We start from the raw sequence: 922,746 nt of genomic DNA, 5'->3' as shown, positions 1-922,746 counted from the left end.
CGCGGCGACCGCGGGCAATATGGTACAGGCTTGGGCTTGACGATTGTGAAAGCGATTGTGGGTGCGCATATGGGGAAAATCATGGCATCATCAGGCAAGAACAATCAAGGAACATGTATCCGCATACAGCTTCCTATTCAGCAAATTACTTAAAGCATCTAGCAGCTTTTAGGTGGGAAAATGCCAGAACAGAATGAATCAGCCAGCTCCATGACCAATGTCTTGATTATTGATGACGAAAATCAGATTCGAAAATTCTTGGATATAGCACTCAGAGCGCAAGGCTATAAAACGCTTTTGGCTGAAAATGGCCAAAAGGGTTTGGAACTCCTAGCTTTGCAAGGCGCGGATTTAGTGATCCTCGATTTGGGTTTGCCAGATTTGGATGGTTATGAGGTTTTGTCTGAGCTTCGCACATGGTCGCACGTTCCAGTGATAGTGCTGTCTGTGCGGGCAAATGAAGAAGAAAAAGTGAAGCTTCTGGATGCTGGCGCAAATGATTATGTCACCAAGCCGTTTAGTGTTCAGGAGCTGGTGGCGCGCATTCGTGTACTGCTTAGGCAGCACCAGCATAGTACTGTTGATACTGTAATTTTTGATGATGGCGTATTAAAAATCGATTTTTCCAAACGGCAGGTTTTTTTAAATCAACAATTGCTCTCCTTAACACGCAAAGAATATCAGCTGCTGAATTTATTGGCGAAAAATAAAGGCCAATTGATTACTCAGCCGCAAATATTGAAAGAGCTGTGGGGGCCAACGCACCAAGAAGATACGCATTATTTACGGATTCTGGTGGCTAAATTAAGAGTGAAGTTAAATGATAATGCTGTGCAGCCTAAATATATTATTACTGAACCGGGAGTGGGTTTGCGATTTTTGAAGATTTATTAATATTAAATATGCCATTTATTTTACATGAGTAATTAGACCTCTTTCATAAATCATTTTTTGCTCAGTTCCAAGTTGTAGATTCCAGCGATTAAATTGAATCTCAAACTAAGCCTTTTACATCTATTTCGATAACGCTCAGCAAGGATTTTGAAGGTTTTCAGGTTGCCAAATACATGCTCAATTCCGATTCATCTTTTATTGATTTCTTGATTATAGATTTTCAATTCAGGATCCAATTTACAGTGTCTTTTGGCTTTTAATGGCAACAGGCTATTCGGATACAACACATAAATCCGCTGATAGCCTTTATCTGCCAGGATAAAAGCCCCAAAAGGAATCTGGTTTAAATTGCGTTTGAACAACTCGAAATCATGCACTGCCCCGCGACTGGCACATAAACTCAGAATTTGCTGAGTTTTGTAGTGAATCATGGCTTGTACTTTAAAGGTATGGGTCTTTTTTTTGCCGCTATAGCTTTTCTTCTGTTTTTTTAGGCCTTTGGATTGGAATTTCCGTGGCATCCACGATCACAACATTCCAGTCGATGCCTTCGCCCTCGGGTAAATCTTTGGGTAAATTAAACAGATTGGACCGAAGCAGGCAGTCTTCAACATGACGGACAATTCTTGAGGCTGTGGGCTCTGAAACCCCGTAACTCGTCGCAACGTGAAATAAGGTTCGGTATTCCCGCCAATAGCTCAGACAGAGCAGAACCTGATCCTCTAGGCTTAACTTGGGCGGTCTGTCTTTGGCAGAGACATGCTTCTGCAATTGCTCAACCATCAAATAGAAAGTTGACCATGAGATGCCTGTGTATCGCTTGAACTGAGGATCAGAAAGCTTGTTTGAATCGATGTATTTCATCCGCAGATTATGCACGAATGCTAAGAAATCCGGAGTGCAAATATTAACCAAAAAGAAGATCGTTTTTTGATTTATGAAAGAGATCTATTGTTATTTTTATGTTTTAACTTATTTTAAATTAGCTTTTTCGTGGTTTTAATAGTTTAAAAAATAATCATATTAGTTGGGTGCTTTTTTACGGTTTATTTACGTTACATTCGGTAGAACTTGTTTTATTTTGATCATTGTTAATATTTAACAGGACAAAATAATGAGTAATTTACTCATGGCTAGACATAATATAGCTGACGAAGAAGCGGTCCCTGAATCCATGCCATCTGCGCGTCAATGCTGCGATATTGAAGATATTCTATTTTCAGAAGAAATCGAAAACTATCTGCAGCGCTATCCCAATACCCGTCATGTTGAGATTTGCCTGCACGATCTGAATGGTCATGTCCGCGGCAAGCGCATAGATATTGTCGGTCTAAAAAATATTGCACAAGGCTGTTATTTCCCAATGTCTATTTATGCCATGAGTCTTGATGGAGAAGTGATTGAAGAATCGGGTTTAGGAAAATCGATCGGTGAGCCGGATTATTTATGTAAACCTATATTGGGAAGCCTGCAGCCCTGCGCTTTAAATCCAGAGTCCAATGCACAGTTATTCCTAACCATGAAAGATGACAATCATCAAGATTGCGAAGTTGAACCGCGCAATATTTTAAAAAAAAGTTTAAGAGCGCTGCATGATCAAAACTTTTATCCTTGCATGGCCGCAGAATTGGAGTTTTATTTATTTGACAGCAATGAAAAATCTGGCTCCAATCAGATTTATTTAAATCAATGTTTTGATGTGAATGCGCAAGATAAATATCAAGACGTTCTGGATGAAATTGAACGGATTGCCCTTTTGCAGGGGATTCAGATTACAGGCTTAGTCTCGGAATCATCTTCCGGACAATACGAAATTAATATTCAGCATAGCGGTGATATTTTGAAGCTATGCGATCAGATCATGATGCTAAAGCGCACCATTAAGCAAGTCGCTGTAGAACATGGGTTACATGCAAGCTTTTTGGCTAAGCCTGATCTGAATAAAGCGGGCAGCGGCATGCACTTTCACATGAGTTTGTTAAATCAAGACCAGCAGAATATTTTCAGCATGAAGCAGAATCCTTTACCGTCACGGCAATTATTAAAGGCGATCAGCGGGCTGATAGTCTTGCTGCCGCCGTCCATGGCCGTGCTTGCCCCGAATGTAAACTCATTCCGCCGGTTTAAAGCTGGAAACCATGTGCCCTTAGAAGCTAATTGGGGCGTGAATAACCGCAATGTGGCCATTCGCATACCACGTTCGGACAATGAAAATCAACGCTTGGAATATCGTGTTGCAGGTGCGGATTGCAATCCTTATTTAACTGCAGCCCTGATTTTGATCGGCACACTGCATGGGTTGACACAGAATCTGGAAATTCCACAGCAAGCCACTCACATAAAAAATAAAGATCAGCTGCTCTTTTTAAGTACAAATCAGCCGGATGCTTTAGCGCTTTTTCACAGTAATTCGGTTTTGCAAAAACATCTCGGCAAAAGATTTATGGAATTATGGTGTGCTGTTAAATGTGCGGAGTATCAGCATATGTATAGCCAAATCACTTTAATGGAACAGCATTGGGATATTTAGCTACATAAAAATGTATAACACGATAAATAATGAAGATGATGCTAAAAATCAGAAGCTCAATGAAGAATTATATTTGAAGTATAGTTTACAGGAAATTGATTCTGAAATTTTAGTAAAGAAATACCAGCATGCGTCAAAAAATATGAAAAAAATAATTCATGCTATTTTAAAAGAAAGAGGTTTTAATCGAAGTGAGGTAGAGTATTTATTGAATTCAATCAAGTAAAATGATTATGCCAATAGTATTATTGATACTATTGGCATTAGACTTTTAAAAAGATTTAGTCAGGGTAAATACGGCTTCAGTTTTTACCCCTTTTTTATTTTGATTTGTAAAGTCTTTGGTTTTTAAATTACTACCAACTGCTGCTAATTCTACATTTATTCCCATTGGGTTATAGCGGTAAGTTGCACCAATTTTCCAATCAAAAAAATGGTCTTCTGCTTCAGAACCATAAATGTCCTGATTTGCTTTAGAATAGCCTAAGCTAACATTTGTGCCAAAATTAGTTTGGGCAATCGGTGTAGTATATAAGACATTAAAATACCAATTTGAGATATCTTTACCTGTACTGTCACTTGCAGCTTTGCCGCCATAGTTATCGGTATAGCTTATGCTTGGTGTGAAGCTATCGTTCTGATGCAGCAACGCATTAAAGATCATTTTGAAATAATATTCATTATAATTTAAATCGCTGTTATCGATGTAATTGTAGCGCAGGATGCCAAGATCGACTGCAGGATGGATTGAACCTAGCGCGATTGGCGCTGTATAGCCCATCTGGGGATCCAGTTCTAAATGCGCTTCGTCATCAAAATCAACATTCGATGCAAATGCAGCAAGATAAAAGCCAGAAGCGTGGCTTAAAACAAAGTTTGCCTGTAAGGCTGGGTCATTCTGGGTTTGCGTTTGGCCGCGCCATCGGTACTCGCTGGCTAATGATACATTACCTGAAAAGCTTAATGCGGGAGAGCTTTCATCTCCAGTAGCAAAAGCATAACTTGAATAGAGCGGTATAAGGCTAAAAAGTAGATGGTATAATTTTTTCATAACATTTTAAATTAGTAGTCAGTGAAGTAATGTATGTTATGGATTAATTTATTGATTTATAATAAAAATATCGTAAATTTTGCGTAAAATAAGTATAAAATTTAAGATGAATATTTTTTAAAGTCGCAGATTCAAATCCCAAGTGCAACACATTTGTAGTTAGTTGAAAAAGTTAGGTGTATTCATAGAATCATTAGACTTTACCGCAAGGAAGGGTTTTGCCAATGCACGGTTTGAAACGGATATAGAGGAAGGGTTAGAGGTGCTGGAGGAATACTACCCTGAACAAGAACAAAACCGTACGGTGGAGCAACAAGCTTCGCCTGAAGGGTTTGTGCAGGGTATTCAGCAGGGGTTGCAGCGATCAGTCAGACCCGTCAATTAATCGATTGGTTGGAAAAGAGCAACTTTCTAGGTTGCTCTTTTTTTTTACGACATTATAAGACGTAGCAGTTGTTAAAGGACTATTTTAGCTAAAGTTATCCCGTTAAAATGACAGGACTTTATTAATCTCTATTTTTTTTGTTAAGTGCATGACTTTTAATAGGTCATTGATATGCTAACTTAGCAACATTGTTTAACATTAAGTATAAAACCAAAGCGGTTGATCTTGGATTGAGGAAATAAAATGCATTCATTGGAACAAAAGTTTCTAAATGACTTAGATGACAAGCTTTGGAAAGCCGCCGATAAATTACGCAGCAGTCTGGATGCCGCTAACTACAAGCATATTGTTTTAGGACTGATTTTCTTAAAGTACGTATCAGATGCTTTTGATGAACGGCAATCTGAACTCAAAGAATTGTTTGCACAAAAAGACGATCACAACATCTATTACATGCCGCGTGATCAGTACGACAGCGAAGAAGAATACCAACAGTCTATTGCTGATGAACTAGAAATACTGGATTACTACCAAGAAAAAAACGTATTTTGGGTGCCAAAAGCAGGCCGCTGGTCAAATATCCGTGATGCAGCCGCTTTACCAATTGGCTCAACCATTTGGCAGGATGAACAAGGTACAGATGTCAAACTGCGTTCTGTATCCTGGCTGATTGACAATGCCTTTGATGCAATTGAAAAAGCCAATCCAAAGCTTAAGGGTATTCTTAATCGTATTGGACAGTATCAGCTGGACAATGACAAGTTACTTGATCTGATCAATACTTTTTCTGACACCAGTTTTACTAATCCAGAATATAACGGTGAGCAACTCAGTCTGCACAGTAAAGATATTCTTGGGCACGTCTACGAATACTTTTTAGGACAGTTTGCTTTGGCTGAAGGCAAGCAAGGTGGGCAGTACTACACGCCTAAAAGCATCGTAACCTTAATCGTTGAAATGTTGCAGCCTTATAAAGGTCGTGTGTATGACCCTGCAATGGGTTCAGGTGGATTCTTTGTATCCAGTGAAAAGTTCATTGAACAACATGCACAGGAAAAGCGTTACAAAGCGTCTGAACAGAAAAAGCATATTTCCATCTATGGTCAGGAGAGCAACCCGACCACATGGAAACTGGCAGCCATGAACATGGCGATTCGCGGGATTGATTTTAATTTCGGTAAAAAGAATGCAGACAGCTTTTTAGAGGATCAGCATCCAGACTTGCGTGCCGATTTTGTCATGGCTAACCCACCTTTTAACATCAAGGATTGGTGGCATGCTTCTTTAGAAAATGATGTGCGTTGGAAATACGGCACGCCACCGCAAGGTAATGCCAACTTTGCTTGGATGCAGCACATGCTGCACCATCTATCACCTACGGGCAGTATGGCATTGTTACTTGCCAATGGTTCGATGAGTTCCAATACCAACAATGAAGGTGAGATCCGTAAAAACTTGATCGAAGCCGATCTGGTGGAATGTATTGTCGCATTACCAGGACAACTGTTCACCAACACGCAAATTCCAGCCTGTATCTGGTTTCTAACCAAGGACAAAAAGAATGGCTTGTCTTTAGATAAAAAGAAAGCCAATCGTGAAGGCAAGACTCTGTTCATCGATGCCCGTAATTTGGGCTATATGAAAGATCGCGTACTGCGTGACTTTACCGATGCAGATATTGCTAAAATCACCAATGCTTTACATGCTTGGCAACAAGGCGAAAATTTTGAAGGCGAAGCGTATCAAGATGAGAAAGGTTTTTGCTTCTCTGCTGAGTTAAAAGATATACAAAAGCACGACTATGTATTGACTCCAGGACGTTATGTGGGTGCAGTCGAGCAGGAAGATGATGGCGAGCCATTCGCTGAGAAAATGCTGCGTTTGACTGCTCAGCTCAAAGAACAATTTGCTGAAAGTGCTGTCTTGGAAAGTGAGATTAAAAAGAATCTAAAAGGCTTGGGTTATGAGTTCTGATCATCCTTTATTGCAAGAAATTCAGAAGGGTGAAAGTCAAACCCTTGAATTTAAAGAGCAGTTACCGAAAGGGCAACAGGTCGCAAAGACCCTGATTGCTTTTGCCAATACCAGTGGTGGTAAATTGGTAGTGGGTGTAAGTGATGATCGCCAACTCGTAGGTATTCAAGATGATATTTTTGAGTTGCAAGATCAGATCACTTCGATGATTAATGAACTGTGTATGCCAAACATTCTGCCGTATATCTATATCGAGAATATCCAAGGCATAGAGTTGCTGGTGATTGAAGTGAGCCGTGGTTCGTTATTGCCTTATTATCTCAAGCCGCAAGGTAAGGCACAGGGAACCTATATCCGTTTGGGTGCAAGTAATCGTGTGGCATCGCCTGAGTATATTCAGCAACTCGAATTGCAGCGTCTGAACCAGACTTTTGATGAGCAGCCGAATCCGCAATACAGTTTAGATGATATTGATTTACAGCCGTTGCAGAAAGCCTTTGCTGAGGTGGGTAAAGAGCTGTCTTTGCAGAAAATGCGGAATCTCAAATTGATCATTCAGCAGAATGGACAGGATTATCCTAGTCATGGGTTACTCATTTTGTTGGGGCTTTATGAGCAGGTTGAGATCAAATGTAGCCGCTTTAAAGGCACGACCATGACGGTGTTTTTGGACAAAAAAGAATATCGTGGAGACCTATTTAGCCAGTTGAAGCAAACCGAGCAATTCATTAAAAACCATTTGCATCTACGGGCGGAGATTTTAGGGTTACAACGTACAGAAAGTTATGAAATCCCCATTCCTGCAATTCGTGAAGCCTTGGTGAATGCAGTGTTGCATCGTGACTATAGCAATGCAGGGCGTGATATCAAGGTTGGCATTTATGATGACATCCTGAATATTGTATCCCCGGGTGGCTTGCCCAATGGTCTGACTGAAGAAGATTTGGCTCAAGGTCGTTCTGAGATCCGTAACCGTGTTTTGGCGCGTGTGTTTAAAGAGCTGGGTTATATCGAGCAGTGGGGCAGTGGTATTGCGCGGATCAAAGATCTTTGTTTGAAGGCAGGCAATGTCGAACCTCAACTGAAAGCCCAAGGAGATTTTGTCGATTGGGAGTTTTACCGTCCTTCGACTGAGCAAGCAGGTGGCTCAATCGGTGGCTCAATTGGTGGCTCAATCCAAGAAGATATGTTGACAGATCGGCACAAAGAGATTTTAGTTTTAATTCAACAGAACCCAAAAGTTTCCTATCGTTCTATGGCAGAGCAGCTTGGTATTAATGATTCAGCAGTGAAAAAGCATCTGAATCATTTAAAAGATGCAGGCTGGCTTGAACGTGTTGGTGGAACTCGTGGCTGTTGGGTGATTAAGAAAGAATTTGGGGGTGGAATGTGAATAATGAGAAAATCACTTTGGCAGATGCATTAGAATTTGTTGTAGATAATAGGGGTAAAACTGTACCTACAACAGAAAAAGGATTTCCATTAATCGCTACTAACTGTATCAGTAATGATAATCTCTATCCAAGCTTTTTAAATGTTAGATATGTATCAACTGATACTTATAATAACTGGTTTAGATCGCATCCATTACCTGACGATATTATTATCACAAATAAAGGTAGTCAAAATGGTGCTGTATGTTTTGTTCCAAATCCAGTAACTTTTTGCATTGCACAAGATATGGTTGCGCTAAGAGCAAAAAGAGATTTAATTTATCCTAAATTTCTTTTCGCGGCTTTACGCTCGCAAGAGGTTCAAAACCAAATTAAAAATTTAAATGTAGATGGTGTTATTCCTCACTTTAAAAAGGCTGATTTTAATAAACTAAAATTACCTAATCCTTGCTATAAAAATCAAAAAATTATTGGTGATTTTTACTTTAATTTCTGTGAAAAAATTAATCTAAATAACCAAATTAACCAAACTTTGGAATCTATTGCCCAAGCCCTATTTAAAAGCTGGTTTATCGACTTTGACCCTGTCCGTGCCAAAATTGCAGCTAAGCAGGAAGGCAAAGATCCTGAACTTACTGCTATGTGTGCCATTAGCGGTAAAAGTGAAGTGGAACTTCAGCAAATGACTGAAGATGATTTGGCTGAATTGCGAGCAACTGCTTCGCTATTTCCTGATGAGTTGATGGAAAGTGAGTTAGGGGAAGTGCCGAAGGGGTGGTTTAAAACAGATTTAAGTATTCTTGCTGATTTGAATGTTCAATCTTGGACTAAGAAAAATTGCCCTGAAAAAGTAACTTATGTAGATTTATCAAATACAAAATGGGGGACTATTCAGCAAACGGAAGAATTTATTTTTGAAAAAGCACCGAGTCGAGCAAGACGTGTATTGAAAATAGGGGATACAATTTTTGGTACAGTTCGACCTGCAAATGGTTCTTATGCTTTTATTCAACGAGAAAATTTAACAGGTAGTACAGGTTTTGCTGTTCTTTCGCCTAAGCATAAAAATTATGCTGAATTTATTTATATTGTGGCAACTGATAAAGAAAATATTAAGCGTTTAGCTCATTTGGCTGATGGTGGGGCTTATCCTGCCGTGAGTTATGATACTGTTTTAAATACACCTTGTATTTTACCTATCGAAAATAAAGATGGAATTTTGAATTTATTCCATAAAAATGTAAAAGAGTTTTACCTTCTTTCGGCGAGTAAGTTTGAAGAAAATAATATTCTAGCAAGTATAAGAGATACGTTATTACCTAAATTATTGTCGGGTGAAATTGATGTGTCTTTATTAAATAGAGCGCAGGTTTAATTTATGACTCAATATGAACAACATGATTGGGACCGAATTCCTGTATGGAATAAAGAAAGCTTAAAAGACAGTTTCATTTTAATGAATGACCAAATTAATGGTCGCATTCCTGTTACAAAGTTAGAGCACTGGAATCAATTTACTTCATTTTTAGATACTGACTTTTGTAATCGTAAAACAGTTGAGCTAGTTTTCCGTGGGCATAGACGTTATGACTGGGGGCTAACACCAACTTTAGCTCGGTTTAATGAACAAAATACAATTGATAAAAAGTTGGCTGAGGCGCAGTTGAAACTTTTTCGTAAAGCTATACGTGGCAGAATTTCTGATCACTCTTTGTTTAATAGTGGTGATAAGCGAGAGGATGATGAGTTGTGGGCAATTGGTCAACATTATGGATTAAAAACGCCATTGTTAGATTGGACATATTCACCTTACGTCGCTTTATTTTTTGCTTTTGCTAAGGCAGATGAAGCTGAGGAAACAGATAATCCCTATAGAGCCATTTATATTCTAAACAAAACGGCTATCTCAGATGATGAGTACTTTAATGATATTCGAGTGCTAGAACCTCGAAAAGATGATCATGGACGTTTGGTCAATCAAGCGGGACTTTTTATTTTTTCACCCAATGATCTCACGATTGAAAATAAATTGATCGAAGTTCTTGGAAGCGAAGAGTATCCAGATGCAGAACTAAGGAATGCTTCACAAGATGAGGGGGAAGAGCCTGCTATTTTAGCTAAGTATATTTGTAAAGTCTTTATCAAGAATGTTCAGCAAAAAGAATGCTTAAAGTTTTTGAGACGTATGAATGTTCATCATGCAAGTTTGTTTCCTGATCTTATTGGTGCTGCAGATTATTCAAATATTCTAATTGAAGAGTGGGAGCAAAATAGAAAGGATAAAGAAGCTATTATCTTACAACCTGAACCAATAATTATTGCCCCACCAAGTATCGATACTGAGATTGTTGTACCTAAGCCAAGTCTTGAGTCACAGGATGTGGCACCGATCCTTGAATTATTGATTAATTCTTTACAGCAAGAAGAAACTTTAGAAAAGGATTTAATAAATAGGATTGCTTCCGAGATAGTAAAAATCATTACAGAGTATAAAGAAGTTGATTTTGAAGAAAGAGATGATCTTGCCTTAGAGTTGCAAGCAAAGCTCCGTTTAGTTTTGAGGAGGTTGAACTATCCTGAAACTCATAGGGAAGTAGTTATTGATAATATTTTTGATTTTGTGATACAGGGGGAATCTTAACCATGAATGAAACACAACTAGAAAATTTATGTTTAGATTGGTTTTCTGAAAATGGTTGGGAAGTCGTTCATGGTATTGATATTGCGCCCGACAGCAGTAATCCCCTACGCAAAGACTATAAACAAGTCTTAATTGAATCAGACTTACATGCTGCATTTGAACGATTAAATCCGCATCTTCCCATAAATTGTTTTGAACAAGTCTTACAAAAGCTGAATCAACCTGAAAGTTTAGATATTGTCACCAATAATCGCGCTTTCCATCGTATGTTGTTGGAAGGTGTACCTGTCACGTATAAGAAGCAAGATGATTGGGTACATGACCATGCCTTCTTAGTGGACTTTAATCATGTGCATCAAAACCGTTTTGTTGCGGTCAATCAATTTACGATTCTAGGCACCAAACAACCTAGACGCCCTGACATCATCTGTTTTATCAATGGTATTCCGTTTGCCGTGTTGGAGCTAAAAAGCCCAACCGATGAAAATGCAGATATCTGGGATGCCTTTAACCAGTTGCAAACTTACAAAGAAGAAATCTCGGATCTGTTTGTATTTAATGAAGCTTTGGTAGTCAGTGATGGTGTAACAGCACGTGTCGGTTCACTGACGGCGAATCAGGAACGCTTTTTACCGTGGCGTACGATCAAGAATGAAGATGATAAACCCGTTTTAGAATGGGAGTTAGAGACAGTTATTCGAGGCTTCTTTGATCGAGAATTGTTCCTAGATTACATTCGATTCTTTGTGTTGTTTGAAACAGATGGCGAAAAGACCATTAAGAAAATTGCAGGCTATCATCAATTCCATGCGGTTCGGGAAGCGGTACATGCGACCATTGCAGCAGCCAATCCAAGTGGTGATAAGAAAGCAGGCGTTGTATGGCATACCCAAGGCTCGGGTAAAAGTATCTCCATGTGTTGCTATGCAGGTAAACTTTTACAGCAGCCCGCTATGCACAACCCAACCTTGTTAATCGTGACTGACCGTAATGACTTGGATGGACAGCTCTTTGAAACCTTTAGCAATGCTCAAGAATTATTAAAGCAAACCCCAGTACAAGCCAATAACCGTGATGAGCTAAGACAGCTTTTGGCTGAGCGTGAGTCTGGTGGAATCATTTTTACTACAGTACAAAAGTTTGCATTATTAGATGGTGAGAGTGAGCATCCATTATTGAATGGACGCCATAATATTGTTGTGATGTCAGATGAAGCACATCGTAGCCAATATGGTTTGAAAGCAAAACTAAACAATGATGGCACATACAAGTTCGGCTATGCCAAGCACATGCGTGATGCTTTAAAGAATGCTGCTTTTATTGGCTTTACTGGAACTCCAATCTCAAGTGAAGATAAAGACACCCGAGCCGTCTTTGGCGACTATGTCTCCATCTATGATATTCAGGATGCCGTCGATGATGGTGCAACAGTCCCAATCTACTACGAATCACGCTTGGCAAAGTTAGATATTAATCAGGCTGAAATCGAAGAGCTATCTGATCAAGTTGATGAGGTTGTAGAAGATGAAGAATATGTTGGTAACCGAGAAAAGACTAAAAGTGAGTGGAGCCGACTAGAAAAGCTGCTGGGTGCCACACCACGGCTGAAACAGATTGCTGCGGATTTAGTCGCACACTTTGAAGCTCGTACTGAAGCGACGGCGGGTAAAGGTATGATTGTGACCATGAGCCGAGAGATCTGTGTCCACCTTTACAATGAGATTATTGCCTTACGTCCAGATTGGCATGACCCTGATCCTGAAAAAGGCAAAATCAAAATTGTGATGACGGGTTCAGCTTCAGATAAACCATTATTACAGCCGCATATCTACAATAAGCAAACTAAAAAACGTCTTGAGAAACGCTTTAAGGATGTAAACGATCCTTTGCAGTTAGTGATCGTGCGCGATATGTGGCTTACAGGTTTTGATGCGCCTTGTACGCACACCATGTATATCGATAAGCCAATGAAAGGCCATAACCTCATGCAGGCAATTGCACGCGTGAACCGGGTATTTAAAGATAAGCAGGGTGGTCTTGTTGTCGATTATATCGGCATTGCCAATGAATTGAAGCAGGCTTTAAAAACTTATACTGATGCCAAAGGGAAGGGTGAGCCGACTTTACGTGCAGAAGAAGCCTATGCGGTTCTTGCTGAAAAGATGGATGCGATACGGGGAATGTTTGCTAAAACCAATGAACAGGTAGGCATGGATTTAAGTGCTTACGAAACTCAGGCACACCGACTGATTATCCCCGCAGCTAACTATGTGCTGAGCTTGAAGGATGGTAAAAAGCGTTTTCTTGATTTAGTTCTGGCAATCAATAAAGCCTTCTCTTTATGCAGCACCTTGGATGAAGCGAAGAACCTGCACAAAGAAATTGCCTTTTACTCAGCCATTAAAGCGGTCATTAGCAAGCATACCTCTGTAGATCGTAAACTGTCGCAAGCTGAAAAGGACAGTACGCTAAAACAGATTCTGGATAATGCTGTCATTGCTGATGGCGTAACAGATGTCTTTGCAATGTGTGGTTTGGATAAACCGAACATTGGTCTGCTATCAGATGAGTTCTTAGAAGATGTAAGGCAGATGCCATACCGTAATTTGGCAGTTGAACTGTTGGAAAAGTTACTCAATGATGGCATCAAAGCAAAGACGCGAAACAATGTGGTACAGGAAAAACGCTTCTCTGACCGTTTGCAGGAAACCTTGAGGAAATACAATAACCGAGCTATTGAAACCTCTCAGGTCATTGAAGAACTCATTCAAATGGCAAAAGAGTTTCAGGCCGAAATGCAGCGTGAAGCTGCACTTGGTTTGAATCCTGATGAAATCGCTTTCTACGATGCCTTGGCGAATAATGAAAGTGCGGTCAGAGAGCTTGGAGACGATACGCTGAAACAGATCGCACGAGAGATTACAGAGAAGCTACGGAAATCAACGACTGTCGATTGGCAGGTTCGGGATAGTGTGCGTGCTCAGCTGAAAATATTAGTACGTCGTACTTTGCAGCGTTGGAAGTATCCACCTGATAAAGCAGCTGAAGCGATTGAGTTGGTGATGAAGCAGGCTGAGCAGTTGTCGAATGCTTGGACCAATACATAGTTTCATTTTAATCCACAGGTTTACTTCTTTTTTTATAAGATGTTTTTGTCTTGATTTTTGATGAACTTTTTTTTCAATTGTTTATACATTCTTAATAAATCTATTTTTTGGAAAATTATATTATGGCATTTAAAAAACCGATTTTAAAAACAGCTGTACCAGAGAGTCCAGATAGACTTTTCATTGACTTACCTCGTAGGAAACATGCAAGCTTATTTGATCACCAAGGTCAAATTTTAAGAAGTTATGTCGAACAAGCATTAAATGAGAAAGACGTTGCTATTCAACTGCCTACAGGTAGTGGTAAAACTTTAGTTGGCCTGCTATTAGCGGAGTGGAGGAGAAGAAAATTTAACGAACGAGTAGTATTCTTATGTCCTACCCGACAACTAGTAAATCAAGTCGTGGAAGAGGCGAATAATAAATATGGTCTACAAGTTGAAGGTTTCGTTGGTTCAGCTAAACATTATTCGCCTGATGCAAAGTCGGCGTATTTAGATGGTAATAGAGTTGCTGTAACTACTTATAATAGTTTATTCAATACTAGACCTTTCTTTAATAATGCTGATGTCATTATTATTGATGATGCTCATGCTGCAGAAAACTATTTACAATCTCTTTGGACTTTCAGTGTTAGTCGTACTGAGGAAAGTGATCAGATCTTGTATAAGGCGATATCGGGAGTTTTAAAGTCCGTTTTACCCGAACAAAATTTTGCAAGATTATCAGGAGCATGGTCTGGTATAGAAGATGCAACATGGGTTGATAAAATACCTACAAAAAAATTATTAACTATTGCTCAAGATTTAAGAGCAGCAATTAATGCTAATTTATCAAATGAAAATGATCAAAAATATGCATGGAGTATGTTGCAAGATCATCTAAATGCATGCCAACTTTATGTATCATCTAACGAAATTCTTATTAAACCTTTAATTCCACCAACATGGGTACATAGCCCATTTGCAAATGCGAAGCAAAGAATATATATGTCTGCCACTTTAGGTTTAGGGGGAGACTTAGAGAGATTAACTGGTAGACCTAATATTAAGAGGTTACCTATTCCTGCTGGTTGGGATACTCAGGGTATTGGGCGTAGATTTTTTATTTTTCCTGAAAAATCATTAGATAGTGAACAAATAGTTCAATTGAGAAGAACGTTAATGACCAAAGCTGGTCGTAGCATAGTCTTAACATCTAATAATGAATCTGCTAAAGAAATTTCAAATGATATCGATGTACATTTAGGTTTCCCTGTTTTTACCGCAAGCGAGTTGGAAAATAGTAAGTTAGATTTTATTAAAGAGAATCAAGCAGTAGCAGTAATTGCAAATAGGTATGATGGTATAGATTTTCCTGAAGATGATTGCAGATTATTATTCGTTGATGGACTTTCTCAATCTACCAATCTACAAGAGCGTTTTTTCATAAATAAAATGGGAGCTAGCTTACTATTTAATGACCGGATTCAGACGAGGGCTCTACAAGCTATTGGGCGTTGTACTCGTGGACTCAATGATTATTCTGCAGTAATAATCACGGGAGATGAATTAAGCTGTTATTTAACAGATTCAAAAAAACGAAAATATTTTCATCCCGAACTCCAAGCAGAACTTGAATTTGGTATTTACCAATCTACTGAAGCAGATATACAAGATTTAATTGAAAATTTTGAAATTTTCTTTGAACATGAAACTGATTGGGAGGATGCAAATCAATCGATTTTGGAAAGTAGAGCCATTGCTGTGCAAGAGCAATTTCCAGCCATGGAAGAATTATCTAATGCTGTTAAATACGAAATTAAGTGGCAAAAAGCTTTATGGAGTGGTGATGCTATAGAAGCACGAGAAGCAGCACGAGAGGTTCTAAGTTTCTTAAAGCATCCTGATTTGAAGGGCTATAGAGCACTATGGCAGTATTATGCTGGTTCAGCTGCAGATCAGGCATATTTAGAAGGACATACCGGTTTTGATGCGGTTGCTCGTGAACATTATTTACAAGCAAAAAAAATAGCTATTGCAATACCTTGGCTTACTTCTCTTTCAAGAGAAATGAAGCTTGTATCTGATGAAGAAAAAGAAGATCAAAAAAATCTATTGGTAATGCAACAAATTGAGCAAATTGAAAGTAATTTGATGAATTTAGGATTGATTTCAAATACCAATTTTGTAGTCAATGAGGCAAAAATTAGAAAAGGACTCAGTAACCCAGAATCATTTGAAATGGCACAAGTTCAACTTGGTAAATATCTCGGTTTTAATGCTGATAAAGTTGAATCTGAAGCTTCACCTGATCCTTGGTGGTTTAAAGGTGACTTCGTAATAATTTTTGAAGATCATGTTGATGCAGAAAATACTTCCTCTTTAAGCGCAAGTAAAGCAAGGCAAGCAGCATCTCATCCAAAATGGCTGCATGAGCATGACCAATCATATAGAAATTGTAAAATTTTACCGGTCATATTAACACCTGTGAAGAACGCAAGAGATGGAGCACTTCCACATCTTGAAGGAGTAAGCTATTGGGGAGCTTCTGAGTTTATTGAATGGTCAGAGAAAGCGCTAAATGTCATTAGAGAATTAAGAAAAACATTTGATGGTCCTGGAAACTTAGCATGGAGAGCTACAGCTGCTGAAGAGTTATCTAAAATTAATGCTGATGTTTTAGGACTATATGAGTGGCTGTCTAATAGGCCTGCTCAAAAATATTTAAATCGTATTCCTGATTAAGTCAATTAAACCTTTAAACTTGCTTTAAATTAATTTAAGGCAAGTTTACACCAAATTTACGCCATTAAAAATTAAAATTATTATAATTAATTGTTTTTAAATAATAATGTTTATTAGTTTGTCCAATCCATCATCGGTGCAACACTGATTCGTGGAGATTGAGGGGTTTCAATGGTTTTGTCAGTATTCATTAAAAAATCAGGCTCTTGATCAGTGTTTATCAGCTTTTGTCTGCAAAGACATGGTGAACAACCTATGTCTTAGAGCGGAAGCGGTGCAAAGAAATATGTGGGAAATTACATGAAAATCAGATGTCGCAAAGCCAAAGCGTCAATCCATTTATTGAGCAAGATACAGCACAATGTAATGAGCTGAAATGCATTCATTACCGATAGGAGGATCTTTGGGAGTGGACGAAAAATGAAACTCGATGCTTCATTTTATTCAGGTATTTCCGATAGCACGTAATACTATCACAAAAATGGAATACATTCATTGAGAGGTATTATCTGCTTTTATCAAGCTTAGAATTTATAATTAATGGTAAGAGGAGCAGCCAATATTCATTAGATACATTGAAATATAGAAAACAGAATGTTTTTTTTCGATAGAACATTCACACTGAACTTGTGGGATTTATCAATCACTATGGTCCTAGCAGGATTGAATTGAATTTAGCTTAATCATTCAGTATGTTGAATACATAGAAGAATAAAGTATAGGAAAAGCCGATGTTGCTTTTAGAAGAAATTTTTAAAACTAAAAAAGTACAACAGAGTGATGAGTTTAATCTGAGAATACATCGTGGGCTGAGTTGGTTAAAGCAAGCATTCCTGCTCGATCATGATCCCGATTTGCAATTTATCAGCCTCTGGATTTCTTTCAATGCGATATATGCACAAGACTTGGGTCAAAGTCAGGACAAACAGAGTTTACGTCAGTTCTTACATTTAATTTGCCAGCATGATGCCGATCATAGAATTTATAGCATTTTATGGGACAAGTTTAGTCAACCCATTCGTATGCTCTTAGACAATCAATACACCTATCAAGGCTATTGGGACTATCAAAATAAGAAAATTGGTTTAGAGGTTTGTAAGGCTCAGCTTGAACAAGAAAAGAAGAAAGTGGCGAAAGCGTTACAGCAGAAGCATTCGGTTGATGTTTTACTGATAGTGTTTAACCGTTTATATACCTTGAGAAATCAACTGATGCATGGTGGTTCAACCTATAAGAGTTCATTGAACCGCAAGCAGCTACAAGATGGCTGTCAAATTTTATCGGCTTTGCTGCCCGCATTTCTGTACATTGCTTTGGAGAATGCCGATAGTCTCGACTTGGGTAAACCTTTTTACCCCGTAGCTCAGGTCAGTTAGCGCTCAAAATGAAGTGCCCAAACAAAAAGACAGTTTACTGAGTAAACTGTCTTTTTTGAGGGTTAAGCAATACCCTGTTTTTTGCTATACAGGGTATCCAGCAGAGCAAAGACACCCGCCATCATCACCAGTGTAATACCGACCAAACATGTACTAGTCCAGCCGCCGTGATGCCATGCATAGACACCCAGTGCTGAGCCACACGCACCACCAATAAAATATAAGGTCATATAGATGGAGTTCACCCGCGACTTCGCATCGGGGCGTAAACGGAAAATCACGTTTTGGTTACAACTATGTGTAGTTGCAAGTCCTAAGTTAATCAGTGCATAACCGATGATGTAGCTGATGAGTGAACTCCCGCCTAAATATAGGAACACCCAACTGAGGGCTAAAGTCCCACAGCCGACCCACGTCAAAAGCAAGGTATAACCGCGATCAGCCCATTTACCAATCCACTGGGTGGAGAGTGCGCCAAATACGCCGACCAAAGTCACTACGCCGACTAAAATATCCGAAAGTTGAAATGGCTCAGCGGTTAAAAGTAGAGCTATGGTGGAAAAGAGCATGCTCATGGCAGCAAAAGCAAATCCACCCGTGATTGAGCGAAACACCAAACGAGGCTCTTGTTGCAGCAGACTCCCCATGGACTTAAAAATGTCGAAATAGGTGATTTTGAGTTTTGGTAGTTGCGGCAGTTTTCCTTTCATCAGAAGAGCCAAAGCAAACATGGCGATGCCACTCAGCACATAAATCATTTTCCAGTGCCATAAGTCTGAGAGTAATCCAGCCACACTGGTCGACAGTAAAATCCCGACCAATAAGCCACTCATAAGGAAACCGACCACTTCTCCCGTTTTTTCAGGTTTGACTGCCATCGTAGCCAGAGGAATCAGCACTTGTGCTGCAACTGAAAAGAGTCCTGTAATAATGGTGCCTAACCAGAGCATCGATAAGTTTGTGGATGTCGCACAGATAAACAGCCCAGCAGATGCGCCAAACATCAGGAATGGAATCAGTTTGGCTTTGTTCAGCATGTCGCCTAAGGGCACAATGAACAGTAAACCCAAAGCATAGGAAACTTGCGCAAAGGTCACGGTCAAAGCCACTTGTTCTTCTGGTGCTTGAAAGCTTTGCTGAATAGAGGAAATCAAAGGCTGGCAATAATAGTTTGCCCCTGCACATAAGCCGCAGACAATTGCCATCAGCCAGAGCAGAGATTTGTCTCGACTGATGTCGAAAGAAGTATTCATAATGAGCCTTTGATGAGGGAGTATTTTTTAGAATGACGTTTACATCGTGCTTGAGTTAAATAGATGCATCGTTTCAGAAATTGTATACGAAGCTGGGACAAAAGCCTAAAACAGGTGAGAAATGACCGCATCAAAAATGAGTCGAAGATCAAGACACAGAAAATAGCATGACCTGTTCTCAGGCCGACGTTTTCATCTAATACAATCAAAAAATGATGATATTTAGAATTTCCTGTCAAAAAATAATAAAAATCTTTAAAAAATTCTGAACGCACCCGTCTATTTTGTATGAAATTGTTGCATTCGATCATTTTTACTCATCTTGCACATCAAAGATTTGGGACAAATTACTGAAATATTCATCTATTTAAGGTGGTTTTGCTCAATTATGGTGCATTTTTGCTTAAGGCTAGTGCGTCAATGCACGCCATTATCATCCCATAAAATATGAAAAAAACATTTTTGTTGGTCGTTCCGCGTTTTAGATCTATTTAAACGTGATTAATCCTTCCTCGTATTTTTATATGATCCACTTCAAATACACGTTTCAGTTGGACTAAATTTTGAGCATTGGCATTTTTGATCGATGAAACATAGGAACAGGCCAATTCTAAGCTTTTGCAAATGGGGCAAAACTGTCATTCAAGTCAATGCCTGCAAAGTTTGCGCGACGGCAGATGGTAAAGCTCGATGAATGACAGGTTCGGGTTAATGTGAACGTGGTGGTTCATATTCTTGGATTGGTCAAAAAGATCAATACTGCGGAATTAAAGGACTTGGTTTTGTGCAAAAAAAGTGCAGATTTTAGTGTAAAAAGATCTGTAGCTCAGAATTTGAATAGAAATAAATCAATTTTTAAGCGGATTCAAAGTAAATAAACGAGATATCACCCAATATTTTTTATGAATCACCAGTTCAGTATATGGGTATTTATTAAATAAATAGTGGGTGGTATTTTAAAAAAGTTTCATTAGAATCCAAAAATTCATAAGAACATCCTGTGAGAAAACATTGCCTAATCGGTGATGTTTACTTTAAGAAAAACTAGCTTGAGGGACGCTCATGCAGATCGGAATTCCAGCCGAAACTGTCGTCGGTGAAAATCGTGTAGCCGCAACGCCAGAAACGGTAAAAAAGTTGATCAGTGCTGGTCATAGTGTAGTAATTGAACGTAGAGCGGGTGTGAAAGCTGCTTATATCGACAGTGCCTATGAGCAAGTCGGTGCTACGCTGACAGATGATGCCTATACCGGTAGCCAAATGATTTTGAAAGTACGTGCCCCTCAGGGTGCTGAAATTCAAAAGCTTGCGCCAAATACATCGGTTATTGCCATGTTTGACCCGTACCGTAATACGGAGCTTGATCAATTTGCATCACAACAAGTGTCTGCATTTGCTTTGGAGCTACTGCCACGAACTTTATCTCGTGCGCAGAACATGGACGTATTATCTTCACAAGCTAACTTGTCGGGTTACAAGTCAGTGCTTCTTGCTGCGGCAGAGTACCAGCGCATGTTCCCAATGTTGATGACGGCTGCGGGTACTGTAAAACCTGCACGTGTCGTGATCATGGGGGTCGGTGTTGCTGGTCTACAAGCGATTGCGACAGCAAAACGTTTGGGTGCTGTGGTTGAAGCAACGGATTTACGTCCGACTGCGAAAGATCAAGTGGAATCTTTGGGTGGCAAATGGCTAGACGTACCTATGTCAGCGGAAGAACAGCAAAAAGCAGCCGATGCTGCGAAAAACGGTTATGGTTGGATGCCAGGTGAAGACTATATCCGCGATCAAGCTATTATTGTGGACAAAGCTGTATCGAATGCTGACATCGTGATTACCACTGCACTTTTACCAGGTCGTAATGCACCACGTCTGATTAAGGCGGAAACAGTTGCCAAAATGAAACCAGGTTCAATCATCCTCGATATGGCGGTTGAAACAGGCGGTAACGTTGAAGGTTCTAAGAATGGTGAAAATGTTGTGACTGACAACGGCGTAACCATTTTAGGTATTCCAAACATTCCTTCTACAGTTTCAACTGAAGCTTCTGCTTTGTATGCACGAAATGTCTTGAACTTCTTAGATACTTTATTTGATGCAGAGAAAAACTTTGCTATCAATCCTGAAGAAGAAATTCAAAAAGCCCTTCTAGTAACTCATGGCGGTCAAGTACTGCTGAAGCGTGGTTAAGGAGATAGATCATGGTTGAAACAATTACAATTTTCGTCCTTGCCATCTTTGTAGGCTACTATGTCGTGTGGGGCGTTACGCCAGCACTACATACACCGCTTATGGCAGTAACCAATGCGTTGTCATCGATCATCGTGGTGGGTGCAATGATTCAAACGGTGGGGATTCCTGCAATTGGTGTTGATGCGAATGTTGCATTCCAAAGTGTGAATGTCGTGAGCATCTTAGGTGCGATTGCGGTGTTCTTAGCAAGTATCAATATTTTTGGTGGCTTCGCAGTAACTGCGCGCATGCTTGAAATGTTCAAGCCAAAGCAAAAGAAAAAAGAGGGCTAATATATGGAATTCATTCGAGACTATGCGGATTGGTTCTACCTGATTGGTGCTGTCCTCTTTATCTTAACTTTACGTGGTTTGTCTGGCCCGAAGACGGCGATTCAAGGTAACCGTTACGGCATGATCGCAATGGCGATTGCTGTAGTGACCACCTTCTTTGTGGCAGATCATCCTGTGATTTGGATGATTGGCGGTGCGATGGTGCTGGGTGCGATAGTGGGTATTGCCCGTGCGCGTACTGTACCTATGACGCAGATGCCTGAAACGGTCGCATTGATGCACTCTTTGGTGGGCTTGGCTGCGGTATTGATTGCGATTGCTGCAATTCTACATAACAACCAACTGACTGCGTTATTTGCACAAAATGAAGCTGCATTAACTGCTGCGGGTGTGCAACATGCACACATGAGCAAGGTTCATTTATTTGAATTGTTCGTGGGCTGTTTCGTCGGTGCGATTACCTTTACAGCGTCTGTATTTGCTTATGGTAAATTGGCTGCAAAAAAATGGGCGAAAACCATTTCTGGTGCATGGGTTAAACCTGTACAAGCACTGATTTTCCTTGCAATGTTGGCGTGTGGTGTGTATTTCTTCACAACAGGCAACATGAATGCATTTTGGGCTATGACTGCACTTGCTCTTGCATTCGGTTGGGTGTGGATTGCACCAGTCGGTGGTGGTGATATGCCGGTGGTGGTATCGCTATTGAACTCCTTCTCTGGCTGGGCAGCAGCAGGTATTGGTTTCACACTTGAAAACAATATGTTGATCGTTGCGGGTTCACTGGTGGGTTCTTCAGGTGCGATTCTGTCTTACATCATGTGTAAAGCCATGAACCGTTCAATCATCAACGTTTTGTTTGGTGGTGCAATGGGCGGTACAGCGGTAGCTTCTGCGGACAAAGGCGAACAAGCACAGCGTAACCATCGTTCTGGTTCAGCAGATGACGCTGGCTTCTTGATGTCAAATGCAGACAGCGTTGTGATCGTACCAGGTTATGGTATGGCGCAAGGTCGTGCACAAAATGCGGTGAAAGAACTGTGTGAAATCTTGAAAGAACAAGGTGTAAAAGTTCGCTTCGCCATTCACCCAGTGGCTGGTCGTATGCCGGGTCACATGAACGTACTTTTGGCTGAAGCAGACGTGGCGTATGAAGACATCTTAGAGATGGATGAGATTAACTCTGACTTCCCTGCAACAGATGTGGTGCTTGTGATTGGTGCGAACGACGTGGTGAACCCTGCGGCGAAAGACGACCCAACATCTCCAATTTATGGCATGCCAATTCTTGAAGCACATAAAGCACGTACCATTATGGTCATCAAACGTTCTATGGCGACAGGTTATGCAGGTCTAGACAACGATTTGTTCTATAACGAAAAAACCATGATGATCTTCGGTGATGCGAAAAAAGTGGTTGAAGATATGACCAAAGCAATCAATGGTGGTGGACACTAATCCTCCTCCTAGAGTGTATAAAGACCACCTTCGGGTGGTTTTTTTATGTTTGCAGCTTTTGCTAAGATGATGTGTATCTTTTCAATAAGAAAACAATATGAACATAAATCAGATCAGGTTTCAGGTACTGCTGATATTTGGTGTGTGCGTTTTGAGTCAAGCTACTCAGGCTCAGGTCTTCGAAATAAAAAATGCATCGAAACGCTATGATGTAAAAATGACGACGAACTGTATGGACAATAGCTGTGATGGACAAGCCAATATTGATCTTTACCTAAAAGGGATAACACAGCACTTTCAGTATTTTTCCTCGGCTGAATTGACGATGGATTTGGACGAAACTTACAAACCGTCTGTCAATGTGGTGCAGCTTTATGGTGAGCAAAGCGCATTAATTTTTGCTGACTTTAACTTTGATGGGAGTGAGGATGTCGCCATCCGTAATGGTAACTATGGTGCCTATGGTGGACCAACCTACGATGTTTATGTCTTTCATCGAACCAAGAATGAATTTTTTCTGAGTGAGGAGTTGTCGGCCTTAACCCATGAAAATCTGGGCATGTTTGAGGTCGATCCAAAACAGAAAAGAATATTAACCTTCAATAAAAGTGGGTGTTGTTATCACATCCGTTCGGAATATATCGTGATTCCTAAACACGGCTTGAGTCTAGTTAAAGAATTTATTGAAGATGCAACAGTTCAAGAGGGAAAGGTTAAAGTGACGGAGCGAATGCTGAATCGTGGTCGTTGGATAGAGAAGGTCCACTATTATGCTGTGGATGAGTACTATAAAAACTAAAAGCCATATTTTAGCAATTAGCTTATAAATTCATTTTGACTTCTTGTATGGTGTATCATTTTTTCACCTTGTTTGAATTGTCCATTTATATTGGTGGGCATGGATCATGATTAAATATCTGTAAGGTGTTGGAACACTGGCATTGATTTTGCAGTTGAGATGAATAATCTTTGGGGGATTATTCATGAAAAAAATAAAATACTTACTCTTCTTTGTGTGCTGTATTACTTTACCCAGTTTTGCTGCAGAGCCCCTGCCCGCACAGGCTCAAAATATTCAAGAAATTCGTCTCTCGCTTGACAGTGTATGGGTGGTGCTCGGTGGCATTTTGGTGTTTTTCATGCAAGCAGGTTTTGCCCTGATTGAAAGTGGTTCGGTGCGCTCTAAAAACACCATTAATGTACTCATGAAAAATTATATGGATGCGTGTTTAGGGGGCTTGGTCTTTTGGTTGGTTGGCTTTGGTTTGATGTTTGGTGTCAATTCGAGTGGCTGGATAGGAACCTCACATTTTGCCCCCAATGCCATGGATGACTGGCACTGGAACCTCTTGTTCTTTCAAATGATGTTTGCTGCCACAGCCACGACGATTGCCAGTGGGGCGATGGCTGAGCGGATTCACTTTGTGGCGTATATCGTGAGTGCTGCGGTGGTCAGTGGTTTGATCTACCCGATTTTTGGTGCATGGGCTTGGGGGAGCTTATTTGATGGTGAAGGTTGGCTAAAAGCCATGGGCTTCATCGACTTTGCTGGTTCAACAGTGGTGCATTCGATTGGTGGATGGGTGGCCTTAGCTGGAATTATCGTGCTGGGACCCCGTTTAGGGCGGTTTGGGCGCAATGGACAGGTCCATTATTTGGCAGGGCATAATTTACCGTTGGTGGCGCTAGGCGGTTTTGTTCTATGGTTGGCATGGTTTGGTTTTAATGCGGCCTCTACTGTGAAGGCGGATGTGAGTATTGGGCGGATTGCCTTGAATACGCATTTGGCGGCGTGTGCTTCGGCAGTTGCCTATATGGTTTATACCCTAATACGTGGTAAAGCAATTTTAATGCGCGGCACCATTAATGCCTCTTTGGGTGGACTGGTTGCAATTACGGCGGGCTGTGCAACCATGAGTCCAGTGTATGCCATCATCAGTGGTGCGGTTGCAGGTGTGCTGGTCAGTATTTTACCAGTGGTGATGGAAAAACTTCGCTTGGATGATGTAGTTGATGCGGTGACTGTACATGGTTTTTGTGGGGCGTGGGGTACATTGGCTGCGGGGCTATTTTTTGAAAACAATATGTTTAATGCGGGGATCATTGCGGTACAAGGCTTGGGGATTTTGACAGCCTTTGCGTGGGGTTTTGGTGTGGCATTGATCGTCTTTAAAGTCTTGGACCTCGTTCTTGGTGGTTTGCGGGTGAGTAAACAACATGAACAACGTGGCTTGGACTATACCGAACATGCAGAACTGTCTTATCCCGAGTTTCAGCGTGATGTGACGTTTGAAACTGATGATATGACCAAACGTCATTAATGAAAGAGGATAGCTCATGTCGACTGAAACATTAACTATTTTACAAAAACGCCAAGCGATCGAGCGTGGACTGAGTCGGTACTTACAAGGAACACTTTTAGAGCAAGTATTGAATCACTGGGAAGCGAAATATGGTGATCAACCCTCCTTTGTCCTGAATCGTTTTTTGAGTGAAATTTGCACCACAGAGGAATTGCGTTACTTTCGAAAGGACATGCTCAAAAATGTCTTGGCCGAGATGGCCCAAGTTGAAAAACAGGTTTTGTTGAATCCCTCTGCAAAAGCATCGAAAAGCGAACAAGGGGGAGCAGTGTTACTCGATGCATTGACGTTTTTTATGCAAAATATCTGTCAAGCAGTCAAAGCCGTTGATGTGCAGGAGTTTGAGCGTGAAGTGAAAATGCAGCTAGAGGCTTTATCCATTGTGATTGATAGGTATCAGGCCTTGAATGATCGAGCGGTGCTCGAAGCTTTGCCCATGACTCAATATGCGCAGATCTTGACAGTCTGTTATGAAAATTATTGTGAGTTTTATGGTCCTGCAAAAGCAGATCAACTCTATGCCCACGTGAAGCGCCAAGTGAAAGAGCGTTACCCAATGGTCGATATGCATCGCTTAATTTAAATAAAATTAGACATAAAAAAAGCGACCTTCAGGTCGCTCTTTTCATATTAGGCTACAGTTTCTTCTGGGGCTGCACGCCAAAGGCTTTCTAGGTCGTAGAAACGACGTGCTGTTGGCAACATCACGTGCACAACAACAAAGCCAAGATCAATCAAGATCCATTCTGCATCACGTTCGCCTTCGACACCGAGAGGGCGAAAACCTGCTTTACGTGCTTCTTCAGCAACGTTATCAGCAAGTGCTTTGATGTGACGCGTTGATGTACCGCTTGCAATCACAATTGCATCAGCGACGTTGCTGATTAGGCTGACATCAATCGCTAAAATATCTTTTGCTTTTACATCTTCAAGGGCTTCATGTACAACTTTTAAGCAAGCTTGTACGTCGGCAGCTTGGGTATTCATTGCGAAATCGTGAGAATTAGAAGCGCTGGGCGATGGTTCTAAATTCATAAAGGGAATTTTTCCGGACAATAACTCATCTTATAATATAGCGTTTTTAGGCGAAAATTTCAAATCCGCAATGGTTCAACTTTGAGGATGTGCAGCAAAGTATTTTGCCTTCCATGCAAAGGACTGAGTTGAAACAGTTTTTGGTCGATATTCAGCCGCAATAAAACCGTCATAACTGCTGTGTTGTAGCCATTCAAAAATATTTGCATACATAATTTGTGCAGTATCTGGCTCATGCCGCCCCGGACAGTCTGCAAATTGGATGTGACCAATAGCTTGAATATTTTCTTGTAGTCCTTGCAACACATCTTCACCCATCATGGCCATGTGATAGCAGTCGTATTGCATTTTAAGTGCAGGGTGTTGTACTGCTTCTAGCATTTCCTGTGCTTGGGCAATATTTTGCACTAAGAAGCGCGGCATATCGGTGCCGTTGATCATTTCAAATACAGGCTGAATGTCATGTTCACTGAACATATGGCAGGCCAGTTTCAGGTTCTTGGATAAGGTATTTAAACAGGGCAGTAGGTCGGCATCTAGGGGTTGTTTGCCAGCAAGGATATTCACACTTGGCACTTTGAGTGCGCTGGCATATTGCACTGCTAACTGAAGAGCGTGATGAAACTCTAGCTCTTTGCCTGGGACTCCTGCGAGTCCATTGCCACCGGTCATTAAGTCGCCCGCAGGAACGTTAATGAGGCAGAGGCTTAAGTTATGAAGCGTAAGCTGAGTTTGAATTTGTTCAATGCTGAGTTCATAGGGAAATTGGATTTCCACATGTTTAAAGCCTGCGGTTTGAGCCAAAGCAAAACGCTCAAGCAGCGGTACTTCGGTAAAAATCATGGATAAATTTACAGCAAGTTTGGTCATGATTTTCTCCTAATTTTATTTGGCTTGTTGTTCTACTTGTAATATGACTGAGGCAAGATCAGCTTCAGCATAGCCTTGTTGTTGGTGTGCTTGCAATTGCTGAAGTGCTCGCGCTGCAACAGGAATGTCGAGTTGGTGCTGCGCAGCAAGCTGCACAGCATTGTTCAAGTCTTTGGACAGGGTTTGAACTTTCCACTGTACGGGCTCAAACAGGTGAGTCGCCATACGTGGACTTAAAATTTGAAAGGGTTTCGAATCGGCAAAACCGCCTGCAAGCGCAGGTGCAAGTAAGCGAGTGTCCACGCCAGCTTTGGCTGCTAAAGCAACTGCTTCTGCAATCAGCGTGCTATTGGCTGCCACAATCAGTTGATTACAAATTTTGGTGGCTTGTCCTGTTCCAGTATTGCCCATACAGGTGACACGTTGTGACAAGATATTATAAATCAAAGACAAGTCTTGAATCGTCTGTGCATCGCCTCCTGCAAAGATCACCAGTGTGCCTTGCTCTGCTCCGACAATCCCCCCTGAAACAGGCGAGTCGATCCATTGCACCTGTTTTTGTTCGGCACGTGCTGCAAGGCTCAGGGTTTGCTCCACCGAAAGACTGGAAAAGTCGATAATCACTTGCTTCGCCGTCAAAAACGGTTCGATTTGTTCATAAACGCTGAGTGCGGCTTTGTCGTCGGCTAAACAGGTCAGAACTACAGGGTAGTCGGCAATGTTTTGTAGCGCTAAGTCTGTCGCCCCCAAATCAATGAGTGCATCGCAGGCACTGCGGGTACGGTTCCATACAGCGACTTCGAAACCCGCTTGAAGTAAGCGGGTGGCCATACGGCTGCCCATGAGTCCCATGCCGAGAAATGCAATTTTAGTGTGTCGATCGAAACTCATGGGACCCTCTTTGATTGTCAGTGCTTAAATACTGTTATTTGTATTGGCGTGGTAGATACTGCACGTCGGGTTGTTTATCTTTTTTACGTGCGATTTGGCTATTTTTACCTAACAGTAATTTGAGCTGCCAAATTTTTTCCAAACGTAAGGATTTTTTAGGCTCATGCTGCATGGCATCTAGCACATATTTTGAGGCCATGAGCGCATCTGGTGAGCGTTGTAACATTTCTTCTGCAATGGCTTGAGCTTTAGCAAGCGGTGATTCATCAAGATGTGTGACTAAGCCAATTTCTTTGGCATAAGTTGCATCGAAAATACGCGCCGTAAGCGTTAATTCTTTGGCAAGATCTAGTCCGATTAGACCTTTCAAAGAGCGCGTCAGTCCCATATCCGGGACCAGTCCCCAACGGCTTTCCATAATCGACATTTGGGTTGCAGGGTGTGCGACACGAATATCCGCCGCTAAAGCCAGTTGCATACCAGCGCCAAAGCAAAATCCTTCAATCGCGGCAATCACAGGAACAGGCAGTTCTTGCCAAATCAGGAAGGCTTTTTGAAAGAGGCTTTGTCCCGGTTTGATCAGTTCCCACGCGGCATAGGCGCGATTCTTCGGATTGTTCAAATCGGCAAGATCAATGCCTGCACTAAAGACTTGCGCTTCACCAGTAAGGATGACACAGCGAATGCTACGGTCTTTTTTAATTTTTTCAGCAGTTTTAACCAATTCGCGCAACAGGTCGAAACTCATCGCATTGCGTTTGTCTGGACGGTTAAGTGAAACAGTGGCAATGCCGTTTTTGTTTTCAATGCGAAGTAAAGCCATGATGAGAACTCTTATTTTTTGCTCGCACGGAGCATAGCATAGCTCCCCTGCGGATAAATGACACCAAGAGTCACGTCGAAACTTACCTTTGGTGTCATGCTCTTTTGAATGTTTTATGGACTATGTTTGATTAGAATTTGCTGTGCCGCATGTTGTACTTGTTCAATCACAACTTTGAGTTCATTGAAGCGCTTTATGGTTTCTTGAACAAATTGTTTATCTGCTTTACGACGTTCTTTACGTAAGGTTGAAACAAACTGTTCAAATGTTCCTGTTGCTTCTTGTAAGTTGGGTACACCGACATAGCGTGTTGCACCATACAGACGGTGTAGCACATGTTCTAATTGTGGGAAATCTTCCATTTCAATCAACTGCTTCATTTCATGTAGCTCAGTATCAAAACTATCCATTAACATACGCAGTAAGTCGACTGCTAAGTCTTCTTTATTGGCGGCTAACTGTAAGCTTTGCTGCCAGTCGAGTACCTTCGGATCGAGTGCTTCAATCACGATGGCTTTTTCAACAGGTGAGCCTTTGTTGAAACGGTCAGTGGTCCAATGGGTCAGGATTTGAATGAGCTGATCAATTTGAATCGGTTTGGTGACATAGTCATCCATGCCGACTTGCAGTAGTTTTTGTTTTTCGTCCGCCAATGCATGTGCGGTGAGGGCAATAATGGGCAAACGCTTATGATTTTCAATGGTTGACTCTAGCGCCCGAATGGCACGTGTGGTGTCGACACCCGACATGACAGGCATTTGAATATCCATAAATATCAAATCAAAAGCTTTGCTGTCGTGTTCAGCGCGCTCTTGTAAAATCTCTAAGGCTTGTTGACCGCTTAAAGCTTTTGTTGTCGTGACATTCAACTCGCCTAGCAGGGCTTCAAGGACAATCAGGTTAGGGAGATGGTCATCTACCGCTAAAATATGTAAGCCTTGACCATTGAATGACTCCATTTCGTCTTCTTCAAATAGCGGTTGATTGCTGAGTAATTGAATCAAAGCACTCCGACTGAGCGGTTGGTATAATGGTCGTGCGCGATACTCATTCAGCGTAGTCAAATCGAGTGACATCTGGTAACCATAAACCGCAAGGTTACCGCTATAACGTTGACGAATTTCTTTTAATAAAGCTTCGGTATCCCCACTATGGTCAACAATCAACCATGTGTTTTCCACATCTTGAGGCAGTCTGTTGAGGTGACTGAACAAGTCTAAAATTGAACTCGATTCGATGTGCTCCACAGCATAGTCTTCAAGATAATGACGCAGAATATTGGCCGTTGCAGGATGTGCCAAATACGAAACCACTTGCATGTCGCTAAACTGAGGATGCTCAACGTACTCATCTTCTTCATTAACCATAAACATGGCCGTAAACCAGAAGGTGGAACCTTTTTCGGTTGGCGCGCGTTCTTGGTTGTCCTCAAATCCAATTTGCCCCTGCATCAAATGCACCAGCTGTTTGGAAATCGCTAAGCCCAGACCTGTACCGCCAAATTGACGCGTGACCGAAGCATCGCCTTGCGAGAAAGACTCAAACAGTTTTTTACGGTCGGTTCCACTGAGTCCGATACCGCTGTCTTGTACACTAAAGTGCAATAGGCACTGTCCAATATCATCTTGTTCCATTCTTGCGCGGACGATGATCTCACCATCAGGAGTAAACTTAATGGCATTGGAAATCAGGTTGGTTAAAATTTGTTTGAAGCGTAGGGCATCTCCAACCACATGCTTTGGCACATTGTCGGCATAGTAAAAGGCCATATCGATATGCTTTTGTGCAGCAAGAGGAGACAGCATATCCATAACATCAAAAATTGCTTCTTCTAAATCAAAAGTTGCAGTATCGAGTTCTAGTTTACCTGCATCAATTTTTGAAAAATCTAAAACATCATTAATCAGTGCCAGTAAGTGTGCAGATGATTTTCGGATGGTTTGTAAATACAGGTTTTGATCATTGTTGAGGTTGTCTTGACGCAGTAACAGGTGAATAAAACCATCAATACTGTTCAGTGGCGTGCGCAGTTCATGGCTGATATTGGCCAAGAATACAGACTTGGACTGACTTGCTGAAATGGCTTGGTCACGCGCTTGACGATAGGTAATGTTTTGCACTTCTAAAGTGTCAAGGGTTCGACGTAAATCGTCTTCCGTTTGCTCAGTGTGTTCTTTCAATTCTAAAAAACTAAAATGCAGGCGTTTCACCACATTGGCAATATCGCGCTGTAGTAAGCGTAATTCACCGGTGCTGTTAATCAGCATGTGTTGATCGAGGGTGTCGGCATTTAAACGTTGCAGCTGCATGCGAATTTCATACATCGGCGCAATCCAGCGACGCGAGTAGAAATTTAAACAGAGTAAAAGTAGTAATAGTGTCAACAGACCTGTCGCAATCAACACAATCAACACGCGATAACGGGCAATTTGTAAGGGCTGGTTATCTAACTCAACCACCAACTGCGCAGGCGTGCCTGTAAATTGGTTGATGGGCAAACCATATACTGTATTACCTTTAAAATTCATTGGGCCAAAAAAATCAGTATTTTTTTTCAGCGCAGGCCACGGCGCTTGGTCTTGGTAGCCAATGCTGAGTTTGTTATTGCCTTTGTCATCAATAATTGCGGCACGAATCAGATGTTTTTCATCTAACATTTTTTGCATCAAATAACGTGCATTTTCATACTGCCAAGGGGAGGCATTCACCAAATTGATTGCTGCTTCTGCATCCAGTTGGTAGCGCGTTAAAATCGCTATCGCCATTTGTCGCTGCTGGGCTTTGGCGGCATTTGAAGTTTCGGTAATGACCAGTAATGCACCTACACAGGCCAAAATCATAATCGGCACAAAAATAAGTGCAATGAGCTGTCCATAAGCATGGTTTAAGTGCAGACGATTAAATAACTTTTTATTGATATTTGACATGGTGCAAGTGATTTATTCCCTATGCTTTGAAGTGTAGCACGCTTTATAAAAAATCGATGGTGCTTTAGTCACTTTCACGAAAAAGCACGCTAAATGGGTGCAGGGACTGGCATTTTTCCATACAATAGGCGCACCTCGATCAAGGTAAAAAGAATGAGTACTACATCCACTGATTTTAAAGCAGACGAATTTTTGTTAGATCACTATGTGGGAAAAACTCCACTGGTGCGTTTACAGCGTCTGGCAAGTCACACTCAAGCAACAGTATTGGCAAAGTTAGAAGGCAACAACCCCGCAGGTTCTGTCAAGGACCGTCCCGCGTATAACATGATTATGCAAGCGGAAAAGCGAGGGCAAATCCAGCCGGGCGATACCTTGATTGAAGCGACCAGTGGAAATACTGGCATTGCATTGGCGATGGTTGCTGCGATGCGTGGCTATCAGATGAAACTGATTATGCCCAACAACATGAGCCAAGAGCGTAAAGATGCCATGCGTGCTTATGGCGCGGAACTGATTGAAGTGACCAAAGAACAGGGCATGGAAGGTGCACGTGATTTGGCTTTGCAAATGCAAGAAGAAGGCAAAGGGTACGTACTCAATCAGTTTGGTAATCCTGATAATGTTGAAGCACACTATTTAACGACTGGGCCTGAACTTTGGCAGCAAACAGGTGGCAAAATCACTCACTTTGTGAGTTCAATGGGTACTACAGGTACCATTATGGGGGTCTCTAAATATCTCAAAGAGATGAACCCCAACATTCAAATTATTGGCCTACAGCCATCGGATGGTTCAAGTATCGCTGGGATTCGCCGTTGGCCGGAAGAATATTTACCAACGATTTTTGACCGCAGTCGAATTGATCAGATTATTGATATTCCGCAAATTGAAGCGGAAAAAACTATGCGTAAATTGGCGCAAAAAGAAGGGATTAGCGCAGGAACTTCTTCAGGTGGTGCGGTGTGGGCATCAATTAAAATTGCTGAAGAAAACCCTGGTGCCATCATTGCGTGCATTATTTGTGACCGTGGTGACCGTTATTTATCGACGGGTCTTTTCTCTGTGGTTGATCCTGAATAAAACAATAAAAGAGAGTCCTGCTATGCGTTTACCTGTTCTCACCTTTGATATTGAAACAATGACTGATTTGAGATCGGGGGCGCATTTATATGGTTTAGATTTGCCTGAGGCTGATTTGGAGGCGGCACTGACCAAATTGCGTCGCCAAGAATCAGGTATGGATTTTCAGCGTTTGGCTTTGCATGAAATTGTGTGTATTTCAGGCTTGTGGTTGGATGACCAAGGCCAGATGAAACTTTTTTCTTTTAGCCGTGAGCAATATTCGGAAGCAGAAATCCTCAGTAAGTTTTTATCAATATTTAATAAGCGCTTACCAACTTTAGTGAGCTGGAATGGTGCTCAGTTTGACTTACCTGTAATTATGCTTCGCGCCATGTATCATGGTTTAACTGCACCTGCTTTGTTCGATCAGGGCGAAATTGACACACAAAAGCGCTATAATAACTATCAGAACCGTTATCATCAGCGACACATCGACCTGATGGATGTGATGGCAATGTTTAATGGGCGTCATTTCCAAAAGCTAGATGATGTTGCCCATTTATTGGGGTATCCCGGTAAACGAGGCGATGGGGCTTATCATGTACCTGAATATGTTCAGGCGCAGGAATGGCTCAAACTCACCAGTTATTGTGAAGGTGATGTGCTAAATACATGGTTGGTGTATTTGCGGTGGCTCTTGCTCAAAGGGCAATTGCTCGCTCAAGACCACCGTCACTTTATCGATCAAACCATCCAGTTTTTACAGGCTCAACCGCAGCATCAAGACTTTTTGTCGGTGTGGCGCGAGACCTCACAGCAGACGGCTTTTACCGCTGCCGATTTTTCTCCTTCCCATCTTTAGGTACACATGAAACATAGAGCCAAACCTCGTCCAACTCAACAGCCCAGTTATATTTTTCAGGTTGAGTCACTTTCGCATGAAGGACGCGGCATAGCGCACTATGGTTCGCATCCAGACCACCCCGCAGACAAGCAGGGGAAAAAAGTCTTTATTAGCTATGCGTTGCCGGGTGAAACGGTCAAAGCGCAGATTACCCATGCGGTAAAGCGCTTAGAGGAAGCAGATGCTATTCAACTCCTTAGTGAAGCCTCTACTTTTCGTGTTGAGCCGAAGTGCGCGCATTTTAAAAGCTGTGGTGGCTGTAATATGCAGCACATTCATCCCGATGAACAAATTCGTTTAAAGCAAGAAGTGCTTAAATCGCATTTGCAGCATTTTGCGGGGATTCAACCTGAAGAATGGTTGCCACCTTTGCGCTCTTTACGTGAAGACTACCGCCGTAAAGCGCGCATTGGGGTGCGTTATTTGCCGCACAAAGATCAATTGGTCGTGGGTTTTCGAGAGCGTCAAACCAATAAACTGACTTCAATTGATCGCTGTTTGGTATTAGATCAAGAGTTTGGTTCAATCACACGCTTGAAGCAGTTACTCCAAAGTCTAACAGCCAAAGCAGTCATTGGTCATATAGAATTGGCCATGGGGGATTGTGACATCGCCCTCACGGTGCGACATACTGAAAAATTAAACACAGAGGATGTCAACCGATTAAAACAATTTACGTTAGACAGAGGGTGGCAATTGTATTTACAAGCTGCAGGCCCAGACAGTCTAAAGCGTATGGATGATGAACATGCAGAGATGCGTTTACATTATCGTTTAAATGATTTTGATGTGGAATTTGGATTTAACCCACATGACTTTACTCAAGTAAACTCAACCATTAACCCGCAAATGGTGAAATTGGCATGTGACTTGCTAGATTTAAAACAAGGAGAACGTGTTCTCGATTTGTTCTGTGGTCTAGGAAATTTCTCTTTGCCTTTGGCTCGATGCGTGGGAGCAACAGGACAAGTGGTTGGTGTTGAAGGCAGTGAAGAAATGGTTCAACGTGGTGCAGAAAATGCGGAACGTAATGCGCTTCGCCAGTTGAAGTTCTTTTCACAAGATTTAACAAAAGATTTCTCGCATCATTCTTGGGCAAATCAAGGATTTGATGCATTATTGATAGATCCTCCACGTGCAGGCGCAGAGGAAATAATGCATTATATGCCTAACTTTGGTGCAAAAAGAATCGTTTACGTGTCGTGTAATCCAGCGACACTCGCAAGGGATGCGGGGCTGTTGGTACAACAGGGTTATCGATTAGTCAAAGCCGGTGTGATGGACATGTTTACCCACACAGGTCACGTTGAGTCGATAGCATTGTTTGAAAAAGATAATGAGATAAACGATTAAAGAATATGAAGCGTAAAAGTGTAGGAGAAGGGTATGGTCACAGTACGTGAGCAACTACCTGGGCGACTCAATGAGTTGTCTCAGGAGGCGACTGTAGAGCATGCCGAACAAGCTCAACATGATTTGGCTGAATGGTTAGATCGTGTTCGAAGCATATTAGATGATGCGAAGCTTGAGCAACTCGAAGAAGTTGCCAATTTGACTTTACAAAAAGAGTTAGAAACCACGGTTAATCATCGTTCCAATACCTTTTATACCGGTATTGAAATGGCGGATATTCTGGCCCATCTACATGTCGATGAAGACACCTTGGCTGCTGCGATGCTCTATCGTGGTGTACGCGAAGGCGTGATTCCATTGGCGGAAGTGCAAGAGCATTTTGGCGAACAAGTGCATGCACTGGTCAAAGGCACTTTGGCCATGGGTAAGTTGTCCGACCTCATTGAGCAGAATAAACGCCTCGAAGATCACTTTAATAACAATCAGCGCGAGCACTTAAACGGCATTTATAAAATGTTGATTTCAGTGACGGAAGACGTGCGCGTTGTACTGATCAAATTGGCTGAGCGAACTTATGCACTGCGTGAATTGGCGACTTCATCTAAAGAACGTCAAGAGCGTGTAGCACGAGAAATCTTAACCATTTACTCACCTCTGGCACACCGTTTAGGGATTGCGCAGTTAAAGTGGGAACTGGAAGATTTAGCCTTTCGCTATTTAGCACCCGATCGCTATAAAGAAATTGCGACGCTGCTGAATGAAAAGCGACTGGAGCGTGAGCAATATATTCAGTTTGTGATTGATACATTGCGTGCATCTTTGAATGAGCATGGCATTGAAGCTGAAATTAGCGGCAGGGTAAAACACATTTATTCGATTTATCGAAAAATGAAAAGTAAGAACCTGAGCTTCGATCAGCTCTATGACATTCGTGCCGTTCGGGTCTTGGTTAAAACGGTTCCTGAGTGCTATCACTCGTTGGGGATCGTGCACCAAATTTGGCGGCATATACCGCATCAGTTTGATGACTATATTACCAATCCGAAAGCCAATGGTTACCGCTCACTGCATACGGCTGTGATTGCGGAAAATAAGTCACTGGAAGTTCAGATTCGTACCAAGAGCATGCATGAAGAAGCAGAGCTTGGGGTGTGTTCGCACTTTAACTATAAAGAGGGCGGTAAGAATACCGATCGCTCTTTTAACCATCGTTTACATTCATTGCGTGCAGTACTTGAACACTATCAAGAGCGCAATGATGCGAATGTACATAAGTCGGATGAAGATTCTGAAAATTTTGAGCAAATTCAAGATTTTGAAGACTTTGAAAAGATTTATGTCTTTAGCCGTGATGGCGATATTAAAGAGCTCCCACGTGGTTCGACCGTACTCGACTTTGCTTATCATGTGCATACTCAAGTCGGTAATAAGTGTTATGCCGCGCGAGTGAATCAGCGTTATGTTCCGCTGACTTATACCTTGAAAACGGGTGAGCAAGTTGAGATTTTAACCAAGAAAGACCGTGAGCCAAACCGTGATTGGTTGGTGAACTCTTTAGGTTATATCAAGACAGCACGTGCGCGTGACAAGCTGCGTCATTGGTTTAGACAACAAGACCGCAGCAAAAACTTGGAAGTGGGTCGTGACCTGCTCAACAAAGAACTTTCACGTTTAGCAATTCACCCAAAAAGTATTGATTTGAATGATTACTGCAATCATTTCAATGTTAAAGCGGGTGAAGACATTCTGATTGCACTGGTCAATGGTGACATTAGTCTGCATGCCTTGATCAATCAGGTGAACCGTCATATGCATTTGGATCAGGACGAACCTGAACTGGTGCTGAAGCCAACTTTGAATCCACGTGCTAGTCATACCTTGTCAGCGCATGGCATTCTGATTGATGGTTTAGATAACGTTGAGCTGCATGTGGCGCAGTGTTGTCAGCCTGTGCATGGTGAGTCAATTGCGGGTTATATCACCTTGAACCGTGGGGTGAGCATCCATAAAGTGGCATGTCCTGACTACTTACGCATGATTCAAAATGAACCTGAACGTGCAGTAGAAGCCGATTGGGAAATGCAGCCAACGCGTGGTCAGAGTGTACAGATTGTGGTGGAAGCTTATGATCGCCGTGGTTTGCTCAAAGATTTGACTCAAGTGATTTTCTCCGATCAAATCAATATTCGTCAGGTCAATACCATCTCTGAAGCAGACGGTATTGCCAATATGAAATTGTTGATTGAAGTTAAAGGTTTATCACAATTATCAAAACTGTTGGCACGATTGGAGCAACAACCGGGCATCATTAGTGCGCGTCGTTTAGTGCAAGGTAACTAAACAAACTGAAATAGAAAGAGCCTGCAATTGCAGGCTTTTTTTATTTAGAAAGGTACAAATTAGTCAGGCGGTTGAGAAATTGGGGGCTGATTTTACTCAGTTGAAATAAAAGCTTGGCTTTGGCGCCCACGGCTTGATGCGTTGCAGTGAGTGCCGTATCTTTTGCAACAGCACGTTGAAAAACGTGGTGCGCTACATCTTCTGCAGTTAAGTGTACCCCCATGTTTTGAATACTCTTCGCTTGCATATCCTGCACCATGGCAGTTTGTACAAATAGCGGCATGACATCTAATACGCGAATGCCATATTTTTGCCATTCGGTATCTAAGCCTTCGGTGATGCCGCGTACTGCAAACTTACTGGCAGAGTACGAGACCAAATCAGCTTGACCATAGATGGCTGAAGCTGAAGAGAGGTTGATGATGCGGGCAAAATTCGCTTGTTTGAGGTAGGGCAATGCAGCGTGGCAACCATTCAGTACACCATTGACATTGATCGACATGGTTTTGTGATGTGCGCTGATCTCTGTTTGTTCAAAAGGTCCAGAGAATAGGATGCCTGCATTATTGACCAAGATATTGAGCTCGCCCGCCCATGCGACAAACTCCGCTAAAGCTGTTTGCCATTCTTGATAGCTGGAAACATCGAGCTGTCCTGCTTTGGCATTTGGGCCGAGGCTGGCAGCCAGCTGTTGGGCTTGAGCGCTATTGATGTCATAAATCCCGACTTTATAGTGATGTGCATAAAATAAGCGGGCGATGGCTGCACCAATACCTTGGGCCGCACCGCTAATCAAAATACTGCGCATTGAAACTGCTCCTTGTTGCTCTTTTTCTTGATGTTATTGTTGTGATTGGATTTAGCATAACAAATGAATGCCGTCATAATGTCATTTTTATCAATATGATTTTTGAAGAGAGATAAACATGGAACAATTGCTGAACGTGATACGTGAATTACGTGAAAAATGTCCATGGGATCAACAACAAACCCCAGAAAGTTTAACCCGCTATGCCATTGAAGAGGCTTATGAAGTTGAAGCTGCTGTGCGTTCAGGTAACGCTGATGAGGTGCGTGATGAGTTGGGTGATTTACTGCTACAGGTGGTTTTCCAGTCACAGATGTATGCCGAGCAAGGGGCTTTTAATTTTCAAGATGTGGTTCATGCCATCACAGAAAAACTGATCCGTCGTCATCCCCATGTCTTTCAAGCACAGCAGTTTTTAGCTTTGTCTGCCGAAGATGTGGGCGAGCTTTGGAAGCAAATTAAACAGCAGGAAAAACAAGGTAAGGTACAGTCACGATTAGACAGCATCAAACATGGTCCAGCCTTACAACAAGCGGAACAGATTCAAAAAAATGCAGCACAAATCGGTTTTGACTTTCCTGATGTAGCAGGCGCTTATACCAAGCTTGAAGAAGAATTAGCTGAATTGAAACATGCGGTTCAACAGCAAAATTCCGATGAAATAGCAGATGAATTTGGCGATTGTTTATTTTCAATGATCAATGTTGGGCGTAAACTGGGCGTCTCAAGCGAAATGTCGCTTTTGAGTACGATTCATAAATTTCGTACTCGTTTTGCTTTCATTGAAGATCAGGCTTTGCAACAACAAAAAAAGATTGAGCAGATGTCTTTAGAAGAAATGGATCAACTGTGGGAGCAAGCCAAATTACAACTGAAATAATAAAAATGGTGGCTTGACTTGATAAAAATAAAAGTAAGTTTGTTGATCATCGCGTTGCTATTACTGAGTTTATTGGCTTGGGTGCCGACCAGTTATGCACAGTCTTTTGATCAGAACTACCAGAACTGGAAAGCAGAGCAGCAGGCGTGGGATGATCGTATTCAAGCCCCCAAGAGCGTGAAACGTGCTGTGTCTCCTGTTCAGGCCCAACCTGTGTCGAGCGCAAATAAAATTAGTTTAAATCAAGCCAGTGTCGATCAGTTACAGCAGCTTCAGGGTGTGGGTCTAAAAAAGGCACAGGCAATCGTGGCCTATCGCCAGAAACAAGGGGCATTTAAATCTATTGATGAGCTACAACAGGTGCGCGGGATTGGACCGGCAATTTTTGCAAAAAATAAAACCCGTTTGGGCTTGTGAAAAAAGCGGTGTCATTTATTCGTGAATTGATCAGAATCCTGCTTTGCTTTCGATAATCAAATTGCCCTTTGATTGTGTTAGATATATGATTAGCGTCATCTTAGAATTTTACGTTTAGGCGTAGGAGACAGCGGCTTTTGCAAACTTTGCGCGCGTCAAAATGTGGTTTATCAACCGCTCAATTACCTTCTTACATTTTAGATGTGATCGATGCATTAACTAAGGCAGGCTATGAAGCGTATATCGTCGGTGGCGGTGTTCGCGACATGATGCTTGGCCTAAATCCCAAAGATTTTGATGCAGTGACCAATGCAACACCGTCACAGGTAAAAGAAGTTTTCGGACGACGTTGCCGTATTATCGGGCGCCGTTTTGAGCTGGCTCATGTCTATTCAGGTCGTGAGTTGGTTGAAGTGGCAACTTTCCGTGCACCGCCGAAGAAAGAAGTCACCTCTGCGCAAGGCATGATTTTGCGTGATAACAATTGGGGTACGATAGAGCAAGACTTTGCTCGCCGTGATTTTTCAATTAATGCAATGTACTATCAGCCACGTAAGGGCGTTGTCTTAGATTTCTGTCATGCTGTGGATGACATTAAAAATAAAACCTTACGTCTACTGGGCGATGCACAAACACGTTTTGAAGAAGATCCTGTGCGAATGCTGCGGACTTTACGTTTTGCTGCAAAATTAGGTTTCTCAATTGATCAGCAAATTCTTGACGTTTTTACCTTGGAAATGACGCAGTTACTGCGTGATGTTTCGCCGCACCGTTTATATGATGAATCTCAGAAGTTGTTCACGATGGGACATTTAAATCGTGTGTTGCCAATGTTGATCGATTTCGGCATTTGGAAGCAGTTATTTGCAGATATCCAACCGAATATCACCCCATTTATTGAACGTGCCGCTAAAAATACCGATCAGCGCATTCAAGTGGGCAAAACCATCAACCCTGCATTTTTCTATGCGGTGTTGTTATGGCAGCCGTTCTTAGAGCGTTGTGAGTTTTATAGCAGTAAAGGTATGGTTGCGGCTGAAGCTCGTGCACAAGCGGGACTTGATGTATTAAAACGCCAAGCCACGCGGACTATTATTCCGCGCTTTGCCGAAACCTTCATTCGTGAAGTGTGGGAAATGCAAACGCGTTTACTCAATCCGAAAGCACAGCAAATTCAAGCCTTATCTAGCCATGCACGTTTCCGTGCAGGCTTTGACTTCTTGTTGCTTCGTGAAAAATCCGGTGATGAGGGTACGCTCGGCATGGGACAGTGGTGGGATGCCTATCAGTTGATGAGCACCGATGAAAAAGAACGTGCCATTAGTCAATATAATCGCCAACGTGCAAAATCACGTCGCAGTGGTAAAGCAAGTGCTGAAGAAGCGGCGATTGCCAAAACGGTAAGTCATGAAATTGAGCCTTTGGTGCAAGAGCAAGAATCGCGTAGTCGTCGTGCACGTAAACCGAAGCAACACGCTGAAGCTCGTACCCAGACTGGTAAGGGAACAGGTCACAGCTCAACCGAGATTAGTGCAGATCATCCAATTTTAAAACGTAAACGTGTTCAGCGTGATTTAAGCAGCGTGATTTTTGGACCGACACAATGAGCATCGTCACGTACATTGGTCTAGGTAGTAACTTAGGCGATTCTAAAGTGATTTTGACTGAAGCGGTGCACAAGTTGGCCAGTCTAGGAGATGTAAAAACCTCCAAGCTGTATCAAAGCCCACCGATGGGACCACAAGACCAGCCTAATTATTTAAATGCCGTGGTGCAACTCAGCACAAACTTGGCGCCGTTGGCTTTGCTGGATGAGCTGCAACGTTTTGAGCAAGAATCGGGACGTGTACGTTTACGCCGTTGGGGTGAGCGCAGTTTAGATTTAGATTTACTGATCTACGCACAAGAAAAAATTCAGCATGAACGTTTAGTTGTGCCTCATGTTGGTGTAATGGAACGTGATTTTGTGTTGATTCCATTGCTGGATTTAGACCCAGATTTACACATTGATGGTATTGCGTTGAAACAGTTGCCTGCTGTACAACAACCTACGTTGAGCGTGCTGGATGCAGGCAATTGGGCAGAGATTTAATTTAGCCGAGCTAAAGATGTTGAAAGGAATGGTTTGATGATTAGTTTAAATGACTTAAGAAAATTTAAAGCAGAAGGTCGCAAATTTTCCTGCCTGACTTGCTATGATGCGAGCATGGCAAAGGCAATGGAACTTGCTGAAATTGATACGATTTTAATTGGTGATTCACTAGGTATGGCGATTCAAGGTCGTGACTCCACTTTGCCTGTTACGGTTGAAGATATGGCTTACCATACCGCAGCTGTACGCCGTGGTAACCAGCATGCCTTGATCATGACCGATTTACCGTTTATGAGCTATGCCACCTTAAATGATGCTTTGCAAAGCTCAAAAGTGGTGATGCAAGCGGGCGCACAAATGGTCAAAGTTGAAGGTGGTGCGTGGCTGGCTGAAACGGTTCAGGTTTTGACACGCAATGGTATTCCTGTATGTGTACACTTAGGTTTAACTCCACAGTCTGTACATGTGTTTGGTGGCTATAAATTACAAGCACGTACACGTGAAGCGGCAGACCAACTGATTGCGGACTGCCAAGCGGTGGTTGATGCGGGCGCTGCGGTGTTGTTATTAGAGTGTGTGCCTGCGCAGCTCGGTAAAGAAATTAGTGAGTTGTTCCCACATGTACCTGTCATTGGCATTGGCGCAGGTGTGGATACCGATGGTCAAGTCTTGGTAGTACAAGACATGCTTGGACTGACTTTTGGTCGTGTTGCAAAATTTGTGCGTAACTTTATGAAAGAACAAGCAGGGGAAACGGCGATTTTGGATGCGTTCAAGGCATACCATGCAGCGGTGCTTGATAGCTCATTCCCTGCAAAAGAACAAACATTCCAAGTCGAGCTGTAAAACATGAAAACTGAAACCACGATCCAAGGCCTATCAGCATCATTGAACCCTGCGCGAACGGCTCGAAAAAGTATTGGTTTCGTCCCGACCATGGGGAACTTGCATCAGGGACATTTGAACCTTGTGCGCGAAGCGAAAAAACTCTGTGATGTGGTTGTAGTTAGCATTTTTGTGAATCCGATTCAATTTGGACCCAATGAAGATTTTGACAGTTACCCACGCACCTTGGAGCAAGATCAGCGCTTGTTGGCCGAGGTTGGTTGTGACATCGTGTTTGCACCATCGGTTGAGCAAATGTATGGCAACAGTCCACGTTTGACCAATATTACTGTTTCAGATATCACCAATGATTTGTGTGGTCTACAACGCCCAGGTCATTTTGATGGTGTCGCCGTTGTGGTGACGAAACTGTTCAATATTGTGCAACCTAATTTTGCTTTCTTTGGTGAAAAAGACTATCAACAGTTGGCTGTGATTCGTCAGTTTGTTCGTGATTTGAATATGCCGCTTGAAGTGATGGGTGTGGCAATTGCACGTGCAGAAGATGGTTTGGCTTTAAGTTCCCGTAATGGTTATTTAAGCGAAGAAAACCGTCAAAAAGCACCGATCATTTATCAAAGTTTAAAAGCGGCAGAACAGTCGCTACAAACTGGTACCGCTTTAGTTGATGTGTTAGCAAATATAAAGGCGACATTGACACAGGCTGGTTTTGTTGTGGATTATGTGGAAGCACGCACACCTGCATTGCAGAAATTGGATGCGTTTGACCAAGATGTGGTGCTTTTTGTTGCGGCAAAACTCGGGGCAACTCGTTTAATTGATAACTTGAAAGTGAAACATATTTAGGCAAGCTCACCTCTCAAAGGATTAAGATGAAGCGCATTTTAATTGTTACAGGACAGTCTGGTTCAGGTAAATCCTCTGCATTACAAGTATTGGAAGATCTTGGTTATTACTGTATTGATAATTTGCCTTTGGCCTTACTCCCAGAGATTGTGGCTAAGCTGGATCGGGAAAACAACCTTGAGCAGTTGGCGCTTGGTGTGGATGTACGCAGTACACGTGCAGATTTGCAAGAGTTCGACTTGGTGTTTGAACAATTGCAAAGGCATGGTACGGTCGATATTATTTATTTGACCACACGTGATCAAGAGCTGATTGCGCGCTTTAGTGCTTCACGTCGTCCGCATCCGCTGGCGACACGCTTTCAAAGTTTGAACCAGTGTATTCAAGAAGAAAAAACCCTTTTATTGCCGATTAATTTGCGCTCAACTGTGCATATTGATACCACCGATAAAAGTGTGCACGATTTAAAGCATACCTTGCTGTCAAAGTTGGGGCAGTCGGATAACCTGATTTTGATTTTGCAGTCTTTCGGCTTTAAACATGGCATTCCGTTAGATGCTGACTATGTGTTTGATGTTCGACATTTACCCAATCCCCATTGGGATTTAGAACTGCGGAAGTATTCAGGACTGGATGCCCCTGTGCAAAAATTTTTGGAACAAAGTGAGCAAACGCACGAAATGTTCCAAGATATTTATAAGTTTTTAGATAAATGGTTACCAGCTTTTGCTGAAGGGCATCGTCACTATATGACCGTGTCAATTGGTTGTACGGGTGGGCAGCATCGCTCTGTATATATTGTGGATAGACTAAAAAAAGCCCTTGAGGCAAAATGGTCTATTCAGGTCCTCCACCGAGAAATGAAGCACTGGGCATGATTGATACAACTGTTGACGTAATTAATAAACTAGGGTTACATGCGCGTGCATCTGGCAAGTTCATTGAAGTGACCACCAAATTCCGTTCTTCAATCCAAATTGGAAAAGGAGACAAATTGGTGGATGCCAAAAATATTATGTCCCTCCTGATGCTAGGCGCAGGAAAGGGCACCACTTTACGCTTGGTGCTTGAAGGCGCAGATGAAGAACAAGCTTTATCTGAGATTCAGGCACTATTTGCAGCAAAATTTTACGAGGCAGATTAATCGTGGCACGTCGACCGCATAGTTTTACTGAAGAAGACTTTGAATCTTTAGAAGGACGTGCAAGTAAAACTGAACAGAAAAAAGCCGTACAACGTATGGCATCTTTGGGTTCTCAACTTGCAGAGTTGAACACTAAACAAATTCAAAACTTACCTGTTGAAGAGCGTTTGATTGAAGCTCTTTTGGATGTGAAACTGATTACATCAAATGAAGCTCGTCGTCGCCAATTTTTACGCATTGGTAAGTTGTTGCGTAATGAAGATGAAACGGTGATTTTGTCTTATTTGACACCGCAACAAGGCGCGAAAAAAACCGCTCAATTGCAGCGTTGGGTTGATCGTATGATCAAAGATGGTGATGTGGTCATTAATGAGTTTTCCAAAACTTATAATGCCGCGGAACGTCATACCATTCGTCAGCATGTATTGCGTATTCACCGTGATATGAAACAACAGACGGATGAAGAACAACTTAAAGCTTCGCGTTTGAAGTTGTTTAACTACATTCAGCAAGTGGCTTTAATTTCAGATAATTAAGTCATTTAGACATAAAAAAGCGACCTTCAAGGTCGCTTTTTTATTTGAGAATATTTGCTTGTATAGACTGCTGAATGTTTAGCTAAACTCGCCCGTTGCACGCTCTTTGGCCCAATCGCGTAGAACAAATTTTTGTAACTTGCCTGTCGACGTTTTTGGAATTTCTGTAATCACTACATCTTTCGGTACTTTAAAACGTGCCAGATGTTGCTTACAGAATTCAATGATTTCCTCAGGTGTGGTTTCTTTCCCTGCTTTGAGTTCAATAAATGCGCATGGCACTTCTTGCCAGCGAGGATCGGGTTTCGCGACCACCGCAGCCGTTAAAATAGCAGGATGTTGATAGAGAATTTCTTCAACTTCTAGTGATGAAATATTCTCACCTCCAGAAATAATGACATCTTTAGAGCGGTCAGTAATTTTGGCATAGCCATCAGGTTGGCAAACGGCAAGATCGCCTGTATGGAACCAACCACCAGCAAAGGCTTCTGCCGTGGCTTCAGGGTTTTTGAGATAACCTTTCATCACAATGTTACCTCGGAACATAATTTCACCCATAGTTTGACCGTCATGCGGTACAGGTTGCATCGTGTCTGGATCCAGCACTTTCATATTATCTTGCAGTGGGTAAGGTACACCTTGGCGTGAGTGCAACTGCGCTTGTTCCTGAATAGATAAGTCAGACCAACCCGCTTGAGAGGCACAAAGCGCAGAAGGTCCATAGGTTTCAGTCAGTCCATAAACATGGGTGACATTTATACCAATATGGCGCATGCCTTCAATGATTGCAGCAGGAGGTGCAGCACCTGCCACCATCACTTCAACGCGATGCTCAAAGTGGATCCGTTGCTCTTCAGGGGTGTTGATCAGCATGGATAGCACAATTGGCGCACCACAGAAATAATCGACTTTATGCTCAGCGATGACTTTGAAAATGAGTTCAGGGTCAATTTTACGTAAACAGATATTGGTGCCCCCATTGGCTGCCATGGTCCATGCAAAGCACCAGCCGTTACAGTGGAATAAAGGTAAGGTCCACAAGTAGGTCGCACGTGGTGTCATGCCGCAAGCAATGATGTTACTGGCTGCATTGATATAAGCGCCACGGTGGTGATAAACCACGCCTTTTGGGTTGCCTGTGGTGCCAGAGGTGTAGTTAAGGCTAATGGCATCCCATTCATCTTGAGGTAAATGCCATTCAAAGTTGTCATCGCCTTCGGTTAACCAGTCTTCATACTCGATTTGCCCAATCGGGGCTGCAAAACAGTTTTCGTACTCAGCATCATCTACATCAATCACGAAAATATCGCGTCCGACCAAAGCCAAGGCTTCTTGTGCAACCGATGCAAACTCTGGATCCACCAATAAGACTTTGGTTTCTGCATGATCAAGCATAAATGCGATGGTTTTGGCATCTAAGCGCGTGTTCAATGTGTTGAGGACAGCACCTGCCATTGGGACTGCAAAATGTGCTTCGATCATTGCAGGGACATTGGGCAGCAAAACAGAGACAGTATCGTTTTTTGTGATTCCCAGTTTTTGTAATTGTGAGGCAAATTGGCAGCAGCGAAGGTAAGTTTCACGCCATGAAATATGGCGGTGCCCATGAATGATGGCATCTTGATGAGGGTAAATATAAGCAGCTCGTTCTAAATAACGCAGCGGTGACAAAGCCACAAAGTTTGCGGGGGTTCTTGGTAACTCATCATAAGCACTCACCATGTTGATCACTCCAAATTCAGTATTATTTTTCCATTGATTAAAAGATATGCATTTTTCAGCCATCTTGCATTTATGCTTTAGTCGAGTTGCTCTTTTTAGATGAATTTATTGAATTTTTTTTGTTTAGTTTATCTAAACTGAATCTATGGATTCTGTGCGATATAAACCCTTTTAGTTAGATTTTAGCCTGCTTTTTAAGCAAAATGTGTATGCTTGTGTTGCTGTATTGTTCAATAAAAAGTGACCGATAGAGTCATTATAAAATGTAGCGATAAGGATTGCGGCACATCAATTCCCTCATTTTAGTGATGCTGTGGGACTGGCAAATAAATTCAAAATGCGCTGAAACGTGAATTTTATAGGGGAAAAGGTTTAATCCTGTGGATAACACGTGTAAAATTCGACTGATTTTATTTATCCACCGTTTTTATCTTTTGAGGTTTTACCTCGATCATAATCTCGCGGTGATATGCTCCATGGTACGGGGCATCACTCCTTAAGGATTTTTTATGCCAATTATCACTTTGCCAAATGGCGATCAAAAACAATTTGATCAAGCTGTATCTGTGATGGACGTTGCACTGAGCATCGGTCCGGGTCTTGCGAAAAATACAGTTGCAGGAAAAGTCGATGGTCGTTTAGTCGATGCATCTGACTTGATTACCACGGATGCCAGCCTTCAAATTATTACGCCTAAAGACGAAGAAGGTGTCGAAATCATTCGTCACTCTTGCGCTCACTTGGTGGGACATGCGGTTAAGCAATTGTTCCCTGAAGCGAAAATGGTGATTGGTCCTGTCATTGAAGATGGCTTCTATTACGATATTTTTAGCGCAAAGCCATTTACGCCAGAAGACATGGTAGCCATTGAAGAGCGCATGAAAAAGCTCATCGATCAAGACTATGATGTCATCAAAAAAATGACACCACGTGATGAGGTGATTGCAGAATTCACAGCGCGTGGTGAAGATTATAAATTACGCTTGATTGCAGACATGCCTGAAGAAACAGAAATGGGCTTGTACTACCATCAAGATTATTTGGATATGTGCCGTGGTCCACACGTGCCAAATACTAAATTTTTAAAAGCATTCAAGTTGACTAAAATGTCAGGCGCTTACTGGCGTGGCGATGCGAAGAATGAACAGTTACAACGTATTTATGGTACAGCGTGGGCAGACAAAAAACAGCTTGCAGCGTATATCAAACGTATTGAAGAAGCTGAAAAGCGTGACCACCGTAAAATTGGTAAAGCTTTAGACCTGTTCCATATGCAAGAAGAAGCACCAGGTATGGTGTTCTGGCATCCAAACGGTTGGACCATTTATCAAGTACTTGAACAATACATGCGCAAAGTACAACAAGACAATGGCTACCTCGAAATTCGTACCCCACAAGTGGTTGATTTCACGCTTTGGGAAAAATCAGGCCATGCTGCAAACTATGCAGATGGCATGTTCACGACGCATTCAGAAAGCCGTAACTATGCAATTAAGCCGATGAACTGTCCTTGTCACGTACAAGTGTTCAACCAAGGTTTAAAATCATACCGCGATTTGCCAATTCGTTTGGCTGAGTTTGGCTCATGTCACCGTAACGAACCATCGGGTTCATTGCACGGCATTATGCGTGTTCGTGGCTTTACTCAAGATGATGCACACATTTTCTGTACCAAAGAGCAAATTGGTCAAGAAGTGGCTGACTTCATTCAACTGACTTTAGATGTGTATAAAGACTTCGGTTTCGAAGACGTGCAAATGAAGTTGTCTACACGTCCAGAGAAACGTGTGGGTGATGATGCACTTTGGGATATGGCTGAAAAATCTTTAGCAGATGCTTTAGATGCTGCTGGTTTGGAGTGGGAACTTCAACCGGGTGAAGGCGCATTTTATGGTCCGAAAATTGAATTCTCACTGAAAGACTGCTTAGGCCGTGTATGGCAATGTGGTACAATCCAATGTGACTTCAATTTGCCAGAACGTTTAGATGCGTCATATGTCACTGAAGACAATGATCGTGATCAACCGGTAATGTTGCACCGTGCAATACTTGGCAGTTTTGAACGTTTTATTGGTATACTAATCGAACACTATGCGGGCTTTATGCCACCTTGGTTAACACCAATCCAAGCATGTGTGATGAACATTACCGATTCACAAGCGGAAGCATGTGAGTCAGTCGTCGCTAAACTTAAAGAAAACGGTCTCCGTGCGATTTCAGACTTGAGAAATGAGAAAATCGGCTTTAAGATTCGTGAACGTACATTAGAGCGTATTCCTTACTTACTGGTACTTGGGGACCGTGAGGTAGAGGAAGGTACAGTGAACGTGCGTACCCGCTCAGGAACAAATTTGGGTACTATGTCAATCGACGCTTTCGTTGACCTAGTAAAAGCAGCCGTTGCCGAACGCGGCCGGTACATTGTGGAGTAACAGCGATTAAACAGCCTGACCGTAATCAACAGGGCGGTAACAAATCAAACCGTCCTGCTTTGAATGATGAAATTCGTGCGAAAGAAGTCCGTCTTGTAGACGAAAATGGTGAGCAAAAAGGTATTGTTAGCTTGGCAGAAGCATTACGCGCTGCTGAAAGTGTTGAGCTTGATCTTGTTGAGATCGTAGCAAACGCTGAACCGCCTGTTTGTAAAATCATGGACTTCAACAAGCATTTGTTTGATCTAAAGCAAAAGCAGAAAGAAGCGAAGAAAAAACAGCATCAAGTACAGGTGAAAGAAATCAAACTCCGCCCGGGTACTGATGTTGGTGATTACAACGTAAAACTACGTGCAATTACTAAGTTCCTTGAAGAAGGCAACAAAGTAAAAATTACTCTTCGTTTCCGTGGTCGTGAAATGGCGCACCAACAGCTTGGTTTGGCTCAACTTCAAAAAGTTGAAGCAGATGTGGCTGACTTGGGCGTAGTTGAACAAGCACCGAAAATGGAAGGTCGTCAAATGGGTATGTTGCTTGGTCCTAAAAAGAAAAAGTAATGATCCATTGATCTTAAAAAAAAGCACTGCCTATGCAGTGCTTTTTTTATTTTGTTGATTGACTATGCCGAAGTGTTTTCAGTTGTTAATTTCTTTTGTCCGATTGGAATTCGGCATGGCGCTTTTTCTTCTGGAACAATCCGTCGTAGCTGGATGGTGAGTAAACCATTTTCATAATTGGCCTCTTGTACTTCAATGTGTTCATCTAAACGTAAGGATAATTTAAATGAACGCTGTGTGATACCTTTATGCAAGAACTCAGCATGATTGTCTTTGGTCTGATCAGCATGTTGACCTGAAATATTAAGTACCTGATTCTCTAAGTCAATCGCGAGCTCATCTTGGTTAAAACCAGTCGCAGCTACGACAATGCGGTAGTGATCATCACCGACTTTTTCAATATTGTACGCAGGATAATGTGGTGCTTCACTGAGCATTGCATGATCAAACAAATCGTTTAAACGGTCAAAACCGATACTACGACGGAATAATGGCATTAAGCTTAAATTACTCATTGATAAAACCTCCATCATTAGGAAAAGTGATATAAATAAGCAACCTATGCGACTCAATTAGCATGGTTGTCACAGCAATAATCGGTGTGGATGTTTGCTGTACTTTTAATATTTGGATGCTCTGTGAAATTTCAAGATTAAAAAATAAGATTTTTTTAAAAATTCTCTTTGGTTGATAATTATTCTATTTATATGAAGCTAGTCATGCATATTTTAAGATTTCAATTTCAGTTTAACCTAATGTTTCTAGGCTGGAATCATGTTATAAACAGTATCAAACCTCGACAATATGAACTAAAACGAGAAAAGTAACAGGATAACCACATGATCGATTTGTACTATTGGGGAACACCCAACGGACATAAAATTAGCATCGCATTAGAAGAGATGGGTTTGGAGTATCAAGTCTTTCCCATCAATATTTTAGAAAATGATCAGTTTCAACCCGACTTTCTACGCATTTCACCCAACAATAAAATCCCTGCGATTGTGGATCAAGATGGTCCTAAAGGTGAAGCCATTTCTGTGTTTGAGTCAGGGGCGATTTTGCAGTATTTAGGGCGTAAAACAGGACAGTTTTACCCAAGCGATGAACAGTCTCGTGTTGAAGTTGAGCAGTGGTTGATGTGGCAAATGGGTGGTTTTGGTCCAATGCTTGGACAGAACCATCACTTCAGTAAATTTGCTCCCGAACGTATTGCATATGCAACTGAACGCTATGTCAATGAAACCAAGCGCTTGTATGCTGTACTAGACAAGCAGCTTTTTGGTCAAAACTATGTGGCTGGCGAGTACTCGATAGCGGATATGGCAATTTTTCCATGGATTTTGCGTTATGAGTGGCAGCAAATTGATATAAATGACTATCCAAATGTGAAGGCTTATATGGAGCGTATTCAAGCGCGTCCTGCAGTTCAGCGTGCGTTGGCGCTTCAAGTTAATTAGTTACAGAAGCGGTGACTTGAACTGTGTTAAGCTTAGTGCCTTCAAGGTATAAGCCATTCTTTAAAGCCACCGATGGGTGGCTTTTTTGTTGAAAGGTTGTTTGGACATCAGCGTAATGAAAAAAGAGTTTTTCCTCAATTTAACCCGTATTATTGAAGCGAATCCTAAAATCTATCTCAGTATTATTGTGGGGATTGCAGGATGTTTGGTGCTATTTGTAGCTGAAGCGGTACACATCCAAAAAATCATTGAACTGCTGAATACCAAAGATCAGGTGGTACTGCGTGCTGCAATTGAACCGATTGCCGATAAATATTCATGGTCACGTTGGTCTTTGTTGATTTTGGCACTGATCTGGTCAAGTTTTGCTTATAGCTCAACCAAGAAAAAGCTGGGTTTAAAATCATAAAATGATGTGGGCCTTAGGACTACTTTTCCTTTCTGCTTTTGGGGCAGCGACACTGCTGCCGTTACAGTCAGAAGCAGTCTTGGTGGGATTGTTGGCTCAGACGCAGTATCCAGTGTGGTTGTTGGTAGCAGTTGCAAGCCTAGGTAATATTTTAGGTAGCTGTGTGAATTGGTGGCTCGGCTTGAAAGTTGAGCAATACAAAAATAAAAAATGGTTTCCCGTCTCAGAGCAAAAGATGTTGCAGGCGCAGGGCATTTATCAAAAATATGGTTTTTGGTCTTTATTGCTCAGTTGGGTGCCCGTTATTGGTGATCCGATTACCCTCATTGCAGGATTACTCAAAGAAAACTTTGTTCGTTTTGTCGTGATGGTGAGTATTGCGAAAATAGGGCGTTATCTTTTTGTGTATTGGATGTTTAGTCAGTTCTAATTATTTTCAGAGACCAACTGGCCACATGCTTATATGTGCTGAATGGGTTCAAAGTTTATATAGAGAGATGACACGAGTGAGTGAGAACTCGTGTCATGCTAAATTTTTAACGACAAGCATTTAGATCGAATTCAATCGCATCTTTAAATTTAGACTTTTTATAGAGCCACAGTGTACTTGCTGTGCGTTTAACACTGACTTTGCTATTTGAAACGGCTTGTAAAACTTGTTGATCAAGCGCGTAAATACCTGAACCCTTTGTAATTTTTGGCTTCTTAATGTTGCCGTGTTTATCGGCTTTAAAGCTAAATTTAATTTGACGGTCATGACTATTCAACTGCGTTGAATCTAGAGCAAGCTTAGGTTGAGCCTGATATTGAAAAGGCACTTTTTGCTGCTGCTGTTGTGCACGCCAGTTTTTCGAGTCAAAGCTATAGTTGCATGCTTCGGCATCATCTGGGGTTAAGTTTAAATTAAAAACTTGATAACCAATGATAGCTAAAGCGGTGTCGTCCTCTATAAACGGTTTTACTTTGGCTTGAAGCACGGCATTTACCAGCTTTTCATCTAAAGCTTTGAGTCCAGTCGTTTCTTGGACTGTCGCTTTGGTTACATCACCTGTTTCATCTGCATACACACGAATAATTGCTGCACGGTTTTGTTGATTTAAATCACTATTTTTATATTGGGGTTTGGGAAAATCTACCCATTGAATACGCGTGGTCAAATGCGCCGATTGAGCTGAACTTTTTTGAATGGTGAGTTCTAATGGTGGCTGAGCTGCATGACTGAGATGAAGGGGCAGTGTAGATAATGCGAGCAAGAAGAGTGGTTTCATATGGTCGATTTCTTTTATAACGCATCCAGTGCGCATGACTTAAATAATTGTTGCGAGTATTTCCTGAATTAGAAAGACTCGCAAGTTATATTGTTAAATTAAAACTATTTTTGCTCAGCTTGGGTGATGTCTACACCAAATAAGTCTTTGGTTTTAGCCCAACTGAGTGCGACCACCAAGAGCGTCATGCTGCCGCCAAAAACCGTTGCAATCACAGGCCTAAATATTTTGCTGCAAGACCTGACTCAAATGCCCCCAGTTCATTGCTACTCGACACAAACATGCCATTTACCGCTGCAACACGGCCTCGCATATTCTCAGGAGGGTAAATTTGTAAAATGGTCTGACGAATTACCACTGAAATACTGTCACATGAACCCGTCATCGCAAGAGCAAATAAAGACAGCCAGAGGTAATTTGAGCAAGCGAACAATAAGGTGAATAGGCCAAAACCTGCAACAGCAAGCAGCATATTGCGCCATGCATGTCGGGTGGGCGGAAAACGCGTCAGCGCAATCATGGTGATGAGTGCACCAATCGATGGCGCTGCCCGTAAATAGCCCAAGCCTTCAGGCCCAATTTTCAAAATATCTTCAGCAAAGATCGGGAGTAAAGCGATCACACCGCCGAACAGCACCGAGACTAAGTCGAGTGAGATAGCCCAGGGGACGATTTTAGTTTTAGCAATAAAGCGAAAGCCTTCACCTAAACTTTGTAGTACACGTTCCGTTTCAATTTTAGGAAAAGTGCGTTTGCTTAAAAGATTGACGAGTAAGAAACATAGGCTGAGCAGTACCGCCACACTGATGAAACTGGTTTCACGGCCTAAAAAGGCTAACATCAACCCACCCAGTATTGGCCCAATAATCACCCCGCTTTGCCAACCAATGGTGGTCCTTGTAGCACCATTGGCATAAATTTCCCGAGGAATTAAAAAGGGTTTGAGAGATGTTGCGGATGGATTATAGAAACCTCGAATTGTTCCTAGGCCAAAGATCACGGCATAGACACCCCATGACAGGGTGGAGAGTTCAATTTGCTTTAAGCCATAAGCATGAAATACCCCCCATAAAACCAAGGGTAGAGGAATGGCAAAGAATAAGCAGATTTTCATGATGGTTTGCTTATTAAAGCGATCGGCAAAATAGCCGCCCCATAAGGAGAGCGCAATAAAGGGGATTGCTTCTGCCAGACCAATCAAACCTAGAGTGAGAGGATCTTTGGTAATTTTATACAAAGAATACGCCACAATAATTTCCTGAATCAAAATGGCAAGCGTCAGACAAAATTGATTGAGTGTAACAAGAGAGAAGTCTCGGTATCGGAGTGCGGCAAAAGCATCCTGTGTAGCGTTCATAAGGGTACAGTATGGAATGGATGAGGCATTATACGACTTGGACTAAACCTCGGTTATAAATTCATCGCTTAAAGCTTATCGGGAAATAAACTAAGCTTGCTTTTATTGTTGATTATTTGCTTTTGTTTTAGACAAAGTTCGATTAGAATATTCGCTCCCTTACCTGCAGGTCGTTTTGCAATGGTGCAAACGTTCCGAACAGGTGTTCAAAAGAGGTTGTTATGCCTAAGATGAAAACTCGCCGTGGTGCAGCTAAGCGTTTTAAAGCTACTGCTAACGGTTTCAAGCGTAAACAAGCGTTCAAACGCCACATTTTGACCAAAAAATCTGCTAAGCGTATTCGTCAATTACGCGGCTGTGTAATGGTTCACGTGAGTGACGTTGCTTCAGTTCGTCGTATGTGCCCATACATCTAAGGAGATTATAAATGGCTCGTGTAAAACGTGGTGTACAGGCTCATCGCCGTCATAAAAAAATTCTTGCTCGTGCTAAAGGTTACTACGGCGCTCGTTCACGCGTATATCGCGTAGCGTTCCAAGCAGTAATCAAAGCGGGTCAATACGCTTACCGTGACCGTCGTCAGAAAAAACGTCAATTCCGTGCTCTATGGATTGCGCGTATTAATGCTGGTGCTCGTCTAAATGGTTTATCGTACAGCCGTATGATCGCTGGCTTGAAAAAAGCTCAAGTGATTATCGACCGTCGCGTACTTGCTGACATCGCTATGCATGACGCAGTTGCATTTGCTGCTTTAGCTTCTAAAGCTAAAGATGCATTAGCTGCATAAGTCTTTAAGACTTAAAGAAAGACCGCTTTTTAGCGGTCTTTTTTATTGTTTGAATGAATGATGCTTTTATAAAGTGCATATAAAAATGCAATCGTTAGTATAAAAGTATTTCCCCATGATACGGAATAGAAAGCCAAAGTCCACAATGCACAGTAACACCAAATGATGTGCCATAAAAATTTCATGATTTTGAATAAATTAAAAGAGCTTACAGCTACGCACTTTGTTTCTACTTGATGTTCTATGTCTTTTAGGTGTGCGGTGTTTTCTACTACATCGTTAGATGTCCGAATTTGAACGGTATTTTTTTCAATAGAAAAAGAAGAATTTTTTGTTGTTTCTGGAATATTGGACAAGTAATTACAATTTTTAATGTCTGAAAACTGATATTGATTTGCACAGTGTTTAAAGATTAGTGGGCGGAGTAGGGTCAGTTGATTATAGGCTGCTGAAAAAGTATCCCTTTCGTTATTATTCATTTGAATATAATCGGAATATTCATTTTTTGAATGTGATGCAGCGGAATATTGCTGTTCTAATAAAGCTGTATTTTCTATCAAATTCGAAGCGTAATTTTTTCGGATAGTGAATGGAAATATCGGATACTGCTCTTTTATAGAATCATTGAATAAATCGCCGACATAGCAATTATTGATATCTAATGGAATTGGATAACTGCCATATTGTTTTGCCATATCATTAAAATAAAGACGTGCTTCTGTGTCTTTAAAAAAAGTATCCCAATTGATTGGCTTTAAGTCTTGTTCTATAGTAGAAATTGCTTGAGGGGATGGGTGGTGTAACGTGTATGCCTCTACATTTTGGTAATAATTGGAATAATTATAAAAATCTTTGTTTCCATGTTCATCAAAACTTTGCCATGTTGGTGTTTCATCGCTATGGATTAAAACTTTATATTCATTATGAGGATAATGCACAACAATACAGAAACTTTCTTCATCGGTTGAAAAATAAAAAATCGAAGAGTCATTGAGTTCCATATGCAAGTCTTGAGCAACATGTAAACTCAGTTTTATGGCTCCGGATTCTTGTAACCTACTTAAGAGATGTGAAGCAGAACCGCATAAAAGCGTACCGTATTTAGTATCACGTAATATTGGAAAATGGTTGAATAATAATGGATGCCTATCTAGGATCTCTGTATCAACCGCACCATTTAAATATTCATTTCCATAACTCACAAATGCAATTTGGCGATAAGCTCTATTTAGGTACACTTTTTAATTCCGATAACTATATTTTACTAATTGAATAAATACTAAAAATTATTGTTTTGTCGGTGCAGAGAATATCGGTGTTTACGTTTTTAGGCTATTACTTTAATTGTAATTTTATTGCTAATAATGTTTTAAGTATTGAAACTTCTAGATATAGTTTTTTTAACTCTTTTCGAGTCTTGGTAGATGGTTATGAAAAGAATCAATGTTGTAGGAACTTCTGCTACAGGCAAATCTACATTTTCCAGAGCTTTGGCCGAAAAGTTAGATTTGCATTATATCGAGTTGGATAATCTATTTTGGCTTGATGACTGGCAAGAATGTCCCGATGAGGTGTTCTTTGCCAAGATTGAGGCAGAAGTACAGAAGGCGACACAGGGCTATGTGATCGATGGTAACTATACCCGCGCCATTCCTGTGAAATGGGCGGAAATTGATACTGTCATTTGGTTGGACTTACCTTTTCCAGTCAACCTTTACCGTTCTGTGAAGCGTGCGGTTCAGCGGGCATGGGCACAACAGGATTTATGGGAAAACTCGAATAATCGGGAAAGTTTGCTGCGGATGTTTGGTCGGGACTCGATTATTTGGTGGATGATTAAAACACATGCTAAAAACCGACAGAAATACCTAAAAATGATGCAGATGCCTGAATATCAACATATACAGTGGATTCATTTAAAGACACCGAAGCAGGTGAGTCATTTTTTAGATCAGTTGGCTGTTGAAAAGCTTAGCGTTTAAATCAGAGAATAGCAGTGCATACTCAGCGATTAAGATGAACCTCTAAGCTTTAGTTACATAAATCTGCTTTAATCTCAAAGGTGGTCGATGCCTAATAAATAAAAAGATTAAAAAGAAAAGGAGCGGGATATGCTTGCAGAAATTACTGGAATGGGACAGGGAAGTATCACGGTGGAATTACAAATGATTCCCAGAAAAGGTGAGTCAGTCAAAATTATGTATGGACCTGATGCGGAGCTAGAGGGGGAGGTTGTTTCGGTTAATCATTATATTAATCAACATGCCAATCAGCATAAGGTACAAATCAAGATTCGGCCCTTCAATCTTCTAATTACTGCCTAAAGAAATTGAATCCATAAAAAAGCGCTCATTGAGAGGAGCGCTTAGATATCTCGGTAATAACTTATAAGCCAAAATAATAGCCAACTAGGCAGATCAAAATCGTAATCACGATTAAAGCAAACACCCCAGTTTTCCCCGATTTATGGTGTATTTCATGAGGCCTGCTCTCTATCGCACTTAATTTAGGTGTTGGATGATTACGTGCATCCAGTGGTGTAGTTGTGTCTTTGGGTGTGAGCTGCGCGGTTTGATAGTGATTGGCCACTTTTACGATAAACTTGGTACTTAAATCATCAATCTTTTGCTCAAAATGACGTAAGTTCAATTGCTCATCTGGCGTGAGTACTTGGCCTTCTGCATTATAAGGATGTTGAATCTTAGTCTGGATCAATGCTGATAGTGTATCTAAACGATACAGCGTTTGGTGTGCATAATCAGCAGCGTAATCTGTTGGTAAAAGAGCGAGACGGTGGACTGCATCTGTGGCATCTTGTTGCCCATAGTAAGGTAAGTTTGCCGTCTCTGGCTCTACTAAATCTTGTGCAAATGGCGCACTAAATAGTTCTTGTTCGGTAAAGTTCTCGATTTCATCCCATTTCGGCGTTTGTAAATCCGCTTCAATGCGTTTGCTGAGTTTGTGATTCAGTTCAAAACGCCATAAATTTTCGCTACGGATTGAGCTTTGTTGTGCCTTTGGAACTATAAAATCATGTTCAGCGCTGTACCACTCAGCCAGTTCTTTACCAAAAATCCAAGCAGTTTTTTGCTGTGCTTGATGGCTCACAATAATATGTGGTGTAGCGAGGAGTTCAATATTTGAGTTGGGGTTCTTTTCATCTGCTAGCAATGTTGAGCTATGCAGACTGAGCTGTTTGACCCCTTGTTTTTTTAAGGCTTCAAGCCATACCTGAAAATGCTGAGCCAGTAAATGTTGGCTATTTAGGTCACGGAACTGAAAGCAATGTCGGTCAAAAATGGCATGTTCTAACCAACGTTGGAAACTTAGGTTGTGGCGTAAATATTCATTGCCATAAGTCACTAAAGTAAGTTGTTGTTGCCAAATAGGATCAAGCGACATCGTTTGTTGTTCTCTTCTGTGATGGCCCTATCTTAACCTGATTATAAAACCATGTACTAAACAAATTTTCCTGATCGTAGAGCTTCATCAACGTGCTTAAAAACTGATAGAATATGGGGTTTTATTAATTTTATAAATTGTTGCTTTGAGAGTTACTATGTCACTGGAAGCCCTGACCACTGAAGCGCTTGCTGCGATTGCAGCAGCAGAGGACCTTGCTACACTCGATCAAGTACGAGTGCAGTTTACGGGTAAGAAAAGCCAGCTCGCTGAGCAATCAAAAGCTTTAGGTAAAATGGACCCTGAAGAGCGTAAAAATTTTGGTGCGCAAATTCATGCAGTCCGCGAAGCGATTACCGGTGCTTTAACTGAACGCCAAACACAATTACAACAAGCGGCGTTGGCGCAAAAACTTGCAAGTGAAACGGTGGATATTACTTTACCGGGTCGTGGTCAAACGATTGGTAGTATTCACCCCGTTACTCAAGTACAAGAGCGTATTTGTCAGTTCTTTACCAAAGCGGGCTTTGTGATTGAAACTGGGCCAGAAGTTGAAGATGACTACCACAATTTTGAAGCTTTAAATATTCCAGGGCATCACCCTGCGCGTGCAATGCACGATACATTCTATTTCGATGCGACACATTTGTTACGTACCCATACTTCTGGTGTGCAGATTCGTACCATGGAAACCCAGCAACCCCCGATTCGTATTGTATGTCCAGGTCGTGTATACCGCTGTGACTCTGACCAAACGCATTCGCCAATGTTTCATCAAATTGAAGGTCTGTATGTCGCTGAAAATACCAGCTTTGCAGAACTGAAAGGTTTGTTGGTTAATCTATTAAACGAATTCTTTGAAAAAGACTTAAAAGTGCGTTTCCGTCCATCTTATTTCCCATTCACAGAGCCAAGTGCTGAGGTGGATATTATGGATGAGCGTGGTAAATGGTTAGAAGTGCTTGGTTGTGGCATGGTACATCCAAATGTCTTGCAGGCAGCAGGGATTGATCCTGAAAAATACAAAGGCTTTGCTTTCGGTCTAGGTGTGGAACGTTTTGCGATGCTTCGTTATGGCATCAATGACTTACGTATGTTCTACCAAAACGATGTGCGTTTCTTACGCCAATTTGCTTAAACAGATTTATACCTCTCCCAGCCTCTCCTTGAAGGAGAGGAGTTATTTGTGATGACTCGGGGTTCTCCTTCTTTTCCAAAAGAGGGAGTTAGAGGGGGATTCAAAAATTTAGATTTATAGGTTTTTAACAAAATGAAAATTAGCGAAAATTGGTTGCGTACATGGGTTAATCCAGCCGTTGATAGCAATACTTTATCTGATCAACTGACCATGTTGGGTTTAGAGGTCGATGATTTATCGCCTGCGGCAAAACCGTTCACTGGCGTGGTTGTTGGTGAAGTGTTGACGGTAGAGCAACATCCTGATGCAGACCGTTTACGTGTGACCACAGTGAATATTGGTTCAGGGGAACCTTTACAAATTGTTTGTGGTGCACCAAACGTACGGGTTGGTATGAAAGTCCCAGTGGCAACCATTGGTGCTGTGCTTCCAGGCGATTTCAAAATCAAGAAAGGCAAACTTCGTGGCATTGAATCACAAGGGATGTTGTGTGGTGCATCTGAAATTGATCTAGAAGACAAAATTGATGGCCTTTTAGAGCTGCCCGTTGATGCACCTGTCGGTGTGGATATTCGTGAATATTTAAATTTAGATGATCATGTCATTGATATCAGCATCACGCCAAACCGTGGTGACTGTTTCAGTATTCGTGGTATTGCCCGTGAAATTGGGGTAATTAACCAACTGACTGTGACTACACCTGAAATTAATGCCGTTGCTGCGACCATTGCCGATGAGAAAAAAGTGGTGGTGAGCACTGAAGGCTGCCCGCGCTATTTGGGTCGTGTGATTAAAAACGTGAATACCAAAGCCGCAACCCCAGAATGGATGGAACGTGCTTTGGTTCGCTCAGGGATTCGTCAGCATAGTATTTTGGTTGATATTACCAACTATGTACTGATGGAGTTGGGTCAACCGCTCCATGCTTTTGATGCAGCAAAAATTCAAGGTTCAGTCCAAGTTCGTCAAGCGAATACGGCGGAGAAATTGGTTCTACTGAATGAACAAGAAGTTGAGCTCAATGAAAAAGTCATGGTGATTGCGGATGATGAAAAAGCATTAGCGATTGCAGGCATCATGGGTGGCTTGTCTTCATCTGTTACCGATGAAACCCAAGACATTTTCTTAGAGTCTGCATTCTTTGCCCCATTAGCAATTGCAGGTCGTGCCCGTAGCTTTGGCTTACATACCGATGCATCACAGCGTTATGAGCGTGGCGTGGATTTTGAACTACCAATGCTGGCAATGCATCGTGCATCACAATTGATTGCTGATTTGGCGGGTGGTGAATTTGGTCCGATTACTGTTGCTGAACAAGCTGAAGTTTTGCCTAGGCGCGAAGCGATTGAGCTAGAACAAACACAAGTCGATCAACTGTTGGGTTATCGCGTAGATGCTGCATTTATTGCGGATGCATTAACCCGTTTAGGTTGTGCTGTGACGGTTAAAGCAGAAGGCCAGTGGTCTGTAGTGCCGCCTTCACACCGTTATGATATGGCGATCTACCAAGACCTGATTGAAGAAGTTGCGCGTATTCATGGTTATGACAATATTCAAATCAGTTTGCCAAAAATTGAAGCGAAATTGGCTCAATATCAAGACCAATTTGAAATAGCTCAGCTTCGTCAAACCCTCGTGACTTTGGGTTATCAAGAAGCGATTAGCTTTAGCTTTGCAGACTTAAAGCTTGAGAAGCAACTCAATGCGGCTGTGAATCCTTTGGCTTTGGCTAACCCAATTTCAAGCGATTTAGCGGTGATGCGTTCAACACTGCTCTCTAGTTTGATTCCTTGTGTGCAATACAACGTAAACCGCCAACAAAGTCGTGTACGTTTCTTTGAACTAGGCTTACGCTTTGACTATCAAGACGCTGAATCTATTCATGATTTGAAACAAATTCCTACCCTTGCAGTGATTGCAACAGGTGCAAAAACTTCAGAAACTTGGCATGCTAAACCTCAAGCTATGGATTTCTTTGATTTCAAAGGTGAAATTGAAGAAGTATTGGCAGCAGGTCGTGTGCAAGTAGACTATGTTCGTTCTGAGCGTAGCTGGTTGCATCCAGGACAGTCTGCTGAGGTTTTAGTCGATGGTCAATCTATTGGTTACTTTGGTCGATTACATCCATCTTTAGAAGATGCATTGGATTTGAGCACAACTTGGGTGGCTGAACTTGATCAATCGGCTGTTTTGCAAACTTATGTATCTAATTTTACAGAATTATCACGTTTTCCGTCGGTTAGACGTGATATTGCGCTTTTAATTAGTGATAAGATAAATGTAAGTGAAATTCAGCAACTTATCGAAAAAACAGGTGGTGAGCTTTTAGACTCGACTTGGTTATTCGATGTGTACACTGGGCAAGGTGTTGAAGACGGTAAGCGCTCATTGGCATTTGCACTTCTTTGGCAACACCCATCACGTACGCTTGAAGATGCTGAAATTAAATCCGGTATGGATCATATTTTACAAGTGTTGGAAAACACTTATCAGGCGACATTGAGGGCTTCATGACAGCATTAACAAAAGCGGAAATGGCTGACCATCTAAGTGAGCTCACGAGTTTAAACCGTCGTGAAGCTAAGCAAATGGTCGAGTTGTTCTTTGACGAGATTAGCCAAGCGCTAATCTCTGGTGAGCAAGTTAAACTTTCTGGTTTCGGTAACTTCGAGTTGCGTGATAAACGTCAACGTCCAGGTCGTAACCCGAAAACGGGTGAAGAAATTCCGATTTCTGCACGCCGTGTAGTAACCTTCCGCGCAGGGCAGAAATTCCGCCAGCGTGTGGGAAATGAGCAGATCGATTGATCTGCTTTTTTTTGCTTAGAATTTTTGGTGATTGTTTGGCTGATTCAATTCTTGCCAGATAATGGAATGTCGTTTTTTGATAAATTTTGAGCGTAAAAAAAGAGAGCCAAGGGCTCTCTTTTTTACTGACTAATCTAAAGGATTAGTGAGCAGCTTCAGAAGCGGCAGCTTCAACAGCTTCAACAGCTTCAGATGCAGCAACAGTAGCTTCAGAAGCAGCAGCAGCAGCGTCTACAGCAACTTCAGATGCAGCTTCAACAGCTTCAGATGCAGCAGCAACTTCAGATGCAGCTTCAGCAGCAGGAGCTTCTTCTTTCTTAGCACAGCCAACGAAAGCTAAAGTAGTAGCAACTGCAGCAGCAATAGCAATTTTTTTGAATAACATGGCATCACTCTCTAAAATATGAGATTAAAAAAAACCGACGTTAGTCTGTTGTGTGCTTTTATTGTTCCTAATTTTGCTAGGGACTAACAATGCAGGAGCAGCCTAACTGGTCTGCAAATATGCTATCACTGCGCATTTTGAATTGCTACTAGCTGGGATGAAAAAAGTGATAAAAAAGGTCTAAAAACAGGGCTTTTTTAACAGAAAATAACAATCAATGATGAGGTTTGTATTGGAGAAGTACTGAATAAACATTTAAAAAGATGAAGATTTTTTATTTCAAATTTTTGTTTATCAAAAACTTGCAAATAAGTTTACAGAGAATCGGATGAAATGTTGCTTTGTGTAAGCTAAGTCAACCAAATAAAAAGGCTGTCGTTAAGACAGCCTTTTTAGGTGAAGCAGGTCGGATTAGCTGGTCGCTTTACGCTTCATTTGATCAAAGAAATCATCGTTGGTTTTAGTTTCTTTCATGCGATCAAGTAGGAACTCCATTGCTGCAAGTTCATCTTGGGTATGAAGTAACTTACGTAAAATCCAAACTTTACGTAGATTGTCTTCAGACATTAAGCGCTCTTCGCGACGGGTGCCCGACTTTTTGATATTCATCGCAGGGAAGACACGTTTTTCCGCAATACGGCGATCCAGTGTAATTTCTTGGTTACCTGTACCCTTAAACTCTTCGTAGATCACTTCATCCATTTTACTGCCTGTTTCAATCAGAGCTGTAGAAATGATGGTTAGTGAGCCACCTTCTTCAATATTACGTGCTGCACCGAAGAAACGCTTAGGGCGTTCCAGCGCATGTGCATCCACACCACCAGTTAAAACCTTACCAGATGAAGGAACAACGGTGTTGTAAGCACGTGCTAAACGGGTAATTGAGTCGAGAAGGATGACAACATCTTTCTTGTGTTCAACCAAGCGCTTAGCTTTTTCAATTACCATTTCAGCTACTTGCACGTGACGAGCTGGAGATTCATCAAACGTTGATGCAATAACTTCACCACGAACAGTACGTTCCATTTCTGTCACTTCTTCAGGACGTTCATCAATCAGAAGAACGATGAGGAAGCATTCAGGGTTGTTACGCACGATCGACTGAGCGATATTTTGTAACAACATGGTTTTACCCGCTTTTGGCGGTGCTACGATAATTGAACGTTGGCCTTTACCGATAGGTGCAACCAAGTCAACCACACGTGCGGTTAAATCTTCTGTCGTCCCATTACCAAGTTCCATCACCAATTGCTCGGTTGGGAAAAGTGGTGTTAGGTTTTCAAACAAGATTTTATTGCGTGAGTTTTCAGGAGTGTCGTAGTTAATTTGGTTCACTTTTAACAGTGCAAAATAACGTTCGCCTTCTTTCGGTGGACGAATGGTTCCTGTAATGGTGTCGCCAGTCCGTAGATTGAAACGACGAATTTGCGATGGACTAACATAAATGTCGTCTGGACCTGCAAGGTAAGAACCCGCTGCAGTGCGTAAGAAGCCGAAGCCATCTGACAGAATTTCCAAAACGCCATCACCAAAGATCTCTTCGCCATTCATCGCATGGCGCTTTAAGATGGCAAAAATAATGTCTTGCTTACGATTACGGGCCATTCCTTCCAGGCCCATAAATTCGGCAATTTTGATGAGTTCGCCAATCGGTTTTTTCTTGAGTTCGGTTAAATTCATAGGAGGTCAGATAAGAATCAAAAATTCTAAAATACAGGATGAAAAGGAAGCAACATTTAGCCGCAGACATGCAATGAAGTAACGCAATTGTATTTGCACAATAACAATTCAGAGGACTGATTCATTGTTTAAAGAAAAATGTGTCAAAACAATTTGTATTGCCGAGCGGCGATCTTATGTGTTGTGTCTTTTAAGAAAATGGCAGGATTGAATAATCCTTTATCTCTTGATCATGCAATATAAGAGAGAAAGTTAGACTTGTCAATTTATAGCCGAAAAAAATACGCTGTTGTTTAAACAGCGTATTTCATTTTTTGATCTAAACAGATGCTTAAATGTTTTCTTCAATGAAAGCCGTTAGTTTCGATTTTGGTGCAGCGCCCACTTGTTGAGCGACAACTTCTCCATTTTTGAACATCAGTAATGCAGGAATGTTACGGATGTTATAGTTCACAGCCGTTGCTTCACAAGCAGTGACGTCAACTTTAACAATTTTCACTTTACCTTCGTATTCGTTCGCCAATACTTCTAATACAGGTGCAATGGCTTTACACGGTGCACACCAACCTGCCCAGAAGTCAACGAGCACAGGAACGTCTGATTGCAGTACATCAGCGTCGAAGTTTGTATCAGTTGTATTTACGATATTGCCAGACATGGATAACTCCAGTTTCAATTTTTGGATAGTTTTATGGCTAATAGTATGTCATAGCCTGCTATCACTGAGTAGATGGATTCCTAAATTTTCAACCTTTAGTTTGAGTTTGTCTAATTGATGCTCACGATGTTACTGATCGTGTAACACAATTGTCATATATGCTGAAATTTTAAAAGCTCGTCAATTTCTGACCATAAATGGCTTTTAAATTGCATGGAGGTGAATTAATCTAAGCACAATTCTGTATAGGTTTATATTAAATCATGTCTGATTTTTTAATTGATGAAGAGTTACTTGCTGCCATCGATATGGGGTCGAACAGCTTCCACTTAGCGATTGCACGAGTGGACCATGGCGAAGTGAAAAAAGTTGCGTCAATGTCAGAAAAAGTACAGTTAGCAGCGGGTTTAGATGAAAACAAAAACTTAACAGAAGCCGCACAGCAGCGTGGTTTGGCCTGTTTATCTCGCTTTGTCGGACGTTTAGGTTCGGTTCAGCCGAATCGTTTAAGAATTGTGGCGACCAATGCGCTACGCCAAGCCAAAAATGGACATGAATTTATTCAAAAAGCGGCAGAAATTTTGCCGAAGCACATCGAAATTATTGCAGGTCGTGAAGAGGCTCGTCTGATTTATTTAGGTGTATCTCATACCATGGTAAACAGTGGACGCCGTCTTGTGATTGATATTGGTGGGGGGTCGACAGAGCTGATTATTGGTGAAGAATTTGAGCCCATTCATACCGAATCTTTACAAATGGGCTGTGTAGCATTTACAAAAGCCTTCTTTGTCGACGGTGAAATTAACCAAAAAAGTTTTGATAAAGCTGTGGTAGCAGCGCGTAAGGAGCTGTCTGGTATTGCCAATACCTATAAAGAAGCGGGTTGGGATACGGTGGTCGGTTCGAGTGGAACCATTAAAGCGTGTCGTCAAATTACCGTGAATATGGGTTGGAGTAATGAAAAAGAAGAACTCACCCGTGACGGTTTAGATAAGCTCAAAGAAAAATTGCTCAAATATAAACATGTCGCTGAGATGGAATTTGATGGCCTAAAAGAAGACCGTCGAGCAGTTTTGCCAGCCGGAATCGCTATACTTTATGCCATTTTCGATGTACTTGAACTGGATAAACTGGTGTATTCAGATGGTGCCCTGCGTGAAGGGGTGATGTACGACTTGCTGGGACGTTTTCAACATGAAGATATTCGAGATCGTTCTGTACAAGCGTTAATGGGACGCTATAACGCTGATCCAAAACAAGCTGAACGGGTCGTGAATATGGCTCAGCATTTGTTTGATGGTGTGGCGGATTTACTGAAATTAACCACAGAAGACAGTGATTTACTGCGTCGTGCAGCTTATCTGCACGAAATTGGTTTAGCGATTAGTCATGCGGGCTACCATCGTCATGGCGCATATTTATTGCAACATTCTGACATTGCGGGCTTCTCACAAATTGATCAAAACCATCTGTCGCATTTGGTGGCCCATCACCGTCGTAAGCTGCGCAGTGACGCGCGTGTCGATGTGATGAAGGTTGGCGGCAACAAATTAGTCTATCTGTGTTTGTTACTTCGCCTCGCTGTTTTACTGAATCATAGTCGTAGCGATCAGATGCTTCCTGCCATTGAATTAACAGTAGGCAATGCGCAACAATGGCAACTGAGTGTTTCTGGTAATGCCGCGCAATGGCCTTTGCTGGTTGCAGACTTGCATGATGAGCAAGCGCAATTTAAGCATTGGGATGTTGAGCTGGATATCCAATCAGAACAATTTGTCGATGAATAAATTGGTCAATTAGGGATTTATGGTTGAGCTATGAAGAATAAAGCTGCGCAATCCAAAGCATGGACGACGGTTCAAATTGCACGTCATCCTGAGCGTCCGCAATTTTTAGATTATGTGAGTGAAATTTTTACCGAATTTGATGCTTTGCATGGTGATCGCTTATTTGGTGATGATGGTGCAATGATCGGTGGATTAGCTCGCTTTGATGGTCAGCCAGTCATGATTGTGGGTCAACACCGTGGTCGCAGTACGCGTGAAAAGTTACAACATAACTTTGGTATGAGTAACCCAGAAGGTTACCGTAAATCACAACGTTTACTCGATATGGCTGAACGTTTTAATCTACCCGTCTTTACCTTTATTGACACCATGGGTGCATATCCAGGTGTGGGTGCAGAAGAACGCGGTCAGGCTGAAGCAATTGCAACCTCTTTGGCACAACTTTCAAGCTTGAAAGTGCCTGTAATTGCAACTGTACTCGGTGAAGGCGGTTCAGGTGGCGCACTGGGCATTGGTGTGGCTGACCGTGTGGTGATGTTATCCCATAGTATTTATTCAGTCATTTCACCTGAAGGCTGTGCATCTATTTTATGGAAAACAGCTGAAAAAGCAGAACAAGCCAGCGAAGCTTTGGCCTTGACTGCGGAAAAACTACAGAAAATTGGTATTGTTGAATATGTGGTCGATGAAGGTGAGGGCGCTCATCTCAACCCAGAACAAGTCATGCATGCTTTAAAAACCGTTTTAAAAGATGCATTGGCTGAGTTGCAACCAATGGATGCGAATGAACGATGCGAAGCACGTTACCAACGTTTAATGAAGTTTGGCAGCGACAATTTAGGGCTAGTGTCTTAACTGAGTTTCAGGATACACCTGAACAGCCTCATTTTTTAATCGGATGTAGTGGTGGCATGGATTCCATGCTGCTGCTACATTTGATGTCTCATTTATTTCCCAAGCGCATTCGCGCCATCTATATTGATCATCAATTGCAGGATGTCAGCCCGCAGTGGGGTAGCTTTGTTCAAGAACAATGCTATGTCTTGGATGTCCCATGTGTGATTCAAGCGGTGGATGTTGATCTAGGCAATGTAGAAAGCCAAGCGCGTAGTGCACGTTATGCGGCCTTTCAGAAGCATCTTCTTACCAATGAAATTTTAGTTCTCGCCCATCATCAACAAGATCAAGCCGAAACCGTTTTACTCCGTTTACTCTCTGGTGCGGGAATTCATGGACTTGCCGCCATGCAGAGCATCGATATACGAGAACAATTTACAATTTGGCGTCCTCTATTGGCTTTGTCCAGACAGCAAATTGAGCTGTGGGCTGCTGAGATGCAGCTGAGAAATATTCAAGACCAAACCAACTTTGATACCAGTTATGATCGGGCATGGTGCCGAGCTGAATTGTGGCCAATTTTAGAACAACGCTTTCCGAAAATGCAGCAAGCTTTGGCACGCACCAGTTATTTGATGCAAGATGCCGAAACGATTTTGGCCGATGTGTTGGCGCAAGATTGGGCCAGTTGCGGGAATGCTGCGGTTTTAAATTTAACCCCATTTCGTCAGTTATCTGCACCGAGACAGCGACAGTTACTGTCCGCTTGGATGAAAGGTGAGGATTTGTATCGTCCAGCTTTTGATATGGTGCAACGCTTGTTTGATGAAGTGATTGAATCCAAAGTGGATGCCCAAGCCGCATTGCATTGGAACCAATATTATTATGTGCGTTATCAACAGCAACTCTTTCGTGTCAGTAAAGCAGAGTATTTGGCGGAAGAATGTCAGATTATTGAGTCAATTGAGCAGCGTTTTAGTTTAGATCAAGCTTATGCATTGGCTTCAGGGCAATATCGGATTGAAACACAAAAATATGGACTGTCTTCTGCACTATTGGAGCAGCCTTTACAGATAAAACCGCGCTTAGGTGGGGAAAAATTGCATTTGTATGGGCGTGTTGGGGCTTGGCCGTTGAAAAAAGCCATTCAGAGCGCACAAATTTTTCCGTGGCAACGTCATACAATACAAATATTAAGCATAGATAATGTTATGCTTGGTGTTTTTACGCCTAAAGGATTTTGGTTGGTCGAGTCGGCTTATTGTGAAGCGGGTGGATGGCAACCAAATTTAATCGCTTAGTTAAAAAATTCAGGATAGAGAAATAATCATGAGCGCAGTGTTGAATCGTAATATTTGTTTTATCGGCGGTGGTAACATGGCTCAAGCCCTCATTGGTGGCTTGATTTCACGTGGTTTACCTTCAACTCGCATTACGGTTTCTGATCCTGTTGAACAAGTTCGTCATTTATTGGCTGAAAAAGACTTGGTGGTGACTGAGGACAATGCATCTGCGATTCGTGAAGCCGATGTCGTGGTCTTAGCGGTTAAACCTCAAGTTTTAGCCGATGTTTTAAAACCATTAAACGGTTTATTTGACGGTAAGTTGATTATTTCGATTGTTGCGGGTGCTGAAATTGCAACGATTGCTGCATTAGCTGGCACTAATCGTATTGTTCGTGTGATGCCAAATACGCCTGCTTTAGTACAAACAGGTGCGCATGGTTTATATGCCACTGAGGCTGTAGATAAAGAAGACCGTGATTTGGCGAGCCAAGTACTTGCTGCGACAGGTTTGACTTTATGGGTAGGCGATGAAGCGCAAATTGATGCTGTGACTGCGGTGTCTGGTTCAGGTCCTGCGTATTTTTTCTATATGATGGAAAGCATGATCCGTGCAGGTAAAAACCTCGGTCTAGATGAAAAAGTAGCAACGGCGTTGACGTTGCAAACTGCATTGGGTGCGGCACAAATGGCAATCACGAGCTCAAATACACCAGCTGAATTGCGTAAAAATGTCACTTCACCGAATGGTACAACCCAAGCGGCACTTGAAGTGTTTGATCGTGCACAAATTTCACAAAATATCCAAGCTGCATTGGCTGCTGCTCAAAAGCGAAGTCAGGAACTTGCTCAAGAGCTGAGTGAAAGTAGCAAATAATCGTTTTATTTAGGAAAGTTCAAGTATGGGTGCAAACTCTGCGCTAATTTTTGGCATCATTATTAACGTTGCAATTTTACTGGTGTTCTTCCGCTTTCTCATGCAGTTGGCAGCGGTTAACTTTTATAACCCAGTGGTGATGTCGACCGTAAAAGCCACAAAAATTGTGGATATGTTTGGTCGTATTTTTCCAAATGTAGCGAAAGGCCGTGTTAACTTAGCGGCTTTAGTACTTTTGGTTTTATTGTACTTACTGAAAATTTTTGGCGTCATGTATCTCTCTGGAGCGATGCCGAATAGTCCTGTGCATTTGGTTATTTTAACTTTTGTGACCATGATTCAGGACTTGATTCGTTTCTGTCGTTACCTGATTTTTGCAACAATTATATTAAGTTGGGTGGTGATGTTTACGCAGTCACGTTCGCCTTATATCGAAGTAATTCAGGAGCTTGCTGAACCATTATTGGCACCGTTTCGCCGTTTGTTGCCCAATATGGGCATGATAGATCTTTCTCCAATCGTGGCGTTCTTAGCGCTGTATATTGCTGAAATGATTATGAATGAAGTGGCGATTGTTCTGCTCACTGGTTTATAAGATTGTAGCGAATAAAAAAAGGACTCGATTGCGAGTCCTTTTTTTGTGGTTGAAATTTTTAGGTGAAGACGTTGATATTTCTTCTAGGAGGTAAATGAGCTTCATACCAGCCTTCCTCCTAAGAGGAGAAAGGCGCAAATGTTTTAGTGGGCTTCATCCCAGTTTCGACCTTTGCCGACTTCAACCAACAATGGCACAGAAATTTGCAAAACAGATTGCATGACGTCTGCTAGTTTCGAAGCCAGTTCATCCGCAATACTTTCATCGACTTCAAAAACCAATTCATCGTGTACTTGAAGTAGCATTTTGGCTTGATTTTTAGGCAGCATTTGATCAACTGCAATCATCGCCATTTTAATAATGTCCGCAGCAGAACCTTGCAGCGGTGCATTAATTGCGGCACGTTCAGCCGCTTGTTTGATTATTTTATTGCTTGCCATAATATCGGGCGTATACAAGCGACGGCCTAAAATGGTTTCGACAAAACCTTGTTCACGTGCAATTTGACGGGTACGTTCCATATAGTCGAGCACGCCCGGATAACGTTGGAAGTATTTCGCAATATAGCCACGCGATTCTTCGCGGCTAAAACCGAGTTGACGGGTTAAGCCAAACTCAGACATGCCGTAGAGTAGACCGAAGTTGACGGCTTTGGCCTGACGACGTTGGTCTGACGTGACATCTTCAAGTGCAACACCTAAGACTTCAGCCGCTGTACGACGGTGTACATCTTGTCCATGATTAAAGGCATCGACCAAGGCTTCATCTTGTGAGAAATGCGCCATTAAACGCAGTTCAATTTGTGAATAATCGGCTGCCAATAATACGCGACCTTGTGGTGTAATAAAGGCTTTACGAATTTGACGCCCAATTTCCTCACGCACAGGAATGTTCTGTAAGTTGGGGTCGGTCGAAGACAGACGACCAGTTGCGGTCAGTGCTTGGTGGTAACTGGTATGCACACGATGGGTATCACTGTTGGCTTGTTTTAATAAGCCATCGGTATAGGTGCTTTTTAGTTTGGATAAACCGCGATAGTCCAAAATTAGCTCGGTAATTGGGTGGTCAATCTTTTCTAAAACACTTTCAGAGGTACTGTACTGACCTGTTGCGGTTTTTTTGCCGCCCTTGAGTCCGAGTTTATCAAACAGAATTTCACCGACTTGCTTCGGCGAGCTGACATTGAAACTTTGTCCTGCCAGTTCGGTAATTTGGCTTTCAAGGTTGGCCATGGTATTGGCAAACTCAACACCAAGTTGGTCAAGGAAGCCTAGATCCAATTCAATGCCATTTTCTTCCATGATGGTCAGGACACGGGCAACTGGCATTTCGACATTGTGCAAGATATTGACCAGTTCGGGATGCTTTTGTAGTTTGGCATCGAGCACTTCAAACAGTCGATAGGTCACATGGGCATCTTCAGCTGCATAGTGCGCGGCGGTTTCGATCTCAATTTGGTTAAAGGTTTTTTGTTTTGCGCCTTTACCTGCCACCTGTTCAAAGGTCGTGGTTAAGTGGCTGAGGTAGAGACGCGAAACGTCGTCCATCCCGTGACGAGTCGCCACAGCATTGAGTACATAAGATGCCAACATGGTATCGAAATACCAGCCTTTTAGTTCAATGCCATGATTTTCTAAGACATGCGCATCATATTTCAAATGATGACCGATTTTCTGAACCGATTCATCTTCTAAAATAGGTTTAATTTGCGCCAAGATCTGTTCACGATCTAGCTGCGCAGGTGCATTTTCATAATCATGCGCAAGTGGAACGTAATACGCATCTTGCGCATCGAACGCGACCGAGAAACCAACAATTTGTGCTACGCGATAGTCTAAACTGGTGGTTTCGGTATCAAAGGCAAAACGTTTTTCTGTACTTAAACGTTTGAATAATTGAGTCCACTGTTCTGCACTGAGCACAGTATGGTAATTCGCTTGCCCCAGTTGGTCATCGACGCTGCTTTGAACGGCCTGATCTTCTGTATTGATGACGGTTTCAGATTGTGCTGATTTGGCAATGTGTTGCGTCGCTTGTTTGTAGGTTGCACTATTGGGATTGTTTGGATGATCGAGCGATTGTAACTGCTGGCGGAATTCCAGTTCGGTATACAGTGAACGTAAGGCTTCAGTATTTGGATCTTGGAGTTTAAGATCGTCAAAGGTCAGTCCTGTCTCTAAGTCACAGACAATACTTGCCAGTTGATGATCAAGCGCAATGCCATCAGCATGTTCTTTGATGTTTTGACCGACTTTGCCTTTAATTTTATCGACATTTTCTAAGATGCCACCAATCGAGCCATATTCTGTTAACAGTTTTGCTGCGGTTTTAGCCCCGACACCCGGAACGCCCATAATGCCGTCAGAGGCATCGCCCATTAAGGTCAGATAATCAATAATTTGGTTTGGCCACACCCCAAACTTTTCAAACACGCCATTCACATCCATCGGCTTGTCTTTAAAGCTGTCTTCTAAGGTGACTTTATCGGTCACCAACTGTGCCATGTCTTTATCGCCTGTGGAAATCAGCACTTGCTGTCCCGCGGCTTCCGCACGTTTGGCTAAAGTCCCGATGATGTCATCTGCTTCTGCACCTGGGAGCATGTATAAGGGGATACCCAAAGCACGAATTAAGGCATGCAAGTATGGAATTTGTTCTGATAATTCCTCAGGCATACTTGGGCGGTCACCTTTATAAATTGGCGATAGCACATGACGAAAAGTTGGTTCTGGCGTATCAAAAATGACTGCCATATGTGTTGGCTGGGTACGACGCATCAGTTTTTGGATGGCAGAAATTGCCCCACGAATTGCATTGGTATGTAAGCCAGTTGACGTGGTGAGCGGTGGCAAAGCATGAAAAGCACGAAATAAAAAGTATGAGCCATCGACCAAGACAAATGGTGGCATTGCAAGATTCCTTATCCAAATAACCCGTTTATTGTACGTGATTTTGACGCAGAACAAAGTGTATTGATGTACCGATTGGCATAGATGGTTACGGTTATGCGCTTAAAGATGCACTACAAGCTGATGTATTATTTGAAGATGAGAAAAAGAGATTGAGAACGGATGCAAACTGGACAGCGTGAAATTCGCATGATGTGGTTGATGGGGCTCACGATTGTTGCTATTGCAGCATGGTTTCTGGCTGTACCGCTGTTGAGTGCATTGTGTGGAATTGCTTTGATCATGAGTGTTATGCACTATGTCGATAGCATTGAAAACCCCAGTGCGAGGTTGGCGGAACAACGGGGCATTGCTTTTCAGCCAACGTCAAAAGTGCCGCTTTACCTTGCTGCTTTCGTCATTTTGATCGGTATGGTGGGACAATGGGGCGGACTCATTGGATTGGGGATCAGTGGCTGGTTGTTCTTTTTCTTTCGATGGTTGCGTCATCTAGAATATCTATTGTTATCCGTGCAAGCACAGCCATATCAGGTGATATCTGACCGATTCACAGAATCTGAAAATTCTCCCTCTTTACCCACTACTCTAAACAACACAGATGATTTAAGTCTCAGTGAGCAAGTGAAACGCTGGCTTTGGCAGGGCAATCCTGTCTTAAAAGTTGCGATTGTGATACTGCTGATTGGGCTTATTTTATTATTACGCTTTGCCACCGAACATTGGCAGTTGAGTCTTGCTGTTAAACTGAGTCTCGTTGCTGCGGTAAGTCTGGGCGTTGTGGTCTTTGGTTATGCGCTCCTACAAAAGAACCGTAGTTTTGCTTTGGCTTTGGAAGCACTTGGACTGTCAGGTTTATTTTTGACTTTATTTTTTGCTTACTACAACGGTGTGATTGCAAGTTTAGTGATTGCAAGCCTGTGCTTTGTGGTGGTGATGGCGCTTACACTTTGGCTCAGTTTAAAACAGCAGTCGATTGAGCTGGCGTTGATGGCACTGATCATTGCTTATTTGGCACCTTTTACTTTGCCTATACGGAATGCCACTGCGATAGAACTGGTGGCCTACTATTTGGTCATCAATATTGCGGTTGCTGTTTTAAGCACGTTCAGGCCGTGGAAAGTCCTTAACCAAATTGCTTTTTTAATGACGGTGGTCGTAGGCGGAGCTTATGCCTTTTATCAGGGTAAAGCGTCTGAGCGAGACATGCTGGCCGTGTTGGTTTTGGCACATAGTGCGGTCTTTATTTGGTTGAGTTTTCGTTATAGCCAACTGTTGGCACGCGAGGATTTAACTCAGTTTAAGTTGAAACCGATCTTGGATGTGGCTTTGATTTTTGCTGCACCCATTATTGCTTTTGCTTTTTTGTATGTGATGTATTTTGAGGAAACGACTTGGCAGGCAGGCTTTAGTCTCGGCTTTGCAGCGCTCTATGCCATGCTTTATCAGCTGCTAAAAAGAGCCCATAGCGTTGAGCTGATTGCGCAAAGTTATCTCAGTTTGACTTTGGTCTTCTTGGCGCTGATTCCCCCTATTTTACTGCCTGATCAATGGGGTGTGGTGGGGTGGAGTGTTGAGGGTGCACTGATCTTTATGTATGCCTTATATCGAAATTCCGCCTTGAATCGTTATTTGGCGATGGGTTTATTGGCCGTGGCTGGGCTCTCAAGTCTGTACTATGTGGTGGAGCTCAATCGTTTTCCAACGGAAGTCTATTGGGCGCTATGTCTGAGTTATTTTGCTGTGGTTGCCGTTGCCAACAGTGTAGAGCGCTTTAGACAACAGTTGTCTTTTGCCACCATTGCCTTTTTTTGCTTACAACTGCTTTCAGCAACCAGCATGTTGTTTATTTTACTTTTGGATGAAATCCACAGTAAAAGTCAGGTGACGATGGCGCTGCTGATCATCGTACTTTTATATACAGTGCTGAATGAATGGTTGCTCTACCGTAAAGCCAGTTGGTCATGGCTATTACCCAAATGGATTGGCCTGATTCCGTTGTATGCAGTTGCCTTTATTTTCTTGGTGGGCTTGAGCCATGATGGCATCATTATGTGGTCGACTGGTTTAGACCGGCTATTGTTTGCTTTAACGAGTGGATTACTCACGTTGCTGTGGCTCCGCCCGTTACAGGGCGTAGAGGATGAGCAGGAGTGGGTGAGTTTGGGTGCTTTACTGAGTTTAGCGCTGACCAGCTTAACCCTCATTCCAAGTATGCCGTATTTAAGCATGGTCATTTTGCCGCTGGCCTTTGCTGCATGGTGCTACACACAATCGACTCAAACGCGATGGAGACAGTTTTGGCAAGCACGCAATACCTTAGTGCTCATGTTGTTTTGGATCGTGTGTTCTCAGATCTTTAGCCAACAAGCTTTTGCAGGGTACTGGCTACCCATTTTCAACCCATTTGACTTGGTTAGTATTGCAATGCTGATTGGTTTCATTTGGATGCTGAATTTGCAAATGAAAGAGGGCTTGGAGAAAAGTCTGGGTGCCATTTTGATGATGTCGAGCCTACTTTGGCTCAGTAGTTATGTGGTGCTACGTGCGCTGCATGTCTATTTCCTAACACCCTATAATGACTGGAAAATGTGGGAAAATGCTTTGGTGCAACTCAGCTTTACTTTGCTTTGGGTTAGTTTGGCTTTCATTTGCATGCTGACGGCAACCAAACGCAACCTGCGTTCATTGTGGATTTTTGGCGGCTGTATTTTAGTTCTGGTGACGCTGAAATTGGTATTGTTTGACTTATCTCACATTGGGACACTCACCCGCGTGATTTCATTTTTAGGTGCAGGTTTGGTGATGTTGGTGATTGCGTATATTGCACCGATGCCTGAACTTGAGGAAAAGACCAATTAAACAAATTCAGCTCCTTATGTCTGCAGGGATCATAAGGAGCTGAGGCTATTTATTTGATATTCGGTTCTCGTTTCAAGGCTTGCGCATTGGCATATTGATCAATTTCTTCATTGGATAATGGACGCGAAAGCGGATGATCGACAAAACCCATTTTCGGCACAGGAATTTCGATTTGGTTATCTAAGAAACCATTACGAATACGTTCCTGCATTTCATCACGCACTTGCAAAAAGTGTTCTTGCTGACACCACACGGCAAACAGTAACTCAATCGAAGACTCACGAAAGGCGGTGACGGTGACGGCAGGTTTAGGGTCTGCAAGCACCAAAGGATATTTATTAGCCACATCAATCAGCACTTCACGTACTTTAATGATGTTCTCATGAAAGTTAATCGCTAGGGTGATGGGAATACGCCGTATTGGAAACTTAGAGAGGTTGTGAACAGGCGCTCGAATCAGTTGTTCATTCGGCAGTCGTACATAAATGTTGTCCTGAGTGAGTAGCTTAACCGAGAGGAGGTCAATTGAAATGACTTCACCTTCAATGGTATTGCCACGAATAAGGGTGATTGAAATGGTGTCGCCAATTTCAAAAGAACCTTCACCAATTAGGAACAATCCACTGATTAAGTTGGATGCAGAGGTTTGTGAGGCAAAACCCAAAGCAACCGTCAAAATACCTGCTGCGCCTAAAAACACACTCAGTTTAAAACCAGCCTCTTTGAGGCTGGCCATCACAAAAATTAGGAAAATAAAGTAAAAAATACCGCGTCGCCAGACCAGCCGTTGGTGGGCGTTAAACTTGGTGCCAATGGTTCGGATAAAGGTATTTGAAACCAGACGTGCCAAGAGAAAACCAACAAAACACAGCACTAAGGCAATTAAGATTTCCGTTAATCGTTCTGTATTGATGTTGGTAAAAATGCCTTTTAGGCTACTGGTAATTTCTTGGGGAATATTTGAGTTTGGCATCTGTCCCCCTTAGAAGAATGAATCAAACATATTAAATAATGCGCTCGCCGAAGAGCGAGGTGGATGTACATAAATCACTTTGCCTGCATGCGGAGGCGTACGGTTCTCGATACGGATTCGCGGTGGCCGATCGGCGCCTTCATGTAAGACTTTAATTTGCGATGTCCAAAGTCGATCCGTACTTTCACTATAAAATAAAGGCAGGGCTGAAACAGGTACGTTCATGCGGTCAAAACGCAGTTGTAAATGGCTGGTGTTGTGGAACTCAATGGGCGTCACTGCACGAAATGCACGTGGTTTGAGTTGATGCAATTCAGTTCGACCATCGACAGCCGTAGCGTAGGCAATTTCACCTGTACGGTGGTTTGGCCCAAACCAAGTTTCTTTGGGTAAAATCACAGGAATATCAAATAGGGGATCGCGCTGACCTTGAATAAAACCCGAAATCCATAATGGAGTGCTGATATACAGCGTCCCGCGCTGACCCGCTGGAATATAAATCGGATCGACAGGTTTAATCACCACTGAACGATCGGCCAAACGTGGCATCAGCTGAATCGTATGATGGGTGTTTTTAAACATGTAACGTTTAATTTCAACGGGTTGTGGAAAGGCGAAATGTGGGTCCTCTATCGCATGCCATTTTTGCTCATAGTCATATTGAACTTGAGGACGATGAAACTCTAAACGCCATTCTTGTAGACCGCGGGTGAGGCGAAAAAGTAATGAGCCGAACTGCCACGCACGAGCTTGATTCAACTCAAAGTTGTATTCCCCCCACCATTTTAAATTGGGGCTATCCGATTCAAACAGTTCATTCATATTAGGCAACAGCACATTTCCTTATATTGCAAATCAGTGAAAAACAGACTTCACGCTGTCATATGCTTAGAGTACACTCAAAATAATATTTTTCATCATTATTATAATTTTAAGATGCAAGTGCTTAAACAATTACAAATTCCCTATAGTTTTGCGAAGCGTCATGGCGTGCTGTTGCGTTACGAAGGCGATCAAGCCTTTATTGTGCGCCGTGAAAGTACGCCGTTGTTGGCTTTGCAAGAGGCACGTCGTTTTTTAGGTGTGGCAGCACAACATCAACTGTGTAGTGATGAAGAATTTCACCAGCTTTTAAGCAGTAGCTATGCAGGGGACAGTGGTGAATCACAACAAGTGGCCGCAGGTTTAGAAGATCATCCCGATTTACTTAGTTTAGCCGACCAAGTGCCTGAAGCTGAAGATCTGATGGATCAAGAAGATGATGCTCCAATTGTTCGTTTGATTAATGCGTTATTGTCTGAAGCCATTCGTGTTGGCGCATCTGATATTCATATTGAAGCCTTTGAAAAGAAACTATCGGTGCGTTTACGTGTCGATGGGCAATTACGTGAAATTGTGCAACCACGCCGTGAACTAGCACCGCTGTTGGTGTCTCGTATTAAAGTCATGGCAAAACTGGATATTGCGGAAAAACGGATTCCGCAAGATGGGCGTATTTCACTGCGTTTAGCTGGGCGTGAAGTCGATGTGCGTGTTTCGACTTTACCCTCATCACATGGCGAACGTGTGGTGATGCGTTTATTAGATAAACAAGCCGGTCGTTTGAACATGACTCATTTGGGCTTATTGAAACCTGACTATGAACGCTTGACTCAATTGGTGCATCGTCCACACGGGATTATTTTGGTCACAGGGCCGACAGGTTCGGGTAAAACTACAACGCTTTATGCGGCACTTTCGGACCTCAATGATGGTTCGAAAAATATTTTGACCGCAGAAGACCCGATTGAATATCAATTGGAAGGGATTGGACAGACGCAAGTCAACACCAAAGTCGATATGACTTTTGCGAGAGCCTTAAAAGCCATGCTGCGTCAAGACCCAGATGTAGTCATGGTGGGTGAAATCCGTGACTTGGAAACGGCTGAAATTGCGGTACAAGCATCGCTCACAGGGCATTTGGTTTTATCTACACTGCATACCAATACGGCCATTGGTGCGGTGACCCGCTTAAAAGATATGGGCATTGAGCCATTTTTGCTGTCGAGTTCTTTGATTGGTGTCATTGCACAGCGTTTAGTGCGAACCTTATGTAGTCACTGTGTGACATGGCATGAAGCCGATACTTTTGAAACACAACTGTTTCAGCATTTGAATCCAAAAGCAGAACTTCAGTTACCTCAACCGAATGGCTGTGAACGTTGTTCACATACGGGTTTTATGGGGCGGACGGCGATTTATGAAATTGTCGCTGTGGACGATCAGATGCGCCGTTTAGTTCATGGCAATGCCGCTGAATATGACTTAGAAAGTTATGCACGACAAAACTCTGGCTCTATTCGTGATGATGGTTTACGTAAAGTGTTGGCAGGGAAAACCACACTGGAAGAAGTATTGCGTGTGACCAATGAAGCGGCAGAGTAATGAATATCGACTAGTAGATACGGGTTATGCGTGTAGTTGTATTATCCTGAAATTACCTGATGTGTTTGTATGGCAGCGTCCGTTTTACTTTTAGAATGAAAATAAAGAACTTTATAATGATGAATAAATCCTTAGCCTTGTTTGGTGTGTTGAGTGGTATGGTATTTTTTACTCCTCTCAGTTTTGCAAAAGATAAAACTTTTAATGTTTATAAAAAATGCCATGATGAAATGGAGTGGTCATGTGATGTCATTAGAAATACCAATGGCAAGAAGGAAAAAGTTTATGGCGGTATGAAATCACCAAACATTGAGCGTTTAAATCAAAGTTATTATCATGTTCAAATGTCATGTGGTAGCCCATGTCAGGCTCATAGTTTTCTATCGAGAAATAAACAAGAAGATGATGCGACTCAAGAATTTATCGCTATTGATACGAAGAGTAATTGTTTAATTGAAACTGATTCTAAACACAATAAAATCACAGCTCGCCAATTAAATTCGAAAAAAAGACATACTTTGATCAGTACTCAGCACCCTATTTTTCAAAATGTCCCTATTTTTGATATTGCCCAATACACTGTGTTCCAAGGCACTTCTTATTTTGATCAAAAAGGAAATTTGATTTTGCTGGCAGATGAAATCGATGATCAAAAGAAATTTAAAAAGATATTTCCAAATCCTTGTAAGTTATGAAATCTCTATCCCAAAGCTATGACTTTAGGATAGAAGAGATGACTTAAACAATTACATTCAACGTCACATCAATATTGCCACGCGTTGCATTTGAATAAGGGCAAACAATATGTGCTGCATCCACTAATTTTTGCGCTTCTGCTTGCTCTAAACCTTCTAAATGAATGTTCAAGGTGACTTGAATACCAAAACCTGTTGGAATAGGGCCAATACCTACATCACCTTCGATATAAACATCCGGTGTAATTTTTAATTGGTCACGGTTAGCAACAAACTTCATTGCACCTAGAAAACATGCAGAATAACCTGCGGCAAAAAGCTGTTCAGGGTTCGTTCCACCACCTGCGCCGCCCATTTCTTTAGGAACAGTGAGTTTTACATCTAAAATTCCATCAGAAGAGGTTGCGCGACCATCACGGCCACCTGTCGCTTTAGCATGTGCTGTATAAACTACTTTTTCTAAAGACATTGTGATTCCCTGAATATTGTATTTGAGTTCTTATCCTGTCCTAAATTGCAGAAAGAATAAGCAGTGTTTTTGTAAATTTATACAGAGTATGCTTGCGTTTAAATTGAGGGTTTAGTTAATTAAAAATCAATGGTATAGAATCCTATTATTGTTTTTTAACATTCGCAATCGGGGCTTATCGATGTGAATGAAAACAGAGAGTGATTCGAGCTACTATTAATTTTAAAGATAAATAGAGTCATGTATTTTATGAGAGCTAGAGCTACTCCATGAAAGAGCAGTAGTGAATCAATATGAAGTTTTTGTGCGAAGAATAACCTTGTCTTAAACGATCGCAGCGTGATTAAAATTGCACTAATTTTCGGTGTTGCATTAACGGCATGCTTTCACGGATTTGAGCTTGTTCTGCCAAGTCAAAAGGTACAGTAATCAACTGTGCACCCGGGTTAAGAATTAAATCCAAAACTTGACCACGGCTATTGGTTGCTGCTGCATGTCCCCAAGTTTGTCTCTTTTCACCATGCCAACCTTGTTGCGCTGCGCCTAACACGATGCTTTGGCTATCCATCGCACGGGCTTGTAATAATAACTGCCAGTGCATTTGCCCCGTAGTGTAGGTAAATGCAGCAGGAGCAGTCAAAATATTTGCACCACGCGCGCGTAAAGTTAAAGCCAGTTCAGGAAAGCGTAAGTCATAGCAAACCATCAAGCCAATATTACCAAAAGGCGTTTTTGCCACAACGACATCTGTACCAGGTTCAAAAAACTTCGATTCTTGGTAGCCACCCACAGCATCGCCAACTTGTACGTCAAACAAATGAATTTTGTCATAACGTGCTTCAGTACGTTCAGGGCTAATGCAAAGACTGACTGTACGAACACGACCATCCTCAATAACAGAACCATCTGGACGGAACGGGCATGGGAGAGTACCCGCGACGATCCAGATCTGATATTGATGAGCAAGATTTTCTAAACGCTTTTGAATGTCTTCAAACTGTGCTGCGATCTCACGTTGTTTGCCTGCGGCAAAACAAACGAAGTTTTCGGGGAACACAATAAGTTCAGCACCATTTGCTTTACTTTGTTGAATGAGAGACTCAATGACAAGGAAGTTTGCTTGGATGTCATTTTGAGAGTTCATCTGTACAACAGAAAGTAAAGTCATAAATGGGCCTACAAAATTTGTTGTTATGCGTTTTGTTGCTGTGACACTTGATCGAGGTTGTCTTGTTCTTTTTGCAACTGTTTGACCAAAGGTTCAAACATATTTTGATTATTTTGATTCAGTTCCATCAAAGTTTTATGTGCATCTAGTACGGTGTTTAGCATATTACGATGTGTAATGTGCTCTTCCATCAGTTCGAGGGTACAAACATTTGGATCGCCACAGTAGTTTAAAATCACAAAAACCTGCCCTAGCCCCATACTGTTGGCTAAGGTAGTGATATCAGAGTTGGTGGACAACATGACAGCTTGGATATTATGGATCTGTTTAAGCTTTAAGCCTAACTTTGCCAAAATGCCTAACACAGTGCTGTCGATGAATGTAGTTTGGGTTAAATCTACGATTGCACCAACAACATTTGACTGTTGTTCAATACGGTTTAAAAGTTTGTCTAGACTGATACAAGATTGGGCACGCACTTCGCCAATAAGCTTAAAAATATGCGTTCCATTCAAGCTTGCATATTCAACATGACCTGTTGACATATAAATGCCATTTGCAGAGAAGGATAGGAAATTATCCCATAGGGCAAATACTTACTCAAGTATCTAACAGTCTTAGAAGATAGGATATTGTAATAAGTTATTGATAATTTGATTAATTCATTCGACGTAAACTTAATATAGCAATATCGTCTGCAACATGTTCTGGTGCTTCAAAGGATTGATTTTGCAAATGATACATCAATTGTGTGAACTGATCATTCAGTCCCCCATTGAAGGGTTCGAGTGCACCATCTGAACAAATAATGAAGCGGGCATGACGGTTGAGTACACATTCATGCTCTTCAACTTCCAGCTCTTCAGTAAGGCCTAAAGGAAAACTACTGGTATGTAATATTTTAGGAGCTTGATTTGGCTCAAAGATAATTGCGGGGGGGTAATGTCCTGCACTCGACCAGCGAAGTTGATGGGTTTCGAGGTTTAAAATCCCTGCAATCATGGTGATGTGCTTTTCAATATTCTCTTGAACCAACATGCCATTGAGTTTCTTAATTAACCCACGCGGAGTTTTGGCACGACCATGAAAAGCCGCCATCCAAGAGGTTAATAAGCTACTGGTGACCCCATGACCAGATACATCAGCCAAATAGAACATCACTTCTTTATCGCTAATTTTCCAATAATCAAACCAGTCCCCAGACAAATAAGCAGAAGGCTGAAAAAACGTTTCGACGGTGTAGTTTTGGAGTTCTATCGGGTTTGGTAAAAGTCGCTTTTGTAACTCTGCTGCGGAAGGCAGATCGCGACTGTCTTGATTACGCTTATATTGCGCATCAATTTTGAGTAAGGATTGCTGTGGGTTACTGGGCAGCTTATTCCACATCCAACCTGCTAAAGCACCGAGTTCCCAAGCTTGGGCTAAAGCACTACCTTCATTTTCAAAGGCAAGAACAATGGTAGGCAGTGTCCATTTATAATCTAAATAATCTTGGATATCGGCAATAGCAATAATAGTCGGGTCATAAAGATCAATGTCTTCTATGCGAATCATTTGCACACTTGGTAGTGTGTCTAGCACCTGTTCTAAATATGGAATATGGCGAGAAGGTTGAATGAAATACATAAAAAAAATGGCTTATCCTTAGCATTAAGCTATTGCTTTACTATAACAAGCAAATTACAGCTAGAGAAAAAAAATTCAACTCTAGCTGCAATACATTGTTATTCCGTATCTAACATTTGATGCGATTCATTGGTTGATGGAGAGCTAGAAGAATCATCATCACCGACATCATCAATAAACATCCCTTCCGCTTCTTGGCCTTTTTTCTCAGCAATAATGAAGTTTTTACGTTGTAAATAAATATCACGAATTGAGGAATATTTGTCGCCTTGAATCGCACCCTCAATATCAATCAGTTGCGATCGCACATCAATACCACGTAGAGTCTGTTCAGCCCAATATAGGCCTTCTTCATCTTCTAGAATGTATCTTTGTGGGCGTGCATAGCCATCGACCACTAAGCCAAAACCATCACGGAAAGTACTGGGTCCAAAAATAGGAAGCACGAGATATGGGCCAGATGGAACACCCCAATAGCCGAGAGTCGTACCAAAGTTTTCATCTTCAGTTTCTAAACCCAAGCGCGAAGCAGGATCTGCAAAACCTAAAGTAGTTACCGTATTAATGGTAAATCGACCTAAAGTTTTTGCGGCACGGCCGGGACGACCTTGTATAAGTTGGTTCACCGCATTCCAAGGTTCACCGAGGTTTTTACGGAAGCCACTATAAGAGTCACGAATCGGAGACGGGATCTTTTCTTTATATTCCACCGCAATTGGGCGAACGATCGCACGGTCTAAAGCATCATTGACGGCAAAAATTTGTCTATTTAAAGGCTGAAGTGGATCTTTTACATTATCAGGTTGTGCTGCATTGGCATCTACTTTTAAATCTTTTGCTTTAATATTCTTTAATTCTTTAAGCGAAGAAGATTGAGCTGTTTGCGGATCAGCACTGGTATCTATTTCGCTGGCAGCCGCAGGCGCTACATCTTCAGCAAATGCAAATGTTGTAAAGCCTACAAAGAGTAGACCAGCACATAAGTGGCGAATGTGTTGCATATAAAAGAGTTCCGGAACTTTATAATCAGCAGGTGAATTAAAAAAATAATGTTTTAACTATCTTAACAGCTCTTTATTGCTCATTGTTAAATCAAATTTTAAGAAATGTTAGTAAAAAAACGCCATTTTGCTGAATAAATAAACAAGTGGAAGTTTTTTTATAAAAAATTGAATAAAGGGGGTTGTGTTGGTTTGGAAATACTGTAGAATGCACATCCATCGGCGGTGATGTTGATTAAAACTTGTTGAGAAACAAGGATTTAGCCCAAGCGGTAGAATCTGGAAGTCTTGAATAGGTTTAAAAATAATTAACAAAACCAGTTGACTTTCTCTTGAAAGAGAGTAGTATAGCCGACCTAGCTTGCTGGTGACGAATCAGCAAGAAGATCATTAAGAGATTATGAAGAACAACTTGTGTGGATTTTTACTGATTGATCGATCGAAAATATTTCATTGATTGAAGGTAAAAATTACTCGAAGTTTATTTGAGAAATATTTGTCAGAAAATTGATGAGCCAAGATTTGTAGCCATAAGCTACTAATGATTTTTAACTGAAGAGTTTGATCATGGCTCAGATTGAACGCTGGCGGCAGGCTTAACACATGCAAGTCGAGCGGGGTGATGTAGCTTGCTACATTACCTAGCGGCGGACGGGTGAGTAATGCTTAGGAATCTGCCTATTAGTGGGGGACAACATTCCGAAAGGAATGCTAATACCGCATACGCCCTACGGGGGAAAGCAGGGGATCTTCGGACCTTGCGCTAATAGATGAGCCTAAGTCAGATTAGCTAGTTGGTGGGGTAAAGGCCTACCAAGGCGACGATCTGTAGCGGGTCTGAGAGGATGATCCGCCACACTGGGACTGAGACACGGCCCAGACTCCTACGGGAGGCAGCAGTGGGGAATATTGGACAATGGGCGAAAGCCTGATCCAGCCATGCCGCGTGTGTGAAGAAGGCCTTTTGGTTGTAAAGCACTTTAAGCGAGGAGGAGGCTACTTGGATTAATACTCTAGGATAGTGGACGTTACTCGCAGAATAAGCACCGGCTAACTCTGTGCCAGCAGCCGCGGTAATACAGAGGGTGCGAGCGTTAATCGGATTTACTGGGCGTAAAGCGTGCGTAGGCGGCTTTTTAAGTCGGATGTGAAATCCCTGAGCTTAACTTAGGAATTGCATTCGATACTGGGAAGCTAGAGTATGGGAGAGGATGGTAGAATTCCAGGTGTAGCGGTGAAATGCGTAGAGATCTGGAGGAATACCGATGGCGAAGGCAGCCATCTGGCCTAATACTGACGCTGAGGTACGAAAGCATGGGGAGCAAACAGGATTAGATACCCTGGTAGTCCATGCCGTAAACGATGTCTACTAGCCGTTGGGGCCTTTGAGGCTTTAGTGGCGCAGCTAACGCGATAAGTAGACCGCCTGGGGAGTACGGTCGCAAGACTAAAACTCAAATGAATTGACGGGGGCCCGCACAAGCGGTGGAGCATGTGGTTTAATTCGATGCAACGCGAAGAACCTTACCTGGTCTTGACATAGTAAGAACTTTCCAGAGATGGATTGGTGCCTTCGGGAACTTACATACAGGTGCTGCATGGCTGTCGTCAGCTCGTGTCGTGAGATGTTGGGTTAAGTCCCGCAACGAGCGCAACCCTTTTCCTTATTTGCCAGCGGGTTAAGCCGGGAACTTTAAGGATACTGCCAGTGACAAACTGGAGGAAGGCGGGGACGACGTCAAGTCATCATGGCCCTTACGACCAGGGCTACACACGTGCTACAATGGTCGGTACAAAGGGTTGCTACCTAGCGATAGGATGCTAATCTCAAAAAGCCGATCGTAGTCCGGATTGGAGTCTGCAACTCGACTCCATGAAGTCGGAATCGCTAGTAATCGCGGATCAGAATGCCGCGGTGAATACGTTCCCGGGCCTTGTACACACCGCCCGTCACACCATGGGAATTTGTTGCACCAGAAGTAGGTAGTCTAACCGCAAGGAGGACGCTTACCACGGTGTGGCCGATGACTGGGGTGAAGTCGTAACAAGGTAGCCGTAGGGGAACCTGCGGCTGGATCACCTCCTTAACGAAAGATTGACGATTGGTAAGAATCCACAACAAGTTGTTCTTCATGACGATGTATCTGAGGGTCTGTAGCTCAGTTGGTTAGAGCACACGCTTGATAAGCGTGGGGTCACAAGTTCAAGTCTTGTCAGACCCACCAAATCTGACTAACAAGCATTGTTAAATGCTGAATACAGAAAACAGAAACATTGACTTATTGATAAGCTGGGGACTTAGCTTAGTTGGTAGAGCGCCTGCTTTGCACGCAGGAGGTCAGGAGTTCGACTCTCCTAGTCTCCACCAAATTTCAAGACAAGAAAAGCATGCTTTTCCTTGAAATTTAAGCAAGAAGCTATGCTTCGCGCAGATAGGTTGGATTATAGAATTTAGTAAGTTGAAGCTTATTAACTTCTGTGATTTATCACAGTTTCCTGACCTGACGAAGGCTGGAAAAATCATTAACAGAATATATTTGAGTTGAAATAATTTGTTCATACTCGTTTTTAAGATCGACATTAACAGTGATTTATTACTGATTGATGAAGATTGAAGAAATGAGTTACTAGCGAAATTAACTGAATCAAGCGTTTTGGTATGTGAATTGAATTGAAGCTGTACAGTGTTTAAGTACACAGAACAACAAACTGTAAGGAAGTGATGAGAAATCATCATAGACTGTCTTAATCCTACTTGTAGGGATTAACGACTGTTTGGGGTTGTATAGTCAAGTAATTAAGTGCATGTGGTGGATGCCTTGGCAGTCAGAGGCGATGAAAGACGTAATAGCCTGCGATAAGCTCCGGGGAGGCGGCAAATATCCTGTGATCCGGAGATTTCTGAATGGGGAAACCCACCTGTCATAAGGCAGGTATCGTATGATGAATACATAGTCATACGAGGCGAACGAGGGGAAGTGAAACATCTCAGTACCCTTAGGAAAAGAAATCAATTGAGATTCCCTCAGTAGCGGCGAGCGAACGGGGAAAAGCCCATTAAGTCATATAAGTTCTAGTGGAATGCTCTGGGAAGTGCAACCATAGTGGGTGATAGTCCTGTACACGAAAGGGCTTATATGATGATGTCGAGTAGGGCGGGGCACGTGAAACCTTGTCTGAATATGGGGGGACCATCCTCCAAGGCTAAATACTCCTGACTGACCGATAGTGAACCAGTACCGTGAGGGAAAGGCGAAAAGAACCCCTGTGAGGGGAGTGAAATAGATCCTGAAACCGCATGCATACAAGCAGTGGGAGCCGACTTGTTCGGTGACTGCGTACCTTTTGTATAATGGGTCAGCGACTTACATTCAGTAGCAAGGTTAACCGCATAGGGGAGCCGTAGAGAAATCGAGTCTTAATAGGGCGTTTAGTTGCTGGGTGTAGACCCGAAACCGGGTGATCTATCCATGAGCAGGTTGAAGGTTGGGTAACACTAACTGGAGGACCGAACCCACTGTCGTTGAAAAGCCAGGGGATGACTTGTGGATAGGGGTGAAAGGCTAATCAAACTCGGTGATAGCTGGTTCTCCCCGAAAGCTATTTAGGTAGCGCCTCGGACGAATACCATTGGGGGTAGAGCACTGTTTCGGCTAGGGGGTCATCCCGACTTACCAAACCGATGCAAACTCCGAATACCAATGAGTACTATCCGGGAGACAGACTGCGGGTGCTAACGTCCGTAGTCAAGAGGAAAACAATCCAGACCGCCAGCTAAGGCCCCAAAATTATAGTTAAGTGGGAAACGATGTGGGAAGGCATAGACAGCTAGGAGGTTGGCTTAGAAGCAGCCACCCTTTAAAGAAAGCGTAATAGCTCACTAGTCGAGTCGGCCTGCGCGGAAGATGTAACGGGGCTAAAACTATATGCCGAAGCTGCGGATTTGCAATTTATTGCAAGTGGTAGGGGAGCGTTCTGTAAGCCGATGAAGGTGTATTGAGAAGTATGCTGGAGGTATCAGAAGTGCGAATGCTGACGTGAGTAACGACAATGCGAGTGAAAAACTCGCACGCTGAAAGACCAAGGGTTCCAGTCCAACGTTAATCGGGGCTGGGTGAGTCGACCCCTAAGGCGAGGCCGAGAGGCGTAGTCGATGGGAAATTGGTTAATATTCCAATACTTCTATGTAATGCGATGAGAGGACGGAGAAGGTTAAGTCAGCCTGGCGTTGGTTGTCCAGGTGGAAGGTTGTAGGCATGTATCTTAGGCAAATCCGGGGTACTGTATGCTGAGAACTGATAGCAAGCTGTACTTGTACAGTGAAGTGGCTGATACCATGCTTCCAGGAAAAGTCTCTAAGCTTCAGTTACATAGGAATCGTACCCGAAACCGACACAGGTGGTCAGGTCGAGTAGACCAAAGCGCTTGAGAGAACTCTGCTGAAGGAACTAGGCAAAATGGTACCGTAACTTCGGGAGAAGGTACGCTGCCGACGGTGATAGGATTTACTCCTTGAGCTATTGGCAGCCACAGAAACCAGGCCCCTGCAACTGTTTATTAAAAACATAGCACTCTGCAAACACGAAAGTGGACGTATAGGGTGTGATGCCTGCCCGGTGCTGGAAGGTTAATTGATGGGGTTAGCGTAAGCGAAGCTCTTGATCGAAGCCCCAGTAAACGGCGGCCGTAACTATAACGGTCCTAAGGTAGCGAAATTCCTTGTCGGGTAAGTTCCGACCTGCACGAATGGCATAATGATGGGGGCGCTGTCTCCAGCAGAGACTCAGTGAAATCGAATTCGCCGTGAAGATGCGGTGTACCCGCGGCTAGACGGAAAGACCCCGTGAACCTTTACTGCAGCTTGACATTGAACTTTGATCTTACTTGTGTAGGATAGGTGGGAGGCTTTGAAACCGAGACGCTAGTTTCGGTGGAGCCAATCTTGAAATACCACCCTGGTAATATTGAGGTTCTAACTCTGTCCCGTTATCCGGGACGAGGACCATGTCTGGTGGGTAGTTTGACTGGGGCGGTCTCCTCCTAAAGAGTAACGGAGGAGTACGAAGGTGCGCTCAGCGTGGTCGGAAATCACGCGTAGAGTATAAAGGCAAAAGCGCGCTTAACTGCGAGACCCACAAGTCGAGCAGGTACGAAAGTAGGTCTTAGTGATCCGGTGGTTCTGTATGGAAGGGCCATCGCTCAACGGATAAAAGGTACTCTGGGGATAACAGGCTGATACCGCCCAAGAGTTCATATCGACGGCGGTGTTTGGCACCTCGATGTCGGCTCATCTCATCCTGGGGCTGAAGCAGGTCCCAAGGGTATGGCTGTTCGCCATTTAAAGAGGTACGCGAGCTGGGTTTAGAACGTCGTGAGACAGTTCGGTCCCTATCTACCGTGGGCGTTGGAAATTTGAGAGGATCTGCTCCTAGTACGAGAGGACCAGAGTGGACGAACCTCTGGTGTACCGGTTGTGACGCCAGTCGCATCGCCGGGTAGCTATGTTCGGAAGGGATAACCGCTGAAAGCATCTAAGCGGGAAGCCTACCTCAAGATAAGATTTCCCTAGGACTTTATGTCCTCTAAAGAGCCGTTGAAGACTACGACGTTGATAGGTTGGATGTGGAAGCATAGTGATATGTGAAGCTGACCAATACTAATTGCTCGTGAGGCTTGACTATACAACACCCAAACAGTTGGTGTTGTGGTTCAAATCACTGCAAACAACTTGATTTAGTTATAAAGCTAGATAAAATATCCAACTCAAATATACCTGTTAATAACTCATTTGATGAAAGTTAGGCACGAAGAGCACTGCTCTGAGGTTAGACCCAACGAATAGTCATAAACAGTTGTGCTGGCGACAATAGCAAGAGTGAACCACCTGATCCCTTCCCGAACTCAGAAGTGAAACCTCTTAGCGCTGATGGTAGTGTGGAGTTATCCATGTGAGAGTAAGTCATCGCCAGCTCATTAATTCTAAATCCCCCTAACTCAAATGAGATAGGGGGATTTTTTTATGCGGAAAATATTAAATAATAAATGAATCAATCGTCTAATTGAGATTTATCGTAATTAAATAAAACATCCTAAATAGTCATAATTATTATTTAAATGAACCTTTCTATACTTATTTTTCTTTTTTACTATCAGTTAATTTTTACTATCAACTAAATACTATATTTTTATCTAATTTAAATTAGGCCTTTATTGGTAATTATTATTTTATTTCATATCAGAAAGACAAGTGTTAATGGTTGGTTTTATTTATTTTTAATGCGAATTAAATCATTTATTTAGACTAATGTTGAATTTTTATATCACTATAAATTGTGTGAATATAACACCAAATTACTTTGGTGAATGACTTCTGTTTGGGCTGGATTAGCACATTATAAAAACTGAAGGGCGCTAGTTAAAGTGCAATGCAACAATAGCTCATAGGGGCTTTGTTGCACAAAGATTTGAAATGCAAAGCGCCCCTAATTGAGCTAAATTTAAGGCGTAACTTGGGTAAGTGGTCGACCTAATTCCGTAAATCTGTTAAGGACTGCTACACGTGCATGGATTTCATTCACTTGGCTATCAAAACTCCTTGCGCTGAGTTTATCTCCTAATAATTTGATGCAATGCATCTTAGTTTCAACCAAACTTCGCCGATGATAGCCTGACCATTTTTTCCATAGTGTCCTGCCTAAACGTTTAATTGTTCGAAGTAATTCATTTCGCTCTAGCGAGCTACTCTTTGTATCTTTCCATGGTTTCGCATTTTTTCTAGGTGGAATCACCGCATGCCCTTGCCGATCTGCAATGACCTGACGGCATTGCTTGGTGTCATAAGCTCCATCGGTATAAACAGAGTCAATCCGCTCATCTTGTGGAATCTGATTAAGTAAATCACCAAGCACCTGTGAATCACTGACATTATTGGTTGTAAGCTGAACTGCTCGTATTTGTAGGGTTTTAGCATCTATACCAATATGAAGTTTACGCCATTGGCGACGATATTCAGGTCCATGTTTCTTGCGTTTCCATTCGCCCTCACCTAGAAACTTCATGCCTGTAGAGTCCATGAGTAGATGCAGCCCATCGCTACTTTTTTGGTAGCTGATTACAATATCAATATGCTTTTGTCTTCTACAAAGCGTGGTGTAATCTGGAGCTATCCAATTTAATCCGCAAAGTTTAATCAGACTTTGCACAAAGCCAGTGACCATACGTAAAGACAGACGGAATAAGGATTTAATCATTAAGCAGCATTGGATGGCTGCGTCGGAGTAGGTTTGATTTCGCCCTTGTTTGCCTTTTGATGGCGCATACCATTGCGTAGCAGGATCAAACCAAATGGCAATATTTCCGCGACTCATGAGTGCTCGGTTATATGCGGGCCAATTGGTTGTGCGGTAGATTTTGTGTGTAGGCTTCTTCATTTGAAAATTATATCGCTGAAAAACCCTTTACAGATAGGTTTGTGCAACAAAGCTCGGCAGAGTAAAACTTGAAGTGCGACATAAACCACCTAATTAATTTAAAGAGTTTATGGAGTATATAAAATTGTCATACCATCATCTTAACTTTGAAGATCGTACTGCATTAATGCTTGAGTCAAGAAAAGAAGGCTTTTCAGCCAGAAAATTTGCTGAACTCATTAAAAGACATCCTAGTACGATCTATCGTGAGCTTAAAAGAAATAGCATCAATGACGTTTATCAAGCTCAATATGCTTCTGATAACACCTTCGCTAGACGTAGACGTGGTCACATAAAACTCAAAATCGATTCAATCCTCTGGAAATTTATTGTTGAAGCGATCCGTTGTTTATGGTCTCCTCAGCAAATAGCAAAGCGTTTAAAGAGATTTCCTGATTTGGATCAAACAATGAATGTAAGCCATACAACGATTTATTCAACGATACGAGCATTACCAAAGGGTGAGCTGAAAAAAGACTTACTATCCTGTCTGCGACATGAAAATAAAAAGCGAAAAGCTAACGGTGAACCTAAAAAAGATTCTATATTACAGGATATTAAAACTATTCATGAGCGCCCAACCGAAGTTCAAGAAAGAAAAATACCGGGTCATTGGGAAGCCGATTTAATTAAAGGTAAAGACAATAAAAGTTCGATAGCAACACTTATTGAACGAAAAACACGGCTCTGTATCTTGGCAACATTACCTGATGCAAAGGCAGAATCAGTGCGCAAGGCTTTAACTGAAGCTCTGAAATATTTACCCGCAGAACTGCGTAAAACATTGACCTATGACCGTGGACGTGAGATGTCAGAACATAAAATCCTCGAAGAAGATTTAGGCATAGATGTATATTTCTGTGACCCACATTCGCCATGGCAGAAAGGCACATGCGAAAATATGAATGGTTTAATTAGGCAATATTTACCTAAAGGGATTGATTTAAACCAGGCAGATCAGCATTATTTAAATCAAGTTGCCATGTCACTGAATACTCGCCCTAGAAAAGCGTTAGATTGGCTTACACCATTAGAGAAATTTGCTCAGCTTGTTGATTATCATAAGGCTTTTGAAACTGTCGCACCTCATGTTTGAATTCGCCCTCTTTCATATATGAGATCAGTCTTAAAAAATCAAAAACTGGAAATGATGATTTCCCAAAATTAGTTGAAAATGGTAAAGAGAAAAAATATTTAATGTCCATTCAATTAGAACTTTATTTGAAAATTTTTTAATTATTTTAGAAAATAACCGTGATTCTATATATAGTAGAACAGGATGTAAATGGTTTGACATTCCTGAAGAAATACCTATATTAATTAACCCGAATCCTGTTTAAGCTAATGATTCCATAATTTGAATTTTTGGCTTATTTCGTTGGGTTAATTGATATGCGCATAACGATGCGTAAATCCCACTTAGAAATCCATGAATACTCCGTGCTTTACTCGTCACTAAATTGTATTGACCTTTCAATAAGCTGAATAACGTTTCTATTTTATTGCGCTGTTTTAAGTGATATTCATCTGATGTACAGAGTTGAACAGACTGCATATTCTTTCGATGATAGGTAATCAAATCAATACCTTGACTTTTTAATCTGCTTTTTAACTCTTGGCTGATATAGCCACGATCCGCATAAAGCCTTGCTTCTAAACCATCAACATCAACTAAATGCTAAACCATTTTTATGTCAGACACATGTCCATTAGATAAAGCAGAACAAGTGATTTCCCCCAATTGATTCATCGCGATATGTAATTTACAGCCATAAAACCAGCCCATCGAGCTTTTACCACGTGATGCAATTTTGGCTAATGATTTATGGCGTTGAATCCGTTGATTTTTACAGACAGGTAAAGTAGTTGAATCAATCCATAAATATTAGCTGTGTTGGCCTTTCATTAAGGCGGCATGTAAAGCATGTAGTGCCAATTGATGCATATTGATGAGATGAATCATCCGTTGGTAGCAGGGTAAATTTTTAAATAAATTAGGACTTACGCACTATTATTTATAGATTCTCTGTGGTAGCAGATGATTTTTATCGAGAATAAAGTCATCAATGAAGTTTTTGATCATTGGTCTAAATAATTTCTTCTGCCAACGATATACATTTTCAAAGATCCGCTCAAACTGGTTCTTTTGTATCTCGACGTAGGCCATCAAGGCTGAAAAAATATGATTCAAAATCAGTTTAGATCGTCTTACTTGAAACTTTTCAATATGACAAACCTGTTTAATCACCCGGTGATATTGCTCTATTTTCCAATGACTTGAATGTAATTCATGAAAACCCTCAAAGGACAATAAATCATCTTCATCTTGATGCACAATATAAAACCTCTGCTGTTCTTTTAACTGAGTCTTAAATAATTGTACAAAGCCAAAATCTTTGAGCCAGACCACTTGACCCTGATGGAAATTTGGCAATAAACGCAGTTGAAACCATTGTCCTTTTTCAGGGGAAACCTTACGGTTACAGTCGATACCAAACATAAATCGAATACCATGTTTTCTTATGGTTTTTAGATTTCCAGTCGATGAATACCAACTATCACCTGTAATAAATTGAATCTTTGCACCCCAACTAAGTACTTCACTTAACATATCCATAAAGTAATCATTCTTGGTTTTACCTTCAGATTTGTCATAAATTCGGAAATGAATTGGAATATTTTGACCATTTTGATCTGTCGCATACAAGGTAATGAGATTAATACCCTTGACGGATCGGTGGTGTTTGCCTGACCAAAAATAGCTAACCAAGTCCATATGCTGACTATACGGTTTATCTAAAACAGTATCATCAATACTGACTATAAGTTTATTATTATCAATATGTTGAATTGCTTCTTGATATAGGTCGTGAGGTGTGTAGTCTTCACGCTCTAGAAAGCGATTTACACTATCATGCGAGATGTTATAAGTCTCGGCAAGTTGTGTGCAGCTAATAGAGTTCGGTTCTGTCATGAGAAAGCCCATATAAATGGGTAGTGTACAAGTTGCTGTAGAAGCATTTTTAATTCGTCTGATCACAGATACTTTATAAAGTATTTTAATACTTTTTTGAATCCGTCAATGCGTAAGTCCTATAAATGATTTTTATCCTGTTTCAACCATGAAAAGAATGCTTTGAAATTGTTGATATGAGAACACTTATACCAAATGGCGATAAAATTGATTTCTGAGATACTCAATTGGGCTGGTCGAATTTTTACAGAATGACGACATTGTTTGAGAAATTTCCAATAAGTTGCTTCAAATTTAAGAAAGAAATCATCGATTACGCAGAATAATTCGGTACTATTGAACATCAGGACTAGAGCTTTAAGTTTAGTGTGGTAACTCAACTGATGGCTCTAGTTCCTTTATTTTTCAAGTCAATTTCTTATCCGCGATTCGGGTTAATTAGGGTGTGTTGACACTTTTAGCTTAAAAAATAGCGAAGTAGTAAAATCAAATCGCCAAACCCAATTTTACTATTCGCTATGCCTCGTACCATGCTGACAGATCAACACTGGCAAAAGTTGAAAGTTATTCTGCGTAATTTATCCATTCACCACAACTCAAATTTACGCAATTTTATTGAAGCTATTCTCTATAGAATTAGAACAGGCTGTCCGTGGCGAGATATTCCTTCTTGTTTTGGTCATTCAAACTCTATTTTCAAACGTTTTAATCGTTGGTCAAGCAGCGGTAAGTTACTTAGATTATTCAAATTACTAGCCTCATGCCCCGATATGGAGTGGATTTTTATTGATGGCTCTCATGTACGTGCTCATCAACATTCTGCCGGCATAGCGAATCAATCTATTTCTAAAAGTGTAGGAGGAAACTCCTCAAAAATACATTTGATTGTTGATGCACATGGCAATCCTATTGATTTCATGATTACCGATGGAACCACACATGATGTTAAAGTTGCACCTGATTTAATATCAACATTAGATTTAAAAGAGACAAAAGTGGTATGTGCAGATAAAGGCTATGATTCAGAACCACTGCGTGAACAGATCAGGAAAACAGGGACTAAAGCGAATATACCAAAGAAAACAAATAGCCAATCAACAATGACCATATGGACTGGTATTTATATAAAATCAGGCATTTAGTTGAAAATATGTTTTGTAGATTAAAGCAATTTAGAGAAATAGCTACTCGATATGACAAGCTCAAAAGAAATTATCAAAGTTCTGTTGCTTTAGCCTGTATATTTTTATGGCTACCTTTATAGGGTTAATTATGAACAGTAAATGTCAACAGACCCTAATAAACTAGAAGAATATGATAGTAATTCAACTATGTTTAGATATCCTATTAGTATGGATAAAAATTTAGATTATCAAAAATCTACTTTTAAAAAATGTAATCTTGTTAAAGGAAAAACTCCAAAAGAGTTGAAAAGTGAATCAAAATCTAAGATTTTCTTACTTGTTCATAATGGGAACGATGAAATCATCGAATCATACGTAAGCGATAATGAAGTGTTAAGTGAGATTCATGAAGTTCTAAAAGAGTTATCTGAACAGTTATCAGGATTACACTTTGGTCTGAAATTCGATTTAATTAGGTAACTTATTATGAAACTCAACTCATTCTCCCCAATTCCTGAAAACGATGATGAACTGCATTTACCTGAACTGGTGTATTGGGCATCTTTAGGTGAACTCGCTGAAGTAGAAAAAAGTCTCGCCAATGGTGTAGATGTGAACTCGACAGATGATGAAGGCTATAGCGCACTTCAAGCGGCGACTGAAAATGGCTATCTAGATGTAGTGAAACTACTGGTTGAAAAAGGTGCGAATGTCGACTACAAAGGTGAATACACAGCGCTTCAACTGGCTGAAATGGCAGAACAAGTAGAAATTATTGAATATTTAAAAAGTCTGTAACTTTTAAAAATGAATAAAAGAGCCTGCTCAATATCAGGCTCTTTTTGTTTTATGGAGTCTTAAACGGACGAATTGGATTCAAGTTCTTTCAATATTGCTTTATTAAAAGCGGGAAGGTCTTCTGGATTGCGTGAACTGATGAGTGTCCAGCCACTTGCATAACATGTGTGAACGGCCTCATCGACCCACATAGCACCTGCATTTTCCAGATCGAGTCTTATATTCTTATGCGAAGTCAGATGCTTAGTTTTAATCTGTTCAGCTTTAATCAAAACTAAAGGTGCATGACAAATCACAGCTATCGGTTTGGCTTGGTTGCTAAAACTTTGGATAATTTCGAGCGCTTTGGGATGTTGGCGTAATAAATCAGTATTAACTGTACCGCCGGGGATAATCAGCAAGTCGTAGTCGTCATAATGAACATGATCCAAATCGACGTCTGGAGGATAGCTTGCTGCCGATTCTGAGTCCATTTTAACAGTTCGAACTTCGCTAGCTTCAATCGCGGCATGAATGCATTCTATGCCTTTGGACTGTAGAAAATGGAGAGGCTGAATTAGCTCATCATGTTCTACGCCTACATTTGAGGTTATGAACAATACTTTTTGAGTCATATAAACCCCCTAAAAAATGTCTATGCTTTAGCCTAACAAAGCAGAATGATTCAGATGTTTTGATTTAACGGACTCTTGTAAGTAAGTGAAAGCAGCCGATGTAGTGTTTCGTGTAACTTTAGTCTGTGTGAAGGTATTAATGATCCTTTTCAATAATTGATATGCACTAAGAACATCCATAAAGTCTAAAACTATGTAGGAAATGAAAAAACAATCTGCTCAAAAAATGTAGGTTTTTTGAATTTTCTATGCTATAAAAAATAAACGGCACAAAAATTGCTTATAAAGCGTGCTTTAAAAATAGTTGTATTGACGAGTAGGGTTTTATGAAGTTATCGGTTGGATTGAAAGTTTCGAACTCTTTGTCGCTAACCCCCCAATTACAACAAGCTATTCGATTGCTTCAATTATCGAGCCTTGAACTTGAACAGGAAATTCAGATTCAACTCGACAGCAACCCGCTCTTAGAAAAAGTAGAAGAACAGTCATCTATCGAAAGCTTATCCAGTGTGCAAGAACAAGAACAGGATAAGAAAGATTTGACCAACGAACTCAACGCCGACCATTTACCCGATGATTTACCAGTCGATACCGACTGGGATGATGTCTATACGCATCAACCGACCAGTTTGGGCGCAGCAGAATTTGAAGAACGAGAAGATAATCGCCAAGGTCATTTGGGCTTAAAAGAGCATATGTTGGAGCAAATTAATCTGTTGCATTTTTCGCAAGTAGATATGTTGATTGCTTATTGCATTATTGACTCTTTGGACGATAAAGGTTTTTTAGACAGTGATATTTCAGAAATAACGACTTCAGTTCAACATCTTTTAACAAGCATGGACTATGACGACGAAGTCGAAGATGACGAAGTGGTTGTGGTGCTCAAGCATATTCAGCGTTTAGACCCACTTGGCGTTGGGGCGCGGAATCTTGCAGAGTGCTTAATGGTACAGTTGGAAGCCTTGCCGATGCAGACCGCGTGTCGAAATGATGCTATGAATCTGCTGAAAAACTATGAACTATTGATCAGCAATGAACTAGCGAAACTGATTAAACAAACGGGTTTAAATCAAGAGCAGCTCAAGTGCGCGGTTGATTTATTGAAAACGCTAAAAGCGCATCCAGGGCTTGAGTTTGAAGATAAAGACTCAGATTATCAAATTCCTGATGTCGTAGTAATGAAGAAAAACGAACAATGGCAAGTGGCTTTAAATCCTGATGTGATGCCAAAACTTCGTGTGAACTCGTTTTATGCCAATATGATTAAGCGTGCTGATCAAAGTGAAGATAATCAGTACTTACGTAATCAAATGTTGGATGCGAAGAACTTTATTAAAAGTGTCGATGAACGCCATAAAACTTTACTGAAAGTGGCGACGTGTATCATTGAACATCAGCGTGCATTTTTAGAAATTGGTGCTGAAGGGATGAAGCCTTTGGTACTTCGGGATATTGCAGAAGAAGTTGAATTGCATGAGTCGACCGTTTCTCGGGTGACCACCAACAAATATATGCTGACGCCACGCGGCTTGTTCGAGTTGAAATATTTCTTTTCAAGCCATGTGGGGACTACGTCAGGCGGTGAAGCATCTTCAACTGCAATTCGCGCCAAGATTAAAAAATTGATTGCTGAAGAGAATGCACGTAAGCCTTTGTCTGATAACGCAATTGCCAATCTGTTAAAGGACGATGGAATTGATGTAGCGCGTCGGACAGTGGCAAAGTATCGTGAATCGTTACATATTCCGTCATCTTCTGAACGAAAAGTCTTGATCTAAAATTTAAAATCTGACTATTCTAGAGGTTCATTATGACAACATAATGAACCTCTTTTTTCTTTAAGGAATAGCGAAAATGATTTGATGTTTCTATGCGCGCTGGTTATTTTGCAGTCATTAAATCGTCTTAGCTTTTCCTCATTAATCCTAATGAAGGTGAGGGATAGATATATGCAAATAACAATTCGTGGACATCATTTGAGCATTACCCCAGCTATTGAAGATACCATTCGCTGCAAATTTGCAGAAATGACCAAGCATATTGATCAGGTGAACAGTATGCAGGTGAAATTAACCAAGGATCATCAGGTCGATAAACATACTAAAAAAGGCAGTAGCAATCATATTGCAGAAGCAATTATCCGTTTGCCGGGCATTGAATTTTTTGCTCAGGCTTCAGCAGATGATATGTATACGTCGATTAAAAAATTATCAGAAAAACTAAAAAGACAGCTCGATAAGCACCGTAAAATGCAGCAAGTTTACCAACCGATCGCCATTTAGTTTGATTTTTATGCAAAAAGAGGTTTTTTAAAACCTCTTTTTTTATATATAAAGTGTGCGGGTTTATGATTTATTTTTCAGATTTATAGTAAAATGGCAGGTTTTTACACCGTTGGTCCTATAAGAGGTCTTTGTGATGAATAGTGAACAGCTCACTGAAATTTTAAAAGCTGCTTTTCCTGAAGCTGAAGTTGCAGTTAGTGGGCAAGGCGGAAAGTTTGACTTACGTATTGTCGACGACCAATTCGAAGGCAAACGTCCTGTTGCACGTCAGCAAGCTGTTTATGCACCATTAAATTCTTATATCGCAAGTGGCGAAGTGCATGCGGTGACTATTCGTGCAATGACTAAAGAAGAATGGCGTAAAGCAAGCTTATTCGGAGCTTAAAATTAGATGGATAAATTTTTAATTCAAGGTGGCACTAAGCTCGAAGGCGAAGTTCGTATTTCGGGTGCTAAAAATGCTGCCTTGCCGTTGCTTGCAGCAATGATTTTGCCTGAAACCCCAACCAAGCTCACCAACGTGCCGCATTTAAAAGATGTAAATACCTTGGTGCAGTTGATTGGTGGTCTAGGCATTACCATGACCTACGAAGGCGACACGGTTACTGCGGATACTTCAACACTAGATAATCAGTTTGCACCGTATGAGCTGGTGAAAACCATGCGTGCATCTATTTTAGTGCTGGGTCCATTGGTGGCGCGCTATGGTAGTGCAAAAGTATCTTTGCCGGGTGGATGTGCGATTGGCTCGCGCCCAGTCGATCAACATTTAAAAGCTTTAGAAGCTTTAGGTGCAGAGATTGAAGTTGAAGCGGGTTATGTACACGCTAAAGTTGATGGCCGTCTGAAAGGTGGCGAAGTTATTTTTGATATGGTGACCGTGGGTGGCACCGAAAATATCTTAATGGCTGCGGCATTGGCCGAAGGCGTGACTACGATTCGTAATGCGGCACGTGAACCTGAAATTACGGACCTTGCGAAAATGTTGATCGCGATGGGTGCAAAAATTGAAGGATTAGACACAGATACCTTAGTGGTAACAGGTGTTGAAAAACTACATGGCTGTGAATACGCTGTGGTTGCTGACCGTATTGAAACAGGTTCGTATTTGGCTGCTGCGGCCATTACTGGTGGTCGTGTAAAAACCACACATACTGATCCAACTTTGATGGAATCGGTCTTAGAAAAGTTTGAAGAAATGGGCGCGGAAGTGACCCGTGGTGATGATTGGATTGAACTGGATATGATGGGTAAACGCCCGAAAGCAGTGAGTTTCCAAACGCTTCCACATCCTGATTTCCCAACTGATATGCAAGCACAGATTATGGCGGTCAATGCCATTGGTCGTGGTTTTGCCACCATTTCTGAAACGATTTTTGAAAATCGTTTTATGCATGTACCTGAATTGTCACGTATGGGTGCCAATATTCAGGTCGAAGGTAATGATGCTGTCGTGACGGGTGTAGAGAAACTTTCTGCAGCACCTGTGATGGCAACAGATTTACGTGCTTCTTTCTCTCTAGTGTTAGCTGCACTTGCTGCTGATGGTGAGACGCTGATTGATCGTATCTATCATATTGACCGCGGTTATGAAGATGTCGAAGCGAAATTACAAGGTATAGGCGCCCAAATTAAGCGAGTAAGTTCATGAGCGATATGAGAAACGATGATCCAAATTTTGATGTAATGGGCAATTTTGATCATGGTTTAACATTGGCATTGAGTAAAGGTCGTATTTTAAAAGAAACCCTGCCTTTACTTGAAACGGCTGGAATTAACTTACTGGAAGATCCTGATAAGTCACGTAAGTTAATTTTCCCAACCACCCATAAACAAGTCCGTATTTTAATTTTACGTGCTTCTGACGTACCCACCTATGTGGAAAATGGTGCGGCTGATATTGGTGTTGCGGGCAAAGACGTGCTTATGGAACATGGAGCACAAAACGTTTATGAACCACTCGATCTAAAAATCGCAGTATGTAAACTGATGACTGCAGGCAAAGTTGGCATGGAGCGTCCCAAAGGGCGTTTAAAAATTGCCACTAAATACGTAAACTTAACCCGTCAGTACTATGCAAGCTTAGGTGAGCAAGTCGATGTAATTAAGTTGTACGGTTCAATGGAACTTGCACCGTTGGTGGGTTTGGGCGATTACATTGTTGACGTGGTCGATACTGGGAATACTTTACGTGCCAATGGTTTAGAACCTTTGGAAGAAATTTGTAAAGTGTCTTCACGTCTGATCGTGAACAAGGCAAGTTTCAAACGTAAGCAAGCATTGTTAAACCCAATTCTTGCACAGTTAGAAACAGCAGTCGCTGAACGTGAAGCGTTAAAAAACAAATAAGTTGATCTTTTTTGTTTAAAGAAACCGCTATCGATGATGGCGGTTTTTTTGTACCTGCTCATTTTTTAATATTTTTATTGGATTGAAATACAATAGGATTGAATTTGGGCCAGTTGATTCAAATTGTTAAAATTATAGACATCACAAGCAGAAATTCGGGATGTCTGCTGGGTGTCATGAAATTGCGCTTCACCTTGAACAATCACATGATGACCCGTTTCATGAATTGCTTGAATATGGAACTCATGTGCGACGGTCGAAAAATAATGTTCGATAGACTGGCAATGCTTGAGCACTTGATCAAAACCTGACAGCTGTTGTTCACCTACAATTTCCCATGTAATGGTTTGTGAAAAATGCTGTTGGATTCGGCTAAATTGCCCCGTTGAAAAGTAGGTGGCTATGTCCGTGAGGGGCATCTCGTTTTGCCTGTTTTTTAGTCATGTTTAATAATTCTAGTTTAAAAATCATAGTCACATTCATTTCCCGATGAAGTTAAAAGTAATTTTTCATTACACTCCGTGTTTAGCTGGAGGATTGTTGCCCACAAAATACAGGAAACAAGGTAAACTAAAGCTTCCCTTTATTTTCATTGTGGATAAATTGATGCGACGTTTATCGACTCAAGATCAGAACTTTAAACAAGTCTTTGCTGATTTGTTGGCTTTTGAAACCGTGAGTGACCCAGAACTTTTAAAAACCGTAGATCAAATCATCGCTGATGTTCGTCAGCATGGTAATGCTCATGTTCTTAAACTCACTCAACAGTTCGATCGACATCCCGCGCATCAATTCTCAGATTTAGAACTGACCCAAGAACAATTAAAAACCGCTTTTGATGGTTTGAGTACCGAAGTCCGCGAGGCGTTAGAGCTCGCTGCAAACCGTATTCGTGAGTTTCACCAAGCGCAAAAACAAGAAGGCTGGACCTATGTGGATGCCTTGGGGAACACACTTGGGCAAAAAGTAACGCCTTTAGATCGCGTTGGTATTTATGTGCCGGGTGGTTTGGCATCTTATCCGTCGTCTGTACTGATGAATGCTGTGCCTGCGCATGTGGCGGGTGTGCCTGAAATTATTATGGTGGTGCCTGCACCAAATGGTGAGTTGAATCCATTGGTATTAGCATCCGCTTATTTGGCTGGTGTCAGCCGTGTCTTTACCATTGGTGGGGCACAAGCGGTTGCGGCTTTAGCCTATGGTACAGAAACGATTCCAGCGGTGGATAAGATTACGGGGCCGGGCAACCGTTTTGTCGCGGCTGCGAAACGTGCAGTATTCGGACAAGTCGGTATCGACATGATTGCAGGGCCATCTGAAATTTTAGTTTATGCTGAAGGCGTGAATAACGCACAGTGGTTGGCAATGGATTTATTGTCCCAAGCTGAACACGATACTGTGGCGCAAGCAGTGTTTATCACATCGGATGAACAGCTGTTAAATGAAGTAGAACTGGCTATTGAAGCGCATTTGCAAGCGTTACCTAAAGCGGAGATTGCGCGTACTTCAATTGCCAATCGTGGCGCATTAGTGCTTGTGAAAGACCGCGCTGAAGCAGTTGAGCTGATTAATCAAGTGGCGCCTGAGCATTTAGAGCTTTGCCTAGACGAAGCGCAGGAAATGGCTGAACATATTCGCCATGCCGGTGCGATTTTTATGGGGAGATATACCCCTGAAGCGATTGGTGATTATTGTGCAGGCCCGAACCACGTGTTACCTACCTCGGGTACGGCACGCTTTTCTTCGCCGCTGGGTGTATACGATTTCCAAAAGCGTTCAAGTTTGATTATGTGCTCTGAGCAAGGTGTGAAAACTTTGGCGAAAACCGCAGATATATTAGCGCAACAAGAAAACTTAGATGCGCATGCGCGTTCGGCACGTTATCGTTATCAATAATATAAATTTAGATCCCTCATTTGTTCAGTAATGAATGTTCCTCTCCCTATGGGAGAGGTTAGGAGAGGGGAAAATATTTAATTCAGTTTGGGACATCATAAACCTCTCCCAAACCCTCTCCTAGAAGGAGAGGGCTTATATAAAAGTAAGTTGAGTGCATAAATGAGATAGACAATGTTTAACATTACTACAGAACAAATGCGTTTTTGGAGTCCTGAAGTACGTGCATTAGAACCGTATGTGCCAGGCGAACAACCGAAAATTCAAAATTTATTGAAGCTCAATACCAACGAAAACCCATATCCACCCTCACCAAAAGTGGTGGAAGCTGTTCAAGCAGTCTTGGCAAACTCAGCAGATGTACTGCGTTTATATCCAGATCCAGATGCTTCTGCGTTAAAGCAGGCGATTGCGAAACAACAAAATGTTGCTGTTGAAAATGTCTTTGTTGGCAATGGTTCAGATGAGGTCTTAGCGCATATTTTTAAAGCTTTTTTTGTGCAAAAGCTGCCTTTACTTTACCCTGATATTACCTATAGCTTCTATCCTGTTTATAGCCAATTCTTTGGGGTCAAAACCAAAATTTTACCACTCAATGATGACTTTGAAATTGTGGTGGATGACTATAAACAAGCCAATGGCGGCATTATTATCACCAATCCAAATGCACCAACCAGTATTGATATTGGTTTAGCTGCAATAGAAGCAGTGCTTCAGGCCAATCCAAATTCAGTGGTGGTGATTGATGAAGCTTATGTCGACTTTGGTGCTGAATCGGCAGTCAGTTTGGTGGAAAAATATGAGAACTTGGTGGTGTGCCAAACCACGTCTAAGTCTCGCTCACTGGCGGGTTTACGTGTTGGTTTTGCGATTGCTCAACCGCATTTGATTGCGGCACTTGAAGCGGTGAAGAATAGTTTTAACTCTTATCCAATGGACCGTTTTGCGATAGCTGCTGCGGTCGCTTCATTTGAAGATCAAGCTTATTTCGAAGCACAAAATCAAAAAGTAATTCAAAGCCGTGAACATTTGGTTGAACAATTGACCGCACTGGGCTTTAACGTTTTGCCATCAAGTGCCAACTTTATCTTTGCATCATTCCCTAGCAAAGATGCAGGTGAATTAGCGGCTGAATTACGTGAACAAGGCATTATTGTGCGTTATTTCAATAAACCGCGTATTAACCAGTTTTTACGTATCACGGTTGGAACTGATGAACAAAATCAACGCTTAGTCGATACATTGAAAAATGATATTTTAAAATAAACTTTCAACAGTTGTGATCTTTGAAAAGTGAACCTTCACTGATGTGAAGGTTCACTTTTTTATTTTGGTGGTTATTCAGCGTCCGTTTGCACAAAAGTATTGAGTAAATTAAGCAGTGCTGAGACCTTGTCAAAGCACTCTTGGTATTCAGCTTCACACTCTGATGCAATGGTAATTCCACCGCCAGCCCAAAGTGAAACCTCATCTTGGAATTTTTGAATGGAACGAATCAGAATGTTCCAAGAACCAGTACCATCGAAATTAAAATAACCCATTGAGCCACAGTACGCTCCACGTGGTGCACCTTCGAGTTCTTCAATAATCTGCATTGCTCGAATTTTAGGTGCACCTGTAATAGACCCGCCAGGTAGAGCAGAGAGCAGCACATGAAAGGGATGAACTTCTGCTTTAAGTGTTGCTTCGACTTCGCTGACCATATGATGGACTTGCTTAAAGCTTTCAATATTAAACAGTTTAGGTGTTTTGACTGAGCCCGTTTCTGCGTAAACGCTCAAGTCATTACGCAGTAGATCGACAATCATCACATTTTCAGCTTGGTCTTTTTCCGAAGCCATTAAGCGTTGTTTAGATTGTTCATCTAAGACTGGATCTGCAAAGCGCGGCATGGTGCCTTTAATCGGCTTGGTAATGATTTTTCGATGAGCTTGAAAATCAATAAACAACTCGGGTGAACAACTTAAGAGTTCAAAATCATCGATACGGAGATACCCCGAGTAAGGTGCATCGGTCAATTGCCAAAATGCTTCGACTGCACTTAGGAGTCGACCATGTGCCTTGGCTGTGAACTCTTGTGTCAGATTGATTTGATAGCAATCCCCAGCTTTGATGTATTCCTGTACTTGCTGAAAGGCTTGTTTGTATTCGGTTTTAGTCCAGCGTGCTTGGCAGATCGATGCGAGTTGGAGTGGATGGCTTAAGGCCGATGGCTGGAATAAATACGATTCAATTTTGCGATAAATGTGTTCAGCTTGTGAATCACTACTGCAAAATAGCCAGCCTGCATCAGTCCATTGTAGATAACTGCTGTATAAACCTAAAAATAGGCTTGGCTGTGGCTTAATTTGAACAGGAACGTGTTGCTGGGCGGCATAATCATAACTGACGAATCCAATGAGTCCGCCACTAAAAGATGCTTCTTTTTGTTCTGAGTTTGGCTGAATATTACTGGAAATGTCTATTTCTTTGTCATCGTGGATGTAACAAAAATCCTGAGTGCGTTGAAAGAAAAAGTGCTGGTTTTTTTGAAAAACTTGATAACGCTCGGGTAAAAAAGCAATGACAGGTGCATCGACATTTTGTAAATAGACTAACTGTGTGAGCTCATTCAATGCCTGTAGTATATGAGATACAGAGAGGCTTGAATCACAAATTATCTTTTTAAATGATTGGCTTAGAGTCATGCTAACGCAAATAGGATTAAAAAATTCAGGCTATTTTACCTCATTGTACGTGTACGCATAGAGGAAATACCGTTTATCGGTAAGCTATGGATTGCGACCAACAGCAGTTGATCAAAAAATCACTCGCATATAACTTAGTTCAGGCAATGAAGTCACTCAAGGATAGATCTTAATACTAATGTGGTTCCGTTAATTAGACCACTCAATTCAGTTTTATAAGTGATAAATCCGCTCTAAATATTTAAATTATGCTGCCATTACTTTTAGTAAATGTTGATCATAAAATTCATTTGGTGTTGCCTTATTCAAACTTGAATGAGGACGTATCATGTTATAAAAATCCAAATATTCAGCAATTGATAGTTTCGCTTGTTTAACCGTATCGTAAGCCTTCAAATAGACTTCCTCATGCTTCACGCTGCGCCATAAACGCTCGATCATTACATTATCCATCCATCGTCCTTTCCCATCCATACTGATACGGATATTTCGCAATTTTAACTCATTCAAAAATGCCTCGCTTGTGAATTGACTGCCTTGGTCTGTATTAAACACCTCTGGACAACCATATTTCACAATTGCTTCTTGCAACGCATCTATGCAAAAGTCTGTTTCCATACTGATCGATACTCGATGAGTCAGTACTTTACGACTATGCCAATCTATAATTGCACACAGATAGACAAAGCCTTTAGCCATAGGAATGTACGTGATATCTGTACACCAGACTTGATTAGAGTGATCGATGACCATGTTTTTCAACAGATATGGGAAAATACGGTGTGCAAGATTAGGCTTACTGGTATTGGGTTTTGGATACAAGGCATGTATTCCCATCAAGCGCATTAAACGTCGGACTTTACGCCGACCTATTTGATGTCCTTGACGCTGTAGCATATCTCGTATCATTCGACTGCCCATAAATGGGTAGTCGAGATGAATTTCATCGATTAGACGCATCAAACTCAAATCAGTTGATGAAATCTCTTTGGGCTTGTAATACAACGTACTGCGATTGATTTGAATCAATTGCGATTGTTGTCGTACCGAAAGTTGATGGGTCTTATCGATCATTTTTTGCCGCTCAGCTGCCCTATTTTTCTGAGCGCACCTTCTAAAAAATCAATTTGCAATGCCTGATGTCCTATCTTGGCATGTAGAGCTTTGAGGTCAATCTCTGGTTCTTGTTGTGCTGTTGGTCGTGAAAAAATATTGACTGATTGCTCAAGCAGTTGATTTTTCCAATCGATGATTTGGTTTTGATGTAAGTCGAATTGAGTAGAAAGTTCAGCGAGTGTGTGGTCGCCTTTAATTGCTGCGAGAGCAACTTTAACTTTAGGTGGTGTATCAAAAAGTATGCTAAAAAAAAGCAGGTTGAATTTTGATAAAATAGAGAAATGCAAATAACTCTAGAAATCAAATGTCCAACCTGCCTCAGTGACAGTATAAAGAAAAATGGTATCAAAGTAGATGGGAAACAAAACTACCAATGCAAAGACTGCAAACGTCAGTTTATTGGTGACCATGCTCTGAGCTATCTAGGATGTAATTCTGGCATTACTCGTAAAATATTACAGTTAATGGTCAGAGGCAGCGGTATACGAGATATCGCTGAAGTTGAGCGCATTAGTATCGGTAAAGTCTTACGGACTTTAACTGAATCGGCCTATCAAATTCAGCCTAAACAAAGTCATTATGAATCTCTCGAAGTAGATGAATTCTGGACTTTTGTTGGAAATAAAAATAATAAACAATGGCTTATTTACGCCTACCATCGAAAAACAGGTGAGATTGTTGCTTATGTTTGGGGTAAGAGAGATTTAGCTACAGTCCAAAGGTTGAAGACAAAGCTTAAACAATTAGGTATTCACTACACCCGAATTGCAAGTGATCATTGGGACAGTTTCATCACTGCTTTTAAAAACTGCAAGCAAAGTATTGGTAAGTTTTTTACTGTAGGAATTGAAGGTAATAATTGCAAAATAAGGCATCGAATAAGGCGTGGTTTTAGAAGAAGTTGCAATTTCTCCAAAAAGCTTGAAAACCATTTTAAAGCCTTCGACTTAACCTTCTTTTACATCAATAATGGCTTCATTTAATGTCAGCATACTTTTTAAAACACCACCTAACTTTAAACTCTGCTGAATGATTACGACGTTTTCTTCGTGTCATGGTTGACTCCAAAAACAAGCATTTCCCATGCTTATTGGGGAGTAGATTATCACTTATAGGCGTGGTCTAAAATCCTATACCCACATCATGCAATTGATGAATCGGGTGATATTCGTACTGATATACAGTCCGCTAGTAATAAAACGACGGCGTGTACACCACTACTAACAACGGGTGCAACCTTAACGACAGATAACAATCAAGTACAGTACCGAATTGGAACATTGGGTGCGACAGATACTTCAAATAAAGCTGTAACCTTCCGTATCCTCTTGGCAAATCCTATCTTTGATAAAATTGATGGCGCAGTTATTGGTGCAAATACCAATATTGTGAGTGATGTGAATAGTGAAGGAAAACAGACCTCTACAGTGATTGGTGGGGCACGCGTTAATCTCGGTAATTTATTGTCTGCCAATGTTAATGAAAGTGCTTATATTTCCCTCAGTGATTTTTCTGGTGCAGGGGTAAAGTGGAGCAATATCTATAAAGCGTATTTGAATAACTATTATGAAAAAAATAGCATCGCCAATCGAGCGGCTGCGGACTTCCGTGAGGGTGAGGTTTCAATTGAAATTGCTGAATGCTATAAGGTGTTAGCAAAATAATATTGTTGTAAACACAAAAAAAGCCCATCATCGATGGGCTTTTTTTGATATTAGGCAACATTAACCTGTATGGTCTAAGCGTGTACCTAGGGTTTCGAGATGAAGATTAAATTGATTACTTTTACGGTCGGCAAAATAGTGACGTAAGGTATGTTCGACACTAGGGAAAGCCAGTTCTGACCAAGGAATTTCATCTTCTTCAAATAAACGACATTCAATGCTTTCTTCGCCAGCACCGAATTTTCCATCTACTAAGTTCGCTTTAAAGAGCACATAAATTTGACCAATACGCGGAATATTGTACATGCAATATAGCTGTTCAATTTCAACTTCCGCTTCAGCTTCTTCACGGGTTTCTCGTGCAGCACCTTGTTCCATGGTTTCAAACAACTCCATGTAACCTGCTGGTAAGGTCCATAGCCCATAACGTGGTTCAATGGCACGGCGGCATAACAATACTTTATTTTCCCAAAGTGCGAGTGCACCACAAATTACTTTAGGGTTCACATAATGAATAGAACTACAAGAGGTGCAAACACGACGCAATTGATGGTCGCCAAGAGGGATTTGTTCTGTTGTTTTTTGTCCGCAATTGCTGCAAAAGTCCATATTCATCATCAATGATAAAGTTCAGACTCAGCATAACTTAAAAATTAAATTTTGGCATCATTTCTCTTTTTTCAGTATCAAATTCAGCTATGATGAAAAAAAGAATGATGGGGACGACGTTCAATGGATGAACATTCATTAACACGCATACTGCAGCAACAGTTACGGTTTTCAAACAAAATTAAATCGGCAGATGCAGCTGTGTTAATCGCGATCACCAATGAAGACAATCCCAAAGTTTTACTGACCCGCCGCTCTGTTTACCTATCTAATCATGCTGGTGAAGTGTCTTTTCCTGGCGGAAAAAGAGATCCGCAAGATACCAGTAATATTGTGGTTGCCTTACGTGAAGCCTATGAAGAAACCGCATTGAATCCTTTTGATGTACAGCTGCTCGGTGATTTGCCGATGCAAAAGGCCCGCAATGGTATGCTGGTCAAACCTGTGGTCGGGCTGATTCCGCCTGAAGTTGAACTGGTTGCCCAGCCGACAGAAATTGATCGTATTTTCTTTGCGTCACTTAAACAGCTGATGGAAGTACCTGCGGTGCCTTATGAAGTTCGTTTTGCCCATCAATCTCTCTATTTTCCCAGTATGCGGGTGGAAAATGAAATTGTTTGGGGGCTGACAGCACGGATGTTGGTTGCATTATTTCAATATGGTTTAGGCTACCATAAAGAGTGGCCATTTTTAGTCAATTCACCGACTTTTCGGTTCCCAAAGTAAGTTGAGTATTTTAAGGAAAAAATATGTTGTACAAATTTAAAGGTCATTCCCCACAAGCAATGCATCAACCATGGAATGGTTGGATTGCGGAAAATGCCACAGTGATCGGTCAAGTCGAATTGGGGCAACAGGTTAGTATTTGGTTTGGGGTGGTCGTACGTGCAGACAATTGCAAAATTCGTTTAGGTGACTTTACCAATATTCAGGAAAATGCGGTTTTACATACAGATGCTGGGATTGAAATGAATATTGGCAATTATGTCACGATTGGGCATCAAGCCATGTTGCATGGTTGCACTGTGGGAGATAATAGTCTGATTGGGATTAATGCCGTAGTTTTAAACAATGCCGTGATTGGTAAAAATTGTATTATTGGCGCGAATGCGCTGATTCCTGAAGGGAAAGTCATTCCAGATAATTCTCTAGTTATGGGCTCACCGGGTAAAGTGGTCAAAACTTTGGATGAAACGGCTGAGGCTCGTTTGAAAATGAGTGCACTGCATTATGCAGAACACTTTAAACAATTTATCGATTTAGAGCCGGCACAGTTATAAGCTTATTTTTCCCATTCAGCCTAGATTTCTCTAGGCTTTTTTAGTTCTGTTCTGAGAACATCTCGCCTAGTGCTTTTGAGTGGAGTATCATAGCCACGTTTTTATAGATTAAATCATTAAGGTTGTGCATGAAAGTGCTGGCATTGGAATCTGCAAATGAGCAGTGTTCCGTCTCTATTGTAGATGAAAATAAAGAACTTTTTTTCCAATTGGATACGCGCGCAAAAGCACAAACGCAAACGATTCTCCCAATGATTGAACAAGGGTTTTTACAGTTGGATATAAAGACAGAAGATTTGTCTTGTATCGCTTTTAGTCGTGGTCCTGGTTCTTTTAGCGGCGTTCGTATTAATGCTGCCGTGGCTCAAGCTTTGGCATGGTCGCATGATTTGCCTGTGGTTCCTGTCTCAACCTTACAAGCGCTCGCACAAGCCGCATATCGCGTGCATGGTCTAACCACAGTCACCGCAGTTTTAGATGCTCGTATGAGTGAAGTCTATATTGCGAGTTTTCAATTAGATACGGACGGCATCATGCAAGCCGTCGATGAAGAACAGCTTTTAAGCTATGCAGCAGCTACTGAATGTGCACCGTTTACTTTAGTTGGTTCAGGTGCAACCTTAATTGATCCATCACAAATACAATACAAAGATTTAAGTGCAACTGCGCAAGATATTGCCACAATTGCGCGCAAGAATGCACAGCAACAACACTGGGTGAGTGCTGAACTTGCACTTCCAGTCTATTTACGTGATAACGCTTGGAAAAAAATCCCGGAACAGGGCAAAGCATAATTAGGGTTTTTTATGGATCTTTTACTGCTGCTCAAAGCGGCAATTATGGGTATTGTTGAAGGTATTACTGAATTCTTACCCATTTCGAGTACTGGACATTTAATTTTAGCTTCAGAACTCATGAATTTCTGGACCAAAGAAAAAAGTGATGTCTTTGTGATCGCCATTCAAATGGGGGCAATTGCAGCCGTCATTTATGAATATTGGGCACGTTTGTGGGGAGCAGCAACGGGGATTTTTAGTGGTGAACCCCAAGGTCGGCGTCTTGGGATTGGGCTAATTTTAGCGTCGATTCCTATTGTGCTGATTGGTCTGACATTTGGTCAAACGGTGAAAGAGCTTTTATTTAATGATATTGCCATTGCCATTGGTTTGATTGTAGGTGGCTTGATTATTATTTGGATTGAAAAGCATCCACCACAAGAGCGCGTCCATGAAGTTGAAGACCTGAGTATCAAAGATGCGATTTGGATTGGTCTGATTCAAGTACTGTCTTTAATTCCAGGGACATCACGTTCAGGGGCAACCATTATTGGTGCGATGTTTTTAGGTGTATCGCGCAAAGCAGCCACTGAGTTTTCATTCTTCTTGGGTATTCCAGTAATTATTGGTGCGGGTCTTTTAGATTTATACCAAAGCGCACATGTGTTTGACGGACAACAAGATTGGATCGTATTGGCAACAGGCATTATTGTTTCTTTTATCTCGGCTTTACTGTTGATTCGTGCTTTAGTCGCTTATGTGGCGAAGCGTGATTTCATGATTTTTGCATGGTATCGCATCGCTTCAGGCTTAGTGATTCTACTGTTTGCCTTTACGGGTTGGAAGTTATGGTAGGCCCAATGCGCTTATATGTGGAACAAGAGCATTTAGAAAAAGCACAGCACTATGTTGCTGTGCTTTTTTCTCGCGGTGTCGAGGTCAGCATCGAAGTCGCCGAAAAGTTAAATGCACGTTTCTTCCGTTTTCATCCTGAACTGGGTCTGTGTGCCGATGCCGATGGGCTTTGGCTTTGTGCCAATGGCATGAAAATGCAGCCGGATTGGAAAGCTGAAGTTCCACGTTTAAAGCGTGCGTCGTTAAAGTCTGAAATGATTGCTCGTGCTTGCTACTTGACTGAAAAACCTAAGCTCATTGATGCAACGGCAGGGCTTGGGCATGATTCACTGCTCATGGCATATTTGGGCGCCAATGTCACTTTGGTAGAACGCCATCCCATTTTATTCACCTTGTTAGAGTCAAGTAAGGAACAGGCTTTGCAGGATGCATTTTTAAACCCTGTGGTGACTCGAATTCACTTGGTTTTTTCAGATTCCGCACAGTATCTGCAGCAACAAGCAGAGCAGGGCAATACGGTCGATGTGGTTTATCTAGATCCGATGTTTCCGCAACGGGATCAAAATCAGCAAGCGGTGAAAAAACAGGCACAAGTGAAAAAGCAAATGCAACTTTTACATATGTTATTGCCTGAAGATGGTGAGATGGATTTGGGCGATAATCTGCTTGGCTTAGCGCAAAAAGTGGCAAAACGGGTGGTGGTCAAACGTCCTCGCTTGGCCGTATTTTTGGCAAATCAAGAAACTACTCATCAGTGGCTGGGGGATGCATGCCGTTTTGATGCCTATTTTCAGCATGAACGCTTAGACTGAAGTGGAAGACTGCTTCAAAAGTATGCAAAGATTTGTTATATAGTTAAAAACATCATTGATAAAATGCTGATCAAGCATAAACTTAGTGTGTCCCTACGCAAGTCACAATTTAATTAGAATCTTATGATCGACTTCAAACCCTCCATCAACTTTTGGCATGATTTTAAAAGCAACCAAACTGCGGGGATGTGGTTGTTTCTAGGTTCACGACGCTCTTTGCAAATTGTCCATCCTTCGATTATGCAGCTCATTTTTTGGGGGATTTTAGGTGGCTCAGCCAATACTTTATTTAGCTGGTTGAGCGCAGGAGAGATCGGTGACTTTAACCCACAAGGTTTGGTTAGTTACGCACTTTGGCCTTTCATTGCCCTGATTGTCGGGATTTTTCTGTCTCAACGGGTGAATAATCCGCGTTTGATGTTGGTACCAGCACTGCTCTGGTTGGTGTTGGATACGCATATCGCGTTATTACAAAGTTTTATCCAATATTTAGGCATGGTTGATGTCCTGCCGTATTTCTTCTACGACTACCTGCCGAATGTATTCATGGTATTGTTTGTCTGGCAGAGTTTGGCTGTGGTGTGGGTGTTTTCGCGTGAGCTGAAATGGCCTTGGTGGGAGCGTGCCCTGATTGTCTTGGCCACGCTGTTTACCCTTGTGGTTTGGCAAATGTCAGTGACCAGTCAGCCGATTTGGAAAGTAGAAGAAACGCCACCAACCTTTGCAGAAGATGCCTTCTATGCACAAAGTCGCTTACTCAATAAAGCACTAGAGTCCGTGCAATATGGCGAATTTGCCCAGTCACATTGGTATTTCCTTGGGGTGGCGGGAGCGAGTTATCAAGATGTATTCCGTTCGGAAGTCGAGCGAATAAAAGAACAGTTCGATACGCGTTTTGGTACGTTGGGCCGTTCGATGATGTTGGTGAATAACCCTGCTACACGAACAGAAATTCCGATTGCCTCTAAACACAGTATTGAAATGGCGCTGCGTCGTATGGGACAGCAGATGAACCGTGAAAGCGATGTGTTATTTTTATATATGACTTCGCATGGTTTACCGAACCAATTCGAAATGGAAAATGCACCTTTAGACTTAACTCAGGTCGACCCGAAATGGTTACGCGAAACCTTAGATGCATCGGGTATTCGCTGGCGTGTGATTGTTATTTCATCGTGCTTCTCTGGAAGCTTTGTACCAGCACTGCAAAATGACAATACTTTGATCATTACCGCTTCGGCAGCAGACCGTCAGTCTTTTGGTTGTACCAATGAAGCAGATTATACTTATTTTGGTCGGGCGTTTTTTGATCAAGCAATGCGTGAACAAAACAGTATAGAAACGGCGTTTAGCCAAGCACAAAAGACTGTGAGCCAATGGGAAACAGCACAAGGTTTTGAACCGTCTGAACCACAGTGGTCGATGGGTAAAAATATGGAGCTGATGCTTCCTCAACTTGAACAGCGCTTGTTTCCACCTAAAGCTGTTGCAAACCCTTAATTTGGATCTAAAAAGGAACCCTGATGGAATTAGTACAATCTAACCGTAGTTTTGATGGTGAACAGCGTATTTACCGATTTAATTCCATCAGCCTTCAAGGCGAGAGTAAGTTCGGCATTTATTTGCCGGCTCAAGCGCTAGCAGGGCAAGCGTGCCCAACATTATTTTATTTGGCAGGTTTAACCTGTACCGAAGAAACCTTTGCTATTAAAGCGCATGCGCAGCGTTTAGCAGCACAGCTAGGTCTGATTTTGGTAACGCCTGATACTTCTCCTCGTGGTGAACAGGTTGCGCAAGGTGATCATTGGGATATTGGGCAAGGGGCAGGTTTTTATATTAATGCCACCCAAGCGCCGTGGGCTGAGCATTTCCAGATGGAAAGCTATGTTGTTGAAGAGTTGTATGATTTAGTGATTCAGCAATTTGCTGTACAAGCAGAGCGTATTGGTATTTTCGGGCACAGCATGGGCGGTCATGGCGCTTTAACCTTGGCCTTGAAATATCCTGAGAAGTTTAAGTCGGTGTCTGCATTTGCTCCGATTTGCGCACCCAGCCAATGTCCTTGGGGCGAAAAAGCGTTTTCAAACTATTTAGGTTCAGATCAAGCTGAGTGGCTGAAACATGATGCAACCGCTTTGGTCCAAACAAAAACAGCTCATTTTGCCGATATTTTAATTGATCAGGGTTTGAGTGATCAGTTTTATAGCCAGCTCAGTCCTGCATTATTTCAGCAAGCCTGTCAGGCTGCGGGCCAGCCACTGACGCTTCGCGAACATGCAGGCTATGACCATGGTTATTATTTTATTCAAAGTTTTATTGATGATCACCTGCAGTTTCATGCCGTACAGCTCGAAGCTTAAATCTTGATTTGTCGTATTTATTCTTAATTTTTGACTAGAAATCATCCAGCACTGGCATTAACATGGTTGGGTGATTGATTTTTTGTTCTTGAAAAATAAAACAGTAAAATAATAGATAGGGTATACATGCAAAATTCAGAGGCATCTTTGCCACCTGTAGAGGCTTCTTTTGAAGCAAGCTGGCCACCTCCACCAGCCGTTCCCACGGATGAGCCAAACGCCTATTTGGGACAGACCTTTCGTTTCCAATTCCGTGGTAATGCCCGTGAGTACTTTGGCATTTGGATTGTGAATATCTTATTGACCATTGTTACCTTCAGTTTATATGCGCCTTGGGCGAAGGTTAGACGCTTACGCTATTTTTATGGCAACACGGTGTTTTATCGCCGCAAGTTTGATTTTACGGGTGTACCTACACGTATCCTGATTGGTCGAATTATTGCTTTGGGCGTGTACTTTGGCGCTTCAGCTTTGGCTCAGGTATCTTGGCAAGCTTCTTTAATTGGTTTCCTCATCATCTTTTTATTGGTTCCGTGGTTGGTGCGTTCAACCATTCGTTTCCGAGCGCGGAACAGTAAATTTGGCAATAGCCGCTTTTATTTTACAGGCACAACCAAAGAAGCCTATATCTTGGCGCTGAAAGGCATTTTGATTTACATCTTTACCCTCGGGATCTTTTTCCCAGTGCTGTTTTGGTATTTTAAAAAATACACGCTGGATAATTTACAACTCGGGCAATTACGTTTTGAGTTACATGCCGATTGGCCTGACTATATGCGTGCTATGTACGTCCCTGTGTTTTTGTTTATTGGAATTGTCTTTGTTTTAGGATTATTCGTTGCCTTCACTCTTCAAGTTGGGAGCAGTTCTCCAACCCAGTTTGGGATCATCGTGGCGGTGATTTATATGATTGCTGCTTTTATGATTTGGCCGTTGATGATGGCGCGTATTTTTATTACCACATGGAATAAAGCCACGCTGGGGCGTAGTCCTTTCCAAACGGACTGCGGTCAGATGCATTATGCATGGATCGTGATGACCAACTGGATTTTAAAAATCCTCTCGCTCGGTTTGTTATCTGCATGGGCTGCGGTGCGTTTGTATCAGTATCAAATTGAGTCATTAACTTTAACCCTAAAAAATGATCCAGATCGTATGTACAATTTGGCTCAAGATGACCCGAATGCTATTGCTGAAGAGCTGAGTGATATTTTTGACATCGATATTTCGCTGTAACGAGGCTTAAATGCAGGAACAAAACATCACCTTTTACGATGGGCAGATTTCTAAGCCTTATCCAGCCACGATTGCACCGATAGACCGAGAAACGGTGTTGATCTGTTATAACCAGCAGCAGCGTCGTTATTACTATGCCGATATGCAGTTGATTGGGGCATTGGGGCAGATTCAACCTGTGATTGAGTTGAAAGATGATGCACGGATTGAATTTCCACAAGCATTGCCTGACTGGTTTGAGCTGAACAAAAAGCATGTACAGCATTCGATTTGGAAATTAGAACGCTCACCAAGTCTCATCTTATTTAGTGTGGTGTTTGTTGCCGCTTTTATCTTTGCCATTTTAAGATGGGGTATTCCAAGCGCAGCACATTATGTCGCGATGCAACTACCTGCCGATACCATCTATAAACTCGGCGATGAAGCGCAAGAACAAGTGTTTAAGCTGACGGGACCTTCGACTGTCCCTCTTGCACGTCAAAAACAAATCATGCAAAGCTATCAAGACCTTGTTGCCAATGGGCAACCTGCCAAAGTATTGTTTCGTGCAGGTGGACAAATTGGAACGAATGCTTTAGCGCTGCCAAACAACACCATTATTCTGACCGATGAACTGGTTAATTTAGCTAAAGATGATCATGAAATTATTGGGGTTTTAGCACATGAGCAAGGGCACTTGGTCGAGCGACATAGCTTACAGCAAGCCTTATCCAGTTTAGGTTTTAGTGTGCTATTGATTGCGGTGACGGGGGACAGTTCGGCCTTATTTACAACTTTGCCCGTGGCTTTGGTTGGTGCCAGTTATTCACGCAATTTTGAAAGTGATGCGGACTTGTATGCCATGCAAGTGCTGGATAAAAACCATATCTCCAGCTTACATTTGGCAAACTTTTTAGCACGTATGGAAGATGATGCACGTGCCGAAGAGGAAGAAAAGCAGCCGCAAGGGAAGTCCGAAGAAGAGGAGGACGGTGGCATTGGTTCATTTTTCCAAAGTCACCCTGCGACCCAAGAGCGTATTGCAGCTATTCGCCAATTTAACCAACAGCAACGGTTATCAAACTAATTCATTCAGCCGTTGACTTAAACTTGTGTCCATGTTGCTGTGAGTGGCGTTTGTCCCATACGGATCAGGTGGTCTAAGACCACGTGTTCTAAGTGACTCAATTTTTCTTCACTCGCCTCAATGCTGACATGTAAATGTTCGGCTTGAGGGCTTAACAGTACCCGTGCTTCAGGCATGATAATGGTAAAACTACTGGGTTCTTGTTCGATTTCAAACTTATGTTTCCAGTGATTCACCAGTCGTTTTGCAATTCGAGCCGCATCTGTCGTGACAATATCCGCAGTACTTTTCATATTTACCTCGTCGATTGATCATTTACCATAGCAGTTTCAAGCCAAATGAAAAGTTGAATGTTGCAACGCTACGTTGCAAATTTAGAAAGCTTAGCGCTTTCTTTTTTCACAAGTCCCAGTTCAAAAGCTGAATTTGCTATAATGCGTTCATTCCCTTTTGTATAAGCCAGGTACACGCATGTCCAAGCCTTATTTAATTGCACCATCTATTCTCTCTGCTGACTTTGCTCGTTTAGGTGAAGACGTTGAACATGTACTTGCAGCAGGTGCAGACGTGGTTCACTTTGATGTGATGGATAACCACTATGTGCCAAATCTGACTTTTGGTGCGGGTATTTGTAAGGCTCTCAAGAACTATGGCATCAAAGCCCCAATTGATGTGCATTTGATGGTCAAGCCTGTCGATCGCATGATTGGTGACTTCTTAGAAGCAGGCGCGGACATTATTACCTTTCATCCAGAAGCCTCTGACCATATTGACCGTTCTTTACAGTTGATTAAATCAGGCGGTGCAAAAGCGGGTTTGGTCTTTAACCCAGCAACGCCGTTATATTATTTAGATTATGTGCTCGATAAAGTCGATCAAATTTTGTTGATGAGTGTGAACCCTGGTTTCGGCGGTCAAAAGTTTATTCCGATGACTTTAGACAAACTACGTGAAGCACGCAAAATTATTGATGCTTCAGGGCGTGATATTCGTTTAGAAGTGGATGGTGGTGTGTCACCTGCAAATATTCGCGAGATTGCAGAAGCGGGTGCAGATATGTTTGTTGCTGGTTCAGCTATTTTTGGAAAACCAGATTATAAAGCTGTGATTGATGATATGCGTGCAGAGCTTGCAAAAGTCGGTGCGGTAAAGGTTTAAGCTCATAGGTATAAATACTATGCGTTCTGTGGATAACTTTATGGATAAACTGGTGGATATCTATGTTGATAACGATATGGATAACTTGATTAATATTCAAACGTTTACACAGCAATGGTTTAGTATTTAGACGTTAAATGTATAAAAAGGACTCATTTGAGTCCTTTTTTATGGTGTGAAAGCCTGATTCTTACTGATGCTTTATTCATCTTTACTTAAAAATAGCACTGTTTAAAAAATAACTTTATTGTTTAAGTGTGCGTAGTGGCTAAACCGTCGCAGTAATTGAATTTAAATTTATAAACTTGTGTATAAACTATTCTTTGCTTATCCTGTAGATTGGGATCAGCAACAAAAGCTTAGGCATTTACATGCACAGAACGTTTTGTTGCGTTGAAATATCATTCTTCACTGACTAAATAGGATTGATTGTGCGTTCACTGCTCAAGACACATTCTTGGTTTGTCTTACTCATTACCTTGGTAATGGGGTGGAGTGGTATTGCCCAAGCTTCGGCAGCGCCGATGCATCAAATGATGCAGCTGAGTATGCAGGCTGCAACCAGTGAGCAAAGTTCTGCGCATGCAACAGGTATGCAAAGCATGCCCGACTGTCATCAAACGAAATCATCGAGTCCAGTCTCTGGACATCAAATGCATATGGCTCAGACCGACATAACAGCGAAGAGCAATTGTCATGCCTCGGATATGCTGCAAAATAAGCAAGTTCAGTGTCAGGAGTGTGCACAGTATCACTGCCAAACGACGCTGACGCTTTTAGACGTTGAACCGCTTGCAGTGGTTCAGCTTGAAGCCGCTTTAGTACAATCATCCCCCCATTTTCGTTATCAAGCTCAACATTTAGTGGGCTATTGGCAAGAAATTCTACGTCCTCCTAAAGCCTAATCCTGATTTTTAAAACTTTATTTTTAAAATTATTAGGATTTAGTCATGTCTATTCAATTTAAATAAAGCCTCATCCTTGGGGCGTGTCTGATGTCATCTTCTTGGAGCTTTGGCGCAGTCAAAGAATACCAATTAGTCATTGATGAAAGTCCCGTCAATTTAACGGGAAAGTCGTTAAAACGCATTAGCGTTAATGGGCAGTTTCCTGCACCTCTGCTTGAATTTGAGGAGGGCGATGATGCGGTCATTCGGGTTAAAAACAACTTAAAAAAACAGGATTCATCGATCCACTGGCATGGTTTGCTTTTGCCCGGGCTAATGGATGGTGTGCCAGGTTTTAACGGGTTTAATGGTATTCAGCCGAAGAGCGAATTTGTCTATAAGTTCAAAGTGCGCCAAAGTGGAACCTATTGGTATCACGCACACTCGAAAGGACAAGAGCAAGATGGGCTGTATGGCGCATTGGTCATTTATCCCAAAGACAAAAAGCCTTTAGCTCAGCATGAAAAAACTGAGCGTGACTATGTGGTGATGCTGTCGGACTTCCATGAGCAGAGTAGTGAACAAATTCAGAAGAATCTGAAAATTTCTGCCGAATATTATCAAAATCAGCGTGAAACCGTTGCTGATGTGTGGAAACAAGTACAGCGCGAGGGCTTAAAAGCCGCGTGGCAAGACCGTTCCATCTGGAACCAAATGCGCATGCTAAAAACGGATCTGTCCGATGTCACGGGTTATACCTTCCTGATCAATGGTAAAACGCCTGAGCAGAACTGGACAGGTATGTTTAAGCCGAATGAGAAGGTTCGGTTGCGTTTTATCAATGCTTCAGCCATGTCATTTTTTGATATCCGTATTCCTCACTTAAAAATGACCGTGGTCAGTGCAGATGGTCAACCCGTCAAACCCGTTCCTGTGGATGAGTTTCGGATTGGAACTGCTGAAACTTATGATGTGATTGTGGAACCGAAAGCAGGGCATTATCAAATTGAAGCAGAGTCGATTGACCGTTCAGGCTACGCCATTGGAACTTTACACAATGAGTTGACTCCAATGGCACAGAGCATACATATGCCTGCGCCACGTCCACGCTCATTGTTGACCATGGAAGATATGGGGCACGGCTCAGAACATTCAGGTATGGATCATTCACAGATAAACCATGAAACAATGCCTGAAATGGATCACTCCAAAATGAACCCTGAAGCGATGGCTGGTATGGATCATTCAAAGATGAATCATAAGACCATATCTGAGATGGATCATACACAGATGGGTCATGCGCAACAGAATACGACAGCAAGTTCGGTACAGGAAGCTGTTACACCAGTGTATGGGTGGGCGAATGCCTCTACGCCTAAAGGTGATAAGGCATTGCAATATAGCGATCTGAAATCCTTAGAGCCTCAAAAAGATACCCGTGAGGCGACGAGCGAGTTAGTGATTCGTTTGGGTGGAACTATGGAACGCTATTTGTGGACCATCAACGGGAAAAAATTTAGCGACGCTGAACCGTTGAAAGTGAAGTATGGCGAGCGTATTCGGATCAAATTTATCAATGACAGCATGATGGCGCATCCGATGCATTTGCACGGTATGTTTATGCAACTGGAAAATGGACAAGCCGCCGTTGATATGCCGAATAAGCACACTTTGATTGTACCACCGGGCAAAACAGTGACTGCTTTACTGACCGCAGATGAGTTAGGCGAATGGGCGATTCACTGTCATCTGCTGTATCACATGAGCTCAGGCATGATGAATAAACTGATTGTGGCCAATGTGAGTGATAGTCAAGTGTCCACCACCCCAATTCAAGAGCAAAAAACAGCAGCTCAAGCTGAACCAAAAGGAGATGAACATGCGCATCACTAATCTTTTTTCAGGTTTTGCCCTAGCTGTTAGTGTCTTATTGAGTTCGTTTGCTATGGCTGCCGAATCTCATGCACATCATGAAAAACAAAAAGCCAAATCTACAAGCCAAGATCAGTCCAAAGAAATGGCACATGAGCATCATCAGCATAGTGCCGATGAGCATACTCAGATGCTGAAACAGAAAAATGCGGTTGGTCTGCCTTCATCGGAGAAGCAAGCTCAGACTCAACCAAGCAAACAGTCGAAGGCTCAGAAAGGAGATCATCATGTACACCATTAATCTTTTTTCTAAAAGCATAGTGAGCAGTTCTTTCGTGTTGATGAGTGCTGCGGCTATGGCGCATGAAGGGCATCATATGCCTGCTGAAGCAAATGCAAATATGTCCATGACAACTGAGTCCGTGATGTCACAACATGCACAGCATCAGGCGATGACCACTCCAACTCAAGCTGTTCCACAGACTAGCGCACAACATGTACAGCAGATGAATCATGATTCAACAGCACATACGCATGATCACCGCAAAGAGCACGGCGCGCAAATTTATGCGGTCACCACCGTCGATAACAAGTGGTTGCTGAATGAAGATGGCGATGGTGGTTTAAAGTCTGAGTTTGAAACCCGTATCGGGACAGATGAAAATAAGCTGTTTATCAAGGTACATGCGGATAAGCAGGAAGCGCATAAGGCTGAATATGATGCCAAAGTGCTGTATAGCCGTATGATTTCAGACTTTTGGGATATACAGGCAGGTGCACGATACCGAGCTGAAAAAGTAGAGTATGAACAGCAGGGATGGGATACGGAAGAAAAAGTGGATGGGGTGCTTGGCTTACATGGTTTAGCGCCGTATTTCTTTGAAACTGATGCTTACGTATATGCTGGTGCAGACAACTATGCTGCGTTTAGTTTAGAAACCGAGCGGGACTTGTTACTGACCCAAAAGCTGATTTTTAAACCTTATTTAGATATGAATATTATTTTCAGTGATGACTCTAAATATGCCAAAAAATCGGGTCTCAGTAGTGCAGCCGTTGGTCTTGAGACACGTTATGAGATCAGCAAAAAAGTCATGCCTTATGTGGACATTGCCTATGAATATAGCAAAGGCAATGAAGCGACGGCTTGGCAGGCTGAAAGTGACGAAGAGAAAGGTTGGCAGTATGGAATGGGTATTCGCTTTAAGTTTTAAGTCGGACGTTTAGGTTTAAAGTAAATATTTGAGATTGCACCAATGTTGTGCTGAAAGAGTGATCTGCTGGTTCGGATCACTCTTTTTTGCGCTTTAATGATTTCTAAGTATGAAAATAATTCATTTTGGTGCGCTCTTTGCTATAATTTGAGGCATATTTAGGATGAACGACCTCCCTCATATTGAGAAAATTCGTCAGGACGGCCTGACTCTAGTGAAGAGGAGTCAGTAGCATGGCTTGGGTTTTTCTTATCTTTGCGGGTCTGTTTGAAATCGTTTGGGCATATTCAATGAAACTGTCCGAAGGGTTTAGCAAACTCACACCCAGCATCATTACCATTGTGTTCATGATTTTAAGTTTTGGTTTACTGGCCTATGCAATGCGAACATTGCCGCTAGGAACCGCGTATACCATTTGGACTGGGATTGGTGCGATTGGATCTTTCTTGGTGGGGATTTTTATTTTAGGTGAGCCAGCAACTGCTATGCGGATGTTTGCTGCGGTGCTGATTGTATCGGGCCTGATTTTGATGAAACTCTCATCCAGCTAAATTCATTTAAATATGTAGAGCTTCAAGCGATCCTTCGTTTGAAGCTTTGTTGTTTCTGCTCGGAATAAAAGGTGTTTTGCGTATGGCGTGGGTGATTTTAATTGTTGCAGGTTTGCTCGAAGTGGTTTGGGCCTATGCAATGAAAGTATCGGATGGTTTTACTAAACTGACACCGAGTATTTTAACCCTCGTATTTATGGTGGCCAGTTTTGCGTTGCTGTCTTATGCCATGAAGACCTTACCTTTGGGCACTGCCTATACGGTTTGGACAGGGATTGGCGCGATTGGTTCATTTTTGGTGGGTATCTTGATTTTAGGTGAACCTGCCAATGCCATGCGGATGCTCGCAGCGGTTTTAATTATTTCTGGGCTTGTACTGATGAAACTTTCATCGTCATAATGTTACATACATAGACAATTTTTGTGGTGAACCATGCGCTTATTTTTTAAATATATGCCATCTCCTGTCGGGGTACTGAGACTGGTGGCACATGATCAAGCCTTGGTTGCCGTATTGTGGGAAAATGAAAATCCCAAACGGGTACGTTTAGCTGAACTGGTCGAACACAATCAGCATCCGATTTTGCTGGAAACAGAGAAACAGTTGAGCGAATATTTTGCGACAAAACGTCAAAGTTTTGATTTGCCTTTGGATTTTTGGGGGACAGATTTCCAGAAGCAAGTTTGGCAGGCTTTATTGCAAATTCCTTTTGGTGAAACCCGAAGCTATAAAGATATTGCGCTACAGATTGGTAATGTCAAAGCCGTTCGTGCAGTGGGTGCGGCTAATGGCAAAAATCCAATTTCAATCATTGCGCCGTGTCATCGGGTTGTGGGGGCGAATGGAAAATTGGTCGGCTTTGCAGGCGGTCTGGACAATAAAGATATTTTATTGACGCTTGAGAAAATTGCGAATTAAGCGTGTGTTTCGGAGTTTTTACGTTCGTATTTTAGTTTAATAATTTAAAAGTAAGTACTTTGTTTTTTAATCTGTATTCTTTTGAAGAATCGTGTCTCTAACTCAAATAACGATGAATAATATGATGAGTCAAATTGTGGGGAATGTGTTTTCAGAGCTGTGGTGGATGCTACTGATCTTGTTCGGGATCGGCCTTTTAAAAGCGTTTAAGCCCTATCTGAAAGGGAGGTTTGGCGAGTTCGCAGTTCAAGCGCATGTGAAATTGTATTTGGATGAGCGTTATACTCTAATTAACGATGTGACTTTGCCTGATGAGCAGGGCGGAACGACTCAAATTGACCATATTGTATTGAGCCCCTTTGGTGTTTTTGTGATTGAAACCAAAAACTATAAGGGCTGGATTTTTGGTGGTGAGCGTCAAAAGATGTGGACGCAGAAAATTTATAAAAAGAGCTTTAAATTTCAAAATCCGCTGCATCAAAATTATAAACACGTCAAAGTGCTGCAAAGTGTGTTGCAAGATATTGTTGATGTAGATTATATCCATTCTGCTGTGGTGTTTATGCCTGAATGTGAGTTTAAAACTGCAATGCCCAGTACAGTATTTAAAGGTAAAACATGGGTCGATTATATTAAGACCTTTAACACAGAAGTGATTCCAGCGATGAAACTGAAACGGATTCAGCTTCGGATTGAAAAAGAAGTGTTAGAAAAGTCATGGAAAACCAACCGTGAGCATGTCGCACATTTAAAACAACGCCATCAAGACCGTTAAACAAAACCCTGCATACGCAGGGTTTTCTACTTAAAAACGCTTGGGAATTTTTTGACCGCCTTCAACAGGTGTTTCTGCCTGTTTTAATACACCAAAGAGCCATGTTTCGGCATGATGTACTGCGACTTTAACACTGTCACCTTGCGCCAAACGACCCGCAATAAAACTTGCCAGCGAACAACCTGAACCGTGATATTCACCAGCTAAACGCGGGCAGCGAGTTTCAGAAATGAGCTCGCCATTCACAAACAGGGCATTACGAATATAGTCCGGTGTGTCTTCATGACCACCTTTGACCAGTACCGCTTTGGCACCCATTTCAAATAGTTTTTGCGTTGCGGTAGCTAAGTCATCGAGACCTGTTAACGCTCGTAGTTCAACTGTATTTGGGGTAATAATGTCCGCCAATGGGATCAGCTCAACAAAAGCTTTGACTAAGGTTGCTTGATCACCCAGTGAACCGCCACTGTTCGCCACTAAAACAGGGTCGAGTACATATTTGTACTCAGGATGTTCACGTAGAAACTCAGCCAGTGCTGCAATATTATCAGTGGTGCCTAACATGCCAGATTTGACGGCTTTAATCGGTAAATCACCGACAACAGCGTTCGCCTGAGCTAACAGCAATTCTTTTGACGTCGCTTCAAAGCCAAACACTTGTTGCGAGTTTTGAACAGTGAGTGCTGTACACGCAATGGCTGCATGCGCACCACTTTGACCAATCGCTTCGATATCGGCCTGTAAACCAGCACCACCTGAAGGGTCTAAACCAGAAAAGCACAGTACGGTTGCGCGCACAGAAATATCCTTGTTGCGAAAATTTGCGATAGTATAGGCAACTTTGGCAGAACTCTCGATAGTATTTTATTTAAAGCCCAAGAAGGATCAGCTGTGATTAAACATATTTTGCTAGATTTAGATGGAACATTAACAGATCCGAAAGTTGGCATTACCACAAGTGCGCGTTATGGCTTAAACAAAGTCGGACACCCCATTGCTGAAGATCTAAACATTGACTGGATTATTGGGCCACCCCTAAAAGCGTCTTTGGCAAAACTCTTAAATGTTGCAGTGGACGATGTTTTGGCAGAGCAAGCTTTATTGGGCTATCGTGAGCGCTTTGCGGTGAAAGGTTTATATGAAAACCATTTATTTGCCGATGTTGAACCGACCTTAAAAAAACTGACCGAGCAGGGCTATCACTTGTATTTGGCGACAGCAAAACCTGAAATTTATGCACGTCAAATCTTAGAGCATTTCAATTTACTGCAATACTTTATCCATCCCTATGGCAGTGAACTGAACGGTGAGCGCACCAATAAGGGAGAGTTGATTGCTTATATTTTAGAAAAAGAGCAGTTAAAAGCGGAAGAGTGTCTGATGGTTGGTGATCGTGAGCATGACATTTTGGGTGCACGTCGTAACGGCATTGAAACCATTGCGGTGGAATACGGTTATGGTTCTGATCAAGAGTTGACGGAAGCCGCACCTAAAGCACGAATTAAAACCTTTGCCGATGTCTTGGACTTGATTTAACGCAGATAGGATTTAATTCGGACAGGATTTAAAGAACGTCTTTTTCGACTGCGCACGACTTTTCTATATTGAAACAGTCGTGCGCAGGGATTAAAAATTAAATGCCTAACATACGTCTAATTTCATTTGCTAACAGTGCAGGATTGGCCTGTTGATGCGGAATGCTAAGGCTGTTGAAGCTATCACCACGAAATTTACGATCCACTTCCAAAAGTACATGGGTTTGATGTTGCTCTGCCACAAAGGACACTTCAACTTCATTGATGCTGTTGAACAATTGCGTAGGTTTAAATTCAAGTTCTTGATAACAACCAATGCTCGAGTGGAAGCCGTTGCCACATAGTTGACCTTTTTCAACATCGACGGTCATTAACTGAAAACCGCATTGCTGCATGGCTTGAATAAACGCCTGCATAGCCGGTGTCGGGAAAATCTGTAAATAGTCTTTGTCAGTGGCATCGAGTCCCCAGCCCACATCTAAATGCGTATGTAACCACACTCGGGTTTTATTGATGCGGCAAGGCACATCTGTAACTGGCGTTTCAAAGGGCAGTTGAATCGAAAAAGGAAATGCATGTGACTGATGGGCTTGTAACTCAAAAGTCCCGCTAATGTGCCATTCGGCAATACTTAACGCACTATTGTACTCAGCATCATCCGATTCAACCTCGGCTGTGGTCATGAGCTTTAAATAAATACCGTTGATAATTTTATTAGACGCGGCACCTTTAAAAATAACCTCACCTTGAATGGCTTGACCCGCTTGTGGTGCGGTGGTGTGTAGACGAGTATCGACTTGAATGCCTTGTAAGCCAAGACTAGACATAAGTTTGTTAAACAAGGTGCAGAACTTCCAATAGGGAATCGATAGATTTTAAACATTTAAAGTGAATGCATTTTTAAAATGCATATTTTTAATAAGCTGTTAGCGAATATCCAAATAAAAACTTTCTTTGACTTCTTCCATCACAATATAACTGTGCGATGACGCTGAAGAGGGCAGTTTTTTTAGTAAATCACCCAATAGGCGTCGGTAGGCACTCATTTCTTTTAAACGGGCTTTGACCAAATAATCGAATTCACCTGAAATCAGATGGCATTCTAAAACTTCAGGGATTTCGACCAAGTCACGTGCCACTTGATCAAACACATCGCCAGACTTGGCCGATAGCTTAATTTCTAAAAATACCAATAAGTTTCGATCGACCAGTTGTGGATTGAGGCGTGCGTAGTAACCCATGATAATACCATCGCGCTCTAAGCGTTTGACACGTTCTGAACAGGGTGTGGTTGAGAGGTTGACGCGAGAGGCCAATTCACTAATCGCAATTCGTCCATCACGCTGTAAAATGTCTAAAATCTGCTGATCAATCCGATCTAATTTACGCATTATAAATTTCCTATGTTTAGAATTTTAGCGCGACAAAAATGGCGATTTACCTAGATTATAATATTAAAAACAGTGAAAAAAACTATTAACCTAAAAATATACTAGTGAAATAAACTAGTGTGTGTAAGGGATCAGTCATGCGTGTAATTGTCTTAGGTAGTGGTGTCATCGGTGTTGCAAGTGCATATTACCTTGCACAACAAGGCGCAAGCGTTACGGTTTTAGACCGTCAAGCTGGTCCTGCTGAAGAAACTAGCTTTGGTAACGCAGGGCAAATCTCTCCAGGTTATTCTACACCGTGGGCTGCACCCGGTATTCCGTTTAAAGCCGTAAAGTGGATGTTCCAACACCATGCACCTTTAGCGATTAACATCGATGGTAGCATGTGGCAGTTGAACTGGATGGCGCAAATGTTGAAAAACTGCAATCCACAAAGCTATGCTATTAACAAAGAACGTATGACGCGTGTTGCTGAATACAGCCGTGACTGCTTACGTGAACTGCGTAAAGAAACAGGCATTCACTATGAAAACCGCGCGAAAGGAACTTTGCAGGTTTTCCGTAATGAAGCACAACTAGATGCAGTACAACGTGACATCCAAGTATTAAAAGAATGTGGCGTCGACTACGAATTATTATTAAAAGATGACTTAGCCAAAGTCGAGCCAGCTTTAGCCTATGCCAAAGACAAACTGGTTGGTGGTTTACATCTACCGAATGATGAAACAGGTGACTGTTACCTATTTACCAATGCTTTGGCAAATCTTGCGAAAGACATGGGCGTAGAATTTAAATTTAACCAAAATGTTGAAAAATTAGTGGTTGAAGGGGATGAAATCAAAGGCGTGGTGGTTGATGGTCAAGTGCTTACAGCAGACCGTTATGTGCTTGCTTTTGGTAGTTATTCACGTGATTTCTTAAAACCATTGAATTTGAATTTGCCTGTGTACCCTGTCAAAGGCTACTCATTGACCATTCCAATTATAGATCCTGCATTTGCACCGCAGTCTACGGTTCTTGATGAAACTTATAAAATTGCCATTACGCGTTTTGACCAACGTATCCGTGTGGGTGGTATGGCTGAACTGAGTGGTTTCAACCACGGTTTAAACCAAGACCGCCGTGCGACCTTGGAAATGGTGACTCAAGACTTATTCCCAGGTGGAAATTTAGCTGAAGCAAGTTTCTGGACGGGTTTACGTCCAATGACACCAGACTCTACGCCGATTATTGGTGCGACTCGTTTTAAAAACTTATTCTTGAATACAGGACATGGCACCTTGGGTTGGACCATGGCATGTGGTTCAGGCAAGCTTATTAGTGACTTGGTGATGAACCATCAACCAGACATCAGTACTGAAGGCCTATCGATTCAACGTTATCCTTCAGCAGCCTAATTCGTTTTAGGTCATATTGATTCAAGGAAGAAGAAAATGCCACGTCCAATTACTGCAGTGATTCATAGTCAATCACTGCAGCATAATTTAAATGTTGCTCGCACGAAAATGCCGAATAGCCAAGTCTATGCGGTGGTCAAAGCCAATGCCTATGGTCATGGGATTGAACGCGTCTATCAAGCGTTCAAATCTGCCGATGGTTTTGCGCTGCTCGATTTGGCAGAGGCGAAACGCATCCGCGCTTTAGGCTGGATAGGTCCGGTTCTGTTACTCGAAGGTATTTTTTCAGAGCAAGACCTATTTGACTGCCATGAGCTGGGCCTAAGTTTCAGTATTCATAGTGAATATCAACTCGAATGGTTAGCGCGTTTTCCTTTAGAGGCGCAGTTCGATGTTTATTTAAAAATGAACAGCGGCATGAATCGTTTAGGTTTCCGTCCTGAACAATACCGTCAAGTGTGGCAGCAGCTTTCCAGTTTGCCTCAAGTTCAACGCTTGACCCATATGATGCATTTTTCGGATGCCGATGGTGAGCGTTTCGGACGTGAAGGCATTGCGCATCAATGCCAGTTATTTGATGCCATTACCCATGATCTGCCGGGTGCACGTTCTGTTAGCAACAGTGCAGCCATCTTACGCCATGAACAGTTGCAGTCGGATGTGATCCGTAGCGGCATCATGCTCTATGGCAGTTCTCCAGATTATCCAAGCCATTCGATTCAGGACTGGGACTTGCAACCTGCCATGAGTTTGCGCAGCGAGTTGATTGCCATTCAGCAATTAAAAGCAGGCGATAGCGTCGGTTATGGCTCAAAGTTCATTGCTGAAAGCGACATGCGTGTGGGTATTGTGGCTTGTGGTTATGCCGATGGTTATCAACGGATTACCGCAACAGGTACGCCTATTTTAGTTGATGGACAACGCAGCAGCTTGGTCGGGCGTGTCAGCATGGACATGTTGGCGGTCGATTTATCTCACCTTCCAAATGCCCAAGTCGGCAGTGAAGTGGTGCTGTGGGGTACATCGAAACAGGGTGCTGTACTCAGCATTGATGAAGTCGCAGCAGGTTCAGGCACGATTGGCTATGAGCTGATGTGTGCTGTCACTGCACGTGTCAATTTTATCCAAGATTAAATTTTATTTTTATACAGTTTCATACAAGGAAAGACCTATGTCACATTCAGACATTCAAAAATTCAACACCAACGAAGTCATGAGTGCAGTCACTGTGTTTAATCAAGTGGTGTATTTGTCAGGGCAAGTGCCAAAAAATACCGACAATGATGTCGCAGGTCAGACCCGTGAAATTTTAGCAACAATTGATGAGCTTTTAGCTTTGGCAAATACAGATAAATCACGTTTGTTATCTGCTCAGCTTTACATCAAAAATCTCTCTGATTTTTCTACAGTCAATGCGATTTGGATTGACTGGATGAATGGTTGTGTAGCACCTTCACGTGCCACGATTCAGGCTGATTTGGTTAATCCAAACTGGTTGATCGAAATTGCAGTGACGGCTGCACAAAACTAATTTTTAAACTCTCCCCGTGTATATCAGCGCTTGGGTTTCAACCGAAGTGCTGATGAGCGTATAAATGCCGCCCGTTAGGATAACGAGCACTGTATGAACATGGTTTATACGCAAAAAAGGACTTTAACAGGATGTTAAATTATGACGACTACCCCACAAGCTGACGGTGCAAATGCATCATCGCATGAATTACAACGGAAATTATCCAACCGCCACCTGCAATTGATTGCCATTGGTGGCGCGATTGGTACGGGCCTGTTCATGGGTTCGGGCAAAACCATCTCTCTTGCTGGTCCTTCTATCTTAATCATTTATATGATTATCGGGACCATGTTCTTCTTCCTGATGCGTGCATTGGGCGAAATTTTATTGTCAAATTTGCACTATAAGTCGTTTATCGATATGGCTCATGATCTGATTGGGCCAGGTGCGGGTTACTATATCGGTTGGTCCTATTGGCTCGGTTGGGTCTTGGTCGGTATTGCGGACTTGGCAGCCATTATTAACTATCTTGGCTTTTGGCTCCCACCAGACATGGCCTTTACTCCTATGGGACAGGCTTTAATCAGTGTCGGCTGTGTGCTGTTTGTCCTTGGGTTAAATTTGCTGACCGTGAAACTCTTTGGTGAAATTGAATTTTGGTTTGCTTTAATCAAAATTTTAGCCATTTTAGGGCTGATCGTGATTGGTGGCTTTATGGTGTTTAGCCATTTCCAAGCACCGGGCGGTTCAGTTGCAAGCTTTAGTCATGTTTGGTCGCATGGCGGGATGTTCCCTCAAGGTGGCAGTGGCTTTTTAGCAGGCTTCCAAATTGCACTCTTTGCCTTTGTCGGTGTAGAGCTGATTGGAACCATGGCTGCTGAAACCAAAGACCCTGAAAAGAACTTACCGAAAGCAGTGAATGCGATTCCAACCCGTATCATTTTGTTCTATGTCTTGTCGCTATTTGTGGTGATGTCGGTGACGCCGTGGAATCAAATTCCTGCGGATCAAAGCCCGTTCGTTTCACTATTTTTACATGCAGGTATCCCAACTTCAGCCATCATTATGAACTTGGTGGTACTGTCTTCAGTGATGTCTTCAATGAATAGTGGTGTGTTCTCTACATCACGTATGCTGTTTGGTTTGGCAAGAGAAGGGCAAGCACCACAGAGCCTAGCGCGTCTGTCAAAACGTGCGGTGCCAGCAAAAGGCTTATTCTTCTCATGTGCTTTTATCATGGCAGGTGCTGCGCTGCAGTACTTTGTACCAAACACGGTTGAAGCCTTTACATTAGCCAGCTCATTGTGTGTGATTCTGTTCATCAGTATCTGGAGCATTATTATGGTGTGCTATATCCGCTACCGTAAATTGCGTCCTGAGCTACATGCAAAATCGACTTTTAAAATGCCGGGCGGTGTTTGGATGTCTTATGTGGTCTTAATCTTCTTGTTCTTTACGTTGATTATTTTGAGTTTAGAGGCGGATACTCTTCGTGCACTCATGATCAGTCCACTATGGGTGATTGTTCTAGCCGTGACGTATCAACTGCTGTACAAGCCTCGTATGAAAAAACGTCTGTTAGGGCAGCAACTGGATAACTAAAATTCATTCTGTACTCGTGATGTTTGAAAGAAAGCCCTGCATAAGTAGGGCTTTCTTTTTGCTTGAGCTGAATTAATCGGTTCTAATTCAGTGTTAGATAATTGTATGATTTTATATATAAAAGCTGTCTAAATCAGGTGATTTCACTTTTAATGAGGCACTTTAAAATTTTAATAATGATTTATGCGTAATTATAAAATAGACATCCTGCGTGGCGTGTCCATCCTGTTGGTGCTGATTCACCATTTCAATATTCCTTATAAATTACACGATACCTTTCTCGGCATCTCAATTGGGGGCGAGAGCTTAAGTACTTTGATTGCAAGAAATGGCAACTATGGTGTGACCATGTTTTTTGTCATTTCAGGTTTTTTGATTACTCAGCATACCTTGCAGCGCAGTGGATCTTTGGCGCAGATTAAGCTGAAAGATTTTTATATCCGTCGTCTTGCTCGAATCATGCCGTGTCTGGTGTTATTGGTCACGATGGTCAGTGTGCTCGGAAGCTTAGGATTACAACCCTTTATCAATCAGTCGCCCAATGGCGTAGAAGTGTCCTATGCTGTCACCGTCCTTTCAGCTTTGAGCTTCTGGATGAATCTACTGATTATTGAATACGGCTGGGTGAACTATGCTTTGGGCGTATTGTGGTCTTTATCGGTTGAAGAAGTCTTCTATTTAGCGTTTCCTGTCCTGTGTTTAGCACTGGGTCGGGGCAAAGGCTTTATTATTTTTCTGCTCGTTGTCATTGCGTATGCACCGTATTTTCGTGCCCTCCATTTTGGCGAGGGAAGCGGCGCTTATCTGTATCATTATTTTTCTAGTTTCGATGGAATTGCCATTGGCTGCCTCACCGCAATATATGCGCAACATATTAAAGGTGTAATTTACAATCAAAAAATGATTGTTGCAGTAACAGCGTTTCTAATGACCGCTTTATATTTTTATGCACCCATCAAAGAGGTGAGTAGTTGGGGCATCAGCGTATTTGCTTTACTTACAGCGTTACTCATATTGTGTTTTACCCAAGACCTGAAAGTTAAACCTATCTCATACACGGCACGGAGTTTGGTCTGGATTGGACAGCGTAGCTATGAAATGTATCTGTTTCATTTGATTGTTCTCGGCTTAATGAAAGTGGTGTATTTCCCAAAAGAAACTTTAGCGGCTGAAAAGTTGATGTTGTTGCCTGTTTATTTTATCGCAGTGTTTATTTTGAGTTGGGTGATTGAGAAATATTATTCAACCCCGCTCAATTTAAAAATTCGTCAATCTTGGATACGCTCGTAATACTGATCTTGAACTGTGCTGTTGATTTTGTACAGACATTAAAAAGCCCCGAATCAATCGGGGCTTTTTAAGTGTGGGATTTTAAAATGTCGGTTTAACCACGACTAAAATCACCACAGCAAATAAAATGAGGGTCGGCATTTCATTAAAGAAGCGCCAGAACTTGTGTGACTTGTAATGCGCATGACCAATCAATTTCTTACGGTAATAACCGCAAACAAAGTGATAAATCACCAATAGTCCAACCAAACCGACTTTGAGGTAGAACCAAAGGGCTTCATGGTAGTGGCGCGTTGCATCACCCCAATCGACCAAGAAATGTGCCGTGATCAGTGTTGCAATCATCGACGGCCACATAATACCACGGTACAACTTACGCTCCATGACCTCAAAACGTTGATGACTGACGGCATCATCACTCATGGCATGGTAAACATAGAGCCGTGGTAAGTAGAACAATGCAGCGAACCAACACACCACGGCAATAATATGTAATGCTTTTACCCACAAGAAAGCATCAGAAGGAGCATCCATCAAGTCACCCTAAAATGAGCGGCTTAGCCTTCCCACTTTTTGAAAATGAGACATGCATTTACGCCGCCAAAACCGAAACTGTTACTCATCACAGTATTCAATTTTGCGTCACGTTTTTCAAGCACGATATCAAATGGTTTTGCGCCTTCATCCAGTTCAGTCACGTTGATGTTGGGTGCAATAAAATCATTTTGCATCATTAGGACAGAGTAGATTGCTTCTTGTACGCCCGCTGCACCTAAGCTATGACCTGTCATTGACTTGGTTGAGCTGAGTGGAGGAACTTGACCTTCGCCAAATGCACGTTCCATTGCTTTTAATTCAGTGATGTCACCGGCAGGCGTCGACGTACCATGCGTATTCACATAGTCAATTTTGTCTACGCCGTGTTGTTTTGCTTCTTCAAGTGCCATCAGTACACAACGTGTCGCACCTTCACCCGATGGCGCAACCATGTCTGCACCATCACTGTTTGCCGCATAGCCCACAACTTCAGCCAAAATGTTGGCACCACGTGCTTGCGCATGTTCTAAAGACTCAAGCACTACAAAACCGCCACCGCCAGCAATCACGAAACCGTCACGGTCAGCAGAGTAAGGACGAGACGCTGTTTCTGGTGTGTCATTGTATTTTGAGCACAGTGCACCCATCGCATCAAATAACAAGCTTTGAGACCAGTGATCTTCTTCACCGCCACCTGCAAGCATGAGGTCTTGCTTGCCCAATTGAATCAGGTTATAAGCATAACCAATTGCATCAGCAGACGTTGCGCATGCGCTGGTAATGGTGTGTGCAACACCTTGCATTTTAAAAGCAACGCCAACGTTTGCCGTAATTGTGTTCGACATATTACGAGGTACGAAGAACGGACCAACTTTACGTGCGCCTTTGGTGTCTAACAATTCTTTCATTTCAACTACAGATGCAGTTGAACCACCACCTGAACCACCCGCGATACCATAGCGTGGATTGCCACCAATTTGCTCTGCTGTTAAGCCTGCATTTTCAACCGCAGCAACCGCAGCATTGTATGCATACATGGCACAAACACCCATAAAGCGTTTTAGCTTACGGTCGATGCCATCAAAGTCTTGTTCAGCAGCAGCGCTGATATGGCTTTTAAAATTGAGTTCAGCATAGGTTGGGTTAAAACGTGTCCCAGAAATCCCGTTTTGTAATGCATGAGTAACTTCTTCCAAAGTATTACCGATACATGAGTTGATACCCATGCCAGTGATTACTACACGTTTCATTTAAAGATCCCTTATATGGTGGTTTTGCAGAGTTGCGCTTAAAGATGAATCAACAATTTATTTCTAAGCCAATTGCAACTCTTATGTTTTCAATGCAGATCATAATAGCAGAAAGAATTTTTAATTCTTATGGCAAATCCTATGCCAATTTGACTTGTCTTAAAATCAGGAGCAGGGCATTTCAACTTTACTAAAAGACACATATTCTTATTGAGATAAATGCGTACTACACCTAGTATTTAGCTAGAAATGAAAGATTATAAAGTACGGGGTACGGAATGGCGGATTCAAACAATAAACAGCGCAGTGGTTTCTTTTCAAATGCCTTCGGAGTGGCTAAAAAGCTCAGTCATACAGGTTTAAACATATTAAACCAAGTGAGCCCAGATACGGCCTCAGCACTGACCAATACTACAACTGGTGATAGTGCGAGTACAAAAACAAAATCGAAAAATAAGCGTTATGAACACCCGCAGCAAGTCTTAAGAGACCATCTGCCGACAGTATCGCGTCATTTATTGGGACGTCATTATGTCAACGCAAATCGAGTGGCACATTTTGTGTCGCCACAACTTTCCGATAAAGCCGCAGATTATTTTTTTAGCCAGCTCAATCAATTTAGCTCAAGTATGAGCTCGGTCGATGCCGTTTTAGATGAAGCAGGCGTGCGTGATTTAGAAATGCTGACCCAAGATGTCGACCGTTCAAAACGGATTAGTCAGGCATTGTCCGAACAAAATAAAATTATTGCTATCTTGCAAGGCGCACTGACTGGAGCAACGGGCTTTGTGGGCTCAACCGTAGATGTCCCTGCTTCCTTGGTGATGTCGTTACGTATGATCTACCAAGTGGGACGTTCTTATGGTTTTGACTTAACTAAAGAGTCCGATCAAGACATCGTCCAGTTTATTTTTAAACAGATTGATCTTGGGCTGATTGCGGAAAAACAAACTTTGTTGATGGCGATAAAAGCCATTTCAAATACCTTGCAAACCCATGATGTCTCTCAGTTACAACAGCTTTTAGGTTCAAGCAATGATATTGAAGCCTTAAAGAAATGGTTGACCAATGCCGATGGTCAGCTGAAATGGGGGCAGTCGATTGCTAACCTATCGCTACTGAATAAGTTAGCAAAACTCACACCAATTGCCAGTGCAGGGGTGAGTGCAGCTTATAGTTGGCGCCTTGTTGATGATGTACACCAAAAAGCACAACTGGTTTTTTCAGAAGCCCGTCAATATATCATCCAACAAAAAGATACCAGCCTTAGTGCTTTAACAGCATATGAACGCTCACTTGAGCTTTTGGTGAAAGCCTCACCAAGACTATTGTCACAGCGCAGTACATCAGAGACCGATGGTTCAGATTTGAAACTTGGGGCTGAAGTGGAGTTAAATGGTCATCAAAGCATTACCAAGGTTAAAATCCAGAAAAAGTCTGACAAAGTTACAGAGCCTGTCGCAACCGAAGAACGTGTTCAACAAGGGCTGGAACAACTCGCAGATCAAATGATTGAACCCCATGATGCTGTTGCACCGCAGCAACCAGCCCTACAAATGGAAGAGGATCTTGCAGATTTATATCCAGTGGATGAGGTTGAGGAGACCACACAGAACAATAATGAGTCTTTTACGGAAAATGAACCCAATATGGCTTCAAAAGTCACAGCAAAACCCGCTGTAGAGCCGACTGAAAAAAAGGTTACAAAAAGACGAAATGCGCCAAGTAAAAAATAAACCCTTTAAAATAGATAGAAATTTGTAAAAGCCCTGATTTGGTCAACATTACATGTAGTTTGAAATGTTGACCATTTTTACGTCTTAGCTTACAATTGCATGCCCTCAAAAAGTCGTCTTTTTTTGGGTTTTTTATTAACGGGAGAATTGCCAAATGGCAACAACAAATCAGTTGATCCGTAAGGGTCGTACGACTTTAGTTGAAAAATCTAAAGTTCCTGCGTTGAAGGCTTGTCCACAACGTCGTGGTGTTTGTACACGTGTTTACACAACTACACCTAAAAAACCTAACTCAGCAATGCGTAAAGTTTGCCGTGTGCGTTTAACTTCTGGCTTTGAAGTTTCTAGCTACATCGGTGGTGAAGGCCACAACCTACAAGAGCACAGTGTTGTTCTTATCCGTGGTGGTCGTGTTAAAGACTTACCAGGTGTACGTTACCATACCGTTCGTGGTTCTTTAGACTGTGCTGGTGTGAAAGATCGTAACCAGTCTCGTTCTAAATACGGTACTAAACGTCCTAAGAAATAATCTTTCGAGATTAACCTCTTAGTTCGCTAGAACTGCAATCCTTTATCGTCTCGCTTGTCTGATTTCTGCATTAATTTTGTGAAATTCAAGCGACGTGTAGTAAGGCCAGCGAAAGCACATGACACTTTGTGCTACGGCTGGATTAACCTGAAGTGTCATATATATAGGTAGTTTAAAATGCCAAGACGTCGCGTAGTTGCTGCTCGTGAAATCCTTCCGGATCCTAAGTTCAGCAGCCAAACAATCGCTAAATTCATGAACCACGTAATGCAAGATGGTAAAAAATCTATTGCTGAAAGTATCGTTTACGGTGCTTTAGACCGCGTTCAAGAAAAAAACAAAGTAGACCCAGTTGAATTTTTCGAGACTACTCTTGAAAAAGTTCGTCCTATGGTTGAAGTAAAAGCACGCCGTGTTGGTGGTGCTACTTATCAAGTACCTATGGAAGTACGCCCATCCCGTCGTACTGCTCTAGCTATGCGTTGGTTAGTAGATGCTGCTGCTAAGCGTTCTGAAAAAACTATGGCTTTACGTCTTGCTGGTGAGTTGCTTGATGCAGCTGAAGGTAAAGGCGCAGCGGTTAAAAAACGTGATGACGTGCATCGTATGGCTGAAGCCAACAAAGCATTCTCTCACTACCGCTTCTAAGCGACTAAAACAGCCCCTATTCAGGAGGGTGACAGCTTGGCTTACGCCAAACTGTCATCGAATCGCTTTAAGCTGTTCGTCAGCTTAAAGCGCCTGTTTTAAACAACAAAATTTAGGAATGCAAGAAATCATGGCTCGTCAAACCCCAATTTCTCGTTATCGTAACATTGGTATTTCTGCGCACATTGATGCGGGTAAAACCACAACTACAGAACGTATTTTGTTCTACACAGGTGTATCTCACAAAATTGGTGAAGTACACGATGGTGCAGCAACAATGGACTGGATGGAGCAAGAGCAAGAACGTGGTATTACCATTACTTCTGCTGCTACGACTACATTCTGGTCAGGTATGTCTAAACAGTTCCCTGAACACCGTATCAACGTAATTGATACACCGGGACACGTTGACTTCACAATTGAAGTTGAACGTTCTATGCGTGTTCTTGATGGTGCGTGTATGGTTTACTGTGCTGTAGGTGGTGTACAACCTCAGTCTGAAACTGTATGGCGTCAAGCGAACAAATACCAAGTGCCTCGTTTAGCATTCGTGAACAAGATGGACCGTACAGGTGCAAACTTCTTCCGTGTTGTTGAACAAATGAAGACACGTTTAGGTGCAGCTCCTGTACCTGTAGTAATCCCTGTTGGCGCTGAAGAAAACTTCCAAGGCGTAATCGACTTGATCGAAATGAAAGCGATCATTTGGGATGAAGCTTCACAAGGTATGCAGTTCGAATACGGTGAAATCCCGGCTGAACTTCAAGCTACTGCTGAAGAATGGCGTGTAAACATGGTTGAAGCTGCTGCTGAAGCTTCTGAAGAGCTAATGGACAAATACCTAGAAGAAGGCGAACTATCTAAAGAAGATATCGTTGCTGGTCTACGTGTTCAAACTTTGGCTTGTCAAATTCAACCAATGCTTTGTGGTACAGCGTTCAAAAACAAAGGTGTTCAACGTATGTTGGACGCAGTAATTGAATTCTTACCGTCGCCTACAGAAGTTAAAGCGATTGAAGGTGTTCTTGACGATAAGGCTGAAACTAAAGCGATTCGTGAAGCATCTGACGAAGCTCCGTTCTCTGCGCTTGCGTTCAAAATCATGAACGACAAATTCGTAGGTAACTTAACTTTCGTACGTGTTTACTCTGGTGTTCTTAAACAAGGTGATTCTGTTTATAACCCAGTTAAATCTAAACGTGAACGTATCGGCCGTATCGTGCAAATGCACGCGAACGATCGTCAAGACGTTGAAGAAATTCGTGCGGGTGATATCGCTGCGTGTGTAGGTCTTAAAGACGTAACTACGGGTGATACACTTTGTGATGAGAAAAATGTCATCACACTTGAGCGTATGGAATTCCCAGAGCCAGTAATTGCATTGGCTGTTGAACCAAAAACTAAAGCTGACCAAGAAAAAATGTCAATTGCTTTAGGTCGTTTGGCTAAGGAAGATCCATCATTCCGCGTTCGTACTGACGAAGAGTCAGGTCAAACAATTATTGCTGGTATGGGTGAACTTCACCTTGACATCATTGTTGATCGTATGAAGCGTGAATTCGGTGTTGAAGCAAACATTGGTAAACCAATGGTTTCTTACCGTGAAACGATCAAGAAAACAGTTGAACAAGAAGGTAAATTCGTACGTCAAACTGGTGGTAAAGGTAAATTTGGTCACGTATACGTACGTTTAGAGCCAATGGATCCTGAATCAGAAAAAGATTACGAATTCGTTGAAGAAGTTGTTGGTGGTGTAGTTCCTAAAGAATTCTTCGGTGCTGTGGATAAAGGTATCCAAGAGCGTATGAAGAATGGTGTCCTTGCTGGTTACCCAGTTGTTGGCATCAAAGCTACATTGTTTGACGGTTCTTACCACGATGTCGATTCGGACGAATTATCGTTCAAAATGGCAGGTTCTTACGCATTCCGTGACGGTTTCATGAAAGCAGATCCTATCTTGCTTGAACCGATCATGAAAGTTGAAGTAGAAACTCCAGAAGACTACATGGGCGATATCATGGGTGACTTAAACCGTCGTCGTGGTATGGTTCAAGGTATGGACGACTTGCCTGGCGGTACTAAAGCAATTAAAGCTGAAGTTCCACTTGCAGAGATGTTTGGTTACGCGACTCAAATGCGTTCTATGTCTCAAGGCCGTGCAACATACTCTATGGAATTTGCTAAATATGCTGAAACTCCACGTAACGTGGCTGAAGGCATCATTTCTAAATTCCAGTCTGGCGGTAAAAAAGGTGACGACGAGTAATCTTTCGATTACTATAAGCCCAAACTAATTCATAGTTAAAAACCAAGTGCTCATGCAGTGATCCTGCATGAGTAGTTTAAAAAGGAAGATCTCATGGCTAAGGCTAAGTTTGAACGTAATAAGCCACACGTTAACGTGGGCACAATCGGTCACGTTGACCATGGTAAAACAACTTTAACAGCTGCAATTGCAACTGTATGTGCGAAGAAATTCGGTGGCGAAGCGAAAGACTACGCTGCAATTGACTCTGCACCAGAAGAAAAAGCACGTGGTATTACAATTAATACTTCACACGTAGAATACGATTCTCCAACTCGTCACTACGCACACGTAGACTGCCCGGGCCACGCCGATTATGTTAAAAACATGATTACTGGTGCTGCTCAGATGGACGGCGCGATCCTTGTATGTGCTGCGACTGATGGTCCAATGCCACAGACTCGTGAACACATCCTTCTTTCTCGTCAGGTTGGTGTACCTTACATTCTTGTATTCCTTAACAAGTGTGACCTTGTTGATGATGAAGAACTTCTTGAATTAGTAGAAATGGAAGTTCGTGAACTTCTTTCTACTTATGACTTCCCAGGTGATGACACTCCAGTTATCCGTGGTTCAGCTCTTCTTGCACTTAACGGTGACGCTGGTCAGTATGGCGAAGAAGCAGTTGTTGCGCTTGTTGACGCACTTGACACTTACATTCCAGAGCCAGTACGTGCAATCGACCAAGCATTCTTAATGCCAATCGAAGACGTATTCTCTATTTCTGGTCGTGGTACAGTAGTAACTGGCCGTGTAGAAACTGGTATTGTGAAAGTAGGCGAATCAGTTGAAATCGTTGGTATCCGTGATACTCAAGTAACTACAGTTACTGGCGTAGAAATGTTCCGTAAATTGCTTGACGAAGGTCGTGCGGGCGAGAACTGTGGTGTTCTTCTACGTGGTACTAAGCGTGAAGACGTACAACGTGGTCAAGTACTTGCTAAACCAGGTGCAATCAAGCCGCACACTAAATTCGATGCAGAAGTATACGTGCTTTCTAAAGAAGAAGGTGGTCGTCACACTCCATTCCTTAACGGTTACCGTCCACAGTTCTACTTCCGTACAACTGACGTAACTGGCGCGATCAAATTACAAGATGGCGTTGAAATGGTTATGCCTGGTGACAACGTAGAAATGTCAGTAGAATTAATCCACCCAATCGCAATGGACCCAGGTCTACGTTTTGCGATCCGTGAAGGTGGCCGTACAGTTGGTGCTGGTGTAGTTGCTAAAGTAACTGCATAATCATCTGATTGTGTAAAAAAAGCGCTCCTTCGGGGCGCTTTTTTTATTTATTCATTTTTACTGCGAAAGTGATTATTTTAGGCAAGATACGGCATGCTTTAGTGTTCATCCTAAAAATAGCGTAGAACTTTACGCACACTAAATTGTCTAACAATCCACCCTGAAAACTGTCCTAAACTGATATTTTGCTGACCCTAACTGCACTTATGGGCGGAGCCTAATCACGTAAGATAAAAAGACGAAAACAACTATAAGCAGTGGATGTCTTCAGGATATTCATAGGAGCAAAAATATGAATGCGAAGGTAAAAATCACAAACCGTGCGGGCGCGAGTTTCCCTGTACGTCGGATGAACTTTGAGTTTGAAAGCGTACCTGAATATTGGATGAATGGTTCAGCTGGACTGACCCATTTTATGACCGCACTGTCAGCACTCTTTCCAGCAGGTGAAATGTTTTTTATCGACAGTGTTCGTGCCGTTAGACAGCATCCCTCAATCAAAGATAATGCCGAATTACAAAAAGAAATTTCAGCCTTTATTGGTCAAGAAGCGATGCATACGCAAGAACATGAAGGTTTTAATGCGTCTGCGCAAAAGTATGGGCACGATGTTGCAACACTTGACCGCTATACCGACCGTGCAATTCAAACCACACGTAAAGTGTTTGCTTTTCTAGGCAAGCCTGTGGGTATTACACAAGAGATGGTGGATTTAACAGCAACCACCGCGCTGGAACATTTTACTGCAACTATTGCCTCTCAGTTGTTGGTCAATAACCACATTCAAGAGCTGATGAGCGATGAAACCATGAAAACCATGTGGTTATGGCATGCTATTGAAGAAAATGAGCACAAAGCTGTGGCTTATGATGTATTTGAAGGAGTTTTTGGAAAGGGAATCAAATCCTATCTACTACGAACGGGATCACTGGTTGCAGCCATGGCCATTTTATTCTGCGTGCAGTCGTATTTTGTGTTTCGGTTATTAAAGCAAGATAAACAATTGAACAGGGCTGCGCTGAAAGATATTTATACCTATGCATATAGTCCATCGAAAGGAATTATTACAGGGATGGCACGTGAAATGATCATGTACTTTAAACCAGGTTTTCATCCTAATCATCACGACACCGACGCTTTACTTGAGAAGTGGAAGCTAAAATTAGGTTTTTAAGCAGTTTTGGCTCTTTGAGCGATGTAAATCACTCTTTTTTTTGTTCGGTTTTTAGCACAAATTTTTTATACTGTGACCTCCACATTTTAGAAAGATAAACGAAGATGATTCGTTTAATGCAAGCTGCGGACTTAAGCCAAGTTGCGCAGATTGAAAATTTAGTTCAAACCCATCCTTGGAGCCTAAAACAGTTCCAAGAGTCCATGCAGTCTTATCACAGTACCGTGATTGAACAGGCAGGGCAGGTCGTAGGCTTTTGTATCCTCCAACCCGTTCTTGATGAGGCCAATTTATTGTTGATGGCCATTCATCCAAGCCAGCAAGGCAAAGGGTTGGGTTACCAGCTATTAGATGCATCACTGGCACAACTCAAAAACAACCCAATACAAGTGTTCTTAGAAGTCCGTGAGAGCAATCAGGCGGCCATTGCCTTGTATGAAAAGTCCGGTTTTCATCAAATTGATTTGCGTAAAAACTATTATCCTAAACCAGATGGTGGTCGTGAGCATGCCATTATTATGGTGAAATCATGTAGTGATGACTTTTCCGAGTTGTTTAAATGAGAGAACAGTTAAGCTTCTGTATAACGCCATTATTTAATAATGGCGTTATTCCACCCCGAAGGTAGGGTGGTCATTAAGGAGTTTCCCAGTTGCTGCACTTCCTCGCTGCTCAGGCTGTGATTGAGTCTGCGCCACTGACCATCAATCAGTAACTCTAGCGGTAAATACTGCGATTTGTAGTTCATTTTTTCTGAGTGTGGTACCCAATAGCCCAAATACACAAACTGCAAAGCGCGTGCTTTTGCTAGCTCGATTTGTTTTAAAATGGCGAAAGTGCCGAGTGAGCGTTTGTTTTCATCGGGATCAAAAAAAGTATAAACCGCAGATAAGCCATCATCTAAAGGGTCGCAGGTCGAAACACAGATGAGTTGGTCTTCTTTCCACAGCTCTAAGAAAAAGCTCTCGGTACAGCTATGCACGAGGAATTTATCAAATTGATCGCGGCTAGGTGGGAACATGTCTCCATCGGCATGGCGTTTAAAGATATAACGCTCATATAAGTCATAATGTTTTTTGGTGGCATCCGCAGTGCGGGTAATTTTTAAAGTCAGATCTTGATTGCGTTTCCATGCTTTTTTTTGACTGCTGTTCATCTTAAATTCGCGTACAGGTACGCGGCTCGACAAGCACTGTCGACACAGATGACACTCTGGGCGGTAGACAAAATCACCACTCCGGCGAAAACCCACCCGAGAAAGTTCGGACAGCGTGACGACATCAATACGATGTGCTGGATCGAGAAATACCATCCGGGCTGACTTTTTTTCTAGATAGCTGCAGTCATGCGGTGGCGTGATGTAATACTGTAAATCATTCAGTAGGGACTTCGGGTGATACGAATTCATGATAAATCCCTCTATTATTCTTTATTCGGTCAGTCGCGCATTTTGCGCTATTGTTTTACTTGAAAATACACCCTCCTGATACATTTTCCAATCGATAGCGGGTTGATTTACAACATCTTGTAACGATTTTAAATAGGTTTGCCGAGAAAGTGTACAAGCACCGAGGCTTAACAGATGATCATTGACCAATTGGCAGTCGATCCAAGGCAGCTTATTTTCACGTCCAATCAACATCAGCGTATAAAAGGCCATTTTTGAGACATCCGTTTCGGTACTGAACATGGACTCCCCAAAACAGCCGTGTCCAATGCTGATGCCATATAGTCCACCAACCAAGCGTGTTTGATCCCATACTTCAACACTATAGCCATAACCTGCATCAAACATTGCGCAGTAGCCATCTATAATGTCTTCACTGATCCACGTGTCATCAGCGTAGCTGCGTGGTAGTGAGCAGGCACGGATCACCCGTTCAAAAGCTTGATTGATGGTGATGCGATAATCTTGCTTTTTCATGCTCCGAAGGAGAGTTTTACTGGGCTGATAATCCTGCGGACGGATGATGCAACGTGGCTCGGGGCACCACCAGCAAATGGGCTCACCTGTAGAGAACCATGGAAATAAACCATGGGTATAGGCTTCAAACAGGGTAGAAGGGGAGAGGTCTGCACCGATACAAATTAAGCCTTCACCCTCGGGGTCAACTTCAAGCGGATCGGGAAAGATATACTCAGAAGGCGGTAACTGCTGCATAGTGATGTGTATACATGATAAAAAATGACTTTAAGATCATACATAAAAAAACCGCCTATGGAAGGCGATCTTTTTCAAGGCTTAGATTATTCGCCTAAAGCATCCAAATACTTTTCCGCATCTAGCGCAGCCATACAGCCAGACCCCGCTGAAGTGATCGCTTGACGATAAACGCTATCAGCAATGTCGCCTGCTGCGAATACACCAGCGACGGAAGCAGCTGTGGCATTACCAGATGTACCGCTTTGAACTTGGATATAGCCATCACGTAAGTTCAATTGACCATCAAACATTGCGCTGTTTGGTTTGTGGCCAATTGCAACAAACAAACCTTGGACATCAATATCTTGTGTAGATTCGTCTTGAGTTGATTTTAAGCGAACTGCGGTTACACCCGTGTTGTCACCTAAAACTTCATCCACTTGGTGATTCCAAATGATGCTGATTTTGCCTTCTTTTTCTTTCTCAAATAAATGATCTTGAAGAATTTTTTCAGAACGTAATGAGTCACGACGGTGAACCAAAGTCACATGCGATGCAATGTTAGACAAATATAGTGCTTCTTCAACGGCAGTATTACCGCCACCGACAACCATGACTTTTTGGTTTTTATAGAAGAAACCATCACAGGTTGCACATGCGCTCACGCCTTGGCCCATAAAAGCAGCTTCAGACTCAAGACCTAAGTACTGAGCGGTCGCACCTGTGGCAATAATCAGTGCATCACAAGTGAACTCATCCATGTCACCTTTGAGTACAAATGGACGTACAGAAAGATCGACTTCATTGATATGATCGTAGATGATTTCAGTACCAAAGCGTTCAGCATGCGCTTGCATACGTTCCATCAGTGCAGGACCTGTTAAGCCTTCAGGGTCACCCGGCCAGTTATCAACTTCAGTCGTTGTCGTTAGCTGACCACCGAGTTGGATACCCGCAATCAATGTCGGCTTTAAGTTAGCACGCGCGGCATATACCGCAGCGCTGTAACCCGCAGGGCCTGAACCGAGAATAATCAAACGTGAGTGACGAGCGTTCATACGTAGAATCCTTTTTTTATTTAGAAATTTGTGGAATTATACGTGAAACTCTATAACAGTTGTGTGAGTTCAATGTCGATATTATTGATCAATCAAATCGATTTGAGCTATATAGAAGAAATATACGGTGTAGAGCGGGAAAAAGTGGAAAAATCATCTGCTCGCTATACATAAAGCATTTAAGAATAGTGCATCTTTTTATAAAGAAGAGGTGCATAATATGACGTTTATTGTGAAACTTTTGCTTTAGGTTTCGAACAAAAACATTAATGAAGAATTTGTTACAGGACAGTATATGACTGAGGTGTCGGGTGCTTATGCACAGCGCTTATTAATGACATTATTTTTAGTCTCGTTTGGCATTTATTTGTTCCTTGCTACCGTGACCTATACCCCATTTGATCCGGGCTGGATGCATATATCAAGTGATACCTTGCAAGTCTCGAATGCCAGTGGCGTTGCTGGGGCGTGGATTGCTGACTTACTGTTCGGTTTTTTAGGCTGGGCAAGTCTACTTATTCCTGTGTTTTTGTTCATTGAAGCCATTCAAGTCTGGTGGCCGCATAGTTTTTTAAACCGCCCATTTCGTTATGCTGCACAATTCTTTATTTTGCTTGCAACCGCCAGCTTACTGTTCTTGTTTTGGAAAGTTCCAGCGGACACTTTAGACAATGCCTCTGGCGGCATTATTGGTTATGAACTGGGACAAAGTTTGTCGCAGATTTTAACCATTTACGGTGCAACCTTATTTTTGGTCGTGTTTACCGTGGTCTTATTGACCTTGGCTTTCGGTATCAAATGGAACCGTACTTTCGCGACCCTCAAAGCAACTCCTGCATATTTACAAGATTTATTTTACCGCAACGTACCTGAAAGCGAGTCTGCCTTTGATCGTACGACGCCAAGCGTCAAAAAAGAAGTGATTGCAACGGCACCGAAAAAGGGTATTGAAGCAACGGAATTGGTCGAGGCGCCAGTAGCCGTGCAAGAGGCATCAGTTAAAGCACCTCAGCGCGACTATTCAGCAGAGCATTTGTTTAATGACATGGTGGCCAAAGAGCAACGTGTTCAAGAACAACAGGTGGATGTGGATGATGAGGTAGAGCTTGAGCGGACTATAGAAAAAGCGCACCAATTAGAACAAGACAGTCAGCGCGTGGTAGCGACAGGGGAAGTGTGGCGTGCATTAAACTCAGGTGAAGATCAACGTCATAAAAATGATATTGATGCTTTACTTCGTGCTGCCGAAGAAGATCGCCCATTTAGCCCAGAACAACATTTTCAAGCAGGGGTTCAAGATCATACAACCCCAATTGCTGATCCTCATTATTTCCAAGACGATGCCCCTGCACAGAAGAAAAATGTCGATTGGGATGATGATGAAATCTTTGACGAGCTGCTTGCTGCCGTACCCAATGGCAAAACAGCAACGGATGTTCACAGCCCCTTCAATACGCCTGAACTGGTATCTCATTTACATGTGGTTGAAGATCCAATTGCGGTGGCTGAGGTTGCAACCTTAAGTGCTGCGGCAAGTCCCGTTGCGTTACAAGCAGCGCCGAGTGGAATTGCAAAAGCACAGCTTGATGAGTTGGATGATTTAGACGAATTCCTTGCTGAGGATTGGTCGGAGCAGAAAGTTGCTGCTTCAGATGTACGCACCAGCAGTAGTTATGCGCAGTCATCTGCTTTTGTACAAGCACCTATTCAGCATCATAATACCGTAAGCACAAGTACTACAGCGGCTGTAGCCAAAGAAGTTTTGTCCAAAGAAGCGTTTATTGAAGCATGGCAGGACACTGCTGGAAAACCGCAAGAAGAAGACGACTTCGATTTTGATGCGCCATTGACGGATGCATCAGGCCGTCCAATGTCTTTGTCCATGCAAGTAGCAGAGCATCGTCGTGATTTATCACCGCTGCCAGGACTGGATTTACTGGATGAAGTTGACCTCAATAAAAAAGTCAATTTCACTGCTGAACAGTTGGCGCGTTTATCTGAATTGCTTGAAATTAAACTACAAGAGTTCAATGTCAAAGCCAAAGTGGTCGAAGCGCAGCCAGGGCCTGTAGTGACTCGTTTTGAGTTGGATTTAGCACCAGGCGTTAAAGCCTCTAAAGTGACCAATATCTCACGAGATCTGGCACGTTCAATGTCCATGGCATCTGTACGTGTGGTTGAAGTTATTCCGGGTAAACCGTATATCGGGATTGAAGTGCCGAATAGCACACGTGAAATGGTACGTTTAATCGAGTTGTTGACCATTCCTGCTTTTACTGATCCGAATAGCATTCTTTCGATGGCAATGGGCAAAGATATTTCAGGTAATCCTGTCATTGCTGACTTAGGTAAAGCGCCGCATATGCTGGTTGCAGGCACCACAGGTTCAGGTAAATCGGTGGCAGTGAACTCGATGATTTTGTCGATGTTGTTGAAATATACGCCGAATGAGTTGCGTTTAATTTTGATTGACCCGAAACAGTTAGAACTTGCTAACTATAACGATATTCCACATTTGCTTACCCCAGTGGTCACGGACATGAAAGATGCAGTCAGTGCTTTGAACTGGTGTGTGAATGAAATGGAACGTCGCTATAAGCTGATGTCTTTCCTAAAAATTCGTAAGCTTGCGGACTATAACCGTAAAGTGGAAGAAGCGATTGCCAATGGCGAAGAGCTGATTGATCCGACTTGGAAAGCCAGTGATTCGGTTGCTGGTGAGCGCGCACCACGTTTGACCCCATTACCATCGATTGTGATTGTGGCGGATGAGTTTGCCGATATGATTATGCAGGTCGGTAAGAAAGCTGAAGAAATGATTACGCGTTTGGCACAAAAGTCACGTGCCGCAGGCATTCACTTGCTACTTGCAACGCAGCGTCCTTCGGTCGATGTAATTACTGGTCTGATTAAAGCCAATATTCCAACACGTGTGGCTTTACGCGTGAACTCAAAAATTGACTCACGCACGATTTTGGATGCTGGTGGGGCGGAAGACTTACTGGGTCATGGTGATATGTTGTTCTTAGGGCCGGGTAAAATTGAACCTGAACGTGTACATGGTGCCTTTATTGCCGATGATGAAGTGAACCGTATCTGCGATGCGTGGCGTGAACGAGGCTCACCAAATTATGTCGATGAAATCTTAACGCCATTTGATGAAGAGCCAAGCTCTCGTGGCTTTGAAGATGGCGATGGCGATCCAAACCGTGATGCACTTTATGACCAGTGCGTATCCTTTGTATTGGAAACACGCAAGGTTTCGGTGTCCTCGCTACAACGTAAGTTTAGTTTAGGCTATAACCGTGCCGCGCGGATTGTCGACCAAATGGAAGAAAACGGGATCGTGAGTGCGCAAGGTGCGAACGGTAAGCGAGAAATTTTAGTTTAAAAAGAAAGCCTGCGGATTGCAGGCTTTTTCTTAATCATTCAGTTTAGGCATCCAGTCATGCAAATTATTGATGCATTAATTCCATTGGTGGTACTCATTGCCATGGGGTATGTATTAAAGCGGTATCGCTTTTTAACGGTAGAATTTTGGCAAGGTGCTGAAAGACTGAATTATTGGATTTTGTTTCCTGTTTTGCTGTTCAGTAGTCTAGCCACCGTTCATTTTAATGTCGGGCAAGTCCTGCCAGCCCTTGCTGTGGTCTTTACTGTGACCTTGCTGATGAGTGTGGTGCTATGGGTATTAAAAGCGGTGTATGGTACGCCTGTGTCGCAATTTGGCGTTTATTTACAGAGTCATATTCGCTTTAATACTTATATTGGTTTGACCAGTATGGCTTTGATTTTTGGCGCTGCAGGGATGCAAGTCTTTGCCATGATTATTGCCTTTGTTATTCCATTGGTGAATGTACTTTCCGTACTTGGTTTTTCTCAAGGGCAGGGACTGTCTTATAAAAATATTGCGTGGTCGGTTGCGAAAAATCCGCTGATTCTGGCTTGTCTGGTCGGGATTATTTTTAATTTTTCAGGTATGCATTTGCTCGAGAGCATGAGCCAATCTTTAAAGCTAGTAGCAGGGATGAGCCTTCCGCTTGGGCTCTTGTGTGTGGGCGCAGCACTCCAGTTTAATGCGTTAAAATATGCTGGCCGAGCGCTAATTCTAAATACCTTTGGGCGTTTAATCTTCGTGCCTATTTTAGCCTATGTAGGCTGTCTTTTATTTGGTTTAGCAACATTTGAAACCATGATTGTGGTGGTATTCTTCTCGCTCCCAACAGCCTCAGCAGCCTATGTCCTAACCAAATATTTTCAAGGGGATAGTCAACTCATGGCGGCAATCATTAGTTTGCAAACTTTGTGTTTCGGTTTGACTTTTCCACTTTGGATGTGGTTTTTACAGACATAAAAAATGCCAGTTCTACCGTACTGAGCTGGCATTTTAAAATTGCTGTTTTTGAAGAGTTAGGCAAATTTAGCCAAGACTTCTAAAAACGGTGCTGCTTGACGTGGATAAGCGGCAATTACGTCATGGATACGTTGACCTTCTGGATTGGTGGCATTAATGTCGCGACCATCCGTTTTAAATTGGGTGAGCAGACGCTCATAATCACTTGGGCGCATGTGTTTAAAGGCATGGTACAACACATGAAAGTCGCCATTCACACCTTCAGGAGGAAGCTGAGTTAAGTAGGCAAATACACGCTCATCTGACCATTCTTCATTGAACGTTGCTGGCTGAGATAATGCCATAGCAATCTCCTTGCTGGTTTAATCATTAAAAAAGGCAAAATATGGGAGACAAAGAAAATACTTTCTTGTGTCTGCGCATATTCTGCCTTGATTCAATTTACTTGACTAATCAAAAATCAGATTAACGTTCTTCAGGCAAATTGATATTCATTTCAAGCATTTCAATATTCGCTTCAGAACGGACAGCCATTTGAATGTGCTGTTCATCTACACCGCGAACATAGCGATTCACCACTTGCATGATTTCTTTCTTCATTTGGTCGATTTTGTCTTGGCTAAGACGTTTACCTAAACCGCTTTCAGACGCTACGATGACTTTCAAACGATCTTTTGCGGTTTGAGCACTAGACGGTTTTTCATCATTACTAAAAAGCTTACTCCAAAATCCTGCCATGTCTACGCTCCAAATAGTCGTGCTAACCAGCCTTTAGGCTTCACCGTAATATGACGGTAAGGACGTTCTTCACCTAAGAAACGTGCCACAAGGTCATCATAGGCTTGGCCTGCTGCTTCTTCAGTAAAGAGAATCACTGGTTTACCTTCGTTAGATGCTTGTAAAACACTCTTACACTCAGGAATCACTCCCAAAGTTGGCACACGTAAAATATCTTTAGAAATGTCGTCAATGGTTAACATTTCTTGTTTATCCGCACGTTCAGGGTTGAAGCGTGTGATACACAAGTGTTTACGAATACGACCTTCATTCATTTCAACTTTTTTGGTTTTGCTGTCGAGCATACCAATAATACGGTCAGAGTCACGTACAGATGAAATTTCAGGGTTGGTCACAATAATCGCTTCATCGGCATGGTACATTGCTAAAATTGCACCGCGTTCGATACCTGCAGGTGAGTCACAAATAATGTAGTCAAACTCTTGTGACAACTCATCCATGACACGTGCTACGCCTTCATCAGTTAAGGCATCTTTATCACGGGTTTGCGACGCAGGTAAAATATATAAATTCTCGATATCTTTATCGCGGATAAGCGCTTGTTGTAATCGAGCTTCGTTATTTAATACATTGACAAAATCATACACAACGCGGCGTTCACAACCCATGATCAAATCAAGGTTACGTAAACCTACGTCAAAATCGATCACAACAGTTTTGTGACCACGTAGGGCTAAACCTGTTGCAAAAGATGCGCTTGTCGTAGTTTTGCCTACGCCACCTTTGCCTGATGTTACGACAACAATTTTCGCCACCGAATCCACTCCTGTTATGGTTTAAATCCCCTTATTTATCATTTGGGGCTTTTGGTGTTTATTTATACATTAAAATTCAAGCGCTTCAAATACAAGCTCTTGTTGATCATTTAAGTAAATATGTGTTGGGCGTTTTAAATGCTGCGCTGGAATATCATCTGCAACACAATAGGTCCCTGCAATTGAAACCAATTCGGCTTCTAAAGCATGACAGAAGATGCGTGCAGCGCTGTTTCCGCCCGCGCCGGCAATGACTCTACCACGAGCACTACCATAAATATGTATATTTCCTGAAGCAATCACTTCCGAGCCACTGTTAATCCCTGCGGTAATAATGATATCGCCTTGATTTTGCACCAAGCACTGACCCGTACGTAAAATTTCGTCATGGTATGAAGTCGCATGGCGAATAACAGGTGCTACCGCAACTGGCGTATTGGTAGAAGCTGTCGCAGCAGGAGCAGGGGCTTCAACCACTTGCTCTTTGGTTGCTTTGACTTCTTGAAGTTGCGAGCTAATACCATGACCTTGCGCGGGAATCACAGGGAACTGAATGGCACGGGCTTGTTCAGCCAAAATTCCTTCTTGTACTGCCATTGGCTGTACATCCAGATCCAGTAATAATTGAATCAAGGAAATTAACTCTTGCTCAACGCTACTTTCCAGAACAACTAATGCTCCAGCAGTCGATGCATTTTGTAATGTTTTACTTAATTGCTGTCGGATTGCATCATGATCATTGGTGTCAAGGGTAATGCGAATCGCATTGACCATTCTGCCAGTTATCCGGATATCAGCCATAATTTTTCCTTAAGACTTCTCAGATTTATTTTTTACTAAAGAAGTGATGTTGTAAATAGAGCAAATCCTAGAACAAAATGAAGGATTGCACTAGCTGCGTTTGTAATATTTTTACCTTAATGCTTATTCTTTGGCTTGATCATCTTTTTCAAGCTCTTCTAACCACTGTTTCACCTTAACTTGCTTGCGAATGGCATCCAAACTTTCATAGACCACAGACTCAACCAACTGTTCCAAAGACTGATTATCGATTTTTAAATCACTGACTTTTTCAGCTATCAAGCGATAGGTGGCATTGGGCTGTGCAGGATTTCCCACCACCATTGGTTCCAGTAAACCTTGTGTGATGTTTTCACCGAGTCGTTGTCCGATACTTTGAATTTGTTGCTCAATTCTTCCACCCACAATTGGGATTAAACGCAGTAATTGGGTGAGTTCAGGGGTATCTTCAATCGCACGATTCACAATCAGGCCGACATTTTGAGCAATAAAATATTGACGTTGTTTCAGTTCAGTGGCGAGAGATTCTTGTAAAATTTCAGCCAATGCTTGTGCAAATAAAGTCCGATGATGATCGACCAGGTCATGGATAATTTTTTTATGGGTCGAACTGGTATTTAATTCGTGCTTCACCCCATCCAATACAGTAATCACGACGCGGTCAGAGAGCTCTTCCATCACCACGCGGTAGTAAAATTTGGCCTTGGCTTGTACCGACTCAGGAATCACGTTATAGCCCAACTCATGCAGGCGAAAAGCAATCACCCCCGCACGAAATAATCTTAAAAAACGTAAATGAGGAATAATGGCTAAAATTTCGTACCAATGAATGAAGGGAAAGAAAAACCAGCGACGATGGTGTCGATACACGATGGCAATGCCCCAACGCACCAATAATTCAGTAATCAAGAACAGAATAAACCAAGCTTCTGTGGTGATGACCCACGGATGCAAATGCTCACGATAGAAGCTTAAGACACTTTCTAGGTGAATGGCATGGAAAAACCATCCACCGATATTGCTCATGATAAAAAAATTAGCACACAAACAAAACAAGTTAAAAATGATGAGAAACACCATAAAAATGTCATAGATCAAAAACAGTTTGAAATACAAACTTTGTGGATCAACCTGATGATATTTAGACTTTTTGACTTGGTTATTCTGCATCATGCATAGACCCTTACTGGGTTAAATTGGACGTTGAGTATTTGGCTTTCATTTTTTCAATCAATTGGTCTTTTTCAGTCCAAAGTTGATCGACCCACTGTTGGAATTGTTCACGAAAGTCTGCATCGTCTTCATAGTTTCCAGCGAGTACCCATGCAGGAATATCAAGCTTACGCAAATTAACCGCAATCCGTGGGACTTCTCCGAGCCAAAATTCGCTATAGCCAGGTGCGCCGTCGGGATAGACAATGGTCATATCTACCAAGGCATCAATGTTATTACCTAAAATACTTAAGGCCAAGGCTAAGCCACCCGCTTTCGGTTTAAGTAAATTTTGATAAGGCGATTGCTGCTGTGCATGTTTTTCTGGAGTAAAACGCGTGCCTTCCAAATAGTTTAACAGGGTGAATGGTTGGCTAAGCAGTTGTTCACAAGACTTGCGTGCCTCTTCCATATCGCGTGTTTTCAACGCAGGATTTTTTGCAATTTGTTCTTTACTATGCCTCTTCATCATCGGGAAGCCTAGAATTTTAAAAGCTTGGCCGACAAATGGAATAAAAATAAGTTCCCACTTGGTAAAAAAGCGGGTGAGGGGCATACGGGTTAAACCAAAATATTGGTTAACCGTGGTGTCGACCCAACTTTGATGGTTGCAAGTCATCAGGTAACGACCCTGCATACTTAGCTCAAGATCATCATCGACAGAAATGTCCCATTTCGTGTTGGGTAGGACATGATCGATTAAATAATTGTTCACAGCCAACCAGCTGTTGGTGATTTGAATATTGGTCTCATCCACTTTTTTTGATTTTTTAAACAGTTTGGTCAGGCCGAGTGCCAGCACTGGCGGACCATGAAAAAAAGTACTGCCTGTAATGACTGAACCAACAGTTAAACCACGTGTGATTTTTTTTAATAAAGGTTGTTTTTGGTTTGGTGATGACATAAAAATAAACCCTAAAATATAATGCGTTTCGCAACTCGTTCTATTTTCTAAAGGTCAATATAGTACGGGATGATCAAATAGAAAAGCACCAAACATTAACTGTGTAGAAATTGTGACGAAGAAAGCCTTGAAAAGGAAATTTTTTATTACATATTGTAAATAAAAGCTTTATTATTAACAAAAAATCAATGGTCTAGATCATCGTTTTACGACAATATTCGTTCTATAAACAAAACACACAAAGAAGGAGGCATGCGATGCGTGCACTAGCAATTTCCGCAGTCGTTGGGGCAATGGTTCTTACAGGTTGTCAAAGCACTGGTAATAACATTGGTGGTGTAGAATACGATAAAGCTGCTTTAGGAACCTTAATTGGTGCTGCTGCGGGTTATGGTATTTCTAAAGGGAACGCAAATACTAGCCGTCAAAACAACCGTGCTGCAGCGATTGGCGCAGTTGTCGGTGGTGCAACTGGTGTTTACCTTGACAACAAAGAGAAGAAACTTCGTCAACAAATGGCGGGTACTGGTGTAGAAGTTAACCGTAATCCAGATGGTTCTGTAGGCTTAATCATGCCGGGCAACATTACTTTTGATACCAACAAATCAAACATCAAGCCGAACTTCTATTCAACTTTAAACAAAGTTGCGCAAACCTTAACTGAAGATAACAAGAGCGGTATTCTTGTAACAGGTTATACAGACAGTACAGGTAATGATTCAATCAACATTCCTCTGTCTCAAGCGCGTGCGCAATCTGTAGCAAGCTACTTGGCATCTCAAGGTGTTTCTACAACACGTATTAATGCACAAGGTCAAGGTTCAGCAAACCCAATCGCGTCTAACGCGACTGCTGAAGGCCGTGAGCAAAACCGTCGTGTAGAAATCAGCATCTACGCAATTCAATAATTTTTATTGAAGACTGAAAAACCACCTTCGGGTGGTTTTTTTATGACTGTTAAAATATGAATTTGCATTATGCATCTGTAGCGGAGATGACTATAATCGAGCTCGGAATGAAATAGAGGAAAGACTATGTCACTGGCAAGTCAATTAAACGACAAGCAACTTGAAGCCATGAAATACACTCAAGGACCCTTGTTAGTACTTGCAGGGGCTGGTTCAGGTAAAACTTCGGTGATTACCCGTAAGATTGCCTACTTGGTGAAACACTGCGGCATTCCTGCTTATCGTATTACCGCGATGACGTTTACCAACAAAGCAGCACGTGAAATGAAAGAACGTGTCACCAAGCTGCTGTCACGTGAAGAGGCAAAAGGGCTTTCAGTCTCGACCTTCCACACCTTTGGCCTAAACATGTTGCGTTTAGAGCTGAAACACACGCCATTAAAAAATAATTTTTCTATTTTAGATGCAGACGACTGTAAGCGTATTTTGATGGACTTGATGCACCGTGACAATTTATCGGGTGCGGAAAGTAAAGAACTGATTGCCAAAGCCATGAAGATGATTTCAGATTGGAAAAACGATCTGATTCCACCTGAGCAAGCACACACCACCTGTGAAACCGCAGAAGATGTTCAGTTTGCGCACTTGTATCAACTGTATGAGCGTAATTTACGTGCCTATAATGCGGTCGATTTTGATGATCTGATTGTGATGCCGACGCGTCTTTTACAAGAAAATGCTGAAGTACGTGAGCGCTGGCAAAACCGTATTCGCTATTTATTGGTCGATGAGTATCAAGACACCAACACCGCACAGTATATTTTAGTGAAATTGCTGGTTGGGGTGATGGGACAGTTCACTGCGGTGGGGGATGATGACCAATCGATCTACGCATGGCGTGGTGCCAAGCCTGAAAACATGGCTTTGCTCAATGAAGATTTTCACAATTTAAAAGTAATTAAGCTCGAACAGAACTATCGTTCGACCAGTCGTATTTTAAAAGCGGCCAATACTGTGATTGGTAACAACCCGCATATTTTTGATAAAAAACTGTGGTCAGATAAAGGTCATGGTGAAGTAATTCGAGTGATTACGTGTCGCAATGATGACGATGAGTCAGAGCGCGTAGTGAAAGATTTAATTACGCATAAACTGATGAATGGTAAAAATTGGAAAGATTACGCCATTTTGTATCGAGGTAATTTCCAAGCACGTGCACTGGAAACACAACTGCGTCAAATGCAGATTCCGTATAAATTATCGGGTGGTCAGTCGTTCTTCGGACGGGCTGAAATCAAAGATGTGATGAGCTATTTGCGCGTCATTATTAACCCTGAAGATGACAGTGCATTTTTACGGATCATCAATACACCTAAACGTGCTATTGGGCCTGTGACTTTAGAAAAGCTGGGGCTGTTTGCACAAGAAAATCATTTGTCTTTGCTTTCAGCAGCGGGTGATCAGCGTCTCACTATGGTAATTCCTAAAAAAGCCACCACGCAGTTGGCGGAGTTTGCAGACTTCATTACCACCTTTACCCGTGAGTTGCTTGAGGATGATGAACCTGTACCGATTATTCGCAAGATGATGGTTGAAGCGGGTTATATCGACTATGTCAAAGAGTCTGCGGCGACGCCTGCGCAAGAAAAAACCAAGCTAGATAATATTGAAGTGCTGTATAGCAGTATTCAAAGTTTGATTAACCGTGCTGAAGATGTTGATGAGAAAAACATTGAAAGTGTAATTCGTAAAATGGTGTTGCTAGATATGTTAGAGCAGCAGCAAGAAGAAGAAGACACTGACAAAGTAAACTTGTTGACGCTGCATGCATCTAAAGGTCTAGAGTTTCCATATGTCTATCTGATTGGTCTTGAGGAAGAGTTACTGCCGCACAAAAACTCGATTGCTGCAGATACGGTTGAGGAAGAGCGTCGCCTGATGTACGTGGGCATCACCCGTGCGCGTCAGGGTTTAACCATCACGCTTGCAGAACAACGTAAGGCGGGCGGTCAAATGAAGCAAATGACACCAAGTCGCTTCTTGGATGAGTTGCCGCAAGATGAGTTGGAATGGTTGGGGCGTAAAAAGAAACTGGCGGGCAATGTCGATCCGAAATTACAAGCGCAACACTATTTGGACAATTTACGTGCGTTGATTAAGCGCTAAATATTTTTTTGTTTTAGAAATTTATTGTACTAGGAAAAAGAGAATGAAAGTTCAGGTTAAAGTGTTGGATTCACGTTTAGGCAATGAATGGCCAATGCCAACCTATGCGACAACGGGTTCAGCAGGCTTAGACCTTCGTGCATGTGTTGATGCTGCGACCGTCATTGAACCGGGACAAACTGTTTTGGTCAAAACGGGTTTATCTATTTATATTGAAGATCCACACTTTGCAGGTTTAATTTTACCGCGTTCAGGCCTAGGTCATAAGCACGGCATTGTTTTAGGTAACTTGGTGGGATTAATTGATTCGGACTATCAAGGTGAATTGATGGTGTCAGTTTGGAACCGTAGCCAAACAGCTTTCAGTTTAGAACCGGGTGAACGTCTTGCACAGTATGTACTTGTACCTGTGATTCAAGCCCAGTTCGATATTGTGAATGAATTTGAAGCAACAGAACGTGGTGCAGGTGGTTTCGGACATACTGGTCAAAACTAATCTCTCAGTGATAAAGTAAAACAACAAAGCCTCTCCATAAAAGAGGCTTTGTTGTTTTAATGCTGAATGATCATTTTTAGTTCATAAAAAGTTACAACTCTTTTTTGAATCCTTAGTAAAATTAAACCCAGCGTTAAGCATAACAACAAGGACAGCTGAAAGAGCTGTTGATCTGAATAAATTAGAAGTTAGACCTATGGATTTTCAGCCAAAATTTCCTGCACATATATTTCGTGCCTATGACATCCGTGGCAAATTGGATGTTATGAGTGCTGAGCTGATTCGTGCCATTGCACAAGCGCTCGCAACTCAATATTTAAAGACTGGGCAGACACGTTTAGCCATTGGTTATGATGCTAGACAAAGCAGTCCTGCTTTTGCAGAAATTATTTACAAAGAATGTCTTAAACAGGGCTTAGATGCGCAAATCATCGGATGTTGTGCTAGTCCTGTGTTGTATTACACGGCACGTCAGTTTGATGGCAACGGCATTATGGTGACAGCCAGCCACAATCCGAAGTCGGATAATGGGATCAAATGGATTATGCAGGGTGAGCCTCCTTTACCTGAGGCAATCCAGCAGGTGGCACGCGATGCAAATGAATATTTTGACAGCCATGCAGAGATGAACTGGCAAACGTTGCCACATCAGATCGTGCCTGAATATTGTCTGGCTTATCAGGCGGCATTGCTCAATGATATACAGCTCATGCCTCAACCGCGACCCTATAAAGTTGTGGTGGATGGTTTATACGGTTCGGCGGGACGCTGCGCCGTCTTGGTCTTAAAGGAACTCGGCTGTGAGGTACATGCTTTACGCTGTGAGGCCAATGGTGAATTTCCTGAACATGCCCCCGATCCCTCTCAAGCCAAACATCTATATCTGCTACGAAACGCCGTGCAACAGCAGCATGCTGATATCGGTATTGCCTTTGATGGTGATGGTGATCGTGTTGTATTGATTGATGAAATGGGCGTAATCATTTCAGCAGACCGTTTATTGTCCTTGTTTGCGCACATGTGTTTGGCCGATCATCCAGAACATGAAGTGGTTTTTGATGTGAAATGTTCCACCATGGTTCGAAATACAGTACTGGCCCATCAGGGTATTCCAAAAATGATTCGTACAGGCAGTTCTTTTTTGCGGAAATATTTGGCGCAATCTAAAGGACATGCGGTTTTTGGCGGTGAATATGCAGGGCATTATGTGTTTAATGATGGTCGTGGTTTTGGTTATGACGATGGTTTATATGCCGCACTACGTGTGTTGGAATACTTAAGCTTGAAGCAATGCACTTTGTCGGAAGCACTGGCAGACTACCCAGAGCGTGCCAGTACAGAAGATATTTATATCAGCACCCATCAGATTTCACCCGCGCTGGTTTTAGCGAATGTGGAAAAACAAAGTCAGCACTTTCAAGCGGAAATGAGTAAAATTGATGGCGTAAGACTTGATTTTGAGGATGGATTTGGCATTATTCGAGCATCGAATACGGGCGAGTATTTTACTGTGCGTTTCGACGCGGACAGTGATCAGCGGCTCCATCAAATTCGCCATAACTTTGTGCACATGCTGACGGCAGATTATCCGCAGATTGCACAAGACCTATTAGACGCCCATTAAGGAGAGGCACATGCCACATCAACATACTGGCCTCGACAAAGCACAAGTCCTGACTGAAGCTTTGCCGTACATTCAACGTTTTGCTGGAAAAACGCTAGTAGTGAAATATGGTGGCAATGCAATGACCGATCCTGAGCTTGAGAGCTCGTTTGCACGTGACATCGTTTTGTTAAAAACCGTCGGTTTAAACCCAATCGTGGTGCATGGTGGCGGTCCACAAGTGGACTCGTTTTTAAAGCAGTTGGGGCGTGAGTCTGACCGTATTGATGGCATGCGAGTGACCGATCCAGCGACCATGGAAGTGGTTGAAATGGTGTTGGGCGGTAGTGTGAATAAATCTATCGTGAACTTGATTAATCAACATGGTGGTCGTGCCATTGGTTTAACGGGTAAAGATGGTAATTTACTGCGTGCACAAAAGTTACTGATGGAAAAAACTGCGGAAGATGGCACGGTACAAAAAATTGATCTAGGCCTAGTGGGCGAAGTGACCAGTGTTAAAACTGATGTATTGGAAATGTTTACCAGTGGTGATTTTATTCCTGTGATTGCACCTTTAGGTGTGGATGAAGAGGGCAATACCTACAACATCAACGCGGATTTGGTGGCTGGAAAAGTGGCTGAAGCCTTAGGTGCTGAAAAGCTGATTTTGTTGACCAATATTTCAGGTGTTTTAGATGAAAATAAAAACCTGCTCACTGGTCTAACCACTCAAGAAGTTGACCGTCTCATTGAAACGGGTGTGATTTACGGCGGTATGATTCCGAAAGTGGGTTGTGCTCTAGATGCGGTGAAAGGTGGTGTGGTGAGTGCACATATTGTGGATGGCCGTGTGCCACATGCAACGCTGTTGGAGATTTTCACCGATCATGGTGTCGGTACACTAATTACCAATCGCAGTAATAAACACTAAATATTTTGAAAAGCCTCCTCGGAGGCTTTTTTTAGGCCTATACGTTTTATAAAAATGGTTTTATGCGTGAATGTGGTCGGGTTATCAAGCATTGTGAATTGCAAGCCAGTCAGGACTCATGCACAATAAAACCATCATAAATAAATATGTTTAAATAAGATCAAGATTATGTGCCAACTGCTCGGAATGAACTGTGCAACACCGACTGATATTACCTTTTCATTTCGAGGCTTTTCACAGCGCGCGGGGATTACTTCAGACCATTGTGACGGTTTCGGGATTGCTTTTTTTGAGGATAAAGCCTGCCGTTTATTCGTTGACAATCAATCTGCAGTTGAATCGCCGATTGCTGAATTAATTCGTAATTATCCAATCAAATCACGCAATGTGATTGCACATATCCGCAAAGCGACGCAGGGAAAAATTAACTTAGAAAACTCACACCCATTTAGCCGTGAGTTATGGGGACGACAGTGGATTTTTGCCCATAATGGCGATTTGCATGACTTTGATCCTGTACTTTCAGGACGCTTTACCCCAGTGGGTAATACCGACAGCGAACGTGCATTTTGCTATTTACTGGACCAACTGGTGAATAAATTTGGCTATACCGAGCCAAGTCTAGATCAAGTTTTTGATTTATTAACGGATATTTCTCCACGGATTGCGGAGCATGGCACGTTCAATTTCTGTTTATCAAATGGGCAGGCCCTGTTTAGTTATGCCATTACCAAACTGCATTGGTTGGTGCGTGAGTACCCATTTAAACCTGCGCAGCTGATCGATATTGATGTTGAAGTCGATTTTAGCCAAGTCACTACTGTAGACGATCGCGTGGCCGTGATTACTACCGAACCGTTGACTCAAAATGAAGCGTGGACAGCCTTTGCACCAGGGGAAATGATTTTATTTCAATATGGCAAAGCGATCCGTCACCAAATGACCCATGTGGAACGTTTAGTCCGAGAAGCCAAAGATCCGTCTTTAAAACGCGTTACTAAAGCAGATCAATATTAATTTATTTTAAAATGATTAGAATATAAAAGCATGTTGATAATAAAATAAAACATGCTTTTATTTTGATGCATACTTATAAAATAATAAAATCGATTAAATAATAACTGATTCTTTTGGTCGGTTTTAAATTTATTTACCTATTTAAAATAAATACTTAAGTTTAATTTTGTGAAAATAGTATAAAACCAACCAATTTGATTCACTTTTATTTTTAATTATAGTCGATATGATTAATTCATGTAATTAATCTATTAATTTTTATTGGGTGGTCGGAGTGATAATGAAGTGGGTTCCAGAATATAATACTGGTATCGATGTGATTGACGATCAACACCGTCGTATTCTCGATTATATCAATGAAATTGATGCGATTGATGTCAATACTGACCGTGAACGCGTGAAACAGATTTTAGAAAATATTATTGATTACACACAGTCTCACTTCACTTTTGAAGAGTCTCTCCAAGAAGAGGCGGGTTATAAATATCGTGTACCCCACAAACGTGTACATGATTTATTTATTAAAAAAATTGAATCTTATCGGGACCGTTTTGAGCTGGGTCATTCAATCGAAGCTGAGCTGCATGAAGTATTGTCGAAATGGCTGATTAACCATATCCAGCATGATGATGCAGATTATGTTGGTGCCGTAAAAGAAAATATGATGGGCATTATCAAAGAAAAAGAAAAGAAAAAAGGGAAAAACTGGTTTGCTCGGTTCTTTTCATAAGTGAGCTAAACGAGGGATAAAAACAATAAATTTTAATTATATTTAGCGCAGCAAATCATCAGTTTTGATGGTTTGCTTTTTGTTTTTGATTTTCATAAGAGAGCAAGGCAAAATAGCGCAAGACTTATTGAAGGAACGCATCATGCAAGACAATGCTCTGTCACGATGGTTATCGCCGCTGATGGCATTTTGTTTATCATTTATTATCATTGCCACACTTGCACCCTTGGTGGGAATTCAGGTTGAACGTCAGCTCGACTTTTGGTTACTTTGGTTAGTGACCATGGTGATCTTGGCTTTACCTGTGTGTTACTTAGAAATTGCCTTAGCCAAGCGTTCAAAAACCACGGCATTGAATGCTTTGTCGAGTTTGACGCGTGATGCCGATGCTTCACAGACGTGGCGTCTTGTGGGATGGCTTGCTGTCGTCTTTATTCCTTTTTTAGCGGGTGGCATGTTGTCTAATGCTGCGCAACTATTAAATCAATATGCACTGGCCGATATGACATCGTCTGTGATCTTTATTGCTTTGGCTGTGGTTGCCATTGCGTTGTCTTTTGCACCACGTCTATTGACCTTAGCGTTAACGGCGATCGGTGTGCTGATTTCCTTAGTGCTTGCAAACATCTCTGGTACAGGAACCGCTGAGTGGCAAGTAACGCCTGTTGAATTTTCAGAATGGGGCAGTGCAACAGTATTGGCTCTGGTGGCAAGTGGTTTAGGACTCGGCCTGTACTGGCAGAACAGTTTGGCACAAGTTCAGCAGCAAGATGCTGCAAGCAAGACTGTTTTACCGATTTGGATTGCACAAATTTTGGCGGTGGTTGCTTTTGCATTTTTTGCAGTCCAAGCGGCATTGCCTGCATATGCAATTGCCTTGACTGCGGTTGCTGCAGCGGCCGTATTGTTACAGATGGCACGTGAGCAGTTGGCACAGCGCCAGTTAAATATTGTGATTCAGTGGCTCGTATTGCTAGCTGCAACGTTGGTGTGGTTGATTCCAGCCACTGGCCCGATTTTTAACATCTTACTGATGCTGTGGGGCTTAGTAATTTGTTTGATTTATGCCATTTTTGCTGGTTGGATTATGAAAATTAGCCATTTACGTAAGTCGATGAACTTTAGTAATGAAGCTTTTTATAATATTTGGCGCATCGCCGTGCGTGTAGTATTACCTGTTTCTATCGTATTGGCAATTGTAGCCGTGCTTGGAAAACTGATTTAATGCGCATGCTTCAACAAGTCTGGGTTGCCTATGCAACAGCAGACCAGCAGTTCCATATCAGTGTGCCGTTTTCTGAGGGAATGACGGCACAGGATGCAATTCAACTGAGTGGTATAGGCTCGCAGGTTGAATTGTCTGAACCTTTGCAATTGGGCATCTTTGGTGTCCGCTTGAAAGACCTTCAACAGGTTTTGCAGGCAGGGGATCGTGTTGAAATTTACCGACCTTTGAGCATTAATCCTAAAGATATTAGAAGGATACGTGCACAAAATAATCCTGTGGGTCGCTTTGCAAAAGGCAATCGCTTAAAACAATCGAAATGATATGAAAAACCCCTCAGTTGAGGGGTTTCTTTTTTAGAATAAGGCTTTATAGTGGGGGCGCGTTTAGAATCGCTTCTTTCGATGCTGGTAAGCCCGGCTGAGATGCAGGAATGGTTTCTAAGCCTTCAATTTTTTGCACAATACCGTTTGGGTCGAAATAGACTTTCAGATGTTGACCTTGTGCAGCAGGAATCTTGGCTTTTTTAGCATACGTTCCTGGGGTATAATTGTAGATATAGTCCCAACGTAGCGGATTCATTGGATCTGAAACTGTCGGGCTGCCAAGCAAAAAGCGAACTTGTTGATGGCTCATGCCAACTTGTATTTTTGACGCTTGTGCTTGAGTTAATGGCGTACCTTGAGGAATATCAACTTTATAAACGCCCAAGGTCGAACAGCCTGCGAGCAGTGAAGTGACGAATAACGCCAACATGATTTTTTGCATTTTGCTACACTATCCCAAATTAATTATGATGCAATTGAGCCACGGATAGATCATACTGCATCTACACTTTGTTGCATATTCTAACTTTAAATTTGTTGAGAGACCTTTTTACATGCCAATTTCAAATCAAGATCTACGCAAAGCTGGACTTAAAGTTACACTTCCACGAATTAAAATATTAGAACTACTAGAAAATTCAAAGCAACACCATTTAAGTGCGGAAGATATTTATAAGACTTTACTTGAACAAGGTGAAGATGTCGGTTTAGCAACTGTTTACCGCGTGTTAACGCAGTTTGAAGCAGCGGGCATTATTCAGCGCCATCACTTTGAAAATAACCATTCTGTTTTCGAAATCATGCAAGACGATCATCATGATCATATCGTTTGTCAAAACTGCAACAAAGTGGTTGAGTTTAGCAACGAAGTGATTGAGCATGAGCAGCACGAAGTTGCTGAAAAGCATGGCTTTACTTTAACAGGTCACTCCCTAAACCTATACGGTTACTGTGATGCTGCAGAGTGCCAAGAAGCACTTCGTAAAAAGTAATCACTTAGATCTAAAAAAAGGGCTTCATGAGAAGCCCTTTTTTATTGTTTAAAGGAATACTTAAGCTTGTCCATCAAACGTGATGTTTGCACTGGCATGCAATAGACGATCACCGCCTTCTTCGGACAACTTGATTTGTAAACGTAAGTCGTTTGGAGAGTCGGCGTGTTTCAGCGCATCTTTATAGGTAATCTGCTTGGCTTTGTACAAATCGAATAAGGCTTGGTCAAAGGTTTGCATACCGAGTTCACGAGAACGTTTCATCAGGTCTTTAATTTCGTGGATTTCACCTTTACGGATCAAATCGGAAATTAACGGTGAGTTAATCAAAATCTCAATCGCAGCGCGACGTGAATTACCGTCAGGTGTTGGAATCAACTGCTGTGCAACCATCGCTTTAAGGTTTAAAGACAAGTCCATAAACAATTGGCTATGACGGTCTGCTTCAAAGAAGTGAATAATACGGTCGATGGCTTGGTTGGCATTGTTGGCATGCAGCGTTGCAAATACCAAGTGACCTGTTTCAGCAAAGGCAATCGCATAATCCATGGTTTCACGGGAACGAATCTCACCAATCAGAATTACATCGGGTGCCTGACGTAAGGTGTTTTTCAGTGCGATTTCAAAAGAGTCCGTATCAATGCCCACTTCACGCTGGGTAATGATACAGCCTGCATGCTCATGAATAAATTCAATTGGGTCTTCAATGATAATGATATGACCTTTTGAGTTTTGGTTACGGTAACCAATGATCGAAGCTAAAGAGGTCGATTTACCCGTACCTGTTGCACCCACAAAGATGATGATGCCACGTTTGGTCATGGCCAACTCTTTGAGTACAGGCGGGAGTTTTAACTCATCCATGGTTGGAATTTGCGTCTCAATTCGACGCAAAACCATACCTGGCATATCACGCTGTTGAAAGGCACTGACACGAAAACGTGCAGTTTTATCCCGATTCATAATCGCGAAGTTGCACTCACGTGTGTCTGCAAATTCTTTACGCTGCTTGTCACTCATAATCGAGTTGAGCAGTTGCCCCGCGACATCACCCGTCAGCTTACCCTTAGCCACAGGCACAATTTGACCATTAATTTTCATGGAGGGCTCAACATCAGCGGTGATAAATAAATCCGACGCTTTTTGTTGAATCATATAATTGAGTAAGTCGTTAAAATCCATATCTATACCCCAAATCCATTGTTTTCTTATAAGAAGGTTTCAGGTTGCTTGGCAGCTGTACGCGCAGTCTGTGGACTGATCACCCCTTTGGTGACCAAGTTTTTCAGACTTTGATCCAGTGTGGTCATACCGTAGTTTGCACCAGTCTGAATAGCAGAATACATCTGTGCCACTTTGTTTTCACGAATTAAGTTACGAATGGCAGGAATACCAATCATGATTTCATGCGCGGCAACACGGCCACCGCCATTTTTCTTGAGTAAGGTTTGAGAAATCACGGCTTGTAGCGATTCAGATAACATGGCACGAACCATGTCTTTTTCTTCAGCAGGGAATACGTCAATCACACGGTCAATGGTTTTTGCCGCAGAGGTGGTATGTAGTGTACCGAAGACCAAGTGACCCGTTTCAGCGGCAGTGAGCGCCAAACGAATGGTTTCAAGGTCACGCATCTCACCCACGAGGATAATATCGGGGTCTTCACGTAGTGCAGAACGCAGCGCTTCGTTAAAACCATGTGTATCACGGTGCACTTCACGTTGGTTGATCAAGCATTTTTTTGACTGGTGTACAAATTCGATTGGGTCTTCAACCGTTAAGATATGGTCATAGCGGTTATCGTTAATATAATCGATCATTGCCGCCAAGGTGGTAGATTTACCAGAACCAGTAGGCCCCGTCACTAAAACTAAACCACGTGGCAATTCACATAACTCTTTAAAGGTTTGTCCTAAACCTAAGTCTTCCATGGTCAGGACTTTGGATGGAATGGTACGGAATACTGCACCTGCACCACGGTTTTGGTTGAATGCGTTCACACGAAAGCGAGCAATGCTTGGCACTTCAAAGGAAAAGTCCGTTTCTAATTTTTCTTCGAAATCACGACGTTGTTTGTCATTCATGATGTCATAGACCAGTTTATGCACTTCTTTGTGTTCTAAAGCTGGTAAATTGATACGACGAACTTCACCATCGACACGAATCATCGGTGGCATACCTGCAGATAAGTGTAAATCTGATGCCCCGTTCTTAGCCGAAAAGGCTAGTAATTCTGTGATATCCATTATTTCCCCGAGTTCATTTAAATGCTAATTATTTTGATAGAATAATAAGGCTTTCAATCAACTTAACCAACAGTTTGTTGAAAGGCAAAGCAAAAAAGATGACCGAAATGAGACCCTTGTCAATGAATATCTTGCAAAATTCACGTCAACACGTGTTATCCCAAATTCAACAGGCCTGCGAAATTTCAGGGCGTGACGTGGAGTCTGTAGAACTTTTGGCGGTTTCTAAAACACATCCGAGTGAAGTGTTACGAGACATGTATGCTTGTGGTCAACGCGCCTTTGGTGAGAACTACTTACAAGAGGCTTTGCAGAAGATAGAGGCGCTACAGGATTTAGAGATTGAATGGCATTTTATTGGGCATGTACAACGCAATAAAACCAAACATTTGGCTGAAAAGTTTGCATGGGTGCATGGGGTTGATCGTTTAATTATTGCAGAGCGTTTATCGGCGCAGCGTCTGATAACACAACCACCATTAAATCTTTGTCTACAGGTCAATATCGATGCTCAAGACAGCAAAGATGGCTGCCAACCTGATGAGGTTGCTGAGTTGGTAAAAAGTATCAGTCAGTTGCCTCACTTCAAGCTGCGTGGTTTGATGGTGATTCCTGCACCGAACAATACTCAAGCCTTTAAGGCCGCGAAAGTGTTATTTGACCAAGTGAAAGAGCTGCATGTACATCCTGAAGACTGGGATACCTTAAGCATGGGCATGTCAGGCGATATGGTCGATGCGATTGCAGCTGGGTCGACTATGGTTCGTGTTGGAACCGCCTTGTTCGGAGCGAGAGATTATTCGCAGCATTAAGTCTAAATAGGGCTTCTTGAGCTTAAAGGCTGTGAGAAGCGCTTAACTTACAATTATATAAAACTAATGGGCTGCTGAAAAAATAGGCTTAATTTAAACTCATGGATTGAATCGTCTACAAATTGGACTGATTGACCATGAAAAATGATTGCCTGACAACGATAAAAATTGCATTTAGGATGAAGCCAAAATGAAAAAACTCTATTTATTTATCTCCCTGCTTCTGAGCTTATTTGTAGCAGCTTGTAGCAGTACAAATACTAAAATGAGTGAGATGAGTGCGGAATCTACGGTTCAGAATGCTCAGGTCGCTAAAAGTGAAAAATTAGGCACCAATTGGGGCGATGAGATTAGTTCAAACGTCATGGAAGTCAATTTAAAACGTTTATCCAGTAGTCCAATTGCTGAATCACAAGTTCGCTATGCCAGCAAAAAATACGTGGGGAAAGCCGTGAACAGTCTGTCATTGGCCGCTGGAAAAATCAGTTTTTCGATTGTAGATGATGCTCAGCGTCCACTGCCTTTATTTCGAGATGGTCAGCAGTATTATTTATCTGGCAAAGATGGACAAAGTTATCAACTCAAATACCAGAACCATAGCAATAGCACGTTTGAAGTGGTTGCCAGTGTGGATGGTTTAGATGTTATTGATGGACGTGCAGCATCACGTACTAATTCAGGTTATGTGCTTCGTCCACAGGGGGAGTTGATTATTGAAGGCTTCCGTAAGAGTGACTCTGCGGTGGCATCTTTTACCTTTAGTCGACCTGAAGATGCCTATGCTGCAAACTCAGATCATGGTTCCATCCAAAATACAGGTGTGATAGGTACCGTGATCTACCCGCTACAGTCTGTGGCGACTACAGACAAAGCCGCAGATGCATCTAAATATGCACCTCCACCAAAAGCATTCCCAGCGGATTAAAGCATTCGTTTGGATCTCACAGGGAGCATTTACATCAAGTAGGATGCTCCCTTTATTTCTAACCGAGAGGTGGTGTCTTAAAACAAATCAAACTTTGACTTTCAAAAATCTGAAATTATCCCACCACCTCAATGGTACTGGCACCTGCGCCCAAAGCTTTGACTTGGATTTGCACAGGAATACGCTCATGCATTTCTTGGATGTGTGAAATCAGCACCACCTTACGTCCTTGATTTTGCAGTTGATCGAGAGCATTCATGACCATGTGCAGGGACGATGCATCCAAAGTCCCAAAGCCTTCATCAATAAATAGAGATTCGATTTTCATTGAGCCTGAGGCCATATTGGCAATGGCAAGAGATAGGGCAAGGGCAGTCAGGAAAGACTCGCCCCCAGAAAGTGATGCAACGGAGCGGATCTCTCCATCCATATCATGATCAATAATAGCCAGACTCAGCGAATGCTCTAAACGCTTTAAGGTATAACGCTGTGAGAGTTGGTTGAGCTGTTGGTTGGCATGCTCCAGTAAAATATCGAGATTATATTGCTGCGCATAATCACGGAATTTTTTGCCAGTGGCATCTCCCATCAGACCTGAAATTTTCCCCCAACGGTGTTCTTCCTGTTGTATGGCTTGAATCTGATCTGAAAATTGCTTTTGTTTCGCGATATTTTGCTGATGCAACTCAAGTTTGAGTTTGAGCTGATCGCGTATTTCAAGTTGTGTTTGCATTGCCGCTTGATGCTCCTGCATTTGCTGTTGTAACTGTGCTGGGTCAATCTCAGGTTGATGGCCCAGATGTTCACTCAACTGCTCTTGCATAGTTTTCAATGCAGCATGTGCTTCATTTACTAGGCGTTCTGCATGCTGTAATTTCTGACGGATGTGTTGTTCCTGAGCCAAGTTAATTTGAGCCAGCGCATCTAAATCAGGCTTATGGAAATCAGGATGCGCATTGAGCCAGTGTTGAAGGGTATTTTCTACTTGGCTGGCACTGGTCTGATTCTGCTGTAACTGGGCTTTGAGCTGTTCTAGCTGATTTTTTTCTTGTTCGAATTGATGGCGCAATTGATCAAAATGCTGTTTCAGCTGTTGATAATGGCTTTGCGTCTGCTGACGATATTGATCGTGCTGGATGAGCCACTCATTGGCTTTAATGTCCGTTAAGCCTGTCATTTGTTGGATTAATTGATTGGCTATTTCTGTATTTTGCTGTCCTCTTTGTTTGATCTCACTGAGCTGCTTGTTGGTTTCAGTGATGTGTCTACTGGTATTTTCGATATTCAGTTGATTGGTCTTGAACTGTTGCGTGGTTTGTTCGCATTGCTGACGCCATTGTTCCAACTGTTCCAGTTGTTGTGAACGGGTATTTAGACGTATCAAGATTTGCTGAGCGGTTTGGGTGGTCTGCTGTTGCCAAGTCGTTTTCTCAGCCTCAGATAAGCACTGCACGATATGCTGAACATGGTTGTGCAAACCGTTCGCTGTTTGTAATAAATATTCAATCTGTTGAATGTTTTGGATGCATTGTTGCTGGATTTTAATATTGTGTTGCAACAACTCAGACTGTTGTTTGAGTTGTTGCAAATCCAACTGATATTGCTGAGCCATTTGCATGAACTGAGTCTTCAATTCTGATGCTGTTAGGGTGAAGTCGAGCGTCATATTTGTCGTTTGACTGTGCTCGATTAACACGTGTTGCAAAGTACTAATTTTTTCAGAAAGTTGCTGAATTAAAGTTTGGCGTTGTTCTATTTCAGTATTCAGTTTAGTCAGCTGCTGCTGCGCTTGTTGCCAGCCATCAAAGCAATTTTGTTCTTTCAGTGTTGCCTGTTGTTCCTGCTGTTGTTGAAGCTCAAAGAGGGCCTTGGAGAGCGCAGTATCTTCCCCTTTATAAGGATGTGAGGTACTGCCACAGACTAAACAGGGTTCGCCGTCTTGGAGTGCCGAGCGTAAATCTTCGATATTTTCAGCATGCAAAAGTCGTTGTTGTTGCAAAACCTGTTGCAGTTGGATGCGTTCACTTTTGGCAGATTGAAAGGCATGTTCTGCTTGTTGGCTATTGTGTTGCACGGCTTGAAGCTGTGTTTTGGCATTGTCGAGTTGTACTTGCTGTTCTGTAGACTCAGCCTGTAAGTCAAAAAACTGCTGAATTTTTTGCTGAATCAGCTCGAATTGACTGAGCTTATTAATTTTCAACTCACGTTGCTGCTGTGTTTGCACAACTTTGATTTCAAGTTGTTCGATCGTCCCGAACTGTTGAATCGACTGCTGCAATTGTTCTTTTTCTGATGCTAGCCGATGTTCTGCCTGAGCACGAGGCCCGAGTTGATGTTCAATTTTTTGATATTGATGAATGAACTGTTCTAGCTGTTGAGTATGGGCGCTGAGACCTTTGTCTAAGTTTACAAACTGTTGTGAGCTTTCCAGTTGCTGCTTACACTCAGTTTGTTGTCGATCAATATGTTGAATCTGCTGTTCAAGCTTTTGTTGTTGCAGGGTTAGGGGGAGCTTAGACTGCTCTAAAGCCTGCAATTTTTCCTGAACTTTCTTAAACTCAGCCCCAATAAAATCACGTTCTTGAATACATTTACGCACCTCATTCAATGCAGCATGATGGGTACTTTCAAACTGTTGTAGTTCATTCACTGTCGTTTCAGCTTGCGTAAATTGGGTTTTTTCACTTTCAAATTTAAGCTGTAAATGATTGAACAGTTGTTGCTGTTGTTGAATACGGGGCGTCAGTTGCTGCACCGTTTGCTGTAACTGTTGTTGCTGGAAGACCACAGCACGAATTTCTGAAAAGATTTCCAAACGAGCCAAGTGTTCGCGCTCAGGAGCTAAATCTTGTTGTAACTTGCATTGCGTATTGAATAGTTGTTGTTTATTGATGATTTCACTGTCGAGTTTGGATTTGCGTTCAAACCATTGTTGTTGTTTTTCCAGTTGCGACTTTTGAGCTTCAAGCTGTTTATAATCCCTATCGCACTGCTGAAATTGTGTCGATAACGCTGTGACTTGTTCATCGGTTAACAGTTCAATATGACCCAGTACATTTTCCAGTTCTTTGCGCTGCGTGGCGACGGATTTGGTTTTTTCATAAGCCAGTTGACCAATTTTCCCAAAAATAGCGGAATTGGTTAGATATTCCAACAATTCGCCGCGTTCATTGTCCCGTGCTTTTAAAAAAACGGTGACCTCAGATTGAGCCAATAAAACGGCACGAGTAAATTGTTCAAAACTGAGTTGAGTGATGCGTTTAATATTTTCATCGACGGCTTTGGCTTTATCCGCAACCACAACACCATCGGTGACACATTTTAAAGAGCGCTGCACACTTTGCAGTTTTCCGTCTGCTTTTTCCCGTGAACGTTTTAATTCCCAACGCGCGATATAGCGCTTTTGGTCTTGTGCAATAAAGCATAGCTCGGCATAGCCATGTGCAGTGCCACGACGCAGTACGGTCAAGGGGGAGTTGGTAAGTAGCTCTGAGCCATCGACATCTTGAAGTTTGCCATCACTGTCTTTTAGCCGTGGAATACGGTTAAACAATGCCAAGCACATGGCATCTAAAATGGTGGATTTACCTGCACCTGTTTTCCCTACAATGGCAATCAGACCTGCACTGGCTAAGGGATCACTTTCAAAATCAATCAAATGTTCGCCAGAAAGTGAAGCAAGGTTCTTAATTCGAATCGATAAAATATTCATACTAAACCTTTAAGCCTCGTGTTCATCTGCAAGGAATTGTTCTGCTTCACGCATTAAGCTCATAAAGTCGTTCAACACTTCTGCATCATTGTGATAACCCTGTTTTTCCCAAATTTGCTGAAACAGTTTTTCTGGTGTTGGTGGTTCTAAACTTACTTTAGCGGGTGCATTGGGGTCTTGCTCGGTCGCTAAATATTGACGTGAAATACGGACTAAACGATAACGGTCTTTGGGTAATGCCTCTTCGAATTGTTGTCTTAAATTGGGCTGCGGTGGAACAGCAGTATGGTATTCAATATCGACATATTCACGTTGATCAATCTCTGGGATGGCACCTTGAGGCAGTGCTTGCAGCTTTTCCAGTACTTCATTGAGTTCACCGCGTATTTTATGCAGTTGAATACTTCGTGGTATTGCTAAAACATTCAATTGAAAACGGGATGAATCGTTTTGTGTGGGATCAAGTGTCACTTCAACAATTTGATGTTTATAGTTAATTTCACTAAAAGATAGTGGAATCGGGGAGCCACTATAGCGGATATGCTCTTCACCGACTTTTTGAGGTTTATGCAAATGCCCGAGTGCCACATAGTCAATGATTTCATCAAATAATGTCGTGGAGAGTGCTTCTTCATTCCCAATCACAATAGGACGCTCAGAGTCAGAGGTTTCGCCGCCTTGCATATGTGCATGAGACATTAAAATCAGGGCTTGATCCGTTGTTTTTCGAGCTTTAGCCTCGGCGATCAATTGTTGATGCAAATAGGCAATCGCGTTTTGGCTATTGGTGGTGTGTTCATTAAAGCCTGTAATTTCAGCAGGACGTAAAAAGGGCAGGCTCAGACACCATGCCACAGTATTTTGTTGCTCATCTAAAATTGGCACCAATAAGTGCTCAAGATCGATCTGCTGTTGACTATTTTTATGAATCACTCCCACCGCTTTGGCATTGTATTTGGCCAATAATGGTTCAACTTGTTCAATGCGGTAGCCTGAGTCATGGTTGCCTGCAATCATCAGGGTTTGCATATGCGGTGCACGTGCATGCGCATCTGCTAAGAACTGATAGAGTTGCTTTTGTGCGGACGATGCAGGGTTGATGACATCGAAAATGTCTCCTGCAATCAAAAGCGCATTTGGCTGTCTTGCACTGATTTGTTCCAGTAACCATGCTAAAAACTGTTCATGTTCATACTGACGGGAATGGTTATAAAAAAACTGTCCCAAATGCCAATCAGATGTATGAAAAAAACGAACAGCCATAGATACCCCAAGCTCAAAGCGCAATAGAGCTATAAGCTAACATAAATCAAAATTATTCGATGGATAATTGTCGCTACGACGACAATCTTTGACCTGATAGTTGAGTGCCTATTTTTAAGTTGAATTGCACAGAAAAACTATTGAGCGATTAGGTGAAAAAGAATGTGATGGGTTTATATGATTAACACTATAGTAAATAGATAAATTATGATTAAAAAATGTTCTTTTAATGGGGTATTATGTAATTCTGTGAAATTGTATATCGTGTCGAAGTCATAAATGAAATGTGAACATCGATCACGGATTCAATTTTGAGACTTTATAAGAATGATTTATGCAGAATGTCTAAAAAATAAGTCATGCCTTGAATAGGACAAGGTATAAGGAGAACATAACTATGTCTGATTCTATTTTCAGTTCGCCCCGTATTGTCAATGATCTGGTATATAAGACGCTGATTGAATCAACACTTGCTATTCCTTGGAGTATTGATTGGGGTACCAAAAAGTTTAGTTATATTGGCCCACAAATTGAAAAAGTGCTGGGTTGGAAGCAAGACTCGTGGAGAACAGTCGAAGATTGGGCGATGCGAATGCATGAAAAAGATCGTGCATGGGTGGTTGATTTTTGTGTGGCGCAGTCGATTTCTGGGGTTGATCATGAGGCGGATTATCGCGCACTGACCATAAATGGAGAATATATTTGGATTCGCGATGTGGTGCATGTAGTGCGCAAACCCAATGGGGAAGTCGATAGTTTGGTTGGATTTATGTTCGATATTTCGGAGCGTAAAAAACAGGAACAAGAGTTAGAAATACTGAAAAAACAACTGGAAGAATATTCGTATCAAGACGGTCTGACGGAGATTGCCAACCGTCGCTTCTTTGAAGATAGCTACCAACGTGAGTGGCTCAATGCCCAGCGTGAACAGCAACCTTTGACCCTCATCTTATTGGATATCGATTATTTTAAACAATACAATGATCATAATGGTCATCTTCTCGGTGATGCTTGTCTGAAACAAATTGCACAAATACTGAAAAAAAGTGTCTCACGACCACGTGATTTGGTCGCACGTTTTGGCGGGGAAGAGTTTATTTTGATATTGCCTGATACAACACAAGCGTCTGCAATTGAAGTGGTGGAGCGTATTTTACAGAGTATCCGTACCGCTGATATTTGCCATAGTACATCACCATTGGATCAGCGTTTATCGGTCAGTTTAGGGGCGAAGACCATTATCCCAACGCAAAAAAATGACAAAATGGCCTTTTTAAAAGAGGTCGATCAGAATCTGTATTTGGCCAAAGAGCGGGGACGTAATGGTTATGTCATTCAGGATGCAGAAGACGTCCAGCACTTAAACTCATATTAACTTTTAAGGGCTTCTTCATCTATTGAGGTGGGGGAGCACTGAAAAATCAGTCCTCAAAAAAATAAAGACCGACGATTCGAGTGATGATGAAATCGTCGGTCAAAGAAAACTGCTTCACGCTTAAATGTCGGCTGCTGACAACATTTAAATTTGGAGCCAATCTTATTGCTCTAGGAAAGGTCACCGTACGTATTGTGGATGCCGGTACAATGTTGACGGTTGCTGCGACCTTGTATCCTATTTAACGCACATCAACTTCGATTGGTTGACATGAAAATGAAAAAAAACTGAATTTTTTTTATAATGATTTTTTGGTTGGGTTTAAAGTAGCGCTATGATTTCGCTAACACGATATTTTCTCTGGTTTTTTTTCATATGTTTTGTCTTTAGTTGTGTCTGTGGTGTACTCGCTGCTCTACTTCCGACAGGGATGGGAGCAGTATTAACGGCTGTACCTTATTTGGTGGCCATGATTTGGGTTTTACTTAAATTTATTAAGCAGCAGCGCCGTGCGCCAACCCAAGCAGAGCGGAAGAAATTCACTTTAGGTTTTAGTCTGATTTTTTGGAGCTATAACTTTGCCTTTCTCATGTTAGGTTTATTTATCTTTGCGCAGGGAGATGCTGAAGTTTGGCAAAACTTTATGCTCTACGTCCAACAACCGCAATTTATCAGTATGGTGGTGATTCTGATTTTATTGATCGCGATTCCGCTGTATGTGCTGACCTATTGGTTCTATGGTAAACAAGCGGAGCGTATGGCGGCAAAAATGATCGATCAATCGTAAAGCTTTCCTCTAAATGCTATAGTTTGAGCAAAAGCATCATTTGAGATCACGCTATGCAAAAAGAACGTGTATTGGTTACAGGAGCAAGTGGTTTTATTGGTTCAAACTTGCTCGATTATTTATTAGAAAAAGATTATGAAGTGATCGGCTTAAGTCGACAGAAAAATTTGCCTAAAATTCACCCACATTTGACTTGGATTCGAGCTTTAGAAGAACTCAAGCATGATCGCATTGATTATGTGGTGAATTTGGCTGGGGAAAGTATTGCTCAGGGGCGTTGGACAGATGCCCGCAAACAAAAGCTGATCGCCAGTCGCGTTGAAAAGACGACGATGCTCTATCAATATCTCGCTAAAAGAAAGATTAAACCGAAATGTATTATTTCAGGTTCAGCGGTGGGCTATTATGGTATCGATCCGACTGAACAATGGACAGAGTGTTGTAATGAGCAGTCAGCGCCGCAGTCTATTTTTATGTCAGAGTTGTGTCAAAAATGGGAACAATCTGCACGGCAAGACACATCGCAAAATACCAAAATTATTCGTTTAGGTGTGGTCTTTGGACGTGGGGCTGGCATTTTGCCGCAAATGTTGTTTCCGATCAAAATGAACTTATGTGGACGTATTGGTTCGGGGCGGCAACCTGTGGTCTGGGTGCATATTCAAGATGTGCTGCGAGCGATTGAGTTTTTAATGTTGCATGAAACGACTGAGCAAGTTTTTAATGTCGTCAGTCCAGAAAAAGTCATCCAGTCAGCATTTGCACAAACCGCAGCGAAAATTCTGAAACGTAGACCTGTACTTTCTTTACCTGCTTTTGTGCTGAAGTTACTTTTAGGCGAGCAGTCTCAACTGGTGCTGAATGGTCAATTTGTTCGCCCCGAAGCATTGAAAGCGCAGGGGTTTGAGTTTAAATATCCCACTTTAAAAGAAGCATTGCTTCATCTCATTCAGCCCAAAGCCTGATTGTGGCGAAGCATCATCACGCAAAATGTGCTAAACGTTCTGGAGTATAGGCAGTCGCATCAACCGTTAAGTTTTGGTCTAACATCAATTCTCGTAGCAGTCGTGCAGATGCAGGCCCCATACATAGACCATTTCTATAGTGACCGAAGTTTGCCCAGAGATTGGCTATTTCAGGAAATGCTCCGATATAAGGGACGCCCGTTGGCGAACTTGGGCGTAGACCCGCCCAATGCTTCACAATGGGAAAATCGGCCAGCTCAGGCACCATGTCCAAACAGGCTTTATAAATATTTTGCTGGGTCTGTAGAGAAGGACGTTGGTCAAAACCGACATCCGCCATGCTTGAACCACAAACGATATGACCGTCTAAACGTGGAATCAGATACATGACTTGATTCATACACATGGTTGGTAGCCAGTTTTCCGGGGTTTTAAACAGTAACATTTGCCCTTGTACGGGGTTCACTGGAATGCTGCACTGGAGTTGTTCGGACCAATGCTGTGACCATGCGCCTGTTGCAATCACTACATGATCTGCATGGTAGCTTTGTCCATCGGCAGTTTTTATCCCTTGAACTTTCTGATTGAACATGTCAAAGGTATGTACCCACGCTTGCTCATGAAAGGTGACTTGTGGCTGCCGTTTGAGGTATTCCACAATCGACTTGAGCAGTCGAGGATTACGGACATTGGCTAACTGTGGAAAATGGATAGCTTGTTGAAAGCGTGAAGAAATGCGCGGATTGACCTGTTCCAGTTGTTCGCGTTGCAAAAGTTCACAATGCTGCATCGGTTCTTGATGTTGGTCTTTATAATTTAGGCCAATGTCAAAATCAGTTTCATCAAAAATCAGCATGCCTGTTTCATGGATTTCAAAATCTATCCCCGAAACCGGACTAATTTTTTCATTCCATGCTTGATATATGCTTTTGCCATATTTGGCGAGGTCATTGACACTTTGTGGATAGCGCCATGGGTACATCGGGGAGAGAATCCCTCCACCTGCCCATGAAGCCGCTTGTCCCGCTTGCTGTTGGTCAAAAATATCAACCGAACAACCGTGTTCAATCAGCTCAAGCGCTGTCAGTAAACCACTGATTCCTGCGCCAATGATGGCAATATGCATTGAAATTCAATCCTTTTAAACGTGCTGTTATTTCATGTCTTTTAGTTTCAGTGCAGCTTCTTCTGCAAAATAGGTCCAGATACCATCTGCACCCGCGCGGCGGCAGCTCATCAGTGATTCAATAATCACGTTGTCCGATAACCAGCCGTTTTGGATGGCCGCTGCGAGCATGGCATATTCGCCACTGACTTGGTAAACGAAAGTCGGCACACCGAAGTTGTCTTTGACTTCACGGACAATGTCCAAATACGGCATACCCGGTTTCACAATCACCATGTCAGCCCCTTCTTGAATATCAAGGGCAATTTCATGTAATGCTTCTGCGCGGTTGCCGACATCCATTTGATAGTTGTATTTGTTGCCACCTTTAAGGTTGCTGGATGAACCGACCGCATCACGGAAAGGGCCATAGAAGCTCGACGCGTATTTTGCTGAATAGGCCATGATTGAGGTGTAGATATGACCATTGGCTTCAAAGGCTTGACGAATCGCCCCGATACGACCATCCATCATGTCACTTGGTGCAAAGACATCTGCTCCAGCTTCAGCGTGGCTTAACCCTTGTTTGATCAGTGCTTCAACGGTTTCGTCATTGAGTACATAACCCGTGTCATCAATGATGCCGTCTTGACCGTGCGTGGTATACGGGTCAAGTGCGCCATCGGTAATCAGCACCATTTCAGGTAATTCTTTTTTCAGCAGACGTAGCGTGTTTTGAACCACACCATCTTCACGCCATGCTGCTTCGGCACTTAAGCTTTTATCTTCTTGGGGAGTAACTGGAAATAGCGCCAGTTTCGATACGCCAAGTTCAAGTAAACGTTCTGCTTTTTTTAAGAGTAAGTCCGCAGATAGACGCTGTACCTTCGGCATACTGGGAATGTCTTGCGTTTGGTTTTGTCCCGGTAGGACAAATACTGGATAGATAAGATGATCTGTCGTTAAATGGGTCTCGCGAACCATAGAGCGCAGATGTTCATTTTTACGAATACGGCGCATGCGAGTAGCGGGGAAGGCGGGACGATTGAACGTATAGGTCATACAAATCTCGATAATCGGTATTAAACTAGGTCAGTATTGTAGACCTATCTTATGGCTTTGGGCACATATTGACGGGTTTTTATTGTTTTGAGAGTGAAGCAGAGTGTTATGAGTAGTGGTGAAAGAAGCTGGACGGGCAGCATACACTTAGGAGCAAAAGTGGATATTGATGTGGTTTTTGAGCAGTTGGTTAAGGCTTTTAATGCGTCGCCATTTTTTAAGCACAACACCATGACTATGCGAGTCGTTGACGGGCAAATTGAAGCCTATATCGATATGCAAGATTACTTAATTGGCAATGTTGCGTTCCAAATTTTACATGGTGGCGTGGCTGCAACGGTTTTGGACAGTATTGGTGGCATTGTAGCGATGGGGGAACTGTATAAAAAAGCGGAACCTGACACGATTGCGGACACCATTAAAAAAGTATCCCGTTTAGCTACAGTGGATATGCGGGTCGATTATCTCGCGCCGGGACGGGGAAAGTACTTTATTGCCCGTGCTGAAACCCTAAGATTAGGGCGTAAAGGCTGTACCATGCGCATGACCATGGTCAATGATGAAGGCAAATCGATTGCCACAGCTATTGCTTCTTATGCTTATTAGTTTTAAATTAATTAAGTATTTAATATTCAAGTGAAATTTATAGCATCTAATAGGAAGTTGGATGCTAAAAACTAAAATAGACTGAGCAGTTACAATTTATTTTCTCAAAATGTGATTATTTGCTCTTAGAATGCATCAAATTTTATTGTGACTTTCTCATCGACACCAATGCAGACAATACTTGTCTGATGTCCCTTTCGCAGGGATGATGCCGGCTGACCAAGTCTGTTAGATTTAGGAAAAATCAATGACAGATGCCTCAAATACACTGCCAGATACTGATCCAGCCGATCAAATCAATGATCAAGCACTGAAAGCCAAACGTAAGAAAAGCTTAGGTTTCGTGGCTATGATCCTGATCATTGCTGCCATTTTATTCTTGATTTGGAAACTGTTCTTTAACCATTCGGTTTCAACTGATAATGCTTATGTGGGCGCAGAAACGGCCTCGATTACCTCTATGGTGACAGGCCAAGTTGAAAAAGTGTTGGTCAGTGACACGCAAACTGTAAAGCAAGGCGATGTGTTGGTTTTGGTCGATCATCGTGATGCTGAAATTGCTGTAGCCCAAGCTCAGGCCGAATTACTTAAAGCGCAGCGCCAGTATAAACAAAGTGCGGCCAACAGTAGCTCTCTAAACTCGCAAGTCTTTGTAAGTGATGACGCCATTCATAGTGCTGAAGCACAAGTGGCTAAAGCCAAAGCGGAGTTGGATAAAGCGCAAGATGATTTGAACCGTCGTCAGCAGTTGAGTGCGACAGGCGCGATTTCTAAAGAAGAATTAAGCACGGCACAAGCTGCTTTAAATAATGCGCAAGCAGGCTATAACTTGGCGCAAGCGGGTTTGGCGCAGGCTAAATCCAGTCAGAAAGCTGCACAAAGCAATTTGGCTGCAAATGAAGCCTTAATTAAAGGCAGCAATGAAAATTCGACCCCCGATGTTTTGGTTGCTCAAGCAAAACTAAAACAAGCTTTACTTGATTTAGAGCGTACTGAAATTAAAGCACCATTTGATGGGGTGGTGACGAGCCGAAAAATTCAAGTTGGACAGCGTGTCGCACCGGGTTCGGTGCTCATGGTGGTGGTGCCAATTTCACAGTTATATGTCGACGCGAACTTTAAAGAAAGCCAGCTTGAAAATGTACGCCCCGGTCAAAAGGCCGTTTTAACCTCAGACCTCTATGGCGACTCAGTTGAGTTCCATGGCATGGTCTTGGGCTTTTCCGGTGGAACAGGTTCTGCCTTCGCGCTGATTCCTGCACAAAATGCCACCGGTAACTGGATTAAAGTGGTACAGCGTTTGCCTGTACGTATTCAACTTGACCCGAAAGAGTTGGCTGAACATCCTTTACGTGTTGGCTTGTCGATGGAAGCTCTAATCGATTTGAAATCGAAGTAGTTGCGCATGAATAGCTACGTTCCCTATGGTGACTTAAAGGGTGGTCGCCTGATGCTGGCGGCTTTCGTCCTTGCTTTGGCCAACTTTATGGTCGTGCTGGACATGACCATTGCCAATGTTTCTGTGCCTCATATTACGGGAAGCCTTGCAGTATCGAGTTCGCAAGGGACATGGGTGATTACCTCTTATGCTGTGGCTGAAGCGATTTGTGTCCCTTTAACAGGCTGGCTCGCAGGTCGTTTTGGTGGCGTGAGGGTTTTTACCTTAAGTCTGATTGGCTTCACCATATTTTCGGTACTGTGTGGTTTATCGACAAGTTTAGAAATGTTGGTTTTCTGCCGAATTGGTCAAGGTTTATTTGGTGGCCCGATCATGCCGCTCAGTCAGATGTTACTGATGCGGATTTTCCCTCCAGAAAAGCAATCCCAAGCGATGGGCATGTGGGCAATGACGACAGTGGTTGGCCCGATTCTTGGTCCAATTTTAGGCGGAACCATCAGTGACAACATGTCTTGGCATTGGATTTTCTTTATTAATATTCCTGTTGGGATCGCATGTGCTTTTGCAGCGATGCGTCTGCTTAAACCTGCGGAAACCGCAACGGCCAAACTCAAAATTGATCGCGGTGGATTGATCCTCCTGATTTTATGGATTGGGGCATTACAGCTCATGCTCGATCTGGGGCATGAACGCGACTGGTTTAATAGCCCTGCGATCGTGATACTGGCTTTAACGGCTGTGATTGGCTTGGTGATTTTTACCATTTGGGAGCTGACCGAACGGCATCCAGTGGTGAATATTCAAATCTTTAGATACCGTAGCTTCACGATTTCTGTCTTGGCACTGGCCTTTGGCTTTGGCGCATTTTTTGGCAGTATTGTACTGATTCCGCAGTGGTTACAGATCAATTTGGGCTATACCGCAACTTGGGCCGGTTATTTAACCGCAACCATGGGTTTTGGTAGTTTAGCTATGTCACCTATTGTGGCGAAATTAGCAACCAAATATGACCAACGTGCCCTGGCCAGTTTTGGCTTGAGTATCTTGGGCGGGGTAACCTTGATGCGCTCGTTCTGGACTACCGATGCAGACTTTTTTGCATTGGCATTACCGCAAATCTTGCAGGGCTTTGCTGTGCCATTTTTCTTTATCCCATTATCAAACATGGCGCTGTCATCGGTATTGCCGCATGAAATGGCATCTGCCGCAGGTTTAATGAACTTCTTAAGAACTATGGCAGGGGCGATAGGCGCCTCTATTGCTGTCACTATTTGGGACGACCATACCAAAGTTGCACGTAGCGAAATGGTCGGCAGTTTGCATACAGATCAAACCCAGTCGGTGTTGATGCAGCAGGGAATGAGCGCGGAAGGTGCATTAGGCTATATTTCTAGTTTAGTGGATAAAGAAGCATTGACCTTGTCGGCAAACTATATTTTCCTGATCTTGGCCTTGGTGTTTCTATTTGCAGCATCCATTATTTGGCTCTGTCCTAAACCTAAAATAGGGGCAGGCGGTGGCGGACATGCGCATTAGGGTAATAAAAAACCGCTTTTAGAAGCGGTTTTTTATTCTGCATGTTATGCAGTTTTATGATGTTTTGAATATTTCAAAACAATAGAATTAAATAATCAAAGTTCTGACTTTGCGCGTCTTAAAGCGGATTGCCATTGTTGTAAGTGAAATTCACGTTGATCTGTGTTCATTTTGGGTTCAAAAGCACGTTCAAGCTGCCAAGACTGTGCAATTTCATCCAAACTTGAAAATACGCCACACCTTAAGCCTGCCATGGCCGCCGCACCCCATGCAGTCGACTCCTGCATCTTAGGGCGTAGTACAGGCACATTCAAAATATCGGCTTGAAACTGCATCAGCATATCATTTTGACTGGCGCCACCATCGACGCGGAGCTCTTTCAGCGGCTGCTGAATATCGGCTTGCATGGCGGTCAGTACATCAGAGACTTGAAAGGCAATGGATTCTAAGGCTGCACGAGCAATATGGGCTTTGTTGGTTCCACGTGACATTCCACATAAGAGGGCACGCGCTTCACTGTCCCAATGTGGTGCACCGAGTCCAGTAAATGCCGGAACCAGCATGACGCCATCGGTATCTTGAACTGTACAAGCTAATTTTTCAACATCGCTACTTTTTTGAATAATGCCTAAATTATCCCGTAACCACTGAACAATCGCACCTGCCATAAATACACTGCCTTCTAGGGCATAAGTGGTTTGATGTTGCGTTTTCCAACCCAGTGTCGAAAGCAGTTTGTTTTTACTGTATTGAACGGTCTCGCCTGTATTGAACAGCATAAAACAACCTGTGCCATAGGTGTTTTTTGCAGTCCCAATGTCAAAACAGGACTGTCCAAATAGTGCAGACTGCTGGTCGCCTAATATGCCTGTGATCGGAATATTGGCACCGAGCAAGCCTGCCGCGGTATCTGCGACGTAGGTATCTGAGTTGATGATTTTCGGCAGTAATGCAGACGGAATATTAAATAAATCTAATAGCTCTTCATCCCACTGCTGGGTACTTAAGTTCATGAGCATGGTGCGAGAAGCATTGCTGACTTCGATGACATGTTGAGCACCTTGGGTAAGATTCCAAATCAGCCAACTATCAATCGTGCCAAAGGCCACATGCCCCTGTTCAGCCAATCTGCGTAGACCATTGACATGCTCAAGTAACCAGACCAGTTTTCCTGCACTAAAGTAAGGGTCAATTCGGAGTCCAGTTTTGGATTGAATCTTATCTTTTAAGTTTTGCTGTAGGAGCTGATTACACCATTCAAATGCGCGACGGTCTTGCCAGATAATGGCTGGTGCAAGCGGCTGTCCTGTACGTTTATCCCATACGACAGTCGTTTCTCTTTGGTTAGTAAGACCAATTGCTTTGATGTCTTTGGCTAAAATACGAGCAGAAGCCAGAGCCTGCTGTACAACAGCAATTTGTGAGCTCCAAATCTCTTGGGCATCTTGTTCTACCCAGCCTGATTGGGGGGTATGTATACGTGTTTCGCGTTGCGCCGTTGCCTGAACTTGACCTTGTTCATTGAAAATAATGGCACGACTCGAAGTGGTTCCTTGGTCGAGTGCAAGTAAGTAGCTCATAAATTATTTTATTGTTGGACTTGAAAAGCAAAATATTAGCGCAATTATGTAATTAAGCGCATCAATATGTGTGTTTGTTTAGAAAATAGATCGTATTTTCTAGCAACTATGCTATGATTGCCGCTACTTTGGGGGTGTTTCTGGCTTCGACGCTGGTGATGAAACTCATAGATGCATGTCGAGAGCGCATTTTCTCTCGTAAATCAAATTTGCATTTTTTAGTCGCAAACGACGAATCATACGCTCTAGCTGCCTAAGGGCAGCTTGTCCGCCTCTCCGAATACTTGTGGTTAGAGAGTCCGACTGAAGCGCACGCACACAAGTCCGTATAAAACCAAGCCTCGGGGTTTTGTACTAAATTAAGAGGATCGCGATTTGTACCCTGTTCGTCGGGTCACAAAGAGTTAAAACAATAGACGATATCTAAGCATGTAGTATTCTCGAGCGTAGTGCTGGCGGACGCGGGTTCAACTCCCGCCACCTCCACCAAAATTCTTTCCGAAGTAGTCCATCGGAATATAAAAAAGCCTTTAAACTCAATGTTTAAGGGCTTTTTTATTGGCTGTATTGTCCGATACTGTCCTAAGCGATTTGACCCTATTTTTGCTTTGTGTGGGTAAAAATTGGCAAAATTTACCCAGAAATTAACACAACAAATTCTGGTTAAAGATATGTCACTCACAGATGCAGAATGTAGAAAAGCTCAACCGAAAGACAAGCAATATCGTCTATCAGATTCACATGGTTTATCGCTGATTATTACGACTAAAGGTCAGAAGTATTGGAATGTCCGCTATACTGTTCATGGGCAGCGTCAATCTGAGTCACTAGGACCATACCCAGAACTTAGTTTGAAAAAAGCTAGAGAAATGGCTTATGAACTTAAGTATAAACATTCAAAATCAGTACTTCATGAGGACATAAAGCCTTTCTTTAAAGAAGTAGCTGAAGATTGGTTTGAGAATCAGAAAGAAACGTGGTCCCCGAAGCACATTAGCAATGTCAGAGCATCTCTAGATGAATTGTATCTTTCATTAGAAAATAAGCGTATTAATCAGATTCAAGCTCCTGAAATTTTACAGATCATAAAAAAGATTGAGGCAAGAGGCTCACTTGAAGTAGCCAAACGTACCTTATCTCGCTGTGGCATGGTCATGAAGTACGCTATTGCACACGGCTATCGCTACGATAATCCTGCAGGTGATTTGGTCTATGCACTAAAAAATAAGCGTGTGAAAAATTTAGCATCATTACCTGCTTCAGATATGCCTGAATTTCTAAGAAAAGTTAGAGCTTATCCAAGTGATGCTCAGACACATCATGCCATCATTTTAATTATGCTGACTGGTGTTCGAGTCAGTGAGTTACTACAAGCACATTGGGATGAATTTGATTTGGAAGGGCGTAAGTGGGATATTCCTGAAGACCGCATGAAGAACCGATTGCCACATCGTGTGCCATTGACGGACATGATGATTGAGGAACTGAAAGCTTTAAGACTTTCTCATAATCAGGAACTGCTATTTCCACATCGTTTAAATAATAAAGAGCCTATGCGTAGTGAATCGATCTTAGCTGTGATTAAGCGTTCAGGTTATGTAGGACGAATGACTACACATGGGTTCAGATCATTATTTAGTACTGTCGTGAATGAGTCCAATTTATTTAACCCAGATGCCATTGAACGCCAGCTTGCCCACGTGCCACAGAACAGAATCCGCTCAGCCTATAACCGTGCGCAATATTGGGATGAGCGGGTAAGGTTGATGGAATGGTACGGGGAGCAAGTAAAAAATTGGATGAGTATTGCTAAATAGCTCAAAGTTCAGTTTGTATGTTGATAAATGAACATTACTAATATAGAGCCTGTAAATAAATTTCAGTAGTTTTATCATTTATTAGGGATGATGGAATTCAATTTTATTTTTTGTCAGGCTTCTTTAGCGAATTCATTTAAAGGCTATTTATTCACTTTTTATAGTAAAAGTGCTCAGATAGATATCCTATCGTTCGTATTGTGAAGAAATTATCTTATAAGATTTGACTTCAAAAATTACATATCGCGCTCTAAAGTCAAGTCTTTAAAATGAGCACTGTGCAATATAAAAATCATTCAAATGCACTAAAAAACAGTTTGTGAGAGAGGAATAGTAGATGAATACACGATCTACCATTATGGATACCAATAGCTTCCGTGCCGAGCATGCGAGTGCACTAGATTCTGAAACCCGAAAACTGACCGATCGACGTAGTCAAAATTTAGGCGAATCTTACCGCCTGTTTTATCGAAACCCTGTGCATCTCGTAAAAGGTCAAGGGCAGTATCTTTGGGATGCCGCAGGCAATCAATATTTGGATGCTTATAACAATGTTGCCAGTATTGGGCATTGTCATCCTGCGGTCATCAATGCTGTCAATGAACAAATGCAGATGTTAAATACACATACTCGTTATTTACATGAGCGCATTTTAGATTATACCGACGAGCTTTTAGCGACCACACCGACTGAAATTAACAAAGCCATGTATATGTGTACGGGTTCTGAGGCGAATGATTTGGCTATTCGTATTGCCCGTGAATACAGTGGTGGTACGGGCATTATTGTGTCTCAAGAAGCCTATCATGGTACTAGTGATCTTACTTCGGGCTGTTCGCCTGCGCTTGGTAAAGGACAGACCTTAGCTGCTACAACTCGTTTGGTGTCAGCACCTGATCAATATCGTTTTGAGGGCGAAGATTTAGGTGACTGGTTCGCCGCGCAAATTCAAGCACAAATTGATGATATGAATGCCAATGGCATTAAGTTTGCGGGCTTCTTAGCCGATTCCATTTTTTCATCAGATGGGGTAATGCCAAATCCTATTGGTTTTCTGAAAAAAGCAGTGGATGTAGTGCATGCCAATGGTGGTATTTTCATTGCTGATGAAGTACAGCCTGGTTTTGCTCGTACAGGCGATTCTTTTTGGGGTTTTGGGCGTCATGGTGTGGTGCCCGACATCATTACCACAGGCAAGCCTATGGGCAATGGTATTCCAGTATCAGGTTTACTCGCGAAAGATCATGTGTTGTCTGCCTTTAGTCAAAAAATCCCTTATTTCAATACCTTTGGGGGGAATCCTGTGGCAATGGCAGCGGCGCAGGCCGTGCTGAAAACTATTCAAGAAGAAGAGTTACAAGCCCATAGTCAGCGCCTTGGTGGTCTACTTTTGACAGAATTGCGTAAGCTGATGGAAAAGTATGACTGTGTTGGTGATGTGCGTGGTGCTGGTTTATTTATTGGTTTCGAATTGGTACAAGATCGTTTCACCAAAATGCCTGATAAAGCTCTGGCACTGGATTTGATTGAAGAATTGCGTAATACGCATCGTGTGCTGACCTCTGTTGCGGGACCATATGGCAATGTCTTGAAGTTACGTCCACCATTGGTGTTCCAAGAAAAGGATATTGATTGGTTGGTTGGAGCGTTGGATCAAGCCTTAAGTAAACTGCAAAAATAAACTTAAATGTCATACATATTTAACCCCGCTCATTGAGCGGGGTTTCTTTTTTATTGATGTCTTACCGCTTAATGTCGTAATTGGCGCGGCGTACAGCCAAACCAACGCTTGAATGCACGGGAAAAGGCACTGACTTCGGAATAGCCTAATAAAAATGCTACTTCAGAAATCGGTAAATTCTTCTGTTGAATATAGTGTTTGGCCAGTTCATAACGAACTTGATCAATTAGTTGAGTAAAGGTGATGTCGTGTGATTTTAAGCGCCGTGATAAGGTACATGGACTCATATGTAAATCTAGTGCAACTTTTTCCAAATTAGGTTCACCATGAATCAAATCTTGCTGAATGTGCGCACGGACTTGATTGGTTAAACTTTGTGACTGCGATTGCGTATTCAGAATTTTTAAAGTGTCGAGCATCATGGTGAGCAGCAACGGGTCTGACTGTGGCATTGCGGTTTTAAGGTCTGATTTGGCAATCAAAATTGAATTGAATGGCTGATCAAAAAACACTGATGCATTAAACAGTTTACTGTGTTCTTGCCAAAACTCGGGACGTGGGTGTTCAAAATGAATTTCGCGTGGTGAATAGTGTGTGCCCAAGACTTCACGAATTACATTCATAAACATGCCCACTGTGAGTTCGGCATCTTGTCGTCGCGATAAAATTGCACCATGCTGGACTTGGTAGTCGAAACGGTAGGCATCATTGACTTCAACCATACGGCATAAAGTATCTTTTTGATGCAGATTAAAATGCGAGGTCATGTTCTTTAATGCATCTTCCAGCGATGCTGAACATAAACCAATATAGCCAATCAGTCCTAAGGCTTTGGGATGAAATTGCTGCCCATAATGCAGTCCGAAATTATCGCAATGTGATAGTTTTGCGGATTGTTCCAAGACTTCGCAATAATTGGTGAGTTGCAAACTGAGGGTCGGGCTGAGCAATAATTCAGGATTAATACCACTGATCCCAAAAATGCGATCGACATCGGCACCTTTATGCAGAATAAAGTCACTCAGGCCTGTCGCGGCAGCTGATAAAATGCCTTGATTGCTGATGTCTTGAGCGTTGATGGATAGAGGATTAAATTGAATCATGCATAGCCTCTTTTAATACAGAACCGATATTGTTCTAAATTAAGCAAGAGCTATGCCATTCAATGTTTTTACGGTTTGATACTGCCTACAGGTATTTTTTTATATACCTGCTGGAATCTGGTTGTTAAGATATTTTTTGCAAAGTCGCACAGTTTCATCCGACCATTGCGCTCCCAAACTTTTGGCCATGTCGGTATAGGCATGTGAACCGAACCAAGCCATCAATTGGATTCTACGTTGCATAATAAAGGTGGGAATCAACGCATACTCTTCTCCACTCACATGCCCAATTTTTTCATAACCATTCAACCATTGTTCGACCCACTTGGGTGCAGCAGTATAGTGTTCATTAAAACTAATTGCTGCCGCTAAGTCATGCATAAACCAGCCCATGCCGCAGTCGTCAAAGTCAATCACACCAACCTTTTTTTCATTCAACAACAGATTGGTCAGTCTGAGATCAGCATGGATCAGCCCATAGCGATCTTTGGACTTCCCAAATTGATTTAGCTCGGTGGCAACACGGCAAATTGCCTCATCAATCACGGCATGATCTACCGATTTTAACTGTGGGGCATGACGCCAGTCACCCCAATGTCCATCGGCAAAAACCATACTTTCATGATCCCAAACAATACGTTGGAAGTCGGCGGGCATCTCCCATGTTTTACTGTGCAGGTGCAGTTGTGCTGTGATTTCACCCAACTGCTTAAAATCACATGGATCGACATTATCTGCTGTAGGCATCACACCTTTTACCCAATGAAACAGCACTGCATGCCTTGAAATATCTGGGCTGAGTGCCAATGTTTGGACTTTATCTCCATGACAGTCGGCAATGGCAATCGGCACCGCGATGCCATGCGCATTTAACGCATCTAACCATGCTAGTTCACTTTCGATTTGTTGTTTGGAATGATAATTGGGACGATGAATGCGTAGTGCATATTGTTGTTGAGCGGTTTTCACAACAAAGGTGGCATTTTCAGATTGGCAGAGTAATTTGATCTCGCCTTGATAGCATGCTGGATAGGTTTGCATGGCTTTTTTTGCCAATTCGTAGAGTTGTTGAATGCTTAAATATTCATTTTGTTGGACGCTCATGTTGTACTCCTTTTCATGCTGATCTTGGGTGCGGAGTCCCAGACTTTGAGCTGATCTTATAAAAGAAAAAAAAGAGCAACTTGACTTCAAGCGACTATGCTCATGATTTATTGTCAAGTTTAAAGCCGATATTTCACCGATATTAAAGTGGTCGAATTTGGTGAAAAGGTGATCGAGCATCATGAAAAATGAAATGATAATGACGGAGAGTGTCGCAGATAACACCGAATATTTTGCCCAACGCCAACTGAAAAAGGGTGCCGTCGGTTGGTTACTGTTGGTGGGGTTAGGGGTGTCTTATGTGATTTCGGGTGACTTCGCAGGTTGGAATTTTGGTATTGCGCAAGGTGGTTGGGGCGGATTATTTGTTGCTACGATTGTAGTGGCATTTATGTATCTATGCATGAGCTTGTCGATGTCAGAAATGTCGACCATGCTGCCAACAGCAGGCGGGGGCTATAGTTTTGCGAGAGTGGCGTTTGGGCAATTTGGTGGTTATCTTACAGGGACTGCAATTCTGATTGAATATGCAGTCGCACCTGCCGCAATTGCTGTTTTTATTGGCAATTATTGTGAAGCTTTATTTGGCATAGGTGGCTGGCCGATTTATCTGTTTTGCTATGTGTTTTTCATGGCAATTCATTTAAAAGGTGCAGGTGAGGCTCTGAAAATAATGTTTGGCATTACCGCAATTGCTTGTGTGGCGCTGTTGGTGTTTATAGTGGCAATGGTTCCACACTTTAATGCTGCCAATTTATTTAATATTGCAGTAATGCCAAATACTGCGGGGGCGAGTTCATTTTTGCCTCTCGGTTACATGGGCATTTGGGCTGCTGTCCCGTTTGCAATCTGGTTTTTCCTTGCAGTTGAGGGCGTGCCTTTGGCTGCTGAAGAAGCCAAAGATCCAGTCAAATCTTTACCACGTGGTTTAATTGGTTCAATGTTGATTCTGGCTGCATTTGCCCTGCTGATTTTGTTTTTAAGTGCTGGTGCGATGGGTGCAGAGCAAGTGAAAAACTCAGGAGCACCATTGGTTGATGCATTAATTGCAGTCTATGGACAGCATTCATGGATTGCCAGTTTTGTGAATTTTGTGGGATTAGCAGGTTTAGTAGCAAGCTTCTTCTCGATTATTTATGCTTATTCGCGTCAAGTGTTTGCCCTATCGCGTGCGGGTTATTTACCGAAAATATTATCGCTCACCAATAATAAACATGCGCCGAAATGGGCGATTGTGATTCCTGGGGTAATTGGCTTTGTATTGTCATTAACGGGTGAAGGAGATTTGCTGATTTTGATTGCGGTGTTTGGTGCCACCATTTCTTATGTGTTGATGATGATGTCGCATATTAAATTACGTTTTTCCCGTCCAGATTTAGCACGACCATATAAAACACCCGGCGGCATCGTCACTTCAAGTATTGCATTGGTTTTGGCCTGTGCTGCAGTGGTGGCTGGTTTAATGGTTAATCCAAAAGTATGGTGTTTGGCAGCGCTAATTTATGGTTTATTCATTCTGTATTATCTGCTGTATAGCAGACATCATCTGGTGGAAGGCACGCCTGAACAAGAGTTTGCATCTATTGAAATCAGAGATGAATAGTTGAGTGAAATTTACCTAATTTTTAAGAATATCAATCCCATTTTTAATGGGCTTGATATTCTTAAATGCTCATTAAATTATTTATGGATTGATTCAACGACATTAGCTGTCAGGTATAAATAATCATCTTCGGCATTGTATATCGTTGACGAGCATGATGATTGAAGAACTGTAGCCTTTAAGGCTTACTAATGTACTCGCTCAGCCTAAACCGTGCACAGTACAGGGATGAGCGTGTAAAAACCATGGAGTAGTATGGTGAGCAAGTGGAATTCTGCTTAAGAGGCTGAAACTATGACATGTTATCTATAACCCGAATCATGGATAAGAAATTGACTTGAAAAATAAAGGAACTAGAGCCATTAGTTGAGTTACCACACCGAACTTAAAGCTCTAGTCCTGATGTTCAATAGTACCGAATTATTCTGTGTAATCGATGATTTCTTTCTTAAATTTGAAGCAACTTATTGGAAATTTCTCAAACAAAGTCGTCAATCTATAAGAATTCGACCAGCCAAATTAAGTCTCTCAGAAATCAATTTTAGTGCCATTTGGTATAAGTGTTCTCATATCAACAATTTCAAAGCATTCTTTTTAAAAATTTACCCTGCTACCAATGGATGATTCACCTCATCAATATGCATCAATATGCATCAATTGGCACTACATGCTTTATATGTCGCCTTAATGAAAGGCCAACGCAGCAAATATTTATGGATTGATACAACCACTTTACCTGTCTGTAAAAAACAAAGGATTCAACGCCATAAATCATTAGCCAAAATTGCATCACGTGGTAAAAGTTCGATGGGCTGGTTTTATTGCTGCAAATTACATATCGTGATGAATCAATTAGGGGAAATAGTATGTTCTGCTTTATCTAATGGACATGTGGCGGACATAAAAATGGTTGAGCATTTAGTTGAAGGCTTAGAAGCAAGGCTTTATGTGGATCGTGGCTATATCAGCCAAGAATTAAAAAGCAGATTAAAAATTCAAGGTATTGATTTGATTACCTATCATCAAAAGACTATGCAGTTTTTTCAACTCTGTGCATCAGATGAATATCACTTAAAACAGCGTAATAAAATAGAAACGTTATTCAGCTTATTGAAAGGTCAATACAATTTAGTGACGAGTAAAGCACGTAGTATTCATGGATTTCTAAGTGGGATTTACGCATCATTATGTGCATATCAATTAACCCAACGAAATAAGCCAAAAATTCAGATTATGGAACCCTTGGCTTAAACAAGATTTAGGTCATCTATAAAAATAGACTTTAATATTAATTTAATAAGTATGGGATTTAGATATTCACCCTCAAGTTTTAATAGAATTTTTTAATTATTGCTCAAATACCTGGTTTTTCTTATTTAGTGTGGAGTTTTTATGAGAGAGCTAGATGTTTTGTATATATGATAGTTACCTTGTTGAGATATAAATATAATTAAATTGTCACTGTGGTAGTGTAAGAGGTAAGGGGGGCGAATTCAAACATGAGGTGCGACAGTTTCAAAAGCCTTATGATAATCAACAAGCTGAGCAAATTTCTCTAATGGTGTAAGCCAATCTAACGCTTTTCTAGGGCGAGTATTCAGTGACATGGCAACTTGATTTAAATAATGCTGATCTGCCTGGTTTAAATCAATCCCTTTAGGTAAATATTGCCTAATTAAACCATTCATATTTTCGCATGTGCCTTTCTGCCATGGCGAATGTGGGTCACAGAAATATACATCTATGCCTAAATCTTCTTCGAGGATTTTATGTTCTGACATCTCACGTCCACGGTCATAGGTCAATGTTTTACGCAGTTCTGCGGGTAAATATTTCAGAGCTTCAGTTAAAGCCTTGCGCACTGATTCTGCCTTTGCATCAGGTAATGTTGCCAAGATACAGAGCCGTGTTTTTCGTTCAATAAGTGTTGCTATCGAACTTTTATTGTCTTTACCTTTAATTAAATCGGCTTCCCAATGACCCGGTATTTTTCTTTCTTGAACTTCGGTTGGGCGCTCATGAATAGTTTTAATATCCTGTAATATAGAATCTTTTTTAGGTTCACCGTTAGCTTTTCGCTTTTTATTTTCATGTCGCAGACAGGATAGTAAGTCTTTTTTCAGCTCACCCTTTGGTAATGCTCGTATCGTTGAATAAATCGTTGTATGGCTTACATTCATTGTTTGATCCAAATCAGGAAATCTCTTTAAACGCTTTGCTATTTGCTGAGGAGACCATAAACAACGGATCGCTTCAACAATAAATTTCCAGAGGATTGAATCGATTTTGAGTTTTATGTGACCACGTCTACGTCTAGCGAAGGTGTTATCAGAAGCATATTGAGCTTGATAAACGTCATTGATGCTATTTCTTTTAAGCTCACGATAGATCGTACTAGGATGTCTTTTAATGAGTTCAGCAAATTTTCTGGCTGAAAAGCCTTCTTTTCTTGACTCAAGCATTAATGCAGTACGATCTTCAAAGTTAAGATGATGGTATGACAATTTTATATACTCCATAAACTCTTTAAATTAATTAGGTGGTTTATGTCGCACTTCAAGTTTTACTCTGCCGGGTGAATAATATTAAATTCTGATCCAGTTAAATATTAAACTAATTGTTTGTTAAAAACTTATGTGTCCTTTTTATATTTATGCATAGTATTGGGATTAGGGTTCAATACTATGGGGCGTAATTATTGGATTTTATAGTAAACAAGATTTTCTGTTAATAAAGTCCTAGGAGTTTTTAAAATCAATTTAATACATGAAATTTGAATTAAATTCTTATGATTAATTGAGGGGTAATAAATCTTTGCATCAGTTTGACTTGTATAGGTGTTGGTACATTTAACATGAATGTATAAGATCAAATTAGCTTGCACAATTGTGATTAATATTATTTAAAAATGTATTTTTTGGGACTGTAAGTTGTGATTAATAGGTTTTTTTTCTTATTGTTGTTGACTTTTAATTAGTTATATTCAATTATTTAAGTTGGTTTTAGTGTGATTTGTACTGTGTATGAATAAAATAGATCTGTTTAAGCTGCTTAGATTGAGAACTTATCATTCATATGCAGAATTATCACAAGAAGAACGAGATAGAATGACCTTTTTTAAAGAGTCAGTTGATGCCTTGGAGTATTACTCTAAATTTGTTGATGATGTAATAGGTGATAAAAATTCAATATTGAAAGCATTCGAAATAAATTATAAAAATGGGATTGATGATTTTGGGGAAGATGTTCGTTATTATTTTAATAAGCTCAATAAGTTATCTAATTTTATTCCAAACATAGATTGTAAATTTGGACAGGATGTTATTCCTTACGGATTATTTGAATTTTTATCTCAAATAAAAAGTAATGAAATACCATATTTTTGTGATAAGACACCTAGTCAAAATTTTTCAGCTAGATACATGGTGGAGTTAATTAATTGGATTAGGGGAAATAAAGGAAGTATCGATTGGAATAGGAGTAGTGATGATAAGTTATTCTGGAGTGAGTTCTGTAATTTATGTACAGAGTTTGATGCAATCATAACAAATCATCTAGACATAAAAATCTTATGTCTAGATATTAATCTAAAGAATAATTATAAGGATAATTGCGAAAATTTTAGACGTATTAATTGGGGTTATGTTAGTAAGATTCACAATTATTTAAATGATTTTCCTGACTTTATTCATGGCTTTTTTAAGTATGAAAACGACCATCAGTTTGGTTTGAATTTGCAGTGTATCTTATTTTTTGAGGGGAAAGGAAAGCTCAATACAAAAGCTAAAATAGAGAAGTTGAAAGAAAAAATCATACGAGATAAGTTTGAATCAGGTATACAAATCAGTGATTGGTTAGTGCAATTGAAGAAAGTCACTCAGCAAGATTTTTCAAAGATTTCATACTTTCAGCAAGAACGTATTCAAAATTTTAAGTATTGGGTTTTGGGCTATTACACTTATATAGATAGAATTATAAAATTAGAGTGTAAAGATAGCCAGAATGATTTTTTGCCAATTAATAATGTTTTTTTGAAGCAAGATCGGTCTGTGTCTATTGATTCTCAGGAAGCTTATCGTAAGCATATTAAATTTTGGCAAAATCTAATCGAAGGTAAGAATCCTCAAAAAATCTGGCAGTGCCAAAATCTCAATAGGAATGCAATTGAGCGAATAGCAGTCACCGAACTTGTTTATAAAGAATACGCAAAGTCAGATACAAGATTTGCAGATTTAGCTGACGTTGGAGTACGTCTAGAGATTTTTATTGAAAACTTATTAGCTTCTAACGGAGGTCTTTTTGATTTTCCACGTCATTATACTGATTTTAACTCACTAACCACCGATGAACTAACGTATTCAATCACTAGAGCTTGCCAACAATATTTTAGTCTACTTGATGAGCAAGATAAAATTCAGAGATTATTAAAATACTCATCTGACGAAATGACGAGCTTCCTTCTTAAAAGTATTACGGTACAGCTCAGTGTATTTTTTTCTAGGTGTGTGGTTGATGATAAATTTAATTTAGGTTTTCAAAAAATCAATGAGTTAAATGTGAATAGTTTAAGGTTGAAAAAAAGGTATCAACTTCAGACTTATCAGGATGGAAGTCTTAAGATCAGAACCAATCAAGTTTCTCAAAATTTCAATAAATCTGAGGCAAATATAATCCAACACAAAATTTGTGCGAGACGATATGCAACAGCAATTGATTATCTAGATCAGATGTTTACCCAAGATTTAGTAGTATATAGAATAGGACTTACGCATTGACGGATTCAAAAAAGTATTAAAATACTTTATAAAGTATCTGTGATCAGACGAATTAAACATGCTTCTACAGCAACTTGTACATTACCCATTTATATGGGCTTTCTCATGACAGAACCGAACTCTATTAGCTGCACACAACTTGCCGAGACTTATAACATCTCGCATGATAGTGTAAATCGCTTTCTAGAACGTGAAGACTACACACCTCACGACCTATATCAAGAAGCAATTCAACATATTGATAATAATAAACTTATAGTCAGTATTGATGATACTGTTTTAGATAAACCCTATAGTCAACATATGGACTTGGTTAGCTATTTTTGGTCAGGCAAACACCACCGATCCGTCAAGGGTATTAATCTCATTACCTTGTATGCGACAGATCAGAATGGTCAAAATATTCCAATTAATTTCCGAATTTATGACAAATCTGAAAGTAAAACCAAGAATGATTACTTTATGGATATGTTAAGTGAAGTACTCAGTTGGGGTGCAAAGATTCAATTTATTACAGGTGATAGTTGGTATTCATCGACTGGAAATCTAAAAACCATAAGAAAATATGGTATTCGATTTATGTTTGGTATCGACTGTAACCGTAAGGTTTCCCCAGAAAAAGGACAATGGTTTCAACTGCGTTTATTGCCAAATTTCCATCAGGGTCAAGTGGTCTGGCTCAAAGATTTTGGCTTTGTACAATTATTTAAGACTCAGTTAAAAGAACAGCAGAGGTTTTATATTGTGCATCAAGATGAAGATGATTTATTGTCCTTTGAGGGTTTTCATGAATTACATTCAAGTCATTGGAAAATAGAGCAATATCACCGGGTGATTAAACAGGTTTGTCATATTGAAAAGTTTCAAGTAAGACGATCTAAACTGATTTTGAATCATATTTTTTCAGCCTTGATGGCCTACGTCGAGATACAAAAGAACCAGTTTGAGCGGATCTTTGAAAATGTATATCGTTGGCAGAAGAAATTATTTAGACCAGTTATCAAAAACTTCATTGATGACTTTATTCTCGATAAAAATCATCTGCTACCACAGAGAATCTATAAATAATAGTGCGTAAGTCCTATAGAATTCAATTTAGAGTAGAAAGAAATTGGGGGGCCTTGTCTCAGGAAGAGTTTTCCACGCTTTTTACCAGCTTTATACGGTTTTCGAAAAGATCTAAACCACTTTCGATGAGTACAGGATATTTAGGAAGTTGGAATGTTGGTTATGAAAGTAAAACATCAGCGGATGTTTTATTTTTCTTTCCACGAACGAAGCTTGAGCAACTCGATGAAGTAGGAGTATCCATAATAAAATATTGGGATAGATTTCTTAACAATCATATACAAGCTAAAATTAATCGAGAACCGCTAGATATTATCAATCCAACTGAATGTATTGAAATATTTTTGTCCCAACCAGAATTTAGTTCAAAATACGTTGTGTTTGCTGCTAATGATAAAAAGAAACAGAGATTGTTCAAAAATACAATCGTCAAATACCTGTGTTATAAAGAGATTTTCCAACCAAAACCAGCAGCTCCGATCAGAAAGGTATTAATAAAGGGTTCAACTGCTAAAATGATAAAAGTGAATAATTAAAAAATTAACTTTAGCTTCTCTTTGCTCGGTTAATTCATGTGTTCTATGCTCAGTCGGTCTAACCAATTTGTTGTTAAGCCGTAGATTGGCCTTAGTAGGTTATTAAAGTTATTAAATATATTATTAATTATATATTTATCAATATCTTGCTTAATTGTTGAATGATTCTTTACTCATATATATGGTTAAACAATTAAAAGATTACAGACATGGCTGTGATATGAATCCTAACATGATGAGTATCACGACATGAATTTGACTACAGTGATCTGGAATGAATCTAATCTTTGCACTGCAATTGAAGATTTTGTTTATGATGTCTGTTTCGAACAGGTGGGTGAACAACAATTCAAACAGTCACTCAGTACATTATATGAAGCCTTTCAACACTTCTATTCAGCACAGCTTCACTACGCTGAATCCATTCAATATTTTATTCAGTGTAAGTATTGGATTGATCATTTTCTAAATGGTCAATCAGCATCATACATCTTAAATTTTAATACTCAGCAAGTTCAAACCCTATGCTGTGTACTCTATCAATATCGAAATGATTATTGGAATGAGTTGAATTGTTTCATTCAGCAAGAACAGCAGAATCGAAATTCACTGTATCAGTATCTGACTAAACTCATTACCCACTATTCTGAGCTGTTATTTGTGCGTGTCGATTTGGGTTATCTCGAAGAACAACAGGTCTATATAGGTATTCAAGATGTTCAACAGCATATGAATATTTTAAGAAATCGCATAGCTAATCAAGATGGATGTTTCATGGGGTTACAGGGCTATGCATGGGCATTAGAGCAGGGTGCAAAAAAAGGCTATCATTGCCATTTATTGCTAATTTATGATCCATCTAAACGTCTGAGTGACTGGTATCTCGCTGATCAGGTTGGGAAATTATGGCAAAGTATTACAGGTAATCTGGGATGGTACTTTAATTGTAATACGACTGAACATAAGCAGAAGTTTATGCGGAATAATCGATTAGGGGTAGGAAATATCCAGTGTAATGTTCAATTGGAAGTAAGCAATGCTTTTAATACAGGAATGTATCTGGTCAATCCTGAAAAGTATGCACAGCATTTACGCGCAAAGATACCGTATATGCGCAGCTTTGGTACGGGCCAGTTTGAAGTGCATTGGCGTAGAGGTGTAGCCCAAACCTTGCAGCAATGTGGATTCTAGATTAGATCACCATTAAAAAGTTACGGCACTCCTAAGTCTATGAAATAAATAACTTAGGATGTGTTTTATCATGACGACTTACAATGAATCTCAAACATTTTGTGAAATTGAAATCTTTATTCAAGCAATCTTAACCAATCAAATCAGTGTTGAGCAATTCAAACAGCAGATCATTCCATTGATTAAGAAATCCAGACGATTCTTTGTAGATGGGAATAATTATATTGCTGCCATTATTGTGTTTAAGCATCTTGAGCAGATCATCTTTAAAGCCAATGCGTTTAAGTTCTACGATTCTATTCAAGACTTGCCTGATCATGTGGTGGAAGGTTTTATAAAATATGTACAAGATCAAGCTGGGTTGATTGAAGCGGATTATCAATCCGATCAGAACGAGTATAAGAAACAGGTGAAAAAGGCTGAACGCTTCTTATCAGAATGTATACAGCAACAAGATCAATTAACCATCTTTCCAATTTGTTTAGGGGTTCAACCTGAAGCGCTATCAGTGATTCGCTTATATGATCTTGATCTTTACCTCAGTGCTTTTCTAAAGTTAATTCGATCCAGAGATACTGAGCTGTTTCGTTCAATTCATTCGGTGCTGTGGCAGATTAAACATGATCCAGAGCAGGGCTACTATGTTCAGTTATTCTGTATCTATGCTGGACAAGCACAAGCTGTCACTCTAACGGATCATGCACGTAGAATCGGTGAGCAATGGTTGGAGGTCACCAATGGTTATGGTGCCGTTTCATTCGAAGAGCATGATTTAAAAGGTATCTCAGTGAATTGTTTGGATGACAAGCAGATTCAACGCGCTTTGCAAGCGGTAAAAAACCGTTTAAACAGCCATGCCAATAATCATTACTTAAGAGTGACAAGGCATCGTAGAAAAACCTTTGATTGTCAGCGGATAGTTCTAAGTCTGGTTTAAATGGTTGCTTTCTGTTTTGAGCGACTGTTTGATCATTATTTATCTTTTATGATTTCGTCACCAATCCAGTTTAAAAAGTGGTTCACTTTGAGAATGTTCTCATGGGTACGTGGATAAACTAAGTGGTGTGCAGAGATGGGTACGGATAAGTCATCAGCAAAGACTTTCACAAGTTTTCCTGAATCTAGATAATTTTGGGTAAGTAAATTGCTTTCTAGGACAAATCCAAGCCCATGAGTTGCAGCTTCAAGTGACATATATGAGCGATCAAAACTAAAAGTATAAGGAAATTCAGGAATGCTTAACCCTTGATGTGCAAACCATTGGGGCCATGTCACGAGTGTGGACTTTGATAAAATTAATTCTTTTTTTAGTAAATCTTTAGGCTTAGAAACAGGACTGCGCTCAAGTAATTTGGGGGAGGCAAGAACTTCTAATTTTTCACTTCGAACCGTTCTAATTTCGACGCCTGTCCAATTCGGAATACCATGACGAATATCAATATCAATTTTATCTCGTGTGAAATGAAGGTTTTCATAAGAGCAAGATAAATTCACCTGAATGAGAGGATATTGTTCTTTAAATGATTCCAATCTTGGCAATAACCACAGAAGTCCAAAGCTAGGTGAAGAATGGATATATAAACTATCTTTTGGGCTTTTATCTGATGCTTGTTCAGTCGCTAACATCAAATTATGCAAGATAGTCGTTACATCTTGATAATAACGTTCACCAGAAGGTGTTAAGGTCACTCCGCGTGCGCCCCTTATAAATAAGCTTTGACCAATCATTTCTTCTAGTTTTGCTATTTGATGACTGACAGCAGATGGTGTGAGGCTCAAAACCTCTGCCGCTTTTGCCACATTTCCTAACCGAGCAGTTTGTTCAAACGCTTGTAAGGTTTTTATTGCAGGCACTTGATTGTAATTTTTTTCACTATTGTTCATTTAAAATTCCATTTTTCTTTCGAATATCAACTAAAAATATCATAGGCATGAATATTATTCATGCCTAGTTGAGTTTAACCTTATTGCTGCTCACTGTGAAAAAAGAGAATCTAACGATGAATAAATATGTTGAAGAAAAGAGGAATAGACATGTTACTACAAGGAAAAGTAGCGTTAATCACAGGTGCAGCATCTGAACGTGGTATTGGTCGTGCAACAGCAGAAATCTTTGCACAGCAAGGCGCCAAAGTCATTATTGTTGATCTAGATCTTGCGCAAAGCCAGCATGCGGCTAAAGCATTGGGCGAAGGTCATTTAGGTCTAGCAGCAAATGTTGCTAATGAAGAACAAGCACACGCTGCTGTGGAACAAGCCCTTCAACACTACGGTAAAATTGATATTTTGGTCAATAACGCAGGAATTACCCAACCTGTAAAAACATTAGATATCAAGCGTAATGATTATGACCGTATTTTGGATGTCAGTCTGCGTGGAACACTCATTATGTCTCAGGCTGTAATTCCCTCAATGAAAGAAAATGGTGGAGGAAGTATTGTGTGCTTATCATCCGTTTCGGCACAACGAGGTGGTGGTATTTTTGGTGGTCCACACTACAGCGCTGCCAAAGCTGGGGTTTTAGGATTAGGTAAAGCGATGGCACGTGAATTTGGTGCAGATAATATTCGTGTGAATTCACTTACACCAGGTCTGATTCAAACAGATATTACTGGTGGTCTAATGCAGGATGATCGTCGTCATGACATTCTTGCAGGTATTCCACTTGGTCGCTTAGGTAAAGCTCAAGATGTTGCAAATGCAGCATTATTCTTAGCCAGTGATCTATCAGACTATTTAACAGGTGTAACTTTAGATGTAAATGGCGGAATGCTGATTCACTAAAACTCAGTATTAGTATTAGAAAATTTAAAATAGAGACATGGCCATGAGAGGATATTGTGGCCAAATGTAAAGGGACTCGCATGATGGATACCGTATTTTCATCTGATACAGATGCTATTCGTAAATCTGCATATCGAAAAATTGCATTTCGGCTGATGCCATTTTTAATGCTTTGTTATTTTTGTGCTTACCTAGACCGTGTAAATGTTGGTTTTGCCAAACTTCAAATGATGAGTGATTTACAGTTCAGTGAAGCTGTTTATGGACTCGGCGCAGGTATTTTCTTTATAGGATATTTCTTATGTGAAGTACCTAGCAATATTGTGCTTCACAAAGTTGGTGCTCGACGTTGGATTGCTCGAATCATGATTACATGGGGTATTTTGTCAGGCTGTTTTGCATTTGTTGAAACAGAGTGGCAATTCTATACCTTACGCTTCTTACTCGGTGTTGCTGAAGCTGGATTAGCGCCAGGTTTATTACTTTATCTTACATATTGGTTCCCATCTTATCGTCGGGCCCGTATGACTGTGCTGTGGTTTATTGCGATCCCAATTTCAGGAATGATTGGTGGACCTCTGTCTGGCTTAATCATGGATCAAATGAACAATGTGCAAGGATGGCATGGTTGGCAATGGATGTTTGTGCTTGAAGCTATACCTACTGTGGTTGTTGGTTTATTAGTCCTCGCAGTTCTAAAAGATTCTGTTCAAGATGCACATTGGTTAACAAGTGCTGAAAAGAATTTAGTTCAGCAAGAAATCGCACAAGATAATCAGCAGAAAGAAGGGCATAGCAGTATTAAAGACTTCATTAGTGATAAACGCTTGTGGTTACTTGCTGGAATCTACTTTTGTGTCGTAATGGGACAATATGCAATTACTTTCTGGTTGCCGACATTAATTCGTAACTCGGGCATTAGCGACAACTGGCATATTGGCTTGTTGACCAGCCTACCTTATATGTGTGCCATAGTTGTAATGCTATTAGCAGGCCGTAGCGGAGATCACTTTAGAGAGCGTCGCTGGCATTTAATTATTCCTATGTGTGCTGGTGCAATTGCACTGACCTTCGCAACATTGTTTGCCTCGAATCTAACCCTATCGCTGATTTGTTTATGTATTGCGGCATCAGGTGTACTCACCGCATCTTCTTTGTTTTGGATGTTGCCAACCAACTTTTTAGGTGGTGTTTCAGCTGCCGCAGGTATTGCTGGAATCAATAGTTTTGCCAATCTCGCTGGATTTTGTTCTCCGTTTCTCATCGGCTGGATTACCACTAATACAGGTTCGAATGCCATAGGTATGTTCTTAATCACAGCAGTCTTAGTTGTTGGCGCAAGCCTAGTACTACGCGTTCCAGCAAAACTGGTTAATCGTTAATAAGAGAAGCTAATCATGTCAAATATTAATAAAGAAGCTCGTATTGCTGAACTCCAGCAACGTGCATATAACATTCGTCAACATGCGTTACGTATGGGACAAGTACAGGGCCAAGGTTATGTTGGACAGGCCTTAGGTGCAGCTGATCTACTTGCAGTTTCTTATTTTCATGCAATGAAATATCAGCCTGACAATCCTGAGTGGGAAGGAAGAGATCGCTTTTATCTTTCAATAGGTCATTATGCAATTGCTTTATATGCTGCTTTGATCGAAGCAAAAGTTATTCCAATTGAAGAACTAGAAACGTATGGTTCTGATGACAGTCGTTTACCTATGTCAGGCATGGCAACTTATACCCCTGGTATGGAAATCACTGGTGGTTCATTGGGTCACGGTTTAGGCATTGCGGTAGGTGCTTGCCTCGGATTAAAGCAAAAGAAATCAGAGTCTTTTGTTTATAACTTCCTATCAGATGGTGAGCTCAATGAGGGCTCGACATGGGAAGCAGTCATGTCGGCTTCACATTGGAAGTTAGATAATCTCATTGCAATTATTGATGTGAATAATCAGCAAGCCGATGGGCATTCAAGTGAAATTCTAGCTTTTGAACCAATTGTAGATCGTTGGCAGTCTTTTGGTTGGTACACCCAACGCGTAGATGGCAACAATATGGAAGCTTTACTTGACGCTTTCGATCAAGCGAAATGCCACGAAGGAACATGCCCAAGAGTCATTATTTGCGATACCAAAATGGGTAAAGGTGTTTCATTTTTAGAAAGCCGTGAAAAAACACATTTTATTCGCGTGGATGAACGCGAATGGGATGAAGCTTTAAACATATTAACCCATTACGGCAAATAAGGAGTCTAGATCCATGAGCCAATTAGCGAACTCTCCTAAGAAAAAATTAAAAACGTCTGCCATGATTGCTTCGATTGCTGCAGAAGGGCAACCAACCAAGTCTGCACCATTTGGGCATGCTTTAAATGCGCTAGCGAAAGAGCGTGATGATATTGTTGGATTATCAGCAGATCTATCCAAATATACAGATCTACATATTTTCGCGAATCAAAATCCAGATAAGTTCTTTCAAATGGGAATGGCAGAACAACTCCTAATGAGTGCTGCTGCTGGATTAGCTCGAGAAGGCTTCGTTCCTTTTGCCACGACTTATGCTGTCTTTGCTTCACGCCGAGCTTACGATTTTATCTGTATGGCGATTGCCGAAGATAATCTAAATGTGAAAATTGTAGCAGCCCTTCCTGGTTTAACTACAGGATATGGACCAAGTCACCAAGCAACAGAAGATATTGCCATTTTCCGTGGAATGCCAAACCTAATGATCATTGATCCATGTGATGCATTGGAAATTGAACAGGCTATTCCACAGGTTGCTGCTCATCAAGGTCCTGTTTATATGCGCTTGTTGCGTGGTCAAGTTCCATTGGTACTGGATAAATATAACTACCAATTTAAATTAGGTAAGGCCCAAGTCATTAAGCCAGGTAAAGATCTCTTGATTATCTCTACTGGATTACTGACCATGCGTGCGCTTGAGGCCGCTGAAGAACTTGAAAAAGAGGGAATTGAGGTTTCAGTTTTACATGTCCCAACCATTAAGCCTCTTGATGAAGAAACGATTTTAGCTGAAGTTGCAAAAGGAGGTCGACCTGTACTTACTGCTGAAAATCATTCTGTGGTTGGGGGCTTAGGTGAAGCAGTTGGAACCTTGTTATTAAGAAATGGGCAACATCCACGTTTTGACATGATTGGGTTACCCGATGCATTTTTAGATGCAGGTGCACTGCCAACACTACATGATCGTTATGGTATTTCTACAGAAGCCGTTAAAGAGAAAATTAAAAATCATTTAACCTAAGAGAATCCAATTCTGTTAGTGAATTGAGCATGGTATGTGACAGGAGTCCCGCCATGCTGCAATTTTATCACACCACTTTTACTCCATTTAATCATTCAAAATAGCTCATTCAATTAGCTGTTTAGGGAAACTTATATTCAAAATTTGCAGGGATTGTGCAATGAAAAAAAGTAATTTTTTATGTCTTATTGGTGTACTTATTGGAACAAATACAGTTTGTTTTGCTGAGAGCTTATTTGATGTGAATCGGACAAATTTAACAGGGGACTGGGGTGGTGAACGAACAGCTCTAGCAGATAAAGGAATCAAATTTGATGGTAGTTCCAATCTCGATATTGCTTATTTAGCAGATGGTGGATATGCCCCACGACAAGACCCAACATATGTTAGCCAGTTTTCACTGGGTACAATCTTAGATTTAGAAAAGTTGTTAAATGTAGACGGGGTGAGTGTTCGAGCATTAATTATGGCAAGACAAGGACAGAGTGTATCAGTAGAACAGATTTCCGATCCGCAAGCACCACAATTGGCCAATGTACAGGCAAACTATGGTCGAGGTAATTCGGGTACAAGGCTTGCAGAATTGTCGATCGAGAAGAATTTTAGGAACGCAGCTACCAGAATTCGAGTTGGGCGTTTTGCCATGGGAACCTATTTCAATGTGATGTCTTGTGACTTTCAAAATAATTCATTTTGCGGTGCACAAATGGGGAAATGGCAAGGCAGTAAATGGATTAATGCACCTGTAAGCCAATGGGCTCTAATGTCTAAATATAGTTTTAACCCTGAGGCCTTTATACAATTTGGTGTATTCGAATATAACCCAAAAAACTTGGAAGAAAGTGAAGGTTGGAATTTTAGTACGAATGATGCAGATGGCGTGAATATTCCGGTTGAATTTGTATGGCAGCCTAAAAAAGGAATAAATGAATTACCAGGGATATATCGTCTTGGTGGATTTTACAATACAGCTCATGATGTTAAAAATCAGAAGGATATTGTTACTGGAGAGCCGCAAGATCATACATATGGTATGTGGGGAGTTGCGGAACAACAATTAACCCAAAAAGACTCAACTCATCAGGGATTGTATGCCTTTATGAACTTCAGCTTTCATGATCAAACCACTAACAAAGTTGAAAATATGCAACAAATGGGTTTGAAATATGTTGGACTTTTAAATCATCATCCTAATGATATTGTTGGTTTTGCTATGAATAGAGTTGATGTTAGTGATCGTTACAGTCAAATACACCAAGTCATTAACGAGGAGGCTGAATATAACATTGAGTTGAACTATTCATATTTCCCAATGAAATGGTTGATGCTTAGACCTAATATTCAATATGTAATCAATCCTGGAGCAACGAATAATGTTGATAATGCTTTAGTGCTGGGCTTAAGCTCGAAAATTATTTTTTAAAAATATGTCTACTGAAATTTGGGTTGTGTTTTAAATTATTGATATTAAAATAAATAATATTGTTGTGGTTAAAAGAAGGGAATATTTTTATTCCCTTAATTAATGGAAAATCTTCGTTATCAATAGCTAAAAATTATAGGTATAGGTCAATCCGCTGTTGGTGGTGATGGTCACCTCACGCACATTTTCAGCAGCGCAACCGAGATAGACTTGGGCCACTGAGCCATAGCGCATATTCTGATAATCATAAAAACCTTTGGTTCTACAATTGCCACGATTGATTGATACGTTGGTCAGAGAGGTGGGATCATTATTCAGTGACATGATATTGAGCTTATCCACATAGCCTGTCATGGAGTATTGTGATTCATCACGGCGAACACGGACTTCGAACTCTTCCTGTAAGGGCGGTTCCTGTGATAATTCTGTCATTTGCTCAGCATCAGCGCCATTTTCTAAAAATGATTTATCAACGACAAAATCATCCTCGGATTGATTGCTCGTCTCAGACTGATCAGAAGTGCTATTCGCGGTAGAGACCGTATTTTGATCTGCTGTTGCTTTGGGTTCTACTACGGCTTGAGATTCTTTGGATGGGCTACATGCGGTTAAGCCCAGTATTAATACACTGGATAAAAGAATCGGGTGGATCAGTTTCATGGCTGACTTCCTAAAAAATTGCTTATTTCATCTATGAATAAAGTCGTTGTTTGTTCTGTGTGGTTATTTGCATTTGCCTTTATGAACTGATTGCACCAAACGCGGTTCTGTTTTATCTGCATCTAAACGTAGGCAAATGGCTTTCTTAGTTTTGATGGAATTAGAAACCAGCTCTTCACCCTGAATCGGATTGCTACCACCTGCGTTATAAACTTGATAGCGTTTGCCTGTGGTGGTTTTAAAACTAAAGGCGTCGCCTGATTCACTAAAGCCTTCGATATTTTTAACAATCACAGTTGCTGAATTAGATTGTGCAAACAGCGAGGTGCAGATCAGACTAAGGCCACAGGCCAAGATGAGTTTTTTCATTTTGTTATTCCTCTGGCTTAGTTCTTAAAAATGGTCACAGGCCAAACCACGGCTTTACCGAGATTGTAGGCATAGCTGTAATGTGCGGTACTGCTGAAATTCTTGAAATACACTGAGCAAATCAGTGCGATCAGCACGTAGCCGATAATTAAATAGTTTTTCATGTGGTTCCCCAGATGCTTGAATTTATGACTGACATTGCTGAACAGCATTTGCCATCACCACGTTAAAATCTTCAGGTGGGTGCATTGTTTCTCGAACCGTGACATCCGCCATTTTTTCCATAAATTCAGGCGAGTAATGTGCTTCGACTTTGTCGTAAATACAGCCACAGGTAGAGCGGTCTAAACCACCCGCCTGATAACCTGCTTTAAAGTCACGTTTGACTTTGCTGTCACAGGCAGTGAGCAGGGTGCTACTGAAGGCAATGGTGATTACCCCAAACCAAGTTTGATATTTCATTTCTGTTCCAAGTCATTGTTATCTATTGTTCTTAAGTCATACGAATGGGTTTATTTATGCCAGCCTGCCAGATAAATCAGCAGCCATAGTCCGCCAAGCACAAAAACAAAGGGGCCTAGCATCGCCACCACGACGACAATTAAAATGAGCTGTACGATCAATTTCATAATGTTGTTCCAGCACAAAGCAGCCCCTGAATTAAAAAACTCAGTGGTTGATCAGTGCGGTGAAATGAATCAGTGCACAGGGCAAGACAATAAAGTTGGAATCGGAATGCAATACCGAAGTCGGCAAATAGGTATAAATGGAGCGAGTGCAGGGGAAGAAAGCACAGTAAATTGAATCATGATTGATGACTCCTTGGAATTATAAGAAGTTCTACCGAATCACTGTCAATTGATTATGGTGGCAGAACGAGAAGGGGTTGACAGACTGGGATCCAAGGAACCAGCACGCACAAGGCGTCCCCCTCCCGTCCTACCGCAACAACAGGGGGACACGAGGGTTCCACGACATACAAAATTACTTTCATATACCGTGCTGGATCTGCGGTCTGTCAAAACCGACTGGCAATGTAGGCCAGCTCTTGCATCATAATCGCTGATAAAAATCAGGTCAATTGATCCCTGTATCAAGTCATTAAAATTGATTTAAAAAGCGTCGATTAAAATCACATTCTAAAAAAATACAGATACATATCATCTAAATGAGAAGCATGTGGCTCCTTCAAAACAGCCCTATGCAATAACCCGATTCACGTTTTGCCTGCTTTCCCCCAAAGCAGGCTTTTTTTATTTCACTCATTTTTATTACAGGAATTATTCAGATGAGTTTGCCATGTCCTTATTGTCAGTCCCGAGACACAGTACTGTTGGAATCCCCACAACATTTCGTCATCAACAGCAATTCACCTTCAGCGCAAAACAATGTGATGTCACCTATAGCATTAGCGACCTTGGGTATCAGTGTTTCTAAGAGCTTGAACATTCCCCCGATTGCAGGCGCCCTAGTCGGGGTGCTGATCGGTGGCATTTGGATGCTGATGACCGAGGATGAAGTCCAAAGTAGCTCACATCCTGTTTATAGCCGACATTATTACTGCAATGACTGTGACCGCGATTTTAGTCCAAGCATCCGTAACTAATTTTTAAATGAATTTATCCAATGACCTTTTACAGCAATTCAAATTTTTATAGGAATTAAAATCATGGCACATCAACTTGAACAAATGGCCTATGTCGGTGAAACCCCTTGGCATGGCTTAGGCAACCAACTGACTCACAATCAACCGATTGAAGTCTGGGCACAACAAGCAGGTATGGACTGGCGCATTGAATCTTCAGATGTCAGCTATATGGCTAAAAATGATCGAGGACAAAGCATCATTATGCCTTATGAAGAACAACGCGTTTTATACCGTTCTGATACCCATGCACCGCTGTCTGTGGTCAGTCAGCGTTATCAGGAAGTGCAACCCAAACAAATTTTAGAGTTTTATCGTGATCTCACTGAGCAATCGGGCTTTGAACTGGAAACTGCGGGTGTACTCAAAGGTGGTAAGAAGTTCTGGGCATTGGCACGTACAGGACAAAGCTCAGCTTTAAAAGGTAAGGATGTCAGTAATGGCTACATTCTTTTGGCTACAGCTTGTGACGGGACACTCGCCACTACAGCACAATTCACCAGTATTCGTGTCGTGTGTAATAACACCTTAGCCATTGCCTTAAAGGGACAAAACTCAAGTGCAGGTGTAGTCAAAGTACCGCACAGCACTAAGTTCGATGCAGAGAAGATTAAACAGCAATTGGGGATTTCAGTCCGTGCATGGGATGAGCACATATATGAAATGAAACAACTCAGTCAGCGTAAAGTGACGCAGTTTGAGGCAGCGGCTTATTTTGATGCCGTGTTTAACAATACCAGTCTCAGCCCAATGGAACAGGATGAAGGCATTATTCAGTTCTACCGTAATGTTGCCACACAAGCCAATTCAGCTACCAAAGCTGAAAACAAGATGGAACCGAATGGCCGTGCCATGTCGAAAGTCATGACTATGTTTAACGGGCAGGGTCGTGGGGCAGAACTCAGCTCAGCCAAAGACAGCGCTTATGGCTTGTTATGCTCAATTACTGAATTTGCCGATCACGAACGTCGTGCTATGAGTCAAGATCATCGTCTGGATTCTGCATGGTTTGGTGCTGGAGCGGGTCTCAAGCAACGTGGACTGGAACAAGCTTTACGCATGTTGGCTTAATTCCAAAGCATCTATTGATTAGCCTAAGCTGACTCATCGCCTAACTGAAAAGCTCAACCTTACAAATAACTTAACTCATTCATTCAAAAGCTGTGTCTTCGGACACGGCTTTTTTTATGCCCAAAATTCAACAATGACAGGAAATTACTATGAACTCAGCCGTAATTCAACCAAACAACGCAACACTGAGTATCTACTCCAATCGCCCAAAACTGTTTACAGCAAAACGTTTCGTAGAGACTAAAAATATGACGCAAGCCGAATGGCTGGAAGTCAGACGCAAGGGCATTGGCAGCAGTGACTGTGCGGCAGCCTGTGGTCTCAATCCGTATATGTCGATGCTAGAACTATGGATGATCAAAACAGGACGCATTCAACAAAACATCGAAGATCAAAGCGAAGGCCATGCACCCTTGTACTGGGGCAAACGACTTGAACCCTTAGTTGCTGAATACTACAGCATGCATACCAACTACAAAGTGCGTAGAGTCAATGCCGTATTACAACACCCTGATCCAGACAAACATTTTATGTTAGCTAATCTGGATTACTCAGTTGTTGGAGATTCCGATGTACAAATACTGGAGTGTAAAACCGCAGGGGAGTATGGTGCCAAGCTATGGCGAGACGGTGTGCCTTTATACGTGCTCTGCCAAGTGCAACATCAATTGGCGGTGACAGGCAAGCAAGCAGCGCATATTTGTGTCTTACTCTGCGGACATGAAACCCGAATCTTTAAAGTGACACGTTCAGAATCCGTGATTCAGCACATCATCAATGCGGAGCGTTACTTCTGGGAATGTGTGGAAAAGGATACCCCACCTGAAGCCGATGCCAGCGAATCGGCAGCCAAAGCTTTACAACTGCTTTATCCAGAACATGTACCGCTTTCAACGACAGACTTATCTGAGGATGAGCAAGCCAATCAACAGTTTGAACAACTAATCCGAGTACGCAACCAAGTTGAAAAGCACCAAGAGCAATTTGACTTACTTAAACATCAGCTTCAGGCCAAGATGCAAGAGGCTGAACGCGCCACCTTTAAAACAGGTTCAGTGACGTGGAAGAAATCTAAAGACTCGATTACTTTGGATACCAAGGCTTTACTTAAATCACACCCTGAGTATCTCGATCAGTTTCCACAAGCCAAGCAAGGGACACGGCGTTTTCAGATTTATGCCAATGGTGCATAAGTCCATTTTTATCCATAAAAGCATCAAGTGAAATACCAACAAGCAAGCTCATATCAGCCCATGCCCACAGCATGGGCTTTTTTATGTCTAATTTATTTTACTCAAAAGAGGAAATCAACATGATCAAAGGTTTAGCCATTACACCGCCAATACTCGGGCGAATTAGTATCGGCAAGATGGTGGAAAAGAATGGTAAACGCATCCCTGAAAAGGATGACCAATTTACCATTACCTCTCAAATCCAAAATAAAGAGGGCTGGGTGAAACATCCCTTAGATGAACAACTCCGAGCCAAAGCACCCAATCAAAAACTGCGAAGTATCCCAGTCCGTATGATCTTCAATGATCCTGAACTGAATCTTCGAGCAGAGTACAGCTTATTTGACCGTCAAACAGGCCGTCCTGTTTGTGTAGGCAATGGTGAAACTTGTCGGCGACTGACCAATCAAGGGGTAGAACATCATCCTTGCCCATCTCCAGATTTATGCCCATTAGCACAAGGTGGACTCTGTAAACCTTATGGGCGTTTGTATGTGAATTTGGATGAGTCAGATGAACTCGGTACTTTCATCTTTAGAACCACAGGCTTTAATAGTATCCGGACTTTGGCAGCAAGACTGAGTTATTACCATGCAGCATCCAATGGCTTACTGTCATGTTTACCTTTACAACTCACTCTAAGAGGCAAGAGCACTACGCAAAGCTATCGAACGCCTGTGTATTACGTGGATTTAACTTTACGGGAGGGTGTTCATTTACAAGAAGCGATTCAAACCGCTAAGGAGATTGACCAGAAAAGTAAATTGTGTGGTTTTAATCAAGTGGCTTTAGATCAGATGGCTCGCTATGGTTTTAGCAATGCACAGTTTGAGGTGAATGCAGAGGAGGATGAGGAAATTGTTGGGGAGTTTTACGCGGAAGAATCTTCTCAAGCAGAACAACAGCCTGTTGATTCGAAAGCCAAGACTAAATCTAAGCTCAATCAAGATGATGGATTTGTACAGGATATGCAGAAAGGGTTGCACGGGAGTGTGAGGGCGGTGAATTAGTTAATTTTTACAGACCTCCTGATTATTTGAGCAGTAACGCTCGCATTATTGATTTGGAGTAAATTTCATGAATGCGTTTGTTGGACAAACTTTTCAAATGAATCAACTGATTAGTATTAAAGAAGTTATTAAATTTGTTGGTGTAGGTAGATCAACAATCTATGAAATGATGGATGAATACTCACCTTACTATGATCCGACTTTTCCCAAAAAAGTAAAAATTACACAGAATCGTATTGGTTGGTCTGCTTATGAAATTCATCAGTGGATTGAAAATAAGTTGGCGAGCCGTGAATAGAAAGGGAGTTTTTGCTCCCTTATTTTTTGTTTTTTAGTAGACTAATTGTGATTTTTAGCCTAAGTATTCGTAATTAAAACAATAGACTACTACAATAAGCATGCAGAAGAATTTACAGCTTCAACGTTTGAAGTTGATATGGAAAGTTTATATCAGCCTTTCTTAGCTGAGTTGTCTGAAGGTACTCGGATTCTTGACGTTGGTTGTGGCTCGGGACGAGATACGCAGGCTTTTAAAAATAAAGGCTATGAAGTTGATGCAATGGATTACTCAGAAGAGCTTGTAAAAAGAGCAATCCAGCTTACAGACGGTCAAGTAAAGCTGATGAGCATGAGGCTTATAATGGGGTCTGGGCATGTGCCTCTTTATTGCATTGTGAGCGTGAATGCTTAGCTGAAGTCATAGGAAAGTTGATAATTGCCTTGAAACCAAATGGTGTGCTTTATATGTCATTTAACTATGGCGACAGTGATCGAGAAAAGAACGGTCGTCAATTTACTGATTTAAATGATGCTCAAGCGGAGGTTCTATTTAGGCAGGAATTGTATTCATAACATAAAACCATGCTGTGCTGTTTTAGTTTAAAAGCAAGAAATTATCTAATACATATGTATTTATCTAACTTTGTTGAGATGCTATAAATGTTAATTAATTCAATGTTTATTTTATAAAGAAAAAATGAGTCAAGATACGAAGTACCAAGTATTTATTAGTTCAACATATACAGATTTAATAGAAGCGCGAAGTGCCGCAATCAATACTGTTTTAGAATCTTATAACTTTCCAGTAGGTATGGAATTATTTGGTGCTGATAATGATGAGCAATGGACAATTATTAAAGATTTAATTGATTCAAGTGATTTTTATATTTTAATATTGGGTCATCGATACGGTTCGATCTCGAAACAAGATGGGATTAGCTTTACAGAAAAAGAGTTCGATTACGCTATCAGTAAAGGGTTAAAGATACTTTGTTTTGTTCGTAATGATAATGTTCCTACACGCCCGCATGAACGAGATGCTAACAATGAAAATATTGATAAACTACAGCGTTTTCGAGAAAAGGTTCTGACTGATCGTTTGTGCGAATTTTGGGATACGGTAGATGATTTAAAACATAAGATTTCAAATTCACTTTATAAAAACATGAGAAAGCATAGGGGGGGCGGTTGGATCAGAGGAAACCAAATTTCAGGTCAACTTGCTGAAGAACTAGCTAAGCTCAGTGAGGAAAATAGAAAACTCCGCGAAGAAAATGAACGTATTAAAGAGTCGATTAAAGTAAAACAACCTTTACTTAAAGTAAGCATTAATGACATAGCGAATACCTCAATAGAAGAGTTTGATCAAATAGAGCTATTTTGGTTCAAATTAAGGGAGGATGACTACTATGAAAAACCTGAAAGAATTTCCACTCGCATGGAAATGCGACGTGCAGGAGATTTATTGACAACTCATTCAATTTTGGGAATGCATGATATAAAAAAATATATTCAAGAATATAATGATGAAGTTGATGCTATTTCAGAAGTAGATATAAATAATCATAATCACGCTTTAAGAGCACTTCATCAGTTAGAAGTAAGATCAAGTCAGTTAAATATTGCTGTTGAAAATATTGGTAGTAATTTGGCTAACATGATTAGTGTAGAAATCGAATTTCCAAATTTTATTACAATTATTGATGATAAATCTGATGAAGATATTAAATGGTATCAAAAGAACATACAGAAAAGTTTGATTCCAAATATTAAGTCACCCGAGGCAAGACAGCAGGAATATATGTCAGGAGTGTTAAAAAACTTAGCGACTATAGATTACGGAAGTTTAATGCCAAAAGTAAATATGGGCTTAAGTGATAGCTACTCCGATAAAAATACTATTTACATTATAACTAATTCACTTTTACATACAAGAAAAATAAAATTTGATAATTATTATCTAGTTCCTAACGCTATTGATGAAGGTGTAATAAAAATAAATATTATGTGTGCGGAATATACAGATCATATTTCTTTTGAAATACCAGTAGTTGTTACTGCTTAGAGGGGCTAATGGAAATTACTCATATCGTTGGACTGCTTGGTGCCTTAGTTGGAATTATTGGTATATTTTTTAAACGACAAGAAATCACAGCTTTGGCGCATAAAGACTATACGGCTAAACTTGATTCGACAAATAGATTTTTCGAAAACTTTTTTGAGAAAGATGGAGTTAGGAGATTAGTTCTTGATAGGGCAGCACAAGAACTAGCTAGGTTGGATTATGTTGACTATGATTTTATTTGTTATCTAGTAAAGTTACATGAGGCTCGGTTAATTAATTTAGATCAAATTATTAGACTATATAAATCTGGACGTAAATTTATAGAATATACTCCCCAGCAAAATGTAAGTGCTAGTAATTTTACATTAAAAATAAAAGATGGTCGTTCTGTCAAAAAACAAGTTATTATTTTTGGAGCTCAATATTTCTTTTTTGCACTACTGTTAGTATTGCCTTTTCTATTGGCAAGTATTCTAAGTAATTGGTTACCTACGCAGGTATCCTTGTTTGTTTATTTTTTTGGTGGTGCATATCTTTTTGGATGGGCAGAGTAAAACTTGAAGTGCGACATAAACCACCTAATTAATTTAAAGAGTTTATGGAGTATATAAAATTGTCATACCATCATCTTAACTTTGAAGATCGTACTGCATTAATGCTTGAGTCAAGAAAAGAAGGCTTTTCAGCCAGAAAATTTGCTGAACTCATTAAAAGACATCCTAGTACGATCTATCGTGAGCTTAAAAGAAATAGCATCAATGACGTTTATCAAGCTCAATATGCTTCTGATAACACCTTCGCTAGACGTAGACGTGGTCACATAAAACTCAAAATCGATTCAATCCTCTGGAAATTTATTGTTGAAGCGATCCGTTGTTTATGGTCTCCTCAGCAAATAGCAAAGCGTTTAAAGAGATTTCCTGATTTGGATCAAACAATGAATGTAAGCCATACAACGATTTATTCAACGATACGAGCATTACCAAAGGGTGAGCTGAAAAAAGACTTACTATCCTGTCTGCGACATGAAAATAAAAAGCGAAAAGCTAACGGTGAACCTAAAAAAGATTCTATATTACAGGATATTAAAACTATTCATGAGCGCCCAACCGAAGTTCAAGAAAGAAAAATACCGGGTCATTGGGAAGCCGATTTAATTAAAGGTAAAGACAATAAAAGTTCGATAGCAACACTTATTGAACGAAAAACACGGCTCTGTATCTTGGCAACATTACCTGATGCAAAGGCAGAATCAGTGCGCAAGGCTTTAACTGAAGCTCTGAAATATTTACCCGCAGAACTGCGTAAAACATTGACCTATGACCGTGGACGTGAGATGTCAGAACATAAAATCCTCGAAGAAGATTTAGGCATAGATGTATATTTCTGTGACCCACATTCGCCATGGCAGAAAGGCACATGCGAAAATATGAATGGTTTAATTAGGCAATATTTACCTAAAGGGATTGATTTAAACCAGGCAGATCAGCATTATTTAAATCAAGTTGCCATGTCACTGAATACTCGCCCTAGAAAAGCGTTAGATTGGCTTACACCATTAGAGAAATTTGCTCAGCTTGTTGATTATCATAAGGCTTTTGAAACTGTCGCACCTCATGTTTGAATTCGCCATGTTTCTTATTAGCATTGATGGGGTTGTTAGATTCAGAAAATATTAAGGATGCAGAAAATTTTCTAAATAAAATAAATGAAGACGATGCACCTTATCTCGAAATTACTAAGCAGAAAATGATGGAAGAGTCTAAAAATAAGAGAATAATTACATTAATTAATGAGTAAAATGAACTAAAGTCAGCCCTCCTAAGAGGGCTTTTTTATTATTCCTTATTTATAGCTTTTTGAATCTGCCTGACCTGTTCCTAAATAAAAAATAAAGTCGCAGTGATCCTAGACTGGGTAGTTGCTTTATATCAAGATTTTTTAAATTTTAGTGGGAATTTAGATGATTTGAGATAATATTTCATTTTATTTTAGATATAAAAAAAGAAAAGTCCTCAATTTACATCAGAGGACTTTTTTAATTTTATAAATATAATAAAAAAAGAGCTTAATTCCTTCTTTTCTTTAACTCTTTGAAGTAATCTTCCAGTTCTATTAAATCACTTTCTAACTCATCAATATCTGGAAAAACACCAGACATCGCTTCAGCCATATCATGTCCATTCATATAGGTACTACACTTACTCATAGCGGCATAAATTTTTTGGACATCTTGTTCCGTGATATCTGTTAGATATCTTGTATTTTGAGTTTTAATCTCACGGCTAAAACGTTCAACAACACTTTTAATTAACCATTCTTCAACAAGTCTTTCCCATGTTTCTCTCTTTTTTCCATAAATTATACATGCATGATGTTGATATTCTTCTATTGAGTTTTTTGCTGCTTTTCTGGCCTCTACTACTTTTACTTTAAGTTGCCCAATTCTATCGACAGTTTTTAAAGCATCCCATGGCGGACTATCAAGTGGTATTCCTGTTATTTTATTATGTCGAGTAATAGCTTTGATTTTTATATTTGTTGCCTCTTCTTGAAGCATTTTCAGAAAAGGTAAATCATGTGTTAAAACAATAACCTGGCGCTTGTTTGCCTCCTCTGCAATTCTTTTAGAGAATTTTAGCCTCCATATATGATCGAGAGAGTTTACTGGATCATCAAAAATAATCGCAGAATTTCGATTATCAGCAGTTAATTCAGCAAAAAATCCTGCTAAAGAAATGCATTTCTGTTCACCCTCGCTGGCAATATCAAGAATATTCACATTTTTTCCTGAGATTTCAAGACTAAATTTTTGATTACCTTTTGTCCCTTTTGTAAGTGTATTAACGTTGAAATGATTAAAACCTAGTTTTTTTAATTCAATGTTAAAGAATTCTTGTAATTTACCAATAGAGCCAGAACTAGTTATTTCATTATTCAATAAAGTAATAGGGGTAGTAGAAGTTGATCGTTTAATTTTACTAAATAATTCATTTTTTATCGCTTTTTTTATCTCTTCTTTTATTTGATCCTTCACCGATATTATTTTTTCTCTATCTTCAATTTCCAAGATTCTTTGTTTTTTTAATAAAATGGATTTTATTTTAATATCATCATTTAATACTGTTTTTTCAAGCTCTTCTAATTTTAAAATGTGAGTATTAAGCCTTGTTAATGATTCTAAATTTATATCATCAAAATCAAAGGAGGGTATATCTTTTAATATACTTTTTGCCCGTTCATTTAATTGGTCAATTAAATTATATAAAAGGAGACTAAACGCTTCATCTTTGCTTTTAATATCATTGAGTATGGCCTCGTAGGGAGTTTTAGAGAAATTTAATTTCTTAATTTTTTTTAGTACAGCATTCCAATTATCTAATGCAATTGCAGCTTCTTTTTGTAATTCATTCTGCAGATATTCATCAAATGTTAAAAGTCTTGCAGCTGTTGCATGATCCACTACTTGTAAGCAAGTCGGACAATGATCCCCTTCTAAAAGTGGAAAATTGTTATTTAAACATTCTATAAAATTTTTAACGGATTTCCACATTGTCATCCATTCTTCAGATCCGATTTCAGATATGGGTAATTCAGAAAAAGTTGATTTACTTAACAAGTCTGCTGCATTTTTTGTCTGAACTTTTTTTTCATGTAATTCTTTAATTTGTTGAAATTTTTCAGATCCTAATTCATTTATAAGTGATGTCAGGAATACTTGAAGTGGGACAAGTCTTAATCTTCTATTTTTATATTTTTCTCGAAGTTTTTCAGGTGTATTGTTTTCTAATTCCAATACTTCAACCCGTAGGTCAGATAGTTCTTTTAACTCTTCCTGCGTTGCACACAGCAGATCTACTTGATTTGGATCTAAAGATGCGCTTATAACTAATTTGCTAGGTGTTGTATTTGAATTCATCTTTGGCAGAACAGTGGCCGCAGCATAAAAAGTTTCTTCTGTTTTTGCTTTATTCATTATGAATTCACTTGTTTTTAGTAATTCATCCAATAATTTTAAAGCAGTAGGTTTGAAATCTAAGGGACCAGTCTTAGATAAATAGTGAATTGATGAGCTTGTATCAAAGACTCTAATTGATTTTAGGCGAGGATGTGGTTCTAGCTTATTGTTCCATTCTATTATTTCAGAAATACCATTTGATTCTATATGAAACTCAGCAGTTGGTATCCCAGCATTTTCTTGAAAGATATTACTTCTTAGTTCTGGTGGCTCACCTCTGGTTAGACATGCATTCTTAAGTATTTTTGCATAACTTGATTTTCCAGCCCCATTATGCCCATAAATAACTGTTAATCCAGTAGTTGAAAATTCAATTTTTTTTTGTGATACAAGATTTGAGATATTAGTTGTATTTCCAATAGAAACTAATCTTGTCTCTTCTACTTCTTCATGATAACCCGTAAGTTCTACTGGCTTAATTAATGAAGTGTAGTCTGCACACTTTTCTTCTAGTCCAAATTCCATTTTAGCAATTAAATATGCTTCCTCAAGTTCTACAGATGATAACTCACCACATTCAATGGCTCGATTTATGGTGAATCGCCACCAGTTTGGTTTACTTTTATTATTTACAAGCTCACATATTTTAGATGCTACAGGCATTATTTTCCCCTGAATTTATTATACGGAATTAGTGATTTTTATAATATATCAGTAACAATGAATAATTTATGTCATCATAACTTTAGTCTAGGTTAAGTGTATATAGTAAAGACCTTATTTTAAAGATGTCCCAAATTCGAGCTGTGTAGCTAAACCACTTATAGAGTAATTATGCGTAGCTTTTTCAACGATCCACTTCAGCTAGTCTACCTCAGCTTTAAAGCCCTGAAGCTTAATGGGGGACCCTGTACTGATTTGTGGTACACCATACGCTAAATTGATGCTGAATTTCGCCATTTGGCGCTTAATCTCAGCCATCTTCGCAGCACTCACACGTTCAGCTTCGGCTTTGTTGGTAAATGTCCCTTTTAAGTGTTTCACCTTGCCTTTCTCACCAGTGATAACCTTTTCACGTTTGGCTTTACCAGTGACATGGTAGCTTGTAGATACACCCGTATAGTCTGAGTCACGGTCTTGCTTTGAATAACGGAATTGGTCGCCATTTTTACGGGTAATGGTGATTAATGGTAAATCTTTACCAGAAGCAGTTTTTGCGGTACCAGCTTTAAAAATTAGTAAACGATCTTTTTAATCACCATTTCAGCGTCATTTTGCTTTGAGATCCGAACAAGTAGATTGAGATCTGATTCATTAGTCTGGTCGATATGCTGAAGGTCGATCTTCTTTAGATCATCGGCCATGACTAAAGTTAAGTATTGACGTTTCTTGCGTCCTGTGGCCATAGTATTGTTTGCGAATTGCCTTGGTTATTAAAAGTTTATAAAGGAAGGGTAAAATTGGGTATAAATCCAGATTGAATTTTAAGCTAATGCTAAGTTTTTAATGGATATTTATTCCGAGTTAAACTGACACCATCTCAGAAGAGAGGCGGCATAAATATTATTACTAGAAAATCCAAATCTGATGCCGCCATAGATATTTATAATTTTAAATGTTCTAAGGTTGAAATAAAGTCCGTAAATTTCTCACCTTGAATCACCACATGCGCTTTCAGCAAAGCCTCAGCTTCTTGTTCATCCCCTGCAAAAATGGCCTCTAAAATTGCGCTATGTTCTGAAAATGAATGATTCATTCGATGGTTAACGCGGAGTTGTAGGCGACGGTACGGGTGCAAACGTTTGTGTAAAGTACAGGCTTGTTCAATTAAAAAGGCATTATGACTGGCTTGATAAATGGCAAAGTGAAATAAACGGTTGGCCTCATAATAATTTTCTGAATCGTTCTGATTTAAATAGTCCTGACATAACTGATGTAAGCGCTGTAATTCTTGCTTTTCTTCAGGTTGAATGCGCCGTGCTGCTAAACGTCCACACATGGCTTCTAATTCAGCCATCACCTCGAACATTTCACAAAGGGTAAGTGAATTAATGGCTGGAATAATTGCACCACGACGTGGGCGAATTTCAACCAAACCTTCAGCGGCCAATAGCTTTAATGCCTCACGAATCGGGGTGCGTGAAGCACCATAGCGTTCGCAAAGCTCTTGTTCATCTAGCTTAGTCCCAGGTAGAAAAAAGCCATAAATAATATCATCCTCTAACTTTTTACTAATTTGAATAGAAAGAGGAAGTTCCGCAATTGAAGTCATACATCACCAAAAATTGTATACAATTTATGTTTATTTGAGTACAAAGCATTGTACGCTGGATACAGATAAGCTATAACTATAGCAAATTATAAGTCAGATTATTAGAAGCGCTGCATGATCCAGGGAGGATTCAGCAATGATTATTTACGGAACAGCCATATTGGCAGTCTGCCATTTACTTGGTGTTTATCTAGGCAATGCCCTCGGGATTGCTCTTGGTGTGCAAGCCAATGTAGGTGGTGTGGCCATCGCCATGATTTTATTAATTCTATCGAAGGAACTGTTAGCGAAACGTGGGCACTTACCGCAAGTGACTCAATTTGGTGTGTTGTACTGGTCAGGTATGTATATCCCGATTGTGGTTGCCATGTCGGCAGGCCAAAACGTAGTTGCTGCTATGTCGGGCGGGATGTTGGGGCTTGTTGTTTCGGTTGCCTCGCTTATCGGTACGGTATTGGTGATTCGTTGGTTGAATAAATCCAGTGGTGACTACGAAAGCTACGAATGGGCTGTAGAGCCGACTGAAAAAACCGCTTAAGGACAAGGGTGTTGTCTTAACACGAAATAACAATCAGTTATACGGTTACAAGGAAGAAACGCAATGGAAGAAATAATTACGGTTTTTACCAAAAATGCCCTCGTCGCGGCGCTCGCAGTGACTGGTTTGATGATGTATGTGTCGCATCTTTTGTCGAAATACCTCACCAAAGGGAAGTTACAAAGCTCAGCCATCGCCATCACTATGGGGCTAGTCTTGGCATATTTTGCAGGGATTTATACTCAAGGTGAAAAGGGCATTTCAGATATCGCCATTTTTTCAGGTTTTGCTTTACTCGGTGGCGCCATGATTCGTGACTTGGCCATTGCATCAACAGCGTTTGAAGTTGACGTCAAAGAAGTGAAAAAAGCAGGAAAGGTGGGTTTGATCGCACTTGCACTTGGCTGCGTGATTCCGTTTGTGATTGGTGCAATGGTGGCGTGGTTGATGGGCTATAAAGACCCCGTTTCGATGACCACGATTGGCGCAGGTGCGATGACTTATATCGTTGGACCAGTAACGGGTTCTGCCATTGGTGCAAGCTCAGAAGTGATTGCATTATCGATTGCAATTGGCTTAATTAAGTCAGTGTTCTTTATGGTGGGTACACCAATCTTTGCAAAATTTATGTATCTCAAAAGTCCACGTTCTGCCATGGTTTTTGGTGGAATGGCGGGAACGACCAGTGGTACAGCAGCAGGTTTGGCAGGAACTGATGTGCGTTTAGTACCCTATGGCGCATTGGTCGCAACCTTTTATACAGGTCTTGGTTGCTTACTTGGACCCTCTGTATTTTTTCTCACAATTAATGCCATCTTCGGCTAAGCACAGCATAAAGGTGACCCCATGAACCAAATGGTTAAGACGCGCTTATGGGATAAGCAGCGCACCCGTAGACAAGAAAAGTTGAATCTAGCCAAAGAAAAAGGCTTTGCAAAACAAGTTGAGCATGCTCGGGTGATTGAACTTTTGGAAACGGTAATTTCCAGTGGTGATCGCGTTTGTTTAGAAGGTAATAACCAAAAGCAGGCCGACTTTTTGTCAAAGAGTTTAAGTCAGTGTAATCCAGAGGTGGTTCATGACTTACATATCGTGCAGTCGGTATTGGCTTTACCCAGTCATATTGATGTCTTTGAAAAAGGCATTGCTTCTAAGGTCGATTTTTCCTTTGCAGGCCCACAAAGTTTACGTCTAGCACAATTGGTTCAGCAGCAAAAAATTAGTATTGGTTCGATCCATACTTACCTCGAGCTGTATGGGCGTTACTTTATCGATTTGACGCCAAATGTCTGCCTGATTACGGCACATGCGGCTGACCGTGAGGGCAACCTTTATACAGGTGCGAATACCGAAGATACGCCCGCGATTATTGAAGCCACTGCATTTAAAAGCGGCATTGTGATTGTGCAGGTCAATGAAATTGTCGATAAGTTACCGCGTGTCGATGTACCCGCGGATTGGGTCGATTTTTATATCGAAAGTCCCAAGCACAACTATATAGAACCGTTGTTTACCCGTGATCCTGCACAAATTACCGAAGTGCAAATTTTAATGGCGATGATGGTCATTAAAGGCATCTATGCGCCTTACCAAATTCAACGTTTAAATCATGGTATTGGTTTTGATACTGCGGCGATTGAATTGTTACTGCCTACGTATGGGGCATCCTTAGGACTAAAGGGACAGATTTGTACCAATTGGGCTTTGAATCCGCACCCAACTTTAATTCCAGCGATTGAAAGTGGATTTGTCGAATCGATCCATAGCTTTGGTTCTGAAGTGGGGATGGAAGATTATATTAAAGAACGTCCAGATGTGTTCTTTACGGGTAGTGACGGTAGCATGCGTTCCAATCGTGCTTTTAGTCAAACTGCGGGTTTATACGCTTGTGATCTGTTCATTGGTTCGACTTTACAGATTGATTTACAAGGCAACAGTTCTACGGCAACTGTAGACCGTATTTCTGGTTTTGGTGGTGCACCAAATATGGGTTCTGATCCGCATGGACGCCGTCATGCCAGTTATGCCTATACCAAAGCAGGTCGTGAAGCAGTCGATGGCAAACTGATTAAAGGTCGCAAACTGGTAGTGCAACTGGTCGAAACGTACCGTGAACATATGCATCCTGTTTTTGTTGAAGAGTTAGATGCGTGGCAGTTGCAGGACAAAATGGAGAGTGAACTCCCGCCCATCATGATTTATGGCGAAGACGTCACACACATTGTGACGGAAGAAGGTATTGCTAACTTGCTGTTATGTCGTACTCCAGAAGAACGAGAACAAGCCATCCGTGGTGTGGCTGGTTATACCCCAGTGGGGATGCAGCGTGATGAGGCCAAAGTGGAAGAGTTACGCCAGCGAGGCATTATTCAACGTCCAGAAGATTTGGGTATCGATCCAACACAGGTCAGTCGTGATTTGTTGGCGGCAAAATCGGTGAAAGATTTAGTTAAATGGTCGGGTGGTTTATATAGTCCCCCAAGTCGCTTTAGAAATTGGTGATCGACATGGAAAAGTTAAAATTTGAATTACAATCAGCACCGCTGAGCGCTGAACAAGCGGCTGTTATTTGTGGTGTCGTTGGTTCTGGAAATTTAGAAGTTCTGGTTTCACAGCATGATCAAGCGGATATTTGTCAGATTGAAGTCACGACATCAGCCGTCGGTTTTCAACATGTTTGGCAGTCTGTGCTGAATGAGTTTGCACAACGTCATGCAGTAGCAGGGCTTAAATTTCAGTTAAATGATATGGGCGCGACCCCAGCGGTGGTGAATCTACGCTTAAGCCAAGCAATATCTATGTTTAAGGGAGTATAGAACATGGATCAAGTGATGCTCAAAAACAGTTTTTATGAAAAAACCGCACGTGCGCGTATTCAAGCAGTTGTGGATGCTCAGAGTTTTAAAGAAATCTTAAAGCCAACGGAGGTGGAGGTTAGCCCGCACCTGTCTGCTTTGGATATTCCAGGTAGTTTTGATGATGGCGTGATTATTGGTACAGCGCGTGTAAACGGAACACCAGTACATATTATGGCGCAAGAAGGTCAGTTTATGGGCGGGTCTGTGGGTGAAATCCACGGGGCGAAAATTGTCGGTCTCTTACATAAAGCCATTCAAGATCAAGCGCAAGCAGTACTGTTTTTTGTCGACTCAGGCGGCGTGCGTCTGCATGAAGCCAATGCCGGTCTCATCGCCATTTCCGAAATTATGCGCGCCATGTTGCAGGTAAGAAATGCGGGGATTCCGATTATTACGGTGATTGGCGGCACCTGTGGCGCCTTTGGTGGTATGGGTATCAGCGCATGTTTGAGTAGTGCCATCATCATGACGGAAGAAGGGCGTTTGGCACTGTCTGGGCCAGAAGTGATTGAAACAGTGAAAGGCGTCGAAGAGTTTGACTCGAAAGATCGTGCTTTGGTTTGGCGTGTCACAGGCGGGAAACATCGTTATTTACTCAATCATGTACAGGCTTTGGTTGAGGATGATATTGCCGATATTCGTGATGCGATTTTAACGCAGCTAGATGCTAAGGCAGCTCCTTTAGACTTAGAACAATTATTGCAACAGCAGCAACAGCTTGAGCAGCAGTACCAACGCTGGTTTGGTAAAAATGATGGTTTACAGATTTGGCATGACATGGGAATTTTACAGCCAGAAAAAATTCCGATGCTGTCTGCCCATGAAGTTGTGTTGTTAAAGCAAGGATGAGCTCATGAATACAGAATTACTTTTACAACAGTTGTTTCCGCGTCAACTGGATTATCAGATCGAAGGTTATGTGATTAAGGGCAATGCGCAGACAGACGCAGGTCCAGTACGGATTTTGGGTACAGTTAATGCAGCACCCATCAATCAAGACATTGCCATTCAATTATCCTCAGAAATTTTGAAATTGGTACAACAAGGCAATAAAACTCCCGTGGTCTTTATTGTGGATACGCAAGGCCAAGATCTTTCCCGTGCCGATGAGTTACTGTGCTTAAACCGTACCTTCGCGCATTTGGCGTCTTGTGTAGATCTATTACGCCGTAGTGGACATGCCAACCTTGCGATTATTTTCGGTCAAGCGGTTAGTGGCGGCTTTCTCTCTTATGGACTCATGGCAAACGAAGTTTATGCACTCAGTGATTCGCAAGTGAAAGTCATGGACTTAAACGCGATGGCACGGGTCACTAAAATTCCAGTCGAAAAGTTAAAAGAGTTGTCGCAAAGCTCAGCCATCTTTGCCCCAGGGGCAGAAAACTTTTACAAAATGGGCGCAATCAATGCCATTTGGCCAGATTTGGAGACAGACTGGGTCAGCCAAGCACTGTTAAATCAACAACAACATCTTGAAGCTTATCGGACAGATCAACGCCGTGTGGTGGGGCAGCAACGTCAAGGGCGTGTGCTGTGTAATACTATTATTGAGAAAGTTGTCCACAGTTAAGGAAGCAGATATGGATCGTCATGACTTAGCTTATCTTCGTGATTCAGCAACCTTACATTTTTTAGATGTTTCTTTACCAGAAACAGTGAAACACAAGGTGTATCAGCTGCTGAGCCAATATATTCCAATGACCGTTTGTCGGCAGGACGATATGGATGTGGGACAAGTGAAGCTGGCGATCAACTGCTTGGTTGAGGGCTATAAATATCGTGTGGCGTGCTTAGTAGAGAAACACGAGATCAAGCAGATTACTCGACCGCTTTCTCTACAGGCTTTGTTAGAAACTGACTCGCAGATCTTACAAGCTAAAGTGCTGAGTGATTTTGCAGATAACTTAGAACAATTGGGCTGCAAAGTATATGTTTATGGTTCCTATGCCTATCAGTCTCTTACGCAGGAGGCTTATGTCAGGCCGACTTCAGACTTAGATCTGTTGTTGTATCCACAGCATCAACATGATGTACCAGAAATTTTACAGTTCATTCAACAAGTCCAAACCCAGAGTTCTATGCGCTTGGATGGCGAGATTCAAATACATCCAGACTGGCATGTGTCATTTAATGAATTAATTGCTGTTTTTCCTGAAATGAACCAGCAAGTGATCGTCAAAGGAATTCAGCGTGTCGAGATGCTGAGATTAGAACAATTATTCGAAGGGAAGCTTGAATATGCAAATGCTACAACCACATGAAGTTTTATGTCCAAGCATTATCGCTACTGCTGAAACATTAGACCGTTTGGCATGTATGGCGTTATTAGATGAAGCCAGTTTAGAGCATAAGCCTGGTTTGGTTTGTCCAAGTTCGCAGGGCAGTCATCGTGACATGGACTTTAGCTTGTTCAAATGTAGTGTGGATGCTTTACAGGGCTATTTTCAGGCGCAATGTTTAAATGGGTATCGCGATGCCGATTTTGAAGAGATTCGACAATGTGGCATTTTAGCTGAACAAAAAATGATGGCTGCAACTCAGCAGATTAATACCCATAAAGGGGCAGTTTTTAATTTGGGTTTTGCCAGTGCAGCAGTCGGGCAATGTCTAGCAACTGATAGTTCGTTGAATGCAGGCTCAATCAGTCAAAAAATTCAAAGCACTTGGCAGGATGAGCTGTTACATCATTTAGAGCGAAATCCCAACAGTCATGGGCAACGTATGCGGAGTCAATATGGCATCACTGGGGCGATTGAAGAAGTGGCTTCAGGTTTTAAAACGGTGATGGATGTTGCCTTGCCAACGTATATCGACATTTACACCAAAACGGCCAATGCACAGCAGGCTGCAATTCAGACTTTATTTAGTTTGATGGCCTATGTACAAGATACCAATATTGTTTGGCGCGGTGGTTTATCTGCCTTATATATTGTGCAGGATCTAGCCAAGCAGTTTTTGGCTCGTGGCGGTGTGTTACAACACAATTGGATGCAAGATGTGGCTAAAGTGGAAGATTATTTCGTTCAGCATCGCTTAAGTCCGGGAGGCAGTGCCGATTTATTGGGGGTGACTTTATTCATGCTGAAGGTGGAACATGAATTTTGCAATCATATTTAGTGGGCAAGGACTCCAAAGCTTAGCGCATGTGCAAGAGCTGCTGACTCTGGCTGGTGAGCTTCATGTATCAGATATTTTAAAGCAGCATTTGCCGAAGCTATTTTGTTCCGATTTAACCGAAGCGGATCTGTATCAGAATGAGTTCGCGCAGCCTTTTATTTTTGCTTTGCAATGGTGTCGTTGGCAAAAGTTAAAACCTGAGATTGAAGACCTTATGAGCTTCTCAGGTTATTCACTCGGAGAGTTAAGTGCACTCATTTGTGCAACACAAACTGGTTTGGAGCAAGGCCTGCATTTAGCCCAGCAGCGTGCCTCGTTGATGTCTTCAGCCACTCAGCACGCAAGTGGCTTAATGGCTATTCAGGGTATCAATCTCAATACGCTTGAACCGTTGTTGACGGAAACGGCAACCGCACTTTCCATCAAACTGAGTGATAGTAGTTTTGTTGTGGGTGGGGCTAATGCAAATTTACAGCAGCTGGCTCAGCAACTTGAATTGCGAGGAACACGTTTTGTTAAACGCTTGAATGTCACCATTGCATCGCATACCGTATGTATGAATGCAGCGGTTCAGCCCTATCAGCAGGTTTTACAGCAGCAAGACTTTGTTGGTTTATGCACGGCCATGATTAGTGGTTCAGGTGGGCATAAGTTTTTTAAGACTACAGATGCAGTGAATGCATTGATTCACCAAATGAATCATGCGATTGATTGGGATGCTTGTTTAAGTGCAATACAAGAAAATCAGCCTGATGTTGTCTTAGAAATTGGGCCGGGCAGCGCCTTAAGTAAAATGCTCTTGGAACGTAGTCCAAATTGTATTGTACGTGCGGTGGATGATTTTAAAAGTTGGTCTGGGTTCCAGGCATGGTTAGACAAACAGTCTAGGATGTAATTTAGAAAATGTGAAGATTAATTATGGATAGGTCTTTGTCTTGCAAATATATTTGAAATATTTATTTGGCCAAATCCTTAATTTAAATTCAAAATTACTTGATAGGGTTTAAATCCTTCGATTACTGCATCCGAAACCAATTGAATAAAAGCTTCGGTCTTCCCATATGCCATCCACTGATCCAAAGCCTCATAGTAAGCCAAGCGATTTTCAACAGTGATAACACAAGGCGGATAGCCAGCTTTTAATAATTCAAGATTCATCAATAGACGTGATGTACGCCCATTGCCATCAATGAATGGATGAATGCCAACAAAATCAGCATGTACTTTGGCTGCACGTTCAATTGGATGTAGTTTATGTGCTTCACTATTATACCAGTCTACGAATTGAGCCATCTTGTCATTTAATAACGTGTAATCAGGCGGGGTAGACGTAGCACCTGATATCAGGACATTTTGCTGACGATAACGTCCAGCATTATCATCATCAATATTCTTTAAGATAAGCTGATGGATATTACGAATTTGCCATTCAGAAAAAGACTCCTCTTTCCGAATAATATCTTCAACATAGTAAATCGCATTTCTATGATTGATCGCTTCGAAGTGTTCTCTTAATGCCTTTCCACCAACAGTAATACCTTCGAGTACTACTTTTGTTTCTAGCAGGGTGAGTGTATTACCTTCAATTGCATTGGAATGATAGGTCCAGCGGACAATAAGATCTTCTTGTAAATTTTTGACAATTGACGGAGAGAGAGGGCGATGTTGATCTAATTTTTTCTTTAAATCATCAATAGTTTCAAACATAACCTTATCCCTGAATTTGTCTTAGTCGATCATACATGAAAAAAGAAAGATCAGAAATGTAGTGATATATCATTACATTTTGTATGGGTTTTAAAAGTGGTAAGTGAACTGCTCCAAGTATTCTAGACACGAGACAGCTTCATTTTGGAAACACATTATTGTTCATTTCACCCACACATCTATGGCATGTTGTAGATGACCAGTTTTGACATAAAGCGTTGCGCCTGATGGACCTGCCTGAAATTTAGCAGCACTATTGAGGGGAAGACGGACCCACGAACCTGCTGGATATATTTCAGTGCCGCAAAATAATTGACCTTTAATAATGAACAATTCAATCCCTTGTTCTGATTTCTCTACGAAAATTTGATCAGGTTTTAGCTTTTCTAAATAGGTCTGCTCATGTTTCGATTGAAATAATGGGCATATTATCCGATGTTCGGTAAGCTTCCAATTCGCTGGATCATTGGTATTAATCCGGGTGGGTTCTCTCTCATGTTCAGTCATTTGCATCAGTTTCACAAAGATTAAACAACCTGCTTTACTGGAAACCCGATGAGTTGAATGATGGGGGTTACGTAAATACCAGCCTGCCGGATAATCATCTTCAGCATTCTCGGTAAAAATGCCTGACAATATGAGGACTTCTTCACCCAAAGGATGTTGATGTTCAGGAAAGGCAGATTCTGGTGCGTATTTCACAAGACTAGTTGCACGTGCTTTCTCATCGCCAATACGATCAAGCATCATTCTATCGACTTCACCTCCTGGAGATTTTACCCAATGGTAATCCTCTGGCTTGATGATGACGAGTTGTGAGAAGTCGGCATAAATAAACATAATGTTGTCCTGTAATGAAGAAACCTACGTATTTTAACGAGAATGCACAGGTTTATTTTAAAAGAAATAGCGATTAGTGAGCTCACTGTTTCAGAAAAGATAAGCATGTTAATAGCAGATATTACTCACTAAGCTATGAAATATTAATATTTTAGAGTTTAATCAACTGTGCTTTGTTTTTACATCAATGAGGAATGGCATGAAATATCAACCGCCTTATACGATCACCTCTAAAATTATTCACTTGATTGCACAAATTAGTGAATCAATAGGGCGTTTGACTGCATTAACTCAAATCCAAGATAGCCTTAAATTGCGAAAAGCCAATCGTATTCGAACGATTCAAGGGTCTTTAGCGATAGAAGGAAATACCTTGAGTACAGAGCAAATCACAGCGATTCTGAATGGCAAGACCATTATCGCTCCACCTAAAGAAGTTCAAGAGGTACGTAATGCCCTAAAGGCATATGAAGAAATTCAAGATTGGAATCCTGATCAAGAATCGCATTTGCTGAAAGCACATCAAATATTGATGACAGGACTGATTGATGAAATTGGACAGTATCGTCATGGCGGTGTTGGTGTGATGTCAGGGGATCGAGTCGTGCATATGGCTCCGCCTGCAAATCAAGTCCAGCGTTTAATGAGAGAGTTATTACAGTGGTTGGCTGAAGGTAATGAGCATCCATTAATTCAGAGTTCAGTATTTCATTATGAATTTGAGTTTATACATCCATTTGCTGATGGCAATGGGCGGATGGGGCGTTTATGGCAAACTTTAATCTTAAGCCAGTGGAATCCTATTTTTCTCAACATCCCTGTAGAAAGCTTGATTTATCAAAACCAAAAAGCTTATTACGATGCATTGCAAGCGAGCACAGATCGTTCAGATTCTGCACCTTTTATTGAGTTTATTTTGCAGATGATTCTAGATGCAATACTTAGTTCTGATGCCAGCGATCAAGATACCGCTCAAGCTAGCGTACAAGTTAGCGATCAAGTTAAACGTCTCATCCAGAATATGGAGCAGAAAGAATATAGCTTAACTGAGCTTATGGCTCTATTGGACTTGTCCCATCGAGCCACATTCCAAAAAAATTATTTAACTCCAGCATTAGAAGCAGGTGTGATTGAACGTACCCTTCCTGATAAGCCTAAGAGTCCTAAGCAAAAGTACAAATTAAAAAATTGAACTATACTGAGTTTGATGTGATTATTAATATCATAATGAGTTAATTGTAATGTTATAACATTGCATTTATTTTTAGGTGTAATTTTCTGCTATAATGCCGTACGTCACTTCAAATCCTGAATTCGGATTTGAACAAGATTTTAAAGTGATTCAATGCACTAAATCTAATCTGGGTCAAAATTGGGTCAATGAATTTTTTTATTCAATAAAATATATTTAGAATGAATGGGTTAGGATTTGAGCTCGATTGACGCCACCTCCACCAATTTTATAAATTCACATGACGTTAAATAACGACTTATGAATTGGAAAGCCCTGAATCTTAACGGATTCAGGGCTTTTTTATGTGTATTTATAAAGAATCATCAATAACTATAGTATTGCTTGCTGTGTATCACACCTTGTATCATTCGATAATTATTGAAACCACAGTGATACAAGAATGAAAAGGTCAGATATAAAAAAAAGACCACTTTCAGATACCGTTCTGGAAAACCTAGAATCAGAAGATAAAGATTATCGCGAGCTTGATGGCAATGGGCTTTATTTCTTTGTCAAAGCGAATGGTACTAAATCATGGCAATTGAGATTTAAAAAGCTAGATGGGAAATGGTCATGGTTAGGTATTGGCGGATATCCCTCAATCAAGGGAAAGCTAGCACGTAAGAAAGCACAGGAATTGCTAAATGACATCGGCAACGGTTTAAATCCAATTATCACAAAACAAGACCGTAAAGCGAAAGAACTTGAAGATAACACGGCGACATTTGAAGCTTTGGCCCGTGAGTGGTTAGACACTAAGCTCAATAAGTGGGTCGCGGATACGATGACTCGAAACAAAGGGGCATTAGAGAAGCATATTTTTCCCACATTCGGGAAGAAGTTATTTGCCTCCATTAGACCGATCGAATGGATGAATCACTTACAGGGAATACAGCAAAAGTTCAAAATTTACGAGCAAGTGAACCGCATTGCCGCGATGTGTAGAGATATTTACGACTATGCAAAAGTTACTGGGCGGATAGACTATAACCCCCTTGAAGGTATAGGTAAGTTTTTAGAGAAAGGCAAAAAAGAAAATATGGCTCATGTAAGTGAGAGGGAGTTGCCTGCCTTACTGCGGGCTATTAATGGCTACCCGACCTTAGACAGTCGAATAGGGTTACAGCTTTTAGCTATGTTGTTTTGTCGTCCTAGTGAGTTAAGAGAAGCGAAGTGGTATGAATTTGATTTAGAGCAGGGCCTTTGGAATATCCCCGCGGACCGTATGAAAAAACGCCGCGAGCATATTGTCCCATTACCGACTCAAGCGGTGCAATTACTTCGTAGCTTAAAGTTATTAAATGGTCAGTCTGATTACTTATTTCCAAGTAGAACAAATAATCATGCGCCCAAATCAGACACGGTATTCATTATGGCTTTGCGCCGCATGGGCTATCAAGGCAGGCAGACACCACATGGCTTTAGACATATTGCGAGTACATTGCTAAATAATCGTGGTTTTGATGAACGTCATATTGAGGCGGCTTTAGCCCATGTTAAAGACGGTGTAGCAGGGGTGTATAACAAGGCTCATTACTTGCCAGACCGTAAAAATATTATGCAGTGGTATGCAGATCATTTAGAGCAACTAGCAGATGACAGCGTGATTCAATTCAAGAAGACAGGGACTAATTTTCATGATTAATTATGCAGAGGCAATTGCCGAACTTCAAAAGCTAACAAAGCAAAAGTGTAATGAGTTCACTTTAATGCACTATGTCTCTAATGGTTATTTAGACATTTATATTAGGGGAAAATATGACATTTGCGAAGTGTTTGCACAGGGGTTCAAAGTAGATGGCGATTATCTTGCCAGAAAGATAGAAACTGAGTACAAGGGCTATCTCAAGGTAGGTATTGAGCCAACTAACACTCGTGAATTATGCAACGCATTGGTGGACGAGAGCATACCAATAGAGATTGTTTTAGTTATGAAGTGCGGTAAGGTCGGCGAGTATGTGCTACTTAAAAGTAAAATTAACGAAAATACGCACACAGTCGTTAAAAAGTTCCATGAAATAAAGGATCACGAATCAATTGAGTTAGCTTTGGTAGTTGCTGAACTTGGAGTAGGTAAAAAATTTACAAGGGGAGATTTTCTCTTTGACGAAGATCAAATTAAGTCAATTCCATCATTCCATCAGGCGCAAAATAAGGAAAATAAATTCTATGCACCCGAATTAGGGCTTGCTATAGAGTTGTGGGAAAAAATGTATCTTATTGAAAAAGGCGAACTACCAAGTGGAAAAACTAGGTCAACTTACATAGATTGGCAATTAGATAAACAGGAAATCGAAGCTAGCGGCTTAAAGAGGTTAAAAGAGCGAATGAGAGCAATTTTGAATCCGAACCCAAAAGCAAAAATAAAAACATCATGATTGATTAAAAAAACAACATTTGGTACTTACTGCCACTTTTATGGCAGTAAGTATTCTCCTGTATAAATATTCATGAAAACAGATAAACATGGATATTTCAAAATGCACCATATTACCCCGATCAGAATCCCCAAAAAAGAGGCTGCGAAGGCTCTTGGCTTGAGCGTTGACGGCTTAAATAAATTAATGCAAAAAGACCCTTCCTTTCCGAAGTTTTGCAAGATGGGCACATCAAAACAGGCGCATGTATATTTTGATTATGCAGAGCTTGTTCAGTGGCATAAGCAAACCATGTGTCTGGCTGTATAGGGAGAAGAAAAATGGAACATCTAACACAGCAAGCGGCTGAGTCACTTAAACTTTTAAGCCAAGAAGACATTAGCGAAATTGTGCTAAACATCATTGAGGAAAATGACGGAGTTTTTGCCCTTAACACAGAGGCGGGGATCAATAAAGCATGTCAGTACGCGGTTGACTTTTATGCAGCAGCAGGACACGAACTCAAACACGATGAAATTAAAATCGAGTTGGTTAAACAGATGAATACGTCAAAATAATTGGCGTAATCACGAGTTAAAAACAAACGCCGCTGCGGGTACGAATCACAGCGGCGTTAATCATTACGTTATGACGAGCTTAACATGAACGCAATTTACACCGCTGATTATATGGCTTCACTCACTTACGTCAATTCTAATTATGAAAGCGACGCTGAAACCCTCAACAAACTAAACAGCTTATATTGTGGTCGAGATGAATTGGCGAGCAAAGTGTTATCACTTGGTGGCAATGCCGCTGAGTTGTTAACGGCAAGACTAGACGCCGAGCTTGACCAATTACTATTAGAATCTTCAGCAGATGAAAGCAAAGTAATCACCGTACCGCCCACAGTATCGAATGAAGACCTAGAACAAATATTACAAGTTATGCATCAGCGTTATGCTGATAATGCAAAGTTAGCCCAGGCCTGGGAAGCGGAAATTTACAGCAACATACACAGCTATGATTTTGAGGCAATGGGCATCGAAATTAAACCTGTAATCGATTTTATTGTTTTGCAGTTTGAGGCGAATAAACCCACCACATACCAACAGATTAAAAAGCACTTAACCGAAAAGACAGGCGTCGGCTACTACGTTGAACCCGATCACAATGGATTAGAGCAGCAGTCAAACACATTTACTATTCGAGTGCATAACGTGAAGTCCAAGAAAGGATTAAATGCAGTTATCAAGCCCTTGGAGCATTACGGCGTAAAGCAAACGGACATTAAAGTAGCCCGCATAGAAGCCTCACTCGACTTCTATAACGCTAAAAGCAAAGGCTTGCTTACGGCGCTCTACAAATCATTGGCATACGTTAAAGACTCGACCAATCAGCGCGTATATAAAAAACAAGGCGAATTCCAAACGATCCCAACATCCCCTATTCACCTTTTAGAAAAACTAGAAGATGGTTATTGTATCGGCGTAAATCCTAAAGACTCACCCGTCTATTATCGATCATATTACAAGACGACAGACCGCCGTCTAAACCTCAATAAGAGTGAGTATAGGGTAAGAACAGAGGTCAATTGCGCTGTGTCGGAGCTTGGAGTTGATAATGGCCTAGGCAACTTGCCTGAGATAATTCAATGTGCCTTTAATCATTTGAAGTTCACTAAGCAAAGTAACAAAGCAACCGAGCAAGACAAGAAGCTCTATATGGAGTCCGTGGGCACGTTTGGAAAGCGGAATGATGCACACTACAGTAACAGCCGCCATAAACGCACCCTTGATGAATTACTGATCAAACATGCTGAGTTAAACAGCTTGCTGAGTAAGTGTGTGAGTAACTTAAAGCGCAACTTCAAGTAGAGTAACTTCGCCATAATAACTCAATTTTATGGTAGACAGACTTCGCAATAATTACTCACTTTTTAGATTGAGCATTTTTCGCAATAATTACTCACTTTTTTTTAAAGCTCGAACGTCTGAATCCCACACCGCAGTAAGTCTACAAGGTGATTTTGCGGTGTTTGTCTGCCTATTAACTTATAGGGCATATACACCACTTAATATTTAAACAAGAATTTACCCAACAAGCGGGAATAATATTTAACAGTGAGAGGAAGTTCGCGAAGCGAACTGACGAACCAATAAAAAGGAATGGAGTATTAAAAAAATAGCGAAATTTATTTAACTCAAATCTATCCTTATTTTTATCGAGAAAAACAATCAAAATTATAAATAAATTGGTTAAAAAATCATCATGTTAAGTTACCGCTTATCTCGGTTTTTCCAATAACATCGGTTTAGAACAATTTATAACCACCCATAATAAACCGAGGAAAAAATCATGAAAGTAGAAACCCTAACGGAAGAACAATTTCTAAACCTTGCTGACTCAGCAACACAAGAAACTTTCACAAACTTAACATCGATGGCCGTTCTAAAAAATAGAAAACGGAATGATCATACAAAATGTAAGCGGTGAGTATTTGCTCATCAGTGAGTAAGGCGCAATCATAAAAAAGTACAATGAGCGAAGTCTTAGAGAATTAGCTCATTGTGCTGTGTATAGCGTGTGTCGTGCGCGGAGTATTTTTCGCCAATCCTTGTCTCAAGCCTTTATGCCCCTATTTTCCCTGTATTTGATTTTTTAGTGGTTAGCTGTAGGGTTTATTGTTCTTTTAAATTTAAACTCAATATAGAGCAAACCATGATCAAATAGAGCATATATGCGGTCATATTTAAGGCATTATTTTTAAAACAACAAACAAAGGCACTAAAAACATGAAAAAACTATCCCTTATCAGCTTCGTTACAATTGCAATGCTTAGCGGGTGCGCAACAACCCCAACGGCTTCAAGTAACGCTAAAGAAGTAAGCCCCGATAGAATGTATATAAAAGAAGAAAACCGCGTGAAGACAAGTGAACGCAACGCAAGCCTAACAATCATTAGAGATGGCGGGGCTTGGGGTGCAGCGTGTAATCATCGGGTATATGTGGATGGCAAAAAAGCATTTACCTTGAAGCCCAGTGAACATGCAACGGTTTATTTAAAGCCTCAAGAGTACGATGTGAAAGTTGATTTAGCCGCATCATCACTTTGCCCATACGCTCAAGTTGATGAAGTAATCAATTTAGAACCAAACCAACAGCGGACATTTCGAATTTCGTCTGTAATGTCGCTGAATTCGGCGCTAAAACTGACTGAGGTAAAATGACCCATTTGCAACTCAATAAAGGGTATCTTGTATCACTATGTGTATCACTGAGTAATTTAATTTTTCAAAACTTGTAAATAACAATGCCTTATTTATTGAGTTCAATTGTCGCCACCCCTAAGGCTTTGTTGCACAAACCTATCTGTAAAGGGTTTTTCAGCGATATAATTTTCAAATGAAGAAGCCTACACACAAAATCTACCGCACAACCAATTGGCCCGCATATAACCGAGCACTCATGAGTCGCGGAAATATTGCCATTTGGTTTGATCCTGCTACGCAATGGTATGCGCCATCAAAAGGCAAACAAGGGCGAAATCAAACCTACTCCGACGCAGCCATCCAATGCTGCTTAATGATTAAATCCTTATTCCGTCTGTCTTTACGTATGGTCACTGGCTTTGTGCAAAGTCTGATTAAACTTTGCGGATTAAATTGGATAGCTCCAGATTACACCACGCTTTGTAGAAGACAAAAGCATATTGATATTGTAATCAGCTACCAAAAAGTAGCGATGGACTGCATCTACTCATGGACTCTACAGGCATGAAGTTTCTAGGTGAGGGCGAATGGAAACGAAAGAAACATGGACCTGAATATCGTCGCCAATGGCGTAAACTACATATTGGTATAGATGCTAAAACCCTACAAATACGAGCAGTTTAGCTTACAACCAATAATGTCAGTGATTCACAGGTGCTTGGTGATTTACTTAATCAGATTCCACAAGATGAGCGGATTGACTCTGTTTATACCGATGGAGCTTATGACACCAAGCAATGCCGTCAGGTCATTGCAGATCGGCAAGGGCATGCGGTGATTCCACCTAGAAAAAATGCGAAACCATGGAAAGATACAAAGAGTAGCTCGCTAGAGCGAAATGAATTACTTCGAACAATTAAACGTTTAGGCAGGACACTATGGAAAAAATGGTCAGGCTATCATCGGCGAAGTTTGGTTGAAACTAAGATGCATTGCATCAAATTATTAGGAGATAAACTCAGTGCAAGGAGTTTTGATAGCCAAGTGAATGAGATCCATGCACGTGTAGCAGTCCTTAACAGATTTACGGAATTAGGTCGACCACTTACCCAAGTTACGCCTTAAATTTGGCTCAATTAGGGGTGCTTTGCATTTCAAATCTTTGTGCAACAAAGCCCTGAAAATGAAAAAAACCAGAAAAAATAGGAGCTTAGAGCTCCTATTTTTATGTTGGCTTTCTAAGTCTCTATGTTAATTTGAAGAATGCTTCATCATAATGTCCGAATACAGCTATATTTTTTTGATTTCTACAATATCACTTGATTCAATTAGCGATTGGATATTACCAAATAAACTTTGAATATAATCAGAGGCTATATGGATATCTAAATCCTCCCTGCTACGCCATTCTTCTAAGAAGAAATATCTACTCGAGTCATTTTCACTAATATAAAGCTCATATTTCAAGCATCCTTCTTCTTGAAGCGTAGGCTCTATTACACTTTTTAAAAGCGCTTCTAACGTCTCTTTTTGATCTGACTTTGCCTTAAAGTTTGCAATTACTGAAATAGTCATTATTTCACCTTTAATTTGTTTTAGAAGTTTTCTAGTACAATTTTGCCTTTTGATTTGCCTGATTCAAGCAACTTATGCGCCTTCTCCAAGTTTGCAGCGTTAATTTTTCCTAGATTTTGGTTGAGGGTACTTCTAATTTTTTGCTGGTCAACTAATTGGGCAACCTGTTGCAATAGATTACCTTGCTTTTCAATATCATCGGTTTCATACATTGAACGGGTGAACATCAACTCCCAATGGATAGAAATAGATTTAGTCTTAAACGGCATAATATCAAAGGTTTGTGGATCATCGATCAATCCAAGCTTGCCTTGTGGAGCAATCAGAGAAACTATTTGCTTGATATAGGTTTCTGTATGATTGGTAGAGAATACGTATTTTGGTATTTTCAATACCTAGTGTCTCGATTTGTGCATTTAAATCTTTGCTATGATCAATGACATGGTCGGCACCCAATGATTTCACCCAAGATTTGGTTTCTTCACGTGAAGCTGTTGCTATAACGGTCAGATTTGTTTTTGCTTTTAGGAGTTGGATAGCAATTGATCCTACACCGCCTGCACCACCAATAATTAAAATACTGCCAACTTCTGTTTCTGAAATTTGAAACCGATCAAACAGCATTTCCCATGCCGTTATTGCAGTTAATGGCAATGCTGCTGCTTCTGCATTAGATACTGTAATGGGTTTAAGACTGATAATTCGTTCATCGACTGCTTGAAACTCAGCATTACTACCATCTCGGGTTAAATCGCCAGCATACCAAACAGAATCTCCTACTTTAAACGAGGTAACTTTTGAGCCAACTTCAATAATTTCCCCAACGGCATCCCAACCTAAAATACGATTATTTGCTTCAGACGAATTTTTTCTCACTTTGGTATCAACTGGATTCACAGAGATTGCCTGAACTTTTACCAGTACATCACGCTCCTTAAGCGTAGGCTTCGCTTTTTCAATATCTACCAATGAATTTTTAAAATCATCATGGTTATTTATAACATACGATACGGCTTTCATAGATTTGTCCTCAACTTTAAAAAATATAGTAAAAATGGGAGCGAAGTGCTCCCATTTTATGTTATTTAATAATTAAAACTCTTGGCTCGTTGGGCGCAAAACAATTTCATTAATATCTACATCCGCAGGCTGTTCAATTGCATAAGCAATTGCTCGAGCGACTGAGTCAGCTGGTATGGCTTGTTTGTAGAAATCAGTAACAAACTCTGAACTTTCTTTATGAGAAGAACCAAATTTTAGTTCTGACTCAATTGCACCAGGCTCAATAGTAGTCGTTCTAATTGTTCCCCCAACTTCATGACGAAGTCCTTCAGAGATGGCTCTTACAGCAAACTTAGTACCGCTATAAACAGTACCTCCTGGACTAAATACTTTTATCCCTGCAACAGATGCGAGATTAATAAAGTGTCCAAAGTTTTGTTTTTGGAAAACAGGTAGGGTAGCTGCTATACCATAAAGAACACCTTTAATATTAATGTCGATCATACGATCCCATTCATCAACTTTTAGCTCACTTAATGGTGCAATAGACATTAATCCAGCATTGTTTACCAATACATCGATTTGACCAAATGCGCTTAATGCCTTTTCAATAAGTGCTTGTACTTCATGTGGTTTGGTTATATCCATACCAATAAATTCAGCTTGACCACCTTCAGCACGAATGTCGTGAACAATAGCCTCTAATTTTTCAGTACGTCTAGCACCAAGTACAACCTTTGCACCTTTTTTAGCAAGTAAGCGAGCAGTAGCTTCACCTAAACCACTACTTGCACCTGTGATAACAATAACTTTATTTTCTATATTATTCATACAAGTAACCTTCAACCTATCTGTCAATCATATTTGATGGATTAAGTATTACAGCCTTGTTAGGTATAATAAATGAATAATATTATCTTTCAGAATTCCTATTTACGGAATAATTACCATAACACAGGATTGGACATGCAGAACAAATTGGAAATGATACGTATCTTTTGTGTCGCAGCAGAGTGTCGAAATTTTAAAGAGGCAGCAACTCAGCTCGGTATTTCCCCGCAGGTAGTGACACGGGCAATAAAGGAGCTAGAAGAGCAGCGCGGAGAAATTCTGTTCTACAGGAGTACTCGACAAATTAAAATTACTGCTGATGGTGAGCGTTTGGCAAAGCAAGCACGTTTTGCGGTGGGATCGATCGATGCTTTGCTTGTAAAAGACACCAAGGAAAAACGAGATGAAATGCGTGGGACTGTCCGTCTTACTGTGTCGTCTGTGTTAGGGCGTAAATTGGTAGTACCTGCACTAGCAGAATTTGCAACACGTTATCCAGATATTGTCGTGGATTGTGTGCTAACAGATTCACACTCGGATGTGATCGATGAGCGGATAGATATCGGGATCAGATTTGGATTTTTGCCGGACAATCGATATGTGGCAAGGGAATTGGCTAAAGTGAACTTTTATTCTGTGGGTACGCCAGAGTTAATTGATAAGGTTGGAATGCCCAAAAAAATTATTGACCTAGATAAATACCCTCTAACAGCACTAGTCGATCATAAAACAGGGCGTTACTGGCCATGGACATTCACTGAAAGTCGAAGCTTTACGCCATCAAAGCCCCGTTTTATTACAGATGATCTAGAAGCTGAATTTCAAGCTATTCTCGCTGGAGTTGGATTCGGACACATGCCTGGATTTCTAGTTTTGCCGTGGCTTAGGAGTGGTAAGCTCATTCAGATACTTCATGAGGAAACCTCTCCTGTTTGGCGCCTGTATTTATATCGTCCACAGCGGGGCCCGACACCTTTGCGAATCCGAGCATTGTTTGATTACTTAGTGGAAGTGCTGGGCTATATAGAAACCTGAATCAGATAAGACCATCATGTATCTAGAGTAACTACAATTTTTCCTATTTGCTGATTTGATTCAAGATAGCGCTGAGCATCATGCATGTCCTCAAAGTTAAAGCAACAGTCGATCACTGGACGAAGATATCCTGCACCTATACTGCTAAGAATAAATCGTCTGGCTTGCTCCCTTAGAACAGGGTCATGGAGAACCTCAAGGAACAAAAAACCTCGCATGGTTAAGCTCTTGCGTAACGCAACTTTAAGGGGAAATGGTGTGATCTCAGGGCTAAGTGCACCATGCATAACCATCGTTCCTCCTACAGACATCGCTTTTGCAATCTGTTCAATATGAGGTCCTCCTACAGCATCGAAGGCGACATCAAGATGTTCTCCACCTAAACGTAAAACAAGCGCCTCATACAAATCTGGTTCATCTTCAGTGGCTATAACATTTTTAACACCGAGATCCAGTAAACGTTGCTTTTTCTCTATCGTCTGTGTACTTGCAATGACCTTAGCACCCGCTGCTTCAGCTATCTGTATCGCAGCTAGTCCTACGCTACTTGAAGCTGCTGTGATCAAGATCGTTTTTCCTTTCGAAACTCCACCAGCATGGATTACACCACCCCAAGCCGTCAAATACTGCATCCAGATTGAAGAAGCTTCTTCCCAACTTAAACTATCAGGTTTGTGAACTAAAAAAGTTTCTGGAATCAGAAGCTTGTCCGCATATGTCCCATATTTGGCTAGATTGTCAGTCGGAAGAATCGATACTGCATCTCCTGGAGAAAATTGGCGTACACCTTCACCTATAGCCAGAACTATGCCTGCTCCCTCATATCCCAGACGAGAAGGGAATACTGCCTTTTGAATATAAGTACCACGCCGAAACATTACATCAGCCCGGTTGAGTCCGATCGTTTTCATCTGTATTAGAACTTCTCCTGCGGCTGGTAAAGCAACAGGAAGTGTTTCTAATGTCAGAACATCTGTATCTCCAATACAATTGAAGCGCCAAGTCTTGGCCTGAAGTGCGTTAAATGACATCGATAACTACCTTAATATTGGCAGAGCGATTTTGAACAGCATCATGAGCCTCAATCGCTTGGTCTAGAGTAAAATGACGAGGATCAACAATAGCACGCAGTTTACCTTCCTCAACGAGACGAGTTGCGGTCTTAAGGACATCACCATGATGAGAACGGCGATTGCCTGTTAACGTCGGCATTAGGACGAATACGCCAGACACTGTGGCACACCGTAGAGATGAATTCGCTAAATTATGATTGCAAATGCAGCACAGCTGGTGATGTGGCCATAGTGAGTCGTCATGGAAAGTGAAGCTTCGAGTACTGGACCACCCACAGTGTCGTAAACAATGTTAAAACCTTGACCCTCAGGGCTTGCAGCAATAATGTCATCGGAAGATGCTGATGTGTAATCGAGAGGTGTTGCACCGAGTTCTGAAATCAGTGATTGATCAGCTGTACGACCAGTCGCCCAAACATTTGCATCAAGTGCTTTTGCAAGCTGAACCACCATATAACCAACGCCACCAGCACCACCTTGAACCAGTACAGTTTGCCCTGGTTGGACCTTAGCATTATCCACTAAACCTTCCCAAGCGGTGAGGAACGTCAATGGTAGTACTGCTGCCTCGCGCATAGAGATATTCCGTGGCTTTAATGCGATCAGATCAGCATCTGCTACAACATATTCTGCTAAAGATCCTTGAAGATTACGAACGCCACCAATCAGACCGTAAACTTCATCTCCGACGTTGAAGTGAGTGACACCTTCACCAATAGCAGTTACAACCCCAGCCATATCTGTTCCCAACACGGCAGGAAGCTCTGGCATAGCATATGGTGCTTCACCAAGACGAATTTTATAATCAATAGGGTTTACACCACTAGCATGAATACGTACTAGAACTTGCCCAGCCTCTGGTTGAGGTATAGGGAGTTCTACACGTGTAAATTCATGATCACCAAAATTTTCTAGGATAAGAGCATTCATCATCTTATTCATAGTTGTTCCTTATTCTTAACTGGGGGATGATATGCACAGTACCAAAGTAAATTAATCCAATAAATGATATTTATAGGATTTAATAATTCCTAAATAATGAATAATAGATATCATCCGCTCACTAAAGATATGCTTTGTTGCACAAAACTATTTCTAAGGCTTATTCCGCAATATAATTTTCAAATGAATAATCCTGCACCTAAAATTTATTAACCGAGCTTTCATTAATCGGGGAGAATATTGCCGGTGGAGTAGTCAATGTTGAGTGCCATCTTCATTCAGAATTTGCCCTGTGTGCTTTGGTGTAATTAAAGGTGCAGTCGGACGCGGTCCTGTATATTGCAAGCCGATACCAGCATAGACATCATCTGCTGCAATTTCAGTTTCAAAACGTTCTTTGTCTCGTTCTCGGATTTCTTGGCTAATTTCTTCAACATCACCCTGGTCAACACCCAGTTCTTCTAAAATTGCACCGCCAAATAGCATTGCCGACTCGAAGGTTTCGCGTATCATGTAATCCACATTTTGTTTTGCTAAATGCAGCGCATGTTCACGGTCATAAGAGCGAACCAGTAACTTGGCCATAGGAAATTCATGTTGCACCAACTCTACAATCTTATTCGTCGTTTCTTTGTGGTCTACGCAAACAACAATTGCTTCAGCCGTATCTGCTCCTGAGGCATGTAAAATATCTAAACGGGAACCATCGCCATAATAAATTTTAAATCCAAATCTTTCAGCGTTTTGAATCATGTCGATATCATTATCAATGATAGTCACGTCAATACCTCGAGCAAGCAATAATTGACTTGAGACTTGTCCAAAACGACCGAAACCAATCATCAGGACTTTTCCAGAAAGTCCTTCGGCAATACGGATATTTTCCAAAGAAGTTTGTTCTGTAGTTTGGGTAAAACGTTTAAACAGAATGCCTATGATGGGGGTCAAAATCATCGACAAGACCACAATCGCAGTCAGGTTTGAGCGTTCAACTGCACTAATAACTTGAGCACTCATGGCGGCAGTAAAGAGTACAAAAGCAAACTCACCCCCTTGAGCCATTAGTAATGCACGATCCAGTGCTTCGGAGTGTGGACTTTTGGTCAGGCGTGCAATCAGATAAATCATGGATGCTTTGACAAACATCAGCAGAAGTACAGCACTTAAGATTAACGCCCAGTTATTTTTCACGACATTAAGGTCTAATGACATGCCTACGCCCAGAAAAAACAACCCGAGCAATATGCCACGAAACGGTTCAATATCCGCTTCAATCTGATGGCGAAAAGTGGATTCGGAGAGTAATACCCCTGCAAGGAATGCCCCCATTGCCATTGATAAGCCACTGACTTGCATCAGTAATGCTGCGCCGAGCACCACCAAGAGTGCTGCTGCAGTCATGACTTCACGGGCTTTGGCTGCGGCTAATAAGCGAAATAAAGGGTTAAGCAACCAATAGCCAGCAGCGATTAAACCTGCAATTGAGATTAAACCAACCCCAATGCTCTGCAAACGCGTAGAAGTACTTTCAACAACATGATTCGGTGCGATAAAAGCGACAATTGCCAATAAAGGTACAATCAATAAGTCTTCAAAAAGCAGGATCGAGACAATTTTTTGTCCTCGTGGTTGAGCAATGTCTCCACGATCTCCCAAAAGTTGCATCACAATTGCAGTCGAGGTGAGTACAAAGCCCGCAGCACACACAAAACTCACTTGCCAAGAATAGCCATAGACCAAGCCTACAGCCGTTAGCCCCAATGAACCGGCACTAATCTGTAATGCGCCTAATCCAAAAATTTCTTTTCTTAAACTCCATAAATACGATGGACGCATTTCTAGTCCAATCACAAACAGATACATCACAATACCAAGCTCAGCAATATGCAGAATAGACGCAGAATCGTAGAAAAACGCTAGTCCAAATGGACCAATAATTAATCCTGCAATTAAATATCCCAATACCGAGCTTAATCCTAGGCGCTTGATTAAGGGGACTGAAATCACTGCCGCTGTGAGCAGTATGACAGGGGATAGAAGGCTGATAGATGTGGCTTCTGCACTCATATATTTCTCAGATTTTGTATAGAGTCTGTTGACACTTCAAGTATAAAAAGTAGATTCAAAACACAAGTGCAACACCTTTGTTTAAGTATTCACTATACCCGAATTTCAAGTAATCAATGGGATAGTTTTATCACTGCATTTAAAGACTGGCAGCAAAGTATTGGTAAGCTTTTCACTATAGGTATTGAGGGAAATAATTGTAAAATAAGGCATCGGATTAGATGTGTTAGTTCAGTATTGAGTGTGGCTTTAGCAAGAATACGGATATTAATGCTTCTCGCAATATTCTAGCGGTAGGACATACCACTTTGTCTGTGGAGGAAAGATGCAGTAAAGGTCGCTCTGTGAAGCAGAAAGCATGCCTAAATCCGTGAGGTTTTGCTTTTAAAATCCCTGAGAAACATGTTTCGTAAAGAGTTAGTCGAAAGTGGGGGGGAGTATGTCAGAAGTTTAATTTTATAAGTTATTGTAAAGATTCGGAAAGTTAATTATGGCATCCAGTTGCAGAGCCAATAGTGACTTCATTTAATCTCAGCATACTTTTTGAAACACTACCTAAATTTTTAAGGTTTATAAAAAATATTGCTTTTTTTATACTATGGGGTACTATAGTATAAAAGCTAGCAAATAAGGAGGTCTGATGCCTAATCAGGTTGAAGACAAAAAAAAGATTCTTCTACGCGTCAGAAGGATCAAAGGTCAGACGCAAGCGATTGAAAAAGCGTTAGAAGACAATGTGGAATGTGGTGCAATTCTGCAACAAATATGCTCTGTGCGTGGTGCTATTAATGGTTTAATGAATGAAATGCTGGAGGTTCATTTAAAGGACACTTTAGTATCAGGTGAAACCACAGAACAACAACGAAAAGAAGAATTGGCTGAAATCGCCAAGATTCTAAAATCATATTTAAAATAGATCTGTATAAGGAATTATTCCATGAAGTCACGTGCTGCTGTTGCGTTTGGTCCTGGTCAACCTCTTCAAATTGTTGAAGTTGATGTTGCGCCACCGAAGAAAGGTGAAGTATTAATCAAGATCTCCCATACTGGTGTGTGTCATACAGACGCATTTACTTTATCTGGCGATGATCCTGAAGGTGTTTTTCCTGCTATTCTCGGGCATGAAGGTGCTGGCGTTGTAGTTGAGGTTGGTGAAGGCGTGACTAGCGTCAAACCAGGTGATCATGTTATTCCACTTTACACTGCTGAATGTGGCGAGTGCGTATTCTGTAAATCTGGAAAATCGAACTTGTGTATTTCCGTTCGCGAAACTCAAGGTAGAGGTGTAATGCCAGATGGCACAACTCGTTTTTCCTACAATGGTCAACCGATTTACCACTATATGGGCTGCTCAACGTTCAGTGAATATACGGTAGTGGCAGAAGTATCATTGGCTAAAATCAATCCTGAAGCCAATCACGAACATGTCTGCTTACTGGGTTGTGGTGTCACAACGGGTATCGGTGCAGTACACAACACGGCTAAAGTACAAGAAGGTGATAGTGTTGCGGTCTTTGGTTTAGGTGGTATTGGTCTGGCAGTCGTACAAGCCGCACGTCAAGCTAAAGCAGGGCGTATTATTGTGGTTGACATGAATCCAGATAAATTTGCGCTGGCAAAAGAGTTTGGTGCAACGGACTTCTTGAACCCTAAAGACTACGACAAACCAATCCAGCAAGTCATTGTCGAAATGACTGGCTGGGGTGTAGATCATTCATTTGAATGTATTGGTAACGTGAATGTAATGCGTGCAGCCCTTGAAAGTGCACACCGTGGCTGGGGACAATCCGTAATTATTGGTGTAGCTGGCGCAGGTCAGGAAATCTCTACCCGTCCATTCCAGCTTGTTACTGGTCGTAAATGGCTAGGTTCTGCCTTTGGTGGCGTAAAAGGTCGTACGCAACTTCCAGGAATGGTTGAAGATGCCATGAACGGTAAAATTCAATTAGAACCATTTGTGACACATACGATGGGCTTGGATCAGATCAATGAAGCCTTTGATCTAATGCATGAAGGTAAGTCAATTCGTACTGTAATTCATTACGAATAATTCTGTCAGACCTTATAGTTTTCCATGCATGTGCATCATGAATGACATGCATGGAATCCTCTAAAACGGCACATTATCTGTAAAACTGATCTATCTGTGTAGGCATCGTGTATAGGTTCAACATACCTGCCTACATTTTAAATCTTTATCACTATTCTCTGTGGAGAATGTCGGACTCTTTGTTTACTCGATTTCTCATGAAGTCTTGCTCAGCATAGGTAATTGATTATGGAAATAATTGAGAAACATGCTTCTTTTGGTGGATCGCAAGAAGTGTATCGCCATCAGTCAATAGCATTAAACTGTTCAATGAAATTCTCAATATATCTGCCACCTCATGATAAAGATGAGCGGTTGCCAGTTTTATATTGGTTATCAGGACTGACTTGCAACGAACAGAACTTTATTACTAAAGCCGGAGCACAAAAGTATGCGGCTGAACATAAAGTCATTATTGTTGCACCAGATACCAGCCCACGTGGAGAGGATGTACCAGATCATGCAGATTATGATTTAGGCCAAGGCGCAGGATTCTATGTGAATGCAACACAGGCACCCTGGTCACAGCATTTCAAAATGTATGATTATATTGTGGAAGAGCTTAGAAATCTGATTGACCTGAATTTTCCGACCAATCAAGTCCAAAGCATTATGGGTCATAGCATGGGTGGTCATGGTGCATTAGTAATTGGGTTAAAAAATCCTGAGCTGTATAAAAGTATTTCTGCTTTTGCACCAATTGTTGCACCTAGCCAAGTACCTTGGGGGAAAAAGGCTTTTACACACTACTTAGGTGAAACCGAAACTTTATGGAAAAGCTATGATGCGATTGAATTAATCAAAAACGCTGAAGTTCATTTACCTATTTTAGTCGATCAGGGAACAGCTGATGATTTTCTTGAAGATCAGTTAAGGCCTAAGCTTCTTAGTAATATTTGTTTGGAACATGAATATCCTCTTACACTTAACCTAAGAGAAGGGTATGACCATAGCTATTACTTCATTGCGAGCTTTATAGAGAAACATATAGAGTTTCACAGCAAATTCCTAGCTAAATAACTTTCATAGATATGAGGATGTACAATATTGTTCTTGAATGCTTCTTGAGCAATATAATTTCCAGATGAAGAGGTCAGCTTATAAATCTAAGGACGAATCAATTGATCCTTATATAACTAAGATTGAATTTAATCATCTCATATCTTGATTTTTTGATTCAAATGTTAATGATCTTAACTTGAATAAATTCATAGCATTATGCCGAAATAAACATCCAAATTTTGGCTCTGCTATGGAAAATTGTTTTTAACCTTTGTACAACAAAACTTTCTGACATACATAAATTATCAGGTGGTGTTTCAAAAAGTATGCTGGCGTTAAACAAATCCGTTATTAAGGTAAAAGAAAGTCAAATCAAAGGCTTTAAAATGATTTTCGAGCTTTTTAGAAAAGTTGCAACTTCTCCTAAATCCACGCCTGATTCGATGACGAATTCTACAATTGTTACCTTCAATACCGACGGTAAAAAACTTACCGATCACTTGCTTGCAACATTGAAATGCTGCAATAAAACTATCCCAATGATCACTCGCAATTCGAGCATATTGAACCCCAAGCTTTTTAAGTCTAGCTTTAAGACGTTGAACCGTTGCTAAATCCCGCTTACCCCAAACATAAGCAACAATTTCTCCAGATTCTCGATGGTAGGCATAAATAAGCCATTGTTTATTTTTCTTATTCCCTACAAAAGTCCAAAGTTCATCGACTTCAAGACATTCGTAGTGGCTTTGTTTAGGCTGAATCTGATAGATCGATTCACTTAAGGTTCGTAATACCTTGCCAATGCTGATACGCTCGACTTCAGCAATATCTCTTACACCGCTTCCTCTGATCATTAAATGTAATATCTTGCCGGTAATACCTGAGTTACACCCTTGATAGCTTAATGCATGAGCACCAATAAACTGACGTTTGCAATCTTTGCATTGATGGTTTTGTTTCCCATCTACTTTGATGCCATTTCTCTTTATATTGTTACTTAGACAGGTAGGACATTTGATTTGTAGCGTTATTTTCATACCTCTATTTTATCAAAAGCCATATTGTTTTTTTCAGCATACTTTTTGAAACACCACCAATTATCAATGTCAGTATGAGTTTTAATTTTAATCAATTGTGGAGTTTTAGTCATGCTTAAAACAGCTTTATATGTCCGTCTTGAAGCTAAACCGGGTAAAGAAGACGAAGTGGAAGCTTTCCTTAAAGGCGGTTTACCAATTGTAATGGAAGAACCTGCGACAGTTGCGTGGTTTGGCCTACGTCTTGGACCTACAACATTTGGTATTTTCGATGCATTTCCTGATGAGGCGGGTCGCCAAGCACATTTATCTGGCAAGGTTGCAGCTGCTTTGATGGCTCAGGCCGATGAGCTATTTTCAGAGCCACCGTCTATTGAAAAAGTAGATGTTTTGGCGAGTAAACTACCAGCTCATACTGACGCTTAAATGTATGAGGGTGCTGCCTGAAATTTTGAATGAAAGGCAGCACTTTAACCCTGTGAGGTTTGTCAGAGGCTTTTTATTCAAGTTGGGCTACTTTATTTAATGGCTTAATCTCATCATTTACATGGGTCAATATCAAAACAGGGTAAATAAACGAATGCACCTATGTACATGCTTTATGTTGAACCAATCTATCTAATTTAGTGTCGCATTTGTACATCTGCTAAACCGTGCCAATCTGCTTTTAAAATATTTAATCATTGCTATTTTGTATGAGCCATTCACTGTTTTAGCCAATGCGTTCACGACCATGTCAGTAGTCATACGTGATGATACCTTCCATCCAACTATCGCTCGTGAAAATACATCAATAATAAAAGCGGTATAGAACAAGCCTGAATGTGTTTAACCATCACTCAAGTCTCCAAGCTGAAATAATTTTTATAAAAATAGACGACTGGTCTATTTTTATGTATAGTCACCACATGGTGTAGTCAAAAGCCGCAGTGTTGTCCAATTTTTTTTAAGTTTATTTGATGAATAACGGTGGCTTTTCAAATCAATTAGCTGATCATCCTAGGATAAAAATATGCTGAATTTTAACTTTTATAATCCGACCCGCATTATTTTTGGTGGCGATACAATAGTTAAAATCAATGACTATGTGCCTACAGAAGCAAAAGTATTAATGTTGTTTGGTGGTGAAAGTGCACGTAAGAATGGTACTTTAGCTGAAGTGCGTGAAGCATTAGGTGCAAGAGAAATTCATGAATTTGGCGGAATTGAGCCGAATCCGAGTTATGAAACCCTCATGAAAGCTGTAGAGCTGATTCGAGAACAAAAGATAGATTTCTTGATGGCTGTCGGTGGTGGATCGGTAATTGACGGTACTAAATTTATTGCAGCAGCAGTCAATTATACAGGGGATACATGGGAGATTTTAGAAACCCATGGTACTAAAATTACTCAAGCTTTGCCTTTTGCGAGTGTACTCACCCTTCCGGCAACTGGTTCAGAAATGAATAGCGGTGGGGTAGTCACCAGAAAATCGACCCAAGCCAAATTGTCATTTAGCAGTCCCTATGTTTTTCCGCAATTTTCCGTACTCGATCCGAATAAAACTTTTAGCTTGCCGACGCGCCAATTAGCAAATGGCGTAGTCGATGCATTTGTTCATGTCATGGAACAGTACTTAACTTACCCTGTCAATGCACAAGTACAAGATCGTTTTGCCGAAGGTCTATTGCAAACTCTGATTGAGATTGGACCGAAAATCTTGGACGATTCAGCAGATTATGACACGCGTGCGAATTTGATGTGGGCTGCTAGCATGGCACTGAATGGGCTAATTGGAGCTGGTGTACCACAAGATTGGTCAACCCATTTAATTGGGCATGAGCTCACGGCTTTACATGGTATTGATCATGCTCGTACCTTGGCCATTGTGTTGCCGGCCAATCTACAAGTGCGTCGTCAAGAGAAGCGAGAAAAATTACTACAGTATGCAGCTCAAGTCTGGCAGATTGTCGAAGGTGATGAAGAACAACGTATTGATACTGCTATTGCTCGTACTCGAGCCTTCTTTGAGCAACTTGGATTGCCGACTCGTCTTAGTGATTATGGACTGGGGGAGACAGATATTGAGATCATCATTACGCAACTTAAATCACACAATCTTACACAGCTAGGCGAACATAAAACTGTTTCATTAGAGATCAGTCGCCAAATTCTCGAGATGAGCATCTAAGCTAAATGCGCGTATCTGGCATGCTCTGACCCTGTAACAATGCTCCTCAATCATGAAAATTATCGGAGAAATAACATGAAAATTTTAATCGTTTTAACCTCACATAATCAACTTGGCAATACTGGTAAGAAAACAGGTTTCTGGCTAGAAGAACTTGCTGCACCCTATTACACCTTTATTGACTCTGGTGCTGAAGTTACGCTGGCGTCGCCTCAAGGTGGGCAGCCACCACTAGATCCGAAAAGTAATTTAGCCGATGCTCAAACTGAAACCACTCATCGTTTTGAAGCAGATCCAACTGCAATGCAAGCATTAACACAGACGCATAAACTTAGCGAAATTTCTGTAGCTGATTATGATGCAGTGTTTTATCCAGGCGGGCATGGCCCATTGTGGGATTTAGCAGAAGATCCGATTTCAATTTCTCTGATTGAACAGGCGATTCAGTCTGGCAAACCTGTTGCAGCAGTGTGTCATGCCCCGGGTGTTCTTCGTCATGTGAAAACGAGTAATGGAGCGCCTTTAGTTAGCGGTAAATTAGTGACTGGTTTCACCAATACTGAGGAGGCCGCTGTAGGTTTGACTGAAATTGTACCATTTTTAGTCGAAGACATGCTTAAACAAAACGGTGGTCATTATTCTAAAGTGGATGATTGGCAAGTATATGTTCAAGTAGATGGCTTGCTGGTTACTGGACAAAATCCAGCCTCTTCTGCTGCAACCGCTACAGCATTACTTCAATTGTTGAAATAAAGAGTAGCGAGTGCCTGTTGTGGTGCTTAGCAGTGAATAAAACTTCTGACTCTGAGCAACTGGCGCAATAAGCAAAATAACCCTCATTTAATGGTGAAGGGCCTGAGTGAATAGCTTTACTTCCTTTATTTTTCTATATACAGGAAGGAAGGGTATTTTTTTAATTTAGATCAATTTAGTCATGATGACTTGGATACAATGAAATGAAAGCCAGCAAATTTTTTCAAAACCTGAGCTTAGGCCCGTATGTTTTGCAAAACCGTATTGTATTGCCACCATTAACGCGGTCGCGCAGTACTCAGCCAGGGAATATTCCAAATGAACTGATGGCAACCTATTATCAACAGCGTACCGGGGCAGGATTTATGGTCACCGAAGGTACGCAAATCGAGCCACGTGGTCAAGGCTATGCTTGGACTCCCGGTATTTACAGCCCTGAACAGATTACTGGATGGCGTAAAGTGACGGAAGCAGTGCATGCTAAAGAAGGCATTATTTTTGCACAACTTTGGCATGTTGGGCGTGTTTCACATACATCTTTGCAACCCGATCATGCATCACCGGTCGCGCCCTCGGCTATTAGGGCTGATAGTAATGTTAAAGTCTTTATTGAAACCGGGCCCAATGCAGGGGCCTTGGCTGATCCTTCAATGCCACGTGCTTTAAGCAATGCAGAAGTTAAAGAATTAGTGCAACTCTATGCTCAAGCAGCGCGTAATGCATTGGCTGCTGGTTTTGATGGGGTTGAAATTCATTGTGCAAATGGTTATTTGGTAAATCAATTTATCTCTGCACATAGTAACCACCGTGAAGATGAATATGGTGGATCACTAAACAATCGTTTGCGTTTTTTACGTGAAGTAGTAGAGGCAGTTGCTGAGGTGGTTGGTGCAGATCGTTTAGGAGTGCGTTTTGCCCCGCTATTTGAAAGTACAGAGGAAGATCGTGTTTACATGGGGTTAGTTGAAGATGATCCACATGTGACTTATATTGAGGCTATAAAGATACTTGAAGAAGTGGGGATTGCCTATTTATCGATTGCAGAAGCTGATTGGGATAATGCACCAGAACTTCCTCATGATTTTCGTAAAGATGTCAGAGACACTTTCAGTGGTCGGATTATTTATGCAGGTCGATATACGGCAGAAAGAGGGACTCGAATTTTAGAGGCAGGGCTGGCCGATTTAATTGCATTTGGACGCCCATTTATTGCGAATCCAGATTTACCCGATCGCATCGCCAATGGTTGGCCATTGAATGCAGTAGATGCAAGTACTATGTATGGTGGGACGGAAAAAGGCTATATTGATTATCCAGCTTACGCAGATTAATCTCGACTAAGTGAGTTATTTTGCCAACCTTTGTGGTTGGCAAAATAAGGACTTAGGATTGCTGTTGCCAGCACAATTTCTTCTTAAAACAAATTCTTAAAATTTTTTAGCTGTGTAATGAGCCAACCTGCCAGTGGGAAAGAAATCAGTTGCGTTACTGGCACTAATACTATGACTTCAATCAACACCATCATCGGGAAACTTTGATGCTGTGTAATTGGCTTTAATAAAGTGAGAACCAGTAATAGTGTGGGATATAAGCCTAAATAACCAACTAAAATACGAGTCATGAGGGCTTTAGAAGGAGAATTCATTGTGCGCTATACTCATGGATTGTAAATTGATCTAATAGCAACACATTAATAAGTAATCATTGGGCTGCTATCATTAATTATGTAATTGATATTTAATTTAATTTTTATGAATCTTCACTTTTTAATAGAAATTTAGTTGCTCTCAGAGCTTGATGTAATGGTGTTTTATCTTTTTGCAACTTACTCAGTAATGCTGCACCTAACCACATTTGGTAAAGTACTTGTGCCAACGTCGAGGCCTCAGTATCTGCTTGGATAGACTGATCCTGTTTACCCAAATCAATTAAACCAGCAATACGTTCGATTACATCATCGACGCCAGCGGACATAATGGAGCGCATATCTTCAGATAGATCGGCAACTTCTGCGGCAAGTTTCACAATTAAACAGCTATCCGCCCAACCACACTGTGTTTCAGGATCTTCTATCCATAAATTAAAATACTCAATCAGCTTTTGATAAGGGGATTTATCGCTACGCCATACATCATTTAAACGGACTTGATAATTATCTACATAATGCTGTACCAATTCACATCCGAAAGCTTCCTTGGATTGGAAATAATGATAAAACGAGCCTTTGGGGATCTCACAGCTCTGTAAAATTTCCTGTAATCCTACACCGGTAAAACCTTTATGCAAAATCAGGTCTGAACTGGTGTTAAGAATGTGTAAGCGCTTCGCTTCAGACTTTTTAATAGGAGTAGGCTTCATATTAATTATTTACTCTATTGTAAAAAAATAGACCAGTCGTATTGTTTTTTATTATAACTCATCTACAATGGATGTAAAGAAATTTTAATCATAATTTTTGATTGTGAAGAGAAATACTTTTAAATAAAACATGGAGTTATATGTGTGAGAACAGTTATTAATCAACGCATCGTTTTAGCTAAACGGCCAGTGGGTGAGCCAAAACACAGCGATTTTCGTATTGAGCAAGTTGAGCTCAATGAACTTAAACAAGGCGAGATATTGTTAAAAACCATTTACTTGTCACTCGATCCTTATATGCGTGGTCGCATGAGCGATGCTCCTTCATATGCAGCACCGGTTGAAATTGGCGAAGTGATGGTCGGTGGAACAGTCAGTCAAGTAGTGGCCTCTAAAAACCCAAAATTCAAAGAAGGCGAGTGGGTTCTTTCAGGAAATGGCTGGCAGGGCTACGCAATTTCTAATGGGACTGCATGTCAAAGCTTAGGTATGCAACCTGAACATCCATCTTGGGCATTGGGTATTTTGGGAATGCCAGGATTTACTGCTTATATGGGGTTGTTGGACATTGGTCAGCCTAAAGCCGGTGAAACTTTAGTCGTTGCAGCTGCAACGGGACCTGTTGGTGCTACGGTTGGACAGATTGGCAAACTTAAAGGTTGTCGCGTGGTTGGCGTCGCAGGTGGGCCTGAAAAATGTCGTTATGCAGTAGAAGAACTCGGCTTCGACGCTTGTATCAATCATCATGATAAAAATTTTGCAGAACAATTACAACAAGCAGTTCCGAACGGTATTGATATTTATTATGAGAATGTAGGGGGTAAAGTGTTTGATGCGGTATGGCCATTGCTTAACTCTGCGGCACGTGTACCGGTGTGTGGTGTGGTTTCCCAGTATAACGCTACCGAGCAAGCACAAGGGCTAGACCGTTTACCAGGCTTTATTTCCACCCTTTTAAAAAAGCGTATTCGCATGCAAGGCTTTATTATTTTTGATGATTATGGCAGTCAGTATCCGGAATTCTATCAGCAAATGTCTGAATGGTTGAAAGACGGAAAAATCAAATATAAAGAGCATATGGTGCAAGGTTTAGATAACACGATCAATGCTTTCAATGGTATGTTGAAAGGCGAAAACTTTGGCAAAGTGGTTGTAAAAATTTAAAAAAATAGGAATTATCATGATTAAACTACATCATTTAGATCAATCACGTTCTTTTCGCATTTTGTGGTTACTTGAAGAAATCAAGCAGCCCTATGAGCTGAAACGCTATTATCGTGACTCAAGCACGCATTTGGCCCCTGAATCTTTAAAAACCATCCATCCTTTAGGGAAATCTCCAGTATTGGAATGGGATGGCAAAGTTATTGCAGAGTCAGGCGCAATCGTTGAGTTATTAATTCAGAAACTTGCGCCGCATTTAGCACCAGATATGGATGAATCTACTTATGTCGATTATCTACAGTGGATTCATTTCTCAGAAAGCTCTGCCATGCTGCCATTTTTGTTAAAAACGTTTAATACGATAGAAACCAAGCAGGGCACGAAGTTGGTATTTCTAGAAAATTATACTCAAGTTGAGTTCGATAAAGTATTTGGCCATTTAAATGAATATTTAAAAGATAAAGAATTTCTAGTGGCAGACCGTTTAACCGGTGCTGACTTTATGATGGGCTTTGGACTACATGCTTTAGTTTATCATATGGGACAAGGTGAAAATTATCCGCATATCCAACGTTATGTAGCAGGTTTAAGCCAACTACCTAGCTGGCAAGCCGCAGTACAAATTGAACAAAATGGTGTGAAAGGACAAAAATAGCAAGATTGATTTTTTAAAGGCAATTTAGAAAAAGAATCGTGATTGTCAAGTACATCTAGTTATAAAATAAGCTGACACTTATTTAAATTAAACGCCTAATGAATTTCATCGGGCGTTCTCTATTTTAAAGATAAGGAATTACCATTATTTAAGGGCTCTGTTGCACAAACCTATCTCTAAAGGCTTATTCCACAATATAATTCTCAAATGAATAAGCCCACACCTAAAATCTATCGTACAACCAATTGGTCTTCTTATAACAGTGCATTAATAAATCGAGGAAATCTCTCAATTTGGTTTGATCCCAAGACGCAATGGTACGCTCAACCCAAAGGTAAACATGGTCGAAATCAAACTTATTCAGATACAGCCATCCAATGCTGTTTAATGATCAAATCCTTATTTCGTCTTTCTTTACGCATGGTCACTGGCTTTGTGCAAAGTCTCATTCATCTTTGTAGATTAGATTGGACAGCACCAGACTATTCCACCATCTGCAGAAGACAAAAGCATATTGATATTGCAATTAACTATCAAAAAAGCAGTAATGGTCTCCAGCTACTCGTCGATTCTACTGGCTTAAAGTTTCTAGGCGAAGGTGAATGGAAGCGTAAGAAACACCAACCTGAATATCGTCGCCAATGGCGTAAACTTCATATTGGTATAGATGCTGAAACCCTTCAAATACGCGCTATTCAACTCACTACAAATAATGTGAGTGATTCACAAGTGCTTGGTGATTTACTCGATCAGATTCCACAAGATGAGCAGATTGACTCTGTCTATACTGATGGGGCTTATGACACCAAGCAATGCCGTCAAGTAATTGCAGACCGACAAGCACATGCGGTGATTCCGCCAAGAAAAAATGCGAAACCTTGGAAAGATACAAAGACCAGCTCGCTAGAGCGAAATGAATTACTTCGAACAGTTAAACGTTTAGGAAGAACAATATGGAAAAATTGGTCAGGCTATCATCGCAGAAGTCTGATAGAAACCAAGATGCATTGCATCAAATTATTAGGCGATAAACTCCGTGCGAGAAACTTTCAAAGCCAAGTCAATGAGATTCATGCACGTGTGGCCGTATTAAATAAATTTACAGATTTAGGTCGACCTCACACCCAAGTTGCCACTTAAATTTAGATAACTTGGAAGAAGTTTAGCTTTTGAATGTTTGTGCAACAAAGCCGTTTGAATGAGAAAATTTCTCGCAGGAAGCTGCTCATGCAATTGGATAAATTTGATTTCGCTTTATTGGAGCATCTGCAAAAAGATTGCTTAACGCCACTCCGAGAGTTGGCCGATTTAGTGCATTTATCAACTGCCTCGGTACAACGTCGCATCCAAAAATTAAGAGACAGTGGCTATATTATTGGCAATACCGCGGTGCTTGATCCCGACAAATTGGGACAAGTGATTACAATTTTTGTCGAGGTTCGCGTCAATCAAACCCACGTGACTGACCTTGACGAGTTGAAAGCAAGTTTTTCAATTCCAGAAGTACAGCAGTGCTATTACGTAACAGGCGAGGCGGATTTTATGTTGGTACTCTTGGTGCCAAGTATGAGTCGATTTCAAGCCTTATGTGATCAGCTTTTTCATCATAATGTGAATGTGCAATGGTTTAAAACTACCGTTGTATTAGAGCGTATCAAAACAACTTTAGAGGTGTCTTGTCAGCCATAACTTTTATTCTCTTTTCTATATTCCACCTTATATTCAATGGCTAAAGGGGCTGCTTGAAATAGGAAAAGAGAAAAGTCGTTTCTGAATTTTTAGGCACTCAAAATAACGCCATGATGGAATTGGGCTCCTATTTATATAACGAATTTATTTTTCTAATTTTGATGGTTTTGCACCTATAAAACTTGAGAAGGAGGCACGCTGTTATAGTTTTTTCAAGCCTTACTGTAGCTACTCATTCACACCAAAATAGCTGAAAATTTGACTCAAGAAGGGATCACAATCTTGATGGTGGCGTAATGTTTATAACACAGCAACTGAATACAATTTCTGAATTGGTTGAGGGGCAGGGTCTTTCAGATCAACTGCAACATCTACTTGCGCAGCAGTATTTAAACTTAGAAGCAACTTTGCTGCGTGCTAAAGTCTTACGTGATTTTTCAAGCGCTAAAGTTCAGTATATTGTGCAATCTGCCATTCAAGCAGAACATGCCGAGGTCGCATTTTTATTTGCGCCTTTTATCTTGGCAAATTTAAACCATCCTGTGATTTATAGCAGTCCCGCAACGCCGACCGTACTCAATATCCTCAATCGTTACTATCAAGCAGAGCAAAAACAAAACCTAAAAATAGATGATGTGCTTGAGGCTCTCAATGTTTATTTAGATTTGAGTGATAGCGTATTGAATGATGTCGATTTTTTCTATTTTTCATTGATCAAAGCACTATGTCGAACCGATGTCTCTCAGATTTTTTTGGTGACATCATTAGTGCTCAATACACAAAAACTTGCAGAGCTGGAACAGTTTTTTAAAGTCAAAATTAACTATATTTCTACCCATGCGCATGATGCCATCATCGACAGTAGTGAATGGAATATGCGGAAATTGTTCTTTAAAAACAAAGATCAGCAATATATCGATTTATGTGAAAAATTCGCCACATTGAATGCGCAGTTATTGTTGAGTTATGGCAGTTATAACCAGCAGCAAGCGATCCAGCTGGTTGAAGATATGTTCTATGCGGAGCATATTTATGAAAAGTTATCGGTCTATGCCGAGTATATGCAGACCTGTTTACAACATGGTGTGTCCCGAAAGCAGGCGACTTTTTTCGCCTAATTTGCATTTTTGATGCGCTATTCAAAACAGCTTTTCTTTCATATTGATGCATATACCTAGGTCATCCCCATGTTTTTATATACAGACTTTGATCAAAATTTATTAAATGAACGTGTCGCACAGTTTCGCGACCAAACCCAGCGTTATTTAGAGGGAAAACTGACTGAAGAAGAATATCGTCCCTTACGCTTACAAAATGGTTTATATGTTCAACGCTATGCTCCCATGCTACGTTTGGCAGTGCCTTATGGCTTAATGAACTCTGAGCAATTGCGCAAGGTGGCTGAGGTTGCGCAGAAGTATGACCGTGGTTATGCGCATATTTCAACACGTCAAAATATTCAATTGAATTGGCCGCAGCTAGAAGATGTCCCTGATATTTTGCAGGAACTCGCTACGGTACACATGCATTCTATTCAGACCAGTGGCAACTGTATTCGAAACACCACGACAGACCAGTATGCAGGTGTCGTTGAAGAGGAGCTCACAGACCCGCGTCCCACCTGTGAACTGATTCGCCAGTGGAGTACCTTCCATCCTGAGTTTTCATTCCTTCCACGTAAATTTAAAATTGCGGTTTGTGCACACCCAGAACAAGATCGTGCTGCCAAGACTTTTCATGATGTTGGGGTCTATTTGGTAGAAAATGAAGCAGGAGAATTGGGCTATCAAATTAAAGTCGGCGGCGGTCTTGGACGCACCCCTTTAGCGGGACATGTCATTAAGCCATTTTTAGCCCGTGAAGATTTAATTGCCTATTTAGATGCCATCATGCGCGTATATAACTTGCATGGTCGCCGTGATAATAAATACAAAGCGCGTATTAAAATTTTAGTGAAAGCCCTCACTCCAGCGGGCTTTGCGGAAAAAGTTGAAGCTGAGTTTGCACATACTCAAACACTGCTCAAAGTTCAGCCTAGTGTTTTAGCGCAAATGGATGCAGTATTTCGACCGTTTGCCTATGAACCTTTAGATGCAGAAAATTTTGAGGCGTTGTTCCAACAGTATCCGAAGTTTAAACACTGGTTCAATATCAATACCCATGCACATAAAGTCGCGGGCTACCGCATAGTCACAATCAGCTTAAAACGGGCGGGTGTGGCTCCGGGGGATATGACTTCCGATGAAATGCGTTTAATTGCAGATTTGGCTGACCAATATACCTTTGGTGAGCTGCGAACCACGCATGAGCAAAATATTGCCTTAACCGATGTACGCCAAAAGGATCTGTTTGAACTGTGGCAAGTCTTGGATCGTGGCAATTTGGCCCGTGCGCATATTGGCTTTCTGACCGATATGATTTGCTGTCCGGGAGGTGACTTTTGTTCATTGGCAAATGCCAAATCTATTCCGGTGTATGAGGCGATTGCTCGCCGTTTTGATGATTTGGATGCTTTATATCATTTAGGCAAGGTCGATCTGAACATTTCAGGCTGTATGAATGCGTGTGGACACCACCATGTCGGCAATATTGGCATTCTAGGTGTCGATAAAAAAGGCGCTGAATATTACCAAATTAGTTTAGGCGGTAACTCAGATCATGATGCATCCATCGGTGATATTTTAGGACCATCATTTCCTGCAGAAGATATTCCCGATGTGCTCGAAGAAATTTTAAATACTTATCTGGATCTACGTTTAGCACATGAATCTTTTTTAGAAACCTACAAACGTGTCTCGATCCAGCCGTTTAAAGAGCGGGCTTATGCGGACATAAATTGAGATGTTGCATGACCGAACTCGGCTGAAGAAGTTAAACACTGCGAGCTACCAAATCATCATTATTTTGGCCGTTTGGAGCTGTGCTGATGTCTTACAAAAGTTGCTGAATTTGCCTGTGGCATCAGGGGTACTTGGGTTTTTTCTGCTGTTGTTTTTACTTGAAATGAAATGGTTGAAATTAGCCCACGTTGAACGCGGTGCCGATCTGTTACTGGCTGAACTGCTGCTGTTTTTCATTCCGCCAGTGGTTGGCGTGATTCAATATCAGGATTTATTGATTGCCAGTGGTTGGAAAATTTTGCTGGTGATTTTAATCAGCACCGCTTTGGTGATGATGGTTTCTGTATATAGCGTGCGGTTGTTGTTAAAGCAGCCAGTGCTAAATCAAGAATCAAAACTGGAAGATTAGTATGACTGAATTCTGGGGAATTTTTTACTTGGTTTGGACCGTGCTGTGCTATTTCATGGCAAAGCAGCTTTTTGTTCGAACACAAAAAATCTATTTATCCCCCATTATTGTTGTTCCTAGCGTGAGCATCGTACTGATCTTTCTTTTACAGCATCAGTTCCAAGACTATTACTTTTATACCCAATATTTGGTGGCCATGCTCGGCCCAATCACGGTGGCTTTTGCTATTCCTGTTTTTCGTTATCGCCGCATGATTCAGCAACATTTTAAAGTGTTGCTCTTCAGTTCTAGCCTCGCCATGTTGGTGGGTATTTTCAGCAGTTGGTTTTTGGCGAGCCTATTGGATTTTGATGACATCGTTAAAAATAGCCTGTTGGCGCGTTCCATTTCGATTCCTTTCGCTTTGGTGCTTACCGAAAAAGTGGGGGCTCTATCAGCCTGATTCCGCTATTTACTGTGATTACAGGTTTGGTCGGTATGTTGTTGGGAGATCTCCTTTTGCTTTGGATGAAATATAAAAATCATCTTGCTTCGGGCGCAGCACTAGGTAATGCCGCACATGCTATGGGCATAGCTCGGGCAAGACAGCGGCATGAATTGGAAGGCGTCATTGCCAGTCTCTCGATGATTATTTCAGGAATCATTATGGTGCTATTTGCGCCATCGCTGATTGCAGTGACGAAGTATTTACTTGGCTTTATATCGTTTTAAATCAATAAGGAATCGAATATGAATCCTATGTCACATGCAAAGACAATCTTAAGCCCCAAAAGCTATCTCGCGGCCTTTGTCTTTATAGTACTCATGGTGGCGGCTGCCTATGGACTGAATGATCGTGAAATTATTCTGCCTGAAATGGCGGCGATGGCCGTTGGGCTATGGGTCTATCGAGATAAACAGTGGCTGAATCAGCCAGATAAAATTTTTATTTTACCCAGTTTGACCGCTGTAATCGGGTTCTGTATTAATTTGATGCCGATTTCATATTTGTTCAAACTGGTTTTGGTTCTCTGTGCTATGTTGCTCGTGATGCGGATGTTTAACTATATATTACCGCCCGCACTGGCCACAGGTTTCTTGCCGATTGTGACCCAAGCCTATGAAATATCGTTTTTGATTTCGATTTTTGCCACCAGTTTTATCCTGATGTTGAGTGTTGTGCTCTTTAAACTGAACCAAGGCGTGGAGAAGAAAGGCAATTTTGATCGACGAAAAATAGGTGTATATGCCAGTATTACCTTAATCGGTTTTGCACTCGCCGCTATTTTCAAGGTTGAAGCGATGGCGCTGATTCCACCGATTACAGTGGTGGTGTACGAATCATTAAATATGATGATGTATTCGTTGAAAATGTGCCTTAAGCAGATTGCTGCGTTGACACTGTCGATTTCAATGGCCGTGCTTATGCAGTTGTGGATTCAAGATTGGATCTTGCTCACCCTCATATATATGCCCTTGATGTTTCTTTTGCTCAAGCTCTTTGATATGCGCATTCCTGCGGTATATGCCTTTCCATTTTTGGTTTTTGTCTTTCCACAAGACAGTGTGATGCATTTACCTGTTGCATCCGGCCTGATGGCTGGCTTTTCACTTGGCTGTGTCTATATCTATCGCACCTATTTTCAGAATATGAGTGCTGAGAAATCCTATACCTAGCTTGAGAGAAATGACATGATCTGATCATGTCATTTTATCTCTGGGATGGTGATATTTGCAGTATGGGCAGTGAGTCTCTTCAAATAAAAAGATGGTTTAAATCAGTCTGGATTTAAACCATTCAACTTTTATTCAAATGCTTCTGGATAAATACATTGGATCAAGGCATCTAAGGCATTTTGAATACGTTCATTGATTTCAAATGAACAATTGATCCGAATATGATGTGGAATATTATCCGTTTGATAAAATAATGAGCCGGGCGCAATGCTGATATTTTTCTCTAAGAGCTGCTCATAAATTAAATTGCCATTGATCTGCTCAGGCAAGGTAATCCATAAAAAATAGCCCGATGGATAATAATGAATTTGATAATCTTCAGACAAATGTTCAGATAAATAAGTGTAATACTGATTTTTGAGACGTTTTAAGGTGTTACGCAAAGTTTTTAAGTGCTTTTCATAGTGTCGATGCGATAAATAATCGACCAAGGCATTTTGAATAAATGAGTTGACGGAAAGCGTGCTCATCAGCTGTAGATGCTGAATATGCTCCGAAAATTTACCCGCATAGACCCAACCAATCCGAAAACCCGCACCTAAAGTTTTTGAAAAAGAAGAGCAGTGTAAAACCAAATTTTTCTGATCAAAGTATTTCATCGACAGCGGTTTTTTATGATCAAAATAAAGTTCTTCATAAACATCGTCTTCAATTAAATAAATATCGCGCTCGTGCAGTAGCTTTGCCAGTTGGTATTTGATGTCGTCACTGACCGTAAAACCAATTGGGTTGTGACTGTTGAGCATCAGCAGACAGACTTTAATTGGATAACGTTCAATTGCATCTTTAAAAGCTTCAAGGTCAATACCGTGTTCTTCATGTTCAGGAATACTAATGACTTTCAGGCCCAAATGTTCAGCCGCTTGCCATGCGCCATAAAATATTGTTTTTTGAAGTAAAATGTAGTCACCCGGTTGGGTCATAGCTTGTAAGGAGAGGTTTAAAGCATCTAATCCGCCCGAGGTAATTACGATATCGGACGGGTCTGTTGGAATCCCTTGCATACAGTAGCGCTGCGCAATCAGTTTTCGTAGCTCAAAGTTTCCGGGAGGTAAACTTGGCATCTGTTCATAACTAAGACGGTGTTTGGCACGTTGTCCCAACGTTTGCATCAGCTTGGCAGAGTAGAGCAGTTGGCTGTTGGGAAAGGCAATGCCAAAGGGAACCATTTGTTCAGATTGGATCGATTTTAAGTATCTGAAAATTTTAGAGTTGATTTCAATTTTTTCGTTGAGGATGACACTATTGGAGTTGCTGTCTGAGCGTCCATCGCCTGTCACAAAGTAACCGAGTTTTTCTTGTGAATAAATCAGCCCTTGCGCTTCGAGTTCTTGATAGGCATTCATCACCGTCATCAGGCTAAAACCCGATGTTTCAGCTTGTTGACGTAGTGAAGGCAGTTTATCGTTGGCTTTCCAAAAACCACTTTCAATCAAATGTTTCAGGCTGAGCGCAAGTTTTTCTGATTTATACATATGGGTTCGCTGCAATTAAAAGGCACAGGACATGTATTGAAAGTCCCGTGCCTAATTCATAAAAAATGCTTGGCTGGCTTTAGTAAGCAAAACTCAGCAACAGCTTAAAGAAACCCGCAATCAGTGCGAGAGAAATAAAGCCAAAGCACCACAATAAAATAAACCATAATCGTGGGCTGAGTCGATCAACAAATTTTTTCATGTCTATCTCCTCAATTAATGATAACCCTGATCCCCTATACGTACTTTGTCACGGAACACCCAATAGGACAAGAAGGTATAGGCAATGATGATCGGAATGAGAATTGAAGCCCCCACCAAGGTGAACTTTAAACTTGACTCAGGTGCAGCGGCCTGCCAAATAGTGACCGATGGCGGAATAATATTGGGCCATAAGCTGATGACGAAGCCAGTAAAAGCCAAAAAGACTAAAGCCAAAGTATAGATAAACGGTTTTAGTTCATGCTGCTTTTTGCACGCCGATAGAATCAAGCCAACAAACAGTAAGACTAAAATTGGCACTGGGCTAAAATAGTATAGATTCGGTAGAGAGAACCAACGCTGTGCAATTTCAGGATGGGTCAGCGGCGTATATAAACTCACGGCACCGAAGATAATGAGTAAAGCAATAATCAGCCGAGGCATGAGATGAAACATCCGTTGCTGTATCTCTTTTTCGGTTTTCCAAATGAGCCAGCCACAGCCTAAAGTGGCATACATCACCACGACACCTAGACCGGTAAAACATGTAAATGGCGTGAACCAGTCCCATCCACCACCGCTGTAAATACCATTGGTGGTCTGAATACCTTGGATATAAGCCCCTAAAATCACGCCTTGGAAAAAGCTCGATAAGATAGAGCCCCAGATAAACGCGAGATCCCAGAGGTATTTGGTGCGCGTGGCTTTGAAGCGAAACTCGAACGCTACGCCGCGGAAAATCAAGGCAACCACCATAAAGATAATGGGTAAATACAGTGCCGATAAAACGGTTGAATAGACCAAAGGAAATGCAGCGAATAAGCCAGCACCACCCAGGACCATCCATGTTTCATTACCGTCCCAAACGGGCGCGACGGTATTCATCATCACATCACGTTCTTGCGTTCCGTTCATAAAGGGAAACAGAATGCCAATGCCTAAGTCGAAACCATCCATAACCACATAGATGAGTACCCCGAGCCCGATGATACCGACCCAAACCAAAGCGAGATCAATCATGTGGTTTCTCCTTACTATTTTGAGCAGAAGGATCAGTGGTATCGATAGATTCTTCAACAGCACTGAGTGGACGTAAAGGGGTTTTAAAATGCCCCGGACCAGTATCTTGCACGGCATCTAAAGGCGTAGAAAAAGCAGGGCCTAATTTGATCAAGCGCAGCATGTAGTAAATTCCCGCGCCAAAGACGACGGTATAGACCAGAACAAAAATAATCAGGCTCAAGCCGACTTGATCTGCGGTGACTGTATGCGATAAACCGTCTTTAGTCCGAATGACGCCATACACGACCCAAGGCTGACGGCCAACTTCTGTAGTGACCCAACCTGCTAGGAGCGCGATATAACCTGTAGGTCCCATAATGATGGCAAATTTATGAAACCAACTGCTTTCGTATAGAGAGCCTTTTTTACGTAGCCACAGTGCTGTTAATGAGAGTAAAACCATTAACATGCCCAAGCCGACCATGACTCGGAAACTCCAAAACACAATCAGTGCATTCGGACGGTCTTCAGCTGCGAAGTCTTTTAAACCAGTGACCTGACCCTCTAGGGAATGCGTCAGAATCAAACTGCCCAGATTGGGAATACCAATCTCAAAATCATTCGACTCTGTTTCCATATTCGGTAAAGCGAACAGTAATAAAGGCATGCCATGATCACGATTGGTTTCCCAATGACCCTCAATGGCTGCCAATTTTGCAGGTTGATGTTTTAAGGTATTTAAACCGTGGTTGTCCCCAATCACAACTTGTAGGCAAGACGTGACCAGTACCATCCATAAACCCATAGAAAAAGACTTTTTCACCAACTCATCACGACGACCTTTCAGTAAATGCCATGCGGCGGTGCCAACCACCAAAAGTGATGAGACGAGGAAGGCCGCTGCTGCCATATGGGCAAATCGGTAGGGGAAGGATGGGTTAAACACAATTGCCCACCAATCTGTGGGGACAATAATGCCATTTTCGATGGGCTTTGTTGCACAAAGATTTGAAATGCAAAGCGCCCCTAATTGAGCCAAATTTAAGGCGTAACTTGGGTAAGTGGTCGACCTAATTCCGTAAATCTGTTAAGGACTGCTACACGTGCATGGATCTCATTCACTTGGCTATCAAAACTCCTTGCACTGAGTTTATCTCCTAATAATTTGATGCAATGCATCTTAGTTTCAACCAAACTTCGCCGATGATAGCCTGACCATTTTTTCCATAGTGTCCTGCCTAAACGTTTAATTGTTCGAAGTAATTCATTTCGCTCTAGCGAGCTACTCTTTGTATCTTTCCATGGTTTCGCATTTTTTCTAGGTGGAATCACCGCATGCCCTTGCCGATCTGCAATGACCTGACGGCATTGCTTGGTGTCATAAGCTCCATCGGTATAAACAGAGTCAATCCGCTCATCTTGTGGAATCTGATTAAGTAAATCACCAAGCACCTGTGAATCACTGACATTATTGGTTGTAAGCTAAACTGCTCGTATTTGTAGGGTTTTATCATCTATACCAATATGTAATTTACGCTATTGGCGACGATATTCAAGTCCATGTTTCTTGCGTTTCCATTCGCCCTCACCTAGAAACTTCATGCCTGTAGAGTCCATGAGTAGATGCAGTCCATCGCTACTTTTTGGTAGCTGATTACAATATCAATATGCTTTTGTCTTCTACAAAGCGTGGTGTAATCTGGAGCTATCCAATTTAATCCGCAAAGTTTAATCAGACTTTGCACAAAGCCAGTGACCATACGTAAAGACAGACGGAATAAGGATTTAATCATTAAGCAGCATTGGATGGCTGCGTCGGAGTAGGTTTGATTTCGCCCTTGTTTGCCTTTTGATGGCGCATACCATTGCGTAGCAGGATCAAACCAAATGGCAATATTTCCGCGACTCATGAGTGCTCGGTTATATGCGGGCCAATTGGTTGTGCGGTAGATTTTGTGTGTAGGCTTCTTCATTTGAAAATTATATCGCTGAAAAACCCTTTACAGATAGGTTTGTGCAACAAAGCCGGTGAAATCTATAAACGTAGCTCGGCAAACTCTTGGGCTGCAATGTCCTACGACCTGCAAATGAACACGGTGTTTTTACCGATGGGAAGTTCGTCAGTCGATGTTTGGGGCGGAAACCGTCAACCTGTAGATCATAAGTACAATTCTTCTGTTTTGGCTTTGGATGCAACCACAGGTAAAGAAAAGTGGGTTTATCAAACTGTTCACAATGACCTTTGGGACTTTGATTTACCCATGCAGCCAAGCTTGGTCGACTTTCCAATGCAAAATGGGCAAACCAAAGCTGCTGTTGTCATTGGCACCAAGTCTGGTCAGTTCTTTGTACTTGACCGTGTGACAGGCAAGCCTTTAACCAAAGTGGTTGAGCAACCTGTAAAAGCTGCAGATATCCCTGATGAGCAATACAGTGCAACTCAGCCACGTTCAGTTGAAATGCCACAGATTGGCAATCAAACTTTGACTGAATCGGACATGTGGGGCGCAACGCCATTTGACCAGTTGATGTGTCGCATTAACTTTAAGTCTATGCGTTATGACGGTCTCTTTACAGCACCGGGTTCTGATATATCTTTAAGTTTTCCGGGATCACTGGGTGGGATGAACTGGGGCAGTATTGCATTTGACCCAACGCATCGTTATATGTTTGTCAACGACATGCGCCTAGGTCTGTGGATTCAGCTGATTAAACAAACGCCTGAAGACTTAAAACTTGAAGCCAGTGGCGGAGAGAAGGTCAACACTGGTATGGGCGCAGTGCCAATGAAAGGTACACCGTATAAAGTGAATAAAAACCGCTTTATGTCGGTATTGGGCATTCCATGCCAAAAACCACCTTTCGGAACCATGACGGCGATTGATATGAAAACCCGTCAAGTGGCCTGGCAGGTGCCTTTAGGTACGGTTGAAGATACTGGTCCAATGGGCATCAAAATGGGCTTAAAAGCGCCGATTGGTATGCCAACTATTGGTGGTCCAATGGCGACGCAAGGTGGTTTAGTGTTCTTTGCTGCAACACAAGACTTCTACTTGCGCGCCTTCAATTCATCTAATGGTGAAGAGTTATGGAAAGCGCGTTTACCCGTAGGTAGCCAAGGTACACCAATGAGCTATATTTCTCCAAAAACAGGCAAGCAATATGTGGTCATTTCCGCAGGTGGGGCACGTCAGTCGCCTGATCATGGTGATTATGTGGTTGCGTATAGCTTAGCCGATTAAAACGTTTTATTGTATGGGAAGCCTGCCGAGATGATAGGCTTCCCATTTTTATGGTAATAACAAGCAAGGAAATATTGTGCGATTAACTTATTTGATGCCTGCGCCTTTTAAACAAGCCTTATTGACAGCGGTTATTTTACAATCTATGCATGCTTATGCAGAAGCGACAGAATATCAACTTCCTGTCATCACCGTCCAAGCGGTACATACCGATAGCGAGTTGTTATCGACTTCTGCATCCATTCAAAAAGTCCAAGCGGCTACAGTACAAAACAATGCCAATGTGAACCTATCCGAAGTATTACAAGGGGTTGCAGGCTTACAAATTAATAACCGCGAAAACTATGCGCAAGACTTACAGATTTCGATGCGTGGCTTTGGCGCTCGTTCAACTTTCGGCGTACGTGGCATTCGGATGTATGTCGATGGTATTCCTGCGACCATGCCTGATGGTCAAGGGCAAAGTTCCAATATTGACCTCAATAGTTTAGATCACATCGAAGTACTGACAGGGCCATTTTCATCTTTATATGGTAACTCATCAGGTGGAACCATTTTAGCTGAGAGCAAAGAAGGACAAGGGAAAGACTCAATTCAAGTGGGACTCAATGCAGGCAGCCATCATAAGCAACAAGCCAATATCCAATTACAAGGGGGTTCCGAACAGGCCAATCAACCTGCTTATGTGATTAGTTCTTCTTATTTTGATACCGAAGGTTTTCGAGACCATAGTGTTGCACAAAAAGTATTAAATAATGCCAAACTAACATGGAACTTAGACGATGGCAGTAAAATCAACTGGGTGATGAACCGTGTCGATATTGATGCTGACGACCCGCAAGGTCTCAGTCGTGAGCAGTGGAAAGCTAATCCGAAACAAGTGAATGACCGTACCAATACTTATAATGTGCGTAAAGAAATTGAACAAACCCAAACAGGACTGACGTGGACTAAACCGCTGAATGACCAGCAAGAGTTGTATAGCATGTTCTATTTGGGAAACCGACAAGTCGTACAATATCAGTCGATTCCTGAGTGTGCAATAAATGAAAATACAGGCAAATGTATACCGAATTCTTCACAACTCAATCCTCGCCATGCAGGTGGAGTAATTGATTTTGACCGAGATTACTATGGCGCAGATTTTCGCTGGACAGGAAAAGCACTTTTGCCGAATACAACTTTGGTTGCAGGACTGGCTTTAGACCGGATGGTCGAGGACCGTAAAGGTTATAACAATTATAATCATGCGGGTACATTTGGCGTGAAAGGTGATTTACGCCGAAATGAAAATAATACCCTGTGGAATTTAGATCCGTATGTACAAGCCTCATGGCAATTCTTACCCACATGGCATCTTGATACAGGCTTACGCTATAGCAATGTACATTATGAGTCAGATGATCATTACATCCTTGATAAAAATGGTGATGACAGTGGTTCAACGGATTATCAAAAATTATTGCCTTCTGTAGCTTTAGGCTGGGAAATTTTACCTGAAATTTATGCCTATGCCAGTTATGGCAAAGGCTTTGAAACGCCAACCTTTACCGAAATGGCTTATAACACTGATCCTTCGAAATCGGGTATGAATTTTGCGTTAAAAGCAGCAAGTAGTGATAACTATGAGCTGGGTCTAAAGTCGCAGAATCCATTCGGGCTCTTCACTTTAGCTGTTTTCCAGACAGATACAGAAAACGATATAGTGACAGCGGGAACACGTGATGGTCGTGCGACTTTTCGTAATGCAGATCAAACCACACGACAAGGTTTAGAGCTTTCATGGCAACAAACGATTTGGAAAGAACTCAACATACAATCGAGCTTTAGTTATATTGATGCTGAATTTGATAGTTATACAGCAGAAATAGCGAATCCAAAGGATTCAACGAAACCTTATGCGAAAGCCATTAATAAAGGAAATAAGATTCCCGGAATTGCCAAAAACCAAGTGTTTACCCGTATTGCATGGCAACCTGAACAGGGCTTTCAAGCTGGCTTAGAAGCACGCTATATGGATAAAATTTATGTCGATGATATCAATTCGGATACTGCGCCAAGTTATACCGTTGTAGCTGCAAATGTCGGCTACTTATGGGTAAACCGTGACTGGAAAGTAAACAGCTATGCCCGAGTCGATAACTTGTTTGACCGTAACTATGTTGGCTCAGTGATTGTGAATGACAGCAATAGTCGCTTCTTTGAACCTGCCGATGGTCGAAACTTTAGCGTTGGCATGAGTGTAACCAAAGCCTTTTAATGGAAATGGTTTGGCTAGGGAAAAATGCTGCATAGCCAAACCAGATGAATCGCGCCATGCGACTGCAAAAAACGCTTTTGTATGGCGCATAATCTATTTATGAATGGCTTTGATATTCCTGAATCACTTCCAGCGCAGCGCGGAACGCCTCTTGAGTCGCAGGTGCGCCGCAATAAGGCAAACTGTGTAAAAGGACTTCTTGAATTTCTTCAACCGTTGCACCGTTATTCAACGCACCACGAACGTGACCTTTCAGCTCAGTTGGACTTTTTTGTGCCGTCAAAAATGCAATGGTAATTAACGAGCGATATTTACGTGGTAAGACACCTTCACGTTGCCATGTTGAGCCCCAAGCATGTTCATTAATCCAGTCCTGCATCACATCAATGTAAATGCTAAATACCTTTTAATTATCAATATATTATGTATTTTATTATAAATTACAGCACTTTAATTTAATAAGTCACTAGTCGATTAATAACGATTAATACAGATTAACGAGTATTAAAGCATATCGAATTACGCCATAATTTACGCCATCTGAGAAAAACATTAAATGGCGTAAAAATGGGAACAATCACACAGCGCAAAAGCGTTAGTGGTGTCATTCGTTATCGTGCTGAAATACGCATTAGACGTACTGGTCTGCCAGAATACAAGGAAAGCAAAACCTTTGGCACCATGCGCACTGCATCAAACTGGCTCAACAAGCGTGAGCAAGAAATAATAGACAATCCTGATATTTTGCTCGGTATCAATAATAAGTCAATGACGATTGCTGCTGCTATTGCGAAATATAAAGAAGAAGTCGGTGATGAATTTGGTCGCACTAAAAACAGGTCGCTTGATTTAATTGCGAAGCTGCCTATTGCTAGAGTGCATTTAGAGCAAATTAATGCTACCCATGTTTCTGAACATGTAGCTCTACGAAAGAAAGGTTATAGCAAATTAGGTCTTGATCCAGTCTTGCCATCAACGATCTTGAATGAGCTTCAAAATATTAAATCCATCTTGACCCACGCTTCTGTGATGTGGCGTATCAATGTCAATTTGAATGAATTTAACAATGCCTGCCTGCAACTCAGAAAGACTCGTCAGATCAAGAAGTCAGACAAGCGAGATCGACTACTATCTAATGCTGAATTGAAAAACCTATTGCTGCATTATCTTGATAAATGGAATCGCGGGCGAACTGCATACCCGATGCACCTGATAGTCCTATTCGCTATTTTTTCATGCAGGCGACAAGCAGAGATAACTAGGATTCGATTAAGCGATTACGATAAAGATCATCAATCGTGGATGGTTCGAGATTTAAAAAACCCTAACGGCTCAAAAGGGAATCACAAGCATTTTAATGTGCTTTCAGACTGCCAAAAAATCATTGAGCTTTTAATGCAGGATGACACAAGAGCGAGAATGCTGAAGATGGCTGGTGATAGTGATTTACTTGTACCACTGTCTGCCGTTGCCATAGCGTCCGAGTTTAACCAGTCCTGCCATATTCTAGGCATGAGCGACTTTAGGTTTCATGATTTAAGGCATGAGGGAGCAACACGACTTGCCGAAAGTGGCTTGACTATTCCACAAATACAGCAAGTCACATTGCACGACACATGGAGCAGCCTTGAGCGATATGTGTCGGTGAAGAAAAGGGCAAACATTTTGCAATTGAATGACCTGCTACAGATCATTGGTGAAATGTAGCAAAGTCTTTTGATGCGCTTTGATGCTCTTTGTCTAGCGCATCTGCCAAATCCCGCAAGTTTACGAAATATGGCGCTGTACGGCTTTTCTGATCCAGTTTGAACACTGGGAATGGAAACTTGTTTTCAGTCGCCATTTGATGCACTGTTGCTTTTTTTAGGGATGGGTAGTATTCATCCGCAATATCAAGCAACTTCACCACAACAGAGCGATGCTTTAAAAACAAGTAGTCATAAGTTGAAAACTGCAATGCTCCCATCATTTCACCTCCAATCTTTTACCCGCTTTGATTTCTTCATCACTATTCAAAATAGGAAACCATGTAGCCTTTAAGTTTTTTGACTTTTGAATTAAGTATTCTTGGACTCGAGGCTCATCTTCTTTAGTCACATTAATATGCATAGTCACATGGAAGCCTTTGCGCTGCCTAAAAAAGTACAGCTTGAGATGTTCGGGTATTGATTCATATCCGCTATCTTCATCAATCCATTCAGACTCCCAATCCCATCTGAATAAATAATTCCAATCATCATCCCAATCCTTTGCTTCCTTATGGAAATCTTCCCAGCAATCAAATCTAAAATAAGTTTCAGTAGGTGAATCCATTCGCTGAAAATAATTTTGAGATTCGCAGTAGTAGGGGTGTTTTGCCTCATAAAGTTTCACGACACCTCTCCTAAACTCTCCACCACACCAAACTTGTCATACTTCGCGATATAGCTACTCAGCACGTGATAATACAAATCGGCATTGCAATTAATCTCAAGAATCACACCAGTACTATTGTTCACGCGATGTCTTAAAGTTGCTTCTAGCTTACGAACAAAGCCGCTGTGCAAGTGATGTGACTCGCTCGTTATGTTGTATAAAGCGCTTGTCTGACCTGCATCTAACACCAAATTGAAAGGCTTATCCTTGTGCAACTCACCAATGATGAAATTAGCTACAGCAATGTTTGTTTGTTGAATTTCAGTCATAAACACCCCGCCATGCGCCACTTATCTACGTAGTAAAAAGCCACCACTGCAATAGCTAGAAAAACAACCAATGTGATAACACCAACAACCGCGACTGCTTCAATTTGCGTTCTCTTGAGCTTTAATTCATTGTCAGTCATTGGCTGGCTCTTGTGCTTCAATCAAGAACAAAGATAGAATTTCAGTGCCTACTTCATAAGAGTAATCACCTTTATCTATGTCGGCTTGGGTAACAACATGATCAATTGAATATCCAGACTTGGCGAGAACAACTCCATATCCAACATCTTGAAAATTACCATCAGATCGTGGATCACTTAATTGATCTGCAAGACGCTCTCGATAGTGCTCGATTGCACATTCCGCTTCGTACTTTGCTTCCACCAAAGTGTCGTGAACTTCGTAGTTATCACCATCATGACTAAAAAATTTAGCATCTTTAATTGGTAGCAAAACAAACCCTTCAGGCACCGCTTGGGCTTTGGCTGCTTGCTCGAATCCATAAAACGCGCCATTTACCCATGCCGCCAATCCAACAGGCATACCGTTACTCTTCTCAACATAACAATCTAAGTGCTCGTCAAAGTTAAGATACTCAAGCTTCTCCTCAACATATTTAAGTTTCTCAAATTCAGCTTTTAATTTTTTAATATCCATCACACTCTCCTGAGCAAATATCTGCGCAAAATCCTGATTTATGGTTGAAATTGCGCAAATAATTGCTCGAAATATTTATTAAGCTATTTCTTCAATAGCGTTTTTTAATTGCTGTTTTTGCACTGGAAGCAAGGTTATTTGACCTTGAGTTAAATCTTCCACAAGCTTTGTGAAGTAGCCTATTGCATTACCTAATGTTGTTTCATCAGCTTGAGCAGGGCGCTTTATCAAAATATCAATCGCTTCTAAAAGTTTTCGCTTTTCATGCACTTCCATCACGCAACCTCGCATTCACGTTTATTTCGAGCGAAAATAGCATAGGCATCATCTTCACTAAAATCGATATCAATTAAGAAAAAGCCGTTTGGTGCAATCGGGTCCCACTTGGTGATATCACAATCATCCATCATGATTTCCCAATCATCATAATTAACAAGGCTCTCCATCCAGAACATCACAGTGTCTACACCAAAGTGGCTTTTAAATTTTTCCCACTCTCCACGACTTGCGTATTCTTCGTTTTCTAGATGCTCATTCATGTATTTTAAATAAACCGGATGTGTCCAAGTCCCCATTTCACTGCGCACAATTTCAGCTGGCTCTAGTTTGTTATCTTCCATCACGCCACCTCAATCTTTGCTAAGAAGCTATCAACCGTTTCATTCTCAAAAGATATAAAGCTATCTTCCAGAGTTGTTCCAAAAAACACATTCACGCCTTTTGAGACACTCACATAATCATCAAAAGGCTGATCGTCACCTTGAGCTAGGATTCGCTCCCTTACAAAACGCTCAGTCACAGCGCAAATCAAATCAACATTCACTACTGTGTTTTCAACTTTTATAAATCTTGCCATCACGCCACCTTCTTATATTTTCTATAATATTTTGCAAAACACCATGCGAACCGCTTTCTACCAAACCCTAACATCTGCTCACCATTCTGAATTTTGATGTGTCGAATCTGGTGTGTTGTGCCTTCATCAATATTTACTGCAAGTTGACCAACCCTAAACATCACGCCACCTCATTAAACGGGTCATGTTTCTTAAATTCTTCATACAAGCGCACGGCAATCTTATTTAGCTTCCTGTTCGCCATAATGACCACACCGCGAGGAAAGTTCTTATTCACCACCTCACAATAAAAATGCGTGTCACCTGAGCTGTGACGCACACCACGGTAGCCGATGCGGACAAGCCAGATAATGAAGGCTTCGCTCATAAGGGGGGTGGACGCGAGTTAATTTTTTCATGCTGCCACCTCATACCCTACGTTCAGCTCAGCCATTGCCTTATCAACAGCTATATTGAAATTAATTACAGACTGCTCAACACCTGCAATATCCAAGTCTTTTGCAGACGCTCGGATAATCACAATTTGCAAATGCTCTGGCAGGCGCGGGTCATAACTTACAAAGTCGCACCATTCACGACGCGTACAAGCCAACTGCCAAGTTATCTGAGGGATATGCTCCACAGGGATTTCTTTGGTTAGCAGTGTATTTAAATGAGTGGCAATAGAGGGACACTTAACCTCAATCTGACCATCTAAGTTGACCAATCCGTCTGGAGAGGCACCACTTAGCTTGATAACTGGATGATCAATTAAACCCGTACCTTTAACAAAATTACCTGTCTCGTTTTCATAGGCTGCAATTGCATTTTCTTCTTGATCAATACCCCATTGCATTACCTTTGAGGTTGGAGTTTCCTCCTGAACGCCAGTAATGCGCTCAGAAAGAATTGTTAATGTTAGGGCGTTGTATTTCTTACCCTTAACAGGTTTTGCACCAATGTCTTTAATGCGGCTTGCAGTCACTTTGCCACAGCGATCTGCAAACCAACCTTCACTACGCTGGAGAATGGTCATAGGTTTCTCCTTGGCGTAAAAGCGCTTGATCTGCAAGCTCTGCGATTTGTTTAAGACCTGCTGAGTGGGTAGTCCAGAAGTGATTCTTACAACCGCCCTTTGGTAATGCCACATAAGCTAACTGCAATCGATCTGAGCCAAACTGTGCTTCATTTTTAAGATTAACTAAATGTTCGTTTTCAAAGTCTTGATAACCTTCAGGCAAAACCAAATCATCACTACCTTGAACAGTTTTTACCGACCCACTTTCATTGATTCGCTCAGCTTCATCCTGGTCATAAATACCAACAAAACCGAAAGCCAAGCGTGCGCACTGGATCAAAGCCTTGTGACGTAAAAAGCGTTTTGGGTGTGACTGCCAAGGGCCAGCAAAGCTATTTTGCCCCATAGGCTCGCGGTACACTTCGTCCAGATATTCACGAACAACGGTAGGGCGGTCTCTATCCTTGCGGTAAATCAAACAATCCACCCACTCAGGACAATCAACCTTTGCTTTATTCATGCGAACCATGTTGTCTGAAAATACAAACTCAATACCGTTCAGGTTTGGATTGCTATTAATGATGCGAGACCAACCATCCACCCCAACCACTGGGATAATGCCTTTGCTTTTATCTGGGAAGGCATAAATTTCCTTAGTCCAAGGGTTGAGTTTGTATTGGCTTGCAACAATCAGCAGTGCGCCCATTTGCTCGCGAGTAATTTGCGTTGTGGATTTAAAAGCAGTCTGAATCAAAGTCTGCTCAAGCTCAGCTGGGTCAACATTATGCAGACCAAGCACAGCAGAAAGTTGACTGATCTGCGCTGTGATTAAATTTGCTTGTACTGGTGCATTCATATTCTTATTCCTTAAAATTTGATCGAAACGTGAGGCACTAAGCCTTTATTGATTGCATTTAGAACAGCTTTACCCTGATCAACGGTTAAACCAAGATCAGTCAGACCTTTAAGCGCCTCACTACAGATTTGCTTTTTGTGAGCCACATCAGCTTCACGCGCTTCAGCTGCTTTACGCTCAGCTTCAGCCTTGGCTTGAGCCTCTTGCTCAATACGTTTACGCTCAGCCTCAATCGCATTTTGACGGTCAATTTCAGCTTGTTTTTCACGCTCAATGGCTTGCTGTTTTAATTGCTCTTCACGTAAAAGAGCTGCTTCTTTTTCAGCTTTCAATCGAGCTTCGCGCTGTTCTGCTTCAAGCTTTTCACGCTGCACACGTTCAGCTTCAAAACGTGCTTTTTCTTCTGCTTCACGAGTAGCTTTTTCAGCAGCTTCACGAGCAATTTGTGCTTCACGTTCTTGCTGAATGCGTTGCTGTTCTGCGATGCGAAGACGTTCCAATTCTGCTTGTTCGGATTCAAATTTTTCACGCACACCTAAAGCCTTGCGCAACACTTCCAATGTTTCAAATTTGGCAAGCTTGGCTTGTTCTTCGTATTCCTCGAATGAAGAGTCAATTACACGGTTTTCAAGCGTTTCAATAGCTTCTTTAATTGTTGATGCAGTCCATTCGCTATCAGCCGCGGTTGCTAAGGTAGAGACCATGCGGATAGTTGCAATGTGATGCTCATGCTTCGCCACACGATCCTTTTCAGCCTGTTCCCAAGCATCACGAGGTGCCAAAATTTCATTGCGTAGCTCATCAAACTTCTTAACAGTTGCAATTCGGTCATCATCAATAAGCTTGATTTGGGCCTTTTGCTCAGCAACCAATTCCTTGCCACACTTCTCAATAAAGGTTTTAGATTTGCTTACCTTCATTGCCAGTGAACCAATCTGGTCGCGGCCTTTTTTAGTGGTCACATCAGGCACATGTGAACGCGCTTCTTGAGCAATGCGCTCGAATAATTCAGTGGTGCCGCCTGGTGTGCGAAATGCAGATACAACAATGTTTTGATCCGCGATTTCTAATTCAAATTTTGCATTCATATTCTTATCCTTGTGCCATTTCAAATTTTTCAACCGCATCTGCTTCAAGCCATTCATTCAACTCATAGACCTGAGATTCAGTTAGAATGAACTGAACACCCATTTTTGTTTCTTCAAAGTCAGAGCGAGTGACCAAAGCTAAAGTTTTGTTATCCACTTCAAGCTTGGTGTAATCCACATCACGTCCAAATTCAGGGTGAAATTGCTGTTCCACATAAATTGAATCCGTCAATTCAACCGCTTTGATTTCACAGTCAATGGACTCATTACCAACCACAAAAGAGAACTGCACATTGTCCGCATCAACTTCAATGCCTGACTTTTTGATTGAAAGCATCGGAAAGCAAGGCGCGAACAACTCAGGTTTGGTTTGGGTGTTCATACTTCTACCTCCCGAACTTCCAGTCGATACGTCTTACCCTTAAACTCAAACTGTAAACACACTTCCTCTTTTAAGAGGTGTTGAGCCACAGCACTGACAGCGGTATCAGTTACATCGTCTTTTTCACCAATAAACATTTGGTTTTTTGGATTAACACGGCCAGCATAAATTCGACCAGTCAGCATTGACGACATGACCTTGATAGGGTATTTACTCACTTCACACCCCCAGCAATCGCAGCGTTAATTTTTTGGATTTCGTACTGGTCGATATACGCATTCACAGTTTTATCGGAATGCACCACGTTCAGGATTTCAGTACGATCTACTGAAGCATCATCCATTTGATAGCGAACATAAATGCTGTATTCATCAGCTTTGACAGTAGCGATGCACACCTGATTGCAATTCACGCTTTGAACTTCGTATTGCTGTGCAGCGATGTTGACTTGAGGTTCTTCCAGCTCGATAGAAGTCTTAGCAGGCTGGAAAGCGTAAGCTACTGCTATCCCTGCGCTAATTGATGCTGCAATGAATACAGACTTGAGAATATTGAATTTAGTTGTCATAATGACCTCGTTGTGTTGAAGCCCAGTTCCCGTCTAAAGTTGCTGGGCTTTTTTGTGTTTACGAGGTTCATAGTAAACATGATGTGTACTGTAGTCAACACTTATAATAAACAAACGTGTATTTATTTTATAAACAACTGTTTTATATAGACATAAAAAAAGACCGCATAAGCAGTCTTAAAATTTCACTTTGTTTACTTATCTATGGTAGCGAATTTTGCACGTTAAATGCGTAAGCAATAACTTCAAACTCCTGGTCGATAATTTCTTGCTGCGTCAAAACTTCTTCTTTGTATTCATCACTATTAGCACTAACAATCCTTATGCCGCCCATTGGCATTCTGTATAGGTACTTAAACTTAAAAAGACCACCGTGGCATATTGCATAAATCTTGCCATCAATAACATTTTTTCTGCCTATATCAACGTAAACCGTTGCGCCATCATTTATGACTGGAGTCATTGAATTGCCAAACGCTGTTAATGCAAGCGCATTTGCTGGATCAACACCATAACGCCTTAATGTTGAGGCGCTTAGTCTCAATTTTCTTGTTTCTGTATTTATGATTTCGCCAAGCGATCCTGAGCCACAAGACACCAAAACATCTTTATAAAACGGCACTTCAACCTCATCGCTATCTAGTGGAGTGGAGCTATCCCACCCTGCAACACGAGAAACATCACTACTAGAGCTATCGCCCACACCACTTAAAATCCAGTTTGCAGAACAGCCAAACTCAGCGGCCGCTTTTAAAGCCCCAGCTTTTGATACACCGCGCTTCTTCCAATTGGTCAGCGTTTGCGGTGACTCATCAATACGCCTTGCTATTTCTTCCTGACTCAACCCATTGCTTACTTCAAGCAGTCTTTTAAATGATTCGTGCATAACAAACCCCCTTTTATTCTTGGTTTTATTATCCCAGCAGTAAACAAATTGTGTTAAACAAATGATTTGACATCAGTAAACACAGCGTTTACCATCTAATACACAAATGTTTAGTGGAGAGTGAAATGTCTATCAATACTGATAAAGACATCATTGTTGCTCTTGGTGGGTCAACAAAAGTTGCTGAGATGCTCGGCCTAAAGAGCAAACAGCGAGTCCAAAACTGGATGACAAGAGGGATACCTGCGGAAGTAAAACTCCAGTATCCGCACATCTTCTTAAATCCGCATATTTCAGGCGTGGTTCGCAACAAGGATGTTGCGTGATGGGAGTAGATGAAATGCAAGAAGCATTGGATTTAGGTTTTCTCGATGTGCATGGGAAAAAGACTGACTCAACATCAGTCCGCATGACACATGAGGCATTGCAGGCGATTGATGCGCTGGCAGCAATGGACGACATAAAACGCTCGGAGTGGATTCGGGATGCAGCCATAGAAAAACTCGTGAAGTTCAAGAAACAACATGAGTATCTCAGCAGGGCATTTGGTAATACCACAAATACGATGAATACATCGACCACAAATAAAGAAAGCCCATCTGCGCGAACAGATGAGCTTGATGTTCAATAAGGAGTCTAACCAATATGAACATGCCAATTTTAACACAGTTCGGAAATTCTGAGCAATCAATGGACACTCTGGATATTTCTGAGCTTGTTCAATCTCGCCACGACAAAGTTAAGCAGTCAGTTGAAAGACTGGCTGAGCGCGGAGTTATTACTTTACCCCCAATGGGGGAAAAGGCCACAGCAGGCCGACCAACAACTTTTTATGTTTTTTCTGGTGAGCAAGGAAAATTAGACTCAATTACTGTGGTTGCTCAGCTTTGTCCTGAATTTACAGCCGCGATTGTTAAGCGATGGTATGAGCTAGAAGGCAAAAACCGCGAACTATCCAAAATGGAAATCCTGCAAATGGCTCTCGAGTCTGAGCAGCAGAAATTGGTTCTTCAGCAGCAATTAGAAATCCAAGCTCCAAAAGTCGCATTCGTGGACAAATACGTTGCAGGCAATGGCAATAAAACATTCCGTCAGGTTGCAAAGCTATTGCAGATCAAGGAATACAAGTTCCGTGAATTCTTAGAGTCAAACCGAATTATGTACAAGCTCAATGGCGAGTGGACTGCATACCAAAACCATGTAGATGCAAAGCGATTCCATGTCAAAACAGGTGTAAGTGATTCAGGTCACGCATTTAATCACGCCTTGTTTACACCAAAAGGTATTGAGTGGATTGCTGGGGAGTTGGCTAAGTTTAATTTAAGAGGTGTGGCGTAATGGCTAGAGCAAGAAACATCAAACCTCAGTTTTTCACAAATGATGAGCTTTCAGAATTGCCACCACTGGCGCGTTTGTTGTTTATCGGCTTGTGGACCATTGCGGATTTTAAAGGTTGTTTTGAATACAAACCGAAGCGTCTAAAAGTTCAACTTTTGCCTTATGACGATTGTGATATAGAACAACTCGTGAGTGCTCTAGAGAAATCGCGATTTATCTCGATCTATTCGGTACAAGGTCAAACATTTGGGAAAGTGCTTAATTTTAACAAGCACCAAAACCCACACAAGAATGAAAAAGAGAAAGGATCAGACATTCCTGACATTTACCAAAATGATGCAGAAAATGTAATGTTTTCAGACAACTTAGAAGATATCGAGATTAATCACGATCAAAACGGAAGCGATCCTGCTGATTCCCTTAACCTGATTCCTGATTCCTGTTCCCCTATTACTGATACCCCAGTTTCGGTTTCACCGAAATTTGTATTCAAAAGTGAACTTAAAAAATTAGGTGTATCTGAAGAACAAGCATCTGAGTTCATGCAAGTACGAAAAGCCAAGAAGGCGGTAAATACCAAAAACGCTTTCGAGATGCTTATTGCTGAATCTCAAAAAGCAAACCTAAGTTTGGATCAGGCGATTGATTACTGTTTGAAACGTCAAAACCCATGGGGTGCATTTAAAGCCGCTTGGTATGTGAACGAGCAAATAGAAAATCAAAACCCTAATCAACACACCTTCCAAACAGCAGCCCAAAAAACCGCATCTGAACACAATCGCTGGAGACAAGCTGAACAACAAGCATTTGGTGAGCGGGATGTCACACCAAAAAAGTCGTTACTGATTGAAGAGGTGGGTCATGCGTGAGTTCACCAAAGAAGACGCTCAACGTCTGATTAATAAAATGCGCATTAACTACGGCAAGAAGTTTATCGACCAATGGGCAGGTGTCCATGAAGACGAACTCAAGCAAGCCATGGTTGAAGCCTATCAAGGATTGAGCATGGAGGATTTTGCCCGTGGTTATGCTCGTATGCTGCAAGAACAGTGGCCACCGACAATTCCTGAATTCCGTTCATGGTGCGAACCAAAGACCGACGACTGGTTAGGTTCACATGAAGCATGGGCGATTGCTGAAAAGTCTATTGGCTTTGATGGTCAAGAATTAACAGTGATCTGGACTGAGCAAATGGCCCAAGCATTCAGCCGTTGTGAAGAATTAATCAAGACTGGCGACAAGTATCAGCGTGCTGAAGCCAAGAAAATATTTTGTGATGCTTATGACCGACTTGTAACTCAAGCCAAAGACCAAGGATTGAAGCCGATTTATGTCACTTCACTTGGAACTGATAAGGACCAAGCGATTGCAGCGATCAAGCAAGCAGAAGTTGATGGGTTTTTAAAAGCACCTGAAGCAGCACTTCAACTTGAACACAAACAAACTAGCGCTGAAATCCAAAGCGATTCTTTGAAATACAAGACTATTGCTCAAGAAGCACTTGCGAAGCTTGCACCACACATCAAGCGCAATGTGAACAAGATGACCGAGGAAGTGAAAGAAACGCAGCCTTGGGAATCTATGGAAATGCAGCACATTGACCCGTTTGATGATTTTGAGGAGTACAAGGCTGTTTTACAGGCTGAACAGAAGAAATTGCCGCAAGCAGTTCGTTTTTTGGATGAAAAAGTAGGGGGTGGGGTGTGAAGAATAAACATGACAGCCTTGCGATTGATTGGCTTAAGCAAAACAAAAATAGAGGTGGTTTAAATGAGTTGGCTCTTTTCAAGGAGATTAATGGATGAATACTTGCCCGATTTGCAACCAAGAATTCAAACCGAAGCGGAAAGAGCAAGTCTTTTGCTCAGTAATATGTCGTCAAAAGAACAATGCAAAGGGACGTGCTGGTCAGAAAACTGGCTTGCAGTCCAAACAATACAAGCAGCGGCTCACGAAAGACGGTTACTTAAAGATGTATGCAGCCAAGCACCCATACGCCAATGGGCGAAAAGAAATGATGGTGCATGTGATGGTGATGGAATGCCACCTAAAACGACCTTTATCTGCAGGGGAATGTGTTCACCATGTGAATGGGAACAAACAAGACAACAGGTTGGAGAATCTTCAATTGATGAGTCATGCGGATCATTCTCGTCATCACAACAAGCAATTAACACAGACCAGAGAAAGGGATGTAGGGGGGCGTTATGCGTGAACTTGCATTATTTGCAGGCGCTGGTGGTGGAATACTCGGATCGCATCTCATGGGGTGGAATACAGTCTGCGCAGTTGAGCGTGATGCCTACGCAGCACAAGTTTTGGCGCAACGACAAAACGATGGAATTCTCCCGCCTTTCCCAATTTGGTCTGACGTGTGCAGTTTTGACGGAAGGCCTTGGCGAGGAATTGTTGACGTTATATCTGGCGGATTTCCATGCCAAGACATCAGCTCTGCAGGTAAAGGCGCAGGCATTAATGGGGAGCGCTCCGGCCTTTGGTCAGAAATGGCACGAATTATTGGTGAAGTACGACCTCTATACGTGTTCGTGGAAAACTCACCAATGCTTGTTTCCAGAGGACTTGCCCGAGTCATTAGTGACCTTGCCAAAATGGGGTATGACACTCAATGGGCGCGTTTTTCAGCATCCAATTTTGGAGCGCCCCATCAGCGTGATCGAATCTGGATTGTTGCCCACACCAAGAGCATCAGACTCAACACGAAAGGATTGCCCTTCGGAGAGAAGGCGAAAAAGCCCCAGCCTGGTGTCGATAGTAAAAACATGGCCCACACCTCAGGCATCGGATTGTCGAGATCGAGGCAATCTTGGTTCTCCTGTGATCCAGCGGAGGATCGCGAAGGGCAAGCAGATCGGGCTTTCTATGAGCGGGTCGGACACATCTGGGGCATTGAATCCAGATTGGGTCGAGTGGCTAATGGGGTGGCCAATCGGGTGGACAGGCTTAAAGCCATTGGAAATGGACAGGTTCCAGTCGTGGCGAAAGGCGCATTTGAATACTTAGGTGGTGCGGCATGAACGAAATCCTTCAACAAAGAATCGAGTCGGTACGAGTTGAAGAGTTAGGGGGTGGGGTGTGAATCAAGCATTTTCAAAGCTCAATAGCGCCGCCGTGCTAGAGCGTGGAATCGATGTTCTTTTAGTTGTTAAAAACACATCAGTAGCAACAGCATCAGAAATACAGCTACAGGTAATGCCGCAGGTGACGAAACGTGCTGTACAGCGCTATTTAAAAAATTTGGTTCAGATGGGGCTTCTGTATGCAAAACACAGTGAAGGCCTAGAAAATCGATATTACCTGAGTGGTAAAGCTAAACAGTTATTTGAGGTGAAGGGATGAATAAAGGCGATCGCGTAAAAGTAGATTTCGTAAGTGAATCAGCAACAATTTATTCAGGCAAACGCTTCACTGGGTACGGTGTATTGGATCGTGTTGAAGATGGTCGGGTATTTGGGCGCTTAGATGATGGAACGCCTTTCAAGTGTTTGTGTGCTGATGTTGAGGTGATTGGGATGAATGATTTTATTACCGATGTTGAGCAACAGTACGAGATGTACTGCAAAATCGCAGAAGAACACGGGTTTATTGATCTTAATGCCAAGAAAAACGGCTTTCGGTGCACAACCAAATCAAATGAATTTAATGCTGGATGGATTGCGTTTGTCGGTGCTGTCGCTGCGGTGCGTGATGAACAACAAGCCAAGATTGAGAAACTAGAAAATGAATTAAGCACCACAAAACAGGTTCTCGGCAATGTTATTGATATGGAAGTGGCTAAGGTTGACAACCTAAAAACCCAGCTCAACAACATGGAGGCTTGTTATATCGAGAAGAAGAAGCAGGTTGAGGGCCAGCAAAAGCGAATTGATGAATACAAGAAACTTACCACCAGTATAAGAAATGAATTTGAGTTGTGGTCTGATGATAGTGAGTTTGCGGATGTTATCGAGGCTCAAATTGAGAATTTAGAAGCCCTGCGAGGTGCCAATGACTAATCTCCGTATCACCGCAGCACAGGCACGAAAAGCCGGTATTGGCCCTCGATTTGGCGTAACAGCCAAGTCGGGGAAAAAGAAATCCAATCCAGATCTTATGCCAAAGGTTCCGGCCCATCTGGTCGAAGGGAAAGGATTTGGTGTGATGAATGATGAGTTGCTCTGGTGTGAAGTTTTAATCACACCTCCTTCGGTGAATCACTACTGGATACGTGGGGCGAACAAGACCAATCGATTAAGTAAGCGTGCAATCCACTTTATTGACGTTATGAAGCGTTTTATAGAGCCAGCGGGGTATCAGGGCAGAGTTCGAGTAAAGATCGAATACGCGCCACCTGATGCGAAAATACGCGACATCGACAACATCGTAAAACCATGCTTTGACGCTTTGTCGAAAGGTGGGCTGATTCTGGATGATTCTCAGGTGGATGAATTGCTTGTGAAGCGGTTGCCATCAGAAAAAGGCGGGAAGTTGATTATTCAAGTTGAAAAGTTAAAGGTTTAAGGGGATAGGGATGAGTGCAGTAACGGAAAAAATGACAAATTTGGAGTGGCTTACTCAGATCGGCCTTAAAGCGATTGAATACACCGAGGATCCGAAAGGCACTGGTGAGAAAGGTCCATCATGGGAAGACCGTTGCGGTGCCATTGCTTCAATTGAATGTCCAGCATGCAAAGCATACTGTGAATTGTTGGTTTGGGGTGATTATCGGGATAATACGCAGGCATTTGCTGAGGTCTGCAAGTACATTGCAAAAATCCTTTATTCCACAGCGGAAGAAAAGATGAATCGTCAGAAGTTCGACTTGCAATTATTTTGCTTCAAGATTGCAAGAATGGGTGTGTTTTATAATTTGCGACCAAAGTTAAAGGAAGAAAGAACACTGCAAGGGCAGTTAAACTTTTTCGGTATTACGGAAGTGAACGCTGATGGGTTTGCAAAACGACATAAGTATTTATCGTATATGGTTGAAAATATCCTTGATGGATTTCACGAGGAGATTGATTTCTATGTTGATGAATACCGAAAGAAATTAAGAGGTTGACACCTAAACGTCGCTAAGATATAGTTTCTGTACAGTGGTCGAACTGCATTCGTAAAAGACCATGCAAAAATAAGCTCATCGAAAGGTGGGCTTTTTGCGTTATGGCGGTTTCATTAATTTCTAGTGGTTTTTAAATTAATGCCGCCACCTAGATTACTGACAAAATTACTGACATTATTTCAGCATATTTTAGTCAAAAAATAAAACAAGTAATTGATTTTAAAAAATAAGATATTGACATTATTGCGGACAGATTTAGTTATTTTTAGCTATTTCGGTTTGCGATGAAATAAGGAGATCCACATGCTCCAATTCTTATTATGTTTATTCAGCCTACACGGTGCGACTGAGATCGACTACACGGTTGATGATGAAGAAATCAAAGTGTGTCGGGATTGTTTGAAAGAAGTTTAAGACCCTCGCCACTTCGGTGGCATTTGCCGAACGTATTACGGCAATCAAAGCCCCGCTGAGATAACAAACTTGGCGGGGTTTTTCTTTTCTTATTTGAACTATCCGGAAATACCGGAAGGTTGGGATTTATGGCAGACAAAGTACAAGCTAAAAAGGACTTAGAGTTTTGCAGTGCTGAGCTGTCTAAGTATCAGAATCTCAGTAGATCAGGATTAACACTGAATGAGATGCGCACCATTGACGGCATTATGATTAAGCTAAAAGAGCGTATTAATAATTTACGCACAGCTCTTTATGCGTAGTCCTAAGCGACTGGCTGAGATTCGTAAGCTTCCGTGTGTACGGTGTGGCAATCCAAACTCACAAGCGGCACATTCAAATAGCGCCAAGCATGGTAAGGGCAGATCGATTAAAAGTTCTGACCAGTTCACTGTTTCCCTTTGTTTTAAATGCCATGCTGCATTCGATCGTTTTGAATTGGGTAATCGAGCCGAGAGTGAAGCAATGTTTGATCAGTGGCTGGTGAGGGTTGAGCGGATGTTGAGTATGGAAGATAGAGAGGTGTTTTGATGAAGCAAGCTACGTTTTCACCGGTATTTGCATCAATGTATTGCGGCCTATGTGACATTGCCAGAAATAACGGCTATGCACTAACAGTCCACGGCACCATGAATCTTGATTTTGATTTAGTTGCCATACCTTGGACAGATCAGGCAATTGAGCCGGAAGATTTAATCGAGTTAATAGCTGATCGCTGTAATTTGCTAACCGATCAAGAGTTCGGCACAGGGATTTATCAGAAGGCTCCAGAAATTAAGCCGCATGGTCGATTGGCTTGGTTAATTATAATTGGTAGTGGTGCTGCTTTGGATATTAGTGTGATGCCTAAGCTAAGTAATTGAAAATATTATCGTACGAAGTTTTAGGGGTAGGAAATGCAAAAAGCCGTGTTTCCTATCCAGAGTCATGCAGACATCACCAAAGCCATTAACTACATGCATACCAATTACACTCAGGCGATTAATGAGGGTAAGCCATTGGTGGTGCGGATAGATCAGAAACAGGAAACGTTATCTAGCGCACAAAGAAGATTGTATTGGCTCTGGATGACTGAGTATGGAAAGCAGCGCGGTTTGGATAAAGAGGAATCGGCAGCATTCTTTAAATACAAATATCTGTCGATCATTTTTAATCGTGACAATGTTGGCGAATATCCAGAGACATTCAGGGTCATGCGTGATTTGAAAAATTCAGGAAGTTCAGGCTATGAACCACTGAGACAGTTCGTTTCCAATCGAATGAGTATCACAGAAGCCACAACAAAGCAGATGGCTGAGTTCTTAAATGATATTGAAATGTGGTGCTTGAAGGATGGTGTGAAGCTAACTTGTCCAGATGATCTTAAATATGTGGTGGAGATGAATCAATGAGTAATGAAGAATTATTAGAGCAACTTGAATCAGTTGCAAATTTTATGCGCGGCATGCAGTTCGATCCACGCATTCCTGCTGACACAAAAGAAGCATTGCTTGAACGTGCTCAAGAGATTGATGAGTTGGTCGATCAACATCTTGAGGAATAGCTCATGACATGCCAAGGCTGTGAAGCAAGACGCAAATGGATGAAAGAAGAATATGAGCGATCAAAAGAACGAATGCGGTTGTGTATCGAACGACTTACTTTTAAAGCTACTCGAACAGAACAGTCAGTTAATAAACCAAGTGGCCCAAGTCATCCAGATCAACAATGAACAGAATGCTCAGATCAATGAACTATTGATTCAGTTGGAAGGTGGTGAGGATGAGCAACCTAAGTCACAGTATTTGGATGGGTGATATGACATCAATCATAAGTAGAGCTGAGGCTGATAAGCGTCAGACGGAGTTAAAAGATATGGTCAATAAAGATGAAATACTAAAGGTGGTTGCCATCGAAGTTCCAAAAGGTGGTAAATGCCTAGGTACTAAGGTCAAGTTAAGTAATGGTCAATACCTTACTGGTATTCAGTCTATCTCCCTTCATGGTGATACTGAGTCGCAGCTGTGGTCACTAAGTCTTGATATGATTCCTGATTTTATGGATCAGCAAACACTTGAGGCTGTATTGGCTAATGTTGAGATGGTACAACGCCAAAGCAATTCATGCCTGATACACAACATCGAGAATCAAATCACTGATCTTCAGAACAAACTAGAATGGCTGAAGGGATTGGATAATGAAACTACCCAGACTGCAAAGCAAACTACAAGCGATGACACCGAAGGCACCGAGACCAATCAAGCAGGTCAGTGATTCATGGCGTGATAGCAAGTCGTCCACCCAACGCGGTTATGGTTATAAGTGGCAAAAAGCAAGAGAGCGCTTCTTGTCATTAAATCCACTATGTGTTTACTGCGAGAGAAACAATCGTGTGACTGTGGCAACAGTAGTCGATCATATCATCCCACATAAGGGTGATCAGGCACTTTTCTGGGATGAAAGTAAGTGGCAATCACTATGCGCTTCATGTCACTCATCTGTAAAACAACGTGAAGAAAAACAGATATTTAAATGATTTTTTGGTATAATTATTAGACAAAACAAAGCCCTAAAAGACGGCAATCTTAAAGGGCTTCTGATCACATTTATCTTGCTGGAGATAAACATGACCGCTGATAATTCTGCACACTTTAATGTATGTAGTAAACCATTAATCGCATGCGTGGTATGCAATAACTCATTTACCCCGAAGCGCAAAACATCTACCTGTTGTTCACAGCAATGTAGAGACAAGAATAAGTACCAAGCCAAGAAGACAGTTAACATCAAGCAATGCATCAGTTGTGATAAAGACTTTACAACCAAGCAAGGCCAGTCAAAGTATTGCTCATCAATCTGTAGAGTTAAACACATAGCGGATAAATCCAAAGAGCAGCGAAGGTTATTCACAGTGATAGCTGAAGCTCACATTCGGGTTTCATTTTGCGTGGTATGCAATGCACTCTGTGAGGCTCCATATCAAGGCAAGCTTAAGAGATATTGTTCACCTAACTGCGAGAACAAGAACGAAAGAACAACACCAAGATATAGGGCGAAGCGAGCGAGGCGAGATGCTTTAAAAAGGAGGGCTGCGGTTGTGGATTCTATTGATCCTATTCGCATTCTTACTAGAGATAATTGGACATGCTATTTGTGTGGCATTGATACACCATCAAAGCTGCGTGGTACTTATGAAGCCAATGCACCAGAGGTTGATCATGTTGTCCCCTTGAGCAAAGGTGGTATGCATGTTGAATCAAATCTGAGATGTGCTTGTAGAAGATGCAATAGTGAGAAAGGTGACAAGGTTCTCGCTTGAGGTGTGGGGGGGGTTAATTGTTTGGAGTCGTTAGATATTCTAGACCACGCCCACTCTCACTTATAAAAAAATTTCCCATTTCACAAATATGTTAAAGGAGGGCACATGGCTTTAACAGCAAAAAAGAAGGCATTTGCCCAATCTAAACATGATGGTGCAGATAACAAGCAAGCCGCTATTTTCGCGGGGTACAGTCCTGAATCAGCATCTCAAGCTGGTTCAAGATTAGCTAAAGATCCTGATGTCATTGCGCACATTGAAAGGCTCAAGATTAACACCGAAGTTAAAGCTGATTCCAAACCAGAACCACGACCAACCGTCACAAAAAAAGACATTGAAACTGCTGGCAGTCGTGCTGACCCGCTCAAATTTTTAGAAGAGATTTGGACCGATCCGGTTGAAGACATGAAAATGCGAATGGATGCAGCAAAAGCAGCACTTCCATATTTTCACGGCAAGGTTGCCGAAAAAGGCAAAAAAGAAACCAAAGAAGATGCAGCTAAGGCTGCAACAAAATCAGGCAAGTTTGGCACTTTGAATAACCAATTGCCGAGTTAGGAGGATTTATGTTTTTTAAACAAGAAAAGAAAGAAGAAACAGTATCCAAGGGAAACTATGTTGTGATTCTCCATAATTGGTTTGTTGAAACCCAAGGTTTTAAGCAATTCGAGTTTTCAGGCTTAACAAGATCAGAAGTTGAGAAAGAGGCTAAAGCCTTAAGGTGTGACCATGACTCAACTTTTAGTCATTGTGCATACCACATTATAAAAGTTGAATAATCCATGACAGCAACGCTCCCAGAATGGACAACATCCTGCCCAGACTGGGAGGAACTTATTGTCGCTAAAAAATCCATGATGCCTTGTGAACCACTTTTTCCAGAAGTGGCTGATGTAGCAGAGCGGATTTTTAAAGAATTAATCTTGGTCGATGTGATGGGTAGTCCAAAGATGGGCGAGGTCACACTTGATTGGGTGATTGAATTTGTCCGGGCAATCTTTGGCGCTTACGATCCAGAACAGAAGAAGCGCTTAATTCGTGAATTCTTCCTGCTGATTTCCAAGAAAAACACCAAGTCAACGATTGCAGCTGGAATCATGATGGTGGCTCTGATCTTAAATGATCGTATGTCGGCTGAGCTTATTCTGTTGGCGCCCACAAAAGAGGTCGCGGACAATAGTTTTAATCCAATTCGAGACTTCATTCGAGCTGATCCTGAGCTTCAGGAAATGTTCAATGTGTCTGAGCACACTAAAACAGTCACCCATTTGGGTACGAATGCGACCTTAAAAGTGATTGCTGCGGAAAGTAACGCTGCTGCGGGTAAAAAGGCTTCAATCATTCTAATTGACGAAGTTTGGTTGTTTGGGAAGCGATCAAACGCTGAATCGATGTTTCGTGAGGCAAAAGGTGGTTTGGCATCACGGCCCGAAGGTTGTGTGATTTATCTATCTACTATGTCAGATGAAACGCCATGCGGTGTGTTCAAGCAATTGCTAGATTATGCGCGTGATATTCGGGATGGGGTAAAGGTCAACCCTCAGTTCTTGCCGCTGATTTACGAGTTTCCTGAGTGGATGCTTGAAGCGGGTGAACACTTAAAACCTGAGAATTTCTATGTCACCAATCCAAACTTGGGTGCATCGGTTGATCTTGATTATCTGATTAACGAGTTTGAGAAGGTAAAAGAGGCAGACGAGGCATCGCTTCGTGACTTTCTTGCTAAACATTTAAACGTACCAATTGGCCTGAATCTTCGAGCTAACCGTTGGGTTGGTGCTGAATATTGGCTACAACAAGCCAGAGATACAATCACACTTGATCGACTAATTGAGAAATCAGAATTAATTACACTTGGTTTGGATGGTGGGGGGCTTGATGATCTTTTGGGGTTTAGTGCTCTTGGCAGGCTGAAGGGAAATTCTCGGATTTGGTGGCTATGGAACCATGCTTGGTGTAATAAAACCGCAGTCGAAAGACGCAAAGAGAACGCGCCAAAGTATGCTGATTATGAAAAAGAAGGCAGCTTAACCATTGTTGAGCGTGTTGGTGATGACATTGACCAACTAGCAGCTATTGCTAAGAAATGCTTTGACTCGGGCAAGCTCGACAAGATTGGTCTTGATCCATTGGGTTTAGGTGGCCTACTGGATGGCTTACTCGATGCTGGCATCCCTGAAGATAAGCTCATTGCGGTAGCTCAGGGTTTTAAATTGATGGGTTATATCCTCACGACTGAGCGCAAATTAGCTGAAGGCAATCTTTACCATGCAGGCCAAGGTTTAATGACTTGGTGTGTCGGCAATGCACGTGCAGTCATCAAGGGTAATGGAATGATGATCAGCAAACAAGAATCGGGTGTCGGGAAGATCGACCCATTAATTGCTACGTTTAATGCCGTTGCACTTATGAGTCTGGCACCGGAAGTTAATAACTATGACATTGACGGATATTTAGAGGACATCGTGATAGCATGAGCGACTTACAAGACACGGGATTCTGGTCTCGCTTCTGGTCACGATTGACTGGAAAAACTCAATTAAAGAAAGGGGATACTTCCTATCCAGTAGATAGCTATATGTCTTCTGGTGGTGCGGTGGTTAACCCTGAAACGTCCCTGAAGCTATCAGCTGTTTGGGCATGCGTAAAACTACGTGCTGAAACCATTTCAACCTTGCCACTTCACCTGTACGACACTGAAAAAAAGATTGCCAAGGACCACGAATTATATCGAATTCTGCATGATTCACCCAACGCAGACATGTGTGCGAGTGAGTTTTGGCAGATTCAGTCAGCGTGCTTGGATTTATGGGGTAATGCGTACAGCTATATTTCTCGCCGCAATAATCGCAGTGTTATCTCTTTAGAGCCATTATTTCCCAGCGAAATGGTTAAAAAGCGCCTGAAAGACGGAAGCTTTGAATACCACTACACTGAAAACGGTAAAGTTAAAATCTATACCGATGATGAAATTCTACATTTTAAGGGCTTTACCTTGGATGGATATGTGGGGTTATCGGCAATTCAATTCTTTGCTCAGACGATTGGCATGCAGTTTGATGCCAACAATCAAGCACAGGACTGGTTCAAAAATGGCTTAAAGGTTGGTGGTTTTCTTGAGACTGGTGAAAAAACATTGACTGATGAGCAGCGTGCAAAAATGCGCAAAGGTTTGTCTAGTTTTAGTCTTCCTGAGAATGCTGGGAAATACATGATTCTTGAGGCGGGTATGAAAGTAGCCAGCGCTTCAAATATTCGTATTAATCCGGTTGATGCTCAACTTCTTGAAAGTCGTTATTTTGGTATTGAGGAAATCTGCCGGGCTTTTGGCGTACCGCCGCAATTGATTGGCCATACCAACAAAGCAAGTTCATGGGCATCAAGCCTTGAACAAACCAATCAGGGCTTTCTTACTTATTCACTGAATCCGCAACTGGTTCGCTATGAGCAGACAATCGCTCGGAAGTTGTTATTACCGCAAGACAAATACAAATATCGACCTAAATTCTCGGTTGATGGGTTACTACGTGCAAACAACACAGCAAGAGCTGACTTCTACGTGAAAATGACTCAGAACGGTCTATATACCCGCAATGAAGTGCGAGAGCTTGAGGATATGCCAAAAGCAGATGACCCAACCGCAGATAAATTAATGGTTCAGATGCAAATGGTTCCGCTGGGCACCGAAAAAGGTGAAACAAATGAATAGAAAAAGTTTTAATTTAGAAATTAAGGCCGTCCAAGAGGACGGTTTTTTTTCGGGCTACGGTGCGGTTTTTGGGAATCTGGATTGGTACAACGACATTATTTTGCCGGGTGCCTTTAAAAATACACTGGCCAAATGGACTGAAAAAGGGAAATTCCCACCAGTTCTCTGGAACCACAGCTCCAATGAGCCAATTGGGGTCTATACCAAGCTGGTAGAGGATGAAAAAGGCTTGTATGTCGAAGGCAAACTATTGGTCGATGACGTCCCAAAAGCCAAATCAACACACGCTCTTTTAAAGGCTGGTGCAATCGATGGTCTAAGCATTGGTTATCGCACAGTCAAATCCAGCTACAACGAAAACACAGATATCCGTGAACTGATTGAACTGGATCTGGGTGAAATCTCCATTGTCACCACACCGGCCAATGAAAAAAGCACAGTGATTTCTGTGAAATCCAAATTAGAAGAAGGCGAACTGCCGACTTTACCAGAATTCGAAAAGTTCCTGAGAGAGTCAGGCTTTTCAAAATCGCAAGCCACTGCAATCGCTGGCAAGGGTTTGCGCCATCTTTTGAGCGAGTCTGAAGATAAAAAATTACAAGCGAAATCTATTTCCACTGCATTAAGTATTTTAAAAGGAAGTCAAAATGACTGATCAAATCGAAGTGCTCGCTCAAGAGTTCAAAAAACAAGTAGATCATGTGAAAGGCATTGCTGAAGAGTTTAAAGGCAAGGCAGAGCACAATGATAAAATCTCTGAAACCGCAAAACAAACTGCTGATGAAGCAATTACAAAGCTGAATGAAGCTAAAGCTCGACTTGATGAACTTGAGCAAAAAATGGCGCGTCGTCCACAGGATGGCAACGAAGAAGTTAAATCTCTAGGCCGTCAGTTTGTAGAATCTGACCAATTCAAATCATTGGTTGGTTCAGCTGGACAGCGCGGTAAAGCAAACCTTGAAATTAAAGCTACCATTACTTCAGCAACCACGGATGCTGCGGGTTCGGCTGGTGATCTGGTTCAAACCACACGCATTCCAGGCATTATTGCTCCACAGGATCGTAAGCTTACAATCCGTGACCTGTTGATGCAGGGTCGCATGGATGGTAATGCGCTTGAATACGTTCAAGAAACTGGCTTTGTGAATGCTGCTGATATGGTGGCTGAAGGTGCTAAAAAACCTCAATCAGATATCAAATTCGATCTTAAATCGACTACTGCAAAAGTTATTGCTCATTACATGAAAGCATCACGCCAAATCTTGGATGATGCATCGCAATTGCAGTCTTATATCGATGGTCGTTTGCGCTATGGTCTTGCTTTCAAAGAAGAGCAGCAAATCCTGAACGGTGACGGCACTGGTCAAAACTTGCTTGGTATTATTCCACAAGCCACTGGATACGCTCGCCCCGCAGGTGTGTCTACTACCGCAGAAAGTAAAATTGATACCCTGCGTTTTGCAATGCTTCAAGCAATTCTTGCTGAATATCCTGCAAGCGGACATGTGCTAAACCCAATTGACTGGGCTGCGATTGAAACACTGAAAGATACCTCTGGTCAGTACATTATCGGCAATCCGCAAGGCAATCTAAACCCAACTTTATGGGGCCTTCCAGTAGCCGAAACCCAAGCAATTGCTGCGGGTAAATTCCTGACTGGCGCCTTCTCAATGGGTGCTCAAATCTTCGACCGCTGGGCTTCACGTGTTGAAGTGGCAACCGAGAACGAAGACGACTTTGTTAAAAACTTAGTGACCATTCTTGCGGAAGAGCGTCTGGCATTGGCGGTATATCGCCCAGAAGCGTTTATCTATGGTGATATTACCCCAGCAGTTGCCGGCGGTTAATCCAAAATCCAATAAGGGCCAAATTGCTGGCCCTTATTTATTGGGAGATAGTCATGACTGAATATGATGTTAAGCGTGAACACTATGGCGACAAATATTACGCGACAGGTGATAAGCGCACAGCCAATCCAGCGGATGTGAAACACTTAGTTGATAAGGGTGTTTTAGTTGAACCTGCGGAAGAACCAAAACCAAAAACCACTAAAACCACAGCAAAACAGGCCAAACCAGAATGATCGATCTCGCAAAAGCCAAGTTGCATTGTCGTGTGGACCATGATGATGAAGATACTTTGATACAGGCATATATCGATGCTGCCAATGAGCAAATCCAAGCACATTTAGACCGCAAAGTTATCGCAACCGAGGCTGAGCGAGTAAATGAAAATGATCTGGTTGATAACAAGGCCTTAGATGCTGCACAGCTTCTCTTTGTTGCGCACCTTTATGCCAATCGGGAAGCCACCACTCAGGCAACGATTGAATTGCCTTTAGGATACTGGTCCTTAATCCAGCCTTTTCGTGATATGGGGGTGTGATATGGCCCAACGTGCCGGCGAACTATGCCACCGTGTAACGATTCAGCATAAAACCACGACCTATGATGAATACAACTATGAAACCGAAGCTTGGACTGAATATAAGAAACTCTGGTCGAAATTAGAATTCCTTTCAGTAAAAGATTCGATAAACGCCAAAGCCGCAGGATCAGAAACCACCGCTCGATTAAAACTACGCAAACGTGACGATATTGACTCAAGCATGCGCGTTTTGTTTGATGGTCAGACTTTCCAGATCGTGTCGCCACCTAAACCAGACAATGAAAATGGTCGGATTTATATGACGCTGGAGTTGTCATTAGTGGAGTAGGCCATGTCAGTAGAATTTAATATTGAAGGCTTGGATGAAGTTCAGGAGAAACTTAAAAGACTGGCGAATCCACGCTTGATGAAGAATGCTGCAAGGCGCTCTATGCGCAAAGCCATGGCGATTGTGCGAGATAGTGCTCGCAATGCAGCAAAAGGGATTGATGACCCGCAAACAAGCGAAAAGATTTGGAAAAATATTGCAATTGCCGCAGGGAAAACACGAAACCAGAATGAAGTGGTGATGCGTGTCGGTGTGCGCGGTGGTGCTTCATTTTCCAATCCAAATCCACCCAATACAAGCGGTGGTGATACGCGTCACTGGCGTTGGTTAGAATTTGGCTCTGTGCACAATCCACCAACTCCATTTTTACGCCCAGCACTGCAAAACAACATCCAAGCCGTAACCAATAGCTTTGCTGAAAATTTCAATAAAGAAATTGACAAGGAACTCGCAAAATTATGAACATTTTACCTGTAGTTCCGACACTGAAAGCCAGTCCTGAAGTCACAGCATTGCTCGGCACCAATCCTTTAAGAGTATTTGAAGACATTGCACCACACAAAACGCCACATCCCTATGCAGTCTGGTCGGTAGTCACAGCAAATCCTGAAAACCACTTGGATTGCCCAGCCAATATCGATCATGTGTCATTTCAGATTGTGGTTTACGACACCCAGCAGAAAAGAGCGTCAGATATTCGAGCAGCAATACGAAAGGCTTTAGAGCCACATTGCTATGTCACCAATATTCACCCGAACCATTTTGAGCGTATTGCCGATACCAATATCTTCGGTCGTGGCTTTGATGCGAATTGGTTTTTAGACAGATAACTTCACCACTTAATCAAACCGTCCTTATTGGGCGGTTTTTTTATGCCTGTTTTCAGGCAAACCACTGGCTAGAGCGACGGTTCGAAAAGCGCGTTTCCATGTTCAACGTGCCTGCCAGTTTCTTTTTTTGAGCATGATCAGGAGAATGCTATGAAGATGGTAGCGCAACCACAGACTGTATTTTTTCACAATACTCAATTATCAATTGTTGAATACAACAACCAGCCTTACGTGCCAATGAAATTGGTTGTCGAAGGTATGGGCTTGGATTGGAAGAGCCAGCACAGAAAGCTTGCTTCAAATCCGAGATGGGGTATGGTCAAAATGACCATCCCTTCAAGTGGTGGTATTCAGGAGATGCTTTGTATTCCACTGCGAAAACTATTTGGATGGTTTAATTCAATCAGTGCAAACAAAGTAAAGCCTGAATGCAAAGAGGCTGTCATCAAATACCAAGAAGAATGTGATGACGTGCTTTGGAATCACTGGACAGGCAAATTAAATGCTAGACACAAGGCTTTTGATGAGCTGAATGCAATTGATATGGATGACAAGATATCAAAAGCAAAAGGAACTCTTTTTAGTCTTGGTATGCACCAGCGTAAACGCGAAAAGAAAATCAACAAGCAGAAGCGTCAAGACTGGATTAATAAAAATACCCTATTGCTTAATTTTGGTGCTGACCTATGAGTGATGATTTAGATGAATACATCGAAATGCGCCAAGAGCTTGAGGCAATGACGCATGCAGAACTTGTTGAAGAAGTCATCAATCGAATGAAATTCCAGCAGCAAATTGTTATTGATAACTGGAATGAAAATAAAGAGCTTCGGAAAGAAGTTCAGGATAGTCGCAGATTTCTTGAATCCACTTCTGAAAATTTCAAAAAATGGAATGAAGACCTAGATGAGATTGTGGCAAAAGGGCTGTACTGGAAAAGATCCTTTTATGTCCTTTTGGTGCTCATGATCATTGTTCTTATTCATTCATTTATACAGACATAAACCCCGCCAAGTGCGGGGTTAATTATTTCCAAACCAATGCCACCACTCGGTGGCTTTTTTTATGCCTAAAATTGAGGAGTAGCTACTCATGGCGAAGAAAGGTGTTTTATCTCAGGGTACGCATGTATGGATTTTACATGGCGATACTCCAACACTCACAAAGATGGACTGCGTTAAAGCCTTTGTAATGGGCGATGACAGCACCACCGAAATCAGTACAACCTGTCTGGAAGAGCCAAAAACAGCAACATCAGACTGGGGCTTAACAACTCCAGGTGAAGGTTCGATTCAAATCGACACCGATCCTAAAAACCTTTCACACATGAAATTACTTGAGCTTGCAGCAGATCGCGCTGAAGTTGGTGTGTATGTTGGCTGGTCAGATGGCGAAGGCGTTCCAACTGTTGCTGCTGAAGATGAAGTGCTAATGCCAGCAACTCGGACATGGTCATATTTCCGCGCAATCCTGCGTAAAGGCTCTCCTGTGTTTGATGCCGACTCTCTAGTAAACCATACGGTGCCGATGAAGCGCCAGACTGAAGCACTTGATGTATTTAAGGTGGCTACACCATGAAAAAATTAAATACATCTGCACTTCTTGCGCTCTCGAGCACAGCCTTATCCGACCTATCTCCAAAGTCCCCAAAATTCATTATTAATGATGAGGAGTTTGAGGCGGATGTTTTGATTAAGTCGCTAAGCTATGATGAAGTATCAAATATGTTCAAGGGTGAAGATCCTGAAAAAATCACAGTTGCTGACGTGGTTAAGCGTCGGGTTTTGCTTACTGTCTTTAATGCGGATACGAAGAAGCCATTGTGTTCTACTATTGAAGAAGTTGGAAATCTTCACCCAGCCATCATTGGGGCGATTCATGATGCTTCGAATGAAGTGAATGATTTTTTGGGAAAGAACAAGTTAAAGTTGAAGAGCACGAACTCTGGTGTGAACTCGTCCTCAACGGAATCGGTGGAAGAACCATCGAGCAAGCCAAAAAGAAAATCACTCCAAAAGAACTAAGGGTTTGGCAGGCATATCGCAATAAATACGGCTCATTTAATATGGGCCGACGTATAGAGCAGGGCGTGGGCAATCTATACGCGCTTTATTTCAATGGCAAGGTTGAAGAAGACAAGCGTGTTGATGCTCGTATCTTTATGCCGCATGAAACAATTCCAGAGCTGACTTTTGAAGAGCAGCGCATGCAAGCCATTAAGAAGAAATCAGGTTAGCTTGGTTTCTTTGTTTTTAATTCCTTTAGCTCTTGATAAAGGGATTCATTCTTTTCCATAAGTCTAGCTTGGAGGAGGCGGCTTTGTTCAAGAGATTCGCGCATTTGCTTAATACTCTCTTCAAGAAGTCTTTGGCTTTCAATAAGTTGTGCCTGAGATATCATGGTTTTCTGATAAACATCAAAGGTTTTCTCATAAACATCAAAGCTCTCTTCAAGTCGAGCAACCACCTCCGAATTAATGGAGCGACCATGGTCGGTGGCAGATTGAGTAATTTTTTCTTTTAATTCTAAAGGCAAACGGATCTTTAGCTGCGGGTCTTCTCTGCTCATAAACATACACCAAGAAAAAAATATAGTTTATACCACCGTGGGGCATTGACAATAGAACCACCGTGGTTTAAATTTAATTAAATAGACCACGGTGGTTTATTTAAGGGAGGTTTAAAGATGAAAGAGCAAAAAAATCAACAGTACAAAATGCGGTTTTTAGATGATAAAGATCATCAAAGACTAAAAGAGCTTGCAAAGAAAGATCACTTGCCAATGAATTGGCTGATTAATCAAGCGATTAAAAAGTTTTTAAAAGAAGAGAGTGTGAAAGCATGAAATCAACAGACAACAAAAAAGCCCCTGAATCTTGGCGGAGTCGGAGCTTTAGTGTGGTCACAATAGGAAATGTAACTATGTCAAATATAACCCATATCACTGAAGCGAATCAAGTTCAGATCAGTGAACACCAATTAGAGCGCTTTGTTGATTTTATTAACAATGCAGAAGAAGGCTTTAGCGCACTAGAAACCTTAGTTCGCTTGATTATGGAAAAGTCTGAGAAGCACACCACTGCTTACACACTGGCAGCCATCACTTGGGATAAGTTGGATGACTGGGTAGGCGCATGTCATGAAGAAATCAGATACTTCAAACAGCACTCACCAAAAGCGGCGAACTTGGTTTTAAAGGAGTGTGCAGCATGAATGCAAAACTAAATAATACGGTAATGGTTGCTGATAAAGCTTTATCTATTGTTGAGTATCAAGGTCAGCGTGTTGTAACTTTTGCGATGATTGATGAAGTTCATGGGCGACCAGAGGGGACGGCTCGCAAGCGTTTTAACGACAATAAAGACCGCCTAGTCAACAATGAAGACTTCTATCTTGTTGATTCATCTCAAAAGTCCGAATTTCGGACATTTGGGATTGAGGTTCCAAACAGGGGTTTAACCTTGATAACCGAATCAGGCTACTTAATGTTAGTGAAATCATTCACTGATGACTTAGCTTGGAAAGTTCAAAAGCAATTAGTGAAAGGGTATTTCAAAGCTAAAGAATTGGTTGAAAACTTCGACCCAATGAAAGCACTCTCCGATCCTAACGCTTTGCGAGGCTTATTGCTTGGTTATTCTGAAAAAGTAATTGAGCTAGAGCATAAGGTTGAAGAAATGGCTCAAGATGTAAATGCTTATGAGCGAATTGCAAAAGCTGACGGTAGTTTCTGCTTGACCGATGCAGCTAAAGCATTGCAAATGCGACCTAAAGACCTTATTTCTCACCTATCCAGTGAGAAGATGAAATGGATATATAAACGCGCGGGCAACTCTCATTGGTTGGGTTATTCGGACAAAGTGCAGGCAGGCTGTCTTGAACACAAGGTTACAGAAGTAACGCGCGGAGATGGTACAACAAAAATCACCGAGCAAGTCCGCATTACTCCGAAAGGATTGGCGAAGTTGGCTAAGGATCAGGGTGGTCAAAGTGAAGCTTGATCGACTGGATGAGCATACTTTAAAAATGAGCAAGGAAGAGCTTCTGATTGAGCTTAACGATCAGATTGAGCTTACGTCTGAGATAATGCGCCTTGACCGTGAAGAAATTCAAGAGTGGAGATTGGAGTGTGATAAATATCAACAAAGCGCCTTCAGGTGGAGGTGGAGTTTTTATTTTCTATTCTTGATTCTGGTAATTATTGCATTCGCTCTCAACTAAACACAGACCCACTTCGGTGGGTTTCTTTTTATACAATAAATTAGTATCTTGTATTACTTATAAGAGGGTTTTTACATGAAGAAATTATTGATTGCGGCGTTTGTATGTTTAGGATTGACTGGATGTGTTAGTCCATCAGGTGACATGTTAAATAACAATTTCACGACTATTTTGCCTAACGATAAAACACTAAATGGATATTGGTCTGGAAACAATGGGCCTTATTTAGTTACCTTTAAGTTTAATGGAGATGGCACGGGATTAATGTGCTCTAGTTACAATGATAAAAACACATTAGAAAAACTTAAAATTAACAATGGTGTTATATATATGCAGAACGGACTAAAGCAAACAATTCTAAAAAGCACTGAAACAGATTTGGTTTTAAGGGTTAATTATCTTGGTTCAGCCACTTTTAATTATGCGCCAGATACAAATTTAACTAACGCTTCGCCCTACTGTGAGAAAAGCTTATAGTAGATACAAAGTATTTATAGACCTCGCGAAAGCGGGGTTTTTTATTGACCAGAGGTTTATATGAGCACCAAACTTGGAACCCTTACCTTAGATTTAATTGCCAAGATTGGTGGCTTTACTGGGCCAATCAGAGATGCTGAAAGACAAACACAATCCAGTTTTGACAAAATGCGAAAGCATGTTAATTCCTATGGAGCTATGGCAATTGCAGGTGCTGCTGCTGTTGGTGCCGGTGTATTTGCAATGGCAAAGGAATATGCCAATGCTGCGCGTGAAATTCAAACCTTTGCCTCAATTTCAAATGCCAATACGCAAGAATTTCAAAAGATGGCAGCTGGTGCGGAAACTGTTGGTATTCCGATGGATAAGCTGTCCGATCAACTTAAAGATTTTAATGAAAAATTAGGTGAGTTCATCACTATTGGTTCTGGTGGGGCTGTAGATTTTTTTGAGCAGATTGCAGTCAAGACAGAGGGTTCTGCAGAGGGCGCGAGAAAATTAGCACTTGAAATGCAAAACCTTTCAGGCCCGAAAGCGCTCCAGCTCTATGTAGATAAATTAGAAGAGGCAGGCGTTACACAACAACAAATGTCTTTCTATCTGGAAAGCATGGCATCTGATACAACCAATCTTATTCCGCTTTTAAAAGATGGTGGCAAGGGTTTTGGGTTTTGGGCGGATGCCGCAGAACGTGCCGGGCTAATGAGTGAGGAAACAATAGCTAAGGCTGGTGAGTTAACAGTTCAAATGAAGCTATTGGATTTGCAAGTTAAGGGCGCAAAAAATCAATTCATTCAAGGCTTAATGCCTGCACTTGTTTCTGTTGGTGATGCGATGTCTGGCGCAACAGTGGAAACAAACTTAATGTCTGAGGCAGGTGAAACACTTGGTGATGTATTTAAAGGTGTTGCCGTATTCGCTATTGGTGTGCATGCCACCGTAAAAATGCTATCAAATGCAATAGCGGGCTTGGCTGTAGAAACGGTAAAAGCAAAAAATATAATTGATTTATCCGCAGATGGTGGTACTTGGGCTGATAATTTACCCGGTATCAAACTGGCAAAAAACGCAGTTCTTACTGCTATTAATATGCGTGCACCAGACAGCGCAACGAATATGGCTCTACAAGATAATAGGGATATTGCAGATGACTCACTAGCTGTAATTAAGAGAATGTACAGTGGGGCAACTGAAGCTGCAACAAAAGCTGCGGCTGAACTTATAAAAAATCAACAAGGTGTTACGTCTGGTTCTGATGAATGGATTAAAAAACAAAACCAAGCTGCTAATGCAACAAATGCCGCAACTGATGCCCTGAAAAAACAGCAGGAGCAGGCGCGTGCTTCAATTTCGTATGATTATCTAGATGATTTTGCCAAGTTTGCTGAAGATCATAAGCGCCAAATGGCTGAAATTCAAAAAGCTAATTTCGGCCCACAGGAATCTGAATATTTAACCAAGGCTAAAGCGCGATATGAATTTGAAGAGGAGATGTATCTTCGTCAAATCACCGAGGAAATCAATGATTTCAAATGGTCTGAAGAGCAGAAGCTTAATTACTTCTATGAAACTCAGCGAATTATTGTAAATGAGTCGGGGAAATACAATGACGAAATCAAGGAATTAAAACTCAAGGCCTTAGATGAGCAGTACGCGCTTGAACTTCAAAAAGCTAGATTTCATGCTCAAAATGTGCAGCAAGCTATGCGGGACAGTATCAAGGGTCTCTCGTATGGGGTTGATGAAATCTTTGCTCAAGCAACCATGTCACCGCAAGATTATGCAAAATGGTCTTTGGAGAATGACCGATCTAATGCTCAGGCTAACCTTAAAAATCAGCGTGTGAGTGTTGAGCAGGACATCATGACCAGCGACGCCTATTCAACTGATGACGAGCGATACGAAGCATTACTGGAAGCGCATCAAGAATACCGCGACGCGATGGCTGCGATTGATGTTGATTACAATACTCAGGCGAAAGAACTGGCTCAGATCCAATACGAAGATCAGTTGCATTTATATAGTTCGCTTCTTTCTCAGTCATCTCAGGTATGGGGCACAATGACTGAAATGGTCAAGGACTCTAAAGGCGAGCAATCCAAAACATACAAAGCCATGTTCCTAGCTCAACAAGCTATTGCGATCGGACAAGCAATTATCAGTACTGAACTTGCTGCTATGCAACCACTTGCCCAGATGGGTGTTTTTGGTATTCCTGCTTCACTTCTAATTAGAGGTATGGGTTATGCATCAGTTGGCATTATCGCAGCTCAGACAGTTGCTGGTATGGCCCACGACGGTATCGATAACATCCCGAAAGAAGGCACTTGGCTTTTGGATAAAGGTGAACGTGTTGTTGATAGCCGTACCAATAGTGACTTGAAGAATTATCTTTCTGCTTCTAAGTCTGGTTCAGGTGTCAATGTAAATATCAATATTCCACCTGGCTATACAGCAAAACAAAGCCGTACTGAAAATGGAATCACTGTTGATATTGTTGAACAGATTGTTGATCAAAAACTTAACAATGTAAGACGGCCAAATAGTGCTGAATCATCAATCTTTCAAGAAGCCTTTGGCTTAGCGCCAGTCCGTTAAGGGGAAAATATGAACACATTTATGCTTTGCCCTTTGCAAGAAGGGTACAGCTTCACTGTGGGTAATAATCTGAGAGAGCAACAACTCGAAGGTGGAATGCCACGTCAAGTGGTGAAATTTATCGGAGCTGTACATACAGTCAATGCCAGTATTCTTTTAAAAGATCGTCGTGCGCGTCAGTATTTTTGGGCGTTTTGGCGCACCAATCAAACCCAAATGTGGCGGTGGCGGCTTTCACTGGATAATGGCGCTCTTGAGGATTGTTTGTGCCAGTTTTCTGCTGAAAATGCGCCACAGGAAAACTTCATTGATGGCCCAATCCGTAAAGTCGGCATTAATATTTATGTGGTGCCCATTAAGCGTGACTCTGCATTTGATCAATCTATTGTTGAGCTGTGGCAATCGGGTTTAATCAATAATTTAAGTGATCTTGAAAAAATTCCGAATGTTTGGCTGCCTGATGCCTTGGGGGTATAAGTGGAAATCACCAATGATATGTTAGCCGTGCTCGACCAATCAGCAGGACCAGCAGGCTTAATTGAATGTATTGAGATTTCACATTCTAAATGGCCTTGGGTTTTACGTTATGTCATCAATTCAAATGAAGCAATGACATTAACACATGAGGATGGACAAGCATTTGAGTACATCTATGCACCCGTGACGATTTCAAGATCTTCTGATCAGGATACTTTAGAGCAGGAATTAAGTTTTACTCTAGGCGATGTCGGTGAGGCTGTACCTGCACTGATTGATTTGTTTATTCATGATGAAGTAATCGAACTCCCCATAGTGTCTTATCGTGCTTATTTAATGGGGCATTACGATGCCCCTATATTTGTGGCACGTGATCTTGAACTCGAAAGTGTGATGAGAGACTGGAAAGGCACACGTGGAGATTCAAGAGCGCCGGGTCTTAATGACAATGGTAATGGTGATGTGTATTCGCCCAGTACTGACCCAAGCTTGGGAGGTTTTTACTAATGATCAATGCGCTATTTCATTGTGAATATAATCCACAGAAATTTCATTGCGTTCATTTCGTCATCCAAGCCGCGCAATTAATTTACGGCCTAGATTATTCAAAATGTTTTGTTGGTTTGACTGGATCACTGGATGAAGCAATTAAAACATCACGAACTACAGTGCATCAGAATAGGCTTATAAAGCGGCCTATTGAGGGCTGTATTGTCCTCATGACTTATCAAGACGGAAGCTCACATGTTGGGCTTTTTTATCGCCACCGCATTTTTCATTTAACCGAAAAAGGGGTGTCTAGACCCACATTAAATGAAATAAAACCATTGTTTAAAAGGATGCGTTTTTATGAGCCAAATTTGCATCATTCAGAATGGACTGGATCAGAGTGAACAAGAAGTACTACAGTCTGAAAATGTACTCAAGGCATTTTTAGAGGTAAAAGCAGAACACCCAAAAGCCCGTATTTATTTGGGTAATCCATGTCTTGAAAATGACATTACGCCCACTTCTCAAGATAAGGCCAGTATTGCCCAACTCTTAGAGTTAGATCAGGATTGCACGATTGTGTGCCATTCAGGTGATGTGATTTCTGCGGTCACGACTGCATTTGTTAAGCTTTTTGGAGCTGCTGTTCAGGCTTTTGTCAAAACACCCACCACTCAGTTTGACAGAGGCACGTCCACAGGTTCAAGCAACAATAATTTATCCAATCCTGAAAATAAGCAGCGTATCAAAGAGCGCCTTCCATATATTTTAGGTGCGCCCAAAGCGATTCCTGACTTATATGCACCGGCACTTCGATACTTTAAAGAAGGGGTTGAAGTAGAAGAGTTACTTTTATGCTTATGTGAAAATCCTGTGCAAGTCTCCAACTTCAAAGAGGGTGATACACCGGTTGCAGAAATACCAGGGAAGTCGGTCACTGCCTATGGTTTGAATCAATCGATTATTGGCACTGAAAATATTTATAAAATTGGTGATACCTTTACTGAAGCGCCTGTGATTGCGAAACAAAATAGCTCTGTGAATGGTCAAACTTTATTAGCACCGAATGGCACACGTGTTGAACGTAATGATATTTATTTTGTCTACCCCAACCAGATTAAAACCTTAAATGAAACAGGGAATTTTGAAAGCTTTTTAGTCAATGAATCAGTAATTATTGAGGGAGCAAATTATGGAATTGCCGATCTAGCCATTACTGGGCCCGTTGATATTGATTATGTGGCAGGTTCGATTTCAATCAGTTCAACACAAACAGCGGTTAATTTTCAGGACTTTCGCAAAATTAATATCACTGCGATGCTGATCACCGATCCAGTGAATGGCCAACTCGATTTAGCAGGTTTATATGATGTTGAAACAATTTCATATAGTTCTGGGGTCTACACGATTAAGCTGTTAAACCCAACCAATACCAATGCTAATTTTTCAAATTTAACGGCAGATGCGACGACCAATATAAGTGCCAATCTCACTGCCAATACAGCCAATATCTTCTTGGATGGCACATATACAGTGACGGGAATTGATCGAGCCAATAAGCTGATGACATTGGCCACACCCAGTACCACCAATCCAGATTGGAATAAGTTGGCCAATCTAACAGGACAGCAAACCCCAGTCGGAAATATCAAACTTCGCGGGAGTCAGGAAAATTATATTGGTTGGTTTACGATTGATTCACAGCAAGCCAAAGGTCTGCTTCTAAATTTTCGCGCAGGAAATGGTATTTATCGAGGCTCAAATGCTTTAACTGTAAACATAGTGGTCGAGTATCAACAAGTCATTCATGGTGTGCCAACTGGTGCGATATTAAGTGAATCAGTCAGCCTAACAGGTAAAGCCAACAATCGGGATGCAGTCGGTGCATCTATGTGGATTGATCTACCATTTTCAGGTGCTGTACGTTTTCGTGCACGTCGAACCAATGACAATGGTGACGATGCAGATATGATGGATGAAACCAAGTTTTACCAGGCATATGCCTATCATCATTTAGAAAAATTGGTTTATTCAAATCGTATTTTGATTCGTGCCAGAACCGTGGCCACTGCTAATGCAACCAGTCAAGATTCACGGCAATTAAATTGTATAGCTGAAAGTTTGGTCTATAGCTATCGAGGCGGGGTGAGGTCGACAGAGCGTATTGCATCACGCAATATTGCTGATCTAACCATTGATTTAGCCTTGCACCCAAAAATTGGTAGACGCAATGAATCAGAAATTGATTTTGATCGTATTTATCAAGTGGTGGATGATATTGAAGCCTATTTTGGCTCTACACGTATGGCTGAGTTTAATTACACGCTAGACAATAGCAATATGTCATTTGAAGAAATGACGCGCTTAATTGCAGCTGCTACCTGCACACATGATCGTCGTGTCAATCGCAAGATTTATTACGAGCTAGAAAGCCTTGAAAATGAGCCTTTGATCTTATTTAATCATCGCAATAAGAAGGCTAAAACTGAATCACGTACTTTTAATTTTCGAGTTGAGAACAACCATGATGGCATTGAATTAAGCTATGTCGATTCAGATGGCGGGTGGATTGAAAAAACACTCAAAATCCCAGATGAAAACATTAAGAATGCCAAAAAAATTGAAGGCAAAGGCATTGTGTACAAAGAGCAGGCGCATATTGTCGCTTGGCGTGAATGGAACAAGATGTTGTTTACTCGAGTGACCGCACGTTTTACCGCATATGGTGAAAGTGATTGGGCATTTCGTGGCGACTGTATTTTGAATACGGATGATACACGGCTTGGAAATTGCACCAGTGGTGAAATTCTGAATTGGAATAATCTCTCAATTGAGGTTTCACAGCCATTTCAATTATTGGTAGATCAGCAATACATCATTCACTTACAGTTGAAAAGCGGTGCAATTGATGTGATGAAAATTGCGCAAGGCGAAGATGAATATCACTTTGTGCTAGAACGTCCACCGATTGAATCGCTTGTCACCACGGGACAGGTCAAAACCGTATATTCAGTCACGACAGACGATAGACAGAATGAACAAAAGTTTCTTGTATCAAGCAAGAAACCCATTGATGTGTTTGAGAATGAAGTAAGCGCGATCAATTTTGATGAGCGTTATTACCGAAATGATCAAGACATTATAAACAATTTGATTTAAATGAATTTCAACTTATGCCCGCTTAATTGCGGGCTTTTTTATGGAATATAGATATGGCTGAGATGTTGAGTAAGTCAGACTTCGATGCAATTAAACGTGATATTGAAGATGCAGGAAAGACTGTAAATACAGATGCGGTTATTGATCCGCGATACGGCGATCAGTACAAATCTTTTCCGATGCTTTCACGTCTTTTTGAGGCAATGTTGGATCAGGGTCTTTTAGACTTAGATGAGCTTAATCAGGTAATTCAGATTGCTGCGGCGGCTGGAGCTGGCGCAAATGGGTGGACCGCATCGCTTGTTATCGATGGGGATAAAACACAGAAGCAGATTAATGATAATTTGCTTGGCGACAACGGTTCTAAGTTCGTTAATCTAACTCTTTCAAATGTAGCAAATGCAGTTAAAAAAAGCTTATATGAAACAGTGATTGACCAAGTTATCAATGTGAAATGGTTTGGAGCAAAAGGGGATTGGAATACCACCACACAAACTGGCACAGATGATACAGTCGCAATTCAAAATGCTATTAACTATTACGCCACGTTAGGTAGTCGACGTGTTGGTGGTACAGGAGCAATTAAGCTCCCTGCTGGAAACTACCGATACAGCTCACTAACAATTCCTGACAATATTGGCTTTAACTTGTCGTTCATAGGGGATGGTAAGCAAACAACTCATTTATGGGCAGATCACAATGATCCAAATCCTGCATTCGATAGTAAAATTGAATTTGTACAGTTTATTGATTTAACAATATTTGGTGCGTTATCTGACAATATTGGATATACAAATGCTAAGACAGTTGGCTTTAAAGGGCAACTAACAAACAATTACGCAGATATTGATGTTGAATTCAAGAACTGCGGAATTTTTTGCTGGAATGAATTTGCAAACATTTATGGGCGTGGCTTTATTGCTGATGGCTGTACGATTGGTCTTGTACAAACATTATTAAATGTAGTTTGTAGTGAGGATACTGCGTTTATTGCAGGGCGCGCGTCTAATGCTATCAAGACGGGAATGCGCCACTATACCTTTCGTAATAATCGATTTGATGGTGTTGGTTGCCTTATGAAGGTTACGGGAACAGGTGCACAGAAAGATCATATTAATGACGTAATTATGATGGGTAATGATGCATTGTATGTGGATAGACTCATTCAAGCAGATGACGCGACCGTAAAAAGAGCATTAATTTTAGGTAATAATGCATTAATGTCATTTGCAGGTGGGGTAATCCAAGGTAAATCATTTAAAGGGGTTTCAGTTGCACACAACAACTTTGCAAAAGATTATGATGATACGGTTATTCCCTCATCTGCATCACAAGCTATCGATCTAATCCTATTGTCAACAGGCGCATCGGAAGGTGTAAATGTTTCTCACAATAATGTTAAGTGTTTAAAAAGTACGCCTGTAAATGTAGGTGCTGGATCTAAAAATATTAAAGTTGTTCATAACCAATTCGATTCAGCTTGGGAGCCAAACTTTGGGACATCATCTGGCACTAAGTATATTGTATATAGTGCAGGAGATATTGATGGTCTTAATATTGAGGAAAATCAATTCACAAGCATTGGGGCTACAGGCACATTTAAGGTATTTAATGATGCTGTTCAAACCTCAAAAAATACTCGGGTTCGAAGCAATCTAGCACCATTTAAATGGAATGATGTTCGATTATCGTTTATTCCAAAGTTACTTGTTAATGGCACAGCATCAGCTACAGCCTCTACCGCCTCACATGGGCGCTACTATTTAGATGATGCATATGTTTATGTTGAAGTGATGCTCTCTATTAATCCTGTAGAGTCTTCTGGTGAGCTAGCAATATCATTGCCTTCCGTTGCAGCTGTAGCAGAAAATTCTGCTATATCCACAGGGTATGCTGGTAACGGTGTTATTGCACGCTATGTTGGCTTTACGGCAGCGGCTGGAACGGCAATGTCACCAGTACTTGTAAATCCATCCAATCAGCAAGCAGAGCTGTGGAAAATATCAAATATGACGCAAGCGCGTCTAACTGCTGCCGATAGATCTGGCACTATAACTCTGTATGCAACTTTTAAATATCGTTACTAAGGTTTTTATTAACCAGTTTGGCTGTTAAAATGCCAAAAAAAGTAAACGAGTAACTTAATGGAATTTAGAAAGGATATTAATGGGTTGAGAGCAATAGCAGTAATTGTTGTTGTTCTCTTTCATTTTAATGTTGTTGGATTTTCTGGGGGGTTTATTGGAGTTGATATTTTCTTTGTAATATCAGGCTTCTTGATGACAAAAATCATTAATTCTAGAATCCAAGAAAATAATTTTAGTATTATAAATTTCTATTTGGCTAGGGGGAGACGAATTATACCGCCACTGGCAATTTTAAGCATACTTGTTATGGTTTTTGGGTGGTTTACTCTCGCACCCATTGAATATAAAACTCTTTCTAAGCATGTTGTGAGCAGTATTACTTTTCTGTCTAACTTTATTTATCAGAAAGAAGCAGGATATTTTGATTTAGACTCATCTTACAAACTACTACTACACACATGGTCTCTATCGGCTGAATGGCAATTTTATCTAATTTACCCTTTGGTATTTATTCTCTTTAAAAGGCACATCTTTAAGGCGATTTTGTGCTTAACGGCATTTAGTTTTGCTCTTTCAATTTATTACTCTTATAACAATCCTTCGATTTCTTATTTTCTTGTACATTGCAGAGCATGGGAGATGCTTGCTGGCGCAATAGTTTATTTTTTAAAGGAAAAACAGAGCGAACAAATAAAGTCTTACTTCTGGTTAGGGTTAGCATTAATTACTTTAGGGTTAATATTTGTAGATAAAAGCACTGCATGGCCTGGTGTTTTGGCATTGCTACCTGTTGTTGGTACAGCATTGATAATTTATAGCAATGTTCAGGATAGCCCTTTATTTAATAACAAGCCAACCATGTACATAGGTAGGTCTTCTTACTCAATTTATCTATGGCACTGGCCTGTATTTGCTTTCATGAATATTTACGGGGTTAGCTGGAATTTTGCTGCAATAACATTCGGCATTGGATTGTCATTATTGTTAGGCTTTTTAAGCTATGAACTTGTAGAGAAAAAAATTGATATTCGTCATAAGAAATACAAGGGAGTAGCTGTTTTTGCAGTAATAACAATGCTTGTGAGTACTCCTGCGCTTGCAGTATATTTTAAAAGTGGTATTCAACAGCGAGTATCGAATGAAGTAGTAAAGGCTGAAGTATTCACAAAACTTCGGAATGAATACAATCAAAAATGTCTACTTAAATCTGGCTTAGAAATAGCAAATTGCTATATAGGTAGAAAAAATCAGCACGAAGATCCATCTGTTATTATCATTGGAGATAGTCATTCAGATGCGAGTCTTACAGCAGTGATATCTTCATTGCCTAAAGAAAATAATGGGGTCTTATTTTTAGGCTATCAAAACTGTTTGCCGATTCAAGATGTGAAAGTGCATAGTGAAACTGAAGGTTTCGCATGTGGCGAATATAATAAAAAAGTATTTGAGTTTTTGAAGAACAACCACACAAAAAGTACAGTTTTAATTATTAATAGGACATCAGCTTATATTTATGGAACTAAAGAAGGAGATCCTGATATTAATTCCAAGCCATTAGCATGGTTTAACGAAAGACCATCCTATGTGAGCAATCAGTATTTGACCGAATTTGGAAATAAATATCGAAAGACACTTTGTTCATTTAACAATGGTGAGCGTCAAGTCTACACAACTTATCCAATGCATGGATTCTCATATGATGTGCCTAAGAAAATCTCCAGAGATCTAATGCAGAACAAGCAAATTAAAAAGCTTTCTATTGATCGATCAGCTTATGAAAAGCGTAATCAGTTTGTAAAATCACAGATTGATAAAGCATCTTTAGATTGCGGAGTTAAGGTACTCGACATAGCCAAGGTGTTCTGTGACAAAGATAAGTGCTATGGGAATGATGGAATTAATTCATATTATTACGATGGTACTCATTTGAATGAGTATGGGAACAAGAAATTGATTCCTTTATTTAGAGAGATGTTTTCTTAACACCCAACAAACCACCACCAACCCTGCCTTTTAATTAAGTCGGGGTTTTTTATTACCAAAATTTAGGGGGCGCAATGCCAAATGACTACTCATCTGATCCACCAGTAGCAACAGCAGGGCAGCTTCTTGCCATCTCAGACAAGATTAATGACATATCCAAAAACATGGATAAGTTAGCTGAAATGCCTCAAAAGCTCGACCGTATGAATATGCAGTTGGAGCAATTAAATAAAGAGCATCAACAGACACGAAATGACTTAACTCAAACTCGTGACAATCTGCAAGAAGATTTAGACCGAGCAAAGTCAAACTTTAAAAGTGAGATTAAGCAACTCAGGAATGAAGTTGAGCCAAGATTTAAGGATGTGGACTCACAAATCAGGGTGCTGCACGAAAGTAAAACCAAGATCGACAGTATTACCAATCTTGTACGCTTTGGCGGCATTTTCTTAGCAGGCCTATTCGTCGTTGCTTGGAATACTCAGACGAGCAAAACAGACACAGTAAATACTCAAGCCACGACCAACGCCCAGAGCATTCAGGTTCTTGAAAAACAATCTGATCAGCTTTTAAGAACGGTTGAGGAAATCCGAAACAAACTTTATGAACGAAATATGAGAGAGGAAAAATGAAAGTCATTCCTGAAAACGCGCTGAAATATACCAGCGTCAAATGGCCCCTAATTGGGGCTTTTTTATTGGGTGTAATTCCTGTTTTATTGCAGGAGGGTATTAACACACAGCTTATCCCGACCGAATACCATTCACTGATTTTAACTATTGTTTTGCCTGCGCTGGCGTATTTCGGTAAAAAGAAATATCAACCTGAATTACATCCCGAGCCAACACTTTTAGGCTTTGCAAAACTTCCAGTCGATTCAATCACTTTTGATGAAGCATTCCGAAGGTTAATTGGTCATGAAGGCGGTTACAGTACAGATCGGCGCGATCCGGGTAACTGGACTGGTGGCAAGGTTGGAGTAGGCGTATTAAAAGGCACTAAATACGGCATTGCTGCAAACACCTACCCCAATTTGGACATTAAAAATCTTACGATTGCTCAGGCTAAGGAAATCTACAAAAAAGACTGGTGGGATAAATTGGGCGGCAATGGTCTGCATTCGGCTATCACGTTTCAGCTGTGGGATTTCGCAATTAATGCAGGAAAGAAGCGGGCAGTAATGGAGTTGCAGCAAGCAGTAGGTGTAACTGCGGATGGGGTTATTGGTCCCAAAACCATGGAAGCTGTGAATGCTCAAGACCTAAATGACGTGATTCTAACTTTGACCGCTGAGCGATTAAGGTTTTATACATCACTCTCAACATGGTCCACATACGGCAAAGGTTGGACGAATCGTGTAGCGGATAACTTAAAATATGCTGCTCAAGATAATTAGCTTAATGCTGTGCCTCCTCTTATCAGGCTGCACAGCTCATTCAATTACGACGAATGTGAATGTGGGGATTTGTGTGAAGGCTCTATAAGGGCCTTTATTTACACCAAATTTACGCCTTAAAATCGCTATACGGTTTTATAGTGTTGATTTTAAATTGTTTTTAAAATTAATTAATCCAGTCCTGCAAAGGTTGGGTGAAAGGTACAGTATTGTCCTGAGCACGTTTAACAAAAGATTCGCCCATGACTTCTGTGCGAACTTTTAAACCATTTTCATAATCTTGTTGTGACATGGAAACCTCTGAATGTGGAGTGCAAATATAGTAGCCGAGCGGTTTGGTTTTTCATCAGGTATTTGGGTTGAAAAGATGTGCGCGGGAGTCATCATTCGCTAAATTCGGGAGTATAAAGATACTCTTAATCAAGCTGATGATGGTTTTTATGCTTGATTCAAAGGCTATAAAGAAGTCTCTTTCTAACTGAAAATCTTTTTGATTGAGCCCAATAAGAAAGCAGCCGAAGCTGCTTTGAATGATGTCGTTTTGTACTAAGCGGCTTTAAAGTCATTGATGATGAGTTCTAATCCAGTCATTTTTTGGATTTGTTCTAGGTTCACATCGCGTGCCAGTTCAACCAGTTTTATACCTTCAGCAGTGATATCCATCACGCCTAAGTCAGTAATGATACGGCTGACAACAGCTTTACCCGTGAGTGGTAGGGTACATTGGGGCACGATTTTTGGCGTGCCATCTTTGGCGCAGTGTTCCATCAGAACCACAACTTTTTGTACACCAGAGACCAAGTCCATTGCACCGCCCATGCCTTTGACTTTTTTACCCGGAATCATCCAGTTTGCCAAGTCGCCTGTTTCAGAGACTTCCATTGCGCCTAAAATAGCAATATTGACATGACCACCCCGAATCATGGCAAAAGATTCTGAGCTTGAGAAAAATGCAGCACCTTTACGTGCGGTGACGGTTTGTTTTCCTGCATTAATCAAGTCTGCATCGACTGCATCATGGGTTGGAAACTCATCAATACCGAGCAAGCCATTTTCTGACTGTAACCAAACATTGATCCCTTCTGGCAGATAATTGGCCACTAAAGTCGGCAAGCCAATACCTAAGTTGACATAAAAACCATCTTCGAGTTCAAGGGCAGCACGCTGCGCCATTTCATTACGTGTCCAAGCCATGATTAAGCTTCCTCTGCTTTAATGGTCAGTTGTTCGATCTGCTTTTTGGGAGTGGCGTTCAGTACCACACGGTTGATGTAGATACCTGGTAAATGGATGTCATCTGGATCGATTTCACCAATTTCAACCACCTGTTCAACTTCGGCAATCGTGAATTTGCCTGCCATGGCACAGTCAGGGTTAAAGTTACGGGCTGTTTTACGGAATACCAAGTTACCGGCTTTATCGGCTTTGTAGGCTTTCACTAAAGCAACGTCCGCAGTGAGAGACATTTCTAAAATATGCGGACGACCATCAAAGTCGCGGACTTCTTTACCTTCGGCAATGAGGGTGCCTACACCTGTTTGGGTGAAAAATGCAGGAATACCTGCGCCTCCTGAACGTAGTTTCTCCGCGAGTGTACCTTGTGGAGTGAGCTCAACTTCAAGTTCACCATTGAGATACTGACGCTCAAACTCTTTATTTTCACCGACATAAGAGGCAATCATTTTTTTAATTTGTTTGGTTTCTAATAATTTACCCAAACCAAAGCCATCCACACCCGCATTATTCGAAATACAGGTTAAACCTGTGACACCTGTATCTTTTAAGGCATCAATTAATGCTTCTGGAATACCACAGAGGCCAAAACCACCCACGGCAACCGTTTGATTATTGGCAACCACATCAGCCAATGCTTCGGCTGCATTTGCGAAGACTTTATTCATCTTTTATTTCCTGATCTTCCTTGCTTGTTATTTTTTTAGCATTGCGCTGCACTTTTTAGAAATTGAATCTTTCTAACGTATAATAAGAAAAACTCATTAATGCAGAATATTTACAAAGAAAAATAGATAAAAGAAGAGTCAAAGCATGTACGAAAGCTATGCAAATAATCATACGGCTTATTCTGAACTATAAAGGTTTAGCCTCAGTTTCGCTTAGTCAAGGAGGGAGAACTTAGCTTAGAAATGATGCCAAAGTGTGGTTTCAATAAATTGGGACGACATGTTAGACAGTTCATAATCTTTTTTATAAATAATGCCCACCGCGAGCTGCGCTTGATTGTCCTCAATTTCAACCAACACATTTTTTTCAAGGTCGATGAATTTTTGGAAGTGTCGTGGAATAGCACTGACGCCCATGCCGTAGGCGACAAAGTGTGAAAGCGAACTGATCTGGTGGCATTCGACTTTTAGATCCAAAACTACTTGAAGCGCAGCACAATGTTCCTCAATCACATGCCGAATAATCGAGGGGTTTTGTAAGGTCACAAAAGGATAAGAGCAGAGTTCAAGCCATGTCACGCTTTTTTGTTTGGCTAAGACGTGGTGTTTGGGCAGCAGAGCCAAAAAGTCTTCATTGAATAAGGGCTGAAAAATCAGTTGATCATTCGGTTTAGGTTCAAAACAAATGCCAATCTCAAAGATGCCTTCTTGAACTTTTTCAATGATTTTTTCATTGGTGATGTCATGGATTGAAAAACTGATGTTGGGGTGCTGCTGTGCAAAATCATGCATCACTTCGGGGAGTACCGCATGAGTGGCAAAGGGCATTGAGGCAATATTTAAAGTACCACGGTTGAGTTTAAAGCGCTGTTTTACATCTTTTTCCATATCCTCCCAGTTGGCCAAGAGCTTTTTGGCATAGGGAATGAGGGACTGACCTTCAAGGGTGATTTCTACCCGACGTGTGTTGCGTTTAAACAGTTTTCCACCGAGTTCTTCTTCTAATGTTTTAATGCTTAAGCTGAGAGCGGATTGGCTCAGACACAGTTCATTGGCTGCATTGGCATAATTAAGCGTACGTGCAAGGACCAAAAAGGCTTTTAATTGTTTGAGTGTCATGAGCTTCCCTGAGCAATGATGCAACACGATGTTGAATGAAAATGAACGTGTTGTTCTCAAATGGTTTACATGAAAAATACAACAGACGGTCAAAACAGATCAAGTGATGGAAGTGGGTGCATTTTTATCAAGTCGTCAAAGCAGTATAAATCGAACAACGTGATAGTCTGTAAAAATATGTTTTAACTGAATGAAAAATATAAAAAATAGTCATTTCGTGCGATTGTGAAATTTTACCTTTAACTTGATGCAATTAGTTTTATCAGTCTTGCTAGGGCTTGGATATTAATCAATTTTTCTTCTTACTCAATGATTATTTTCAAACAATGTGTGGGTTTATATGCATTATAGTCTGACCCAATAAGCTGAAATATTAATGCTCTGATGGATAAATATAGTACATAGATCAGAGTGCAAATAGACATCTCGTCATGAGGGAAATAGACGGTCTATGAATGCGTATTTGGTTTTTCCGCACAGGCTGATTGCACTGTGATTCAACTAGATTTGACATCATTCGCCATTAATATCACAGCACATCAAGACATATTTTCTTTAAGGATGGAGTAAAAAATATGTGGGATTTGGGTGTAATTTTATTGTCTCTTGGGCTACTGATGTATACAGCCTACAGAGGTTTTTCTGTCATTCTTATGGCACCGATTTGTGCCCTGTTGGCGGTTTTACTGATTAACCCTGCTAACGTTTTGCCTTTTTAATCAGGCGTATTTATGTCCAAAATGGTTGGGTTTATTAAAGATTATTTCTTGGTGTTTTTACTCGGTGCCATCTTCGGTAAAGTGGTTGAAATGTCAGGGATTGCCGAATCTATTGCCAAAACTATTGTGAACCTGATTGGCTCTAAAAATGCGATGCTAACTGTTGTACTTTTAGGGGCGATTTTAACCTATAGCGGCGTCAGTCTCTTTGTGGTGGTCTTTGCTGTTTATCCATTTGCGAATCAACTCTTTAGACAAGCCAACATTCCAAAGCGTTTGATTCCGGGAACCATTGCCCTTGGTGCATTTACGTTTACCATGGATGCATTGCCGGGAACCCCGCAAATTCAAAACGTTATTCCGACGACCTTTTTTGGTACAGACATTTATGCAGCGCCTTTTCTTGGTTTGATTGGTGCGGTATTTGTTCTAGCAACGGGTCTGAGCTATTTGGAATGGCGTCGCCGTGTAGCCGCTCGAAATGGCGATGGTTATGCCACAGGTATTGAGCTGACAGAAGCCGAGCAACAACAACTGAAACAAAACTTAGATATAACATCAAATGGTTCTACCGCGCGTCAATGGTTGGCTTTTGTACCTCTTATTTTAGTTGCTATGACCAATAAGTATTTATCCACTGCGATTAAAGAATGGTATCCAAACGGTTTCGACTTTAATGCCATTGGACTTGCAGCTTACACCGTCGATGTTGCCAAAACCTCTGCCATTTGGGCCGTGGGTTTAGCCTTAATTGTGGGCATTATCGCGGCAATTTCATTTGACTTCCGTCGTGTCTATACGGGCTCCAAAGATGGCGTCAATGCCAGTATTGGCGGGTCTTTACTTGCCGTGATGAATACCGCATCTGAATATGGTTTTGGTGCGATCATTGCGGCCTTACCGGGCTTTGCAATCATTAGTCATGCATTGGGTAATACTTTTACCAATCCGTTGGTCAATGGTGCAGTCACTACGACAGTTTTAGCGGGTGTGACAGGTTCAGCCTCTGGCGGGATGAGTATCGCTTTAAGTGCGATGGCGGATCAGTACAATGCTGCGATTCTAGCCATGGGAATTCCACCTGAAGTCATGCACCGTATTGTTGCGATGGCATCTGGCGGTATGGATACCTTACCGCATAATGGTGCCGTGATTACCTTGCTTGCTGTGACAGGTTTAACCCATAAACAATCGTATAAAGACATTTTTGCCATCACGATTATTAAAACCATCGCGGTATTTGTTGCTATTGCTGCCTTTACTTGGTTTGGTATTGTTTAAGACTTTGGAATGAAAAAAGAAGACAACGGAGTACATCATGAGTCAACTGTTAAAAGATAAAGTTGCATTTATTACCGGTTCAGCGAGTGGTATTGGACACGAAATTGCAAAGAAATTTGCTAGTGAAGGTGCAAAAGTTGTCATTTCTGATATGAATGTCCAGAAGTGTGCTGAAACGGTGGCGGCACTTCAAAAGCAAGGCTTTGATGCATTGTCTGCGCCTTGTGATGTGACCGATGAAGAAGCATATAAAACAGCGATTGAACTGACTCAAAAAACCTATGGTCGGTTGGACATCCTCATCAATAATGCGGGTTTTCAGCATGTTGCAGTGATTGAAGACTTCCCAACAGCAGTCTATCAAAAGTTGATTAATGTCATGTTGGTGGGGTCGTTCATTGGCATTAAGTACGCATTTCCAATCATGAAAGCGCAGCAGTTTGGTCGCGTGATTAATATGGCTTCGATTAACGGATTAATTGGATTTGCTGGCAAGGCCGGCTACAACAGTGCTAAGCATGGTGTGATTGGTTTGACCAAAGTGGCGGCTTTAGAGTGCGCGCGTGATGGTATTACGGTGAATGCTCTGTGTCCGGGCTATGTCGACACGCCGTTGGTACGTGGTCAAATTCATGATTTGGCTAAAACCCGAAATGTCAGTGAACAAAGTGCATTAGAAGATGTGATTTTGGCGATGGTGCCGCAAAAACGCTTATTGAGTGTAGAAGAAATTGCGGATTATGCGATCTTTCTTGCCAGTGATAAGGCGGGTGGTGTAACGGGTCAAGCCGTGGTGATGGATGGTGGTTATACCGCGCAATAACTTAGCTCAGCACCCGTTTAAAAATTGAAAGCCTCGGATGTTCGCATCTGAGGCTTTTTTATAGCGAGAAGTTTTGCAGAAAGACCTAGGTTTAAATAAGTGGTGAGCTTGGTGAATGACTCGGTAAATATAGAGTTATAGACTGAAGATTTTCAAATCCTTTCTCTTTTTCTGATTTATAGTTCAAAGTTTTACTTAACAAGGATGAAGGATTTAATGTAGATCAATTAAATCAAGAGATTAAGGATAAAATGGATGCATAACGACGATACAAATGAGCCCCAGAAATCACAAAATCAATAGGTACAGAGAACTCTCAGCACGGTATTCATTTGCTGATTGGGTATAAAAAACTAAATTTTAATAAAAATAACCAGTTTTAAATTAATAAAAAAAGATGGATTTTTATTTTTATCTTATTGAATGGATTATTCTTTTATTAAAGAGCATTGCAAATTACAGCTTCTGCCACACTTGATTTTCATCATCAAAAGACACCGTAAAATTAAAACGAGAATCTGCCGTTACCAAGTAACCAGTAGGTGTTTTCATGAGAACTTTGAGCACAGTGCCTTCTTCAAAGTTAATGGGTGGAAAGTCTTCTTTTGTCAGTGTGAGTGGTTTGATCAGTTCAAGTACTAGGGTTTCCATGTCATAGATCCAATAGTTTTTAATGAAAAGATAGTAGCATGAAGTCATTTTAAAATGTGCAAACTTCATTCTTTTATACATAAAATCAACAAGTAATCGTATGGTTGTCAGAGAAATACCATCATTGCACTCGCTTTAAATCCTAAGCAATTTTTCAGTTTGAAACCCAAAAGTTATAAGCAATAAAATATTATTTTAAATCTGGGGTAAAGCCCGTTCGTATTTTCATAAGTTATTGAAATAATTTATTTTGATTGTGATGTGACTGATCAAGTCGGAAAATAATGTCCTGAGCTCTTGTGAAGGGGCATACAAATCAAATAACGTATAACCCAATAAGGATAAGTAAAGTGTACAAACTTGCTGTAATGCGATTGTACTAAATTAAGAAATAAGGATTAGTATGCACGGATTGCATACCTGAAACATAAAAGGGATATATATCGTTCATGTTTAAGTCATTTTTCCCAAACCCTAGATGGTTCTTCATTTCAGTATTACTTTGGTCGGTGATCAATGTCGTACTGTGGTACACAGGGGGAAATACATGGGGAAGCGCCATAGGTTGGCCGCAAGGATATGCAACGGCTGAACTGCCTATAGGAGTGAGCCGTTTTTGGTCTCCAGCTTTTTTGTGGTTCTATCTCTGGTTTTTTATAGCGACAACACTCTTTGCCTTATTTTGGCGTTTTGTTTCAGACAATAAATGGCAAAGATGGTCGATTTGGGGCTCCGCATTTATTCTGTTTAACATCTGGTTTGGTGTACAGGTCAGTGTTGCCATCAACGCATGGTATGGACCATTTTGGGATCTCATTCAAAGCATGCTTGGTAAAGGTGGTAACATTAAAGACCTATATATGGGTACTTTAACCTTCTTGTATATTGCGATGGTTGCGGTCACTTTTGCAGTGATCAATGCCTTTTTCACCAGCCACTATGTATTTCGGTGGCGTACAGCGATGAATGAATACTACACCCAACACTGGGAAAAATTACGTCATATAGAAGGGGCATCACAACGTGTGCAAGAAGACACTATGCGCTTTGCTACTATTTTAGAAGATTTGGGCGTTGAGTTGATCAAGGCTGTGATGGTGTTGGTGGCTTTCTTACCAATTCTATTTGAGCTTTCAAAGCATGTTCCTGAATTGCCTATTGTGGGTGAAGTAAAGCATTCCCTAGTTTGGGCTTCTATTATTTGGGCTATTTTTGGTACGGTCTTGTTAATGGTAGTAGGAAGTAAACTACCAGGTTTAGAGTTTAATAATCAGAAGGTTGAAGCGGCTTACCGTAAAGAGTTGGTGTATGGGGAAGACCATGCAGACCGTGCCCAACCTGCAACATTGGTCGAACTGTTTAGCAGAGTAAGAAAGAATTATTTTAGACTTTATTTTCACTATGCTTATTTTAACTTAGTCGCGACATGGTATCGACAACTGGATATTTTATACAGTTTGGTGGTGTTATTTCCCGCAATTGCAGCAGGGAAAATGACTCTAGGTTTAATCAACCAAATTGGTAATGTGTTTGATAAAGTACGAGAGTCATTTCAATATCTAATTTTGTCATGGAAAACCATTATTGAACTGCTCTCGATTTATAAGCGTCTAAAAGCTTTTGAATCGACTTTGGATGACTAAATATTTTTGATGTATCTCACCTGCCTTTCACGGCAGGTTTTTTATGTGCTCAAGCATCATTTTGTCTGTAACTTTTGTTGTATGGTTCAAACTAAATTTATGAAATGTTGTTGAGGTTATCATAAAACAAAGCAGAATGATGTGTGCGTCAAGCTAAAATAAATAATAAAAACAGTTGTTTAAGTTTGTTATTTTATGTGCTTTCCGCTAATGTTTTTATGCGGGTGTTTAAGAGTAAAGTCGTAGTGAATTATAAAATTTTATGTGTATTTGGGGTTTTGGGGAGTGTGTTGCAGGGCTGTACCAGTCTGGGAAATATAGCACAAGCACCTTTTACAAATATTGCATCACCACAAGAACTAATCGTAGAACGAAAAATTAATGATACCGATAAAAACAGCAAAGAATACGTCTATCACACGGTAGGCGTAAAAAATGAAAAAGATATCGAGGCGCTATATCCGCGCAGCATGTTTAGTCAGTATTGCCAAGCACATGGTGGGCGCTTTAATCAGACACAAAAAAGTAGTTTCAGCTTAGTGAAAGATCCGTGGGCGAAAAAATTACTTCGTACCTATAACAGTTTAAAACAGGGCACGGGTACTTTTCGTTGCCAGCTCAATAATGGCGAACAGTGGCTGGTGAGTATTGAGGCATTGTCTGAACGCAAACTGCCTAACTCAAATGATACTCGTGTGGTGAATCTACAAAGCAAAGTACTGACTGAGTCAGCACCACGAAGTATGACCCCTATTACGCCAAGCAAAAAAACGGTGACGAAGGCACCTGCCACCAAGGCAGAAGTGAAGAAAGAGGAAGAAAGCAAAAAAGAAGTTGAGCCTAAAAAAGAAAGCAAAGTTGAAGTACCACCTAAAGTCGTCAAAGCTGTAGAAACACCACAGCAGCAACAGGCCAAACTGTATGTGGCTGCACGCCGTGATATTAACAGTGGACGCAACCAAGTCGCTGCTTGTAACAGTGCACAACGCGCATATAACTATGGTCGTTTGCCAGGGTCGGATGCCTCAAATGTCTATACCGAATCGGGCATATTAGTTGCACGCTGTTTAACGGGTATTCCAAGTTATAGCAGTCGTTTTTCCAACCCTAAAGGGCAAGCAAAATATGTTTTGCAGAACTTAGCCAAAAACCATAACCACACAGGTGCTAAAAATATGCTCAAGCAAATGAAGTAAGATTTTCGGCTGTTTGCGACCGAACTTCATGTGAGCACCTCAACCAAAGGAAGAACATCATGAGTAATGTCCAAACACCAGCCACCTATTTTACTGCGCCTTTGCTGGATCAGACCGTGCAAGAAATAGACGTTGATATTTCAGCTCAGCCTTATTTTTACAAAAATGACGGAACGCCTGAGTATTTAGCTGATCTATAAGATGCTATTGAACTTATTTCTGCATCATCGACCAATGCCCGTATGAGTATGGGACATGTTTATGATGTACCCAAAGAAATAGCAACGATCCAAGCCCATTGGGGAGAGCAGACTCAGTTAGCATTCGGGGGAAACTCTTTTGAGTTTATGCCACTCAAAGCCACGCCAGAAACTGCTGCCGCATTTGGTATGACTTTGCTGAAAGCTAGACAGGCGATAGAGGTACAGGCTACGCAGAAAAAGTTGTCTCAAATTAAATATCAATATGGCATGTTGGCGGGTCATTTTTTCCCTTATGACCCAACTCAAATCAATCTAGCCGCGAAAACATTATATCCTTTTGTCGTCACAGACTTAGAGCATCACGACTTTCCGCATGTTTTTGCTTCGACCGATCCAAATCAATTGCCGTTGGTGATCTCAGCAGGACGATATTTTCCAAAAGACCGAAAAATTTATTTGGCTGACTTGTGGGTAGAACATGGTGACGCACTTTATATTCCTGAAATGCCGAAGCAAGTTGCTCCTGAATTTATCGATTTACACAATAACCGTAATGCTGCTTTAGCGTGTTGGAAGGGCGAAAGTGATCAATCTACGATTCATATGCATACTTTGCTTGATCCCAAAGGTTATTTTTATTGGTTTTGGAATGCATGCCCGACTATACACCCACAGCTCACTGCATTTGAAACTGCTGAGTTGGATAGGGAAATCGCTTGAATTGAGCGATTTAATTTTCTCCAACTACACGGTAATTTTACAGTTCCATAACAGGCTGATCGACGGGCTTTGTGATACAAAGAATGCAATTGTTGATTGGAGTTGAGTTTATGTCACAGCCTGTTTTAAGCGTTTTACGAGGTCGGTCTTCTGTTCTTTTTCGTCATGCTTTTTTGGCCGCAGCATTGTGTGGTTCAGTCCAAGTTGCAACGGCCAGTACTACAGTCGACCAACTGAGTAATTGTTTGGTGAAGTCAACGACAGCAACAGATAAAACCACTGTGTTGCAGTGGACGTTTGCGGCACTGGCTGCACATCCAGATCTGAAAGTGTATAGCAATGTCACCGATGCACAGCGTACACAGCTAGATAAAAACCTCGCACAGGTTTTACAACGCATTTTGGTGGAGCAATGTTCAGCACAGACCAAAGCAGTGATTCAAGCTGAAGGCTTACAAGCGGTTGGAGACAGTTTTCAGGAACTTGGACAGATTACGGGTGAGGAAATTTTAAAGAACCCTGAAGTGAAAGGGCAGTTGCAAGGTGTCTTGCGCTATGTGGATTTAAATAAATTGGTCACGACTTTTTTAACCCCAGAAATTTGGAATAAGTTGGGTGTGACGAGATAGTTCGGTCTTTGAAAATTATGAATAGTGAGAGCGATTTATAAACTGAATCGAAAGCATTAATGTTATAAAAAAGCTCCTTGAGTCGCAGGAGCTTTTTTATTTTTGAATCTAAAAAGATGATAAACCATGCCATAAAAAATTCAGTTGAGGAACAACACAATTAAATCGTCACAGTCGCTCCTAAAGCTTGAATAAACTGTGCCATCCAAGCAGGGTGTGCAGGCCAAGCCGGCGCTGTGATCAAGTGTCCATCGGTTACAGCTTCTGTCACTTCAATGTCCGCATAAGTCCCACCTGCTAGTTTCACCTCGGCTGCGCACGCAGGGTAAGCGGAACAAGTACGGCCTTTGAGTACATCGGCTGCTGCAAGAATTTGAGCACCATGACAAACTGCTGCAATTGGCTTTTTCGCAGCATCAAACTCACGCACAATCTCAAGAATACGTTCATTCATGCGTAAATATTCGGGCGCACGTCCACCGGGAATGACTAAACCGGCATAGTCCGCAGTGTATACCGCTTCAAAGTTGTAGTTGATAGCAAAGTTATGACCGCGTTTTTCACTATAGGTCTGCTCACCTTCAAAGTCATGAATGGCTGTGGCGATGCTTTCACCTTCATTTTTATCGGGACAGACTGCGTGAACGGTATAACCGAGACCCGTTAAGAACTGAAAAGGCACCATAGTTTCATAGTCCTCGGCATAGTCACCGACGAGCATTAAAATTTGTTTTGACATTTTTAAACCCTCTTTATTGTTTGTGCATATTTATGTTTAATTTTGATCTAAATTAGCACAGTTCAGATGTCATTTTTAAGTCATTCAGTGCTCTTTAGTCGTATAGCTGACGTTATTTTTTATAAAAAAGCCCCAATCAATTGAGGCGTTTTAACTGTATAGAAAAGTATGTTAAATCAATCAGTTTATAGATTCATTGATATGAAATTAACTACGCTGACATGTTAATAGTCTAATGTGCAGGCTTTGCCGTTATATTCATAACGGTTGACATCATATTTTTGACCATTCCAGCGGTAGACAGCAAAACAAAATCCAGGGCCGCCATTTTCAATATCTGGCCAGCCGTCTTTTCCTTTGGTTTTTAGAAAAGTAGGGATGCCCATGTTTTCAAAAATGAGTTTCCATGTTCCATTTTTTGCTGAGCAACGATATGGTAGCCGACACCTGTGTTGCCATAGCACATGGTGCCGTAGTCTGAAATGACTGCGTCTTTTAGGCCGTCACCATTGAGGTCTTTGTATGTGGTGATTTCACCTGTGTCGCAGCTACCTTCCCAGCCATGTTTTGTTTTTGAAAAGCCAGCTGCTTTAAAAATTTGGCTGGCTTCTTTGGGTGGAACATTGAGTTTACTTTCTGCAAAGGCGGTGGTGTTAAGGAAAGCAAGGGTAGAAAGTGTGAGGATGGCAGTTTTCATTTTTGTCCTTTGATTTTTTGAAAGTGGTTAATTTTTAAAAATAGAATGTGTTTAGTGTAGTGGATTTTGGATAATTATATAGGTGGTTTGAGTTCACCTGAAAAAGAGGAGACTGTACTTATTAATTAAATAAAAGGTTTAATTTTTAAAGGTGGAAAACGAACGTTCACAAAGAGATGGTTTAGAAACCATATATATGAAAAATAGATATGTGGATGTATATAAAATATTTAATTAAATATTATTTATTGATTTGTAATAATTATTTTTAAGATAAGTTTTATTAATAATTTTAATAGGAAAAGTGATGGCGCGGAAACTTTTAATTTTTGGTAATGGCTTAGGGATGGCAGTCGATGCAAATCATTACTCTTTAACAAATGCATTAAATACCGTTTGGAGTAATGATGCATTATGGAATGACACAGTACATCGTGATCTCATCCAAAATTGTATTCCTTCAGGACAGTGTCCAGTCTCAGAAGAAGAATTAGACAAGTTGTATTTGGTTTCGACTTCTTGTGATTATCTTAATGATTTTCCTAATACAGCTAATGGAGAACATTGGTTATCTGATTATGGTCAAGAGTTCACGGATGCAACACAAGAATATATCCATACCGTTGCATCACATTTATTTAATTCAACTAATGTTTTACCTACTGTATTTAAAGCCGCTTTGATTAATTTTGTTAGTAGTACTAAGTCACATGTTGCAACACTCAATTATGACAAGCTACTTTATGAAGAGTTTATTAATGCAGGTATCTGTAGTGGATTTTCAGGACAATTAGTTGATGGATTTACAAGTAGTGGATTTGATAGCTCTAATCTAGTTCGACTTTATGGTCGAAATTTTGGATATTACATGCATTTACATGGATCACCATTATTTAAAGATATAGGTGGACTAACTTACAAATTATCGACATCTCAAGTTTCAGTTGGGAATATTTTCGGTAGTAAGCATATTGTTTTAACACATATTCCACATAAGCCAAGTGTAATCACAGCCTCAGAAGTACTATCAACCTATTGGAACTATTTAATTTTATCTTTAAGCGAAGTAAATGAAATAATTTTATTTGGGTATTCAGGGTGTGATACGCATTTAAATCAACTTTTAAAAGTACATGCAAATAGTAAATCCAAAAAAATTGTTGAGTGGGATGGTGATGGTCAAACAAATCCGCAACGTCAACAGTTTTGGGATGGCGAGTTAGGGGCTAATGTAAGCTTGCAAAGAATGGCCGATATTACCCAATTTACATCATGGTAAAAGAAAACCCGCTTTAGAGCGGGTTTTCTTTTAAAATTAGATTGTATTAACCAATCAATTTCTTCATCAATTCATTTACTTGTGCAGGGTTAGCTTTACCCTTAGATGCTTTCATTACTTGACCAACAAGACCATTGAAAGCTTTCTCTTTACCAGATTTAAACTCTTCAACCATCTTCTCATTGGCAGCAAGAACGTCTTTAATAATCGCTTCAATCGCACCTGTATCAGTTTCCTGCTTCAAGCCTTTTTCCGCAATAATTTCGTCCGCAGTTTTGCCTTCATCCCACATAAAGCCGAATACTTGCTTCGCAATCTTGCCGCTAATGGTGTTATCCACGATACGTGCAACCATGCCGCCCAGTTTTTCAGCCGAAACAGGAGAGTCTGCGAGCTCTAATCCTGCTTTGTTTAAAGCACCAGAGAATTCGCCCATCACCCAGTTTGCAGACACTTTACCTTGTGCAGTGCCGCCAGCAGCAGCCACAACCACTTCATAAAAGTCTGACATTTCGCGGGTCAGCGTCAACACATGCGCATCGTACTCAGTGACACCAAAGTCCGCTACGAAACGCTCACGACGCGCCGCAGGAAGTTCAGGTAATGCAGCACGAGCAGTTTCAATTTGCGCATCTGAAATAATCACAGGCAACAAGTCAGGATCTGGGAAGTAGCGATAGTCGTTCGCTTCTTCTTTCGAGCGCATCGAACGTGTTTCCATCTTCACAGGGTCGAATAGACGCGTTTCTTGGTCAATCGTGCCATCCCATTCCAAAATTTCCATTTGGCGTTCAATTTCAACATTGATCGCTTGTTCAATGAAACGGAATGAGTTGAGGTTTTTCAACTCGCAACGTGTACCGAACGGTTGACCCGGACGGCGCAACGACACGTTACAGTCGGCACGGAATGAACCTTCCGCCATGTTACCGTCAGAAATACCCAACCAACGCACTAAAGTGTGAATCGACTTGATATAAGCCACCGCTTCTTCAACCGAACGCATATCGGGTTCAGACACGATTTCAAGTAAAGGTGTACCTGCACGGTTTAAGTCGATGCCTGACATGCCTTCAAACTGGTCATGGATCGATTTACCTGCATCTTCTTCAAGGTGAGCACGCGTTACGCCAATGCGCTTTACCGTACCATCTTCAAGTTGAATATCGATATGACCCAAGCCCACAATCGGGTTATCCATCTGGCTAATTTGGTAGCCTTTCGGAGAGTCAGGGTAGAAGTAATTTTTACGTGCAAACACAGACGCTTGGTCGATGTAAGCATCAATACCCAAACCAAAGCGAATGGCTAAATCGACCACTTCTTTGTTCAATACAGGTAGTACACCTGGCATTGCCAAGTCAACTAGGCTAGCTTGGGTGTTTGGGTCTTGACCAAATTCAGTCGAAGAACCTGAGAAGATTTTAGATTGGGTCGCCAACTGAGTGTGAATTTCAATCCCAATAACGACTTCCCAGCCATCAATTAATAACGACTTGGGTTTCTTTTGAGCTTGAGCCATTATGCATTCTCCTCAGCAATTGCCGCACGTTTCGTATGCCAATCCGTCGCTTGTTGGTACTGATGTACCACAGACAACAGTTGCGATTCTGACCAATAGTTACCAATCAGCTGTAAGCCCACAGGTAAGTCGATAGGATCACAAGAACCAGATGTTCCATGACCTAAATCATTTGGATCACGAGGTTCGTCAGGATAATAATCTGATTGACGCGTTGCAAAACCACATGGGAAGGCAATAGCAGGTAATCCGGCTAAATTGACTGCAATAGTATAAATATCTTCAGCATAGGTGATTTCAGGTGCTAATTTTGCACCTAAGCGATATGCTGTTGAAGTTGTAACTGGAGCCGCGATTACATCAATATTTTCAAATGCTTTTAAGAAATCTTGTTGGATTAAACGACGTACTTTTTGTGCTTTCACATAGTACGCATCGTAGTAACCCGCAGACAACGCATATGTACCAATCAAGATACGACGTTGCACTTCTGCACCAAAACCTTCAGAACGTGAACGTTTGTATAAGTCCATCAGGTCAACTGGGTTCTCAGCACGGTAGCCATAACGTACGCCATCGTAACGAGACAAGTTTGATGACGCTTCAGCAGGCGCAATCAAGTAATAGGTCGGCACGTAGCTTTCAGTCATGTTGAGGTCGATCTCAACTAATTCTGCTCCCATACTCTCAAGTTGTCTTAATGCGCTGAAAATACGATCACGAACATCAACATCTAGTGGACGATCGTAGAAGTATTGTTTTGGAACACCAATACGTAAACCTTTTACAGGCATGCCATTCAAGTTCGTTACGTAGTCATCAACTTCTTTGTTGACAGATGTTGAGTCTTTCGCATCATGACCTGCCATCACGTTCATCAGGTACGCACAGTCTTCAGCCGAGCGAGCCATTGGACCGCCTTGGTCTAAAGACGATGCATAAGCGATCATACCAAAGCGAGAAACACGACCGTAAGTTGGTTTAAGCCCTGTTAAACCGCAGAGTGCAGCAGGTTGGCGGATTGAACCGCCTGTATCTGTGCCTGTTGCAAATGGAGCTAGGTCGGCAGCCACAGCAGCAGCAGAGCCACCTGAAGAACCACCTGGAATACGGTCAAGTGCCCAAGGGTTTGCTGTTATTTTGGCATAAGAGTTTTCAGAGGTCGAACCCATTGCGAATTCATCCATGTTCACTTTACCTAAAGTGACAAGGCCCGCAGCTTTACCTTTCGCTACAACGGTGGCGTCGTAAGGAGAGATAAAATTGTCCAGCATTTTAGAGCCCGCAGTGGTTTTAATGCCTTGGGTACAGAAAATGTCTTTGTGTGCAATCGGCACACCTGTCAATGCGGTTGCTGTTCCTGCTTTAATTGCAGCATCGGCAGCATCGGCTTGTGCAAGCGCTTGTTCTGCAGTCACGGTTACATAAGATTTAACTTGTGTATCCAGTTTTGCAATGCGCTTTAAATAATGTTCAGTCAGTTCGCGAGATGAAAATTTAGCCCCAGCTAAACCCTCAGAGAGTTCACGAATCGATAAGCGATGTAAATCTGTCATGAGAAATGTCTTTACGTTAATTTTTACAAAATAATGGTTTAACTGAATAGAAATTATTCAATCACGCGAGGAACTAGGTACAAACCGTCTTGCACTTGCGGTGCAATGGCTTGATATTCATCACGATGATTGGTTTCTGAAACCACATCTTCACGTAAGGGTTGTGGGTGATCAAATGGGCTTTTAAGCGGCTCAACACCATCGGTGTCGATGCCTTTTAAGGTTTCCATCATGCCTAAAATTTTATTTAGACTTTGAGCATATTCAGCAGATTGCGTATCATCTAGCGACAATCGAGCAAGATTGGCGATTGCTGAAACTGTTTGTGCATTTAAATCTGCAGAATGCTGTGCATCCGATGTAGACATAACATCACCTGAGTCAGTATTAAAAAATTTCAAAATATCGTGCGTTATAATAAGCGATTGACTTGTTCAAATCATCACATTTAGTTAAAGTTGCCACCTTGCGTCCACATAAAGTTTAATCGAGAACGTCTCCGTGATTCTAAAAAGACTAATTGGCTTGTTTTCGCCCGATCTAGCCATTGATTTAGGTACAGCAAATACACTTATTTATGCACCAGGACGAGGCATTATATTAAATGAACCGACAGTTGTGGCAATTCGTCACAGTGGTTCACAAAAAATCGTTGCCGCGGTAGGTCTTGATGCAAAGCAAATGCTGGGCCGTACACCTGCAAATATCTCTGCCATTCGTCCAATGAAGGATGGTGTGATTGCCGATTTTGAAGTGACCGAAACCATGCTGAACCAATTTATTGGTAAAGTACATGAAAAACGTCTGTTCCCACCAGCACCTCGTGTTGTGGTGTGTGTGCCTTGCAAATCAACTTTGGTTGAACGTCGTGCTATTCGTGAAGCTGTATTTAATGCAGGCGCGCGTGATGTTCGTTTGATTGAAGAACCAATGGCTGCTGCAATTGGTGCGGGTATGCCAGTTGAACAAGCATGCGGTTCAATGGTGGTCGATGTTGGTGGTGGTACAACTGAAATTGCGATTATTTCACTGCAAGGTTGTGTCTATGCTGACTCACTACGTATTGGTGGTGATGTATTTGATGAACAAATTATTAACTACGTACGTAAAGCACATGGTTGCGTGATTGGTGAAACCACCGCTGAAATTATCAAGAAAGAAGTGGGTATGGCTTTACCAGAAGCCGATGCCAAAGCACTTGAAATTGAAGTTCGCGGCCGTAACCTTGCTGAAGGTGTGCCACGTGCGATCACTGTGACTTCGGACGAAATTACGCAAGCGATTTCTGATCCATTACAAAGTATTGTTTCAGCTGTGAAATCTGCACTTGAGCAAACGCCTCCTGAGCTGTCTTCAGACATCGCTGAGCGCGGTATAGTGTTGACAGGTGGTGGTGCATTACTGCGTAACCTCGATAAACTTCTTGCACAAGAAACAGGCTTACCTGTGGTGGTTGCAGAAGATCCTCTAACGTGCGTCACTCGTGGTGGTGGTAAAGTTTTAGAATTCTTCGATAATCCAAATCACGACATGTTATTTGTAGGCTAATAAAGGAATCGGCGGGTGCAAACAAATCTGTTTTCCAGACAACCGCCATCTTTTCGCTCATTTATCATTGCAGTGATCACATGTTTGGTCGTGCTGTTTTTTAACTGGCGCATGCCACATGTGATTCAACCTGCAAGAGATGTCTTGTACGCCGCTTATAATCCAATTTATGCCGTAGCAAGTTATCCCGTGTTATCGCGAGAGTGGCTGAATCAACAAACCAAGTCTGAAGCTCAATTGCGCCGTGAAAATACCGCGATGCAAGCCGAGTTATTGCAGGCGCAGGTGCGTTTACAAAAATTATCTGAATTATCTGCGGAAAATACGCGTTTACGCGGTCTGTTAGATACCCCGTTGATCATTGATGGTCGTATGGAAATTGCAGAAGTCATTGGGACAGATGCCGATCCATTGCGCCATATTATTGTGGTAAACCGTGGTGCCAACAGTCAGTTAAAAGTCGGGCAAACCGTGCTCGATGACAAAGGTATTATGGGACAGATTATTAATGTCTATCCGCATAGTAGTCGCGTCATGTTGCTTTCAGATAAAGAACATTCTCTTTCGGTTCGCTTAGAGCGATCTGGAATGCGTGCCATTGTTTCAGGGACTGGAGATTTGGGGCATTTGAAAATGGAATACGTGCCGACCAGTGCCGAAATCAAAGTGGGTGAAAAAGTGTATAGCTCTGGTTTAGGTGAGCATTTTCCAGCAGGTTATCTGGTGGGCACCATTTCAAAAATCAGTCGTCATAATTCAGGTGAGTTTGCTCAAATTGATGTTGTTCCTGCTGCACAGTTAGCGGGTGGGCATCATGTCGTTGTGTTATTTTCCGATTCTTTAGCGATGGAGCAACCGCATGCCGATCGCTAAACTTCGTGCTGCCAAACAGCGTGACCCGTTATTTCCGATCATTTTTTCGGTGATCATTGCTTCAGTGTTAATGGTTTATCCTTTGTCTTATGCGCTCTCTGGCTGGCGTCCATTGTTTATGATGATGGTGATGCTGTTTTGGGTGCTGTGCCAGCCGACATGGAGCGGGATTTGGTTTGCCTTTGCAGTTGGGATTTTCACCGATTTACTACTTGATGCACCTTTGGGTTTAAATGCGCTTAGTTTTGTTCTGATTACTTTTGTGTCCCGTTTTTTAACGCGTGAACGTCGGATTATGACCTTTGCCAATATTTGGGTCATCACCACCTTGGCTGTGGTCGCGCATTTGTTTATTACCTGGATCGCACAAATTATGATTGGGGCACAGTTTTCCCTTGCACGTCATTGGCAACCGCTGTTGAGTAGTGTGCTTACTTTCCCCATTGTCTACTTCATCTTGAAGAAATGGCGCGTTTAATTTTAGCGTCCAGTTCGCCCCGTCGCCGCGAGCTGCTTGAACAGCTCGGTCTAGTCTTTGATATCTATAGTCCAGATATTGATGAATCTGTACAAGCAGGCGAGTCGGTAGCCGATTATGTAGAGCGACTGGCATGTGCCAAAGCTGAGGCAGTACAGCTTCAATATCCTGATGCAATTGTGATTGCTGCCGATACTAGTTTAGGGGTCGATCAAGAGATATTAGGCAAACCAGAATCTAAGCAGCATGCATTTGAAATGTGGGAAAAAATTTCTGGGCGTAAGCATGATGTATATACTGCAGTTTGTGTCCGTACAAATACGCAAATTTCAAGTATAGTAGTTCGTACTGAAGTCGAATTTCAGCATTTAAGCCTGAATGATATGGAAGCATATTGGGCTACATCTGAACCTCTTGGCAAGGCGGGAGCCTATGCCATACAAGGCATTGCAGCACGTTATATTCCACGTATAGAGGGAAGCTATAGCAATGTCGTGGGGCTACCGTTGCATGAAACGGTACAGTTATTACAGGCAGTTAAGGCACTAAATTAACTGTCTCAAAAGATTTTTTATAATGTTTTGAGTTTGTTATGTCTGACGAGTTATTAATTAACGTCACGCCTATGGAATGTCGCGTCGCGTTAATTGAAAACGGCACGGTCAATGAATTATTTATTGAGCGTACGGTGAAACGTGGTTTAGTGGGCAATATTTATAAAGGTAAAGTGGTGCGTGTTCTTCCGGGAATGCAGGCTGCTTTTGTCGATATTGGACTGTCACGAACTGCTTTTTTACATATTAATGATATGGTTTGGTCACGTAATCAACCCACACCCAATGTTTTTGAGCTCTTACAGCCGGGACAAATTCTTACCGTTCAAGTCATGAAAGATATGCTGGGAACCAAAGGGGCTCGGCTTTCAACCGACCTTTCCATTCCTTCGCGCTATTTAGTGATGATGCCTTATGGCAATCATACGGGTGTGTCTCAACGTATTGAGTCTGAAGCTGAGCGTGATCGTTTACGTTCGATGATTGAGCGTATTCAAGCGGAACATAAACTTCCGGGTTCAGTGATTGTTCGTACAGCTGCTGATGGGATTGCGGAAGCTGCTATTGCACAAGATATGGCTTATTTGGCAAAACTTTGGGAATTTATTCAGCGCAAGCAAATCAGTATTGCGGTGCCATCGTTAATTTTTGAAGAACTGCCGTTACCCCAACGCATTATTCGCGATCTTGCGAGTGAAAAGACCGCTAAAATTTCAGTCGACTCGCGTGAAATACATGGCAAGCTCCAAGAGTTTGTAGAAGAATTTGTCCCGAATATCAAAGAACGTCTCATTCACTATCCGGGTGAGCGCCCAATTTTTGACTTGTATAATGTCGAAGAAGACATTCAAAGAGCACTGCAGACGCGTGTTGCGTTGAAGTCTGGTGGTTATTTGATGATTGACCAGACTGAAGCTATGACCACCATTGATGTCAATACAGGATCATATGTGGGTGGCCGCTCTTTAGAAGACACTGTGTTTAAAACCAATATGGAAGCGACACAGGTCATTGCACGTCAGCTGAGACTACGCAATTTAGGCGGTATTATTATTATCGACTTTATTGACATGCAAGAGCAGGAGCATCGAACTGAGGTCATGACTCAGTTTGAACGGATGCTTGAGCAAGACCATGCAAAAACCAAAATTACACAGGTTTCTGAGTTAGGTTTAGTCGAAATGACACGTAAACGTACGCGTGAATCATTAGAGCACTTATTATGTGAATCTTGCCCGACCTGTCAGGGACGGGGTTATGTGAAAACAGCTGAGTCTGTATGTTACGAAATCTTTCGAGAAATCATGAGATATACACGTGCGTATCAATCTCAGACTGGCTTTACTGTCGTTGCGCATCCATCAGTGATTGACCGCTTGTTAACCGCAGAAGCGCCAGCAGTCGCGGATTTAGAGCATTTCATTGGTCGGGTGATTAAATTTCAGGTGGAAAATTTATATACGCAAGAGCAATACGATATCATTCTGAGCTGAAATTGTAACAATATATGGTTAAATAGTTGTTACAACTGAAATTTTACTTTCGATCTTAGATTTTTAATACTAGAAACACGGAAATAGCCAAAGCTTATTCTCCCAAATAGGTTTAGCAAATGAGGTGTGATATGGGTGTTAGAGAAGCAATTATTCAACCTGGTTTGAAACATTTATTAGATACGAAAGTAACGCATAATGCGTATATTGTGGATGATCAGGGTAAAGAAGTACAAATTACAACTGCCATGATTCGTAGTGCGTGTCATCAATTATTAAAACAATGTCGTAGCATTAAAAACTAAGGGGCTTATCGAAGCCCCTTAGTTTTATTAATTATTCTTGTATTTCTGATTCGTTTTGCGGCATCAACTGACCGCTTGCAACTTTGGGCCTTCGACCCCCACAATCGCTTCAAAGCGTTGAATCTCTTCCTCTAAGTGTGTGAGTAGATTCTGCATCTTCGGCAGTGCATTTCGACAAGCTGTCAAACCAACTTCAAGTTTATCTAAATAACTGGTCATGGTGATGTTGAGTGCCTGACCATCCAAAATGATGGAGGCAGGGTATAGTGCATCGAGTCGTGCCCCATTCCAATACAACGGTTCACGTGGGCCAGGGACATTTGAAATCACCAGATTAAACGCTTGGCGCTTAGGCATTAAGCCTGAGGCAATGTTGAGTCCTGCCGCACTATAAACAAACGCACTATAGTTTAGAATTTGGTTTGAGTTCATGCGTTTGAACTTTTCTTTGGCATTTTGCACACTGCGACGAACAATTGCGAGGCGCTCTAGTGGATCTTCTTTATGCGTGCCTAAATTTGCCAAAATCATGGTGATACGATTCGACATAGACGAATCATCATCGCGAACAGAGGCAGGTACCATGGCAATTAAAGGCTTTTTAGGAAGTGCATCTTGGGACAATAAATATTCACGCAAGGCACCTGAACAAATCGCCAGTACGATGTCATTAATCGTGACATCCAAACTTTTAGAAATATGACGTAAACGGTCAAACTCAAAAGACTGTGCTGCAAAACGGCGGGAGGAGCTAACCCGCTGGTTAAGAATAGAGCTGGGTGCTTGGAAGCTTGAAACATAATCTGGATTACGTCCCATATCTTTCATGACGGTTTGTGACAACTCATACATGACACGTGGTGTTGACTCAAGCTGGCCCATTACGCCATTCATTATTTTCTTAAAGCGACTAACATTCGGTTCTTTTAAACGCTTCGCACGAGGGCCTTCAACACACCATGGTGGCACAATACTCTTTGCGTTTGGATCTTGTGATAATGATTTTTCCACCAAACGCATACCCGCGATACCATCCACCATCGCATGGTGAATTTTGAAGTACATCGCAAAACGATTCCCTTCAATCCCTTCAATAATATGACACGTCCATAACGGTTTAGCGCGGTCAATTAAACTACTGTGTTCTTGTGAAATGTAGGTGAGTAGTTCAAGAATACGCCCTGGTTGTGGGAGTGCGATATGACGAAAATGGTGATCAAGATCAAACTCTTCATCCTCATCCCAAAACAAACCATTGAGTTTGTTGTTAAATGGAGGAATAGGAATAGATTTGGAGTTACGAATATCTGCAACTAAATTTTGAATGAAGCTAGCAGGTGCATTTTCAGGGATTTGGAATAAGAATAATCCACCCACATGCATGGGTTGTTGGCGTTTTTCAAGCGATAAAAAAATAAAGTCAATCGGATGTAATGGACGCATAGTCTGGATTGCCTCACTGCAATATCTGACCGCTCCTATATGAGCAATCTTGTTAGAATTATAGAACTAAACCTAGTATATCGACTTTTTTTAACAATGGGAGCGCTTTGTGTGTATCCATTGGTTGCGAAAAACCACTGCTTTGCAGTGGTTTTAGTCTTTACTTTTTTAAATTACCTGCATGCAGGCCACATTCTTTATGTGTCGCTTCCTCCCACCACCAACGTCCTTCACGTTCATGTTGGTTTGGTAACACTGGACGCGTACATGGTTCACAGCCGATAGAGATAAAACCGCGCTCATGCAATGGATTATAAGGTACCTCCATCATGCGGATGTAACTCCAAATGTCGGCACTTGACCAGTTGGCAAGAGGATTGTATTTAATCAATTGTTTGCCTTCGCCTGAAAAGCCTGCATCTGCTTGAATAACTGGAATCTCAGTTCGTGTGCCTGGGCTTTGGTCTTTACGTTGACCCGTAATCCAACCATCTAAAGTCGCTAATTTTTTACGTAAAGGCTGAACTTTACGGATACCACAACACTCTTTATGATCATCTTGATAAAAGCTGAATAAACCTTTTTCATTGATCAGTTGTTGAACGGCATCTGCTTCTGGGAAGCAAATTTCGATATTAATGTTGTAGTGTTTACGCACAGTTTCGATAAATTGATAGGTTTCTGCATGTAAACGTCCTGTGTCTAAGCTAAAGACACGAAAAGGTTTACCTAAGTTAGCAGCCATATCAATAAGTACGACATCTTCTGCACCTGAAAACGAGATGGCAATTTCACCCGTTTGATTCAGTGCAAGTGCTAAAATTTCACTTGGTGATTTGTCTGCATATTCAGCTGCGAGAGCATCAACAAGATCAATAGTTGGAATGGTTGTCATGAGTATCCTGGCAATAGGCTTGGAATCTAACAAGACCTATATTACGTTATTTGCTGTGCATTTTAATAGAGTTGAAATAAACCACTTATCACTAAAAAATAAATGCTTATGAAAAAAATAGATTTAAAAAACAGCAATGCATTAGACAAATATTAAGCTATGATAGTTCAAAATTTTTCCACGTAAATAAAAGGGAGTATTCATGGAAGTTGTTTGCCTTGATCTAGAAGGGGTGTTAGTTCCAGAGATTTGGATTAACTTTGCTAAAAAAACAGGCATTAAAGCGCTTGAAGCAACCACACGTGATATTCCTGATTATGATGTGCTCATGACGCAGCGTTTGAATATATTAAAAGAACATGGTTTAGGCTTAAATGATATTCAAGAAGTCATTGCTGAGATGGGCCCATTTCCAGGCGCAAAAGAATTTGTTGAATGGTTACGTACACATTTTCAGCTGATTATTTTGTCAGACACTTTCTATGAGTTTGCGCACCCATTAATGAAACAGCTGGGCTGGCCAACGATTTTTTGTCATAAGTTAGAGACTGATGAAAAGGGTATGATTACAACCTATAAGCTGCGCCAACCTGACCAAAAACGTGAAGCAGTTAAAGGATTGCATGGACTAAATTACCGTGTGATTGCCGCAGGTGATTCTTATAATGACACCACTATGCTGGGTGAAGCGGATAAAGGTTTTTTGTTTGATGCACCAGAAAACGTGATTAAAGAGTTCCCACAATTCCCTGCAATTCATGGTTATGCAGCTTTAAAAGAGGCAATTCGTAATGCTTCAGTTCGTGATATTCCTGCTTAATATATTGATTTTAAAATAATAAAAAATGGCGCAATTAGCGCCATTTTTCATTGAATTCAATGTTAGTTAACATAGATTAATTAAAAGCGATAGCCAATTTTCATACCATATGCAAGGGCGCTGTTATCTTCAAAGCTACCAACAACATTCCCACCTGTTTGTGCATCTGCATCACCTAACCATAGGTAACGTACGCCAGCAGCAATGAAATAGCTTTGTGCAGGGCTATATTGAGCGCCTAATCCAATACTCCAGTTTCCTTCTACAGGGCCAAGTGTCGTAACAGGGTTACCTGCTCCAGAGTCATAACCAACAGAAGCTGAACCAGCCCATTTATCATTAAACTTATGAGAAAGACCTGTTGTAATAGACCACTGATCATCTGAATAGTCGATTAGATTTTGTGCTTTACCTCTTGCAGCTTGTGTTGCAGCAGCTAAATATGTTGGCTTAACTGCAAATTGATCCCAATGTACCCAGCGAATATTTGCAAAAGCTAAGGTATCTTTAGCGACACCTGATTGCAAATCAATGTTTACAGACTGAGGTGTAACAACTTCTGTGTTTGAGTTGGGACGAACAACAGCACCTAGGGCAAATGTTTCTGAAGTATCAAGTTCATGTTTAATTTCAGAGCGATAAGTGATAGCAGCTCTAAGTGCAATTTCAGGAATAGAGTATGCGGCACCTGCAATCCAACCGAAAGCATCATCTTCTTTGAGATCTATGTCGTAGCCACCTAATAGACGAGTACCACCGTATGCGGCGCCACGTAATGAAACTTTTCCTTCAACTGTTTGATATACGGGGCCTGCATAAAAATTCCAGTTTTGGTTGGGTTGGTAACCAATCAGCGCAGTTAGATTATGAGTATCAACTTCAACAGAAGTTCCTTCCGTACCATTACCAAATGTACCTGCTGTTGATGAGTAGGTTGCATCAGCACCGAAAGGCTGATCATATAATAATCCTAGTGAAATATTATCGGTTGGCTGTATTTTAATCGCTGCAGAAGGGAAGTAGTAATCACCTCCCATATCACTGATTTTTTCATCTTTAACAACTGTAGAGGTACCTTCTACAGTTGGATCAATTACTGTAAAACCAGCTTCAGCATAGTTGCCCGATTGAAAAAAAGCAGACATTGATTGCCCAGATCGATCTAGACCGCCAGCTATGACAGAAGTTGTTGGGATTAAGCTGAGCAAAATAGCCGAGCGAAGAGCTGTAAGCTTCATAGGGAACATTCCTTGTTGTAGCTTTATGTAAGTGATTGGCACGAAAAGTAACATAAATACAAAAAGAGTAAATGCTCAACTACGGTTGTAAAATGAACTGAAAAGTTAAAAAATATACTTGTGTAGAGTAAAAACACTAAAAAAAAATATTAATTTTATGATTTATATGGATTTATTTTTAAATGCTGAGTGGCTGATTGAATATTATGCAAAATGTTTAAGTGTTTATTTGTTGCTCAAATGAATCACAAGTGTATAAAAAAGAGCGTAGGTGTCATTGTTGAAAATGAAAAAACCATCTTTGCAGATGGTTTTTTCAGTATTAGTAATTAGAACTTGTAACCGATTTTTAAGCCATAAGCTAAAGCATCATTGTCATTAAATTCTGCAACATAAGTATCTGATCCAAAGTTAGATGCGACTTGCGCTTTTGCATCGCCTAACCAGAAGTATTTAACACCACCAGCGATAAAGGTTGCAGGTGTTGGACTATATTGAAGTCCTAAGCCAACATTCCAGTAACCTTCAGTTGGGCCAAGAGTTGATATAGGATTACCTGCACCAGAATCCCAACCTACTGAGACATTACCTGCCCATAGATCATTAAATTTACGGCCTACACCTACGTTTGCTGACCATTGGTCATCAGTATAACCAACAATATCAAAGCCATTTGGGTTGTCTGGAGTCTGGCCTAGCGCACCTAGAGTATCTGCAACAGTTCCGAATTGTTTTAGGTCAATAGAAAAGTCTTTCCAATTCACCCAACGTACATTTGCAAAGGCAACTGTATTTGCCATGATCCCTGTTTGGAAATCAAGGTTAACAGATTGGGGAGTTGTAATATTTGCATCTGTTGCTACATCGTAAACAGGGCTACTGCCAACAAATGCTAATACGTTACTTTGACCATATTCGCGAGCAGATGCTTTGTGGTCAATTTCAGAGCGATAAGTGATAGATGTTTTTAAAGCAATTTCAGGAATTTGATAAGCAAAGCCAGCTAACCAGCCAACTGCACCATCTTCATCTAAATCAGCATTATATAAGCCAAGGCCGTTAGCTGAACCATATGCCGCACCACGTAATTGAACATTACCTTTAATTGTTTGATAAACAGGACCAGCATAAATGTTGAAATTTTCATTTGGCTGGAAACCAAAAATCATAGACAAACTTTGAGTGTCAACTTCTACTTCAGTTGCTTCACCGTTTAAGTGTAACAAACCTGTATTGAGACCAACAAGTGGGTCACTTGTTGAGTATGCAGCATCAGCACCAAATGGTTGGTCATAGATCAAACCAAATGAGAAGTGGTCTGTTACTTGTAATTTAAGAGCAGCTGAGGGGAAGTAGTAATCATCTCCCATGTCAGAAAGATTGCCGCCACCAGCAGTTGAAATAGCCTTCCCAGATACATCTGGATCTAATACAGAAATACCTGCTTCAAAGTAATTACCAGGTTGCAAGAATGCAGAGATTGACTGACCTGAACGATCTAGAGCAGCGGCAAATGCCCCCGTCATTGGTACAGTTGCTAAAATCATTGCTGTCGTTAATGTCTTTAATTTCATTCTACGTCTTTCCTTGAGGTGCAAATGCAAATGTTTGTTGCTCATTTTGTGTTTATGTTTTTTGGCTTTTGGAGAAGTCGGTTAACCGAAATCATTTGTTACTCCGTGTCACAAAAATAGCACAATTAAAATAAGAGTAAATGCTCTAGACATAACTAATCAGTTCAAAAAGTGATCGCAATAGAGTTTTTACACTAAAAAAACACTTTTTTTCAACTTAAGTTAATGAAAAATATAAATATATAATTTGAAATATAAAATTTATTTTTTGGTTAAAATTTACTCAATTAAGCGTAAAAATAAATCCTTTTTGTGATTCGTATCACTTTTTTCTTTACTGTATTTATAATACAAAATTATATTTCGTAGATCATTTATCGATTATTTTTATTTAGAAGATCAAGTTATTGTTTTTTACATGATTAATATTGTCTACAGCGACAATGATAATTGTTGCGGTTATATTGCGTTGTGTTATAAAAAATATATAAAAGCTGAAACAAATGTTAAGAACAAAAATCTTTAGTTTTAAATATAGATGAATGAATACAGGTGGTTATTAAGCGGTGTAATCAGCACTCAATCTTGACTTAAATTAAGCTGTAGTTTTGTTATACCGTTAAAAGCATAATTTATTAAAAAATTTAGAGTTTTAGTTCGCTATCGCTCTACTGTGAACCATAAATGATTAGAAGGATGGGCTTTGTTGTACAAACCTATTCTTAAAGCCATCTTTAGCAATATAATTTCCGAATGAAGAAGCCAGCACCTAAAATTGACCGTACAAGCAATTGCTCCTCATATAACCGAGTTCTCATTAATCGTGGAAATATTGCCATTTGGTTTGATCTTGAAACTCAGAGGTATGCTCATTATTGAACAAAGTAGCAAAACCAGAAGTCATACAATATGGCTTCGACTTTTGTCTCTTAACTCGGTTGGAGGAACGCCAAACCAACTTTTAAAGTTGCGACTAAAAATAGATAACTCTGCATAGCCCAACTGTAGAGCAATATCCGTCAAATTCACATTGCCTGCATCAAGCATACGCAGTGCTTCTTTTTTTCGGACATTTTCGAGTATATCTCGATAGCTTGTTCCTTGCATTTTTAAAGCGCGCTGAAGCTTTTTCGGATGCATGCCCATACAGAGTGCGATATTTTCAATGCTGCAGTCTCCTGTCGCCATCAGCATGCGGACTGAACTCTCTATCAGTGCGGTATTGTCTTCAGTTTTGGTGCTGCTTTGTGTTTCAAGCTGCTGTACGATCAGCTGATTGATGGCATCTTCATTAAAATTATAGGGTTTATAGCTTAAAAAGCTTGCAGGAAAATAAAGTGCATCTTCATCGGTTTCAAACTCTACCTGACATGAAAAATGTGCTTGGAAAGTTTGAGCACCTTTTTGTGGTGCTTTTTGCTTGAAGCAAATTTTTTCTGCATGCCACTGCGGGCCAATCAAATCTTTTAAAATATTCGCGACAAGGCAAATGGCCAGTTGTGATTTTTGTGGTACATCGGTGTTGTATTCACTTAAACGCACAAAGTTCAGCTTACAGAGCAGAGCATTATGTTGCGAGACGTGGAAGACAATGCCTTCAGCATGTAAATAGACATATTTTTGCGCCACGCTTAAGGCTTCAAGTATGGTCATTTGTCGGGACATATAGACGCCAATCAAACCGATTGTGCTAATATTTTGGAGTGCACCGAGTTTTAAACCGAAGCAATCATCCTGACAAGCTAAGGCCGCTTTTTCCAATAAATTTAAATAATGATCATAATGAATAAATGAATCTGGATCACGGAGTAAAGCAGGTAAAATCCCGATCTCTTTCAAGATTTCTATAGGGTTTACGCCATAACTACGGACTAAGTCTTCAAAACCGCCGAGGCTGGCTGCACGAATATAACTTCCCATTACAACATTCCGTGTTGTCCTAAAAGATCAATTTAGTGTCCTAAAAAGTCAAGCATAATTCAAGTCATTTGTTAAAGTAGGATAAGAGATTGTCTCAATCAACATAGAAAAGAAGTATTGAATCACCATTTTTAGCCGTGAAAGGAAAAGCATATGCAACTTACGGTTCAGCCTCATATCGAGCAAACAGTGATAGAACAGACATTACACGATTGTTTTCAATTGCAGCGCAAAAGCTTTCATCAACAAGGCATTGAAACGATTGCGCAACGTAAGCAACATTTACTGAATTTAAAAGCACTGATTAACGATCACCGTGAAGCAATTATTGAAGCCCTGAATCGAGATTATGGCAATCGTTCACGTCATGAAACCTTACTGGCAGAAATTATTACGGTCACAGATGATATTAACGGCAGCATCAAACACTTGAAACAGTGGACTAAAGTACAAAAAAGACATGTCGATCATAGCTTGTATTTTGGTGCGAAGAACCGCGTAATTCCTCAGCCACTGGGGGTGATTGGAATTATTGTGCCGTGGAATTTTCCCATCAATTTGATGTTTTCACAGTTGTCGGCCGTGTTTGCTGCGGGAAATACGGCTATGGTTAAAATGTCTGAAAATTCAAGACATTTGGCTGAATTGCTGATTGAGTTAAGCCCCAAATATTTTAAAGCGGAAAAATTACAGATTTTCGATGAGACTGGTGAAGTGGGTATCGCATTTTCAAAATTGCCGTTTGACCACCTGATGTTTACTGGTTCTGGTGCGACAGGGCGTAAAGTCATGGCTGCTGCAGCACAAAACTTAACCCCTGTGACTCTGGAACTGGGTGGTAAATCTCCTGCGGTGATTGACCCTGAATACCCTATTGAGAAAGCTGTAGAACGCATTATGTTTGTGAAACAGTTTAATGCGGGACAAATTTGTACCAATGTCGATTATTTATTTGTACATGAGTCGAGGTTACAAGCGTTTATTCAAGCGGCATCAGTTTGGGTGCAGGAACATGTGCCTGATATTCATAGCAAAGATTATACTTCTGTGATTGATGAGCGTGCATTTCAGCGCTTAGTACATAGCTTGGCAGATGCTGAAGCCAAAGGGGCTAGTTTAATTAATTTAAATCAGCAAGAGCCTGATGCTGCGACACGAAAATTTCCACTGACTTTGGTGTTGAACAGTAATGATGAGATGGAAATTGATACGCGTGAAACCTTTGGCCCGATCTTGATGGTCAAAACCTACCAAAAGCCTGAAGATGTTGTTGACTATATTGTTCAGCGTGATCGTCCATTGGCCTTTTATCCATTTAGCAATAACAAAAGCTTAGTCGAATTTTATATCAGCAGAGTTATGTCGGGCGGGGTTTCGGTCAATGATGCCTTATTTCATGTCGGGCAGCATGACTTACCATTTGGTGGAGTCGGTGCCAGCGGGATGGGGCACTATCATGGCTATGAAGGCTTTTTGACTTTTTCCAAAATGCGTCCTGTGTTTTATCAGGCGGGTTTTTCAAGCTTGAAGTTTCTCGCGCCGCCTTACGGAAAATTTGCCAATTGGCTGTTGAATTTATTGATTCGGATGAAGTCATAAGCGCTTAAATTTAAAAACAGAAAAATAAAACTATTAAAGGAGTTAATAGGATGAATAAAATAGATTTTGATTATGATCAAATTGTGATTGGCTCAGGCTTTGGTGGATCGGTCAGTGCTTTACGCCTTAGTGAAAAAGGCTATAAAGTCCTGATTTTGGAGAAAGGCTTACGCCGTGAAGATAAGGATTTTCCAACCACCAATTTAGACACCAAAAACTATTTGTGGCGTCCTGAACTGGGATTCAGAGGTACGATGCAATTTACTTTCACCAGTAAAACCACCATTTTGCACGGGGTAGGCGTTGGTGGGGGCTCACAAATTTATGCCAATGTACATTTAATTCCACCTGATGCTGTTTTTGAGTCCGAGGCGTGGACCAAGATTCGTAAAGACTGGAAAGAAACCTTAAAGCCGTTTTATGGTCTCGCTCAACGTATGTTGGGTACAGCGAATAATACTTATACCAATATTGCAGATGACACGTTAAAAGAAGTTGCGAGTGAAATTGGATATGCAGACTCTTTTAAAACGGTCAACACAGGGGTATTCTTTTCGCAAGCAGCTGGTCAGGAAGGTCAATTAGCGAAAGACCCGTATTTTAATGGAGATGGGCCAGATCGTAACTCCTGTATTTATTGTGGTGCTTGTATGTTGGGGTGTCGCAACAATGCAAAAAATACCCTCATGAAAAATTACCTGTATTTTGCTGAGCGTAATGGCGTTGAAATTCGTCCAAGTTCAGAAGTGGTGAAAATTAAACCACTGAATGAAGATGGTAGCGCAGGTTACGAAGTAATAGTCAAAGAAACCCTTGGGAAACAAGTTCGTCAGTATAGTTTGCGCAGTCATGGGGTGGTGTTATCTGCGGGTGTAATGGGCACTGTACCGATGTTGTTAAAAATGCGTGATCAGCATAAAACTTTACCCAATATTTCTTCATTGCTGGGACAGGAAGTTCGGACGAACTCGGAAACCCTGACCACAGTGAACAATACTGGTAAAAAACTGGATGATGGTGTGGCAATCAGCTCCTTTATTTCAGTCGATGCAGATACCAATATCGAGGTCACACGTTTCCCTGAAGGTGCGGATGCTTCATGGATTTATATTCCATACGTGCCGATGGTGACCGGTCAGGGCTTTATGCGCTTTATGAAGTTTGTGTTCAACACTTTAATACATCCCTTAAAAACCTTTAAAGTACTGCGTTATAAGGGTAAAGCCAAAGACTCTATTATTTTATTGGTAATGCAAAAGTCTGAAGCGTTTATTCATTTTGAATGGCGTAGAAAGTGGTATCGACTGTTCAAAAATAGTATCACTGCCGTGCAAAAAGAAGGGGACACGCCACTCACCGTTTCATTCCCAGCGGCTGAAGAAGCCACTAAAATGATTGCACAAAAGTTGGGTGGAGAGCCAGGTTCTGCACTTACTGAAATTCTACTGGGAACGCCAACGACAGCACATATTATGAGTGGTGTCGCGATGGGCAATGACAAGTCGAATGGTGTTGTGGACTTCACTGGTCAAGTCTTTGGTTATCAAAATTTACGCGTATTAGATGGTTCGATTGTACCTGGAAATTTAGGTGTGAATCCCTCACTGACCATTACCGCACTGTCTGAATTTGCGATGAGTCAAATCCCAGTGTTCTCCGCAGAGCGGGCAGCAAAGATTCAGCGTATTGAATTTAGTCAGCCTTTGGAGGGACAGGTGTCTGACTTGAAGGGTACTGGTGATTTAGCCAGTGCATTAAGCAATGCTTAAAAAAAGTGGATATGGTTTGGGCTGGTGATGGTGCCTAATACGGCAAATTAGACAGCCCAAGCAATACAATCTTGAGATCATTATCCCTCTAACGCTTTATGACAGCGTTAGAGGGCGTTGCTGATTTTATGGGCTATAATTCAGAAATTCCTAAGCTAAGAAGAGAGCGAAAAGCTGTCTTACTTTTTTACCGATTAATTGGGGGGCATTACTGAGTCTATTCATAGACCCAAAAGCCATAGTTTATTTTTACTTGTTATAAAATATGACTAGGGTGTGTTGACACTTTTAGCTTAAAAAAATAGCGAAGTAGTAAAATCAAATCGCCGAACCCAATTTTACTATTCGCTATGCCTCGTACCATGCTGACAGATCAACACTGGCAAAAGTTGAAAGTTATTCTGCGTAATTTATCCATTCACCACAACTCAAATTTACGCAATTTTATTGAAGCTATTCTCTATAGAATTAGAACAGGCTGTCCGTGGCGAGATATTCCTTCTTGTTTTGGTCATTCCAACTCTATTTTCAAACGTTTTAATCGTTGGTCAAGCAGCGGTAAGTTACTTAGATTATTCAAATTACTAGCCTCATGCCCCGATATGGAGTGGATTTTTATTGATGGCTCTCATGTACGTGCTCATCAACATTCTGCCGGCATAGCGAATCAATCTATTTCTAAAAGTGTAGGAGGAAACTCCTCAAAAATACATTTGATTGTTGATGCACATGGCAATCCTATTGATTTCATGATTACCGATGGAACCACACATGATGTTAAAGTTGCACCTGATTTAATATCAACATTAGATTTAAAAGAGACAAAAGTGGTATGTGCAGATAAAGGCTATGATTCAGAACCACTGCGTGAACAGATCAGGAAAACAGGGACTAAAGCGAATATACCAAAGAAAACAAATAGCCAATCGAACAATGACCATATGGACTGGTATTTATATAAAATCAGGCATTTAGTTGAAAATATGTTTTGTAGATTAAAGCAATTTAGAGGAATAGCTACTCGATATGACAAGCTCAAAAGAAATTATCAAAGTTCTGTTGCTTTAGCCTGTATATTTTTATGGCTACCTTTATAGGGTTAATTATGAACAGTAAATGTCAACAGACCCTAGTAAAATCAAAATAATAACTAAGATCAAAGTAATCATGACTGTTTCCATAGTTTGACCTCTAAATCTTATATTTTATCTAATTTTAACATGCTCATTCGATCACTATATATTCAATATAGATCATTTTTCATTCTTTAAATATGGAGTTGCATATATATGATTATTCATATATAAATATATGTAAAGATTCCATTGAGTTTGAGTAAATGACTGCTACTCCAAAAGTGAAGATCTATCACAATCCTGAATGTGGTACATCACGTAATACATTGGCGTTAATCCGTAATGCCAATATTGAACCTGAAGTGATTGAGTACCTTGTAACACCTCCATCTAAAAATGAACTGATTCAAATGATCGCGGATGCAGGTTTAACGGTGAGAGAAGCGATTCGTAAGAATGTTGATGCTTATCATGATCTAGAGCTAGAACGTGATGATTGGATGGATGAACAGCTTTTAGATTTTATGCTTCAGCATCCAATTTTGATTAACCGTCCATTCGTGGTGACTGAATTAGGAACTCGTTTAAGTCGTCCGTCAGAACTAGTTTTAGAAATTTTACCACTCCCACAAAAGGGTGCTTTCACTAAAGAAGACGGTGAACAAGTACTTGATGCAAATGGGCAGCGATTGAAATAAAAATTTCATGGATATATGTGAATATTGATATATCCATATGTCAGAGTGAGTGAAAGTATGGATCAAATCAATTTCTTTAAATGTTTGGCTGATGAAACGCGATTCAACATCGTCATGTTGGTTCTTGGAAATAATGAACAGTGTGTTTGTGATTTGACTGAAAAACTACAACTCAGCCAACCCAAGATTTCACGGCATTTAGCCTTATTACGCTCTTCTGGTCTTTTACAAGATCGACGTCAAGGACAATGGGTCTATTACAGTCTCAATCCCAATTTACCTACTTGGTGTATAGACGTACTTAATACCCTTAAAAATGCTGATTTACAGCCAAAAGTTGCTCCATCATTTCAACAAATCAATAGTTATTGCGAGTAGAACAATATGAAATTCCTTTTTTTGTGTACTGGAAATAGTTGCCGTAGCATCCTGTCAGAAGTGCTGTTTAATAGTCGTGCCCCAGAGGGTTGGAAAGCATACAGTGCGGGTAGTCAGCCATCAGGGCAAGTACATCCACTGACCATAGAAACTTTAGAAAATCTAGGTCTTTCAACAGATGGTTTGTGGAGTAAAACCATTGATGACTGTGAACAATATCAACCTGACGTAGTGATTACGGTTTGTGATTCAGCAGCGCAAGAAGCGTGTCCGCTTTATTTGGGTGGAGCGATCAAGGCACATTGGGGTTTAGCTGATCCTTCGCATTTAGACTTGCCGAAAGAAGAGAAGCTCAAAGCTTTCCAAGTGACTGTAGACCATATTAATCGTCGTTTAGATGCATTGTTGGCACTCGATACAGCGCACATGTCTCGTCCTGAATTGATTGCTGCAATCAATCACATCTCAGATATTGAATGAGAACATCATGGCTCAACAAAGACTGTCATTTTTAGATCGTAACCTCACGCTATGGATTTTCATTGCGATGGGGTTGGGAATTGCGATCGGTGTGTTCTTTCCACAAGCCTCAGTGGCATTGGATAAAATGAGTGTGGATTCCGTCAATATTCCAATTGCGATAGGTTTGATTTTGATGATGTATCCACCTTTGGCAAAAGTGGATTATGCCGCGCTACCACAAGTGTTTAAAGACAAAAAAACCTTAACTTTGTCTTTGGTACAGAACTGGGTGATAGCACCAGTACTAATGTTTACATTAGCCATTATTTTTCTACATAGCTATCCAGAGTATATGACAGGCTTAATCCTGATAGGACTGGCTCGTTGTATTGCGATGGTCTTGGTGTGGAACGGTTTGGCCTGTGGGGATAACCAATATGTTGCTGCATTGGTGGCCTTTAACAGTATCTTCCAAATTTTATTTTTCAGTACCTATGCTTGGTTGTTCTTGACCTTCTTACCACCTTATTTTGGTGTTGCAGGGCAAGTGATCAATGTCGATTTCTGGACGATTACCCATGCGGTACTGGTGTATTTGGGAATTCCATTTTTCCTTGGCTTTATGACGCGATTCACTCTAGTGAAAGCTAAAGGTTTGGATTGGTATCAACATGTCTTTTTACCGAAGATCGGTCCGCTGAGTCTGTTGGCTTTATTATTCACGATTGTGGCGATGTTTAGCCTGAAAGGAAACGATGTGGTGAGCTTGCCACTCGATGTCTTGCGTATTGCCATTCCATTGACCATTTACTTTATCGTGATGTTCTTCATCAGCTTCTTCATGAGCAAATGGATGGGGAACGATTATCCTAAAACCACAGCCATTTCTTTTACTGCTGCGGGAAATAATTTTGAATTGGCGCTGGCTGTAGCCATTGCAACTTTTGGTTTAGCTTCACCTGTGGCGTTTACTACTGTAATTGGTCCACTGGTTGAAGTACCAGTGTTGATTGCTTTAGTCAGTGTGTCTTTGTGGCTTAGAAAAAAGTTTTTTAAAGCAGAGGTGTAATTTCTATGACTCTCCAAAATGTAGATATGAATCTTCTCGATCAGCCGACTTTAGAAAAAGTACAGGCCAAAGCGCTAGATCATCCACCCCGTATTTTGCTGCTGTATGGTTCAAACCGTGAGCGTTCATACAGCCGTTTGGCTGTAATGGAAGCAGGACGTATCTTGGAGCAGTTTGGTGCCGAAGTAAAAATCTTTCATCCTAAAGGGCTGCCTTTACCTGAAGATGCGGACACTGAGCATCCCAAAGTTAAAGAGTTGCATGATCTACTCGCATGGGCAGAAGGGATGGTATGGTGTTCGCCGGAACGTCATGGCTCCATGAGTTCAATTTTTAAATCACAAATTGATTGGATTCCACTGGCAGGTGGTGCGATTCGTGCAACCCAAGGCAAGACTTTGGCGCTCATGCAAGTCAGTGGTGGTTCGCAGTCTTTTAATAGCTTAAACCAGATGCGTATTTTAGGCCGCTGGATGCGCATGATCACCATTCCAAATCAATCGTCTATTCCCAAAGCTTTTTTAGAGTTTGAAGAAGATGGACGAATGAAACCTTCAGCCTTTTATGATCGAATTGTCGATGTTATGGAGGAGCTGTATAAATTCACGCTACTGACGCGTGGGCAAAGTCAGTACCTTACAGACCGCTATTCAGAGCGAAAAGAGTCGGCAGAAGAATTATCTAAGCGTGTCAATCAACGGAGTTTATAAACTCTAGATGATCAAAGATGTTGAAAAGTAGCTTGTGTAATTGAAAAGTCCAATTACAGATTTGATCAGTTTTTAAAAGTCACTTAGTTTGTTGAATAGACTGGGCTTTTTTAATTATGAATATGGCTTCACTATAATCAAGAGGAGAGATGCTTTGGCACAACTACAAGCACAAGTCGATGTGGTTATTATTGGTGGTGGTCAGTCGGCACTTGCTACAGCTTATTTTCTCAAACGTAAAAAAGTTCCATTTGTGATTTTAGATGATCAATCGCAGGCGGGCGGTGCATGGCTGCATGCTTGGCAGTCGCTACATCTTTTTTCACCGCATACATGGAGTTCGTTGTCGGGTTGGATGATGCCAACGACTGAACACACCTACCCAACGCGAAATGAAGTGATCGAGTATTTGTTGGCATACGAGCAACGCTATCAATTTCCGACCATTCGGCCAGTCCATGTCGATCATATTGAACAAAAAGATGACTATTTAGATGTGTATGCTGGCGAACAATATTGGCGAGCTAAAGCGGTGGTCAGTGCTACAGGAACATGGAGTCAACCTTATATTCCACATTATGAAGGACATGAGCGATTTGAAGGGATACAAATACATTCAGCTCATTACGTAAATCCAGAGCCTTTCATCAATAAAAAAGTGATCGTGGTTGGAGGTGGCAACTCTGGTGCACAAATTCTTGCTGAAGTCTCAAAAGTTGCAGATACCACTTGGGTCACAGTAACACCACCTCAATTTTTATCGGATGATGTTGATGGGCGGGTCTTGTTTCTTCGGGCAACGGAGCGTTTAAAAGCCCAACAGGAAGGTAAAGTGATCAATCAGCCTGTTGGTGGTCTGGGTGATATTGTCATGATAGACACTGTCAAAGAGGCCCGTGAACGTGGCGTATTACATAGCCGAGAACCGTTTAATGCATTTGAAGAACATTCAGTTGTTTGGGCGGATGGTACAACACAAGCCGTAGATGCTGTGATTTGGTGTACAGGGTTCAAAGCTTCACTGAATCATTTAAGAAGTCTTGATGTGGTAGAACCTGATCAAACGGTTGCTGTCCATAATGGGCGTTCAATGAAAGTAAATAATTTATGGTTGGTTGGCTATGGTGAGTGGACAGGCATGGCATCGGCGACTTTAATTGGAGTGTCCAGAACAGCAAGAGCTGCGGCTGATGAAATTGCTGCCTACTTGACTAGCTAAAACGTATAAGTTTAAAGGGATGCATAGACAGGTTTCATGCATGAACAATTCGATTTGATTCGATACGGAGGAGGACGGAAATAGAATTCGCCGTGAAGCAAATGGAAAGCAATTATTGATGATTGATAGGAGATTCAAGCTACTCTAAGTAGCTAATTAAAATAAGAAAACCTATCTATTGAAATCAGAAAAGCAGCCGAAGCTGCTTTGTGTTTTTTTATCATCGTTGAACTTGCCTCTAAGGCATTCACCATCAGCACAACTTCCGCCAGACTTAGGCGTCTACTTTGGCGGTACGAGAGTTATGGCTTAATTCATCTGCATGTAGGAAATGCGTATGCTGCGGTGCGCGTTTGGTTTTGCTCCATTCTTCCAGCATGTCATATTTCATTTGTTCAGTAATCATGGCAATTTTTTGTGGTGCTTTTTCATCGTCATAGGCCAGTTCCAAACGATGGCCATTTGGATCAAAGAAATAAATTGAGTGGAAAATACCATGATTGGTAATGCCCAAGACCTCTATGCCATTGGCTTCTAGGTGTTCTTTAGCATCAATCAGTGCCTGACGGTCTTTGACTTTGAGTGCAATGTGCTGCACCCATTTTGGGGTGTTTTCATCACGACCCATTTCAGGCTGGGTTGGTAGTTCAAAGAAAGCCAGCACATTACCGTTTCCTGCGTCTAGGAATAGGTGCATATAGGGATCAAAGGCTTTGGTTGAGGGGACATGGTCTTCAGCAAAGGCGAGAATGAAATCCATATTTAGATTTTTTTTGTACCATTCCACCGTTTCTTTGGCATCTTTACAACGGTAGGCCACATGGTGGATTTTTTCAATTTGAATGGTCATTTTTATATCCTTATAAAAAACTTAAGCAGCTTCAGGCTGCATTTCAGGTGCAGCGTGTTGAAAGGCCTCTAAACTGTTGCAATGGGTATAGATCGAACAAATTTTTGGATAATCGGATAAATCAAGATTAAAACGTAGAGCGTTATAGACTTGTGGAATCAGGCAGCAATCCGCTAGGGTCGGCTGATTGCCAAAACAGAATTTGTCATTTGACTGTTCCAGTTGTGCTTCAAGGGCTTTAAAGCCCGTTAAAATCCAGTGTTTATACCAAGCCTTCTTCTGCTCATCACTTATTTCCAATGTACTCGTCAGGTACTGAAGTACCCGTAGGTTGTTGAGTGGATGGATATCGCAGGCAATACTTAAACTAAATGCACGGATCAAAGCACGCTGCTGCAAGTCTTGAGGGAGCAGGGCTGTGTCTGGGAATTTTTCTTCTAAATATTCAAGAATGCCTAGCGATTGGGTCAAGACAAAATCTTGCTCTGCCCATGTGGGCACCAGCTCACTCGCATTGATCTGACGGTAGCTTTCACTATGTTGTTCACCACCATTATTGACTAAGTGCACAGGGACATGTTCAGCAGTCAGACCTTTTAAATTCAGGCCAATACGAACTCGGTAAGCCGCAGAACTACGAAAATAGGTATACAGTTTCATCGGCAACATCCTAGTCTGCAATTATTGGGTAAAACCAAAATCTACTGCTGGTAGAATTTTGCCGCTGACTTCACCAAAGCCAATACGCAAATCATCTTTTTCGCAATAGCCTTTCATAATGACGGTATCGCCGTCTTGAATGAAGTTACGCTGTTCGCCATTTGATAGCGTTAAAGGTTTGGTGGCATTCCAAGTGATTTCGAGTAATGAACCATAAGAATCTGGGGTTGGTCCTGAAATGGTCCCTGAACCCATCAAATCACCGACCTGTAAGTTACAGCCCGCAATCGTATGATGTGTGAGCTGCTGAGCCATGGACCAGTACATATATTTAAAGTTGGTTGTGCAGATCACATCACTTTTGTCGTCATTCTCAGGCTGAATTTCAACCGACAGATGAATGTCATAGCTGTTGCTGCTGTTGTCTTCACGCAGATAAGCCAAAGGTTTCGGCTCTTGTTCAGGTGAACTGGTTTTAAATGGCTCAAGTGCTTCCAGCGTCACAATCCAAGGTGAAATAGACGACGCAAAAGTTTTGGCATTAAACGGGCCAAGTGGCACATATTCCCATTGTTGCAAGTCACGTGCAGACCAGTCATTAAACAGCACCATACCAAAAATATGATCCCAAGCATTTTCAATTGGAACAGGTTGGCCCAGTTGACTTGACTTGCCTACGATAAAACCAGTTTCCAGTTCAAAGTCGAGTTTACGACAAGCAGAAAATACAGGGCGTTCAGAATCTGGCAGCTTGATTTGTCCTGATGGACGGACAATGTCAGTGCCGCTCACAATAACTGAGCTGGCACGACCGTTATAACCAACAGGGAGTTCTGACCAGTTGGGCAGCAGCGCATTTTTCGGGTCACGGAACATGCAACCGACATTGGTGGCATGTTCTTTAGATGAATAGAAATCGGTATAGCCTGAAATGTGTACAGGCATATGCATTTTGACGTCTGATTGTTTGAAGAAAACTTGATCACGCAGGGCCTGATTGTCACGAAGTTCAGGATTATCTGCGGACAACAAAGCTTGTAATTCTGCGCGGACCTTAGACCAATTGGCTTGACCTGATTCAATAAACATATTCAGTGTCGGTTGATTAAAGACCAGTTTGCCATCTGTTAGTTTGCAATAACCATGCGCTTCCAGTACCGCCAGATCAATCACCCATTCTCCCAGTGCTACGCCAGCACGAGGCAGGAAATTTTGTTTTTCACTAAAAATGCCATAAGGCAGGTTTTCTAGCGGGAAATCTGAATGTGCAGCGATTTCAACAAATGACTTCAAGCGTTTGCTCATGGATATTGATCCTTTCCGTGGAAAATTTAAGTTCTAGATAGAATCATACTTATATTTTAAAATTACGCAATAAATAATTTATTTATGAATAGTGTAAATTGTTGAGCTATACTACTCTGAATGAGAGAGTCAGGTTTAGATGGCTCACATTTTTGATTTAAGTAGTACAATTCACCAATGGAGTTATGACAACTAATGCAGCTATGCAGGGTAAAGCGATGAGTGTTGAGGAAGAAAAAATACAGGGAGGGGTTCAGTCTCTGGAAGTTGGATTAACCGTATTGGATGCATTGACCGCACATAATGCACCGATGATGTTAAAAGAGCTGTCCGAAGTTTTATCCATGCATCCGGCCAAAGTACACCGTTATGTGGTGAGCTTGATTCGTAAAGGCTATGCTCAGCAATTAACTGATGGGCGTTATAGCTTAGGTGAGCGTGCACATGCTTTTGGGGTGAATGCACTCAAGCGAACAGATATGTTGGAATTAAGCCAGCGTTATATTCAGGACATTCAGCAACATCTGAATTGCAGTATTCATGTGAGTAAATGGTTTGCTGATGGAGCGGTCGTGGTTCAGTCTCTAGAATCTAACCATGTCTTTAATATTATTACTCGAGTCGGTTCACGCATGCCTCTGCTGAAATCTGCGACAGGGCGCTTGCATGCCTGCTATCAATCTGAGCACATCATCAAGCCATTATTGGAAAAAGAATGGGAAAGTAGCGCTAAACCAGAGCAGTATCCTGCAAATTGGGAAGATTTTTTAGAACTGAAAGCGAAAATTCTGAGTCAAGGTTATGCTTCAGTCGCAGGAGATATGATGGCTGGGATCAATGCGATTAGTATTCCAGTCTTTAATTTCACGCAGCAACTGGATCATGTCATTACTTGTATTGGCACAGAAGATCAGTTACCCGAAGGACAAATGCGGCAGGCAATTGATTATGTTCTTGGCGTACAGCGACAGATCGATGCTTTATTTCATCCAGCTGCTGCCATATAAAAGCATCGCTTACATTGAAAAGATGAATTAAGTTTTAAATCCACCCTCTGGTGGATTTTTTTATGGGATGCGGTCGTGCTAGACAGTATCAATATTTCATCTTCTGACACCTTGTCTAAAGGAGAAGGGAAAATTAGGAACTAGATAGTGACGCTGAAACCCGTAGACTTAGGTTGCCTTGATTCAAATTCTGAAAAATAACGATAAAAAAGGCTTCTAACCCTAGAGTGAGAAGCCTAAGTGAACATGATCTATTTTAAGCAAGCACAGGCTCAGCGGAGCTTGCCGCTTTAAGCACAGTCGCCATCGACTCAGCCACATAATCAATATTGTTTAAATTCAGGCCAGCAGTACACATACGACCGCTGCGGACTAAATAAATACCATAATCGTGTTTCAGCAAATCGACCTGTTCTGCACTTAAGCCCGTATAACTAAACATGCCTTGTTGCTGGGTCAGATAGCTAAAGTCCATATCTGGTAGCGCTTGACTGAGTTTGTCTTCAAGTAAGCGACGCATCAGTAAAATGCGCTGACGCATTTCTTCTAATTCAGACTGCCATAGCTGAGACAACGCTGTGTCATTTAATACCTGACTCACCAATAGTGCACCGTTAGCTGCTGGGCTAGAATAAATGCGGCGGACTGTCGCTTTAAGTTGACCCAATACATTTTGGGCAATGTTTGCGTCATCACAGACAAAGCTTAAGCTACCAACGCGCTCGCCATACAAGGAAAAGATCTTGGAAAAAGAATGGCTGACAATAAAGTTCATACCAGACCGATCTAGCGCATGTATCGCATAAGCATCTTGCTCCAAGCCTTGACCAAAACCTTGATAGGCCATGTCCAAGAAAGGAATCAAGTCATTTGCTTTTAGAACCTCAATCACTTGATCCCATTCATGTGGTTCTAAATCTGCACCTGTCGGGTTATGACAGCAAGGATGTAGTAGTACGATACTTTGAGCAGGTAGCTGTTTTAAGGTATCTAGCATCGCATTTAGATTCACGGCATGGGTGTCCGCATCGTAATACGGATAGAAATGGGTTTGAACACCCGTGCCATTAAAGATCGCAATATGGTTTTCCCACGTCGGCTGACTGACCCAGATCTCGGACTGTGGAAAATATTTGTTTAAAAAGTCTGCACCTACTTTGAGTGCACCAGAACCACCCAACGTCTGAATGGTGACGACACGTCCTTGCTGACGAGCAGGGCTAGCCTGACCGAAAATGAGTTCTTGTGCAGCCTGATTAAAGCTCTTGAGCCCATCCATCGGCAAATACACTCGGACTTTGTCATAGTCAGGAATTAAATGAGTATAGGCTTTTTGAACCGACTGTAGCTGCGGCACGATATTATCTTCATTATAATAAAGTCCGATACTGAGATTGACCTTATTCTGGCGCGTATCTTTGCTGAATTCCTCCATCAGAGAAAGAATCGGGTCACCTGCATAGGCATCAATATGTTGAAACATGAATACATCCTAATATGATAAATACGATATTACGCTTCTGGTAAGGAAGTGATTTTACTTTTTTCAAGCAACGCAACATGATCTTCTTGCTTTCGTTTAAAGAGATAAGCCGTCAGTAAAATCGCAATCCAGACTGGAATCATGAGAACTGCAATTTGCATATCTGGGCTACGACTCATAATGAGCAGAATACTCGCCATGAAGGCAATACATAAATAATTGGTAAATGGATAGGCCACACTTGGGAAGTGAGTTTTTACCTGCATGCGATTCATGGCTTTTTTAAACTTTAAATGTGTATAAGAAATCACGACCCAGTTAATCACAATAGCCGCTACGACTAGCATCATGAGTAAGTTAAATGCTTTTTCAGGAAATAAATAGTTAATCAGAACACATATTAAAGTAAAGAAAGCTGAAACCATAATGGCATTTACAGGAATACCACGCGGATTAATTTTGCTTAAAAATTTTGGGGCATTGCCCTGTTGTGCTAGGCCAAGCAGCATTCGGCTGGTACAGTAATTGGTACTGTTATAGACAGAAACAGCCGCAGTCAAAACCACAAAATTAAAAACAGCGGCTACGGTTTGGCTGCCCAACGAGTCGAAAATTAATACAAAAGGACTACCACCTTCAGCCATCATATTCCATGGATAAAGTGACAAAATTACGACTAGGCTTAAGATATAAAACAATAAGACGCGGTAAACAATTTGGTTGACGGCTTTTGGGAGAGTTTTCTGAGGATTATCTGTTTCTGCTGCTGCAATACCTACCAGCTCAATTCCACCGAAAGCAAACATAATCATGGCCATAGCCATCACTAAGCCTGTAATACCATTTGGGAAGAAGCCACCGAGCTGCCACAAATTTTGTAAGCTAGACTGGCTATGACCACTACCGCTAGCCAGCAAGTAACTACCAAAAGCAATCATGGCAATAATTGCCACGACCTTAATAATGGCTAACCAGAATTCCATTTCACCAAATAATTTCACGTGCAGTAAATTAATGACATTAATGAAAATAAAGAAACCCAAAGCAGAAACCCACGTTGGAATATCAGGCCACCAGTAATGGATATAGAGGCCGACAGCACTGAGTTCAGCCATACACACTAAAATATTCAGTACCCAATAATTCCAGCCAGACATAAATCCCGCAAATTTGCCCCAGTATTTATAAGCAAAATGACTAAAAGAACCACTCACGGGTTCATGCACAATCATTTCACCGAGCTGGCGCATCATGAGAAAGGCAATAAGACCTGCGATGGCATAGCCTAAAATAACAGAAGGTCCTGCGAGTTTGATGGTTTGTGAAATACCGAGGAAGAGCCCTGTGCCGATAGAACCACCGAGGGCGATGAGCTGAATATGACGATTACTTAAACCTTTTTTCAGGTTTCCTTGTTCAATGTGCTGCATTTTTATTCTTCATCCATGTGAGATAAAGCCCTGAACCATGATGATGTGTGTACTTATTTTTATATTGTCATCGGAGCGGACTTTAATTTTACGAGTATAATTTTTGCGCAAAAGTTAAATTTCCCTGTACATAAAACTATATGTACAGGGAAATTCTAGAAATCGTTTAAGCTTTAGATACATCTAAAACGCCACGTTTAATTTGATCACGTTCAATCGACTCAAATAGCGCTTTAAAGTTGCCTTCACCAAAACCGTCGTCATCTTTACGTTGAATAAATTCAAAGAAGACTGGGCCTAGCATATTTTGAGAGAAAATTTGCAAGAGGAGGCGTTTATTACCATCTTTAGTATTGCCATCCAGCAAAATGCCACGTTTTTGTAGCTCATCAGCAGGTTCGCCGTGGTTAGGCAAACGTTCATCTAGCATTTCATAATAGGTATTGGGTGGAGGTGTCATGAACTTGGCACCTAAAGCTTTGAGTTTGTCCCAAGTGCTAATCAGGTCATCACAAATGAAGGCAATATGCTGAATGCCTTCACCGTTAAATTCATTGAGAAATTCGGCAATCTGACCATTTCCTTTATCCGAATCTTCATTGAGCGGAATACGGATTTTGCCATCTGGCGCCGTGAGTGCCTTGGATGTCAGGCCAGTATATTCACCTTTAATATCGAAGTAGCGAATTTCTTGGAAGTTAAAAATCTTTTCATAGAAATCAGACCAATACTGCATACGGCCTTTATACACATTATGGGTCAAATGGTCGATTTCATATAAACCTGTGCCGACAGGATGGGATGGTACATCATCAAAGAAGATGAAGTCATTTTGGTAAATGTCACAATCGACGAGGAAAATAGGAGAGCCACCAATCCCTTTAATCGCTGGGATATTTAGCTCCATCGGACCAACTTGGTTGTAAATTGGTTCAGCACCAATTTCTATCGCCTTTTTAAATGCCTTTGCCGCATTCTTGGTTCGGAAACCCATTGCACAGGCAGAAGGGCCATGTTCTTTATAGAAATAAGCTGCATACGATTCAGGCTGATAATTTAGAATGATATTAATTTTGCCCTGACGCCATAAATACGCATTTTTAGACTTATGCTTTGCCACTTTGCTGAATCCAATGGTTTCAAACACCGCATCTAGCTGACCATCTTCAGAAACAAATTCTATAAATTCGAATCCACATAGTTCTAATGGGTTGGCTAATTCATTCATACAACGTCCTCATTTCTTTTTTAAGCAATCCTATTGCTTATCTTTTTAACGATTCCTTTCAGAGCCAACGGGCTGGTCGCTACAATTCCAGAGCGAGAGAGACAAATCCGTTTGTCTGAAATGGGCCACCTGTTCAGCAACATTCTTAATGTTGAGTGAACAAGTGTAGAAATTTTAATTCATCATACTTGATCTAAATTATTATTCAATACGTAATTTAATTACGCAATAAATAAAATTGATAAATGATTGACCTATAAATTAAATTAATATTATTCATAAAAATATTTTTTAAAATAGGAGCGCTTTGTTATACCAAGATTTCAGGATGAAATCTGTGCTATAGGACTAAAATGGAAGGGAAAAATTGGGTATGGAATTTGGCTCATTTAGTGCATCTGTTGAGAACAGCTATTTGAAAATGAAACAGCCAAGCAATTGATTTGAGCACGAAAAATTAATTGTAAAAGATCAAGAACAGTTTGACTTACTAAAACCTGATTTGAAAACCCAGATGTAGGTGTCGCCGCGAGCAAGTTTGATCACGCTGAATTTTTTGCATTAACTTGAGCGGCTGTTGAATCAGCGCCCAAGATTGAAGGAGATTATTAGTATCTGGGCGCGATGAATTGAATTTTTAGTGTTTATGATTAGGCTTAGAGAGATTGAAAACAAATATAAAATGGTGCGCTCTGCGGGACTCGAACCCACGTCGGTCGCTTAGGAGGCAACTGCTCTATCCAGTTAAGCTAAGAGCGCAAAAGTGCGGTTAATGTAGCTGATTTTACTCAAAAAAAATAGTTATTGCCGAAACAATAACTATTTAAAAATGAATATTTTATGCTTTTCTATACAGAATTTTGTATAGAACGAACATTAATATGATCCAGATTGGAATCATGATCACAGCGCCGCTTAAACCTTGAGTCCACATGATGTAAAGCACTACAGCAATAAATCCAAGCACAAGGTAGTTACTGAAAGGCGACCAAAGTGCAGGAAATAATGGTTTTTTCGCTTCGCTTTTCATGGCCTTCATAAATTGAAGATGAGTTAAGCTGATCATGGCCCAGTTCAATACCAAAGCACCAACAACAATGTAAATTAAGTTGCTGAGAGCATCTTCTGGCGCAAAATAATTTAACAATACGCAACCGAAAATGAGCAATGCAGAGAACAAGACTGCTGGAATTGGCACACCTTGCTTATTGGTTTTACTGAATATTTTAGGTGCATTACCTTGCTGTGCTAAACCAAACAGCATGCGGCTGTTAGCATACATACCGCTGTTATATACAGAAAGTGCTGCAGTCAAGATAATAAAGTTCAGTAAATGCGCAGCCCAACCGATACCTAATTGACTGAAGATCATTACAAATGGGCTCTTATCTAAGCCACCAAGTTGCAATTCATTCCAAGGTACAAGCGATAACAAAATGGTCAATGAACCCACATAGAAAATGAGGATACGGAATACCACTTGGTTGATTGCTTTAGGAATTGATTTTTGTGGATTATCAGCTTCTGCTGCAGCCATACCAATCAATTCAATACCGCCAAAGGCAAACATGAGGAAGGCAAGCATATAGAAGAGACCTTCAACGCCATGTGGGAAGAAACCGCCATGTGACCAAAGGTTGCTGAATGAAGCCGTGGAATCTGCGCCTGCCGTAGCCAAAAGATAAAGACCAAATACAATCATGGCGACGACAGCCGTGACTTTGATAATAGCTAGCCAGAACTCTGATTCACCATAAAATTTCACATTACCTAAATTGACTAAGGTAATGATCACAAAGAAGGTGAGAACAGATGCCCATGCAGGAATATGGGGCCACCAGTAGTTGATATACTTCGCAACAGCGGTAAGCTCGGTCATGGCCACCAGAACATATAGAATCCAGTAGTTCCAACCAGCTAAAAAGCCTGCAAATTTGCCCCAGTATTTGTTTGCAAAATGACTAAAAGAACCAGCTACAGGTTCCTCAACGATCATTTCCCCGAGTTGACGCATGATTAGAAATGCAATTAAACCGCCAATTGCATAGCCCAAAATAATGGATGGGCCAGCAGATTCAATCACATGTGCGGAACCTAAAAATAAGCCAGTACCAATTGCGCCGCCCATGGCAATCAATTGAATATGACGGTTCTTTAAGCCACGCTGAAGTTGAGACGACTCTTTATTCAAGTTATTTCAGCCCGACAATGGATAAGTGTTTCCGATTGTAATAGATCGTGAAGAAATCGCATAGTAGCTCAAAATTCATGAAAAAAAGTTATTATTCATATGAAAAATAATGTGTAATGAATTGTAAATAAAAAACATACGAATCAATATATTAATTTTATTTAAATTATCAAATCAGGAATTTTATTTGGAAACCGGACGTTCACAAATGATGTTTTTTTAGACTTAAGTCTGTATTTTACGTAGGCATAGGGAAAAAAGGTATGATGAGCCTAAGTTAAATCAGATCTTTTGACTTAACACAATGATAAATATGAAGGATTCAATAAAAATGAGTTTTGCACCGCAAATCAAAATTCCAGCAACGTATATGCGTGGAGGGACCAGTAAGGGCGTATTCTTTAAATTAGATGATCTCCCAGAAGCTGCGCAACAGGCTGGACGCGTTCGAGATCAGTTATTGCTCCGTGTAATTGGTAGCCCCGATCCTTATGCAAAGCAGATTGATGGTATGGGTGGTGCAACATCGAGTACCAGTAAAACGGTGATTTTAGCGAAGAGCCAACAGCCCGAACATGATGTCGACTATTTATTTGGGCAAGTGTCGATTGATCAGCCGTTTGTCGACTGGAGCGGAAACTGTGGCAACTTAACGGCTGCTGTAGGCTCATTTGCGATTTCAAATGGTTTGGTCGATGCTGCACGTATTCCAGAAAATGGCATCTGCACAGTCCGCATTTGGCAGGTGAATATTCAAAAAACCATTATTGCACACGTACCTATTACGCAGGGGCAAGTTCAAGAAACAGGTGATTTTGAACTTGATGGCGTGACGTTCCCAGCTGCAGAAGTGCAAATTGAATTTTTAGATCCAGCCGATGATGGTGAAGATGGTGGTGCCATGTTCCCAACAGGGAATTTGGTTGACACTTTAGAGGTTCCAGAGATTGGCCGCTTCCAAGCAACGTTTATCAATGCAGGTATTCCGACCATTTTCTTAAATGCGGAAGACATTGGCTACACGGGGAGTGAATTACAAGACGCAATTAATGGCGATGCCAAGGCTTTAGCGCGTTTTGAAACCATTCGTGCCTATGGTGCAAAACAGATGGGGCTGATTCAAGACATTTCTGAAGCTGCCAGTCGTCAACACACGCCTAAAATTGCTTTTGTTTCTAAGCCAAAACAATATGTCTCGTCGAGTGGTAAAACCATTACAGAGCAAGACACCGATTTATTGGTTCGTGCACTTTCTATGGGTCAATTACACCATGCGATGATGGGGACAGCAGCTGTTGCCATTGGTACCGCAGCAGCGATACCAGGAACCTTGGTCAATTTGGCCGCGGGTGGTGGAGCACGTGAAGTCGTTCGTTTTGGTCATCCTTCAGGGACCTTACGTGTGGGAGCGCAAGCGATACAAGAAAAGGGTCAGTGGGTAGTAAAAAAAGCTGTCATGAGCCGTAGTGCACGCGTGTTGATGGAAGGTTGGGTGCGTATTCCAGCGGAAAGCTTGGATTAACGCTATGTAAAAAGCCTCTCTGTGTAGAGGCTTTTTTATGTCAACTCTAGGTCTGTGATAAGAAGGCTAAAAATAACCAAGAGCATGAGCAGTGAATTTTAGAGCCTGATTGCTTGTGTAATGGTTGCTTGAAATAGTAGAAAAGTCATTCTTATCACCTCGTCTGCAAAAATTAATAGAATACTGTGCCTTGTTTGTGATTTCGGCATAGAGAAAGCGGGCAGAAAGCAGTATCATGCCAACAGATCACTTCAAATGATCGGCTCAGGCAAACTGAGTACCAGATTAATTTATCCTATTGTTATTCGAGGCGAATGTGTCAGCACTAACCGACGTATCAGCAAATGCACTCCAACAGGCTCAACAACGTATTCACGATGATTTATTGACGGCACTTGATGCTTTTTCAATTCCGGAACCGTTAAAGAGTGCCGTGCATCATGCGGTCATGTTAGGTGGCAAACGTGTGCGTCCTGCGCTGTGCTATGCCACGGCACATTTAAATCCAAACAATAATGCAGCAGCCGTGCGCCGCGCCGCTGTGGCTGTGGAACTGATTCATTGTTATTCCTTGGCACATGATGATTTGCCGTGTATGGACAATGATCTTTTGCGTCGTGGTCAGCCGACCTGTCATGTGGCTTATGGTGAAGATACGGCTTTGCTTGCGGGCGATATCTTGCAGTCCATGGCGTTTGAAATTTTAGGTAGCCGACTGTTTGATGCAGGCCCTATCGTTGATCAGGGCATTGTACTGAAGCAGATGCAAATTTTAGCGACAGCGAGTTCTAAAATGGTGTGTGGACAAGTCCTCGACCTACAAGCCGAAGGTAAACGCGTCGATCAGGCTGCACTTGAAAATATCCACCGAAATAAAACGGGTGCATTAATCTCTGCTGCGGTGATGATGGCCGCGGTGACTGTATTTGACGGTTGCGATCAAGCGATTCCTAAGTTACGCGAATATGCGCAGGCAATTGGTTTGGCTTTTCAGGTGCAAGACGATATTTTAGATATCATTTCAAATACAGATGTGCTGGGTAAAACCGCAGGGAAGGATGAGCAAGTCGAAAAATCGACTTATCCAGCCTTGATGGGACTTGAGGCTGCACAAGACTATGCCAAGACTTTGCATAATCAAGCCTTTGCTGCTTTGGCTTATTTCCCAACTGATGCGGCAGCAGAACTTAATCAGATTTCACAGTTTTTATTGGCTCGCCAAAGCTAAGTTTCAGTGTTTAGATTAAAAAAAGAGGACATAGCGTGTCCTCTTTTTTAATGCTTGTTCCTTAGAGGCTTGAGTTTTTTCACAACCCCAATAAAAAAGACAGCTCGAAAGCTGTCCTCATTTAATCAAACCAAGCATCAGTTAGATGTCTTTACGTCCCATAACACCGCGGATGGTACTTAAAATATCGGCTGGTAACACCACTGTTTTAGCGTTGTTCGATTTAGACATATCTTGCATCGCTTTGACATATTGTTCACCCAACAAGTAAGCCACAGGAATTTCCTTATCGCCCACAGCAGAAGTGACCATTTCAATAGCACGCTGAGAAGACTCTGCTAAGACGACTTGCGCTTCTGCGTCACGGCGAGACGCTTCTAAACGGCCATCTGCCTCTAAAATCGCGGCTTGTTTTTCACCATCGGCTTTGGTCACGGTCGCACGACGTTGACGCTCAGCTGCCGCTTGCGCTTCCATTGCTGCTTGCATGGTTGAAGAGGGTTGAATATCCTGAATTTCAACGGTTTTTAGGGTAATCCCCCAGTCTGAAATATCATCCGAAATGGCTGCTTTAAGTTTGGCTTTAATGTGATCACGAGATGATAGTGCATCATCAAGATCCATTTCACCGACGATTGAACGCAGTGAGGTTTGCACTAGGTTTTGAATGGCCCATGTATAGTTTTCAATCCCATAGACAGCATTTACAGGCGTGGTGATGTTGATGTAAGCCACTGCATTCATGAGCAAAACGGCGTTATCGCGGGTAATCACTTCTTGAGAGGGAATGTCTAATACAATGTCTTTGGTCGTCACTTTATAAGCCACTTCATCGACATAAGGAATCACAAAGTTGAGACCCGGACTCAACGTGGTATGGTATTTACCTAGACGTTGTACGATCCATTTATAACCTTGTGGAACAATACGGACACCTTTAAAAATGGTGACAGCGGCAAAAGCCAAAATTGCTAAAACGACAATAAATCCACCAGACATATGCTTAACTCACTTTTATCTATTTTCGTTGGTTGAGAGATGTGCTTTGACCATTAAATCATTGCCCAGTATTTCAACGACACGCACTCGGTCGCCGACGTGGACTTTATCTAAAGTACGACAGTTCCATTCATCTGAACCGAGTACTGGAATGGGGAAACGAACGCGAATGTGTTCACTTTCAGGACTCGCTTGAATCACCATGCCAATTTGACCGATGGTTGCTTCGCGAGACAGTCCTGCTTTGGTTTTGTCAGTCGAAAGCGGTTTAATAAATTTAAACCAAAGTAAAGTGCATAAAATCGACAAAATAATCCACGTCACAAACTGCGTGGTAACACCCATCATGGGGAACATCCAGTACAAAATACCGACCATAATGGCCGCAATACCGAACCACAATGCGGCAAAAGCAGGCAGAATCAGCTCTGATAACATTAACAGAACGCCCAATACAAACCAGTGCCAAGGTTCAAAAGCAAATTCCATACATCTACTCATATATTCGTTATAGGGATATAGATGCAGAAGCATCTATATCAATTTAGCAGATGAATAAGTCTTTGAATATTAAAAATCAAATTTTTTAGAATTTGGCTTTGGGCGCAGGTTTAAAAGCAGCTGGGGTCTTTTTAAAATCGACAATGGCTTTTTCAATCGATTTAATTTTGAGCTGCGCGGCTTTTTCACCTTCTAAAATAGATTGATTGCTGGCTTTTAAGTCCAAAGTGCCTAAGTGTCCGACTTTGGGTTGAATCACCACAGTCGCTTGGCTCAATTCTTCATTGATGCTTTGCTGCCCCATAATATTAATGGTCTGGTCGAGCAAGCCCCACATATTGAGGGGCTTGTTGCCGGCAGGACGCGCTGAAATATCAATCGCAATCACAATATCCGCACCCATGTCCTTGGCTGTTTTCACTGGAATTGGGCTAACAAGGCCACCATCGACATATTTGGTTCCACCAATCACCGCAGGGACAAAAACGTTCGGAATACTACAGGATGCTCGAACAGCTTGACCCGCATTGCCTTTAATAAAGTCGGCTTTTCGTCCTGTATCCAGACGGGTAGCGACTGCAGCGAAGCGGATAGGGAACTGTTGAATCGGTTTGTTGCCGACGTGTTTATTGACATAGTCTTGCAGCTTTTGACCTTGAACAAACCCTTGGGAGTTGAGGGTTAAGTCTCGAATGTCCGATTCTTTTAAGGTCAAGGCAATTTGCTGAAGCTGGAAAGGCGTTTTACCACTGGCATAGATACTGCCCACAAAACTTCCCGCACTGGTTCCCGTAACAATTTTAGGTTTAATACCATGTGACTCTAAAACTTTAAGCACCCCAATATGTGCAAAACCTTTGGCACCGCCACCGCCGAGTGCAATCGCAATCACAGGTTCACGAGCTTGAATGGGAGTAGTTGTTGGTGTTTTCTTTGATGCAAGATCACATCCTGCCATAGTCAGTGTGAGTGCACCAATCAGAGATAAACGAGCAAAATTCATGGTCAACAGTACTAAAATGCAAAACAAATAATGGTGCACATCTCAGCAGATTCGACCTTGATTTACTAGCTATTTTTTAAGCGTTTTTGTAAAGGCTTGGCCAACCATTTTGGGTTCTTGGCTGAAAATTTGCCGATATACAGATCTAAAATATGCTCTAGGTCTTGCTCAAAATATCCAGTAGGATGAAACACGCCCAAGCAGTGAATAGTTTTTTGCGCATAGTCAAAGGAAAACATCACAATTGGAATCTGTGCACCATACGCAATGCGATAAAAGCCACTACGGATGGCTTCGGCTTGCTTACGTGTGCCTTCAGGCGCCATACCGACCCAAATTTTTTCTTTTCTGTGAATAATATCGATAATATTTTGGGTTAACCCTTGAGCATGGGTACGATTGACTGGAATGACGCCAACCCACTCAAGTAACGGTTTCAGTGGGGTATGAAACAAACTGTTCTTGCCAAAAATGGTGATTTGCAGGCCTAAGCCCAATAGAGCCGTAAAGCCATGCCATGCATCGATATTGGAGGTATGCGGTGAAATAATTGCTACCGCTTTAGGCAAGTTCGGAAATTCGCCAACAAAGCGCCAACCTTGCGCCAAATAAAGCTGCTTAAAAATAGCGCGAGTGAATGCAGATGAGTTACGACTTGGAACTTGATCTGGTAGCTCTGGAAAATATTGGTTCATTGTTATTATACTCAATCGACCAAGATGTATATCCTCTCATCATAAGCAGTGATCGGCTTGAATTCATTGGCAAAAAAAGTGAAGGGATAGCGATCTCAGATGAACATTTTGACCAATCCATGTATATAGGAACAGCATGCCACAGATTCGCAATGTATATATTTTGCTGTTTTCATTGTATTGGGCGCAGGGCTTACCCGTCGGGTTTATGACTCATGCCTTGCCTGTCATTTTAAGAGCACAGGGTGTTTCATTGGCACAGATTGGAGGCTTCGGACTGCTGATGTTGCCGTGGTCGATCAAAGTGTTTTGGGCGCCAGTGTTAGATCGTTTTGGGATCACTCGTTTCGGCCACTATCGGAGTTGGATTATTCCATTGCAGTTTCTTACGGTGCTGGTACTGATCGGACTATCTTTCCTCCCGATTGATGGATTAAATCAACCTATTTATTTATGGGCTTTCTTTGTGGGCCTCCTGAGTATGAATTTGCTCGGGGCAACGCAAGATATTGCAACCGATGGATTGGCAGTCAATATTTTAAAAGGGGAGCAACAGCACTGGGGCAATACCTTTCAGGTGATTGGATCGCGTATGGGTTTTATAGTCGGTGGTGGTGCAATCTTGTGGGCATTAGATTGGCTGAGCTGGCAGAGCACTTTTTTGATGCTGGCGGCAATCGTCTTTATAAACATGCTGCCGATTTTAATTTATCCAGAGCCAAAGCATCGAGAGGTATCAGCAGCTCAGACCACACCTTTTAATCTCCAGCAGATCAAAAACTATTTGGCTTATTTTGTCCAGAGTCCTTTGCTTGCAGCATGGTTAGCAGTGCTATTGAGCTTTAAAATAGCGGATGGTTTAGCAGGGCCACTTTTGAAACCTTTAATGGTCGATTTGGGGCTGAGTTTTTCTCAGTTAGGGCTTTATGTCACCATGTTAGGTGCATGTGCCGCCTTAATCGGTGCAGGACTTGCGGGCTATAGTTTGAAGTTGATTCGCCGTGACACGGCTTTAGTACTGTATTCGGTGCTAAAAATATTCAGTCTGGCGGCTTATACATGGTTAGCCTTTCAATATGAAAACCAGCACAGTATTCAGCCGTGGATGATTTATCTGATCAATGCCTTTGAAGATATGACTTCATCGATGCTGTTGGTGGTCATGCTCACCCTAGTGATGCAGTACAGTCGTAAACATCTGGCAGGCACGGACTTTACTTTTCAAGTGGCGCTGATGGCCACTGTCAGTGGTGGTTTGTATAGTGTGAGCGGTCTACTGGGAGATTGGCTCGGCTATTTTAATTATCTGTGTATGATTGTAGTCATTGCGATGTTGAGCCTGTGGTTTATCTTTAAATGGCGTGGTATTGCGATGCATTCAGACCTTTCATAATTCATTCATAAATAAATCATAAAAAGTGCTAAATAGTGACGTAAACAATTAAAAAATATAACTAAATAATTTTTTAATTGTTCTGTCATATATGTCTGAACGGTAATATTTGTAACAAATTTACCGTAGGATATTTTGATAATGAAAACACAAATTGCAGCCGCAATCGCTTTAAGTTTAGTGGCAGGGGTAACATTCGCAGCACCTACTTTTTATGGTGAAATTGATGTCACGGCCGATTATTTACCTGAAGACAATGCCTCGCCAAATAAAGACCGCGATGTGGTCGAGTTGAACTCTAACAGTTCGTTTTTGGGGTTAAAAGGTGAAGAGAAGCTGACAGATCGCTTAAATGCACTATACCAAGCTGAATTTACCTTCTATGTGGACAATGGCGGTAGCACGGATACTTTCGTTCCACGTAATTTACTCGTCGGCTTACAAGACCAGAAATTGGGAACATTGAAAGTCGGTAAAATTGATACCCCCGTTAAACAATTGTCTTCAGTGGTAGATACCTTTAATAACTATAGTCAAACTACTTTATTATTCATACAAGATTCGAAAAAAACTCGAAATAACTCATCGACTGAGTCGATCAACCATTCTTTACGCTTACGTTTAACCCATGCCCACATGTGTTCTATAGGATTTAAATCAGGGCTGTATGCAGGAAGCCAAAGAATTTTATGCCCTTGTTGTTCCAATAACTCCTGAATATCTGCTCTTTTATGAAATGCTGCATTATCCATAACCACTACACTATTTTCTGGTAATGCTGGTATGAGGAATTGCTCAATCCAAAAATGAAAAACATCTGAATTGATTTTGCAGTCAAATAAACCGACTGAAAATAACTTACCCTCATGGATTGCTCCAATGGCATTGGTCTGATTCTTTAATTGCCAATTATATTGCCATAAACAGGGTACTCCTTTTCGTGAGTAGCCATGAGGTCTATAATCATGTGACTTAAAACCACTTTCATCCAGATAAATAATCGGATGGTTTTTTTCTAATTCATTCACTTGCAGAATAAATTTATCCCTAAGCTTTGTATCTGCTTTAGGATGGCTTAACGTCTTTTTTTAACTGTAATATTTAAGCGCTTTAATGCAGCACCAATAGATGAAACACCACAATTAAAACGTGCAGCACGTTCATATTGATAAGCATCAGGATACTTTTCAACATCTTCACGTAAAGCATCATCGTTAATTTTAGAAGGTTTACGTACACGAGTTTTTTTAATCTCTATACGTTTCTTCCATTCAACAATGGTATTTTTATTAATTTCAAATTGTGCAGCTACCGCTCGAATAGAATAACCTTCCTCAAGCTTAGCTAAAATTTTACGTCTAAAATGTTCTGAATAACTCATTGCACCATTGTATTGGTTTTATAATGATTTGACTATATGTGGCCAACAAAGCCGATGTGGCGGGGATTTTCACGGGTGAAAACCGAGTCGATAACGTGCTGGTCTATGAAACACCTGCTTGGGGAGTGGGCGCGGGTAAACTGAAAGCTGCGGCACTGTTAGCAACAGGTGAAGCTGGTGGTATTGAAAAATCTAAAGGCGGGGCAAAAGTTGCAGGGCGTGGTCTGGGCGATGCTTGGTCAGCATCAGTGGTCTATGACAGTAAAAAGTTTGTTGCAGGTATTGGTTATGATAAGGCCATTCCGTCAACCTTTGCAGGCCGTGTCACTTTGAATGCGTCAGCGCCTGAGGTGACTGGCGGGGTGGCAGGTAGTGCCTTTGCAGCAGCAGATACCTTACGTGCCATTGGTCGAGTAAATCTGAATAATGGTTTAGCGCTGAAAGCCTTATATCAAACTTCTGAAGTGGCGGATGTACAAGGCAATGATGCTGCCGCGGCTGCCATAGACGACGCACAAGGCTGGTTGGTTGGTGCTGAATATAACTTACCGACTGCCAAAGCTTGGACTGTGAAAGCGCAATACAGTCAAAACTCAACCAGCTTTAAAACATCTAAAGAAGACTTTGATGCGCAGCAGTTTATTGCAGGTGCTGACTATGCCTTTACCAAGCAAGTCAAAGCTTATGGTTACGCAGGGATTTTGACGCTTGAACAAGCATCATTTGAAACCAAACAACCTGTAGTAGGTACGGGGATCGAGTACAAATTTTAATGTTTAAGTGATAGAAAGGGCAAAGTCTCTAAAGATTAATGCGAATGAGTTAAGGAGTTTTATAGAAACTCCTTAACTTTTTGTCGTTCATGATGGAATCTTCGTATTTTAAAATTCAATATTTGGAGCTCGTCCGTTCTTTTGCGTAGCCAAAAGAACCAAAAACATTTGTCATCCGCAAAACCTTTTGCTTTTCTGCATTTAAATGATCATTTTGCCAAAACATTCCTTTTAAATGGAGATGCAGGTTGCGGATGACGTTTCCGAGTATCAAATAATATTGGGCGGCTCAAAAAGGGCGTCTGATTGCTTAACTGATCGGTATGACTTTATATATTCGGCCACAGCGCCTTTTTTATTTAAGCGAGTTTTAAGTTTAGAAAACTACATTGGGGCATCCGCTCAGCAAGACATGATTTAAAATGTTCAATTTGCAGTCTATTTTTAAAGAAGTTTCACTTTCGCGCTTTAACGTATATTTGGCGCTGTGGTTAGCCGTGGTTTTAAATGTGATGTTCTATAAGCAAGTTCAGTTGCTTACGCCCTATCACGGTTTCAAAGCGTATGCTTTTATCGGTGCTACCGTTTTGGTGGTGTTGGCTTTTTATCATTTGGTTTTTCAGCTGCTACAGTGGCGGCCGATGGCTAAAGGGTTGGCTGCGTTATTGATCATCATTGGTGGAATGAGTGCCTATTTTGTCAACAGTTTAGGCGTTTCGATCACACCAGATCAGATCCAAAACATGATGCAAACCGATGGCAATGAAGTGCGCGACTTGTTGTCATGGCGTCTTGTGCTGTGGATTGGGGCGATGGTGGTACTACCTTTAGTGGTTTTATTTAAGGTCAAAATCCGCCGTGATCCTTTCAAAACCGTGTTATTGCACAAGCTGTTCGGTAGTGCAGTTTCTATTTTGCTGATTGCAGGCATGTTGTTTATTTTCTTTGTTGATTACGCCGCGATTTTCCGTGAGCATCGTGATCTCAAAGGGATGATTTCACCGCAAAATGTGATTAGCTCAACCCTGTCGTATTATAAAAAAAATCGACCACAGCAGCATTTACCGTTGGTGACTTATGGTGAAGATGCCCATTTGGTGAAGCAAGTCGGACAGCAAAACTTGCCGAAATTGATGGTTTTGGTGGTCGGTGAAACGGCACGTGCAGAAAGTTTTTCTTTAAATGGCTATGCGAAGAAGACCAATCCTGAGCTGGAAAAACTCAATGTCATCAACTTTAATCAAGTCAGTTCTTGTGGGACAGCCACTGCGGTTTCTGTGCCTTGTATGTTTTCAGGCATGCCACGTGAAAACTACGATGCACAGTTAGCGCACCACCGGGAAGGTTTATTAGACCTTGCACAGCGTGCTGGTTACAAAGTGACATGGATTGACAATAACTCTGGCTGTAAAGGTGTTTGTGATCGGGTTGAGCAGTATAAAATTCCTGAACCGATACAGAAAAAATGGTGTTCAGCAGATGGTGAATGTACCGATGAAATTTTGGTGGATAGCTTAAAAGCCTATATGACTGGTATTGCGGCTGATGATAAAACGCCACGTTTAGTTGTGTTACACCAAATGGGCAGTCATGGACCAGCTTACTATAAGCGTTCAACGCCTAAGTTTCAGCCTTTCCAACCGATGTGCGAAACCAATGCCATTCAAGCCTGCACACATGAACAGCTGAAAAATAGTTATGACAACTCCATTGTTTATACCGACCATGTGTTGAGTCAACTGATTGGTGTATTGAAGCAAAACTCAAACTTTGAAACCGGTTTTTGGTATTTATCTGACCATGGTGAGTCGACTGGTGAGCACGGTCTGTATTTACATGGTTCACCTTATGCTATTGCACCGAGTCAACAGACCCACGTGCCGATGCTGATATGGTTTTCAGAAACATGGCAAAAGCAGAATCCGCAACAAATCACTTGCTTAGGGCAACAAAAAAGCCAAGAATTAAGCCAAGATCATTTGTTCCCAAGCTTACTGAGTTTACTTGGGGTAAAAAGTACGGTGATTGTTTCAAAAAATAATATGTTAGAACACTGTACTGCGACCAAAGCGAGCGCTTAGACCATGTCAAAAATATTGATTATTGAAGATGATTTTATGATTGCTGAGTCCACACAAACGTTGTTGCGTTATCAGCAGTTTGATGTGGTGTGGGTTAACAATGGTTTTGATGGTTTAAAGCAATTACAACAATATCCATTTGATGTGGTGTTGTTGGATTTGGGTCTACCGATGATGGATGGGATGCAGGTCCTAAAAAATATTCGCTCGCTTTATCCGACTTTGCCAGTGCTGATTATTTCGGCACGAGATCAATTACAAAACAGAGTCGATGGTTTAAACCATGGTGCGGATGATTACTTAATTAAGCCTTATGAGTTTGATGAGTTGCTGGCACGTATTCATGCGTTATTACGTCGTAGTGGCGCGTTAAAACAGCAAAAGCAAAGCCAGACTTTGAGTTATGCAGGTCTAGAGTTAGATGAAGATTTGCACTTAGCCAAGTACAAAGGGCAGACCATTGATTTGTCGAACCGTGAATGGGCTATTTTAATTCCTCTGGTCAGTCATCCCAATAAAATTTTTTCCAAAACCAATTTGGAAGAAAAGCTCTATGACCTTGACTCGGAAATTAACAGCAATACCATTGAAGTTTATATTCACCATTTGCGTGCCAAACTTGGCAAAGACTTTATCCGTACCATTCGAGGTTTAGGCTATCGTTTGGGGCAGGTTGAAGCATAACGATGGCGAAGTCGACTCCTGTTTCCTTAAAGCGTCAACTGATTACCTATACCTCTTTATTTAGTATTGTGATGGGCTGTTTGTTGGTGATTGCAGCATATCGCATTGCACTTGAAGAGACCAATGAGATACTCGATGCACAAATGCGTAATTTGGCAGAGCGTGTTGCAGCGCATGATCCCGCTCCAATTAAGAGTGAATTTGAGGCGGACAGACACTATCACGAAGAAGATTTATTTGTAGATGTCTGGTCGTATGGACTGCCTGAACAACGGCAACATGAGTTTGATTTATTAATACAACCCGTTAAAAAAGCTGGATTTTATACCCATCACACGGCACAGGGGCTATGGAATACCTATGTGCTGCCAACAGAAAAGTATCAAATTCAAGTCAGCCAGCAGCGTAGTGTAAGACAAAAGCTGGCTTTAGAGCTGGCGGCCAATATGTTGATTCCGTATTTACTGTTTATGCCTTTGGCTTTATGGGGACTGAGTTGGATTATTGGGCGTAGTCTAAAGCCCTTAGATGAGTTTAAAGCGGAACTTGCACAGCGTGAACCATATGAACTGAGTGAGATTCGTCCAGACGGTTATCCACTGGAAATTCTTCCGACCATTAATGAAATGAATCGTTTATTTGAACGAATTTCGCTGTCGCAACAAGAACAAAAGCAATTTATTGCCGACGCAGCGCATGAGCTCAGAACCCCCATTACAGCACTGAATTTGCAAATGAAAATTTTGCTACATGAATTTCCAGAACACCAAGCATTAAAAAACCTAAGTTTAGGCTTAATTCGGACTCAACATTTGGTGTCACAACTGCTCAATTTGGCAAAACAGGATGCTTCTGTACCAAGTTTAGAACCGACACAAAGACTAGGATTAAGTGATGTGGCAGTTGAATGTATGGAGCAACTGATGGAGCTGGCGCTAGCGAAAAACATCGATTTGGGCTTAGAACAGCATGAAGCACTTTGGCTAGAAACTCAAAGTTCAGCCTTACATTCTATTGTCTATAATCTCTTGGATAATGCGATTAAATATACGCCTGAACAGGGCGTGATTAATGTCTCTATTTATCAGCAAGATCAGCAAGCCATTGTTCAAATTGAAGACAGTGGGCCGGGCATTGCGCCAGAACTTTATGATCATATTTTAAAGCGCTTCTATCGTGTACATCATCATCTGGAAGTCGGCAGTGGACTGGGCTTATCCATTGTCGATAAAGCCGCAGAAAAAATTGGCGCCAAACTGCACTTTGGACAAAGTACAGGATTGGGCGGCTTACAAGTTCAAGTGATCTTTAAGCTGTAGTTTGGGTTTGATTTGGGCTGGACGGTGTAAACTGTTTATAACACAGCGCATATGCCAGTACATTGACCAGCCAAATCACCCATGCCGTCCATAAATTGTGACTAAGGAAATGCGCTCCCCGCATCATTTGCGCCCAACCCATGACAAAGCCTAGAATTAGGGCAGCAAGCAAATAAAACCACGCGCGTTTGGGTTCATTTAGACGGTATACGAAATATCCCACAAAGAGCGCAAAACCTGTTGCGGCATGTCCTCCAGGGAAGCAATGCCCTGCGCTGGCGGATAAGTCCCAAAAGAAATCATGTGCCGTGGCCAGAGTCATATCCCATGGGCAGGCATGTGCGGATTGTGATTTTAAAATCCCAATGAGGCTGGTACTGATGAGGACTAAGCCAATGAAATAGCCATTTTGCCAACGCTGGGGCTTGAACGTAGCCCTTTTATATGAAGCGAGCCATTTCAGCAAATAAATCACATACACCGCGATGATGATGTCTTTGACATAACGGTGATTCAGTTCTGCTAAGGCCCAGTCGCGCTTTAGTGGAAAATGACCAGTTTGATCCATAAAGGGGTGAATTAGTTGTAAGTCGATGGTGCCTGCCACAGGGAAGAGCAGCCACAATATGGCAAAACCCAGCGTCAAAATAAAAAACTGAAGGATGAAAAAACGTTGCTGATCCGACACAAGTGAGGCCATGTTCTAAAAATAAGCGCTATTCCAACAGTGTCAGCTTAAACGAGGCTTAACATAAACGCTGTTTCATCTGCTTTAGCATGATCTGTACTTTGGTTATCGCTTTAAGGCGAATACAAAGTGTCGGTTCAGTGTTACATTTGCTCTCAAACACATGAGGTTTAAACATGTCGATACGTGCTGTTCTATTTGATTTGGATAATACCTTGACGCATCGTGGGCGAAGTGTTGCGACCTTTAGTCAAGATCTTGCCGATACTTATCAAAGCCAACTTAACTGCGTTGATGTGGAGCAGATTGAGTCGATTGTGAATCGGATCGACAATGGTGGCTATCCCTTAAAAGAGTATTTAACCCATCCCAGTATCGGTGCTTCAGTGGCTTATGCGTTGCTACAGGAGTTAAACTGGCAGGTGGCTCCGCATTTAGAAGCGTTAAGCAATTTTTGGTTTGCACAGTTTGGTTGCAGTGCTGTGGCAATGCCTGAGGCTGAGCAAACACTGACCCGTCTAAAGCAAGCAGGATATAAACTAGCCATTATTTCAAATGGCGGTCATGCCACACGGCTGTCTATATTAAGTGGCTTGGGCTTTCAGCATTATTTTGATGTGATCAATAGCTCTGGACTGTTTGGCCAAGCCAAACCCCAAGCTGATATTTTTATTGACACCGCACAGCAATTGGCTGTCGAGGTGGAGCAATGCTTATTTATCGGTGATCATCCTATTAATGATATACAAGGTGCGCAGCAGGCAGGAATGCAAGCCCTGTGGCTATCAGGCTTTCATGTTCCTTCAGTACAGATGACTGCACCGAGTATCACGACATTGTCCGAGATTTTTGATTATTTAGAACGCTAACAGCCTGTTATAATGTTCAATACGAATAAAAAAAAGCGGCCCATGTGAGCCGCATTAAAATGGAAATGCTTTAGAACATACTGTCATCTGAGTTGGCAGAGATTTTATGAATGGATAAATCGGCACCGCGGAATTCATCTTCTTGGCTTAAACGGATGCCCATCGTGGCTTTTAAAGCGCCATAGACCACCAATCCGCCAACGACAGCTATACCAATAGCCAATAGCGTACCAATCAGCTGTGACATCATCGCAACACCGCCCAAACCACCAAGCCATTTTTGACCAAAGATCCCGACTGCAAGCCCCCCAAAGGCACCACAGACGCCGTGCAAAGGCCATACACCGAGTACATCATCGACTTTTAGCTTGTTTTGAGTGTAGGTGAAAAGTTTGACAAAAATCAGTCCAGCAATAGCACCAATCACCAATGCCCCAATCGGATGTACGACATCTGAACCTGCGCAAATTGCCACAAGACCCGCTAAAGGGCCATTGTGTAAGAAGCCAGGGTCATTTTTTCCTGCGAAGTTGGCTGCCAAAGTACCGCCAACCATGGCCATAAGTGAGTTAATCGCCACCAGTCCTGAAATTGCATCTAAACGCTGCGCACTCATCACATTAAAGCCGAACCAACCCACGATCAAAATCCATGAACCTAAAGCCAAGAACGGAATAGACGAAGGAGGATGCGCACTGACACGGCCATCTTTTTTGTAGCGACCATCACGTGCACCGAGTAGAACCACCGCAGCCAGAGCGATCCATCCTCCCATAGCATGTACCACCACTGAACCTGCGAAGTCATGGAAACTTGCACCGAAAGTGTCTTGTAGCCACTGTTGTAAACCAAAGTTGCCATTCCATGCGATTCCTTCAAAGAAAGGATAAACCAAGGCCACCAATAACACGGTTGCAATTGCTTGTGAGCGCATTTTGGCACGCTCGGCAATACCGCCTGAAATAATGGCTGGAATTGCGGCCGCAAAAGTGAGCAGGAAAAAACAGCGCATCAGGTTATAGCCATGATCCGCCGCTAAGGTATCTCCGATATGGAAAAAATGATGCCCATAGGAAATGTAGTAACCTACAAAGAAGTAGGCGATTGCGGAAAGTGAAAAGTCCGTTAAAATTTTGCTTAAAGCGTTGACTTGATTTTTATGACGAACTGTCCCTAGTTCTAAAAAAGCAAAGCCCGCATGCATGGCAAGGACTAAAACCGCACCAAGAAGAAGAAAAAGTAAGTCAATATTTTGCATGTTTAGGTTCCATTTGAGTGCAAAATTTTGCAAAAAGAAACTCAGTATACTGATGCCTGTAATTTCGTGAAGATCTCAGCAAAAAGGAAATATTGATTAAGTTTTGCTTAAAAATAACAAGACTCGATATAAAGCAAAAGTATGCACCATGATGGTGTTTGTGCATTGCAGTGGTGCATGGGTTAAAATATAAATTAATATTAAGTTTATGAATATATTATGGTTATCTAAGTTTTTACATTTTAAATATACAGGTGTATATTTTATCTCTTGAGCTAAGCCAAAAAAGCAGTAACTCAAAAAATGATAAAAAAATTCGGTCAGCAACTATTTTTATTTGAGTCTTCGTTGCTTTGTTCTCTTTTGGAACGCTCATGCCATGAAATGTGCGTGCTGATTGTGCATCAGTGAAAGTTTTTAAACATGATTGTATTTTCTCATTCTTATTTTAATTTATCACAGATAAAAGATGAATGATCACATAACTACATGTAATTAATTGTAATTATTGTCATATATGATCAGTCCTATTTGATCGTTTTACATCTACAACGAGAAAAAATAGTCGGGCAATATTGGCTTTTTGCTGAAAAGTGATGATTACAGAGTTTGCACAAAAAACAAAGACAAGCAGCAGAATTGGCATTTTAGGTTTTGCTGCTTGAGCGTGATTTCTTAGAGGATATTGGGGCGTTTTAAACTGATATTTTTTGATGGATTATGATGAAGAAAAAACTAATAGCAACATTGTTTGGTCTCCCATGTGTGATGGCTTGGGCCAGTAGTGAAGTAACTTCGGATTGGAGTTATCAAGCACAAACAGCACCGCAGTATTGGAGCCAGCTCAATAGCAAATACCAAACTTGTGCGGGGCATAATCAATCGCCCATTAATATCGAGCATGTGATTTCAGCAGACCTTGCACCACTTGATTTTGATTATAAAACGGCTGCAACGAGTATCGTGAAGCTTCCTCATACTTTACAAGCCAATTTTCAGCAAGGCAGTTATTTAAGTTTAGAGGGAGAACGATTTCAATTATTACAAATGCATTTACATAGCCCTTCTGAAAATACGATCCACGGCAAAAGTTTTCCGATGGAATTACATTTAGTTCATGCTTCTGAAAAAGGCGAGCTGGCTGTGGTTGCGGTGATGTATGAACAAGGGAAAAAGAATCAAGCACTTGATGGACTATGGCAGCAATATAGGCAACCCCAAAAAGCACTCAATTTAAACGCAGATCAATTTCTGCCGACACATCGCGAGTACTACCGCTTTAATGGTTCGCTCACGACACCGCCGTGTACTGAAGGTGTACGTTGGGTGGTCTTAAAAGATATTCAGCAGGCATCAGCACAGCAAATCACAAACTTCGCTGCACTGATGGGGTATCCGAATAATCGTCCTGTTCAAGCCACCAATGCGCGCTTGGTTTTAGACTAGAGCGTGAATTAAAAAAGCAGATCGTATGATCTGCTTTTTTTAAGGTGGGATAAGACGTCTGTACTAGTGCAAGATCTTGTCTAAGAACTGTTGAGCACGATCACCACGTTTGGTGTTAAAGAAATCATCTTTGCTACAGTCTTCAACAATTTTACCTTGATCCATAAATAACACACGGTTGGCGACTTGGCGGGCAAAGCCCATTTCATGGGTGACACACATCATGGTCATGCCTTCATGTGCCAACTCGACCATCACATCAAGAACTTCATTAATCATTTCAGGGTCAAGCGCCGATGTAGGCTCATCAAACAACATGGCAATCGGATCCATGCTTAATGCACGGGCAATTGCGACACGTTGTTGTTGTCCACCTGAAAGTTGTGCTGGAAATTTATGTGCATGTGCACTCAGCCCAACCCGTTCTAAATAGCCTAAGCCTTTCTTTTTCGCTTCAGCTTCAGAGCGTCCCAATACTTTAATTTGGGCAATGGTTAAATTTTCAGTAATGCTGAGATGCGGAAACAACTCGAAGTGCTGAAACACCATGCCCACGCGACTACGTAATTTGGTCAAATCTGTTTTAGGGTCTTTGATGGGAATTCCATCGACGGTGATTTGACCTTGTTGGAAAGCTTCCAGTCCATTCACTGTTTTAATCAGGGTCGATTTGCCTGAGCCGGATGGACCACAGACCACCACCACTTCACCTTGGCAAATTTGTGTGGTGCAATCGGTTAATACTTGAAAATCGCCATACCATTTACTGACATTTTGGAGGTCAATCATTACTTTTTGGTCGCTCATACGCTTAACCTCCTTTGTAATCGTTTTACGGCATATGTGGCTAGCATACTGATGCTGAAATACACCAAGCCTGCAAATAAAATATATTGCGTTAATAGAGACATCAAATCGCCCCGCACGTAGTTGGTGCGGAAGAAGTCGAGTAGGCCAATGGCGTATACCATGGTCGAGTCTTGGAACAAAATGATGGTTTGTTGTAACAGCAGTGGTGTCATTTTACGAAAGGCTTGCGGCAAAATGATTAAACGCATGGACTGACCATAGGTCATGCCTAGTGCATAAGCCGCGGCAGACTGTCCTTTAGGAATCGATTGAATCCCTGCACGTACAATTTCCGAGAAATAAGCCGCTTCAAACAACATGAACGCCACAATACTTGAGACCAAAGCGGTATCAATGGTCAGGTAATTTCCCGTGACTGTGGTGTAGATGAACGGTACAGCAAAGTAGAACCACATCAATACCAACAGTAGAGGAATCGAGCGGAATAAATTGACATAGCCTTGGGCAATTAAATTCAAGATGCGAATTGAAGACAAACGCATCAGTGCCAACAGCGTGCCAATGAAAATACCGCCAATGGTGGCGATGATGACCACTTTTAAAGTGATGCTTAAACCATGCCATAGGGCAGGTGCAGATAACTGCAAATCATGGATAAATGCGGTGAGCCATTCCATTATTTAGCTCCTGCAATTAAACCTGGGACACGTAAACGTTTTTCAAGCAGCGTCATTAAGGTAATTAGGCACACGTTGATAACGATGAAAATAATCGTGACATAGGTATAGATTTCGATGGTGTTCTGTGTATATTCGCTGATGGTTTTCATCTGAGAAATAATCTCGGAGACCCCAACTAAAGAGGCTACAGAAGTATTTTTGACGCAGTTGGTCAGCTCGGAGCTCAGAGGCGGCAAAATCGTACGGAAGGACTGCGGTAAAATGACATAGCGGTATAGTTGTGCGGTACTAAACCCCATGGCATAACCTGCATTGACCTGTCCTGTAGGTAAGGCTTCAATGCCTGTACGGACTTGTTCGCAGACACGTGCTGCGGTAAACAGTCCAAGACCGATACTGGCTGAAATCAGCGCTGTTGTTCCTGCACTTAAATCGTTAATCCACCATGACTTAATCGGGCCAGGTAAGAAATTCGGCACAACATAAAACCAAATAAATAATTGGATCAGTAGCGGTACATTACGAAAAATGGTGACGTAGCCAGTGCCGATAGCACGTGCGGTTTTATTGGGAAGCGTGCGCATAATGCCGAGAATACTTCCGAGCACCATTGCAATGCTCCAAGCCACAATGGCAATAACAACCAGCCAGCCTAAACCAATTAAAATCCAACTGAGATAGGTGCTATCTCCGACGCCTGTGGATTGCCAAAGGACGCCCCAGTTCCAGGTATAATTCATGACAATCCCCTAAAATAGGTCAGGCAAAGAAACTTTGCCTGAGTGAACATTAATCTTTCCCTTATCGTTTACTGATCACGGTCATGTGGGTTTGCAATTAAGGCTTTAAGTTGGTCTGACATAGCAAAGTTCAGGTTAATGTTTTTCGGTGGAATTGGTTGTTCAAACCATTTGTTGTACATCTTGTTAATTTCACCTGAGCTATAAGTAGCTTTAATTGCATCATCAACCACTTGCTTAAAGCCAGTATCGCCTTTACGCAACATGCAGCCATAAACTTCTTGAATTGGTGCTGTACCAACAATGTGCCACTTGTTTGGATCTTTGGCTTTCGATTTTTCTCCAGCAAGTAAAATGTCATCCATCATAAACGCAGCAGCACGACCACTTTGCAGCATTAAGAATGATTCAGCATGGTCTTTGGCAGAAATCACTTCACCAATACCGAGTTCTTTTTCATGCTGACGGATATAGCGTTCAGAGGTTGTTCCTGCTGTCGTTACTAATTTTTTGCCTTTTAAGTCATCAAAGTCCTTCACACCTGAATCGGTTGCAGTAAGTAAACGTGAACCCACTTCAAAGAAGCCCACAGAAAAATCAACTTGTTGCTGGCGTTCTTTGTTGTTTGTAGTTGAACCGCATTCAAGATCGACTGTGCCATTTGAAACCAATGGAATACGGTTTTGGCTGGTGACTAAGTTATAGCGAACTTTCAAATCAGGCATATTCAGCTTTTGTTTAACAGCCTCAACCACTTTGAGCTGTAAATCATGTGCATAACCGACAGGTTGATTTGGATTATCTGCGATATAGGAGAATGGAATAGAGGAGTCACGGTAACCTAAAACAATGGTTCCTGATTTTTTAATCTTATCTAAAGTGCCTGACTGTGAAGCATCTGCGCCAGTGCTAGCTGCATCCGTTGCAGGTGCTTTGTTGTCGCTACATGCACTGAGGCTCAGCGCAAGTGCACTTGCACAAAATAAGGCAGAAAGATTACGTTGCATGGTCATGTACAAACTCCTTTTGTTTGCAGCATCAATTGCATTGTTTTTATCAAAAACGTCAGAATTGGGTTAAAGCTTTATTCTGTGCAAAAGATGTTCTTTTTATGGTATTTTTTTACAGCTTAGTCTGCATCTTAATCGAGATTGCTTTTGCTGCTCAAGTGGGATTTTTAATATTTTGTTAATAATGCTTTAAATAAGTGCATCGCTATATTCCTCTGATATTAAAAAGAAAATTATGCATAATGCGTGCCATTTCAAGTTTTATAATTCATTTTATTAGGCTAATGTCTAATGCCACAGGGTTGGCTATGCGTTTCGTTATGGATGCATGACAGAATGGATTTTGTTCGTGTAGAACATGCTAAAACTGCAATAGCAAAGAAAAGTGCTTTATTTTGAAGATGATCCGTTTTAGGACGCAGTATATAAAGGTCAGTTAGATTCGGTTTACTGTCCTACGTTTTCCGCAGAGGATTAAAAATAAAAAATAAAAGCGACTGTACGTTATGAACAAATGACGGGGCACAATCGCAAGGGGAGGAGATGAGCAGGTGTGTATCAAGAAGTGCTTAGTGCACAAACATATCCATATATTCACGGATTTCAGAAATAGCCGTTTCAATATCCGTCGTCAGCCATGTTGGCTCAAACAGTCCAATATAGTGATCTAAACGGTCTTGAGGTACAACTAAACGCACAGGACATTCTTCTTCCAGTAAGCGCCAAGGAATGATGGGTGTTTCATTGTCTAAAAAGGCTTGCACATTTCGAATGTCAATAATCATGGCATTGACACATTCAGGAAAAGGCATCACTGAAAACTCTTCAGTACGACGACGGAAAAACTCCAGATCGCCCCATTTTAGAATATAACTAGGCTTAGAAAATTCAATAATACCAATAAGATGTTGGTCTCGCGTGTAGTGCAAATGACATTGGTGCGTAACATCAGTGTCTAAATCAAGCGTTACACTTTGTTGACGATATGCCATAAAGTCCAAAAACAGCTAAAACAAGGTGCATAATTATAGCGCAAATTCAGTTGAAGAGCGCTGTTCGCCAGACTCTTTTTGTCTACGCCTATATGAAATACTTTTTATATGACCTTTAACATTGATTTGACAGAAGAGTGACTGTTTTTAAAACCATAAAAAATAACAACTTAACTTAAAATAAAGCGCTTGTTTACTATCTCACTATGCTTTGAAACACAATGCTACACAAGCAGTTGTTAGTATGAGAATTCGACAACTTGATAATAGAAAATTGAGGGGGAGCTATGACACATGATTTCAATAAACCGTCCCATGTACAAACGCCAGAGGAGCGGCAGAAGAAAAAACGCGTGCCCTTGTATATATTGGCATTGGTCGGAATTTTCTTAATCGCATTATTATTTTATATGTTTGCAGATACCAAGCCAAATCCGAATGAGGCGCCTCCAGGACATCCGAATCCGAGTGCAGAGCCTGCAACACCAAATAACAGTACCACTGCAACAGCAGGTGACGAAGCGACAGCCAACGATAGCAATACAGCGACTGCAACTGACCGCTAAATGTGACTAAAGCCCTTGTAATGTACAGGGGTTTTTTCTTTAGCAGTCATCAAAAGGTATTCCATTTCGCATTCATACCTCATGGCAGACAATCACTTCAAAACTAAAATCTGTAGTTGAGCAAAGGTCGCTGTGATGTAGACACAACAAGAGGGAGAACAAAATGAATGATTATGTAGGGCATCAGGGTCGATTTGATGCGATGTATTATTGGGACCAGTTTCACCCGATCCTGTCCGCAATCGCCATCCTGATCATTGGTTGGATTATTGCATTATTGATTGCAGGTGCTGTGAAAAAGGTTTTAACCAAACTCGGGACCAACCAAAAACTTTCCAGTGCTACTGGCCATCGCTCGAATATTGAAAATATTATTTCTCGAGTTGTGTTTTGGCTGATTTTGATTATTGCGGTGATCGGTGCACTCAATGTTCTCAATCTCACCAGTGTAAGTGGGCCATTTAGTAATATGGTTCAACAGTTCTTGTTGTTTATACCACAATTGTTGGCTGCTGTTGCTGTGGGCTTTATTGGCTGGATTGTGGCAAAGCTGGTCAAAGTGGGTTTACAAAAAGGATTGGATCGGACTCAGTTAGATGAAAAACTCAGTCAGGATGTCGGAGTCAGTACGCTGAGTCAAAACATTAGTGAAATTGTCTATTGGTTGATTTTATTACTATTCTTACCCATTGTTTTGTCGATACTCGGTCTGACTGGGCTGCTCTTTCCGATCCAAAATATGGTCAATGAAGCCGTACTGTATCTACCAAATATCTTTATTGCGGGTGTAATTGTTTTTGCAGGTTATATTCTAGCCAAAATTGTACGGGGCATTATTGAGGGCTTATTGAGAAGCCTAGATGTACAAAAACAGGTTGAAAAAGTAGGACTGTTTAAAAACTCAGATTTGGCTAAAGTGCTCGGATCTTTTGTTTTTGCAATGGTTATTATCACAGCGCTGATTATTGCGTTTGAAGCTTTAGGCATTGATGCAATTTCTCAACCAGCGACGGCCATGCTGTATGAAATCATGAATGCGATTCCGCACATCATTGCGGCGGCATTGATTTTAATTTTGGCCTATGTAGTGTCACGTTTTGTTGCAAGCCTTGTGGTTGAAGTCTTGTCGGGAACAGGTGTAGATGACATTCCAAACAAAGTTGGCTTGCAACGTTTCTTAGGAAACACCAAAGCATCTTGCGTTGTGGGTTATTTTATTGTGTTCTTTACCATGCTATTTGCGGTCTCTGAAGCAGCAAATCGACTCGGCTTTGAACAGATCAGTGGTTTGATTGCGATGTTTATCCAGTTTGGTGCAAACATCCTATTGGGTGCAGTCATTCTGGGCGTGGGCTTCTGGCTGGCGAACTTGGTTGCTCAGGTGATTGAGCGTGGTGAATACAACAGCTCTCGTTGGGTGGCGAACATTGTACGTGTCTTGATCATTGGCTTGGTATTGGCGATGGGCTTGCGTGCAATGGGTATCGCAGATTCGATTGTGAATTTGGCCTTTGGCTTAACGCTTGGTGCGGTTGCTATTGCTTTTGCACTGGCTTTTGGTCTCGGTGGGCGTCAACCTGCGGAACGGGTTTTGACCGATTTGTTAGATAAAGCCAAAAAAGAAGGTACGCAACCGAATCCACTTTATCAGGCCAAAGCTGAAAGCACACAATCCGCACAAGGCAAAGAAGAGCATGCCTCACTGAAAGAGCAAATGGATACACCAACGGTTGCAGAGGAATATCAACATGCAGATGATATTCCAACTACAGCAGAGGTCGATCCTGCGCATAAACCTTTAAATAAACCTTTTGGTTCAACGGGTGAAGCTGAGCAAGATATTGATGTTCATCCCAAAGATCCAGACTAAATTAATCACCCTAAACACCGACCACTGATGGTGGTTGGTGTTTTTTATTGGAGTAAACCGATGTCAAAAAAAGCCCCAAATAAATACTTTGCCCCAATCATCATTGCAGGTATTACGGTTGGATTTTTTGTGAGTGCTTATAAATTTGTATTTGCAAAACCGAAGATCGATACAACAACACACGCTAATGTTGAAAAAATACCGACTGCGGCAACTGAAGGCCGTGATGCGGATGAATCTGATGAAAAATAATACAAAAGTCTATAGTGTGGAATGAAATTTAATTTGGTATGTTTGATGCATGTGGAATATGGATATTTCATAAATTAGAAATACTTACATGCCTATACTTTTGTGATAGCTGCATGGACATTTCACGATTTATTTTTATAAATTGCAGTTTAAAAAGGAAAAAACAGATGATACAAATATTAAAAAAAACATTGATGGCGAAACGTTCAGTGATCCAGCCGAGCCATGTCCATATTGCCATTGCGAAAATGGACTTAGCACTTGCCCGTCAGCGGAAGCAAAAGCAGTGCGTACTGCTACGCACTGATTATTTAGAATAATTTATCATTTAAGCAGATGGTTTAGACATATTCTGATGCTGCATGTGCAGATGACCATGCCCATTGGAAGTTAAAACCGCCCAAATGTCCTGTCACATCCAATATTTCACCCACAAAGTACAGGCCTTTTTGCTTTTTACTTTCCATGGTTTTCGATGAAACCTCGGTGGTATCTACGCCACCTAAAGTCACCTCAGCAGTACGGTAGCCTTCTGTTCCTGATGGTTTGACTTCAAATGCATGCAAGCGCGTTGCAATCTGCTCCAGTTTTTCATCTGACAACTGACCAATCGCTGTTTCAGCCAGCTCAGGCCAAATGAGGTTTTGCAGTTCAACCACCACACTTTTAGGAAAGTGTTCACCCAATAAAGTGCGAAGCAGGGCTTTGGGTTGACTCTGTTTCTTGGCTTTTAAGTAGTCGTGTAAATCCACGCTGGGTAGGAAATCAATTTTGAAGCTTTGTCCCACATCCCAATAATTTGAAAGCTGTAGCGAGCTTGGTCCACTGAGTCCTCGATGGGTAAATAAAAGAGCTTCGGTGAAAGAATTTAAATCATTCGATAAAGTTGCATCTACAGCATTGCCACTTAAGCGTGTGGTCACTTCTTTAAAACTGTCCGAGAAGGTAAAAGGCACTAAACCTGCGCGAGTCGGATACACATGATGACCAAATTGTTTTGCAATCTCATAACCAATGCCTGAACCGCCTAAGGTTGGAATAGATAAACCACCTGATGCGATTACTACAGATTCTGCTTCAAAATAACCCAGTGTTGTGGCAATTTGAAAACCTTGCTTTTCTAGGGCGGTGATGGCTTTCACTTCACAGTTGGTTTTAATGTCGACCAAACCTGTTTTTTCACACTCACTTAACAGCATAGCTAAAATTTCTTTAGCGCCATTGAGGGTGAAGAGCTGACCATGTTTACGTTCTTCATATTCAATGCCGTACTCACAAACGAGACCAATAAAGTCCCAATTGGTATAGCGGGTCAGGGCTGAAATTACAAAGTGCGGATTATGTGAAATAAAGTTGCTTGGCTCGACATAAAGGTTGGTAAAGTTACATTTACCGCCACCCGACATGAGAATTTTTTTACCGACTTTATTGGCTTTTTCTACCACCACCACTTTACGTCCGCGTTGAGCTGCCATATAGGCTGTCATTAAGCCAGATGCACCTGCACCTAAAACTAAGACATCATATTGATTTGTGGACATGACACACTCACGGGAGAATAAAGCAGGGCATTATAGACCATCTTTTTTGCTTTTTCAGGACTATCTAAAGCGTGGCTAAACGACCTTGCAGCCCACCTGAATGAATCACCAAAATGCGATGATCTAGTGCAAATGCACCTTGTTGAATTAAATCGGTTAAGCCCAACAGCATTTTGCCTGTGTAAATCTGTTCCAGTGCAATGTCATATTGCTGCTCAAAGTCTTGAATAAATTGCAGTAGTTCAGGCGTGGTTTTGGCATAGCCCCCACAGCAATATTGGTCGGTGATTTGCCAATTCCTTTTTTCGGTCAGTTGTTCGACTTCGGTGCTTAGGAAATCGCCTTTGAGTGCGGAGAAGCCCAAAATTTGCTGTTGTGAAGTACTGGCTTCAATCAGACCTGCAATGGTGCCACCCGTCCCCACAGCGCAACAAATCAGATCGTAATTTTGTCGATCTTCATCAGAAAGAATTTCTGTGCAGCCTTGAATGGCAAGGGAATTCGTCCCTCCTTCAGGAATCACATAATAGTCAGGATAATCTTGTTGTAACTGCACTAAATATGCTGGGCTTTGCTTTTGTCGATAGGCTTCACGGGTCACAAACTGCAACTGCATGCCGAATTGCTGTGCTGTATTTAGAGTTGGGTTTAAGGGTTTACTGGCTAGCTCTTCACCTCGAATAATGCCTAGACTTTCAAATCCAAATAACTGCGCTGTATAGGCCGTCGCGGCAATATGATTGGAATATGCTCCGCCGAAGGTCAGGAGTTTTTTATAGCCCTGTTGCTGTGCCGCCAACAGATTGTATTTCAGTTTAAAAAATTTATTGCCTGAAATGTGTGGATGGACCAAGTCCAAACGTTTGATGCTGATATTGATCCCACCAACGCTTATGTGCTGATAGGGAATGGACTGTGCAATCTGGTCAAACATAGGATTTTATCAACTTGGCTCAGAGCATAGTGTAAGTGAAAAGTCGTGGTTTCTGTACAGGGTTAATGCTGTGCAGATTGAGTATCGACCGAACTAATTACGGACATGCCGGGGCGTAAATTTTCAATGCCCGTTTGATTCGGGTCAATCGCAATCCGTACCGCAATGCGTTGCACCACTTTGGTAAAGTTACCCGTAGCATTATCAGCTTTAAGCACACTGAACTCTGAGCCTGCCGCAGGGGAAATTTGTTCGACATGACCTGTAAATTTCTGATGATTTAAGGCATCTACCGTGAACCATGCTTTTTGCCCAATTTTCATATTGGCAATTTGAGTTTCTTTAAAGTTAGCCGTGACCCAAGTCTGTTGTGGAATCAGATAGAGCAATTGTGTACCTGCTGCCACATATTGTCCCACACGCGGATTGACTTCACCCAGTTGCCCATCCATCGGGGCGATAATACTGCTGTAGTTTTTGGTGGTTTGGGCTTGATCCAGTTGTGCCGCGGCATTGGTTACTTGCGCTTTGAGTCCTGTTTCAGCCACTTGCGCGGTTTTGAGCGCTTCTTTTGCCACCAATACATTGGCCTGTGCTTGTTGCAGTAAGGCTAAATTATTTTGGGTATCGGCAAAGGCTTTGTCTTGTTCCGATTTAGACGCTGCACCTGTGTCTCTCAACTGTTGATAGCGCTGTTGTTGTGCTTGTGACAATTGATACGCTGCTCGCGCTTGTTCGACCTTGGCTTCTGCCGCGATAATATCGGCTTTACGCTGTGCAATATTTTGGGTTTGATTAGATAGGTTATTTTGCGCTTGATCCACTCCTGCTTCAGCCTGTGTGACTTTTTGGTCATAGGTGGTGGCATCGATATGCATCAATACCTGTCCTTTTTTGACGTGATCAAAATCACTGACCAACACATCTTTGACATAGCCGTTAATTTGCGAAGAAAGCACCGTGGTTTTGCCTTTGACATAGCTGTTGTCGGTTGACTCAACGGTACTGTCAAATGGCCCAATTTTCCATGCCCATAAAATGATCCCAATCCCGATGATGAGTACTAAAAACATCAAGATTAGCGTACGTTTCGCTGTTGGAATCAGTTTGCTCGAAGGTGGCGTAACCGTTGTTGCTGTTGCCGTCGGCTGTTCAGCCTCAGCCGCATTTTCAGAAGTTTCGGTTGTTTCAGTCGGAGCTGCTGGTTTTTGATCTTCAGACATAACAATTTCTCAATAAATAGGGAGCAGTGGCATTAGGTATGACCGATTTTCGCTTGTTGGCGCAGTTGGTATTGATTCCGTGCAATCAGTAATGTTCCCCACAGCAACAGCAGCATGGCCACGACGCCATTGAAGCTAATCACATCGTTATAGGCACGCACTTGAGCCTCTCGGGTTACCACCTGATTTAGATTTTTTAAGGCTTGTTGCTGCTCTAACTGCTGATCGAGCGTGTAGCTATGCGAACTTTGTTGATACGCTAAAAGACGCTGTGCAATCAATGGATTGGTTTCGGGCAGTTGTTGAATCATTTCGGCACGGTAGTTTTGAGTTCGAACCTGTTGATAGGTGGAGTAAAAGGATGAACCGACTAAGCCACCAAAAGTTTGGGTCGCTGAAAATAAAACAATAAACGTGACAATATGGGTGGGACCTTTTTGCATGGCGCTTAAGATCCCTGTGATCAAGAGTGGGCCAATAAAAACACCACTGGCAAAGCCCACCAAAAACTGACTACCGTAAAAGTTGGAAGGACGAATATCGCTGGTGAGGTGAAAATCCAACCCACAAGCAATCAACACCAAAGCTTCTGCTAACAGCAGGTGCCAAATAATCCGTTCACGTGAAAAAGTGATGGCACTAAATAAGGTTCCAGACACGATGCCGAAAAAGATCACCACATAGAGCGGAACAAATTGATCGGGGCCCATGCCCATAGTTTTGAGAAAATTTACCGCAGCATAGCTTTGCTCCGACATTAAGAAGCGAATTGCAAAGGCACCGATAATAAAACGAAGCGTAGATGATGTCCCCAGCCAACGCGTCATAATCAGAGGATTGACCCGATAATGCTCGTAGACCAAACCAATCACAATTAGGCTGAACCCTGCAATTAAAAGGTACGCCAACCACTTTGCTTCAAACCACCACAAGATTGGTCCTTGGGTCAGCACAATACACAAAAAGGCAAAACCAGGTGCAAGTAGTGCAAAGGTGAAGAAGTCCTGCTTTTCAAAAACAGCAATTCTTAAACTGCGCGGCAACTTAAGCGACACCACCATTGCGAAACAGCACAGGGCTAACCCAATTTCAAAGGTATACAGGACATTCCAGTTATTCACGTCAATGAGATAGGGAGAAATGATCCATGCTAAGGGAATACCGAGCTGTTGAAAGCCCAAAGCCAAATAGATACTGCGACCAAAATTTTCTCGCTTAAAGGCCTGCATAATGTAATACATGCCTAAGGAACTGAGAGGTGCTGCAACCATGCCGCTAATAAAACGTACCAATACCGCCATTTCAAAGGTATGCACAAAGACGTGTAAAACCAAAACCGCAATAAAAATCAGTAGACCAATTTCAGAAAATAGACGCAGACCATATTGCTGACGGGCTTTAAATAGAATTAGGTTAGCACTGACATTTGCCATGACATAAGCCGCAGGAATCCATGCCACCTCAGAAGGAGTGAGTCCATATTCACCCTGAATTAAGGGCAAATTTGCAGTAATAAAACCATTACTAAGACTCGCAGACAATGCGACAAATAAGCCAATAAAAAAATATATGAAGCGCTTAGGTGTGGAGTGTGCGATCACGGCAGGAGAGCCGGGCAGGGTTGGCTTTTCTTCGGGGGTCCAGTTTGGCGCGGGTTCAAGTAAACGCGGAGGCTGTGTCATGAGTTGTGACCTCTACTTTATGCCCGAATACCATTGAGTAACAGCTCAATTGCACGTTGTGCAAGTTGCTGTTGTTCTGTATCGGTCAGTCCCTGAAATGAAGTCCTTAAAATAGCCGTAATCATGGCGTAATCTTGGGTGGTTAAATCGGGGCGACACACGCCGTGCTGAATGGCTTGATCAATCAGCGGTTGCAAAATGGCATCGCGACGCGCGTAGATATCGACCATGACTGGATCATCACGCTCAATCACCCGCCAGTATTCCATCAGTGCAGTCAAATACGGTAAGTTATAGACATGGTTTTCAATTAAACGAATAAAACCATCTTCATATTGAGAAAACGCTTCTGCACGAACTGCGAGACGCTCTAAGGCTTGTTCCATCAATGCAATCACCAAGGCACGACGGTCATCAAAATTACGATAAAACGTCGCCCGTCCGACATTTGCTGCATCAATCACCTGTTGTAAGGGGGCATTGATACCGTGTGTACGAAAAACCTGAACTGCGGCTTCCAGCAATTCCTCACGGTTTTGTGCAGCACGCTGTTGACGACTGGTCATGGTGATTATTTCATTTAATTTGGAAGTGCTATTATTTAACGGACAAAAGTGTCCGTTGTAAATATTCAATCCTGTAAGATTTTGTAAATTACTTTGTCTTTTTCTAATTTAATCTAATTTCGATAAGAAATGGGCGATTCGGAAACGTCATCTGCAACCTGCATGGTGTAAATAAGATAATGTTTTATTCGCTATATTTTAATAAATCCAAGAAATGAACAGGTTTTGCAGATGACAATGGTTTTGCCTACTTTTGTCGAAACAAAAGTAGGGCGAGCCGCAGGCTGATGAAGAAATTGAATAAAACAAGATAAGACTCCGCCAAGATAGTTTTTTAAATACGTTGGATAAATATTTAAATCGAATTTTGGTTAACTTAAATCATTTATATTATTGTTTTATAAACGAATGATTGATTTTTCTTGAAATAAAAAAATACGCACAGAACCATCATGTAGATAGATAAGAGTTGTAACAAAGTCGATAGGATTGGAAAAATAAAAGTGCTATGCTGAAAGCACAATAATGATAAATGAGGGGATATGATGAAAACCTTATCTACCCTAGTATTAGTTTTATTGCTCACTCAACTGACCGCGTGTGATGCAAAAAAGGATTTGAATCAGCCTAGAACTGAGGCTCGTACCATGATTATTGGTGGTGTTCCTGTGCATGATCGTGATTATAAACTTCCATCACAAGAAATGGCTTTTAATCAGAAAACGCCTACACAGGCTGATGCGTACTAATAGGTAAAAATAGGGAGGCATATTGTCAGTACATGGTGGTGCAAGGTGCGATGTGCAGTATAAAAGATGCATTGTGCTACGTCAGATTTGTGAAAATGTGAAGTAGACGTCTTACTTCCTGCAAACGTTTGTTGAATTAAAGCCTTACAAACGTATAAAAGGCCTTGTACTCGCCCAATATGCCCAAACTGTTGTGGCTCAAATTGGCTAGATCAGTTCGATTTGCCAATTTGAAGCTTGAATCTCTAAGTTATTTTGCCTGAGTTGCTGGCTAATTGCATCCGCTTGTTTTTGCAAGTCTGCAACCGCAATGGTTTTAACCCAGCGAATTTCACTCGAACTATAACGACCATTTTCACGTCGTGAACTGTCGATGGCCTGTTGAATAATACGATGCTGTTGTGTGAGTAAATCACGTGTGTTTAAAACACTGAGCATGGATTGACCCGTGCTGGTTTTAGCTTGCGCATTGGTCGCATGAATTTTTGCAATCAGATGATGTAACTCTGTATTTACACTAAAGGCCTCACCCATCAGCGCATTAGGGTCTTCACTCAGTTCATCGCCTTCTTGGATTAGCACATTATTGTTGATACGTTGTTGTAAAGAGGCAAGTTTGGTTTGTAAATCACTACGCAATAAAAGTGCTTCTGCTAGTTTCATAGATTTATTTTTAAAGTTTTAGATAAGTCTTATGCTGCCTCTGTGCAATCAAAGCTGCAAGTGAGTTTTGTAATTTTATGAAATCTAAAATCATGAGAAAACGATAGAAAAGCACTTAGTCAGTTTCGGTATTTTGTTTAAAACGTGGAGATGTTTTTCCTATGTTGATTAGTCAATTTATTTACTAATGAGGTATAAAGTTTTATCTAATTTTTCTTTTTATCCAATTTAAAACTAGGTGTGTGCATTGCCTCAACTTTTCAATAAAGTACAAAAGGTGTTTGCGTAGGCAATAACCTTACTTTTGATAGGCCAAAAGTAAGCAAAAGCCTTTGTTATCCATACATAACATCCCTATTATGATGGATAACGTGTGGCATCCCTGCCACACTCGCGTATCCAAACGTTGCTTAAATTAAACTATGTATTAGTAGTGACATAAAGATGCTCTTATCGCTATATATTAAAAGCTTAGTGGAACACGGTTTCCAAAGCTTTCAAACCGACCTTTGGATCAAGCAGACCATTGTAAATTTCAGGGATTTCACGCTCCACCCCAAAGAATTCATAAATGGCAAGCATCGCTCCACGAACTGAATATTCCACAGTAAAGACTACGTCATCTTCAATTTCCACAAACTGTCCAAGGAAAGCAAAGTTTTGTGAGCCTTGCGGAATCACCTGTGGACGATCTCCCGGTTTACGGCAGGCAAACAGGGCAGAGGCGTATGGCATCATGGCTGTGGTAACATCAGTCGTTGTCAAAACATGATCTAAAATGTCGTCAAAACCGAGCTGTTTAATCAGTTCTGTTAGGATTTCTTGCCCTGTGGCTTCGGACATTGGTTTTTTGATGTAATCGCCTATATGGTCAATTTGGAAACCGTAGCCCCATAAGGTATATAAACCTTCAGGTAAGTCGGCAAAGTGTGGCTGTGCAGGAACCACAATGGATAAATGCCAACCCGACTCATACCAAGTCATCAGTGCGCCGGTACCTGGTTCATTGCCTGTATAGTCAATAATGCGTTTAAGCAACACGTCATCTTTCATAGTTAGTGTGAAAGACTCCCACTTATGTTCATCGACATTGCCATAAAAAGTCATTGGACGGCCAAAGTCTGGGGCTTTTTGTGCCAGTGTTTCCCAAAGTGTCCAGCCATGGTCTTCTCGATGACGAACGAGGGCAGGCACGTCATGATTACCACCATAACGTGAGTCCGCGGTAATGGAACCTAAAGTGAAAATAGCTAAATCATTGGCTTTCAGATTAATTTGCTCTGAGCCTTCAGGCAATTGTACATATAGTCGCGAGGCATGGCGCTTTTGAGTTTCAGCATTGGTAATGAAGTCCGCATCTGTGACATAGTGTCCAAAACGTACATCGACGCCTTGTGCGACTAGCCAACGCTGTAGGGGCAGAATCATCGAGTCATATTGATTGTACTTGGTACGTTTGACACCCGCTAAGGTATGAATGCGTGGCAATTCTTGAATAAAACGCAAGAAATAGCGTCTTAACTCTGCTGCACTGTGCCATTTTTGAAAAGCGAAAGTCGTGCGCCACATGCGCCAGAAATTGGTTTCAAAAAAGGCTTCATCAAAAAACTCATCAATGCGGCGACTGCCAATTTTTTCTTCTTTTGAAGCCAATAGGCGCAGCATCTGTGCACGATGTAGTGTATTCAGCCCAAGCTTTGCAGCATCCGCAATGACATGTTCGGCATCAATTAAACGTGCATTGGCGTGGGTTTTCAATTTTTCATTAAACTCACGACATTCTTCACGCACCGAAATGTCTGGATTTTCCAAAGATGGAATACTGGAAAATAAGTCCCATAGGCACAAATAAGTTTCATCGGTCAGCATTCGCCCACCACGTGTTACCCAAGCTTGCGCGGCATGCGGTGTATGTCCGCCATCCATCGAGCCACCTGAAATATCGAGTTCTTCTAAAATATGGATATTTTTGGCAGGGACTTTGGCATCACGGATCGCAAATGCAGCAGCAGCCATACCTGCAATACCACCACCAATGATCCAAAGATGGGACTGTTGTGCGTCTAATGGGGTGCGCTTCTTATTTTGCATGGTTCACCTTTAATTCTGATGTTAAAAATTATGAAGTTAAAAATGTGGTTTAGAGAAATAAAACCTTATAAATAGTAAGTCTTTTTATATATGAAAAATGTATGAAAAGGGAAGTAATTCCCCCATTATATTTTGTAATCGAAAATAAGCATATGATGGCTATTTTTAATACACATTTGTCTTTTTATTAAAATTGAATATGATCTAAATAACTGATTTTGCATTTTATTGTTGAGTAATTGCTCTATTGTTGTTTTCACGATTGCCTATGCTAAATTTCCTTAAAAATAGGCTTTTTTATTTATCATTAAAAAATATAATGGACGTACACGCTGCGGCTTGATCACGATATAAATGTGAAAAATAACTGATAAAGTGAATATCGTAAAAACTTTGTTTAGCGTAAAATCGCAGCTGATAAATTCTCTCAATTTAGAGGTCACTCTTGGAATCATTTTGGATTTTGGGCTCGATTGCCTTTGCATTAATGTTAGGCGCAATGAGCCCTGGACCGACGTCGATTTATGTAGCAAAAAATTCGATTGCGATTTCTCGAAAGCATGGCCTCTTTACCGCACTGGGGACTGGAACAGGCGCAGCTGTTTTTGGTCTGTTGGCTGTACTTGGTTTACAAGCCTTTTTGTTGGCAGTGCCGTCAGCGTATTTGGCCTTAAAAATTTGTGGTGGGATCTATTTGCTTTGGCTCGCATTTAAAATTATTAAACATGCCAAAGAGCCGATTGAGGCAGATCATTCCAGCTCAAAAGCAATGACTTTACGCCGTGCCTTTATGACTGGCTTAATTACCCAGCTCTCCAACCCTAAAATTGCGATTGTTTTAGCCAGTATTTTTACTGCACTTTTACCCAAAGAAATCCCAACCTATTACTATTTTGTACTACCTATCCTATGTTTCTTTATTGATGCGGGTTGGTGTTCGTTGGTTGCAGTGGCGTTGTCTGCTGAAAAGCCGCGCCGCGTGTATTTGAAGTTTAAAGCCGTATTTGACCGCGCAGCAGGGGCCGTGATGACGGTGTTGGGTTTAAAACTGATTTTTGGAATGAAGTGATAAGGTTCACAACAACAAAACTGGATTTTGTATAGGTAACTAAAAGCTAAATGGTTATAATCCCTTTGATTTTTTTAATGATTTTTAAATTAAAGATTTGAGGGATAAATTTTGAATAAATCTATATTTTTGGCCGTTTTGAGTGGCTTAGCATTATCTGCATGTTCAACAACAGAAACGTCAAAAACAATTCAATCACCGCAAGTAACAGCGGCAGTGGCGACAGTCAAATACGCTGGCACTAAAACGCCTGTTTCTGTAGGAAAATTTGACAACCGCTCAAGCTACATGCGTGGCATTTTCTCAGACAATGTTGATCGTTTAGGTGGTCAGGCGAAAACCATTTTAGAAACGCATTTACAGCAATCGGGCTATTTCTCTGTCCTAAACCGTGACAACCTTGCTGAATTAAAACAAGAAGCAGGCTTTACTAAATCATCTCAATCCATTAAAGGCGCACGTTATGTATTAACGGGCGACGTGTCTGAATTTGGCCGTAAAGAAGTTGGTGATCACCAGCTATTTGGCATATTGGGCCGTGGTAAAACCCAAATTGCTTATGCCAAAGTGAACTTAAATATTGTCGATGTAAAAACAGCAGAAATTGTTCACTCTGTGCAAGGTGCAGGCGAGTATGCACTCAGTGAACGTGAAATTTTAGGTTTTGGTTCTACTGCTTCTTATGACTCAACTTTAAACGGTAAAGTTCTAGATTTGGCTGTGCGTGAAGCGGTTAATAATTTGGTGTTGGATATTCAAACCAATAAGTGGTCTGCGCAGTAACTGGTTTGAATCAATGAAAAAAATCGTATTGGTTTTAGGTGTGATCTGCACCATGACTTTGGTGGGCTGTGTTTCAGCGCCAAAATCGTTATATAGCTGGGGCGAATACCCGCAGCAAACCTATTTGATGTTGAGTCTGCCAGAAAAGACTTCTCCACAAGAACAGATTGGCAAACTTGAAAAAGATATTGAAAAAGCCAAAGCCAAAAATGCAGCAGTGCCTCCGGGCTTGTATGCGCATTTGGGTTTATTGAATTTAAATATCAATAATGGGCCACGTGCTGTTCAGTATTTTGAGCTTGAACGCCAAACTTACCCAGAGTCGACAGTATTAATGGATCGTCTTTTGAAAAAAATGACGGCTCAGTCTGCGGTAGGGAGTGTGAAGTGAAAAATTTCAAAAAACTATGCATACTTGGCCTTGCTGTGACACTCTTCACAGGTTGTGCTACGACACCAAAAAGCAATCGTGACTTATCTGCATATCATGCCAATATGCCAAAATCCATTTTGGTGTTGCCGCCTGTAAATGAGTCACCCGATACACGGGCAACCTATGGGTATTGGTCTACTGTGACTTTACCTGTAGCAGAAGCGGGCTATTATGTGTTCCCCATTTCTGTGGTCGATACGCTATTTAAAGAAAACGGCGTAACCAACGGCTATGATGCGCAGCAAATTCCAATTCAGAAACTCAATGAAATTTTTGGAGCGGATGCCGCACTGTATGTCAAAGTCAAAGAATATGGTTCTAAATATCAGGTGATTCAATCGACCTCGACCGTTGCGGTCGAGGCGAAATTGGTGGATTTAAAAACCGGAGCATTATTATGGGAAGGTCAGGAAAAAATCCAACAAGCCAATAATAACAACAACGCCGGTCTGGTCGGGATGTTGGTGGGTGCCTTGATTGACCAAATTTCTAATCATTTATCTGACAAAGCTTATGTACTGTCTAACAGTGTGAGTACCCAGTTGTATGCTCCGCAGTTGATGCAGCAAAAAGGGTTGCTATATGGACCTCGTTCTCCGCATTTTGTACAAAACTCGATGAGTCCACAGTAGTAAAAAAAATCCCCTCAAATGAGGGGATTTTTTATGATTTAACAAACTTATATTTGGTTTGAAGTGACTTTTAACTCTCAGGCAAAAGAAGAGATAATTTTCGTATAAATTAATCCTTAAAATGCACAGGAATCCATTGATAGCTTTTACCATCTGCTGAATAGATATGTCCAATAGCAGGGAATGGCAAGTGTGGTGCTGCAATGGTTTGCACGCCTTTTGCATATTCAGCAAATTGCTTTAAGCGGGTTTGCACTGCTTTTTTCGGGTCGATGTCATAATCAATAGCGGTTTCTGGCTTGTCGAATTGCACGGTATGAGAGTGCACAATGTCACCAATAAAGACCACCGTTTCATCTTTGGTTTTCAGCTCATAGCTAAAATGTCCCGGCGTATGCCCCGCGGTATTAATGACTTTAAATCCCTGAACTTGATCGCCCAATTGATACGTTTTGAAGCGTTGTTTGGCTTGATAAGGCACAATGGCTTGTTTAATTTTTTCAACAGTTCCTAAGTAGCCTGCTTGTTTTTCTTTCGGGAGTTTTTCGATTTGTTTCGGGTTTAGCCAATAGTTCGCTTCATCGCTCGAAACATAAACCGTTGCATTTGGAAAGTTTGCCACGCCATTTTGGCTAATACCACACACATGGTCTGGGTGTAGGTGCGTTAGCAAGATGGTATCGACTTGCTCTGGTTGATAGCCTGACGCTTTTAAGTTGCTTAACACTGAACCTAAATGTGCGCCAAAACAGCTCGCAGCGCCGCTATCCACTAAAACCAGCGAATGACCTGTATTTACAAGGAAGGCATTGACAGAGGTCTGTACGCCTTTGGCTTGGTCGGCAGCATATTTCTTTAAAATTTCATGGACTTCTTTTTCTGGAGTATTTTGAAATAATTTAGGCGACATGAAGTTTGTGCCGTCTAACAGGGCAGTGATTTGTACATCACCCGCTTGGTATTGGTAATAGCCTGAGACTTGTTTTTGTTGGGGGATTGGGGCAGGTGGGGAAAGAGCGAAGGATGAAACACTAATGAGACTGGAGCTAATTAAAGCGGAAGCAAGTAACTTATTCATTTATAAAGTTTCACAAAATTTGTTGAATTGTCTATTTTTTAGCATGTCATGGAGAACCTTTAAACTCCTTTTTATGGATTTTTATTTCAAGAGAATTATTTTTATCATTTGGCATTTTCTGACGTAGATCTTCAACAATTGCAAATACTGTTGAAAATATAGATGATCTTGTTAATTGAATTAAATTTAGGAGACTATTTTCGAAGTCAGTGATTTTTACATAAGTATGTGTAGAGTCATTAGAGAGTTCAAAAGTATCTGGAACTAGAAATAAAATATGATGTTCGAGAGCATTTCGCCAAACTTTATAGAAACCAAATTGTCCATTTTTTTCATTTAGATCAAAAATAAGACTGTTAATTGCAATCAAAGCAAAATTTTCTTTGCTTTCTAGGGCAGATTTATTCTGATGCCAAAAATTATTGAACGCAGTATTTTTCTCAATTTTTAGTGAAAAATACTGACACAAGAAGATTGCTAACTTATCTAATATTGAGAAACATAGTCTGAAACAAGTTCTTAGCTTTTCAGATCTTATATTAATGATTTCTTTGTCATCAAGTTCCGAATAACAGCTTTCATAATCAAACTTAGAGCTATTTGTGAATTTAGACTCATAGAACATTACTCGCATCAAGGAAAATTCGGCTTTCAATCGGTTGAGATATTGTTCATATATAAGAATATTAGTCGGAGAAATTATACCCTCTAAAAGAGTTAAATTATCTCGTTCATTGGCAATGCATGAACAATACATTCCATGAATATTCAGAGTTAAATTTTCTTCTATACACCATTGTCGGAATTGAGTCATAGAAGAATATTCTTTAAGTGTCTCAGCTTCTTCAGAATCTAAGTCTTTAGAATCTAATTGTTCAGTTAAAAAATTGACTTGATTTTTGTAGTAAGGTTTCCAGGTATTCGGAGTTAAATGTGAGTTACAAGCGAATTTATACCCTTTAATTATTTCCATAATCATTTTTGCGGTGCGATGATCTAATAGTTGATCAAATTGCTTTAAACAAGATGTTCGATTAAGCCATGCTTGTGGATAGGGCGTATTTTCTTTTATTACTAAATCATAGAGTTTTAAAGCTTCCGAAAATCGAAATTGTTGTTTGAGAACATTTGCAAGATTAATTATATTTTGTTGATATAAATCGTAATTATCTTCTTTTTTTATTAATTTATAAGCCTTCCAATATAAGTTGGCGAATTCAAACATGAGGTGCGACAGTTTGAAAAGTCTTATGATAATCAACAAGCTGAGCAAATTTCTCTAATGGTGTAAGCCAATCTAACGCTTTTCTAGGACGAGTATTCAGTGACATGGCAACTTGATTTAAATAATGCTGATCTGCCTGATTTAAATCAATCCCTTTAGGTAAATATTGCCTAATTAAACCATTCATATTTTCGCATGTGCCTTTTTGCCAGGGTGAATGTGGGTCACAGAAATATACATCTATGCCTAAATCTTCTTCAAGTATTTTATGTTCTGCCATCTCGCGTCCACGGTCATAGGTCAACGTTTTACGCAGTTCTGCAGGTAAATATTTCAGAGCTTCAGTTAAAGCCTTGCGCACTGATTCTGCCTTTGCATCAGGTAATGTTGCCAAGATACAGAGCCGTGTATTTCGTTCAATAAGTGTTGCTATCGAACTTTTATTGTCTTTACCTTTAATTAAATCAGCTTCCCAATGACCCGGTATTTTTCTTTCTTGAACTTCGGCTGGGCGCTCATGAATAGTTTTAATATCCTGTAATATAGAATCTTTTTTAGGTTCACCGTTAGCTTTTCGCTTTTTATTTTCATGACGCAGACAGGATAATAAGTCTTTTTTCAACTCACCCTTGGGTAATGCGCGTATCGTTGAATAAATCGTTGTATGGCTTACATTCATTGTTTGATCCAAATCAGGAAATGTCTTTAAACGCTTTGCTATTTGCTGAGGAGACCATAAACAACGGATCGCTTCAACAATAAATTTCCAGAGGATTGAATCGATTTTGAGTTTTCTGTGACCACGTCTACGTCTAGCAAAAGTGTTATCAGAAGCATATCGAGCTTGATAAACGTCATTGATGCTATTTCTTTTAAGCTCACGATAGATCGTACTAGGATGTCTTTTAATAAGTTCAGCAAATTTTCTGGCTGAAAAGCCTTCTTTTCTTGACTCAAGCATTAATGCAGTACGATCTTCAAAGTTAAGATGATGGTATGACAATTTTATATACTCCATAAACCCTTTAAATTAATTAGGTGGTTTATGTCGCACTTCAAGTTTTACTCTGCCGTTCTTTACATCATTAAATAATTCTATATTTTTGAAATTCACGTCATCTTCTGAATAACCACAATCATTAGCTAATGCTAATTTTCCATTTGCTAAATTATAATAATAGTTAATATTAGATTGATTTTCATAATGCTCTGAGTAAGTCTCTAAAATTTGGATTCCTTTAGACACGGCACTTTTATTTCTTAACGATGTGCCTGCATCTATAAATTGTCCAGCTAAATTAAAGAATAGACGTAATACTGATTCTGATTTTTCATATTTTTCGAGTTCATTCAACATTATCTCAGAACCTAACAAAGCTTCTTCATATTGTTCAGTATCAATAGAATAAGAAATAGCATTTATAGCTTCGTTGATTTTCTTTAATTCTAATCTCATTTTATTAACTTACATAAAAAAGCCCCACTAAAATATAGCAGGGCTTTTTATGGGTGTCTAAACCTTAAGACACTTTATCACCAGCTTTAGCACCAGATTCAGGTGAAATCACCCAAACACCTTCGCCATTGCCCGCAGCTAAAACCATACCGTTAGAAATACCAAAACGCATTTTACGTGGTGCAAGGTTCGCCACCATCACCACCAATTTGCCTTTAAGGTCTTCTGGTTGGTAAAACTCACGAATACCACTGAATACATTGCGCGGTTCAGCTTCACCAACATTTAAAGTCAGTTGTAGAAGTTTGTCAGAGCCTACTACCGTTGCAGCTTCTAAAACTTCAGCGACACGTAGGTCAACTTTCATAAAGTCTTCAATGCCAATCACTTCTGCCTCGCCAACTTTTGGCTCAGGCTTAGTCGAGGCTTTCTTCTCTTTTTTCTTCTCAACTTTTACAGGTTCAGCTGCAGCAGCTAAAGAGTCTTTAGATGCATCGACCATTGCCGCAACTGCTTTCGGGTCTACACGTTGCATTAAAGGTTGGAACAATGCAATTTCATGATCGACCAATGCCGTTTGAGCAGAAGCAAAGTCAAAGCGGTCTAGTTTTAAGAACGCTTGCACTTGAGCTGCTAAAGTCGGAAGTACAGGTGCAAGGTACACAGCCAATTGACGGAATAGGTTAATTCCTACCGAACAAACATTGTGTACTTGTTGCTCTTCGCCTTCAACTTTCGCTAAAGCCCAAGGTTTTTTCTCATCAATATATTGGTTGGCTTTATCTGCAAGTGCCATGATTTCACGAATCGCAGCAGAGAACTCACGTGCTTCATAGGCTTTAGCAATTGAGTCGCCCGCATCAATAAAGCTTTGTACCAATTCAGGCTCTGCACAAGTTGCACTTAACTTATTATCAAACTTGGTGTTGATGAATTTTGCACAACGGCTGGCAATATTCACCACTTTACCAACTAAATCAGAGTTTACTTTCTGAACGAAATCATCCAAGTTTAAATCAGAGTCTTCAACTTTGTCCGAAAGTTTAGACGCGAAGTAGTAACGTAAGTACTCAGGGTTCAAGTGTTCTAAATAGGTTTCAGCTTTGATGAATGTGCCGCGAGACTTCGACATCTTCTGACCGTTCACCGTCAAGAAACCATTGACGAATAAACCGGATGGCGTACGGTAGTTTGCACCTTCAAGCATTGCAGGCCAGAACAGCGCGTGGAAGTAAACGATGTCTTTACCAATGAAGTGATAGACTTCTTTGTCAGAGTCTTTCTTCCAAAAGTCGTCAAAACTTAAATCAGGACGTTTAGCTTTGATGTAGTTTTCAAAACTCGACATATAACCAATCGGCGCATCGACCCAAACATAGAAATATTTATTCGGTGCATCTGGAATTTCAAAACCGAAATATGGTGCATCACGTGAAATATCCCAATCCGATAAACCCGCTTCAAACCATTCATCCAGTTTGTTGGCAATTGAAACAGGTAAGCGACCTTGGTCACGCGTCCATTTTTGTAAATATTCTGAGAAATTCGGTAGTTTAAAGAAGTAATGATCTGAAGATTTCTCTACAGGCGTCGCACCACTTAAAGTCGATTTCGGGTTTAAAAGCTCAGTCGCATTGTATGTTGTACCGCAGACTTCACACGCATCGCCGTATTGATCTTCCGACTTACATTTCGGGCACGTGCCTTTAATGAAACGATCCGATAAGAACATGCCTTTTTCAGGGTCAAAAAGCTGGTTGACAGGACGGATGGCAATATTGCCTGCTTCACGGTTTTTCACATAAATTTCAGAAGCACGAGAGCGGTTTTCATCACTATGGGTTGAATCATAATGATCGAAATGCACACCGAAACCGTCAAAATCACGGATGTGTTCCTTTTGCACATTGGCAATTTGATCTTCAGGTGAAATACCATTGGCTTCGGCACGTAGCATGATGGCTGTACCGTGAGCATCATCCGCACATACATAAGTCACATCGTGTCCCATTGCACGCATGGCACGAACCCAAATATCTGCTTGGATATAACCGAGTAAGTGTCCCATATGGATGGGGCCATTGGCGTATGGTAGGGCGTTAGTGACTAAAATATTACGCACGGATATGACTCTCTCATTCGTATTTTATATAAGGTCAACGATTTTACCTGATGAATGAGGTAATACAAAGCGATGCTTCCTAAAAAGTAGAATAAAAACAAGAGATGATTTAACTTCTACATGTTAGTCTAACTGCAATTTTATTTATTTAATTTAATAGCATAAGGTAAATATGAGCATATTCTTATTGGAGAATGGTCAATTAAATGCCATACAAGGAACAACGTTTATCAATGAATCTATTTTAGAGCGTCAGCATTTACAGCAAGCTTTAAAGCAGAATATTAGCGTGATTGCAGCGGATTGCTTAGTTTTAACGGAGGAATATGCAGAATGGGATGCTTCACGTAAACGTATTGATTTATTAGCAATTGATAAACAAGCAAATTTAGTGATCATAGAGTTAAAACGCACCGATACAGGTGATCATATGGAGTTACAGGCCCTTCGTTACGCTTCTATGATTTCTACCATGACTTTTGAGCATGCATTGGATGTATTGGTAGACTATAGAAACAAAAATGGAGAGGAAGGCTTTACAAAAGAAAATGCTAGAGAAACTATTGAGGATTTTATTGAATTAGATGCGATTAATGAAACAAATTTTGGTAATGATGTTCGAATCATTCTAGTTTCTGCTGAGTTTTCTAAAGAACTGACTACATCCGTAATATGGTTGAATGAGAGGGACTTGGATATTACTTGTGTTCGAATGAAACCATACAAATATCAAGATCAAATTTTGATTGATATCCAGCAAGTGTTACCTTTGCCTGAGGCAAAAGATTATCAAATACGAGCTCAAAAGAAAGCTGAAGAAAGAAGAGAAATACAGAAAAATCTAAATAGTAAGGATTATTCTAAATACTTATTTAACGGATTAGAGTTAAATAAAAGAAAACTGGTACTAGAACTAATTAAAACACATATTAAAAATAATAATATTTTATCTCTTGAAGATTTATTGTTTGATTTTCCTCAAGAATTAAGAAAGGGGAGAAAAATGTACAAGCGTTATGATGAAGTGATTCAGACAAATGATAAGAATAGATATTTTTCTGAAGTCGATGAGGTTTTAGATTTGACTGATGGAAAATTTGTTATTTCAAATCAATGGGGTGCAGGAAATATTCAGGCGATTTTAGACCGAGCTGATGAGTTGGGTTATGAGATAGAGATCGTTAGTGACAATGTTTCAGTAATTAAAGAAGTGATTTTTGGAGAGTATCAGATTCAGCAATTATCAAACTTAAGTATTAACATAAGCAAAAATCAAGTGCTGCAATCTGTTGCAAAACCTATATTAAGAGAAATTGCTATTAGAATTAATGTTGATTTAAATAACCTGAAAGGGAATGAAAAAAACACAAGATCATTAGGTTCTGACGTTATTCAGAGAATCTCTCAAATGGAAAAAGAAAGATAGAAAATTAGAAATGGTTATATATCCATTTTGCAATAACAGCGATAATACTTAGATTCAGCCCGTTTTTAAGAGTATGCCGTCAATGATCGATGATGATTTTGATTTCGACCAACCCGTGACCCGAATTCCGCAAAATCCACAAGCGACCAAACTATTGGGCAATCGTCTTTTACAACAAGCTGAACAATATCTTGCTTCAATGGGTAGTCGACCACATGCACAATTGGTCGAGTCGCTCCGTCAGCTCGAGTCTGAAGATTCGTACTTTGCGGTAATGGCGGATCAACTTGAGTATGAAAGTGATGAACCAATGGCCAATGACGTGCTCAATCTGTTGTTTTTCTGGCAAATGGCCAATGAAAAAGAAGCTGATATGACTAAGTTTCAGTTGCCCAATTTAATCCAAACGGACTATTTCCAAGCGACTTTGCTTGACGCTTACGACGCGATGGATTTGGGTGCATTCCAAGCTCAGCGCCGCAGCGTGATTGAAGAAATCTTAAAACTGTATCAACAGCAGTGTTATGCAGGTTGTATTACGGTTCTTTATGGTCAAATTGAAGGAATTTTGACGGATGCGCTGATTGAACATGGGTATTTAAAGCAAAATCAAACCAAGTTCGTCGATGTGTATAAAATTGTACCGGGTTTGAAAGGCCATGAAGTCAAAAGCCTATGGCATAAAGTTAAAATTGCCAGTGAAATCAATCCGTATTTTCTGAGCCTTGAAGCATTGAAAATGGATGCGAGTTCTAGTGTCACGGCCAGCCGTCATAATATGGTACATGGCGCAGACGTGACCCATTTCACTCAAGCCCGCAGTTTCATTTTGTTTATTTGGCTGTTTGCAGTTATTAGCTTTCTCAGTACCGTAAAGCGTTAGTCTCTTCCGTTGAGTGGTACAGGATGGTGTTTAAATTGCTGCATCCTGTACAGCTATTGTTTCCAAATGATGCAAATGACGTCAGCACTTAAAAAGCAAGGTATAACTCTGAGTTAACCAAAATTTTAAATACGAAAGAGGGCTGTGACATGACGAATGACAATAAACTCGATGATTTAAAAACCAAAGCGACTGAGTTGGGTGAAGATTTGAAGTTGAAAGCTCAAGCGGCAAAACTCGAAGGCGAGAAAGTACTGGAAGATGTCAAACATCAGGCCACTGAAGCCAAGCTAGATGCTGAAAAGCAGCTGACTGACTTAAAGCAGAACGCAGCAGAAAGTAAAGCCGAAGGCGATGCAGCTTTTGAGCAAAAGTTGGAGTCTGCACAAGCCAAAGCCGAGCATGCGAAACAAGTTGCACAGGAGAAATTGGATCACTTTAAAGTTGAAGCAGGGCATAAACTGGATGAGGCGAAACTTAAAGCCACTGAGTTAAAGCATGAGGCCGAAATTAAACTGGAAGAATTTAAGGTGCAAGCCACTGAAAAGTTTGACGAGTTGAAAAAGAAAGCCACAGAAACACTGCAAAAGTTTAAAAAAGACGACCAAGCTTAATCCGTCTGAAACGGCGAATGTCGGCCTTAAATGTTCGCTAATACTATGGCGTAGACTGTGTACTGAGTGCAGGGTCTGCGTCCAAGTTAAACCACATGATGCTCTGAATTTGATTGTTCACGGTGCGGATGGTGTAACGATAGTTTGCAATTTCATATACATATACCGTCTCAAGTGGGCTATTCGGTGCACTGTTGATTGGGGTAGAGGACATAGAAATCGGCGATAAATCGATTTTTTTCTGCATGTCTTGAACTTGATCACCGATAGTTACCGTTTGACCCGCAGGGGTTTTAAATGAATTGGTTGATGTACCTGCAAAACTAAAGATAGATATGGTGCAAGCCAAAACAACCACGGCCCAAAGTTTCATTATTTTCTCCCCAAATCGCGTAAAGATAGAACAACAGAATATAGATATTTTGCTATGCAATAACATCACCTTAAATGGGGAGATTGGATTGTACTTACAATTCTTTACGTTCAAATTTGATCCAATTCACCGATTTTATTTTTTCAGTTAGCTTAAGCGACTAAGCTTCGCCCTTTGATATTCAGCGTATAAAACCAACTAAAAAGCTAGGAATACTAAATTTCATGGCATAATCCATAAATACTGAACTTAACCTAAGTTCGTTTTGTGGTTAAACTATAGCATTCAGCTGAATACTCGAATTTGGAGTACATATATGTCGTGGCTTTCTTCTCTTAAATCAGTTTTTTCTCCTGCGCAGGAGGTAAAGGAAGAAGAAATCCAAACAGTACTGCAAAACTATATCTTGCCCAATTCAAACCATGCGTTGAAAGACCGCATTACTCAAGTGAATGTGCAGGGCAATATTCTGCAAATTACCATCAATACTTTTCCTGCCGAAGCAGATGATTTACAACAGATTCATGATGATTTGGCGGTTGCGCTTGAAGCATGCGGTATCAAAGAATTAAACATGCATGTGATTCAACAAAAAACGGGACATAAAGAAAAGTCAGGTGGCTGTGGACATCAGCATGCTGAAGGTGAGAGCTGTTCAAGCCAAGCAAAAGAGGCTGCACCGAAAAGCAATTTACCCCCAGTGATTGATGCTTCAGGCTCAGCAGCCCAAGCTGCTGCACAACCCGTTGAAACTGATCCAAACAATCCACCCATTCAAAAAGCAGCACCACAACAACGTGATGTGCCGAAGCATCCGCGTATTCAAAATGTGATTTTGGTGTCCTCGGGCAAGGGCGGCGTGGGCAAATCCACCACCACGGTAAACCTTGCACTTGCTTTGCAAAAGCTCGGCTTAAAAGTTGGGGTCTTAGATGCGGACATTTATGGTCCAAGTATTCCGACTATGTTGGGCAATGCGGGCAAAACGCCGATGATTGAAGCGGAAAATTTTGTACCCTTAGATGCCTATGGTTTGGCAGTGTTATCGATTGGGCATTTAACAGGTGATCATAATACTCCCGTGGCTTGGCGTGGGCCGAAAGCGACAGGTGCGTTGATGCAACTGTTCAATCAAACCTTATGGCCTGATTTAGATGTCTTGATGATTGATATGCCACCGGGTACAGGTGATATTCAGTTGACGCTTGCGCAGCGTATTCCTGTGACAGGTGCAGTGATTGTAACCACGCCACAGAATGTGGCGCTTATGGATGCGACCAAAGGCATTGAGCTATTTAACCGCGTACACATTCCAGTCATGGGTGTTGTGGAAAATATGTCGACCCATATTTGCTCAAATTGTGGATTTGAAGAGCAAATTTTTGGTACGGGCGGTGGTGATAAACTGTCTGAGCAATACGCTATTCCACTTTTAGGACGTCTGCCTTTAAATGTACAAATCCGTGAAAATGCGGATGCGGGTAAGCCTTCTGTTTTAGTGGAAGACAGTGCAGCAGACAGCTATATGCAGATTGCTGAAAAAATTGCAGCCGCACTGCCTCAGGCTGAAAAAGATCAGACTCGTATTTTCTAAATGAGCCATAAAAAAGCCCAACACATTAAGTTGGGCTTTTTTTTGTTTCTTTTTTAGGAGAGTGAATAGGACTGATTTTGTTTTTTGGCTTGCATAATATTAATGCTGATGGCGATCACCACCATCACAATCCCGATAATATCAGTCACAGTTTCAGGGATAATCATACATAAAGCACCTGCACCTAAGAAAATTCGCCAGAACCAGTTCAAACCAACTTTAAAGTAACCTTCAACTGCTGCCCCCAGTGCCAAAATCCCAACCACTGAGGTAAAGACAATACTCACAATAGTTGTCCAGGCAGGAAAAGCAAACTCACGTGCATTGACTGCGACATTGGCCGTATCAATCATCAGCATGGCAGGGTTATAGACGAACAGGAACGGGACAATGAAACCCGCTAAAGAAAGCTTCAAGGCTTGGAAGCCCGTGCGCATTGGGTCGCCCCCTGCGATTCCCGCACCTGCAAAGGCGGCTAAGGCGACAGGGGGGGTAATATTGGCAAACAGACCAAAGTAGAACACAAACATATGCGCCACTAGCGTGGGAATATCAAAGTTTGCCAAAGCGGGTGCAGCCATAGTCGCGGTAATGATATAGGCTGGAATCGAAGGAAGTCCCATACCTAAAATCATCGATGCAATCATGGTAAAGAACAGCGTTAAAAATAGGCTGCCTGCACCGATGCTCATAATCGAGGAGGTCATGACAGAGCCAAAGCTGGTCAGGCTCACCACACCAATAATAATCCCCACCACAGCACAGGCTGCCATGACCGAAAGGGATTGTTTTGCACCATCGGCGAGCGCTTCTAATATTTCTTTGAAGCCCATACGGGTCGATTTGCGGAAACTCGCCACAATCACAGTTAAGACAATGGTGTAGACCGCGGCATAACTGACAGGGATGGATTGAAAGAGGAAAAACACCAAAGCCACGATCGGAATAAGCAAGTGTCCTCGTTCCTTTAGGACATCTTTAACCCGTGGCAAATCCGCTTTCGGGACACCTTTTAAATTGTCTTTACCAGCACGGAAATGAACCTGCGCCATCACACCTAAATAGTAGAGTAAAGCTGGAAGGGTGGCTGCAAGGGCAATGGTGCCATAACTGACACCCGTGGTTTCAGCCATAATGAAGGCACTGGCTCCCATCACCGGGGGTAAAATTTGTCCACCTACAGAGGCACTGGCTTCAACAGCACCTGCAAAATTTTTGTGGTAGCCAATTTTTTTCATCAGGGGAATGGTGAATGAACCGGTCCCTACGACATTGGCCACCGCTGTGCCATTAATACTGCCCATAAATCCACTGGAAATGACGGCAACTTTTGCAGGACCACCTTGTTTATGTCCCGCAAGTGCCATCGCAAGATCATTAAACAATTTGCCCATGCCTGATTTCGCCAGAAAAGCACCAAACAAAATAAACAGGAAAATAAAAGTGACTGAAGCGCCAATAGCGGAAGAATAAAGCCCTTCGGTTTTTAAATACATTTGCCCGAAAATATCACTAATACTATATGAACGCGTCAATAAACGATCTGGGACCCAGTCATAGTGGCTAAAAAACGGGTAAGACAGAAAGACTAAACCTAAAATAGGCAGCATCCATCCCATGACCCGCCGAGCACCTTCAACCACCAGCACCACGGCTAAAATGGCAAAAACAATATCTAAAGTGTTTGGAATACCCCCACGCGTGGTCATAATGGCTTGATATTCTTTCCAAAGGTATAAAAAGGTTGCTAAAGCGGCTAAGGCAAGTAACCAATCCAACCAAGGGATGCTTTGTCGTGAACTGGACTGACGCGCAGGATAAAGTAGAAAGATCAAAACTAAACCAATAGCGACATGGGCGGAACGTTGAATCAGTTCGGGTAGTGGATTAAAGGTAATAAATAAATGAAATAAGGAATAGAAAATAGCAATCGCCGCTATGAACCATGCTACAGACTTGTTGCTTGGGGAACGAGTCACTGACTCACGATCAAATTTTTCTAAAATGGCTTGTTGTTGCTGCTCGTCTAATTGTTCAGGGGCAACTTTTTCTTCATTTTGAGTCATCGGCATTCTCCGATCTGCCATGCTTTCCACAAGGGCTGTTGTTGTGCTGTAATTTGCACCAAGGTGTAATCTGGATATTGTTGAAAAATAGGCCAGACGCGCTGGTGAATGATGATACTGCCTTGCATATTCTTGGAAATGATCCAGTTGATTTGATCAATTCGCCGATTAACTTTCATTCTGACTATACCGTCTTTTTGAAAGATGATGGGATAGTCATTCGGTGTGCCTGCACCGAAAGAAATCAGGTCGGTGTAGCGCAATATAAAGTGCTGTTGCTCCCGTTGATAGTTTTCAATCCAACGAGTTTTTTCAACTGAATGTTTCCACTGCAAACTAAATTGTGCTGTTGAAATTCGGCACTGCATTTGAGCAACAGTCACTTCGCTATAGCGCACAGGCAAGAACAGCAGCCCACATAAACCGAGTAGAAAAAGTGCAGTAAACACTGCACTTTTTTTCAGCTTCATTTTTTCGCTGCGAGTTCGTCGTAATAACGTTTAGCCCCAGGGTGTAGCGGAGCAACCACGCCTTTTTGAGCCGTTTCCAAATTAATTTCTGTCGCTGCCTGATGTGAGTTGGCCAATTGTCCTAAACTATCAAAGAAGGTTTTGGTCAGTTTATAGACATCATCCTCAGAAAGATCGGAACGTACCACTAAAGCATTCATAATGGCCGCAGTTGGAATATCTTCTGCATTGCCATAAGTGCCTTTCGGAATATTCAGAGATAGGAAATAGGTTTGGTTTTTGGCGATTTGTTTCACTTTCGCAGGATCGATCCCAACCAGTTGTAAATCGAAACCTTGTTGCAGTTCCATCAAGGATGAGTTGGGGATACCACTGGTTAAGAATGCAGCGTCAATTTTTCCACCCTTTAAAGCATCCGCGGCTTCTGCATAGCCTAGATAATCGACCTTCACGTCATTATAAGTAATACCAAAACCATTTAAGAGGGTGCGCGCATTAACTTCAACCCCTGAGTTTTGGGCACCGACAGCAATACGCTTACCTTTTAAGTCTTCAAGCTTTTTAATGCCTGATTTTTTTGAGGCCACAATTTGCACATAGTTGGGATAGAGTGCCGCAATTTGTTGGACATTATCAATTTTCCCACTGGCAAAACTACCTGTGCCATTTAGTGCTTCGGTTAAGCTATCACTCATGACAAAAGCCATTTCAACTTTTTTCTGTTTGAGTAAGTTAAGATTTTCTACCGATGCGCCTGTGGTTTGAGTTTTTGAATTTACACCATAGGTTTTATTATAAATTTCAGCCAAACTGGTGCCAATCACGTTATACGGGCCAGATGCGCCGCCTGTTGCTATGTTGACAAATTTACTTTGGAGTTTGTCGGATGTTTGTGCATTGGTTTCGGTTTGAGCATCGCCTGAAGTCGTGGTTTTATTGTCACTTGAGCATGCTCCTAGACCTGCAAGTGCAATTGAAAGTAGCGTGAGTTGAGTCCATCTTTTCATATACTTTTCCTCGTTTTATTATCTTCAAAGCCATTCACTTGGCTCTTTTATCCTTGACTTTGCGCGATCAGATTGATGAATAAAAATACGCATGTTTTAAAAAGTAACTGATTAAAAATCATTTGAATAGTTTTTTTTCATTAGTTATGTCTATTTGATTTATAAAATCATTGATTTGAAAAAAGAATAAAGTGTATGGAATTATCTTTCTGAAAGCTAGATTTGGTAAGGGTCTTAAGCTTCATTTATGTTACTTATTGAATGAAAATTAAAAAAACTGTTATCACGGTTCACTAAATTTGATTGCTTTCAGCATGGCAAGTCATTACGCTTATAGTTATATATATGTGGGTCTGTGAATATGGTCACTTGGTTTTTTATTGGTTTAGTGATAACCATTCTTTTAACTCCAGGACCAACCAATACCCTACTTGCCTCTTCGGGCATTCAAGTTGGTATTCGTAAATCTTTGCGTCTCATTCCAGCAGAAGCTTTTGGCTATCTCATTTCAATCACGGCATGGGGCTTCCTCATTGGAAAAGTGTCTGTACACTTGCCTTTATTGCCGACTATTTTAAAACTGTTCAGTGCAAGCTATATCATTTATTTGGCTATCAAATTATGGCGTACAGCCGATGCTGAAGTAAGTTTTAATCAACCGACTATTCGGGCGCGTGAACTGTTTTTGGCAACATTATTGAACCCTAAAGCATTATTGTTTGCTTCAGCCATTTTCCCAACCATTGCGTGGACAAAACTAGATTATTATCTGTCGCATATGTCGCTGTTTTTGGTTTTGATTATTCCAATTGCTTTCTTTTGGACTTTTATCGGGTCAATTTTAGCGAGCAATAAAATTCGTTGGCTGAACCAATCTAACCTGCAAAAAACAGCATCGCTGGTTTTGATGAGTTTTTCGATTCCGCTGAGCTATTCTGCGATTTTAAGCTTTTAATTTAGTAATTAAAGCCAGAAATTTTGAGAACTTAAACGCGCTTATTTTCATTGAAAGCGATTTCAGTTAAAGTACAACGCAATTATTGAAATTAAGCTTTTTTGGAAAGAATAAATGGCTATTAAGTCCGATCGTTGGATTCGCGAAATGAGCGAAAAACACGGCATGATCGAACCGTATGCAGAAAACCAAGTTCGTTTAGATGAAAATGGTCAAAAACTCATTTCTTATGGTGTGTCGAGCTATGGTTATGATGTTCGTTGCGCGCGTGAGTTTAAAGTTTTTACCAATGTTCACTCGGCAATTGTAGATCCAAAAAACTTTGATGATAAAAGTTTTATCGACATTGAAGCTGATGTTTGTATTATTCCACCAAACTCATTTGCTTTAGCACGTACCGTTGAGTATTTCCGTATTCCGCGTAATGTGTTGACTGTGTGTTTGGGTAAATCGACCTATGCACGTTGCGGTATTATCGTAAATGTCACACCACTTGAGCCTGAGTGGGAAGGTCATGTCACTTTAGAGTTCTCGAACACAACCAATCTTCCTGCACGTATTTATGCAGGTGAGGGTGTTGCACAAATGTTGTTCTTCGAATCTGACGAAGTGTGTGAAACATCGTATAAAGACCGTGGTGGTAAGTACCAAGGTCAAACAGGTGTAACTTTACCGAAGACCTAAGTTTTTGATATGTAAGAAAGCGGATCATTGATCCGCTTTTTTTTATGTCAATTCATTCATCGGAAAATAAATATTATCGGACAGTTGGTTTTGCATTTGTGCTGAGTTTCAGCATAATCAATTATGAAATAGAGTGCTTTGGTTGACGCAAATAAAAATTATAGTGCGCAGAGTAGAATGCCAAGCAAAGGATGCAGTACATAAAGATGCGGAGCATCGAATAATAAGGATGGTCGAGATGACGAATCGTATATATCCCGCAGGATTGAAAAAATCCTGTTTAGCTAGTCTTGTCGGACTCATGCTTGCGCAGTCTACATTTGCCCTTGAGTCACTTTCCGATGAATATCTAGCGGATACTACGGGTGAAGGCATTGCTTTACTTCCTGAAAACTTCAAGATGGTGTTTCAAGGGGCCAATGATCTCTCCACGGCTTCTAGCTACAACCGTGGCGTGGCCAATCCACAACAATACGACACGGGCTTTATTCGTATTATTCCTGTGGGTGAGAACTACTCCAAGTATACCGACGCAGATGATCTGAGCACGAAACGAACCAAAGCAGACATCTTTATTTATGGTTTAGCGCTTTCGCGGTCTGATAATAATGCCAATAGCCGTTTCAGTAATCAGGGCTTCACATGGGGAAGCGATGTTAATCCTTGGTTATTTCGCGCTGGCACAGCCACGGGGATTAAACAGTTTCATCAATCGAATGCAAGTTCAGATGTGAGTTTTCTAGGGCTGGAAGCCCCTTTAGCGACCGTTCTAGCCAGTGACGCAGATAATAATATTAAATTAGGTTTATGGTGGGATGCTTTTTCACGCAGTTGGAACTCCCAAAATAAAGTGGATCCTATTACAGGTGCACCAACAACAACTAATGCGGCAGCAGATCCTGATTTAAGTTTAAATCAAAGAATACGTTTACAGGCGGTTGCCAATGGATTGAGTTTAAATGGCTCACAGGTGCGTATGTTTCAAACTCAAGCATCTACCTTAGACCAGCAAAATAAAACCTTTGGGATGGCAGCCTTACTTCGGATCAATACCAATGGTGATCCATCTGGATTGGTCTATGCCAATGATGACGCAAATAAAGCGCTATTAAATACTAAAGTTCTTCGACTGAGCACAGCTGCGACCAACGATGGTACGGCAGTCACACCCGCATTAGATCGTTCATTGGCTCCAATTTTTGATGCGAGCGAGGGACTTTATTTATACAGCCCAAATATTAACTTGGTCTTGGGTAATATGTATCAGCCTTTTGTTGTAGGTTCGGAAGGACGCAATATTATTCTCGAAGTCACGCGTATTCCGAATGTGCCTGAGATTTATAAGCAGATTTATACCTACTACCCAGATGTACAGGGTGGAAACAATGCTGATTATAAAGGATCAACCTGTAATGTGGCCTATTGTGGTTCGAATTTTGTTCAAACGGGGGCAGGGAGTACCGCGATTCAGTACCAAGGGAATAACGCAACACATAGCAGTATTTCGATTGGTAGCGTGACACGAGATCCGACCACCAATACGCTCAAAGCCAATACGGCGACACAATCTACTGGTGTGGTATTCCGCGGGACTGGAACAGCAGTTCCTGTAAATCTCGGTTCGGTTGCTATAGATGGTGTATTGATCCAACACTTAAAAATTAAGACCACAGGGCTATAGGATACTGACATGATGAAAAAATTATGTGTAACCATGTTGATGTCTATATCCATGTTGTCTCAAGCGGGTTTGGTTGATTTGGATAATAAGGAACTGGTCGGTGTGACTGGACAGGGCGGTGCAGATTTGAGCTTAACCCTATCGATCAACCACCAATATGCCAATGATATGAGTTTAAATACGATCTCTAGGATCAATGGTGTAGATGCAAATGGGCGAGCTATTGTCACTGAAGCCTATTATCAAATGCGCGCAAATCAAGATTGCGCTTTATTAGAACTGTGTCGTATCGCTATTTCTCCAAATAATCATAAGGAAAATGGGCAACGAAAATGGCTGGTTTTCAAGCAGTTCCAAGGCACCATGCAAATTGATAAATTTTCGCTGGAAGGTACCACAATTCTGAATAAAGAAGGTAAGCCACAAACTGCGATGATGTTAAAGTTTTTCGATGATAAACCCCTTAAAATTCGTAACTTGGGTTTTGCCAGCCTTTCCGTAGAAAGTGGTGAAAATGGATATTTCAATACCTCAACGTATAACAGTTATGGTACGAGTAAAACTGTACCAACTTTTGATAAAGGTCAGGAACAAGGTTTTATGGGCTTAAATGTTCACGGAAACTTACATCTGGATGGAAATCTAAAAATCTTTAGCTATAACTGCTCGGGCACTGCGGGTAGCCGCTGTTAGACACATAGTTTCAAAAGGATATTGAGATGCATAAAATAATAAAACTAAACCTTCTGACACTGTGTATCTGTGCAGCGAATCAAAGTTATGCATTACAAGCTTTGAATGATCAGATTTTAAGTGATGTAACGGGTCAAAATGGTATTTCAATTACCCATGAAGCTTCAAAAGTTGACATTAAACAATTGAATTGGGTCGATCCAGCGGAAGTCGGAAAAACACCGATTAAACTGGGTTTACATAATATTGACGTTAAAACGGCGACTGGTTATAACAACATTAAAACCAAACTCGATTTTGATGTGGGAACAACACAATTAGCCAATGGTACGCAAGGGGTTGGCATTCAGCTCTCTGCCAGTGTGTCACCTTTTACCGCAACGGCTGCCCAAATCATGCTGATGTGTTCACCAAATTGTGCAACGGGTGAAACGGATCAAAATTTAGGAAGTTTTAAGCTTTCAACTATTTCACCTTTTGAAGTGTATTTGGCAACGACGAATGGGCTGTTCAACCGCGACTCAAAGGTGCATTTAGATTTTAAATTGCAGAATGCGAGCATTAGCTATGGACAAAATAATCAAGATTTAACATTAAAAGATTTCAATTTCAATTTATCTGCTGATGGATACCTCTATATCGATGAAACGGAAGGTGTAGTTCTCACCTCAAAGGGTAGTGTTGGCGATAATATTGTTGTTTTAGGTCGAGTGGAAGATAAGACAGATGTACATGACAGCCGTGTAGGCAATGCCACAAATCCGGGGTTAAACGTCGATTTACGTTATGGCTCAGCAAACTCGACTCACCGGAACTTAATTCGGATAGGGGCATCGGGTGCATTAACCAATGGCAAGATCGCGTTGAATGCTGACCAAACTGGTGTTGCTAAGTTTAATACGGTCAACCGTGTTAACGGTAATGTTCAAGAAAATGAGGTGGTTGCATCTGCAGGTTATGGTTTTAAGAATGCGGGCGGCTTACATTTAAATGTATCGGCTGACTTTACCCGTGCAGGGAATAGTTTGCTTGGTGCTAGCACACCAACAACGTTTGAATTAGGACACACTGGTACAGGTAGTTACGCCATCGAGTTTTCAAATTTATCACCGCTCAATGTACGTACTTCTACTGACCCCAATTCAGCAATAAACAGTCAAAATGTCTATATTGATTTTGGCCAGATTTATATCAATAACATTCGCACCAACTCAATGGGTTTTGTAGTCAATGACCAAATTAAGACGATATTGGGTGCGCAAAACTATGAGTTGATTTATAACCCATCACCAACGGGCAATGCTTCAAATATGGCTTTTATTGCTGTACGTGGACTCGATTTTCAAGCCATTGCACGTAAAGCTCGCTTTATTTCAGATAATTCTATTGCGGTAAACAATACTAACGAAGGGACATGGGGCTTAGGTATTCCAATTTATAACCTAAATGCCAATGCAGCATTTTTTGCCAAGAAATATACCAATACCGCTGGAACAGTGAAGGATGGGTTGGGTTATGACATCGCAGTATCAACTGATGGTTATGGTGAAGATAGTCAAGGCAACCCTAAAACAACGTCTATTATCGTCATTGATGGTGCGATGAGTAAGCATGGCGAAGAAGTTAACTACTATACAGGCTTACGTAATATTGATTCATATTTTAAAGCCAATGGTGTGATTGGTTTTAATGAAAATGAAATCTATATCAAAGCCGATAGCTTATTGTTTGCTGCCAATGCGGAAATCGCAATCGGGCAGCTTCCGGGTGCACTATATAATTGTCCAGCAGGGGTAAATAGTTGTGCCAAAGAAGTCGTACCGATTAATAACTTTGCCAAAAAAGATGATGTTCTCGCATCGATTGCTTTTATGTTGGATGGTAAAGGTGAACTCTTTATTATTCCAGGGCTTGAGGCTGTAGGCGGGACACCACAAAGCAACTATTTGTCATTTAAATCCAATTTTGAGTTTAATACGTTGAGTAGCACAGACCTGAGTAATGAAAGTAAAAAAGGAAGTTTTATTAGTTTAAGTAACACCGATAGCAATGGAACAACAACAAAAACCTCAAGTTTTAACTTAAACAAAATGCAAGGTCACTTAGGTTTGAATGGAAAAATTCATATGCAAAAGGACTCAGTGGTCATAGATAATCAAGTGCAATTTAACTATAAGGCATTAGCAGGTGGACAAGGAGCAGCCTTTAGGACGGAGGTCGCATTGTCTCCAACAGGTACCATGCAGAAGGTTGCCGATATTGCTATTACGGGTGGGGCTATGCGTAGCACATTAGGGATTACACCGCGCTAAAAAGGATGACAAGGAATAAATAAAATGAATAAGTCTTTAATTTCAATTTTAATCACAGCGACTTTAGGTTTGAGTCAAAGTTATGCGATGACCGCTTTAAATGACGAGGAATTGTCAAAAGTTGAAGGTCAATCTTTGATGAATCTAGAGTTTCAGCAGGGGACGAATACAACCGATGCACAAGGAAAAGCATATAATCAATCGAACATTGGTTTTTATAAGTTAGCCCTTAGTGCGGAATTGGAGCTGAATGCCAATATTAAAAAGCTTCAATTGGGATGTGGTGGCGACAATAATTCAATTCGAGCCAACAGTTGTGATATTGATATTGATCATATTGGTTTAAGTGGACTACCTGATGATCCAAACTATACATCGGATCAGCGCGCAGCGACTTCGGCATTAATCACAAATCCATTTATTCAGTTCGCCATTAAAAATCCGACCTCAGCAGCAACACGTGAAGTACTCGGTTTTCGTGTGAGTGCTGAAAAGATTAAAGGCTTGATGACATTAGGTACCAATAATGATGTAGATGCAAATAATAATGCGATACCCAATGGAATTAATACCTTTAGTGGATATATGAAAACCAAAACTGCATCTGGTACTGCAGTGACAGCAGCTCGTAGCATGACCTTTGCGGATACAGGATTAACTATGAATGGTATTGTGCAAGGACGATTACTCGGAAGTAGTTCTGGGACAACTTGTGTAGGTGGTTTTTTAGACCCTTGTTATGATATTTCATATACGTCTGATACTTATAATTTAAATTTATCTTCGACTACAGCGCCTTTTACGATTAATTCGACAGTTGTGTCGGGGACTCGAATGAAGGATGTAACTTTAAAAGGGACGGGTACTGTTGGGCAAATTGATTTTAGTGGACAATTAACAGCTAAAGTACTCGGTTTTTTAAACTTAGATAAACAGGTGTCCGGCAATATTACTGGGCTTAAAACAGATATCACTGTGAACCAAAGTTTAGGCTTAATTCATGCACTGTATTTAAACAACCCAGCATCATTATCTTTGCAATCACAAGATATCCTATGGACGGGTGCTGCGGTTGGAGCAAATAAAGGCTGGTGGCTGGCGATGGAAGATGAAGTCGAGCTGGGCAGCTTAAGTCCAACGACCAAAGTGGCAATTACCAATGAAGTCTTAAAACAAACCATTGCGGGTATTAATAAAGATCTAACGAGCAATCCTCGAAATTGCGGTAATCTTTTAACAGGATGTGTCGGTGGTTCTGCCTTAGTTGTTGGGAATGTTCCAATTAATACGACGACTTTGGATTTTCCACTGACCAATTTAAGCTTACAAGGGCAAAACTTTAGATCAAACTGTTACGGTGGTTTAAAATTCTGCTAATTAAATTTTCATAAAAAATCCCGCGATATACGCGGGATTTTTTTAATCTAAAATGAATTATTTTGCAATTTTCGCCAATAACTCTTCTTTAGAAATGTTTACAGATTCAGCATCACGACGGCCTTTATATTCAAAAGTACCAGCATCTAAGCCTTTCTCACCAATCACAATACGGTGAGGAATACCTGTAAGCTCAAGGTCTGAGAATTTCACGCCTGGACGTTCGTTACGATCATCCAGTAATACATCATAACCTGCTGCCGTCAGTTCAGCGTACAGTGCTTCAGCTGCTTCCAAAGTACGTGGAGACTTATGTGCATTCATAGGCACAATGGCAACTTCAAATGGTGCAATTGCCGCAGGCCAAATAATGCCTTTTTCGTCAAAGTTTTGCTCAATTGCAGAGGCAACCACGCGTGTTACACCAATACCGTAACAACCCATGGTGACAGTAAATGGCTTACCATCTTCACCTAGAACTTTACAGCCCAAAGCTTCTGAGTACTTTTGACCGAGTTGGAAAATATGCCCTACTTCGATACCACGTTTAATTTGCAGCGTACCTTTACCGTCTGGAGAAGGATCACCCTCAACCACATTACGTAAGTCATAAACTTCAGTGAACTGTGCATCACGTTCCCAGTTTAGACCAGTCACGTGTTTATCAACCTCATTTGCACCTGCAACAAAGTCAGATAGGATAGAGGCCGAACGGTCAGCAATGACCGTTAATCCTTTTTCAACTAAGCCTTGTGGTCCACAGAAACCAGCGGTTAAACCCAGTGCAACAAGTTGTTCTTCTGTTGCAAAAGTTAATGGTGATGCGATACGTGGATGTTTCTCCGCTTTAATTTCATTCAGCTCATGATCGCCACGTAAGAACAATGCCACTACCGGTGTTGCTTGGCCTTCTTCGGCTGCAATACCTTGTACTAACAAGGCTTTTACAGAGTGTGCAGGATCAGATTTTAAGAAGTTAGAGACGTCTGCAATGGTTTTTTGATTTGGTGTATCGACAACTTCTAATGCTTTGGTTGGCGCTGCACGTTCACCGACTAAAACAGCCTCAGCCATTTCAATATTTGCCGCATAGTCAGATTCAGTCGAGAAGGCGATATCATCTTCACCACTTGATGCTAATACGTGGAATTCATGTGAGCCTGAACCACCAATTGAACCTGTATCGGCTTGCACTGGACGGAAATCTAAACCTAAACGGCTAAAGATTTTGCAGTACGCGTCGTACATGATGTCATAGGTTTCTTGCAGTGATTCTTGGTTTGCGTGGAAAGAATAAGCATCTTTCATAATAAATTCACGTGAACGCATTACACCGAAACGTGGACGAATTTCATCACGGAATTTGGTTTGTACTTGATAGAAGTTTGCAGGCAATTGTTTATAGCTTTTGAGTTCATTGCGCGCAAGGTCGGTAATGACTTCTTCGTGGGTAGGGCCAAGTACGAAAGGGTTGCCATGGCGGTCTTTGAAACGAAGCAGTTCAGGGCCGTATTGGACGTATCGACCAGATTCTTCCCATAAAGATGCTGGCTGAGTTACGGGCATCAGGACTTCGAGTGAACCCGCATTGTTCATTTCTTCATGAACGATCGCTGCAACTTTATTTAATACGCGAACGCCCATCGGCAGCCAAGTGTATAAACCTGAAGCCAATTTACGAATCATCCCAGCACGTAACATTAGTTGATGTGAAATCACTTCTGCGTCATTTGGGGTTTCTCTTAACGTTGCAAATAAAAAGCGACTCGCGCGCATGGAAACTGTCCTAAAATTTTAAACTTTGAAAGTCAAAGATTATACGATAAAAAATGAGGAGGCATGTCGACACCGCCTCAGAAAAATGTTGATTATTATGACATGATTTTACGTACTTGACGCAGTATAAAGTTCTTAAAGTCATCTAAATAGGTGAAGATGACAGGAACCACCACTAAGGTCAGCAGTGTCGATGTAATGACACCGCCGATTACTGCATGTGCCATCGGTGCACTTTGTTCACCCCCTTCACCTAGCCCTAAAGCCAGAGGTATCATGCCCATTACCATAGCGCTAGTAGTCATCAAAATAGGCCGTAGACGTGTTTTACCTGCATCAATAATCGCTTGATAACGATCAACGCCGTGATCCATGGCTTTTTTAATGAAATCGATCAATAGAATTGCATTCTTGGTCACCAGACCCATCAACATGATAATACCGATAATAGAAAACAAGTTCATGGTGGAGTTGAATAAGAAGAGCGCTAAAAATACCCCAATCAATGAGAGTGGAAGGGAAGCCATAATAGCCGCAGGGTGAATAAAACTATTAAACTGCGAACCTAGCACAATATAAATAAACACGATGGATAAGGTGATTGCGGTCATGGCATAACCTGCGGATTCAGCCATATCTTTGTTTGAACCTTGCGTGTCAAAGCTATAACCTGCAGGAAGATCAAAGTTGTCTTCAATTTTTTTAATATCTGCACCAATATCGCCTGCAGGACGACCCGCGGTGTTGGCTTCGACTAAGACTTCCCTTGCTAGATCGCGACGATTAATCTGCGATGCCCCCAGACTTTGCTCTAAATGCGCAACACTAGAAAGGGGAATCAATAAAGCTTGACCATTGGCATCCGTTTTTTGCGATGTGAGGTAAAGGTTTTGTACATCACTAGGTAAGCTACGCGCATTTTCAGTTAAGCGCAGGTTAACATCATAGGTTTCGCCTTTGGCATCTTGCCAAGTGGTGACATCATCTCCCGCAATCAGTGGGCGAATCACATTGGCAATTTGATTGACCGATAGGCCCAAATCGCTGGCTAAGACCCGATTAATATGCACACCTAAAGTCGGTTTAGGAGCTTTAAGTGAGCTTTCTAAGTCGACAATGCCTTTGACTTGTGCAATTTCTGCGATAAAGCGGTCTGAAATTTTTTGCAATTCGGCTAAGTCTGGACCTTTGATGGAAATCATCACTGGCTTTTGTCCGCCCGATACCGTTTCATCTGCGGAGGCAATTGAGGTCACAGTAATGCCACCCACTTGTTGCAGGCGTTGGCGGAATTCATTGTTTAAGTCGGTTAAGCTTTTCTTACGTTCTGTACGTGGCGTAACGGTTACGCGAATACTGACATGGTTTTTACCACGATCCGTAACACCATTAATCACGGCATAGGTTGCTCGAACGTCAGGGTGCTGCTGAATAATTTTATCGACTTGCAGCAGTTTGGCTTGTGAATATTCTAAAGAGGCATCTACAGGTGTTTCAAACTTAATCCGAATCTCACCTTTATCTGGAACAGGGACAAACTCTGTTCCAATCAGTTTAGATAAGCCTAATGCACCGAATAGCGAAGCCACAGCAATCATGAGGGTGATGAATCGGAAGCGCAGAGCAAGCTTGAGTAATTTCTCATAGTCATGGCTGAGATTATCTAGTTTGCCAGAAATCCAATTAAAGAAACGTTTGACTCGATTGGGTGGCTTATGTGGATTTTGCTGTTCAGCCCAATGTGCAGATAGCATTGGATCTAAAGTAAAGCTGACAAACATGGAGATCAGCACAGCAGTACTGACGGTTACGCCAAACTGATAGAAAAAGCGCCCGATAATACCGCCCATAAATGCCACAGGTAAGAACACCGCAACAATGGTTAAGGTGGTGGCTAAAACAGCGAGTCCAATTTCTTTGGTGCCATCAAGGGCTGCTGTGACAGGGTCTTTGCCCATGTCTGCATGTCGCACAATATTTTCACGGACTACAATCGCATCATCAATCAGTAGACCAATGCTGAGTGATAGTGCTAGTAAGGTCATCATGTTGATGCTAAAGCCGAAGATCCAAATAAACGTCAGAGTGCCAAGGAGAGCAATTGGTAACGTCATGCCTGTAATGGCGGTGGAACGGAATGAGCCTAAAAACAGCAGGACAATCAAAACGGCAAGTGCTGCACCTTCAATAATTGTACGTGCAACATCGGTGATGCTGTTACGAATGCCTTTGGATGAATCTACCACCACTTTTGCTGTGGTGCCTTCAGGCAACTGTTTTTCGATATCTGCTAAGGTCTCATAAGTGCCGTCGACCACGTCAATTACATTTGAATCGGAACTGCGTAAAATATCAATCGCAACCGCGGTTTTACCGTCTAAATAGGCACTTGACTCAAGTTCGGCTTGGCTGTCTGAAATGCTTGCAACTTGGCGCAAATAAATCGGCACACCATTTTTATTGGCAATCACCAAATCGCCGAAGGCTAAAGGATGAATCACTTTAGACTTAATTTCGACCACAAGTTCACTGTTACCATGTTTCAACGTTCCACCCGGAACCTCGACATTTTCAGCTTTTAGCGTGTTGATGATCTGGTCAATACCAATCCCAAAACTTTGTAATTTGTGGGGTTCAATCTGTATGCGAATTTGTCGCTTGGCATCACCCAACAAGTTGACTGTCCCGACACCAGAAACGGTTCTAAACTGTGGAACGATGCGCTGATCCAAATAAGAACTGAGCTCTTTCAGTGACATGTTTTGTGATTCAAATACAATTGACATCACGGCATTGGCAGAAGGATCGTAACGTTCAACAATCGGGTCTTGAATTTCGTCTCGAAATTGAGCGGTGACCGGTGCAATTTTATCGCGTACATCTTGCGCGGCTATAGCAGAAGAAACATCGAGATCAAATTCAGCAATAATGGTCGATAATCCTTCGCTAGACTGAGAAATGACCTGTTTTAAACCTGAAATGGTATTGATTTGATCTTCCATTTTCTTGGTGATTTCAGACTCAACCGTTTCAGGCGATGCCCCAGGATAGGTGGTATAAACCACCACGAAGGGGAAATCGACATCAGGAAACTCCTCAACTCCCATTCTTTGCCAAGAGGCTAAGCCTAAAACCATCAGACAAAACATCATCATGATGGTAAAAACAGGATATTTCACACTAATACGGGTTAACCACATAGCAACAACCTTTTCTTATTTTATGGATTGATTGTCACCATTTGATGCAAATCATTTTCATTAAACTTTATACGACTAATCTGGTCGCCGGTTTGTAGTCCCTGTACCACAGCACTGTTGTTGCTATAGCGTTGTTCCAATACTTTTATGTGAACACGTTCAATTTTATTGTGGCGAATCACCCAAACATAAGGTGAATTTTGTATGTTTTGAATGGTATCCAGTGGGATAATTTGCCCTGAGATGGACTGTGAACCAAGTATGTCTCCCTCTACAAAGGTCCCAATACTCAATGAATTAATACTTTCAATTGGCTGAGCAAAAAACTCAATTTGACGGCTTGCGGGGTCTGCAATCGGGGAAATACGAGTAAGCTTGGCTGTCAGTTTTTGAGGATTGCCTTGCAGTCGATATTCAATTTTTTGTCCCAAACTTAAAGCGGCTTGTAGATCACTTGGAATTTTGGCCTGTATTTCTAAATGACTCGGGTCAATGATTTCAAATAGGGTTTGTCCTGCGGATACTGTTTGTCCAGGTTCTACCTGGCATTGAGTAATAACCCCTGAAATCGGGCTTAAAATAGTGCCATCGTGATCTGCTTTTTCGGCTATATCGACATAGGCTTGTTGTGCGCGAACATTTTCTAATTGAGCTTGATAGTCTACAAGGCTTTGTTCATATTCCACTTTAGAAATAAAGCCCTGATCGAGTAAACGTTTTTTTCTTTGAACCATGCTTTTTGCAAGATTGGCTTGGGCTTGGGTTGATGCAAGATTGGCTTGAGCTTGGGCAAGACGTGCAGCATTATCTTGATTGTTCAATCGAACCAACACTTGCCCTTTTTGAACAGCTTGTCCAACTTGAACTGAAACTGCGGTTGCTGTCGCTGTCACTTGAGCCTGAATGGAACTTTGATTGACGGCTCGAATGGTGCCAGTAAAAGCTGTACGTTGGATAGAAGGCCCTTCTTGGAACTGAACCAAGTCTTGTGCTATCAGCTCGATTTTAGCTGTAGACGAAGTAGGGGAGGTGACTTCGCCTTGTTTTTGGCAGGCAGAGAGGAGTAAGCACAAACACAGCGGACTGAGTTTAAAAATAGGGAGCACTTGGCGGCTTAATTTAGTTTTTATACATGGTGCAGCCTGCATTGAGTCAAATCCTTTGGTCTAGCGGCGAAAGTCAGCACACTGTAAATAAGACGCAGATTATTCAAGTGTTTTTAAACGAGCAATAATTCTGTCGTATTCAGCCTTGGTATTACGATAGTGACTTTGTAACGATTGTATTTGCTCTTTTTTCATCACAATATTTTTGGAATTATAATCAATCATATCTTGGAGCGGTTTCGGATTGCTTTTGCCTTTACGCATGTTCTCTTTTTCTTGGCGTAAGAATCCAATGCGGTCATTTTGTAATTGTTTTAATTCATCTTGCTGGAATTTAATCTGCTTTAAGATATAAGAAAGGGCGGTATTGCGTTTTTGAGTGGCGACTTGGCTGTTGGTATAAGCGCGTTTTAATTTAAGATCTGACTCGCGTTGCTTGGCTGCTGCTGCACGTTGCGGCGCATATTGCGCATCTTTTTCTGCGTTGTATGGGCGTGCCCGTTGAATCACTTGCATGTTGCTATCGAGTGCTTCATAACCATAACGAATATGGTTTGGGGTGACACTGCTACTGACGTTTGCGATGCCTTTACTGTCGTAATATCGATACCAGACCGCTTTAGGTGGATCGGCCATAATCGAGATGGTCTGCAAACTTAGCAAAGCCAGCAAAATGACTTTCGCAGTCATCCTTTTTTTCACGATCAAAGCAAGTTTGTGATTAAACTCCCTAAGCATCGATACCCCCAGTTTAAAGTTGACTAAATTACTTATTTACAAGCAATAAATAGTGCTATATTAGTCCTAAATTTAGGAATAAAAAATATAATCAGTCAAAAAAAAATCGACGGGTATAGGAAAGTGTGAAGCCGTTCTTAAAAAGAAGATGAAGTGTGGTTTTATGCGGAAACTGTTCGTTGAAAATATAAGTAAATATATGTTAAAAGTGTACGTAACTTGTAAAGCGTCTACGAATCTGTTTCTACAAACATTCTAAAAATGGGAAGGGTCATATTAAATGGACGATAAATTCCAGAATCTAAAAGTAATGGTCATTGATGATTCAAAAACCATTCGTCGCACAGCTGAAACATTATTGCAACGCGAAGGTTGTGAAGTGGTGACTGCAGTCGATGGTTTTGACGCATTGTCAAAAATTGCTCAAGCCAATCCTGATATCGTATTTGTCGACATTATGATGCCGCGTCTCGATGGCTATCAAACGTGTGCATTAATCAAAAATTCACAAAATTATCAAAATATTCCTGTCGTGATGCTCTCTAGCAAAGATGGTCTATTTGACCAAGCCAAAGGGCGTGTTGTCGGTTCAGATGAATATTTAACAAAGCCGTTTAGTAAAGATGAATTATTAAATGCGATTCGTAATCACGTTTCAGCATAAATAATATAAGTGTAATTGGGGGGAAATTATGGCGCGTATTTTAATTGTGGATGACTCACCTACAGAGACATTCCGCTTTAAAGAAATTTTGGGGAAACACGGTTTTGAAGTGATTGAAGCGTCGAATGGTGCCGATGGTGTAACCATGGCTCAAGCTGAACTTCCTGATCTTGTGTTGATGGATGTGGTGATGCCAGGCGTTAATGGCTTCCAAGCAACCCGTCAAATTGCGCGTGGCGCAACAACAAAACACATTCCCGTAGTGATCGTCAGTACTAAAGATCAGGCTACAGACCGTGTATGGGGTAAGCGTCAAGGTGCGTGTGATTATTTAACTAAGCCTGTTGATGAAAACCAACTGATTGATGTGATTAAGCAACACCTGAACGCAGGATAAGCTCTATGGCAGCAAATGGATTTATCGAATTACTTCGACTTGCTAAACGTGGTAATAAAAACTACGTTTCAAACGAAAATGAGGTAAACCGCTGGTCGGGCATTGCTTTTGAGATGATGGGGCAATATTTCGTTGCGCCATTAGGTGAAGTTGCAGAAGTAATTTATCCTCCGAAATATACCTTAGTGCCAAATACTCAGCCTTGGGTTGTGGGTTTGGCCAATATTCGAGGACGTTTACTTTCTGTTGCCGATTTAGCGCACTATGTATCAGGGCATCGCAGTGCGTATTCACCAACTCAAAAAGTACTCTGTATTAGTCACAATGACCACTATGTCGGTTTAGTTGTAGATCAGGTTCTGGGGATTCAGCACTTTAATAAGAAAAGTTTCTTTTCTAAACATGAAGATTTAGATCGGAATTTAAAAGAATATTGCCAAGGGTATTTTCACCAACACAACCAACAATGGCATGTTTTCTTATTCAGTCGCTTATTAGACAATCCAAAGTATATGAACGCATCTATAAAATTTATAAATTAATATCATTGTCGCGCGCGAAATTATAAGGGCGTAAATCGGGGAGAAGCTGCATGGGCTTTAAACTTAAAAAGAAAAATACGGATGGAAGCAGTAACCGCTCAGGTGGAAATGCTTTAGTAGCAAAACTTCAATCACAGACGGAACAGTTTTCACGTGTATTTGGTGATAGTGAAAAGTCCAAGCCATTAATTTTGGGTGCGGCATTTTGTATCGTACTGGCAATTTTCTTACTGTTGTACCTATTCTATAGTGTACCTCGAAATAACGAATTCACCCGTAGCTTGGGTGATTTACGTCTTTTATCACAAACGATTTCGCGTCAGGCAACTGAAGCAACAGCATCAGGTACGCCTGAAGCTATTAAAAAACTGACAGAATCACAAAAGTCTTTTGCTGAAAATTTAGAAACAGTAAAAGATATTCACGCGAGCACAGACGCACTGCGTGAAGTAGATGCACAGTGGAAAAAAGTTTCTGAAAATATTGATTTAATTGCTTCACAACAAAAAATCATTAACCAACTCTACGATACCAACATTGCGATTAGTGAAAGTATTCCGGGGATTCAGGCCGAATACAACTTAATGGTTGACCAAATGGCACGTCAAAATGTGCCAGCTAACCAAGTCGTAATTGCAAAAAACCAAGTATTCATTGCGGAACGTATTTTACGTTCAATTGGTTCGGTATTAACCGGTTCAGACAACTCGCGTGAATCTGCGGATGACTTTAGCTCAGATACAGAAACCTTCGCGTCATACTTAAACGCACAGTTAAATGGCAGTGCGGATTTAGGTGTAGAGCGTATTAATGACCCTGAAATGCGTGACTCTTTAACCAGTATTCAATCTGAATATGATGATGTACTGAAGTCAGCAGCAGCAACCGTCTTAAAGAACTCATCACAAATCGTTAAAGTACGCCAAGCGTCATCATCGATTTTTGAACAGTCGGATGCTTTGTTAAGCAATTTGAACAAATTGTCAGGTGGTACAGGTTTAGCGATTGCAATTCCTGCCTTAGGTCTAATTCTAGCCCTGATTGCCTTCTTATTCTGTGTATTTAAATTACTTGTACTTCGTGGCGAATCAGATAAAAAACGTGTATCTCGTCTACAAGATGAATATGACCGTAACCAAAACGCGATTTTACGTTTACTGGATGAGATTGCCGATCTTGCAGATGGTGACTTGCGTTCATATGCTACGGTATCTGAAGACTTCACGGGTGCAATTGCCGACTCGATTAACTTCGCAATTGACCAATTGCGTGACCTTGTATCGCGTATTACTGAAACCTCTCAAGAGGTTGCACAATATACGGCAAGTACGCAGGGGATTACCAACCAGTTAGCCGAAGCATCTGAACACCAAGCGCAAGAAATTGCGGGTGCATCTGCCGCGATTAACGAAATGGCAATGTCAATTGACCAAGTATCTTCAAACGCTGAAGAATCTGCGGTGGTAGCGGAACGTTCAGTAAAAATTGCTGCAAATGGCGCGAATGTTGTAAACCGTTCAATTGAAGGTATGGATATCATTCGTGAGCAGATTCAAGAAACCTCTAAACGTATTAAACGTTTGGGTGAATCTTCACAAGAGATTGGTAACATCGTTGCCTTGATTAACGATATTGCCGACCAAACGAACATCTTGGCTTTAAACGCAGCGATCCAAGCATCGATGGCAGGTGAAGCAGGTCGTGGTTTCGCCGTGGTTGCGGATGAAGTACAGCGTCTTGCAGAGCGTTCAGCTTCAGCAACCAAACAGATTGAAACACTGGTGAAAACCATTCAGACCGACACCAACGAAGCTGTAATTTCGATGGAACAAACCACGTTTGAAGTTGTACGCGGTGCGAACTTATCTAAGGATGCGGGTGTTGCGCTAGATGAGATTCAAAACGTATCGGGTAATTTGGCGAAATTGATTGCAAACATTTCGGATGCAGCAAAGCTACAATCCGCGTCTGCAGGTCATATTGCAACTACGATGAATGTCGTACAAGAAATTACCTCACAAACCACCACTGCGACGTTCGATACAGCACGTTCAGTCTCTGAACTTGCGAACATGGCGGAAGCGTTACGTGAGTCTGTAACAGACTTTAAACTGCCTGATTAAGCGCTTGCTTCGGGGGAGGTATGCTGCTCATCGCTTGAGTAGCATACCAAAATCAGGATACACATCAACTCAATTAGCTTGAGCAAAAAGACTGGTTTGGGATGATGGTTATAATGAAGTTTATGCACCTTTTTTGGGTAGCTGACAACGCAAGAAGCCTTAGCTATGAAAGAAATATTAAAACATTTAGTTGAAACGACAACGCTTCCGGAAGATAGTTATCTAGATCAAGATGCAGAAATTCTTGAAATTTTTGTTGAAGAAATTGAAGAAATCTTCGTTGAGTTAGATCCATTATTTGAAAAGTGGTACGCTGAACCGACCCATCAAGAAACCTTATTGAGCATACGTCGTCACTTCCATACCTTAAAAGGCTCTGGTCGTATGGTGGGGGCAAAGTCAGCAGGTGAAACAGCATGGGGGGTTGAAGATACCTTAAATCGTGTGATTTCAGGTGCTGTACCGCTCACAGCAACGGTTCAAAAATTTGCTAAGACAGTATTTAAACTGTATCAATTTAAACTGTATCCGACTTTTAAAGCGGTGCAGGAAATTGATCTTGATCTTCGTCCATTGGTTTTAATTGGACAACAATTACAACAAAATCAAAGTTTAGAACCTGCTCTAGAAGAGTTGCTACAACTGTCTAATCATCTAAATAGTAATGATGTCGTGACGGGACTAGAGCTGAGCGATATCGAAGTGGCTGAATCTGAGCCACAAGTTGCAGACGTTTCTGAGCAGGATGATCAAGTGCATGATGTCCTTGAAGAAACTTTAGCGATTTTCATTGAAGAAGCGGAAGACCATTTAGCGACTATCGATCAGTTCTTAAATGCAGATGAAACCAAAGTACAAGATTACAATGGTTTAATCCGTGCTTTACATACATTGCGCGGTAGTTCGTCTATGGCGCAAATTGAGCATGTCTTTAATGCCAGCTCAAAAGTTGAAAATTTATTTAAAACCTTGGTTCAAGAAGAGATCGTTTCTACTTCGAAGGAAATCTCTTTACTCACCCAATATGCTGAATTTGTACGTGACTATTTACATGTGCTTGGGCGTGGTACGAACGAACAGCTTGACGTGATTTATGCTACGTTCACTACGGCTTGGGATAACTATGGTTTCAGTATAGAAGACGTAGACGATGAACTGAACCCACAAGGTATGGTTTCGAAGCTGATCGAGTTAAATATTGATCTGCTGCTTGACGCCGAGTTTGAGTTTGATCAGCGGGCCAAAGCTGAATATCCAGACTATATTCAGCACTTAGGTGAACAAGCAAAACAATTGCTGGAATTCACCAATAACCGTGCTGCACAAGGAATCCATGACTTTACTTCTGAGCTATATGCTGGTTATCAAGCCTTACTGGAAAAGCCAGAATTACTCAATGTAGATTATGCATACGAGTTATTTGGTCAGGCACATCAAGAATTTATCCATTTATTTGACACTTTAGCTGCGGGTCAGCGTGTCATTCTGACTGAAGAAGTGCATAAAGTTCTGAATGAATTAATGGCCTTCGTACAGCAAGATGTTGAATCGACTTCGACGACGGTAATTGAACCTGTTGCTGAGGCTATTGTTTCTGGAAATACTTTACAACCAAGCCTTGATCTTGCGCAGATTTCGCAGCAAATTGCATCGGATCATCAGTACAAGCAATCGAATACGGCCAATACCGATTTTGATGATGATTTGCTCGATATCTTCTTGGAAGAAGCCGAAGAATTATTGATGGGGATGGATCAGGATCTCAATACTTGGTCTAAAAATGGCAATGATACCGCGGCACTCAATAATTTAATGCGTTATTTGCACACCTTAAAAGGTGGTGCCAATATGATTTCTGCACCTTTTATTGGTTCGATTGCACACGAATTAGAGTCTATTTATGAACGTGTGATTCGTCAGCAAATTGCCACAACGCCACAGTTGATCAGCATCATACGTTTAGTACAGGATGACGTCGCAGACCGAATTCAGGTCATTCGCACCGAGAAGGTTGATTATCCAGCAACAGCAACCATCAAGGTACTGCATAACATTCAGAGCTTAGTTGAGGGTACGACTGTTACAACTACAGTATCCGAGCCTTTAGTTGAAGCGTTTGTTGCGGCAGTTGAAGAACCTTTATCTAATATAGATAGAACGATTGAAGCTGAGGCAGCTGCGGTTGAGTCAGCAACTGCGATTGAAGAGCCGAGTGTAGTTGATAACACTGACGTTACTGTCGTTGAACAGCTGGATACTCCGTCACTTGTCCAAGAAGAAGCATTCAGCGCTGTTGAAGAAGCAGCTAGTCTTTTATCAATTGTTGAAGAAACCTTCTTGGAAGAAGCTGAAGAAATTTTAGCGACTACGGATGGCTTACTGAAACAGTGGACTGAACAACGTAGTGACCGTAGTGTGTTACTACAATTGCAACGTGCTGCGCACAGCTTAAAAGGCGGCGCGCGTATGGCGGAGAATGAACCCGTTGGTGCGATTGCTTATGAACTAGAAACCACATTTGAGCAATTTGCTGTACATAATTTCAGTTCAAACGTGTATGACCCATTATTGCAAACTGCATTTGAATGGTTAAAACAAGCCATCTTCAAACGTGATTTCAGTAATTATGATGGTTTGAAAAATAGCTTAGCATCTATTGATTATGTGGATGTGATTGCGCAATTACCGACGCGTGTAACTCAAATTGATTTACTCAATGCGGTACCAAGTTTTGAGTTTGTGCAGGGTGATGGTACGGAGCCGCCAGCAATGCTGGGTGAGTGGAAAGAAACGACTCACTTGGATGGCGGTAATGAGATGATCCGTATCTCAGCTGATTTGGTTGAAAAAATGATCGACCTATCAGGTGAAAATGCAATTAACCGTTCACGTATTGAAATGGATTTAGGTCAACTCGGCAATACGTTGAACGAGATGGAGCTTGCAATTAAGCGTTTGGCAGATCAGTTACGTCGAATGGAAGGCGAGCTTGAGAGTCAAATTATTGCGAAGCATGGTTCTGAAAACTCGCGCTACGCAGACTTTGACCCCTTGGAAATGGACCAATATTCATCGCTGAATCAATTGTCTAAATCCTTAGCCGAATCAGCTTCGGATTTGGTCGACTTTAAGAGCACTTTGGCTGAGAAAATTCGTGATGCGGAAGGCTTGTTATTACAACAATCCCGTATTCAAGCAGAGATTCAAGAAAGCTTAATGCGGACACGTTTGGTACCGTTCTCCCGTATGTTGCCGCGTTTGCAGCGTATTGTGCGTCAGACTGCATCAACCTTGAACCGTCCAACGGAACTGGTCGTCCATAACACAGAAGGTGAATTAGACCGTACGATTCTTGAACGTTTGGTTACGCCGTTTGAGCATATGCTACGTAACGCAATCGACCACGGTATTGAAGATGCGGAACAACGTAGTGCTGCGAAAAAATCAGCGACAGGCCAAATTGAACTGAACATTAGTCGTCAAGGTACGGATGTTATCGTCAGCTTTAAAGATGATGGTAAGGGTATTGATGAAAGCACGATTAAAGCGAAAGCGCTAAATTTAGGTTTAATTAAAACCGATCAAGTGCTAGATAAACAGGAAATCTTGCAGTTTATTTTCCATCCGGGTTTTAGTACGGCCAAAGAAGTGACGCAAATTTCTGGACGTGGTGTCGGTCTTGATGTGGTGCAAAGTGAAATTAAAGCACTGGGCGGACATGTCACGGTTGAATCGGAAATTGGATTCGGTACGACCTTCATTATTCGCGTACCGACTACGGTAGCGGTGAGTGATGCCTTGATGGTGAAAGCCGGTGATCAACAATATGCGATTCCATTGGCGCAGATTGATCGTATTGTGCGTATTGCTCCAACAGCACTGGATCACTATTTCCACAGCAAAGATGACCAATTCAAAATTGATGGTGTGAGTTATAAACTGCGCTATTTATCTGAGTTTTTATCCAATCAGCCGATTCCGCGTTTGAGTAATATTGGACATTCATTGCCAGTGTTGTTAATTAAAGGCAACAGTGGACAAACCATTGCATTGTTGGTTGATCAGCTGATTGGTTCACGTGCGCAAATTGTAGTGAAGCCGGTTGGACAACAGTTTGCCAGCATTGGTGCAATTGCGGGTGCAACGATTTTGGGTGATGGCCATGTGTGTTTGATTTTAGATGGTCAGAACATTGCACGTCAGATTTTAAGTACCAAGCGTGTGACGCATGCCGCCGATCACCGTGATTTTGGTCGCCATCAGGATACGCGTCGTTTAGTGATGATTGTGGATGACTCGGTCACGGTTCGTAAGGTCACATCGCGTTTATTAGAGCGCCAAGGCTTTGATATTGTGACAGCTAAAGACGGTGTCGATGCAATGGAACAGCTTGAGAGCGTTAAACCAGACCTGATGTTGCTGGATATTGAAATGCCACGTATGGATGGTTTCGAAGTAACGAACTTGGTTCGTCACCACGAAATTCACCAGAACTTGCCGATTATTATGATTACATCGCGTACGGGTGAAAAACACCGTGAACGTGCTTTCAGCTTGGGCGTGACACACTACATGGGCAAACCATTCCAAGAGGCAGAATTACTTGCCAACATTCAGCAGCTATTGGCTGAAAAGCAGGGGTAAATAAATGAACGCAAATGTTTCAAAGAGCATGAATGAGCAAATCAGTCAGCAAGAGTTGCAATATCTGATTACAGTATCAACAGGTTTTATTGATGCTTATATTATTGAGTGTCATGGTAAAAACCCCATGCTCTTGCCGCAAAATATTGTTTTATCTGCACTCGATAGTGATACGCAAGTGAAAACGGTGGAATGGCATGATCTACATTTGCCTGTTTATGCCATCAACCGTCCCGACCAAACGGAAGGCGTGGCGCTGGTGATTGAAGGGGATGATGCTTCTCAGCGCTTTGCTTTGATGTGTAATGAAATGCCGAAGTCAATTCGTTTGCGTATTTCTGAAATTGTTGATGATGAAAGCCCTGTGAATGATCCCACCATTTTCCAGTTAGTGCGTATGGGGGATGAGACTTACCATGTACCGAATTTAAATAAAATTCAGGCGAGTTTAGGGCTTTAAGCTTAAGTTTGAATGTAATAAAAAAGGAACTCAACTGAGTTCCTTTTTTATATGGGTTTGAATGCTTATACCAAAAGGCCTTCTAAAATTTGTTCGTAAATTTCAGCAAGTGGTTCAAGATCAGCGACATTCACATGCTCATCAATTTGATGGATGCTGGCATTGAGAACACCAAGTTCAAGTACTTGAGCACCTGTAGGAGCAATAAAGCGACCATCAGATGTTCCGCCTGAAGTTGAAAGCTCAGTTTCTACACCAGTTACATTACGAATGGCATTTTTAGCTGCATTCACCAACTCACCCACTGGCGTCAGGAATGGTAAGCCTGAATGTGTCCATTTAATGTCGTAGACTAAACCATGACGATCCAAAATTTCTAAAACACGTGCTTTTAATTCCTCAGCGGTCAATTCAGTTGAATAACGGAAATTGAAAGTCACGGTCATGGTACCTGGAACGACATTGGTTGCCCCTGTACCAGCTTGAATATTTGACACTTGGAAAGACGTCGCAGGGAAGTATTCGTTGCCTTGATCCCAAACCGTATCACAAAGTTCAGCAACAGCTTTAGAGGCCATGTGAATTGGGTTAATGGCTAAATGTGGATAAGCCACGTGACCTTGTTTTCCTTTGACTGTCAGTACTGCATTGAGTGAACCACGACGACCATTTTTAACAATATCACCCAGTTGATGGGTACTTGAAGGTTCACCCACCAAACACCACTTCATTTTTTCATTACGGGCTTCGAGTGTTTCGATCACTTTGACCGTGCCATTGATCGATGGGCCTTCTTCATCTGATGTGATGAGGAACGCGATTGAGCCTTTATGATTTGGGTGTTTTGCAACAAAGCGCTCAGAAGCAACCACCATTGCAGCCAAGGCCGTTTTCATGTCTGCACTGCCACGACCATAAAGCTTGCCATCACGAATTTCAGGGGCAAATGGGTCTGAGTTCCAAGCATCTAAATTACCTGTAGGAACGACATCGGTGTGACCCGCAAAGCAGAATACAGGTGCTTCAGTGCCTTTTCGTGCCCATAGGTTATCAACATCATCAAAGCGCATAGACTCAATGTTGAAACCAATTTTTTTTAAGCGTTCAGCCATAATATTTTGACAGTTGTGGTCCACAGGTGTAACCGATGGCTGACGTAAAAGTTGGAGGCTTAAATCGAGAGTAGCAGAAGAAGTCATGCGCATTTCAAAGTCAATAAAACAGTCGGCACTATAATAGGCGATTAATCTCTGGAATGCGAAACTTAGCAATAAAAAACCTTATCAATTGATAAGGTTTTGAAGTGCAGATATTAATTACTTGCGGATTTCATCTTGGGTTTTTTCAGCGGTATTTGATACAGCATTACCTGCTGAAGAGACATCTTTACCCATACCTTTGACGGTATTACAGCCTGTTAAAACAAAAAGCATCACTAGTGAACTTAAAACAATTTTTTTCATCTCTATCTCCAAAATTTTTAGTGTATTCATCAAATGATTTTGTTCTGATGTTGTTTAAGATTAAAAAATAAACACTATAAAAAATAGCATGGTTTTACAGGAGATAAGTAAGCGTATGTTGTATTATGTATTTTTGTATAAAGGAACTTCTGCAAAATCAAGTTAAAATCAAATTTGGATTTCGATACATATAAAACTGATTGTTTTGATTTTGTAAGTACAGGCCATTTGCCCACCAATGTGCATTTTGGCTGCTGATTTCTGCATTTGGGCAAATCCACTCTTGACGTTGTAGGCGATAGTAATTCAAGTCGGCCTTTGGAATGATGTTACCCCAAGTGCCTAGTCGACGGTCTGGGTTGAGCCAATCGGGAAGGGAGTATTGATTTAAAGCATCAACTGCCGTGAAACCATTTCTTAGAGGGAGAAAAAGTTGCCCCTTTAAAACGGCAAAGCGCGTTTGAATGTCTGTGTCTAAAGCTTGCTGGAATTGAAACTGTTTATGGGTAAAGTGTTTTAGTTTTCGGTTTAAAGTATCAGTACGATTCAACCCATACCATGTGGTTAAGCTTAGATCTGTTTCACCTAAATAATATTTCAAGGCGACTTCCCAATGCTCGACTTGATTGGTTTCGGTATTTTTAATTAAAAAGTCCAACTCGCCCGTAGTACGTGCACCATCAATGATTTGGATACTATGACCCAATAATTCATAGGCATGATAGCGATGATCCAATAACCAAAACCATATGAACATTTCAAAGCGCAGACCCAGACGGGTACTTTTCAGTTGAGCCATAAAGTCTTCGAGTTCTTTAGGGTCTTGATCGAGCTGTTTAAGGCGAGGTAAATAGGTTTGAAAGTGCTGTTGCCAGATCTGTGAGGGATGAAAATGAAAAGCATGTTGTATATCGAGCTCTAACGGCAATGCAGACAAAATGTTTGGACTTGCTACAGCAAAAGCCAACTGGCGAACCAATGGGTGTTTGAATTGGAGCCAGGGTTCGAACAACTGATGTTGTGAAATAAGGTGCATGCGAGTGCCTTAAAAAAGAAGCTAAATATGCAGAAGGACAACGGATAAACTTAAAAAACACTTTATACTACCGCAATTCGGTGTTCAGGAAAGTGGTATGAAAACGTTGTTTTGGCGTTGTTTAGTGGTGATCTTTGTCATCCTAGGCTTTATCGGTGCACTGTTGCCGGGTATGCCAACCACTGTTTTTTTGATCTTGGCCGCTTGGGCTGCATCTAAAGGTTGGCCACAAATGGATGCTTGGTTACTCAACCATCCTAAATATGGTGCAACGTTAAGAGCATGGCGTGCCAATGGAACTGTACCACGTAAAGCGAAATGGTTTGCCAGTATCATGATGTTGATCAGTGGACTGATCATGCTACTGACCAATGCACCATTTTTAGTGAAATTATTTACCAATACCACCATGCTGCTTGTCGCAATATGGTTATGGTTACGCCCAGAACCAAATACAGTAATAGATAAAAAACAAATAGAGGACAACTGATGTCTTATGTAATTGCTGATGCAGACGTCTTGATTGATCTGGCTGAACAGACTTTAACGCTGCCTAAAAAGAATAAATTTTATCTGATCTCGTCAGGAAAAAATGGCATTGGCGAAACTGAAAATAGTGGTAAAACCCCACGGGGGTGGCATCTCGTTGCAGAAAAATATGGCGCTGAGCAACCGCAAAATGCCGTTTTTATTGCTCGAAAGCCTACAGGGGAAGTTTACGACACCGATTTAGCCAACCAGTTTCCTGAGCGGGACTGGATTTTGTCTCGGATTCTATGGCTGAGTGGTTTAGAAGAGGGCTTTAATCGCGGGGAAGGCTGCGATACCTATCAACGTTATATCTATATTCATGGAACACCAGATAGTGAACCAATGGGGATGCCGATGTCGCATGGCTGTATTCGTATGCGTAATACGGATGTCATAGAGTTATTTGAACTAATTGATTGCAATGCGCTGGTTTATATTTCCGAACATAAACTTGAACTCTAAAAATAGATGTTAAAAAATGTGCAAGCTTATTTTATTGAGTATTCAACGCTGTAATTTAAAATATGAATATTGAGTAGAAGAAGGGGATTAGTCATAGAAAATGTGTATTTTGAGGAAAAGAAATTTAGCGAATAATCATTTTAATTTTCGCAAATATGTTAAATAACATACAGAAAATACTTGTTTTTATACCATTTGACCTATTTTTTAATCACTCGATTGCAAAAAAGCGAAAACAAGCCGAAAAGCGTTTGACAGCCTGTAAAGATTCTCTATAATGCACCTCACAAACGATAAAGACGTTAAGGGCGCTTAGCTCAGTTGGTAGAGCGTCTGCCTTACAAGCAGAATGTCGGCGGTTCGATCCCGTCAGCGCCCACCAAGCCTTTACGTTAAAGATCTTACGTGCAGCGGTAGTTCAGTTGGTTAGAATACCGGCCTGTCACGCCGGGGGTCGCGGGTTCGAGCCCCGTCCGCTGCGCCACTTAAGATTTTTAATATTGTTTGTACCACATTAGTGACTTTGTGTAAGTGCAGCGGTAGTTCAGTTGGTTAGAATACCGGCCTGTCACGCCGGGGGTCGCGGGTTCGAGCCCCGTCCGCTGCGCCATTTATACAGAATCCTTAATGAGGGCGCTTAGCTCAGTTGGTAGAGCGTCTGCCTTACAAGCAGAATGTCGGCGGTTCGATCCCGTCAGCGCCCACCAGATTTTTTGCGATGCAGCGGTAGTTCAGTTGGTTAGAATACCGGCCTGTCACGCCGGGGGTCGCGGGTTCGAGCCCCGTCCGCTGCGCCATTCAAAGAATCGATTAAATTTAAGTTCCTGAGCTTGAGTTTAAAAACTAAGACTGACAATCTTAATCAGGGCGCTTAGCTCAGTTGGTAGAGCGTCTGCCTTACAAGCAGAATGTCGGCGGTTCGATCCCGTCAGCGCCCACCATATTTTACGACGCAGCGGTAGTTCAGTTGGTTAGAATACCGGCCTGTCACGCCGGGGGTCGCGGGTTCGAGCCCCGTCCGCTGCGCCATTTAAAATATAAATTTAAGTCCCTGAGCTTAAATTTGAACACTAAGACTGACAATCTTAATCAGGGCGCTTAGCTCAGTTGGTAGAGCGTCTGCCTTACAAGCAGAATGTCGGCGGTTCGATCCCGTCAGCGCCCACCATATTCAAGCTGTAAAGCTTAATGACCCTAATTGCATTCGCAATTACCGTTGCAGCGGTAGTTCAGTTGGTTAGAATACCGGCCTGTCACGCCGGGGGTCGCGGGTTCGAGCCCCGTCCGCTGCGCCATTTTCTAGATCCCTTGTGCTAGTAAATGGAATCAAGCAAGATTTTTTTCTTGCATCATAAAATAGCGACGCTATTTTTATTTCTCAAGGGCGCTTAGCTCAGTTGGTAGAGCGTCTGCCTTACAAGCAGAATGTCGGCGGTTCGATCCCGTCAGCGCCCACCATATTCCCTTATCGTAAAAACCTTGCTTATTTCAAGCTGTTTTCATACACTTCTGTGCAATAATAATTTTAAAATATGACAGATTTATGAGAAACCCATATCAACGCAAAGCTGCGTCTAAAAATCAAAATATTGCTTACGATCCTCTTGAAATCTATCGTCTTTTTATCGAAACTATCGTGCATCAAGGCCATGTTATTGCCTTATACCAAGATGGCTGGGCTTTATGTGCTACGCCAACCGGTCAACGTTCATTTGCGATGTGGCAGAGTAAAGGTTTAGCACAGCTTTTAGTGAAAGATAATTGGGCAGGCTACGAAATCCAGAGTATTGGTCTTAGCGATTTAGTCGAAAAAGTGATTCCATTCTTACGTGCAGAAAAAACCACGGTTTCGATGAATTTAAGCCCAGAAGGGCAGAATGTCTTGGTTGCACCAGAAAAATTATTATTAGATATCAAAAACTATTTATATCAATTTTCAATGCAGAAGCCTGAATTATTTAAACAATTACAATTACCATCGCCACGGACAATTCGCCTCCATTAATTCATGAGGATTTCATTTTAGTATTCATTGAGTAGCCAACCACTCCAATATGCAAAATACTCACGTAACCATGCATTATAGCGAGTGGCAAGAGGTGTCTGAGCGCTGATCATGATAGGTGTTTGATAACCCTGACGTATGGCTATAGCACGACTACGGGGGATATGAAAATCGCTGGTCACAATAGCAATCGGTTGCTGTAGGGAAATATGCTGCTTGGCTAAAATCTTTTTACTATTGATCAGATTTAACTCAGTACTGGTGCTTTGATCTTCGGTGTAAATACGCTGTGCTGGGATATGGTGTACATCAATCAGATACTGCCGCATTGCTTCAGCTTCACTATTTTTTTGCTGAAAAGATAGGCCACCACTGACGACCATAATGCTGTTGGGATGTAGCTTGGCATAGTTTGCCGCTTGATCTAAACGGCTGGCCAATATTGGACTCGGTTTTCCATGCTTCAGACCACTCCCAAGAACTACAATAGCGGGTACAGCAACATGAGGGGTATTTTGTTGATTTGAAAACCCTAAAAAGACGAAGAAAATGACTAAGCTAAAAACCCAAACAAAGAAAATCGCCCAAGCCCAACGCCATATTGATTGTCTGATTGTATTGGTTTGAATATAGGCGATAAGTTTAGGATAGGCCAGTGCATAAATGATCAGACCTAGTCCAATCAATAAGGGCAGGAGCGTGCCAAAATTAAAGCGTAGTTGTAAAACAAAATATAAGCCGTCTGCGAACAGTAATGACCCGATAATAAAACTAATGACTCTTTTTGATTTTTGCATACAGGCTTGTGGGGTATCGTTTGCATGGATTCTAGCAAATTTATGCATGAAAAAAACCGAGCGCTGTGGCTCGGTTTTCACTTGGGCTTAGTGTTTAGTAAACATCACGACGGTAACGACCTTCTTGACGGAGTTGATCTAATTTTTCTTCGCCTAAGATTTCAATTAGCGCAGCATCGACATCGCTAGCCATACCATTAATGCTACCGCAGACATAAATTACGGCACCATTTTCAACCCATGTTTTAAGCTCAGTGGCTTGTTCACGTAGTTTATGGTGTACATAGACTTTCTCTGCTTGATCTCGTGAGAAGGCTAAATCTAAGCGTTGTAGCATGCCTGTGGTTTGCCACGCTTCAATCGTACTTTGATAGAAGAAATCATGTTCACGTTGACGCTCACCAAAGATCAACCAGTTTTGCGTATAGTCTAGGCGGGTACGTGCATGGAGTAGACTCATTAAACCAGCGATGCCTGTGCCGTTTCCAATACAAATGATAGGACGGTTGTCATTGATCAAGTGGAAAGATTCATTGGTACGAATACGTAGTGCGATAGGTTGCTGAAGCTCGGCATGTTGGGTTAACCAACCAGAACCTAAGCCCAGTTCACCTGCTGAATCTTGCTGTTGGCGTACGACCAAACGTAACACTTGTTGAGTCGGTACACTTGCAATCGAGTATTCACGTGTAGGTAAAAGGCTCAACTGTTCCAGTAAATGTTCCAAATTGGCAAAAGGCTCAATCTCTGTGTTGAGGTTCTTATCCCAAAGCGCTTGCTCAATTGAAATGGCTAAAGACTCAACGATGCTCTGTGCTGGAATGTGATGCTTTTGCATGAAGGCTTGGATACGTGCGGTGCTGTTACCTGGTTGAACTTCAGCAATATCACCTGCTTGCCATGTTGCATCGAAGTTGGTTTTTAGCTCAATATTATAAGCATGTGCTCCGACACTATTTGGATTGAGTACTTCACGTTGTGCCAAATTCCATTGATCAAAGGTTTTGTCAATATTCATGGCTTGAAGCTCAAGTTTGGTTGCAGAGGCAAGAGCACTGTTCCAACGTTGAATATCATTGTTATCTGCGTTGTTGACTTCAATTATTTCAAACAAAGCATGTGCGCCATTGGCTTTTAACCAACGGTCAATACGATGTCCAAAACTACAATAGGAGTCAGGATATTCTTGAGAGCCTAAAGCCAACACGGCATAGTGAAGGTGTGACAAATCCAAAGTTGTATTTAAAAATTTCTTTTCAAAACTACTGGCTAAGTCAGGTGCTTCACCCGTGCCATAAGTACTTGCAACAAGAAGCACTTGCTCAGCAGCTTTTAGGTCATCCTGTGTTAAGTGTTGTACAGCTTTAACGCTTACAGGTTGTCTTGCTTCTTGTAAGCTGGTTGCAGTACGCCAAGCAATTTGTTCAGAAACACCCGTTTGAGTTGCATAGGCAATGAGCCATGGTTTCGCATGTGGATCAACCGGAACATTCAACGCTCCACCACGGGCTTGCTGGGTGAGTTTCTTTTGCTTACGGCGTTTAAGATACAGCATCCAACCCGTTACAAAGAACAGTGGCATCATCAGTGATGCAAACATGGCAAAGAATTGATAAATTGGGCCAAAGAAGCTACCACGGTGCACAGGAAGCATACTGCTCATGATTTTTTCATTCAGCTTCTTCTGCTCATACAACTCCATTTTTTCAATTTGTGAAGTTTGATAATTGAAGACCGCTGAGTTTCTCGCCCGCTCATGCTGTGGAATTGCATCTACAAATGAAAGCTCAAGTGTACCGTCAGACTTTTTCGGAATATTTAGGGTCAGGGTTGAATAGTCTCGACCAACTTGTGCGTTAAATCCTGTCCATGTTTGGGTTAAAGCAATTTGCACTTGTTCAGGAGATAAGCCTTTACGCTCGCCATGTTGTTCGCTTTGCCCACGTTCGCCACGTGCAGCGTGCTCACCTTGTGGCCCGCCACGACCTTGCTCACGTGATTCGCCACCACGAGCACCAGCCTGTTCGCCACGTGGGCCTTGAGCTGCACCAGTATTTGGACGGGGTCCTTCTTGCATTTGTGCTTGTGGGCGTTCAACGCCGAGGACTTTAAACATGCCATCGCGCCACCAATCATAAGACCAGTACAGTCCTGTACAGGCCAAGATCAGATAAAAAATCACCACCCAAGTACCAACAACAGCATGCAAATCCCAAATGAAGTTACGTCCTTTCAATTTAGGTTTAATAAAAAACCATTGTTTGATGGAATGACGTTTGGGCCAACGTAAGTACAGGCCACTCAATACAAAGAAAATAAGCATGAGGGTACAAGCGCCAGTAATTTGTTTACCGACAGGACCAACAGTTAAATTACGGTGCAACTGTTGAATAAAGTTAAAAAACTCACGGCCTTTAACTTCGGGTAAGACTTCAGCAGTATACGGGTTCACCATCATGTTATAACCACGACGTGCGCCTTCTTTCTCGATATTAACCGTACTTGAAGTGGTTGGCTCTTGAGCAATCGTAATACTATTGATTTTGATGGCAGGATCTTGTTTTTGGAAATGTAGATACAGCTCAGCAGGGGTTAATTTATTGTTTTGTGTTGCTTGAACGGTATAGCTTTCTGGGTTCATCCATTTTAAGATTTGTTGTTCATAAGAATAGATGGCCCCTGTGACGCCCATAAGCGACAGGATAAGACCCGCAGTGATTCCCAAAAACCAATGCACTTGGAAAAATGTTTTTTTAAACATGGCGATACTTAATGGTGAGCGATTTGTTGTGCGGAAATTATACCTGAAGATTGAGAAGATAATATGGATTTAGAAATTAATATTTATTCTCATTATCATTTGTATTCGAGGGTTTGGGATATAAAAAAACCTCCAAAAGTTGGAGGTTTTTTACAGAGGAGAAAGCAGGACTTAAAGTGGCTGTGCTTCACCAACTGTTTCTTTTAAATGTTTACGAATCGTATTAAACGAGAAGTTTTTGCTATCCATGCGTTTTGGCAGAATGTATGCACCTTCTTGGCCTTTCACTTTGAATTTAATCAACAAAAACTCAGGTGTGTTGTACCATTCGTAGATGTCTTTCCAACCAATTGCACCGACACCTTCTTGCATTCCCATTTTCTGGCGCATAATCAGGCCGTGAGGTTGTACACCTAAACGAATGCCTTTAATTTCCTGTACTGGAAATTCATTCATTTTGCGCTTCACATACCATTCTAAACCGAATTTACGGACTAAAAGGTAAACTACGACGCAGGCGATTGCGACCCAACAAAAGATGGTTGAATAATTTTTGAGTAAAATTAGGCCAAGAATCGAAAGGGCTGTAACGACAGCCATGATGATCCAAGCTTTAATGCTAATTTTGTTTGTGCTACGCCAAATTTTTAATTGAGCATCGCGTTGTTCAGCTTCAGTGATTTCATAGGTCACAGGCTGTAAAGTATAAGCGTATAAATTTTTCGCGGTCATAGTGAAAGTAACAGATTTAAAACTGCAAAAAGTTTAGCATCATTTAGAGCATTTCAGTGAGTATATTGTTCCAAAATCACCCAAATTATAATGAAGCCAGTTCTGTGGCCTCATGATCCCGTTCGTGGCTTAAACTTTGCTTCAAACGACTAAACTGATTCAAGATGCTAAACATCAACGAAAGCTGTTGTAAAATGATCAATGCTTTCTGATCTTCCTCATTATTTTGGCTTAAACGCTGACGAATGGTCTGTAGCATATTTTGCGCAGTTAAATCAGGCATTTCATCCCGCAGGAGCGCACCTTGGATATTGTCAAAAGCGCGATCCATCAATTCTAAAATTTCTGGGTCGTCAATTTTTTCGCGATGAGCCCCCAAAGCTGCAATATAGCTAATAAAAGTATGATTGAGACACAAGAACTCAAACGCCAAGCTTTTTTGCGTTGGGTCAAAATCGGGCTCGGTGGCTAAAGTGGAAATGAGTGAAGCAACTTCGGCATCGGTATTGTGTGCCGCACGACGGACCACGCGATAATTCAGGCCATTGTTGCGTCCAGACTTATACTGTTCAATTACCTCTGCCAAATAATCGCATTGAGCGGAAAGCGAACGATAAATTGTGCGGGGTAGGCGACGGAACTTCCAGTCTGGGAAAATAAAACTTACACCTAACCATGCCAAACCACAGCCAATTAAGGTATCCATCATGCGCGGAAGGGCAGCTTCGTATCCCATACCATCTAAGTTGAAATTAATCAGCGCCAAAATAGTGATGAAAGCGGTGGCTTGAGCATATTGTTTACTACGAAGCTCAAAGAAAAGTACCCCGCTGATGACCAAGACGAGAAGTTGTCCTTCAATCGAAGGTACAAAGTACAATACGGCATACCCTAAAATGATTCCGACCAAAGTCCCTATGATACGTAAACGTAAACGACGTTTGGTTGCGTTGAAGTTGGGTTGACTGACAAATAGCGCTGTAAGTAGAATCCAGTACCCATATTCAATGTTGGTGACTTGAACAAAGATATATCCAACTAACAGCACGATAGACAGACGAATCGCGTGTCGAAATAAAACCGATTCTGGGGTGAGATGTTGTTTAATCCGAACCTTAATGTCATCCCAGCCTTTTAGATCATCATCTTTGAGCTGGCTTTCGATATGTTTGGTTTTATCGAGTTTAATATTGCGTTCAGTTTCTAAGTTACGTAGCTGTGCATCAATCGACTTTAAGTTTTGATACAGTGAAAACAGAGCATTGACCCAAATTTGGTCATATTGTTGTTCGTCTCTGAGCTTTTCTAGTGATAAACGGAGATTTTCAAAAGCATGTTTAAAGCGCTTATTATGGGTATAGGTTTGACGGTTTAAAATGCTGGTGCTTAAGTCCTTACAGGCTTTGGCTTGAATGGATAAAATTCGTTGAAAGCGGAATAAAATATCGCTGTGTTGAAAAATTTTCGCGAGTTTTTGATAGTCAATATGTGCTGAATCTGCACGCTCGTGAATATCTTGTGCCACAAAATAATATTGCAGACTGCGACGGGTATCTCGTTGTCCACGGTCACCTTTTAAACGGGTGAGTAGGGCGGTTTTCATGTCGTTGAAAATTGCAATTAATTTACCATTTTCCAACGACAGTTCAATCATACTCTGTTGATAGCTGTTTGCTGTCATATCGACATCAAAGAGGTTGGATTTGGCAAACAGAAAATCGGCGAGTGAGGAATAACACTTCGATAGATTGTCTTGAACCTGACGAACGGGAAAGAGCAGAAAACTGATAGTTGAAATAACGCTATACCAAATTGCTCCAATCACCAGCAGAGATGGTTGTGTATACCAGTTGTCAAAAAGTCCGACACCGAGCATGGAGTAAACGGAAACCACTAAGCAACCATAGGAAATGGTGGCATAACGACGTCCCAGTGAGCCCAGTAAAATTAGACCAATACACGAAACGATTAGACCCAGTGCGAATAAAATTGGATGTGGAAATAAAAAGTAAATCGACGTTGCGGTAATGAAAAAGCCAATATAGGTAAAAATTAAATTCATGATTCGCACGGAAAAGCGGTCATCAATATCACTTAAACCCGCAGCAACTGCGCCGAGTGTCAGCGGAATAGTTGCCAGCTGAAAACCCATAAAATATGGAACAAAAGCCGTCCCTGCAAAAGTAATAACCATGCGGAGGTTATACATGAAGGTTGTATTATAAGTAGCCTGTTTTAGACTGGTCAGCCATGCTTTCAAAGGGCACCTTTGTTTGTCACTTAGGGTTGGACAATTTTCAAATATGAGAATATGTGAAATTTCACCTGCTCTGCTATAAATCATACTATGGAGCGTGTAAACTTGTCTGCAAACTCTCCTTCCAAAACATAAATTAATCCTATGTCGACTACACAGGAAAAAGCGGTCTATTCCAACGCTTGGATTCTCTTACTTGCTTCACTGACTGCACTCGGTCCACTATCGATTGATATGTATTTGCCAGCTTTGCCACAAATGGCGAATGACTTCGGGGTAAGCACACAAATGGTGGCCAACAGCTTACCTGCGTACTTCTTAGGCTTGGCTATTGGACAACTAATTTATGGACCTGTAAGTGACCGAATTGGGCGGAAAAAACCGCTGTATTTTGGCCTGAGTCTCTACATTATTGCCAGTTTACTGTGTGTGTTTGCAAACAGTGAGTGGAGTCTCATTGCTGCTCGGGTTTTGCAAGCCTTAGGCGGTTGTGTAGGTGTGGTGATTGCCCGTGCTGCGATTCGTGATCGTTTAGATATGCAAGCCTCAGCCCAAGCATTTGCCAGTATGATGATTGTGACCACCATCGCGCCGATTATTGCACCGAGTTTAGGCGCGCTGGTACTGAGTTTCAGTAGTTGGCATAGTATTTTCGCCTTTTTGATGGTCGTTGGTTTGGGAAGCCTGTGCTGCGTACATTTTTTCTTTGAAGAAACTTTAGACCCGAAGCGCCGTTTAAAGCTTAACTTTAATCAAGTTTTAAACCTTTATGGCGCGATTTTGCAAGATTCGAGCTTTAGACGCCCGATGTTTGTTGGATGCTTTGCTGGGGCTGTACTCTTTTGCTATATCAGTGCTTCTGCTGCCATTCTGATGGATGGTTACGGCTTAAGTCAGCAAGTTTTTGCCTATGCCTTTGGTGTCAATGCGCTTGGGATTATGCTGTTCTCAACCTTAAATAAGCGCTTGGCACAAAAGTTAAGTGTTTTTCAGCGCTTAAAATTAGGCAGTTTTTTGCAGTTGGCTGGTGTGGGGCTGCTGTTGGTAGCGGGTAGCATGACGCATGCACCGTTATATATCGTTTGCGCAGGGATGTTTCTCGCTGTCGCAGCAATCGGCTTTACAGGGCCAAATGCCATGGCGATTGCAATGTCTGAGCAGGGTGCACGGGCAGGAACGGCTAGTGCGATTATGGGCAGCATGCAATTTGGTTGTGGTCTACTTTGTGGTGTGATTCTTAATTTTCTACTCTGGTCAGCACTTTTGAATATGGCCATTGTGATGGCTATTTTTGTGGCTTTGGCTTTGTATTATGTGTTTAAGCTTGAGCACGAAAAAGCCTAAAAATTTAAGTCGTGACTATATAAAAAAGAGACTCATTTTAGTCTCTTTTTTATATTTAAATGAATGCTTTAAATCTCACTCATTGTTTAAGAATACTGCAAAATCTTCAACTGGCACGCGTGGTGTTATAAAGCGATTGACGATCTGCTCAGGATCCGCATAACCCATCGTCATGCCGCAGACCAATTCTTCAAATTGTGCAGCATCAAGTATATTCAACACGAGAGCATGAAGATGATTTCATGCGGCTTGTGGGCAAGTCACTGAGTCTCGTGCTTTGGCTGTAATCATGACATTTTGCATCATCATGGCAATATCCATTTTCGTGCTGATGCCCATGGCTGGATTGACTGTGAAGAATAGTCCAACAGGTGTATCAAAAAATTAGTCATTACATGATTGCTGCTGTGCGATTTTCGCTTTTTCACCTTTTTGAATATTAAGCAAGCCATATAAGCCCCAACCATTTTCGCTGCGGTGCTCAATAAAAGGCGAAATCCATTTTTCTGGATAATATGCAAAAGTTTCTTATTATTAGATGTTTTTTCAGGATGTTCAGACGGTCTAAATTGAGTTTGACGAGTTTGCTCAAACATTTTGTTAGGAGTTTTCCTATGAGCACATCTATTTGCCATAACCGTGTATTCGTGCTTGCGGATATTTTATTTATCATGCGCAATAATCGTCTGAATAGTTGGGGTTTTTTGGTGCAAAGGTGTGATTTTGACCCATCACTGAGCATAGGTGGTTATCGATTAGACTAAGACTTTAGTTATAAGAAAAAAGTATAGATATCAAATAAAACTCAGTCTATATTTAAGAAAATATGAAGAATTGTTACTTAATTATTGCAAAAGTCTGTCTAAATTGTAATTTGATGCTTCAAAGCCAATCGCGAATAACATCAATTATAGTTCAAAATTGATGGCATTAGACTTTAGTGGCAAGAGTAATAAAAGGTCATATCTTAAAACATCGAAATGTGCGATTTTTCATCTTTATAAGATTACTTTGCATATGAAAAGACCAAAACGGAGTGGTCTTTTGTGCAAAAAATTTTACTGAAATGGAATTTTTGATTCACTATTAACAATGTAATAAAGGAAGTTTGTGTATGCGTTTAGCCATCAATAAAAAGCCATTTATCGCTCAAAGCCTAGCACTTAGTGTGGCTGCTCTGATGATGACAACAACTCATGCTGCAACCAAAGAACAACAAGAACTCGCGCAATTACGCGCTGAAGTTGCAGAGCTAAAAGCATTAATGCAACAACAGCAACAAGTTCAACAACAACAAGCCGTTCAGATTCAACAAGTCAAAGCACAGCCAGCTCCTGTAAAAGCTGAATCTCCACTGTCTTCGTTCAAATCTAAGTCTGGCGCAGACATTAACTTCTATGGTTATGTACGTGGCGATGCAAACTATATTATTGAAGGTGCGGATGACGACTTCAACAAAGTTTCAAGCTCAAATGGTCAAACTAAAGATAAACTTCGTGCAACAGCAAAAACTACGCGTTTAGGTTTTGATTTCAATACCAATGTGGCTGGTGATAACAAATTGGGTGGTAAAGTAGAAGTTGACTTTGCAAGTACCGATAACGATAAAAGTGAAAACCTTCGTATCCGTCATGCATATTTAACGTATAACAACTGGTTATTTGGTCAAACTACATCTAACTTCCTGTCTAACCATGCACCAGAAATGATTGACTTCGGGACTAACGTGGGTGGTGGTACAGCGCGTCTTCCTCAAGTACGTTATGGCTTTAATTTAGCACCAGCAACGAAATTATTTATTTCTGCTGAAGAGGGAAGCAGCAGTGGTACAAATATTAAATATAGCGTACCGAACTTAACTGCGAAATTGACACAAGGTTTTGCTGGCGGTAAAGGCTCTGTGTCTGCACGTGCTTTAGTTGAAAACTATAAATCGGCTGACGACTCTGATACAGCTTGGGGCTTAGCTGCTGGTGTAAACTATCAAGTAATGGACCCACTAAAACTAAGTGCTGATGTGTCTTATGTTGACGGTAACAGCAATTATTTATATGGCAGTAATTCTGCATATGTGGTTAATGCTGCAAATGACAAGATTGCACAGAATGAAGCATTCGGTGTACAAGTGGGTGGTACATATAAATTCAACGAAAAATTACGTTCGACTTTAGCGTATGGCGCACTCTTTGCGGATGATGGTACTGATTACGCGCGTTTAAACACAGCTGCAAACGAAGAAGTTTACCAAGCATGGATTAACTTCATCTATTCACCAGTTAAGCCATTGGACTTAGGTGTTGAATATATCAATGGTAAACGTGATACCTTTGCTGGTAATAGCTACAAAGACAACCGTGTTGGCTTAATGGCGAAATACAGCTTCTAATCATGTGATGATATAGATGTAGTTTAAAAACAGGAGCTTTAGGCTCCTGTTTTGTTTTAGTCGAGAAATTTATACAGACTAAATACATTTTGAATATAGACTTAAGTATTAAGTCAGAAAAGAATAAGTGAAATAGTTGGAAATTATTGTAAAAAAATAAAGATTATCTATAAAAAATCTGCATAATGTCCGTCTTTCGCCCATACTGTGCATTTATTGCTTGTTTTTAAAGCAATATGGGGCGGTTTTGTGATTTTTTTCAAAAAACCGTATCTGTGTCCAAACATTATTGGGCATTACGTTATTTCAGTTTACTCATCGTGTAGAACTGAACATGTTATGCATCAGATCGCTTAGTTTGTTACCAATTTACCCATTGCCTGAATTTCCATACGCAAGACTGAGTTTGTCTCAGATTTACGAAATATCTCTTGAAGTATCAATGGATTCGGTGGCTTATTAGCCAGATAACAAAATCTAAGCATCCGCTTTATGGACAATTGTCATGGAATTTACTTTTAACGCTTTTTATACCTTGATTGCTGCTGTCATTGTTTTGTTACTTGGCCGCTTCTTGGTAAATAAAATTGGTTTCTTGAAACGCTACAACATTCCTGAGCCAGTCGCAGGTGGTTTAGTTGCAGCGATTATCTCCTTGGTTGTGCATAGTCTTTGGGGCTATAGCATCACGACCAGTAGCGAATTGCAAACAAGCTTTATGCTGATTTTCTTTTCCTCAATTGGTTTAAGTGCAAACTTTGCCAAATTGCGTGAGGGCGGGATCGGTCTGGTTATTTTCTTGATGGCTGTCGCTTCATTTATTGTGGTGCAAAACTTTGTCGGCATTAGCCTTGCAACTTTATTGGGTATTGACCCACTTATTGGTTTGATTGCAGGTTCAATTACCTTAACTGGTGGTCATGGTACTGCGGGTGCTTGGGGTGAAATTCTAGAAGTTAAACATGGTATCCAAGGTGCATTAGCTTTGGGTATGGCGAGTGCGACATTTGGTTTGATTATCGGTGGTTTGATTGGTGGTCCTCTAGCGAAGTTACTCATTAACCGCTATCAATTGGCGACGCCACGTACCAATGAACAAATTGAAAAGAGTGATAACACACCACTGACTGATATTAATTCAACAGAATATGTACCGTTTGAATATCCACATCGTGTGCGTTTAATCACTGCGGATAATGCGATTACCACATTAGGTTTGTTTGCAGGCTGTTTGGCTTTTGCTGACTTTATGACTGGCCATATGAAAGGCACAATGCTTGAGTTACCGACTTTTGTTTGGGCGCTTGCAGGTGGTGTGATTTTACGTAATGTGTTGGAAGGTATTTTCAAAGTTCAAATCTTTGACCGTGCGATTGATGTATTTGGTAATGCATCATTGTCGTTGTACCTTGCGATGGCTTTGCTTTCATTGAAATTATGGCAATTGGCTGACCTTGCAGGTCCGCTTGTGGTGATTTTAGGTGCACAAACAATTACGATGGGCTTATATGCTGCATTTGTGACATTCCGTGTGATGGGTAAAAACTACGATGCTGCGGTGCTATCTGCGGGTCACTGTGGATTTGGTATGGGTGCAACCCCGACTGCGGTTGCAAACATGCAGGCGATTACCAACATGTATGGTCCTTCGCATAAGGCATTCTTAATTGTGCCTTTATGTGGTGCATTCTTTGTAGACTTGATTAACGTGGCTGTCATTCAGTCTATTTTGCAATATTTTAACTAATTGGAAATGCAATTTGCCCTAGGAAACTAGGGCTTTTTTGCTTTCAGGTCTCTCACAATAATTAGGATATCGAGATGAATGATCAATTAAATGAAACATTACTCGGGTGGGTGAATACACTGAATGGACCTCTGTGGGACTTTTTGGTGATTTTCCTTGTTGCGGTCGGTTTGTTTTACACGCTAATTACGGGTGCAGTACAAGTTCGCTTATTTTTGCACAGCATCAAGGTCATGAAATCAAGCCGTAAGGAATGTGATGATGATCATGGTATTACACCTTTTCAGGCTTTTGTCACTGGGCTTGCAAGTCGTGTAGGTGTAGGTAATGTCGCGGGTGTTGCGATCGCAATTGCGATTGGTGGACCGGGTGCAGTATTTTGGATGTGGGTCACTGCATTTTTGGGTATGAGTTCGGCTTTTGTTGAGTCATCTCTTGCACAGTTGTTCAAGGTGCGCGACCAAGAAAATAAACAGTTCCGTGGTGGACCTGCCTACTATATTACCCAAGGCCTGAAACAAAAATGGCTGGGTGTAGTCTTTGCTGTTGCGCTTATTTCAACCTATGGTTTTGTGTTTAACGCAGTACAGGCCAATGCAATTACAGGTGCAACAGCACATGCATGGGGATGGGATAAAGCCAATCTAGCATTTGAACTCGGTGGCATACATATTGTGGTGTCTTGGGTTGGACTAGGTCTAGTCTTGCTGACAGCAATGATTATCTTTGGTGGGATCAAACGTATTGCCAAAGTGGCAGAAAGTTTTGTGCCATTGATGGCCTTGTTGTATTTGGCTGTTGCTTTATATATCGCCGTAATTAATTACGCTATTTTACCTGATATCTTCCAGCTCATTTTCTCTAAAGCTTTTGAGTTTGAAGCTGCTGCTGGTGGTTTCTTTGGTGCGATGGTTTCTATGGCAATGATGATGGGGATTAAACGTGGTTTATTCTCTAATGAAGCAGGTATGGGTTCAGCACCGAATGCGGCAGCTGCATCGGATGTAAAGCACCCTGTAAACCAAGGTTTGGTACAAATGCTCGGTGTATTTGTGGATACCTTCGTGGTGTGTTCATGTACCGCGATTATTATTTTGGCATCAGGACTTTATCATGATGCGGGCTTTGAAGGCGTAGCGCTCACCCAAATGGCTTTAGAGAGCCAAATTGGTTCTTGGGGTGATGACTTCCTTGCAACGATTTTATTCATGTTTGCCTTTTCATCAGTCATTGGTAATTATGCCTATGCAGAAGGGAATGTGCAATTTATCAATAACAATGCCAAGGTGATGTTCGTCTTCCGTATCTTTGTTTTGATTATGGTGTATCTCGGCTCAGTGATGAGTGTGCCTCTCATTTGGAACACTGCCGATTTGTTCATGGGTATCATGGCCACCATTAACTTGTTTGCTATTTTGCTGTTAACACCATTCTTGTTGATGCTGTTAAAAGACTATTTGGCACAGCTGAAACAAGGTGTGAAAGAGCCAGTGTTTAAATTGGATAACCATCCTAAATTTAAAGACAAAGTGAAATCAGACATTTGGTAATCACTTAGTACATAAAAAAGCCTCTACATTGATAGGGGCTTTTTTATGGCTATTTAACCGTTAAAGTAAAACAACAGCTGATAGAGTGCAAAACTTAAAATCAGGCTTAGCCAAATCGGGAGTTTGGTTCGAAGCAGTAAAATAACAGCGATTACAAAAACTAAGTCAGTCCAATGCTTGAAATAACTTTGTCCCATTTGTATCACTAAACACAGCAGTAAACTGACTACTGCAGCATTAATCCCAATCACGGCTTTTCGTATCGCAGCTTGCTGCATAAGCCAAGACCAATAAGGCAAGGTTGCAAAGATTAAAAAGAATGAGGGCAGAAAGATTGCTAAGGTGGCTAGAACCACATTCAGCCAAATATAGTCAAATCATTATAAAACCAATACAATGGTGCAATGAGTTATTCAGAACATTTTAGACGTAAAATTTTAGCTAAGCTTGAGGAAGGTTATTCTATTCGAGCGGTAGCTGCACAATTTGAAATTAATAAAAATACCATTGTTGAATGGAAGAAACGTATAGAGATTAAAAAAACTCGTGTACGTAAACCTTCTAAAATTAACGATGATGCTTTACGTGAAGATGTTGAAAAGTATCCTGATGCTTATCAATATGAACGTGCTGCACGTTTTAATTGTGGTGTTTCATCTATTGGTGCTGCATTAAAGCGCTTAAATATTACAGTTAAAAAAAGACGTTAAGCCATCCTAAAGCAGATACAAAGCTTAGGGATAAATTTATTCTGCAAGTGAATGAATTAGAAAAAAACCATCCGATTATTTATCTGGATGAAAGTGGTTTTAAGTCACATGATTATAGACCTCATGGCTACTCACGAAAAGGAGTACCCTGTTTAGGGCAATATAATTGGCAATTAAAGAATCAGACCAATGCCATTGGAGCAATCCATGAGAGTAAGTTATTTTCAGTCGGTTTATTTGACTGCAAAATCAATTCAGATGTTTTTCATTTTTGGATTGAGCAATTCCTCATACCAGCATTACCAGAAAATAGTGTAGTGGTTATGGATAATGCAGCATTTCATAAAAGAGCAGATATTCAGGAGTTATTGGAACAACAAGGGCATAAAATTCTTTGGCTTCCTGCATACAGCCCTGATTTAAATCCTATAGAACACATGTGGGCATGGGTTAAACGTAAGCGTAAAGAATGGTTGATCGACTCAGTCGATGAGTTATTTCGAGTTTTTTTCGAATCTTGTATGAATAATAAAGTAGTTTGACTATACAGGGTGTTAAAGGCAGTAAAGCACCTAAGTAACTGGCGAAACTAAATAAGGGGCCGGGCATGAGTTGAGCCAGCGCATAACCCAAGTCAAATTGTTCGGCAGATAAAATATGGCTGGCAACAAAGTCTTGATGTAAAAATGGCAAAATAATATGCCCGCCACCAAAAACCAAAGATGCGGCTTGGTAAAAACTAAACAGACTTTGTGAGAAAAGTGAAGAAGATGGATACCACACTATAAAAACTACAAAAGGCAAAACAAAGGCAATCAGCCAAAGATAAGCCTGCTTTGCTTGGGCTTTTGTATTTAAGCTGCTGTCTTGAAGCTTTGATGTCGAATCTGATGCGAAATAAATCCCGACGAAAGCAGCAACTAAGATGACGATAACTTGGCTGAATGACCATGGTACAAAGTAAAGAAACAAGGTGCTAAGTAGCATCAGCACATATTGCCAAATAGTGTTGCAGAAACTTGTCAACATTTGCCAAAAGGCCCAGATCACCACAGCAAAAACGATCAACTGAATGCTATGTAGTGTCATCGCACTGAGTTGATTGAAGTACTGTTGACCCAGTACCGCAAGACATGCCATGAGAAGCATAGACGGCAAAGTAAAACCGAGCCACGCCACACATGCGCCGCGGTAGCCTTGGAGTTGATAACCAATGGCAATACCCACTTGGCTGCTGGTCGGCCCAGGGAGCAATTGTGCGAGAGCAACCAGTTGGGTGTATTCAGCATCACTCAACCACCGAAGTTGTTGTACAAAATGTCGGTGAAAAAACACCAAATGTGCAGCAGGCCCACCAAAAGACAAGCAGCCCAATTTTAAAAAATGCAGAAAGATGCGAGTGAGCTGCTGAGTGTGCATGTTGAATTATGCTGAAAAATTGAAACAGATTATAATAAAGGAATATGACGCTTTTACGAAAAACAACAGTACTTGGACTGCTGATTTTCATACACTATGCTGCTGGAAAACTTCGCTCTATCTCAACCTCGGTGAATCATGTTGAACATTAAACTTAGCCTTATGTCGTTTACATTGCTCGCTTTAGTCGGCTGTCAAAGCATGCCAAAAGTTGCTCAAGAAACGCCAAGTCAGGCTTTTTCAGCCGAAACTGAGTCAGGAGAAGCCCAAGAGCGACTCAACCAGATCAATTTTAAACAGCTCAAAAAAGAACAAAACCGCCCAATTATCGCCTTGGTGTTAGGAAGTGGCGGTGCACGTGGTTATGCGCATATTGGTGCGATTCAAGTTTTAGAACAGTCGGGGATTCGTCCCGACTTTATCGTGGGAACCAGTGCTGGTAGTATCGTCGGCTCACTGTATGCTAGCGGTAAAAATGCCAATCAAATTCGTGATATTGCGCTGAATATGAAAGCCAATGATGTGCGCGATATTCGTTTGGACATGAAAGGTTTCTTTGATGGTCAAAAAGTTGAAGACTATGTCAATGAACAAGTGAGCGATATCCCACTTCAACGCTTACCTATCCCGATGTATGTGGTGGCGACGCAATTAAAACAAGGTAAAAAAGTTGTCTTTAACTATGGCAATACTGGGCAAGCGGTTCGGGCATCGGTATCGATCCCTAGTATGTTCATTCCAACCAAGATTGGTACTGATGAATATGTAGATGGTGGTTTAGTCAGCCCAGTACCTGTTGATGTCGCACGTAAGTTAGGGGCGGATATTATTATTGCAGTTGATATTTTGGCGCAGCCGATGTATACCGAAACCTCAAATGTTTGGGGGCTGTTTAACCAAAATATCAATATTATGCAAAAGAACCTTGCACAAATTGAGCTGAAAAATGCCGATATTGTGATTCAGCCAGACTTGCGCGAGAAAGTACATATTTTTGATGTCAGCGGACGTGAGTTGACCATGCAAGCTGGGGTCGATGCAACCGTTGCACAGTTAGGACAGATTCAAAAAGTTTTTGCGCAGAAAAATTATAAGCAAAAATTGAATATTCAAAGTATTCAAGCACGAACGCATTGATCTGGTGTGATCTCAAAATAAAAGCCTGAATGGACTGGACTAGCATGTGTTTCTATAACTAGAAATACATGCTAATGAGGCTCAAAGCCATTTATGTGCTGCGAAAATATCACAGCGACAATGTTTTTGAATAAATTAAAATTTAAAGAAGGCCTATAGATTCAAAAGCTTAGTCTTCTTTATATATATATTTTTGAATGATACTTAAATCACTATAAATAATAATGATGGTTTTGTTACCAAATTTAGCGTTCAAAACCGATATAATAAATGTCACATATCCTATTATCTTACCAATTAGAGAACGCGATGTCCCCATTAGATCAAATTGCTGCGGCTGCGGATGACCAGTCTGAACTCACTATGTCGGTCTTAATGACACCTGATATGGCGAATTTTTCAGGAAATGTGCATGGTGGCACCATTTTGAAACTGTTAGACCAAGTGGCATATGCGTGTGCAAGTCGTTTTTCAGGAAGTTATGTGGTGACCTTATCGGTTGATAAAGTTAATTTTAAAGAGCCGATTCATGTGGGCGAGTTGGTGACTTTCTTGGCAAGCGTGAACCATGTCGGTCGTACTTCAATGGAAATTGGTATTCGTGTTGAAGCACAAAATATTCAAAAGCGTACAATACGCCATACCAATAGCTGTTACTTCACCATGGTTGCGGTAGATGAAAATGGTAAGCCAAAACAAATTCCTGCATTGAATTTGGACAATGACTGGAAGCGTTGTCGTTTTGAAGCGGCAGAACAACGTAAAGTCGCGCGCTTACAAGAAAACCACCATCCTTCGTGCAGTATTTATAAAAAAGCATCGCATAGTTAAGTTTTAAAAAACGATCTCCTACATAGGGGATCTTTTTTTATGTCTGACGTTGATGTTTTGAATAGAAGCTTATATGGGAAAACTACGCAAATTTGGCTTTTTGCACCTGTTGATCTCGAACTTCTATAGTCCATGCGCATAAATAAAAAGAAACCAAGACAGGATATATCTTGGTTTCAAGTGACGCTAAAAAGTTGTTGCGATCCAGCAGGAGAGTAAAGCCACTGGATCTCTCAATATTTCAATTATTTAGCGGCTTTTTCTTGATTCGGTTGTTCTGCTGATGCTTCCGAAGCAGGTGCATTTGCACTTAAGTCTGTAGTTTCAGCTTTTTCTTGGGTTGATACCACAACTTTGTCTTCTTGAGCTGGTGCTTGTTGAGGTGCAGCAAAAGTTGCAAAGCTCGCAGCTGTTAAAGATGTTGCAATAATTAAGTGTGAAAGTTTCATGGTTTTGGCATCCTTATATTTTATAGATAAAAATAGTTCAGACTGATCATCACATCAATTTGAACTGAGCTTCATGCTATCGCCTGAATATCTACGGTTCAATCGAAGCAACAATGTGAAAAGTGCACATTACCTAAAACTACAGATGATGAAAAAATGGTGGGCTTTGAGTAACAAGTAGAAGCTTTTTGTGAATAGATTGAGAGGGAATGAAGAATTAATGATCAGTGCGGATGTTTGAAAACTCACATAAACTGTACAAAGCATGCGAATTAAGTGCGGAAGCTTAATTTTGGTCCTGAGTAAAATGTAAGGAAGTTTGTCTAATACGGGTATCGATGAATGGAATGTCAGCCAATTGAATGCTGAGTGTTCGATGCCATGGATTTGAGATGAGAAAATTGGTTATTTAAATTAAGATGATGGCTTATTTTATTGTGTTGTTTTTATCATATTCCATGCTAGGTATAAAATTTTGAAACTGATGTCGATGCCGCAGGCGGTTCCTACGCATATTATTTCAGGCTTTCTTGGCGCGGGTAAAACTACTTTGCTCATGCATTTGTTAGGTCAGAAACCGGAACATGAAGTTTGGGCGGTACTGATGAATGAGTTTGGGCAAATTGGCGTAGATCAACAGCTCATGCCACAAACGGAAGGCTATGCGGTAAAAGAATTACTAGGTGGTTGTTTATGTTGTAGCAGCCAACTACCGATGCAAATAGCACTGTCTCGTTTGCTCTCAGAACAAAAGCCTGATCGGCTGTTTATTGAACCCACAGGCTTGGGACATCCAGCACAGTTACTGGAGCAACTGACCGAGCCACATTGGCACTCGACCCTGCACGTGCGTGCGCCGATCACCGTGCTGGATGGTTCGCGTTTACATGATTATGCTTGGACAGCACAAAATCTCTATCAGGATCAATTAAAAGCGGCGCAGATTGTGGTGGTTTCGCATCAAGCTCAAATGCAAAAAACAGATCAAGATGCTCTTGAAAAACTGCAAAGTGAATATCAGCCTTATGCTCAGCAGTGGTTGATGGCAGAGCAGGGCAAGATTGAGCTTACGCAAATCGATTTTGAGTACATCGGAACAAAACGACTCAAGCAGCCTTTACTGAACATTCAGCAACAGTTGAAAGCGACTCAACAAGATTTTCCCGAGATTAAACAGTTGCCGTATCATTATGTAGAAACAGCGCAAGGTTATAGTGTTGCAGGTTGGAAAATGCCGAAGCGTTGGTTTTTTGACTTTTACGATTTATTAGATTTACTTTGTGAACAGCAAGATTGGCGACGGATTAAAGGAATTTTCCATACCAATCAGGGATGGAAGGCATTTAATTTCAATCCAGAACAATTTAACTATCAAGATGTCGAGGAAGGGATTGATAATCGAGTTGAATTGATTGTTCAAAATGAAAGAGATTGGATGGATTTTGAAAGCGCACTTTTTGCATGCCGCATTGAGCAATGACTTAAATTGTTTTAAGCAAAAAAAGCCGAAATCTTATATGCTAGTCGGCAAATTTGAGGATGGTATGTATGGCGCTTAAAGCTACAATTTATAAGGCAGATTTGAATATTGCCAATATGGATGTCCACCAATATGGGGACTATCAACTGACTTTGGCATTGCATCCTTCAGAAACCATTGAGCGTTTGATGGTGCGTTTGTTGGCATTTGCACGTTTTGCGGATGAAGCTTTAGAGTTTACCAAAGATTTATTTGAAACCAATGAACCTGCGCTGTGGGAAAAAGACCTCACGGGTCAGTTGGTGAAATGGATTGAAGTGGGTAGCCCAGACGAAGATAAAGTGAAAAAAGCCAGTGCACGTTGTAAGCAGGTGGCGATTGTCACTTATGGCACAGCGGTCGATGAGTGGTATAAGCGCAACAGTAAGTTGAAGACATTGAACAATGTAGAAATCTGGCAATTGTCGACTGCAAGTACTGAAGCAGTTCAAGCCTTGTGTGAGCGTACCATGCAACTTCAGTTGAATGTGATGGATGGTGAGTGGACTTTAATTGGGGACCATGCTCAAGCCATTATTGAATGGACGAAATTGCAATAAGCATGCAGTTTAACTAGATTTATTAATTGAATAGGTTGGAGCGAGAACATGAGCGCAGAATTAGAAATTATTGATTTGGTTGTCGGTGAAGGTAAAGAAGCAGTTAAAGGTGCTTTAATCACCACACATTATACGGGCTGGTTAGAAGATGGAACCAAATTTGACTCATCTTTAGACCGTGGAAACTACTTTGAAACCGTGATTGGGACAGGCCGTGTCATTAAAGGTTGGGACCAAGGGATTATGGGCATGAAAGTGGGTGGTAAACGTAAACTCATCGTGCCATCACATTTGGCTTATGGTGAGCGTAAAATGGGCAATATTATTCCTGCCAATTCAAATTTGATTTTTGAAATTGAATTGTATGATGTAAAAACACGTGATTAATCAAAAATATTGATAAATAAAAGAGTCAATTACAAGGATGTATTTGATTCATTTGTAAAAACACTTGGTTTTTAAGAAAAACATTTGTAGATTAATTATTAGGCAGAGCGTATTTAAGGGAAGAGTCGCTTTTGTATAGCTCATTGAGCAAACGGTCTTTGTTTGGGTTTGTTTTAAGCTGTTTGCTGGTTTTAAGTTTGATACCTTCGACGTGGGCACAATATGAAGCTGAGCCCACGCAGTATTATTTGCATCAAAAAAATGTCAATGACATTCAATTCACCGAACAAACCACCAGTTATTTAAAAGGTACATGGTCTTATTATGACCAAGAGCTGATTTCTCAGCCTAGTCGTAAACTCCCTTCTAAAACTACCGAATTGCCAATTTCATTTCAAGAACTTACAGGTAGTAATACGGGTTATGGGACTTTTGTCGGTCATTTCAAAATTCCGGATGAATTTATTGGCCGAAGGCTAGCCATTCATATCCCCAATCAAAATTGTGCTTATCGGGTTTATCTCAATGGCGATTTTTTAGTTCGTTTAGGGGATGTCGCGGATAATGCGGGAGCACAGCAAACAGAAAATGCACCGCGGATTGCTTATTTTGTCCCTGACAGCCCCTATTTTACTTTAAGTATACAAGCCTCAAACTTTAACAATTTACGCGGCGGCCTTGAAAGCCCCATGCATATTGGCATTGCTAAAACGATTAATCGACATTATCAGCAACTGATGATGAGTATCGCCATGATCTGTGGCGTGGTGTTTGGTGTAGGAATGTTCACCACCATGTTCTCGATGTTCCGTGGTTCAGATGAACGGAATAGTAAAAGTATTTTTGTTTTTGGTATTTTTATTTTATTTCTTGCCTTACATAATCTTTTTACTGCGCCATATGCTTATACGACCTTCCTAGATATCAACTGGTTGTGGGGCATACGTTTAGAATATTTATTTATCTATTTAGCGGTCATGTTTTTTTTGAGCTATATGTATTTGCTCAATCAGTACTATTTACAGCGTTGGATTTATACCGTTTCCATTTTGGTTTTGACCTTGAATATCGTCATTACCTTGTTATCCGAGCAAGTTGTTTTTGAGCAGCTGGCTTTTTATAGCGCATTTTTCAGTATTGTTATTTTGCTTAATTTTGCCTATGGTTTTTACCTTACTTTAAAGACCAAACAAAAATATTCGAAAATCAATTTATACGCCGTGGTATTGCTGTGTATATCGGTCATTCATGACTTTTTACTAACGCTACATGTGATTGATTCTATTCATCTATCTTTTATCTCTACCAGTCTGTATGCACTTTTGGTGATGTTCCGACAATCACGTAACTATGCTTATCAGACTTACCATACCGAACGTTTAAATAATAATTTAATTGAATTGAATGATTCTTTAGAGCAAAAAGTGCAACAGCGCACCTCTCAATTACATGACTTAAATGAAAAACTCGAATATCAAATTCAAATTGATGCCTTAACAGGCGCCTATAATCGGCGTGCATTGAATCAAGAAATTCAGCAGCGCTTTGTTGAAATACAACAAGATAGTCATGCAACTTTGGTTTTTGCCATGATGGATGTCGATTATTTCAAAAATTATAATGATTACTATGGGCATTTAAAGGGCGACGAAGTCCTGCAAAATCTGGTCAAAGTGATTGGTGCGGTACTGCCACATAATGCTTACTTAGCACGCTATGGTGGGGAAGAGTTTGCCATTGTTTTATATAATGTCCCAATTGTGATTATTAGCCAGATTATGCAAACCGTTTTAGATGCGGTGCGCAGTGCGCGCTTTGAGCATCATAACCGCCTAGATGGCAAAGATTATGTGACTTTGAGTATGGGAGTGTCGTGGATGGATCGTGAAACGAGTTATGCCAATATTCACGACCTTATGAAAGCGGCCGATTTAAAACTGTATCAAGCCAAAGAAGCGGGCCGTGATCAGATGAAAATGCCCAATGAATCATATGAAAATGAGTGATTTTTAGCTGAGTCATGCTTCGGTCAATCACCCTTAGGATAAGAGTTTAACCATAGCCACCATTTTTGGATTTGGGATGTCTTGGACGTGGATTTGAAAGCCATGTTTTTGATAAAAAGAGCATGCCGTTTGGGTGCTTTCTAAACTCATTTGGTGAATTTTTTTACGTTTAAGATGTTCAATAACAGTTTCTAATAAAGCTTTTCCAATGCCGCGCTGTTGTTCAGCGGATGAAATATAATTAAGTAAAATACGACCTTGATCACTGACCATAATAAAACCGACCACGTGCTGATTGAGTACATAGACCCAGCTGTCGTTATAGTGCATCCACATAATCAGGTTGGATTGGGTTTTATTTTCTAGCCAAATTTGAATCGTACTTTCATGGCGATGGTGGTCTTTGATACATGATCGAATACTGTCGTGCACGACATCTAAAATTTCAGAAATGTCCTGAATTTGGGCTGCCCGTATCATCTTTTCTTCTTAGAGCTATAGAAACAGCTATTTCATGCTAGCGACTATATTTATTAAATTGAATTACTGTTAGTACGGATGTAACTTTGTTGTTCAATCGCACTAAGTTAATTATTTTTTATAGTGATTTTGTGAGTGAAAAATCACATATCGTGATGCCTTTCACGTTTGTACGAATATGTGTTGAATCACTTGAATGGGTCTGAGAATCAATACTCAATTACAAGTCATCGAATTGAGCATTTGATTTCATACGTAGTCTGTTTTAATTAATTTGGTGTTTATTTGAGCGATAATGCTGTATTTTAAAAGGGAATATTTGTTACGAGAGCAGAGCATGGCGACATTTTTACTGATGATTTGCATACTCATTGCTTTGGTTGCAGCATCTATTATTATAGTCAAAATTCAAAAAAAGCACGGCTTTCTGAAGCGACAAAAAAAAGCGGTTGAATCGGAAGCAGCATCTGTGCAAATGGCAACGCATACCAATAGAGCACCTCAGATTGAGCGTGTTATTGAAGTTGATGCTTATGAACAAGAGCTGTTCGATGACGTGGCGACTCTATTTTTAGATCAAGCGATATTGCTCACGGTCGAAGAAGATGCAACGTTGATGCAAAGTACCTTATTGGTCAAAATGCCTGCGAAAACCCAGACGCAAATTCGCAAAATGGATTTAAATGAATGGTCTATTTTTTGGAGCTTCTATGATCAGTCGCTTGAATACTATGTAAGTCGTTATGGCATGTTTTATACGCATATTGACCGCAGTGGACGCGAGCATAAAAAAAGCCATCGTACTCGTGATTGATCTCCTCGCTTAAGCCTCTTCAGCGTCCATCACAGATATGGATAACTGTTTAAGAATTCGCTCTCCAACATGAGTTAGATAGAAGTCATCCTGTTTTAAGCGTGTCATTAAAATTGCGCCCTCATAATCGGCAACACTGATTTTAGCCAGTGCCTCAGCTTGAGCAATAGGCATGACTTGCTGAAAGTAGTGTAACAACGCCAATTCCCAATCTTGGAAAATCGATTGAATTTTGAGATGAATTTGTTCGGATAAATGTGGGACTTCCAAAGACAGCATCCCGACTAAACAGCCTTGAACACCCGCACTAAAAAAGCGGACAGCTTGCTGGTGCAAGTGTTCAAAGCGAATGCAATACTCTAAGTGCGTATCACACAAAATGCTGAACAGTTTATGGTTTAAGTATTGCTGGCTGACTTGCAAAATATCTAAAACCAAAGCTTCTTTATTGGGATAATAATAATAAAATGCCGCTTTACTGAGCCCACAAGACTTTGCTAGTAAATCCATACTGGTGCCTGCATAACCATGGGTTTTAAAGGTTTGCATGCAGTGCAACTGGATTTGTTCTTTACTCAGTTTTTGTGGGCGCATAGAGCTTTAACGTTCCGTAGTGGTTGGTAATGATAAATAGCCATTCAAAGTGTTCAGCATATCTTCCCAGATGGCTTCGGCCCCTTGGCGGAAATATCCCATGTGCCCAATTTCTTTCAAGCCATAGTCATTGGCTTCAATATTGAGGTAATGCATGTTCGCATGCCGATAATGCTGCATAAATGCATGCCTTGAGTTCGGTAAAGCCCAGTCATCATCCAGTGCTGAAACAGCATAGATTGGAGTTTTGACCTGTGCATATTGTTCCAGTAAGTGTTGCTGATCTGGATCTGCAAAAAAGTAGGTCGGATTTTTACACCATTTTCGCCACTGTGTGTAGACATCCACAGGTAAATCGGTACCCATTTTTAGCAGGCTCCAAGGCAGATAGCCCTTTAGTGCAACCATCGGCGGGAAAATAATATTCCACATGACGTGCACTTTCATTTTTTCCCGAAACGGCATATAGCCATGCCAACCCGCACCCGTGCCAAAGCAATACATCGCAGTGACTTGGTCATGGTTGTGGGTTAAACCGAGTGCTTGGCCTCCATAAGAGTGTCCAACCACAAAAATAGGTTTGTCATCTTTGCGGATAGAGTCAATGACAGCCGACAAGTCTAGCTGCCCCCAGTCCAAATAGGACATGCTGAAACCTTTGAGTTGTTTCGGTGCAGAAAGCCCCACACCGCGATAATCAAAAGTTAGGACTTGATAACCTAGAGCTACTGCATACTCGGCAAAGCGGCGATAGAACTGCTGTGGTACACCTGTTGCACTGGCAACAATGATGTTGGCTTTGATCGGCTCAGATGAGCGATAACGTGTACCAACAAGTATATAACCATCGGTTGCTGAAAATTTTACAGTTTGTTTCTCTATTGGGGTCGAATCTAAATGGGCGGTGGCTTGCATCATCGTTTCTTCTTTTTTGTTAAATACTAAAGTCCGTTCCAGACTTTTGAGCTTTATTGCCCTTTAAACTGAGCAGGTCGGCGTTGTAGCATCGCCATGACACCTTCTTGGACATCTTGGGTTTTGAGTAGCGGGCCGAGGTGCTCTTGTAAATGTGCAAAGGCATAGTCTGCGCCGTGTTGTACTGCTTGTTGCGCAGAAGCCAGCGTAGCTTGAACGGCGAGTGGTGCTGCTTGCGCAATCGATTCTGCAAGGGCCAATGCTCGCTCTAATGCAGCGTTTGGTGTGGATGCTTCTACGACCTCGGTAATTAAGTTCAGATTGAGAGCTACTTGCGCATTGAAGCTATCACCTGTGAGTAGATAGCGCATGGCTTTGTTCCAACCTGCGGCTTGTACAAAGCGAACCGTTGCACCGCCAAAAGGTAAAATACCGCGCTGTACTTCCATTTGGGCAAATTGTGTATTGGCATGGGCAATCGCCACATCTGCATTGAGCATCAGTTCAATTCCCGCGGTAAAGCAAAAGCCTTGGACTGCTACAACCACGGGTTTGATGCGAGGTCTGGAACTGGTGCCCCAAGGGTTAATTTGTGACGCGGGAAAGTCGAAAACGCCTGCAGTGAGTTTGGGTTGCAACTCAACCAAATCAAGCCCAGCAGTAAAGTGTTCTCCGTGCGCAAAAATTACAGCACAGCGCAGTGAAGGATCATCCTCATATTCGGTAAGGGCCAGTGATAAGTCATGAATCATATGACTATCAAAAGCATTGCGCTTGGCTGCGCGGTCTAAACCAATTAAAAATAACGAACCGCGAACTTCGCGACTGACACGACCTTGTTGTTCTGACATTTTGATTATTCCTGCATCGTTTTATAAGTTTTTAAACGATTGTTAGAAAACTGTCAAAATTTATGCGTATTCATTCTGTGACTCGATAGTTTGCTCAGATTCCCCGAAAAAAAATCGACGTTTAGATTGAGTGGAATTGTCTTGCCTTTATTGAGTTTTTTTTCATAATAGCAGCACTTCTTTGAATACCAGTTGAACCATGTCTAGCCTTGAAATATTTGCAGTCATCATTAGCTTAATCGGGGTGACGTTGACCATTAAGCGCAATATGTGGTGTTGGTGGTTTAACTTCGCTGCTTTCTTGTTATATGCCTATTTGTTTTATACCTATAAGTTGTATGGCGAAACCATTTTGCAGTTTTTCTTTGTGGTGGTGAACTTTTATGGTTTTTATCACTGGCTCAAAGGTAAACAACAAGATCATGATATTCGGATTGAACCGATTACAGCTCGGCAAGTGATTTTGCAAATGCTATTTGCCGCAGCGGCTGGTGCAGTATTTGGTCTGAGCTTAAAGTATTTGACCGATGCTGCTGTACCACTATTGGATGCGCAGCTCGCAGCGTTTAGCCTGTTGGCGACCTATTGGACCAGTCGTAAACATATTGCGACATGGGTGTTGTGGGTATTTGTCGATATTGTTTATGTCGGTATGTTTATCTATAAAGATTTGTTCCTAACCGCTGGCTTATATGTAGGCTTTGTTGGCTTGGCGGCTTTTGGATGGTGGCAATGGACACAGGTACGCCATAAACAACAACTGAAAAGTGTTTAGGCTGGGCAATGTTGATTGACTTTAAATATACACAGTTGGCTCAATTTGAGTCGGTCATTGAACGGTTAAAGGGAAGTCCACAGCGATATTTGGACTTTGCTTCGGTTGCGGATTTTTATCAGGCCACTTGGCTGGGTGATTTACCCAGCAGTGCAAGTTGGGCGGTTACAGGACTGGATGATGGGGCAGAGCATTTTGACATTCGCTTGGCCTGTTTTGAGCGCGTGGTTTTTATTTATATTGCAGATGATATTGTCATACAGAATGGCGCACATTGATATCTAGATCAAGGTATAGTCGGTGCTGGATCATCGTCTATATTTGACCCTTCTACAGGATGACGAGATCCAGTTTTTCAGTCCTGATCAGGGCATGGATGTTTACAAAAACAAAAAATAAAGGATTTAATGTTATGGCACATCAGTTTGTAGTCAATGCCACCATCAAAGGTGTTTCATTGGATGACTTCCGTCGACTCGCAGCCAATATCAGCTTACATGAAAATGTTTGTCGTCGTATTCCCGGTGAGAAGTTGGAAATTTTGGAGTCGAATAAAGTCGGCGATATTTATACCCTCAAGCGCGCGTATAATTTGGATGTCAATATTCCCGATATTGCGAAGAAATTTTTAAAAGATGCTTTTCGATTACAACGTACCGACGTCAGCAATTTAGTTGTATTGAGCTCGGAAGTTCGTTTAGACCCCAACTTACCTTTAGAAGCCGTGTGCCAACGTAGTGTATCGGGTAATGATGAGCAGATTCACTTTCAACTGGAATGGACGGTAAAAGTGAAAGTACCATTAATTGGCGGTATGTTAGAAAAACATGCTGAAGGTGAAATCCGTAAGTTTAGCCAAATCGAGCTGGATATTGTGGAAGATGAACTGCGCCAAAATCTGCATGCAGAAACCTTAAGCTAAAGGTTTTGACCTCATGTTTTCAAAGTATGTTGCATAAAAAGAAACCCTTCGATTGAAGGGTTTTATCATTTTATGGCTTGGTTTCAAACTGAGTTCGATAAACCAAAGCTGTGAAGAAGCAAACCAAACAGACCAGCCAAATATAATACATCGCGCCAATGTTGCTATAGAGACTGAGCCATTGAACCAAAGGCAGTGTGATGCCTCCTGCAATGGCATAGGCGACATTGTAGGAAAACGAAATGCCCGAAAAGCGGATCGGAGCAGGGAACATTTTGACCATGCTATAGGACACAAGCCCTACCGTGCCTGAAAAGAATCCCAAAAGCATATACAGTGCAAACACAGTAGTTGGACTGACCGCACCTAAACTGTGATAGAAAATGGTTGCGATAGCGGCGACACCGAGCGAGCCAAAAATCAAGACCTTGGCTGCACCAAAACGATCAGCCAATATTCCAGCGAGTATGCATCCCAGCATTTGCATGATGATCGCAGCACTTTGCATTTGAAAAGCATCGCTACGTTCAAATCCAAAGGCACCTGTCAGTAAGTTTGGCATGGCTAAAATCAGTACCACCACACAAGCAGTTAAGAACCAAGTCAAGAGCATACCAATCACCACGGCGGTTTTATGACGGGCTAAGACTTGTTTCACCGGCATTTCTTTAGAAAGCTCTTTACGTGCTTGCATGGCTTTGAATACTGGGGTTTCTTTCAAATAACTGCGTAAATACAAGGCCACTAAGCCAAAAATACCGCCCACAATAAAGGGAATGCGCCATGCCCAATCATGTATAGCTGCTTCACTAAACTGAAGAGAAATGAATAGTGACATTAAAGCACCGAGCAAGATGCCGAGTGACAAACCAGCCGTAAGTAAGCCATTGGCAAAACCAATTTTTTCAGAGGGGACATGTTCGGAAACAAATGTCCATGCCGCTGGAATTTCTCCACCAATTGCAATGCCTTGTACCACTCGCATAAGAAGTAAGAGCAGCGGTGCAGCATAACCAATCGTTTCAAAGGTCGGCATAACCCCGATCATGAGGGTAGGTAAAGCCATGAGCAAAATAGACAAACTAAAGAGTCGCTTACGACCAATGAGGTCGCCAAAGTGCGCCATGACTACACCGCCAAGTGGGCGGAAGAAGTAACCTGCGGCAAAAATACCGTAAGTATTCAGCATGGCCCAAAATGGGCTGAGCCCTGCGGGAAAGAACAACTCTGAAATAATTTTGGCGTAAAAAACATAAATAACAAAGTCATAGAACTCAAGTGCACCACCGAGTGATGACAGCCCAAGGGTACGTTTGTCTTCTCTGGTCAAACGTGGTGTTGCATCCATGCGTATATTTCCAAAGCTGAATAAAGGTTTATATTTGATTTTAAAGAAGTCTTTTTTGAATGAATAATCAATCTTTCTTTACTGGAGCTGAACTAAAAATTATACATGAATCAACATCGTTGATTTGACGGTCAACGTAAATATATAACGCAGGCGAGATAAAAAGCTTATGATATAAAAAGAATAAATAGGTATAAAAATTAGGATTTGTGTATGAGTGTCATTTTACCTGTTGCACAACGTGGTGAAGATATTTTAAGACTCAAAGCCGCTCGCGTCGCAGATGCAGAATTTAATAGCGACTGGCTCATGCAGTTGGCTTCTACCATGATTGCGACCATGTTAGAGCGGAGCGGTGTAGGCATTGCTGCACCACAAGTCTATATTTCAAAGCGGGTCATTATTGTGGCTTCACGGCCAAATTTACGCTATCCCGATGCGCCAGAAATGGACGCCGTGGTCATGGTTAATCCTGAAATTTTAGAGTTTTCGCAAGCAACGACCTTAGGTGAAGAAGGCTGTTTAAGTGTGCCGAATGAACGCGGTCAGGTACAGCGTGCGCAAAGTATTAAGGTGCTGTATCACACTTTGACTGGTGAGGTAATGGAAAGTACTTTTGAAGGTTTTCCTGCACGCATTGTGCAACATGAAATCGATCATCTAAATGGGATTTTATTTGTCGATCGCCTGAGTGCGTAGGGGAGGGTGTCATTTTATTCATCTTTATATTTAAACTGCTGCGGGGTCTGTCCCAAATGACGTTTAAACATGGTACTAAATGCACTCGGATTGCTATAACCAAGAGATCTTGCAATCTGCGAAACAGATTCACCACTGGCAATTTTACTTAAGGCATGGGCAATATGCATTTGCTGAACCCATGCGCGATAAGACAGCCCCGTTTCCTTTTGAAACATGCGCATCAAGGTTCTGGAACTGGTGCCAATTTCATCTGCCCATGTGCTTAAATCTTTTAACTGATCGGGCGTACTTAAAAGCGCTTGGCAAATATTCATTAAGCGTCGATCTTGCGGCCATGGAATCTGAATCGGCAACAGATTGGCCTTATGAATTTCATCAAAAATTAAAATCTGTAGAGATCGAGACAATTCATCTGAGCTGATCAGCTCGGAAGGTGGAATGTGTTCAATCGCATTGAGCCGAATGAGCAGTTCATGCAATAACTTGCTGACCTGAATAATAAAACAATGTTGCCCCAGCAGTGCAGCTGCATCGGCCTGAACCAACGCGGTATTGAGTTTAACTCGACTTAATGAAATCACACTGTGCTCAACATGGGTCGGAATCCATAGTGCACACATCGGTGGCACGATCCAAACATGGTTCGGGGTGAATACTTGAATCATCCCGGTCGAAGCATATAGAAACTGCGCCCGCGAATGGGTATGCGCAGGAGTGATCTCCCGATAGGTATGCTCAGAAGAGAGTCCAATCACCAATTCGGACATTTCGGTTTGAATCAGAGAGTTTGGCATGTGTGGTTTAAAATTGTCGGTTATACAATGATTATTGGAAGATAGTCTTATGAATGACATTTTACAATCAATGCCTGATGAAAAAATACATGGAGTTTGCGAGGTATGTCGTCTTCAATTCAAATGAAAGAGGGTATGGGTGAGGCTACGATCAATGAGCAACCGCAAGGCATGATCATTAAAATTGTGGGGGCTGTGGCGGTTGCGCATCTGCTCAATGACTTGATTCAAGCCGTTTTGCCAGCCATTTATCCGATGCTGAAAACCAATTTTTCCTTAAGCTTTGCGCAAGTGGGACTGATTTCATTGGTGTATCAAATTACGGCATCGTTACTGCAACCTTGGATTGGACTCTATGCCGACAAACATCCCAAACCTTATTTACTGCCACTGGGGATGGTGGTGACTTTTAGCGGTATTTTGCTTTTGGCTTTTTCGCCGAATTTTATTGTACTGCTCATGGCCTCGGCATTGATTGGTGTGGGATCTTCGACTTTTCACCCTGAGGCCTCTCGCGTGGCGCGAATGGCTTCGGGCGGGCGCTTTGGCACAGCACAATCGACCTTTCAGGTCGGTGGCAATACGGGCACCGCGATTGGGCCTTTATTGGCAGCGCTGATTATTGTGCCTTTTGGGCAGCATGCCGTGGCATGGTTGATTGTATTTGCCTTACTTGCGATTTGGGTGTTGTTTGGTGTCAGTCGTTGGAGCATCAGTCACAGTAAAAAACAATTGGCTGCCAAAGCGCATCAAGTGCAAAGCAAACTGCATGGGCGTCAACTCGTCATCGCGCTGTCGACCATTTGCGTGTTGATGTTTGCCAAATTTACTTACATCGCCAGCATCAGTAACTATTTCACTTTTTATTTAATGCACAAGTTTCACCTCAGTTTGCAAAGTGCGCAGTTACATCTCTTTGCCTTTTTGGCTGCGGTGGCTCTGGGTACATTTGCTGGTGGGCCGATTGGAGACCGAATTGGGCGTAAAGCAGTGATTTGGGTGTCTTTTGTTGGCATGGCACCGTTTGCGTTGATGATGCCGCATGCCAATCTATTTTGGACGACTGTACTGTCGATTATCACAGGTTTAGTACTGTCCTCTGCCTTTGCAGCCATGGTGGTTTATGCACAAGAAGCCGTACCAGGACGGGTTGGCATGATTGCAGGTTTGATGTTTGGTTTAATGTTCGGTGTGAGTGGCATCGCCGCAGCAGGCTTAGGATATTTGGCTGACGTCAAAGGCATTGAATGGGTGTTTGGCGTGTGTTCGTTATTGCCTTTACTCGGTTTGGCAACTTTCTTTTTACCAAAGACGCAAGCAGACTAACGGAATACGGCTGACCTTCAGTCTTAATCGCGCTATCTTATCAAACGAAGATAGCGCGATTGCATTTCGGTAGGGTGATTATCGTTATGTAAATGCATTGGGTATGTGTGTTTTGACTTTGGAGTTTTGAAGCGATGACTAATCTGAATAGTCTTCTCAAGTTTTCATTAGGCCTAGACCAACTTTCATTTGAAATGGATGGACAGAATATACAGCTAGATCAAGGTTTAAGCTATATACAGTCAAACAGTATGCGTCATGGGCTGTTGGATGAGCTTGCTATTGAGTCGATGATTTATGTGATTGAGGAGCTGTTAGAATCCGTTCAGATGAAGTATGCCCAACCCAAGACTGCTGCGACTTCAGATGCGTTATTCCAAAAGGTTTTAACATTATTTTTTCCAGATCAGCAGCAAATTGATCGTGTGCAGCTTGAAAGTGCTTTTAATACCTTTGTTGAGCTTAGGGAATACTATGTGTCGAAGGTAGCCGATAACTGTCTTTCTAGTTTGGTTTACTTTATGGTACTGCGGGAGATGATGCATCACTGGAATGTGGTGGAGATTCAATTAGAACAGCTTAATTTTTAGTGGAATTAAAAGCGTAAAAAGTAGGGAATAGCAGATAAAAGTAAGCCGATACCACCTAGCAATGCATTACTTTCAATAAAGTAAGGGAAGATCATTAAAACTAGACCTACAGTTAAAGGTACGGTCATTTTTTGCTTTTTTCCATACAAAAAATAGCCTAAGCCAATTGAGCTAAAGATAACACCTAGAATGAGTTGAGTACTGTTCATGATGATGTTTCGTGTATTGTTATTCTCTGGCAGATATTATGCCAAGGTTCTTAAAAGAAGATATAAAAACCAAGTGAGTTGTAATGAAACCTTATAACAAGAAGTTAAAACTTCCATCGCATGATTTACGTAATAATATGACCGATGCGGAACAACTGTTATGGCGGAAGTTAAGGCGTAAACAGATTTTAGGACTACAGTTTTATCGGCAAAAACCAATTCTCAACTTCATCGTGGATTTTTATTGTCCTGCTGCAAATTTGGTGATTGAGTGGGATAGTGGGCAGCATTACACAGCAGAAGGGTTGGAGGCTGATCGGGCGAGGGATCAAGCTTTGGCGCAGTTGGGGTTGAACATGCTGAGGTTTGATAATAGGCAGATTTTGACTGAGATTGATGGGGTGGTTGAGAAGATTTATTGTGTTGTTGAGCAAAGATTAGAACTTATTAAATTAGAATCCCCCTAAATCCCTCTTTAAGAAAGGGTGACTTTCCGTGAATTTTATGATGGTAGTGGATTCATGTTACTCCCTCCTTTTTAAAAGGAGCTAGGGTCTGTTGAGAATTACCGAGAGTTAATTAAACTCGCGCACAATTGAATCATGGCTTCAAAACTCGTATCTGTTTTACAACTACGCATCGCTATACGTTTAAATTCTTTTAACTTACAGAAATAGTTTTCAATGAGATGACGCCATTTATACATAATCGTATCAAATGCTCTCATTACTTTTCGATTAGATTTAGGTGGGATCACCACTTTCACTTTACGTTCATTGAGTTCTTGGATGAGCCAATCTGCATCAAATGCTTTATCAGCCAGTAATGCTTGAAAATCAACATCTTCAATTAAAGGTTTGGTTTCTACTAAATCGTGATATTGACCAGGCATTAATCGAAATTTAATAAGGTTGCCTAGACTATCCACTAAGGCAAGAATTTTACAGGTCATTCCACCTCGAGATTTACCTATAGACTGTTTGAAAGTCCCCCTTTTGCACCTTGCCCATGTCGATGAACTTTAACAATCGTTCCATCAATCATGGCGTATTCCAAATCAACATCTTCATTTACAGATGCAAAAATAGTTTCAAATACACCAGCTTTCACCCAATCACGGTATCTTTTAAAGACGGTATTCCATTTACCAAAATGAGGAGGTAGATCACGCCATGGACTGCCTGTACGGGCAATCCATAGGACTGCTTCTAAAAATAATCGATTATCTTTTCCACTACGACCTCGATCGGTCACTTTACCTAGGCAAAAAGGTTCCATTTTTGCCCATTGGGCATCAGTAAGTATGTATCTATCCATAGTACTATTATAAATTAATCAGTAGCCTTTGTTAATTCTCAACAAGCCCTAATAGAACTTAAAATTTATTCTAGGCTTTAGTGCTTTACTATTTGATATGGGAAGTATATGAATATACCTTGGGCTTTTGATTTTATCTTTGAAGATTTTGCATTAGGAGATGTTTGGGAGGCTACTCTCGCTGCTATAATTATTGCAATAGTTTTTTTCTGGATTCGAGAAAGAGTTTTTGGGCTACCAGACTTTTCGGGTCAGTGGTTTTTAAAATCAGTAACAAATACAACTGTATATAGACCTTATGAGAAAATGGAATTACAGCATAATTTATTTTTACGGCTAGAAGGAAATAATATAAGAGGCGCTTCTGAAAAAATTTACGAAGATTCAAGTTATGGAAAACGAAAAACACATTTGAGACATATTTTAGAATATACAGGTAAGCATAGAGCACGAGCTAGCATAGAAGGTTCAATTCAAAAGAATATCTTTGGTCCAGATATATTGACGGCGAATTCAAACATGAGGTGCGACAGTTTCAAAAGCCTTATGATAATCAACAAGCTGAGCAAATTTCTCTAATGGTGTAAGCCAATCTAACGCTTTTCTAGGGCGAGTATTCAGTGACATGGCAACTTGATTTAAATAATGCTGATCTGCCTGGTTTAAATCAATCCCTTTAGGTAAATATTGCCTAATTAAACCATTCATATTTTCGCATGTGCCTTTCTGCCATGGCGAATGTGGGTCACAGAAATATACATCTATGCCTAAATCTTCTTCGAGGATTTTATGTTCTGACATCTCACGTCCACGGTCATAGGTCAATGTTTTACGCAGTTCTGCGGGTAAATATTTCAGAGCTTCAGTTAAAGCCTTGCGCACTGATTCTGCCTTTGCATCAGGTAATGTTGCCAAGATACAGAGCCGTGTTTTTCGTTCAATAAGTGTTGCTATCGAACTTTTATTGTCTTTACCTTTAATTAAATCGGCTTCCCAATGACCCGGTATTTTTCTTTCTTGAACTTCGGTTGGGCGCTCATGAATAGTTTTAATATCCTGTAATATAGAATCTTTTTTAGGTTCACCGTTAGCTTTTCGCTTTTTATTTTCATGTCGCAGACAGGATAGTAAGTCTTTTTTCAGCTCACCCTTTGGTAATGCTCGTATCGTTGAATAAATCGTTGTATGGCTTACATTCATTGTTTGATCCAAATCAGGAAATCTCTTTAAACGCTTTGCTATTTGCTGAGGAGACCATAAACAACGGATCGCTTCAACAATAAATTTCCAGAGGATTGAATCGATTTTGAGTTTTATGTGACCACGTCTACGTCTAGCGAAGGTGTTATCAGAAGCATATTGAGCTTGATAAACGTCATTGATGCTATTTCTTTTAAGCTCACGATAGATCGTACTAGGATGTCTTTTAATGAGTTCAGCAAATTTTCTGGCTGAAAAGCCTTCTTTTCTTGACTCAAGCATTAATGCAGTACGATCTTCAAAGTTAAGATGATGGTATGACAATTTTATATACTCCATAAACTCTTTAAATTAATTAGGTGGTTTATGTCGCACTTCAAGTTTTACTCTGCCGACTATACATGCGACAGAATATGGTGAAAAAAGACAATCGACTATTTATTGTCGTTTTGAATTGAAGAAAAAGTATTTCTTTTTTAGTGATCGTATGGCAACAAAGTTTGAAGGGGATTTTTATTCTATGGTTGCTGATCAAAGAGGAACAGTTTGTCTATCCAAAACAGCATTTCAAAAGTTTATTCCTGAAGTTCGAGAAAAAGTATGAAAACTTTATACTTTTTCTTCACAATTCCATTTTATATGTTAGGTAAAGTTTTTATATTTTTTAATTTAGATAATTTAAATAATGATTTTTCGAAATGTTGTAATTATTTAGAAAACTTAAATATAGCATTAGACGATGAAATAATTGAGGTCTTGTATTTAGCAGAAGACCATAGATCTGATTTTCATTACGGTATTGATCATTACGCTATGCTTAGGGCAATTTACTTTACGCATGTGAAGAAAGAATTTCAAGGAGCAAGCACTGTAGCTCAGCAATTTGTAAGAGTTATTACGGGAAGATATGAAAGGACTTTATTTCGTAAATTAAGAGAACAGCTATTAGCAGTTTTAATTACATATGAGTTTAATAATAAGATTATTGGGACTGCGTATTTAAATATAGCATTTTTAGGATCAGGGATGAACGGCTTGACTGGGTTTTTAAGGCGTAAAAAAATATTATTGGGTCAATTGAATACATTAGAAAAAATAAAAATAGTTAGTAGATTAAAGTATCCAGAACCTATTAAAAATAAAAAAATATGGTCATGTAAAATGAAAGTTAGAGTGGGCAATATTCAGGCTAAAATTGTAAAGTATAAATCCCTCCCAACCTCCCTTTGAAAAGGGAGGAGCTGTCACGTAACAAATTGAATCACATGACATTCCCCCTCTTTGAAAAAGAGGGGTTAGGGGAGATTTTTTTATTCTAAATTAAACAATCGAATCATCTAAATTCGGTGCTAACCAACGCTTCGCTTCATCTAGTGTCCAACCTTTACGCTGTGCATAATCCTCAAGCTGATCTTGAGAAATCTTGCCCACATTAAAGTATTCACTTTCAGGGTGCGAGTAATAGAAACCACTTACAGAAGAAGGCGGCATCATTGCAAAGTGTTCAGTCAACTTGGTACCAATCTTCGCTTCCGAACCTAACCAGTCAAACAATACTGCTTTTTCAGAATGTTCAGGGCAAGCAGGGTAACCAGGAGCAGGACGAATACCGACATACTTCTCTTTGATCAATTCTTCATTGCCCAAAGTCTCATCGGCTTTATAGCCCCAGAACTCTTTACGAATACGCTCGTGTAAGTGCTCGGCAAAAGCTTCAGCAAAACGGTCTGCCAATGACTGAACCAAGATCGCAGAGTAGTCATCACCTTTGGCTTTATATTCGTTTGCCAACTCTTCCGCACCGAAGATTGATACGGTGAACCCACCGAGGTAATCCGTATTGTCTTTCGAGGTGCTAATAAAGTCTGCTAAAGATAAATTCGGCTTGCCTGTGACTTTGTCCGATTGCTGACGCAAGTGTTCAAAAGTATGCGTGACATTCTGACCAGATTCATCAAACACGCTGACTGTATCCGCACCTGTACGTTGTGCAGGGTATAGACCAAATACAGCACGCGCATCGAAACGATTATTCTCGATCACATCTTTGAGCATGGCTTGCGCTTGATTATACAGATCCGTTGCAGCTTCACCGACAATCTTATCTTCTAAGATTTTCGGGAATTTACCTGCCAAGCTCCAAGAAATAAAGAACGGTGTCCAGTCAAAATATTCCACCAATGTTGCAAGTGGGTAGTTGGTGAGGACGTGTGTACCCATTGTATTTGGAATTGGCGGTACATAATTCACATCGACTTTAAAGCCATTTTCAACCGATTCTGTATAGCTCAGTTTCGCAGCTTTCGGTTGCTTGTTGGCTAAACGCTCACGAATTTTGGCATATTCAGCACGCTGTTCTGCAATAAAGTTGCCACGCATTTCTTTAGACAGCAGAGTGGTTGCTACACCTACCGCACGCGATGCATCAGCCACATAAATCACCGCATCATTGGAATATTGCGGGTCAATTTTCACTGCGGTATGCGCTTTAGATGTGGTCGCACCACCAATCAACAATGGAATGTTGAAGCCTTTACGCTGCATTTCTTTGGCAACAAACACCATTTCATCTAAAGATGGAGTGATCAAACCCGACAAACCAATGATGTCACATTTCTCATCAATCGCAGTTTGTAGGATTTTTTCCGCAGGCACCATCACGCCAAGGTCAACAATGTCATAACCATTACAGCCCAAGACTACGCCCACGATGTTTTTACCAATATCGTGTACATCGCCTTTTACGGTCGCCATCAGGACTTTACCTTTAGACTGGCTACCGGTTTTTTCAGCTTCGATGTACGGGTTTAACCACGCTACGGCTTGCTTCATCACACGCGCAGATTTCACCACTTGCGGCAGGAACATTTTGCCCGAACCGAACAGGTCGCCGACCACGTTCATGCCATCCATCAATGCGCCTTCAATCACATCGAGTGGACGTTTGGCTTTTAAACGGGCTTCTTCAGTATCTTCATCAATATAAGTGGTGATGCCTTTAACCAGTGCATACTCAAGACGCTTTTCAACGGATTCATTACGCCATTCTAGGTTTTCAGCTTCGCGCTGCGCGCCACTATGACCACGGAATTTTTCTGCCACTTCAAGCAATTTTTCTGTGGCGTTTTGGCCTGATTCACCTTGGTTTTGATTCAGAACAACATCTTCAACCGCATCTTTCAGTTCTTTTGGAATATCATCATAAATCGCCATTTGACCAGCGTTTACGATACCCATAGTCATGCCTTGTTTAATGGCATAGTAAAGGAACACAGAGTGAATCGCTTCACGTACAGGCTCATTACCACGGAATGAGAACGATACGTTGGATACACCACCTGAGATCATGGCATGCGGTAAGTTCTGTTTGATCCAACCTGTAGCTTCAATAAAATCGACGCCATAGTTGTTGTGTTCTTCGATCCCTGTTGCCACGGCAAACACGTTCGGGTCAAAAATAATATCTTCGGCAGGGAAGCCAACATCATTGACTAAAACATCATAAGAACGTTTACAGATTTCACGCTTGCGTTTTGCGGTATCTGCCTGACCTGTTTCATCAAAGGCCATAACAATGATCGCAGCACCGTACTGACGGCATAAACGCGCTTTTTCGACAAACTCGTCATAACCTTCTTTTAAGGAAATCGAGTTGACGACTGGCTTACCTTGTACGCATTTCAAACCAGCTTCAATGATTTCCCATTTTGATGAGTCAATCATGATTGGCACACGAGAAATATCAGGCTCAGATGCAACCAGATTCAGGAAATGCACCATCGCATTTTGCGAATCGAGCATCCCTTCATCCATGTTAATGTCGATGATTTGTGCGCCTGCTTCAACCTGTTGCTGGGCAACCTCTAGGGCTTCAGCAAATTTTTCTTCACGGATTAAGCGTAGGAATTTTTTTGAACCCGTGACGTTGGTCCGTTCACCGACGTTCACAAACAATGAATCTGCAGTAATGTTAAATGGTTCTAAACCACTGAGACGACATGCAGGTCTGGTTTCTGGAATGTGACGTGGTTGAATGTCTTTAACAGCATTGTAAATGGCACGAATATGATCAGGCGTTGTGCCACAGCAACCACCTGTAATATTGATCAAACCACTTTCTGCAAATTCTTTAATGAAGGCTGCAGTTTGCTCTGGGGTTTCATCATATTCACCAAAGGCATTTGGTAAACCTGCGTTTGGATGGGCAGAAACAAAGGTATCTGCAACATCAGCAATGGTTTTTACATGCGGGCGCATGGCATCTGCACCCAAGGCACAGTTAAAACCAATTGAGAGTAAGTCACCATGACGCACCGAGTTCCAGAACGCTTCCGCAGTTTGACCTGTTAAGGTACGACCTGATGCATCGGTAATGGTGCCCGAGATCATGAGAGGAAGTTCACGACCAAGTTGTTTGAACACTTCTTTCACCGCAAAGATTGCGGCTTTACAGTTTAAGGTATCGAACACGGTTTCAATCAAGAGAATGTCTGCACCGCCCTCGATCAAGGCATGCGTAGCTTCTATATAGTTTTCTTTCAGTTCATCAAAGGTAATGTTACGGAAGGCAGGGTCATTTACATTGGGTGAAATTGAACAAGTACGTGAAGTCGGACCAAGTACACCAGCAACAAAGCGAGGTTTGTCTGGGGTTGAATATTTGTCACATGCCGCACGTGCTAGACGAGCTGCTTCACGGTTAATCTCGGGAACAAGGTCTTCCATGTGATAGTCTGACATTGAAACACGTGTGCCATTGAAGCTGTTGGTTTCAATAATGTCTGCACCTGCATCGAGGTAAGCTTCATGAATGCCTTGAATAATTTGCGGCTGTGTCAGTACCAAAAGGTCATTGTTGCCTTTGAGGTCAGAAGCCCAATCTACAAAGCGTTCACCACGATAATCTTCTTCTTCGAGCTTGTGACGCTGAATCATGGTGCCCATTGCGCCATCGATAATAAGGATGCGCTCGGCAAGAAGTGCTTTTAAGGTGGCAAGTGTAGACATTCAAAACTCACAAACAGGTTTTCAAAACGTGCAATATTTTAGCAGAAAAGCAGATCGATTGATGCCTAATTCAAGTGGTATTGGCTATATGGCAAATAAAAAAGGCTGATTTAGCTTTAGTTTTCACGAAAGTGAAATATAGACCCGCTATGTTAATAGATCAGAAGAAATAGAGATGAAAAATATTGATTGGAGCAGATTGTTACAGACAGCACAGCCAAATGTAAGAAAATAATTCAGCGTAATCCGCACCGAAAAGTTAAATTTTGAGCCAGCACAGTGCGTTCAAGGCTTATAAGCGATTTACTGCTGATCTAAAATAAGCCAATTATGAAAAAATTGGCTTCATGTGACACGCATTTGTCATATAATTGTCACAATTAAATTGAACAATAGGGGATATTGATATCCTCTTTAGCCGTCTGCATGAATTCTAATATTCCTCCCGTCCAAGATCAGGTGCACGTAACACAGGTCAAGTCGACGAATGTGCACGTACCTACACCGAAATTTTTTATGCCGGTGTTTTTAACGGTCATTATTTCAACGCTAATTTATATTGGCTTTCAGCTTTCTGCTGACTTATCGCATGTTCCTGCACTGAATCTTTACTCTTTAATTCTTTTAGCGACGGCGTTGTTCATTGCTTTGGGTTTTGAGTTTGTAAATGGCTTCCACGACACTGCCAATGCGGTTGCAACGGTCATTTATACCAATGCACTGTCTGCACCTGTTGCGGTGATGTGGGCTGGTTTCTGTAACTTCCTTGGGGTTATGGTCGCAAGTGGTGCAGTGGCTTACGGTATTATTGCGCTTTTGCCTGTTGAGTTGATTATGAATGTCAGCTCAGGTGCAGGTTTTGCCATGGTGTTTGCCATGTTGATTGCTGCGATTTTGTGGAATTTGGGCACATGGTTCTTGGGTATTCCAGCATCAAGTTCGCACACTTTGATCGGTTCGATCTTGGGTGTGGGCATCATGAACTACCTGATGCATTCGGGTAGCGGTGCTTCGGGTGTAGATATGGATCAGGTGATTAAAGTCGGTAAAGCTTTACTGTTTTCACCTATGATCGGTTTTGCTTTTGCAGCAGTGTTGTTCTTATTGGTGAAAAAAATCTTTAAGAAACAACTGGAACTGTTCCAACCACCTGAAGGCAACAAACCACCACCTCCACTGATTCGTGCCATTTTGATTTTTACTTGCACAGGTGTAAGTTTTGCGCACGGTTCAAATGACGGTCAAAAAGGTATGGGTCTAATCATGCTGATTTTGATTGGTATTGTGCCTTTGGCTTATTCTTTAAATAAGAATTTAGATTCACAGCACATTCAGTCATTTGCTCAACTTTCAGATCAAACTGCAGCTGTGATTTATCCGAATCATAACGATATTGCAGATGAAAAAGCCCGTACGGTGATCACGCAATATATTCAAACCAAAGAAATGACTCCAGAAGTTGTACCTGCTTTAGCCAGTTTGACAGATCATTTGGGTGAGCGTGTTGGCCATTACGGAGATCTTAAAGATATTCCTGAAGCTGAAGTTTCTGCACTACGTAATGACATGTACTTAAGCACGACTGCGTTCAAACGTTTGGATAAAGCGGATCAATTGCCAGCGATGTCTGAAGCAGGCAAGAAGACAGTAAAAGAATATCGTAGTAACCTTGATTCATTCTTACAGTATATCCCAACATGGGTGAAAGTGGCTGTGGCATTGGCTTTAGGTCTAGGTACGATGGTCGGTTGGAAGCGTATTGTCGTGACTGTAGGTGAGCGTATTGGTAAAAACCATATGACTTATGGTCAAGGCATGTCAGCAGAATTGGTGGCGATGACCACAATTGCAGCCGCTGATGGCTTTGGTATGCCCGTATCGACCACACACGTATTGAACTCTGCGGTTGCAGGGACCATGGTGGCGAATAAGTCAGGTCTAAACTTTGCAACAGTGAGAACCATTCTTTCGGCTTGGATCTTTACCTTGCCAGCAACGATCTGTTTATCAGGTGGTTTGTTCTGGTTGTTCCTACAGTTTGTTTAATCTGATTGGTAAAAACCAATAATAAAAAACGCTACCGAAGGTAGCGTTTTTTTAGCTCTGTATTTTCTTGAAGCGGGTATTCAAGGTCTTACTTTTTCAGTAAAGCAAATACTTTGTTGAGTGGTAGCTTGTCTGCGGCAAAACCATAAAGTGCCGCAAAGGGGAGTGCGGTACGTGCTAAATAAGCTACACGCCATAAGCCACCGTGATTGGCACCATGCATCATCAGCTCTAATGGATGTTCAAGTTTGTTCTCTGGATTGGCTACAGACTCAGGATTACGCAGATCATGGATCCATAAAGCCGCCATGATTGCATTGGTGGTTTCAGGTTTAAAGGCTTCAACATCAAACAAGCTTGCCCCATTAAATGCGGCTTTGAGCAATGGGTTTTTGGTGACAGAGTGGGTTGTAGTTGATGGTGCAATATTAATGCTGACCCGCTGACCTTCTGAGCGAGCAAGCGTTGCACGCCACTGCTGAATACGTTTAGCCAATGCATAGTTCGGCCCTTGTTCAATGACTAAGCAGTCGGTGATGCCATAAGACTTGTCATTATCCGACTCGACGAGGTCATGTAGGTTTTTCTTAAAGAACAGTTGCCCGCTGAGGGTTGAAATACTTTTACTGATCATCTGCTGAGTTTTAGAGCGTCCACTGAACTTTTGCTCAGATGCTGTAATGACTTCCTCTGGAACTGCATAGACATCGGTAGGTGTACACATATACATCAAACTGGTATCTGCTTTTTGCGCACTGACATATTGCATAATCGCATCCATTGCAACAGAAACACGGACATGCTTTTCACCATCCAAATACGCAATCGCGGCCAAATCTAACTGATGTGGGTTTTGTACCAACCATTGTGCAATTTCAGGCACTTGGGTCAGTAAGTTCGCACCAAGTTTTTCTTTAAGCACAGACACAGGTGTTTCCGCGCTCAAAGCTTCAACTGATGGGGCATATAGCGTGGCATTGCCGTGTTGAATGGTGTCTAAAATTTTGCTCCACACGCGGCTATTCGGTAAATCAACTGCCACAATATTGGCTTTCCATTGGGCTAACCATGTGAGTGGACCCGCTTCAGATGCCGCACCGAACAAAACCATTGTGCGATCTGATAAATCAAACCATTCAGGATGTTCCACACAAGCAATCAGTGCTTCAGCATGACTGGGTTCAATCACACCTGCATCTAACCATGTTTGGATTTGTGCAAGTAAAGCACCCCCTTTAAGCTGTGTACCTTTGTAAGGCACTGACCACTCAGGTGCAGCATCACTTTCACCTTTGAGTTTGATGGTGTGTAGCGGTGTCGTTTTAAGTGACATTACATCTTTGAGGAGATGCTTTTGGCCATCGCGATAAAACTCAAACACATTCTGTGCTTTGTTGAGCCCATCTTGCGCAATTTGAATCGGTGCAATTTGATTGCGAATCCCAAATTCAACTAAGGATTTAAAATAGCATGGATAGAGTTTACGCCAGTTTTTTTCTGTAAGTGCGGCCACAGAGGTTTGATGATCAACATTGGCTAAGGCCTCTGCAATAATCTCTTTCCCTGTGCGTGAGGTACTAACTTTTTTTGTTTTCGAGTAAATTGGAAATTGAAGACCATCTAAGGGATTGGACATGCAAGAAATCTCACTGGCATTTGCTATTTATATACAGTTGTAAACATTATCTATGCCAAATCAAATTCCTGCTTGGCATTTCATGCCAAATTTATGTAAAAATATATGTAATAAAAAAGCCTTCTGAATAGAAGGCTTTTAAGTTTAGCAACGCCCTTTTTTTGCTTGTCCAGGTGGGCAAAAGTCTCCATGACCATCGGGGTAATAAGAACCATGTGGATCAACAACAATACTCCCCTCAGGTGTGTGTACCGCACAGGCTGTTAAACTCAAGCCCACCATCAGTGTTGCCAATATAGACATTATTTTCATCGCAATTTCCTTGGTTTATAGTTGTTCTGATGTTTATTGTAAAAATCAGGAGCATTCATTGCTGTGAAAAAATGTTACTGAGCCTATATGCGTATGGATGCAATCCATTTGCAAGCTACGGCTCAGCTTTAAAAAGGTAACTGGGTTAATTTGTTCAGAAAATGCGGAATAAGACGTGGCTCTAAAATTAAGGTCATGATGACCCCATAAGCAGCTCCCCAAAGATGGGCGCTATGATTGATGTTGGAGTTCCCTTTTTTACCAGACCAGATGCTATACGCCACGTATAACACTGCAAAAATAATCGCAGGTACTGGAATAAAAAACACAAAAATGAGCTTCCAAGGTTCAAACAACACATAAGCGAACAAGACCGCAGAGACTGCACCAGACGCACCAAGGCTTGCCCAGCGCACATCATTCTTATGTTTTAAATAACTCGGTAAAATGGCAAAAATTAAACCACCCAAATAAAACAAAACAAAACCTAAGTCAAAGAAGTATTGGCGGTAAAAACTTTCAATAATGCTGCCAAAGAAAAATAGGGTGAACATGTTGAATAGGAGATGCATACCATCGGCATGAATAAAGCCATGTGTAATAAAACGATCGTATTGTCCACGTTGCATCGCAGGAGGCCAGAAAATCAGACGGTTCATCACGTTCTGATTTGAAAATGCCACCATAGAAATAATGACCGTAATAATAATGATCGTAACTGTATGATTAAAAGGTAAATCCAACATTTCTGAGATGTTCTACATATAACTATCTTGTGGTCATAATGCCATTAAATTCAGCGAAAAGATGAACTTTCACAATAAATCCGACAATTTTGGTTGATTTTTTTTAATTACCCCGCATCTTCAGTTAAAATAGCAACTTCAGCTTGAGGAAATGATTGTTATGTCGACTGAGAACAGCAGCACTGCAGTTGCAGAGGAAATTCCAAACTTATTGATTACTCCGACTGCACAAGAGTATTTACGTGATTTACTAGAAAAACAAAATACACCGGGCATTGCTGTACGTGTATTTGTTGAAAATCCGGGTACACCACGTGCTGAATGTTGTATGGCATATAGCGCGCCTGAAGAAGTGATCCCAACCGATTACCGTCAAGATTATCCAGACTTTCCTGCGTATATCGATACACCGTCTATTCCATATCTATTAGATGCAGTGATTGATTACAACAAAGACCGTTTTGGTGGGCAGTTAACTTTCCGTGCACCAAACTCGAAAGTACCACGCGTCGGTCCTGATGCATCGATTGAAGAGCGTATTACGTATATTCTTCAGTCTGAAATTAACCCAGGTCTAGCAGGGCATGGTGGTAACTGTGCATTGGTTGAAGTTGTTGAAGATGAAGAACATGGTTTAACGGCTGTACTGAAATTCGGTGGTGGTTGCCAAGGTTGTTCAGCAATTGATGTCACGTTGAAACAGGGTGTTGAAACGACTCTGCAACAACACATTCCTGAGTTACGTCGTGTGATTGACCAGACGGATCATACGCAGGCAGAAGGCGCGTACTTCAAATAAATTTCAATCAACTTTACCAAATAACCTCCTTAAATTAGGAGGTTATATTTTATCTAAAGCTAAAATGTAATTGAGAATAATTATCAATATTTATTGTAATATGTTTATCGTTTGTTAAAATGCCCTACGAAATTTACACAATCTCTCCTTCTTTTGTATTTGGGTGTATGCGTTATGGGTAAAAATCTGACGAGATCAACTTTGGCTTTGGCTGTTGTAGGGGCAATGAGTTCATTTGCGATGGCGAATGAATCGCTAACTACTGGGGCAGAAAAAGATACAACACAATTACAAACGATTGTATTAACGGCTGAGGAACAGGTTAAGCAGTCTCTAGGCGCATCTATTATTACGGATAAAGATTTAGAAAAATTACCTGTTGTAAATGATATTTCTGAATATGTACGTCGGATGCCTGGCGTAAATTTAACAGGCAATAGTGCAACGGGACAGCGTGGTAATAACCGCCAAATTGATATTCGCGGTATGGGACCAGAAAATACCTTGATTTTGGTTGATGGTAAGCCTGTGAATTCGAGAAATTCTGTGCGTTATGGCTGGAGAGGGGAACGTGATACCCGCGGTGACTCAAACTGGGTGCCTGCAGATGCAATTGAATCTATTGAAGTATTATGTGGTCCAGCGGCTGCTCGTTATGGCTCAGGTGCCATGGGTGGTGTTGTTAATATTAAAACTAAAAAAGTCACAAACGAAGTTCATGGTTCGGTTGAGGTATTTACTAACCAACCTGAGAACTCAAAAGAAGGTTCAAGCCATCGAGAAAGTTTTAACTTGAGTGGTCCAATTATTAAGGACGTATTGTCTTATCGTTTATATGGAAATTATAACAAGACAGATGCGGATGCTGCAGATATCAACCCACTGACAGAAAGTGGTAGTCGTGCAGCAGGTCGAGAAGGCGTTGAGAATAAAGATATCTCAGGGCGTTTAGCTTGGCAGATTAATGATCAACAAAGCTTGACTCTTGACACTTCATTTGGTCGTCAAGGGAATGAATATACAGGTGATATTCAAAACAGTAATGCAGATGCAACCAATCCAGATTCTAGCTTTAGCAACATTGCGTACGTCAATGGATTGTTAGGTAAAGAAACTAATACGATGTACCGAGACAGTTATGCTTTAACCCATGAAGGAAAATGGGCATGGGGTGATACAAAATTATTGGCTCAATTTGATAAAACTAAAAATAAGCGTATTCCTGAGTCACTAGCTGGTGGACCAGAAGGAAGTCCAAATTCATTTGATAAAAAAACGTCGGTGCTAGATACCACACGTTTTAATGCTGAAACCAATATTCCATTGGATATATTTCTTCCTCAAGCACTCACCTTGGGCACAGAGTGGGTTGAAGATAAGTTTAGTGATGCAACCAGTACAGTACAAGCAGATGCCTCTGGTTTGGTACGGTTGCCATCTGATCGTACTCACATGAAATCGCGAATTGCTTCCGCATACATTGAAGATAACTTTAAAGTAACTGATGCAACAGATTTGGTCTTGGGAGTTCGTTTTGATGATCATAGTAAGTCTGGGTCAAACTGGAGTCCAAGTTTAAACATTACCCAAAAACTTGGAGATTACTTCACTTTAAAAGGTGGTATAGCAAGAGCGTATAAAGCGCCAAATATGTATCAAAATGCAGAAGGCTACTTACTCTTTACACGCGGGAACGGTTGTCCTGACACCACAGCAACGGCTTCGGGAAGTTGCTATTTAGTTGGAAATGCAGACTTAAAACCTGAGACTTCTATTAACAAGGAAGTGGGTATCCAGTTTGAAAAAGATATTGTGAATGCAAGCTTAACGTGGTTCCGTAATGATTATAAAAACAAAATCACATCAGGTGACGAAGTCGTTGGAACGACAACCGTAGGTTCAACAACATATCATTTATTAGAGTGGACCAATATTCCAAAGGCTTTAATTCAAGGTCTAGAAGGAAGTGTTAGCTTAGATTTTGGTAATATTAATTGGACAAACAACTTTACTTATATGATGGATTCAGTGAATAAAACCACTGGAAATCCTTTGTCAGTTGTACCTAATTACACGATTAATTCGATTTTCAACTATGATATTACAGATCAATTTGATGTGAATTTCGTTTATACCCAATATGGTCGCCAAAAACCACGTCAATTTGCTGAAACTCGTAATACAACGATGAACACGAAAAGTGTGCCAAGCTATGGTATCGCAGGGATTAATGTTGGATACAAATTTACAGATCAATTTAGCGGTCGTTTAGGTGTGAGTAATTTATTTGATGAGCAACTTGTTCGTAATAATGACTTGAACCAAACCTACAACGAACCGGGTCGAGCTTATTATGCGAGCTTGAAGTATGCATTCTAAATTATGAAAGAAAAAAGCCGCATAATGCGGCTTTTTTTATGGCTTTAAAATCGCTTGTGCTTGATCAGAATAATAAAACTGTTCTAAATAATAACGTGCTCGATCACGTAAGTAATGTGATTGGATGAGCTCTTGAATAATAGGATTCAACAAATCTTGAAGTTGATTTTGGACTAAGGCTTCGTCGATATTTAAGTCGCGTAGTAGTAAATCAAAAGGCCGTTCTTGGTTGCGAATGTACCAAGCGTAAACACCATCATGCACCTGTTGCTGCAGATAGTCTGTTTGACGCATATGCTCCCAAATTTCGTGCCCCATAGTGACAGTTTGAGGCAAGTCCTGTACTTCAATATAATTTTTCAAAACTGATAAAGGCATATCTTTGATTTTGTGCCAAAGATTGGCTTGAAAGTGATATAGCTTTTCATCATTAAAGTTTTGATTTAACACTTGTTCACTCATTTGACTGAGTTTTAAGATGTTCTTTTTTAAATAATGCCCAATAGTGTCATTTAGGTTTGAGTCTGTGACGGTTTCCAGTACCGACTTGCCCATTTTCATAAAACTAGAGACACCCGGCACACGTTTAGTCATCACTGAGTTGTTCAAATAGTCTTGAATCGAGTGCTGAATCAGCTGGGTAATCATGGCTGAAAAAGCTGGGTTATTTACTACAGTTTTAATTAGACGCTGACGATGCCCACTTTTACTCGCGACATACTGCGCAATTTTATCGATGGTGAGTACAGGAATCACATCGGCAATTTTTGTTGATGCATTGATGGGATGTATTAAAGCAAACTTGATGTGCTCAGCAATTTGTGAGATTAGATGATCGGTTGCAGGTGTGGCTAGGATTTGTTTTTGCAAAAGCGCATTGATGTCTTCAAAGCTCCACAGTTGCTGTAAAGTTTGTTTTCTAAACCAGTGATAAAATAGGATGAATTCATTTTGTACGGTACTTGCTTGCGAAAACTCATGATCTAAAAAACTAAGATGAGCTTCAATGAGCTGCTCAATCATCGGGTGTTTCTGCATACGTACTCAACAAAATTAATTTAGTGGAATCAGTTTATCAGCCAATGGATTTTTTAACTTTTGTGTTTTTGCAAGAAAAGGCAGGTAGTGCTGTGCAACTGCTTGTTCTGCCTCCAAAAGTGGCATATGACCAACATTGTTAAGGATGACAGGAGCTTCAGCACGTTTCAATAAAGATTTGAGCTCATTCGCCACTTCGACATTAATAATTTTGTCCTGCTTACCCCACAAAATGAGGGTGGGTGCTTCAATATTTCGGGTCACTCTAGCAAAGGAGTCAGTGGTATAAATTCGGTTCAAGGTCACCAATTGATCAATCACTTTACTGTTTTTTTCAGCCTGAGTAATTAACTGTTTTTCTTGGGCGCGTTTTAAATAATAGGGCATTTTGATTGGGGTTTGCATGACACGTTGCATCACATCATCTAAATCGCCCGGCTTGCTCACAATCAAGTGCTTTAAATAATGCGGGTCTTTGGCATAGTTGGTGTTGGCGTTTTTATAAATGCCTGCACTGTTTAATAAAAACAAACTTTGCGTGTCAAAAGGGTATTGCGCGGCATACAGGGTTGCAATAGAACCACCGATGGAATGTCCAGCAACATTCAGCTTATCTTGTATATGAATGGCTTCAACAAAACGACGTAAGCGCTCAGTGACATTTGGCATAGAGAGATCAAAATCATCTGGGACTTTGGTGTCGCCGTTGGTTGGAAGGTCGGGGATGACTACGTGGTAATAGGGGGTTAGAAACTGTGCCACACGGTTCCAATTGTCTCGATTTCCAGCAAAACCATGAATCAGCAAAATCGTTGGTTTATCAACTGCACCGCCTTCGTTATAGCTCCAAACGATATCATCCACTTTAAGTGTTTTGGTTTTTAAGCCGGCGGTGACGCGTTCTTGTAGAAGGTAGCTTTGTAAACTGAGTTTGTCTTTGATGATGGTATTTTCGACCGCATGACTGGCGAAAGGAAATGACAAAGCTAAGGCGAATAGACTGGCCTTTAGACTTTGTTTCAAGACGGATTTTGAGCGCATCATCATGGTTCATCCTTAAACGGAGATGAATAAAAAAACTGACCGAATAAGATAAAAATGCTCTGATTTTGAATAGTTTTTATGTTTATTTACAGGTCTGTTTGATTCTAATCGCTTTCATGCAAATGTCATTAATTATTTATTTGAAAGGATATGCGGCATTTTGATAAAGTGTGAACTGTGTAATGGTTTTATTGATATAAAATGCAACTTCAAAATTAAGCAAAAAAAGAAGCCGCTATGTTTTTTGCAAGTGACAATCAATTTCGCTGGGATTAAACTAGTCCAACTTAATAACAACCGAGTGGGAAAGGGAATGCTAACAGCTCAAGAAGCTTTAAGCCGTCTAAAACAAGGTAACCAACGTTTTGTAGCGGGTGAGACAACCCACCATAAGCAATTGTCTCACCAAGCACGAGCAGAGATGGCGGAAGACCAAAATCCATTTGCGATTGTACTCGGATGTTCTGATTCTCGTGTGCCTGCAGAAATGGTCTTTGACCAAGGTTTGGGTGATCTGTTTGTTATTCGTGTTGCAGGAAATGTAGTTGCACCTTCACAGGTTGGCAGTGTTGAGTTTGCTGCTGAGCGTTATGACTGTGCGGTCGTTGTGGTACTTGGTCATAGCCATTGTGGTGCGATTCAAGCCACCATTGACACCCTGATGAACCCAGATAGCCCACCGTCTGCAAACCTGATGTCGATTGTAAACCGTGTCCGTCCTTCAGTTGAAACCTTGATGCAAACTGAACTGAAACATGACTTATGCAAACTGTCTAAACATGCGGTGCGTTCAAATGTATTTGCCTCTGTAAATCAGTTACGTCATGGCTCAGCTGTGCTTGAAAGTTTGATTGCCAAAGGCAAGTTACAAGTGGTAGGTGCTGAGTATTCACTTGAAAGTGGTGAAGTGGTTTTTTTTGACTTCTGATCAGCGGATATGATCAGAATAAAAGGCGCTTTATAAAGCGCCTTTTATATAGGGGTAAGCTAAATTTAATAAAATAGGCTGTGCTTTGCCATTTGGATGAACCAAGTCTTTTTGCATCAGGCTTTTATTTCCCGCTACACCTTCTAAGAAAAAGGGCAGTAATTTCACTTTGTATTGTTGACTAACCACTTTGTAATTATTTTCAAATGCCTTGCTATAGGCTGTGCCATAGTTTGGTGGCATTTTCATTCCCAAAACAACCACGGTGGCATTGGCTTTTTGACTCTGTTGAATCAGTTGCACTAAATTTTTTTGAATCATCTGAGGTGGTTGACCACGCAGCCCATCATTCCCGCCAAGCTCAATCACCACCACATTTGGCTTATGCGTTTGCAACAGTTTGGGTAAACGAGCCAAAGCGCCACTGGTGGTTTCACCACTCACACTGGCATTGACCACTTTGTGTTGTTTCGGATACTGTTGGTCTAACCGTTTTTGCAGTAAATTTACCCATGCTTGCTGTGGTTCTATGCCATAACCTGCACTAATGCTATCTCCTAAAACCATCACGGTTTTTGCAAAAACCCAAGTGGGGCTTAGGCACAGTGCAAGCAAAACCAAGTATGAACTGATACGTTTTTTAAATTTGCGATTTTGCACGAATATTTGCATATAGGGATGTTATGACCCAAGTTCATAGTGATGTAAGCATCATGCCACAAGTGATTATTTCTGCCCAGCAACTGACACAAAAGATTAAACTTCCGCAAAAAGAACTGACCATTTTCTCAGATTTGAGTCTGAGCATATTAGCAGGTGAACAAGTCGCAATTACAGGACGTTCAGGTTCAGGAAAGTCTACCTTACTGGGTATTTTGGCGACCTTAGATCAGGCTAGCGGTGGTGAGTTAATCGTTTGTGGTGAAAGTATTTCCAAGCTCAATGAAGAACAGCGTGCACAGGTGCGTTTAAAGCATATTGGCTTTGTGTTTCAGTCCTTTCAACTGCTACCACACCTGACTGCTGTTGAAAATGTGATGCTGCCGTTACGGCTTCATGCATCATTTAACTTCGCTGAAGCGGAGCAACGCGCTTTGAGTTTGTTGCAAAAAGTTGGATTAGAGCGACAGGCCACCCAAACACCGAAGGTACTTTCGGGTGGGGAGCAGCAGCGCGTCGCAATTGCCCGTGCGCTGATTGCTGAACCAAAAATTATCTTTGCCGATGAACCAACAGGAAACTTAGACAGTCAAACTGCGCGAGAAATTGAGCAATTATTGTTTCAATTGAACCGTGAGTTGGGTACGACTCTCATTTTAGTGACGCATGACCATACGCTTGCAGAACAGTGCCAGCGTCATTTTGAATTACTCGATGGTCAGTTGATCGAACATCCTCGAACGGGAGGATAAAATGAATTCTCTATTTCAGCCCTTACTGAAGCAAAGTTTTAAAAGTAGCGGTGTGTATTTATTGATTATTGCATTGATTCTCGCGATCAGTGCGACGACCGCGCTGAAGTTTAGTAATGAGCAAGTTCAAAATGCCGTAGCGCTGCAAGCCGCCGAGATGCTAGCAGGGGATTTGGTTTTAACGGACAGTCAAAAGCTCGATCCGAAATGGAAAGCGCAAGCGACAGCTCTCGATTTAAAACAATCAGAAGTCACTGTCTTTAGTTCGATGGCATATACCGATGATCAGTTTGTTATGGTCAATGTCAAAGCCATCGATCAAGCCTTCCCTCTGCGCGGAGAGTTACGTATTCAGCCTGCGGCGAAGCATATTGCTTCAGGTGAAGTGTGGTTGAGTCAACGTGCTATGGATTTGCTACGGGTTAAACTGGGCGATCAGCTGAATATTGCAGATGGTACTTTCAAGGTGACAGGCTTGATTGAGCATGACTCCAATCAAGAGTTAGGTTTTTCTGGGTTCTCACCGACGGTGATTATTTCTGAAGCGGATATTACCAAGACTAATGCCATACAAGTCGGTAGTCGTATTGACTATCGTCTACTGATGGCAGGTACCGCACAAAATACCCAGCAGTTTGAAGCAAATTTTAAGAAGCAAAATGTATCTTCTGAAGATGCTGGTGCGGCAGCTCAAAGTCCTAATGCGGAAGAACCACAAAACAGCTTACGCTTACGCAATGCTAGTGAGGGTAATACCCGCTTAATGAAACCAATTGCAAATTTGGACACTTTTTTGCAGTTAGCGAATATTTTAACGATTTTGCTGTGTGGAATTGCGATTGCTTTGACCAGTCAGCGCTTTGTACAACAAAACCAAGATCACATTGCGCTATTGCGTTGTATGGGGGCGGCGAAGTCACAAATTCTCTGGGCTTACCTCAGTTTGTTGGGTGTGGTGTTTTTGCTTGCCATGTTGGTCGGGAGTGCAGTGGGGGTAGGGCTGGGCTATGGCCTGTTACAGTTGATGTTACAACTGATCCCACACTTAAGTATTGCGTTTTCAGCGTGGGATATGCTGCTCGGGCCGATTCCGATTGCTATGTTGACCAGTGCCGTAGTGCTTCTGGGTTTTGTCTTGCCGAGTTTTTGGGAACTGTTAAATACGCCACCGATCCGAATCATTCGCAGTCAAGAAAAATCGGTTTCGTCTATGTTTTGGATGTTGCTCGCAGGAACGGCAAGTCTGGTGCTGTTTAGTATCGTTCTGACTGAAAACATGGTACTGACAGCCATGGTGATTGGGGCAATTATCATTCTATGTGCAGTGTTATACGCTGTAGTCTGGCTGAGTTTGAAGTTTCTGCGTGGCTTGAAAAATGCGGTTTCTGCTTATGTTCGCACACCTTATCAAACTGCATTTCAGATTACCGCTTTGGCTTTGGGACTTAGTTTAATTACGGTCTTAGCCGTGCTACGCACTGATTTATTAGAGCGTTGGCAGCAGCAAATTCCTGAGGGAACCCCGAATCAGTTTGTATATGGTTTACCACCTTTTGACATGCCTAAGTTAAAAGCACAAATTGAGCAGAACCAATGGAACAGTACACCGCTCTATCCCAATATTCGGGGCAGGCTGATTGCCAAAAATGGACAGCCCTTTGCTGCGGATTTGGTCAAGCAAAATAATTCCTTACGCCGCGAATTAAATTTGACTCAAGCTGACAATTATCCTAAAGATAATGTAATTGTCTCTGGGGCATCAAAACTCACAGCAAAAGGACAAGTTTCGGTAGAAGCCAATACCGCAACAGAGCTTGGGATAAAAGTGGGGGATCAACTGACCTTTAGCTTACCAGAGGGTGTCATTCACGCCAAAGTGGCAAACTTACGAACTGTAGAATGGGAAAGTTTTAGCCCAAACTTCTTCTTTATTTTTGCGCCCCAAACTATGGATGAAAATGCGGGCAGTTATTTGGGTAGTTTCTATGTGCCTGAGTCTGACAAAGCGAAATTGGTCAGCATTATTCAGCAATTTTCCAACACCGTATTTATTGATGTCAGTTTAATTTTAGATGAAATTAAGCGCATCGTGACGGTGCTGGTGCAGATTGTCACGATCCTTGCAGTTTTAGTGAGTATTTCAGGTATTCTGGTTTTAATTGCTTGCCTGAACTTACTCATGGATGAGCGCAAACGTGAAGTGGCGTTGTTACGCTCATTTGGGGGTTCCAAGCAAAAACTCAGAAGCATGCTCAGTCTAGAAATAGGCTTTATTGGTTTTATGGCAGGTGTGGTTTCTTGCTTATTTGCTGAAGCGATAAGTGCGGTAGCATGTTATCGCATGGGCTTAGCCATTCAGCCACACTGGGAAATCTGGCTCATTTTACCACTGTTCATGACCTTACTCTGCGCGCTGATTGGGCGTTATCGCTTAAGTTATCTCAGTGATATTCCACCTTTACAAAGTTTGAGAGAGATCAATCAATCGTGATTGATCTCTTAATACGTTAAGTGTTGAATCTTAGAAATTGAGCTGTTGACGCATCATCATTAACACTTCTGACCATAAGGGTTGAATATAGACCACAAGGTTTTGGCAGTGTAAGTAAAACCAATACGAACCGCAGGCCGCCAAAACAAGGCTCAGCGGCATAATCCAACGCTGCTGTGCCTTTTGGGAGAGATACCAAAGTGCCGCCAAAACAGCACCCATCAACATGCCGCCAATATGTGCGGCATTGTTAATCCCTGAAATCATAAAGCCCATGGCTAAGTTGATTCCCATCACGATGAGTAAAGTCTTTTTATCTAAAATAAAACGTTGCTGTGGGAGCATCGGCAGTAGCGATAGAACCGTCAGTGCTGCCCCCAGTCCCATGACGGCACCTGAAGCCCCTGCACCGACACGAGGCAAGAGTTCAGGGTTTGCTAACCCAATACGAATCAGTTCATAACTTTCTTGAATGGCGATATAACCACTGAGCAAGCTACCCATGAGACCCGCAAGAACATATAGCGCAAGAAAATAGACACGTCCAAACATTTGCTCCAGCACACTGCCAAAAATATACAGCGCCCACATGTTCAACATGAGGTGAACCAAGCCAAAATGAAAGAACATACTGCTCAATAAACGCATCGGTTCAGCCAAGAAGGTGAGCGGTGCATAGTCTGCTCCCCAGCGTATGGCATCAGCTGTACTTGGATTGCTGACATCCATGCCATGCAGGACTTGCCAAAAAAACAGCCCAACATTCACAGCAATAATGACGGCGGTAATCCACCATAAATGTACGTCGAATTTTGTTTTGATTTGCGGAGGTGTAAGCTCGGTCATGCTATTCTTGCTAAAATTTTGCTATATTTGCCCAAGCTTAGCATGAATAAAAATGATTTTTGGAGTAAGCCACTGGCATGAAAGCTTTTATTGTTCGTAGTTTGTTAGTCGTTGTCAGCTTCGTGCTTTTGGTACAGTTGTGGATTTTTGCAAGTCTTGCGTGGTGGCGTTACAAGCCAGTGGAAACCACCATGTTTATGCGGATTGATTATTGGTCTGAGCCATCTAAACCCATTCAACACGAATGGCGTGATTATGACGAGATCAGTGAGTACATGAAAAAAGCCATTGTTGCGGCTGAAGACGGCAAATTTATGCAACATCATGGTTTTGACTGGGATGGGATTCAAGCGGCGCTTGAGCGTAATAATGACACGGGCAAAGTGGTTGCGGGCGGTTCAACAATTTCTCAGCAATTGGCCAAAAACTTATTTTTATATAACAAGCGTTCATTCATTCGTAAAGGTCAAGAAGCTGTTGCAACTTGGATGATGGAACGGATGTGGAGCAAAGAACGCATCTTAGAGGTATACCTAAACTCGGTGGAGTTTGGCGATAATATCTATGGCGTGGAAGCTGCAACCCAACACTACTTTGGTAAAAGTTCACGTAGCTTAAGCCGAGAGCAGGCGGTCTTTTTAGCGGCCATTTTACCCAATCCGAAATACTACCAAGACCATCAAAATGACCGTAAGTTGCAAAACCGCGAGCGCATGATTCGAAAGTATATGCGCTATAGCGATATCCCTTAATTTGATTGATGTGAAAAAGCCCAAATTTATGGGCTTTTTTTTATGAAATTGTCACAAAATTGAAGCATACTTATCATGATAAAACGCATTCAAATAATCAAAGGTTAGCTATGAATACGGCAGCAAGCACATCTCCAATACTACAACCTGAATACGCGTATAACGATCGCTATATTAACCGTGAGTTATCGATATTAGATTTCCATTTACGTGTATTGGAACAAGCCGTAGATCCTTTACATCCGCTGCTAGAACGGATGAATTTCTTACTGATTTTTTCACGTAACTTAGATGAGTTCTTTGAAATTCGTGTTGCTGGCGTCATGGAACAGTTGGATCTGGGTAATGAAAGTCGTAGCCCCGATGGCTTAACCCCACGCCAAGTACTCGATCAAATTTCGCAAACTGCACATGCTGCAATTGAACGTCAGTATCGTATTCTCAATGATGAAATTTTGCCAAAACTGCGTGAGGAAGACATTTGCTTCTTACGCCGTGGGGAACTGACGCCTGCACAGTCTTCATGGGTGAAGAAATATTTCCAAGAACAGGTCGCACCTGTCTTAACACCGATTAGCCTTGACCCTGCGCATCCATTTCCGCGTTTAGTGAATAAAAGTCTCAACTTTATCGTGACTTTGGAAGGGAAAGACGCATTTGGTCGTCAGATTGATTTGGCCGTTGTTCCTGCACCACGTTCATTGCCACGTGTGGTTCGTCTACCGGATGAACTCACAGGTGGAAAAGAGCATCATGTGATGCTTTCAGCTATCATCCATGAGCATGTTTCTGACTTGTTCCCAGGGATGACAGCAACTGGCTGTTATCAGTTCCGTGTCACACGGAATGCTGATTTAGCGCTCAATGAAGATGTGGAAGACTTAGCCAAAGCACTGAAAGGTGAGTTAAGTTCGCGTCGTTTCGGACGTGCAGTACGTTTGGAAGTTACCCAAAACTGTCCAGAACATATCTATAACTACTTGCTAGATGAATTTGATCTGCATCAAGAGCAGTTGTATAAAGTCGAAGGACCTGTGAACTTGGCGCGTTTATTGTCCAATTTTAAACGCCCACATCTACGGTATGACGCACATATTCCTGTTATTCCTAAAGTGTTGAAAAAGTCGGAAAGCATGTTCTCTGCAATGCAGAAACAGGATATTTTACTACATCATCCGTTTGAGTCTTTCGCACCTGTGATTAACTTGTTGCGTGAAGCGGCACGTGACCCACAGGTGTTGGCGATTAAACAAACCCTCTACCGCAGTGGTGCAGACTCTGAAATTGTACAAGTCCTAGCAGAAGCGGCGCGTAATGGGAAAGAAGTCACCGCGGTGATTGAGCTGCGTGCGCGTTTTGATGAAGAGTCAAATATCGAAGTGGCGAATGTATTGCAAGAAGCGGGTGCAGTGGTTGTTTATGGCATTGTGGGCTATAAAACCCATGCCAAAATGATTCTTGTAGTACGCCGCGAAAATAATAAACTTGTTCGTTATGTGCACTTGGGAACAGGTAACTACCATGCGGCTAATGCACGAATTTATACCGACTATGGCTTGCTCACGACCGATAAAGAGTTATGTGAAGATGTACACCGTATTTTCCAAGAATTGACAGGTATGGGGAAAATGGCGAAGCTGAAAAAGTTACTTCATGCGCCATTTACGCTCCATGCTCAACTGATCAACTTTATTGATGATGAAATTGCCAATGCCAAAGCAGGTAAGAAAGCACAAATTATTGTGAAAGTGAATGCACTAACCGAAGTGCAACTGATCAATAAGCTGTATGAGGCATCACAAGCAGGTGTACAAATTGATCTCATTATTCGCTCGATTTGTTGTCTACGTCCAGGTTTGCCAGGGCTTTCGGAAAACATTCGTGTACGTTCAATCGTGGGGCGTTTCTTAGAACATACCCGTGTTTTCTATTTTAGTAATAATGGCGATGCGCGTATTTATGGTTCGAGTGCCGACTGGATGGATCGGAATCTATTTAATCGTGTTGAGGCCTGTTTCCCAATTGAGGATCCTGCTTTGAAAAAACGTATTTATCAGCAAGGTTTGTTGACCTATTTACAGGATAATCAACAAGCTTGGTTACTACAGGGTGATGGAACTTGGCTTCGTTCGACGCCAGCTGAAGGCGAAACCGAGCATAATGCGCAGCGTTATTTGCTAGATGTGATTAAATAATTTTAGGGGTGCTTGAGTCTAAAAAGATTCAGGCACAAAAAAAAGGAGTCATGTTTGACTCCTTTTTTATGCACTAAAATAAGCTTAATGCAGATCTTGAGTAATTTTTTGCAGGATTTGTAATAGCACATCAAATTCGCTTTGTAGCGGGGTACTTTTACGTGTTACCAAAGCCAAGATACGGCTTGGAGCGGCTTCAATTTGTTTAACCATCAAATCTGGATTCGCTTTAATCATATTTGTATGAATTGCGATTTCAGGTAATAAGGTAAAACCAAGATCAGCCGATACCATTTCCACAAGGGTCGGTAAAGAACTCGCTTTTAAACGATGATCGTTTTTACGCTCACCAATTGGGCAGGCACTTAGAGTGTGGTCACGTAAGCAGTGGCCTTCTTCAAGCAACATTAAGCGTGAAAGGTCTAAGTCATCCAGCGATTTGGCTTGGCTTGCGATATCTGATTTATTGCAGACCAAAAACAAACTTTCTTTTGCGACTTCAGCAACTTTTAAGCCACGTGTATCAAAAGGTAGAGCCAAAACGACCATGTCTAAATTGCCATGTTCGAGTTTCTCTACAATTTTCTCACTTTGCGCTTCGTGCAAATGTAGTTGAATTTTAGGGAGTTGCTTATGCACTTCATCTAACAATTGCGCCAGAATAAATGGCGCAATGGTTGGAATAACACCTAGATGTAAATCACCAGTTAAAGGCTCGCTCATTTCTCGGCTTAAACGCATCAGGTCTTGAGCATCTGCCAGTAGAACACGAGCACGAGCAACGACTTGCTCGCCTAGAGGAGTTAAGCGCACATTTTGACGATCACGCTCTACAAGTACGCCACCGAGTAGGCGTTCAAGCTCCATAATCCCGCCCGACAAAGTCGATTGGGTTACAAATGAACGGCGTGCAGCTTCAGTAAAATGCAGCGTTTCTGACAGTGTAACGAGATATGACAGCTGTCTTAAGGATGGTAATGCAGCCATAGTGTCCTAATGATTATGATTTAAAGTGTTGTGCAAATAATTCGCTAAGATTTGGAATGAAGTGCGGTGGGATATCATGCCCCATTCCATCAATTAATTCAAATTTAGCGCCCATAATTGCCTTTGCAACGGCCTTTCCGTGACTAGGCGGGAGTAAACGGTCTCGCGAACCGTGTACCACAAGGGTCGGTTGTTGAATCTGTTTGTCCAGTTGCAATAAAGAACCTGTACATAATATTGCTAAAAACTGTTGAAGTACACCCGCAGGGTAATAACTTCGGCGATATAATTTGCGAGAAGTCTGAATTGACTCGATTGGATTGTGATAATCAGGCGAGCCAATGATCTTAAACACTTTCAAAGAGTGGCTCACAATTCCTTCTTCATCGGTCGATTCAGGTCGACCAATTAGACTAAAGAGTTGCTTTGGAAAAGGCGGCGGCAGTAAAGGTTGGTTGTTACTGGTGAACATTAGGCCGAGCTTTTTGACCTTCTGTGGATGACGCGCTGCTAGAATTTGCCCAATCATACCACCCATGGATGCACCAATCACATAACTTTCATCTAAACCTAAACGGTCTAAGAGTAGTGCTACATCGTCAGCCATGTCATATAAGTCATAAGGTGCACCACGGTTATCTAAACCTAAAGCAAAGCGCCCCATTAGTTTGAGGGTATTTAAGCGTGGCCCTTGATGTTTAATTTTTGAAGATAAACCAATATCGCGGTTATCAAAGCGAATGATACGGAATCCTTGATCAATCAGAGATTTGCAGAAGAAATCAGGCCAAAATAAGAGCTGTGCTCCTAAACCCATGATCAAAACAATGGTCGGATGATGGTCTTCGCCACCGATTTCGACATGGAGTTCAATACCATTGCCTAAGTCGACTTTGGTTTCGCGCATGAAAGAGGTATAGGGTGAAAGATTATATTGGAGTGCGCTATTCATTATTGTAATCCTCACATAAAGGACATCTATTGTTATAAATGTCCTTTTATTTAAACTCTAAACCTGTGCTGGAATCAAGTCTGGAACCAGTTTTGTTAATGCTAAACGTTGTTTCGCTGCGGTTGCACCGAGCAGTACGAAGCCGCGAAGTGTACCTTGACTGTCTAGGGCTTTGGCAATCATGCCATCGTCTAATTCCTCAGTTTCCCAGTTCACCTCTGCATCAATTGGTGCAGGTAAAACAGTGAGCGGCGCAGCGGGTGTTTTAACTGCTACAGGCATAGCAGGGTAATGCACCGCAGTGGTCTCGCCATTTAAGGTTTTCGCTAAAGCGCGTGCTTGCTGCATAATTGGCATGACATAAGGTAGCAAGAGTCCATTGACTTCAGCACAATCTCCGACCGCGTAGATATGCGGCTGATTGGTCTCAAGTTGTGTATTGGTCAAAATGCCACGACTGGTTTGAATATCTGCCTCTTTTGCAAGGGAAATGCTTGGTTGTAAGCCAATTGCAGATAAAACAACATCGGCAACTAAAGACTGACCGTTGGCCAAGGTCACAACATAGTCACCATTTTCAATTTTAGACACTTTTTCAACTGTGGTGCCAAGGACAAAATGAATACCCGTTGCTTCAAGGTTTTCTTTAAAGGCACTTGAAACATGCGCTGGCAATAAACGGCCCAAAGGCTGGTTTGCCAAGTCGATGACGGTAGCTTGATGGCCTGTATGTTGTAAATCATTGGCAAATTCGCAGCCGATGAGACCTGCACCTAAAATGACTACACGTTTATCTGCACGCTTTTCAAGTTCTGCACGAAAGGCTTTATAGTCGTCTAGATTGTTCACAACTTGAATGTCATTGCTTCCATCACCTGCAATGGCTAAGCGAATTGGGTTTGCACCTACCGCTAAAACCAATTGAGAGTACGGCTGTGTAGATTCAGCGCCATCTTTAACAAGGGTTAACTGCTGTTGTTCAGCATGAATCTCTTTCACCCAAGTATGCGTGGCAATCTGTATTTTCAGTTGTGTTGCCATTTTCTCTGCATCACCCAAAGCAATCTGTTCAGGCGCTTTGTTGGCAACAAAGGCATTGGACAATGTTGGTTTGGCATAATTAGTCGCATCATCTGCACATAGCATAAGCAGCTCTTGTTCAGGGTTCAGCTTGCGAAATTCACGTGCTACAGCATAGCCTGCCATACCTGAGCCAATGATGACGATGGGATGCATAAGGTTCTCCAGAGATTATTTTAAAGACGTAAAAAAAGACCATGCTGCATGGTCTTTAACACTATGAATTAGATTTCAACCATTTCAAAATCGATTTTTGACACGCCACAATCTGGGCAAGTCCAATCGTCAGGGATATCGTCCCATTTCGTTCCCGCCACGATGCCATCTTGTGGCCAACCTTCTGCTTCGTCATAAATCCATCCACAAACGATGCATTGATACTTCTTCATTTGACTCTCCAAAACGCTGAACAAGAAAGGGTTCAGCAAAATAATCCATTACGCAAGCTGCTACTCATCTGAGTGGTTAGCATACTTCGCTAATCTAAATTTTTACGCAGTTCTAATACGAATGTAAAGTAAATATCGGAGTTTAATGATTGAATCTATCGGCTAAAAGCGATGATCAGGACAAAACGTATCATTTAAAACCAGATCGCGTTTTGCGAATGTGTGAAGGTTATAGATAATTACATCTAAAAAAGATGCGTTTTTTCAGTCAGCTAGCCTTATAAAATTATTGATGTATAGACTAAGGTCGTGCTGTAAACTCAAAGTTAAATTGCTATTTTAATATTGAGTGTATCTATACCTAATATTTATTAAATAAATGATTTAATTGAAAACAATAACTTACATAAATATTTTGGTTGTTCAGTCGGCTGCATAGCCAGTGCTTGACTGTTTTTTTAACAGATAAAGCTGTAAAATTCATCTATTCCTTTTCAAATTTTATTGATCTCCTATGAACAACTTGTCTACAACGTTGTGGTCGCACATTCGTACGGTCCAAGATTTTCCAAAACCTGGGATTTGCTTCTTCGATTTAACACCATTGTTTATGAGCAATATTGAGCCTTTAACCGACGCGTTAATTGCAAGTATTCCTGCTGAGCAGTTGGCGGAAGTAGATAGTTTTGTTGCTGTAGAAGCGCGTGGTTTTGTGCTTGCGAGCTTATTGGCACAACGTTTAGGTAAAGGTTTATTGTTGGTACGTAAAGCAGGCAAGCTGCCACCACCGGTGGTGGGTGTCGGTTATAGTTTGGAATATGGATTAGACCGCTTAGAAATGTCAGCCAATACTCCATCGCAAAAAGTGATTATTGTAGATGACGTTTTAGCGACAGGTGGGACATTAAAAGCCGTTAATCAGCTGGTGGCAAAATGTAATCATGAAGTGCTCGGTGCCAGTATTTTTCTTGATTTGCCTGATTTGCATGCTGACTTAGGTTTAAAGATTTGGTCAGTGTTAGATGACAAATCGAAACCAGAATCTGTTGCTGCATAAGCACATTAAAAAGCCTTGGGACATCCAAGGCTTTTTTTATTTATATAAATATTGTTGTTCTAGATGTTCAATCAGTTGATTAATATTTTCAGGTTTAAGTAGTCGGTGATGTCCACCTTCAACTGCTTGAATCAACATGTAATTTTCTAAAATTTCCTGTGCTGCATACATATCAATTAATTCATCTCCCAGCTCCAAGTAGGCCACTTGCGGTACATTGTGGTCTAAGTCAGTGTCATTAATGTTCGGGTAATCATCGCGAAAGTCAGGGGCTAAGCGTGGGTTGGCAATCACACATGGAATTTGATGCAGCAGCGACATTTTCAATGCCCAATACGCACCAATACAATGCCCAACAATAATCTCAGGTTTTATTTTTTCAATAATATCGTCGTAGAAACTGGCTACGGTAGAAAAATTGAGATAGCGATAATCGATATCGATACAAAATTTCTGCTTTGCATCAATGGCATGGAACTTAGTGGACTCGCGAGAGGAGTCTAATCCATGCAAAAACAAAATTTTAGATTCGCATCTGCTCATGATTTATCATTCAATTAAAAAACTAAATTATTTTATGAGTGGAGAAAAGGTTACTTTTCCACGATTTATAATGTCCATTGTAGAGGGATTAACCGTGAAATGAAGTTAGCTTTTGGTCTAAGAAATAGACAGATCTTTTATACGGTGGGCGTCTTAGCTCTGAAATAAACAGGATGTATACTTTTTTATATACCGCGTGGTTTTTGATGATGCTCATTCGTCTGGAATTCTGCTATGCTATGCAACTTCCGTTTTTTAATACATATACGAGGCAGAGATGACGCAACAAAACGCTCAATCGACTTCTGAACAAGCCATTTCCGAAAACGATTTAATTGCACAGCGTCATGCCAAGTTAAAGCAGATTGAAGATCAAGCCAAACAAACGGGCACTAGCCCATGGCCAAACACGTTTAAACGTGAACATTATGCGCAAGACTTACAAGATCAATTTGAAGACAAAAGCAAAGAAGAAATTGAAGCAGCAGAGCATGTTTATGTGTCTGTAGCGGGTCGTGTGATGTTGAACCGCGGTTCATTCATCGTGATCCAAGATATGACGGGTCGTATCCAGTTATATGTAGCGCGTAAAGAGTTAGCACCAGAAACCTTAGAAACTATTAAGAGTTTAGATCTTGGCGATATTATCGCGGTGAAAGGTTATATTGGTCGTTCAGGTAAGGGTGACCTTTATGTGCATATTGAACATTTTGAGCTTTTAACCAAGTCGCTTCGTCCACTTCCAGATAAATTTCATGGTCTAAACGATACTGAAGTTAAATATCGTAAGCGTTATCTTGACCTGATTGTGAACGAGGAAACACGTAAGACTTTTGAAATCCGTGCCAAAGTGGTTTCAGGCATTCGTGCATTTTTAACTGAAAAGCGCTTCATGGAAGTAGAAACACCGATGATGCATGTGATTCCAGGTGGAGCATCAGCGCGTCCATTTGAGACGCATCATAATGCTTTGGATATGCCACTTTTCTTACGTATCGCACCTGAGCTTTACTTGAAACGTTTGGTTGTTGGTGGTTTTGAGCGTGTGTTTGAAATTAACCGTAACTTCCGTAACGAAGGTGTTTCGACGCGTCATAACCCAGAATTCACCATGATTGAATTCTATCAAGCTTATGCAGACTATAAAGACTTGATGGAACTTACCGAAAATATGCTTGAGCGTTTAGCGCTGGACATTTTGGGTTCAACTGATGTGCCTTATGGTGAAGAAGTGTATAGCTTCAAAGGTCCATTCAAGAAAATTTCGATGTTTGATGCCATTCTTGCACACAACCCACAGTTCACGCCTGAAAATGTCAATGATCGTGAATTCTTGGCAAAATTTGTGCAAGAAGAGCTGAAAGAACAGGTAAAACCAGGTTTTGGTCTGGGCAAACTTCAAACCATCGTATTTGAAGAAACTGTTGAAACTCAGCTACGTCAACCGACTTTCATTACAGAATATCCAGCTGAAACATCGCCATTGGCACGTCGTAATGATCATAACCCACACATTACGGACCGTTTTGAGTTCTTCATTGGTGGTCGTGAACTTGCGAATGGTTTCTCCGAGTTGAATGACCCGATTGACCAAGCTGAGCGTTTTCAAGCACAGGTTTCAGAAAAAGACGCAGGTGATGATGAAGCAATGCACTACGATGCAGACTTTGTTGAAGCACTTGAGTATGGTTTACCGCCGACAGCGGGTGAGGGTATCGGTATTGACCGTTTAGTCATGTTATTCGCTAATGCTGCAAGTATTCGTGATGTAATCCTGTTCCCACACATGCGTCATAAAAACTAAGTTTGATATGAACATAAAAGCCCGCATTTATTGCGGGTTTTTTTTGATCTTTACAACATTACTAAATAGAAAAGCTTGTAAAAAAGAGATAAAAAAATAAGGTAACACTTAGCTTTAAGTCCTGAGAATAAAACGGAATGTTTCTAAAAAAAACACTTGCAATCGCTGTGCTAATGGGTGCAACAACGAGTATCTTTGCTCAAGGTCTCGTTTTAAATGATCAAAATTTAAGAACAGATCTAAACTGGTTAAATCAGCAGGGTGTGATACAAGTTAGCACATCAACATGGCCAATGAGTGGTGATGAAATTCAAAGAGTATTGTCTCAGGCTAAAGTAGCGACTCCTGTTCAGCAAAAAGTTATTGAGTCAGTGCGAGTTCATCTCGATCGTGAGAACACGATGTTTAAAGCACGTTTATTTGCTGAGAGTGATCAAAAACAAATTCCGTAAGCTTTTGGTGATCAAGAAAAGGCACAGTACCAAGCAGGTTTGGAATTTAATGCCGGTGGTGAAAATTGGGATGTTCGCCTTAGAGTGAATGGAGAAAAAGACCCACAAATTGACAACGATCAAGACGTTAATGTTGAAGGATCTTACATAGCTGGAAAATTGTGGAATCAATGGTTAATTGCTAGCCAGATACCGACATATTGGGGACCAGGTCATGATGGGAGCCTTTTACGAGGTGATGCGAGTCGCCCAGTCTATGGCTTTACCGCTCAGCGTGCAGATCAATCAGCTTTTGAAACAAAATGGTTGTCATGGATTGGCCCTTGGCAGTATCAAGCATTTGCTGGCCAATTAGATGATTATTCTGCTGTGCCTGATGCCAAATTAGTGGGTCTACGTCTTACGGCACAACCTTTACCTTATTTAGAATTAGGCGCTTCACGTGCTTTTCAATGGGGTGGAGAAGATCGTCCTGAAAGTTTAAGTTCCTTATGGGATGCTTTTGTTGGTAATAAAGACAATGGCGGGACTGGAGAACCGGATCCATCTAACCAGGTTGCTGGTTTTGATGCTCGATTGAATTTTCAGCAGTTGTTGAACGTACCTATGAGTCTGTATGGACAATATGTAGGTGAAGATGAAGCTGGTGGCTTACCTTCTAAAAAAATGTATCTTGCTGGCGTGGATTATTCGTCATCTTTTAAAAACATGCCATATCAACTTTATACAGAATGGGCTGATACTCGAACTAATCGTGATGCTCTTGGTATTTCTTATAACCATACTAATTATACCGATGGTTACTACCAGCATGGCTTCCCGCTTGGGCATGCTATGGGTGGGGATGGTGAAATGGTGTCTTTAGGTGGTGATATTCGATTTGATGCAATGAACCGTCTAAATGGTCGATTATTGTTTGCGAAGGTAAATCAATCTGGCCGTATTACCAATGCAGCCTTTCCTGAAACAGATGATATTAAAGCTATCGATTTAACCTGGTCACATTACTTAAGACCATTTGTACCAATCAAAATTAATGGTTGGTTCAGTGATTCTGATTTACATGGTAATGATGCGGGTGCATCGATTGGTATAGAAATACCTTTGGATAAACGCGTTTTTCATTATTAATATTTGAGAGTGATAGAACCCGCATTCATTGCGGGTTTTTTATGGTTCGTGCAATTAGCTGAACTTTCTTTGCTATCATGTTGATATATACAATCAACAAGCTGGTTTGTATTGAGTTTGCTTTTTTAGTCTTCTAGATTGCGAGTCGGGTAAGTCATATACATAGAACCTAAATGAAACCGACTTTAGGTCTTTGTAGATGTATTGCCAAGCAGAAACATGGATGAAGAATCGAAGCGTGGAAGGCTGAATACTTTGAATGAAGTTGATGTAATATTTTGAGTTTATTTGGGGATATCTAATTGTTGAATAAAACTTATAGGGCTTATCAATTTTGTTTTATATGAGGTTTTTGCATATAAATATAATAAAACAAGCAATAGTGTGTATAACTAAATCTTTATAATGAATATATATATTTTTAAAAGTGTAATAAGTACACGATTTTTGTGAGTTGGTGCTGTCAATGTCATTAAATGAGGAAAGACTTACTCATCTTAAACAGCTTGAAGCTGAGAGTATTCATATTATTCGCGAAGTAGCTGCTGAGTTTGAAAACCCAGTGATGCTTTATTCTATTGGTAAGGATTCAGCAGTGATGCTGCATCTGGCGCTCAAAGCGTTCTATCCTGCCAAGCTTCCATTTCCGCTTCTACATGTAGATACGGGCTGGAAATTTAAAGACATGATTGCTTTCCGCGACAACATGGCAAAAACCCATGGCTTTGATTTGATCGTACATCAAAACAAAGAAGGGAAAGATGCGGGCATTAACCCATTTGACCATGGTAGCTCAAAATATACCGACATCATGAAAACTCAAGGCTTAAAACAAGCACTTGATAAATACGGTTTTGATGCGGCATTTGGTGGTGCACGTCGTGATGAAGAAAAATCACGTGCGAAAGAACGTGTCTATTCATTCCGTGACTCGAAACACCGTTGGGACCCAAAAAACCAACGTCCTGAACTTTGGAATCTTTACAACGGTAAAGTGAACAAAGGTGAAAGTATTCGTGTGTTCCCACTATCAAACTGGACTGAGCTTGATATTTGGCAATATATCTACTTGGAAAGCATTCCATTGGTTCCACTTTACTTAGCTGCAGAACGTCCTGTGGTTGAGCGTAGTGGCACCCTGATTATGGTTGATGATGAACGTATGCCTTTAAAAGAAGGCGAAGTTCCACAAATGAAATCGGTACGCTTCCGTACACTTGGTTGTTACCCACTTACGGGTGCAGTAGAGTCAACGGCAAATACCTTACCTGAAATTATCCAAGAAATGTTGCTTGCAACCAGCTCTGAACGTCAAGGTCGTATGATTGACCATGATGAAGCGGGCTCGATGGAGAAGAAAAAGCAAGAAGGTTATTTCTAAAATCTCCCTCTAGCCCCTCTTTAAAAAAGAGGGGGGGAACTCCCGAAATAAATGGAGGAAAGTCCTCCTTTATCAAAGGGAGATTTAGAGGGATTAAAGAGATTAAAACCGATTTCTAAAGAATATGTGGAGTTTTGAGCAATGTCTCATCAATCAGAACTGATTAGCCAAGATATCTTGGGCTATCTAAAACAACATGAAAATAAAGACCTATTACGTTTTCTGACTTGCGGGAACGTCGATGATGGTAAGTCAACTTTAATTGGTCGTTTGCTTTACGATTCAAAATTGATTTATGAAGATCAATTGCAAGCAGTAACTCGTGACTCTAAAAAAGTCGGTACGACAGGCGATGCACCTGACTTAGCACTCCTTGTCGATGGTCTACAAGCTGAACGTGAGCAGGGTATTACCATTGATGTGGCTTATCGTTATTTCTCAACTGAAAAACGTAAGTTCATCATTGCCGACACGCCAGGACATGAGCAATACACGCGTAACATGGCAACGGGTGCGTCAACCTGTGATCTTGCGATTATTTTGATTGATGCGCGTTATGGTGTACAAACTCAGACACGTCGTCATACTTATATTGCCAGCTTACTTGGCATTAAGAACATTATTGTTGCGATTAACAAAATGGACTTGGTTGAATTTTCTGAAGCGCGCTTCAATGAAATTCAGACGGAGTATGCAGGTTTTGTGGCGCAATTGGGTGATCGTAAGCCAAACAACATTATCTTTACGCCTATTTCAGCATTGAATGGTGATAACGTTGTTAATAAATCACCAAATACGCCATGGTATACAGGCGAAACTTTGATGGGTACGCTTGAGTCTGTGGAAATTAACCGCAGTTCAGTGACCAATGATTTCCGTTTCCCTGTGCAATATGTAAACCGTCCAAACCTTGACTTCCGTGGTTTCTGCGGTACGGTTGCGCTGGGTGATGTATCGGTAGGTGACAAAATCGTGGCTTTACCATCAGGTAAGTCGTCGACGGTTAAAGAAATCGTTACTTATGATGGGAACTTAGAGCGTGCCGTTGCAGGTCAAGCCGTAACGTTGACGCTGAATGACGAAATTGATATTTCGCGTGGTAACGTACTTGTGCGTGCGGATCAAGCTGCGCCAGAAATTTCACGTTCGGTCAATGCCACTGTGGTTTGGATGGCAGATCAACCGCTGGTGATTGGTAAGTTGTATAACTTAAAAGTGGGCACGCAAACTGTTCCTGCAAAAGTGACTGCAATTAACTACCGTACCAATGTCAATACATTGGAAAAAGTACAAGTCGATAGTCTTGAGCTGAACGCCATTGCTAATGTCACGGTTGAGTTTGATGCGCCTGTGGTATTTGATCGCTACCAAGACAGCCGTTATACAGGTTCGTTTATCTTCATCGACCGTTTAAACAACGTGACGATTGGTGCGGGTATGGTGGAAGAGTCTGTGGAATGGTCTGCGCATAGCAACCCTGTCACAGCGGAAGACCGTGCTGCACGTTTAGGTCAAAAACCTGCTGCGGTAACTGTATCTGTGAAAGCACTTGAAAATGCACAAGTACTTGAAAACTTGTTAATTCAACAAGGTGTGGTCGCGATTGCGAAAGCAGGTCTAACTGCTGATCAGGTTGCACTAGTACGTGAAACAGGTGTGGTTGTGGTGACTGACCTTGTCGATGGTACAGATGTCGCATTTACTCAAGATGCGGTTGAAGAGCTAGCTGATAAAATTGTTGAATTGGTTCGTCTATAAGAGATTGAGCTGATTTGAAGGAACCCACCCTAAGGTGGGTTTTTTATTTCTATTTTAGATGGATAAATATTATTCAAGTAAATAATGTGATATTTCAATAAAAATTCAGTGCTATAGAATGCCTCTTTTGTAGAGGGATATTATGAAAAAAATATTATTATTTATTGGTTTAACTTTAACTTTTTCTGCTGATGCTAAACAGTCCACGCAAAGTGATGAAGCGATTAAGCAAAAAATTATTCAACAATCGATACAAACGTATTCGGGAAATTGTCCTTGTCCTTACAATACTGCAAGAAATGGAAGTCGGTGTGGTAAACGTAGTGCTTACAATCGAGTCGGTGGTGCTGCGCCACTTTGTTATCCAGAAGACGTGAGTGATCGTATGGTAAAAGAATTTAAAGGGCGAGCGTAATTTAAGTTCGATTTACAAGACTTGGAAAATGAAAGAAAACCTGCGGAGATACAGGTTTTCTATTTTGGTGAGGGATTAGACAAGCTTCAATTATTGAGATTGTTAATCGATTGGTTTTGTTAGGAAGTCTCATTATCTTTGTTTAAGCGCTTTTTCAGTTTATTCACATAACGTTTAAATGGCCAAGTAAACTGCTTCACAAAACTGTTTGGAATTTTATAGCCGACTGTGCCATATACACTGGCCAAATGATTAGGCATATAAATCGATTTAAAAATCACGTCATAAAGTGGAATAAAGGCTGCATAATTTTTATCAATCGCAGGCTTTTCGGAAGAATGATGCCAGTGATGAAATTCAGGTGTTGCGATCAGCCAGCGCAGATAGGGAAAGCGAAAACGCACGTTGGAGTGAATAAAAATGGCATGGAACGAAATAAAGACCAAATAAGCAAAGACCGCAGACGTATGAAAACCTAACAGAAAAATTGGTAAGGTTGCGATAAAACGGGTCATTAATACTTCAACGATGTGTAAGCGTGAAGAGGCTAGCCAGTCCATTTGTTCTGTTGAATGGTGAATGGCATGAAAGCGCCATAAAAAATTCACTTCATGCATCGCACGGTGTAACCAATAGGTGGTGAAGTCCACCACGATCAATAACTCAATAAACTGCAACCAAATTGGCTGCGCCTGCACATAAGGCACAATCGGGTTATTGGTAATGTGCGTGATCCAATACTGAATAGGCATGACCGTTAAAAACGAAAAAAGCTGAATGCCAATATGGCTAAACATGAAATATTTCATGTCTGTCACCCAGCCAACGCGCAGAATTTTCTGTTCAGTGTTCTTTGCAAAGAATCCTTCAAGTGGTATGAAAACCAAAGCAAGGATGATTAAGGTAATAACGAAATAATCAAAACCTGCATAAAACGGGAGTGCGGGCAATGTCGGTGCTTTGATCAGCCCACAGCCTAAAACAGCCGTTAAAATGGTGATACACAAACCATAAAAACCATATTTATTCTGTTTAATGATCGCACTATAGGTACCAAAGCCAGCACTGAGGACGATACCAAACAGTAAGCTATAGTAGAAAACATCATAGTGTTTGCTATATAGCGGGCGTAGTTCTGGTGTGGTGAGCACAGTGGGGAATAAAAAACATAAAGCAGCAAGAATACCCAAAAAGCCTAAGGAAATAGAAAGAAATGCACTGATCTTGCCTTGCCCAGCATTGAGTTGTAGGTTTTCAAATTTTTTTCTAAGTTGATCTGTCATTTTAATTTAATTCTGAATTTTAGGAGTTTTGTCAGAGTTCACTTGAGGGGGGGTGAACGTGAAAACAGAGGTTAAATTTTAGCGGTATTGCAACTGTTCAGCAATCTTATCTAAAAATATCAAGTAATCCTTCACGGTTACCTATTTGATTTTAAATTTTGATGTTCTATTTCAGGGCTTGAGGTTGCAATTCTTAAAAAACAACTTAAGATATATCTTAGTAATTTAAAGATGTATCTTGTTTATGTCTAAAGCACAAAAAGTTGAACCCTTTACTGATTTGGAAATAGCGCCAGTGTTACGTAAACAGCGCCTATTTGAAGTGGGTCAGATGAAACTTTTAGCCTTACATCTCATTTCATTTGCACCTAAATATGGCTATGACCTCATTAAAGAGGTGGGTGAAATTGTGGGAGGGGGCTATTGCCCAAGTGCAGGAACGATCTATCCAACCTTGAATTATTTGGAAGAGCAACAGTTTGTTCAGGTCGCATTAGATGGCGCTGAACGTAAGCAATACCGTATAACAACCTTGGGTTTGAAGCATCTTGAGGTTGAGCAAGCAAATGTGGAAAAGATTTTATCTCGTTTCGACACGCGTAAACAAATTCAAAATAATGAACAATATCTTGATATTAAACGTGCGATGGAAAATCTCAAAGCTTCCCTAAAGCTCAAGATCCAACACAGTGAGCTAAGTGCTGAACAAATTCGTGTTATTGCAGAACAAATCGATCAAGCAGCAGTGAATATTGCACGTCTCTAGGAAAACAGAATGAAACAACATACTTATGAAGTCACCCTCAAACACATTGCAGATGCTCAAGGCAACCCATCGACCTATACCGATACTTTGAGTTTTAACACCTACAACCACGACGATATTTTTAAAGTGTTACAGGTGATTCAAAACAGTCAAATGCTGGATGCTGAAGCAGCGAAATCATTTGCTGTTGGTCTAAAGCTCTTTAGTGAGGTGATGCTAGAGCATAAAAACTTTCCACTCTTTAAAGATTTTATGCCACATTTTGGGCAGTTTATGAAAACTTTAAAACAAACCGTTAAAACGCCAAGCCAAAGCTAATTTTTATTTACTCAGGTCGATTATGTTCAACACGCTCCCCAAAATTCATATCAAACACTTAAATTGGTTAATGCCTTTATTGCTTTCAGGTCTGATGAGTGGTTCTATTTCTGGTTTTAACTTGCTGCTAAATAAAGGCTTAGTGCATAATTTCTTCAATCTTTGGCTCAAAAGCTGGAGCTTATCTTGGTTGATTGCATTTCCTCTGATTATGGTGTTTTTGCCTTTGGTTCGTAAATTTCTAATGCAGTTTGTATCTTTGCCTGATCAGCCACGCAACTGAATACCTGTGCTTTTCATCTGGCCCGAATCGTTCTAAGTAGTGTTTGAGAGGGATGTCGAGTGCAGTCGCAGCTTGCTTTTTTTTATCAATGATCAGCGCTATCGCGCAGCAAAATAGTCTTCAGACTATACATAAGTACGGTGTTATTCATTTCAATTTATTTCTATGATCAAATAGGTCTATGAAACTTGAAAAATATCGCAAGAGTTAGGAATAAATCATGTCACAAACAACGATGCAACAGGTCATTATTACAGAGCCGGGTGGTGTGGATAAGCTGGCATATGAAACAGTGACGATCCCTGAAGCAAAAGCAGACGAGGTTTTGGTTAAGGTCCATGCGTTTGGTATTAACCGTCCAGATATTTTACAGCGTCAAGGTTTATATCCAATGCCGCCTGGGGTAACACAAGTGCCGGGGCTTGAGGTTGCAGGTGAGGTCGTTGCAGTTGGAGCTGAAGTTACCCAGTTTAAATTAGGCGATAAAGTTTGTGGTTTGACCAATGGTGGTGGTTATGCAGAGTATTGTGTGGTTCCACAAAGCCAAACTTTACATATTCCAGAAAATGTAAGCTTTGTGGAAGCGGCGGCTATTCCTGAAACTTTTTTCACGGTCTGGGCCAATGTGTTCCAAATGGGTAAAGCTAAAGCAGGGGAAGTGGTGTTGGTACATGGTGGAACCAGTGGTATTGGCACCACGGCACTCATGCTATGTAAAGCATTGGACATTAAAACCTTTGCAACCGTCGGCAGCGATGAAAAAGTACAAGCCATTGCGAATTTGACAGATGCCATCAATTATAAAACCCAAGACTTTGAACACGAGATCAATGAGAAAACGGATAATGCTGGTGTTGATGTCATTTTAGATATGGTGGGCGCACCGTATTTAGAAAAGAATTTGAACTTGCTCCGCCGCGATGGACGTTTGGTTTATATTGCCTTTTTAGGAGGGGCAAAAGCCAAAGAGGTTAAATTGGGGCAAATTATGATGAAGCGCTTAACCATCACGGGCTCGACCATGCGTGCACGAAATACGGCTGAGAAAGCTGAGATTGCACAAGGTTTGCAAGATCATGTAGTGCCGCTATGGGCCAAAGGCCAGTGCTTGCCAATGATTTATCAAACTTTTGAGTTTGATCAGATTCAAGCAGCGCACGCGTGCATGGACACGGGTGAACACGTGGGTAAAGTTGTGGTAAAAATTCTGTAATATTTCTATAGTATAAAAAGTAGAGCTGACATCATGTTGGCTTTTCTTTTGTCTAAAATTTTCCAAAAGATAAAAATAATGTACTGAAAATAGAAAATAATTTAACAAAGATTAAAAAATGATAACTGTTCGACACAACCTGTCAAAACTGTGGTGTAAATTTTCAACTAAATTTAAACCTGACAAATTTACGTGGTTTTAAATGAAAAATAAAACAGAAAAGAGGGTTGTCATGAAAATTTTATCGACATCATATACACATGCACATGGTTTCCGTGCGCTCAAGCGCTTGCATAAGGCGGTTATCTATAATAGTGTTTTACCTGATGAGTTACACAAGTTGTATAAAGCCTTAATTCATTTTGAGCGCTATATAGAGCGATTAGCGCATCAGCAAACCGCTGTAAAGAAGAAATCTAACAAACATTGATCGATTTTTTTTGATAAAAACATGATATAGCTTGAAAGCTAATCGTTTGTCTTTTACTTAATATTATTCAGTTACTTATATTGAATATAATGCTTAGGCATTTAACTATAAATAAAGACACAATATTGATTGTGCAGCGAGGGCAATATGAAGCGTAAAGCTTCAACACATGAACGCCTTGCGGAGCGTTTAGCAAATATTTTGACTAAATTAAATACTGGGTATCAATTGGGGGTTGCAGAACTAGCACATGAATTTCAGGTGAGTACTCGGACAATAGAGCGAGATTTTGATCGTCTCAATACGTATTTGCCTTTACTTCAAGATGAAAATACCAAGAAGTACTTTTTAGATCCTGTTTATCTTGGGCGCTTTAAGCTACAAGACATTCAGAACTTTGCGCAGCTTTCTGGGATCAGTGAGCTCTATCCATCTCTAGATATGTCTTTTCTACGTGGCCTGCTTGATGAGCGTGCGAATCAAGTGTTCTCTGCCAAAGGTTATTATTATGAAAATGCACAGCAATTTGCTGAACATTTTCAGGTTTTTGCGGGCGCGATTCATAAGCGTCAAAAAATCAGTTTTATTTATAATGATCGTTTACGCCATGTTGACCCGTATCGTTTAATTCATCATCAGGGAAGTTGGTATTTGGCCGCAGCTGTAACTGATGAATTACGTGCTTATCGTTTAAGTAAAATAGATCAAGTGGTTGTACATGAGTCGGAGCTTTTCGAGCACCATTTAGAAGTTTTGACCCAATTAGAGCTCAGTGAGGGGATTTGGTTTGCAAAGCATAAGCAAACGGTGAAAATATCGGTGCGACCTGAAGTTGCTTTATATTTTAAGCAACGTCTGTTATTGCCAGAGCAACAAATTGTACTAGAAGATGCATCGGGTGGTTTATTAATTGATTGTCAAATTTGTCATGAAATGCAACTTTTACCTTTGGTACGTTATTGGATTCCATACATTAAAATTATTGAGCCAGCTCATTTTCAAGAAAAATTAGAACAAGATCTGCAACATTACTTATTACCACCCTTATCGTGATAAACAAATGAGATATTACTTTTAAGAGAGTCAATGTGCTCTCTTTTTTTTGTGCATTGTATTGTGACACTTTTCTGTAGGCATAAAAAAACCAGCTTAACGCTGGGTTCTTTATATGCACCATACTTAGAAGTATAAGAATGGTGCCCGAGGCCAGACTCGAACTGGCACGCTTTGTGGGCGGGGGATTTTAAATCCCCTGTGTCTACCGATTTCACCACTCGGGCTTTAACAAGATGGAGGCGGAGGTCGGAATCGAACCGGCGTCCACGGAGTTGCAGTCCGCTGCATGACCACTCTGCCACCCCGCCGCGTCTTGTTGATGCGTATATTAGCAAGCTCTGAAAAAAAAACAATAGTGCTTTCATTCGTATGCGCATAAAAACAGCATATAGCGAAAAATATTTAAAATTATCATGTATTATGTGCAAAATTGATTCATATCAACACTTGGAGATGTGCCGTGGCATTAGTTTTAGATGGTCGTGCATTGGCAAAACAAATTGAAGCTGACTTGTTAACTCGCGTTGAAGCGCTCAAAGCAAAATCAGGTCGTACCCCAATTCTTGCGACTATTTTGGTGGGTGACGATGGCGCATCTGCAACTTATGTACGTATGAAAGGAAATGCCTGTCGTCGTGTTGGTATGGACTCACTTAAAGTTGAACTGCCAAAAGAGACCACCACTGAACAATTGTTGGCTGAAATTGAAAAACTGAATGCAAATCCTGATGTTCACGGTATTTTACTTCAGCATCCAGTGCCTGAACAAATTGATGAGCGTGCATGTTTTGACGCAATTTCTCTTGCAAAAGATGTGGATGGCGTAACGTGTCTTGGTTTTGGTCGTATGGCCATGGGTGAAGCAGCATATGGTTCTGCGACGCCTGCCGGCATTATGACTATTTTGCAAGAAAACAATATTGAAATTGCTGGAAAGCATGCCGTTGTTGTAGGTCGTTCTGCAATTTTAGGTAAGCCAATGGCTGCGATGTTACTTCAAGCCAATGCGACCGTAACGATCTGTCACTCACGTACTCAGAACTTAGCTGACTTTGTGAAACAAGCCGATATTATCGTGGGCGCGGTTGGTAAGGCGGAATTGATTCAAAAAGATTGGATCAAACAAGGTGCAGTGGTTGTTGATGCTGGTTTCCATCCACGTGATGGTGGTGGTGTAGGCGACATTCAATTGGTCGGTATTGAAGAAATAGCCTCTGCGTACACACCTGTTCCAGGTGGTGTTGGCCCAATGACGATTACGACACTAATTCGTCAAACGGTTGAAGCGGCTGAGAAAGCTTTAGCTTAATTATTTTAAGTGGTCTAATGCTGCCTTGAAGCCAGTATTAGATACACGAAAACGTCATTCGCTGTTGTTTGAGTTAAGACTTTATTGTTTATTTAATGTTTCTGCGACTTTTTAAATAGATGGTGGTGTTTAACGAGTTCAGCGAATGACCATGGTTTTGCCTACTTTTGCCAAAACAAAAGTAGGTCTAGCCGAAGGCTAATTCCTCAATCTAAATCTTAGCTGCAAGATCCCGCAGTAAAAGCATAAAAATACTCAATAACTTATGAGCTGTACTTTCCAATTCCCTAAAGCCCCAGATCATTTACTTCAAGCCCTGCATGAAGTGATTCCACAGTGTGAATTGCTTGCGCAGCAGCTTCCTGAAACATCTATTTCCTTGTGGCTCATTCCTCCTGTATTTCCAACCGATAAACTGGATGATGAAATCATTCGCCGTATTTGGAATGAAACGCCATATTGGATCTTTTGTTGGGCTTCAGGCCTAGCCATGGCGCAGTGGTTACTGGCAGAGCCTCATCATGTCAAAGATAAGGTGGTGTTGGATTTTGGCGCAGGTTCAGGTGTAGTGGCGATTGCAGCCAAAATGGCGGGTGCAAAACGTGTGATTTGTTGCGATATTGATGCAGTTAGTTTAGATGCTTGCCGTGCCAATGCGGAACTCAATAACGTAGAGCTAGAGTATTTGGATGATTTATATCAATCGGAACTAGTTGATGTTCTATTGGCTGCCGATGTTTTATATGACCAATGCAATCGTTTCTTTTTAGATGAGTTTTTAAAGTTTGCACCTGAGGTTTGGGTGGCAGATAGCCGTGTTAAAAATTTTAGTCATCCGCAATACATAAAGCTTGATGAGCGTAGTGCCACAACTTGGCCAGATCTAGATGAGTCACTAGAGTTTCGCAATGTGAGTTTTTATCGAACGTTGAATGTTCAAAAAGGGCACTAAGCCCTTTTTATATATCAGAAGGTCTTAAGAGCACGTATAGCGTACAACATGTAGTGTGCTTGGTCGTGCTTCAAGTGACTCGCGTGTTGCAAAGTTTTCACCTTGGTGTAAGTCGGGTGTATTGCTTAATCCAAAAGTGGCACGGCTTTGACCAATTTGGCGGCCATATTCGGGAACATCCGCTGCGGTGTTAGGAATTTCATTAATACTTAAAATCGCCAATTTATAATTCTTTTGTGAGCCTAAAACCTTTTGGCAAGCACGTTGTAATTTGTTTTCATCGAGTTGCTGATTTTTACGAGCAGCAAGCGTATAAGCAAGGGTAGCGCTCGACGCTGATTGATGTTCAATTTGATAGCCAATATTGCCATTGTATTGGCGAGGCGTGCTTTGACATGCAGATACTGCTAAAACGATACAGCTTAAGCCTAAAAGTTTATACGTATTTTTCATATAAAAAGTTCCTAACATTATTCTTGTTCTTAGTATGCCATACACAGGTGTAATTCACGATATTTCAATCAATCAAGTTTCGGTAAAAAAATTGATCAAACATAAAAAAATGCCTTCATTCGAGAAGGCATTTTTTATGTTTAGCTTCTTAACTTACATGCTTACTTTAAGCATCAATGATCGGTAATCATGCTGTGCTTTTTGGTGTCTTTCATAAAGATGTAAGTCAGTAGGGATAAACCAATCATGAAGGTGATGTAGTAAAAGAAGTAGTTTTCATGTCCTGCATTTTTAAAGCTCAACGCCACAAGTTCTGCTGTACCACCAAAGATAGTATTGGCAATCGCATAAGGCAGGGCAACCCCTAGTGCACGAATATGTGCTGGAAAGAGCTCTGCTTTGACTACGGCATTAATTGCGGTATAACCCGTTACAATTACCATACCGCTCATACATAGCATAAATGCGGTTGTTGGGCTGCTGGTTGAACCTAGACCGTTGAAAATTGGAATCGTGAACAGTACACCTAATACACCAAAAGTGATCATAATTGGTTTACGACCAATTTTGTCAGACAGTGCGCCCACCACAGGTTGTAATAGCATGAAGACAAAGATCGCAGCCGTAGTGATCTCTGTTGCTGTGGTTTTTTCAAAACCTGAGGTGTTAACCAAGTATTTTTGTAAATACGTAGTAAAGGTGTTAAATGCCAGTGTTCCACCCGCAGTCAGCATAATCACAGTGAACGCTTGCTTTGGATATTTAGTAAATAAAGCAAGTGCGCTAGATTTTGGGCCACCATTTTTAGCCTGTTCTTGTGCATCTTTTGAAGATTGGGTTTCAACCAAACCACGACGAATCCAGAACACCACAATGGCAAGTACAGCACCAATGAAGAAGGGAATACGCCAGCCCCATTCAGATAACTGTGCTTCGCTCATCGTGCGTTGTAAAATGATCAACACACACAGCGCCAAGAGCTGACCTGAAATGAGAGTCACATACTGAAAACTAGAGAAGAAACCACGATGGTTTTTTCCAGCCATTTCCGTTAAATAGGTTGCGCTTGAACCGTACTCTCCACCAACACTTAAACCTTGCAATAAACGGGCAAAGAGTAATAAGGCAGGTGCGAGCATACCCACACTGGCATAGGTAGGTGCACAGGCAATAATCAGAGATCCCACACACATTAAAGATACAGACAGGGTAAGACCTGATTTACGTCCTTTACGGTCTGCATAAATGCCCATGATCCACGCGCCAATAGGACGCATCAGGAAGCCCAGTGCAAAGACGGCAGCAGCTTGTAAAAGTTTTACCGTGTCATCCCCTTCAGGGAAAAACTGTGGCGCGAAATATAAGGTAAATGCGGCATAGACATACCAGTCATACCATTCAACTAAGTTACCAGCTGAACCACCGAGAATCGATTTTAAACGGGTCTTTTTATCGATGCTTACTGGAGCAGCTTGGGGAGATAGATCAGTCACAAAAATTTCCCAAAGAGAAGTTCGGAAAATACATCTTTTAACTTTTTAAGTAGAAAAAGTTAAAACAATATATTTTAAGATTAAACAAAAAATTCTGTTTCGTTATACGCCCCTTATCCTTGGACTTCATTCGACTTTAGTCTAAATGTTGGTATGATTTATATGCTGTTAAGTTTTTCTAATGAATATCTTTATTTTAATGGGAAATTATCATTTTACTTATCTAAAACAAACTCTTGTGATTTTTTAATGTGTGAATAGTCAATTAAAATACAAGAGGTTATAGTGCTTTTTTATTTTATGGTGAATGTTGATTTTTAGAAAAGAAAGTGTTTTTTAGCTTGGAAATTAGTCGATTTTTCACTGAATAGTCAAAATTAAAAATTAAATTGTAAAAATAGATACGGTTATTAATTTATTTAGAGTAACGAATTTTCTCTGATTTGACTGGCTTTGGAATATGACAAGGTTGGATTTTGATGTTAAGTTTAGCGTGAAGAACAAAAATAACACAATAACTCAACGAGAGAGGTGGATATGCAAGACACAGATGCCATTTATGATATTGCCGTTGTGGGCGCGGGCATCAATGGGGTGGGCATTGCAAATGACGCTGTAGGGCGCGGTTTAAGTGTTTTCGTCTGCGAAAAAGATGATTTAGCCAGTCATACGTCTTCAGCCAGTAGCAAGCTCATTCATGGTGGATTGCGTTATCTCGAACAAAAAGAATTTCGTTTGGTGCGTGAAGCGCTATTAGAGCGTGAAGTACTGTTAAAAAAAGCCCCACATTTGATCCATCCTATGCGTTTTATTATGCCGCATTTACCTTATTTGCGTCCTGCGTGGTTGATTCGTTCAGGCTTGTTTATCTATGACTATTTGGCAAAACGAGAAACATTAGAGGGCTCGGAGCTTGTTCATTTTAATCTCGATAGCCCGTTAAAAGACACCATTAAGCGTGGTTTTGAATATTCGGACTGTACTGTGGATGATGCTCGTTTGGTGGTAGTTAATGCAATTCAAGCGCATGAGCTAGGGGCTCAAATTCGAACCCAAACGCGATGTGTTTCTGCGGTTCAGCAGGAGGGTGTGTGGTGTCTAACCTTAGAGCATCAAAAACAACATTACCAAATTAAAGCTCGAACTTTGGTTAATGCAACGGGTGCATGGGTCACAGATTTTATTCAACAGCAAATGTCCAAAACCCCAAAGGCAGGCATTCGATTGGTTCAGGGCAGTCATATTATTGTGAAGCGTTTATACCCGGAACCGCATGCGTTTATTCTACAAAATGATGATCAACGCATTGTGTTTGTAATTCCTTATTTAGATGATTACAGCCTGATTGGTACCACGGACGTAGAGTTTGAGGGTGATGCAAATTATGTCCACATTACCGAGCAGGAAACGGCTTATTTGATTGATGTGATTAATGATCATTTCAAGCTTCAATTACAGCCAGAAGATGTAATCTCAAGCTTTGCAGGTGTAAGGGCGCTGTATGATGATGCAAGTAGCCAAGCCTCTAAAGTGACACGTGATTATGTACTGGCAATGTCTAAACCTGTTGCGGATGAAGCGCCATTGTTATCTGTTTATGGTGGAAAGTTAACGACTTATCGCAAGTTGGCGGAAGCGGCTTTGCTACAGCTAAAACGTTATTTTCCACACATGAAAGCGGAATGGACGGCTGAGGCAAAACTCCCGGGTGCAGAAGGTTTTAGTTCAGTCGAGGTTTTATGTGCAGAGTTAATATATGAAATCAAAGGGCTAGAGTCTCAAACAGCGCATCGTTGGGCAAATAGTTATGGTAGTCGAGTGTGGCATATGCTCGGTGAGAACAAAGATGTACAAACTTTAGGGCAGTCTTTTGGCCATGGTTTGTATCAGCAAGAAGTGGATTATGTGGTGAAACGTGAGTGGGCCATCAGCAGTGAAGATATTTTAAAACGACGGACTAAACTGTATTTAAAATTTGATGCACTAGAAACTCAAGCTTTAGACATCTACTTGCAGGATTTACACCTGCGTCGTATGCAGGGGGATGCTGCATAGTGTGAAGTATGTGTAATGGCTACAGTTGATTTCGTTCTATTAAAAAAGCCGCTATCGCGGCTTTTTTAGATTTAAATTTCGATACCGCCGAGCTGTTTACAGTCTACAGGTGTCTTCCATTTTACAGCCGTTCCCCAAACGACTGGGCGGACAATACGCCAAGGCCAAAAGCCAAATCGTTGGCTGGCATTATAGTTAATGACGACGTTACCACCGACTTGATGTGCACGTTCAGAAAAACGCGGATAGAGTTCAACCACGCTGCCATAAGTGCCTTTAGCGACTTTGATGCGCTTTTTGATTTCAAATTGAGTGGAATCAGGTGTGCCTTTGATTGCGCAAACATGAAGTGCTGGCTGAGTTGTTGCTACTTCTGTTTGAGCCATGACTAAGCTTGATAGGCCCAGTAAACCAATTGTAAGTGTGAGTTTTTTAAGCATGAATTACCCCTTGATAAATTTTTGTTGAGTTATAAAGTTTTAAAATTATAAATAGATTAAAAAAAGACCGCGTAAGCGGTCTTTTTTTGGCTTAATTTAAAGATTAAGCAGATTGCTTAACAGCATCTAAAAGTTCGTTTTGACGAGCTTTAAGTGCAGCTGGTAGGCGTTCACCAAGTTTGTCGAATAGTTCAGTGTGGCTTTCAAGCTCTTTGATCCATTGATCTTTGTCTTGAGAAGTCACAAGGTCAAACTGGGCTTTAGTGAAGTCAGAACCTGTCCAGTTCAACTGTTCATAAGTTGGAACTAAACCAATTGGTGTTTCAACTGCATCAGCACGACCTTCACAACGGTCAATAATCCACTCAAGAACACGCATGTTTTGACCGAAACCAGGCCATACGAAGTTGCCTTCAGCATCACGACGGAACCAGTTCACGTTGTAGATGCCCGGAAGTTTGTTGCCCGCAGCTTTCGCTTTTGCTGCTACTTCTTCACCAAGCTCTAACCAGTGAGAGAAGTAATCCGCCATGTTGTAACCCGCAAATGGAAGCATTGCGAATGGGTCACGACGAACAATACCTTGTTGGCCAACGGCCGCAGCAGTTGTTTCAGAGCCCATAGTTGCAGCTTTGTAAACACCATCTACCCAGTCAAATGCTTCTGAAATTAGAGGCACTGTGTCCGCACGGCGACCACCAAAGATGAACGCTGAAATTGGAACACCTGCTGGATTTTCCCAGTCAGCATCGATAGAAGGACATTGACCTGCTGAAACAGTGAAGCGCGCATTTGGATGAGCCGCTTTTTCTGCGCCAGTGTGAGGTTGACCTTTCCAGTTAGTCAGGTTAGCAGGTGCTTCTTTAGTAAGACTTTCCCACCATACTTCGCCGTTGTCAGTTACCGCAACGTTGGTATAAATCACGTTTTTGTGAAGTGTAGCCATACAGTTCGGGTTGGTCTTGGTATTTGTACCAGGCGCTACACCGAAGAAACCTGCTTCTGGGTTGATTGCGTATAAGCGACCGTCTTCACCTGGTTTGATCCAAGCAATATCGTCACCTACAGTTTCAATTTTCCAACCTTCGTAGCCTGCTGGTGGAATCAACATTGCGAAGTTTGTTTTACCACAAGCAGAAGGGAATGCCGCTGCGATGTAGTGTTTTTCGCCTTGAGGATTAGTCACACCAAGGATCAGCATGTGTTCTGCTAACCAACCTTGTTGACGACCCATAGAAGACGCAATACGTAAAGCTAAGCATTTTTTACCTAACAATGCGTTACCGCCGTAACCAGAACCGTAAGACCAGATTTCACGTGTTTCTGGGTAATGCACGATGTATTTTTCAGGGTTGCAAGGCCATGCAACGTCTTTTTCGCCATCAGCAAGCGGCGCACCAACAGTATGTACGCAAGGAATAAATTCACCGTCTGTACCAAGAACGTCATAAACAGCTTTACCCATGCGAGCCATTTTAGACATGCTAACTGCTACATATGGAGAGTCAGTTAATTCGATACCAATATGCGCAATATGAGAACCTAATGGGCCCATAGAGAACGGTACTACATATAAAGTACGACCTGCCATTGAACCGTCAAACAAACCATTTAGGCGGGCACGCATTTCAGCAGGCTCTTCCCAGTTGTTTGTTGCACCAGCATCTTCTTGTTTTTCAGAGCAGATGTAAGTACGACCTTCAACACGAGCAACGTCAGAAGGATCAGAATTAGCAAGATAAGAACCAGGATGCGTTTCTTGGTTAAGCGCTTGCATTGTGCCGTTAGCGATCATCAAGTTGATATAACGTTGATATTCTTCTTCGCTGCCGTCACACCATTCAATTTTCGCTGGTTTTGTTAATTTTGCAATTTCTTCCACCCACGCAATAAGCTTAGGGTGACGAACGAATTCTGGTGCGTTCACTTGGGTCATGGTGAGGCCTATCTCAAATATGTACACGTTTGTACAAAGTACAATCTCAGCAATAAAATTTACTGCAGAGATGAAAAGATGAAAAAAAGTGGCTGTATTAAAGCATAATTTGATAAAAAAAATAAGACCAAAGGCGTATCTAAATTATGAACAGTTCGATGGGGTTGCTTCATTTTAACTATTAAAAAACAATAGTTTGGTTTGATTTTTTGCTTTTATTTTGTGTATTTATTATATTTATGAGGATTATTCATTTAATATATTAGTATTAAAATCATATATTTGCATTTATTTTGTGATTGAGATTTATTATTGATTAAATAAATGGTAGTCATTTGAATTTTACATAACAAAACTGTTAAGTGTTGAATATTTGGACAAAAATAGAGCAATTACTTCAAGTTTAGGTGCAAAATGTCAGAGCAACTCAAACCTTTATCACTTATTTATAATAAAAAATCAGGTTTTCATGCCGCAAATAAAGATGAAGTGTATGAACAGTTGGTAGCAGATCTGAGTACCGCGGGTTTTGAAATACAGTCATTTGAGTTAAGTGAGTGCATGAACTTTGATCAGATGATGCAAGAGATTTTACTACGCCATCGTCAAGCGGAAAATGTAGGGGTCGTGGTTGCTGCAGGTGGGGATGGTACTTTAAATGCAGTTGCGTCTAAATTGATGGGAACGGATATTCCCATGGGGATCTTGCCTCTAGGTACCTTTAACTATGTTGCACGAGTGTTGAATATTCCGCTGGATTTATTAGACGCAGCCAAAGCCATTAGTGAAGGGCAGCCACGTTCTGTACATGTGGCACAGCTGAATCAACATATTTATCTGAACAATGCCAGTTTAGGGCTTTATCCTTTATTTATTCAAAAAAGAGAACAGTTTAATAAGCATTTTGGACGTTTTCCATTACATGCGTATACCTCGGCATTGGATGTTCTCATCCGCGATCGTAAAGAGTTAAAACTTGAAGTGGAAGTCGATGGACAGCGCTATCCAGTGAAAACGCCATTGATTTTCTTTGGCAATAATCAGCTTCAACTGGCTGAAATGAAACTACGTATTGCCGAGGCGGCGGAAGCAGGCAAAGTGGCGGGCGTGGTAGTAGCAAAAAGTGATAAGCGGACTTTGTTCAAGACCTTATGGCAGTTGATTAAAGGCAATTTGGATCAGGCTTCCGATGTCTATAGCTTTGCAGCAGATGAAGTGATTGTTCATTCAAAGCGCAATAAGCTCACGGTTGCGGTAGATGGAGAAATTGTCACGATGACACCACCGCTGAAAATTACAGTACGTAAGCATGCGCTGAATGTCATGGTTCCCGCATGATTTTACATTTGTCGGATTTACATTTTGGGACCGAACGCGAAGCCTGTTTGCAGGCCATTCGTCAGTTATGTGAGGAACACCCTTTTGAAGCAGTGGTGGTCAGTGGGGACTTGACCCAACGTGCACGGTTTATTCAGTTTTATGCTTGTCGGCAGTTTTTAGACAGTTTAAAGCTGCCGTATTTGGTGGTGCCGGGGAATCATGATATTCCGCTGTACCATGTGTGGAATCGTTTTTTTAGCCCCTTTGCACGTTATCAGCTGTTTTTTGGGGGGATGGAAAACACGTTGGAAACTGAACACTTTTATGTCATTGGGGTGAATAGTATTCGTCGGCGTTACCACACGCGAGGGCATATTTCACTGAGCCAAATTCAAGAGATTGACCTGAAGTTGCAGCAAGCACCTGCGCACAAAATTAAACTGATCGCCGCACATCAGCCTTTTTATACTCCGCCAGACCATAGTCATGGTGTGAAAGACTGTCCAATGCTTGGTCGTATTGCGTTGGAGCAATGGAGCCAGCATGGTTTAAATGGACTCTTACATGGGCATCTACACCATGCTGCCGTTTATGATTTAAATCAGATTTATCAACTTGGGGTATCGCATCCGGTGCTGGATATTCATGCAGGAACGGCAACGTCTTATCGTTTACATGCGGGCCTGCCCAATAGCTTGAATATTATTTTGCCGAATGCTGATGTACAACATTTGAGCTTTAACGCTGCAACCAATCGCTTCGAGTTGATGCAGCAAAATACGTCAGATTGAATTGAGTGTTTAAACTTTGATGAGGTTTGCTTAAAAAGAGCGCAAAAATATAAAAATATTTTGTGTTTGCCCTTGAAGCGTTTTATTCCATCCCCACAAAAGTGTCATATCAAAATTTTGTTGATGACCTAGGAATAAGAAGTCATCTTCACATCGTAAACAATGGCATTTTGAAAATGTCTATGGAGCTAGAAATGAGCAAAATTCGTCCTTTACATGATAACGTTGTGATTCGCCGCGTAGAAAAGGAAACTAAAACTGCAGGTGGTTTAATTTTGAGTACTTCTGCTGCTGAACAGCCAGCTCAAGGTGAAATCATTGCAGTAGGCAATGGCAAAATTACAGACAATGGCGTTCGTGCTTTAGATGTAAAAGTGGGCGACAATGTACTGTTTGGTGCATATGCAGGCACTAAAGTTAAAGTTGAAGGCGAAGAACTTCTTGTGATGAAAGAGTCTGATATTTTAGCGGTTCTTGAAGGTTAATTCAGAACGTTCATTTGCTGTTTAAGCAATACAATTGATTAAAATTTAAGAATATTTGGAGTTTAGTATGTCAGCTAAAGACGTAAAATTTGGTGATTCAGCTCGTTCTAAAATGATTGCAGGCGTAAACGTGCTTGCAGATGCTGTAAAAGTAACTTTAGGTCCTAAAGGCCGTAATGTTGTGATTGACCGTTCTTTCGGTGCACCGCACATCACTAAAGATGGTGTAACGGTTGCGAAAGAAATTTCTCTAAAAGACAAATTTGAGAACATGGGCGCTCAATTGGTTCGTGAAGTATCTTCTAAAACCAATGACATCGCTGGTGACGGTACAACAACTGCAACTGTACTAGCTCAAGCAATTTTAAATGAAGGCATCAAGTCTGTAACAGCGGGCATGAACCCAATGGACTTGAAACGCGGTATTGACCTGGCTGTTAAAGCATTGGTTGCTGAAATTAAAGCAACAGCAAAACCTGCTTCTGATACTAAAGCGATTGAACAAGTCGGTTCAATCTCTGCAAACTCTGACGAAACTGTAGGTAAACTCATTGCACAAGCAATGGAACGCGTAGGTAAAGAAGGCGTGATTACCGTTGAAGAAGGTTCAGGCTTTGAAGATGCTTTGGACGTTGTTGAAGGTATGCAGTTTGACCGTGGTTATATCAGCCCGTATTTTGCAAACAAACAAGATACATTAACGGCTGAACTTGAAAATCCGTTTATCTTGCTTGTTGACAAAAAAATCAGCAACATCCGTGAATTGATTACGGTGTTAGAAGCTGTTGCTAAAACAGGTAAACCACTTTTAATTATCGCTGAAGATGTTGAGGGTGAGGCTTTAGCTACACTTGTTGTTAACAACATGCGCGGCATTATTAAAGTATGTGCGGTTAAAGCACCTGGTTTTGGTGACCGTCGTAAAGCAATGCTTCAAGATATCGCAATCTTGACTGGCGCGACTGTAATTTCTGAAGAAGTAGGCATGACTTTAGAACAAGCTTCTCTTCAAGACTTAGGTACTGCGCACAAAATCACTGTGTCTAAAGAGAATACTGTGATTGTTGACGGTGCTGGTGATGCAGCTCAAATTGCTGAACGTGTCACTCAAATTCGTGCGCAAATTGAAGAATCATCTTCTGAATACGACAAAGAAAAACTTCAAGAACGTGTTGCTAAATTGGCCGGCGGTGTAGCTGTGATCAAAATTGGTGCGGCGACTGAAGTTGAAATGAAAGAGAAGAAAGACCGTGTGGATGATGCGCTTCATGCAACACGTGCTGCGGTTGAAGAAGGTGTGGTTGCTGGTGGTGGTGTTGCACTGGTACGTGCTGCAGCTGCACTTGACGGTGTAAACGGTGCGAATGACGATCAAAACGTAGGTATCAACATTTTACGTCGTGCGATTGAAGCGCCACTTCGTCAAATCGTTGCGAATGCGGGTGATGAACCTTCAGTTGTGATCAACGCTGTGAAAAATGGCGAAGGTAACTTCGGTTATAACGCTGCAACTTCTGAGTATGGCGATATGCTAGAAATGGGTATCCTTGACCCAGCGAAAGTAACCCGTTCTGCGCTTGAACACGCTGCTTCTGTGGCTGGTTTAATGTTAACGACTGAATGCATGATCACTGACGTTCCAGAAGACAAGCCTGCAATGCCTGATATGGGCGGCATGGGTGGTATGGGCGGAATGATGTAAGCTGCCTATATTTTGATTAAACTACTGTAATTTAATATAATTAAAATTTTATTAAATAAACTTACTCACAGTGTTACTCACATTTGAGTTTGTTACAAAAAAGGTCACAAATTTTATTTGTGGCCTTTTTTTAATTTTATAGTCCTATGCTTAGTTTTCTTCAAGAAGTCATAGTATGGATTAAGAATTTGACTACTAGATGAGTGGATATGTTAAAAAATCAGGCACTTTTAGTCATAGAACAACATTTACGTCAATCTGGCGTAAGAATGGAATCTTCCTCATGAAGAATACAGGCAAGCACATAACTATTAAGCCAGTAATTTTTACGCCCATCTTTTATTGGTCTTTTCACACGACCGCTTTTAATTCGATCATATAGTTCTTTTTCAGAGATATTCATTCTCAAAGCAAATTCAGCTGTAGATACGCGCCTTTCTGTGTTTGTAAGATCTATGCATACACCCATATAAATCATCTCCTTTATTATCTGGTTTTAATAGATACACTCTTAAAATAAAGATTATCAAATCAATATAAAAAAAGACGAGAAAAGTTTAAAAAAACAAAAAAAAGGTTTATTTTTTAATTTATTATATCAGTAAAATAATCTTAAGTTTGTTTAGGTGGGTATTGATTAAATTAGAAATGGTTTTTTGTAAAGTGGTTTATTAAAAAATATTATTATAAAATAAGAGTGCTTAATTTATAGAAACGCACACGACTTAGCCGACCGATGGTGTCGGTCGGCTATTAACGTTTACTGCTTTTTTTCTGTTAATTTTTTAAAATTTACTCATCGTAAATTTTGAACGGATTATTTAATTTGAGTAAAATTGAGTTCTTTTTATTGTTAAATTCTCTTCCAGTTTCTGAAATATTAAATTCATTTATCTCTTCAGTGTTAAATGATTTTCTATCAAAATAATCATGTATTAAATGGAGTTTCATGATCTCAAATAATATCTCAAGTGGATCATCGTCAATATTATTTAATTTAAGTAGTGATAGTAATGTTCCGCCTATAAAAAACTTTTTATGATTCTCTCTATTTCTCTTTTTAGTGTTTTTCTGCTTTTCTAAAGCATCATCCGTGTCTAAGATGTTTTGATGGATTTTTATTTTTATATTGTCAGGTAGTTTTGACATATAATTGTCTAACATTTTTTCAGCTAAAAAATAATGTTTAAGCACTGGTGGAACAACTTCTTTGATATAGCTGTAATCTAAAATATCCCGTTCTATTTTTGTAATATGATGATCATCTTTTTCTAAGATAAGCGTAAGTGTTTCATTGTATTTGATTCTTCTATTTATATATTGATAGGTTTTCTTGAGCAAATATTTTTCTTTATCAATAAGTTCTCCTAATTTTTTTTGTTCGATTAATTGAATGACATCATAATGTGTTTTTTCGAAAGCGGGATTATTCATTGCAAAATATTCTATTGAATAAATGTGATCTTGTGTTGTTAATGCTGTACGACTCATCTTGATATTTTCTCACTAAAAAAATAAAAAATGTATATCACATGTCAATTTTAAAACTTGAGAAAAGTTTAAATATTCAAAAAAAAGTTCTGCTTTTTTTCTGCTCTCTGTTAGTCCTGTTAATTTGGCTGTTAGTTCTTCTGTTAGTGATGAGAGATAAAAATCATTTTTTGCGAATGCAAAAAAAAGATTTTTATCTCGTCTCCGTGTTCATTTCAATTCGCTTTCAGCGAATCAAAATGAACCCTACGTCTCGCCCTGCGGAGCACTTTTAGTTTCTTAAGCTATTGTATTTAAATTATATTATTTATTGTGTATTGGAAAAAGCACTTGAAATGGCTAAAAAATATACAAACGTCTGTTACACGTTAAAAATTGGGGCTGTTACATGTTTTTTTGCTTAAAGTTTGTTCGGTGTTACACGTTAAAACGGGAGGTGTTACACGTTAAAACGGGAGGTGTTACACGTTAAAACTGGGGGGTGTTACACGTTAAAAGTACGTATATTTATGATGCTGTTATATTTTCTATAAAAAAATCGCATTATTTTTCATTTTCTACATCAAACGAATAAAATTTTTGAATAATTTTATATGCTCCATTTTCATTATTTGAAATTGGATTTGTATATGTATTATTTTGATTTACGTCATAATGTGAAAGAACTAAAAATTCAGCATAAAAATTTGCGTAGAGACAAATTTAGACATTCTTCAGAACTCGGTTATCACTACATTACGCGAACATTATATTTTTCAACGCATAAACAAGATATTGAAGAGCTTGAATATACAGCATCAGCCAATATGCCAATCTGGGCAGCTGATAGCCCCGAAGTATTTTGGAATGCAGCAGATCAATATGAAAGTATGAATGGTCGAACATCTACGCATATTACCGTTGCTCTGCCGAAAGAACTTGATTGTATGCAACGTATTGAATTGTCGAATCAACTTATAGATGAATTCTGCGGTCAATATCAGATGCCCTACAGCTTTGCCATTCATAATCATGTTTCAACCCTCGATGGGCGTTACGAACAACCGCATTTGCATTTATTATATTCAGAGCGAAGTATTTATGATGGTATTGAACGAACACCAGAACTGTATTTTCAAAGACACTGTCCAAAGAATCCTGAGAGAGGTGGTGCCAAGAAACTAACAGCAGATGTAATTGGACTCGGTCGTCATCAAATTAATCATTATCGAAAAATCACAGAAAATGTCATAAATAAATTTTTAAAAGAATATGCACCAGTTAAAGAAATTGAAATTTACGGTGTGAAACTACAGGTTGAAAATAAGGTCTCATGTTTATCGAATGAAGATTATAACCAAAAAAATGGGACAAATTTAAAAGATGTTCCGCAAATACCTCGCCATTATTTACATAGTAAAGATCCGGATATTCAAGAAAAAATTCAAATGGTTAGAAAAATAGTTAAAGAGATTCGAGAAGCGAATTTATATGAATTGCATCAAGCAGAGTATCAGTTTGAATTGTGCAAAAGAAATCAGTATCAATATGAAAATAACGATATTGCTCGGAAGCCTAAATCCAATGATTTAGACTTCTAATTTATTTTGATTGTCTGGCTGAGTCATAAGTAAGTTCAATCTGAATAAGTTGAACTTGCTCACTTGATTAAATACCTGTCGATTTGTAATTGCTCAAGTAGATGCCATTGATATCGCTCCTGACCACAAAAGGATTGTTTGATGTAGGCAATATGTCGAATCACGTGTTTCTGCTGTTTGTGTAAATTTTGGATGCGCTGATCTGCATAATGAATATCAACGCGCTGCTGCAACAGTGCTTGATAAAAATGACGATGATCAGGGTTCATATTTTTCAAAACTTCATGTGGTGCAATAGGATAGAGTGGCTGACTCAATCCTTGTGCCGTCGTATGTTCAGAAATGAAAATCTTCGACTGTACGGAACATTTCTCTTTTTTTAATGACTGCTCGTGTGTAATCGTCTGATCTTTGAGAGTGTGAAACGCCTGTTGAATTGACAGCGTTAGTGTATCAGCTTGAGTGTCTTTAACTGCATTTCTACTTCTTTCAGGCTTTGTAACAGTTGTATTTGTAGTTTGCATCAACGATTGCGGTTGAGCTTGAGTTTCAGTATTCGGCTGGATCAATTGTTTTAACTTTTTATAGTTAATTGAATAAAAGTTGGTTTGGAGCCATTTATTTTTTGAGAGCTTTTTAATCACTAAAATCTCTGCCTGTTTTAATTTAGCGACGATCCGTTTAATGGTTGAGACACTATAGATCCCGAGGGTTTGTTGCCATTGCTCATAGCTATGAAACCAATACTTTTTTCCTTTGTGGACTTGAGCATCACTTTTTTCTAAGCAGTAATGCAGCTTTTGTAAAAAAGTCGCGGCTGCGACGCCATACGCTTTTGCAAGCGTAGGCGAAGCAATTAAAGGGTAGTCCGAGGGAGCCAGCAGAATATGCTGATTATGCTTGGACATAACGTGCTCCCAAAAGACGCTCAGCACGTTCAATCAGGTTTTGACGTTGATGGGTTCGGAATGCCCAGAGCGATGGGGTATGATTATTTTGATTGAGTTTTGCGACTTCAGCGATTTGTTCATCATTCATCTGGCGCATGCATTGACGAATAATTTGGTGCGCATGTTCAAGCTCGGTCAGCATGGAGTCTGCAGTATCGAGTGCTTGATAAAGATGGGTTAAGCTTTGACGCTGGGGATTTGAAATGCTTTTGCCAAGTTCAACAATCAGTTGAGAGGCTTGTTTTTTAGATGTGCAAGTGTATGCACAATGAAATTTAGCGTTCATAGTCGTTTTCTCTGATAAGTTTTAAATACTTACCAACATCACTTTCCTACGGTGATGGTGGCAGCTCGACAGAAGTAGGAAATACCGTTCAGAGAGTACGGCCAGCACAAAGCTGTCCTGTCAAGCCGCCATAACGACTGCTAAAACAGTAGGCAAAAAAATAGCCGCTAAGCGACTTTTATTTACCGCTCTCTGATGATATCAGGTTTCCTACGCCTGAACACAGATTTTGCTGTGTCCTATAAGCTTATCTGCGTATCCATTGCACTGTCAACGCTGTATTTGATTATTTTTACAAAACGCAACATTTCATTAATTCATTGATTAAACTTTAGTTATTTTCGAAGTCTGACGGCTGGGTCTACCTATGATGAACAGGAAGGTATCGTTTGACGAAGTAGAGTTTTTCTTCAGATCCACTTAAAAAAGTGAATGTTTGGCGAAGATCTATTCAATCATTTTATTCATTTATTTTATTACAGAAGAGCAGTTCATTTTAGACCGATCCATAGCATCAAAATGAGCCCATCGATGGTTTTAATTTGAGCTTATGGTCGAAATCAACAACTTAACTGAATTTATTCAAGCCGATCATGTGAATTTTATCGTATCGCAAAATTGACTAAAGCGCTGGATAAATCTAATATGAGCTCGCTGGCCTACATTGCCAGTCGGTTTTAGCAGACCGTTGATCCAGCACAGAAAATAGCCTGTCTATTTTTTGTGGACCTTCTCGTCCCCCTTTTTTTCTATGGTAGGGCAGGAGGGGGACGTCTTTGACGTGCTGGTTCCTTGGATCCCAGTCTGCTAACCCTCTTTTGCTCTGCCACCATTATTTAGCAGTAATCGGCAGAGCTTCTTAAGATTCAAGGAGCTTCTCATGCTGTACCCATCTATTCTTTATTGTGCCTCCGCACCCGTTCAACCTTGTTGTTTCCTTCAACAGGGCATACAGCACTGATTTTAATTTTTAAGCTGTATTAAAAAACATTTTTACACGAACAATCTCTAAGGTGGATGGCTCAATCACGCCTATAAAAAATACTTATTTTTATATCCCCTTGTGATTGTCAATTGCATTGAACATGCGGGGAACAATGATGTCTGAATTCACTCAACCAAAAATCATTCCAATCGAAAATCGCCCACCAAAATCCAAAGTTTTTATAAAGTGCATCGTGGTGCCGATCGTCATTTTTTTAATTATGGCTAAAGTCTTTTCCTTTGGATGGTTTGGCTCTCTATTCTTTGGCATCTGGCTGTTGTGGTTTGTGATCACTTATTACTTCTATGAATATGGCAATACTTACTTTGCAGGCATGACGGAGCAACTGACCCGTCAAGGTGAACAGTTTAATTATCACAATCGTGGGGTCTGGATTAACAGTCAGCATAAAACCATTATTCTGTTTGATGAACCTGAACAGCGTTTAGTGAAATACCCATTTGACTATATTACTTCGGTTGGCCACTTCAACTTAGTTGAAGATAAAGTCTCTTATTCCAGCACAATCACCAGCAATCCGATGACGGGAACGCATATCCACCATCACGAACATCGCAGCCCAGTCAAAAGAGAATACCAAGTCAATATTGGAACACGCGACCCATTCAAACCGCATTACTGCCTTAAAGTGTTGTTTCCTTGGCGTAGCCCCAAAATGGCCAGTGAAATCCGCCAACTGCTGTCGGCTGATCATTACCAATAAAAACCAAGAATAAGAGGGAGTGTAAAATGATGAAACGCATAAAAAAGGGGACACCATCCATTAGAACCACCACCTTGATGCTGGCCATCAGTATGGCGATGGTTGGATGTGGTGGTGGTTCAAGTTCTGGTGGAGTAGAAGACTCAAATAATGGCAGCACTTCACCTCAACCCGTGACGTGTGCTGAAACAGAATATCTACAAGAAGGAATCTGTAAAAACAAGACAGCACAACGCTTTGAACCCTTAGAGATCCATCGCTTTCTCAAAGGTCAGGGCTATCAGTTAAATCTGAAGACGGATCAAGATCTGACCCTCAGTTTTAGCAGTCAGAGTCCAAGTATTTGTGACTTCGAACAAGGGGAGCTCAAAGCCTTAGATTTGGGCGAATGTAGTTTAAAACTGACACAGGCAGGAACCTCACAGCTTCTGCCTGTGAATAGCACAATGGTGGTGGATGTCATTGAGAATGATGCAGAGGATCTTAAGGATCTGAATGCCTGTCAGGCAGGGAGGCCCAGTGAGGCGGAGCGTCAGCTGTTTATCAATACCTTGAATGAGATCCGTGCCTTACACCATCTGCCGAAAGTTCGCTATGACCAAGCCTATGAAGATCAGATGATGCAAGCCTCTATGTTACTGGCGGTGAATGAAAAGACCTCACATTATCCGGATCGTACGTGGCGCTGCTTTAGTGATATTGGTTATCAAGGGACTTCGACATCGAACTTGAATTTTGTTCAAGCCTATCAGCCTTTAGCCAGCTACGGTGCAGATACCCATGTGATTAATTGGTTGATTGAAAAAAACTCGGTCAGCATTGGTCATCGACGTCATCTCTTAAGTCCCTTCCTGAGCAAAACTGCCTATGGCGAAGTCTCTAATACTGAGGCTAAAAGCGTAGCGACCATCTTAGGCGCTGCCATGAAAGTGGTCTATCCCTATGCATCGCAAACCCTAAGCACCACGATGCCGAAAGGGGTGATTGCCTATCCATATCATGTGTATCCGAAGAAATTCTTTTCAAAAACTGAACCTTTATCCCTGTCGATATTAGTCAATCCACAGAATGCCTATGCCAATAATCAAGTCGATTTTTCACAGGCGAAGCTCACAGTGACGAGACGGGATAATCAGCAAGCTCAAACGATCAGCAACATCCAGTATGACAATATCAGCTATGGTTTATTGGCCAATAACCTGCAATTTCATTTTAGCGCAATGGAATACAACGTGATCTATGACGTTAATGTGCAGCATGTGATGGTAGATGGAAAAGCTGAAGACTATGCTTACTGGTTTAAAGTTGATGATCAGTCTGGTGAACAACGCTTATCAGGAGAACAACGCTCAGCAGGAGAACCATCCGATGACATTTAAGTTGAGATCATTTTTACTCGCCAGTGCTTCATTGTTGGCATTGCAGACTGTGGTGGCACAGCCTGTGACTTTAGAGCAGGGCTTAAACTGTTTGGATTGGGCCAAGCAAGAACAGTCTTTTAGCAATCAACTGGCCACGGGCGATTGGACGCATACAGTAGCATCTAAGCTAACAACGCTGCAACAACAATTTCAGCAGCAATACACCCAGCAAAAATCAAGCGTTGTGGATGATCCAGACGATGAAAACTACTGTGAGGATTGTCCTGAAATTGAGGTTTATCTGCCCAAAGATCAACGCAATCCGATTCAACGGATTGAGGCTTTGATGCAGGTCAGTGTAGCTGGGGCAAGTACCTCGATTTATCGCAATGATGATATGGCCCAAACCAAAGATAACATTGAAGCGGGTTTAAAGATTCAGTTGAGTCACTATAGCGGGCAGCAATTTAAACGCTTTAAACAGCAGTGGGATCAAGCCTCAGCACATGACAATGAGAAACGAACCAAGACCCGGCAGGTCTTTCAACAGTATCCGCATTTAAAGGTGTTTAACGGAGAGGTCTTTCAAAACGGAAAGCGTTACAGCCCTAAACAGATTTACATCTATACCCAGCACTATAAACGGGATGTTTCTGATCTGACCGACATGATTGCCTATATCAGTCTGTATGACCATCCCGTGAATCCATCACAGCACATATTACAGTGTGGCTTTATTGACAATCTGTTTTAAACCACTTCAACTGAATAAATAACGAGTAGCATCATGAAAAAAATATTTTTAGCGGGCTTATGTCTCAGCCTTTCAAGCTGGGCTTGTGCGGGCGCCAAAGAAAGCCTGATCGGAAAGCGTCTGGTGATGGACATTCCTGAGGTTCAATGTGCCGGCTTGTCCTTCTCGAAAAATGGCAAAGATGCGGCGATGTATGCAGAACTGGGACAATGTCAGGATCCCTTACATCTTAGAGTCAGATGGTTAGATGACAAGACTTTTATTTTAATTGAAAAAGTACGTCTCAATGAAACGTCTCCGCCCCGTAGCTTTTTATACAAAGTCAAAAGTATCAATCAGGATTATGTCCAGCTGACAGAAATCTGGACAGGGTGGGGAGACTCAAAAGACGATACGCTGGGTTATTATTTTAGATAAAGCATTTAAAACAATGATCAAGACAGGCCCTTGCTGAGACAGGGGCTTTAAAAGCAAGAAATGAATGGTTTGATCAGTATTAAAGGAATTCGATCATGGTGTGTAGTCCAATATTTTATCCAGCAAAATTTGAACAAGAAGGTCAAGCTTACAACGTCTCATTTCGGGATATTCCAGAGGCAATGACTTGCGGTGACAATTTCGAGGATGCCCTACAGATGGCCAAAGATGCGCTGTTCACCAGTATGGACTTTTATCGTGAAGAGGATCGGACTTTACCTCCACCGAGTGAATGCCAAGAAGGTGAGATCATGATTGCTTTGGATCTGGCACTGAAATAAATCTCAGATGCATCAAAAGTGAGGAGATCGAGATGGAAAGAAAAGAACATGAATATTTAGAGCAACACAAAGACTTAGAGCAAACGACAGATATTTTATGTGATGTTTGTATGGAATCCACTCAACTGAACTATGCTGTCCTGTCAGCCAATTGGGGCAGTGGGTCGAAGCATAATGGAGAACAGTATGAACTGCATTTATGTGAGGCGTGTTTCTTCGCTACTGTCGTAACGTTAAAAAGAGAGCATCGGGTGAAGCAGATGTTTAATGATGATTAATGAAGCTGCCTTAGAAAAATTTGGTCTGAAATAAGTATATCAAGATGACGGATTGTGCCTATAGACGACAATATTAAAAGACTTTTAGTAGAAGCTGAATTGAAAAACTTATCAGCAGGCTCTGTGTTTTCTATTCAAGATATCAGTGTTGCTCTTTCTAAGAAGCAGCTATTAAGCTTTTTATCTGCCTATCTGGATCAGGGGGAGGTCAGTCAGGTTATCCCTAATATTTACTATAAAGTTAAATTCTCAAATCTTTTTAATCCGCCGAGAGCCTTACCCCCAGATCTCTCCAAAGTGTTAGCCGCGATAACTCGATTAACCGGTGAGACGTTTCAATATGATGGAGGCTATTGTGCCAATCGTTTAGGTTTAAGTACTCAAGTGCCTCTATATCATGTCTTGCATACCAATGGCTGTTCAAGGCGATTCAAACTGGCTGGGGTAGATGTGGTACTGAATCACACGGATGATCAGCGACTGCTCCAATACCCTTTACAAAAAGTAGGTATGGCGATCTCTGCTTTGTACTATTTAGGACCAAATGTTGTGGATGATAAGATCATCAAAGCGATCAAAGATCAGTTATCACCTGAGGAGTATGCAAAGTTACTTTCAGCCGATTTACCGAAATGGATCAAAAGGTTGACGAGTGATTATGAAAATTGGACTGCTACCTGCATTAGGCTCTAAATCTCTTGCTTCAGTATTTAATGCTAAGAATGTTTTGAATTCCTCATATTTTTCCTGAGTCCAATAAACAAGACAGTATTTAGTAATTAATGGGTCTCAAATATTGTATACATTGATTTTAGTTATACTATCTTGCAGTAGTTTATTTCATACTACTTGATGATATTTTTACATACTAATTTTTAATTCACAGGGGTAAAGACGATGTACTATTTCGCAGAGGATCCCTTCTAGGTAATGTTACCTAGGAGGAACAATGAAAAAACTAAAACATCAATACAAGCAATCAATACAAAGTACTCGACACGATTATCTTTGGAAGGTTTACCCTAATGTCAGAAGTTCTATATTTAAGAAATTTAGTACTCAGCAAGAGCTTAGCTTTTATTTTTTGCATCGTATTGAATACAAAAGCTATTCGCTTAAAATTCGTGTAGCACGTGGTACAGGCTTACCTCATGTTTGGGATGATTTTCCGACTTGCGTTTATAAAGTTGCTAAAAGTTGGAAACATAATTCTAAGAGAGCACATCAATACTACAAAGAACATGAACAAAAATAAAAAATGGGAGCTGTTGATCAGCTCCCATTTTTGTTGTTTCGGCATAAGCCACTTAAGAAAATAGGGCTAAAATTCCCTCTTTGAAAAATCCGATTGAGTTTATCCTAGACAGTTTTAAGCAAATATCGGTAACTGTCAGATTAAGTCAGAACTAATACAATTTAATCCATCAACACCTTGCTCAGAATATCTTTTCCACCACTTACGTAAGAAGATTAGAGGTAATTCAGTGTAAACAAAAAATCTCTTTCAGGCTTCTTTTTTCACAACAAGTTTTTTTTTCTTCTTAAAATTCTAATAAATAGAGCAAAGCATTTTGTTGTATTAGCGTGCTTTGTATACGTAGATATATGATAGTCTCGTTATGCTATAAAAAGACCTCTAGAAAGAGGTCTAATTTCAAAATTAACCATTGACTATCTCCCCACCATTCACATGTATGACTTGCCCAGTAATATAGCTTGCATCGTCAGAGGCTAGGAATAAATATGCAGGAGCGACTTCACTTGGTTGGCCCATTCTACCCATTGGGGTATCTTTACCAAATTTTTCAACTGTTTCAGCATCAAAGCTACTTGGAATTAACGGTGTCCATATGGGACCCGGTGCCACACCATTTACTCGAATTCCTTTTTTCTGCTTCATTAAATGGTTAGAAAGACTACGCGTAAATGTTGTAATAGCACCTTTGGTACTTGCATAGTCAATTAACTCATCGTGACCTTGATAACTCGTAATACTTGTTGTATTGATAATACTGTCCTCTTCTTTCAAATGAGGAAGTACTGCTTGAGTCAGATAAAACATCGAGTAAATATTTGTTTTAAATGTTATTTCTAATTGTTCTATCGTTATATTTTGAAAGGGCTTTGTTGCACAAACCTATCTGTAAAGGGTTTTTCAGCGATATAATTTTCAAATGAAGAAGCCTACACACAAAATCTACCGCACAACCAATTGGCCCGCATATAACCGAGCACTCATGAGTCGCGGAAATATTGCCATTTGGTTTGATCCTGCTACGCAATGGTATGCGCCATCAAAAGGCAAACAAGGGCGAAATCAAACCTACTCCGACGCAGCCATCCAATGCTGCTTAATGATTAAATCCTTATTCCGTCTGTCTTTACGTATGGTCACTGGCTTTGTGCAAAGTCTGATTAAACTTTGCGGATTAAATTGGATAGCTCCAGATTACACCACGCTTTGTAGAAGACAAAAGCATATTGATATTGTAATCAGCTACCAAAAAAGTAGCGATGGGCTGCATCTACTCATGGACTCTACAGGCATGAAGTTTCTAGGTGAGGGCGAATGGAAACGCAAGAAACATGGACCTGAATATCGTCGCCAATGGCGTAAACTTCATATTGGTATAGATGCTAAAACCCTACAAATACGAGCAGTTCAGCTTACAACCAATAATGTCAGTGATTCACAGGTGCTTGGTGATTTACTTAATCAGATTCCACAAGATGAGCAGATTAACTCTGTTTATACCGATGGAGCTTATGACACCAAGCAATGCCGTCAGGTCATTGCAGATCGGCAAGGGCATGCGGTGATTCCACCTAGAAAAAATGCGAAACCATGGAAAGATACAAAGAGTAGCTCGCTAGAGCGAAATGAATTACTTCGAACAATTAAACGTTTAGGCAGGACACTATGGAAAAAATGGTCAGGCTATCATCGGCGAAGTTTGGTTGAAACTAAGATGCATTGCATCAAATTATTAGGAGATAAACTCAGTGCAAGGAGTTTTGATAGCCAAGTGAATGAGATCCATGCACGTGTAGCAGTCCTTAACAGATTTACGGAATTAGGTCGACCACTTACCCAAGTTACGCCTTAAATTTGGCTCAATTAGGGGCGCTTTGCATTTCAAATCTTTGTGCAACAAAGCCTTTATAAAATGTATTCTGTTTACATCTATATCTGAAATTTATTTCACCTAACTGATATCAGAAGTAGCACAAATGGTTAGGCTGAACTCCATAGACTACAGTGGAGCGTTTCTATTAGGCAATACTTATGAAAAGTCACTATTACTATTGAGCATATAGTGTTTTGTAGTGTAGTAGATCAGTTCACTGTTTGGGGGAATGCAGGAGGTAAAAGTATGCAAGGGCTTATTAATCTACATGCTAAAGAAAAGGCTTTGTTTCTATCATGATCAAAACATTCATGCTGTGCATCCTGCTCTCAGCCTGAACAGCGGATTCGATTTTGATAAAGGTACATGTGACTGTCTTTGTGCAGTGTGTGAATTGGAATAGTCCATTTGTGAGGGCTGATTCGAATAATTCTTTTATGGAAAGTGGGGATGATTATCTTTTTTTTTGATCCCAAATGCTTTTCTCCATGCTAGTGGGCAGGTGCCATATTTTTCACGAAAATTTTTTCTAAATGACACAGTATTATTAAAACCTGAAAGCTCAGCTATCTTTTCGATAGACAAGTTTGTCGTTTCTAAGAGTTCACAACTTAATCTGATTCTTTCAGTATTCAGCCAATCGACTAAGGTCATACCTGTAGCTTTCTTAAAATGCCGTGTGAACGTCCTACGTGTCATATGTGTCCGTTCAGCTAGGCTTTCAATATTATGTTGTATAGCTAAATTCGTTCTTAAAAAATCAAGTAATAGGTTAATTTGTGCATCTTGACTCGATTCTGCTACTGGTTGTTCAATAAACTGAGCTTGTCCACCTTCACGGTGAGGCGGAATTACCATTACTCTAGAGACTTTATTCGCAATTTGTGCATTATAGATTTCACGTACCAAGTATAAACAGCAGTCTAATGCTGCACCTGTTCCAGCAGAGGTTACGATCCTTTGGTCTTCTACATACAAGGCATCATGATCAAGCTTAACCTGTGGAAATCGCACACAGAAATCTTGTTCAGCCATCCAGTGTGTAGCTGCTTTTTTATGGTCAAGTAAACCAGCATATGCCAATGCATAAGTTCCATAGCATAACCCTACAAGTCTAATTCCAGTCTGATATGCACAATTTAGGGCATCAATAAGTACTTGTTCAGGCTCGTGATTAAAATCATCCCACCCAGGAATAATAATAAAATCCGATTCTTTAATAAGTTCAATCCCGCCATCAGGCATAATCATCATTGATTGTTCTGTTTTTACAGGCTGACCATCTATAGAAAAAATTTTAAGGTCAAATAAGGGCTTATCTTCAATTTTGATATTGAAGATAATATAGGGGATAGAGAAGTGAAATGGATTTATATTGGGATAGACGAACAATCCAATCACTGGTATAGCCATTAAACCTACCTCTCTAAAATAATAAATATAGCATTTTGTCCCAATAGTTTCGATGATTGTCCTTCAGGACAATTTTTTTGTTTGATATTTTCTATCATGATCTAGGTATGACTAAATGATTGGATCTGGAACATGAATAAAATTGTAAGTAGTTCACTTATTACACTCTCTCTAGCAATGGCCTCAGTCCATTTATCTGCGAATGATAATGTGGTTCAGCGAGATACGTCTAAAGTTACGTATATACAAGAAATTCGCAATGCAACGATTAAAGTAACCTATGCTGATACGACTTTTTTAATTGACCCAATGTTTGCTAAAAAAGGATTCTATGAAGGTTTTCCTGATACTCATCGTAGCTATTTACGGAACCCATTAGTCGATTTGCCTATCAAGCCCGAAACGATTTTAGAAGGTGTAGATGCGGTAATCGTGACCCATACCCATCTAGATCATTGGGATGATGCAGCACAAGCGACTATTCCGAAAAACATGCCGTTGTTTGTACAGAATAAAGAAGACCAGAAAATCATTCAGTCACAAGGCTTCAAAGATGTTCGTGTATTAACTCAAGCGACCTTTGAAGGGATTAAGCTCACTAAAACTGGTGGTCAACACGGTACTGATGCCATGTACCGTATTCCTAAGCTTAAAGCTGGATTAGGTGAAGCAATGGGTGTGGTATTTGAAGCTGCTGGCCATGAAACTGTTTATGTGGCAGGAGATACCATCTGGCGTTCTGAAGTTGATCAAGCGATTCAAACATTTAAACCTGATGTGATTGTCTTGAATACAGGTAACGCCTTGGTTGATGGCTTTAAAGAATCCATTATTATGGGCAAAGAAGATACTTATCATGCAACTCAGAAAGCACCAAATGCTAAAGTGGTTGCTGTTCACATGGATGCAATTAACCACATGTCGGTAACACGTGCTGAGCTTGCAGATTACGTAAAGGACAAAGGAATCCAAGATAAGGTTTTAATTCCTATCGATGGTGAAACGCTTTCTTTCTAAAGTGACTTAAAGAAGTGGAAGCATTCCACTTCTTTAAAACATAAGTAGAACAAAACAAATATTAGTTAAGTAAAGGAATAGGTATGTCAAAATCAGCTTTATTAGTTATCGACTTACAAAATGAATATCTACCTACAGGTAAATTACCATTGGTAAATATTGAACAAGCTGCTGCTAATGCAGTGAAAGTAATTGCGAAAGCCCGTCAACTGGGTACTCAAGTGATTCATGTGCAACATATTGCTGATGCTGAATCTCCTATATTTGAACCTAGCTCAAATAGTATTGAATTTCAGGACACAGTTAAGCCGCAAGAAGATGAAGCTGTAATCATTAAAAATCACATCAATGCGTTCTTAAATACGAATCTCAAAGAAATTTTAGATAGCAATCAAGTGACTGAGTTAGTCGTGATTGGTGCTATGAGCCATATGTGTGTTGATGCTGCTGTTCGTGCTGCTTCTGATTTTGGTTACAAGGTAAAAGTTATTCATGATGCTTGTGCAACGCTAGACCAAGAATTTAATGGTATCAAAGTACCTGCTGGTCATGTACATGCAACATTAATGGCTGCTTTTGAATTTGCATATGCTCAAGTAATATCAACTGAAGATTATGTTAGCTAAAGACTAAGATTTTAATATTGTACTTTGTTTATAATTTTTATTGTAATAATCAATATCCTATATCAAACCATGATAGAGTTAAGCGCTCTATCATTGTTTTTTATTACTTTGACTCACCTAAAACAAGTTGCCTAACTTTAACTGCTTTCTCGAAGTGATCTAATTTGTGTTTCATAATCCACCAGTGAGCAGCCTCCATTAATAGTTCTGGATTATCATTTTTATTCTTGAAGAAAGCATAAAAGGATAGACCGACATTTTCTCCTTTTTTCTCAATTTTCTCGTTGCACCCACGAATAAAAATTTCTTTTAATTCATCTCTCATTTTTGACCTACTTCAATTGTTCAATTTCTCTAAAACCCGTATTCCTGCCGATTGTTTTAGTTTACTGTTCCCAACACTGGAATCATTCTAGGTCCAGCCTGTCTAGCCTTACCAATAATCTCAACCAGCTCATCATAAGTCAGCTCAAACTTATCCTCACTGTCAAAGACATAGACCATATTCTTGTCTTTGAATTCTTCAGGAGTAGGCGGCACGAACCGCTTAGGAATTAAAATCTGTGCCAATTGTTCATTTGAAAGTTTAAATAAATGCATAGTCTTATCTCACTCTAAAGAGTTCATTCCATTCGGTTAAATAGTTTGGGGATTTGCGTTCTTGATTCATTTGCCAGTGTTCTTCTTTTCGCCCACACAAGCCCAACGACAGCGTGTTCTTGCCATACTTGTGGGTGATGTGATCTAAGGTGTCGGAGAGCTTGGCTCGCTTAATCTGTAGAGAATAATCGGTAAATAGGTCAGGGGAGAATTTGGTTTTAGGTATGATCTCCATCAGGATGATGCCTGCCTTTTTATACTTAAATCCGGGTTTGAATATTTCATCAATGGCCTGCATTGCTATGCGGGTAATCTCTAATACATCATCGCTGTGTTCATGTAGCTGCATAATCACGTAAGGTGTGTATTTTGCACATTTATCAAAGCGACCAGTTTGAATAAACACCCCAATCATTTTGCATAGGAACATATCATCCCGAAGCCTTGAGACAGCTCTTTGCACATATAAACGCACTGAGGATTTGATATTTTCAATGTCGTAAATCGGTTGGCCATAAGATTGGCTACTGATGATTTGCTTTTTAGCAGGCGCATCACTCTCTAGATCGATGCATGAGATCCCATTCAACTCGCGTACAGTCTTTTCCATAACAATACTGAACTGCTTTTTAATCTCTGCTGGATGCGCTTGAACTAAATCCAAAACGGTACGGATATTCATTGTATTGAGCTTTTTACTGTTCTGGCGACCAACTCCCCAAACCTCGCCAACATCGATCTGTGCAAGCATGGCTTCAGTTGAGCAGGGATCCATATCGACCAGATTGCACACTCCATTAAAGAACTTATTCTTCTTGGCTAGATGATTGGCAATTTTGGCTTCAGTCTTTGAACGTCCAATGCCCACACAGCAGGGTAAAGTGAGCCACTGCCAAGCAGTCTTGCGAATGTCTTGGGCATAGTCGGTTAAATCAAATAAGTGCTCATAGCTGGTGAGATCCAAGAAGCATTCATCAACTGAATAAATCTCTTGCTCTCCTGGTGCAACATACATCCCCAGTAAAGTCATAAAACGACGAGACATGGCCCCATATAGGGCAAAGTTGCTGGAGAACACCTGAACATCATGCTTCTTGATGATGTCTTGAATCTGGAATACCGGCACACCCATTTTAATACCAATGTCTTTGGCTTCTTGGGAGCGCGCCACGGCACAACCATCATTACTCGAGAGAACAATGACCGGACGATTATTAAGGGACGGATTAAAAATACGCTCACAACTGACGTAGCAGTTATTCACGTCCACTAACGCGAATATACGATTTTCAGCTTTCATTTTTTATACTTCTTATTTGCTGGTCGAGCGTCTATAAAATTGCTTGAGGTTGAAAGTCACAACCCCTTGGATAGAGATAGACTGGCTGTCTTTAGGAATAATATGCTCGTAAGCTGGATTTTCAGCTCTCAGCCAAATAGGGGGAAGTTCATAGTCTTCATCCCCAAACATTTCTTTGATTTCTTGTTTTGACATCTTAGCGGTCATCATTAACCGCTTAAGTGTTATTTCACGCTCATCGATGAGGGCTAAAACGATATCTCTATGCTGTGCTGTAATGCTCTTATCGACCAAGAAAGGGTCATCGATTTCAAAACCAGCGTAAAGCATAGACTCACTATCAACCCGTCCCATAAAAGTGGATATGGGGTTGAAGATAAGAAAGTCATTTAAGTCGATCGACTTATCGATATGGTCTTTGGTACCAAAAGCAGGACCAGCTGAAAAACGTTCCAGTGCAGACGGAATTTCGAGGCGGGTTTTGACTGAAATTTCTTTAAGATCAAACTTAGAGCCTAGCTCATGCTTTTTTTGTATTTTTTCAAAGACAGCATTGACTGTAGGACTAGGAGCACCATCGGGACCCATGAGTGTTTGAAGGAATGACCAGACGTCATCCGAGAAATAGATCGGTAGTTTCTTTGACATGTTTGACTCCTACGCTACGAGGCGTGTTTGGAACTGAACTCTTTTTTTAGAATAGTCTGCGCTGAATTAAATTTCAAATTTAAAAGCTGTGGATAATCAAGGCACCTTCAAATTAAATTAGGTTGAGCACCATTTTCGGATAAGTGGGATTTAGGGAAGGTGATGTACTCATCCTGCATTTCAAAGAAGAACTCATGCGCCTCTTTAAAGCTGCAATTCAGCCATTCTTCGCGGTATTCGTCAGGGATTACGATGATCGAGCGCTTCTCATCTTTAGGTTTATGGAATTGCTTCATAAAGGGGTGTTTATCGGCATTGATGGTGAGCATGCTCATTGATCGGATTTGCTCCCCATCGATGACAGCATTCTCGTATATGGCCGCCACAGTAAAGGGCATGCCATCCTCACGTGCAATCCCATACCAGTGAGATTTCCCGTCAATGTATTTAGGCTCAAAGATGGTTTCGACAGGGATTAAACCAAATTGAGACTTATGCCAAGCCTCCCTAAAACTGGGTTTTTCAGCGACCGTTTCAGTCCGGGCATTGTATGTGTACTTGCCGAAATTCTTTTCCTTGGCCCACTTAGGAATCATTCCAAAATTAACCGATCGCCATTCGATCTTGCCGTCATTGGAAAAGATCAAAGGAGAGGGATAGTTAGGAAATATGTCTTCAGGAAATTGCAATTGATCAGGTTCAGGGAGATCTATCAGGAATGCACGATTCTTTCTTATCGCTTCGAAGTTTGCGCACATAGACTTATCCCTGTTTATTCTTCATGATCATCGCTCAAATAGTAACCCAACTAAGAATAAAATGATTTCAAAACAATTTAGTATCGTCAACGCAGTGCTCACATAAGAATTTGCAGTATTAAACCTAAAAACAGTGAGTTTTACATATCTATAATTGATACTCAGCTCTACAAGTCATATTTATTTATATAAGCTATACTGGTGATGGAATCGCTATGACTAATAAACAAACGCAAGAGTCCAATCCTCAAAAAGAATCAAACGATGACAAGGGTGATCAGAAAACCTATCAGAATCCAGATCCTCAGAAAAAACCAAATGAAGAGCCTGAGAATCCACTTAAAGAGCAAAAGTAGATCAAAAAGCCCTCGTCGAGGGCTTTTTGAAATCAAATGCTTACACTACTTTTAATCTCAAATAAATTCATGCTGGAATAGCTGCGACAACTTTTTCTCTATCCCACAAACGGTGATTTTGAATAGCTTGTTTGAATTGATCTTGGATCTCTTTAAAATTTTGAGTAGAGAATAGAGCTGCATCCTTAGTGAGCTGAAACTCATCTATTAAAGCGCATTTATCACCCAGGAAAACAATGGGCTTGAGATGTTTATATGTCTCTAATACATAATGTTTAGAAACTCCATCAGCCTTAAATACTTCTAAATTATTCCCATCAATCACGATTACGGCATCATAAGTCACTGAAGGCTCGCCATTTTGTCTTCCATCTACTGGTATTTCATTGCCATCACTAGATTTAACAGGGGCTGCGTTCGGTGCTAAAGTTTCCACAATAGCTTTTTCTGCTTCAGCCCATATTTTAATATCATCTATTGATGACGCATTTACACCGTCATGAACGAGCAAGGCAATTTTTCGCTGTTTAATATCAGATGCAGGAAAAGATGAGGTACTTAATCTTTTCGAAGATGCAATTACGGGTTGGTGCAGACTATCTTGCTGTTTAGGGGGAGTTTTAATACCTAACTCTTTCGCAACATATTCAGCTAAGTCCAAGTCAATATTAGCTAAGACAGCGTAAACTACACGTCTGCGGATATCTTCCGATTTAACCTTAGATAATTCAAAAGAATATGCATCCTTAATATGCTGTTGTTCATGTTTTTCCAAACTATGGTAGTGCATTGTGGCTTGCGAGAAATGATCAGCGAAACTTTCTGGTCGAACTCTTAGTTTGCTGCCTTGTACTTCTTCAGGATGTGTCTTGAAGGCACCACTGTCATTAGGTGATTCTCTTGGCCAATTTTCATCAACAGAATTTGGTTCATAATTTGCCTTTCCTTTATAAACTTCGTGATTAGCATAACCACCTCGTCTATTCGTATGAAAAGGACAAACGGGTTTGTTAATTGGAATTTGATTAAAATTTACCGTACCTAGTCTGTGTAAGTGAGTATCCGTATAGCTAAATAGCCGTCCTTGTAAAAGGGGATCGTTACTAAAATCTATACCTGAGACAATATTTGCAGGACTAAAAGCAACTTGTTCTGTTTCTGCGAAAAAATCATCTGTATTTTTGTTTAAAACAAATTTACCTAGTGGAGTGACAGGTACAAGTTCTTCTGGGATTAATTTTGTAGCATCTAAGACATCAAAGTCCCATTGTTTTGCATCTTCTTCAGAGAAAATTTGTGCGCCTAATTCCCATTCCGGGTAATTGCCACGCTCAATAGCATCCCACAGATCACGTCTGTGAAAATCGGGATCTTTGCCATTAATTTTTAAGGCTTCATCCCAGACGACTTGAGCTAACCCTTGCTTTGGAGTCCAATGGAATTTCACTAAGAATGCTTCATTATTCTTATTAATCAATCTAAATGTATGAACACCAAAACCTTGTATAGAGCGTAGATTTCTTGGAATTGCTCTATCAGACATTATCCAAGTAGTCATATGTGATGCTTCGGTGTTTAAAGAAATAAAATCCCAGAAAGTATCATGGGCAGATTGACCAGTTGGAACTTCATTGGCATCTTCTGGTTTTACTGCATGAACAAAGTCCGGAAATTTAATAGCATCCTGAATGAAGAAGACAGGGATATTATTCCCCACCAAATCATAATTTCCTTCTTCAGTATAAAATTTTATAGAAAAACCTCGTACATCTCGAACGACATCAGCCGAACCTCGCCCACCTTGAACTGTAGAAATACGGACAAAGATAGGAGTTCGATTATTTGTGTCCGTTAGGAACTTAGCTTTAGTCCATTTTTCATTACCGGTATAAGCTTGAAAGTAACCATGAGCACCGACCCCTCGAGCATGTACAACACGTTCTGGAATACGCTCACGATCAAAATGAATAAGTTTATCCCTTAGAAGAAAGTCCTCGAGAAGAGTAGGGCCTTTCTCATTAATTTTTAGACTATTTTGATTATCAGCTACGGGAACACCTAAAGAAGTGGTAAGAGTTTTACCTATAGGATCCACGTATGCTTCCTCAGAAAGCTGGTCGATTTTTGGTGTATTTGGTTCTTTCATATCACATTCTCTTATACATTTGCTTTATAACGTTTTATGAAAATAAGTATTTATTTTCACGTAAGTTAATGGCTTATTTGTTGACGGATATTTTGTGCTTATACAATTTAATAGGTTATCTACAATCGAATATGAGTTACTTGCAAGAAAACTCTTTTTTGGATCAAAGATACCCATATAAACTTTAAGTATTTACGCTTTGAGTAAGGTAAAGAAATGTGTATTTTTTGTTCGCTTAAACTATTCATTTTAAATAATATTGAATTAATCTAAGTCAAAACAAAAGCTTATTAATTTTGATATTCCTCACAATACAAACAGGATTTAGCCCATTTTGTATTTTGACAGCGAGGGCATTTTTCATTTAAATGATTTAAACGTTGGGTTTGACCACACAACATACAAGAATAAAAGTGATCGACATTATGATGATCTGCGATTTGGTATTCATCGGGAAACAGAGGAAGGCCCCATTTTATATTTTCTTTAGAATATGGGATCACGCTTAGGCAGCCATCAGTCTCAAGCAGTGCTATTTTAACTTGTCCGAGATGCTCTATTTTTTTTTGGCGCATTTCAGCAAAGAATTCATCGTATGAATACTTTTCTTGCTTAATATCCTCAACAATCAGTAAACCATTTTTGACGATGTATATAGGTCGACCTTCCAATACGGTCTCAATAGCATCGGATTTCATCATTAAATAAGTTGTTAAGCGATATAAAGCCATAATTACTGCAAAAACGATGACAGCATGTATGATCGGAACTTCTTCATAGAACATAGCATCGCCAGCAGCAGATCCTAAACTAAGAATAATTGCGATTTCAAAGATGGAAAGTTGCCTAACACCACGTTTACCAGAAAATCTTAAAACTAAGATAATCAGGAAGTACATCAAGACACTACGAAGTACAATTTCTGCTGCAAAAGTAAATGTAGTATCAGCTAATAGTATTTTTATAAAGTCCATTTTACACCTATTTAATTATTATTTAGATGTGCTGATAATGAGCCTAAAAGGCTCATTATCATTATATTGGCTTACATTTTGTCCCATGCATCTTTAATCGCATGTTTGGCTTGTTCCCACTTTAAGCGTGATTCAGCCTTTAGTTCTTCCCATTTTACTTTTAGATCACTTTCTGAATCCTCAAATCGTGCATCAGTACCACGCTCATTTCGGGCATGCTGACCTAATTCATAGGCTGAACGAAGATCACGGTCATAATCTACATCAGGAAGTTCTCGTTGGATATCGCCGTAATATGGGCGGTTTGAATAATCTGTACGCCAATCATGCTTGATTGGGTTTTCGTCTTGATGGTCATTGATAGTCATAATGAACTCCAATTCTATCCAACTAAGAATTCAAAAAAAATTCATAGTTGGATTTAATTAATGAATGAGTTTAAGAATTTAATAATATTATTCAACATGAAAAACTATTATTTCTGTTGAGCGTGTTGGTCATTTTTCTGGTTTTGGTTCGGTTGTTTTTGCTGATTCGGATTTTTTTGTGGTTGGTCTGGTTGCTGTTGCTGTTGTTGCTGATCTGGCTTTTTTTGCGGTTGATTTGGCTGTTGCTGATTTTTCTGCTGTTGATTTTGATTAGTCATTTTACTGAACCTCATAAGATTAGAATTAATCTACATTAATTAATCAGTAGATTTATTATTAATATCATAATTTGTGTTTTAAAAAACATCAGAGGTGTTACATTTTAATTTTTGAGTTAAATTGTGTTTGTTTTAAAGGTTTAGGTGTTGATAATAAATGGAAATATATATTTTGTTTTTTACAAAAGGCTAACAATGTTAAATTTTATTCTTAATTCAGATTTATATCTTTTTGATTGGATTTGTGTTTGTAATTTATTGATTTTTTTGAATTTGAAAAAATAAAAATCTGTGTTGGATCAATGAAATAACGAAAGGAATAATAACGGTGCTTGTACTTTCAATAAATAAAGTTAAAAATTTTATAAATTAGATATAATGCTTTTTACTAATTTTAAACACCATAATTTTTTTAATTCCAATGAGTGTGATTTATATCACAGATTGTGAAATGTTTCTTTATTTCAAATATTATAATTATTTACTTAAATTTTTGTATTTTAAAATAAATAAACTAAAGGATTACATTTGTTAACGTTTCTTTTCAAAGTTGTTAATTAATTAAGTGCAAGTGTCAATTATGTTGGTATAAGTTATTTACCGCGAGAGAATTATAATGCCTACTGCAGTAAAAGAGAGAATTTTAAATTTAATAACCGATGCCCATCAGAAATATTTTGAAATAACACAATTTTTCTTAGATCCATCAGTGTCGCGTTCTGCAAAAGAGTTGAAAGCTTTTCATTTCCTAGAAAACGAAATACTTCATTTGGATAGTGATTTCTCTGATTTTCCTACTAATGTTGATCAATTGGCAGTCTGGATGCAGAAACAAAATAAAACACAATGCTTGCATTACAAAGAGTACTTAGAAAGGCGTGAAAATGGGAGTGCAAGGGAGTTTTTTGGAACTACAAGTAAAGCTTATGAGTTTTTATACAAAGTAGCACCGACCAAACGTGTAGACGGGGCTTGGCTTTATAGCTTTACACAGTACTGGAATGATCCAGCTTTTAGAGACTTTATACAGATATATGTTGAGGAGTTGGGGTTAGGTTCCAGTCAAAGTAACCATGTAAAACTTTTCAATAAATTACTTCTATCACTTGGTCTTCATCAATTTTCAATGAATTTGCCTGATGAATATTATCACCAGTCAGCAATACAATTAGCTTTAGCTTATGCTCCATCAGATTTTATACCCGAGATTGCAGGTTTTAATTTTGGATACGAACAACTACCACTTCATTTACTGATTACAAATTATGAACTTAAAGAGTTAGGTATTGATTCCAAATATTTTAACCTACACATTACAATTGATAACTTTGATAATGGGCATGCTCAATTAGCTACAAATGCGATTAAATGTTTAGCCAAACGCTACCCAAATCAATCCGAATTTATTCGTAAATTAAAGATAGGCTTTTTATTGAATAATCGGGGAGTTAGCTCAGTTCAAATAATAAAGAACCTAAATACTGAGCGAGTGGTTCTGGAAATTTTCAAGAACAAAGCTTTGGTTGGAAAGCACATGCATAATGAGAAATGCAAGTTTAATAATAAGTCTGTAAATTCATGGCTATCAGAAGAAGATCAGGTTGAGGAATTCATTAGTGAGCTAATAAAAATAGGATGGATTAAGCTTAACGAAGATCCAGAACATAGCCGATTTTGGAAGCTGATCAATGAAGAAGATGGGAAAATGTTTGGAGTTTTCTCTGCTGCAGAAAAAACTTTTATTTATGATTGGATTGCTGGTGCTAATTTAAGTAGATGCATTAATCCAGTAAATTCAGAATATATAAAAAACTTTATAGAACTAAATGATTTTAGTTATTTGTCAGAAAAAGAATTATCGCTGTTACAGCAGCAAATTCAGATATCTACAAATACTGGGCATAAAATTAGCAAATTGATGCCATATTTAGCTCCACATCAACATCACCAAGAGATTGGTTTATGGGCTACGCAAAAAGTAGTTGAGTATATTTTCCCATTCTTAGGCAGTAATTTTAAATAAGAGTAGGCTAACTTATTAATTTATACAGAATAGATGTAGTCTATGACAAATAGATTGCATCTAGCTATTTTTTACAAGTATGAAATGAAATACCTATGACTCAAACGGACATTGCGAAGGATTAGGGCTTTTTTGAAATTACTTACAAAGAAATAAAGAGTACGATCAAAGTCTAGCCGTACTCTTTATTTTACGATAATTTAAATAGCTTGCCATTGTTGCTTAACTTCTTCTGAATTTTTAATCAGAACTACTTTGTCATCTTTGACCTCACCAATCCATGCCGTTGGGATCAGATGATGCTGATCATTTTCATCACGCGTCAGTTTGAGTTGGCTATCACCTTCGAGATGATCAACTGTTCCGACTTTGGTACCACAAGAAGCAATTACATCTGAATGTTTTTTAATATCTTGAATATTTAAAGTACTCATTTCTTAAACCTCTTTTATAAACATTACAACACAGAAGCCTTTAAGCTACTGCTTATTTCATCATAATTGTTGGATTTTAAATAATCCTTACATGATGATTTTATAGATTCACATAAACCTACTATTTAGTTAACAATGAAACAAAAGAAATAAATAGTTAAATAATTACGAATAATTATCTTTTCATTACAATTTATCTATTTAACTAAACAGATTATTTCAATTATTATTTAAATAAACTCATTTGAATTAAAATTTTAAGAATGAATAGAAAAATATTTATAAAAGGCTCAACTTTAGACATATTAAATCGCTTTGAGCAGTATTCAGCTGAAGAAAAGCTAAGTCAACGTCCGATTGTGTTGAAACAGTTGATTCATTCTGTTGGACGATTGCCTGAACCTGCTTCGGGACAAACCTATCAACGCTGGCAAATTTTTGCCCAGATAGCTGGCTTTGACCTAAGTTTAGGAAAGCTTTTTGAGTCCCATTTTGATGCTTTAAGTATTTTGCATGAACTCGGTTATCAACATGAAATCAATGAGGAGACATGGGCTGTTTGGGCTGCCGATGGTGGACCCGTGCCGTTACAGGTCGAAAATGGGCTTTGTCATGGAATTAAGCCGTGGTGTTCAGGCGCTGAATTTATTCATAAAGCATTAATCAGTTTTAAAGATCAACAGGGGCAATCTCAGCTCTGCATTATTGACCTCAACCAATCATTGATCACCATTGATCTGGCTCACTGGCAAGCTATAGGCATGAAGGGAACACAGACCGCAAGAGTCAATTTTCAGGGGATAGCAGTCAAACTCATTGGTCATCCCAATGACTACCTTGATCGTGTTGGTTTTTGGCATGGTGCTGCGGGTGTTGCAGCTTGCTGGTACGGTGCCGCGGTACGGTTAGTGGATGAGCTACAACAAAGTTGCCTTAAAACCCCTAATCCTTTTAAGAAAATGTATTTAGGGCGGTTGGTAACTCGACTTGCTGTAACCCGACAATATTTCCAATATATCGCGCAACTGATTGATAGCCAACCCAAGCTTAGCCATGAACGGGATGTACGGATCTTGCGTGCGCAGGCAGAACAAAGCTGTTTGGAGGTTATTGAAGGGGTAGGAAAAGCGCTTGGAGCACGGCCTTTTTGTGAACAAGCAACTTTTGCCAGCCTAATGGCTGATTTACCTGTATTTATTCGGCAAAGTCATGCGGCATTCGATGATGAGCAAATTGCTGAACGATGTTTACAGGAGCAAATATCATGGCAGCTCTAAAACATGCTTTAGTCGAAGATCGTATTATTGAAGGGCAAGGGACCTCCCGAGAACAATGGCTGCATGCATTTGAGCAGCAGCCGCTTTCTCTACTCAATTTTAAAAAATTTCAATCTAAAAGAATCTTGATTGTCGCACCCCATCCAGATGATGAGATACTGGGGTGTGGCGGCTTGATGCAACAATTAATTATGTTGAATTGTCAGTTGGTGATCGTTGCCGTCAGTAATGGGACACAAAGCCATCCACATTCAACCAAATACAGCCCAGATCAATTAGATCAAATTCGCCCACAAGAAAGCTTAGCGGCTTTACAGTGTCTAGATATTTCTGAATATGTTCAACGTATTGCATTAAATTTACCAGACGGGCAGATTCATTTGCACAGGGAACATCTGTGGCAAGAATTAGACAAGTTGGTTAAAGCGGAAGATATTTTAATTTGTAGCTATGCACTGGATGGGCATCCAGATCATGAAGCGGTAGGAAAGACTGTACAGGCATTTGCTCTAGCTCATGACATATCATATTTACACGTGCTGATCTGGGCTTGGCATTGGGCGCGACCACTAGATCCGCGTATCCACTGGCAAAAGGCTAGAGCTTACAACTTAACTCAGGCCCAATTAATCAAAAAACGTCAGGCCATCATGCAGTTTAAGAGTCAGATTGAAGCTGATGAAAGTACAGGCAATGCTGCGATTTTATCTCCAGCAATCATCGAACGTTTGTTAATGCCTTGGGAGGTTTATCTTTGTGAATGATTCTAATCAATATTTCGAAGCCTTATATCATCACAATAATGACCCTTGGGGCTATGATTTACATTGGTATGAAGCTCGTAAAAGGCAGATTTGTTTGGCATTGCTTACTCAACAGCGTTATTCATCAGTGTTGGAAATCGGCTGTTCCAATGGCCATTTAAGTGTACATTTAGCCAAACGCGCTGATCAGCTTTTATGTCTAGATTTTTCTGAACATGCTGTTCATTGGGCCGCTAAACGTTTACAGAATTTGAAGCATGTGAGCGTTCAACACCAAAAAATTCCTGAATATTTTCCTGAACAGAAATTTGATCTGATTGTCATCAGTGAAGTGGCCTATTACTTATCAAGCAATGAACTGCATGAACTGATCGATCAGCTCCAAGACAGTTTAACGCCACAAGGTGAAATCCTGTGTTGTCACTGGCGTCACGCCATTCAGGATTTTGAACTAGATGCTTATCAAGTCCATCATTATTTAAAACAATCTTTGTTGTTCACTCATTATTTAAGTCTGAATGATCCAGATTTCATCATTGATATCTGGACGGTAAATCCTTCATCTTTGGCAAAACAACAGGGCTTAGTATGAAAATAGGTATTGTTATCCCAGCCCATAATGAGGAACAGAATTTATCCGCTTGTTTGCAGTCAATTAAACACGCTATACAGCATATAGGTCACGGTCAGGTCGAGATTCTAGTGGTTTTAGACAGTTGTACTGACCAGTCCCTCATGATTGTAAAGTCACATCAAATGAATTGGCTTGAATGTAATTTTGCTTGTGTGGGCAAGGCCAGAGACCTTGGCATTAGGCAGCTAATCGATCAAGGAGTTACATGGGTCGCTTGCACGGATGCTGATACAATTGTAGATCCAGATTGGTTACTATGCCAAATGCGACATCAGCCAACAGATGCTATTTGTGGAATCGTTATACTGGATGATCTTAGTCACTTATCAATACAACAACAGCAAAAATATCTGACGCATTATCAAGACATGATGGATCATCAACATATACATGGGGCGAATTTAAGCTTTAGTGCCGAAGCCTATATTCAGGCGGGAGGCTTTGAACCTATTCCTTGTCATGAGGATGTCTCATTAATTGAAAAATTTATTAAGCAATGTTGCAAAATCACTTGGAGCAATTTGGTTCGCGTCACCACTAGCAGTCGATTAAATGGACGTGCACCTGAAGGTTTATCGTACTTTTTAAAACATTTATAAAATTGACCTAATTCGAGAGAGAAAGTTAATCCACAGCTTTAGCGGGTGACATATATTATTCAGCTTTATAAATGAGCTATTTAATTCTGTCATCTTTACAAAATTTAAGTAAATTCATATCTTTGCCTAATTAAATTGAAAAGCTAAGAAGAAAAAGTGTTAAAAATAAATGCTTTAATTTTATTTGGATAAGTAATAATAAGTTATTGATATATATAAATTTTATTTTTGTAAAAAATACTGTTTTTAGATTGGTTTTGTGTATAATTTCGTCATAAAAGCCTCTGTGGATTTATAGAACTTCTCTATAGATTAGCAGGGGTTTTTCTATGGCGATTTATCCGAGATGGACGCTCTGAGTTAATTTGTGTGGATGGTATTAAATGATCCTTTTTTCCAGAACTGCTCTTATTGATCCTGAAATTCAATTAAGTGCTCAACGTCTTTCAACTCGTTTTAGCTTTTTCGGTCTTGGTTTCGCCACGGCTGCATGGGCGCCGCTGATTCCTTTTGCCCAGCAACGTTTACATTTTAATCATGCCGATTTTGGTTTGTTGCTATTATGCAGCGGCTTAGGTGCAATGCTAGCTATGCCTGCAACAGGTAAAATTGTTCAGCGTGTTGGTTGTCGTGTGCCGATCGGTTTCGCTTTACTCTTGCTTGCCGTTTTATTGCCAAGCCTAAGCTTATGGACCACGCCGTTAATGATGGCGATCACCTTATTCTTATTTGGTACAGCAGCAGGAAGTCTGGGCGTTGCACTCAATATTCAGGCCGTAGTGGTTGAGAAAAATAGCTTAAAATCATTGATGTCTGGCTTTCATGGTATGGCGAGTCTAGGCGGATTAGCTGGGGTACTGACGATTACTGCATTGCTTGCTTTAAGTATTTCGGCTGTTATGAGCGCATTTGCTGTGAGTTTACTGTTGGTAATTATTATTTTTCTTTCAGTGCCATACAGCATAAAAGCTGTAGAAAATACCAGTCTTGAAGCATCTTCGAAAGTGAAAAAGTCGATACGCCAGCGCCTGCCACAACCTTTGATTATATTAATTGGTATTGCCTGCTTCATCATTTTCATGGTGGAAGGCGCGGCGATGGACTGGAGTGGTATTTATTTAACGCAACAATATGGAGTTAATACCACTTTTGCGGGATTGGCGTATACCTTCTTCGCGATTGCCATGACCACAGGACGTTTTACGGGGCATTATCTGATCCGTTATTTTGGTGAAAAAAAGCTTTTAACCTATAGCGCGATTTGTGCAACTTTAGGTTTAGCTTTGGTCAGTATCGCGCCTTATTGGTGGCTGGTTTTAGTGGGTTATACACTGGTTGGGACAGGTTGTTCTAACGTAAGCGTGCGCTGAACCCCATAGCTATTTTTTAATTTTGGTCGGGTTTCCAGCGGTGCGGCAGCAATTCTTCTATTTGGCTCACTTTATGTGTCGGCAACCTTTTCAGCACATTACTTAAATAGGCATACGGATCCAAGCCATTCAGTTTTGCTGACTGGATTAAAGTCATGATATTGGCAGCTCGTTGGCCGCTGCGCAGCGAGCCAGCAAACAGCCAGTTCTTTCGTCCCAAGGCCCAGGGGCGCATTGAGTTCTCAGCCCAATTATTGTCAATGGGCAGATTGCCATCATCCAGATAGCGGCTTAAGGCTTGCCAACGCTTCAGACTGTAATTGATTGCCTTGGCGGTTGGAGAACTCGATGGCACCGTCAGATAATGTTGGTTTAACCATTCATACAGTTGTTGCATCACCGGTTGACTATGCTGTTGCCGGTATTCGCAGCGTTGTTGCGTTGTACCATCCGTCTTTTTCCTGAGTTCTGCTTCTATGGCATACAGTTTCTGAATCAGCACTAATGCCTGTTCAGCGATCTGACTTTTCCCGGTCACATGCAGTTCATGGAATTTACGACGTGCATGTGCCATGCAGCCCACCTCAATGACATCGCCTGATCTAAAGCGGGCTTTATAACCACTATAATCATCACAGACCAAATGACCCTGCCAGCCTTTCAGGAAGGCTTCAGCATGCTGACCTGAACGGCTCGGCTGAAAGTCATAGATCACCGCCTGAACCGGATTGTACTGTGTCGTGGCATAGGCCCAGACATAACCTTTTTTCGGTTTTTTTTCATCATCACCAAGCTGCATGGTGGTGACCGGCGTTTCATCTGCATGGATCACCCGCTGCTGCAGCACCACCTGTTTTAAGACATCCGTCAAGGGTTCAAGTTCCACCCCGCAGCGACCAATCCAGTCAGATAATGTGGATCTGGACAGATCAATACCTGCGCGTAGAAAGATTTGACGTTGACGGTACAGCGGTAAATGATCGGCATACTTGGACACCAGCACATGGCTAAGCAGTTCAGGACTGGCAATGCCTTTATCAATCACATAAGCAGGCATCGCTTGCTGAGTCAGGGTGTCGCACTGATCACAGACCCATTTACCACGTACATGCTGTTCCTTATAGAACTGTGCCGGTCTAAAATTCAGTTTTTCACTGACATCTTCACCGATACGACGCAGTTGGCATCCACAAGCACATTGGGTTGATGCAGGTTCATGCTCAATACGGAGAGTGAGTAGATGATCTGGGAGCGGTCGACGTTTAGGTTTGTTGACGAGAGCTTTCTGTGTCGCTGCATCGATTTTATCTGCATTCAGCCGTTCCAGTTCCAAATCGACTGCTGCGATATCTTCTTCAACCGCTTCATCCCACAGATGGATTTGTTTTGCTGTTAGATGTTCGTTTTTACTGCCGAATTTGTGCTGTTTAAATAGTGCGAGCTCATGCTCGTATTTTTGCGTGAGAATGGAAAGATGTTGGTTGGTTACTTCAAGATGTTGAACTTTGGCATCTAATTGTTGATTTGATACTTCTAGATGTTGAATCTTGGTATCTAATTGTTGATTTGATTGCGCTAGAGACTGATGCTGAATCGCCAACTGTCTGGTAAATTCCAGCAGTTGCTCATAGGTCAGTTGGCTTAAATCAGGCAGCGTATTCATGACCGCAGTATGCCTGAGGTCATGATGCAGAGGAAATAGAACGTTTGGAGAATAGCAGAATGCACGAGCTTGGTTTAGAGCATAGTCACCACCTGCTGTCGTCCAATGCGCTGCCAGGGCAAACCCTGGATCAATGCCTGTAACTGTTCCGGACTGAGGGCTACGGTTTCACCCTGATGAACCTGCGCCCAGTGAAATTTCCCCTGTTCCAGCCGCCGGGCACACAGCCAGATGCCCAATCCATCATGCACCAGCACTTTCATGCGATGGCCACGTTTATTACAGAACAGGTAAGCGCAATGCGGTTTGATGTAACCAAAGGCTCTCACCACCTGAGCCATGGCAGTATCCATACCCGCACGCATATCCATCGGCTGGGTAGAGAGCCAGATTTCATTTATATGGATCATTGAGTCAAACCTTGGATGAGTAACAGTAATTCAGTTGCAGACTCCACTGGCCATTCGATTTCGATCACCTGATCTCTTGCGGAACATTGTTTCTGATGCAGTGGAATTCTGATATGAGCGACAGCTTTCTTCTCCGGCACAGATGGCGGAGGCGCTTCTTGTTTGACTGGAGTCGGGTGAAGAATGACCGGAAGAAAGTCAGTCTGTGGAATGGAGGGGGGTGTTAATGCAGAGGGCATTGATCTGGACTGACGAATCCATTTATGCAACAGATTCGCATTGACCTGATGTTGCATTGCTACCTTAGCCACCGATGTATCTGGCTGCTGGCATTGCTGAATAAGTTGATGTTTAAATTCAGCCGTGAAGGTTCGACGGGGCTTTTTTAGCGTTGCTGTACTGTCTATAACTGTCTTTAAATCCATAAATAGGTGTCCACTTAAATTTAGTGGACACTATCGCGGTATTAATGAGTTAGAAAAAGTGGGGTTCAGCGGACGCTTACGTTCTAACATCGTCCCGATCATGTTTTCCCGTGCTGGACGTCAGACGGTGATGCCGAGCGCAGTTGCATTGTCTTGTGTTTCGACCATGGCTTATACGGGTATTCTGGTTGGACCTGCTTTCATTGGAATGGTGAGTGAGCTGATTGGCCTAAGTACAGTGTTTATGGCACTATCGGGTCTATTATTATTGATTGTGGCTTTAAATCGGTTTACTTATGTGAAATAAGCATCATAGTGAATTGAACTGGCAATATCTGGATACTGCCAGTTCCTTACAAATCGAAGTACTATAAATTTTGATAAATAGGGTTAACGTTACGCATTCCCAGGAATCTGAAATCCTGCATAGCGGTTTTGTTCTGTAAGTCGTTAAGAAATGCATTGCGCCAGTCATTAATATCAAAATCTTTTAAACCTTTCATTAGTTGTTTGTAGCGTGAAATACGTTCTTGTCGTGGCATTTCCAGTGCTGTTTTTAAAACATCGACCATTGCCGTTTTATCGGTAGGATCAACCAGTAGTGCTTCTGACATATGCTCTGCAGCACCTGCATATTTGGATAGAATAAGTACACCAGGATTTGATGGATTTTGCGCGGCAATATATTCTTTCGCGACCAGATTCATCCCGTCTCGTATTGAACTGATCCAGCACACATCGGCTTGACGATAGATTTGCATCAAATGATGATGTTTTATTGCATCATAAATACATTCCACGGGTTGCCACTCTTCCTTTGCAAATTCCTGATTAATCATCTCGATCTTAATCTTGAAACGCTCAAATAAACGTTGATAAGCTGGAACTTCCAAACGACATGGGCAAGCAATTTGTAAATGTTGAATATGCTGCTGATACTCAGGATATTTCTCTAAGAACTCTGCATAGGACAAAAAGCGTTCCAGTAAACCTTTTGAATAATCAATCCGATCTACGCCGATAATGGTTTTTGCAGCATTCAGCTCTACTGGACGGGTAAGGAAGTCTTGTACATCAATAAACTTATGGGCCGCTTTTTGAATCGCTGTTGGATTTACACCAATTGGGTAGCATTTAATTATGGTTAAACGTTGATGGTAGCTTAACAAAGTTTGTTGAATTTTCTGTGCGTTCAATAAAGATGTGCATACTTGCATACACACTTTTTGATCTTTATCTGTTTGTAGACCCACCACATCGTATTGGCATAGATCCTCAATCAATTGTTGAGCACATGGAATTTTTTGCCAGATAAATAAAGGTGCAAAAGGAATGTGCAGGAAAAATCCAATTTTATTCTGCATACCGAGTTCACGGCAATATTTCGCCACACTTAAAAAATGATAATCATGAACCCAAATGGTATCGTCTGGATCTGCAATTTCGGCAAGTTTTTGAGCGAATAAAGAATTTACTTTTTGATATCCTTCGTATTCTGATGTTTTAAACTCAATCAGGTCTGAACGATAATGCATGGCAGGCCAAAGTGAATTATTGGCAAACCCTGCATAATAATCTGAATATTGAGTATTTGTTAAAGGACAGGTGACATAATCAACTTTATCCTTCCGAAAAATATTAAAATGTACTTCCTCTTGCTTATGAACTCGTTCGCCATTCCATCCGAGCCATACACCACCAATATCATCTAATGCATCTTGTATAGCGACTGCAAGCCCACCTGCGGTAGTTTTTTGCCCGTTGGGAATAGTGACTCGATTCGATAAAATAATTAATTTAGACATGTTTTCTCTCCATCTAAGTTGTTGTTACCCTTAAAATTGTTATCATGGCTTCGAATATGGTCTAAAAATAATTCTAAGAAATCATATACTTGCTTTGTGTCTTTAAGCTGATATTTGGCATGGGTAAGCCCTTGACCGACTTTGATTGAGATGCCATCTTCCAACTGATTCACAAAATAAAAACCATCTTCGTCCGTAACGTCATCACCAATGAAAATTGGTGTGTAAACCTCATACTGGTTTAAATGAGCTAAAACTTCCTTGATTGCCAAGCCTTTATTGGCTTGAACGGGTATTAATTCATAAACGAATTTCCCTTGAATTAATCTTAGGTTGGGGAATATCTTTTGAGCTTCTAACATTATTTTTTTTGCTATATCTTCGAGCTCTGGAGCTTTCCTATAATGCAACGCAATTGATGATTTCTTGTTTTCAATCAGTAAACTTGGATAGGCGATACATGCTCGAGCTAAAATTTTGTAAATATTTGAAATTTCTAAGAAACTCTTTGGTGTATGTAATTTTTTTTCATTTCCTATATATATTTCTAATCCATGCAATGCGGCAATTGGAAGATCAATGGATTCAAATAATTTACGTGCAGAATCAATATCTCGTCCAGTCACAGCTATAACAGGAATCTTCTTTGAAATAATTTGTCTTAAAATATTTAAAGTCTTAGTCGGAATATAACTATCGATAGGATTTAATTGAAAATCAGATAAAGTGCCATCTATATCTAAAAATAGACATGGCTTATTGTAATTTGAGCTAAGCTTATCTCTTAAAGAGTTCAAGTATTCTAGTTTTGAAATTGATTTATCTATTATGTCTCTCAATTTTTAATATCTCATATTGCGATTATATTTTATTATAGATCGATATTTTTTTTATAATACTTAAGTTGTCAATAAGCAAACACAAGCAGAACGTAATTTACATTAGTAACGCTTAGAATACATCGTAAATCTTTCTTACATGTTTAATAAGAATTCATTTTTTATATTTATTATGTCTTTGTTACACAAAGACATATAAGTTGAAGTCGCTTTATTGCATAAATTTCTTCTTGAAGGTTTTTTCAATAATATAAATTCCAAATGAAGAAGCCTGTACCTAAAATCTATCGTACAATGAATTGGTCCACCAATAACCGAGCCTAATAAATCGAGGAAATATCTCGATTGGATTTGATCTTACAACTTAATGGTAGCCTCCTCCCAAAGGTAAACATGGTCGAAATTAAACTTATTTGAACACATCTATCCAATGTTGTTTTAATGATCAAATCCTTATTTCATCTAATGTAAACCAAAAAGTAAAATCAAATTTTCCCATATTATTAACTTATTATTCCTTAAATGTCTCATTCAAAGCATTTTGCACTGCGTCCACACGTGTTTTACAGGCTTTGTATGCCACCATAGACTCTTCAACGATTTTCATTAAATTATCAATGTCGGGCTCTTCCTGTGACTCCAATAGCTCGGCATTCTTTTTAAGGACTCCATAGCCTTCCTTGAAAGAGAGTTCTTTTTTACTCATTACCAATTACCTTCATTACATTTGCTTGAATGGTACCATCCTGTAATTCGACCTGGATGTTATCACCTGAAATCTGTTGAATAGAGCGAATAGCTTTCCCTTCACTACGAACTATTCCATAGCCTTTAGCCAGCACGTTTCGCGGATTCTGGATTAGGGTTTCACGCATCAGCGATTCGACTTGATTCGTTGCCAGTTTGATCTGTTGCTGGGCTAAGTAATGTAGGATGCTTCGCATCAAATCTACGCTCTTATTTGCTTCATTAATTTGCCCATGCGCAAGCGTCTTAATCACTCTCATGTATTGATCATTTTGGCTTTGGTACGTCGTGATTTGATGTTGGGATAATAGCTTAATGGTTTGGAATGAATCTAAGACACCCTGAGTCCGTTCAGCGATAAGATTACGAATACCACCAATTACCTTACTTGGTGTGTCAAATGAACGGTTTGCAACTTCATCCAATATCGTACGGTCTTTCTCGTGACCAATACCGACCCAAATCGGAACGGTTCGTTTGGCCAACAATGCTGCCAGTTCGAAATCATTTAAATAGGCAAGGTCGTTCACAGCACCGCCACCACGGATAATCACGATGAGATCGGGTGGCGTATTGAAATCAGTAGCCCATTGTCTCAGACCATTACTTAGAGAAGTGATGATACTCTGTGCTGCCGTGTTCCCTTGAAATGTGGCTGAATAGTATTTGAAATGACATACACCAGATTTTTCTAAAGCATCAGCATCTTTTTTGAAGTCACCTAAACCTGCCGCATTCTCAGGAGCAATTACCAGGACATTCTGAATATCAAACGGAGTAGGAATGAGCTTATTTTTATTTAACAGACCTTCAGTGGTTAGTCTTTCTAATATTTGTTGATAACGCCGTGCAATGTCTCCAAGGGTATAGCTTGAATCAATATCTTCAACATTAACTGAAAAGCCATACTGTGGATCAAACTTGGCTCTGACTTTTACCAGGACATTTAAATCTTTTGAAAGCTCTACACCGCTTTCCCTTTCAAACTTAAGCACCATTTTTTGAGCTGTAAATTTCCAGATGGTTCCTTTACAACTCGCTATAACTTTGTCGGTACTTTCATCCTTTTCAGCTAACTCAAGATAGTAATGTCCGCCCTTAATATTTAGATTACGGATCTCAGCTTTCACCCATACAGGCTCATTGAAAGTAATTTGAATGACTTCCTGTACGGTTGATAGATAATCACTGAGAGAAAACTGAGGTTCAGACATTAGATCAATTATTTGAAGTGCTTAGATGAATAGTATTAAAGCAAAGCCAGAAGTGCAAATTGAGAATATGCTCACTTGACCCTGATCAAGGTATATGGCATATTTCTGCTATAGTGGACGTACATATGGAAATTCACTTAATTACCGTAAAAAGCTCATCATTTGATGGGCTTTTTTTGTTGCTAGATAATTTGGAATAAAATGTGAATGAGGTCTCAATATAAACCAAGTATATTAGTTGGTATTAAGTTCTCTATGATAGTTAATATCAGTTTATACCTGCACCTTCCCCAAGTTGCAGGTTTTTTTTCTTCATTTTTTATTCGATTAGGGTGTGTTGACACTTTTAGCTTAAAAAAATAGCGAAGTAGTAAAATCAAATCGCCGAACCCAATTTTACTATTCGCTATGCCTCGTACCATGCTGACAGATCAACACTGGCAAAAGTTGAAAGTTATTCTGCGTAATTTATCCATTCACCACAACTCAAATTTACGCAATTTTATTGAAGCTATTCTCTATAGAATTAGAACAGGCTGTCCGTGGCGAGATATTCCTTCTTGTTTTGGTCATTCCAACTCTATTTTCAAACGTTTTAATCGTTGGTCAAGCAGCGGTAAGTTACTTAGATTATTCAAATTACTAGCCTCATGCCCCGATATGGAGTGGATTTTTATTGATGGCTCTCATGTACGTGCTCATCAACATTCTGCCGGCATAGCGAATCAATCTATTTCTAAAAGTGTAGGAGGAAACTCCTCAAAAATACATTTGATTGTTGATGCACATGGCAATCCTATTGATTTCATGATTACCGATGGAACCACACATGATGTTAAAGTTGCACCTGATTTAATATCAACATTAGATTTAAAAGAGACAAAAGTGGTATGTGCAGATAAAGGCTATGATTCAGAACCACTGCGTGAACAGATCAGGAAAACAGGGACTAAAGCGAATATACCAAAGAAAACAAATAGCCAATCGAACAATGACCATATGGACTGGTATTTATATAAAATCAGGCATTTAGTTGAAAATATGTTTTGTAGATTAAAGCAATTTAGAGGAATAGCTACTCGATATGACAAGCTCAAAAGAAATTATCAAAGTTCTGTTGCTTTAGCCTGTATATTTTTATGGCTACCTTTATAGGGTTAATTATGAACAGTAAATGTCAACAGACCCTAATGATTTAATTATTTTGTTGTAAATAAAAACAACGATTCCTTGTTTCGGCGCAAAAGACCAAGGGGAAAGCCTTACAGAAATGTAGGGCTTTTTTAATAGGAGCTTAACTTAAATCGTATTGGTATAAATTTTAATTTTTTATCAGATGCTTAGTCGATAAAGTGCGTTCAAATAATTGCGCTTTTTTGTTGTGATATATTTTAATCATTACTTACAACAAGAAGAATAGAAATGAATATTTATATCGGTGGTGATTTAGATGGCAGGGTAATAGTGCTTGATAAACCATGTTTTAATGCTAAAAAAGTAAACAAGACAAAAGCAGCAAACTACATTAAGCAAATGTATGTCATACATGGTGACGTCTATTATTTTTGGCGTGATGCTGAGCTTAAATTATTGGAAGTTACTCAACGTATAGAGATCTTACTGGCAAAGACTAAGCGAAAATCTATTTAACTGTCCCTGATAGTAAGTTTTTTATTGTCTTTATCCGTAAAAGAAATTAGTTTAAATTGAACCAATTGTTAAAATAATTATGAGAACGGAAAAAATGAATAGAAAATTTGAACTACATGTGATTAGCCAGATCTATGACTTTTTAGTTGAAAGAGAGGCGTTTACCTCACTAAACCTTGATCGGAAAGTTACGGAGTTTTTTCGGGAAGTACATGTAGGGCGAGAAGAAGATTTTACAATTCTTGAATCAAATAAAATCTCAGGAAACTTTGGTGAAGTTTCCTATATCAATTTATTGAATGTCCCTAATTTCAACGATAAAGATAAATTTCTGAAATGGGCACATAAAGCTTTAAATTTATAAGTTGTAATAAATCAGTGTAATTTAATAGGAATTGTTTCATTGTTTAACAAATTCAATTACATAAATAATAATGTGGTTACATTATGAACAGTAATTCATCATAAGGCGGTTAGATAAATACAAATCACAGTGATATGTTTGAATCAAAAGTTCTACATGGATGGAATTAAAGATGAAATTCTTAACTTTGGTGAGCATAGGTGCGGTAGCAACTTTCTGTTTATTGTTAAAGAGTCACACTACTGAAAATTCATTTCATTCAAACTTCGATAAAGTTGTTCGAAATGCTGTCTTACAGGGATTCATATAAATATAGATGCCTAAGACATATACTTTTTAGGTACTTAAAGGAGGAATAAGATGATCAGATTATTAATGTGTATATTTGGCCTTCATGGTGCTAGAGAGATTGATTACACAAATGACCATAAAGAAATTTGTGTATGCCGAGAGTGCTTGAAGAAATTTAAAAGTCCTCATGATTAGGTATAATTTCTTTTTATAAAAAGACTGCCTAAAAAATCTGAGCATATAACCTCAATTTGGACAACCGAGCAGGATATTTTCTTAATTGAAAATAGTGTTATGGCGATTGAGGAGCTTATCAATCATCTGCCTTTTACTGAAGATGAAATTATTAAGCGCAAAGAGGTACTAGGTCTCACTAGAAGACATAGACAGATGCGTAAACTTTTAAGCAATCCATCTTAAGAGAGTTCTAAGCCTCTATTTTTTTAAATGGATCAGACATAAAAGACCCTGTTCGATATCTATTATTCGCGGAGGTTTTTTCTCTCTTATGAAATGTTGTTATAAAACTTTATACACTTAATCAACGTCACAGTTACTTTTATAAAACCTCTTACATGTCTATCCCTAGAATTTGTGATAATTGTTTGCATTTAGAGTCAAATGCATTCTTAATGACTAGAGCATTAAATAGAACAATAGAAGGAGATGGATATGACCTCGCAAGAAGTACTCGTATTTTCAGCCTCAGCATTTGGTCTCACATTACTCATTTATGAGTTTGGACAGATGTCCATGATGTTTAGTTAAACCACCTTCGGGTGGTTTTTTATTGCAAGATATAACTACATCACAATATGGATAGAATATGTAAACTGGTTAAATTTTAGTGTAATTGTGAATTTACAATATTTACTGGAAGTTTCATTTACGTAACAAACGAGTAATTAATTATTGATTATGTATTCACATAATAGTTTAGGTATGATTTATATAAAGGAAATTATCATGCCACAATATCTAGCTTTGGCTGAAAAAGTCATAAAAGACATTAAGGATGAGGTTGGTATTGAAAGGGATCAAAAAGGCCTTTTCACATTGATAATCCTCAAAGTTAGAGAGTATACCCACTCAAGTAATTTAAAAGTTGATCATGAAATTTGTGCGACCATTTTTGATGATGAGAATAAAATTGAGGGTATTAAAAGGTTGGATTTAACCCTAATTCCTCGAATCTCAAATGAAGATGAGTTTCTGTTATGGTTAGCAGGTTTCATACAACATATTACTATTGATGAGAGTAAGAAAGACCAGATTCCACTATCTATAGTTATGAAGGGCTTTGTTGCACAAAGATTTAAAAAATAAAATACCCCTAAGTGACTCAAATTTAAGGCACAACTCGGGTGTGTGGTCTGCCTAATTCTGTAAATTTATTTAATATGGCTACGCGTGCATGGATCTCATTCACTTGGCTGTCAAAATTCCTAGCACTGAGTTTATCGCCTAATAACTTGATGCAATGCATCTTAGTTTCAACCAAACTTCGCCGATGATAGCCTGACCATTTTTTCCATAGTGTCCTGCCTAAACGTTTAACTGTTCGAAGTAATTTATTTCGCGCTAGCGAGCTGATCTTTGTATCTTTCCATGGTTTCGCATTTTTTCTAGGTGGAATCACCGCATGCGCTTGCCGATCTGCAATGACCTGACGGCATTGCTTGGTGTCATAAGCTCCATCGGTATAAACAGAGTCAATCTGTTCATCTTGTGGAATCTGATCAAGCAAATCACCAAGTACCTGTGAATCACTGACATTATTGGTTGTGAGCTGAATAGCGCGTATTTACAGGGTTTTAGCATCTATAGCAATATGCAGTTTACGCCATTGCCGACGGTATTCAGGCTGATGTTTCTTACGCTTCCATTCGCCTTCACCTAAAAATTTTAAACCCGTAGTGTCGACGAGTAGGTGTAACCCATCACGACTTTTCTGATAGCTTATCGCAATATCAATATGCTTTTGTCGTCTACAGAGGGTGGAGTAATCTGGTGCTGTCCAATTCAAGCCACTGAGTTTAATCAGGCTTTGAGCAAAGCCAGTGACCATACGCAAAGAAAGACGGAATAGAGATTTGATCATTAAACAGCATTGAATCGCTGTATCGGAATAAGTTTGATTTCGTCCGTGCTTGCCTTGTGGTTGTGCATACCATTGGGTATTCGGATCAAACCAGATTGAAATATTCCCTCGCTTGATTAAAGCTTAGTTATACGAGGACCAATTTGTTGTACGGTAGATTTTAGATGTAGGCTTCTTCATCTGGAAATTATATTGCTGAAGAAGCCTTCAAGAATAGCTTTGTGCAACAAAGCCAGTTAAAGCTACCAAAGCAGGCAAAGTGAGCTTTGGTCATCAACTGGTAGAAAAACTCAATATTGCCACAATTGCAGGTTTGCCTTTTGCTATTGCAATGTATTTTTGGGCAAATCGTTTGATTCCCGTACCATTTGATGGACGTGCGGATTGGGAAGTCCATAGCCTGTTTATTGCATGGTTACTCACTCTTATTTATGCAATTTTCCGACCATTGATGAAAGCATGGCGGGAGATTTTAGCTTTTGCAGCCTTAGCTTGGTTACTACTTCCTATTTTAAATTTTTTCACAACAGATCGGCATTTAGGTGTCGCCATTCCATATGGCGCTTGGGTGTTAGTTAATATTGAAATCGGATTGATGCTTATTGGTCTATTATTATTATGGGCAACATTGGAAGTACAGAAAAAAATAAACACCCCTATACCAATAAAAAATCGGCTAAACGGATAGTCAATGATGAAATTTTTTAATTTCTCTGACATTGTAAAATATCGTTGGATGGTGTTTGGTCGTTGTTTTCTAGCAGCTGTGGGTGGATTTTTGATTGCTAGCATTTCGGTATCTTTAATTGCATTGAGTTCTGAGCAAAAAGCACTTGCAACCTACACAGGTTTAATCATCAGTTTTATCATGTGGTTATTAATCATTATTTATGTATTTAGTGTCAAAAGTTCGATTAAAGCATGGTGGGCTATCCTAATAATTTTAATGGTTATGGCTACGGTGAATTGGGGCTTAAAACAATGGATAGTTTAATGTTTGGTTTGTCGGTAATTACTGTTTTTGCGACCAATTTTATCGGTATGGCAAACCTTAATTTTGCGATGGATAAAGCTCACATACAATTAATCAAATGCAAGCCTTTCTGGCTACCTGTCACTTTCCTAAAGCCAGTGTATTTAAGAGTTATGGGATGGATTTTTCTAGCTGTAGTCTTGAAGCTAAGTATTCAAATATGGGGCTTTTCGATTGGATTGGCAGCATATTTTGGTGTATTGACGTTTGGGGTGGGAGTACTGGTTTTTTTACTCAGTTATCAACTAGCATGGGTTATCAGGCTAGTAGGTTTGGCTACAATACTATGCATATTTTATGTAGGAATAATAATTTATTATAAATCAAAATTGTAGCTGGTAATTGGAATGATGTGGTGTGCGTTTAAGAACACCACTCTTTCATATGTATACTTTATTTTAAAGTAGTTTATTAATATTCCCATTTATCAATCATATCAGCCCATGTTTGTAACATAGCCTTCCTGTCTTTCAGCCACTTGGCATGATCATAAGAGGCACGTGTTTTGTTGCCTTTGGCATGGGCAAGTTGTATTTCTACCCAATCAGTATTGAAATTTGCTTCATGTAATTCTGTCGATGCTGTAGCACGGAAGTCGTGCATAGAAATATGACCAATACCCAAATTATCTAAAGCAGAATTAAGGGTGTTCTTTCCGATCATGGAGATTCCATCATCGCCGGGAAAAATGTATTCACTGTTTGGGTAAAGAATAAATTGTTCCTTTAGAATTTCAATCAATTGACTTGATAAAGGAATTATATGAATACGATTCTTTTTCATATTTCTTTTGCCAGCTAAGACTTCTTCATTAGTTGCTCTAGGAATAATCCAAGTTTTATCTTCAAAATTAATAAATGTTTTTTTAGCTCTTCGTACTTCAATTGTGCGGAGCATGCTGTAAAGCAAAGTTAAGATAGAGTTTTTAGTGCTGGTACATCCTCCGTAACTTTTTATGGTTGGAAGAATGATTTTTTTATCTTCATCACTGAGTGGTTGGGCATGTTGAACATCAGGTCTATGGATATAACGTCTTAATGCATATGTGGGGTCGGTAGTTATTCGTTGGGTAATAATTCCATACTGCAGTACTTCAGCACAAATCTGTCGTACAAATGTTGCTTTCACTTCTCCAGTACCACGTCTACTTTTGCGTATGCGTGTAATAGTGTTGTCTATAATGGTTCTAATATCACTAGAATTGACATCCTTGATAGGGGTTTTTCCTATAACCGGATAAATGTCTTTAGAAAAATATCGAGTTCTATTCATAAACCAGTCTTTAGATTTTCCTGTTTTGTACTTCTCTAGATATTCTTCTGCGACATTTTTAAAGCTATCTGCATTTGATTGAATAGCAGCTGTACGCTCTTCTTTCTGAAATTGAATAGGATCAGTACCTTTAGCTAGCTTTTCTCGATACTCCATTGTTTTACTACGTGCATAAGCGAGACTAATTTCTGGGTATTGCCCGATGGTTAGCATTTTGGCAATATTTAAATAACGGTATCTATACCGCCAAAATTTGGCACCTGTGGGACGTATCTCAATGCATAAACCGGAATGATCTGCAACTCTATAAAGTTTTTCTTTAGGCTTTAATTGTTTGATTTTAAGATCGTTTAGCATGGTGTGTGAGTAACAAGTTTGTTAATTAGATTTACTCACGATCTTACTCACATTTTTTTGAAATGTCATTGCATGCTAGGTTATACAAGGTGAAAATAAAAAACCATGTAAAACAATATGTTGCTTTTGATTTCTGGAAAGGTGATATATAGTAATAAAGCAGTGAGGAATGATGTAATCTGCACCATATTATTTTAGATGTAAAAAGGCCGCTTAAATGCGGCCTTTTTATTATTTGTAAATGTTGGATTGGTTTGGTGCATAATGCTTAAAGTGGTTTAGTTAGGCTGTTAAATTAAAATAATTGATATTTTTAGCCATTTTTAATCTGAATAAATTTAAATATTATCATACTTTGATCGTAATATTATGGTTCTATTTATTGATTATTTATATTTAACATTTTATTTATAAGTTGTTGAAGTTAAATTTGTATTAAATTTTTTATTACTGTGTTTGGTGTTTTTTGGGATTAATTTACGGCTATTTAAGCCATTTTAATATTATCTCATTTTGCTATTTTAGGTGTAATTAAAGAGAGTAACAATAAAAAACATAAATTATCATTCAAATATGGAAGTAACTAGATTAGAATTCCGGCCAATTTGTATAAATGACCACATTCTAAAATTAAATAATAAATCGCTTATGTCTAACAATATTTATGCTGCATTAGAGCAACTTGGATTGACAGCACAGAAACGTGCGATCCATGTGCAACTCTCAAATACATCTCTAAATAATCAAGTTTTCCTACAACGTATTGATGGGATGCATAGCCTCAATGAGGGTGCTCATCTACAATTGATTTGTCTTTCAACCAACGCCCAAATTCCATTAAAACAATTTATTGGGTGCCAAACTGCTGTTGATATTGTCACAGACAAATCTGAGTTAACTCGTGTTTCAGGTATTGTGACCCAAGCAGATATAGGTGCGAGTGATGGTTCTCTTACAATCTATCGTTTGACTGTCAAAGATTCTACAGCCTTATGGAACCATCGTCGTAATAGTCGCGTGTTTATGAATAAGTCGGCTGTGGACGTGATCCAAATCGTGTTTCAAGAATGGGTGCAACGTAGTGCGCTCTTCGCTTTAAGTTTGACTTTGGATAAAAGCGGCTTAACCAAAGATTATGATGTTCGTCCATTTATTATGCAGGCCTCGGAAAGCGATTTTGACTTTCTGATTCGGTTGATGAGAAGTGAAGGTATTAACTGGCTGATCGATGAAGCACAGCTTAAAGTGCTTAGTTCTAGTGAACAGATACAGCCGCAAAGGTTAAGATTAATTGATGATAATTCGCAATTTAACGTCCTAGACCGTCGCAGTATCCGCTTTCATCGCAGTAGTGCCGTAGAAAAAAGCGACTCTATTACTCATTTCGTAGGTCAGCGTTCAATCCAGCCGACTTCTGTACATGTACAACGTTGGCAAGCCGATGTGTTGGCAACTGAAGAAGGTGCGGGAAGTGTTCAAAGCAAGCATAACCATAGTGAAAATTATGACAATGCCAGTTTAGGTTTGGAGCAGGCATGGCACTTTAGCCCTGCATGGATACAGGACTTAAATGGTGAAGATGGTGCGACCAAATCAGACAATAGTCAGATTGAAAAGTTTAATCAAACCTTAAGTCACTACTACAATGTACAAGCTAAACAATTTTGTGCAACCTCTACAGTACGTGATGCACATGTGGGTTATTGGTTTGAGTTCAATGAACACCCCGAAATAGACCAACACGCAGATGCAGACAAACAGTTTCTAATCACTGCTAAGGCTTTTCACAACCAAAATAACTTACCTAAAGACCTGAATGATCAAGTGGAAGCTTTGCTTCAACAGAGCAGTTGGCAAACAAATAACATTACAATCAATAATACAGATGAACGCCAAGCCAACACACTCACGCTTCAACGACGTAACATTGTTACTGTTCCAGAATACAACCCGCTACAACATAGACCGATAGCATCACCACAACGTGCCAAAGTTGTTGGCCCAAGTGGAGAAGAAATCTATGTTGATGAATGGGGACGCATCAAAGTTCGATTCCTATTTACTCGTAACGAAGATAATACTCATGATGGCGGTGCTGGTTCCAATGACAACGATACGGATTCAGCTTGGATAGATGTACTGACCCCATGGGCAGGTGAGGGCTATGGGGCAAGATTCCTACCACGCATTGGTGAGATCGTGGTGATTGATTTCTTTGATGGTAATATCGACCGTCCATTTGTGGTTGGGCGCATCCATGAAGCACAACGCTATCCAACCAAGTTCGACAACAAAGGTAAACTACCTGATACTAAAAAGTTGGCGGGGATAAAAAGTAAAGAATATCAGGGTAGTGGATATAATCAACTTAGGTTTGACGATACGACAGGGCAAATCAGCAGTCAGTTACAGAGTAGTCATGGCGCTAGCCAACTTAACTTGGGCAAACTGAGTCACCCAAAAGACAAAGCTGAAAGTGATGATCGTGGTGAAGGCTTTGAGCTTCGTACTGACCAATGGGGAGCAGTACGCGCAGGACAAGGCTTACTACTTTCGACCTTCAAACAAGATCAAGCCAAAGGTGAGCATTTAGATAGTGAGATTGCCAAAAAGCAACTTGAAGGCAGCCAGACCAATAGTAAAGCGTTAAGTGATATTGCCAAGAATCAAAAGACCGATGAAATTGAATCGATTGAGCAACTCAAAGCTTTTGCCGAAGAAATTGAAAAAGATGTTGCCAAGTATAAAAAAGCCATCATGTTACTCAGTTCTGTTGATGGGATTGCCTTAAGCACCCCTGAAGATATCCATCTTTCAGCCACAGGTATTATCAACCATACTGCGGGCGATAGTATTAACCTCAGTACCCAAAAAAATCTTTTGGGACAAGCTTTAGGCAAAGTGAGTTTATTTGCTGCGCAAGGTGGAATTAAAGCTATTGCAGCGCAGAGTAAAGTTGAGATTCAAGCACAGTCAGATGCTTTAGATGTATTTGCTAAACTCGGTATTACCATCTCGTCTACAGAAGATCGGATAGAAATCAGTAGTCCGAAAGAAGTTTTGATTACGGGTGGCTCATCGCAGATTGCCTTGAATGGCTCAGGAATTTTTCCAAAAACGGGTGGGAAATTTGAGGTTAATGCTGGACAACATATGTTTAAGCCGAGTTCCAGCGTCAGTAAATCAGCGCAATTGCCTGCATCGAATCCACTTAAAGGTGCACTCGACTTACTAAAAAGTTACGGTGGACAAGACTTCTTTAAGCAGACTGGCTTTAAAGTAATTGATTCATTTGGGAAACAAGTTTCAGGAAAATTAGATAGTAATGGCTTTGCACAAGTGACGGGTATTGCTCCAGGGCCAGCCAAAGTCGAATTTGAAACTGATCCGCGGAGTGCATGGGATAAAGCAAGTCATTTTAATCGTGATTATACTTGGTCAGAAGAAGTGGTCGGTGGTGCCACAAGTTTTGCGCAAAATGCATTAAACTCAGTGGGACAAAATATAATGTCCCAACTCAAAAATAATTTATTCTCTTTGAATGCTGACTCATTGAAAGATATGGGAAAAAATGCTTTAAAAGATTTAGGTACGCAAAGCTTAGGATCGTTTAAAGACCAATTTACTCAAAGTGCATTAGGTTCAGTCTCTTCAGCATTGAATTTAAATTTATCTCCGTCACAGATGATGAACATGGGGCAGATGATTGCCAATCCAAGTCAGTCTTTACAAAGTATCCAAGACCAAGCATCAGCATTGTTTACTCAACAGACCAGTGGTTTAGTTTCTAATTTAACTACTGGAACAGGGTTTGGATCATCACTGGGGCAAGGCTTTGTTGCAGAGTCATTGGGTTCTGCTCACAATGGGTTGGATGAGTCAGTCAAAGTGGTTGATGAGGTTATTAAAAAAGATGAATGTTCTTCACGATTCCTAACCTATAGCATTACCAGCCGAAAAGGTGGGGCATCTGTATCGTAATCATCAACGACTCCACAAAGTATGCTTCATCATATGAATCAAACTTCCTCGGCTTTGGCACAGCATATTCCACGGCCTGCAAAAAACGCGGTCTATTTATAACATGGATAAAAATGTCCTACAGATGGATTTGGATGAATCCTGTTATATCGCTACACAAGAACCTGTACGGAAATGATAGTTGAAGAATCTGATGTATATAACGTGTGAAACAAATAATTTAACATTTTTAAAATTTTCATTGATTGAAATTAGATTAAAAATTAGAACGTATTAAGGTTAAGTTTATGGCATTTATAGACAGTAAAAATCAGACCACAGGGTCAAATACCCAGCAACAATCAGCTGCTAAAGAGACTAAGCCAGCAGTTGAGTTGGCCGTATTTAACTTATCCAGCGTGACACATACCGAAGACCATAAGTTTATCGCGCACCAAATTCAAAATTATTTACACGCTTGCGGAAATACCAGCTTAGAACAGATAAAAGCGAGCGCCAATGTAGCGACAGTTGCTAATATCTTTGCTTTATCAGGCAGTGTTTTAGACCTTGTTTTATTTGCCACAGAACCCAAACAAGCTGAAGCGGGCGTACAACAAGCAGCTCTACTGAGCATGAATTTAATCGGTTTATTTTTACAACCGAATACAGAAGCACATGTGCGTATGGCTTTACGTCCAATGCTGGGTTTAATGGCAGAATGTTTATATCCAACCAATGGCAAAATCAAAGAAGCTGATTTACGTCGTATGCAGCTACACTTAAATGCGCAGATGGCAGGTGATTTAGAAAAATTCCTACAAGAAACACAAGGTAAATTATCAGGTTTATTGTCTAGTGCAACGACACTGGGGACTTCAATTCTCCAAGCTTTTAGTAGCAGTGCTGTAGTTGGATTGCCCAGCGTTACTTCAGCAGGGGCAACAGCTGAAAAACGTGACCCAAGCAAACAGTTTAGCAACTGGGCACAGCCATTGATTGATTTGTTGGGTGCGCCTGCACAAGCAGATATGACAGCAAAGTTGAGTCCAGACTTAAAAACACGATTAGACTTAGAATCTACTAAAGCAATATCTGTGCTTGCTACGGCGATTCAACAACAAAGTAATGCAGGAACTCAATATAGCCTTGCTTGGTTGATTCAAGAAACACTGAAAGCAATACAAACACAAGATAAAAAAGCCACAGCCAGTGTGCCGTTAAACCAAACGGGTGAATATGAGCAGCATATCAATGGTGATATTTTAGAATTTGTGACCTTACAGCCTGATGCATTAAATGCTCCCCCATGTGATGGAGCCGACTCGCAAACAGGGCGTAGTATTAGTTATGCTATTGGGGCAGAGAGAATTAATCACTTAGATTTCTATTTGGCAAAGGTAGATTTTGCATTTCACCGCCAATACAATTCGCAAATGGACGAGTTTGATCACAGCATGATCGGGGCACGTTGGATGATGCCTTTTTCCAATGTAATGATCCAAAATGCACAAGGTTACTTATTTATTGATGGTAAAGGGCGTAAACATCAATTGCCATCCTCCATTCGCTATGAGGCTTATAGTGTTCCTTTTGAAGGTTTTACGGTTACGCCTCATGAAGATAATGATTTATTACTGAATTTTGGTTCAGCATGGAATTTCCATTTCCATAGTTTTAATGGCGGAAAGCATTATCATGTTGTTCAACAGTTTAATGATAAAACTGATGAAAAGGTTGTTCTAACTTATTTATTATTTGAACAGTTTGCTTATTTACAAGCTATTGATTTCCAATTGAAGCGTGCTAAACACGTACTCAAGTTTGCTTTTAATGAACAAGCCAAAGTGATTGCGGCTTTTGTCGATGATCAGGCGGAAGCTTTGGCACGTTATGAATATGATACACAGGGCAATCTGATCAAAGCCATTGATCAAAATGGACATACACGAAGTTATGAATATAACCAGACTCACCAGTTAACCCGCTATACAGACCGCACAGGACGTGGGCAAAATATCCGTTATGAATCGACTGCAGCTAAAGCCAAAGCTGTTGCAGAATGGGCAGATGATGGCAGTTTTAAAACTCGATTAGAATGGCATCCACGTTTACGCCAAGTAGCGGTATACGATGTTTATGATACTCCAACCTATTACTATTTTGATTTAGATGGTTTTACCTACCGCATCCGTTTAGCTGACGGGCGAGAGACATGGTTGTCTCGTAATGGACAAAAGCGTATTACCCGTCAGATTGATTTCGCAGGTTTTGAAACAGAGCAAATCTACAACAATCAGGGTCAAGTCATTAAAATTGTCCAGCCGAATGGTGGAATTATCCTTTTTGCTTATGATGAAAAGGGTAACTTAATCGAAATCAAAGACCCAGAAGGCAATATTTGGAAACAAGAATATGATGCTCATGGCAATGTCAGCAAAGAAATCAACCCTTTAGGGCATGTAACCGAATATAAATACAACAATGATCATCAAATCGTAGAAGTGACCGATGCCAAAGGAAGTTCCAAGAAAATCCAATATAACGATTTGGGGCAGGTGGTTTCCTATACAGATTGTTCAGGAAAAAATAGCGCATGGCAATATGATGATGAAGGCACACTGATTGCCCAAGAATCTGCCGATAGTCAAAAAGTTCAATATATTTATAGCACGCAAGGTAAAGACAAAGGACAGTTACAAGCGATCATTTATCCTGATGGTTTAACTGAACAATTTGAACATGATGAAGAAGGACGCTTACTTAAACATATTGATAGCAAAGGACAAGCTACCCAATACAAATACAATCAAATGGGTTTACTTGAGCAACGCATAGATGCCAATCATCATCAAATTACTTACCAATGGGACAAACTTGGACGTATTGAAAAGCTGATTAATCAAAATCATGCTGAATATGTATTTGACTATAATCGTTATGGACAACTGATCCGAGAACAAGCGTTTGATGGTGAAGAAAAATACTATAGCTATACTGATAATGGGCAATTATTCCAAATCCGTCAGCCCAATATTCTGACCCAATTTGGCTATCATGCAGACGGTTCGGTTGCGACAAAAACCTATACCCATATCCACACACGACATAGTCAAACAGAAGCATTTGAATACAACTTGAATCACCAACTGAGCCAAGTTAAAAATGCGGAAAGTCAGATAGATTTCTATCGAAACCCGATTGGATTGATTGTTAGAGAACATCAACATTATAAAATACCTAAGCGAACAGCACTGACCGCAGTGTTACGTTATGACTATGATGAGTTGGGAAATCTGATCAAAACCATCCGACCAGATGGGCAAGTTCAAGCCAATTTAAGCTATGGTTCAGGGCATATTTATGGCATTGCTTTTAACCAACAAGACATGGTGGCATTTCAACGAGATGATTTACACCGTGAAACGACACGTCGGCTTGCCAATGGATTAATACAAAGCAAGCGCTATAACGATGTTGGCTTACTCAGCTCACAAATGATTGTGGTTGAAGACTCAACAACAGACCTATCTCAACTACAAACGCCAAAATACCAAGCAGAACGACATTATCACTACGATAAAAACTATTTATTAACGCAAATTGAAGATAGTCGTTTAGGAAAATTGAATTATCAATACGATCCGATAGGACGTCTTATCAAAACCCAAAGTGCACATCAAACTGAAAGCTTTAGTTTTGACCCTGCAGGTAACTTGATAGACCCGATTGCAACCCAAGAATCACAAGTCAAAAATAACCTGATTAAACACTTTCAAGGCAAATACTATAAATATGATGCACAGGGCAACGTGGTAGAAACCACGCAAGCAGGTAAAACCCTAAAGCTGACTTGGGATAATTTAAACCGACTGATTCAAAGCGATCACAATGGTCAAATTACCGAGTATGGCTATGATGTATTTGGAAGACGTTTATATAAAAATGATCAGCAAAATACCAGCCTGACGTTGTTTGGTTGGGATGGTGATTTAATGATTTGGGAATCGCAACACAACCAAGGAAATCCAAGCCATTCAAAAAATCAGAATCATTCAAGTCCACAAGACTACACCAAGCACTATGTGTATGAACCGAATAGCTTTGTACCATTACTACAAACAGGTTATGCAGGTTTTATACAACTGATAAAAACGCCTGATTATCAACAAGATCAACATGTTCCCTATTCAATTTATAAAGATCCTGTCTGGAACACGGACAGCAGAAAGAAAAAAGCAGCATTAGAGCGAGTCACGTTTTATCACTGCGACCAAGTGGGCACACCGCAGACACTCAGTAATGAACGTGGCGAATGTGTATGGGAAATGACACAGGATACATGGGGAACGGCTTTAGCGATCAAGGCTTCAGACAACTTACTTGAACAAACCAACTTGAGATTCCAAGGTCAGTATTACGATAGTGAAACAGGCTTACATTATAACCGTTATCGATATTATGAACCGTTTAGTGCAAGGTATCTAAGCAAGGATCCGATTGATCTCTATGCAAGTCTTAACCATCATGCTTATGTGATTAATCCAACTTTATGGGTTGATGAGCTTGGTTTATCTCCGACCTATGGTGGACAGCTTATAGGATTAAGTCCGCAAGCTTCAGCTAATTTAGAGTATCAAGCATATAGAAATTATGATTGTTGGATGAAGACTGGGAATGTCTGTAGATTAGAGGCAGCACCTTTATTTGATTATGTTTATTGTTCAGGTGGTGTTGGGCCACTCGCTTATGCAGAAATTACTAATTTACATAATGGTAAAGTTTTTCAAGTTGGTGCTGCGTCACGACCAGATGTAAAAGGAGCTAAGGCAATTGGAAGAAATGCAATTGCGGTAATAGATGGTAGTAAGAAAATAGGCGCTGCTGATCTTTCTAAATTAAAAGGTAAGTTTTCTGCGAGTTGTATGGCTGGTTATATTTTTAATAAGCCAGAAGGTAGGGGGGATGATCAAAGTACAGATAGTTTCCTTACAGGGTTAGCAGGTAGTGCAAGTGGCGGAATGTGGGGTATACGCGCTGGCGTAGTACTACCTATTGATACAAGTTCAACATCTGCTAGTGAAAAAATTAAAGCTTATTTTTCATCTAAAACAATGAAAGGTTTGGAGGTGGGTGTTGGAACACCTGGTGCAGATTTCAATTTTGGATATGGTGTTGATGCTCAAGGTCGCTCTCTTACAGAAAAAATTAGGGATTAAATATGAAAATCAGAAGTTTAAGTTTTTGTATATGCATTATTATCACTTTAATGGGATGTAGTAATAATAAAATTCATGATGAACCATCAGATAAATACCCGTTTGATGAAAAAATGAAAACTGTTTTAGGTGAAAATTTAGAAGTTGTTAACTCATTAAATAGAGCAGAAGTTCAATTAGCGTATGTCGAGTTACCAGCAAACTCTATAAAGACTAAGAAAATAATAAAGTTGTTGGGAGATGATGGGTGGATACTGAAAGGAAGTGGAGTGAGTGTCGATACATATTGTCTGGATACAAAAAATAGCATAAATATAGCTAGCCCAATATCATTTAATGCGACTGATTTTAAAGGAAATAAGGTTAGAGTTACAAAAACGGATGTAGATATAATTTCTTATAGCTATAACAAGTGGGGGGATGAACTTTGTGAGTAATTGAGTTCATTCTAAATTTTTTGCATGCTTTTTTGAGTGAAATAAATAATGCTTCCGCTTTAAGCCGTAGAAGCATTGATTTTATGTTGCCTATTTCTATATCTCAAGGCAAAACTTAGTCCAAGTAATCATTTAGTTGTCTTTTGGGAAGTCAAATTTGGATATACGAGTGGTTATGATGTCATGCATGCTTCACTTCATAAATTAGGCTGGACTCCTAAATGGTAAAAGCCTACTTTACATTTGAAACGATAAAGGTTTGGAGGTAGGTGTTTGAACTCCTAGTGAGGATTTTAATTTTGGCTACGGTATTGAAGCTCAAGGCGGCTTTGTTGCACAAAGATTTAAAAATTAAGATTTCCCATATCTACTCAAATTTAAGTGGCAACTTGGGTGTGAGGTCGGCCTAACTCTGTGAATTTATTTAATACTGCTACACGTGCATGCATCTCATTGACTTGGCTTTGAAAGTTTCTCGAACTGAGTTTATCCCCCAATAATTTGATGCAATGCATCTTAGTTTCGACCAAACTTCGCCGATGATAGCCTGACCATTTTTTCCATAGTGTCCTGCCTAAACGTTTAACTGTTCGAAGTAATTCATTTCGCTCTAGCGAGCTGATCTTTGTATCTTTCCAAGGTTTCGCATTTTTTCTTGGCGGAATCACCGCATGTGCTTGTCGGTCTGCAATTACTTGACGGCATTGCTTGGTGTCATAAGCCCCATCAGTATAGACAGAGTCAATCTGCTCATCTTGTGGAATCTGATCGAGTAAATCACCAAGCACTTGTGAATCACTCACATTATTTGTAGTGAGTTGAATAGCGCGTATTTGAAGGGTTTCAGCATCTATACCAATATGAAGTTTACGCCATTGGCGACGATATTCAGGTTGGTGTTTCTTACGCTTCCATTCACCTTCGCCTAGAAACTTTAAGCCAGTAGAATCGACGAGTAGCTGGAGACCATTACTGCTTTTTTGATAGTTAATTGCAATATCAATATGCTTTTGTCTTCTGCAGATGGTGGAATAGTCTGGTGCTGTCCAATCTAATCTACAAAGATGAATGAGACTTTGCACAAAGCCAGTGACCATGCGTAAAGAAAGACGAAATAAGGATTTGATCATTAAACAGCATTGGATGGCTGTATCTGAATAAGTTTGATTTCGACCATGTTTACCTTTGGGTTGAGCGTACCATTGCGTCTTGGGATCAAACCAAATTGAGAGATTTCCTCGATTTATTAATGCACTGTTATAAGAAGACCAATTGGTTGTACGATAGATTTTAGGTGTGGGCTTATTCATTTGAGAATTATATTGTGGAATAAGCCTTTAGAGATAGGTTTGTGCAACAAAGCCGTTTTACCTTACAGGAGTGCAGGAAATGAATCTGTGAAGATCTGTGAGTGCTTCTGTATCCTCAATAAAGAATACTATTCACGTATTTTTACCTTTAATCTCAAAAACCCTGTTTTTTCTTGAAATATTTGGAATTAAATAAAATATACGTTTATAGATTAATTGTTGTTTTATTGATCGTCTCGCCGTGTATTTGATCAGCAGCATTGCTAGAATCGGCGCGGATTTTCAGTAATGTGGTATTTTTTGTGTTCGAAAAGCTTGCAGAACAAAGTTTAGCCTTAATGGGGTGGCAGATTGATAATCATTGGGATTTGAATATCGATCAATGTGTAATGATTGCAGCGCCACATACCAGCAATTGGGATGCGCTGTACGCTCGTTTGGCATTAAAGGCCTTAGGTGTGCATGTCCGTATCACTATTAAAGACAGCTATATGAAACTACCATTTGGGCCATTTGTTCGTGCAATGGGCGGGATAGGTATTGACCGTCGTCCGAAGCATGAAGGTGAACCACGTCCAAGTATGGTGCAACTCATGAGTGATCTTTTTAAAGAACACCCTAAGTTGGTGATGTTGGTTACCCCTGAAGGGACACGTGCCAAGCAGGAACAGTGGAAAACAGGTTTTTACCATGTTGCAGTCAGTGCAGGTGTTCCAATTGCGTTAGCCTATATGGACTATGCGAAGAAAAAAACTGGGGTGGGTAAAATTATTTATCCTACTGGGGACTACGAAAAAGATATGGCTGAAATTATGGCATTTTATGCGCAAATTTCTGCTAAATTTCCTCAAGATTTCAGTGTCGATACTCGCTATCACAACGACTCAACTGTGTCTTAATTTCAAATTTAAGTCATATTAAATTAAAAAAGACAGCTTTCGAGCTGTCTTTTTTATTGCTAACTGTATTCAAGGGTTTTGCTGGGGATTGGGTAAAACCCCACCTAGTGACTGGCATGCGGCCGTATAACTTTGTAGCTGTGTTTCAATCACTTCGGGCAGGGGCAGGTCAAAAATTTGATCGCCCTGTTGATAGCTTTCTACATAGGCTTGGGCTTTTTGTTTGCTGCTGGCAAGCACTTGTTCATGATAACTGGTCATACTGCTGTGGTCTGCCTGATCGCGCTCTATATTTTGACAGTCAAAAGATTGGAGAAGTTTTTCGGCTTGTTTTATTTCTTTGGATGAGCTTATGGAGCAAGCACTGATAAAGCAAATACTCAGTAGTGCAAGAGGCAGTTTCATATAGGGTGAGCGGTGGGTTTGAAGGTGTGCCAATTGTATAAAGATTTGTGAAGTTGGAGAAAGCCCAGTAGAGCTAAGTTGTTTAAAGATGAGCCTATTTTGACACAAAACACACAATTGCTGATCCAAGCCAATGCCAAAGTGCAGAGTCAGGTTTTTATAGCACTACAGAAAGCGATAGCTGATACATAGAAAACAGCCTGAACTAAACAATAAACCCAGTACCGTATGTTTGAACTGCCGCTCAGAAATCTTATAAAACAATTGCGCGCCGAGCATGGCCGGTAGACTCACACTCAAAAGTAAGATGCCCATATAGGGCAAATGTTGCAAGTTTAAATTTCCGCGGAGCAGATAGGTGAGTAAGGTGAATAGCTGAATGGCGAAATTAAAATGCCTTAAAATTGAGCGCTGTTGCTCTTTAGGAAGGTTTTTTAACATGACCCAAGCTGAAGGCAGTGAGCCACAAAAGCCTCCCACCCCACCCAATACACCCCCAAGAAAACCAATACTGCTATCGGCGTATTTTCCAGAGTTTTGAATGAAGCGAATCTGGGGATTAAGTAGCATCAATGGACACCAAAGAATCAAAAAAATTCCTAGTATCAGTTTAAAGGTCTGTGCTTGAATGATGTCTAATAGATAGGTTCCCAATGGAACGCCAATCAGACCTGCAAGGATATAAGGTGCAACGAGGCTTTTATCAAGTTGAAAGGGGCAGATTCTGACTTTAAGGAAATCAGGTGACTCCAGACTGAGGCGAACACCACCAGAGGCGCTGCGAGCTGAGGTGCCAAGATCCAGACCCAAAATGACATGGCGATTAAGGCAAATGCAAAGCCTGTGAGCCCCTGTACAAAACCCGCCACCATTGCACCTAAGATAAAGATCAACCAAGTCATATGCGATATATTTAAAATTTTAGCGAGTGTACGATTTTTCGTTTGGTGTACATAGTTTTTAGACGTAAAAACTGACTGAAGCCTTAGCTTGATTTTGAATATGTATATTTATCTTCGTACATAGCGTAGCTCAGAACTACACGAATATGCGCTAAGACTACTTTCTTTCGTGATGGCGTAAATCAAAAGGGCGTAAAGCCGTATTTATAGGGAAACTACCACTTTCTTTTGATATAAACCTGCACGAACAGTCCCAGCTTTGGTGTTCTTCACTTGCACCCACGATGCTGGAAGTTTTAACAGATTCAAATCCCTATCGGCTTCTACATAAATATAGCCATTATTTTGAATCAGCGGATCTGCCAAGAGGGCCAGTTCTTCCCATAGCTCTAGGCTATACGGGGGGTCTAAAAAGACCAAGTCAAATTGCTCTTTTAAGGTGGCTAATGTTTGCTGTGCAGTCGCTACTTTTAACTGGGCATGGGACTTAGGTACTTTAAGGAGTTCCAAGTTTTGCGTTAAAAACTGTGCTTGACTGCGGTCAGGTTCAATCATCACTACCTTTGATGCACCACGTGATAAGGCTTCAAATGCCAACGCACCTGAACCTGCACAAATATCCAAAACATTGCTATTTTGTACATCCCACATGAGCCAATTAAACAAAGTCTCACGTACGCGATCAGGCGTAGGGCGTAAACCTTCAATACTGGCAAAAGGCAGTTGACGACGTTTCCAGTCCCCTCCAATGATGCGGAGTTGGTTTTTCATAATTAGTCTGACTCCACAGGTGCAGAAGGCGGTGTAGTTGAACGGCTTGTATTTGCCGTTGTTGAAGCAGGTGCTGTATTGGAAGTACTGGTTGGTGTAGCTGTACTTGTCCCAGTTGTGGTCGCTGGTGGAGTGCTACCACTTGGTAATTCACCCGGTTTAATTCCCGCAGTCATCAAGCCGCCACTAATTTGATGGTTTTGTGGACGAATTGGATTTTTATGACGTGTGAGCAGCCAGTAGTCTAAGATCGGACGAGCCAGCTGTGCCGCAGAACCACCATGACGACCATTTTCCCAGACCACTGCAATCGCAATTTCAGGGTTTTCCGCAGGTGCAAAGCCTACGAATAAACCGTGATCCAACTGACGTTCGGTCAACAGGGCTTCATTGTAGCGTTTACCTTGAGCAATACTTTTGACCTGTGCAGTACCGGTTTTACCTGCAATTTTATACATTGGGGTACGAATGCCACGTCCAGTCCCTGTTTCAATGACATCGACCATGGCATCACGCATTTGTATCCAGTCTTGATCGGTGCCATTGAACTGGATTTTGCCATCAGGTGCATTTAAGTCTTTATGTGGTTTCGCACCTTTACTGGTTTGTAAAACATGCGGAATCACATGTGAACCATGGTTGGCGGTAATGGCTGTTGCCATAGCTAATTGCAGCGGTGTTGCTGTAAAAGCACCTTGTCCAATACTCACTGAAATGGTTTCACCTTTGAGCCACTTGGCATCACGGGTACGCATTTTCCATTCAGGGTTGGGGTAAAGGCCTGTACTTTCACTTGGTAAATCCACGCCAGTTTTTTCACCAAAGCCAAACTGGCGCATCCATGTGTTCATTTTTTCAATGCCCATACGGAACGACAGAATGTAGAAGAAGGTATCGCAAGAGACTACTTGTGATTTATGCAAGTTGACTACGCCGTGACCTGACTTTTTCCAGTCGCGGAATTTATGCGAATCGCCCGGAAGTGTGAAATAGCCATGATCGGAAATGGCCGTGCCCCAATCAATTAAGCCATAATGAATACCACCTAAACCAAACATCGGTTTAATGGTTGAGCCGGGTGGGTAAGCGCCTTGTACAGCACGGTTATATAGCGGTTGATCGAGGTTATCGCGTAAACCGCTATAGTCGGTATGACTAATCCCCGTGACAAACAGGTTAGGGTTAAAACTTGGACTTGAGACCAAGGCCAGAATTTCACCTGTACGTGGATCCATCGCCACGATTGCACCACGACGACCTGCAAGCTGCTCTGAGGCAACCGTCTGCAAGCCATAATCGAGTGAAAGATATAAGTCATTACCACGAACGGGTTCTTTGCGACCTAAATGGCGCAACACGTTACCGTGCGCATCGGCTTCGACCGACTCATTTCCTGGTACACCATGCAGCAAATCTTCATAGGAGTTTTCTACCCCAATTTTACCAATCAGGTTAGTGCCCGCATACAAATCTTTATTGATACTTTTTAATTCTTTATCGTTAATTCGACCTACATAACCAATCACATGGGCAAATAGCTCACCATGTGGATAGTAGCGCGTCATCTGGGTTTCGATATTAACCCCAGGGAATTGATACTTAACTTCGCTAAAGCGAGCGATATCATTTTCATTGAGATTAAGTTTAATGGAAACGCGTTCAGTTTTACGTGAGGCTTTAATACGACTGTTAAAGCGCTCAATATCATCTGGTGTGAGTTCTAAGATTGGCGTTAAACGTTCAATTGTGGCATCAATATCCGTCACATCCGCTCGACTCATCGTCGCGGTAAAGACTGGATAGTTGTCCGCCAACAGCACACCATTGCGGTCATAAATATAACCACGTGCAGGGGCTAAAGGTTGTAGGCGGATACGGTTTTGATCGGATGCAGTTGAAAACTCGTCAAATTGAACCAGCTGCAAATAGGCATAGCGAGTGACTAAAATCAGCAAGAAGAAAACCACAATACCCATGGAAATAAAGGTACGATTTCGAAAAATGCGCTTTTCTTGTTGGACATTTTTTAAAGGAAAGTGCTGTTTCATACCAAATCGACTTAAACACATGGATAAAGAGGAAAATACCTGCGCGCTATTCTAACGCATGTCACACTGTTTTGATATTTGTTATCGCTGCTTCTGCTTTTCATTTTTGCCTAAATTTTGACTTTATAGACATCAAAAATATAAATTGCTGTATATAAGTGTTTTATAAATTCTGCTACAGTCAAAATCCTGTAAAAAGGGACCAATTACTAAAATAACATTACGGATAATGGTGACAATAATGACAAGAATTTATCCAGTGTTGGCACTTGTTGCCTGTGCAAACGTAGCCTACGCTCAAGATAATTCCTTTTTGCCAGATGCGAAAATTCCTGCTGGCAGTGCTCAAACGTGGAATGTAGGGGCTGGTGTAACGCAGAAATTACTGCACACCAATTTGGAGTGGGTGAATCCTTATGGCATTGCATACGCAAAAGCTGGGGTATTTATCAATGATGATTACCCTGTAGGTGGTCAGCTGGGTTTTAGATTTCCAGTTCATTTTACTGGTAAAGATAAAAATGGCTATTATCTCGGTGTTTACGCAGGGCATATTGACAGCAAGAAAGTAGATGGCGAGTACGAATCTCGCCTTGGTGGTGGTGTAGATCTTGCTTATGTGTTACTTAGTCCTGAGCGAATCAGCACTTTCAGTGTGGGGATTGGCGCAGGGGAAAAACTCGAAGCCAAATCGGGCTATGTGGTTGCAGAAACTGAACCGAGACTACAATTTTCCTATACTCTAAGTTTCGGTTTATAGACACAATATCTTTTTTAAAACGCTATATAATTCAGTTAATAAAATTAAATATGGAAGTTATGCATGCTTGAGTACGTCAATCAGTTGTGGCAAACCTTTTTGAATCGACCCGATTTTTGGGCTGTACTCAGCATTATTCCTGTGACTGCTTTTGTGACTTGGGCACACGTTTGGATGGCCCTGAAAATGGTCTTTTACCCGATTACATTTTGGGGGTTTCATATTGGGCCTTTGCCTGTGGGTTGGCAGGGTATTGTGCCCAGAAAAGCGGGGCGTATTTCAGGCATCATTACGGATAACACCTTATCTAAACTTGGTTCTTTGCGTGAATTTTTAGATGCAATGGATCCTGAGGATATGGCGCGAATCATTGGTGAGCAAGTTGGTTTTGAACTTGAGCACCTGATTGATGAAGTCATGATTGACCGTAATGCTGTACTTTGGGAAAACTTACCTTATTCGATTAAGCGTCGAATTTATGCGCAGGCACACAAACAGCTTCCGGCTGTGCTCAGAGAATTAGTGACCGAACTGACCATGAACGTCGAGTCACTTGTGGATATGCGCGATATGGTGGTCAGCCAAATGGAAGGTGACCGCAGACTAATGGTGCGTATGTTCTTGAAAGTGGGTCAGAAAGAAATCAACTTTATTTGGCATATTAGTGCCCTCATTGGGATGTTCTTTGGTATCTTCCAAATGATTGTTTGGTTTGTGGTGCCATGGCATTGGACCGTGCCATTTTGGGCCGCGGTATGGGGCTTCTTAACCAACTGGATTGCGATTTGGATGGTGTTTAATCCAATTGAGCCACACTATGTTCGATACTTACAACTGACTGAATTAACAAAAGATCGTAAGTTTCCATGGATTAAACCTGTGATTCCGCGCATTGGGACTTATAATGTACAAGGCGCTTTCATGAAGCGCCAAGAAGAAGTGTCTGATGTGTTTGCAAGTGTAGTCACAGAAGACCTGATTACGTTAAAATCCATCATGACTGAAATGATGTATGGCAATAAAAAAGACAAGACCCGTCGTATTGTCAAACGTCATATTAATGAAATCATGGAAACGCCATTGGTGAGAACATCTTTGCAGCTGTCTTTGGGGCCACGTGAATACGCAAAACTCAAGACGGACTTGATTGATCGTTCAATTGAAATTACGATGGTGCCTGTATGCGACCCAGCGTTCAATGCGAGCCGTGCACAGAAAATCTATCAAATGTTTAGAGACCGTATTCGAGAGCTAACACCGAAAGAATTTCAAAACTTATTACGTCCTGCATTTCAGGAAGACGAATGGATTTTGATTTTATTGGGTGGGGTAACGGGCTTCATTGCGGGTACAATACATTTGTTTGTAGCTTTCTTATAATTAGATGCTAAAAATATGTCGAATTTTTCGACATGTACAAAGTGTCAAATACATTGTTTAAATGAGGATGTTTTTTTATGCGCATTATCTTACTCGGACCACCTGGAGCAGGTAAAGGTACACAAGCTCAGTTGATCTGTAAGCGCTACAATGTCCCACAAATTTCAACCGGTGATATGCTCCGTGCTGCAATTCGTGAAGGAACTGAACTCGGTCTACAAGCTAAAAGCGTGATGGACAATGGTGGTCTTGTATCTGATGAACTGATCATTGGTTTAGTGAAAGAACGTATTGCGCAACCTGACTGTGTAAATGGCTGTATCTTTGATGGTTTCCCACGTACCATTCCTCAAGCCGAAGCGCTTGAAAATGAAGGCATCAACATTGATCACGTGATTGAAATTGATGTACCTGACGAAGAAATCGTACAACGTCTTTCTGGTCGCCGTCAGCACCCTGCATCGGGCCGTGTTTATCACATCGTTTACAACCCACCTAAAGTGGAAGGTAAGGACGACGAAACTGGTGAAGAGCTGGTACAACGTCCTGATGACCAAGAAGCAACGATTCGTAAGCGTTTAGGTTCATACCACACTGAAACTGAACAGTTGGTTGGTTTCTACCAAGGTCGCGCAGCGTCTGGTGAAAATGCACCAACCTATGACAAGTTGAATGGCTTACGTCCAATTGACGAAGTACAAGCAGATTTGTTCGCGATTCTTGATCAAGACAAATAATTGCATGTTTTAAACATGGCAATGTTTTGACATTGAAAGAGCTCTAAGTCATATTAGGGCTCTTTTTCTTGATCCTCTAAAAATGGAGTCGCGTGTGGCACAATTTGGAATCATTGTTTTAATTATTGTTGCTGCGGCGGTATTGGTGGGTTTGTTTTACATTAGCGTAAAAATGCTACGCGATGTCAGTAAACAAGAAAAAATGTCGAAGAAGCAACCAGAACGTCAGTTACATCCGAAGTTGCAGCAAGACTTAAAAGATAAATCAAATCAACAATAAAAAAACTGAACTTTAATGTTCAGCTTCTATCGTCGTTGTGGCAATACGTGCTGCACCAAATTCAAAACGATCTGGCCAGTTACACACATCTGAAACAATACACTCATGGCATTTCGGTTTGCGTGCGATACAGCAGTATCGACCATGTAAAATCAGCCAATGATGCGAGTCAACAATAAATTCTTTCGGTATGACTTTAACTAAACGGTGTTCGACTTCAAGCACATTTTTGCCGACCGCTAACCCTGTACGATTGCCTAAACGAAAAATATGCGTATCGACCGCCATGGTGGGTTGTCCAAAAGCAGTATTTAAGACCACATTGGCGGTTTTTCGTCCTACACCGGGCAAAGCTTCTAAATCGGCACGGTTGTTTGGCACGATGCTGTTATGTTTTTCAATCAGTATCTTACAGGCTTTAATGACATTCTCAGCCTTTGCATTATATAAGCCTATGGTTTTAATGTAGGTTTTTAAACCATCGACCCCTAAGGCATAAATCGTTTCAGGTGTATTGGCGACTGGAAAGAGTTTATCTGTAGCTTTGTTGACACTCACATCCGTCGCCTGAGCAGACAAGGTCACAGCCACCAACAGCTCAAAAGGACTCGAATAATTCAATTCAGTTTTGGGATTTGGACGTTGCGCGCGTAAACGTTCAAAAAAGATTTGGATTTGCTTTTTGGTCATGCTTTTTACGGGTTTTCCGCTTGTAGTGAGCATGCTTAAGCTCCCTGTAACTGATGAAGCTGTTGGGTTAAGTCATCTAACAACAGACGTTTTTTCGTATCTTCACGCACGCTGAGCTGCTTTTCTAGTTTTTTGATTTGTACACGTAATTTCGCCAGCTCAATGGTGGCTTTTGCATCGAGCTTTGCTGCCATTTCTGGCTCTTTGTCGAGGATTTGAATATCAGGTACAGCATCGTTCTGTGCTGAAAACTGGGCAAATAACGCCGTATCAATTTCTGCACGAACTACTGGACCTTTACGGTGTAGACGCTGTTTTTCTTCACGCTGAATGTGCGCGTAATAGCGTTGTCTTAAATCATCTTGCTCAGCTTTGCGCAAGATTTCCGTCGGTATACCGCTTACATCTGGAATAAGGTCAATACAGTCAACAGGACAAGGCGGAATACACAGTTCACAGCCTGTACACAGGTCAGTCAAAATACTGTGCATGAGTTTACCCGAGCCAACAATGGCGTCTACAGGACAGGCACTAATACATTTGGTACAACCAATGCATTCATCTTCACGAATGATTGCTTTCATTCTCTGTGGGCGGCCATCGGCTTGAATAGGCCAAACACTTTCCTCTGCAATTAATGCTGGTCGGTTTAGCAACTGAGCCAATGCATCGGCTACAGGCTGCCCGCCGGGTACACATTTATTGGCTGCTTCACCTTCGCTGATGGCTTGGGCATAAGGCAGACATCCATCACGATGTCCGCAGAGTCCACATTGGGTTTGGGGAAGGAGAGCATCGATATTTTGGATCAGGGAAATGTGCGAATTCATGCGTAAACCAATCCTGCAGATGAATTTGCAGAGATATTAGAAGAAATAGGTAGATCACTGAATTTTACCATGTTTTTTTTGATTAATCCTGTGTTCTAAAATGGTTCATTGATTGCATCATTTCTGAGCAAAAAAAGATTTTAAACCTGTGTTTTCATTGGTGTTTTTTTATAAGCAGTTTCTAGGTATATTTTATATAAATAATTGTTATATAAATGATAAATATGTTTTTTAAAAGAAATGTGTTGTGAATTGTTGGTAAAAGATATTTAATTGTTTGCGCCAAAATTTAACATTGTTTATAAAATTTGACCAATTTTGATCCATTTTCTGCTGAGGATTAAGCGTTGAAATATAACAGCCTTAATGAGTTTTTAGATTACGTGAAAACACGTGATGAACATCAACCCGAGTTTCTACAAGCGGTAGAGGAAGTCATGACCAGCCTTTGGCCGTTCATTGAAAAAAATCCTCGTTATGCAGATCACGGTTTGCTCGAGCGTTTGGTTGAGCCAGAGCGTGCGATTCAATTCCGTGTTTCATGGGTGGATGATCAAGGTCAAACCCATGTAAACCGTGCTTTCCGTGTTCAATACAACTCGGCAATTGGTCCATTTAAAGGTGGTATGCGTTTTCATCCATCGGTGAATTTATCGATCCTAAAATTTTTAGGCTTTGAGCAAACCTTTAAAAATGCGTTAACCACACTGCCAATGGGCGGTGGTAAAGGTGGTTCAGACTTTGATCCTAAAGGGAAGTCTGAAGGCGAAATTATGCGTTTCTGCCAAGCGCTAATGATTGAGCTATACCGTCATCTAGGTTCAAATACGGATATCCCTGCGGGTGATATTGGTGTGGGGGGCCGTGAAGTGGGTTATATGGCTGGCATGATGAAGAAGTTGAGTAATGACACTTCATCTGTGTTTACGGGTAAAGGTTTGACCTTTGGTGGTTCTTTGGCGCGTCCTGAAGCAACGGGCTACGGCACAGTGTATTTTGCTGAAGAAATGCTGAAAACCCGTGGCGACTGCTTCCAAGGCAAAACAGTCACGATTTCTGGTTCTGGTAACGTAGCACAGTACGCAGCTGAAAAAGCAATGTACCTAGGTGCGAAAGTCGTTTCATTGTCTGACTCTGCGGGTACAGTATATGTGAAAGCAGGCTTTACCGATGCTTTACTGGCTGAAGTGATGGAACTGAAAAATGTGAAGCGCGGTCGTATCTCTGAGTTTGCGTCTAAGCATGGCTTTGAATACTTAGAGGGTCAGCGTCCATGGTCTATTCCATGTGATATCGCATTGCCATGCGCAACTCAAAATGAGTTAGATCAGGCGGATGCTGAAGTGCTCCTTGCAAATGGAGTAATTTGTGTCGCTGAAGGGGCAAACATGCCTTCTACCTTAGATGCAGTCGAAAAATTCGTTGAAGCGAAAATTTTATACGCACCAGGTAAAGCATCCAACGCGGGTGGTGTTGCGACTTCTGGCTTAGAAATGTCACAAAATGCTTTGCGTTTGGGTTGGACTTTTGAAGAAGTCGATGAGCGCTTACATGCGATCATGAAAGAAATTCACCGTAACTGTGTGAAATACGGTACACAAGCAGATGGTACTGTGAACTATGTCAATGGTGCCAACATTGCAGGCTTTGTCAAAGTTGCAGATGCAATGCTTGCTCAAGGCGTATTCTAAGTTTATATACACTTAGAAAAATTCCAATAAAAAAACCGAGGCTTGAGGCCTCGGTTTTTTTCTAGGTCATTGAACGATTACAATGAACCTTTTACCGCTTCACGTTCAATAATCATGTCTTGAACATAAGCATATTTTGATTGGTCAGCCGCAGGGTTGGCAATTTCATAACGTTTAACACGCACGATTTGACGCTCTTTCGGATTGTGGGTGAAACCATCGATATGGTTATAGAATAACGTCCAGTCTTTATTGACCTGTGTTTTTACGCCATTTTCAGCATATTTAATTTCATGAACTTGTAGGCATTCTATACGGGCAACTCCTGCAGAACATGTTTTGGTTTCTGGTGAAATTTCTAAGAAAACAGTTTCACCTTGGCTTTGATATTTCGATTCAGCAGTTTGCTTACCTGTGAATACAATTTTTTCACCTTTTGCCGATACCACGGTTAGTGTTGGTGCATCAGAATCATTTAGGTTTAAAACAAACGGTGCTTTACGGTTGTCAAATAAATCTGCTGCGACACCTTCTTGAGCCATGGCTTTTGGTTCACATGCCATTTGAGTCGCCATCAGGTTACCCGTCACGATTTGATTACTCTCAACTTTCCAACTGGTACCCATACTGTTACAACTGGTTGCAATGCCTAAGCGACCTGCTTGTTTGTCAAAGTTTAAAACCAAAGGTTTAGGCGCATCTGGGATATTCGCGCTCCAATGGTAGTTTGCGAGTGTTTGATCTGCATTTTGTTGTTGTAGTACAGACACAGCCAAATCTCCTACTTTTTGAATATCAGATGATTGGCAAGCAGCCAGTGCGAGTGGGAAAAGGACAATCGCTAAATATTTTAATTTCATGGCTTACAAGTTCTTGATTTAAAATAACAAAATACATGCTATCCGATGTTATTTTTAAAAGAATGGATACATTCAGTTCTTTTGGGTTTCAAAATGTATCCATAAATATTTTTTTGTTAATATATAAGTAAAATTTATACATTAATCAAAACGGTAAATGTCCATGCCCAGTGCACCCATGGTAAAGCTACTATGCACAATATTAAAACGATGACCTGTACCCATCGCAAAGAATATTGGGGCAAAGTGTTCTAACGTTGGGTGGTTACGACGGACAAAAGGAATCGATTCCCAGTCTAAAATGGCGTCAAAGTCCTGATGGCTAAGTTTCGCGACGACATGATTACGAAACGTCGATGCCCACTCAGGTACCGCTTGTGACTGACCATGCCAAGACAACTCGGCTAAGTTATGGGTAATACTCCCTGAGCCAATGAGCAAGACCTGCTGCTCGCGTAGTGGCGCAAGGGTTTGTCCAATTTTATAAATCTCCTCTGCCGACAGATTCATCGGGAGTGAAATTTCCACCACAGGGATGTCTGCATCTGGATACATATGGAGTAAAGGCATCCAAACGCCATGATCACGCGGACGGGTACTGTTTGCATGAGCTGAAAAACCCGCTTCTGCCAATAAATGTAGAATTTCTTCGGCTAGAACAGGTTGACCGGGTGCTGGGTAGCGAATGTCATAAAGCTCAGCAGGAAAGCCTCGAAAGTCATGCCATGTCTCAGGACGGACTCCAGTACTTACTTCAAGTGAGTTACTTTCCCAATGAGCGGACATAATCACAATTGCTTGTGGTGTCGGTAAGTTTAGGCCCAAACGATGTAACGCAGGCCCAACTTGCTCTGGATTCAACGCAAGCATGGGTGAGCCATGAGAAATGAATAAGCCGGGTAGCGTTTGTAAGTTCATTGTGAAAGCCTAATAAGGGAAGATGAAAAGGATTTTGTCAGATTCTTATCATCTGTGTAATGGGGGAAATATCAACGTATTGTTCCAAAAAAAGAACAATACTTGAGCTTAACCTGCACGATGATAAGGGTGATTATGGTTAATACTCATAGCACGATAAAGCTGTTCAATCAGCATCACGCGAACCATCGGGTGTGGTAAAGTCAGTTTGGATAAAGACCAATGCCAAGCAGCTGCTTTACGTACTGCTTCAGAGTGACCGTCAGGCCCACCAATTGCCAGTACAATATCATTGCCTTCAAGCATCCATCCTTTCATGGTTTCTGCCAGTTTTTCGGTGCTAAACTCACGACCACCGACTTCCAAAGCAATCAGTACTTCGTTGCCTTTCATTGCATTTAAAATGCTATCACCTTCAATTTGACGGTATTTTAAAATATCTGCTTCTGAATCATTTTTACCGCGCTTTGCCATTGGCAGTTCAATAATCTGCGTTTGCACAAAAGGTTGAATACGTTTGAAATAATCTTCAAAACCAGTCAGTACCCATGCAGGCATTTTTTGACCAATGGTCAGAATACGGATTTTCATAATGGGTCATGTATAAGGAGACGATTCATTATAACGGTGAAAGCAAGGCTTTGCAGTGAGACGAAACAAAATGCAATTGAATTCACTGAACTAGGGTCTGTTGAGAATTACCGAGAGTTAATTAAACTCGCGCACAATTGAATCATGGCTTCAAAACTCGTATCTGTTTTACAACTACGCATCGCTATACGTTTAAATTCTTTTAACTTACAGAAATAGTTTTCAATGAGATGACGCCATTTATACATAATCGTATCAAATGCTCTCATTACTTTTCGATTAGATTTAGGTGGGATCACCACTTTCACTTTACGTTCATTGAGTTCTTGGATGAGCCAATCTGCATCAAATGCTTTATCAGCCAGTAATGCTTGAAAATCAACATCTTCAATTAAAGGTTTGGTTTCTACTAAATCGTGATATTGACCAGGCATTAATCGAAATTTAATAAGGTTGCCTAGACTATCCACTAAGGCAAGAATTTTACAGGTCATTCCACCTCGAGATTTACCTATAGACTGTTTGAAAGTCCCCCTTTTGCACCTTGCCCATGTCGATGAACTTTAACAATCGTTCCATCAATCATGGCGTATTCCAAATCAACATCTTCATTTACAGATGCAAAAATAGTTTCAAATACACCAGCTTTCACCCAATCACGGTATCTTTTAAAGACGGTATTCCATTTACCAAAATGAGGAGGTAGATCACGCCATGGACTGCCTGTACGGGCAATCCATAGGACTGCTTCTAAAAATAATCGATTATCTTTTCCACTACGACCTCGATCGGTCACTTTACCTAGGCAAAAAGGTTCCATTTTTGCCCATTGGGCATCAGTAAGTATGTATCTATCCATAGTACTATTATAAATTAATCAGTAGCCTTTGTTAATTCTCAACAAGCCCTAATGTTGCTTAATTCAACAGATGAGAGGAATAAGAAATACTTGGAATAATAACAATGTGGCTCAAAACTTTAAAAAAACAGGCTTTTTTGTTGATTGTTGTACTGGGTACTTTCACAGGGCAGGTATTTGCAAGCAACGCCAAAATGGCTGATGAACAAAACCTACAAGTCTATTTGGAGCAAGTGATTGGTCAGGGCAAAGCACGTAACTATAAAAACCTTGATGAACTGAACCGTGTCTCTGCATGGATCAAAGAACAAATGCGCTTATTGGGCGTCCCATGTCACTATCAAAATTTTACTGCCAATCAGCAAATCTACCGAAATGTAGTGTGTAGTTTAAACGTCGGACGGGCAGACCGCGTGATTGTTGGGGCGCATTATGACGTCTTTGGCGATCAGGATGGCGCAGATGACAATGCCTCTGGCGTTGCTGGTGTGATTGAAACGGCGCGTATTTTGGCAGAGCAAAAGTCTAAATTGCCCAACAATGTGGACTTTGTGTTCTATAGTTTAGAAGAACCACCGTTTTCTAAAACTGAACAAATGGGCAGCTATGTGCATGCGAAATCGGTTCAGTCACAAAAAGATAAGATTAAAGGCGTGTATATTTTAGAAATGATCGGGTTCTTTAGCGAACAACCCATCCAAAGCTATCCTGTGGGCTTAAAGTGGATTTATCCAACCCATGGTAATTTTATTGCGACAGTGAGTAATGTCAGTTCACGTGATTTAGGCGCAGGCTATTGTACAGCGATGCAGCAACTTGATCAGTTAGAATGTCAGCGTTTGGTTGCTCCGAGCTTTGCCAACGCTTTTGATTTTTCAGATCATTTGAATTATTGGGAGTTTGATATCCCTGCAGTGATGATTACCGATACGGCATTTTATCGAAATGGTCACTACCATACCAAAGCAGACCGCTTAGCGACGTTGAATTTGTCCAAAATGGCGAATGTGATCGATGGGCTGGTACAGCATTTATTGAAACCTTAAGGTTTTTTGAGCAATAAAAAACGCAGTTCCCAAGTAGCGAGAACTGCGATAAAAGGTCATCTGTCTGGAGAATCAGATGACCATGCAATTTCAAATCATCAATAAAAGAAACATACAGCGCGTATCTGTTCTTATTATTTATATCGGGCTTTTTATCGATTTTTCAAGTCTGAGTCATGATAGAGGAAAAGGTTTAATACAAAAATTCAAACCAGCTAAGCGAAAATTTGGAGTTTCATCCCTTTCACGTCATGGAATGTAGGCCAATCATATTTCCTTCGCTATCAAAGGCCAGCACAATAAAACCATATTCACCAATGGCAGTTTTTGCTTCATGAATTTTTCCACCAGACTCAACAAGTCGGCTCGCTTCATTCGCACAATCATCACATGAAAAATAGATTAAGGTACTGTTTCCTCCTGCGGATAGGCCTGGCATCTTCACCAGTGCACCTGAAGCACCATAGGCTTGCATGTCTGAGGGGAAAGCCCACATTTGCAGTGAATTATCATCCGCTGGTGGAGTTAATTCAGTTAATTGAATGTTAAAAACAGATTCATAAAATTGTTTGGCACGAGATAAGTCATCCACATAAATCTCAAACCAGCCAATCGGGTTTTTCATTTTAGTTGTCCTACATGTATCCCTTGATCAAATTATTGTAGGAAATAAAAGCATAAAGATGTGTGGTGTTATCTACAGTAAATTGTAATAAAAAAGAGAGCCGAAGCTCTCTCTTTTTACGATGCGGAATTAGTGGCGTGCAGCTTTTTTGCCTTCATCGACCGCTTTGACAATTGGTGCTTTGACCAAAGGCTCAGGCATAGAGGTCAACGCCAGTGGTAAAATCTCATCAATCGACTTCACCGCTTTAATCTCTAAGCCTTCTTTAACATTGTCAGGGATTTCAGATAAATCACGGACGTTGTCTTGAGGAATGAAGACCAGCTTAATTCCACCACGGTGTGCAGCCAGAAGTTTCTCTTTCAAGCCACCAATGCGCATTGCACGACCACCGAGACTGGTTTCACCTGTCATGGCAATATCAGGGCGAATTGGGATGCCTGTGAAAGCAGAAACCAATGCAGTTGTTAACGCTAAACCTGCAGAAGGGCCATCTTTTGGTGTTGCACCTTCTGGTAAGTGAACGTGAACATCGGTTTCTTCGAAACGTGTCGACTCGATACCCAATTCATCTGCACGGGTACGCACGACAGTCATAGCAGCAGTAATCGACTCTTTCATTACATCGCCGAGTGAACCCGTGGTAATGAATTTACCTTTGCCTTTGACCGCTGCAACTTCAATGGTCAACAACTCACCACCGACTGAAGTCCACGCCAAACCGTTCACGCGACCGACTTGAGCTTCGTCTTCCGCCATACCAAAGTCAAACTTATGTGGACCTAAGTAGTCTGGAAGATTGGCCGAAGTCACATCAACTTGCAGGTTTTTCGCCTTCTTGCTGACCGCTTCTTTTACCACTTTACGGGCAATTTTAGAGACTTCACGCTCTAAGCTACGCACACCAGCTTCACGTGTATAACGTTGTACGATGTCACGAATTGCTTCTTCATGAACAGTCAATTCTTTCGCACGTAGACCATTGTTCTTCATTGCTTTCGGAACAAGGTAACGCTCAGCAATATTGACTTTTTCATCTTCGGTATACCCCGGTAGACGAATCACTTCCATACGGTCAAGCAATGCTTCTGGAATATTCATGCTGTTCGCAGTACAGATGAACATCACTTCAGACAAGTCCAGATCAAGATCTAAATAGTGATCGTTAAACTTGCTGTTCTGTGATGGATCGAGTACTTCAAGCAACGCAGAAGCAGGGTCGCCACGGTAGTCTTGTGCCATCTTGTCGATTTCGTCGAGCAAGAACAATGGGTTCTTCACGCCGACCTTCGTTAAAGACTGCACAATTTTACCCGGCATCGCACCGATATAAGTACGACGGTGACCACGGATTTCCGCTTCGTCACGTACACCACCGAGTGCCATACGTACAAACTCACGACCTGTCGCTTTCGCAACAGATTCACCCAGTGAAGTTTTACCTACACCTGGAGGGCCAACCAAACAAAGGATTGGGCCTTTGAGTTTTTTCACGCGAGATTGAACTGCGAGATATTCCACAATACGATCTTTCACGTCATCTAAGCCGTAATGATCGGTATCCAAAATTTCTTGCGCTTTGCTTAAGTTAATGCTTACTTTGCTGGCCTTATTCCAAGGCGTGTCTAAGATAGCCTCGATATAATTGCGCACCACAGCCGCTTCACTAGACGCAGGTTGCATTGCTTTGAGTTTACGGAATTCGCTTTCTGCTTTTTTGCGCACGTGTTCAGGCAAATCAGCTTCGGCAAGACGTTTTTCAATTTCAGCCACGTCATCTTCCGCGCCGCCATTCATGTCAGAAAGCTCACGCTGAATCACCTTCATCTTTTCATTGAGGAAGTATTCGCGTTGATTTTTCTCCATTTGACGCTTCACTGAGTCATGTAAAGTTTGCTCAATCTGTTGTTCTTCAGATTGCTGCAATAAATACGTCATCAGTTCTTGTAGATGGGCTTCAAACTCATCGTGTTCGAGGAATTTTTGCTTTACATCAATATTCAGTGGAACACGGGTCGCTACGAAGAATAACAATTGCAGTAAATCGTCAATCTTGTTCGCAGCAGCAATCAGTTCACGTGCATTGCGCAGCTTTGCTTCAGCATATTGAGCAAACAGGGCACGTAATTCTTGAACACGTGTTTCTTGCGTTGTTTCGTCAATGTGGACTGACATTGGGCTAAGCGCATGTTCTGCGGTTAGATAATCATTTTCATCAATGATTTTTTCTAGCTTTGAACGATGCAAGCCTTCAATTAATACTTTTATACAGTTTTCATCATTTTCATGATTCACAACTTGCACAATCTTCGCGACAGTACCGTATTGATATAAGTTGTCGTGATCAATTTCTTCTGAAAGAGAATCTTTTTGAGCAACTACAAATACTAGATTGTCACTGTTACGAGCCACATCAACTGCATTGATCGATTTTTCACGACCTACAAATAGCGCGATTTGCATGTGTGGATACACCACCACATCACGTAACGCTAAAAGTGGTAATACACTTGGAACCTGAGGCTCTAAGGTTTCTTGATTCATAATAATTTCAGACATGGGCACTCCTAATGAGTGACAACGGTGTTGCCATGTTTTTTATAGTGATGGGTATTTTAAAAAATACAAGGGCAGGTCAAAATAAATTGTATAAAAAATGACTAAACATGTGATTTTTAAGTATTCTCAACAGTCAAAAATGTCAATTTTAGCGCTTGAAGCGTAAATGCTGTTGCGGGGTAAGCAGTCCATCTAAAGGCTGATCCCATTTTTCTCGAATCAAGCGCTGTGGCACCAACTGGAAGTGATGAGCCAAACCAAGGCGAAATGGACGGTGATAGGGTGCAGAAGCCAAGGTTTTATCATAAAAACCACCTCCCATGCCTATGCGTGTGCCATGAGGATCACACGCCAATAAGGGCATGAGTAGCAGGTCTAAATGTGAAACGTGCTGGCCACGTGTTGCCATGGGCTCTTGCATACCCAGTGGATGGTGGGAAAAGCGTTTATTTTGAAATTGATTACGTGAAACTTTGACCCACACTAAGCGCTGATTCATATTGCAAATCATTGGTAAATACACTGCTTTTTTTTGATGAAAACAATATTCAATGATTTTACGGGTCTGAATTTCCCCAAAAGCATGTAGGTAGATCCCGACGCGAGTGGCATGTTTGAATTCGGGCACACGTCTTAGGCGTTGTAAAATTTGCAGTTCGGACTGCTGCTGTTGATAGGCGGAAACTTGTCTGCGTTGTTTGCGAAGCTGTTTTCTGAGTTGGGCAAGTTCAATCGACATGGTGAACGCAGTCCTGAGAATCGAAAAGGTGAGTGTGAAAATGAGCGCCAAATTTAAAAGATGGTATCTGTTTATGGCGCAGTCGTTGAACCTTTTTTCAGTTCTTGCAAAATTGGGCAGCAACTGTCAGTGGTGGTTTTACATTCATCCACCCAGTTTGAAAGGCGTTGTTTCAAAGCATTCAGCTCTTGAATCCGTTGATCAATTTTTTCCAGTCGTTGCTGAATCACATCACGGACTTTTTCTCGATCATCCAGTTGCAAATGCAATAGATCTTGAATTTCACTGAGCTGTAAGCCCGCATCTTTGCCTTTTTGTATAAAGCTCAACGTTTCAATATCTTGCTGACTATAGTAGCGATAGTTTTGCGTGGTTTCAGGAATGCGCATCAGACCAATCCGTTGATAATAACGAATGGTTTCCACATTCACCTGACAGTGTTTTGCCAGTTTGCCGATAGTGAGCATAAAATAATCTCCAAAAGGCTTGACTCAGTACCTAGGTACAGACTTTATGCTAACACAATCAAAAAATAAAAGGTGAGTCAGAATGAGTGAGCAACACAAAACGTCTTGCTGTTCCAAACAGAAATTAGCGCCGATGGTGGTGAATATCGATCCTGTCTGTGGGATGACGGTCGCAGAGGACTCTCCTCATGTGTATGAGCATCAATCAGTTCGTTATTTGTTTTGTTGCTCAGGCTGTTTAAAGAAATTTTCGGCTAATCCAGAGGCTTACTTAACATCAGAAAGAGCGCCCAGTGTTTGTTGTAGTCAATCCAAAACAGATATAAGCGATGCTTCATCTCAGGCGAAAGAGGAAAGTGCTGTAGTTACTTCCAAAGGTTGTGGTTGCGGATCAAAACCTGTGTCAGATGCAGAGAAGACCACATTTATTGACCCTGTGTGTGGCATGACTGTAACTGATTTAACTAAACCGCATACCGAGTGGCAGGGACAGGACTACTATTTTTGTAGTGAAAAATGTTTGCAAAAGTTTATTGCAACCCCAGAGGCTTATGTAAAAACTGAAGATGCAGTATCGGTGTCTACTTCTACTGCGGGCTGTTGTGGTTCAACTCCGAAAGAGGCAGAGAAAAAAGCATCCTGTTGTGAGCCTAAGCCTCAAACAGAACCAGACACCAAAGCCAGTTGCTGTGTACCCAAGCCGAAAGTAGAAGCTGCAAAAAGTAGCTGCTGTGGTGGAGGAAAGCATGAACATAGTGCTCCGTCTGGATCAGCTGAGTTTATTGACCCCGTATGTGGCATGTCAGTCGATCCGAATACAGAGTTAAAAACGGATTATCAGCAACAGACCTATTATTTCTGCAATCCTTCTTGCTTAGATAAGTTTAAAGGGGATCCTGAGTTTTATCTAATTCCACCCGATCAGCGTCCTGTGCCTGAAGGCGCTGCGGATATGGACTATACCTGTCCGATGGACCCTGAAATTGTACAAAAGGGACCGGGGACGTGTCCGATTTGTGGTATGGCACTAGAGCCGATGCAACCGACTTTAGATGATGCGCCGAACCCTGAATTGGTGGATTTTAGCCATCGCTTTTGGATGACCTTACCGCTGACGTTGATCGTGTTTGTACTGGCGATGGGTTCACATATTCACAGTTTCATTTCACCGCATATTCAGCCGTGGATTGAGTTGGTCCTCGCGACTCCTGTAGTGCTATGGGCGGGTAAACCGTTTATTGAGCGTTGCTGGACCTCGTATAAAACCCGCAACTTAAATATGTGGAGCTTGATTGGTGTTGGGGTCTTGGCAGCCTATATTTATAGTGTGGTGGCAACGATTTTCCCAAGTGTGATTCCAATGGAAGCCAAAACAGGGCATGGCGTTGCAGTGTACTTTGAAGCAGCTTGTATGATCGTATCTTTAAGCTTGCTCGGGCAAATCATGGAGCTGAAAGCGCGTGCCAAGACCGCAGATTCACTCAAAGCCTTACTGAAACTGCAAGCTAACACGGCCAAGTTGGTTCAAAACGATCAAGTGGTAGAAGTGGATATCGGCATGGTCAAACAAGGCGATATTTTACAGATTTCCTCGGGCGAGCAGATTCCACTGGATGGTGTGGTGGTTGAAGGTAAAACCTATGTCGATGAAGCCATGATGACCGGTGAACCTGTGCCTGTGAAAAAGCAAATGCATGACACGGTGATTGGCGGTACGGTCAATCAACAAGGCAGTATTCGTATTCAAACCACGGCGGTCGGGGCGAATACCACTTTGGCGAAAATGATTCAGACAGTGGCAGAAGCACAGCGCTCTAAAGCACCGTTACAACGTTTGGCCGATGTGTTTGCCAAGTATTTTGTGATTGTGGTGTTACTGATTAGTGTACTGACCTTTGCTGCTTGGATGGTGTTTGGTGGTGCGCAATTTGATCTGGCACTGATGTGTGCGGTGGCGGTCCTGATTATTGCCTGCCCATGTGCGCTGGGTTTAGCGACGCCAATGTCCGTGATGGCCACTACAGGGCGTGCGGCACAAAAAGGGGTATTATTTAAAGATGCAGAGGCGATTGAAGCTTTAAGTAAAGTGAATACCCTGATTGTCGATAAAACAGGGACTCTGACGGAAGGTAAACCAAGCCTTAAAGAAATTCAGTTGCTCAGCCCAAATGTGAACCAAGCGCAAGCGGAACAGTGGATTGCTTCGATTGAGCAATATTCAAGTCACCCGATTGCACAGACTTTGACGCAAATTGTGCCTGCACAGCAATTGCTTAAAGTGGCAGACTTTGAGGATGTGACTGGCTTTGGTGTCAAAGGTCAGATTGGCGAGCAAACCCTCTATATTGGTAGCCAAAAGCTGCTTGAGCAACTCGGCATCACCTTAGATGATGCTTTGCAAAGCCAGTTGAACCAGCAGCGTGCGACTGGGAATGTGATTAGTTTCTTAAGTAATAGCCAAGAAGTGCTGGCTTATATTGCTATTCACGATGCGATTAAAGCCAATGCTCAGCAAGTCATTCAGCAGCTGATTGATGATGGTATTGAAGTGGTCATGGCAACAGGTGACCACGAACAAAATGCCCAGTTGGTGGCTAAGGAATTGGGTATTCAACAAGTCTATGGTAACTGTACACCAACAGAAAAACTGGACATCGTGAAGAAATATCAGGCTCAAGGTAAAATTGTCGCGATGGCGGGAGATGGCATTAACGATGCACCAGCCTTAGCACAAGCCAATGTCGGAATTGCCATGGGGAACGGAACTGATATCGCTAAACAAACCGCGCAAGTGACCTTGGTTAAAGGTGATATTCGTGGTGCAGCCGATGCCCTGCATATGGCGAAACTGGGTGTGCGTAATATGAAACAAAACCTTGCTTTTTCTTTTGTGTATAACGGTTTGGGTGTACCTGTGGCAGCAGGAATTTTCTACCCATTGACGGGATTATTACTCACCCCGATGTTCGCTGCGGTGGCGATGTCACTGAGCTCACTGTCGGTGGTCTTAAATGCTTTACGTCTACAAAAGAGTAAATAAGTGCTTTTAGATTTTTACGGTCTCTTTTTAAGTTGAGTTTTAAAAAAAGCATCTTTTCAACAAAGGTGCTTTTTTTATGATGATTCGTAATGGAATGAAGCGCAGCGCGAATAAATATTGCTTTTTACAAGCGTCTTTTTTTGACTCAACTTGATTTAAAGAGCCTTGATTCGGTTAGACCGAGTAAGGTTGTAAAAGACGCAAAATAGATGTATTTGGGCAAGGCATAGCGCTTGAATGAGCGTCATCTCGTAAGAAATTTTGAAATTATATAAAACAGTAACTTAAAAAATAGTGGTAACTGCCGTACTATAAGCGGGATGGAGTAAAGGCAGGATTTAGGGTGAATTTAAAAAATCTAGAAGCATTTTATTGGGTTGTGACTTTAAATAGTTTCAATAAGGCTGCCACAAAATTACAAACGACTCAGCCTGCCGTTTCACAAAAAATCACCTCTCTTGAAAATGATTTAGGTTTTAAAGTTCTCGATCGCAGCTTTCGACAGCTTAAACCCACTCATAAAGGCATGACCCTGTTTAAATATGCTGAAAAGTTTATGCGTTTGGAAACCGATTTGGTGGCCGAGCTGACTGAAAACCAGCATCTAACAGGAACAATTCGTTTAGGTGTTTCCGAGACGATCGTTTATACGTGGTTGGTTGAATATATCGAAAAAGTACAAAAAGAGTTTCCCAAAGTTTCTGTGGAAATTGTGGTGGATTTAACCCCAAATTTGCAAGAAGGTGTGCGTACTGGGGATTTGGACATGGCTTTTTTGCTAGGCCCGACTTTGGCTTTCGAGTGTGTAGAGCAGGCGCTGTGTGACTTTGAGCTGAGTTTCTTGGCAGCGCCATCTTTTAAAGGTGGTGTGGGCCAAATGTCGTTTAAAGCATTGATGTCTCATACCATTTTAACCTATCCGAAAATTACCTATCCCTATAAAGAGCTCAAGGCCAAAATGAAAGAGCAGGCACTAGACGAGCCGCTTTCAATTACCAGTTATTCGCTTGCGACCTTATTGCGTCTTGCGGAGCAAGGTTTGGGGATCGCCGTTGTGCCGACCTTAACGGCGCTAAAGGAAATTACCGATGGTCGTTTAGAGATTTTAAATACCCCGATCCAACTCAAAACTTTTCATTTCACCTCGATTTATATGCAAGGAAATGATGCTGCCTTGAAAGAGAAATTAACCGATGTCGCAGTCACTGTTTCTGAAAGTGCAATGAAAAGACTGCTTGAGAAAATTAAAAAATAATTGAGGCGCACGCAGCTTTTTGACAAGTGATGTTTCTTTATCTCAAACCGTAATTTGTTTGAAAAAGTATAAAAGCAGCTTATCGTGCGTGATAAGTAAAATTTATCATTAGACTTTTAATAAATAAAAAATAATAAAATACAGTTATTTAGTTTTAATAATGGATGTAAAAAGTCGTATTGTTCATCGCGCTTGCCTATGTTCTTATTTCAAATAGAAGATTTGATCCGCCATGGCTTTGGTTGGGCAATAGGGAATCTTTGTCAGTTAAAGGGATTTAAGAACAGAATTTGTAAGCAAAATGATGTTCTTGGTTCAACTTGAAAATAGCGTTATTAAGCTCAAATGGACGAGGAACGCATTAAATATGTCTTTATTAAAATCTTCTTTTTTATCAGATCGCCAATGGGCCATTGTTGCTTCAATCTTCATGATGGCAACCTCCGCCATGGGACCTGGTTTTCTAACTCAAACCGCAGTTTTTACTGTGAAATTGGGTGCGGCGTTTGGCTTTGCCATTCTCGTGTCTATTTTGATTGATTATGTGGTTCAGCAAAACATTTGGCGTGTCGTAACGCTGACGCAAATGCGTGCCTCGGATATTGCCAATAAAGCCTTGCCGGGCAGTGGTTACTTACTGGCTTTTCTGGTCATTTTGGGTGGCTTCTTCTTCAGTATTGGTAATATTGCAGGCGCGGCTTTAGGTCTCAATGCCTTATTTGGGTTAGACACTAAATGGGGCGGCATTTTAAGTGGTGCTTTAGCCATTTTAATTTTTGCTTCAAGAAAAGCCACGCTGGCCATGGATAAAAGCATGATCGTTTTGGGGTTGCTCAAAATCATCTTGATTATCATTGTTGCTGTCATTGTGATGCCACCTGTGGGCCAAGCTGTTCATCAAACGTTTGCACCCGACCAGATTGATTTTGCCATCATCACCACGATTGTCGGTGGAACGGTCGGCGGCTATATTTGCTATGCAGGCGCCCATCGTTTACTGGATAAAGGCGCGGTTGGCCCTGAAAATATTGATGAAGTCGCAAGAGCTGCAACCAAAGGTATTGTGGTTGTGGGCATCATGCGTTATGTGCTGTTTTTAGCTTTCTTGGGCGTGGTGGTGAGTGGTGCAAGTATTGATTTAGCCAGCCATGATGCCAATCCAGCAGCGCAAGCTTTTCAATATGCCGCAGGGACTTTTGGTTATAAATTATTTGGTCTGATTTTTTGGGCAGCAGGGATCAGTAGTACCATTGGCGCCGCTTATACTTCGGTTTCATTCTTTACCGCATTTAAGAAAAATCTCAGTCCAAAGCAAACCAACTACACCACCATTACATTTATCTCTTTAGCTTTATTACTGTATGTCGTACTGGGCGCAACCCCTGCTGGATTATTGATCTTCGTTGGTGGCTTTAATGGCTTGGTACTGCCAATCGGTTTGACTATTTTTGTTTATGTTGCCGCTTGCCGTAAAGATATGATGGGGAATTATAACTATCCAAAATGGTTACTTATTTTGGGTGTACTCACATGTATGTTGACATGGTGGATGGGCTATATGTCCTTTACCACAGTCTTTAATTATTTAACCAAACTTTAAGCCAGACGACGGTGAAGTGATATAGGAATTAAGCCATGTTTGTAGATTTAAATAGTGACTTAGGTGAAAGTTTTGGTTCGTGGAAAATGGGCAATGATGACCAAATTCTACCCGTGGTGACGAGTGCCAATATTGCATGTGGCTTTCATGCAGGAGATCCGCTGGGGATTTTAAAAACACTGCGTAAGGCTGTTGAATTAAATGTCACGATTGGCGCGCATGTATCTTATCCAGACCTCGTCGGTTTTGGTCGCCGTAATATGGATGTGTCGCGTGATGAGCTGATTGCCGATGTGCTGTATCAAATTTCTGCACTAGATGGCTTAGCTAAAGTGGCTGGTTCTCAAGTGCAATATGTGAAACCACATGGCGCCCTGTATAACACCATTGCACACGATCACGCTCAGGCCGCTGCGGTGATTGATGCTATCAAGATGTATAACCCAGAACTGGTATTGGTGGCACTGGCAGGTTCCCACTTGGTTGAGCAAGCACGTGCAGCAGACTTAAAGGTTGTATCTGAGGCTTTTGCAGACCGTGCTTATAACAGTGATGGCTCATTGGTTTCACGTCGTTTGGACGGCGCTGTTTTACATGATTCAGCCTTTGTGGCACGCCGTGTGGTGTCTATGTTGAAAAATGGCGGCGTTGAGTCGATTGATGGTGTATTTACTGCTATTCAAGCGGATACGATTTGCTTACATGGTGACACCGCGGGTGCTTTAGAGATGTCGGCTGCGATTAAAGCTGAACTGCTAAATCATCATATTGAAATTCGCCCCTTTGTCTTAAAGCATGAGGAAGTACGCAATGTATAAGGATATCCGAGTCGATTCAGCGCAGCTTGAAGCCGCTTTAGCCGCACGTTTAAAAATCCGTGCAGGCTTTGACAAACCAACGGCAGGTATGGCTGCGGGCATGACGCAGGTCAATATGATTTCGGTGCCTAAAGATTGGGCTTATGATTTTCTACTGTATGCACATCGCAATCCGCAAAGCTGTCCTGTTTTAGATGTGCTAGAGGAAGGTGTTTATGCCACAAGACTGGCAGAGAACTCAGATATACGCACCGACTTTCCACGTTATCGCATCTGGAAAGAGGGTGAAATGGTCGATGAAGTAACGGATGCGAGTGACATTTATCATGCACATCCTGACTTGGTGACGTTTCTAATTGGCTGTAGTTTTTCTTTTGAAACTGCATTGCAAGAAGCAGGTATTGAAGTTCGTCATATCCATGATCAGACCAATGTACCGATGTATTTGAGTAATATTCAATGTCAGCCTGCGGGTCGTATTTCGGGCAATATGGTGGTGTCTATGCGTCCAATTCCATCCCATCAAATCACGGATGCCGTCAAAATTACAGCACGGATGCCGAGTGTTCATGGTGCGCCCGTGCATATTGGACATCCTGAAGGTTTAGGCATTCGTGATGTGAATCAGCCAGACTTTGGCGATGCTTCACGTATTGAGGCTAGGGAAATTCCAGTGTTTTGGGCTTGTGGTGTAACCCCACAAGCAGCGGTGATGAACTCAAAAATTCCTTTTGCCATTAGCCATGCACCCGGTCATATGTTCATTACCGACATTCCTGATCGTGCATGGATAGGTTAAGCGGCACTAAAGAATACTTAAAAGGATAGGCATATGCGTTTTTTATCGGTAAACGCGGATTGTTTTCTTATAGAGCTTGCCAGCCTAGAGGAAACATTGGCGTTGTACAATAAATTGCACACGATGCAATTGAATGGAATTAAAGACTTAGTCCCTGCTGCAAAAACGATTTTGGTTTTTTTTAATGAAATCGAGACCAGCTTTAAAACATTGGTTACTTCGATTCAGACTGTAAAAATCGGTTCAGGCGGTGAGCGTAATGTCCAAGAGCTGATTATTCCTATCTGCTATACGGGCGAAGATCTTGCTCAAGTTGCAGAGTTACAAGGGCTTTCAATTGCTGATGTGATTTTGAAACATCAGCAAAGTGTTTGGAATGTGGCTTTTATCGGCTTTGCACCGGGCTTTGCTTATATGAGCAGTCCCGATCGACCTTTTACAGATATTCCTCGCTTAACTGTGCCACGTAAAAAAATACCGTCGGGTTCTTTGGGACTGGCAGGACAATATTCAGGGATTTACCCGAAAGATAGTCCGGGGGGCTGGCAGCTGATTGGTACGACTGCTGAAAAAATGTGGGATTTGGAACGTAAAAATCCAGCGCTACTGTTACCGGGGATGACGGTACATTTTGAAGATGTTACACATCAACCGACCACGGTTAGCGTAGCACAGCAAGTCACTCGTACAGTTGAGCCCAAACAATCCATGCCTTTGTTTACGGTAACAGCACCGAGTTTACAGATGCTGATCCAAGATGAAGGACGTTTTAATCAGACCAAGATTGGGGTTGGTGTTGCAGGGGCGATGGATGTATCGGCGATGCACAGTGCAAATCGAATTGTCGGTAACCCAACTCCGACGCCTGTGATTGAAGTTTTAAATGGTGGTTTGAAAGCAAAAATGCATCAGTCCGCAGTCATTTCGGTTACGGGAGCAATTTCAAACATCCACGTGAAATTTAGTGATGGCCAAAAGGCTGACTTTGAGAGTTATCAAGCGATTGCCCTTGATGAGGGTGATGAATTTCAGATTCAAGCACCGACGGCTGGACTGAGGAATTATCTGGCGGTTCGTGGTGGTATCGACGTGCAGCCTGTGCTGAATAGCGCCTCATTTGATAGTTTGGCCGTATTAGGACCAGAACCTCTAAAAATGGGGGATACGGTTTATCAAGGACAGGTTGAAGTTTCAAATATCAGTAATACCGAAATTGCGAAGTTACACTTGCCCAAAGTCGGCGATGTAGTAGAGCTCGACATTGTGATGGGACCGCGAACGGATTGGTTCGAAGCGGAGAGCATTGAGCGCTTATGTCAGCAAGCTTGGCTTGTGACTAATGAAAGCAATCGAGTTGGACTGAGGCTTTCAGGTGAACAACCATTGCAACGCAAAATTACCCATGAGTTGGAAAGTGAAGGAACTTGTATTGGTGCCTTACAGATTCCACCCAGTGGTCAACCTGTACTGTTTATGAATGACCATCCTTTAACTGGTGGTTACCCCGTCATTGCGGCTGTGGCGAAGCACCATAGGGATTTGGTGGCACAGATTCCAGCAGGGTGCCAAATCAAATTTAAAAAAATGACCGAATTTACAGATTTTGAGAATGAATGATGACTACTGAAAAATTATTAATTGCAAACCGTGGTGAAATTGCCGTTCGTATTATTCATGCTTGCCGTGATATGGGTATTAGCTCAGTTGCGTTATATGCCGATGACGATATGGACAGTATGCATGTCGAACTGGCGGATGAAGCATGGGGGCTGGCGGGTGCAACTGCACGTGAAACCTATTTGAATATTCCAGCCATTCTTGAGGTTGCTAAAAAATCCAAGGCGACCATGGTGCATCCAGGTTATGGCTTTTTATCTGAACGTGCTGAATTTGCACAGGCCGTAATTGATGCAGGCTTAAAGTGGGTCGGGCCGTCACCAAGTGCCATTGAAAAGTTGGGTGATAAAATTGAAGCACGTAAGATAGCCGCTTCAGTGGGCGCACCTTTAGTTCATGGTACACAAGACCCCTTAAATAATGCTGATGAAGCACTCGAGTTTGCAAAGCAGTTTGGTTTACCTATTGCGATTAAGGCCGCTTTTGGCGGTGGTGGTCGCGGTTTAAAAGTCGTTTGGAAACTGGAAGATGTAAAGGAGCTGTATGATTCGGCTGTACGTGAAGCACAAGCCGCTTTTGGCCGCGGTGAGTGTTTTGTTGAGCAATACTTAGATCAACCACGCCATGTTGAAGCACAAGTGATTGCCGATCAACATGGCAATGTTGTGGTTTTAGGCACACGTGATTGTTCGCTACAGCGTCGTAATCAAAAACTGATTGAAGAAGCGCCAGCGCCTTTTATCAGCGATGCAATTTATGAAGAAATTTTAACTTCGGCTAAAAATATATGTCAGGCAGCTAACTATGTCGGTGCGGGTACCGTTGAATATTTGCTGAGCCGTGATGGAAAGCTTTCATTTTTAGAGGTTAATACCCGTTTGCAGGTGGAACATCCTGTTACTGAAGAAACGGCCAAAGTCGATTTGGTAGTCGAGCAAATTCGTGTGGCTCAAGGTCATGAACTTTCAATCAAAGAAACCCCGAAAGTGCAAGGGCATGCCATTGAGTTTCGTATCAATGCTGAAGACCCTGCTCGTGGCTTCATTCCTGCATTTGGTGTATTGAATTTATTTGAAGCCCCGTTTGGTCAGGGCGTACGCGTAGACACAGGTGTTCGTACAGGCTCTTTGGTGTCGAGACATTTTGATTCACTCATGGCCAAACTGATTATCACAGGTCCAACACGTGAGGTTGCGATTGCCCGCGCTAAACGTGCGCTGAAGCAATTTAAAATTGAAGGGGTTGCGTCGGTTTTAGACTTTCACCGAGCAGTATTAAATGAAACTGATTTTACCGACACATTTGGTGTCCATACTCGTTGGATTGAAAATGATTTTAAACAGGACTTAAAGCCAACGAAACGCAGTATTCCGAATCATCAACAGCCGATGTTACTCAGCTATATTGAAATTGATGGGAAATTACACCGTTTAGGCTTACCTGCGGGCATGTTTGCACAAAACCCTACAATGACGTCTCAAAACCAACCAGCTACAGAAACAGCAGTGAGTGTTGAACACATACTTGCACCAATCAATGGCGTAATTAGCGCTTGGAAAGTAGAAAACGGGGAGCAGGTCGCAGAGGGGCAAGTGGTGGCGATTATGGAAGCCATGAAAATGGAAGTCCCTGTACTTGCACATCAAAGCGGGGTAATTCAGTTGATAGCTCAGCAGGGAGTGACCTGTCACGCAGAGCATATTATTGGATCGATTTGCTAAAAAAATTAAATCATGTGAATAAACCTGATGCAGCATTCAGCTAAGTCAGGTTTTTCGTTTTGAAATTCTTAAAAGTTGAGGGTTGGTTAGTTTTGTCTTATGGATAAATGAAGTAGAAAAATGGTTCGATAAAGATTCAATAGTCCAATAAAACGTTATTTAACGAGATAGAGATATTCAATAATCACTTTGGTTAATTTGGATAGTAGTGGGACTAAATTAAAATAATAAGCTTGAAAAATAAAAATGAAAGAGTATTAGCGATGTATGTAATTATTATTTTTAACTAAATAAAGTACTCCGAAGATGCCGCTGCATGTGTCGTTACCCTGAACCCGATGAGTTCAAGGTGGACGCGACGTATACTTGCTGGGTTTCCCACATGAAAGTGGGCATACACTCTAAATATACAGAACACATCCATAAGTTTAAGTATCGGCAGGGGAATAGACCCGCTGGCGAACACCTCAGAGTTGCCTTAAGTATAACGAATCTCACGCTGATGGCAACTCATACACCACTACGAACTGTAAACAACTGGAGTAAGTGTTGATACTTTATTCAATTAAGTCGAGTTTAAACAAGTTCCGCAACATCATCGATAATATTTGCCAGTAATCGTTCTGCGTGTGCATACTCTTGCAGTGTTTTATTCATCGACAACACTTCTTGCATTAACTCTAGTGCCACCATAATGATAATTTTACTGGGTTCTACCCGTGGCGCTTTACGGCGAAATTCATCATATTTATCATTTAAAAGCAGGGCTGCACGTTCAAGGTCGGCTTTTTCTTTTTCCGTTGTGACTAAACGAAAGCTATGACCTAAGACACGTAATTCAACGGTAATTGGTTCACTCATGATTAAACTTCCTCGCCAGCTTCAGTAGGGTGGGCAAGTTGTTGAATTTCTTGCGCGTGATGATCTTGCTCTGTGCCTAAAATAGCCAAACGTTGGATGATGGCTTCGACTTTAGCTTTAGCATGCTCATTTTTTTGTAACAATCTTTCACGTTCTTGCTGAAGTGCTTGGATTTCTTGCTGAGCTTGACGCTGATCATTGTTCATTTTTTCTTTAATTGCACGTAATTCATTACGTTCAGCCAAGATTTCCTGAAAGCGATTTTTTAAATCCGTACAACTTTTTTCCAAACGACTATAACGATCGGCCAAAGCAGTCGCATCAGTGTTTAAGTGTTGATATTGGGTCTGAGCGCTGCTTAATTGCTCAGTTAAATCGTCAATTTGTTCTTGCTTCTGCGTAATTAAGCTATTTTTTTGCACAACTTGAGAACGGTGCTGTTCTTCAGCATCCAGTTTAGCTGCATTTAAAGTGCTATTTTCACTTTCAAAATGAGCAAGTCGCGTTTTTAAAACGCCAATATGCGCCTGTAGACGCTGTAATTCTTCTAACATATCGTGGTCGCACAGTGCTGCAAACAAAGGTAATATATAAGAAGTATAGAGATTGGATAAACGAATGCAAGACGATATTTCAGGTTGGTCAGAATGGCAGCCAAATTTTTCTAAAATTGAAGAGATTTCTAGCCCAAGTGAGTTACATGGTTTACTTACAGGTATCATTTGTGTAACTCAGGCACCGAGCCGTGAAGAGTGGCAACACATCCTCACGACTTTGGAAATTCCAGAGTTAAGTGAAGAAGCTTTGGCTTTGTTAGCCGATGAAGCAGAAGATGTCGCACATGCACTTTCTGATGATGAGTTGGACTATTTACCGTTACTTCCCGATGACACTCATACGCTGGCAGACCGTGTACAAGCTTTGGCTGATTGGTGCGCAGGCGTAGTGCTGGGCTTTGGTTTGGCGTCTGGTCATATTCGCCCAGATGAAATGGAACTGATCGAACATTTACAAGATGTCGCGGCAGTTGAGTTTGAAGAAACCGATGATGACGAAGAAGGTGAAGAGAGCTATCAAGAGTTATACGAGTTTGTACGTTTAATTCCTGTGAGCTTATCTGTAGGCCGTAAAAAGATTGCGGTTGATGAAAGTTCGCTGCTTAAACACTTTCATAACAAGCAACAAATTGATCGTTCTGTAACAGACGCGAACAATGTTGTAGAAATGTTTACGCCGCATCGCCCAAGCTGATTGGCATAAGACTTGCTGCGCGTACATGATAGGGTGCGCGTGGCACTTTTATTCTTTGGTATAAAAAAGACAGATCAAACATGAAACTAACGCAAGTGGATTTTCAGGAACGCCGTGACCGTTTGGCTGCACAAATGGGTCCGAACAGTATTGCCATTATTGCAACCAGTCCAGTGGCGATGCGTAATCGTGATGCAGACTATAAATACCGTACCGATAGCAGCTTTTTTTATCTAACTGGTTTTGCTGAGCCCGAAGCCGTGGCGGTCATTGAAACTTTTGCCGAAGACGATGAAGACGGCTACAGCTACAGTTTGTTCTGCCGTGAACGTGACCGCGAGATGGAAATCTGGAATGGTTATCGCGCGGGTGTGGATGGCGCGGTAGACGACTATGAAGCTGACGAAGCGTATGCGATAGATTTGTTAGATGAAGAAATCATTGAAAAACTCTTAAGCAAAGAAAAATTATTCTATCGTATTGGGCAACAGCCCGAATTTGATGCGCGTGTAGCAAAATGGATCACGACGGCCAATGGTGAGTCACGTCGTGGGACTGCTGCACCTGCACAAGTGATACAGCTCGATCGTATTTTAGATGAAATGCGTTTGTTTAAGTCAGAACAAGAAATTGCATTGATGCAAACAGCTTCAGATATTTCCGCACAAGCGCATACTCGTGCCATGCAAACTGTTAAGCCAGGCATGATGGAATATGCTCTAGAAGCTGAGCTGAATTATGTATTTGGTCAAAATGGCTGTGTACCGTCGTATAACAGCATTGTCGGTGGTGGTGAAAACGCTTGCATTTTGCACTATGTAGAGAATAACAAAGAGCTAAAAGATGGCGATTTGGTGCTGATCGACGCAGCGTGTGAATATGAATATTATGCTTCAGACATCACCCGTACTTTCCCCGTCAATGGAAAGTTCAGCCCTGAGCAAAAAGCTCTTTATAATGTAATTCTCGATGCACAACTTGCTGCAATTGACGCAGTGCGTGTAGGCAACTCGTATAAAGAACCACATAATGTTGCTGTGCGCATTCTAGTCCAAGGTCTACTTGATCTGGGGATTATGCAAGGTGATATTGAAGAGATAATCCAAAAGGAAAGTTTCCGTCAGTTTTATATGCATGGTACAGGACACTGGCTCGGTATGGATGTGCACGATGTCGGTTCATATAAGCAAGAAGGTGTGTGGCGTACCTATGAAGAAGGCATGGTGGTGACGGTTGAACCAGGCTTGTACATTGCACCTGATGATGAAACGGTTGATGTGAAATGGCGTGGCATTGGTATTCGTATTGAAGATGACATCGTAGCAACCAAAAACGGTCCACTGAATTTGACTGCGAAAGTGGTGAAGTCGGTAGAAGAGATTGAAGCGTTAATGGCGCGATAAATATAATTTACTGTATAAAAGCCGATCATGAGATCGGCTTTTATTTTTTATAAGGTGTTTATGGAGTTGTTAAATAGACAAGTAGAATAGTGTTCTTGCATAAGTCGTTTTTTGAACTGTATTGAAATCACAATGAAAGTTCCCTTTCCTTTTCAAAGGAGAGGGCTAGGGAGAGGATTTATATGAAGAATCATCCCTCATCCTGACGTTCTCACCAAGAGAAAAGTGACATTCAACACTCATTATATTGCCAATAAATGATCGTTTTTTGACTTTTGCAATAATTCTAATATTTATAAATAAAAAAATTTAGTTATTTCATCATCATTTTTATTCACAACAGAAATTAGGCAGCATGAAAGATTTATCTGATTTAAAGCATAGGATTCGGGCAAAGACGTTAGATTTAGTTACACAGCGAAATGGGGCATCGGTGTATCAAGGGCAATCCTCTCAAGGAGAAGTCTTTATCAAAATAGCAAATATTCAAACGGCTAATGATCGTTACTGTAACATCTTAGAAGCTCTCAAAGAATTTCCACTAACCCCAAATGTATTAAATAAGTTTGAATGGGAAGGTTCTTCTATCCTTGTCATGAGTGCCATAAAAGGTAGGCAAGTCGATCAAGTATTAAAAAATTGTACGCGGGTACAGAAAATCTCTTTGCTTGGGAATGCAGGACGAGCTTTGGGCGAACTTCATCGTGCGCTTCCACAAACGCGCATATTGAATATGAGGTTCTGGCAAGATCGAGACGGCTTATCAACACATTGGGTATTGTGGAAGCAACAATTAGAATTAATGATCTCAAAATGGATGTCACGTATAAATCCATTGTCATCTGATTATCATGAGTTTTGCGACTAATTGAATCAGTTACAAAAATACGCTAAAGCGATATGTGAGCCGACACAGCTTCATTTACTGCATTGTGACTATATTGGGCGAAATATCCTTGTAGACAGAGAAAATCAGGTTTCGGGTATTATAGACTTCGACGCTGCTCGTATTGGAGATGCGGTCTATGATTTAGTTAAAATTATTTGGGTGGATATAGATTTCTCTGATTTAGAATTACGAAATGCTTTTTTAGAGGGTTGGGTATGTACGTATAAGCAGACTGTGCCTAAAATGAAATTTCTATTCTATGTTGGCATTCAATGTCTTGCAGCAATCGCTTAGACAGATAAAAATCCTTCTGCTGATTGGACAAATGCTGTTTTTCGTGCTTCCGCAATTCGAACGTTGAGGATTGTGCTAAAGGAGCTAGAAGCACTTTGATTGAATTCTAATACTCTTGTTGCGTATAAGCGCCATTATGTTAAATAGGGGAGAAACTAAGCTAAAATTAGGGTTTTAATTTAGAGAAAGTAATGTCTCAGATAAAAATTTATGCTTTAAATGAAACAATAGAATTACATCGTGATAATTTAAGTAAAGCTATCCATCAGGCTTTAGTTAAAGAATTAAAATACCCTGAAGAGAAAAGGTTTCAACGTTTTATCGCACTAGGGTCTGTTGAGAATTACCGAGAGTTAATTAAACTCGCGCACAATTGAATCATGGCTTCAAAACTCGTATCTGTTTTACAACTACGCATCGCTATACGTTTAAATTCTTTTAACTTACAGAAATAGTTTTCAATGAGATGACGCCATTTATACATAATCGTATCAAATGCTCTCATTACTTTTCGATTAGATTTAGGTGGGATCACCACTTTCACTTTACGTTCATTGAGTTCTTGGATGAGCCAATCTGCATCAAATGCTTTATCAGCCAGTAATGCTTGAAAATCAACATCTTCAATTAAAGGTTTGGTTTCTACTAAATCGTGATATTGACCAGGCATTAATCGAAATTTAATAAGGTTGCCTAGACTATCCACTAAGGCAAGAATTTTACAGGTCATTCCACCTCGAGATTTACCTATAGACTGTTTGAAAGTCCCCCTTTTGCACCTTGCCCATGTCGATGAACTTTAACAATCGTTCCATCAATCATGGCGTATTCCAAATCAACATCTTCATTTACAGATGCAAAAATAGTTTCAAATACACCAGCTTTCACCCAATCACGGTATCTTTTAAAGACGGTATTCCATTTACCAAAATGAGGAGGTAGATCACGCCATGGACTGCCTGTACGGGCAATCCATAGGACTGCTTCTAAAAATAATCGATTATCTTTTCCACTACGACCTCGATCGGTCACTTTACCTAGGCAAAAAGGTTCCATTTTTGCCCATTGGGCATCAGTAAGTATGTATCTATCCATAGTACTATTATAAATTAATCAGTAGCCTTTGTTAATTCTCAACAAGCCCTAGAATCCAAGAATTTTGTATATCCAGTAGATCGCAGTAAATCTTATATAATTATTGAAATTTCTATGTTCGATGGACGAACAAAAGAGACTAAAAAAGCATTTATTAGGTCTCTATTCGAAAATATAAACAATCTATGCGGTATTGATTCAAATGATGTTGAGATAACTATATCTGAAACTCCTAAAGAAAACTGGGGCATTAGAGGGAGAAATGCGGATGAACTACAGTTGAATTATAAGGTAAATGTTTAAATTTGCTAAAAATAACATAATACACCTTATACGTAATCCTTTAAATTACATTTTAAATTCAATTGCTTATGTTTTATTGAAGAGCTCAATCTGAAGTGGTTGGGCTTTTTTATATATTATTCATTTTTCATGATCATTATTTGTTTAAAGTTGCACATTTCTTATAAGTCTGTTTAAACAGTGTTCTGAAGAAGTTTTGAGGGCACTTTAAGACTGTCTTTTCAGAAATCATGGCATGACACTTTACGTTGAAAGTACGTAAAAACATCCATTTCATTATAAAAAAGAAAATCTTTGATGTAATATAAATCCATTAAAACTTAGAGGTATTTGAAGTTTTTGACTTTAGATACGCCATAAAAAGGATAGAAGCATGCAACAAGAAGTCATCATAGTTGGTGGTGGTATGGTCGGACTCAGTCTGGCGTTGATGTTAGCCAAACAAAACATTGCGGTGAAGCTTTTAGAGGCGATCAAATACCCAAATTATGATGATGAAAACCTTGCGCCATACCACTCTAGCTTTGATGCAAGAAACAGCGCCTTGTCTCGTCGTACAGTTCAAATTTACCAAGAACTGGGTTTATGGAGCGCTTTACAAGAACATGCAACGCCTATTTTAGAAGTAAATATCACCGAGCAAGGTAGCTTTGGTAAGGCGCGCCTTAAAGCAGAACAAGAAAAAGTCGAAAGTTTCGGTCAGGTCATCGAAAATGCATGGCTCGGTCGTGTGCTACTGACGGAAGTTCAAAAACAGCCACTCATTGAGCTGATTGATGGTGTACAAGTCACCCAACTGACCCAAGATGCCGATATGGCCTACATAGAAGCCAGTCGTGGAGAAGAACAACTGTCACTGCAAGCAAAACTTGTCATTGCTGCAGATGGACGTGATTCATTCTGCCGTAAAGCCTTAGGAATTGGTGCTTCAGAACATGATTATGATCAGGTCGCTATCGTGACCACGGTACAAACCTCAAAACCGCACAACCATGTGGGTTTTGAGCGTTTTAGTAGCTTAGGGCCATTGGCACTGTTGCCGCTTCCAGGTGAATACCGTCGTTCAGTAGTTTGGCCTGTGAAAAAAGGCACAGAAGGTGAATGGTTGGGTGATGAAAATGACCAACATTTCTTAGATGCTTTGCAAGAAACCTATGGCGACAGAGCAGGAAAGTTCCAAAAAACAGGTAAGCGTTTTAGTTTTCCATTGTCACAAGTGCTAGCCGAAAAGCAGGCCGTAGGACGGGTGGTCTTAATGGGTAATGCTGCGCATACCATTCACCCCGTTGCGGGGCAAGGTTTTAACTTGTGTATGCGAGATGCGCACGTCTTGGTACGTTATTTAACGGAGCAAATTGCGCAAAATGCCGACTTGGGCGATGCTGAGATGTTACAAGCCTATGAAGCTTCACGTTTGACCGATCAACAACGCGTAATTAAGTTCTGTGATTCGGTGGTACGAGGCTTTAGTAATAGCAATCCAATCTTAAAGTTTATTCGTAATACTGGTCTGGTCGCATTTGATACGATTCCAGGTATTAAACCACTCGTTGCCAACTATGCCATGGGGCTAAAAGCATGAGTCATGTTCAAACTGATGTTTTAGATGTCGTGATCATTGGCGGTGGTTTGGTCGGTGGGCTGACAGCTTTGCTTTTGGCGCAAGGCGGTGTGCAGGCTACCGTACTGGATGCTGCACCTATTTTAGATGAACAAAAAAACTTAAGTGTTGCAAACCCACGTGTTTTGGCACTCAGTCAGGCAACGATACACTTACTTAAAACCGTTGATGTTTGGGATAAAATTGCCCGCCAGATGCCGTATAGCGGCATGCAGGTGTGGAATAAAAATGGCTATGGTGAAATTAACTTTGGTCATGCGTCCAAGCAGGAACCACATGGCGAACAAGCCCTCGGTTCTATGGTTGAGCCAAGTTTGCTTAATTTAGCCATTCAACAGCAGATGCTTGCTGTACTCAACGATTACCGCACCCAAGTTAAAGTTACGCGTGTCGAAGAAGGTGTTGGGCTATGGTATATCCATTTGGCCGATGGTACGGTGTTGAAAACCAAACTGGTGATTGGTGCAGATGGTGCAAACTCTTTTGTACGGGAACAAGCGTTTATCGATATCGATGTGCTGGACTACAAACAGGCTGGTTTAAGCTGTGCCATTCGCACTGCACAGCCTCATCAACACGTTGCACGTCAGATTTTTTTAGAAACGGGGCCTTTGGCATTTTTACCAATGGCGAGTTTAAAACCAGAGCAAGCAGGACATTGGCAGTCTATCGTATGGACGCTCCCCGATGATTATGCAGAAGAATATGCTGCACTTTCAGATGCTGAATTTACCCAGCTGTTAACGCGAGAAAGTCATCACATGTTAGGCGAAGTATTGGACGCGACACCGCGTGCCACTTTCCCACTCAAAGCACGTGCTGCACAGCAATACGTCAAAGCGGGCTTGGCTTTAATTGGTGATGCGGCTCATGTGATTCATCCGTTGGCGGGGCAAGGTGTGAATATTGGTTGTCTTGATGCGGCTGTACTGTGTGATGTATTACTACATGATCTAGCACGTGGCGTGTGGGCACATGAGCAAACACTGAAACGCTATGAACACCGCCGTAAAGGACAAAATGATGCCATGATGCATAGCATGTCTGCCATCGGTTGGATGGAAACCACACAACTCTTTCCTGTGGTGTGGGCGCGAAACTTTGGTTTGAAACAGGTTGAAAAACTGCCTGTATTAAAAGATGCTTTTATGGCACAGGCCAATGGTTTAGGCTTACTCAAAGAGACGCGTTATGCTGTCTAAGAAAGGAAGTGTTAATTTTTAGCCAGTCGTAAAATAAGATTACGATTTTGATTAAAAAAGATACGATTTTCCGTTGAATAAGACTATGCGAAAGGCTGAGAGCTTGTTAAATTTCAACATAATTGGAAACCAGTAATTCATGGGAACCTAAAATGTCATTTGTGGGGAGATTAAGATGACTGATTCAAATGATTATGATGATGTAGAAGACTCAGCAGTCGACGAAGACGAAGCTCAAGCAGCAGAAAAAGGCGCATCAGATTCTTCTGATAATGCTGCAAGTGATGGTGATGTTGCCGAAGCTGAAACACTGACGGTGACTGCAAAATTAAAACAACGCCAAGCACTTGAAGACGAAGTTGCGGCATTTCTTGCTCGCGGTGGACGAATTACTGAAGTGCCAACAGATGAGTCTGCGAAAGACTAAGAGAGTTAAAAACACCACGCCTGACGTGGTGTTTTTTATTGTGTTTTTAAAGCTGATGCACAAATCATTTATACTTGAATGAGTCCTGTAATAGTCGTGATTTGTTGTGTTATAGGGATGGCAGCAAACAAAGGACTACTTTTTCAATAGACAGGCTATGCCTGTGATGATTGCACCAACTGTGGCTAAAAGCATGTCTTGGTGTGCGTCCCAAATATCACCTTGTTGCCCATTGTAATTTTCAGCATCTTCAGGTGATAAGCCCATTGCAATAAACCATTCAATCCATTCGTAAATGAGGCTACTTGCCATCACAAATTGAATGACCAGCAAGAATAGGGTGAGTTTAGAAAGTTGAGGCAGCCACACTTGAAACAGACGGTAGAAAAACGGGTAGAGCAGCAAACCGTACGCTAAATGTACAAAGCGATCATACATATTCCGTGTCCAACCTAAACTCTGGTTGAGGTCTATATTTAAATATTGGATAGACCATTCATTATAGGGTACATAAGAATATAGATAATGCGCACCGAGTATATGAATCAGCAAAAAACCAATATAAAGCATAAAGCTGATTAAGCTGAGCCCCATTTTATAAAGACAAATGATCAGCGTCACCAACATGAATACGGTTCCGACCTGATGCAAAATATAAGAGCTGAGTTCAAGGGGATGGATCGATGCGAAAGCAATGGCGACAGCAAGTACAATGAGTGCAATCCAATGAGGCTTTTTCAGTTGATAGTCAAGGTGAGCTTTCGTTGCTGTACTTTTCAGGATTGTCATCATTTTTATTGGTTTTTCAATTATGCATATAGGAGATTCTTGTTTGCATTATAGATAAAAAAGCGAAGCCGAAGCTTCGCTTTTTTTTCAATTTCTAACAATTAGATTTTAGAAATTAAGTCAGCAACTTGTTTTGCTTGTTCAGCTGCGTTACCTGTATAGGTTGCAGGTGTCATTTCCGCTAAACGTGCGCGGTCAGCAGCAGGCACAGCTTCAAGTTCATTACCATTGACGAAGTCAACCATCATGTCACGTGTCATGGCTTGACCACGAGTTAATGCTTTTAGTTTTTCATATGGTTTTTCAACGTTGTAACGACGCATGACAGTTTGAATTGGTTCAGCTAGAACTTCTTGCGCATTGTTCAAGTCTTCATCAATACGTGCAGCATTCAGTTCAAGTTTACCAATGCCTTTTGAACAAGCTTCAAAAGCAATCAAGCTTTGTGCAAAACCAACACCCATGTTACGTAGTACAGTTGAGTCCGTTAGGTCACGCTGCCAGCGAGAAATTGGAAGTTTTTCGCCAAGGTGCGCAAGTACAGCATTGGCTAAGCCTAAGTTGCCTTCTGAGTTTTCGAAGTCAATAGGGTTTACTTTGTGTGGCATCGTTGAAGAACCAACTTCACCATCTTTGAGTTTTTGCTTGAAGAAACCAAGCGAGATATAACCCCAAACGTCACGGTTAAAGTCGATCAAAATCGTATTGAAACGACGTAAAGCATCAAATAGTTCCGCCATGTAGTCATGCGGCTCAATTTGAGTGGTGTACGGGTTAAAGCTCAAACCTAAAGACTCAACGAATGCTTGTGAGTGTGCAGGCCAGTTGATGTCTGGGTAAGCAGAAAGGTGAGCGTTATAGTTACCTACCGCACCATTAATTTTGCCTAAAAGCTCAACTTGTTTGAATTGTTTGATTTGGCGCGCAAGACGGTACGCTACGTTTGCCATTTCTTTACCCAAAGTGGTTGGGCTTGCCGTCTGACCATGTGTACGAGACAACATAGGTTGGTCAGCATGCTTTTCAGACAATGCCACGATTGAGTCAATGATTTGCTGCATAGATGCAACCAATACATCACGACCACTTTTCAGCATTAATGCATGAGACAAGTTGTTGATGTCTTCAGACGTACATGCAAAGTGGATGAATTCACCTGCATTTTTAAGCTCTTCGATGCCTTCAATTTTTTCTTTCAGGAAGTACTCAACCGCTTTAACGTCATGGTTCGTTGTACGTTCGATGTCTTTAATACGGTTGGCGTCGTTCTCAGAAAAGTCAGCAACAATTGCATCAAGTGCAGCATTGGTCTCAGCACTGAAAGCAGGCACTTCAGTGATTTCTGGACGGTTTGCAAGCGCTTGTAACCAACGCACTTCAACAGTCACACGAGCATGGATTAAACCAAACTCAGAGAGGAAAGGACGAAGCGCATCACATTTGCTAGCGTAGCGTCCATCTAATGGAGAAAGTGCGGTTAAAGCGTTCATAGCGATTCCTTAAACTTTGGAATTAAACGTAAAACTAAAAAGCCCGTCGATCATGTGTTAAATCACCTGATACTGTAAACGAGCGAGATCTTGAATATCTTTAAGCAACTTGCGTTTGCTAAACACCATGCCCCATGAACTTCCACCGAGCTGACGCCATAAATGTGCCATTTGTAAGCCAGTAAAGAGGGAAGCTCGAATGCGGTTGGTATGCGATGAGTCTTTAAATGCTTCTGCATTTCCTCGCACCATAATGCGTGGGTTAATTTGTCCCGCGGTGTCGACGTAGGTTTGAGCGAGGTTGGCAATGATGCTTGGATGTAAATAGTTATTATCGAAAAAAGAAAGCTGTCTTAAGATTTTTTGTTGGGACTGTTCAATAATTTCAATGAATTTGGGGTTGCTATACACTTTCTTTTCGAGTTGTAAGAGCGCCATGGCATAGGTCATGGGAAGTTTAGCAGTGGATAATTTAGGAATTCTAGTTTTGGGTGAGGTATTAAAGGGCTGGGTAATGCTACTTTCTAAGGTTTTTAGTCCTAAGGAGATGTCCGCCAGTTGATGAAAGAAGTCTAAAGTTTGTCCGCTTTGGTTGCCCTTCGGTCGGATATTTAAACTGGCTTTAATCAACTGCTCTAAATAGAAGTTACCGCTTTCCCCAATACTTTGTTGACCGCTCAATGCGGTCATATGCGTCAGTTGCGCGGACTGAAAAACAGCCGCCAACGCCAAAGCTCGGTTTTGGCGTTCGTTCAAAGTTTGAGGCTGTTGAAACGGTAACTCAGCCATGTCTTAAAATCCTTTAAATAAAATCAGGTTTAGGAGCATTGGTATGATGAATCACACCACCGCCTAAACAAACTTCACCTGAGTAGAATACGACACTCTGACCCGGAGTCACGGCACGTTGGGGTTCATCGAACTCAACACGTACGCCACCTGGGGTAGTCGGATCATTAAAGATCACACAATCTTGGTCATCTTGGCGATAGCGCGTCCGTGAGGTACAACGGAAACCTGTTTCAGGAATCTGCATTTCACCTGCGACCCAGTCAATCGTTTCACTCCAAAGCGCAGTACTTTGCATCAGTGGATGTTCATGACCTTGACCAATCACCAAACGGTTGTTTTCAATATCTTTATGTAGAACGAACCATGCGCCTTCAGCTACACCTTTCAAACCACCAATACCAATACCACCGCGTTGACCGAGCGTATAGTACATTAAGCCGTGATGTTCACCAACCTCTTTGCCATCATCTAAGACGATTTTTCCAGCTTGTGCAGGCAAGTATTGTTTTAAGAAGTCATTAAAACGACGTTCACCAATAAAACAGATGCCCGTTGAGTCTTTTTTCTTCGCTGTGACTAGGTCATATTGTTCCGCAATTTTACGTACTTCAGGCTTTTCAATTTCCCCTACAGGGAACAACGTCTTATTAATTTCACGGCCATGTACAGCGTGTAAGAAATAGGTCTGGTCTTTGTTTTTATCTAAACCACGCAGTAAAGGTGCATATTCCTCACCTTTAGAGTTGGTCGTGGTTTCGCCGCGACGCGCATAGTGACCAGTCGCAATAAAGTCTGCGCCCAGTTGCATAGCATGATCTAAGAACGCACGGAATTTGATTTCTTTATTACATAAAATATCTGGGTTTGGAGTACGGCCTGCAGCATATTCCGCTAAGAAATGCTCAAATACACGATCCCAATATTCCATAGCAAAGTTGGCGGTGTGTAGTTTAATCCCTAGTTTGTCACAGACGGCTTGAGCATCGGCTAAGTCTTCCATAGCTGTGCAGTATTCCGTACCGTCATCTTCTTCCCAGTTCTTCATGAAAAGACCTTCAACTTGATAACCTTGTTGAAGAAGAAGAGCAGCAGAAACAGATGAATCTACACCACCCGACATACCGACGATGACACGTTGTTGCATGGGACTAGGCATCCAAACTTGAAATAAGGGGAGAATTTTGGTGCTCATAAACGAGCGATAAAGGATATTTTTGCCCCGCGAGTGCGTCTTGAACCGCTTTAATCACCAATGGACTACGTGCACGAGCCGTTTCGAGCAGCTCATCTAAAGTCATCCATACTGCACCCACGATACCTGTATCGAGTTCGGCGGTTGGATGGTGATGGAGTGACTGCGCTAAAAAGCAGAAACGATAATACGTGCGGTCTGGAAACATGGGTGGTGTATAGGTATAAATGCCCAATAACGCATCTATAGACACTTCATGTCCAGTTTCTTCCATAGTTTCACGAATGGCAGCTTCGATGAGTGTTTCACCTGATTCAACATGGCCTGCAGGCTGGTTAAATACAGTGTGTGTCACACCCGCAGTATGCTCTTCTACAAATAGAAATTTTCCGTCTTTTTCAACAACAGTTGCGACGGTGACGTGAGCTGTCCAAGCGGTCATGTAAAAGCACCATGGGGTAAAAGGAGTATTCTACAAAATTTAGGCGGTGGTGGCTATGTTATGAATATAAAATTAGTAGCTTAGTTCCAAGCTTTAGGTATTGTCTTCATCCGCTAGGCTATGTAGGTATTGTGGTGGACTTGGACTGCCAAGTTACCAGAGCTGATTATTCATAATGATTTAAAAGAAGGGCGTTTGGTCAAAGTGATTCCAAACTGGGAGCCAAAACCCGAACTGATTCAACTGGCTTATACCTCTCGACGTGGCTTATTACCATCGGTAAAAGCCCTAATTGATTTTTTAGTGACAGCGTTTGAGAAGGATTAATCCGCAGATTCAGCATTTTTGAATGTGATGCTTGTGATTTGAGCTGATATTAAAAAAGGGGGGAGCAAAATGCTCCCAATGATTATGATTCTAAATAATGCCCCGATACTTTGACATAGTTTTGTGCTGAGTACGGTAAAAATGCCAACTCTTTTTCTGTCAGAGGACGAACTTTTTTGGCAGGACTACCGACATATAAGTAGCCACTCTCAAGCACTTTCCCTGGGGGAACCAGTGTTCCTGCACCAATCATAACGTCGTCAGGAATGATGACATCGTCCAAAACAATGCTATTGATACCAATCAAAACACGGTTGCCGATGGTACAGCCATGTAAGGTGACATGGTGACCAATGGTAACATCTTCACCAATGATTAAAGGCGAGCCATTTGGTTTATCTACTTTTTTATGACTAACATGCAGCATTGCATGGTCTTGTACATTCGAGTTTTTACCAATCCGAATATGGTTCACATCACCACGAATCACGGCAAAAGGCCATACAGAGACATTCTCAGCCAAGATGACATCACCAATCACCACTGCCATGTCATCGATATAGCAGTTGTTGCCAAGCTGTGGAGTGCTGTTCAAATAGGGGCGAATATTTTTAGCCATGTTGGTGTTCTGCCTTTGCATAGGTGCCCATTATAAAATAAAAAAGCACCCAGACCGAGGTGTGGATGCTTTAACTTAAGTCTAAATATTACTTAGAATAAGTTTGAGAAGAATTGTTTGATGTGGTCAAGCATACGTGCAAAGAAACCTGCTTCTTCAACATCTTTTAGCGCCACAAGTGGTTTTTCAGCAATCACTTTACCATCAAGGCTTGCTACATATTTACCAACCACTTGACCTTTTTTCAACGGTGCAGTCAGTTTCGGTTGAACCACCAGTTGTGTTTTGATTGCGTTGGCTTGGCCTTTAGGCATAGTCACGTTAAAGGTTTCAGCTAAACCAATTTGTACGTCACTTTCTTTACCAAACCACACTTTTGATTTTGCTAAAACTTGGTTCGCAGCTTGAACATTTTTAGTTTCAAAGTTTGCATAACCCCACGCTAAAATTTCACGTGTTTGCGTTGCGCGTTCTTGCATGCTTGGCGCACCAAAAATCACAGAAATCAAACGCATTGGGCCACGTTTAGCCGAAGTTGTTAAGCAATAACCCGCTTCGTCAGTATGACCAGTTTTTAAACCATCGACACTTGGGTCAGTATAAAGCAGGGCATTACGGTTGCCTTGTTTGATACCGTTAAAGGTAAATTCTTTTTCAGAATAAATCGGATAATATTTTGAACTGTCGTGAATGATGTGCTGTGCAAGCGTTGCCATGTCTTTAGCGGTCGAGTAGTGACCTTCAGCAGGCATACCTGTTGAGTTCATGAAGCTGGTATTGGTCATGCCGATACGTTTTGCTTCAGTGTTCATCATGTGAACGAAAGTACCTTCGTTCCCAGCAATGTGCTCAGCCATAGCCTTAGATGCATCATTACCCGATTGGATGATAATGCCGCGTAACATCTCTAATGCAGTCGCAGTACCATTTAACGGCACATACATACATGATTCCGAACTACTACCACGACACCAAGCAGACTCGTTCATCCGAACTTTTTCATCTTCGGTTAGCTCGCCCGCCAACAACTTTTGCTCAATAATGAAACTCGTCATCATTTTTGTCATTGACGCTGGTGCTAATTTTTCATTTTCATTTTTAGATGCGAGGATTTGCCCAGTCTCATAATCCATCAGCACATATGATTTATTATTTAATTCTGGTGGTGAGGATAAGACAGTTGCTGCAAATGAAATGCTTGGTACGAGTAATGCCGCAGCAAGGGCGCTTTTTTGAATCATTCTAAGGGGTTCCGATTTCTTTAGTATAAGCACGAGAGCTTTGCATTTTAGGACAAAGTTCTGCCGACTTCTACGGGAGAAATCGGCTTATTTCAAAGATATTGTAACCAATTGGTATTATTTGCTGTAAGTGCTCAATTCTTTACAAATTTCTTGGTTTTTCACTTTACCTGCTTTTTTCGCATCGGCTTGAGCTTCGGCTAAAATAGGCTTAAATTTTTTCTCTTTGCTGAGATTTTTGAGGTATTCGGTCGGGTTTTTCTGTTGTGGTAGATACTCTTTGGCCAAAGTGTTGTAGCCATTTTCAAACTGACTTTGGTCTGAAACGAGACTTGGACAAACTTCTGACAGGACATAAATTGCAGCCAACTCTTGCTGCGTCACTTGTTGCAGTGGAGTCACTTCAATATTTTCGTCTTTATTGGCTGCATGAGCCGAACCGATGGCAATCAAAGAAGAACCACAAACTGCCAAAATCACTTTTTTCATTACATTCAAATTCATTCTAAACCCTAAGTGCATATATGTTGTTGCCATAATAGGATGAGCTTAAACAAATTTTAAGTAAATGTAAGCGCAAAAATGTATAGAAGCTGTTGAAGTCGCTTCATCGTTTTTACATTTTTCAGTCCAATAAAAAAGGATGAATAACCCCATTATTCATCCTTTCTTTACGATATAGATGTAGAACTTGAATTAACCTTCAAAGTTTACAACGTCATCACATACTGACTTTTGTTCTGCTTTGTCAGTACCCTTTGCATCTGTACGAGCTTCTTTCAGAATCGATTGGTATTCGCTGTCTGACTGCAATTTTGCATAGGTCATCGATTTATCTGAGTAGTCTTGTAAATAGGTTTGAATTAAAGTTTGAATGTTGCTTTCAATTTTAGGGCCTTGACCCACCAAAGCAGGGCAAAATTCGGTCATGACTTGCGCTGCTGCAATATCTTCTTTCACAATGGTGTTGGCTTCTTCTGTGCTTAATCCCTCTAGTGCAAAAGCAGATTGAGAAATCATGATAGCCATGCCTAATCCGAAGAAATTACGTAATGTTAAGCTTTTAATCATTTTTAAAATCACATATTTATGGTGGATGCGGAGACTCAATATATATATTTTCAATTAGAATTCAATGAAAAGTTCTGACCAGTCATTTTTTAATAAAGTTTTTTGTTTTGGACCTTTTAATCGCCAATGATCATCCTAACGACTTCTAATCTTCAGTTTTGGCGGTCTTTAGGATGATCTGCTTGTTGGTGCAGGAATAATATTTAGGGATAAAAAATGCTTACGATAGGTAAGCAGTGAACTCAATAGCCCTTAGATGAGAGCCATTGGGTTTGATTTTCAAATGTTCAAATATTGAGAGCTAAAAAGCACTATAAGCTTCGAATAGCCGTAATCTCATCTTGTGTCATGTCGAGTGACTCTAAGAATTTTTGATGCTCCTCAGGTTCCATCTCTTCAAATTTTTGATGCCACTTAATCATATCTTCTTTTGATAAACCTGCTGCGATCATAATCTCTACCCATTTGGCTTTATTCACGAACTTTTCCTTTAATAAAATGGACTTTTTCAATAACTCAATGATGGCTTTTTGATGAGCTCTTAAGTTATTGATCTCTTGTTCCAATGCCCGAAAATGATTTTCCAAGATCTGCCTTTGGGATATGCTAAGTGGTTCTAAAAGCAAGCGAATATCTGAAATGGATAGTCCGTAAGACCGGTAAGAGATGATGCTTTTAAGACGCTCAATTTCACTTTCACCGTACCACCGGTATCCATTTTCAGCGATTAAGCTTGGTTTTAATAAACCCTGTTTCTCATAATAGAGAATAGTCGTTCTGGATAACCCGAGTTTTTTCGCTAAGCGAGATACAGTAAGCATAGTTTCCATCATTCGTTCATTGTTCCATTAAGCTAAACCCTTTACTTATAGACGGGTCAATCAGGTGAATTCAAAAATATCGCAAATAAATTGATGCGAATAGAACATTTGTCATGGCTTATTTTACAGCTGTCTTTACGGGTAGCGAGCGACAACATGAGCTTAGCTGTTTAACTCAGCTCAGCTTGCTTTTAAGTCAAATTAGAAAGCGAATGAAAAGTCTATAGATGTTGTGGTGTTGAAAGCCATAAACAGCCTCTATGGGCGAGGTCTTTGAAATTTAAGATTGATTTCAGTTGTGAGCACTATTATTCAGCATAGACAAAAGAATAAGGTTTGGGTGCGTATCATGACTGAAGAAAAAACACTGCATGAAGTGCTGAGCAAGGTGCCTGAAGTCACTTTGCTGTTTTGGATCATTAAAATTGCGGCAACAACACTGGGTGAAACAGCGGGGGATGCCTTATCCATGTCGCTTAATCTGGGGTATATCGTAAGTACAGGCATCTTCGCCATTATTTTTGCAATATTTGTTGCAGCACAGATTAAGGCCAAAAAATATAATGCATTTTTTTATTGGTCTACAATTATTGCAACAACAACTCTAGGGACAACTATAGCGGACTATGTTGATCGTACCTTAGGACTGGGCTATTTAGGTGGCAGTCTAATCTTATTTGGTTTGCTTATTTTATCTTTATTGGCGTGGTACTACAGCAGTGGGTCAATTGCGGTACAGAGTATTCAATCTTCTAAAAGTGAAGCGTTTTATTGGCTGACTATCATGTTTTCCCAAACATTGGGCACAGCGCTAGGGGATTGGACAGCAGATACGCAAGGTTTGGGCTATACCAGTGCCGCACTTATCTTTGGCGGTTTACTTTTATTGCTGACGATGCTTTATATGTGGACCAAAATCTCTAGAACTTTCTTATTTTGGGCTGCATTTGTACTCACGCGACCATTAGGTGCCGTACTGGGGGATTTCCTAGATAAGCCCATTAGTCACGGAGGGTTGGATCTGAGTCGATTTGGCGCATCCTTTGTTCTATGTGCTTTTATCGTCTTTTGTTTGGTGGCTTTTAAACCCAAAGCAGCAGCGATTGCTCACTAAAAAGCTCTTAGCTTTAACACCTGCTCAATGCATGATGATCCATACAAAAATCGCTATTCTTCATTGTGTTTTTTAGTACAGAACATTTTAAATTTTAAGGTCTGAATAGAGATAGCTTTCATTTGAGGGCTATTTCAAGTTTTAGTCATAGAAGTGTCATTTTATAGCTAGAAAGTTAAACCTTATTCACCCTCAGATATTTTATACTGTCGTTTAATATTTTGTGTTTTCACTCCCCAAATGGACGAGGCCGTTCTACTTTGGTGATGCTTAAAACTTTTCATGCTATCAAAAACTTCTAGCACCTCCCAGATAAAAGGGTCGTGGCTTTGCTTGACCTCAAAAGAAATGCAGCCTTCTTCTTGATGAGTTAATTCAATATGTTCTGGAAGGAGTTTCATCACCAGATGGACTTCTTCTTTAGACACACAGATTAATAGGCCATCGAGTTTAACCATAGGACTCCTTATTGATCTCCGACATTGTTAGCGTTTGTTTGTTTAGCCGAATTCATTTCATGTCTGACGCGACTAATCTGGTCATATATGACTTTGCGCATTCGGTTTATCGCACCCAGTGGTTTATGTTCAGCTAATGCATGCCATGGTGTAAAGGATAGGTTTTCACAAAACTTATTTTGCTCAGGGGTATCAAAAACTTGCTGAGGAATACGAATAGTGGCCACCTTATAGAAGGGAGCTTGGTCTTCTTTCCATTCCGTCATCGAGTCTTCAACAGACATTGCGCTGGATGTCCGAGGTTGTACTAAAAACTCCATGCAGGCATCACGATCTTGTAACGTCGTTCGAAGTGTCTCTCTTAAAAAGTCCTTTTGAGGAGTAGCTGGAATCGGGCTAACAACGCTTGAACATGCACGAGCAGAGTACTTTACTGCTTGACGATGATCGCCGACTCCTAACTGATAGGGAACCATAGACCAGTATCTGGTTTGCAGTGGATTTGAAATTTTATTTCTAGTGTTTAAGGCAATCCAAGTTCCTTTCGTTCCTAATGCAAAAGGGACATGCAGTTTTTTTAGAAATCGATCGCTATTGATATCTTGCATAAATGATAGATAACGAGCGGGGTCATTTACAAAGAATACAGGGTGATTGATCATGATTAAATCTTGCGTAGACGCAGGTTCATCTAAAAGGTTTTTCTCTGGCACGGCTAAAAGTTTGATCGCCATGCCGCGTGCATCTTTTTTTATATCCGCCTGTTTTGCATTACTCGATCCATTCGAAAAACGAATCCACGCTTGATAAGTTTTTCCTGGAATAAAAACACCATAAGCCATGTTTTGAGGCAATGTCTCATTTATTTTAAATTCTGCGCGTACGCAACCATGTGCTTTAGGATGTGCATCACGTAGCGCGATATCTGTGGCATATTGTTTTCGGATCGTCATTTCAATGATGTTCGCGATTTCTTTAGCAGTGGCGGCCTCATTCGGATAAAGGCTTTCATTTAGACCATGATCTACATCTGGGTATATAAAATCTTTAGGATAAGTCAACATTACAGGTGGTGTATTCGCTTCTACGTTAGCGGCGATACCTGTGAGTAATATGGCATGAAAAAGTAGACCTAAACGCATAGGCCTTGCGGAGTTAGGCATTGATTGTCTCCTTGCTCTAAAGCTGGATTTTTTTAATTTTTAGCCTGATGATATGGACTTGTTTAGTCTTATTTAAGACACAGAATTATGATTATATCTGTGGCATTTTTTTATTCATGGCTACTGTCTAGAAAAAACTTAATGAGGAGCTAATCTTAGAGGTGCTGAAAATTTGACATTGGTTTAAAATTTGTTCGATGATGTTTATCTCCCCAAAACCAATAATGATTATAAAAGAGAACGAACATGAGCGAAAAAAATCAAAGTCATGAATGTTTAGTCTGTGGGCAGAAATTCCTCATTAAAAATCTCATTCCTATGGGGGCAATACGAAAATCTATTACCGAAGAAATTTCACATGATTTTCCAGAATGGTCGCCTCAAAGTTATATATGCCAAGCAGACTTAACCAAATATCGAATTCAGTATGTTCATTCACTGTTAAAGTCTGAAAAGGGGGAGGTGACTGATCTTGAATATGAGGTGATTAAAAGTTTGCAACAACATGAAGTGATCACCAAAAATGTTGAAAATCAGTTGGATCAAAATTGGACTTTAGGGGAAAGGCTGGCAGATAAAATTGCGACCTTTGGTGGTAGTTGGGCTTTTCTTATGTGCTTTGCGACTTTCCTCGCCATTTGGATTATTGTCAATACAGTGGTCATGGTTACGCACCCTGCCGATCCATATCCCTTTATTTTATTAAATTTAATTTTATCCTGTATTGCAGCGATTCAAGCTCCTGTGATTATGATGAGCCAAAATAGACAGGAAGCCAAAGACAGATTGCGTTCGCAAAACGATTATAAAATTAATTTAAAGGCAGAGTTAGAAATTCAACACTTAAATGAAAAACTAGATCATCTGTTGATGCATCAGTGGAATAGGTTAGCCCAAATACAAGAAATACAACTGGATTTGTTATCCGAAATGAGTAAAAAACGCGAATAAATTGGCTCAATATACTCATACTTAAAGCGTGTTTTTATAATAGTGTATACTAGCTCAAACCTGAGCTGATAGTTACAGATATTTGCTTAAGACTGTTAGGTTAAATTTGAGCTAAATTCTTTTCAGCCCAAATACGTTTTTCATGGAGTAATGTTGCAAATGGCATTCTGCCATTGAGTGGTAGGATTAAACCAAATTAATATATTTACTCGATTGATTAAGGCTTGATTATAAGAGGATCAATTCGTTGAGCGATAAAATTTAGTTATAGGTTTATTCATTTGGAAATTATATTTCTGAATAAGCTGTCAAAAATAGGTTTGTACAACAAAGCCGTGTAGAAATAGAACGTTTAATAAGATATGAGTTCTTCTAAGTTTTTAATTAAATATTTAAATCATTTTTTTATATTTGATTTTATGAATGTGTTGTGATAAGGGGTAATGTGAAATTTATAATATATCCAATTTTAATAATGGTTATTATTCAACCTTTTATTAGTGATTATTTTTTTGAAAAAAGAGCAAGACAGTTGGCGCTAGATGATAAAAATATTATTAGGGGGTGCTTGTTCTTAGAGAAAAAATATCGTCATAGAAATAGTAGTGATTTTTTATTATATGATGTGAATATTGATGGTAAAGTTTATAGTACCATGGATATAAGTATTAGTGGTTTTCCATATTACGCTAAACAATTTACTTTTGAAAGAAAAATGGATGTCAATATTTCTTGTTATAAGATTGAATATGTAAAAGTTGGTTATTGGTTTTTTGAAAGGAGGTATATATATGATTTATCTTAATGAAAATAATATGAATGTTTTTTAAAGGTGGCGAATTCAAACATGAGGTGCGACAGTTTCAAAAGCCATATGATAATCAACAAGCTGAGCAAATTTCTCTAATGGTGTAAGCCAATCTAACGCCTTTCTAGGACGAGTATTCAGTGACATGGCAACTTGATTTAAATAATGCTGATCTGCCTGATTTAAATCAATCCCTTTAGGTAAATATTGCCTAATTAAACCATTCATATTTTCGCATGTGCCTTTTTGCCAAGGTGAATGTGGGTCACAGAAATATACATCTATGCCTAAATCTTCTTCGAGTATTTTATGTTCTGACATCTCGCGTCCACGGTCATAGGTCAACGTTTTACGCAGTTCTGCAGGTAAATATTTCAGAGCTTCAGTTAAAGCCTTGCGCACTGATTCTGCCTTTGCATCAGGTAATGTTGCCAAGATACAGAGCCGTGTATTTCGTTCAATAAGTGTTGCTATCGAACTTTTATTGTCTTTACCTTTAATTAAATCAGCTTCCCAATGACCCGGTATTTTTCTTTCTTGAACTTCGGCTGGGCGCTCATGAATAGTTTTAATATCCTGTAATATAGAATCTTTTTTAGGTTCACCGTTAGCTTTTCGCTTTTTATTTTCATGACGCAGACAGGATAATAAGTCTTTTTTCAACTCACCCTTTGGTAATGCTCGTATCGTTGAATAAATCGTTGTATGGCTTACATTCATTGTTTGATCCAAATCAGGAAATGTCTTTAAACGCTTTGCTATTTGCTGAGGAGACCATAAACAACGGATCGCTTCAACAATAAATTTCCAGAGGATTGAATCGATTTTGAGTTTTCTGTGACCACGTCTACGTCTAGCGAAGGTGTTATCAGAAGCATATCGAGCTTGATAAACGTCATTGATGCTATTTCTTTTAAGCTCACGATAGATCGTACTAGGATGTCTTTTAATGAGTTCAGCAAATTTTCTGGCTGAAAAGCCTTCTTTTCTTGACTCAAGCATTAATGCAGTACGATCTTCAAAGTTAAGATGATGGTATGACAATTTTATATACTCCATAAACCCTTTAAATTAATTAGGTGGTTTATGTCGCACTTCAAGTTTTACTCTGCCATGTATTGAAATCAAATGACATCCAAATCAGCATGGATGGTAAAGGTCGATGGGTTGATAATGTGATGGTTGAACGATTATGGCGGAGCGTTAAATATGAAGAGGTGTATCTCAAAGCCTACAGCAATGTTTTGGATGCGAAGAAGCAATTAAACGCATATTTTGAATTTTATAATTTGAAACGACCTCATTCGAGTCTGGACAAAATGACTCCAGATGAGTTTTACTATGACCAGCTACCACAACAAAATAAGGTAGCTTAACTAGAGCAGAGTATCACTTATAAATAAGCTTTTAGTTGTTCAAACATGTGGGACCACCTCTATTTAAAAAAAGGAAAGAAGATGAAAATTAAGTTTTTAACAGTTTCATTGATGCTTATTCTGCCATTTTCTGTTTTTGCAGCAAATACTGTAGTAGAAAAAGCGGTCATTGAATCAAATAATACATATAAGGCGAAGTATAACTTAGAGGATATGACTGAGTTTAATCAGGCTCAAAAGGGCTTTATTGCCAAGCCAACAGGTCAAATTAAAAGTGAGAAAGGCAATGTTATCTGGGATTTTGATGCATTTAGTTTTTTACAAGATCAAGCACCAAATACCGTTAATCCCACTCTATGGCGACAAGCAAAATTAAACAACAATGTTGGGCTATTTAAAGTAACAGATCGAGTTTGGCAAATTCGTGGTTTTGATTTGGCAAATATGACCATCATTCAGGGTGATACTGGCTGGATTATTGTGGATACATTAACCTCTAAAGAAACGGCTGAAGCAGCACTTAAATTTGCTAGACAGCATTTAGGTGAGCAAAAAATTTCAGCCATTATCTTTACCCATAGCCATATCGATCATTTTGGTGGTGCATTAGGCGTTCTTTCTAGCGAAGAAATTAACGCTAGAAAAACTCCAATTATTGCGCCAAAAGGCTTTATGGAAGAAGCGACCAGTGAAAATGTGATGGCAGGTTCAGCCATGATACGTCGTGCGACTTATATGTATGGAACTTTTCTACCTAAAAATGCGGAAGGATTGGTGGATACAGGTTTAGGTAAGGCTGTTGCTGTGGGAAAAATGGGCATCCTTGAGCCTACACAACTGATCACTCAACCAGAACAGAAAATGACGGTTGATGGCTTGGATTTTGTGTTTTATAACGTGCCGGGTTCAGAAGCACCAGCAGAATTAACGTTCTCTATCCCATCATTGAAACTTTATAACGGCGCAGAAATTCTATCTCATACCATGCATAATCTTTATACCCTTCGGGGTGCTAAAGTCCGTGATGCCTTAAAATGGGTGGGCTATCTAGACCAAGCAATGCAGCATGCCAAAGCATCCGATGTATTGATTGCACAGCATCATTGGCCTGTCTGGGGCAATGACAATATTCAAGATTTTATTAAAACCCAGCGAGATGTTTATAAGTTCACGCATGATCAGACGGTGAGATATATGAACTCTGGTTTTAATGGCGCTGAAATTGCCGAAAAAATTAAGCTTCCAGCGGCACTTGATCAAAAACTATATGCTCATGGCTATTATGGAACCCTAAAACATAATGTAAAAGCAGTATACCAATATTATATGGGATGGTTCGATGCCCATCCTTCCAATTTAGATCCATTACCCCCTAAAGCTGTTGCAAAAAAATATATTGAGTTAGCAGGTGGGGAGAACAATGCATTGAAAAATGCGCGGGATGCCTACGCTCAAGCTGACTATAGATGGGCTGCCGAGATTTTAAAACATATTGTGTTGAATAACCCTCAAAACCAACAAGCAAAAGACTTATTGGCGAATACTTATCGTCAATTGGGCTATGCTGCTGAGGCTTCAACTTGGCGTAATTTCTTTTTGGTGGGCGCTCAAGAGCTACAAAATAATGTACCCCTACAAAATACTTCTGATCCGAGTGATTTATTGATTCATACACCAACTGAAAGATTTCTTGAAGCTATGGCGACAAATTTAGATGTGGAAAATTTAAAAAATGAAAACCAGTGTATCAATCTGGTTTTGTCGGATACCAAAGAGCATTTTTCATTATGGGTTGAAAACTCAGTCATGCAGTTTAAGCGTTATGATGAAAGTAAAGATTTGGCATTGGATTGCCCTACATTAACCTTAACCAAGCCCTTATATCTAAAAATGATTACAGGTCAAATAGAAGGGGTAAAAGTCCTGCTTTCTAAAGACAGTAAAGTCAAAGGTAATCCACTGAAAATTGGAAAATTCTTTGCAATGTTTAAACGTCCAGATTCAATTTTCCCGATTGTGACTCGACCAAATGGCTAAGCTCAAATAAGTAAAGTCGAAACTTAAATTAATAGATCCAAAGAAATGGGTGAAATTATCAACTTGGTTCTCCCAATCTTATAACAGGAATACAAGAAATTATTTCTTGTATTCCTCTTTAAAATTAAAAGTAAGCTATATGTATTTTAACTCTATTGATACTTTATTAAATGGTTTTTGAATTTTTATACTTTATTTTCGATGGAGATATTTTTATTAGTAGCTTGTTTAAAAAAGATTTGTTTATTTTTCTATTAATTGCTTCTAAATAATAACTTCAATATTTTTGTGGTTAAAAGGCAAGGGGGTATTATGATGTGTTTTTTATTGAAAATAAGCTTTTATATTAGGGCGAATTCAAACATGAGGTGCGACAGTTTGAAAAGTCTTATGATAATCAACAAGCTGAGCAAATTTCTCTAATGGTGTAAGCCAATCTAACGCTTTTCTAGGACGAGTATTCAGTGACATGGCAACTTGATTTAAATAATGCTGATCTGCCTGATTTAAATCAATCCCTTTAGGTAAATATTGCCTAATTAAACCATTCATATTTTCGCATGTGCCTTTTTGCCAGGGTGAATGTGGGTCACAGAAATATACATCTATGCCTAAATCTTCTTCAAGTATTTTATGTTCTGCCATCTCGCGTCCACGGTCATAGGTCAACGTTTTACGCAGTTCTGCAGGTAAATATTTCAGAGCTTCAGTTAAAGCCTTGCGCACTGATTCTGCCTTTGCATCAGGTAATGTTGCCAAGATACAGAGCCGTGTATTTCGTTCAATAAGTGTTGCTATCGAACTTTTATTGTCTTTACCTTTAATTAAATCAGCTTCCCAATGACCCGGTATTTTTCTTTCTTGAACTTCGGCTGGGCGCTCATGAATAGTTTTAATATCCTGTAATATAGAATCTTTTTTAGGTTCACCGTTAGCTTTTCGCTTTTTATTTTCATGACGCAGACAGGATAATAAGTCTTTTTTCAACTCACCCTTTGGTAATGCGCGTATCGTTGAATAAATCGTTGTATGGCTTACATTCATTGTTTGATCCAAATCAGGAAATGTCTTTAAACGCTTTGCTATTTGCTGAGGAGACCATAAACAACGGATCGCTTCAACAATAAATTTCCAGAGGATTGAATCGATTTTGAGTTTTCTGTGACCACGTCTACGTCTAGCGAAGGTGTTATCAGAAGCATATCGAGCTTGATAAACGTCATTGATGCTATTTCTTTTAAGCTCACGATAGATCGTACTAGGATGTCTTTTAATGAGTTCAGCAAATTTTCTGGCTGAAAAGCCTTCTTTTCTTGACTCAAGCATTAATGCAGTACGATCTTCAAAGTTAAGATGATGGTATGACAATTTTATATACTCCATAAACCCTTTAAATTAATTAGGTGGTTTATGTCGCACTTCAAGTTTTACTCTGCCGGTTTTAGGCTTGGTTAGGTTTTTAAAATAGTTTTTTTTGATTTTTTATAAATATAGATGAATTAACATGAGTAAAGTTGGAGGTGAAATAAGTAATGTTTTAGAGATAAGCTGTGATACAGTAGATAGTGAACTAGCGAATGCAGTTAGCAGTAAAAGTATTGGATGAGGCCGTAACAGATTCTGCCTTCTTTTTCTTTTTTCATCAACAGGGTTTATATCGTCTTTTAACAAGGCCCTAGATTCATCTTTCTTTTCACGGGCCTCTGCAAGTGAAACAATAGGATATTCACCAAAACTTACCGTTCCTTCCTCTTAATGTATATTTGAATCGCCAGATTTTCTTGCCAGTGGGTCTAACTTCAATGTATAACCTTTCTGCATCAAGCACTCTATATACTTTTTCTTTAGACTTTAGTGATTTTATTTTAGTATCTGATAGCATTAAGTTACCCGCAAAAGTCCCCGTTTTTTTTGACAGATTAGTGCGAACTAATACAGACTAAAATAGATTAAATTTAAAGTTAAATAAAGATTTATATATATTTTCTAAATTAATATAGATTTAAGAAGATCCATCAGTGAATATTTTAATAGCTAATGACGATGGTGTTTTTGCACCAGGTATTCAAGCGCTCGCACATGCTTTACGTCCATTAGGTCGCGTGGTGATTGTAGCACCTGAAAGTGAACGCAGTGGTTTTTCCAGTGCTTTAACTTTAGATCGACCTTTACGTCCAATCGAAATTGCATCCGACATGTGGGCAGTCAATGGTACACCCGCGGACTGTGTCTATTTGTCCATGAATGGCTTATTTGACTTTGAGTTTGATCTGGTTGTTAGTGGCATCAATAGCGGGGCAAACTTGGGTGATGATGTACTCTACTCAGGTACAGTTGGAGCAGCCTTTGAAGGGCGTCTAATGAAACAGCCAGCCATTGCGGTATCACTTGCGGGCCCTGAAGTCCGTTCGTACAACCGCCCAGAAGATTATCATCATGCGGCACAGTGGGTGCATGACTTTGTGAAACAAGGCTTGCCAGCACTACCACCACGCCATATTTTAAATATTAATATTCCAGATGTGGCTGAGTTACAGGGCGCTAAAATTACCTATCAAGGACGTCGTCGTCAGTCTAAGCCGATTACCAGTCATGTTGACCCACGTGGTCGTCAAGTGTACTGGATTGGGCTTGCAGGTGAAGCTGTGGCGGAACCGAAAAGAGGCTATGATGAGGTGGAGTCAGACTTTTTCGCCGTGGCAAATGGTTTTGTCAGTATTACGCCTATTCAGATGGATGCAACCAACTATGAAGTTTTGCATGCATTACAAGGGCAAATAAGTGCTTAAAAGGCGCTACAGCTGAGCAATACAAGGAATGTATTCAGCTGTTTGTTATAACTTTGTGAAAATACGCGCAGAGATACTATTTTCACATACTTTTTTGCTAATCTTAGCGCAAATTAAACTGATTATTTTTTGTATTTTTAGAGAGTAAGATAAATGTCTGTGTTGTCTCAAATTCGTTTCATTGCAATTCCTACAGCACTACTGAAAACCGTCGTGTTATCCACTGCTGTAGTTTCAACTGTTATTTTGAGTGGTTGTGCTTCTAAACCACAGGTTAACAATGCAACACGTTTTGCGAAAGCACCAGACTATTATACAGTTCGTTCAGGCGACACGCTGAGCGGTATTGCAACTCGTTATGGGCTGAGTTATACCTCTGTTGCAGACATGAATGATATTGCTGCGCCGTATCGTATTTATGTGGGGCAGTCATTACGTTTAAAAGCCTCTGGTAGCCCACGAACAACTACGACGCAACCTATTACACAAACGGCTCCAATTCAACGTCAAAATGTTGGTCTCCCGAGTCAAAATACGACCACCACAACCACAACAACTCCTGCTAAAGTACCGATCGCACCTGTTGCGAGCTCGAAAAGTTCAACTTTACGCTGGGTAAAACCAAGTAATGGCGCGGTTTTGCAAGGTTATAATTTAGCAAATAATGTAAAAGGTATTCGCTATGCTGGTAACCAAGGTGATCCAATTTATGCAGCAGCAGATGGCCAAGTGGTGTATGCAGCAGACGGATTGAAAGAATATGGGAACTTAATTTTGGTTAAGCATATTGATGGTTATATCACAGCATATGCACACAACAGTGCGATGAATGTGAAGAGCGGTCAAAATGTGACGGCAGGACAGAAAATTGCTGAAATGGGATCCACAGGTGCAACGCGCACCATGTTAGAGTTCCAAGTACGCTTAGATGGCAAGCCAATCAATCCGACTATAGTTTTACCATTAAATTAAAAAATCTGGATGCAACGCAAAAAATTCACCGTATAATACAATGAGTTGTTTTTATCAAATAGATGAAAACTTCTCATGAATCCAGAGAGAATTTTATGTTAGATCAACTACGGGCAATGGGTGTTTTTGCTTGTGTTGTTGAAAAGAGTTCATTTAGTGGTGCCGCGCGTGAGTTAGGCATCACTACAAGTGCTGTGAGTCAGCAAATTCGTTCTTTAGAGCAAGAGATGGAAGTTGTTCTTTTACATCGCTCAACAAGAAAGTTGAATTTAACTGAAGCAGGCCAGGCTTTTTTCCACAGCTGTCAAGAAATGCTCGCCGCTGCTGAACGTGGCAAAATACGTATCAATGAATTGCGCGATGATCTCGTGGGTGAGCTGCGAATAGCCACTACGCCAGAGTTAGGTGCCAATCATGTGATTCCTGCTTTGTCGCATTGGATGTCTGCACATCGCGGATTATCTATTCATATTGAAGCAGATAATCATTATGTGGATTTGATGAATGGGCGAATTGATATTGCCTTAAGAATGAGCCCAACAGTTGACGATCAAAGCGTACATGTCGTGCCATTGGCGCGCGTGGAACAGATTTTGGTTGCTTCACCGAGCTATTTGAATCAGTCTGCACCAATTTCACGACCTGAAGATTTGAAAAATCATGATCTTATTCCGATCACGATTATGAAAAATAATCATGATTTTGATTTTAAAAATGTGGTGACAGGTGACGCGGTTAAACTTGACATGAAATCAAGAGTAGCCAGTAATAATATTTTAGTGACAAAGACTTTATGTCAACATGGGCATGGGGTTGCACGTATTTTATATTTGGATGTGCAAAAAGAATTGGTTAACGGTTCTTTAGTGGAAGTTCTTCCAGAGTGGAAGCTCCCTAACTTTACGCTATATGCCATCATTTCAAAGCATGAACAACAGCCGATGAAGATCCATCGTTGTTTGGATGCCTTGAAACAATACTTTTGCCAACTACCCGGCGGTCGTATTTACCAAGAAGCAAGCTAATTCGATAGAGATTGTAACTGACGATCAGTCAACCCATACACATGCTTATAAATTTTAAATGACATAACTACATAATTTGAGTTAAGCGGTTCGCATGGAACCGCTTAACATGGAGAGCAGCAGAGAAAGGCCAAAGCACTTACGTCTGTTGCTCTTTATTTTTTCATTCAAAACAATAACAATACTTTTATTTCAAGCTACCGAAGCCTATTCAGCCTGATTTTGAGTTAGTTCTAAAGCGCGTTGGTATGCAATTTTCTTTTTGATGCCGGTCAAATCAGCCGCTAACTGTGATGCAGCTTTCACTGACAAATCTTGTAAGAGACGCATTAAAAGCTGGTCGAGTTTTTCTTGTGCCATATCTTTCTCAGTGGTCGCGCCACCGACGACCAGCACAATTTCACCTTTTTGTTGATGATGATCATTTGCAATAAATTCAACCAACTCACCTAAAGTCATCTTCTTGATGGTCTCAAAGGTTTTGGTAATTTCACGGGCAAAACCGACAGGGCGGTCAGCACCAAAGACTTTGGCCATGTCGCTGACACTGTCTAAAATACGATGTGGTGCTTCATAAAAAATCAGGGTTTGTGTTTCGTCTTTGAGTTTTTCCAAACTAGCCAGTCGTTGGGTTTGTTTCGAGGACACAAAACCTTCAAAGCTGAAACGGTCACTGGGTAAGCCCACTGAGCTTAAAGCAGCAATCGCAGCACATGCGCCCGGTACAGGAATTACGCGGATATTATGCTCTTGTGCGGCACGAACCAATTTAAAGCCTGGATCACTGATAAGAGGTGTTCCTGCATCACTGATAAGCGCCATATCTTCACCTTTCAACAAACGCTGAATGAGGATATCAATTTTGTTGCTTTCGTTATGATCGTGGCATGCGGTAAGCGGTGTTTGAATATTAAAGTGTTTCAGTAATTGCGCCGAAGTTCGTGTATCCTCAGCAGCAATGATTTTGACTGATTTTAGTACATCAATTGCGCGGTAAGTCATGTCATCTAAGTGCCCAATAGGGGTTGCGACTACAAATAACTGGGCACTCATGGGTTTTCTCCGCGCTGCAAAATAATAAAATAATAGGTTGGCTTGAGTGCTTTGATGCATTCAACCGATACCGCGATAAGCATTCTACCTGAATTGTCCGTCGTGGCGTGAGCTAGAATGTTGTCGGCGATGGATTTGCAGGAGTTGGTAAGACATTCGACTGAAATCTAAACGCCAAGAAAGCTTTAAAACGTAGAATGAAATGAATTGATTGGTTCGAGAGACTCACAGCAGCGGTTTTAAGCATCAAGGCGTGAGATTTTTGATCGATATTTAGTTTTTCGAAATGTGATGATTAAAAAAATAAAAACGAAGTAGGGAAGATAAAGAGATGAAACTGGGACAATGGGCAGAGCAACAAGCTTTGACTGTGCTAGAAGAACAGGGTTATGTTCATGTGCAGTCCAATTATCATTCGCGCTTTGGTGAAATTGATCTGATTGTACAAAAAGGGCAGGAATTGGTTTTTGTTGAGGTCAAAGCACGCTCAAAAACGCGTTTTGCGCAGGCTATTGAAACAATTTCCTATTCAAAACAACGTAAAATAGCCAAAACGGCGATGTTATTTTTACAAGATCATCCACATTTCCAGCAATATTATTGCCGCTTTGATGTGATTTGTTTTGATTTTTTTAAAGAAATTGCAAAAACCATACAGCAAGATTTTTCAAAATTCACTTATGATCAGCAATGGATAGAAAATGCTTTTACTTTTGATCAAGACTTTATTAATCTTTGAACAAAATCAAAGCTGAAATGCTGAATTAAAATAGTTTGAAAAGTTGAGGAGTCTTGCTGAGTGTTCAATCGTATTGCAATGACCGTATTATGCGTCGCAAGTTTATCTGGATGTGCAAGTTTCATTTCGGGTGGGACAGGAACAGCCGCTGTAGGAACAGAAAGCGGTGCACGTTCATTAGGGCAGGTCTTTATTGACTCTTCAATTGAGCGTACTGCAAAAATTAACTTATATAAATTGGACAGTCGTTTTAAACAGTCACGTGTCAATATCGAAAGTTTTCATGGCAATGTCTTATTAACAGGACAAGTACCCGATCAACACTTACGTCAATTGGCTGAAGACAATGTACGGGCGATGTCGGACGTCAAAACCGTGCATAACTACATTACAGTTGGAAACCAAATTAGTTATAGCACCATCATGCAAGACACCTCAGTTACAGCAAATACACGTGGCTTGATCATGAAAGCTGCTGTTGTTTCAGATGCGAAAGTGCGTATTCACACCGAAGATGGCGTGTTATATGTGATGGGACGTTTAAATGGTGCTGAAATTACCGATTTAAACCAAGTGTTACAGCAAGTGGGGAATGTGACTAAAATTATCACACTGGTGGATAATATAGAGCAACAGACGCAAACGACCAGTGCATTTGCATCACCAATGATTAATTCAACACCGACAGAGCAAACGCCTGTTGCGATAGACCCAGACCAAGTTGAGCCAAATAATGTTCAATAAGCTTCAGCCTTTTGTTCAAAGACTGAATCGTTCGGTAGAGTATGCAAGATTACTCTATCGTGACTTTCGTATTTATGATGTCGGTAGTTATGCCCTTAACCGTTTAACACCGCGTAAGGGTTATTCGGTCCAAGAAAATGTAGCTTATGGGTTACGCGCACGACACCGTTTAGATCTCTTTCGCACGCAAACACCGCGTGAACACCGTCCTCTAATTGTATTTGTGCATGGTGGCGCATGGATGCATGGTGATAAAAAAGATTATCGTTTTATTGGTGAAGCCTTTGCCAAAGAGGGCTTTGATGTGGCTGTAATTAACTACCACTTGGCGCCTGAGCATATTTTTCCTGCCTCTATTGATGATCTCAGCTTGGCTTTAAATTATCTCAATGTACATCAGCTTAAATATCAAATTTCGACTGAAAAAGTGGTGTTGATGGGGCATTCTGCGGGCGCGTTTAATGTGATGTCTGCGCTCTATCATCCGAAGCCATATGAAATACAATGCCGCAGTCAAATTACTGCTATTATTGGTTTGGCAGGCCCTTATCATTTTGACTATAAAGGTGATCCAATTTGTGCGGATGCTTTTGATCAGAACAGACCTTATCAAGAAGTGATGCCATATTATTTCGTCGAGTCGAATAGGGTTAAACATTATCTGTTGGTTGCTGAGAATGATGATGTTGTTGGGTTAAGCAATGCTGTTGATTTGGATCGTAGGTTGAAAGAAAAAGGCAACTACAGTCAACTTTGGACGGTGCCACGCATTGGTCATATTTCAATGATTGGTTCAGTATCGAGTTTGTTTAGTCGTTACTTCACGACCAAGCAAAAAATTATGCAGGCGCTCGAGGATGCGCTTAAGCACTAATTAGGTTTTAAAGTGTATTTGTTGTAGCGATGGTGAGTGAGCTTACAGCCACTCACGTGTGTCATCCGCGACCGTTGTGCCTTCTGTCGCATGCATGATCATGGCATGTGCAATACTGCCTTTGAACGGAATTTCAGGCAATTGATCAAACTTAAAGAACTGGGCATCGCTGATTTCTTCTTCTTGTAAGCAAAGCTCACCCGATGCGTATTCTGCTTTAAATGCAATCATTAAGTTACTTGGGAAAGGCCAAGGCTGGCTCGCTAAGTATTGAACATTTTTAACTCGAATGCCTACTTCTTCCAAGGTTTCGCGGCGTACAGCTTCTTCTAAGGTTTCACCGACTTCAACAAAGCCTGCAATCAAACCATACATATTGCTGCGGGTATTACGCGCATTTTTTGCCAACAGAATTTCATCTTCACCTCGTGTAATGACGGTGATAACACAGGGTTGTACTCGTGGATACTGATGATAACCGCAGGCAGGGCAGATCATGGCATATTCGCTGGCATGCGCTTCTGTGGCGTGGCCGCAATGACTACAAAATTTATGATTGCGACGCCATTCTAACAGTTGAATAGCTCGACTGGCCTGTTCGAATTGTTTGGTGCTCCAGAGTGGAAGCAACTGGCGAATTGGGATGAGTTCTAAGCCATCAGGGATTGGCTCATTGTCTAGCAGGTCTCGGGCAATCACTTGATCATCCGAGTGAAAACTTAAATCACTTGCTAGCTTTTCTACACGAGGCAATTGAAAGTTATGGTCCACCAACAATTGTTGTTGGTGGAAAATATAAGCAAGTGAAAGTTCTGACATTAGGCAACAGTCTTTAGTTTTTGGCTACTGTTCAATGCTACATCAAACATACTGTGTAATACAGGCTGTTTGTTTTTTAAGTTATCAATCAGAATATCTGCACTTGCGAGAGCATCAAGTACATGATTCACCTGAGCGGCAGTGAGCGCAGTTTCAGCCGTGATTTGTTGTTGCACAAAATCTGCTGAAAGATTCAGAGCAGTTTGACCATTTTCAGCGCCTAAGAACAGCATTGCGCCAGCAACTTCACGTAGTTGTGCAGGAGTATTCTCAAGGGCAGTTAAATCTTGTTCTTGCTGATATTGCGCCAACGCTTGACTACTTAAGTCAATAGACGTTTTAGCCTCAGTCAATAAAGCAGCATGGGCTTCATCTAAACGGTCTAGTGAAATATTCATGTTGTTCACACGAAGCTGTAGGCGGCTTGAAGTATGGTGACGTTCTAACACGCCAATCGAGTTCATTGCCGACAAGATCACGTTCATCAACTGCTGCGCAAAACCTTCATCTTTCAGCATATCTGCTTGACTAAGTGATGCTGCTTGACGGTTTAAGTCATTATGCGCTTCATTTAAGTTCAATACTTTGAAGATGTTCGCCAAATCGACCAGTTTTGCTTGGAGCTCTTGGGTTTTCTCAGGCGTCATGTTTTGATAGTTGTACTCAATGTCATTGCGGATTTGCGACATTTCGGTGGTCACCAAATCACTAATGGTATGCATCGTGTCGAAATCTGGGCCATACAGATGACGACTGAAAACTTGCAGCTGCGTATCTGTGAGTAAGTCATCGCCAATATTGAGTTTGCCACGGATGTGTTGAGAAACTTCGTCTTCTTGGCTGATACATAGGCTGAGAATGTTGGCAAGATCGGTGAGGCTGGCTTTGAAACGTTCAGGCGCAGTAAAGAACTGTGCAATGTTACGTTCGATGCTAATCAAAGTGCGTAAACGTGGTTCATTAATGAGCAATTGTTCAATTTGATTGAGTGCAACATAGACCAAGTTCCAATATTGTTTACTCGGCGTTTGTTCTGCTAGACCCGCTAAATAAGTGCCCACCAATTTCATTGCTTGTAAATCAAGTTCGCTTTCTTCTTGTTTCAGCATTTGGCTTAAAGACAGCTTGTACAAGCGGTGAACATATTGAGATTTTTCAAGACTTGGTGCTTGAGGGAGGCTGAAATCTGGGGTAATACAGTCCAGTAAGGACTCGATGTGTTGACCTTCTTGCGTTAGAGGCTTTGCTAATGCAATTTCAAGACGGTTTAAGGTATCGAGTAAAAACTGTGGAATTTTCACTTCTCTTAAGCAAATGAACTCAATATAGCGCTTCAGCATGGTCGTGCCTTCGCTGAGTGCAATCACATCTTGCGTATTAATCTGTGCAGGATTCCCCATGATCTTGCGCATAAGCTCTGCGGAATATTCAGCAATTTTGGCCAAGCTCGACATATCAATCAATGCAAGCACTTGAGCACATTGCTCAAATTGGTTTAATGCATCATCAATCCCAAAAGGTAAAGTCTGATCTTCTGCTAAGGTGCTCACAGCTGATTCAACCAGCTTAATGGAGTTATCCACTTCATTTTTTATTATCAGCAGCGCCGTTGGATCAAAATGAATAGAGGTTTGGTAAGACATTGATCTGCACCTATCCTAGTGTTTTATCGTGTTTATATGTGGCCCAAAGAAGGCATAGCAACTTGTTCATCACTATAGCCTAACTGAAAAATCTTGTAATACAAAAGTTAACAAAAACTTTAGAATTTATTTGGCAAAAAGGCAGGGTGTGCCATGTTTTTCTTGGTATTGTTTGACCCAAGTCTCATGTGCTTCAAGCTCTTCTGCAGAAGGGTGAATTACCGCCAGTTCAATATTCAGTGTTTGACGCTGACTTTGCCCATTTTGTTGTTCACTATGTGACAGGGCATCCATATCAAAGGAAACCTGACCACCTGTCATAGCCAAGTAAACGTCGGCTAGAATTTCAGCATCCAGTAAGGCCCCATGGAAGGTACGGTCACGCTGTGGAATTTCGTAACGGCGAACTAAGGCATCGAGTGAGTTTTTTTGCCCCGGATGCTTAGATTTTGCCATCGCGAGGGTATCTGTCACTGCACAAACTTCAGAAAGCGCAACAAATCCTGCACGCTTGAACTCCATGTCTAAGAAGTTCATATCGAAGCTTGCATTATGCGCAATGATTTCCGCACCTTTGAGATAGGCAAATAAAGTGTCTGCAATCTCTTGATACAGCGGTTTATCTTTTAAAAAGTCATCAGAGATACCGTGGACATTTTCAGAGTCGCCTACAGGTTTTTTCGGATTGATGTAGATATGAATAGAGCTGCCAGTGAGCTTCCGGTTCACCATTTCAATCGCACCAACTTCAATAATGCGATCGCCATCTTGATAATAGAAACCGGTGGTCTCTGTATCGAGGATGAGCTGTCGAGGCCCAAAGACCTCAACTTTACGTGGAGTAATCACAATTTGTGGATGTTGTTTGAGTTGTGTTAAATCCACACTTGTTGCAACTTCAGGCGTTTGTTCAATAGAAGGCACCGTTGTAGCAAGTTCTGGTTCAGCGACTAAACTTGGCTTTTGTTCTGCAACGTCTATTTCACTTTCGGTTAAATCTTCGCTGTCATCGGCTTCTTCGTTATCGAAACCCAAACCAAAAGGGTCGTTTAACAACCAGTCTGGTTCAACTTTTTTTTTATCTACAGACGGTTCTGTTGTCGCTGTTTTAGACTGACGAAGTTGAGCCTGTGTTTGATCGGCACCGAGGTTTGCCAATTGATCTGCCATTTCATTACCTTCATGACCTGCATGGCCTTTGACCCAGTGCCAGTCGATATCACGGCCTTGGCAGGCTGCGTCGAGTTTTTTCCACAAATCTGGATTTTTAACGTCTTTCCAGTTCTTGTTTTTCCAACCCGTAATCCACTCGGTAATGCCGCGTTTGACATAGGTTGAATCGGTCCAGACTACCAACTTCGCATCGGTTGGGCAAAAAAGAATGCCTTCAATGGCCGCGGTGAGTTCCATACGGTTATTGGTGGTGTTGTCTTCACCGCCACACAGTTTATGTTCTTCAGTTTCTGTAATAATGTACGCGCCCCATCCCCCAAGACCAGGGTTTCCACGACAAGCACCATCGACATACAGGGTAATTGTTTGTGACATACACAACTTCCGTAAACTGAAAATAAAACTAAGCGGGCACCATTGTATAACGCAAATGCACTAGAGAAGTGTATAAGATGCAGCTTTTTTAATTTCTTGTAACATTTATACTGATTTCAAGTTAAATTAACGCCTTGTGTCTGCGGCGTGCTTTACTACAATGGCAGATCTAAAAAATAAATTTTATACGAGTTGTTTGGATTTTCTTATGTATAAGTCAGCTGCCATTTTTGGCCAACCGATGTTACCGACATTATTTAAAATTACAGTACTCGGTTCAGCACTCGCGACACTTGGACTGGCTGGTTGCTCCTCGACGCAAAGTGCAACGCAAACATCTAAATCCAAACAAGTCGGATCGAACTACTTAGACGCAAATAGTCTAGATTCTTTAGAAGATTTACTTTCTGCAACCGACATGCGTGCGGTGGAAGGGGACCGACTGTTGGTGTTAAAGCACGGTGACGTTTGGAAGCGTATGACCGTGGGCTTTAAAATGAACACCGATCATTGGAATCCGCGTATTGATGCACAGCGCGGGTGGTTCATTTCACGCCAACCGTATTTGGATCGTTTAAGTGCACGTGCATCACGTTATTTGTATCACACCGTTAAAGAAGCCGAGCGTCGCGGGTTACCAACAGAGCTGGCTCTTCTGCCTGTGATTGAAAGTTCGTATGACCCTGCTGCAACCAGTAGTGCTGCAGCTGCGGGGTTATGGCAGTTTATTCCAAGTACGGGCCGCATTTATGGCTTAAAACAAAGTAGCCAATACGACGGTCGCCGTGATGTGGTCGAGTCAACGCGTGCTGCGTATGAGTTCTTGGGCAGTTTATATAACCAGTTTGGTTCGTGGGAACTTGCACTAGCGGCTTATAACGCAGGTCCGGGCCGTATTCAACAAGCGATTAACCGTAATAAAGCCGCAGGTTTGCCGACAGATTATTGGTCATTAAAACTGCCTGAAGAAACCATGAACTATGTGCCACGCTTCTTGGCGGTTGCACAGATCATTAAAAATCCAAATGCCTATAACATCAACTTACCGCCGATTGCCAATCGTCCGCACTTTAGAGAAATTACTGTGGGTGCGGTGAGTCTAAATGAAGTTGCATCGATTACAGGTTTAAGTCGTGCCGAGCTGTATCAGTTAAATCCGGGACACCGTGGTGAATGGATTGATGGTGCAAGTCCAATGCGGATTTTAATTCCTGCGGATTTGAGTCCTTCAGTGGATGTACGTTTGAAAAAATTACAGGGTGGTTCAGGCGGCTTGTGGGCATCTGCAAATACCAAACTGCCTGAAAATAACCAAACGATTCAACCAAGCAAAATTGAACCGCCAACGTTGAACACCAAAGCGATCACACCGTCGAAAACTACACCACCTGTTTTAGCGACGACAACAACAAAAACCACAACAGGAAAGCCTGCCACTTCGTCTACAGTGACGTCGTCAAGCAGTACTGCTATTGCGACGCCTACCCGTGGTTCAACGCCTAAAGGGTCTAATGCACTGGCTGCTTTTGCTGCCAATAGTGATATTCCAAGTGCGCCGCGTATTCCAGTTGCGGTTACGCCAGCGACCCCAGTGAAACCCGTTTCGGTTGAACCACTAATTTCAGCGGCAGAGCGTGAGCAGTTAACCGCGGCAATTCAAGCCGAAGGTCAAAGCAAAACTGTCGATGAAGTTCTGAAACCAGTTGCGACGAAAGCAGAACAAGCTGAGGTGGTAGCTGAAATTCAGGCTTTGGCTCCTCAAGGGACAGAAATTGTAGATCCTTTGGATGGTAAAATTAAGCTGACTGCAATTCAAACCAGTCAGTCAGTGGCTGAACTGCAAGGCAAAGAGTTAACCAAAGGTTTTGCTTATCCAAAGTCTGTGGCTGACAATACTCGTTTAGATTCAGATGAAGTGAAGCGGAATCAAGGCAAAAATTTTGTTAAGACTGACTCTGAAATTGTGATTGTGCCGCCAAAAGGTAAACGTTCAACTTATACCGTACAACCGGGTGATACTTTGGCGCTGATTGCTGCCAAAAATGGGGTGAACTGGCGTGATGTGGCGAAGTGGAACCAAATGGATGCCAATGCCACACTTTATGTCGGTACATCGATTTATTTATATGATGCAAAGCCACAAGCTGAAAAAGTAGAAGTACGTTCTACCGTGAAAGCTGAGACTAAACCTGAGAGTTATACTGTTCGTGCCAATGATACCTTAACCGGTATCGCGGATGAGTTCGGTTTAAGCTTAAAACAGTTGGCTGACTATAACGGCTTAAGTGTGACCAGTGGCGTACGTGTGGGACAAAAGCTTTCTTTAAAAGAAACAGCACAATCCCGTACTAAATCCAACGATGAAAAAACCAGCAGCCCAACCAAAGTGGCAACCCAGTCTTATACCGTGAAACGTGGTGAATATCTGAAACTGATTGCAGACCGCTATGCGCTGTCAAATCAAGAATTGGCAGATTTAACAGCGGGTTTAAATGCGGGCAGTAACCTGTTGGTTGGACAAAAAATTAATGTGCCACTCAATGATGTCAAAAGCTTAATGACAAGTAGTGCCAAAGCATCTCCAGTCAAAGCTGAGCCACAGTTCAAAGTTGAAAGTTATAAAGTACAACGTGGTGACACATTGTATAGCATTGCATCACAGTCGAAGATGAGCTTGTCGGAGTTGGCTGATCTCAATAATCTGTCAACCAATAGCGGCTTGCAAGTGGGTCAAAGTATTAAGATCCCTGCGGGTTCAACCGTGCCAGATACTTATACCGTTCAGTCAGGAGATTCGTTAACTGCGATTGCTTCGAAATATAATTTGGGTATGGATTATATTGCTGACCTCAACAACATGAGTCGTACAGCGGGCTTACGTGCGGGTCAAAAACTCAAATTAACGGGTGAAGTGCCTGCTGTTGAAACGCCGAAAACAGTCGAAAAACAAACTACTGCAAGTAATAACTCAACCGATATTCACGTTGTGAAATCGGGTGAAACCCTAAATAGCATTGCGCGTAAATATCACTTGCAACTGAACTATTTGGCTGAATTAAACAACCTAAGCCGTACGGCGAATGTTCGTGTTGGTCAGCGTTTAAAAATTGAAGGTGATGTTGATTCAGCTCCAATCAAAACAGAAACAGTGGCAGCAAAGCCACAAGCGACTTCTAGCCGTGCAACTGAAGCCTATAAAGTGAAGTCAGGTGAGTCGTTAAACTCAATTGCAAACCGTGCTGGGATGTCTGTGTCAGAGCTTGCTAGTTTAAATAATTTGAGTCCGCGTGCGGGCTTACAAGTTGGGCAGACCATTCAAATCCCAAAACTGATTTCACAGTACACAGTGAAACGTGGTGATACCTTAATTGGACTGGCAAGCCGTTATGGTATGGACACTTCGCAATTGGCTGAGCTCAATGATATTAAACCGAATACGCAGTTGCGCATTGGCGATGTAATTAAGGTGCCGAACTAATATTGAGTTGAAATGCAATTTCAGAGAAAGCTCCGATGAAGGTTAGAACAATATTCTTGCTGTTCAGCCTTGTAGCGATTCCATTTAAGGCATGGTCTGCACTGCAGACCATGCCTTTTATTGCACCTTATGCTACGCCAAAATACAGCCAATTGGATCATCTGCCTTATACCAATGTGCAGGCACCGAAGGGTGGCGAATTAACACGTGCAGTCATTGGGAGTTTTGATAACTTAAACAGCATGAATGGTCGCGGTACTGCGGTTGAGGGAACCAACTATTTATTTGACTCACTCATGAGTAGTTCTTTGGATGAGCCTGCGGTGATGTATCCATTGCTGGCAGAAAAGGTCAGCTACGACCCGGAAAACTTTAACGCTATCATTTTTCATTTAAACCCAAAAGCACGGTTTAGTGATGGTAGTCTTGTTACCGCAGCCGATGTAAAGTTCAGTTTTGATATCTTTCAAAGCAAATCCAATTTTGGCTTACAGATGTATTTGTCAGATTTAGCCAAGACAGAAGTGTTGTCCAAATACAGCGTCAAAATGCATTTTAAAACCCGAAATAATGTAGAAATGCCTTTGATTGTAGCCAGAATGCCAATTTATTCCAAAAAAGACTGGCAGGGCAAAGATTTCAGTCAAACTTCAGTCAAACCGATTTTAGGTTCAGGCCCTTATCTCTTAGAGAAAATCAATGCCGGGCAGCGGGTTGTTTATAAGCGTAATCCAAAGTATTGGGCCAGAGATTTAAAGGCCAACCAAGGGCGCTATAATTTTAACCGCGTGGGTTATGTGTATTATCGTAGCAAAGATATTGCTTTTACTGCGTTTAAGGCGGGTTTATATACCTTGCATGAGGAAGAGTCCGCACGACAATGGGTGACTGCTTATAATTTTCCTGCAGTGAAACAAGGTCTCGTTAAAAAATATCGCTTTAAGCATTTCAATCCAATTCCAACGCAAAGTTTTGTATTTAATACCCGTCGTCAGCCTTTTCAAGATATTTATTTTCGCCAAGCTTTAACCTATGCCTACGATTTTGAATGGCAAAACAAAGCGATGTTCTATGGGCAATATCAACGCCTGCAAAGTTATTTTTCTAATAGCGAACTAGAGGCGAAGGGGCTACCTTCGGCTGCTGAAATCAAAATCTTAAAGCCTTATTTAGCGAAATTGCATCCTGTGCAGCGAGAAGGTGTTTTAAAGAACTGGCGTTATTCAGCTTCAGATGGATCGGGCTACAATCGAAATAATTTGCTTATCGCACGACAGATTTTATTAAAAAATGGCTATAGATATAATGCCAAAGGTCAACTGTTAGATCGGAAGAATAAGCCGATTCAGTTTGAGTTTCTGATTCAGCCGAGTGATGCTGTGCGTGAAATTACGCCTTTTGTTCGCCATCTAAAGCGTCTAGGAATACAGCTGAACATTCGACAGGTTGATACACCGCAGTACTATGAGCGTATGCGGACTCAAGATTTTGATATGACCCTACAAACGATGCCACAGTCTTTGACACCGGGCAAAGAACAGGTGCAACTGTGGGGCAGTGCTTCAGCCCATCAGGTGGGAAATTATAATTATTCGGGTATTCAAAATCCGGTAATTGATCAGATGATTCAACAGTTGATTCAAACGCCTGATCGTAAGCAAGTGGTCGTGCAAACGCGTATTTTAGATCGATTACTGCGTGCAGGTTATTATCAAATTCCAACCTATGGTAAAGCGGATCAATGGTATGCCTATTGGAACATGTATCAAAAACCGGCACGAAGTCCACAGTTACATGTCGGGTTGGATTATTGGTGGAGTGATGCCAAAAAGGCGAAACAGGTGAGTCAGTATTTAGGTCAGTCAGCCAAGCAATAAACAGGCATAGGGGTTTTTGAGATGCGTAAGTATATATTCAAAAGGCTGTTACTGATCGTTCCGACCTTATTTCTGATTTTACTGATCAATTTTGCTGTGATTCAAATTGCGCCCGGTGGTCCTGTTGAGCAAGCCATTCAACAAGCGGAAGCTATGCAAACTTTGGGTAATCTGGGCGGTGCAGGTACGGGCTCAAATGTCTATCAAGGCGCGCAAGGGCTCAGTGATGAAATGCTCGCAAAGATCAAAGCACATTATGGTTTTGATCAGCCCATGCATATACGCTTTTTTGAAATGGTGAAAAATTACGCGCAACTGGACTTCGGCACGAGCTTTTTTAAAGACCGGTCCGTTACAGCGCTGATTAAGGATAAATTACCTGTATCCGTGTCCTTGGGGCTGTGGAGTGCTTTGCTAATTTATCTGATTTCGATTCCTTTGGGCATCAAAAAAGCCCGATTGCACGGCACAGTATTTGATCAGTCTACATCGCTCCTGTTGGCAGTGGCTTATGCGGTTCCTGCGTTTATTTTTGCAATTCTCTTGATTGTCTTTTTTGCAGGCGGATCTTACTTCCAATGGTTCCCCTTACAAGGTTTGGTTTCGGAGAATTTTGCGGACTTGTCACTATGGGGCAAAATTAAAGATTATTTCTGGCATATGGCTTTACCGCTTTTAGCGATGGTGATTGGTGGTTTTGCTACAGTGACTTATCTCACCAAGTATTCGTTTATGGAAGAGCTCAGCAAGCCTTATGTGCTGACGGCACGGTCTAAAGGCCTGACTGAGTCTCAAGTGTTGTATGGTCATGTGTTTCGTAATGCGATATTAATTGTGGTGGCAGGCTTACCTGAAGCTTTAATCGCTTACTTCTTTGTGGGCAATTTATTTATAGAGATCATATTTAATCTGGATGGTTTAGGCCTATTGGGCTTTGAGGCGATTGTGCAACGAGACTATCCTGTGATTTTTGGCACATTGTTCATTTTTACTTTGTTGGGCTTGCTGCTGCGTCTGATTGGCGATGTGTTGTATCAGCTGATTGATCCGCGAATTCATTTTGATTCGCAAGGGAGAGGCTGATGTCACCTATTTTACAGGCAGGTTTCAAGCGATTTAAGCAAAATAAGCTTGGTCTTAGTTGTTGTATTTTATTTCTTTGTGTTTTTGTACTGTCTTTAGCTGCAGAATTGATCGCGAATGATAAGCCGCTGTTGGTTAAGTATGATCATGCTTTGTATTTCCCTGTATTGAAACACCATCCTGAAACGACTTTTGGCGGTGTGTTCGAAACTGAAACTGAATATAAAGATCCAGTGGTACAACAGCTGATTCAAGCAAAAGGTTGGGTTGTTTGGCCGTTGATCCAATATTCATATCAAACTCCCAATGTAGATTTGACTGTCCCTGTACCGTCACCACCCACGATGCAAAATTGGCTCGGGACAGATGACCAAGGTCGTGATGTTTTGGCACGAATATTATATGGCTTACGTGTCTCATTGTTGTTCGGTTTTGTTTTGACTTTCAGCTCAGCTGTACTGGGCATTGTGATTGGTGCACTACAAGGTTATTACGGTGGTTGGGTCGATTTAATCGGACAGCGTATTTTAGAAGTGTGGGGTGGGCTACCCATGCTATTCATGGTGATGATTTTAGTCAGCATGTTCAGCCCAAATATCTACTGGTTATTTTTAATCATGCTGTTATTTAGTTGGACGATTTTAGTTCCACTGGTACGTGCTGAGTTTTTAAGGGCCCGCCAGTTGGACTATGTCCGTGCTGCGCGAAGTTTAGGTGTCACCAACCGAGCTATTATTTTTCGGCATATTTTACCTAACGCAATCAGCTCGAGTCTGTCACAACTGCCTTTTATCTTAACAGCCAATATTACAGCGCTAACCGCACTGGATTTCTTGGGCTATGGCCTACCGCCTGATGCGGCATCATTAGGTGAGCTTTTGTTACAAGGCAAGAATAATTTAAATGCACCATGGTTAGCTCTGTCTGGCTTTTTTAGCTTGGCTATTGTGCTTGCGTTGCTGATGTATATCGGGGAGGCTTTGCGCGATGCATTTGACCCTAGACGCCAATAGAACAGCTCCGATACTTGAAGTGAATGCCCTGAGCATTCACAGTTCAGAACGGGTATTAGTCGATCAGCTCAGTTTTGAACTACGTGCTGGGCAGACTTTGGCGCTGGTTGGAGAGAGCGGTTCAGGAAAATCGGTCAGTGCTTTAGCCTTGATGGGTTTATTGCCGAAAGATTTACAAGTGCAAGGCTCAGTATTATTAGACGGAAAAAATCTCTTAAAGCTGAGCGATGCGCAACTTAGGCCGATTCGTGGGCAAAAAATCGCGATGGTTTTTCAAGAGCCAATGACCGCTTTAAATTCTTTGCATCGGGTGGAAAAGATCATTGCCGAGACTTTATGGTCACAGGGTTGGTCGAAAGCTCAAGCGCGACAACGAGTAATTACCTTGCTAGAGGATGTGGGTATTCCAAATCCTGAAAGTGTGTTACAGCGTTTTCCTTATGAGTTGTCTGGCGGGCAGCGTCAGCGGGTCATGATTGCCATGGCACTGGTGCAAGAGCCTGACATTTTGATTGCTGATGAGCCTACCACGGCACTAGATGTCATGTTACAAGTTCAAATTTTAGACTTGCTGAAGTCTTTGCAACAGCGCCATAACATGGCCATGATTTTGATCAGCCATGACCTCAATTTGGTGAAAAACTATGCTGATGATGTCGTGGTCATCCATCAAGGTAAGGTCGTAGAGCAAGGGGCGGTTGCGCAGATTTTTGAGCAGTCGCAGTTTGCTTATACTCAAAACCTACTCAATCATTCTTTTGGTCAAGCCATTAGCGTACAAGATGCAGCACCTTTGCTCCGCTTAAAACAACTTGAGGTTAAATTTCCGATTAAAAAAGGCTGGTTTAATCGCACGACACAGTATCTTGCTGCGGTTGAAGCTTTGGACTTGAGCTTGGCTCAAGGGCATTCTTTGGGAGTGGTGGGGGAAAGTGGTGCAGGCAAAAGTTCTTTGGCACTGGCTGTAGCAAGGCTGATTGAAAGTCGTGGGCAGATCCAGTTTGGAGAGCATGATTTAAACCAACTCTCGCAAAAGGCATTACGTCCGCTACGTCGTGATTTTCAAATCGTGTTTCAAGACCCGTTTGCAAGTTTGAACCCTCGTATGAGTGTTGAGCAAATCATTGCAGAAGGTTTAACTTTAAAGCCTTTGTCTTTGTTTGAGCGAACACAGCATGTTGAGAATGTCTTAACTCAGGTGGAGTTGCCAGTCGCATTTAAAAGCTATTATCCACATGAGCTATCTGGTGGGCAGAGGCAGCGTGTGGTTTTGGCACGAGCCTTGGTGCTTCAACCTAAACTATTGATTTTAGATGAACCAACTTCGGCCTTAGACCGAAGTACGCAGCGTTCGATTGTGGCGTTATTACGCCGTCTACAACACGAGCAGGGTATGAGCTATTTGTTTATTAGTCATGACTTACAAGTGGTACGAGCACTCTGCCAACAGGTCTTGGTCTTGCGTCATGCTAAGGTGGTGGAGTTGCAAGCCACTGAACAACTTTTTGAGCAACCGCAGTCTGACTATACGCGTCAATTGATTCAAGCCAGTCAGTATCAGTAAAATTATTTTGCTAAATAAAAACTTAAAAGATTTGACAAAATGAATTGTCAAATTCTCTTGACTGTAGCCAAAAAACACATAGAGTAAAAACACTAAAAAATATTAAAGGATGTATTTTCATGAGCCAGCTTGCAAGCGCAATCGACGTAGGGCAGGTCCATTTTAAAAATAAGATGATTAAAGGGGCGATGAGTGAAGCACTCGCCAATCATGCAGGCCAGCCGAATCATTTGCACTTAGGCTTGTATGAGGCTTGGGCAAAAGGTGGCCTAGGCTGTGCCATTACAGGCAATGTGATGGTGGACTTCCGAGCTAAAAATGAACCAGGCGTGGTGGTGATTGAAACCGAACGTGACTTAGAACCACTAAAACAATGGGCTGCGATTGGTAAAAAACATGGCATGGTGCAATTGGTGCAGTTGTCACATCCAGGCCGTCAGTGTCCTAAGGGTTTAAATAGGGAAACGGTTGCACCTTCAGCAGTACCGTTTAGCCCTGCTTTAGCAATGAGTTTTGGAACTCCGCGAGCGCTTCGTGAAGATGAAATCCTTGATATTATCCAGCGCTTTGCAACTTCAGCTGCAGTTTGTGAGAAAGCAGGCTTTGAAGGCGTGCAATTACATGGTGCACATGGTTATCTCATCAGTCAGTTTTTATCGCCATTGACAAATAAACGCCAAGATCAATGGGGTGGCTCTGCTGAAAATCGCATGCGTTTTTTATTGGAAATTTATAAAGCGGTACGTGCGGCAACGTCAGAGCAGTTTATTATTTCGGTCAAACTCAACTCGGCAGACTTCCAGCGTGGCGGAATCTCGGAAGAAGATGTCATTGCGACATTTAAAGCTATTGATGTGGCTGGGATCGATTTGATTGAAATTTCAGGGGGCAGCTATGAAGCGCCTGCGATGGCAGGGGTGAAGCAAGAAAAACGTAAAGCGTCGACCATTGCACGTGAGGCTTACTTTTTAGAGTTTGCTGAAAAAATTCGTGAACAAGTCCAGTGTAAGCTGATGGTGACAGGCGGTTTTCGTACTGCTGCGGGTATGAACGCAGCCTTAGCGAGTGGCGCGTGTGACTTTATTGGGATGGCGCGTCCATTTGCGGTAGAACCCGACGTGACCAATCGTTTAATTGCAGGGCAAGATGTACGTTATGCAGTCGATAAGATCAAAACAGGCATTTCGATGATTGATAAAATGGCGATTATGGAAGTGATCTGGTATGCCGCACAATTTAAGGATATCGCAGAAGGTAAACAACCAAATCCGAAACTGTCACCGCTCAAAGTGTTTTTTAATTATTTAAAAGGCAATGTGAAGGCGGTGATTAAAGGGCAAGTCAACTCTAGAAAGTCAGCTTAAGCATAGCCTCACTGTATGATAGACCAATAGTGTTCAAAATATGAAGCAGACCATTGCCCACGTGCCATTGCAGCATTGAAGGCAGGTCTGCTTTGTATTTGGGTAAAATAGTGTTGAATGGCCTGATACTGAGCAAACTGCGGTGTGGCATAACTGGCTGCATAGAGTGGAAACCACATCAAGATATCGGCATAACTAAACACATCACCTGCAAAGTATGCATGCGTGTTTAAGTGGGTATCAATTTCTTTAAGTTGTCGATGTAGCTCAGGGTTTAAATAAGCACGATTGAACGCGCTTTGAAAGGCCAAACTCACAAAACGTACAAGCAAAGGTGTTTGTTGTTTAATGTGTTGGAAAACTTATTTCAATGCCAAATTGGGCATGAGACTGGCATCGCTATAATGGCTATAAAAACAGAAGTTCCAATATTGTGTATGCTTATGAGGAATAATCAACTTCTGGCACAGTTGGCATAGGTATTCTACGATTGCGCTGCTTTCCGTAAGTCGTATCGTCTGAGTATCATGTGGAATGTCGAGCGTTGGAAATTTCAGATTCGTTTGTCTAGCTTGTGTTGCATCATACAGCTTGAGTTCATAAGATAGCTCAAGTTCCTCAAGTAGCCAAAGAATACGTTGTGAACGCGAGTTTTGAAGATGATGTAAGATCATAAATATTTTTAGTTTTAAGTGATTGATCGTATCTATAAAAGAAGAATAAAGGAAATCTAGGATGAAAAATAGAAATGTTGCGATTTTAAGTGCTGTTTTACTGTTGGTAAGTCCTCACCTGCTATGGGCGAATATGTCCTATCAAACGGGCGATATTATTTTTCATGTTTCGAAGTCTCAGCAAAGTTTAGGGATACAAAAAGCGACCAAGTCCCGTTATAGCCATATGGGTTTAATTGTTAATAGAAATAGAAAATCATGGGTTTTAGAGGCGGTTCAGCCTGTGAAATATACTGCACTTCAGCAGTGGATTGATCGCGGAGTTGAACGGCATTATGTGGTGAAGCGCTTTAAAACGAATTTGACTGTTCAGCAAAAGCAGCACTTGATCAAGAACGCAGAACAATACTTAGGCCAGCCTTATGATCTTTATTTTGAGTGGGACAATCGTGCTTTATATTGCTCAGAAATAGTCTGGAAGGCCTATCATGATGCTTTAGGCATTGAGTTGGCGCCGTTATCCAAACTGAAACAATTTAATTTAAGTTCGCCTGAAGTCAAGCAACTCATGCAACAGCGATATGGGAAAAACATTCCCTTGAATGAAACTGTGATTGCGCCACAGGCTATTTTTGCCTCGACCGCTTTAATTGAAGTTGATCGTAAATAGACAAGCAATAAAAAAGCCCAAATCATAATGCTTGGGCTTTTTTATGAGATGACTTTAGGAAAAATCAATCTCAAATATGGCGTCCCTACGGGGATTCGAACCCCGGTTACCGCCGTGAAAGGGCGATGTCCGAGCTGTCATATTTCATGGCAACATTTATTGTAAAGTTTTGTAATTTTATTGTAAAACAGGTAGGCGTTTCAAAACATCATGTAAATGTTCAGGAGCTAAATGCGCATAACGTTGTGTAATGCGAATATCAGAATGACCCAGTAAAGTCGAAACGTGATAGAGGGGAACACCATTTTTAACCAAGAAACTGGCAAAAGTGTGGCGTAAATCATGAATCCGAACGTGTCCTAAATCGGCTCTTTTAACAGCATTTTCAAAACCCCTCCGAAAACTTCTTATATTTTTGCCTGTAGTGTGATTGTAAAAAACATAATGTTTATGATTTTTTAATCTCAGAAATGCAGCGACACAAACATTATTAATTGGTTTATAGACCGTCTTTTTATTCTTAGACAATGCATTTCTAATCACAATATAGCGGTCATCCAAATTCACATTATTCCAAGTCAAAGTGGTCAATTCAGAAGATCTACAACCCGTATTTAAAGCCAACGTAATAAAGTCATAGAGCATTGTATTGTGAAAATCTAATGTTGAAGACAATAAGCGTCGACACTCAATAGAGCTTAAAAATCTTGGAACATAATCATTTTCAAACAATCTAAATCTATTAAATGGATTCTTAAAATTGGCAGTATGGTTGTAGGTTAGGTAGTAATTAAATGCAGCACGCATCAAATTTATTTCGCGATTTATTGTTGAGTTCTTCACTCCCTCCAGCGATCTATGTGTGCAATAGTCAGTAATCACATCAATTGTGATTTGATCATGAAAATAAAACCACTCTAAATATTTAATCTTGTCATGGTACTTATGCTTTGAATTATAAAGACCATTTTTAATATAAAAATGCAAAATTTCTTGTACATCCATAATTCACCCACAATTATTTTTTAAGTGAATTATCACTATATACGATCAGTTCGCACCCTACGGGATGCTCTGTATATCCCGTTTGAAATCAAACGGGAGCTTGTAATCAAGGAAAGGAAGGTTATAAAATCGAGACCTCGAATCACTCGTAGACACTCGTTCTGAGATAGCAATGTTTGAAAACCTAATAAATAAAAACAGATACGTATCAAACACAAATTTACTGTACAAGATTGCCAAGGATGCATTGCTTGAAAAGCATGTGATTAAGCGAGGAAATCAAATATTGGTTTATGAAATCAGTAGTTTGAAGAAAAAAGGGCGATTCATCAAAAGCCTAGAAATCAACAAATTCCCAATCACACTGAAATCCAAAAAAGCAATTAAGTACGCAAAAGTTCCTGATCGCTCAGAGATTATCAGAGACTTTAATATAAACAAGAAACGCTAAAAATGAACCTCATTTAAAGCAAGTAAATAATCCATTTGCATAAAATGCATAGGAATATCCGAGGTAAATACCCATTACAAATATAAAGAATATAAAAACGAAAACTGCATCTGTAGGCCACGGATAACGGCTCTTTAATCGCATTCTCCATAAATATTCTCTTACATGAGCATCATGTTTTCTCATAGTGAATTAGCCCCTGTAATATCTCTTGGAACTGGTGTACCTAATGGGATTTGTTCTGCTTTAATTTCTGCATCTACCTTGGGAACTTGTTTCTCAACTTCCTGAATATCAGGTTTACGAGATTCCTTATTATCTGTTTGAGTAGGTACTGGAGCATTAGAATTCACCTTGTTTGGGTCGCGTGTGTAATCAAATAAGCGCTCACCGTTGAGCCATCGCTTACAGTCTGATTGAGATATTTGAGGCATGATGTTGCCCTGTTGATCAATTCCACGATAACGTCCTTGTAGATCGCGAGCACAACCTGTCAAACGTGGATAGTCTTTCACTTCAATAAATGCTTGGGGCTGAAATGCATAAGGGTCATTCGAATTGTATGAAACCCTAGTCGCTTGAGCTGATGTAGTAGCAGTCGCATTGGAATAATTATTGAACCATTCAACACATTCAGGACGTTCTACATTGACACCTTTACGACAATCTTGATTAAGATCAGTCATAGGCGGTAGGTCTTTGGCTGTTTGTTCAGGAATTTTATCTTTCATGGTTTCCTGTTCCGTTGCTTCTTTTTCAGTAATACCAGTCGATTCCATGCCACCATTTTTCACATATAGCCACCCAGTAACACCAAGAATGAGTAGAAGCATCCAAATCGCATTGATGATCTTCATAGGAATTTTAATTTTCCCGTGCGAATCCGTACCACCATTGGAACTTTTATACATATCAAAAAGATGCTTTGGATATGTAAATGTTCCAGAATCTTCGGCATCTGCTTTTGTTGATTTGGTGTTCGGATTTAACTGGTGATACTTCCAAAGCCACCATGTTGCCATTTTCATGCCCATTGGACGATGTAAATGTATATGCGTGCCAACCATGTCTAAAACGTCAGGATTCAGCAAACGCGGTGCTTGTGTGATGTAAATAATGTCTAGAAATTCTGCATGTCGGTGTGTCTGTAAAAACTCAACTTCAGGATGCATCTCGTTTTTATTAGGATGTCTGTATTTTTTTGAGAAATGCGTAATCTTCTGAGCTTCATCAATTACAACTAATGAACGTGGAGGATAGTCATTGAATGATTCTTTTAATGGTTGAGCTGTATCAAGCTTTAAACCATCGATGTTAGAGAAAATATTCCAAGGTTCAGCTTCATTGACACGTGCAAATATTTCTTTAACTGCCCACAATGTTTTGCCTGAGCCTGGCGTCGCTGTAATCAAGTAAATCATTTTTAAAATCCTCTTTGCAGTCGTCGTTGTCGTCCTCCTTACGTCGTCCTCCGCCTCCTTCTGCAATCGTCTTTTTATGTCTTTTGGAAACTCATTGAAGTTGACGAAATCATGGCTCTAGCAATCATTGCTGAGATGACAATCGAAATACATTGATCTAATCCGCTTACACCGACCAGTGAAGCCAAATCACCAACAACAAAGAAGTCAGAAATAAAGCGATCAATCAAAAAATTAATAACAGTCAAAATAACCGTGCCTGAAATCAAAGAAATGCCAGCACCTTTGATCAATTTGCTAAGAAAACCCTCTGCAAAGCTGTCTAGTAAACCTTTAATTAAATTACCCAATTCGTGCAGCTCCTATAACAATGTAAGCAGCATACAAATAGGAACAAGCAACCAATGCAGGTCGAGCAAATTCCAAGACAGTACAAATCGGGGTTAAATCAAATGAGAAATCAACAGAGATACCACTCAAGCTAATTGTGTGTGTTTCAGCAACTGGACAAGATTTAGAAACATTAAAACGGTCTTTTGAAAAGATTGATGTATCAAATTCTTCAGGTTCTTCTACATCAACTTCATTATCAGGGTTCTCAGAATCAGGATTTTCTTTTGTCCAATCAAACCATTCTGTGATCTTTTGCCATAATGATTTTTCTTCTGCCTTATGTTCTGTATCACGGTTCATCCATGTACATAGAGTTGCAGCATATTCACAGAATGCAGGTAATTCGGAAGTTTCTGGATTTGGTTTTGTTTGTGTCGATGTTTCAGTTTTTGTTGATGTTGAGCCGTCAGGCATGGTCGTTGTTTCAGTAACAGTTGTTGTAACTTCGCCCGTATCGGGATCGGTTTTAGTTTCTGTACGTGTTGTAGTCGTTGATCCATCAGGGTTGGTAGTTGTACTGGTTTTTGTACCATCAGGATTTTGGGTTGCGTCCGTCTGAGTAGAGTCTGAAATAGAAGTTGTATATGGGTTTTGGAGATTGGCATCTCGGTGTTCCATATAGTTGTCCATCATCTCATCGGTGATTTCATTTGGACCGAATGATGGATCTGAACCCTCTGGGGATTTTGGCAAGGCATTACCTTGTGAATCTTTTGGTGAATAAATATATGTAGTTACTGGATCAGTGATTGAATGCGTATTATTTTTAAACCAATTATAAAATGCATCTTCCATTTCACCATCAGAAACAACAACATTTGAAGGTTTTGGAGCAGATGGATTATAACTTGGATTAGTAACTTGAGTAATTTTAGTAGTATTGTTAGGTACAGATCCAGTACCTACAATTGTTTGGCAAATATCACCAGAAACACCGACATATTGAACATTTCCATTAGTATTAATTGACTGAAACCATTTATAACAAACACTATTTTTAGTAGGTGCTTTAAAAGTATTACCAATTGAAAAATAATAAGGTAAAGAGGGATCATTATATGGATGATCGTCTAAATTTGGTTTTTTAGTTACTTTTCCACCCTCATCAATGACCCATCCAACACCATCCAAGATAAGCTGCATTGCAGCAGCAGCACCGACAGCAACAGCACCACCTTTTAAGAGGTTTTTTGCATGTTTAGCGGTATTTCGCTTGAAAGAATCATCATTGGCAGGGATTGAAACTTTCGTGTTAATCGTTGCATTTGAACCATCTACAGTGACACGTTGAGTAATGTCAGCGTTAATCATGCCGTTAGCAGCTTTAACATTTCCGACACCAATGCCGTTACGAGTACGCATACCCATATCAGCAATAGTCATTTGACGTGGTGATGCATTCCATTGTTCAGCAGCACCCGCAAAAGCATAAATCGGTGAATAAGCGATTATTAAGGACAATAAAAACGTGATGATTTTTTTCATTTTTATTTCCTGAATAATAGATAGAAACAAACGGACATGAGAATGAAGTAATAGAAACCAATAGACATATGACCTCCGAAATAAAATGGGGAGCGAACTCCCCAAGTTATTAGGATTAAGTACGGTTAAACGCTTGCTTAACGTATCCCCAAACCTGAATTGTTGCGTTCGGTACAATTTTGGCAGCACCAACAAGTGCAATTACACCTACAGCACCCGCTAAAACAGTGATACCAGCAGAAGCATCAACACCTTCAGCAGCGAAAGCAGTTGAACCAACAGCAGCAGCACCAGCAGCTAAAGCTAAGCGTTGAACATTGGTTTTGATTTTTGAAACCTGAGTTTCGTTTTGTTTATTTGGCATAGGATTCTCCTTTTATTTGCCGTTAAATACGTCGTTAATGACGTTGTAAACCCATACTGTTGCAAGACAAACGAGCGTTTGACTCAGTAGCATGTCCGCTTCAGCAGGAGTCATATTCAACAAGTTGAAGGAACTTTCAGCTTGTTGAATCCATGAGACACAAGTCTGCAAACCATTGATGATTTCGACGCTTTCACAGACGTATGCCATTTCTTAAAATCCTTAAATTAGTCGTAAACACCGAGTAAAAACAAAACGATGAACAACATGAACGCAACCACACAAGCTTCAAAAGGCTTCATTTTGCTTATTTAGGCTGAGACTTATTTACTGGAAGCACGTCATGAACAATGGTCATTTGTTTATTACCATTTGTCACAAGCTCCATTTGAATTTCACATTCAAGTGGGAAAGACAAATCCTGAATCTTTTTACAGTTATCAGAAGTGCCCCATTTGTATTCGACAGTTGCAGAACCAAAGCCCGAATCGCCAAATTCAGTCATGACATAAATTTTTGTGAAGTTATGAAGCACACCATCAACTGAATTGTTGTAAGCCTTAGCACCAGTAACGACAGCATTCGTTTTAAATTTCATTTTTGTACTTCCTAAATAGCCTAAGCAAAATCCCTAACCTATGCAGGCAACGCAGTAGGTGGGAGCGATTGAACAAAATCTACGGTTAGCGGTTTTAGTCGTTTTGGAAACTCGTCCTTTGCAGGCATTAAGATGTCCAAGACTTTTGAATCATCCCCGTAGAATTTGCGAAAAGCGTTTAAATACTTGCCAAATTGATGGCGTGTAATTTCGATAGCCTTGTCCCAAACGATTTCGGCTTTTTTTTCTAAAAGCTCAAATTTGATGGCTTTTTCTTGATCATCAAAAATATGAAAACATGGGTAAGACGCTAAGAAGTGTTCAGATGCATTTAACAGAGCATCAAGAGGGATGTAGTAAGAGCGAGACTTAAACTCGACTTCAACACGTGTCCAAAGACTATTTGGATCACCTAGTTGTTTTCCTTTTTCGTAGACACGGCAGAATTTTGAACTTGTTCTTTTTCCCACATAAGCGGTACGACCATTACCGTCAGGGCGCTTCCAGCAGCCGTCAGTGCGAAAGGCAGGAGGTCTTCCCCCACAAGTAAATCCCCCAAGAGTATCTTGTTGATCAGCCCAATCAGGCGAGACAAGAACTCCATGAAGATCATCAAAAGCGTAATCAATACGAGTAATCTTCGGGCGATGAGCGTAAAGCGATAGCCAAGCATGTAGGTCTTCTTCCCAACCATATTTCCCATGAGTACATCCCATACCTGAGATTGAGAGCATAATTGTGTTGTTTTGCCCGCCAATGCAGATAAAACCGCAATCATTTTCTAGTTGGTAGGTTTCTTCATAATAATTAATCCCCTTGACCATCTTTTTTTCTATGCCGAAGCCGAAAATATCTTTAATGACGTTTTCCAAGGCATATACGCAGTATTCATCGGGCTTTTCTGCATGCTTAGATGCTACTGAGTTCATAAAGGTATCTTTATGCATGGTCAGATTTAACCAATCGATAACTGCTACTTCACCATGAGCAGGACGACGAATCATCACAGGCTTTGGGCCATCATCGGTGATTACAGTAACGGTCTCTTGCAATGGGTAATCTTTGTAAGCTTTTTGGAGCTGCGATAGGGCATCTTGTTGGCACTTTTCCCCCGTGTTACTACGGGGGGAAATTTTCTCAAAAAGAGGTCCCCACACTGGTAATGTGGATAAAGGGTTAAGTGCTTGATTATTCATATAATTAGTTTTCATAGCCATAACCCCCATTAAATTCGATACATTCTTGATTGTGTTTATCAAGGTCGTCAGATAAGGCAGAAACAACCGCAGACGGTGTACCTTGATCGTTTAAATAATTTTCAATATAAAAAAGGACTGAAACAGTGTCAGAACATGGGTTGCCATCTTGAATAGAGGAAACACCGTCTAAATGTATTTGTCTGGCAATAAGCTCAAATGCTTCTAATTCAGTCATTTTTTATACTCTTTAGATTTGTTCTGGGATTTCTAATAAACGAGAGTTATATGCAAAGCTGTATTGCAGTAACTTCATATTTAATTCGTTAAAGTCGAAAATATTAATTAAGCCAATGGCTCTTAATGCTTCTACCTGACCAGTAATACGCAACTGGTGCATATTCATAATGTCGGGTGAGCCATTAAAGCGATCTAAATGTGCAAGCTGATCTAATACGAATTGTTTTGCGCCTGCTTCATTGCAGCGATATTCAATTTCAATTCGGCATTCAGGAGTTTCCCCCTGATGCTTTGGATATGTTCTTGTATATACACCAGTGCTAGTCATTCGATGCCCCTTGTGTTTTTTTTGTATTAACTTCCCAAATATGGGAAGTTGTGGTTAAAAAAAACTTCTATAATCTGGGAAAGAATGTACTTCCAAATTTTGGGAATAACAAGAGGTGTAAAAATGATTAAAGAACTTATCGAGCGTTGCAAAGAACGTTTAGGAACGTATGAAAAACTATCTTGGGCGTTAGAAGTTACACCTTCTAATATTTCTGATTGGAAAGCAAAACGTAAAAAACCCAACGTCATTCAAGTCATGCAAATGGCTGAAATCGTTGGGTTTGATAAGTACCAAACACTCTGCTTAGTCATGGAAGAAATCGACACGAAGAATGCAGAGCTTTGGAAAAAATGGCGTCCCTACGGGGATTCGAACCCCGGTTACCGCCGTGAAAGGGCGATGTCCTAGGCCTCTAGACGATAGGGACAGTACAGAAGTGATGTTTTAAAACCGATTACTTTTGATCTTAAGTAATGGCGTCCCTACGGGGATTCGAACCCCGGTTACCGCCGTGAAAGGGCGATGTCCTAGGCCTCTAGACGATAGGGACTTAATAAAACTTTACTTCTGAAATTGGCGTCCCTACGGGGATTCGAACCCCGGTTACCGCCGTGAAAGGGCGATGTCCTAGGCCTCTAGACGATAGGGACGTTTCAGAGGTGGGCGTATATTAGGGCGAAAATAGAGGGGTGTCAAACGCTTTTCTCTAAATAATTCCAGTTTTAAGTGTTGAGTGCGTAAATTTAAAACAATCTAGATAAAATGATTAAAAATCATATGATTTAAGCCGATTTTTTAAGCAAACTTAGCAAGTTGTTGATGAACTCGGGATGGTGTAAATAGCCTTCGATCAGATGAGGATGAGCAATATCAGTGGTGATTTTCTTGTTGATAATCGCGGGAGTAAAAGCAAACGGTTTTTGGTTCAGTGGAAAAGCACTTAGAAAATCAGCATCTGAATAAAAATTGATCCAATCGCCATATAAAGCAGCGGGCCGTTGAATGGGTTGCTGCAAATGACACTGAATAACGCGAAAGGCAAGTGGTGAACCGAGGGTAATCAGTGTTTGAATCTTAAGTTCAGGGTGTTGAATTAAATAATTATAGGCAATCACGCTGCCTAGAGAGTGGGCAATCACAATATTGGGTTTCGTACCGTGTAAGTGCTCATGCAGACGCGTATGCACTGTGTGGATGAAGTGTGGATTGGATAAATATAGATACGCTTCCATCAAAAAACGATGAATAAAGCTGCTATGCAACTCCGGAAAGTGGTTGATTAAACTGGCTAAGTCACGTAAGGCCAGATCTTTGCCGAGGAGGCTGATGTATTTAATTTTATTATTGAATGAGAGTTCATCTGAAATGGTGAGCTGAGGGTTTTTAGAAATTTCAGCTTGATGTTCGATATTGGGTGCGGCGGTGTGCGTCAGGAATAGGATTACAAAAAGGAAAAAGGAGACCAATGCTGTGGCATGAGGGTGCTGGCGTTGAGGGTGTTTTCTAAATGCTGCCGTGTTAGAAGTTCTCCATAAAAGGCCAGCCGACTGTGCCGCTGAAGATAAGTTAGGTCATATGCGTAGCCAAGTTCGCTCAGTACCTGTTGTAAGATCACAAGCCAATGTTGAAGCAGGGTACGCGCAGTCTTATGCTGCTGATTCATCCCATGAATCCATACAATATTCATCGTGCATGCACCGATGATGTACTCGATAAAAACAGTATAAAAAAAGAGCGACCGAAGTCGCTCTTTTTAACAGTAAGGATTAAGATTTCTTGTGATAAAAGGTGTAATAACTCGCATAACATACGGCAATAAACAGTAAACAACCAAAGAAGCTAATACGCATACTTGGATCAAACACCATACTAACGCAGGTGATAAAGCAGAAGATAAAGCCAAGGATTGGCAAAATAGGAAACAGGGGTGCTGCAAAACCTAATTCTTCTTTTTTACGTCCTTGTTTATACCATTGGCGACGGAAGTTAAATTGGCTTAAGCAAATACTCATCCAAACTACGACCATGGTAAACGCTGCTATACCCAGTAAATTGGTAAAAATAGCTTCAGGTGCAAACTGTTCAGACAGTAAACCCGGCATACCCCCGATCATAGTCACGATGACTGCCACATAAGGGACACCACGTGCATTGATTTTTGAGAAGACTGCTGGCAACTGTTTTTGGTAAGACAACGACCACATCATACGCGAAGCGGCAAATAGTCCCGAGTTCGCAGCAGATAGCAACGCAGTGATAATCACAAAACGAATGATATCTTCAGCATAAGGAATGCCAATGTGTTGGAATACGGTTACAAATGGACTACTACTCACGCCTTCAGCCGCTAAACCTGCCTCTTGATGCGGAAGGAGTGAAGTCACGACCAAAATGGTACCCACAAAGAAAATCAATAAACGGAAAATCGCGGTATTGATGGCTTTGGGTACGTTCTTAGCAGGATCTTTGGTTTCACCCGCAGCAACACCAATAAGCTCTGTACCAGAAAATGCAAAGTTCACGATCAACATGGTGGTAAAGATAGGGAACAAGCCTTCTGGGAACCAACCCTGAGCCGTTAAGTTGCTAAATAAAGGCGCAGCTTCATAGCCTCTGTAGCCAATCACGCCAAAAATAGCGAGTAGACCCAATAAAATAAAAATAACAACGGTGATAACTTTGACTAAAGCCAACCAAAACTCAGATTCAGCGAACCATTTGGTCGAGATCATATTTAAACTAAATACAAAAGCACCAAAAATTAGAGTCCACATCCACATTGAACTATCTGGAAACCACTCCTGCATGAGAAGTGCAGCAGCTGTAAACTCGGTGCCTAGCGTGACGGACCACGTCAGCCAGTACAGCCATGTGATGGTATAACCTGTACCTGGTCCGATATAGCGTTTGGCATAGGCGCCAAATGAGCCAGACTCAGGCATATGAACAGCAAGTTCCCCTAAACACAGCATGACCATATATGCAATGATCCCGCCGAGGAAATAAGAAATAATGGCACCTACAGGCCCCGTTTGTGCAATGACTTCACCCGACCCTAAAAATAGGCCAGTCCCGATTGCGCCGCCAAGCGAAATCATAACCAGATGTCGAGTACTCATAGCGCGTTTTAAAGGCGCAGAATTGCCCTGATGCGAAGCATCATTCGGAGATGAGTGCATAAGCGTTAATAAGTTCAGGAATGAAGCGGGCTATTGTAGTGAAAAACTGCAAATCTGCAATGAAATAATAGTAATTATGAATAAGTGTTGATCGGATAAGATCAAGATATGGCGTCCCTACGGGGATTCGAACCCCGGTTACCGCCGTGAAAGGGCGATGTCCTAGGCCTCTAGACGATAGGGACGTTGCGAGGTGATGCGTATATTAAGGATTAAAGGCCTATTTGTCAAAAGGGTTTTTGCTCTGTGATGGTTGAAAGTTCAAACATTAGGCAAAACAAGTAATTAAATTGAATGAATTTTTTATTGTTACAAAAGTGAGCTCAAAAAATAAGCTTGAGCTCACTTTTGGTTAGAATGCTTAGTTTTTATTGTGATAGAGCCAATAATAACTGGCATAGCAAGCCGCCATAAAGAGCAAGCAACCAATAAAACCTGAAAGCATTTCAGGGTCAGCCGCCATACTTAAGCCAGTTGCTGTACAGCAGATAAAGCCTAGGATCGGAACCAACGGATACCAAGGGGTACGGAATTTCAGCTCCGATAAAGCATGGCCTTGCTTTAACCATTGGCGACGGAAGTTAAACTGACTCCAGCAAATACTCATCCAAACAATCACCATGGTAAATGCTGCGACACCCATCAAGTTCTTAAAAATGACATCTGCACCAAACTGCTCTGAGAGTAAGCCCGGCAAGCCACCAATCATGGTGACCCAAATGGCAATATAAGGCACGCCAGATTTACTTACTTTAGCAAAAAGCTTGGGGAGTTGGTTTTGTGAGGACAGGGCCCACATCATACGTGATGCAGCATATAAGCCTGAGTTCGCGGTTGATAATAATGCCGTGATAATCACAAAACGGATAAAGTCTTCAGCATAAGGAATGCCCATTTGGGTGAATACAGTCACAAATGGACTGCTGCTTAAGCCGCCATGCCCGCCCACTTGCAAACCTGTGTTGGTGTAGCTAAGCAGGGAACTGATGACAATGATAGTACCAACAAAGAAAATAATGAGGCGCCAAACCGCGGCATGAATGGCTTTGGGCACATTTTTTTCTGGGTTTTCAGTTTCACCTGCGGCAATACCAATCATTTCTGTGCCATTAAAAGCAAAGTTCACAATTAATAAGGTGGTAAACAACGGAATAAGACCATTTGGTAGCCAGCCTTGTGCAGTCAAATTGCTAAATAAGGGCGCAGATTCATAGCCCTGAAAAGGGATAACACCGAAAATACAGGCAAAGCCTAATAGAATGAAAATAAGTACAGTTGCGACTTTGATCATGGAGAGCCAAAACTCAGATTCTGCAAAAGCTCGGGTTGAACTGAGGTTTGAAATCAGTACGCCACTGGCAAAGATTAACGTCCATAACCAGATTGACGTTTGTGGGAACCATTCCTGTACCAAAATGGCTGCTGCGGTAAATTCGGTGCCGAGTGTTGCCGACCAGCCGAGCCAATACATCCACGACACCATATAACCTGTGCCAGGGCCAATATAACGTGTTGCAAAGGCACCAAATGAACCAGAAACAGGTAAATGTACTGCAAGCTCCCCGAGGCAAAGCATGACCATATATGCGATCAACCCGCCAATAATATAAGCCAGTACAGCACCGAGAGGGCCTGCCTGAGAGATCACTTCGCCTGAGCCCATGAACAGGCCTGTGCCAATGGCACCACCAAGCGATAACATGATCAGGTGGCGTGTGCTCATGGCACGTTTTAATGAGGTATTTTGCGGTGAATCAGTTGAGGATTGCGAAGGCGGCGTTGCAGATTGCATAGAAAATCAAACAATGGGCTTAAAGTTATATTCTAGTTTTTAATAAGATGAAAAATCACGTGAATTGAAATTTTCTGATGAACTATCGGTATCAATTTAAAAAACAAATGCTTAAAGACTATTTTTTAGTGGTCGGGTGTTGGATAAGAAGAGCTGTTTTCAGCACTTGAGTGGATTTCTTGTGCAACAGGGTCTTGTTTGGTGTTATTGGTCCCTTGTTGGACAAACCATAGATAAAAAATAGAAGGCGATAGAATCAATAAAAAGATTAAAAATTTCTTAAGCATAGCAATCAACCTTGAAAAATACGAAGCATCGTATAGCGAGCGTATGGTTAAAATTGAAATGAAATATCGGTGGTCAATCAGAACCGATTAAATGAAAAGTGATGTGTTCTAGAAATAGAATAAGATGGCGTCCCTACGGGGATTCGAACCCCGGTTACCGCCGTGAAAGGGCGATGTCCTAGGCCTCTAGACGATAGGGACGTTGCGAGGATGGCGGTATCTTATTGATCCGCCACCAGAGTGTCAAGTAGGTGTGGTGCGAGTTTGTTCAAAATATAACAGAACAGTTCAGCGGTCTTTTGAGTGTCGTATAAAGCCGAGTGGGCCTCTCTACCATCGAACTCAATCCCTGCTTGAATACATGACTTCGCAAGAACGGTTTGTCCAAACATCACAGCACTTAAGGTGACAGTGTCAAATACAGAAAAACTGTGAAATGGGTTTTGATTTTTAGTCCCTGTACGTGCAATCGCTGCTTGTACAAAGCCTAAATCAAAGTGGGCGTTATGACCGACCAAGACCGCATGTGTACAGTTCTGTTGGCGACGGACTTCATTGACGGCTTTAAAAATACGTTTTAATGCTGTTTTTTCGTCTTCAGCCATGGCCATGCGCATGGGATTAAAGGGATCAATACCAATAAAGTCCAGTGAGCGACGGTCTAGATTTGCACCTTCAAAGGGGTTGATATGCGCGTGATGTGCAGGACCCGGTACAAATTGACCTTCTTCATTGTAAATAATCGGAATTGCAGCAATTTCCAATAAGGCATCGGTCTGTGCATTAAAACCTGCTGTTTCGACATCGACAACAACAGGTAGAAAACCACGGAAACGCTGACCAATTATTGGCAATGTTTCATTTGTCACACTTTTCTCCATTGAATGGTTTTACCCGCATACAGCGGAATAATGTGTTCACCATCCAAATAGTCTAAACTTTCAGGGATGACTTGGTCTTCTTTTACGAGTGTAATTGTTGAAGTATTGCGCGGTAGACCGTAGAAGTCTGCACCAAAGTGGCTGGCAAAACCTTCAAGGCGTTCAAGTTTACCCACTTGATCGAATGCTTGAGCATAAAGTTCAATTGCCGTTGGTGCGCTGTAGCAGCCTGCACATCCACATGCATTTTCTTTGGCATTTTTAGAGTGTGGTGCACTGTCTGTGCCTAAGAAAAACTTAGGGTTGGCACTGGTTGCAACTTCGAGCAAAGTTTGCTGATGGGTTTGGCGTTTTAAAATGGGTAAGCAATAGAAGTGCGGTTTAATACCACCAACCAACATATCATTGCGGTTAAACAGTAAATGCTGCGGAGTAATGGTTGCAGCCACATTGCGGTCTTGTTCTAAAACAAAGTTGGCCGCTTCACTAGTCGTAATGTGTTCTAAAACCAATTTCAGTTTTGGAAATTGTTTCAGCAACGGAGAAAGAACTTCGTCTAAGAAGCGCTTTTCACGGTCAAAAATATCGACATGATTGTGTGTAACTTCACCATGCAACAGTAATGGAACCTGATGCTCTTCAAGTTGCTCAATGACAGCATAGACTTTACGAATGTCGCTTACACCATTATCTGAGTTGGTGGTCGCGCCAGCAGGGTAGAGTTTAATCGCATTTACAAACTCAGAGTTTTTAATTTTCTTGACTTCTTCAGGCGAAGTTGTGTCAGTAAAATACAACACCATGCGTGGGTCGAAGGCATTGCCTTCTGGTACATGCGCCATGATGCGTTCACGGTAAGCATTCGCTTCCTCAACCGTTTTAACAGGCGGTACGGTATTTGGCATACAAATAGCGCGTGAAAACTGTTGGGCTAAATCGGGAACCGTACGTTGTAATGCAAGACCATCACGAAGGTGAGCGTGCCAGTCATCTGGCTGGAGAATCGTAATCGTATTCAAGGCGATTTCTGTCAAAGAAATAAAACAGATGATAATGCATATACGGCAAAAATGGTAATGACAAATAAAGGCATCTTGTCTGATTATTATGATTTATCTTTGTAAATTTGTGTTATTTTTAAACAACTACAAGAATTAAATCTGGTCTGGTATGGAATATAAATACAACCTCGCCAAACTTCAGTACGATAAAGAAAAAATGGAAGAGCTGATTACACGACACAACCGTCGTATTGGTCAGGTTTTTCCTCAGAAATTAGAACAAGAGTTTTGGCGACTAAACTTAGAGCGCGCGCGTCGCAATATTAATGACTTTCTTTGGTCTGGTGTTTTGGCTTATTTTATTTTTGCCATTTTAACGATTCCAGGGGATTACTGGATTATTGAACAGTCTCATTTTAAACAAGATTTTATTCATTGCTTACTGGGATTGCTGAATGGTGCAGTTTGTCTTTTATTCCTTTATTTTTTTTCACATTTTACCAAGCTGAAGCCTTTTTTTGCCTATGCAGCCATGTTTTCTGTGTTTTGGGCTGTGGTCTCGACGACTTGGTTGACCATGTCGGTGCATACCGAAGCTTTACGTCATCAAGCAATGATGATTATCTGCATGATTTATGTCTTGGGGTATTTGCTAACTGGGGTAAAACCAGGATATGTTTTTATCACAGGCGTAGTAGCTGCTGGGGTTTCATTTTTAGTCCTGATTTCGACTCTGGTCAAGTTTGATGCGATCGTGATGGGGCGTGTGATGTTGGGTAGCTGTTTGCTGGGGTTTATCATCAGCCGTATGATCTATGCCCGCGAGCGCATCATTTTTCTCAATATTCGCCGCGCTAAAATTAGTGAAAAAATACATCGAATACACACCTCAGAATTGCTGCATTTAAGTCAGAATGATGAGCTGACGAAGATATCAAATCGGCGTAATTTTGACGAAATGATGGATACCTATTATGAGCAATCACGTCAGGATGAAACACCTTTATCCATTTTGTTTATTGATGTTGATTTCTTCAAAAAATATAACGACTGTTATGGTCACCAAAAGGGCGATGATGTGATTTCATCGATTGCAAAATCTATTAAAAATGCGATTCGGCATATGGATTTTGTGGCGCGTTATGGTGGCGAAGAATTCGTAGTTTTATTGCCAGAAACCGATGCACATGGCGCTTATGCAGTTGCTTCGAATATTTACCGAGCGATTGAGCGGTTGGAAATTCCGCATGAAATGTCTGAAGTATCGCCATTTGTCACCATTAGTTTAGGGATTACAGTCTTTAAAGGCGAGGTTGATTTGAGCAAAGTCGAGTTGCTGGGGATCGCAGATCAGGCTTTATACCGTGCCAAGCAATTGGGACGTAATCAGATTTATTATCAGCCTTTAACCACATCGACGTGTATAGAATGAATCGCTAAAATAAAGAAAACCGCTCTTATGAGCGGTTTTCTTGGCATTCAACAAACTTATTTGTTTTTGTCTTTTAACTGAGGAACAGCAGAACCAGTACCGACTGCAAGCAAACCAGTATTGGTATAAATACCAAGTTTCGCACGAGTATCTGTGATGTCCAAGTTACGCATAGTTAACTGACCAATACGGTCCATTGGCGTAAACATTGAATCGCCTTTCTCCATCGTCAAACGCTCAGCTTCATAAGTGAGGTTTTCAGACTCTGTGTTCATGATGGTGTAGTCATTACCACGACGAAGCTCTAAAGTCACAGTACCTGTGATGGCTTTCGCAACCCAACGCTGTGCAGTTTCACGAAGCATTAATGCTTGAGAGTCGAACCAACGACCTTGGTAAAGCAAACGACCTAAACGTAGACCGTTAATACGGTACTGTTCAATCGTGTCTTCGTTATGAATACCAGTTACAAGGCGCTCATAAGCAATATGTAGAAGTGCCATACCTGGTGCTTCATAAATACCGCGAGATTTTGCTTCAATAATACGGTTTTCGATTTGGTCAGACATACCTAGACCATGACGACCACCAATACGGTTGGCTTCAAGGATGAACTCAACAGGGTCTTCGATACGTTGACCATTGATTGCAACAGGGAAGCCTTCTTCAAAAGTAATCGATACTTCTTCAGCTTTAACTTCTACGTCGTCTTTCCAGAATGCAACGCCCATGATTGGGTCAACAATTTTGATCCCTGCATTGAGGTATTCAAGATCTTTTGCTTCGTGGGTCGCACCCAACATGTTTGAGTCAGTTGAGTAAGCTTTTTCTTTTGACATTTTGTAGTCAAAGCCGTTGTCGATCAAGAATTGCGACATTTCAGCACGGCCACCTAATTCATCAATAAACGTTTGGTCTAACCAAGGTTTATAGATTTTAAGTGCAGGGTTGGTCAACAAACCATAACGGTAGAAACGTTCAATATCGTTTCCTTTATATGTTGAACCATCACCCCAGATGTTGACATCATCTTCTTTCATTGCGGTAACAAGCATAGTCCCTGTTACTGCACGACCCAATGGCGTCGTGTTGAAATACGGTACACCACCAGTTGAAATGTGGAACGCACCACATTGAATTGCAGCAATACCTTCAAGTGCAAGCTGTAAACGGCAGTCAACTAAGCGAGCTTTTACTGCGCCATACGCTTCCGCTTTTTTTGGAATCGCATCGTAGTCGTCTTCATCAGGCTGACCTAAGTTTGCTGTATAAGCATAAGGTTCTGCGCCTTTTTGTTTCATCCACAAAAGTGCAGCTGAAGTATCTAGACCACCAGAGAAGGCAATACCAACTTTTTTGCCAACTGGGACATTCTGCAAGATAGTTGCATTATCAGTCATTGTTAATCCTAACGATATAAATATAGGCACCGAGAATGGGTGGCCTGAAAGAATACATATGTCCGCGATTGTAGCACTTTTCCAAATGGTTTTTCTAAAAAATCATAGGGCTTTAAAAATATTAAAGCTCATGTGCATATCGATACTGTTGAAAAATTTCTGGATAAAATCGGTTTCTATATTGTGTGCTCAAATTTTGTCTTTTTAGAAGATGTTTAGACTGTAAATTAATCAGAAAAGTGGTGAATTTGGTTTGGTTTTAAATTGGTATTACCAATATTGTGTGATTTTTCCATTTTTGAGGATTAAGCTGGATTTAAGTTGGGTGATTATTTTTTATATTATTAGACTAAAGTCTAAAATTGGCATTATTTACATAAAAATATAAGTAAAAACAATGGCATTAATTTGATTGAAATATGATCTAGTTTATAAAGGTATCTTATATTGGTCATACCAATATTAACTTTTAATTGAAGTTTTACTTCATTTTAAATCAAAATAAGCCAAGTATAAGTCATTATTGGTTTGTTTCTCTTTACAGTTGCTCATATTGGTCTGTCCAATATTGGTAAAAGTGCCAATAATATGCTCAAAATTAAATCTTAGTAAGCATTTCAAGGAGATGACAATGCTTCAATGGCAGCAAATGTATGACCCGATGGGGAATATTTGGATTTCAAGTCTAATAGCGCTGATTCCGATTATCTTCTTCTTTTTGGCGCTCGCGGTATTTCGTTTAAAAGGCAGTGTGGCGGGTACGATCACCGTAGTACTTGCACTTCTTGTCTCTTTATTTGCCTATAAGATGCCAGTGCTGATGGCATTCGCATCGATGGCTTATGGTTTCCTCTACGGTTTATGGCCGATTGCATGGATCATTATTGGTGCGGTATTCCTGTATAAAATTTCAGTGAAGACAGGCCAGTTCGACATCATTCGTTCTTCTATTCTTTCGATTACTGAAGATCAGCGTTTACAAATGCTGTTGGTGGGCTTTGCTTTCGGTACCTTCTTAGAGGGTGCGGCAGGCTTTGGTGCCCCTGTGGCAATTACCGCTGCACTATTAGTCGGTTTAGGCTTTAAACCTTTATATGCAGCAGGTCTGTGCCTCATTGTAAACACAGCACCTGTGGCTTTTGGTGCGATGGGTATTCCAATTATCGTTGCTGGACAAGTATCTGGTGTCGATACGATGGAAATCAGCCAAATGGTGGGCCGTCAGCTACCATTTATGGTGCCAATCGTGTTGTTCTGGATTATGGCAATCATGGACGGCTGGCGCGGTGTTAAAGAAACATGGCCAGCAGTTGTGGTAGGTGCAAGTAGCTTTGCAATTGCACAATACTTAACTTCTAACTTTGTTGGTCCAGAATTACCCGATATTACGGCTGCAATTGCATCCTTGGTTTCTTTAACAATTTTGTTTAAATACTGGCAGCCGAAGCACATTTTCCGTTTTGCAGATCAAGACGCAACGATGAGTGAAGATGTGGCTGCACAAAAACAGCAAAAATACACTGTAGGACAAATTGCAAAAGCATGGTCTCCATTCGCGATTTTAACTGTGATGGTGACGATCTGGAGTGTGAAACCGTTTAAGGATTTATTTGCCAAAGACGGTGCATTGCATGATCTCGTGATTTCAATCAAAGTACCATTTTTGCATCAAATGATTCAAAAAATGCCACCTGTAGTTGCTGAAATTAAAGACTATGACGCGATTTACAAATTTGATTGGATCTCGGCTACAGGAACTGCGATTTTTATTGCAGCATTGATCACTATTGCCTATTTGAAGATGAAACCGAAAGATGCTGTCGTGACTTTTGGTGAAACCCTGAATGAGTTAAAAGTTCCCATTTATTCAATTGGTATGGTGTTGTCTTTTGCTTTTATCGCAAACTATTCGGGTATGTCTTCGACCTTGGCTTTGGCTCTTGCACATACAGGTTCGGCATTTACGTTCTTCTCGCCTTTCTTGGGTTGGTTGGGTGTATTCCTCACGGGTTCAGATACCTCTGCCAATGCACTGTTTTCAGCACTTCAGGCTACTACAGCTCAGCAAATTGGTGTGCCAGAAGTTTTACTGGTGGCAGCCAATACCAGTGGTGGTGTGACCGGGAAGATGATTTCACCTCAATCGATTGCGATTGCGTGTGCGGCGGTAGGACTGGTTGGTAAAGAGTCTGATTTATTCCGTTTTACCTTAAAACACAGTATAACGTTCACAATTATGATGGGTATTATGATTACTCTACAAGCCTATGTGTTCCCATGGATGATTCCATAACACAAATTGTGTATCAACGTTAAGGAAAGCAGATGAAAGTCTCCGATAAAGCTGTACAAAGCCTGCGTGTATTGATTGAACAAAGCAATATGCAAGTTGGAGACCGTCTGCCTGCTGAAAGAAAACTGTGTGAACAGCTTCAAGTCTCTCGCTCTTCTTTAAGAGAGGCCATTTCGCAGTTGACCAGCATGGGTATGTTGGTCAGCAAAGTGGGGGCGGGGACTTTTTTAAAACAATTACCAGCAACTTGGTCCAGTTATCAAATCGTACAACCGATTAGTAATTTGATGAGTGAGGATCCTGCCTACCGATTTGATGTGCAAGAGGCGCGCATTATTTTAGAAGGTGGAACAACTTGGTATGCAGCACAACGCGCAACCCAAGAAGATCTGGTGAATATCCGACATCATTATGACCAGATTAACCATTTTCAGGCTTTGGGAAATGATGATGAGGCGGCTCGTGCAGATGCGAAATTTCATTTGGCGATTGCTGAAGCCTCTCATAATTTGGTTTTGATTCAGATGATGCGTGGTCTGTTCGATTTGTTGCAGTTCAACGTCGCTTTGGGACGTCGAAAAGTCTATAGCGAAGCACACCGTTTTGATCAATTGCATGATCAGCACTTTCAAGTCATGAATGCAATTGAACGTCGTGATCCAGAAGCTGCACGTAAAGCAGTCTGTGGACACATTGAGTTTGTAGTACAACAGGTGCGAATGATTGATGAGGAAGAAGCTCGTCGTCAGCGCGCCAGTCGATTAAACAGGATATAAGCATGATTATTTCTTCTGCCAATGACTACCGTGAAGCGGCACGACGTCGTTTACCACCATTTTTATTCCATTACATCGATGGTGGTGCGTATGCAGAATATACCCTGAAGCGTAATGTAGAAGATTTATCAAAAATTGCTTTGCGCCAGCGTGTACTGAACGACATGTCACAGTTAAGTTTAGAGACCAAACTGTTTGATGAAACTTTGTCGATGCCTGTTGCATTATCTCCTGTGGGTTTAACAGGCATGTATGCACGCCGCGGTGAAGTTCAAGCTGCGGTCGCTGCAGATAAAAAGGGTATTCCGTTTACACTGTCTACCGTTTCAGTGTGTCCAATTGAGGAAGTTGCACCTGCGATTCAACGTCCAATGTGGTTCCAGCTCTATGTACTGCGTGACCGTGGTTTTATGAAAAATGCCTTGGAACGTGCTAAAGCGGCAGGCTGTTCAACCTTGGTGTTTACCGTGGATATGCCTGTTCCGGGCGCGCGCTACCGTGATGCCCACTCGGGTATGAGTGGCCCAAATGCAGCAATGCGCCGTTATATGCAGTCGTGTTTCCACCCACACTGGGCGTGGAATGTCGGCATGATGGGACGTCCGCATGACTTGGGCAATATTTCTAAATACTTAGGTAAGCCTACAGGTCTAGAAGATTATATTGGTTGGTTAGGTTCTAACTTCGATCCGTCTATTTCGTGGAAAGACCTTGAGTGGATTCGTGAGTTTTGGGATGGGCCAATGGTCATTAAAGGAATTTTGGATCCTGAAGATGCCAAAGATGCAGTGCGTTTCGGTGCAGATGGGATTGTGGTTTCAAACCATGGTGGTCGTCAGCTCGATGGCGTTTTATCTTCTGCACGCGCACTTCCACCAATTGCAGATGCAGTCAAAGGTGATATTAAAATCCTTGCGGATTCGGGTATTCGTAATGGTCTAGATGTTGTGCGTATGCTGGCGTTGGGTGCAGACACGTGTATGCTTGGTCGTGCCTTTGTTTATGCTTTAGGTGCAGCAGGCGGTGAAGGTGTTTCAAATCTTTTAGAATTGATTGATAAAGAAATGCGTGTTGCTATGACCTTAACAGGTGCAAAAACCATTGCTGATATTACTTCAGATTGTTTGGTGAAGTTAGAGAAAGAATTGGCTGAGTAATTCATTATATCAGTAGAAGCGTTCTCACACGGTAAACGGGCATTCAATAGGTATTTACATCAATACCGTGATTATTGCTATTTATATAATCCCTCCCAACCTCCCTTTAAAAGGGAGGAGTTATACCGATTAGAATTTATGTTGCAGGTATAAATAATTTTTCTTTTACTTTAAATGCCTAAGGTAAAGAAAAAGTCCCTCTTTGGAAAAGGGGGATTTAGGGGGATTATAATCATTGGAAATAACAAATATGAACCCTCGATCTCCACAATACGTTATTGAAAACTTAATAAATATCGTTGGTAAACAACACGTTTTAACTGACGATAAAGACACACGTTTATACCGCCAAGGTCGTCGTTACGGTGCAGGGAAAGTACTCGCTGTTGTTGCACCGGGGTCATTACTGGAACAGTGGCAAGTATTGCAAGCGGCTGTTGATGCAGATTGTATTGTGATTATGCAAGCAGCCAATACAGGTTTGACCGGTGGTTCAACGCCTTTTGGCGATGATTATGACCGTCCTGTGGTACTGATCAGCACGCGTCGTTTGGTTGGCATTCAGGTCATTAATGACGGTCAGCAAGTGATTTGTCTACCCGGCGCAACGCTAGATCGACTTGAAAAAGAATTGGTGCCATTTAATCGGGAGCCACACTCGGTGATTGGTTCATCGTGTATTGGAGCTTCAGTTTTAGGTGGCGTCTGTAATAACTCAGGCGGTGCTTTGGTGCGCCGTGGTCCTGCTTATACTGAGTTAGCTTTGTATGCCCGTGTTAATGATGATGGTCAGTTAGAGTTGGTGAATCATTTAGGGGTAAATCTCGGAGAAACACCTGAAGAAATTCTAAGCAAGCTTGAAACGAAAAATTATCAAATCGGCGATATTATCAATAACTCAGGCTGTTGCGCATCGGACCATCGTTATGGACATGATGTTAAACAAGTTGATGAAAATACGCCTGCACGTTTTAATGCGGATCCGTCTCGTTTATATGAAGCATCGGGTTCGGCAGGTAAAGTGTGTGTTTTTGCCGTACGTTTGGATACCTTTGAAAAAATTCCAAGTCAGGTATTTTACGTCGGTACAAACTCACATGATGATTTGACTGAAATCCGCCGTTTTTTACTAAAAGATTTGCCGCGATTGCCGATTGCAGGGGAATACATTCATCGCGTGGCTTATGACATTGGGGCAGAGTACGGTAAAGACACCTTTATGTTTATTGAAAAACTCGGTACAGCCAAAGTACCTGCTGCATTTGCAATGAAAGATAAGGTCGATGCGTACTTAGAAAAATTTGGTATGAAAGGACTGTCAGATAAAGTCCTGCAATTGATCACCAAATTTTTGCCCAATCATTTACCGAAACGGATGAATGCCTTCCGTGATCTGTATGAACATCATTTGGTTATTCGGATTGAAAATCAAGATGTCGAGCAAGTTGAAAGCTTTTTAAAACGTTATTTCCAAGATAAAAGCTCAGGTGATTTTTTCCACTGTAGCGAGGAAGAAGGACGTAAAGCATTTTTACATCGTTTTGCTGTTGCAGGTGCAGCAATTCGCTATCGGGATACGCACCGTTCAGAAGTTGAAGATATTGTGGCTCTGGATATCGCATTGCGTCGGAATGATCGAGAGTGGGTGGAAACCTTGCCCAAAGAGATGGATGATCTGATTGTTCATAAACTCTATTATGGTCACTTTTTATGTCATGTGTTCCATCAGGACTATATTGTGAAAAAGGGCGTGGATCCTTTGGCGATGGAACACCAAATGTGGCATTTACTGGATGCACGTGGGGCGGAATACCCAGCTGAGCATAATGTCGGACATTTATATGTAGCAAAACCTGCACTACGAACGCATTATGAAAAGCTCGATCCAACCAATAGTTTTAATGTGGGCATTGGTCAAACCAGTAAGCTGAAGCATTGGCAGTAAAGGGCTTTGGTCTAAAAAACTAAACCAGTGAGGGCAACGTCACTGGTTTTTTATTGTCGTATGTTTTTGAGCGCTCAGTTGAATTGACCGTAGATGCCAAGAATTTTTTATAAATTGTCATCCCAATATTTTAAAAAACAGCTAAAGTAGTATGCAACAAGTTGCAAAGCCAGAGATAAGGATTCATGATGACAACCAATAGCTATGCACATATTTTAAAACCCTTACATTTGGGTTTTACCACCATTAAAAACCGTGTGGTGATGGGCTCCATGCATACGGGCTTGGAAGATCGTTTTTATAATTATCCAAAATTGGCAGCATACTTCGGTGAGCGTGCTAAAGGTGGAGTCGGCCTGATCATTACAGGTGGAATTTCTCCAAACCGTCAAGGTTGGCTCCTACCTGCGGGTGGAACGATGAATACACTGGGGGATATTGCTCCGCATCGTCTAGTGACACATGCCGTACATAAGCATGGTGCAAAAATTCTCATGCAAATTTTGCATGCTGGACGTTATGGCTACCAACCCTTTGTGGTTTCTGCCAGCCCAATTAAATCGCCAATTTCGCCTTTTAAACCGCGTCAAATGTCTGAAAAACAAATTTTGAATACCATTGATGACTATGTTAACTGTGCCAGTCTTGCCAAAAAGGCGGGCTATGACGGTGTGGAAATTATGGGTTCAGAAGGTTATTTACTGAATCAATTCTTAAGCCGTCATGTGAACCAACGTGAAGACCGTTGGGGTGGGCCGATTGAAAACCGTATGCGTTTTGCGGTCGAAATCGTCAAAGGGATACGTGCACAAGTCGGTGAGAAATTTATTATTTGCTTCCGTTTGTCATTGCTGGATTTGGTGCATGACGGTAACACTATGCAGGAAGTAATTACTATTGCGCAAGCACTAGAAAAAGCAGGCATTACCTTGTTGAATACAGGGATTGGCTGGCATGAAGCACGTATTCCAACCATTGTGACTTCGGTGCCGCGTGCTGCTTTTGTTGACTATACTGCGGAAGTGAAAAAGCACGTGGCTGTGCCAGTGATTGCTTCAAACCGTATCAATATGCCAGACACGGCAGAAGAGATTTTGGCATCTGGCAAAGCTGATATGGTGCAAATGGCGCGTCCCTTATTGGCCGATGCTTTTTGGGTGAATAAAACAGCAACCAATCGTGTAGACGAGATCAATACGTGTATCGCTTGTAACCAAGCATGCTTAGATCATACTTTTAAAAATCAGCGTGCAACCTGTTTAGTTAACCCACGTGCAGCGTTTGAAACAGAGTTGGTTTATTTGAAAGCGAAACAACCGAAACGAGTTGCAGTTGTTGGTGGTGGTGTCGCAGGTATGTCTGCAGCGACGGTTGCAGCCAGTCGTGGACACCAAGTGACTCTGTTTGAAGCAAGTCATGAGGTGGGTGGGCAGTTCAACTTGGCAAAAGTTGTACCCGGTAAAGAAGAGTTTCATGAGACTATTCGTTATTTCAAAGTACAGATTGAAAAAACTGGCGTCGACTTACGTTTAAACACCAAGGTGAATCGTGAGCAGCTTGAGCGTGAAGGCTTTGAAGAAATTATCATTGCCACAGGCGTTGTTCCACGTGCATTACGTATCGAAGGGAGTGATTCACCGCAAGTCTTGTCTTATGCAGAAGTGTTACGCGGCGCACCTGTCGGTAGAAAGGTTGCAGTGATTGGTGCTGGAGGGATTGGTTTTGATGTGTCTGAGTATTTATTGAAACCAGAGCATCAACCTCAGCCACAACCGCTTGCAGATTGGCAACGTGAATGGGGTGTAGATCCAAACCCGAATTATGTCTCTGAAGGGGGCATGCAGATTGCAAAAGTTCATCCGCCTATTCGTGAGATTTATTTATTGCAACGTAAAACCTCTGCATTGGGTGCCGGCTTAGGTAAAACCTCAGGCTGGGTACACCGTGCACAGTTGAAAAAACATGCAGTTCGAATGCTACGTGGGGTGCAATATAAAGCAGTGACTAATGAAGGTCTTTGGATAGATTTGGCAGGACAAGATCAATTGTTACGTGTCGATACCATCGTTGTGTGTGCAGGACAGGAGTCAGTGAAAGATCTGATGCCAAGTGCTGAGCAAAATACACTAGCGAATTATCACATTATTGGTGGTGCTAAACTGGCAGCCGAGCTAGATGCGAAGCGTGCGATTCGTGAAGGGGCTGAAATCGCTTCGAAATTATAAGTTTTTGATGAAACAATATGCAGTTGGTTGCTTTGACGGTAAGTTTTACTTGTCATCAAAACAAAAGCTCCGTATGATGGCGCACATGGAAGCGTGGCAGAGCGGTTTAATGCACCGGTCTTGAAAACCGACGAGGGCTTATACCCCTCCGTGAGTTCGAATCTCACCGCTTCCGCCAAATATCAACGACTTAGCCCTGACATCCTCAGGGCTTTGTTGTTTCTAGGCTTATGCAACGTAAGCCTGTAGTAAGCATAATAAAAACTTGGTTTGAGTTTAAATTATTGTTCAAGACTAAATACAATCTCAAATTGGATACCGTCCCAAATAGTTAATTCACCGATCCAATCGGTTTTTGCATTAAATCTTTTGGGGTATTGACTGCCATCTTTACCATCTAAAATATTCTGAAAATCCGAGCTTTTATCGAGCATAGCTATAATTGGTCTAATTTTTAATTTTTCTTCTAATGCAAGATCAAGGTTTTTCTTAAATTCATTACGTCCATTACCAGACCATCTATCAATACGGTCACGATAAACTTGTTTTCTTTCAGTTGGATGTTTGGACATTAAAGGTTTATGACCCCATAAACTAACAATTAGTTCATTATTAGAGCTAATTGAGGATACTGACCAGTTTGGATTTTTTAGATCAGCATCAAATTTTTTAAACTCAGAAACGATACCCACAATAATACTCATATTCAAATTTACCCTTGTTTAAGATATGCTGATCGGCATAAATTACAAGTATTTAAGGTTAATAAATGTCTGATACTCCGACTGTTTGGGGTGTACACATGGGTGTACATGTTGGAACTGAGCCAGTTGAAAAAAATTACATTGTCAGTGGCAGTGAACTTTGTTTCATAAATACCTAAAACTATGGTTTTATTATATTTATTTTTTATTGAAATTTTCGCAAATTCATTAAAAACCAATATCTTGCAAAATATTTATGCAACAAAGCCAATCTATATTAAACCAGCCTTTCAAGGATTCGGTTTTTTACCATGAAGATAAAACATCGTGACTGTTTCTTAAGATGTATTGCAGAGCAACATAGTGTTGCGCTTGTGCAACGGTTATCATAGAGTCAACAAAGCGTTGGAAGACATTATGAAAATCGTGGCAGATGAAAATCTCGCATTTACCGATTATTTTTTTGCCGAATTTGGTGAAATTGAGCACAAAGCAGGGCGTACTTTAACCCATGCCGATGTTGTAGATGCCAAAGCACTGTTGGTGCGTTCAGTAACTCAAGTCAATCCAGCATTAATCAATAACACCACACTTCAATATGTAGGGAGTGCAACCATTGGTACAGACCATTTAGATATTGAAGCTATTGAGAAACAGAATATTCAATGGGCGAATGCCGCAGGTTGTAATGCGCAGGCGGTGGCTGAATATGTGATTACGGCTTTGCTCCATCTCAATCCAGCATTGCTGAACGCTGAAGAAAGTTTTACTTTGGGCATTATTGGCCTAGGAAATGTCGGTTCTCGCTTGGCTTATATGGCCAAACTATTGGGCTGGAATGTGATCGGTCATGATCCTTTTGTACAGCAAGATACGATTCAGCAGGTCGATTTAAATACCTTATTAAGTACTGCCGATGCGATTTCATTGCATGTGCCTTTAACCAAAACAGGACCCCATCCAACCTACCATTTATTCAACGCCGAAGCTTTCGCTGCGATGAAAGTGACAGCAATATTAATTAATTCTGCACGTGGGCCTGTGATTGAAGAGCAAGCTTTATTGGCCGACATCGAAAAAACACAGCGTAAAGTGGTATTAGATGTCTTTGAGCATGAGCCTGTGATTTCTGAACAAGTATTGAAAGCTGTGAGTCTGGTGACACCACATATCGCAGGTTATAGCTTAGAAGGCAAAGCGCGTGGTACACAAATGATTTATGAAGCCTTTTGTAAAACCTTTCAGTTTGAAGTACATAAAAGCTTCGAGTCGCAGTTAGCTGTGTGTGCTCAATATTTTGAAGGGCAAGATTTAAAATCTGCACTTCAAAAGCATTTAAATGAAATCTATCCAATTTTACGAGATGACCAAGCCTTACGTGCTTGCTTAAAAGAGGGGATGATCGATCAAAAAGCCTTTGATTATTTAAGAAAAACTTATCCATTACGCCGTGAATGGGCTGCACACGGAGGACCGAAGGCATGAGTCAGGACATGATCCATTATCAGCCAACCTGTGACTTAAAAGCCATGCGTGCTCGCGCGCAAATGTATAGCCAAATTCGCCAGTTTTTTGCTGAACGTGAAGTGCTTGAGGTTGAAACCCCGATTTTATCTCAAGCTGGTGTGACCGATGTGCATTTGGCTTCAGTTCAAGCACAGCGCCATGTACAAGGCAAACAACAAACGCATTATTTGCAGACCTCACCTGAGTTTGCCATGAAGCGCTTATTGGCCAGCGGTAGTGGGCCGATTTATCAAATCTGTAAAGTTTTCCGTGATGATGAACATGGCCGTAAACACAATAGTGAATTTACCATGCTGGAATGGTATAGACCGAATTTCAGTTTGAAGGATTTGATGTTTGAAGTGACAGATTTATTGAATGTCACATTAAAGCAGCGTTTTGGTGAGGTTCGCCCTACAATTTTGAGCTATAAGCATGCGTTTATGGATCGTTTAGATTTGAACCCTCTGCAAGCCAGTTTGAAAGAATTAAAAGACTGCTGTAACCGCGTGGGCTTAAATTTGGACTTGGGCGATGACCGACTGGGTTATATTGATTTGCTCTTTTCACATTTTGTAGAGCCAAGTCTAGGTTTTGATACGCCTGTATTTCTAACCGATTTTCCGCCAGAGTTGGCCTCGCTTGCCAAAACTAAAACGGATGAAGATGGTGAATTAGTTGCAGCACGTTTTGAGCTGTATATTGAAGGTTTGGAACTCGCCAACGCATATGATGAGTTGATCGACGCGGAGGTGTTACGTTCACGTTTTGAAGCCGATAATGCTGAACGTGAAAAGTTAGGCTTACATGCGATGCCGATCGATGAGTTTTTATTGGCTGCTTTGCCTCAAATGACCGCATGTGCAGGTATTGCTTTAGGTGTGGATCGTTTGTTAATGATTGCAACTGAACAGATGCAGTTGGAAAAAGTAATTACCTTTCCTGCATCCATTTCTTAAATGAAATTAAATAAAGCGCCGATTGTGGCGCTTTATTTAAGTCGATCAAGGTTTAACTGTACTGAGCCTTTAGCTCTCCAATCGCGTGTATTCGACGTTCAATCAGCATTTCACCAATATCAGGGCCTTTAATATCCGAAGGTAGGTCTTGCGCTTTAATATTTCGCACAACATCCATCACCTTTAAAATATATGTAGATTGTGGGTATTCACGATCTTCAAGCCCTAAACGACCACGTGAGTCACATTCACAGGCCTGTACAAAGGCTTCAACCCGTTCTGGACGACGTAGTACATCTAAGCGTTGCAGCAAGCGCCACAAAGTGCCTGGTTTTAAGGTCAGGGCTTGATGACATTTCAAATGTTCTTTACAGACCGTAATTGCGAGCTGCTTCATCTGCGTTGGAACTTTTAGGCGCTCACACACTTCTGTCACAGGCTTGACCCCACGTTCTTCATGCATGATATGACGCGGTAGCTCGTCCACAGGTGTCAAAGCTTTGCCTAAGTCATGTACTAAAACAGCAAAACGAACATCCAGTGCGTAGTTGGCACGACACGCTTGTTGTAAGGACATCATGGTATGAATACCACAGTCAATTTCAGGGTGATATTCAGGGCGCTGTGGAATACCGTAAAGGGCCTCGATTTCTGGAAAAAGCACTTTTAAAGCACCACAGCGACGTAGCACTTCGAAGTATTCATCGGCATGATCTTCCATCAGAGCACGAGAGGTTTCTTTCCAAACGCGTTCAGGGGTTAGTGCCTCCAGTTCACCCGAGTCTGCGAGTTGCTGCATCAGTGCTAACGTTTCTTCGGCCACCGAAAATCCTAGGGTTTTATAACGTGCAGCAAATCGTGCAACACGGAGGACGCGTAGAGGGTCTTCTACGAAAGCATCAGAAACATGCCTTAAAACACGGAGCTCTAAATCTCGTTGGCCGCCATAGGGGTCATACAGTGTGCCTTCATCATCCATGGCGATGGCATTGATGGTAAGGTCGCGTCGAATTAAATCTTGTTCTAAGGTAACAGTACTGTCGGTATAAAACTCAAAGCCATGATAACCCTGCCCTGACTTACGTTCGGTACGGGCAAGTGCATACTCATCTTTGGTTTCAGGATGTAAAAAAACAGGAAAATCTTTACCTACAGGTTGGAAACCTTGGGCAAGCAGTTGTTCAGGCGTTGCACCGACAACTACATAATCTTTTTCGTGATAGGGGTGCCCCAGAAGCTGATCTCGGATCGCACCGCCTACTAAATAAACTTGCATGAAAAAACCTCTATTCTTGCAGCCATCATGCTACAGAATAGAGGTTTTCTCAAGTCACAAGATGCGAGTATAACGACAAACAATTATTCGCCGTTTTTCTCCGCTTCTTGAATTTCCGCTACAGTCAGCGCAGTCATATTCACTAAACGACGGGTAGTTGCCGTCGGTGTAAGAATATGAACTGGTTTCGCTGCGCCAAGTAGGATAGGGCCAATGGTAACATTATTACCTGAAGTTGATTTCAACAGGTTAAATGAAATGTTGGCTGCATCCAAGTTTGGCATGATCAATAGGTTCGCAGAACCTTTGAAGCGCGAGTTTGAGTATGCAAAGTTACGGATGTTTTCATCCAATGCCGCGTCCGCATGCATTTCACCTTCAACTTCAAGTTCTGGCGCGATTTGCGTCAAAATTTCAAACACTTTACGCATTTTTTGCGCGCTTGGATCAGTTTGATCTGAACCAAAGCTTGAGTGAGAAAGTAGAGCAACACGTGGTGTCATACCAAAACGACGTACTTCTTCAGCAGCTAAAATTGTCATTTCAGCCAACTGTTCAGCTGTTGGGTTGGTGTTGACATAAGTGTCAGCAATGAACAGATTACGGTCTTCAAGCATTAAAGCATTCAATGTAAAGAAAGAGTTGTGACCTTCTTTTTTACCAATGATGTTTTTCACGAAGTCTAAGTGAATGTCGTAGCTTGAATACGTACCACATAGCATGCCGTCTGCTTTACCATGTTTCACCAACATCGATGCGATCAAGGTTGAACGACGACGCGCTTCACGTTGCGCATATTCAGGTGTTACACCTTTACGCTGCATAAGTGTGTAGTAGTCATCTGCAAACAATTCATAGTCAGGGTTTTTTTCTTGATCGACAATAGTGATGTTCACACCATGTTCAAGACGTAAGCCTAACTTTTTAATGTTCGCTTCAATAACCGCAGTACGACCAACTAAGATTGGTTTTGCAAGATCTTCATCGACCGCAATTTGTACTGCACGAAGTACGCGTAGGTCTTCACCTTCAGCATATGCGATACGTTTCGGGTCAGATTTTGCTTGAGCAAAAATAGGTTTCATCATCAGTGCTGAGTTATAAACAAACTCAGAAAGACGTTGACGATATGCAGAGAAGTCTTGAATTGGACGACTTGCAACACCTGAATCCATGGCCGCTTGTGCAACAGCAGGTGCAATTTCTAAAATCAGACGTTGATCGAGTGGACGTGGAATAAGGTAGTCACGACCAAAAGATGCTGATTTTTCACCATAAGATGCTGCATCTGCTTCAATGTGTGCCATACGCGCAATTGCATAGACACATGCGATTTTCATCTCTTCATTGATCGTTGTTGCGCCTACATCAAGAGCACCACGGAAAATGTAAGGGAAGCAAAGTGCGTTGTTCACTTGGTTTGGATAGTCTGAACGACCTGTCGCCATGATCACGTCATCACGAACTTCATGTGCATGTTCAGGCAGAATTTCAGGATCTGGGTTGGCAAGTGCGAAGATAATCGGATCTTTCGCCATCAGCTTAACCATTTCTTTGGTTAAGATACCCGCAGCAGATAAGCCGAGGAACATGTCTGCGCCTGCAATCACGTCAGCCAGTTGACTGCCTTCAACATCTTGTACATAACGTTTTTTAGAGTCGTCTAGACCTTCACGTTTTGTTGTAAGTAGACCTCGTGAGTCTGCAACAATAATATTTTCTTTTTTTGCACCAATGGCACAAAGTAAATCTAGGCAAGACAGAGCCGCAGCACCTGCACCTGAAGCGACGATTTTAATTTCGTCAATTTTTTTGCCATTCAATTGCAAAGCATTCAGTAAAGCAGATCCAACGATAATGGATGTACCATGCTGATCATCGTGGAACACAGGGATATTCATACGTTCACGAAGTTTTTGTTCAATATAGAAGCATTCTGGTGCCTTGATGTCTTCAAGGTTGATACCACCAAAAGTCGGTTCTAATGCAGCAACAATATCGACAATTTTGTCAGGATCATTTTCTGCAATTTCGATGTCAAATACATCAACACCTGCGAATTTTTTAAATAAAACGCCTTTACCTTCCATGACAGGTTTAGAAGCCAGTGGACCAATATTACCTAGACCCAAAACGGCAGTACCATTTGTGATCACGGCAACAAGGTTACCACGTGCAGTATAAAGCGCTGCTTTTGAAGGATCTTTTTCAATTTCAAGACATGGTGCTGCGACACCCGGTGAATACGCCAAGGCTAAATCGTGTTGGTTGACCAGCTGCTTGCTAGGTGTAACGCTGATTTTCCCTGGGGTTGGGAATTCGTGATAATACAAAGCTTGCTGTTTTAATGATTGATCGTCCATCTGAATCTCTTTGTAGCGTGGGTTAGCCAGCGGAGCTGGTAGTTTTTAGTAGACAAGACCGAATATACCATTAGTTGCTGGTATATCCCAGTGATAGCTGGTGCTTTTTAAGCAAACTTAGAGCTAAAACAGTCTGATTTATATTGAGTATGTATACGAGGGTGTGTCGAGATGATCTCTTAAATATTGGGTAGCATCGAGCTGCGGAAGAGGTTTGGAAAATAAATAACCTTGCGCGATATCACATTCTAAGTTTTGTAGGTAACTCAGTTGTTGTTCGGTCTCAATTCCTTCCGCCACCACGGTCATACCCATGGCTTTCCCCATGGCAATCATGGCGCTCACAATGGCTTCTTGTTTGTAGTGTCCAATTTTTGAAATGAAGCTTCGATCAATTTTTAAAGTATCGATAGGGAAGTCAGTTAGGTAAGACAGTGATGAATAACCTGTACCAAAGTCATCTAAAGAAATATGAATGCCACGCAATTTGATGGTTTCAAGGAGGTTTTTCACTGCTTCTGAGTTTTCAACCAAAGTGGATTCTGTAATTTCTAATTCGAGGCTACTACCACTGATTTTATATCGATCAAGGGCTTCGTCTAAGTCCTTTAAAAGCTGTCCACGTTGTAATTGTTGGGCAACCACATTGACCGAAACACAGATATTATCAAAACCCAATTTATTCCATTCTTTGATTTGCTTAGCGGTTTGTAAAATTACAATGCGGCCAATATCTGAAATCAAGCTGGTTTTTTCTGCCATCGGAATGAAGAGACTCGGCGGCACGATGCCTTTGGTTGGGTGATTCCAGCGTACCAACGCCTCAAAACCATAAATCTTCTGATTGTGAAAGTTGATTTTGGGTTGGTAATAAACCACCAACTCATTGTTTTGTATTGCTAGCCTTAAATCGCGTTCTAAATAAATTCCTTCTTCTAATGCAACGGTATTGCTCAGGCTGTAGAACTTGGTGGCATTTCCACCTAAACGTTTTGCTTCACTCAGTGCTTGTTCTGCACAGTTGTTTAAGTAGTCCAGCTGACGACCATGTTCAGGGTACTGCGAAATCCCCATTGAAAGCGTAATAATGTGCTCTTGACCAAAAATATCAAAAGGTAGGCTAAAGGCTTTGTTAATGCGATCAATATGTTCCTGAACGGAGGGGCGAATATGAGAGACCTCATATACAATTGCAAAATCGTCACCATTTAAGTGAGCCACTATCAAGGCTTCAGCATTGGTTAAACGAAGGCGCTGAGCAACTTGGCGCAGCAGTTCATCGCCGCCATTATTGCTTAAGAATTCATTCAATGGGCGGAAACGGTCAATATTGAGTCGAATAATCGCCAGTTGCTTAATACTGTCTTGCTGAGAAACCAAATACTGATGAAGCTGATAGTTATAGTAAAAACGGTTGGGCAAATCGGTTAGCGTATCGTAGTTTTCTAAATAGGAAAGACGCTGTTCTTGCAATTTACGCTCGGTTAAATCGGACACGATACCAATATAATGCGTGACACGATCTTGCTCATCGGTAATGGCATTCAGATGCATCCAAATACACAGCTCTTTGCCTGACAGGAACTTTTCATTAAGTTCACCGTCGTATTCACCTTTTTTTAGGAGTTGGCCAATGATTTGGTTATGTGTGCTGCGCTGATGTGACTTATAATTCGCAACAATATCAAACAGATGCTTACCATTAATTTGTACAGCTTCAAAGCCAGCCAAACGTTCAAAGAACGGATTTACGTCGATGTAACGCAGGTCTTCATCTAAGATGAAAATCCCTTGTTCAGCTTGTTCAAGGACGCTCGCTGCTAGTCGCAGACGTTCTTGGTTGCTTTTTTCATGTTGAATGTCACGTCGAATACCGACCATTTGTAACGGTTTTTGATTGATTGGATCACGAGCAATGACGCGTCCCGTGTCATGTACCCAGTACCATTTCCCGTTATTGTGTTGCACACGATAAGTGGCTTCATAGCGGTCTGAATGACCGCGTAAATGACTTTTCATTGCAGATTTAAACGGGGCAATATCATTTGGATGAATTAGATACTGAAGCTGAAGTTGATGCTCTGTGGAGTTTTTAAGTACTTTTTCTTGTTTGTGATTGGTCAGGGAAATGAGCCGATCTTTAATATTCCAATCCCAAGGACGAATACCTGAAATTTCATGGGCAAGCGATAGGTTTTCTTGCTTATTTTTTAAGTCTTTATTGATTTGATTTACGTCAAAGGTTCGTTCACGTACTTTTTGCTCAAGCAATTGATTATTCAGTTGTAACTGTTGTTCAATCTCTTTGGATTTATTCACTTCGTTTTGTAGCTGTTTGCATAAATCATCGGTCCAAGCGACTTGTTTTTCAGCTTCTTTTTTCAACTCTCGATTTTTAATTGAGAGACGGGATAAGTGCTGATTAATACGGTTGGTGGCATTGGCACAGAGCAAAATCACAATCAGAATAAAGTTCACAGCAAGGTGAAAAAGAGTGTGATTGGCATCGAAGTTGATAAATTGCGAGAGGACATAAGGACTAATGGAGGGAATAAAAACCAAACAAAAATAACTAATGCGCTGCGTTAAATAGGTAAGGCAAACGGTCTGTGTGACGATCACTAAAAGTGCAGACAAGAGTAGGGCATTTGTATAGTTAAAATTGCCAGATAGGCTGGGTAAATAGTAATAGATACAGACGACGCCTGCTGCAACCAAAAGACCAATACTTAAACAGATGCCTTGAATCCAGCGGTGCGCATGTTTGGCAGAGTGATTTTTCGGGTTGAAATACACGGTGTTCACGAGCCAAAAAATGCTGAGAATAAACTCAGAAACAAAGAACCATAGGTTAAAATAAAAAGAATCTTGAGAAAAATTATAGTGATATGCACAGAAAATATAAAAATTTAGAATCAGTAAACTACTGATGAGGAAACGAAGATGGCTAATGGAATGCGATATTTGCGCAGTCTGCAAGTGCCGATCAAGATTTTCTGTAGAAATATCTGGCATGAATCGCGAAACCTTATTTTTTTTATGACCCAATGGCGTTGTGTTGTGTCTTTTTTCAAATTTAAATACATTGTGTAAAACACAATCAATTTATATTTTGATATAAGTCAAGGGTAATATTGTTGTACATAATAATCAATATATTAACAGAACAAAAGGGTGACTCGGCTGTTTATGTGATTTAAATCACTAAATTGTAGTTGAGGATTGACAAAGCGACGACGGGCGCTGTCTCTGTACGCAATACACGCTCACCAATACACCAGTTAATAAAACCGTGCTCATTGGCTGTTGTAATTTCAGCCTCACTTAAACCACCTTCAGGCCCAATGAGAAGTGCAATGTTTGGTGTCGCATGTGCCAAAACGTCGATTTTTTCTTTATTCGGGGCGAGTACAAGCCGAGTCGCAGGTAATTTAGATGCGAGCCATTTGTCTAAGCTGACTGGAGCATGGATAGTGGGAACAATGTTCATGCCACATTGTTCACATGCCGCGATAGCAATGCCTTGCCAATGATCAATCTTCTTTTGGTCGCGGTCATATTTCAAACGCATTTCACAACGTTCAGACGTTAATAGTTGAATTTCGGAAACGCCTAATTCAACTGCCTTTTGAATGACATAGTCCATACGATCCCCTTTACTCATGACTTGACCGAGTAAAGTTTTAAACGCAGGCGTACGATTGGTTGGGTTAAAAGCAGTGACCTGAACTGATGCTGACTTTTTAGCAACGTCACTTAAGGTCACTTCATATTCGCCGCCTTGTCCATTAAACAAAGTAGCCGTTTCACCGACTTGAGCACGCAAAACTTTTACCCAGTGGTGAAACACAGTTTCAGTCAGTTCGACAGTGTGATCAACATTGAGTTCTGCTTCCATAAAAAAACGAGGCATTCGGTTTTACTCTCAAATAGGGTGAATCTAGTTTAAATACTTATGCTAAACCGAGGTCTAGTACAAGCTGACGGGTAGGATCAGTCGTGTTCATGGTGTAGAAGTGCAAACTCGGTGCGCCCCCTGCAATCAGGCGTTCACAAAGTTTCACAATCACTTCATGACCGAAGGCTTTGATGCTGGCAGTATCGTCACCATAAGTTGCCAGTTGTTTACGAATCCAACGTGGAATCTCAGCGCCTGTACCATCTGCAAAGCGAATCAAGTTGCTGGCATTGGTAATTGGCATAATGCCTGGTGCAACTGGAATGTTCACGCCTTCTTTTTGAATGCGATCTACAAAGTAGAAGTAGGCATCTGGATTAAAGAAGAACTGAGTCAGTGCCGCATTCGCACCTGCATTGGCTTTGTCGCAAAAACGTTGAATGTCTAGGTCAAAACTATCTGCTTGAGGGTGCATTTCTGGATAAGCGGCAACCTCAATTTTGAAATGATCGCCCGAATGTTCACGGATAAAACGTACCAAATCCGTAGCATAAGGTAGTTCCCCTAGGCCAACTTGACCTGAAGGTAAGTCACCACGCAGCGCCACAATACGGTCAATGCCTTGATCTTTATAAATGTCGAGTAACTCAGCAATACGTGCTTTGTCATCACCAATACAAGACAAGTGAGGGGCAACAGGTGTGCCTTTACCATTAAATTCTGCAATGGCTGCTAAGGTGCGTTCACGGGTTGAACCGCCTGCACCATAGGTAATTGAGAAAAACTCTGGGTTGAGCAGCTGTAATTCTTGGTGTACAACTTTCAGTTTTTCTGCGCCCGCATCCGTTTTGGTCGGGAAAAACTCAAAAGAAATAGGAATGTGTTTCGACATGTTCAAATCCTTTTTTATAAATGCTTTTTATTTAGACCTCTTCCGAGCCCTCTCTTGCGCGTAGATTTACAGCAGTGCTTAAAACCCGCTTTACAGGAGAGGGGACTTTCACTATAAATTGAATTAATAATGAAAAGTCCCTTCTCCCACTGGGAGAAGGCTAGGATGAGGGGGAAATATAAAACTTAGTATTTATAAGCATCCGACTTGAATGGGCCTTCAACTTGAACACCTAAGTAATCTGCTTGTACTTGAGTCAAAGTTGTTAACACACCGCCAAAACCAGCAACCATTGCTGCCGCAACTTCTTCATCTAATTTCTTAGGAAGTAGTTCTACGCGAATAGCCGCTTGTTTTTGATCTTCAGCAAGATCCGCAAATTTTTCAGCGAACAAGTGCATTTGACCTAGTACTTGGTTGGCAAAAGAACCATCCATAATACGTGATGGGTGACCCGTTGCATTACCTAGGTTAACTAAACGACCTTCAGAAAGCAGGATCAAGTAATTGTTTTCATCTTCTGAACGATACACTTGGTGAACTTGTGGCTTCACTTCAACCCACTTGTACCCACGTAAGTAGTTGGTGTCGATTTCAGTGTCAAAATGACCGATGTTACATACCACAGCGCCTGCTTTTAATGAATCAAGCATTGCAGCGTCACATACGTGGTAGTTACCTGTCGTTGTTACGATCAAGTCCGTATTTTGAAGAAGGTCTGCATTTACATCTTCTTTTTTACCAGTCTGTACGCCATTCTTGTATGGAGAAACAACTTCGTAACCATCCATACATGCTTGCATAGCACAGATTGGATCTACTTCAGTCACACGTACAATCATGCCTTCTTGACGAAGAGATTGAGCAGAACCTTTACCTACGTCACCGTAACCAATCACAAGTGCACGACGACCAGATAAAAGCATATCTGTACCACGTTTAATCGCATCATTCAGTGAGTGGCGGCAACCGTATTTGTTGTCGTTTTTAGACTTTGTTACAGAGTCATTCACGTTGATTGCAGGAACTTTCAAAGTACCATCACGAAGCATTTCATACAGACGTTGAACACCTGTCGTGGTTTCTTCAGTTACACCGTGAATTTTTGCAATCACTTCTGGATATTTTTCATGAACAAGAAGTGTTAAATCACCGCCATCATCCAAAATCATGTTGGCATCCCAAGGCGTGCCATTCACATTGATTTGTTGTTCAAGACACCACATGTATTCTTCTTCAGTTTCGCCTTTCCAAGCAAATACAGGTACACCAGAAGCCGCAATTGCCGCAGCAGCATGGTCTTGAGTAGAGAAGATGTTACAAGAGGTCCAACGAACTTCGGCGCCTAATTCAACTAGGGTTTCAATGAGAACCGCAGTTTGAATGGTCATGTGGATACAACCAAGGATTTTTGCGCCAGCAAGTGGTTTTGCAGCAGCATAGCGCTTACGTAGGCCCATAAGTGCTGGCATTTCTGCTTCAGCAAGTTTGATTTCTTTACGGCCGTAGTCAGCGAGTGAAATATCAGCAACTTTGTAATCTGTAAATGAAGCAGTAACCGCGTTCATCACGATCTCCTAATATAAAAAATTGATCATTCAGTTCGCGGATGCCGTTGTTGATTCAAAAGGGATTTGAACCGGATCGTCGAGCCTAGCGATTTCACATTTATGTACCTGTGAAAAAGTCGCAGCATCCCTCGACTAGCGAAGTATTGTACTTGGATTCTAAAAGTGTTCCAAGTTTTAAAAGATAATATTATTGGCTTTTGCCTATTTGTTCTTTTAATTGATCAAAAGCATTCCAACCTTCGTTGGTTAAAGAAAAATAATCTTTTTCATCAGTTTGATTTTTAATGTATTTAATTTCTGAAAGTTTTTGGACAGCATTTTCCCATTTAGCTAACTCGCGACCGACATGAAGATTTATATCTAATTTTCCAGTAGATAAAGTAGTGCCATTTATATGTTTAATAAAATAAATATTCCCTTCATCTTTTCCCGCATTCTGGAGGATTGTTATCATTTCATCACTAAGCTCAATAGCTTTTTCTGTATAAGATTGGATTGCCGTATCGTTGGAATTAAGTTCATTTACAATAGTTTGAATATATTCATTTTGTTGAATATGAAGAGATAAGTGATCTTTAATCTTTTGTTTAAAGACAGATTGATCATCATAGAATTCTAATAATCCATCTTTAAGCCATATTTGGGTTTGATCTCTTAAAAGCTGTAATTGTTGTAAATCTATATTATCGGGGTAAGACTTTCTTGAAATATATATTGAAGCTAATTTGTTGTTCTTACAGTGTTTTGAGATTTCCTCTACTGTCCCGCTAACATACTCACCAGTTGGTGAACCTAAGCGAGTCCAGAAAAGACCAATTAAAATATCCGAATTATTAAGAATGCTTTTATTTATAATCTCTTGTGGGCGACTACCCATTTCAGGTGCAATATGTGTTTCCCAGCCAACAGGATTTAGCATTACACCAAATTGTTTTGAGTGAATCGCATTCCACTCATAAATTGCATCGCGTACTAGTTGTCTCTCTTCTGATACATCACTTGGGGATGCGATCATTACATTTAAAATTGTAGCTTGATGTGCCATTTCTAATTTACTGAAATTTGATTATTTACCCTTAATATATCTGAAATTTATACGGTTTCTATGGTTTGATGTAATTATTTAATTTCGAGTTCAAGTCATTTTGTTTATTATCAACACAATCATCTTTTTCGAATTGTGTTATGGCTTTGAATATCCCTGAATCCTTAATGAACCTTGAAGCTAATGGCGGTATTTATGCGGTATGGATGCTACTCCAGCATTTATATATCGATGCGGATATTGAACAGTTGATAGAGGTCTGTGGTTATGATGCAGAAAATGGAACGACAACCATTGGCTTGGCAGTCGGATTAAAGAAATTTGGCTTTGATGTTCAATTTTATACTGATGAAGACACAGAGCTTCAAGCACAAGAAAAATTGAGCTATGCAGAAGCTGAGCAACTAAATCTGCCAGTGTTAGCGGCCATCAATTACCAACAAATTCAACAGGCATTTGAGCAAAATAAATTTATCATTGTGTATTACGATACTTTAGAAAGCGTCGGAAACCATTCACTGGTTTATTCTATAGATGAACAAGAAATCTGTTTCTTTGACAGTTTTGAGGCGATGCCTGCATCTGTATTTGAACAACAGCGAAAAGCCGAAGGCATCTGCCGACAAGTGATCGTGCTTGATCATTCAAGCGCTCGCATGGAAACAGTACAATAAACATGAAAAGAAGACGTTAAATGAAAAAGATCCTCGGACTATGCGTGTTCATCTCTATGCAGATCAGTGCGAATGACAGCACGGGTTTTGTGGCAACGGGCGGTGTGCAATATCTGAAAAATCCAAAAATCAGTATGCAAAGTGAAGATTTGTTTATCAGTAAAAACATCATTCGGGTGAATTACCAATTTAAAAATCTTACAACTCAAGATATTACGGAAACTGTTTTATTTCCCTTGCCGCGTGTGGGCAGTTCGCGTGAAAGCGATTTTGCGCATACCGAACAATTGATTCAAAGCTTTAAAGTACAAGCCAATGCACAAAAGATTCAGCCAGAAACGCATGTGCGTGCATTTTTACCCACTTTAACGGCAGGTGGTGACTTCAATTCCAATGGTGACGTTGTCGATGTGACTGCAGGTTTGAAAAAATGTGGTTTTTCAGATCGAGATTTGATGTATCCGTGGTTATTGCAGCAAGACTCTACACTTAATCTGCGTTTGTACCGTTGTCAGGACAAAACGGTGCAGCAGCTTTTAAAACCTTATCAGGTGGATGATGAAATTTATTGGGAATCGCAAATTATTTATAGTTGGCAGCAGACGTTTAAGGCCAATGCGTTGACCCATGTAAAACATGAGTACATGCCATTGGTCGGTGGTTCGGTCTCTTTATATCCAGAAGAGGATGAAAAAACCTATTGTATGGATCAAAACTTCAAAGCGGGTTTGAAAAAGACCAAGTCGCAATATGCCCCTTATCAAGCTTTGGGCTATATCTTAAAAACGGGTGCAAATTGGGCGAAACCTATTCAAAGTTTTAAACTGACCATTGAGCGTGACCCGAATGAGTTGGTTTCATTTTGTTGGAATGGTCAGGTGAAAAAGATCAGTTCGACACAATTTCAAATGACAGAAAAGAATTTTGTGCCGAAACAGGATTTAGATATTATTTTTGTGCGTAAGTTTTAAGTAGTAAAAAAGCCCATCAAAGGATGGGCTTTTGATTTTATTCCTGTTCTGCGGCATCTGCCTTGTCGTGCCAGTATTTGGCTTTTACCTCATCCGCATCGACACCTAGGGCATTTTCATAAATGAATGCCAAATCACGCATGGCTTGAGCTTCACCCAGTTCCGCTGCTTGTTGTACCAGTTCAATTGACTTAGCGACATCCTTTTCAACCACATCACCACGACGGTAAAAACCAGCCAACTCTAATATTGCACTAGGGTGTTTCAGCTCAGCGGCCTGTTTTAACCAGTGATGTGCATGTCCAAAGTAGGTTTCAGCTTCGCTTGGATCTTCTTCACGAAGTTCTTTGGCATAAAAAGCATAACCTTCACCTAGCCAATACATGGCTTCCACATGACCCAATGCTGCTGCTTTTAGTGCCCATTCTTCTGCAAGCGTAATTTCATCTTCATTTTCACTTTGCATATACAGTTCAGCAAGTTCAAATTGAGCGTCACTATTACCCGTTGTTGCGAGGTTGACCAATTCAGCAGGAATTTTAGGAGATTGAGGCATACAAATAACCAAAGATTTAAACTGTGGATAGCCTAATGCTTTCAAGTGAAAAAGCCAATCCGAAGATTGGCTTTTAGGTTCAGATCAGGTGTAAAGTTAGGCTGAATATAAATAAGAGTAAAACTGAAACAGCGATATTCTTAATTTTTTGTTCAAAATAACTTAAGCAAAGTCCAACAAACAGTGCAGCGAAGCTAATTACGCCGACCCAATAACTGATTTCGGTGCTCCAATGTCCTTGTGTTAAGCAAATGAGCAAAGAAACAATTAACAGTAACCAACCCACAGTGGTTGCTAAGCGTGTTTGCTGAAGTGTCAGTTCTTTAGCAAAGATTTGCTTTTGGTGCTTAGACATACTGCTGGCAAGGGCAAAAAAACCTAAGGTCGCTAAAGCCCAAATGATCAGAAACCAAATCATGCTTCGGCCTCCTGAACAGGTGCTTTCACTTTTTTATTCGGCAAACCTTGATGTTTTTTCACTTTGTCATAAGCGAAATAGAAGATCACTGCCATTACCCACATGGCTAAATCAACCGATGCAATCATCCATTGACCCTGCGCAATGCTGTTCCACAAAGCCTGACCGCCTGTCATCAAGTTGACCACTGGTAGCAGTACGAAAGCGAGTGTTGCCAATAAAAGTAAGTCTAACCACGCTTGGCGGTGGGTACGGAAAATGGCATATATCAGCGCGAGTAACCATACGGTAAAGAAGCTACGAATCTCCCAGTTTAGGCGCATTTCTACGTCTGCTGGAATGAAACGGTTGGCATAAAAATATGCCGCGCAGGCCAAAGGCAAGCCAATAATGGCCGCAATATTCAGGACTTCAACCAGTCGGAAACCAAACGATTTATAGCCTTGTTTCTGCTGTTGGGGTGCACGTTTTACACACCAAAGGATCAGACCTGTAGCCACCATGAGCGTGCCTAAAATACCCGAGCAGAATAATAACCAGCGAAGAGCCAAGTCGAGGCCACGTGCTTCGTGTAAGACGGTGACCACGTTATAGATGCCACTTGGAATCGATGGATTTTTGATTCGTATATTTTTATCCGTTTCGTCTTGACCCGTGACCCCATTATAGTTGAGTGTTGCATACACATTGCGATGCGCGACACTTTCAGCACGCAGAGCACGGAACTCAATTTTGGCTTGGTCTGTATTGGGTGAAATAATATTAATTGAAGCAATTGGATTGTCTTTCCACTGTTGTTGTACCGCTGCCATAATTGGCGCTAAGTCTGTCAGTGGTGCAGGGCGGAGTTCGGGTTTTGGACGTTCCTCACCACGACCTTGAGCATGTTCACCACGTTGCTGTCCGCGTTCTCCACGAGCCGCTCTTTCACCTTCGCGTTGACCCTGACCTTCGCGCTGCACATCTTCAGCTTTTTGGGGCTGCTCAATCATGCTGGCCTGTTGGTCACGTAAAAACTGTTGTCGATTTTCATACGCTTGGTTAATTCCCCAAGGCATGAACATAAACATGAGCAGTAGTAAGCCACTAAAGGTAATCATTAGATGAAAAGGCAGTGCAAAAACAGCGGTTGCATTGTGTGCATCTAGCCATGAGCGTTGACCTTTGCCAGAGCGAAAGGTAAAGAAATCTTTAAAGATTTTTTTATGGGTAATGATGCCACTAACAATTGCGACTAACATGAACATGGTGGCAATCCCGACTAACCAACGTGTCCACAGGCGGGGTAAACCGTACAATTCAAAATGGAAACGATACAGGAACCCACCACCACGCGTATCCCGTGGTTCAATCACTTCACCAGTCGCACTGTCTAAGGTGATACGTTTTCCACCACGACGTGCTTTCGGGTCTTCACCAACGGCACGAATAGTCACTTCAGTTGTGGTTTGGCGTGAGTTGGGCAGTTGAATTTTCCAACTGCCAGCATCTGGGTGGTTTTTTTGTAAATAGTTGAGCGCGACCTGCATTTGTTGCACTTGAGACTGCGCAGGGATAGATTGATGTGTTTCTGGTTTCATCCAAGTAGAAATTTCATTTTGGAAAAAACTGAGTGTTCCAGTCACAAAAATTGCATACAGCAGCCACCCTAAAATGAGACTGGCCCATGTATGCAACCATGACATGGATTGGTGCGGTCCTTCCGCTTTTTGATCAACACGCATTGAAAAACTATCCTAAAAATTTGAGTAGGGCATACAGTGCAATACATGGCACAGCAATGCCGAGCGTTGCTTTTAAGGTTTTTTGAACCATAAAGACCCAAATAAAGGCAGCACAGTTAAGACAAAATGCAATGAGGGTGGCGCTCATGGCTGCATTCACAGGATTTGCAATAAAAAGTTTGGCAATGGTTAATGCAGAGAGCGCAGCAAGGAGATAACCTCCAAGCAAGGCAAGTGCAAATCGATACAACACCATCAGACGGTAGCTAAGTGGTGTGTCGACTTTCTTCTTTTTGGCAGGCTTCGGACGGACTTTTTCCGAATGAACCAAGGCATCAATTTGAGTGGTGCTATTCATGGAAGAGAGTTGGTGTCTTAGTAAACAATATTGCAAATGATAACAATTATTATTTAAATAGAACAGATGGTAACTTTATTTATTTTTTCTGTAACGGTAAGTGAGTTTAGTGAATAGAAAATTTGGATTGTAGAGGATGAGTTTTTAAATCGATTTGATTCTTATCTTTATTTATTTTTAAGAATAACTACACAGTGTTACTAAATCACATTACACGCTGTTTTGTTGTGCGTTAGTTTTATAGTTAAAACTGGTGCTAACGGAGGAAAAGATGGCTGCTTTTATTAATGCCGAACAGGCAAAAATTATGTCCAACCAAGCGTATTTAGATATTGAGATCTACAAATTACGTTTAGCATCCCTAATCGAGGAGAGTGCGAAACAGGGAAATACTGCGGTATTTACCGTATTGCCAAAACATTTACCCCTAGAAGATATCCGTCATCTTTCAGCAGAACTTACCCAACTGGGATATCAAGTCCGTTTGGAAGTGGAAGAGTTCTATTACCGTTTAAACGTGTATTGGATTTAAATTTCGTTTCGATGCCATGGTATATATTGTGTGGATAAAATAAAAGCCCGTAAACGGACTTTTATCTTTTAGGCGTTTCAAAAACCGATGAGAGGGTTATGGTTGAATATCGGAAGCCTTTGTATGGTAGGGATTCTTTAAAGCGAGTGTTTGTTCAAGCTCATGGTCGAAAATATCGGTGAGCATACTATCGAAGCGTTGAGCATTGTAATGAATCAACTGATCTGCTTCTTCAGGACTGATGAATCCTGTTTCAAGTGCATGTTGAATATGTGATTCAAAATCTAAGCCTTTAAATTGTCCTCTAGACTCCGCTTTTTTAAACTTCGTCCACAGTGGATCAATTTTTAATGCTGCTTGGAACGCATTTTCCATACGCCCAAAGACGTCATTAGGATCGGTATTGTAAAAAACATGCTGCTTTAGTTGTTCACGGAAAGGATTATTTTCCATGATCGCACGTCCTAATTGTGTTTTTAGCTGATCACTTGGTTGCTGGGCAACACGACCAAAAGGGAAACAGATGAATTTGGCTACACAAGCTGCGGCTCGCATAGGAAAGTTTGCGAATAGTCCATCAAATGCATCCTGAATTTGGACAAATGCTTTTTCTAAAGCCAGTTGTGCATGCTGTTGCTCCACCTCACTACGTTGTCCTTTTTCATAAAACTTCAAAATAGCGGTCGCGATAAATAGATGGGCATGAATGTCGGCTAAACGCCCTGAAAGCATTTCTTTGCGCTTAATATCGCCTGCAAGTAAGCCTAAACACAGGTCTGCGGTTAAGGCGAAGTTTGCACTGTAACGGTTAATGGTTTTGTAAAAAGGACGTGAAAAAGCATCTGTCTGTGCGGAAGCATCTGAAAGACCACCGAAGATGCCATAACTGAATGAACGGGCTGTGCGGTTAAAGGTATAAGCCAAATGTTTAAAAAGTAGCGTGTCGAAAGGCGCTAGAGCTGTCTTTGTATCTTCTGCTTGAAGGAGTTGAAGCTCTTCATATAGATAGGGATGACAACGCATGGAGCCTTGACCAAAAATCATTAAAGAGCGACTTAAAATATTGGCGCCTTCGACAGTAATTGAAATGGGGATGGCCTGATAATTCAGTGCTAAAAAATTGCGCGGCCCCATTTGTACTGCCCGTCCGCCAACGACATCCATCCCATGATTGACAATTTTACGCATGGTTTCGGTGGCATAGTATTTGGCCATAGCTGTCATCACAGCAGGTTTTCCACCTTCATTTAAACCACAAGTCACCATATAGCGAAAAGCTTCTAACATATACGCACCGCTGGCAATATCACTGGTGGCTTCTTGCACGCCTTCAAAATGTCCCACAGAAATTTTAAATTGTTGGCGAACTTTGGCAAAAGCACCGACGCTTAAATAGGCCATTTCAGCTGAAGCAGTGGAGAGGGCTGGCAAAGAAATCCCACGACCTACGGCTAAGCATTCCATCAGCATGCGCCAACCTTTACCTGCATTTTCCACCCCACCAATAATCCAATCGAGTGGGATAAAAACATCTTGTCCATCGACCGTGCCATTCATAAAGGGTGAACCCGGATTATGTCGTGCACCGACTTGGACACCGTCATGACTGGCAGGTAATAATGCGCAGGTGATGCCGTATTCAGTTTTGCTTGCATCGCCTAATAGTCCATCAGGGTCATAGAGTTTAAAAGCGAGACCAATCACAGTCGCAATAGGCGCCAGTGTAATCCAGCGTTTTGAAAAGTTCATACGTAAACCAAGCACTTCTTGGCCTTCAAACTGTCCGTAACAGACCACGCCTGTGTCCGGTATCGCACCCGCATCTGAACCAGCCTCAGGACTGGTTAAACCAAAGCAGGGGATTTCTTCGCCTTTGGCGAGTCCGGGTAAGTAGCGTTGTTTTTGTTCCTCAGTTCCATAATGTAAAAGCAACTCACCTGGGCCTAGAGAGTTGGGCACCATACAACTGACGGCAGTGGTCAGTGAACGTGAAGAAATTTTGCTCATGATGCGGCTTTGTGCAAAGGAGCTAAACGCACGACCGCCGTATTCTTTGGGAATAATTAAACCTAAAAAGCCTTGTTCTTTGATGTATTGCCATGCCTCAACAGGAAGATCTTTTAAGTGGTGATGAATTTCCCATTCATTGAGTAAACCACAAAGGTGTTCAACTTCATGATCTAAGAAGGATTGCTCTTCAGCAGACAATGTTGGGTAGACATAACCATCAAATTTTTTCCAGTCAGGCGCACCCATAAATAATTCTTTTTCCCACCAACTGGTGCCTGCATCCAATGCTTCACGCTCGGTACTGCTCATACTCGGCATGACTTTGGCTAAAGCTTTATAGGAAGGTTGCGTGATTAAGGACTTGCGTAATGGATCAATAACCACAATCAGGCTGAGAATAATTAAGGGCAGACCTAGAAGTAATGACCACGGACTGATAAAAATAGCAGCGAAGAGGGATGTAAAAATAATCATTGCAGTTGCCATTAAGCGACTGAGTTCAAAATAAAAAATAGCCCAGAGGATACAGATTAAAAACAGAATGGAGAAAATGAAACCCATTGAAACCTCCCGTTGTTTACACCGTGAGGTGAGTCATACGTTTTATAGAATTTCACGGAAAATAAGGCAAAACGTAGACTAAAAAGGTGTAATAAAATGAATTTGATGTGATGTGTAGCATCACGATTATTTTAGAATTTGAATTAGATTAGGGTGTTTATTGAACAATGACTGTGTTAGAAATGTATGAATACGTAATTGAAAAATATAAAGAACGAAGTTCGTAATAAAAAAAGCCCTCATATGAGGGCTTTTAATTTTGCGTTTAACTGTTTAACACGACAGCAAATTAAGCTTCAATCGTTTGAACCGCAATCTTTTTCGCAGGATCTGCTTTGCGACGTACTGCTGGTACAGGTTCGCCATAGTATTGACGGTCAGCGAAGTAGCTTGAACGAACCATCGGCGCTGCCCAAATATTTCTAAAGCCCAGCTTTTGACCATGCGCAGTGTAGCGTTCAAATTCTTCTGGTGTAACGAAGCGGTCAATCGGCGCATGCTCTTTTGAAGGCTGTAAATACTGACCAATCGTTACATAATCAACGCCGTGTGCATGCAAATCATCTAAAAGTGAAATGACTTCTTCTTCAGTTTCACCAATACCGACCATCAAACCACATTTGGTTGGAACGTCAGGGCAATATTCTTTAAACATTTTCAACAGATTTAAAGAGTGTTGGTAGTCTGAACCTGGACGCATCGCTTTGTATAAACGCGGCACAGTTTCAATGTTGTGGTTAAACACATCAGGTGGACACTCAGTCATAATGCGAAGCGCAATGTCCATACGACCACGGAAGTCAGGTACCAAAATCTCAAGTAAAGTATTCGGGCTTAATGCACGTGCTTCTTTAATACAGTCAACAAAGTGCTGCGCACCACCGTCAAGTAAGTCATCACGGTCTACAGAGGTGATCACGGCATATTTTAAACCTAAGTTTGAAATCGTTTCAGCCATGTGACGTGGTTCGTCTGCGTCAAGTGCGTTAGGACGGCCATGTGCCACATCGCAGAAAGGACAACGACGTGTACAAATGTCACCCATAATCATAAAGGTTGCCGTACCACCACCAAAACATTCAGGTAAGTTTGGACATGCTGCTTCTTCACAAACGGTATGTAGTTTTTGTTCACGTAGGGTTGATTTAATGCGTTGCACTTCTTCGGGTGCTGCCATTTTCACGCGAATCCAATCCGGCTTGCGTGGCGTTTCAACCGTAGGAATAACTTTTACAGGTATACGCGCGACCTTTTCTGCGCCACGAAGTTTGATACCCTGCTCAGGTTTACGGTTTTCAGACATATTCAACTATTCCACTGTTTTTGACGGGGGAGATGCTAAAAATAGCAGTATTAGTATAGCGGAAATGCGAATTGATAGGGCGGAAATACTATTCATTTACTAAATGTGGTTATCACTTAATATATGTAAGCTAAATACAGCAAATTGCCTGCAATTACGTCATAATATGCCCAAGATAAGTAATAAGTTTTTGAAGAAGGAGCGTTGAATGCCACGTAAAAAAGAGGTCGTTGGTGGAACTTTCGTTAAGTACGATGCGGTCGTTCTAGGTTCAGGCCCTGCGGGTGAAGGCGCGGCAATGAAACTTGCCAAATCTGGAAAGCGTGTTGCGATTGTAGATGTACGTGAGCAGCTCGGTGGTAACTGTACCCACGTGGGGACCATTCCAAGTAAAGCTTTACGTCAAACGGTATCGAGTATTATCCGTTATCGCCGTGACCCAATGTTTAAAAAAATGGGCGACTGGCGTCAGTTTACAATGAAGCAAGTGCTTCAAAATGCACATAAAGTGATTCAACAACAGGTTGATACACACTCACGTTTTTATGACCGCAATAAAATTGATATTTACCATGGTCGTGCTTACGTTCAAGACCAAAATACGGTTTTAGTGTTTAGCCCTGAAGGCATCAAAGAAACGATCATGTGCAAACAAATCGTGATTGCAACGGGTAGCCGTCCATACCGTCCTGCGGCGCTTGATTTTAATCATCCGCGTGTATTCGATTCGGACAAAATTTTAGACCTCGATTATTCGATCCAAAAAATCATCATTTATGGTGCGGGTGTGATTGGCTGTGAATATGCGTCTATTTTCATTGGACTAGATCACAAAGTTGACTTGATTAATACACAGCACAAATTGCTGAGCTATCTAGACGATGAAATTTCTGATGCTTTGTCTTATCACTTACGTCAACAAGGGGTCTTGATTCGTCATAATGAGCAGATTGATCATCTTGAAACGTATGATGATCACGTGGTGCTACATTTACAAAGCGGTAAGAAAATTAAAGCAGATGCTATTTTGTGGTGTAACGGTCGTTCTGGAAATACGGATGGCTTAGGTCTAGAAAATGTGGGTATTACGCCAAACAGCCGTGGTCAGATTACAGTCAATGATCAATACCAAACCGAAGTGGAAAACATTTACGCTGCGGGTGATGTGATTGGTTGGCCTTCACTGGCTTCTGCTGCATATGACCAAGGTCGTTGCGCAGGTGCAAACATGAGCGGTGAAGTGGGTGTAGAACCTGTGGTTGATATTCCGACAGGCATTTATACCATTCCAGAAATTTCTTCGATTGGTAAAACTGAACAAGAGTTAACTGAAGAAAAAATTCCGTATGAAGTGGGTCAAGCTTCTTTCCGTCATTTGGCGCGTGCGCAAATTACAGGTGACACAGTGGGTGAGTTGAAAATTTTATTCCACCGTGAAACTTTGGAAGTGCTGGGTGTACATTGCTTCGGTAATAACGCTTCGGAAATTATTCATATTGGTCAAGCGGTGATGAATAGTCCAAACAATACCATCAATTATTTCGTAGAAACGACGTTTAACTATCCAACGATGGCTGAAGCATATCGTGTAGCGACTTTAAATGGTATGAACCGTTTGTTCTAATTTTTATAGTATTTTCAGAGACCTGTAAGTTTAGACTTGCAGGTTTTTTTTATATCTAAAATTGCTATTTTTTATTGTATGTCTCAATGTTTAAAACTTTTCACCAATTTGTGCGGTGGTAGGTGAGTGCGACAAGTAAGGGGGAGGGAAGCAACTCTGCTTATGAGATACAAGTAATTTTGTGGGTGCCATGTTGCGTAGAACATGGAAAGAATGATCCAGTGATACGGCGTAGCAGATAATCTAGGCATAAAAAAACCAACAAAGTTGGCTTTTTTGAATTGGGCTGCGACGTGAAATCAGTTACAGGATGAACTGATGTAAGAAGTAGGCAGAAATCATCATGCCTAACACAAAAAACATGCACGAATAAGCGTCAAGCTGATAGCGCTTTTCTAATTGATGTTCAACATGCTGTATATTTTCTTCTTGCATAATTTTCATGGAAGTTTTTATTCCGATTTAATTATCGTTAAAATCCTATTGCATGTTTGTATTTTTAACATAAAAAAATGCTTAAATAAAGTACTAATTAAAAATAATCAGATTTCCACTATACATAATCACTTAAATATTCAAGTTTATGCTGAGTTAACCTAGAAGCCAGCAGCTACCAATAACTAACTATCTGAAAGTCAAAGAACTTAGGATTTTATTATTCATCGTTAAAATAAGATAATTGAATTTAAAACTGTGGATAAAAGTTCTTTTAAATGAATTTAAAATACTAAGAGATAATAAAATATGTGGATAATTTTTATACAAATGAATTCAAATTAAAATAAATCGTACTGATATAAATAAAAAAGCCAACGAACCTATACATCGATCTGGCATGGGCTGAGTTGGCTTATTTTTATAAATTATTGATTTAATGCATAAATATTGGCTTGAATCCAAATATTGCCGCGAATGTATTGTCCAATATTAAAGTTGGCGTACTCTGGATTTTTAGTGGCAATACGAATCAGTGTCGCAGGTTGGTTGTCTTCATGAATCAAGGCAACATCAAGCAGAGTGTAGTCTTGTTCCATAAATTGCATGTTGGTTTTGCCAACAATATTCCCTTGGAACCATGCTTCATCTTCCTGACCGATCTTTTCGCCATACAAATAAGCGACCATTTTTGAAAAATCGACAGTCACAGGTTCTTTGTCATCATCCGACTTTGGTTCCCATGCATCAATCTGTTCTTGCAGGTTTGCAGGAGCAATGCCATTGTTTGCTGCCAAAATATCGTTCAAGGCACGATGATGTTTAATCGATGCAGGATCATCAACCACCAGTTGCTCGTGCTCTGCGACTGCTTCTAGTTCATATGCCCATGCATTGAGATGTGCAATATAGGTTTGGTCTTTTTGGTATTGAGCATGATTGACGCTATATAAGCTGTCATAAGCGTAGACGATACTGTTATTGCCTAAGTTTAAACGTAAAACGGCTTGTGTGTTGGATTGACCGCGAATGATGCGTTCAACCACAGCAGACACTTTATAGGGGCTATTAAAACTTGGAAATGCAGTTTTAACAGCCTTGGGTTTATTGTCTTCAACCGCGATGACTTGAGTCAGTTGAACAGCCGCTTGACTTGGACCTTGAATGAGCCAGCAACCCGCATCCATATCTTGTTCAGTCTGGCATAAACCCATCGGCATGATTGGTGCATTTAAAGCTAAACCTAACCATTTAGGGACATCTTGTGCAGGGTTATCGGTGAGTAAATTCCAATGCTCGACGTGGCTACCAAAGTTTTGGTCATCAATGGTGATTATTTCTGGACTATTTTGATTGTTCATATGCACGATTGAATGAGGTTATATATCCCTATTAAATCGAGGGTTATTTCTATATTTCAAGTCCTATATTTTATTTTTACTGGAAAATCATCAAAAAAGAGGAAAGCCTTACTTTATTTGACAGACAAAAGAGCAAAGTATTTTCTTGTGATACTTAAAAAGTATGACACAAGCTTTGTATTAGGGATTTTGAGCGGTTTTATCTATTATGCTCAAGCACTGAGTTTGTTAGACTAAGGTAGTTTCTTTTGTTTATGGATGTGCAGTGCTGCCATTTAAACTCTGGGTCGATGCAGATGCATTGCCTAAAATTTTACGTGAAGTGATTTTACGTGCTTCAGATCGTTATCAGCTTGAAGTGACCTTTGTGGCCAATCAAAATGTCGGGATTACGCCTTCCGTTCGTATAAATTCAATTCAAGTAATGAGTGGGGCCGATGCCGCGGATAAAGAAATCATCGAACGCATGAAAGAGAATGATATTGTGATGACACAAGACATTCCGCTGGCAGCACAAGTGATTGAAAAGGGTGGAATCGCAATTCACCCACGTGGTGAAATCTATACTACCGCTAATGTCAAAGCTCGCCTACATTTACGTGATTTTATGGATTCATTACGTGGAGCAGGTGTAAACACGGGTGGGCCACCGCCTATTTCTGAACGTGATAAACGCGAATTTTCTAGTTCTTTAGACCAAACCATTCAAAAGCAAAAACGCAAAACTGCTATTTAGCATCGAGCTGATTATGTCTTCTAAAGCCAATCTGATGGCAACCTATGGATTATTGGTTTTTATTTGGTCCACAACGCCTTTAGCGATTGTGTGGAGTGTGACCGATTTACATATGCTGTGGGCATTGGTATTACGTTTTTTCATTGCTTTGCCTTTGGCGATTTGTTTGTTATTGGTTTTAAAACGACAGTTCCCCACCGATAAAGTCGCTTGGCATAGTTATTTGGCTGGTTCTTTTAGCTTGATTGGTTCCCAGTTTTTTACCTATGTTGCCACTAACTATATTAGTTCAGGCATGATTGCATTGATGTTTGGCTTAGCACCGATTATGGCAGGGCTGATCGGACGTTTTTACTTTAAGACTTATTTGAGTGCGATGCAGTGGTTTGGGATGTGTATTGCACTGCTAGGACTTGCGATCATTTGCCTTGCAGGTACAGCACAGCATGTCCATCCGTTTGGGATTGGACTGATGTTACTGAGTGTATTTTCTTATGCAGCCTCTATTTTCTGGGTGAAAAAAGTCAATGCGAATATTGAACCCGTTGCACAAGCGACAGGTTCAATTTTGGTGTCGACATTGGCGGCTATCTGTATTGTGCCATTTATTTGGCAGCATGCACCGCAGCAAATGCCCAGTTTGAAAACTTGCTTGGCGCTGCTATATACGGTCGTCATGGCGTCATTGATTGCGATGTTCTGTTATTTTAAATTGGTGCAGAAAATTCAACCCACGACTTTATCGCTGACTACCGTCATGACGCCGATGATTGCTCTATTTATAGGTGCGGTACTGAATCAGGAAAAACTTTCGATCATGGTGATTTTGGGTGCAGTGGTTTTATTGTCAGGTTTGTTCGTTTACTTTTATAAAGATCTTCAGGCAAGTCGGAAACTTGCCCAAAAGTTAAAAAGCCAAAACTAGTCCAAGGTTTTGGCTTTAATGATCTTCGACCGTCAAAGAAATACAGTCGGCCAATTTGACACGATCTTGCGGGTGCAAGGTAATAAAGTATGCTCCCGTGCGGCACTTGCCATTTTCCTCTTCATTGCTGTACACCACTTGCGCAATCGCGGCAATATGGAAGAAGTTTTCAGGATGGCTCAAGGTTAAGTGGATATAGGTACCATCTTGAATTTGTTTTTCACTATAGAAACTCAAACCACTTTCAGAAAAATTCACATGTTCAGGCGTAGGTAACATGGTTTGTACAATTGTGTCGTACAAAGACCCCGTGATCAGGTTTAATTTCTGGTTAAATAGGGATAAGATTCGAGCAATTTGTTGATCTTTTTCAGATAATTGTTCTAATTCGTAGTTTAGTGCATGATCAAATTGATCTAATTCTGCGAGTAGTAGAAAATAGCGCGGTAAAACAAAATTAGGATCGTAAGGGTCATTCAGGGCAACATCATCAGAAATGATCTGATAGTTAATTCTCAAGGCCGCATCGATTCGTGACATCACACGACGTTCTGGTTGAACGTTTTGATGCTGTAAATTTTCCATAATTATGACCTCGGACTAGATGGTATGTTTAAACCAATCTCGCTGTATATAGGGTTGAGATATACTCGCGCACGGCGTAGCAACCACTTTATTTCTTTTATTGCACTGGTTTCGATGATCGGTCTAACACTGGGTGTGGCTGTACTTATTACAGTCTTATCTGTAATGAATGGTTTCGACCGAGAGTTGAAAACACGTGTACTTGGAATGATACCTCAAGCCACTGTTTCTTCAACACAAATTTTAACAGATTGGCCTGAACTTGCAAAAAAAATTGAGACAAAGGAACACGTCACAGGCGTAGCACCGTTTACTCAATTGCAGGGGATGCTTACGGCACAAGGCCAAGTGGCTGGAATTATGGTCACGGGGATCGAACCTCAATATGAAAAAAAGGTTTCGATTATCCAAGACCACATGGTTGAAGGTGGTATTGATAACTTAAAAAAAGGTGAGTTTGGTATTGTTTTAGGCAAACAAATGACCGATGCCTTAGGTTTAGGTTTAAATGATAGTGTGACTTTGGTTTTACCGGAGGCAACACCATCACCAGCGGGTGTGGTACCGCGTTTTAAACGTTTCAAAATTGTGGGCATTTTCAGCATTGGTGCTGAGGTCGATTCGATGATGGGCTACATTGCCTTGAATGATGCATCAACGTTGTTACGCTTACCTGATGGCGCGCAAGGCATTCGCTTGAAATTGGATGATATTTTTGCAGCACCTAAAGTGGCTGATGAAATTGTCATGGATCTGCCAAGCGGTTTTTATGCTTCGAATTGGACCTATACGCACGGAAATTTGTTTAGTGCGATCCAAATGGAAAAGGCCATGGTGAGCTTATTACTCTTCCTAATTGTCTTGGTGGCTGCATTTAATATTGTGTCGTCCTTGGTAATGGTCGTGACCGATAAAAAATCGGATATTGCCATATTACGTACTCTTGGTGCATCACCTGCGACCATTACTCGTATTTTTATGGTTCAAGGCACGATTATTGGTGTAATTGGTACGGTATCGGGCGCGATTCTCGGCATTGTTTTCGCGTCTGGAATTAGTGGTTTTGTGGGTTGGCTAAACAACGTGATGGGACTGCATCTGTTTGATGCCTACTTTATCAATTACTTACCATCGTATTTAAGATGGCAAGATGTATTAACCATTGTGTCACTGTCTTTAGTTTTAAGTTTCCTTGCAACTATTTACCCTGCAATGCGTGCTGCAAAAATCCAACCTGCGGAGGCATTACGTTATGAGTAAAATTGTTTTAGAAGCACAAAATATTGAAAAACATTTTACCGATGGTAAGTCGACTGTTGAGGTGATTAAAGGCCTCTCTCTACAAGTCAAAGCAGGTGAATTCGTTTCGATTGTGGGGTCGAGTGGTTCGGGTAAAAGTACTTTGTTGCATGTCTTGGGTGGTTTAGACCGTCCGAGTTCGGGCCAAGTGTTTTTGCAGGGCAGTCGTTTTGACAGTTTGAATGAAGCTGAGCGTGGTTATTTACGTAACCAACACTTAGGTTTTGTTTACCAGTTCCATCATCTATTGCCTGAATTTACCGCTTTGGAAAATGTGGCAATGCCACTGATGTTACGTCAAGGCACCAACTTTAAAGATGTACAAAAGCAAGCTGAATATTTACTCGAGCGTGTAGGATTGACGCATCGTTTAACCCATAAACCGGGTGAGCTTTCGGGTGGTGAACGTCAACGTGTTGCATTAGCGCGTGCATTGGTGGCCAAGCCAGCATTAATGATGGCCGATGAACCTACAGGCAACTTAGATCGTAAAACAGCAAGCAAAATTTTTGAGCTGCTGATGGATTTACGTCAGGAGTTCAATATGGCGATGTTGATCGTGACACATGATGAACAACTGGCTCAGTCCGCCGATTCTCTTTTGCATATGCAAGATGGTCTTTGGGTCAATGACTAGGCTGGATGCCGACAAAAATATGAGATAAAGCCACTATCTATTGAAGCCCACCTCGGCGGGCTTTATTATGGCACCAATAAAAAAAATAACTGAATAAAAGAATGAAGCTTTTATATGCTGCTGCTTGGATTGTAGGAATTGCATTGATGGGGCAGACCGTTCCCATTCTAAATCACCTTTTTTATCCAGCGCTGATTTTAGTCATCCTACTTTTGCCTCTACAGCTTTTTCTCTTTAAGCACAAACACGCCCTTATTTTGCAGTTTATATGCGGACTGATTTATTCCATGCTGTTTTTAACTGTGGGATATCATTATGCACAATCGGCATTGCAGCAGCGTCTAGCCTATAAAGAAACAAAAGTTGAAGATGCTGAAGTCATTGTTTATATCGCAAAAATTAACCAACTGGGTGCTGAGACCATTCAGCAAGAAATACAGGTCTTGAACCGACATGTGCAACCAGTGCAGTGGTTGGGTTTTCAAAAAAGGATCTCGGATGAGCAAGCGGTCTTGGAACTTGGGAAATACTACCGACTGACAGGGGAAATACGTCCTGCACATAGTTATGCGGTGCAAGGTGTATTTGATGTTGAGCAGTGGTATCTGCAACGTAATCTCATGTCGGGTTTTAAACTCAAGCAAATACAACCCTTGTCTGAGTCAGAAATTTCTGCATTAGGCTATACCAATTATTTAAGAAAACAGCAGGGCGTACTCAATAAGATTCAACTGGGTATAGAACATCAGCGCTTAAACATTCGTCATTTTATTTATAACCAGCCTTTAAGTCATAAGGGGCTAATTCTAGCGCTCCTGACAGGGGATGAAAGTTTCTTAGATAAGGAGACGACAGCCTTTTTTCAACGCTTTGGCATTAGCCATTTATTAGCGATTTCTGGGCCACATGTGCTGATCTTTGCCGTGATGCTGTGTTGGCTGTTACAAAAGTTGCTGAATCGTTATTGGCCACAGATTTTTCTAAAAATCCCACGACCTTATGCATTGTTACTGCCATTTTGTTGCTGCGTATTGCTGTATTGTGCCTTTGTTGGTTTTGAAATTCCTGCACTTCGTACTTTACTCAGTTGTTTCTGTTTAAGTGTGTTGATTTGGCTCAGACAGAAGATTTCAGCTTTGACGTTACTCTTATTGAGTGCATCACTTCTTTTACTGTTTGATCCTTTTTCAATTTTATCAGCGGCCTTTTGGTTGTCCTATGGTGCGTGCTTTGTGCTTTTACGCATTTATCAAACCACTATTCGGCTCGATTTAACTCGCCCGCAGTCTTGGCAGAAAAAACTCGTTTTTAGCCTAAAACTTTTGGTTGAGTCGCAGTGGAAAATATTTGTGGCTTTGATGCCTTTGGTGATTATTTTCTTCAAGCAAGTCTCATGGGTGAGCTCAATCAGCAACCTTGTCGCTATTCCACTGATCAGTTTACTGGTTGTACCACTGGAGGTTTTGGCAGTATTTACTTTTTATCTTTTTGAACCGCTGAGCAGCCTTTTGTTTCAGTTGGCGGATTGGGTGCTGGTATTTTTATTGGGCATACTCAATGTACTGGATGCGCTACTACCGATTAAGTTGTATCCGATTGCGCTCAATACTTGGCAAGTCATTTTACTGATTTTGCTCTTAATCATTGTTTTTATGCCCAAACCGAGTCTACCAAAATCATGGCTCGTGCTAGGTTTGATTCCTTTGTTGGGGTTCAGTAGCCAAAACAGTCCTTTTGAGTTGATCGTATTGGATGTCGGTCAGGGACAAGCAGTGTATATGCAACATGGGCAACAGCATGCCCTGATTGATGTTGGTGGCTCCTATGATGAATCGAAGTTTAGCGTTGCTAAGCAGATTATTCAGCCATTTTTATCGAAGCAAGGTGTGAGCCAATTAGATCAGCTGATACTTACACATTTGGATCAAGATCATAGTGGAAGTTATGCCACATTAAAAAATGAGTTATCGATCAATCAAGTTTACTCTAATCAGCAATTGGATGTGGCAACTACGTCAAACTTTAACTATTGCCAACAAGGTCAGATCTGGCGCTGGTCTGAACAAGTAGAAATCAAAATTTTGTCGCCGAAAGCCAATCAATTGGCACAAGTGCCGTATCAGCAAAATGAGCTATCTTGTGTGGTCTATATACAAGTGAAGGGTGTACAGCCTTATCAGTATTTTTTGATTATGGGCGATGCTGGCTGGCAAACCGAGTTTCAATTATTACGGGATTATCCGGACTTAAAAGTTGATGTATTGGTCTTGGGGCATCATGGCAGTCGACATAGTTCAGCCTATGCGTTTTTAAAACATTATCAACCGAAATTAGCAATTGTCTCAGCAGGGTTCAATAACCGTTATGGACATCCAAGTTCAGTAACGCAAGCACGCTTGAAAGCTTTAAATATCGCACTCTTAACAACAGCAAAGCAAGGTAGTATTGGTTTTATTGCGCAGCCTACAGGGTTTATTGAACTGACGACACAACGTCAGACTCGACAGTGGTTGCAGTCGAATGAATCTGTTGTTCCATACGCAGTTGCTCTAAACGCGTCACAGCCTCATTAAAAGGAAGGTTATACAGTGTTCGAAGCTCAGGATTGGCTTTAAAGCGCTTATAGGTCCAGTGATAATGCTCTGGGTGACGATGAATCAGATCTTCAATAGCTTGGTGAATGACGAAAGTGCCATCATTGGCAGTACCTTGATAAATAGTTTCGCTCATTTCTTCAATGTACATATCAAAGCCATTATCATTACGAATAGCATAAAGTAATAGAGCCTTAGCTTTGGTTTTTTGAATCAGTTTGGCGCTCAGGTTGCTTGAAGCTAAAGGAAAGCCAAAATAAGGAATCATTTCACCGCCTTGTTTTGGGGTATGATCGGGTAGAATTACGGTCGTCCCCCCTTGTTTGAGTGCCTTAAAAATTTGGCGCACCCCAGATTCATCGGTAGGAACAAGATGAGCACCTTCACGGCTGCGTGCCTCACGAACAAATAAGTCAGCACCGGGGTCCTTGACCGGTTTATACATAATGGTCATTTCAGTAAATTGGGCAACATAACTATTCATAATTTCCCAAGTCCCAAAATGAGGTACGATTAAGACTAAACCTTTCTGAGCGGCAAGCGCCTGATGTAGCAAATGTTCGCCATGTACTTTTTGGACGCGTTCAATATTTTTTGGGTTGCTTGAACCCCAGATACTAAAAAACTCAAAATAGGTGGTCAGTTCATTACGCACTGCTTGCTTCGCAATCATTTCACGTCGCTCATCACTCAGCTCAGGCAGTGCAATTTTTAAGTTGAGTCTGAGGGCGTCATTGTTTTTACTGATTTTTAAAAGATTGACTAAGCCTGCTAAACCTTTAGCAAAAAAACGTGCAAATTTAATAGGTTGTTTGCTTACAAAACGCAGTAAACGATAAGTCGAGTTTTGCTCTTGTGCTTTAGTCATTCTTTAGAGTCAATGGTGCATGTGGATAAAAACATAAAATATTATAGGCTAAAATAAACTGTTTCGACAGTTTTCTACAAATCAGTGTATATAATGAGGGCAATTTTATTCAAGTTTGGATTGTTATATGTCCGATTGGCCACCAAAACCAGAAAATGAAACGCCGAAACAACAGCCTGTACATGAACAACCGACAGGAAACGAATGGAAACTTTTAGAGAAAGCAGTTTTAGCTTCCGTCGAGGAACAACGTCGTGCACGTCGTTGGGGCATCTTTTTCAAATGTCTAACTTTCGCCTATCTTTTGTTTATTCTATTTGCCATGACCAAGAGCTGTTCGACTAGTGGTACGGATGCAACCGCATCTAAACACATAGCTGTAGTTGATATTGTTGGTACCATTGCCGCTGATGAGCAAAGCGTAAACAGTGATGACACGATTAAGTCATTAAAGAAAGCTTTTGAAAATAAACAAAGCCAAGCGGTGGTGCTCAATATTAATTCACCGGGCGGTTCTCCGGTTCAGTCGGATGAAATCTGGCAAGAAATTCAATATTTGAAAAAAGCGCATAGCGATAAAAAATTGTATGCGGTGATTGGTGATACAGGTGCATCAGGTGCTTACTATATCGCATCTGCTGCGGACGAAATCTTGGTGAATCCTTCGAGTTTAGTGGGTTCAATCGGTGTGATTATGCCGAACTATGGGGTGAATGGCCTCATGCAAAAACTAGGTGTTGAAGACCGCACCATGACCTCTGGTCAAAACAAAGCTTTATTATCAATGACACAACCCGTTAACCCTGCGCAGCGCGCACATGTTCAAGGTGTACTTGATAATGTACATGAGCATTTTATTAATGCTGTGAAACAAGGTCGTGGCAAAAAGTTAAAGTCGAACGATCCTGCACTTTTCTCAGGTCTTTTCTGGACAGGGGATCAGGCGGTCAAACTGGGTATTGCTGATCGTATTGGTAATTTACATACTTTAAAACGTGAACTAAATACCGATAAAGCGATGGATTATACGGTGGTACATAGCCCACTAGATGCTGTATTAGGCCGTTTAGGTGCATCTATGGGAGCTGGTTTTGCATCTTCACTTTCAAATCAAATGCAATCTGAACAGACCACGAAACTGCAATGAAACCTTTAATTCATTTTGCGCACGCCAATGGCGTGCCTTCTAAGGTCTATCAGAAATTATTTGATTTATTGTCAGATCAGTATGATGTGATCTATGTCCCTTTACTAGGACCAGATAAAAACTACCCGATTGATAACCATTGGAAAAGCTTAACTCAGCAAGTGATTGACAGTATTGTTCGTCAGGCACAGGGTCGTAAAGTGATTGGTTTGGGACATTCTTTAGGATCAGTGCTGACGTTTCAAGCGGCGTTACAACGTCCTGATTTATTTGAACAAGTCATCATGATAGACCCGCCTTTGATTATGGGCAAAGCCTCGTTTGCATTACATTTTGCGAAGATGTTGAAGTTAAAAATGGTCGATACCATGTCTCCAGCAGCGCTATCCTTACGGCGTCGTGACCATTGGGAGAGCCGTGAGCAAGCAGCTGAACTTCTACGTCCAAAAGGCTTTTATAAAGACTTTGATCCAGACTGTTTTCAAGCTTATATTGACTATGCTTTAACGGAAGATCGTGTCCGTGGCGGTGTTGAACTTACGATTGCAAAAATGGATGAAGTTCATATCTTCAGAACCAATCCTTCTTTATGGTGGCTACCTCAGGGCAAACCACAAGTGCCGATGCATTTAATGATTGCTGAAAAAGGTCCTTTTATTGGTCCAGGTTTTCCACAAATAGTGAAAAAGAAATTTGGCATTCCTTATCAAATCGTTGAGGGAAGCCATATGTTTCCTTTGGAGCGACCAGAGGAAACGGTTGCTCTGATTAAGACGCTGATTCAAGAAAATGTTTAATAGTACTTTTCAGTAGCCATAAAAAAACGCCCCCTTGGAGGCGTTTTTTATTTTTAAAATTTGCAAAACTGAATTGGCTCGTGCATCAGTGTATTGCGGTAGAGAACACCTTGGTCTGTATGCTGAATCGTTTGTGTACAAATCCACTCTACCACTTGCGGGTAGATGATATGCTCAAGCGTATGTACACGCTGGGCCAAACTATTCACACAATCATGTGAACCAACTTTCAGTACACCTTGTGCCAAAGCTTGACCTGCATCAAGTTCAGCCGTCACATAGTGCACGGTACAGCCATGCAGTTGATCGCCAGTATTCAGGACGCGCTGATGAGTATGCATACCTTTGTAATGCGGTAGAAGAGAAGGGTGAATGTTGATCATTTTCCCTTCCCAAGCACTGACAAATTTCTCACTTAAAATACGCATAAAGCCAGCAAGAACCACCAAGTCCACATCCCAATCGAGCAATTTTTGATGCATGACATCATCAAAAGCTTCACGATGAGGATACTGTTTGTGCTCAATGACTGCTGTTGCAATACCTGCATTTTCAGCACGCTGTAGCGCATAGGCTTCAGGTTTGTTGGAAATCACACCCACAATTTGCCCTGACAGATTGGCATCAATCAAGGCTTGAAGGTTTGATCCACTTCCTGAAACCAGAACAGCAATTTTAATCATACGAATTAAGCGAATACCACACGGATTTTTTCGTCTGCGCCTTCAACTGACTCAGCATTGTCTGCGATATGCCCCATAGTGAAAGCTTTTTCACCAAGGCTATTGAGTCGTTCAACTGTTTTATCCGCATCAGCAGCATCGACAACTAAGACCATGCCTACGCCACAGTTGAATGTGCGATACATTTCGAACTGTTCAACACCACCTTCACGTTGAAGAAGTTTAAACAATTCTGGCCATTCCCAAGATGCTTCATTCACAACAGCTTGAGCACCATTCGGCAATACGCGTGGTAAGTTACCTGGTAAACCACCACCAGTAATGTGCGCCATTGCGTGTACATCAACTTCTTTTAAAAGTTGAAGAATAGGCTTCACGTAAATACGTGTTGGTTCCATTGCAACATCAGCAAGTGGACGACCATCAACGATTTGCGTCAAGTCAACGTTTTTCACGTCTAAAATTTTACGAAGTAGAGAGTAGCCGTTTGAGTGAGCACCACTTGATGCAACACCAATTAAAACGTCACTCGCTTTGACTTTAGAGCCATCAATAATTTTGCTTTGCTCAACTACGCCTACACAGAAACCTGCCAAGTCGTAATCTTCGCCTTCATACATGCCAGGCATTTCGGCAGTTTCACCACCAACCAATGCGCAACCAGCAAGTTCACAGCCTGTACCAATACCAGTAACTACGTTTGCAGCCACATCTACATTAAGATGGCCAGTTGCATAGTAGTCAAGGAAGAATAATGGCTCAGCGCCACATACAAGAAGATCGTTTACACACATTGCAACCAAGTCTTGACCAATCGTGTCATGACGGTTCAAATTCAATGCTAAACGTAATTTTGTACCAACACCGTCTGTGCCAGATACGAGAACAGGTTCTTCATAACCTTTAGGGATTTTACAAAGTGCACCGAAGCCACCTAATCCGCCCATTACTTCAGGACGAGTAGTACGCTTCGCGACAGATTTGATACGATCGACTAACGCGTCGCCCGCTTCAATGTCGACACCTGCATCTTTGTAGCTTAAACCAGTGTTTGGGGTAGAAGTTGAGTTGCTCATAATGAAGTCTCCGCATTCGCGGGGCGATTATACCTGAATATACGAAACACATATGTTATTTCTGCGCTAAAATGTTATCTTTACTAAAATATTTTTCTCAATAACGATTAAATCTGACAAAGGCGAGATTGCATGCAAGATCGTACACTTAAACGTATTTTTATTTTGGCAGGAATCGCGCTCATACTCTGGGTGTTGTATCTACTCAAGCCTGTTGTTTTACCTTTTATTGGTGCATTTTTAGTCGCTTATCTGTTTAGTCCACTGGTTGATAAACTGCATAAAATTGGCTTACCACGTTGGTTATCTATTAGTGCTGTTTTTATCGGTATTGGCGTTGTCATTACATTGGCATTTTGGTATTTGGTTCCACTGGTGTGGGAACAGCTGATGTATGCGAAGAACAGCATTCCTTCAGGTATACATTGGGCGAATTATAAATTCCTGCCTTGGTTATCTGACAGTTTTAATTTGGTCCCAATGGAATTAGATGTTGATCAGATTTCAGCTGCGATTATGGAATATGTACAGACCAACTATAGTGCAGACAGTATTCAGGCTATGATTGCCAAATTGGCTCAGTCTGGACTGAACTTCATTCAGATTGGTGGTACTGTTGTGCTGATCCCAATTATTGCATTCTATTTCTTATTGGATTGGGATCGCATGCTGGACAGTTTTCGTCGTCTTATTCCGCGGCGATATGAAGAACAGACCTTAGTCATTGTTAAAGAATGCCATAGTGTACTTGGTGCTTTTGTCAAAGGTCAGTTCTTGGTCATGGTACTCTTGGGCGTGGTCTATGCAATGGGCTTACAGCTAATTGGACTTGAAGTAGGTTTGATTATTGGGATGGTGGCTGGGCTGTGCAGTATCATTCCTTACTTAGGTTTTGCTGTCGGGATTATTGCCGCAGTGATTGCAAGTTTATTCCAGTTTGGTATTGATTGGATGCAATTACTCTTGGTTGGTGTAGTCTTTATGATTGGTCAGGCAGTGGAAGGCTATATCCTACAACCTTTCTTGTTGGGCGATAAAATTGGCTTGTCTCCAGTTGCTGTGGTATTTGCAGTGCTGGCTGGTGCGCAATTGGGCGGTATTTTAGGGATGTTGATTGCGTTGCCTGTGGCTGCTGTGATTGTGGTGTTATTAAGACATGCACGTGAGTTTTATGAAAATAGCCCAATGTACAGCACACCTACTTTTGTTGTGCAAGATTCATCCGCGGGCTCAATTACGATTGAAACTGATCAGGTCGATGTCGATATTGAACTAAAAAATCAAGCGGTAAAAGCTCAGCAAGCATCTGAAAATTCAAGTAAGATTGATCAGATAGACCATAAAGAACTTTAGGATACTCAAACCAGCATGCGTCAATTGCAACTAGATATTGAACCCCAACTCGATGCTCGAATCAGTGATTTTTCTGGGCCGGGATGGGGGCCTGTTATCGATGCGATTCGTCAATTACATGCAGGTTTAATGAATCGTTTTTATGTGTATGGTGGTGCGGGTTCTGGAAAAAGCCATTTACTTTCAGCAATTTGTGATTCTTATTTGGATGTGGGGAAAACAGCGATTCAAGTTTCTCTACTTGAGTTGCTGGATGCGCCAACAGAAGCAATCACCTCTTTAGAGCGTTTTGACCTTGTCGCTTTAGATGACATCGAAGCCATAAGCGGTGTGCCGCATTGGCAGAAAGCGGTTTTTCACCTGATCAACTACAACAATGAAGAAGGTGGCCAGTTGGTGTTCTCTTCTCGTGTTGCACCGATTGAATTAAAACTTGAACTACCCGATTTACAATCTCGCCTGACGCAGGCTGTAAGTGTGAAAGTACCAAACGGAAGTTTGTATGCCGATCGTTCTACATTGGTGATGTCGGTTTTATCGCGTCGTGGGATTCATATCGATCAACAGATTATTGATTATTTGCTCGCGCATGGGCCACATCAAACCTCGGTGTTATTGCAAAGTTTAGAACAACTGATTCAACTGTTAAAAGGTGAGAAAACCAAACTGAGTAATGCAAACCTCAGACAAATTTATGCGCTAATTGACGAATATCGGTAAATCATAATATTACTTGAGAAATTGTCCGAGCTGTGACAGAGTACGAAAAATTGTTAGATATTGCAGGGATTTTGCAATCTAAGAATAAAAAGAAAAGATAAAATAAAAGCAAGGAGATCGTTATGCTCAAGAAGAGCATAGGTGTAGCTACGCTATTGGTGGCGAGTCATGCCTATTCGGACAATATTAAGGTGACCATCACTGACGATATTGTCAAAAATGACACGGAATGTTCACTTCGCGAAGCTATCGACTATATTAATCAAGGTATGTCTGAGGCGGGTTATTATGGCTGCGGGGGCAAAGATGCGATTTCCACCGTCATGCTTGAGAAAAATAAAACCTATTTGCTAAATACCCATCTTGCGATCAAAAAAGATTTAACACTCAGAACAAGTTATGACAGTTCTGTGGGGGAAGAAACGGTTCAGGGTTTAAGTAATGCCATCTTAAAAATGAATGGTTCTGACAACTTATTAAGGGTTGATAATGCTGAGAATGCTTTAATTCGTGTGTTAGTAAAAGAGGTTACTCTACAGGGCTGTGCGAAAGACTGCGGTGTTAATCAAGGTGGTTTAATTTATAACAATGAATATTTAGGTCTTGAGCACGTCAAATTAACAGGTGGTTTTGCAGGGCAAGGGGGGGCGATTTACAATGTCGCAACCTTGCTCGAAGATGGTACCAGTCGTAGTCTAGTCGAAATTCGCTCTACTCTGGTTGAACAAAACCAAGCGGTACAAGGTGCTATTTTGTATGGGGAGGCGCCTTCTTTTCGGATTTATAATTCAGTTTTCAAAGAAAATAAAACAACAGATGCAAGCAGTGCCAATATTTACTCTTTCAATAATGCAGCGGTTAAAGAAGATACGACCTTAACCAGTTTAGCATCACGTCTGGTCAGTAGTACCTTTGTGAAAAATACAGGTTATGTCGTCAATGTTCGAGATGGCATGGCTTTGAATAACTTAACGGTGGTGGGAAACAGTAAAGGGATTTATTTCAATCCATCTACAAACTTGGCTTATCTGGCCAATAGTATCGTTTTAGGGAATGCTGAAAATACCATCACACAAAACTGTGCTGGGGATTTAAGTAAAGCAGTTCTTCAGAACAACTTGGTCACGCAAAGTGACTGTGGCAGTGGTGCGAGTTATTATCCGAATGAGTTTTGGTCTGGCGCTTTGATTGCAGGCAGTGATGTGGTGGGTGAGTGTAAAACCATGTCTGCAGATGCTGACAGTTTATTGTGTCCTTATATTGTTCCCAACCAAAAATTTTTAGGCTATATCCGTCCACGCATTTTAATGAGTCAGACGCATTGGTTAGATTCTCCAATTGTGAACAAGGGTAAAGTGGTTGTAAACACAACGGATTCTTTAATTGGCTGTGAAAATTCAGATCAACGTGGTGTGAATCGAAATACGAACAATACCTTTTGTGACCGTGGTGCAATCGAGATTGAGGTCCCAACGACCATTAGCTTAATTGGTGAAGATCTGATTGCGGGGCAAGTAGCTAAACTTTCTGTTGCAGATCTGCTTGGAGATAGTGATCTACTGTCCAAAACCGAATGTGCAAGCTTGTTCAAATCGGCTAAAGCGCCAAATGGTGAAGAGTGGCAACCGGGTTGTATGCGGGTGCAGCAGACTCAAACGGTATCGAAAGGTAAAGTGGTGATTGATGAACTAGGAAATATTACTTACACGCCAAATGGAGCATGGCATGGTGCTGATATTTTCAGGTTACAGCTGGTCACAACCACGACACGTTTTGATGAACATATTCCGTTCGTTGAAGTGAATGTACAAATTGTACAGGAACCGCAAAATCATATGGAAAGTGACAAAATTAAAACCTCTGGCGGAAGCACTGGTATTCTGAGCTTACTGGGGTTATTTGCTTTAATTTTGCTGCGTCGAAAATAAAAAGAAAAGGGCAAACATGAAACACTTTAAAAAAGGACTATTAGGTGTCATGGTGGTAGCTGCTATGACATTAATGGCTGCAGAAGATAGAACAATTTATGTCAACACATTTGAAGATGAAGATAATGTAAACATGAATCAATGTTCACTCCGCGAGGCAATCAAAACAGCCAGCTTAAACAAGGCTTATGGTGGCTGTAGTGCTGGGAATACGGGTTCAGGTCAAACCGATTATATTCAGTTAGAAGCTGGGACGTATAAACTGAATAAGGAAATTGTTCCCGAGTCTAAAGTGGTGGTTTTTGGGAAAAGCCCTTATTTGGATCGTGAAAAAAATCCCATCACTTTTAAGTATCCAGCGCTAGGTGAGTTGACTTCACGGATTGATGCGGGTGGAAAGTCACGTTTATTTAATACCATTACCAAGACCAGTTTGACGCTAGAGAATGTGATTTTAGAAAATGGTTATTCGGCAGATGAAGGTGGTGCTTTATTGGTTGGTGGAGCATTAACCTTAAATAATGCACAAATTCTAAACTCAAAGTCAGATAAAAAAGGTGGAGCACTCTATCTCGTTGGTCCTGGTGAGCATCAGGTGACTGTAAATAATAGTGTATTACAAGGCAACCAAGCGACTGTGGGTAGTGTTCTTGCAATGCAATGTTATGCGGGTCTCTTGGATGTAAAAACCAATATAGAGTTTAGTGCAAATAGTATTATTTCGAATGGTCAGATATCGAATCTAAATACATTCGATTTTTGTGGTAACCCAAAAGTTGCTATGGCGAATAATACGATCGCAAAAAATACAGTAAATTCGACAAATGGAAGCATTATTTATGCCGTCAATACCCGAGAGCATAATCTGAGTCTTGAAAGTAATTTCTTATTGTCAAATAACACTATTGTAGAAAACAGTGCAGCGAGCGTTTTGGATTATGACGATTTCGGTACGAAGTCGTTGTATTACAATGTACTTGCATATAATGGAAACACATCATGCCGCTATGTCGGTTCTCAGACACTATCCGAAAAATATGATGCAGGTGTGACAGCAGGTTACAATGCGTTTGATACAGTGACCAGTCAGTGTGAACTGGCAGCAAGTGCACGAATACTCGATGGTACGACAGATACTAATATTGATGTGAAAAATGTGGCTATAGGAAGTCTACTCAGTTCCTTAACTTCGCCATCGAAATATAATTTATTCCGCCCAATGTATTTCCCGAAAGTAAATAGTGGTGGAGTTGATTTGCTCGATACCAACAGTAAATTGAGCTGTAATGATAGTGACCAGCGTGGTCTAGACCGTATTGTCGACGGAACATTGATGTTAGCACCTGCGGAAGCCAACAGCTGTGATATTGGATCGGTTGAGTTGCGTCGTTTAGCAGCAGCGGATATTGCTGATTTGAAAAATACCTCGCAGTCAGAACGTCTTCAGGCGTATGTGAATAATATTAAGGAGTTGGAAGAATTAATCGCCGATAAAAACACCAATCCAGACTTTTTGGTCGAGTTTAATGAAGAGTTAAAGCGTTATAAGGAGCTTCTAACTGCGACAAAGTTACATCAAAAATATCGCGCGATTTATGTCGATCCCTTCCAGTTTGTTTTGCAAGATGAGGCTGTGGTCAACACTGCTGATGGAACGTCGGCTTTAAAAGAAATGAACACTGAGAATTATACCATTACTGAAACTCAGGTATTAGGTGTAGGTGTGCTCAGCGCCAAAGATGGTGTGCTGGATACCTCAAAACTCAGAGCGGATCCAACTTTACGCTGTGAGTGGAAGGATGATTTAAAACAAATCATGATTTATCGCACCGATGGTAAGCCTACAACCAGCACGGAATATGTCTATTGCCAATATAGTGTGAAGAGTAAGGCTACGCAGGCAAGCTCCTCGGGGATTTTAAAAGCGGAGTTTAGCAATATACAACCGATTGCCAAAACGGATGAATACACCCTGAATTATGGTGGCACTTTAAAACTCAATGTAAATCCACTGGCAAATGATAGTGATGATGGTGATGGGCCAATTAGTACAGTCGCGGCAGAACATCAACGTCCAGCATTTCACCGTGATGCGAATGGAAAGGATCTTGCTATTCGTATTGTACGTCAGGATGCAGGCATTAATATTAAGCCAGAACGTACAGGTTCTTGTCCTGGGGAATATGAAAAATATGTATGTTATGGTGGCAATATTGAAGTTGAAGTCCGCAATAATTTCAGTCCATTCCCTTATGAAATTGAATATGTGATCTATGATGCAGAGGCTGAAGAGTCTAAATCTGCGATGATGTATTTTACGAACACCGCAAAAAATACAAATACGGAGGCGAGTGGCGGTGGTGGTGGCTCAATGGGTGGTCTTGGGGTGCTTGGATTGTTGTCATTAGCGTGGTTTAGACAACGACGAAAAATATAAATGTAAGTATAAAAAATGCCTCACATGAGGCATTTTTTATGAGCGTTTCTATAGTATTTATATTCGGCTAAGCATCTTAATGTGTAGCAGTGTTGCTATGGATGTATTTATTGATATATTCATTTCGAATATTCACACGTTCATCTGCATCTGCTTTTTGCATGCGTGCACGTAAATCACGTCGTTCTTGGGTGCTCATCTGTTGCCAAGTGTCACGCATTTTTTGCTTTTCTTGCTCAGGTAACTGAGTAAACCAGTCCATACGTTGTTGCAGGGCTGCACTTTGCGCATCGGGCAGTTCTTTAAGAGATTGGTAACGTTGAATCAACGCACGCTGTTCTTCTTCAGACAACGATTCCCATGTTTCAGACACTTGGGTATCTGCATCTTTGGAAAAAATCCAAAAACGATCAAAACCTGCAAAACTGGTTTGTAAAAAACCTAGCGTGCAAAGTGCGAAAGCGACACGTTTAGCTGCCATGTGGAACAGTGTCCTCACCTAAAACCAATAACATTTCTAAATCTTCAACCATTTGAGGTGAAAGTTTAGGAGTCGAAACCACTTGGTTATGTGGTTTTTCATCAAGGGTTACAGAGTTCGGAAGTACGACAAAGCCAGCAATAGCCGCAGCTAAAGCAAAACCAGACATTTTCCAAAGGCCATAACGTGAGGACTTTTGATCTTGAATGTCATCAAGAACATGTTGCATCACCACGGGTTTGTTTTTGTGGTGTTGCGCGAGCCCATCAAGTTTGGAGGTTACTTGCTTTAAGAAATCATCTTTCATTCGGATGATCCTCCTAGATGTGGATTCAAATGTGCGAGAGCATTGCGTAAGCCTTGAATCGCACGGTGGTAATGAGTTTTAACGCTGCCTTCAGAGCAATTCATGATTTGTGCAGTGGTTGCAGTATCAAAACCTTCCCATGCACGTAACATAAATGCTTGCTGCTGACGAACGGGAAGACCAGCAATGGCTTCTTGAATTTCATCCGCAGTGACAGCTTGACTTAAAAAGTCTGAAGGATTCAGCGCTCTTTCATCAACCACCTCATTGACTTCAAAATCGTCATCATCAAGACTGACTTTTTTGAAGAAAGAAAACGGTTGTGCTCGACGTGCTTCTTTACGACGCCAATCCTGTAATTTGTTGGTTAAAATGGTATAGAACAGGGGATACCATTCTTCCGTAGATCGATCGGAATAAGATTTGTGTAATGAAATAAAGGCTTCTTGCACCAAATCCATGGCGATACCCTGCTGGTTTTGGGTGGCACTTTCCATCATTACTAACGCACGACCAGTCACTTCTTGCATGAAGTTTTTTAGGCGAGACTCGGCGGTACTCTTAAGAGTACTAGAATCCTGCGTTTTAGACTGTTTGGGTGCTAAATCCATAGAGATGGAAAATCCTGTCATCGGATACCCACCATTATTTCCTCAATCATGTGCCTATAACGTTGGAAATAATGGTTTGGTTGACAACACAAGTAATTATTTTTTCTAGTGTAATCTATTTTTTCTGCTGAGCCGACTTTAGTTAATATAACTTAACGATTTTAAAGTCGTTGTCGTACCATTTCAAAAAAGCAGATTGAACCCGCAATAGCGACATTGAGAGATTCTTGGCCACCGGGCTGTGGGATGCTCAGTGCTTGAGCATGTGCTAAAGCAAAGTCAGAAACTCCTTGGCCTTCATTGCCTAAGATCCAGACACAAGCTTGTGTTAAATCTTTTTGATATAAACTTTCAGCCTGATGTGAGCTGGTTACATACACTGGAATTTCAAAGCGTTCGAGTACATCTTCGATGGCAACGTTTTCATAGGTGTTGAGTGAGAAGTGTGCACCCATGCCTGCGCGTAATACACGTGGTGACCAGAGTGCAGCAGAACCTTTGGTACAAATAACTTGCTTAATACCCGCTGCAGCAGCAGAGCGGAGTAGTGTACCTACATTGCCTGGATCTTGAATGTTTTCCAAAATCAAGGTATCCAAGCTAAAGTCTACACTTTGGCTTGAGCTTGGTAAGTCTACAACTGCCAAGAAGGGCAAAGTGGTCCCCAATGTGCTTAAGTCACGATATAGGCTTTCAGCAATGACAAAAACAGCACCTTCATATTCATCTAAAATATCGCAAATATCAGGGTGTTCGAGTGCATTTTCAGTGGTGAAAATAGAATTGAGTTTCTTCTTTTTTTCAACCCAAGCTAAGCCTAAGTGTGTCCCTTCAAGCACAGTTTGACCTTGCTTTTTACGGTAGCTACTTTGCTCTATTAAACCGCGCAGATGTTTAATCTTTGGGTTGTCTTTTGATTCAAGAAAAACGATTGACATGAGAGAGACTCATGCGCATAACGCTTCAGATGGCTATGCGCATTTAAAAAAATTAGTTGTGGTAGCCGGTCACTAAATCGACTTCGTTTTTAGAGCCAATAATCACAGGGACACGTTGGTGTAGGTCAGTTGGTTCGATGTCTAAAATACGAATGCGACCCGTTGATGATGCACCGCCAGCTTGTTCAATTAGCATACTCATAGGGTTTGCTTCATACATTAAACGTAGGCGACCTGCTTTTTTCGGATCTTTGAGGTCGTATGGATACATGAAAATCCCGCTACGGCAAAGAATACGGTGAATGTCGCCCACCATACAAGCCACCCAACGCATATTGAAGTCTTTCTCACGTGGACCTGTTTTACCTGCGAGAAGTTCTTCAATATAACGTTTTACAGGGTTTTCCCAGTGGCGTTGGTTTGAAGAGTTAATAGCATATTCTTTGGTATCTGCTGCCACTTGAATATTTTCAGAGGTGAGCAAGAATTGTTGAGTTTCTGGGTCAAAGGTAAAGAATACTGTGCCAGCGCCGACTGTTAATGCCAACATGGTTGATGGGCCATAAAGTACATAACCCGCAGCAACTTGCTGGTTGCCTGCTTGCATAAAGTCTTCAGCTTGTGTCACTGCATTTTTTGCAGGCAAGATTGAGAAAATAGTCCCCACACACATATTGATGTCGATGTTGCTTGAACCATCAAGTGGGTCAAATAAAACTAAATATTTGCCATTTTCTTGAGCTGGCGTGAATTCATCCAATTCTTCAGACGCTAAGCCACCAACTTGTGGGTGGACTTTTAGAGCATCAATCAAATAATCATTTGAAATCACATCCAGTTTTTTCTGTTCTTCACCTTGCACGTTTTCATGCTGCGCGCTACCTAAGACACCAGCTAAAGCACCTTTTTGTAAAGCTTGATCGATGGTTTGGCAAGTAGCAGCAATGGTGCTAATCACTTGTGCCAATTCAGGCGTAAGATTTCCCGTTTGTTGTTCTAAAAATTGGGACAGATTGAGATATGACATAAGGGGGAGGACTCCACTAAAACTTGAATACGTAACAAAATCAACATTGCGCTATATTTTAGTCGAGAACGAGACAAAAGAACAATTAAACTCGACTATTTGCTGCGATTTTACCCTTGCAAGTCTTGTGGAAAGTGCTATGTTGATGGAAGGAATATCAGGTAAAAATAGGAGCACAACAATGACAACGCAAAAATTTGATGCGACTCCAACGCCGAGCGAAGGGATTAACTTAGATGATATTTCAGACGATAGTGTGAAAAAAGCGTGGCAAGACTACGAAGCAAAGGCTGAGTATAAAAAGTTCAATAAACATGACATGATTGAATCTATGCAACATGCTGAAGAATCTGATGAAAATCCTAAGCCTGAACAAGTTTAAGTCATAAAAAAGCGCTCATTGAAAGGAGCGCTTTTTTTATTTCAGTTGTGATACCAGCATTATTTTAAAAGTGGTGGAACTGCTTCGTAGTTAATTTCTACGCGACGGTTTTCTTTCCATGCATTTTCGTCATGGCCTGCATTGATTGGCATTTCTTTACCGTAACTAACTGCTTCAAGTTGGTTTGGACTCACACCTGTGGTGATTAAGAAACTTTCAACCGCTTTGGCACGGCGCTCACCCAATGCCATATTGTATTCACGTGTACCGCGCTCATCGGTATGACCTGTTAACGCTACACGCGAATTTGCATTTGCCATTAAGAACTGTGCATGGGCTTGTAGCGTTTGGTAATCATCATTGCTGAGGTCGCTACTGTCATAGTCAAAATGTACAACGCGTTTTGCTAAAAATGCTTTGTTGGCTTCAGTTACACCTTTTGCTGATGCACCTGCAAGATTTTGTGCATTTAAAGCAGCATCTTCACTTAGACCTTGAGTATTGACTGTGGTTGAGCCATTTGGGTTTTGGCCTGCTTCAATTGTTGCAGCAGGTTTGCGGCTCGCACATCCTGTAACTACAAGAGCAGTCGCTAAGATTGGAAGGGCTAAAAGTTTGATCGATTTCATTCTTCATCTCCATGAAAATTGATGATTATTAAATGACTAGTCATTAAAAAGTTATTTGGGTGCCCAAGCAGGTTCACGGACTTCACCTTGTTCACTTGGTAAATTCATACGGAAACGGCCATCCAGTGACATGATCGACAACAAACCACGTGAACCTTCACGCGTTGCATAGACCACCATCTGCCCATTTGGGGAAAAACTTGGTGACTCATCCAAACTGGTTGGGGTTAAAATATTTGTAACACTTGAGTTTAAATCTTGAATAGCGACTTTATAGTTACTACCGCTTGGGCGGTGGACCAGTGCCAGCTTTTTGCCATCGGCACTGAGCGTACCACGTGCATTGAATGCGCCACGGAAGGTCAGGCGGTTATAACTGCTATTTGCCAAGTCATAACGGTAAATTTGTGCAGAACCACCCCGGTCAGAAGTAAAGATAAATGACTTACCATCTGGTGCATAACGTGCTTCAGTATCAATAGCACTGTCATTGGTCATACGTTGCAGTTGACGGGTTTCCAAGTTCATTTGGTAAATTTCTGGGTTGCCATGCATAGAAGCGGTGAACAACATACTTTTCCCATCTGGAGAGAAGCTTGGTGCGCCATTTAGACCACGGAAGCTAGCAAGCTTTTCACGCGCACCTGTCGAAAGGTCTTGGACATAAATTGCAGGGCGTTTGGTTTCAAATGAAACATAAGCAATTTTCTTGGCATCTGGTGTCCAAGCAGGCGATAAAATTGGATCGCGTGACGTTAAAATTGTACGTGGTTGCTCACCATCGGTATCCGCGATTTGTAGTGTATAGCGTTGCTCTGGTGTCGCTGGATTACGAAGCACATAAGCAATACGACCACTAAAGTCCCCAGGAATACCAGTTAATGCTTGATAAATGGCATCACTAATCATGTGTGCAGCAGAACGAACGCGTGATGCTGGAACAGTTAATATTTCATTTAAAAGATATTGTTGTTTTTGAACATCATACAGTTGGTAATGAACTTCGTAACTGCCATTTTCAGTGGTTTTTACTGTTCCTGTAACGACATACGGAACACCTGTTGCTTGCCAGTTGGCTGCGTTCGGATTATTCATGCTAGCCGTTGCGGGTAAATTTTTTGAAGCGCTGCTAAATTTCCCTGAGCGGTTTAAATCCGTTTCAATAATAGGATAGAGACTGCTGTCATTGCTAAAAGGTACGATTGCAATTTTAGGCGCTTCTTCAGGTGCTTTTGCAATTTCTAAATGAAGTTGAGCATGTGCTTGAGTCACTAAGACTGGGCTGAAAGCAGTTAAAATGGCTAGGCTAAGAAGGTGTTTACGCGTCATTTCCATCATTCGTTATTTACTCAAACAAACGGCTTTTATTGTGGGTTTAATTGTTCTACATAATGGCATGATTTTCTAATATTAAAAGCATGAAATTATGACTGATCTGTTATAACACTGTGAAAAATGAGTAAGAATTAAGTAGTTTAAGCGTAAATAGAAAACTTGTAGGTAGGTCTATGTGATAAGGGGCAGAGGGGGCTCGCTTGTATCGACTGAAATTAAAGACTTCACATCGATTACTATTGAACATGGATACAGATTAAACGTATTTAAAATAAGTTATTTGAGTATATAAAAGTACTGAGCTTTAGGCTAAAAAAATCCCCCTGATTGTTCAGAGGGATTTGGGTTATTTTGCAGTAAAGGATGAGGTAAAGCTTTGTGCTTGCCGGCGCGCTTCTGGATCTGAAGGCATTGGATAGGGTGCAGCAGAACGAACAGCTGCTTCGACGCTGGCTTTCATGTCAGGGTCACTGGAGCTCACGATCACAGAGCGTACAGCGCCACTATCCGAAAGCGTGACACGTGCAGTCGCGGTTTTACCCGTTGAACCTGCTGGGGTATCCCAAGCACGCTTAATTTTATTTTCAAAGTCGCGCTTAGCCGTTGAAGCAATTTGCTTTGCTTCAGCTTTTTTTTGAGCGGCTTCTTCGGCAGCTTGTTTTGCAGATGAAGCACGTGCTTCTTCAGCTGCACGTTCTTTTGCTTCAGCATCGGCTTTACGTTTTGCATCAGCAGCAGCCTTGGCTTTTTCTGCATCGGCTTTGGCTTTTGCATCAGCATTTGCCTTAGCTTTATCCGCATCAGCTTTACGTTTGGCATCAGCGTCAGCTTTGGTCTTCGCAGCATCTGCTTTAGCTTTAGCATCAGCGGCGGCTTTCGCTTTGTCCACATCGGCTTTACGTTTTGCATCAGCGGCAGCCTTGGCTTTATCTGCATCTGCTTTGGCCTTTGTATCAGCGTCTTGCTTCTGCTTTTTAGCGAGATCCGCTTTCTTTTGTGCCTCTAGCTTCGCTTTTTGTACTGCCTCTGCTTTTTTCAATGCTTCTAAGTTTGCTCGGCGTTTGGCGTCTGCTTCGGCTTTCGCCGCTGCATCTGCTTTGGTTTTCTCAGCATTTTTAGCTTGCTCCGCTGCACGGGCTGCAGCACGTTCTTGCTGAGCTTGTAGTTTTTCAGCTTCAGCCTTTGCACGTGCCTGAATCTGCTGCTGTAATTCAGCTTTACGCGCTGCCGCTTCAGCGGCTTTGGCATCCGCTGCTGCTTTTTGAGCGTCGACTTTTGGCACAACGGGTGTTATAGGTGGTGCTGTTGGGATAACAGGTGCAGGCTCTACAGCGGGCGGGGCAGTTTGTGTGATTTCTTTGGCGACATTTTCATGTGCTGTTTCCGTAAACTCTGTTTCTTCAAGCGTAACAGGCTTTAAGTCCTCAGGTTTGATGAGCACAGTTCTAATTTGCTTCGGTGGCTCTGGTGGTTTACTCATACCAAGATAAAGTAAGCCAACAACAGCAATCACATGGATACCAAAGGTAAATCCAAGCGCGATGGCTTTTTGTTTAAACGGTGGCTTTTTAAAATCTTTCATAAATTACTTTAATGGCTCTGTGAGTAATCCAACTTGGCTGAGACCCGCTTCTTGTAGGCTGTTCATGAGCGACATGACTTCGCCATAAGAGCGTGACTGTTCACCTTCCACAACAACGGTTAAAGTTTTATTTTCAGCCTGAGCTTGTTGCTGTGCTTCACTTAAAATAGAGGTCAATTCAGATAAAGCCAAAGGTTCAGCTGAACTATGCGTTTTATATTTAAGGAAATAGCGACCTTCTTTATCTAAGCTGACCATTGCAGGTGCATCTTTTGATTCAATGGGGTTGCCATTGGCCTGAGGAAGATCGACATTGATGCCGCTCGTAATCATGGGTGCGGTGACCATAAAAATCACTAATAATACGAGCATGACGTCAATATATGGGACGACGTTCATCTCACTTTTTAGTGGTTTCTTAATGCGCTCGAAGCGCCCTGAACGTTGAATTGCCATTAGTCATGTTCCTTAGTTTCACCCAAAGACTGACGCTGTAATAACGCAACCATTTCTTCTGCAAATAAAGCACGATCGGAGTAAACCGTTTCGCCTTTTACGGTGTAATGGTTAAATGCCAATACCGCTGGAATCGCTGCAAATAAACCAATCGCTGTAGCAATGAGGGCTTCAGCAATACCGGGTGCAACCGTTGCAAGGGTGACTTGATCTACGTCGGCTAAACCGATGAATGCATTCATGATGCCCCAAACGGTACCAAATAAGCCAACATACGGGGCCACAGAACCAATGCTGGCCAAAGCACCTAAGCCTTGTTCAAGTTGGCTTTGGTCACGACTTAGACCGACGCGTAAAATACGTTCTGTACCTTCAATGGTTTGTGCCGGAGCAGCATTGCGTTTTTTTAGTTTTAAAAACTCGCCTAAACCTTGATAAAAAATATCCTCAAGGCCGACACGTTTGGAATTAAGTTGCGCATTGTTATATAGCGTATTCAGTTCAGCACCCGACCAAAAGATTTTTTGAAAATGGTCATCGTCTGCTTGTGCTTTTTTATAACTCATGTGTAACTTGGCAATCAGATACCAGCTAAACAGCGAGGCCAAAAGTAAAGCCAGCATTACCAGTTGTACGACTGGGCTTGCTTGTAATATTAGATCTGAAACTTGAAGAGATGATTCGAGTTGAGTTGCCATAGTTACTACATGTGCCAATAATTTTTTAGTCTTGTCCTAATTCTTTTAGAATCAGTTCGCGGATTTCATCAGGAAGTCGACGTGGTTTCATTTCTGAACTGATACATGCCAATTCGACCTCACCAGATGCAAGCATGATTTCACCACGATAAATATTTTGTTGCAACACAAATGACGTAGCCTTACACGAAACAACACTTGCTGTAACAGTAATTAAATCATCCATTAAAATTGGACGTGAATATTTCACATTAATTTTGTGTACAACGAAGTTATAGTCTTTTTGATGCCAGTAATGATCTACACCAGAAGCACGTAACCACTCGGTACGGGTACGCTCCATAAAGCGAATATGATTGGCGTGGTAAACAATGCCACCTGCATCAGTATCTTCAATATAGACACGAATGTTGAATTCAAATTTATTCGCCATGAGAGTATTCCGTTTTTCCAGTTGTACGAGTCGATTTAGATTGACTTGGCGCTTTTATATTTAAGGACAGGGTCTTAAAATTGGTGCACGTCAAAGTACTAATGCGTCGCAGTTTAGCATTATGAGATTTCACTCCAATGGCACAAGATGTCAAATATTGTGATTCATGACTGTTGGGGGAGTTGAGCGCAGTATGGCTATAAAAATATAAGGATAAGGGAATGAATGGTTATTTTAAGCTGCTGCTTATTTTGGCTGTGGCATTTGCGCTGTGGACATATTGGCTTAAACCTGAGCAAGGAAGCAGAAGTTTAGAGTTATATTCACCGACTGAAAATGTACAGCACGTTGAAGGCTACACAATTACTTCCTTAGAACCATATGTAGGAGAGTTTCGTGTGTTGGCGCGTGAAAACTATAGGATGGGCCGTGAAGCAGAGCTGAGTCCTGTTGATTTTGCTTTGGGTTGGAATGAGATGGCGAAGCCAGAGGTCTATAAGCAACTATCTATTACACAAAGTAATCGTTGGTATTATTGGCGTTATGAGAACAATCCACCCATTCCAGTAAATGACATTGCCTCGAGTAGTGCCAATACGCATTTGATCCCAGCCAATAAATTTGTTGCACAAAAACTTGCAGATATTGATGTAGACGACATGGTTTATTTAAAAGGGCAACTGGTTGAAGTTAAATCGGCTGATGGTTGGACGTGGCGCAGTTCACTGAGTCGGACAGACACAGGGAATGGGGCGTGTGAGTTAATGCTGGTCGAAGAGGTGAGAGAAATTTCTTCTTTATAAATTGTCGAGAGGGGATGCATAGCCAAGGCTTGTGATGGATTCTAGTTTTAAAAAAAAGATAATGTTATTTAAATATTTTATAAATGCATACCCAGTATTGTATTAAGAAGCTGACTAATAGAGCGACTAGGTATAACTTTATTAAAACGTGAATAATAACTTAAAATGGCATTAAATTTGCTTTTAGCGTTATGTAATTAAATTAGGGAAATTTACATATGCCAACGCGTTTAGCATTATCTATAGCTGTCACATCTGGTCTTTTAGCACTTTCATCTTTCACTTTTGCTGATGAATTTCAGGTTTTAAAACAACTAGAAAATAAGCCAATGTTATTAAAACAAGGTGAATATCAAGGGAATTATTATGTTCCAAGTACATTAAAAACAATTACATGGGGCTATTTACCAAATAAAAATGCTAAACCTGTATTAACAGTTCCATCGGAAAGTACAGTGACCTTTGATACTGTTTCACATGAAGGATTGCTTGAAGATCAGGGGAGAGATGCTGAAAAGTATTTTTCATCGCATGGGGTTGAATCTGAAAATGTTCTAGATGAAGCAAAATTAATTACGCGCTCCAATTTAAAGCATGATTTTCATAAAGATGGTCCACACATCATCACAGGTCCAATTGCAATTGATGGTGCAATGCCTGGGGATATCTTAAAAGTTGAAATCTTAAAAGTTGAACCACGAGTTCCTTATGGTGTGATTTCAAATAGACATGGAAAGGGTACATTACCTGAGTTTCCAAAGCGTAAAAAGATGGACGGAGCTTCAGCAAATAATCCAGATGCATACGGTAATGTTTCTATCTTTACGCCAATTGAAAAAAATAAAAATGGAGTTTGGGAAGGTGTTTTAAAAACTGATACAGGTCCATCAATCCGCTTTCCTTTAAACCCATTTATGGGGACTATGGGGGTGGCTGCAAATACAAGCGAACCTGTGCATTCAGTACCCCCATCATTTTATGGAGGAAATATTGATATTAATGAGTTAAGTGCTGGGGCAACGGTATACTACCCTGTACAAGTGCCAGGTGCACTGTTCTATACAGGTGATAGTCATTTTGTTCAAGGAGATGGTGAAGTTTCCTTGACTGCTCTTGAGGGATCAGCGAGGGCAACGTTTAAAATTACGTTGTTAAAGGCGGGCAAGGATAAAGTACCTGGTAAAACCATTAGACAACCTCTAGCAGAGAATGCGGAGTTTTGGATTACGCCTGGTTTAGACGAAGACTTGGACGAAGCAATGCGTAAATCAACACGTGAAGCGATTCGCTTTTTGGTTGATGAATATGGTATTTCAGAAGAAATTGCATATGCTTATTTAAGTGCCGCCACAGACTTTGAGGTATCCCAAGTAGTTGATCGTACCAAAGGTATTCATGCCATGATCCGTAAAGCAGACTTTAATGAGTTTAAAGAAACAAAGAATAAATAGTGAATGCAAAAGAAGGTGGCATTAAGCCTCCTTCTTTTGCATTAAACAGGTGTTTTAGGGTTTATCTTTCGGTTCAGGCGGTGTCATACCAAACTGTAAATATGCCATATTGGTGGCAATACGACCACGGGCTGTCCGCATCACATAACCTTGTTGAATCAAATACGGTTCAATCACGTCCTCTAATGTACCTGAGTCTTCAGCCATTGCAGCTGCCAAAGCTTCTACACCACCAGGGCCGCCATCAAAACGTTCAAGTAACATACTCAAATAACGACGGTCTAAAGTGTCTAAACCATCTTTATTGACATTGAGCATATCGAGTGCACGCTGAGCCATATCTTGTGTCACTTCACCAGTACCTTTGACTTGTGCATAGTCACGAACTCGACGTAGTAAGCGGTTTGCAATACGTGGTGTGCCGCGAGAACGACGTGCAATTTCTGCTGAACCTTCACGCGTAATAGGTACATCCATCAAATTGGCAGAACGAGTCACAATATGCGTCAAGTCACTAACTGAATAGAACTCAAGGCGTTGCACAATACCAAAACGGTCACGTAAAGGAGAAGTGAGTAGACCTGCGCGTGTGGTTGCGGCAACTAAAGTAAAAGGGGGTAAGTCGAGCTTAATTGAACGAGCCGCAGGACCTTCACCAATCATAATATCGAGTTGGTAGTCTTCCATGGCTGGATAAAGAATTTCTTCAATCACGGGAGAAAGACGGTGGATTTCGTCGATGAACAGCACATCACCTTCTTCAAGGTTGGTCAGCATGGCTGCCAAGTCCCCAGCACGTTCCAATACTGGGCCGGAAGTCGACTTGAGGTTTCCCCCCATTTCACGCGCAATAATATTGGCAAGTGTAGTTTTACCCAGTCCTGGCGGACCAAAAATTAAGGTGTGATCAAGGGCTTCACTACGACCACGTGCTGCGCCAATAAAGATTTCCATTTGTTCACGAACCACGGGCTGACCGATGTAGTCATCGAGTGAGGTCGGGCGGATAGCGCGGTCGATATGATCTTCGGGTTTTTCGGAACCACCGATGAGACGGTCTTGCATATATTATTTAAACTTTAGGTGAATATGCTTTGTAGCAAAATGTCAGAAAAGAAAGTATATACCTTGGCGGAGTCTTTCCATTTTCAAGCGAAACTCAGGAATAACCTGCGGTTCGCCTTACTTTTGTTTTGCAAAATGAGAAGCAATGCTTCGCAAGAAAACCACTTGCGGTGCAATGCACCTCATCGCAAAACTCATTGAATGCAAGTTCGTATCGACTATATCGCAGAAACATTAATGTGCAAATGTCTCCTGATTCGAACAGTTGCGAATGACACTTACGTGTATCAAATGTCGCCTTGATTGAAGCACTTTATTTATTCATTGACTTGAGTGCAGCACGGATGATGTCGCTTGCTTCAGTGAAATCACCTTTTGCTGCATTGACCAATTTCTGTGCTTCTAAAGGTTTGTACCCTAAAGATTGTAAGGCCGCTTCGGCTTCTGCCACGGCAGAGTTGCCTGTGAACTGGATTTGTTCAACGGTTGAGTTGCTTGGCACTGTGCCTGAAGACATCGCTTTAAAGCGATCACGTAATTCAATCATGAGGCGTTCAGCAGTTTTTTTACCCACGCCCGGTACTTTAACCAGTGTGTTGATATCTTCATGTTCGACAGTATGAATCAGCATATCGACGCTGAGCGTGGATAAAATACCTAAAGCCATTTTAGGGCCGACACCATTGACCTTTAACAGCGTGCGGAAAATGATTTTTTCTTGTTGATGCAAAAAGCCATAAAGTAGTTGAGCATCTTCACGCACTGCAAGGTGCGTCCATAAGGTGATTTTCTGACCTTTTTGTAACTGGCAAAATGTGGTGAGTGGTGTATCAATTTCATAACCGACACCATTTACATTTAAAAGTACGGTGGGTGCTTCTAGTGCGAAGACTTCACCAATAAGACATCCGATCATGTTGTGTGATTCACTTTTTATCAATGGTTACATAGTAGTGAGCATTGCGCAGAAAGGCAAAAGGCTCACGGAAAATTGAGTTGAGGTTGATGGCTTTATCATCAAACTGGATGTTGATGACACATTTAAATCAATCCTGCCTTATTGCCTTGTAACTCTTGAGACAAGTTATACGCTTGGTGGTCTGAAAATTTAGAAATAATATCTAAGACCTGCATGATATTTTCATAATGGTTGCTACCAAAGTGCGCACCAGAACGACATAAAATAGCCATTAAGCGTTGTTCTTTAAAACTTAATGTTTTATGCGGTGTTGTCAGCGGAATAAAGGCATCTAAAATGTTTTGCAAACTTTGATGGGCAATAATTTCCAAACCCGCTTTTTGTGGGTGTTCAAATATTTTATCGCGGGCTAAATCCTTTGCACGGTTAATGCCTAACTCAATATCAGCAGCACAGTATTGCAGTAAGCTGCCGGCCAGTTGTCCGCGTAAAATTTCAAAATGATGCTTAGCAAAAGCCGATGTGACTTCTTCAACCAGACGTTTCATCACGCGCCCGCGCAGGGCTGCAATTTTTTGCTGCCATGTAGTATCTGGCATCGACAGTTCAGTTGGTGCGCTATATTCACCAAGCAAGCTTAAAAAAATCGGTTCAACTTCTTCATAAGACAACATGTTTAAAATGATGCCATCTTCAAGATCAATCAGGGCGTAGCAAATATCATCTGCGGCTTCAAGTAAATAAGTTAGCGGATGACGGCAATAATGATATTCACCCAGTTGAATCAGTCCGAGTTGTTCAGCGATTTGTTGCAGGATTTCTTTTTCTGCCTGATAGCAGCCAAATTTGGCACGTTTACTGGCAGGGGTATTGCCTTGTGACTCGATGGTTTTAGACAACCATGGATATTTTAAGTAAGCCCCAAGTGTTGCATAAGTCAGACGCATGCCACCATCATTAGGGTGATAGTCAATTTTAGTCAGTAAGCGTAGACCTTGGGCATTACCTTCAAACTGACGCACATCGGCTTGTTCTTCTGCGGAAAGCTTCTCTAAAAAGTTTCCATGTGATGCATCGTCAAACCATTCACGAATGGCATATTCACCCGCATGACCAAACGGTGGGTTCCCAATATCATGTGCTAAACAAGCCGCTTGAATAATGGCTCCAACATCGGCAGGGGAAATCCAAATTGGCAGTTCATCTTTGATTTTTTCCGCTGCGAGCATGCCAAGAGAGCGTCCAATGCAGGAGACTTCGAGCGAATGAGTTAAACGGGTGTGAATGCCATCGTGTTGAGTCAGTGGATGGACTTGGGTTTTTCGGTTCAGTTGGCGAAAACTTTGGGAAAAAATAATTCGGTCATAATCTTTGTGAAATGGACTACGTGCCAATTCGGTATTTTGTTTTTTACTTCCAATACGAACTGTTGAGAGCAGTTCCAACCAACGCATTTGCATCATTTATCGTTATTCAGTGAGTTATTGGCTTCATCATGCCAAAAAAGTGTGACGAGCTCTAGAGGGCTACGACATAAGTTGTCTTTTAATTTATGCAGTATGAAGTTTTCAGAAATAGAACATCTTAAAGCAGTCCTGTTTGTTCTCAAGCAGGCTGTCAACTTCGTTATTTGAAGCTTAAATATCAATTGAAAATGGTTTTTAGAACTGAATCAAAGCCTAAAAGTCGGGCATCTTTGAAATTTATCCCTTAAAACATTTGTTACTAATCATGTTTGATTTTTAAAGTCAAAGTAAATTGATCTTTTAAAACAAAGAAATCTCACTTTTTTAAGTCGTAGACGACTAGCTGATTTTGGCAATACACAGTAGAATATGCGCTCTCTTCAAGTCACATTGAGGTAGGTTGTCTAGACCTGCCCGTGGAGCCAAAAACAGCATGTTTATCGTTGCCGGTGCACCTGCACACTCTTCTTTTAAGCAAACACAACTTTTAACACGTCTATCGTCTATCAGTTATGTTCAATCAATAGAAAGCCAATGGGTTTACCTTTTCGACCAAGCGCTCGACGAGCAACAACAGCAATCTGCTTTGCAGCTATTAAATGATGGCGCAACCTTCCAAGTTCGCGAAGCGACAAGTGATGAAGTTCAAGTCCTTGTGACGCCACGTGTAGGTACAATCTCGCCGTGGTCATCAAAGGCAACGGATATTTTTGCCAACTGTAATACCCCGATACACCGCTTAGAACGCGGTGTTTTGTTTACTTTAAAAGGTATTTCTGAAGTATCGGATGCAGTAAAACAAGTTTTACATGACCGTATGACTGAAAGTGTGTTCAATCAAATTGAAGACGCGGCTGCATTGTTCTCTGAAACTGCACCAAAGCCTTTAAATGCAATCGACATTTTAGGTCAGGGTAAAGATGCTTTAGTGAAGGCGAATTCTGAGTTTGGTTTTGCACTCTCTGATGAAGAAATTGATTATTTAGTTGCTGCTTTTAACAAGCTCGGTCGTAATCCGCACGATATTGAACTAATGATGTTTGCTCAGGCAAACTCAGAGCACTGTCGTCATAAAATCTTTGGTTCTGAATGGACAATTGATGGTGAAAAACAACCATTGTCATTATTCCAAATGATTAAAAACACTTATAAAGAATCACCGACAGACGTATTGTCAGCATATAAAGACAATGCTTCGGTGATTGTTGGTTTTGATACTCAGCGTTTCTATCCGAAGAAAGATGAAGCGACGGGTCACCACGTTTATAAATACAAGAGCCAAGCCGCTCACATCCTGATGAAAGTGGAAACACATAACCACCCAACAGCGATCGCGCCTTTTGCGGGTGCTGCGACTGGTTCGGGCGGTGAAATTCGTGATGAAGGTGCAACAGGTCGTGGTGGTAAACCAAAAGCAGGTTTAACAGGCTTTACGGTGTCTAACTTGAATATTCCAGGCTTTGAACAGCCTTGGGAAGAGAACTATGGCAAACCATCGCGTATGGCATCTCCGCTTCAAATTATGATTGAAGGGCCTTTGGGTGGTGCTGCGTTTAACAACGAATTTGGACGTCCTGCTTTAAATGGTTACTTCCGTACTTTTGAACAAAATGTGAATGGCGATGTGAAAGGTTTCCATAAGCCAATCATGATTGCTGGTGGTTATGGCAATATTCGTCCTGACCATGTTGAAAAAGATGCGATTCAACCGGGTGACTTACTGATTGTCCTTGGTGGTCCTGCAATGTTGATCGGCCTTGGTGGCGGTGCTGCATCTTCTGTAGACAGCGGTAAACTCGGTGAAAACCTAGACTTCGCTTCTGTACAACGTGAAAACCCTGAAATGGAACGTCGTTGCCAAGAAGTGATTGATGCATGCTGGCGTATGGAAGACTTCAACCCAATCGTGTCTGTGCATGACGTGGGTGCAGGTGGTGTTTCGAACGCAATGCCTGAACTGGTGAATGACCACGAACTGGGTGCGATTCTTGATTTACGAAAGATTCCATCACTTGAGCCGGGCATGTCTCCAATGGAGATCTGGTCAAACGAAGCGCAAGAGCGCTATGTATTGGCGATTCGTCCAAGTTCTTTAGAATTATTTGAATCATTATGTGCACGTGAGCGTTGTCCGTTTGCCGTTTTAGGTGAAGCAACTGAAGCGCGTCAATTGACGGTGAACGATCCATTGTTTGATAACAAAGCCGTGGATATGCCAATGCAAGTCATGCTAGGTGGCACACCTCGTATGAGCCGTTCGTATGAAACGATTGAACGTCAAGGCGACGACTTTGATGCATCTAAAGTCACAGATTTAAAAGATGCGATTTACCGTGTACTTAAAAATCCAACGGTTGCATCGAAATCATTCCTGATCACCATTGGTGACCGTTCAATTACAGGTATGGTTGCACGTGATCAGTTTGTAGGTCGTTGGCAGGTTCCTGTTGCAGATGCAGCAGTGACTACAACAAGCTTACAAGGCTACACAGGTGAAGCAATGGCGATGGGCGAACGTCCACCCGTTGCCTTGTTAAATCCTGCGGCATCTGCACGTTTATCGGTTGCAGAGTCGATCTCGAATATTATGTCTGCAAAAATCGACCAGATCAGTGACATTAAATTGTCTGCAAACTGGATGGCGGCAGCAGGACAGAAAGGTGAAGACCAAGCTTTATTCGAAGGTGTAAAAGCCATCGGTATGGAAATGTGTCCTGCACTGGGTATTGCAATTCCAGTGGGTAAAGACTCATTGTCTATGCGTACGACTTGGAATGACGAAGGCGAAGACAAATCGGTGACTTCACCGATGTCAGGCGTGATCACTGCATTTGCACCAGTTACGGATGTACGTAAAACTTTAACGCCTGAATTGAAAAATGAAGAATCAATACTTGTCCGTATTGATCTTTCTAAAGGTCAGTTCCGTCTAGGCGGTTCGATCCTTGCTCAGGTCTATAAAGCGATTGGTTCAGTGACACCAGATGTGGATAGTTTTGACGACTTCAAAGCATTCTTTGCATTGGTTCAAGACTGGAATAACCGCGGCTTAATTAAGGCTTACCACGACATCGGTGATGGTGGTTTGCTTGCAACTGTTGCAGAAATGATGTTTGCAGCACGTCTCGGTGTGGCTTTAGAAGATCAATCAACTGCAAGTTTATTTGCAGAAGAAATTGGTGCAGTGCTTCAAATCAGCGCGTCTGATTGGGCAACACTTGCAGACGAAGTTGCGGCATCTACATTACGCGATGCAATTGCGGTTATTGGTACGGTAAACAACACCGATCAATTGATGGTAAATGGTTTAGTGCTTGAACGTGCAGATTTGCAAGTGGCGTGGACTGAAGTATCACATCAAATCCAGCGTCTACGTGACAACGTAGAAACAGCGGATCAAGAATTTGCATTAATTACGGACAAATCACATGCAGGTATTATTGCAAAACCAACATTTGATTTGAATGAGCCAATCGAAGCGCCGTACATCAACGAACGTCGTCCAAACATGGTGATCTTACGTGAACAAGGCGTAAACGGTCATGTGGAAATGGCTGCTGCATTCGACAAAGTTGGTTTCAACACTGTAGATGTGCACATGAGCGACTTGCTTGCAGGTCGTATCAGCCTAGATGACTTTGAAGGTCTTGTGGCATGTGGTGGTTTCTCTTACGGAGACGTAATGGGCGCTGGTGGTGGCTGGGCGAAATCAGTTTTGTTCAACCCGAAACTTCGTGACCAATTTGAAAAATTCTTCAACCGTGACGAAACGTTCTCTCTTGGTATTTGCAACGGCTGTCAAATGTTGTCGCAATTGGCACCACTGATTCCGGGTGCTGAAGCTTGGCCACGTTTTCACCGCAACACTTCTGAGATGTTTGAGGCACGTGTGGTCAATGTTCGTGTTGAAAAATCGAACTCTGTATTGTTAGAAGGTATGGAAGGTTCAATCCTGCCGATCGCAGTTGCACATGGTGAAGGTCGTGTGGTGACAAGCGCGGATAACTTGGCTGCATTAAATACAGGTAATCAAGTAATCTTGCGTTATGTCGATAGCCAAGGTAACCCAACTCAACACTATCCAATGAACCCGAATGGTTCACCAGAAGCGATTTCAGGTGTCACATCGAAAGATGGTCGCGCAACGATTATGATGCCGCACCCTGAACGTAACTTCCGTGCGGTACAGCATTCTTGGAAGCCTGAAGATTGGACAGAAGACGGTGCATGGTTACGTATGTTCCGTAATGCACGTAAGTTCATTGGTTAATCTGAAGTCTGGGTTTTGAAAAGCCACCTTCGGGTGGCTTTTTTATTGAATCGTTTTTTATTTTTTTAATTCTCCCGCTGAAGTTGGTTTAGATTTTGCTTTTATATTTATGTAAAAGTGATATTGTGTAATAAATGCACAAATATCATGCAAAATAGAAGAAAGATGGATCACTAAACAATTTCAGTATCAACACTCATGTATGAGGTGATGACATGATTAAAACAGTTACATACGAAGCAGTCGATAAGTCTGCATTGCGTAAAAAAGGATGGAAGTTGTTTGCTGTGATTTTGAGCTTGCAATTGATCTTTTTGATTTTGGGTTATGCATTGCAGATGTGATTTTTGAAAGTTAAAGAACCAACGAAAGGTGGATTTTTATTGATGATAAGATATTCAAAAATATTTATGGCTTTATTTTTATATACTTATAAAATATTTAAAGTTTGAATATTTAAGACTAAAAATGACAGATTTAATAAAAACAGTTTCATTATTACAAGAGTTAATCATCTCTAGAGTCTTAGACAAATTAGAGCAAGGCTCTGACGAAGCATTTATTCAATTGAGAAATGAGCTGATTAAAATTAATAATCTAAAACCTTATCTTCCAACATTAGTGAAAAATTCTAGATCTTTAGATCAGGCGAATGACTATTTAAAAAATACTTTTAATGGTTATGAGGAATGTAAACAACATATCTATGATGATTTTAATGAATTGTTCGATGTCTTGGAAAGTTTAGATACAACTCCATTAGACCATCTAGTGATGAATAAAATTGAAGGTTTAAGTTCTGATTACATTCATCAAATATGGGGTAAAGCTTTAGAAAGACGAAGTACAGATCCCGAAGGGGCAATTACGTTGTCGAGAACATTATTGGAATCTACTTGTAAGCATATATTGGATGACTTCAATGTTGATTATGGAAATAGTCCTGATATTAATCATTTGTACCGTCTATTAAACAAAAAGTTGAACCTATCTCCATCACAACATACAGAGCAAACTTTTAAGCAGATTTTGGGCGGTTGTAGTTCTATTGTTGAGGGATTAGGTGCATTAAGAAATAAAGTTGGTGATGCACATGGACAAGGGCAGAAGAATTTTAAACCATCTTCGAGACATGCAGAATTAGCAGTGAATTTAGCAGGAACCATGTCGGTGTTTCTTTTCTCAACTTGGGATATAAGAGCCGAGTCCGAAAAATTATCAAATTCTCATAAAGATTAGTTCCATGCTCAAACTTATTTACTATGTTCCAGAATCTCATCTTGAATCTACCAAACTTGCGATTTTTGAAGCAGGGGCAGGTGGTATAGGAAACTATGAACACTGTGCATGGCAAGTTTTGGGTACAGGCCAGTTTAAACCTGTAAAAGACGCAAATCCGTTTATAGGTGAGTTGGATGCTTTGGAGAAAATTCCAGAGTGGCGGGTGGAAACCATTGTTCCAGAGGAAAAAGCCTCTGCTGTGGCAAAGGCTTTAACATTAAGCCATCCCTATGAAGAGCCAGCTTTTGAGTTTATTCAGATGGTCGATGTACTTTAATGATGAACCTAAAAATATATTTTAGACACGCTAACGGCATTCGCAACTGTTTGAGGCAGGACTTAATTTATCAGATAAAGTTTCTGCGACTAAATTGATAAACGGCGGAATAGAACGAGTTTTGCGAATGACAATGGTTTTGCCTACTTTTCCCGAAAGAAAAGTAGGCAAAACCGAAGGTTAATCCTGAAATTAAAACTTTAATGAAAGGATTCCATTGAGAAAACTAATATTAAACCTTCTGAATAAATAACTCACGATCAAAACGATACTGCGGGAAAAACACACCATCTTCTGCACGCTCACCTGCACCAATCACCATCACAGGGTATTGCTGATCATTCAGATTTAACAATTTACGCACCAAAGGCTCATCAAAACCTTCCATCATACAACTATCAAAACCGTAGGCACGTAAAGCTAAAACAAGGTTCTCACATGCTAAAGCTGTGGTTTTACTTGCCCAAAGTTTGGCATCGGCTTGATTAAATGCGGTTACAGGCAGTTGTTTGTCTAAACTACGTGCTATTTTGAAAGCCACTTTCTTAAAGTTACCTAATGCATTTAAGTAACCTGTCTTATAGTTATAAGGAATAAACTTGTAATATTTGAGTACACTTGCAGGCGCTTCAGGAAAAGGGAACTCGGTAATATTACGTTTTGCCATTTCATCATTACGGTCTGTACGCGCGACACACACGATCAATTCTGACGCAGTTTTTGCCGCAAGCTGATTTAGGCAAGCTTTGACTAGTTGTTTTTTCTTCGTTGGGTTTTGCACCACATAAAAAGTCCAAGGCTGTAAGTTGGATGAATTTGGTGCAAGCAGTGCCAAATCTAAACAGTCATCAAGCATATCGGCTGGAATGGTCTTATCCGTAAACTTACGCACAGAACGACGACTTTGAATAACTTTTTTAAAATTTTCAACATCAATGTCTTGTGGCGCAGGCTCAAAATAGCGTTTTTTTTCTGTAGTGTTCGACATAAGAAGTATTTCCAGATTGGGTTTTAAAATATGTTGGGACTAAAAGTAAAAAAACCACTGCGTCTTAATAAACGTAGTGGTTTTTTCAGTCAAGTTATGAAGCTTTAATTGAACTGGGAAAAATCAGGTTTACGTTTTTGCATAAATGCAGCTACAGCTTCCATCATTTCGGGTGAACCCACGCGATCCATAAAAATTTCAGCTTCATGATCAATCCAAGCCACAATTTCATTTACATTGTGCTTCATTAACGCTTTAGACTGTACTAAAGAGGCTAAAGGTAAAGCGGACAATTGTGCTGCTTTTTTGGTAGCCGCTACATACACATCATCTTCAATACTGTTCACAAGGTTTGCAGAAACCGCAGTTACACTGTCAAACTTCTGAGCAGTCAGCAGTAATTCTGCTGCTTTATGATAGCCAGCTTGTTCTACCAATAATTTGCTTGAAGCCCCTTCAGGTGATAAACCAAGGCTGACAAATGGAATTTGGAATAGGGCAGTGTTGTCGCTATAAACCAAGTCACAATGTAATAAGATTGTTACTCCAATACCAATCGCCACACCACGTACAGCAGCAATCAACGGTTTAGAAAACTTCGCAGCAGATTTGAGTAAAATAAATGGAGGGCCTTCAGATGCAGGTGCTTGACCTTTTTGTGCAGCAGATTTCATAAAGTCTTGCATATCGTTGCCTGCGGTAAAGTCTGCGTCTTCACCACGTAGAATCACGGCACGAACGCTATTGTCCTGATCTGCTTCATCTAAAGCTTTTGCAATCCATAAATAAAGTTCGCCATACAACGCATTCTTTGCTTCAGGACGGTGAATGGCTAATGTCAGTACGCCATTGTCTAGTTTTGCATTCAAATGTTGATGAGGTTGTTGAATACAGCTCAGTGTCATCGTACTATCCTTGCTAGAAAGTTTGGTTTAATTTTATGGGCTCATTATGTCGCATAATTTTATGATCGACACAACTGACCAGTTCATAAAAAAGTAAAAGATTTATGCCATATACATTTGATTATCTCGTATTCATTGGTCGCTTCCAGCCATTTCACTTGGCACATATGCAAACCATCAAGATTGCTTTAGAGCAAAGTGAAAATGTCATTTTGGCTTTAGGCTCTGCGCAAAATGAACGAAATACGAAAAATCCATTTTTAGCATCTGAACGTGAAGAAATGATTTTATCGAACTTTTCAGAAGCACATCAAAAACGGATTCACTTTGTACATGTAATTGATGTTTATAATGATGTTAAATGGGTGCAATTGGTAAAAAAATTAGTGAATCATGTAGTCACACCTGAGGCGAAGGTTGGACTGATTGGCCATTTTAAAGATGATTCCTCGTATTATTTACAGCTTTTTCCTGAGTGGCAAATGGTTGAGCTCGATAGTCTACAAGACGCGATGTCTGCAACACCTGTTCGTGAGGCTTATTATCGAGGCGATATTTTAGAGCAGGCGTTTCCATTGGGGACCAGTGAGTTTTTACATAAATTCCAACAAAGTGAAATATATAAACAGTTACAACACAAATTTTTAACTCAGGACCTATCCAATTTAGACTAATGTTCTCAGTCGAATAAAAATATTTCGACGAGGATCGAGTTCCATGGATAGAAAACAACAGACGAAACAGATTGCAAGTCATACGGTCATTAAAAATGCTTTGATGATTGCAGGTGTTACATTTGCATTCAGCACTCAAGTGCAAGCCCAGTCATGGACATTGACACCTCAGAGTAATGTAGGTTTTGAAATTAAATCCTTGGGTGTAACTGTTGTAAGAGCTAAGTTTAATCGGGTGCAATCCAGTATGCAGTTTGATGCCAAGGCACCACAGCAGGCTTCAACGAATTTTGTGATGGATGTAAATAGCCTAAGCTTGAGCAAGCCTTCACTGAAAAATATGATTTTGGGTGAAGATTTGTTTTATGCATCTAAGTACAAAAGCGCTAATTTTAAAAGCACCAGTTTTAAAGACTTGGGTGGCGGTCAATATAATATTACCGGAAACTTAACACTTCGCGGCATTACCAAGCCTGTTAGCTTTAGCACCACCTTAAAACCGAGTGCCAATAATGCCAATCTACTGGATGTTCACTCATCAGCCGTGATTAATCGAAGTGACTTTGGCATGAAAAAAGCCATGGGAGGTGTAGGCGAAAAAGTGAATATTCAACTGTCAGGGCAGTGGAAAGTGCAATAGAGGCTCCATGATCTCAAAGACTTATATTCAGGGTTATTTTAGTTCATTGCTGCTTGAGCCTGTTCAATCAAGAGATCTGTCAGCAGATTTAACTGCACCGACTGCTGTTTCCAATGATGCCAATACAAAGGTAAATCAATATTGAGTTGAGCATCTAACTCAACCAATGAGCCATCCTGCAAACGCGGTTTGGCTTGGTAATAGGGCAACCAACCATAGCCGAGTCCCATCGTAACTGCATCAAAAAATGCACTGGAAGACGGAATAAAGTGATGTGGATATTGAGTTGGATTGAGTCCAAACTTTTGTTGGATATACGTGGTGTGGAGTTGATCTTTTGCGTTAAATATCAGTGCAGGAGCTGCACGTAGAGACTCGCGGTTGACACCTTGTTTAAACCATTGCTGTGCAAAAGTAGGCGTGGCAACAAAACGATAGTTCATATCGCCAATGTATTCCGCTACGCAGCCTTTCATGGCTTGTGATTCATCTGTCACGCAGGCATTTACCAAACCGGCTTCAAGTAAGTGATGGGTTTGTGATTGGTCATCAACCTGAAAATGCACCACGATCTTTTTTTCAATTAATGTTGATTGTAGCAAGGGCAACAGCCATGTCGCTAAGGAGTCGGCATTGGTTGCAATGTTGATTTGATAAAAGGCAGAGGTGTTCATATGACCCGTGAGGTTCTGAATGAAACTTTGCTCTAACAGTCGGCTATGTTGCAAATAATGTAGCAGCGATTGACCTGCTTGTGTCGGGCGGCAAGGTCTTTCGCGCACAATTAATAAATGCCCCAAACTTTTTTCTAGGCTTTGTACGCGTAAAGTGACGGCTGAAGCAGTAATGCATAGCTGTTCAGCAGCAAGGTCAAAACTTCCTGTTTCTGCTACAGCTAAAAATGCGTCGCATTGTTTATGATTCAGCATATCGGGACTCACTTTAAACTAAAAATATTTTAGTTATATTGATATTTTCTAAATAATACTTAATTTAACTAAAAATGAAAGATAATCCTGACATCATCAATTAAGTTGAAAAGTCAAAATGTTAAGTACATATGTACAAGGGCTTGCAGTTGGGATGAGCCTTATTATTGCTATTGGGGCTCAAAATGCATTTGTGCTAAAACAGGGGCTTAAAAAGCAGTTTGTTTTTTGGGTATGTTTTGTCTGTGCATTGTCGGATTCTATTCTAATTGTCTTAGGCGTTTCGGGTTTTTCAAAAGTGCTTCAGCACTATCCTGAAATTATTCAGTTTGCCAAATGGGCAGGGGCACTTTTCCTGTTTTGTTATGGATTCCAACATGCACTGCGGGCATTCAAATCACAGCAGGGCTTGGAGGCAAGTCCCATTGAAAAGCATCAACTAGTGAATATTGTTTTGCTGTGTTTGGCGCTGACTTGGCTTAATCCGCATGTGTATTTAGATACGGTTATTTTACTGGGTTCAATTTCAACACAGTTTGAGCAACCTGCGTACTTTGCTCTAGGAGCAGTGTGTGCGTCTTGGTTGTTTTTCTTTGCTTTGGGCTATGGGGCTCGTGTGCTTATCCCTATTTTTGCAAATCCGAAAGCGTGGAATGTGCTAGATGCGATCATTGCTCTGGTGATGTGGGGAATCGCCATTTCACTGCTTGTGAAATAAAAGCGTGTGCAATAAAAACTATAAATTAAAAAATCACAAAAAACAAAGCCCGCATTTGCGGGCTGATGTACATTAAGCTTGTAATGCTTTTAAGTCTTCTAAAACTTGTTCAGCATGTCCCGCAGCTTTTACCTTACGATACTCTTTCACCAGTTTACCGTTATGAAAAATAAAAGTTGAGCGCTCAATGCCCATCACTTTTTTACCATACATATTTTTTTCTTTAATCACATCAAAGTGTTTACACAGCACTTCTTCTTTGTCGCTAATTAAATTAATGGTTAAAGCCTGCTTTTCTGTAAAATTCTGGTGCGCTTTAACCGAGTCACGTGAAACACCAATGATTGTGGTTTGTAAGGCATCAAACTGATCTTTTAAACATGAAAAACCAACAGCTTGAGTTGTGCAACCAGGCGTTGAATCTTTCGGGTAAAAATACACAATCAGCCACTCAGTCGGCACTTCAGTTAAGTTCACTTCATCCGTTGTGGCTGGAAAGTTCTGATTTGGAAGTTGGATGGTATCAGTCATGTTCTATCCTTAAATGTCACGGTGTTCTAATTCAAGTGGTAAAAAGGCATAATTTTCGTGATACAGAATATCACCTTTAACAACCGAAAGTGGATGTTTGAAAATCGGGCCATCAATCACCGTAGTGTGGAATTCACCCGCTTCGCCGCATGGGTCAATGCCTCTTGCAACCAGTTCATTGACATATTCAAGGCTAAGCACTTGACCTAAGTCTTCAACTGTCATGCCTAAGTTTAAGTTGACCGTAACGATGATGCTTTGAAAACCAAGCTGAATAAACTCATGCACAATGTCTGAACGTGGACGTTGCCATAGTGGCATACATAAGCTGAGCTCACTTTTATCGCAAACGGATTGATTCCATTCAGCATGTGCCATTAAATCAATATCACCTGTGACTAAGGTTTCTGCTCCAAGTGCTTGAGTTTTTTGCAATAGTTGAATGAACTGGTTTTCATAGTCTTGCCACGTTGCGGAGGCACTGTAGATGGGAAGCCCAATTGCTTTTGCCTGCGCATGAATAATATCGAGGGACATCCCATGTGAGCGCGATTTCAGACCTTGCTCTTCTAACATGACGATTAATGCAACAGGTTTACCCATTTGCATCGCTTGGTATAAAGCAAGGCTGCTGTCTTTTCCACCACTATATGACGCAACAAATTTGCGATTTTGGGCGCGTGTATTCCATTCGGTGAGCATATTTTCAGGTTCTATCTATTTTGAACATATAAAAAAGCCTGCATAGAGCAGGCTTCATTCACATTCAGTGAATTATTTTTTCGGAGCAGCTTTCATTGCTTCTTCAGTTAAAGATTTTAATTTACCTGTTAACTGTGGACCGAAACATGTTTGTAAGTCGTTATTTTGCTTTTGTACAAAAGCTAAAGTAGACGGGCTTTTCTTTTGGTTGATCGCACTTTGGATTTCCCATTTTTGTGCATTGGTCAACTTACCATCAGCTTCAACTGCACAAGTACAGTATTTGCTTACTTCTGCTGCGCTAAGCTTTTTACTTTTTGCAGTTTCTTCTTTACAAACATTAATTAATGCAGATTTAACATTGGTGCTTTTATACGCTTCTTGTAATTTGTTCGATTCAGCAGCATTTGAAACTGTAGCGAACAATGCAGCTGCAGACACCAATGTAGAAAGCAAAATGTTTGATTTTAAATTTTTCATAAACTGTACCTTGTCGTTACGGTATATAACGCGTTGGGTCTGTTACGCCAGCATCTGCAAAACCTTCTTTACGAAGACGGCAGCTGTCGCATTTCCCACAAGCACGTCCTTGGTCATCTGCTTGGTAGCAAGACACCGTTTGACTATAGTCTACGCCATGTTCTATACCTAAGCGAATAATATTTGCTTTGGATAAATGTAACAGAGGTGTTTCAAATTTAAGAGGTTTTCCTTCAACGCCAACCTTGGTTGCAAGGCGAGCCATGTTGGCAAATGCCTCAATAAATTCAGGTCGACAGTCAGGATACCCTGAATAATCAACAGCATTAATACCAATCACAATGGCTTCGGCATCTAAAACTTCTGCTGCTGCTAGGGCATAAGATAAGAAAATCGTGTTACGTGCTGGAACATAAGTTACAGGAATACCGACTTGTTCATGATCTGGAACATCAATGCTATGGTCTGTTAACGCAGAACCACCCAAATTACCTAAGTCGATATTAATGACACGATGTTCTACGCCTGCTTTTTTCGCAAGTTCGCGTGCAGCATCGAGCTCAGTGGTTGAGCGTTGACCATACATAAAGCTGAGCGCTGTACAGTCATACTGTGCTTGCGCCCATGCTAAACAAGTTGTTGAGTCTAAACCGCCAGATAACAAAACTATGGCACGAGGGCGCATACAACTTTCTCCAAATATAAATTAAAGATGAATAGGCAATGTATTAGCGACCAGTTTCGTCATTCCAAAGCAACTTGTGGAGTTGGAGTTGGAAGCAAACAGGGAGATGGTCTTCTAATATCCATTGCGCTAAGTCACGCGCAAGTTGAGGTAAACGAGCAGCACCTTTCTCAACGGCAAAAGCAGGAGAGAACCATACTGTGCTGACTTTTTCATTGAGTTTATAGTCTTCAACTTGCTGTTTTGACCACTCATAATCCTCACGGTTACAAATTACAAACTTGATTTGGTCGTGCTGGGTTAAATGGTCGAGATTCGAAAGCAAATTTCGTGCAACTTCACCTGAAGTTGGGGTTTTCAAATCTAATACTTTTGAAACACGTAGGTCAACCTTAGACACATCTAAAGCGCCACTGGTTTCTAAAGAGACTGCACAGCCGAGATCAGCAAGACGTTGCATTAAAGGCAAGGCATTGGGCTGTGCAAGAGGTTCACCACCTGTCACGCAGACATAAGGGGTTTTAAAATCAAGCGTGGTTTGAATAATCTGATCTAAAGATTGGCGTTCGCCACCTTCAAACGAGTAGGTCGTATCGCAGTAGGTACAACGTAGTGGACAACCGGTTAAACGAATAAAAACTGTTGGCAGTCCTGAGGTGTTGGCTTCTCCTTGCAAAGAATAAAAGATCTCCGTGATACGTAGACCCGCAGAAGGATCAGAAACAGGGATAGCAGAAGATCGAAGCGTATTCATAGCAAAATTAAACCACAGGTTAGAAAAACAAAAATCTCTACGGCTAGTCTTAACCGTAGAGATGAGGAACTTTAGTTCCGAACGACAACGAAAAATTATTCGTCGCGTAGTAAATCGTTCAAGCTCGTTTTAGAACGTGTTTGTGCATCTACTTTTTTCACGATGATTGCAGCATACAGGCTGTAAGTACCGCATTTAGAAGGTAAGCTACCTGCAACTACAACAGAACCTGCTGGTACACGACCATAGTGAATTTCGCCAGTTGCACGGTCAAAAATCTTAGTCGATTGACCAATGAACACGCCCATCGAAATCACAGAACCTTCTTCTACGATCACGCCTTCTACGATTTCAGAACGTGCACCGATGAAGCAGTTGTCTTCAATAATCGTTGGGTTTGCTTGAAGTGGCTCAAGAACACCACCAATTCCTACACCACCAGATAAGTGAACGTTTTTACCAATTTGAGCACATGAACCAACAGTTGCCCATGTGTCAACCATGGTGCCTTCGTCAACATATGCACCAATGTTGACATAAGAAGGCATTAACACCACGTTTTTCGCTTGGAAAGAGCCTTTACGTGCAACCGCAGGAGGAACAACACGTACGCCAGCCGCTTTAAACTGTTCTTCAGTCCAACCTGTAAATTTGGTATCTACTTTGTCGTAGAATTGAAGGTCACATGACTCAATTGGTTTGTTGTCATTTAGTTTGAATGATAAAAGCACAGCTTTTTTCACCCATTGATGAACAACCCACTCACCATCAATTTTTTCAGCAACACGTAATGTCCCGTTATCTAAACCAGCAATGACTTCTTCAACTGCTGCACGAACTTCAGCAGGACAGTCCGCTGCTGTAAAATTCGCACGGTCTTCAAACGCTTGTTCAATAATTGTTGAAAGCTGAGACATGATCTTCCTTCCAGAAAAAAAATTTTCCTGATTTTACACTATATTGTGCAGAGAATAGATGAAAAAACAGCATAGGATCGGAAATAATAATGAATGATTGGATATAAGGCTTTTAGAGCCGGTTTAACTGGAAAATTAAGTAAAGAATTGTGAATTAAAACAACAAGAAAGTATAAAATGTATCAAAAAATAACAAAAACAACCTAAATTTAGAATAAAAAACAGTCAAGAGGTGTTTTATGATGGGCTCATCAAAAAATTGTAAATGATGTAAAAAAATCTTTGATTGGAGGAGAAAAAACATGAAATCATTACGTTTAGTTGCAATTGCAGCAGCAATGTCAGCAGTCGCAGGTACAGCTTTTGCTGATGATGCAGTCGTAAAAGATGGTTATGCTTTTGACCAAAATAAATTAATTCCTACTGGTGTTCGTGCTGAAGTTGGTACAACAGGTTATGGTGGTGCATTGTTGTGGACAGCTAACCCATATGTGGGTTTAGCGTTAGGTTACAACGGTGGTGACATTTCATGGTCTGATGATTTGTCTATCGATGGCACCAAATACGATATGGATATGGACAACAGCCTTGCTTATTTAAATGCTGAGATTCGTCCATGGGGTACAAGTACAAATCGATGGACTCAAGGTTTATACGTTGCAGCTGGTGTAGGTTACATTGATAACGACTATGCCTTGACCAAACGTTTGAATAACTCAAATGACACAATCAAAATTGATGGTAAGAACTTCAATGCTCCATCAGGTAGTGGTTCTGTCGATGGTTCTTTAGCATATAAAAATGATATTGCTCCATATGTAGGTTTTGGTTTAGCACCTAAGATTAATCAAAACTGGGGTGTATTTGGTGAAGTGGGTGCATACTACACAGGTAACCCTTCTGTAAATTTAACAGCGACAGGATTACAAGAAGTCGGTGGTTCAACTTCAGGTCAAACTGCTGCTGATAATGAAGCGCGTAAAATTGCGAATGATGACAAATACGAATGGATGCCAGTTGCCAAACTAGGTGTAAGTTACCACTGGTAATATCTATTAGCTTGAGCTAAACCAAAAAACGAGCTTCGGCTCGTTTTTTGTGTCTTAAAAGCGGTGTGCCAATTTCAAATGATAAACCCAAGCATCACGTTGTTCGAGTGAAGAAAAACTTGAGATTTGCGTGATTAACGACTGTGGTTGTGTCTTTTCTGGTTTGGTAAAGTACAAATAATGCAGACCCGCAATCATAAACGTTTTAGGGTTAAAGTGATAAACCGCGCCCGTACCCACACCAACATAACCGTCTACAGGGTTTAAGTCTGAGGCAGGATTACCCGCACCAGAATCCCACAATCCTTCCACCGCAGTGATCCATTTGGATGACCATTGATGGGCAACCCCCAAACGGGTCGACCATTGATTCTTTTGGTAATCAATCAGGTTGAACTGATTACCTAGTCCTTCAGATTGCAGAATTGCAGCAAATTGAGTGGGTTGAATTTTAAAATCTTGCCAATTGACCCATCGCAATGATCCATACAGAAAATTTTGCGCAGGTAAACCTGTGTGAAAATCTAAATTCACCGATTCTGGGGTCTGAATTTCCGTTGCTTGTTGTGGTGCAACCTCTAAAGGAAATCCCCAAAAACTTTCGCTTGCATTGGTCCTGTGTTTGATTTTTGCGCGATAGGTAATTGCTGTATTAAATGCATATTCAGGAATTTGGTAGCTTACACCTGCTAACCAACCCCACGAATGGTCTTTGGGAAAATGCGCGTGATAATCAAAAAAGGTATAGTCAACTTGTGTACCAATTTTCAGATCACCTGAAAATGACTGGTAACTCAGACCTGTAAAGAGGTTCCAATGTTGTGTGGGTTGATAGCCAATGAGCGCTGTAATATTTCTTGAGTCAAACTTAATATCTGCGTTTTCTATAGGTAAGGGTTCACCTGAAAGAATAGGACTATAGTGATAATTCACATCAGCAAAATAAGGTTGGTCAAATAATAACGCCACAGAAATTTGTGGATGTGGTTGTAATTTTAATGCAGCTTGGATGAATTGTTGATGATTGACTAAATTGCCTGCCGAAAAACTTTGAATATCTGATTCTGTACTATTTTGTTGATGCTGGACCTGACCTGAAATATTGGGATCTACTTGGAGCAAAGCAACTTCCGCATAATTACCTTTTTCAAATAATGCATGTACCGATTGAGCGCTACGTTCTAAAGCTGCGGCAGAGGCATAACTTAGCGGCAGGACATACAGCAATCCGACAAAAATGTGAAATTTCATGTTGCGTCCTTGGTCTAAATTATAGAATCGTGTTTAAAATCAAATTAAGTTTTTTATTTTTGATTATATTTTATTCATTTTTCTTATGAATTAAAATCATTATTTTGATTATTTCTAGGTGTATAGAATAAGCAAGAGTTTTGCTAAAGATCAAAAAAGAGAGCCTAGGCTCTCTTATGTATTGCGGTTTTATTCTTCGGGATAGGCTATACGTTTTAAAGCTTTAATATCGGCATTTGGTGCACATAAAGAAATAAACTCATAGCCATAGCCACGCAGGAGGTGGCCTTTACGCACTGCAATCCATGTGGTGTTTAGCCCAAAAATATCAGTTGGAATTTGTTTTAAACGATAGTCACGTTCAACGTCATAAGCCACATTATTGACAATACCAACGCCCATATTCAGTTCAACATAGGTTTTAATCACATCGGCATCTAAAGCAGACATTACGATGTCGACATCCACACCTGCATCTTCAAAAGCTTTGTCAATTTTTGAACGGCCTGTGAAACCGCCGTGATAGGTAATCAGTGGATATTCCGCCAAGTCTGTAATACTAATATTTTGTTTGCTTGCCAGTGGGTGGTTTTGAGGGGTAATAATGCTGTGTTGCCAATTATAGAACGGTACACTAGCCAGATTGTCCTCAGTGGTGAGTGACTCAGTTGCAATACCAATGTCTGCTTCACCTTGTAAAAGCATTTCGGTAATTTCAACAGGGCTGGCTTGTTGCAAAATAAGATGAACTTTTGGAAACTCTTTTTTGAATTGATTGACAATCGGCGGTAGCACATAACGCGCTTGCGTATGTGTAGTCGCAATCGTCAAAGTGCCTTCATCGACACGGTTAAAATCATCTGCAAGACGTTTAATATTGTCTGCGTCGACCAACATGCGTTCAACAATGCCCAGTAGTGCTTGGCCAGGTTCAGTTAAACCTAGTAAGCGTTTCCCTTTACGAATAAAAAGCTGTACGCCTAATTCATCTTCTAGGTCTTTGATGTGCTTACTGACGCCTGACTGAGAGGTATACAGTGCAGCAGAGGCTTCGGTGAGGTTGAAGTTTTGTCTCACCGTTTCTCGAATAATTCTGAGTTGTTGAAAGTTCATAGTTTTGGATCTCTTTTATGCTGAATGAGGCATTTAACATGCCCCATTCAATTGGTCTTAAGCCGCAGATTTTGCAAATAAATGCAAGTTTGATGGGCTTAACCATACCGTTTGATTCGGTCTAAATTGGTGTAATTTTGCTTCTTCAGAAGTCAGTGAAATTTCAATCAGTTTGCCTTGGCGATCATGCAGTTCTGCAACCACTTTGCCAGCGATCCATAATTCTCGTACGAACGTTGCTTGGATGGCATTGTCTTGCGGCTGTGCATGGATCCTTAATTCATCTGGACGAGCAAAAGCAATCACGTCACCCGAAGGTGCATTGCGTAAAGAGTCTAATTGAATACGGTCTTCACCAATTTGGATCGTCCCTGCGTTATTTTGGCCTTCGAAACGGTTTGCTTGACCTAGGAAGTCAAACACAAACGGCGTTGCAGGCTTTTCATAAACCTCGCGGGGTGATCCAATTTGCTCGACGTTCCCTTTATTCATCACAATGATTTGATCTGCGACTTCTAAAGCTTCTTCTTGGTCATGCGTTACAAAGATTGAGGTGATATGAAGTTCATCATGCAAAGTACGTAACCAACGACGGAGCTCTTTACGTACTTTTGCATCCAAAGCACCAAAAGGCTCATCTAGTAACAGTACACGTGGTTCAACTGCCAAAGCACGTGCCAGTGCAATACGTTGACGCTGACCGCCTGAAAGTTGCGCTGGGTAACGGTCTGCCAAGAAGCCCAATTGGACTAAGTCCAGTAACCGCGTGACACGTTTTTTAATTTCAGCTTCAGATGGGCGTGTTGCACGTGGGCGAACGCGGAGACCAAAGGCAATATTGTCAAATACGGTCATATGGCGAAACAAGGCATAGTGCTGAAATACAAAACCAACTTCGCGTTCACGTACGTGTACATTGGTTGCATCTTCACCTTCTAAGATAACTTGACCGCCATCTGCGGACTCAAGTCCTGCAATAATACGAAGCAGAGTGGTTTTACCACAGCCTGACGGCCCAAGTAATGCAACCAATTGACCATCAGGGAAATCGAGAGAAATGTTGTTCAGCGCATGGAATGCACCAAAGTGTTTTTCAATATTTTTAACTTGAATACTCATGAGGTCATTCCTTTAAACTGTTAAATCATTATGTTTGTTTTGCTTTTCTTGGCGAATCTCAACCCATGTTTTTAACACAAGGGTTACAATCGCTAAAAGCGCCAAGAGCGAAGACACAGCAAAAGCCGCACTGAAGGTATATTCGTTATAGAGAATCTCGACATGTAGAGGCAAGGTATTGGTTTCACCACGAATATGACCTGAAACTACCGATACCGCACCAAACTCACCCATGGCACGTGCATTACACAGAATGACGCCGTAAATTAAACCCCATTTAATATTGGGTAGGGTTACTTTCCAGAAGGTTTGCCAGCCTGATGCACCGAGTACAATCGCAGCTTCTTCCTCTTCAGTTCCTTGGGCTTCCATGAGCGGAATAAGTTCACGTGCAACAAAAGGAACGGTGATAAAGATTGTTGCTAATACAATGGCAGGAACGGCATACAGAATTTTGATGTCATTATCCATCAGCCAACTACCGAACCAACCTTGCGTACCAAAAATCAGTACTAGCATTAAGCCCGCGATAACAGGGGATACTGAAAATGGCATATCAATAATCGTGGTTAAGATGGATTTACCACGGAAGTTAAATTTGGCCACACACCAAGCTGCTGCAACACCAAATACCACATTTAGTGGGACTGCAATCACCGCGGTTAATAAAGTGAGTTTGACTGCGGAGAGCGTGTCTGGATGAACCAAGGCTTGTGCGTATACACCGACCCCTTGTTTAAATGCCTCAACGAACACCAAAATCAGCGGTAAGATCAAACAGCTTAAAAAGAACAGTAGAGCAATCGTAATCAGGGTGTAGCGAACCCAAGTTGGCTCACGTGTTGCATCACGCGATTGTAGCTTTTCAGCCAGCGCATTACTGTTGATATTCATCGTGCTGTTCTCCCTGTACGACGGCTTGCCCATGCTTGTAACAAGTTAATCAGGAATAAAATGGCAAAAGACAGCACCAACATGACGACTGCAATCGTGGTTGCACCTGCATAGTCATATTCTTCTAAGCGTGAAATAATCATGAGCGGTGCAATTTCTGTTTTAAACGGTTGGTTCCCGGCAATAAAGATCACTGAACCGTATTCACCGACGCCACGTGCAAACGCAAGTGCAAAACCGGTAATGAGTGCTGGAAATAAAATCGGTAAAATCACTTTGGTCACAATCTGTAAACGGTTGGCACCTAATGCTGATGCTGCTTCTTCTAACTCTGTTTCCAAGTCGCTGAGGACTGGTTGCACAGTTCGTACCACAAACGGAATACCAATAAAAATCAGTGCCAATGTAATACCAATTGGGGTATAGGCCACTTGAATTCCTAAAGGCTCAAGATACTGACCGATCCAACCTGTAGGCGCATAAAGCGAGGTGAGTGCAATACCTGCAACCGCGGTGGGTAAGGCAAACGGCAAGTCGACCAAGGCATCTACAATGCGTTTACCTGGAAAACGATAACGAACCAAACACCACGCTAGAAGGAGACCAAAAACCACATTAATAAACGCGGCGATCAGGGCTGTACTAAAACTGAGCTGCAAAGATTTTAAAATACGTTCTGAACTTAAAATTTCCCATAAACCATCCCAACCAATGCCTAAAGATTTAATAAAAACAGCGGACAACGGAATGAGAACGATTAATGACAAATATGCTAGGGTAAAGCCTAGAGAAAGACCAAATCCTGGCAGCACTCGGGATCGCTGCGACATGATTACTCCTCAAAGAGAGAAAGCTGACCTAAAAAGAGTCAGCTCAAATAAAACTGAATTTCGGCACAAGTATCATTTGTAGCGTTTAAATTGCAAATTTAAATAAATACTTGCTTTCATTGTAAAAACTAATGTTTTTTAGCACACTTTCTGAAATCAAAAAATCATAAATTTCAGGGAATGGCCCAAAACCTGACGCCACATTAATATGTCCGACTTGCCCCAAGTTCTTAGGTCTAATTTTCCATGCTTTTGCCAGTTGCAGCGCATCTTGAAAATTGAGCCAAGGATCATTTTCACTGATGATCATTTGGGTGGGAACTTGTAGCTTGAGTTGGTGGAAATATTGTAGATAGTCATTTTGGCTCTCACGAGCAAAACCAGTATCACCAAAGCGAGCAGGGTTGGCTGGCGCAACCAGAACTAAATTTTTGATTTTTTGATTTAGTTCAGGATGCTGTGCTAAAGCAGCGACTGTCGTTAAACAACCAAAGCTATGCGCCACAATTTGAATCGGTTCCTGAATGGATTGAACTGTTTTGACAAATTGTTCAATCCACTCGTGGAGTACAGGTTTATTCCAATCCTGCTGCTGGACACGAGAGCATGACTTGAGCTGACGTTGTAACCACGATTGCCAGTGGTCATGTTCACTTCCACCCACGCCCGGTACAATTACAGTATGAATCATGTCGATGCTCCCTTACAGCTATTTACTGGACTCAGTTTTATTTCGTCGTATTGGCTTTCACAATTTGGTCAAATACACCACCATTTTCAAAGTGCTGTTTTTGTACCTTGGTCCAACCGCCAAATTCTTTATCAATGGTCACCAACTTCAACGGTTTGAATGTGGCTGCATATTTTTTCAAGACAGTTGCATTACGTGGGCGATAGAAGTTTTTCGCCGCAATTTCCTGTCCAGCAGGTGAATACAAATAGTTGAGATATGCTTTCGCCAGATTCAGATTGCCGTCTTTTTCCGCATTCTTTTCAACAATGGCAACAGGTGGTTCTGCCAAAATAGATAAGGAAGGCGTCACGATTTCAAATTTACCCGGTTGTTCACGAATTGCTAAGTGCGCTTCGTTTTCCCATGCTAAGAGAACGTCACCGATACCGCGTTCAGCAAAGGTTGTGGTTGCGCCACGTGCACCTGAATCCAGCACTTTGGTATTTTTATAAATTTTACGCACGAATTCTTGTGCTTTTGCATCGTTACCCGCATGTTGATGTTTCGCCCAAGCCCAAGCTGCTAAGTAGTTCCAGCGTGCACCACCTGAGGTTTTTGGATTTGGTGTAATAATGCCAACACCCGGCTTCACGAGGTCACCCCAGTCTTTAATGCCTTGTGGGTTACCTTTACGGACGAGGAACACGATAGTTGAAGTATATGGGGTCGAGTTATTGGGTAATTTCTTTTGCCAGTTGGTCGGTAAAAGTTTTGCTTTTTCAGCAATTACATCGATATCTGCTGCAAGAGCAAGTGTCACAACATCTGCACCTAAACCATCAATCACTGAACGGGCTTGTTTACCCGAGCCGCCGTGAGACTGTTTGAAGTTAATGTCTTGTCCTGTGCGTTGTTTCCAATAAGCGCCAAACTGTTTGTTGACATCTTCATAGAGTTCGCGTGTTGGATCATACGACACGTTAAGGAAATCTTTTGCTGCAACACCAAAAGAAGTGACTGAAACTAGCGCTGCTAGTACCCCAATTTTTAACTTAGATAAGCTCATGTGAGACCTCAAATTTTAAACGTTCTTAAACATGAGGCAAGAATACTGTGAGTCTTATTGCTAAAAAAATAATAAAAAATGAATTTTATATGAATAAAAAAGAAAAAGAGTTCAGCTTAGAATTCATTAAACTAAAACAGAAAATTGTTTCAGGGTAGATTGGCATGTATTGCTATAAAAATGCACAAGAAATCAAACGAATAGAATTATTAGATCGTGCATTTCACTATGGAGATGGTTGTTTTAGTACAGCGCGTATCCGTGAGGGTGTGATTGAGCTAGAGTCTCTACATATAGCACGCTTGAAATTGGCCTGTGAAAGACTGTTGTTGTCAGCAGATTTAGCCTTTATTCAGCACAGCATCGTGCAATTAAAACAAACCCATGCACACTTAAACGGAACGCTGAAAATTATTATTAGTCGGGGTGAAGGGCAGCGCGGTTATAGTTTGCCAACACATTCTGCTGACATTTGGGTTTTTTTCTATCCGCAAGCATCAGAGGCTTTTACATACAGCGAAATTGATTCAGGGGTACTGCAACATGCGATGGGGTTAAGTATGCCGCAAATGGTGGGTGTGAAAAGTTTAAACCGTTTAGAACAAGTTTTACTCAAGCATGAGGCAGAACAACACGGTTGGTTGGAAGCTTTGGTCACAGATGTGCAAGGTTCTGTCGTTGAAGGTGTGAGCAGTAATTGTTTCATTCTGCTAAATGATCGATGGATTAGTCCCGAACTTCGTTATAATGGCGTACATGGTGTCATGCGTGCCGAAATATTGGCACGGATGCAGCAACAAGGCATTAGCTGTGAACTGAGAATGATTGATATGGAAGAAATTCCACGCTTTCAAAGTTTATTTTTCTGCAATGCCTTGAGTCCTATGAAAATAGCCAAAAGTTTGAATCATCAGCATTTAGATGTTCAGCCGTGTATAGATTTGTTCCATCGTCTTCAACTTAATCAGATGTAGTAGTATGTCCGCAGCCAAAACCAAATCGAAAAAGAAAACGCAACCACCCCAACGAAAAATGAAAGGGTTGTTATTGATTGCTGTGAGCATCATTGTTTTATTGATGATTGTACTGTGGTCGAGTTTATTTAAATCCTATCCTGTCGAAGGTAAAAAGCAGTTATTGGCAATTAGCTCTGGCGATACCTATTCCGGTTTTATTGATCGCTTAGCCAAAGAAGACATGGCTAGTTTTCCTATTATTTTAAAGCTTTACCAAAAAATATTTATTCATGACACCTTGAAAGCCGGTGTTTATGAAGTGCGTGAAGGTATGAGTATTCGCCAAGTTTTGGATATGATTTCCAATGTCGATAATGCCGAGATGAACCGTATATTGGTGATTGAGGGGACGACCTTTAAACAGTTGATCGAGGCGTTGAAAAAGGATGCGTTGGTTAAAAAGGAAGTTTCCAATTTACCCATGGATCAGCTTTTAAAAGCCTTAGATATTCCTTATACGCATGCTGAAGGGCTTTTTGCCCCCGATACTTACTTCTTCGCCAAAGGGGAGTCAGACAAAAAAATCTTAATGGATTTATACAAACGCCAAATGAAAGCTTTAGATGAAGCTTGGGCAAACCGTGCGGCAAATTTGCCGTATAAAGATAAATACGAAGCCTTGATCATGGCCTCTATCATTGAAAAAGAAACCAATGTTGACCGCGAACTGGAGCAAGTTTCAGGTGTGTTTGCGCGTCGTCTTCAACTCGGCATGCGTTTGCAAACGGACCCAACGGTGATTTATGGCATGGGCGATAAATATACAGGCAATATTACCCGCCAAGACTTGCGTACTCCAACAGCCTATAATACTTATACCATCAATGGTTTACCTCCTACGCCAATTGCTTTACCAAGTAAAAAAGCCATTGAAGCTACCATGCACCCAGATAACAGCAAAAACATCTACTTTGTTGCAACGGGCAATGGTGGGCACACATTTAGTGAGACTTTAGAGCAGCACAACCAAGCTGTAAAAGAATATCTCAGCGTTTTAAAAACCAAGAAGGATGAATAGATGTTTATTAGTTTTGAGGGCACAGAAGGTGTCGGTAAAACCACACTGATTCGCAAAATTTATGAGCATCTAGAGCAACAAGGTCAGAGTGTTGTTTTAACGCGTGAGCCAGGTGGTACACCGATGGCTGAGCAAATTCGTTCGCTACTATTGTCTGTCAATCATGAAGAGTCGATGTCGAATGATACTGAACTGCTACTGATGTACGCGGCTCGTGCACAGCACTTACAGCAAGTGATCATGCCTGCTTTAACGGAACATAAAACCGTATTGTGTGACCGTTTTACCGATGCCAGCTTTGCTTACCAATGCGCAGGACGTGGTTTAAGCCAGTCGAAGCTGCAACTGCTGAATGATCACTTTGTCAGCCATATGCCGAATATTACATTTTGGCTTGATGCTCCGATTGAGACAGGCATGTCTCGTGCGCGGGAAAGGGGAGCTTTGGACCGTTTTGAACAAGAAAAAGTCACGTTCTTTGAAAAAGTCAGAGCAGGTTATCAGCAGTTATGGGAACAATATCCTGAGCGGGTCAAACGCTTGGATGCGACCCAGTCACCAGAGCAGGTTTTTGCACAAGCGCTGCAATATTTAAACTAAAAAATAAGCCAGAAATGTTATTTCATGCTGTAGTGAAATGCATTTTTCTTTTATAGTCAGTGACAAAGGACTGAATGTTGAAGGAAAAATGAAAAGTAACTTAACTGAGATTGTGGCTTTTTTAGAAAAGGAATTCCCGCAAAGTTTAGAAAAATGTCGTATCGAATCTGTGACTGAGCGCGCAGCAACAGTCGTGTATCAGGTAGATGAGCGCGATTTGAGACCGGGTGGGACGGTTTCAGGCCCAACCATGATGACTCTTGCAGACTATGCATTGTATATCGCCATTTTAGGGGAAATTGGGCTGGTCGGTTTAACCGTGACCACCAATTTATCGGTCAACTTTCTAAGTAAACCCGCAGCTTCAACAAATATCCGCGGTGAATGTAAGTTAATGAAAGTTGGCAAAGCATTGGTGGTTGGGGATGTGTGGTTGTATTCAGTGGGTAAGGATGAACCCATTGCACATGTGGTGGGAACTTATTCTATTCCACGCAAATCCTAAAAAATGTCTGAATAAAAAAGCCTGACGAATCAGGCTTTTTTTAAATTAGTTATTCACTAAAGGGGTTTCAACTTTAAAATTTAAAGGGGTGAGTACGGTTTTACGCAGTTCATTCGACAGTTCAGGGTAATCTAAAGTGTAGTGTAGACCGCGCGATTCTTTACGCTGCATAGCACAGCGCACGATCATTTCAGAGACTAAAACTAAATTACGTAGCTCAATAAGATTTTTGCTGACTTGGTAATCTTGGTAATACTCGGTAATTTCTCGCTTCAACATTTCAATGCGGTGTAGCGCACGTTCAAGACGTTTCGTAGTACGCACAATGCCGACGTAGTTCCACATGGTTTGACGGAGTTCATCCCAGTTCTGCAAAATCACCACATCTTCATCAGGATTCATCACTTGTGAGTCATCCCAAGACGGAGCAGTTGGGGATTGGTAATTTGAATCAAAACTTTTTTCGATGTGTTCTGCTGCACTCATGCCATACACAAAACACTCTAACAGTGAGTTACTGGCCATACGGTTGGCGCCATGCAAGCCAGTATATGAGGTTTCCCCAATTGCATAGAGACCAGTAATGTCAGTTTGACTATGTTCATCAACCACCACACCGCCACAGGTATAGTGCGCAGCAGGAACAACAGGAATCATTTCCTTGGTAATGTCGATGCCGAGTTCAAGTAAGCGTGCGTACAGGGTTGGGAAATGTTCTTTAATGAAACTTTCGGGCTTATGGCTAATGTCGAGCCAAACGTGACGAATACCTAAACGTTTGATTTCATAGTCAATCGCTCGCGCCACAATGTCACGTGGAGCCAGTTCCGCACGTTCATCAAAACGCAACATAAAGCGTTCGCCATCGGGTAAGCGTAAATAGGCACCTTCACCACGCATTGCTTCAGTAATGAGGAAAGAGCGCGCTTGTGGGTGGTATAAACAGGTTGGGTGGAATTGGTTAAATTCCATATTCGCCACGCGACAACCTGCACGAAATGCCATGGCAATACCATCGCCCGTTGCAATGTCTGGGTTCGAGGTATACAGATAGGCTTTCATGGCACCGCCACACGCTAGCGCGGTGAAAGGGGCTAAAAAGGTATGTACTTTTTCAGTCTTTTCATCGAGTGCATAGAGGCCTAATGCACGATTTTGTTCTTCCAAGCCCAGTTTTTGAGAGGTAATTAAATCGATAGCGATGTAATTTTCAAAAATGGTGATGTTGTCTTTTTCAATTGCACGTTCAACTAAGGTAGTTGAAATGGCGCGACCTGTAGCATCTGCGGCATGAATAATACGGCGTTGAGAATGTCCACCTTCACGTGTTAGATGCAACTGTTCTTGATCATCAAGGGTAAACTGCACGCCGTGTTTCAGTAGAAAATCAACAGAAGGTTTACCGCCTTCAACGGTTTGCTTTACGGCTTCGGTCTCACACAAGTGAGCGCCCGCAATCATGGTGTCATCAATGTGCTGTTCGATGGAATCCGTTTCATCTAAAACAGCGGCAACGCCACCTTGTGCATAGAAGGTACTTGCATCGGTCAGGTTTGATTTTGCAAGAACAGCAATATTGAAATGTTGAGGCAACGATAAGGCTAAGCTCAGGCCTGCACCGCCACTTCCCACAATAATCACATCAAAATGATGTGTTGTGTTTAAATTAGACATGTCCATCAGCTAATTTGGAAAAAGTTCGCTAATGACAGCGCTTTTTTCACGAAAAGGCAAGGGTAAAATCTCTACAATTGATGGGAAATATAAATAAAGAACGTATTTTTTAAGCAAATTTTAAGCTCTTGTTTATACAAACATAATAGAACATATTATTACCCAAGATAGACAAAGATTATGCTAAAAACGCTAATACATAAATTGATAACAAACATATAGGTCAATACTTGATATGAAAAGTCGCGCGATACAAACTGGTTTTTTTGCTGTTGCATGCACAATGGTTACGGTGCAAACACAAGCAGCACCTGTTGATTTCTCAAACTTGGTTGAGCAAGTCAGCCCTGCTGTAGTTAGTGTAAATGTGGTTAAAAAGATGACTCAAGAAGAGTTACTGCAGCAGCAAATACCTGAGATTTTGAAGCGTTTTTTTGGTAATCAAGTCATTATTCCGCAGCAGCAAGCGCCGCAAGAAAAAACGGCTTATGGCAGCGCATTTTTTATTAGTAAAGATGGGTATTTACTGACAAATCACCACGTCGTAGAAGATGCATCGAAAGTCACGATTATGTTTAATGACCGTCGTGAACTGGATGCGACTGTGGTGGGGAGTGATGAACGAACGGATGTGGCCTTGCTTAAGGTGAATGGTGCGAATTTTCCATCACTCCGTGCAGGCAATGTTGATCAACTGCGTGTAGGCGAACCTGTGCTTGCGATCGGTTCACCGTTTGGTTTCGACTATTCTGCTTCAGCGGGAATCGTGAGTGCGAAAATGCGTAATATGATGGGGGAGACATCGGTACCCTTCATTCAAACCGATGTGGCTCTCAACCCAGGAAACTCAGGTGGTCCGTTATTTAACCAGCAGGGTGAAGTGGTTGGAGTGAACTCGCGTATCTTCAGTGGTACGGGCGGTTATATGGGGCTGTCTTTCTCGATTCCCATTGATGTCGCAATGGATATTGCTGACCAACTTAAGAAAACAGGCAAAGTTACGCGTTCTTATTTAGGGTTTAATCTACAAGATCTAGACCGCAATTTGGCAGAGTCTTATAATTTGCCAAAACCAGAAGGTTCATTGATTACCAATGTTCAGCCGAATTCACCTGCGCAGAAAGCGGGACTAAAAGCAGGCGATATTATTTTAAAATTCAATGGAACGCCGATTTCACGGACCTCTGAGTTATTGAACTATTTAAATCGTACTATGCCAAATCAAACGGTACAGCTTGAAGTATTGCGTGATGATAAAAAGCGTAATATATCGGCAACATTAACCACTGCACCGGATGACACACCTGCAAAATCAGATACAGTTACACAAAGTAAAGGGCCTGTCTTAGGTATTGCTATCCGAAATTTAGCACCTGCTGAATTGTCACAACTCAATGTGAAAGGTGGTGTGTTGATTCAAGAAGTGAAACGTGGCGGCGCAGCAGCACAGTCAGGTATGGCGGCTGGTGATGTGGTCACTCACATTAATAGTAAAGTCGTAAAAGACACCAATGATTTTGTCCAAGCGGCATCTGAATTGAAAAAAGGTCAGGTTGCCCGCGTTGGAATTATCCGACAAGGCACACCAGCCATTTTAGGGATGCGCATCCAATAAGCGAGAAAAAGCCACTCTTCGGAGTGGTTTTTTATTTTTTGCAATTTGATGATGTCTGTTATTTGCGTACACTGCCATCTTCATAGGGATATTTAGATTCAATAGAGTGTTTATGAGTAGTATTTTTGACTTAAGGCTTCAGGTGCAAGCAGAACATATCGACCAGTTAGGCCATGTGAATAACGTAGTTTATATGCATTGGATGCAGGATGTCGCAACGGCACATATTGATGCATTGGGCTTAGGCTTAAAAGAATATATCGAGTTAAAACATGCCATGGTTGCAGTTGAGCATCATGTGCAGTACAGAAAAGCGGCATTTGAAGAGGATGAAATAATCTTACGTACATGGTTTGACGATATAAACGCATTATATTCATCACGCCAATATGTGTTTTATAGACCCAAAGACAATAGCATTTTATTTGTTGCTCAAACTAAGTGGGCTTGCGTAGAGATTGAAACAGGACGTGCGAAACGTATGTCACCAAGTTTTACTCAAGCTTACCAACCGCTTGCAAAAGATGTGAATGCCCTAGATTTTTCAATGGATTATTCAAAAAGTCCAGTGAAAAGCGAAAACAGGTAAAAAAGCGTCAGAGTTGTGAAAAGGAAGCGTATTAATATGGATACTTTAAAAAAACCATCTGTTATAATCCTTTGCAATTTCTATTCGGCTTTTGTTGTGCATCGAAATTTGTCTGCATAACGCTTCATTTTGTTCAAGGTAGCCCATGGCGCAAGCTAAAAAATCTGTTGATATTAAAAATATCCGTAATTTCAGTATTATTGCTCACATTGACCACGGGAAGTCAACGCTCGCTGACCGCTTTATTCAAACTTGTGGTGGTTTGCAAGATCGTGAAATGCAAGCTCAAGTACTTGACTCCATGGAACTTGAACGTGAGCGTGGTATTACCATTAAAGCTGCGTCGGTTACTTTGTATTACACCCATTCAAATGGTCAAGAGTATCAATTGAACTTTATTGATACACCAGGGCACGTCGACTTTTCATATGAAGTGTCACGCTCATTGGCGGCTTGTGAAGGTGCATTGTTGGTTGTGGATGCAGCACAAGGCGTGGAAGCACAGTCAGTTGCGAACTGTTATACCGCAATTGAGCAAGGTCTCGAAGTCCTTCCTGTATTGAATAAAATTGATTTACCACAGGCTGAACCTGAACGTGTGATTCAAGAAATTGAAGACATCATTGGTATTGAGGCGACTGAAGCACCAACCTGTTCGGCAAAAACAGGTCTTGGGATTGATAGCGTTTTAGAAACCCTTGTTAATGTCATTCCTGCACCTACTGGTGATCGTAATGCGCCATTACAAGCTTTAATTATCGACTCTTGGTTTGATAACTACTTAGGCGTTGTTTCTTTGGTGCGGGTGAAAGAAGGTCGTGTGCGTAAGGGCGACAAGATGTTGATGAAATCAACAGGTCAAACGCACATCATTACTTCTGTGGGTATTTTCAATCCTAAGCATACTGAGACAGACATCCTTGAAGCGGGTGAAGTTGGTTTCGTAATTGCAGGGATTAAAGACATTTTTGGTGCGCCAGTGGGTGATACGATTACCCTTGCCAACACACCAGAAGTCAAAACCTTACCGGGCTTTAAAAAAGTGAAGCCGCAGGTTTATGCAGGTTTGTTCCCAATTGATTCAAGTGAATTTGAACCGTTTCGTGAAGCTTTGCATAAACTTCAGATCAATGACTCGGCGTTATTCTTTGAACCTGAAAGTTCAGATGCTTTAGGTTTTGGTTTCCGTTGTGGCTTCTTAGGCATGCTACATATGGAAATCGTGCAAGAGCGTTTAGAGCGTGAGTATGATTTAGACCTCATTTCATCTGCACCGACAGTGATTTATGAAGCGGTGATGAAGAATGGTGAAACGATTTATATCGATAGCCCATCTAAAATGCCAGATGGTTCAACGGTTGAAGACTTACGTGAGCCGATTGCTGAGTGCCATATCCTTGTACCGCAAGAGTATTTGGGTAATGTCATGACTTTATGTGTGGAACGCCGTGGTGTTCAAAAAGACATGAAGTTTATGGCGAACCAAGTTTCAATTACCTTTGAAATTCCAATGGCGGAAGTGGTGATGGACTTCTTTGATAAATTGAAGTCGTGTTCACGTGGTTTTGCGTCGCTCGATTATAACTTTGTACGTTTTGAAAGTTCATCATTGGTAAAAGTCGATGTTCTAATCAATGGCGATAAAGTCGATGCCTTGGCAATGATTTGTCACCGTCAAGATGCCCGTCACCGTGGTATTGCATTGGTTGAAAAAATGAAAGATTTGATTCCACGTCAAATGTTTGATGTGGCAATTCAAGCGGCCATTGGCGCACAAATTATTGCTCGTTCAACCGTAAAGGCAATGCGTAAAAACGTATTGGCGAAATGTTATGGTGGTGACGTTTCTCGTAAGAAGAAACTGCTATCGAAGCAAAAAGAAGGTAAAAAACGCATGAAACAAGTGGGAAGTGTAGAAATCCCACAAGAAGCGTTCTTGGCTGTGTTGAAAGTAGAAAGATAAAAAGGTAGGAATATAAGCCCATGGATTTTGATTTTAATTTGATACTTGTTCCTGTCACACTAATTTTCTTTTTGGTGTGGTTGCTCGATAAATTTGTATTTAAACAACGAGCGACGAAAGGCAAGGGAAATGAAAATTTTGTCATTACATGGGCTTATGATTTCTGGCCAGTCCTTGCGATTGTTCTATGCTTACGTTCATTCTTTTATGAACCTTTTAATATTCCTTCAGACTCGATGGTGCCGACTTTAGAAACGGGTGACTTCATCTTGGTCAACAAGTTTGACTATGGTGTGCGCCTGCCGATTGTGAATAAAAAAGTGATTGATGTGGGTGAGCCTGAGCGTGGTGATGTGATTGTCTTCCGTTATCCACCGCAACCGACGATCAGCTATATCAAACGTGTAGTTGGTATTCCTGGCGATCACATTGTTTTTGATCATGGCCAATTAACCATTAATGGTCAAAAAGTTGCTAAGGTTCCTGTTGAATTTAGTCGTGAAAAAGACCGTTTAGATACGCCTACTTCGATATATCATAAAGAAACCATTGGCAAGCATACCTTTACCATGCGTGAGTTAGAAGGTGTTAATGTTGCACGCCAAGCGCCCTATATTAACTTTGTAGAAAATGGTAAATACTCTGCTGAAAATGGTTTATATTGGGAAGTGAAAGTAAAAGAAGGTGAGTACTTTGCGATGGGGGATAATCGCGACCAAAGTGCTGACAGTCGTTTCTGGGGAATGGTTCCTGAACAGAACCTAACAGGTCGTGCATTTTATATTTGGATGCATAAAGAACCTGGCTTTAAGTTGCCGTCATTTAACCGTAACGGTAGCATTGACTAATATCGATTCGGAAAATAAAAAATGCACAAGAATCAACAAGGGGCATCTTATATCGCCATTTTATTTGCAATCATGGGGTTTGCATTTATGGCGAAAGTGGCAATTGCAGTTTGGGCTCCCTATTTTGATGATCGGATGATCAATAGCCAAATTGAGGAAGTATTTCAAAGCAGCCCGAAAAATATTCAGCCCGCGGAGTTTGAGAGTCAGCTTTCAAAGCGTTTGGATATGAATGGCATTCGTGATGTGAAGATTAAAGAAATTATGCAAGTCACCAATACCGAAGGGTTGCAGGTGAAAAAGGAGTATGAGGTAAGAAAACCCTTCTTACTGAATATAGATTTAGTATTAAAGTTCGAGAAAAGTTTTGATCAAAGCTCAGTCCAAGCTAAGTGAAGCCCGCTTAGCGAGCCGTATCGGTTATCAGTTTAAACAACCTGAATTACTTCAGCTTGCACTGACCCACCGATCGGTGAGCCACAAATACAACTATGAGCGCCTAGAGTTTCTAGGCGATTCTTTGTTAGGGATGATTATTGCAAATTATCTCTACAAAGCTTATCCAACTGAGAACGAAGGCCGTTTGACGCGTATGCGTGCAACCTTGGTTCGTCAGGAAGCTTTAGGTAAGATTGCAAATGATTTAAAACTGAGCCAGTCACTCATCTTAAGTACAGGTGAGTTAAAATCAGGTGGACATCATCGCGAGTCCATCCTTGCGGATACGGTTGAATCTATTATTGGTGCAATCTATGTGGATTGTAGTGATTTAACGGTGTTGGAGCCGATTGTGTTAAAATGGTACGAGCCATATTTAGACCATATCGAGCCAACCGATCAACTTAAAGATCCTAAATCTCGTTTACAAGAATATCTTCAGGCACGAAAAAAAGCTCTCCCAGTTTATGATGTGGTCGATATTCAAGGCGATGCACCCAATCAGCATTTCAAAGTGGAGTGTAAAGTGGATGGATTGTCTGTTGTAATGGGTGAGGGTACCAGTCGCCGTTTTGCTGAACAAGCTGCTGCGGCGGATATTTTAAAACTTTTGGAGCAGTAATCTGCCATGTCAAATTCTTCCGATCACATCGATGCTGATCACGAGTCGCAAAGCGACAGTAATGATTTAATTAGCCAATTTTTTAGCGAACAAGGCACAGAAATCCCAACGGATTTTCGTAGCGGCTTTGTGGCAATTGTCGGTCGTCCAAACGTAGGCAAATCTACGTTGATGAACCATTTGTTGGGTCAAAAATTATCGATTACTTCACGTAAACCACAAACCACACGTCATAAAATTGTGGGAATTGATTCACGTGCAAAATCTCAAGCGGTATTTGTTGATACACCAGGGATGCATAAAAAAGAAGTACGCGCCATCAACAAAATGATGAACCGTGCTGCGTCTTCTGCATTGCGTGATGTCAACTTGGTATTGTTTGTTCTAGATGCAGACAAGTGGACTCAAAACGATGAGCTCGTTTTGGAAAAACTCAAAAATGCAGAGATGCCAGTGATTCTTGTGATCAATAAAATTGATACACTTGAAAATAAAAACCATGCATTACCTTTGATTCAACAGCGTGCAAAATTAATGAATTTTGCTGAGATTGTTCCTGTTTCTGCACTACGTGGTGCAAACTTAGACCATCTGCGCGATACCATTGAAAAATATTTACCTTTCCAATCACCGATGTATTCATTGGATCAACTGACAGATCGTTCTGAGCGTTTCTTGGCATCAGAAATTATCCGTGAAAAGATTATGCGTCAGTTGGGTGAAGAGCTACCTTATGATTTAACCGTGCAAATTGAGTCGTTTAAGACTGAAGAAGCAACGGTGAATGAAAAAACAGGTCGTCCAAAACCAGCGTGTACATACATTGATGCAACGATTTTTGTAGACCGCCCAGGCCAGAAAGCAATTGTGATTGGTGAAAAAGGCGCTAAGCTTAAGAAAATCGGTATGGATGCCCGTATCGATATGGAAAAAATGTTTGAACAAAAGATCATGCTGACGCTTTGGGTTAAAGTGAAAGGTGGTTGGTCTGATGATGAACGTGCATTGAAAAGCTTAGGTTATAGCGATATCTAAGTTTTAAGAAAACAAATTTTTATAGGGATGGTGTTATGGTCAAAATGTTCGCAGTAATGGCTTGTATGTTGTTTTTGCAAGGTTGTGTACACAAGATCGTCACCGTTCCTGTAAAGATTGCGTATAAAACCACAAAAGGCGTGGTGAAAGGAACCGCAGCGGTGGTTGGTGCTGTTATCCCAGATGGGGATGATGAAGACAGCGAACATAATGATAAAGATAAAAAAGATTAGTTAATTTCTCATGCGCAATGAAGTACTGCATGGTTATTTAATTCACCATAGAAAATACCGTGAACGTAGTCATATTGTGCATTTATTTACCCAAGAGCATGGGCGAGTTGATGGCATTCTAAGGCAAACCCCGCCGCCACAATATCAGCCGATTTGTTTACAAGCTTCGGGTAAATCTGAACTCAAAAATTTTACAAAACTTGAAATTGTCAATCAGCCGATTTTTTTCTTCGGGGATGCTTTTTTTTCAGGTTTTTATCTCAATGAGATCCTACTCAGGCTGTGTCCGCTCGAAGTACAAATGGAGCAAAGTTTTGCTCAATATGCGCATACGCTAACGCAATTACAACAACTAGCGCAGCAAGCCGATCCTAATCAATTTTTAAAACAAATTCTAAGGCAGTTTGAGCACGAACTGCTGGAAGATTTGGGCTATGCCTTAGATTTTTCAACTGATGCCAATCAACTCGAAATTCAAGCATCACTCAACTATATATTCCAGCTGAATGAAGGCTTTATTCCTACTGCACAAGCTTCGCGAGCGACCTTAAACGGACAGCAAATTTTAAGCATGTGCCAATATGAAAAGGGTAGGGATTTTGGTTTGGAACAGTTACAATTACTGACCAAGTTGTATCGACAAATGATCAGTTCATTGTTGGGCGATCGCCCCTTAAAAAGTCGTCAGTTGTGGATTCAGAACACTCAAACTCAATCGTAATTAGGAAATGAATATGGCTGCATTACTTGGTGTAAATATTGACCACGTGGCAACTTTACGACAAGCGCGTGGGACTTCTTATCCAGATCCAGTCAATGCAGCACTGATCTGTGAGCAAGCGGGTGCAGAAGGTATTACTTTGCATTTACGTGAAGACCGTCGTCATATTCAGGACGATGATGTGCGTCGTATGCGTCCAGTGCTTAAAACACGTATGAATTTAGAGTTGGCAGTTACAGATGAAATGATTGCGTTTGCCAAAGAAATTAAACCGCATCATGTGTGTTTCGTTCCTGAAAAGCGCCAAGAAGTGACGACTGAAGGTGGTTTGGATGTGGTTGGACATTTTGACGATGTCAAAGCGGCGACTCAAGCCTTGTCTGAGATTGGCTGTGATGTGTCCTTGTTTATTGATGCTGACTTTGCACAAATTGATGCAGCAGTTGCTTGTGGTGCACCAACCATTGAAATTCATACAGGCGCTTATGCTGATGCAGAAACTCCTGAAGCTCAGCAACATGAGCTTGAACGCATTGTCAAAGGTGCCGAATATGCAGCATCTAAAGGTTTAGTGGTGAATGCTGGGCATGGACTCAACCTTGAAAATGTGACCCCAATTGCACAAATTCCACAGATTCATGAATTAAACATCGGACATTCATTGATTGCCGATGCTATTTTCGTCGGATTGGAACAAGCTGTACGCGAAATGAAAGCAGTGATTAAAGCTGCACGTTAATTTTAAAGTTTTTAAGATTTGAATATGTCGAATATCAATTATGATGAACTCATGAAGCCCGTCATGGACTTCTTGGGCTGTGAAACACCAAAAGCTTGGTTGGCTGAAGCACTGACTAATCTTGATGTGCTGATGCAAGACCACGCGAATTGTGAGAAGAAAGCTGCAGGTACAGCGATGAACCTCATGTTTCGTTATAGCTTTTTTACAGATTTGCAAGTCAAGCTTGCACAACTGGTTCGTGAAGAAATGCTGCATTATGAGCAAGTGCTTGAATTTATGAAAAAGCGCGGGCTAGAGTGGAGCAATCTGAGTGCTGGTCGTTATGCGGGTGGTTTACGTAAAGAAGTGCGGACTTATGAGCCTGAGGCTTTAATTGATATTTTAATCATTGGTGCCTTTGTAGAAGCACGCTCTTGTGAGCGTTTCTACGCGTTAGCACCTTTGGTGGATGATGAGTTGGGTCGTTACTATCGCTACTTGCTAAAGTCTGAATCACGCCATTTTGAAGACTATTTGGCTTTGGCTTTAGAGGTTGCGCAAACGGGGAAATTGAAAAATCCGAAAGAAGATATTCAAGCCCGTATTGATCATATCCGTAATGTTGAAAAAGATCTGATTAGCACACCTGATGATGTATTCCGTTTCCATAGTGGTGTGCCTGCGGAAGCGGCTTAGGAATAAAGCGGGTGAATGCTACAGTTTGTAGACTGTTCGAAGTTGCAGATTCTCAGTGTAGATAATTCTGACTCATTAAAAAGCCTAATCTTTATCGATTGGGCTTTTTAATCAAAGGGGGGTAGATATGATGTATTGAGAGCTGTAATTTCTTTCAATAAAATCGCGAAATATGAGTCAGTGGCATGAGTGATTTGAGTAGGTGTGCTTAGAATTTTGACGATGATTTATTGTACTTTTTATATCTTCCACGTTCCACATCATGAAAAATGGTTACATCAGAAAGAGTATTTCGCAAAGTCTCAGAGACATGACTTAATTGGGTTGAAAGATCTATTTTCTTAAAAATATTTTTAATGATTGGCTGTGGTAGGTGAATAAAAATTAAAAATAAGCTGTCATTTTACTCATAATGATTACATCCAGTAGAAATATCTTCATAAGCAGGATCACTAAAACTAAGCTGGTATTCCTAATCTTTTTGCCCTTTCCATTTTTTCATTTCAATTGCTGTCATCGGGAAGTGATCTGGACGAACATCCACATGTGTTTTAAATGTGCTCATGATTTTTCTTGTGAATCTTTTTTTAGGATTTCTTAAGATAAGTGATTTTTCGAGAATAGTTTAGTTCTGGCTTTCTGTTGGGTTTAGCTGGAAGATTTACATCTTAAGCAGCGAAATTTTTAAGACATAGAAAAAGAAGAAAGCCCACGACTTATGGTGTGGGCTTTCTAGAATTTGGCTCTCCAACCTGGGCTCGAACCAGGGACCTGCGGATTAACAGTCCGTCGCTCTACCGACTGAGCTATTGGAGAATCTGCAGGCGATTATAAGGACATTTCATAGAGGGTCAAGTCTAAAATGTCATGTTGCTGTCATTTTTATATTGGATGCTTTTTATTTGAACAAAAAAATCATTTTCAAAAAAAATCGTATTGAAGTGCTTGCAATGTTGAAAAGTCGTTGATAGTCTGATTTCAACAACAGAGCGTTTAAGTGAAAACTTAAACAGTGTGGATTTATAACCAACTTGCCAGCACTAAAATGGCTAAACAGGAGAAAGCGAATGAATACGCTTACCATTTCCGATATTTTTGCAAACCTAGCTGATTATCAAGATCAGTATCTCTCTATTATTTCAAACCCTGAACAATACTATACCCCTGTAGAGTCTGCCTATATTGATGTTTGGCCAGTCGGTTGTACAGACTTGTATTTGGGTGATTTATTACAACTTTGGTTTAGTGAGCGTTGGCTGGTCAACAGTCCTTGTCAGTTGCTTTCAACACAGTCGACGAGTACTCTTAAAAGAACTGTGAAGCGAGAGCATGATCTGTATTTGTATCAGTTGTCAGGCAGTGCTTTATCAGGCAGTAATCGTTCAAAAGTCTGGTCTGCTGCTGAAGGTAAAAGTTTAGACGTGAGTTTAGATAGTGCGTTTAAATACTATTGTATTTATAAAGGGGCTGAGCGTCCCGAAGTCTCAAAATTGCAGACGCTGAAGACGTTTAAAACCGCAATTTGATCTGTCATGCTGAAGTAAAGTTTGCTTTGGCGTAAAAAAGGCACTGAAATTTATCAGTGCCTTTCGTTTTTAGGGACGAATAATCATACATGTGGCTGTGGCATGGGCGTAGAGTTTACCGTCTTCATCTACAATTTTACCTTCAGAAATACCTAAGTTCTTACTGATGTTGATCACGCTGCCGATGGCAAGTAGTTCTTTGTCTCTTGGAATTGGTCGGCACATTTTAATATTCAGATCAATGGTGCCATAGCCAACACCAGCTTCAAGCATAGTATGTACGGCACAACCCGTCACTGAGTCGAGTACTGTTGCTGCAAAGCCACCATGCACGCCACCAAGCGGGTTTAAATGACGATGATCCGCTTTTGCTTTAAAGCTAATTTTCCCTTCAGAAACTTCAAAAGGCTGCATGGGAATGGTTTCACTGATACTTGCGGGTGGAATTTTTCCTGTACACATGGCTTCTAAGAGTTGTAGTCCTGTCATTTCTTTGGGATTCATCTTGTTCATTCCTATATTTATCTATGAGTTCCTTTTTGGAACTTGTTATCTAATTAAGCAAAATTCACTCTTTTCGTCAATATAGAGCATTGGATTGATCAGTACAAAATCAACGAAATCGTAATCACGGATTGAGATGATGTTGCGAACGGATTTCATGTAAAGAGTGTAAGCGTATTCATTTTGATGATTTGAGTGTTGATAGAACGGAGCAGCCTAAACGTGGGCATTGTTTTAATGTGGTGCACAAAATTTATACACTCTTTGTTTTTTATTTATATATAAGATAAACAAGGTTTTAGTAATTTTATACAGTCTTCACATGGAGAAGGAACTCACAATGAACGTGTCCTGTTTATGCGGTAAAACTAAGTTCCAAGCCGCACTCAAAAATCATGATGTGCATGCTTGTCATTGTTCGATGTGCCGCCAGCAGTCGAGCGGGGTACTCATGAGTATTGATGTCGAACCCAGTAGTTTAAAGTTTGACAATCAAGAATATTTAAAATTATTCAAGTCATCGGATTGGGGGGAGCGTGGTTTTTGTAGCGAATGTGGCACGTCACTTTTTTGGCGAACTCAGGACGGCAGCTATTGCAATATCAATGTGTTTGCGATGGAAGAACAGCCAAAAGATTTAAAACTTACAACAGAAATTTATATTGATAATAAGCCTGATTTTTACCAATTCAAGTATTCTACAGAGCAACTCACGGAAGCTGATGTGATTGCTTTATTTTCACCAGATGATGCTAAATAATAAGGTATTCAGGTTGAATCATCTGAGTTGCACATTGATATTGCTGATAAATTTCATGAGAAAAACTCTCTAGATTTAATAAGATATATCTAAAGCAGGCTGTTGAATAAGGATGCTCAAACATGCTGCTTAAAATTTCCATTGCAATGTTGGCCTTTGCAGCCAATTCGGTGCTATGTCGTTTAGCGTTGGCTGAGCAGCAGATTGATCCGATGAGTTTTAGCTTGCTTCGGGTATGTAGCGGTGCAATGGTGTTATTTCTACTGTATATGCTCTCTACTCATAAGGCCAAAATAGAGTGGAGTATAAAAAATGGATTTTTTCTTGCCTTATATATTGTGGCTTTTTCGCTGGCCTATTTGCATATTGATGCGGGTGTAGGTGCATTACTACTGTTTGGGACAGTGCAGTTAAGTATGGTCAGTTATGGCCTGTGTCATGGTGAAAAAATCAATTTGCGACGCGGGTTTGGGTTGTCGATTGCTATTTTAGGTCTTTTGATTTTATTGCTCCCAGGGTCTTCGGCACCTCCTTTGGGTTATGCTGCATTGATGGTGCTTTCAGGCATAGGTTGGGCGATGTATAGCATCGCAGGTAAAAATATGCATAATCCACTGGCCAGTAGTTTGGCAAATTTTGTAGTGGCGATTCCTTTTGTTGTCTTGGTCTATTTGTTGTTTTACACACAGAGTTTTATTAACCCAAAGGGTATGCTGTTGGCACTCTTATCTGGTGGTTTGGCATCGAGTGGAGCATATGTACTTTGGTATGCCATAGTGAAGAAAATTGATCGGGTCACGGCCAGTAGCGTGCAATTGTCCGTGCCATGTTTGGCGATTCTGGGTGGGGCATTGTTTATTGGTGAAGCGTTGAGCTTCCGAATCATTATTTCTGCGACGATTATTCTGGCAGGCATTGCCTTGGTGATTTCGGCGTCATCTAGCAACAAAGACGTAGATACAATAGATTCTGCTGGTACTACACGGCTCTAAAATTATTTAAATGGGCTTAAGAGCAAATTTTTCAGATTTTGTTTAAAAATAAAAAACCCGCGAAGTTCGCGGGTTTTTCTAATCTAACTTTAAAGGGTTAAATTATTTTTCAGCAGCAATTGAAGCAATCGCAGCATCTACGCCTTCGATTGAATCAGCCGCTTTCTTGATACGTGCAAGCGCATCTACAAGTACTTCATCAGCAGTTGCATAAGAAATACGCATGAAACCACCTAAACCGAATGCATCACCAGGAACTACGGCAACGCCAGTTTCTTCCAATAACCATTCAGAGAATTCTGTGCAAGATTTTAAGCCCTTCGCACGAATTAATGGACGGATGTTTGCATATGCATAGAATGCACCATCAGCAGGTAAGCAAGAAATACCGTTGATGTCGTTCAAACCGCTAACAACTAAGTCATGACGGCGTTTGAATGCTTCAATCATTGGCTCAAGAACGTCTTGAGGGCCATTCAACGCAGCTTCAGCAGCAACTTGTGAAATAGAAGTTGGGTTTGAAGTTGATTGCGATTGGATTTTTTTCATTGCGCCAATAAGCTTAGCAGGGCCCGCTGCATAGCCAATACGCCAGCCAGTCATTGCATACGCTTTAGACACACCGTTTAACACGATTGTGCGGTCATAAAGGTCTGGTGCAACTGTTGCGATGTTGTAGAATTCGTCATCCCAACGGATTGGTTCGTACATATCGTCAGAAGCGATGTAAACTTCAGGGTATTTACGAAGAACGTCAGCCAAAGCTTCTAATTCAGCTTTAGTGTAGATCATACCTGTTGGGTTTGATGGGCTGTTTAAAACCACTAAACGAGTTTTGTCTGTGATCGCAGCTTCAAGTTGAGCAGGTGTGATTTTGAAACGTTGTTCTTCACCACATTTTACAATAACAGGAACACCTTCAGCGATAATAACCATGTCTGGGTAACTTACCCAAAATGGTGCAGGGATGATCACTTCATCACCTTTGTTTAACAAAGCTAATGCTAAGTTAAAGAATGACTGCTTGCCGCCGCAAGAAACCAAAATTTGGTTTGCAGCATAATCAAGGTTATTGTCACGCTTGAATTTTGCAATAATCGCTTTTTTAAGGCCAGGCGTACCATCTACAGCGGTGTACTTTGTGAAACCGTTGTTAATCGCTGCAATTGCTGCATCTTTGATGTGTTGTGGGGTGTCGAAGTCAGGTTCACCTGCGCCCAAGCCAATAACGTTCTTGCCAGCCGCTTTTAATTCAGCAGCTTTGTTGGTAACAGCAAGAGTTGGGGACGGTTTGATGGCATTCACACGATCAGAGAGACGTACGTCCACGGCAGTATTCCTTCTTATAGGGTTTAAAAAATAAAAAGCACACTATCTTAGCTTAAAAAACTCAAGCAAGGCGTTTAAAAACACAGATTTTCTGCAAAAAACATAAAAAAAATTCAATTTTGAATTAATGATTTCAAAAATGTACAGAATTAGGAAGTTTCTCGCATCTTTATGAAAAAAACTTTAAAATAAGCGCAATTTGATGAGAGTGATGGTCATGAGTAAGCAACAGCCTACTTCAAAAAAACCTTTGGTGAATCTCCCATTCCCAATGCCAAATGCTGAACAAAGTGCTGACGATGTTGCACATAATCAGGTTCGTCCAAAACCTGAACAATATGCAGATCGTACTTGGATGCCACCACGTGGCACCCGTCGTTCAATGGGTAAGCGTTGATTCGCCATTGAAATAAAAAAGCGCCCTTGTTAGGGCGCTTTTTTATTGATCATTCGTTGGGTTGTAATTGCTAACCCGTCGATCATTTTCTGCATAGTAGGTTTTTTTGTGTTCATACATCGCAGTGTCGGCACGTTTAAGCATATCTTCAACCCGCTCATTTGGCTGGCTGGTGGCAGTTCCAACCGACACACTAATAGGTTGATGATTGTTAAATTGGTTATCGACCATTAAAAGTTCATGCAAACTTTCAATACAATGGTTCAATGCGGCTTCATCGGCGGCAGGTAATAGCACCACAAATTCATCACCACCGATCCTTGAAGCAGAGTATTGCGTGTTTTCAATTAACTGATTCAGGGTATTACCCATACGGCGTAATAAGCTATCGCCTTGATCATGACCAAGGTTGTCATTGATGGCTTTTAAGCCATTCATATCTAGGAAAATACAAGACACAGGACGTAGGTTGTTGCGCTCAAGTCGGTTAATTTCAGTGCTGTAGAAAGAGCGGTTATAAAGTTTGGTTAAGACATCATGTTTGCCTAAGTACTCAAGATAATTTTCGGCTTTTTTACGTGCAGTAATATCGGTGAGTGCCAATTGAACCATACCCCAATCATCTTCGAAGCCTGGAAACACGGCAAAATGTAACAGCACATGGCGAATACTGCCATCGAGCGCGTAGTTGACCGCTTCGCAGTTATGTTGAATATTGCCATCCCATAGTTCGAGCAACTGATGTCGAAAGGTCTGTTGGGTTTCGTTCTGAAAGACTTTATGCAAATTTTTAAGTAAATGGTCTTTGTCACGTGCAGCAAACAAATCGAGTGTAGCTTGGTTGACATCGGTAACCATGATGTCTTTGAGACATTCATTAATAAAGTCATTGTGGACATCAAGGAAGGTTTTAAAGTCACCGATCCCTAAACGACGTAAATGATCTAAACGTGCTTTGACTCGGCTAAAGTCCTCAACCCAAAGCGAAGTAGGCGAGTATTGAAAACGTGCCTCAGCAATTAAACGACTTTTTTCTTCTAAACGTTGTGCATTGGCATAAGGCGTGATGTCTTCCGTGGTGATCAGAACCAACGAAAGATCGTGTTCATGACCGGGAAGTACTGTTCCGCGCAGTCGAATGTCAAGGCGATGACCTGTAAGCGTATAGTTTACAGCAGTATTTTCAAATACGGTCTCACCATTCCAAAGTGCGACCAGCTCATTTAAATGAGTGCTTGACATATCTGCTTTAAAAATTTGCGCAAGGTTTGCAGTTAAATCTTCAAAACTTTCGGCTTCAAATTGTTTTAAGGTTTGCGGGTTGACATGCAAGACTTTAATTTTATGCGCACAACTTAAAATACGTGATTTGTCTTCCAACAGAAAAGACGCAATATCTTCAACACCTTCACTCCGCCAAAGATCGAATTGTTTTTGTACTTCGCTAAAGTCTTCTAACCACATGGCAATGGGAGATAATTCAAAAATAGGAGAGTCCAATAATTGCATTTATATCTCGTTTTTATGTTGAAATTTAAAGCAGTATAAGCGCTAAAAAAACTTTTTAAAATAATGTGATAAAAAAAGTTATTTTTAAAATTTATGTGAGTTTATGGGGGATTTAGTCAAAAAATGCATATTTATTGCTTATGGAAAGTGCATAAGCTCCAATGGTTTTGGAGCTGAAAAGAGTGTGTATGCTGATAGTGATAAGCGCTAAATACTTTGAGGTCGATAGCGAAAAGTTTGTGATTGTTGATATTGATGGTCGCGCCAAAATAAATTGATTACTAACAGGTTTGGAATCAATATCATGAAGAATAAATACATCAAAAAATTGCTTCGTTGTTGTTGGTAGATGCGCATGAAGTCTTGGCTGCTGATGGTTGTGTTGTCCGTTGTGACCGATAACACCAAAACTTCTGGGTAGATAAACTGGCGACTGTCAGTGTAATAACGGATACTGACTTTTTGTTGTTGAAAGTTTTTTAAGAGTGGGCAGCTCTTAAAGCGATCCATAAAATTACAGACCAGTCTTAGTGGTTGCTGCTGAGAGGGTTCATTTAACACAACATCTTCATAATGTGATTTATTTCGCCCAGAGCCCACAGTGTAGCCATTTAATAGAATTTGTCCCTCGACGTGTTGTGGGGTGGGTAGGTGGTTTGCAATACGTACAGCCGAATAGTCAGTAAATTTGCTGAGACTGGAAAGTGCAAAAACATTAATAATGAAGAAGGGCGCCGTCATGAATAAAATATTTAAGAGGAGGTTGTTCTTTTTTGGTTGTTCGTTCTTTGTCTTTTTGAGGAAGGATAAGCATACAAGGACGATAAAGTAGACTGGGGATAGATTTATAAAATTAAAATCTTGAAACTGAGGCAGTTGATAAAATGCAATCAGCATGACAACGGCAACCACTATGCTAAAAACGGCATGCTTGTTTCTTCTGGATTTTAAGGCTTTAAGCTGTCTATTTGTTCTCATGATTTTTTTAAATTTTTGAAAAGTATGATTATGATTCAGAGTGTAAGTGAACCTTTAAAAGTTAAAAAGAGAAAAGCAGGAACAATATCGTCACCTTTATTTTTGTAGTAGTTGGCGATTGGGGATAGGGAAGATTCTAATAACTCTATTATTTTTAACGAAAAAAGCCAATCTGATGGATTGGCTTTTTTGAGAAGACTGGATTTAACGTGAGGCTTTTCGCGCACGATGTTCAGGCTTCGGTGGTGCGATTTCTCGTGTGCCTTGCCAAACTTCAATGAAGTCTTGTTCATTGATATTATAAAGTTCCAACAGCGCTAGAATGGCACCACCAAAAAGCATGCGCCCCTCCGCGTTGGTCTCAAAATCAAATATTTTCCCTGACAGCGCATGTAAAATATCTTCAATTTCAAACACACGATCGCGACCATTACTGTCGGTTGGATACATACGCGTGTTGAGGATAATTTTGGCTAAACTTTTTTCATTATCGGTTAAGGCCAAATGCTGAATCAGCATGTCATCATTTTGAGTGCTGAAAATCACAGCATCGTTAAAAATAGTATGCAAAAATTTTTTACTTAGGCGTGGCAGAGTTCTTTCCACAAATGGGCGAAATGATGCGGGGAAAATAACATTATGAGAAATGCCTTTAAACATAGGAGCAATTTCTTCAACTTTATAACCCGCAATACCACAGCCGATAGAGGTTAGAAAGTAAGTCATTTTAGGATGATTTTTGGTATAGATTTTAAAGTCATCAATATAGTGCTGAATTTGCGAGAGCGGCATTTGTTGTAAGTGTTCGTTCATGGTGGGAATGGCATAACTTTGCCCTGACCAACCACGTCCGACGCTTTTGATTGCGCCAAAGTGTTCAAGTGCAGTTCGGGCAGCGCCATCAGCATGTTGACCTGCCATGTTACTACCAAACACAAATACGGTATGTTCATCTAGGTTTTTGACGATGCTTTCGTCATGATATTGGTAAGTCATAGGCTCTGATTTTTCGCTCTTCTTCACTTCATGTTGCCCTTGAAATACGGGGGGGTCAAGTAAAAAATCTTTGTAATCTTTTCAGTAAATTACATTAAAAATCTAAAAGCAGGAATTGCTCGGGATTGAATCTGTTAAAATAGTCGGTTGAAGAAGCAAATCTTGGGATATGTCTGTGAGTGAGAAAAAACCTTTTGATTTAGTCACCAATTACCAACCCGCAGGTGATCAGCCGCAAGCCATCGAAAAGCTTGTTGCTGGAATAGAAAAGGGCTATCACGACCAGTTGTTACTTGGGGTTACGGGTTCTGGTAAAACCTATACCATGGCCAACGTGATTGCGCGGACGCAACGTCCGACCATTGTCATGGCGCATAATAAAACCTTAGCTGCACAGCTTTATGGTGAGTTCAAATCTTTCTTTCCGAACAATGCTGTCGAATATTTTGTTAGTTATTATGACTATTACCAACCTGAAGCCTACGTGCCATCTTCAGACACATTCATTGAAAAAGATTCAGCGATCAATGACCACATTGACCAAATGCGTTTATCTGCAACACGTTCGCTCTTAGAGCGTCGAGATGCAATTATTGTTGCTTCAGTTTCTGCTATTTATGGTTTGGGTGACCCTAATGCTTATATGAGCATGTTGCTACATATTGTACAGGGCGATCGTATCGCACGTGATGACATCATTCGTCGTTTGGTGGAAATGCAATATAGCCGTAATGAGCTTGAGTTTTTACGTGGTACCTATCGTATTCGTGGTGAAATTATCGATATTTTCCCTGCGGAATCAGACCAGCATGCGATTCGAATCGAATTGTTTGATGATGAAGTCGATTCGATTCGCTGGTTCGATCCACTGACAGGCAAACTGGTACGTAAAGTTCCGCGCGTGACAATTTACCCAAAAAGCCACTATGTGACACCGAAAGATAATTTAGAGCGCGCCATCGGCACGATTCGTGAAGAGTTAAAAGAGCGTTTAGGTTTCTTTCGTGCACATGACAAATTGCTTGAAGCACAGCGAATTGAGCAACGTACCCGTTATGATTTAGAAATGATGCAGCAGTTGGGCTATACCAACGGTATTGAAAACTATTCACGTCATTTATCCGGTCGTCCCGCGGGCGAAGCGCCGCCAACCTTATTTGATTATGTTCCTGATGATGCTTTGCTGATTATTGATGAGTCACACGTGACTGTGCCGCAAATTGGCGCGATGTATAAAGGTGACCGTTCGCGTAAAGAAAACTTGGTGAATTATGGTTTTCGTCTTCCTAGCGCACTAGATAACCGTCCAATGCAGTTTGAAGAGTGGGAACGGATTACGCCAGCAACGATTTATGTCAGTGCTACACCAGCCAAATACGAGCTTGAAAAAGCCGAGCAAATAGCTGAGCAGGTGGTTCGTCCTACAGGGTTGATTGACCCCGAAATTGAAGTACGTCCGGTATTGACTCAAGTTGATGATGTGTTGTCTGAGATCAATATCCGTAAAGATCTCGATGAGCGTGTCTTGGTTACCACCTTAACCAAACGTATGGCAGAAGATTTAAGCTCGTATTTAAAAGAGTATGGCGTCAAAGTTGCCTATCTGCACTCAGATATTGATACCGTTGAACGGGTGAAAATTATTCATGACTTACGTTCAGGTGTCTACGATGTTCTCGTCGGGATCAACTTACTACGTGAAGGCTTGGACATGCCTGAAGTGTCTTTAGTGGCTATCTTGGATGCAGACAAAGAGGGTTTCTTACGTTCTGAGCGCTCTTTGATTCAAACCATTGGGCGTGCAGCGCGTAATGTAAAAGGCAAAGCGATTTTATATGGTGATCGGATTACCGATTCGATGCAAAAAGCCATCGATGAAACAGCCCGTCGTCGTGAAAAACAAATGGCCTTTAATGAGCTGCATGGCATTATTCCGCGTAGCACCATCAGACAAAATAAAAAGGATATTGATACAGGCGAAGTGCTGACAGATGATCAAGTTGAAAGTGGTATCACAGATCAACACCAAACGCTCAGTGCAGATGAGCAGCACTTGCTATCCGATCCGAAACTTCTTGCCAAGCATTTAAGCAAGCTGGAAAAAGAAATGCTAAAAGCTTCTAAAGAGCTACAGTTTGAGCAAGCTGCACGTCTACGAGATGAAATTTTGCGCTTAAAAGCACAACTTCTAACCTAAGTTGCATTTACATAACGCTACAGTAATTTGGGTAGAAAGCATTATTTTTTAAAGAGATGTTTATTTTTAGATCATAAATTCTGAAATATTAAAGGTACAGTTTATGTCTGCAAATCTTCCAAAGGCGGGTTTTACGCTTGCCAAAATTGCTGTAGGTGGTGCTGTTTTAGTCGGGTTAGGCATGGTAACCATGGCTTACGCCCAAAGCAAACCCTTAGCCGTGGTGGATAAGGTTGAATTAGACCGTTATTTGGGTGTTTGGTACGAAATTGCACGTAAGCCCATGTACTTCCAAAATAAATGCGGAACTAATGTCTCGGCTACTTATACCCTGAATGAAAATGGCAATGTGACCGTAGATAACCGCTGTTATGCCCAAGATGGTAAGTTGATGCAGTCCATAGGTGAGGCATTTGTACAAAACCCACCTTTTAACAGTAAGTTGAAAGTGAGTTTTTTACCTGAGGCGGTGCGTTGGTTACCTGTGGCACGGGGGGATTATTGGATTTTAAAAATTGATGATGACTATCAAACGGTTTTAGTGGGTGAGCCACGCCGTAAATATATGTGGGTGCTTTCTCGCTCGCCACAACCAGACCAAAAAGTTATTAATGAATACTTAGAATATGCAAAGTCAGTGGGTTATGACTTGAATGATCTGATTCATACCAAGCAATTGCAAAAGTAAAATCTATTAAGCCTTGAAAGCCATGCTGAAGCATGGCTTTTTTAGTTTCATATACGTATTTTAAAACTTGAATAATAAAGCTTTATACAGTCGAACGCTTTATAATTGCCGCCTATCAAAAAATCGTGTAAATCAATGTGGAGTGAAGGATGTATAAAGGTGTTGCACTATCGGTTTTAGCATCCGTCACTTTTGGAGTTTTGTATTTTTATACCTTTTTTTTAAAGCCCTTAGATAGTGAGCAAACTTTTGCTTGGCGTATGCTTTCGACCTTACCCTTTTTAACCGCATTCATGTGGTGGAGTGGCGATTTAAAACTCATTTCGGAGTTGTTTAAGCGTATCTTTAAACAACCTTGGATGTTTGCTTGGTTATTGTTCAGTTCGGTTTTATGTACCACGCAGTTGTGGCTATTCTTATGGGGACCCATGAATGGTCGTGGTCTACAAGTATCGCTCGGCTATTTTTTACTGCCTTTGGTCATGGTGTTGGTTGGTTGCATCCTTTACAAGGAAAAACTATCCCGTTGGCAAATGGCCGCGGTAGCCTTTGCTGTGCTTGGGGTAGGACATGAAATTTGGCGTATTGGTAGCATGGCATGGGAAACGGTTTATATCGCTTTGGCTTATCCTTTGTATTTCTTCCTGCGCCGTGTTTGTAAAACGGATCATTTGGGTGGCTTCTGGTGGGATCTGTTTTTAATTTTACCTGTCGCGTTTTATTTGGGCTTTGTGCATAGCGATAGTTTGGCTTTGATACAAGAGTTTCCACATCTGATTTTGGCGGTCATCGGACTGGGTTTCTTAAGTGCAATGGGACTCGGAAGTTATATACTCGCGAGTCGTTATTTACCTTTTGTGATCTTTGGTTTGCTGAGTTATTTGGAGCCTGTTTTATTAGCAGGAGCATCAGTTGCCATGGGAGAGCGTATAGAGCCAGGTGAGTGGTTTACCTATATTCCAATTTGGTTCGCAGTCTTATTGCTTATTATTGAAGGTGTGTTGCATTTATATAAACAGCAACAAAATAAAAAACAGCTCGAACGAAATATTGAGCATTTTGAAAAAAAGCAACATTCAGACTAATTTGATGATGTTCGGAGCTGTCATTGCTCTAGAATTTGGGCGATAAGCAAGTTCCTGATTTGTTTCTTGCCCTTTTAGAATAGTTGACTGTTTGATAAAACATCATTTGCGTAACTGTTTATTTTTTATCTAAAAAAATATTTTTTTAATTTTTATACTGCAAAATCATCAGACTAAATGCAATCATTTCTTAAATTAATAATGAATATACGACAAAAAACATCATGCATTTACAGCTTTCGATTCAAACTTGGCGCTAAATCCTTTACAATTGTTGGGTTTTAAAATTTATGCTTAGATTAAATTAATTAGAGGACGTATCTGTGAGCAAAGAGACTATCATCGCCCTACACGCAGAACACCAAGGTCGCTGGAAAAACCGTGAAGAAATCGCGGAACAAATGATCGCTTTGATCGGTCAGCTTTACCGTGAAAAAAATATTGTGGTTTCAGTGTTTGGACGTTCTTTAGTTAACCGTTCAGTTATCCAAATTTTAAAAGCGCACCGTTTCACTCGTATGATGGACGTTGAACTTTCAGTTGTACACACGTTCCCAATTCTTGAAGCGTTGGCTAAAATTGAAAATATCGGTACTGCTGAAATTGATCTAGGCAAATTAGCCGTTGCTTTTAAAGAGCAAGGTGGCGATGTTGATGCATTTGTTGCAGCCGCTGTTAAATCTGTAGAAGGTCGTGCGACTTCAGTAGAAGGTCGTGACGTTGTCCTTTACGGTTTTGGTCGTATCGGTCGTATTCTTGCACGTTTAATGATTGGTCAGTCTGGTCTTGGCCGTGGTTTGAACCTAAAAGCGATTGTGGTTCGTAAGTCATCTGATGGTGATTTGGAAAAACGTGCGTCTTTATTACGCCGTGACTCAATCCATGGTCCATTCTCTGGTACGATTTCTGTTGATGAAGAAAACGAAGCAATCATTGCCAACGGTCAATTCATTAAAGTCATTTATGCGTCGAACCCAACTGAAGTTGATTATACCGATTATGGTATTAGCAATGCGTTAGTGATCGACAACACAGGTAAATGGCGTGATGCTGAAGGTCTTGCTCAACACCTTAAGTGCCCAGGTGCTGCACGTGTGATCTTGACTGCACCAGGTAAAGGCGACATGAAGAACGTGGTGTTTGGTGTGAACCAAGCAGACATTCTTGATGAAGATACCATTATCTCTGCTGCAAGCTGTACAACCAACGCAATTACACCAACACTTAAAGTTTTGCATGACAAATACACAGTGTTGAATGGTCACGTTGAAACAGTTCACTCGTTCACAAACGACCAAAACTTAATCGACAACTACCATAAAGCAGACCGTCGTGGTCGTGCTGCAACGTTAAACATGGTAATTACTGAAACTGGTGCGGCTAAAGCAGTTGCTAAAGCACTTCCTGCACTTCAAGGTAAATTGACAGGTAACTCTGTACGTGTTCCAACACCAAACGTTTCACTTGCGATTTTGAACTTAACTTTAGATAAAGAAGTTGATCGTGATGAAGTGAACGAATACATTCGTAAAATCTCAATCAGCTCTAGCCTTCAAGGTCAGATCGGTTATACCAACTCGACTGAAGTTGTATCATCTGATTTTATCGGTTCGCGTACAGCAGGTGTATTTGATGCGCAAGCAACAATCACTTCGGGCAACCGTTTAACTGCATATGTTTGGTACGATAACGAAGTTGGTTATAGCTGCCAAGTTTTACGTATTGCAGAGCAAATGGGCGGCGTAAGCTATCCAAAAATTCCAGCTGAAACAAATGCATAATTTGTAATAGCGACTAAAAAGAGCCTCAATTGAGGCTCTTTTTTTTGCGCTGTTGTTGTGGATGAGGCCAATCAGGTGCATTGGGGTGACATAAGTACTGGCTTGAGTGCTAAGAGTTGCCAATGTTTAATCCCTAGTAATTTACTTAGAATAATTAGAATACTGTGTAAAATAGGACGATAAAAACTAAAGAGTCTGGTTGGTATACCGCCTCCCAATGACTTTCTAAGCTGACAAAAGGATGATATTTGTCAGATAAAAAGAAAATAAAACAAAAGGAATTTGAATTTGCAAGTGAAGCATGTGCTCAGTGGATTGGCATTCATTGTGTTGGCATCTGTATGCGGTGTACTTATCGCTATTTGGACGTTTAAACACTTTAATATTTATATTCCTTTAGAAAATCAAAAAGTCAGTATTGATCTGCAAGAACCTTTACAAGCTGAGGTTAAAATTCATGATGCCTTAGATGTGGATGTTACAGGGCGCGTTAATGCAGAAATTCCGATTCGTGAAAACCTGAATATTCCACTGACCCAAACTTTGACTCCACGGGTATATTTTGATAATCAGGTTCCGATTAAAACCACCATTCCAGTGCGTGAAACCTTGAAAATTAATCAGAGCATGCCTGTGGATACCAAGGTGCAGGTGAAAGTCATGGGGCGAGATGTGACTTTGCCTTTAAAAGGAAATATTCCCATTCAGTTGGATGTGCCGATTCATATCGATGTGCCACTTGAACAGCAAGTACACCTCAAATTTGATGCACCTGTGAAAACCGTACTGAAAGAAAATCTACATATTCCAGTCAATACAGTGGTTAAAACCAATATTCCAATACAGGGGCATTTAAAGGTTCCCATTAAAACGGCATTGAAAGCGTCGGTGGATGTACAGAATACATTGCCAATTGAAATTAAGCAGGGGGAGTTGAAAATTCCACTCAATAGCTTGCAATTACTACGTGAAAAACCTCAACCTCAAGAACACGTGAAGCCATAGGAGGGAGTATGTGGATATTCCAGTCTGCGAAGCGGCTTGTACTGAGTTTTGTGTGCGTTGTAATTTTAGTGGGTGCGCTGTTTTGGTTGTACCTGAATATTCAAGCCAGTATGCAAGTGTCTGCGAGTGAAGCACAAATTCAACTATCAGACTCTTTACCGACAAAAATCCAAGTGGGTAATTATTTAGAAACCCAATCTGTTGGGACTTTAGATACGCAACTGAAAATTGATCAAAAAATCAACCTGCCTTTGACAGGGAAATATTTGGCAAATTTAGAGTTTGAAGTAGAAGTACCCGTTTCAGTATCTGTTGATTATCAAACCGAGGTACTCATTGATCAAAACATGCCGTTGGAGACAACTACAGATCTAATTTATCAGAATAAACTGTTGCCTAAGTTTCCACTCACTTTGGATATTCCAATTAAGCTGGCTGTGCCATTTCACTTAAAGCAAGACTATCAGGTCCCGATCAAAATTATGTTTAAGGGCTTGGTCTATTTTGAGTTTGATGAACAAGTACGACTGCATGTGTTGCATCAGTTTGCGCCACAGTTAAATTTGAATGACCCAATGACTATGCGCAAAATAGCAAGCTTCAATGCGACCATGTACAACATAGAGCGAAGCACGACCGCAAATTTGGAAATGAATATGACACTACCCGTGAAGAATATTCATCCATAAAAAACACCGCCAATCATTGGCGGTGTTTGAATGTGAAGATTAAATGGGTGGCTTAAAGTGAGGCTTTGATCGCATCTTGAATGCTGGTGGTCTTACGTCCAATCAATTGTTCTAAGTCTTTGCTGTCGCTGTACATCGCACCTTTGGCGGTTTGCACATCAGCATCAACAATCACATCAATCAAGTGTGCTGGGAGGCTGGCTTGAGTTAAGCCTTGACGCAGGTCATCGGCAGACAAATTTTGATAGATGACTGGCTTATGTGCTGCCTGACTGATGAATTGAGCCAAATTAGCTTTAGTAAAACTTTCTGAACCTGCTAGTTCATAGGTTTTATTATCATGGTCCGTTGAGGTTAAGACTTTAGCTGCAGCTTCAGCATAATCTATACGTGATGCTGAGCTAATTCGGCCATCTTGAGCTGCGCCAAAAAGAGTCCCAATTTCAATGGTGTGAGCAACACCTGCAAGGTAGTTTTCGCTATACCAGTTATTTCTTAAGAAGGTATAAGTGATTCCACTGTCTTGAATTAGTTTTTCGGTTTCACGGTGTTCTTGGGCTAAGCCGAGTGGGGAAGTATCTGCACGTAGTAAGCTGGTATAAGCAAGATAAGGTACGCTTGCCACTTTCGCAGCATTAATCACTGCTTGGTGTTGAGGTGTACGGCGACCGATTTCATTGGCTGAAATCAGTAATAACTTATCTATTCCTAATAAAGCAGGAGCTAGTGTTTCAGGGTGGTCATAATCAAACTCACGCAGCTCAATACCTTGCGCTTTGAAATGTTCAGCTCTATCAATGTTACGAACCAGCGCAACAATATTCTGGGCAGCGGTCAGCTGCAAAAGTTGCCCTATAACGAGGTTGCCAAGTTGTCCTGTTGCGCCTGCGATTGCAATTTTCATAATTCACCTATGTTGGTTGTTTTCTATACTTGATGGTTGTATCTTAATCTGTTAACTTACTAAATGTAAGTACGTACCCAAAAGTAAGTAATAAACCAAATGGAGAGAAATGATGCACACCTATGCGACAAGCAAATTGTTAGGTCAAGTTTTATCCACAGAGTGTCCGTCTCGTGAAATTTTGGAGCATCTTACGAGTAAATGGTCGGTATTGGTGTTGCGCTGTTTAAGTGATGGCGTACATCGTTTTAGTGAACTCAAGCAGCGTATAGAAGGAGTGAGTGAGAAAATGCTTTCTCAGACGCTCAAAACGCTTGAGCATGATGGCTTTATTCTACGGACGGTCTATCCTGTGGTGCCGCCCAAAGTAGAGTACCAATTGACGATCTTGGGTTCTCAAGCCGCTGAGAAAACCATGTATTTGATTGGTTGGATTGAAAAAAGTTTGCCTGAAATTCTAGAAAGCAAGGAGCGAGTAGCAGCTTTAAAATAAAAGATGACAAGTATTGTGGATTGGTTGTGAGAATCCTTAATTGCATTTTAAGAGTGAACTCCTCAGGCGTGCGGAAGTGGTTTAGAGCTGATTAGAATTTCAGCCTGTGAAAAAGTCTTGTTATCAAACAAGCTATTCTTTTAGTGCGCTATTTTGATGTGAAAATCCTTTTTGAAAGTAAAAGTTGAGGAGGATTGAATAAAATGAGTCGAAGAGTGATCTAACGACTAAATGGTCAGCACATTTAAATTAAAAAATGAATAAAATCAGGTGAAAAGTGTCGAAAAGTTAGATTTTGGTATTTTTGTGACTAAATTTAATGTTTCGCTGAATAATTCTATTCGAGAAATTTTGTAAAATATGGCAGAATATGCGGTTTTAAAGTATTTAGAGGATTGGCAGCATGCGCTTTGTTGATGAAGCAGTCATTACCGTAGAGGCTGGCGACGGTGGCAATGGCGTAGCCAGTTTTCGCCGTGAAAAATTCGTACCTTTTGGTGGTCCAGACGGTGGTGATGGTGGTCGTGGTGGTAGCGTATTTATCGAAGCTGATGATAATACCAGTACCCTTGTAGACTTCCGTTATACGCGCCGCTTTCGTGCGGAGCGAGCTAAAAATGGTCGTGGTGCAAACTGCGCAGGCCGTGGTGGTGAAGACACTGTATTAAAGGTTCCTGTAGGTACAACCATTGTTGATACTGACTCGGGTGACATTATTGGCGACTTGGTTGAAAGTGGTCAGCGTGTGCTTGTCGCAGCGGGTGGTGATGGCGGTTTGGGTAATACTCACTTCAAATCATCGACGAACCGTTCGCCACGTAAGTGTACCCACGGTTTTAAAGGCGAATTCCGTGAAATTCGCTTAGAGCTAAAAGTACTGGCCGATGTTGGCTTACTGGGTATGCCAAACGCAGGTAAATCGACGTTTATTCGTGCCGTATCAGCAGCAAAACCTAAGGTTGCAGACTATCCGTTTACTACGATGGTTCCAAACCTTGGTGTGGTTGATGCAGACAGTCACCGTTCATTTGTAATGGCGGATATTCCTGGCTTGATCGAAGGGGCTTCTGAAGGTGCGGGTCTTGGTATTCGTTTCTTAAAGCACTTGGCGCGTACGCGTATTTTACTTCACATTGTGGATGTTCAGCCGATTGATGGTTCTGATCCTGCATACAATGCAAAAGCGATCTTGGGTGAATTAGAGAAATTCTCTCCGACACTTTCAAAGTTACCTATCGTTCTAGTGTTAAACAAAGTTGACCAACTTGCAGACGATACGCGTGATGAATGGTGTCAGCATATTTTAGATGAAATGCAGTGGGATGGCCCTGTATTTAAAACTTCAGGTTTGATGTCTGAAGGGACAAAACCAGTTGTTTATTACCTGATGGATCAAATTGAGCAACAACGTGAACGTGAGCTTGAAGATCCTGACTATGCAGCAGAAGTGAAAGCATTCCGTGAGCAGCTTGAAGCTGAAACACGCGAACAAACGATTGCCGCTAAAGAAGCATATCGTGAAATGCGTCGCCAACAACGTCTTGCAGGCCTGTTGGCTGATGATGATGAAGACGATGATGAAGATGACGGCGAAATGGAAGTGTTTTACGTACGTTAAGCTCGTAATGAGTAACTGAGGACAAGATGATAGAAGTGGTAGATGGGCAACGTAAGCTCGAAGCTTGTAAACGAATCGTTGTTAAAATCGGATCATCTTTACTCACAGCAAATGGGCAAGGTCTAGATATAGATGCAATTTCGCATTGGGCGAAACAAATTGCAGATCTACACAATGCAGGACATGAGATTATTCTGGTGTCGTCAGGAGCTGTGGCTGAAGGTATGGTTCGTATGAAGCTAGACAGCCGACCCACCGATCTACCCAGTCTTCAGGCGTGTGCTGCCATTGGTCAGATGGGCCTTATTCATACGTGGTCAAGTGTGCTTGAAAAACATCATATTCAGACCGCGCAAGTGTTATTAACCCATGATGATTTGGCAGACCGTCGTCGTTATTTGAACTCGTGTGACGCTTTACAGAACTTGATTGAATGGCATGTCATTCCTGTAATCAACGAGAATGACACGGTTTCGACCGATGAAATTCGCTTTGGTGACAATGACACACTGGCCGCGATGGTTGCAGGTCAAGTCCATGCAGATTTGTTAATTATTTTGACAGACCAGCAGGGGATGTTCGACTCAGACCCACGTTCAAATCCAGATGCAAAACTGTTCCATACTGTGCGTGCTCTAGATGAGAGTTTATTTGATATGGCTGGCGGTGGCGGTAAGTTTGGTCGTGGTGGTATGTTGACCAAAGTTCGTGCTGCACGCTTAGCTGCAAAGTCTGGCTGTCCAACGCTGATTGCTAGTGGTGAAAGCGACAATGTGCTTGAACGTTTGATGGATGGTGAAATGCTTGGGACATTGTTTATTACTGACAATGACCGCATTACTGCTCATCAACAGTGGTTAGCAGCTCACTTACAAACTGCAGGTCGTTTGGTGTTGGATGATGGTGCTGTTAAAGCCATAAAAGATAATCATCGTAGTTTACTTCCAGTTGGCGTGAAAGCTGTGGAAGGGCATTTTGAACGCGGTGACGTGGTTGAATGTGTTGATATCCAAGGTGGCCGTGTTGCGGTCGGACGTGTCAACTTTAGTTCACGCTCTGCGGAGCTGGTGAAGGGCTTGGCATCAGATAAAGTTCACCAAGTCCTAGGTGAAGCACGCTCACTCGAGATGATTCATCGCAACCATATGGCGATCTACTAATTTAAATGCATTAAAAAATCCCGCTTTCGAGCGGGATTTTTTTGTTTTGGAACGAAAGTTATTTGATATAGCCTTTTTGAATGAGGGGCTTAAATAAGTAAAAGTGAATCGTGAGTGCCCCTTGCATGATTTTATCTTTATAGAGATTCCAAAGCTTTAATCCAAAGAAGTTTAAGGCAAAAGCCAATAGAAAAGCGCCGAGCATATCTAAAGGGAAGTGAACACCAAGATAGACACGTGACCATGCAACAAGCCAAGCCATGACCAAGAGAAAAATTCCCAGTTTACGCTGTGCAGAGAAGAGATAAGAAAAAGCGATACTGCTAAAAATCAGCATATGATCACTCGGGAAAGAGCCATTGGGTGCATGGTAAATGAGAGTGCGTCCGACCTCCATGACGAAAGGCCGTGGGTGATAATATACATGAGAAATACATTGGCTGACCAAAATGGCGATACTGGTAAAGATAAACGCCTTCAATATCTGCTTTTTAGTGTCATAGTTACCACGTAGCCAAAACCAAGCAAACAGTAAAATCATGCAATAGAGCAGGTCATTGGCGATGAATATGGCAAAATTAATGCTGGCATTACTGGCTTCAGGAGAAGCATTAATCCATGAAAAAAGCGATAAATTAAGTTCTGAAAGAGTCATGAAAGTGGATTGTGTTTATAAAGTATGGAAGAGAGTCATAATTTTGTCATATTGTTAAAATAAAAAAGACCACAAAAATGTAGTCTTTTTTAACAGTTCAATGTAGTTGAACTAATTGGCTTTCTGGTTTAGAAATCAAATGACGTTTGAAGGTAGAAGGTACGTGGTTGCCCTACATATTTTCCACCTGTTGAGTCAGTAGAACGTGTGAAATATTGTTTATCAAACACGTTTTTAACGCCACCCGCGATTTTTAAACCGTGGAATTGCTCACCAAAGTCATAGGCTGTACGCACGGCAAAAGTGGAATAACCTGGAATATCACCTAATTTTCCATCAGCCGATTCGTCAGTTTGATAGGTATCACCTGAACCTGGAGAATGCTGCTTAGATTGGGCAAACATATCTGCATTGACGCTCCATTGATTCACTTTATAGCCTAAACCAACATTTGCTGTGTGGCGTGAGTGGAACGGAAGGTCTTTGTCTTTAAAGTCGCCTGCTTCAGCCACAGCTTTGGTGAAGGTGTAGTTGCTATAGAGTTTTAAGCCCTCAAGCGCATCGGTCAAATAAGCAAAGTCATAAGCTAGACCAAGTTCTACACCTTTGTGGCTGGTTGCGCCTAAGTCTGTCCAAATGCCATTGTTCTGCGCATCACGCTCTAAAATTAACTCTTTTTTGAAGTCTAAATAAAATGCGGTTAACTCTGCATTTAAGCCATTGCCTAAATACTTTGTCCCAATTTCATAGTTATTGGACTTTTCAGGATGCAAGCCATCAGTTGTGCTTTGCGCAACACCACCTTCTAAACGTGCCAATTGGTTGTATTGCTGTGGGCCGAATGAGACGCCCGCATTGGCAAAAATGTTCCAATTGTCTGTCGCTTTATACATGACCGATAGGCTGGGTAAAAACTCATCTGAATCAATTTTTGGTGAAACGATATTAACTGCTACGCCTTGGTTATAGGCAGTAAAATTGTTATGTGTTTCAATTGATTCAAAACGTAGTCCCGGTGTGATGACCCAGTTCCCTAAATCGAAGCGGTTATCTGCATAAATCGCATGTGCTTTAGTGCCACCTTTACTCGTGGTACGTGCTTTAATTTCGGTCACAGGTGCATTCAATGCATATGTAGATGAGCGACCTGAGAACTCTGAACTATCTTCATCTAAATAACGATAGCCGATAGTAAATTCGCTATTTGAGTTACCTAATTGGTATGCACGAGACCAGCGCGGTTCAATGGCAAAAACTTTATAGTCGCGTGGAGAGGTATCCATACGCGAAGTGGTCGTACTGACATCAGTCTCTAAGTCACTCGTGCGAAATGAGTCAATATAATAGGTCAGCAATTCAAAGTTATTTTTTTCATCTTGATGTGTATAGCGGAATGACACATCTGAGCGACGACCAGAGAAATAATTACGTGACTTATTTGACTGATAAGGGTTTTGTGCATATTTTTCGGCAGTTAAGCCTTCAGGCATTTCACCATAACCTTCATAGTGATGTAGGTTTAAGGCAATAGCATCAGCATCTGTAATTTGATAGGCCGTTTTTAACATGACATCGTCAATGTCAGTTTTATTATTGGCTTCACGGTAGCCATCACCTTTTGTTCCCGAATAAAGCAGAGCAAGGCCTAAACCATTATCTAAGGTTCCGCCTACAAATAGGTTCGGGCTGTATTTGACTTGATCTGTACCCGAAGCATATTCGGTCGTTAGGCTGACATTACCTGCAAACTCTTGAGGAATCGCGCGAGTTGCAAAATTAATGATACCGCCCACGTTCTGCGGCCCAAAACGTACAGAGCCTGCACCACGAACCACATCTACAGATTCAATATTGCCTAATGATACTGGTGCTAGAGAAAGCTGAGGCTGTCCATAAGGCGCAAATGATAGCGGGACACCATCAAGCAGTACTGTAGAGCGAGGAGATAAACGAGAGGCTAAACCACGGACCCCAATATTGAGTGAAACATCACTGCCACCTGTACCATTATTTTCTTGGACTTGAACACCAGGCACTTGCTTCAGGGCATCTTTAATTGAAGTCGCAGCAACTTCATCTAAGCGATTGCGAGTAATAATCGTACGAGCGCCTGCATGCTTTTGCACTTTTTCTGCATTGGCATCTTCTAACCAGTTGCCTTGTGCTTCAAGTTTGATGGTCGGAAGCACATTGTTGCTCGTTGCTTCAGTGAGTTCTTCTGCTTGTGCATAGGTTAAGCAGCTCATAGAAAGCCCAATCGCAATGCTGAGTTGTTTGGCTTTGAATAATCTGCGATCCTGCAGATGAAGACGTGATGAAATTATTCTTTTGTGCGCAATCCATAATAAAGAGCGCGGCTATCATATGCTGAACTTTGTTGAAATCAAATAATAACCATTATCACTTATTGCAATTAAAACACTAAAATTAATAGGCGAATTAAAGTTTTCTTGATGGACACACAATAAAAAAGCCACGTTTAACGTGGCTTTTTAGATGAATTTGAATGAAATCTGTTATTTAAGTTGAACAGTACCATTTGCATTCACAGTGATTTTAGATTCACCACCAGCTACATCTTGCATTGGTGCATCAGCTGCTGCGAATTTTGCACTTTCTGCACGCATCATGACTGGGCGAGGGTAGTAGTTGCTGGTATTAATGTTTAAGTTAACCAAGTTATAACCTGACTTACTCCATGCTTGTGCTAATGATTGCGCACGCTGTTGAAAGTTTTTCGATGCTTCCACAATCAGCTCATTTTCCACTTTCTTACGTTGTGTGTCGGACACACTAAAGCCGATTGACTGGGTTTGGAAGTTTTGCTGTAGCTCTCCAATCAACTGGCTCGCCGCTTTAAAATCGGTACTTTCTAAATTAATTTCAGCACGACCTCGCCATTCTTTTAACTTTTGGTTGTCATCGTTGTAAATTGGGTAGGTGGTTTGAGAACCTGTTTCAACTTTTACGCTTGGATATTTACGAGCTAAAGCTGTGGCTTGATTCATCAGTTGCGTAATTTGTGTTGCGAGTTCGGCAGGTTGTTTATTACTACGTTCAATGTAAAGCGTTGCATTCATTAAATCGTTGGATACTTGGCGTGTTGCCTCGGCCTGAACATTGACAATATTGTAGTTCAATTGGTTCTCAGACTGAGCAAAAACTGCTGAGCTAAATAAAGCACTAAGAGCGATTGCTGGGATGAAGAATTGACGCATTTTTATTCCTTTTTTATTTAGGAGGAGTTTTGCAACATTTGTAAAAAGCTTAAAGCCAATTTGTGGTGAATTTGCGAAAATATTGTGGTTCGATTGTAAAAAAAGGTACAAAATATTTTTCAGAAAAACCTAGATAAAGTTATTTATTTCAAAAACTTATTTTTCAACCAGGGTGAGTATTTTGAAATTTTGTGGCGAAGTTGAAAAATAAATAAATTCATCGGCTTTTCTTTACGTTGTCACACTATAAGAGGATAATTTAAGCTATGGTTTGGGATGATATATTTTTTTAGTAAATTTCTGGCAGATAATATCCAAAAGCTGTTTATTTTATTGAAAATTTCTGTATCATCCGCCTCCTAGTTATGAAGTATCCAAACGCTATCTGACTAGATTTATAAAGCGCCGAGTCAAAGGACCAAAAGTCACCCGACTTATTTCTTTCAACCCATATCAGAGATGGTAATTCGATATGAGCGTTTCTTCTGTAAACCCTGCCACTAATACTACTAACGAATACTATTTGACTCGCCAAAGTCAGATGGAATCCAATGTTCGTAGCTATCCACGGAAATTACCGTTAGCGATAGCCAAAGCATTAGGCTGCTGGGTTACTGATGTTGAAGGTACAGAGTACCTCGATTGTTTAGCTGGGGCAGGAACATTGGCTTTGGGCCATAATCATCCTGCGGTAATTCAAAGTATTCAAGATACACTTGCAAGTGGTCTTCCTTTACATACTTTGGATTTAACGACACCTTTAAAAGATGCATTTACTGAAGCATTACTTGAACAATTACCAGGCGGTAAGGAAGAGTATTGTTTACAGTTCTGTGGTCCATCTGGTGCAGATGGCACGGAAGCAGCAATTAAATTAGCGAAGACGTATACCGGTCGTAGCACAGTGATTAGTTTCTCTGGTGGTTACCATGGTATGACGCACGGCGCTCTTGCAATGACAGGTAACCTGTCTGCGAAAAATGCTGTAAATGGTTTAATGCCAGGCGTTCAATTTATGCCGTATCCGCATGAATACCGTTGCCCACTTGGTTTAGGTGGTGAAGCGGGTGTGGATGCTTTGACGTATTTCTTTGAAAACTTCATTGAAGATGTTGAAAGTGGTGTAACCAAGCCAGCTGCTGTTATTCTTGAAGCAATTCAAGGTGAAGGCGGTGTGGTAACAGCGCCGACCAAATGGTTGAAAAAAATCCGCGAAGTGACTGAAAAACACAATATTGTGTTGATTCTTGACGAAGTTCAAGCAGGCTTTGCACGTTCAGGTAAAATGTTCGCATTTGAACATGCGGGTATTGAACCTGACGTAGTGGTGATGTCTAAAGCCGTTGGTGGTAGCTTACCACTTGCTGTATTAGGTATTAAACGTAAGTTTGATGCTTGGCAGCCAGCAGGTCACACGGGTACTTTCCGTGGTAACCAATTGGCAATGGGTACTGGTCTTGCAACGATCAAAACCATCAAAGAACAAAACCTTGCGCAAAATGCACAAGAACGTGGTGATTTCTTACAAGCTGAATTTAAAAAGCTTGCTCAAGAGTTCCCATGTATCGGTAACGTGCGTGGCCGTGGTTTGATGATTGGTGTTGAAATTGTTGATGAGCGTAAACCAGCGGACCATATGGGTTCTTTACCTGCAGATGGTCAATTGGCAGCAGCGATTCAAGCGGCATGCTTTAATAACAAATTGTTGTTAGAAAAAGGCGGCCGTAACGGTACAGTCATTCGTTTACTTTGCCCACTTATCATCACTCATGATGAATGTGTTGAAGCGGTTTCTCGCTTCAAGAAAGCAATTGCTGAAGCACTTGTTGCAACTCGAGGCGCGTAATCATGGTTGATTTTGCAGAACACCGTAAGGCGTTACTCTGCAATGATGCTGCATCTATTGCTGACTACTCGTCAGCAATGGAGCAAGCGACTAAAGCAGTTGCAGCATGGTTGCAAAACGACAAAATGTACACGGGCGGTAGCATCAAAGAGCTCCGCAGTGCGATTGCATTTAATCCTTCCAAAGAAGGTTTGGGTGTACAAAAGTCACTTGAACGTATGGTTGAGCTTTTCTTAAACAAAAGCTTAAAAGTCCATCACCCGCACTCGCTCGCACACTTGCACTGCCCAACTATGGTGACCAGTCAAATTGCTGAAGTGCTAATTAATGCAACGAACCAATCGATGGATTCTTGGGATCAAAGCCCTGCGGGTTCATTGATGGAAGTTCAGTTGATTGATTGGCTTCGTCAAAAAGTGGGTTATGGTGCAGGTCAAGCTGGTGTGTTTACTTCTGGTGGTACACAGTCAAACTTGATGGGTGTACTGCTTGCACGTGATGCATGTATTGCGAAAAACTGGAAAGATGAAAACGGTAATCCGTGGTCTGTACAGCGTGATGGCGTGCCGGGCGATGCGATGCGCAACGTCAAAGTTATTTGTTCTGAAAATGCACACTTCTCTGTACAAAAGAACATGGCGATGATGGGCATGGGCTTCCAATCAGTCGTGACCGTTCCTGTGAACGAGAACGCGCAGATGGATGTGGATGCACTTGAAAAAACCATGGCTCACCTTCAAGCTGAAGGTAAGATTGTGGCGTGTGTGGTTGCAACTGCGGGTACAACCGATGCAGGTGCGATTGATCCACTGAAGCAAATTCGTGAAATCACCAACAAATATGGCGCGTGGATGCACATTGATGCGGCGTGGGGCGGTGCTTTAATCCTATCGAACAATCACCGTGATATGTTGGATGGGATCGAGCTTTCTGACTCTATTACGCTTGATTTCCATAAGCATTACTTCCAAACCATCTCTTGTGGTGCGTTCTTGTTAAAAGATGAAGCGAACTATCGTTTCATGCACTACGAAGCTGAGTATTTAAACTCAGCTTATGATGAAGAGCATGGCGTGCCAAACTTGGTGTCTAAGTCACTTCAAACAACCCGTCGTTTTGATGCGTTGAAGCTTTGGATGACTGTTGAAGCACTTGGTGAAGAGCTCTATGGTTCTATGATTGACCACGGCGTTACTTTAACTCGTGACGTTGCTGATTATATCAATGCAACTGCTGGTTTAGAGATGTTGGTTAATCCACAATTTGCATCTGTATTGTTCCGTGTGGTTCCAGAAGGCTATCCAGTAGAATTGCTTGATACCTTAAACCAAAATGTTGCAGATGAATTGTTTGCACGTGGTGAAGCGAATATTGGCGTCACAAAAGTAGGTCAAAATCAATCTTTGAAAATGACGACTTTAAGTCCAGTTGCGACTTTAGATAACGTGAAGAACCTGCTTGGTCTTGTCCTTGCAGAAGCGGATCGTATCAAAGGTTCAATCGCAGATGGAACCTATACACCTGCAATTGCTTAATTGATTGTTGTGTTAAAAAAAGGAGCTGATATCAGCTCCTTTTTTTATGTGTTGTAAATATTAAAATGCATAACATCTATTGGCTAAGCACCTAATTTTAATTATGTTGGAGATGCTTTGGTTTTCTCTGAGGTGGTTTTCGATACATGCTTGAATTATGATTTTTAGGAAAATGAGCTTCAATGGTTAAGACTAACGCTAAATATTCGGGCTTTTGATTTTCAATATGCAAATGATTTTCTTCACGAATTTTCAAGTTGAAGGTATGATCTGCACGACAGGCAAGTCCTTGTCATAATCCCGAAAAATTGGGGGGTAAATAAATGTGTTTGTCTAGCGGTCATGGGAAATGTCGCACTCATATGACGTCACGCTTCTTACGAAAAATGAATGGTTAAGGCGGCAGTAAAGGGTAAATGAAGCCCAAAATCTCCTTCATTGAGCTATCTTTTAGAAAAAAAGATAAAGTGGTGTCCCTCAGAAATACCCATTATTTGGACAAGTATTTCTAAAAATAAGAAAGGCACCTGAGTCTAAAAAGTCATAAATTTGCTCTCGTATTTGAGATGAGTATGCTATTTTTCAGTAATAAATGGGGGATAAAAGGTAAAAATTAAGACCTAAATGACGCTCAATTTTCTAAATATGACACTACTCATTTGTCACTTATGGGTTATGAAAATCTAACAAATGGCGAAAATTTATATGGATTCTGCATATGGGTATACGCAAATTTTTATAGATTAGAAGGGCTATTCAATATTAAAGAAATCAAAGTGTATGGAGTGTTATTTATTTTATTCATTGATTTTAAAGGTTTTTATTTCTTATAAAAGTTTGAAAAAAGTTGGTGTAAAATGAACTACGGACCTTCTTTTATAAAAATAAGAAAAATTCTTTAGGTGTTTAAACTGGGTGAAATTGAACAAAGTGTAACGAATCATGGACAAATAAAAATAAACATCATGAAAGTGTCACAATGCTGTAACTTGCTTGTCATATTCTGAAATCAAAATGCAGTTATCCAAAAAAGTACAAGACTGAATAAAAAGTGGCGTACTCCAAAATGTTTAATATGTGAGATAACAAATATGCGCTTAAACCATATCGCACTTGCAGTAGTAGTTTCTGGGGCAGCTGTAGCAACTACGGCAAACGCAGCTCGTGACACAATTCAAATTGCGGGTTCTTCAACAGTTTTACCGTATGCAAGTATTGTTGCTGAAGAGTTTGGCAATACTTTCCCACAATTTAAAGCACCCGTTGTTGGTTCTGGCGGTTCTTCAGGCGGCTTGAAACAGTTCTGTAATGGTGTGGGTGATAACACAATTGATATCGCAAACTCATCTCGTAAAATTAAAGATACAGAATTAGCTGCTTGTAAGAAAGCTGGTGTGAACCAAGTGATCGAAATCAAAATTGGTTATGACGGTATTGTATTTGCTTCAAATGCAAGCAAAGCAGCATACAAATTACGCCCACAGCACGTCTATGCAGCTTTAGCAGCGCAGTTACCATCTAACGGTAAAATGGTTGCAAACCCATATACACGTTGGAACCAAATTGACAAAAGCCTTCCAAACGAACCAATCACTTTAGTGATTCCAGCATCAAACCACGGTACACGTGAAGTGTTCCAAGAAAAAATGGTTGATGCAGGCTGCGAAACTTATGCTGCAATCAAAGCAATGAATAAAGATGCACAAAAGAAAGCATGTTCAACTTTCCGTAAAGACGGCAAAGTGATTGAGATTGCGGGTGACTACACTGAAACTTTAGCGCGCTTAAAAACGTCGCCTAGCGCAGTAGGTGTGTTTGGTTTAGGTTTTTATGACCAAAACCGTGACAAGTTACGCGTAGCTACAGTGAACAATGTTGCACCATCTGAAAAGACGATTTTGAATGGTTCATACCCAGTTTCTCGCCCATTATTCTTCTACGTGAAGGGTGAGCACTTGAAATCAATCAAAGGCTTAAAAGAATACACTGAATACTTCATCAGCAAGAAAGTATCAGGTAAAGGTTCTAAGCTTGAGCGTGCTGGTTTGATCTCAATGTCAGACAAAGAGCGTGCAGCAGTTCTTGCGAACTTCAAAGCAGGCAAAGCGGTTAAGTAATTAAGCGTAGAAACAGTCAACGGTAGGCAAGTCCTACCTTTGACGTTTTTTACTAGGATTAAGTTTTTTCAAATAATGAAAATTGAAAGAACCGTGGAGAATACATGAATCTGCTACTTATAGGTGTGTTATTGGCACTGATCGCCATAGCCTATCAAATGGGCTTAAGTCAGAGCCGTAACTTAGCAGGTAAGGGAAATAATTCTGCAAAATTACACTCACGTCCGGGGTATTACGGTGCGTTAGTGGCTTTGTGGTGTGGTATCCCTGCTTTTTTAATTTTGATTGTTTGGAATATTGTTGAACCAAATGTTTTGAATCATGTGGTGTTAAATCACGTGCCAGCACAAGTCGCTGCAACCTTAGATGCTGCTAGTACGGATGTGTTGATTAACCGTGTAGAAGCGATTGCCTCAGGTTTTGGTGTCACAGATACACCAGCCGCGTATGAGCTTGCTGCTGCGGAGCAACTGGCGAAGTTTCAAAGCATTGGAACATTTGCAAAAATTGCAGTGGTGATTTGTGCTGCACTGGCAGGTTTAGTCGCTGCGAAAAAGCGCATTGCAACTCAGTTCCGCGCTCGTAACCAAGTTGAAAAAACCATTAATGTTGCACTTGCGCTCTGTTCTGGTGTCGCGATTCTAACCACGATTGGTATCGTGATGTCGATGTTCAGCGAAGCGATGCGATTCTTCCACTTCGTGAGTCCACTCGACTTTTTCTTCGGTACAGAATGGAACCCAGGTTTTAGTACCTCTGGTAATGCAGAAGGAAGCTACGGCTTACTGCCATTACTTTGGGGCACCTTAATGGTCAGTGGTATTGCACTCTTGGTTGCAGTCCCTGTGGGATTAATGATCGCGATCTATCTTGCTGAATATGCATCTTCTGGGTTCCGCTCATGGGCAAAACCAACTATTGAAGTGCTCGCAGGGATTCCAACCATTGTTTACGGTGTATTTGCACTGATGATCATTGGTCCATTCTTTAAAATGCTTGGTGAATCCGTTGGTTTACACATCAACGCAACCAGTGCACTCACTGCTGGTTTCGTCATGGGTATCATGATTATTCCTTTCGTTTCATCGCTCTCTGATGACATTATCACGCAGGTGCCACGTGCATTACGTGATGGCTCATTAGGTTTAGGTGCGACAAAGTCTGAAACCATTCGTCAGGTGGTGATACCAGCGGCACTTCCGGGCATCATCGGCGCGTTCTTGCTTGCAGCATCACGTGCCATTGGTGAGACCATGATTGTGGTGCTTGCAGCAGGGAATAGTCCTTTACTACATGCCAATCCACTTGAAGCCATTTCAACTGTGACCATTACCATCGTAAACCAATTGACTGGTGATACTGACTTTGCAAGCCCGCAAGCTTTGGTGGCATTTGCACTAGGTCTGACACTCTTTGTAATTACGCTTGGTTTGAACATTGTTGCACTGTACATCGTGCGTAAATATCGTGAGCAATACGACTAATGACGACTTCTAATAGCACAGCAGATCAAGTATTTGATCCACAACATGCGGCAGAATTACGAGAAAAGCGTAAGCAAACGATCAGTAATTCATTGGCAAAACGTCACCGTAAAGAAAAAACCTTTCGTTTCTTTGGTTTCTCAGCAGTGATTGCAGGTTTATTCTTTGTCGCGCTACTTTTTGGCAGTATTTTATCGAAAGGCTTACCTGCTTTTTGGCAAAGTAGCATGAGTTTACCCGTGTACTTTGACCCTGCCATTATTACGACAGGTGCAAAACCTGTACAGCGTGCAGGCGAATCTCCAGCGCAGTTTGAGGAGCGTTTTATTGCTTGGCAAACTGAAATGGGCATGGTGGATTGGGATGCTTTAATCGTGAATGCCATGATTGCAAAAGATCCAGCACTTGCTTCTAAACGAGATGACTTAGCTTCTTTGTACACTAGTTCTGAAGCATATCGCTTACGTGATATGGTGATGAAAGATCCATCATTGGTCGGTAAAAAAGAAGACATTAAAGTGCTTGCCGATGCAAACGTTGATGTGTGGCTCGCAGGAAATATTGACCGTAGTTTGCCTGATGAACAGCAACAGTTGAGCCCAGAAGTTCGTCAACTTGCCGATGAAATGAAAGCTTCAGGGGTAATGGAAAATACTTTCAATACCAACATCTTCGTCAGTCCAGACTCTCGTAGTTCTCCTGCAACTTCAGGTTTAGCAGGGGCATTCATGGGGTCGCTGTTCATGATGCTGATCGTGATCATTATTTCGATTCCAATTGGTGTGGCATCTGCAATTTATCTTGAAGAATTTGCGCCTAAAAACTGGATCACTGACGTCATTGAAGTCAACATTAACAACCTTGCCGCTGTACCATCAATTGTCTTTGGTTTGCTCGGTGCTGCGATCTTTATTGGTTGGATGCATTTACCGCTTTCCGCACCATTGGTCGGTGGTTTGGTGCTGAGTTTAATGACATTACCAACGGTGATTATTACGACACGTGCATCGTTGAAAGCTGTACCACCATCAATTCGTCAGGCAGCTTTAGGGCTAGGTGCTTCACGTATACAAACCGTATTCCATCACGTTTTACCACTTGCACTACCGGGGATTCTAACGGGTGCAATTATTGGTGTAGCACAAGCATTAGGTGAGACTGCACCGCTGTTATTAATTGGTATGAGTGCATTTGTTGCAAGTGTACCTACAACTCCATTTGATCAATCGAGTGCTTTACCTGTACAGATTTTCTTGTGGCAAGGTAATGAGCTGCGTAACTTCTTCGAAGGACGTACAGCGGCTGCGATTATTGTTCTGCTTGCAATGATGATTGGACTCAACAGTATTGCAATTTGGTTACGTAAGAAATTTGAAGTCCGTTGGTAAGTGAGGGCAAAATATGAATACCGTTGTTAAAAATTCCTTAGATCAGGATCAAACAGTGAATCAAGAACACACTCAATTTACAAACCCGAATACGACCTCAGGTCAGCAGGGTACTTCTTTTGTGTCGCAGTTTGATACACAGACTTCTGCTAAGAAAGATCAGGCACAAGGACAAGTCAAACTCAGCACTTCAGATGTACATGTTTACTATGGCGAAGCTGAAGCGATTAAAGGGATTGATCTGAATATCTACGAAAATGAAGTGATTGCATTTATTGGGCCATCGGGCTGCGGTAAATCGACCTTCTTACGTACTTTGAACCGTATGAACGACACCATTGATAGCTGTCGTGTGACGGGTAAAGTGATGTTGGATAATCAAGATATTTATGATCCAAACCTAGATGTGGTACTGCTTCGCGCTCAAGTAGGTATGGTATTTCAGAAACCAAACCCATTCCCAAAGTCAATTTTTGATAACGTGGCTTATGGCCCTAAACTGCATGGTTTGGCGCGTGATAAGTATGACTTAGAAGAAATTGTAGAAAACAGCTTACGTAAAGCGGGCCTTTGGGACGAAGTCAAAGACCGTTTAAACCAACCAGGCACGGGCTTGTCGGGTGGTCAGCAGCAGCGTTTATGTATTGCACGTACCATTGCGGTAAGTCCAGAAGTGATTCTGATGGATGAGCCATGTTCAGCGCTTGACCCGATCGCAACAGCGAAAGTGGAAGAGCTTATTTCTGAGCTTTCAACGCAGTATACGATTGCGATTGTAACGCACTCAATGCAACAGGCTGCACGTGTATCAGACCGTACCGCTTACTTCCATTTAGGTGACTTGATTGAAGTGAACTCAACCGAGAAAGTCTTCACTCAGCCAGATCATCAGTTAACTGAAGCCTATATTACAGGTCGTTTCGGTTAATACGCACAACTTGAAATATTTGAAAAAACAGAGCCTAAGTGCTCTGTTTTTTATGAGCGAGCATTTGGTTTGGTGATTAAATAGCCATGATAATGGACATTGTGTATTAGAGTCACATTGGACAAAAGATGCTAAGGTGTGCTGTCTGAAAGATTGGACCCATCTTATAAATGATTAAATGTGAAAGATAATGCATTACAGAATAAAACAAAAAATGACTATTGAAAAAAAATGCCATTGACCTAATCTAGGTCATATACCGACGTATTATTTTAGAGAATATAATTTCTATGTTATTTCATTTACCGAAACTTCCCGCTGAAATTCGAATTACACATTTAAATGCGCGCATCAATGAACAACGTAAAAAAATTGCGCAAACAACAGCCTCTAAATTAGAGTTATTGCAGCTGACTCAGCAGTTAGCGAAAGAGTCACGCCATCGTAAAAAGGCCAATCAAAAAGTTTATATTCTAGATTTTAAAGGTGATACTGCGGCAACAGCGGTAGAAAGCTTGCGTGAAGAGATTACCTTGATTTTAGCGACAGCCAAAGCAGGGCGTGATCGTGTTGTGGTGCGTTTAGAAAGCCCAGGCGGTATGGTGCATGGTTATGGTTTGGCTGCTGCACAATTGGTACGTTTACGTGATGCAGGTTTCAATCTCACTATCTGTGTCGATAAAGTTGCAGCGAGTGGCGGTTATATGATGGCATGTATCGCCAATCAGATTATTGCTGCACCTTTTGCGGTTGTCGGTTCAATTGGTGTGGTCGCGCAAGTCCCTAATTTTAATCGTCTGCTAAAAGAACACAATATCGATTTTGAGCTGTACACAGCAGGCCAATATAAACGTACAGTGACGATGTTTGGTGAAAACACAGCAGAAGGTAAGGCGAAGTTTGAAGAAGAGTTACAACAGACGCATGTGCTGTTTAAACACTTTGTTGAAAAATACCGTCCACAGCTCAATGTTGAGAAAGTGGCGACAGGTGAGCACTGGTATGGACAAGATGCTTTAGATTTGAATTTGGTTGATCAGTTGCAAACCTCAGATGCTTATTTGCTTAATTTGCTGACCGATCATGATGTTTATGTCATCTCAACGCGTAAGAAACCGACTTTAGGTGAGAAGTTAGGCTTACAAGCTGCGCAAATGGCAGATGCCTTGGTACCGGCAGTCATGAATAAAGTGATAGAAACCTTAACTAAAACCAATGCAAATTTGGTTCAAATGCGTGATCCAAAACTTTAATATTTAGTTGGCCAATTCATTTCAAAAAGTCTGGTTCCGAAATATGCAAAAAGCAATTTTAGAACCAGACTTTTTGTCTTAAGCCAAGTACGCTTTAATCATTTTCACTAGACGTTCAATCAGTTGATCCGCCTGATCTTTGGTAATATTCAAGGTCGGCAGTAAACGCACCACAGAACCCGCAGTAACGTTAATAATGGTGTGGTATTCATCACGAGCGATGTTGACCAAGTCACCACATGCTTTTGGTAGCTCCACACCAATCATCAAACCAAAGCCACGGACAATCACATTTTGATCGGCAAGTTGCTTACGCAGTTGTTCTACGATGTACGCACCTTGTTCAGCCGCATTTTGAACAATATTTTCTTTTTGCATAATGTCGATGATGGTATATACCACACGTGAACCCAATGCTGAACCACTGTACGTAGAACCGTGGTTACCTGCGGTCAGCACGCCTACACCACGACCTTGAGTCATCACCGCACCAATGGGGAAGCCATTGCCTAAACCTTTGGCTGTGGTAAGTACATCAGGAATGATGTTGGTGTGTTGGTAAGCAAAGTATTCACCTGTACGGCCATTACCTGTTTGAACTTCATCCAGCATCATTAGCCAGTTATGCTGATTACAGATTTGACGAATCTCTTCCAGATAGCTAAAGCCTTGCGGAGCAGTGTTGACCCCACCTTCGCCCTGAATTGGTTCGACAAAGATTGCGACAATGTCAGGATGATGGATTGCAGCTTCTTCAATGGCTTCAATGTCGCCGAATGGGACACGAATAAAACCTTCAACCAATGGGCCAAAGCCTTCTTGGACTTTTTTGTTGCCTGTTGCCGATAAAGTTGCCATGGTACGCCCATGGAATGAGTGCTCTGCAACAATGATTTTTGGATTGGCAATGCCTTGCATGTAGCCAAATTTACGGGCAATTTTGATTGCACCTTCATTGGATTCTGCACCACTGTTTGAAAAGAACACTTCTTCCATGCCAGCAACTTCAGCAAGTTTTTGTGCTGCAGCCGTTTGCCAAGGCACTTCAAACAAGTTGCTAGTATGAATGAGCGTTGCAGCTTGTTCTGCAATCGCTTCTGCAATGACAGGATGAGCATGGCCTAAACCACAGACTGCAATACCCGTTAGCGCATCAAAGTATTCAGTACCATCCTCAGTGTACAGATAAGAGCCTCGACCTCGGACAAAGCTGATCGGCTGACGGCCAAATACTGGCATCAAATGAGAGGGTTGATCAGTTTGTACAGGAGCAAGGGTAATGTTATTCATGACTAACTCTTATCTGTTAGAGGGTAAGTGAAATCCAATATTAAGCAATTATGCTTGTAGTTTTAAAGCCTAAATCTAAATAAAAGTCGAAATATTGCTTTAGGCATACTGTTTTTCTACGTTTTGGGTATAATGCGGGTTAGATTAGTTGAGGATTGATCAATGACTGAACAAGCACGCGATACCGAAGCGTTAATTCGTGACCAAATTGCAAAACACGCTGTACTTCTTTATATGAAAGGCACCCCACAGTTTCCACAATGTGGTTTCTCTGCACGTGCTGTAGAAGCGCTTAGTCAAATTGGTCGTCCGTTTGCTTATGTGAATATTCTTGAAAATCCAGATATTCGTGCTTTGTTACCACAAATTGCAAACTGGCCTACATTCCCACAGTTATGGATCAACGGTGAGTTGATTGGTGGTAGTGACATTATTCTAGACATGTTCCAAAAAGGTGAATTACAACCTTTAGTTGAGCAGCATAGTCCAGCACCTGAAGCTTAATCTTCAGTTGTAAAAAAAGCGCCATTGAGGCGCTTTTTTTGTTTGAGGGAAAGGTTTAATCCGCTGTAGTTGCTGTGCTTATGGTTTCAGGAGTTTGTTCCGCTGTATTTTCAGTTGCAACAGTCTTTTTTTCAGCTTTTGCCTTTTTTTTGTCCTTCTTCTTTTTTTTCTTTTTCTTCGGTTCTTCTTCAAACTCAGCACCATCTTCAATGGCTTGCCAATAATCTAGCTGATCCATCACCGCCGCATAAATAGACTTCTTGGTATAGCGTCCTTTCTTGTCTAAAGTGCCGACTGGTCGAGCCATAAGTAGTTCAAGCGCTTGATCAATCGTATCTATAGCATGAATGTGGAACTGGCCATTTGAAACCGCTTCAATCACGTCTTTACGTAACATTAAATGCTGCATATTTTGACGTGGAATAATCACACCTTGCTTACCAGTTAAACCTTGAAGTTTACATGCATCAAAGAAACCTTCAATTTTAGCATTGACACCACCAATCGGTTGAACTTGACCCAATTGGTTCATTGAGCCAGTAATCGCCCAAGACTGATCAATCGGTAGCTGACTAATTGCAGAGATTAAAGCAGACAGCTCTGCAACCGTAGCACTGTCACCATCGACTTGGCCATAGCTTTGTTCAAAGGCAAGTGCGGCAGAGAAGTGTAGCGTTTGCTCACGCCCGAAATGTGCTTTTAAGAACGATGACATCAATAGCACACCTTTCGCATGCAGAGAGCCACCGAGTTCGACGCTACGCTCAATATCCAGAATATCACCACCGCCTTGATACACAGAGGCTGTTAAACGTGATGGTAAGCCAAACTCAACATCTGCATAGTGAATGACCGAAAGTGCATTAATTTGACCGAGACGGTGTCCACGCGTTTCGATGAGCTGTGTACCACGTGATAAATCCTGCCAATAGAGCTCACGTAAATAGCCTAAGCGATATTTGCGATGATCTAATGCCATATTAATGTGTTGATCCGAGACCATCTTATCGCCTGATTGGAAGGCATGATGATGCGCCTCACGAATCAAATCACCCAAAGTGAGGGCATGTAGAGATAAGGAGCTTTGGTCTTCGGCTTGACGGCTAGAGTCGGTCAAAAGTGCAGAAAGTGCAGATCGATCGAAAGGAAGTAGTTTATCGGCCTGTACATAGTCTGCGATCAGCTGCATATAGGCTTGTTCATTCACCTCATTACGCTGCAACGTATCAGTAAAGTCGGCACGGATTTTAAAGACACTGCCAAGCTCAGGCTCTACTTCGAGTATTTCATAGTAAATTTCAGGCTCAGCCAGTAAAACTACTTTCAAATTCAGCGGGATTGCCTCAGGTTCAATTGAGATACTTCCTGTCAGTGTCAACATATGCTCAAGTGAAGAAAGTTTTAATTGGCCTGATTTTAAAGCACGTTTTAGACCTTGCCATGCATAAGGCTGTTCAAGCAGTTGTTCTGCTTCTAACATTAAAAAACCACCATTGGCTTTATGCAATGTCCCCGGGCGGATTAAGGTAAAGTCTGTAGTAATAGTGCCATGTTGAGTCAGTTGCTCTACGTGACCAAGTAAATTGTAATGAGTTGGGAAATCTTCAAAAATAACCGGTGCGCCAGCATTAGGCTTATGCGACACAATGACATTGGCTTGGTAACGTGAGGGAATACGGCTGAATAGACCTGGGCTAAAATCGTCTTCCTCTTGTTCTAAGACTATTTCAACATTGTTAATAATGTCTTCAGCATAATGTTTTAAATAGTCTTTTAAGCCTTCAACCCCAGTAAACTTACTCAGTAACTGTTCAACTTTAGGTAATAAAACTTGCTTGGCAATATCTCGGTTCAATACTTGAACTTTATCGCGGGCATCTTCCTCCAAGTCGCCTAAATGCATGCCTAAACGCTCAAGTTTTTTATCCATGTGGCGTATATTGGCATTAATTTCAGAACGTTCTTTAGAGCTTAAAGCATTGATGTCGGCCTGCGTCATTTCCAATACTTTATCGTCTACATACTGGACGGGGATAAAGCAGTGTTCATCATTCCGAGAGACCAGTTTGAGGTCGAGCTCTTCGCCTTCTTGAGTCAATTCAATCAAGGCTTGTTGCTGAACATCACCCGTTTGTTGGCGAATGGCTTCTATACGGTTGTGGTAGGTTTCAGCAGTAAAGCGGCGCTCGAGCTGCTTTAAAGTGGTTTGCCATGTTTGATGTAACATGGTTTGAAATTTTATTGCCTGACCCGCAGGTAATTCTAAAGCAATCGGTTGACGTGGGCTTTTAAAATTATAAACGTAAACCCAATCGTTTGGTGTCGGCATATTTTTGGCGTGTTGCTGTAGTAAACGCTTGACCATGGTGCGCTTGCCTAAGCCAGCTGTCCCTACGGCAAAAATGTTATAGCCAGAATAAGGTAAGGAAATGCCTGCTTCAACTGAAGCACGTGCACGATCTTGCCCTAAAAAATTATTGAGCGGTTTAATACGACGCGTTGAGGCTGGAATCTTATCCAGAGCAGGGGTATGCGTCAGTTGCTCTGCTTGAAGTTGTGTCTTTGCTAAGGTCGTTTGAATTTCGGGTTGGTCAAATGCTGAACTAAGGTTGTTTTCTGGATTTTCTTGACTCTTTAATGCGGGCGGTACAGATAAAGAAGAGCTCATTTGATCGTGTTTTTGGGTCACTTTGAAATCCGAAACTAAAGATTGCGTTAGAAACTTAAAGGTATACAGGTTTAATGCAAAAGATCAAGCAAAGTCGCAGTGTTTGTCGACAAAAATAGAACATTGATTTTATAAATCAGGTTGAAACAAATTGTATTAAGGGTTTGAATAGCAGCATTGGTTTTAAGACAACAAAAACGTAATGACAACACAATCTTCAGGATGGAAATCCGCCTTTACTGCATTTTTAGATCGCCGTGCGTTGATCATGCTGTTTTTGGGTTTCTCAGCAGGTATCCCAATCCTGTTAATTTTCTCGAGCTTATCTTTATGGCTAGGGGAAGCAGGTATCGATAAGAGCGCGGTGACTTTTTTTAGTTGGGCTGCTCTGGGTTATTCATTCAAATTTGTTTGGGCCCCTTTGGTGGATGAGTTACCTGTACCAGTGCTGACCAAATTATTGGGTCACCGCCGTGCATGGCTATTGATCGCGCAACTCTTAATTATTTGTGCCATATCTATCATGGCTTTTTCAGACCCGTCTCTTGGTCAGAGCTATCTTTACCAAATGGCTGCGGGTGCTGTGCTTTTAGGTTTTTCTGCCGCGACACAAGATATTGTGATTGATGCCTATCGTATTGAGCTTGCAGAAACGCAAATGCAAACGGTTTTGGCTTCAACCTATAACGCAGGCTACCGCATCGGCATGATCGTTGCAGGTGCGGGTGCGTTATTTTTAGCGGCTTATTTGGGTACAGCCAAAGGCAACTATATTTATGAGGCATGGAAGTGGACGTATTTGGCAATGGCGGCGGTCATGTTGGTCGGGATCGCAACCACTTTATGTATACGTGAGCCACAAGTTGATCGGGTACGTAAAGAATATAAACGAGTAGATTATTATCGTTTAGTGGCAGTTTTCTTTGTGTCTGTGGTGAGTTTTGTACTGAGCTATATTTATTCAGGCAAGCTCACAGAAATGCTGATTCAGCTCTGGTCCATCAAAGATAGTTTTGCACTGTTTTGCTTTGAGGCTTTACGTTTTATTGGCTCTGGTGCTGTTGCATTTTTAGTGGGTTCAAGCCTTGTCAAAATGGGCGCTGTGAACAAGCAAATGGCCTATGAAACATGGGTGAATCCTGTTGCTGACTTTTTTAAGCGTTATGGCGTGAAATTGGCGCTGGTCTTGCTATTGTTGATTGGTTTTTACCGTATTTCCGACATCATTGCAGGTGTGATCTCCAATGTGTTCTATCAAGACTTAAATTTTACTAAAGAGCAGATTGCTGAAGCAGTGAAAGTTTATGGGGTGATTTTTAGTTTGGTGGGTGGATTTTTAGGAGGACTACTGGCGCAGCGTATGAACATCATGAAGTTGATGTTTGTCGGAGCAATCTTGGCCAGTTCAACCAATCTCATCTTTATTGGTTTGGTCAAATCAGGACAACCTTTAAATGATGTTGTGATCAATGTTGGTGAGCAAAGTTTCAAAACTCAAGCGGATGAGACAGGTGCATGGGCAATTAAGGTTCCTGTTGAGCAGCTTCAGGCAAATGAAAGTCTAACTGCAACGGCCAGTTTTCAAAATGATACTTCACAGCCTGTCTCGGTCACATTGCCTTATATTAGTCAAACGGGTGCATCTACGGCATTGCTGTTGCTTCCGATCACGGCTGATAATGTGATTAATCAACGAGAGTCTGAAGGAAGCATCGTGGTAAGAGGTCAATACCTTGCTACACTGGCTGAAAACCAAAGGATTCAATTGAGCTTAGATGGTCAAAGTTTTGATGCAAAGTTAGACAAAGAAGGTGTGTTTAGCGCAGCAATCCCTGCGAAACAGCTTCTTGATTCAAACTCTAAAAAGCTGAATGCCGTATTGATGCAAAATAGGCATGTGCAACAACACACAGCACTGAACTATCAGGTGGATCCCGCAGCTGAAAAATCTGTAACTTTAGATGTTGATCTTCAGCCAATCAACTTGAATAAAGCGGTTGATGGACAGTTAGAGGTTAAAGGGAAGGTGATTAAGGAATATAGTTCAAACTGGCTGTATTTTGCGATTATTGTCGACAACTTGGCATCAGGTTTAGCTGGTGCTGCATTTATTGCATTTCTATCAAGTTTGACCAGCGTATCTTTCACTGCTGTTCAGTATGCGATTTTTAGTTCATTGATGACGTTGACACCTAAAATACTAGGTGGATATTCAGGGACAATTGTGTCCAATATTGGCTATCCAAATTTCTTCTTGCTGACCACACTCATTGGAATCCCAATTTTAATCTTAGTGGTCTGGGTGGCGAAACTTCTACGTGAGCATGCCGCTGAGCAAAGTTAAAGCATCGATTTGTTTCGAATGAAAAAAGTAGCCCTTGTGGCTGCTTTTTTTGTGGTTGAGGTTTGAAATATAGGACGGCTTTGCCTATATTGGGGGCTGAGAATAAATCATGAGGAAAATTCCAATGCGCATGCTACATACCATGCTACGTGTAGGCAATTTAGAACAATCTTTGGCGTTCTATACTGAAGTGCTTGGTATGACTTTGCTTCGTAAGCGTGATTATGAAGAAGGTCGTTTTACTTTGGCATTTGTGGGTTATGGCGATGAAGAAAATCATACGGTTTTAGAGCTGACACATAACTGGGATACGGACAGTTATGAATTGGGCAATGCTTATGGTCATATTGCCATTGCTGTAGACGATGCATATAAAGCTTGTGAGGAAATCAAAGCACGCGGTGGCAATGTCGTGCGTGAAGCTGGACCAATGAAGGGTGGTGTAACGGTTATTGCCTTTGTAGAAGATCCGGATGGTTATAAAATTGAACTGATTCAACAAGATAATAATGCACGTAATAACTAAGCCGTTATTAGGTCATATGCAGCGCGTATGCACAGTATTAATTAAAAAAATATTGAACATATCCTGTAAAAGCTAGCTTTATTTATATAGCTCAGTAAGATGAATTTACCCAAAGGTAAATTAGTCACTGGGCTTTTTCATTTTTAGAGGAATGACAGGATGTTGGTATGTTGAAATTATTGGCACTCGATCGGTTTACGTTATTGTTATTTGTTATGGTGCTCTTAGCCAGCTTTGTCCCTGTTTCAGGTCAAGCTGCCAGTGTATTTGGTGTACTGACGACGGTCGCGATCGCGATATTGTTCTTTTTGCATGGCGCTAAACTATCCCGTGAAGCCGTGATTCAGGGCATGATGCACTGGAAACTCCATGCTTTGATTTTTGCATTTACCTTCATCCTTTTTCCCGTTTTAGGTTTGCTTGCTAAACCTGTATTGGTACCACTACTTGGGCAGGAGTTGTATTGGGGCTTTTTGTTTATGTGCTTTTTGCCATCGACAGTACAGTCTTCAATTGCGTTTACTTCGGTCGCGCAAGGCAATGTGGCTGGGGCGGTATGTAGTGCGTCATTCTCGAATTTGATCGGGATGTTTATTACCCCTGTGATGGTGGCCTTTTTTATTTTGGGGCAGTCAGAGCATGGTTTTGATCCAACCTCGTCTATACTTCAAATCACCTTATTGCTATTGGTTCCCTTTGTCCTTGGACAGCTACTTCGACCATATGTCTTTCCGTATATGCAAAAAATGCCAAGCATCGTCAAAGCATTCGATCAGGGGGCGATATTAATGGTGGTATACGGTGCTTTCAGCGGTGCTGTGGTAGCGGGTCTATGGCAAGAAGTGAGTGTCAGTACTTTAATCCTATTGATCATTGTGTGTTCAGTCTTATTGACGATTATTATGTTGCTTGGGTTGTTTTTACCACGTTGGTTAGGCTTTAATCGTGCCGATCAGAAAACCATTTTTTTCTGTGGCTCTAAAAAGACTTTGGCTAGTGGTGTTCCGATGGCACAGATTCTTTTTATTGGACAACCTTTGGGGATGATTGTTTTACCGATTATGATTTTTCATCAAATACAGCTGATGGTGTGTGGGATTATTGCTAACTATTGGGCCAAGCAATCTGAAATTGAAACGAAAGAATAATTGGCTATCTGATACTATATCTCGTATAATATTTGCCACTTGTTGTGCTTAGCCCTGACGGTATCCGTCTCGGTGGGCCAAAAGAATGGTCTGTTATGGTGTTGATCTGCAACTTAATTTAATTAAGTGGCCCTTTCCTCAATTTTGAGAGTGATCAATTGCGATGACAGCAAAACCTTCTTTAATTTTTATGGAGTAATCGACGATGCGCGCCGATATTCACCCAAAATACCAAACTTTAGTTGCTACATGTTCTTGCGGTAACGTAATTGAAACTCGTTCAGCACTTGGTAAAGAAACTGTTTACCTGGACGTATGTTCAGCTTGCCACCCATTCTACACTGGTAAGCAAAAGAACGTTGACACTGGCGGTCGTATCGACAAGTTCAAACAACGTTTTGCTGGCATGTCACGTTCTATCAAACGCGACTAATAGCAAAAGAAAAAAACGGGCATTTGCCCGTTTTTTTATGCCTATGATTTGGATACAGAGTCATAGGCCAAATAGCTAGACAACATAAAAAGACCCCATATAGAGGCCTTAAAATTTAGAAGTTAGTATCCAAGGTCAAACCTTTACTGATCCTGCACGTCAATCAGATGATCGAGTTTCTTCTGGAAATAATCGCCTTGAATAAAGCGGGCATCGACATTCCATGCATTGGCAAACGACGTCATATCATTCAGATCACGCAGCATAATTTGAATGTTTTTCAATTGATGATATACAGCAACTTTTTCTTGCAATTCTTCCGTGTTGGCGTCGCTACTGAGCATGCGAGTTAAGTTTTCATGTAAGGTGAGATTGTTGATATCGAGCTGACGTAGGATAGATTCACTATAAATACTATTACCAAAGTCACGAATCGAAACTTCAGCACCATATTGGCGAAGCTGGGCAATGTATTTTTGCGCTTCAGCAATGTTTTGGCTGATATCATCCTCAGAGAACTGAAGGATAATTGGATGACTTAACTTACTGCGTACAATGGTAATCAGCTTGGCGATAAATTCAGGGAAAGAGCGGTCATTCAACAGTACGGCCTTGTTTAAGTTTACAATCAACTTTGCTTCAGGATACTGAGTGATAAAATTGTGTAGCTGTTTACACGACTCAACTAAAATCCAGCGGTCAAGTTTAATAGACAGTTCGTGGTCTTCACTTAACTCTTTGAGACTCGATATATCTTTCCATGTATTACCATAAATAAAGCCACTGGTAACCTCATAGGTATATAAATTGGTGTCTTCTTTGTCATAAAGTTGTTGATATTTAAGATGAATCTCGCCACGCTCCAAAGCTAGATGTAAAGCTTTAAGTACCGTAGGTTCATTTGCTGTTTTCTGGGTGTCTAAAGTATCGCTGACTGTAGGATTAATCAACTCAATCACAGGCATATCAATACTGGCTTTTTGCTCAATTTCGCAATCATCTTGATTGGTCGGTAAAGCGGTTTTAAAGGCTGAGCATAACAAGTTTTCAAACTGATCTTGATTTGAAATTTCACCTTTCAGTAAAGTGTAGCCAATGCGCAAATTTACTGGATAGCTATTGTTTTCTACGGTAATGAGTTGTGGTTTGGTGAGCGCATTTAACGCAATCAGTTTAGATTCGAGTTTAGCCTGTGATTCTGCTTGGAATAAACCAACGATGGTTTGCCCACCCGCCTTAAACAGAGGAATATGAGTCTGTTCATTTAAAAAGCTGTAAATATTGTTAAAATAATCACGCGTAGTTGCCCAGTTGGCTTTAAAAATTTCATCTGGACAAGAGTTGAGTGCAAAGCTAACCAAAGCATTCTGATCAGAAGGCTGTTTGGTCATAGCGCGGTTAATTTGTTGATACGTATTAGGTTTTATTACGTGTTTTTCAGTGTTGACCGATGGAGCAGCGGTGCGTTCAGATTCGACTTCAATCGTCAGTTGGAGCGCATCATCTTCAGGTGCAGCTAAAAACTCAACTTTTAAAGGATTTTTAGTTTGGGCATTATTATTGAGAGTAGCAACTTCAAAAGCGCCTAAATCAAACTGACCTTGTGAAATTTTCTTAAAACGGATTTTGAAATCGTTTACATCTTTCGGCTGGAGAATATCAAGCAGCGGTTGACCAATAATATCATCTTCAGAGCTTAAGCCGAACAGTTGTAAGTATTCAGCATTGGCTGAAACATGAATCCCTTCTTGAATTAAAGCAATGGCTTTATTACTTTCTTCAACTAAAGCCTGTGCTTGGCTTTGAGCCGTTTCAAGCTCATTCATGAGTTGTTGTTGGCTTTGCAATAAACGACTTAATGACAGCGCACGTAGTAGACCTAAGTAAAAGTTATCCGCTTCTTCTAAGTCCAAAATATCATAGATCCCTTTACGAATAAAACTTGCATATTGGGCTGATTGATATTCATCTGGCTTTAATAAAATCAGTGGTAAATTGACTTGGTTAGAGTTGCGAATCAAAGTTAGTGCTTGTTCATACTTTAAGTCATAAGCGCGACCAAAAATCACCACATCCCAAGGCAGATGAAGCTGTTTTTCAAAGTTTTGTAAGTCATCCAGTAAAGTGGCATGAACTTGATGATCGCTAGAAGTTAAAAGGTCACGAATTTGGTTATAACGGATCTGATTATCATCAATAATGAGTAAACGTGTTTCCGTACGTTTTAACTTTTTAGATAATAATGGATTTCTCACTTCAATGCTTCCCATAAATCGTGATTCTTAATAGCATTCATTTGCTTTTGAATAAAACTTTGAACCAATGGTTCTTGTTGGTCATTCAACAATTCATAATCAAAACGAATAAAACTTTGTGTAATTAAATGTGCTTTTACTAAATAAATTTTAAGATCTTCATCACCTAGGCGTAAGTGAATGGTTTGTTTTTCTCGGTACATATTCGAACCCGGGACAATGAGACTAGTCTGTACTTCATCTAGCTGGGACGTTTGTACCAATAATGCAGGCTGATAGTTCTGAGTGGTTCGATCTGTTTTTACCATTACGGCACATGGGAAAAGGTCTTGTGCTAAGATTTCTAAACCCAGTTCCAAGCTTTTTTCACTTGATTGTTTAATCCAGCGAATCACACCACCGCGCCATTGGCTATGCGCATTTTCTTGAACCAAAATAAACTCACCTGTTTTTAAATGTGCAGGTGTTGGTCCAGTCCAACGAATACGGTAACCATTCACACTAATATCTAAAACTTCGGCAGGGTAGATTTGTTTCGATTCACGATCAATCATACGAGCAGAACTTGTCTCCACAGGAATATTACTGTTCATGGAGTTGATCACGTGACTTTCATTCTGAAAGTTGTAGTTACTTTCTAGCTCTAAAGTTTCATTAAAATTTTTGCCTTTAGACAAATAAAAATGTGCGACTGACAGACCAAAACAAATTTGTAATTGGGCTGAGTATTCATAACGTTCATGCTTACGTTCAATATTATTGGTCAATAAGTTATGAATGTGAAAATGCAAAGCAGGGGTAAGGAAAATCTTCTCATCGCGAGACAGTGGCTCAGCGCGTTTGGTTTGCATCTCTGAGAGATGATCAAGCAGGGCTTGTGTCGAGATAAAAATATTCGGCTGAATGTGACTGTTTTTTTGAGAATTATAGGTCGGCGGATAGTCTTTTGATGCATCGACAATATAGCGAGATAAGGTGGTTTCTTTAGGTAAAATTTGAATCAGCTTAGCCCAATCAAAGCTACACAAAAACAGTCCTTGAATTTCACCCGGACGAATTTGATGGGTGTTGAAAATATCCAATAAAATGAGCTGCGCATAGGCTTGGCTAATATTGTTCAGTTGATGCTGCGTGCCTTGTATTTGATTAATGTTGGTCAAATAGAAGTTATTTTGAATAGCAGAATCCAAGAGTTGATGAGCTGCTAGCCACTGACCCGGAATCGGGGAGCTATAGAGCAAGTGCTGTTGGTACAACAACAGGGACAGTTGTTGTAAAGCATAATAACTCGATACGGTCCGAGCCGTTTGTAGGTTCTTTTTTTGGTTAAAAGCAAATAGAGAAAACTTATTTTGAGTGATTTGCTGAGAAACACGCTTTGCAATGTCGATATAGACTTTAGCAAAATGACTACGCATTAATAAGGCAAGCTCAATAATATGGTCATTTCGATCAGTGGTGATGAGGCCTTGATTAAAAAAATGTTTCTCTAAACTGGTAAGCACATTTTCCAAATTTGGATGCAGTGCTTGAACCAAATCAAAGCGAAGTGTTTCGCTGACTTGGAGCTCGGAGACTTCAAGTAATGCTTGAAATAAGGAACGAGAAGAATCACCTAATTGTAAAATGGATAAGTTTGCCAACCATTCTTGTAAGCCTTTGACTGTGCTTGGGCAGAAACTAAGCTTATCCAACTTTAATTCGGTTGGTTTTTGGAAGATATCTGAAGTACTCGTCGTCATCATCGTTATTATTTAACTCAAAAAGTTGAAACCCCGAAAAGTGGTGTCTTATTCTTTTCTCCCGCAATTTCCCTGACCAACTTGGGAACCAGATAGCCGGGTAGATTCGCCAATAATCCTTGATACAGCAAATCAATGTCTTGCGAGTTTAAATCAAAATGGTGAGCCCCTTTTACTTTATCTAAAACATGTAAATAGTATGGCAATACACCTGCATCGAATAAACGGTAGCTCAAATCTGTCAAAATTTGAACGTGATCATTGACCCCTTTCAATAAAACCGCCTGATTGAAAACGGTGATTTTTTCTGCGACTAATTGCTGTAATTGACGGCAGGTAAAATCATCCAATTCCGATGCATGATTTGAGTGTACCACTAGAATAATGCGCAGCCTACTGTTTTTTAAGATGGAAATTAGCTCATCATCGACACGGTTAGGCATTACGATAGGAACTCGTGAGTGAATTCTCAAAAATTTAAGTTGGGGAATACTTTCTAAGCGTTCAATCCATAATTTTATTTTACGATTGGACAGCGTTAAGGGGTCTCCACCACTCAAAATGACTTCATTAATGTCAGGTTGCGACTGAATATAGTGTTGAATATTGATCCAATCTTCTGACTTTGGTAGGTTCTCTTGATAGGGGAAATGTCGACGAAAACAGTAACGACAATGAACGGCACATGCCCCAGTCAGTGTCAGTAAGAAACGAGTTTTATATTTGTGTAAAACACCGGGTTGTTGGTTGGCTTGTTCCTCACCCAAGGGGTCGGTCACGAAGTCGGGATGTTCTTCAAGCTCAAGATGATGGGGCAGGACTTGAAGGAGTAAAGGATCAAGCGGATTACCTTTTTGCATTCTTGTCACAAAAGCACGGGGAACACGGAGTTTAAATTGGATTGATGCAAGCAGTGCGCCTGACAGCAGTTGCTCAGGAGAAAGCTCTAGAATATTAAGTAATTCTAAAGGATCAGTAATTAAATCACTGAGTTGAGCTTGCCAATTTTGCTCTTGGTACAAATAATGAGTCATGCAATAAGGGGTCAAATACTAGGTCAAAAGAAAGTTAGGTCATCAAATCGAGTGATGTCGAAACGAGTTGTTCGGATGTGCGCGGTCTAAAAAGGCTTTTTCAATACACAAAAACACGCGGAACGGAGCTATTTTATCAAGATCTTCGGCTTATAGGCAGTGGATTTTCATTGCTTCATAACACCTTGCTCATTTACAATACGAGGCATCAAAAAAGATGCCCTATCTTTACAGCCCAGCTTTTCAAAGCTTTGGTGTCTAAGATAAAGACATAAATATTTAAGTTAGTTAGTTTGGAGTGCGCCAGTCATGGCCTATTATTCTACGAATGATTTCAAGTCAGGCCTTAAGGTTATGCTTGATGGTAACCCATGTTCAATCATGGAAAATGAATATGTAAAGCCAGGTAAAGGTCAAGCATTTAACCGCGTAAAACTACGTAATTTACGTTCTGGTAAAGTTTTAGAAAAAACATTTAAGTCTGGCGATTCTTTAGAAGCGGCTGACATTGTAGAAGTAGAAATGGAATACTTGTACAACGACGGCGAAATGTGGAACTTTATGGATCCTGTATCATTTGAACAGATCGCTGCTGACAAAACAGCAATGGGCGATGCTGCAAAATGGTTAAAAGATGATTCAAATGAAAAATGTACCATTATGTTGTTCAATGGCGTGCCGTTAACAGTAAACCCACCAAACTTCGTAGTTTTGAAAATTGTTGAAACTGATCCGGGTGTACGTGGTGATACTTCTGGCGGTGGTGGTAAACCTGCAAAATTGGAAACAGGTGCTGTAGTACGTGTTCCATTATTTGTACAGCAAGAAGAAAGCGTTCGTGTAGATACTCGTACTGGCGATTATTTAGAACGTGCATAATGGTTTAAAAATAGACTATTATCGGAAGGGGTGATGAAAATCATCCCTTTTTTTATGCCAAAGTATTAGATCAAAACAAGGAGATGCAGAGTAAAGTCGCAAAGGAAAACAGCAGTACCTCGAATAATTAAAGACGCTGATTGAATGCAACAAATATGAGGGATTGAAATGGAATCTGTTCAGCCGAAGTCAACCCTGACTTCAAAAATCATCTGGGTACTGGTAGCCATCGTCGGTGCAGTCTCTTTTGGGATATTGGCACTGAGTCGTGGTGAGCATGTCAATGCCATCTGGCTCGTACTTGCTGCGGGCTGTATTTATAGTATTGCTTATCGCTTCTATAGTTTATTTATTGCAAATAAAGTTTTTGAGCTTAATGAACGTCGCTTAACTCCCGCGCATCGTTTAAATGATGGTCTGGACTATGTTCCAACCAACAAAAGCGTTCTATTTGGACATCACTTTGCAGCGATTGCAGGTGCAGGTCCATTAGTAGGGCCTATTTTAGCAGCGCAAATGGGCTATTTACCTGGCACGATTTGGTTGCTTGTCGGTGTCGTGCTTGCAGGTGCAGTCCAAGACTTTTTGGTGTTGTTTATTTCTACCCGTCGTGATGGACGTTCACTCGGTGAAATGGCAAAACAAGAGCTTGGAACTTTTGCAGGTATTGTGGTTATGCTTGGTGCGTTGGGGGTAATGATTATTATCCTTGCTGTTCTGGCACTGGTCGTGGTCAAAGCACTTGCACACAGCCCGTGGGGCGTATTTAGTATTGCTGCAACGATTCCAATTGCACTCTTTATGGGAATTTACATGCGTTTTATCCGCCCGGGTAAAATTGCAGAAGTATCTATTATTGGTTTCGTTTTGATGATGCTCGGTATTGTCTACGGTGAAAATATTGCACAGCATCCATATTGGGGTGGGTTCTTTACCCTGTCGGGTACAGAGTTGACTTGGGCGCTGATTATTTATGGTTTCGTGGCTTCAGCACTACCTGTGTGGTTGTTGCTTGCGCCACGCGATTACTTATCAACCTTCCTAAAGATTGGTGTCATTGCAGGTTTGGCAGTCGGTATTATTTTCGCAATGCCAGAAATGAAGCTGCCAGCATTCACGCAATTTATTGATGGTACAGGCCCTGTGTTTGCAGGTTCAATGTTCCCGTTCTTATTTATTACCATTGCCTGTGGCGCAATTTCGGGTTTCCACGCTTTAGTGTCGTCAGGCACCACGCCGAAACTTGTGAACAATGAGCGTGATATTCGTATGATCGGATATGGCGGTATGCTCATGGAGTCATTTGTTGCAATCATGGCTCTGATCTGTGCCGCAGTGCTTGATCCGGGTGTATATTTTGCGATTAACTCACCAGCCGCTTTACTGGGTACAAGTGTAGACACCGCAGCTGAAGCTGTTCGTAACTTAGGTTTTGTTGTTACTCCAGAAACATTAACTTTACTGGCTCAAGAAGTGGGTGAAAGTACCATTCTTTCACGTACTGGTGGTGCGCCAACTTTTGCTATTGGTATGGCTCACATCATTACGGAAATTTTCAATAGCCGTGAAATGATGGCGTTTTGGTATCACTTTGCCATTTTATTCGAAGCACTTTTCATCTTAACAGCTGTTGATGCGGGTACGCGTGCATGTCGTTTCATGGTGCAAGACACAGTTGGGATTGTGATTCCTGCGGTGAAAAACTCACATAACTTTTTCGGAAACTTGTTGGGTACAGCAGTTGCGGTTTCAGGGTGGGGCTTCTTTGTTTACCAAGGTGTCGTCGATCCGCTCGGGGGCATCAATAGCTTATGGCCACTGTTTGGTGTGGGTAACCAAATGCTTGCGGCAATGGCATTGATCTTAGGTACGGTTATCCTCTTCAAAATGAAGAAAGAGAAATATGTATGGGTCACGATTATCCCGACAGTATTCTTGTTGGTAACCTGTATGACCGCGGGCTGGCAGAAAATTTTCCACGAAAATCCAAAAATTGGTTTCTTGGCACAAGCTGAACGCTTTAACAATGCAATTGCAAACAATGAAATTTTAGCACCAGCAAAAACGGTTGCTGAAATGCAAACTGTTGCGATGTCGAATCAGATCAATGCTGCACTGTGTGGATTCTTTATGATTGTGGCGATCGTGATGCTCTTTGCTGCGATTAGAGTAATTCGTCGTGCATTGGCAAGCCCAGTTCCGACAGTGCATGAAGCAGAAGCCATTTATCGTGATCCTGAAGACATTCAGCCATCAAAAGCTGGACATTAAGGAGAGTCAGATGAATCTAAAATTTGCTAAAAGTGGAAAAACGATGATTTATAAAATCATTAAAATGACCGTGATGTCGCAGAAAGATTTGATTCTGAACCCTAAAAATTGGTCTCGAATTGCGACGCTGTGGCAACGTTTGCAGCAAAGTTTCCGCTTGATGGTGGGGGTGCCTGACTATCCAAACTATTTGGAGCATATGAAAAAGCACCATCCTGATTTAGAAGCGATGGATGCTAAAACTTTTTATCGTCATTGTGTGGATGCGCGTTATCCATCTGCAACGAATGGCATGAAAAAGTGCCCTTGTTAATGTAATTAATCAGTTGAAAGACGGCACTTCGGTGTCGTTTTTTTTGTGAAAAATCGAGTGAAAATATTCAATTTAATGCGGTTGCACGTGTTAGATTCGACAGTGTACTTTTTTACATGAAGCAAGTTGTTACATCACGGATTAAATCATAACGAACACAGAGTGTGAGGCATAAAAGGTTCATGTTGTATATTTGACAGCTTTTGATTGTTATAGCTCTTAAAATACTGGAATGTTTGCAAAGGGAAATTGAATGAAAATATATATTTATGGTGCTGGAAGCATTGGATGTTATTTAGGCGGAAGTTTGGCTGCAGCAGGTAGTGATGTTACTTTTATCACGCGTCCACGTATTCATGCAGAGCTTTCCCAATGGAGCTTAGTCTTAACCGATTATTTAGGCAAAAATATCAAACTTGCACCTCATCAACTAAAACTAACGATCGATCCTACTCAGGTTGTGGATGCCGATGTTATTTTAATTTGTGTGAAATCGGCGGCAACCGAACAAGTTGCGCATGAACTTAAAGAATATTTAGGGGCTAAAACACCGCTGATCATCAGCTTTCAAAATGGTTTAAGCAATGTCCCTATTTTAAAAAGAGTTTTGCAAGAGCAAATGATTTTAGAGGGAATGGTTCCTTTTAACGTAGCCACGCAAGAAGCTGGGCATTATCATCAAGGTACCTCTGGTGCATTAAGTGTTAAGCAATATCCGAATCAAAATTTGCTTGAGAATGCATTTCAAAAAGCAGGTTTAGAGATTGTTTTTGAAAAAGACATGCTGGCTGTGCAGTGGGCTAAGCTTTTACTTAATTTAAATAATTCAATCAATGCATTGTCAAAAAAACCACTAAAGGAGCAATTGTCGATTCGTAAATATCGCCAATGTGTGGCAATTGCGCAGCAGGAAGCTTTAGCACTGCTTGATTACGTACAAATTACACCTGCAAAATTAACTGCAGTTCCGACTCATTTGATTCCAAAATTGCTGAGTTTACCCAATCCATTATTTAAATTATTAAGTCGTAAAATGTTGGCAGTCGATCCGCTGGCTCGGTCGTCTATGCAAGATGATTTAATTGCAGGCCGTCCCACAGAGGTCGACTGGATTAATGGTGAGATTTTAAAACTCGCAGAACAATGTGGTAGACAGGCTCCAATCAATGCGCGACTCATAGAATTGATTAAGCAAGCAGAGAAATCATCGCCTTCATTTTCAATGAGTGCAGATACTTTAAAAGATCAGTTGAAATCTGCAGCGAAACAGTAGCTTGCGGTGACGTAGGTCATTCATACGCAAATCATTGAAGATTTATAAGGATCGTCTTTGAGTATGTCTGAAAAACCTGTATGTTAAACCTTGATTTATATTTTGATTGGAGAGAATAAGGTGCTTTGGGGAAAAGAAAGAACGGTAGAAACACAGCAACATGACATGCTCGATGAATCGCAGTTAAGTGTTTTTTATCCAAAAATCCAAGAATTTCTCAATCAAGTTAATCAAATCGTTTTAGATAAAAATCAACAAACCCAATTGGCCTTATGTAGCCTGTTAGCAGGTGGGCATATCTTATTTGAAGACTTGCCCGGTTTAGGCAAAACCACATTGGCCAGTAGCTTGGCCCATTTGGCAGGTCTTCAATTTAAACGGATTCAGTTTACCAATGACATGCTGGCAAGCGATGTGATTGGGGTGAATATGTTTAACCAAAAAGAACATCTGTTTGAGTTTAAGCAAGGGCCAATTTTTACACAAATTTTACTCGCAGATGAAATTAACCGCTGTAGTCCGAAAACGCAGAGTGCGCTCTTAGAGGCGATGGAAGAGGGTGTGGTGACAATCGATGCAAGTCGTTATGTACTACCGCAGCCTTTTTGGGTAATTGCAACGCAAAACCCACTTTTTCAAAGTGGAACTTATGCACTACCAGAGTCACAGCTCGACCGTTTTCTTATGCGGCTATCTTTAGGTTATCCATCCCGTCAGGCAGAAAAGGCTTTATTGCAGCAACAATCCCGTCATGACTTGATTCAGCAGTTGATGACAGTATTCTCTGAACAAGACATTCTTGCCTTACAAACTTTGGTGCCACAGATTTATTTGTCTGAGGAAGTCTTGGATTATATTTTAGATTTGGCGGCTGAGACCCGTAAAGGTCGACATGGGTTATCTACACGTGGCGTACTGGCTTTGAAGAAAGCAGCACAAGCCTATGCTTTGGTTAAAGCCCGTGCATTTGTTACACCGGATGATGTACAGGCTGTATTTGTCGCAGTCACCGCGCATCGAATAGGGCTGGGTGAAGCTGAAACTGAGCAACTGATGAAGCAAGTCAAAGTTCACTAATAGGATAAGCTGACGCATGCTGTGGCAAAACTGGATAAATAAACGCTTTCAATTCAAAGCTGAAAAACAACTGACCCAAAAAGATGTACTGGTGTTTATTTATCAGCAAGGATATGTATATGTGGTGATGATTTTAATCACCTTTATTGCAGGGGTGAATTATGCCAATAACTTAATATTAGCGTTTTGTTTTTTAATCAGTGCCGTGCTATGTATGAGTTTTTATTTGACCTTTAAACAACTACATGGGTTAAGTGTTGACCTTGTATTGCCTGAAATAGGGCAGGTTGAGAGTGCATTGCAATTACAAATGCATTTCAAACAACAACATTCACAGCCTCGATACCTTTGGCTCGCTTATGCTGATCATATAGAACAGTTGTTTATTCAAGATATCCATCAGGTGGTCGATTTTAATTTTTTTCCAAAAGAGCGCGGACAGTTTAGTTTTCCAGAGATTAAAATATATTCGACTTATCCATTTGGCCTCGTTCGTGCATGGAGTTATTTTTTTATCCAAGCACCTGTGTGGATAGCGCCTAAAGCTAAGTCTTTAGCGGCTGAAAATAAACAGCAACAGCACAGTTTTGAACCAGACATGGATGAATTTCGAGAATTACGAAATTTTAAAGAGGGCGACTCTTTACAGGCGGTTTCATGGAAACAAGTGGCACAAGGACAAGGTTTATTTATTAAAGTCTTTGAGCAACATCAGGATCAACACAGTTTAGACATTCACTATGCACATATGCCGAGTCCTTCGCATGAAGAAAAGTTAAGCTTGATGATGGGCTTGGTTGAACAATGTGAGCAGTTGCAGTATGCCTATGCACTGTATTTCCCCCATACTGAACTAGCCAAAGGGATAGGACGAGAACAATACCTTCAAGCCAAATTACTTTTGGCGCAGGCATAGCGAGAACAGTATGCATTCTTCTATTCGTATTGCCATTGTACTGACACTAAGTTTGATTTGGATCACACAACTAAGTTTTAGTCCTGTGCTATTGAGTGTCATTTTCGCTATTTGTATCGGTTGTCTATGGTATTTCATGAAATCCACGGGCAACCATTTCCCGAAATGGGCAATTTACATTTTGACCCTTGTTGCTCTAGCGGTCACTTTTTGGAGCTATCAAAGCTTTTTAGGGGTAGAAGCGGGCGTAGCTGTTTTAAGCATCTTTCTCTTTGCGAAAGCCTTAGAAACAAAAACGCAGCGTGATGTGATCATTTTGTTTAACTTTGCTTTATTTGTTGAGGCGAGTATGTTTTTACATAGTCAGTCATTTATGACGGCTGCCATGGTTTTGCTGTGTTTATTGAGTTGTTTGTTGGGGCTGTATCGAGTGCAAACCCATGCTTTTGCATCTGAAAACTCGAATCGTATGGCATTAAGGCAAGATGCAAAACACGTCATTAAATTTGTAGGTCTCGCACTGCCTTTTTTTGTGCTGCTGTTTATCTTTTTTCCGCGTTTACCCCCACTTTGGCATATTCCAATTCCTGAAAATAAAGCAGTGACAGGCATGAGTGACAGTATGTCACCTGGAGATATTGCGCAATTATCCCAGTCCAGTCATTTGGCTTTTCGTATTATTGGTAATGTCACTCAGCTCCCCAATCGTTCAGAGCTTTATTGGCGAGCGATGGTCTTAGATCAATATGATGGGCAAAAGTGGACCAGTAGTTTTCTTAATCAACAAGGCATTTCGGATGAGACATTAACTCAAATCTCTACATCCAAAAAATGGAACTATCAATATTTACCAGCTGATGTCGCGATTCCGTGGATTATGGCATTGGAATATTCACAACCCTTGGAGCGACATTATCAGCTACGCCAAGATTGGAGTATTCAGGCTTCTCGTCAAGTGCAGCGTGTGGAACCTATTGCATTGCAATGGATGGGAAATGTTCAATTTGCGCAAAGTGAATTATCTAAGATACAACGAAGCATAAACTTAAAAGCGCCTGAGCACATGGACTTGAAAGCGCAGCAATTGGCACAACAGCTGCTTAAGCAAAGTAACGAGAACCCGAAACGTTATATCCAAAATGTTTTGCAATGGTATCGCAACAATGGTTTTAGCTATACCTTGCAACCAGGTTTGTTGGGGCAGCATCGTATTGATGAATTTTTATTTCAATCCAAACAAGGTTTTTGTGAACATTATGCTTCTAGCTTCGTGATGCTGATGCGTTATGCAGGAATTCCAGCACGTATTGTGGTTGGGTATCAAGGTGGTCAGCCTTCACCAAATGCAAAAAGTTGGGAAGTTCGACAGTTAGATGCGCATGCATGGACGGAAGTCTTTGTGGATGGGCACTGGAAACGCTATGACCCAACAGCGATGATTGCACCGCAGCGTATTGAACAGGGTATGCAAGATTTAATGAGCCAAGATGACAGTGTTTGGGGGGAGGGTAGTCGATGGCATGTACAGCGCTATTCGGTATTAAACAAAATGCGCATTTGGAGTGACTATGCAAGTTACCAATGGCAAAGTAAGGTGGTTGGCTATAATGCAGAGACTCAACGAGGTTGGTTACAGAAGCTAGGACTCCAATCCAGTTATTCATTGGTATTGCTGATTATGATTAGCATAGGTGGGTTAGTTTTACTGTACTGGTGGGTTCTATTTTGGCGTAAAAGTGCTCAAACTTCTGAATACGACATGGTCATTCAGTCTTTTTCTCGAAGCTTAACAACTGAGCAGCGTAAACAAGATGCCGAAACGGTAAATCAATGGTTGTTGCGTTTAGCTCAAGACGTTAAGCCTGAACAGCAAGTTTTATTTCATCAGGCAGCTGATTATTATCAACAAATGCGTTATTCCAATACGTTGAATCCAAAAAATATTCAACAATTTAAAGGAATGCTTAAAACTTGTGCATCTGCTTTAAAAAACAAGAAATAGCGCTTGTCATACTTTTTAAAAGTGAATATTATGCTTTTACTTCAGGTGTATAGCTCAGTTGGTTAGAGCGCTACGTTGACATCGTAGAGGTCTCCAGTTCGAGTCTGGATATACCTACCAAGATTCTAAACGTTATGTTATAAGGGTTTTAAGCGAAAACAATAGCTTAAAACCCTTTTTTGTTGTCTTGAATAAAATCTACCCTTAACAGCACTATCCGCAAAATCGCTACTTTTTGCCGATAATGCCGTTAAATTTAGACCAAGATTAGACCAAGAATATAGAGTTATAGATCATGAAAATGCCTAAAGCGGTCAAGCGCGGTGAAAGCTACAGAATTAAAATAATGATTGCTGGAACCACATATTCAGCAACCAGAGATACCGTAAAAGAATGCGAGCAATGGGCCGCGCAAAAGATGCTTGAGGCAAAGGCAAATAAACTTTCTGAAGATCTAGGTGTAAAGCAGCACTATCCATTCAAAACACTTTTTCATAAATATTATGATGAGCATGGGCGGAAGCTTCGCGGATCCAAATACGTCAAAGAACAATTAGCGCCGTTTGATGAAAAGTTTGGTGCACTGGCAGATATGTCGATTCATGACATTACACCGAAGCATTTAACCGCCTGGCGTAATAAACGTTTAAGAGAGGTTGGGGCAAATACAGTTCTGCGAGAAATTGCGCTGTACTCATCGGTTTTTAGCTATGCAGTTAAAGAGCTTTTCTTATTGGAAAGTAATCCGTGGATGGGCATTAAAAAGCCAGCCAAACCTAAAGCACGTAATCGCCGTATTCGCGATGAAGAAATTCAGCTCATTCTAGAGGGATTGAATTATCGTGAAGGGCAAACACCGACATTACCAGAGCACTATGTTGCATGGGCATTTCTATTTGCATTGGAAACAGCAATGCGCCGTGGTGAAATTCTCGGTATTACCATGTCGGAAATTTATGATCGGCATGTTCATTTACCTAAAACTAAAAATGGTGATGCTCGTAATGTTCCTCTGACTAAAAAGGCTTTGGCACTTCTGGATCTAATCGATCATGGAGGGGATAAGTTGATTCCTCAGTCTGAGAATGCTTTTCGGTTAATGTGGGAACGTCGTAAAGAAAAAGTAGGGCTGGCAGATATTCATTTCCATGATACACGCCATGAGGCCATTACTCGATTTGTGAATAACCAAAAATTACCAGTAGAGGTATTGGCCAAGGTAACGGGACATAAAAATATTAAAGTCCTGGTGAATACTTACTACAACCCGGATGTTGAAGATATTGCTGATATGATGGATGCTTAAAATTAAAGCTTAAAAACAGTTAAAGACTTATTATTTAGAAATGAACTTGATGGCACGATTTATTTTCATCAGGTGATATAACAAAGCCCACTCGTTGAAGTGGGCTTTCATCTTTAAGAAGCTTATTCTGGTTTACTTTTTTTGCTACGCTTAGGATTAACTACACTAGCATCTACACTAAATGGTGTAGGCTCCTCAATTTTTGAAATATTGAAACTTCTAATACCAATTCTCATAGTTGGTACAACTTCTTCCTCGGAAGGCCCATCCATACCAGCACCAAAATTAAATTCGATTGCTGGAACATAATGACCTTCATTAATTTTTCTAGCTTTAATGATAAGAGTTACAACTTCTTTCATACTTAAAGCATTATTATCCATATCAGCTGAATGTGACATTTACTCTACCTTCAGGTGCATTCATAGTACGTGTATCAACAGCAAGGAATTGAGAAGACTTTGATGAAAGTGTTTCATCAAATTTAATAATTGTATGCTCAATTTTGTGATGATGTGTGTGATGTACTTCTCTAAGTAAATATAACTCTAATGCTGCAATAACTACTTCATTTAAATTTTTGCCTTCTTCATAAGCGCGGATAGCAGCAAGTCTATGTAGTTCCGAGCCAACTCTAACATTGAATGAACCGCTAAATGGTTTATTTGCTGGAGTTTCCGAAGTTTCACAATATTCTAAATAATTATCTACAGCCGTTTCAAAAGCCATACGGAGTTCAGGAATAGTATTCCCTTCATAAATAATTGAATCACTTATAAAGAGAATACGTCCAAATAAGCACTCATCTTCCAGACTGCTTTCTATAGAACCAGAATAGCCTTTGTATTTAAGGGTATTTGATTTCATTTATTTTTGCTCACGTGATCAATAGCATTAAGAGCTTCAGTAATCTGATATTTTTTTAGAATCCCAGAAGGGTGTGTCTTCGACATTCCAAATTTATATCCAGAACTATGCTCAAACATATAATGCGAGCCACTTTTACAAGTTTCATTAAACTCGAATTGCCTCATCAAGGTGACTAACTCGTCCCACGTAAAGTCTTTAGGCGAAGGTATTTTACGCAGTCTTTCAAGTAGTTTTTGCTTTCTTGACATCGCCTAGTATCCAATTTTATTAGCCAATATGCAACTAAAAAATAGTTGCAATTATTGTTTCTAATTGTGAGGCACACTTTTCGAAATTGCAATCAAGTTTTTTAATAAGTCTATTTTGTGTCAATTTTTCCTTGCTCGTCCACGTTTAGCCACAGGCCTAGCGGTTAAAATCAAATTCGCTTGCTCTGGATCATAAAGGCATTTACCGCGAGTACCTTTGTTGATCTCTGTACAGCGGTCACGAACAGCATCAACACTTATACCGTAGTATTGAGCCAGTTCAGCAGCTGATACCAGTTTTGGGCTTACATCCTTGATCGATACGATCTTTGCACCGCCAACTTCAGAACCTACAAATAGTTGAGGTGCTTCACCTTGTACAGTAATTTGAAAAATTCCCATTTAAGATACTTCCTTCTTAATATCAATTAACTCAAACGGTAATTTGGTATCCAAGCCTGTGCATTCATCCTTATATCCAAAACTTACAAGGATGTGATAAAGGGCAGAGGCTTGCTCCGCCGTGAATGTTTTGGTTGTGCCTGATTGACCTATGACGAGTGGTGAAAATTCTTCGGCAAGTTCTTGGGCGATGTGTTGGAGGTTAGTCATTAGTTTGATCCTGTGCTTCGCTTAGGTACAAAGATAGGATCTCAGTTCCAACTTCATACTTGGACTCGCCTTTATCAATATCATCTTGAGTAACTACATGATCAATTGAGTATTCAGCACTTCCAATAACTAGACCATAGCTAAGCTCATTAAACTCACCCATATCATTTACATGCCTGCCATCTGCCACCTGATCACGATACCAATCAAGATTTGCCTCGGCTTCTTTTTTAGCTTCGTCTAATGTGTCGTGATACTTAAACCCGTCACCATTAAAATCATGGCTAAAGTATTGAGCACCAGCTCTCGGCACCAAAACAAACCCTTCAGGCACCGCTTGAGCTTTGGCTGCTTGCCATGTGCACCAGCTTGAATTAATTTCATTCAGGGCTTCGCTATATTCCTCATCCCATTCAATTAGCTCATAAACATTTTCCAATTCGCTATATTGAATATTCGGCAAATATTTGAAATCCACACCTTGTGAAAGCAGGTGTTTTTCATGAGCAATTTTTTCTTTCTGAATATCCATCACACCACCTCAACCTTCAAAATATATTTCTGACCGCCACTGGTGAACTCAACCACTTCATTATTTGCAAGCAAGTAGTGTCCAACAGCTTCAATATTTTTAGCACTCATGCCGTTTTTGGCTCTAACTCTGCGTCTATCACATTCAAGACACGCATTTGACTTCACAGATCGTTCGAACGTGCTGCACTTTTCACATGCAGCGAAAGGCACATAAGTTTTCAATCCTTTCACTTCTGCATCTTTGCGAAGTTGAATGTTTTGCTTTAGACCACCAGTTGATACTGAAAAATTAAACTCAGCTTTGTGAGTGTTTTCAGCCTGTTTAATTTCGCCGCCATTTGCTAAAAACTGAGCAACTGCTTCCGAGTAATTGGGCTTAATTTTTGTTTCAAACATTACGCCACCTTCATTTCAATATAGTTAGAATCTTGGTGATTCACGTATTCTTCATACAGTGACTGGCAAGCTGCATTACCCGTTAAATCATTCTTTACAAACACATAGCTCAGCGATTTCTTTGTGCCTTTGCCTGAGAACGTGCAACTACCATCAGCCAGCACTTTCTTTACGTAGCCCAATAATTCAAGCCAAATCATGAAGGCAAGGACATGCTTGTTTTTAATTCTGAAGATCATCGATACCCCCACGTATTAACAAAGTTTTGGATACAGTCCTCAATCCCAAAGAGATTGATGTCGCTGTAAGTTTTTATCCGCCCGTTGTGCTGAATTAACAGCACACGGGTAATAGATGAGTAGGTGTAGCTCATGCAATCGCTCTCCCTTGTCCTTGGGTAGTATTGATGATGTGAGCTTTTACATTTTCAAAATGCTGGGCTTCAATGCCTAATAAGCTATCGATTCCTTGATCTTCACAATAGGTCATAACATCAATACCGACTTGCGCAAGGAGGTCTTGCAACTCATCACGTTGAGCTTCTGATATCCCATTAAATTCAGGAGGTTCTATCCATGTATCGCGGGGTATATCGAATGTGCAGCCGAGTACTTTCGCTCGAGCAAGCATTGCTTGACGCATGTTTTGATAATAAGTGTGTTCTTTGTCTAGTTTTAGGGTCTCGGTCAGGTGATTTAAGTCGCTTGCATAAACTGCTTCTTCGCAGCTTTGTTTCCAGTTATCCAAATCCTCAAGTGCTTTATTTAATGCAATTTGAGCAGGGGTAAGCGTGTTGATATGAGCCTTCGCATCTGCAATTAAGTCTGCAAGAAAAGTAGGGTTTAACTTAAGATCTGGTACCCAAACCTCACCAGTCTCGCCACCTAAAGCACCAGAATTTTTCGCATGGTGTGTTGGGGATGGCTTGAAGTTAATGACTCTCGCATTTTTACCTTCACCAGTAGTTACCGTGGTCAAATAACCCATGATGTCTGCAATACGGTAAAGTTCATTTCGATTCTTACCACCAAGCTCAGGACGGTATATGATCTGATCGCCGCTTTGGTCTTCTGAGGCATGGGCAATAAAGACGACATCCTTACCAAAACTTAAAAGCGTATTGATGTACTGCTTAAACTTCATGTTTGCTAAGCCTTGGGCTTTTAACTTGAGTGCACCATCTTGCTGACGGTTATTTGCTGTTTTGAGCAAATGTGTCTTGATGGATTCAAGCATTGCGCCCACAGTATCAATAACAACCGTATTGAAAGGTGCTAAGTCTTGTTCAGTAATGTTTTCAATATCTGACCACTGCTGAACAGGAACAACAGCTCCGCGACGAAGTTCACCAGTACGGTGTGCACCACGGTCAAAGTCAAACGAAATCGCTTTATCTGCAGTAAAGCCTAAAGACGTTTTACCAAGCCCCGGATCTGCATAGATGTAAGTAATAATCGCGCTTACGTTTAATGCTTGGTCTGCTGGAATAATAGGTATAGCCATGATTATTTCCCCTTATCTCGAACCAACCCAACCCATACGACGCTTAAAAGCCCTGCGTTCGCTGAGAGGAATGTGTGTACGTTGCAGTGCTATCGCTAACTCTTTACGTCGCTGAGCATCTTTAACCCAAGGCAGGCTCTCTAAGCTTTTGCGTAAATCACCATTAAGGCTTTCCTGTTTAAGCAACCAGCGTACGTATGGTTGGTCTAAATCAATAAGGGCGGTACCTTTATGCTTACCGAAGTTAATTACTTCGGGAGTTTGATTATTTAGCGCCATAAGATACTCTCCAGCTTACTTAGGGCCACTAGGTCTAATTCATCTTGAATTAAAAATGTTTTAACTTTCCCTCCAAAGAAATACTCTTTTCTTAAGCCTATTCCGTTGTGAATGAATCCATGGCTGCTACCCAGATCAAGCTCATCACACTCGTCAACAAAACTTGTCCCAAATACCTCTTCATACAATTCATCAAATTGATGCAAGGGCATGTAGTAGCTAGCGATGCGGCGATGTTTTAAAGCGGTAAGGTCTGCTGCGTCAAAAACATACTCAGGGAAGCCAAGGATGGAGAAGCAATTCTCCCTAAAACCAACTACTACAACATTTTCAGCAGTTAAGTCGACCATCGTTTCTTTACAGATTTTCACCCAATGAGGTGCGAAAATTAATTTGTCAAAATTAGTCATTAGCCTGCCTCCACTAAACGATGCTTTTCGATATAGCCTTTGATGAGGGCATTGAAGTTCTGATGGTCGATGTGGTTTGTGAAGTCGTTGTATGGATTGCCTAAGGCATCTGAAACGGTGACTTCATCAAGGCTGGTTACGTCTACAGCGGTGAATTCACCTCCTGGTACGCCGTAGCTGTCAGGAAATGCCTCAACTTCAAAACGTGCAGTAACGCGGAAACCATCTAAACGAATAATTGCTTCGCCGTGGTTTTCACCAGTCATACGTAATGCAAGGAGTTGATATTCGGATGGGGCTACGTTGGCGACGATAGGTTGAGCAGCTTGCGGTGCAGTTTTAAACCCACAGCTAAGCACACCTATTGTTACAGCAGCTACACCAAGAGATATCTTGATGGTATTGAAAGGGGTTAAGGTTTTGTTCATAATTGATCTCGCAGTTTCTGTAAAAGCACACATGATTTGACGGTCGGTGTGCTTTTTTAATGTCTGTGAGATAAATATGAACTAATGGTTCAATATTGTCAAGAACCAAAAGTTCAATAATATGCATAATTGAATTATTGGTTCTTATTTTGTGTTTTAATAGACAAAAGAAAACCCACCGCTGGGGTGGGTTAGGTGGAGTTTGTAAGAATGAATAAAAAAGAATTTAGAGCTAACTTATATAGAACGTATGTTTCCTCAGGCATGCATGATCATATATTAATCCAAAAAAATATCGAAATTGCGGAATCATTTGTTTTTGATAAGCATGGGATTACCGCATTTGATTTAAATAAAATCAACATAGCAATGGCTGAAGGAGCACACCAGTCAAATGGTTCTTATGCTCTAGGCAAAACTTGATTACTTCTTTTTATTCTTTGGTTTAGTAAGTTGAGGTCTGGAGTCAGCTACTGCCTCAACATCACTCAATCTTTGAATTATATGATCAAGCTTACTTCCAATATGATTATGCTCCATGACTGCAATTGCAACACCACATGAACAACATTGAACAAACCAAAATAAGAATTCAGAGTGTTTAATCTGTTTGCTTACAAGCTCAAATTCATGTGAACCACAACCACCGCACTTAGTCTCAGCCATATTTCTCTCCACCCGATCTGTTCTAAAGGACTGCGTCGGGTTCGCAGCTTTTATTCTTTTTCAAAGTCACTGATGACTTACTTTATAAACAACCTAAACAAACTCATACCGGCCCAGCTTCGCAGTATTTAATAGTTCTTCTTGATTACATAATTCTATTCTTGAAATAAAGTCTAAAGGCATAGTCAGTCTCTCAGCAGTAATGGTCTCGAAGTGAACCCAGATTGCAGCATCTTGATTCTCGAAGCTAATACTTACAAGTTTGACCAGGTCGTAAGGCTCACTATCATGAAGTAAGACAATATTGTAGAAATGATCTGTGCGTACATATGAGATAAGCATTTCATGAATAGCAGTTTGTTCATCACTGCTTAGCTCGCTGTATTTACTCACCTCAATGTTATTGTATTCTTTACTCATTAATCATTCTCATTACGTGATTAAGCCGCATATAGCGGCTCTTTATTTAATCCAGCCAGCAAAATTGATCAGGGCTATTTATATATCCGAATACTTTTCTAAAAAGTCATCCACCCAACCTTGTGCTGTATCAAGATTGGTTATATCTGCTAGTTTTAGATTGGTGCTTTCTGCTTCGTTAAAGCCTTCAATAATAGCTTCAAAGATATTTGCTTCACTAATGACCTCGTGTGCTATTTCCGCAGGGTCGTAGCTTTGTTTAGCTTTTTTAAGCGAGGCTATTTGTTTATCAATTCCTGCGCCAATTTTTTCTAATGCCAATTTGAATTCTTGACGATTAATTGTTAGCGCAGTTTTGGATTTATTAAGTGTTCCGATCATTATGCTTTCCTTCTTTAAGGACTTTTATTACACAAAAAGTTGAATTCGTTTAAATTTTTTATTCATCTCAATTTGGCTTTTATAGAATTTATCTTTATCAATGGCTTCAATAAAATCGTTAAAGGTACTGGCTTCAAGAAGTCTATAAATAAATCTCTCACCAGTCTTAAGAACCACGGTCAACAAGAAGTGCTGATAAAGCACGTAGCTGATATTGCGCGAATTTACTTCAATTCTTTGCATGTTTGGTATTTTGTTTCCTTATATTTGTGTGCTTTAAATAGCTTAAAACCCAAGCTTTGATGTGCTTAGGTTTATTCTTATTTATTAAAGCTTCTTAGGTGTTCAACTACTACTCCAATGATGCGAATCTCTTGCTGAGTTGAGTTCATGGTTGGAAAGTCAGGGTTTAATGGAACTAACTCAAAAGTCTCCCGCCCATGTTCGTCATAACCGATTGCACGGTATTTTTTAAATGTGGCTTCATGACTACCATTCTGAGCAATTACATAACAACCAGGATAGGGTGGTTTTGAGGCATCAACCACTAATTTGTCGCCAGGATTAAAGTCTGGCGTCATGCTTGCACCTGAAACCTCCAGCGAGAATACACACTCAGGTTTTGCACTCTGATAAGTAGTGTAAGTCTCACTTTTGGGATTGAGACCATCATATCCAACATCATGAAACAGTCCTGCTTGAACGTAATCCAATACGGGAATTTTGCGTAGAGGTGATGTATCAGGACGAACGTTGCCAAAGCTTGATTCTGGCGTTGTTTGAGTTGGGGGCTCTCCATCACCATTGAGTAACCATTCAGCAGATACGCCCAGAAATTTGGATAATTGAGGGAATTTTGACGTTTCAGGCATAGCTTCGCCTTTTATCCACTTGCCAGCCCCTTTATCTGATATCTCAAACTCTTTGCTGAGAATTCTTGCTCGACCACGAACAGGGTAGCCTTTCAGATCCATAGCTTCATTTAATCGTTTAGCAAAATCTTCTTTGATTTTATCTGTTGAAGTATTCATTAAAATTACCGATGAACCAATGGTTCAATAATAATAAGTATTGAAAGAACTATCAGTTCTTGTTAAAGTTGAACTATAGGTTCAATAATGGTTAGGGTTATGCTTACTATAAAAAGTGCAATTACATGCGCTGGTGGCGTGAAAGTGGTTGCTAAATCAATAAACATCACCGAAAGAGCAATCTATAAATGGATTGCAAGAAACACGCTTCCATATACAGATTACAAGGGCGAAACCGACTATGCGGAGCAAATTTCTGCATTAACAGATGGTGAGCTATCGAAGTCGCAAATATTAAAAATTGGCTTGAATAAACAAAGCGATCTACCTACACAAGTGGTGAAAGTATGAGCCTTGAAAAGAAATCTACGCATGTCCGTTTGTCTCCTGAAATACATGAGCGAGCTAAAACTCTCGCTGAAATTAAGGGTAAAGACCTTGCTCAGTACCTCGCTTTCTTACTTGAAAAAGAAATCGTGGGTGAGTGGCATGTTCTTAATTTACAAGCAAAATCTTTTGAGCGCTTGGGATTAGCAGCCTTAGTAAGGGACTTGTCAACCGAAGTCAGCTTTCTTGAGGGATCGGAAGGGATTCACGGGAATTCACACAAAGAAAAAGCCTGATCTTGGGGATCAGGCTTTTCAATTCATTAATTATCGGAACCAATGAATATGAGAAGAAATTTAGCACAACAACCAATTCAAGACAACTCAAATAACGATTTCTTACAAGGGGATACGGTGGTGCTAATCGCTCCAGTAACTCTAGTGAATCGTACTTTTGATACGGCTGATTTACTTTCCGTTGAGTACATAACCCCACTGGGTGGTATTGGCGTTACAACGAATGGTGTGATCGTTGTAGTTGTAGATCCAACAGAGGTTCGTCATGCAACAACATTGGAGCTGAAATTAAAACGCCGACTTTCTCTGACCGAGCAGAGTCTGGGTGAAGTGTCGTGATTAAAAAAAGAAAAGCCCGAGAGTTGAGATCGGGCTTTAGCATTCAATTCAGAGGGTAAATCTTAATGAATATGCCGATGATAACACAGTTTCAAGAAAATCAAAAAACGATGTCGAGTCGTGAAATTGCTGAGCTATGTGAAAAAGAACACTTTCATGTGAAGCGTGATTGTGAGGTTGTATTTCGTGGCCTCAATTTAGATGCATCCAAATTTGGATGTACCTATTTGGACTCTATGAATCGTGAGCAAACCGAGTATCTGCTAGACGAAGAGCTAACAATGACTCTGATTACGGGGTATAGCATTTTATTGCGGAACCGAGTCATTAAGCGCTGGAAAGAACTCGAAGACAAAGCATCAAAACCTGTCGAACTCAGTCGAATGGAACTAATCCAATTGGCTTTAGCTGCTGAACAAGAAAACCAAGCACTTAAGAACCATGTCGCCGTGTTAGAGCCTAAGGCGCAGGTGATGGATGTGATTGCAGACACGGTAAACACGTATTCAATTCGTGATTCAGCAAAGACCATCGGGATTCAAGAATCAAAGCTCATTGACTTCATGTTGAAGAAGCGCTGGGTGTTTAGAGAAAACAGCCGTCACCGACGGTTATGTGCATATGCACAACGAGTAGAGCAAAAGGTAATGGTAAACAAGGTTTCACAGGTGATTGCATGTGTAGAGGGTGACAAGGTTTACACCCAAGCACGCATTACAGCCTTTGGATTAACAAGATTAACGGCACTCGTTGCTGCTGCGGGGTTATTAAACAAATGAGTCAATTCACTCGTAACAGCTTTCAGGTGCCTAACGCTTTTGTAGACGACGTGCTTTGTCAAATTGGAGGAAGCTAAATGAACTATTACCAACATCATATTGGGGATTTCAACAATGCGACTCGCCATTTGAGCTTGGTTGAGCGTGCTATTTATCGTGATTTACTGGATATGTATTACGACACAGAGCAACCCCTCGATGCTTCAAATTTGGATCGTTTGGCTCGCCGTGTTCAATGCTCAACTGATGAGCAAGTAAAAGCTCTTCAATATGTGCTAGATGAGTTTTTCACGTTGAATGATGGTCTTTATATCAACAATCGTTGTGAGCGTGAAATTGCTGAATACCACGGAAAGCGTAAACAAGCGAGCGAGGCGGGTAAAGCATCTGCTAAAAAGCGTGCAGCGAAAAAGCAACAAGACCCTAATGGTGGTTTATCACAAGTTAAGCTTACGAATAACGAAAGTTCAACGACCGTTGAAAATCCGTTAGACGAGAATTTAACGGACGAGCAACTAACCATAAACCATGAACCAGTAACCAATATTATTGATAGTAGTAGTAATACGTGTGAGGAAAATTTTCCATTACCAGCAATTCAGTTTTCACAATACAAATCTGAAGACCATAAGCGATATTCAATTCTCGAATGTGTAAATCAATACTCACTCCAAAACGATTTTATTGAACTTGGAAGACAAAGATTCTGTGAAGTTCAAATCCAAGATTTGATTTCCATGTTTACCAACTTTGGTGATTTCTTCTCAGCTAAGGGTGAAGAATCCAAGAACACGCCAAGTCTATGGTTGGTTAAGTGGTACACATGGATTCAAAACAACAAGGATGCTACGAAACGTCAGCGTGAAACACAATCAACATCTCAAAAACCAAAATCTCAATCAAGCGCAGGAAATAGAACTCAGGGTGAGGTCAATGAGTGGCTATCTGAAATTGGTGGTGAAGACACTCCATCAATTCGAGATGTTCATGAAGTGGAGGGTGTGAAATATGCGTAATGAATTAACACAAAATCAAGATCATTCTGTCCAACAGTTTGGTGAGCAAGATGCGCGTAAGTTAGTTGAAGACATGCTTTTGTCATACGGTAAACGCTTTACAGATCAATGGTCGGGTTTAAAAAAGGGTCAGGTGATTGATAAGTTTGTCCAAAAGCTTTCAGGAATCACTTTTGAACAATTTAATCGGGGTTTGATTCGTCTTGAGACCTCAGGTTGGCCACCTTCTGTAAACGAATTTAAAGATTGGTGTTTAGGTAAATATGAATACCAAAGCCATGATGAGGCTTGGTTGCAGGCTTTGACTTACGAAAAACAGAATCGATCTCATGAAATCAATAAATTTGCAAAACAAGCATTTGATGAAGTTGTAAAGCCTTATGGATATTTAGGTTCAACGGATACGTTTTATAAAGTTTATAGCAGTGTTTACAAGCGAATCATAAGTGAGGCTAAGGAGCGCAATGAGGCGGATGAATTACTAGAAGCAATTGCTCAATGTGGATTTACTGGTGATGATCCAAGCCACAAACCCGTGACCAACGATATTGCACGTCAGCAGCTGGAGAACCTAAAGCGAAAACTGAATGTCCGTAATCGTGAAATTCCGAAACCTCAAAAGATTGAGGTGAATCAAGCTGCGAAGCGGGTTCAAAACGAGTGGCCAGATCCTTTTGATAATCCAAATGAGTATCAGGCAATGAAAGCCAAAGGATTCAATCGTGTTGGGGGTGAAGTGTGAAGCAGCAGAAATTCAGTACAAAACAAGCCGTGAAACAAGGCGAACGCATGGTGCTGGTTTTAAAGAAAATCATTCAGAAGTCTGGACGAACCAGTTTGAAAGAAGTTACCGAATGGATGGAAATATCACCACGTAATGCCAATGTTTTTGTAAATCAGCTTTTAGCAGAAGGGTATTTGGAGACAAACAGCAAGAGCCCTATGAGCCTTAAGGCTACAGAAAAGGCTAAACAGTTATTTGAGGTAAAGGGGTGACAAGCAGCTACTCCATTGCTGAATACAAAAAAATGATCGGTGCGAATAAACCCAAAAGAGGATCTAAGCGCCCAAAGGTTAAAGGTGAAAAAGTACAGAGTGAGGGTGAGGTGATATTGGCCAATGCTCTGAGAGCTTTAAAAATTGAGTTTGAACAGGAGTTTAAGTTTCACCCCTCACGTAAATGGAGAGCTGATTTCCATTTGAAGGGTAAAAAGATATTAGTCGAAGTGGAAGGTGGAATCTGGAGTAATGGCAGGCATACAAGGGTTAAAGGGTATTTAGGAGACTTAGAGAAATATAACGCAGCAACGATGATGGATTATCAGGTAATACGGTTTAGCACTGAGCAAGTGAAAAGCGGCAAAGCGATTGAGCAAATTTTAAAATTAATAGGGTGATGAAATGGCAATGGTTAAGGTTTGGAACAAAGAGATAAAAGGCAAGCTTTATGCGGTTGGTGATATTCATGGCTGCTACAACTTGCTTATGAGTCGCTTAAAAGAAATCGGTTTTGATTTTGAAAATGACTTGCTTGTTGCTGTTGGGGATTTGGTGGATCGAGGTACCCAGAATATTGAATGCATTGAGCTATTGTCTAAGCCATGGTTTACATCGGTGCGCGGTAATCATGAGGATCTATGTATTGGTGGGCTACATAACGAATCTTATAAGCGCTGTCATGTAGCGAATGGTGGTGAGTGGTTTTACATGCTGGATGGACAGGCGATGTACAACATTGCAAAAACATTTGCTGGTCTACCAGTTGTGCTTGAAGTGAATCACAAAGGTAAAAAATTTGGCTTTGTGCATGGACATATTGAGCAGAACAATTGGGATGAATTCAAAGAGACTTTCACTCAAGAGCCAAGAGTATCTCGAGATCCATCTGAATTAGCCATGTGGGGTCGTGAGCGTCTTAATGATGAGAATCAGCAATACACCCATGTTTCAGGAGTTGATGCGGTAATCATGGGGCATACGGTTACTCAGAGGCCGTGCAAGCGTGATAACTGCTACTGGATTGATACTGGTGCGGTTCACTGGGGAACAATGACTATTTTAGATTTGAGTTTGATTTAAGGGGATTTGGGATGAATGCAGTTACGGCAGATAAATTTGAACAATTTGAATGGTTGACTCATGGCATTACGGCTAAGTCGCCAAACTTTGAACCACAAGCGCGCAGTACTGGGGAAAAGCCTTTGAATTATGAAGATCGCTTGGGTGCGATTGCGAGCATGGAGACGCAGTTGGCGAAGTCGGTTACTTCATTAATTGTCTTTGATGGTAAGTGTGAAAGTGATTATGAATATGTGCGTATGCACCTGGTAAATATCATGCTTCAAAACGCCGTGGCTGATAAGAAGCGAGAGCCTGAGCAAATTACTATGAATCACTTGGCTTACTTAATTGCACGTATAGTAATTGATTTCTCTTTAGATCCCCAGCTTGAGAATAACTTCACTGCTCAAGGACGTTTGTACTATGCGGGGATTAATACCATGCAAATGAATGTTGATAATTATCGGATGACATGGAAGCAATACGAAAAGCTAATGGTCATGGCGATCGAGTCAGCAATTAATGAAGCATCAAAATCAATAGAGTTGTATAAGAAAAATACTTACAAAGAATTAAAGGCATAGGTATTTCGTTTTTGCGAAGACTAAGCTATAGTTTCACTATACTGGTCGTAATACGGTTTATCCGAGACCAAGCTTTAAAAGCTCATCAAACGATGGGCTTTTTTTTGACATAGTTTGTTCATGAAAATAAGCGATAATGAATTTTTGTTTTGAGCTTTAACTGAAATGGCAATTCTAACTGTCAAGAAATTAGATGATACTCTTAGTGAATTAGTAGTTAACGGCAAAAAACCTGAAAAGATTTTGTTGGGTTATAAAGCGTATGGCGAGCTAATGAATGATCGTAGCTTTTTTGAGGAAGTAGCAGGGTCGGCAATGGATCCAAACAAACGAAAATATAAAAATATTAAAATTAAGGTTACCCAAGACGAATACCAGTTTGAAGTGAAGTGTTCAAAAGAATAGGTTTAAGCATCAAGGAAAGCTCGCCAAATGGTGGGCTTTTTTTATTCCTAAATAATTTGGAATAAAATGTGAATGAGATCTCAATATAAACCAAGTATATTAGTTGGTATTAAGTTCTCCATGATAGTTAATATCAGTTTATACCTGCACCCACCCCAAGTTGCAGGTTTTTTTTGCTTCATTTTTTATTCGATTAATGATTTAATTATTTTGTTGTAAATAAAAACAACGATTCCTTGTATCAGCGCACATGACCAAGGGGAAAAGCCTTACAGAGATGTAGGGCTTTTTTATTGCTGTATACAAATTGCATGGGCTTTGATGGGCTTTTTAAACAACTAAGATGGTATAGTGACACTCTCTTTTAAGTGCTCCTCTATATGCCTGAAATCTATAAATACATTTACACTCAGATTGGTGTATTCGGTTCATTACCAACACATAAAGTTCTTATAAATAGTACACATAACAAGACCAAATTAATTTTCGCTGATAATACTTTTGTTTATGGGGCTGTTTCTGATTGGGCAGTAGGTCTATCCGGGCTTGATTCGAGAAAATCAATATGGTCGGAAGAACCCAAGTTGTTTTTAGAGGGTGAAAAGAGAAGATTGAGCCTCTATCGAGCATCTCATCCAGCATTTATAACTGAAGCAATTTTAGGGTAGGCTTAAGATATTTTGAATTTCGTTATTACTATAAGTGCTTATATTTCAAATAAAGTTTGCTTTGTGGTTGCTTAGGGCGTATAAAGCTAACTCGTTGATGCGGGATGGAGCAGTCTGGTAGCTCGTCGGGCTCATAACCCGAAGGTCGTTGGTTCAAATCCAGCTCCCGCTACCAACGGAAAAAGATTCAAAGTTTATAGCCTAGTCCCCGTGGATTAGGCTTTTTTTATGGCGGCTTGACTTTATTCGTAGTGGTTTAAATTTTAATGCCGCCACCCAGATTTTACATACATCAAAGCTCGGTCAAATGACTGGGCTTTTTTGTTGCCGAAATTTGGCAACCATATCCTGTGAGTGTGCCAGCTTACAGAACATGCCTTGAGTAAACGCCTAGATGGTTTAGGCAATTCCAGCTAGGGCTTGGCAACCCGACCTTAAAGAGAATGAAAGCAAGTAAAGTTAACCGTGCATGTAAGGTTGATGTGATTGTGAGTAGCGGTAGTTCAGTTGCCGAGCTGATTAATATCGAATTATAGGCAAGGGTGTGGCAGATCACCACATCCTTTTTTTTATTGCCCTGAGAAATATTAGTGTAATCACACCAAGTTAAAATGGTTGATCATTGCTTGATTAGCTAGGAAGGGATCTTGTTTAGTTCGACGTTCGACAAAATTACTGACATTATTTTGGAAATAAATATCATAAATTTATGTTTTATAAGTAAAAGTAACTGACATTTCTTGCGACATGATTGCTTGATTGTCCAGGAGTAAAATCATGCTTAGATTACTGATGTGCTTATTCGGCCTGCATGGTGCGACTGAGATCGACTACACGGTTGATGATGAAGAAATCAAAGTGTGTCGGGATTGTTTGAAAGAAGTTAAGTGATATTTAAGAAATTGAGTGATTTATTCATCATAGTGAAACAATGGGATTATATTCTGTGAAAAATAAAGATGAATTAAAGAATTAGTAATAAAGCGCAAATTTAACCCGCTTACTTTGGGAGAGGTAAGCGGGTTTTTTATTGAGTAATTTACATTTCCTTTTTGCCGAACGGATTACGGCACATAAAACCCTGCTCAATATGCATTATTGGCGGGGTTTTTTCTTATTTCTAAAATATACATAACCTATAGCTTCATTATATGGGATGTAGGTAATTAGATATAAACTGAAGCTTAGAAAATATTTGTTAAAATATTGTGCTTGTTTAAATATTTTAATGTGTTATCAATCAACCTTTACATTATATATCGAGATTTTTATGAAAATCGCGGTCATTGGTGGGGTAGCTGCAGGTAAGGTTAGGGAAATTTTAGCTGTAGGGGGAGTTGCTGACGAAATAGAGTGGCAATGTGAATACGAAAAACCAGCCGCACCAATAATATTTAGCGCTGGGTTTCAGAAAGTTATTGCCAAGCCTGGAGTGGCTGAAATAGAAAAATATAGACTTAAGATTCTAGAAAGAAATGAAGAGTTAAGGCTTTTTTATGTTCTCGAATCTATGGAAGAAGATTTAATTAACACTCAGTTAGATGAATATTGGTGCAAATCAGATATCTTGGGGCATAAGAGGAAATTTGAATCTTTAGATGTTCTAGCTTGACTCGTAATGAGTTGCTGGCGATAGATGGCATAATGATTAAGTTGAAAGAGCGGGTTAAGAATCTAAGAACAAGCCTGTACGATTAATTAACAAATAAACCGCTCTTGTATAATTTCTTACATATCTATCCCTATTAATTGTGAGAAATGTATTCTTTTGGTATTGATAATATTTTTAATTATGAGAGTATAAAAAAAGAACAATAAAGAGGGATAAGTATGACTTCACAAGATGTGCTTGTAATCTCGGTTTCGGCTTTAGTCCTTACATTAATCATTTATGAGTTCGGGCAAATGTCGATGTTGTTTTAAGTGAACCACCTTCGGGTGGTTTTTTAATGGGCGCAATATATGAATGCAGACGACTACTTCTGGAAAACCAAAAAGCGCCCACCTAAAACCAAACCACGCTCTAAACCTTTACCAAAGGCAAAAGAAAAATACCTAGAAGCTGAAGAAGCCCTATTCCAAGAATTAGAAGAACACCTGATTGGCTATGAGCGTAAATTTCAATTTGAATCCACTAAAAATTGGCGATTCGATTTTTATATTGTGAAGTTGCGACTTCTCATTGAAATAGCAGGTAGTCCTTGGGCTGTTGGGCGTGGTGGAAAAAAGATAGCAAATGCATTTAATAAATATGATCTGGCTGAAGATATGGGTTACAGGATTCAGCGTTTTGAGCCACATGCAATTGAGTCGGGAGGTGTGATTCGGTGGATCAAGTCGCAGTTAGAGAGAATAGAAGATGGAACAGATCAGACCTTTCCCACCGACGGATCTTATTGATCAGGCTGAGGAAGAAGAAGCAATTCGCCTTGCGCCCGCCGTGGAATTAAAAGAATGGGTGATTAAAAACTTTCTAACTATTGGTGGCCAGCTCCACAATCCAGATCATGACCATATTGCCGAGCTACTACACGATGATGAATCCTTCTTAGCATTTGCTTGGGCATCAACTGCATGTATGGCTAAAAAGCGCATGGTATTGGGCCAATGTGAAAAAGTGATGTTTAACCAAGGTGGATGGAAGAAAGCCCGGCAGGAACAGCAGATGCGGGACTGGTTTGGTTGTGTGCCTGTTTATCTCATTACCATCGATGCATCATTCTGTGAACAGGCTTCAGATCATGATTTTTGTGCACTGATAGAACATGAGCTTTATCACATTGGCGTAGAACGTGATCAAGACGACGAGATTATTTATAGCGACAATACTGGCTTACCTAAACATTACCTAGCTGGCCATGACGTTGAAGAATTTTATGGTGTGGTCAAACGTTGGGGTGCAAGTGAGAGTGTTAAGCGCTTAGTCGAAATCACAAAGAATGCGTCGTTTGTATCTGATTTTAATGTGTCTGCGTGTTGTGGGAACTGTGTCATAGGTTAATTTTTTTGCCCACTTTCCTTGACGTACCTTGACGGATGGAGAGAAATGGCAAGACTTAAAAAAGCAGAAAAAGTCTTTATTGTTCGGTCACTTGCACAGTTTATGGAACCATCCCTCGTAGTAGAGGCTGTCAAGGAAAATTTCAAGATTGATGTGTCTCGACAACAGGTTGAATGCTATGACCCAACAAAGACTGCAGGTGCGGATCTATCGCAAGAATTAGTGGATTTATTCCATGAAGCACGGAAGAAATATATTGATCAGCCGATCTACAACATCATCGGTGCAAACGACATTATTCAATTGCAAATCTTGAGTGACCTTTTGGTTTCCAAGAAAGGCAATGTGGTGATGTCGATTAAGCTGATTGATCAAATTCAGAAGATCGTGAAAGGCCACTACGAGCGCAAGTTGGAAATTACGGGCAAAGATGGTGGAGCGATTAAAACTGAAACAGAGCACAGCCAGCGCCCCGCTATGTATACCCCTGAGCAGCTTGCTGGGATGTCAGCGCAGGAGCTATCTCGCTTAGCAATTAATGGCAAATTATGAGTTACGCAATTGAAGAAATAGCGCCCCTCATCAAAGAGTGGACGATTAGCACACGTTTGCCTGAAGTCATTGCTGAGATGACCAGACGTTACTATTACCGAGCAGTAATTGAGCAAAGCGAGCTCAGCATTCAGGCTGAGATATATAAGTGTAAGAATGATCCAGCACATTGGTTTAATCATTGGGTGTGGACCTACGATCCAAGGGGGATGCCTTTTGGATTACCGGCAAATATTCCGTTTGTACTTCGCCCTGGTCAAGTTGAATTGGTCGACTGGTTACTTGAGCGGGAAAGCACTCAAACTCATGGCCTCATTGAGAAGAGTCGTGATGAAGGTATGAGCTATGTTGTGCTGGGCTTCTACTTACATAGATGGTTATTTGTAGAGGGCTTTGCTGGCGGTGTGGGTAGTCGTAAAGAGGATCTGGTTGATAAGAAGGGCGATCCTAAAACCCTGTTGCATAAGTTCCGAGATATGTTCTCAAAACTTCCTGATTGGATGAAGCCGAAAAGTTTTGTCGAAAAGGTTCACGACAACTACATGCGTATTATCAATCCTGATAATGGCGCAACAGTTACGGGCGAGGCTGGAGATAATATTGGTCGTGGTGGACGTACCACGATGTACTTTCTTGATGAATGGGCATTCGTAGAGCGTCAAGAAGCTGTAGATGCAGCTATATCGCAGAACACAAACGTTCATATTAAGGGATCAACGCCAAACGGTATTGGTGACAAGTTTCACCAAGATCGGTTCAGCGGTCGTTATGCCGTGTTTACGATGGCGTGGCGTGACAACCCAGATAAAAACTGGACTGTCTCACTCCATGGGAAGTTGATTCATCCGTGGTATGAAAAGCAAATTGCGACGCTTGACGACATTGTATTAGCCCAAGAAGTTGATATTGACTATGCCGCTTCAGTTGAAGGTGTGTTGATTCCATCGGCATGGGTTGAAGCAGCTATAGATTCGCACATAAAACTCGATATACAGCCATCAGGTGAGCGTAATGGTGCACTTGATGTGGCAGATGAGGGTAAGGATAAGAACTCCTTTGCCTCGCGTCATGGCATTGTTCTGCAGTATTTGGATACCTGGTCAGGCATTGGCGATGACATCTTTGGCACCACTCAAAAGGCAATCGATATTTGCTTAGAGCAAAAACTGAATTTGTTCTTCTACGATGCTGATGGTTTGGGAGCTGGAGTTCGCGGCGATGCCCGAGTTATTAATGAGCAGAACAACGCAAAAGGAATTGATCAGATCCAAGCAGATCCGTTCAGGGGCTCGGGTGCAGTACATAACCCAGAACTTGAGATGGTAGAGGCTCGGAAGAATATCGATTTCTTCGCAAACCTAAAAGCTCAAATGTGGTGGAGTTTGCGTATGCGCTTCCAGAACACGTACAGAGCACTACAAGGTATGCAATACGATCCTGATGCGCTTATCTCACTGTCGACTGAAGATTTGGATAAGCGCGAACTAGAGCAACTCAAGCGTGAGTTATCACAGCCGACCTACAGTAAAAACGGTGCTGGCAAAATCCTCGTAAATAAGCAACCCGATGGTGCCTTATCACCTAACCGGGCTGATAGCGTCATGATCTGTTTTAGTGATATCAAACCACCTGCACGATTAAGACCAGGAGGTGGAGGTTCACGAAGTTTCTAAAAGGTTTTTAAGATGGCAAAGAAGTCAGAAAGTAAGAAAACAAAGCCTAAATCAGCGGGCTTGATGACAGAGGTTGCTGTTGAGAACCTTGCATTCACTTTGGGTCGCAAAGCTGATATTGACGAAGTACTTCGTCAGGCTGGGCTAACCCGGCAACGATTATCAGTCCTTATGGTAGATGATGAGATTGCGCAGGCCATGGAGACGCGTCTAGATGCAGTTCTCAATGCGCCGTGGCGATTTGTTGAAGATCACGGGGAGCAAACGGTTTTCTTAAAGGAGCTATTCACTCGCTGGCATGCTGAGATCGTCTCAGGTGCATGGGAAGCTTGCCCTTACGGTTATTCTGTTATGGAAGCTAACTATGCACTTACCAGTGATAATAAATTTACTCTAGGTGAGATTGTGGTTAAGCCTTTAGAGTGGTTTGAGCCAAAAAATAACGGTGAGCTCATATACCGTCAAGAACAGACTGAGATTGATGTAAATTCGAGATATCCGCTTAAGTTCTTTTTAACGCGACGAAAACCTACATTCAAACAACCTTATGGCGATCCATTGCTGTCAAAGCTTTATTGGTTATGGTTCTTCCGTACCAATACGACAAAGTTCTGGGTTAAGTTCTTAGAGCGCTTTGGATCTCCACTTTTAGTGGGTAAAGTGGGTACTTCAAATCGAAAGCAAGAAGATATTGATGCAATGACTTCCGCTTTGCTTAATGCACATGCGCAATCTGTCATTTCAATTAATAAAGAGGATGATGTAGCTACTGTTGGTACAAACTTCTCAGGTGCAGGTAGCTCAGCATTTGAGGCCTTTGACAATGTTTTAACTCGCCGTATTCAAAAGGTGGTCTTAGGTCAAACGCTCACCAGTAGTACGGATGGGGGTGGAAGTAGGGCTTTAGGTGAGGTGCATAATGATGTTCGCTTAGATAAGCGTAATTCTGATTTGCGTATGATCACACCTACAATTCAAGAACTCATAGATGCGCTCTGTCTCCTTAATAACTTTGAAAAGCACACAATTATCTTAGGTGGAGAGCAGGATCTTAAAGTCGCTGTTGTTGATCGTGATATTAAGCTTAAAAGCTTAGGTGTTGAGTTTAATGACCAGTATGTGATTGAGACATACGGCATTAAGGCTGAGCATTTCAAGATGAATACCAGTGATGCAGTCCCTAACACCAAATTCTCTGCACTACCTCATCAAGCATTCAGCTTTAAGGCATCAGTGCAAAAACAGTCACCTGAGCAGCAAGAGGTGGATAGCCTTGCAGTTCGACCAATGCAACTGCTCAGTGATGATCAGATAGTGCAGATCGCAGCAAGTAGCGAAAGTATTGAGGATATGCAGAACAAATTATTTTCATTATTTACAAATGCTGAAAGTTCTCAATTTAACGAGGCTTTGGATCGTGCATTATTCACAGCTGATGTTATGGGGTTTGTGGATAGCAAAGAGGGTAAGTAATGGATGATATCTCTTTGCTTGAGGCTATCGAGTTTGCTAGGAGTCGAAAGGTTTTACTTCCTAGTGATTATTACAAACTTGATGTGGCCACACGACGTTATGCAGCAACTGTTAGTCAATTGGCTACGATTGATCAAATCCAAACTGTTCTTGATGCTGTCCATAAAACGTTGAAGGAAGGTGGTACGTTTAACGATTTCCAAAATTTGGTTGAGGCTGGTGATAATAAGCTCTCCAAAAATCATTTGGATAATATCTTTAGGACTAATATCCAAAATGCTTATGCACATGGGCGTTGGCAACATCAGCAATCGAATAAGGAAAAGCGTCAGTATTTGATGTACTGGGCGATTGAAGATAGTCGCACGAGACCAGGGCATTTAAAATTGCATCGTATTATTCGCCATATTGATGACGCCTTTTGGAAAACGTTTTACCCACCAAATGGATATCGCTGTCGTTGTGGTGTACGTGCAATTACTGAGAAGCAAGCATTGCGTTATGGCATTACGCCTGACGATCAATTGCCTGATGTATCAATAATTGATAAGGGTTGGAATTTTAACCCTGGTGAATATGATCGCCATGCGCTTAAGATTCTTGAAAGTCGCATGATTCGAGAAATAGGGAATCAACCTGTATATGACTTGCTGCAGGCACAGCAACTTGAATTACAGCTTGATATGCAGGCGGATGATGCAATTGTTAAAGCGATGCCCAATATTCAGCCCGATCTATTTGAGGATGTTGTGTCTAAAACGGTGAGTAAGGGGGTGGAAGTACGGCCAAGCGATTTAGTGATGACTATTGGTTTGTCTGATAGTGATAATTCACTAACTGATCTAGTTAAAACATCTGCTTTGCAGAAAGACCAAGACAGCAGTATCGGCAAGCGTATTTTAGATAAGATCCAGCGTGCTTTTAATCGGGTTTTTGCTATTGCTAAAAATACCAAGAGCAAACTTACAGGCAATTCGATCCATGGGCTTGATGGGTTGAATTTATCACCAGGCAACATCATTGGTGTTATCACCCCAACTTTGTTTAAAACCGCCCAAAATGCAGGGAAAAACATCACTATTTTGGACGCCAAAGGTGTTGCAATCGATTTATCTAAAATTAGTGGGCTTGATGGTGCTTTACTTGCACCTGATCTTAATTTAGAGGTTGTTAGTATTGATGACAATGGCTTGGTGCTGAAGCGCACAAATGAGGACGCTACACGTTATTTTGTGGCGAATCAGACAGTGTTTAGTTTAGGGTGAATTAATGACTGCAAAATGTGAATCGTGTCGACGTGGTTTGGATGGTCGAAATGGTAATGGTTATTCGCCGTGTGGCTGCGAGAAAAAAGTAGTTGTGATTGGTAGCCCATCGAGAGTGAATAATCTTGTACGAGCTATGTGCTGCGTTCTATCTCGACCACCAAAGAAACCATGAGTCAAAATTAACTGAAGCCGCCTAATGGGCGGTTTTTTTATGGAGCATGAAAAATGCCAGATGAACAAAAGCAGGATCATTATTGCTTTCGGCTTGGTGACCTAAGTGTAGATCCTGTTGAGGAAGGTAAAAAGAAACGCACCTTCTCAGGAGTGGCTTATAGCGGTGAGGTTATTACAGATCACTGGTATTGGACACGAGTGATTTTTGATTTGGATAGTATGCAGATTAAGGGTCGCATTCCAGCACTTTTAGAACACAGCTCACGCCAACGGGCAGGTGCAATCAATACTCATACGATTAGCCATCAAGAGGGTTTGGTTGTACATGGGGACTTGATGAGCAATGAGTTTGGTACTCAGGTAGCACAAGACTCAGATGATGGATTTCCGTGGCAGATGTCTGTCCGTATTGAGCCTGCTAAGACTGAAGAAGTTGCAGCTGATCAAACAGTGATTGTTAACGGAAAGACGCTTCAAGGACCTATTACGATATTCCGCGGTGGTCGTATTCGTGAAGTTTCATTTTGTGCCTTAGGTGCAGATGAAAACACGATGGCAGTAGCCGCAAGCCATAACCCTAACCAACCCACAGAGGACACAGACGTGACCGAATTAGAAAAGGCGCAAGCCGCACAGAAGCAAGCTGAAAAAGAGCGTGATGATGCTCAGGAAGAACTTAAAAAGTTCAAAGCTGACAAGCGTGAAGGGGATATCAAAGCGCTTGAGACATCTTTAAATAAGCAATTTAGCGCTGAAGAAAAGACGTCTTATACCAATATGGATGACACTTCATTTGCATTCATGTCTCAGCAATTAACGCAATTCGCAGCAGGTAATCAACCATCAGCTGGTCAGCAACAGCAACAAATTCCATCACATCTTAATCATTTGTTCACACACCAGGCTACAGGTGGTCAGGGTGGCCAAGGCGGTAATCAAGGTGGTGGCGATAAACATAAATTCACAGCTGGTGCACAAGCATTTGCAGAGCAAAAGGGGAAATAATCCATGGTTACTCACTATGTACCGCCTATCACGGTCACGTCACAACGACTGATTCTGGATAATGAAAAGTTACGTCGTGCTAATGCAAAAGTAACAACTGCTACAGCATATAAATACGGTGATTTGCTAACACTATCCGCTGCCAATGTGCTGACCCATGCTACAGACGAATCTACTTGGGATGTGATTTGTGGTCAGGATGTCACTGCGGCTGAAGCAACAATCAAAGCAGCAAACGGAATTGAAATCCCGATGTATTTCGGTGGTGTCTTCAATATTGAAGCTGTGTCTTTAAATGGGACTTTACTCACTACCGCTAAATATGATGCAGCACGTGCTAAAGCAACTAAAAACAAAATTGAACTTTCGAAGGTGTAAACAACATGCCACAGTCTTTTAATCTTGAAGGCATCCCACTTGAATTGCTTGATGTGGGTGAGCTTGCGTTAATTCATAATAACTATCGTCCAATGGATACATGGTTATTAGATCAGCTTTTCCCAAATCGTCCTGTTTTTGATCGTGATGATGTACCTCTTGCTGAAGTAACAGCTGAGCACGACCTAGCGCCATTAGTCTCGCCACAACAACCAGGTAAACCATTTGACACTACACAGTCTGGTGAAGTGCGTACTGTTAAACCTGCTTATTACAAGCCTAAAAATCAGGTCACACCAGCAGAAACTTTTGAAATTGCGTTGCTTGAGCGTTTACGTACAGCAGGAATTATCTCAACAGGTAATCAGAAATTATCTGATCAAGAAAAAATGTTGATTTCCCAAGTTGCTGTCATGAAGCGCAACCACGATGCGATTGATAACTCAGTACTCATGATGGCCATTGATCTACTGAAAAATGGTAAATACGTTCTTCATTCTGATGACTATGAATACAATCTGGTAGATTATCGCCGTGCTGCATCTCTTACCTTTACTCCTTCGACAGCATGGAATGAAGTTGGCGCTAAGCCTGTTAGCGATATTAAACTTATGCTTGAACGTCAACTTGCTGCTGATGGTGGTGAGGCCAAAAAAGCTATTATGTCTGGTTCAGTGTGGGCGGCATTATGGAATAACACGGCATTTAAAGATGAATTCATTAAACCTTATGCAGGTATTTCTGTACCAGTAGCGCCAAGTTTTGGTGTAAGTGAAAAAGCCACTTTTAAAGGGTCTTTTGATGGGATTGAGTTTTGGGTGTATGACGCGACTTATCGCTCTAAAGGTCAGGTTAATCGCTTTATTCCTAAAGATTTCTTCTCATTGATTTCTGATACCAATGGTTCTGTAGCACATTGCAAAATCAAAAATATGTTAGCCAATGGTGTTGCTCAGCAGTACTTTGACCGCCAATGGTATTGTGAAGATCCAAGCGGCATCATGTTGATGACTGAATCTGCTCCACTGGTCATTCCATCAAATAAAAATGGTGTGGTGTGTGGCACTGGCTTTATCACTCTATAAGGAGGCTTAAATGCCAAAGTACATTGCAACACAATCCATCGGGCAGTTTATGCCGGGTGAAGAAATTAAAGGGCTTGATGCGAAACGTATTCAAGCCCTTTTAGCATCTGGCGCTATTGAAGAAGAAAAAGCTCCAGAACAACTTAAGGCTGATGGCACTGCCGCCCAGCTTGCAAGCCTTACTGCGGAAGTGGCAGAGCTGAAAGCAAATGAGGCAATCCTTATTGAGGGTAAGGATAAGGCTGATGCAGAAGTGGCAGAGCTTCAAAAGAAAGTTGAAGGCTTGGAAAAATCACTAGCCTCATCAGAAGCCGCTTTAAAGAAAGCCACCACCGAAGCCAAGAAAGCTACTGCTGATAAGTAAGGTGATCTATGTACGCAACTAAAGCTGATCTTGAGTTGCGTTACGGTGTTCCTGAGGTTGCACAGCTTGAGCGTGGATTAACAGAAAGCCAATCGATTAATACTGCATTGGATGATGCAAGTCAGATTGCTGATGGTTACATCTGCGCTTATTACACTGTGCCACTGGAAGGTGCACCGCAAAATCTCAAGATTTATGTATGTGATATTGCTCGATACCTGCTCTGGAAAAGTCGTGCATCTGAAGAAGTACGTCAGCGTTATGAGGATGCTATCAGTTACTTAAAGTTGGTTGCCTCAGGTAAAGCTAAGCTTCTAGTGAAAAATGAGATAACTGAAGAGGTAAAGGTAGCAACTAAATCACCATCAACAGCACCAATAGGCACAACTTACACAGGCGGTGTTTTTGGTGATGATGTGCTTGGAAAAATGCCAACCATGTGAGGTGGATTATGACACGTGATTCGGTCTACTTTCAGGGGCAAGAAAAGCTTAATCAATGGCTTGCTCGTGTTGTAAAAGAGACGAGTGATCTTAAGCCTCTGTTTAACGATCTCGGCGATATTTTACTCGATGGTATTCATGATCGTTTTGATCGCGGTGTAGCACCAAATGGCAAACCTTGGCAAAAGTCTTGGCGTGCTATTGCTCAGGGTGGAAAAACGGGGCGTGATACAGGTCGTTTGCTTAACTCGTTTTTTGCTAAAACAAGTAATGGTGGTGTGCAGATCGCAACGAATGTGGTTTATGCACCTTGGTTTCATTATGGTGCAGTCATCACCCCCAAATCGAAGCCTCATTTAAAGTTCAGAACGCCAAAGGGTGGTTGGGTGAGTGCTAAGCGTGTTGTAAATCCTGCACGTCCAATTTTGGGCGTGTCAGAAGATGATGCGCAAAATATGCTGCTTGAAATCGAAGACTATCTAGAGAAGGTATTAAAAGATGCAAAACGGTGATTACTTTGCACTTGAGCAACCGATTGTTGATCAACTCAAAACAATTGATGGTATTGAGGCGGTTTATACCCACTTTTCTATCGAAGATATGATGCAGGGTGCTACTGTATCCCCATCTGTTAGTGTGATTTATATCGATGATCGGATAGGTGAGACGCTCAATAATGGTCAGGTAAATTGCATTTATCAGCAGTGGTTGATTGTGTTGGCAGTTGAAGAAGCTGGATCGCAACTTGAAAACACGATTGAAATTCGCAAGAAAGCCAGTCCCTTTATTATTGAGGTTCTCAAAAAATTACAAGGTTTTGATGCTGATCTAGTTGGGGTTGATATTTTACAGCGAGCGAATGCTGGCGTTCAACATATGAGTGCGGCAGGAAAATTGTGGATGCCTTTTTTATTTGAAGCAAAAATTTTTAATGTGAATTAGGTAAATTATGAAAACGCAATACAAAGCCTTAAAGCCAATTGGTCCATGGATGGAAGGGCAAATTGTGGGTGATCTACCACAAGTCAAAATTAAACAGCTTTTAGATGATGGTGTGATTGAAGCAATCAAGCCAGAGGTAAAAGTAGAAGTTAAACCAAAAACTAAAGAGGTACCTGCGAATGGCTAAGAAGTACATTTCATTACGTGGTAAGTTCTCCCTTGCCCCAATTGTTGAAGGCGTTGTTGGTGCCATGCGTGAACTTGGCAACATTCCTGACTTTACGCTTGAAATCACTGCTGACAAGATTGAGCACACCGAGTCAATGTCAGGTGATGATACGACCGATTTAGTGCTATACAACACTACAGCGGTTTCGTTTAGCGGCACACTTGAGCAGGTTGATGCTGATAACCTAGCATATATCCTGTCAGGTAAAAATGTCGCAGTCGCAACCAAAACCGTAGCTGACCATGATTTAGGTGCAGTCACTAAAGGTCAAAAGATCAAACTGGATGGTTTTAATTTGACTGTACCAACAGTGACTGATGGAGCATCAATACCAGTTCCTATTGAATCAACGAAATATAAGCTAGATGCAATTTATGGCACGATCGAGTTTCTTGATGATTTGCCAAAAGTTGTTATTGGGTACACGACTGGCGCCGTGACACACACTACGATCGCATCTGATTTCGGTGCTGAATATGCATTGTTCTTTGAAGGCATTGATAAGATCAGCAAAGACAAAGTGTTCTTAGCTTTGCACCGTACAATTAAATCGCCCGATTCGAGCTTTGGCCTAATTCATGAAGAGTTTGGTTCTTACGAAATCAGTGGTGATGCCTTGGGTGATCTGACCAAAGACAAAGATGGTGCGCTTGGCTTATACGGTTACTACACCCAAATTCCTAAAGCTGCATAAACCCACTACAGGCACTTAAATAGGATGCATTAGGCATCTTTTTTTGTGCCTGTACTTTTTGAGATTTCATCATGAATGATTTTTTTATAGCTTCAAATCGACCTGTCAAAGTTGGCGATCTATTGGTGCACCAGTTGCAGATGCATAACTTTGATGAGTGGTCGGGTGCAGCGCAGGTCATTAAAGACTTTTTGAATAATCATTCAGATGAAACCACACAAAAGATTTTTGATACTCATCCATTTGAATCGACGCAATTGATAGCCCATTGTTTGCAACACAACATTGAACAGGTCATCGATCTATTCAAAAAAGAGGGCGAAATTAATATCTTGTTATTGGATGCTGTGATTAAGGTGAATGACGCATTTTTTTCTGAGTCAAAACCTAAACACCGGGACGATGTGGATCCGCGTAAAAAGAACAGTTGGTTTGATGTATTTCAGTTGTTGGCATCCAATGGTCACTCACATGAAAGCATCATGCAAATGAGCTACGGTTCATTCCGTCACTACCTCAAAGCAGCTCAAAAAGCCGAGCGCATGAAGATGCGTAATTTTGCGATAGCGACCAGGTCACAGAATGCTATCAATAAGAAGTTCAATGAATTCATTAAGAGTCTTGAGAAAGACCAGTAACATTCACATTGTGCTGTGAATTTTAGCAGGTTATGATTTATCCAATTATAACGAGGGGTAAATTCATGAAAAAATTATTAATTACAGCTGCTTTGATGTCTGTTTTTACATTAGCAAATGCAAATTTAGCAGGGGCAAGCATTAACGGTAAGCAAGTTCGCAAAGGTCAAAGCTATGGTGAAGTCGTTGCAGCCGCAGGCCAACCAACATCGCATTATGACTACGTTAAAAACGTAGGTGGTAAAGACGTTTCAGTGCGTGAATTGACTTATAACAGCAATAGCAAAACATTTGTCGTTGTGATTGAAGATGGCAAAGTTACTACGATTCGTAGCGGGCGTTGAGAGGAATACTGAAATGGCAACTAAAGTAGCTCAACAAATGATGTTTTGTAAGTCGTGCGGAAAGCAGACTCTGCATCAAAAAAATATTAAAGAAATGAGTTGGTTGATGCATCTAGTCTTAACAATCTTTACCGCAGGAATTTGGTTAATGATATGGGTCTTTATACTTCTATGGCATATGATTGCTAAACCAGCATCCGCAGTAGCAAATCGGTGGGTTTGTTCACAATGTGGTAGGTAATCAAAAAAGCACCCTGGGGTGCTTTTTTACTCTTTCGTCCAATTTTTGCAAAGCAATTAATAATTTATCGCTTTCAACATCTTTCTATGTAGTGAATCGTAAGATACAAAAATAAAGGTTTAAGATTATTACAGACCCGCCATTGAGTGGGTTTTTTTATTCCTAGATTTAGCCCACTTATGTGGGCTTTTTTATGTCTAAAAATTAAGGGAAAAACATGGCTGGGAATTTAGACTTTCGATTAAATCTGCTTGCAAACACTACTGGCTTGCAACAGGGCATAAATGGCGCAAGGTTTGCTGTGAATGCATTGGTTGCAGCAATGGCAGCAGTGGGTGTTGGTGTTACTGTGAGTGGATTGGCGACTACTGCTGACTCATACACCAACCTTTCGACACGCATTAATATTGCAACTAGAGAGGGTGGCGATTTCACATCAGCAATGGCTGGTGTGCACCAAGTTGCTTTAATGACAAACTCTAGCCTTGATGCTACAGGCAGTTTGTTTACGCGCTTGAATGCTGTTGGTAAAGACATGGGGATGACCCAGCAACAAGCATTAAATTTAACCAAAACGGTTACACAAGCTATTCAGATTGGTGGTGGATCAGCCCAAGCAAGTGAAGCAGCAGTGCAGCAATTCATTCAAGCAATGCAAGGTGGAGTTCTTCGCGGGGAAGAGTTTAACTCGATCATGGAGAATGGCTTTGGTGTTGCAGAGGCTCTAGCTAGAGGCTTGGGTGTTACTACTGGCGAACTTCGTAAAATGGCTGAAGCTGGCGAACTATCAGCTGAGCGAGTGGCAAAAGCCCTGCAAAGCCAAGCCGGTGAGGTTCAAAAGACTTACGATCAATTTCCGACCACTATTACCAATGCCCTTCAAAAGATTGCAACTTCTTGGCAAATCCTTATTGGTGAAATGGATCAATCTAATGGTGCAAGTGCAACTGTTGCTGATTGGTTAGTCACTATCGCAGACAATATGGATATTGTTGAAAGCTTATTAAATGATATTGGGAAAGGATTTATTTGGGTTGGTGACCAATTTAAGAGAATTGATACAACTACGATTATTGCCTTAAAAACAGCCCTAACAAGTATTTATGAAGCAATCAAAACACTAGGTGAAACCTTGGGTGAGGCTTTTGTCATCACTCTTGATGTCCTAAATGATGTACTAAGCGGCCTATATGATTTCAATAACGGAATTGATGAGGCAAGTTCTAAAACGAATGGCTTCACCAAGGTTATACAAGCTTTCAATGTTGCCATTGGTTTTGTTAGTGATGGGTTTAAAGGAATTCAAATTGCTGCAAATCTATTCGTTGGAATTATTTATGATTTGGCAGCCGCTTGGGTGCAGCTAGTTTCAAAGTTCACATGGGGTGATGTTAAGCAGCAAGCTATTGCTGATATGGATGCAATGGCGACTAAGGCTCAGGAGTACTATAAGAAAGCTTCGGATGGTGCTTTAGAGTTTAAATCCAAAGGTGTGCAAGCTCTTGATGAGATCGGTAAAACCCAAGATCAGAAAAATGCAGAAAGTCTGGCTCAATCTAAGGCAACCTTGGACCAAATGCTTGCTAATCAGCAGTCCGAGTTGAATGGCAAGAAAGTCACCGAAGATGAAAAGTTAAAGGCTGTTACGGCTTATGCTGAAGCTGCTATTGCTGCGAATAAAGGCGTCATGGATGGCATGATGCAGGCTGATCTAATAGCAAAAGGCTATATGGTCACCACGGATCAAGCTGGAAAAGTTTCAGTACAAGCGTTCAACCAAGTCACTGATAGTGTGAATAACACTGGTAAAGCACTCGTCCAAGCACGTAAAGGTGCTGAGGCTTTGGGTGTTGATCTTGATATTGCCCTCAATCGTGTTTCCGAAAAATTTGCTGCTAACCAAGTTCACTTAACCAATTACGCTAATGGCCTTGATGAATTGGGTTTAAAGGGGGAGCAAGCTGCTAATGCACTGTATATGGGGTGGGAGAAATGGTTAGCATCAGCAAAGTCTGAAGTTGAGATAGAGGCTGCTAAAGCCAAGCTTCAATCGTTTGGTGAACAAGGGAAGTTATCAACATCACAAGTTGAGATGGGAATGCAGGCTGTAAAACGCGCCGTGCAAGAAATTCCCGATAGCCTATCACCAGTCGAAGCAGCTTTTGAGCGGTTAGGGATTAAAACCAAAGAGCAACTTAAACTTGCAGCAGATCTCGCCTTGAATGACTTCAATACCATTTTAAAAAGTGGTGAGGCTACTCAAGATGCTCTGCAACAAGCATATGAGGAAACCATTCGTTTAGCTTATGCCTCGGGCGATGCTCAAGTCATTGCTGCTGCGAATGCCAAGGCCGCTTATTTAGGGCTTGAGGTTCAACTGGATGCTACTGGCAAAGCCACCGTTTCTAAACTTGGTGAGATCCAGCAAGCCGCTGTTGCTACTCAGCGTACTGTCAGTCAAGTTAGCCAAGCGACTTCACGAGATCAGCCTGAGATCAGTGCTGAGCAAAAGGCTACAAACGATCATTGGGATGACTTCAAAGCCAAGATGAAAGCGCGCACAGATGAGCTGAATGCCAAATCACAAGCGCGTGGTACAGGTGGTGGTAATGCTTCATTACTGTCGAATGGTGGAGATTCAACTCAACAAATTTCCGCCGTGCCGGATGCTCCACTTATTGCGACTAGTCTTGATATTCAACCAATGGAAGGTATGGAGACAAAGCAAAGCGTGGAAATCAAAATTGATATGGGTACGGGGCAGACAGCGACAGTATCAGCGGCACCCGATCAAGCCACAGCTCTTGAGGAAATGATGCGAGAACTCGAAGCAATTAAAGGAAGATCGTAATGCGATTAACACGAAAGTCGACCGGAGAAACCATCCAACTTGAGGATGGTTTTTTTTGGTCTGATGAAAACTGGTCTGTGATTGAACAGAACCAAGAATTTGCCATCAGTGGTGCCTTGATTATTCAAGAGGGCCGCAAGAAAGCAGGTCGACCAATCACATTACAGCCAGCCAATAAAACTAAAGGTTGGATCAAACTGAGCGAACTGAACACGCTTCGTTTATGGCAGAACCTGCAAGAGCAATTCACGCTTCAGTTTGAATGGCCACATGACCAGCGTGTGTTTAATGTGATTTGGAATCATAAAGACGGTGCACTGGAAAGCTCTACTGTTAAAGGCACTCCAGCAACATCACTTGATACTTATTTTAACGTCACTATGCGATTCATTGAGGTAAGCGATGCCAATTGAAACCAAAAATTTAAAGCTCCTTGAGTCAGAACGCATTCGTACAGATGCTGATGATGGTGGAGGAAAGTACTCAGGCCGTGAAATTGTCGACGGTCAAAGTAATAATCTGTTCAATGATATTTCTGAGATGGATCGCACCACAGGTCGTACTTCTATCCAAAAGATTTATGCTGCAGTGGATACAGCCGATACCGATGCATTGATGGGGGCGACGGTATTCATCTCGCAGAATGCCCAAGATCCCAATGTCTCCGCCGTGTTATTCAGTACAGATAGCTGGACGGATGAGCGTACTAGCGCTCAAAACCGAATTGAAAACTACTTGGCCAAGGGTGCACAGATTGCCGGCACACCTTTAGATACGCATTGGAAAGGCATGAAGTCACTACAAGTGGCCATGTTTCCTCAGGAAGCAGAGTCATCGATTGGTAAGTCGATAGTATTGATCTCAAATGAAGGCAAAGCCTTAGAAATTGAGCAATTCCTACGGATTACTGAAGTATCAACACGAACAGCAATTATGATGGTTGACGGCAAACAGGTGGAATATAAGATTGCCACTTATGGCCTGAGTGATGCATTAAAAGCCGATTTTGTGGGGCTATCTGCAAAGCAATGGTATAGCGGTGAAAAGAGTACCACCATCATCCGTGACACTATTGTGGCGGATACGGGAAAGTATTACTCCAGCGCTAATCTTCAAGAGGCTGCACAAGTCGGTGATTATTCGGTGGTTGCCAAGGATGTGTATACGCAGTTGGTACCCTCTGCACAGACTGAAACCCCTATGGTGAATATCAATGCTGCAGGTGACTCTGTGGCGTTTGTTAAAGCTAAAGATGGGGTGCTGTCCAAGACTTTTAGCAATGTCACCATTAATACTGTGTCGAGCTTATATCTCGGCTCGTCTGTCATGCCAAAATCAGTTGAGTTTACTTTATTTGGTTCGGCGGTTATCGACGTCGGCGGTGAGCTTAAAAATGCCGCTGGTACATCCATTGGCACCATCAATTATCAAAATGGATCTATGGTTTGGAATGCAAGTGCGGGGACAGGGACCACTAATTTAACGATTAATTTTATGCCGGCGGCTGCGGTGACTGCACCAGTTGAGTCTGATCTGATTTATGTCAATCAGGAGAACATCGGTTTTAACTGGATCCGTAACTTGGTTCCGTTGCCATCACCGGGCAGTTTGCAAGTCTCATACTTGGTTCAGAATCAGGTCTACACGCTTCGAGACAATGGTGCAGGCCAATTACGCGGTGCTGATTCATCCTTTGGTTCAGGCAGTATCGATTACGATACGGGTACCATGTCATTAACAACAGGTGAGCTCGCCGATGTCGGCAGTGCAATCTTGATCACGTGGAGCAATATGATCACGGCTCAGGAGCGTTCAGGATTAACAATTAACAAAGCCTATGTTGAGATTCCCGTAAACGATTCGATTGTGGCAGGTACTTTAACTGTTGGTTGGTTGTTGAATGGCGTCGCTAAGACAGCAACCGATAACGGCCAAGGGCAATTCACAGGGGATGCCACAGGTACGATTGATTATGCAGATGGTGTTGCCAAGCTGATGCCGACCTTATTACCTAATGGTGGTACCACGTTCAATGTATCAGGTCAGAAAGGGGCTAAGTCTTCAATTCAAGTGACTGCAGTACCGACCAATGGCAGCATCTCAATTGAATTGGACAATGGATCTGCTGCATTGATTCCTAAGTCTGTGAAGGTGCGTGTACCCGTCAAGTATATGGGCTATTCAGGTGAGGTTGAACTGCGCGATATGCCGATTGATGCCACCACAGGGCGTTTAATCAATGGTGCAGGTCAGCAGCAAGGCACCATTAACTATTCGTCTCGTAGCATGAGTATCACCCCAAGCACCACACTTGAAGCGATCGAACGCGAGAAGATTATGCGCCCTTACTATGGAACGCATAATACGTCTCAGGAGGCAATTGCGGCAGGCATGCTGGGGATGACCATTAAGTATGAAAATACCAGTGAGACCCATACTTTAAGCCTGAATGAAGTGGCGACTGCGGTGATAGTGAGTGTCTCGTATCGTGATAGTTCAGCAGCTCAATCATGGTCGGATACCCTCATTGGTTCTATGCTAAAAACGGATTTAACCGAAGGCTTTGCAGAGCAGATTCTTGCAGGTTCGGTTCGCTTTACACTGGCTGATTCAACCTATGTCGATAAGCTCGGATCGCTTTATCGCAATCCATCGGTGACCACAGGTGCAGGAACGGTGGCAGGTCAGATCCACTATGGGAATGGAGCCGTAGAGCTATCTGCTTGGGATGTAGGTGCGGCGAATAATCCAACCTTAGAGACATTGGTGACACAACTGGAAAGTGTAAAAACCAACCAAGTGTCATATCGCGCACCGATGATACCTATTCGAGCGCAGTCCTTAACTTTGTCAGCAACCAAGGTAGAAGGTGGTGTTTTGAATATTATGCCAGCGGGATCTGGTGTGATTAATACAGCGGAGTGCGATGGTTTCTTTAACTTTGAACAAGGCTATGGCCAGTTTGTTTTTCGTGAAAAGATTGAAGTGACTTCTACTAACCGTGCTGAAATTATGGCGCAGGATTGGTATGTAGCTGAGCTGGAATATACCAAAGACACCAAGCAGTGGATTCACAAGCCCATTATGGTGCTGCCTGAAACCATCAAATACAGCGCAGTCGGTTATAGCTATATTCCGATTGATGCTGAGTTGCTGGGCCTATCTGCAGTCCGTTTGCCGATTGATGGACGAGTCCCGATTTTCCGATCGGGTGAAATTGGGATTGTGAGTGCAAGTAAGTCGCAGGAATTACCTGATTATATTGCTGGCCAAACTTATCCATTGAATGATGCACGGATCTCCTGGTGTGAACTTGAAGATGCCGATGGGATTAAAATTCCATTTGATATGTATGTGGTTGATTATGACTACGGCAAAGTGACTTTAAACGGTGATTTTGCCTTAGGTAATTTAACTGGACCTATCTCAGCCAGGTACCGCTATCAGGACATGGGTTTAGTGCGTGATGTCAAAATCAATGGCCAAGTGACTTTCACTAAGCCTCTGACGCACAACTATGATCCAGCTCATACCATCGTCGGTTCAGCACTGGTGATTGGTGATATGCAAGCGCGTTATACACGTAAGTTTGTACAGGCGACGTGGGACAGCCTTTGGAAAGATGAGGCGGTGGGCGCTTCCATCTCAGCCAACTACAACGACACTCTGTACCCGATTGATGTTACTAATAAGGGCAACATTCAAGAGCGCTGGGCGATTGTCTTTACCTCTAATGATGCTTTCCGAATCATTGGTGAAAGCTCTGGCCAGATCGGAACTGGAGTGCGTACTGAAGATTGCTCCCCAATCAATCCAGTCACTAATGCACCTTATTTCACTATTAAAAAGGAAGGTTGGGGCAATGGTTGGGCAAGTGGCAACGTACTGCGTTTTAACACCATTGCAGCGAATCATCCGATTTGGGTAATACGCACCGTGAAGCAGTCAGAACCAACAGTGCTGTCTGACTCTTTCCAAATCATGCTACGCGGTGATATTGACCGAGTGGCTTAACTTTCAATTCAAATATGACCGCTTCGGCGGTCTTTTTTATGGGTAAAACATAATGGCAATGAAGCAAACACAGACCAAGATGTTTGATTTTGCAGATGTAGGTTTGGACTTTTGTCCAGGTTCTAAAAATCTGTTTCCTGATCGCTTTAAGAAAATGCTGTCACAAGGCTATAACGAACAGACTGTGGCCAGTGTTTCGGTGACTGGTAATCAAGTAACACTGAACTACGGTGTGTCCCATGGTTATGCTGCAGATCGGGTGCTTAAGATCAATTCAGGGCCATTGACTGCAATTAATAGCGGCGAGTTTTGGATTGATGCAGTCACCGCAACTTCACTCACTATGACCATTGATGCTGCTCCATCTGAAGTTGCAGGTGGATTTACCACAAAAATTGCTTCGATGGGTTATGCACTAGTTTATGAACAATTAAATATTCAAGTCTATAAATTTAAATCGCTAGATGAATCGGATCTCTTTTTAAGACTGTGTTTTCAAAACCAATCTGCTAGACGTAACTGTATTAGTCCTTGTGTAGGAAAATCATATGATCCTGTAACTGGCATTATCACAGACCCCAATGCGTTAGGAGAAAATAAAGAAATTCTCACGCCGGGAGATGGTTTTAAATGGGATTTGCAACAAGCTGCAAATGCAACCTTTAACAATTACAGCTATACACAAGGTTTTTCAAATTTTAGAAAAGCCCTAACTATTGGCAGTGCATATCATTTTGTGATGCTTACAAGTACAGCAAACACGACAGGATATGGTTGCATAGCTGCTATCTTGCCTACAAATACATTTAACTATAATGCAATCAAATACCCAGTTGTTATTGGAAGTTCATATGGCAGCATTACTGGTGCGTCGAATGGAAATATGCTTGCTTCAGCGAAGGCATATTTGGGAGCAGTACAGGTATTATTTCATAGCGTGCCAGTAAACAACCCACCATATTCATATATCGATTATCGAAAACAAGCATTAAGCTCATTTCTTCCATCCAACCTAGATTCTTTCAACACAACTACGGCTGAGACAATGCGTGTGTATGCACAAGGTAACGGGCAAATTCTTGGTTGTTTGTATGGTGCCTATAAAGTTAAATTGGGCATAGATATTCCAGCAATGAACTCAAGTCAATCTCCAAGTGAGACAGCAGATATTGATTTAAGTCATAAAATCATATTGCACTATATTAGTGATGCAGGCTCACCTGATTATGCCGTGTTTTATGCGTTTCCTATCGAGGAAATAAAAATTGCGAATTAAAATCTTTAGAATGTTTTTAGGTGGATATACAGCCAACCAACAAAAGTTGGAAGCTATGGGATATGTAGTGGGATCATTTTCAAAACAGATTATGGTCATACTTAACAATAATCAGGGCTTTGGAGTGGTCAAGGGAACAACAAAAAAGCTCGGTCAAAACTACTCACCTGTGCCTGTATGTTGTTTTAAGCGAAGTACTCGGCAGTTGCTTTGGGAAACAGTTTCAAAGCCTGATGGCACTTATTCGTTTCGGAACATTGCCGTAGGGCTGGAGTGCTTTGTGGTGGCCTTTGATCCCAATGGGCAATATAACGCAGTCATCTCTGACAAACTGGTGGCCAAATGATTCAACCCTCCTTAAAAGCCAGTCTTGCGCAACTCCAAGCACTGGCCACTTACCTTGATCAAGGAAGCTCAAATGCTTCCTTTATTTTTTATGATGATACGAAACCTGCTTCGGTCTCAGTAGCTGCCAATAATGCTGCAAAACTAGTGATCCTAACTTTGCCAAAGCCTTGCTTAAAGACTATGCATGCTGACCACATTGAGCTCAATCAAACAGATGCAGCAGTAGTAACTAAAGATGGCATCGCAACATGGGCACGCTTACTCAATGGTGCAGGAGAGCCTGTTGCAGACTTTACTGTGGGTGCCAACATTACAATTGCTAATCCAGAATTAAAGGCGGGTGGCACCTTGATGATGAACTCATTGATCCTCAAACCATCTACATAAAAGAGGTGGACATGTGGCGAACTATATTCCACCTGATGCACATCATGTAAATCTTAATTTTAAAGACATTGCGACAGGATCTGCCGATCTTAACTTTGGTGCGGATGAGCAAAACCTTGCATCACTTGACGCAACAATTGATACATCATTTTTGGCTTTGTTTCAGGCACTGAGTTTTGATTTCAATGCACTTGAAGTAGAAATTGAGGTTTCATTTCAAGCTGAGTTTCATGCTGTATCAGGGCAAGCTGCACAGCTTGAAGCCACTATCAATACAGGATTTATCCCTGAGCTGAATGTGGTGGGGATTAATGCATATTGCTCCCTTGATGCGGAGATCAATACGTCATTCAATCCTGCCTTTGATGCCTTGTTCGATATTAATCATCAATTGGGTGTTGAGCTGAGATTCAGTGCTGTGTTTGAACACGCAATCACACAGCTTGGTTTAACGGAAATACCATGGTCGAAACCAGTACTCAGGGTGTCAAATGACACCTTTTTTTACGATCGTGGATTGGTGGTGAACCATGGCAGTGACATTGGCTTTGAGCGTGGGCAGACTTTATCTGAATCCATCCATGCGGCGTTTGAACAAGGCTTAAAGCTTAGCCATAACCAAAGTGTGCGCTGGCAAGAAAATCTGAAGATTCGTATTGCGCGTGATTTGTATTTTGATGAGCCGATCAAGCTTCGATTGAACCGTGAACTGACTCATCAGGAGATGATCCGTAAACGCCGCAACATCTCATTTTCACATCATGTCGCGCACGTTTTTGAAAAGCGTTTTAGCTTTGATTGGGATAAAGGCTTAGAGCTGGTCACACAGGACGAAATTCCTTGGGATAAAGCCAAATCTATTCATTATCGCAAGCATCCCGTTCAGCCATGGCCAGAGCCTGAAATTCCTCAGTATGAAGGGACGGGCGATCTTGAATTTGTTTGCTTGTGTGTTGAACCGGATGCACACAATGTTGAACTCAACTTTGGTGCAGATGATTGCATTCCTGGCATACCGAATCGTAATTGGTGGTACATATTGAATAGTTTATCTGTGACACGCCTAGACAATGGTCTAACGATTGAAGTCTATGACGGGAATTATAGTACCGATCGCAGTTGCTGGTGTTGGTCCTATAGTTTAACGGTACCAGCATCCCAGATTGGCAAACTTGAACCCATCAATGGCCAACCTGTGATTTTAAAAATTATCGTGAATGGTACCGAGCATCAAATGCTGCTTGAGAACCGACGACGTTCTCGTAAGTTTGCGCAAGACACCTATACCTTAATTGGTCGCAGTCAAACCGCACTGCTTGCCGCACCGACTGCGCCATTACGTTCATTCTTACAAGAGAACGATCGAACCTCCGTCCAGTTGTGCCAAGCAGAGTTAGATCGCGTGTTCAGCAATACGGTACTGAATTGGCAGTTGATCGATGCACTGGGCTGGATCGTTGAGCGTGAGTGCTTAAGTTATTCCAATTTAGCGCCAATCGATGCCATTAAAATGGTGGTTGAAAGTGGTGGTGGGTTTATTTATAGCGAAAAGAGTAGCAATACGCTAACCATTAAACCGCTGTATAAAAAGGCCTTTTGGGATGTGCTATCGATCGCTGAACATGATCGCTTGTTGCCTGAGTCTGTGGTAGTGAGTCAATCAACGGATTATCAGATCTATCCTGATTACAACGGCATCACGCTGACCAATGATCGAAAGGCATTAGTCGCTCAAGTGAAACGCACAGGAACTAGTGCAAATACCTTACTTCAGCCTGAAAACAATCCATTGTTCAACCATGTCAGCATGGGGGCGTATGGCAAAGCCAAACTTGCCAAAGCCGGCATGGTCGAAACCCATACCTGCAGCATGCCGATTTCACCTGAAGTGGGTGAATGTGTACCAGGAGAGGTGTTGGCCTTTAATGCTGAATGGTGGGGCATTGTAGATAGCGTAAGCGTCTCGTTTAGTCATGCTGTGGTCAATCAGACCGTGAAAGTGGAGCGTGTCAATCGTGAGTAATGCATTACAGCGTTTAATTGATTTGCTTCCTACGGCTGCAGAGTTTGTAGGAACGATTACCAGTGTGGACCATCCCAACTACAAAGTGTTGGTAATAGGTGGATCAGGCTTAAATCTGGTCACCAGCTCAACCCGCTATAACTTAGGAGCATCCGTATTCGTATCTGATGGTGAGATCAAACGACTCGCACCATTGAGTGAAGTGATTCAAATCGAAGTTTAAGTTTTTAAAAAGTATATGGCGCTCTGAGAAACACTGTTTCGCAAGGCGCTTTTTTATTGCCAGAAATTAGGGGGCGCAATGCCAAATGACTACTCATCTGATCCACCAGTAGCGACTGCAGGGCAGCTTCTTGCCATCTCAGACAAGATTAATGACATATCCAAAAACATGGATAAGTTAGCTGAAATGCCCCAAAAGCTCGACCGTATGAATATGCAGTTGGAGCAGCTCAATAAGGAGCATCAACAGACACGAAATGACTTAACTCAGACTCGTGACAATCTGCAAGAAGATTTAGACCGAGCAAAGTCAAACTTCAAAAGTGAGATTAAGCAAGTCCGAAATGAGATTGATCCGAAGTTTAAAGAAATGGATATGCAGATTAGGGTACTACATGAAAGTAAAACCAAGATTGATAACACCACAAGTCTTGTGCGCTTTGGCGGCATCTTCTTGGCAGGCTTATTTGTTGTCGCTTGGAATACTCAGACGAGCAAAACAGATACGGTAAACACTCAAGCCACAACCAACGCTCAAAGTATTCAGGTTCTTGAAAAACAATCTGATCAGCTTTTAAGAACAGTTGAAGAAATCCGAAACAAACTTTATGAGCGAAATATGAGAGAGGAAAAATGAAAGTCATTCCTGAAAACGCGCTGAAATATACCAGCGTCAAATGGCCCCTAATTGGGGCTTTTTTATTGGGTGTAATTCCTGTTTTATTGCAGGAGGGTATTAACACACAGCTTATCCCGACCGAATACCATTCACTGATTTTAACTATTGTTTTGCCTGCGCTGGCGTATTTCGGCAAAAAGAAATATCAACCTGAACTACATCCCGAGCCGACTATTTTAGGCTTTGCAAAACTGCCAGTGGATTCAATCACTTTTGATGAAGCATTCCGAAGGTTAATTGGTCATGAAGGTGGCTATAGTACAGATCGGCGCGATCCTGGCAACTGGACTGGTGGCAAGGTTGGAGTAGGCATATTAAAAGGCACCAAGTACGGCATCGCTGCAAACACCTACCCCAATTTGGATATTAAAAATCTTACGATTGCTCAAGCCAAGGAAATCTACAAAAAAGACTGGTGGGATAAATTAGGCGGTAATGGTCTACATTCCGCTATCACGTTCCAGTTGTGGGATTTCGCAATTAATGCAGGAAAGAAGCGGGCAGTAATAGAGCTGCAACAAGCGGTAGGTGTAACTGCTGACGGTATCATTGGTCCTAAAACCATGGAAGCCGTGAATGCTCAAGACCTAAATGACGTGATTCTAACTTTGACTGCTGAGCGGTTAAGGTTTTATACATCACTTTCAACATGGTCGACATACGGCAAAGGCTGGACTAATCGTGTAGCGGATAATTTGAAATATGCTGCTCAAGATAATTAATCTTTTATTGCTGTGCATCCTCTTATCGGGTTGCACAGCACATTCGATTTCGACAAAAGTGCATGTCACCGTTTGTGTGCAGTGTGTGAATTAAAAAAGCCCTCTAAATGTGTCTTTGTTGCCGTGTTTTCATTTTTACACACTCACTTTTTTATTTCAAAATAGATGTTATAATCAGCGTACACAAGAATTCAAAGGCTTGTGGATAAAGTCACGTTTAGACCAAGATTATCCCATATTAAAATAAGCTATTGTTTTTTCTATAAAGATACTACGTTGACATCGTAGAGGTCTCCAGTTCGAGTCTGGATATACCTACCAAAATTCGTTGAAATATCAACATATTAAAGTCCACTTAAAAAGTGGGCTTTTTGTTTTCGGGGAATGGCGTAATTCCCCAATGTGGAAAACTCGCCCATTTAAACTTAAAAACGATGACTAACGGTAACTAAATCAATAACTAGTTGGGCATCTATTCTTTTTTCATCATAAACTATTAAAAAATCCCAATATATCTGAATGGCTTTGTTGCACAAACATTCAAAAGCTAAACTTCTTCCAAGTTATCTAAATTTAAGTGGCAACTTGGGTGTGAGGTCGGCCTAAATCTGTAAATTTATTTAATACGGCCACACGTGCATGAATCTCATTGACTTGGCTTTGAAAGTTTCTCGCACGGAGTTTATCGCCTAATAATTTGATGCAATGCATCTTAGTTTCAACCAAACTTCGCCGATGATAGCCTGACCAATTTTTCCATATTGTTCTTCCTAAACGTTTAACTGTTCGAAGTAATTCATTTCGCTCTAGCGAGCTGGTCTTTGTATCTTTACAAGGTTTCGCATTTTTTCTTGGCGGAATCACCGCATGTGCTTGTCGGTCTGCAATTACTTGACGGCATTGCTTGGTGTCATAAGCCCCATCAGTATAGACAGAGTCAATCTGCTCATCTTGTGGAATCTGATCGAGTAAATCACCAAGCACTTGTGAATCACTCACATTATTTGTAGTGAGTTGAATAGCGCGTATTTGAAGGGTTTCAGCATCTATACCAATATGAAGTTTACGCCATTGGCGACGATATTCAGGTTGGTGTTTCTTACGCTTCCATTCACCTTCGCCTAGAAACTTTAAGCCAGTAGAATCGACGAGTAGCTGGAGACCATTACTGCTTTTTTGATAGTTAATTGCAATATCAATATGCTTTTGTCTTCTGCAGATGGTGGAATAGTCTGGTGCTGTCCAATCTAATCTACAAAGATGAATGAGACTTTGCACAAAGCCAGTGACCATGCGTAAAGAAAGACGAAATAAGGATTTGATCATTAAACAGCATTGGATGGCTGTATCTGAATAAGTTTGATTTCGACCATGTTTACCTTTGGGTTGAGCGTACCATTGCGTCTTGGGATCAAACCAAATTGAGAGATTTCCTCGATTTATTAATGCACTGTTATAAGAAGACCAATTGGTTGTACGATAGATTTTAGGTGTGGGCTTATTCATTTGAGAATTATATTGTGGAATAAGCCTTTAGAGATAGGTTTGTGCAACAAAGCCATTTCTGATGGGCTTTTTTAATACCTCAATTTCTTAAAGTTTTATATTAATCCAAACTTACATAGTATTACCAATAGTTACAAGACAATTCACATAAATCCGACTAGAATGCTCGGTATTAGCTTCTCCATGAATAGTTAATATCAGTTTTCTGCCTGCACCTTCCCCAAGGTGCAGGTTTTTTTCCCTAAATATTCGATGCACATGGATATTAACTGAGAGTGATATTGAATGTTTCAATTATTGAAATGCTTATTCGGACTACATGGCGTAGTGGAAATTCATCATTGTAAAGATGGTGAGTTAGAGGTTTGCCGAGATTGCCTTAAAGTAAAAGATATTAAGTAAATAGATGAACGTCTTATGACAAATGAAACCCCACTCAATATGGCCTATTGGTGGGGTTTTTAATGGTGGATTAACTTTATTCGTAATAGTATTGATGCCTAAATAATGCTCAATTAATCCATTTAGCTAAATAAATAGCCACCTTTGATTAAGAATTAGGGTCTGTTGAGAATTACCGAGAGTTAATTAAACTCGCGCACAATTGAATCATGGCTTCAAAACTCGTATCTGTTTTACAACTACGCATCGCTATACGTTTAAATTCTTTTAACTTACAGAAATAGTTTTCAATGAGATGACGCCATTTATACATAATCGTATCAAATGCTCTCATTACTTTTCGATTAGATTTAGGTGGGATCACCACTTTCACTTTACGTTCATTGAGTTCTTGGATGAGCCAATCTGCATCAAATGCTTTATCAGCCAGTAATGCTTGAAAATCAACATCTTCAATTAAAGGTTTGGTTTCTACTAAATCGTGATATTGACCAGGCATTAATCGAAATTTAATAAGGTTGCCTAGACTATCCACTAAGACAAGAATTTTACAGGTCATTCCACCTCGAGATTTACCTATAGACTGTTTGAAAGTCCCCCTTTTGCACCTTGCCCATGTCGATGAACTTTAACAATCGTTCCATCAATCATGGCGTATTCCAAATCAACATCTTCATTTACAGATGCAAAAATAGTTTCAAATACACCAGCTTTCACCCAATCACGGTATCTTTTAAAGACGGTATTCCATTTACCAAAATGAGGAGGTAGATCACGCCATGGACTGCCTGTACGGGCAATCCATAGGACTGCTTCTAAAAATAATCGATTATCTTTTCCACTACGACCTCGATCGGTCACTTTACCTAGGCAAAAAGGTTCCATTTTTGCCCATTGGGCATCAGTAAGTATGTATCTATCCATAGTACTATTATAAATTAATCAGTAGCCTTTGTTAATTCTCAACAAGCCCTAGTATTTAAGGTGTGTATGAATTAAAAATTCTCATATGTTAAAGTTGGTCTGACCATTAATGTGAGGCTTAACTTATGGGAGTATCAACACCTATGTGTGTTAAGGCTATATATTTAGAGCAACAAATAAAGGTAGGTATTTTTGAAGTCAGTAACCCATTTAACTTTGAAGTACAAACAAGATATTTGGAGGTTGGTGCTTTGGAATATATTAAAGGCCATTTCAAAGATTCCAATGTTGAAATTACGATAGTTAATGAAAAGGGTCGGACTAAATTTAGAGCTGAATTGAAAGGACTTTATTTTTAATTATTAAGACAATTTCTCTTTGTATTTTGTGATGTAAAACACAAAATATAGTAATTTAATGTAATATTCCGCAAATTGAATTTGTGTAATTGTCTATATACTACACTTCTGGACTATAAGCTGTAGTCAACCTCCTATGCTAAGGAGGTTTTTTTTTTAATAGAGAAAAGTCATGATCAAATTATTGAGATGTTTAATTGGTTTTCACGGCACGCCTGAAATCGATTATACGATTGATGGTGATGAAATCTTAGTCTGTCGAGAGTGCCTAAAAGGAATTAAAAGAACTTGTCATTGATCAGGTGAATTTTATTTCTAAGGAATAGGACACATAAATATTTAGTTTTGATAAGCACATAACTTTTTATGTAACCATGAATTACAATATTTACTAAATAGATATTTTAATTAACTTTTATAGGCTTTGTTGCACAAACCTATCTCTAAAGGCTTATTCCACAATATAATTCTCAAATGAATAAGCCCACACCTAAAATCTATCGTACAACCAATTGGTCTTCTTATAACAGTGCATTAATAAATCGAGGAAATCTCTCAATTTGGTTTGATCCCAAGACGCAATGGTACGCTCAACCCAAAGGTAAACATGGTCGAAATCAAACTTATTCAGATACAGCCATCCAATGCTGTTTAATGATCAAATCCTTATTTCGTCTTTCTTTACGCATGGTCACTGGCTTTGTGCAAAGTCTCATTCATCTTTGTAGATTAGATTGGACAGCACCAGACTATTCCACCATCTGCAGAAGACAAAAGCATATTGATATTGCAATTAACTATCAAAAAAGCAGTAATGGTCTCCAGCTACTCGTCGATTCTACTGGCTTAAAGTTTCTAGGCGAAGGTGAATGGAAGCGTAAGAAACACCAACCTGAATATCGTCGCCAATGGCGTAAACTTCATATTGGTATAGATGCTGAAACCCTTCAAATACGCGCTATTCAACTCACTACAAATAATGTGAGTGATTCACAAGTGCTTGGTGATTTACTCGATCAGATTCCACAAGATGAGCAGATTGACTCTGTCTATACTGATGGGGCTTATGACACCAAGCAATGCCGTCAAGTAATTGCAGACCGACAAGCACATGCGGTGATTCCGCCAAGAAAAAATGCGAAACCTTGTAAAGATACAAAGACCAGCTCGCTAGAGCGAAATGAATTACTTCGAACAGTTAAACGTTTAGGAAGAACAATATGGAAAAATTGGTCAGGCTATCATCGGCGAAGTTTGGTTGAAACTAAGATGCATTGCATCAAATTATTAGGCGATAAACTCCGTGCGAGAAACTTTCAAAGCCAAGTCAATGAGATTCATGCACGTGTGGCCGTATTAAATAAATTTACAGATTTAGGCCGACCTCACACCCAAGTTGCCACTTAAATTTAGATAACTTGGAAGAAGTTTAGCTTTTGAATGTTTGTGCAACAAAGCCATTTGAAAGTAACGGTGAAACAGAAAGTATGTGTTATTGGATACTGATTATAATAAACAGACTGTTTATAAAAAAAGTGCGCCTGACATTGCTCCAAAGAGCATGACCCATAGTGGATGAATTTTTTTCACTAAGCTTAACCCCGTTGCCACGATAACGATCGCGATAAGTAACCAGTTCTGAGCAGATGCTGCGGCAATAATATAGGCACTGACCAAAACCAAGCCGACAGTAATTGGTTTCAGTGCTTTTTCAAACATGCTACGTAGCGGATGATCCTTAAACTGATTCCAAAACTTGAGTGCAAATACAGTCAGTATAGAAGAGGGCCCAAACTTTGCCAATGAAGTCACGAACAGTCCAGCAGGTCCAGCCACATGCCAACCGACCAGTGGCACAATCATCATATTGGGGCCCGGAGCCGCTTGAGCCATGGCAAACATGGTGCTGAACTCTGTGGCAGTAAGCCAACGATGCACTTCAACCACTTGATGCTGCATTTCTGGCAAAATGGCATTGCCACCACCAAAGGCCAGTATAGAAAGCTGGGTAAAAACGATAGCTAAGGTGAGTAAAATCATGCGTTTTTTCCTCTTTTTTTCAAGCTTAAGACTGCGACATTGATGCTCACTAAGATCAGTAACGTTAATGCCAAGGGAATCTTAATGATCAGCATAAAGACAATGGTCAGCGCAATGGTAAAGATCGTGAGGTAACTTTTCAGAATGGGTTTCAGCATTTTTAGCCCCATCGCAAATAGTAAACCTGCTGCTGCCGCTGCCAGTCCCTGTATCATGTGCTGAATCACGGGGATACTTTGAAATTGGCTATAGAGCTGATACAGTAAAATCACAATCACCGTCGGTGCAAAAATTAACCCGAGAACGGCACTAATCGCACCTTTAACCCCCTGAAACTCATAACCAATGGCAACGGCCATATTAATGATGTTTCCTCCAGGGAGGATTTGACAGACACCCAATAAGTGCGTGAACTCTTCCGTGTTGAGCCATTTTTGGTCTTCTACAACCATTTGATGTGCAAGTGGCAATACGCCACCAAAGCCCATGAGTCCCAGCTTCATAAAGCCTGCAAATAATTCCCGTGAAGTTGGATGGGTTATTTGTTCAGCAGGGAGCACTTCAGGGTTCATGTCTTTCGCCTTTTGTGGAATGTGCCTAGTATGAACCTGTAGAGATATGTTGAAAAATGCTATTTTTGACGTTATATATACTGAAAAAGTATGTTTAATAGGGCAGACATGATCGATATCCATAAACTCAGAGCATTTGTTGCAGTGGTAGAAGAAAGTAATATTTCGCATGCAGCTGTTCGTTTGAATATGCAACAACCACCGTTGACACGGATTATCAAAAGCTTGGAAGAAGAGTTGAATACTCAACTGCTAAAGCGTTTGCCGCGTGGTGTTGAGGTGACAGAAGCGGGCAAGGTTTTATACAAAGAAGCCCTTGCGATATTGGCGCATGCACAGTTAATTCCTAAACGTGTGCAGGATATTTCTTTGGGGGTCGAAGGTCAGATTAATATTGGCTTTACCAACTCGGTTGGCTTACATCCTTTTTTACCTACCTTGCTGCGTAACTTTCGGGAAACTTTTCCACGTGTTTCAATCCATCTGGAAGAAGATGGCAGTAGCTCGCTGATAGATTCCATTAGTAATGAAAAAAATGACATTGTGTTCTTACGTAAACCCGCACCCATTGGCCTTGGTTTAACCAGTCTACATGTATTAGATGAACCACTCATTGTGGCTTTACCCAACAATCATCCTTTGGCTGAACAAGCCGAACCGATTCACTTGCTGGATCTTGAACCGCATGATTTTGTGTTATACCGACGTTTAGCTGGACAAGATTTATTCGATAATATTTTGGCCAGTTGTTACCAAGCTGGATTTAGTCCCAAAATTGTACAAGAAGCGCCACGTTTAACTTCAAGCTTAAACTTGATTGCTGCGGGGATTGGTTTATCCATCGTACCTGAGGCCATCCGTGACTTTTGGAATAAGCAGATTGTTTATAAAATGCTCAAGGCCAATAACCCTTGCATTGCGCCGATTTATGCAGTGTATAAAGAAAATATAGACAATGTCCGTTTGCAACACATCTTAAAGTTATTGCAATAATCTGTTGAATATTGAGCACCTTATTCTGCCTGACAAGAGCCGGCTTAAAGTGCTAAGGTAGAGTGATGATGTGTTGTATTTAAAGTTTTATACCTATAACGAATGCTCGTACGGAGCAAAATATAATATTTAGCAATATGAGGTGTTTAACCCATGCTTTTTAATAAGGTTTCTTTTGCACTCACGGCTCTACTTTCTTCCACTGTGGTAATGATGAGTGGTTGTGCAACCAGTCTGTCTAGCACCACTTCAAACACACAACAACAGTCGCAAAATGCCTTATTGGTCTATGGTGGCCCCATTTTAACCATGCAAGGCATGCAGCCCAGCTATGTCGATGCCATGTTAATTCAAGATGGAAAGATCCGTTATACAGGCACATTGTCTGAGGCTGAAAAGCTTGCGCCACAGGCGAAACGCTTAAACTTGAATAACAAGACCGTCATCCCTGGCATCATCGATGCCCATAGTCATTTAAACTCTGTCGGTATGCAGCAAACTGTGGCAAATTTATATCTGCCGCCAGATGGCAAGGTGGTGAGTATTGCCACACTTATCCAAGAAATGAAGGCGTGGGCGAAGCAAAATCCAACCTTTGTCCAAGCCACTTCTGGCTGGATTATTGGCAATGGTTATGATGATGCCCAGCTACAAGAGAAAGCTCATCCAACAGCCACAGATTTAGATCAGATTTCAACGACTCAACCTGTACTGATTTTGCATCAGTCTGGACATTTGGCCTCTGTGAATCACAAAGCGCTAGAGTTGTTAGGCATTAATGAAAAAAGTAGCAACCCCAGTGGTGGTGTGATTCGACGAGTAGTCGGGACAAATATTCCAAATGGTGTACTGGAAGAAAGTGTTGTGATTGAAGCCATGCTACAGGCGCTTAAAATGGTCCCACCTGAAATGATGCAGCAGATGGCGTTGACTGCGGTACAGACCTATATGAAAAATGGTTACACCACGGTACAAGAAGGACGAGCTGATCGTGGTACTTCAGAACTTTGGCGCAGTTTGGCTAATCAAAACAAATTAGCGATTGATGTCGTCTCTTATCCTGATATCAGTTCAGAACAGGCATATATGCTTGAAAAAGGAGTAAGCAAAAACTATGTCAATCACTTTAGAATTGGTGGCGTGAAAATTAGCTTAGATGGTTCACCCCAAGGTAAAACAGCATGGTTAACTGAACCCTATGTGGTTCCGCCTGAAGGGAAAGATAAGAACTATCGTGGCTATCCTGCATTTCCAGAGCAAAAAACAGTCCAGCACATGCTTGATTTGGCTTTTCAACAACATTGGCCCATTTTGGCACATGCCAATGGTGATGCCGCGATTGATCAATACCTCAATGTGATTGCCAATGCACAAAAGAAATATGATGCCTCACAGCGACGAGATGTGATTATTCATGCGCAAACTATGCGAGAGGATCAACTGGATCGGGCGAAACAGCTTCATTTGATTCCCTCATTTTTTTCTTTGCATACCTACTACTGGGGCGACTGGCATGTAGCACAAACCTTAGGTGAAAAGCGTGCTGAACACATCTCACCGACGGGTTCAGCTTTAAGAAAAGGCATGATTTTCACCGAGCATCATGATGCTCCTGTTATCCCACCGAAAAGCATGATGGTGCTGGATGCAACCGTTAATCGCATCACGCGAACAGGCAAAGTTTTGGGTGAGGCACAAAAAGTCAGCCCGTATATCGCACTTAAAACGATGACGGACTGGGCTGCATATCAGTATTTCGAAGAAGACATCAAAGGCACATTAAGTACTGGGAAATACGGTGACTTTGTAGTTTTAAGTGACAATCCAATCACAATTGATCCGTCTAAGATCAAAGACATCAAAGTTCTTGCAACCTATAAGCAAGGACAGTTGGTTTATCAAAGATAAAGTTGTTTAGCGGCTTGTAAACCTGCGACTGAAAAGGTCATGAGATGTTTGACCAAAAGCGCAGGTTCAAGCTTGGAGACATTTTTAACTGGGCTTGGACCATTTGCATCTGCCAAAATCAGCATCATACAGGGTGCAACTGTGCTGAGTACACAAGGCAAAAGTGCAGGGTGATTTTCATCAATACCTGAAACTTGGCTAATAATTTTTTTGACCAAAAGAAACTTTCGCGCACCATCATTTTGCATAAACGTGTATAGGTGGGTGGTCGGTGAAAAAAGTTCACGAACAAACACTTTGCTATGCCAGACATCGGTTTCAACCAGTTTGCCGATTAGGCTTTCAAAAAAAGCTTCTAGTTTTTCAGTGGGCGTTTTAGAGCTGTTAAGTAAGGTCAAGAGTTCTTGTTCATCAATATAATGCGTATGTGCTTCGGCAAGTACGGCACGATATAAGCCATCACGACCATCGAAGTGATAGTTAATGGCAGCCAAATCGACTTCGGCCAGCTTGGCAATTGCTTTACTCGTGGTTTTTGCAAAACCATCCTGAGCAATTAGGCGGCCAGCAGCATCCAAAATTTTCGATTTGGTTAAATCACCATCACTACGTCCAGCTCTAGACATTATTTACTCTGCATCAAAATTTAGACTTGAAGTATATCTTTCTTAATTGAATTGTTATAGTTTAAATTAAATTTAAACTTGTATTAAAACTAAGCGAAGGTTTGGTGTACATGAACAAAAGTAAGTTCATACTGTTGGTTGGGGTGTTGCTCATTGCAGTAGCGGCTGCATTGTTGTGGTTCAGTCGAGACAAAGCCGATCCCGATCATCTGGTGTTATATGGCAATGTCGATATTCGACAAGTCTCGCTGGCATTTGAAACGGCTGGACGTATTCAAAGATTGGCTGTTCAAGAAGGTGATCGCGTTCAAAAAGGTCAGGTTCTTGCCGAACTAAATACCGAATCGCTGACTATACAAGCACAGCAAGCCCAAGCACAGCTACACGTTCAACAGCAAACCTTAAATGAGCAAGCTGCGGGCAATCGACCTGAAGAGATTACCCAAGCGAAAGCGAAAGTGCAGTCTGCCCAAGCCCAGTTTGAAAATGCCGATAAACAATACCAACGTTTAAATGTCTTAAATCGGAGTACTGCGGGTCAAGCGGTGAGTAAGCAAGAGGTTGATGCTGCAAAAAGCAATATGAAAATGGCAGAAGCGGCTGTAGGTGAAACCAAAGCCAACCTAGAGCTACTTTTGAAAGGTGCGCGCACAGAAGATCGTGAAGCGGCTAAAGCACAATATGAATCGACCAAGGCCAATCTTGATTTGATTGATTACCAAATTACTCAAAGTAAGTTGCTGGCGCCTGTGAATGGTGTAATTCGTGCACGTTTACAAGAAGTTGGCGACATGACGACTTCAAACAAGTCCGTCTATACCATTGCCCTGATCCATCCTAAATGGGTGCGTGTTTATGCCAGTGAAACGGATCTTGGATATATCAACATGGGCGCAGCAGCACAAGTCATTCGTGACTCACAACCGAATCAGCCCATCACAGGAAAAATTGGTTATATCTCATCTGTCGCAGAATTTACCCCGAAAACGGTACAGACCGAAGATATTCGCACAACTTTGGTTTATGAAGTCCGTATTTATGTCGATGACCCGAATGACCAGTTGAAAATGGGACAACCTGTGACGGTGCACATAGCCAAATCATCGCGTCCAACTGCCACGAACAATCCTTAGGGCAGGGGAGTATGTCGATGTCAGTAGAGAGCATTGTAATTGCCACGGATTTAAACAAAACCTTTAAAGCAGAACAAAAAGGTTTAGATGATGTGCAGGCTTTGCAAGGCATAAATATGCAGATCAAAACAGGAAAACTGACGGCTTTGGTCGGGCCTGATGGTGCTGGTAAAACCACATTTTTAAGATTGATCGCAGGTTTATATAAGCCAACCACTGGAAGCTTAAAAGTCTTAGGAATGGATGTCGCCAAAGATCCACAATCTGTGCAAGATCGTATCAGCTACATGCCGCAAAAGTTTGGTTTGTACGAAGACCTCAGTATTCAAGAAAATTTAGACTTGTATGCGGATTTGCATGGCGTGCCAATGGACGTTCGCAAGGAACGTTTTGCACGTTTGCTCAAGATTACCGACTTGGCGCGCTTTACTGAACGTCCCGCAGGAAAACTCTCTGGAGGCATGAAGCAGAAGTTAGGTTTGGCCTGCACTTTAGTCCGTTCACCTGAACTATTGCTGTTGGATGAGCCAAGTGTCGGTGTCGATCCACTCTCACGCCGTGATTTGTGGATCATCATTGAACAGTTGGTGAGGGAGGAGAACTTAAGTGTCATCCTCAGTACTGCGTATATGGATGAAGCTGAACGCTGTCATCAGGTTTATGTCATGTTGGATGGGCAAGTCTTAAAGCAAGGTACACCCGATGAACTGACGGCTCAGGCACAGGGACAAACATGGCAAGTAAAACCCAGTCCCAACATGAAGGCACGGGTATTACAAGCACATTTACTTGATCATCAACATTATATTGCCGATGCAGTTCCCAAAGGCAATGTAGTGCGTTTTATTACTCGAACTGAAAGCCCATCACTCCCAGCAGATCTTTTGCCCAAAGGCGTTGTTGCGGAACAGAGGCCAGCAGAGTTGGAAGATGCATTTATGTTGCTTTTACATGAGGCGAAGCATACTCAAAAAACGGTATTGGCGCAGGAAAATTTAGCTTTAGACCCTTCAATAACTTTGATCGAAAACTCTGATCCACCACAAGTGAAAACAGAGCAGAATGTAAAACAGCAGCTCGAAAAACCTGTGATTGTGGTGAAGGATTTGGTACGCATCTTTGGTGATTTTACCGCCGTGGCCAGTACCTCGTTTGATGTATCTCGAGGCGAAATTTTTGGTTTACTTGGCCCTAATGGTGCAGGTAAGACCACAACGTTTCGTATGCTTTGTGGTTTGCTGCCCGCCAGCAGTGGTGTGTTGGAAGTGGCAGGCATGAATTTGCGCACAGCTCGTGCTCAGGCAAGGGCAAAAATTGGTTATGTATCGCAGAAGTTTGCCCTGTATGGCAATTTGAGTGTACTGGATAACTTAAATTTTTTTGGTGGCGCTTATGGCTTATCGGGCAAACAGTTAAAGCAGCAAATTGATAAAGCGTTGCTTCAGTTTGAACTTAAGCCACATGCTAAAAGTGCTGATCTACCAAATGGTTTTAAACAGCGTTTGTCGATGGCAGCAGCACTGTTACATCAGCCTGAAATTGTATTTTTAGATGAACCGACCAGTGGTATTGATCCGTTAGCAAGGCGCTCTTTTTGGTACACCATTGGGGAGCTGGCAAATCAAGGCATGACCATTATTGTGACCACACACTTTATGGAAGAAGCTGAATATTGTGATCGGATTGCGATTCAAGATGCAGGGAAATTGTTGGCGATTGGCACACCTCAACAGATTCGTGGGATGGCGCAGTTAGAGGGTGTAAACGATATGAATAGCGCTTTTATTGCCATCGTTGAACAGTCCCGTGCGGACATACAGGCTCACTGAGGAGCGTCAGATGAATCATTTCTCAGCTTTCTGGACACGACTGTTTGCTTTGACACGTAAAGAATCCAAACAGCTGCTTCGTGATAAAAGTAGTATGGCGATCGGTTTCATTTTACCGATTATTTTAATTTTGCTGTTTGGTTATGGACTGTCTTTCGATTTAACCAACGGACGAGTCGGGGTGGTGGAGCAACAACCCACGCCACAGAGTCAGCAACTGATGAGTGGCTTAAACGGTTCTAGATACATTACCGTCAAGCACTATCCAAGCTTTAGCCAAGCTGAAGCCGCAATGGGCAAGGCTGAAATTGATGCCATCGTCAATATACCCAGCAACTTTGCGGAGCAATATACAAAGGGAGTGGGTGTTGTTCAGGTCATTACCAATGGCCGTTCGACCAGTATTGCTTCGGCCTTGCAGGGCTATATTACCAGTGCGCTCAATACCGCCAGTTTGATACAAGCAGACCGAACAAATGCAGCTTCGGTGGGTAGCGTCATCACGGTTGAACAACGTATGTGGTTTAACGAGTCCGCAAATAGTACGTGGTTTTTAGTACCGGGTTTAATTGTCTTGATTTTGACTTTAGTCGGAGCATTTTTAACAGGTTTGCTGATTGCACGTGAGCGCGAGCGTGGCACTTTAGAAGCATTATATGTTACGCCCGTACGTCCTCTAGAAATTGTACTTTCAAAACTGGCGCCCTATATCGTGATTGGGATGATCGATATTGTGATGTGCTTAGTTGCAGCACATGTTCTGTTTGATGTACCCATTCGCGCATCACTGCTCTCTGTCATGAGCGCTTCTTTTTTATATTTAATGGTGTCGTTACTGTTGGGGCTGATGATTTCAGGCCTATCAAAAAGTCAGTTTCAAGCCAGTCAGATGGCACTGCTTGCCAGCTTCATGCCCGCTTTGATGCTTTCAGGTTTTGTGTTCGACACACGAAACCTACCGCTAATTGTGCAAATCGTCAGCAATGTTTTACCGGCAACGCACTATATGACTTTGATTAAAACATTATTACTCGGTGGTGATGATTGGTCTTTATGGTTCAAAGAATGTGGCATTTTACTGATCTATATCGTGCTATTCACAGTAATGACCGCACGTACACTGAAAAAGCGTTTGGGCTAGCGAAAGGAAAAATGGTGTTATGACAACGTTAATGCGCTGGTTTCGTTATCTTTGGGTGCTGATCCGAAAAGAGTTTTTAGCCATTTTAGCCGATCCTGCAAATCGGGTGACCTTAATCGCACCTGTATTTATCCAAGCGGTCTTGTTTGGTTATGCCGCAAGTTATGATGTCAATCATGTTGATTATGCTGTGTTGGATCAAAGCCGAAGCCAAAGCTCACAACAAGTTTTAGCACATTTAGATGGTTCAGGAATTTTTAAACGAACAGAAGATTTGCAGAATAATCAACAAATTCAACAGGTTATTAATGATCGAACAGCCTTGGCGGTTATCACCATTCCTGCTAATTTTGAGGATAAGCTCAATAATCAAGAGCCTTCGCCGATTCAAGTGATTCTAGATGGGAGAAACTCATCGACCGCAAGTATGGCGGGTTCTTATATCAGTAATGTAGTAGGGCTGGTGAATCAAGAACGTTTGGGATCCAACTCCGCGATCACGGTACAAGCGCGGACATGGTATAACCCGAATGTCGAGTCGAGATGGGGCATCATGCCATCTCTGATTGCAACTTTAAGTATGATGCAGACACTGTTACTTTCGGCACTCTCAGTAGCACGCGAGCGTGAACAAGGGACTTTTGATCAGCTTTTGGTTACACCTTATACCCCGACGCAGATTATGATTGGGAAGGCCATTCCGCCGATTATTATTGGGGTTGTTCAATCTTCCATCATTTTGGCAATTATTCTGTTCTGGTTCCAGATCCCGATGAATGGCTCCTTGACCTTACTTTATTTTGGATTGTTTGCCTTTAACATTGCCGTTGTGGGTGTGGGACTGTCGATTTCAGCGATTGCACTGAATATGCAACAAGCCATGCTGTATACTTTCTTTTTGATCATGCCTTTGACACTTTTATCTGGTTTACTAACTCCTGTACAAAATATGCCAGAAGTGTTGAATTGGCTGACTTATGCCAACCCGCTACGCTTTGGCATAGACTTGGTACAACGGGTGTATTTGGAAGGTGCGAGTTTTGCGCAAGTGAAATGGGACTTTGTACCAATGTTAATATTAGCCATAATTACCTTGCCTTTGGCTGCGTGGTTATTTCGAAATCGTTTGTCATAATAGAGTGATATCTCTATGTCTCGCTTATCGATACGGACTGTGATTCGGCGTTTGACGTTAAATAATGCAATCAATATCGGTTCATGATTAAAAAAACGATTTTTGCATTGTATTTCTGGCTTAAGCTTTTTATTATTGCCCGCTTGTTTTCGCGATCAGCTTGGAATGGAACCTTGAGTAATTTTCTAACCAAACACCTGATTCATCGGGATGAAGATTTTATGGTCATCCATAAGCCTGCAGGTATACTCACCGTTCCGGGGAAGACAGAAGACTTACAAGATTGTATGATCAATCGTTTAGTCAAACTAGAACCTAAAACACTACTGATCCACCGTCTTGATCGCGATACCTCGGGTATCTTGGTTTTTGGTCTCAGCCGTTGGGGACAAAAATCCATTTCTCGTCAGTTTCAAGAACGTCAAACCGATAAAACATATCAAGCGATTGTGGCTGGTCATTTAGATGGTCAGGGCACTGTTGATGTGCCTGTGATTTATGATCCATCCCGTCCACCGTTACATATTGCAGAGCCCAGTCATAACAAGCCTGCTTTGACGGAGTGGAAAGCCATTGAACATTTTGAAATACAGGGTCAGCCCGTGACTCGTGTGGCGCTCACCCCCATTACAGGGCGTTCACATCAACTTCGTGTACATATGCAGTTTTTAGGTCATCCTATCGTGGGAGATACGCTCTATGCTGCGCCTGACCAGCAAGATTTGATGCCGCGTTTGTGTTTACACGCAGAGCGTTTGAGTTTTCATCATCCCCAAACCAATGAACGTATCGAATTTATTTGTCCAGTACCATTTTAAGTACGTGGAATCATCAAATTTGCTCACTTTTTTAGTGAGCTTTATGTCAAAATATATTGCTTAAAGGTGTATAATTTTGCTCAAATATCAAACAATGTTTGAGCATTAAATTTGCAGTCCTAACTTGTAGATGAAGGTGGAAAAATTGCAGCAGTTTGCTATTGGTCAACGTTGGTTATCAGATACTGAAACGGAACTCGGTCTAGGAGTTCTTATTGATGTAGATGAGCGATCTGTCAGCATCTTATTCCCTAAAAGTGATGAAACACGTGTATATGCACGGAATAATGCACCTTTATCACGTATCATTTTTAACGTGAACGATGAATTACAAGATCAAGAAGGCACCAAGTGGACGGTTGAATCACATGAAGACCGTCATGGTGTGGTGCGTTATAATGTTGTTCGTCGCTTAGAAGATAGTACGGAAGAACGTAAATCACTGAATGAGACTCGCATTGGCGCTCAAATTCAGCTGTCTAAACCGCTTGATCGCTTATTGGCAAGCCAAATTGACTATAAAGAATGGTACGACTTACGTATTGAAGCAATGCTGATGCAAGCCAATATGAAGTCGAGCCCTTTACGTGGCATGGTCGGTTCACGTGTCGGTTTGATTCCTCATCAGTTGTATATTGCACACGAAGTGGGTCAGCGTTTTGCTCCCCGTGTCCTTTTAGCCGATGAAGTGGGCTTAGGTAAAACCATTGAAGCTGGATTAATCATCCATCAACAGCTTAAAACGGGCCGTTCAGAACGCATCCTAATTTTGGTACCCGATTCACTGCAATATCAGTGGATGATTGAAATGCGTCGTCGTTTCAATTTGAACTTCTCATTATTTGATTTAACCCGTACGGCTTCAATCAAAGAACATGACCCTGAACTGAATCCATTCCTGACTGAACAATGCATTATTGCGTCAATCGATTTGATGATTGACCATGATGACTTGCGTGAACAAGCCCTAGAAGCTGGTTTCGATCTGTTGGTGGTCGATGAAGCACATCACTTGATGTGGAATGAAGAAGACGGTGGCAATGACCGCTATGACTTGATCGAAGAGCTAGCAGAAAAAACACCGGGTGTTTTACTGTTAACGGCAACCCCAGAACAGCTGGGTGTGGAAAGTCACTTTGCGCGTTTACGTTTACTTGACCCGCAGCGTTTTAGTTCGCTGGATCGTTTCTTGGATGAAGAAACCCAGTATCAACAAACTGCAAAAATTGCTGAAGTACTGATGTCAGATATGCCACTTGAAGAAGGGCATTTGGCTGCATTGGAGGGTTTGCTAGGGCATCGCATTGAAGATGCACCCGAACAACGTTTCCGTGCCATTCATGAGCTTTTAGACCGTCATGGTACAGGGCGTATTTTGTTCCGTAACACCCGTGAGGCCATTCAAGGTTTCCCAGGTCGTGACTGTCAGCCTGCACCTTTGCCTGCACCAGAAAACTGGTCTAAAGATGGTAAATTGCGTGAACAAATGTGGCCAGAAGAAGCACAGCTTGACGGTGCGTGGATGGAAGCTGACCCGCGTGTCATGTGGCTCATGGAAAAACTACGTACAGATTTAAAACACAAAAAAGTGTTGTTGATTGCACGTAGTGGTCCAGTAGTTGAAGCGCTTGAAAATGTACTCCGTTTACATGCGGGTATTCGTACCGCTATGTTCCATGAAGGCATGAGTTTACTTGAGCGTGACCAAGCGTCGGCCTACTTTGCTGAAGAATCTTATGGTGCACAAATTTTACTGTGCTCTGAAATTGGTTCTGAAGGTCGTAACTTCCAGTTTGCATCAGATTTGATTTTATTTGATTTGCCTGCGAACCCAGATGTACTTGAACAACGTATTGGTCGTTTAGACCGTATTGGTCAAGAAAACCGGATTCAAATTCATGTGCCGTATCTAATTGGTACAGCGCAAGAACGTATGTTCCGTTGGTATAACGAAGCCTTGAATATTTTCAGTAATATCTCGCCAACTGCGCAAACTTTACAAGAAAACTTTATTGTTGAATTGAAAGATTGTTTACTGACAGATCAAGGTCAGCAGTTTGATGACTTACTCGAAGCAGTTAGCGTGCAACGCGAAGCCTTAGAAGCAGAGTTACAATCAGGTCGCGACCGTTTGCTTGAATACAACTCTTGTCGTCCAATTGTGGCGCAAGAAATTGTACAAGCGCTTGAGTCTTATGATGACAACACCACTTTGCCAATGTTTATGAAGCGTTTTATGGCGTCGACAAACATTGATTTTGACGAACAAAGCAATGGTACAGTCATCATTAAACCAACCGATCAAATGCAAGTTCAAGGTTTAACCTTGGACGAAGAAGGCATGACTGCAACCTTCTATCGCGATCAAGCTCAGATACGTGAAGATGCTCAGTATTTAACCCTTGAACATCCATTTACTGAAAGTGTGATGGAAATGATCAACACTCAAGGTTTTGGTAGTACCAACGTTGCAGTGTTGAAGTCAGCGGCTTTACCACAAGGTTCTGTGTTGTTAGAAGTGTGGTTTAAGGTCGATGTAGTTGCACCGAAAGCATTGAATTTGCCTTCAAGCTTACCGCAGCAGCTAGTTCGCGTTTTGTTGAGTGAAAAGGGTCAAGACCTGTCGCAGAAAATTGCGCCTGAAATCTTAAAACCGTACTTGCATCATTTGGATGGTAATAGCTGTCGTCAAGTCGTGAAAGCACGCCGTGAAGTGATTGAACAGCGTTATGTACAAGCTTTAGAGCTTGCACGTGCGGCTTTACCGAGCTTTGTGCAACAAGCGAAAGAAGTCTACGGCAGTAAGTGGCAATACGAAATTGACCGCCTGACTTACTTAAAGCAGTTTAATCCGAGTATTCGTGAAGATGAAATTTCACGCCTACAAAAATTGCAAAAAGAAGGCCTCGGTTTGCTAGATGGCCTATCGGTCACACCAGAAGCAATTCAAGTGATGGTTGTGGTTAAACCATAATTGGAATTGCTGTATGAAAAGCACCTTCGGGTGCTTTTTTAATGAATTTTAAAAAAGGGATGTCTAAGTTGTATTTGAAAAGTAATTCATTGAAATTTTAAGCGCTTGCTTATGCTAGAATTTTCGCCATTAAAACTCTAATGTATCGAACAATAAATTATGTCTAAAGCTCTAGTAACAATGGGTTCAAAAACAACACATGGTGGCATAGTCACTGAGTGTGAAAATAGTTTTGTGATCAATGGTATTGCTGTGCATTTAAATGGAATGAAGCACTTTTGTCCAAAGTGTCGAATGGTGGTTTCTGCGATTGCAGCAGATCAGAGTACAACGGTCTTGGGGCGTGCTGTGGTGATTGCCGGAGACAAAACCAACTGTGGCGCTACTTTCTTAGGCAATCAAAATCTAACTGTTTCTGCAAAGTGATCTCAGATCTATCACGGAATATTTTTAAAATTGGCCGAAGTGATCAAAGTCCATGACTTAGGATTCATCCTGCGCCATTTCGTTTAGATTAAAAAACGATTATGGTAAAGATGCTATAAAAATAGATTTGAATGACATGAGCAAATCAGCCTTACACTTTACCCATGCAAACGGCATTCCCTCGGGCAGCTATCAAAAATTTTTCCAGTTTTTAAATCAAGATTTTGATGTCAAAGCGATCCCGATGATTGGTCTAGATCCGCGCTATCCCGTGGAATACCGTTGGGAAGCGTTGGTGGATCAAGTTATTTCAGATATTGAACAGCAGTTTCCACGGCAACAAGTGATTGGTTTAGGGCATTCTTTTGGCTCTTTACTCACACTTATGGCGGCCTATAAAAAACCACAGTTGTTTTCGCAAGTGATTATCATGGACCCACCGTTTGTGATCGGTTCAAAAGCCTTTTTATTTGAAGCGTTACAAAAGCTGGGATCAAAGTCCATTGAAAAACTTACCCCAGCTGCGGTGACCGTCAAACGGCGTGATCATTGGGAAAGTATTGAGCAGGCCAGTCAGGCGCTCAGACCGAATCGTATTTTTAAAGACTTTGATGAACAGTGTTTTGCGGACTTTATAGCGTGTGGTTTAAAAAGTGATTCGACTCGAAATGGGGTGACGCTAACCATTCCCAAACAGACTGAAGCTGAGATCTTCAGGACTGTGCCTGCATGGTGGTGGCGTACCCCACGCAAAGCACCTGATATGCCGATTCATGTGTTGACTGGCTTTGTTGCACAAAGATTTGAAATGCAAAGCGCCCCTAATTGAGCTAAATTTAAGGCGTAACTTGGGTAAGTGGTCGACCTAATTCCGTAAATCTGTTAAGGACTGCTACACGTGCATGGATTTCATTCACTTGGCTATCAAAACTCCTTGCGCTGAGTTTATCTCCTAATAATTTGATGCAATGCATCTTAGTTTCAACCAAACTTCGCCGATGATAGCCTGACCATTTTTTCCATAGTGTCCTGCCTAAACGTTTAATTGTTCGAAGTAATTCATTTCGCTCTAGCGAGCTACTCTTTGTATCTTTCCATGGTTTCGCATTTTTTCTAGGTGGAATCACCGCATGCGCTTGCCGATCTGCAATGACCTGACGGCATTGCTTGGTGTCATAAGCTCCATCGGTATAAACAGAGTTAATCTGCTCATCTTGTGGAATCTGATTAAGTAAATCACCAAGCACCTGTGAATCACTGACATTATTGGTTGTAAGCTGAACTGCTCGTATTTGTAGGGTTTTAGCATCTATACCAATATGAAGTTTACGCCATTGGCGACGATATTCAGGTCCATGTTTCTTGCGTTTCCATTCGCCCTCACCTAGAAACTTCATGCCTGTAGAGTCCATGAGTAGATGCAGCCCATCGCTACTTTTTTGGTAGCTGATTACAATATCAATATGCTTTTGTCTTCTACAAAGCGTGGTGTAATCTGGAGCTATCCAATTTAATCCGCAAAGTTTAATCAGACTTTGCACAAAGCCAGTGACCATACGTAAAGACAGACGGAATAAGGATTTAATCATTAAGCAGCATTGGATGGCTGCGTCAGAGTAGGTTTGATTTCGCCCTTGTTTGCCTTTTGATGGCGCATACCATTGCGTAGCAGGATCAAACCAAATGGCAATATTTCCGCGACTCATGAGTGCTCGGTTATATGCGGGCCAATTGGTTGTGCGGTAGATTTTGTGTGTAGGCTTCTTCATTTGAAAATTATATCGCTGAAAAACCCTTTACAGATAGGTTTGTGCAACAAAGCCGTGTTGACTGCAAAAGATAGCCATTTCTATAAACAAGGTTTACCCCAAGGGATGAAAAAAACCTATGCGATTGACTATAGCGTGCTTGAAGGCGGGCATATGTTTCCGCTAGAACAACCGAAACAGACCGCAGAATTTGTGCAACAGCTCATTAAAGAGCAACAGGGAAACAAATAAGAAGATATTTCAGCGAATCTGTTGGGTGTAATCACAGATTAGCGAATCATCGCTTCATCCAAATGGCGTGAACCTTCCAAAATCATGCGAATCATGATCATGGTTTGTTCAGCCATTTTTTTACGCTCTACACTTGGCATATCAATCACTTTGGCACCCATATTGAAAACCAATTGGGTGATTGCCATGGACACCAATTCAGGGTGGAAGAGTTTGCTATTATTTAAACGTTCTAAACGAATTAAATCGTCTTTGAGCTCTTGCTGGAAATAATTCAACTGTCTTTCGACCGCATTTTTATAAGATGCTGAACCCGTATATGCTTCGCGTAATAGCAGGCTTAAGTTGCCATCATCCGCATCGAGTTGTTCAATAAAAACTTCGACTGAGCTACGAATAATACTTTCTTGGCGAATGGCCTTAATCCGTGCTTCATGCAAAATTTGACGTAGCACAACACCTGCACGTTCAATCAACTCAATAGCAAGTTCATCGGTATCTTTAAAATGACGATAAAAACTATTCGGCGCAATGCCTGCTTCACGTGCGACTTCACGCAAGCTCAGGGATGCAATACTTTTTTCAGGACCAATCAAATTTAAAGCAGCTTGAAACAGTTCATCTTTTGTAATCGTTGCTTTTCGACCAACACTACGTGCAAGCACTGGTGCATGTTTTTTTGAAGCTTCATGCTCTGTGTTGGTTGTATGGGTTTGAATGGTGGTCGGTGTCATATTTATCAAGCAATTAAATCAATCGGTTCATTATAGCCCCACTGGTCGGCATTGTGAAACGAAACGAAACAATCAGAGTATATATACAAATATATATACATGTGTATAATAATTCAAAATCTATGGCGTGGTCCTTTACTATGCAGATCCTTGAAAAAACTAAATCTCCTTTAACTGAGTATGCTGAGAGTGTTATAGACCGACACACAGCTAACTTTTGGCTTCAAAAAATCAACCCACTTTGGTCGATACACCAAGCTTTGGGTAAAGTGGTAAAAAAAGAGCAAGTTGCACACGATATGGTGAGTTTGACGCTGCAAACCAACCGTCACTTTCAAATGGGGCAAGCGGGACAGCACCATCCTGTATATGTCGTGGTTCAAGGCGTACGTTATGAACGTACCTATAGTTTGACCCAGATTGATGCGCAACATGTCTTACTGAATGTAAAAATGGTAGACCAAGGTAAGGCAAGTCATTGGCTTTGTGAGCAGGCTCAAATCGGCGACGTTTTAGAGTTCGGCCAGCCTTATGGCGATATGCAATTGACTGTAAATGATCAACAGTTAATTTTACTCGCAGCGGGCAGTGGTATTACCCCCATGCTGAGTTTACTGAAACGTTTGGAGAAGACAGGGAAGCTTAAAAAGCAGCCTGTACATTTGATGTATTGGGTGAAAAAGCATACTGATGCAGCTTTCAAAGCATATTTTGAACCGTTGGCAGCGCAATACTCAAACTTCACATTCAGCATGTTTTATACCCAAGAGTCAGATGAAGGTGAGCGTTTAAATCAAAACCATATGTCTGGGCTGGATCAGATTGAAAATGCAACGGTATATGCATGCGGCCCTTCAGGTTTTGTGGCTACGGTTGAGCAGCTTTTTGCTCATGCCAACACCTTAAAAACTGAAGCGTTTAGCATGAGTCCATTTGCAAATGATGATGTTGGTTTCGTGAATATTACCTTAACAAAGTCGAAAAAGATTTTAAGCATTCCAAAAGGTCAATCCATTCTTGCAAGTTTAGAACAGCAAAATGTGAAACCTCAACATGGCTGCCGTATGGGAATCTGTAATAAATGTGCCTGTAACAAAGTGGAAGGTTCGACCAAAAACTTGGTCAATGGTGCACAAAATTCTGAGCCTGGAAATTTTCTAAAAATCTGTGTCAATACGGCACAAACCGATCTTATTGTCGATTTATAAGGGGAATAAATACAATGAATATGCCTGTTAAAGTTGAATATTTTAAAAACCCGAAGAATCGTGAGTTAACGACATTTGAGTTAGATGAACTTGCACGTGAGCTAGATGCCATCAAGCAAGAAGTACTGGATGATATTGGCGAGAAAGATGCGCAATATATTCGTCGAGTCTATGCAGCGGTGCGTTATGCATCTATCGCAGGTCGTGCATGTTTATTTGCAGGTTGGTTTCCACCTGCATGGGTGCTGGGCACGGGTTTACTGAGTTTTGCCAAAATCATGGAAAACATGGAATTAGGTCATAACGTGATGCACGGTCAATATGACTGGATGAATGACCCTAAGTTTAATGGTCAAAACTATGAGTGGGACATCGTAGGTACAGCAGACAATTGGCGTCAGACTCATAACTACAAGCATCATACCTATACCAATATTAAAGGGATGGATGATGACATTGGCTATGGTCTGCTTCGATTATTCCCAGAACAACGTTGGAAACCGGGCTTTTTATTGCAACCGATTTATAGCATTCCATTTTGTTTGTTGTTCCAATGGGGCGTTGCGATCCAAAACTTGGAATTAGGCAAATACTTCAAGGGGCGTAAAAGCAAAGCGCAGACTTTAGCCGAATGGAAACCTATGCAGCGCAAAATTGGTAAACAATTGTTTAAAGATTATGTGTTTTTCCCACTCATTGCAGGACCTGCGGCGTTGCCTGTCTTTACAGGGAATTTGGTTGCAAATGGTATCCGTAATATGTGGACATTTAGTGTAATTTTCTGTGGTCACTTCACCAAAGATGTCGAAGTTTTCCCGAAAAAAGTACTGGAAAATGAAAGCCGTGGTCACTGGTACATGCGCCAAATTCGTGGTTCGTCGAATTTAACCGGTTCAGAAGCATTCCATATTTTGACAGGGCACTTAAGTCATCAAATTGAGCATCACTTATATCCAGATGTACCTGCGCGTCGTTACCGTAAAATGGCACCGAAAGTACAAGCGGTGTGTGAAAAGTATGGCATTAACTATAACAATGCCAGTCTAGTAAAACAGTATGGTAGCGTCATCAAACGTATTGTGAAATATGCGTTTCCCTTTAAAAAGTAAGTAAAAAAGCCACTTCATTTGAAGTGGCTTTTTTTGTTATTTACTAAATTGACGTAATGTCTTTACCAGATGATGGTAATCACCTTGTTTGGCGATATTGAGCACATGTTCAATTTCGTGTTTTAACCATTTTTGTTTTGAAGCATTAAAAGCGAACTGCGCCAATAATACAAAGGGACTTTCACCGAATTTGATCGAAAGACCTTTGACATACTTGGGTGGAGATAACTGTTCCATACTGATGCCTTTTTATAATTTAAGTGGAATGGTTCTCAAAATATTTTTATTAGGCAAAATTTATCATAAATATATTTTTTGGTAAATAAAACACACTGAATTTTAATAATAAATATTTTTAAAAATTTAATATGGCTAATTATTAATCTATTCTTAATAATTAGCTTATTTGGCGATGATTTGATGTTTCTGACAAGTCGGGAAGACTTAGATCTGTCCCTACCAAATAGCTAAAATCAGCCAAAGACAGCATTTGTTTATCTTCAATACTGTTTCCATAAGCATAAACGGCATGGTAACTGTCTAGCTCATATTTTTCTTGGATACGTTGAGCTTTGTACTCACAACTACAGTCCGCAGTCAGATAACGCCCTGTATAGCGTTGCTGGTCTTGTTCAACTTGGGTACAGATCAGATCGATTGAGAGGATTTCACACACATATTTTAAATAGATATCAATCGAGGCAGAGACCAAAACGACATCATCACCTAAACTTTGGTGTTGCTTCAGTTGGCTATAGAGTGCTGGGTTGAGTCCTTTGATTAAAAGTTCTGCATAGCGTTTTGCATAAGCGTCAATTTCGCTCACTTCAGCTTGCTTAAACATCGCATGGAAGAGTTTAGAGCGCATATGATGGGCAGGATAAAAACCTAAATAATAACTTTGAATATAAGGCAGGACTTTGAAGCCTTGTAGGGCAATATGTCGTTTTGAATGTACGTAGAAGATGAACCCCGTAAAACTGTCTTTGTCATACAAGGTGCCATCAAAGTCAAATAAGGCTAGATTTTTATGCGCTTTGCACGTTGCATGCATGTTTGATAACGTCCATTGACACGAGTGGCAAACCAATTGGTATTGTAGTCACGGCTGAGCTTTGGACCAGAAATGACGACTTCTGGCATCATGGCATAGAAAGGTTCTTTTTTAGTGACTTCTTGATAAAGCTTAGCCACAGCGCGATAGGTTGCTGTATCTTCAAATTTCTTCTCTTTCTCTTTTTTCAGGTCAGAGCGAATTTGACGTGGAGTAACCAAAATATTGTGCTGAGCGAAAACGCTGATGAGTTCACGTTCTGATTGACTCTTTGCAGATTTAGGTGAGCCATCTTTGCCATAAAGCAACAAGTCACCGTCTAAATCAAGTTCAGCTTCAGTTAAGTCATTTAACATACTTTGGAAAGCTGCATTTCGACTTGAGTACATACCTGAGTTATAGTCGGCAAAACGGTAGAGCGGTTTGTCATAGTCAGCAGGGTACATCATCAGTCGGTGAATGCCATAGTACAGACCACCATATTGGCTATAAAGGTCTGTACGTAGGTCAGCCATGCTGCCACCTTCACGTTTATTATCTTTGGCATAACCGATATGCACTTGCATTGAACCCAACGTGGTAATCGGGTTCATTTTTTCGCCTACGTCCTGACCGACAAGTTTGGCTGCACCTGTGAGTGCACTGACGTGATAGTGCTTTGACATATAGTCAAAAATTTCACGGTACAGTTCATCCAGTTCGCGTTCTGTTTTAACGCGGCGCATTTGGCTTAAATAGTTATCTTCAGGGCTTGGCTGCTCTTTTAAAACCTGTTGGAAATAGCCTGCAATGGTGCCACCAATGGCATCGCCGAGCTTATCTTTAAATTTTTCATCTAAGCGATCTTGGACTTCTTTAACCGCTTTTTCACCTAAACCATAAACTTGTGGATCTGCAACAAAGTTAGACTCTTGATCAACCACGGCAATGATCGAACACATATTTTCTTTGTTTTGCGGAATACCAAACTGCTCTGAAATGTCATAAATATCTTCAGCCCATGAACGGCGGTCATTTACGCGTCCGGGAATGATGCGTGCGATTTGTTCAGCATTGAGCTTAGGCTCATCATCTGTCCACCATGAACGATCACCGCAAGCAGTTAAGCCTATAGATATGGCCAAGACACTCAGTGTTTTTAAACCAGAAGAAAGAAACAGCTTTTTATTCATAAACAGAGAACACATGATAAAAGGTGAGCCGAAACAGCAGGTGCAGTATACTATGTCGGTCGAAAAAGTGATGAATTTATATGTATATTGGTCGGTATCAACTGTCAAATCATTTGATTGTTGTTCCGATGGCAAGTGGGTTGGGTTATTAAGAAGAATGAATAGTATTCAGTCTGTTATCGGTTTTATTGTGGTGCAAAATTTGTGCAATGGATTGAGGGGAGCATAACTCATGACGCTTCCATTTCTTTGAAGTTTTTTTTAATAAATCAAACAGAAAATAGTTCAATGAATAGACTGTAATGACATTCTAAAAACAAATTTAAATTAATATTTGAAAAATAAAGTAAAAGGGTTAAGATCTAAAATTAGATCAAAAAATATACTTGAAATAATAATGAGGGGAATATGGAAAATTTTATTAATAGACTAAGAAGCCATATTGAGCATGTGAAAAAAGTAGGGGGCCACTGTACTACAGAAGAAACAACTAAACAGGCTTTAATCCTTCCTCTATTAGATATTTTAGGTTTTAGCCCTTATGACCCGACCAAGGTGCTTGCAGAATTTGCAGCTGATTTTCCAGGTGTGAAATCTACAGAAAGAGTTGATTATGCCCTTTACTGTAATGGGCAACCTGTAATGTTTATTGAAGCAAAACCTTATGTTGCTAATTTAACGAATCATGCTCCGCAGCTATCTAGATATTTTAATAGTAGTTTAGGAGTGACGATTGGCGCGATCACAAATGGTAAAGAATGGAGATTTTTTACTGATTTAATTAATCCAAATGTGATGGATGATAAGCCATTTTTAACAGTTGATTTTACGAAGAATAAAGCCGAGGATTTGACACAGCTAGCTGAGTTTAAACATGATAATTTTCATGTAGAAAAGCTACGCTTTTTTGCTGAAGAAAATCAATATATCCAGCAGTTTAAAACTGTAATAAAAAGAAGTATTAATGAAGTTGATATTGATTTTGTTCGCTATGTGGCTCAACAAGCAAGTATTCCTCGTCAATTAAACACTAAATTTTTAGAGTCAATTCAGCCTTTTGTAAAACAAGCTGTTGAGCAGTCAATTAGTGATACCGTTGTTAAAGGACTATCTTCGCCTACAATTATTACTGCCCAGCCAGTTGAACAAAAAGTAGAAGTAGAGGAGACTATTGAGATTGTGTCTGAAAGCTCAGCGCTAGCTGACATTGTTAACTCTGAAAATGAAAGAATTGTGACTACTGTTGATGAACAGGAATTAAGTCGTATTGTGACAGAGCTCTTTCCTGAAGTTGAGTTGGTTGCTAAAGACACAGAAAGCTATTTTAGCGTGCTGTTTCAGAATAAAAATAATCGCTGGTTATTTAGATATGATGTAAATCGTAAGAGACCAACCATTCAGTTTGCAGTAGCAATTGATGACTATCGAAAAAAAGAGTTAGAGCGGGCAGGATTGGAAGTGCAAAATAACGGTCAAGTTTTTTTAGATAAACCTGAACACATATATAGAGCCGTAGGCATTTTAAAAGATTGCTTGGATTACTGTAGTAACGATGACAACTTTAAAAGAGCATCTAATTCCTAATAGAAAAAGCCACTTTATAAGTGGCTTTTTCATAGCACAGGGCTTTGTTGCACAAAGATTTCATAACTATATGATTTTAAAAGTTTTGATTATTTTTTGATCCAAAATTAAATTTATTTAAATCAGATGCTTACATATTTATGCAACAAAGCCATAGCACAGTAAAACTTCATACTTGAGAGATAGGATAGATCTTATTTTGTCATTACAAGTCATCCTTGGACGTGACCGTCGTGCAAAGATATCAAAATGATGTTTCTAATTTTCGATGAACTATGAATAAGAGTTATGGAGTACAGCCAAAGGCTCGATAACAATCCTCAAAAGCTTATCAAAGAGTAGGCTTTTTTATTTGTGCTATAGTTTAATTGTTACTTAGCAGGCAGAACAATATGAATATCTGTATTGGTGGTGACTTGGATGGTCAAGTAGTGATTTTAAATAAGATGCGATTTAATGCAAAAGAGATAGATCAAAATAAATCATCGAGCTATATCAAGCAAAAGTACGTTAAGGGCGATCAAGTCTTTAATTTTTGGCGACATGCAGAAATGAAAATATGGGATGTTACTCATCAAGTTGAGTTGATTTTAGGAAAGAAAAATTAGCTAGAAGTGGGCAAATAAGCTTTATTCGCTTTTAGTGAAGATTTTCTTATCAATATGGATGAAAAAGCATTTCATATGGGGTTGGGTGGTAGCAATAAAATAATATGTTAAGGTCTATCTATTGCGCGCTAAAAAGCTTATAGTGATAGTGTATCTGAATTATTTATTTTATTGTATTTACTAAAGTTATTTCGCAATTGATTCAACTCTGCGGTTTATCCGATGTATATGATTTAAAAGATTAATTCTTATATTTTTCAAAATTTAAGAGAATATTTATGTCAAACATTACAACTGGTACCGTTAAGTGGTTTAATGAAACTAAAGGCTTTGGTTTTATTTCTAGCGATACTGGAGAAGACGTTTTTGCACACTTTAGCGAAATCCAATCAAACGGTTTCAAAGTGTTGAATGAAGGTCAACGTGTTCAGTTTACGATTGTAGCTGGCAAAAAAGGCCCTCAAGCAAGCTCTATCACAGTAATCTAAGAATATTGTGAATTAAAAAACCCGCTTCAGTTAGCGGGTTTTTTAATGGCAGCTTGTTTACTACTCAGTTGTTAAGGCGTCGTACGCTCACTATCTTTAAGCGGTGAATGGCTTATTTAAAAAATATATGAACAAATATTAATTTATCTATAAGAAATCTTTTGAAGGACTGATTAAGAATAGTAGAAAAATCCCTAGATAAAGGGATTTCAATGCCAAGTAATCAATATAAGAATAGGAATGAGGTGAAATTGTGATATTTGCTATGACACCGTAAAAGACTCTAGGAACGAGTTTAGTGATGAAAGTGTAAAAGCTGACTCGGAAAAATGGAGTGATCTATGAGTATTGTTGAATTACATGAAGTGAAGTGCCACTTACACTAT

879 protein-coding genes, 24 tRNA genes, 3 rRNA genes, 2 other RNA genes and 49 pseudogenes (2 of these 957 running past the window's edge) are annotated in these 922,746 nt (G+C 41.1%); 575 read left to right on the top strand and 382 right to left on the bottom strand.

Going from position 1 to position 922,746, the window contains the following annotated elements; all coding sequences use genetic code 11:
- Both AC4CU2_RS14330 and AC4CU2_RS14325 read left to right on the top strand, forming a co-directional pair.
- A protein-coding gene (locus tag AC4CU2_RS14330) for a sensor histidine kinase (RefSeq protein ID WP_078388748.1) crosses the window boundary here: on the top strand, positions 1–153 show its end. The gene continues 2,496 nt to the left of window position 1, outside the view; only the last 153 of its 2,649 coding nucleotides appear in the window; the start codon falls outside the window, past its left edge; the stop codon is at positions 151–153.
- Positions 154–180: 27 nt separating this feature from the next.
- Positions 181–894, top strand: a complete 714-nt coding sequence (locus AC4CU2_RS14325) for a response regulator (RefSeq protein ID WP_004692355.1) — start codon at positions 181–183, stop codon at positions 892–894.
- Positions 895–1,082: 188 nt separating this feature from the next.
- Here AC4CU2_RS14325 and AC4CU2_RS14320 read toward each other — a convergent pair whose 3' ends face one another.
- Together AC4CU2_RS14320 and AC4CU2_RS14315 are read right to left on the bottom strand one after the other, a co-directional pair.
- Positions 1,083–1,415 (bottom strand): transposase, encoded by a 333-nt coding sequence (locus AC4CU2_RS14320; protein ID WP_004692353.1) that lies wholly within the window; start codon positions 1,413–1,415, stop codon positions 1,083–1,085.
- A complete protein-coding gene (locus AC4CU2_RS14315) occupies positions 1,363–1,677 on the bottom strand; it encodes a transposase family protein (protein WP_026057330.1) in 315 nt (104 codons plus the stop codon). Before AC4CU2_RS14315 ends, AC4CU2_RS14320 begins: the two co-directional genes overlap by 53 nt.
- 331 nt (positions 1,678–2,008) lie before the next feature.
- Between AC4CU2_RS14315 and AC4CU2_RS14310 the strand changes: the two genes are divergently transcribed.
- On the top strand, positions 2,009–3,424 hold the full coding sequence (locus AC4CU2_RS14310) for a glutamine synthetase family protein (RefSeq protein ID WP_078388746.1): 1,416 nt from the start codon (positions 2,009–2,011) through the stop codon (positions 3,422–3,424).
- A gap of 10 nt (positions 3,425–3,434) precedes the next feature.
- Positions 3,435–3,650 (top strand): hypothetical protein, encoded by a 216-nt coding sequence (locus AC4CU2_RS14305; protein ID WP_078388745.1) that lies wholly within the window; start codon positions 3,435–3,437, stop codon positions 3,648–3,650.
- Positions 3,651–3,695: 45 nt separating this feature from the next.
- Here the strand turns inward: AC4CU2_RS14305 and AC4CU2_RS14300 are convergent, their stop codons facing one another.
- Positions 3,696–4,475 (bottom strand): TorF family putative porin, encoded by a 780-nt coding sequence (locus AC4CU2_RS14300; RefSeq protein ID WP_130804369.1) that lies wholly within the window; start codon positions 4,473–4,475, stop codon positions 3,696–3,698.
- 196 nt (positions 4,476–4,671) lie between these two features.
- Here AC4CU2_RS14300 and AC4CU2_RS14295 point away from each other — a divergent pair.
- From AC4CU2_RS14295 to AC4CU2_RS14260, 8 genes and pseudogenes are all read left to right on the top strand, one after another.
- Positions 4,672–4,860, top strand: a pseudogene (locus AC4CU2_RS14295) (hypothetical protein); the annotation flags it as partial.
- A 243-nt stretch (positions 4,861–5,103) separates the two neighbouring features.
- On the top strand, positions 5,104–6,834 hold the full coding sequence (locus AC4CU2_RS14290) for a class I SAM-dependent DNA methyltransferase (RefSeq protein WP_078388742.1): 1,731 nt from the start codon (positions 5,104–5,106) through the stop codon (positions 6,832–6,834).
- A complete protein-coding gene (locus AC4CU2_RS14285) occupies positions 6,824–8,227 on the top strand; it encodes an AlbA family DNA-binding domain-containing protein (RefSeq protein WP_078388741.1) in 1,404 nt (467 codons plus the stop codon). The genes AC4CU2_RS14290 and AC4CU2_RS14285 overlap by 11 nt, the downstream gene beginning before the upstream one ends.
- Positions 8,224–9,603, top strand: coding sequence for a restriction endonuclease subunit S (locus tag AC4CU2_RS14280; protein WP_193791549.1), 1,380 nt, complete (start codon positions 8,224–8,226; stop codon positions 9,601–9,603). The genes AC4CU2_RS14285 and AC4CU2_RS14280 overlap by 4 nt, the downstream gene beginning before the upstream one ends.
- A gap of 3 nt (positions 9,604–9,606) precedes the next feature.
- Positions 9,607–10,869, top strand: a complete 1,263-nt coding sequence (locus AC4CU2_RS14275) for an FRG domain-containing protein (RefSeq protein WP_419282579.1) — start codon at positions 9,607–9,609, stop codon at positions 10,867–10,869.
- Between the two features lie 2 nt (positions 10,870–10,871).
- A complete protein-coding gene (locus AC4CU2_RS14270) occupies positions 10,872–13,976 on the top strand; it encodes a type I restriction endonuclease subunit R (protein ID WP_490768984.1) in 3,105 nt (1,034 codons plus the stop codon).
- A gap of 122 nt (positions 13,977–14,098) precedes the next feature.
- On the top strand, positions 14,099–16,702 hold the full coding sequence (locus tag AC4CU2_RS14265; RefSeq protein WP_490768983.1) for a DEAD/DEAH box helicase: 2,604 nt from the start codon (positions 14,099–14,101) through the stop codon (positions 16,700–16,702).
- 731 nt (positions 16,703–17,433) lie between these two features.
- A complete protein-coding gene (locus AC4CU2_RS14260; protein ID WP_262470229.1) occupies positions 17,434–18,078 on the top strand; it encodes a HEPN domain-containing protein in 645 nt (214 codons plus the stop codon).
- 62 nt (positions 18,079–18,140) lie between these two features.
- On the opposite strand, the gene AC4CU2_RS14255 is transcribed toward AC4CU2_RS14260, so the two are convergent.
- On the bottom strand, positions 18,141–19,331 hold the full coding sequence (locus AC4CU2_RS14255) for an MFS transporter (RefSeq protein WP_490768982.1): 1,191 nt from the start codon (positions 19,329–19,331) through the stop codon (positions 18,141–18,143).
- A gap of 1,062 nt (positions 19,332–20,393) precedes the next feature.
- Here AC4CU2_RS14255 and AC4CU2_RS14250 point away from each other — a divergent pair.
- From AC4CU2_RS14250 to AC4CU2_RS14225, 6 genes are all read left to right on the top strand, one after another.
- Positions 20,394–21,521, top strand: coding sequence for an NAD(P) transhydrogenase subunit alpha (locus tag AC4CU2_RS14250; protein ID WP_004979125.1), 1,128 nt, complete (start codon positions 20,394–20,396; stop codon positions 21,519–21,521).
- 11 nt (positions 21,522–21,532) lie between these two features.
- Positions 21,533–21,856: a proton-translocating transhydrogenase family protein gene (locus tag AC4CU2_RS14245; protein ID WP_004692331.1), complete on the top strand. Its 324-nt coding sequence runs from the start codon at positions 21,533–21,535 to the stop codon at positions 21,854–21,856.
- A 3-nt stretch (positions 21,857–21,859) separates the two neighbouring features.
- Complete coding sequence (locus AC4CU2_RS14240) at positions 21,860–23,314, top strand: NAD(P)(+) transhydrogenase (Re/Si-specific) subunit beta (RefSeq protein ID WP_004692329.1); 1,455 nt, start codon at positions 21,860–21,862, stop codon at positions 23,312–23,314.
- A 97-nt stretch (positions 23,315–23,411) separates the two neighbouring features.
- Complete coding sequence (locus AC4CU2_RS14235) at positions 23,412–24,113, top strand: XAC2610-related protein (RefSeq protein ID WP_490768981.1); 702 nt, start codon at positions 23,412–23,414, stop codon at positions 24,111–24,113.
- A gap of 184 nt (positions 24,114–24,297) precedes the next feature.
- Positions 24,298–25,635, top strand: a complete 1,338-nt coding sequence (locus AC4CU2_RS14230; RefSeq protein ID WP_490768980.1) for an ammonium transporter — start codon at positions 24,298–24,300, stop codon at positions 25,633–25,635.
- 16 nt (positions 25,636–25,651) lie between these two features.
- On the top strand, positions 25,652–26,260 hold the full coding sequence (locus tag AC4CU2_RS14225; RefSeq protein WP_490768979.1) for a hypothetical protein: 609 nt from the start codon (positions 25,652–25,654) through the stop codon (positions 26,258–26,260).
- A gap of 47 nt (positions 26,261–26,307) precedes the next feature.
- Here the strand turns inward: AC4CU2_RS14225 and rsfS are convergent, their stop codons facing one another.
- From rsfS to AC4CU2_RS14200, 5 genes are all read right to left on the bottom strand, one after another.
- Complete coding sequence (rsfS, locus tag AC4CU2_RS14220) at positions 26,308–26,712, bottom strand: ribosome silencing factor (RefSeq protein ID WP_004692321.1); 405 nt, start codon at positions 26,710–26,712, stop codon at positions 26,308–26,310.
- Positions 26,713–26,787: 75 nt separating this feature from the next.
- Positions 26,788–27,582: a hydroxypyruvate isomerase family protein gene (locus AC4CU2_RS14215; RefSeq protein ID WP_078388732.1), complete on the bottom strand. Its 795-nt coding sequence runs from the start codon at positions 27,580–27,582 to the stop codon at positions 26,788–26,790.
- Positions 27,583–27,597: 15 nt separating this feature from the next.
- Positions 27,598–28,473: an NAD(P)-dependent oxidoreductase gene (locus AC4CU2_RS14210; RefSeq protein ID WP_078388731.1), complete on the bottom strand. Its 876-nt coding sequence runs from the start codon at positions 28,471–28,473 to the stop codon at positions 27,598–27,600.
- 34 nt (positions 28,474–28,507) lie between these two features.
- Positions 28,508–29,296: a crotonase/enoyl-CoA hydratase family protein gene (locus tag AC4CU2_RS14205; RefSeq protein WP_005400765.1), complete on the bottom strand. Its 789-nt coding sequence runs from the start codon at positions 29,294–29,296 to the stop codon at positions 28,508–28,510.
- Between the two features lie 113 nt (positions 29,297–29,409).
- Positions 29,410–32,223 carry a GacS-like sensor histidine kinase gene (locus AC4CU2_RS14200; RefSeq protein ID WP_490768978.1) on the bottom strand — a complete coding sequence of 938 codons (2,814 nt, stop codon included), beginning with the start codon at positions 32,221–32,223 and terminating at the stop codon, positions 29,410–29,412.
- Between the two features lie 153 nt (positions 32,224–32,376).
- Between AC4CU2_RS14200 and cysM the strand changes: the two genes are divergently transcribed.
- From cysM to AC4CU2_RS14180, 4 genes are read left to right on the top strand one after another with little or no spacing between them, the layout of a single operon-like run.
- Positions 32,377–33,306 (top strand): cysteine synthase CysM, encoded by a 930-nt coding sequence (gene cysM / locus AC4CU2_RS14195; protein WP_178928315.1) that lies wholly within the window; start codon positions 32,377–32,379, stop codon positions 33,304–33,306.
- 22 nt (positions 33,307–33,328) lie between these two features.
- Positions 33,329–34,150, top strand: coding sequence for a 3'-5' exonuclease (locus AC4CU2_RS14190; protein ID WP_490768977.1), 822 nt, complete (start codon positions 33,329–33,331; stop codon positions 34,148–34,150).
- 6 nt (positions 34,151–34,156) lie between these two features.
- Positions 34,157–35,545, top strand: coding sequence for a 23S rRNA (uracil(1939)-C(5))-methyltransferase RlmD (gene rlmD / locus AC4CU2_RS14185; protein ID WP_490768976.1), 1,389 nt, complete (start codon positions 34,157–34,159; stop codon positions 35,543–35,545).
- Positions 35,546–35,578: 33 nt separating this feature from the next.
- Complete coding sequence (locus AC4CU2_RS14180; protein WP_004979149.1) at positions 35,579–37,885, top strand: RelA/SpoT family protein; 2,307 nt, start codon at positions 35,579–35,581, stop codon at positions 37,883–37,885.
- Positions 37,886–37,925: 40 nt separating this feature from the next.
- On the opposite strand, the gene AC4CU2_RS14175 is transcribed toward AC4CU2_RS14180, so the two are convergent.
- The gene (locus AC4CU2_RS14175; RefSeq protein ID WP_490768975.1) at positions 37,926–38,693 is read right to left on the bottom strand and encodes an SDR family oxidoreductase; all 768 of its coding nucleotides are present in this window, start codon (positions 38,691–38,693) and stop codon (positions 37,926–37,928) included.
- A gap of 118 nt (positions 38,694–38,811) precedes the next feature.
- On the opposite strand from AC4CU2_RS14175, the gene mazG reads away from it, so the two are divergent.
- From mazG to yjgA, 9 genes are all read left to right on the top strand, one after another.
- Positions 38,812–39,573 (top strand): nucleoside triphosphate pyrophosphohydrolase, encoded by a 762-nt coding sequence (mazG, locus tag AC4CU2_RS14170; protein ID WP_490768974.1) that lies wholly within the window; start codon positions 38,812–38,814, stop codon positions 39,571–39,573.
- Between the two features lie 18 nt (positions 39,574–39,591).
- Positions 39,592–39,990, top strand: coding sequence for a ComEA family DNA-binding protein (locus AC4CU2_RS14165; RefSeq protein ID WP_078388726.1), 399 nt, complete (start codon positions 39,592–39,594; stop codon positions 39,988–39,990).
- A 137-nt stretch (positions 39,991–40,127) separates the two neighbouring features.
- Positions 40,128–41,597: a polynucleotide adenylyltransferase PcnB gene (gene pcnB / locus AC4CU2_RS14160; protein ID WP_078388725.1), complete on the top strand. Its 1,470-nt coding sequence runs from the start codon at positions 40,128–40,130 to the stop codon at positions 41,595–41,597.
- Positions 41,594–42,082 carry a 2-amino-4-hydroxy-6-hydroxymethyldihydropteridine diphosphokinase gene (gene folK / locus AC4CU2_RS14155; RefSeq protein WP_490768973.1) on the top strand — a complete coding sequence of 163 codons (489 nt, stop codon included), beginning with the start codon at positions 41,594–41,596 and terminating at the stop codon, positions 42,080–42,082. The genes pcnB and folK overlap by 4 nt, the downstream gene beginning before the upstream one ends.
- Positions 42,083–42,118: 36 nt before the next feature.
- Entirely contained in the window at positions 42,119–42,928 is an 810-nt protein-coding gene (gene panB / locus AC4CU2_RS14150) for a 3-methyl-2-oxobutanoate hydroxymethyltransferase (RefSeq protein WP_004692301.1), read from the top strand.
- 3 nt (positions 42,929–42,931) lie between these two features.
- Positions 42,932–43,774 carry a pantoate--beta-alanine ligase gene (panC, locus tag AC4CU2_RS14145; RefSeq protein ID WP_078388723.1) on the top strand — a complete coding sequence of 281 codons (843 nt, stop codon included), beginning with the start codon at positions 42,932–42,934 and terminating at the stop codon, positions 43,772–43,774.
- Positions 43,775–43,800: 26 nt separating this feature from the next.
- Complete coding sequence (gene rapZ, locus AC4CU2_RS14140) at positions 43,801–44,652, top strand: RNase adapter RapZ (protein WP_004692298.1); 852 nt, start codon at positions 43,801–43,803, stop codon at positions 44,650–44,652.
- Entirely contained in the window at positions 44,649–44,918 is a 270-nt protein-coding gene (locus tag AC4CU2_RS14135; RefSeq protein WP_490768972.1) for an HPr family phosphocarrier protein, read from the top strand. The genes rapZ and AC4CU2_RS14135 overlap by 4 nt, the downstream gene beginning before the upstream one ends.
- 2 nt (positions 44,919–44,920) lie before the next feature.
- Positions 44,921–45,454 carry a ribosome biogenesis factor YjgA gene (yjgA, locus tag AC4CU2_RS14130; protein ID WP_078388722.1) on the top strand — a complete coding sequence of 178 codons (534 nt, stop codon included), beginning with the start codon at positions 44,921–44,923 and terminating at the stop codon, positions 45,452–45,454.
- A gap of 78 nt (positions 45,455–45,532) precedes the next feature.
- On the opposite strand, the gene AC4CU2_RS14125 is transcribed toward yjgA, so the two are convergent.
- On the bottom strand, positions 45,533–47,176 hold the full coding sequence (locus AC4CU2_RS14125) for an acyl-CoA synthetase (RefSeq protein WP_078388758.1): 1,644 nt from the start codon (positions 47,174–47,176) through the stop codon (positions 45,533–45,535).
- Between the two features lie 509 nt (positions 47,177–47,685).
- On the opposite strand from AC4CU2_RS14125, the gene thrS reads away from it, so the two are divergent.
- Positions 47,686–49,608, top strand: a complete 1,923-nt coding sequence (gene thrS, locus AC4CU2_RS14120) for a threonine--tRNA ligase (RefSeq protein ID WP_010325937.1) — start codon at positions 47,686–47,688, stop codon at positions 49,606–49,608.
- Between the two features lie 5 nt (positions 49,609–49,613).
- Complete coding sequence (gene infC / locus AC4CU2_RS14115) at positions 49,614–50,165, top strand: translation initiation factor IF-3 (protein ID WP_078425166.1); 552 nt, start codon at positions 49,614–49,616, stop codon at positions 50,163–50,165.
- A gap of 62 nt (positions 50,166–50,227) precedes the next feature.
- Here the strand turns inward: infC and AC4CU2_RS14110 are convergent, their stop codons facing one another.
- Positions 50,228–50,680 carry an Hsp20 family protein gene (locus AC4CU2_RS14110; RefSeq protein ID WP_004692288.1) on the bottom strand — a complete coding sequence of 151 codons (453 nt, stop codon included), beginning with the start codon at positions 50,678–50,680 and terminating at the stop codon, positions 50,228–50,230.
- Between the two features lie 324 nt (positions 50,681–51,004).
- Between AC4CU2_RS14110 and AC4CU2_RS14105 the strand changes: the two genes are divergently transcribed.
- The 3 genes from AC4CU2_RS14105 to AC4CU2_RS14095 all read left to right on the top strand — a co-directional run bounded on the left by AC4CU2_RS14105 (position 51,005) and on the right by AC4CU2_RS14095 (position 52,464).
- Complete coding sequence (locus AC4CU2_RS14105) at positions 51,005–51,625, top strand: glutathione binding-like protein (RefSeq protein WP_205667120.1); 621 nt, start codon at positions 51,005–51,007, stop codon at positions 51,623–51,625.
- Positions 51,626–51,740: 115 nt separating this feature from the next.
- The gene (locus tag AC4CU2_RS14100; protein ID WP_114836810.1) at positions 51,741–52,034 is read left to right on the top strand and encodes a hypothetical protein; all 294 of its coding nucleotides are present in this window, start codon (positions 51,741–51,743) and stop codon (positions 52,032–52,034) included.
- A 1-nt stretch (position 52,035) separates the two neighbouring features.
- The gene (locus tag AC4CU2_RS14095; protein ID WP_004692284.1) at positions 52,036–52,464 is read left to right on the top strand and encodes a YqaA family protein; all 429 of its coding nucleotides are present in this window, start codon (positions 52,036–52,038) and stop codon (positions 52,462–52,464) included.
- A gap of 106 nt (positions 52,465–52,570) precedes the next feature.
- Here the strand turns inward: AC4CU2_RS14095 and AC4CU2_RS14090 are convergent, their stop codons facing one another.
- Both AC4CU2_RS14090 and AC4CU2_RS14085 read right to left on the bottom strand, forming a co-directional pair.
- Positions 52,571–53,302, bottom strand: coding sequence for an energy transducer TonB (locus tag AC4CU2_RS14090; RefSeq protein ID WP_490768971.1), 732 nt, complete (start codon positions 53,300–53,302; stop codon positions 52,571–52,573).
- Between the two features lie 104 nt (positions 53,303–53,406).
- A pseudogene (locus AC4CU2_RS14085) lies at positions 53,407–54,659 on the bottom strand (MFS transporter).
- Between the two features lie 221 nt (positions 54,660–54,880).
- Here AC4CU2_RS14085 and rpmI point away from each other — a divergent pair.
- Both rpmI and rplT read left to right on the top strand, forming a co-directional pair.
- Positions 54,881–55,075, top strand: coding sequence for a 50S ribosomal protein L35 (rpmI, locus tag AC4CU2_RS14080; protein WP_004278281.1), 195 nt, complete (start codon positions 54,881–54,883; stop codon positions 55,073–55,075).
- 11 nt (positions 55,076–55,086) lie between these two features.
- Entirely contained in the window at positions 55,087–55,446 is a 360-nt protein-coding gene (gene rplT, locus AC4CU2_RS14075) for a 50S ribosomal protein L20 (protein WP_004692276.1), read from the top strand.
- A 29-nt stretch (positions 55,447–55,475) separates the two neighbouring features.
- On the opposite strand, the gene AC4CU2_RS14070 is transcribed toward rplT, so the two are convergent.
- Positions 55,476–56,684 (bottom strand): hypothetical protein, encoded by a 1,209-nt coding sequence (locus AC4CU2_RS14070; RefSeq protein WP_279044200.1) that lies wholly within the window; start codon positions 56,682–56,684, stop codon positions 55,476–55,478.
- 192 nt (positions 56,685–56,876) lie between these two features.
- Between AC4CU2_RS14070 and AC4CU2_RS14065 the strand changes: the two genes are divergently transcribed.
- Positions 56,877–57,428 carry a P-loop NTPase family protein gene (locus tag AC4CU2_RS14065; RefSeq protein WP_035326386.1) on the top strand — a complete coding sequence of 184 codons (552 nt, stop codon included), beginning with the start codon at positions 56,877–56,879 and terminating at the stop codon, positions 57,426–57,428.
- A 129-nt stretch (positions 57,429–57,557) separates the two neighbouring features.
- Positions 57,558–57,770, top strand: coding sequence for a KOW domain-containing RNA-binding protein (locus AC4CU2_RS14060; RefSeq protein WP_004692273.1), 213 nt, complete (start codon positions 57,558–57,560; stop codon positions 57,768–57,770).
- 61 nt (positions 57,771–57,831) lie between these two features.
- Here the strand turns inward: AC4CU2_RS14060 and AC4CU2_RS14055 are convergent, their stop codons facing one another.
- Complete coding sequence (locus AC4CU2_RS14055) at positions 57,832–58,848, bottom strand: hypothetical protein (protein ID WP_279044201.1); 1,017 nt, start codon at positions 58,846–58,848, stop codon at positions 57,832–57,834.
- Between the two features lie 157 nt (positions 58,849–59,005).
- Between AC4CU2_RS14055 and pheS the strand changes: the two genes are divergently transcribed.
- The 3 genes from pheS (at position 59,006) to AC4CU2_RS14040 (ending at position 62,793) form a co-directional block, all read left to right on the top strand.
- A complete protein-coding gene (pheS, locus tag AC4CU2_RS14050) occupies positions 59,006–59,986 on the top strand; it encodes a phenylalanine--tRNA ligase subunit alpha (RefSeq protein WP_004979194.1) in 981 nt (326 codons plus the stop codon).
- A 132-nt stretch (positions 59,987–60,118) separates the two neighbouring features.
- Complete coding sequence (pheT, locus tag AC4CU2_RS14045; protein ID WP_279044202.1) at positions 60,119–62,500, top strand: phenylalanine--tRNA ligase subunit beta; 2,382 nt, start codon at positions 60,119–60,121, stop codon at positions 62,498–62,500.
- Positions 62,497–62,793: an integration host factor subunit alpha gene (locus AC4CU2_RS14040; protein WP_004649746.1), complete on the top strand. Its 297-nt coding sequence runs from the start codon at positions 62,497–62,499 to the stop codon at positions 62,791–62,793. The genes pheT and AC4CU2_RS14040 overlap by 4 nt, the downstream gene beginning before the upstream one ends.
- A gap of 142 nt (positions 62,794–62,935) precedes the next feature.
- On the opposite strand, the gene AC4CU2_RS14035 is transcribed toward AC4CU2_RS14040, so the two are convergent.
- From AC4CU2_RS14035 to trxA, 3 genes are all read right to left on the bottom strand, one after another.
- On the bottom strand, positions 62,936–63,178 hold the full coding sequence (locus AC4CU2_RS14035; RefSeq protein WP_004692268.1) for a hypothetical protein: 243 nt from the start codon (positions 63,176–63,178) through the stop codon (positions 62,936–62,938).
- A 411-nt stretch (positions 63,179–63,589) separates the two neighbouring features.
- Positions 63,590–64,858: a transcription termination factor Rho gene (rho, locus tag AC4CU2_RS14030; RefSeq protein WP_078388710.1), complete on the bottom strand. Its 1,269-nt coding sequence runs from the start codon at positions 64,856–64,858 to the stop codon at positions 63,590–63,592.
- Positions 64,859–65,189: 331 nt separating this feature from the next.
- Positions 65,190–65,516 (bottom strand): thioredoxin, encoded by a 327-nt coding sequence (trxA, locus tag AC4CU2_RS14025; protein WP_078388709.1) that lies wholly within the window; start codon positions 65,514–65,516, stop codon positions 65,190–65,192.
- A 263-nt stretch (positions 65,517–65,779) separates the two neighbouring features.
- On the opposite strand from trxA, the gene ppx reads away from it, so the two are divergent.
- From ppx to AC4CU2_RS14000, 5 genes are read left to right on the top strand one after another with little or no spacing between them, the layout of a single operon-like run.
- Entirely contained in the window at positions 65,780–67,303 is a 1,524-nt protein-coding gene (ppx, locus tag AC4CU2_RS14020; protein WP_201706083.1) for an exopolyphosphatase, read from the top strand.
- Positions 67,304–67,333: 30 nt separating this feature from the next.
- The gene (locus AC4CU2_RS14015; protein WP_078388708.1) at positions 67,334–68,158 is read left to right on the top strand and encodes an acetyl-CoA carboxylase carboxyltransferase subunit alpha; all 825 of its coding nucleotides are present in this window, start codon (positions 67,334–67,336) and stop codon (positions 68,156–68,158) included.
- Entirely contained in the window at positions 68,095–69,441 is a 1,347-nt protein-coding gene (tilS, locus tag AC4CU2_RS14010; protein WP_279044205.1) for a tRNA lysidine(34) synthetase TilS, read from the top strand. The genes AC4CU2_RS14015 and tilS overlap by 64 nt, the downstream gene beginning before the upstream one ends.
- 28 nt (positions 69,442–69,469) lie before the next feature.
- Entirely contained in the window at positions 69,470–70,300 is an 831-nt protein-coding gene (gene proC / locus AC4CU2_RS14005; protein ID WP_078426677.1) for a pyrroline-5-carboxylate reductase, read from the top strand.
- 25 nt (positions 70,301–70,325) lie between these two features.
- Complete coding sequence (locus AC4CU2_RS14000; protein WP_004979206.1) at positions 70,326–70,895, top strand: YggT family protein; 570 nt, start codon at positions 70,326–70,328, stop codon at positions 70,893–70,895.
- A 143-nt stretch (positions 70,896–71,038) separates the two neighbouring features.
- Here AC4CU2_RS14000 and polA read toward each other — a convergent pair whose 3' ends face one another.
- Complete coding sequence (gene polA, locus AC4CU2_RS13995) at positions 71,039–73,804, bottom strand: DNA polymerase I (protein ID WP_279044207.1); 2,766 nt, start codon at positions 73,802–73,804, stop codon at positions 71,039–71,041.
- Positions 73,805–73,966: 162 nt separating this feature from the next.
- Between polA and AC4CU2_RS13990 the strand changes: the two genes are divergently transcribed.
- A complete protein-coding gene (locus AC4CU2_RS13990) occupies positions 73,967–76,663 on the top strand; it encodes a DUF2339 domain-containing protein (protein ID WP_490768970.1) in 2,697 nt (898 codons plus the stop codon).
- Between the two features lie 49 nt (positions 76,664–76,712).
- Here AC4CU2_RS13990 and AC4CU2_RS13985 read toward each other — a convergent pair whose 3' ends face one another.
- Positions 76,713–77,636: a mechanosensitive ion channel family protein gene (locus AC4CU2_RS13985; protein ID WP_004692251.1), complete on the bottom strand. Its 924-nt coding sequence runs from the start codon at positions 77,634–77,636 to the stop codon at positions 76,713–76,715.
- 9 nt (positions 77,637–77,645) lie between these two features.
- The gene (locus tag AC4CU2_RS13980) at positions 77,646–78,458 is read right to left on the bottom strand and encodes a DUF432 domain-containing protein (protein ID WP_078388703.1); all 813 of its coding nucleotides are present in this window, start codon (positions 78,456–78,458) and stop codon (positions 77,646–77,648) included.
- A 114-nt stretch (positions 78,459–78,572) separates the two neighbouring features.
- On the opposite strand from AC4CU2_RS13980, the gene gspE reads away from it, so the two are divergent.
- Positions 78,573–80,060: a type II secretion system ATPase GspE gene (gene gspE / locus AC4CU2_RS13975; protein ID WP_005400733.1), complete on the top strand. Its 1,488-nt coding sequence runs from the start codon at positions 78,573–78,575 to the stop codon at positions 80,058–80,060.
- A 116-nt stretch (positions 80,061–80,176) separates the two neighbouring features.
- On the top strand, positions 80,177–80,755 hold the full coding sequence (locus tag AC4CU2_RS13970) for a hypothetical protein (protein ID WP_005400732.1): 579 nt from the start codon (positions 80,177–80,179) through the stop codon (positions 80,753–80,755).
- Between the two features lie 43 nt (positions 80,756–80,798).
- On the opposite strand, the gene AC4CU2_RS13965 is transcribed toward AC4CU2_RS13970, so the two are convergent.
- From AC4CU2_RS13965 to AC4CU2_RS13945, 5 genes are all read right to left on the bottom strand, one after another.
- A complete protein-coding gene (locus tag AC4CU2_RS13965; protein WP_005400731.1) occupies positions 80,799–81,224 on the bottom strand; it encodes an organic hydroperoxide resistance protein in 426 nt (141 codons plus the stop codon).
- 343 nt (positions 81,225–81,567) lie between these two features.
- Positions 81,568–82,392 (bottom strand): carbon-nitrogen hydrolase family protein, encoded by an 825-nt coding sequence (locus AC4CU2_RS13960; RefSeq protein WP_005400730.1) that lies wholly within the window; start codon positions 82,390–82,392, stop codon positions 81,568–81,570.
- Between the two features lie 23 nt (positions 82,393–82,415).
- The gene (gene gigB, locus AC4CU2_RS13955; RefSeq protein ID WP_005400729.1) at positions 82,416–82,937 is read right to left on the bottom strand and encodes an anti-anti-sigma factor GigB; all 522 of its coding nucleotides are present in this window, start codon (positions 82,935–82,937) and stop codon (positions 82,416–82,418) included.
- A 112-nt stretch (positions 82,938–83,049) separates the two neighbouring features.
- Positions 83,050–84,018, bottom strand: a complete 969-nt coding sequence (gigA, locus tag AC4CU2_RS13950) for an RsbU family protein phosphatase GigA (RefSeq protein WP_005400728.1) — start codon at positions 84,016–84,018, stop codon at positions 83,050–83,052.
- Positions 84,019–84,116: 98 nt separating this feature from the next.
- Positions 84,117–85,019 carry an MlaA family lipoprotein gene (locus tag AC4CU2_RS13945; protein ID WP_005400727.1) on the bottom strand — a complete coding sequence of 301 codons (903 nt, stop codon included), beginning with the start codon at positions 85,017–85,019 and terminating at the stop codon, positions 84,117–84,119.
- Positions 85,020–85,568: 549 nt separating this feature from the next.
- Between AC4CU2_RS13945 and AC4CU2_RS13940 the strand changes: the two genes are divergently transcribed.
- The 5 genes from AC4CU2_RS13940 to rrf all read left to right on the top strand — a co-directional run bounded on the left by AC4CU2_RS13940 (position 85,569) and on the right by rrf (position 90,990).
- A 16S ribosomal RNA gene (locus AC4CU2_RS13940) occupies positions 85,569–87,106 on the top strand.
- A gap of 61 nt (positions 87,107–87,167) precedes the next feature.
- A tRNA-Ile gene (locus tag AC4CU2_RS13935) sits at positions 87,168–87,244 on the top strand.
- Between the two features lie 67 nt (positions 87,245–87,311).
- Positions 87,312–87,387: transfer RNA gene (locus tag AC4CU2_RS13930), tRNA-Ala, on the top strand.
- Positions 87,388–87,806: 419 nt separating this feature from the next.
- Positions 87,807–90,700, top strand: a 23S ribosomal RNA gene (locus AC4CU2_RS13925).
- Between the two features lie 175 nt (positions 90,701–90,875).
- Positions 90,876–90,990, top strand: a 5S ribosomal RNA gene (rrf, locus tag AC4CU2_RS13920).
- The 16S, 23S and 5S rRNA genes sit together here with 2 tRNA genes alongside, the layout of an rRNA operon.
- 526 nt (positions 90,991–91,516) lie before the next feature.
- Here rrf and AC4CU2_RS13915 read toward each other — a convergent pair.
- Positions 91,517–92,449: an IS5 family transposase gene (locus tag AC4CU2_RS13915; RefSeq protein WP_081405714.1), complete on the bottom strand. Its 933-nt coding sequence runs from the start codon at positions 92,447–92,449 to the stop codon at positions 91,517–91,519.
- 109 nt (positions 92,450–92,558) lie between these two features.
- Between AC4CU2_RS13915 and AC4CU2_RS13910 the strand changes: the two genes are divergently transcribed.
- Complete coding sequence (locus AC4CU2_RS13910; protein ID WP_490768283.1) at positions 92,559–93,584, top strand: IS30-like element ISAba125 family transposase; 1,026 nt, start codon at positions 92,559–92,561, stop codon at positions 93,582–93,584.
- A 240-nt stretch (positions 93,585–93,824) separates the two neighbouring features.
- Here the strand turns inward: AC4CU2_RS13910 and AC4CU2_RS13905 are convergent.
- The 3 genes and pseudogenes from AC4CU2_RS13905 to AC4CU2_RS13895 form a co-directional block, all read right to left on the bottom strand.
- Positions 93,825–94,484: pseudogene (locus AC4CU2_RS13905) on the bottom strand (IS982 family transposase); the annotation flags it as partial.
- A gap of 15 nt (positions 94,485–94,499) precedes the next feature.
- Entirely contained in the window at positions 94,500–95,528 is a 1,029-nt protein-coding gene (locus tag AC4CU2_RS13900) for an IS701 family transposase (RefSeq protein ID WP_490768969.1), read from the bottom strand.
- Positions 95,529–95,584: 56 nt separating this feature from the next.
- Positions 95,585–95,806, bottom strand: a pseudogene (locus AC4CU2_RS13895) (IS982 family transposase); the annotation flags it as partial.
- Positions 95,807–95,980: 174 nt separating this feature from the next.
- Here AC4CU2_RS13895 and AC4CU2_RS13890 point away from each other — a divergent pair.
- The 3 genes and pseudogenes from AC4CU2_RS13890 (at position 95,981) to AC4CU2_RS13880 (ending at position 97,384) form a co-directional block, all read left to right on the top strand.
- Positions 95,981–96,745: pseudogene (locus AC4CU2_RS13890) on the top strand (IS5-like element ISAba31 family transposase).
- Positions 96,746–97,066 carry a hypothetical protein gene (locus AC4CU2_RS13885; RefSeq protein WP_279045224.1) on the top strand — a complete coding sequence of 107 codons (321 nt, stop codon included), beginning with the start codon at positions 96,746–96,748 and terminating at the stop codon, positions 97,064–97,066.
- Positions 97,067–97,072: 6 nt separating this feature from the next.
- Positions 97,073–97,384: an ankyrin repeat domain-containing protein gene (locus tag AC4CU2_RS13880; protein ID WP_005400219.1), complete on the top strand. Its 312-nt coding sequence runs from the start codon at positions 97,073–97,075 to the stop codon at positions 97,382–97,384.
- 59 nt (positions 97,385–97,443) lie between these two features.
- Here AC4CU2_RS13880 and AC4CU2_RS13875 read toward each other — a convergent pair whose 3' ends face one another.
- Positions 97,444–97,998, bottom strand: coding sequence for a protease (locus AC4CU2_RS13875; RefSeq protein ID WP_005400218.1), 555 nt, complete (start codon positions 97,996–97,998; stop codon positions 97,444–97,446).
- 326 nt (positions 97,999–98,324) lie between these two features.
- On the opposite strand from AC4CU2_RS13875, the gene AC4CU2_RS13870 reads away from it, so the two are divergent.
- The 5 genes from AC4CU2_RS13870 to hisG all read left to right on the top strand — a co-directional run bounded on the left by AC4CU2_RS13870 (position 98,325) and on the right by hisG (position 102,635).
- Entirely contained in the window at positions 98,325–99,779 is a 1,455-nt protein-coding gene (locus AC4CU2_RS13870; protein WP_005400217.1) for an RNA polymerase factor sigma-54, read from the top strand.
- Positions 99,780–99,950: 171 nt separating this feature from the next.
- Positions 99,951–100,283: a ribosome hibernation-promoting factor, HPF/YfiA family gene (hpf, locus tag AC4CU2_RS13865; protein WP_004695021.1), complete on the top strand. Its 333-nt coding sequence runs from the start codon at positions 99,951–99,953 to the stop codon at positions 100,281–100,283.
- A gap of 136 nt (positions 100,284–100,419) precedes the next feature.
- Entirely contained in the window at positions 100,420–100,671 is a 252-nt protein-coding gene (gene ibaG, locus AC4CU2_RS13860) for a BolA family iron metabolism protein IbaG (RefSeq protein ID WP_004695019.1), read from the top strand.
- A gap of 6 nt (positions 100,672–100,677) precedes the next feature.
- A complete protein-coding gene (murA, locus tag AC4CU2_RS13855; RefSeq protein WP_005400214.1) occupies positions 100,678–101,937 on the top strand; it encodes a UDP-N-acetylglucosamine 1-carboxyvinyltransferase in 1,260 nt (419 codons plus the stop codon).
- The gene (gene hisG / locus AC4CU2_RS13850; RefSeq protein ID WP_004984172.1) at positions 101,934–102,635 is read left to right on the top strand and encodes an ATP phosphoribosyltransferase; all 702 of its coding nucleotides are present in this window, start codon (positions 101,934–101,936) and stop codon (positions 102,633–102,635) included. Before murA ends, hisG begins: the two co-directional genes overlap by 4 nt.
- Before the next feature lie 74 nt (positions 102,636–102,709).
- Here hisG and AC4CU2_RS13845 read toward each other — a convergent pair whose 3' ends face one another.
- Positions 102,710–103,054 (bottom strand): nuclear transport factor 2 family protein, encoded by a 345-nt coding sequence (locus AC4CU2_RS13845; protein ID WP_005400212.1) that lies wholly within the window; start codon positions 103,052–103,054, stop codon positions 102,710–102,712.
- Positions 103,055–103,229: 175 nt separating this feature from the next.
- Here AC4CU2_RS13845 and hisD point away from each other — a divergent pair, with 175 nt between their 5' ends.
- Both hisD and hisC read left to right on the top strand, forming a co-directional pair.
- Positions 103,230–104,531 carry a histidinol dehydrogenase gene (hisD, locus tag AC4CU2_RS13840; RefSeq protein ID WP_171054223.1) on the top strand — a complete coding sequence of 434 codons (1,302 nt, stop codon included), beginning with the start codon at positions 103,230–103,232 and terminating at the stop codon, positions 104,529–104,531.
- 174 nt (positions 104,532–104,705) lie between these two features.
- Positions 104,706–105,797 carry a histidinol-phosphate transaminase gene (gene hisC / locus AC4CU2_RS13835; RefSeq protein WP_005400210.1) on the top strand — a complete coding sequence of 364 codons (1,092 nt, stop codon included), beginning with the start codon at positions 104,706–104,708 and terminating at the stop codon, positions 105,795–105,797.
- Between the two features lie 71 nt (positions 105,798–105,868).
- Here the strand turns inward: hisC and AC4CU2_RS13830 are convergent, their stop codons facing one another.
- Positions 105,869–107,218, bottom strand: a complete 1,350-nt coding sequence (locus AC4CU2_RS13830) for an anthranilate synthase component I family protein (protein ID WP_005400209.1) — start codon at positions 107,216–107,218, stop codon at positions 105,869–105,871.
- Between the two features lie 246 nt (positions 107,219–107,464).
- A protein-coding gene (locus AC4CU2_RS13825) for an IS3-like element ISAcsp5 family transposase (protein ID WP_490769238.1) occupies positions 107,465–108,591 on the bottom strand; the annotation gives its coding sequence in 2 pieces (ribosomal slippage) (positions 107,465–108,333 and positions 108,333–108,591; 1,128 coding nt in all).
- 24 nt (positions 108,592–108,615) lie between these two features.
- Between AC4CU2_RS13825 and AC4CU2_RS13820 the strand changes: the two genes are divergently transcribed.
- A complete protein-coding gene (locus tag AC4CU2_RS13820; RefSeq protein ID WP_004841207.1) occupies positions 108,616–109,317 on the top strand; it encodes an IS1 family transposase in 702 nt (233 codons plus the stop codon).
- Between the two features lie 297 nt (positions 109,318–109,614).
- Positions 109,615–109,998: a hypothetical protein gene (locus AC4CU2_RS13815; RefSeq protein WP_279042882.1), complete on the top strand. Its 384-nt coding sequence runs from the start codon at positions 109,615–109,617 to the stop codon at positions 109,996–109,998.
- A 60-nt stretch (positions 109,999–110,058) separates the two neighbouring features.
- On the opposite strand, the gene AC4CU2_RS13810 is transcribed toward AC4CU2_RS13815, so the two are convergent.
- A complete protein-coding gene (locus AC4CU2_RS13810; RefSeq protein WP_010325974.1) occupies positions 110,059–110,607 on the bottom strand; it encodes an NUDIX hydrolase in 549 nt (182 codons plus the stop codon).
- A gap of 123 nt (positions 110,608–110,730) precedes the next feature.
- Here AC4CU2_RS13810 and AC4CU2_RS13805 point away from each other — a divergent pair, with 123 nt between their 5' ends.
- The 9 genes from AC4CU2_RS13805 to AC4CU2_RS13765 all read left to right on the top strand — a co-directional run bounded on the left by AC4CU2_RS13805 (position 110,731) and on the right by AC4CU2_RS13765 (position 118,992).
- The gene (locus tag AC4CU2_RS13805; protein WP_005400206.1) at positions 110,731–111,333 is read left to right on the top strand and encodes an NUDIX hydrolase; all 603 of its coding nucleotides are present in this window, start codon (positions 110,731–110,733) and stop codon (positions 111,331–111,333) included.
- Between the two features lie 23 nt (positions 111,334–111,356).
- Entirely contained in the window at positions 111,357–111,887 is a 531-nt protein-coding gene (locus tag AC4CU2_RS13800; RefSeq protein ID WP_005400205.1) for a gamma carbonic anhydrase family protein, read from the top strand.
- A gap of 128 nt (positions 111,888–112,015) precedes the next feature.
- Positions 112,016–112,681 carry a tRNA (adenosine(37)-N6)-threonylcarbamoyltransferase complex dimerization subunit type 1 TsaB gene (gene tsaB / locus AC4CU2_RS13795; RefSeq protein WP_005400204.1) on the top strand — a complete coding sequence of 222 codons (666 nt, stop codon included), beginning with the start codon at positions 112,016–112,018 and terminating at the stop codon, positions 112,679–112,681.
- 12 nt (positions 112,682–112,693) lie between these two features.
- Positions 112,694–113,518 (top strand): undecaprenyl-diphosphate phosphatase, encoded by an 825-nt coding sequence (locus AC4CU2_RS13790; protein ID WP_005400203.1) that lies wholly within the window; start codon positions 112,694–112,696, stop codon positions 113,516–113,518.
- Positions 113,512–114,330: a class I SAM-dependent methyltransferase gene (locus tag AC4CU2_RS13785; RefSeq protein ID WP_419381117.1), complete on the top strand. Its 819-nt coding sequence runs from the start codon at positions 113,512–113,514 to the stop codon at positions 114,328–114,330. Before AC4CU2_RS13790 ends, AC4CU2_RS13785 begins: the two co-directional genes overlap by 7 nt.
- Before the next feature lie 123 nt (positions 114,331–114,453).
- On the top strand, positions 114,454–115,830 hold the full coding sequence (locus tag AC4CU2_RS13780; protein ID WP_201950125.1) for a C13 family peptidase: 1,377 nt from the start codon (positions 114,454–114,456) through the stop codon (positions 115,828–115,830).
- A 23-nt stretch (positions 115,831–115,853) separates the two neighbouring features.
- The gene (fghA, locus tag AC4CU2_RS13775) at positions 115,854–116,690 is read left to right on the top strand and encodes an S-formylglutathione hydrolase (protein WP_279042872.1); all 837 of its coding nucleotides are present in this window, start codon (positions 115,854–115,856) and stop codon (positions 116,688–116,690) included.
- A gap of 126 nt (positions 116,691–116,816) precedes the next feature.
- A complete protein-coding gene (locus tag AC4CU2_RS13770; protein ID WP_004694984.1) occupies positions 116,817–117,926 on the top strand; it encodes a YjgN family protein in 1,110 nt (369 codons plus the stop codon).
- 10 nt (positions 117,927–117,936) lie between these two features.
- On the top strand, positions 117,937–118,992 hold the full coding sequence (locus AC4CU2_RS13765) for a M48 family metallopeptidase (RefSeq protein WP_201950127.1): 1,056 nt from the start codon (positions 117,937–117,939) through the stop codon (positions 118,990–118,992).
- Positions 118,993–119,009: 17 nt separating this feature from the next.
- On the opposite strand, the gene AC4CU2_RS13760 is transcribed toward AC4CU2_RS13765, so the two are convergent.
- Complete coding sequence (locus tag AC4CU2_RS13760) at positions 119,010–119,285, bottom strand: DUF2218 domain-containing protein (RefSeq protein WP_004984216.1); 276 nt, start codon at positions 119,283–119,285, stop codon at positions 119,010–119,012.
- Positions 119,286–119,463: 178 nt separating this feature from the next.
- On the opposite strand from AC4CU2_RS13760, the gene rpe reads away from it, so the two are divergent.
- From rpe to AC4CU2_RS13715, 9 genes are all read left to right on the top strand, one after another.
- Entirely contained in the window at positions 119,464–120,150 is a 687-nt protein-coding gene (rpe, locus tag AC4CU2_RS13755; protein ID WP_201950130.1) for a ribulose-phosphate 3-epimerase, read from the top strand.
- A 431-nt stretch (positions 120,151–120,581) separates the two neighbouring features.
- A complete protein-coding gene (locus AC4CU2_RS13750) occupies positions 120,582–121,055 on the top strand; it encodes a hypothetical protein (RefSeq protein ID WP_201950135.1) in 474 nt (157 codons plus the stop codon).
- Between the two features lie 90 nt (positions 121,056–121,145).
- The gene (locus AC4CU2_RS13745) at positions 121,146–122,930 is read left to right on the top strand and encodes a copper resistance system multicopper oxidase (RefSeq protein WP_279042864.1); all 1,785 of its coding nucleotides are present in this window, start codon (positions 121,146–121,148) and stop codon (positions 122,928–122,930) included.
- Positions 122,917–123,210, top strand: coding sequence for a hypothetical protein (locus AC4CU2_RS13740; RefSeq protein WP_201950148.1), 294 nt, complete (start codon positions 122,917–122,919; stop codon positions 123,208–123,210). Before AC4CU2_RS13745 ends, AC4CU2_RS13740 begins: the two co-directional genes overlap by 14 nt.
- Complete coding sequence (locus AC4CU2_RS13735; RefSeq protein WP_201950151.1) at positions 123,197–124,123, top strand: copper resistance protein B; 927 nt, start codon at positions 123,197–123,199, stop codon at positions 124,121–124,123. Before AC4CU2_RS13740 ends, AC4CU2_RS13735 begins: the two co-directional genes overlap by 14 nt.
- Positions 124,124–124,356: 233 nt before the next feature.
- Positions 124,357–124,674: a quaternary ammonium compound efflux SMR transporter SugE gene (gene sugE / locus AC4CU2_RS13730; protein ID WP_005400191.1), complete on the top strand. Its 318-nt coding sequence runs from the start codon at positions 124,357–124,359 to the stop codon at positions 124,672–124,674.
- A gap of 82 nt (positions 124,675–124,756) precedes the next feature.
- Complete coding sequence (sugE, locus tag AC4CU2_RS13725; protein ID WP_010325989.1) at positions 124,757–125,074, top strand: quaternary ammonium compound efflux SMR transporter SugE; 318 nt, start codon at positions 124,757–124,759, stop codon at positions 125,072–125,074.
- 33 nt (positions 125,075–125,107) lie between these two features.
- On the top strand, positions 125,108–125,593 hold the full coding sequence (locus AC4CU2_RS13720; RefSeq protein WP_279042859.1) for a methylated-DNA--[protein]-cysteine S-methyltransferase: 486 nt from the start codon (positions 125,108–125,110) through the stop codon (positions 125,591–125,593).
- A 121-nt stretch (positions 125,594–125,714) separates the two neighbouring features.
- Positions 125,715–126,368 (top strand): nuclease-related domain-containing protein, encoded by a 654-nt coding sequence (locus tag AC4CU2_RS13715; RefSeq protein WP_419381116.1) that lies wholly within the window; start codon positions 125,715–125,717, stop codon positions 126,366–126,368.
- 30 nt (positions 126,369–126,398) lie between these two features.
- Here AC4CU2_RS13715 and AC4CU2_RS13710 read toward each other — a convergent pair whose 3' ends face one another.
- Positions 126,399–127,166: a hydroxymethylpyrimidine/phosphomethylpyrimidine kinase gene (locus AC4CU2_RS13710; protein ID WP_183174418.1), complete on the bottom strand. Its 768-nt coding sequence runs from the start codon at positions 127,164–127,166 to the stop codon at positions 126,399–126,401.
- Between the two features lie 93 nt (positions 127,167–127,259).
- Here AC4CU2_RS13710 and AC4CU2_RS13705 point away from each other — a divergent pair, with 93 nt between their 5' ends.
- Complete coding sequence (locus AC4CU2_RS13705; RefSeq protein ID WP_201950162.1) at positions 127,260–127,904, top strand: HAD-IA family hydrolase; 645 nt, start codon at positions 127,260–127,262, stop codon at positions 127,902–127,904.
- A 97-nt stretch (positions 127,905–128,001) separates the two neighbouring features.
- Here AC4CU2_RS13705 and AC4CU2_RS13700 read toward each other — a convergent pair whose 3' ends face one another.
- Positions 128,002–128,745 (bottom strand): sporulation protein, encoded by a 744-nt coding sequence (locus AC4CU2_RS13700; protein WP_201950164.1) that lies wholly within the window; start codon positions 128,743–128,745, stop codon positions 128,002–128,004.
- Between the two features lie 84 nt (positions 128,746–128,829).
- The gene (locus AC4CU2_RS13695) at positions 128,830–129,294 is read right to left on the bottom strand and encodes an Lrp/AsnC ligand binding domain-containing protein (protein ID WP_004694947.1); all 465 of its coding nucleotides are present in this window, start codon (positions 129,292–129,294) and stop codon (positions 128,830–128,832) included.
- A 137-nt stretch (positions 129,295–129,431) separates the two neighbouring features.
- On the opposite strand from AC4CU2_RS13695, the gene AC4CU2_RS13690 reads away from it, so the two are divergent.
- The 5 genes from AC4CU2_RS13690 (at position 129,432) to AC4CU2_RS13670 (ending at position 135,096) form a co-directional block, all read left to right on the top strand.
- Entirely contained in the window at positions 129,432–130,691 is a 1,260-nt protein-coding gene (locus AC4CU2_RS13690) for a D-amino acid dehydrogenase (protein ID WP_218645688.1), read from the top strand.
- Between the two features lie 36 nt (positions 130,692–130,727).
- On the top strand, positions 130,728–131,825 hold the full coding sequence (gene alr, locus AC4CU2_RS13685) for an alanine racemase (RefSeq protein ID WP_201950171.1): 1,098 nt from the start codon (positions 130,728–130,730) through the stop codon (positions 131,823–131,825).
- Positions 131,826–131,862: 37 nt separating this feature from the next.
- A complete protein-coding gene (locus tag AC4CU2_RS13680) occupies positions 131,863–132,222 on the top strand; it encodes a RidA family protein (protein ID WP_004694941.1) in 360 nt (119 codons plus the stop codon).
- Between the two features lie 141 nt (positions 132,223–132,363).
- Positions 132,364–133,806, top strand: coding sequence for an amino acid permease (locus tag AC4CU2_RS13675; RefSeq protein WP_176537218.1), 1,443 nt, complete (start codon positions 132,364–132,366; stop codon positions 133,804–133,806).
- 183 nt (positions 133,807–133,989) lie between these two features.
- Positions 133,990–135,096 (top strand): acyltransferase family protein, encoded by a 1,107-nt coding sequence (locus AC4CU2_RS13670; RefSeq protein ID WP_279042848.1) that lies wholly within the window; start codon positions 133,990–133,992, stop codon positions 135,094–135,096.
- A gap of 81 nt (positions 135,097–135,177) precedes the next feature.
- Here the strand turns inward: AC4CU2_RS13670 and AC4CU2_RS13665 are convergent, their stop codons facing one another.
- Positions 135,178–135,630, bottom strand: coding sequence for a CopD family protein (locus AC4CU2_RS13665; RefSeq protein ID WP_005011820.1), 453 nt, complete (start codon positions 135,628–135,630; stop codon positions 135,178–135,180).
- A 23-nt stretch (positions 135,631–135,653) separates the two neighbouring features.
- Positions 135,654–136,883, bottom strand: coding sequence for a beta-ketoacyl synthase N-terminal-like domain-containing protein (locus AC4CU2_RS13660; RefSeq protein ID WP_004694933.1), 1,230 nt, complete (start codon positions 136,881–136,883; stop codon positions 135,654–135,656).
- A 278-nt stretch (positions 136,884–137,161) separates the two neighbouring features.
- Here AC4CU2_RS13660 and AC4CU2_RS13655 point away from each other — a divergent pair, with 278 nt between their 5' ends.
- From AC4CU2_RS13655 to rimI, 7 genes are all read left to right on the top strand, one after another.
- The gene (locus tag AC4CU2_RS13655) at positions 137,162–138,619 is read left to right on the top strand and encodes an EcsC family protein (RefSeq protein WP_279042845.1); all 1,458 of its coding nucleotides are present in this window, start codon (positions 137,162–137,164) and stop codon (positions 138,617–138,619) included.
- Positions 138,620–138,773: 154 nt separating this feature from the next.
- A complete protein-coding gene (gene rpsL / locus AC4CU2_RS13650) occupies positions 138,774–139,148 on the top strand; it encodes a 30S ribosomal protein S12 (protein WP_002050319.1) in 375 nt (124 codons plus the stop codon).
- 177 nt (positions 139,149–139,325) lie between these two features.
- On the top strand, positions 139,326–139,796 hold the full coding sequence (gene rpsG / locus AC4CU2_RS13645) for a 30S ribosomal protein S7 (protein WP_004694929.1): 471 nt from the start codon (positions 139,326–139,328) through the stop codon (positions 139,794–139,796).
- Positions 139,797–139,926: 130 nt separating this feature from the next.
- A complete protein-coding gene (fusA, locus tag AC4CU2_RS13640; RefSeq protein ID WP_004694927.1) occupies positions 139,927–142,062 on the top strand; it encodes an elongation factor G in 2,136 nt (711 codons plus the stop codon).
- A gap of 93 nt (positions 142,063–142,155) precedes the next feature.
- The gene (gene tuf / locus AC4CU2_RS13635; protein ID WP_004692776.1) at positions 142,156–143,346 is read left to right on the top strand and encodes an elongation factor Tu; all 1,191 of its coding nucleotides are present in this window, start codon (positions 142,156–142,158) and stop codon (positions 143,344–143,346) included.
- 292 nt (positions 143,347–143,638) lie between these two features.
- A complete protein-coding gene (locus tag AC4CU2_RS13630; RefSeq protein ID WP_087014336.1) occupies positions 143,639–144,520 on the top strand; it encodes a metal-dependent hydrolase in 882 nt (293 codons plus the stop codon).
- A gap of 104 nt (positions 144,521–144,624) precedes the next feature.
- Positions 144,625–145,083 (top strand): ribosomal protein S18-alanine N-acetyltransferase, encoded by a 459-nt coding sequence (gene rimI, locus AC4CU2_RS13625; RefSeq protein WP_279042840.1) that lies wholly within the window; start codon positions 144,625–144,627, stop codon positions 145,081–145,083.
- Positions 145,084–145,112: 29 nt separating this feature from the next.
- Here rimI and AC4CU2_RS13620 read toward each other — a convergent pair whose 3' ends face one another.
- From AC4CU2_RS13620 to trxB, 3 genes are all read right to left on the bottom strand, one after another.
- Positions 145,113–145,928, bottom strand: coding sequence for an arginyltransferase (locus AC4CU2_RS13620; RefSeq protein ID WP_004694916.1), 816 nt, complete (start codon positions 145,926–145,928; stop codon positions 145,113–145,115).
- 21 nt (positions 145,929–145,949) lie between these two features.
- Positions 145,950–146,681: a leucyl/phenylalanyl-tRNA--protein transferase gene (gene aat, locus AC4CU2_RS13615; RefSeq protein WP_062034249.1), complete on the bottom strand. Its 732-nt coding sequence runs from the start codon at positions 146,679–146,681 to the stop codon at positions 145,950–145,952.
- Positions 146,682–146,767: 86 nt separating this feature from the next.
- The gene (gene trxB, locus AC4CU2_RS13610; RefSeq protein ID WP_279042837.1) at positions 146,768–147,721 is read right to left on the bottom strand and encodes a thioredoxin-disulfide reductase; all 954 of its coding nucleotides are present in this window, start codon (positions 147,719–147,721) and stop codon (positions 146,768–146,770) included.
- Positions 147,722–148,016: 295 nt separating this feature from the next.
- On the opposite strand from trxB, the gene AC4CU2_RS13605 reads away from it, so the two are divergent.
- Positions 148,017–151,112 (top strand): DNA translocase FtsK, encoded by a 3,096-nt coding sequence (locus AC4CU2_RS13605; RefSeq protein WP_279042835.1) that lies wholly within the window; start codon positions 148,017–148,019, stop codon positions 151,110–151,112.
- Between the two features lie 57 nt (positions 151,113–151,169).
- On the top strand, positions 151,170–152,075 hold the full coding sequence (locus tag AC4CU2_RS13600; protein ID WP_114837468.1) for an AEC family transporter: 906 nt from the start codon (positions 151,170–151,172) through the stop codon (positions 152,073–152,075).
- A gap of 56 nt (positions 152,076–152,131) precedes the next feature.
- Here AC4CU2_RS13600 and AC4CU2_RS13595 read toward each other — a convergent pair whose 3' ends face one another.
- The 6 genes from AC4CU2_RS13595 to yihG all read right to left on the bottom strand — a co-directional run bounded on the left by AC4CU2_RS13595 (position 152,132) and on the right by yihG (position 156,545).
- Positions 152,132–152,419, bottom strand: a complete 288-nt coding sequence (locus tag AC4CU2_RS13595; RefSeq protein WP_004694907.1) for a PA4642 family protein — start codon at positions 152,417–152,419, stop codon at positions 152,132–152,134.
- Positions 152,420–152,540: 121 nt separating this feature from the next.
- Positions 152,541–152,813 carry a cell division topological specificity factor MinE gene (gene minE / locus AC4CU2_RS13590; protein ID WP_004694905.1) on the bottom strand — a complete coding sequence of 91 codons (273 nt, stop codon included), beginning with the start codon at positions 152,811–152,813 and terminating at the stop codon, positions 152,541–152,543.
- A 2-nt stretch (positions 152,814–152,815) separates the two neighbouring features.
- Complete coding sequence (minD, locus tag AC4CU2_RS13585; RefSeq protein ID WP_010326008.1) at positions 152,816–153,628, bottom strand: septum site-determining protein MinD; 813 nt, start codon at positions 153,626–153,628, stop codon at positions 152,816–152,818.
- A 69-nt stretch (positions 153,629–153,697) separates the two neighbouring features.
- Positions 153,698–154,429: a septum site-determining protein MinC gene (gene minC / locus AC4CU2_RS13580; protein ID WP_005400167.1), complete on the bottom strand. Its 732-nt coding sequence runs from the start codon at positions 154,427–154,429 to the stop codon at positions 153,698–153,700.
- 123 nt (positions 154,430–154,552) lie between these two features.
- On the bottom strand, positions 154,553–155,602 hold the full coding sequence (locus AC4CU2_RS13575) for a hypothetical protein (protein ID WP_039889842.1): 1,050 nt from the start codon (positions 155,600–155,602) through the stop codon (positions 154,553–154,555).
- A 10-nt stretch (positions 155,603–155,612) separates the two neighbouring features.
- Positions 155,613–156,545 carry a 1-acylglycerol-3-phosphate O-acyltransferase, YihG family gene (yihG, locus tag AC4CU2_RS13570; protein WP_005400165.1) on the bottom strand — a complete coding sequence of 311 codons (933 nt, stop codon included), beginning with the start codon at positions 156,543–156,545 and terminating at the stop codon, positions 155,613–155,615.
- A gap of 257 nt (positions 156,546–156,802) precedes the next feature.
- Here yihG and AC4CU2_RS13565 point away from each other — a divergent pair, with 257 nt between their 5' ends.
- The 9 genes from AC4CU2_RS13565 to AC4CU2_RS13525 all read left to right on the top strand — a co-directional run bounded on the left by AC4CU2_RS13565 (position 156,803) and on the right by AC4CU2_RS13525 (position 165,947).
- Positions 156,803–157,453, top strand: coding sequence for a YiaD family glycine zipper/OmpA-like lipoprotein (locus tag AC4CU2_RS13565; protein WP_005400164.1), 651 nt, complete (start codon positions 156,803–156,805; stop codon positions 157,451–157,453).
- 126 nt (positions 157,454–157,579) lie between these two features.
- A complete protein-coding gene (locus AC4CU2_RS13560) occupies positions 157,580–159,619 on the top strand; it encodes a UvrD-helicase domain-containing protein (protein ID WP_004694892.1) in 2,040 nt (679 codons plus the stop codon).
- A gap of 43 nt (positions 159,620–159,662) precedes the next feature.
- Complete coding sequence (gene dut / locus AC4CU2_RS13555; RefSeq protein WP_004694889.1) at positions 159,663–160,115, top strand: dUTP diphosphatase; 453 nt, start codon at positions 159,663–159,665, stop codon at positions 160,113–160,115.
- A 196-nt stretch (positions 160,116–160,311) separates the two neighbouring features.
- Positions 160,312–161,739, top strand: a complete 1,428-nt coding sequence (locus AC4CU2_RS13550) for a phosphomannomutase/phosphoglucomutase (RefSeq protein WP_279042824.1) — start codon at positions 160,312–160,314, stop codon at positions 161,737–161,739.
- Positions 161,740–161,749: 10 nt separating this feature from the next.
- The gene (gene argB / locus AC4CU2_RS13545; protein ID WP_004984290.1) at positions 161,750–162,652 is read left to right on the top strand and encodes an acetylglutamate kinase; all 903 of its coding nucleotides are present in this window, start codon (positions 161,750–161,752) and stop codon (positions 162,650–162,652) included.
- A 168-nt stretch (positions 162,653–162,820) separates the two neighbouring features.
- Entirely contained in the window at positions 162,821–163,669 is an 849-nt protein-coding gene (locus AC4CU2_RS13540) for a class II glutamine amidotransferase (RefSeq protein ID WP_005400161.1), read from the top strand.
- Between the two features lie 274 nt (positions 163,670–163,943).
- Complete coding sequence (locus tag AC4CU2_RS13535) at positions 163,944–164,399, top strand: bacteriohemerythrin (RefSeq protein ID WP_005400160.1); 456 nt, start codon at positions 163,944–163,946, stop codon at positions 164,397–164,399.
- A 142-nt stretch (positions 164,400–164,541) separates the two neighbouring features.
- Positions 164,542–165,624 (top strand): hypothetical protein, encoded by a 1,083-nt coding sequence (locus AC4CU2_RS13530; protein WP_279042823.1) that lies wholly within the window; start codon positions 164,542–164,544, stop codon positions 165,622–165,624.
- Positions 165,624–165,947 carry an RnfH family protein gene (locus AC4CU2_RS13525; protein ID WP_279042821.1) on the top strand — a complete coding sequence of 108 codons (324 nt, stop codon included), beginning with the start codon at positions 165,624–165,626 and terminating at the stop codon, positions 165,945–165,947. Before AC4CU2_RS13530 ends, AC4CU2_RS13525 begins: the two co-directional genes overlap by 1 nt.
- A gap of 46 nt (positions 165,948–165,993) precedes the next feature.
- Here the strand turns inward: AC4CU2_RS13525 and AC4CU2_RS13520 are convergent, their stop codons facing one another.
- Positions 165,994–166,392 carry an outer membrane protein assembly factor BamE gene (locus tag AC4CU2_RS13520; RefSeq protein ID WP_004694868.1) on the bottom strand — a complete coding sequence of 133 codons (399 nt, stop codon included), beginning with the start codon at positions 166,390–166,392 and terminating at the stop codon, positions 165,994–165,996.
- 112 nt (positions 166,393–166,504) lie between these two features.
- Here AC4CU2_RS13520 and fur point away from each other — a divergent pair, with 112 nt between their 5' ends.
- Positions 166,505–166,942, top strand: a complete 438-nt coding sequence (fur, locus tag AC4CU2_RS13515) for a ferric iron uptake transcriptional regulator (RefSeq protein ID WP_004694866.1) — start codon at positions 166,505–166,507, stop codon at positions 166,940–166,942.
- Positions 166,943–167,002: 60 nt separating this feature from the next.
- Here fur and AC4CU2_RS13510 read toward each other — a convergent pair whose 3' ends face one another.
- Together AC4CU2_RS13510 and AC4CU2_RS13505 are read right to left on the bottom strand one after the other, a co-directional pair.
- Positions 167,003–168,124, bottom strand: a complete 1,122-nt coding sequence (locus AC4CU2_RS13510; RefSeq protein ID WP_279042817.1) for a PilT/PilU family type 4a pilus ATPase — start codon at positions 168,122–168,124, stop codon at positions 167,003–167,005.
- Between the two features lie 26 nt (positions 168,125–168,150).
- Positions 168,151–169,188: a type IV pilus twitching motility protein PilT gene (locus tag AC4CU2_RS13505; RefSeq protein ID WP_004694862.1), complete on the bottom strand. Its 1,038-nt coding sequence runs from the start codon at positions 169,186–169,188 to the stop codon at positions 168,151–168,153.
- A 122-nt stretch (positions 169,189–169,310) separates the two neighbouring features.
- Here AC4CU2_RS13505 and AC4CU2_RS13500 point away from each other — a divergent pair, with 122 nt between their 5' ends.
- Positions 169,311–170,000, top strand: a complete 690-nt coding sequence (locus AC4CU2_RS13500; protein ID WP_490768967.1) for a YggS family pyridoxal phosphate-dependent enzyme — start codon at positions 169,311–169,313, stop codon at positions 169,998–170,000.
- A gap of 190 nt (positions 170,001–170,190) precedes the next feature.
- Entirely contained in the window at positions 170,191–170,925 is a 735-nt protein-coding gene (locus AC4CU2_RS13495; RefSeq protein WP_279042814.1) for a hypothetical protein, read from the top strand.
- A 115-nt stretch (positions 170,926–171,040) separates the two neighbouring features.
- On the opposite strand, the gene AC4CU2_RS13490 is transcribed toward AC4CU2_RS13495, so the two are convergent.
- The gene (locus AC4CU2_RS13490) at positions 171,041–174,637 is read right to left on the bottom strand and encodes an AAA family ATPase (RefSeq protein WP_279042812.1); all 3,597 of its coding nucleotides are present in this window, start codon (positions 174,635–174,637) and stop codon (positions 171,041–171,043) included.
- Between the two features lie 9 nt (positions 174,638–174,646).
- Positions 174,647–175,900 carry an exonuclease SbcCD subunit D gene (locus tag AC4CU2_RS13485; RefSeq protein WP_279042810.1) on the bottom strand — a complete coding sequence of 418 codons (1,254 nt, stop codon included), beginning with the start codon at positions 175,898–175,900 and terminating at the stop codon, positions 174,647–174,649.
- A gap of 397 nt (positions 175,901–176,297) precedes the next feature.
- On the opposite strand from AC4CU2_RS13485, the gene AC4CU2_RS13480 reads away from it, so the two are divergent.
- The 3 genes from AC4CU2_RS13480 to AC4CU2_RS13470 all read left to right on the top strand — a co-directional run bounded on the left by AC4CU2_RS13480 (position 176,298) and on the right by AC4CU2_RS13470 (position 179,027).
- Entirely contained in the window at positions 176,298–177,275 is a 978-nt protein-coding gene (locus AC4CU2_RS13480; protein ID WP_279042807.1) for a GGDEF domain-containing protein, read from the top strand.
- Between the two features lie 334 nt (positions 177,276–177,609).
- Positions 177,610–178,062: an ABZJ_00895 family protein gene (locus tag AC4CU2_RS13475; protein ID WP_125281229.1), complete on the top strand. Its 453-nt coding sequence runs from the start codon at positions 177,610–177,612 to the stop codon at positions 178,060–178,062.
- Positions 178,063–178,115: 53 nt separating this feature from the next.
- Entirely contained in the window at positions 178,116–179,027 is a 912-nt protein-coding gene (locus AC4CU2_RS13470; RefSeq protein ID WP_279042804.1) for a TIGR01777 family oxidoreductase, read from the top strand.
- 16 nt (positions 179,028–179,043) lie between these two features.
- Here the strand turns inward: AC4CU2_RS13470 and thiO are convergent, their stop codons facing one another.
- Positions 179,044–180,153 (bottom strand): glycine oxidase ThiO, encoded by a 1,110-nt coding sequence (thiO, locus tag AC4CU2_RS13465; protein ID WP_279042803.1) that lies wholly within the window; start codon positions 180,151–180,153, stop codon positions 179,044–179,046.
- 27 nt (positions 180,154–180,180) lie between these two features.
- Positions 180,181–181,194, bottom strand: coding sequence for a porphobilinogen synthase (gene hemB / locus AC4CU2_RS13460; protein ID WP_279042801.1), 1,014 nt, complete (start codon positions 181,192–181,194; stop codon positions 180,181–180,183).
- A gap of 108 nt (positions 181,195–181,302) precedes the next feature.
- On the opposite strand from hemB, the gene AC4CU2_RS13455 reads away from it, so the two are divergent.
- The 3 genes from AC4CU2_RS13455 (at position 181,303) to AC4CU2_RS13445 (ending at position 184,735) form a co-directional block, all read left to right on the top strand.
- Positions 181,303–181,800, top strand: a complete 498-nt coding sequence (locus AC4CU2_RS13455) for a thioesterase family protein (RefSeq protein ID WP_078426396.1) — start codon at positions 181,303–181,305, stop codon at positions 181,798–181,800.
- 247 nt (positions 181,801–182,047) lie between these two features.
- A complete protein-coding gene (locus AC4CU2_RS13450) occupies positions 182,048–183,199 on the top strand; it encodes an EmrA/EmrK family multidrug efflux transporter periplasmic adaptor subunit (RefSeq protein WP_490768966.1) in 1,152 nt (383 codons plus the stop codon).
- A 6-nt stretch (positions 183,200–183,205) separates the two neighbouring features.
- Entirely contained in the window at positions 183,206–184,735 is a 1,530-nt protein-coding gene (locus AC4CU2_RS13445; RefSeq protein WP_114837482.1) for a DHA2 family efflux MFS transporter permease subunit, read from the top strand.
- 95 nt (positions 184,736–184,830) lie between these two features.
- Here AC4CU2_RS13445 and glpK read toward each other — a convergent pair whose 3' ends face one another.
- Positions 184,831–186,315: a glycerol kinase GlpK gene (gene glpK / locus AC4CU2_RS13440; RefSeq protein WP_078426398.1), complete on the bottom strand. Its 1,485-nt coding sequence runs from the start codon at positions 186,313–186,315 to the stop codon at positions 184,831–184,833.
- Positions 186,316–186,445: 130 nt separating this feature from the next.
- On the opposite strand from glpK, the gene ssrA reads away from it, so the two are divergent.
- The 3 genes from ssrA (at position 186,446) to AC4CU2_RS13425 (ending at position 189,813) form a co-directional block, all read left to right on the top strand.
- Positions 186,446–186,804, top strand: a transfer-messenger RNA (tmRNA) gene (gene ssrA / locus AC4CU2_RS13435).
- Between the two features lie 182 nt (positions 186,805–186,986).
- The gene (locus tag AC4CU2_RS13430; protein ID WP_279042710.1) at positions 186,987–188,132 is read left to right on the top strand and encodes a phage integrase central domain-containing protein; all 1,146 of its coding nucleotides are present in this window, start codon (positions 186,987–186,989) and stop codon (positions 188,130–188,132) included.
- A gap of 337 nt (positions 188,133–188,469) precedes the next feature.
- The gene (locus tag AC4CU2_RS13425; RefSeq protein ID WP_279042708.1) at positions 188,470–189,813 is read left to right on the top strand and encodes an aspartate aminotransferase family protein; all 1,344 of its coding nucleotides are present in this window, start codon (positions 188,470–188,472) and stop codon (positions 189,811–189,813) included.
- Between the two features lie 68 nt (positions 189,814–189,881).
- On the opposite strand, the gene qhpR is transcribed toward AC4CU2_RS13425, so the two are convergent.
- Together qhpR and AC4CU2_RS13415 are read right to left on the bottom strand one after the other, a co-directional pair.
- Positions 189,882–190,916: an AraC-like transcriptional regulator QhpR gene (qhpR, locus tag AC4CU2_RS13420; protein WP_004681105.1), complete on the bottom strand. Its 1,035-nt coding sequence runs from the start codon at positions 190,914–190,916 to the stop codon at positions 189,882–189,884.
- A 99-nt stretch (positions 190,917–191,015) separates the two neighbouring features.
- On the bottom strand, positions 191,016–192,020 hold the full coding sequence (locus tag AC4CU2_RS13415; RefSeq protein WP_096911424.1) for a phosphotransferase enzyme family protein: 1,005 nt from the start codon (positions 192,018–192,020) through the stop codon (positions 191,016–191,018).
- A gap of 181 nt (positions 192,021–192,201) precedes the next feature.
- Between AC4CU2_RS13415 and eat the strand changes: the two genes are divergently transcribed.
- Positions 192,202–193,623, top strand: coding sequence for an ethanolamine permease (gene eat, locus AC4CU2_RS13410; protein ID WP_178927753.1), 1,422 nt, complete (start codon positions 192,202–192,204; stop codon positions 193,621–193,623).
- A gap of 402 nt (positions 193,624–194,025) precedes the next feature.
- Positions 194,026–194,874: pseudogene (locus tag AC4CU2_RS13405) on the top strand (IS982 family transposase).
- Positions 194,875–195,116: 242 nt separating this feature from the next.
- Here AC4CU2_RS13405 and AC4CU2_RS13400 read toward each other — a convergent pair.
- On the bottom strand, positions 195,117–196,142 hold the full coding sequence (locus AC4CU2_RS13400; protein WP_490768283.1) for an IS30-like element ISAba125 family transposase: 1,026 nt from the start codon (positions 196,140–196,142) through the stop codon (positions 195,117–195,119).
- Between the two features lie 504 nt (positions 196,143–196,646).
- Between AC4CU2_RS13400 and AC4CU2_RS13395 the strand changes: the two genes are divergently transcribed.
- From AC4CU2_RS13395 to AC4CU2_RS13375, 5 genes are all read left to right on the top strand, one after another.
- Positions 196,647–198,398: a hypothetical protein gene (locus tag AC4CU2_RS13395; RefSeq protein ID WP_490768965.1), complete on the top strand. Its 1,752-nt coding sequence runs from the start codon at positions 196,647–196,649 to the stop codon at positions 198,396–198,398.
- 39 nt (positions 198,399–198,437) lie between these two features.
- The gene (locus AC4CU2_RS13390; RefSeq protein ID WP_007116247.1) at positions 198,438–199,466 is read left to right on the top strand and encodes an IS701 family transposase; all 1,029 of its coding nucleotides are present in this window, start codon (positions 198,438–198,440) and stop codon (positions 199,464–199,466) included.
- A gap of 125 nt (positions 199,467–199,591) precedes the next feature.
- Complete coding sequence (locus AC4CU2_RS13385) at positions 199,592–200,002, top strand: hypothetical protein (RefSeq protein ID WP_490737996.1); 411 nt, start codon at positions 199,592–199,594, stop codon at positions 200,000–200,002.
- 249 nt (positions 200,003–200,251) lie between these two features.
- Entirely contained in the window at positions 200,252–201,193 is a 942-nt protein-coding gene (locus AC4CU2_RS13380) for a YagK/YfjJ domain-containing protein (protein WP_279044983.1), read from the top strand.
- A 70-nt stretch (positions 201,194–201,263) separates the two neighbouring features.
- Positions 201,264–202,130 (top strand): hypothetical protein, encoded by an 867-nt coding sequence (locus AC4CU2_RS13375; protein ID WP_279044981.1) that lies wholly within the window; start codon positions 201,264–201,266, stop codon positions 202,128–202,130.
- A 35-nt stretch (positions 202,131–202,165) separates the two neighbouring features.
- On the opposite strand, the gene AC4CU2_RS13370 is transcribed toward AC4CU2_RS13375, so the two are convergent.
- The gene (locus AC4CU2_RS13370; RefSeq protein WP_279044990.1) at positions 202,166–203,047 is read right to left on the bottom strand and encodes a LysR substrate-binding domain-containing protein; all 882 of its coding nucleotides are present in this window, start codon (positions 203,045–203,047) and stop codon (positions 202,166–202,168) included.
- A 180-nt stretch (positions 203,048–203,227) separates the two neighbouring features.
- On the opposite strand from AC4CU2_RS13370, the gene AC4CU2_RS13365 reads away from it, so the two are divergent.
- From AC4CU2_RS13365 to AC4CU2_RS13345, 5 genes are all read left to right on the top strand, one after another.
- Complete coding sequence (locus tag AC4CU2_RS13365; protein ID WP_279044980.1) at positions 203,228–203,977, top strand: SDR family NAD(P)-dependent oxidoreductase; 750 nt, start codon at positions 203,228–203,230, stop codon at positions 203,975–203,977.
- An 83-nt stretch (positions 203,978–204,060) separates the two neighbouring features.
- On the top strand, positions 204,061–205,359 hold the full coding sequence (locus AC4CU2_RS13360; protein ID WP_215904343.1) for an MFS transporter: 1,299 nt from the start codon (positions 204,061–204,063) through the stop codon (positions 205,357–205,359).
- Positions 205,360–205,374: 15 nt separating this feature from the next.
- Positions 205,375–206,220 (top strand): transketolase, encoded by an 846-nt coding sequence (locus AC4CU2_RS13355; RefSeq protein ID WP_279044979.1) that lies wholly within the window; start codon positions 205,375–205,377, stop codon positions 206,218–206,220.
- 13 nt (positions 206,221–206,233) lie between these two features.
- A complete protein-coding gene (locus AC4CU2_RS13350) occupies positions 206,234–207,238 on the top strand; it encodes a transketolase family protein (protein ID WP_279044978.1) in 1,005 nt (334 codons plus the stop codon).
- 160 nt (positions 207,239–207,398) lie between these two features.
- Positions 207,399–208,661, top strand: a complete 1,263-nt coding sequence (locus AC4CU2_RS13345; protein ID WP_279044977.1) for a carbohydrate porin — start codon at positions 207,399–207,401, stop codon at positions 208,659–208,661.
- A gap of 126 nt (positions 208,662–208,787) precedes the next feature.
- Here AC4CU2_RS13345 and AC4CU2_RS13340 read toward each other — a convergent pair whose 3' ends face one another.
- The 4 genes from AC4CU2_RS13340 to AC4CU2_RS13325 all read right to left on the bottom strand — a co-directional run bounded on the left by AC4CU2_RS13340 (position 208,788) and on the right by AC4CU2_RS13325 (position 210,152).
- A complete protein-coding gene (locus AC4CU2_RS13340; RefSeq protein WP_279044976.1) occupies positions 208,788–209,321 on the bottom strand; it encodes a hypothetical protein in 534 nt (177 codons plus the stop codon).
- A gap of 63 nt (positions 209,322–209,384) precedes the next feature.
- On the bottom strand, positions 209,385–209,690 hold the full coding sequence (locus AC4CU2_RS13335) for a hypothetical protein (protein WP_279044975.1): 306 nt from the start codon (positions 209,688–209,690) through the stop codon (positions 209,385–209,387).
- 17 nt (positions 209,691–209,707) lie between these two features.
- Positions 209,708–209,854, bottom strand: a complete 147-nt coding sequence (locus AC4CU2_RS13330) for a hypothetical protein (RefSeq protein ID WP_178905194.1) — start codon at positions 209,852–209,854, stop codon at positions 209,708–209,710.
- A gap of 22 nt (positions 209,855–209,876) precedes the next feature.
- On the bottom strand, positions 209,877–210,152 hold the full coding sequence (locus AC4CU2_RS13325) for a hypothetical protein (RefSeq protein WP_279044974.1): 276 nt from the start codon (positions 210,150–210,152) through the stop codon (positions 209,877–209,879).
- Between the two features lie 826 nt (positions 210,153–210,978).
- Here AC4CU2_RS13325 and AC4CU2_RS13320 point away from each other — a divergent pair.
- The 9 genes and pseudogenes from AC4CU2_RS13320 (at position 210,979) to AC4CU2_RS13280 (ending at position 218,616) form a co-directional block, all read left to right on the top strand.
- Positions 210,979–211,296, top strand: a complete 318-nt coding sequence (locus AC4CU2_RS13320; protein ID WP_279044972.1) for a hypothetical protein — start codon at positions 210,979–210,981, stop codon at positions 211,294–211,296.
- A gap of 63 nt (positions 211,297–211,359) precedes the next feature.
- On the top strand, positions 211,360–212,406 hold the full coding sequence (locus AC4CU2_RS13315) for a DUF932 domain-containing protein (protein WP_279044970.1): 1,047 nt from the start codon (positions 211,360–211,362) through the stop codon (positions 212,404–212,406).
- 149 nt (positions 212,407–212,555) lie between these two features.
- A complete protein-coding gene (locus AC4CU2_RS13310) occupies positions 212,556–213,599 on the top strand; it encodes a lambda-exonuclease family protein (RefSeq protein WP_279044968.1) in 1,044 nt (347 codons plus the stop codon).
- A 119-nt stretch (positions 213,600–213,718) separates the two neighbouring features.
- Positions 213,719–214,648: a recombination directionality factor gene (locus tag AC4CU2_RS13305; protein ID WP_279044986.1), complete on the top strand. Its 930-nt coding sequence runs from the start codon at positions 213,719–213,721 to the stop codon at positions 214,646–214,648.
- A gap of 67 nt (positions 214,649–214,715) precedes the next feature.
- A complete protein-coding gene (locus AC4CU2_RS13300) occupies positions 214,716–214,946 on the top strand; it encodes a helix-turn-helix transcriptional regulator (RefSeq protein WP_005015568.1) in 231 nt (76 codons plus the stop codon).
- Between the two features lie 72 nt (positions 214,947–215,018).
- A pseudogene (locus tag AC4CU2_RS13295) lies at positions 215,019–215,485 on the top strand (class I SAM-dependent methyltransferase); the annotation flags it as partial.
- A gap of 139 nt (positions 215,486–215,624) precedes the next feature.
- Positions 215,625–216,992, top strand: a complete 1,368-nt coding sequence (locus tag AC4CU2_RS13290) for a DUF4062 domain-containing protein (protein ID WP_279044707.1) — start codon at positions 215,625–215,627, stop codon at positions 216,990–216,992.
- Positions 216,993–217,000: 8 nt separating this feature from the next.
- On the top strand, positions 217,001–217,546 hold the full coding sequence (locus AC4CU2_RS13285; RefSeq protein WP_490768964.1) for a hypothetical protein: 546 nt from the start codon (positions 217,001–217,003) through the stop codon (positions 217,544–217,546).
- Positions 217,547–217,590: 44 nt separating this feature from the next.
- Positions 217,591–218,616 (top strand): IS30-like element ISAba125 family transposase, encoded by a 1,026-nt coding sequence (locus tag AC4CU2_RS13280; RefSeq protein ID WP_490768283.1) that lies wholly within the window; start codon positions 217,591–217,593, stop codon positions 218,614–218,616.
- Positions 218,617–219,060: 444 nt separating this feature from the next.
- Here AC4CU2_RS13280 and AC4CU2_RS13275 read toward each other — a convergent pair whose 3' ends face one another.
- From AC4CU2_RS13275 to AC4CU2_RS13260, 4 genes are all read right to left on the bottom strand, one after another.
- Complete coding sequence (locus AC4CU2_RS13275) at positions 219,061–221,613, bottom strand: AAA family ATPase (RefSeq protein ID WP_490737990.1); 2,553 nt, start codon at positions 221,611–221,613, stop codon at positions 219,061–219,063.
- Between the two features lie 201 nt (positions 221,614–221,814).
- The gene (locus AC4CU2_RS13270) at positions 221,815–221,994 is read right to left on the bottom strand and encodes a hypothetical protein (RefSeq protein ID WP_279044698.1); all 180 of its coding nucleotides are present in this window, start codon (positions 221,992–221,994) and stop codon (positions 221,815–221,817) included.
- Between the two features lie 191 nt (positions 221,995–222,185).
- Positions 222,186–222,356 (bottom strand): hypothetical protein, encoded by a 171-nt coding sequence (locus AC4CU2_RS13265; protein WP_279044696.1) that lies wholly within the window; start codon positions 222,354–222,356, stop codon positions 222,186–222,188.
- 197 nt (positions 222,357–222,553) lie between these two features.
- A complete protein-coding gene (locus tag AC4CU2_RS13260) occupies positions 222,554–223,222 on the bottom strand; it encodes a GntR family transcriptional regulator (RefSeq protein WP_279044693.1) in 669 nt (222 codons plus the stop codon).
- 136 nt (positions 223,223–223,358) lie between these two features.
- On the opposite strand from AC4CU2_RS13260, the gene madL reads away from it, so the two are divergent.
- From madL to AC4CU2_RS13215, 9 genes are all read left to right on the top strand, one after another.
- Positions 223,359–223,760, top strand: coding sequence for a malonate transporter subunit MadL (gene madL, locus AC4CU2_RS13255; RefSeq protein ID WP_104500039.1), 402 nt, complete (start codon positions 223,359–223,361; stop codon positions 223,758–223,760).
- A gap of 63 nt (positions 223,761–223,823) precedes the next feature.
- On the top strand, positions 223,824–224,585 hold the full coding sequence (gene madM / locus AC4CU2_RS13250; protein WP_004981504.1) for a malonate transporter subunit MadM: 762 nt from the start codon (positions 223,824–223,826) through the stop codon (positions 224,583–224,585).
- 21 nt (positions 224,586–224,606) lie between these two features.
- Positions 224,607–226,262, top strand: coding sequence for a malonate decarboxylase subunit alpha (mdcA, locus tag AC4CU2_RS13245; protein ID WP_259234311.1), 1,656 nt, complete (start codon positions 224,607–224,609; stop codon positions 226,260–226,262).
- Between the two features lie 5 nt (positions 226,263–226,267).
- Positions 226,268–226,576, top strand: coding sequence for a malonate decarboxylase acyl carrier protein (gene mdcC, locus AC4CU2_RS13240; RefSeq protein WP_016166424.1), 309 nt, complete (start codon positions 226,268–226,270; stop codon positions 226,574–226,576).
- Between the two features lie 3 nt (positions 226,577–226,579).
- Positions 226,580–227,467 carry a biotin-independent malonate decarboxylase subunit beta gene (locus tag AC4CU2_RS13235; protein ID WP_348924626.1) on the top strand — a complete coding sequence of 296 codons (888 nt, stop codon included), beginning with the start codon at positions 226,580–226,582 and terminating at the stop codon, positions 227,465–227,467.
- 4 nt (positions 227,468–227,471) lie between these two features.
- Entirely contained in the window at positions 227,472–228,188 is a 717-nt protein-coding gene (mdcE, locus tag AC4CU2_RS13230) for a biotin-independent malonate decarboxylase subunit gamma (RefSeq protein WP_234951290.1), read from the top strand.
- Positions 228,189–228,198: 10 nt separating this feature from the next.
- Positions 228,199–228,879, top strand: coding sequence for a malonate decarboxylase holo-[acyl-carrier-protein] synthase (gene mdcG, locus AC4CU2_RS13225; protein ID WP_279044678.1), 681 nt, complete (start codon positions 228,199–228,201; stop codon positions 228,877–228,879).
- Positions 228,857–229,735, top strand: a complete 879-nt coding sequence (gene mdcB / locus AC4CU2_RS13220; RefSeq protein WP_279044675.1) for a triphosphoribosyl-dephospho-CoA synthase MdcB — start codon at positions 228,857–228,859, stop codon at positions 229,733–229,735. The genes mdcG and mdcB overlap by 23 nt, the downstream gene beginning before the upstream one ends.
- Positions 229,713–230,630 carry an acyltransferase domain-containing protein gene (locus AC4CU2_RS13215; protein ID WP_279044672.1) on the top strand — a complete coding sequence of 306 codons (918 nt, stop codon included), beginning with the start codon at positions 229,713–229,715 and terminating at the stop codon, positions 230,628–230,630. Before mdcB ends, AC4CU2_RS13215 begins: the two co-directional genes overlap by 23 nt.
- Positions 230,631–230,707: 77 nt before the next feature.
- On the opposite strand, the gene AC4CU2_RS13210 is transcribed toward AC4CU2_RS13215, so the two are convergent.
- Both AC4CU2_RS13210 and AC4CU2_RS13205 read right to left on the bottom strand, forming a co-directional pair.
- Positions 230,708–231,442, bottom strand: a complete 735-nt coding sequence (locus AC4CU2_RS13210; RefSeq protein ID WP_279044671.1) for a Fic family protein — start codon at positions 231,440–231,442, stop codon at positions 230,708–230,710.
- A 162-nt stretch (positions 231,443–231,604) separates the two neighbouring features.
- On the bottom strand, positions 231,605–232,282 hold the full coding sequence (locus AC4CU2_RS13205; RefSeq protein WP_279044669.1) for a cupin domain-containing protein: 678 nt from the start codon (positions 232,280–232,282) through the stop codon (positions 231,605–231,607).
- Between the two features lie 199 nt (positions 232,283–232,481).
- Here AC4CU2_RS13205 and AC4CU2_RS13200 point away from each other — a divergent pair, with 199 nt between their 5' ends.
- The 8 genes and pseudogenes from AC4CU2_RS13200 (at position 232,482) to AC4CU2_RS13165 (ending at position 240,210) form a co-directional block, all read left to right on the top strand.
- Positions 232,482–233,474, top strand: coding sequence for a Fic family protein (locus AC4CU2_RS13200; protein ID WP_129716578.1), 993 nt, complete (start codon positions 232,482–232,484; stop codon positions 233,472–233,474).
- A 442-nt stretch (positions 233,475–233,916) separates the two neighbouring features.
- Complete coding sequence (locus tag AC4CU2_RS13195; RefSeq protein ID WP_279044665.1) at positions 233,917–235,161, top strand: tyrosine-type recombinase/integrase; 1,245 nt, start codon at positions 233,917–233,919, stop codon at positions 235,159–235,161.
- Entirely contained in the window at positions 235,154–235,894 is a 741-nt protein-coding gene (locus AC4CU2_RS13190) for a hypothetical protein (protein WP_279044663.1), read from the top strand. Before AC4CU2_RS13195 ends, AC4CU2_RS13190 begins: the two co-directional genes overlap by 8 nt.
- 72 nt (positions 235,895–235,966) lie before the next feature.
- The gene (locus AC4CU2_RS13185) at positions 235,967–236,203 is read left to right on the top strand and encodes a transcriptional regulator (protein WP_279044660.1); all 237 of its coding nucleotides are present in this window, start codon (positions 235,967–235,969) and stop codon (positions 236,201–236,203) included.
- Positions 236,204–236,214: 11 nt separating this feature from the next.
- On the top strand, positions 236,215–236,451 hold the full coding sequence (locus AC4CU2_RS13180; RefSeq protein ID WP_279044657.1) for a hypothetical protein: 237 nt from the start codon (positions 236,215–236,217) through the stop codon (positions 236,449–236,451).
- 84 nt (positions 236,452–236,535) lie between these two features.
- Positions 236,536–237,750: a hypothetical protein gene (locus tag AC4CU2_RS13175; protein WP_490768963.1), complete on the top strand. Its 1,215-nt coding sequence runs from the start codon at positions 236,536–236,538 to the stop codon at positions 237,748–237,750.
- A gap of 918 nt (positions 237,751–238,668) precedes the next feature.
- A complete protein-coding gene (locus AC4CU2_RS13170; RefSeq protein WP_279044652.1) occupies positions 238,669–239,103 on the top strand; it encodes a hypothetical protein in 435 nt (144 codons plus the stop codon).
- 175 nt (positions 239,104–239,278) lie between these two features.
- Positions 239,279–240,210: pseudogene (locus tag AC4CU2_RS13165) on the top strand (IS5 family transposase).
- A 165-nt stretch (positions 240,211–240,375) separates the two neighbouring features.
- On the opposite strand, the gene AC4CU2_RS13160 reads toward AC4CU2_RS13165, so the two are convergent.
- The 3 genes and pseudogenes from AC4CU2_RS13160 to AC4CU2_RS13150 all read right to left on the bottom strand — a co-directional run bounded on the left by AC4CU2_RS13160 (position 240,376) and on the right by AC4CU2_RS13150 (position 242,493).
- Positions 240,376–240,660, bottom strand: a complete 285-nt coding sequence (locus AC4CU2_RS13160) for a putative quinol monooxygenase (protein ID WP_004647742.1) — start codon at positions 240,658–240,660, stop codon at positions 240,376–240,378.
- Between the two features lie 20 nt (positions 240,661–240,680).
- Positions 240,681–241,680, bottom strand: a pseudogene (locus AC4CU2_RS13155) (zinc-binding alcohol dehydrogenase family protein).
- Positions 241,681–241,752: 72 nt separating this feature from the next.
- Positions 241,753–242,493, bottom strand: coding sequence for an SDR family oxidoreductase (locus tag AC4CU2_RS13150; RefSeq protein WP_004647740.1), 741 nt, complete (start codon positions 242,491–242,493; stop codon positions 241,753–241,755).
- Positions 242,494–242,628: 135 nt separating this feature from the next.
- Between AC4CU2_RS13150 and AC4CU2_RS13145 the strand changes: the two genes are divergently transcribed.
- On the top strand, positions 242,629–243,528 hold the full coding sequence (locus tag AC4CU2_RS13145; RefSeq protein WP_279045392.1) for a LysR family transcriptional regulator: 900 nt from the start codon (positions 242,629–242,631) through the stop codon (positions 243,526–243,528).
- Positions 243,529–243,542: 14 nt separating this feature from the next.
- Here AC4CU2_RS13145 and AC4CU2_RS13140 read toward each other — a convergent pair whose 3' ends face one another.
- From AC4CU2_RS13140 to AC4CU2_RS13130, 3 genes and pseudogenes are all read right to left on the bottom strand, one after another.
- Positions 243,543–244,559, bottom strand: a complete 1,017-nt coding sequence (locus tag AC4CU2_RS13140) for a zinc-dependent alcohol dehydrogenase family protein (RefSeq protein ID WP_490768962.1) — start codon at positions 244,557–244,559, stop codon at positions 243,543–243,545.
- Positions 244,549–245,543: pseudogene (locus AC4CU2_RS13135) on the bottom strand (zinc-dependent alcohol dehydrogenase family protein). The gene AC4CU2_RS13140 and the pseudogene AC4CU2_RS13135 overlap by 11 nt, the downstream one beginning before the upstream one ends.
- A 255-nt stretch (positions 245,544–245,798) precedes the next feature.
- On the bottom strand, positions 245,799–247,610 hold the full coding sequence (locus AC4CU2_RS13130) for a monovalent cation:proton antiporter-2 (CPA2) family protein (RefSeq protein ID WP_234303966.1): 1,812 nt from the start codon (positions 247,608–247,610) through the stop codon (positions 245,799–245,801).
- 81 nt (positions 247,611–247,691) lie between these two features.
- Here AC4CU2_RS13130 and AC4CU2_RS13125 point away from each other — a divergent pair.
- The 4 genes and pseudogenes from AC4CU2_RS13125 to fghA (AC4CU2_RS13110) form a co-directional block, all read left to right on the top strand.
- A pseudogene (locus AC4CU2_RS13125) lies at positions 247,692–247,832 on the top strand (IS1 family transposase); the annotation flags it as partial.
- 418 nt (positions 247,833–248,250) lie between these two features.
- Positions 248,251–248,526: a metal/formaldehyde-sensitive transcriptional repressor gene (locus AC4CU2_RS13120; RefSeq protein WP_001133625.1), complete on the top strand. Its 276-nt coding sequence runs from the start codon at positions 248,251–248,253 to the stop codon at positions 248,524–248,526.
- A 21-nt stretch (positions 248,527–248,547) separates the two neighbouring features.
- On the top strand, positions 248,548–249,660 hold the full coding sequence (locus AC4CU2_RS13115) for an S-(hydroxymethyl)glutathione dehydrogenase/class III alcohol dehydrogenase (protein WP_004897268.1): 1,113 nt from the start codon (positions 248,548–248,550) through the stop codon (positions 249,658–249,660).
- Between the two features lie 228 nt (positions 249,661–249,888).
- Positions 249,889–250,719, top strand: a complete 831-nt coding sequence (gene fghA, locus AC4CU2_RS13110; RefSeq protein ID WP_490737988.1) for an S-formylglutathione hydrolase — start codon at positions 249,889–249,891, stop codon at positions 250,717–250,719.
- A gap of 317 nt (positions 250,720–251,036) precedes the next feature.
- Here the strand turns inward: fghA (AC4CU2_RS13110) and AC4CU2_RS13105 are convergent, their stop codons facing one another.
- Positions 251,037–251,738 (bottom strand): IS1 family transposase, encoded by a 702-nt coding sequence (locus AC4CU2_RS13105; RefSeq protein ID WP_017725332.1) that lies wholly within the window; start codon positions 251,736–251,738, stop codon positions 251,037–251,039.
- Positions 251,739–251,849: 111 nt separating this feature from the next.
- On the opposite strand from AC4CU2_RS13105, the gene AC4CU2_RS13100 reads away from it, so the two are divergent.
- Complete coding sequence (locus AC4CU2_RS13100; RefSeq protein WP_201607873.1) at positions 251,850–252,164, top strand: putative quinol monooxygenase; 315 nt, start codon at positions 251,850–251,852, stop codon at positions 252,162–252,164.
- Positions 252,165–252,237: 73 nt separating this feature from the next.
- Here AC4CU2_RS13100 and AC4CU2_RS13095 read toward each other — a convergent pair.
- Positions 252,238–252,566, bottom strand: a pseudogene (locus AC4CU2_RS13095) (IS3 family transposase); the annotation flags it as partial.
- Between the two features lie 184 nt (positions 252,567–252,750).
- Between AC4CU2_RS13095 and AC4CU2_RS13090 the strand changes: the two are divergent.
- The 3 genes from AC4CU2_RS13090 to AC4CU2_RS13080 all read left to right on the top strand — a co-directional run bounded on the left by AC4CU2_RS13090 (position 252,751) and on the right by AC4CU2_RS13080 (position 255,992).
- Positions 252,751–253,908 (top strand): iron-containing alcohol dehydrogenase, encoded by a 1,158-nt coding sequence (locus AC4CU2_RS13090; RefSeq protein ID WP_279045378.1) that lies wholly within the window; start codon positions 252,751–252,753, stop codon positions 253,906–253,908.
- A gap of 75 nt (positions 253,909–253,983) precedes the next feature.
- Positions 253,984–254,661 carry a type 1 glutamine amidotransferase domain-containing protein gene (locus tag AC4CU2_RS13085; RefSeq protein WP_279045379.1) on the top strand — a complete coding sequence of 226 codons (678 nt, stop codon included), beginning with the start codon at positions 253,984–253,986 and terminating at the stop codon, positions 254,659–254,661.
- A 203-nt stretch (positions 254,662–254,864) separates the two neighbouring features.
- The gene (locus tag AC4CU2_RS13080) at positions 254,865–255,992 is read left to right on the top strand and encodes an alkene reductase (protein WP_279045381.1); all 1,128 of its coding nucleotides are present in this window, start codon (positions 254,865–254,867) and stop codon (positions 255,990–255,992) included.
- An 83-nt stretch (positions 255,993–256,075) separates the two neighbouring features.
- Here AC4CU2_RS13080 and AC4CU2_RS13075 read toward each other — a convergent pair whose 3' ends face one another.
- Positions 256,076–256,306 (bottom strand): hypothetical protein, encoded by a 231-nt coding sequence (locus tag AC4CU2_RS13075; protein ID WP_001087973.1) that lies wholly within the window; start codon positions 256,304–256,306, stop codon positions 256,076–256,078.
- 104 nt (positions 256,307–256,410) lie between these two features.
- Entirely contained in the window at positions 256,411–257,019 is a 609-nt protein-coding gene (locus AC4CU2_RS13070; protein WP_114837648.1) for a TetR/AcrR family transcriptional regulator, read from the bottom strand.
- A gap of 144 nt (positions 257,020–257,163) precedes the next feature.
- Here AC4CU2_RS13070 and AC4CU2_RS13065 point away from each other — a divergent pair, with 144 nt between their 5' ends.
- From AC4CU2_RS13065 to AC4CU2_RS13025, 9 genes and pseudogenes are all read left to right on the top strand, one after another.
- On the top strand, positions 257,164–258,183 hold the full coding sequence (locus tag AC4CU2_RS13065) for an NADPH-dependent curcumin/dihydrocurcumin reductase (RefSeq protein ID WP_279045384.1): 1,020 nt from the start codon (positions 257,164–257,166) through the stop codon (positions 258,181–258,183).
- A 16-nt stretch (positions 258,184–258,199) separates the two neighbouring features.
- Entirely contained in the window at positions 258,200–258,838 is a 639-nt protein-coding gene (locus AC4CU2_RS13060) for a glutathione S-transferase (protein ID WP_279045386.1), read from the top strand.
- 207 nt (positions 258,839–259,045) lie between these two features.
- Positions 259,046–259,978, top strand: coding sequence for an IS5-like element ISAha1 family transposase (locus AC4CU2_RS13055; protein WP_004637176.1), 933 nt, complete (start codon positions 259,046–259,048; stop codon positions 259,976–259,978).
- A gap of 87 nt (positions 259,979–260,065) precedes the next feature.
- Positions 260,066–260,527, top strand: coding sequence for an Lrp/AsnC family transcriptional regulator (locus AC4CU2_RS13050; protein WP_029574962.1), 462 nt, complete (start codon positions 260,066–260,068; stop codon positions 260,525–260,527).
- Between the two features lie 296 nt (positions 260,528–260,823).
- A complete protein-coding gene (locus tag AC4CU2_RS13045) occupies positions 260,824–261,645 on the top strand; it encodes a hypothetical protein (RefSeq protein ID WP_010326135.1) in 822 nt (273 codons plus the stop codon).
- Positions 261,646–261,714: 69 nt separating this feature from the next.
- Positions 261,715–263,367, top strand: coding sequence for a nitrite/sulfite reductase (locus AC4CU2_RS13040; RefSeq protein ID WP_279045297.1), 1,653 nt, complete (start codon positions 261,715–261,717; stop codon positions 263,365–263,367).
- 1 nt (position 263,368) lies between these two features.
- Positions 263,369–263,776, top strand: a complete 408-nt coding sequence (locus AC4CU2_RS13035) for a CidA/LrgA family protein (protein ID WP_005400044.1) — start codon at positions 263,369–263,371, stop codon at positions 263,774–263,776.
- A gap of 1 nt (position 263,777) precedes the next feature.
- Positions 263,778–264,487 (top strand): annotated as a pseudogene (locus tag AC4CU2_RS13030) (LrgB family protein).
- An 18-nt stretch (positions 264,488–264,505) separates the two neighbouring features.
- On the top strand, positions 264,506–265,432 hold the full coding sequence (locus AC4CU2_RS13025) for an HPP family protein (RefSeq protein WP_279045299.1): 927 nt from the start codon (positions 264,506–264,508) through the stop codon (positions 265,430–265,432).
- Between the two features lie 128 nt (positions 265,433–265,560).
- Here AC4CU2_RS13025 and AC4CU2_RS13020 read toward each other — a convergent pair whose 3' ends face one another.
- The 5 genes and pseudogenes from AC4CU2_RS13020 to AC4CU2_RS13000 form a co-directional block, all read right to left on the bottom strand.
- Positions 265,561–266,967, bottom strand: coding sequence for an aminotransferase-like domain-containing protein (locus AC4CU2_RS13020; RefSeq protein ID WP_279045300.1), 1,407 nt, complete (start codon positions 266,965–266,967; stop codon positions 265,561–265,563).
- 79 nt (positions 266,968–267,046) lie between these two features.
- Positions 267,047–267,169 (bottom strand): hypothetical protein, encoded by a 123-nt coding sequence (locus AC4CU2_RS13015; protein WP_004694789.1) that lies wholly within the window; start codon positions 267,167–267,169, stop codon positions 267,047–267,049.
- Positions 267,170–267,183: 14 nt separating this feature from the next.
- On the bottom strand, positions 267,184–268,188 hold the full coding sequence (gene cydB / locus AC4CU2_RS13010) for a cytochrome d ubiquinol oxidase subunit II (RefSeq protein WP_279045301.1): 1,005 nt from the start codon (positions 268,186–268,188) through the stop codon (positions 267,184–267,186).
- Positions 268,181–269,158, bottom strand: a pseudogene (locus tag AC4CU2_RS13005) (cytochrome ubiquinol oxidase subunit I); the annotation flags it as partial. The gene cydB and the pseudogene AC4CU2_RS13005, both read right to left, overlap by 8 nt.
- A 53-nt stretch (positions 269,159–269,211) precedes the next feature.
- Positions 269,212–270,143 (bottom strand): annotated as a pseudogene (locus tag AC4CU2_RS13000) (IS5 family transposase).
- 48 nt (positions 270,144–270,191) lie between these two features.
- Between AC4CU2_RS13000 and AC4CU2_RS12995 the strand changes: the two are divergent.
- Positions 270,192–271,412 (top strand): annotated as a pseudogene (locus tag AC4CU2_RS12995) (outer membrane protein assembly factor BamB family protein); the annotation flags it as partial.
- A 94-nt stretch (positions 271,413–271,506) separates the two neighbouring features.
- A complete protein-coding gene (locus AC4CU2_RS12990) occupies positions 271,507–273,672 on the top strand; it encodes a TonB-dependent receptor (RefSeq protein ID WP_279044128.1) in 2,166 nt (721 codons plus the stop codon).
- 97 nt (positions 273,673–273,769) lie between these two features.
- On the opposite strand, the pseudogene AC4CU2_RS12985 reads toward AC4CU2_RS12990, so the two are convergent.
- A pseudogene (locus tag AC4CU2_RS12985) lies at positions 273,770–274,051 on the bottom strand (carboxymuconolactone decarboxylase family protein); the annotation flags it as partial.
- A 188-nt stretch (positions 274,052–274,239) separates the two neighbouring features.
- Between AC4CU2_RS12985 and AC4CU2_RS12980 the strand changes: the two are divergent.
- Positions 274,240–275,379: a tyrosine-type recombinase/integrase gene (locus AC4CU2_RS12980; RefSeq protein ID WP_490768961.1), complete on the top strand. Its 1,140-nt coding sequence runs from the start codon at positions 274,240–274,242 to the stop codon at positions 275,377–275,379.
- On the opposite strand, the gene AC4CU2_RS12975 is transcribed toward AC4CU2_RS12980, so the two are convergent.
- The 16 genes from AC4CU2_RS12975 to AC4CU2_RS12900 all read right to left on the bottom strand — a co-directional run bounded on the left by AC4CU2_RS12975 (position 275,363) and on the right by AC4CU2_RS12900 (position 282,646).
- Positions 275,363–275,641, bottom strand: coding sequence for a pyocin activator PrtN family protein (locus tag AC4CU2_RS12975; RefSeq protein ID WP_490768960.1), 279 nt, complete (start codon positions 275,639–275,641; stop codon positions 275,363–275,365). The two genes, AC4CU2_RS12980 and AC4CU2_RS12975, sit on opposite strands and share 17 nt — an antisense overlap.
- On the bottom strand, positions 275,638–276,045 hold the full coding sequence (locus AC4CU2_RS12970; RefSeq protein ID WP_490768959.1) for a hypothetical protein: 408 nt from the start codon (positions 276,043–276,045) through the stop codon (positions 275,638–275,640). The genes AC4CU2_RS12975 and AC4CU2_RS12970 overlap by 4 nt, the downstream gene beginning before the upstream one ends.
- Positions 276,042–276,356: a hypothetical protein gene (locus tag AC4CU2_RS12965; RefSeq protein WP_490768958.1), complete on the bottom strand. Its 315-nt coding sequence runs from the start codon at positions 276,354–276,356 to the stop codon at positions 276,042–276,044. The genes AC4CU2_RS12970 and AC4CU2_RS12965 overlap by 4 nt, the downstream gene beginning before the upstream one ends.
- Complete coding sequence (locus AC4CU2_RS12960; RefSeq protein WP_419271824.1) at positions 276,353–276,496, bottom strand: hypothetical protein; 144 nt, start codon at positions 276,494–276,496, stop codon at positions 276,353–276,355. Before AC4CU2_RS12960 ends, AC4CU2_RS12965 begins: the two co-directional genes overlap by 4 nt.
- Complete coding sequence (locus AC4CU2_RS12955) at positions 276,489–277,013, bottom strand: hypothetical protein (RefSeq protein WP_490768957.1); 525 nt, start codon at positions 277,011–277,013, stop codon at positions 276,489–276,491. Before AC4CU2_RS12955 ends, AC4CU2_RS12960 begins: the two co-directional genes overlap by 8 nt.
- Positions 277,014–277,091: 78 nt before the next feature.
- Positions 277,092–277,289 carry a hypothetical protein gene (locus AC4CU2_RS12950; RefSeq protein ID WP_104852049.1) on the bottom strand — a complete coding sequence of 66 codons (198 nt, stop codon included), beginning with the start codon at positions 277,287–277,289 and terminating at the stop codon, positions 277,092–277,094.
- Positions 277,289–277,633: a hypothetical protein gene (locus AC4CU2_RS12945; protein ID WP_490768956.1), complete on the bottom strand. Its 345-nt coding sequence runs from the start codon at positions 277,631–277,633 to the stop codon at positions 277,289–277,291. Before AC4CU2_RS12945 ends, AC4CU2_RS12950 begins: the two co-directional genes overlap by 1 nt.
- The gene (locus AC4CU2_RS12940; protein WP_004695861.1) at positions 277,633–277,869 is read right to left on the bottom strand and encodes a hypothetical protein; all 237 of its coding nucleotides are present in this window, start codon (positions 277,867–277,869) and stop codon (positions 277,633–277,635) included. The genes AC4CU2_RS12945 and AC4CU2_RS12940 overlap by 1 nt, the downstream gene beginning before the upstream one ends.
- Before the next feature lie 160 nt (positions 277,870–278,029).
- Positions 278,030–278,236: a hypothetical protein gene (locus AC4CU2_RS12935; RefSeq protein ID WP_490768955.1), complete on the bottom strand. Its 207-nt coding sequence runs from the start codon at positions 278,234–278,236 to the stop codon at positions 278,030–278,032.
- A gap of 27 nt (positions 278,237–278,263) precedes the next feature.
- Complete coding sequence (locus AC4CU2_RS12930) at positions 278,264–278,884, bottom strand: lambda exonuclease family protein (protein WP_490768953.1); 621 nt, start codon at positions 278,882–278,884, stop codon at positions 278,264–278,266.
- A complete protein-coding gene (gene bet / locus AC4CU2_RS12925; RefSeq protein WP_490768952.1) occupies positions 278,865–279,722 on the bottom strand; it encodes a phage recombination protein Bet in 858 nt (285 codons plus the stop codon). Before bet ends, AC4CU2_RS12930 begins: the two co-directional genes overlap by 20 nt.
- A gap of 11 nt (positions 279,723–279,733) precedes the next feature.
- Positions 279,734–280,810, bottom strand: a complete 1,077-nt coding sequence (locus tag AC4CU2_RS12920) for a hypothetical protein (RefSeq protein WP_490768951.1) — start codon at positions 280,808–280,810, stop codon at positions 279,734–279,736.
- Between the two features lie 4 nt (positions 280,811–280,814).
- The gene (locus AC4CU2_RS12915; RefSeq protein WP_490768950.1) at positions 280,815–281,192 is read right to left on the bottom strand and encodes a hypothetical protein; all 378 of its coding nucleotides are present in this window, start codon (positions 281,190–281,192) and stop codon (positions 280,815–280,817) included.
- Positions 281,189–281,410 carry a DUF7446 family protein gene (locus AC4CU2_RS12910; protein ID WP_490768949.1) on the bottom strand — a complete coding sequence of 74 codons (222 nt, stop codon included), beginning with the start codon at positions 281,408–281,410 and terminating at the stop codon, positions 281,189–281,191. The genes AC4CU2_RS12915 and AC4CU2_RS12910 overlap by 4 nt, the downstream gene beginning before the upstream one ends.
- A complete protein-coding gene (locus AC4CU2_RS12905) occupies positions 281,407–281,760 on the bottom strand; it encodes a hypothetical protein (RefSeq protein ID WP_490768948.1) in 354 nt (117 codons plus the stop codon). The genes AC4CU2_RS12910 and AC4CU2_RS12905 overlap by 4 nt, the downstream gene beginning before the upstream one ends.
- 202 nt (positions 281,761–281,962) lie before the next feature.
- Positions 281,963–282,646, bottom strand: coding sequence for a LexA family transcriptional regulator (locus AC4CU2_RS12900; RefSeq protein WP_490768947.1), 684 nt, complete (start codon positions 282,644–282,646; stop codon positions 281,963–281,965).
- 125 nt (positions 282,647–282,771) lie between these two features.
- Here AC4CU2_RS12900 and AC4CU2_RS12895 point away from each other — a divergent pair, with 125 nt between their 5' ends.
- From AC4CU2_RS12895 to AC4CU2_RS12720, 36 genes are all read left to right on the top strand, one after another.
- Complete coding sequence (locus tag AC4CU2_RS12895) at positions 282,772–282,972, top strand: hypothetical protein (protein ID WP_490768946.1); 201 nt, start codon at positions 282,772–282,774, stop codon at positions 282,970–282,972.
- The gene (locus tag AC4CU2_RS12890) at positions 282,972–283,277 is read left to right on the top strand and encodes a hypothetical protein (protein ID WP_490768945.1); all 306 of its coding nucleotides are present in this window, start codon (positions 282,972–282,974) and stop codon (positions 283,275–283,277) included. Before AC4CU2_RS12895 ends, AC4CU2_RS12890 begins: the two co-directional genes overlap by 1 nt.
- Positions 283,278–283,291: 14 nt before the next feature.
- The gene (locus AC4CU2_RS12885; RefSeq protein ID WP_490768944.1) at positions 283,292–283,984 is read left to right on the top strand and encodes a phage antirepressor KilAC domain-containing protein; all 693 of its coding nucleotides are present in this window, start codon (positions 283,292–283,294) and stop codon (positions 283,982–283,984) included.
- A complete protein-coding gene (locus AC4CU2_RS12880; protein WP_490768943.1) occupies positions 283,984–284,853 on the top strand; it encodes a hypothetical protein in 870 nt (289 codons plus the stop codon). Before AC4CU2_RS12885 ends, AC4CU2_RS12880 begins: the two co-directional genes overlap by 1 nt.
- Positions 284,846–285,691, top strand: coding sequence for a hypothetical protein (locus tag AC4CU2_RS12875; protein WP_490768942.1), 846 nt, complete (start codon positions 284,846–284,848; stop codon positions 285,689–285,691). Before AC4CU2_RS12880 ends, AC4CU2_RS12875 begins: the two co-directional genes overlap by 8 nt.
- A 94-nt stretch (positions 285,692–285,785) precedes the next feature.
- Positions 285,786–286,199: an HNH endonuclease signature motif containing protein gene (locus AC4CU2_RS12870; RefSeq protein ID WP_490768941.1), complete on the top strand. Its 414-nt coding sequence runs from the start codon at positions 285,786–285,788 to the stop codon at positions 286,197–286,199.
- Positions 286,192–287,019, top strand: coding sequence for a DNA cytosine methyltransferase (locus AC4CU2_RS12865; RefSeq protein ID WP_490768940.1), 828 nt, complete (start codon positions 286,192–286,194; stop codon positions 287,017–287,019). The genes AC4CU2_RS12870 and AC4CU2_RS12865 overlap by 8 nt, the downstream gene beginning before the upstream one ends.
- A 58-nt stretch (positions 287,020–287,077) precedes the next feature.
- Positions 287,078–287,341, top strand: a complete 264-nt coding sequence (locus AC4CU2_RS12860; protein ID WP_078388967.1) for a hypothetical protein — start codon at positions 287,078–287,080, stop codon at positions 287,339–287,341.
- Positions 287,338–287,997, top strand: coding sequence for a hypothetical protein (locus AC4CU2_RS12855; RefSeq protein ID WP_490768939.1), 660 nt, complete (start codon positions 287,338–287,340; stop codon positions 287,995–287,997). The genes AC4CU2_RS12860 and AC4CU2_RS12855 overlap by 4 nt, the downstream gene beginning before the upstream one ends.
- Complete coding sequence (locus tag AC4CU2_RS12850; RefSeq protein WP_490768938.1) at positions 287,990–288,502, top strand: RusA family crossover junction endodeoxyribonuclease; 513 nt, start codon at positions 287,990–287,992, stop codon at positions 288,500–288,502. The genes AC4CU2_RS12855 and AC4CU2_RS12850 overlap by 8 nt, the downstream gene beginning before the upstream one ends.
- Before the next feature lie 10 nt (positions 288,503–288,512).
- Positions 288,513–289,043, top strand: a complete 531-nt coding sequence (locus AC4CU2_RS12845) for a hypothetical protein (protein ID WP_490768937.1) — start codon at positions 288,513–288,515, stop codon at positions 289,041–289,043.
- A 542-nt stretch (positions 289,044–289,585) separates the two neighbouring features.
- Positions 289,586–289,759 (top strand): hypothetical protein, encoded by a 174-nt coding sequence (locus AC4CU2_RS12840; protein WP_164542917.1) that lies wholly within the window; start codon positions 289,586–289,588, stop codon positions 289,757–289,759.
- Entirely contained in the window at positions 289,752–290,027 is a 276-nt protein-coding gene (locus AC4CU2_RS12835) for a hypothetical protein (protein WP_490768936.1), read from the top strand. Before AC4CU2_RS12840 ends, AC4CU2_RS12835 begins: the two co-directional genes overlap by 8 nt.
- On the top strand, positions 290,027–290,359 hold the full coding sequence (locus AC4CU2_RS12830; protein WP_005097158.1) for a hypothetical protein: 333 nt from the start codon (positions 290,027–290,029) through the stop codon (positions 290,357–290,359). The genes AC4CU2_RS12835 and AC4CU2_RS12830 overlap by 1 nt, the downstream gene beginning before the upstream one ends.
- A gap of 33 nt (positions 290,360–290,392) precedes the next feature.
- The gene (locus tag AC4CU2_RS12825; RefSeq protein ID WP_490768935.1) at positions 290,393–290,887 is read left to right on the top strand and encodes a NinB/YbcN family protein; all 495 of its coding nucleotides are present in this window, start codon (positions 290,393–290,395) and stop codon (positions 290,885–290,887) included.
- Positions 290,884–291,039, top strand: coding sequence for a hypothetical protein (locus AC4CU2_RS12820; RefSeq protein ID WP_490768934.1), 156 nt, complete (start codon positions 290,884–290,886; stop codon positions 291,037–291,039). Before AC4CU2_RS12825 ends, AC4CU2_RS12820 begins: the two co-directional genes overlap by 4 nt.
- Positions 291,040–291,091: 52 nt before the next feature.
- Entirely contained in the window at positions 291,092–291,292 is a 201-nt protein-coding gene (locus AC4CU2_RS12815) for a hypothetical protein (RefSeq protein ID WP_490768933.1), read from the top strand.
- Complete coding sequence (locus AC4CU2_RS12810) at positions 291,258–291,749, top strand: hypothetical protein (RefSeq protein ID WP_490768932.1); 492 nt, start codon at positions 291,258–291,260, stop codon at positions 291,747–291,749. The genes AC4CU2_RS12815 and AC4CU2_RS12810 overlap by 35 nt, the downstream gene beginning before the upstream one ends.
- Positions 291,673–292,011 carry an HNH endonuclease gene (locus tag AC4CU2_RS12805; protein ID WP_490768931.1) on the top strand — a complete coding sequence of 113 codons (339 nt, stop codon included), beginning with the start codon at positions 291,673–291,675 and terminating at the stop codon, positions 292,009–292,011. Before AC4CU2_RS12810 ends, AC4CU2_RS12805 begins: the two co-directional genes overlap by 77 nt.
- Positions 292,012–292,101: 90 nt before the next feature.
- On the top strand, positions 292,102–292,794 hold the full coding sequence (locus tag AC4CU2_RS12800; RefSeq protein WP_490768930.1) for an HNH endonuclease: 693 nt from the start codon (positions 292,102–292,104) through the stop codon (positions 292,792–292,794).
- 105 nt (positions 292,795–292,899) lie between these two features.
- The gene (locus AC4CU2_RS12795; RefSeq protein ID WP_490768929.1) at positions 292,900–293,352 is read left to right on the top strand and encodes a terminase small subunit; all 453 of its coding nucleotides are present in this window, start codon (positions 292,900–292,902) and stop codon (positions 293,350–293,352) included.
- Positions 293,353–293,360: 8 nt separating this feature from the next.
- Positions 293,361–293,573 (top strand): hypothetical protein, encoded by a 213-nt coding sequence (locus AC4CU2_RS12790; RefSeq protein WP_490768928.1) that lies wholly within the window; start codon positions 293,361–293,363, stop codon positions 293,571–293,573.
- Between the two features lie 3 nt (positions 293,574–293,576).
- The gene (locus AC4CU2_RS12785) at positions 293,577–295,271 is read left to right on the top strand and encodes a terminase large subunit (RefSeq protein WP_490768927.1); all 1,695 of its coding nucleotides are present in this window, start codon (positions 293,577–293,579) and stop codon (positions 295,269–295,271) included.
- Entirely contained in the window at positions 295,268–296,503 is a 1,236-nt protein-coding gene (locus tag AC4CU2_RS12780; protein ID WP_490768926.1) for a phage portal protein, read from the top strand. Before AC4CU2_RS12785 ends, AC4CU2_RS12780 begins: the two co-directional genes overlap by 4 nt.
- Positions 296,496–297,158, top strand: coding sequence for an HK97 family phage prohead protease (locus AC4CU2_RS12775; protein WP_490768925.1), 663 nt, complete (start codon positions 296,496–296,498; stop codon positions 297,156–297,158). The genes AC4CU2_RS12780 and AC4CU2_RS12775 overlap by 8 nt, the downstream gene beginning before the upstream one ends.
- Positions 297,151–298,350: a phage major capsid protein gene (locus AC4CU2_RS12770; protein ID WP_490768924.1), complete on the top strand. Its 1,200-nt coding sequence runs from the start codon at positions 297,151–297,153 to the stop codon at positions 298,348–298,350. The genes AC4CU2_RS12775 and AC4CU2_RS12770 overlap by 8 nt, the downstream gene beginning before the upstream one ends.
- A gap of 53 nt (positions 298,351–298,403) precedes the next feature.
- Positions 298,404–298,586, top strand: a complete 183-nt coding sequence (locus AC4CU2_RS12765) for a hypothetical protein (protein WP_490768923.1) — start codon at positions 298,404–298,406, stop codon at positions 298,584–298,586.
- Complete coding sequence (locus AC4CU2_RS12760) at positions 298,583–298,888, top strand: head-tail connector protein (protein WP_490768922.1); 306 nt, start codon at positions 298,583–298,585, stop codon at positions 298,886–298,888. The genes AC4CU2_RS12765 and AC4CU2_RS12760 overlap by 4 nt, the downstream gene beginning before the upstream one ends.
- A gap of 1 nt (position 298,889) precedes the next feature.
- Positions 298,890–299,219, top strand: a complete 330-nt coding sequence (locus tag AC4CU2_RS12755; protein WP_490768921.1) for a phage head closure protein — start codon at positions 298,890–298,892, stop codon at positions 299,217–299,219.
- 3 nt (positions 299,220–299,222) lie between these two features.
- Positions 299,223–299,681 (top strand): HK97-gp10 family putative phage morphogenesis protein, encoded by a 459-nt coding sequence (locus AC4CU2_RS12750; RefSeq protein WP_490768920.1) that lies wholly within the window; start codon positions 299,223–299,225, stop codon positions 299,679–299,681.
- Positions 299,678–300,049 (top strand): DUF3168 domain-containing protein, encoded by a 372-nt coding sequence (locus tag AC4CU2_RS12745; protein ID WP_490768919.1) that lies wholly within the window; start codon positions 299,678–299,680, stop codon positions 300,047–300,049. Before AC4CU2_RS12750 ends, AC4CU2_RS12745 begins: the two co-directional genes overlap by 4 nt.
- Positions 300,050–300,199: 150 nt before the next feature.
- Positions 300,200–300,739 carry a phage antirepressor N-terminal domain-containing protein gene (locus tag AC4CU2_RS12740; RefSeq protein ID WP_228157168.1) on the top strand — a complete coding sequence of 180 codons (540 nt, stop codon included), beginning with the start codon at positions 300,200–300,202 and terminating at the stop codon, positions 300,737–300,739.
- A complete protein-coding gene (locus tag AC4CU2_RS12735; protein WP_490768918.1) occupies positions 300,736–301,053 on the top strand; it encodes a hypothetical protein in 318 nt (105 codons plus the stop codon). The genes AC4CU2_RS12740 and AC4CU2_RS12735 overlap by 4 nt, the downstream gene beginning before the upstream one ends.
- A gap of 88 nt (positions 301,054–301,141) precedes the next feature.
- Positions 301,142–301,627, top strand: coding sequence for a phage tail tube protein (locus AC4CU2_RS12730; protein ID WP_490768917.1), 486 nt, complete (start codon positions 301,142–301,144; stop codon positions 301,625–301,627).
- A complete protein-coding gene (locus AC4CU2_RS12725; protein ID WP_490768916.1) occupies positions 301,624–302,073 on the top strand; it encodes a hypothetical protein in 450 nt (149 codons plus the stop codon). Before AC4CU2_RS12730 ends, AC4CU2_RS12725 begins: the two co-directional genes overlap by 4 nt.
- Before the next feature lie 41 nt (positions 302,074–302,114).
- Complete coding sequence (locus AC4CU2_RS12720) at positions 302,115–302,285, top strand: hypothetical protein (RefSeq protein ID WP_168399460.1); 171 nt, start codon at positions 302,115–302,117, stop codon at positions 302,283–302,285.
- Here the strand turns inward: AC4CU2_RS12720 and AC4CU2_RS12715 are convergent.
- Entirely contained in the window at positions 302,282–302,617 is a 336-nt protein-coding gene (locus tag AC4CU2_RS12715; RefSeq protein WP_490768915.1) for an Arc family DNA-binding protein, read from the bottom strand. The genes AC4CU2_RS12720 and AC4CU2_RS12715 overlap by 4 nt on opposite strands.
- Before the next feature lie 117 nt (positions 302,618–302,734).
- On the opposite strand from AC4CU2_RS12715, the gene AC4CU2_RS12710 reads away from it, so the two are divergent.
- The 13 genes from AC4CU2_RS12710 to AC4CU2_RS12650 all read left to right on the top strand — a co-directional run bounded on the left by AC4CU2_RS12710 (position 302,735) and on the right by AC4CU2_RS12650 (position 316,935).
- The gene (locus AC4CU2_RS12710; RefSeq protein WP_490768914.1) at positions 302,735–302,893 is read left to right on the top strand and encodes a ribbon-helix-helix domain-containing protein; all 159 of its coding nucleotides are present in this window, start codon (positions 302,735–302,737) and stop codon (positions 302,891–302,893) included.
- A 77-nt stretch (positions 302,894–302,970) separates the two neighbouring features.
- The gene (locus AC4CU2_RS12705; RefSeq protein ID WP_490768913.1) at positions 302,971–303,261 is read left to right on the top strand and encodes a hypothetical protein; all 291 of its coding nucleotides are present in this window, start codon (positions 302,971–302,973) and stop codon (positions 303,259–303,261) included.
- Positions 303,258–304,049 carry a phage antirepressor KilAC domain-containing protein gene (locus AC4CU2_RS12700; RefSeq protein ID WP_490768912.1) on the top strand — a complete coding sequence of 264 codons (792 nt, stop codon included), beginning with the start codon at positions 303,258–303,260 and terminating at the stop codon, positions 304,047–304,049. Before AC4CU2_RS12705 ends, AC4CU2_RS12700 begins: the two co-directional genes overlap by 4 nt.
- A complete protein-coding gene (locus AC4CU2_RS12695) occupies positions 304,039–304,269 on the top strand; it encodes a hypothetical protein (RefSeq protein WP_490768911.1) in 231 nt (76 codons plus the stop codon). Before AC4CU2_RS12700 ends, AC4CU2_RS12695 begins: the two co-directional genes overlap by 11 nt.
- 75 nt (positions 304,270–304,344) lie before the next feature.
- Positions 304,345–304,746: a J517_1871 family lipoprotein gene (locus AC4CU2_RS12690; protein ID WP_490768910.1), complete on the top strand. Its 402-nt coding sequence runs from the start codon at positions 304,345–304,347 to the stop codon at positions 304,744–304,746.
- Positions 304,747–304,806: 60 nt separating this feature from the next.
- Positions 304,807–307,344, top strand: coding sequence for a hypothetical protein (locus AC4CU2_RS12685; protein ID WP_490768909.1), 2,538 nt, complete (start codon positions 304,807–304,809; stop codon positions 307,342–307,344).
- A gap of 9 nt (positions 307,345–307,353) precedes the next feature.
- Positions 307,354–307,821 carry a hypothetical protein gene (locus tag AC4CU2_RS12680; protein ID WP_490768908.1) on the top strand — a complete coding sequence of 156 codons (468 nt, stop codon included), beginning with the start codon at positions 307,354–307,356 and terminating at the stop codon, positions 307,819–307,821.
- Complete coding sequence (locus tag AC4CU2_RS12675; RefSeq protein WP_490768907.1) at positions 307,822–308,328, top strand: DUF1833 family protein; 507 nt, start codon at positions 307,822–307,824, stop codon at positions 308,326–308,328.
- A gap of 342 nt (positions 308,329–308,670) precedes the next feature.
- On the top strand, positions 308,671–311,469 hold the full coding sequence (locus AC4CU2_RS12670) for a host specificity factor TipJ family phage tail protein (RefSeq protein ID WP_490768906.1): 2,799 nt from the start codon (positions 308,671–308,673) through the stop codon (positions 311,467–311,469).
- A gap of 53 nt (positions 311,470–311,522) precedes the next feature.
- Positions 311,523–313,556 (top strand): hypothetical protein, encoded by a 2,034-nt coding sequence (locus tag AC4CU2_RS12665; protein WP_490768905.1) that lies wholly within the window; start codon positions 311,523–311,525, stop codon positions 313,554–313,556.
- A gap of 57 nt (positions 313,557–313,613) precedes the next feature.
- A complete protein-coding gene (locus AC4CU2_RS12660; RefSeq protein WP_490768904.1) occupies positions 313,614–315,539 on the top strand; it encodes an acyltransferase family protein in 1,926 nt (641 codons plus the stop codon).
- Between the two features lie 74 nt (positions 315,540–315,613).
- Positions 315,614–316,171 (top strand): coiled-coil domain-containing protein, encoded by a 558-nt coding sequence (locus AC4CU2_RS12655; protein ID WP_490768903.1) that lies wholly within the window; start codon positions 315,614–315,616, stop codon positions 316,169–316,171.
- A gap of 248 nt (positions 316,172–316,419) precedes the next feature.
- A complete protein-coding gene (locus AC4CU2_RS12650) occupies positions 316,420–316,935 on the top strand; it encodes a glycoside hydrolase family 108 protein (protein ID WP_490769237.1) in 516 nt (171 codons plus the stop codon).
- Positions 316,936–317,104: 169 nt separating this feature from the next.
- Here AC4CU2_RS12650 and AC4CU2_RS12645 read toward each other — a convergent pair.
- The 4 genes and pseudogenes from AC4CU2_RS12645 to AC4CU2_RS12630 form a co-directional block, all read right to left on the bottom strand.
- Positions 317,105–317,227, bottom strand: a pseudogene (locus tag AC4CU2_RS12645) (carboxymuconolactone decarboxylase family protein); the annotation flags it as partial.
- Between the two features lie 254 nt (positions 317,228–317,481).
- On the bottom strand, positions 317,482–318,129 hold the full coding sequence (locus AC4CU2_RS12640; protein WP_279044107.1) for a CoA transferase subunit B: 648 nt from the start codon (positions 318,127–318,129) through the stop codon (positions 317,482–317,484).
- A 2-nt stretch (positions 318,130–318,131) separates the two neighbouring features.
- Positions 318,132–318,836, bottom strand: coding sequence for a CoA transferase subunit A (locus AC4CU2_RS12635; protein ID WP_279044109.1), 705 nt, complete (start codon positions 318,834–318,836; stop codon positions 318,132–318,134).
- Positions 318,837–319,073: 237 nt separating this feature from the next.
- Complete coding sequence (locus AC4CU2_RS12630; protein WP_279044110.1) at positions 319,074–319,955, bottom strand: LysR family transcriptional regulator; 882 nt, start codon at positions 319,953–319,955, stop codon at positions 319,074–319,076.
- A gap of 575 nt (positions 319,956–320,530) precedes the next feature.
- Here AC4CU2_RS12630 and AC4CU2_RS12625 point away from each other — a divergent pair.
- Positions 320,531–321,955 (top strand): annotated as a pseudogene (locus tag AC4CU2_RS12625) (GntP family permease).
- Positions 321,956–321,992: 37 nt separating this feature from the next.
- On the top strand, positions 321,993–322,778 hold the full coding sequence (locus AC4CU2_RS12620) for a 3-hydroxybutyrate dehydrogenase (RefSeq protein ID WP_279044111.1): 786 nt from the start codon (positions 321,993–321,995) through the stop codon (positions 322,776–322,778).
- Positions 322,779–323,234: 456 nt separating this feature from the next.
- On the opposite strand, the gene AC4CU2_RS12615 is transcribed toward AC4CU2_RS12620, so the two are convergent.
- Positions 323,235–323,429: a hypothetical protein gene (locus AC4CU2_RS12615; RefSeq protein ID WP_004694700.1), complete on the bottom strand. Its 195-nt coding sequence runs from the start codon at positions 323,427–323,429 to the stop codon at positions 323,235–323,237.
- Between the two features lie 449 nt (positions 323,430–323,878).
- Here AC4CU2_RS12615 and sbmA point away from each other — a divergent pair, with 449 nt between their 5' ends.
- The 5 genes from sbmA (at position 323,879) to AC4CU2_RS12590 (ending at position 327,820) form a co-directional block, all read left to right on the top strand.
- Positions 323,879–325,072, top strand: coding sequence for a peptide antibiotic transporter SbmA (gene sbmA, locus AC4CU2_RS12610; protein ID WP_279044113.1), 1,194 nt, complete (start codon positions 323,879–323,881; stop codon positions 325,070–325,072).
- Positions 325,073–325,215: 143 nt separating this feature from the next.
- Positions 325,216–326,268, top strand: coding sequence for a hypothetical protein (locus AC4CU2_RS12605; protein WP_279044115.1), 1,053 nt, complete (start codon positions 325,216–325,218; stop codon positions 326,266–326,268).
- A gap of 59 nt (positions 326,269–326,327) precedes the next feature.
- A complete protein-coding gene (locus AC4CU2_RS12600) occupies positions 326,328–326,468 on the top strand; it encodes a hypothetical protein (RefSeq protein WP_227556988.1) in 141 nt (46 codons plus the stop codon).
- 42 nt (positions 326,469–326,510) lie between these two features.
- The gene (locus tag AC4CU2_RS12595) at positions 326,511–327,191 is read left to right on the top strand and encodes a hypothetical protein (protein ID WP_227556989.1); all 681 of its coding nucleotides are present in this window, start codon (positions 326,511–326,513) and stop codon (positions 327,189–327,191) included.
- Positions 327,192–327,301: 110 nt separating this feature from the next.
- Positions 327,302–327,820, top strand: a complete 519-nt coding sequence (locus AC4CU2_RS12590) for a hypothetical protein (protein ID WP_005399999.1) — start codon at positions 327,302–327,304, stop codon at positions 327,818–327,820.
- Positions 327,821–327,980: 160 nt separating this feature from the next.
- On the opposite strand, the gene AC4CU2_RS12585 is transcribed toward AC4CU2_RS12590, so the two are convergent.
- Together AC4CU2_RS12585 and AC4CU2_RS12580 are read right to left on the bottom strand one after the other, a co-directional pair.
- Complete coding sequence (locus AC4CU2_RS12585) at positions 327,981–328,559, bottom strand: DJ-1/PfpI family protein (protein WP_279044117.1); 579 nt, start codon at positions 328,557–328,559, stop codon at positions 327,981–327,983.
- Between the two features lie 224 nt (positions 328,560–328,783).
- Positions 328,784–329,256 (bottom strand): annotated as a pseudogene (locus AC4CU2_RS12580) (hypothetical protein).
- A gap of 307 nt (positions 329,257–329,563) precedes the next feature.
- Between AC4CU2_RS12580 and AC4CU2_RS12575 the strand changes: the two are divergent.
- On the top strand, positions 329,564–330,535 hold the full coding sequence (locus AC4CU2_RS12575) for a hypothetical protein (protein WP_159153172.1): 972 nt from the start codon (positions 329,564–329,566) through the stop codon (positions 330,533–330,535).
- A gap of 46 nt (positions 330,536–330,581) precedes the next feature.
- On the opposite strand, the gene gatB is transcribed toward AC4CU2_RS12575, so the two are convergent.
- Genes gatB through gatC form a run of 3 tightly spaced genes read right to left on the bottom strand, consistent with a single transcriptional unit; the run spans position 330,582 to position 333,981 of the window.
- The gene (gene gatB, locus AC4CU2_RS12570) at positions 330,582–332,057 is read right to left on the bottom strand and encodes an Asp-tRNA(Asn)/Glu-tRNA(Gln) amidotransferase subunit GatB (protein WP_279044118.1); all 1,476 of its coding nucleotides are present in this window, start codon (positions 332,055–332,057) and stop codon (positions 330,582–330,584) included.
- Positions 332,057–333,613 carry an Asp-tRNA(Asn)/Glu-tRNA(Gln) amidotransferase subunit GatA gene (gene gatA / locus AC4CU2_RS12565; RefSeq protein ID WP_279044119.1) on the bottom strand — a complete coding sequence of 519 codons (1,557 nt, stop codon included), beginning with the start codon at positions 333,611–333,613 and terminating at the stop codon, positions 332,057–332,059. Before gatA ends, gatB begins: the two co-directional genes overlap by 1 nt.
- Before the next feature lie 53 nt (positions 333,614–333,666).
- The gene (gatC, locus tag AC4CU2_RS12560; protein ID WP_004694671.1) at positions 333,667–333,981 is read right to left on the bottom strand and encodes an Asp-tRNA(Asn)/Glu-tRNA(Gln) amidotransferase subunit GatC; all 315 of its coding nucleotides are present in this window, start codon (positions 333,979–333,981) and stop codon (positions 333,667–333,669) included.
- 133 nt (positions 333,982–334,114) lie between these two features.
- Here gatC and AC4CU2_RS12555 point away from each other — a divergent pair, with 133 nt between their 5' ends.
- The 6 genes from AC4CU2_RS12555 to AC4CU2_RS12530 all read left to right on the top strand — a co-directional run bounded on the left by AC4CU2_RS12555 (position 334,115) and on the right by AC4CU2_RS12530 (position 338,864).
- Positions 334,115–335,161, top strand: coding sequence for a rod shape-determining protein (locus AC4CU2_RS12555; protein ID WP_004694670.1), 1,047 nt, complete (start codon positions 334,115–334,117; stop codon positions 335,159–335,161).
- Positions 335,162–335,176: 15 nt separating this feature from the next.
- Positions 335,177–336,034 carry a rod shape-determining protein MreC gene (gene mreC, locus AC4CU2_RS12550; protein ID WP_004694667.1) on the top strand — a complete coding sequence of 286 codons (858 nt, stop codon included), beginning with the start codon at positions 335,177–335,179 and terminating at the stop codon, positions 336,032–336,034.
- Positions 336,021–336,512 carry a rod shape-determining protein MreD gene (gene mreD, locus AC4CU2_RS12545; RefSeq protein ID WP_058869091.1) on the top strand — a complete coding sequence of 164 codons (492 nt, stop codon included), beginning with the start codon at positions 336,021–336,023 and terminating at the stop codon, positions 336,510–336,512. Before mreC ends, mreD begins: the two co-directional genes overlap by 14 nt.
- Positions 336,500–337,066: a Maf family nucleotide pyrophosphatase gene (locus AC4CU2_RS12540; RefSeq protein WP_279044120.1), complete on the top strand. Its 567-nt coding sequence runs from the start codon at positions 336,500–336,502 to the stop codon at positions 337,064–337,066. The genes mreD and AC4CU2_RS12540 overlap by 13 nt, the downstream gene beginning before the upstream one ends.
- A gap of 38 nt (positions 337,067–337,104) precedes the next feature.
- On the top strand, positions 337,105–338,559 hold the full coding sequence (gene rng, locus AC4CU2_RS12535) for a ribonuclease G (RefSeq protein ID WP_004981336.1): 1,455 nt from the start codon (positions 337,105–337,107) through the stop codon (positions 338,557–338,559).
- A gap of 131 nt (positions 338,560–338,690) precedes the next feature.
- On the top strand, positions 338,691–338,864 hold the full coding sequence (locus tag AC4CU2_RS12530; protein ID WP_171503345.1) for a PA1571 family protein: 174 nt from the start codon (positions 338,691–338,693) through the stop codon (positions 338,862–338,864).
- Positions 338,865–338,927: 63 nt separating this feature from the next.
- On the opposite strand, the gene AC4CU2_RS12525 is transcribed toward AC4CU2_RS12530, so the two are convergent.
- Positions 338,928–340,307 (bottom strand): WS/DGAT/MGAT family O-acyltransferase, encoded by a 1,380-nt coding sequence (locus AC4CU2_RS12525; RefSeq protein WP_279044123.1) that lies wholly within the window; start codon positions 340,305–340,307, stop codon positions 338,928–338,930.
- A gap of 160 nt (positions 340,308–340,467) precedes the next feature.
- Positions 340,468–341,202 carry a phosphoadenylyl-sulfate reductase gene (locus AC4CU2_RS12520; RefSeq protein WP_279044124.1) on the bottom strand — a complete coding sequence of 245 codons (735 nt, stop codon included), beginning with the start codon at positions 341,200–341,202 and terminating at the stop codon, positions 340,468–340,470.
- A gap of 202 nt (positions 341,203–341,404) precedes the next feature.
- Here AC4CU2_RS12520 and thrH point away from each other — a divergent pair, with 202 nt between their 5' ends.
- On the top strand, positions 341,405–342,022 hold the full coding sequence (thrH, locus tag AC4CU2_RS12515) for a bifunctional phosphoserine phosphatase/homoserine phosphotransferase ThrH (protein ID WP_279044125.1): 618 nt from the start codon (positions 341,405–341,407) through the stop codon (positions 342,020–342,022).
- 80 nt (positions 342,023–342,102) lie between these two features.
- Here the strand turns inward: thrH and AC4CU2_RS12510 are convergent, their stop codons facing one another.
- Together AC4CU2_RS12510 and AC4CU2_RS12505 are read right to left on the bottom strand one after the other, a co-directional pair.
- Positions 342,103–343,260: an OmpP1/FadL family transporter gene (locus AC4CU2_RS12510; protein WP_029574964.1), complete on the bottom strand. Its 1,158-nt coding sequence runs from the start codon at positions 343,258–343,260 to the stop codon at positions 342,103–342,105.
- 329 nt (positions 343,261–343,589) lie between these two features.
- A complete protein-coding gene (locus AC4CU2_RS12505) occupies positions 343,590–344,834 on the bottom strand; it encodes an OmpP1/FadL family transporter (protein WP_010326172.1) in 1,245 nt (414 codons plus the stop codon).
- A gap of 753 nt (positions 344,835–345,587) precedes the next feature.
- Between AC4CU2_RS12505 and AC4CU2_RS12500 the strand changes: the two are divergent.
- Positions 345,588–345,704: pseudogene (locus AC4CU2_RS12500) on the top strand (IS5/IS1182 family transposase); the annotation flags it as partial.
- 30 nt (positions 345,705–345,734) lie between these two features.
- Here AC4CU2_RS12500 and AC4CU2_RS12495 read toward each other — a convergent pair.
- Positions 345,735–346,754: an AraC family transcriptional regulator gene (locus tag AC4CU2_RS12495; RefSeq protein ID WP_005399986.1), complete on the bottom strand. Its 1,020-nt coding sequence runs from the start codon at positions 346,752–346,754 to the stop codon at positions 345,735–345,737.
- A 153-nt stretch (positions 346,755–346,907) separates the two neighbouring features.
- On the opposite strand from AC4CU2_RS12495, the gene AC4CU2_RS12490 reads away from it, so the two are divergent.
- From AC4CU2_RS12490 to AC4CU2_RS12450, 9 genes and pseudogenes are all read left to right on the top strand, one after another.
- Complete coding sequence (locus AC4CU2_RS12490; RefSeq protein ID WP_005399985.1) at positions 346,908–348,353, top strand: coniferyl aldehyde dehydrogenase; 1,446 nt, start codon at positions 346,908–346,910, stop codon at positions 348,351–348,353.
- A gap of 50 nt (positions 348,354–348,403) precedes the next feature.
- On the top strand, positions 348,404–350,122 hold the full coding sequence (locus tag AC4CU2_RS12485; protein WP_125269084.1) for a GMC oxidoreductase: 1,719 nt from the start codon (positions 348,404–348,406) through the stop codon (positions 350,120–350,122).
- A 350-nt stretch (positions 350,123–350,472) separates the two neighbouring features.
- Positions 350,473–351,238, top strand: a pseudogene (locus AC4CU2_RS12480) (IS5-like element ISAba31 family transposase).
- A 223-nt stretch (positions 351,239–351,461) separates the two neighbouring features.
- Positions 351,462–351,896 carry an arsenate reductase (glutaredoxin) gene (gene arsC / locus AC4CU2_RS12475; protein ID WP_262458753.1) on the top strand — a complete coding sequence of 145 codons (435 nt, stop codon included), beginning with the start codon at positions 351,462–351,464 and terminating at the stop codon, positions 351,894–351,896.
- Between the two features lie 57 nt (positions 351,897–351,953).
- Positions 351,954–352,274 carry a metalloregulator ArsR/SmtB family transcription factor gene (locus AC4CU2_RS12470; protein ID WP_004981310.1) on the top strand — a complete coding sequence of 107 codons (321 nt, stop codon included), beginning with the start codon at positions 351,954–351,956 and terminating at the stop codon, positions 352,272–352,274.
- A gap of 6 nt (positions 352,275–352,280) precedes the next feature.
- Complete coding sequence (locus AC4CU2_RS12465) at positions 352,281–352,754, top strand: arsenate reductase ArsC (RefSeq protein ID WP_279044754.1); 474 nt, start codon at positions 352,281–352,283, stop codon at positions 352,752–352,754.
- Positions 352,755–352,761: 7 nt separating this feature from the next.
- Positions 352,762–353,805, top strand: coding sequence for an ACR3 family arsenite efflux transporter (gene arsB, locus AC4CU2_RS12460; RefSeq protein ID WP_279044756.1), 1,044 nt, complete (start codon positions 352,762–352,764; stop codon positions 353,803–353,805).
- A gap of 5 nt (positions 353,806–353,810) precedes the next feature.
- On the top strand, positions 353,811–354,515 hold the full coding sequence (gene arsH, locus AC4CU2_RS12455) for an arsenical resistance protein ArsH (RefSeq protein ID WP_242760159.1): 705 nt from the start codon (positions 353,811–353,813) through the stop codon (positions 354,513–354,515).
- Positions 354,516–354,669: 154 nt separating this feature from the next.
- Positions 354,670–355,734 (top strand): ArsO family NAD(P)H-dependent flavin-containing monooxygenase, encoded by a 1,065-nt coding sequence (locus tag AC4CU2_RS12450; protein WP_126035681.1) that lies wholly within the window; start codon positions 354,670–354,672, stop codon positions 355,732–355,734.
- A gap of 274 nt (positions 355,735–356,008) precedes the next feature.
- Here AC4CU2_RS12450 and AC4CU2_RS12445 read toward each other — a convergent pair whose 3' ends face one another.
- From AC4CU2_RS12445 to fahA, 3 genes are read right to left on the bottom strand one after another with little or no spacing between them, the layout of a single operon-like run.
- On the bottom strand, positions 356,009–356,584 hold the full coding sequence (locus AC4CU2_RS12445) for a VOC family protein (RefSeq protein ID WP_005005954.1): 576 nt from the start codon (positions 356,582–356,584) through the stop codon (positions 356,009–356,011).
- Positions 356,585–356,605: 21 nt separating this feature from the next.
- Positions 356,606–357,244, bottom strand: coding sequence for a maleylacetoacetate isomerase (gene maiA / locus AC4CU2_RS12440; RefSeq protein ID WP_279044765.1), 639 nt, complete (start codon positions 357,242–357,244; stop codon positions 356,606–356,608).
- Positions 357,245–357,265: 21 nt separating this feature from the next.
- Positions 357,266–358,549, bottom strand: coding sequence for a fumarylacetoacetase (fahA, locus tag AC4CU2_RS12435; RefSeq protein WP_279044768.1), 1,284 nt, complete (start codon positions 358,547–358,549; stop codon positions 357,266–357,268).
- A gap of 185 nt (positions 358,550–358,734) precedes the next feature.
- On the opposite strand from fahA, the gene AC4CU2_RS12430 reads away from it, so the two are divergent.
- Complete coding sequence (locus AC4CU2_RS12430; RefSeq protein WP_279044772.1) at positions 358,735–359,556, top strand: IclR family transcriptional regulator; 822 nt, start codon at positions 358,735–358,737, stop codon at positions 359,554–359,556.
- Positions 359,557–359,812: 256 nt separating this feature from the next.
- Here AC4CU2_RS12430 and AC4CU2_RS12425 read toward each other — a convergent pair whose 3' ends face one another.
- From AC4CU2_RS12425 to AC4CU2_RS12405, 5 genes are all read right to left on the bottom strand, one after another.
- Complete coding sequence (locus tag AC4CU2_RS12425) at positions 359,813–361,039, bottom strand: amino acid aminotransferase (protein WP_279044775.1); 1,227 nt, start codon at positions 361,037–361,039, stop codon at positions 359,813–359,815.
- Between the two features lie 29 nt (positions 361,040–361,068).
- Positions 361,069–362,469 carry an amino acid permease gene (locus AC4CU2_RS12420; RefSeq protein WP_078388358.1) on the bottom strand — a complete coding sequence of 467 codons (1,401 nt, stop codon included), beginning with the start codon at positions 362,467–362,469 and terminating at the stop codon, positions 361,069–361,071.
- 166 nt (positions 362,470–362,635) lie between these two features.
- A complete protein-coding gene (hppD, locus tag AC4CU2_RS12415) occupies positions 362,636–363,697 on the bottom strand; it encodes a 4-hydroxyphenylpyruvate dioxygenase (RefSeq protein ID WP_087010368.1) in 1,062 nt (353 codons plus the stop codon).
- Between the two features lie 683 nt (positions 363,698–364,380).
- Positions 364,381–364,456: transfer RNA gene (locus tag AC4CU2_RS12410), tRNA-Arg, on the bottom strand.
- Between the two features lie 79 nt (positions 364,457–364,535).
- Positions 364,536–365,888 carry an amino acid permease gene (locus tag AC4CU2_RS12405; RefSeq protein WP_279044782.1) on the bottom strand — a complete coding sequence of 451 codons (1,353 nt, stop codon included), beginning with the start codon at positions 365,886–365,888 and terminating at the stop codon, positions 364,536–364,538.
- A gap of 331 nt (positions 365,889–366,219) precedes the next feature.
- Between AC4CU2_RS12405 and prpF the strand changes: the two genes are divergently transcribed.
- Both prpF and AC4CU2_RS12395 read left to right on the top strand, forming a co-directional pair.
- Positions 366,220–367,410 carry a 2-methylaconitate cis-trans isomerase PrpF gene (gene prpF / locus AC4CU2_RS12400; protein WP_490737985.1) on the top strand — a complete coding sequence of 397 codons (1,191 nt, stop codon included), beginning with the start codon at positions 366,220–366,222 and terminating at the stop codon, positions 367,408–367,410.
- 316 nt (positions 367,411–367,726) lie between these two features.
- Entirely contained in the window at positions 367,727–368,638 is a 912-nt protein-coding gene (locus tag AC4CU2_RS12395; RefSeq protein WP_279044788.1) for a farnesyl diphosphate synthase, read from the top strand.
- A gap of 141 nt (positions 368,639–368,779) precedes the next feature.
- Here AC4CU2_RS12395 and AC4CU2_RS12390 read toward each other — a convergent pair whose 3' ends face one another.
- The 4 genes from AC4CU2_RS12390 to AC4CU2_RS12375 form a co-directional block, all read right to left on the bottom strand.
- Complete coding sequence (locus tag AC4CU2_RS12390; RefSeq protein ID WP_058869115.1) at positions 368,780–369,637, bottom strand: SPFH domain-containing protein; 858 nt, start codon at positions 369,635–369,637, stop codon at positions 368,780–368,782.
- Between the two features lie 15 nt (positions 369,638–369,652).
- Positions 369,653–370,126, bottom strand: coding sequence for an NfeD family protein (locus AC4CU2_RS12385; protein WP_004694603.1), 474 nt, complete (start codon positions 370,124–370,126; stop codon positions 369,653–369,655).
- Between the two features lie 97 nt (positions 370,127–370,223).
- Positions 370,224–371,141: a patatin-like phospholipase family protein gene (locus AC4CU2_RS12380; protein ID WP_279044793.1), complete on the bottom strand. Its 918-nt coding sequence runs from the start codon at positions 371,139–371,141 to the stop codon at positions 370,224–370,226.
- Between the two features lie 65 nt (positions 371,142–371,206).
- The gene (locus tag AC4CU2_RS12375; RefSeq protein ID WP_279044796.1) at positions 371,207–371,836 is read right to left on the bottom strand and encodes a 1-acyl-sn-glycerol-3-phosphate acyltransferase; all 630 of its coding nucleotides are present in this window, start codon (positions 371,834–371,836) and stop codon (positions 371,207–371,209) included.
- A gap of 136 nt (positions 371,837–371,972) precedes the next feature.
- Between AC4CU2_RS12375 and AC4CU2_RS12370 the strand changes: the two genes are divergently transcribed.
- Together AC4CU2_RS12370 and AC4CU2_RS12365 are read left to right on the top strand one after the other, a co-directional pair.
- A complete protein-coding gene (locus AC4CU2_RS12370) occupies positions 371,973–373,229 on the top strand; it encodes an MFS transporter (RefSeq protein WP_279044798.1) in 1,257 nt (418 codons plus the stop codon).
- Between the two features lie 141 nt (positions 373,230–373,370).
- Positions 373,371–373,760 (top strand): annotated as a pseudogene (locus tag AC4CU2_RS12365) (porin); the annotation flags it as partial.
- Between the two features lie 2 nt (positions 373,761–373,762).
- On the opposite strand, the gene AC4CU2_RS12360 reads toward AC4CU2_RS12365, so the two are convergent.
- Positions 373,763–374,257, bottom strand: coding sequence for an IS630 family transposase (locus AC4CU2_RS12360; protein ID WP_005402037.1), 495 nt, complete (start codon positions 374,255–374,257; stop codon positions 373,763–373,765).
- A gap of 47 nt (positions 374,258–374,304) precedes the next feature.
- Complete coding sequence (locus tag AC4CU2_RS12355) at positions 374,305–374,610, bottom strand: IS630 transposase-related protein (protein ID WP_000122230.1); 306 nt, start codon at positions 374,608–374,610, stop codon at positions 374,305–374,307.
- Positions 374,611–374,645: 35 nt separating this feature from the next.
- On the opposite strand from AC4CU2_RS12355, the pseudogene AC4CU2_RS12350 reads away from it, so the two are divergent.
- The 4 genes and pseudogenes from AC4CU2_RS12350 to AC4CU2_RS12335 all read left to right on the top strand — a co-directional run.
- Positions 374,646–375,383: pseudogene (locus AC4CU2_RS12350) on the top strand (porin); the annotation flags it as partial.
- 422 nt (positions 375,384–375,805) lie between these two features.
- Positions 375,806–377,464 (top strand): phosphoethanolamine transferase, encoded by a 1,659-nt coding sequence (locus AC4CU2_RS12345; protein WP_490768902.1) that lies wholly within the window; start codon positions 375,806–375,808, stop codon positions 377,462–377,464.
- Positions 377,465–377,467: 3 nt separating this feature from the next.
- Positions 377,468–378,148, top strand: a complete 681-nt coding sequence (locus tag AC4CU2_RS12340) for a response regulator transcription factor (RefSeq protein WP_004694591.1) — start codon at positions 377,468–377,470, stop codon at positions 378,146–378,148.
- A 2-nt stretch (positions 378,149–378,150) separates the two neighbouring features.
- A complete protein-coding gene (locus tag AC4CU2_RS12335; protein ID WP_279691333.1) occupies positions 378,151–379,467 on the top strand; it encodes an ATP-binding protein in 1,317 nt (438 codons plus the stop codon).
- On the opposite strand, the gene AC4CU2_RS12330 is transcribed toward AC4CU2_RS12335, so the two are convergent.
- On the bottom strand, positions 379,457–380,167 hold the full coding sequence (locus AC4CU2_RS12330) for a phosphatase PAP2 family protein (RefSeq protein WP_490768901.1): 711 nt from the start codon (positions 380,165–380,167) through the stop codon (positions 379,457–379,459). The genes AC4CU2_RS12335 and AC4CU2_RS12330 overlap by 11 nt on opposite strands.
- A gap of 164 nt (positions 380,168–380,331) precedes the next feature.
- Between AC4CU2_RS12330 and AC4CU2_RS12325 the strand changes: the two genes are divergently transcribed.
- Positions 380,332–381,024 carry an HAD family hydrolase gene (locus AC4CU2_RS12325; RefSeq protein ID WP_490768900.1) on the top strand — a complete coding sequence of 231 codons (693 nt, stop codon included), beginning with the start codon at positions 380,332–380,334 and terminating at the stop codon, positions 381,022–381,024.
- A gap of 70 nt (positions 381,025–381,094) precedes the next feature.
- Here the strand turns inward: AC4CU2_RS12325 and AC4CU2_RS12320 are convergent, their stop codons facing one another.
- Positions 381,095–382,282, bottom strand: a complete 1,188-nt coding sequence (locus AC4CU2_RS12320; RefSeq protein ID WP_130235131.1) for an ammonium transporter — start codon at positions 382,280–382,282, stop codon at positions 381,095–381,097.
- A 723-nt stretch (positions 382,283–383,005) separates the two neighbouring features.
- On the opposite strand from AC4CU2_RS12320, the gene AC4CU2_RS12315 reads away from it, so the two are divergent.
- Complete coding sequence (locus AC4CU2_RS12315) at positions 383,006–383,728, top strand: carbonic anhydrase (protein ID WP_490769236.1); 723 nt, start codon at positions 383,006–383,008, stop codon at positions 383,726–383,728.
- A 63-nt stretch (positions 383,729–383,791) separates the two neighbouring features.
- Here AC4CU2_RS12315 and AC4CU2_RS12310 read toward each other — a convergent pair whose 3' ends face one another.
- From AC4CU2_RS12310 to AC4CU2_RS12290, 5 genes are all read right to left on the bottom strand, one after another.
- The gene (locus AC4CU2_RS12310; protein ID WP_010326224.1) at positions 383,792–384,517 is read right to left on the bottom strand and encodes an amino acid ABC transporter ATP-binding protein; all 726 of its coding nucleotides are present in this window, start codon (positions 384,515–384,517) and stop codon (positions 383,792–383,794) included.
- 14 nt (positions 384,518–384,531) lie between these two features.
- Complete coding sequence (locus AC4CU2_RS12305) at positions 384,532–385,215, bottom strand: ABC transporter permease subunit (RefSeq protein ID WP_490768899.1); 684 nt, start codon at positions 385,213–385,215, stop codon at positions 384,532–384,534.
- Complete coding sequence (locus AC4CU2_RS12300; RefSeq protein ID WP_004981232.1) at positions 385,215–385,958, bottom strand: amino acid ABC transporter permease; 744 nt, start codon at positions 385,956–385,958, stop codon at positions 385,215–385,217. Before AC4CU2_RS12300 ends, AC4CU2_RS12305 begins: the two co-directional genes overlap by 1 nt.
- A 68-nt stretch (positions 385,959–386,026) precedes the next feature.
- Positions 386,027–386,971: a transporter substrate-binding domain-containing protein gene (locus AC4CU2_RS12295; RefSeq protein ID WP_490768898.1), complete on the bottom strand. Its 945-nt coding sequence runs from the start codon at positions 386,969–386,971 to the stop codon at positions 386,027–386,029.
- A gap of 566 nt (positions 386,972–387,537) precedes the next feature.
- The gene (locus AC4CU2_RS12290) at positions 387,538–387,960 is read right to left on the bottom strand and encodes a hypothetical protein (RefSeq protein ID WP_004694572.1); all 423 of its coding nucleotides are present in this window, start codon (positions 387,958–387,960) and stop codon (positions 387,538–387,540) included.
- A 287-nt stretch (positions 387,961–388,247) separates the two neighbouring features.
- Between AC4CU2_RS12290 and AC4CU2_RS12285 the strand changes: the two genes are divergently transcribed.
- The 4 genes from AC4CU2_RS12285 (at position 388,248) to AC4CU2_RS12270 (ending at position 390,968) form a co-directional block, all read left to right on the top strand.
- On the top strand, positions 388,248–388,526 hold the full coding sequence (locus AC4CU2_RS12285) for a hypothetical protein (RefSeq protein WP_005399956.1): 279 nt from the start codon (positions 388,248–388,250) through the stop codon (positions 388,524–388,526).
- A gap of 163 nt (positions 388,527–388,689) precedes the next feature.
- Entirely contained in the window at positions 388,690–390,396 is a 1,707-nt protein-coding gene (locus tag AC4CU2_RS12280) for a mechanosensitive ion channel (protein ID WP_005399955.1), read from the top strand.
- Between the two features lie 60 nt (positions 390,397–390,456).
- On the top strand, positions 390,457–390,648 hold the full coding sequence (locus tag AC4CU2_RS12275; RefSeq protein WP_010326226.1) for a hypothetical protein: 192 nt from the start codon (positions 390,457–390,459) through the stop codon (positions 390,646–390,648).
- Between the two features lie 167 nt (positions 390,649–390,815).
- The gene (locus AC4CU2_RS12270) at positions 390,816–390,968 is read left to right on the top strand and encodes a hypothetical protein (protein ID WP_005399953.1); all 153 of its coding nucleotides are present in this window, start codon (positions 390,816–390,818) and stop codon (positions 390,966–390,968) included.
- 21 nt (positions 390,969–390,989) lie between these two features.
- Here AC4CU2_RS12270 and AC4CU2_RS12265 read toward each other — a convergent pair whose 3' ends face one another.
- The 5 genes from AC4CU2_RS12265 to AC4CU2_RS12245 form a co-directional block, all read right to left on the bottom strand.
- Positions 390,990–392,189, bottom strand: a complete 1,200-nt coding sequence (locus AC4CU2_RS12265) for a BaiN/RdsA family NAD(P)/FAD-dependent oxidoreductase (RefSeq protein ID WP_005399952.1) — start codon at positions 392,187–392,189, stop codon at positions 390,990–390,992.
- Positions 392,190–392,253: 64 nt separating this feature from the next.
- Entirely contained in the window at positions 392,254–393,123 is an 870-nt protein-coding gene (locus tag AC4CU2_RS12260; protein WP_005399951.1) for a 1-aminocyclopropane-1-carboxylate deaminase/D-cysteine desulfhydrase, read from the bottom strand.
- A gap of 62 nt (positions 393,124–393,185) precedes the next feature.
- Positions 393,186–394,346: an HlyD family secretion protein gene (locus AC4CU2_RS12255; RefSeq protein ID WP_005399950.1), complete on the bottom strand. Its 1,161-nt coding sequence runs from the start codon at positions 394,344–394,346 to the stop codon at positions 393,186–393,188.
- 32 nt (positions 394,347–394,378) lie between these two features.
- Entirely contained in the window at positions 394,379–396,028 is a 1,650-nt protein-coding gene (locus AC4CU2_RS12250) for an MFS transporter (RefSeq protein WP_010326227.1), read from the bottom strand.
- 17 nt (positions 396,029–396,045) lie between these two features.
- Positions 396,046–396,594 (bottom strand): TetR/AcrR family transcriptional regulator, encoded by a 549-nt coding sequence (locus AC4CU2_RS12245; protein ID WP_005399948.1) that lies wholly within the window; start codon positions 396,592–396,594, stop codon positions 396,046–396,048.
- Positions 396,595–397,139: 545 nt separating this feature from the next.
- Here AC4CU2_RS12245 and AC4CU2_RS12240 point away from each other — a divergent pair.
- Positions 397,140–397,343: an NF038215 family lipoprotein gene (locus tag AC4CU2_RS12240; RefSeq protein ID WP_010326228.1), complete on the top strand. Its 204-nt coding sequence runs from the start codon at positions 397,140–397,142 to the stop codon at positions 397,341–397,343.
- Positions 397,344–397,550: 207 nt separating this feature from the next.
- Here AC4CU2_RS12240 and AC4CU2_RS12235 read toward each other — a convergent pair whose 3' ends face one another.
- A complete protein-coding gene (locus AC4CU2_RS12235) occupies positions 397,551–398,006 on the bottom strand; it encodes a DIP1984 family protein (protein WP_004981209.1) in 456 nt (151 codons plus the stop codon).
- Between the two features lie 471 nt (positions 398,007–398,477).
- Positions 398,478–400,097: an oleate hydratase gene (locus AC4CU2_RS12230; RefSeq protein WP_010326229.1), complete on the bottom strand. Its 1,620-nt coding sequence runs from the start codon at positions 400,095–400,097 to the stop codon at positions 398,478–398,480.
- Positions 400,098–400,542: 445 nt separating this feature from the next.
- Between AC4CU2_RS12230 and AC4CU2_RS12225 the strand changes: the two genes are divergently transcribed.
- The 4 genes from AC4CU2_RS12225 (at position 400,543) to AC4CU2_RS12210 (ending at position 403,014) form a co-directional block, all read left to right on the top strand.
- Entirely contained in the window at positions 400,543–401,166 is a 624-nt protein-coding gene (locus AC4CU2_RS12225; RefSeq protein WP_005399945.1) for a LysE family translocator, read from the top strand.
- Positions 401,167–401,277: 111 nt separating this feature from the next.
- Positions 401,278–401,949 carry a CsgG/HfaB family protein gene (locus AC4CU2_RS12220; protein ID WP_005399944.1) on the top strand — a complete coding sequence of 224 codons (672 nt, stop codon included), beginning with the start codon at positions 401,278–401,280 and terminating at the stop codon, positions 401,947–401,949.
- Positions 401,950–401,962: 13 nt separating this feature from the next.
- Positions 401,963–402,340 carry a DUF4810 domain-containing protein gene (locus AC4CU2_RS12215; RefSeq protein WP_004694541.1) on the top strand — a complete coding sequence of 126 codons (378 nt, stop codon included), beginning with the start codon at positions 401,963–401,965 and terminating at the stop codon, positions 402,338–402,340.
- Complete coding sequence (locus tag AC4CU2_RS12210) at positions 402,337–403,014, top strand: DUF799 domain-containing protein (protein WP_005399943.1); 678 nt, start codon at positions 402,337–402,339, stop codon at positions 403,012–403,014. Before AC4CU2_RS12215 ends, AC4CU2_RS12210 begins: the two co-directional genes overlap by 4 nt.
- A gap of 109 nt (positions 403,015–403,123) precedes the next feature.
- On the opposite strand, the gene AC4CU2_RS12205 is transcribed toward AC4CU2_RS12210, so the two are convergent.
- The 5 genes from AC4CU2_RS12205 to metG all read right to left on the bottom strand — a co-directional run bounded on the left by AC4CU2_RS12205 (position 403,124) and on the right by metG (position 408,895).
- Positions 403,124–404,092, bottom strand: a complete 969-nt coding sequence (locus tag AC4CU2_RS12205; protein ID WP_005399942.1) for an MBL fold metallo-hydrolase — start codon at positions 404,090–404,092, stop codon at positions 403,124–403,126.
- Between the two features lie 46 nt (positions 404,093–404,138).
- Positions 404,139–405,317, bottom strand: coding sequence for an LA2681 family HEPN domain-containing protein (locus AC4CU2_RS12200; protein WP_490768897.1), 1,179 nt, complete (start codon positions 405,315–405,317; stop codon positions 404,139–404,141).
- On the bottom strand, positions 405,310–406,335 hold the full coding sequence (locus AC4CU2_RS12195) for an IS30-like element ISAba125 family transposase (RefSeq protein WP_010326927.1): 1,026 nt from the start codon (positions 406,333–406,335) through the stop codon (positions 405,310–405,312). Before AC4CU2_RS12195 ends, AC4CU2_RS12200 begins: the two co-directional genes overlap by 8 nt.
- 12 nt (positions 406,336–406,347) lie before the next feature.
- Complete coding sequence (locus tag AC4CU2_RS12190; protein ID WP_490768896.1) at positions 406,348–406,773, bottom strand: hypothetical protein; 426 nt, start codon at positions 406,771–406,773, stop codon at positions 406,348–406,350.
- Between the two features lie 64 nt (positions 406,774–406,837).
- Positions 406,838–408,895 carry a methionine--tRNA ligase gene (gene metG / locus AC4CU2_RS12185; RefSeq protein ID WP_005399940.1) on the bottom strand — a complete coding sequence of 686 codons (2,058 nt, stop codon included), beginning with the start codon at positions 408,893–408,895 and terminating at the stop codon, positions 406,838–406,840.
- 172 nt (positions 408,896–409,067) lie between these two features.
- Here metG and AC4CU2_RS12180 point away from each other — a divergent pair, with 172 nt between their 5' ends.
- The 3 genes from AC4CU2_RS12180 (at position 409,068) to AC4CU2_RS12170 (ending at position 411,818) form a co-directional block, all read left to right on the top strand.
- A complete protein-coding gene (locus AC4CU2_RS12180) occupies positions 409,068–410,321 on the top strand; it encodes a PDDEXK family nuclease (protein WP_080543906.1) in 1,254 nt (417 codons plus the stop codon).
- An 82-nt stretch (positions 410,322–410,403) separates the two neighbouring features.
- Positions 410,404–411,204 carry a hypothetical protein gene (locus AC4CU2_RS12175; protein WP_010326233.1) on the top strand — a complete coding sequence of 267 codons (801 nt, stop codon included), beginning with the start codon at positions 410,404–410,406 and terminating at the stop codon, positions 411,202–411,204.
- A 149-nt stretch (positions 411,205–411,353) separates the two neighbouring features.
- Entirely contained in the window at positions 411,354–411,818 is a 465-nt protein-coding gene (locus AC4CU2_RS12170) for a hypothetical protein (RefSeq protein WP_004981189.1), read from the top strand.
- A 43-nt stretch (positions 411,819–411,861) separates the two neighbouring features.
- On the opposite strand, the gene AC4CU2_RS12165 is transcribed toward AC4CU2_RS12170, so the two are convergent.
- Positions 411,862–412,191 carry a hypothetical protein gene (locus AC4CU2_RS12165; RefSeq protein ID WP_039889769.1) on the bottom strand — a complete coding sequence of 110 codons (330 nt, stop codon included), beginning with the start codon at positions 412,189–412,191 and terminating at the stop codon, positions 411,862–411,864.
- Positions 412,192–412,507: 316 nt separating this feature from the next.
- Between AC4CU2_RS12165 and apbC the strand changes: the two genes are divergently transcribed.
- Positions 412,508–413,785 carry an iron-sulfur cluster carrier protein ApbC gene (gene apbC / locus AC4CU2_RS12160; protein WP_005399936.1) on the top strand — a complete coding sequence of 426 codons (1,278 nt, stop codon included), beginning with the start codon at positions 412,508–412,510 and terminating at the stop codon, positions 413,783–413,785.
- A gap of 53 nt (positions 413,786–413,838) precedes the next feature.
- Here the strand turns inward: apbC and AC4CU2_RS12155 are convergent, their stop codons facing one another.
- The 3 genes from AC4CU2_RS12155 to AC4CU2_RS12145 are packed head-to-tail and all read right to left on the bottom strand — an operon-like array spanning position 413,839 to position 417,328.
- Positions 413,839–415,851, bottom strand: a complete 2,013-nt coding sequence (locus AC4CU2_RS12155) for a TRAP transporter permease (RefSeq protein ID WP_010326235.1) — start codon at positions 415,849–415,851, stop codon at positions 413,839–413,841.
- Complete coding sequence (locus AC4CU2_RS12150) at positions 415,848–416,321, bottom strand: DUF1850 domain-containing protein (protein WP_005399934.1); 474 nt, start codon at positions 416,319–416,321, stop codon at positions 415,848–415,850. The genes AC4CU2_RS12155 and AC4CU2_RS12150 overlap by 4 nt, the downstream gene beginning before the upstream one ends.
- Positions 416,318–417,328, bottom strand: a complete 1,011-nt coding sequence (locus AC4CU2_RS12145; RefSeq protein ID WP_490768895.1) for a TAXI family TRAP transporter solute-binding subunit — start codon at positions 417,326–417,328, stop codon at positions 416,318–416,320. Before AC4CU2_RS12145 ends, AC4CU2_RS12150 begins: the two co-directional genes overlap by 4 nt.
- Positions 417,329–417,689: 361 nt before the next feature.
- On the opposite strand from AC4CU2_RS12145, the gene AC4CU2_RS12140 reads away from it, so the two are divergent.
- From AC4CU2_RS12140 to AC4CU2_RS12115, 6 genes are all read left to right on the top strand, one after another.
- A complete protein-coding gene (locus AC4CU2_RS12140; protein WP_490768894.1) occupies positions 417,690–418,283 on the top strand; it encodes a LysE family translocator in 594 nt (197 codons plus the stop codon).
- 114 nt (positions 418,284–418,397) lie between these two features.
- Positions 418,398–418,967 (top strand): dCTP deaminase, encoded by a 570-nt coding sequence (dcd, locus tag AC4CU2_RS12135; RefSeq protein WP_004694514.1) that lies wholly within the window; start codon positions 418,398–418,400, stop codon positions 418,965–418,967.
- A gap of 238 nt (positions 418,968–419,205) precedes the next feature.
- The gene (locus AC4CU2_RS12130) at positions 419,206–420,648 is read left to right on the top strand and encodes a hypothetical protein (RefSeq protein WP_419276728.1); all 1,443 of its coding nucleotides are present in this window, start codon (positions 419,206–419,208) and stop codon (positions 420,646–420,648) included.
- 9 nt (positions 420,649–420,657) lie between these two features.
- A complete protein-coding gene (locus AC4CU2_RS12125) occupies positions 420,658–421,341 on the top strand; it encodes a hypothetical protein (RefSeq protein WP_234962869.1) in 684 nt (227 codons plus the stop codon).
- Between the two features lie 26 nt (positions 421,342–421,367).
- Positions 421,368–423,653 carry a DUF6160 family protein gene (locus AC4CU2_RS12120; protein ID WP_490768893.1) on the top strand — a complete coding sequence of 762 codons (2,286 nt, stop codon included), beginning with the start codon at positions 421,368–421,370 and terminating at the stop codon, positions 423,651–423,653.
- A 24-nt stretch (positions 423,654–423,677) separates the two neighbouring features.
- Positions 423,678–425,030, top strand: a complete 1,353-nt coding sequence (locus tag AC4CU2_RS12115; protein ID WP_490768892.1) for a hypothetical protein — start codon at positions 423,678–423,680, stop codon at positions 425,028–425,030.
- Between the two features lie 57 nt (positions 425,031–425,087).
- Here AC4CU2_RS12115 and AC4CU2_RS12110 read toward each other — a convergent pair whose 3' ends face one another.
- The 4 genes from AC4CU2_RS12110 to AC4CU2_RS12095 form a co-directional block, all read right to left on the bottom strand.
- Positions 425,088–426,806, bottom strand: coding sequence for a proline--tRNA ligase (locus tag AC4CU2_RS12110; protein ID WP_490768891.1), 1,719 nt, complete (start codon positions 426,804–426,806; stop codon positions 425,088–425,090).
- 95 nt (positions 426,807–426,901) lie between these two features.
- Complete coding sequence (locus tag AC4CU2_RS12105; protein ID WP_490768890.1) at positions 426,902–430,006, bottom strand: efflux RND transporter permease subunit; 3,105 nt, start codon at positions 430,004–430,006, stop codon at positions 426,902–426,904.
- Positions 430,007–430,026: 20 nt separating this feature from the next.
- Positions 430,027–431,154 (bottom strand): efflux RND transporter periplasmic adaptor subunit, encoded by a 1,128-nt coding sequence (locus AC4CU2_RS12100; RefSeq protein WP_490768889.1) that lies wholly within the window; start codon positions 431,152–431,154, stop codon positions 430,027–430,029.
- Between the two features lie 57 nt (positions 431,155–431,211).
- A complete protein-coding gene (locus AC4CU2_RS12095) occupies positions 431,212–431,850 on the bottom strand; it encodes a hypothetical protein (protein WP_087010454.1) in 639 nt (212 codons plus the stop codon).
- 280 nt (positions 431,851–432,130) lie between these two features.
- Here AC4CU2_RS12095 and pilG point away from each other — a divergent pair, with 280 nt between their 5' ends.
- From pilG to AC4CU2_RS12065, 6 genes are all read left to right on the top strand, one after another.
- Positions 432,131–432,514: a twitching motility response regulator PilG gene (pilG, locus tag AC4CU2_RS12090; RefSeq protein WP_004694493.1), complete on the top strand. Its 384-nt coding sequence runs from the start codon at positions 432,131–432,133 to the stop codon at positions 432,512–432,514.
- Between the two features lie 28 nt (positions 432,515–432,542).
- The gene (locus AC4CU2_RS12085) at positions 432,543–432,911 is read left to right on the top strand and encodes a response regulator (RefSeq protein WP_004694491.1); all 369 of its coding nucleotides are present in this window, start codon (positions 432,543–432,545) and stop codon (positions 432,909–432,911) included.
- Positions 432,912–432,916: 5 nt separating this feature from the next.
- Positions 432,917–433,453: a chemotaxis protein CheW gene (locus AC4CU2_RS12080; protein ID WP_004694490.1), complete on the top strand. Its 537-nt coding sequence runs from the start codon at positions 432,917–432,919 to the stop codon at positions 433,451–433,453.
- 50 nt (positions 433,454–433,503) lie between these two features.
- Positions 433,504–435,576 carry a methyl-accepting chemotaxis protein gene (locus tag AC4CU2_RS12075; protein WP_490768888.1) on the top strand — a complete coding sequence of 691 codons (2,073 nt, stop codon included), beginning with the start codon at positions 433,504–433,506 and terminating at the stop codon, positions 435,574–435,576.
- Positions 435,577–435,741: 165 nt separating this feature from the next.
- Positions 435,742–440,220, top strand: coding sequence for a hybrid sensor histidine kinase/response regulator (locus AC4CU2_RS12070; protein ID WP_490768887.1), 4,479 nt, complete (start codon positions 435,742–435,744; stop codon positions 440,218–440,220).
- Between the two features lie 4 nt (positions 440,221–440,224).
- A complete protein-coding gene (locus tag AC4CU2_RS12065; RefSeq protein ID WP_114837795.1) occupies positions 440,225–440,680 on the top strand; it encodes a hypothetical protein in 456 nt (151 codons plus the stop codon).
- A gap of 65 nt (positions 440,681–440,745) precedes the next feature.
- On the opposite strand, the gene dapE is transcribed toward AC4CU2_RS12065, so the two are convergent.
- The 3 genes from dapE to AC4CU2_RS12050 all read right to left on the bottom strand — a co-directional run bounded on the left by dapE (position 440,746) and on the right by AC4CU2_RS12050 (position 443,179).
- Complete coding sequence (gene dapE, locus AC4CU2_RS12060) at positions 440,746–441,879, bottom strand: succinyl-diaminopimelate desuccinylase (protein ID WP_058952132.1); 1,134 nt, start codon at positions 441,877–441,879, stop codon at positions 440,746–440,748.
- Between the two features lie 117 nt (positions 441,880–441,996).
- Positions 441,997–442,143: an entericidin A/B family lipoprotein gene (locus tag AC4CU2_RS12055; RefSeq protein ID WP_058952131.1), complete on the bottom strand. Its 147-nt coding sequence runs from the start codon at positions 442,141–442,143 to the stop codon at positions 441,997–441,999.
- Positions 442,144–442,300: 157 nt separating this feature from the next.
- Positions 442,301–443,179: a DUF1853 family protein gene (locus tag AC4CU2_RS12050; RefSeq protein ID WP_490768886.1), complete on the bottom strand. Its 879-nt coding sequence runs from the start codon at positions 443,177–443,179 to the stop codon at positions 442,301–442,303.
- A gap of 97 nt (positions 443,180–443,276) precedes the next feature.
- On the opposite strand from AC4CU2_RS12050, the gene AC4CU2_RS12045 reads away from it, so the two are divergent.
- The 13 genes from AC4CU2_RS12045 to AC4CU2_RS11985 all read left to right on the top strand — a co-directional run bounded on the left by AC4CU2_RS12045 (position 443,277) and on the right by AC4CU2_RS11985 (position 446,177).
- Positions 443,277–443,669, top strand: a complete 393-nt coding sequence (locus AC4CU2_RS12045; RefSeq protein ID WP_148826485.1) for a YbaN family protein — start codon at positions 443,277–443,279, stop codon at positions 443,667–443,669.
- A complete protein-coding gene (gene elsL / locus AC4CU2_RS12040; RefSeq protein ID WP_490768885.1) occupies positions 443,669–444,172 on the top strand; it encodes a cell wall-recycling L,D-carboxypeptidase ElsL in 504 nt (167 codons plus the stop codon). Before AC4CU2_RS12045 ends, elsL begins: the two co-directional genes overlap by 1 nt.
- A gap of 306 nt (positions 444,173–444,478) precedes the next feature.
- A tRNA-Val gene (locus AC4CU2_RS12035) sits at positions 444,479–444,554 on the top strand.
- 25 nt (positions 444,555–444,579) lie between these two features.
- A tRNA-Asp gene (locus AC4CU2_RS12030) sits at positions 444,580–444,656 on the top strand.
- A 49-nt stretch (positions 444,657–444,705) separates the two neighbouring features.
- A tRNA-Asp gene (locus tag AC4CU2_RS12025) sits at positions 444,706–444,782 on the top strand.
- Between the two features lie 21 nt (positions 444,783–444,803).
- Positions 444,804–444,879: transfer RNA gene (locus AC4CU2_RS12020), tRNA-Val, on the top strand.
- A 13-nt stretch (positions 444,880–444,892) separates the two neighbouring features.
- Positions 444,893–444,969, top strand: a tRNA-Asp gene (locus AC4CU2_RS12015).
- Positions 444,970–445,037: 68 nt separating this feature from the next.
- A tRNA-Val gene (locus tag AC4CU2_RS12010) sits at positions 445,038–445,113 on the top strand.
- 11 nt (positions 445,114–445,124) lie between these two features.
- Positions 445,125–445,201, top strand: a tRNA-Asp gene (locus tag AC4CU2_RS12005).
- A 63-nt stretch (positions 445,202–445,264) separates the two neighbouring features.
- Positions 445,265–445,340: transfer RNA gene (locus AC4CU2_RS12000), tRNA-Val, on the top strand.
- A gap of 50 nt (positions 445,341–445,390) precedes the next feature.
- Positions 445,391–445,467, top strand: a tRNA-Asp gene (locus tag AC4CU2_RS11995).
- An 87-nt stretch (positions 445,468–445,554) separates the two neighbouring features.
- Positions 445,555–445,630 (top strand) — tRNA-Val (locus tag AC4CU2_RS11990).
- A gap of 85 nt (positions 445,631–445,715) precedes the next feature.
- Positions 445,716–446,177 (top strand): DUF2750 domain-containing protein, encoded by a 462-nt coding sequence (locus tag AC4CU2_RS11985; protein WP_004981136.1) that lies wholly within the window; start codon positions 445,716–445,718, stop codon positions 446,175–446,177.
- A 17-nt stretch (positions 446,178–446,194) separates the two neighbouring features.
- Here AC4CU2_RS11985 and AC4CU2_RS11980 read toward each other — a convergent pair whose 3' ends face one another.
- The 4 genes from AC4CU2_RS11980 to yccS form a co-directional block, all read right to left on the bottom strand.
- On the bottom strand, positions 446,195–446,974 hold the full coding sequence (locus tag AC4CU2_RS11980) for a YdcF family protein (RefSeq protein ID WP_490769235.1): 780 nt from the start codon (positions 446,972–446,974) through the stop codon (positions 446,195–446,197).
- A 94-nt stretch (positions 446,975–447,068) separates the two neighbouring features.
- Positions 447,069–449,735: a PepSY domain-containing protein gene (locus AC4CU2_RS11975; RefSeq protein WP_490768884.1), complete on the bottom strand. Its 2,667-nt coding sequence runs from the start codon at positions 449,733–449,735 to the stop codon at positions 447,069–447,071.
- Between the two features lie 171 nt (positions 449,736–449,906).
- Positions 449,907–450,467 (bottom strand): hypothetical protein, encoded by a 561-nt coding sequence (locus AC4CU2_RS11970; protein WP_490768883.1) that lies wholly within the window; start codon positions 450,465–450,467, stop codon positions 449,907–449,909.
- An 85-nt stretch (positions 450,468–450,552) separates the two neighbouring features.
- The gene (gene yccS / locus AC4CU2_RS11965) at positions 450,553–452,727 is read right to left on the bottom strand and encodes a YccS family putative transporter (protein ID WP_490768882.1); all 2,175 of its coding nucleotides are present in this window, start codon (positions 452,725–452,727) and stop codon (positions 450,553–450,555) included.
- A 141-nt stretch (positions 452,728–452,868) separates the two neighbouring features.
- Here yccS and AC4CU2_RS11960 point away from each other — a divergent pair, with 141 nt between their 5' ends.
- Positions 452,869–454,068: a multidrug effflux MFS transporter gene (locus AC4CU2_RS11960; RefSeq protein ID WP_490768881.1), complete on the top strand. Its 1,200-nt coding sequence runs from the start codon at positions 452,869–452,871 to the stop codon at positions 454,066–454,068.
- 75 nt (positions 454,069–454,143) lie between these two features.
- Here the strand turns inward: AC4CU2_RS11960 and AC4CU2_RS11955 are convergent.
- Positions 454,144–454,596, bottom strand: a pseudogene (locus tag AC4CU2_RS11955) (nitroreductase family protein); the annotation flags it as partial.
- 86 nt (positions 454,597–454,682) lie between these two features.
- Between AC4CU2_RS11955 and AC4CU2_RS11950 the strand changes: the two are divergent.
- The 4 genes from AC4CU2_RS11950 (at position 454,683) to AC4CU2_RS11935 (ending at position 459,751) form a co-directional block, all read left to right on the top strand.
- On the top strand, positions 454,683–454,832 hold the full coding sequence (locus AC4CU2_RS11950; protein WP_161489506.1) for a hypothetical protein: 150 nt from the start codon (positions 454,683–454,685) through the stop codon (positions 454,830–454,832).
- A gap of 350 nt (positions 454,833–455,182) precedes the next feature.
- Complete coding sequence (locus tag AC4CU2_RS11945; protein WP_490768880.1) at positions 455,183–456,454, top strand: DcaP family trimeric outer membrane transporter; 1,272 nt, start codon at positions 455,183–455,185, stop codon at positions 456,452–456,454.
- A gap of 505 nt (positions 456,455–456,959) precedes the next feature.
- On the top strand, positions 456,960–458,201 hold the full coding sequence (gltS, locus tag AC4CU2_RS11940; RefSeq protein WP_078388424.1) for a sodium/glutamate symporter: 1,242 nt from the start codon (positions 456,960–456,962) through the stop codon (positions 458,199–458,201).
- Between the two features lie 74 nt (positions 458,202–458,275).
- Positions 458,276–459,751: an alanine/glycine:cation symporter family protein gene (locus AC4CU2_RS11935; protein ID WP_078388425.1), complete on the top strand. Its 1,476-nt coding sequence runs from the start codon at positions 458,276–458,278 to the stop codon at positions 459,749–459,751.
- A 53-nt stretch (positions 459,752–459,804) separates the two neighbouring features.
- Here the strand turns inward: AC4CU2_RS11935 and AC4CU2_RS11930 are convergent.
- Positions 459,805–460,122, bottom strand: a pseudogene (locus tag AC4CU2_RS11930) (chromate transporter); the annotation flags it as partial.
- Positions 460,123–460,155: 33 nt separating this feature from the next.
- Here AC4CU2_RS11930 and AC4CU2_RS11925 point away from each other — a divergent pair.
- Both AC4CU2_RS11925 and AC4CU2_RS11920 read left to right on the top strand, forming a co-directional pair.
- Complete coding sequence (locus tag AC4CU2_RS11925) at positions 460,156–460,461, top strand: IS630 transposase-related protein (protein ID WP_000122230.1); 306 nt, start codon at positions 460,156–460,158, stop codon at positions 460,459–460,461.
- A gap of 47 nt (positions 460,462–460,508) precedes the next feature.
- Positions 460,509–461,003, top strand: coding sequence for an IS630 family transposase (locus tag AC4CU2_RS11920; RefSeq protein ID WP_490768633.1), 495 nt, complete (start codon positions 460,509–460,511; stop codon positions 461,001–461,003).
- Position 461,004: 1 nt separating this feature from the next.
- Here the strand turns inward: AC4CU2_RS11920 and chrA are convergent.
- Positions 461,005–461,880, bottom strand: a pseudogene (chrA, locus tag AC4CU2_RS11915) (chromate efflux transporter); the annotation flags it as partial.
- A gap of 138 nt (positions 461,881–462,018) precedes the next feature.
- On the opposite strand from chrA, the gene AC4CU2_RS11910 reads away from it, so the two are divergent.
- Both AC4CU2_RS11910 and AC4CU2_RS11905 read left to right on the top strand, forming a co-directional pair.
- Complete coding sequence (locus AC4CU2_RS11910; protein WP_490768879.1) at positions 462,019–463,017, top strand: patatin-like phospholipase family protein; 999 nt, start codon at positions 462,019–462,021, stop codon at positions 463,015–463,017.
- A gap of 309 nt (positions 463,018–463,326) precedes the next feature.
- Entirely contained in the window at positions 463,327–463,848 is a 522-nt protein-coding gene (locus AC4CU2_RS11905; protein WP_078425410.1) for an acyl-CoA thioesterase, read from the top strand.
- Positions 463,849–464,093: 245 nt separating this feature from the next.
- Here the strand turns inward: AC4CU2_RS11905 and AC4CU2_RS11900 are convergent, their stop codons facing one another.
- Positions 464,094–464,297, bottom strand: a complete 204-nt coding sequence (locus AC4CU2_RS11900; protein WP_078425411.1) for a hypothetical protein — start codon at positions 464,295–464,297, stop codon at positions 464,094–464,096.
- 475 nt (positions 464,298–464,772) lie between these two features.
- On the opposite strand from AC4CU2_RS11900, the gene AC4CU2_RS11895 reads away from it, so the two are divergent.
- The 4 genes from AC4CU2_RS11895 to AC4CU2_RS11880 all read left to right on the top strand — a co-directional run bounded on the left by AC4CU2_RS11895 (position 464,773) and on the right by AC4CU2_RS11880 (position 468,769).
- Positions 464,773–465,777 carry a CobW family GTP-binding protein gene (locus AC4CU2_RS11895; RefSeq protein WP_197926863.1) on the top strand — a complete coding sequence of 335 codons (1,005 nt, stop codon included), beginning with the start codon at positions 464,773–464,775 and terminating at the stop codon, positions 465,775–465,777.
- Between the two features lie 68 nt (positions 465,778–465,845).
- Entirely contained in the window at positions 465,846–466,376 is a 531-nt protein-coding gene (locus AC4CU2_RS11890; RefSeq protein ID WP_004694442.1) for a YaeQ family protein, read from the top strand.
- 48 nt (positions 466,377–466,424) lie between these two features.
- Positions 466,425–466,763 carry an FKBP-type peptidyl-prolyl cis-trans isomerase gene (locus AC4CU2_RS11885; protein ID WP_004981094.1) on the top strand — a complete coding sequence of 113 codons (339 nt, stop codon included), beginning with the start codon at positions 466,425–466,427 and terminating at the stop codon, positions 466,761–466,763.
- Positions 466,764–466,921: 158 nt separating this feature from the next.
- A complete protein-coding gene (locus AC4CU2_RS11880; protein ID WP_490768878.1) occupies positions 466,922–468,769 on the top strand; it encodes a sensor domain-containing diguanylate cyclase in 1,848 nt (615 codons plus the stop codon).
- A 33-nt stretch (positions 468,770–468,802) separates the two neighbouring features.
- On the opposite strand, the gene AC4CU2_RS11875 is transcribed toward AC4CU2_RS11880, so the two are convergent.
- A complete protein-coding gene (locus tag AC4CU2_RS11875; protein ID WP_490768877.1) occupies positions 468,803–469,249 on the bottom strand; it encodes a GNAT family N-acetyltransferase in 447 nt (148 codons plus the stop codon).
- A gap of 337 nt (positions 469,250–469,586) precedes the next feature.
- On the opposite strand from AC4CU2_RS11875, the gene AC4CU2_RS11870 reads away from it, so the two are divergent.
- On the top strand, positions 469,587–470,063 hold the full coding sequence (locus AC4CU2_RS11870; RefSeq protein ID WP_490768876.1) for a hypothetical protein: 477 nt from the start codon (positions 469,587–469,589) through the stop codon (positions 470,061–470,063).
- Positions 470,064–470,072: 9 nt separating this feature from the next.
- Here the strand turns inward: AC4CU2_RS11870 and AC4CU2_RS11865 are convergent, their stop codons facing one another.
- Genes AC4CU2_RS11865 through AC4CU2_RS11855 form a run of 3 tightly spaced genes read right to left on the bottom strand, consistent with a single transcriptional unit; the run spans position 470,073 to position 472,423 of the window.
- A complete protein-coding gene (locus tag AC4CU2_RS11865; RefSeq protein WP_490768875.1) occupies positions 470,073–470,657 on the bottom strand; it encodes a TetR/AcrR family transcriptional regulator in 585 nt (194 codons plus the stop codon).
- Positions 470,658–470,663: 6 nt separating this feature from the next.
- Positions 470,664–471,572 carry an alpha/beta hydrolase family protein gene (locus AC4CU2_RS11860; RefSeq protein WP_490769234.1) on the bottom strand — a complete coding sequence of 303 codons (909 nt, stop codon included), beginning with the start codon at positions 471,570–471,572 and terminating at the stop codon, positions 470,664–470,666.
- Positions 471,573–471,625: 53 nt separating this feature from the next.
- A complete protein-coding gene (locus AC4CU2_RS11855) occupies positions 471,626–472,423 on the bottom strand; it encodes a crotonase/enoyl-CoA hydratase family protein (protein ID WP_490768874.1) in 798 nt (265 codons plus the stop codon).
- A gap of 199 nt (positions 472,424–472,622) precedes the next feature.
- On the opposite strand from AC4CU2_RS11855, the gene pnuC reads away from it, so the two are divergent.
- The 3 genes from pnuC to AC4CU2_RS11840 all read left to right on the top strand — a co-directional run bounded on the left by pnuC (position 472,623) and on the right by AC4CU2_RS11840 (position 474,120).
- Complete coding sequence (gene pnuC / locus AC4CU2_RS11850) at positions 472,623–473,198, top strand: nicotinamide riboside transporter PnuC (protein WP_490768873.1); 576 nt, start codon at positions 472,623–472,625, stop codon at positions 473,196–473,198.
- Between the two features lie 8 nt (positions 473,199–473,206).
- Positions 473,207–473,476, top strand: coding sequence for a hypothetical protein (locus AC4CU2_RS11845; protein ID WP_490768872.1), 270 nt, complete (start codon positions 473,207–473,209; stop codon positions 473,474–473,476).
- 134 nt (positions 473,477–473,610) lie between these two features.
- On the top strand, positions 473,611–474,120 hold the full coding sequence (locus AC4CU2_RS11840; RefSeq protein ID WP_183174019.1) for a DUF2505 family protein: 510 nt from the start codon (positions 473,611–473,613) through the stop codon (positions 474,118–474,120).
- Positions 474,121–474,190: 70 nt separating this feature from the next.
- On the opposite strand, the gene AC4CU2_RS11835 is transcribed toward AC4CU2_RS11840, so the two are convergent.
- Complete coding sequence (locus tag AC4CU2_RS11835; protein ID WP_490768871.1) at positions 474,191–475,468, bottom strand: MFS transporter; 1,278 nt, start codon at positions 475,466–475,468, stop codon at positions 474,191–474,193.
- 213 nt (positions 475,469–475,681) lie between these two features.
- On the opposite strand from AC4CU2_RS11835, the gene def reads away from it, so the two are divergent.
- Positions 475,682–476,167 carry a peptide deformylase gene (def, locus tag AC4CU2_RS11830; protein WP_148826469.1) on the top strand — a complete coding sequence of 162 codons (486 nt, stop codon included), beginning with the start codon at positions 475,682–475,684 and terminating at the stop codon, positions 476,165–476,167.
- A 14-nt stretch (positions 476,168–476,181) separates the two neighbouring features.
- On the opposite strand, the gene AC4CU2_RS11825 is transcribed toward def, so the two are convergent.
- Complete coding sequence (locus AC4CU2_RS11825; protein ID WP_348927686.1) at positions 476,182–476,964, bottom strand: AraC family transcriptional regulator; 783 nt, start codon at positions 476,962–476,964, stop codon at positions 476,182–476,184.
- A gap of 105 nt (positions 476,965–477,069) precedes the next feature.
- Between AC4CU2_RS11825 and AC4CU2_RS11820 the strand changes: the two genes are divergently transcribed.
- Positions 477,070–478,290 (top strand): MFS transporter, encoded by a 1,221-nt coding sequence (locus AC4CU2_RS11820; RefSeq protein ID WP_490768870.1) that lies wholly within the window; start codon positions 477,070–477,072, stop codon positions 478,288–478,290.
- A gap of 134 nt (positions 478,291–478,424) precedes the next feature.
- Positions 478,425–478,880, top strand: a complete 456-nt coding sequence (locus tag AC4CU2_RS11815) for a hypothetical protein (RefSeq protein WP_490768869.1) — start codon at positions 478,425–478,427, stop codon at positions 478,878–478,880.
- A 5-nt stretch (positions 478,881–478,885) separates the two neighbouring features.
- Here the strand turns inward: AC4CU2_RS11815 and AC4CU2_RS11810 are convergent, their stop codons facing one another.
- Positions 478,886–479,089 carry an amino acid transport protein gene (locus AC4CU2_RS11810; RefSeq protein WP_490768868.1) on the bottom strand — a complete coding sequence of 68 codons (204 nt, stop codon included), beginning with the start codon at positions 479,087–479,089 and terminating at the stop codon, positions 478,886–478,888.
- Between the two features lie 83 nt (positions 479,090–479,172).
- On the opposite strand from AC4CU2_RS11810, the gene AC4CU2_RS11805 reads away from it, so the two are divergent.
- Positions 479,173–479,556, top strand: coding sequence for an endonuclease domain-containing protein (locus AC4CU2_RS11805; RefSeq protein WP_490768867.1), 384 nt, complete (start codon positions 479,173–479,175; stop codon positions 479,554–479,556).
- Positions 479,557–479,654: 98 nt separating this feature from the next.
- Here AC4CU2_RS11805 and AC4CU2_RS11800 read toward each other — a convergent pair.
- Positions 479,655–480,406 (bottom strand): annotated as a pseudogene (locus tag AC4CU2_RS11800) (IS5 family transposase).
- 108 nt (positions 480,407–480,514) lie between these two features.
- Here AC4CU2_RS11800 and AC4CU2_RS11795 point away from each other — a divergent pair.
- Positions 480,515–480,985, top strand: coding sequence for a hypothetical protein (locus AC4CU2_RS11795; protein ID WP_490768866.1), 471 nt, complete (start codon positions 480,515–480,517; stop codon positions 480,983–480,985).
- On the opposite strand, the gene AC4CU2_RS11790 is transcribed toward AC4CU2_RS11795, so the two are convergent.
- Positions 480,920–481,945: an IS30-like element ISAba125 family transposase gene (locus AC4CU2_RS11790; protein ID WP_490768283.1), complete on the bottom strand. Its 1,026-nt coding sequence runs from the start codon at positions 481,943–481,945 to the stop codon at positions 480,920–480,922. The genes AC4CU2_RS11795 and AC4CU2_RS11790 overlap by 66 nt on opposite strands.
- 261 nt (positions 481,946–482,206) lie before the next feature.
- Here AC4CU2_RS11790 and AC4CU2_RS11785 point away from each other — a divergent pair, with 261 nt between their 5' ends.
- Positions 482,207–482,836, top strand: coding sequence for a transglycosylase domain-containing protein (locus AC4CU2_RS11785; protein WP_490768865.1), 630 nt, complete (start codon positions 482,207–482,209; stop codon positions 482,834–482,836).
- Positions 482,837–482,926: 90 nt separating this feature from the next.
- On the opposite strand, the gene metH is transcribed toward AC4CU2_RS11785, so the two are convergent.
- On the bottom strand, positions 482,927–486,613 hold the full coding sequence (metH, locus tag AC4CU2_RS11780; protein ID WP_490768864.1) for a methionine synthase: 3,687 nt from the start codon (positions 486,611–486,613) through the stop codon (positions 482,927–482,929).
- A gap of 426 nt (positions 486,614–487,039) precedes the next feature.
- Between metH and AC4CU2_RS11775 the strand changes: the two genes are divergently transcribed.
- On the top strand, positions 487,040–488,659 hold the full coding sequence (locus tag AC4CU2_RS11775; protein WP_005399885.1) for an inorganic phosphate transporter: 1,620 nt from the start codon (positions 487,040–487,042) through the stop codon (positions 488,657–488,659).
- A gap of 88 nt (positions 488,660–488,747) precedes the next feature.
- On the opposite strand, the gene AC4CU2_RS11770 is transcribed toward AC4CU2_RS11775, so the two are convergent.
- From AC4CU2_RS11770 to AC4CU2_RS11760, 3 genes are all read right to left on the bottom strand, one after another.
- Positions 488,748–490,295, bottom strand: coding sequence for a hypothetical protein (locus AC4CU2_RS11770; protein ID WP_490768863.1), 1,548 nt, complete (start codon positions 490,293–490,295; stop codon positions 488,748–488,750).
- Positions 490,296–490,439: 144 nt separating this feature from the next.
- Positions 490,440–490,607, bottom strand: a complete 168-nt coding sequence (locus tag AC4CU2_RS11765) for a hypothetical protein (protein WP_336955340.1) — start codon at positions 490,605–490,607, stop codon at positions 490,440–490,442.
- Between the two features lie 128 nt (positions 490,608–490,735).
- A complete protein-coding gene (locus AC4CU2_RS11760) occupies positions 490,736–491,353 on the bottom strand; it encodes a rhomboid family intramembrane serine protease (RefSeq protein ID WP_234951415.1) in 618 nt (205 codons plus the stop codon).
- Between the two features lie 160 nt (positions 491,354–491,513).
- On the opposite strand from AC4CU2_RS11760, the gene nfuA reads away from it, so the two are divergent.
- Together nfuA and AC4CU2_RS11750 are read left to right on the top strand one after the other, a co-directional pair.
- A complete protein-coding gene (nfuA, locus tag AC4CU2_RS11755) occupies positions 491,514–492,152 on the top strand; it encodes a Fe-S biogenesis protein NfuA (protein WP_004981041.1) in 639 nt (212 codons plus the stop codon).
- Between the two features lie 174 nt (positions 492,153–492,326).
- Positions 492,327–494,531 carry a FepA family TonB-dependent siderophore receptor gene (locus AC4CU2_RS11750; RefSeq protein WP_490768862.1) on the top strand — a complete coding sequence of 735 codons (2,205 nt, stop codon included), beginning with the start codon at positions 492,327–492,329 and terminating at the stop codon, positions 494,529–494,531.
- 36 nt (positions 494,532–494,567) lie between these two features.
- On the opposite strand, the gene AC4CU2_RS11745 is transcribed toward AC4CU2_RS11750, so the two are convergent.
- The gene (locus AC4CU2_RS11745; protein ID WP_490768861.1) at positions 494,568–495,569 is read right to left on the bottom strand and encodes a hypothetical protein; all 1,002 of its coding nucleotides are present in this window, start codon (positions 495,567–495,569) and stop codon (positions 494,568–494,570) included.
- A 15-nt stretch (positions 495,570–495,584) separates the two neighbouring features.
- Entirely contained in the window at positions 495,585–496,616 is a 1,032-nt protein-coding gene (locus AC4CU2_RS11740) for an alpha/beta fold hydrolase (protein ID WP_348959608.1), read from the bottom strand.
- A 310-nt stretch (positions 496,617–496,926) separates the two neighbouring features.
- On the opposite strand from AC4CU2_RS11740, the gene AC4CU2_RS11735 reads away from it, so the two are divergent.
- Positions 496,927–497,541 (top strand): carbonic anhydrase, encoded by a 615-nt coding sequence (locus AC4CU2_RS11735; protein ID WP_004981036.1) that lies wholly within the window; start codon positions 496,927–496,929, stop codon positions 497,539–497,541.
- Between the two features lie 30 nt (positions 497,542–497,571).
- On the opposite strand, the gene AC4CU2_RS11730 is transcribed toward AC4CU2_RS11735, so the two are convergent.
- Positions 497,572–498,213 (bottom strand): arylesterase, encoded by a 642-nt coding sequence (locus tag AC4CU2_RS11730; protein ID WP_126035831.1) that lies wholly within the window; start codon positions 498,211–498,213, stop codon positions 497,572–497,574.
- Positions 498,214–498,224: 11 nt separating this feature from the next.
- On the opposite strand from AC4CU2_RS11730, the gene AC4CU2_RS11725 reads away from it, so the two are divergent.
- Both AC4CU2_RS11725 and AC4CU2_RS11720 read left to right on the top strand, forming a co-directional pair.
- Complete coding sequence (locus tag AC4CU2_RS11725) at positions 498,225–498,953, top strand: ABC transporter ATP-binding protein (protein WP_087010517.1); 729 nt, start codon at positions 498,225–498,227, stop codon at positions 498,951–498,953.
- A gap of 1 nt (position 498,954) precedes the next feature.
- The gene (locus AC4CU2_RS11720; protein WP_490768860.1) at positions 498,955–501,444 is read left to right on the top strand and encodes an ABC transporter permease; all 2,490 of its coding nucleotides are present in this window, start codon (positions 498,955–498,957) and stop codon (positions 501,442–501,444) included.
- Between the two features lie 30 nt (positions 501,445–501,474).
- Here the strand turns inward: AC4CU2_RS11720 and AC4CU2_RS11715 are convergent, their stop codons facing one another.
- Positions 501,475–502,290 (bottom strand): rhomboid family intramembrane serine protease, encoded by an 816-nt coding sequence (locus AC4CU2_RS11715; protein ID WP_490768859.1) that lies wholly within the window; start codon positions 502,288–502,290, stop codon positions 501,475–501,477.
- Between the two features lie 77 nt (positions 502,291–502,367).
- Between AC4CU2_RS11715 and mtgA the strand changes: the two genes are divergently transcribed.
- Both mtgA and ppk1 read left to right on the top strand, forming a co-directional pair.
- The gene (mtgA, locus tag AC4CU2_RS11710) at positions 502,368–503,042 is read left to right on the top strand and encodes a monofunctional biosynthetic peptidoglycan transglycosylase (protein ID WP_004694386.1); all 675 of its coding nucleotides are present in this window, start codon (positions 502,368–502,370) and stop codon (positions 503,040–503,042) included.
- Positions 503,043–503,152: 110 nt separating this feature from the next.
- Positions 503,153–505,237, top strand: a complete 2,085-nt coding sequence (ppk1, locus tag AC4CU2_RS11705; RefSeq protein WP_490768858.1) for a polyphosphate kinase 1 — start codon at positions 503,153–503,155, stop codon at positions 505,235–505,237.
- A gap of 84 nt (positions 505,238–505,321) precedes the next feature.
- On the opposite strand, the gene oxyR is transcribed toward ppk1, so the two are convergent.
- The 4 genes from oxyR to rubA form a co-directional block, all read right to left on the bottom strand.
- The gene (oxyR, locus tag AC4CU2_RS11700; RefSeq protein ID WP_004981021.1) at positions 505,322–506,224 is read right to left on the bottom strand and encodes a LysR family transcriptional regulator OxyR; all 903 of its coding nucleotides are present in this window, start codon (positions 506,222–506,224) and stop codon (positions 505,322–505,324) included.
- 13 nt (positions 506,225–506,237) lie between these two features.
- The gene (locus AC4CU2_RS11695; RefSeq protein ID WP_004694383.1) at positions 506,238–507,176 is read right to left on the bottom strand and encodes an alpha/beta fold hydrolase; all 939 of its coding nucleotides are present in this window, start codon (positions 507,174–507,176) and stop codon (positions 506,238–506,240) included.
- 57 nt (positions 507,177–507,233) lie between these two features.
- Positions 507,234–508,412 carry an NAD(P)/FAD-dependent oxidoreductase gene (locus AC4CU2_RS11690; protein WP_490768857.1) on the bottom strand — a complete coding sequence of 393 codons (1,179 nt, stop codon included), beginning with the start codon at positions 508,410–508,412 and terminating at the stop codon, positions 507,234–507,236.
- Positions 508,413–508,480: 68 nt separating this feature from the next.
- Positions 508,481–508,645: a rubredoxin RubA gene (gene rubA, locus AC4CU2_RS11685; RefSeq protein WP_004694381.1), complete on the bottom strand. Its 165-nt coding sequence runs from the start codon at positions 508,643–508,645 to the stop codon at positions 508,481–508,483.
- 514 nt (positions 508,646–509,159) lie between these two features.
- Between rubA and AC4CU2_RS11680 the strand changes: the two genes are divergently transcribed.
- On the top strand, positions 509,160–509,702 hold the full coding sequence (locus tag AC4CU2_RS11680) for an adenine phosphoribosyltransferase (protein ID WP_490768856.1): 543 nt from the start codon (positions 509,160–509,162) through the stop codon (positions 509,700–509,702).
- Between the two features lie 36 nt (positions 509,703–509,738).
- On the opposite strand, the gene AC4CU2_RS11675 is transcribed toward AC4CU2_RS11680, so the two are convergent.
- Positions 509,739–510,245 carry a YqiA/YcfP family alpha/beta fold hydrolase gene (locus AC4CU2_RS11675; protein ID WP_125281203.1) on the bottom strand — a complete coding sequence of 169 codons (507 nt, stop codon included), beginning with the start codon at positions 510,243–510,245 and terminating at the stop codon, positions 509,739–509,741.
- Between the two features lie 277 nt (positions 510,246–510,522).
- Here AC4CU2_RS11675 and lysS point away from each other — a divergent pair, with 277 nt between their 5' ends.
- The 5 genes and pseudogenes from lysS (at position 510,523) to AC4CU2_RS11650 (ending at position 517,186) form a co-directional block, all read left to right on the top strand.
- Positions 510,523–512,049: a lysine--tRNA ligase gene (lysS, locus tag AC4CU2_RS11670; RefSeq protein WP_490768855.1), complete on the top strand. Its 1,527-nt coding sequence runs from the start codon at positions 510,523–510,525 to the stop codon at positions 512,047–512,049.
- Between the two features lie 137 nt (positions 512,050–512,186).
- A pseudogene (locus AC4CU2_RS11665) lies at positions 512,187–513,632 on the top strand (capsule assembly Wzi family protein).
- A gap of 466 nt (positions 513,633–514,098) precedes the next feature.
- Positions 514,099–515,013 carry a sulfate adenylyltransferase subunit CysD gene (gene cysD, locus AC4CU2_RS11660; RefSeq protein ID WP_004694369.1) on the top strand — a complete coding sequence of 305 codons (915 nt, stop codon included), beginning with the start codon at positions 514,099–514,101 and terminating at the stop codon, positions 515,011–515,013.
- A 141-nt stretch (positions 515,014–515,154) separates the two neighbouring features.
- The gene (cysN, locus tag AC4CU2_RS11655; protein WP_183173998.1) at positions 515,155–516,771 is read left to right on the top strand and encodes a sulfate adenylyltransferase subunit CysN; all 1,617 of its coding nucleotides are present in this window, start codon (positions 515,155–515,157) and stop codon (positions 516,769–516,771) included.
- Between the two features lie 142 nt (positions 516,772–516,913).
- On the top strand, positions 516,914–517,186 hold the full coding sequence (locus AC4CU2_RS11650; protein WP_490768854.1) for a hypothetical protein: 273 nt from the start codon (positions 516,914–516,916) through the stop codon (positions 517,184–517,186).
- Between the two features lie 119 nt (positions 517,187–517,305).
- Here AC4CU2_RS11650 and AC4CU2_RS11645 read toward each other — a convergent pair whose 3' ends face one another.
- Positions 517,306–518,469 (bottom strand): sterol desaturase family protein, encoded by a 1,164-nt coding sequence (locus AC4CU2_RS11645; RefSeq protein ID WP_490768853.1) that lies wholly within the window; start codon positions 518,467–518,469, stop codon positions 517,306–517,308.
- 244 nt (positions 518,470–518,713) lie between these two features.
- Here AC4CU2_RS11645 and AC4CU2_RS11640 point away from each other — a divergent pair, with 244 nt between their 5' ends.
- The 6 genes from AC4CU2_RS11640 (at position 518,714) to AC4CU2_RS11615 (ending at position 522,532) form a co-directional block, all read left to right on the top strand.
- Positions 518,714–519,235 (top strand): PadR family transcriptional regulator, encoded by a 522-nt coding sequence (locus AC4CU2_RS11640; RefSeq protein ID WP_201706229.1) that lies wholly within the window; start codon positions 518,714–518,716, stop codon positions 519,233–519,235.
- Between the two features lie 9 nt (positions 519,236–519,244).
- Positions 519,245–519,553: a DUF3861 domain-containing protein gene (locus AC4CU2_RS11635; protein ID WP_201706230.1), complete on the top strand. Its 309-nt coding sequence runs from the start codon at positions 519,245–519,247 to the stop codon at positions 519,551–519,553.
- 22 nt (positions 519,554–519,575) lie between these two features.
- Positions 519,576–519,836, top strand: coding sequence for a DUF2798 domain-containing protein (locus AC4CU2_RS11630; protein ID WP_125281208.1), 261 nt, complete (start codon positions 519,576–519,578; stop codon positions 519,834–519,836).
- 220 nt (positions 519,837–520,056) lie between these two features.
- On the top strand, positions 520,057–521,049 hold the full coding sequence (locus tag AC4CU2_RS11625; RefSeq protein ID WP_426977144.1) for an NAD(P)H-quinone oxidoreductase: 993 nt from the start codon (positions 520,057–520,059) through the stop codon (positions 521,047–521,049).
- Between the two features lie 232 nt (positions 521,050–521,281).
- Entirely contained in the window at positions 521,282–521,479 is a 198-nt protein-coding gene (locus AC4CU2_RS11620; RefSeq protein ID WP_114837897.1) for a hypothetical protein, read from the top strand.
- A gap of 147 nt (positions 521,480–521,626) precedes the next feature.
- Positions 521,627–522,532 (top strand): helix-turn-helix transcriptional regulator, encoded by a 906-nt coding sequence (locus tag AC4CU2_RS11615; RefSeq protein ID WP_490768852.1) that lies wholly within the window; start codon positions 521,627–521,629, stop codon positions 522,530–522,532.
- Positions 522,533–522,673: 141 nt separating this feature from the next.
- On the opposite strand, the gene AC4CU2_RS11610 is transcribed toward AC4CU2_RS11615, so the two are convergent.
- Together AC4CU2_RS11610 and AC4CU2_RS11605 are read right to left on the bottom strand one after the other, a co-directional pair.
- Positions 522,674–522,759 (bottom strand) — tRNA-Leu (locus AC4CU2_RS11610).
- Positions 522,760–522,769: 10 nt separating this feature from the next.
- Positions 522,770–522,843, bottom strand: a tRNA-Cys gene (locus AC4CU2_RS11605).
- A gap of 152 nt (positions 522,844–522,995) precedes the next feature.
- On the opposite strand from AC4CU2_RS11605, the gene folD reads away from it, so the two are divergent.
- Both folD and AC4CU2_RS11595 read left to right on the top strand, forming a co-directional pair.
- Positions 522,996–523,844, top strand: coding sequence for a bifunctional methylenetetrahydrofolate dehydrogenase/methenyltetrahydrofolate cyclohydrolase FolD (gene folD / locus AC4CU2_RS11600; protein ID WP_426977141.1), 849 nt, complete (start codon positions 522,996–522,998; stop codon positions 523,842–523,844).
- Positions 523,845–524,109: 265 nt separating this feature from the next.
- Positions 524,110–524,796, top strand: coding sequence for a class I SAM-dependent methyltransferase (locus AC4CU2_RS11595; RefSeq protein WP_010326279.1), 687 nt, complete (start codon positions 524,110–524,112; stop codon positions 524,794–524,796).
- 24 nt (positions 524,797–524,820) lie between these two features.
- Here the strand turns inward: AC4CU2_RS11595 and AC4CU2_RS11590 are convergent, their stop codons facing one another.
- Positions 524,821–525,249 carry a hypothetical protein gene (locus tag AC4CU2_RS11590; protein ID WP_010326280.1) on the bottom strand — a complete coding sequence of 143 codons (429 nt, stop codon included), beginning with the start codon at positions 525,247–525,249 and terminating at the stop codon, positions 524,821–524,823.
- A gap of 173 nt (positions 525,250–525,422) precedes the next feature.
- A complete protein-coding gene (locus AC4CU2_RS11585; protein ID WP_062034098.1) occupies positions 525,423–526,742 on the bottom strand; it encodes an MFS transporter in 1,320 nt (439 codons plus the stop codon).
- Positions 526,743–527,279: 537 nt separating this feature from the next.
- Between AC4CU2_RS11585 and glpD the strand changes: the two genes are divergently transcribed.
- The gene (gene glpD / locus AC4CU2_RS11580; RefSeq protein WP_426977138.1) at positions 527,280–528,797 is read left to right on the top strand and encodes a glycerol-3-phosphate dehydrogenase; all 1,518 of its coding nucleotides are present in this window, start codon (positions 527,280–527,282) and stop codon (positions 528,795–528,797) included.
- A 71-nt stretch (positions 528,798–528,868) separates the two neighbouring features.
- Here glpD and AC4CU2_RS11575 read toward each other — a convergent pair whose 3' ends face one another.
- Both AC4CU2_RS11575 and AC4CU2_RS11570 read right to left on the bottom strand, forming a co-directional pair.
- Positions 528,869–529,237, bottom strand: coding sequence for a hypothetical protein (locus AC4CU2_RS11575; RefSeq protein WP_426977136.1), 369 nt, complete (start codon positions 529,235–529,237; stop codon positions 528,869–528,871).
- Positions 529,238–529,340: 103 nt separating this feature from the next.
- Positions 529,341–531,173 (bottom strand): phosphoenolpyruvate carboxykinase (GTP), encoded by a 1,833-nt coding sequence (locus tag AC4CU2_RS11570; protein WP_426977134.1) that lies wholly within the window; start codon positions 531,171–531,173, stop codon positions 529,341–529,343.
- A gap of 414 nt (positions 531,174–531,587) precedes the next feature.
- On the opposite strand from AC4CU2_RS11570, the gene AC4CU2_RS11565 reads away from it, so the two are divergent.
- From AC4CU2_RS11565 to groL, 4 genes are all read left to right on the top strand, one after another.
- Positions 531,588–532,511 carry a diacylglycerol/lipid kinase family protein gene (locus tag AC4CU2_RS11565; protein ID WP_148826435.1) on the top strand — a complete coding sequence of 308 codons (924 nt, stop codon included), beginning with the start codon at positions 531,588–531,590 and terminating at the stop codon, positions 532,509–532,511.
- On the top strand, positions 532,508–533,284 hold the full coding sequence (locus tag AC4CU2_RS11560) for a metallophosphoesterase family protein (protein ID WP_078425453.1): 777 nt from the start codon (positions 532,508–532,510) through the stop codon (positions 533,282–533,284). The genes AC4CU2_RS11565 and AC4CU2_RS11560 overlap by 4 nt, the downstream gene beginning before the upstream one ends.
- Before the next feature lie 194 nt (positions 533,285–533,478).
- Positions 533,479–533,769, top strand: a complete 291-nt coding sequence (locus AC4CU2_RS11555; protein WP_010326285.1) for a co-chaperone GroES — start codon at positions 533,479–533,481, stop codon at positions 533,767–533,769.
- Between the two features lie 67 nt (positions 533,770–533,836).
- Positions 533,837–535,471 carry a chaperonin GroEL gene (gene groL / locus AC4CU2_RS11550; RefSeq protein ID WP_004694331.1) on the top strand — a complete coding sequence of 545 codons (1,635 nt, stop codon included), beginning with the start codon at positions 533,837–533,839 and terminating at the stop codon, positions 535,469–535,471.
- Positions 535,472–535,724: 253 nt separating this feature from the next.
- Here groL and AC4CU2_RS11545 read toward each other — a convergent pair whose 3' ends face one another.
- Both AC4CU2_RS11545 and AC4CU2_RS11540 read right to left on the bottom strand, forming a co-directional pair.
- Positions 535,725–535,940, bottom strand: coding sequence for a hypothetical protein (locus tag AC4CU2_RS11545; protein WP_094148767.1), 216 nt, complete (start codon positions 535,938–535,940; stop codon positions 535,725–535,727).
- A gap of 323 nt (positions 535,941–536,263) precedes the next feature.
- Positions 536,264–536,962, bottom strand: coding sequence for a hypothetical protein (locus AC4CU2_RS11540; RefSeq protein WP_131230054.1), 699 nt, complete (start codon positions 536,960–536,962; stop codon positions 536,264–536,266).
- A gap of 629 nt (positions 536,963–537,591) precedes the next feature.
- On the opposite strand from AC4CU2_RS11540, the gene AC4CU2_RS11535 reads away from it, so the two are divergent.
- A complete protein-coding gene (locus AC4CU2_RS11535) occupies positions 537,592–538,542 on the top strand; it encodes a MobA/MobL family protein (protein WP_278345467.1) in 951 nt (316 codons plus the stop codon).
- Between the two features lie 59 nt (positions 538,543–538,601).
- Here the strand turns inward: AC4CU2_RS11535 and AC4CU2_RS11530 are convergent, their stop codons facing one another.
- Positions 538,602–539,450 (bottom strand): hypothetical protein, encoded by an 849-nt coding sequence (locus AC4CU2_RS11530; RefSeq protein WP_490768851.1) that lies wholly within the window; start codon positions 539,448–539,450, stop codon positions 538,602–538,604.
- Positions 539,437–539,778 carry a hypothetical protein gene (locus tag AC4CU2_RS11525; protein ID WP_094148771.1) on the bottom strand — a complete coding sequence of 114 codons (342 nt, stop codon included), beginning with the start codon at positions 539,776–539,778 and terminating at the stop codon, positions 539,437–539,439. Before AC4CU2_RS11525 ends, AC4CU2_RS11530 begins: the two co-directional genes overlap by 14 nt.
- A 1,100-nt stretch (positions 539,779–540,878) precedes the next feature.
- Between AC4CU2_RS11525 and AC4CU2_RS11520 the strand changes: the two genes are divergently transcribed.
- The 8 genes from AC4CU2_RS11520 to AC4CU2_RS11485 all read left to right on the top strand — a co-directional run bounded on the left by AC4CU2_RS11520 (position 540,879) and on the right by AC4CU2_RS11485 (position 545,893).
- Positions 540,879–541,487, top strand: coding sequence for a hypothetical protein (locus AC4CU2_RS11520; RefSeq protein WP_094148777.1), 609 nt, complete (start codon positions 540,879–540,881; stop codon positions 541,485–541,487).
- Positions 541,488–541,513: 26 nt separating this feature from the next.
- Positions 541,514–542,866 (top strand): CAP domain-containing protein, encoded by a 1,353-nt coding sequence (locus AC4CU2_RS11515; protein ID WP_125275052.1) that lies wholly within the window; start codon positions 541,514–541,516, stop codon positions 542,864–542,866.
- Positions 542,856–543,602 (top strand): hypothetical protein, encoded by a 747-nt coding sequence (locus AC4CU2_RS11510; protein WP_125275051.1) that lies wholly within the window; start codon positions 542,856–542,858, stop codon positions 543,600–543,602. The genes AC4CU2_RS11515 and AC4CU2_RS11510 overlap by 11 nt, the downstream gene beginning before the upstream one ends.
- A 33-nt stretch (positions 543,603–543,635) precedes the next feature.
- Positions 543,636–544,019: a hypothetical protein gene (locus AC4CU2_RS11505; RefSeq protein WP_094148774.1), complete on the top strand. Its 384-nt coding sequence runs from the start codon at positions 543,636–543,638 to the stop codon at positions 544,017–544,019.
- A 95-nt stretch (positions 544,020–544,114) separates the two neighbouring features.
- Positions 544,115–544,360 (top strand): type II toxin-antitoxin system HicB family antitoxin, encoded by a 246-nt coding sequence (locus tag AC4CU2_RS11500; protein WP_094148775.1) that lies wholly within the window; start codon positions 544,115–544,117, stop codon positions 544,358–544,360.
- A gap of 32 nt (positions 544,361–544,392) precedes the next feature.
- Positions 544,393–544,638 carry a hypothetical protein gene (locus tag AC4CU2_RS11495; RefSeq protein WP_490768850.1) on the top strand — a complete coding sequence of 82 codons (246 nt, stop codon included), beginning with the start codon at positions 544,393–544,395 and terminating at the stop codon, positions 544,636–544,638.
- A gap of 54 nt (positions 544,639–544,692) precedes the next feature.
- Positions 544,693–545,331, top strand: coding sequence for a DUF6088 family protein (locus AC4CU2_RS11490; protein WP_227556820.1), 639 nt, complete (start codon positions 544,693–544,695; stop codon positions 545,329–545,331).
- A 256-nt stretch (positions 545,332–545,587) separates the two neighbouring features.
- Entirely contained in the window at positions 545,588–545,893 is a 306-nt protein-coding gene (locus AC4CU2_RS11485) for a hypothetical protein (protein WP_094149123.1), read from the top strand.
- A 405-nt stretch (positions 545,894–546,298) separates the two neighbouring features.
- Here the strand turns inward: AC4CU2_RS11485 and AC4CU2_RS11480 are convergent.
- Positions 546,299–546,748: pseudogene (locus AC4CU2_RS11480) on the bottom strand (SDR family oxidoreductase); the annotation flags it as partial.
- 64 nt (positions 546,749–546,812) lie between these two features.
- On the opposite strand from AC4CU2_RS11480, the gene AC4CU2_RS11475 reads away from it, so the two are divergent.
- Positions 546,813–547,745, top strand: a complete 933-nt coding sequence (locus AC4CU2_RS11475) for an IS5-like element ISAba12 family transposase (protein WP_074384144.1) — start codon at positions 546,813–546,815, stop codon at positions 547,743–547,745.
- A 456-nt stretch (positions 547,746–548,201) separates the two neighbouring features.
- On the opposite strand, the gene AC4CU2_RS11470 is transcribed toward AC4CU2_RS11475, so the two are convergent.
- The gene (locus tag AC4CU2_RS11470) at positions 548,202–549,179 is read right to left on the bottom strand and encodes a GlxA family transcriptional regulator (protein WP_125275154.1); all 978 of its coding nucleotides are present in this window, start codon (positions 549,177–549,179) and stop codon (positions 548,202–548,204) included.
- 132 nt (positions 549,180–549,311) lie between these two features.
- On the opposite strand from AC4CU2_RS11470, the gene AC4CU2_RS11465 reads away from it, so the two are divergent.
- Both AC4CU2_RS11465 and AC4CU2_RS11460 read left to right on the top strand, forming a co-directional pair.
- The gene (locus AC4CU2_RS11465) at positions 549,312–550,196 is read left to right on the top strand and encodes an MBL fold metallo-hydrolase (RefSeq protein ID WP_094149107.1); all 885 of its coding nucleotides are present in this window, start codon (positions 549,312–549,314) and stop codon (positions 550,194–550,196) included.
- Between the two features lie 83 nt (positions 550,197–550,279).
- Positions 550,280–550,822 carry a cysteine hydrolase family protein gene (locus AC4CU2_RS11460; protein WP_087014584.1) on the top strand — a complete coding sequence of 181 codons (543 nt, stop codon included), beginning with the start codon at positions 550,280–550,282 and terminating at the stop codon, positions 550,820–550,822.
- Positions 550,823–550,925: 103 nt separating this feature from the next.
- Here AC4CU2_RS11460 and AC4CU2_RS11455 read toward each other — a convergent pair whose 3' ends face one another.
- From AC4CU2_RS11455 to AC4CU2_RS11435, 5 genes are all read right to left on the bottom strand, one after another.
- Entirely contained in the window at positions 550,926–551,147 is a 222-nt protein-coding gene (locus tag AC4CU2_RS11455; protein ID WP_087014582.1) for a DUF6500 family protein, read from the bottom strand.
- Between the two features lie 56 nt (positions 551,148–551,203).
- Complete coding sequence (locus tag AC4CU2_RS11450; protein ID WP_010326906.1) at positions 551,204–551,422, bottom strand: hypothetical protein; 219 nt, start codon at positions 551,420–551,422, stop codon at positions 551,204–551,206.
- A gap of 4 nt (positions 551,423–551,426) precedes the next feature.
- Positions 551,427–552,722: a Y-family DNA polymerase gene (locus AC4CU2_RS11445; protein WP_279693934.1), complete on the bottom strand. Its 1,296-nt coding sequence runs from the start codon at positions 552,720–552,722 to the stop codon at positions 551,427–551,429.
- 12 nt (positions 552,723–552,734) lie between these two features.
- The gene (locus AC4CU2_RS11440; RefSeq protein ID WP_010326904.1) at positions 552,735–553,370 is read right to left on the bottom strand and encodes a LexA family protein; all 636 of its coding nucleotides are present in this window, start codon (positions 553,368–553,370) and stop codon (positions 552,735–552,737) included.
- Between the two features lie 107 nt (positions 553,371–553,477).
- Positions 553,478–554,128: an SOS response-associated peptidase family protein gene (locus AC4CU2_RS11435; protein WP_010326903.1), complete on the bottom strand. Its 651-nt coding sequence runs from the start codon at positions 554,126–554,128 to the stop codon at positions 553,478–553,480.
- Between the two features lie 215 nt (positions 554,129–554,343).
- Between AC4CU2_RS11435 and AC4CU2_RS11430 the strand changes: the two genes are divergently transcribed.
- Positions 554,344–554,484 carry a hypothetical protein gene (locus tag AC4CU2_RS11430; RefSeq protein WP_004981682.1) on the top strand — a complete coding sequence of 47 codons (141 nt, stop codon included), beginning with the start codon at positions 554,344–554,346 and terminating at the stop codon, positions 554,482–554,484.
- Positions 554,485–554,551: 67 nt separating this feature from the next.
- Here the strand turns inward: AC4CU2_RS11430 and AC4CU2_RS11425 are convergent, their stop codons facing one another.
- From AC4CU2_RS11425 to AC4CU2_RS11410, 4 genes are all read right to left on the bottom strand, one after another.
- Positions 554,552–556,630: a catalase gene (locus AC4CU2_RS11425; RefSeq protein WP_490747902.1), complete on the bottom strand. Its 2,079-nt coding sequence runs from the start codon at positions 556,628–556,630 to the stop codon at positions 554,552–554,554.
- A gap of 290 nt (positions 556,631–556,920) precedes the next feature.
- The gene (locus AC4CU2_RS11420; RefSeq protein WP_490768849.1) at positions 556,921–557,604 is read right to left on the bottom strand and encodes a DUF421 domain-containing protein; all 684 of its coding nucleotides are present in this window, start codon (positions 557,602–557,604) and stop codon (positions 556,921–556,923) included.
- 71 nt (positions 557,605–557,675) lie between these two features.
- A complete protein-coding gene (locus tag AC4CU2_RS11415; RefSeq protein ID WP_004981674.1) occupies positions 557,676–557,972 on the bottom strand; it encodes a hypothetical protein in 297 nt (98 codons plus the stop codon).
- Positions 557,973–558,079: 107 nt separating this feature from the next.
- Positions 558,080–558,250 carry a hypothetical protein gene (locus AC4CU2_RS11410; protein WP_490768848.1) on the bottom strand — a complete coding sequence of 57 codons (171 nt, stop codon included), beginning with the start codon at positions 558,248–558,250 and terminating at the stop codon, positions 558,080–558,082.
- Between the two features lie 616 nt (positions 558,251–558,866).
- On the opposite strand from AC4CU2_RS11410, the gene AC4CU2_RS11405 reads away from it, so the two are divergent.
- Entirely contained in the window at positions 558,867–560,273 is a 1,407-nt protein-coding gene (locus AC4CU2_RS11405) for an iron-containing redox enzyme family protein (RefSeq protein WP_490768847.1), read from the top strand.
- A gap of 200 nt (positions 560,274–560,473) precedes the next feature.
- On the opposite strand, the gene AC4CU2_RS11400 is transcribed toward AC4CU2_RS11405, so the two are convergent.
- Positions 560,474–560,707, bottom strand: a complete 234-nt coding sequence (locus tag AC4CU2_RS11400; RefSeq protein ID WP_004772208.1) for a DUF2171 domain-containing protein — start codon at positions 560,705–560,707, stop codon at positions 560,474–560,476.
- A gap of 263 nt (positions 560,708–560,970) precedes the next feature.
- Here AC4CU2_RS11400 and AC4CU2_RS11395 point away from each other — a divergent pair, with 263 nt between their 5' ends.
- The 5 genes and pseudogenes from AC4CU2_RS11395 to AC4CU2_RS11375 form a co-directional block, all read left to right on the top strand.
- A complete protein-coding gene (locus AC4CU2_RS11395) occupies positions 560,971–561,984 on the top strand; it encodes an acyl-CoA/acyl-ACP dehydrogenase (RefSeq protein ID WP_058951824.1) in 1,014 nt (337 codons plus the stop codon).
- Positions 561,972–562,748: a PIG-L deacetylase family protein gene (locus tag AC4CU2_RS11390; RefSeq protein ID WP_078424967.1), complete on the top strand. Its 777-nt coding sequence runs from the start codon at positions 561,972–561,974 to the stop codon at positions 562,746–562,748. The genes AC4CU2_RS11395 and AC4CU2_RS11390 overlap by 13 nt, the downstream gene beginning before the upstream one ends.
- The gene (locus AC4CU2_RS11385) at positions 562,741–563,340 is read left to right on the top strand and encodes a class I SAM-dependent methyltransferase (protein WP_078424968.1); all 600 of its coding nucleotides are present in this window, start codon (positions 562,741–562,743) and stop codon (positions 563,338–563,340) included. The genes AC4CU2_RS11390 and AC4CU2_RS11385 overlap by 8 nt, the downstream gene beginning before the upstream one ends.
- Complete coding sequence (locus AC4CU2_RS11380) at positions 563,337–563,981, top strand: glycosyltransferase family 2 protein (protein ID WP_004638728.1); 645 nt, start codon at positions 563,337–563,339, stop codon at positions 563,979–563,981. Before AC4CU2_RS11385 ends, AC4CU2_RS11380 begins: the two co-directional genes overlap by 4 nt.
- 383 nt (positions 563,982–564,364) lie before the next feature.
- A pseudogene (locus AC4CU2_RS11375) lies at positions 564,365–565,339 on the top strand (MFS transporter); the annotation flags it as partial.
- Positions 565,340–565,367: 28 nt separating this feature from the next.
- Here the strand turns inward: AC4CU2_RS11375 and tnpC are convergent.
- From tnpC to tnpA, 3 genes are all read right to left on the bottom strand, one after another.
- Positions 565,368–567,014: an IS66 family transposase gene (tnpC, locus tag AC4CU2_RS11370; RefSeq protein WP_121775637.1), complete on the bottom strand. Its 1,647-nt coding sequence runs from the start codon at positions 567,012–567,014 to the stop codon at positions 565,368–565,370.
- A gap of 74 nt (positions 567,015–567,088) precedes the next feature.
- Positions 567,089–567,424, bottom strand: a complete 336-nt coding sequence (tnpB, locus tag AC4CU2_RS11365; RefSeq protein ID WP_121775636.1) for an IS66 family insertion sequence element accessory protein TnpB — start codon at positions 567,422–567,424, stop codon at positions 567,089–567,091.
- Positions 567,421–567,849: an IS66-like element accessory protein TnpA gene (tnpA, locus tag AC4CU2_RS11360; RefSeq protein WP_121775635.1), complete on the bottom strand. Its 429-nt coding sequence runs from the start codon at positions 567,847–567,849 to the stop codon at positions 567,421–567,423. The genes tnpB and tnpA overlap by 4 nt, the downstream gene beginning before the upstream one ends.
- Before the next feature lie 82 nt (positions 567,850–567,931).
- On the opposite strand from tnpA, the pseudogene AC4CU2_RS11355 reads away from it, so the two are divergent.
- Positions 567,932–568,156 (top strand): annotated as a pseudogene (locus AC4CU2_RS11355) (MFS transporter); the annotation flags it as partial.
- Positions 568,157–568,217: 61 nt separating this feature from the next.
- Here AC4CU2_RS11355 and AC4CU2_RS11350 read toward each other — a convergent pair.
- Together AC4CU2_RS11350 and otsB are read right to left on the bottom strand one after the other, a co-directional pair.
- Complete coding sequence (locus AC4CU2_RS11350; protein WP_490768846.1) at positions 568,218–569,654, bottom strand: trehalose-6-phosphate synthase; 1,437 nt, start codon at positions 569,652–569,654, stop codon at positions 568,218–568,220.
- The gene (otsB, locus tag AC4CU2_RS11345) at positions 569,642–570,493 is read right to left on the bottom strand and encodes a trehalose-phosphatase (RefSeq protein ID WP_125274840.1); all 852 of its coding nucleotides are present in this window, start codon (positions 570,491–570,493) and stop codon (positions 569,642–569,644) included. The genes AC4CU2_RS11350 and otsB overlap by 13 nt, the downstream gene beginning before the upstream one ends.
- A 261-nt stretch (positions 570,494–570,754) precedes the next feature.
- Here otsB and AC4CU2_RS11340 point away from each other — a divergent pair.
- A pseudogene (locus AC4CU2_RS11340) lies at positions 570,755–570,958 on the top strand (transposase); the annotation flags it as partial.
- Positions 570,959–571,004: 46 nt separating this feature from the next.
- Here the strand turns inward: AC4CU2_RS11340 and xseB are convergent.
- Together xseB and xseA are read right to left on the bottom strand one after the other, a co-directional pair.
- Positions 571,005–571,199: an exodeoxyribonuclease VII small subunit gene (xseB, locus tag AC4CU2_RS11335; RefSeq protein ID WP_094148961.1), complete on the bottom strand. Its 195-nt coding sequence runs from the start codon at positions 571,197–571,199 to the stop codon at positions 571,005–571,007.
- Positions 571,192–572,454: an exodeoxyribonuclease VII large subunit gene (gene xseA, locus AC4CU2_RS11330; protein ID WP_094148960.1), complete on the bottom strand. Its 1,263-nt coding sequence runs from the start codon at positions 572,452–572,454 to the stop codon at positions 571,192–571,194. The genes xseB and xseA overlap by 8 nt, the downstream gene beginning before the upstream one ends.
- A gap of 408 nt (positions 572,455–572,862) precedes the next feature.
- On the opposite strand from xseA, the pseudogene AC4CU2_RS11325 reads away from it, so the two are divergent.
- The 5 genes and pseudogenes from AC4CU2_RS11325 to AC4CU2_RS11305 all read left to right on the top strand — a co-directional run bounded on the left by AC4CU2_RS11325 (position 572,863) and on the right by AC4CU2_RS11305 (position 576,085).
- Positions 572,863–573,628, top strand: a pseudogene (locus AC4CU2_RS11325) (IS5-like element ISAba31 family transposase).
- Between the two features lie 248 nt (positions 573,629–573,876).
- Complete coding sequence (locus AC4CU2_RS11320) at positions 573,877–574,104, top strand: hypothetical protein (protein ID WP_004984985.1); 228 nt, start codon at positions 573,877–573,879, stop codon at positions 574,102–574,104.
- A 94-nt stretch (positions 574,105–574,198) separates the two neighbouring features.
- Positions 574,199–574,468: a hypothetical protein gene (locus AC4CU2_RS11315; protein ID WP_004984984.1), complete on the top strand. Its 270-nt coding sequence runs from the start codon at positions 574,199–574,201 to the stop codon at positions 574,466–574,468.
- A 501-nt stretch (positions 574,469–574,969) separates the two neighbouring features.
- On the top strand, positions 574,970–575,179 hold the full coding sequence (locus AC4CU2_RS11310; protein WP_094148948.1) for an acyl-CoA thioesterase: 210 nt from the start codon (positions 574,970–574,972) through the stop codon (positions 575,177–575,179).
- Between the two features lie 546 nt (positions 575,180–575,725).
- Complete coding sequence (locus tag AC4CU2_RS11305; protein ID WP_227556819.1) at positions 575,726–576,085, top strand: hypothetical protein; 360 nt, start codon at positions 575,726–575,728, stop codon at positions 576,083–576,085.
- Positions 576,086–576,107: 22 nt separating this feature from the next.
- Here the strand turns inward: AC4CU2_RS11305 and AC4CU2_RS11300 are convergent.
- A pseudogene (locus AC4CU2_RS11300) lies at positions 576,108–577,040 on the bottom strand (IS5 family transposase).
- Positions 577,041–577,119: 79 nt separating this feature from the next.
- Here AC4CU2_RS11300 and AC4CU2_RS11295 point away from each other — a divergent pair.
- Genes AC4CU2_RS11295 through AC4CU2_RS11285 form a run of 3 tightly spaced genes read left to right on the top strand, consistent with a single transcriptional unit; the run spans position 577,120 to position 578,228 of the window.
- Entirely contained in the window at positions 577,120–577,548 is a 429-nt protein-coding gene (locus AC4CU2_RS11295; RefSeq protein WP_094148950.1) for a hypothetical protein, read from the top strand.
- 3 nt (positions 577,549–577,551) lie between these two features.
- On the top strand, positions 577,552–577,854 hold the full coding sequence (locus AC4CU2_RS11290; RefSeq protein ID WP_125274842.1) for a hypothetical protein: 303 nt from the start codon (positions 577,552–577,554) through the stop codon (positions 577,852–577,854).
- Complete coding sequence (locus tag AC4CU2_RS11285) at positions 577,842–578,228, top strand: DUF3325 domain-containing protein (protein WP_151862434.1); 387 nt, start codon at positions 577,842–577,844, stop codon at positions 578,226–578,228. The genes AC4CU2_RS11290 and AC4CU2_RS11285 overlap by 13 nt, the downstream gene beginning before the upstream one ends.
- Positions 578,229–578,304: 76 nt before the next feature.
- On the opposite strand, the gene AC4CU2_RS11280 is transcribed toward AC4CU2_RS11285, so the two are convergent.
- Positions 578,305–579,522, bottom strand: a complete 1,218-nt coding sequence (locus tag AC4CU2_RS11280) for a tyrosine-type recombinase/integrase (protein WP_094148954.1) — start codon at positions 579,520–579,522, stop codon at positions 578,305–578,307.
- Positions 579,523–580,170: 648 nt separating this feature from the next.
- On the opposite strand from AC4CU2_RS11280, the gene AC4CU2_RS11275 reads away from it, so the two are divergent.
- The 3 genes from AC4CU2_RS11275 (at position 580,171) to AC4CU2_RS11265 (ending at position 589,138) form a co-directional block, all read left to right on the top strand.
- On the top strand, positions 580,171–583,503 hold the full coding sequence (locus AC4CU2_RS11275) for a type VI secretion system Vgr family protein (protein ID WP_426977104.1): 3,333 nt from the start codon (positions 580,171–580,173) through the stop codon (positions 583,501–583,503).
- A 287-nt stretch (positions 583,504–583,790) separates the two neighbouring features.
- A complete protein-coding gene (locus AC4CU2_RS11270) occupies positions 583,791–588,701 on the top strand; it encodes an RHS repeat-associated core domain-containing protein (protein WP_426977102.1) in 4,911 nt (1,636 codons plus the stop codon).
- A gap of 2 nt (positions 588,702–588,703) precedes the next feature.
- Positions 588,704–589,138, top strand: coding sequence for a hypothetical protein (locus tag AC4CU2_RS11265; RefSeq protein WP_062034091.1), 435 nt, complete (start codon positions 588,704–588,706; stop codon positions 589,136–589,138).
- Positions 589,139–589,515: 377 nt separating this feature from the next.
- Here the strand turns inward: AC4CU2_RS11265 and AC4CU2_RS11260 are convergent, their stop codons facing one another.
- Positions 589,516–590,448: an IS5 family transposase gene (locus AC4CU2_RS11260; RefSeq protein WP_426977100.1), complete on the bottom strand. Its 933-nt coding sequence runs from the start codon at positions 590,446–590,448 to the stop codon at positions 589,516–589,518.
- 302 nt (positions 590,449–590,750) lie between these two features.
- Here AC4CU2_RS11260 and AC4CU2_RS11255 point away from each other — a divergent pair, with 302 nt between their 5' ends.
- The gene (locus AC4CU2_RS11255) at positions 590,751–591,347 is read left to right on the top strand and encodes a 1-acyl-sn-glycerol-3-phosphate acyltransferase (RefSeq protein WP_010326291.1); all 597 of its coding nucleotides are present in this window, start codon (positions 590,751–590,753) and stop codon (positions 591,345–591,347) included.
- Positions 591,348–591,416: 69 nt separating this feature from the next.
- Here the strand turns inward: AC4CU2_RS11255 and AC4CU2_RS11250 are convergent, their stop codons facing one another.
- From AC4CU2_RS11250 to mrdA, 4 genes and pseudogenes are all read right to left on the bottom strand, one after another.
- A complete protein-coding gene (locus AC4CU2_RS11250) occupies positions 591,417–591,752 on the bottom strand; it encodes a hypothetical protein (RefSeq protein ID WP_039889749.1) in 336 nt (111 codons plus the stop codon).
- 165 nt (positions 591,753–591,917) lie between these two features.
- Positions 591,918–592,654, bottom strand: a pseudogene (locus tag AC4CU2_RS11245) (sulfite exporter TauE/SafE family protein).
- Positions 592,655–592,858: 204 nt separating this feature from the next.
- Positions 592,859–593,425 (bottom strand): 16S rRNA (guanine(966)-N(2))-methyltransferase RsmD, encoded by a 567-nt coding sequence (rsmD, locus tag AC4CU2_RS11240; protein WP_490768845.1) that lies wholly within the window; start codon positions 593,423–593,425, stop codon positions 592,859–592,861.
- Between the two features lie 2 nt (positions 593,426–593,427).
- Positions 593,428–595,473, bottom strand: coding sequence for a penicillin-binding protein 2 (gene mrdA / locus AC4CU2_RS11235; protein ID WP_490768844.1), 2,046 nt, complete (start codon positions 595,471–595,473; stop codon positions 593,428–593,430).
- 241 nt (positions 595,474–595,714) lie between these two features.
- Between mrdA and AC4CU2_RS11230 the strand changes: the two genes are divergently transcribed.
- From AC4CU2_RS11230 to AC4CU2_RS11215, 4 genes are all read left to right on the top strand, one after another.
- The gene (locus AC4CU2_RS11230) at positions 595,715–596,233 is read left to right on the top strand and encodes a hypothetical protein (RefSeq protein WP_004980918.1); all 519 of its coding nucleotides are present in this window, start codon (positions 595,715–595,717) and stop codon (positions 596,231–596,233) included.
- A gap of 63 nt (positions 596,234–596,296) precedes the next feature.
- Positions 596,297–597,613 (top strand): DUF445 domain-containing protein, encoded by a 1,317-nt coding sequence (locus AC4CU2_RS11225; protein WP_004694304.1) that lies wholly within the window; start codon positions 596,297–596,299, stop codon positions 597,611–597,613.
- 77 nt (positions 597,614–597,690) lie between these two features.
- A complete protein-coding gene (gene adk, locus AC4CU2_RS11220; RefSeq protein ID WP_004980915.1) occupies positions 597,691–598,350 on the top strand; it encodes an adenylate kinase in 660 nt (219 codons plus the stop codon).
- Between the two features lie 82 nt (positions 598,351–598,432).
- Entirely contained in the window at positions 598,433–598,630 is a 198-nt protein-coding gene (locus AC4CU2_RS11215) for a hypothetical protein (protein WP_168159165.1), read from the top strand.
- 12 nt (positions 598,631–598,642) lie between these two features.
- On the opposite strand, the gene nth is transcribed toward AC4CU2_RS11215, so the two are convergent.
- On the bottom strand, positions 598,643–599,353 hold the full coding sequence (nth, locus tag AC4CU2_RS11210) for an endonuclease III (protein WP_078389900.1): 711 nt from the start codon (positions 599,351–599,353) through the stop codon (positions 598,643–598,645).
- 2 nt (positions 599,354–599,355) lie between these two features.
- Positions 599,356–600,150: an RnfABCDGE type electron transport complex subunit B gene (locus tag AC4CU2_RS11205; RefSeq protein ID WP_078389899.1), complete on the bottom strand. Its 795-nt coding sequence runs from the start codon at positions 600,148–600,150 to the stop codon at positions 599,356–599,358.
- 347 nt (positions 600,151–600,497) lie between these two features.
- Here AC4CU2_RS11205 and gdhA point away from each other — a divergent pair, with 347 nt between their 5' ends.
- Entirely contained in the window at positions 600,498–601,841 is a 1,344-nt protein-coding gene (gene gdhA / locus AC4CU2_RS11200) for an NADP-specific glutamate dehydrogenase (protein ID WP_004980905.1), read from the top strand.
- A 77-nt stretch (positions 601,842–601,918) separates the two neighbouring features.
- Here the strand turns inward: gdhA and AC4CU2_RS11195 are convergent, their stop codons facing one another.
- The 4 genes and pseudogenes from AC4CU2_RS11195 to AC4CU2_RS11180 all read right to left on the bottom strand — a co-directional run bounded on the left by AC4CU2_RS11195 (position 601,919) and on the right by AC4CU2_RS11180 (position 605,069).
- Positions 601,919–602,701: a DUF4377 domain-containing protein gene (locus AC4CU2_RS11195; protein ID WP_490768843.1), complete on the bottom strand. Its 783-nt coding sequence runs from the start codon at positions 602,699–602,701 to the stop codon at positions 601,919–601,921.
- Between the two features lie 141 nt (positions 602,702–602,842).
- The gene (locus tag AC4CU2_RS11190) at positions 602,843–603,619 is read right to left on the bottom strand and encodes a dioxygenase family protein (RefSeq protein WP_005399833.1); all 777 of its coding nucleotides are present in this window, start codon (positions 603,617–603,619) and stop codon (positions 602,843–602,845) included.
- 108 nt (positions 603,620–603,727) lie between these two features.
- A complete protein-coding gene (gene rlmH, locus AC4CU2_RS11185) occupies positions 603,728–604,210 on the bottom strand; it encodes a 23S rRNA (pseudouridine(1915)-N(3))-methyltransferase RlmH (RefSeq protein ID WP_004980899.1) in 483 nt (160 codons plus the stop codon).
- Between the two features lie 107 nt (positions 604,211–604,317).
- Positions 604,318–605,069: pseudogene (locus tag AC4CU2_RS11180) on the bottom strand (IS5 family transposase).
- Between the two features lie 104 nt (positions 605,070–605,173).
- Between AC4CU2_RS11180 and AC4CU2_RS11175 the strand changes: the two are divergent.
- Complete coding sequence (locus AC4CU2_RS11175; RefSeq protein ID WP_490768842.1) at positions 605,174–606,115, top strand: M28 family peptidase; 942 nt, start codon at positions 605,174–605,176, stop codon at positions 606,113–606,115.
- Positions 606,116–606,359: 244 nt separating this feature from the next.
- Here the strand turns inward: AC4CU2_RS11175 and AC4CU2_RS11170 are convergent, their stop codons facing one another.
- The 4 genes from AC4CU2_RS11170 to AC4CU2_RS11155 form a co-directional block, all read right to left on the bottom strand.
- On the bottom strand, positions 606,360–606,740 hold the full coding sequence (locus AC4CU2_RS11170; protein WP_004980894.1) for a VOC family protein: 381 nt from the start codon (positions 606,738–606,740) through the stop codon (positions 606,360–606,362).
- A 129-nt stretch (positions 606,741–606,869) separates the two neighbouring features.
- Positions 606,870–609,299, bottom strand: a complete 2,430-nt coding sequence (lon, locus tag AC4CU2_RS11165) for an endopeptidase La (RefSeq protein WP_010326303.1) — start codon at positions 609,297–609,299, stop codon at positions 606,870–606,872.
- A 148-nt stretch (positions 609,300–609,447) separates the two neighbouring features.
- On the bottom strand, positions 609,448–610,038 hold the full coding sequence (locus AC4CU2_RS11160; RefSeq protein ID WP_490768841.1) for a 5-formyltetrahydrofolate cyclo-ligase: 591 nt from the start codon (positions 610,036–610,038) through the stop codon (positions 609,448–609,450).
- Positions 610,039–610,109: 71 nt separating this feature from the next.
- Positions 610,110–610,505, bottom strand: a complete 396-nt coding sequence (locus AC4CU2_RS11155; protein ID WP_205666915.1) for a MerR family transcriptional regulator — start codon at positions 610,503–610,505, stop codon at positions 610,110–610,112.
- An 82-nt stretch (positions 610,506–610,587) separates the two neighbouring features.
- Here AC4CU2_RS11155 and AC4CU2_RS11150 point away from each other — a divergent pair, with 82 nt between their 5' ends.
- The 7 genes and pseudogenes from AC4CU2_RS11150 (at position 610,588) to AC4CU2_RS11120 (ending at position 621,355) form a co-directional block, all read left to right on the top strand.
- On the top strand, positions 610,588–613,545 hold the full coding sequence (locus tag AC4CU2_RS11150; protein ID WP_490768840.1) for a heavy metal translocating P-type ATPase: 2,958 nt from the start codon (positions 610,588–610,590) through the stop codon (positions 613,543–613,545).
- A 343-nt stretch (positions 613,546–613,888) separates the two neighbouring features.
- Complete coding sequence (gene mumR / locus AC4CU2_RS11145) at positions 613,889–614,800, top strand: LysR family transcriptional regulator MumR (protein ID WP_004694273.1); 912 nt, start codon at positions 613,889–613,891, stop codon at positions 614,798–614,800.
- Between the two features lie 345 nt (positions 614,801–615,145).
- A pseudogene (locus AC4CU2_RS11140) lies at positions 615,146–616,400 on the top strand (NRAMP family divalent metal transporter).
- A 35-nt stretch (positions 616,401–616,435) separates the two neighbouring features.
- Entirely contained in the window at positions 616,436–617,218 is a 783-nt protein-coding gene (locus AC4CU2_RS11135) for a LamB/YcsF family protein (RefSeq protein ID WP_087010582.1), read from the top strand.
- Positions 617,211–618,017 carry a putative hydro-lyase gene (locus AC4CU2_RS11130; RefSeq protein ID WP_078389888.1) on the top strand — a complete coding sequence of 269 codons (807 nt, stop codon included), beginning with the start codon at positions 617,211–617,213 and terminating at the stop codon, positions 618,015–618,017. The genes AC4CU2_RS11135 and AC4CU2_RS11130 overlap by 8 nt, the downstream gene beginning before the upstream one ends.
- A 33-nt stretch (positions 618,018–618,050) precedes the next feature.
- Positions 618,051–619,634 carry a 5-oxoprolinase subunit B/C family protein gene (locus AC4CU2_RS11125; RefSeq protein WP_490768839.1) on the top strand — a complete coding sequence of 528 codons (1,584 nt, stop codon included), beginning with the start codon at positions 618,051–618,053 and terminating at the stop codon, positions 619,632–619,634.
- Positions 619,634–621,355, top strand: a complete 1,722-nt coding sequence (locus AC4CU2_RS11120) for an acetyl/propionyl/methylcrotonyl-CoA carboxylase subunit alpha (protein ID WP_490769233.1) — start codon at positions 619,634–619,636, stop codon at positions 621,353–621,355. The genes AC4CU2_RS11125 and AC4CU2_RS11120 overlap by 1 nt, the downstream gene beginning before the upstream one ends.
- A 293-nt stretch (positions 621,356–621,648) precedes the next feature.
- Here AC4CU2_RS11120 and ssrS read toward each other — a convergent pair.
- The 3 genes from ssrS to AC4CU2_RS11105 form a co-directional block, all read right to left on the bottom strand.
- Positions 621,649–621,832, bottom strand: a non-coding RNA gene (ssrS, locus tag AC4CU2_RS11115) — 6S RNA.
- Between the two features lie 99 nt (positions 621,833–621,931).
- Positions 621,932–622,216 carry a cell division protein ZapA gene (locus AC4CU2_RS11110; RefSeq protein WP_004694243.1) on the bottom strand — a complete coding sequence of 95 codons (285 nt, stop codon included), beginning with the start codon at positions 622,214–622,216 and terminating at the stop codon, positions 621,932–621,934.
- Positions 622,217–622,218: 2 nt separating this feature from the next.
- Positions 622,219–622,770: a hypothetical protein gene (locus AC4CU2_RS11105; protein ID WP_234951478.1), complete on the bottom strand. Its 552-nt coding sequence runs from the start codon at positions 622,768–622,770 to the stop codon at positions 622,219–622,221.
- A 64-nt stretch (positions 622,771–622,834) separates the two neighbouring features.
- On the opposite strand from AC4CU2_RS11105, the gene AC4CU2_RS11100 reads away from it, so the two are divergent.
- The 5 genes and pseudogenes from AC4CU2_RS11100 to AC4CU2_RS11080 form a co-directional block, all read left to right on the top strand.
- Complete coding sequence (locus AC4CU2_RS11100; protein ID WP_062034495.1) at positions 622,835–623,467, top strand: UPF0149 family protein; 633 nt, start codon at positions 622,835–622,837, stop codon at positions 623,465–623,467.
- A gap of 80 nt (positions 623,468–623,547) precedes the next feature.
- On the top strand, positions 623,548–624,870 hold the full coding sequence (gene pepP / locus AC4CU2_RS11095) for a Xaa-Pro aminopeptidase (protein ID WP_010326329.1): 1,323 nt from the start codon (positions 623,548–623,550) through the stop codon (positions 624,868–624,870).
- Positions 624,871–625,225: 355 nt separating this feature from the next.
- Complete coding sequence (locus AC4CU2_RS11090) at positions 625,226–625,738, top strand: hypothetical protein (protein WP_490768838.1); 513 nt, start codon at positions 625,226–625,228, stop codon at positions 625,736–625,738.
- The gene (locus tag AC4CU2_RS11085) at positions 625,739–626,053 is read left to right on the top strand and encodes an aminoglycoside phosphotransferase family protein (protein ID WP_291389423.1); all 315 of its coding nucleotides are present in this window, start codon (positions 625,739–625,741) and stop codon (positions 626,051–626,053) included.
- A 191-nt stretch (positions 626,054–626,244) separates the two neighbouring features.
- Positions 626,245–626,382, top strand: a pseudogene (locus AC4CU2_RS11080) (tautomerase family protein); the annotation flags it as partial.
- 14 nt (positions 626,383–626,396) lie between these two features.
- On the opposite strand, the pseudogene AC4CU2_RS11075 reads toward AC4CU2_RS11080, so the two are convergent.
- A pseudogene (locus AC4CU2_RS11075) lies at positions 626,397–627,148 on the bottom strand (IS5 family transposase).
- Between the two features lie 45 nt (positions 627,149–627,193).
- Here AC4CU2_RS11075 and AC4CU2_RS11070 point away from each other — a divergent pair.
- From AC4CU2_RS11070 to AC4CU2_RS11055, 4 genes and pseudogenes are all read left to right on the top strand, one after another.
- A pseudogene (locus AC4CU2_RS11070) lies at positions 627,194–627,451 on the top strand (tautomerase family protein); the annotation flags it as partial.
- A 373-nt stretch (positions 627,452–627,824) separates the two neighbouring features.
- Positions 627,825–629,033: a 2-octaprenyl-6-methoxyphenyl hydroxylase gene (gene ubiH, locus AC4CU2_RS11065; RefSeq protein ID WP_490768837.1), complete on the top strand. Its 1,209-nt coding sequence runs from the start codon at positions 627,825–627,827 to the stop codon at positions 629,031–629,033.
- Positions 629,030–630,274: an FAD-dependent monooxygenase gene (locus AC4CU2_RS11060; RefSeq protein ID WP_490768836.1), complete on the top strand. Its 1,245-nt coding sequence runs from the start codon at positions 629,030–629,032 to the stop codon at positions 630,272–630,274. Before ubiH ends, AC4CU2_RS11060 begins: the two co-directional genes overlap by 4 nt.
- A 175-nt stretch (positions 630,275–630,449) precedes the next feature.
- Positions 630,450–630,701, top strand: a complete 252-nt coding sequence (locus AC4CU2_RS11055; RefSeq protein WP_004694228.1) for a hypothetical protein — start codon at positions 630,450–630,452, stop codon at positions 630,699–630,701.
- A gap of 135 nt (positions 630,702–630,836) precedes the next feature.
- On the opposite strand, the gene AC4CU2_RS11050 is transcribed toward AC4CU2_RS11055, so the two are convergent.
- From AC4CU2_RS11050 to AC4CU2_RS11030, 5 genes are all read right to left on the bottom strand, one after another.
- Positions 630,837–631,493: a DUF2238 domain-containing protein gene (locus tag AC4CU2_RS11050; protein WP_114836852.1), complete on the bottom strand. Its 657-nt coding sequence runs from the start codon at positions 631,491–631,493 to the stop codon at positions 630,837–630,839.
- A gap of 98 nt (positions 631,494–631,591) precedes the next feature.
- Positions 631,592–632,980: an adenylosuccinate lyase gene (purB, locus tag AC4CU2_RS11045; protein ID WP_078389641.1), complete on the bottom strand. Its 1,389-nt coding sequence runs from the start codon at positions 632,978–632,980 to the stop codon at positions 631,592–631,594.
- Between the two features lie 57 nt (positions 632,981–633,037).
- Entirely contained in the window at positions 633,038–633,769 is a 732-nt protein-coding gene (hflD, locus tag AC4CU2_RS11040) for a high frequency lysogenization protein HflD (RefSeq protein WP_490768835.1), read from the bottom strand.
- Positions 633,770–633,782: 13 nt separating this feature from the next.
- Complete coding sequence (gene mnmA / locus AC4CU2_RS11035; protein ID WP_281963508.1) at positions 633,783–634,916, bottom strand: tRNA 2-thiouridine(34) synthase MnmA; 1,134 nt, start codon at positions 634,914–634,916, stop codon at positions 633,783–633,785.
- Between the two features lie 4 nt (positions 634,917–634,920).
- On the bottom strand, positions 634,921–635,406 hold the full coding sequence (locus tag AC4CU2_RS11030; protein WP_058869272.1) for an NUDIX hydrolase: 486 nt from the start codon (positions 635,404–635,406) through the stop codon (positions 634,921–634,923).
- A gap of 147 nt (positions 635,407–635,553) precedes the next feature.
- Here AC4CU2_RS11030 and AC4CU2_RS11025 point away from each other — a divergent pair.
- Positions 635,554–635,733, top strand: a pseudogene (locus AC4CU2_RS11025) (LysR substrate-binding domain-containing protein); the annotation flags it as partial.
- Between the two features lie 82 nt (positions 635,734–635,815).
- Here AC4CU2_RS11025 and AC4CU2_RS11020 read toward each other — a convergent pair.
- The 5 genes from AC4CU2_RS11020 to AC4CU2_RS11000 form a co-directional block, all read right to left on the bottom strand.
- Entirely contained in the window at positions 635,816–636,352 is a 537-nt protein-coding gene (locus AC4CU2_RS11020; protein WP_279698916.1) for a gamma carbonic anhydrase family protein, read from the bottom strand.
- A gap of 92 nt (positions 636,353–636,444) precedes the next feature.
- Positions 636,445–637,593: a D-alanyl-D-alanine carboxypeptidase PBP5/6 gene (gene dacC, locus AC4CU2_RS11015; protein WP_004694204.1), complete on the bottom strand. Its 1,149-nt coding sequence runs from the start codon at positions 637,591–637,593 to the stop codon at positions 636,445–636,447.
- Positions 637,594–637,710: 117 nt separating this feature from the next.
- Positions 637,711–638,097 (bottom strand): MCR_0457 family protein, encoded by a 387-nt coding sequence (locus AC4CU2_RS11010; protein WP_279698915.1) that lies wholly within the window; start codon positions 638,095–638,097, stop codon positions 637,711–637,713.
- Positions 638,098–638,289: 192 nt separating this feature from the next.
- Positions 638,290–638,664, bottom strand: a complete 375-nt coding sequence (locus AC4CU2_RS11005) for an MCR_0457 family protein (protein WP_010326344.1) — start codon at positions 638,662–638,664, stop codon at positions 638,290–638,292.
- A 311-nt stretch (positions 638,665–638,975) separates the two neighbouring features.
- On the bottom strand, positions 638,976–639,497 hold the full coding sequence (locus tag AC4CU2_RS11000) for a MerR family transcriptional regulator (protein ID WP_279698914.1): 522 nt from the start codon (positions 639,495–639,497) through the stop codon (positions 638,976–638,978).
- A 337-nt stretch (positions 639,498–639,834) separates the two neighbouring features.
- Here AC4CU2_RS11000 and AC4CU2_RS10995 point away from each other — a divergent pair, with 337 nt between their 5' ends.
- Complete coding sequence (locus AC4CU2_RS10995; RefSeq protein ID WP_087010640.1) at positions 639,835–640,599, top strand: COG4705 family protein; 765 nt, start codon at positions 639,835–639,837, stop codon at positions 640,597–640,599.
- A 182-nt stretch (positions 640,600–640,781) separates the two neighbouring features.
- Here AC4CU2_RS10995 and AC4CU2_RS10990 read toward each other — a convergent pair whose 3' ends face one another.
- The gene (locus AC4CU2_RS10990; RefSeq protein WP_151836993.1) at positions 640,782–641,057 is read right to left on the bottom strand and encodes a putative quinol monooxygenase; all 276 of its coding nucleotides are present in this window, start codon (positions 641,055–641,057) and stop codon (positions 640,782–640,784) included.
- 8 nt (positions 641,058–641,065) lie between these two features.
- The gene (locus AC4CU2_RS10985) at positions 641,066–642,220 is read right to left on the bottom strand and encodes a catalase family protein (protein WP_490768834.1); all 1,155 of its coding nucleotides are present in this window, start codon (positions 642,218–642,220) and stop codon (positions 641,066–641,068) included.
- A gap of 246 nt (positions 642,221–642,466) precedes the next feature.
- Here AC4CU2_RS10985 and AC4CU2_RS10980 point away from each other — a divergent pair, with 246 nt between their 5' ends.
- Positions 642,467–643,171: a DUF1003 domain-containing protein gene (locus AC4CU2_RS10980; RefSeq protein ID WP_078388870.1), complete on the top strand. Its 705-nt coding sequence runs from the start codon at positions 642,467–642,469 to the stop codon at positions 643,169–643,171.
- A gap of 170 nt (positions 643,172–643,341) precedes the next feature.
- Here the strand turns inward: AC4CU2_RS10980 and AC4CU2_RS10975 are convergent.
- Positions 643,342–643,452 (bottom strand): annotated as a pseudogene (locus AC4CU2_RS10975) (IS5/IS1182 family transposase); the annotation flags it as partial.
- A gap of 164 nt (positions 643,453–643,616) precedes the next feature.
- Between AC4CU2_RS10975 and AC4CU2_RS10970 the strand changes: the two are divergent.
- Positions 643,617–643,976, top strand: a complete 360-nt coding sequence (locus AC4CU2_RS10970) for a hypothetical protein (RefSeq protein WP_125274682.1) — start codon at positions 643,617–643,619, stop codon at positions 643,974–643,976.
- Between the two features lie 36 nt (positions 643,977–644,012).
- On the opposite strand, the gene AC4CU2_RS10965 is transcribed toward AC4CU2_RS10970, so the two are convergent.
- On the bottom strand, positions 644,013–645,038 hold the full coding sequence (locus AC4CU2_RS10965) for an IS30-like element ISAba125 family transposase (protein ID WP_004994718.1): 1,026 nt from the start codon (positions 645,036–645,038) through the stop codon (positions 644,013–644,015).
- 56 nt (positions 645,039–645,094) lie between these two features.
- Between AC4CU2_RS10965 and AC4CU2_RS10960 the strand changes: the two are divergent.
- Both AC4CU2_RS10960 and AC4CU2_RS10955 read left to right on the top strand, forming a co-directional pair.
- A pseudogene (locus AC4CU2_RS10960) lies at positions 645,095–645,355 on the top strand (integrase core domain-containing protein); the annotation flags it as partial.
- A gap of 81 nt (positions 645,356–645,436) precedes the next feature.
- Positions 645,437–647,392 (top strand): alkyl/aryl-sulfatase, encoded by a 1,956-nt coding sequence (locus AC4CU2_RS10955; RefSeq protein WP_000693745.1) that lies wholly within the window; start codon positions 645,437–645,439, stop codon positions 647,390–647,392.
- Positions 647,393–647,749: 357 nt separating this feature from the next.
- Here the strand turns inward: AC4CU2_RS10955 and AC4CU2_RS10950 are convergent, their stop codons facing one another.
- The gene (locus AC4CU2_RS10950) at positions 647,750–648,775 is read right to left on the bottom strand and encodes an IS30-like element ISAba125 family transposase (protein ID WP_010326927.1); all 1,026 of its coding nucleotides are present in this window, start codon (positions 648,773–648,775) and stop codon (positions 647,750–647,752) included.
- Positions 648,776–648,977: 202 nt separating this feature from the next.
- A pseudogene (locus tag AC4CU2_RS10945) lies at positions 648,978–649,274 on the bottom strand (Arm DNA-binding domain-containing protein); the annotation flags it as partial.
- A 136-nt stretch (positions 649,275–649,410) separates the two neighbouring features.
- Between AC4CU2_RS10945 and surE the strand changes: the two are divergent.
- The 3 genes from surE (at position 649,411) to AC4CU2_RS10930 (ending at position 652,178) form a co-directional block, all read left to right on the top strand.
- On the top strand, positions 649,411–650,181 hold the full coding sequence (gene surE / locus AC4CU2_RS10940; RefSeq protein WP_087010648.1) for a 5'/3'-nucleotidase SurE: 771 nt from the start codon (positions 649,411–649,413) through the stop codon (positions 650,179–650,181).
- A gap of 153 nt (positions 650,182–650,334) precedes the next feature.
- Positions 650,335–651,153, top strand: coding sequence for a peptidoglycan DD-metalloendopeptidase family protein (locus AC4CU2_RS10935; protein WP_151835920.1), 819 nt, complete (start codon positions 650,335–650,337; stop codon positions 651,151–651,153).
- Between the two features lie 95 nt (positions 651,154–651,248).
- Entirely contained in the window at positions 651,249–652,178 is a 930-nt protein-coding gene (locus tag AC4CU2_RS10930; protein WP_151835919.1) for a LysR family transcriptional regulator, read from the top strand.
- A gap of 207 nt (positions 652,179–652,385) precedes the next feature.
- Here the strand turns inward: AC4CU2_RS10930 and rsmI are convergent, their stop codons facing one another.
- A complete protein-coding gene (gene rsmI, locus AC4CU2_RS10925; RefSeq protein ID WP_490768833.1) occupies positions 652,386–653,231 on the bottom strand; it encodes a 16S rRNA (cytidine(1402)-2'-O)-methyltransferase in 846 nt (281 codons plus the stop codon).
- Between the two features lie 331 nt (positions 653,232–653,562).
- Here rsmI and AC4CU2_RS10920 point away from each other — a divergent pair, with 331 nt between their 5' ends.
- From AC4CU2_RS10920 to AC4CU2_RS10910, 3 genes are read left to right on the top strand one after another with little or no spacing between them, the layout of a single operon-like run.
- The gene (locus AC4CU2_RS10920; RefSeq protein ID WP_005399780.1) at positions 653,563–653,970 is read left to right on the top strand and encodes a YraN family protein; all 408 of its coding nucleotides are present in this window, start codon (positions 653,563–653,565) and stop codon (positions 653,968–653,970) included.
- Positions 653,971–654,030: 60 nt separating this feature from the next.
- Positions 654,031–654,714 (top strand): BON domain-containing protein, encoded by a 684-nt coding sequence (locus tag AC4CU2_RS10915; protein ID WP_010326352.1) that lies wholly within the window; start codon positions 654,031–654,033, stop codon positions 654,712–654,714.
- A complete protein-coding gene (locus AC4CU2_RS10910; RefSeq protein ID WP_010326353.1) occupies positions 654,704–655,588 on the top strand; it encodes an alpha/beta hydrolase in 885 nt (294 codons plus the stop codon). The genes AC4CU2_RS10915 and AC4CU2_RS10910 overlap by 11 nt, the downstream gene beginning before the upstream one ends.
- A gap of 42 nt (positions 655,589–655,630) precedes the next feature.
- On the opposite strand, the gene nudC is transcribed toward AC4CU2_RS10910, so the two are convergent.
- The 3 genes from nudC to dnaQ all read right to left on the bottom strand — a co-directional run bounded on the left by nudC (position 655,631) and on the right by dnaQ (position 659,598).
- Positions 655,631–656,407, bottom strand: coding sequence for an NAD(+) diphosphatase (nudC, locus tag AC4CU2_RS10905; RefSeq protein WP_218287978.1), 777 nt, complete (start codon positions 656,405–656,407; stop codon positions 655,631–655,633).
- On the bottom strand, positions 656,407–658,050 hold the full coding sequence (locus AC4CU2_RS10900; RefSeq protein WP_490768832.1) for a chemotaxis protein: 1,644 nt from the start codon (positions 658,048–658,050) through the stop codon (positions 656,407–656,409). Before AC4CU2_RS10900 ends, nudC begins: the two co-directional genes overlap by 1 nt.
- A 126-nt stretch (positions 658,051–658,176) precedes the next feature.
- Complete coding sequence (dnaQ, locus tag AC4CU2_RS10895) at positions 658,177–659,598, bottom strand: DNA polymerase III subunit epsilon (RefSeq protein ID WP_490768831.1); 1,422 nt, start codon at positions 659,596–659,598, stop codon at positions 658,177–658,179.
- A 208-nt stretch (positions 659,599–659,806) separates the two neighbouring features.
- Here dnaQ and AC4CU2_RS10890 point away from each other — a divergent pair, with 208 nt between their 5' ends.
- The 6 genes from AC4CU2_RS10890 to AC4CU2_RS10865 all read left to right on the top strand — a co-directional run bounded on the left by AC4CU2_RS10890 (position 659,807) and on the right by AC4CU2_RS10865 (position 669,977).
- Entirely contained in the window at positions 659,807–663,076 is a 3,270-nt protein-coding gene (locus AC4CU2_RS10890) for a LysM peptidoglycan-binding domain-containing protein (protein WP_490768830.1), read from the top strand.
- 35 nt (positions 663,077–663,111) lie between these two features.
- A complete protein-coding gene (locus AC4CU2_RS10885) occupies positions 663,112–664,953 on the top strand; it encodes an extracellular solute-binding protein (protein WP_490768829.1) in 1,842 nt (613 codons plus the stop codon).
- A gap of 21 nt (positions 664,954–664,974) precedes the next feature.
- Complete coding sequence (locus AC4CU2_RS10880; protein WP_490768828.1) at positions 664,975–666,036, top strand: microcin C ABC transporter permease YejB; 1,062 nt, start codon at positions 664,975–664,977, stop codon at positions 666,034–666,036.
- A complete protein-coding gene (locus tag AC4CU2_RS10875) occupies positions 666,036–667,049 on the top strand; it encodes an ABC transporter permease (RefSeq protein ID WP_183174277.1) in 1,014 nt (337 codons plus the stop codon). Before AC4CU2_RS10880 ends, AC4CU2_RS10875 begins: the two co-directional genes overlap by 1 nt.
- Positions 667,024–668,613, top strand: a complete 1,590-nt coding sequence (locus tag AC4CU2_RS10870) for an ABC transporter ATP-binding protein (RefSeq protein ID WP_490768827.1) — start codon at positions 667,024–667,026, stop codon at positions 668,611–668,613. Before AC4CU2_RS10875 ends, AC4CU2_RS10870 begins: the two co-directional genes overlap by 26 nt.
- A gap of 119 nt (positions 668,614–668,732) precedes the next feature.
- Positions 668,733–669,977 (top strand): NADH:flavin oxidoreductase/NADH oxidase family protein, encoded by a 1,245-nt coding sequence (locus AC4CU2_RS10865; protein ID WP_490768826.1) that lies wholly within the window; start codon positions 668,733–668,735, stop codon positions 669,975–669,977.
- A gap of 8 nt (positions 669,978–669,985) precedes the next feature.
- On the opposite strand, the gene AC4CU2_RS10860 is transcribed toward AC4CU2_RS10865, so the two are convergent.
- Both AC4CU2_RS10860 and AC4CU2_RS10855 read right to left on the bottom strand, forming a co-directional pair.
- On the bottom strand, positions 669,986–670,294 hold the full coding sequence (locus AC4CU2_RS10860) for a glutathione binding-like protein (RefSeq protein ID WP_490768825.1): 309 nt from the start codon (positions 670,292–670,294) through the stop codon (positions 669,986–669,988).
- A 45-nt stretch (positions 670,295–670,339) separates the two neighbouring features.
- Complete coding sequence (locus tag AC4CU2_RS10855; RefSeq protein ID WP_490768824.1) at positions 670,340–670,651, bottom strand: glutathione S-transferase N-terminal domain-containing protein; 312 nt, start codon at positions 670,649–670,651, stop codon at positions 670,340–670,342.
- A 61-nt stretch (positions 670,652–670,712) separates the two neighbouring features.
- Between AC4CU2_RS10855 and AC4CU2_RS10850 the strand changes: the two genes are divergently transcribed.
- Positions 670,713–671,321 carry a YiiX family permuted papain-like enzyme gene (locus AC4CU2_RS10850; protein ID WP_490768823.1) on the top strand — a complete coding sequence of 203 codons (609 nt, stop codon included), beginning with the start codon at positions 670,713–670,715 and terminating at the stop codon, positions 671,319–671,321.
- A 177-nt stretch (positions 671,322–671,498) separates the two neighbouring features.
- On the opposite strand, the gene AC4CU2_RS10845 is transcribed toward AC4CU2_RS10850, so the two are convergent.
- Positions 671,499–672,326 carry a tyrosine-type recombinase/integrase gene (locus tag AC4CU2_RS10845; protein WP_205666883.1) on the bottom strand — a complete coding sequence of 276 codons (828 nt, stop codon included), beginning with the start codon at positions 672,324–672,326 and terminating at the stop codon, positions 671,499–671,501.
- A gap of 172 nt (positions 672,327–672,498) precedes the next feature.
- Here AC4CU2_RS10845 and AC4CU2_RS10840 point away from each other — a divergent pair, with 172 nt between their 5' ends.
- Complete coding sequence (locus AC4CU2_RS10840) at positions 672,499–672,777, top strand: hypothetical protein (protein WP_490768822.1); 279 nt, start codon at positions 672,499–672,501, stop codon at positions 672,775–672,777.
- Positions 672,778–672,959: 182 nt separating this feature from the next.
- Here AC4CU2_RS10840 and AC4CU2_RS10835 read toward each other — a convergent pair whose 3' ends face one another.
- The 20 genes and pseudogenes from AC4CU2_RS10835 to pyrC all read right to left on the bottom strand — a co-directional run bounded on the left by AC4CU2_RS10835 (position 672,960) and on the right by pyrC (position 685,963).
- On the bottom strand, positions 672,960–674,198 hold the full coding sequence (locus tag AC4CU2_RS10835) for a zonular occludens toxin domain-containing protein (RefSeq protein WP_490768821.1): 1,239 nt from the start codon (positions 674,196–674,198) through the stop codon (positions 672,960–672,962).
- Positions 674,199–674,272: 74 nt separating this feature from the next.
- Positions 674,273–674,548, bottom strand: coding sequence for a DUF2523 family protein (locus AC4CU2_RS10830; RefSeq protein WP_490768820.1), 276 nt, complete (start codon positions 674,546–674,548; stop codon positions 674,273–674,275).
- Positions 674,541–676,076, bottom strand: a complete 1,536-nt coding sequence (locus AC4CU2_RS10825) for a virulence factor TspB C-terminal domain-related protein (RefSeq protein ID WP_490768819.1) — start codon at positions 676,074–676,076, stop codon at positions 674,541–674,543. The genes AC4CU2_RS10830 and AC4CU2_RS10825 overlap by 8 nt, the downstream gene beginning before the upstream one ends.
- Before the next feature lie 115 nt (positions 676,077–676,191).
- The gene (locus AC4CU2_RS10820; protein WP_348922779.1) at positions 676,192–676,440 is read right to left on the bottom strand and encodes a hypothetical protein; all 249 of its coding nucleotides are present in this window, start codon (positions 676,438–676,440) and stop codon (positions 676,192–676,194) included.
- Positions 676,441–676,452: 12 nt separating this feature from the next.
- Positions 676,453–676,650: a hypothetical protein gene (locus AC4CU2_RS10815; RefSeq protein WP_438331026.1), complete on the bottom strand. Its 198-nt coding sequence runs from the start codon at positions 676,648–676,650 to the stop codon at positions 676,453–676,455.
- A 97-nt stretch (positions 676,651–676,747) separates the two neighbouring features.
- Entirely contained in the window at positions 676,748–677,038 is a 291-nt protein-coding gene (locus AC4CU2_RS10810; RefSeq protein ID WP_490768818.1) for a hypothetical protein, read from the bottom strand.
- A gap of 38 nt (positions 677,039–677,076) precedes the next feature.
- A complete protein-coding gene (locus AC4CU2_RS10805) occupies positions 677,077–678,249 on the bottom strand; it encodes a replication initiation factor domain-containing protein (RefSeq protein ID WP_335998548.1) in 1,173 nt (390 codons plus the stop codon).
- Positions 678,239–678,472, bottom strand: a complete 234-nt coding sequence (locus AC4CU2_RS10800) for a hypothetical protein (protein ID WP_317455391.1) — start codon at positions 678,470–678,472, stop codon at positions 678,239–678,241. The genes AC4CU2_RS10805 and AC4CU2_RS10800 overlap by 11 nt, the downstream gene beginning before the upstream one ends.
- A 12-nt stretch (positions 678,473–678,484) precedes the next feature.
- Positions 678,485–678,802: a hypothetical protein gene (locus AC4CU2_RS10795; protein WP_205666873.1), complete on the bottom strand. Its 318-nt coding sequence runs from the start codon at positions 678,800–678,802 to the stop codon at positions 678,485–678,487.
- A gap of 354 nt (positions 678,803–679,156) precedes the next feature.
- Positions 679,157–679,232: transfer RNA gene (locus AC4CU2_RS10790), tRNA-Glu, on the bottom strand.
- 47 nt (positions 679,233–679,279) lie between these two features.
- A tRNA-Glu gene (locus AC4CU2_RS10785) sits at positions 679,280–679,355 on the bottom strand.
- Positions 679,356–679,379: 24 nt separating this feature from the next.
- Positions 679,380–679,455, bottom strand: a tRNA-Glu gene (locus AC4CU2_RS10780).
- Between the two features lie 132 nt (positions 679,456–679,587).
- Positions 679,588–680,492: pseudogene (locus tag AC4CU2_RS10775) on the bottom strand (alpha/beta fold hydrolase).
- A gap of 79 nt (positions 680,493–680,571) precedes the next feature.
- A complete protein-coding gene (locus tag AC4CU2_RS10770) occupies positions 680,572–681,984 on the bottom strand; it encodes an amino acid permease (protein ID WP_058869294.1) in 1,413 nt (470 codons plus the stop codon).
- A 109-nt stretch (positions 681,985–682,093) separates the two neighbouring features.
- Positions 682,094–682,169: transfer RNA gene (locus AC4CU2_RS10765), tRNA-Glu, on the bottom strand.
- 176 nt (positions 682,170–682,345) lie between these two features.
- Complete coding sequence (locus AC4CU2_RS10760) at positions 682,346–683,776, bottom strand: amino acid permease (protein WP_078388884.1); 1,431 nt, start codon at positions 683,774–683,776, stop codon at positions 682,346–682,348.
- Between the two features lie 125 nt (positions 683,777–683,901).
- Positions 683,902–684,063 (bottom strand): hypothetical protein, encoded by a 162-nt coding sequence (locus tag AC4CU2_RS10755; protein ID WP_171263853.1) that lies wholly within the window; start codon positions 684,061–684,063, stop codon positions 683,902–683,904.
- A gap of 125 nt (positions 684,064–684,188) precedes the next feature.
- A tRNA-Glu gene (locus tag AC4CU2_RS10750) sits at positions 684,189–684,264 on the bottom strand.
- A 20-nt stretch (positions 684,265–684,284) separates the two neighbouring features.
- Positions 684,285–684,944, bottom strand: a complete 660-nt coding sequence (rnt, locus tag AC4CU2_RS10745) for a ribonuclease T (RefSeq protein ID WP_005399764.1) — start codon at positions 684,942–684,944, stop codon at positions 684,285–684,287.
- Positions 684,929–685,963, bottom strand: a complete 1,035-nt coding sequence (gene pyrC, locus AC4CU2_RS10740; RefSeq protein WP_062034500.1) for a dihydroorotase — start codon at positions 685,961–685,963, stop codon at positions 684,929–684,931. The genes rnt and pyrC overlap by 16 nt, the downstream gene beginning before the upstream one ends.
- A 151-nt stretch (positions 685,964–686,114) precedes the next feature.
- Here pyrC and AC4CU2_RS10735 point away from each other — a divergent pair, with 151 nt between their 5' ends.
- Entirely contained in the window at positions 686,115–687,377 is a 1,263-nt protein-coding gene (locus tag AC4CU2_RS10735) for a GGDEF domain-containing protein (protein ID WP_348960009.1), read from the top strand.
- A gap of 56 nt (positions 687,378–687,433) precedes the next feature.
- On the opposite strand, the gene argG is transcribed toward AC4CU2_RS10735, so the two are convergent.
- Entirely contained in the window at positions 687,434–688,777 is a 1,344-nt protein-coding gene (argG, locus tag AC4CU2_RS10730) for an argininosuccinate synthase (RefSeq protein ID WP_004694013.1), read from the bottom strand.
- 625 nt (positions 688,778–689,402) lie between these two features.
- Between argG and lldP the strand changes: the two genes are divergently transcribed.
- From lldP to AC4CU2_RS10700, 6 genes are all read left to right on the top strand, one after another.
- Entirely contained in the window at positions 689,403–691,070 is a 1,668-nt protein-coding gene (gene lldP / locus AC4CU2_RS10725; RefSeq protein ID WP_171054209.1) for an L-lactate permease, read from the top strand.
- A 32-nt stretch (positions 691,071–691,102) separates the two neighbouring features.
- Positions 691,103–691,846, top strand: coding sequence for a transcriptional regulator LldR (gene lldR, locus AC4CU2_RS10720; protein ID WP_004694009.1), 744 nt, complete (start codon positions 691,103–691,105; stop codon positions 691,844–691,846).
- A 2-nt stretch (positions 691,847–691,848) separates the two neighbouring features.
- Positions 691,849–693,003, top strand: a complete 1,155-nt coding sequence (gene lldD, locus AC4CU2_RS10715; protein WP_058869297.1) for an FMN-dependent L-lactate dehydrogenase LldD — start codon at positions 691,849–691,851, stop codon at positions 693,001–693,003.
- Positions 693,004–693,253: 250 nt separating this feature from the next.
- A complete protein-coding gene (gene dld, locus AC4CU2_RS10710; RefSeq protein ID WP_490768817.1) occupies positions 693,254–694,948 on the top strand; it encodes a D-lactate dehydrogenase in 1,695 nt (564 codons plus the stop codon).
- 188 nt (positions 694,949–695,136) lie between these two features.
- Positions 695,137–697,173: an FAD-dependent oxidoreductase gene (locus AC4CU2_RS10705; protein ID WP_490769231.1), complete on the top strand. Its 2,037-nt coding sequence runs from the start codon at positions 695,137–695,139 to the stop codon at positions 697,171–697,173.
- Between the two features lie 87 nt (positions 697,174–697,260).
- Positions 697,261–697,351, top strand: a tRNA-Ser gene (locus AC4CU2_RS10700).
- 103 nt (positions 697,352–697,454) lie between these two features.
- Here AC4CU2_RS10700 and AC4CU2_RS10695 read toward each other — a convergent pair.
- A complete protein-coding gene (locus AC4CU2_RS10695; protein ID WP_005242960.1) occupies positions 697,455–697,877 on the bottom strand; it encodes a hypothetical protein in 423 nt (140 codons plus the stop codon).
- Between the two features lie 417 nt (positions 697,878–698,294).
- On the opposite strand from AC4CU2_RS10695, the gene AC4CU2_RS10690 reads away from it, so the two are divergent.
- On the top strand, positions 698,295–699,362 hold the full coding sequence (locus AC4CU2_RS10690; protein ID WP_279733877.1) for a 4-phosphoerythronate dehydrogenase: 1,068 nt from the start codon (positions 698,295–698,297) through the stop codon (positions 699,360–699,362).
- Complete coding sequence (epmA, locus tag AC4CU2_RS10685; RefSeq protein WP_490768816.1) at positions 699,359–700,342, top strand: EF-P lysine aminoacylase EpmA; 984 nt, start codon at positions 699,359–699,361, stop codon at positions 700,340–700,342. Before AC4CU2_RS10690 ends, epmA begins: the two co-directional genes overlap by 4 nt.
- Positions 700,343–700,394: 52 nt before the next feature.
- Here the strand turns inward: epmA and AC4CU2_RS10680 are convergent, their stop codons facing one another.
- The 7 genes from AC4CU2_RS10680 to AC4CU2_RS10650 all read right to left on the bottom strand — a co-directional run bounded on the left by AC4CU2_RS10680 (position 700,395) and on the right by AC4CU2_RS10650 (position 711,387).
- On the bottom strand, positions 700,395–701,618 hold the full coding sequence (locus AC4CU2_RS10680; RefSeq protein ID WP_490768815.1) for a multifunctional CCA addition/repair protein: 1,224 nt from the start codon (positions 701,616–701,618) through the stop codon (positions 700,395–700,397).
- Between the two features lie 83 nt (positions 701,619–701,701).
- On the bottom strand, positions 701,702–703,981 hold the full coding sequence (locus AC4CU2_RS10675) for an NADP-dependent malic enzyme (RefSeq protein ID WP_490768814.1): 2,280 nt from the start codon (positions 703,979–703,981) through the stop codon (positions 701,702–701,704).
- A gap of 138 nt (positions 703,982–704,119) precedes the next feature.
- Positions 704,120–706,996: a bifunctional diguanylate cyclase/phosphodiesterase gene (locus AC4CU2_RS10670; protein ID WP_490768812.1), complete on the bottom strand. Its 2,877-nt coding sequence runs from the start codon at positions 706,994–706,996 to the stop codon at positions 704,120–704,122.
- Between the two features lie 181 nt (positions 706,997–707,177).
- Complete coding sequence (locus AC4CU2_RS10665) at positions 707,178–707,894, bottom strand: 16S rRNA (uracil(1498)-N(3))-methyltransferase (protein WP_317113599.1); 717 nt, start codon at positions 707,892–707,894, stop codon at positions 707,178–707,180.
- Between the two features lie 40 nt (positions 707,895–707,934).
- Complete coding sequence (gene metF, locus AC4CU2_RS10660; protein ID WP_087010755.1) at positions 707,935–708,771, bottom strand: methylenetetrahydrofolate reductase [NAD(P)H]; 837 nt, start codon at positions 708,769–708,771, stop codon at positions 707,935–707,937.
- Between the two features lie 185 nt (positions 708,772–708,956).
- Complete coding sequence (ahcY, locus tag AC4CU2_RS10655) at positions 708,957–710,339, bottom strand: adenosylhomocysteinase (protein WP_335998522.1); 1,383 nt, start codon at positions 710,337–710,339, stop codon at positions 708,957–708,959.
- A 190-nt stretch (positions 710,340–710,529) separates the two neighbouring features.
- Positions 710,530–711,387, bottom strand: a complete 858-nt coding sequence (locus tag AC4CU2_RS10650; protein ID WP_490768811.1) for a DUF4062 domain-containing protein — start codon at positions 711,385–711,387, stop codon at positions 710,530–710,532.
- A 140-nt stretch (positions 711,388–711,527) separates the two neighbouring features.
- Between AC4CU2_RS10650 and AC4CU2_RS10645 the strand changes: the two genes are divergently transcribed.
- A complete protein-coding gene (locus tag AC4CU2_RS10645) occupies positions 711,528–712,061 on the top strand; it encodes a cysteine peptidase family C39 domain-containing protein (protein ID WP_490768810.1) in 534 nt (177 codons plus the stop codon).
- 20 nt (positions 712,062–712,081) lie between these two features.
- A complete protein-coding gene (locus tag AC4CU2_RS10640; protein ID WP_005399746.1) occupies positions 712,082–713,032 on the top strand; it encodes a DUF4424 family protein in 951 nt (316 codons plus the stop codon).
- Positions 713,033–713,069: 37 nt separating this feature from the next.
- On the opposite strand, the gene AC4CU2_RS10635 is transcribed toward AC4CU2_RS10640, so the two are convergent.
- From AC4CU2_RS10635 to AC4CU2_RS10620, 4 genes are all read right to left on the bottom strand, one after another.
- Positions 713,070–713,588, bottom strand: coding sequence for a tetratricopeptide repeat protein (locus AC4CU2_RS10635; protein WP_490768809.1), 519 nt, complete (start codon positions 713,586–713,588; stop codon positions 713,070–713,072).
- Between the two features lie 79 nt (positions 713,589–713,667).
- Positions 713,668–714,006 carry a DUF3325 domain-containing protein gene (locus AC4CU2_RS10630; protein ID WP_178928072.1) on the bottom strand — a complete coding sequence of 113 codons (339 nt, stop codon included), beginning with the start codon at positions 714,004–714,006 and terminating at the stop codon, positions 713,668–713,670.
- Entirely contained in the window at positions 714,003–715,730 is a 1,728-nt protein-coding gene (locus tag AC4CU2_RS10625; protein WP_490768808.1) for a PepSY-associated TM helix domain-containing protein, read from the bottom strand. The genes AC4CU2_RS10630 and AC4CU2_RS10625 overlap by 4 nt, the downstream gene beginning before the upstream one ends.
- A 7-nt stretch (positions 715,731–715,737) precedes the next feature.
- Positions 715,738–716,088, bottom strand: a complete 351-nt coding sequence (locus AC4CU2_RS10620) for a hypothetical protein (RefSeq protein WP_078425965.1) — start codon at positions 716,086–716,088, stop codon at positions 715,738–715,740.
- A gap of 271 nt (positions 716,089–716,359) precedes the next feature.
- Between AC4CU2_RS10620 and AC4CU2_RS10615 the strand changes: the two genes are divergently transcribed.
- On the top strand, positions 716,360–716,620 hold the full coding sequence (locus AC4CU2_RS10615; RefSeq protein WP_004693932.1) for a hypothetical protein: 261 nt from the start codon (positions 716,360–716,362) through the stop codon (positions 716,618–716,620).
- 96 nt (positions 716,621–716,716) lie between these two features.
- Here the strand turns inward: AC4CU2_RS10615 and AC4CU2_RS10610 are convergent, their stop codons facing one another.
- Together AC4CU2_RS10610 and lipA are read right to left on the bottom strand one after the other, a co-directional pair.
- The gene (locus tag AC4CU2_RS10610; protein WP_490768807.1) at positions 716,717–719,191 is read right to left on the bottom strand and encodes an acyl-CoA dehydrogenase; all 2,475 of its coding nucleotides are present in this window, start codon (positions 719,189–719,191) and stop codon (positions 716,717–716,719) included.
- 289 nt (positions 719,192–719,480) lie between these two features.
- Positions 719,481–720,494: a lipoyl synthase gene (lipA, locus tag AC4CU2_RS10605; RefSeq protein ID WP_004693928.1), complete on the bottom strand. Its 1,014-nt coding sequence runs from the start codon at positions 720,492–720,494 to the stop codon at positions 719,481–719,483.
- 208 nt (positions 720,495–720,702) lie between these two features.
- On the opposite strand from lipA, the gene sthA reads away from it, so the two are divergent.
- Positions 720,703–722,118 (top strand): Si-specific NAD(P)(+) transhydrogenase, encoded by a 1,416-nt coding sequence (gene sthA / locus AC4CU2_RS10600; protein ID WP_004693926.1) that lies wholly within the window; start codon positions 720,703–720,705, stop codon positions 722,116–722,118.
- A gap of 303 nt (positions 722,119–722,421) precedes the next feature.
- Here sthA and AC4CU2_RS10595 read toward each other — a convergent pair whose 3' ends face one another.
- Positions 722,422–722,562 carry a hypothetical protein gene (locus AC4CU2_RS10595; protein WP_004693924.1) on the bottom strand — a complete coding sequence of 47 codons (141 nt, stop codon included), beginning with the start codon at positions 722,560–722,562 and terminating at the stop codon, positions 722,422–722,424.
- 419 nt (positions 722,563–722,981) lie between these two features.
- Entirely contained in the window at positions 722,982–723,914 is a 933-nt protein-coding gene (locus AC4CU2_RS10590) for a hypothetical protein (protein ID WP_234951541.1), read from the bottom strand.
- Between the two features lie 265 nt (positions 723,915–724,179).
- On the opposite strand from AC4CU2_RS10590, the gene AC4CU2_RS10585 reads away from it, so the two are divergent.
- Positions 724,180–724,650, top strand: a complete 471-nt coding sequence (locus tag AC4CU2_RS10585) for a YaiI/YqxD family protein (RefSeq protein ID WP_004693920.1) — start codon at positions 724,180–724,182, stop codon at positions 724,648–724,650.
- A gap of 13 nt (positions 724,651–724,663) precedes the next feature.
- Complete coding sequence (locus tag AC4CU2_RS10580; protein WP_490768806.1) at positions 724,664–725,575, top strand: DMT family transporter; 912 nt, start codon at positions 724,664–724,666, stop codon at positions 725,573–725,575.
- Between the two features lie 15 nt (positions 725,576–725,590).
- On the opposite strand, the gene AC4CU2_RS10575 is transcribed toward AC4CU2_RS10580, so the two are convergent.
- A complete protein-coding gene (locus tag AC4CU2_RS10575; RefSeq protein WP_010326393.1) occupies positions 725,591–726,160 on the bottom strand; it encodes a PilZ domain-containing protein in 570 nt (189 codons plus the stop codon).
- Between the two features lie 24 nt (positions 726,161–726,184).
- Here AC4CU2_RS10575 and AC4CU2_RS10570 point away from each other — a divergent pair, with 24 nt between their 5' ends.
- From AC4CU2_RS10570 to AC4CU2_RS10560, 3 genes are all read left to right on the top strand, one after another.
- Positions 726,185–727,420, top strand: coding sequence for a lipoprotein-releasing ABC transporter permease subunit (locus AC4CU2_RS10570; protein ID WP_004980646.1), 1,236 nt, complete (start codon positions 726,185–726,187; stop codon positions 727,418–727,420).
- On the top strand, positions 727,413–728,096 hold the full coding sequence (lolD, locus tag AC4CU2_RS10565) for a lipoprotein-releasing ABC transporter ATP-binding protein LolD (RefSeq protein ID WP_151836590.1): 684 nt from the start codon (positions 727,413–727,415) through the stop codon (positions 728,094–728,096). Before AC4CU2_RS10570 ends, lolD begins: the two co-directional genes overlap by 8 nt.
- Before the next feature lie 101 nt (positions 728,097–728,197).
- On the top strand, positions 728,198–730,669 hold the full coding sequence (locus AC4CU2_RS10560; protein WP_490768805.1) for a DNA internalization-related competence protein ComEC/Rec2: 2,472 nt from the start codon (positions 728,198–728,200) through the stop codon (positions 730,667–730,669).
- Here the strand turns inward: AC4CU2_RS10560 and AC4CU2_RS10555 are convergent.
- Positions 730,569–731,558, bottom strand: a complete 990-nt coding sequence (locus AC4CU2_RS10555) for a lysophospholipid acyltransferase family protein (protein WP_490768804.1) — start codon at positions 731,556–731,558, stop codon at positions 730,569–730,571. The two genes, AC4CU2_RS10560 and AC4CU2_RS10555, sit on opposite strands and share 101 nt — an antisense overlap.
- Before the next feature lie 127 nt (positions 731,559–731,685).
- Between AC4CU2_RS10555 and sppA the strand changes: the two genes are divergently transcribed.
- Both sppA and AC4CU2_RS10545 read left to right on the top strand, forming a co-directional pair.
- Positions 731,686–732,705: a signal peptide peptidase SppA gene (sppA, locus tag AC4CU2_RS10550; RefSeq protein ID WP_010326396.1), complete on the top strand. Its 1,020-nt coding sequence runs from the start codon at positions 731,686–731,688 to the stop codon at positions 732,703–732,705.
- Positions 732,702–733,502, top strand: a complete 801-nt coding sequence (locus AC4CU2_RS10545; protein ID WP_490768803.1) for an alpha/beta fold hydrolase — start codon at positions 732,702–732,704, stop codon at positions 733,500–733,502. The genes sppA and AC4CU2_RS10545 overlap by 4 nt, the downstream gene beginning before the upstream one ends.
- 53 nt (positions 733,503–733,555) lie before the next feature.
- On the opposite strand, the gene purN is transcribed toward AC4CU2_RS10545, so the two are convergent.
- Together purN and purM are read right to left on the bottom strand one after the other, a co-directional pair.
- Entirely contained in the window at positions 733,556–734,185 is a 630-nt protein-coding gene (purN, locus tag AC4CU2_RS10540) for a phosphoribosylglycinamide formyltransferase (protein ID WP_490768802.1), read from the bottom strand.
- 5 nt (positions 734,186–734,190) lie between these two features.
- Positions 734,191–735,261: a phosphoribosylformylglycinamidine cyclo-ligase gene (purM, locus tag AC4CU2_RS10535; protein WP_490768801.1), complete on the bottom strand. Its 1,071-nt coding sequence runs from the start codon at positions 735,259–735,261 to the stop codon at positions 734,191–734,193.
- Between the two features lie 132 nt (positions 735,262–735,393).
- Between purM and cxpE the strand changes: the two genes are divergently transcribed.
- The 4 genes from cxpE to AC4CU2_RS10515 all read left to right on the top strand — a co-directional run bounded on the left by cxpE (position 735,394) and on the right by AC4CU2_RS10515 (position 741,699).
- Positions 735,394–736,614: a chloramphenicol efflux transporter CxpE gene (gene cxpE / locus AC4CU2_RS10530; RefSeq protein ID WP_087010788.1), complete on the top strand. Its 1,221-nt coding sequence runs from the start codon at positions 735,394–735,396 to the stop codon at positions 736,612–736,614.
- A gap of 15 nt (positions 736,615–736,629) precedes the next feature.
- On the top strand, positions 736,630–737,334 hold the full coding sequence (gene hda / locus AC4CU2_RS10525; protein ID WP_004980630.1) for a DnaA regulatory inactivator Hda: 705 nt from the start codon (positions 736,630–736,632) through the stop codon (positions 737,332–737,334).
- Positions 737,335–737,456: 122 nt separating this feature from the next.
- Entirely contained in the window at positions 737,457–739,262 is a 1,806-nt protein-coding gene (rbtA, locus tag AC4CU2_RS10520) for a rhombotarget A (RefSeq protein WP_490768800.1), read from the top strand.
- Positions 739,263–739,278: 16 nt separating this feature from the next.
- Positions 739,279–741,699: a CSLREA domain-containing protein gene (locus AC4CU2_RS10515; protein WP_490768799.1), complete on the top strand. Its 2,421-nt coding sequence runs from the start codon at positions 739,279–739,281 to the stop codon at positions 741,697–741,699.
- 76 nt (positions 741,700–741,775) lie between these two features.
- On the opposite strand, the gene AC4CU2_RS10510 is transcribed toward AC4CU2_RS10515, so the two are convergent.
- The 5 genes from AC4CU2_RS10510 to AC4CU2_RS10490 form a co-directional block, all read right to left on the bottom strand.
- A complete protein-coding gene (locus AC4CU2_RS10510) occupies positions 741,776–742,180 on the bottom strand; it encodes a DUF3106 domain-containing protein (protein ID WP_490768798.1) in 405 nt (134 codons plus the stop codon).
- Positions 742,170–742,487, bottom strand: a complete 318-nt coding sequence (locus AC4CU2_RS10505; protein WP_004693889.1) for a hypothetical protein — start codon at positions 742,485–742,487, stop codon at positions 742,170–742,172. Before AC4CU2_RS10505 ends, AC4CU2_RS10510 begins: the two co-directional genes overlap by 11 nt.
- Positions 742,484–743,098, bottom strand: coding sequence for an RNA polymerase sigma factor (locus tag AC4CU2_RS10500; protein WP_004693886.1), 615 nt, complete (start codon positions 743,096–743,098; stop codon positions 742,484–742,486). The genes AC4CU2_RS10505 and AC4CU2_RS10500 overlap by 4 nt, the downstream gene beginning before the upstream one ends.
- A gap of 161 nt (positions 743,099–743,259) precedes the next feature.
- Positions 743,260–744,036: a TrmH family RNA methyltransferase gene (locus AC4CU2_RS10495; RefSeq protein ID WP_078425975.1), complete on the bottom strand. Its 777-nt coding sequence runs from the start codon at positions 744,034–744,036 to the stop codon at positions 743,260–743,262.
- 52 nt (positions 744,037–744,088) lie between these two features.
- Positions 744,089–745,063, bottom strand: coding sequence for a class 1 fructose-bisphosphatase (locus AC4CU2_RS10490; RefSeq protein WP_490768797.1), 975 nt, complete (start codon positions 745,061–745,063; stop codon positions 744,089–744,091).
- Between the two features lie 181 nt (positions 745,064–745,244).
- Here AC4CU2_RS10490 and AC4CU2_RS10485 point away from each other — a divergent pair, with 181 nt between their 5' ends.
- On the top strand, positions 745,245–745,445 hold the full coding sequence (locus AC4CU2_RS10485) for an NF038105 family protein (protein ID WP_004980614.1): 201 nt from the start codon (positions 745,245–745,247) through the stop codon (positions 745,443–745,445).
- Positions 745,446–745,504: 59 nt separating this feature from the next.
- On the opposite strand, the gene pal is transcribed toward AC4CU2_RS10485, so the two are convergent.
- The 6 genes from pal to ybgC form a co-directional block, all read right to left on the bottom strand.
- On the bottom strand, positions 745,505–746,074 hold the full coding sequence (gene pal, locus AC4CU2_RS10480; RefSeq protein ID WP_004693879.1) for a peptidoglycan-associated lipoprotein Pal: 570 nt from the start codon (positions 746,072–746,074) through the stop codon (positions 745,505–745,507).
- 51 nt (positions 746,075–746,125) lie between these two features.
- Positions 746,126–747,409 (bottom strand): Tol-Pal system beta propeller repeat protein TolB, encoded by a 1,284-nt coding sequence (tolB, locus tag AC4CU2_RS10475; protein ID WP_171253444.1) that lies wholly within the window; start codon positions 747,407–747,409, stop codon positions 746,126–746,128.
- Between the two features lie 346 nt (positions 747,410–747,755).
- Positions 747,756–748,991, bottom strand: a complete 1,236-nt coding sequence (tolA, locus tag AC4CU2_RS10470; RefSeq protein WP_490768796.1) for a cell envelope integrity protein TolA — start codon at positions 748,989–748,991, stop codon at positions 747,756–747,758.
- Between the two features lie 3 nt (positions 748,992–748,994).
- Positions 748,995–749,447 carry a protein TolR gene (gene tolR / locus AC4CU2_RS10465; protein ID WP_004693872.1) on the bottom strand — a complete coding sequence of 151 codons (453 nt, stop codon included), beginning with the start codon at positions 749,445–749,447 and terminating at the stop codon, positions 748,995–748,997.
- The gene (gene tolQ, locus AC4CU2_RS10460; RefSeq protein ID WP_490768795.1) at positions 749,447–750,145 is read right to left on the bottom strand and encodes a protein TolQ; all 699 of its coding nucleotides are present in this window, start codon (positions 750,143–750,145) and stop codon (positions 749,447–749,449) included. Before tolQ ends, tolR begins: the two co-directional genes overlap by 1 nt.
- 25 nt (positions 750,146–750,170) lie before the next feature.
- A complete protein-coding gene (gene ybgC / locus AC4CU2_RS10455; protein WP_004693869.1) occupies positions 750,171–750,578 on the bottom strand; it encodes a tol-pal system-associated acyl-CoA thioesterase in 408 nt (135 codons plus the stop codon).
- A gap of 221 nt (positions 750,579–750,799) precedes the next feature.
- Here ybgC and AC4CU2_RS10450 point away from each other — a divergent pair, with 221 nt between their 5' ends.
- Together AC4CU2_RS10450 and AC4CU2_RS10445 are read left to right on the top strand one after the other, a co-directional pair.
- Positions 750,800–751,381, top strand: a complete 582-nt coding sequence (locus tag AC4CU2_RS10450; RefSeq protein ID WP_279677969.1) for a hypothetical protein — start codon at positions 750,800–750,802, stop codon at positions 751,379–751,381.
- 218 nt (positions 751,382–751,599) lie between these two features.
- A complete protein-coding gene (locus tag AC4CU2_RS10445; protein WP_490768794.1) occupies positions 751,600–752,832 on the top strand; it encodes an acetamidase/formamidase family protein in 1,233 nt (410 codons plus the stop codon).
- A gap of 54 nt (positions 752,833–752,886) precedes the next feature.
- Here AC4CU2_RS10445 and ruvB read toward each other — a convergent pair whose 3' ends face one another.
- The 3 genes from ruvB to AC4CU2_RS10430 all read right to left on the bottom strand — a co-directional run bounded on the left by ruvB (position 752,887) and on the right by AC4CU2_RS10430 (position 756,279).
- On the bottom strand, positions 752,887–753,897 hold the full coding sequence (gene ruvB / locus AC4CU2_RS10440; RefSeq protein WP_490768793.1) for a Holliday junction branch migration DNA helicase RuvB: 1,011 nt from the start codon (positions 753,895–753,897) through the stop codon (positions 752,887–752,889).
- Between the two features lie 313 nt (positions 753,898–754,210).
- Positions 754,211–754,813: a Holliday junction branch migration protein RuvA gene (gene ruvA / locus AC4CU2_RS10435; RefSeq protein ID WP_125280477.1), complete on the bottom strand. Its 603-nt coding sequence runs from the start codon at positions 754,811–754,813 to the stop codon at positions 754,211–754,213.
- A 125-nt stretch (positions 754,814–754,938) separates the two neighbouring features.
- Positions 754,939–756,279, bottom strand: a complete 1,341-nt coding sequence (locus AC4CU2_RS10430) for a deoxyguanosinetriphosphate triphosphohydrolase (protein ID WP_279698001.1) — start codon at positions 756,277–756,279, stop codon at positions 754,939–754,941.
- Between the two features lie 436 nt (positions 756,280–756,715).
- On the opposite strand from AC4CU2_RS10430, the gene purL reads away from it, so the two are divergent.
- The 4 genes from purL (at position 756,716) to AC4CU2_RS10410 (ending at position 762,110) form a co-directional block, all read left to right on the top strand.
- On the top strand, positions 756,716–760,552 hold the full coding sequence (gene purL / locus AC4CU2_RS10425) for a phosphoribosylformylglycinamidine synthase (RefSeq protein WP_201706270.1): 3,837 nt from the start codon (positions 756,716–756,718) through the stop codon (positions 760,550–760,552).
- 215 nt (positions 760,553–760,767) lie between these two features.
- Complete coding sequence (locus AC4CU2_RS10420; protein WP_004693854.1) at positions 760,768–760,896, top strand: KGW motif small protein; 129 nt, start codon at positions 760,768–760,770, stop codon at positions 760,894–760,896.
- A 124-nt stretch (positions 760,897–761,020) separates the two neighbouring features.
- A complete protein-coding gene (locus tag AC4CU2_RS10415; RefSeq protein ID WP_201706271.1) occupies positions 761,021–761,791 on the top strand; it encodes an abortive infection family protein in 771 nt (256 codons plus the stop codon).
- 4 nt (positions 761,792–761,795) lie between these two features.
- The gene (locus AC4CU2_RS10410) at positions 761,796–762,110 is read left to right on the top strand and encodes a YqfO family protein (protein ID WP_201706272.1); all 315 of its coding nucleotides are present in this window, start codon (positions 761,796–761,798) and stop codon (positions 762,108–762,110) included.
- Positions 762,111–762,342: 232 nt separating this feature from the next.
- On the opposite strand, the gene AC4CU2_RS10405 is transcribed toward AC4CU2_RS10410, so the two are convergent.
- Both AC4CU2_RS10405 and AC4CU2_RS10400 read right to left on the bottom strand, forming a co-directional pair.
- A complete protein-coding gene (locus AC4CU2_RS10405; RefSeq protein WP_201706273.1) occupies positions 762,343–763,098 on the bottom strand; it encodes a nitroreductase family protein in 756 nt (251 codons plus the stop codon).
- Between the two features lie 104 nt (positions 763,099–763,202).
- Positions 763,203–764,003 (bottom strand): enoyl-CoA hydratase-related protein, encoded by an 801-nt coding sequence (locus AC4CU2_RS10400; protein WP_201706274.1) that lies wholly within the window; start codon positions 764,001–764,003, stop codon positions 763,203–763,205.
- A 104-nt stretch (positions 764,004–764,107) separates the two neighbouring features.
- Here AC4CU2_RS10400 and AC4CU2_RS10395 point away from each other — a divergent pair, with 104 nt between their 5' ends.
- Positions 764,108–764,677 carry a nicotinate-nicotinamide nucleotide adenylyltransferase gene (locus tag AC4CU2_RS10395; protein ID WP_126036059.1) on the top strand — a complete coding sequence of 190 codons (570 nt, stop codon included), beginning with the start codon at positions 764,108–764,110 and terminating at the stop codon, positions 764,675–764,677.
- A 43-nt stretch (positions 764,678–764,720) separates the two neighbouring features.
- Positions 764,721–765,317: a YceI family protein gene (locus AC4CU2_RS10390; RefSeq protein WP_195728879.1), complete on the top strand. Its 597-nt coding sequence runs from the start codon at positions 764,721–764,723 to the stop codon at positions 765,315–765,317.
- Between the two features lie 38 nt (positions 765,318–765,355).
- Here AC4CU2_RS10390 and AC4CU2_RS10385 read toward each other — a convergent pair whose 3' ends face one another.
- Positions 765,356–766,246, bottom strand: coding sequence for a LysR family transcriptional regulator ArgP (locus AC4CU2_RS10385; RefSeq protein ID WP_195728880.1), 891 nt, complete (start codon positions 766,244–766,246; stop codon positions 765,356–765,358).
- Between the two features lie 118 nt (positions 766,247–766,364).
- Between AC4CU2_RS10385 and AC4CU2_RS10380 the strand changes: the two genes are divergently transcribed.
- Complete coding sequence (locus AC4CU2_RS10380) at positions 766,365–766,964, top strand: LysE/ArgO family amino acid transporter (RefSeq protein ID WP_114837103.1); 600 nt, start codon at positions 766,365–766,367, stop codon at positions 766,962–766,964.
- Between the two features lie 72 nt (positions 766,965–767,036).
- On the opposite strand, the gene AC4CU2_RS10375 is transcribed toward AC4CU2_RS10380, so the two are convergent.
- The 6 genes from AC4CU2_RS10375 to dapD all read right to left on the bottom strand — a co-directional run bounded on the left by AC4CU2_RS10375 (position 767,037) and on the right by dapD (position 771,033).
- Positions 767,037–767,495, bottom strand: coding sequence for a peroxiredoxin (locus AC4CU2_RS10375; protein ID WP_125273079.1), 459 nt, complete (start codon positions 767,493–767,495; stop codon positions 767,037–767,039).
- A gap of 9 nt (positions 767,496–767,504) precedes the next feature.
- Complete coding sequence (locus AC4CU2_RS10370) at positions 767,505–768,197, bottom strand: Dph6-related ATP pyrophosphatase (RefSeq protein WP_195728881.1); 693 nt, start codon at positions 768,195–768,197, stop codon at positions 767,505–767,507.
- Positions 768,198–768,269: 72 nt separating this feature from the next.
- Positions 768,270–768,677 (bottom strand): hypothetical protein, encoded by a 408-nt coding sequence (locus AC4CU2_RS10365; RefSeq protein WP_490768791.1) that lies wholly within the window; start codon positions 768,675–768,677, stop codon positions 768,270–768,272.
- A gap of 16 nt (positions 768,678–768,693) precedes the next feature.
- Positions 768,694–769,362, bottom strand: a complete 669-nt coding sequence (queC, locus tag AC4CU2_RS10360; protein WP_195728883.1) for a 7-cyano-7-deazaguanine synthase QueC — start codon at positions 769,360–769,362, stop codon at positions 768,694–768,696.
- A 43-nt stretch (positions 769,363–769,405) separates the two neighbouring features.
- The gene (gene queE / locus AC4CU2_RS10355; protein ID WP_201950891.1) at positions 769,406–770,116 is read right to left on the bottom strand and encodes a 7-carboxy-7-deazaguanine synthase QueE; all 711 of its coding nucleotides are present in this window, start codon (positions 770,114–770,116) and stop codon (positions 769,406–769,408) included.
- 95 nt (positions 770,117–770,211) lie between these two features.
- Positions 770,212–771,033: a 2,3,4,5-tetrahydropyridine-2,6-dicarboxylate N-succinyltransferase gene (gene dapD / locus AC4CU2_RS10350; RefSeq protein WP_004693827.1), complete on the bottom strand. Its 822-nt coding sequence runs from the start codon at positions 771,031–771,033 to the stop codon at positions 770,212–770,214.
- 302 nt (positions 771,034–771,335) lie between these two features.
- On the opposite strand from dapD, the gene carO reads away from it, so the two are divergent.
- On the top strand, positions 771,336–772,082 hold the full coding sequence (gene carO, locus AC4CU2_RS10345; RefSeq protein WP_490768790.1) for an ornithine uptake porin CarO: 747 nt from the start codon (positions 771,336–771,338) through the stop codon (positions 772,080–772,082).
- Positions 772,083–772,136: 54 nt separating this feature from the next.
- Here carO and AC4CU2_RS10340 read toward each other — a convergent pair whose 3' ends face one another.
- From AC4CU2_RS10340 to AC4CU2_RS10310, 7 genes are all read right to left on the bottom strand, one after another.
- A complete protein-coding gene (locus AC4CU2_RS10340) occupies positions 772,137–773,333 on the bottom strand; it encodes an outer membrane protein transport protein (protein ID WP_490768789.1) in 1,197 nt (398 codons plus the stop codon).
- A gap of 189 nt (positions 773,334–773,522) precedes the next feature.
- The gene (locus AC4CU2_RS10335) at positions 773,523–774,446 is read right to left on the bottom strand and encodes a CysB family HTH-type transcriptional regulator (RefSeq protein ID WP_004693821.1); all 924 of its coding nucleotides are present in this window, start codon (positions 774,444–774,446) and stop codon (positions 773,523–773,525) included.
- A 57-nt stretch (positions 774,447–774,503) separates the two neighbouring features.
- Positions 774,504–775,565, bottom strand: a complete 1,062-nt coding sequence (locus tag AC4CU2_RS10330; protein WP_490768788.1) for a sulfate/molybdate ABC transporter ATP-binding protein — start codon at positions 775,563–775,565, stop codon at positions 774,504–774,506.
- A 12-nt stretch (positions 775,566–775,577) separates the two neighbouring features.
- The gene (cysW, locus tag AC4CU2_RS10325; protein ID WP_339421090.1) at positions 775,578–776,459 is read right to left on the bottom strand and encodes a sulfate ABC transporter permease subunit CysW; all 882 of its coding nucleotides are present in this window, start codon (positions 776,457–776,459) and stop codon (positions 775,578–775,580) included.
- Complete coding sequence (cysT, locus tag AC4CU2_RS10320) at positions 776,456–777,289, bottom strand: sulfate ABC transporter permease subunit CysT (RefSeq protein ID WP_004693816.1); 834 nt, start codon at positions 777,287–777,289, stop codon at positions 776,456–776,458. The genes cysW and cysT overlap by 4 nt, the downstream gene beginning before the upstream one ends.
- A gap of 85 nt (positions 777,290–777,374) precedes the next feature.
- Positions 777,375–777,980 (bottom strand): RBBP9/YdeN family alpha/beta hydrolase, encoded by a 606-nt coding sequence (locus AC4CU2_RS10315; protein ID WP_279677986.1) that lies wholly within the window; start codon positions 777,978–777,980, stop codon positions 777,375–777,377.
- A 37-nt stretch (positions 777,981–778,017) separates the two neighbouring features.
- Positions 778,018–779,028 carry a sulfate ABC transporter substrate-binding protein gene (locus tag AC4CU2_RS10310; RefSeq protein ID WP_490768787.1) on the bottom strand — a complete coding sequence of 337 codons (1,011 nt, stop codon included), beginning with the start codon at positions 779,026–779,028 and terminating at the stop codon, positions 778,018–778,020.
- A gap of 164 nt (positions 779,029–779,192) precedes the next feature.
- Between AC4CU2_RS10310 and pabC the strand changes: the two genes are divergently transcribed.
- From pabC to AC4CU2_RS10290, 4 genes are all read left to right on the top strand, one after another.
- Positions 779,193–780,002 (top strand): aminodeoxychorismate lyase, encoded by an 810-nt coding sequence (gene pabC, locus AC4CU2_RS10305; RefSeq protein ID WP_287166060.1) that lies wholly within the window; start codon positions 779,193–779,195, stop codon positions 780,000–780,002.
- A 58-nt stretch (positions 780,003–780,060) separates the two neighbouring features.
- Positions 780,061–781,062, top strand: coding sequence for an endolytic transglycosylase MltG (gene mltG, locus AC4CU2_RS10300; RefSeq protein WP_490769230.1), 1,002 nt, complete (start codon positions 780,061–780,063; stop codon positions 781,060–781,062).
- Entirely contained in the window at positions 781,063–781,662 is a 600-nt protein-coding gene (gene tmk / locus AC4CU2_RS10295; RefSeq protein ID WP_490768786.1) for a dTMP kinase, read from the top strand.
- 88 nt (positions 781,663–781,750) lie between these two features.
- Positions 781,751–782,167: a PaaI family thioesterase gene (locus AC4CU2_RS10290; RefSeq protein WP_205666817.1), complete on the top strand. Its 417-nt coding sequence runs from the start codon at positions 781,751–781,753 to the stop codon at positions 782,165–782,167.
- Between the two features lie 45 nt (positions 782,168–782,212).
- On the opposite strand, the gene nadB is transcribed toward AC4CU2_RS10290, so the two are convergent.
- Entirely contained in the window at positions 782,213–783,847 is a 1,635-nt protein-coding gene (nadB, locus tag AC4CU2_RS10285; protein ID WP_490768785.1) for an L-aspartate oxidase, read from the bottom strand.
- Between the two features lie 229 nt (positions 783,848–784,076).
- On the opposite strand from nadB, the gene AC4CU2_RS10280 reads away from it, so the two are divergent.
- The 11 genes from AC4CU2_RS10280 (at position 784,077) to AC4CU2_RS10230 (ending at position 793,322) form a co-directional block, all read left to right on the top strand.
- The gene (locus AC4CU2_RS10280; protein WP_490737963.1) at positions 784,077–785,456 is read left to right on the top strand and encodes a Do family serine endopeptidase; all 1,380 of its coding nucleotides are present in this window, start codon (positions 784,077–784,079) and stop codon (positions 785,454–785,456) included.
- Positions 785,457–785,568: 112 nt separating this feature from the next.
- A complete protein-coding gene (locus tag AC4CU2_RS10275) occupies positions 785,569–786,045 on the top strand; it encodes an acyl-CoA thioesterase (RefSeq protein ID WP_490768784.1) in 477 nt (158 codons plus the stop codon).
- Positions 786,046–786,190: 145 nt separating this feature from the next.
- Entirely contained in the window at positions 786,191–788,008 is a 1,818-nt protein-coding gene (gene lepA / locus AC4CU2_RS10270; RefSeq protein ID WP_490768783.1) for a translation elongation factor 4, read from the top strand.
- A gap of 20 nt (positions 788,009–788,028) precedes the next feature.
- The gene (lepB, locus tag AC4CU2_RS10265; protein ID WP_004693669.1) at positions 788,029–788,856 is read left to right on the top strand and encodes a signal peptidase I; all 828 of its coding nucleotides are present in this window, start codon (positions 788,029–788,031) and stop codon (positions 788,854–788,856) included.
- Between the two features lie 21 nt (positions 788,857–788,877).
- Positions 788,878–789,252: a DUF4845 domain-containing protein gene (locus AC4CU2_RS10260; protein WP_490768782.1), complete on the top strand. Its 375-nt coding sequence runs from the start codon at positions 788,878–788,880 to the stop codon at positions 789,250–789,252.
- The gene (gene rnc, locus AC4CU2_RS10255) at positions 789,224–789,916 is read left to right on the top strand and encodes a ribonuclease III (protein WP_058869418.1); all 693 of its coding nucleotides are present in this window, start codon (positions 789,224–789,226) and stop codon (positions 789,914–789,916) included. The genes AC4CU2_RS10260 and rnc overlap by 29 nt, the downstream gene beginning before the upstream one ends.
- 6 nt (positions 789,917–789,922) lie before the next feature.
- Complete coding sequence (gene era, locus AC4CU2_RS10250; RefSeq protein WP_490768781.1) at positions 789,923–790,951, top strand: GTPase Era; 1,029 nt, start codon at positions 789,923–789,925, stop codon at positions 790,949–790,951.
- A gap of 35 nt (positions 790,952–790,986) precedes the next feature.
- A complete protein-coding gene (locus AC4CU2_RS10245) occupies positions 790,987–791,184 on the top strand; it encodes an NF038104 family lipoprotein (protein WP_490768780.1) in 198 nt (65 codons plus the stop codon).
- 10 nt (positions 791,185–791,194) lie between these two features.
- Complete coding sequence (recO, locus tag AC4CU2_RS10240; RefSeq protein ID WP_004980401.1) at positions 791,195–791,905, top strand: DNA repair protein RecO; 711 nt, start codon at positions 791,195–791,197, stop codon at positions 791,903–791,905.
- Positions 791,906–791,918: 13 nt separating this feature from the next.
- Complete coding sequence (pdxJ, locus tag AC4CU2_RS10235; RefSeq protein WP_062032398.1) at positions 791,919–792,644, top strand: pyridoxine 5'-phosphate synthase; 726 nt, start codon at positions 791,919–791,921, stop codon at positions 792,642–792,644.
- A gap of 24 nt (positions 792,645–792,668) precedes the next feature.
- Positions 792,669–793,322: a MiaE family protein gene (locus tag AC4CU2_RS10230; protein WP_490768779.1), complete on the top strand. Its 654-nt coding sequence runs from the start codon at positions 792,669–792,671 to the stop codon at positions 793,320–793,322.
- Positions 793,323–794,062: 740 nt separating this feature from the next.
- On the opposite strand, the gene AC4CU2_RS10225 is transcribed toward AC4CU2_RS10230, so the two are convergent.
- Positions 794,063–794,138, bottom strand: a tRNA-Asn gene (locus AC4CU2_RS10225).
- A gap of 251 nt (positions 794,139–794,389) precedes the next feature.
- On the opposite strand from AC4CU2_RS10225, the gene AC4CU2_RS10220 reads away from it, so the two are divergent.
- Positions 794,390–794,848 (top strand): hypothetical protein, encoded by a 459-nt coding sequence (locus AC4CU2_RS10220; RefSeq protein ID WP_224466597.1) that lies wholly within the window; start codon positions 794,390–794,392, stop codon positions 794,846–794,848.
- Between the two features lie 69 nt (positions 794,849–794,917).
- Here AC4CU2_RS10220 and AC4CU2_RS10215 read toward each other — a convergent pair whose 3' ends face one another.
- On the bottom strand, positions 794,918–795,352 hold the full coding sequence (locus AC4CU2_RS10215; RefSeq protein ID WP_062032408.1) for a PaaI family thioesterase: 435 nt from the start codon (positions 795,350–795,352) through the stop codon (positions 794,918–794,920).
- Positions 795,353–795,692: 340 nt separating this feature from the next.
- Between AC4CU2_RS10215 and AC4CU2_RS10210 the strand changes: the two genes are divergently transcribed.
- Both AC4CU2_RS10210 and AC4CU2_RS10205 read left to right on the top strand, forming a co-directional pair.
- Positions 795,693–796,112, top strand: coding sequence for a GFA family protein (locus AC4CU2_RS10210; RefSeq protein ID WP_148826274.1), 420 nt, complete (start codon positions 795,693–795,695; stop codon positions 796,110–796,112).
- Between the two features lie 122 nt (positions 796,113–796,234).
- A complete protein-coding gene (locus AC4CU2_RS10205; protein WP_490768778.1) occupies positions 796,235–797,104 on the top strand; it encodes a DMT family transporter in 870 nt (289 codons plus the stop codon).
- 102 nt (positions 797,105–797,206) lie between these two features.
- On the opposite strand, the gene AC4CU2_RS10200 is transcribed toward AC4CU2_RS10205, so the two are convergent.
- Entirely contained in the window at positions 797,207–798,433 is a 1,227-nt protein-coding gene (locus AC4CU2_RS10200; RefSeq protein ID WP_005399684.1) for a pyridoxal phosphate-dependent aminotransferase, read from the bottom strand.
- 217 nt (positions 798,434–798,650) lie between these two features.
- Here AC4CU2_RS10200 and AC4CU2_RS10195 point away from each other — a divergent pair, with 217 nt between their 5' ends.
- Complete coding sequence (locus AC4CU2_RS10195; RefSeq protein ID WP_004693646.1) at positions 798,651–798,830, top strand: hypothetical protein; 180 nt, start codon at positions 798,651–798,653, stop codon at positions 798,828–798,830.
- A gap of 42 nt (positions 798,831–798,872) precedes the next feature.
- Here the strand turns inward: AC4CU2_RS10195 and AC4CU2_RS10190 are convergent, their stop codons facing one another.
- The 3 genes from AC4CU2_RS10190 to AC4CU2_RS10180 form a co-directional block, all read right to left on the bottom strand.
- Positions 798,873–800,339 (bottom strand): sensor domain-containing diguanylate cyclase, encoded by a 1,467-nt coding sequence (locus tag AC4CU2_RS10190; protein WP_490768777.1) that lies wholly within the window; start codon positions 800,337–800,339, stop codon positions 798,873–798,875.
- Positions 800,340–800,546: 207 nt separating this feature from the next.
- A complete protein-coding gene (locus AC4CU2_RS10185) occupies positions 800,547–801,080 on the bottom strand; it encodes a hypothetical protein (RefSeq protein ID WP_490768776.1) in 534 nt (177 codons plus the stop codon).
- A gap of 441 nt (positions 801,081–801,521) precedes the next feature.
- Positions 801,522–802,313 (bottom strand): A1S_2505 family phage non-structural protein, encoded by a 792-nt coding sequence (locus AC4CU2_RS10180; protein WP_490768775.1) that lies wholly within the window; start codon positions 802,311–802,313, stop codon positions 801,522–801,524.
- A 175-nt stretch (positions 802,314–802,488) separates the two neighbouring features.
- Here AC4CU2_RS10180 and uvrB point away from each other — a divergent pair, with 175 nt between their 5' ends.
- From uvrB to AC4CU2_RS10150, 6 genes are all read left to right on the top strand, one after another.
- Positions 802,489–804,510, top strand: coding sequence for an excinuclease ABC subunit UvrB (uvrB, locus tag AC4CU2_RS10175; protein ID WP_490768774.1), 2,022 nt, complete (start codon positions 802,489–802,491; stop codon positions 804,508–804,510).
- 103 nt (positions 804,511–804,613) lie between these two features.
- A complete protein-coding gene (locus tag AC4CU2_RS10170; RefSeq protein WP_336000250.1) occupies positions 804,614–805,198 on the top strand; it encodes a lipocalin family protein in 585 nt (194 codons plus the stop codon).
- Positions 805,199–805,347: 149 nt separating this feature from the next.
- Complete coding sequence (gene rarD, locus AC4CU2_RS10165) at positions 805,348–806,283, top strand: EamA family transporter RarD (protein WP_114836601.1); 936 nt, start codon at positions 805,348–805,350, stop codon at positions 806,281–806,283.
- A 323-nt stretch (positions 806,284–806,606) separates the two neighbouring features.
- A complete protein-coding gene (locus AC4CU2_RS10160) occupies positions 806,607–808,064 on the top strand; it encodes a glyceraldehyde-3-phosphate dehydrogenase (RefSeq protein WP_004980374.1) in 1,458 nt (485 codons plus the stop codon).
- Positions 808,065–808,352: 288 nt separating this feature from the next.
- Complete coding sequence (locus tag AC4CU2_RS10155) at positions 808,353–809,069, top strand: MFS transporter (protein WP_490768773.1); 717 nt, start codon at positions 808,353–808,355, stop codon at positions 809,067–809,069.
- Between the two features lie 8 nt (positions 809,070–809,077).
- A complete protein-coding gene (locus tag AC4CU2_RS10150; RefSeq protein WP_490768772.1) occupies positions 809,078–809,758 on the top strand; it encodes a hypothetical protein in 681 nt (226 codons plus the stop codon).
- A 52-nt stretch (positions 809,759–809,810) separates the two neighbouring features.
- Here AC4CU2_RS10150 and AC4CU2_RS10145 read toward each other — a convergent pair whose 3' ends face one another.
- Positions 809,811–810,662, bottom strand: coding sequence for an SDR family oxidoreductase (locus AC4CU2_RS10145; protein WP_286406767.1), 852 nt, complete (start codon positions 810,660–810,662; stop codon positions 809,811–809,813).
- A 112-nt stretch (positions 810,663–810,774) separates the two neighbouring features.
- On the opposite strand from AC4CU2_RS10145, the gene AC4CU2_RS10140 reads away from it, so the two are divergent.
- The 3 genes from AC4CU2_RS10140 (at position 810,775) to proB (ending at position 813,933) form a co-directional block, all read left to right on the top strand.
- Entirely contained in the window at positions 810,775–811,155 is a 381-nt protein-coding gene (locus tag AC4CU2_RS10140; RefSeq protein ID WP_004980366.1) for a winged helix-turn-helix transcriptional regulator, read from the top strand.
- Between the two features lie 403 nt (positions 811,156–811,558).
- A complete protein-coding gene (cgtA, locus tag AC4CU2_RS10135) occupies positions 811,559–812,773 on the top strand; it encodes an Obg family GTPase CgtA (protein WP_004980365.1) in 1,215 nt (404 codons plus the stop codon).
- Between the two features lie 26 nt (positions 812,774–812,799).
- Positions 812,800–813,933 carry a glutamate 5-kinase gene (gene proB, locus AC4CU2_RS10130; RefSeq protein WP_062034593.1) on the top strand — a complete coding sequence of 378 codons (1,134 nt, stop codon included), beginning with the start codon at positions 812,800–812,802 and terminating at the stop codon, positions 813,931–813,933.
- Between the two features lie 58 nt (positions 813,934–813,991).
- Here the strand turns inward: proB and AC4CU2_RS10125 are convergent, their stop codons facing one another.
- The 3 genes from AC4CU2_RS10125 to AC4CU2_RS10115 all read right to left on the bottom strand — a co-directional run bounded on the left by AC4CU2_RS10125 (position 813,992) and on the right by AC4CU2_RS10115 (position 817,806).
- On the bottom strand, positions 813,992–814,588 hold the full coding sequence (locus AC4CU2_RS10125) for a phosphatase PAP2 family protein (protein ID WP_490768771.1): 597 nt from the start codon (positions 814,586–814,588) through the stop codon (positions 813,992–813,994).
- A gap of 128 nt (positions 814,589–814,716) precedes the next feature.
- Positions 814,717–816,912, bottom strand: coding sequence for a TonB-dependent receptor family protein (locus AC4CU2_RS10120; RefSeq protein WP_490769229.1), 2,196 nt, complete (start codon positions 816,910–816,912; stop codon positions 814,717–814,719).
- Between the two features lie 192 nt (positions 816,913–817,104).
- Positions 817,105–817,806 (bottom strand): SIMPL domain-containing protein, encoded by a 702-nt coding sequence (locus AC4CU2_RS10115; protein WP_004693610.1) that lies wholly within the window; start codon positions 817,804–817,806, stop codon positions 817,105–817,107.
- 472 nt (positions 817,807–818,278) lie between these two features.
- Between AC4CU2_RS10115 and AC4CU2_RS10110 the strand changes: the two genes are divergently transcribed.
- The 7 genes from AC4CU2_RS10110 to sohB all read left to right on the top strand — a co-directional run bounded on the left by AC4CU2_RS10110 (position 818,279) and on the right by sohB (position 828,357).
- Complete coding sequence (locus AC4CU2_RS10110; protein ID WP_004693606.1) at positions 818,279–819,652, top strand: diaminobutyrate--2-oxoglutarate transaminase; 1,374 nt, start codon at positions 818,279–818,281, stop codon at positions 819,650–819,652.
- A gap of 2 nt (positions 819,653–819,654) precedes the next feature.
- Positions 819,655–821,187: a pyridoxal phosphate-dependent decarboxylase family protein gene (locus tag AC4CU2_RS10105; protein ID WP_490768770.1), complete on the top strand. Its 1,533-nt coding sequence runs from the start codon at positions 819,655–819,657 to the stop codon at positions 821,185–821,187.
- 1,091 nt (positions 821,188–822,278) lie between these two features.
- Positions 822,279–823,304, top strand: a complete 1,026-nt coding sequence (locus AC4CU2_RS10100; RefSeq protein ID WP_490768769.1) for a substrate-binding domain-containing protein — start codon at positions 822,279–822,281, stop codon at positions 823,302–823,304.
- A gap of 104 nt (positions 823,305–823,408) precedes the next feature.
- Positions 823,409–824,788, top strand: coding sequence for a phosphate ABC transporter permease subunit PstC (gene pstC, locus AC4CU2_RS10095; protein ID WP_125280435.1), 1,380 nt, complete (start codon positions 823,409–823,411; stop codon positions 824,786–824,788).
- Positions 824,788–826,176 (top strand): phosphate ABC transporter permease PstA, encoded by a 1,389-nt coding sequence (gene pstA / locus AC4CU2_RS10090; RefSeq protein WP_279043819.1) that lies wholly within the window; start codon positions 824,788–824,790, stop codon positions 826,174–826,176. The genes pstC and pstA overlap by 1 nt, the downstream gene beginning before the upstream one ends.
- 13 nt (positions 826,177–826,189) lie before the next feature.
- A complete protein-coding gene (pstB, locus tag AC4CU2_RS10085; protein WP_004693593.1) occupies positions 826,190–827,104 on the top strand; it encodes a phosphate ABC transporter ATP-binding protein PstB in 915 nt (304 codons plus the stop codon).
- Positions 827,105–827,385: 281 nt separating this feature from the next.
- Positions 827,386–828,357 carry a protease SohB gene (gene sohB, locus AC4CU2_RS10080; RefSeq protein ID WP_317455073.1) on the top strand — a complete coding sequence of 324 codons (972 nt, stop codon included), beginning with the start codon at positions 827,386–827,388 and terminating at the stop codon, positions 828,355–828,357.
- 78 nt (positions 828,358–828,435) lie between these two features.
- On the opposite strand, the gene AC4CU2_RS10075 is transcribed toward sohB, so the two are convergent.
- Positions 828,436–829,647, bottom strand: coding sequence for an aspartate aminotransferase family protein (locus tag AC4CU2_RS10075; protein WP_125273105.1), 1,212 nt, complete (start codon positions 829,645–829,647; stop codon positions 828,436–828,438).
- A 162-nt stretch (positions 829,648–829,809) separates the two neighbouring features.
- Here AC4CU2_RS10075 and grxD point away from each other — a divergent pair, with 162 nt between their 5' ends.
- Positions 829,810–830,151, top strand: a complete 342-nt coding sequence (gene grxD / locus AC4CU2_RS10070) for a Grx4 family monothiol glutaredoxin (protein ID WP_004693588.1) — start codon at positions 829,810–829,812, stop codon at positions 830,149–830,151.
- Between the two features lie 55 nt (positions 830,152–830,206).
- On the opposite strand, the gene AC4CU2_RS10065 is transcribed toward grxD, so the two are convergent.
- Positions 830,207–832,840: a Lon protease family protein gene (locus AC4CU2_RS10065; RefSeq protein WP_490768768.1), complete on the bottom strand. Its 2,634-nt coding sequence runs from the start codon at positions 832,838–832,840 to the stop codon at positions 830,207–830,209.
- Between the two features lie 181 nt (positions 832,841–833,021).
- On the opposite strand from AC4CU2_RS10065, the gene AC4CU2_RS10060 reads away from it, so the two are divergent.
- From AC4CU2_RS10060 to rpmE, 4 genes are all read left to right on the top strand, one after another.
- Positions 833,022–835,163, top strand: a complete 2,142-nt coding sequence (locus AC4CU2_RS10060; RefSeq protein WP_490768767.1) for an AmpG family muropeptide MFS transporter — start codon at positions 833,022–833,024, stop codon at positions 835,161–835,163.
- A 124-nt stretch (positions 835,164–835,287) separates the two neighbouring features.
- On the top strand, positions 835,288–835,689 hold the full coding sequence (gene gloA / locus AC4CU2_RS10055) for a lactoylglutathione lyase (protein WP_004693583.1): 402 nt from the start codon (positions 835,288–835,290) through the stop codon (positions 835,687–835,689).
- A gap of 167 nt (positions 835,690–835,856) precedes the next feature.
- Positions 835,857–836,837 (top strand): bile acid:sodium symporter family protein, encoded by a 981-nt coding sequence (locus tag AC4CU2_RS10050; RefSeq protein ID WP_490768766.1) that lies wholly within the window; start codon positions 835,857–835,859, stop codon positions 836,835–836,837.
- A 205-nt stretch (positions 836,838–837,042) separates the two neighbouring features.
- Complete coding sequence (rpmE, locus tag AC4CU2_RS10045; RefSeq protein WP_004693579.1) at positions 837,043–837,270, top strand: 50S ribosomal protein L31; 228 nt, start codon at positions 837,043–837,045, stop codon at positions 837,268–837,270.
- A gap of 143 nt (positions 837,271–837,413) precedes the next feature.
- Here rpmE and AC4CU2_RS10040 read toward each other — a convergent pair whose 3' ends face one another.
- From AC4CU2_RS10040 to epmB, 3 genes are read right to left on the bottom strand one after another with little or no spacing between them, the layout of a single operon-like run.
- On the bottom strand, positions 837,414–839,540 hold the full coding sequence (locus tag AC4CU2_RS10040) for a sensor domain-containing phosphodiesterase (protein ID WP_201950927.1): 2,127 nt from the start codon (positions 839,538–839,540) through the stop codon (positions 837,414–837,416).
- Positions 839,522–841,267, bottom strand: coding sequence for a cyclic-di-GMP receptor FimW-related protein (locus tag AC4CU2_RS10035; RefSeq protein WP_490769228.1), 1,746 nt, complete (start codon positions 841,265–841,267; stop codon positions 839,522–839,524). The genes AC4CU2_RS10040 and AC4CU2_RS10035 overlap by 19 nt, the downstream gene beginning before the upstream one ends.
- A gap of 17 nt (positions 841,268–841,284) precedes the next feature.
- Positions 841,285–842,301, bottom strand: coding sequence for an EF-P beta-lysylation protein EpmB (epmB, locus tag AC4CU2_RS10030; RefSeq protein ID WP_168159017.1), 1,017 nt, complete (start codon positions 842,299–842,301; stop codon positions 841,285–841,287).
- Between the two features lie 309 nt (positions 842,302–842,610).
- On the opposite strand from epmB, the gene efp reads away from it, so the two are divergent.
- From efp to AC4CU2_RS09985, 9 genes are all read left to right on the top strand, one after another.
- Positions 842,611–843,180, top strand: a complete 570-nt coding sequence (efp, locus tag AC4CU2_RS10025) for an elongation factor P (protein WP_004693574.1) — start codon at positions 842,611–842,613, stop codon at positions 843,178–843,180.
- Positions 843,181–843,348: 168 nt separating this feature from the next.
- Positions 843,349–845,451 (top strand): carbon starvation CstA family protein, encoded by a 2,103-nt coding sequence (locus AC4CU2_RS10020; protein WP_490768765.1) that lies wholly within the window; start codon positions 843,349–843,351, stop codon positions 845,449–845,451.
- A gap of 10 nt (positions 845,452–845,461) precedes the next feature.
- A complete protein-coding gene (locus AC4CU2_RS10015) occupies positions 845,462–845,764 on the top strand; it encodes a YbdD/YjiX family protein (RefSeq protein WP_004693572.1) in 303 nt (100 codons plus the stop codon).
- A gap of 253 nt (positions 845,765–846,017) precedes the next feature.
- On the top strand, positions 846,018–847,037 hold the full coding sequence (locus tag AC4CU2_RS10010; protein WP_490768764.1) for a 2-dehydropantoate 2-reductase: 1,020 nt from the start codon (positions 846,018–846,020) through the stop codon (positions 847,035–847,037).
- Between the two features lie 165 nt (positions 847,038–847,202).
- The gene (locus AC4CU2_RS10005; RefSeq protein ID WP_109439255.1) at positions 847,203–848,114 is read left to right on the top strand and encodes an AAA family ATPase; all 912 of its coding nucleotides are present in this window, start codon (positions 847,203–847,205) and stop codon (positions 848,112–848,114) included.
- 16 nt (positions 848,115–848,130) lie between these two features.
- On the top strand, positions 848,131–849,030 hold the full coding sequence (locus AC4CU2_RS10000) for a DUF58 domain-containing protein (protein WP_490768763.1): 900 nt from the start codon (positions 848,131–848,133) through the stop codon (positions 849,028–849,030).
- Positions 849,031–849,040: 10 nt separating this feature from the next.
- Positions 849,041–851,032, top strand: a complete 1,992-nt coding sequence (locus AC4CU2_RS09995; protein WP_490768762.1) for a transglutaminase TgpA family protein — start codon at positions 849,041–849,043, stop codon at positions 851,030–851,032.
- Between the two features lie 43 nt (positions 851,033–851,075).
- Positions 851,076–851,152 (top strand) — tRNA-Val (locus AC4CU2_RS09990).
- Positions 851,153–851,327: 175 nt separating this feature from the next.
- Positions 851,328–852,338 (top strand): tyrosine-type recombinase/integrase, encoded by a 1,011-nt coding sequence (locus tag AC4CU2_RS09985; RefSeq protein ID WP_490768761.1) that lies wholly within the window; start codon positions 851,328–851,330, stop codon positions 852,336–852,338.
- A 122-nt stretch (positions 852,339–852,460) separates the two neighbouring features.
- Here AC4CU2_RS09985 and AC4CU2_RS09980 read toward each other — a convergent pair whose 3' ends face one another.
- From AC4CU2_RS09980 to AC4CU2_RS09930, 11 genes are all read right to left on the bottom strand, one after another.
- Positions 852,461–852,739 carry a hypothetical protein gene (locus AC4CU2_RS09980; RefSeq protein WP_490768760.1) on the bottom strand — a complete coding sequence of 93 codons (279 nt, stop codon included), beginning with the start codon at positions 852,737–852,739 and terminating at the stop codon, positions 852,461–852,463.
- Positions 852,723–853,205, bottom strand: coding sequence for a type II toxin-antitoxin system HicB family antitoxin (locus AC4CU2_RS09975; RefSeq protein WP_490768759.1), 483 nt, complete (start codon positions 853,203–853,205; stop codon positions 852,723–852,725). The genes AC4CU2_RS09980 and AC4CU2_RS09975 overlap by 17 nt, the downstream gene beginning before the upstream one ends.
- A 371-nt stretch (positions 853,206–853,576) precedes the next feature.
- Positions 853,577–853,858 carry a hypothetical protein gene (locus tag AC4CU2_RS09970; protein ID WP_490768758.1) on the bottom strand — a complete coding sequence of 94 codons (282 nt, stop codon included), beginning with the start codon at positions 853,856–853,858 and terminating at the stop codon, positions 853,577–853,579.
- Positions 853,859–854,068 (bottom strand): hypothetical protein, encoded by a 210-nt coding sequence (locus AC4CU2_RS09965; protein ID WP_490768757.1) that lies wholly within the window; start codon positions 854,066–854,068, stop codon positions 853,859–853,861. It abuts the gene before it with no gap.
- On the bottom strand, positions 854,061–854,600 hold the full coding sequence (locus AC4CU2_RS09960; RefSeq protein WP_490768756.1) for a hypothetical protein: 540 nt from the start codon (positions 854,598–854,600) through the stop codon (positions 854,061–854,063). Before AC4CU2_RS09960 ends, AC4CU2_RS09965 begins: the two co-directional genes overlap by 8 nt.
- Positions 854,600–854,998, bottom strand: coding sequence for a hypothetical protein (locus AC4CU2_RS09955; protein ID WP_490768755.1), 399 nt, complete (start codon positions 854,996–854,998; stop codon positions 854,600–854,602). Before AC4CU2_RS09955 ends, AC4CU2_RS09960 begins: the two co-directional genes overlap by 1 nt.
- Positions 854,998–855,237: a hypothetical protein gene (locus tag AC4CU2_RS09950; protein ID WP_004693788.1), complete on the bottom strand. Its 240-nt coding sequence runs from the start codon at positions 855,235–855,237 to the stop codon at positions 854,998–855,000. Before AC4CU2_RS09950 ends, AC4CU2_RS09955 begins: the two co-directional genes overlap by 1 nt.
- A gap of 130 nt (positions 855,238–855,367) precedes the next feature.
- The gene (locus AC4CU2_RS09945) at positions 855,368–856,501 is read right to left on the bottom strand and encodes an ATP-binding protein (RefSeq protein WP_490768754.1); all 1,134 of its coding nucleotides are present in this window, start codon (positions 856,499–856,501) and stop codon (positions 855,368–855,370) included.
- Positions 856,502–856,513: 12 nt separating this feature from the next.
- Entirely contained in the window at positions 856,514–856,780 is a 267-nt protein-coding gene (locus AC4CU2_RS09940; RefSeq protein WP_336149989.1) for a putative quorum-sensing-regulated virulence factor, read from the bottom strand.
- A complete protein-coding gene (locus AC4CU2_RS09935) occupies positions 856,771–857,190 on the bottom strand; it encodes a hypothetical protein (RefSeq protein WP_490768753.1) in 420 nt (139 codons plus the stop codon). Before AC4CU2_RS09935 ends, AC4CU2_RS09940 begins: the two co-directional genes overlap by 10 nt.
- The gene (locus AC4CU2_RS09930; protein ID WP_490768752.1) at positions 857,190–857,618 is read right to left on the bottom strand and encodes a hypothetical protein; all 429 of its coding nucleotides are present in this window, start codon (positions 857,616–857,618) and stop codon (positions 857,190–857,192) included. Before AC4CU2_RS09930 ends, AC4CU2_RS09935 begins: the two co-directional genes overlap by 1 nt.
- A 210-nt stretch (positions 857,619–857,828) precedes the next feature.
- Here AC4CU2_RS09930 and AC4CU2_RS09925 point away from each other — a divergent pair, with 210 nt between their 5' ends.
- On the top strand, positions 857,829–858,041 hold the full coding sequence (locus AC4CU2_RS09925; protein WP_490768751.1) for a hypothetical protein: 213 nt from the start codon (positions 857,829–857,831) through the stop codon (positions 858,039–858,041).
- Here the strand turns inward: AC4CU2_RS09925 and AC4CU2_RS09920 are convergent, their stop codons facing one another.
- The 5 genes from AC4CU2_RS09920 to AC4CU2_RS09900 all read right to left on the bottom strand — a co-directional run bounded on the left by AC4CU2_RS09920 (position 858,042) and on the right by AC4CU2_RS09900 (position 860,116).
- Positions 858,042–858,284 carry a hypothetical protein gene (locus AC4CU2_RS09920; RefSeq protein WP_419274888.1) on the bottom strand — a complete coding sequence of 81 codons (243 nt, stop codon included), beginning with the start codon at positions 858,282–858,284 and terminating at the stop codon, positions 858,042–858,044. It lies immediately after the preceding gene.
- A gap of 93 nt (positions 858,285–858,377) precedes the next feature.
- Positions 858,378–858,704 carry a hypothetical protein gene (locus AC4CU2_RS09915; protein ID WP_125273660.1) on the bottom strand — a complete coding sequence of 109 codons (327 nt, stop codon included), beginning with the start codon at positions 858,702–858,704 and terminating at the stop codon, positions 858,378–858,380.
- 78 nt (positions 858,705–858,782) lie between these two features.
- Positions 858,783–859,085, bottom strand: a complete 303-nt coding sequence (locus tag AC4CU2_RS09910) for a hypothetical protein (RefSeq protein ID WP_490768750.1) — start codon at positions 859,083–859,085, stop codon at positions 858,783–858,785.
- A gap of 27 nt (positions 859,086–859,112) precedes the next feature.
- Positions 859,113–859,328: a hypothetical protein gene (locus AC4CU2_RS09905; protein WP_490768749.1), complete on the bottom strand. Its 216-nt coding sequence runs from the start codon at positions 859,326–859,328 to the stop codon at positions 859,113–859,115.
- Between the two features lie 77 nt (positions 859,329–859,405).
- Complete coding sequence (locus AC4CU2_RS09900; RefSeq protein ID WP_242760358.1) at positions 859,406–860,116, bottom strand: LexA family protein; 711 nt, start codon at positions 860,114–860,116, stop codon at positions 859,406–859,408.
- A 99-nt stretch (positions 860,117–860,215) separates the two neighbouring features.
- Here AC4CU2_RS09900 and AC4CU2_RS09895 point away from each other — a divergent pair, with 99 nt between their 5' ends.
- From AC4CU2_RS09895 to AC4CU2_RS09695, 41 genes are all read left to right on the top strand, one after another.
- A complete protein-coding gene (locus AC4CU2_RS09895; RefSeq protein ID WP_242760359.1) occupies positions 860,216–860,467 on the top strand; it encodes a helix-turn-helix domain-containing protein in 252 nt (83 codons plus the stop codon).
- Positions 860,464–860,739 (top strand): hypothetical protein, encoded by a 276-nt coding sequence (locus AC4CU2_RS09890; protein WP_130234757.1) that lies wholly within the window; start codon positions 860,464–860,466, stop codon positions 860,737–860,739. The genes AC4CU2_RS09895 and AC4CU2_RS09890 overlap by 4 nt, the downstream gene beginning before the upstream one ends.
- A 48-nt stretch (positions 860,740–860,787) precedes the next feature.
- On the top strand, positions 860,788–861,078 hold the full coding sequence (locus AC4CU2_RS09885; RefSeq protein ID WP_490768748.1) for a hypothetical protein: 291 nt from the start codon (positions 860,788–860,790) through the stop codon (positions 861,076–861,078).
- Between the two features lie 77 nt (positions 861,079–861,155).
- Positions 861,156–861,857: a phage antirepressor KilAC domain-containing protein gene (locus AC4CU2_RS09880; RefSeq protein ID WP_490768747.1), complete on the top strand. Its 702-nt coding sequence runs from the start codon at positions 861,156–861,158 to the stop codon at positions 861,855–861,857.
- Between the two features lie 77 nt (positions 861,858–861,934).
- The gene (locus tag AC4CU2_RS09875) at positions 861,935–862,873 is read left to right on the top strand and encodes a YdaU family protein (RefSeq protein WP_490768746.1); all 939 of its coding nucleotides are present in this window, start codon (positions 861,935–861,937) and stop codon (positions 862,871–862,873) included.
- Positions 862,866–863,615 (top strand): hypothetical protein, encoded by a 750-nt coding sequence (locus tag AC4CU2_RS09870; protein WP_490768745.1) that lies wholly within the window; start codon positions 862,866–862,868, stop codon positions 863,613–863,615. The genes AC4CU2_RS09875 and AC4CU2_RS09870 overlap by 8 nt, the downstream gene beginning before the upstream one ends.
- Positions 863,612–863,869, top strand: coding sequence for a hypothetical protein (locus AC4CU2_RS09865; protein ID WP_160362308.1), 258 nt, complete (start codon positions 863,612–863,614; stop codon positions 863,867–863,869). Before AC4CU2_RS09870 ends, AC4CU2_RS09865 begins: the two co-directional genes overlap by 4 nt.
- Positions 863,870–863,901: 32 nt before the next feature.
- Complete coding sequence (locus AC4CU2_RS09860; protein ID WP_490769227.1) at positions 863,902–864,270, top strand: hypothetical protein; 369 nt, start codon at positions 863,902–863,904, stop codon at positions 864,268–864,270.
- Between the two features lie 4 nt (positions 864,271–864,274).
- On the top strand, positions 864,275–864,952 hold the full coding sequence (locus AC4CU2_RS09855) for a metallophosphoesterase (protein WP_490768744.1): 678 nt from the start codon (positions 864,275–864,277) through the stop codon (positions 864,950–864,952).
- Between the two features lie 11 nt (positions 864,953–864,963).
- Positions 864,964–865,518: a hypothetical protein gene (locus tag AC4CU2_RS09850; protein ID WP_490768743.1), complete on the top strand. Its 555-nt coding sequence runs from the start codon at positions 864,964–864,966 to the stop codon at positions 865,516–865,518.
- Between the two features lie 165 nt (positions 865,519–865,683).
- The gene (locus AC4CU2_RS09845; protein ID WP_004693409.1) at positions 865,684–865,923 is read left to right on the top strand and encodes a hypothetical protein; all 240 of its coding nucleotides are present in this window, start codon (positions 865,684–865,686) and stop codon (positions 865,921–865,923) included.
- Between the two features lie 380 nt (positions 865,924–866,303).
- Positions 866,304–866,591, top strand: a complete 288-nt coding sequence (locus AC4CU2_RS09840; protein ID WP_490768742.1) for a hypothetical protein — start codon at positions 866,304–866,306, stop codon at positions 866,589–866,591.
- A gap of 98 nt (positions 866,592–866,689) precedes the next feature.
- A tRNA-Met gene (locus tag AC4CU2_RS09835) sits at positions 866,690–866,766 on the top strand.
- A 1,095-nt stretch (positions 866,767–867,861) separates the two neighbouring features.
- A complete protein-coding gene (locus AC4CU2_RS09830; protein WP_159151746.1) occupies positions 867,862–868,203 on the top strand; it encodes a hypothetical protein in 342 nt (113 codons plus the stop codon).
- Positions 868,204–868,553: 350 nt separating this feature from the next.
- Positions 868,554–868,991: a PDDEXK family nuclease gene (locus AC4CU2_RS09825; RefSeq protein ID WP_490768741.1), complete on the top strand. Its 438-nt coding sequence runs from the start codon at positions 868,554–868,556 to the stop codon at positions 868,989–868,991.
- On the top strand, positions 868,951–869,592 hold the full coding sequence (locus AC4CU2_RS09820; protein WP_490768740.1) for a putative metallopeptidase: 642 nt from the start codon (positions 868,951–868,953) through the stop codon (positions 869,590–869,592). Before AC4CU2_RS09825 ends, AC4CU2_RS09820 begins: the two co-directional genes overlap by 41 nt.
- Positions 869,593–869,637: 45 nt before the next feature.
- Positions 869,638–870,144 carry a DUF2280 domain-containing protein gene (locus AC4CU2_RS09815; protein ID WP_086207673.1) on the top strand — a complete coding sequence of 169 codons (507 nt, stop codon included), beginning with the start codon at positions 869,638–869,640 and terminating at the stop codon, positions 870,142–870,144.
- Entirely contained in the window at positions 870,141–871,817 is a 1,677-nt protein-coding gene (locus AC4CU2_RS09810; RefSeq protein WP_395475215.1) for a terminase large subunit, read from the top strand. Before AC4CU2_RS09815 ends, AC4CU2_RS09810 begins: the two co-directional genes overlap by 4 nt.
- A gap of 12 nt (positions 871,818–871,829) precedes the next feature.
- On the top strand, positions 871,830–873,290 hold the full coding sequence (locus AC4CU2_RS09805; RefSeq protein ID WP_490768739.1) for a phage portal protein family protein: 1,461 nt from the start codon (positions 871,830–871,832) through the stop codon (positions 873,288–873,290).
- Complete coding sequence (locus AC4CU2_RS09800; protein WP_490768738.1) at positions 873,290–874,555, top strand: phage head morphogenesis protein; 1,266 nt, start codon at positions 873,290–873,292, stop codon at positions 874,553–874,555. The genes AC4CU2_RS09805 and AC4CU2_RS09800 overlap by 1 nt, the downstream gene beginning before the upstream one ends.
- 228 nt (positions 874,556–874,783) lie before the next feature.
- A complete protein-coding gene (locus AC4CU2_RS09795) occupies positions 874,784–875,737 on the top strand; it encodes a hypothetical protein (RefSeq protein ID WP_333652713.1) in 954 nt (317 codons plus the stop codon).
- Between the two features lie 3 nt (positions 875,738–875,740).
- On the top strand, positions 875,741–876,115 hold the full coding sequence (locus AC4CU2_RS09790; RefSeq protein ID WP_333652711.1) for a hypothetical protein: 375 nt from the start codon (positions 875,741–875,743) through the stop codon (positions 876,113–876,115).
- Between the two features lie 5 nt (positions 876,116–876,120).
- Positions 876,121–877,200, top strand: a complete 1,080-nt coding sequence (locus AC4CU2_RS09785) for a major capsid protein (RefSeq protein WP_087010898.1) — start codon at positions 876,121–876,123, stop codon at positions 877,198–877,200.
- A gap of 10 nt (positions 877,201–877,210) precedes the next feature.
- A complete protein-coding gene (locus tag AC4CU2_RS09780; protein WP_333652706.1) occupies positions 877,211–877,564 on the top strand; it encodes a hypothetical protein in 354 nt (117 codons plus the stop codon).
- 8 nt (positions 877,565–877,572) lie between these two features.
- On the top strand, positions 877,573–878,007 hold the full coding sequence (locus AC4CU2_RS09775) for a gp436 family protein (protein ID WP_279731586.1): 435 nt from the start codon (positions 877,573–877,575) through the stop codon (positions 878,005–878,007).
- A gap of 8 nt (positions 878,008–878,015) precedes the next feature.
- Positions 878,016–878,519, top strand: coding sequence for a phage virion morphogenesis protein (locus AC4CU2_RS09770; protein ID WP_094148703.1), 504 nt, complete (start codon positions 878,016–878,018; stop codon positions 878,517–878,519).
- On the top strand, positions 878,506–878,949 hold the full coding sequence (locus tag AC4CU2_RS09765) for a phage tail terminator protein (RefSeq protein WP_490768737.1): 444 nt from the start codon (positions 878,506–878,508) through the stop codon (positions 878,947–878,949). The genes AC4CU2_RS09770 and AC4CU2_RS09765 overlap by 14 nt, the downstream gene beginning before the upstream one ends.
- A gap of 7 nt (positions 878,950–878,956) precedes the next feature.
- Positions 878,957–879,136 carry a hypothetical protein gene (locus tag AC4CU2_RS09760; protein ID WP_087010908.1) on the top strand — a complete coding sequence of 60 codons (180 nt, stop codon included), beginning with the start codon at positions 878,957–878,959 and terminating at the stop codon, positions 879,134–879,136.
- Positions 879,129–879,872, top strand: a complete 744-nt coding sequence (locus tag AC4CU2_RS09755; RefSeq protein ID WP_490768736.1) for a phage tail tube protein — start codon at positions 879,129–879,131, stop codon at positions 879,870–879,872. Before AC4CU2_RS09760 ends, AC4CU2_RS09755 begins: the two co-directional genes overlap by 8 nt.
- Positions 879,873–879,943: 71 nt before the next feature.
- Positions 879,944–880,510: a hypothetical protein gene (locus AC4CU2_RS09750; protein ID WP_419282920.1), complete on the top strand. Its 567-nt coding sequence runs from the start codon at positions 879,944–879,946 to the stop codon at positions 880,508–880,510.
- Positions 880,511–880,575: 65 nt separating this feature from the next.
- Positions 880,576–880,854: a DUF2845 domain-containing protein gene (locus AC4CU2_RS09745; RefSeq protein ID WP_171304145.1), complete on the top strand. Its 279-nt coding sequence runs from the start codon at positions 880,576–880,578 to the stop codon at positions 880,852–880,854.
- 458 nt (positions 880,855–881,312) lie between these two features.
- Positions 881,313–883,946, top strand: coding sequence for a tape measure protein (locus AC4CU2_RS09740; protein ID WP_490768735.1), 2,634 nt, complete (start codon positions 881,313–881,315; stop codon positions 883,944–883,946).
- Positions 883,946–884,359, top strand: a complete 414-nt coding sequence (locus AC4CU2_RS09735; protein WP_490768734.1) for a hypothetical protein — start codon at positions 883,946–883,948, stop codon at positions 884,357–884,359. The genes AC4CU2_RS09740 and AC4CU2_RS09735 overlap by 1 nt, the downstream gene beginning before the upstream one ends.
- Entirely contained in the window at positions 884,349–887,960 is a 3,612-nt protein-coding gene (locus tag AC4CU2_RS09730) for a hypothetical protein (protein WP_490768733.1), read from the top strand. Before AC4CU2_RS09735 ends, AC4CU2_RS09730 begins: the two co-directional genes overlap by 11 nt.
- 52 nt (positions 887,961–888,012) lie before the next feature.
- Positions 888,013–889,236 carry a hypothetical protein gene (locus AC4CU2_RS09725; RefSeq protein WP_490768732.1) on the top strand — a complete coding sequence of 408 codons (1,224 nt, stop codon included), beginning with the start codon at positions 888,013–888,015 and terminating at the stop codon, positions 889,234–889,236.
- A complete protein-coding gene (locus AC4CU2_RS09720; RefSeq protein WP_078425809.1) occupies positions 889,226–889,582 on the top strand; it encodes a hypothetical protein in 357 nt (118 codons plus the stop codon). Before AC4CU2_RS09725 ends, AC4CU2_RS09720 begins: the two co-directional genes overlap by 11 nt.
- The gene (locus AC4CU2_RS09715) at positions 889,579–889,971 is read left to right on the top strand and encodes a hypothetical protein (protein ID WP_490768731.1); all 393 of its coding nucleotides are present in this window, start codon (positions 889,579–889,581) and stop codon (positions 889,969–889,971) included. Before AC4CU2_RS09720 ends, AC4CU2_RS09715 begins: the two co-directional genes overlap by 4 nt.
- 13 nt (positions 889,972–889,984) lie before the next feature.
- Entirely contained in the window at positions 889,985–891,994 is a 2,010-nt protein-coding gene (locus tag AC4CU2_RS09710) for a hypothetical protein (RefSeq protein ID WP_490768730.1), read from the top strand.
- Positions 891,987–892,217, top strand: a complete 231-nt coding sequence (locus tag AC4CU2_RS09705) for a hypothetical protein (RefSeq protein WP_490768729.1) — start codon at positions 891,987–891,989, stop codon at positions 892,215–892,217. The genes AC4CU2_RS09710 and AC4CU2_RS09705 overlap by 8 nt, the downstream gene beginning before the upstream one ends.
- Before the next feature lie 78 nt (positions 892,218–892,295).
- Entirely contained in the window at positions 892,296–892,853 is a 558-nt protein-coding gene (locus tag AC4CU2_RS09700) for a coiled-coil domain-containing protein (RefSeq protein WP_490768728.1), read from the top strand.
- Positions 892,854–893,101: 248 nt separating this feature from the next.
- Positions 893,102–893,617, top strand: coding sequence for a glycoside hydrolase family 108 protein (locus AC4CU2_RS09695; protein ID WP_490769226.1), 516 nt, complete (start codon positions 893,102–893,104; stop codon positions 893,615–893,617).
- 573 nt (positions 893,618–894,190) lie between these two features.
- Here AC4CU2_RS09695 and AC4CU2_RS09690 read toward each other — a convergent pair.
- Entirely contained in the window at positions 894,191–895,123 is a 933-nt protein-coding gene (locus AC4CU2_RS09690) for an IS5-like element ISAha1 family transposase (RefSeq protein ID WP_234951019.1), read from the bottom strand.
- Between the two features lie 574 nt (positions 895,124–895,697).
- A pseudogene (locus tag AC4CU2_RS09685) lies at positions 895,698–896,449 on the bottom strand (IS5 family transposase).
- Positions 896,450–896,574: 125 nt separating this feature from the next.
- Between AC4CU2_RS09685 and AC4CU2_RS09680 the strand changes: the two are divergent.
- Positions 896,575–896,808: a hypothetical protein gene (locus tag AC4CU2_RS09680; protein WP_339400846.1), complete on the top strand. Its 234-nt coding sequence runs from the start codon at positions 896,575–896,577 to the stop codon at positions 896,806–896,808.
- 474 nt (positions 896,809–897,282) lie between these two features.
- The gene (locus AC4CU2_RS09675; protein ID WP_234951019.1) at positions 897,283–898,215 is read left to right on the top strand and encodes an IS5-like element ISAha1 family transposase; all 933 of its coding nucleotides are present in this window, start codon (positions 897,283–897,285) and stop codon (positions 898,213–898,215) included.
- A 117-nt stretch (positions 898,216–898,332) separates the two neighbouring features.
- On the opposite strand, the gene AC4CU2_RS09670 is transcribed toward AC4CU2_RS09675, so the two are convergent.
- Positions 898,333–898,848: a chromate transporter gene (locus AC4CU2_RS09670; protein WP_183174450.1), complete on the bottom strand. Its 516-nt coding sequence runs from the start codon at positions 898,846–898,848 to the stop codon at positions 898,333–898,335.
- Complete coding sequence (locus tag AC4CU2_RS09665) at positions 898,845–899,420, bottom strand: chromate transporter (RefSeq protein ID WP_490768727.1); 576 nt, start codon at positions 899,418–899,420, stop codon at positions 898,845–898,847. The genes AC4CU2_RS09670 and AC4CU2_RS09665 overlap by 4 nt, the downstream gene beginning before the upstream one ends.
- 108 nt (positions 899,421–899,528) lie before the next feature.
- On the opposite strand from AC4CU2_RS09665, the gene AC4CU2_RS09660 reads away from it, so the two are divergent.
- Both AC4CU2_RS09660 and AC4CU2_RS09655 read left to right on the top strand, forming a co-directional pair.
- Positions 899,529–900,413, top strand: a complete 885-nt coding sequence (locus AC4CU2_RS09660; RefSeq protein WP_490768726.1) for a LysR family transcriptional regulator — start codon at positions 899,529–899,531, stop codon at positions 900,411–900,413.
- 153 nt (positions 900,414–900,566) lie between these two features.
- The gene (locus tag AC4CU2_RS09655) at positions 900,567–902,321 is read left to right on the top strand and encodes an amidohydrolase (RefSeq protein WP_490768725.1); all 1,755 of its coding nucleotides are present in this window, start codon (positions 900,567–900,569) and stop codon (positions 902,319–902,321) included.
- Here AC4CU2_RS09655 and AC4CU2_RS09650 read toward each other — a convergent pair.
- A complete protein-coding gene (locus AC4CU2_RS09650) occupies positions 902,312–902,947 on the bottom strand; it encodes a TetR/AcrR family transcriptional regulator (RefSeq protein ID WP_178896313.1) in 636 nt (211 codons plus the stop codon). The genes AC4CU2_RS09655 and AC4CU2_RS09650 overlap by 10 nt on opposite strands.
- 110 nt (positions 902,948–903,057) lie before the next feature.
- Between AC4CU2_RS09650 and AC4CU2_RS09645 the strand changes: the two genes are divergently transcribed.
- From AC4CU2_RS09645 to AC4CU2_RS09610, 8 genes and pseudogenes are all read left to right on the top strand, one after another.
- Entirely contained in the window at positions 903,058–904,080 is a 1,023-nt protein-coding gene (locus AC4CU2_RS09645; protein ID WP_286407603.1) for an HlyD family secretion protein, read from the top strand.
- A 17-nt stretch (positions 904,081–904,097) separates the two neighbouring features.
- Positions 904,098–905,909 carry an ATP-binding cassette domain-containing protein gene (locus tag AC4CU2_RS09640; RefSeq protein ID WP_490768724.1) on the top strand — a complete coding sequence of 604 codons (1,812 nt, stop codon included), beginning with the start codon at positions 904,098–904,100 and terminating at the stop codon, positions 905,907–905,909.
- Between the two features lie 10 nt (positions 905,910–905,919).
- Complete coding sequence (locus AC4CU2_RS09635; protein ID WP_490768723.1) at positions 905,920–907,050, top strand: ABC transporter permease; 1,131 nt, start codon at positions 905,920–905,922, stop codon at positions 907,048–907,050.
- Positions 907,051–907,069: 19 nt separating this feature from the next.
- The gene (locus AC4CU2_RS09630) at positions 907,070–908,185 is read left to right on the top strand and encodes an ABC transporter permease (RefSeq protein WP_490768722.1); all 1,116 of its coding nucleotides are present in this window, start codon (positions 907,070–907,072) and stop codon (positions 908,183–908,185) included.
- 173 nt (positions 908,186–908,358) lie between these two features.
- On the top strand, positions 908,359–909,003 hold the full coding sequence (locus tag AC4CU2_RS09625) for an RluA family pseudouridine synthase (protein ID WP_490768721.1): 645 nt from the start codon (positions 908,359–908,361) through the stop codon (positions 909,001–909,003).
- Between the two features lie 136 nt (positions 909,004–909,139).
- Positions 909,140–911,977, top strand: coding sequence for an RNA polymerase-associated protein RapA (gene rapA / locus AC4CU2_RS09620; protein WP_058869470.1), 2,838 nt, complete (start codon positions 909,140–909,142; stop codon positions 911,975–911,977).
- Between the two features lie 159 nt (positions 911,978–912,136).
- A complete protein-coding gene (locus tag AC4CU2_RS09615) occupies positions 912,137–912,403 on the top strand; it encodes a PAAR domain-containing protein (RefSeq protein WP_005399638.1) in 267 nt (88 codons plus the stop codon).
- Between the two features lie 136 nt (positions 912,404–912,539).
- Positions 912,540–913,187: pseudogene (locus tag AC4CU2_RS09610) on the top strand (alpha/beta fold hydrolase); the annotation flags it as partial.
- Positions 913,188–913,239: 52 nt separating this feature from the next.
- Here AC4CU2_RS09610 and AC4CU2_RS09605 read toward each other — a convergent pair.
- Complete coding sequence (locus AC4CU2_RS09605; RefSeq protein WP_063454701.1) at positions 913,240–914,172, bottom strand: IS5-like element ISAba12 family transposase; 933 nt, start codon at positions 914,170–914,172, stop codon at positions 913,240–913,242.
- Positions 914,173–914,226: 54 nt separating this feature from the next.
- Here AC4CU2_RS09605 and AC4CU2_RS09600 point away from each other — a divergent pair.
- A pseudogene (locus tag AC4CU2_RS09600) lies at positions 914,227–914,403 on the top strand (alpha/beta hydrolase); the annotation flags it as partial.
- Positions 914,404–914,441: 38 nt separating this feature from the next.
- Here the strand turns inward: AC4CU2_RS09600 and fabR are convergent.
- A complete protein-coding gene (gene fabR, locus AC4CU2_RS09595; RefSeq protein WP_004693528.1) occupies positions 914,442–915,137 on the bottom strand; it encodes an HTH-type transcriptional repressor FabR in 696 nt (231 codons plus the stop codon).
- Between the two features lie 140 nt (positions 915,138–915,277).
- Here fabR and AC4CU2_RS09590 point away from each other — a divergent pair, with 140 nt between their 5' ends.
- Together AC4CU2_RS09590 and AC4CU2_RS09585 are read left to right on the top strand one after the other, a co-directional pair.
- Positions 915,278–916,345, top strand: coding sequence for a ferredoxin reductase (locus tag AC4CU2_RS09590; RefSeq protein ID WP_490768720.1), 1,068 nt, complete (start codon positions 915,278–915,280; stop codon positions 916,343–916,345).
- A gap of 14 nt (positions 916,346–916,359) precedes the next feature.
- Positions 916,360–917,454 carry a fatty acid desaturase family protein gene (locus tag AC4CU2_RS09585; protein WP_078389684.1) on the top strand — a complete coding sequence of 365 codons (1,095 nt, stop codon included), beginning with the start codon at positions 916,360–916,362 and terminating at the stop codon, positions 917,452–917,454.
- Positions 917,455–917,490: 36 nt separating this feature from the next.
- On the opposite strand, the gene AC4CU2_RS09580 is transcribed toward AC4CU2_RS09585, so the two are convergent.
- From AC4CU2_RS09580 to AC4CU2_RS09570, 3 genes are all read right to left on the bottom strand, one after another.
- Positions 917,491–917,691: a hypothetical protein gene (locus AC4CU2_RS09580; protein WP_004693524.1), complete on the bottom strand. Its 201-nt coding sequence runs from the start codon at positions 917,689–917,691 to the stop codon at positions 917,491–917,493.
- A gap of 160 nt (positions 917,692–917,851) precedes the next feature.
- Positions 917,852–918,508: an HAD-IB family hydrolase gene (locus AC4CU2_RS09575; protein WP_176537769.1), complete on the bottom strand. Its 657-nt coding sequence runs from the start codon at positions 918,506–918,508 to the stop codon at positions 917,852–917,854.
- A complete protein-coding gene (locus AC4CU2_RS09570; RefSeq protein WP_004980175.1) occupies positions 918,475–919,680 on the bottom strand; it encodes a DUF1615 family protein in 1,206 nt (401 codons plus the stop codon). The genes AC4CU2_RS09575 and AC4CU2_RS09570 overlap by 34 nt, the downstream gene beginning before the upstream one ends.
- 408 nt (positions 919,681–920,088) lie before the next feature.
- Between AC4CU2_RS09570 and AC4CU2_RS09565 the strand changes: the two genes are divergently transcribed.
- The 4 genes from AC4CU2_RS09565 to AC4CU2_RS09550 all read left to right on the top strand — a co-directional run.
- Positions 920,089–921,264, top strand: a complete 1,176-nt coding sequence (locus tag AC4CU2_RS09565) for a type I restriction endonuclease (protein WP_078426819.1) — start codon at positions 920,089–920,091, stop codon at positions 921,262–921,264.
- Positions 921,265–921,656: 392 nt separating this feature from the next.
- The gene (locus AC4CU2_RS09560; RefSeq protein ID WP_004693517.1) at positions 921,657–921,872 is read left to right on the top strand and encodes a hypothetical protein; all 216 of its coding nucleotides are present in this window, start codon (positions 921,657–921,659) and stop codon (positions 921,870–921,872) included.
- 278 nt (positions 921,873–922,150) lie between these two features.
- On the top strand, positions 922,151–922,360 hold the full coding sequence (locus AC4CU2_RS09555; protein ID WP_004693516.1) for a cold-shock protein: 210 nt from the start codon (positions 922,151–922,153) through the stop codon (positions 922,358–922,360).
- Between the two features lie 341 nt (positions 922,361–922,701).
- A protein-coding gene (locus tag AC4CU2_RS09550; RefSeq protein WP_490768719.1) for a head-tail connector protein crosses the window boundary here: on the top strand, positions 922,702–922,746 show its beginning. It continues 243 nt past the right edge of the window; 45 of the gene's 288 nt are visible here — the first part of the coding sequence; its start codon is at positions 922,702–922,704; the stop codon falls past the right edge of the window.

The organism is Acinetobacter sp. 797_lipA, assembly GCF_058243025.1.
This window is presented reverse-complemented; position numbering and strand designations above follow the sequence as displayed.

What these genes read in the sequence shown, in the direction of transcription:
- AC4CU2_RS14325 (WP_004692355.1), top strand. Translation starts at nt 181, where the DNA reads ATGCCAGAACAGAATGAATCAGCCAGCTCCATGACCAATGTCTTGATT.
- AC4CU2_RS14320 (WP_004692353.1), bottom strand. Translation starts at nt 1,415, where the DNA reads ATGCCACGGAAATTCCAATCCAAAGGCCTAAAAAAACAGAAGAAAAGC.
- AC4CU2_RS14315 (WP_026057330.1), bottom strand. Translation starts at nt 1,677, where the DNA reads ATGGTTGAGCAATTGCAGAAGCATGTCTCTGCCAAAGACAGACCGCCC.
- AC4CU2_RS14310 (WP_078388746.1), top strand. Translation starts at nt 2,009, where the DNA reads ATGAGTAATTTACTCATGGCTAGACATAATATAGCTGACGAAGAAGCG.
- AC4CU2_RS14305 (WP_078388745.1), top strand. Translation starts at nt 3,435, where the DNA reads ATGTATAACACGATAAATAATGAAGATGATGCTAAAAATCAGAAGCTC.
- AC4CU2_RS14300 (WP_130804369.1), bottom strand. Translation starts at nt 4,475, where the DNA reads ATGAAAAAATTATACCATCTACTTTTTAGCCTTATACCGCTCTATTCA.
- AC4CU2_RS14290 (WP_078388742.1), top strand. Translation starts at nt 5,104, where the DNA reads ATGCATTCATTGGAACAAAAGTTTCTAAATGACTTAGATGACAAGCTT.
- AC4CU2_RS14285 (WP_078388741.1), top strand. Translation starts at nt 6,824, where the DNA reads ATGAGTTCTGATCATCCTTTATTGCAAGAAATTCAGAAGGGTGAAAGT.
- AC4CU2_RS14275 (WP_419282579.1), top strand. Translation starts at nt 9,607, where the DNA reads ATGACTCAATATGAACAACATGATTGGGACCGAATTCCTGTATGGAAT.
- AC4CU2_RS14270 (WP_490768984.1), top strand. Translation starts at nt 10,872, where the DNA reads ATGAATGAAACACAACTAGAAAATTTATGTTTAGATTGGTTTTCTGAA.
- AC4CU2_RS14265 (WP_490768983.1), top strand. Translation starts at nt 14,099, where the DNA reads ATGGCATTTAAAAAACCGATTTTAAAAACAGCTGTACCAGAGAGTCCA.
- AC4CU2_RS14260 (WP_262470229.1), top strand. Translation starts at nt 17,434, where the DNA reads ATGTTGCTTTTAGAAGAAATTTTTAAAACTAAAAAAGTACAACAGAGT.
- AC4CU2_RS14255 (WP_490768982.1), bottom strand. Translation starts at nt 19,331, where the DNA reads ATGAATACTTCTTTCGACATCAGTCGAGACAAATCTCTGCTCTGGCTG.
- AC4CU2_RS14250 (WP_004979125.1), top strand. Translation starts at nt 20,394, where the DNA reads ATGCAGATCGGAATTCCAGCCGAAACTGTCGTCGGTGAAAATCGTGTA.
- AC4CU2_RS14245 (WP_004692331.1), top strand. Translation starts at nt 21,533, where the DNA reads ATGGTTGAAACAATTACAATTTTCGTCCTTGCCATCTTTGTAGGCTAC.
- AC4CU2_RS14240 (WP_004692329.1), top strand. Translation starts at nt 21,860, where the DNA reads ATGGAATTCATTCGAGACTATGCGGATTGGTTCTACCTGATTGGTGCT.
- AC4CU2_RS14235 (WP_490768981.1), top strand. Translation starts at nt 23,412, where the DNA reads ATGAACATAAATCAGATCAGGTTTCAGGTACTGCTGATATTTGGTGTG.
- AC4CU2_RS14230 (WP_490768980.1), top strand. Translation starts at nt 24,298, where the DNA reads ATGAAAAAAATAAAATACTTACTCTTCTTTGTGTGCTGTATTACTTTA.
- AC4CU2_RS14225 (WP_490768979.1), top strand. Translation starts at nt 25,652, where the DNA reads ATGTCGACTGAAACATTAACTATTTTACAAAAACGCCAAGCGATCGAG.
- rsfS (WP_004692321.1), bottom strand. Translation starts at nt 26,712, where the DNA reads ATGAATTTAGAACCATCGCCCAGCGCTTCTAATTCTCACGATTTCGCA.
- AC4CU2_RS14215 (WP_078388732.1), bottom strand. Translation starts at nt 27,582, where the DNA reads ATGACCAAACTTGCTGTAAATTTATCCATGATTTTTACCGAAGTACCG.
- AC4CU2_RS14210 (WP_078388731.1), bottom strand. Translation starts at nt 28,473, where the DNA reads ATGAGTTTCGATCGACACACTAAAATTGCATTTCTCGGCATGGGACTC.
- AC4CU2_RS14205 (WP_005400765.1), bottom strand. Translation starts at nt 29,296, where the DNA reads ATGGCTTTACTTCGCATTGAAAACAAAAACGGCATTGCCACTGTTTCA.
- AC4CU2_RS14200 (WP_490768978.1), bottom strand. Translation starts at nt 32,223, where the DNA reads ATGTCAAATATCAATAAAAAGTTATTTAATCGTCTGCACTTAAACCAT.
- cysM (WP_178928315.1), top strand. Translation starts at nt 32,377, where the DNA reads ATGAGTACTACATCCACTGATTTTAAAGCAGACGAATTTTTGTTAGAT.
- AC4CU2_RS14190 (WP_490768977.1), top strand. Translation starts at nt 33,329, where the DNA reads ATGCGTTTACCTGTTCTCACCTTTGATATTGAAACAATGACTGATTTG.
- rlmD (WP_490768976.1), top strand. Translation starts at nt 34,157, where the DNA reads ATGAAACATAGAGCCAAACCTCGTCCAACTCAACAGCCCAGTTATATT.
- AC4CU2_RS14180 (WP_004979149.1), top strand. Translation starts at nt 35,579, where the DNA reads ATGGTCACAGTACGTGAGCAACTACCTGGGCGACTCAATGAGTTGTCT.
- AC4CU2_RS14175 (WP_490768975.1), bottom strand. Translation starts at nt 38,693, where the DNA reads ATGCGCAGTATTTTGATTAGCGGTGCGGCCCAAGGTATTGGTGCAGCC.
- mazG (WP_490768974.1), top strand. Translation starts at nt 38,812, where the DNA reads ATGGAACAATTGCTGAACGTGATACGTGAATTACGTGAAAAATGTCCA.
- folK (WP_490768973.1), top strand. Translation starts at nt 41,594, where the DNA reads ATGAGCATCGTCACGTACATTGGTCTAGGTAGTAACTTAGGCGATTCT.
- panB (WP_004692301.1), top strand. Translation starts at nt 42,119, where the DNA reads ATGATTAGTTTAAATGACTTAAGAAAATTTAAAGCAGAAGGTCGCAAA.
- panC (WP_078388723.1), top strand. Translation starts at nt 42,932, where the DNA reads ATGAAAACTGAAACCACGATCCAAGGCCTATCAGCATCATTGAACCCT.
- rapZ (WP_004692298.1), top strand. Translation starts at nt 43,801, where the DNA reads ATGAAGCGCATTTTAATTGTTACAGGACAGTCTGGTTCAGGTAAATCC.
- AC4CU2_RS14135 (WP_490768972.1), top strand. Translation starts at nt 44,649, where the DNA reads ATGATTGATACAACTGTTGACGTAATTAATAAACTAGGGTTACATGCG.
- AC4CU2_RS14125 (WP_078388758.1), bottom strand. Translation starts at nt 47,176, where the DNA reads ATGGTGAGTGCTTATGATGAGTTACCAAGAACCCCCGCAAACTTTGTG.
- thrS (WP_010325937.1), top strand. Translation starts at nt 47,686, where the DNA reads ATGCCAATTATCACTTTGCCAAATGGCGATCAAAAACAATTTGATCAA.
- AC4CU2_RS14110 (WP_004692288.1), bottom strand. Translation starts at nt 50,680, where the DNA reads ATGAGTAATTTAAGCTTAATGCCATTATTCCGTCGTAGTATCGGTTTT.
- AC4CU2_RS14105 (WP_205667120.1), top strand. Translation starts at nt 51,005, where the DNA reads ATGATCGATTTGTACTATTGGGGAACACCCAACGGACATAAAATTAGC.
- AC4CU2_RS14100 (WP_114836810.1), top strand. Translation starts at nt 51,741, where the DNA reads ATGAAAAAAGAGTTTTTCCTCAATTTAACCCGTATTATTGAAGCGAAT.
- AC4CU2_RS14095 (WP_004692284.1), top strand. Translation starts at nt 52,036, where the DNA reads ATGATGTGGGCCTTAGGACTACTTTTCCTTTCTGCTTTTGGGGCAGCG.
- AC4CU2_RS14090 (WP_490768971.1), bottom strand. Translation starts at nt 53,302, where the DNA reads ATGAAACCACTCTTCTTGCTCGCATTATCTACACTGCCCCTTCATCTC.
- rpmI (WP_004278281.1), top strand. Translation starts at nt 54,881, where the DNA reads ATGCCTAAGATGAAAACTCGCCGTGGTGCAGCTAAGCGTTTTAAAGCT.
- rplT (WP_004692276.1), top strand. Translation starts at nt 55,087, where the DNA reads ATGGCTCGTGTAAAACGTGGTGTACAGGCTCATCGCCGTCATAAAAAA.
- AC4CU2_RS14065 (WP_035326386.1), top strand. Translation starts at nt 56,877, where the DNA reads ATGAAAAGAATCAATGTTGTAGGAACTTCTGCTACAGGCAAATCTACA.
- AC4CU2_RS14060 (WP_004692273.1), top strand. Translation starts at nt 57,558, where the DNA reads ATGCTTGCAGAAATTACTGGAATGGGACAGGGAAGTATCACGGTGGAA.
- AC4CU2_RS14055 (WP_279044201.1), bottom strand. Translation starts at nt 58,848, where the DNA reads ATGTCGCTTGATCCTATTTGGCAACAACAACTTACTTTAGTGACTTAT.
- pheS (WP_004979194.1), top strand. Translation starts at nt 59,006, where the DNA reads ATGTCACTGGAAGCCCTGACCACTGAAGCGCTTGCTGCGATTGCAGCA.
- pheT (WP_279044202.1), top strand. Translation starts at nt 60,119, where the DNA reads ATGAAAATTAGCGAAAATTGGTTGCGTACATGGGTTAATCCAGCCGTT.
- AC4CU2_RS14040 (WP_004649746.1), top strand. Translation starts at nt 62,497, where the DNA reads ATGACAGCATTAACAAAAGCGGAAATGGCTGACCATCTAAGTGAGCTC.
- AC4CU2_RS14035 (WP_004692268.1), bottom strand. Translation starts at nt 63,178, where the DNA reads ATGTTATTCAAAAAAATTGCTATTGCTGCTGCAGTTGCTACTACTTTA.
- rho (WP_078388710.1), bottom strand. Translation starts at nt 64,858, where the DNA reads ATGAATTTAACCGAACTCAAGAAAAAACCGATTGGCGAACTCATCAAA.
- trxA (WP_078388709.1), bottom strand. Translation starts at nt 65,516, where the DNA reads ATGTCTGGCAATATCGTAAATACAACTGATACAAACTTCGACGCTGAT.
- ppx (WP_201706083.1), top strand. Translation starts at nt 65,780, where the DNA reads ATGTCTGATTTTTTAATTGATGAAGAGTTACTTGCTGCCATCGATATG.
- AC4CU2_RS14015 (WP_078388708.1), top strand. Translation starts at nt 67,334, where the DNA reads ATGAAGAATAAAGCTGCGCAATCCAAAGCATGGACGACGGTTCAAATT.
- tilS (WP_279044205.1), top strand. Translation starts at nt 68,095, where the DNA reads ATGCGAAGCACGTTACCAACGTTTAATGAAGTTTGGCAGCGACAATTT.
- proC (WP_078426677.1), top strand. Translation starts at nt 69,470, where the DNA reads ATGAGCGCAGTGTTGAATCGTAATATTTGTTTTATCGGCGGTGGTAAC.
- AC4CU2_RS14000 (WP_004979206.1), top strand. Translation starts at nt 70,326, where the DNA reads ATGGGTGCAAACTCTGCGCTAATTTTTGGCATCATTATTAACGTTGCA.
- polA (WP_279044207.1), bottom strand. Translation starts at nt 73,804, where the DNA reads ATGCCACCATTTGTCTTGGTCGATGGCTCATACTTTTTATTTCGTGCT.
- AC4CU2_RS13990 (WP_490768970.1), top strand. Translation starts at nt 73,967, where the DNA reads ATGCAAACTGGACAGCGTGAAATTCGCATGATGTGGTTGATGGGGCTC.
- AC4CU2_RS13985 (WP_004692251.1), bottom strand. Translation starts at nt 77,636, where the DNA reads ATGCCAAACTCAAATATTCCCCAAGAAATTACCAGTAGCCTAAAAGGC.
- AC4CU2_RS13980 (WP_078388703.1), bottom strand. Translation starts at nt 78,458, where the DNA reads ATGAATGAACTGTTTGAATCGGATAGCCCCAATTTAAAATGGTGGGGG.
- gspE (WP_005400733.1), top strand. Translation starts at nt 78,573, where the DNA reads ATGCAAGTGCTTAAACAATTACAAATTCCCTATAGTTTTGCGAAGCGT.
- AC4CU2_RS13970 (WP_005400732.1), top strand. Translation starts at nt 80,177, where the DNA reads ATGATGAATAAATCCTTAGCCTTGTTTGGTGTGTTGAGTGGTATGGTA.
- AC4CU2_RS13965 (WP_005400731.1), bottom strand. Translation starts at nt 81,224, where the DNA reads ATGTCTTTAGAAAAAGTAGTTTATACAGCACATGCTAAAGCGACAGGT.
- AC4CU2_RS13960 (WP_005400730.1), bottom strand. Translation starts at nt 82,392, where the DNA reads ATGACTTTACTTTCTGTTGTACAGATGAACTCTCAAAATGACATCCAA.
- gigB (WP_005400729.1), bottom strand. Translation starts at nt 82,937, where the DNA reads ATGTCAACAGGTCATGTTGAATATGCAAGCTTGAATGGAACGCATATT.
- gigA (WP_005400728.1), bottom strand. Translation starts at nt 84,018, where the DNA reads ATGTATTTCATTCAACCTTCTCGCCATATTCCATATTTAGAACAGGTG.
- AC4CU2_RS13945 (WP_005400727.1), bottom strand. Translation starts at nt 85,019, where the DNA reads ATGCAACACATTCGCCACTTATGTGCTGGTCTACTCTTTGTAGGCTTT.
- AC4CU2_RS13915 (WP_081405714.1), bottom strand. Translation starts at nt 92,449, where the DNA reads ATGAAGAAGCCTACACACAAAATCTACCGCACAACCAATTGGCCCGCA.
- AC4CU2_RS13910 (WP_490768283.1), top strand. Translation starts at nt 92,559, where the DNA reads ATGGAGTATATAAAATTGTCATACCATCATCTTAACTTTGAAGATCGT.
- AC4CU2_RS13885 (WP_279045224.1), top strand. Translation starts at nt 96,746, where the DNA reads ATGTCAACAGACCCTAATAAACTAGAAGAATATGATAGTAATTCAACT.
- AC4CU2_RS13880 (WP_005400219.1), top strand. Translation starts at nt 97,073, where the DNA reads ATGAAACTCAACTCATTCTCCCCAATTCCTGAAAACGATGATGAACTG.
- AC4CU2_RS13875 (WP_005400218.1), bottom strand. Translation starts at nt 97,998, where the DNA reads ATGACTCAAAAAGTATTGTTCATAACCTCAAATGTAGGCGTAGAACAT.
- AC4CU2_RS13870 (WP_005400217.1), top strand. Translation starts at nt 98,325, where the DNA reads ATGAAGTTATCGGTTGGATTGAAAGTTTCGAACTCTTTGTCGCTAACC.
- hpf (WP_004695021.1), top strand. Translation starts at nt 99,951, where the DNA reads ATGCAAATAACAATTCGTGGACATCATTTGAGCATTACCCCAGCTATT.
- ibaG (WP_004695019.1), top strand. Translation starts at nt 100,420, where the DNA reads ATGAATAGTGAACAGCTCACTGAAATTTTAAAAGCTGCTTTTCCTGAA.
- murA (WP_005400214.1), top strand. Translation starts at nt 100,678, where the DNA reads ATGGATAAATTTTTAATTCAAGGTGGCACTAAGCTCGAAGGCGAAGTT.
- hisG (WP_004984172.1), top strand. Translation starts at nt 101,934, where the DNA reads ATGAGCGATATGAGAAACGATGATCCAAATTTTGATGTAATGGGCAAT.
- AC4CU2_RS13845 (WP_005400212.1), bottom strand. Translation starts at nt 103,054, where the DNA reads ATGCCCCTCACGGACATAGCCACCTACTTTTCAACGGGGCAATTTAGC.
- hisC (WP_005400210.1), top strand. Translation starts at nt 104,706, where the DNA reads ATGTTTAACATTACTACAGAACAAATGCGTTTTTGGAGTCCTGAAGTA.
- AC4CU2_RS13830 (WP_005400209.1), bottom strand. Translation starts at nt 107,218, where the DNA reads ATGACTCTAAGCCAATCATTTAAAAAGATAATTTGTGATTCAAGCCTC.
- AC4CU2_RS13820 (WP_004841207.1), top strand. Translation starts at nt 108,616, where the DNA reads ATGCAAATAACTCTAGAAATCAAATGTCCAACCTGCCTCAGTGACAGT.
- AC4CU2_RS13810 (WP_010325974.1), bottom strand. Translation starts at nt 110,607, where the DNA reads ATGGACTTTTGCAGCAATTGCGGACAAAAAACAACAGAACAAATCCCT.
- AC4CU2_RS13805 (WP_005400206.1), top strand. Translation starts at nt 110,731, where the DNA reads ATGGATGAACATTCATTAACACGCATACTGCAGCAACAGTTACGGTTT.
- AC4CU2_RS13800 (WP_005400205.1), top strand. Translation starts at nt 111,357, where the DNA reads ATGTTGTACAAATTTAAAGGTCATTCCCCACAAGCAATGCATCAACCA.
- tsaB (WP_005400204.1), top strand. Translation starts at nt 112,016, where the DNA reads ATGAAAGTGCTGGCATTGGAATCTGCAAATGAGCAGTGTTCCGTCTCT.
- AC4CU2_RS13790 (WP_005400203.1), top strand. Translation starts at nt 112,694, where the DNA reads ATGGATCTTTTACTGCTGCTCAAAGCGGCAATTATGGGTATTGTTGAA.
- AC4CU2_RS13785 (WP_419381117.1), top strand. Translation starts at nt 113,512, where the DNA reads ATGGTAGGCCCAATGCGCTTATATGTGGAACAAGAGCATTTAGAAAAA.
- AC4CU2_RS13780 (WP_201950125.1), top strand. Translation starts at nt 114,454, where the DNA reads ATGATCGACTTCAAACCCTCCATCAACTTTTGGCATGATTTTAAAAGC.
- fghA (WP_279042872.1), top strand. Translation starts at nt 115,854, where the DNA reads ATGGAATTAGTACAATCTAACCGTAGTTTTGATGGTGAACAGCGTATT.
- AC4CU2_RS13770 (WP_004694984.1), top strand. Translation starts at nt 116,817, where the DNA reads ATGCAAAATTCAGAGGCATCTTTGCCACCTGTAGAGGCTTCTTTTGAA.
- AC4CU2_RS13765 (WP_201950127.1), top strand. Translation starts at nt 117,937, where the DNA reads ATGCAGGAACAAAACATCACCTTTTACGATGGGCAGATTTCTAAGCCT.
- AC4CU2_RS13760 (WP_004984216.1), bottom strand. Translation starts at nt 119,285, where the DNA reads ATGAAAAGTACTGCGGATATTGTCACGACAGATGCGGCTCGAATTGCA.
- rpe (WP_201950130.1), top strand. Translation starts at nt 119,464, where the DNA reads ATGTCCAAGCCTTATTTAATTGCACCATCTATTCTCTCTGCTGACTTT.
- AC4CU2_RS13745 (WP_279042864.1), top strand. Translation starts at nt 121,146, where the DNA reads ATGTCATCTTCTTGGAGCTTTGGCGCAGTCAAAGAATACCAATTAGTC.
- AC4CU2_RS13740 (WP_201950148.1), top strand. Translation starts at nt 122,917, where the DNA reads ATGCGCATCACTAATCTTTTTTCAGGTTTTGCCCTAGCTGTTAGTGTC.
- AC4CU2_RS13735 (WP_201950151.1), top strand. Translation starts at nt 123,197, where the DNA reads ATGTACACCATTAATCTTTTTTCTAAAAGCATAGTGAGCAGTTCTTTC.
- sugE (WP_005400191.1), top strand. Translation starts at nt 124,357, where the DNA reads ATGGCTTGGGTTTTTCTTATCTTTGCGGGTCTGTTTGAAATCGTTTGG.
- sugE (WP_010325989.1), top strand. Translation starts at nt 124,757, where the DNA reads ATGGCGTGGGTGATTTTAATTGTTGCAGGTTTGCTCGAAGTGGTTTGG.
- AC4CU2_RS13720 (WP_279042859.1), top strand. Translation starts at nt 125,108, where the DNA reads ATGCGCTTATTTTTTAAATATATGCCATCTCCTGTCGGGGTACTGAGA.
- AC4CU2_RS13715 (WP_419381116.1), top strand. Translation starts at nt 125,715, where the DNA reads ATGATGAGTCAAATTGTGGGGAATGTGTTTTCAGAGCTGTGGTGGATG.
- AC4CU2_RS13695 (WP_004694947.1), bottom strand. Translation starts at nt 129,294, where the DNA reads ATGCGTAAATTAGATCGGATTGATCAGCAGATTTTAGACATTTTACAG.
- AC4CU2_RS13690 (WP_218645688.1), top strand. Translation starts at nt 129,432, where the DNA reads ATGCGTGTAATTGTCTTAGGTAGTGGTGTCATCGGTGTTGCAAGTGCA.
- alr (WP_201950171.1), top strand. Translation starts at nt 130,728, where the DNA reads ATGCCACGTCCAATTACTGCAGTGATTCATAGTCAATCACTGCAGCAT.
- AC4CU2_RS13680 (WP_004694941.1), top strand. Translation starts at nt 131,863, where the DNA reads ATGTCACATTCAGACATTCAAAAATTCAACACCAACGAAGTCATGAGT.
- AC4CU2_RS13675 (WP_176537218.1), top strand. Translation starts at nt 132,364, where the DNA reads ATGACGACTACCCCACAAGCTGACGGTGCAAATGCATCATCGCATGAA.
- AC4CU2_RS13670 (WP_279042848.1), top strand. Translation starts at nt 133,990, where the DNA reads ATGCGTAATTATAAAATAGACATCCTGCGTGGCGTGTCCATCCTGTTG.
- AC4CU2_RS13665 (WP_005011820.1), bottom strand. Translation starts at nt 135,630, where the DNA reads ATGGATGCTCCTTCTGATGCTTTCTTGTGGGTAAAAGCATTACATATT.
- AC4CU2_RS13660 (WP_004694933.1), bottom strand. Translation starts at nt 136,883, where the DNA reads ATGAAACGTGTAGTAATCACTGGCATGGGTATCAACTCATGTATCGGT.
- AC4CU2_RS13655 (WP_279042845.1), top strand. Translation starts at nt 137,162, where the DNA reads ATGGCGGATTCAAACAATAAACAGCGCAGTGGTTTCTTTTCAAATGCC.
- rpsL (WP_002050319.1), top strand. Translation starts at nt 138,774, where the DNA reads ATGGCAACAACAAATCAGTTGATCCGTAAGGGTCGTACGACTTTAGTT.
- rpsG (WP_004694929.1), top strand. Translation starts at nt 139,326, where the DNA reads ATGCCAAGACGTCGCGTAGTTGCTGCTCGTGAAATCCTTCCGGATCCT.
- fusA (WP_004694927.1), top strand. Translation starts at nt 139,927, where the DNA reads ATGGCTCGTCAAACCCCAATTTCTCGTTATCGTAACATTGGTATTTCT.
- tuf (WP_004692776.1), top strand. Translation starts at nt 142,156, where the DNA reads ATGGCTAAGGCTAAGTTTGAACGTAATAAGCCACACGTTAACGTGGGC.
- AC4CU2_RS13630 (WP_087014336.1), top strand. Translation starts at nt 143,639, where the DNA reads ATGAATGCGAAGGTAAAAATCACAAACCGTGCGGGCGCGAGTTTCCCT.
- rimI (WP_279042840.1), top strand. Translation starts at nt 144,625, where the DNA reads ATGATTCGTTTAATGCAAGCTGCGGACTTAAGCCAAGTTGCGCAGATT.
- AC4CU2_RS13620 (WP_004694916.1), bottom strand. Translation starts at nt 145,928, where the DNA reads ATGAATTCGTATCACCCGAAGTCCCTACTGAATGATTTACAGTATTAC.
- aat (WP_062034249.1), bottom strand. Translation starts at nt 146,681, where the DNA reads ATGCAGCAGTTACCGCCTTCTGAGTATATCTTTCCCGATCCGCTTGAA.
- trxB (WP_279042837.1), bottom strand. Translation starts at nt 147,721, where the DNA reads ATGAACGCTCGTCACTCACGTTTGATTATTCTCGGTTCAGGCCCTGCG.
- AC4CU2_RS13605 (WP_279042835.1), top strand. Translation starts at nt 148,017, where the DNA reads ATGACTGAGGTGTCGGGTGCTTATGCACAGCGCTTATTAATGACATTA.
- AC4CU2_RS13600 (WP_114837468.1), top strand. Translation starts at nt 151,170, where the DNA reads ATGCAAATTATTGATGCATTAATTCCATTGGTGGTACTCATTGCCATG.
- AC4CU2_RS13595 (WP_004694907.1), bottom strand. Translation starts at nt 152,419, where the DNA reads ATGGCATTATCTCAGCCAGCAACGTTCAATGAAGAATGGTCAGATGAG.
- minE (WP_004694905.1), bottom strand. Translation starts at nt 152,813, where the DNA reads ATGGCAGGATTTTGGAGTAAGCTTTTTAGTAATGATGAAAAACCGTCT.
- minC (WP_005400167.1), bottom strand. Translation starts at nt 154,429, where the DNA reads ATGGCTGATATCCGGATAACTGGCAGAATGGTCAATGCGATTCGCATT.
- AC4CU2_RS13575 (WP_039889842.1), bottom strand. Translation starts at nt 155,602, where the DNA reads ATGATGCAGAATAACCAAGTCAAAAAGTCTAAATATCATCAGGTTGAT.
- yihG (WP_005400165.1), bottom strand. Translation starts at nt 156,545, where the DNA reads ATGTCATCACCAAACCAAAAACAACCTTTATTAAAAAAAATCACACGT.
- AC4CU2_RS13565 (WP_005400164.1), top strand. Translation starts at nt 156,803, where the DNA reads ATGCGTGCACTAGCAATTTCCGCAGTCGTTGGGGCAATGGTTCTTACA.
- AC4CU2_RS13560 (WP_004694892.1), top strand. Translation starts at nt 157,580, where the DNA reads ATGTCACTGGCAAGTCAATTAAACGACAAGCAACTTGAAGCCATGAAA.
- dut (WP_004694889.1), top strand. Translation starts at nt 159,663, where the DNA reads ATGAAAGTTCAGGTTAAAGTGTTGGATTCACGTTTAGGCAATGAATGG.
- AC4CU2_RS13550 (WP_279042824.1), top strand. Translation starts at nt 160,312, where the DNA reads ATGGATTTTCAGCCAAAATTTCCTGCACATATATTTCGTGCCTATGAC.
- argB (WP_004984290.1), top strand. Translation starts at nt 161,750, where the DNA reads ATGCCACATCAACATACTGGCCTCGACAAAGCACAAGTCCTGACTGAA.
- AC4CU2_RS13540 (WP_005400161.1), top strand. Translation starts at nt 162,821, where the DNA reads ATGTGCCAACTGCTCGGAATGAACTGTGCAACACCGACTGATATTACC.
- AC4CU2_RS13530 (WP_279042823.1), top strand. Translation starts at nt 164,542, where the DNA reads ATGCAAGACAATGCTCTGTCACGATGGTTATCGCCGCTGATGGCATTT.
- AC4CU2_RS13525 (WP_279042821.1), top strand. Translation starts at nt 165,624, where the DNA reads ATGCGCATGCTTCAACAAGTCTGGGTTGCCTATGCAACAGCAGACCAG.
- AC4CU2_RS13520 (WP_004694868.1), bottom strand. Translation starts at nt 166,392, where the DNA reads ATGCAAAAAATCATGTTGGCGTTATTCGTCACTTCACTGCTCGCAGGC.
- fur (WP_004694866.1), top strand. Translation starts at nt 166,505, where the DNA reads ATGCCAATTTCAAATCAAGATCTACGCAAAGCTGGACTTAAAGTTACA.
- AC4CU2_RS13510 (WP_279042817.1), bottom strand. Translation starts at nt 168,124, where the DNA reads ATGGATTTTAACGACTTACTCAATTATATGATTCAACAAAAAGCGTCG.
- AC4CU2_RS13505 (WP_004694862.1), bottom strand. Translation starts at nt 169,188, where the DNA reads ATGGATATCACAGAATTACTAGCCTTTTCGGCTAAGAACGGGGCATCA.
- AC4CU2_RS13500 (WP_490768967.1), top strand. Translation starts at nt 169,311, where the DNA reads ATGAATATCTTGCAAAATTCACGTCAACACGTGTTATCCCAAATTCAA.
- AC4CU2_RS13495 (WP_279042814.1), top strand. Translation starts at nt 170,191, where the DNA reads ATGAAAAAACTCTATTTATTTATCTCCCTGCTTCTGAGCTTATTTGTA.
- AC4CU2_RS13490 (WP_279042812.1), bottom strand. Translation starts at nt 174,637, where the DNA reads ATGAATATTTTATCGATTCGAATTAAGAACCTTGCTTCACTTTCTGGC.
- AC4CU2_RS13485 (WP_279042810.1), bottom strand. Translation starts at nt 175,900, where the DNA reads ATGGCTGTTCGTTTTTTTCATACATCTGATTGGCATTTGGGACAGTTT.
- AC4CU2_RS13480 (WP_279042807.1), top strand. Translation starts at nt 176,298, where the DNA reads ATGTCTGATTCTATTTTCAGTTCGCCCCGTATTGTCAATGATCTGGTA.
- AC4CU2_RS13475 (WP_125281229.1), top strand. Translation starts at nt 177,610, where the DNA reads ATGATTTCGCTAACACGATATTTTCTCTGGTTTTTTTTCATATGTTTT.
- AC4CU2_RS13470 (WP_279042804.1), top strand. Translation starts at nt 178,116, where the DNA reads ATGCAAAAAGAACGTGTATTGGTTACAGGAGCAAGTGGTTTTATTGGT.
- thiO (WP_279042803.1), bottom strand. Translation starts at nt 180,153, where the DNA reads ATGCATATTGCCATCATTGGCGCAGGAATCAGTGGTTTACTGACAGCG.
- hemB (WP_279042801.1), bottom strand. Translation starts at nt 181,194, where the DNA reads ATGACCTATACGTTCAATCGTCCCGCCTTCCCCGCTACTCGCATGCGC.
- AC4CU2_RS13455 (WP_078426396.1), top strand. Translation starts at nt 181,303, where the DNA reads ATGAGTAGTGGTGAAAGAAGCTGGACGGGCAGCATACACTTAGGAGCA.
- AC4CU2_RS13450 (WP_490768966.1), top strand. Translation starts at nt 182,048, where the DNA reads ATGACAGATGCCTCAAATACACTGCCAGATACTGATCCAGCCGATCAA.
- AC4CU2_RS13445 (WP_114837482.1), top strand. Translation starts at nt 183,206, where the DNA reads ATGAATAGCTACGTTCCCTATGGTGACTTAAAGGGTGGTCGCCTGATG.
- glpK (WP_078426398.1), bottom strand. Translation starts at nt 186,315, where the DNA reads ATGAGCTACTTACTTGCACTCGACCAAGGAACCACTTCGAGTCGTGCC.
- AC4CU2_RS13430 (WP_279042710.1), top strand. Translation starts at nt 186,987, where the DNA reads ATGTCACTCACAGATGCAGAATGTAGAAAAGCTCAACCGAAAGACAAG.
- AC4CU2_RS13425 (WP_279042708.1), top strand. Translation starts at nt 188,470, where the DNA reads ATGAATACACGATCTACCATTATGGATACCAATAGCTTCCGTGCCGAG.
- qhpR (WP_004681105.1), bottom strand. Translation starts at nt 190,916, where the DNA reads ATGATTCAATTTAATCCTCTATCCATCAACGCTCAAGACATCAGCAAT.
- AC4CU2_RS13415 (WP_096911424.1), bottom strand. Translation starts at nt 192,020, where the DNA reads ATGAGCGTCCAACAAAATGAATATTTAAGCATTCAACAACTCTACGAA.
- eat (WP_178927753.1), top strand. Translation starts at nt 192,202, where the DNA reads ATGAAAAATGAAATGATAATGACGGAGAGTGTCGCAGATAACACCGAA.
- AC4CU2_RS13400 (WP_490768283.1), bottom strand. Translation starts at nt 196,142, where the DNA reads ATGGAGTATATAAAATTGTCATACCATCATCTTAACTTTGAAGATCGT.
- AC4CU2_RS13395 (WP_490768965.1), top strand. Translation starts at nt 196,647, where the DNA reads ATGAATAAAATAGATCTGTTTAAGCTGCTTAGATTGAGAACTTATCAT.
- AC4CU2_RS13385 (WP_490737996.1), top strand. Translation starts at nt 199,592, where the DNA reads ATGAGTACAGGATATTTAGGAAGTTGGAATGTTGGTTATGAAAGTAAA.
- AC4CU2_RS13380 (WP_279044983.1), top strand. Translation starts at nt 200,252, where the DNA reads ATGAATTTGACTACAGTGATCTGGAATGAATCTAATCTTTGCACTGCA.
- AC4CU2_RS13375 (WP_279044981.1), top strand. Translation starts at nt 201,264, where the DNA reads ATGACGACTTACAATGAATCTCAAACATTTTGTGAAATTGAAATCTTT.
- AC4CU2_RS13365 (WP_279044980.1), top strand. Translation starts at nt 203,228, where the DNA reads ATGTTACTACAAGGAAAAGTAGCGTTAATCACAGGTGCAGCATCTGAA.
- AC4CU2_RS13360 (WP_215904343.1), top strand. Translation starts at nt 204,061, where the DNA reads ATGGATACCGTATTTTCATCTGATACAGATGCTATTCGTAAATCTGCA.
- AC4CU2_RS13355 (WP_279044979.1), top strand. Translation starts at nt 205,375, where the DNA reads ATGTCAAATATTAATAAAGAAGCTCGTATTGCTGAACTCCAGCAACGT.
- AC4CU2_RS13350 (WP_279044978.1), top strand. Translation starts at nt 206,234, where the DNA reads ATGAGCCAATTAGCGAACTCTCCTAAGAAAAAATTAAAAACGTCTGCC.
- AC4CU2_RS13345 (WP_279044977.1), top strand. Translation starts at nt 207,399, where the DNA reads ATGAAAAAAAGTAATTTTTTATGTCTTATTGGTGTACTTATTGGAACA.
- AC4CU2_RS13340 (WP_279044976.1), bottom strand. Translation starts at nt 209,321, where the DNA reads ATGAAACTGATCCACCCGATTCTTTTATCCAGTGTATTAATACTGGGC.
- AC4CU2_RS13335 (WP_279044975.1), bottom strand. Translation starts at nt 209,690, where the DNA reads ATGAAAAAACTCATCTTGGCCTGTGGCCTTAGTCTGATCTGCACCTCG.
- AC4CU2_RS13330 (WP_178905194.1), bottom strand. Translation starts at nt 209,854, where the DNA reads ATGAAAAACTATTTAATTATCGGCTACGTGCTGATCGCACTGATTTGC.
- AC4CU2_RS13325 (WP_279044974.1), bottom strand. Translation starts at nt 210,152, where the DNA reads ATGAAATATCAAACTTGGTTTGGGGTAATCACCATTGCCTTCAGTAGC.
- AC4CU2_RS13320 (WP_279044972.1), top strand. Translation starts at nt 210,979, where the DNA reads ATGAGTTTGCCATGTCCTTATTGTCAGTCCCGAGACACAGTACTGTTG.
- AC4CU2_RS13315 (WP_279044970.1), top strand. Translation starts at nt 211,360, where the DNA reads ATGGCACATCAACTTGAACAAATGGCCTATGTCGGTGAAACCCCTTGG.
- AC4CU2_RS13310 (WP_279044968.1), top strand. Translation starts at nt 212,556, where the DNA reads ATGAACTCAGCCGTAATTCAACCAAACAACGCAACACTGAGTATCTAC.
- AC4CU2_RS13305 (WP_279044986.1), top strand. Translation starts at nt 213,719, where the DNA reads ATGATCAAAGGTTTAGCCATTACACCGCCAATACTCGGGCGAATTAGT.
- AC4CU2_RS13300 (WP_005015568.1), top strand. Translation starts at nt 214,716, where the DNA reads ATGAATGCGTTTGTTGGACAAACTTTTCAAATGAATCAACTGATTAGT.
- AC4CU2_RS13290 (WP_279044707.1), top strand. Translation starts at nt 215,625, where the DNA reads ATGAGTCAAGATACGAAGTACCAAGTATTTATTAGTTCAACATATACA.
- AC4CU2_RS13285 (WP_490768964.1), top strand. Translation starts at nt 217,001, where the DNA reads ATGGAAATTACTCATATCGTTGGACTGCTTGGTGCCTTAGTTGGAATT.
- AC4CU2_RS13280 (WP_490768283.1), top strand. Translation starts at nt 217,591, where the DNA reads ATGGAGTATATAAAATTGTCATACCATCATCTTAACTTTGAAGATCGT.
- AC4CU2_RS13275 (WP_490737990.1), bottom strand. Translation starts at nt 221,613, where the DNA reads ATGCCTGTAGCATCTAAAATATGTGAGCTTGTAAATAATAAAAGTAAA.
- AC4CU2_RS13265 (WP_279044696.1), bottom strand. Translation starts at nt 222,356, where the DNA reads ATGGCCACAGGACGCAAGAAACGTCAATACTTAACTTTAGTCATGGCC.
- AC4CU2_RS13260 (WP_279044693.1), bottom strand. Translation starts at nt 223,222, where the DNA reads ATGACTTCAATTGCGGAACTTCCTCTTTCTATTCAAATTAGTAAAAAG.
- madL (WP_104500039.1), top strand. Translation starts at nt 223,359, where the DNA reads ATGATTATTTACGGAACAGCCATATTGGCAGTCTGCCATTTACTTGGT.
- madM (WP_004981504.1), top strand. Translation starts at nt 223,824, where the DNA reads ATGGAAGAAATAATTACGGTTTTTACCAAAAATGCCCTCGTCGCGGCG.
- mdcA (WP_259234311.1), top strand. Translation starts at nt 224,607, where the DNA reads ATGAACCAAATGGTTAAGACGCGCTTATGGGATAAGCAGCGCACCCGT.
- mdcC (WP_016166424.1), top strand. Translation starts at nt 226,268, where the DNA reads ATGGAAAAGTTAAAATTTGAATTACAATCAGCACCGCTGAGCGCTGAA.
- AC4CU2_RS13235 (WP_348924626.1), top strand. Translation starts at nt 226,580, where the DNA reads ATGGATCAAGTGATGCTCAAAAACAGTTTTTATGAAAAAACCGCACGT.
- mdcE (WP_234951290.1), top strand. Translation starts at nt 227,472, where the DNA reads ATGAATACAGAATTACTTTTACAACAGTTGTTTCCGCGTCAACTGGAT.
- mdcG (WP_279044678.1), top strand. Translation starts at nt 228,199, where the DNA reads ATGGATCGTCATGACTTAGCTTATCTTCGTGATTCAGCAACCTTACAT.
- mdcB (WP_279044675.1), top strand. Translation starts at nt 228,857, where the DNA reads ATGCAAATGCTACAACCACATGAAGTTTTATGTCCAAGCATTATCGCT.
- AC4CU2_RS13215 (WP_279044672.1), top strand. Translation starts at nt 229,713, where the DNA reads ATGAATTTTGCAATCATATTTAGTGGGCAAGGACTCCAAAGCTTAGCG.
- AC4CU2_RS13210 (WP_279044671.1), bottom strand. Translation starts at nt 231,442, where the DNA reads ATGTTTGAAACTATTGATGATTTAAAGAAAAAATTAGATCAACATCGC.
- AC4CU2_RS13205 (WP_279044669.1), bottom strand. Translation starts at nt 232,282, where the DNA reads ATGTTTATTTATGCCGACTTCTCACAACTCGTCATCATCAAGCCAGAG.
- AC4CU2_RS13200 (WP_129716578.1), top strand. Translation starts at nt 232,482, where the DNA reads ATGAAATATCAACCGCCTTATACGATCACCTCTAAAATTATTCACTTG.
- AC4CU2_RS13195 (WP_279044665.1), top strand. Translation starts at nt 233,917, where the DNA reads ATGAAAAGGTCAGATATAAAAAAAAGACCACTTTCAGATACCGTTCTG.
- AC4CU2_RS13190 (WP_279044663.1), top strand. Translation starts at nt 235,154, where the DNA reads ATGATTAATTATGCAGAGGCAATTGCCGAACTTCAAAAGCTAACAAAG.
- AC4CU2_RS13185 (WP_279044660.1), top strand. Translation starts at nt 235,967, where the DNA reads ATGAAAACAGATAAACATGGATATTTCAAAATGCACCATATTACCCCG.
- AC4CU2_RS13180 (WP_279044657.1), top strand. Translation starts at nt 236,215, where the DNA reads ATGGAACATCTAACACAGCAAGCGGCTGAGTCACTTAAACTTTTAAGC.
- AC4CU2_RS13175 (WP_490768963.1), top strand. Translation starts at nt 236,536, where the DNA reads ATGAACGCAATTTACACCGCTGATTATATGGCTTCACTCACTTACGTC.
- AC4CU2_RS13170 (WP_279044652.1), top strand. Translation starts at nt 238,669, where the DNA reads ATGAAAAAACTATCCCTTATCAGCTTCGTTACAATTGCAATGCTTAGC.
- AC4CU2_RS13160 (WP_004647742.1), bottom strand. Translation starts at nt 240,660, where the DNA reads ATGACTATTTCAGTAATTGCAAACTTTAAGGCAAAGTCAGATCAAAAA.
- AC4CU2_RS13150 (WP_004647740.1), bottom strand. Translation starts at nt 242,493, where the DNA reads ATGAATAATATAGAAAATAAAGTTATTGTTATCACAGGTGCAAGTAGT.
- AC4CU2_RS13145 (WP_279045392.1), top strand. Translation starts at nt 242,629, where the DNA reads ATGCAGAACAAATTGGAAATGATACGTATCTTTTGTGTCGCAGCAGAG.
- AC4CU2_RS13140 (WP_490768962.1), bottom strand. Translation starts at nt 244,559, where the DNA reads ATGTCATTTAACGCACTTCAGGCCAAGACTTGGCGCTTCAATTGTATT.
- AC4CU2_RS13130 (WP_234303966.1), bottom strand. Translation starts at nt 247,610, where the DNA reads ATGAGTGCAGAAGCCACATCTATCAGCCTTCTATCCCCTGTCATACTG.
- AC4CU2_RS13120 (WP_001133625.1), top strand. Translation starts at nt 248,251, where the DNA reads ATGCCTAATCAGGTTGAAGACAAAAAAAAGATTCTTCTACGCGTCAGA.
- AC4CU2_RS13115 (WP_004897268.1), top strand. Translation starts at nt 248,548, where the DNA reads ATGAAGTCACGTGCTGCTGTTGCGTTTGGTCCTGGTCAACCTCTTCAA.
- fghA (WP_490737988.1), top strand. Translation starts at nt 249,889, where the DNA reads ATGGAAATAATTGAGAAACATGCTTCTTTTGGTGGATCGCAAGAAGTG.
- AC4CU2_RS13105 (WP_017725332.1), bottom strand. Translation starts at nt 251,738, where the DNA reads ATGAAAATAACGCTACAAATCAAATGTCCTACCTGTCTAAGTAACAAT.
- AC4CU2_RS13100 (WP_201607873.1), top strand. Translation starts at nt 251,850, where the DNA reads ATGCTTAAAACAGCTTTATATGTCCGTCTTGAAGCTAAACCGGGTAAA.
- AC4CU2_RS13090 (WP_279045378.1), top strand. Translation starts at nt 252,751, where the DNA reads ATGCTGAATTTTAACTTTTATAATCCGACCCGCATTATTTTTGGTGGC.
- AC4CU2_RS13085 (WP_279045379.1), top strand. Translation starts at nt 253,984, where the DNA reads ATGAAAATTTTAATCGTTTTAACCTCACATAATCAACTTGGCAATACT.
- AC4CU2_RS13080 (WP_279045381.1), top strand. Translation starts at nt 254,865, where the DNA reads ATGAAAGCCAGCAAATTTTTTCAAAACCTGAGCTTAGGCCCGTATGTT.
- AC4CU2_RS13075 (WP_001087973.1), bottom strand. Translation starts at nt 256,306, where the DNA reads ATGAATTCTCCTTCTAAAGCCCTCATGACTCGTATTTTAGTTGGTTAT.
- AC4CU2_RS13070 (WP_114837648.1), bottom strand. Translation starts at nt 257,019, where the DNA reads ATGAAGCCTACTCCTATTAAAAAGTCTGAAGCGAAGCGCTTACACATT.
- AC4CU2_RS13060 (WP_279045386.1), top strand. Translation starts at nt 258,200, where the DNA reads ATGATTAAACTACATCATTTAGATCAATCACGTTCTTTTCGCATTTTG.
- AC4CU2_RS13055 (WP_004637176.1), top strand. Translation starts at nt 259,046, where the DNA reads ATGAATAAGCCCACACCTAAAATCTATCGTACAACCAATTGGTCTTCT.
- AC4CU2_RS13050 (WP_029574962.1), top strand. Translation starts at nt 260,066, where the DNA reads ATGCAATTGGATAAATTTGATTTCGCTTTATTGGAGCATCTGCAAAAA.
- AC4CU2_RS13045 (WP_010326135.1), top strand. Translation starts at nt 260,824, where the DNA reads ATGTTTATAACACAGCAACTGAATACAATTTCTGAATTGGTTGAGGGG.
- AC4CU2_RS13040 (WP_279045297.1), top strand. Translation starts at nt 261,715, where the DNA reads ATGTTTTTATATACAGACTTTGATCAAAATTTATTAAATGAACGTGTC.
- AC4CU2_RS13035 (WP_005400044.1), top strand. Translation starts at nt 263,369, where the DNA reads ATGTTGCATGACCGAACTCGGCTGAAGAAGTTAAACACTGCGAGCTAC.
- AC4CU2_RS13025 (WP_279045299.1), top strand. Translation starts at nt 264,506, where the DNA reads ATGAATCCTATGTCACATGCAAAGACAATCTTAAGCCCCAAAAGCTAT.
- AC4CU2_RS13020 (WP_279045300.1), bottom strand. Translation starts at nt 266,967, where the DNA reads ATGTATAAATCAGAAAAACTTGCGCTCAGCCTGAAACATTTGATTGAA.
- AC4CU2_RS13015 (WP_004694789.1), bottom strand. Translation starts at nt 267,169, where the DNA reads ATGAAAAAATTTGTTGATCGACTCAGCCCACGATTATGGTTTATTTTA.
- cydB (WP_279045301.1), bottom strand. Translation starts at nt 268,188, where the DNA reads ATGATTGATCTCGCTTTGGTTTGGGTCGGTATCATCGGGCTCGGGGTA.
- AC4CU2_RS12990 (WP_279044128.1), top strand. Translation starts at nt 271,507, where the DNA reads ATGCCTGCGCCTTTTAAACAAGCCTTATTGACAGCGGTTATTTTACAA.
- AC4CU2_RS12980 (WP_490768961.1), top strand. Translation starts at nt 274,240, where the DNA reads ATGGGAACAATCACACAGCGCAAAAGCGTTAGTGGTGTCATTCGTTAT.
- AC4CU2_RS12975 (WP_490768960.1), bottom strand. Translation starts at nt 275,641, where the DNA reads ATGATGGGAGCATTGCAGTTTTCAACTTATGACTACTTGTTTTTAAAG.
- AC4CU2_RS12965 (WP_490768958.1), bottom strand. Translation starts at nt 276,356, where the DNA reads ATGACTGAAATTCAACAAACAAACATTGCTGTAGCTAATTTCATCATT.
- AC4CU2_RS12960 (WP_419271824.1), bottom strand. Translation starts at nt 276,496, where the DNA reads ATGACTGACAATGAATTAAAGCTCAAGAGAACGCAAATTGAAGCAGTC.
- AC4CU2_RS12955 (WP_490768957.1), bottom strand. Translation starts at nt 277,013, where the DNA reads ATGGATATTAAAAAATTAAAAGCTGAATTTGAGAAACTTAAATATGTT.
- AC4CU2_RS12950 (WP_104852049.1), bottom strand. Translation starts at nt 277,289, where the DNA reads ATGGAAGTGCATGAAAAGCGAAAACTTTTAGAAGCGATTGATATTTTG.
- AC4CU2_RS12945 (WP_490768956.1), bottom strand. Translation starts at nt 277,633, where the DNA reads ATGGAAGATAACAAACTAGAGCCAGCTGAAATTGTGCGCAGTGAAATG.
- AC4CU2_RS12940 (WP_004695861.1), bottom strand. Translation starts at nt 277,869, where the DNA reads ATGGCAAGATTTATAAAAGTTGAAAACACAGTAGTGAATGTTGATTTG.
- AC4CU2_RS12935 (WP_490768955.1), bottom strand. Translation starts at nt 278,236, where the DNA reads ATGAGCGAAGCCTTCATTATCTGGCTTGTCCGCATCGGCTACCGTGGT.
- AC4CU2_RS12930 (WP_490768953.1), bottom strand. Translation starts at nt 278,884, where the DNA reads ATGACCATTCTCCAGCGTAGTGAAGGTTGGTTTGCAGATCGCTGTGGC.
- bet (WP_490768952.1), bottom strand. Translation starts at nt 279,722, where the DNA reads ATGAATGCACCAGTACAAGCAAATTTAATCACAGCGCAGATCAGTCAA.
- AC4CU2_RS12920 (WP_490768951.1), bottom strand. Translation starts at nt 280,810, where the DNA reads ATGAATGCAAAATTTGAATTAGAAATCGCGGATCAAAACATTGTTGTA.
- AC4CU2_RS12915 (WP_490768950.1), bottom strand. Translation starts at nt 281,192, where the DNA reads ATGAACACCCAAACCAAACCTGAGTTGTTCGCGCCTTGCTTTCCGATG.
- AC4CU2_RS12905 (WP_490768948.1), bottom strand. Translation starts at nt 281,760, where the DNA reads ATGACAACTAAATTCAATATTCTCAAGTCTGTATTCATTGCAGCATCA.
- AC4CU2_RS12900 (WP_490768947.1), bottom strand. Translation starts at nt 282,646, where the DNA reads ATGCACGAATCATTTAAAAGACTGCTTGAAGTAAGCAATGGGTTGAGT.
- AC4CU2_RS12895 (WP_490768946.1), top strand. Translation starts at nt 282,772, where the DNA reads ATGTCTATCAATACTGATAAAGACATCATTGTTGCTCTTGGTGGGTCA.
- AC4CU2_RS12890 (WP_490768945.1), top strand. Translation starts at nt 282,972, where the DNA reads ATGGGAGTAGATGAAATGCAAGAAGCATTGGATTTAGGTTTTCTCGAT.
- AC4CU2_RS12885 (WP_490768944.1), top strand. Translation starts at nt 283,292, where the DNA reads ATGAACATGCCAATTTTAACACAGTTCGGAAATTCTGAGCAATCAATG.
- AC4CU2_RS12880 (WP_490768943.1), top strand. Translation starts at nt 283,984, where the DNA reads ATGGCTAGAGCAAGAAACATCAAACCTCAGTTTTTCACAAATGATGAG.
- AC4CU2_RS12875 (WP_490768942.1), top strand. Translation starts at nt 284,846, where the DNA reads ATGCGTGAGTTCACCAAAGAAGACGCTCAACGTCTGATTAATAAAATG.
- AC4CU2_RS12870 (WP_490768941.1), top strand. Translation starts at nt 285,786, where the DNA reads ATGAATACTTGCCCGATTTGCAACCAAGAATTCAAACCGAAGCGGAAA.
- AC4CU2_RS12865 (WP_490768940.1), top strand. Translation starts at nt 286,192, where the DNA reads ATGCGTGAACTTGCATTATTTGCAGGCGCTGGTGGTGGAATACTCGGA.
- AC4CU2_RS12855 (WP_490768939.1), top strand. Translation starts at nt 287,338, where the DNA reads ATGAATAAAGGCGATCGCGTAAAAGTAGATTTCGTAAGTGAATCAGCA.
- AC4CU2_RS12850 (WP_490768938.1), top strand. Translation starts at nt 287,990, where the DNA reads ATGACTAATCTCCGTATCACCGCAGCACAGGCACGAAAAGCCGGTATT.
- AC4CU2_RS12845 (WP_490768937.1), top strand. Translation starts at nt 288,513, where the DNA reads ATGAGTGCAGTAACGGAAAAAATGACAAATTTGGAGTGGCTTACTCAG.
- AC4CU2_RS12840 (WP_164542917.1), top strand. Translation starts at nt 289,586, where the DNA reads ATGGCAGACAAAGTACAAGCTAAAAAGGACTTAGAGTTTTGCAGTGCT.
- AC4CU2_RS12835 (WP_490768936.1), top strand. Translation starts at nt 289,752, where the DNA reads ATGCGTAGTCCTAAGCGACTGGCTGAGATTCGTAAGCTTCCGTGTGTA.
- AC4CU2_RS12830 (WP_005097158.1), top strand. Translation starts at nt 290,027, where the DNA reads ATGAAGCAAGCTACGTTTTCACCGGTATTTGCATCAATGTATTGCGGC.
- AC4CU2_RS12825 (WP_490768935.1), top strand. Translation starts at nt 290,393, where the DNA reads ATGCAAAAAGCCGTGTTTCCTATCCAGAGTCATGCAGACATCACCAAA.
- AC4CU2_RS12820 (WP_490768934.1), top strand. Translation starts at nt 290,884, where the DNA reads ATGAGTAATGAAGAATTATTAGAGCAACTTGAATCAGTTGCAAATTTT.
- AC4CU2_RS12815 (WP_490768933.1), top strand. Translation starts at nt 291,092, where the DNA reads ATGAGCGATCAAAAGAACGAATGCGGTTGTGTATCGAACGACTTACTT.
- AC4CU2_RS12810 (WP_490768932.1), top strand. Translation starts at nt 291,258, where the DNA reads ATGAGCAACCTAAGTCACAGTATTTGGATGGGTGATATGACATCAATC.
- AC4CU2_RS12805 (WP_490768931.1), top strand. Translation starts at nt 291,673, where the DNA reads ATGAAACTACCCAGACTGCAAAGCAAACTACAAGCGATGACACCGAAG.
- AC4CU2_RS12800 (WP_490768930.1), top strand. Translation starts at nt 292,102, where the DNA reads ATGACCGCTGATAATTCTGCACACTTTAATGTATGTAGTAAACCATTA.
- AC4CU2_RS12795 (WP_490768929.1), top strand. Translation starts at nt 292,900, where the DNA reads ATGGCTTTAACAGCAAAAAAGAAGGCATTTGCCCAATCTAAACATGAT.
- AC4CU2_RS12790 (WP_490768928.1), top strand. Translation starts at nt 293,361, where the DNA reads ATGTTTTTTAAACAAGAAAAGAAAGAAGAAACAGTATCCAAGGGAAAC.
- AC4CU2_RS12785 (WP_490768927.1), top strand. Translation starts at nt 293,577, where the DNA reads ATGACAGCAACGCTCCCAGAATGGACAACATCCTGCCCAGACTGGGAG.
- AC4CU2_RS12780 (WP_490768926.1), top strand. Translation starts at nt 295,268, where the DNA reads ATGAGCGACTTACAAGACACGGGATTCTGGTCTCGCTTCTGGTCACGA.
- AC4CU2_RS12775 (WP_490768925.1), top strand. Translation starts at nt 296,496, where the DNA reads ATGAATAGAAAAAGTTTTAATTTAGAAATTAAGGCCGTCCAAGAGGAC.
- AC4CU2_RS12770 (WP_490768924.1), top strand. Translation starts at nt 297,151, where the DNA reads ATGACTGATCAAATCGAAGTGCTCGCTCAAGAGTTCAAAAAACAAGTA.
- AC4CU2_RS12765 (WP_490768923.1), top strand. Translation starts at nt 298,404, where the DNA reads ATGACTGAATATGATGTTAAGCGTGAACACTATGGCGACAAATATTAC.
- AC4CU2_RS12760 (WP_490768922.1), top strand. Translation starts at nt 298,583, where the DNA reads ATGATCGATCTCGCAAAAGCCAAGTTGCATTGTCGTGTGGACCATGAT.
- AC4CU2_RS12755 (WP_490768921.1), top strand. Translation starts at nt 298,890, where the DNA reads ATGGCCCAACGTGCCGGCGAACTATGCCACCGTGTAACGATTCAGCAT.
- AC4CU2_RS12750 (WP_490768920.1), top strand. Translation starts at nt 299,223, where the DNA reads ATGTCAGTAGAATTTAATATTGAAGGCTTGGATGAAGTTCAGGAGAAA.
- AC4CU2_RS12745 (WP_490768919.1), top strand. Translation starts at nt 299,678, where the DNA reads ATGAACATTTTACCTGTAGTTCCGACACTGAAAGCCAGTCCTGAAGTC.
- AC4CU2_RS12740 (WP_228157168.1), top strand. Translation starts at nt 300,200, where the DNA reads ATGAAGATGGTAGCGCAACCACAGACTGTATTTTTTCACAATACTCAA.
- AC4CU2_RS12735 (WP_490768918.1), top strand. Translation starts at nt 300,736, where the DNA reads ATGAGTGATGATTTAGATGAATACATCGAAATGCGCCAAGAGCTTGAG.
- AC4CU2_RS12730 (WP_490768917.1), top strand. Translation starts at nt 301,142, where the DNA reads ATGGCGAAGAAAGGTGTTTTATCTCAGGGTACGCATGTATGGATTTTA.
- AC4CU2_RS12725 (WP_490768916.1), top strand. Translation starts at nt 301,624, where the DNA reads ATGAAAAAATTAAATACATCTGCACTTCTTGCGCTCTCGAGCACAGCC.
- AC4CU2_RS12720 (WP_168399460.1), top strand. Translation starts at nt 302,115, where the DNA reads ATGGGCCGACGTATAGAGCAGGGCGTGGGCAATCTATACGCGCTTTAT.
- AC4CU2_RS12715 (WP_490768915.1), bottom strand. Translation starts at nt 302,617, where the DNA reads ATGAGCAGAGAAGACCCGCAGCTAAAGATCCGTTTGCCTTTAGAATTA.
- AC4CU2_RS12710 (WP_490768914.1), top strand. Translation starts at nt 302,735, where the DNA reads ATGAAAGAGCAAAAAAATCAACAGTACAAAATGCGGTTTTTAGATGAT.
- AC4CU2_RS12705 (WP_490768913.1), top strand. Translation starts at nt 302,971, where the DNA reads ATGTCAAATATAACCCATATCACTGAAGCGAATCAAGTTCAGATCAGT.
- AC4CU2_RS12700 (WP_490768912.1), top strand. Translation starts at nt 303,258, where the DNA reads ATGAATGCAAAACTAAATAATACGGTAATGGTTGCTGATAAAGCTTTA.
- AC4CU2_RS12690 (WP_490768910.1), top strand. Translation starts at nt 304,345, where the DNA reads ATGAAGAAATTATTGATTGCGGCGTTTGTATGTTTAGGATTGACTGGA.
- AC4CU2_RS12685 (WP_490768909.1), top strand. Translation starts at nt 304,807, where the DNA reads ATGAGCACCAAACTTGGAACCCTTACCTTAGATTTAATTGCCAAGATT.
- AC4CU2_RS12680 (WP_490768908.1), top strand. Translation starts at nt 307,354, where the DNA reads ATGAACACATTTATGCTTTGCCCTTTGCAAGAAGGGTACAGCTTCACT.
- AC4CU2_RS12670 (WP_490768906.1), top strand. Translation starts at nt 308,671, where the DNA reads ATGAGCCAAATTTGCATCATTCAGAATGGACTGGATCAGAGTGAACAA.
- AC4CU2_RS12665 (WP_490768905.1), top strand. Translation starts at nt 311,523, where the DNA reads ATGGCTGAGATGTTGAGTAAGTCAGACTTCGATGCAATTAAACGTGAT.
- AC4CU2_RS12660 (WP_490768904.1), top strand. Translation starts at nt 313,614, where the DNA reads ATGGAATTTAGAAAGGATATTAATGGGTTGAGAGCAATAGCAGTAATT.
- AC4CU2_RS12655 (WP_490768903.1), top strand. Translation starts at nt 315,614, where the DNA reads ATGCCAAATGACTACTCATCTGATCCACCAGTAGCAACAGCAGGGCAG.
- AC4CU2_RS12640 (WP_279044107.1), bottom strand. Translation starts at nt 318,129, where the DNA reads ATGGCTTGGACACGTAATGAAATGGCGCAGCGTGCTGCCCTTGAACTC.
- AC4CU2_RS12635 (WP_279044109.1), bottom strand. Translation starts at nt 318,836, where the DNA reads ATGAATAAAGTCTTCGCAAATGCAGCCGAAGCATTGGCTGATGTGGTT.
- AC4CU2_RS12630 (WP_279044110.1), bottom strand. Translation starts at nt 319,955, where the DNA reads ATGACACTCAAACAATTAAAAGCCTTTTTGGTCCTTGCACGTACGCTT.
- AC4CU2_RS12620 (WP_279044111.1), top strand. Translation starts at nt 321,993, where the DNA reads ATGAGTCAACTGTTAAAAGATAAAGTTGCATTTATTACCGGTTCAGCG.
- AC4CU2_RS12615 (WP_004694700.1), bottom strand. Translation starts at nt 323,429, where the DNA reads ATGGAAACCCTAGTACTTGAACTGATCAAACCACTCACACTGACAAAA.
- sbmA (WP_279044113.1), top strand. Translation starts at nt 323,879, where the DNA reads ATGTTTAAGTCATTTTTCCCAAACCCTAGATGGTTCTTCATTTCAGTA.
- AC4CU2_RS12600 (WP_227556988.1), top strand. Translation starts at nt 326,328, where the DNA reads ATGAGTAATGTCCAAACACCAGCCACCTATTTTACTGCGCCTTTGCTG.
- AC4CU2_RS12595 (WP_227556989.1), top strand. Translation starts at nt 326,511, where the DNA reads ATGAGTATGGGACATGTTTATGATGTACCCAAAGAAATAGCAACGATC.
- AC4CU2_RS12590 (WP_005399999.1), top strand. Translation starts at nt 327,302, where the DNA reads ATGTCACAGCCTGTTTTAAGCGTTTTACGAGGTCGGTCTTCTGTTCTT.
- AC4CU2_RS12585 (WP_279044117.1), bottom strand. Translation starts at nt 328,559, where the DNA reads ATGTCAAAACAAATTTTAATGCTCGTCGGTGACTATGCCGAGGACTAT.
- AC4CU2_RS12575 (WP_159153172.1), top strand. Translation starts at nt 329,564, where the DNA reads ATGGCGCGGAAACTTTTAATTTTTGGTAATGGCTTAGGGATGGCAGTC.
- gatB (WP_279044118.1), bottom strand. Translation starts at nt 332,057, where the DNA reads ATGGCTCAAGCTCAAAAGAAACCCAAGTCGTTATTAATTGATGGCTGG.
- gatA (WP_279044119.1), bottom strand. Translation starts at nt 333,613, where the DNA reads ATGACAGATTTACATCGCTTATCGATTCGTGAACTCTCTGAGGGTTTA.
- gatC (WP_004694671.1), bottom strand. Translation starts at nt 333,981, where the DNA reads ATGTCTACATCGGATGCACAGCATTCTGCAGATTTAAATGCACAAACA.
- mreD (WP_058869091.1), top strand. Translation starts at nt 336,021, where the DNA reads ATGCCGATCGCTAAACTTCGTGCTGCCAAACAGCGTGACCCGTTATTT.
- AC4CU2_RS12540 (WP_279044120.1), top strand. Translation starts at nt 336,500, where the DNA reads ATGGCGCGTTTAATTTTAGCGTCCAGTTCGCCCCGTCGCCGCGAGCTG.
- rng (WP_004981336.1), top strand. Translation starts at nt 337,105, where the DNA reads ATGTCTGACGAGTTATTAATTAACGTCACGCCTATGGAATGTCGCGTC.
- AC4CU2_RS12530 (WP_171503345.1), top strand. Translation starts at nt 338,691, where the DNA reads ATGGGTGTTAGAGAAGCAATTATTCAACCTGGTTTGAAACATTTATTA.
- AC4CU2_RS12525 (WP_279044123.1), bottom strand. Translation starts at nt 340,307, where the DNA reads ATGCGTCCATTACATCCGATTGACTTTATTTTTTTATCGCTTGAAAAA.
- AC4CU2_RS12520 (WP_279044124.1), bottom strand. Translation starts at nt 341,202, where the DNA reads ATGACAACCATTCCAACTATTGATCTTGTTGATGCTCTCGCAGCTGAA.
- thrH (WP_279044125.1), top strand. Translation starts at nt 341,405, where the DNA reads ATGGAAGTTGTTTGCCTTGATCTAGAAGGGGTGTTAGTTCCAGAGATT.
- AC4CU2_RS12510 (WP_029574964.1), bottom strand. Translation starts at nt 343,260, where the DNA reads ATGAAGCTTACAGCTCTTCGCTCGGCTATTTTGCTCAGCTTAATCCCA.
- AC4CU2_RS12505 (WP_010326172.1), bottom strand. Translation starts at nt 344,834, where the DNA reads ATGAAATTAAAGACATTAACGACAGCAATGATTTTAGCAACTGTACCA.
- AC4CU2_RS12495 (WP_005399986.1), bottom strand. Translation starts at nt 346,754, where the DNA reads ATGGGAAGTTATATTCGTGCAGCCAGCCTCGGCGGTTTTGAAGACTTA.
- AC4CU2_RS12490 (WP_005399985.1), top strand. Translation starts at nt 346,908, where the DNA reads ATGCAACTTACGGTTCAGCCTCATATCGAGCAAACAGTGATAGAACAG.
- AC4CU2_RS12485 (WP_125269084.1), top strand. Translation starts at nt 348,404, where the DNA reads ATGAATAAAATAGATTTTGATTATGATCAAATTGTGATTGGCTCAGGC.
- arsC (WP_262458753.1), top strand. Translation starts at nt 351,462, where the DNA reads ATGACTGCTACTCCAAAAGTGAAGATCTATCACAATCCTGAATGTGGT.
- AC4CU2_RS12470 (WP_004981310.1), top strand. Translation starts at nt 351,954, where the DNA reads ATGGATCAAATCAATTTCTTTAAATGTTTGGCTGATGAAACGCGATTC.
- AC4CU2_RS12465 (WP_279044754.1), top strand. Translation starts at nt 352,281, where the DNA reads ATGAAATTCCTTTTTTTGTGTACTGGAAATAGTTGCCGTAGCATCCTG.
- arsB (WP_279044756.1), top strand. Translation starts at nt 352,762, where the DNA reads ATGGCTCAACAAAGACTGTCATTTTTAGATCGTAACCTCACGCTATGG.
- arsH (WP_242760159.1), top strand. Translation starts at nt 353,811, where the DNA reads ATGACTCTCCAAAATGTAGATATGAATCTTCTCGATCAGCCGACTTTA.
- AC4CU2_RS12445 (WP_005005954.1), bottom strand. Translation starts at nt 356,584, where the DNA reads ATGACCATTCAAATTGAAAAAATCCACCATGTGGCCTACCGTTGTAAA.
- maiA (WP_279044765.1), bottom strand. Translation starts at nt 357,244, where the DNA reads ATGAAACTGTATACCTATTTTCGTAGTTCTGCGGCTTACCGAGTTCGT.
- fahA (WP_279044768.1), bottom strand. Translation starts at nt 358,549, where the DNA reads ATGAGCAAACGCTTGAAGTCATTTGTTGAAATCGCTGCACATTCAGAT.
- AC4CU2_RS12430 (WP_279044772.1), top strand. Translation starts at nt 358,735, where the DNA reads ATGACAACTAATGCAGCTATGCAGGGTAAAGCGATGAGTGTTGAGGAA.
- AC4CU2_RS12425 (WP_279044775.1), bottom strand. Translation starts at nt 361,039, where the DNA reads ATGTTTCAACATATTGATGCCTATGCAGGTGACCCGATTCTTTCTCTG.
- AC4CU2_RS12420 (WP_078388358.1), bottom strand. Translation starts at nt 362,469, where the DNA reads ATGCAGCACATTGAACAAGGAAACCTGAAAAAAGGTTTAAGTAATCGT.
- hppD (WP_087010368.1), bottom strand. Translation starts at nt 363,697, where the DNA reads ATGAATGAATTAGCCAACCCATTAGAACTATGTGGATTCGAATTTATA.
- prpF (WP_490737985.1), top strand. Translation starts at nt 366,220, where the DNA reads ATGAGTTTTGCACCGCAAATCAAAATTCCAGCAACGTATATGCGTGGA.
- AC4CU2_RS12390 (WP_058869115.1), bottom strand. Translation starts at nt 369,637, where the DNA reads ATGTCTGGTGGATTTATTGTCGTTTTAGCAATTTTGGCTTTTGCCGCT.
- AC4CU2_RS12385 (WP_004694603.1), bottom strand. Translation starts at nt 370,126, where the DNA reads ATGGAATTTGCTTTTGAACCTTGGCACTGGTTTGTATTGGGCGTTCTG.
- AC4CU2_RS12380 (WP_279044793.1), bottom strand. Translation starts at nt 371,141, where the DNA reads ATGAATTTTGCTCGTTTATCTCTGATTGGTGCACTCACACTGACTATG.
- AC4CU2_RS12375 (WP_279044796.1), bottom strand. Translation starts at nt 371,836, where the DNA reads ATGAACCAATATTTTCCAGAGCTACCAGATCAAGTTCCAAGTCGTAAC.
- AC4CU2_RS12370 (WP_279044798.1), top strand. Translation starts at nt 371,973, where the DNA reads ATGCCACAGATTCGCAATGTATATATTTTGCTGTTTTCATTGTATTGG.
- AC4CU2_RS12355 (WP_000122230.1), bottom strand. Translation starts at nt 374,610, where the DNA reads ATGAGTTATTCAGAACATTTTAGACGTAAAATTTTAGCTAAGCTTGAG.
- AC4CU2_RS12345 (WP_490768902.1), top strand. Translation starts at nt 375,806, where the DNA reads ATGTTCAATTTGCAGTCTATTTTTAAAGAAGTTTCACTTTCGCGCTTT.
- AC4CU2_RS12340 (WP_004694591.1), top strand. Translation starts at nt 377,468, where the DNA reads ATGTCAAAAATATTGATTATTGAAGATGATTTTATGATTGCTGAGTCC.
- AC4CU2_RS12335 (WP_279691333.1), top strand. Translation starts at nt 378,151, where the DNA reads ATGGCGAAGTCGACTCCTGTTTCCTTAAAGCGTCAACTGATTACCTAT.
- AC4CU2_RS12330 (WP_490768901.1), bottom strand. Translation starts at nt 380,167, where the DNA reads ATGGCCTCACTTGTGTCGGATCAGCAACGTTTTTTCATCCTTCAGTTT.
- AC4CU2_RS12325 (WP_490768900.1), top strand. Translation starts at nt 380,332, where the DNA reads ATGTCGATACGTGCTGTTCTATTTGATTTGGATAATACCTTGACGCAT.
- AC4CU2_RS12320 (WP_130235131.1), bottom strand. Translation starts at nt 382,282, where the DNA reads ATGCAAAATATTGACTTACTTTTTCTTCTTCTTGGTGCGGTTTTAGTC.
- AC4CU2_RS12315 (WP_490769236.1), top strand. Translation starts at nt 383,006, where the DNA reads ATGAAGAAAAAACTAATAGCAACATTGTTTGGTCTCCCATGTGTGATG.
- AC4CU2_RS12310 (WP_010326224.1), bottom strand. Translation starts at nt 384,517, where the DNA reads ATGATTGACCTCCAAAATGTCAGTAAATGGTATGGCGATTTTCAAGTA.
- AC4CU2_RS12305 (WP_490768899.1), bottom strand. Translation starts at nt 385,215, where the DNA reads ATGGAATGGCTCACCGCATTTATCCATGATTTGCAGTTATCTGCACCT.
- AC4CU2_RS12300 (WP_004981232.1), bottom strand. Translation starts at nt 385,958, where the DNA reads ATGAATTATACCTGGAACTGGGGCGTCCTTTGGCAATCCACAGGCGTC.
- AC4CU2_RS12295 (WP_490768898.1), bottom strand. Translation starts at nt 386,971, where the DNA reads ATGACCATGCAACGTAATCTTTCTGCCTTATTTTGTGCAAGTGCACTT.
- AC4CU2_RS12290 (WP_004694572.1), bottom strand. Translation starts at nt 387,960, where the DNA reads ATGGCATATCGTCAACAAAGTGTAACGCTTGATTTAGACACTGATGTT.
- AC4CU2_RS12285 (WP_005399956.1), top strand. Translation starts at nt 388,248, where the DNA reads ATGACACATGATTTCAATAAACCGTCCCATGTACAAACGCCAGAGGAG.
- AC4CU2_RS12280 (WP_005399955.1), top strand. Translation starts at nt 388,690, where the DNA reads ATGAATGATTATGTAGGGCATCAGGGTCGATTTGATGCGATGTATTAT.
- AC4CU2_RS12275 (WP_010326226.1), top strand. Translation starts at nt 390,457, where the DNA reads ATGTCAAAAAAAGCCCCAAATAAATACTTTGCCCCAATCATCATTGCA.
- AC4CU2_RS12270 (WP_005399953.1), top strand. Translation starts at nt 390,816, where the DNA reads ATGATACAAATATTAAAAAAAACATTGATGGCGAAACGTTCAGTGATC.
- AC4CU2_RS12265 (WP_005399952.1), bottom strand. Translation starts at nt 392,189, where the DNA reads ATGTCCACAAATCAATATGATGTCTTAGTTTTAGGTGCAGGTGCATCT.
- AC4CU2_RS12260 (WP_005399951.1), bottom strand. Translation starts at nt 393,123, where the DNA reads ATGTTTGACCAGATTGCACAGTCCATTCCCTATCAGCACATAAGCGTT.
- AC4CU2_RS12255 (WP_005399950.1), bottom strand. Translation starts at nt 394,346, where the DNA reads ATGTCTGAAGATCAAAAACCAGCAGCTCCGACTGAAACAACCGAAACT.
- AC4CU2_RS12250 (WP_010326227.1), bottom strand. Translation starts at nt 396,028, where the DNA reads ATGACACAGCCTCCGCGTTTACTTGAACCCGCGCCAAACTGGACCCCC.
- AC4CU2_RS12245 (WP_005399948.1), bottom strand. Translation starts at nt 396,594, where the DNA reads ATGACCAGTCGTCAACAGCGTGCTGCACAAAACCGTGAGGAATTGCTG.
- AC4CU2_RS12240 (WP_010326228.1), top strand. Translation starts at nt 397,140, where the DNA reads ATGAAAACCTTATCTACCCTAGTATTAGTTTTATTGCTCACTCAACTG.
- AC4CU2_RS12235 (WP_004981209.1), bottom strand. Translation starts at nt 398,006, where the DNA reads ATGAAACTAGCAGAAGCACTTTTATTGCGTAGTGATTTACAAACCAAA.
- AC4CU2_RS12230 (WP_010326229.1), bottom strand. Translation starts at nt 400,097, where the DNA reads ATGCAAAATAAGAAGCGCACCCCATTAGACGCACAACAGTCCCATCTT.
- AC4CU2_RS12215 (WP_004694541.1), top strand. Translation starts at nt 401,963, where the DNA reads ATGAAAAAAATCGTATTGGTTTTAGGTGTGATCTGCACCATGACTTTG.
- AC4CU2_RS12205 (WP_005399942.1), bottom strand. Translation starts at nt 404,092, where the DNA reads ATGAATAAGTTACTTGCTTCCGCTTTAATTAGCTCCAGTCTCATTAGT.
- AC4CU2_RS12200 (WP_490768897.1), bottom strand. Translation starts at nt 405,317, where the DNA reads ATGTTTGAATTCGCCAACTTATATTGGAAGGCTTATAAATTAATAAAA.
- AC4CU2_RS12195 (WP_010326927.1), bottom strand. Translation starts at nt 406,335, where the DNA reads ATGGAGTATATAAAATTGTCATACCATCATCTTAACTTTGAAGATCGT.
- AC4CU2_RS12190 (WP_490768896.1), bottom strand. Translation starts at nt 406,773, where the DNA reads ATGAGATTAGAATTAAAGAAAATCAACGAAGCTATAAATGCTATTTCT.
- AC4CU2_RS12180 (WP_080543906.1), top strand. Translation starts at nt 409,068, where the DNA reads ATGAGCATATTCTTATTGGAGAATGGTCAATTAAATGCCATACAAGGA.
- AC4CU2_RS12175 (WP_010326233.1), top strand. Translation starts at nt 410,404, where the DNA reads ATGATCGATGATGATTTTGATTTCGACCAACCCGTGACCCGAATTCCG.
- AC4CU2_RS12170 (WP_004981189.1), top strand. Translation starts at nt 411,354, where the DNA reads ATGACGAATGACAATAAACTCGATGATTTAAAAACCAAAGCGACTGAG.
- AC4CU2_RS12165 (WP_039889769.1), bottom strand. Translation starts at nt 412,191, where the DNA reads ATGAAACTTTGGGCCGTGGTTGTTTTGGCTTGCACCATATCTATCTTT.
- apbC (WP_005399936.1), top strand. Translation starts at nt 412,508, where the DNA reads ATGTCGTGGCTTTCTTCTCTTAAATCAGTTTTTTCTCCTGCGCAGGAG.
- AC4CU2_RS12155 (WP_010326235.1), bottom strand. Translation starts at nt 415,851, where the DNA reads ATGACTCAAAATGAAGAAAAAGTTGCCCCTGAACAATTAGACGAGCAG.
- AC4CU2_RS12150 (WP_005399934.1), bottom strand. Translation starts at nt 416,321, where the DNA reads ATGAAGCTGAAAAAAAGTGCAGTGTTTACTGCACTTTTTCTACTCGGT.
- AC4CU2_RS12145 (WP_490768895.1), bottom strand. Translation starts at nt 417,328, where the DNA reads ATGAAAAGATGGACTCAACTCACGCTACTTTCAATTGCACTTGCAGGT.
- AC4CU2_RS12140 (WP_490768894.1), top strand. Translation starts at nt 417,690, where the DNA reads ATGGTCACTTGGTTTTTTATTGGTTTAGTGATAACCATTCTTTTAACT.
- dcd (WP_004694514.1), top strand. Translation starts at nt 418,398, where the DNA reads ATGGCTATTAAGTCCGATCGTTGGATTCGCGAAATGAGCGAAAAACAC.
- AC4CU2_RS12130 (WP_419276728.1), top strand. Translation starts at nt 419,206, where the DNA reads ATGACGAATCGTATATATCCCGCAGGATTGAAAAAATCCTGTTTAGCT.
- AC4CU2_RS12125 (WP_234962869.1), top strand. Translation starts at nt 420,658, where the DNA reads ATGATGAAAAAATTATGTGTAACCATGTTGATGTCTATATCCATGTTG.
- AC4CU2_RS12120 (WP_490768893.1), top strand. Translation starts at nt 421,368, where the DNA reads ATGCATAAAATAATAAAACTAAACCTTCTGACACTGTGTATCTGTGCA.
- AC4CU2_RS12115 (WP_490768892.1), top strand. Translation starts at nt 423,678, where the DNA reads ATGAATAAGTCTTTAATTTCAATTTTAATCACAGCGACTTTAGGTTTG.
- AC4CU2_RS12110 (WP_490768891.1), bottom strand. Translation starts at nt 426,806, where the DNA reads ATGCGCGCGAGTCGCTTTTTATTTGCAACGTTAAGAGAAACCCCAAAT.
- AC4CU2_RS12105 (WP_490768890.1), bottom strand. Translation starts at nt 430,006, where the DNA reads ATGTGGTTAACCCGTATTAGTGTGAAATATCCTGTTTTTACCATCATG.
- AC4CU2_RS12100 (WP_490768889.1), bottom strand. Translation starts at nt 431,154, where the DNA reads ATGCAGGCTGCACCATGTATAAAAACTAAATTAAGCCGCCAAGTGCTC.
- AC4CU2_RS12095 (WP_087010454.1), bottom strand. Translation starts at nt 431,850, where the DNA reads ATGCTTAGGGAGTTTAATCACAAACTTGCTTTGATCGTGAAAAAAAGG.
- pilG (WP_004694493.1), top strand. Translation starts at nt 432,131, where the DNA reads ATGGACGATAAATTCCAGAATCTAAAAGTAATGGTCATTGATGATTCA.
- AC4CU2_RS12085 (WP_004694491.1), top strand. Translation starts at nt 432,543, where the DNA reads ATGGCGCGTATTTTAATTGTGGATGACTCACCTACAGAGACATTCCGC.
- AC4CU2_RS12080 (WP_004694490.1), top strand. Translation starts at nt 432,917, where the DNA reads ATGGCAGCAAATGGATTTATCGAATTACTTCGACTTGCTAAACGTGGT.
- AC4CU2_RS12075 (WP_490768888.1), top strand. Translation starts at nt 433,504, where the DNA reads ATGGGCTTTAAACTTAAAAAGAAAAATACGGATGGAAGCAGTAACCGC.
- AC4CU2_RS12070 (WP_490768887.1), top strand. Translation starts at nt 435,742, where the DNA reads ATGAAAGAAATATTAAAACATTTAGTTGAAACGACAACGCTTCCGGAA.
- AC4CU2_RS12065 (WP_114837795.1), top strand. Translation starts at nt 440,225, where the DNA reads ATGAACGCAAATGTTTCAAAGAGCATGAATGAGCAAATCAGTCAGCAA.
- dapE (WP_058952132.1), bottom strand. Translation starts at nt 441,879, where the DNA reads ATGACTTCTTCTGCTACTCTCGATTTAAGCCTCCAACTTTTACGTCAG.
- AC4CU2_RS12055 (WP_058952131.1), bottom strand. Translation starts at nt 442,143, where the DNA reads ATGAAAAAAATTGTTTTAAGTTCACTAGTGATGCTTTTTGTTTTAACA.
- AC4CU2_RS12050 (WP_490768886.1), bottom strand. Translation starts at nt 443,179, where the DNA reads ATGCACCTTATTTCACAACATCAGTTGTTCGAACCCTGGCTCCAATTC.
- AC4CU2_RS12045 (WP_148826485.1), top strand. Translation starts at nt 443,277, where the DNA reads ATGAAAACGTTGTTTTGGCGTTGTTTAGTGGTGATCTTTGTCATCCTA.
- elsL (WP_490768885.1), top strand. Translation starts at nt 443,669, where the DNA reads ATGTCTTATGTAATTGCTGATGCAGACGTCTTGATTGATCTGGCTGAA.
- AC4CU2_RS11985 (WP_004981136.1), top strand. Translation starts at nt 445,716, where the DNA reads ATGAGAAACCCATATCAACGCAAAGCTGCGTCTAAAAATCAAAATATT.
- AC4CU2_RS11980 (WP_490769235.1), bottom strand. Translation starts at nt 446,974, where the DNA reads ATGCAAAAATCAAAAAGAGTCATTAGTTTTATTATCGGGTCATTACTG.
- AC4CU2_RS11975 (WP_490768884.1), bottom strand. Translation starts at nt 449,735, where the DNA reads ATGTTTAAAAAAACATTTTTCCAAGTGCATTGGTTTTTGGGAATCACT.
- AC4CU2_RS11970 (WP_490768883.1), bottom strand. Translation starts at nt 450,467, where the DNA reads ATGACCGCGAAAAATTTATACGCTTATACTTTACAGCCTGTGACCTAT.
- AC4CU2_RS11960 (WP_490768881.1), top strand. Translation starts at nt 452,869, where the DNA reads ATGTCGACTACACAGGAAAAAGCGGTCTATTCCAACGCTTGGATTCTC.
- AC4CU2_RS11950 (WP_161489506.1), top strand. Translation starts at nt 454,683, where the DNA reads ATGAGCACATCTATTTGCCATAACCGTGTATTCGTGCTTGCGGATATT.
- AC4CU2_RS11945 (WP_490768880.1), top strand. Translation starts at nt 455,183, where the DNA reads ATGCGTTTAGCCATCAATAAAAAGCCATTTATCGCTCAAAGCCTAGCA.
- gltS (WP_078388424.1), top strand. Translation starts at nt 456,960, where the DNA reads ATGGAATTTACTTTTAACGCTTTTTATACCTTGATTGCTGCTGTCATT.
- AC4CU2_RS11935 (WP_078388425.1), top strand. Translation starts at nt 458,276, where the DNA reads ATGAATGATCAATTAAATGAAACATTACTCGGGTGGGTGAATACACTG.
- AC4CU2_RS11925 (WP_000122230.1), top strand. Translation starts at nt 460,156, where the DNA reads ATGAGTTATTCAGAACATTTTAGACGTAAAATTTTAGCTAAGCTTGAG.
- AC4CU2_RS11910 (WP_490768879.1), top strand. Translation starts at nt 462,019, where the DNA reads ATGTTGAACATTAAACTTAGCCTTATGTCGTTTACATTGCTCGCTTTA.
- AC4CU2_RS11905 (WP_078425410.1), top strand. Translation starts at nt 463,327, where the DNA reads ATGTCCCCATTAGATCAAATTGCTGCGGCTGCGGATGACCAGTCTGAA.
- AC4CU2_RS11900 (WP_078425411.1), bottom strand. Translation starts at nt 464,297, where the DNA reads ATGAAACTTTCACACTTAATTATTGCAACATCTTTAACAGCTGCGAGC.
- AC4CU2_RS11890 (WP_004694442.1), top strand. Translation starts at nt 465,846, where the DNA reads ATGGCGCTTAAAGCTACAATTTATAAGGCAGATTTGAATATTGCCAAT.
- AC4CU2_RS11885 (WP_004981094.1), top strand. Translation starts at nt 466,425, where the DNA reads ATGAGCGCAGAATTAGAAATTATTGATTTGGTTGTCGGTGAAGGTAAA.
- AC4CU2_RS11875 (WP_490768877.1), bottom strand. Translation starts at nt 469,249, where the DNA reads ATGATACGGGCAGCCCAAATTCAGGACATTTCTGAAATTTTAGATGTC.
- AC4CU2_RS11870 (WP_490768876.1), top strand. Translation starts at nt 469,587, where the DNA reads ATGGCGACATTTTTACTGATGATTTGCATACTCATTGCTTTGGTTGCA.
- AC4CU2_RS11865 (WP_490768875.1), bottom strand. Translation starts at nt 470,657, where the DNA reads ATGCGCCCACAAAAACTGAGTAAAGAACAAATCCAGTTGCACTGCATG.
- AC4CU2_RS11860 (WP_490769234.1), bottom strand. Translation starts at nt 471,572, where the DNA reads ATGCAAGCCACCGCCCATTTAGATTCGACCCCAATAGAGAAACAAACT.
- AC4CU2_RS11855 (WP_490768874.1), bottom strand. Translation starts at nt 472,423, where the DNA reads ATGTCAGAACAACAAGGTCGTGTCAGTCGCGAAGTTCGCGGTTCGTTA.
- pnuC (WP_490768873.1), top strand. Translation starts at nt 472,623, where the DNA reads ATGTCTAGCCTTGAAATATTTGCAGTCATCATTAGCTTAATCGGGGTG.
- AC4CU2_RS11845 (WP_490768872.1), top strand. Translation starts at nt 473,207, where the DNA reads ATGTTGATTGACTTTAAATATACACAGTTGGCTCAATTTGAGTCGGTC.
- AC4CU2_RS11840 (WP_183174019.1), top strand. Translation starts at nt 473,611, where the DNA reads ATGGCACATCAGTTTGTAGTCAATGCCACCATCAAAGGTGTTTCATTG.
- AC4CU2_RS11835 (WP_490768871.1), bottom strand. Translation starts at nt 475,468, where the DNA reads ATGGATGCAACACCACGTTTGACCAGAGAAGACAAACGTACCCTTGGG.
- def (WP_148826469.1), top strand. Translation starts at nt 475,682, where the DNA reads ATGAGTGTCATTTTACCTGTTGCACAACGTGGTGAAGATATTTTAAGA.
- AC4CU2_RS11825 (WP_348927686.1), bottom strand. Translation starts at nt 476,964, where the DNA reads ATGCCAAACTCTCTGATTCAAACCGAAATGTCCGAATTGGTGATTGGA.
- AC4CU2_RS11820 (WP_490768870.1), top strand. Translation starts at nt 477,070, where the DNA reads ATGTCGTCTTCAATTCAAATGAAAGAGGGTATGGGTGAGGCTACGATC.
- AC4CU2_RS11815 (WP_490768869.1), top strand. Translation starts at nt 478,425, where the DNA reads ATGACTAATCTGAATAGTCTTCTCAAGTTTTCATTAGGCCTAGACCAA.
- AC4CU2_RS11810 (WP_490768868.1), bottom strand. Translation starts at nt 479,089, where the DNA reads ATGAACAGTACTCAACTCATTCTAGGTGTTATCTTTAGCTCAATTGGC.
- AC4CU2_RS11805 (WP_490768867.1), top strand. Translation starts at nt 479,173, where the DNA reads ATGAAACCTTATAACAAGAAGTTAAAACTTCCATCGCATGATTTACGT.
- AC4CU2_RS11795 (WP_490768866.1), top strand. Translation starts at nt 480,515, where the DNA reads ATGAATATACCTTGGGCTTTTGATTTTATCTTTGAAGATTTTGCATTA.
- AC4CU2_RS11790 (WP_490768283.1), bottom strand. Translation starts at nt 481,945, where the DNA reads ATGGAGTATATAAAATTGTCATACCATCATCTTAACTTTGAAGATCGT.
- AC4CU2_RS11785 (WP_490768865.1), top strand. Translation starts at nt 482,207, where the DNA reads ATGAAAACTTTATACTTTTTCTTCACAATTCCATTTTATATGTTAGGT.
- metH (WP_490768864.1), bottom strand. Translation starts at nt 486,613, where the DNA reads ATGTCTACACTTGCCACCTTAAAAGCACTTCTTGCCGAGCGCATCCTT.
- AC4CU2_RS11775 (WP_005399885.1), top strand. Translation starts at nt 487,040, where the DNA reads ATGAATTCTAATATTCCTCCCGTCCAAGATCAGGTGCACGTAACACAG.
- AC4CU2_RS11770 (WP_490768863.1), bottom strand. Translation starts at nt 490,295, where the DNA reads ATGTCCAATCCCTTAGATGGTCTTCAATTTCCAATTTACTCGAAAACA.
- AC4CU2_RS11765 (WP_336955340.1), bottom strand. Translation starts at nt 490,607, where the DNA reads ATGAAAATAATGTCTATATTGGCAACACTGATGGTGGGCTTGAGTTTA.
- AC4CU2_RS11760 (WP_234951415.1), bottom strand. Translation starts at nt 491,353, where the DNA reads ATGTTGGATTTACCTTTTAATCATACAGTTACGATCATTATTATTACG.
- nfuA (WP_004981041.1), top strand. Translation starts at nt 491,514, where the DNA reads ATGTCGACTGAGAACAGCAGCACTGCAGTTGCAGAGGAAATTCCAAAC.
- AC4CU2_RS11750 (WP_490768862.1), top strand. Translation starts at nt 492,327, where the DNA reads ATGGGTAAAAATCTGACGAGATCAACTTTGGCTTTGGCTGTTGTAGGG.
- AC4CU2_RS11745 (WP_490768861.1), bottom strand. Translation starts at nt 495,569, where the DNA reads ATGCAGAAACACCCGATGATTGAGCAGCTCATTGAAGCTCATCTTAGT.
- AC4CU2_RS11740 (WP_348959608.1), bottom strand. Translation starts at nt 496,616, where the DNA reads ATGATGATGCGCTCAAAATCCGTCTTGAAACAAAGTCTAAAGGCCAGT.
- AC4CU2_RS11735 (WP_004981036.1), top strand. Translation starts at nt 496,927, where the DNA reads ATGCTAACAGCTCAAGAAGCTTTAAGCCGTCTAAAACAAGGTAACCAA.
- AC4CU2_RS11730 (WP_126035831.1), bottom strand. Translation starts at nt 498,213, where the DNA reads ATGCAAATATTCGTGCAAAATCGCAAATTTAAAAAACGTATCAGTTCA.
- AC4CU2_RS11725 (WP_087010517.1), top strand. Translation starts at nt 498,225, where the DNA reads ATGACCCAAGTTCATAGTGATGTAAGCATCATGCCACAAGTGATTATT.
- AC4CU2_RS11720 (WP_490768860.1), top strand. Translation starts at nt 498,955, where the DNA reads ATGAATTCTCTATTTCAGCCCTTACTGAAGCAAAGTTTTAAAAGTAGC.
- AC4CU2_RS11715 (WP_490768859.1), bottom strand. Translation starts at nt 502,290, where the DNA reads ATGACCGAGCTTACACCTCCGCAAATCAAAACAAAATTCGACGTACAT.
- mtgA (WP_004694386.1), top strand. Translation starts at nt 502,368, where the DNA reads ATGAAAGCTTTTATTGTTCGTAGTTTGTTAGTCGTTGTCAGCTTCGTG.
- ppk1 (WP_490768858.1), top strand. Translation starts at nt 503,153, where the DNA reads ATGAATACGGCAGCAAGCACATCTCCAATACTACAACCTGAATACGCG.
- oxyR (WP_004981021.1), bottom strand. Translation starts at nt 506,224, where the DNA reads ATGGCTGCATTACCATCCTTAAGACAGCTGTCATATCTCGTTACACTG.
- AC4CU2_RS11695 (WP_004694383.1), bottom strand. Translation starts at nt 507,176, where the DNA reads ATGAATAGCGCACTCCAATATAATCTTTCACCCTATACCTCTTTCATG.
- AC4CU2_RS11690 (WP_490768857.1), bottom strand. Translation starts at nt 508,412, where the DNA reads ATGCATCCCATCGTCATCATTGGCTCAGGTATGGCAGGCTATGCTGTA.
- rubA (WP_004694381.1), bottom strand. Translation starts at nt 508,645, where the DNA reads ATGAAGAAGTATCAATGCATCGTTTGTGGATGGATTTATGACGAAGCA.
- AC4CU2_RS11680 (WP_490768856.1), top strand. Translation starts at nt 509,160, where the DNA reads ATGAACAACTTGTCTACAACGTTGTGGTCGCACATTCGTACGGTCCAA.
- AC4CU2_RS11675 (WP_125281203.1), bottom strand. Translation starts at nt 510,245, where the DNA reads ATGAGCAGATGCGAATCTAAAATTTTGTTTTTGCATGGATTAGACTCC.
- lysS (WP_490768855.1), top strand. Translation starts at nt 510,523, where the DNA reads ATGACGCAACAAAACGCTCAATCGACTTCTGAACAAGCCATTTCCGAA.
- cysD (WP_004694369.1), top strand. Translation starts at nt 514,099, where the DNA reads ATGTCATTAAATGAGGAAAGACTTACTCATCTTAAACAGCTTGAAGCT.
- cysN (WP_183173998.1), top strand. Translation starts at nt 515,155, where the DNA reads ATGTCTCATCAATCAGAACTGATTAGCCAAGATATCTTGGGCTATCTA.
- AC4CU2_RS11650 (WP_490768854.1), top strand. Translation starts at nt 516,914, where the DNA reads ATGAAAAAAATATTATTATTTATTGGTTTAACTTTAACTTTTTCTGCT.
- AC4CU2_RS11645 (WP_490768853.1), bottom strand. Translation starts at nt 518,469, where the DNA reads ATGACAGATCAACTTAGAAAAAAATTTGAAAACCTACAACTCAATGCT.
- AC4CU2_RS11640 (WP_201706229.1), top strand. Translation starts at nt 518,714, where the DNA reads ATGTCTAAAGCACAAAAAGTTGAACCCTTTACTGATTTGGAAATAGCG.
- AC4CU2_RS11635 (WP_201706230.1), top strand. Translation starts at nt 519,245, where the DNA reads ATGAAACAACATACTTATGAAGTCACCCTCAAACACATTGCAGATGCT.
- AC4CU2_RS11630 (WP_125281208.1), top strand. Translation starts at nt 519,576, where the DNA reads ATGTTCAACACGCTCCCCAAAATTCATATCAAACACTTAAATTGGTTA.
- AC4CU2_RS11625 (WP_426977144.1), top strand. Translation starts at nt 520,057, where the DNA reads ATGTCACAAACAACGATGCAACAGGTCATTATTACAGAGCCGGGTGGT.
- AC4CU2_RS11620 (WP_114837897.1), top strand. Translation starts at nt 521,282, where the DNA reads ATGAAAATTTTATCGACATCATATACACATGCACATGGTTTCCGTGCG.
- AC4CU2_RS11615 (WP_490768852.1), top strand. Translation starts at nt 521,627, where the DNA reads ATGAAGCGTAAAGCTTCAACACATGAACGCCTTGCGGAGCGTTTAGCA.
- AC4CU2_RS11595 (WP_010326279.1), top strand. Translation starts at nt 524,110, where the DNA reads ATGAGCTGTACTTTCCAATTCCCTAAAGCCCCAGATCATTTACTTCAA.
- AC4CU2_RS11590 (WP_010326280.1), bottom strand. Translation starts at nt 525,249, where the DNA reads ATGAAAAATACGTATAAACTTTTAGGCTTAAGCTGTATCGTTTTAGCA.
- glpD (WP_426977138.1), top strand. Translation starts at nt 527,280, where the DNA reads ATGCAAGACACAGATGCCATTTATGATATTGCCGTTGTGGGCGCGGGC.
- AC4CU2_RS11575 (WP_426977136.1), bottom strand. Translation starts at nt 529,237, where the DNA reads ATGCTTAAAAAACTCACACTTACAATTGGTTTACTGGGCCTATCAAGC.
- AC4CU2_RS11570 (WP_426977134.1), bottom strand. Translation starts at nt 531,173, where the DNA reads ATGACCCAAGTGAACGCACCAGAATTCGTTCGTCACCCTAAGCTTATT.
- AC4CU2_RS11565 (WP_148826435.1), top strand. Translation starts at nt 531,588, where the DNA reads ATGTCAGAGCAACTCAAACCTTTATCACTTATTTATAATAAAAAATCA.
- AC4CU2_RS11560 (WP_078425453.1), top strand. Translation starts at nt 532,508, where the DNA reads ATGATTTTACATTTGTCGGATTTACATTTTGGGACCGAACGCGAAGCC.
- AC4CU2_RS11555 (WP_010326285.1), top strand. Translation starts at nt 533,479, where the DNA reads ATGAGCAAAATTCGTCCTTTACATGATAACGTTGTGATTCGCCGCGTA.
- groL (WP_004694331.1), top strand. Translation starts at nt 533,837, where the DNA reads ATGTCAGCTAAAGACGTAAAATTTGGTGATTCAGCTCGTTCTAAAATG.
- AC4CU2_RS11545 (WP_094148767.1), bottom strand. Translation starts at nt 535,940, where the DNA reads ATGGGTGTATGCATAGATCTTACAAACACAGAAAGGCGCGTATCTACA.
- AC4CU2_RS11540 (WP_131230054.1), bottom strand. Translation starts at nt 536,962, where the DNA reads ATGAGTCGTACAGCATTAACAACACAAGATCACATTTATTCAATAGAA.
- AC4CU2_RS11535 (WP_278345467.1), top strand. Translation starts at nt 537,592, where the DNA reads ATGTATTATTTTGATTTACGTCATAATGTGAAAGAACTAAAAATTCAG.
- AC4CU2_RS11530 (WP_490768851.1), bottom strand. Translation starts at nt 539,450, where the DNA reads ATGTCCAAGCATAATCAGCATATTCTGCTGGCTCCCTCGGACTACCCT.
- AC4CU2_RS11525 (WP_094148771.1), bottom strand. Translation starts at nt 539,778, where the DNA reads ATGAACGCTAAATTTCATTGTGCATACACTTGCACATCTAAAAAACAA.
- AC4CU2_RS11520 (WP_094148777.1), top strand. Translation starts at nt 540,879, where the DNA reads ATGTCTGAATTCACTCAACCAAAAATCATTCCAATCGAAAATCGCCCA.
- AC4CU2_RS11515 (WP_125275052.1), top strand. Translation starts at nt 541,514, where the DNA reads ATGATGAAACGCATAAAAAAGGGGACACCATCCATTAGAACCACCACC.
- AC4CU2_RS11510 (WP_125275051.1), top strand. Translation starts at nt 542,856, where the DNA reads ATGACATTTAAGTTGAGATCATTTTTACTCGCCAGTGCTTCATTGTTG.
- AC4CU2_RS11505 (WP_094148774.1), top strand. Translation starts at nt 543,636, where the DNA reads ATGAAAAAAATATTTTTAGCGGGCTTATGTCTCAGCCTTTCAAGCTGG.
- AC4CU2_RS11500 (WP_094148775.1), top strand. Translation starts at nt 544,115, where the DNA reads ATGGTGTGTAGTCCAATATTTTATCCAGCAAAATTTGAACAAGAAGGT.
- AC4CU2_RS11495 (WP_490768850.1), top strand. Translation starts at nt 544,393, where the DNA reads ATGGAAAGAAAAGAACATGAATATTTAGAGCAACACAAAGACTTAGAG.
- AC4CU2_RS11485 (WP_094149123.1), top strand. Translation starts at nt 545,588, where the DNA reads ATGAAAAAACTAAAACATCAATACAAGCAATCAATACAAAGTACTCGA.
- AC4CU2_RS11475 (WP_074384144.1), top strand. Translation starts at nt 546,813, where the DNA reads ATGAAGAAGCCTACACACAAAATCTACCGCACAACCAATTGGCCCGCA.
- AC4CU2_RS11470 (WP_125275154.1), bottom strand. Translation starts at nt 549,179, where the DNA reads ATGGCTATACCAGTGATTGGATTGTTCGTCTATCCCAATATAAATCCA.
- AC4CU2_RS11465 (WP_094149107.1), top strand. Translation starts at nt 549,312, where the DNA reads ATGAATAAAATTGTAAGTAGTTCACTTATTACACTCTCTCTAGCAATG.
- AC4CU2_RS11460 (WP_087014584.1), top strand. Translation starts at nt 550,280, where the DNA reads ATGTCAAAATCAGCTTTATTAGTTATCGACTTACAAAATGAATATCTA.
- AC4CU2_RS11455 (WP_087014582.1), bottom strand. Translation starts at nt 551,147, where the DNA reads ATGAGAGATGAATTAAAAGAAATTTTTATTCGTGGGTGCAACGAGAAA.
- AC4CU2_RS11450 (WP_010326906.1), bottom strand. Translation starts at nt 551,422, where the DNA reads ATGCATTTATTTAAACTTTCAAATGAACAATTGGCACAGATTTTAATT.
- AC4CU2_RS11445 (WP_279693934.1), bottom strand. Translation starts at nt 552,722, where the DNA reads ATGAAAGCTGAAAATCGTATATTCGCGTTAGTGGACGTGAATAACTGC.
- AC4CU2_RS11440 (WP_010326904.1), bottom strand. Translation starts at nt 553,370, where the DNA reads ATGTCAAAGAAACTACCGATCTATTTCTCGGATGACGTCTGGTCATTC.
- AC4CU2_RS11435 (WP_010326903.1), bottom strand. Translation starts at nt 554,128, where the DNA reads ATGTGCGCAAACTTCGAAGCGATAAGAAAGAATCGTGCATTCCTGATA.
- AC4CU2_RS11430 (WP_004981682.1), top strand. Translation starts at nt 554,344, where the DNA reads ATGACTAATAAACAAACGCAAGAGTCCAATCCTCAAAAAGAATCAAAC.
- AC4CU2_RS11425 (WP_490747902.1), bottom strand. Translation starts at nt 556,630, where the DNA reads ATGAAAGAACCAAATACACCAAAAATCGACCAGCTTTCTGAGGAAGCA.
- AC4CU2_RS11420 (WP_490768849.1), bottom strand. Translation starts at nt 557,604, where the DNA reads ATGGACTTTATAAAAATACTATTAGCTGATACTACATTTACTTTTGCA.
- AC4CU2_RS11415 (WP_004981674.1), bottom strand. Translation starts at nt 557,972, where the DNA reads ATGACTATCAATGACCATCAAGACGAAAACCCAATCAAGCATGATTGG.
- AC4CU2_RS11410 (WP_490768848.1), bottom strand. Translation starts at nt 558,250, where the DNA reads ATGACTAATCAAAATCAACAGCAGAAAAATCAGCAACAGCCAAATCAA.
- AC4CU2_RS11405 (WP_490768847.1), top strand. Translation starts at nt 558,867, where the DNA reads ATGCCTACTGCAGTAAAAGAGAGAATTTTAAATTTAATAACCGATGCC.
- AC4CU2_RS11400 (WP_004772208.1), bottom strand. Translation starts at nt 560,707, where the DNA reads ATGAGTACTTTAAATATTCAAGATATTAAAAAACATTCAGATGTAATT.
- AC4CU2_RS11395 (WP_058951824.1), top strand. Translation starts at nt 560,971, where the DNA reads ATGAATAGAAAAATATTTATAAAAGGCTCAACTTTAGACATATTAAAT.
- AC4CU2_RS11390 (WP_078424967.1), top strand. Translation starts at nt 561,972, where the DNA reads ATGGCAGCTCTAAAACATGCTTTAGTCGAAGATCGTATTATTGAAGGG.
- AC4CU2_RS11380 (WP_004638728.1), top strand. Translation starts at nt 563,337, where the DNA reads ATGAAAATAGGTATTGTTATCCCAGCCCATAATGAGGAACAGAATTTA.
- tnpC (WP_121775637.1), bottom strand. Translation starts at nt 567,014, where the DNA reads ATGAATACGCTGCCTGATTTAAGCCAACTGACCTATGAGCAACTGCTG.
- tnpB (WP_121775636.1), bottom strand. Translation starts at nt 567,424, where the DNA reads ATGATCCATATAAATGAAATCTGGCTCTCTACCCAGCCGATGGATATG.
- tnpA (WP_121775635.1), bottom strand. Translation starts at nt 567,849, where the DNA reads ATGGATTTAAAGACAGTTATAGACAGTACAGCAACGCTAAAAAAGCCC.
- AC4CU2_RS11350 (WP_490768846.1), bottom strand. Translation starts at nt 569,654, where the DNA reads ATGTCTAAATTAATTATTTTATCGAATCGAGTCACTATTCCCAACGGG.
- xseB (WP_094148961.1), bottom strand. Translation starts at nt 571,199, where the DNA reads ATGAGTAAAAAAGAACTCTCTTTCAAGGAAGGCTATGGAGTCCTTAAA.
- xseA (WP_094148960.1), bottom strand. Translation starts at nt 572,454, where the DNA reads ATGTCTGAACCTCAGTTTTCTCTCAGTGATTATCTATCAACCGTACAG.
- AC4CU2_RS11320 (WP_004984985.1), top strand. Translation starts at nt 573,877, where the DNA reads ATGAATATTTATATCGGTGGTGATTTAGATGGCAGGGTAATAGTGCTT.
- AC4CU2_RS11315 (WP_004984984.1), top strand. Translation starts at nt 574,199, where the DNA reads ATGAATAGAAAATTTGAACTACATGTGATTAGCCAGATCTATGACTTT.
- AC4CU2_RS11305 (WP_227556819.1), top strand. Translation starts at nt 575,726, where the DNA reads ATGCCACAATATCTAGCTTTGGCTGAAAAAGTCATAAAAGACATTAAG.
- AC4CU2_RS11290 (WP_125274842.1), top strand. Translation starts at nt 577,552, where the DNA reads ATGATGAAATTTTTTAATTTCTCTGACATTGTAAAATATCGTTGGATG.
- AC4CU2_RS11285 (WP_151862434.1), top strand. Translation starts at nt 577,842, where the DNA reads ATGGATAGTTTAATGTTTGGTTTGTCGGTAATTACTGTTTTTGCGACC.
- AC4CU2_RS11280 (WP_094148954.1), bottom strand. Translation starts at nt 579,522, where the DNA reads ATGCTAAACGATCTTAAAATCAAACAATTAAAGCCTAAAGAAAAACTT.
- AC4CU2_RS11275 (WP_426977104.1), top strand. Translation starts at nt 580,171, where the DNA reads ATGTCTAACAATATTTATGCTGCATTAGAGCAACTTGGATTGACAGCA.
- AC4CU2_RS11270 (WP_426977102.1), top strand. Translation starts at nt 583,791, where the DNA reads ATGGCATTTATAGACAGTAAAAATCAGACCACAGGGTCAAATACCCAG.
- AC4CU2_RS11265 (WP_062034091.1), top strand. Translation starts at nt 588,704, where the DNA reads ATGAAAATCAGAAGTTTAAGTTTTTGTATATGCATTATTATCACTTTA.
- AC4CU2_RS11260 (WP_426977100.1), bottom strand. Translation starts at nt 590,448, where the DNA reads ATGAATAAGCCCACACCTAAAATCTATCGTACAACCAATTGGTCTTCT.
- AC4CU2_RS11250 (WP_039889749.1), bottom strand. Translation starts at nt 591,752, where the DNA reads ATGAAACTGCCTCTTGCACTACTGAGTATTTGCTTTATCAGTGCTTGC.
- rsmD (WP_490768845.1), bottom strand. Translation starts at nt 593,425, where the DNA reads ATGAAAAACCAACTCCGCATCATTGGAGGGGACTGGAAACGTCGTCAA.
- mrdA (WP_490768844.1), bottom strand. Translation starts at nt 595,473, where the DNA reads ATGAAACAGCACTTTCCTTTAAAAAATGTCCAACAAGAAAAGCGCATT.
- AC4CU2_RS11230 (WP_004980918.1), top strand. Translation starts at nt 595,715, where the DNA reads ATGACAAGAATTTATCCAGTGTTGGCACTTGTTGCCTGTGCAAACGTA.
- AC4CU2_RS11225 (WP_004694304.1), top strand. Translation starts at nt 596,297, where the DNA reads ATGCTTGAGTACGTCAATCAGTTGTGGCAAACCTTTTTGAATCGACCC.
- adk (WP_004980915.1), top strand. Translation starts at nt 597,691, where the DNA reads ATGCGCATTATCTTACTCGGACCACCTGGAGCAGGTAAAGGTACACAA.
- AC4CU2_RS11215 (WP_168159165.1), top strand. Translation starts at nt 598,433, where the DNA reads ATGGAGTCGCGTGTGGCACAATTTGGAATCATTGTTTTAATTATTGTT.
- nth (WP_078389900.1), bottom strand. Translation starts at nt 599,353, where the DNA reads ATGCTCACTACAAGCGGAAAACCCGTAAAAAGCATGACCAAAAAGCAA.
- AC4CU2_RS11205 (WP_078389899.1), bottom strand. Translation starts at nt 600,150, where the DNA reads ATGAATTCGCACATTTCCCTGATCCAAAATATCGATGCTCTCCTTCCC.
- AC4CU2_RS11195 (WP_490768843.1), bottom strand. Translation starts at nt 602,701, where the DNA reads ATGAAATTAAAATATTTAGCGATTGTCCTTTTCCCACTCGCACTGGCT.
- AC4CU2_RS11190 (WP_005399833.1), bottom strand. Translation starts at nt 603,619, where the DNA reads ATGAACTTACAAACGCTACCCGGCTTATTCATTTCTCATGGCTCACCC.
- rlmH (WP_004980899.1), bottom strand. Translation starts at nt 604,210, where the DNA reads ATGAAAATCCGTATTCTGACCATTGGTCAAAAAATGCCTGCATGGGTA.
- AC4CU2_RS11175 (WP_490768842.1), top strand. Translation starts at nt 605,174, where the DNA reads ATGTGGCTCAAAACTTTAAAAAAACAGGCTTTTTTGTTGATTGTTGTA.
- AC4CU2_RS11170 (WP_004980894.1), bottom strand. Translation starts at nt 606,740, where the DNA reads ATGAAAAACCCGATTGGCTGGTTTGAGATTTATGTGGATGACTTATCT.
- lon (WP_010326303.1), bottom strand. Translation starts at nt 609,299, where the DNA reads ATGTCTGAAATTATTATGAATCAAGAAACCTTAGAGCCTCAGGTTCCA.
- AC4CU2_RS11160 (WP_490768841.1), bottom strand. Translation starts at nt 610,038, where the DNA reads ATGTCGATTGAACTTGCCCAACTCAGAAAACAGCTTCGCAAACAACGC.
- AC4CU2_RS11155 (WP_205666915.1), bottom strand. Translation starts at nt 610,505, where the DNA reads ATGCTCACTATCGGCAAACTGGCAAAACACTGTCAGGTGAATGTGGAA.
- AC4CU2_RS11150 (WP_490768840.1), top strand. Translation starts at nt 610,588, where the DNA reads ATGAGTGAGCAACACAAAACGTCTTGCTGTTCCAAACAGAAATTAGCG.
- AC4CU2_RS11135 (WP_087010582.1), top strand. Translation starts at nt 616,436, where the DNA reads ATGTTTGTAGATTTAAATAGTGACTTAGGTGAAAGTTTTGGTTCGTGG.
- AC4CU2_RS11130 (WP_078389888.1), top strand. Translation starts at nt 617,211, where the DNA reads ATGTATAAGGATATCCGAGTCGATTCAGCGCAGCTTGAAGCCGCTTTA.
- AC4CU2_RS11125 (WP_490768839.1), top strand. Translation starts at nt 618,051, where the DNA reads ATGCGTTTTTTATCGGTAAACGCGGATTGTTTTCTTATAGAGCTTGCC.
- AC4CU2_RS11120 (WP_490769233.1), top strand. Translation starts at nt 619,634, where the DNA reads ATGACTACTGAAAAATTATTAATTGCAAACCGTGGTGAAATTGCCGTT.
- AC4CU2_RS11110 (WP_004694243.1), bottom strand. Translation starts at nt 622,216, where the DNA reads ATGAGTGAACCAATTACCGTTGAATTACGTGTCTTAGGTCATAGCTTT.
- AC4CU2_RS11105 (WP_234951478.1), bottom strand. Translation starts at nt 622,770, where the DNA reads ATGTTAGAAGAATTACAGCGTCTACAGGCGCATATTGGCGTTTTAAAA.
- AC4CU2_RS11100 (WP_062034495.1), top strand. Translation starts at nt 622,835, where the DNA reads ATGCAAGACGATATTTCAGGTTGGTCAGAATGGCAGCCAAATTTTTCT.
- pepP (WP_010326329.1), top strand. Translation starts at nt 623,548, where the DNA reads ATGAAACTAACGCAAGTGGATTTTCAGGAACGCCGTGACCGTTTGGCT.
- AC4CU2_RS11090 (WP_490768838.1), top strand. Translation starts at nt 625,226, where the DNA reads ATGAAAGATTTATCTGATTTAAAGCATAGGATTCGGGCAAAGACGTTA.
- ubiH (WP_490768837.1), top strand. Translation starts at nt 627,825, where the DNA reads ATGCAACAAGAAGTCATCATAGTTGGTGGTGGTATGGTCGGACTCAGT.
- AC4CU2_RS11060 (WP_490768836.1), top strand. Translation starts at nt 629,030, where the DNA reads ATGAGTCATGTTCAAACTGATGTTTTAGATGTCGTGATCATTGGCGGT.
- AC4CU2_RS11055 (WP_004694228.1), top strand. Translation starts at nt 630,450, where the DNA reads ATGACTGATTCAAATGATTATGATGATGTAGAAGACTCAGCAGTCGAC.
- AC4CU2_RS11050 (WP_114836852.1), bottom strand. Translation starts at nt 631,493, where the DNA reads ATGATGACAATCCTGAAAAGTACAGCAACGAAAGCTCACCTTGACTAT.
- purB (WP_078389641.1), bottom strand. Translation starts at nt 632,980, where the DNA reads ATGAACGCTTTAACCGCACTTTCTCCATTAGATGGACGCTACGCTAGC.
- hflD (WP_490768835.1), bottom strand. Translation starts at nt 633,769, where the DNA reads ATGGCTGAGTTACCGTTTCAACAGCCTCAAACTTTGAACGAACGCCAA.
- mnmA (WP_281963508.1), bottom strand. Translation starts at nt 634,916, where the DNA reads ATGCAACAACGTGTCATCGTCGGTATGTCGGGTGGTGTAGATTCATCT.
- AC4CU2_RS11030 (WP_058869272.1), bottom strand. Translation starts at nt 635,406, where the DNA reads ATGACCGCTTGGACAGCTCACGTCACCGTCGCAACTGTTGTTGAAAAA.
- AC4CU2_RS11020 (WP_279698916.1), bottom strand. Translation starts at nt 636,352, where the DNA reads ATGGCTAAAAATATTCGCCCCTATTTGAACAGCACTCCACAGCTTGGC.
- dacC (WP_004694204.1), bottom strand. Translation starts at nt 637,593, where the DNA reads ATGATTCAAAAAAGCGCCCTTGCTGCGGCATTACTCGTACCAAGCATT.
- AC4CU2_RS11010 (WP_279698915.1), bottom strand. Translation starts at nt 638,097, where the DNA reads ATGAATTTGAATGTAATGAAAAAAGTGATTTTGGCAGTTTGTGGTTCT.
- AC4CU2_RS11005 (WP_010326344.1), bottom strand. Translation starts at nt 638,664, where the DNA reads ATGATTAAAAGCTTAACATTACGTAATTTCTTCGGATTAGGCATGGCT.
- AC4CU2_RS11000 (WP_279698914.1), bottom strand. Translation starts at nt 639,497, where the DNA reads ATGATGGAAACTATGCTTACTGTATCTCGCTTAGCGAAAAAACTCGGG.
- AC4CU2_RS10995 (WP_087010640.1), top strand. Translation starts at nt 639,835, where the DNA reads ATGACTGAAGAAAAAACACTGCATGAAGTGCTGAGCAAGGTGCCTGAA.
- AC4CU2_RS10990 (WP_151836993.1), bottom strand. Translation starts at nt 641,057, where the DNA reads ATGGTTAAACTCGATGGCCTATTAATCTGTGTGTCTAAAGAAGAAGTC.
- AC4CU2_RS10985 (WP_490768834.1), bottom strand. Translation starts at nt 642,220, where the DNA reads ATGCCTAACTCCGCAAGGCCTATGCGTTTAGGTCTACTTTTTCATGCC.
- AC4CU2_RS10980 (WP_078388870.1), top strand. Translation starts at nt 642,467, where the DNA reads ATGAGCGAAAAAAATCAAAGTCATGAATGTTTAGTCTGTGGGCAGAAA.
- AC4CU2_RS10965 (WP_004994718.1), bottom strand. Translation starts at nt 645,038, where the DNA reads ATGGAGTATATAAAATTGTCATACCATCATCTTAACTTTGAAGATCGT.
- AC4CU2_RS10955 (WP_000693745.1), top strand. Translation starts at nt 645,437, where the DNA reads ATGAAAATTAAGTTTTTAACAGTTTCATTGATGCTTATTCTGCCATTT.
- AC4CU2_RS10950 (WP_010326927.1), bottom strand. Translation starts at nt 648,775, where the DNA reads ATGGAGTATATAAAATTGTCATACCATCATCTTAACTTTGAAGATCGT.
- AC4CU2_RS10935 (WP_151835920.1), top strand. Translation starts at nt 650,335, where the DNA reads ATGTCTGTGTTGTCTCAAATTCGTTTCATTGCAATTCCTACAGCACTA.
- AC4CU2_RS10930 (WP_151835919.1), top strand. Translation starts at nt 651,249, where the DNA reads ATGTTAGATCAACTACGGGCAATGGGTGTTTTTGCTTGTGTTGTTGAA.
- rsmI (WP_490768833.1), bottom strand. Translation starts at nt 653,231, where the DNA reads ATGAGTGCCCAGTTATTTGTAGTCGCAACCCCTATTGGGCACTTAGAT.
- AC4CU2_RS10920 (WP_005399780.1), top strand. Translation starts at nt 653,563, where the DNA reads ATGAAACTGGGACAATGGGCAGAGCAACAAGCTTTGACTGTGCTAGAA.
- AC4CU2_RS10910 (WP_010326353.1), top strand. Translation starts at nt 654,704, where the DNA reads ATGTTCAATAAGCTTCAGCCTTTTGTTCAAAGACTGAATCGTTCGGTA.
- nudC (WP_218287978.1), bottom strand. Translation starts at nt 656,407, where the DNA reads ATGTCAGAACTTTCACTTGCTTATATTTTCCACCAACAACAATTGTTG.
- AC4CU2_RS10900 (WP_490768832.1), bottom strand. Translation starts at nt 658,050, where the DNA reads ATGTCTTACCAAACCTCTATTCATTTTGATCCAACGGCGCTGCTGATA.
- dnaQ (WP_490768831.1), bottom strand. Translation starts at nt 659,598, where the DNA reads ATGTCACAAACAATTACCCTGTATGTCGATGGTGCTTGTCGTGGAAAC.
- AC4CU2_RS10890 (WP_490768830.1), top strand. Translation starts at nt 659,807, where the DNA reads ATGTATAAGTCAGCTGCCATTTTTGGCCAACCGATGTTACCGACATTA.
- AC4CU2_RS10885 (WP_490768829.1), top strand. Translation starts at nt 663,112, where the DNA reads ATGAAGGTTAGAACAATATTCTTGCTGTTCAGCCTTGTAGCGATTCCA.
- AC4CU2_RS10880 (WP_490768828.1), top strand. Translation starts at nt 664,975, where the DNA reads ATGCGTAAGTATATATTCAAAAGGCTGTTACTGATCGTTCCGACCTTA.
- AC4CU2_RS10875 (WP_183174277.1), top strand. Translation starts at nt 666,036, where the DNA reads ATGTCACCTATTTTACAGGCAGGTTTCAAGCGATTTAAGCAAAATAAG.
- AC4CU2_RS10870 (WP_490768827.1), top strand. Translation starts at nt 667,024, where the DNA reads ATGCATTTGACCCTAGACGCCAATAGAACAGCTCCGATACTTGAAGTG.
- AC4CU2_RS10865 (WP_490768826.1), top strand. Translation starts at nt 668,733, where the DNA reads ATGAGCCAGCTTGCAAGCGCAATCGACGTAGGGCAGGTCCATTTTAAA.
- AC4CU2_RS10855 (WP_490768824.1), bottom strand. Translation starts at nt 670,651, where the DNA reads ATGATCTTACATCATCTTCAAAACTCGCGTTCACAACGTATTCTTTGG.
- AC4CU2_RS10850 (WP_490768823.1), top strand. Translation starts at nt 670,713, where the DNA reads ATGAAAAATAGAAATGTTGCGATTTTAAGTGCTGTTTTACTGTTGGTA.
- AC4CU2_RS10845 (WP_205666883.1), bottom strand. Translation starts at nt 672,326, where the DNA reads ATGGATGTACAAGAAATTTTGCATTTTTATATTAAAAATGGTCTTTAT.
- AC4CU2_RS10840 (WP_490768822.1), top strand. Translation starts at nt 672,499, where the DNA reads ATGTTTGAAAACCTAATAAATAAAAACAGATACGTATCAAACACAAAT.
- AC4CU2_RS10835 (WP_490768821.1), bottom strand. Translation starts at nt 674,198, where the DNA reads ATGATTTACTTGATTACAGCGACGCCAGGCTCAGGCAAAACATTGTGG.
- AC4CU2_RS10825 (WP_490768819.1), bottom strand. Translation starts at nt 676,076, where the DNA reads ATGAAAAAAATCATCACGTTTTTATTGTCCTTAATAATCGCTTATTCA.
- AC4CU2_RS10820 (WP_348922779.1), bottom strand. Translation starts at nt 676,440, where the DNA reads ATGCCAAATAAACAAAACGAAACTCAGGTTTCAAAAATCAAAACCAAT.
- AC4CU2_RS10815 (WP_438331026.1), bottom strand. Translation starts at nt 676,650, where the DNA reads ATGGCATACGTCTGTGAAAGCGTCGAAATCATCAATGGTTTGCAGACT.
- AC4CU2_RS10810 (WP_490768818.1), bottom strand. Translation starts at nt 677,038, where the DNA reads ATGAAATTTAAAACGAATGCTGTCGTTACTGGTGCTAAGGCTTACAAC.
- AC4CU2_RS10805 (WP_335998548.1), bottom strand. Translation starts at nt 678,249, where the DNA reads ATGAAAACTAATTATATGAATAATCAAGCACTTAACCCTTTATCCACA.
- AC4CU2_RS10800 (WP_317455391.1), bottom strand. Translation starts at nt 678,472, where the DNA reads ATGACTGAATTAGAAGCATTTGAGCTTATTGCCAGACAAATACATTTA.
- AC4CU2_RS10795 (WP_205666873.1), bottom strand. Translation starts at nt 678,802, where the DNA reads ATGACTAGCACTGGTGTATATACAAGAACATATCCAAAGCATCAGGGG.
- AC4CU2_RS10770 (WP_058869294.1), bottom strand. Translation starts at nt 681,984, where the DNA reads ATGCACTCATCTCCGAATGATGCTTCGCATCAGGGCAATTCTGCGCCT.
- AC4CU2_RS10760 (WP_078388884.1), bottom strand. Translation starts at nt 683,776, where the DNA reads ATGCAATCTGCAACGCCGCCTTCGCAATCCTCAACTGATTCACCGCAA.
- AC4CU2_RS10755 (WP_171263853.1), bottom strand. Translation starts at nt 684,063, where the DNA reads ATGCTTAAGAAATTTTTAATCTTTTTATTGATTCTATCGCCTTCTATT.
- rnt (WP_005399764.1), bottom strand. Translation starts at nt 684,944, where the DNA reads ATGGAGAAAAGTGTGACAAATGAAACATTGCCAATAATTGGTCAGCGT.
- AC4CU2_RS10735 (WP_348960009.1), top strand. Translation starts at nt 686,115, where the DNA reads ATGGAATATAAATACAACCTCGCCAAACTTCAGTACGATAAAGAAAAA.
- argG (WP_004694013.1), bottom strand. Translation starts at nt 688,777, where the DNA reads ATGACTGATAATGCAACTATCTTGCAGAATGTCCCAGTTGGCAAAAAA.
- lldP (WP_171054209.1), top strand. Translation starts at nt 689,403, where the DNA reads ATGACAATGCTTCAATGGCAGCAAATGTATGACCCGATGGGGAATATT.
- lldR (WP_004694009.1), top strand. Translation starts at nt 691,103, where the DNA reads ATGAAAGTCTCCGATAAAGCTGTACAAAGCCTGCGTGTATTGATTGAA.
- lldD (WP_058869297.1), top strand. Translation starts at nt 691,849, where the DNA reads ATGATTATTTCTTCTGCCAATGACTACCGTGAAGCGGCACGACGTCGT.
- dld (WP_490768817.1), top strand. Translation starts at nt 693,254, where the DNA reads ATGAACCCTCGATCTCCACAATACGTTATTGAAAACTTAATAAATATC.
- AC4CU2_RS10705 (WP_490769231.1), top strand. Translation starts at nt 695,137, where the DNA reads ATGACAACCAATAGCTATGCACATATTTTAAAACCCTTACATTTGGGT.
- AC4CU2_RS10695 (WP_005242960.1), bottom strand. Translation starts at nt 697,877, where the DNA reads ATGAGTATTATTGTGGGTATCGTTTCTGAGTTTAAAAAATTTGATGCT.
- AC4CU2_RS10690 (WP_279733877.1), top strand. Translation starts at nt 698,295, where the DNA reads ATGAAAATCGTGGCAGATGAAAATCTCGCATTTACCGATTATTTTTTT.
- epmA (WP_490768816.1), top strand. Translation starts at nt 699,359, where the DNA reads ATGAGTCAGGACATGATCCATTATCAGCCAACCTGTGACTTAAAAGCC.
- AC4CU2_RS10680 (WP_490768815.1), bottom strand. Translation starts at nt 701,618, where the DNA reads ATGCAAGTTTATTTAGTAGGCGGTGCGATCCGAGATCAGCTTCTGGGG.
- AC4CU2_RS10675 (WP_490768814.1), bottom strand. Translation starts at nt 703,981, where the DNA reads ATGGACGATCAATCATTAAAACAGCAAGCTTTGTATTATCACGAATTC.
- AC4CU2_RS10670 (WP_490768812.1), bottom strand. Translation starts at nt 706,996, where the DNA reads ATGCCAGATATTTCTACAGAAAATCTTGATCGGCACTTGCAGACTGCG.
- AC4CU2_RS10665 (WP_317113599.1), bottom strand. Translation starts at nt 707,894, where the DNA reads ATGCCTCGTTTTTTTATGGAAGCAGAACTCAATGTTGATCACACTGTC.
- metF (WP_087010755.1), bottom strand. Translation starts at nt 708,771, where the DNA reads ATGTCGAAACACATTCCTATTTCTTTTGAGTTTTTCCCGACCAAAACG.
- ahcY (WP_335998522.1), bottom strand. Translation starts at nt 710,339, where the DNA reads ATGAACGCGGTTACTGCTTCATTTACAGATTACAAAGTTGCTGATATT.
- AC4CU2_RS10650 (WP_490768811.1), bottom strand. Translation starts at nt 711,387, where the DNA reads ATGGCACATCAAGCTACAATTTTAAATGTAATGATCGCATCCCCAAGT.
- AC4CU2_RS10645 (WP_490768810.1), top strand. Translation starts at nt 711,528, where the DNA reads ATGGCTTTGAATATCCCTGAATCCTTAATGAACCTTGAAGCTAATGGC.
- AC4CU2_RS10640 (WP_005399746.1), top strand. Translation starts at nt 712,082, where the DNA reads ATGAAAAAGATCCTCGGACTATGCGTGTTCATCTCTATGCAGATCAGT.
- AC4CU2_RS10635 (WP_490768809.1), bottom strand. Translation starts at nt 713,588, where the DNA reads ATGCCTCAATCTCCTAAAATTCCTGCTGAATTGGTCAACCTCGCAACA.
- AC4CU2_RS10630 (WP_178928072.1), bottom strand. Translation starts at nt 714,006, where the DNA reads ATGATTTGGTTTCTGATCATTTGGGCTTTAGCGACCTTAGGTTTTTTT.
- AC4CU2_RS10625 (WP_490768808.1), bottom strand. Translation starts at nt 715,730, where the DNA reads ATGCGTGTTGATCAAAAAGCGGAAGGACCGCACCAATCCATGTCATGG.
- AC4CU2_RS10620 (WP_078425965.1), bottom strand. Translation starts at nt 716,088, where the DNA reads ATGAATAGCACCACTCAAATTGATGCCTTGGTTCATTCGGAAAAAGTC.
- AC4CU2_RS10615 (WP_004693932.1), top strand. Translation starts at nt 716,360, where the DNA reads ATGGCTGCTTTTATTAATGCCGAACAGGCAAAAATTATGTCCAACCAA.
- AC4CU2_RS10610 (WP_490768807.1), bottom strand. Translation starts at nt 719,191, where the DNA reads ATGGGTTTCATTTTCTCCATTCTGTTTTTAATCTGTATCCTCTGGGCT.
- lipA (WP_004693928.1), bottom strand. Translation starts at nt 720,494, where the DNA reads ATGTCTGAAAACCGTAAACCTGAGCAGGGTATCAAACTTCGTGGCGCA.
- sthA (WP_004693926.1), top strand. Translation starts at nt 720,703, where the DNA reads ATGCCACGTAAAAAAGAGGTCGTTGGTGGAACTTTCGTTAAGTACGAT.
- AC4CU2_RS10595 (WP_004693924.1), bottom strand. Translation starts at nt 722,562, where the DNA reads ATGAAAATTATGCAAGAAGAAAATATACAGCATGTTGAACATCAATTA.
- AC4CU2_RS10590 (WP_234951541.1), bottom strand. Translation starts at nt 723,914, where the DNA reads ATGAACAATCAAAATAGTCCAGAAATAATCACCATTGATGACCAAAAC.
- AC4CU2_RS10580 (WP_490768806.1), top strand. Translation starts at nt 724,664, where the DNA reads ATGTCTTCTAAAGCCAATCTGATGGCAACCTATGGATTATTGGTTTTT.
- AC4CU2_RS10575 (WP_010326393.1), bottom strand. Translation starts at nt 726,160, where the DNA reads ATGGAAAATTTACAGCATCAAAACGTTCAACCAGAACGTCGTGTGATG.
- AC4CU2_RS10570 (WP_004980646.1), top strand. Translation starts at nt 726,185, where the DNA reads ATGTTTAAACCAATCTCGCTGTATATAGGGTTGAGATATACTCGCGCA.
- lolD (WP_151836590.1), top strand. Translation starts at nt 727,413, where the DNA reads ATGAGTAAAATTGTTTTAGAAGCACAAAATATTGAAAAACATTTTACC.
- AC4CU2_RS10560 (WP_490768805.1), top strand. Translation starts at nt 728,198, where the DNA reads ATGAAGCTTTTATATGCTGCTGCTTGGATTGTAGGAATTGCATTGATG.
- AC4CU2_RS10555 (WP_490768804.1), bottom strand. Translation starts at nt 731,558, where the DNA reads ATGACTAAAGCACAAGAGCAAAACTCGACTTATCGTTTACTGCGTTTT.
- sppA (WP_010326396.1), top strand. Translation starts at nt 731,686, where the DNA reads ATGTCCGATTGGCCACCAAAACCAGAAAATGAAACGCCGAAACAACAG.
- AC4CU2_RS10545 (WP_490768803.1), top strand. Translation starts at nt 732,702, where the DNA reads ATGAAACCTTTAATTCATTTTGCGCACGCCAATGGCGTGCCTTCTAAG.
- purN (WP_490768802.1), bottom strand. Translation starts at nt 734,185, where the DNA reads ATGATTAAAATTGCTGTTCTGGTTTCAGGAAGTGGATCAAACCTTCAA.
- purM (WP_490768801.1), bottom strand. Translation starts at nt 735,261, where the DNA reads ATGAGCAACTCAACTTCTACCCCAAACACTGGTTTAAGCTACAAAGAT.
- cxpE (WP_087010788.1), top strand. Translation starts at nt 735,394, where the DNA reads ATGCAAGATCGTACACTTAAACGTATTTTTATTTTGGCAGGAATCGCG.
- hda (WP_004980630.1), top strand. Translation starts at nt 736,630, where the DNA reads ATGCGTCAATTGCAACTAGATATTGAACCCCAACTCGATGCTCGAATC.
- rbtA (WP_490768800.1), top strand. Translation starts at nt 737,457, where the DNA reads ATGCTCAAGAAGAGCATAGGTGTAGCTACGCTATTGGTGGCGAGTCAT.
- AC4CU2_RS10515 (WP_490768799.1), top strand. Translation starts at nt 739,279, where the DNA reads ATGAAACACTTTAAAAAAGGACTATTAGGTGTCATGGTGGTAGCTGCT.
- AC4CU2_RS10510 (WP_490768798.1), bottom strand. Translation starts at nt 742,180, where the DNA reads ATGGCAGCTAAACGTGTCGCTTTCGCACTTTGCACGCTAGGTTTTTTA.
- AC4CU2_RS10505 (WP_004693889.1), bottom strand. Translation starts at nt 742,487, where the DNA reads ATGAAAGATGATTTCTTAAAGCAAGTAACCTCCAAACTTGATGGGCTC.
- AC4CU2_RS10500 (WP_004693886.1), bottom strand. Translation starts at nt 743,098, where the DNA reads ATGGATTTAGCACCCAAACAGTCTAAAACGCAGGATTCTAGTACTCTT.
- AC4CU2_RS10495 (WP_078425975.1), bottom strand. Translation starts at nt 744,036, where the DNA reads ATGTCAATCGTTTTTCTTGAATCAAAAGACAACCCAAAGATTAAACAT.
- AC4CU2_RS10490 (WP_490768797.1), bottom strand. Translation starts at nt 745,063, where the DNA reads ATGTCATATCTCAATCTGTCCCAATTTTTAGAACAACAAACGGGAAAT.
- AC4CU2_RS10485 (WP_004980614.1), top strand. Translation starts at nt 745,245, where the DNA reads ATGACAACGCAAAAATTTGATGCGACTCCAACGCCGAGCGAAGGGATT.
- pal (WP_004693879.1), bottom strand. Translation starts at nt 746,074, where the DNA reads ATGAAATCGATCAAACTTTTAGCCCTTCCAATCTTAGCGACTGCTCTT.
- tolB (WP_171253444.1), bottom strand. Translation starts at nt 747,409, where the DNA reads ATGGAAATGACGCGTAAACACCTTCTTAGCCTAGCCATTTTAACTGCT.
- tolA (WP_490768796.1), bottom strand. Translation starts at nt 748,991, where the DNA reads ATGAAAGATTTTAAAAAGCCACCGTTTAAACAAAAAGCCATCGCGCTT.
- tolR (WP_004693872.1), bottom strand. Translation starts at nt 749,447, where the DNA reads ATGGCAATTCAACGTTCAGGGCGCTTCGAGCGCATTAAGAAACCACTA.
- tolQ (WP_490768795.1), bottom strand. Translation starts at nt 750,145, where the DNA reads ATGGCAACTCAACTCGAATCATCTCTTCAAGTTTCAGATCTAATATTA.
- ybgC (WP_004693869.1), bottom strand. Translation starts at nt 750,578, where the DNA reads ATGGCGAATAAATTTGAATTCAACATTCGTGTCTATATTGAAGATACT.
- AC4CU2_RS10450 (WP_279677969.1), top strand. Translation starts at nt 750,800, where the DNA reads ATGAATGGTTATTTTAAGCTGCTGCTTATTTTGGCTGTGGCATTTGCG.
- AC4CU2_RS10445 (WP_490768794.1), top strand. Translation starts at nt 751,600, where the DNA reads ATGCCAACGCGTTTAGCATTATCTATAGCTGTCACATCTGGTCTTTTA.
- ruvB (WP_490768793.1), bottom strand. Translation starts at nt 753,897, where the DNA reads ATGCAAGACCGTCTCATCGGTGGTTCCGAAAAACCCGAAGATCATATC.
- ruvA (WP_125280477.1), bottom strand. Translation starts at nt 754,813, where the DNA reads ATGATCGGATGTCTTATTGGTGAAGTCTTCGCACTAGAAGCACCCACC.
- AC4CU2_RS10430 (WP_279698001.1), bottom strand. Translation starts at nt 756,279, where the DNA reads ATGATGCAAATGCGTTGGTTGGAACTGCTCTCAACAGTTCGTATTGGA.
- purL (WP_201706270.1), top strand. Translation starts at nt 756,716, where the DNA reads ATGTTTATCGTTGCCGGTGCACCTGCACACTCTTCTTTTAAGCAAACA.
- AC4CU2_RS10420 (WP_004693854.1), top strand. Translation starts at nt 760,768, where the DNA reads ATGATTAAAACAGTTACATACGAAGCAGTCGATAAGTCTGCATTGCGT.
- AC4CU2_RS10415 (WP_201706271.1), top strand. Translation starts at nt 761,021, where the DNA reads ATGACAGATTTAATAAAAACAGTTTCATTATTACAAGAGTTAATCATC.
- AC4CU2_RS10410 (WP_201706272.1), top strand. Translation starts at nt 761,796, where the DNA reads ATGCTCAAACTTATTTACTATGTTCCAGAATCTCATCTTGAATCTACC.
- AC4CU2_RS10405 (WP_201706273.1), bottom strand. Translation starts at nt 763,098, where the DNA reads ATGTCGAACACTACAGAAAAAAAACGCTATTTTGAGCCTGCGCCACAA.
- AC4CU2_RS10400 (WP_201706274.1), bottom strand. Translation starts at nt 764,003, where the DNA reads ATGACACTGAGCTGTATTCAACAACCTCATCAACATTTGAATGCAAAA.
- AC4CU2_RS10395 (WP_126036059.1), top strand. Translation starts at nt 764,108, where the DNA reads ATGCCATATACATTTGATTATCTCGTATTCATTGGTCGCTTCCAGCCA.
- AC4CU2_RS10390 (WP_195728879.1), top strand. Translation starts at nt 764,721, where the DNA reads ATGGATAGAAAACAACAGACGAAACAGATTGCAAGTCATACGGTCATT.
- AC4CU2_RS10385 (WP_195728880.1), bottom strand. Translation starts at nt 766,246, where the DNA reads ATGCTGAATCATAAACAATGCGACGCATTTTTAGCTGTAGCAGAAACA.
- AC4CU2_RS10380 (WP_114837103.1), top strand. Translation starts at nt 766,365, where the DNA reads ATGTTAAGTACATATGTACAAGGGCTTGCAGTTGGGATGAGCCTTATT.
- AC4CU2_RS10375 (WP_125273079.1), bottom strand. Translation starts at nt 767,495, where the DNA reads ATGACTGATACCATCCAACTTCCAAATCAGAACTTTCCAGCCACAACG.
- AC4CU2_RS10370 (WP_195728881.1), bottom strand. Translation starts at nt 768,197, where the DNA reads ATGCTCACCGAATGGAATACACGCGCCCAAAATCGCAAATTTGTTGCG.
- AC4CU2_RS10365 (WP_490768791.1), bottom strand. Translation starts at nt 768,677, where the DNA reads ATGAAAAATTTAAAATCAAACATTTTGCTTTCTACATTGGTGTCTGCA.
- queC (WP_195728883.1), bottom strand. Translation starts at nt 769,362, where the DNA reads ATGCGCCCTCGTGCCATAGTTTTGTTATCTGGCGGTTTAGACTCAACA.
- queE (WP_201950891.1), bottom strand. Translation starts at nt 770,116, where the DNA reads ATGAATACGCTTCGATCTTCTGCTATCCCTGTTTCTGATCCTTCTGCG.
- dapD (WP_004693827.1), bottom strand. Translation starts at nt 771,033, where the DNA reads ATGTCTCAGCTTTCAACAATTATTGAACAAGCGTTTGAAGACCGTGCG.
- carO (WP_490768790.1), top strand. Translation starts at nt 771,336, where the DNA reads ATGAAATCATTACGTTTAGTTGCAATTGCAGCAGCAATGTCAGCAGTC.
- AC4CU2_RS10340 (WP_490768789.1), bottom strand. Translation starts at nt 773,333, where the DNA reads ATGAAATTTCACATTTTTGTCGGATTGCTGTATGTCCTGCCGCTAAGT.
- AC4CU2_RS10335 (WP_004693821.1), bottom strand. Translation starts at nt 774,446, where the DNA reads ATGAACTTTCAACAACTCAGAATTATTCGAGAAACGGTGAGACAAAAC.
- AC4CU2_RS10330 (WP_490768788.1), bottom strand. Translation starts at nt 775,565, where the DNA reads ATGAGTATTCAAGTTAAAAATATTGAAAAACACTTTGGTGCATTCCAT.
- cysW (WP_339421090.1), bottom strand. Translation starts at nt 776,459, where the DNA reads ATGAATATCAACAGTAATGCGCTGGCTGAAAAGCTACAATCGCGTGAT.
- cysT (WP_004693816.1), bottom strand. Translation starts at nt 777,289, where the DNA reads ATGTCGCAGCGATCCCGAGTGCTGCCAGGATTTGGTCTTTCTCTAGGC.
- AC4CU2_RS10315 (WP_279677986.1), bottom strand. Translation starts at nt 777,980, where the DNA reads ATGATTCATACTGTAATTGTACCGGGCGTGGGTGGAAGTGAACATGAC.
- AC4CU2_RS10310 (WP_490768787.1), bottom strand. Translation starts at nt 779,028, where the DNA reads ATGAGCTTATCTAAGTTAAAAATTGGGGTACTAGCAGCGCTAGTTTCA.
- pabC (WP_287166060.1), top strand. Translation starts at nt 779,193, where the DNA reads ATGTATTGCTATAAAAATGCACAAGAAATCAAACGAATAGAATTATTA.
- mltG (WP_490769230.1), top strand. Translation starts at nt 780,061, where the DNA reads ATGAAAGGGTTGTTATTGATTGCTGTGAGCATCATTGTTTTATTGATG.
- tmk (WP_490768786.1), top strand. Translation starts at nt 781,063, where the DNA reads ATGTTTATTAGTTTTGAGGGCACAGAAGGTGTCGGTAAAACCACACTG.
- AC4CU2_RS10290 (WP_205666817.1), top strand. Translation starts at nt 781,751, where the DNA reads ATGAAAAGTAACTTAACTGAGATTGTGGCTTTTTTAGAAAAGGAATTC.
- nadB (WP_490768785.1), bottom strand. Translation starts at nt 783,847, where the DNA reads ATGGACATGTCTAATTTAAACACAACACATCATTTTGATGTGATTATT.
- AC4CU2_RS10280 (WP_490737963.1), top strand. Translation starts at nt 784,077, where the DNA reads ATGAAAAGTCGCGCGATACAAACTGGTTTTTTTGCTGTTGCATGCACA.
- AC4CU2_RS10275 (WP_490768784.1), top strand. Translation starts at nt 785,569, where the DNA reads ATGAGTAGTATTTTTGACTTAAGGCTTCAGGTGCAAGCAGAACATATC.
- lepA (WP_490768783.1), top strand. Translation starts at nt 786,191, where the DNA reads ATGGCGCAAGCTAAAAAATCTGTTGATATTAAAAATATCCGTAATTTC.
- lepB (WP_004693669.1), top strand. Translation starts at nt 788,029, where the DNA reads ATGGATTTTGATTTTAATTTGATACTTGTTCCTGTCACACTAATTTTC.
- AC4CU2_RS10260 (WP_490768782.1), top strand. Translation starts at nt 788,878, where the DNA reads ATGCACAAGAATCAACAAGGGGCATCTTATATCGCCATTTTATTTGCA.
- era (WP_490768781.1), top strand. Translation starts at nt 789,923, where the DNA reads ATGTCAAATTCTTCCGATCACATCGATGCTGATCACGAGTCGCAAAGC.
- AC4CU2_RS10245 (WP_490768780.1), top strand. Translation starts at nt 790,987, where the DNA reads ATGGTCAAAATGTTCGCAGTAATGGCTTGTATGTTGTTTTTGCAAGGT.
- recO (WP_004980401.1), top strand. Translation starts at nt 791,195, where the DNA reads ATGCGCAATGAAGTACTGCATGGTTATTTAATTCACCATAGAAAATAC.
- pdxJ (WP_062032398.1), top strand. Translation starts at nt 791,919, where the DNA reads ATGGCTGCATTACTTGGTGTAAATATTGACCACGTGGCAACTTTACGA.
- AC4CU2_RS10230 (WP_490768779.1), top strand. Translation starts at nt 792,669, where the DNA reads ATGTCGAATATCAATTATGATGAACTCATGAAGCCCGTCATGGACTTC.
- AC4CU2_RS10220 (WP_224466597.1), top strand. Translation starts at nt 794,390, where the DNA reads ATGAATACGCTTACCATTTCCGATATTTTTGCAAACCTAGCTGATTAT.
- AC4CU2_RS10215 (WP_062032408.1), bottom strand. Translation starts at nt 795,352, where the DNA reads ATGAATCCCAAAGAAATGACAGGACTACAACTCTTAGAAGCCATGTGT.
- AC4CU2_RS10210 (WP_148826274.1), top strand. Translation starts at nt 795,693, where the DNA reads ATGAACGTGTCCTGTTTATGCGGTAAAACTAAGTTCCAAGCCGCACTC.
- AC4CU2_RS10205 (WP_490768778.1), top strand. Translation starts at nt 796,235, where the DNA reads ATGCTGCTTAAAATTTCCATTGCAATGTTGGCCTTTGCAGCCAATTCG.
- AC4CU2_RS10195 (WP_004693646.1), top strand. Translation starts at nt 798,651, where the DNA reads ATGAGTAAGCAACAGCCTACTTCAAAAAAACCTTTGGTGAATCTCCCA.
- AC4CU2_RS10190 (WP_490768777.1), bottom strand. Translation starts at nt 800,339, where the DNA reads ATGCAATTATTGGACTCTCCTATTTTTGAATTATCTCCCATTGCCATG.
- AC4CU2_RS10185 (WP_490768776.1), bottom strand. Translation starts at nt 801,080, where the DNA reads ATGACGGCGCCCTTCTTCATTATTAATGTTTTTGCACTTTCCAGTCTC.
- AC4CU2_RS10180 (WP_490768775.1), bottom strand. Translation starts at nt 802,313, where the DNA reads ATGACTTACCAATATCATGACGAAAGCATCGTCAAAAACCTAGATGAA.
- AC4CU2_RS10170 (WP_336000250.1), top strand. Translation starts at nt 804,614, where the DNA reads ATGTCTGCAAATCTTCCAAAGGCGGGTTTTACGCTTGCCAAAATTGCT.
- rarD (WP_114836601.1), top strand. Translation starts at nt 805,348, where the DNA reads ATGTATAAAGGTGTTGCACTATCGGTTTTAGCATCCGTCACTTTTGGA.
- AC4CU2_RS10150 (WP_490768772.1), top strand. Translation starts at nt 809,078, where the DNA reads ATGTGGATATTCCAGTCTGCGAAGCGGCTTGTACTGAGTTTTGTGTGC.
- AC4CU2_RS10145 (WP_286406767.1), bottom strand. Translation starts at nt 810,662, where the DNA reads ATGAAAATTGCAATCGCAGGCGCAACAGGACAACTTGGCAACCTCGTT.
- AC4CU2_RS10140 (WP_004980366.1), top strand. Translation starts at nt 810,775, where the DNA reads ATGCACACCTATGCGACAAGCAAATTGTTAGGTCAAGTTTTATCCACA.
- cgtA (WP_004980365.1), top strand. Translation starts at nt 811,559, where the DNA reads ATGCGCTTTGTTGATGAAGCAGTCATTACCGTAGAGGCTGGCGACGGT.
- proB (WP_062034593.1), top strand. Translation starts at nt 812,800, where the DNA reads ATGATAGAAGTGGTAGATGGGCAACGTAAGCTCGAAGCTTGTAAACGA.
- AC4CU2_RS10125 (WP_490768771.1), bottom strand. Translation starts at nt 814,588, where the DNA reads ATGACTCTTTCAGAACTTAATTTATCGCTTTTTTCATGGATTAATGCT.
- AC4CU2_RS10115 (WP_004693610.1), bottom strand. Translation starts at nt 817,806, where the DNA reads ATGCGTCAATTCTTCATCCCAGCAATCGCTCTTAGTGCTTTATTTAGC.
- AC4CU2_RS10110 (WP_004693606.1), top strand. Translation starts at nt 818,279, where the DNA reads ATGAGCGTTTCTTCTGTAAACCCTGCCACTAATACTACTAACGAATAC.
- AC4CU2_RS10105 (WP_490768770.1), top strand. Translation starts at nt 819,655, where the DNA reads ATGGTTGATTTTGCAGAACACCGTAAGGCGTTACTCTGCAATGATGCT.
- AC4CU2_RS10100 (WP_490768769.1), top strand. Translation starts at nt 822,279, where the DNA reads ATGCGCTTAAACCATATCGCACTTGCAGTAGTAGTTTCTGGGGCAGCT.
- pstC (WP_125280435.1), top strand. Translation starts at nt 823,409, where the DNA reads ATGAATCTGCTACTTATAGGTGTGTTATTGGCACTGATCGCCATAGCC.
- pstA (WP_279043819.1), top strand. Translation starts at nt 824,788, where the DNA reads ATGACGACTTCTAATAGCACAGCAGATCAAGTATTTGATCCACAACAT.
- pstB (WP_004693593.1), top strand. Translation starts at nt 826,190, where the DNA reads ATGAATACCGTTGTTAAAAATTCCTTAGATCAGGATCAAACAGTGAAT.
- AC4CU2_RS10075 (WP_125273105.1), bottom strand. Translation starts at nt 829,647, where the DNA reads ATGAATAACATTACCCTTGCTCCTGTACAAACTGATCAACCCTCTCAT.
- grxD (WP_004693588.1), top strand. Translation starts at nt 829,810, where the DNA reads ATGACTGAACAAGCACGCGATACCGAAGCGTTAATTCGTGACCAAATT.
- AC4CU2_RS10060 (WP_490768767.1), top strand. Translation starts at nt 833,022, where the DNA reads ATGACAACACAATCTTCAGGATGGAAATCCGCCTTTACTGCATTTTTA.
- gloA (WP_004693583.1), top strand. Translation starts at nt 835,288, where the DNA reads ATGCGCATGCTACATACCATGCTACGTGTAGGCAATTTAGAACAATCT.
- AC4CU2_RS10050 (WP_490768766.1), top strand. Translation starts at nt 835,857, where the DNA reads ATGTTGAAATTATTGGCACTCGATCGGTTTACGTTATTGTTATTTGTT.
- rpmE (WP_004693579.1), top strand. Translation starts at nt 837,043, where the DNA reads ATGCGCGCCGATATTCACCCAAAATACCAAACTTTAGTTGCTACATGT.
- AC4CU2_RS10040 (WP_201950927.1), bottom strand. Translation starts at nt 839,540, where the DNA reads ATGGGAAGCATTGAAGTGAGAAATCCATTATTATCTAAAAAGTTAAAA.
- AC4CU2_RS10035 (WP_490769228.1), bottom strand. Translation starts at nt 841,267, where the DNA reads ATGACGACGAGTACTTCAGATATCTTCCAAAAACCAACCGAATTAAAG.
- epmB (WP_168159017.1), bottom strand. Translation starts at nt 842,301, where the DNA reads ATGACTCATTATTTGTACCAAGAGCAAAATTGGCAAGCTCAACTCAGT.
- efp (WP_004693574.1), top strand. Translation starts at nt 842,611, where the DNA reads ATGGCCTATTATTCTACGAATGATTTCAAGTCAGGCCTTAAGGTTATG.
- AC4CU2_RS10020 (WP_490768765.1), top strand. Translation starts at nt 843,349, where the DNA reads ATGGAATCTGTTCAGCCGAAGTCAACCCTGACTTCAAAAATCATCTGG.
- AC4CU2_RS10015 (WP_004693572.1), top strand. Translation starts at nt 845,462, where the DNA reads ATGAATCTAAAATTTGCTAAAAGTGGAAAAACGATGATTTATAAAATC.
- AC4CU2_RS10010 (WP_490768764.1), top strand. Translation starts at nt 846,018, where the DNA reads ATGAAAATATATATTTATGGTGCTGGAAGCATTGGATGTTATTTAGGC.
- AC4CU2_RS10005 (WP_109439255.1), top strand. Translation starts at nt 847,203, where the DNA reads ATGCTCGATGAATCGCAGTTAAGTGTTTTTTATCCAAAAATCCAAGAA.
- AC4CU2_RS10000 (WP_490768763.1), top strand. Translation starts at nt 848,131, where the DNA reads ATGCTGTGGCAAAACTGGATAAATAAACGCTTTCAATTCAAAGCTGAA.
- AC4CU2_RS09995 (WP_490768762.1), top strand. Translation starts at nt 849,041, where the DNA reads ATGCATTCTTCTATTCGTATTGCCATTGTACTGACACTAAGTTTGATT.
- AC4CU2_RS09985 (WP_490768761.1), top strand. Translation starts at nt 851,328, where the DNA reads ATGAAAATGCCTAAAGCGGTCAAGCGCGGTGAAAGCTACAGAATTAAA.
- AC4CU2_RS09980 (WP_490768760.1), bottom strand. Translation starts at nt 852,739, where the DNA reads ATGTCACATTCAGCTGATATGGATAATAATGCTTTAAGTATGAAAGAA.
- AC4CU2_RS09975 (WP_490768759.1), bottom strand. Translation starts at nt 853,205, where the DNA reads ATGAAATCAAATACCCTTAAATACAAAGGCTATTCTGGTTCTATAGAA.
- AC4CU2_RS09970 (WP_490768758.1), bottom strand. Translation starts at nt 853,858, where the DNA reads ATGGGAATTTTTCAAATTACTGTACAAGGTGAAGCACCTCAACTATTT.
- AC4CU2_RS09965 (WP_490768757.1), bottom strand. Translation starts at nt 854,068, where the DNA reads ATGACTAACCTCCAACACATCGCCCAAGAACTTGCCGAAGAATTTTCA.
- AC4CU2_RS09960 (WP_490768756.1), bottom strand. Translation starts at nt 854,600, where the DNA reads ATGGATATTCAGAAAGAAAAAATTGCTCATGAAAAACACCTGCTTTCA.
- AC4CU2_RS09955 (WP_490768755.1), bottom strand. Translation starts at nt 854,998, where the DNA reads ATGTTTGAAACAAAAATTAAGCCCAATTACTCGGAAGCAGTTGCTCAG.
- AC4CU2_RS09950 (WP_004693788.1), bottom strand. Translation starts at nt 855,237, where the DNA reads ATGATCTTCAGAATTAAAAACAAGCATGTCCTTGCCTTCATGATTTGG.
- AC4CU2_RS09945 (WP_490768754.1), bottom strand. Translation starts at nt 856,501, where the DNA reads ATGGCTATACCTATTATTCCAGCAGACCAAGCATTAAACGTAAGCGCG.
- AC4CU2_RS09940 (WP_336149989.1), bottom strand. Translation starts at nt 856,780, where the DNA reads ATGGCGCTAAATAATCAAACTCCCGAAGTAATTAACTTCGGTAAGCAT.
- AC4CU2_RS09935 (WP_490768753.1), bottom strand. Translation starts at nt 857,190, where the DNA reads ATGACTAATTTTGACAAATTAATTTTCGCACCTCATTGGGTGAAAATC.
- AC4CU2_RS09930 (WP_490768752.1), bottom strand. Translation starts at nt 857,618, where the DNA reads ATGAACAAAACCTTAACCCCTTTCAATACCATCAAGATATCTCTTGGT.
- AC4CU2_RS09925 (WP_490768751.1), top strand. Translation starts at nt 857,829, where the DNA reads ATGAATAAAAAAGAATTTAGAGCTAACTTATATAGAACGTATGTTTCC.
- AC4CU2_RS09920 (WP_419274888.1), bottom strand. Translation starts at nt 858,284, where the DNA reads ATGGCTGAGACTAAGTGCGGTGGTTGTGGTTCACATGAATTTGAGCTT.
- AC4CU2_RS09915 (WP_125273660.1), bottom strand. Translation starts at nt 858,704, where the DNA reads ATGAGTAAAGAATACAATAACATTGAGGTGAGTAAATACAGCGAGCTA.
- AC4CU2_RS09910 (WP_490768750.1), bottom strand. Translation starts at nt 859,085, where the DNA reads ATGATCGGAACACTTAATAAATCCAAAACTGCGCTAACAATTAATCGT.
- AC4CU2_RS09905 (WP_490768749.1), bottom strand. Translation starts at nt 859,328, where the DNA reads ATGCAAAGAATTGAAGTAAATTCGCGCAATATCAGCTACGTGCTTTAT.
- AC4CU2_RS09900 (WP_242760358.1), bottom strand. Translation starts at nt 860,116, where the DNA reads ATGAATACTTCAACAGATAAAATCAAAGAAGATTTTGCTAAACGATTA.
- AC4CU2_RS09895 (WP_242760359.1), top strand. Translation starts at nt 860,216, where the DNA reads ATGCTTACTATAAAAAGTGCAATTACATGCGCTGGTGGCGTGAAAGTG.
- AC4CU2_RS09890 (WP_130234757.1), top strand. Translation starts at nt 860,464, where the DNA reads ATGAGCCTTGAAAAGAAATCTACGCATGTCCGTTTGTCTCCTGAAATA.
- AC4CU2_RS09885 (WP_490768748.1), top strand. Translation starts at nt 860,788, where the DNA reads ATGAGAAGAAATTTAGCACAACAACCAATTCAAGACAACTCAAATAAC.
- AC4CU2_RS09880 (WP_490768747.1), top strand. Translation starts at nt 861,156, where the DNA reads ATGATAACACAGTTTCAAGAAAATCAAAAAACGATGTCGAGTCGTGAA.
- AC4CU2_RS09875 (WP_490768746.1), top strand. Translation starts at nt 861,935, where the DNA reads ATGAACTATTACCAACATCATATTGGGGATTTCAACAATGCGACTCGC.
- AC4CU2_RS09870 (WP_490768745.1), top strand. Translation starts at nt 862,866, where the DNA reads ATGCGTAATGAATTAACACAAAATCAAGATCATTCTGTCCAACAGTTT.
- AC4CU2_RS09860 (WP_490769227.1), top strand. Translation starts at nt 863,902, where the DNA reads ATGATCGGTGCGAATAAACCCAAAAGAGGATCTAAGCGCCCAAAGGTT.
- AC4CU2_RS09855 (WP_490768744.1), top strand. Translation starts at nt 864,275, where the DNA reads ATGGCAATGGTTAAGGTTTGGAACAAAGAGATAAAAGGCAAGCTTTAT.
- AC4CU2_RS09850 (WP_490768743.1), top strand. Translation starts at nt 864,964, where the DNA reads ATGAATGCAGTTACGGCAGATAAATTTGAACAATTTGAATGGTTGACT.
- AC4CU2_RS09845 (WP_004693409.1), top strand. Translation starts at nt 865,684, where the DNA reads ATGGCAATTCTAACTGTCAAGAAATTAGATGATACTCTTAGTGAATTA.
- AC4CU2_RS09840 (WP_490768742.1), top strand. Translation starts at nt 866,304, where the DNA reads ATGCCTGAAATCTATAAATACATTTACACTCAGATTGGTGTATTCGGT.
- AC4CU2_RS09830 (WP_159151746.1), top strand. Translation starts at nt 867,862, where the DNA reads ATGAAAATCGCGGTCATTGGTGGGGTAGCTGCAGGTAAGGTTAGGGAA.
- AC4CU2_RS09825 (WP_490768741.1), top strand. Translation starts at nt 868,554, where the DNA reads ATGAATGCAGACGACTACTTCTGGAAAACCAAAAAGCGCCCACCTAAA.
- AC4CU2_RS09820 (WP_490768740.1), top strand. Translation starts at nt 868,951, where the DNA reads ATGGAACAGATCAGACCTTTCCCACCGACGGATCTTATTGATCAGGCT.
- AC4CU2_RS09815 (WP_086207673.1), top strand. Translation starts at nt 869,638, where the DNA reads ATGGCAAGACTTAAAAAAGCAGAAAAAGTCTTTATTGTTCGGTCACTT.
- AC4CU2_RS09810 (WP_395475215.1), top strand. Translation starts at nt 870,141, where the DNA reads ATGAGTTACGCAATTGAAGAAATAGCGCCCCTCATCAAAGAGTGGACG.
- AC4CU2_RS09805 (WP_490768739.1), top strand. Translation starts at nt 871,830, where the DNA reads ATGGCAAAGAAGTCAGAAAGTAAGAAAACAAAGCCTAAATCAGCGGGC.
- AC4CU2_RS09800 (WP_490768738.1), top strand. Translation starts at nt 873,290, where the DNA reads ATGGATGATATCTCTTTGCTTGAGGCTATCGAGTTTGCTAGGAGTCGA.
- AC4CU2_RS09795 (WP_333652713.1), top strand. Translation starts at nt 874,784, where the DNA reads ATGCCAGATGAACAAAAGCAGGATCATTATTGCTTTCGGCTTGGTGAC.
- AC4CU2_RS09790 (WP_333652711.1), top strand. Translation starts at nt 875,741, where the DNA reads ATGGTTACTCACTATGTACCGCCTATCACGGTCACGTCACAACGACTG.
- AC4CU2_RS09785 (WP_087010898.1), top strand. Translation starts at nt 876,121, where the DNA reads ATGCCACAGTCTTTTAATCTTGAAGGCATCCCACTTGAATTGCTTGAT.
- AC4CU2_RS09780 (WP_333652706.1), top strand. Translation starts at nt 877,211, where the DNA reads ATGCCAAAGTACATTGCAACACAATCCATCGGGCAGTTTATGCCGGGT.
- AC4CU2_RS09775 (WP_279731586.1), top strand. Translation starts at nt 877,573, where the DNA reads ATGTACGCAACTAAAGCTGATCTTGAGTTGCGTTACGGTGTTCCTGAG.
- AC4CU2_RS09770 (WP_094148703.1), top strand. Translation starts at nt 878,016, where the DNA reads ATGACACGTGATTCGGTCTACTTTCAGGGGCAAGAAAAGCTTAATCAA.
- AC4CU2_RS09765 (WP_490768737.1), top strand. Translation starts at nt 878,506, where the DNA reads ATGCAAAACGGTGATTACTTTGCACTTGAGCAACCGATTGTTGATCAA.
- AC4CU2_RS09760 (WP_087010908.1), top strand. Translation starts at nt 878,957, where the DNA reads ATGAAAACGCAATACAAAGCCTTAAAGCCAATTGGTCCATGGATGGAA.
- AC4CU2_RS09755 (WP_490768736.1), top strand. Translation starts at nt 879,129, where the DNA reads ATGGCTAAGAAGTACATTTCATTACGTGGTAAGTTCTCCCTTGCCCCA.
- AC4CU2_RS09750 (WP_419282920.1), top strand. Translation starts at nt 879,944, where the DNA reads ATGAATGATTTTTTTATAGCTTCAAATCGACCTGTCAAAGTTGGCGAT.
- AC4CU2_RS09745 (WP_171304145.1), top strand. Translation starts at nt 880,576, where the DNA reads ATGAAAAAATTATTAATTACAGCTGCTTTGATGTCTGTTTTTACATTA.
- AC4CU2_RS09740 (WP_490768735.1), top strand. Translation starts at nt 881,313, where the DNA reads ATGGCTGGGAATTTAGACTTTCGATTAAATCTGCTTGCAAACACTACT.
- AC4CU2_RS09735 (WP_490768734.1), top strand. Translation starts at nt 883,946, where the DNA reads ATGCGATTAACACGAAAGTCGACCGGAGAAACCATCCAACTTGAGGAT.
- AC4CU2_RS09730 (WP_490768733.1), top strand. Translation starts at nt 884,349, where the DNA reads ATGCCAATTGAAACCAAAAATTTAAAGCTCCTTGAGTCAGAACGCATT.
- AC4CU2_RS09725 (WP_490768732.1), top strand. Translation starts at nt 888,013, where the DNA reads ATGGCAATGAAGCAAACACAGACCAAGATGTTTGATTTTGCAGATGTA.
- AC4CU2_RS09715 (WP_490768731.1), top strand. Translation starts at nt 889,579, where the DNA reads ATGATTCAACCCTCCTTAAAAGCCAGTCTTGCGCAACTCCAAGCACTG.
- AC4CU2_RS09700 (WP_490768728.1), top strand. Translation starts at nt 892,296, where the DNA reads ATGCCAAATGACTACTCATCTGATCCACCAGTAGCGACTGCAGGGCAG.
- AC4CU2_RS09690 (WP_234951019.1), bottom strand. Translation starts at nt 895,123, where the DNA reads ATGAATAAGCCCACACCTAAAATCTATCGTACAACCAATTGGTCTTCT.
- AC4CU2_RS09680 (WP_339400846.1), top strand. Translation starts at nt 896,575, where the DNA reads ATGGGAGTATCAACACCTATGTGTGTTAAGGCTATATATTTAGAGCAA.
- AC4CU2_RS09675 (WP_234951019.1), top strand. Translation starts at nt 897,283, where the DNA reads ATGAATAAGCCCACACCTAAAATCTATCGTACAACCAATTGGTCTTCT.
- AC4CU2_RS09670 (WP_183174450.1), bottom strand. Translation starts at nt 898,848, where the DNA reads ATGATTTTACTCACCTTAGCTATCGTTTTTACCCAGCTTTCTATACTG.
- AC4CU2_RS09665 (WP_490768727.1), bottom strand. Translation starts at nt 899,420, where the DNA reads ATGAACCCTGAAGTGCTCCCTGCTGAACAAATAACCCATCCAACTTCA.
- AC4CU2_RS09660 (WP_490768726.1), top strand. Translation starts at nt 899,529, where the DNA reads ATGATCGATATCCATAAACTCAGAGCATTTGTTGCAGTGGTAGAAGAA.
- AC4CU2_RS09655 (WP_490768725.1), top strand. Translation starts at nt 900,567, where the DNA reads ATGCTTTTTAATAAGGTTTCTTTTGCACTCACGGCTCTACTTTCTTCC.
- AC4CU2_RS09650 (WP_178896313.1), bottom strand. Translation starts at nt 902,947, where the DNA reads ATGTCTAGAGCTGGACGTAGTGATGGTGATTTAACCAAATCGAAAATT.
- AC4CU2_RS09645 (WP_286407603.1), top strand. Translation starts at nt 903,058, where the DNA reads ATGAACAAAAGTAAGTTCATACTGTTGGTTGGGGTGTTGCTCATTGCA.
- AC4CU2_RS09640 (WP_490768724.1), top strand. Translation starts at nt 904,098, where the DNA reads ATGTCAGTAGAGAGCATTGTAATTGCCACGGATTTAAACAAAACCTTT.
- AC4CU2_RS09635 (WP_490768723.1), top strand. Translation starts at nt 905,920, where the DNA reads ATGAATCATTTCTCAGCTTTCTGGACACGACTGTTTGCTTTGACACGT.
- AC4CU2_RS09630 (WP_490768722.1), top strand. Translation starts at nt 907,070, where the DNA reads ATGACAACGTTAATGCGCTGGTTTCGTTATCTTTGGGTGCTGATCCGA.
- AC4CU2_RS09615 (WP_005399638.1), top strand. Translation starts at nt 912,137, where the DNA reads ATGTCTAAAGCTCTAGTAACAATGGGTTCAAAAACAACACATGGTGGC.
- AC4CU2_RS09605 (WP_063454701.1), bottom strand. Translation starts at nt 914,172, where the DNA reads ATGAAGAAGCCTACACACAAAATCTACCGCACAACCAATTGGCCCGCA.
- fabR (WP_004693528.1), bottom strand. Translation starts at nt 915,137, where the DNA reads ATGACACCGACCACCATTCAAACCCATACAACCAACACAGAGCATGAA.
- AC4CU2_RS09590 (WP_490768720.1), top strand. Translation starts at nt 915,278, where the DNA reads ATGCAGATCCTTGAAAAAACTAAATCTCCTTTAACTGAGTATGCTGAG.
- AC4CU2_RS09585 (WP_078389684.1), top strand. Translation starts at nt 916,360, where the DNA reads ATGAATATGCCTGTTAAAGTTGAATATTTTAAAAACCCGAAGAATCGT.
- AC4CU2_RS09580 (WP_004693524.1), bottom strand. Translation starts at nt 917,691, where the DNA reads ATGGAACAGTTATCTCCACCCAAGTATGTCAAAGGTCTTTCGATCAAA.
- AC4CU2_RS09575 (WP_176537769.1), bottom strand. Translation starts at nt 918,508, where the DNA reads ATGCATGCAACGTGCAAAGCGCATAAAAATCTAGCCTTATTTGACTTT.
- AC4CU2_RS09570 (WP_004980175.1), bottom strand. Translation starts at nt 919,680, where the DNA reads ATGAATAAAAAGCTGTTTCTTTCTTCTGGTTTAAAAACACTGAGTGTC.
- AC4CU2_RS09565 (WP_078426819.1), top strand. Translation starts at nt 920,089, where the DNA reads ATGGAAAATTTTATTAATAGACTAAGAAGCCATATTGAGCATGTGAAA.
- AC4CU2_RS09560 (WP_004693517.1), top strand. Translation starts at nt 921,657, where the DNA reads ATGAATATCTGTATTGGTGGTGACTTGGATGGTCAAGTAGTGATTTTA.
- AC4CU2_RS09555 (WP_004693516.1), top strand. Translation starts at nt 922,151, where the DNA reads ATGTCAAACATTACAACTGGTACCGTTAAGTGGTTTAATGAAACTAAA.